Raw genomic sequence first — 792,542 nt, 5'->3', positions numbered from 1 at the left:
TGTCGCGACTCGTTACGACAAGCTGGCCTGCACCTACCGAGCCGGGATCGTCATGGCCCTTACGGTCGAATGGTTGAAGCTATTGGGAGACATGACCTAGGCGAGAACTCAGTCAGCCCAGACGGTTTCGATCGGCGTCGCCACCGTCGGCGGCGGCGTCGGCACGCTGCCGGGGGTGCGCGAGAAGCGCGGGGCCGGGGCGTGCTGCACCACACCGTCGATCTCCACGAGCCCCGTGCGCGCCACGATGTGCGGGTTCTCGGTGGCCTCGGTGAAGGTGAGCACCGGCGTCGTGCAGGCGTCGGTGCCGTGGAAGATCTCGGTCCACTCGTCGCGGGTCTTGGTCTTGAACCGCTCGGTGAACAGCTTGCGCAACTCCTCCTGGCGGTCCGGGTCGAGCTGCTGGGGCAGGCCTTCGGGGTCGATTCCGAGTCCGGCCAGCAGCTCTTGGTAGAACTGCGGCTCGATCGCGCCGACCGCCATGTACTTGCCGTCGGAGGTTTCGTAGGTGTCGTAGAACGCCATGCCGGTGTCGAGCAGGTTCTCGCCGCGCTCGTCGGACCACAGGCCGACCCCGCGCATGCCCCACACGAAGTGCGAAAGAGCCAGCGCCCCATCGACCATCGCCGCGTCGACCACCTGGCCCTTGCCGGAGTTCTGGCGCTCGAGCAGTGCCGCGAGCACGCCGAACACCAGGAACATCGAACCGCCACCGAAGTCGCCGACCATGTTCAGCGGCGGCACCGGCCGCTCACCCTTGCGTCCGATCGCGTTGAGCACGCCGGTGAGCGAGATGTAGTTGATGTCGTGGCCGGCGCGGTCGGCCATCGGGCCGTACTGGCCCCAGCCGGTCATCCGGCCGTAGACCAGGCGCGGGTTGCGCGCCAGCGCGTCGTCGGGGCCCAGGCCCATGCGTTCGGTGACGCCGGGGCGGAAGCCCTCGAGCAGCACGTCGGCCTTCTCGACCAGGTCGAGGATCTTGGCGACGTCGGCGGGGTCCTTCAGGTTGGCCTCGACGATGGTGCGGCCACGCCACTGCGGGCGTTCGATGAAACCGGGCAGCTGCTTGGGACGCTGCACCCGTACCACGTCGGCGCCGAGATCGGCCAGCAGCAACGCGGCGTGCGGCCCTGGTCCGATGCCCGCCAACTCGACGACCTTGATGCCCGCGAGAGGGCCCTGTCCGGCGGTGGTGCTCACGTGATGACCTCTGTTCGTCGTCGAACGGTATTGACACCCCGACAATAGCGCTGGGATGGCGGCACGGGTAGGGCATGGGCGAGAATTCGACTCAGCGCGACTCGGCGCGACAACGGGAGGACCCGGTAGTGAGTGTGTGGGGTGAGGTCATCGTCGGCCTCGTCATTCTGGTCGGCCTCCTCGGCATCATCGTCCCGATCCTGCCGGGCGTGCTGCTCATCTTCGCGGCCATCGCGGTCTGGGCATTCCTCACCGGCGGCGCCACCGCCTGGACGGTATTCGCCATCGCCTCGGTCGCGCTGGTGCTCACCGGCGTCGTGAAATACACCTGGCCCGGCCGGCGGATGCGGGAGGCGGGCGTGTCCAACCGGGCGCTGCTGATCGGCGCCGTCCTCGGCGTGATCGGCTTCTTCGTCATCCCGATCATCGGCCTGTTCATCGGCTTCGTCCTCGGCGTCTACCTCGCCGAACTACACCGCCTGAAAACCAACGACCTGGCCTGGCCCGCCACCGCGCACGCCCTCAAGGGCGTGGGCCTGTCCATGCTGGTCGAACTGTTCGGCGCCCTGATCGCCTCGGGGGTATGGCTGGTCGGCGCGGTGCTGGCCTGAAGATCCCGTTCCCCGACACAAGCCGCACTCGACCCGCGTAACGCGAGCGATCGTCGCCATGCCGAGCCGTGCCCTACACGGTGCGACCCGGCCACAGAGTGCCGTGAACCGCACAGTTCAGCTCAGGGCGTGGTCGAGGTCGCTCAAAAGATCTTCGAGGTCTTCGAGGCCGACCGAGAGGCGAACCACCCCGTCGGACAAGCCGATCGAGGCGCGGCCCTCGGGGCCCATCGCCCGGTGAGTGGTGGTAGCCGGGTGGGTGATCATGGTTTTGGCGTCACCGAGGTTGTTGGAGATGTCGATGATGCGCAGGCGGTTGAGCACTTCGAAGGCGCGTTTCTTGCCGTCGTCGCCGTGCAGAGCGAAGGTGACGACGGTGCCGCCGCCCGACATCTGCGCCAGTGCCAGGTCGTGCTGCGGATGTGAGGGCAGGAAGGGGTATCTCACCCAGTCGATCGCGGGGTGCGACTCCAGGAACTCGGCGACCCGCAGGGCCGATTCGGTGGATTGGCGTACCCGCAGCGGCATCGTTTCCAGGCCCTTGAGCAGGGTCCAGGCGTTGAACGGGCTCAGGGCGGGACCGGTGTGGCGCATCAGGGTTTTGACGGGGCCGTCGATGTAGTCCTTGGCGCCCAGAATGGCGCCGCCGAGTACCCGGCCCTGGCCGTCGATGTGCTTGGTGCCGGAGTACACCACCACGTCGGCGCCGAGTTCGAAGCCGCGTTGCAGCAGCGGGGTGGCGAAGACGTTGTCCAGCACCACTTTCGCGCCTGCGGCATGGGCCAGCTCGCTGACCTTGCGCACGTCGACGAGGGTCTGCATCGGGTTGGCGGGCGTTTCGAAGAACACGGCCTGGGTGGGCACCGACAGGGCCTGCTCCCACTGCTCGAGGTCGTCACCGTCGACGAAGACGGTTTCGATGCCCCAGCGCGGCAGGATCTCGTTGCATACAACGAAGCAGGAACCGAACAGGCTGCGCGCGGCGACGAGCCGGTCACCGGCCTTCAGCAGGGCGCCCAGCGCGGTGAAGACCGCCGACATGCCAGAGGCCGTGGCGAAGGCGGCTTCGGCGCCGTCGAGCAGGCGGATGCGCTCCTCGAACATGGCCACCGTCGGGTTGCCGAAACGGGAGTAGACGAAGTGTTCGGCGTCGCCGGTGAACGCGGCCTCGGCGGCCTCGGCGCTCTCGTAGACGAACCCCGAGGTCAGATACAGCGCCTCGGACGTCTCGTCGAAACCGGAACGGCGCAGACCGCCGCGCACGCCGAGGGTGGCGGGACCGACCCCCTCGGGCAGTGGCTTGTCGAAAGAACCACCGGTGATCATGCGAGTCTCCTCATGCCTGACGCCACGGCAGGCCGACGGCGCGCCAGCCGGTGCTGCCACGCTGCCCGAACGCGTCGGGGCCGCCCTCGAAACCGTCGAGCACGTTGTAGGACGGGGCGATGCCCGCCGCGGTCGCCACGCCGGCCGCGTGTGCCGAACGCTGACCGGAGCGACACAGGAACACCACGGGCGCGTCGGCGGGGCGGTCGGCGAGCGCCTGTTCGAGCTGCGTGCCGAAGGCGGGGTTGGGCGTGCCGGTGCCGTCGACCCATTCGATGAAGTGCGCCGGGCGTTCGATGGAGCTGGTGTCGGGGATACCGATCCGCTCCCATTCGCCTTCGGTGCGCACGTCGACCAGCACCGCACCCGGATGCTCGGTCAGGATCTCCCATGCCCGCTCGGGGGTGATGTCGCCGGCATAAGTCATGTCGAACCTCCTGCTGAATCCGCTCTTGCCGTGGCGGAACACCCGTCACACGGCCAGGTCGTCACCCGGAGCACCCCACCGCGGAGGAGGGTTGCCGACCAGCGAGCCGGGGCTTGGCGCTGGCACTCGTGACCTTGCGATCTGAGATTGCCCCGGCACAGGTCACCGTGTCAAACGATTCACGGGTTGCACACCAGCCATTCCCCGTCGACGCGGGTCAGGTTCCAGGTGCTCGACTCGGTCTTGCCGTCGAAGGAGACGGTGGCGTCGATTTTGCCGCGATCGCCGTTGACGGTGGGGTTGGAAAAGCCCTTCTTGTCGAGCGTCACCGCTGATTTCGGGCCGCCGAGCCGGTCGCTGAGCCCGGACTTCACCTCGTCGAAGCCCGCGCAGGCGACGCCGGGCGGCGGACGCTGCTCGGTGCGCGCGCGAGCGTCGATATAGTTGGTGACAGCGGCCGCGAGCCGATCGGCCAATGTGACATTTTTCTCAGCGGGCGCGAGCAGTCCGCCGAGCACGATGCCGATGAGCACGACGATCGCGATCGCAGCGGCCGCGACGAACGGGACGACGGACCGCTTGTCGGTCTGATCGACCACGACGGGCGCCTCGTCCGAGCCTGTTTGCTCCTCGTTCATGCTGTAATCCTGTCAGAACCCGCGCGGGCAGCCACACCGCACGCCGGGCGGCCGCAATGCCGCAGCTAGAATCGCCATGATTGCGGTCGGCTGCCGACGTCGATGGCAGCCGCCAATAGCCGGAACGGGACTTAGCCTAAGCTAAGTTGACGCCGACAAATCAGTTCTCGACCAAAGGGTGCGCGTAAAGATGACCGAACAGAGTGCAGCGACCCGCCCGCTCCGCATTGCGATCGTGGGCGCAGGACCGGCCGGTATCTACGCCGCCGACGCGTTGATGAAGTCCGACGCCGAGGTCAGCATCGACCTCTACGAACGCATGCCCGCGCCGTTCGGCCTCATCCGCTACGGCGTGGCCCCCGATCACCCGCGCATCAAGGGCATCATCACCGCCCTGCACAAGGTTCTCGACAAGGACCAGGTGCGCCTGCTCGGCAACATCGACTACGGCACCGACATCACCCTCGACGACCTGCGTCAGTTCTACGACGCGGTGATCTTCTCCACCGGCGCCAACGCCGACCGCGCCCTGCCGGTCCCCGGCATCGATCTCGACGGCTCCTACGGTGCCGCCGACTTCGTGTCCTGGTACGACGGCCACCCCGATGTGCCGCGGGTGTGGCCGCTCGAGGCCGAGAAGGTCGCCGTGCTCGGCGTCGGCAACGTCGCCTTGGACGTGGCCCGCGTGCTGGCCAAGACCGGCGACGAGCTGCTGCCCACCGAGATCCCGCCGAACGTCTACCGGGGCCTGAAGGAGAACAAGGCCGTCGAGGTGCACGTCTTCGGACGCCGCGGCCCCGCCCAGGCCAAGTTCACCCCGCTCGAGCTGCGTGAACTCGACCATTCCCCGACGATCGAGGTGATCGTCGATCCCGAGGACATCGACTACGACGAGGGTTCCGAGGCCGCGCGCCGCAACTCCAAGCAGGTCGACATGGTCGCCAACACCCTCGAGCAGTGGGCGATTCGCGACCAGGGCAACCGCCCGCACAAGCTGTTCCTGCACTTCTTCGAGTCGCCGTCGGAGATCGTCGGTGACAACGGCAAGGTCGTCGGCCTGAAGACCGAACGCACCCAGCTCGACGGCACCGGCAACGTCAAGGGCACCGGCGAGTTCCGGCAGTGGGACGTGCAGGCCGTGTACCGCGCCGTCGGCTACCTGTCGCAGAACATCAACCAGCTGCCCTTCGACGACCAGGCGGGCACCGTGCCCAACGAAGCCGGTCGCGTGATCGCCGACGAGACCGCCGAGGGCAACGCCCGCTTCATGCCCGCCACCTATGTGACCGGCTGGATCAAGCGTGGCCCGGTCGGCCTGATCGGCCACACCAAGGGCGACGCCAACGAAACCATCGCCTGCCTGCTCGACGACGCCAAGGACTTCACCCCCGCGGCGAAGCCGGAACTCGACGCCGTCACCGAGTTCCTCGAGGCCAAGGGCATCCCGTTCACCACGTGGGCCGGCTGGTACCGCCTCGACGCGCACGAGCGCGCCCTGGGCGAGCCGGAGGGCCGCGAGCGCGTGAAGGTCGTCGAGCGCGAAGACATGCTGCGCGCCTCGGAGCCGAACAAGGCGTAACAATCGCAGCGGCCTCAGAGGCGGTGCCGCGACGCGAAAACCCAGCCCCGTACGCCCCGACCTCGAGGAGGGGCCGCCGCGAAGCGGCGGTTCGTGGCCGTCCCGACGATCAGGCGCCGTTGCGTACGCGACGAAGGAGCAAGCAACGGCGCCTGATCGTCGGGACACAAGGGGCCGCGAACCTCGAGCGCGCCAGCGCTCAAACAAACACAGTAGGGCATTCTGTACAGGTGTTCGATGCGCATGTCCACATCATCGATCCGCGGTTTCCGCTGATCGAGAACGAAGGCTACCTGCCCGAGCCGTACCTCATCGAGGACTATCGAGACCGTATGTCGGGCTTCGATATTCGCGGTGGCGCCGTGGTCAGCGCGTCGTTCCAAGGTACGGATCAGTCCTATCTGAAGGCCGCGCTCGGCGCGCTCGGTACGGGGTGGGTCGGGGTGACCCGGCTGGACCTGGACGCTACCGACGACGAGATTCTCGAGCTCGATCGGGCCGGGGTGCGGGCGTTGCGCTTCAATCTCAAGCGCGCGGCCGCCGACATCACCGCGATGACCCTGCAGGCGTTGCGCGCGCACGAGCTCGCGGGCTGGCATGTGGAGCTCTACATCGACGGTCAGATGCTGGCCTCGCTGCAACCGGTGATCTCCAAGCTGCCCGCCCTGGTCATCGACCATCTCGGCATGTCCGAGGAGGGGCTGCCGTATCTGCTGGACCTGGTGGATCGCGGGGCCAAGGTGAAGGCGACCGGCTTCGGCCGGGTCGACATGGATGTGGCCGAGACGCTGCGCCGCATCCACGCCGTGAATCCGGGTGCGCTGATGTTCGGTTCGGATCTTCCCGGTACCCGCGCGGGCCGCCCGTTCGAGGACGCTGATGTGGATCTGATCCGCCACGTCGTCGGCGCCGATACGCACGCGGTGCTCGAGGACAACGCCCGCGAGTGCTACCGGCTCCCGGCCGCACAGCGCCCCGCGACCGACTTCCAGCTGCCCCGCACCGAAAACCCCACCTTGCCGATCCCCCGCTCCGACCTACCGGGCGCAGGCGACGAACACACCCGCCCCCTCCCGATCATCGAGTAGGCCCTCGAACAACACGAACTCCAAAGCCGTACCCAACGAGATAGTCGACCGCCTGGCCCGGCTTGGTCTTCCGCTGTTGCGACGGGTGGACGGCGGCTGGCTTCGGTGTCACGGACGGCGTGGCAGGGGGCTCTGTAGGTCCTCGAACATGACGGCGACTTTGACCGGTTCGGTCAGCACCAAGGCGTCGGTGTGCTTGTTCCAGCCGACATACCGTCGTCCTGACCAGTCCAGGCGCAGCTCCTCGATCATGGCGATGTGCTGCCAGTCCTTGTCGAAATGGACGATCAGGTACATCGGAATGCCCGCGCGCGCGTAGAGCTCACGTTTGATGCCGATGTCGCTGTCGATGGTGCTCTCCGACGTCACCTCGACAACGATCAGTGTTTGGTCGGCGACGTGTTGTGCATCGTAGGGACCATCGGAACAGTCCCGCAGGATCAAGTCCGGGTATCGGGCGCACAGTCGGCGTGCTGGGTCGGCGTCGTCGTTGTCTGCGAGCCGCATAGGCGTGTCGCCGTGTACTTCGCGGCACGGCCCGTTCGGGTCTATCCCGTATTCCAGTGCGGATCGGAGCCGATGCACCACGCGGTCGTGCATGGGGCTCTGTGCCGTACATTCGACCATCACACCGTCGTGGATCTCACCGAAGGCATCTGCCGGCCCATCGAGAAACTCCTCGGCGGTCACGATCCGCGGCGGGTCATGGCGCGGTGTCGACATGTCGCCAGACTACGTCAGGACTGTGCTCACGCCAGGTCCTCAGCCCAGCGCGCGCAGGCGGGGGGCCAGGTCGCGCTGGAACAAGTCGAGGAAGCGGAGCTGGTCGTGGCCGGGGGCGTGGAAGACCAGGTGGTTGAGACCGGCGTCGAGGTAGGGCTGGATCTGGGCGACGGCGTCGTCGGGGTCGCTGGCCACGATCCAGCGCTTGGCGACCTGTTCGATCGGCAGGGCGTCGGCGGCGGCTTCCATTTCGATCGGGTCGGTGATGTCGTGCTTCTGTTCGGGGGTCAGGGACAGGGGCGCCCAGAAGCGGGTGTTCTCCAGTGCGAGATCGGGGTCGGTGTCGTAGGAGATCTTGATTTCGATCATCTTGTCGATGGTGGCCGGGTCGCGGTCGGCTTTGGCGGCGCCTTCGGCGACGGCGGGCATCAGCTTCTCGGTGTAGAGGTCCATGCCCTTGCCGGAGGTGCAGATGAAACCGTCGCCGGCGCGGCCGGCGTATCTGGCCACCACCGGGCCGCCGGCGGCGATGTAGACGGGGATGCCGCCTTCGGGCACGTCATAGATCGAGGCGCCGACGGTGTGGTAGTAGTCGCCGTCGAAATCGACGCGGTCACCGAGCCACAGTTCGCGCATCAACCGGACGGCTTCGCGCAGGCGGGCGAAGCGTTCCTTGAAGTCGGGCCATTCGCCTTTGTAACCGGTGGCGATCTCGTTGAGCGCCTCGCCGGTGCCGACGCCGAGCATCACCCGGCCGGGGTAGAGGCAGCCGAAGGTGGCGAACGCCTGTGCGATCACCGCGGGGTTGTAGCGGAAGGTGGGGGTGAGCACGGAGGTGCCCAGCATGATCCGGTCGGTGCGCTCGCCCGCCGCGGCCAGCCAGGCCAGTGAGAACGGTGCGTGGCCGCCGTTGTGCCGCCACGGCTGGAAGTGGTCGCTCACGGTCGCGCTGTCGAGACCGTGTTGCTCGGCGGCCACCGCCAGCTCGACGAGCTCACGTGGCCCGAACTGTTCCGCCGATGCCTTGTATCCGAGCTTGAGCTCAACCATTCTCCGCCACTCCTTCTGCCGCGCCGTCCCTGCCACCCGACCCTAGCGCCGTCGGCCGACCGAGGACAGGCCGACGTTTCGTCACCCGCGGCGTGCCGTTTCAGCGGATGATGAACAGGTGACCTCCAAGGATGAGCAGATCTTGTCGTATCTGACCGACATGGACGGTGTGCTGGTGCACGAGGACCAGTTGATTCCGGGCGCCGACGCGTTTCTGGCCGAACTGCGTGGCAACGAGATCCCGTTCCTGGTGCTGACGAACAATTCGATCCGTACCCCGCGTGACCTGCAGGCCCGGCTGCGGCACACCGGTTTGGACATTCCCGAGGAGTCGATCTGGACCTCGGCCCTGGCGACCGCGACCTTCCTCGACGACCAGCGCCCCAACGGCACCGCGTACGTGGTGGGGGAGTCGGGACTCACCACGGCGTTGCACGAGATCGGCTATGTGCTCACCGACAGCGACCCCGATTATGTGGTGCTCGGCGAGACTCGTACCTACTCGTTCGAGGCGATCACCACCGCGATCCGCCTGGTGGATCGCGGTGCGAAGTTCATCGCCACCAACCCGGACGCCACCGGGCCCTCGCGCGACGGCGTGCTGCCCGCCACCGGTTCGGTCGCCGCCCTGATCACCCGGGCCACCGGTAAGGAGCCGTACTACGTCGGCAAGCCGAATCCGCTGATGATGCGTTCGGCGTTGCGGCAGATCGGCGCGCATTCGCAGTCGACGGTGATGATCGGTGACCGGATGGACACCGATGTGATCGCCGGGCTCGAGGCCGGCATGCGCACGGTGCTGGTGACCTCGGGAATCTCGACGAAGTCGTCGCTGGAGGCCTACCCGTTCCGGCCGACGATGGTGGTCGATTCGGTGGCCGATCTGCTCGGGCGGACCGATAACCCGTTCGCCGGCTGACCGTGTGAGGTGCGCCTCAGCGGAATAGGTCGTGGCCCGCCGTGGTTATAGTTGCCATGGCAACCAAAGGAGAGCTCATGACCACCGCACTCGCCAACGGACTCACCGCAGGCACCTGGGCCATCGACCCCACCCACTCCACCGTCGCGTTCTCGGTACGCCACCTGATGGTGAGCAAGGTGCGCGGCCGCTTCACCGACTTCGACGGCGCACTCGTCATCGGCGAGGACGGCTCGGCCACCGCGCACGCCGAAATCCGCGTCGACTCGCTCACCACCGACAACGCCCAGCGTGACAACCACCTGCGCACCGCCGACTTCTTCCATGCCGAGCAGTTCCCGGCGATGACCTTCCGCTCCACCGGCTTCCGCGGCGAAGGCAGCGAATTCGTCGTCGACGGTGAGTTCACCGTGCGCGGCAACACCGAGCCGGTTTCGCTCGAGGTCGAGTTCGTCGGTGTGAGCCCGGGCATGGGCAACGGCCCGGTCGCCGGATTCGAAGCCAAGACGGTGGTCTCGCGCCGCGACTTCGGGCTCGATATCGACATGCCGCTGCCCGACGGCGGCGCGGTGATCGGCGACAAGATCACCCTCACCCTCGAGATCGAGGCTGTGCTGCAGAGCTGATCCACCGCTGATTCGACGCCCTCATCACCCTGCCGGTGGTGGGGGCGCTGTTCGTGTGGCCGGGTCGTCGGCGGTGATGATCGATTCCAGGGCCGCCGACAGCCTGGTGAGCGTCTGGACCGTCGTGGCGAACTCGGCGGGCCCGAGCGCCTCGGCGACCCGTCGCGCCATCGCCGCGTGCTGGGGGTCGATGCGCGCGATGGCGGCCTCGCCCGCCGTGGTGATCGCCACGAGTTTGGCCCGTTTGTGCGCCGGATTCGGGCGGTATTCGCACATGCCCTGGCCGACCAGCAGGTCGGCGATCCGCTGCACGCTCTGCCGGGTGACACCCACCGCCCGGGCGATCCCCGCGACCGGCAGCGGCTGCTGCTGCACCGCGGCCAGTACCTGCCACCAGGCGACCGAGATGCCCGCGGGGGCGGCCAATCCGTCACCGATGGTGAGGAATTGGCCATTGAGCCGGTAGACCGTGAGCGCGGCGCTGTCCAACAGTTCCTGTTCGGTGTTCAACTCGCCTGGGTCGCTTCGTATTCGGCGAGCGTCGCATACCCGCTGGGGTCCTTCTGTGCGAACAGCTTGTACCAGGCGTCGAGCACATGCGGCTCGTATACGCCGAGCCGCGCGAAGACCTCTCTGGCGAATTCGAACGGCGACATGGCATCGGCGGTGATCACGTCACGGTCGGTGACGGCCGGCGCTTCGACATAGTGCTCGGCGCCCGAATAGCCGCTGTAGCCGAGGTATTCCGCGGCATTGCTGGTGTGGGCGCGGTCATCGAGCAGCCCTTCCTTGGCCAGCCCGAAGGTGGCGCCGCAGATCGCGGCGACCGGCACACCGGCTTCGACGAACTGCCTCGCCTTGTGTGCGAAGGGGGTCAGCTGCTCGCCCTCCCACAGATCCGCGCCGGGCAGGATCAGCATCACGCTGTCGGCTGGGTCGAGATCGGCGACGGCCAGATCCGGCGTCACCCGCATGCGGCCGGTCGTGGTGACGGGCTCGGTGGTGAGTCCCACCGTCACCACCTCGAAGGTGCCGGGCTCGCGATGGAAGGAGCCGTTGGCGATGTGCGCGGTGGCGGCGCCCACCTCCCAATCGGCCAGCGTGTCGTACACCGCTACGTGAACTGTCTTCTTCATCATGACAGCATCCTGTCATTTATGACAGCATGCTGTCAATGGCATTGAACTGCCGACTGCTGCCGAGAGCGGGTGTAGACATTGGTAGACATTTTTCGGGTACGCTGAGCTGATGAAGTCCATCAGTGTCGGTGAGCTGCGTCAGAACCCGTCGGCCATGGTTGCCGACGTCGAGTCGGGCGAGGTCTATGAGCTGACCCGGCACAGTCACCGCGTCGGTTACATCGTGCCCGCCGTCTCCTCGACGCAGATTATCCCGCGCAAGGTCGACGGGCGTCCCGACACCCGGGCCATCGCGCGCCACGAGCTCCGAACGGCTGCCTCGATCGATGAGCTGCTCGAATCGGAGAAAGGCGAGTGGTGAGGTCGTACTATCTCGATTCGTCGGTGGCGATCAGGATCATTCTCGGGCACTCGCCCGAGGCCGCCGAGTGGTTCGATACCACTGCCGGTGGTACCGACCGGGTACTTTCCTCGCGGCTGCTGCGCACCGAGATCACCCGGGTATTGCGGCGCGAGGGTCTGCCGGTGCTGGATCGGGACCGGATAATCGACTATGTCGACATCATCCCGGTTGATCACGCGGTCCTCAACGAGGCGGAAGCGATCATTTCGCACATCAGGACACTCGATGCCATCCACCTGGCCTCCGCGTTGCGCAGCGGTCTGGAAGATCTCACGGTGGTGACCCACGACAAGAACATGGCCACCGTGGCCGGGCACTTGGGCTTCGCGGTATACGACCCGGTTCGGTAGTCCGGGGGCGGCGACCGAACTCACACCGAACCCCGTAAGTGCCCCCGATTAACTAAGCTCGCGACCATGGTCGAACAAGCGCCGTCCACTGTGTACATCGCCTCACCCGAGGGTGACACCGGAAAATCCACGGTGGCCCTCGGTGTCCTGCAGATGTTGTGCGCGACCACGGCTCGGGTCGGGGTGTTCCGTCCGATCACCCGCTCCGCCGAGGAACCCGACTACATTCTCGAGTTGCTGCTCGAGCACAGCACCGCCGACATCGGCTACGAGCAGGCCATCGGCGTCACCTACGAAGACGTGCACCGCGACCCCGGCGCCGCGATCAGCGAGATCGTGATGCGCTTCCACGCGGTGGCCAAGGCCTGCGACGCGGTGGTGATCGTTGGCAGCGACTACACCGATGTCGCCAGCCCCAGCGAGCTGCGCTACAACGCGCGGATCGCGGTGAACCTGGGCGCCCCGGTGCTGCTGGTGGTGCGTGGCGCCGAACGCAGCCCGGCCGAGGTGAAGCAGCTGGTCGACTTGTGTGCCGCCGAGCTGGCCGCCGAACACGCGCACCTGGTGGCCGTGGTCGCCAACCGTTGCGCACCGCAGGACAGCGACGAGATCTGCGCCGCCCTCGACGGTTTCGACGTGCCGTCGTGGACGCTGCCCGAAGTGCCGCTGCTGATGGCGCCGACGATGGGCGAACTGTGTGGGGCGATCGACGGCGAAATCTACAGCGGCGACCCGGAACTGCTGCAACGCGAGGCGCTGCGCATCATGGTCGGCGGCATGACCGCCGAACACATTCTGGAGCGGCTGTCCGACGGTGTGGTGGTGATCGCGCCCGGCGACCGCTCCGACGTGCTCATCGCGGTGATGAACGCCCATGAGGCCGCGGGCTTTCCGTCGCTGGCCGGCATCATCATGAACGGCGGCATCCGACCGCATCCGGCGATCGCGCGGCTGATGGCCGGCCTGCACCCGAAGCTGCCGATCCTCACCACCGACCTGGGCACCTACGACACCGCCAGCGCCGTGCACCGCACCCGCGGCCGGATGTGGGCGGGCAGCCCGCTGAAGGTGGACACCGCCCTGGCGCTGATGGAACAGCGGGTCGACGCGCCCGCGTTGCTCGAGCGCATCAAGGTGCCGTCATCGACCGTGGTGACCCCGCAGATGTTCGAATACCAGCTGATCGAACGTGCCCGCGGCGACCGCAAGCGCATCGTGTTGCCCGAGGGCGACGACGACCGCATCCTGCGCGCCGCCGGCCGCGTGCTGCAGCGCAAGATCGCCGACCTGACCATCCTCGGCGACGAGACCGCCGTGCGGGCCAGGGCGGCCGAACTCGGGGTCGACATCACCGACGCCCAGGTGCTCGATCCACGCAGCTCCGGCTACCTCGACGACTTCGCCGCCGAATACACCGAGCTGCGCAAACACAAGGGCATGACGCTCGAGCGGGCGCGCGAAACCATGGCCGACATCTCCTACTTCGGCACCATGATGGTCTACAAGGGCATCGCCGACGGCATGGTCTCCGGTGCCGCGCACACCACCGCGCACACCATCCGGCCCTCCTTCGAGATCATCAAAACCGTCCCCGGCGTCTCCACGGTGTCGAGCGTGTTCCTGATGTGCCTGGCCGACCGGGTGCTCGCCTACGGCGACTGCGCGGTGGTGCCCGACCCGACCGCCGAGCAGCTCGCCGACATCGCGGTGTCCTCGGCGGGCACGGCGGCCCGGTTCGGGATCGATCCGCGTGTGGCGATGCTGTCGTACTCCACCGGGGCCTCCGGGACCGGCGCCGATGTCGACAAGGTGCGTTCGGCCACCCAGCTCGTGCGCGAACGGGCACCGCGGCTGCCGGTGGACGGACCGATCCAGTACGACGCGGCGATCGAACCCACCGTCGCCAGCGCGAAGATGCCCGACTCCGAAGTGGCCGGTAAGGCAACGGTTTTCGTCTTCCCCGACCTGAACACCGGCAACAACACCTACAAGGCGGTGCAGCGCAGTGCGGGCGCGGTCGCGATCGGACCGGTGCTGCAGGGTCTGCGCAAGCCGGTCAACGACCTCTCGCGCGGTGCGCTGGTCGCCGACATCGTCAACACCGTGGCGATCACCGCGATCCAGGCGCAGGGAGACGCGCAGTGAGTGATCTGGTCCTGGTTCTGAACTGCGGCTCGTCTTCGATCAAATATCAACTGCTGCACGCCGAGTCGGCGCAGGTGCTGGCGTCGGGCATGGTCGAGAAGATCGGCGAGGCGCACGGCGGGTGCATCGTGCACGACGACGGCGAACGCGAACTCGTGCACGAAGGGTCCATCCCGGACCATCGGGCCGGGTTGCGGCAGGCTTTCGAAATGTTTCGGGAGACCGGCATCGACCTGACCACCGCGGGCGTCGGGGCGGTCGGGCACCGGGTGGTGCACGGCGGCGAGGTGTTCTGGCAGCCGACGCTGATCGACGACGACGTGCTGGCCACCATCCGGGATCTGTCGGTGCTGGCGCCGCTGCACAATCCGGCCAATGTGATCGGCATCGAGTCCACCAGGGAACTGCTGCCCGGCATCCCGGAGGTGGCGGTGTTCGACACCGGCTTCTTCCACAGCCTGCCCGAGGCCGCCCGCACCTATGCGATCGACGCGAAAGTCGCTGCCGCGCACAGTGTGCGCAAGTACGGGTTCCACGGCACCTCCCACCAGTACGTGTCGCGGAAGGCCGCGGAGTTCCTCGGACGCGGTACCGATGAGCTCAACCAGATCGTGTTCCACCTGGGCAACGGGGCATCGGCCTCGGCGATCCGAGCCGGGGTGGCGATCGACACCACCATGGGCATGACCCCGCTCGAGGGTTTGGTGATGGGCACCCGGCCCGGCGATCTGGACCCCGGGATCATTCCGCACCTGATGCGCGTGGCCGGTCTGGACCTGTCCCAGGTCGAGCAGTTGCTCAACCGCAATTCCGGGATCAAGGGACTGTCCGGCGTCAACGACTTCCGCGAGCTGGGCGAACTCATCGACCAGGGCGACACCCAGGCGAAACTGGCCTACGACGTCTACATCCACCGCCTGCGCCGCTACCTCGGCGCTTACCTGGTCGACCTCGGCAACGTCGACACGATCATCTTCACCGCCGGCGTGGGCGAGAACAGTGCGCCCGTGCGAGCCGACGCGCTGGCCGGGCTGGACAGCTGGGGCATCGAAGTGGACCCGGAACGCAACAAGACCCGAGCACCCGGAATCCTGCGCATCTCACCGGATTCCGCACCCGTACAGGTTCTGGTGGTCCCCACCAACGAAGAACTCGCCATCGCCCGCGCGGCCCACGAGCTGGTCAGCAACCCGCACTGACCACAGAGCACGACCGAACACCGACCGCCGCCGAACCCGCACCCGCGGCCCCTGGCCGCCATGATTCAGAACCAGGACTTGGCGCGTAGTGAGTTGGCGAGGTCGACCAGGGCGTAGCGGTGGGTGCGGCCGGGGGCGTTGCGGGCCAGGGCGCGCAGGCCGGTTTCGGTGCCGTCGCGCAGGGCGCGCTCGTCGAACGGTCGGCCGAACAGCTTGGCGTCCTTGCGTTTCGGTGTGTTTCCTGCCTGCAACCAGGCGAGTGCGGAGCCCTGGACGAGGGTGCGCATGAGTGTGGCCCGGTGTTCGCCTGCCGCGATCGCCTGAGCGCGCGAGGCGGCCAGGCGCAGGACCTGTTCGTCGAGCCGGTCCACGGGGGCGCTGGTGAGCAGCAACATGATCGCGGTGGTCCGGGCCGTGGTGTAGTGGCGTGAGGCGGCGGGGACATCGTCGAGCGCGTGCACCGCCTCGCCCACCCGACCCGCCACGGCCAGTTGCCGGGCCAGCCCGAATGCCGCGCTCACCACCGCGCGGTCGGTGCGCCACACGGTGCCGTAATAGCGTTCGGCGAAGGCTCGCCACTGTTCGGGTTCGGGCGAATCCCAGTGCTGCAGAACTAGTTCCGCGGTGGCTGCCAGTGCCAGCTTGGGCGCGATCTCGCCCGGCAGTACCCGCAGCACCGATTCGAATGCGGCGAAGGCGGCCTCGTAGTCCAGTTCGAGCAGGTGGGCCTGGCCGGCGAACCAGTCCGCGCGCCAGTCGTGGACGTTCGGTACGCGGTCGAGCAGGTGCAGTACCGCCGCGGACTCGCCCAGTTCGAGGCGGGCGCGTGCTTCGGCGAAAAGCAGTTCACCGGCGAGGGTTTCCGGTGCGTTCTCCGGGTCGGCTTCGGCACGTTCGCGTGCGTCGTAGAGGGCCTCGAGTACGCGCTCGGGTTCGGGATTCGCGGTCGCGGCCAGCAGCGGCGCGGCCGGATCGGCGGGGTCGAGCAGCGGAATCGGCAGCGCCGCGACGACATCGCGCGAATCGAGCAGTGGTGAGCGGCCGACGCCGTCGAGGTAGGCGTCGGTCTGGCTGATCAGTTCCTCGGTGCCGAAACTGGTGCGCTGGGGGCTGAACACGGTGGACAGCTGGGGATGTTCTTCGTCGGTGTCGTGGGCGAGGATCTCGCGCAGCACCCCGGCCAGCTGCGCCGACATCGCCCGCGCCGACGGAAACCGTTGGGCCGGATCGGGATCGGTGGCGGTGAGCAGGAAACGGTGGAAGAACTCGTAGCGGGCCAGTAGCGGTTCGTCGCCGGGATCGGGGATGCCGTCGAGATAACGACCGTGCTCGCTGGGCAACCGCAAGGTGAGCGCGGCCAGGGTGCGTCCCACGGTGTACACGTCGGAGGCGGGCGTGGGGCCGGTCCTGGCGATCTCGGGGGCTTGGAAACCCTTGGTGCCGTAAAGGTTTCCGTAGGCTTCGATGGTGGCTACCGCGCCCAGGTCGATCAGCTTCACCTGGTCCTCGGTGACCATCACATTGTCGGGTTTTAGGTCGTTGTAGGTGAGGCCGATCGAGTGCAGGTGTTCGAGGGCGGGCAGGATCTCGAGCACATACGCGATGGCCTCGGCCAGCGGCAGGCGTTCGCCGGAGGGCCTGGTGTCGAGGATGTCGCGCAGTGAATGACCGCCGACGTACTCCATCACGATGTAGCCGATGCTCGATCCGTCACCGGCGGTGTGCTCGACGAAGTTGTGGATCTTGACGATGCTGGGGTGGGCCACCTCGGCCAGGAACTGCCGCTCGGCCACCGCCACGGCGTGCGCCTCGGAGTCGCCGGCGTGCAGCAAGCCCTTCAGCACCACCCACCGGTCGCTCACATTGCGGTCGATCGCCAGGTAGATCCAGCCGAGCCCGCCGTGCGCGATACAGCCCTGGATCTCGTACTGCCCCGCCACCATGTCGCCTGCGTGCAGTGAGGGGCGGAAATCGTAGGCGGCGCCGCACTTTTCGCACGCGCCGCTGGTCGAGGCGGCATGCGCGGGCGTGGACCGGCCGACGGGATCGCCACAGCGCCAGCAGAACCGGCGTCCCTCCGACACCACGGGGTCGGTGAGTACCGCGTCTCGCGGATCAGCGGGTCGGACGGTCGGAATCGGCACCAGCCCGGCGCCCATCCGGCGCGTGGGCCGGGACCGGGCCGTGCGCACACTGCGACCGGAACGAGTGGTCGCGCCGCTGGTCTGCCCCGAAGTGCGGCCGGCGGATCCGCCGGACCGCTCGGCGGCTTGTGTGGGCGCATGCGGCGTGGATTGTTGGTACTCGGCGTCCTCGGTGGCCGGCGTCACCGCGGATCGCTCGGCGGCTTGTGTGGCGGCGTATGGCGTGGACTGCTCGTGGTCGGCGCTCTCGGCGCTGGGAGAACCCGTTGCCGAGGCAGTGCGTGACACTGTTCGAGTGTCCGGGGGTTCCGGCCGGTGGGTGTCACTGGAGGTGCCGGTGGACTGAGCGCGCGGGGAAGCGTTCGAACGTGTGGTGGCCTCGGTGGGAGCCGCAAATTCGTCCCCGTGGCGGGCCGAGGGCGCGGACGTGGACTCCGTGCCCGTGGCGAGCTTGGGCAGCGGCTGGGTTTCGTCGTCGGCCGGTGTCGGGGGCAGAGTCCAGCCGCCGGGGAGAGTGCCCGGTTTCGGGCGTTGGGTCAGCTTGGTCGGCTCGCGTCGTTCTGGCGGATCGACCTGTTCGGGTTCGCCTTTCGACGGTGGCGTGTGCATGGCGATCAGTCCCGGTACTTCGGTGCGGGCGGGGTGTCGTTGCCGAGGGCGGACAACCAGCGGCGGTGGATCTGGGTCCAGGTGCCGTCGGTGCGGATGCGATCCAGGGTCGCGTTGACGAAGCGGACCAGGTCGTCGTCACCCTTGGGGATGCCGATGCCGTAGGGCTCCACACTGATGCTCTCGCCGACCACCTCGGTGTAGGGGTCCTGGGCGGCCAGGCCGACCAGGATGGTGTCGTCGGTGCTCACCGCGTCGACCTGGCGTTGCTGGAGCACCACCAGGCAGTCCGCCCAGGTGGGCACGGTGAGGATGGTGGCGGCGGGCTGATCACGGCGGATGTGGTCGAGCGAGGTGGTGCCACGCACCACGCACACCCGCTTGCCCGCCAGATCCGCCAGTCCGTTGATACCGGAGTCCTTCATGGCCAGTACCCGCTGGTCGGCGCGCAGATACACGGTGGAGAACGCCACCTGTTGGCGGCGTTCGCAGGTGATCGTCATGGTCTTGGCGACCAGGTCCACGGTGTGTTCTTGCAGCGCGCGTTCGCGTTCGGCCGAAGCGAGACTGCGGTATTCGATCAGATCGGGGTCACCGAGCAGGTCGCGGGCGACCTCACGGGCGATGTCGGCGTCGAAGCCGACGATGCGCCCGGTGAGCGGGTCGCGGAAGCTGAACAGGTTGCTGCCGGCGTCGAGCCCGACGATCAGCCTGCCGCGAGCCCGGATGGCCTCGACCGTCGGCCCGCCCGCGGTACTGGGGCGCAGGCTGGCCGTCGGATCACCGCACTGCTGGACCGCGCGTTCGGGCAGCGGGGTGTCGGTGCCGATCGGGATCGCCTTGGCGGGCAACGGCGGTTCGGAATAGACGCCGCGTTCGTCGGCCTGCGGTGTGCTCTGGGTGCAGCCGCCGAGCAGCCCGGCGGTCACGAGCAGCAGCGCCGCGACAGCGCGCCCGCGGCTCATCGGTACTCCCGCAGCCGTGGCCACAGGCCCAGCGCCACACAGGCGGCGGCCGCGATACCGAGGATGAACGCGCCGGGCGGCAGGAACGTCAGCGTGTCGATGGCTTGGGAAACCTTGGTTCGCAGGGTTTCCCGGGTCGCCCCACCCGCCCGGTCGAGGGCTGTCTCCAGCGCGCCGACCTGGGCGGCGGAATCGGCGGTGCTGGGTCCGGTCGCCACGGCGGCCGCACCGGTGAAATCACCGCGGTCGAGTGTGTCGTTCATCCGCTGATGGGCCGACTGCCAGCGGGTCAACGCGGTGCGGGCCGCGGCCACCTCGTCGCGGGCGGGGGCGTCGGCGCCGTAGCCGTCGAGCAATTCGGCGAGCCGCACGACATTGGTGTCGTAGGTGCGGTCGTAGTCGCCGGTGGCATCGCGGCGCACCAGTTTCACCATCTCCGCGGACCTGGCCTGCTGCACCAGGATCCGGCTCTCGGCCAACCGGGCCGCGGGCACCGCGCCCTGATCCCGGCAGCGGATCATCGCGATCGCCGACACCGAGCCGGCCGCGACCGTCCACACCAGGGTCAGCGCCAGGGCGCCGGTGCCGAGCAGCAATCCCATGTTGAACACCCGGCGTGAGTGGCGGGCGAGCTCCACCTGCACCCAGATCAGCGCCAGCAGCGCCGCCACGAGCAACGCGATCGCGCTCCAGGGTGGCTGCACGTGCCGGTGCTGGGCGGAGGTCACGGCATCGATGCGGTGGCTTTCCAGTTCCTCGGCCATCGGCAGCAGCGTGGTCTGCATCTGATGGGAGGCTTCACTGAGGTAGGCCGCGCCGACCGGGAAACCGTTGCGGTTGTTGGCGCGCGCGGTTTCGATCAGCCCCGTGTAGACGGGCAGTCCGGTGGCGATGCCCGTGCGCAGCCGGCGATCGGTGCCCGCGGGGTCGGCGGCCTCGGCGGCGGAGATGTGCCCGGCCTGGGTGACGAGTTCGGCGGCGGCCTCGCCGATGGCCTGGGTGTAGCGGTCGCGCACGGCTTCGGGTTCGATGCCGCCCGCGATGAAGGCGCGACCGGCGGCCGCGTCGGCGATCGAGAGCGAGGTGTAGAGGTGGTTGGCCGAATACGCGTCGGGTTCGGTGTCGTCGAGCAGGGTGCTGAGAGCTTGCCGGCGCTCGCTGACGGTCGCCGAAGTCACCATGCCCGCGGCCACACACAGCACGATCAGCACCAGTCCGGCGGCGAGCAACCGGCCGGGGGAGGACTGGGCGAAACCACGCAGGCGGGCCGGCTGGAGCTGCTCACGCAGGGCCTTGACGTCGGGCGCGGACGGCCGGTCGAGCACCGGAGCCGATCGGCGAGACAGCGCGCGTCTGCCGGTAACCGGCTCCGCTGACCCGGATTTTCCGGGCTCGACACCCCCTGTGGCCTGCGACGACGGGCCGGTGCGGACGGCCGCCACTTCGGTCGCGGCTTCGCGGTTGCCCGGTTCGACCATCGTTCACCTCCCCGTACGTTCCGCGCGCCTGTGCTGGCGCGGAGTTTATTCTGGTCCTACCGGTGGCGCAGCCTCACAGACACCCCCATGACGGTTGCTGATCGGCTGCTACGGAGGAAAGAGTATTGGATGCGCGGTGACGGAGACGGCTGGTCGGACAGTCCGGGTGGAGTTCGGCACTGGGGCCGATTCGGTGCGGCGGGGTTGTTGCTGCGCGCACCGCTACCCGATGGCAGCTCGGCGGTGCTGCTGCAGCACCGGGCGGTGTGGAGCCACCAGGGCGGTACCTGGGCGTTGCCCGGCGGCGCCCGCGATTCGCACGAGACCGCCGAGCACGCGGCGGTCCGGGAGGCCGAGGAGGAAGCGGGTATCACCGCCGAAGCGGTGCGGGTGCGCGCCGAACGGCTGACGATGACCGCGCCGAGCGGCTGGACCTACACCACCGTCGTCGCCGACACCGACCGCCCGCTCGGCACCGTGGCCAACGGCGAGAGCGTGGAACTGGCCTGGGTCCCCGAAGGCGACGTCACCGCCCTGCCCCTGCACCCCGGTTTCGCGTCCGCGTGGGTGGGGTTGCGCGCGGTACCGCTGCGCGTGCGGGCCGAGGACAGCGAGCTCACCGGCGCCCTGCCCCGCACGGTCGAGGTGGCCGGGCAGGGCTTCTTCTGGCTGCACGCGCACGCCGACGGCCCGGGCGCCGAAGTCGTCATCGACGCCGAGTCCGCGGACCGTCCCACGATCACCCGTGCCGACGTGCTGTCCTGAGCTGGTTCCGGCACCGAAACCGACCGGCGGTCATCTGCGCTGATCGGCCTCACACGCGGTGATCCGAAGACCCCGACGGCGGTCTCAGCGCGCCGAGTGCAGGGTTTCCTTGAGCTCGCGGGCCGCGGCCTCCGGGTCGGCGGCCTCGGTGATCGCGCGGACGACCACCACGCGGCGGGCGCCCGCGTCGAGCACCTCGGGCAGCCGTTGCGCGTCGATCCCGCCGATGGCGAACCACGGCAGGGTGGGGTGGGAGTCGGTGGTCGAGCGCAGCAGGTCGATGCCCGCGGCCTGGCGACCCGGTTTGGTGGGGGTGGTCCAGATCGGGCCGGTGCAGAAGTAGTCGAGGTGGCCGTCGATCGCGGCCAGGCCCGCCTGGTTGCGGTTGTGCGTGGACCGGCCGATCACCACGTCGGGGCCGAGGATGCGCCGCGCGTAGGCGGGCGGCAGGTCGCCCTGGCCCAGATGCAGCACGTCGGCGCCGGCGGCGAGCGCGATATCGGCACGGTCGTTCACCGCGAGCAGCGCACCGTGGCGGCGGGTGGCGGCCTTGATCTCGGCGAGCGCTCCGAGCTCGGCCTTGGCCTCGAGCGGACCGAACTCGGCCTCACCGGGGGACCCCTTGTCACGCAGCTGCACGATGTCGACGCCACCGGCGAGCGCGGCATCGACGAATCTGGCCAGATCGCCCTTCTCCCGGCGCGCATCGGTGCACAGATACAGCAGCGCGGTGGAGAGGCGCTCCCTGGGCGGGACGGAACGGTTCGGATGGGAGGGCTGCACGGTATCGACGGTAGTCGCGCTACCGTGGAACTGCGAATACTCGCGGCTGACAAGCATGCGGCGGCAGCCGCCGAACTACCGAGTTTAAGGAACGTGATGCGCACTCTGGCGGTCGTTGGCGGCGGCGCCGTCGGGCTCGCTGTCGCATGGCGGGCCGCCGAGAGCGGGTGGACGGTCACCGTCTTCGATCCCGCTCCCGCCTCGGGCGCGTCTTTCGTGGCCGGTGGGATGCTCGCGCCGTTGTCGGAGGGCTGGCCCGGTGAGGATCGGGTGCTGGAGTTCGGTGCGGCCGCGCTGGCCGAGTGGCCCGCGTTCGGCGAGCGGCTGCGCGCGGTGTCGGGCGAGTCGATGTTCGTGGCCGAACAGACCTTGACCGTCGCCCTCGACGGTGCCGATGCCGCCGATCTGCGCACGGTGTCGCAGTGGCTCGCCGGTTTCGGTCACGACCTGCGGGTGCTCGATCGCGCGGGGGTGCGCGCCCTGGAACCGGCGCTGGCCCGCACTGTTCGTGCCGGTCTGCTCGCGCGGACCGAACCGGCCGTCGACAACCGCCGGGTGCTGCGCGCGCTGCGGGCCGCGTGCGCCGCGGCCGGTGTCGAGGTTCGGGCCGAAAACGTTGTGGCGCTGGATGATCTGCCGCACGACCGGGTGGTGCTGGCGGCCGGTGCCCGTTCCGCGCAGCTGTGGCCCGGTCTGCCGGTACGCCCGGTGAAGGGTGAGATCCTGCGGCTGCGGCACCGCCCGGGTGTGCGGCCGCCGCCCGCGCGGGTGATCCGGGCCCGCGTGCACGGCCGGCCGGTGTACATGGTGCCGCGCGAGGACGGAATCGTCGTCGGCGCGACGCAATACGAAGCCGGCTTCGATACCACCGTCACCGTCGGCGGTGTGCGTGACCTGATCGCCGACGCCGAGGCGATCCTGCCCGGTATCGGCGAATACGAACTGGCCGAAGCGAATGCGGGTTCGCGCCCCGGCACGCCCGACAACCTTCCGCTGCTCGGCCCGCTCGACGACCGCGTGCTGGCGGCCACCGGACACGGCCGCAACGGCATGCTGACCCTGGCCCTCACCGCGTCGCTGGTGCCCGCCCTGCTCGACGGCATCATCTCGCCGGTCGCCGAACTGGCCGCACCGCAACGCTTTCCGGCTGAATCGCTGTCTTCCCCAGGAGGAGTTCGATGACTTCGACCATCCCATTCGGTGTCACCGTCAACGGTGTCGACCACGAATTCGCCGAGCCGCTGAGCGTGCGCGACCTGCTGACCCGGCTCGAACTGCCGTGCCAGGGTGTCGCGGTGGCCGTCGACGGCGCGGTGTTCCCGAAATCGCGCTGGGACGAGCCGGTGGGTCGCGGCTGGACCATCGAGGTGCTCACGGCGGTGCAGGGTGGCTGAGTCGCGGGCGCCCTTGCGCATCGCGGACCGCGAATTCGGTTCGCGCCTGATCATGGGCACCGGTGGTGCCGAGAACCTGGCCGTGCTCGAACAGGCCCTGCGCGCCTCGGGCACCGAACTCACCACCGTCGCCATGCGCCGGGTCGACGCGGCGGGCGGCACCGGCGTGCTCGACCTGTTGAAGCGTCTCGACATCACCGTGTTGCCCAACACCGCGGGCTGCCGCACCGCTGCCGAAGCCGTGCTCACGGCCCAGCTGGCGCGCGAGGCGCTGGAGACGAATTGGGTCAAGCTCGAGGTCGTCGCCGACGAACGCACCCTGCTGCCCGACCCGTTCGAACTGCTCGACGCCGCCGAACAGCTGGTCGACGACGGTTTCGTCGTGCTGCCCTACACCACCGACGACCCCGTGCTGGCCCGCAGGCTCGAGGACGCCGGTTGCGCCGCGGTGATGCCGCTGGGTTCGCCGATCGGCACCGGCCTGGGTATCGGCAACCCGCACAATCTCGAGATGATCGTGGGCGCCGCGGGCGTGCCGGTGATCCTCGATGCCGGTATCGGCACCGCCAGCGATGCCGCGCTGGCGATGGAACTGGGCTGTTCGGCGGTGCTGCTGGCCACCGCGGTGACCAGGGCCCGCGAACCCGAACTGATGGCCGAGGCGATGGCGGCGGCCGTGCGCGGCGGATACCTCGCCGCACAGGCCGGTCGCATTCCGAAGCGTTTCTGGGCTCAGGCTTCTTCCCCAGGGCGCTGAGCCCCGGCTCAGGGTCGGGTCATCCTCGAGGATGACCCGACTCGCTACTTCCCGCCGACGCGCGCACCGGCCCGCTCGAGGCAAGCTGGACGCATGATCGAGCTGAAGGGCCTGACCAAGCAATTCGGCCAGACCGTCGCGGTGCAGGATCTCTCGTTCTCTGTCAAACCAGGACAGGTGACCGGGTTCCTCGGACCCAACGGTGCAGGCAAATCGACGACTATGCGGATGATCCTCGGGCTGGACAAGCCGACCGCGGGTACCGCGCTGATCAACGGCATGCACTATGCGCAGCTGGAACGTCCGCTCACCCAGGTGGGGGCGCTGCTGGACGCCAAATGGGTGCATCCGAACCGTTCCGCGCGCGCTCACCTGCAGTGGCTGGCCGCATCCAACGATCTGCCCGGCGAGCGGGTCGACGAGGTGTTGCGGCTGGTCGGCCTGTCGGAGGTGGCCACCAAGAACGCGGGCGGCTTCTCGCTGGGCATGTCGCAGCGGCTCGGCCTGGCCGGTGCGCTGCTCGGCGACCCGAAGGTGTTGCTGTTCGACGAGCCGGTGAACGGCCTGGACCCCGAGGGCATCCTGTGGATCCGCCGGTTCATGCAGCGCCTGGCCGCCGAGGGACGCACGGTGCTCGTGTCGAGTCACCTGCTCTCGGAGATGGCGCAGACCGCCGACCATCTGATCGTGATCGGTCGTGGTCAGCTCATCGCCGACACCACCACCAAGGAATTCATCGAACGCGCCGCGGAGAATTCGGTGCGGGTGCGCAGCCCGCAGCTGGACCAGTTGCGCAGCCTGCTCACCTCGCACGGTATGACCGTGCGCGAAGAGGGCGATGCGGCGCTGGTCGTCGCGGGTGTGAGCAGCGATGACATCGGCAAGGTGGCCGGGGAGAACAACGTCACCCTCTACGAGCTGGCGCCGAAGCAGGCCTCGCTCGAGGAGGCGTTCATGCGGATGACCGGCGGTGCGGTGGAATACCACGCCGAAGGCCAGGATCAGGCGATGGGAGGTGCGCTCTGATGGGCGTACTCACAGCGGAACGAATCAAACTCACCTCCACCCGTTCGCCCTGGTGGTGCTCGGCGATCGTGGTCGTGCTCAGCCTCGGCCTGGCCGCACTGGTCGCGCTGGTCACCTCGATCGATACCGGCGATGCCGGGGCCGGTGAGGGCCCGCCGGCGCTCACCCCGGGCATGGCGGTATCCGGTGTCACCGCTTTCGGTGTGATGGTGCTGATGATCATGGCCACGTTGACGGTGACCAGCGAATACCGCTTCGGCGTGATCCGCTCCAGTTTCCTCGCCGTGCCGAACCGGACCAAGGTGATGCTGTCAAAGACCGCCCTGGTCGGCGTCTACGCGGCCGTCCTGACCTTTGTGCTCGCGCTGGTCTCGTTCGTGGTGGCGAAGCTGATCGCCGGCGACGACGCGCCGATGCTGGTGCTCGACGGCAATTGGCAGGCCATCTACAGCGTCCCGATCTATGCCCTGCTGTGCATGATCCTCGCTGTCGGTGTCGGTGTGCTGGTGCGCCAGTCCGCCGCCGCGATCTCGCTGATCGTGCTGTGGCCGCTGCTGATCGAACCCCTGCTCGGCGCCTTCGGCAGCTTCGGCCGCACCGTGAAGCCGTTCCTGCCCTTCGCCAACGCCGACCGCTTCCTGGCCGTCGAACAGGTCGCGACCGACTGGCACTGGGGCGTCTGGGGCAGCCTGGCCTACTTCGCCGCCTTCGCGGTGATCGTTTTCGCAGGCGCACTCGTGGTGGTCAACCGCCGAGACGCCTGACAACTGTCCCGGGCTGCCCTCGCAATAGCCCGGGCCACCACCCCCGACGTCCGCTGCCCGGACGCCGGGGGTGCTCGCGTACAACCGATCCCCCGCCTTGCCGCCTCCGGAAAGCCTCCCGCGCATGACTCTGGCCTGAATTGCCGGAGAGGCGGATCAGCTAGGCTCTGGGCGTGAGTGAAACGCCTTCTGGCGGGGTGGATCCGCGGCAGCGTGACGCTGACGCGGAGGTGGTCATCCCGTTGGAGCCGATCGTCAGTGAGTCCTCCGATCCGGCCGAGTCCGATGCCGGTGCGCGTACCGGTCGTCGGCGTGTCCAGCTCTCGTCGAAGTTGCAGGCAGCCAACCGTCGGGCCGATGTGGTCGGGGCTTTGCGCAAGGCGCGGGCGCAGTTGCCCGGTGACCCGGCCTTCGGTGATCCGCTGTCGGTGTCGGGCCCCGGTGGCGCTCGCGCGGTGGCCAGGGCCGCGGACAAGATCGCCGGGGGTGCGCCGACCGCGGTCAGGGAGATCGGTTTCGGGGCGTTGCAGGTGTGGCAGGCCGCGTTGGAGCGGGTGGGGCGTGGTCGCGGCACCGAGGAGGTGACCATCGTGTTCACCGATCTGGTGGCGTTCTCGAACTGGTCGCTGTCGGCGGGTGACGAACGCACGCTGGAGCTGTTGCGCAAGGTCGCCCAGGCCATCGAGCCGCCGATCGCCGAGCGTGGCGGTCAGGTGGTCAAACGGATGGGTGACGGACTGATGGCGGTGTTCTCCTCGCCCGATCGCGCGGTGCGTGCCGCGGTGGCGGCGCGCCGCAATCTGGCCGGGGTGGAGGTGGCGGGGTACCAGCCGCGGATGCGGGTGGGCCTGCACACCGGTTCACCGCGCGAGATCGGTGGCGACTGGCTGGGGGTGGATGTCAATATCGCCGCGCGGATGATGGAGGCGGGTGGCAACGGCAACACCATGCTGTCGAGTACCACCTTGGCCGCGTTGCGCCCGGAGACTCTCGACGAGCTCGGCGCCACCGTCAAGCCGTACAAGCGCAACTTCTTCGCCGCCCCGCTCAGTGGCGTCCCGGAGGACGTCCGCATCTTCAAGCTGCGCGCGGACCGTTCCTGACCTGTCGCGGCCCGCGCGCAGCCGTTATTCCAGCCACAGCGCGCCGCCGAGTCCGGCGAGTACGGCGGCCACGATCAGCGCGATCGACATCGCCCGGTTGTTCTTCCAGGTCGTGTAGGCCCCGCCGAGCAGGAATCCGGCGAGGGCGAAGAGCAGGACGGCAGACATGGGTCCATCTTGCCTGGTGGATTGCTCGCAATTAACAAGCACGCGTGCTTGCTTTTTTTCTGAGGCGATGTGATCCTGGTGCCATGAGTGCACTCTCCGCTGACCCGGACCTGATCCGGATCGGGAATTGTTCCGGTTTCTACGGTGACCGGCTCAGCGCCATGCGCGAAATGCTCGAAGGTGGGCAGCTCGACGTGCTCACCGGCGACTATCTCGCCGAGCTCACCATGCTGATCCTGGGCCGGGACCGGATGAAGGACCCCGGCCTCGGCTACGCCAAGACCTTCGTGAAGCAGATCAAGGAGTGCCTGGGCCTCGCGCTCGAGCAGAACGTCCAGATCGTCACCAACGCGGGCGGCCTGAACCCCGCCGGGCTGGCCGAGCGTCTGCGCGAGGTCGCCGCCGAACTCGGGCTCGATGCCCGGATCGCCCACGTCGAAGGTGACGACCTGGTCGGCCGGGCCGCCGAGCTCGACCTCGGCCAGCCGCTCACCGCCAACGCCTACCTCGGCAGCTGGGGCATCGTCGAGTGCCTGAACTCCGGCGCCGACATCGTCGTCACCGGCCGGGTCACCGACGCCTCGGTGATCGTCGGCCCCGCCGCCGCCCACTTCGGCTGGGGCCGGACCGACTACGACGAGCTGGCCGGCGCGGTGGTGGCCGGGCACGTGATCGAGTGCAGCACCCAGGCCACCGGCGGCAACTTCGCCTTCTTCACCGAACTCGGCGACATCGGCCGCCCCGGCTTCCCGATCGCCGAGATCCGCCGCGACGGTTCCTGCGTGATCACCAAGCACGACGGCACCGGTGGCGCGGTCACGGTCGACACCGTGCGAGCCCAGCTCATGTACGAAATCCAGAGCGCGCGCTACGCCGGGCCCGACGTCACCACCCGCCTCGACAGCATCGCCGTGCGCCAGGAGGGCAAGGACCGCGTCCTGATCAGCGGCGTCACCGGGGAAGCGCCGCCGCCGCAGCTGAAAGTCTCGCTCAACACCCTCGGTGGTTTCCGCAACGAGATGTCGTTCATCCTCACCGGGCTCGAGATCGAGGCCAAGGCCGAACTGGCGCAACGTCAGCTGGAGTCCTGGCTCCCGGTGCGCCCCGCCGAGCTGAACTGGACCCTGGCGCGGCTGGACCGCCCCGATGCCGACACCGAGGAGCAGGCCAGCGCCATCCTGCGGTGTGTGGTGCGCGACCCCGACCCGAACAAGGTGGGTCGCGCATTCTCCAGCGTCGCAGTGGAATTGGCACTGGCGAGCTATCCGGGCGCCAGCTTCACGGCGCTGCCGGGAAACGGTTCGCCCTACGGTGTCTTCACGCCCGGCTTCGTCGACGCGCACGAGGTGCCACACGTCGCGGTGCTCGCCGACGGCACTCGCGTGGACATCGAACCCGCTGCCGAAACCCGTGTCCTGGAACCGGTCCCGGAACCCGAGCTGCCTGCCCCACCGGTACCGGGCGAAACCCGTCGCGTGCCGCTCGGCACGATCGCGCTGGCACGCAGCGGTGACAAGGGCGGCGACGCCAACATCGGTGTCTGGGTACGCACCGACGACCAGTGGCGCTGGCTCGTGCACACCCTCACCGTCGAGAAGGTGCGGGAACTGCTGCCCGAGACGGCCGAACTCACCCTCACCCGCCACGTGCTGCCCAATCTGCGCGCGGTCAACTTCATCATTTCCGGCCTGCTCGGCAAGGGCGTCGCCTACCAGGCGCGTTTCGACCCGCAGGCCAAGGGGCTCGGCGAATGGCTGCGCTCTCGCCACATCGATATACCGACGGAGCTGCTCGCATGACGTCTGTTTGGGACACGCCGGAACGTAAAGAGCTGCGCGCCACCGTGCGCCGGTTCGTGGAACGCGACATCCTGCCCGACCTCGATTCCTGGGAACGCGGCGGTGAACTGCCGCGCGAACTGCACAAGAAGGCGGGTGAACTCGGCCTGCTCGGCATCGAGTACCCGGAATCGGCCGGCGGCGAAGGTGGCGACGCCATCGATTCGGTGATCGTCGGCGAGGAGATCCATCTCGCCGGTGCCTCCGGTGGCCTGTGGGCCTCACTGTTCACCTGCGGAATCGCGTTGCCGCACATGATCGCCTCGGGCAACCAGGCCCAGATCGACCAGTGGGCGAAGCCGACGCTGCGCGGTGACCTGATCGGTTCGCTCGCCATCACCGAACCCGGCGGCGGCTCCGATGTCGGCCACCTCACCACCTCGGCGGTGCGCGACGGTGACGACTTCATCATCAACGGCGCCAAGACCTTCATCACCTCGGGTTGCCGCGCCGACTTCGTGGTCACCGCGGTGCGCACCGGTGGACCGGGTGCCGCGGGCGTCTCGCTGATCCTGGTGCCGACCGATACCCCCGGCTTCACCGTCAGCCGCAAGCTGGAGAAGATGGGCTGGCTGGCCTCCGACACCGCCGAACTGTCCTATGTGGACGTGCGGGTGCCCGCATCGAACCTGGTCGGCGCCGAGAACAGTGGTTTCGCGCAGATCGCGGCCGCGTTCGTGAGCGAGCGGGTGGGGCTGGCCGTGCAGGCGTACTCGCTGGCCCAGCGCGCCCTCGACCTCACCGTGCAGTGGTGCCGTGATCGCGAGACCTTCGGGCGTCCGCTGATCAGCCGCCAGCAGGTGCAGATGACCCTCACCGACATGGCCCAGCGCGTGGACATCTCGCGCACCTACACCCGTGCGCTGGTCGAGCGCTACGCCGCCGGTGACGAGAATCTGATCGCCCAGGTGTGCTTTGCCAAGAACAACGCCGTCGAGACCGCCGAATGGGTGGCCAACCAGGCCGTGCAGTTGCACGGCGGCATGGGCTACATGCGTGAATCCGAGGTGGAGCGCATCTACCGCGATGTGCGCATCATCGGCATCGGTGGCGGCACCAACGAGATCCTGACCATGCTGGCGTCGAAAGTATTGGGGTACCAGGCATGACGACTTTCCGTTCCATTCTCGACACGGCGTCGCCGGAGTACTCCGCGGCCGCCGAGGCGATGTCGGTCAAACTCACCGAGGTCGAGACCGAGTTCGCCAAGGCGATCGCCGGTGGCGGCCCCGACAAGGTGGCGCGTCATCACAAGCGCGGCAAGCTGACCGCGCGCGAGCGCATCGAACTGCTGCTCGACGAGGACTCGCCGTTCCTCGAGCTGTGCCCGCTCGCGGCGTGGGGCAGTGACTTCCAGGTCGGCGCCTCGACGATCGCCGGGATCGGCATCGTGGAGGGTGTCGAGTGCATGGTCGTGGCCCCCGACCCCACCGTGCGCGGTGGCGCGTCGAACCCGTGGACCCTGCGCAAGCAGTTCCGGATCAACGAGATCATCCGTGAGAACCGGCTGCCGGTGATCTCGCTGGTGGAATCGGCCGGGGCCGACCTGCCGACGCAGAAGGAGGTGTTCATCCCGGGTGGCGCGATGTTCCGCGACCTCACGCAGGCTTCGGCCGCCGGAATCCCCACCATCTCACTGGTGTTCGGCAACTCGACCGCCGGCGGTGCCTACATTCCCGGCATGTCCGACTACGTCGTGATGGTCAAGGAGGGCGCGAAGGTGTTCCTCGCCGGCCCGCCGCTGGTGAAGATGGCCACCGGTGAGGACTCCGACGACGAGACCCTCGGCGGCGCCGAGATGCACGCTCGCACCTCGGGTCTGGCCGATTATCTGGCCGTCGACGAGCAGGACGCGATCCGGTTGGGCCGCAACATCATTCGTCGTCTGAACTGGAAGAAGCAGGGCCCCGAGCCGCGCGCCGAGGTGATCTCGCCACTCTACGATCCCGAGGAACTGCTCGGTATCGTGCCCTCGGACCTCAAGGTCCCGTTCGACCCGCGCGAGATCATCGCCCGCGTGGTCGACGGTTCCGACTTCGACGAGTTCAAACCGCTCTACGGTTCGAGCCTGGTCACCGGGTGGGCCGAGATCAACGGCTACCCGATCGGCATCCTGGCCAACGCGCGCGGCGTGCTGTTCTCCGAGGAATCACAGAAGGCCACCCAGTTCATCCAGTTGGCGAACAAGAAGAACACGCCACTGTTGTTCCTGCACAACACCACCGGCTACATGGTCGGCAAGGAGTACGAGCACAACGGCATCATCAAGCACGGCGCGATGATGATCAACGCGGTCGCCAACTCCAAGGTGCCCCACATCTCGCTGCTGGTCGGCGCCTCCTACGGCGCCGGGCACTACGGCATGTGCGGTCGCGCGTTCAACCCGCGTTTCCTGTTCGCCTGGCCGAGTGCGAAGTCGGCGGTGATGGGTGGCGCGCAGCTGGCCGGTGTCATCACGATCGTGCAGCGCGGCGCCGCCGAGTCCAAGGGCATGCCGTTCGACGAGGAAGCGGCCGCGGGCATCGCGGCGATGGTCGAGGCGCAGATCGAAGCCGAGGCCCTGCCGATGTTCCTGTCGGGCCGGCTCTACGACGACGGGATCATCGACCCGCGTGACACCCGCACCGTGCTGGGAATGGCGTTGTCGGCCATTCACACAGCTCCGATCAAGGGCGCCGAGGGCTTCGGCGTCTTCCGAATGTGAGGCGCGACATGACTACAGCATCGCGAAGCGATTCAGTGAGGGGCGGCGGTCGGGTGACGGGCGGGCTCGTTACGAATGTTCTTGTTGCCAACCGTGGTGAGATCGCGCGCCGGGTGTTCGCGACCTGTCGTCGCATGGGTGTCGGCACCACGGCTGTCTACTCCGATGCCGACGCCGCCGCACCGCACGTGGGCGAGGCCGATGCGGCCATCCGGCTGCCCGGTAACACCCCGGCCGAGACCTACCTGCGCGGTGAGCTGATCATCGAGGCCGCGCTCTCGGCCGGTGCCGACGCCATCCACCCGGGCTACGGATTCCTCTCCGAGAACGCGGAATTCGCGCGTGCCGTGCTCGACGCGGGTCTGGTGTGGATCGGTCCGCCGGTCGCGGCGATCGAGCAGATGGGTTCCAAGGTCGAGTCGAAGAAGATGATGGACGCCGCCGGTGTCCCCGTCCTCGCCGAACTCGATCCGGCCGAGGTCACCGAGGCGCACCTGCCGGTGCTCATCAAGGCTTCCGCCGGTGGTGGCGGTCGCGGTATGCGCGTGGTGCGCGACCTCGCCGAGCTGCGCGACCAGATCGCCGCCGCCCAGCGCGAGGCCGAGTCCGCCTTCGGCGACCCGACCGTGTTCTGCGAGCGCTACCTCGAGACCGGACGCCACATCGAGGTCCAGATCATGTCGGACACCTTCGGCAAGACCTGGGCAGTGGGCGAGCGGGAGTGCTCGATTCAGCGCCGGCACCAGAAGGTCGTCGAGGAAGCACCGTCGCCGCTGGTCGAGAAGATCGACGGTATGCGGGGTCGGTTGTTCGAGGCCGCGCGGCTGGCCGCCGAAGCCATCGGTTACGAGGGCGCCGGCACCGTCGAGTTCCTGGCCGACGAGAAGGGCGACTTCTTCTTTCTGGAGATGAACACCCGTCTGCAGGTGGAACATCCGGTCACCGAGCAGACCACCGGCCTGGACCTGGTGCGCCTGCAATTGCAGGTGGCTGCGGGTCTGCCGCTGCCCGCCACCCAGCCCGCCCTGCGCGGCCACTCCATCGAGGTGCGCCTCTACGCCGAGGACCCCGCCCAGGACTGGCAGCCGCAGAGCGGCCCGGTACACAAGATCGAGATCCCGTTCACCGCCGCGGAATTCACTGTCCTCGAGCAGACCGGCGTGCGCTTGGACACCGGTGTCGTCGACGGTTCGGTGGTCGGCGTGCACTACGACCCGATGCTGGCCAAGGTGATCTCCTACGCCGAGACCCGCGCCGAGGCGGCGCATCTGCTCGCCACGGCGTTGCAGCGCGCCAAGATCCACGGCCTGGTCACCAACCGCGACCTGCTGGTGCGAGTGCTGCGGCACCCGGCGTTCCTGGCCGGTGACACCGACACCGCGTTCTTCGCCACCCACGACCTGGCGGTGCTGTCGGCGCCGCTGGTGTCCGACAGCGACGAGGAGTTGTCGATCGTGGCTGCGGCACTGGCGGATTCGGCGCTGAACCACACCGCCAACCGGTTCACCCGGTTGGCGCCCAGCGGCTGGCGCAACCTGGCCTCGCAGCCGCAACGCAAGTCCTACGAGAGCCGCACCAGCGGCACCCACGAGGTGTGTTACCGCTTCACCCGCACCGGGATCGAAGTCGAGGGCCATGAGGGCCTGGAACTGATCTCGGTGTCGCCCGAGCGCGTCGTGCTGGCCGTGCCGGGTGAGCGCGGTCCGGTGCGCCGTCAGTTCGAGATCGCCCGCTACGGCGACCACATCGCCGTCGATTCCCCGCTCGGCCCGGTGTCGGCGCGCAGGCTGCCGCGCTTCACCGACCCGTCGCAGCAGGTAGCGGCCGGGTCGTTGCTCGCGCCGATGCCCGGCAGCGTCATCCGTCTCGGCGCCGCCGAAGGCGACCACGTGCGACACGGGCAGCCGATCCTGTGGCTCGAGGCGATGAAGATGGAACACACCATCGCCGCCCCGGCCACCGGCGTCCTCAGCGCACTCAACGTGACTGTCGGCCAGCAGGTCGAGGTCGGAACCATCCTTGCCGTCGTCGAGGAAGAAGAGCAGGAGCAGACATCGTGAGCTTCATCGAAACCGAAGAGCAGCAGGCACTGCGCGCGGCGGTCGCCTCGCTGGCGGCCAAGTACAACTACCGCGACTACGTGCGACCCAAGGTGGCCGAGAACGAGCCGCTCACCGAACTCTGGGCCGAAGCGGGCAAGCTCGGCTTCATCGGCGTGAACCTGCCCGAGGAGTACGGCGGCGGTGGCGCGGGCATCTATGAGCTCTCACTGGTGCTCGAAGAGCTCGCCACCCAGGGTGCGGGGCTGCTGCTGATGGTCGTCTCCCCGGCCATCTGCGGCACCATCATCGCCAAGTACGGCACCGACGAGCAGAAGCAGACGTGGCTGCCCGGCCTCGCCGACGGCACCAAGATCATGGCCTTCGGCATCACCGAACCCGATGCCGGTTCCAACTCGCACAACATCACCACCACCGCCCGCCGCGACGGCAGCGACTGGATCCTCAACGGCCGCAAGATCTTCATCTCCGGCGTCGACCAGGCCGACGCGGTGCTGATCGTCTCGCGCACCGAGGACCACAAGACCGGCAAACTCAAGCCCGCGCTGTTCATCGTCCCGACCGACGCCCCCGGCTTCAACAAAACGGTCCAGGACATGGACTTCTCCGAGCCCGACCGGCAGTTCACCCTGTTCCTCGACGACGTGCGCCTGCCCGCCGACGCGCTGGTCGGCGCCGAGGACGCGGCCCTGGCCCAGCTGTTCGCCGGCCTGAACCCCGAGCGCATCATGGGCTCGGCGATGGGGATCGGGCTGGGGCGCTACGCCATCGATCGCGCGGTGGAGTACGCCAAGGAACGCCAGGTCTGGAAGTCGGTCATCGGTGCGCACCAGGGTATTTCGCATCCGCTGGCGCAGGTGAAGATCGAGCTCGAGCTGGCTCGGCTGATGATGCAGAAGGCCGCGGTGCTCTACGACGCGGGCGATGAGTTCGGTGCTGCCGAGGCCGCGAACATGGCCAAGTACGCGGGTGCCGAGGCTTCCATCAAGGCGCTGGACCAGTCGATTCAGACCCATGGTGGTTCGGGGTTGACCGGTGAGGTCGGGCTCGCGGGGATGCTGGGGGCTGCGCGCATCATGCGGGTTGCGCCGGTGAGCCGGGAGATGATTCTGAACTTCGTGGCGCAGCATTCGTTGGGGCTGCCCAAGTCTTATTGATGGGTGCCTACGCCACGGCGCCTGATCGTCGGCCCGGCCGCGAACCGCCGCTTCGCGGCGGACCCTCCTCGAGGTCGGGTTGTGCGGGGCTGGGAGTGCGGTGGGTGGTGGACTCGGTGCTATTGGACAGGAGTTGTTTTCTATGAGTGATTCGACTGATGTGGCCTATGTGCGGTACGAGGTTGTCGACGGGTTCGCCAGGCTGACCTTCGATTCGCCGCATAATCGGAACGCCTTGTCGTCCAAGCTGGTTCGGGAGCTGCTGGCCGGGTTCGATGCGGCGGCTGCGGATCCGGCGGTGCGGGGCATCGTGCTCGCCCACACCGGCGACACCTTCTGCGCCGGTGCTGATCTCAAGGAGGCCAGTACCGCTGATCCGGCGGTGGCCGCCGACCAGCGCACTCGCGTGATGATCGACGTGCTGCGCGGCATCCTCACCTCACCGAAGCCGGTGATCGCCCAGATCGACGGCAATGTGCGGGCCGGTGGCATGGGCATCATCGGTGCCTGTGACCTCGTGGTCGCGGGGCCGGGCAGCAGTTTCGCGCTCACCGAGGTGCGCATCGGGATGGCGCCGTTCATGATCTCGCTCACCCTGGTGCCACGGCTGGACCAGCGAGCCGCGAGCCGCTACTTCCTCACCGGCGAGAAGTTCGGCGCCGCGACGGCGCGGGAGATCGGGCTGGTCACCGTCGCGGCGGCCGACGCCGCGGACGAGGTGAAACGCCTGTGTGGCGAGCTGCGCAAGGGGTCGCCGCAGGGGCTGGCCGAGTCCAAGAAGCTGGTCAACGCCACCCTGCTGGCCGACTTCGACGCCCGCGTCGAGGAGCTCGCCCAGCGTTCGGGCAGCTTCTTCGGCACCCCCGAAGTGATCGAGGGCATGACGGCCTTCTTCCAGAAGCGCCCACCCAGCTGGGCACAATAGGCCCATGGCGACACCCCACGAACCCAAGCAGGACCGCAGCCGGGTCACCCGGCAGCGGCTGCTCGAGGCAACCATCGACTGCCTGGCCGAAACCGGCTGGGCAGCCGCCACGGTGTCGGTGGTCGCCGAACGGGCGGGGGTGTCGCGCGGGGCCGCCCAGCACCATTTCCCGACCCGCGAGGACCTGATCACCGCCGCGCTCGAGTACATGTTCGAGTTCCGGATGGACCAGGCCAAGGCCGAAGCCGAGATGGTCAGCGCGGTCGCGCAGGGGCTGGGGCGCACCCGCGCGGTGGTCTCGGCGCTGGTCGAGTCCTACACTTCGCCGTTCTTCAAGGCCGCGCTCCAGGTCTGGACACACGCGGCGGCCGACCCGGCCCTGCGCGAACGCGTCCTGCCGCTGGAGGCCCACTTCGGCCGTGTCTCCCACCGCCGTGCCGTCGAGGCGCTCGGCGTCGACGACTCCGACCCGGTCGCCCACCACCTGGTGCAGGCCACCCTGGACCTGGCGCGTGGGCTCGGCCTGGCCGACGTCCTCACCGACGACTCCGCGCGCCGCAAACTGATCGTCGACCAGTGGGCCGCCACCTTGCACAGCGCCCTCGACATCGCTCACTGACGTTCGGTCACCAGGTCATTCCTGGATGCGCCGCACCCGCAGCACGCTGTCGGCCCGCTCGCCTTCCACACCATCGGGGCTGGTCGACGCGGTGTAGATCAGTTCCGACGTTTCGACCTGCCACTGCTGCGGTGCGAGGTCGAGCTGCTCGAGCACCTGTTCGATGGTCGGGAACACGTGATCGTGCATTTCGCTGGGCGCCCAGGTCGGCGCGGCGGCGTGCGCGCCGATCACCAGCACCCCACCCGGTGCGACGGCGTTCGCCGCGCGGCGCAGGATCTGGGCCCGCTCGTCGGGCCGTTCCACCGGCGAGTGCAGGAACTGGGCGGACACCAGGTCGAAGGTGCCATCGGGGAAGCTCTGCTGTAGGTCGTGGCGCTCCCAATCGATGCGTACCCCGGCCTCGGCGGCGTGCCGCGCGCCGCGTTCCATCGCCGTCGCCGACACGTCGACCGCGGTCACCCGCCATCCGCGCTGGGCGAGCCAGATCGCGTCGCCGCCCTCACCGCAGCCGAGGTCCAGCGCGGTGCCCGGGGTGAGCTCTGATACCTCGCGAACCAGGATCGGATTCACCTTGCCGGTCCAGATCTGTTCGCGTTCGCGGTAGAAGTCTTCCCAGAATTCTTCCGGGTTCTGTGCGGTCTCGTGCATCGACACTCCAGGTGGATAGTGGTGATCAGCTGATTCGATGGTCCCCATGCCCGCCGAAGCGGGCAACAAATATTGCCGCTACAGCAAAGGCGGCCGGCGCGGGCGCCCTTTCCTCGCCCACCGCACCGAGGAGCGAGTGGCCGAACGGGCGCGGCCCGCCGATGTCCGGCCGCGAGCGACGCGGATCGCGACCGGGCGCCCATGAGCACCCGGTCAGTCGCTACCGAACCGGCGGCGGCGGGGCCCGCGCACACCCTGGCGCCGGCCGCCAGAGATACTGCCTAGGTGACGCGCGTGTATCGGAAGGCCGACGGGGTGCCGGAGCGGCGCGTCGACGCGCGGACCGAGCGCTGGCGTGAGCACCGGGTGCAGGTGCGCATCGAATTCGTCGACGCCGCCTTCCGCGCGCTGGACAAGTTCGGTCCCGACGTGAGCATGGGCGATATCGCCAAGGAAGCCGGTGCCGCCAAACCCAAGCTGTACCGGCATTTCGAGGACAAGACCGACCTCTACAACTCGATCGTCGACCGAGTGCGCGACATGCTGTGGGAGCGGTTGCTCGGCGGGGTGAATCTCACCGACGATTCGGTCGCCGAACTGGTGCACCGCGCGGCCGCCGAATATGTGGCGGTGGTGACCGAACACCCCAACGTCTTCCGGTTCATGCTGCACAGCCATTTCAGTCAGCAGGCTCGCGAGACCGAACGCGCCCTGGTGGCGGCCCGGCAGGCGGCGCGGCGTGCGGCCGAATTCTTCGCCGGCCTGCTGCCGAGCGAGCACACCGAGCCGATCGATGTGGCCGGCATCGAACTGGTGAACTATTCGATCTTCGGTGCGGTGGCCTCGGCTACGGATTGGTGGCTGGGCGCGAACCAGCGTGAGGTGTCGGTGATGTCGGTCGAGCGGTTCGTCGACTATCTGGCCGAGAGCATTTCGGCCTTGGCGCAGGCACACGCACGGTTCAACGGCGTCCGCATCGACACCGCGCGGCCACTGCGCGACGCCTTCGGCATCGACTAGGTTCGCGCGCTCAACCGCCACAGCGGGGAAACCGGCCCGTGCCCCGCGCCGAGGTCATAGGAGGCGGCCAGGCAGCGGTAGGTCCACTCCTTGGCGAAGGCGACCGCGTCGGGTACTTCGTAGCCGTTGGCGAGGGCGCAGGTGATGGCCGCGGCGAGTGTGTCGCCGCCGCCGTGGTCGTTGCCGGTGGCGATGCGCGGCGCGGTGAACTCGCGGAAGGTGTCGCCGTCGTAGAGCAGGTCGGTGCTGTGTTCGGAGGTCCGCAGGTGCCCGCCCTTCACGATCGCCCACTGTGCGCCGAGGGCGTGCAGCGCCTCGGCGGACTTGCGGGCGGTCGCGTCGTCGACGACTTCGATGCCGGTGATGAGCCGGACCTCGTCGAGATTGGGGGTGAGGACGGTGGCCAACGGGATGAGGGTGGAGCGCACCGCGTCGAGCGCCGAGGCATGCAGCAGTGGGTCACCGTGCATGGAGGCGGCGACCGGGTCGACCACCAGGGGGATGCTGCCGTCGCGTCCGATGCCGACCTCGCGGCACACCGCGGCCACCGATTCGATGATCGTGGTGGAGGCGAGCATGCCGGTCTTGGCGGCGCCGATGCCGATATCGCGCACCACCACCCGCACCTGGTCGGCCACCACCTGCGGCGGGATTTCGTGAAAGCCGGTGACGCCCACCGTGTTCTGCACCGTCACCGCGGCGACCGCGACGCACGCGTGCACGCCGCACATCGCCATGGTGCGTGAATCGGCCTGGATGCCGGCCCCGCCGCCGGAGTCGGTGCCCGCGATGGTGAGTGCGCGGACGGGGGTCTGGCCATCGGGGGTGAGCGGCAACATCTTCACACTCCAACCCTACGGCGGGCGACCTGCTTTCCGACCCCCACCCGAAGTAACGTAAATGAAAACCATTATCATTAACTGGTGACCACCACACCAGCACCAGCCCGCCTGCCCGTCACCGTTCTGTCCGGTTTCCTCGGTGCCGGAAAGACCACCCTGCTCAACCACATCCTCGCCAACCGCGAAGGTCGCCGCGTCGCGGTGATCGTCAACGACATGAGCGAGGTGAACATCGACGCCGCCCTGGTCGCGGGGCAAGGGCACCTCGATCGCACCGAGGAGAAACTGGTCGAACTCACCAACGGCTGCATCTGCTGCACGCTGCGCGAGGACCTGATCGAAGCCGTCGCCCGGCTCGCCCGCGCGGGTCGCTTCGACCAGTTGGTGATCGAGTCGACCGGAATCTCCGAGCCCATGCCGGTGGCCGCCACCTTCGACTGGGAGTTCGAGGACGGCTTCAGCCTCGGCGAACTGGCCCGTCTCGACACCATGGTGACCGTCGTCGACGCCGCCACCTTCCTTGCCGAACTCGTCCGTGGACAGGGGCTCGCGGAGCGCGATCTGGAAGCGGGCGAAGGTGATTCGCGCACGATCGCGGATCTGCTGGTCGACCAGGTGGAATTCGCCGACGTGCTGTTGATCAACAAGACCGACCTGGTCAGCGCCAATGCCGCCGCCACCGTGGAGGCCACGGTGCGCCGGCTCAATCCACGCGCCCACGTGCTGCGCACCGCGAAGGGCGTCGTCGAGCTGAGCGAGGTACTGGCCACCGGCCGCTACAACCCGGTGGCGGCGGCCGAAACCGAAGGCTGGGCCGAGGAATTGGCCGGCGGGCACACTCCGGAGACCGAGGAATACGGGATCAGCAGCCTCACCTTCACCGCCGACCGCCCGTTCCATCCGCAACGCCTGGCCGACGCGCTGTCGCAGCTGCGCGGAATGTTGCGCAGCAAGGGCTTCTGCTGGATCGCCAGCCGTCCCGAACTCGCCGCGATCTGGTCGCAGGCCGGACCGAACCTCACCTTCGAACCGGGCGCGTGGTGGTCGGAGCTCGAGGTCGCGGCCGGTCAGGAACTCGTGTTCATCGGGGTGCGCCTGGACGCGCCCGCCGTCCGGCGCGCGCTCGGCGCCGCCCTGCTCACCGACGCGGAATTCGCCGCGGGGGCGCCGACGTGGAGGAGCTACCCGGACCCCTTCCCCGCCTGGGGTGAGCTGCACGAACATCACTGATCGCGCTTTTCGGCAAGCGTACGGCGCTGGGCTGGTGCATGATTCGAAAGGGCTGCGGCCCACGCGCCGATGAGGGGAGCGTGGGCCGTGGCGCCGAAGCGAGTCAGCCGAGACCGGCGAAGAACCGCCGGATGTCGCCGATGAGCACCTGCGGTGCTTCGTGCGCGGCGTAGTGGCCGCCCGCGTCGTTCGCGCTGCCCTCGCCGGTGCCGGTGCCATAGGAGTTCCAGCTGACGATATTGCGGTGATCGCGCTCGGCGAAGCGGCGGATCGACTGGAAGTCGCCCGCGAACATGGCCAGCCCGGTCGGCACGGTGGTCGGCTCGGTGGGATTTTCGGCGGTGTGGGCGTCCTCGTAGTAGAAGCGCAGCGAGGAACCGGCGGTGCCGGTGAGCCAGTAGAGCGCCACATTGGCGATCACGAAACGCGGGTCCAGCGTTTCACCGAACAGTTGCGCGTTCCACCCGAGCAGGCCGATGGGTGAGTCGGCCAGCGCGTAGGCCAGGGTCTGCGGCTGCTGGCTGTGCAGGGTGTTGAACGCCATCTTGTTCTCGTGGAACCACTGCAGATGCTGCAGGGCGGCCAGATCGGTTTCCGAGAGCCCCTCGAACTCGGCCGGGTCACCGGAGGGGAAGGAGAACAGCTGGGTGACGTGCACACCGATCACCTGGTCGGGCGCGATCCGCCCTACCTCCGGCGAAACCATCGAACCGGCGTCGTTGCCGATGGCGCCGTAACGCTGGTAGCCCAACCGCGACATCAGCTCCACCCAGGCGCGAGCGATGCGGTAGCGATTCCAGCCGGTGCTGCGCGTGGGGCCGGAGAAGCCGAACCCCGGCAGCGACGGGATGACCACGTGGAAGGCGGGCGCCTCCGGCGATTCCGGCTCGGTGAGCGGCCCGATTACGTCGAGGTATTCCAGGACCGAGCCGGGCCAGCCGTGGGTGAGGATCACCGGCGTGGCGTCGGGGCGCGAGGAGCGTACGTGCAGGAAGTGGATGGCCTCGCCGTCGATCTCGGTGGTGAACTGCGGGTAGGCGTTCAGCTCGGCTTCCACCGCGCGCCAGTCGAATTCTTCCAGCCAGTACTCGGCGAGACCGCGCACCCGGTCGCCGGGCACGCCGTAGGCGTCGCCGACGCCGGCCAGTTCGTCCGGGTAGAGCGCGTTGCGCAGCCGGGCCTCGAGATCGTCGAGCCGGGCCTGGGGGACAGCGATGGTGAACGGCGTGACGGTCATGTCTCGTCCTCTTTCTGAAACGGAATGCTTCGTTCTGTTCAAACCGTAACAGAACGGATCATTCCGTTTCAAGTGTTATCCTGAATTCATGCCGAAGCAGACCGAAACCGCAGATCAGCCGCGCTTGCCCGGCCGCAAAGCCCAGGCCGCCCGCAACGACGCCCTGATCCTCGACGCCGCCCGCGCGGTGTTCCTGACCGATCCGACCGCACCGATCGCCGCCGTCGCCGACCGTGCCGGCGTCGGCATCAGCGCCCTCTACCGGCGCTACCCCAGCAAGGAAGTGCTGCTGCGCACGCTGTGCCACGAGGGGCTACGCCGGTTCAACGCCGAAGCCGACGCGGCACTGGAAGATCCGGACGGCTGGCGCGGCTTCGTCGGCTTCCTGCGACGAGTGGTCGAGGCCGACGTGCACTCACTCACCGTCCGGCTGGCCGGCACCTTCACCCCCGACGAATCGATCGTGCCCGACGTGCAGCACTCGGCCGAGGTCGGCGACGAGCTGGTCCGGCGCGCCACGGCGAGCGGCCGATTGCGGTCCGGGGTGAACGCCACCGATATCGGGCTGATCCTCGAGGCTTGCGCCGCTGTCGCGACGCCGGACCCGGTCCGCACCGCCGAGTTGCGCCAACGGGTCCTCGCCCTGCTCGTCGACGGACTCACCGCCGACGGCGAGTTACCGGGCCCGCCGCCTGCCGCAGGCGAATTCGCCTGGCGTTGGGAACACAAACCCTGACCCCGACCGAAGCGGTTGGGCAGTGCAGCAGATCTCGCGGGGCGCGAAGATCTCGAGCTGACCGACACGGGTGGCGACGCACATACTGATTCAGGCGCGGCCGAAGGTCAGTGCCACATTGTGGCCGCCGAAGCCGAACGAGTTGTTGAGCGCGTAGTCGATGCGCTGTCGCCGCGGCGACCCGGCGACCACGTCTATGTCGAACGATGGATCCGCGTTGTCGTAGTTCAGCGTCGGGGGCACGATCTGCTCGCGCAGACTCAATACCGTGAGCACCGATTCGAGCGCACCGACCGCGCCGATCGAATGGCCCAGTGCCGACTTCGGGGCGTAGACCGAAGCGCCGGGTGTGACCGCGGTGATCGCCGCGGCTTCGGAAGCATCGCCGATCGGGGTGGCGGTCGCGTGCGCGTTCACGTGGTCGATGTCGGTGGGCTGCAGGCCCGCGGTGCGAATCGCCTTGCGCATGGCCCGGGCCGCACCGGTGCCGGCCGGGTCCGAGGCGACGATGTGGAAGGCATCCGAGGTGATGCCGGCGCCGAGGGCCCGGGCATGAATTCGTGCCCCCCGCGCCCTGGCGTGCCGCTCGGATTCGAGCACGAGCAGCGCGCCGGCCTCGCCGAAGACGAACCCGTCGCGGTCGCGGTCGAAGGGACGGGAGGCGCGCTCGGGCTCGTCGTTGCGGGTGCTCATCGCCCGCATCATGGCGAACCCGGCGATCGGCACCGGATGGATGTGGCCTTCCACTCCGCCGGCCACCACGATATCGGCCTCCCCGGTGCTGATCAGCCGCCATGCGTGCGCGATCGCCTCCGACCCGGAAGAGCACGCCGACACGGGCGCGAAGACCCCTGCCCGCGCGCCGATTTCGAGCCCGATGGTGGCGGCCGGTCCATTGGGCATCACCATCGGGACCGCCAGCGGCGAGACCTTGCGGTAGCCACCCGACCGCATCGCGTCCACCGCGTCGATCAGCGCGTCGCCGCCGCCGAGCCCGGTGCCGACCGCGACGGCCAGCCGTTCGCCCTCGACCTCGGGTGATCCCGCCGCCGCCCACACCTGCCTGCCGAGCACCAGTGCCAACCGCTCCACATAGGAATGCCTGCGTTGCTCGATCCGGGTCAGTCGGGTGTCCGGTGACGTGGTGAGTGGGCCGCCGATACGGACCGGGAGTTCGTGTTCGCCGAGGAGTTCAGCGGGTAGTGGCCGGATTCCGCTGTCGCCGCTGAGCAGCCGGATCCAGGTTTCGTCCATGGTGTCGGCCAGCGCGGTAGTCGCCGCGTAGGCGGTCACCACCACGCCATCGCGAGTTTCTGAAGCGATCGGTACAGTCACGCTGCCATGAATACCTGTAGCGCTCGCTACAGTCAACCCATGGCTCGTCCACTCGATCACCAGAAACGCGCCGACCTGCTGGCGGGCGTGGTGGCATACATCGCCGGGCACGGTCTGGCCGCGCTGTCGTTGCGTCCGCTGGCCGCAGAGCTCGGTACCAGCTCACGGATGCTGATCTATTACTTCGGCACCAAGGAAGAACTGCTGGTCCAAGCGCTGGCCACCCAGCGACCGGACCTGACCGCCCTGTTCGTCGATGTGGTGGAACCGGAAGCGCTGTGCGACCGGTTGGTCGGCTTCTTCGATCTGAATTCCGAGGGCGCCGAAGCTGACAGTGTGCGAGTGCTGTTGCAGGTGCTCGGCGCCGCATGCGCCCCGGATTCGCCGTACCAGGACTACGCGAACGCGGCGATCGCCACCTTCGTCACCGAACTCGCCGCCGCACTGCGCCGTACCGGCCTGGCCGAGGATCCCGAAGTGGTGGCGACCCTGTTGGTCTCCGCACTGCGCGGGATCATCCAGGACCGCATGATCACCGGCGACCGCGAACGCACCACCCGCGCTGCCCGCACCCTGATCGCCGCCGTGCTCCCCACTCGGCCACGCTGACGCGTGCCGGCGCGCGAACATCAGCGGCCGCACCACTCCGAGCGACCCGGCCTACCTTCGAACGCGGGGTGCAGTGTCAGTGTGCTGTCGACGGACTCGGCCGGTGCGCCGGTCGGGGTAGGTGGGGAGTGGAAGCCACGCTGCCGGGATGCGCCGAAAGTTCGCTGCTGGTTCGGCCGAGGTCCGATCCAGGTGGAGTGTGACTGGGTAAGTTGGGCACCGGATCGCGTGCCACGGGTCCGGAAACCGGTCGGGATCAGCAATCGGCGGTGAGATGTGGGCAGCGAGGCAACGAAGACTTACGGTTCGGCGCGGTGGGGGATGCTCGCGGTGTTGTGTGCCAGTTTGTTGCTGGTGGCCATGGATGCGACCATCCTCAATGTCGCTCTGCCGTCGTTGATCGACGACTTGCAGGTCGGCCCGCTCGAGCAGTTGTGGATCATCGACATCTACGGCCTCGTCCTCGGCGGGCTGCTCATCACCACGGGCGCGCTGGGCGACCGGGTGGGTCGAAAGTTGTTGTTCATCAGTGGGTTCCTGCTGTTCGGCCTGGCCTCGGTGGTCGCGGCCACCGCGGGCAGCGCCGCCCAGCTGATCGGTGGCCGGGTACTGCTCGGCATCGGCGGCGCGATGGTGATGCCCTCGACGTTGTCGCTGATCCGCAATATCTTCACCGATGCGCGCGAGCGCACCATGGCCATCGGGATCTGGGCGGCGGTGGCCGGGGTCGGCGCCACGGTCGGGCCGATCGTCGGCGGGTTCCTGGTGGAGCATTTCGGGTGGGCGTCGGCGTTCTGGCTCAATGTGCCGGTGGTGCTGGTGACCGTGGTGGTCGGGTTGTGGGTGCTGCCGGAATACCGTGCGCCGCAGGCGGGCCGGCTCGACTGGTTCGCGGCGGTGCTGTCGGTCACCGGCATCGTCTGCCTGGCCTGGGGTATCAAGCACCTCGCGAAAGGGGAAGCCACCGGGGTGGATTGGGCCGTGCTGGTGCTCGGTGTGGTGGCACTGGCGTGGTTCACCCGCAGACAGCTGAACGCCACCGACCCGCTGCTGGACGTGCGGTTGTTCGGCAACGGTGCGTTCACCGCGGCCGCGCTGGCGACCCTGCTGGCGATGATGGCCATCGGCGCGGCCATGTTCCTGATCTCGCTGTGGCTGCAGTACGTCCACGGCTACAGCCCGTCGCAAGCCGGTATCCGGATACTGCCCGCCGCCCTGACCTTGCTCACCGCCTCATTGCTCACACCGATGCTGATGGAAAAACTCGGGGTCCGCGCGGTGCTCGGTATGGGCCTGGGTGCGGTGTCGCTGGGTTTCCTGCTGTTGGCGGTGAGCCCGGAGCCGACGTCGTATCCGGTGGTCGCGCTGGTCCTGGTGTCCTTCGGGCTCGGTGACGGCATGGCCATCACCGCGGCGGCGGCCGTCCTCGTCGGTGCGGTTCCCGCCGACCGCGCCGGTCAGGCGGGTGCGGTCGAGGAGACGAACTACGAGGTGGGTGTCGGTTTCGGGGTGGCGTTGCTCGGTAGCTTGCACGCCCGGATCTTCACCGAACACATGACAGATCTGTCCGTCCCCCCGGATCGCCTGGACCAGGCTCGCGGTTCGATCGGCGGCGCGGCCGAGGTCGCCGCCGACCTGCCCGAACCCGCCCGCACCCAGCTGGCCCAAGCCTCCACTCACGCCTTCGACGCCGCCTTGACCACCACGTCCTATATCTCCGCCGTGGTGGTGGCCATCGTCACGATCGTCACCATCCGGCTCGTTCCCAAGGGGTTCCGCGTTACCGGCGGGCACTGACCGATGAACCCTTGACGCAACCGATTGGTTGCCATATATTGGATAGCAACCAACAAGTTGCAATAGGAGACATCATGGGATTCCCTGATCAGATCGTGCGGACTGTCGAGCTCTCGCACCCGCCGACAAAGGTGTGGGCGGCGCTCACCACGGCCGAGGGGCTGGGGAGCTGGTTCGGCAATGACGCCACCATCGACCTGCGGCCCGGCGGTGCCGCCCGGATGACCTGGAACGAGGGTGAGCACGTCGCGAATATGCGGGTGGAGCGGGTCGAGGAGCCGACAGTGTTCGGATACACCTGGTCGGTCAGTGGACTGCCCGCCGACGACCCACGGCGCACCTATGTGGAGTTCACGCTCGAGCCGGTAGGCGCGGGAACGCGGCTGACGGTGGTCGAGACCGGGTTCGCGCAGCTGTCCGATGAGGCCCACAAGGCGGCGTTCGAGGGCAATGTCGATGGCTGGAAGAGCGAGCTGGGCGAGCTCGTCGAGTACCTCGGTGCAGCCTGAGCTCGAAGCCACCGCCGAACGGGTCTTCGTCGCGCTGGCGGACCCGAGTAGGCGGTCGGTGCTCGCCGCCCTGGCCGCCGACGGGCCCGCGACCGCGACGGACCTGGCCGATCGCCTGCCCATCACCCGGCAGGCGATCACCAAACACCTTGCCCTGCTGGCAGATGCGGGACTGGTGATCGCGGAGCCCGGGGAACGGCGCCGGGTGCGCTACCGCCTCGACTCCGCCCCCATGCAGGTGGCCCAGCAGTTCCTGGCCGCCTTGGCCCGCGACTGGGACGGGTCACTCGACGCGCTCCGCCGTCACCTCGACGGCTGAGCCGAAAGGAGCAGTAATGCGCGACAAGAACTTCACCGCCACCATCACCGTCGACAGGTCTCCCGGCGAAGCCTTCGCCGGGATCAACGATGTGCGGGCCTGGTAGCAGCCTGCGCGGCTTGCTCACCACCGGGCAGGGTGACCCGTTCCGGCGCACCAGCACCGGGGAATCGGAGCTGGTCAAACATGGCAACGGCGACCTGGTGAACCTGGACGCCCTGCGCTGATCAGCGCGGCGCGAGCAGCAACGTCTGGGTGCTGCGCCCGATCGGCCCGGTCTCGTCGAAGAGCGCGGATTCGGCGAGACCGATGCCGTGCGGCTGCGGATGCGTCACCGCGTCCAGGCACACCCATTCGCCGACCGGCTGCCGGTGCAGGGTGACGGTGAGATCGGTGTTGATGAACAGATACTTCGACCAGTCGAGGACCGCGCTCACCCCGTTGCCGGAATCGGCGGCGGCCAGCGCGCGTTCCAGCGGGCTGGGGACGGTGCCCGCGACGATCGGATACTTCAACCGGATCCAGCACACCGCTGGACCCGACTCGTCGAAAGAGCCTGTGGTGAAACGGTATTCGATACCGGTGTGGAATCCGACCTTCTGTTCGCTGGGGAAGCCGGAGGGCTCGGTGGTGGTCGGCAGCGGCCGGGTTCCGGTGGGCAAGAACTCGCTGGGCAGGTCCAGGGCGGGCTCGGCGACCTTGAGCCGCCACGCCTTGGCCTGCATCACCGGCCCGCGCTCCGACGACAAGGTCGCCTCGAGCAGTTCCACGCTGCGCCCCGAGCGCACCATCCGGGTCTGCACCGTCAACGGTTCCAGGGGCACCGGACCGAGAATCTCGACCGCCACGCGTCCCACCTGGAATCCCGGTCGCGGCTCACACCGTTCGATCACGTGCCCGAGCAGGGCCGACGGCGGGCCGGCGTGCTGGGCGTCGGGCGACCACGGGCCACGGGTGAGTTCGGTCGAGACGAACCGGTCGGGGTTCGCCGGGTCCGGGAGATAGAAGGCGTCGGCCACGTCGCTGTCCGTCCTCCGCCTCGGCCGCCTGCGGGATCGTTGCGGTGCCGGTCAGCGGGTCGCTGGGTCACTGTGACCGTACCTGCCGGCCCGGACATCCTCGACGCGGCGGCCGGGTAGGTTCGATCGGGTGGATGCGAACCCGCTCGAAACCTTCGTAGACGCGGCAGGGAGTTTCGCCGCACTGGTGCGCCGGATTCCCGGGAACCGCTGGGACGGGCCGGGTCTGGGGGAGTGGGACCTGCGTGCGCTGGTCGGGCACACGTCGCGCTCGCTCGTCACGGTGACGACCTACCTGCGAACATCGGCCGAGGCCGAGGACCTGCGGAGCCCGCAGGAGTACTACGCCATGGTCAAGGAGTACACGGCGGGAACGGCCGCCGCGTCGATCGTGCGACGCGGCCGCGACGCCGGAACCGAACTGGGGGAGGCGCCCGCCGACACGGTGGACGCCCTGGCAGCCGCGGCCACCACGGCGGTGCGGGGAGCCGAGGACCGGCTGATCGAAGTCTTCGGCGGCCACGGCATGCGCCTGCACACCTACCTGCCGACCCGCACCTTCGAACTCGCCGTCCACAGCCTCGACATCGCCGCCGCCACCGGCCTGCCCTGCACTTTGCCCGAGAACGTGCTCACCGAAGCGACGGAGCTCGCCGCCCGCATCGCCGTCCGAGTCGGCGACGGCCAGCCGGTACTGGCCGCACTCACCGGCAGAACCGCCCTCCCACGGGGCTTCTCAGTGGTCTGAGACAGAACGAGGCGGATCTGGGATCACCGACAGCGAAGCACTCGATGTGGCATCGGACAACCGGCGAGATGTCCTACGCGGAGCCGCTGGTCACCAGGGTGAGCAGGTCGAGCAGCGGGCGGATGGGGCAGGGGTTGATATCGGTCGAGGTGCAGCCGATATCGGTGGACCCGGCGACCGGCAGCGGAGCCGCTTGGGCCGAGCCGATCGGAGCGGCGAGCGACAGGGCCGCGGCCGTAACGGTGCCGGCGACGATTCGTTTCATACGAGTGGACATGCCAGCAGCCTACGGAGCCGCAGAAGTAGGGAAAGCCCCCGAAATCCTGGGATGGACTTCGGGGGCCGGACCAGGTGTGGTCAGGAAACGACCGGCAGGTAGACCTGGTTGCCGTGGTCGGCGAACTCGGCCGACTTCTCGGCCATGCCCGCCTCGATGGCCGCCACATCGGTGAGGCCCTGCTTTTCGGCGTATTCGCGCACGTCGGCGGAGATACGCATGGAGCAGAACTTCGGGCCGCACATGGAGCAGAAGTGGGCGGTCTTGGCGGGTTCGGCGGGCAGGGTCTCGTCGTGGTATTCGCGGGCGGTGTCGGGGTCGAGGGACAGGGCGAACTGGTCGTGCCAGCGGAATTCGAAACGGGCCTTGGACAATTCGTTGTCGCGGTCCTGGGCGTGGGGGTGGCCCTTGGCGAGGTCGGCGGCGTGGGCGGCGATCTTGTAGGTGATCACGCCGACCTTCACGTCGTCACGAGTGGGCAGGCCCAGGTGCTCCTTGGGGGTGACATAGCAGAGCATGGCGGTGCCGGCCTGGGCGATGATCGCGGCGCCGATGGCTGAGGTGATGTGGTCGTAGGCGGGCGCGATATCGGTGGCCAGCGGGCCGAGGGTGTAGAACGGCGCCTCCTCGCAAAGCTCCTCTTCCAGGCGCACGTTCTCGACGATCTTGTGCATCGGCACGTGGCCGGGGCCTTCGATCATCACCTGCACGCCATAGGATTTCGCGATCTTGGTGAGCTCGCCGAGGGTACGCAGTTCGGCGAACTGGGCCTCGTCGTTGGCGTCGGCGATCGAGCCGGGGCGCAAACCGTCGCCTAGGGAGAACGTCACGTCGTACTTCGCGAGGATCTCGCACAGCTCCCGGAAGTGCGTGTACAGGAAAGATTCCTGGTGATGAGCCAAACACCAAGCGGCCATGATGGATCCGCCACGCGAGACGATCCCGGTGACGCGTTTGGCGGTGAGCGGGATGTAGCGCAGCAGCACCCCGGCGTGCACGGTCATGTAGTCCACGCCCTGCTCGCACTGCTCGATCACGGTGTCGCGGTACATCTCCCAGGTGAGTGCGGTGGGGTCACCGTTCACCTTCTCCAGCGCCTGGTAGATCGGCACGGTGCCGATCGGGACGGGGGAGTTGCGCAGGATCCATTCGCGGGTTTCGTGAATGTTCTTACCGGTGGACAGGTCCATGATGGTGTCGGCACCCCAGCGCGAGGCCCACACCATCTTCTCGACCTCTTCGGCGATCGAGGACGACACCGCCGAGTTGCCGATATTGGCGTTGATCTTGACCAGGAACTTCTTACCGATGATGGTCGGTTCGAGTTCGGGGTGGTTGTGGTTGGCCGGGATCACCGCGCGCCCGGCGGCGACCTCGTCGCGCACCAGCTCCGGTGACACGCCCTCCCGCGCGGCGATGAAACGCATCTCCGACGTGATGACACCCTGGCGCGCCCAGTGCAACTGTGTGCGCGGGCCCTCGACCTCGGGTTCGGCCCACTCGGCGCGCAACTTCGGCAGCCCGGCCTCGAGGTCGATCACGGCCTCGTCGTCGGTGTAGGGCCCCGAGGTGTCGTAGACGTCGAAGTGCTCTCCGTTGGTGAGGTTGACCCGGCGCACCGGGATGCGCAGGCCATCGACCTCGTTGTAATGCTTGACGCTGCCCTGGATCGGGCCGGTGGTGACGGTGTCGACGGTGTCGGTGCTGCCGTTCGACGACGTGCTTCTACCCATGAAGATTCCTCCCTACGCCGGCATTACCCGGTCAGGTTCATACGGTCGACAGCCCTTTACCGCCCGAAACCGGGCTAGCTGTCCTCTCAGCCCGCTGGTGCGAGCCCCCGTGCTTATTGGAGCGCTGGCGCGCTCGAGTGCTGTGTTGGTTTGAGCGCTGGCGCGCTCGAGGTTCGCGGCCCCTTGTGTCCCGCCGATGGGAGGCCGTTGCTTGCTCCTTCGTCGCCAGCGCAACGGCCTCCCATCGGCGGGACGGCCGCGAACCCGCCGCTTCGCGGCGGGCCCCTCCCCGAGGTCGGGGCGTGCGTGGCTTGGTTCGGAGTGTAGGTGGCGGGCTTGGTGCGCGCTAACTTGTGCTGGTTTTTGCGAGTTGGGGTTCTTTGGTGGGGGCTGGGTGCTCTTCGGCTTCTTCCAGGCCGATCTTGTTGTGCAGCGCCACGAGTGGTTTCGGGGACCACCAGTTCCACTTGCCCATCATGCGCATCAGGGCGGGGGCGAGCAGGCCACGGATCACCGTGGCGTCGCTGATCACCGCCAGGGCACAGCCGAGGCCGAACAGCTTCATCATCGAGACACCGGAGGTGGCGACGCCGAGGAACACCACACTCATCAGCAGGGCGGCGGCGGTGAAGATGCGGCCGGTGCGGGCCACGCCCATCGCGACGGCCTCGGTGTTGCCCTCGGTCGTTTTCGGCCCGGCCAGCCATTCCTCGCGGATGCGGGAGAGCAGGAACACCTCGTAGTCCATGGAAGCGCCGAAGGCGAGGCTGAACATCAGGATCGGCATGGCCAGGTTCAAGGTGCCGGTGGCGGTGAAGCCGAGCAGCCCGGACAGGTGGCCGTTCTGGAAGATCCACACCATGGCGCCGAAGGTCGCCGCCAGCGACAGGACGTTGAGCGCCAGCGCCTTCACCGGCAGCACCACACTGCCGGTGAACAGGAACAGCAGGATCAGGGTGGTGATCGCGATCAGCGCGCCGGCCAGGGGCAGCTTGCCGGTGATGGCGGTGACCGAGTCCTGGTTCAGGGCGGCGGGGCCGGTGACCAGGGCTTCGGTGGGCGCCTCGACGGCCCGCAGGGCGTCGAGCTGCTGGCGTCCGGCATCGGAGTACGGGTCGAGCCGGGTACCGACCGACAGATACGCGCCGGTGTTCGGGTCCGACATCTCGGGCACGCCGGCGGCCACCCGCAGCCCGTTGCGGTACACGGCCGCGCTGCTGAGCACCGCGGGGACGTCGGGCACCGTCGACAGCTCGCGCGCATAGGTGTCGAGCTCGGCGGGGGCGCCGCGGAAGTCGGGCAGCACGATGGTGGCGCTCGCCGCCATGTCGGCGTCGAATTCGGTGCGCAGCACGTCACCGACTTCGCGGCTGGCCACGTCGGCGGGCAGCGAGCGGTCGTCGGGGTAGCCGAACTGGACGCCGAGGAACGGTGAACCGAGCAGCAGCAGGACCGCGGTGGTGGCCAGCGCGATCGGCAACGGCCGCTTCATCACGGCCACCACCAGGCGGTACCAGAACGTCTGCTGCGGCGCCTTTTCGGCGGCCGGGGCGGCCCGGTCGCCGAACAGCCTGCGCAGCGGTGCGCGTAGGTCACCGGCATTGATCCGGTCGCCGACGAGGATGAGCAGCGCGGGCAGCACGATGACCGCCGCCGCGGTGGCCGCCGCGACCACGGCGATACCGGCGTAGGCGAAGGACTTGAAGAAGTACTGCGGGAACACCAGCAGCGCCGACAGCGACAACGCCACGACCAGCGCCGAGTACACGACCGTGCGGCCCGCGGTCCGGATGGAACGGGTGACCGCCGCGGCCGGGGTGGCGCCGGCGGCCAGTTCCTCCCGGTACCGGCTGACGATGAACAGGCTGTAGTCGATGGCCAGTGCCAGCCCGAGCGCGGTGGTCATGTTCAGCGCGAAGATCGACACATCGGTGAGGGCGGTGAGCACCCGCAGGATGCCCAGCGACGCGGCGATCGCGAACAGCCCGATCGCCACGGGCAGGGCCGCGGCCATGAGGCTGCCGAACACCAGTGCCAGCAGCAGGCCGGTGATCGGGATGGCGATGGCCTCGGCGATGATCAGGTCCTTGCTGATCTGGGAGTTGATGTCGCCGAAGGTGGCGGCCAGCCCACCGGCCCGGATCGTCACCGGCCCGGACTCGATCTGTAGCCGGTCGCTCAGTTCGTCGGCGCGTACCGGGAGCTCGGCGTCGTCGCCTTCGATGCTGGCCAGGATCAGCGCTTGTTTGCCGTCGGTGCTGCGCAGCGCCTGCTTCAGGTCCGGGCGTGCAGTCCAATACGACTGCATGCCACTGACTTCGGGGTGCGCGTCCAGGATTTCGAGCGCGTTGTCGGCGGCGGCGCGCGCGGCGGGCGAGTCGGGTCCGTCGTCGGCGGTGACGAGCAGGACGTAGTTGGGTTCGCTCCCGGGGAAGTGCTCGCTGAGGTATTGGCTGGCCCGCACCGAATCGAGGTCGTCGGTGACGAAGCCGCCCGACTTCATGTGCGAGTGCACGGTGGCGCCGAGTGCGCCGCACAGCACCATCAGCAACAGCGCGACCGTGATCACCAACCGGGGTCGGCCGACGGCGGCGCGGGCAATTCTCGTCAACATCGTCGGTGCCCTCTGTTCGGAAACGTCTCGTCGTTACCGTAGCCCGCGGCGAAATCCTGTCGATACCGACTCAGGGTGGAGCTTGTTCGGTTATCATCTCCGCCCCTGGGTGGATGATCCAGGTTGTCAGCGCACCCGTTCCAATCGGCGTGGCGGGGGCGCGGCGGGCCTGGGAGCGGCCGGTTCCGGTTCGTGCAAACCGAACTTGTTGTGCAGTACCACGAGTGGTTTCGGGGACCACCAGTTCCAGATGCCCATCATGCGCATCAGGGCGGGGGCGAGCAGGCCGCGGATCACCGTGGCGTCGCTGATCACCGCCAGCGCGCAGCCGAGCCCGAACAGCTTCATCATCGACACCCCGGAGGTCGCCACGCTCAGGAACACGATGCTCATCAGCAGTGCGGCCGCGGTGAAGATGCGGCCGGTGCGGGCCACGCCCATCGCGACCGCCCGGGTATTGCCCTCGGTGGTCTTGGGTCCGGCCAGCCATTCCTCCCGGATGCGCGAGAGCAGGAACACCTCGTAGTCCATCGAGGCGCCGAAGGCCAGGCTGAACATCAGAATGGGCAGGGCCAGGTTGAGCGTGCCGGTGGCGGTGAAGCCGAGCAGCCCGGACAGATGTCCCTCCTGGAAGATCCACACCATCGCCCCGAAGGTCGCCGCCAGCGAGAGCATGTTCAACGCCAGCGCTTTCACGGCGAGCACCACACTGCCGGTGAACAGGAACAGCAAAATCAGCGTGGTGATCGCGATCAGGACCCCGGCCAGTGGCACCCGGCCGGTGATCTCACTGACCGAATCATGGTTCAGCGCAGCTGCTCCGGTGATCAGCGAGGTCGACGGTGCCGGTACCGCCCGCAGCGCCTCGAGCTGGGTGCGGCCCGCCGTCCCGTACGGGTCGACCCGCGTGCCGATCGTCAGATAGGCGCCCCCGGCCGGATCGGTCATCTCCGGGAGCCCGGCCGCGACACGAAGGCCGTTGCGGCACACCGCATCACCGCTGAGTACCGCCACCACGCCCGACACCTGCGACAGGGCACAAGCGTAATCGCCCAGCGCCCGCGAGTCAGCACGGTGTTCGGGCAGCACGACGGTGGCGCCGGCCGCGAGATCGGCCTCGAATTCGGTGCGCAGCACGTCGCCGACCACCCGGCTGGGTGCCTGCTCGGGCAGGGCCCGGTCGTCGGGGTAGCCGAACTGCACCCCGAGAAACGGGGAACCGAGCAACAGCAGGACCGCGGTGGTGACCAGGGCTACCGGCAGTGGCCGCTTCATCACCAGCAGCACCAGCCGATACCAGAACGTGTGCTGCGGCGCCTTTTCCGGGCGCGGCCGCCGACGCAGTCTGCCCGCGTTGATCCGGTCGCCGACCAGGATCAGCAGCGCGGGCAGCACTACGATCGCGGCCGCCGTCGCGGCGCACACCACCGCGATGCCCGCGTAAGCGAAGGACCGGAAGAAGTACTGCGGGAACACCAGCAGCGCCGACAGCGACAACGCCACGACCAGCGCGGAATACACCACGGTGCGACCTGCGGTCTGGATCGCCCGGATCACCGCCGCTTCCGGGGCGGCCCCGGCGGCCAGTTCCTCCCGGTACCGGCTGACGATGAACAGGCTGTAGTCGATGGCCAGTGCCAGCCCGAGCGCGGTGGTCATGTTCAGCGCGAAGACCGACACCTCGGTCACCGTGGTGAGCAATCGCAGAATGCCCAGGGCCGCCGCGATGGCGAACAGGCCGATGGCGACCGGCAGCGCGGCCGCGACGATGCTGCCGAAGACCAGGGCGAGCAGTATCGCGGTGACCGGGATGGCGATCGCCTCGGCCACCACCAGGTCGCGGCTGATCTGGGTGTTCATATCGGCGAATGTGGCGCCCGCGCCACCGGCCGTGATCGTCACCGGACCCTCGTCGACCTGGAGCCGCGTCCCGAGCTCGGCGGCCTGGCTCGCGTGGTCGCCGGAGAGTGCGGCCACGATCAGCCCGCGCGTGCCGTCCTCGCTGCGCATCGCCGGGCGCAGATCGGAGCGGCTGGTCCAGTACGACTGGATCACGCTCACCCCTGGGGTCGCGGTGAGTACCGTGATCGCGTGGTCGGCGGCGGATTGCGCGGCGGGGGAGTCGACGCCCGCGACGGCCCTGACCTGTAGAACGTAGTTCGGCTGGCTGCCGGGGAAGTGGTCGCCGAGGTAGCGTCCGGCCTGCACCGACTCGTGTTCCCCGGTGATGAAGCCACCCGACTTCATGTGGGCGGGAGCCGAGACGCCGACGGCGCCTGCGAGCACCATGAGCAACAACGCGACCGCGACCACCAGCCGTGGACGGCGCACGACGGCGCGGGCGATTCTGGTCAGCATCGTCGGGCGGCTCTCTCGTTCAAGAATGTCGAACGTCGAGACTTCTTGCGTTGCCCGCGTCGATTCGGTCACCCACCGGCCCGGGGGCGTGGGTAGGCCACAGGTGGTCCCCCCGGCCTTCGTCCCCCGTGGGGCGAAACCACCACGGGGAAGACGAATGCCGTCAGTTTAACGGACCACTGATGGGGTACCTGACCCGGAATCCGGGGCCGTCAGCCGGTGCGCGCGGGCACAATTCGCCCGCTGACCTGGCCCAATCCGATCCTGCGGCCCGCCGCGCCCGCAGCTGTGGCGGTGATCACCACTTCATCGCCGTCGGCGAGGTAGGTGCGGCTCCCCCCGGCGACGGCCACCGGTTGTGTGCCACCCCGCGACAACTCGATGAACGAGCCGCACTCACCCGGCCCCGGACCGGAGATGGTGCCCGAGGCGTAGAGGTCGCCGGGGCGGATCGAGGCGCCGTTGGCTGTGAGGTGGGCCAGCATCTGCGCCGGCGACCAGTACATGCGCGCATAGGGCGGGCGCGCGACGATCTCGCCGTTCCATCGCACCGTCAGCGCGATGTCGAGACCGTGGTCGTCGGTGCCGCGCAGGTAGGGCAGCGGTTCGGGGTCCTGGGTGGGTAGTGGCACCCGGGCGTGCGTGAGCGCGGCCATCGGGGTGATCCAGGCCGACATCGAGGTGGCGAACGACTTGCCGAGGAACGGCCCGAGAGGCTGGTATTCCCAGGCCTGGATGTCGCGGGCCGACCAGTCGTTGATCAGCGCGACCCCGAAGACGTGGGCGTCGAACTCGTCGACAGTGACCGGCACCCCGGGCGCGGACCCCGCGCCGACGACGAAACCCAGCTCGGCTTCGATGTCGAGTCGCTGGGTCGGACCGAATTCCGGTGCGCCGGAATCGGTGCGACATTGCCCGTGTGGCCGGATCACCGGCGTGTCCGACACGACGACGGTGCCCGCGCGGCCGTGGTATCCCACGGGCAGATGCCGCCAATTCGGCAGCAGCGGTGCGGCTTCGGGCCGGAACAGCCTGCCCAGGTTGGTGGCATGGTCGATGCTGGCGTAGAAGTCGACGTAGTCGCCGATACGCACCGGCAGGAGCAGCCGCACCGTCGACAGCGGGTGTACCGCGTCGACGGCCAACGCGGTGTCGGCGAGGCCACGCACCCGGTCGCGAACCGCACGCCAGCGAGCCGGACCCTGGGCGAGAAAAGGATTCAGGCTGGGCGTGGAGAAAGTCGGATCTTCCAGCAGCGCAGCGAGATCCAGCACGTAATCGCCCAGCCGGACACCCACCCGGAAGTCACCGCCCGGCGGTGCGAACACACCGTAGGGCAGGTTCTCGGCGCCGAACAGGGAATCGTCGGCCACCTCGACGCGCAGCAGCCCGCTCATCGGAGCCCCGGCCCGCGGCCCGACCAGGTCCACGCATAATCTGGATCCTCGCAGGCCAGCGCGCCTTCACCGAGCTGTAGCGGACGGAAGGTGTCGACCATCACCGCCAGCTCGTCGAAGAACTCCGCGCCGATACTGCGCTCGTAGGCGCCGGGCTGCGGCCCGTGCGCGTATCCACCCGGATGCACCGACACCGATCCCTGAGCGATACCGGAACCCTTGCGCGCCTTGTAATCTCCGCCGCAATAGAACATGATCTCGTCGGAATCCACATTGGAGTGGTAGTACGGCACCGGAATCGAGAGCGGGTGGTAGTCCACCTTGCGCGGCACGAAATTGCACACCACGAAATTGGTCGCTTCGAACGCCTGATGCACGGGCGGCGGCTGATGTACCCGGCCGGTGATCGGCTCGAAGTCGGCGATGTCGAAAGTGTAGGGATACAGGCAACCGTCCCAGCCGACGACATCGAAAGGGTGTGTGGCGTAGGTCAACCGGGTGCCGACGACCTCGGCTCCGGCGCGATGTTTGACCAGCACCTCGACGTCGGTGCCCTCGCGCAGTAGCGGCGCCGTCGGTCCGTGCAGATCGCGCTCGCAGTACGGTGAGTTCTCCAGCAGCTGACCGAATTTCGACAGGTACCGCTTCGGTGGCGTGAGGTGGCTCGATGCCTCGATCGCGTACGCGCGCAACGGTTGGTCACCGGTGGGCAGCCAACGGTGCGTGGTCGCGCGCGGCATGATCAGCTGATCGCCCTGGCGCACCGGCAGCGTCCCGAACACGCTCTCGACCTCGGCCGCACCGGATTCGATGTAGACCAGTTCGTCACCGATGGCATTGCGGTACAGCGGGGACGCGCACATGGCCACCACATAGGAGATCCGCACATCGGCGTTGGCCAGCAGCAGCCTGCGGCCGGTGACCGGGTCGGTGCCTGCGCAGGTCTCGCCTCCGAACAGCTCGGGCAGGCGCAGATGCCGGTGCCGCAACGGGTGGTTGGCTGTGAGCGTCTGATCGGGGAGCTGCCAGACCGACGAATCCACGATCGCCGCTGGTAGCGCACGGTGATAGAGCAGCGAGGAGGCGCCGGTGAAGCCTTCCTCGCCCATCAGCTCTTCGTAATAGAGATTGTCGCGCGCGTCACGATGCTGGGTGTGCCGCTTCGGCGGCACCGCGCCCACCTGCCGATAGAACACTGGACCGCCTCTCGGAGACTTCATGGCCAGAGCTGGTGGCCATTTTAGTCCGCGGCGGCTCAGAATTCGGCGATCACCGGGGCGTGGTCGCTGGCCCCTTTGCCCTTGCGTTCCTCGCGGTCGACGAACGCGTCCGTGACGCGGTCGGCCAGGGCGGGGGAGGCCAGCGCGAAGTCGATGCGCATGCCCTCTTTCCGGGGGAAACGCAGCTGGGTGTAGTCCCAGTAGGTGTAGACGCCGGGGCCGGGGGCGAACGGGCGCAGCACGTCGCGGAAACCGGTGTCGAGCATCGCCTGGAAGGCGGCCCGCTCGGGGCCGGACGTGTGGGTCTTGCCCTCGAAGAGCTGTGGCGACCACACGTCGTCGTCGGTGGGGGCGATGTTCCAGTCCCCGACCAGGGCGATCTCGGCTCTCGGGTCCGCGGCCAGCCACTCGGCCGCCTCCGCGCGCAGGGCGGCCAGCCAGTCGAGCTTGTAGGTGTAGTGCGGGTCGCTCAGCGCGCGGCCGTTGGGAACGTAGAGGCTCCACACCCGCACGCCACCGCAGGTCGCGCCGATCGCCCTGGACTCCACCACCGGCGAGTCGAGCAACGAATCACCCGCGTTCTTGTCGAAACCGGGCTGGCCGGGGAACGCGAGCTCCACATCGGCGAGCCCCACCCGCGAGACGATGGCCACACCGTTCCACTGATTCAGACCCACATGGGCGACCTCGTACCCGGCGGCCTCGAACTGCGCGAACGGGAACTGGTCGTCGCGGCACTTGGTCTCCTGCAAGGCCAGCACGTCGATGTCGTGGCGCTGCAGCAACGCCGTCGCCCGATCGACACGGGAGCGGATCGAATTGACGTTCCAAGTGGCCAGACGCACGGTTGCCGGTCCTTTCGAGGTCAGCCCGGTGGGGCTGCGTAGCGGTAGCTGTGGTGTTCGACGAAGCCGAGCTCGCGGTACAGCGCCAGCGCGCCCGGATTGCCGACCTCCACCTGGACGTAGGCGTGGGTGGCGCCGCGCTCGGCGCCCCAGCGGATCAGTTCGGCGCACAGCAGCGCGCCCAACCCGTTGCGCCGGTGCGCGGCGGCGACGGCGACACAGGTGAGACCGACCCAGCGCCTGCCGTCCGGGGCGGTGGTCACCGCGCCGCGCCCGATCGCCAACGGCTCCGGCAGGCCGAGCGAGGCGAAGCCGAGGGCGCCGTCGAGGACCGAGGTGAGGACTTCGCGGTCCGGTGTGCGGACGGCGGGATCGGCGGGCAGCTCGCCGCGGTAACGGTGGGTGCGCAACCAGCCGTCGTCGGGCTCGGCGGCGATCCGGACCATCGACGGCCCCTGGGGCAGGACGAAATTCGCGATATCGAGGCCGAGGACCACGGTCTCGCTCCAGGTGTTCCAGCCCGGCGGCACCGGGGCCAGCCGGTCGGGCAGCTGCAACAGCAGCGGCAGCTCCCGGCTGGTGTACCAATCCGCGATCCGGTGCATCGTGTCGATCGACAACACCGCGGGCGAACCCGACTCGCCCAGCGGCACAGCGGAATTGGCGCGACCGGTGTAACCGTTGCCCGCCCGGACGAGCCAGCCGTCGATCCACAGGTGCGCCGTACCCGGCCACGCGGCGGCCGCCGCGGCCTCCAGCGAGCGGATCTCTTTGGTGCGAATCGGCCGTGGCCCCAGCGCTTTCAGCGCGACCACCCGGTCCGCCGCGACCGCGACCAGCTCACCCTCGGCGGTCCGCACCGACGGCGGTGACATCGAGACCAGCTCACCGATCACATCGGTGAGTGGTTGTGGATAACCCGCGGGCAGCTGATATCGCATCACCACCCGGCTGCCGAGCGGGATCATCGGGCCCCCGACATCTCAATCATTGCCGAAGGGATCCGGGACGGTGCCGGGCACCCAGCTCAGACCCGGTGTGCCCCAGCCGTTCCGCTTGATCGCCTTCTTGGCCGCGCGGGCGTTGCGGCCGATCAGGACATCGACGTAGAGGAAGCCGTCGAGGTGGCCGACCTCGTGCTGGAGCATGCGCGCGAAGAAGCCGGTGCCCTCGATGTCGACCGGGTCGCCGTGCTCGTCGGTGCCGGTGACCCGGGCCCAGTCCGCGCGTCCGGTGGGGAACTGCTCGCCCGGTACCGAAAGGCAGCCCTCCTCGTCGTCGTCGGGGTCGGGCATGGTCTCCGGGATCGCCGAGGTCTCGAGCACCGGGTTCACCACCACACCCCGGCGGCGGATCTGGTTGCCCGTGGCGTCGGCGTCGGGGCAGTCGTACACGAACAGCCGCTTGCCGACCCCGACCTGATTGGCCGCCAGGCCCACACCCTTGGACTCCTCGAGGGTGTCGAACATGTCCGCGATCAGCTCGGCCAGTTCCGCCGGCGACTCCGTCACCTTCGCGGTGGGGGTGTGGAGGACGGGGTCACCGACGATCACGATCGGGAGAATTGCCATGCGCGCCATTATCGCCGCTCGCGCGGGTGCGCGAGCGGCGGCCCCTGTGGGCCGCGACACCCCTACTGGCCCCGAGTCAACACGCCGGGACATCGCTCCCAGGATCCGGCCCGCTCGTGGTTCAATGATCCGCGACGTGCAAGCGTCATTTTCATCTCGTGATACGGCGAGGGAGCAAGATGGACGGCGCAGCGGCTCGGCACATTCCCCAGGACCCCCAGGACCCGGCCACCGACGAAGGCACCGGTCTCAGTCGCCGTGAGCTCGACATCCTGGACTTCGAACGCAAATGGTGGAAATACGCGGGCGCCAAAGAAGACGCGATCCGCGAACTGTTCGCCATGTCGGCCACCCGGTACTACCAGGTGCTCAACGCGGTAGTCGACAAGGAAGAAGCGCTGGCCGCCGACCCGATGCTGGTCAAGCGGCTGCGCAGGCTGCGGGCCAGTAGGCAGAAAGCGCGCGCCGCGCGCCGACTCGGCTTCCAGGTCTGACATGACGGCCATCCGGCAGTCGATGCGACTAGGGTTGCGCGGGTGAGCAACCCGAATCCCACCCCCGGCGGCCCACCGCTGCGCGCGCTGGCGATGGTGTTGATCGCGCTGGCCATAGTCTTCGCCGGGCTGGGTGCGATGTCGTTGTCGAACTCCGGCGCCCAGGCATCCGATCCGCCCGAGCAGACCGAGACCACCACCTCCAGCGCGGTCGCGCAGGCACCGGCCACCACGGCCGCACCGACGACCACCAGCGCGGCTGCCGAACCCACGACCACCACCATCGCGCCGACGACCACCACCGCGCCCGTGACCACCACGGCCGAGACCGGCACCGTCGACCGCTCGGTGCCCGTGCGGGTCCTGAACAACAGCCTCGTCGCGGGTCTGGCCGCGCGCACCGCGAGCGAACTCGGCGCGGCGGGCTGGAGCAACGTCAGCACCGGCAACTACAGCGGCACGAACCTGACCACCACCACCGTTTTCTACGGCGGCGGCGCGGGCGACCAGGCCGCGGCCGCCGAGATCGCCGCGCAGGTCGGTGGCACGGTGGCACCGAAGACCACCGACAACTCCCCCGGTGTCGTGGTCGTGTTGACCGGTCGCTGAGCCGATGCCCGGCACGCGGTGCCGTAGGTGGTGCCGCCGCTGTGGCATCATCTTCAGCGGTACAGCCCCAGTCCGATAAGGAGTCTCCTGATGGCCACGTCGACAACTCGTCGCCCGTCCTGGCGCACTGTGACCCCGATTATCGCGGTCGCCGCGTTCGGGCTCGCCGCGTGCTCCAACAGCCAGGAGTCGAGTGACGTCAAGGGCACCACGCCCCCGGTGTGGACCAGCTCGGCCGCGCCCGCCGGCAGCGAAGACGACGGCCACGGCACCGAGCACGGCGCACCGTCGGCCGCGCCCGGCGACCACGGCGACGACCACAGCGGCTCCGAGGCCGGTCTGCGGGCCGAGCTGAAGGACGGCTCCGGCAACGGTGTCGGCACCGCGACCATCGCCTCCGAGGGCGGCCACCTGGTCGTCACCGTCGAGGCGCGCGGCCTGCGCCCCGGCTTCCACGGCCTGCACTTCCACGAGAACGGCACCTGTGAGGGCGACTTCACCTCCGCCGGTGGACATCTACAGGTCGGTCCGGCCGACGCGCACCCGGCCAGCGGCGACCTCACCTCGCTGCAGGTCGGCGCCGACGGCACCGCGAAGCTGGTCACCCGCACCGACGCGGTCGAGCTCGACGACGTGCGGGGCAAGGCCCTGATCGTGCACGCCGGCGCCGACAACTTCGGCAACATCCCGCCGCGCTACTCGCGTGAAGGCGGCACCGGGCCCGACGAGACGACCTTGTCCACCGGTGACGCGGGCTCGCGAGTCGCCTGCGGCGTGGTCGGTTAGCGGATCTCGGCCATGGCCGGGGCGTTCGAGCCGGTGGCTTTCCGTGGTTCGCCCCGGCCCACCATCGGTATCGAATGGGAGATCGCGCTGGTCGACAAGACCACGCGCGATCTGTCCAACACCGCCTCGGCCGTTTTCGACGCGGTCGGTGACCTGCGCGCCCACGACGGCACCCAGCAGGTCACCAAGGAACTGCTGCGCAACACCGTCGAATTGGTGACCGGTGTGCACGAGACGGTGGGCGGCGCGGTGGAAGATCTGCGCACCACCATGAACGCGGTGCGCCGCGCGGCCGACCCGCTCGGAGTGGACCTGTTCTGCGCGGGCACCCACCCCTTCGCGCAGTGGTCGACCCAACAGCTCACGCGCTCACCGCATTACGACGAACTGATCGAACGCACGCAGTGGTGGGGCCGGCAGATGCTGATCTGGGGCGTGCACGTGCACGTGGGGGTTTCGCACCGCGACAAGGTCTTCCCGATCCTGAACTCGCTGCTGCTGTCGTATCCGCATCTGCTCGCCCTCTCGTCGTCGTCGCCGATGTGGTCCGGTGACGACACCGGTTATGCCAGCAACCGTGCGCTGATGTTCCAGCAGCTGCCCACGGCCGGGTTGCCGTTCCAGTTCGAGAACTGGCGCCAGTTCGAGGGTTTCGTGCACGACCAGATGAAAACCGGTGTGTTCGAACAACTCGGCGGCATGCACTGGGACATCCGCCCCGCGCCCAAGTGGGGCACCATCGAGGTGCGCGTGTGCGACGGGCTGTCCAGCCGTGCCGAACTGGCCTCGGTGGCCGCGCTGATCCACTGCCTGGTCGTCGACCTCGACCGCCGCCTCGACGCGGGCGAAGACCTGCCGACGTTGCCGCCCTGGCATGTGCAGGAGAACAAGTGGCGGGCCGCGCGCTACGGGCTCGACGCGATCGTGGTCGTCGACGACGCCAGCAATGAGCGCTTGGTCACCGACGATCTGATGGATCTGCTCACCCGGCTCGAGCCCACCGCGCGGCGGCTCGATTGCGCCGACGAACTGGCCGCGGTCGCCGACATTCCCCGGCACGGCGCCTCCTACCAGCGGCAACGCCGGGTGGCCGCGCAGTCCCAAGGTGATCTCGTCGCGGTTGTGGACTCGCTGGTGCGCGAGCTGGATCAGTAGCGTTCAGCTGCCCGGTCCGGTGTCGTTAACCCGGCGTTTACGATGTTTGGATGCTGGTCGAACATCCGCGCGCTGTTCCGGGGGACGCCACCCTCGGTTCTCGTCTGCGCGCGCCGCGGACACTCGCCCTTGTCGCGGTGTCGGCGGTGGCTGTACTGCTCATCGGATTACAGCTCGGCGCGTGGGTCAACGGCTTCGAGGGGCCGCTGGCCAGCCTGGCTCGCGATTACGTGGGCACCCCGAAATCGATGTCGGTGCCGTGGGCGGGTCTGGTGCTCGCGCTGGTCGGTATCTCGGCGCGCAGGCGGGTGTTCGCGCTGGCCGCGGCGATCGGGATCGACGCGGTGTGGGCGACGCTGCGGCTGCTCGACGGCAAACCGTTCGCGGTCGGCAACGGCCCGACCATCGTGCTCACCGTGCTGGTGCTGATCGCGGCGCTGCGCTGGCACGGGCGCGAACGTGATGACGCGCTGAAGGCCGCGGCGCTGGGCGCGCTGCTGGTGCTGGCCACCAAGGTCGGTGACGTGTGGTTGCACGTCACCTCGGCGGTGCACCCCACGGTGCTCGACGAATACCTGCTGCTCGCCGATCGCGCGCTCGGTGACCCGTCCTGGGTGCTCGGGCAGGTGCTCGAGGTGCTCGGTCCCGAGGTGTACGCGGTGCTGCACTGGGTCTACATCGAGTTGCCGGTGGCGGCGATCGTGGTGGCGGTGTGGCAGTTGCGTCATGTCGTGCGCACCGGGCGCTGGCCCAGCCACTACCTGGTGCGTACCTTCCTGGTGCTCGGCTTGGTCGGCCCGCTGTTCTATGTGCTGTTCCCGGTGGTCGGGCCGATGTTCGCCTACGGCGTCGACGGCAACGGTTTCCAGGTGGGCAACTTCTGGCCATCGGCGCTGCCGCCGATCGACCACTCACCGGCGGCCCTGCCCTTCGACGAATTCACCCCGCGCAACTGCATGCCCTCCATGCACACCGCCTGGGCGCTGTCGCTGTTCATCCACACCCGTCGCGATGTCGACGGTTCGCGCGCGCCGGCCTGGTTGCGCTGGGGCGGGGCGTTCTGGCTGGGCGCGACGGTGGCCGCGACTCTCGGCTTCGGCTACCACTACGGGGTGGACCTGGTGGCGGGTGTGGTGCTGTGCCTGACCGTCGAGTCGGCGCTGCGGGCACCCGAACGGGGCTGGGGCGCGTTCCGGATTCGGCTGGTGGCCTTCGGCACCGCGGTGTTCGCGGGACTGCTGCTGTCCTACCGCTACCTGGCCGTACCGATGGCCGAGCACCCGATTCTGGCCGGGGCCCTCGTGATCGGATCGCTGACCGCGGTCTGCGTGAGTTTCCACGCCACCTGGTTCGCCGCGGCGCCCGCGCGCAAGCCGGTCGCGGCGGCGGCCGCGTAGTCAGCGGCGCCGCTCGTCGAGTTCGTCGACCCGCAGCCGCAGATCGTCGCGGCGGCGTTGTTCGCGGTAGGCGGTGCGGCCGATCAGGTGGGCCACGACGGGCGCGGTGATGATGGTGAACACCCCGATCAGCACCAGCATCCAGGCGTTGATGTCGCCACGCAGGTCGATACCGGCGCCGGTGAGCACCAGCATCAGCCCGACCACCTGCGGTTTGGTCGCCGCGTGCATGCGAGTGAGGGTGTCGGGGAAGCGCACGATACCCAGCGCCGCGGTGAACGCGAGCGCGCAGCCCACCAGGATCAACGTCCCGGAAACCCACTCCCAGCCGCTCATCGCTCGTCCCGCACCCGGAAGCGGGTCACCGCGGCGGACCCGAGGAAACCGACCAGCGACAGCGCCACGATCGCCGGGATCACCGTGGTGTCGTCGCTGTAGGCCGCCCAGACGGCCAGTCCGGCGGAGGCCAGTGCCATCAGCGAGTCGATGCCGACCACACGGTCGAGGGTGCTCGGGCCCGCCAGGATCCGGTAGGTGGTGATCAGTGCCGCCCCGGTGAGCATGACGGCGGCGATCACGGCGACCACGGTCATCGGTGTACCTCCGCACCTCGTGGATGGTGCCATTCGCTCGGTCGCTCGAAGGCGCTGATGATCAAGGTCTCCAGCCTGCGGGTGGTGCGGTAGAACTTCGCCACCGCCTTGTCGCTGCCCACGTCGAGCACATGGACGTAGACCACGTGGCGACGCCGGTCGATCTCGATCACCATGGTGCCCGGAATCAGGTTCAGCAGGTCGGTGCACATCACCAGCACCAGATCGGACCGGATGGCCAGGGGCACGCGCAGCACACCCGAGATCGGCGGACCCGAGGGCCGGATGGCGAACCACGCCACCTGCAGACTCGATTCGACGGCGTAATAGCTGCCGACGGCGAGCAGGGCGAGAAACGACAGCGGATGGAATTGCCCCGATACCGGGACCTGCGGCAACGGGAGCGCGAAGATGATGATCAGGGCGACGGCGAACCCGGCCGTCACCGTGGCCACGCTCAGCTCGCCCCACAGCGCCACCCACACCGCCGTCAGCCAGGCCAGCGTGCAGACCCGCAGCGCGGTGTCGCGGTTGAGCAACCGGTGCAGCGTTCTCATCGCACCCCCTCACGGCCGAATACCGCGTCGATGTACACCGACGGGTCGTTGAGGTCGGTGGCGGCGCGTTCGGCGAAGCCGAGCACCGGCCCGGCGAAGACGGTCAGCGCGAGCCCGGCGGCGGCGAGCCCGACGGTGGCCAGCACCATCAGCATCGGCATCCGGCCGGGATCGGTGCGGTCCTCGTACTTCACACTGCTGGAATCCTCCACCAGCGTGGGCAGTCTCGCCGCGGTCAGATGGCCCTCGGGTGCCTCCTCGCGTGGCCGCCAGAACGCCTTGCTCCACACCCTGGCAACCGCGTACAGGGTGAGCAGGCTGGTGAGCACCGACCCGCCCACCAGCACCCAGGCCAGCGCGCTGCCGTCGGCGGCACCGGCCTCGAGCAACGTGACCTTGCCGATGAACCCCGAGAACGGCGGTATGCCGCCCAGATTCAGTGCGGGGACGAGGAACAGCGCCCCCAGCAGCGGGCTCGCCGTGGCCAGTCCACCGAGGCGGCGCAACGACACCGAACCCGCCTGTCGTTCGATCAGGCCGACAGCGAGGAACAGGGTGGTCTGCACCAGGATGTGGTGGACCACGTAGTACACCGCGCCGGTCAGCCCCGCCGTGGTGGCCAGCCCGACGCCGAACACCATGTACCCGATGTGGCTGACCAGGGTGAACGAGAGCAGGCGCCGGATATCGGTCTGCGCGATGGCGCCCAGGATGCCCACGAGCATCGTGGCCAGCCCGCACAGCAGCAACACCACGTTGAACGCGCCGTCGGGGAACCACAGGGCGTGGGTTCGGATGATGGCGTACACACCGACTTTGGTGAGCAGACCGGCGAAGACCGCGGTGACGGGTGCGGGCGCGGTGGGATAGGAGTCGGGCAGCCAGCTCGACAGCGGGAACACCGCCGCCTTGATCCCGAACGCCACCAGCAGCACCGCGTAGCAGCCGGTGCGCACCCCGCTCGGGGCCGCCTCGAACCGCACGGCGAGTTGAGCGAGATTCAGGGTGCCGGTGGCCGCGTAGGTGAGGGCGATGCCGATCAGGAAGATCATCGACGACACCATCGACACCATCACGTAGGCGATGCCGGTGCGGACGCGTTCCACGGTGGCACCGACGGTGAGCAACACGAACGAGGCGGCCAGCAGCACCTCGAAACTGACGAACAGGTTGAACAGGTCCCCGGTCAGGAACGCGTTGGACACCCCGGCGCTCAGGATCAGGTAGGTGGGCCGGTAGATGGAAGTGGGCTGGTTGTCGTCGCCGTCGGAAATGTTCTGTCCGGCACCGTAGATCGACACCACCAGCAGCACAAACGCCGACACCAGCACCATCCCGGCGCTGAGCCGGTCCACCACCAGGGTGATCCCGATGGGTGTCGGCCAGCCGCCGACCTGAACGGCGGTGGTGCCGTCGCGGTCGGCGAGATACAGCAGCACCGCGCTGATCGCCAGCACCGACGACAGTGCCGCGAGCGAGATCATGCCCTGGATCCGCGGGTGCCTGCCGAAGATCAGGGTGGCCGCGGCACCGAGCAGCGGGACCAGCACCGGCAGGGCGGCGAGGTCGGCCAGCAGCTCGGGGGACAGGGTCAATGTTCGGGATCCTCTCGCTCACGACCGACGGCGATCCGGGTGTCCTCGGGGTCCTTGTGCACGTCTTCGGTGGTGGTCAGCATGTAGGCGCGGTAGGCCAGCGTGAGAATGAACGCGGCCATGCCCATGGTGATCACGATCGCGGTGAGCACCATCGCCTGGGCCAGCGGATCGGCCATGCCCGCGGGTGAGGTGTTCGATCCCGGCAGCACCGGTGGTTTCCCGTCCGGGCCCGCCATGGTGATGATCAGCAGGTTCACCGCGTTGCTCAACAGGAGCAGGCCGAGCAGCATTTTCGACACCACTCGTTCGAGCAGTAGATACACACCGCAGGCGGTGAGCGCGCCGATGGCGATCAGCATGCTCAGGTTGGCGCTCATGACACCTCCTTGTCCAGGCGGGCGCCGAGGCTGCGCAGCACGTCGAGCACCAGCCCGACCACCACCAGGTAGACGCCCAGATCGAAGAACAGCGCGGTCACCAGTTTGATGTCGCCGAGCAACGGCAATGTCAGCTCGATGATGGCCGAGGACAGCGGCGGCGCGCCGAGCAGCAGTGAGGCCGTCGCGGTTCCGGCGGCCAGCGTGAGTCCGGCCCCGAGTACGTGGCCGGCGTCGACCGGCAGGGCTTCGCCGAGTTCGTACGGGCCACCGGCCAGATAGCGCAGGGTCAGTGCCAGCCCGGCCAGCAGGCCACCGGCGAAGCCGCCGCCCGGTGCGTTGTGACCGGAGAAGAAGAAGTACACCGACAGCACCATGATGGTGGGGAAGAGCAGCCGGGTGGTGATCTGCAGGACCATCGAGCGATCGCGCCGGTCGAGCAGCCGGGCCGCGGGCAGCCAGCTCACCTGGTCGGGATCGTAGTCGGGTGAGTCGATCGCGCGCGGCGCGCTGCCGAACCGGCGGCTGCGGAACACCAGGGAGGCCACGCCCGTGGCCGCCACGACGAGCACCGAGATCTCGCCGAGGGTGTCCCAGGCGCGGATGTCGACCAGCAAGACGTTGACCGCGTTCTTGCCGCCGCCGATCTCATAGGCCGCCCCGGGGATGGCCTGCCAGATCGGTTCGCCACGCCGGGCCGCGGTGGCGAAGGCCGCGAGCACCGCGACGGTGAGGCCGGTGGCGATCGCGAGCAGCGCGCGCCGCAGCTTGAACGCCGTGGACTGCACGGCGGAGATCTCGGCCGGGAACGCGCGCAGGACCAGCACGAAGACGACCAGTGTGAGGGTCTCGACCAGGAATTGGGTGAGCGCGAGATCGGGGGCACCGTGCAGCGCGAAGATCACCCCGCAGCCGTAACCGGTCACGCCGACCACGAGCACGCTGGCCAGGCGGTTGCGCAGCACCGTCGCCGCCAGCGCCATCGCGATCATGATCGCGCACAGCACGGCCTGCAACGGTGAATCCCACAGGCGCAGCCGCACTCCGGTGCGCGTGCCAAGCGCCAGCATCACGCTGGGCAGCACGATCAGCGTGCCGAGGATGATGGCCTGGCTGGCGGGCAGCGAACCCGACTGCGTGGTGCCGGTGATACGCAGCGAGAGCCGGTCCATCGCGCGCAGGGCCGCGTCGTAGCCGCGGTCGGCGTTGCCCAGGCGCGGCTTCCGGGGTTCCCCGATCCGGCCGCGGATCAGGAACAGCGCGAAACCGGCGAGGATCACCACCACCGTGAGCGCCAGAACGGGGGTGAAACCGTGCCACAGGGCCAGATGTGCGTCGAGTACGCCGGGCAGGGTATGCGCGTAGGTGTTCAGCAACCGGTCGACGACCTGCGGGAACAGCCCGCCGACCAAACCGGCCACCGCGAGGACCGCGGGCGGGAAGAGCAGCAGCGGTCCGGGCGCGTGCCAGGTCGTGGTCGCCTCGGGGTTGGCGGTGACTCCGAAAGCGCCCCAGACGAACCGGACGCTGTAGGCCACCGTGAACGCCGAACCCAGGGCGACGCCGGCGACCAGCGCCACCCGCGCGGGCTGGCTCAGCAGCTCGGCCGCCCACAGCGCGCTCAGTGCCGATTCCTTGCCGACGAACCCGAGCATCGGCGGCAGACCGGCCATGCTGATCGTCGCGGCCACCGCGATCGCGCACAGCACCGGTGCGCGTCTGCCCAGGCCCGACAACCGACGCAGATCCCTGGTGCCCGCGCCGTGATCGATGATGCCGACCACCATGAACAGGCACGCCTTGAAGAACGCGTGCGCGAGCACCAGCGCGAGCCCGGCCAGCGCGGCATCCGGCGTGCCGACGGCCACCATGGTGATCATCAGGCCCAGCTGGCTCACCGTGCCGAAGGCCAGCACCAGCTTCAGGTCGTGCACCTGTATCGCCCGCCAGCCGGCCAGCAGCATCGACACGACGCCGAGCGGCAGCAGCAGCGCGTGCCAGGGCGGGGATTGCGCGAACGCGGGCGCCAGCCGCGCCACCAGGTAGATGCCCGCCTTCACCATCGCGGCGGCGTGCAGGTAGGCGCTGACCGGGGTGGGCGCGGCCATCGCACCGGGCAGCCAGAAGTGCAGCGGCACAATGGCCGACTTGCTCAGCGCCCCCACCAGCACCAGTGCGATCGCCACCGAGATGGCGGTGCCGGTGGGCGGCGAGCTCGCCGCGAGCATCTCCGAGAGCAGGAAGGTCTGATAGCGCAGCCCCAGGATGACGATCCCGACCAGCATCGACAGCCCGCCCGCGGTGGTCACCAGCAGGGCCTGGATCGCGGCCCTGCGGCTGACCGACTGCTCGGCGTAGTGGCCGACGAGCAGGAACGACAGCACCGTGGTGATTTCCCAGAACACGTAGAGCAACAGCGTGTTGTCGCTGACCACCAGCCCGAACATCGCCCCGGCGAAACCGGTGAGTTCGGCGGCGAACAGGCCGAGCTTGGCTTCGTCGCGTTCGAAGTAGCGGCCACAGTAGGCCAGGATCAGCGCCCCGATGCCGAGGACCAGCGCGCTCATCACCGCGGCGAGGGAATCGAAGCGCAGGTCGATGTTCATCGAGATCTGTGGCGCCCACTGCAGTCTCGTCTGCACGGTGGTGCCCCAGTGCGCGATCACCCATCCGAGACCGCCCAGGGGGACCAGCGCCAGCAGGTAGAAAGCGTTGCGGCCCAGCACCCGAACACACAGTGGGGCCACCAGCGCGGCCAGGGCGTGGACGAGTAGTACGGAGAGCAACTCCTCCTCCGTCCGGTCGGTGGCGGTCGGGTGGCGCGTCCCGATCCTACGGGCGCCGGGGTGGCGTTCGACGGCACCGCGGGTGTTGCGTCGGCCATGTCGCGGACCGAACGGCTATGGGGTGGCTACCACCCGCACCGGGTCGGCGGGCCGAATCCGGTAGAGCAACAGCAGCGCTGCCGTGGCGCCGATCGTGATCGCCAGCGCGGTTCGGCCCGGGGTGCTGTCGGCGGCTTGCACACCGCCGGCCGGCCAGTTGCGGAACGCGGTGGGAATCGCCCACAGCACCGAGGGCAGATACAGCGCGCCCAGCGCCAGCACCGCACTGGGCAGATAACTCACCCGCACCGCGGCGAAGCCGTAACCGGCGACCGCGGCCAGCAGCCCGGTGCCGATAGTCCAGGTCACCGTCCAGGACAGTTGCTGGGTGAACATGGCGAACACCGAGATCGCCGCGGCTCCGAGCAGCACCACCCACGGAGTGGGCCTGCGCAGCGCCACCAGGATGCCCGCGGTGGCGATGAGCAGCACCAGGATGAGATTCCAGCCCAGGCTCGGAGTGTCACCGAGCGAGTCGGCGGCCGCGGCCACGCTCACGGCCAGCAGCACGCCCGCCCCGTCTCGGCCGGGCAGCAGGACGGCGGCCAGGAACGCGGCGCCGATGGTGACGGCCACGGCCAGCCCGATCTGCCAGGTCGACGCGCGCCGCCCGTCGAATTCGCGCGAGAGCCATTCGGTGGCCAGCAGCAGCGACAGCGACAGCACCGTCGCCGCGATGATCGGGCTGATCGGCAGGTCGGCGGCCAGGCGCGGTGTGATGGGCAGCATGGTGCCGTGCCTGCGGCGCGAGGTGTTCACCGCGAGCAGCACGACCGCGGCCAGCACCAGCCAGCTAGGGGTGTGTGAAGCCTTGTCGGCCGCGGCGGTGTTCGACGTGAACACCGCCACCACCTCGCCGTAAACGAACACCACCACGGTGCCGAGCGCGAAACCGACCGCGGGCCAGCGCATCCGCAACGCGCAGATGCCCAGCGCGCCGTACATCACGCCGCCGCTGAGCGAGTCGACGTAGTTCTGGGTGGTGAGCACGTTCGTCGACGTCATCTGGGTGCCGATGAGGTAATTGATCGCGAGGGCCACCGCGCCCGCGGTGGCGGTGAGCCACACCAGCCCGGGCCGGGTGAGCGGGCGCACCAGCACCGCGATCACCACGGCCACGATCAACCCCAGCGCGGCTGCCCGTGGCACGCTGTTGACCAGACTGGTGACCCGGTAGGGCGAGTCCATCGAGGACTGGCCGGTGATGCTGAAGGTGAACGGCAGGAACAGCGCCATCCCGGCGACCGCGGCACCCGCGAACGCCGTGAGCGCATCCAGACCATCCCCGATCTTGGGCACGATGCGACGATACCGGCGAAACCGTCGCCACCCGGGATGTCGGCGCCCGCGGTCCGGCGGTGGCGGGCGCGGGGCGGCTCAGGCCCGGTTCTGCGCGTAGCGGCTCAACGCGTCGACCTGCGCGGGATCCAGGGACGGGCGCACGGTCCGGCGGGCATGGGCCACGTCCTCGGCGGTGACGTCGGCGGCGGCCATGTCGCGGCGCAGGGCCGACAGCGCCGCCTCGCGCAGCAGTGCGGCGCAGTCGGCGGCGGAATAGCCGTCCAGGTCTTCGGCCAGCGCCGCCAAGTCGACGTCGTCGGCCAGTGGAACCGAACGGCCCGCGGTGCGCAGGATGTCGAGCCGGGCGCCGGCATCGGGCGGCGGCACGAACACCAGCCGTTCCAGCCGGCCGGGGCGCAGCAGGGCGGGGTCGATGAGTTCGGGGCGGTTGGTCGCGCCGAGCACCACCACATCGCGCAGCGGTTCCACACCGTCGAGTTCGGTGAGCAGGGCCGCCACCACCCGGTCCGATACGCCGGAGTCGCTGCTCTGGCCGCGGCGCGGAGCGAGCGCGTCGACCTCGTCGAGGAAGATCAGCGAGGGCGCGGAATCGCGGGCGCGCTGGAACAGCTCACGCACCGCACGTTCGGAGGAACCGACCCATTTGTCCATCAGCTCAGCACCCTTCACCGAGTGCACACTGAGCTGACCGGTACCGGCCAGCGCCCGCACCAGGAAGGTCTTGCCGCAGCCGGGCGGACCGTAGAGCAGTACGCCGCGGGGCGGGTCGATGCCGAGGCGGGCGAAGGAATCGGGGTGGCGCAGTGGCCACAACACCGCCTCGGTGAGTGCCTGCTTGGTCTCGACCATGTCGCCGACATCGTCGAGGGCCAGCGAGCCGATGGCCAATTCCTCGGTGCCCGAGCGCGACAGCGGCCGGATCACTTCCAGGGCGCCGAGCAGGTCTTCCTGGGTGAGCTCGGGATCGGTCTGTTCGCGGCTGGCGCGACCGGCGGCTCGCACCGCCGCTTCCCGGCACAGGGCCGCCAGATCGGCGACCACGAAACCCGGTGTACGAGCGGCGATCACGTCGAGGTCGAGCGAACCAGCGGGCACCTTGCGCAGCAACTGGTCGAGCAACGCGCGCCGCACCGACGCGGTCGGTAGCGGCAGAGTCAGTTCGCGGTCGCACAGATCCGGTCCGCGCAGCCGCGAATCCACCTGCGCGGGATGGGCCGTCGTGGCCAGCAACGCCACACACGGCGCGCGCACGGCGGCCCGGAGCTGATCGAGAATCAGCGTGGCCACCGGTTCGGCCTCGAGCGGCAGCAAGGCATCGATGTCGTTGATCAACAAGATGCCGCCCTGGCCCGTGGCGACATCGGCCACCGCCGCGGCGACCTCGCGCAACCGGGCCCCGCTCTCGTTCGCCCCCACGCCGGGCCCGTCGAGTTCCACCACCCGGCGCGGCGCCGCGACCGCCCTGGCCAGGGTGGCCTTGCCCACCCCGGCCGGCCCGGTGACCAGCACACCCAGATGCGCGGGCGCACCCAGGGTTTTCAGCAACTCGGGTTCGTCGAGCGCCAGGCTCAGCCACTCCGTGAGCTTGGCCGCCTGCGCTTGCACCCCGGCCAGATCCTCCACCGCGATCGGCGCGCTGCCCGCACTCGTCGTCAGCACCGGACTGTCCAGCGCCGGGCCCGCCACTCCGGTCTCGCGTTCGAGCGCATGCTGCACCGCCGCCGCCCCAGCACCCCAGCCGACCGCCGAATTCGGTTGCACACTCACCGGGCCCGGCCGCGGATCGATCGCGGTGACGGTGAGCAGTTCGGTGGTCCAGGCGACCCCGAAAGCCCGGGACAGAGCCTGTGTGGCCGCCGCGGAACTGATGTCGGGTCCGAGGTCGCGCGGCAACAGCGACACCGTGTCACCAACGGTCACCACCTTGCCGAGCAACGCCTGCCGCAAAGTGGCGGCCGGAACGCTGGCCATCGCGTGCGCCGACCCGCTCAACGAGATCTGCTTCGCGCCGAACACCGTCACCGGGGCGACGGTCACCGACGCGTTCTCCCGCAGACCCACATTCGACAGGGTCACGTCATCGAGCAGCGCCACCCCCGGCGGGCTCCCCGCGGGAGCCTTCGCCACCACGGCCGCGGTGCGCCGCGCCCCGATCAGCGCGATGCCGTCCCATTCGCGCAGCCCGAGCGCGGTGAGCGTCTCGGGATGCAACCGCACCACCCCGCGACGGGCGTCGGCGGCGGACGGATTGAGGCGAGCGGTCAGCGAAAGTTCAGCCACCGTGCCATTCTGCCGTCTCGCGGCGCGAACGGCTTCGACGATCAGCGATCGATTGGTTCATCGCAAGGTCGCAGTCGGTACGCTGCATGCGACGCGCCGGAGGTGCCGGCGCCGAGATCTACCGGGGAACCAGCAGATGAACCGAACTTTCCTCGTCGTCCTGGCCACCGGGGCGCTCACCCTGAGCCTGGCAGGCTGCGGTTCCGGCGACGAATCCGTCGACGCGAGCGGGCTGCGCAAAGGCACACCGGCCACCAGCGCACCGGCCACCACCACACCGTCCGCGGCGCCCGCCACGAACAGCCGGATCACCTGCGCGGAGTTCAAGACCCTCGACGCCGAAGCCGAGAAACAGGTGATCGAACAGCTGCTGGCGGACAACCCCGGCGGCCCATTCGAAGGCAGCCCCAACGTGGCGCTGGGCACCGCCAAACTGGTCTGCCTCGCGCCGAGCAACGCCGACAAGACCGTCGCCGAAGCCGCCGGGATCACGCCGTAGCGTCAGTGCACCAGTGACTGCCAGTTGCCGGGGACCCGGCCCGCCGGGCCCGGCACCGGCTGATCAGCGGGGTGACTGGTCGGCGCGGCGAGGTCCGGGCCACCGGTGTACATCTCGGTGGTAGCGAAGTTCCAGAACCAGTCCTCACCCGGCTCGTAACTCTGCACGAACGGATGACCGCTGCCGGCGAAATGCTTCGAAGCGTGCTGACCGGGCGAACTGTCACAACACCCCACATGCCCGCACTGGGCACATCGGCGCAGGTGCACCCACCAACCGTCGGATTCACCACACTCCACACAACCCGGCCCACTGGGCGGCACATCGGTTTCGATCCCATCCGGCATCACTGACCTCCGTAACTTTGGCGGCTGGCGCCGCGGGTTCTCGGCCTGTTCCCTTGATCTTCCCTCCCGCCGGGTACTCCTTCGTCGCACCCTCTGGTCAGTCCAGATCAAGGCGGCCGAGAACCGTGTGTCGGTCGCGACTGCTGGGCGGTCTGGATCGACGTGGTCGGGAAGGGTGTTGGTCGCGACTGCTGGGCGGTCTGGATCGACGTGGTCGGGAAGGGTGTCGGTCGCGACTGCTGGGCAGTCCGGATCGACGCGGCCGGGAATGTTGTCGGTCGCGGCCGCTGAGCAGGGCGGTTCGAGGTGATCGATGTACCGGACTTTACGGTTCGGTGGGGTCGATCGGCAGGCGGACGGTGAAGCGCGTGTCGCCGGGTTCGGATTCCACTCGGATGTCGCCGTGGTGTTTGTTCACCACGATCCGGAACGAGATGTCGAGGCCGAGACCGGTGCCGTCGCCGACGGGCTTGGTGGTGAAGAACGGCTCGAAGATCCGGCTGCGGGTCTCGGGGGCGATGCCGGGGCCGGTGTCGCCGATCTCGATGGTCGCGCTCTCGTTGTCGCGGAAGGTGCGCACGGTGAGTGTGCCCGTGCCGCCCATCGCGTAGACGGCGTTGTCGATCAGATTGGTCCACACCTGGTTGAGTTCGGCGGCGAAGCAGGGCACCGGGGGCAGGGCACGGTCGTAATCCTTGACCACCCGCACGCCGTCACCGAGTTTGCGATTGAGCATCACCAGCGTGGAATCGAGCAGTTCGTGCAGGTCGGCGACCTGATACGGCGCCCGGTCCATCTGCGAATACTGTTTGGCCGCGCCGACGAGGGTGGAGATGCGGGTGGTCGAGTCGAAGATCTCGTTCATCAGCAGTTCGGTTTCGATGGTGTAGTTCAGCCACCGGACCGCACCCTCGAACACCTGCTCCTGACAGTCCCGCAGGGTGGCGTGCACCCCTTCGAGCCAGTCGGTGTCGAGTCCGGCCTGCACGAAGCTGGGCGCCAGCTCCCAACCGTCGGCGATGCCCTGCTGCTCGAGCCAGTCCGCGAGCGCGTCCTCGCGATCGGCCGCCTCGAGCGGGGTGAGATCGGGGGCCTTGGTGACCTGTTCGGCGGCCTGCTCCTGCAATCGCACCAGCTGGACCAGTGCCTCGGGTGAGAACTCGCCCTGCGCCATCAGCTCGAGCTTGTGCCGCATCCCCGCCACCCGCTCACGCAGCCCGGCGGTGGCGCGTACCGCGGCGGCCGCCGGGTTGTTCAGTTCATGGGTGAGCCCGGCCGAGAGTGAGCCGAGCGCGAGCAGTCGCTCCCGTTCGGCGATGCGCTGATTCGACTTCTGCCCGCCGAAGAACGCGCCCTCGAGCAGGTGCACCGCCATCGGGAACCAGTCGTGCATCATCGCGGCGAAGTCGGTGGCCGCGAGCACCAGGAACCGGGACCGGCGCAGCACGTACATCGAGCCGTTGTAGTGCTGGCTCACCTTGTCGCCCAGATAGGCCGTCCAGGCCCCGGCGTACACCCCGCGGTGATCGGTGCGGTTGATCTCGATCTCCATGCCGCCGGACAGTTTGGTCAGGCGCACCTCGCCGTCGATCAGCACGTAGAAGCAGGTCGCCGGTTCGCCTTCGCGATACACCGGCCCCGGGTCCACGTACTCGATCCGCCCCACCGCGCACAGCTGCGCGAGCTGCTCGTCGTCGAGCTTCTCGAACAGGAACAGTGTGCGCAGTTCCTCGGCATCGCAGATCGCGTTGTCGCTCATGGTTTCTCCCGTCCGCTCAGGCCAGATACCGGTGTACGAGCATCACGGCCATCGCGCCCTCGCCCACCGCCGAGGCGACCCGCTTGGCCGACTCGGCGTGCACGTCACCCGCGACGAACACACCGGGCACGCTGGTCTCGAGGTGATGCGGCGGCCGGGGCAGTTCCCAACCCGGCGGACGCGCACCGTCGACCATCAGGTCAGGTCCGGCCAGCACGTAGCCGGCCGCGTCACGCCGGACCACCCCGTCGAGCCAGCCCGTCTGCGGCGCCGCGCCGATGAACAGGAACAGTCGTTGCGCCGCCACCTTGTCCTCGGCGCCGGTGCTGTTGTCGCGCAGGATGATGCGCTCCAGATGGTCGTCGCCGTCGACACCGACCACCTCGGTCGCGGTGTGCACGGTGATGTTCGGTATCTGCGCGATCTGCTGAATCAGATAGTGCGACATCGACTTCTCCAGCGCGTCACCACGCACCACCAGGTGCACGCGACGGGCGTTGCGCGACAGGAACACCGCGGCCTGCCCGGCCGAGTTTGCCCCGCCGACGATGTAGACCTCCTGCTCGGCACACTCGGCCGCCTCGGTCATCGCCGAGCCGTAATACACACCGCGACCGGTGAACTCGTCCACGCCCGGTGCGGACAGGCGCCGATAGTCCACGCCGGTGGCGATCAGCACCGTGTGCGCGCACAGCGACCCGCCGTCGGCGAAGCGCACCGTGCGCGCCGAACCGTTCACCTCGAGCCCGACCACATCGCGGGTGGTGATGATCTCGGCACCGAATTTGGCGGCCTGGCGCCGCGCCCGGTCGGCCAGTTGCGCGCCCGAGACCCCGTCGGGGAAGCCGAGATAGTTCTCGATTCGGGAACTCTGCCCGGCCTGCCCGCCGGTGGCGGTCCGTTCCACCAGGACCGTGCGCAGGCCCTCGGACGCACCGTACAGCGCGGCGCCGAGTCCGGCCGGTCCGCCACCGACGACGATCAGGTCGTAGAACTCGCCGCTGGGTTGGACGGTGAGACCCACGTTCTCGGCGAGTTCGCTGTCGGAGGGCTGGATCAGGGCGGTGCCCTCGGCGGTGATCACGACCGGGCAGGTGTGCGGGTCGGCGCCGGCCGCCTCGAGCAGGCGGGTGCCCTCGGGTTCGTCGACCGGGTACCAGCGATAGGGCAGCTGATTGCGTGCCAGGAACTCTCGCACCTGCGAGGAGCGCGGCGACCAGCGATCACCGACGACCTTGGTCCCGTGCACCGGGCGCTGTTCGGCGCTGCGCCAGGTGTCGAGCAGACCGTCGAGCACCGGGTACAGCTTCTCCTGCGGTGGGTCCCACGGTTTGAGCAGGTAGTGGTCGAGGTCGATGACGTTGATCGCGTCGATCGCGGCGTTGGTGTCGGCGTAGGCGGTGAGCAGCACCCGGCGTGCGAACGGGTGCAGGTCCATCGCCTGCTCCAGGAATTCGAGTCCGTCCATGCCGGGCATCCGGAAGTCGGCGATCAGCACCGCGACCGGCTGGCCACGCAGTTTCATCTCGCGCAGTGCTTCGAGGGCCTGTGGCCCGGATTCGGCTCGCAGGATCCGGTAGTCGGCGCCGTAGCGGCGGCGCAGATCGCGCACCACCGCCCGCGACACACCAGGGTCGTCGTCGACGCTCAGAATGGCCGGTTTGGTTACCGCGGGAGTGCTCACCGGTCGAGTATCCCCCCGCCGGGGCGGATCAGAGCTGGTGGTGCAAAACCAGATCGAGCTCGCTGGGCGTGAGCAGGCGTTCGAGGCGTTCCTCGCGTTTGCGGCGGGTGAATGCGCTGCGCAACGCGAAGGTGTCGTCCGCCTCGATGGTGGGCAGCAGCGGGACATCGTGGGCGGGCCTGCGGGGCAGGAGCGAGAGCAGTTTCACGGCCGATCACCTCGGGTCGACGACGGGAACGCCGGTGCTGAGCCTCTTCGATCAGCGACGTCGGTAGCGAGGAGTTTGCCAGCCTGTCCGAGTTGGTGCAAGTGGGACAAGGTGGACACGGCGTGCCGACCGGTCGGTGACCTGCTTCGGTGCAGGTCACCGCCGTCGTCGCGAGATTTGCCGGAGGTCTACTTCCAGGCGGGCAGGGTGACAACCTGTGCGGCGTAGGAGAGTCCGGCGCCGAAGGCGATCAGCAGTGCGGTGTCACCCGGCTTCGACTCGCCCTTGCGCAGCAGTGCCTCCATGGCCAGCGGGATCGACGCCGCCGAAGTGTTGCCGGCTTCCTCGATGTCATTGGCCAGCGCGCAATCTTCGGGCAACCCGAGAACCCGGGCCATGATCTCGATGATCCGGCCGTTGGCCTGGTGCGGGATCATCGCGTTGAGGTCCTCGGTGGTCAACCCGGCGCGGTCGATCGCCTCGCGGCACACCTTCTCCAGCGAATGTGCCGCCCAGCGGAACACCGCGGTGCCCTCCATCGTGAGATAGGGCCGCACCGCGTCCAGGCCCTTCTCCTCGATCTCGGTGAAGAACTCCATCCAGTCCTTGGTCTGGCGGATGGCGTGATGCTGAGTGCCGTCCGAACCCCACACCGTGGGGCCGATGCCCTGCTCGGGGGAGGGGCCGACGATCACCGCGCCCGCGCCGTCGGCGAACAGGAACGCCGTGGAGCGGTCGGTGAAGTCGAGCGCGTCGGTGAGTCTTTCCACACCGATCACCAGCACGTGGCTCGACGTGCCCGCGCGCACCAGGTCCGAGGCCATCGCCAGCGCGTGGCAGAACCCCGCGCAACCGGCCGAGATGTCGAAGGCGGCCGCGCCGGTGGTGCCGAGTTCGGTGGCGATGCGCGGGCCGACGGCGGGGGTGAGCAGCAGATGCGTGGAGGTGGCGACGATGACGCAGTCGACCTGATCGGCCGCCAGGCCGGCGGCGGCCATGGCGTCACGGGCGGCGGCCACGCTCATCGACTGGATGGTCTCCTCGGCCGAGGCGAAGCGCCGGGTCTTGATGCCCGAACGCGTGCGGATCCACTCGTCGCTCGAGTCGATCGGTCCTGCGACCTCGTCGTTGGTGACCACCCGGGCGGGGCGGTACACGCCCAAACCGAGGATCGCGGTGTGCTCCACCCCAGTCGTCTGGGCGATTCGAGCAGCCATGTGCGTCTCCTATCGAATTCGGTCCCTCATCGCCCGTGACCCCTGCGCGGACCCGAGGTGAACGCGCAGACATGAGGCCCCCTCATATTAGCGGGTAAAACGTCATCCGCGTGTGGATTGTCACAAGCTGCCCGGGGTATATCCTGGTCATCAGGCGATTGCTCGCCGACCCGTCGAGGGAACGAGGACAACATGCTCGGACTCGGGATCATCAGCTGGATCATCATCGGCGGTCTCGCCGGTTGGATAGCGAGCAAGTTCATGAAGACCGACGCGCAGCAGGGCATCCTGCTCAACATCGTCGTCGGAGTCATCGGCGGACTGCTCGGCGGCTTCGTGCTGAAGCTGTTCGGCGTCGACGTCGAAGGCGCGGGCTGGATCTTCAGCTTCATCACCTGCCTGGTCGGCGCCAGCATCCTGTTGTACCTGGTGAAGCTGGTCACCGGCGGTAGATCGGTGCACTGAGCGGCCCTGCATGTCGGTGGCTTCCCGTAAGGTGTGATCGCTTGTAGTCATCACACGAAAGAGGAAGCCCGTGGCACGCCGCCCCACCCCGCCCGGCACGCCCGACACCACCGGCGTCGGCCATGTGGTCGACCTGGTGCGGGCCGCTGTCCCCCCGCTGCACCCCGCCGGTCTGCCGTTCGTCGCGGCACCGCTGGCGCTCGCGGTCATCGGCGGCCGCAACAAGTGGGTGCGCCGTGCCGGGCTCACCGCCGCCGCCGCCTGCGCCGCGTTCTTCCGGCACCCGCACCGGGTGCCGCCGAACCGGCCGGGCATCGTGGTCGCGCCCGCCGACGGCGAGGTCGCCCTCGTCGACACCGCGGTACCGCCCGCCGAACTCGGCCTGGGCGAGCAGCCGCTGCCGCGCGTGAGCATCTTCCTTTCGGTGCTCGACGTGCACGTGCAGCGTGTTCCGGTGTCGGGCACCGTGCGCGAGGTGCTGCATCAGCCGGGCCGGTTCCTCTCCGCCGACCTGCCCGAAGCCTCCGACGCCAACGAGCGCAACAGCATGCTGATCGACACCCCCGACGGCAAGCAGGTCGTCGTGGTGCAGATCGCCGGCCTGCTGGCCCGGCGCATCGTCTGCGAGGCCCGCACCGGTGATCTGCTCACCATCGGTGACACCTACGGGCTCATCCGGTTCGGTTCCCGCGTCGACACGTATTTCCCGGTCGGCACCGAGTTGCTGGTCGCGCCCGGTCAGCGCACCATCGGAGCCGAAACCGTGCTGGCTGTGCTGGGATGATCGAGCAGGCGCACTCCGCTCGGCGTAAGCGCCCCCGCTCGGTGCGTTTGCTACCGAGCATCGTCACCATCCTCGCGCTGTGCTCGGGTCTGTCGGCGGTGAAGTTCGGCCTCGACGGCGAACTCGGCATCTCGCTGGCCATGGTCGGCGCCGCCGCCGTGCTCGACACCCTGGACGGCCGCCTGGCCCGGATGCTCGACGCGACCAGCCGGATGGGCGCGGAACTGGACTCGCTGTCCGACGCCATCTCCTTCGGCGTCGCGCCCGCGCTGGTCCTGTACGTGACGTTGCTCGACGGTTACAGCGCGGGCTGGATCGTCGCACTGCTCTACGCGGTGAGCCTGGTGCTGCGCCTGGCCCGGTTCAACACCCTGCTCGACGACGACTCCCGCCCGAACTGGGCGCGCGAATACTTCGTCGGTGTACCCGCACCGGCGGGCGCGCTGATCGCGCTGGTGCCGATCGCGCTGCAGGTGCAGTTCGGTGACGGCTGGTGGGACAGCTTCGCCTTCGTCGCCGTGTGGACCACCTTCGCCGCGTTGCTGTGTGTGAGCACCATCCCCACCCTGGCCATGAAGTCGGTGTCGGTGGCGCCGCAGGCGGCCGCCGGGCTGCTGGTGCTGGTGGCCGTGGCCGCCGCACTGCTGGTGACCTACCCGATCGTGCTGCTGCTCGTCCTGGTGGCCCTGTACCTGGGGCACATCCCCTTCGCCTGGCGTTCGGCGCGCTGGGTGGCCGCGCGCCCCGAGACCTGGCAGCACAAGCCCGCCGAACGACGTGCGCAGCGCCGGGCACAGCGACGGATGCCGGCCATCCGTGGTTCCGCCCGGCTGCGCCTGCGTCGCCCGCGCAACGACTAGCTCCGCCGCGCTGGTACACGGGATGGGATCCGACGGCTTCACGGAGTTCTCGCGGCATCGGCCCAGGTTGTTCGCCTTGGCCTACCGCATGTTCGGTGCCGCGAGCGACGCCGAGGACGTGGTGCAGGAGACCTACCTGCGCTGGGCAGGCGCCGACCGGAACGAGATCGTCAACCCGGAAGCCTGGCTCACCACCGTCACGGTGAACCTGTGCCGCAGTGAGCTGGTCTCGGCTCGCGCCCGCCGCGAAACCTATGTGGGGCCGTGGCTGCCCGAGCCCGTACCGACCGGTGAGCTGGGACCGCTGGACACGGTCGAGGCGCGCGAATCGGTTTCCCTGGCCCTGCTCACCGCGATGGAACGGCTGAACCCGGTCGAGCGCGCGGTGTTCGTGCTGCGGGAGGCGTTCGGGTACCCCCATGCCGAGATCGCTGCCATGCTCGACCTCACCGAGGCCAACAGCCAGCAGATCCTGCACCGAGCGAGCACCCGAGTGCGCGCCCCGAAGTCCCGCTTCGTGGTGCCCGCCGAGGAAGCGCGCACGATGATCGAGCGGTTTCTGCTGGCCGCGGCCACCGGCGACGTGTCGGCGTTGCGCGCGCTGCTCACCGACGCGGTGGTGTCGACGGCCGACGGCGGTGGGAAGGTCAACGCGGCGCGGCGCCCGGTCGTCGGCGCCGAACCGGTGGCGCGCTATCTGATCGGCCTGACCAGGTTCCTCACTCCGGCGAGCACGTTCGCGATCGCAGCGGTCAACGGTGAGGCCGCGCTGGTGGTGCGTGCCGACGGTACGAAGGTGAGCTCGGTGATGTTCTTCGAACTCACCGAGGCCGCGCTGGTGACCGCAGTGCGCATCGTGGTCAACCCGGACAAGTTGCGGTCCATGCCGGTGGGGGATTGAGCCGGACGAGCTCGGATGCGGTGTTGGTTGGCGGCGATTCGGGCAAGCCCGAGTGATACCGGCTCGTGGGTGGCCTGGACGAGCCTGGTCGATGCCGGCTGGTGGGATTGAGCCGGACGAGTAGCCGGGGTCGATGCGTTGGCTGGTGACCCGGATCACTGATCTCTGCTGTCAGGAAACGTAGGGCTGCGTGGTCTGGAGGGTGTCGGCACATCGAGAGGAGCCACACCATGACCGGTCAGCAGCGAATCGTCGTCCTCGGCGCGGGGTACGCGGGACTCAGCGCGGCCCGCCGCCTCGCCCGGACTTCGCGTGATGCCACGATCACCGTGGTGGATTCACGCACCGAGTTCGTCGAACGTGTGCGCCTGCACCAGCAGGCCGCCGGGCAGTCGATCCGGCGCTGGGAACTGCGGGAACTGCTCGAACGCAAGGGTATCGAGTTCGTCCGGGCCCACGTGAGCGACCTCGACCCGGCCGCGAAACGTGTTCGGCTCGACGGCGAACGGTCGATCGCCTACGACACTCTCGTCTACGCGCTCGGCAGCGCGGCCGACCGCGGTGTGCCCGGGGTGGCCGAGTACGCGCGATCCGTCGCCACGCCCGGGGACGTGCACGCCCTGCCCGCCGGGCCGGTGGTGGTGGTCGGTGCCGGCTCGACGGGAATCGAGCTCGCCGCGGAACTGGCCGAGTCGCAGCCTGATTCGCACGTCACCTTGCTCGGTGCGCAGGAGCCCGGTGCGTGGTTGTCGGCCCGTGCCGTCGCGCACATCGACGCGAGCCTGACCCGCCTGGGTGTCACGATCCGCTCGGACGCGAAGGTCGTCGAAGTACTGCCCGCAGGTGTCCGCCTCGCCGACGACACGGTGGTACCGGCCGATACCGTCGTCTGGACCGCCGGCTTCACCGTCCCCGACCTGGCCCGCCGTGCCGGACTGGACGTCGACGCACACGGCCGCATCCGTACCGACGCCACCCTCCGCTCGGTCTCCCACCCCGATATCTACGCCGCAGGCGATGCCGCGCTGGTCGCGGGCCCTGGCGAGCGCCCCCTGCGCATGGCTTGCGCTACGGCCCTGCCGACCGGTGGATATGTCGCCCGGGCGATCGTCGCGCGTGCCCGTGCGACGGAACCGGAACCGTTGCGCTTCCGCTACCACCTGCAGTGCATCAGCCTCGGCCGCCGGGATGCCGTCATCCAGTTCCTCGAGGCGGACGACACCCCGGCCGAGCGCGTCATCCGGGGCCGAGCCGGGGCGCTGGTGAAGGAGATGATCGTGCGTGGGGCGGGGATGGCGCTGGGCCTGCGATAGTTCGCGCGGGGCCGCCCGATGCGCAACCGACCGGCGTCGGCTTGGCGCACGGCGGCGTATTCGTGCAATCGGGCCTCGGCGCACCTACGTGACTCTCGAGGCGCCTCGCTCGTCTGCGCACAGACCGGCCTCCGCGATCGGCAGCGGGTGGGGGCGGCTGATGCGTCTTCTGGCGAGGCGGGTCAACGTCCACGCCCAGGGCGTGATCGCGATCAGGAGGAGCGCACCCAGCCACGGAAGCCGCCACCACCAGCGCAGATCCTGTTCGACCGGCACCGTGGGCTCGGTCAGTGAACGGGCTGTCGACGACCACACCACGAACGCGTCCCCGATCGGGATCGAGCCCAACGCGTACCGTTTGGAGTTCGGCAAGTCCAGCGGCAGCCCGAGGAGTTCACCTGCGGAACCGAGGGCAGCGGCCAGCGCGCGGTCTCCGTTGACGCGGGCCGCACCCTGGGTGACCACGGTGGCGGACAGGCTGATCCCGGCGATCAGCGGTCCGGAATCCACATCACCACTGCCCGCGACGCCGGGCGGGTACTCGCGCACCGCCGGACCGAAACCGCCTGGGTAGTCGAGGAACTGGTCGCGGTAGCGCGCGTACTGACCGCGTGCGAAGGCCGGGTCGATCTCAGGGAGGAAGCGGTGGATCACGGCCTGCGAGGTCGCCCTCGTTCCGGTCGAGAGGGAGCCGTCGGCGGGGGAGACCTGGTGTGGGAGCAGGCCGGTGCGCGGGTCGAGGCGTTGTTGTGCCTCGGTGAGCCAGCGGTCGATCACCGCCGTGTGCCGCGCGCCGACCAGCTTGTCGTGTAGGCGGAGCGAGGCGATCGCGACCGTGGAGTCGACCGGCCATGCCTGCCCCGGGTACGCCGGGAGGAACGGTGACTCGGCGGCGGTGAACGCCTTGGCCAGCTCTGCGCTGTGTGCGGAAAACCGCTGCACCTCACCGTGGTCGGACGGGTCGAGCGAGATGATGGCGCCCTGTAACCAGTTGGTCCAGCCCGCCCAGAACACCCCGTACGCGGGCTGCAACCGTTCGCTGAAAACCGATCGACCCTCCGCGGATTCCATTCGTGCCAGCGCCCAACGGGATTCGCGCAGTGCGTCGTCGCGCAGGCTGGGGTCGGTGTGGGCGGCCTGTATCCAGGACAGCCCGTAGAGGGCGTTCAGGAAGAGGTGGCCTTCCGGGAACTGTTGTTGCGCGGCGGTATCGGCTCCGGCGTCGAGCGCTGCGCGCAGGAAGGCCAATTGCCGCTCGGCGGAACCGGGCTGGTCATGGAGGCCGGGTTGCGGCAACAGGAAACGACCGGCCGCGACCAGGCAGGCCAACGTCACGATGATCCCCACGGTGCGCAGTGCCCAACGGCCGGCGCGTTCAGTTCTCCCCACGTGCCCACTCTGCCATCGCCTGGCGCACATGTCGTCAACTTATGGTTGACGAGGTGGGATCGTCAACCTAGAGTTGACGACATGAGCAACTCCAATATCCGCCTCGACGACCTGATCGAGGGAATCAAGAAGGCCCGCCCCGACAATGTCCTCGAGCAGCTTTCCGATGCCGTCGTCGTCGGGGGTCACATGAGCGAGGTGGCCGACCATCTCATCGGCCACTTCGTCGACCAGGCCCGCCGCTCCGGCGCCTCCTGGACCGAGATCGGCGCCAACATGGGCGTCACCAAGCAGGCCGCGCAGAAGCGGTTCGTCCCCAAGCAGCCCGGCGATGCCGCGGCCATGGACCCGCAGGCCGGGTTCGCCAAGTTCACCGACCGGGCGCGACAGGTGGTCATGGATTCCCAGGAATCGGCCCGCGCCGCGGGCAACGGTCAGATCGCGCTCGGGCATCTGATCCTCGGATTGGCCGGGCAGTCCGAGGGGCTGGCAGCCCGTGAGATCGTCGCCAGAGGTGTCACGTTGGAGCAGGTGCGTGCGGCGGCGACGGCCGCGCTGCCGGCCGCCGACGGTGAGGTACCCGCGCTCATCCCGTTCGGCGCCGACACCAAGAAGGTCCTCGAACTCACCTTTCGCGAGGCTCTTCGCCTCGGCCACAACTACATCGGCACCGAACACATCCTGCTCGCGCTGCTCGAGCAGGAGAACGGCACGGGTGTGCTCAGCGACCTCGGTCTGGACAAGGCTGTGGTAGAGGCCGAACTCGTCGAGTTGCTGAATCAGTTCCGGGCCGCCGCCGAGGGCGAGTCCTGAGCGCCCGGTCGCGCCCGGCGCGGTCCGCCGGTGCCGGGCGCGACCTTGCACTCTCGTCAGCCGAGTGCTAAAAATGGGCTTGGCACTCACATCAGTTGAGTGCCAGGTCGGGACGGTGAGATCGGGTTCCATCGACACCCTCGGTCGTCCGTCGCGGGCACCGCACCTGGCCAGCGTACTTTGGGGCGATCCAACCTGTGGTCGTCTCGTGTGTCAGCCATAGACATGTGGAGGATCTCAACGCAATGGCCAAGACAATTGCGTACGACGAAGAGGCCCGTCGCGGTCTCGAGCGGGGTCTGAACGCCCTCGCCGACGCTGTCAAGGTGACGCTGGGCCCGAAGGGTCGCAACGTCGTGCTCGAGAAGAAGTGGGGCGCCCCCACGATCACCAACGATGGTGTTTCCATCGCCAAGGAGATCGACCTCGAGGACCCGTACGAGAAGATCGGCGCCGAGCTGGTCAAGGAAGTCGCCAAGAAGACCGACGACGTCGCCGGCGACGGTACGACCACCGCTACGGTCCTCGCCCAGGCGCTCGTTCGTGAAGGTCTGCGCAACGTCGCGGCCGGCGCGAACCCGCTGGGTCTCAAGCGCGGCATCGAGAAGGCCGTCGAGGCCGTCACCGCTCGCCTGCTCGACTCCGCCAAGGAGATCGACACCAAGGAGCAGATCGCCGCCACCGCGGGTATCTCCGCTGGTGACCCGGCCATCGGCCAGCTCATCGCCGAGGCGATGGACAAGGTCGGCAAGGAAGGCGTCATCACCGTCGAGGAGGCGCAGACCTTCGGGCTGTCGCTGGAACTCACCGAGGGTATGCGCTTCGACAAGGGCTACATCTCCGGTTACTTCGTCACCGACCCCGAGCGTCAGGAAGCGGTCCTCGAGGACCCCTACATCCTGCTGGTGTCGTCGAAGATCTCGACCGTGAAGGACCTGCTGCCGCTGCTGGAGAAGGTCATCCAGGCCGGCAAGCCGCTGCTGATCATCGCCGAGGACGTCGAGGGCGAAGCCCTGTCGACCCTGGTCGTGAACAAGATCCGCGGCACCTTCAAGTCCGTCGCCGTCAAGGCGCCCGGCTTCGGTGACCGTCGCAAGGCGCAGCTCGCCGACATCGCCATCCTCACCGGTGGCGAGGTCGTCAGCGAAGAGGTCGGCCTCTCCCTGGAGACCGCAGGCATCGAGCTGCTCGGCCAGGCCCGCAAGGTGGTCGTCACCAAGGACGAGACCACCATCGTCGAGGGCTCGGGCGACGCGGAGGCCATCAAGGGCCGCGTGGCGCAGATCCGTTCCGAGATCGAGAACTCGGACTCGGACTACGACCGTGAGAAGCTGCAGGAGCGTCTGGCCAAGCTGGCCGGCGGTGTCGCGGTGATCAAGGCCGGTGCCGCCACCGAGGTCGAGCTCAAGGAGCGCAAGCACCGCATCGAAGATGCCGTGCGCAACGCCAAGGCCGCCGTCGAAGAGGGCATCGTCGCCGGTGGTGGCGTGGCCCTGCTGCAGTCGGCGCCCGCCCTGGACGACCTGAAGCTGACCGGTGACGAAGCCACCGGTGCCAACATCGTGCGTGTCGCGCTGTCGGCTCCGCTGAAGCAGATCGCCTTCAACGCCGGCCTCGAGCCCGGCGTGGTCGCCGAGAAGGTCTCCAACCTGCCTGCGGGTTCGGGCCTGAACGCCGACTCCGGCGAGTACGAGGACCTGCTGGCCGCCGGCGTTGCCGACCCGGTCAAGGTCACCCGCTCGGCGCTGCAGAACGCGGCCTCCATCGCGGCCCTGTTCCTCACCACCGAGGCAGTCGTCGCCGACAAGCCGGAGAAGGCCGCCCCCGCGGGCGACCCGACCGGTGGCATGGGCGGCATGGACTTCTGATCCCCTAGGGACCAGCTGCGCCACCGCAAGTCACGAAGGCCGGCCCACCACACGGTGGGCCGGCCTTCGGCATGTCCGGGTCCGAGCTGAGCCGCTCGACACCGACTGGTGCCCGCGGGCCTGGCGGCTCCGATGCCTGAATCGCCGTGGTGGGCCTAGCCGACCGGGGTCAAGCGCAACCGTTCTGCCAGTTCGTTGAAGACGTAGAAGTTGGGGATGGTGCTGACGGGGGCCAGTGACAGCCACATGCCGGCGACCTTGATGCGGATGTGGCCGCTGCGGGCGTCGATGAGCTGGATGTCTTCCCAGGCGTAGGTCTGGTCCCGGAAGGTGAGGGCGTCCAGCGACAGGGTGACGGTGCCGAAGGCGACGGTTTCGCCGTTGTCGATGGCGGCCGCGGCGGCGGGCAGGCGGATGGCGGTGATCGCGGATTGGATGGCGCGCGCCCATTCGCGGGCGCGGGCGAAACCTTCTTCGTCGATGGTGGTTTCGGCGCTGCCGGGGGTCGACAGTTCCAGTCGGTAGGTGACCGGGACGGTGTCGTGGAAGGGGATCGTCTGCTGCCGGACTTCGGTGCTGTCCCAGCGGAATCCGGCGACGCGCTGGCCCGATCGGTAGACGGTGATCCCGTGTTCGAACAGGTCGATGCGGGCGGCGCGGTTGCGCCGGTTGATCAGGCCACGGCGCACGGCGAGCAGCACGGGTACCGCCGCGATGCTGAGCAGCGCGACCGCGCCGGGCCAGGCGCCGACGGCGGCGCAGATCACCCCGATGACGGCGACGCTGCCTGCGACGATGCCGCAGCCGCGCACGAAGGTGTCGTCGGCGGGGGTGGCGAGAAAGGTGTCACGGTGCGCGCCGAGGTACTGATACTCCGCCATCAGGTGTATCAGTTGGGTCAACGGCACCGGATGCCGTGCTCCGGCTGCGTCCTCCGGCCTGTTCGGAGTGATCAATCGTCCCTCCAAGAGGCGTTTTCATCCGCGGCGAAGCGTATGCGAACCGAGCCGATATTGCCACTGCAGTCCAGGATCGGACAACGGCGAATCCTGGTTCCGACCGGCCTGGACACAACATCGACACAGTAATGGTGTGGTTCACCGATACCCTGGCGGGTGTGCTCTTCGTCGACGAAGGTCCCCGTGGCGCCCCGCCGATCGTGTTCGTGCACGGCATTCCCGGCTCGGTCGATTGGTTCGCCGCTGTCGCCGAACGAATGTCGGGCGACTCACGTGTGATCCGGGTGGACGTGCGCGAACACGGCGCCGAGACCGGCGACTTCGCCGCGGCCGCCCGGGCCGCGCCGCTCGTGGTTCTGCTCGGCGAGCTCGACCTGTCCGAGGTGACGGTGGTCGGTCACTCGTTCGGCGCCGAGATCGCGCTGGAGCTGGCGGCGATCTCACGCCGGGTGGCCCGCGTGGTGGTGGTGGGCCAGGCGCCCGACTACGCGGCCGCGAGTATTCCGGGATTCGCGCGGTGGGTGGTGCGGCCCTGGACGGTGCGCCTGGTGCAGCGCTGGGCGCCGGGTGTGGTGATCCGGCTGGCTCATCGCACCGTGTTCGCGCCGCGCTTCCGCTATGAGTCCGCGCCGGGCCTGGCCGAGGCGATGGTGCGCGATTTCCGCGCGGCCGTCCCCGCCGGGCTGGTCTACGCCGTCGGTGCGCGGGGTGACGCCTTCGCCGCCGACCCGCTCGACGCCCGCGCCGCGGCCCTGGATGTGCCGGTGCTGGCGGTGCACGGCCGCCACGACCACCTCTACGACGCCACCGCCACCCTCGAACGTTTCGCCGCGGCCGGTGCCCGCACCCACCTGGTCGAACACGCGGGGCACTCACCGCAGGTGGAGCAGGCCGATGAATTCGTCTCGGTCCTGCGCGATTTCATCGGCTCGACCTGATCGCCGATCGGGCTCGCCCGGATCCGGCGGGCTCAGCTCTCCGCGGCCGCTTTGATCTTGCGCAGCGTTTCGTGCATGCCGGCCACCAGGTCGGCTTCGAACTTCTGCTCGCCGCCGGAGACCTTGACCACCGGGCCCATCCAGCCGGGCAGGCCCTTGGGGCCGAGGGTGCGGCGTTCGACCACGCGGGTGCCCGCGGCGGTCGGTGCGAGCTCGTAGCTCCACACGGTGCGGTTCTCGTTCATCCGGAACGCCAGCGCGGTGTTGGGTACCAGGCGCACGATGCGGGAGGTGGTCGGCCAGATCCTCCAGCCGTCCTTGTTGAGGTTGACGGTGCGCGCGCCCTCGCGAATCCCGCCCAGTGCGACCATCTTCACGGTCGTCGGGCTGAACTCCGACATCCGGTTCAGGTCGGCGATGATCGACCACACTTTTTCCGGCGATGCGGCGATGTCGATACTGGCTTCGAGGTTGTTCGGCAACGGTGCCTCCGGTTCGCGTGACTTACGGTCACGCTCAGCATAGGCACCGATAAGTCGTCCGCCCTCCGGCTGTGGTCGGATCTTTCGGTGCGGCCGTGGCCGGCGGGGCTTGTGACGGTTGACAAATAAAGTTCCAGAAATTCCTTTAAAACACTCCATGTTCACATTCGGCTTCGGTATCGTCCGAGACGGCAAATAGCCGGTGACGGCAACGTCACGAGCAGCAATTTGGAGTGCATCATGCTTTACAACATCACCGAAAACAGCAGCGGCAGCAGTGGCGACGGCGGCATCCTCGCGTTGCTGATGAGCCTGCTCTCCACCTCGGCGAGCTCCGGTTCGGCCCAGGCCTCCGGCAACTGAGCAGACTTCAGCCAACTTCCGGCTAACGCGCGGTAAGCCGGTGGGGCGGCCGTTGGGCCCGATCCATGACGAGGGGATCGGGCCCTTCGGTATTGTCAGCGCCAATGTCACAGGATGCGAATACGGGACGAATGTATGCCGGGCAGCCCGTAGAGGACCGGCAACGCCAGCGGCGTGCGCGTTTTCTGGAGTCAGGCCTGACGGTCTTCGCGCGCGACGGGTACGCCAACAGTTCGGTCGGTGCCATCTGTAAGGACGCCGGGTTGTCTTCTCGGCAGTTCTACGAGGAGTTCACCGGCCGGGAGTCGTTGCTACTCGAGTTGTACGAGCAGATCGACCGGCAATCGCGTGAAGCGGTCGCGACAGCCCTGGAAGCCAAGACCGACGCCCCCGCCGTGGAGCAGATCGATGCCGCGGTCCGCGCCTACGTGGAGACGATCGGCTCCGATCCGCGCCGAGCCCGGGTGGCCCTGGTCGAGGTCGTGGGCGCCGGACCCAAGGTGGAGAAGTTCCGCCTCGAGCTACGCCGGGTGTGGGGTGCGCTGCTGGCCGGCGCCGCCGAGGACGCGGCCATGCACGGCGAGATCCCCTCCGGCGACTACGAACTGCGGGTGCTCGCGATCATCGGCGCGGTGAACTACGTGGTCGACGGCTGGAGCGGCGCCGACCCGCGGCCACCGCTCGACGACGTGATCCAGGTGCTGACCCGGGTGATCCTGGGCGCGGTAGGGGCCTGATGCCCCGGGTCGAGACCGTCCCGATCCAGGTGCCCGACGGTACGACACTGCCGGTGCGGCTGATCCCCGCGCGCGGCCCGCATCGGCATCCGGTGACCCCGGACAATCCACGCCCGGTGGTGGTGATCGTGCCCGGCCTCGCGGTCCCGGGGGAGTTCTACGAGTACTTCGCCCAGCAGCTGGCCGCGCGCGGATTCGACGTGGCCATCGGCGAATTACGCGGTCAGGGCGAGAGCACCCACCGCCCCGGCGGTGAAAGCACCTACGGCTACCACGAATTGGCGTCGGTGGACTTCCCGGCGATGCTCCAGGTGGTGCGCGACCGGTTTCCCAGCAGCACGCCGTACCTGTTGGGGCACAGCATGGGCGGCCAGCTCGCCACGATGTACGCGGCCCGGGTGCGCGGTCGCCTGGCCGGGCTGATCCTGATCGCCTCGGGCACGCCCTATTTCCGCGGTTATCGCGGCGTGCTCGCCCCGGGCATGCTGGTCGGCACGGCGGCGGTGGCGGTGGCCTCGAACCTGGCCGGCTTCTGGCCCGGTGACCTGCTCGGCAAACGCGCCTACGGCCGGCAGTCGAAGGTGCTGATGTCGGACTGGGCGCGGTTGGCCCGCACCGGCCGCTTCGTGCCCGTGGGCGCCGACATCGACTACGAGGAACGCATGTCACGGCTGAAGTTCCCCGTGCTGTCGATCACGATGGCCGACGACGACCTGGCTCCCCAGACCGCCGCCGACCACCTGCTGAGCAAACTGCCCGCCGCGCAGATCACCCGGTGGTTCCAGCCGGAGCCGTTGGGACACAACGGCTGGATCACCAACCCGGTCTCCACCGTCGACACGGTGGAGAAGTGGTTGCGGGACCGCTGATCAGGCGGTGCGCGGCTCTTCGAACAGCATCTGGGTGAAGAACTCGTAGACCAGCGCCGCCAGGTACGCCGACTGCTTGTTGTCGGCCGCGCCGCCGTGTCCGCCCTCGATGTTCTCGTAGTACCAGACGGTGCGGTCCTGAGATTCCAGCAGTGCCGCCATCTTTCGCGCGTGGCCGGGGTGCACCCGGTCGTCGCGGGTGGAGGTGGCCAGCAGGATCGGCGGGTACGGCCGGTCGGGGTCGGTGTTCTGGTACGGCGAGTACTCGCTGAGGTAGGCCCATTCCTCCGGCTTGTCCGGGTCACCGTATTCGGCGATCCAGGAGGCACCGGCGAGCAGCAGGTGATAGCGCCGCATGTCCAGCAGTGGCACCTGGCAGACGATGGCGCCGAACAGTTCCGGGTAGCGGGTGAGCATCACGCCCATCAGCAGACCACCGTTGCTGCCGCCGACCGCGCCGAGCTGCTCCGGTGTGGTGACACCGCGCGTCACCAGGTCGCGGGCGATGGCGGCGAAGTCCTCGAAGGCGCGGTGGCGGTGTTCCTTCAGTGCCGCCGTGTGCCATTGCGGCCCGTACTCACCGCCGCCACGAATATTGGTCACCACGTAGGTGCCGCCACGTTCGAGCCAGGCCATCCCCGCCCCGCCCATGTACCCGGGGGTCTTGGAGATCTCGAAGCCACCGTAGCCGTTCATGATCGTCGGGCCCGGCGTGCCACGGCGGTCACGATGGCGGATCACGAAGTAGGGCACGGCGGTGCCGTCGTCGGAGGTGGCGAAGAACTGCTCGGTGTCGATGCCGGTGGCGTCGTAGTAGGCGGGGGCCTGCTTCAGAACCGTGGCGGAGGTGCCGATCGCGCTGCTGAGCAGCGTGGTCGGCGTGGTGAACCCGGTGGTGGTGAGCATGAACTCGTCACCACCTTCCAGCGGGTCGAGATTGGTCACCGAGGTGGACGACATGGCCGGTGAATCGGTGAGTTCGCTGTCTGACCAGCCGTCCGGGCCGGGTGTGAGCACGCGCAGACCGGTCTGCACGTCGCGCAGCGTGCTCAGGATCAGGTGGTTCTCGGTCCATCCCCAGCCGTCCAGTGAGGTGTGCGCATCGGGGGTGAACAGGACCTCGAACTCACGCGCACCGGAGAGGAACCCGGGCAGGTCGGTCACCAGCAGGCTGCCGGGCGCGTAGGTGTCGGCGCCGACGGTCCACGCGGTCTTCGGCCGTACCAGCAGCCAGTCGCGGTACCAGCTGACATCGGCGTCGGTGGGGGTGTCGAGCAACTGCCACGTGCCCTCGGCATCGAGCAGGTGGACCTCCTCGTTGAAGAAGTCCGTCGCTCGCCCCGCGAAGTGGCGTTCATAACCGGGATGCCGGTCGTAACCGACGCTGATCGACACATCGCCGGGCTTGCCCTCGAACACCGTCTCGGCCTCGGCGAGCGCGGTGCCACGCCGCCAGCGCTTGGCCACCCGGGGGTACCCGGAGTCGGTGAGCGACCCCGGCCCGAAGTCCGTGCCCACATACACGGTGTCGACATCGATCCAGGACAGTTGCGACTTGGCTTCCGGCAGGTAGAAGCCACCGTCTTCGGGTGCGATGAATTCCCTGGTGGTCAGGTCGAATTCGCGCTGCACCTTCGCGTCGGCACCGCCGCGTGAGAGCCGGATGAACGCGCGCTCCTGCGAGGGCCGCAGCACGGTGGCGCCCGCCCACACCCAGTTCTCCCCGTCGGCCTCGGCCAGCGCGTCGACGTCGATCAGCACGTCCCACTCGGGTTCGTCGGTGGCGTATGAGTCGAAGGTCGTGCGCCGCCAGAGCCCGCGCGGGTGCTGGGCGTCGCGCCAGAAGTTGTAGAGCCAGGGTCCGCGCCGGCCGGGGAAGGCGATCTTGGTGTCGTCGTCGAGCATCGCGAGGATGCGACGCTCCAATTCGGCGAACCGGTCGGTCTCGGTGAACCGCCGCCCCACCACCTCGTTGCGGGCGCGCGCCCAGTCCAGCGCGCCCTCGTCGGTTACGTCTTCGAGCCAGAGATAGGGATCGGTCACTTTCTGCTCAACGCCGCTCATCCCCACATTGTTGCCCGATGTGGGGATGAATACCGATCCGGGTCACCAGTAGTGCGCGACGTCGACGACCACCCGCGAGCCGGTTCCCGGCCCGTCGAGAGTGAACACCCGGAACGGCAGGCGGGCGCGCACGCCCAGGCCGAGACCGGACTGCCCTTCGAACGAACCGGCCCAGGCGGCTTGCCGGAAGGTCTGATAGCCGGTGACGTCGACGAGTTCGGTGCGCTGGGCCGGGTTGTAGGTGCTGTTGCCCGCGTGGTCGTAGGCGGGCGCGTTGACCGTCACGCGCAGGAACGCTCCGCCGCGCAGCGGGACGGGGGCGCCGGAGCCGTCCTGGGTGACCCGGTCGGTGTAGGCGACCCAGTATCCGGTGACCGGACCGGCGATGTCGACGACGAGCCGATCGAAGCACTGGTGCCTGCCCGCGCGCACGTCGGACACCGTGCCCCGCGTGTTGTCCGCGGACGATTTTTCCACCGAGCCCCAGACCAGGCCGCAATAGGACGGGGTAGCGGCAGCGGGCAGCGTCGACAGGCCGACGCAGACCAGGAGGGAGGCGAGAAGTACAAGGACGCGACGCATGTCGCACCGCCTTAGAGCCGAAGATGCAGTACTTGATAATCGAGCGAATCCGGCATCGCGTTAACCTCGCTACGGTTCCGGCCCGGTTGCGAAAAGTAGGGTTGACGTGACCGATCCCGAACCGGAGGTAACCGTGCGGCCATTTCTCTGGGAACAGCACTGCTGTCTGCCGTTGCGGCCCACCGCACGCATCGCGGAGCTGGCGCGCTACCCGCTCGGGTCGTATGTGTCGGTGAACGTCGGGTACTCGGGGGAGACACGTGCCGACTCGCTCGCCTTGCTGCACTCCTTCCGTGACCAGGCGGCGGCGGATCCGCGTTTCCGGCTGGTCGACGTGGCGAGCGATATCGGCGCACCCGAGGTGATCTCGGTGGCCTTCGACCTCGAGGACTCCGCCCCGCTCGAAGGCGATCTCGACAATGTCGAACTGTTCTACGACCTGGGCGTGCGCTCGCTGCTGCCCACCTACAACCACGCCAACGCGGCGGGTTGCGGCTGTCTGGACACCGTCGACACCGGGCTCACCGCGTACGGAAAAGACTTGGTGCGCAAGCTCAACGAGGTCGGCATGTTCGTCGACGGTTCGCACTGCTCACGCCGCACCGGCCTGGACCTGGCCACCCACACCGACGTTCCGATGATCTACAGCCACTCGAACTTCGCCGGGCTGTGGTCGCATCCGCGCAACATCACCGACGAACAGGCCCGCGCCTGCGCCGCGACCGGCGGTGTGATCGGCATCAACGGCGTCGGGATCTTCCTCGGCCACAACGCACCCCAGGCCCGCGCCGAGCGGGTGGCGGCCATGGCCGACCACATCCGCTACGGCGTCGACCTGGTCGGTATCGACCACATCGGCGTGGGCTCGGACTACTCGTTCGACGGCCCGCAGTTCAACGCGGAGATCCACGAGAACCCCGCCGCCTTCTCCGCGGCGTACACCGCGTGGGGCCCCCTGCACTGGACCCCACCCGAAGACCTCCTCGGCGATTCCGACATTCCCGGCCTCGACACCCACCTCACCGACCGCGGCTTCACCCCCACCGAACGAGCCGCCATCTTCGGCGCCAACTTCGCCCGCGCCGCCGCCCAGGTCTGGCGCGGCTGAACCTGGACGGCCCCAGAGCCTGATCTTGATGTGCGGTGTTTCAGGGGAGGCGGACGAGCATTTTGCCGGTGTTGGCGCCGGTGAGGACGCCGAGGAAGGCGGCGGGGGCTTGGTCGAGGGATTCGTAGACGGTTTCGGTGGTGCGTAGGGTGCCGTCGGCGATCCAGGCGGCGGCTTTGGGGATGTATTCGGCGAAGCGGGGGAGGTGGCTGGTCACCAGCATGCCGCGGAGGGTGGCCTCCTTGGTTGTGGCCAGGTAGAGGTCGGGGGTGTGCTCGGAGGTGGTGCCGTTGTAGCCGCTGATGGCGCCCACCAGTGCGATCCGTCCGTGCTGGTTGAGTGCTTCGATCGCCACCTTCAGGTGTTCGCCGCCGACGTTGTCGAGGTACACGTCGACACCGTCGGGTGCCGCCGCGGTGAGCTGACCGGCCAGATCGCCCGCGCGGTAATCGATGGCCGCGTCGAAACCGAACTCCTCGAGCAGTTTTCGGGTCTTCACCGGTCCACCCGCCGAGCCGATGACCCGCTTGGCCCCGAGCGCTTTCGCGAGCTGGCCCGCGACGCTGCCCACCGCCCCGGCGGCGGCCGAGACGAACACGGTGTCACCGGGTTCGACCCGGGCCACCTCGGTGAGCGCGGCGTACGCGGTGAGACCGGTGGTGCCCAGGGCGCCCAGGTAGTGCTGTGGGGCAGCCAGTTCCAGGTCGACCGGGGTGGCGGTCGCGGCGTCGAGCACCGCGTGTTCGCGCCAGCCCGCGAAATGCGAGACCGTGGTGCCGACCGCGATATCGGCCGACCGCGAGGCGATCACCTCGCCCAGCGCCGACCCCTCCAATGCGGCGCCGAGTTCGAACGGCGGAATGTAGGAGGGCTTGTCGTCCATCCGGCCCCGCATGTACGGATCCACCGACATCCAGGTGTTGCGAACCAGGATCTGGCCGTCGGTGAGTTCGGGCAGTTCCCGCTCCACCAAGGCGAAGTCGGTGGCCACCGGAGCGCCGTTCGGCCGGGCGGCAAGGTGGATCTCACGGGTGTGGGTGGGCAGCGCGACGGTGGTCATGACGGGCCTTCTTCCGAGGTCGAACGGTGTTCATGGAGTGATGACCACGTTATGGCGCGCGCTCGGCCCCGCCCAGGTCCGCGCACGCCACGGACCGGTCCTGACGCGCCGAGAACGGTCGGAACGCGGCGGCGAGATCGAAACCCGGTGGTGCAGACCGACGGGCCTTCAGCCGGCGGACGGAGCGGCCCAGCGGTGGAGGGCTTTTCGCAGCGCGCGGTCGTCGGTGAAGGCCAGAAGATCGGCGACGGCCCGCTGGGTGAACCCCTGGGCCTGTAGGGCTTTCGCGCGTTCCTGGCGCAACGAGTCCAGTTCGTCGCGCCAGGTGGTGCCGTGTTCGGCCAGGTGGCGTTGCAGGGTGCGCGGGCTCATCGCGAGCGCGGCGGCCACCCGGGGCAGCGCCGGGTCGGCCGCGTCGAGCGCGGTGGCCAGGGCGATGCGGAAGGGTTCGAGTGGGTCGGCGACGGTGCGCGAGGAAGCCAGGACGAGGTCGGCGTGGCTGCGCAGCAACTCGGCCAGCATCGGGTCGGCGCGCGGGAGCGGGGTGGTGGCGTCGTCGGCGTGGAAGGTGATCGAGTCGGACTCGGCGTCGAATTCGATGTCGGCGGTACCGAAGACGGTGATCAGGTCGCGATGGTTGTCCGGTGCCGGGTGGCCGAAACTCACCCGGACGGGGGTGATCGGGCGGCCGGTGGCTTCACGGGCGCGGCGCAGGTAGTAGGCCAGTACGTACTCGTTGACGGCCGCGGCCACGGCCGGGTCGCCGGCGGTGGTGCGGTAGCCGATCGTGAGATCGCCGTCGCCGGACAGGTCGAAGCCTTCGGCCGCGGCGGTGATCAGGCGGTGATAGGGCTGGGCGGCCCGCAGCGAATCGGTCAGGGTCGCACCGGTGGTCACCAGGTAGTCCCAGGTGCTCAGGGTGCCCAGCGGTGCGGCCGCCGCCACCGCGGCACCCGCGCCCGGTCGCGTGTGCGCGATCAGCTCCCACAACCGCAGCAGCGAAGTCATCGGGATCCGGTTCAGCTCACCCCGCAGCACCTGCGCTTCGGTGCCCGGGACGCGCGCCAGTTCGCCGGCCGCCACACCCGCCTGCCGGGCGGCCGCCAGGAGCAACCGAACGAGGTGGGTGGACACCGTGCCGTCGAGCCGGCTGCCGATTCCGGTTGCGTCCGGGGCCGGCTGGGTCACCGCACCAGGATACCGCTCGGTCGATGGACGTCCGTGCGAAGCGAGCCGTGGCGTGACCTCACCGATGTGGGGGACGGGTGGGTGAACTCCACGAAACAGAGTTAGGCTCGAAGCCGTGACTTCCCACTACGATGTCGTCGTTCTCGGCGCTGGTCCCGGCGGATATGTCGCCGCGATCCGTGCCGCTCAACTCGGCCTGCGAACAGCGATTGTCGAGCAGAAATACTGGGGTGGCGTGTGCCTGAACGTGGGCTGCATCCCGTCCAAGGCACTGCTGCGCAACGCCGAGCTGGCCCATATCTTCCACAAGGAGGCCAAGACTTTCGGCATCTCCGGTGAGGTCAGCTTCGACTTCGGGGCCGCCTACGACCGCAGCCGCAAGGTGGCCGACGGGCGCGTCAAGGGCGTGCACTTCCTGATGAAGAAGAACAAGATCGACGAGTTCGACGGTCTGGGCACCTTCACCGGCCCGAACTCCCTCGATGTCGCCCTCACCAAGGGTGGCGCGGAGACGATCACGTTCGACAACGCCATCATCGCCACCGGCACCACCACCAAGCTGCTGCCCGGCACCCAGCTCTCCGACAACGTCGTGACCTATGAGGAGCAGATCCTCACCCGCGAACTGCCCGGCTCGATCCTCATCGTCGGCGCGGGCGCGATCGGCATGGAGTTCGCCTACGTCCTGAAGAACTACGGCGTGGACGTGCGGATCGTGGAATTCCTCGACCGCGCGCTACCCAACGAGGACGCCGACGTCTCCAAGGAGATCACCAAGCAGTACAAGAAGCTCGGCATCACCATCACCACCGGTGCGGCCGTGCAGTCGATCGATGACGACGGCAACAAGGTCACCGTCCAGATCAAGGACAACAAGTCCGGTGAGATCGAGACGGTCACCGTCGACAAGGTGCTGCAAGCGGTCGGTTTCGCACCCCGGGTGCAGGGTTACGGCCTCGAGACCACCGGGGTCGAGCTCACCAACCGTGGCGCCATCGAGATCGATGACTACATGCGCACGAACGTGCCCCACATCTACGCGATCGGTGACGTCACCGCCAAGCTGCAGTTGGCCCACGTGGCCGAGGCGCAGGGTGTGGTCGCGGCCGAGACCATCGGCGGCGCCGAGACCATGACCCTGGGCGATTACCGGATGATGCCGCGCGCCACCTTCTGCCAGCCGCAGGTGGCCAGCTTCGGTCTCACCGAGCAGCAGGCCCGTGACGAGGGGTACGACGTGCAGGTCGCGACCTTCCCGTTCATGGCCAACGGCAAGGCGCACGGCTTGGGCGACCCGACCGGTTTCGTGAAGCTGATCGCCGACGGTACCCACGGCGAACTCCTCGGTGGACATCTGATCGGCCCGGACGCCTCCGAACTGCTGCCCGAGCTGACGCTGGCGCAGAAGTGGGATCTCACCGTCAACGAGGTGGCGCGCAATGTGCACACCCACCCGACGCTCAGCGAAGCGGTGCAGGAAGCGATCCACGGCCTGGCCGGGCACATGATCAACTTCTGAGCCGAGTTTCTCCGAGGGGCGGTCGCGGTGCGGCCGCCCCTTGTTCGTGCCCACTCCTGAATTCCCTGTATTTCTTTTCGGCAAATATGTGAGCGTTGATTTGGCGAACGGGGGTGTTGTCCACGATGATCCGTGTAGTTCTCCGGCTGTACTGCTAGTCGCTTCACCTGATCTCGTGTGTACGGAACAGAGAGGCATCGGACTGTGAGCAAGCGCATCTTCGGTTTGGCGGCACGATTCGCGGCAATGGCCGCGGTGGCGGTGGCCGGGCTCGGCACGGTGGTTCCGGCGGCGGCCGAACCTCTTTTCCCAGGTGGTCCCGATGTTCCGGGTGTCCCCGCGCTGGTCCCGACCGCATCGCCGTGCCCGGTGGTGGAAGCCAGGGCCTGTATGCGGCTGTCGACGAACGAGGCGTGGCTGGTGGACAACGGCCGAGTGGTTTTCGGTCCGACCCCGATCTCGCACGGCATGCCCGGCTTCGAAACCCCACCCGCGGTGACCCGGATTTCCTTCAAGCGGGAATTCCACTGGAGCACCATGCACAATGCGCCGATGCGCTGGGCCACGTTCTTCAACGGCGACATGGCATTTCACGTGGGCCCGGTCGACTCGCAATCCCACGGTTGTGTGCGCATGACCGAAGACGGCGCCCACCGCTTCTTCGACTACCTGAACCCAGGCGACATCACCCAGGTAATCGTGTAAACAACCAACTCGCGAGAACATGGGTAACTCCCCGGGTACGGGCCAACCCAACTACGCACCCAAAGCTTGCCGCCTCCCCAAGTCTCCCCGCCACTAGTCTGGCCAGGAGTCGCGGAGAGGCGGAACAGTGCGTAGGTGGTTGATCGGGGCGGCTGTGGGGCTCGTCGTGGTGCTGGGGGTGGCCGGTGGCCTTTATGTACTGATGAACTCGCGGACCTATCAGCTGGCGGGGCGGCTCGTGGATCGGGTGGAAACCGACGAGAAGCTCGTCGCGCTCACCTTCGACGACGGACCGACCGAGCGCACGCCCGAGGTGTTGCGGATGCTGGCCGAATTGCGGGTTCCCGCCACGTTCTACCTGGTGGGTGGCGATCTGGCCGCGCATCCCGAATACGGTGCGGCGATCGTGGCCGCGGGGCACGAGATCGGCAATCACACCTACACCCACCGCCGGATGGTGCTGGTCTCCGGTGACACGGTGCGTGAGGAGATCGAGCGCACCGACAGCGAGATCCGGCGCACCGGGTATCAGGGGCCGATCACTTTCCGTCCGCCCTACGGCAAGAAACTCTGGGCGCTTCCGGACTACCTGTCCGAGCACGATCGGACCACGGTGACCTGGGATGTGGAACCCGATTCCGCGGGTGGGGCCGGGCGCGATGCCATTGTCGGCGACACCCTCGACCGGACCCGTCCCGGTTCGATCGTGCTGCTGCACGTCATGCACGGCACCGAATCGGCGGCCGCGGTGCCCGGGATCGTGCACGGTCTGCGCGCGCAGGGGTATCAGTTCACCACGGTCTCCGCGCTGCTCGCCGACGATCAGTGATGGCGCCGCGGGTCTGGGCCGACCGCCGCAGCGCGGCTAGAGTTCGTGGAGTGGCTACCGAAACTCCCCGTCGACGCACCTACGCCTATCTCAGCGTGCCGCTGTTCGTGATGGGTGTTCTGCATTTCCTCGCGCCGAAACCGTTCGACGGCATCGTCCCGCGGCAGTTGCCCGGCAAGCCCCGGACCTACACCTATGCGTCCGGGGCCGCCGAATTGGGCGTGGCGACCGCGCTGGCGGTGCCGCGTACCCGCCGGGCCGGTGGCTGGCTGGCGGCGGCGCTGTTCATCGGCGTGTTTCCCGCCAATGTTCAGATGGCCGTCGACGTGGTCGGTAATCCGAAGGCTTCCGGTGCGGTCAAGGCCGGGGTGCTGGCCCGGTTGCCGTTGCAGATTCCGATGATCCTGGCGGCGCTGCGGGTCGCGCGCCGCGACTGATCACACCCACTGCACGAGCTGGATGACGATGCCGTTCGGGTCGGTCATCTGGAAGTAGCGCTCGCCCCATTCCTCGGTTTCGATGGGCGTCTCGATCGGGACGCCCTCGCCGCGCAAACGGTCGTATTCCCGGTCGATGTCGTCGACCACGAAGGCGACGAGCAGGCCCTCGCCCGCGCTGCCCGCGATGCGCGCGGGCTTGAACGTGGCGAGACCGGTCCGCAGGTAGACGACGTTCATTCCGGCGTCGGCCCGTTGCAGGGACACGAATCCGTCGGCGGCCATCTGTTCGGTGAAGCCGAGGTGCTCGATCAGGAAGTCGGCCGAGGCCCGCGGGTCGGGCACGTTGAGCGAGACGACGGAAGCGGTGATCTGCATGGGTGCTCCTCTGGGTTTGAACTCCGTACTTTGTACGCCTTAACTTTCCGGAGTCACGCGCCCGCGCGCCCTATGATCTGGGTCACTTCCCGAAGGTGTCGCGTTCGACCCGCAATGTGGTGATGGTGGCCGCCAGACCCTCGTACTGGTTGATCAGCAGCACGATCTCGATCAGTGACCGCTCGTCGTAGTGCGCGGCCAGCTCCGCCCAGGCGGCATCGTCGACATCGCGGGTCTGCACCAACTGGTCGGTGACGGTGAGCAGCGCCCGCTGCCGCGGCGTCCACCCCTCGGCCTCGGGGCCGGCGCCGACCCGGTCGAGATCGAGGGCGGTCAATCCGGCCTTACGGCCGAGACGGCGATGATGATCGGTCTCGTAGTCGCACGCTCGCAGCTGAGCCACCCGCAGGATCACCAACTCGGCCTCGGCGCGGGGCAGTCGGCCACCCGGCATCAGCTTGCCGGAGAAATGCAGCCAGCCGCGAAACAGGCCGCGGGTGCGCCCCAGCGTGCTGAACAGCTGAGCGTCGCCGGTACCCGCCGCGCGGGAAAGAACCTGCCACACAACCCAGTTGATCGGCCCGAGTTCGGCGAACCGCCCGGGTGAAATGCGTGGTAGGGGCGTTGCAGCCATCTGATGTCCACCTGTCGTCTCGACGTTGCCCGGGCTTTTCGGAGCGTACTAGCCGGTACGGGCCGACGGTGACGACTCCGGAGTTCGTGCTGATTTTCTTTGTTTCCAGTGGTTTTCGGAACAGTTGCGCGTCATGATCGGTGGGAACCGCAGCGCGCAGCGGCGGTGATGTCGCAGCACTGGTAGGGGAACATCGGAATGCTGGTTCGGATCAGGCCGGGGGCGGAGCTCACCGGCGCCGAGCGCGAGTTCGTCGAATGCCTGCGCGCCTACCCGAGTACGGGGCTCGCACTGATCGATTGCCGGGTGGGTGATCGCCGCCTGGGCGCGGTGATCGTGACACCACGGGGGATCACGGTGGTCGAGGTGAAAGGGTTCCGGCGCAGGCAGAGCGGATTGCTCGGGCTCGGCCGGTCCGGCGCTTGGACGATCAGCGACAGCCCGCTCGACCTGGACACCGAGCCGTCGAGCGGGTTGACCGACCGGGTCGAGCACGGTGTGCACGCGGTGCGGGTCGCGCTGGAACGGGCGCTGCAGGACAGCAGGCACGTGTGCGGCGCGGTGGTACTGGTGCCGTACCGAGGCGTGGTGGTGCGGCCCGCGCGCACCGCGTTGCGGCCGGGCCTCGATGTGCTCATCGCCAATACTGTCGATGCCCATGAGCTGCGGGTCTACCTGGAGAACTTCTCCGCCGGGCCGCGCGACTGGACCGTGGAGCGGGTGCGCAACGCCTGCACGGCCTTCGGTCTGGCCGATCTCGCGCCCTCGCGGGCCGAACTCGGTGCCGACGGGTTCGCCCCCAACCGGCCCGCGCCCGCCCCGCCGCCGGTCCGCCGGTTCGTCGAGCCGGTAAAGGCGCCGCCGGTGGAACCGAGCGCACGCGGCAAGCTCGCGGGGCTGGTGGTGTTCGCGGTGGCACTGCTGGGGGTGCTGATCGTATTCGTGGTGGTGGTGCTGGCCCTGCTGCGCGAGTCGCCGACGCCGTCGCGGACGGTATCGGAGACCACGCAGTCCACCACCCGCGCGCCCGCGCAGACCGGCCCCCGCGCGCCCGCGCAGTCCACCACGCACGCGCCCGCGCAGGCCGGTCAGCAGCCGCCGCAGTGCTGGCCGTTCCAGGACGGGTGCTGACCTCCCCGGGTTGCCTACGGTTGCGTAGCCGGCGGCCGGTACGGCACGCTGGCGATCCGTACGACGTCGAACAGCCGAATCACGCGGCGCTCGGGCCGTGTGTGGTCAGTCGAGGAGGACCCCAGTGGGGCACTACAAGGCGAACGTGCGTGACATCGAATTCAATCTGTTCGAGGTGCTGGGGCTCGACAAGCTCCTCGATACCGGCGCCTACGGCGACCTGGACTCCGACACGGTGTGCCAGCTCCTCGACGAGGTGAAACGCCTGGCCGAAGGCCCGATCGCGGAAACCTTCGCCGAGGCCGACCGGCACCCGGTGGTCTACAACCCCGACACCTTCGACATCTCCGTGCCCGAACCGTTGCGCAAGACGATCGCCGCGGTGCACGAAGCGGGCTGGTACCGCCTGGGCATGCCCGAGGGCATGGACGGCACCCCCGCGCCGAATGTGCTGCTGTGGGCTATCAACGAGCTCATCATCTGCGCAAACCCGTCGGCGAGCTTCTTCAACATGGGCCCGCTGATGGGGTCGGTGCTCTACGAGGTGGGCTCCGAGGAGCAGAAGCGCTGGGCGCGTGGCGGGTTCGAACGCGGCTGGCAGGGGACCATGGTGCTCACCGAGCCCGACGCCGGTTCGGATGTGGGCGCGGGGCGGACCAAGGCGATCGAGCAGCCCGACGGGTCGTGGCACATCGAGGGAGTGAAGCGCTTCATCTCCGGCGGTGACGCCGGTGAGGTGACCGAGAACGTCTTCCACCTGGTGCTGGCCCGTCCTGTCGGCGCCGGACCCGGCACCAAGGGGCTGTCGCTGTTCTACGTACCGAAGTTCCTGTTCGATCCCGACACGATGGAGCTCGGCGACCGCAACGGCGTGTACGTGACCGGCCTCGAGCACAAGATGGGCATCAAATCCTCGCCGACCTGCGAACTGACCTTCGGCGGTACGGAGGTCCCTGCGAAGGGGTGGCTCGTCGGTGACGTGCACAACGGGATCGCGCAGATGTTCAAGGTGATCGAGAACGCGCGGATGACGGTGGGGGTGAAGTCCTCGGGCACGCTGTCGACCGGGTATCTGAACGCGCTGGAATACGCCAAAACGCGCGTGCAGGGCGCCGATCTCACGCAGATGTCGAACAAGGCGGCACCGCGGGTGACCATCACCCATCACCCGGATGTGCGTCGTTCGCTGGCCATGCAGAAGGCTTATGCGGAGGGCTTGCGCGCGGTGTACCTCTACACCGCCGCACATCAGAACAACGACGTGGCGCAACTGGTCTCGGGGGCCGATCCGGAAATGGCGCACCGTGTCGACGATCTGCTGTTGCCGATCGTCAAGGGTGTGGGCTCCGAACGCGCCTACCAGTTGCTCACCGAATCACTGCAGACCTTCGGTGGTTCGGGGTACCTGCAGGACTACCCGATCGAGCAGTACATTCGCGACGCCAAGATCGACTCGCTGTACGAGGGCACCACCGCCATCCAGGCCCAGGACTTCTTCTTCCGCAAGATCATTCGCGATGGTGGCGCCGCGATGGGTCATGTGAACGCGCAGATCACCGCCTTCCTGGACAATGAGTCCGGGCGCCTGGCCACCGAACGCACCCTGCTGCGCACCGCCCAGGCCGATGTGGGCGCGATGGCCGCCACGCTCACCGGCTACGCGATGGCCGGGCAGCAGGATCCCGCCGAGCTGTACAAGGTGGGGCTGGGCTCGGTCCGGTTCCTGATGTCGGTGGGCGACCTGCTCATCGGCTGGCGGCTGCTCGCCCAGGCCGAGGTGGCCGCCGCCGCTCTCAACAGTGACGCCGCGCCCAAGGAGCGGCCCTTCTATCAGGGCAAAGTCGCGGTCGCGAGCTTCTTCGCCAAGAACGTGCTGCCGGAATTGTCGGCCACCCGCGACATCCTGGCCGACCTCGACAACGACATCATGGCGATCCCGGAGGAGGCGTTCTGAGGTCGCTATTTGATCAGGTAGGGCGAGACCGAGCTGCGGTGTTCGCTGATGTCGAGCGCCTTGCCCAGCGGTGGGAAGGCCCGCTGGGGGCAGTTGGCGCGCACACACACGCGGCACCCCGCGCCGATCGGGGTGGCATTGGCTTCACCGAGGTCGATGCCCTCGGCGTAGACCACGCGACCCGCGTGGCGTAGCTCGCAGCCCAGCCCGATGGCGAAGGTTTTGCTGGGCTGGCCGTAGCGGGTGGCGCGACGTTCCACGGTGCGCGCCACCCAGAGGTATTTGCGGCCGTCGGGCATCTGCGCGATCTGGGTCATGATCTTGCCCGGGTAGGCGAAGGTCTCGTAGACGTTCCACAGCGGACAGGTGCCGCCACTGGCGGAGAAGTGAAACCCGGTGGCGGACTGCCGTTTCGACATGTTGCCCGCCCGATCCACCCGGACGAAGGAGAACGGCACCCCGCGCAGGGTGGGCCGTTGCAGGGTCGACAGGCGGTGGCAGATGGTCTCGAAACTCTGTGAGAAGAAGGCCGACAGCCGCTCGATGTCGTACCGGAAGTTCTCCGCTACTTCGTGGAAGTGGGTATAGGGCAGCACGGTCGCAGCGGCGAAATAGTTGGCCAGGCCGAGCATGGCCAGCTTGCGTGAGGCGTCGGAGGCGAAATTGCCCTCTTCGACCAGTTTTTCGAGCAGCGGTCCGCATTCGAGGTAGGCCAGTTCGGCGGCCAGTTTGAAGGTGCGCTGTCCGCCCGACAGGTGCGGGGAGATCTCGAGCTGCCTGGTTTCGGGATCGTAGTGGTGCAGCACGCCCTCGCCGAGGTCGATCCGTTCGCTGATGCGTACATCGTGGGCGCGCAGCAGGCGCACGATCTCGGTGCTCACCTCGCCGCCGTGGAAGCGGATGCGGGCGGTGAGGTCTTCGGCGGCGGTGTCGAGTTCGTGGATGTAGTTCTGGCGCTGATAGAAGTAGTCGCGCACTTCCTCGTGCGGTTTGCTGATCGCGGCGCTGCCCGAGCCGTCGGAGAACCGGTCCTCGGTGGCGGCGGCCAGCTGGGCGCTGGTGTTGCGGTACCGGTTGTGCATGGCCACCAGCGCGCGCGCCATCGACGGGTGCGCCGAGACCATGTCGGCGATCTCCTGGGTGTCGGCCTCGATGCCGAGTTCGGCGTCCATCACCACTTCTTGCAGCTCGGCGATGAGCCGGGTGTCGTCGTGGGCGGAGAAGAAGGCGGGATCCACGCCGAACACCTCGTTGATCCGCGTCAGAACCGGCACGGTGAGGGGACGGACATCGTGCTCGATCTGATTGAGGTAGCTGGCCGAGATCTCCAGTTTCTGGGCGAGCGAGACCTGGCTCAACCCCCGCTCGGTGCGCAATTGACGCAGCCGCGCACCCACGTAGGTTTTGGCCATACGACCAGTTTATGGCCGGTTTCGCAACCTTGCCAACGATTCTTTAACAGCGTGTGCTGAGCGATGTGTCACACCCGCGCGCTACGGTCGACCGGTGCTGTTCAACGATGTCGTCGCGGCTTCGGCGACGGTTCGGGCCACCCGGTCACGCAAGGCGAAAATCGCCGCGCTGGCCGAGTTGCTCGCTGCCGCGGACCCGGCCGAGATCGGCACGATCGTCGCCTGGCTGTCCGGGGAACTGGTGCAGGGCCGGATCGGGGCGGGCTGGCGCACGGTGGCCGGTCTGCAGACCACACCGAGCACCGCGGCGCAGCTCACGGTCGACGCGGTCGACGACACGTTCTCCCAGCTCACCGGCCTCAGCGGCGCGGGCTCCACGCTGCGCCGCCGAGAGCTGCTCACCACGTTGTTCACCGCCGCGACCGCGGACGAGCAGGCGTTTCTGATCCGATTGCTCACCGGTGAACTGCGCCAGGGCGCGCTCACCGCGATCGTGATCGAAGCCCTGGCCGAGGCGACGGGCATCCCCGTGGCGGTGGTGCGCCGGGCGCACATGCTCTCCGGTGCGCTGCCCGCCACCGCCGCCGCGGCGGTCACCGGCGGTGCGCGGGCACTGGCCGCGTTCCGGCTCGAAGTCGGTCGCCCGGTGGCGCCGATGCTCGCCTCGCCGGGCGGGTCGCTGGACGAGGCGCTGGCCGAACTCGGCCCGCAGGTGAGTGTGGAACACAAACTCGACGGCGCCCGCATCCAGGTACACCGCGACGGCGACCGGGTGTGGGTGTTCACCCGCACGCTGCGCGACATCACCGCGAGCGTGCCCGAACTGGTCGAACTCGTCGCCGGTCTCGACTGCACCGCCGTCGTTCTCGACGGCGAGACCCTCGCCCTTACCGATGCCGGCCGCCCCCGCCCGTTCCAGGAGACGATGAGCCGGTTCGCGACCGTCGGCGACACCCGCGAACTGCTGCTGCACCCCTACTTCTTCGACTGCCTGCACCTCGACGGCGACGACCTGCTCGACGAGCCGCTGCGCGTGCGCCGCGCCGCCCTCGAACGGGTGGCCGGCCGCCACAGCATTCCAGCGCTGCTCGACCCCGACGCCGCGGCGGCCGCCGCGAGCTACGACGACGCGCTGGCCGTGGGCAACGAGGGCGTGATGGTCAAATCCCTCGACGCGCCCTACGCCGCGGGCAGAAGAGGCAAAGCCTGGCAGAAGATCAAACCGGCCCACACCCTCGACCTGCTGGTGCTCGGCGCCGAATGGGGTTACGGCAGGCGCACCGGAAAGCTGTCGAACCTGCATCTGGGCGCACTCGACCCCGACACGGGCGAACCGGTGATGGTCGGCAAAACGTTCAAGGGCCTCACCGACGAATTACTGCGCTGGCAGACCGCGGAATTCCCCCGCCACGAAACCCACCGCGACGAACAGACCGTTTACCTGCGCCCCGAATTGGTCGTCGAGATCGCGCTCGACGGTGTGCAGACCAGCACCCGATATCCCGGCGGGGTGGCGTTGCGCTTTGCCCGGGTGCTGCGATACCGGCCCGACAAGGAGCCGGCGCAGGCCGACACGATCGATGCGGTGCGGGCATTGGGGGTGCGCCCGGCCGGGCCGCAGGATTGATCGGAAAACTTTGCCGCAACGGTTGCGCAATCCGGCGCCGGCATGCGACACACTGTTCGGGTGAGCGCCGAACTTGTGGTCCTACTGATCGTCATCGTCACAGCTCTCGCCTTCGATTTCACCAATGGATTCCACGACACCGCCAATGCCATGGCGACCTCCATCGCCACCGGCGCCCTGAAGCCGAAAACCGCCGTGGCCCTCGCCGGTGTGCTGAACCTGGTCGGTGCGTTTCTGTCGGTGGCGGTGGCGGCGACGGTGGCCAAAGGCATCGTGCGATTGAACGAAGTCCACGGGCAGGATCTGCTGGTGATCGTGTTCGCCGGGCTCGTCGGCGGCATCCTGTGGAATCTGCTCACCTGGCTGCTCGGCCTGCCGTCGAGTTCCTCGCACGCCCTGTTCGGCGGCCTGATCGGGGCCACCATCGCCGCGCTGGGCTGGAGCGGGGTGATCTGGGTGTCGGGGACCGACGGCGTGCTGGTCAAGATCGTGTTGCCGGCGGTGCTGGCGCCGGTCGTCGCGGCCCTGGTCGGGGCATTGGGCACCTTCCTGGTGTACCGGATCACCCGCGGGGTGAACCGCGAAAAGACCGACGAGGGGTTCCGTTGGGGTCAGATCGGTTCGGCCTCGCTGGTCTCGCTCGCGCACGGCACCAACGACGCGCAGAAGACGATGGGCGTGATCTTCTTGGCCCTGGTGGCCTACGGGTCGATCGAGTCGACCGACCACATGCCGCTGTGGGTGATGGCCTCCTGTGCGGTCGCGATCGCCCTGGGCACCTACATGGGCGGTTGGCGCATCATCCGCACCCTGGGCAAGGGGCTCGTCGAGATCGAATCGCCGCAGGGCCTGTCCGCCGAATCGACCTCGGCGGCGATCATCCTCACCTCCGCGCACTTCGGGCTGCCGCTGTCGACCACCCAGACCGCCACCGGCGCCATCCTGGGCACCGGGCTGGGCAAAGGTGCCGAGGTGCGCTGGAGCGTGATGGGCAGAATGGTGGTGGCCTGGTTGCTCACCCTGCCCGCGGCAGGCATCGTCGGCGCGATCTGCTGGGCGATCGCGCACCTGATCGGCGGGCTGGCCGGGGTGCTCGTGGTGTTCGCGGTGCTGGTCGGCGGCGCGCTGGGTATCTACCTGTACTCCCGGCGCACCCCGGTCGGTCACCACAACGTCAACGACGAATGGGCTGCGGCGGAACCCTCGGATTCCACCGGGCCGGATCAGAACCGGAAGGGATAGGAGGACGCGACATGCAGACACTGTGGCTGAATCTGCGCGAACTGTGGGATGTGCTGGTGGCCGCGCTGATCCTCGGCGCCGGCGTGCCCGCGGTGTTCGCCTTCGCGGTGCGCTGCTGGGCGCGGGCCGAAACCGTGCACCCCGACGGGCGCGTCGAACGCAACTATCTGGCGCTCTCGGGTGCGGTGCTGTGCGTGGTGCTGCTCGTCGCGGTGGTGGTCAGCGGCATCTTGTTCACGGCGAAGGCCTTCATCGCCCATCAGTTCGGTATTCATCTGTTCGGCCAATCGTGAGCGAGGACCCGATGACTGATCCGACCCCCACCCCACCGGTGCGCACCAACCTGCTCGCGCGGGTGCTCGATTGGCTGCGCGCGGGTTACCCACAGGGAATTCCGCAGTCGGACTATGTCGCGTTGTTCGCGGTACTGCATCGTCACCTCACCGATTACGAGGTGGTGGCGATCGCGGAGAATCTCGTCGACGCCAATCCGGACCGGCAATCCATCAGCGAGGCCGAGATCGAAGCGGCCATTGCCGCTTTCGCCAAACAGCAGCCGGCCGCCGAAGATGTGGCACGGGTGGCTTCGCATCTGGCGGCCGGTGGCTGGCCACTGGCCGAACCGCTCGACGACCCCGAATAGGCTTCGACAATCCGCAGTGCGCCACCGGAATTGGTGGCCTTCGCCGATCACAAATCACCCGGGACAGTGCGCACCGGCGCGCTAGCATGCACGGGTGGTGCGGCGTGTGACGGAAACAGATGGCGGGCGTAGTTACGGTGGATTGTCGCGGCAGCAGCGAGTTACCTTACGTCGCAACCGATTGACCGACGCGGCGCTGGAACTGTTCGGCACCCAGGGCTATTCGTCGACATCGATCGAACGTCTGTGTGCCACGGCGAATGTGTCCACCCGCAGTTTCTACGAAGACATCGGCAGCCGCGAAGCGTTGTTGATCGCACTGGTCGACCAGCTCAATTCCGCGGCCCTGCGCTGCCTCGACGAAGCCCTCGACCGCACCAGCGAACAACCGCTGGTGGTGCGCGTGGTGGAGAGTTTCCGCGCGTTTCTTTCGGTGACCTGCCGGGATCGGCGGGCGGCACGGGTGTTCTATGTGGAAATCGTCGGGGTGAGCCCGGCGGTGGAGGAATGGCGGCGTGCCCAGCGGCGCGCGATCTCGGCACTGCTCACCCGCGAAGCCCAGCGCGTCGCCGAACGGGGTGAGGCGCCCTCGCGCAGTTTCCACCTGTTCACCCTCGCCCTGATCGGCGCGGTGACCTCCCTGGCCCAGGAAATGGTGCACGCCACCCTGCCGGGCGACGCGATCTCGGTGGACGAGATCTGCGACCAGATCGCCTATTTCGTTCGCTCCGGCGTGCCGGTTCGCCCCGCGGTGCTGCCCACATAAGGTGCTGCCCACATAAAACTGCTCGGACAAACGAAACGGGAGGCGTCCGTAGCGGACGCCTCCCGTTTCAGTCGCGCGGAGCTCAGATAGCCATGCCCTCGGCGAGCAGCGGCCACGACTCGTGCAGTGCCTGCTCCCAGTAGGGCCAGTAGTGGGTGCCCATCGGGGTGAACTGGTAGGTCGCCGGGATGTTCAGCGAGTCCAGCTTGGCCTTCAGGTTCTGGCTGCAAGCGTTGGTCGCGGCCTCGATGCCCACACCGAGACCGAGGTTCACCACGCCCATCGGGCCGGGCGCACCGTTGAGGTAGTACTCGACATCGGCGTTGGACGGCATGCCGCTACCACTGGAGATGTAGAGGTTGGTGCCACGCAGCTTCTCGGCGTTGATCACCGGGTCGTTCTCCGCCCAGGCCGGGTCGTTGTCCGGGCCGTACATGTTCTCGGTGTCGCCACCGGCCCAGGTCTCCACGGAGAACTTCACGGCCTGCTTGCCCAGCGGGTCGGCGATCTGCGCGCAACCGCTGTAGGCGGCGACCGACTTGAACAGGCCCGGCTTGGCCTCGGCCAGCTGCAGCACCGAGGTGCCGGAGGTGGACAGCCCGGCCAGTGCGTTCAGACCGGTCGAGTTCAGGGTCTCGTCGAGCAGCGGCGGCAGCTCCTCGGTGAAGAAGGTCTTCCACTTGTTCAGGCCCAGCTTCGGGTCTTCACGCTTCCAGTCGGCGTAATAGCTGCCGCGACCGCCGATCGGTTGGATCACATTGACCTGCTTGTCGGCGAGGAAGTCGAGCGCGTTGGTCTGGGCCGCCCAGCTGGCGGTGCCCTCGCCGGCGTCGAGGCCGTTGAGCATGTAGAAGTTGGGGGCAGGCTGGGACTCGTCGACCGGGCGCTGCACGTCGATGGTGATGTCTTTCTTCATCGCCTCCGAGTACACCTTCAGATGCCAGGTGCGCCCGTCCTTGACGACCGACGTCACCGCCGAATCCTTGTCCGGCTCGGCAGAGGCGCCGCCGGCCAGCCCGGCCACCGACAATGCGGCGGTGAGAGCCACGGCGGTGGTGCGCAACGCGGCGACATTACGTAGTGCAGAAAGCTTCATCGAAACAGTCGGTTCCAGTCCACGGGCCCTGTCGGCCCCGTCATCGCAGTGCTTCCCCTCGCCGGCCGGGATTGTTCGCCCGGCGGCGATAAGGCTGTCAGATCCTCCGCTACTCTATGTCCTCGCCGAGAGTGAAATTGTTACGAGTCCCAATGTGTGGACTTTCACCCCGGCGGGGGGCGGCGGCTGCGATTTAAATTGCCATCCCCACCGAGGAGGAACCGTAATCACGGCGGGCGGCCAACCGTAGGCCCGCGCGGGCGGCGAGGAAGTCGGCGGTGACGAATACGGCGGTCTCGGCGGGGGAGCGCGGGCCCGCCTCCAGCCCGGCGGGCACGTGCAGCCGGGCCAGGGTCGGCTCGTCGAAGCCGCCCGCGCGCAGGTCGTCGAGGCGGCGGGCCTGATCGGCCGGGGTGCCCAGTGCGGCCAGATAACCGAGTTCGGGCAGCCGCAGGGCGACGGTGAGCAGCGGGATCTCGAAGCGGGGCTCGTTGGCGAGCACCACGATGCCGGTGCTGTCGTCGATCTCACCGGCGGCCGAGAGGGTGTTGAGGTAGCGGTGCGGCCAGTCCACGACCACCTCGGCGCCGGGGAACGACGCCGGGTCGGCGAACTCGGGGCGCGAATCGCAGATGCTCACCCGGTAACCGATCATTCGCGCCTGGGCGGCGAGGGTGGCGGCGTAGGCGTTGGCGCCGAAGATCAGCAGGCGCGGTGGCGGGCAGTAGGAGGCCACGAACAGATCCGATTCGGGCAGCGCGACGAGTTCGGTGGCGTGTTTGCGGTCGGTGATCAGATGCTGGCCGATCACATCGGGATCCTGATTCCAGACCACGGTGAACACGGTGACCCGGCGATGGGCCTGAATGTCGGCGGCAATGGCGGGGAATTCGGGAAAATCGCGGCAGGAGAACGGTTCGACGAAGATATCGACGAGGGTGCCGTCGTCGGAGGTCGATTCCATTCCGGTGAGCATGCTGTAGCGGCGAAGTTGCCGAATCCCGGTGCGCGCGGCCTCCATTGCCGCTTCGTACACGGTCTCCTCGAGCCGGCCCGTGGCAATGGATCCGAAGACGCCGCCGTTCGGGGTTACCAGCATCGATGATCCGATCGGCAGCGCGTTGGTGCCGATGGTGCGGACCACGGTGGCCAGGCCACCCGTACGGCCCGAATGCCACACTCGCAGAAGGTCATCGACGATATCGCGCATATCTCAATTCTCCGATCACCGTGCGCCGACTTCCGGGAAATCGCGATCGGTCCCTGTCGCCAAGCCGTCGCACGTGACGCACACCATATCCTGTCGTCCACCCAAATAGGAACCGGCCCCCGCATCACCTACGGCAACAGCGGAAATGGCCTCCCAGTGCTTGTTCTCTATCACAACAGGATGGCCTGGTGTGTTGTGGAACACAGCACGTGCCAATCCGCTTTCGCTCACACGGGCCGCGGCGAGCACCGCGGCGACGACATCGGCGCCGATATCCGGAGTGTCGACCGGCCGGAACGCGACGTAGCGTGTCCCCGCTTCGGCGGCCGCGCGCAGCCCCGCCCGCACGGTTGCGCCGAGCCCGGTGGCCCAGTCCGCGACCCAGCGCCATTCGGTGTCCGCCGGTACACCGGCCACGGCCGGATCAGGGCCGGTCGCGCCGAGCAGCACGATCACCGGATCGCAGCCGCCCGCGCGCAGCGCGACGATCGCGGCGCGCAACCAGGCGCCGTCCTCGGCGAGTGCCTTGGGTTTGCCGTAACGGCTGCCCGCGCCCGCCGCCAGGACGATGCCGGTGCACGACCGGTGGGCGGGCGGGTCGATCGGGGGCATGTGGTCCACGGTAGAACGCGCAGGTTGCCCGCCGATTACGGACGGTTGGCGGGTGCCTGGATCTGCGGTGACGGCCGGGGCACCCCATCCGTGTGGGGCGCCGGTGTCGAGGACCCGTCGTCGCGATGATCCCCGCCCACCCGGTCTGTGGCCGCACTCGGCGTGAACGGCCGCCAAGCCCTGCGCGAGAACGCTGTGGTCGAGTGACCTGCTCGGTTCGGGCCGGTCAGGCGAACAGGGCTGCGACGAAGGGGAGGGAGTCGGCCAGTGAGGCATTCACCGTGGCGCTGTGGTCGGTGGGGTAGGTGCGGGTGGTGGCCGGTTGGGCGTTGGCGTGCAGGACGGCGAAGTAGCGCAGGGTTTCGGGGGTGATGACGTCGGTGTCGCGCAGACCCTGCGCGAGGAACACGGGGCGGTCGAAGCCGGATTCGGGGAGACCCATGTAGCCCGCGAGGAGGCCGTGGACGTCGGGGATCGTCGACAGCGGACGGGCGAACATGCTGCCGATCGAGACGTTCGCGGCGTCGAGTTCCTCGCCGAGGGGGCCGATGCAGGCGGTTTGGGCGCGGTCGGTCCAGGTGCGGCCGGTGTCGGTGAGCAGATCGGCGATACCGAGTTCGGGGAAGGTGGTGCGCAGGCCGTTGAGGATGTACAGCACGTAGGCGGTCAGGTGCGGGCTCAGGGCGATCGGGGGCACGCCGGGGCCGCTGAACTGGAGCACGTCTTCGATGTAGGCGGGCACGCCGGTGCCGACGGCGCCGCGGTAGTCCAGGGCGGGGCCGCCGAATTCGGTGGCGTAGCGGGCGGTGAACACCGCGGCGCCGCCGCCTTGGGACTGGCCGACCACGGCCCACTTGTTCGACAGCGACGGGTACTGCGTGGTGGCGGCGCGCACCGCGTCGACCACGTTGTGTGCCTCCACGACTCCGTTCAGATACGGGTGCTCGCCGGGGCCGCCGAGCCCGGCGTAGTCGGCGGCGACGATCGCGTAGCCCTGGTTCAGCCAGGTGCCGAGGTAGGCCCAGTCGCGTTCGACCGCGCCCGGACCGGCCACGCTGTAGGCGCAGTCGTCACCGAGGCCGACGGTGCCGTGCGCCCACGCGATCACCGGCCAGCCGCCCTCGGGGGCCTCGCCGGGCGGGAAGTACACCGCCGCACTGGTTGTGGTCGGTGCCCGGCCCACGGTCGTCGAGCGGTAGATCAGTCGCTCCGCGCGCGCCGAACCGGGCAGGGTGGCCGCGGCGGACAGCGCTTCGACAGAGATGGGCTGCCCGGCCTGTTCCGCGCCGGGTTGCGCGCCCGCGGTCGCCTGCGGTGTCACCGCCAGTGCCACCAGTGCCGCCAGCGTCACGATCCTCGATTTGCGCATGCCCCTCGTTCCTTCGTCCGGCAGCTCGTTCCGGGAGCCGATTGTGCCCGATGTCCGGCATCGCCCGGCGTGGTGGCGGGCGGTGCCGGTGACGACACGCACACTATTCCCGCGCGGCGTGGTGTGTGAAACGACTCACAGAATGAAAGGCTCGAGCGTGTCGGCGCTCGCCTGGCCGATGATCGCTAACAGTACGAGCGTTATGCTAAAACTCCTGGTCAGCACTACTCATCGGTAGACTGGGTGCTTGCAATCAGGCGGCAAATTTCGCAAAGTTAGCAAATGCGATCGCAAACATAGCTGAGATTCACACAACCAACAGGTAGACGGCCATTTCTGGGTGTGCCATTGTTTGGAAGTACACCCCTCAGGCCCTAGCTAGTCCTAGCAAGCCTGCAAATTGCTCCAGCAGTACGACCTGTGCAACCGAAAGCCTTCAGCCGTCGGTTGTTTCACCGGACGCCACAGCGCGGAGCACCGACCACACCGAGGAAGTGGAGTCAGAGATGTCGACTGCCGGCACCCCGAAGACCGCTGCGGAAATCCAGCAGGACTGGGACACCAACCCGCGCTGGAAGGGTCTCACCCGCAGCTACACCGCCGAGCAGGTCTCCAAGCTGCAGGGCAACGTTGTCGAGGAGCACACCCTCGCCCGCCGCGGTTCGGAGATCCTGTGGGACCTCGTGAACAACGAGGACTACATCAACTCCCTCGGTGCCCTCACCGGCAACCAGGCCGTGCAGCAGGTCCGCGCCGGCCTGAAGGCCATCTACCTGTCGGGCTGGCAGGTCGCCGGTGACGCGAACCTGTCCGGCCACACCTACCCCGACCAGTCGCTGTACCCGGCGAACTCGGTCCCGTCGGTGGTCCGTCGCATCAACAACGCGCTGTCGCGCGCCGACGAGATCTCCAAGGTCGAGGGCGACGAGTCGGTCAAGAACTGGCTCGCCCCGATCGTCGCCGACGCCGAGGCCGGCTTCGGTGGCGCGCTGAACGCCTACGAGCTGCAGAAGGCCATGATCGTGGCCGGTGCCGCCGGTGTGCACTGGGAAGACCAGCTCGCCTCGGAGAAGAAGTGCGGCCACCTCGGTGGCAAGGTGCTGATCCCCACCCAGCAGCACATCCGCACCCTGACCTCCGCGCGTCTGGCCGCTGACGTCGCCGACGTGCCTTCGGTGATCATCGCCCGCACCGACGCCGAGGCCGCCACCCTCATCACCTCCGATGTGGACGAGCGCGACCGTGAGTTCCTGGACGGCACCCGCACCGCCGAGGGCTTCTTCGGTGTGAAGAACGGCATCGAGCCCTGCATCGCGCGTGCCAAGGCCTACGCCCCCTACGCCGACCTCATCTGGATGGAGACCGGTATCCCGGATCTCGAGGTCGCGCGCAAGTTCGCCGAGTCGGTTCGCAGCGAGTTCCCCGACCAGCTGCTGGCCTACAACTGCTCGCCTTCGTTCAACTGGAAGGCGCACCTGGACGACGCGACCATCGCGAAGTTCCAGCGTGAGCTCGGCGCGATGGGCTTCAAGTTCCAGTTCATCACCCTGGCCGGCTTCCACTCGCTCAACTACGGCATGTTCGATCTGGCGCACGGCTACGCTCGCGAGGGCATGACCGCGTTCGTCGACCTGCAGGAGCGCGAGTTCAAGGCCGCCGCCGAGCGTGGCTTCACCGCCATCAAGCACCAGCGTGAGGTCGGTGCCGGCTACTTCGACACCATCGCCACCACCGTTGACCCCAACACCTCGACCGCGGCCCTGAAGGGCTCGACCGAAGAGGGTCAGTTCCACTGAGTTGCTTTGACCAGCAACGGATTTCCTCTACACCAGTAGGGGTGTACGCCCTCCCCTGCCGATCAGCCCCGGCAGGGGAGGGCATCCCTATATCGTGGGGCCGAAACCTGACTTGATTTCGGCCCGCCCCCGACTCTGGACCGACCGGAGGGTGCGACGAAGGAGTACCCGCGGGGAGGGAAGAGTCGGGGTCACAGGGCCGAAATCCGCGGCACCAGCCGCCAACGAAACAGGAGCGGGACGTGAGCAGCGAAAAGATTCAGCGCGTCGGAATCATCGGCGCCGGACAGATGGGCGCGGGCATCGCGGAAGTGTGCGCACGCGCGCACGTCGACGTCCTCGTCTACGAAACCACTCGTGAACTCGCCGCCGCGGGTCGCGCACGGATCCTGCGTTCGCTGGATCGTGGTGTGAGCAGCGGCAAGATCACCGAGCGCGAGCGTGAGCAGGCCGCCTGGCGGTTGCGTTTCACCTCCGATCTGGCCGATTTCGCCGACCGTCAGCTGGTCGTGGAGGCTGTTGTCGAGAGCGAAGAGGTCAAGACGGCCATCTTCAGCGAGCTGGACAAGGTGGTCACCGACCCGCAGGCCGTGCTCGCCTCCAACACCTCGTCCATCCCGATCATGAAGATCGCGGTGGCCACTGCCAACCCGGAGCGGGTGGTGGGCCTGCACTTCTTCAACCCGGTGCCGGTGCTGCCGCTGGTGGAGCTGGTCACCACGCTCAAGACCAGTGAGCCGGTCGCCAAGCGGGCCGAGCAGTTCGCTTCGGAGGTGCTGGGCAAGCAGGTCGTGCGCTCGGCCGACCGTTCCGGTTTCGTGGTGAACGCGCTGCTGGTGCCGTACCTGCTCTCGGCCATCCGGATGGTCGAGTCCGGTTTCGCCACCAAGGACGACGTCGACAAGGCGATGGTGCTGGGTTGCGCGCATCCGATGGGCCCGCTGGCGTTGACCGACCTCGTCGGCCTCGACACGGTGAAGTCGATCGCGGATTCGATGTACGCCGAGTTCAAGGAGCCGCTGTATTCCGCACCGCCGCTGCTGATGCGCATGGTGGAGGCGGGGTTGCTGGGTAAGAAGACCGGTGCCGGCTTCTACCAGTACGGCAAGTAGGTTCTCCCGCCGCCGGCCACCTTCCTCGCGAGCGAGCAGAAGGTGGCCGCCGGTCTTTCCGGGGGTGTTTGCAGGGGGAACGGCACAGTGCCGATCGTTCGGCTTAAGCTGCTGTAGGCCGCTCGTGCTTGCATGTCCGGCCACCAGTCGAGCGCACAGAGTTGCGCGGTACCCGGTTGCCGGGTGCCCGCGCAGGTGATGGAAAGGGATGTCCCGTTCATGGTCAACGTCACCGATGGATTCGGGTCCAGCGTTCTCGGATACCCACGGATCGGTCCGCACCGGGAGCTCAAGCGCGCGCTCGAGTCGTACTGGCGTGGTTCGCTCGAGCGCGACGAGCTACTGGCCGTTGGCCGTGACATTCAGGATCGTCAGTTCGACGAGCTGGCCGCCACCGGGCTTTCCCAGGTCCCCGGCAACACCTTCTCCTTCTACGATCACGTGCTCGACAACGCATTGCTCTTCGGTGCGGTGCCTTCGCGGTTCAAGCCGCAGCAGGAGGGCATGCATCCGCTGGACTTCTATTTCCTGATGGCGCGCGGTAACCCGGATCTGCCCCCGTTGGAACTGGTGCGGTTCTTCGGCACCAACTACCACTACCGTCAGCCCGAACTCGATGCCGACACCCGGTTCTCGCTGCACCCGCAGGCCCTGCTCGACGAGTGGGATCGGGCGATGGAGCGCGGGATCGAGCTGCGCCCGGTGGTGCTGGGCCCGGTGTCGTTGCTGCTGCTGTCCAAGGCCGGGCAGGTGCCGGGTGAGGACCGGTTCGACACGTTGAGCCTGCTCGATCAGCTGCTGCCGTTCTACGAGGAACTGTTCGAGCTGCTCGCCAAGCGCGGCTCCACCTGCGTGCAGCTGGATGAGCCCTGCTTCACCGGTGAGCGGACATCGGCCGAGCTGGCCGCTTTCGAGAAGGCCTATCACCGGTTGTCGAAGGCGCCGCTGCGCCCGCGCATCCTGGTCACCGGCCAGTACGGCGATTTCGGTGAGGCGCTGCGCATCCTCGCGGCGAGCAATGTGGAGGCGATCGGGCTCGATCTGGCTTCCTACCGGATGACGCCCGAGGAGCTGGCCGAGATCCCGGGGATCCGGCGCAAGCGGATCTACGCCGGTGTCATCAGCGGCACCAATGTGTGGCGGGCCGACCGTTACGTCACGCTCAATTACCTGAACTCGATCGCTGAGGTCTGTCCCGACCTGGTGGTCTCCACCGGCACCACGCTGCTGCACGTGCCCTATGACGTGCTCGCCGAGTACGACATCGAGGGCAATGTGGCCGACCGGCTGGCCTTCGCCAAGCAGAAGGTGGGCGAGGTGGTGTCGCTGGCCAAGGCGCTCACCGAGGGGCCGTCGGAGAAGTGGCGCAAACGCCCGACTTCGGTGCATTTCAAGCAGAAGCACGCGGTGCGGCAGCGGGTGTATGCGGTCACGCCGCAGATGCGTGAGCGGGTGCCCTACGAGGTGCGGGCCGCCGCGCAGCAGGAGCGGCTGAACCTGCCGCTGGTGCCCGCGACGACGCTGGGTTCGTTCCCGCAGAGCGGCCGGCTGCGGCAGGCGCGGCACGAGGTGGCCGCGGGCCGGTTGTCCGAGCAGGACTACCGCAAGCAGGTCGAGGCCGAGATCGAGGCGACGATCCGGTTGCAGGAGGACATCGGTCTCGATGTGTTCGTGCACGGTGAGCACGAGCGCAACGACATGATCCAGTTCTTCGCCGAGCAGCTCGACGGTATGGCGACCACCCGCTTCGGCTGGGTGCAGGTGTACGGGTCGCGGTGCGTGCGCCCGCCGGTCATCTACGGCGATGTGGCCCGGCCGGCGCCGATGTCGGTGGACTGGACCACCTACGCCCAGTCGCTCACCGACAAGCCGGTGAAGGGCATGGTCACCGGGCCGGTCACCATGCTGGCGCGCTCGTTCGTGCGGCAGGATCAGCCGCTCTACGAGACCGCCGACCAGGTGGCGCTGGCCATCCGCGACGAGGTGGTGGATCTGGAGAAGGCGGGTATCGCGATCATCCAGGTCGACGAACCGGCTATCCGCGAGCTGCTGCCCGCACGTCCGCAGGGGCGCGAGGAGTATCTGCGCTGGGCGGTCGGTGCCTTCAAACTGGCCACCTCCGGGGTGCGGCCCGATACGCAGATCCACACCCACATCGGTTATTCCGGGCGCACCGAGGTGGTGGAGGCGATCGATCAGCTCGACGCCGACGTCACCGCGATCGTGGCGACGCGTTCGATCGAATGGGTCATCGAGGCGCTCACCGAGGACGTGGCCTCCGGTCACGGCCTCACCCACGGTGTCGGGCCCGGTGTGTACGAGAGCCGGTCGGCGCGCATCCCCGATATCGACGAGCTCGACGAGCTGCTCACCCAGGCCGCGAACGCGGTGACGCCGCAACGGTTGTGGGCCAACCCGGACGGTGGGCTCAAGACCCGGCACTACTGGCAGCTGGATCCGTCGCTGCGCAATATGGTGGCCGCGGCGCGCCGGGTGCGGCGCCGCGCCCTGGCGGCCCAGGCCGAGGCAGCTGCGGGCGGGGACGCCGCTGCCGAGTAGGGCGAGAAGCCGAACGGGCGCACCGGTTCGACCGGTGCGCCCGTTCGCGTCTGCGGGTCTGCCCTGCCGTACCTATGCGCGAGCCGGAAGCAGTTCGGCGATCAGTGCCTGCACGCGAGCCTTGATCTCGTCGCGAATGGGGCGCACCGATTCCACGCCCTTGCCCGCCGGGTCGTCGAGCGCCCAGTCGCGGTAGCTGACGCCGGGGAAGTACGGGCAGGCGTCGCCGCAGCCCATGGTGATCACCACATCGGAGGTTTCGACGGCGCCGGGGGTGAGGATCTTCGGTTTCCGGTCGGCGATGTCGATGCCGAGTTCGGCCATCGCCTCGACCGCGGCCGGGTTGATCGAGTCGGCGGGCGCACTGCCCGCGGACCTGACTTCGATGCTGTCACCGGCCAGGTGGGTGAGGAAACCCGCGGCCATCTGCGACCGGCCCGCGTTGTGCACGCAGACGAACAGGACACTCGGGGTGGTTGTCATGGGATGCGGGGGGCCTTTCACGAGTTTGCGACGGGACTGAACCGCTTGCGCAGGGCGAGGGACACGTACACCAACCCGACGAGGACGGGTACTTCGATGAGTGGCCCGACGACCCCTGCCAGCGCCTGGCCCGAGGTGGCGCCGTAGGTGGCGATGGCCACGGCGATGGCCAGCTCGAAGTTGTTGCCCGCGGCGGTGAACGCCAGGGTGGTGGTGCGCTCGTAGCCCAGGCCCATGGCGGCGCCGAGGGCGTAGCCGCCGCCCCACATGATCGCGAAGTAGGCCAGCAGCGGGATTGCGATGCGCACCACGTCGAGCGGGTGGGAGGTGATCTGTTCGCCCTGAAGCGCGAACAGGATGACGATCGTGAACAGCAGGCCGTAGAGCGCCCACGGGCCGATACGCGGCAGGAAGCTCGACTCGTACCACTGGCGGCCCTTGGCGCGTTCGCCCAGCCGGCGGGTGAGGTAGCCGGCCAGCAGCGGGATGCCGAGGAAGATCAGTACCGATTTGGCGATCTGCCAGGGTGAGGTGTCGATGGTGGTCTGTTCCAGGCCGAGCCAGCCGGGCAGCACCGACAGGTAGAACCAGCCGAGCACCGCGAACATGAACACCTGGAACACCGAATTCAGTGCGACCAGTACGGCGGCGGCCTCCCGATCGCCGCAGGCCAGGTCGTTCCAGATGATGACCATGGCGATGCAGCGCGCCAGGCCCACGATGATCAGGCCGGTGCGGTATTCGGGCAGGTCGGGCAGAAAGATCCAGGCCAGGGCGAACATCAGGGCCGGGCCGAGCACCCAGTTCAGGGCCAGCGAGCCGAGCAGCAGTTTGCGGTCGCCGGTGACGGAGTCGAGGCGGTCGTAGCGGACCTTGGCCAGCACCGGGTACATCATGATCAGTAGGCCGAGCGCGATCGGCAGGGAGATGCCGTCGAGCTGGACGGTGTTGAGCGCGTCGTCGAGCCCGGGCACGAGCCGGCCCAGCAACAGGCCGGCCGCCATCGCGACGCCGATCCACACCGGCAGGAACCGGTCGAGCGTGGAGAGTTTGCCGACCACGGCGGGCTGGTCGGCGACAGTGGTGCTCATGCGTCGACCCCCGCGCCGCTCTCGACCAGCAGGACCTCCGAGAGCCGTTGCAGCGCCTCGGGGACCACCCGGTAGTACACCCAGGAGGCGCGTCGTTCGCTCACGAGCAGACCCGCTTCGCGCAGCACCTTGAGGTGGTGGGAGATGGTGGGCTGGGTCAGGTCGATGCCGGTGGACAGGTCGCAGACGCAGGCTTCCTGGCCTTCGCGTGAGGCGATGGAGCTGAGCAGGCGCAGGCGCACCGGGTCGGACAGGGCCTTGAAGGCGCTCGCGAGTTCACCGGCGTGCTGTTCGGTCAGGGCCCGGCGTACCAGGGGCGCGGCGGAGCACGCCTGGACAGGCGTCACCACCAGCTTCGACTTCGACATAGACCTATATTGACTGATATCGATATGGTGGCGCAAGCAAACACCTGGTGAACGTGGTCGGGGTTCGTCAGTGGCTCAGCGCGAAGACGGCGAACATGGTGGCCAGGGCTACCGGCGGGGTTCCTCGGCCGTGGACCGTCTGCGCCACCGGCGTTTCTTCGGCGGCGGCGCCTCGGCATCCTCGGTGACCTGGTAGCGGCGCACATAGGCGCCCGCGAAACCCTGCAGTGTGGCGGTGACCGGGATCGCCAGCAGCGCACCGGTGGGCCCCAGCAGCGCCGCGCCGGCGATCACCGCGCCGAAGGCCACCGCCGGATGCATGTCCAGGGTGGTCGCGGTGATCCGCGGTTGCAGCACATAGTTCTCGAACTGCTGGTAGGCGATGATGAACAGCAGGATCCACAGTGCGCTGATCGGATTGTGCGCCAACGCGACCAGCACCGGCAGCGCACCGGCGAGGTAGGTGCCGACAGTGGGGATGAACTGCGAGACCACACCCACCCACAGCGCCAGCGCGAACGCCGAGTTCACCTCGAACACCCGCAGCGCGAGGTAGTGCGCGATCGCCGAGCACAGCGCCAGCAGCGCCCGCGAGTAGATGTAGCCACCGGTCTTGTCCACCGCGATGTCCCACGCGCGCAGCACGTGCTTCTGCTGTGCCGGTGGCAGCAGCGAACACACCCAGCTGCGGAAACGCGGTCCGTCGGCGGCGAAATAGAAAGTGAACAGCAGGACGCCCAGCACCTGGAACAGCGCACCGACCGCCACCGTGCCGATACCCCAGACGTTCCCGGCGATCCCGACCAGGTATCCCTCGATCGAGGAACTCCATTCCGAGGCGTACTCGGTGAGGTCGTCACCCGAGATGTCCTGGTGGAAGGTGGTGTTGATCCAGTCGATCAGGTCCTCGACGAAATCGGGCGCGTTCTGCACCATCGTGGTCACCTGGTTGACCAGCAGTGCGCCCAGCGTCCACACGAACGCGGACGTCACCAGCAGCAGCATCCCGAACACCAGACCCGTACCCGCACCGCGCCGGACTCCACGCGCGGCCAGCCAGTTCACCGCCGGCTCGATCGCGAAGGCGAGGAACAGCGACACCAACAGGACCGTCAACAGGCTCTGGAGCTTGCCCAGCACCCAGAACGTCGCGACCAACCCGGCGATCGACAACACGGTGTACAACAGCGCCCGCGGCAACCACCGCGGTGGTTGCCGCGCCGACCAACTCGGCGGAAGCAGACCCACCGCGCCGCCCGGCGCCGGTGCGGCCGGGCGGGAGGGCGTTTCGTCGTCGGCAGCCACGTCGTAACGGTACCGAGCAGTCGGCCATAACCCGCGGGGGCACGCGTGATCTCGGTGATCTGCGCACGAACCCGACGTCGAGGTCCCTGCCGCATCGCCAACGTCCGGCACCACCTGAGTCCGCCACCTACCGCACTCCCAGCCCCGCCCGACCCGACCTCGAGGAGGGTCCGCCGCGCAGCGGCGTAGCGGCCCGGCCGCGAGTCAGCCGCCGTTGCGTCCGCGGCGCAGCCGCCAGCAACGGCGGCTGACTCGCGGCCCCGCAGGGGCCGCGCTCGAGCGCGCCAGCGCTCCAACTACACCGTGGCAGTGTCGATGACGAAGCGGTACTGCACGTCGCTGGCAACCACCCGGTCGTAGGCCGAGTCGATGTCGTCGGCGGAGATCACCTCGATTTCGGCGCCGATGCCGTGTGCGGCGCAGAAGTCGAGCATCTCCTGGGTTTGGGCCAGGCCGCCGATCATCGATCCGGCCAGTGAGCGGCGGAATCCGGCGAGGTTGAAGCCGGTGACGCGCATCGGGTGTTCGGGCAGGCCGAGGATGACCAGGGTGCCGTCGAGGGCGAGCAGTCGCAGGTAGTCGTCGATCGGCAGGTCGGCGGAGACGGTGTTGATGATCAGGTCGAACTGGCCGCGCAGCTGGCGGAAGGTCTGCTTGTCGCTGGTGGCGTAGTAGTGGGTGGCGCCCATGCGCAGGCCGTCGTCGCGTTTGCGCAGCGACTGGCTCAGTACTGTCACCTCGGCGCCGAGCGCGGCGGCGATCTTCACTCCCACGTGCCCGAGTCCGCCCATGCCGATGATCGCGACCTTCTTGCCGGGTCCGGCGTTCCAGTGCTTCAGCGGCGAGTACAGGGTGACGCCCGCGCACAGCAGCGGGGCGGCGACGTCGAGGCCGATGCCGGTGGGGATGGCGACGACGAATTTCTCGTCGACGACGATCTGGGTGGCGTAACCGCCGAGGGTGTAGCCGCCGGGCTGGGTGGTCTCGGGGACGGGGGAGTTGTAGGTCCAGGTGGCGCCGTTGGTGCAGTACTGCTCTTCGCCGGCCAGGCACGGGCTGCACTTGCCGCACGAGTTCACCAGGCAGCCGACGCCGACCCGGTCGCCCACCTGGTACTTGCGTACGGCGGAGCCGGTGGCGGTGACGATGCCGGCGATCTCGTGTCCGGGCACGCACGGGTATTTGGTGCTGCCCCACTCGTTGCGGGCGGTGTGGATGTCGGAATGGCAGATGCCCGCGTATTTGATGTCGATCGCGACGTCGTCGGGTCCCAGCTCGCGGCGTTCGATGGTGACTTTCTCGAAGGAGCCGTCGGCGGACGGGAGGGCATAGGCAGCTGCGGTACACATGGGTACATGCCTACCGGTGCATACGAGCTTTGCCAACCGTCACCCGTGATCGAAACCGGTCCGCGACGAACCGGGGTCACAATGGAGTGGGTCGGCTCGCGAGAGAGGACGTGCGCGTGCAACGGATCGGACGGGTGGCCGCGACACTGGTCGTCGCGTTGCTGGTCTTGTACGCGTTGCTGGGCTACCGCGACGTGCTGAATCCGGAGAGCGCCGGACCGGCCGGGGAGTTCGTCGCGGTCGCTGAGAAGCCGCCGCCGGTCGCCTTGGACCCGTTGTATGTCGCGCACCAGGTTCGGCCCGCGCTGGTAAATATCGATGTCGGCACCAGCGCGTTCGGGTCGGGTGCGGCCGGGTCGGGCATCGTGCTCACCGCCGACGGGCAGATCCTCACCAGCCATCACGTGATCAAGGGTGCCGAACGGGTGCAGGTCACCGATATCGCGACCGAGCTGAACTATGAGGCCACCGTGCTCGGCTACGACTCGACCGCCGACATCGCGCTGCTGTCATTGGCTGGGGCAGCCGAGTTGCCGACCGCGCGGATCGGCACGTCGGCCGAGTTGCGGATGCGTCAGGAGGTGCTGGCCATCGGGGACGCGGGCGGTGACGGCGGCGCGCCCACCGCGGTGGCCGGTCCGATCACCGACCTGGACGCCAGCATCGTGGCGATGAATTCCGCCGACCTCACCCGCAAGTCGTTGCGCGGCATGGTCGAGGTCGCCGCACCGGTGGTGGGCGGGCAGTCCGGCGGTGCGCTGGCCGACGGCACCGGCGCCGTTGTCGGCGTGATCACCGCGGCCTCCGGCGAACGCGGCAGCGACGACCGGCGGGCCACCCCGGCCAATGGTTACGCCGTGCCGATCGACAAGGCCATGCGCATCGTGGACCAGATCCGTTCCGGCGTGCCGACCGATACCGTGCACGTCGGTCCGACGGCCTCGCTGGGGGTGCAGATCGTGGACGCGAAACCGTCCGGTGCCCAGGTGAGCTGGGCTTTCTACGGCCAGCCCGCGCGCGCGGCCGGGATTGTCGACGGCGATGTGATCACCGCCGTCGACGGTGAGTCGATCACCACGGCGCAGTCGTTGAGCGCGGCCGTTCACCGGCGCAGTCCCGGCGATGTGGTGCTCCTCGACATCACCGCCCCCGACGGCGCCACCCGCACGATCAAGGTGGTGCTGGCCAGGGGGACACCGAACTAGACCAGACTCAGCCAGTAGTCCTGGAACTTCAGGAACACCAGCAGCAGCACCACGGCGTAGAACACCACCACCAGCGTCCAGCGCCACTCGGCGAGAATGCCCATCGCCCCGCGCGAACCGCCCCAGGTTTCCTGGGTGGTCACCGCGAACAGCACCGGCACAGCCACCCACACCACCATGCAGTACGGGCACAGCGCGTTGATCCGGTACAGGCTCTGGAAGATCAGCCAGCAGATCGCGGCGACGCCGAGCACTGTGCCCAGCCACAGCCCGCCCCAGATCCAGCGCGGGAACGCCACCCCGACCACGGCGAGCACCCCGAGTGTCACCGCCACCGAGAACCCGACGATGCCGAACAGCGGATTGGGGAACCCGAACACCTCGGCCTGCTCGGTGGTCATGATCGACCCGCACGACAGCACCGAGTTGATGCTGCACGAGGTGACGTAGTCGGGGTCGACGAACAGCTTGAATCGTTCGACGGTGAGGGTGAACGAAGCCAGCCATCCGGCCAGCCCGGCGATCAGCAGCAGCCAGGCCGAACGGGCCGAGGCGGTGATCATCGAGCGGCGTCGGCGATCACCGAGGCCAGGCCGTTCTCGGTGAAGATCGCGTCGCTCTGGTTGAGCTCACCGTTGATGAACACCGCCGGCGTGCCCTGTACCTCACCCTGCAGCGTCTGCTGGGTGACCTGCTCGACGTAGTCGTTGTACGGCTTGCCTTCGATGCACTCGGCGACCGCCGGGTCGGTGTAGCCGGCCTCGGTGGCGATGTCGACCAGTTCCGCGTCGCTGAGCCCGGCGCCGCCCTCGGCCGGCTGGTTCTCGAACATCAGCTGCAGCCAGTTCTGGTACTTGCCCGGATCGGACTTCGCCACGCAGAACGAGGCGTTGGCCGCCCGCGACGAGTACTGGTTGGTCGAGGCCCGGTCGAGGAAGGAGATGATCTCGTAGTCCACCACCGCGGTGCCGTCGGCGATGGCTTCGGCCAGCGCGCTGCCGTTGGCGGCTTCGAACTTCTTGCAGGCGGGGCATTGCAGGTCGGCGACGACGCGCACCTTCACCGGCGCATCGGGATTGCCGATGCGTACCGCGCCGTTCTCGGTGATCGAGCCGCCGCTCGCGGGTAATTGCGCCATCGAACTCGCCGTCCCTTCGGTGCCGGAATCGGGTTGCTTCATGGCGATGCCGACGCCGATCGCCGCGACCAGGGCCACCAGCACGGCGGCGACGCCGATCTGGATCGCCACCTTGCGTTTCTTGTCGGCGGCCTCGGCCTTCGCCAGCGGATTCTTGCCCGTGCTGCTCACCGTCGTCACACGCCTTTCGTTGGTCTGCTCCCCACGGGGAACATCATGCGGGCCGAACCTGAGAGTTTCTTCAACACCGGCGGGTCAGGATCTTTCGAGTAGGCGCATTTGCTCGGCGACGTCGAAATCGGCCGGTGGCCAGTCCAGACGCAGCGAGGTGAGCGCGTCGATGAGCAGTTCGGTGACGGCCAGGCGCGAATACCATTTGTGGTCGGCCGGCAGCACGTACCAGGGGGCGTACTCGGTGTTGGTGCGGTCCAGAATCGCCTGGTACGCCTTCTGGTATTCGGGCCAGTAGTCGCGTTCGGTGATGTCGGCGGGGCTGAACTTCCAGTACTTGTCGGGCCGTTGCAGGCGTTCGCGCAGCCGTCGCTTCTGTTCCTCGAGGGAGATGAACATGGCGACCTTGACGATGATGGTGCCGGATTCGGCGACTTCGCGTTCGAACTTGTTGATCTGGCCGTAGCGCTGCTCCCATTCGGCGCGCGGTACGAGGTCGTGCACGCGCGCGACGAGCACGTCCTCGTAGTGGGAACGGTCGAAGACGCCGAGCTGACCGTGGGCGGGCAGCCGTTTGCGGATCCGCCAGAGGAAATCGTGCTGCTTCTCCTGCTCGGTGGGCACGCCGAAGGAGGCGTGGTCCACGCCCTGCGGGTCGACCGAACCGATCACGTGGCGCACGATGCCGCCCTTGCCCGAGGTGTCCATGCCCTGCAACACCAGCAGCACACTGCGGTCACCGCCGGTGCGGCCGTGCGCGAACAGCTTTTCCTGCAACTTCGACAGCACCTGCCCGCGTTCGGTGAGCGCGGCCTTGCCCTGGCGTTTGTCACCGGTGAAGCCGGGCCGGCTCGAGGTGTCGACATCGGCGACGCGCAGACCGTCGGCCCGCAACGCGGTGGTGGCCGGCTGGTCCCAGAGATTCGCCATTCGCCATGCCTACCACTGATCCTGGCGTGTCGGCCAGCACGCCACCCCGGCCGGATCGGCGATCTCGGGCCGGTGCACGTACACCGGGTCGGCGCCGGTGCGCCGTTGGGCGCGGTAGTCGGCCAGCAGCCGGAACGCGACAGCGCCCAGCGGGATGATCGCGACCAGGTTCGCCAACGCCATCGTGCCCATGAACACATCGGCCAGGTTCCAGATCAGGCTCACCGAGCCGAGCGCGCCGCCGAACACCGCGAGCAGCACCAGGAAGCGGAACACGGTGAGGACCTGGGGACGGTCGGTGATGAACGCGATATTGGACCTGCCGTAGTAGAAATTGCCGATCATCGAGCTGAACGCCAGCATGAACACCACCGCGGTGAGCACGTGACCGGCCCAGTTGCCGAGGCTTTCCTGTAGCGCGCTCTGGGTGAGGTCGGCGGTGTGGCGTTCGGACAGGTCGGGGTTGGTGGTCAAGATGATGAAGGCGGTGATCGAGCAGATCAGCAGGGTGTCGAAGTAGACGCCGAGCGACTGCACCAGTCCCTGCTTCACCGGATGCGACACATCGGCGGCCGCGGCGGCGTTCGGCGACGAACCCAGACCGGCCTCGTTGGAGAACATGCCGCGCCGGATGCCCTGCGCGATGGCCACTCCGATGCCGCCGCCGACCACCTCGCGCAACCCCAACGCCCCGCCGACGATATCGGCGAACACGCGCGGCAGATCGCTGAAGTTGAGCACCACCACCGCGATGCCGAGCAACAGGTACACCATCGCCATCACCGGAACGAGCACCTCGGTGATGCGGCTGATCCGGCGCACCCCACCGAAGATGACCAGTCCGAGCAGAATGATCAGCGCGCAGCCGATCAGCGGGGCGAACCAGTCACCGTCTAGCACCGACAGCGAGGCCCGGCTGGTGGCCACGATGGTGTTGGCCTGTACGGCGTTGAACACGAAACCGAAAGTGACCGTGATGATCACGGCGAAGATCATGCCCTGCCAGCGCCGCCGCAGGCCGTACTGCATGTAGTAGGCGGGGCCGCCGCGGAAGGTGCCCGGCTCCCGCTCGGGTCGCTTGTAGAGCTGGGCCAGGGTGGATTCCACGAACGCCGACGCGGCGCCCAGGGTGGCCATCGACCACATCCAGAACACCGCGCCCGGCCCGCCGACGCTGATCGCGGTGGCGACACCGGCGATGTTGCCGGTGCCCACCCGCGCGGCCGCCGAGATGCTGAACGCGCCGAACGCCGAGACCGACCGCTTCCCGTCCGGCCCCGTCTGCCCCTTCTCCGAGACCGACCGGAACATCTCCGGCAGCATCCGTACCTGGACCACGCCGGTGCGCACGGTGAAGTACAGCCCGGCCACGATCACCAGCGGAATCAGCAGCCAATTCCAGAACACACCGTTGATGTCGACGACTACCGAGTTCACCGCGTCCATGCGGCGAACGCTACCGCCGAACAGCGCCGCGACCGGTCAGGAGGTGGCTGATGTCGGGTTCTTGGTGGCCTCGACGTACTGCATGAAACGGTGCACGCGCTGGTCGATCTCGGTCAGGCCCGCCGTGGCGAACAGGACCGGGAAGGTGTCGCGGTCGAACAGGCGCAGCCCGCTCAGTCCCGCGGCCACCGTGGCGGCCCGGCCGAACAGGGTGGGCTCGCGGTAACTGGTGGTGATGGCGATGCGCCCACCCGGCGCGAGCACCCGGATCATCTCCCGGGTGGCCGCGATCGGGTCGGGGATCAGGTACAGCGCGCCGAAACAGCAGACGGCGTCGAAGGTTCCGTCGGCGAAGGGCAGCATGCGCGCGTCACCGCGCAGGTAACCCACGCGCGGGCCGGCGTTGTCGGTGGCGGCTCTGGCCAGCATCGGCGCGGAGTAGTCCAGGCCGACGGCGTATCCGTCGCCGGTGAGGTGCTCGCTCAGGTGGCGGGTGAAATTGCCGGGGCCGCAGGCGAGGTCGAGCACCCGTTCGGGGCCGCCGAGGCGCAGTGTTTCCACGGCGTCGCGGCGGTCCTCGCCGGTGGTGCGGCCGCTGGCCAGATAGAACAGCGCCGGCCGCCACGCGTGCTCGTAGACCGCGGCCAGCGCGGGCGCGTTCATGGCCCGGCGGGCCAGGTTCACGTGCGCGAGACCTCGATGGTCATGCCCGCGCCGCGCAACCGCTCGGTGAGCGCTTCGCCCATCGCCGCGGCGGGGGTGAGCACGCCCGCGCGCTCGGGCAGCTGATCGAAGGCCAGGCACAGCCCGCTCTGGCCGAGCAGCACGGCGGTGGCCTGGTAGCCGGGGTCGCCGGTGGCGGAGAAGGTGGCCTGGTACTTGGCGCCGGAACTGGTGCGCGCGAAGGTCTTCATGGTGAACCAGCCGCTGCGGCGGGCCTTTTCGTCCGGCCCGGTGCCGGGCGCGGGCAGGATCCGGTCGAGCAGCTTGCGGCCCAGCGACACCCGCGAGAGCAGCGCGCCCGAGGCCATGCTCACCGCGATGCCACCGGCGATTCCGGCAGCCACCAGCGGCGCCGCCGCCGAGGTGCCGGCGTTCATCACCTCGCGGTATCGGAACTGCTTGCCGTAGGCCCAGCCGAGCAGGCCGTTGGTGCGGCGCACGACCTTGGTGTTGTGCGAGGCCATCACGAAGGTGGTGACCCAGCCGTCCAGGCTCGGGTCGATGCTGTCGGCGCGGGCCAGCGCCTGATCGGACTGGCGGCCCACCTGCGGTTCCATGTCGCGGTCCGGGCTCAGCGAGTACGGGTGGGCCAGGATCTTGCCGCGTGCGGAATCAGTGGCGATGTCTTCCATCATGGCGCGACCGGAATCGATGGTGCCACCGCTCATCCCGCCCTTGAGGTAGGCCACCAGGGTGGTGTCCTCGAGCTCGCCGGTGTCATCGGCCACGGTGGCGCGGTAGATCTCGTAGACGCTCAGGTCCGAGGGCACCGAGTCGTAGCCACAGGAATTCACGATCTTGGCGCCGGTGTCGACGGCGGTGCGCTCGAACTGCTCGATCGCGTCGTGGATGAACAGCGGCTCACCGGTGAGATCGGCGTAATGGGTGCCCGCCGCGGCGCACGCGCCGAGCAGCGGCATGCCGTAACGCAGGTACGGGCCCACCGTGGTGACCACCACGGTGGTGCGCTCGGCCATCGCGGCCAGCGAGGCCGGGTCGGTCGAATCGGCAACCACCAGTTCCCAGTTCGCGGCGGCGGGACCGAGGGCGGTGCGCACGGCGATGAGCTTGTCGCGCGAGCGGCCCGCCAGGGCGATCCGGGCCTCCGCCGGAGCGGCGGTGAGCAGGTATTCGGCGGTGAGCTTGCCGACGAAACCCGTGGCGCCGAACAGGATCAGGTCGAATTCGCGGTGCTGCGGCATGGCGGCCTTTCGAAAGTGATGATCAGGACTTGGCGGCCGGAGCGCCCGCCTTGCGGGCGCGCGCCTTCTTCACCGGCTTCGGCGGGTGGGTGCTGAGCCAATCATGATGGGCCAGCCCCAAATCGGTGACGGGGGGCTCGTCGTAGAGCCATTCGCGGGCGATCAGATGCCAGTTGCTGGTGCACTCGAGCTGGCCGAGCATGCCGAAGGTGAGGAAGTCGGCGCGGCGCGAGAACAGGTGCTCCGGCGGCAGATTCTGCTGCTTCATCCCGGTGAACTCGCTGGCTCGCGGGTCGACGGCGAGCAGAAACGCGCCGCTGGCCAGTTCGGGGGTGATGGTGAGTACTTCGTCGACCAGGCACCACTCCGAGGCGGCGAGCACGTACTCGAGGCATTCCTCGGCGCCGATCTCGTCAGGTGAGTCGATCACTCCGCGCTCGATCATCAACCGGCGCAGGTCTTCGGCGCGGTCCTCGGCTGCGGCCCGCAGGCACTGCTTCTCGAATTCCACCAGCTTGGGGTCCATGCGATTGAACAGGCCGAAATCCAGGAACGCGACCCGGCCGTCGCGGGCCAGCAGCACATTGCCCGGGTGCGGGTCGCCGCAGAACTCGTTGAAGGTGAACAGCGAGCCCACATAGAACCGGTAGATGATCTCGCCCACCCGGTCACGTTGCGGCGCGGGCAGTTCCCGGATCTCGTCGAAACCCGCGCCCTCGACGAACTCGCTGACCAGCACGCGAGTGGTCGACAGCTCCGGTAACGCGCTGGGCACCACGATGAACGGGTGGTCGCGGTACAGGTGCGCGATCTCGGTCTGGGTGGCGGCCTCGGCCCGGTAGTCGAGTTCGCTCTCCATGTTCAGCTTCAGCTCGTCGAGTACGGCGGGGGTGATCCACGGCATCGCCGATGCCAGCACCCGCCGGAACATGGTGAGGTTCTTCAGATCCGCGCGCACGGCCACGTCGACGCCGGGGTACTGCACCTTCACCGCCACCGCGCGCCCGTCGGGCAGGGTGGCCCGGTACACCTGGCCGATCGAGGCGGCGGCGATCGGTTCGGGATCGAATTCGGCGAACACCTCGGTCAGCGGGCGGCCGAAGTCCTCCTCGATCACCGCGCGCATGCCGTCGAAGGACACCGTCGGCGCGGCATTGCGCAACACGGCCAGGCGTTGCTGGAAGCGTTCGCGATGGGCTTCGGGGACCAGATCCAGGTCGAGCACCGACATCATCTGGCCCAGCTTCATCGCCACGCCCTTCATGGTGCCCAGCACCATCACCACCTGTTCGGTGGTGCGGATCATCGACTCCTCGGCCATCCTGGCGCGCACGGCCTCGGACCTGCCGCGCATCGACAACCTGGTCTTCTTCGAACGAATTACCGAACTAGCCGCTACCGCTCCCAGCTTCGTCCCACGGGAGAGCCGGGATGTCGGCACGTTCTTCGCCATCGAGGTACCTCCGTTGGTGCCCGGTGACGCAAGCCACAGCGCCCCGCTCGGTTCAGCGTAGCCAACCCGGCGGCGGTGTCGAGTCCGGCCTCGCTGAACCAGCGGAAAGCGCTGGTCACGGTGCAGGTGGCGGAATCTCGGGTAGTACGTGCGGCTGTGCGGTGAAGGTGGCCGGTGAGCCGCCGGCGCGAGCCACGCCCTCGATCGCGCTCCAGGCCATCATCGTGAGGTAGTCGATGACATCCTGGCGTGGCATCGCCTTCTCGGTGGTGGTCCACCAGTGCGTGGCCAGCTGGATGCCGCCGACGAGCACGTAGGACCACAGCATCGCGCCGTCGGTGCGCACGCCCTTGGCCCCCGCCCGGTCGATCAGCACCGCGGCGACGACCTCGGCGAACAGGCGCTCGAACTCCGCCAGCGAGGACTTGTCGCCCGCGGTGTTGCTCATGATGAACCGGTAGACCTCGGGGTCGTCGTCGACGGTCCCGACGTATTCGGTCATCGCGGCGCGCACCAGCTGGTACTCGTCGGCGTCGAGGTTGATCGCGCCGTACACGCGGGGCAGCAGGGTGGTTTCGATGAATCGCTGCATGGTGGCGTGGACCAGATCGTTCTTGTCCGCGAAATAGCGGTACAGCACGGTCTTGGACACGCCGATCTCGGCGGCGATCTCGTCCATGCCCGCCTGGCTGCCGCGCACCCGGATGGCGTTGAGCGTGCCGTCGACGAGTTCTTCGCGCCGGTCGATCTTGTGCTGGCGCCACCGCCGTTTGCGGCCGTCGACGGGGCCGCCGCCGCGGACGGCGGGACCTCGGGTGGTCGGCTCGCCGATCTCGACAAGGTCTTCGGTGGACAGAACAGCCCCCTTGTGATCGATGTGGCGTCTCAGGGATACAGCTTAGGCGTGCCCGTGTGGGGTGGCGCTCATTTGGTCGACGTTGGGGCATTTACCACATTTTCTCGCGTACCGGCGCGTAGGGAATGTGCCGCCGCGACGTGTCGCGGGGACCGCCACGCGGGGTAGGCGGCGGCGCGCTCACCGCCCGCACAGCAGAATGGGGGTCATGGAGAAATCTCCCGGCACCACGGCGGTTCTCACGCCGCGCACCGAGCCCGTCGCGCCGCCCGCCGGTTTCGCGGCGCTCACCGACGAGGCGGGCAAGAAACGTGACCTTTTCAAGATGAAGGCGCTGGCCACCGGATTCCTGGTGGTGGCGAGCGTGGTCTATCTGCTGTGTCAGTGGCTCGCCTCCCGCGGTGGCGGCGGCGAGTGGGTCGGTTATGTACGGGCGGCCGCGGAGGCGGGCATGGTCGGCGCGCTGGCCGACTGGTTCGCCGTGACCGCGCTGTTCAAGCATCCGCTCGGCCTGCCCATCCCGCACACCGCGATCATCCGCAAGAAGAAGGACCAGCTCGGCGAGAGTCTCGGCTCCTTCGTCGGCACCAACTTCCTGGCACCGGACGTGGTGTCGGCGCGCTTGGAATCGGCGCAGATCTCGCTGCGGGTGGGCCGCTGGATGGCTGACCCCGGGCATGCCGCGCGAGTGGCCCAGGAGAGCGCGACGCTGCTGACCGCGGTGGTGGGAGTGCTGCGTGACGAGGACGTCGAGCAGGTCATCGACAACACAATCGTCAAGCGGATCGCCGAACCGCTGTGGGGCCCGCCGATCGGGCGGGTGCTCTCGGAGATGATCGCCGACAACCGCCAGTTGCCGCTGATCGATCTGCTGGCCGAACGCGCGCATCAGTGGGCGCTGGGTTCGCAGGACACGATCGACCGGATCGTGGTGCGTGATGCGCCGCAATGGGCACCGAAATTCGTGAACACGTTGCTTTCCGAACGCATCTATCGCGAACTCGTAGAATTCACGTGGAAAGTGCGTTCGGACCCCGAACACGAACTGCGGCTGGCCGCTGATCGTTTTCTGCAGGATTTCGCCGATGATCTGCAACACGACGACGCGATGATCGCCAAGGCGGAGAAGGTCAAGGCCGAGGTGATGGGCCGCGAGCAGATCACCGGAATGGCAGAGGCCACCTGGCGCGCGGCCAAGCGGCTCATTCTGGAGTCGGCCGAGGATCCCGATTCCACGTTGCGCCGTAAGGTGGCGGAGAATGTGCAGCAGCTCGGTGAACGATTGCGTGACGATCCGGCGATGCGCGGCAAGGTCGACGGCTGGATCGATCGCGGCGCGCGTTATCTGGTCGGTAACTACAGTGCCGAGATCACTACCCTGGTGACCGACACGGTCGCGCGCTGGGATGCCGACGAAGCGAGTAAGAAGATCGAATTGCAGGTGGGCCGCGACCTGCAGTTCATCCGGATCAACGGCACGGTCGTCGGATCGCTCGCCGGCCTGGCCATCTACTCGATCTCACAGCTGCTGTTCCACTGAGCCGCGGTGGTCCGAACGAGTGCTAACTGTAGTGCTTGCAATAGCTAGCACCCTGTCCTAGTATTGACCTTACAACCGCCAGAAGGTGAGTGATGGCAGACCAGCCCGAGGGCCGTGTAGCACATGCGGCTCAAGATATCGGAGGGTTCATCAGGTCCCAGCGCGAAGCCGCGCAGGTGTCCCTGCGTCAACTCGCCACCCTGGCGGGGGTGAGCAATCCGTATCTGAGCCAGATCGAACGCGGATTGCGAAACCCCTCCGCCGAAGTACTCGCGCAGATCGCCAAGGCGCTGCGAGTTTCCTCGGAGGTGTTGTATGTGCGGGCCGGATATCTCGAACAACGTCCGCACAGCCCGGTCCGGGACGCCCTGCTCGCCGACACTTCGGTGACCGAACGGCAGAAACAGGTGTTGCTGGAAATCTATGAGTCGTTTCGCCGGGAAAACGGGGAAGAAACCGGCTCAGGGGGGAACGAACGGGACAGCGACGTTTCGTTCACGACAATTGACACTCCGCCACGCCAGGAGAGCGAAGACTGATGACCGAGAAGACCGCTACCGTGACCAAGCCCCTGTTCGCCACCGTCGGTGCCGGTGACGCCATCTACACCGTCGTCAACGACGTCGTCACCGACGTCCGCGACCGGGTGAGCGCCAACGAGGCCAAGGCCCGCGTCGAAGAGGCCCGCGAGCGCTTCGCCAACGTGCCCGCCGACGTGCAGGCCCAGTTCGACACCCTGCGCGAGCGCATCGCCGGCCTGCCCTCGGAACTGCCGGAGGACCTCGCCGAGCTGCGCGAGAAGTTCACCCCCGAGGAACTGCGCAAGCTGGCCGAGCAGTACTACCGCCAGGCCCTCGACATCTACGCCGACCTCGCCGTGCGCGGCGAAGAGACCGTCGACCGGTTGCGCACCAACCAGGCCGTCGACGAGCAGATCGGGCGCGTCGAGTCGCTGTACAAGGACGCCTCCACCCGCGCCGAAGAAGCCCTGACCAAGGTCAACGAGCTGCTGGGTCGCACCAAGGCCGAGGCTGAGGCCGCTGCCGCCGAGGCGCAGGCCGTGGTCGAGGCCGAGGTCGTCGCCGTGACCACCGAGCCGGCTCCGGCCGCGAAGGCGCCCGCCGCCAAGAAGGCCCCGGCCAAGAAGGCTCCCGCCAAGAAAGCAGCGCCCAAGAAGGCCTGACAACAGTTCGCCGTCGGGGCCCGGACGTTTGATCCAGCGCCCAAGAAAGCCTGGTAACGGTTCGCGGGCTTGATGGCCTGCGCAGGTCTCAGCAGCGGCCCCGTGCACCTCTGGTGTGCGGGGCCGCTGTTCGTATGATGGGGGTGTGAACCTGGTGCATGGAGTGACGTCGACGATTCTGCTGGTCCTGTGGCTGGTGGCCTTCGGCGCGACAGTTTTCGCCCTGATCCATGCTGTGCGGCAGCGGGCGGACGCGTTCACCGCCGTCGACAAGATGACCAAGCCGATCTGGCTCGCCATTCTCGGTGGTGCGCTGGTTTTCCTGCTGCTCGGGATGAGCGGGTTCTTCCTGATGTCGTTGATCGCGATCATCGCGACCGGTGTCTACCTCGCCGATGTGCGTCCGAAGGTCGACGAGGTGCAGCGCGGCCCGCGCTGGTAATCGCCGCGCCGGAGGGGTCGCGGTGCGTGGTACGCGGTGTTACTGTATCCAGCAGTAACACAAAGGAGTGTGCCGATGCGTGCAATGTTGCCGAAGGCGCTGGTGGACCTGGTCGACACGGTCAAGTCCGGCCTGGCGGCCCACCGAGCCGATCTGCGGACCCGGTCCCACGGGATCGCCGCCCTCGACCCGCCGACCGTGCCCCACGACGTGATCCCGGTGGTCACCGCCGACGGCGCCCGCCTGCGGGTGCACGCCTACGGCCCCGTCGACGCGCCGGTCATCGTGTTCGCCCACGGCTGGACCTGCTCGCTCGAATACTGGAACGCCCAGATCAACGCCTTCGCCGGCGAGTACCGCGTGATCGCCTACGACCAGCGCGGCCACGGCGAGAGCACCAACGGCTACGCCCGCCCGAGCACAGACCTGCTCGCCGACGACCTGTGCGACGTGCTCGACGCGGCCCTGCTGCCGGGTCAGCGCGCGGTGCTGGTCGGCCACAGCATGGGCGGGATGACACTCATCGCCTGGGCCGGTCGTTATCCCGAGCGGGTGGCCGAGCAGGCCGCCGCCGTGCTGCTCACCAACACCGGCGCGCACTCCCTGGTCGAGGTGTCGACCATGGTGCCCGGCTTGAACAAGCCGCTGCGGCTGCTGCGCGGTCGCGCCCTGCCCTCACCGGACTGGCTGGGCCGGCTGATCCTCGGTACCCCGGTGGTGATGCCCCCGATCGCCCCGGTGCGCTGGATCTTCGCCCGTCAGGTGATGACGCTGGACACCTCCCCGGAGAAGCTGAGCTACGCGCTGTCGGTGGTGCGCGGCTGTCCGATGATGACCCGGTCGCGCTACGGCCTGCTGCTGGCCGCGCTGCACCTGGGTGACGCCGCGAGCAACTTCACCGTGCCCACCACCGTGCTGGCCGGCGACCGCGACGACATGACCCCGCGCCTGCACGCCGAGCGCCTGGCCGAGCTGCTGGACAAGGCGGGCACCCTCGCCACGTTCAAGGTGCTGCCCACCGGTCACCTCGGCAATGTGGAGCGCTACGACCTGTTCAACGCCGAACTGCGTGCGGTCCTCACCGCCGCCCGCGAGCCCCTGCGCGCCCTGGCCTGAGCTCCTGCGAGGATGAGGGCATGAGCTCTGCCCCTGTGACCTCGGATGACCGCCGGTTCGTGCTGACGCTGGGCTGCCCGGACCGGCCGGGCATCATCGCCCGGATCTCGTCGTTCATCGCCGATTTCGGCGGTTCGATCGTGGAGGCCGGTTACCACTCCGACGGTGACATCGGCTGGTTCTTCACCCGGCAGGCGGTCAAAGCCGCCACGGTGCCGTTCGGCATCGACGAACTGCGCACCCGCTTCGCCGAGGTGGCCGCCGAATTCGGCCCGGAGACCGACTGGGATCTGCACGATTCCGGCGCCCGGCGCCGCGCGGTGCTGCTGGTGAGCAAGGACGGGCACTGCCTGCACGACCTGCTCGGCCGCGCCGCCGCCGGTGAACTGCCCGCCACCATCGAGGCCGTGATCGGCAACCACCCCGATCTGGCCGCGATGACCGAGGCGCACGGCGTGAAGTTCCACTATGTACCGTTCCCGAAGGACCCCGCCGAGCGTGGTCCCGCCTTCGAGCAGGTGCGTGAACTCGTCGACGCCCACGACCCGCACGCGGTGGTGCTGGCCCGCTTCATGCAGGTGCTGCCCGCCGGGCTGTGCGAGCACTGGGCGGGGCGCGCGATCAACATCCACCACAGTTTCCTGCCCTCGTTCGTCGGCGCCCGCCCCTACCACCAGGCCTACGACCGTGGGGTGAAGCTGATCGGCGCGACCTGCCACTACGTCACCGCCGAGCTGGACGCGGGCCCGATCATCGAGCAGGACGTGATCCGGGTCGATCACGCCGACGACGTGCGCGACATGGTGCGGCAGGGACGCGACATCGAGCGCGTGGTGCTGGCTCGTGGCCTGCGCTGGCACCTCGAGGGCCGGGTGCTGGTGCACGGGCGGCGCACGGTGGTGTTCGAGTGAGTCAGAGCTGGTAGAAGGGTGCGGGGTAGCGGAACTCGCCGGTGACGGCCGGATCGTAGGCGGTCAGTGTCCGGACCTGGAAGTACGGCGCCCAGTCGGCGTTGTCGGGCACGATGCCGCGCCGCGCGCCGGGCACGAAACCGAAGCGGGCGTAGTAGTCGGGATCGCCCACCAGGGCCACCACCGATTCGTCCAGCGCGTCGGCCGCGCCCAGTGCCGCGTGGACCAGGGCCGAACCGGTCCCGGACTTCTGGCGTTGCGGGTCCACGCCGAGCGGGCCCAGTGCCAGCACCGGGAACGGTCCGATCCCGGCGCGGGTGAGGCAGATGTGGCCGACCACGGTGTCGTATTCGAGCGCGACCAGCGACAGGGTCGGCATCCACGACTCGTCCTCGCGCAGCGCCTCGATGAGGCCGGGCTCGGGCGGTTCGGTGACGGCCGGGTCGCCCGCGTAGTGCGGGGCGAAGGCGGCACGGTGGACCGCGGCGATCGCCGCGGCGTCCGCAGGGGTCTCGCGACGGATCAGCACACGGTCAGTCTCCCGGATGTGGGTACGTGGGCGCAATGATGTTCTGCGCCTATGTGTCAGACTCGAATTCATGACGCCGCTGACACGGGCCGATGTGGCCGCGATGATCGACCACACGCTGCTCGCCCCGGAGGCCACCGCCGCCGACGTGGACGCCTTGATCGTCGAGGCGCGCAAGCTGGGGGTGTACGCGATCTGCGTGTCGCCGTCGATGTTGCCGGTACGCGCGCCCGGGCTGGTGGTGGCCACCGTCGCCGGATTCCCTTCGGGCAAGCATCATTCGCTGGTGAAGGGCGCCGAGGCGCGGCTGGCCGTGGACCAGGGCGCCGCCGAGGTCGACATGGTGATCGACGTGGGGGCCGCATTGGCAGGCGACTTCAACGCGGTGCTCTCGGAGGTGATCACCGTGCGCGAGGCGGTCGAGGACCGGGCCGTGCTCAAGGTGATCATCGAATCCGCCGCGCTCACCGACGCGGCGATCGTCGGGGCCTGCCGGGCCGCCGAGCAGGGCGGCGCCGATTTCGTGAAGACCTCCACCGGTTTTCACCCGGCCGGCGGGGCGAGCGCGCACGCGGTGGGACTGATGGCCGAGACCGTGGGCGGGCGGCTCGGAGTGAAGGCCAGTGGCGGGATCCGCACCGCGCAGGACGCGGCGGCGATGATCGAGGCGGGCGCCACCCGGCTGGGGTTGTCGAAATCGGCCGCGGTGCTCGACGGGTTCGCGGACTAGCAGGCGAGTTCGGCGCTGTCGCGGGCGCCGGTGCTCTCCAGGGTGGTCCGGCCGCCCTCGAGCTGCACGATCACCCCGTCGTCGGTGACCTGCACCTGGTGGGCGCGCAGACCCAGCGGGTAGCTCTGCAGGCTCTGGGTGAACGTTTCGACGATGCCCTGCACCAGGTCGGTCGGCAGGCCGATGCCCAGCAGCTGCGCCGACTTGGTCTCCACCTCCACATTGCCGTTGCGGACCATCGGCTGCACCTGCAACTGGGCCAGCCCGCCGAGCACATCCAGGGTGATCAGCTCGGTGGCCGCCGAGGAGCTCACCCCGCTCACCATGGTGCTCAGCGTCTGCCGGATTCCCTCGTTGTCCCAGGTCACCTCGGCATCGGAGCTGCCGATGGTGGCGCCGCCGCGGCCGCGGTCGACCAGCTCGATGTCTTCGAAGTTCGCGTGCACCACCATGCCCTGCGCCGGACCGAACTTGTTGTCCTGGCTCTCGATGTTCACCGAGCCGACCTTGCCGTCGAGGTAGGTGATCAGCATCGGTTTCGGGCCGAAGCTCACATCGATGCTCGAGCCCATCTCCTGCTCGAACTGGCCGCTGATACAGCGGGAGATCTGGTGCCGGGCATAGGCTTCGGTGCCCGCGAGAGCGGCCACGAGTAGCACGGCGACCACGGCCAACGCGATCACCAGCGTGCGCCGACCGACTTTCGGGCGTCCGGGTGTCTGCGTGCTCATACCATCGGATTCTTCCCGAACTTTCTGTGTCTGCTCTGAGGACGGGATGAAAGCCTGGCCCGCAAAGTGTGACCTGCCGCACTCCCGGCGGCGTAGCCTGGTTCCCATGGCTGGCGATGCGGCGCGGCGGTTGGCGGGGACCGCGGATCATCGGTGGCGGGTGCTGCGCCGGCTGGCCGAGCGGCACGCGGGGTTCTTCACCACCAGGCAGGTCCTGCGCACCGGGTGTGAACTGCGGGTCCGGGCGGCGCTGGCCGATGGGTCGGTCACCAGGTCGGGGGTGGGGATGCTGCGGCTGGCGCAGTGGCGGGCCGGGCCGCTCGACGAGTACGCGATGTGGGCGGCCTGGTTCGACGGGGCGGCGGCGGTGTCGTATCAGAGCGCGGCCGAACTGCACGGAATCGGCCGGTTGCAGCCGCGGTTCCTGCACCTGTCGGTGTCGGCGGGGCGGCCACCGTTGACGCCACGGTTGGTGCTCACCCGCCGCAAGCTCGCGGCGCCCGAGGTCGAATCGGCCGGTCCGTTCCTGGTCACCACGCCCGTACGGACGCTGCTCGACCTGGCCGAAACCGAGATCTCCCAGACGGCACTGGACGAAGTGGTGGCCGACGCGGTCGCCATCCACCGTTGCGACATCGACGAGATCCGCCGAGGTGGGCGGCAATTGGCCCCGCGTGCGGCCGGGCGGGTGCGGCGGGCGTTGCACGGGCTCTGATCAGCCGTTGGGCGCGACGATCTCCCACGGCACCGACAACACACAGTCCCGCATCCGGCGGGAGTAGTCGCGTACCGGAAAACCGTTGGCGCGCAACAGCTCCGCGGTGCGACGCCAGCGGATGCGTGGTCCGTAGGGTGCCAGTGCGGCGCTGCGCTCCCAGGCCCGGTCGGCCGCGGCGAGCAGGGCGTGCACCGGTTCGCCGGCGACATTGCGGTGGATCAGCACCTTCGGCAACCGCTCGGCGATGTCGGACGGACGCTCGACGGTGAACGGGTCCCAGGCCAGCGTCAGCGAGAGCGGACGATGCCGGTCGAGCAGTACCCAGGCACAGCGGCGGCCGAGCTCGTCGCAGGTGCCGTCGACCAGCAGACCCTCGGGCGCCAGATTCGACTGGATGCGGGCCCAGGCATCGGGCACGGCGGCTTCGGGGTACTGACGCAACACATTGAACGCGCGGACGAGCACCGGGCGCAGACCGGCCAGTTCGAAACCGCCGCGGGCGAAGCGCACGCCGTCACGGCCGGGCACCACCCTGGCCGGGTCGATCTCGAGGCCCACCACCCGCAGATCGGGGCGCACCGTGCGCAGCCGCGCGGCCAGTTCGAAGGTGGTCCAGGGCGCGGCGCCGTAACCGAGGTCGACCACCAGCGGGTCGGGAGCCTCCCGCAGGCGGGTGGCGACGAGGCCGTCGTTGACGAGCCAGCGGTCGCTGCGCCGCAACCGGTTGACACCGGTGGTGCCGCGGGTGATCGTGCCGACCGGCGCCGAACTCCTGCGGCTCGGAAGGGAGCCGGCGATGGTCAAGGTTGTCTCAGACCGTCTTCTTCGCGGGGTCGCCCAACCAGCGCAGGGTTTCCTCCTGCTCGGCGCGGAACAGGTCGACCAGGTTCACCAGCATCAGCTGTTCCAGGCGCGGACCGACCATCGGGATGAACACCTTCGCGACGGGGGAGAAACGCATGGTGGCGCCGGTGTCGGTGGGGAACAGCCGGATGGTGCCGTTGAGGCTGCCCGGACCGGCCGGGATGGAGGCGGAGAACTTGCCCTCGGTCTCGTCGTGGGCGAAGGGCCCCCAACTCTCCTTGCGGGTGATCACCATGTCCTTGCGCATCACGGTCTGGGCGATCTCGGGCAGCATCTCGCGCGGCAGGGTGTGTGCGAGCTCCACGTCGATGCCGTCGTCGCTCACCTCGTGGCGGATCACCTCGTTGTGCGGCGCGTGCTTACGCATCTCGGCGACGCGGGCTTCCCAGTAGTCCCGGCTCTGCAACGCCGCGTACAGCTCTTCGGTGGTGTGCAGCGGGTAGCGAGCGGAGTAATCCAGTCGACGTGCCATGGACGGACACGTTACCGGGGCGCCTTTCGCGGGCGCCCCGGACCGGTGTCACTTCGTGGTGAGCCACTGTTCGGTGAAGGTTGCTTCGTTTGCGAGCAGTTCCAGCAGGTGCTCGGAGATGGCGGCTTCGATCTTGCCGCCGAACAGCGGGATCTTCACCTCGATGCTGCCGTTCACGGTGGCGACGGCGCCGCTGTCCTGCGGCGACAGGGTGACGGTGCCGCGCACGATCGCGGGCGCGCCGTCGACGTGGGCTTCGAAGGTGCCCTCGGTACCGGTGTAGTTCTCGGTGCGCGGGATCACCAGGTCGCCGGGGCGGACCGCGGTGATCGCGGGCGGGAGCTGGTCGGCGGGGATGGACTGCACCAGCTGGATGCGGACGTTGTCACCGTCGACGGCGAAGGCGTCGAGCCGGGCGCCGGGTCCGCCGACCTCGGCGATGCGGGCCTTCCAGTACTGCTCGTCGGAGTACGCCGCGCGCACCGCATCGACGGAATGGGAGTAGCTGGCCGTGAACGCCAGAGGTGTAGCCATGCTCGACACGGTACCGTCTTCTGACGTGCGAACAACACGGACGGTGTCCCCCGATCAGCTGCGTGACCTGCTTGCCGAGACCGGCGCGGTGGTGCACGATTCGGTGCGTTTGTCGGAACTGACGACCTTGCGGGTCGGCGGGCCCGCACTGGTGGCCGAGTGCGGCAGCACCGAGACGCTGGTGGCCACCGTGCGGGCCCTGGACGCGGCGGGGATCGCGGTGCTGCTGGTCGCGGGCGGATCGAACCTGCTGGTCGACGACGCCGGCTTCGACGGTGTGGTGGTGCGGGTGGCCACCACCGGGGTCGAGTTCGGCGCCGACGGCGTCACCGCCGAGGCGGGCGCGAACTGGGACGAACTCGTCGCCGCGACGGTCGGCCAGGGGCTGGGCGGGCTCGAGTGCCTGTCGGGGATCCCCGGCTCGGTGGGGGCGACGCCGGTGCAGAACGTGGGTGCCTACGGCGTGGAGGTGGAGTCGCTGCTGCGCCGGGTGCGGCTGCTGGACCGGGCCACCGGTGCGGTGCGCTGGGCCGCGCCCGCCGAGCTCGGGTTCGGGTACCGCACCAGTGTGCTCAAGCACAGCGACGCCGCCGTGGTGCTGGCCGTGGAACTCGGGCTCGATCCCTCGGGAATGAGCGCGCCGTTGCGCTACGGCGAGCTGGCCAGGGTGCTCGGGGCGGAAGCCGGTGACCGGCGGCCCGTCGCGCGGGTGCGCGAAGAGGTGCTGCGGTTGCGGGCGGGCAAGGGCATGGTGCTCGACGCGGCCGACCACGACACCTGGAGCGCCGGGTCGTTCTTCACCAACCCGGTGGTGACCGACGATCGGTTACCGCAGGTAATGGCCGCGATCACCGCCCACCTGGGTGAGGTGAACGTGCCGACCTATCCGGCGCCCGAGGGCGCGAAGCTCTCGGCGGGCTGGCTCATCGAGCGGGCCGGCTTCGCGAAGGGCTTCCCCGGCGAACAGTCCCCGGCGCGGCTGTCGACCAAACACACCCTGGCGCTGACCAACCGGGGCGCGGCGAACGCGGCCGACATCGTGGCGCTGGCCCGCACGGTGCGCGACGGGGTGTACGAGCGGTTCGGGGTGCTGCTCGAACCGGAACCGGTGACCGTCGGCGTCAACGTGTGAGTGCGCACGCTCGTCTCGCTCACGATGGAAACTCAGCACCGGTGCCGGCGCACACGTGGTCGGGCTTCAGTGCGTTCCGGCTGACGTTCAGGCGTAAGCGGTGGTCGGCCACCGGGGGTGGTCGGGGTCGATGACGTAGGTGTGGGTGTGTCGGTAGTGGCGGGGGCCGACCTTGACGGCGTCGGCGAGGATGGCGGGATCGACCGTGCCGAGTTCGTGGGTGTGGGTGATCTCGGCCGGGTCGTGCCGGGGCCACAAGCGCACTGCGGCCGCCGCGCCGAGAGCCGCGATCACGGCGAGGGTGGCCCAGGTGGTGGTGAAGCCCGCGGTGGTGGCCAACCAGCCGGTGATCGGGTAGGTGATCAGCCAGGCGAGGTGCGACAGCGAGAACTGGGCGGCGAACAGGGCGGGGCGGTCCTCGGGGCGGGCCGAGCGGCGCAGCACCCGGCCGGTGGGGGTCAGGATCAGCCCGGTGCCCGCGCCGATCAGGGCCCACACGGTGAGGGCGGCGGCCCAGCGCCAGTCACCGCTGCCCGCGATCGACAGGGCGATGGCGGAGGTCAGCCCGGCGGCGAGGACGGCGGCACCGGTGAGCATCACCGGACGCTCACCCCGGCGCTCGAGCACCCGCGGCAGTGTCAGCGCGACGAGCATCGTGCCCAGGCCGTTCGCCGCGAGCAGCAGGGCCACGCCGGATTGGCTGGCGCCGAGCACGTCTCGCGCGTAGTTCACCGTGTTGACCATCACCACCGAACCGGCGGCGGCCACCACCAGGTTCAGTCCGAGCAGTCCGCGCAGGCGCGGGGTCGCGGCGAACAGGCGCAGGCCGGCGGCGAGGCGTTCGGTGATCGCGCCCGCGCCGACCGCCGCGTTCGGGATGTGCGCGGCCAGTACCAGGGCGACCGAGACGGCGAAGCCGATGCCGGTGCCGACGAACAGCCAGTGGAAGCTGATCACGCTCAGGGCCAGTGCGGCCAGCATCGGGCTGAGCAGGGTTTCCATGGTGGCGGCCAGCTGGGCGGCCGACAGCGCTCTGGTGTAGTCCCGTTCGTCGGGCAGGATGTCGGGCAGTACGGCCTGGTAGGTGGGGGTGTAGGCGGCCGAGGCGATCTGCAGCAGGGTGATCAGCACGTAGATCTGCCAGATCTGGTCGACGAACGGTAGCGCGAGCACGATCGCCCCGCGAATGGCGTTGAGTGCCACCAGGAATTGTCTGCGCGGCAATTTCCCGGCGTACGCGCCGGCGATCGGCGCCACGGTCACGTAGGCGATCATCTTCAGCGTCAGGGCGGTGCCGAGCACGATGGCGGCGTTCCCGCCGGCCAGTTCGTAGGCGAGCAGTCCGAGCGCGACGGTGGTGAGACCGGTGCCGAACAGTGCCGCGACCTGGGCGGTGAACAGCAGTCGGTAGTCGCGGTGGGCGAACAGTGTCGAGGTCATGGCGCCGGCCCTTCCTGAGGCTGCTTATCTGCGTATGAATGCAATAAGCGATATACAGGCGTGAATATTCCTGCGACTTGACCTGAAGTTATGTTGAGGTACCACCGTGGAGCGCACCGGCGGCCGAACAGCCGCCCACGACGAGAAGGAACGTCATGAGCGCCACGATCGAACACGTCAACACCGCCGCCGAACCCTTGCGGGTGGCCGTCGTCATCGGCAGCACCAGGCCGGGGCGTTTCGGGCCGACCGTCGCCGACTGGTTCGTCCGCCAGGCCAGGATCCGCGACGCACTGACCGTCGACATCGTCGACACCATGACGACCGAACTACCGCACGCCTTCGGCGCCGAGGCACACCCGTCGGTCGCCGAGGCCACCGAAAAGCTCTCCCGCGCCGACATGTTCGTGGTGGTCACCCCCGAGTACAACCACAGCTACCCGGGCACGCTGAAGAACTTGATCGACAGCCACCACACCGAATGGCAGGCCAAGCCGGTCGGTTTCGTCTCCTACGGCGGCATCTCCGGCGGCCTGCGCGCCGTGGAGCACCTGCGGCCGGTCTTCGCCGAACTGCACGCGGTGACGGTGCGCGACAGCGTCTGCTTCCCGAACCCGTGGGGCCGTTTCGACGGCACAGCCGACCCGCACGCCGAGGCCGCCGCCGCGACCATGCTCGACCAGCTGATCTGGTGGGGCGAGGCACTGCGCACCGCCCGCGCGATCCGCCCGTACGGGAAGTGACGGCCGTGCTCACCGAAGCCCCCGCGGCCCCGGCCCGCAATCCGACGCGGATTGCCCTGGTCCTGGTGGTCGGCATGATCATGGCGACTCTGGATCAGACCATCGTGAACGTGGCCATCCACCGGCTCTCGGCCGAGTTCCACGCCGACCTGCACACCATCCAGTGGGTGGCCACCGGCTACTCACTGGCCCTCGGCGCGGTGGTGCCGACCTCGGCGTGGCTGGTCGGGCGAGTGGGTGCCAAACGGCTCTACCTGCTGGCGATCGCCGCGTTCGCGGTCGGTTCGGTACTGGCCGGACTGGCGTGGAATATCGAGTCGCTCATCGCCTTCCGGCTCGTACAGGGTGCCTCGGGCGGGCTGCTCATGCCGGTGGGCATGACGATCCTGCTGCGCGCGGCCGGACCCGAGCGCCTGGGTCAGCTGATGAGCACCCTCGGTCTGGCCATTCTGGTCGGCCCGCTGCTCGGTCCAGTGATCGGCGGCTACCTCATCGACGAGGTGTCGTGGCGGTGGATGTTCTTCATCAATCTGCCGCTCGGCGTGCTGGTGCTGGTGCTGGTTTCCAGGGTGGTGCCCGATGACGCGCCGGAACCGGCGCGGGCCCTCGACATCCGGGGACTGCTGCTGATGTCACCCGGGTTGGCGCTGGTGATCTACGGGGTGACCGCGGCGGGCGAGCAGTCCGGCTTCGCCACCCCGGCGGTGCTGATCCCGCTGCTGGCCGGTGCCGGGCTCATCGCCGCCTTCGTGCGGCGGTCGCTGCGAGTGCCGGTGCCGCTGCTGGATCTACGGGTGCTCGGCAACCGCACCACCGGCACCTCCGCCGTCCTGCTCGCGGTGTTCGCGGGCGGCTACTTCGGGTCGATGCTGTTGCTGCCGTTGTACTTCCAAGTAGTGCGAGGTGAATCAGCGCTGGTGGCGGGTGCGCTGGGCATTCCGTTCGCGCTGGCCTCCGGGGCGACGATGCAGGTGGCCGGCCGGTTGATCGACCGGATTCCGCCCGGTCGCTACCTGCCCGCCTCGATCACGGTGGCGCTCACCGGTTTCGTGCTGTTCATCGTCCAGCTCGACGCGGACGCGCCGTACTGGGCACTGGGCCTGACCATGGTGCTGATGGGCGCGGGCGGCGGCGGCACGCTCATGCCGGTAATGACCACCGCGACCCGGCCGCTGAGCCGCGAACAGCAACCAGCCGGATCGACGGTGCTGAACATGATCAGCACCACCGCGATGGCCGTCGGCACGGCGGTGGCTTCGGTGACACTGGGCGCACTGCTCCCGGTGACCGGCGGGCTCCAGGCGCTGCACGCCATGGCGCCGGACCAGCGGGCCGACCTGGCGCCGGCCTTGGCCGAGGCGTTTCAGCACACCTATCTGATCGCGCCGGTGCTGATCGGGTTGGCACTGGTGCCCGCGCTGCTCCTCCCGCGACGGCGAGTCACCGAGTCCCACGCGGGCCGGTGATCAGCGAGTCGCAATCGCATCTGATGTACCGGGCCGCACACCATCGGCCCGGTACGTCAGTTGGACTCGTTGGCGCGTTCCTGGCTCAGCTTCTCGCTCTGATCGGCGCTGAGACCCTGCTGCTTGGCCAGCAGGTCGCGGATCTCGATGAGCAGCTCGGTCTCGGTCGGCTCGGCGGCCTTGGTGGTGCCGAACTTGTTCTTCAGGGTCTTCATCGGCAGCATCAGCACGAAGTACAGGACCGCCGCGACCATCACGAAGTTGATGAACCCGGTGATGATCGGACCGACCGCGATGAAGGTGGCCGGCTTGTCGGCCACCAGCTGGAACCCGAGGCCCAGTTCGTTGCTGGAGCCGAACACCGCCAGCAGCGGGTTGATGATGCCCTTGGTCACCGAGGTGACGACGGCGGTGAAGGCGGTGCCCATCACCACGGCCACGGCCAGGTCCAGAGCGTTGCCGCGCATCAGGAAATCTTTGAAGCCGTCGAGCATGGACTTCACTGGGCGCATCGGCGTAACTCCTAGATCTGGCTATCGGCAAACACGGTGATGGTAACTGCTGTCATAAGTGCTGGCGAACCTGTAGCAAGCTCAATTCCGGCGGGCGAAACTGCCCGGGCCCGCCTGGTCGCGCGGCTTGACGACGATGGTGTCGAGATTCACGTGCGCGGGGCGAGTGGCCACGAAGCCGACGATCTCGGCGATGTCGCGGGCATAGAGCGGGTCGATGCCCTCGTAGACCTTCGCGGCCCGCTCGGCGTCACCGTCGAAACGGACCAGGGAGAACTCGGTCTCCACCGCGCCGGGCGCGATCTCGGTGAGCCGGACCGGTTGACCGAGCAACTCACCGCGCAGCGTGCGGTGCAACACCGCCTGGGCGTGCTTGGCCGAGGTGTAGCCCGAGCCGTTCTCGTAGGCGTACATGGCCGCGATCGAGGTGACGGTGACGATCAGACCGTCACCCGAGGCGATCAGCTTGGGCAGCAGTGCCTTGGTGACGCGCAGGGTGCCCAGCACATTGGTTTCCCACATCCAGCGCCAGTCGTCGAGGTCGGCCTCGAGCACCGGGGCCAGGCCCTTCGCCCCACCCGCGTTGTTGACCAGCACATCGACCTCGGCGATGCCGTCGCCGAACGCGCGCACCGACTCCTCGGAGGTGACGTCGAGTTCCCAGGCGGTGCCGCCGATCTCCTCGGCGAGGCGGCGCACCCGGTCGAACCGGCGCGCCCCCACATGGACGTGATATCCCCGCTCGGCCAGTTCCCGGGCGGTGGCTTCGCCGATACCCGAGCTGGCTCCGGTGACGACGGCGTGGCGAGTGCTCATGTCCGTTGATCCTATGCGTCCCGTGAGCCGCCCGGCCATGGCTCGGATCACCCCCTGACGGTTCGGCGTTAGCCTGTCGGCATGGCTATTCGTGATGTGGTCGGCGCCGACGGAACCGGGATCGTCTACCGGGTGAGCGGCCCGGAGAACGGCACGCCCCTGGTGCTCCTGCACGGTTGGGCGGGCAACCTGCGCTGCTGGGGTGCGGCCGCCGACGATCTCGCCGAGCGTTACCGGGTGATCGCCGTCGACCTGCGCGGGCACGGCTACTCCGATGACCCCGGCACCGGATACGACGACCCGAAGGCGTGGGCCGGCGATGTGGCCGCCGTGCTGGCCGCCGAGGGGATCGACGCAGGCGCGGTGCTGCTGGGCTGGTCCTACGGCGGCATCGTCGCCACCGACTACCTCGCGACCTACGGCACCGGCGCCGTCGCGGGCGTCGTCTACTGCGGCGCCCCCGCCCACGTCGGCCGGGGCGTGCCGGGCGCGGCGCCCGGTCCGGCCATGGAGAAGGCCATTCCCGGCGTGTTCGAGGAGGCCGCCGGACGGGCGGTGCGCGCGTTCGCCGTGTTCGGCAACGCGAACACCGGGCCGGGTGAGGACAAGGGCGCCGATGCCCAGCGGTTGTTCGGCGGCAGCCTCGCCACCGCGCCGTCGGTACGTAAGGCGCTGTTCTACCGCACGATCGACAACACCGAAACCCTGCGCGCGCTCGATGTCCCGGTGCTGGTGCTACACGGCACCGCCGATCCCGTGGTCCCGCCCGCCAATGGGCAGTACATCCTCGACAACGCTCCCGACGCGCGTGGTTCGTTCTGGGAGGGCGCCCAGCACGGCCTGTTCATCGAGGACCGTGCGCGCTTCGTCGCCGAGGTCAGCTCGTTCATCGATGGTGTGGTCCACGCCGAATAGCCGTGTGCTCCGGAATACGACCGGCTGCGGCGTGGCTGCCGGGTGTGCTGTCGACTGACGGCGCACCCGGATCGGCGTACTGCCCTGGCGGAGTAATTTCGCGAATCCGTGCTGCGCACAGCAGTTTTCGTATCGGTGCCGCCGGAATATCCCGGTGGGATTCCGGAAAACCCGTTCCCGCCGGTGAATCGGCGAACCTGATTCCGGCCACGTCGATATCCGGAATGATCTTTTCGAACCGTGGTGCTCGCCTCGGGATCGTGCCCGTCCGCGCAGCGTATGACGTGTGAGCGTGACCTCCCGGGCGATAGCGTGGGTTGGTGTACACGCCAACGTGATCGGCCCGTGATTGTCGCCCGGGCACTTACCTTGCATTCACGCACAGGGGTACCGAAAGTCTTCTGGGGATCGTCACAAAATCTCACCGAATCCGTGTGTAGCGTTCGGGAATGTCGTTTGATCGCTGACAGAGAAAAGGATTCGGCGACGAGATCGGAGTTCGATGATGTCTTGTCGAGCAGCAGGCGCTCGAATCGTCATCGCGGTACTGGCCGCACTGTGCACCACGGTCGGAGCGGGACCGAGCGCCGTCGCCGCCCCCGCCGAAGCGCACATCGACGACCGGCGCACCGAGCCCGACCGGACCATCGACATCGGGGTCTACTCACCGGCGATGGACACCGTCAACCGGGTACGGGTGCTGCGCGCGGCCGACCCCGCCACACCCGCGCCCACCCTGTACCTGCTCAACGGCGTCGGCGGTGGGGCCGACGGGAACTGGCTCGACCGCACCGACGTGGTGGAGTTCTTCGCCGGCAAGCAGGTCAACGTGGTGATCCCGTTCGGCGGGGCGGGCAGCTACTTCGCCGACTGGCACCGCGAGGACCCGGTGCTGGGTAAACAGCGCTGGGCCACCTTCCTCACCGAGGAACTGCCCCCGGTGATCGACGCGGAATTCGGCGGCACCGGGGCCAACGCCATCGCGGGGCTGTCGATGGCCGGCACTTCGGTGTTCCAGCTCGCGCTCGCCGAACCGGGGCTGTACCGGGCGATCGGGTCCTACAGCGGCTGCGTGCGCACCAGTGACCCGCGCGGACAGGCGATCGTGCGCACTGTGGTCGGCAGCCGGCTCGGCAACGCGGCCAACATGTGGGGCCCGCCCACCGACCCGGCCTGGTCGGCCAACGACCCCTACCTGCACGCGGAGACATTGCGGGGCACCGAGGTGTACATGTCCTCCGGCACCGGGATCCCCGGCCCGCACGACACCCTCGCCGCGCAGCCGGACCCGGCGCAACTGGCCTACCAGTTGCTGTTCGGGTCGACGCTGGAAGCCGTCACCCACCTGTGCACCCAGCAGCTGCGCGACCGGTTGCAATCGCTGGGCATCCCCGCGACGGTCGAACTGCGGCCCACCGGCACCCACTCGTGGGGTTACTGGGAGGAGGATCTGCACAAATCGTGGCCAGTGTTCGAGGCGGCGCTGAACCGGTGAGCGGCCGTTGAGCGTGACGGCCGAAAACCGCTCGCGGTGGCGGCTCCGATCCGCGATGCTGGATCCCGAACAGCGCGTGAACCCACCCACAGAACCGCTGTGACAGCCGTCACCGATCCCGCTGGGATGGGCGTCGACGGCGTCGCGGCGTGCACACTGGAAGGTGTGAGTCAGCGTCGTCCCGATCTTTCGCCCCGCCGCGTCGCGGTGCTCTCGGTGCATACCTCCCCGCTGGCGCAGCCCGGAACAGGTGACGCGGGCGGCATGAACGTCTACGTGCTCAACACCGCGCTCGAACTGGCCGAACGCGGCACCGAGGTGGAGATCTTCACCCGCGCGACCTCGTCGGAACTGCCGCCGGTCGCCGAAGCCGGCCCCGGCGTGATCGTGCGCCACGTGGTCGCCGGACCGTTCGAAGGTCTCGACAAACACGAGCTGCCCACCCAGCTGTGCCCGTTCACCGCCGAGGTGCTGCGCCAGGAAGCGCGCCACGCGCCCGGCCACTACGACCTCGTGCACTCGCACTACTGGCTCTCGGGCCAGGTCGGCTGGCTCGCCCGCGACCGCTGGCGGGTGCCACTGGTGCACACCGCGCACACGCTGGCCGCGGTGAAGAACGCCGCCCTCGCCGAAGGCGACACCCCGGAACCCGAGACCAGGGTGATCGGGGAGAAACAGGTGATCGCCGAAGCCGACCGGCTCGTCGCCAACACCGCCGACGAGGCCCGTCAGCTGGTCGATCTCTACGGCGCCGCACCCGAGCGCATCGACGTGGTGCCGCCCGGCGCCGACCTGACCCGCTACCGGCCCGGCGACAAGCTCGCCGCCCGTGCCGAACTCGGGTTGCGGGCCGACGAGCAGATCGTCGCGTTCGTCGGGCGCATCCAGCCGCTCAAAGCGCCCGACGTGCTGGTGCGCGCCGCCGCCGAACTACTGGCCCGCGACACCGGCCGCCGGCTGCGCGTGCTGATCGTCGGCGGACCCTCGGGCACCGGCTTGGCGCGCCCGGACGCGCTCATCGACCTCGCCGCGAGCCTCGGCATCGCCGAACAGGTCACCTTCCTGCCGCCGCAGCCCGCCGACCGGCTCGTGCAGGTGTATCGCGCCGCCGACGTGGTCGCGGTGCCCAGCTACAACGAATCCTTCGGCCTGGTGGCCGTGGAAGCCCAGGCCAGCGGCATTCCGGTGCTCGCCGCCGACGTGGGCGGCCTCGGCACCGCCGTGCGGCACCGCGAATCGGGCCTGCTGGTCCCCGGCCACCGCACCCCCGACTGGGCCGACGCGCTGGCCGCCCTGCTCGACGACCGCGACCGGCTCACCCGGATGGGCGCCACCGCGGTCGAACACGCGAGCCGGTTCTCCTGGGCGCACACCGCCGAGGGTCTGCTCGACAGCTACGCTGCCGCGATGGCGGGGTTTCGCGCCGAACGCGGCCCCATCGCCCTGCACGGGGGCGAGACCGGCCAGGCCAGATCACGGGCGCTGTGGCGGCGCCGGACGGGAGTACGCAGGTGAGCGCCGTATCGCAGGTGATCGACGAAACACTGCGCGATCGCGAGATCGAATACACCCGCCACGCCGAGGACACCTTCATCGTGGTGCTGCCGGGTGAACGCAAACTCAAGACCAGCGTGATGCTCACGGTCGGTCAGCACGGTGTGCGGATCGAGTCGTTCGTCTGCCGCAAGCCCGACGAGAACTTCGAAGGTGTCTACAAGTACCTGCTGCGCCGCAACCGGCGCCTGTTCGGTGTGGCCTACACCCTCGACAACGTCGGCGACATCTACCTGGTGGGGCGCATGTCCACCGAATCGGTCACCGCCGACGAACTCGACCGCATCTTCGGCCAGACGCTGGAAGCCGTCGACAACGACTTCAACACCCTGCTCGAACTCGGCTTCGCCGAATCCATTCGCAAGGAATGGAAATGGCGGGTCTCGCGCGGGGAATCGCTGAAGAACCTGCGCGCCTTCGAACACCTCATCGACGAAGCCGACAAGGCCTGAACGCGGGTGCCGCGTCGCGGCACCCGCGTTCGGTGACTAGCAGTTCGACGGCACCGGTTCGTTACGGAAACGGTCCTCGACGTAGTTCCACGCATCGACGAAACCGGCGGCCGCGGCCGTCATGTGCTCGGCGATGTCGAGGGTGGCCATCTCGACCGGGGCACCGGCGGCACACCAGCGCGCCACGGTGTCGGCGACCGGACCGTGCGGGGTGAGGGTGTCGTAGCGGCCCTGCCAGATGTAGGTGGGGGCGGTCGGCGCACCGGCGTAGTGCACGAGGCTGTTCTCCCGCAGCACCCCGCGCGCCACCTCGCTGGTCATCAGCTCCTTGGACGCCGCCATCTGCTCGGCGTTGCGGAAGATGCCGTGGAACAGCAGGAACCGGCGGCAACCGTCCTTGGTGAAGTCACGGAACCACAGCCCGTTCTCGTTGAGCTGCTCCGACACCGGCAGGCGGTCGGGGTACTCGCGTTCCATGCCCATCGCGGCCGCGAAGGCCAGCCCGAAACCGGGGTGCGGGGCGAAACCCAATGCGTCGGCCATCAATTCGAGGTCGGCGGGGATACCGCCCGACACCACGGCCGCGAGCTTCAGCTCCGGTGCGTAGGTGGGTTGCATCGCCCCGGCCCAAGCGGTGGCCATACCGCCACCGGAATACCCGGCCAGCGCCACCGGCGACGACCCGACACCCAGCTCGGCGACCTTCTGCACCGCCCGCACGCTGTCGAGCGTCACCATGCCGCTGAGCTTGGCAGCACCGTAGGCGACCGTGGGGCCCAGGTAGTCGGGCACCGAGATCGCCCAACCGCGCTGCAACGGCAGCATCGCACCCGGGGCGTCCTGCAACTCGCCGTTGAACAGCGACTTCGACGGGTTGCAGCGGGTGCCGATCGAGTTGATCAGCGCCTGGTAGGAAACCAGCGGCGGATTCTTCACCCCGATCGGCAGCAGCACGGTGGTGATGCCCATGATCGCGTTGCCCTGCGAATTGGTGGAACGGAACGCCACCTGGTGGCCGTCGGTGCCGGGGTAGAGCATGGTGTCGATGCGGCGCGTGCGCACCACGTCGCCGGGAGCGAGCTCGCCGATGTCAGCCGGTGCGGTGAAGAACGGGTCCGGATCGGGTGTGGGATACAACGGGTTCGCGCCCGCGGGTGAAGCGAGGAGCCCTGCCGTGAGCAGGCTCAACACCAGTACAACAAATTTCGGCACAACTTTCCTTCATCATCGATACTGCAGCCCAACTGGAAATGACCCGACCCGCGTCGAAGTATCCATCGAAAACCGGCCGCGCGGACCGATCAGTAGTCAAAGTGTCGGGCACCACATTTTTGTGACCGTTCACATCGAGCGCCCGTGGTGGCTGATTCGATGTGCTTCGACGAGGTGAACAGGAGTGGGCGATGACAGCGCTGGCCCTCGATATCGGAGCCACGAAGTTCGCTGCTGGAGCGGTGGATCCGGACTTCACACTGCGCGGAGTGCGGCAGGTTCCGGTGGGTTCGGGCGATCCGTGGGCAGTGTGCCGGGAATTACTGCTCGATGTAGCAGGCGACAACGAGGTGACCGCGGTGGGCATCGGCTCGGCCGGTCCGGTGGACGTGCCTGCCGGGGTACTGCGCCCGTTGAACCTGCCGCGGTGGCGCGACGGATTCGCGATCGTCGACCACGTGCGCGAGCTGTTCCCCCGCGCGGTCGTACGGTTCGCCATCGACGGCGCCTGTCTGGTGCTGGCCGAACATCGAGTCGGCGGACTGCGCGGGGTGGACAACGGGTTGGCGCTGACGGTGTCGTCGGGAGTGGGCGGCGGGGTGATCGCCGACGGGCGGGTGCTGATGGGACGCACCGGAAACGGCGGGCACTTCGGCCACATCGTCGTACCCGGTGACGACACCCCCTGCGCATGCGGCGGGTCCGGGTGTGTCGAAGCGGTGGCCGGCGGGATGTCGGCGGTGCGCTGGGCGCGGGCGCGCGGTTGGGCGGGCAGCAGCGGCGTGGACCTGGCCGCCGACGCCCGACGTGGCGAACCCGTCGCCACCGCCGCGCTGCACCGGGCGGGTACCGCGCTGGGCCAGGCGATCTGCTCGGCGGCGGCGCTGCTGGATGTGGACCGCGTGGTGATCAGCGGCGGATTCGCCCACTCGGGGCCGGCGCTGTGGGATCCGCTGCGGGCCGCGGTCGCCCGGCACGCCGGACTCGAATTCCTGGACGGGCTCACCGTGGAGCTTTCCGAGCTGGACGGGGGAGCGACGCTGGTGGGGGCTGGGGTGCTGGCGGTGGAAGCTGCTGCTGAATTGTGACGACCGTGCGATCCGGTGAGCCCGCCGCCGCGACCCATCGCAGCGCAGTCCTGTGGCGACTCTTCGGTCCGACCCGGCAACGCCCGGCGCGTTCGTCCCGGCGTCAGTTCCGCCGCGCGTAGCCTCGGGCAGGTGGCTGCCGACTACGTGCCCGGTGATGTCGTCCATATTCCCACCGGCCCCTTCCAAGGGGTGTGCGCGGTGGTGCGCGAAGTCGACGCGGTGACCTCCCGATTACACGTCCACGCGCTCGTCTCCGGCGGACCACACGAACTCAGCGTGGGGTTCGACGAGGTGGAGTGGGCCTGAGTTCGGCGCAATGCCAGAATGGCCCCATGACCTACACCCTCGTGCTGCTGCGCCACGGCGAGAGCGAATGGAATGCCCTCAACTTGTTCACCGGCTGGGTGGATGTCCACCTCACCGACAAGGGCATCGCCGAGGGCAAGCGGGCCGGTGAACTGCTCGCCGAGCACGGCATCCTGCCCGATATCGTCTACACCTCCCTGCTGCGCCGCGCGATCAGCACCGCCGACAACGCGCTCGACGCCGCCGACCGGCTCTGGATCCCGGTCATCCGCGACTGGCGGCTCAACGAACGCCACTACGGCGATCTGCAGGGCAAGAACAAGGAACAGGTCCGCGAACAGTACGGCCAGGAACAGTTCATGCTGTGGCGCCGCAGCTACGACACCCCGCCCCCGCCGATCGCCGCCGACAACGCTTACAGCCAGGAAGGCGACCCGCGCTACGCGGACATCGAGGTCCCCAAGACCGAATGCCTCAAAGACGTGGTCGCCCGGATGATCCCGTACTGGGAGAACACGATCTCCCAGGAACTGCGCACCGGCAAAACCGTCCTGGTCGCCGCCCACGGCAACTCCCTGCGCGCCCTGGTCAAGCACCTCGACGGCATCTCCGACGAGGAGATCTCCGGCCTCAACATCCCCACCGGCATCCCCCTGCGCTACGAACTCGACGAAAACCTGCGCCCGGTCAAGCCCGCCGAATACCTCGACCCCGAGGCCGCCGCCGCCGGCGCCGCCGCTGTCGCCAGTCAGGGCGGCAAGTAAGGCATTTCCTTCGATTCGGCCGCGCACCGCGCACGGGTGCGCGGCCGACGCAGACCGACGTTGTCGTTGCCGCGCGCTCGCTCGTACAAGACGATCGCGTTTCCGGTGTTGTATCCAGCGCCGGTCACGGTGGCGCTGGGGCTCGCAGTCGCCGCCGACCTGAGCAAGGTGGAGGCACACCGGCATCTCATCCTCGATCTCCAGACCGGCAGTGGGCCATGAAGGCGACCTGAGCTACACGGACGTCGAGATTCCCAAGACTGAACGCATCACAGGCGTCGTCGTCCAGAGGATGGACGCAGAACGTTTGCGGCTCTACATGATTCGAGCTGGTTTTCGAGGGGCGACTGGTCGTGAAGCCCATTCCGGTTCAGTGGGGTCGGCGTTAGACTCCTGCTGACACTTCGGAGGAGGGGACTCGGTGGCGATCGGTGGGGATGCGGCGGCGCAGCTGCGGGGTGCGGCGGCTTCGGGGCAGTTGACGATGGAGCCGGATGCTGCTCGGGAGGTGGCATCGGCTTATCTGCGGTTCGCGGCGATGTGCGATGGGTGGGTTGAAGAGGCCGAGGTGCTGCGAGGCATTCATGGCTTCGGGTCACTGACGTCAGCTCAGCAGTTGCAGCAGGGTTTTGGGAACAAAGCAGCCGAAGCGAAGCAAGTTCTCAGCCAGATGGCCACCGCAGCGCGAGGTATGGCAGACGGATACCTACAGGCAGCGAATATTTTAGGCGAAGCGGATCAGCTCAACGCTGACGCCTTGAGCGCGATCGCGCGGTAGGAGTGGAATGAGATCAGTATCGGTCGCCTGTGGTGTCTTGCTGGCTTCAGTGATATCGGCGTGCGGGTCCTTCACTGTTCCAGGGGAGCCGGTGCCGTCAGAGGGATCTCGGGCGGTGCCATCGACGACGACTCAGTCGGCTCGTCCAACTCTGACCGAGGCGAAGTTGCAGCCCCCGTCTCAGGACAACAAGTACACGCAATCGTCCGGACGTCCGATGGTCGTCTTCGATCCGTGCACCTGGATTGATGCGGCCGACATCGAGTCGGTGGGTTTCCGCTCCGAGTCGCGGAGGCGAGGTCCGGATTTGGTCGCCGAGTACACGTTCTTGACATGCATCTTCCGTAATCCGGAAAGCACGTTGTCTCTCAATGTTGACTCCGGAAATATCACGTGGGACGAGAATCTGCGCAAGAACGGCGCATGGCTGGAAGCTACGACCGTGAACGGGCGTCAAGCGGGGCTGGTACACGGCGAACCTGGAGGTGAAGATGCCTGCCAGGTGCACCTGTCGACGAAAGCTGGCGTCGTCATTGTCGGGACATTGGTTCTGAGCCTCGGCAAGCCCCAGAACCTAGACCCCTGCGCCAACATCATGGAAATAGCTTCGGTAGTAGAGAAATCCATCGGTAAGGAGAACTGAGCAATGGGGGACGGGGGAGGGGATCCGCTCACTGAGGTGGTGTCGACGACCACGGGGATTCCGCTGGTGCCCTCGGCGGATGGGCGTCAGCAGCAGCAGGGTGCCGAGCGGCAGCAGGAGTCGTTGAGCCATGGGGGGACCGATCCGAAGTACATCGCGGACTTCGAAGTGTTCGAGCGGCTCTCGCACGACGACATCTACAACGCGGTGCAGCAGATGCAGCCGGGGGTGATGCAGCAGTTCGGTGACAAGTGGGTCGAGATGTTCGTGGAGATCTCCGGCGCGGTGACCGGGTTGATGTTGCAGACGGCGCGGGCGGCGTCGAGTTTGGACGGTGCGTTCGCCTCGGCGGGGGAGGCGGCGGGGCGGCGGTTCGTCACCGAGGCCGGCGATGTGTACACGGTGCTGTCGGTGGTCGGTCATCGGGTGAAGGCTGCGGCCTACGGCGCGGAGGCGGTGAAGATCGCTGTGCCCGCGCCGGTTACGGCGGCGGACGGGGCGGTCACCGGTGGTAGTTCGGTGCCGCCGAATCTGGCGGAACTCGCGGTTCCGGACTCGGCGGCTGCCGTGGAGCGGGAGAAGGAAGACCGTCGCCTGCAAGCGATCGCGGCGATGAACATGACTTACAAACCCACGTACGGTCCTGCCGGTGAGTCCGTGCCCACCTTTGTCGCGCCCACTCAGCCGGGTGGCGGCACCGTTGACCCGGGTTCTGGTGGTGGGGCGTCGAGCAACGGTGGTGGGAGTGCGGGCAGCGGTGGGGGCGACGGCACCGGGGCGGGTGACCCCGGCGATACCGCACCTGCTGAGGACACCGTGGAGCCCGGGACGACGACCGACGACGAGTCGTCGGGCGCGGGCACCGGTGACAGCCCGGGTGCCGATGACTCGCAGGGCGACAACACCGACCCGGCCGGCACCGACCTCGACGGGACCACGCCCGCCGCGGCCACAGCGGCTGCGGGGTCGCCAGGCATCGGATCGCCAGGCATCGGATCGCCGGGTGCCGGATCGCCGGGCGCCGGATCGCCAGGCGCGGGGTTGCCGGGTGGCTCGGGTCCGGGCAGCGGCGCACCCGCGCCGGGCGCTGCCGTGCTCGGGCGGGTACCGGCCGGCTCACCTCAGAACCCGATGGCCGCAGGCGCTTCCGGTTCGGCCGGATCCGCGTCGTCGGCGCGTGGTGGGCCGGGGATGATGGGCGCGCCCGGCGCTCGTGGCGGTGGCAAAGACGACGAGGACGAACACCAGACGCCCGACTACCTGCGCGGTGTCCACCCCGAGTTGCTCGGCGACGAGCAAGCCACGGTGCCGCAGGCCATCGGCGCGGACGCACCCGCGACCCGTCTCCCGGACCAGGAACCCGGCGCGTCATGAGCTGGACTTTCACCGCCGATGAGTTCGCCCACGTGTGGCAAGGGGAAACCGGCGACGACCGGTACCACTTCCCGCTCACTGTGTATTCGGCCGCGACGATGCAGAGCGAATACGACGAACTCGCCGCGGCCGCGAAGCTGCGCTGGCCAACTGGCGCTGATCCGGATCTGACCGCGGTGCTACGGCATGCGGCGCGTCCGGAAACCGCGCTGGCGGTTTTCGGCGAGACCGGCCCCCGGCTGCGGGCTTACGGCGCACGATCGGGCGGACGCGGGGTGGTCATCCGCCAGTACGACGACAACAGTGTCGAAGTGTTCTCCGGTAGTGCGGCGATGGTGGCGCGGGCATTCGCCACCTTCCTCGGCGAGCAGCCCGCCGGACGTACTGAGTCCTTGGTCGAAGACGTCGACCGGCTGGCCGCGCACTTCGAATCCTGGCAGCGTCCAACCGATGCCGCCGCCGCCCGGATGCACCGATTGACCCGGGCCGAACGCGTGGCTGCCGGGCGCATCGAGGTGCGGGCGCGGTTGCACACCGAGCGCGCCGCGCCCGCCCGATATCTGAGTTGGTTCGATGTGGCCGGTGACGGACGCTACCTCTCCTACCGGCGATACCAGGATCTGCACATCGAACCCGCGGGCAAGCAGCGGGTGATCGATGCGATCGAAGCCATCGCCACGGTCGGTGCGCGCGACGACTGAGACCGTGATGTCACACTTCGGTCAGCTGTTTCGTCATCTCCGTGAACGCCGCGAAAAGCGCGGCTGTGCAAGGAGCTGATCATGGAAACTGCCTACGTCATCGTTACGATCGTCGCCGCACTGTGGGTCGGTTTCTCCGCGTTCTCGTTGCTGCGGCGGGCGGCGTTCGTGGTCGATCCGCTGGTCGAGTACGGCGTGCCGCGGAATTGGTGGACGCCGCTGGGGGTCGCGAAGGCGGCCGGCTCGGTGGGGATGCTCATCGGGTTGTGGGTTCCGGTGATCGGAGTGGCCGCGGCGATCGGGCTCATCCTGTATTTCACCGGTGCGGTGGTGACGGTGCTGCGGGCCCGCTCGTACAAGACCGTCGCGTTCCCGGTGCTGTACCTGGTGCCCGTCGCGGTGGCGCTGGGGCTCGGGTTCGCGGCCTGACCTGGTGGAGCGGTCCCTGGTCACCGCGCCGGCCGGCGGCCCCGGTAGTGACTGGGGCGCCGGCCGCCGCGAGGGACCGGGCTGTTCGTCAGTCAGTGGCTGGGACGGCCGCGATCAGTGGAGGGAACATGGCGCGGGCGTCGTGTCCGGTGAACCACAGGCTGATGGTCAGCACCGAAGTGGCCTCCAGATATCTCGCCCGGTGCAGGCCGCCCGCGGAAAATGGCTGCAGGGCCAGGTCTTCGGCCAGCGCGCTCACGGTCGCGAGCGCTGTGGCGTCGTCGGCGCAGAGGGGCACCGCCAAGCGCGCACCGTCGAAGAAACGTTCGGTGCCCGCCCATACTTCAGCGGCGAGCAGGTTGAAAGCCTTGACCACGTGGGCTTTCGGTGCGGCGGCCGCGACTCGTTCGGCCACCGCGGGCTCGCCGAGGACGAAGGTGGTGACCCCTTCGGGTGCGGACCCGTCGGGCCGGAAGGCGTTGGTGCAGTCGATGACGACCTTGCCCGCCAACGCGGCACCGTGTTCACCGAGCAGTCCGGCGAGGGCGTCCACGGGCACTGCCAGCAGCACGACCTCGGCGCCCGCGACCGCCGCGCCGATGTCGGCAGCGCGGACAGCGATCGGCCTCGCGGTCCTGGTCCCGGCAGTGCCCGCCGGCTCCGCGAGCTGTGCGGGGCCGGGCGTAGGTGGCGTTTCGCCCAGCGTCGAGTTGATCCGGTCGGCGAGCGCATGTGCGTTCTCGGCGCGGCGCGCGCCGATCCACACCTCGTGGCCGGCTGCGGCCCAACCGCCACCCAGCGCCGCCGCCATCGCACCCGCACCGATGATTCCGATTCGCATTGACAACTCCCGTGATCGCAGATGCCGAGCCCGATGGCATCGACCACACGAACGCTAGGAAACTCGAAAGGCACCTGCGGGTGCCTTTCGGCGGTGGCAGGCTGAGACCATGACCGTCGAAGTCGCCCAGGCGCAGTTCGCCCCCTACGGCCCGTACACGGCCGACTGCCCCGCCCGGTTGGGTGTCGACCTGTTCGGAAATTCGTGGCTACCGGTGGTGGTGTTCGAGTTGCGCAACGGTCCGCAACGTCACAGCGAACTCTTCACGGCCATCGGCGGCATCAGTCAGAAGATGCTCACCCAGACACTGCGGCGCATGGAACAGATGGCGCTGCTACGCAGGCAGCGTTATGCCGAAGCGCCACCACGGGTGGAGTACGAACTCACCGCGGCCGGGCGTGATCTACTCGTTCCGATTGATGCATTGGCGACATGGGTCGACCGGCACGGAGCCGCGGTGACCACCGCGATGTACGGCGACCCCGACGACTGACACGCCCGGCGACCGGCCAGGTGCCTGCAGGATGAACGGCAGGAGAACACCACGCCAAGGTGCTGTGACCTGCGCGAAACTTCACCGACCCGGCGCCGGGATGGCGACCCGCACTCGTACGATCAATACCGTGAGCGTTCCGCAAGCAGTGCTGTTGGCAGTCCTCGCGGCTGTCGTCGGCCTGGCAGTCGGAGGCTTGCTCATTCCGTACGTCAACGCCAGGCAGGCCGCCCGCAATCAGGACGACAGCGGGCTCACCATGTCGCAGGTGCTCGACCTGATCGTGCTCGCCTCCGAGAGCGGCATCGCCGTGGTCGACGAATACCGCGACGTGGTGCTGGTGAATCCACGCGCCGAGGAACTCGGGCTGGTCCGCAACCGGCTACTCGACGAACGCGCCTGGGCCGCCGTGGAGAAGGTGCTGGCCACCGGCGAATCCGCCGAATACGACCTCACCGCCAAGAACCCGCTGCCCGGGCGCGGCCGGATCGCCGTGCGCGGAGTCGCCCGCAAACTCTCGCGCGAGGAAACCAGCTTCGTGGTGCTGTTCGCCGACGACGACTCCGAGCAGGCGCGGATGGAAGCGACTCGCCGCGACTTCGTGGCCAACGTCAGCCACGAACTCAAAACCCCCGTCGGCGCGATGAGCCTGCTGGCCGAAGCCATGCTGGAATCGGCCGACGACCCCGAAGCCGTGCGGCACTTCGGTTCGCGGGTGCTCGCCGAATCCCGGCGCCTCGGCAAGATGGTGACCGAACTGATCGCGCTCTCGCGCCTGCAGGGCGCCGAGAAGCTGCCCGACCTGGCTGTCGTCGATGTCGACACCGTGGTGCAGCAGGCCGTCGACCGTTCGCGCACCGCCGCCGAAGCCGCCGGCATCACCGTCAGCACCGACCGGCCCAGCGGGCTGGAAGTGCTCGGTGACGAAACGCTGCTGGTCACCGCGCTGTCGAACCTGGTGGAGAACGCGATCGCGTACTCGCCGCAGGGTTCGCACGTGTCGGTGAGCCGGTCGCTGCGCGGCGACCACGTGGCGATGGCCGTCACCGACCGCGGCATCGGCATCGCCAAGGAAGACCAGGAACGGGTGTTCGAGCGGTTCTTCCGCTCCGACAAGGCCCGCTCGCGGTCGACCGGCGGTACCGGGCTCGGTCTGGCCATCGTCAAACACGTCGCGGCCAACCACAACGGTGAGATCACCCTGTGGAGCAAACTGGGCACCGGATCGACGTTCACCCTGCGTATCCCCGCCCATCTGGAAACAGATGGTGACGAAGACGCGGAGCAGGCGCCGGAGCTCGCCACGAGAGAAACCATCAACCAGCGCAACCCTGCTGGGCGAACGAACGGTGTGGAGGCACGCAGATGACGAGTGTGTTGATCGTCGAAGACGAGGAATCGCTGGCCGACCCGCTGGCATTCCTGCTGCGCAAGGAAGGCTTCGACGTCACCATCGCCGGTGACGGGCCCTCCGCGCTGGCCGAATTCGACCGCTCCGGCGCCGATATCGTATTGCTCGACCTGATGCTGCCCGGCATGAGCGGCACCGACGTCTGCAAGCAGCTGCGCACCCGCAGCGGCGTGCCGGTGATCATGGTGACCGCCCGTGACAGCGAGATCGACAAGGTCGTGGGCCTGGAACTGGGCGCCGACGACTACGTCACCAAGCCGTACTCGGCGCGTGAACTGATCGCCCGCATCCGCGCGGTCCTGCGCCGCGGGGCCGGCGACGAGCTGGACTCCGGCAACGAGAACGGTGTGCTCGAGGCGGGGCCGGTACGGATGGATGTGGACCGGCACACGGTGCACGTGAACGGCAGCCAGGTCACCCTGCCGCTCAAGGAGTTCGATCTGCTCGAATACCTGCTGCGCAATTCGGGGCGGGTGCTCACTCGCGGTCAGCTGATCGACCGGGTGTGGGGTGCGGACTATGTCGGTGACACCAAGACGCTCGATGTACACGTGAAGCGGTTGCGGTCCAAGATCGAGGGCGATCCGGCCAAGCCCGAGCACTTGGTGACCGTTCGCGGGTTGGGCTACAAGCTCGAGGCTTAGAGCCGCGGGGCTCAGTGGCCGTGGAGGCGTTCGGCTTCCACGGTCGCCGGGTGGACGGCGATGAGGCCCAGGCCCTCGCGGCGGCGGCAGAGTTTGGCGAGTTCCTCGTAGGCGGGGGCGCCGAGGAGTTCGCGTAGTTCCGGTTCGTAGGACTGCCAGACCGGTTTGGCGCCGACGTGGGCGTCGGGGGAAGCGGTGCAGTACCAGTCCAGGTCCGCGCCGCCGGGGCCCCAGCCGCGGCGGTCGTACTCGGTGACCACGGTGCGCAGGACCTGTTCGCCGTCGGGGCGTTCCACCCAGTCCTGGGTGCGGCGGATCGGTAGCTGCCAGCACACGTCCGGCTTCACCTCGAGTGGTTCGATGCCCTTGCGCACGGCCATGATGTGCAGCGCGCATCCGGCGCCCGCGGCGAAACCGGGGCGGTTGAGGAAGATGCACGCGCCGTCGAAGCGGCGGGTGCGCAGGGCCGGTTCGTCCTCGAGTTCGTCGAGCTCGAGGTAACCCTTCTTGACGACTTTGCCCTTCTCGGTGGCCTCGCCCATCAGCTGCCAGTCCTGGGCGGTGAGCATCTTCACCGCGCCGGACAGGCGCTTGCGGTCGTCCTTGTCGGACAGGAAGGCGCCGTGCGAACAGCACCCGTCGTCGGGGCGTTCGGCGATGATGCCCTGGCAGGCGGGGGTGCCGAACACGCAGGACCAGCTCGACAGCAACCAGGTCAGGTCGGCCACGATCTGGTGCTCGTCATTTGCTGGGTCGGTGAATTCGATCCACTCGCGCGGGAAATCAGGCTCCACTTCTGGGCTCGGATCGATCTTTCGCCCAGGTCGCGGGCCGGTCTCGGCGGTGCCAGGTGCGCCTTCGGTCACGACTGCTGACGCTAACAGTTCAGTCGCTTGACCTGTAGTACCGGATCACCAAGTACCGTATTCCTGTGCGGCTTGGTGTTCTCGATGTCGGAAGCAATACCGTTCACCTGCTCGTGGTGGACGCGCATCGTGGTGGACACCCGATGCCCATGAGCTCGTCGAAGTCGGCGCTGCGCCTGTCGGAGAACATGGACGCCGAAGGTCGCATCACCGAAGCGGGCGAGGCGCGGCTCATCGCGACCATCACCGAATTCGCGGACCTGGCCCGCAACTCCCGCTGCGTGGAGCTGATGCCGTTCGCCACCTCGGCCCTGCGTGAGGCGACCAACTCCGAAGAGGTGCTGGCCCGTGTGCGCGCCACCACCGGGGTCGGCCTGCAGGTGCTCTCCGGCGAAGACGAAGCCCGGCTGACCTTCCTGGCGGTGCGCCGCTGGTTCGGCTGGAGCGCGGGACGCATCACCAACATCGATATCGGCGGCGGCTCGCTCGAGCTGTCCAACGGCGGTGACGAGGAACCCGATGTGGCGTTGTCGCTGCAATTGGGCGCGGGCCGGCTCACCAGGGAATGGCTGCGCGACGACCCGCCGGGCAAGCGCAAGATCGCGGTGCTGCGTGACTGGCTCGACGCCGAGCTCGTGGTCCCGTCCAAGGCGCTGCTCGACGCGGGCAAGCCCGACCTCGCTGTCGGCACCTCCAAGACTTTCCGCTCGCTGGCCCGGCTGACCGGCGCGGCACCCTCGGCCGCCGGTCCACGGGTGCGCCGTACACTGACCAGCTCCGGTCTGCGCCAGCTGATCGCGTTCATCTCCCGGATGACCGCCTCGGACCGCGCGGAGCTGGAAGGCGTGAGTTCGGATCGGTCCCAGCAGTTGGTGGCCGGCGCACTGGTCGCGGAGGCGAGTATGCGGGCATTGTCGATCGACACCATCGAGATCTGCCCCTGGGCGCTGCGCGAAGGGCTGATCCTGCGCAAACTCGACACCGAACCCAATGGTGGGGGTGGCGTCGCCGAACCACCGGTGAAACCGGTGCGAGCGGAGTCGGCATGAGCGTTCGGGTAGCCACGGCGGGCGCGCCGAGCAGGCCGGAGGAGACAGCATGAGCGGTGAGGATTCCAAACAGCTATCGGTGGCCGAACTGCTCGCGCGCAACGCCGCGCAGGGCGCGTCCACACCGCCCTCCGGTGGGGGCGGGCGGCGGCGACGCAGCGGGCGCGGGGTCTCGGTCACCGATCTGACCGGCGAGAACGCGGTGGTCCGGCCGGGGCCGAGTTCGCACGCCGCGCCTTCGGCGCCACCACCGGCCCCGGAACCCCCGGCCCCCGCCAACTACGAACCACCCGCGAGTTACGAACCGGCGAGTCAGCCCGCGCCCTATCCGCCGCCGGGTCCCGCCGAGTCGGCGTATTCGCCGATGTCGGGCCCGATCACCCGCTTCGATCCGCAGTCGGGCTTCTCCGCACCCGACCCGCGTGACCCCCTCGGCCTGGGCGAGTCCCGGCCCGTCACCGACCCGTTCGGCCCCTTCCGCGCCGAGGCGCGTGATGTCGGCGGCAATCGGTCCAACGGCCGCGCTCCGGGCCGGCTCGGCGCTCCCGGGTCGTCGGCGCCGGTCGACCCCGACATCGCCGAAATGTTCGGTTCCGGTGCGCTGCCCGCGGTCGGCGGCGGCCGCCGCCGCAAACCCGACGACGAACCCGAGGCGCCGTTCCCCGCCCCGCCGCAGGCGCCACCGGTGACCGGTGGGCGCGCGGCCCGGCGCCGGGCCGCCGAAGCGGCGGAGGAAGCCGAACCGGCCGCGTGGTCGCCCGACGCGGGCGGATATGACGCGACCTACGGTCCGTCCGTCGATGTGGCGCAGGGCTTCTACGGGCATCGCGACGAGGCGCCCGGAATCAATGGAGGGCCGGCGCCGGCTGCCGGGTTCCGCGACCCGAACCAGGGTTTCAACGGTCGTCCCGGTGTCGCCCCGACCACGGGTTTCAACGATTCCTTCGGCGCCGACCCCGCTGCGGGAGCTGATTCGGCCGGGGTTTTCAACGGCCGTCCCGACTCAGCCGGTTTCAACGCCTTTCCGGGGGCTGCGCCGAGCGTGGGTCCGAACGGGTTCCCGGAAGCCGGTCCCGGTGGGGGTCCGAACGGTTTTCCGGGTGCCGGGGCGGGTGCGGGTCCGAACGGTTTCCCAGGAGCCGGTCCCGGTGGGGGTCCGAACGGTTTTCCGGGTGCCGGGGCGGGTGCGGGTCCGAACGGATTCCCGGGTGCCGGGCCTGGTGCGGGTCCGAACGGATTCCCAGGAGCCGGGGCGGGCGCGGACTTCGGTGGGTATCCGGGGGGCGGGCCTGATGCGGACTCCGGTGGATTCCCCGGAGGTCGGCCCGGCGCCGACTTCGGCGGGGCACCCGGCCCGGCCGCGGGGTTCAACGGTTTCCCGCCGCCGAACTCCGAGGCCACCCAGGCGTACCACCCCGCCCCGGCTGCCGACCCCGAGGCCGCCGACCAACGTCCGTCGCTGGATCGCAGGCGGGGCCGGTCGGGTTCGGGGAAGACCGGTGGCCTGCCGTCGTGGTCGGCGCGCAGACACCGCCCGGCCACTCCGGCTCCCGAGAACGTTCCCCCGGCCGCCTGGTCGCCGGTCAGCCAGGACCAGCCGTTGCTCTCGGGCCAGTCGGTGGCCGGTGATCTGCTGCGGCGGCGAGCCGAACACGGACCCGAGGCCGACGCCGACGCGCACACCGAGGTCTACCGCGTCGAGGGTGCCGAACCCGACACCGACGACTACGCCGAGTCCGAGTACACCGATCGCGACTACGCCGACAACGACTACTCCGACGCCGATTACGCCGACGACGAGTTCGACGACGACTACGACGACGACTACGAACCCGAACCGAAGCCGAGCCGGGCGAGCAGGCGGGCCGCGACCAAGGCCGCCGCGTCGAAGGTGGCGCAGCGGGCGAAGTCGCGCGCGGCGAAGCGGGTTTCGGCGACGCGCGCCCGGACTCGGATGGGCGGTGCGACGCGACGCCCGGCCCGGGCCGCCGCCGGCGACGACAACGACAACCGCCGTCAGTGGCTGATCCTCGCCGCGCAGAGCGCGGGTGCCGCCGTAGCCGGAATGTTGCTGTTCAAGGGCTTCGAGACCATGTGGGAGACGTTGCCCTGGGTGGCGCTGGCCCTGGCGATGGTGGTGATTCTCGGTTTGGTGGCGCTGGTGCGGGTGCTGCGCCGCACCGACGACATCTTCAGCACGGTGATCGCGGTGGTCGTGGGCGTCTTCGTGACGCTGGGACCGCTAGCCTTTCTCCTCAGTACCAGCTGAATACAGGGAGTGGGCTGTGGGGAACGCGCGGGCAGAGGTAGAGATCGGGCTGTCGACGGCCTCGGTGTATCCGGAGAACACCCAGGCGGCGTTCCGCTATGCCGCTGAATTGGGTTACGACGGTGTCGAATTGATGGTGTGGGCCGAACCGGCCAGCCAGGACATCGCCACTGTGCAGTCCTACGCCAAGCGCTATGGCGTTCGGGTGCTCGCCGTGCACGCGCCGTGTCTGCTGATCTCACAGCGGGTCTGGGGCGCGGACCCGGTGGCCAAACTGGAACGCAGTGTGCGCACCGCGGAGGCACTCGGTGCCGAGACCGTGGTGGTGCATCCGCCGTTTCGCTGGCAGCGCCGCTACGCGCGCGGTTTCGCCGAGCAGGTCGGTGAACTCGAGGCACACCATCCGGTGCGGATCGCGGTGGAGAACATGTTCCCGATGCGGGCCGACACCCTGTTCCGCGAAGGCGCGGTGCGCAGGCTGGAGCGTCGCGCCGGCCCGGGGCGCGCGGTAAGCGCGTTCAGTCCCTCCTACGATCCGACCGACACCGGCTTCGATCACTACACCCTGGACCTGTCGCACACCGCGACCGCGGGTACCGACGCGCTCGAGCTGGCCCGGCGGATGGGTGAGGGCCTGGTCCACCTGCATCTGGCCGACGGCCGCGGCGCCGCCCACGACGAGCACCTGGTACCCGGTGACGGCACCCAGCCGTGCGCGCAACTGTGCGAACACCTCGTGCACACCGGTTTCCGTGGGCACGCCGTCGCCGAGATCAACACCCAGAACGCGCGGACTGCCGCCGAACGTTCCGCGCAGCTGACCCGCACTCTCGAATTCGCTCGCCTGCACCTCACGGGTGCCGCGCCGGACCCGCAGCCTCGTCACGCCGACCTGTCGTGAACCCGGCGCACCGCGCGGGGTAGTGACCACATCAGCGTGCTTGTACGCTGTACGAACAGCTGTGCACCTCGATCAGGAGTGACGATGACGCGAGAACTCGCGACCGATGCGCCGTTCGGTCAGGTCCTGGACCTGACCGAGCTCACCACCACCGACACCGAGACCGGTCGCTACGCCGGCGTCATCGACCCCACCTGGACCATCGGGCCCAAGGTGCACGGCGGCACCATGGTCGCGGCCACCGCCGCCGCGGCGACCCGCCGGCTCGCCGAGGCAGGCGAATCGTTCGCGGCGATGGCGCCGATCGCGGCCAGCTCCGACTTCCTCGGCGCACCCGATCCCGGCGAGGTGGAGTACGCGGTGCACATCCGCAAGAAGGGCCGCCAGATCTGCCTGGCCGACGCCGAACTCATCCAGCACGGCCGCACCCTCGTGCGCACCGCGTTCACCTTCGGGCACCTCGACGCCACCGCCACCCGCTGGAGCGGCCCCGACACCGACATGGCCGCCGAGCCGACCGCCGAGGCCATGCGCTACACCCCCGATTCCCCGATGGGCAAGATCGTGCACGTGAGCCAGGGTGCGCACGTGCTGCTCGACCCCACCTGGGGCGAGTTCCTGCGCGGCGAGACCGGTCAACCCCGGCTGCGGCTGTGGATCCGCCCCTTCGACGGCGACGAAACCGTTCCCCGCGTGCGCGCCGCCTTCGCGATGATGGCCGCCGACATGAGCCCGCCGGTGCCGATGAACCTCGGCCACTTCGGCTGGTCACCGACCGTGCAGATGACCACCTACCTGCGCCGCGTCCCCGCCCCCGGCTGGTTGCGCGTGATCGCGACCGCCCGCGAGGTCGGCGAGCGCATGTTCGACGAGGACCAGCTGGTTCTCGATTCCACCGGCGCGGTCGTCGCCCAGAGCCGTCAGCTGGCGCTCATCCCCGCGTCGTAGCACCCGCCACGGGCCTGAGTACGCGTGGCGGGTGATGAGCACTAGCCTTGGACCCATGACGAGAATTGCGGTTGTCGGTGGTGGACGGATCGGTGAGGCGCTGATCGCCGGGTTGTTGGAATCCGGCCGTGCGGCCAAGGATCTGGTTGTCGTCGAGAACCTCGCGCCGCGGGCCGCCCAGCTGGCCGAACGATTCAAGATCCGGGTGAGCGGTTCGGTCGCCGATGCCGTCGTCGGCGCCGACATCGTCGTCATCGCGGTGAAGCCCACGGTGGTCGACTCGGTGCTCACCGATCTGTCCAAGTCCGATCTGGACAACGGCCGCGACCAGGTGCTGGTCTCGCTGGCCGCGGGCGTGTCCACGAGCCGGTTGGAGTCCAAGCTGCCCGCCGGTTTCCCGGTGGTGCGCGTGATGCCGAACACCCCGATGCTGGTCGGGCAGGGCATGTGTGTGCAGGCGCCCGGTCGCTATGCCAAGTCCGAGCAGCTCGAGCAGGTCGGCGAGATGCTCGAGGCGGTCGGCAAGGTGGTGACAGTGCCCGAGTCGCAGATGGACGCCGTTACCGCGGTCTCGGGCTCGGGACCCGCGTACTTCTTCCTCGTCGTGGAGGCGATGGTCGACGCGGGTGTCGGTCTGGGGCTCACCCGCGAGGTGGCCAACGAGCTGGTCGTGCAGACCATGATCGGCGCGTCGGCCTTGCTGGACGAGACCGGGCAGAGCGCGGTCGATCTGCGGGCCGCGGTCACCTCACCGGCCGGCACCACGGCGGCCGCGTTGCGTGAACTCGAACGCGGCGCGCTGCGCTCGACGTTCGCGGAGGCCCTGCACGCCGCCAAGCAACGCGCTCACGAACAGGGCGGGTCCGGCGAATAACGATCGAGTGCCCAGTAAGGGAACCGATTTCTCACACCCGTCGCAGTAATCCCACTGGTCCCGCTAAGCTCGTAGAAGCACGTGCGTGTCTGTTCCGCTGGTGGGGAAGCCGGCGGCGCGGACGTGCCGGAGGTCAATGGTGCCATGATGTCTGCGAACAGAATGTCCAGTAATCCGTCCGGCGGTGGCTCGGGTTCGCCCGGTCCACGTGCCGGCGCCACCCCACAACCGGTGATCGGCGGTGGCACGCAGTTTCTCACCGTCGCCGAAGTCGCCGATCTCATGCGGGTGTCGAAGATGACGGTGTACCGGCTCGTGCACTCGGGTGAACTGCCCGCGGTGCGTGTCGGTCGCTCGTTCCGGGTGCACGCGAAGGCGGTGCACGACTACCTGGAGACGTCCTACTTCGACGCCGGCTGAGTGAACCCGCGCCCCCCGGGCCGCCAACAGCGCTGTAGCATGAACAATCGGTTCGTGTCCGCCTGCCGGTGGCACCGCTTCGTGGTGTCCGGTGCGCCCCGGCGGCGCGGGCACCAGACGACGCACGCGACACTGCGTGTGTATGCCGAGTAGAGAGAACGCGAGGAAACCCTATGGGTTCTGTGATCAAGAAGCGCCGCAAGCGTATGTCGAAGAAGAAGCACCGCAAGCTGCTTCGCCGCACACGTGTTCAGCGGCGCAAACTCGGCAAGTAAGCCTGTGCCCGCGACGAGCCCGTCACCTCTCGAGGTGGCGGGCTCTCGCTGTGAAATGACTTGGTTTGTGATTCTCGCTGTGCAATCACGAGCCCTCCTCGTCGAAAGCTTGTAGATCGTGACAGTGGGTGGCGCGAATGCGGCTACTCTGGTACGCGGAAACATGAGAAGCAGGGGGCTTTGAGTGGGGTCAGATCCGAGTTCCGACACACGGGAACGCCATATGCCGAAAGTTGTGCTGGTCACCGGAGCCAGCCGCTTCTTCGGCGGTAACATCGCGGCCCGGCTGGCCGCCCAGCCGGGCGTCGAACGGGTGATCGCGGTCGACACGATGGCACCCAGCCGGGAACTGCGCCGTCGCATGGGCAGCGCCGAGTTCGTGCGTGCCGACATCAGGAACCCACTGATCCGCAAAGTCGTCGAGGGCAACGACGTCGACACCGTGGTGCACGCCACCGTGCTGTCGCAACCGCCCGCCGGTGGCGGCCGTGCGGTGATGAAAGACCTCAATGTGCTCGGCGCGATGCAATTGCTCGCCGTGTGCCAGAAGGCGCCGTCGGTGCGGCGCGTGGTGGTCCGGTCGTCGTCGGCGGTGTACGGCTGCAGCGCCAAGGACCCGGCCAAATTCACCGAGGAGATGAGCGCTCGCACCCCACCCGCGGGCTGGTTCGCCCGCGACATGATCGATATCGAAGCGCTGGTGCGGGCCATGGCCCGGCGCCGACCCGATATCTCCGCCTCGATTCTGCGTTTCGCACCGATCGTGGGGCCCCGGCTGGCCGATCGCGGTGTGCAATATCTGCGTTCACCGATCACCCCCACAGTGCTCGGGCGCGAAGCCCGGTTGCAGTTGCTGCACGAGGAAGACGCGGTGGCCGTGCTCGTGCACGCCGCCTCGCGTGCCCACGGTGGCACCGTCAACGTCGCCGGAGACGGCGCGCTGGCGATGTCGCAGGCCATCCGCCGAGCCGGGCGCATCGTCGCCCCGGTACCACTGTTCGTCTTCCGCACCGTCGGGCGCACGCTGATGGGCCCGATCATGCGCGGATTCAGCGGCGAGCAACCCGACTACTTCCACTTCGGTTGCGGGCTCGACACCACCCGTATGCGAACCGAACTCGGCTTCACCCCACGCTGGACCACGGTCCAGGCATTCGATGACTTCATCGCGGGCGCAGCGTTGCGGCCCGTCTTCGATCCGGCTTGGATCGACGCCGCCGAACACAAACTGCTCGGCCTCATCGGGGCCGGTTCAGGAGCGCACACATGACCGAGGGAGCGAAAGTCATTCGTCTCGACGCGAATGTCGAGACCCGGCAACCACGACCGCAGACCCGGCGGTGGCCGGATCAGCCGGCGCAGGCGATGCCGGTCACCTCGCTGAGCGAGCGCAGGCCGGGCATGCCGGCCCCCGCGCCCAAGACGCTCACCGACATCGTGCGCGACGCCCTCGGCACGCAGATCGAACGCACCGCGGAATTCGCGCGTCGCCGGCTCACCGGCGACTATCAGATCGACGAATTCGGCTACGACAAGCACCTGCTCGAATCGGTGATCCTGCCCGCGCTGCGACCGCTGTCGGACTACTGGTTCCGCGTGGAGGTCACCGGCATCGAGAACGTCCCGGCCGCCGGCGGGGCGCTGCTGGTCGCCAATCACGCGGGCACCGTGCCGCTGGACGGGCTGATGCTGCAACTGGCCGTGCACGACAAGCATCCGAGCAGTCGCACACTGCGGTTGCTGGCCGCTGACCTGATCTTCGAACTGCCGATGCTGGGCGCGTTGGCCCGCAAAGCCGGGCACACACTGGCCTGCCACCCCGACGCCGAACGGCTGCTGCGCTCCGGGCACATCGCCGGAGTGTTCCCCGAGGGCTTCAAGGGTGTCGGCAAGAGCTACGCCGACCGCTACAAGCTGCAGCGGTTCGGGCGCGGCGGTTTCGTCTCCGCGGCGGTGCGCACGGGCGTACCGATCATTCCGGTGTCGATCGTGGGCTCGGAGGAGATCTACCCGAAGCTGGCCGACATCAAGCCACTGGCGCGATTACTAGGCCTGCCGTACTTCCCGGTGACCCCGACCTTCCCGCATCTGGGTCTGCTCGGTGCGGTGCCGGTGCCCTCGAAGTGGTACATCGAATTCGGTGAGCCGATCGCGACCACGGCCTACGAGCCCGAGGAAGCCGACGACCCGATGACGATGTTCGAGGTGACCGACCAGGTCCGCGAGACCATTCAGCAGACGCTGTACAAGCTGCTGGCCAAACGCCGCAACGCGGTACTGGGCTGAGCTCAGCTTTCGCGGTGCCGGGCGACCGCGGCGGCCACCGCACCACCCGCCGCGCCCAGCGCCAGGGCGGTGGGGACGCCGATCTTGGCGGCCTTGCGCCCGGTGCGGAAATCGCGGATCTCCCAGCCCCGGTTCTTGGCCACTTCGCGCAGGTCGGAGTCGGGGTTGATGGCGACAGCCGTGCCGACAAGTGACAGCATCGGGACGTCGTTGTGGCTGTCGGAGTAGGCGGTGCAGCGCTTGAGATTGAGCCCCTCGCGGATGGCCAGTGTGCGCACCGCGTGCGCCTTGCCGAGACCGTGCAGGATGTCGCCGACCAGGCGTCCGGTGAAGTTGCCGTCGACACTCTCGGCGACGGTGCCCAGCGCACCGGTGAGGCCGAGTCGCTTGGCGATCACATTGGCCAGTTCGACCGGCGTCGCGGTCACCAGCCACACCTGCTGACCGGCGTCGAGGTGCATCTGGGCGAGCGCGCGGGTGCCGGGCCAGATCTTGTCGGCGATGATCTCGTCGTAGATCTCCTCACCGAGCGCGGCCAGCTCGGCGGTCGGGCGGCCGGCGATGAAGCTGAGCGCCTTCTCCCGGCCCGAGAGCATGTCCGAGGAGTTCTCCTTGCCGGTGACCCGGAACTTCACCTGCTTCCAGGCGACGTCGACGAGGTCGGAGGTCTTGAAGTATTTGCGCGCGGCCAGGCCGCGGGCGAAATGCACGATGGACGCACCCTGCACCAGGGTGTTGTCGACATCGAAGAAGGCGGCCGCGGTCAGGTCACGCGGCACCTCGGCGCCGGGCTCCTGGTCGGCGAGTTCGGCGTCGTGGAGGGTGAGCGCGGCATCGGCGCTGGCCTCGCCCGCCAGATTGGCGCGCAGCTCCTCTTCACTCGGCCCGAACGGGCTGCGCGGCAGCCGCGCGAACTGTTCTTGCAGTTCCTGCCCGAGGCGGCTGGGCTGCCACCGCGCAGGGAACTCCCCGAATCGTCCCGCGACGAATCCGGCGCGAGTGACCTTCGAACGTTCCGGCACCAGTACCCTCCGCTAGTCGCGCGAACCATGTCCACAGTAACCGGATTCACCGACAACCCGCGGCGGCCCCGGGGATTAAATAGGGGTCATGACGAATCCCACACCCACTGTGACCCTATTGACCCGCGCCGGTTGCGGTATGTGCACCATCGCACTGACACAATTACAGACGATTTGTGGTGATTTCGGTCTCCCGGTACACACCGTCGACGTCGACGAAGCCGCGGTCACCGACCCCGCACTACGCGCGGAGTACGGCGATCGGCTGCCAGTGGTCCTGTTGGACGGCCGTGAACACAGCTATTTCGACGTCGACGAGCCGCGTTTACGGGCCGACCTGAGTCGTTTCGCTGGTCGCGACGGAAAATGAGGCCAATTTCACCGACTTTGTGAACGCCTGCACAAGCAGTTACGGTGGGGACACGCAATCCGCACCGCCGCCCTCAGCAGCGGCGGTGACCGGATTTGCACCGCCCCATGGCACCGGTCGCTCTCTCGCAACGCAGCGACCCACACCGGTGAACGAAACAGAGGATCCGGACCGCGATCAGGCCCGGAACGAGGAGCCGACGACGTGACAGAGCAGCACGAGACGCCGACTGGTGTCTCCGGCAAGGCTCTCGGGCGGGACATCCCGCAGGCCACGGTGACTCGTCTGGCTACCTATCTCCGGGTTCTCGCCGGATTGGCCGACTCCGGTGTTGCCATCGTATCGAGTGAGGAACTGGCTGTCGCGGCGGGTGTCAATTCGGCGAAGCTGCGCAAGGATCTTTCCTTCCTCGGACCCAATGGTGTGCGGGGTGTCGGCTATGACGTAGCCAAGTTGCGCACCAGGATCGAAGATGTGCTCGGTTTGTCGCAGGGACATCGGGTGGTGCTGATCGGTGCGGGCAATTTGGGCCGCGCACTGGTCGGATACGGCGGGTTCGGGGTACGTGGCTTCACCGTGGTCGGCATCTTCGACAACGATCCCGCGGTGATCGGCCAGTCGTACGCCGGTCTCGTCGTGCGCGATGTGCGGGAGCTGCCCGCCCAGATCCCGGCGCTGGCGCCGACGATCGCGGTGCTGGCCGTTCCCGACGAAGCCGCCCAGGACGTGTGCGACCGGCTCGTGGCGGCCGGGTTGCCCTCCATCCTCAGCTTTGCCCCGTGTGAACTGCGCGCGCCCGCCCATGTGCAGCTGCGCCGCGTCGACCTGGCGCTGGAACTGCAGATGCTGTCCTTCGACGCCGCCCGCAACGACGCACCCACGCTGCCCGCGGTCGCGCAGGTCGGTTCCGGCCGGATCGCGCGCCGGGTACCGCCGCAGAACCACACCCTCACACACCCCGCGCCGGTCGAGCCGGTGCGCGGCAGGCCGCAGCGACGCACCGCGCCGCATTCGGCAACCCCCCATGCGGCAACGGAGCCAAGCACCCAGGGATCGGTGATCACCCCATGAGCCAGCGTCAGCTAGCGAACCAGCAGATCAGCGCGCGGTCGCGCGGGTCGGAGCCGAGCATCGGCGAGGTGCGGTCATGAGTGTGCTGCTCGTCGGGATCTCACACCGCAGCGCGCCGGTCTCGGTGCTGGAGAAGGTCGCCATCAGCGAGGCCGACCGGCCCAAGCTGGTCGACCGGCTGCTCGAGTCGAGTCACGTGTCCGAGGCGATGATCGTCTCCACCTGCAACCGGGTCGAGGTCTACGCGGTCGTCGACGCCTTCCACGGTGGTCTCGGCGAGGTGGGCGAGCTGCTCACCGAACACTCCGGAATGGCGCTGCCCGATCTCACCAAGCACGCCTACGTGCGCTACAGCGAGGCCGCCGCCGAACACCTGTTCGCGGTGGCCAGCGGCCTGGACTCGATGGTCGTCGGCGAACAGCAGGTGCTCAGCCAGATCCGCAGCGCCTACGCCAGCGCCGACAGCCAGCAGGCGGTCGGGCGCACCCTGCACGAACTGGCCCAGCACGGGTTGCGGGTCGGCAAGCGGGTGCATTCGGAGACCGGGATCGACCGGGCCGGCGCGTCGGTGGTGTCGGTGGCGCTCGATCGTGCGCGCGGCGTGATCGGTGACCTCGCCGGACGTACCGCGGTGGTGCTCGGTGCCGGCGCGATGGGCGGGCTGGCCGTGGCACACCTGTCGCGGGCCGGGATCGGCCGGATCGTGGTCGTGAACCGCACCCTCGAACGCGCGCAGCGTCTCGCCGAAACCGGGCGCACCATGCACGGTGTCGACACCGAGGCTGTCGAGACCGCCCAGCTCACCGCCGCCATGGCCGCTGCCGACGTGGTGATCACCTGCACCGGCGCGGTCGGCGCCGTGGTGACCCTGGCCGACACGCACCGCGCGCTGGCCGACCGCGCCCACACCGAAGCCGCACAGCGCCCGCTGGTGTTCTGCGACCTCGGCCTGCCCCGTGACGTGGAGCACGCCGTGGCCGGGCTGCCCGGCGTGGCCGTCATCGACATCGAATCGCTGCAGCGCGATCCGGCCGCGGGCGCCGCGGCCGACGACACCGCGGCCGCACGCCTCATCGTCGCCGACGAACTCGCGAAATACCTTGCCGGGCAACGCATGGCGGAGGTCACCCCCACGGTGGCCGCTCTGCGCCAGCGTGCCGCCGATGTGGTGGAAGCAGAACTGCTCCGCCTCGACTCGCGGCTGCCCGACCTGGCCGACCCGGCTCGTGACGAGGTGGCGCGCACCGTGCGCCGCGTCGTCGACAAGTTGCTGCACGCACCGACGGTGCGCGTCAAGCAACTGGCATCCACGCCGGGCGGCGACAGCTACGCCGAAGCGTTGCGTGAGCTGTTCGAACTGAAACCCGGTGCGGTGCAAGCGGTTGCCGCTCCCATGGAGGTCGCAGCGGCTGAGCCCGCGCTGGCCGACGACTTCACCGCAGGACACCTCGGCGATGGGCAGGATTCATGACCACCACAGTGCAGGAAGAGGACACCGTGACCGCAGGCAGCGTCAGTGCGCCCTGGCGGATCGGCACGCGCGGCAGCCTGCTCGCGCTGACCCAGGCGGGCACCGTTCGAGACGCCCTGATCGCGGCGGGTCAGCCCGCCGAACTGGTCGTGATCAAAACCCCCGGCGACCTGTCGTCGGACCCGGTACAGAAGATCGGTGTCGGCGTGTTCACCTCCGCGCTGCGCGACGAGCTGGCCGCGGGCGACATCGACGTCGCGGTGCACTCCTACAAGGATCTGCCCACCGCCCAGGACCCACGCTTCACCATCGCCGCGGTGCCGCTGCGCGAGGACCCGCGTGACGCGCTGATCGCTCGCGACGGCATGGTGCTCGGTGAGCTGCCCGCCGGCGCCAAGGTGGGTACCTCGGCCCCGCGCCGGGCCGCCCAGCTGCGCGCCCTGGGCCTGGGCCTCGACATTCTGCCGCTGCGCGGCAACATCGACTCCCGGATGCGCAAGGTGAGCGAGGGCGAACTCGACGCCATCGTCATCGCGCGTGCCGGTCTGTCGCGGATCGGGCGCACCGACGCGATCACCGAATCGCTCGAGCCGGTGCAGATGCTGCCCGCTCCCTCGCAGGGCGCCCTTGCGGTGGAATGCCGCAGCGACGAGCCCGAACTGATCGAGGTGCTCGCCGGTTTGGACGACGCGCCGACCCGAGCCGCGATCGTGGCCGAGCGTGCGCTGCTCGGCGAGCTCGAGGCCGGTTGTACCGCCCCGGTCGGGGCGCTGGCCGAGGTCGTCGAGTCGATCGACGAGGACGGCCGGATCTTCGATGAACTGTCGCTGCGCGGCTGCGTCGCCGCGATCGACGGTTCGGAGGTATTGCGCGCTTCGATCGTCGGTGCGCCCGAAGACGCCGCCGAACTCGGCCGCGCCTTGGCGCTCGAACTGCTCGACCTCGGCGCACGCGCCCTGCTGAGCGTCATCGACGAGCCGGCGCCGGACACTGACTTCACTAATTCCAGCCCGATGGAGAACAACCGATGAGCAGCCGAGCCACCAAGAAGCAACCAGGGCGGATCCTTTTCGTCGGCTCCGGCCCCGGCGACCCGGCCCTGCTGACCGTGCGCGCCCGTGACGTGCTCGAACGGGCGACGCTCGCGTTCACCGACCCCGATGTCGACAAGGGCGTGCTCGCCCTGATCGGTATCGGTGTCGAGGCCGACGAAGACGGGCAGCGCCCGGTCGACGTGCGTCCGGCCCTGGGCGAACCCACCGAGGTGGCCAAGACGCTGATCGCCGAGGCCCGCAACGGCCACGACGTGGTCCGCATCGTCACCGGCGACCCGCTGACCACCGATTCGGTGATCAGCGAGGTGAACGCGGTGACCCGTTCGCACATGGTGTTCGAGGTGCTGCCCGGTCTGCCCAACGGTTCGGCGGTGCCCAGCTACGCCGGTATCGCGCTGGGTTCCGGGCACACCGAGGCCGATGTACGCGGCGAGGTCGACTGGGCGGCGCTGGCCGCCGCCCCCGGCCCGCTGGTACTGCACGCCACCTCGGGTCACCTGGCCGAGACCGCGAGCGCGCTGGTCGAGCACGGGATGGCCCCGCAGACTCCGGTCGCGGTGACCGTGCGTGGCACCACCCGGCAGCAGCGCACCATCGAGGCCACCCTCGCCTCGCTGAACAATGCCGCTTCCGAGCTGGTCGGCCCGCTGGTCGTGACGGTCGGCAAGGAGGTCGACAAGCGTTCGAAGATGTCGTGGTGGGAATCGCGCGCGCTCTACGGCTGGACCGTGCTGGTGCCGCGCACCAAGGACCAGGCGGGCGAGATGAGCGAGCGCCTGGTCACCCATGGCGCCATCCCGATGGAGGTACCGACCATCGCGGTGGAGCCACCGCGCAGTCCCGCGCAGATGGAGCGCGCGGTGAAGGGTCTGGTCGACGGCCGCTACCAGTGGGTGGTGTTCACCTCCACGAACGCGGTGCGCGCGGTGTGGGAGAAATTCGCCGAGTTCGGTCTGGACGCCCGGGCGTTCTCCGGTGTGAAGATCGCCTGCGTCGGTGAGGCCACTGCGGAGCGGGTGCGTTCCTTCGGTATCAATCCCGAGATGGTGCCCAGCGGGGAACAGTCTTCCGAGGGCCTGCTCGCCGACTTCCCGCCGTATGACGACGTGTTCGACCCGGTGAACCGGGTGCTGTTGCCGCGCGCCGACATCGCCACCGAAACCCTGGCCGAGGGGCTGCGCGAACGCGGCTGGGAGATCGACGACGTCACCGCCTACCGCACCGTGCGCGCTTCGCCGCCGCCCGCGGAGACCCGCGAGATGATCAAGACCGGCGGTTTCGACGCGGTCCTGTTCACCTCGTCCTCCACGGTGCGCAATCTGGTGGGTATCGCGGGCAAGCCGCACGCGCGCACCATCGTGGCCTGCATCGGCCCCAAGACGGCCGAGACCGCGATCGAGTTCGGTCTGCGCGTGGACGTGCAGCCCGAGGCCGCGCAGGTGGGCCCGCTGGTGGAAGCACTGGCCGAGCACGCGTCGCGCCTGCGCGCCGAAGGTCTGCTGCCGCCGCCGCGTAAGAAGAGCCGCCGCAGCAGCAGCCGCTAGGCGTAGGAGATACCCCGAAAGCCCGCCCGCAACGGCGGGCTTTCGGCGTATCAGCGTCATCGGCTGTAGCGCAGCAAGGTGCGCACCAGTCGGCAGGTGGCATCCGAGGGCGGGCGGATGTCGATCTTCTCCGCGGTGCGCCGGATCGTCTCGTTGGTGGCCTGGTTGGGTAGGTACACACCGGAATCCAGCAGCGCGATGGTCAACCGCATGGCCTTGAGCCGCCGGTTGTGCGCCACGTACCAGCGGCGCGGCCGGCCCGCGGGCAGTCGCTTCTTCTCCAGCGGTACGTACGGCGCGGTGATGAGAGTGGTCTTGGCGGCAATGGAATTCATTCGGCGTCCTCCCGTCGCGTGTGGGTCCCGCCCCCGATCGTCGGAACCCTCGAACACGCTTTCGATTGTACCGACGGGCACCGACAGGTTTCGGTGTTCTCGCGCGGAAGATCTTGAGCTCCAGTCGCTTTCGATGTTATCCACAGGCTCGCCGGGCCCGGTCGCCGACCTCACCGAAGCGGTGCCGGTGCGGATGCGAGATGCCCGCGGGCGCCGCTGCGCCGGAAATCGCACAGGCGTATTCTGCGGGCTATGACCGCTTTCGACCGCCCGCGGCGGTTGCGCAGGACCCCCGCAATGCGGCGGCTCGTCGCCGAAACCACGCTGCAACCGCGTCAACTCGTACTGCCGATGTTCGTCGCCGACGGCCTGACCGAGCCGCGCGAGATCAGCTCGATGCCCGGCGTGTATCAGCACACGATGGACTCGCTGCGCAAAGCGGCCGTGGAAGCGGTGGGCGCCGGAGTCGGCGGGCTGATGCTGTTCGGCGTGCCGCTGCCCGAGGACAAGGACGCCACCGGCAGCCTGGCCAGCGACCCCGACGGCATCCTCAACCGCGGACTGCGCGCACTCGCCGAAGAGGTCGGCGGCGCCACCGTCGTGATGGCCGACACCTGCCTGGACGAGTTCACCGACCACGGCCACTGCGGCGTGATCGGCTCCGACGGCGCGGTCGACAACGACGCCACGCTGCACCGTTACGTCGAGATGGCGTTGTCACAGGCCGCGGCCGGTGCCGACCTGCTCGGCACCAGCGGCATGATGGACGGCCAGGTCGCCGCCATCCGGCGCGGCCTCGACGCCGGCGGGCACACCGACACCGCCATCCTGGCCTACGCGGCCAAATACGCCTCGGCCTTCTACGGGCCGTTCCGCGAGGCCGTCGGCTCGTCGCTGCAGGGCGACCGCCGCACCTATCAGCAGGACCCGGCCAACCGCCGCGAATCGCTGCGCGAACTCGAGCTCGACCTGGCCGAGGGCGCCGACATCGTGATGGTGAAGCCGGCCATGTCCTACCTCGACATCCTGCGCGACGTCGCCGACCGCTCGACGGTGCCGGTGGCCGCCTACCAGATCTCCGGTGAGTACTCGATGATCACCGCCGCCGCCGAACGCGGCTGGATCGACCGTCGCGACTCGATCCTGGAATCCCTGATCGGCATCCGGCGGGCGGGCGCGGACATCGTGCTCACCTACTCCGCGACCGAGGCTGCACACTGGCTGTCGTGATCGTTCCGCCGAACAAACCCGAAACCAACCCCGTGCCGGAGGACGTCGGCACCGCCCGGCAGCTGTGGTGGGGAGTCGCCGGCCTCGGTGTCGTCTACACCGGAGCGGGCATCGTCACCATGCTCGGCGATCGCGACGAGCTCGAAAAGCAGCTCCTCGAGGAGGCGTACAAGACCGACCCGGACCTGCCCGCCGCGACCGCCGACCTGATAGTGCCGGTATTCGTCGGTCTGACCGGAGTGGTCGGGCTGCTGCTGGCCGGACTCACCGTGCTGATCGCGCACCAGCTCGGCCGTGGCAAGAGCTGGGCGCGCACCGTGCTGACGATCGTCGCGGTGTGGTTGGGCGTCGGGGCGGTCGCCACGATGTTCACCTTCGACGGTGACGGCGGGCCCGCGTCGATGGTCAGTGGTGCCATCGCGATCGTGCAGGGTGTGCTGGCCGTCGGTGCCGCGTACCTGAGTTACCGACCGGAGTCGACCAAGTACTTCCAGCCGAACCGGCGGTGAACGGCGGGTGTCGCGGCGGCGTCATTGGCTGACGACCCGCCGAAGTGTATGGTGAGGATCATCACACCGGCAGTGAGGTGAGCCGATGTGACGTACACGGTGGCAAACCGGGGGAGCGGAGGCAGCAGCGATGCGCGTGGTGATCCAGCAACCACACAGCCTGCGGCGAGACCTGTTGGTCATCGGCCTTCTCATACTGCTCGGCCTGGTCACGATCGCGCTGGTCCTGCTGCCGAGCGCGATCTGATCCACAGCCCGGACCATGTCCATGAGCCTGTGCACGCCCGCGACCGCGACCCTGGCAGGATCGCCAGGATGAAACGCTGGATCGCCGCGGCGCTGCTCGAACTCGGTCTGGCCGCACTCTGCCTGCTCGGCGCGGTGGCCAGTTGGCGCAACGCGCAGCGCACCACCGTGTTCACGGGATCGGAGCATCTGCCCCCGTTCGAGGCGGTGCGTTATGTGCCCCCGCTGCTGGCGCTGGCGACCGCGCTGCTGATCATCGCCGGAGTCCTGCTCATCGACGCCGTCGCCCGGGTCCACCAGGGCCGCGCTGTAGCGTTGCGCGCCGCCGAACCGATGTCATGAGGAAGTCGAATTCCGATGTGTGCGTTGGGGTTCGAGCACCAACGCCGGCTCGCTATACGGGCCGATCCAGGAGGAAACCGATGACCAGACTCGCCGCGGGAATCTGTACCGTCGCCGCCGCCTTCGCGACGATCGCGCTGGCCGCGCCCGCTCAGGCCGCGCCCGGACTGCCACTCACCCCGGTGGTCGCCGAGCCCGCCGCCGGCGGCTTCGCCCCGGAGACCGGTTCGAGCGGGATCTACAACGGCATCATGTGCCACCTGCACACCATCTCGGCCGAGGTCCCCTGCATGTACACCTGAGCCACGCGACACCGATGACGCGGCGCCCACCCGACTCCGGTGGGCGCCGCGGATCGGTCCGGCGCCGAATCGCTTGACGGCCGGGTCGGCGTGTCGGGCGTGTCGTCGGTGGGTCGGTGCGGTCTGGGTCACTGTGCTCCACCCTGTCGTCCGGCGCGGCGAGGTGAGCTGAGAGACTGGAATCCGTGAGTTCTTCTCCGCGCGCGACCAGGACCGTTCCGGCGCAGGTTCCGAAGTCCGCCCAGCTCTTCGAGCGGGCCTTTTCGGTGATCCCGGGTGGTGTCAATTCCCCGGTGCGTGCGTTCAATTCCGTCGGCGGCACGCCCCGGTTCATCTCCTCGGCCAACGGCTACACCCTCGTCGACGCCGACGGCAACGAATACGTGGATCTGGTCTGCTCGTGGGGTCCGATGATCCTCGGCCACGCGCATCCAGCGGTCGTCGAAGCGGTGCAGCGGGCCGCGACGAGCGGCCTGTCGTTCGGTGCGCCCACCGAGGCCGAGATCGAACTGGCCGAGGCCATCGCCGCGCGCGTCGACCCGGTCGAGCGGGTGCGGCTGGTCAACTCCGGCACCGAGGCCACCATGAGCGCGGTCCGGCTGGCCCGCGGCTTCACCGGTCGCTCCAAGATCATCAAATTCTCCGGTTGCTACCACGGGCACGTCGACGCCCTGCTGGCCGACGCCGGCTCCGGTGTCGCGACCCTGGGCCTGCCCACCTCGCCCGGTGTGACCGGCGCCCAGGCCGCCGACACCATCGTGCTGCCCTACAACGACCTCGCCGCCGTCGCCGCCGCCTTCGAGGCGCATCCCGGTCAGATCGCCTGCGTCATCACCGAGGCCGCCGCGGGGAACATGGGCGCGGTCGCGCCGCTGCCCGGTTTCAACGAGGGCCTGCGCACCCTGACCCAGGACAACGGCGCGCTGCTCGTGATGGACGAAGTGATGACCGGTTTCCGGGTGAGCGCCTCGGGTTGGTACGGCCGCGAGGGCGTCGCCGGTGACCTCTACACCTTCGGCAAGGTGATGAGCGGTGGCCTGCCCGCCGCCGCGTTCGGTGGCCGCGCCGAGATCATGAACAACCTCGCCCCCCTCGGCCCGGTCTATCAGGCCGGCACCCTGTCGGGGAACCCCGTGGCGGTGGCCGCGGGCCTGGCGACACTGCGCGCGGCCGACGCGCAGGTGTACGCCGCGCTGGACCGAAACGCCGACCGGCTCGGCGCGCTGCTCACAAAAGCCCTGACCGAAGCCGGTGTCGAGCATCGAGTGCAGTTCGCAGGCAATATGGTGAGCGTGTTCTTCGCCGACCACCCGGTGACCGACTATGCCACCGCCAAGGCCTGCCAGACCTGGCGTTACCCGGCCTTCTTCCACGCCCTGCTCGACGCGGGCGTGTACGCGCCGCCGAGCGCGTTCGAAGCCTGGTTCGTCTCCGCGGCGCTCGACGAGGACGCGTTCGACCGTATCGCCGCCGCTCTGCCCGCCGCCGCCCACGCGGCCGCGGCCGCCACCCCCGAAGGATCACCAGCGTGAGCTCCGACCAGCCCGACGCAGTATTCGCCACCTCGGTCGACGGTGACGAGGAAGTGCCACCACTGGCGCCCGCCGAGTCCCCGCCGCTGCTCGACGCCGACCCGTCCGGCGTCGAGACCATCGTGCACGTGCTGCGCCACGGCGAGGTGCACAACCCCAACGGCATCCTCTACGGCCGCCTGCCCGGCTTCAGCCTCTCGGCCACCGGCCGCGCCCAGGCCGACGCGGTGGCCCGTTCGCTCACCGACCACGACGTGTCCCTGGTGATCGCCTCCCCGCTGCAGCGCGCCCAGGAGACCGCGGCCCCGATCGCGGCCGCCCACGACTTGATCGTGCGCACAGACGAGAACCTGATCGAAGCGGGCAACACCTTCGAGGGGCTGCGCGTGTCCGTCGGTGACGGTGCGTTGCGCAAGCCGCGGCACTGGTGGAAACTGCGCGACCCGTTCACACCGTCGTGGGGCGAGCCGTATTTGCAGATCGCCCATCGCATGCTGGCCGCGGTCAACAAGGCCCGCGTCGAGGGCGCCGGACACGAGGTGGTGCTGGTTTCGCATCAGCTGCCCGTGTGGACGTTGCGCCGGTTCCTGCAGGGCCAGCGGCTCTGGCACGACCCGCGCAACCGCCAGTGCTCGCTGGCCTCGCTGACCTCGCTCGTCTACCACGGCGACACCCTGGTCGACATCGTGTACTCCGAACCGGCCGGCGCGTCGGACCCGACGGTGCACGGCGCATGACACGCTCGACCGCATCGGGATCTGCCCGTGGCCGTCGGCCGCGGGCGGTACTCGCCGCACTGTCGGCCCTGCTGATCGTGGCCGTGGCGGGCTGTTCGACCGGCACCGATGCGGTCGCCACCGGCGGCGGCACCTTCGACTTCGTCTCGCCCGGTGGCAAAACCGACATCTTCTACGATCCGCCCGCCGCCCGCGGGACGATCGGCACGCTCTCGGGACCCGATCTGATGAACGAGGGAAAGACCGTTTCGGTCGACGATTTCCCGAACCAGGTCGTGGTCGTGAACCTGTGGGGGCAGTGGTGCGGCCCGTGCCGTGCCGAAGCACCCGCACTCGAAGAGGTCTACGCGGCGACCCGAGATCAGGGCGTCGCGTTCCTGGGGATCAACGTCCGCGACCACCAGCGCGACAAAGCCCAGGATTTCGTAGTGGACTACGACATCGGTTACCCGTCCATCTACGACCCGTCGATGCGAACCTTGCTCGCTCTCGGCGGAAACTTTCCCACCAGTGTCATTCCGACCACGTTGATCCTGGATCGTCAGCACCGGGTCGCCGCGGTCTTCCTTCGCTCGCTACTGGCAGAAGACCTACAGCCCGTGGTCGAGCAAATCGCCGCCGAGGAGAAGCAGTGAGCCGTCGTCGTCCCGGAAATCTGACCGCGTGCCGCCCCCGCCAGGGTGCCCGCCGTACGGGAGCGGGGTGGACCGTCGACGATCGTTGGGCGGGCATCGCCACCGTCCCGCGCAGCGTCGCCGGTGCGGGCCTGTTCGACTTCGGACCGGGCGAACCGGCCGAGTCCGAGCGCACCCTGTCGTTGCGCCGCGACGAACAGCGTGAGCAGGACAGCACCGAGTGATGGTGCTCGCCGCAGTCGGGGATTCGTTCCAGCAGACCGCGGCATCGGGTCCGTTGTTGCTGGCGCTGGGTGCCTGTCTGCTCGCGGGCCTGGTGTCGTTCGCTTCACCGTGTGTCGTGCCGCTGGTGCCGGGGTATCTGTCGTACCTGGCCGGGCTCGTCGGAGCCGAGGCGCCACCGGCCACCGCCGGGCAGGTCGCCACACTCACCAAACAGCGCAATAGCGCCAAGCTGCGCGTGGCCGGTGCCGCCGGACTGTTCGTCGCCGGGTTCACGGTGGTGTTCGTGCTGGCCACCGCCACCGTGTTCGGCTTGATCCAGACCCTCAACGTGAACCGGGAACTGCTGCAGCGCGTGGGCGGTGTGGTGACGATCCTGATGGGTCTGGTGTTCATCGGCCTGGTGCCCGCGTTGCAGCGCGACACCCGGATGGAGCCGCGCAGGTTCACCAGCATCGCGGGCGCGCCGCTGCTCGGCGGGGTGTTCGCCCTCGGCTGGACGCCGTGCCTTGGCCCGACGCTGTCGGGTGTGATGGCGGTGTCGGCCGGGACCGAGGGGACCACCGCGGTGCGCGGGGTGGCCCTGATCGTGGCGTACTGCCTGGGCCTGGGCCTGCCGTTCGTCGTGCTCGCCTTCGGGTCGGCCGGCGCGCTGCGCGGGGTGGGCTGGCTGCGGCGCAATTCGCGCACCATTCAGGTAATCGGGGGTGTTCTGCTCGTCGCCGTCGGCGTCGCACTGGTCACGGGGGCGTGGGACCAGTTCGTCGGCTGGGTGCGCGACGGGTTCGTCTCCGAGGTGACCCTGCCGATCTGATGACCGAAACACTGACTACGCCGACCACCCCCAACCCGCCACCCAGGCAGTCGCTGCCCGGTCGCGCGTGGGCCCTGGTCCGCAATACGTGGCGCGGCCTGACGAGCATGCGCACCGCCCTGGTGCTGCTGTTCCTGCTCGCGCTGGCCGCCATCCCCGGCGCCCTGCTGCCCCAGCGCAGCCTCAACAGCCAGAAGGTCGACCAGTACATCGCCGACCGGCCCACGCTCGGACCGTGGATGGACCGGTTCGAACTGTTCGACGTGTTCGGCAGTTTCTGGTTCACCGCCATCTACGTGCTGCTGTTCATCTCGCTGGTCGGCTGCATCCTGCCGCGCTGCTGGGACCACTACAAAGCCCTGCGCACCCCGCCGGTGGCTGCCCCGCGCAACCTCGCGCGGTTGCCGCACCATTTCGACGAGACCGTCGACCGCGACGCCGACGCCGTCATCGAGCAGGCGCGTGCGCAGTTGCGCGGCTGGCGCACCCAGGTGCGGCCCGGCAAACGCGACGGTGAGGTCACCTTCTCCGCGGAGAAGGGGTACCTGCGCGAATTCGGCAATCTTGTGTTCCACCTGTCGCTGGTGGGTCTGCTGGTCGCGATTGCGCTGGGCAAGCTGTTCGGTTACGAGGGCAACGTCATCGTGATCGCCGACAACGGTCCGGGCTTCTGCACCACCTCACCCGCGGTGTACGACTCGTTCCGCGCGGGCAACGTCAACGACGGCACCGGGATGACCCCGCTGTGCGTCAAGGTGAAGGACTTCGAGGCCGACTACCTGCCCACCGGGCAGGCCGAGATGTTCACCTCGAACATCTCCTACCAGGCGGGCGATGACCTGCGGACCGGTACTTGGCGCGACACCCAGCTGCGGGTCAACCACCCGCTGCGCGTCTCCGGTGACCGCGTCTACCTGCAGGGTCACGGTTTCGCGCCGACGTTCACCGTCACCTTCCCGAACGGGGAAACCCGCACCGAGACCCTCCAGTGGCGTCCCGACGACGCCCGAACCTTCCTGTCCAGCGGTGCGATGCGATTCGATCCGCCCGGCGGCATGTACGCCACCGACGAGGAACGCCGCGAGAACCAGATCGCCATCGAAGGTCTGTTCGCGCCGACGGCGCTGTTCCACGGCAGCCTGCTCACCTCGTCGTTCCCGCGGATGGACGACCCGGCCGTCGCGGTCGATATCTACCGCGGCAACACCGGCCTCGACACCGGCCGCTCGCAGTCGCTGTTCGCACTGGACCCGGAGATGATCCGGCAGGGCCGCCTCAACAAGGAAGCGCGGGTCAACCTGCGTCCCGGCGAGTCGACCACCCTGCCCAACGGCACCCAGGTGACCTTCGACGGCGCCGAGGAATTCGTCAACCTGCAGGTCTCGCACGACCCCTTCCAGCAGTGGGTGCTGGTGAGCTCGCTGACCATGATGGCCGGTCTGCTGGTGTCACTGCTGGTGAAGCGCCGCCGGATCTGGATCCGGGCGTACCCCATCGAGGCCGCGGCGGGTAACGTGGATCAACGACGCACCGTAGTAGAAATGGGCGGCCTGGCCAGAAGCGATCAAGCGGGCTGGGGCAGCGAATTCGATCGGCTGCGCACCCGCCTGCTGGGAACGGAGACCTGATGCCGATCGACGAAACGCTGGCACGCTACAGCGACTTCGCCTTCATGTCCGCCATGGCCGTATACGCCCTGGCCACGATTCTGCTGATCGTGCAGTACGCCTCGGCGCGCGCCAAGCAGGTCGCCGAGCGCGAACTCGTCCCCGCGGGCGCCCCCACCGACCCGGCGCTACCCGGGCGCATCAGCACACCCGCCCCCACCCCACTCGGGGAACGCCTGGGCAACATGGCGTTCTCGGTGCTCGTGGTCGGCTCGATCCTGCACGTCGTCTCGATCGTGCTGCGCGGGTTCGCCACCCACCGCTTCCCGCTGGGCAACATGTACGAGTTCACCACCATGGCCACCGCGGCCGCCGTGGTGATCGGCCTGTTCTTCCTGCGCGACCAACGGTTCCGCGCCATGTGGGTCTTCCTGCTGATCCCCGTCCTGATCCTGATGTTCCTGTCCGGCACCGTGCTCTACGCCGACGCCGCCCCCGTGGTCCCCGCGCTGCGCTCGTTCTGGTTGCCGATCCACGTCACCATCGTCAGCATCGGCAGCGGCGTGTTCCTGGTCTCGGGCGTGGCCAGCCTGCTCTACCTGTTCCGCATGCGCCAACCCGCGGGCGAGGAATCCACCAACCTCCTCGGCACCATCGCCCGCCGCCTCCCCGACGCCCGCACCCTCGACCAACTCGCCTACAAAACCACCATCATCGGCTTCCCCCTCTTCGGCGCGGGCGTCATCCTCGGCGCCATCTGGGCCGAAGCCGCCTGGGGCCGCTTCTGGGGCTGGGACCCCAAAGAAACCTGCTCCTTCATCGCCTGGGTCCTCTACGCGGCCTACCTGCACGCCCGAGCCACCTCCGGCTGGCGCGACACCAAAGCCGCCTGGATCAACATCGCCGGGTTCGTGGCCATGCTGTTCAACCTGTTCATCATCAACATGGTGATCAGCGGGTTGCACAGTTACGCGGGTTTGACGTAAACGGCTGCTACCAGCGCATTCGGGCCGTCTTCGTCGTCGGCAGGTTCCGGCTGATCGGCCTCGGTACACAGTGAGTACGCAGCGGAACCGGGCCGATCCTTGATGGCAGCACCGACGGCGGTACGGGTGGTCTCGTCGGTATCGGGCCACAGGTGCGCAAGCCCGTCGCCGGATCGGCCACAGCACACACCGAGTGATGTCGGGTCCTAAAGGTGTGTCTCACGTGGTCGATTGGGCCGGGGAATTGCGGCAACACAGTCGGCAAGGTCGTTGCGCAGCCGGCATTGTTCTTCCGCGGACAATGGGGAGAACATTTGCCGTTCGATGGTGCGCACGGCGACGCTGGCGGCGCTCAGTTTTTCCTGCCCTGAGCTGGTGAGCCGGCTGGGCAGCGCGCGGCCACGGGGGGCCTGCTCGGGTCGGGTGAGCAGGCCGCGGTCTTGCAACCCGCGCAGGACGAGGTTCATCGATTGGCGGCTGACGAACGCGCCGCGGGCGAGTTCGGAGTTGGATATCCCCGGGTGCCGACCGAGCAGTTCGAGGCAGGCGTATTGCGCCACAGTCAGTTCCAGCGGGCGCAGCACGGCGTCCATCGCGGAGTGCAGTGCGGCCTGGGCCTGTTTGAGAACGTAGCCCACCGACTGCTCCAATTCGCCCACGGTCTCCTCTTGACGCATGTCAGCATCTTGACACAGACTCTGTATGTCAACATCCTGACAAGCGTGAGGTGTGTGACCACTCGCGAAAGGGTGCGGTCGCCCAACCTTGGCTCCATGTTCACGACAGCGAGGAGAGAACGATGGCTGAGATCCGCAACAGGGCGGACGATGTCGACGACATCAACCGGCGGACAGGTAGCAGGAAGACGCGGTCTGCCACGACCCTCGACAGCCACACCGACATACTCGGCAAGAAGGGCTTCGCGCACCTCGCGTCTCTGGGACCCGACGGTGAGCCGCAGTCACACCCCGTATGGTTCGACTTCGACGCCGTCCACGGGCAGCTGCTTGTCTCAACCGGCACCGACCGGCAAAAATATCGCAACATTCAGCGCGATCCGCGGGTGTCGGTCTCGATCCTCGATCCCGACGACCCCTATCGCTACCTGGAAGTCCGCGGCCGTGTCGTCACGATCGAGCCAGATCCCGGGAAAGCATTCCTGGACCAGCTGGCGCGCAAGTACCTAGATCTGGATACCTACCCCTACGAGCAGAGACGGAACGTCGAGCGGGTGATCATCCACATCCAGCCTGATCACGTCATAGCCTGACCGGCCTCGCGCCCAGATCTACCGCGAGACTCCGACGCCGTAATACTCATCGGATGAGGTGGATTCGCGACTTCTACGCAGATGAGGGCATCTCGCTCCTGATCGAACTTGACGACGATGGCTGACCGAACCGGCAGGTCGATCTGCGAGGTGCTGACGGTGAGCCGGTCACGGCCGCATCGCTGGCGGAGATGACATATGCACGACACCACGGGGGACTAGCTGCGGTTCAGGTGTACGAATGCAAATACGGTGTGCTCGCGGAGGGTAACGCCGACGATTGGGATGTCGAGGCCGGCGCCCTCGAGCGAATAACGGCCGAGGAATTCGAAACGGCCTGGATGCTGGCTCGTCAAGCGATCGAGCACCGTTTTCCTGCAGATAGCTGATCGGATCTCCTGGGCGACAACCCGCTCGGGAATCGGCAGAAACGGACGTTCGTGACCGCGCGATAGGCGGCAAGTGAGTGCGTTGTCAACCGTGGCAATAAACCCGTACAAGCACCGTGTCTTCGGGGAGTGTCGCGAGGTAGTTCTTGTTGCCGCCAGGGGGAATCGGGCACCCAGGCCTGTCTTCGTGGGACGTGTGTTCATCATCGTCCCTGTGCCAGCCGACGCCACTCTCCTCCACCCACCAACCGTCAAGAGTGAGCACATCGGACCATTCGAGAGTTTGCCTTGCAAGGTCCAGCAATGCCTTTGGCCCGCCCGCGCACTCGCCACGGTTGGTGGGCAACACTTCGCCTGCGTAGTTGGGGGTGTCGTGGATCAACCGGGGGTCGTCCTCATTGCCCGGATGTACATAGAACCCGGCTCTTTCGCCACCGCCCCGAATCCGCCATGTGTCCCACATACCGCGCTCAGCGGGCTGTTGGTACATCTCGAACGGAGCGAGTGCTCGAGTGAGAGCAGACTGCACGTCGTCGATCGCCTCCGGCCGCAAGCACACAACCACCCAGATATGCGCCAAAACCCCTCCCTCTGCCACCGAGCGTATGTCTCGCAGGAGGCAAGCGTGCACGCGGCGAAGAATCCAGCATAGGCAGACGGGAAAATGCGTGGTCTCTCGCGTACCTCGTGATCGAGCGCAAATCGGCATGGGCGGATGTTCGACCGCGGGCAACTCCAAGGGAGAAGCACCTCCCACCGTGCCCCATTCGTGCCCGAGCCAGGGGCTGGAAAGTCCTGACCGGTCGTCGTCCGTCCGCAGCAGGACACGGATGCGCCCATCGTTCACAGCAATCGGTAGGAGTACCGGCGCATCTGCCACTCGCCTGCATACCGCTCACTTCGGCCCGAAGGGCGGACGAGCGCGAGTCCGTCGTCCTCGATCCAGAATCGAATGTCGCGTTCCACAAACACTGGCGCGAACAAGGCGAAAGCCGAGGCGCACATCCCCGGCCCGTCCGATTCGACTGCATCGATCAGTAGCGCACGCGGCGCTGTGTACCGGCCGTCCTGTTCCTCGAATCGCACTTATTCATCCTCGCGTCCGACAGCGCAACCTGCCATCTTGCATGTCACTCGGTACGCAGTGAGTACGCAGTGTCGCCATTCGGTGCCCGTTCCAGCCGCCGCTGCAACCCGGAAACCTCAGGTCAGGCCCACCGAGCCATAACCCACCAGCACAACGCCGGGACGGTGTTAATCATCAACATGGTGATCAGCGGGTTGCACAGCTACGGAGGTTTGACGTAAGCGGCTTCTGCGCATTGCGTTCGGGTCGGCTTCGCCACGTTCTCAACGGATTTTGGATCTTGGTACCGAAGACGACGCAGCGCGGGCCGAGGGTGATCCAGACGTGACGAAGCTGCGGGCCCATGCGATGGCCCCCAGGTCCGTGGGCCACTGAACTGGGGTCTGGCGGCTGATCTGACGCACCGATAGCGTGACCATCGCTGCTCCGTGGCAGCTGAACAGTCCGAAAACGCAGAGCAGCAAGGAATTGCGATGAAACGATCACTCGCTGTGGCCACACTGGCCGGTGCGCTGATGCTGGCCCCGCTGACTCCGGCCAATGCCGCCACCGAACAGGTCGCCCCCGTCGCCGCGTGCGTCGAGTTCCCCATCGGCGCCCCGGACGGGTGCGACTTCATCCAGAACATCCTGCAACTGCTGAGCGTCGGCTCATCCAGCCTCAGCAGTAGCCCGACGGCACCCTGAACCGAGTGGTGCGAGCGACCCGGTCAGCCTCGGTGGGCGACCGGGTCGCTTCGCGCGGTGACCGCGCTGGCGAAGTCACCACCTAGCCGCATGGGCGGAACAAGGTGTTCAGCTCGGTGATTGCAGCGGGAAACCGGTTGCTCCGCTCCGATCGCCGACCGAAACTCGGTTCATGAGAAAGAAGACCGGCCCCGCCGCAAACCGCGCCGATACGCCAGACGAATCCCTGCAATCGGTGGCGGCCAACGCCGCGCTTCTACTCGAGGAAGCGATGGGAGCCACCAATCACGTCCTCAGTATCGAGCTGGCTCCAGTTGTCGCGTTGGACGGCGAACTACTCATCCGCCGTACGCCGCTACCGGATCGCATTCTCCGTGTCGTAGCGGACCCAGTTCGCGGTACCGAAGTCATCCAACCGGTTTCGCGCTGGCCCGCGCACTTTCGAAGCACGGTTCGTCGGATGAGACCACCGTGGGGTCCGTGCGTTCATGACGCCGTGCTGGACGCGCTGATAGACGACTTCGTCCGAGACGTCGAGAACTTGCTCGGCACCATCCGGTTCGCAGCGCGAGTCGACACTCAGCCGGAGGATTGCGCCAACATTCGGGATGATTTCGTCCTCATCTCCCGCACACACGCGGCGCGCCTGTCCTTGAGCGTCAACGATTGACGACATCCGACGGATGGGCTCGAATATGGAATCGACGCCACTCGTGAGTACACCGTGTCGGCCTGCACAGCTACCGGTGCGACCCGATCAGCCTGCGGTACTTACACGTCCACCTATTCCAGCGCTGCGGCGAAGGCATTGAGCGCGCCGTCGTCGAACAGTACGAACCGCACATATTCGAGCGGCGGATCGACGCTGCGCACTGTTTCGACGGCGATGCGGGCGCCGTCGTCGATCGGCCAGCCGAAGATGCCGGTGGAAATCGCGGGGAAGGCCACGGTTCGGGCGCCGAGTTCGGCTGCCACCCGTAAAGATTCGCGGTAGCAGGAAGCGAGCAGCGCCGAACGGTCCTCGGTGGCCGACCACACCGGGCCGACGGTGTGGATCACCCAGCGCGCGGGTAGTTGTCCCGCCGTAGTCGCCACCGCTTTCCCGGTCGGCAGCCCTTTGTCGTAGTGCGCGGCACGTAAGTCGCGGCACTCCGACAAGATCGCGGGTCCGCCCTTGCGGTGAATCGCGCCGTCGACGCCGCCACCACCCAGCAGAGAGGAGTTCGCGGCATTCACCACTGCGTCGACCTGCTGTTCGGTGATATCGCCACGCACCGCTTCGATCAGCACCATCGGTCCATTGTGCTGGCGGCACCGATCGCGGCGCCACCGGATTTCCCGACGTCACGATCAGCGAGCTCGAAGATCGACACTGTTCGAGGAGCCCCGCGGTATCGCGTGGGTAGCATCACGCGGTGCGACCGCGCTGGCTCATTGATCTCGACGAAGACTGTCCTGGCTCAGCTGTCGTCGCGGCGCGCTCGACGATGCGCTGATCGTCGAGCTGCGTGACGTAATGACAGGGCGCTGGCCTGAAGACACCGTGCGATGCCTGGCCGGCCGACGCCGACTTCCGGCGGGGTGATCAGCAGTAGTAGCAGATCTTGTTGGCCGGGAGTTCTACGTGGCAGGACAGGCAGACGGGTTTGCGGACCGGTTCCGGCTTGGGGGCCGGGGTGGTGGGGCGTGCGGCTGCGGTGCGCTTGGCTTCGGCGGCTTCGGCGGCCTCGGTGGTGGCCAGGTCCTGGGAGGTGCGCTGGCGGACGGCGGCGACCTTCGGGGGGAGGGTGGGTAGGCCGCCGTCGGCGGGGAGGTCGGTGGCGTAGTGCTGATAGCACTGCCAGCGGGCGGCGGCGGCGTGCATCTCGAGGTCGTCGGGGATGGGTAGGCCCGCGAGTTCGAGGATGTAGCGGTAGCCGGTGCCCACCGTTTGGTTCTTGCGCACGCACAGCGCGCTCAGCGGCGGCTCGTTGTTGTTGTGGCAGTGTTCGGCGACACGGTCGAGCACGACGGGCAGCCAGTGCTGCCACTTCACCTGGGTGCGGATACCGGACTCTTCCTGGACCAGTTCCGCCAGCTCGGTGTTGACGATGAAGTTGTTGAAGCGCGACGCGGTGGCGGCCAGCACTTCGTGGGCCGCGCGAGTCCACGCCGACCGGGCTTCGGTGAACGTCACGGCGCTGCCGTCAGCCGCGCGCCAGGTGGTCGGGATGGAACTCTGCTGCACATCGATCACCGGAATACGTTATCTACCCGGCTTTTTCGACACGCAGCGGGGGGTGTGGGTCAGCTCACGAGACGTGGGTCTCACCGGCGGGCCCACGGTCATGATTCAGTGGTCGCCCGGACCGGTGTCATCGCGGTGTTGCTTGCCCAGACGCCAGAGGAATTCCGGGTCGTCGTCGGGGCCGAGCACCGGTCGACGGCGGGTGGGGCCGGAACCCGAACCGGAACCGGGTCCGGACTGGTCGGGGCCGAAAGCCTTCCAGCACAGTACCGCGATAGCCACGATCGCGATGAGTGCCAACAAGTACGTCACGTCGCTCACCTCCTGCTATCGAGGGTAGCCCCCCGGGCGGCGACGGGTGCGCGAGCCCGCTGACAGACTCGCGCCGCCGGATGAGATCAGCGTGGAGCTGCCTCGGTGGTGAGCGATTTGAGCAGCTGCAGAACCTCGGACTCGCGGAATCGGCGGTGTCCGCCCGGGGTGCGCAGCGAACCGAGCCTGCCCGCATGGGCCCACCGGGTGACGGTCTTGGGGTCTACGTGGAACATTGCGGCTACTTGGCCTGGTGTCAGCAGAGTGTCCTGGCCGCCGACGGTGATCGCAGTCATAGCTAACCTCTCCGTTCTCGACAGTTCCCTCATCAGATGGCGCCATCGTCGCACTGTGACCCCCACCTAGTCGAACCACCTACAGTTGGTAAAGGGGAAGTAATAGACAAATGCCGCGAACGGGGCCGTACGGGCCGATCGGGCGCGGGGTTAGGCTGTCAAGGTGAGTGAAGCAACTGGTCAGCAAGGTTCTGGTGCGGGTAAGCGGCTGTTCCGCAATCTGGCCCTCTACACGCTGGCCCGCCTCGGGCTGGTGGTGGTGATCGCCGCGGCGATCGTCGGTGTCGCCGCGCTCATCGGTGTCGACGTGCCGATCATCGTCGCGGTGCTGTTCGCGTTGATCGTCGCGATGCCGCTGTCGCTGACCCTGTTCAAGTCGCTGCGCACGAAGGTGAACGAGGACATCGCCGTCGTCGACGCGCGCCGTCGCGAAGACAAGGCGCAGCTACGGGCCCGGCTGCGGGGTGACGACGACGAGGCGTCGTCGTGAAATATCTCGACCGCAGCGCCCCGCGTGACTGGGTCGACAACGCGGTTCGCCTGATCGACGCCGATACCCAGCGTTCCGCCGACACCCACCTGTTGCGTTACCCGCTGCCCGCCGACTGGCCGGTGCAGCTGTATCTCAAGGACGAGTCGACCCACATCACCGGCAGCCTCAAGCACCGGTTGGCGCGGTCGTTGTTCCTGTACGCGATCTGCAACGGCTGGGTGACCGAGGGGACCACGGTCGTGGAGGCGTCGTCGGGGTCGACGGCGGTGAGTGAGGCCTACTTCGCGAAACTGCTCGGTCTGGATTTCGTCGCGGTGATGCCGGCGAGTACGTCGCCGCAGAAGGTCGCGCTGATCGAAGCCCACGGTGGTCGTTGTCATTTCGTGGAGCGCGCGCCCGAGATGTACACCGAGGCCAAGCGCCTGGCCGCCGAGTCCGGTGGGCATTTCATGGATCAGTTCACCCATGCCGAGCGGGCCACCGACTGGCGGGGCAACAACAACATCGCCGAATCCATTTTCGAGCAGCTCACTTTGGAGCAGCACCCGATTCCGGAGTGGATCGTGGTGGGGGCGGGGACCGGCGGCACCAGCGCCACCATCGGCCGCTATATCCGTTATCGCAGGCACGCGACGCGGCTGGCTGTCGTCGATCCCGAGCATTCGGCTTTCTACGGCGGTTACGAGACCGGTGACGCGGGGTATGAGACCGGAATGCCCTCGCGGATCGAGGGGATCGGGCGTCCGCGGGTGGAGCCGTCGTTCATCGGCCAGGTGGTGGATCGGATGATCGTGGTTCCTGACGCCGCCTCCATCGCTGCCACCCGGCATGCGAGTGCTGCCCTGGGGCGCCGGGTGGGCGGGTCGACCGGCACGAATCTGTGGGGCGCGTTCCATCTCGTCGCCGAACTGCTCACCGCGGGCCACAGTGGCAGCGTCGTCACGCTGCTGTGCGACGGCGGCGACCGGTACGCGGGCACCTACTTCGACGACGACTGGGTTCGGGGTCAGAATCTGGACCTGACCGGGCCGGCTGCTGTCCTCACCGAATTCGCCGCCTCGGGCCGCTGGAGCGCCTGACCCGCGTAGGCGTGCCGCGACTGCCGCCGCCATCTTCGTACCGCATGTAGCTGGCCCGTCGCAGCCTCGGTTGTCAATTTTTGTTGACAACTCTCGAATCGTCAATCAAAATTGACACCATGACCGATGCAACCACCCTCGCCTCAGCGGCAGGCAATCCCGACCCCGCGGTCGGCCTGCGCGCGGTACTCGCCCTGCGCCGACTCGCCGATCGGCTCGAAACCATCCAGGTGGCCAATGCCAGAGCCAACGGTTGGTCGTGGCAGGCGATCGCCGACGCGCTCGAGGTGAGCAAGCAAGCGGTGCATCAGAAACACAACCGGAAGGGCGGTACCCGCTGATGTTCGAGAAGTTCACCAAGAACGCCAAGGTGGCGGTGGTCATGGCGCAGGAAGAGGCCAAAGAACTCGGTGCCGAGCGCATCGGGCCCGAGCATGTGCTGCTCGGCGTGCTCGCCAGTCCCGAACCGGAACTGGTCACGGTGCTCGATGCGCACGGCATCACCGCCGAGACGGTCCGGGCCGCCGCAAGGGCGAACGGGGCTCCGCTCGGTGAAGACGACGCGGCGGCCCTGCGCTCGATCGGCATCGACCTGGACGCCGTACAGGCCAGTGTCGCCGAGAACTTCGGGCCCGAGGCATGGGATCGAGCCGATCCCGCACCCAAACGGGGCCTTCTCAGCCGGCTCATGGGCACCGACTGGGGGCACATCCCGTTCACCACCGAGGCCAAGAAATCACTCGAACTCGCGTTGCGTGAGGCGCTGCACCGCAAGGACCGCGAGATCACCTCGACACATGTGCTGCTCGGCGTCCTACGTGGCGCCGAACCGCCGACGGCCGAGCTGCTCGGCGGACGAGCCGGAATTTCCGCGCTGCGCGACGACATCTACGGCATGCTCGACCGCGCGGCCTGAAACCCGTTGTGTCGGACCCGCCGCGATGTCTGATTCCGGGCATAGCATTGCGGGTATGCAGCTAGCAATACGGTTGGTCATCAACGCCATAGCCCTGTGGGCTGCGGTCGCGTGGATCGACAAAATCGATGTCATCGTGCCGCCCGACTGGTCATCGGAGTGGGGCAACTGGGGCAAGGCCCTGGTCCTGCTCATCGTCGCCATCGTGTTCACCGCGGTCAACGCCGTGATCAAGCCGATCGTGAAACTCCTGTCGCTGCCGTTCGTGATCCTCACGCTCGGCCTGTTCCTGCTGGTGGTGAACGCGGGGATGCTGTGGCTCACCGCGAAGATCACCGAGGTGACCGACTACGGCCTGCGCGTCGACGGCTTCTGGGCCGCGGTGTGGGGCGGTGTGATCGTGATGCTGGTCAACTGGGTCCTCGGGATCCTGGTCCCCGACGGCGACTGACCGCGCCCGGTCCGTCGGGCTCAGCCGAGTCCGACGGCCAGCGCGCTCAGCACCGACCAGGCCAGCAGTGCCAGCCCGGAATCCCGCAGGGCCGGGATGAGGTCGAGCCCGCCCTTGCCCGCGCGCACGGGGCCATTGGCCTGCACGGCCAGCGGCAACGCCAGCAGCCCGGCCAGTGCCCACGGTGTGCGGGCCACCAGCGCCAGGCTGATCACGAACGGTGCGGCCAGCAGCACCAGGTGCAGAGTGCGCGTGCGAGCGTCGCCGAGTTTCACCGCGAGAGTGACCTTCCCGGATTCGGTGTCGGTGGGGATGTCACGCAGATTGTTGGCCACCAGCACCGCACTGGAGAACGCGCCCACCCCGATCGCGAGCAGCACGCCGACCCAGTCCACGCGCGACGCCTGCACGAACTGGGTACCGAGCACCGCGATCAGCCCGAAGAAAACGAACACCGCGATCTCACCGAAACCGCTGTAGCCGTAGGGCTTGCTGCCACCGGTGTAGAACCATGCGCCCGCCAGGCACAGCGCGCCCAGCAGCACCAGCCACCAGGCGGTGGTCGCGGCCAGGATCAGACCCGCGACGGCCCCGACGGTCAGGCTCAGCACGGCCGCGGTGCGCACCGCGGTGGGGGAAGCCAGTTTCGACCCGACCAGGCGCAGCGGACCCACCCGCTCGTCGTCGGTGCCGCGGATACCGTCGGAGTAGTCGTTGGCGTAGTTCACCCCGACGATCAGTGCCAGCGAAACCAGCAGCGCCAGTATCGCTTTCCACCAGAGGGCGCCGTCGATTGCGGCGGCGGCACCGGTGCCCGCGATGACCGGTGCGATCGCATTGGGTAGCGTCCGCGGTCGGGCGCCCTCGATCCATTCCGCAGCTGTAGCCATGTTCGAAGCCTAATGCGGCGCCGGCCGGGGGCGCCGCTCAGTCCGATTCGGCGACCGTCTTCAACCGCGCCAGACCCTTGTCGAAGTCCTTGCCGATGAGGTTGTCGATCGGGAACACCTTGCCGAGCACGCCCATCAGCCCGGAATGAGTGCCGGTCATCCGCCACGTGACCTCGGTGCCGGCCGGAACGGGCTCGAGGGTGAAGGTGACCATGTTGGTGGCCTTGAACGGTTTCTCGAAGTCCAGTTCGACGCCGACCTCGCGTTCGGCGTCGGCCTTGATCTCCATCGTGCCCGCTCCTGCCTTGCGGTTTCCGCGCCAGGTGTAGCGCGCGCCGACTCCGGCTTCGGGACCGGTGTAGGTGCGCATCAGTTGCGGGTCGGATCCCTCCCACGGCGACCACAGCCGCCACTGCCGGAAATCGTTGATGAAGCCGCGGATTCGTGCCGGCTCGGCGGCAATGACCGTTCGCCGGATCACCTCGAAGTCGCCCATGCGTTCAGCTTAGGACCAGGGTCTGGCGAAATCCGGCTCCCCGGCCGCCGGGGGCAGGTGGCTATCCGCCCTGCAGAAGCCGGCGCACTGCGGCCCGGTCGGGCTTGCCGGGGCCGCGTACGGGCATCTCCTCCAGCACCGCGAGCTCACGTGGCGCCGCGATGGAGTCGAGCTCGGCCACGACGTATCCGCGGATCTCGTCGAGCGTGGGCGAGGCGCCGGGCGCGGGCACGATCGCCACCGCCACCCGCTGACCCAGCCGCTCGTCGGGCAACCCGAGCACCAGGCACTCCCGAATGCCGGGGTGGGTGGCCAGCACGGCCTCCACCACCTGCGGGATCACCAGCAGACCGCCGGTCATGATGGCCTCGTCCAGGCGGCCGCTGATCGAGAGGACCCCGTTCTCGAAGGTGCCCGCGTCTTCGGTGCGGAACCAGCCGGGTTCGGCGAAGGCGGGATGGTCGGGCAGATTGCGGTAGCCGCGCGCGATCATCGCACCGCCGAGCACCACCCGCCCGTCCTCGATCCGCACTTCGGTGCCGTCGAGCGGAACGCCCTCGTAGACGCAGCCACCGCAGGTCTCGCTCATCCCGTAGGTGCGCACCACATTGATACCGGCCTCGTGGGCGCGGTCGTAGACGGGCAGCGGCGTGGCCGCACCGCCCACCAGCACAGCATCGAGTTCGGCCAGCGCCTTCGCGGCGATCGGCGAATCCAGGGCCTTGATCAGCTGGGTCGGAACCAGCGCGGTGTAGCGGCGTGGCCCGCGCATCGCGCCGACGGCACCGGCCAGCGCCTCGGGCAGGAACCCGCCAGACACGTCGAGCACGGTCGGTTCGGTCCCGGCCAGGATGCTGCGCAACAGCACCTGGATGCCGGCGATGTGATGAGTCGGCAGGGCCAACAACCAGCTACCCGGTCCGCCGAGCCGCTCGTGGGTGGCGGTTCCGCTGGCCCGCAGGGCTTCCGCGCCCAGCAGCGCGCCCTTGGGGATGCCGGTGGTGCCGGAGGTCGTCACGACCAGCGCGACGTCGTCGTCGATCGGATCGCCGGGCTTGAGCGCGTCGGAGAGCCTGCGGGCCTCGCGCCGGTCGGTGGTGGGGATCGGCAACCACGCCGGGCCGCCGCCGTCGAGGGCTTGACGCAGGTGGGGGAGCACTTCTCCGACACCGGAACCGGTGGGCATCTGCAGCGTCCGCAAGGTTTTGCTCACGCCAACACCTCCGGATACAGCTTGCTGCGCTCCCTCACGACTTCGATCGTGTCATGCGAGCGACAAGACCCGGCCAACGGGTCGGTTTGCCGGGAGACGGGTCGGAAAAGCCAGCCATAGCGTCCGCGATTCGGTAGGTGGACAGAACTCGCTGCGCGGTCCGGACGACGGCGGTCGGGCGCGTACCGGCCACTATCGTGCTCGCCCGCGCGCGCCCGGGCAACTCGGGGCCGCGCGCTCACTCCGGGGACCAGCGTGGGTCCCGCCGGATCGGATGTTCGGCGGGAACTTCCACCAGCACGATCGGCACGCCGTCCGGATCACGCACCCACATCTCCCGCAGCCCCCACGGCTCGAGCTGCGCCGCCCGCTCGATGGCAATCCCCTTCCGCACCAGTTCCGCCGCCGCGTCGGCCAGGTCGCGCACCTGCAGCCAGAGGGCACCGTGGAAGGTGCCCGGCTGCCCGCTGCCGCCGTGCGCGGCGACCTCGACCAGTGACTGCCCGGCGAAGAACACCGTGCCGCCCGGGTACTCCCGGGCGATCGCCAGGCCGAGGCCGTCGCGATAGAACTCCATCGTGCGGGCATAGTCGCTGGGCCGCACGATGATCCGGCTGTTGAGAATGTCCACGGCTCGTCCTCAGAAGTACCAGGGGTAGGGGGCCCAGTCGGGCTTGCGCTTCTCCAGGAACGCGTCACGGCCTTCGACCGCCTCGTCGGTCATGTACGCCATCCTGGTGGCCTCGCCGGCGAAGAGTTGCTGGCCGACCAGACCGTCGTCGAGCAGATTGAACGCGTACTTCAACATACGCTGTGCCTGCGGTGATTTGCCGTTGATCTCGGCGGTCCACTCGAGCGCCACGTTCTCCAGTTCGGCATGGTCGACGACCTTGTTCACCGCACCCATCTGATGCATCTCCTCGGCGGTGTAGGGCCGGCCGAGGAAGAAGATCTCGCGGGCGAACTTCTGGCCAACCATCTTGGCCAGATACGCGCTGCCGTAACCGCCGTCGAAGGAGCCCACATCGGCGTCGGTCTGCTTGAACCGCGCGTGCTCGCGCGAGGCCAGTGTCAGATCGCAGACCACGTGCAGACTGTGTCCGCCGCCGGCCGCCCAGCCGTTCACCAGGGCGATCACGACCTTGGGCATGAAGCGGATCAGTCGCTGCACTTCCAGGATGTGCAGCCGGCCCGCGCGGGCGGAGTCGATCGTGTCGGCGGTCTCGCCTTCGGCGTACCGGTAGCCGTTGCGGCCGCGGATGCGCTGGTCGCCACCGGAACAGAAGGCCCAGCCACCGTCCTTGGCGCTCGGCCCGTTTCCGGTGAGCAGCACCGCGCCCACGTCCGGCGACATGCGCGCGTGTTCGAGCGCGCGATACAGCTCGTCGACGGTGTGCGGACGGAACGCGTTGCGCACCTCGGGCCGGTCGAACGCCACCCGCACCGTGCCCTGCTCGATGTGCCGGTGATAGGTGATGTCGGTCAGGTCCTCGAACCCGGGGACGGTCTGCCACAGCTTCGGATCGAAAGTCACGACCACGATTATCGCCCTAGTTCCGGGCCGCTCGGTAGGAGGCCGGGATCGCCCGGCTCCAGCGGTCGGCGCGTGTTCTGCGGGGGTGGTGCGTATAGTGGCGCCTGCTCGTTCATCGAACCGATCCGGAGGAACCTGAAAGTGGTTGCAGCGCTGTCTGAATCCCTGCTCGACGACACCAAGCGTCCGGCTTTCCTAGCTGACGCCGTCGAGGTTCTCGACGCCGAGGTCTCGGACAAAGGTGGTGCGTCCGGCCTGGCGGTGAAGGGTGGTTACGCGGCGGTCAAGAAGATCAGCCCGACCATCGTTCCCGACGCGCTGGCCTCGCTGGCGCCGAAGCTGCTCGATCAGCTCCAGCCGTACTGGGCCGAATTCACCACCTCCGGCACCGGTACGTTCGCCGATCTGCTCGGGGCCAAGTCCGACGAGGTCGCCGAGTCACTGCTGGCAGTCACCGATGCCCGTGCCGAGGCGTCCACCCGTCCCGCGCTGAAGAAGGTTTACGCCTCGATGCGCGGTTCGGCCAAGAAGCATGTCATCGAGGCCCTGCCTCGCGTGGCCGACCTGGTGCAGAAGCACGCGGGCTGAGCAATAGGCGGGTAGCCCCGCCACGATCGTCGCGTCGAGGGCCGGTGTGAGTTCGGGTGACCGAACCACACCGGCCTTTCGCATGTCCGGTGACGATCCTCACCCTGGTGGCGCAACGAGTCGGCGGCCACACCGGAATCCCGGTCAACGGTTAATTCCGCGGTGCGTAGTGTGAGGCAAATTACCCGCACGGTGAACGGCAGGAAAATTGCGGGTGGCCGCGTATTCGGCGGCGCCCCGGACGCCTCGCGAACGACTGGCTATTGCCCGCACGCATCGATTACGTTGCCCCTGAGCGGTTCCGAAACAGGAATGGCTTCGCAGCGGAAATCCCCTTCCGCTCGGTTCAGAGGAAATGACTGCATTGTGCAGGTCGAAAGGAAGTTCGGTCACATGATCTCTCGTAAGACCCTCGCCGCCACCGGTGCTGCCGCTGCCGCCGCCGTCATGTTCTTCGGTCCGGCCGGTGTCGCCGGCGCCGAGACCGAGTCGGGTTCGGCCTCCGGTTCCGCCGAGCTCGCGGAGCTGTCCTCGGGTTCGGCCGACGTGCTCACCGGTTCGTCCGCGGGTTCGAGCGTGCTCGAGTCGGGCAGCTCCGCCATCGACAGCGGCACCTCCGCCATCGTCAACATCATCGAGTCGATCACCGGCATCCAGGACCTCACCGCTCCGGCCGAGTGAACTGAACAGCAGCACGGTCTGCCCCATTGCGGGGTCGACCACGAATCCGGCGACGGGCCCACGGGCGCGGCGCCGGATTTCTTTTATGAATTCTGGCTTTGCGAAGTGATGAACGACTTTCGAGTAGCCATATGAATAGTCGTGCATCTCGCAGCCATTCTGTGAAATCGTCCGGCAAACCATCGGCGGGTTCTGTGCCGGTGTGCCGACGTGTGTGGTGATGCAGCCAACGCGGGCCGGGGGGAGACGGGCGCGACCAGGTCTGACAGGCTGTGATTGTGAATCCGTCTACTGCGCAGGCACGAGTGGTCGTCGACGAGCTCGTCCGCGGTGGTGTCCGCGAGGTGGTGCTGTGCCCCGGATCGCGCAACGCGCCGCTGGCTTTCGCCCTGCAGGCCGCCGATGTGGCCGGGCAGCTGCGGCTGCACATGCGCATCGATGAGCGCACCGCCGGATTCCTCGCGATCGGCCTGGCGACGTCCTCGGGTCGGCCCGTGCCGGTCGTGATGACCTCCGGTACGGCGGTCGCGAACCTGGCGCCCGCGGTGCTGGAAGCCAACTACGCCCGGGTGCCGCTGATCGTGGTCAGCGCGAACCGGCCCTACGAGATGCTGGGCACCGGCGCCAATCAGACGGTGGAACAACTCGGCCTGTTCGGCTCCCAGGTGCGCGCCACGATCAGTCTCGGGCTCGCCGAAGCCGAGGTGGGCGAGGCGAGCTATCCGCGCCAGAACAGCGTCTGGCGTTCGACGGTGTGCCGGGTGCTGGCCGCCGCGCGCGGCACTCGTTCCGGCAACGCCGGCCCGGTGCAGTTCGACATTCCACTGCGCGAACCGCTGGTCCCCGAACTCGCCGACGACCCGTTGCCCGCCGGGCGCGCGGAGGAACGGCCGTGGACCGCCACCCAGTACGCCACCCTCGATGTGCCGCTCGACATCGACCTCACGCCCGACACGGTCGTCATCTCCGGCCACGGCGCCGGTCTGCGTCCCGAACTGGCCGCGCTGCCGACCGTCGCCGAGCCCACCGCGCCGATGCACGGGCCCGCCCTGCACCCGCTCGCGTTGTCGTTGCTCGCACCGACGCAAGCCATCATCACCGGGCGCCCGACCCTGCACCGGCAGGTCTCGCGGGTGCTCGCCGACCCGAATATCACCGTTTTCGCGCTCACCACGGGGCCGCGCTGGCCCGATGTCTCCGGCAATGTCGTCGGCACGGGCACCCGCGCGGTGACCAGCGGCGCGCCGGACCCGGCCTGGCTGGCCCGCTGTGCGGAACTGAACCGGCAGGCCGTGGCCGTGGTGCGCGACGAGCTCGCCGACCACCCCAAGGCGACCGGTCTGCACGTGGCCGCCGTCGTCATGGACGCCCTGCGTGACGGCGACCAGTTGCTGCTCGGTGCGTCGAATCCGGTGCGTGACGCCGCGCTGGTGTCGAGCCCGCGCCCCGGCGTGCGGGTGCTGTCCAACCGCGGTGTCGCCGGAATCGACGGTACGGTCTCGGGCGCGGTCGGTGCCGCCCTGGCCCATTCCGGGCGCACCATCGCGCTGATGGGCGACCTGACCTTCCTGCACGACGCGTCCGGCCTGCTGATCGGTCGCGGCGAACCCCGCCCGGCCAACCTGACGATCGTGGTGGCCAACGACGACGGCGGCGGCATCTTCGAACTGCTCGAACAGGGCGACCCGCAGTACGCGGGCGTGTTCGAGCGAGTCTTCGGCACCCCGCACGGCATGGATCTGGCCGCCCTGTGCGCCGCCTATCGTATTCCGCACCGTGGCGTGGACCCCGGCGAACTGGCCGTGGAACTGGCCGCCGACGCGCACAGGTTGCGGGTGCTCGAGGTCGCTACCGAACGCTCCAGCCTGCGCGAACTGCACGCCACCGTGCGCGCGAAGATCGCGGGCTAGCCCTCGTCGTCGTCGGCTTCGGTGAATCCTTCGGCGCTGTCGTCGAACGGCACGGGGATGGTCTGCTCGATCACGTCCGCCTCGTTCGCGGTGTCGGCGTCACGGTCGACATTTGCCGCCATCTCGTCGGTGTAGTCGCCATCGCTGTGATCGGCCGCGTCGGCGAAGGCCGGATCGTCGGGGTCGTTGTCGTGGAAGACCGACTGGGCCTGTTCGACGCGGTCGGCCTCGGGAACCTCGTCCAGCGGGCTGGCGATGTCGTAGTCGGCCATCGGTGTTCCTCCACTCGTCGTCGATTGCTCGGACGTGGTGCGCTGTCCAGCGTGCGCCGATCTCGCCCGCTCGGCAACCCGCACCGATGAGTTCGGCGCCCGGTTGTCGTCTGCACGAGTAAAGGTCCGTCCGAAGGAGTGCTCATGGAGCCGCAGTTCGATTTCACGCCCGCCGCCCGCTCGCTCGCCGCGGTCGTCGACGGGATCGCCGATGACCAGCTCGAAGCCGCCACACCGTGCGCCGAGACGACTGTGGGGGCACTGCTCACCCACGTCGTCGGCCTGAGCGAGGCTTTCCGGCAGGCCGCCACCAAGGAGTCGGTGGGTTCCTCGGCCGCGCCGACACTCGACGAGTCGCTGCCCGCCGACTGGCGCACCCGCATCCCCGCTCGGCTCGACGCGCTCGTCGCCGCCTGGCGCGCGCCCGAGGCGTGGGACGGCGACACCGAAGCCGGTGGCGTGGTGATGCCCGCCGCGGTGATGGCGATGGTCGCGCTCGACGAGCTCGTCATCCACGGTTGGGACCTGGCCGTCGCCACCGGTCAGCAGTTGGCCGTCGATCCTGCCGACCTGGCGATTCTGCTCGAGTTCCTGCGTGAGACCGACCCAGCCGGCACGCCCGGTCTGTTCGGTCCGGTGCTCGCGGTCACCGACGACGCGCCGGCCTTCGATCGGCTGCTCGGGCTCACCGGGCGCGATCCCGGCTGGCGGGTGCCGGGCGGCGCTCCGGTGCGGTGAGGTCCCGAGCTGGGCGACGCGTTGTCACGACGGCTGCCCCGCCCAGTCGTCGACGATGAACGTTCCGGCGATGGTGGCCACGGTGGCGGCGCGGGCGGAGCGGTCGGCGACGTCCTCGTCGATCGGATCGCCGCTGGCCAGCAGGTGGTAGTAGAGCGGTGCCGACACCGCTGACAGCACGGCCCGCGGGTCGGTGCCCACGGGTGCCTCGCCGCGGACGACGGCGTTCTCGACGCAGGGCGCCCACTCCTCGAGGCGGGTGTCGTAGAAGGAGTGCAAGGCGGCCGCGGTCGCCGGGTCGGCGGCCGCGGCGGCGATCACGGCACGGAACAGGTTGCCCTGGCGTGGGTCGGTGAGGGTCTTCGCCACCAGCCGGGCGTTGGCGGTCAGGTCGTCGAGCAGGGTGCCGGTGTCGGCGCGGGGCAGCGATTGTTCGGCCATCTCGACCAGCAGATCGGCGACCAGACCCGCCGGTGTGCGCCAGCGACGGTAGACGGTGGTCTTGCCGACTCCGGCCGCGGTGGCCACCTCCGACAGGTCGAGGCCGGTGAGGCCGCGGTCGGCGAGGACGTCACCGGTGACTCGCAGCACGGATTCGCGCACACGTGCGGTGCGTCCACCTGGGCGGACAGAGCCAGGCCAGGCAATGTCGTGATTCATAACGGAACTCCTGTTTCATTTGTCGCCGGTTCGGTGTACTGTCGGAGGCGTTAACGAAACTATAAACCCTTTAGGAGTTCCCATGGAGTACCGGCGGCTCGGCGCATCAGGTCTGCACGTTCCCGCACTCGGTTTCGGTGCGGGTACCTTCGGCGGGCGCGGCGCCCTGTTCAGCGCGTGGGGCGATACCGATGCCGCCCAGGCCAGGCGACTGGTCGACATCAGCCTGGACGCGGGCGTCACCCTCTTCGACACCGCCGACGTCTACTCCGACGGCGCCTCGGAGGAGGTGCTCGGCGCGGCGATCAAGGGCAGGCGTGAGCAGGTGTTGCTGTCCACCAAGTCGGCGTTGCCCACCGGCCCCGGCCCGCACGAAGCGGGATCGGGCCGGGCCAGGCTGATCCGCGCCGTCGATGCCGCGTTGCGCCGGCTCGGCACCGACTACCTCGACTTGTTCCAGCTGCACGCCTACGACGCCGGCACGCCACTGCTCGAAACCCTGACGGCGCTCGACGATCTCGTGCGGGCGGGCAAGATCCGCTATCTCGGCGTCTCCAATTTCGCCGGCTGGGAGCTGATGAAGACACTGGCCACCGCGGAGACAGGCGGCCTGGTGAAGCCGGTGGCGCATCAGGTGTACTACTCGCTCGTCGGTCGCGACTACGAGTGGGAGCTGATGCCGCTGGGCGCGGACCAGGGGGTGGGTGCGGTCGTGTGGAGTCCGCTCGGCTGGGGTCGGCTCACCGGAAAAGTTCGTCGCGGTCAACCGCTTCCGGCGGGCAGCCGGTTGCACGAGACCGCGCAGGCGGGTCCGCCGGTGGCGGACGAACACCTCTACGACGTTGTCGACGTGCTCGACCGCATCGCCGTCGACACCGGCCGCAGCGTTCCCCAGATCGCCTTGAACTGGTTGCTCACCCGTCCCACGGTCGCCACCGTGTTGATCGGCGCCCGCAACGAGGAGCAGTTACGTCAGAACCTCGGCGCCGTAGGTTGGCAGCTCGACCCCGAACACCTCGCCGCCCTGGACGCCGCCAGCGCGACGACACCCCCGTACCCCTACTACCCGTACCATCGGCTCCCGGACTTCGCCCGGCTGAACCCGCCGACGATCGCCCGCGCGGCCTGACCGCCCTGCCCTCCGGTCAGTACACGTCGCGCACGTAACGCTTCTCGGCCACGAGCTGTTTCTTGAAGGCCAGGGCACCCGCCTCGTCCAGGTTTCCGTGGATCCGGGCTATCCGCACCAGGGTGTCGTCCACATCCTTGGCCATGCGGGCCGCGTCGCCGCACACATAGAAGTGGGCGCCGTCGCACAGCCAGGACCACAACTCGGCGCCGTGCTCGATCATCCGGTGCTGCACGTAGATCCGCTCCCGCTGATCACGTGAGAAGGCCAGGTCGAGTCGTGTGAGGAAGCCGTCGCGGAACATGTCCTCGAGTTCGCCGCGGTAGTAGAAGTTCTGGGCGGCGTGCTGCTCGCCGAAGAACAGCCAGTTGCGTCCGGTCGCGCCGACGGCCCGGCGTTCGTGCAGAAAACCGCGGAAGGGAGCGATGCCCGTACCGGGGCCCACCATGATCATCGCGACGTTCGGGTCCAGCGGTGGGCGGAAGTGCGGGGCGCGCTGCAAGAAGATGGGTACCTCGGTGCCGGCGCGGTCGGCGAGGAAGGTCGAGCACACCCCGCCGCGGGGCGCCGAACTGCCGACCGGGTCGCCATAGCGCACCACCCCGACTGTCAGCTGTACCTCGTCCGGGGTGGTGAGCGGACTGGACGAAATCGAATATTGGCGCGGTTGCAGCTTTTTCAGCACGCCGAGCCAGTCGACGAGATCGGTGTGCACGGGGAAATCGCGCAGCACGTCGACGGCCTGGCGGTCCCACAGGTAGCTCGCGAGTTCGTTGCGGTTGTCGCGGCGCAGCAGTTTGGCCAGCTGTGGATGTGGATTGTGTTCGGCCAGGAAACCGAGCAGATCCTGACTCACCTTGGTGATGTCGTAGTGCGTGCGCAGTGCGTCGGTGAGGGTGAGTTCCCGTTCGTCCAGCTCGATCACCCGTCGACCGTCCAGACCGGTGGCGGCCAGCCATTCCGCCACCAGGGCGGGGTTGTTGGCGGGCAGCACACCCAGCGAGTCGCCCACCTCGTAACCGGCTTCGAGGTTGTGCAGGTCGAATCCGAAGCGACGCACCTCCTTTTGGGAGCCCGGGGCACTGAGGATTTCGTTGCGCATCAGGGTGGCGCGGACCGGGGACCGGCGGGTGAACGGGGCGGTGGCACTGGACGCACGGTCGGGGGCGGGAGCCTGCGGTCGGTCGAGCACAGTCGCACCACCTCGGCCGCCGGGGGAGAGTGAGCCGCCGGTCGAATGCGGAGGGAACGGTGTGTGATTCGCGGAGGTGAGGTGTGCGGTGCCGTTCAGCGCGAGCCCGGCAGGTGCCGGACCGGTGCTCGGCACATCGGGGGAGGAGGGGTTGTCGTACGGGCTACCGCCGGGAGTTTCGCCATGAGGTGCGGCGTCGGTGGCGGTGAGGGTGGTGAGTACGTCATCGAGCCACTGCTCGGCGGTGTCGGTGTATTCCGGTTCGCTGTCGACGCGGGGGAGTAGCCGGTGTGCGCCGCGCTCGGCGAACAAGGTGTCGAGTCGGCGGCCGTGGCCGCAGAAGTCGTCGTAGGAGCTGTCGCCCAGGGCGAACACCGCATAGCGCACGCTGTGGAGCCGGTCGGTGCTGTCTCCGAGCCGGGTCGAGAAGTCGGCACCGTTGTCGGGTGGGCCACCGTCGCCGAAGGTGCTGGTGACGATGAGCAGGTCACCGGTGAGGGCCGACACCGCACAGGAATCCATGTCGAGCACCGTGGGCGCGAAACCGGACGCCGACAGGCGGGCCGCGACGGTGGTGGCGAGCTCTTCGGCGTTGCCGGTCTGGGAGGCCCACAGGACCGTCACCGGTGCGGTGGTGGGCACCGCGTCGCCGCTGGAAGCGGGCGCGATGGTGGTGGCGCGCGAATACATGCCGGCCAGCAATCCGTCGACCCACAGCCGCGACTGTGTCGACAGCGGCGCGGTTTCGGGTAGCACCGGCTGGCCGACCACCGGAAACGATTGCAGTGCCGCGAGATAACCGCCCAGATAGATACGTTCGGCCTCGCTCAGTGTCGGCGCCGTGCCGGCATCGAGGCCGAGGAGGCCGGCCAGCGGGTGCTCCGGCTGCTCTGTGGGCAGGGCCGGCGCCTGCTCGGGTTCGGCGGCGGGACCGACCCGGCGCAGCGCCACCGCGCAGGCTTTGAACTCCGGCTGTAGCGAAGCCGGGTCCACCGCGTCATTGGTCACCGCGTTGATCGTCAGATATTCGCCCTGTTCGTCGTTCCAGTGGAAAGGAGCAAAACAATCACCGGGTCGCACTCGATCACTGATCCGCACAGGCAGTACCGCCCGGCCGCGGCGCGAAGCGATTTCGAGCTGATCGCCGGTTCGCAGGTCCAGGCGCTGGGCGTCGTCGGGATGCACCTCGACGAACGGCGCGCCGGTGAGCTTGGTCAACTTGGCCACCTTGCCCGTCTTGGTCATGGTGTGCCACTGATGCTGCAACCGGCCGGTATTGAGCAGGAAGGGGTAATCGTCATCCGGCAGTTCGGCCGCGGGCAGGTGCGGGCGGGGGAAGAACACCGCGCGCCTGCTGGGGGTGGCGAAAGCGAGTCGCGGGGTGGTGCCGTCGGGCTCCACGTGCAGCGGTTGGTGGGCGCCGTCGTTGAGGTAGCGGATCGGGTTGCGCGGCGAATCGCTGTCTTTGCACGGCCACTGCATCGGTCCCTCCCGCAGCCGGTCGTAGGTCATGCCGCTCAGGTCGTAGCCGGTGGCCGGATTGCCGAACTGCCGCAGCTCGGCGAAAACCTCAGCGCTCGAGGCGAAATCGAAGCCGGGGAAACCCATGGCGGTGGCGACCTGCGCAATCAGCAACCAGTCCGGCCGGGCGTCACCGACCGGGTCCACCGACTGCTGCAGCAGCGTCACCGTACGTTCCGAATTCACCATCACAGCATCGGCTTCGGCCCACAGGGTGGCGGGCAGCAGCAGGTCGGCGTAAGCATTGGTGGCGGTTTCGGCGTAGGCGTCCTGGACCACCACCAGTTCGGCCGCTTCCAGCCCGGCGATCACCGTCTTGCGGTTGGCCACGGTCGCGACCGGATTGGTGCAGATGATCCACGCGGCCTTGATCTCGCCGTCGGCCAGCCCGCGGAACATGTCGATGGTGCCGGGGCCCGACTCGGTACGCAAGGTGTCGGCGGGCAGGTCCCATGCCGTCTCGACGAAGGCGCGGTCGATGGGGGACAGCAGGCTGCGCTGCCCGGGCAGACCGGGCCCCATATAACCCATCTCGCGGCCGCCCATGGCATTGGGCTGGCCGGTCAGCGAGAACGGGCCGCTGCCCGGACGGCAGATCGCCCCGGTCGCCAGGTGCAGGTTGATCAGGGCATTGGTGTTCCAGGTGCCGTGCGTGGACTGGTTGAGCCCCATCGTCCACAGCGACATCCACGCATCGGCCTCGGCGATCATCGACGCGGCGGTGCGGATATCGGCCTCGGCCAGACCGGTCAGTTCGGCCACCCGGTCCGGCGGATAGTCGGCGAGGAAGGCCGGCATCGCGTCCCAGCCCTCGGTGTGCGCGGCGATGAAGTCGGCATCGATCGCTCCCTCGGCCACGAGCAGGTGGAGCAGGCCGTTGAGCAGCGCCAGGTCGGTGCCCGGCGCGATCTGCAGGAACAGGTCGGCGCGGGCCGCGGTCTCGGTGCGGCGCGGGTCGACCACGATGAGCCGGGCACCGGCCTTGAGCCGCTCGGCCATCCGCAGGTACAGGATCGGATGGCAGTCGGCCATGTTCGCGCCGCTGACGAAGAACAGATCGGCGTGGGCGAAGTCGTCATAGGAGCCCGGTGGCCCGTCGGCGCCGAGCGACTGCTTGTAGCCGGTGCCGGCGCTGGCCATGCACAGCCGCGAGTTGGCTTCGATGTGCTTGGTCCGCAGATAGCCCTTGGCCAGCTTGTTCGCCAGGTACTGGGCTTCGAGCGACATCTGGCCGGAGACGTAGAGGGCGATGGCGTCGGGGCCGTGCTCGTCGAGGATCGCGCGCAACCGGGTGGCGGTCTCGTGCACCGACTCGTCGACCGGGAGCGGGACCGGAACCTGACCGCGTTCCGGGCGCCGGTAGGCGGTGTCCATCCGGCCGGGAGCGGCCATCATCTCCGCGTGGGTCGCGCCCTTGGTGCACAGTCGGCCCGCGTTCGCCGGGTGCAGTTTGTCGCCGCTCACCTTGGCGATCACTCGCGAGCCCGACTGATCAGTCTTGGTCTGGACTGTTATTCCGCAGCCGACGCCGCAATACGAGCACTGCGTACGCACAGTGTCCTCGCCGCGGATGTCAGCTTCCCCTGTCATGCCACGATCATCCGCACTCGGCATTGCGCACGATTTACCGAACGTTATGTCCAAGTGACAATCGACCTCACGCGTCAAAATTTCGGCTGTGAGGTAGGTGCGCGAATATCGCCGCTGATCAGGCGAGATTCCGGAGTGCCGCCTCGGACGTGCGCCGGTCCCGGGGTGACCGGTCTCACCCCCACCCGGCGCGGGTTCTCAGCCCAGCTTGTAACCGCGATGCAGTGCCACCACACCACCGGTGAGATCACGCCACTGCACCGAATCCCACCCCGCCTCGGCGATGCGCCGACCCAGCCTGCGCTGGTTGGGCCACGCGCGGATCGACTCGGCCAGGTACACGTAGGCGTCCGGATTCGAGCTCACCGCCCGCGCCACCCGCGGCAGCGCTTTCATCAGATACTCCATGTACAGGGTGCGGAACGGACCGAACACCGGGGTGGAGAACTCACACACCACGAGCCGGCCGCCGGGCTTGGTCACCCGCAGCATCTCCCGCATCGCCAGGTCGATATCGGCGACATTGCGCAATGCGAAGGAGATGGTGACGGCATCGAAGGAGTCGTCGGCGAAGGGCAGCGCCATCGCGTCGCCCGCCACCATCGGCAGCTGCCGGAACCGGCCCGCCGAGAGCATGCCCTGAGAGAAGTCGGTGGCCACACACCAGGCGCCGGACTTGCCGAGCTCCACGGTCGAGACACCGGTGCCCGCGCCGAGATCGAGCACCCGCTCGCCGGGGCGCAATGCCAGCGCTCGTCGCGTCGCCCACCGCCAGTAACGGTCCTGGCCACCGGAGATGACCGTGTTGGTGAGGTCGTAGCGCTTCGCCACACCGTCGAACATCGACGCGACCTCGTGGGGTTTCTTGTCCAGCGAAGCCCGAATCGGTTCCCGCTGCTCTGTTGTCGCCACGATCCGAGCTTATCGGTCCGCGCCCGCAACCTTCTAGGCCGAGCGCGGCAATCGGTCCCGGGTGCCGGCGACATCGGCGTAATGGCTCATCAGCTCGGTACAGATGGCGGGCCAGGTGCGGTGCAGCACCGATTTGCGTGCCGCCGCCGAGAACCGCGCGCGCTGCTCACCGTCGCGCAGCGCCGACACCGCACTGGGCAGCAACTCGGCGAACCGGTCCACCGGCAGCAGATACCCGTTGCGGCAGTGCGCGATCAGATCACGCGGGCCACCCGCGTCGGGTCCGATCACCGGCACCCCGGCCGAGAGCGCCTCCTGCACGCCCTGGCAGAAGGTTTCGTGCTCGCCCGGATGCACCATCACGTCGAGGCTGGCGTAGTGCTCGGCCAGTTCGCTGCCGCCGAGCTCACCCGTGAACACCGCGGTGGGCAGCAGTTTGCGCAGCCGGGCCCGCTCGGGCCCGTCACCGACCACCACCAGCTGGATCGACGGGTCACCGGCGAGCGCGGCCAGCCGCTCCACATGCTTTTCCGGTGCCAGCCTGCCGACGAACCCGACGACCAACCGGTCACCCGACCCGAGCCAGCTCGCCCGCAACTCGGCACTGCGCGCCGCCGGATCGAACCGGGCGATGTCGACACCCCGCCCCCACCGGCGCACCCGCGGAATGCCGTGTTCGGCCAGATCGGCGGCAGCGGCCGACGATGGTGCCAGCGTGCGTGTGGCGCCCTCGTGAATGCGCCGCGTCCACGCCCACGCCGCCCGCGCGGCCAACCCCAGCCCGTAGCTCTTGGCGAAACCGGCCACATCGGTCTGGTACACCGCGACCGTCGGCAGATCCAACCGGGTCGCCGCGGCGAGACCGCCCGCACCGAGCAGGAACGGGGAGGCCAGATGCACGACGTCCGGGTCGAATTCGGCGATCGCCGCGGTGATGCCCGGCTGTGGCAACCCGACCGGCAGCGAACTCACCTTCGGCACCATCATCGCCGGCACCCGGTGCACGGGGAAGCGGCCGTGGCGGCGCGGGGCCGGCGGGGCGCCGCGCAGTGTGTCGGGCGCCACGATCATCGCCTCGTGGCCGTGCCGGTCCAGATGCTCGAGCACCCGCAACACGGAATTGACGACGCCGTTCATGTTCGGCAGGAAAGACTCCGAGACGATGGCTACGCGCACCTTCTCAGGGTGACCGCCGCACCGCACCACCACACCCACACCGACGTGAAGGCCGAACGAACAGCAGACGAACCTACGCTCGGCGCTGCTTGCGCCGCACCAGCCACAGCGCGGGCAACGCCATCGCCCACACCACCACGATCACCGAGCCCGCCGGGACGATCGCCACCCGTGCGTCGCGTCCGGCCACCCGCACCAGATCGGGATCGCGCGTGCTGTATTCGACGTTGATCCGCTGTCCGGCGGTCAGATTCGTCGGGTACAGGATCCCGACCTTCGGGTTGTGGGTCACGCTGTCGGGCGTCACGTACATGACCGCCGAACGCAGCCGGCCCGCCGAGAGCACTTCCCCGGCGGTGACCCCACGGTTGCTTTCGATCTCGTAGTCGTTGCGCCAGGCCGCCAGCACCAGCAACACCATCAGCACGCTGATCACCGTCGCGGTGCCGAGCACGCCGATACGCACCCGCCGCAGGCGCTTGCTCCGCCTGTCCGACTGGCTGGTTTCCGACACCCCCGACACAGTACCGGCCATCCGGAAACCAGCAGTTTCAGGCTGAGAGCCCACGCACGCCGGCACGCCAATAGCATGTCGGCATGTCCCGAAAATTCAGCTTCACCGTGCCTTATTCCGTCCCGGTCGAAGATCTTCACCGGGCTCTCGTCGACGATGCGGTGTGGCAGCAGCGGTTCGCCGCCGCCGACACCGCCACCATCGAACTCTCCCATCCCGACGGCCCGGACTCGATCCGCCTCGAGATGACCGAAACCCCAGGTCAGGACAAGGTGCCCGGCCTGGTACGCAAGGTGCTCAAGAGCGATCTGGTGCTCTCGCGCATCGACTCCTGGCAGCCGCTGCACGGCGAGACCGCCAAGGGCAGCTTCACCGGCCGCACCGGCGGCATCAACACCGAGATGTCGGGCACCTACGAACTGCGCCCGACCGCCGAGGGCAGCGAGATCGAGGTCGTCGGCACGGTCACGGTGAAGGTTCCGCTGGTGGGAGGCGCTATCGAACCGCTGGCCGAACAACTCCACCAGCGAGTGCTCAACAGCGAACGCAAATTCATCGAAGGCTGGTGCTCGCCCGCCTCCCCGAGTACGCAGGCCTGATGTAGTTCCGCCTCCCCGGGTACTCAGGCCTGATCCAGGTGCGGGGGGCCTGTGGAGGCGGCAAGCTTTGGGGCGTGGCGGGGTTGGTCCGTCCCCGGTGAGTTACCCATGTGCTCACCTGCTGCTCCGCCACCTCCGGCCAGATTCAGGGGCGGGGAGAGCTCGGGAGGCGGCCAGCTCTGGGCGCGTGAGGGGTTAGCGCGTCCCCCTGAGTCGCCTATGTTCTGGCGTGCTGTTTTCGCCTCAGGTGAAGGGTGCGAGTTCGTCGGCGCGTAGGGAGGTGCGGCCCGCCGTCCGCCAGAGGTGGGCGGTGAGGTCGAGGTCCTCGTCGGTCACCAGGTTGCCCATCACCCGGACGGCGGTGCGCTGCAGGTATTTCGAGCGCATCACCGGCGGACCACCCAGTGGCACCATCTTCGGGTGGGTGGCCAGCGCGGCCAGCCTGCGCGCCACCGAGAAGGTGCGGCCGTAGCGCTCGCGCAGCAGCTGCGGCCACACCGCGGACAGGTCGGGTTCGTCCAGCATTCCGGCGAGCAGGTGACCGCCTTCGAGGCCGTAGTCGATGCCCTCACCGTTGAGCGGGTTCACGCAGCCGGCGGCGTCGCCGACGAGCACCCAGTTCCGGCCGGCCACGTTCGAGACCGCGCCGCCCATCGGCAGCAGCGCCGAAGCCACCGCCCGCAGTTCTCCGTCGAGTTCCCATTCTTCACGGCGCAACCGGGTGTAGTGCTCGAGCAGTGGTTTGAGTGCCACATGGGAGGGCCGGGCCTCGGTGGCCAGCGAGCCGACGCCGATGTTCACCTCACCGTTGCCGAGCGGGAAGATCCAGCCGTATCCGGGCACCAGGTCGTCGGCGGCGTTGCGCAGCTCCAGGTGCGAGGAGATCCACTGGTCGTCGCTGCGCCCGGACTTGATGTAGGCGCGGGCGGCGGTGCCGTAGGCGTAGCGGCGATGCCAGGTGCGGCCGAGCTGTTTGCCGATGGGCGAACGCACCCCGTCGGCCACCACGAGCACTCGGCAGCGCACCGTGTGGGTGGTCTCGCCGATGCGCACCGACACCCCGGCGACCCGGTCGCCTTCGCGCAGCACTTCGGTCACTTTGGCGCCGTCGACCATCCGGGCGCCGGATTTGATCGCCGTCTCCCGCAGGGTGTTGTCGAGTTCTGTTCGGGGCACGGCACTTCCGTAGGTCGGAAACGACCCGCCCGGCCACGGCAGCAGCGCCTCGCGCCCGAAACCCGCCATCCGCAGGCCGTGGTTCACCGTGTGCGCGCGCAACCACTCGCCTAGGCCCAGATGTTCCAGTTCGGCGGTGGCGCGCGGGGTGAGTCCGTCGCCGCAGGTCTTGTCGCGCGGGAACACCGCCGAATCGAGCAGCAGCACATCGCGTCCGGCGCGCGCGGCCCAGGCCGCCGATGCGGAGCCGGCCGGTCCGGCCCCGACTACCAGCACCTCCACGGCGGCGGGCAGCGGAGCACGGTCGGCGGGGGTGAGATCCGGTGAACCCATGGCTCAATAGTGGCACCCCCGGCCGCTGTGCGAGAGTGTCGGGTACACCGGGAATTGTGACCGTGTGACGGGGTTCATCGGCTGTGGCGCCGTCACACGCTAGGTTGCTACCCGTCGGGGTCGGACGCATCGCTGGGAGAAGATTATGAGCACATCGGCTGTGAGCGACGAGAGCACCGTGGTTGCCGGAGTTGATCTCGTCGATCCGGAACTCGCCGCCACTGTGCGCGAGGGCCTGGCCGCGGTCGAGAAGTTGCTCGTCGACGAACTCTCCGACGGTGCGGACTTCCTGCAGGAAGCGGCTCTGCACCTGGCCCGGGCAGGTGGCAAACGGTTCCGGCCGCTGTTCACCGTGCTCACCGGCCAGCTCGGCCCCGAGCCCACCGACCCGGCACTTGTCACCGCGGGCACGGTCGTGGAACTCGTGCACCTGGCCACTCTCTACCACGACGATGTGATGGACGAGGCCACCCAGCGGCGCGGCGCGGAGAGCGTCAACTCCCGCTGGGGCAACAACATCGCGATCCTGGCCGGCGACTATCTGTTCGCCCACGCCTCGCGCCTCACCTCCACGCTGGGCCCGGACGCGGTGCGCATCATCGCCGAAACCTTCGCCGAGCTGGTCACCGGGCAGATGCGCGAAACCATGGGCGCCAAGAAAACCCAGGATCCGGTCGAGCACTACTTGCGGGTGGTGTGGGAGAAGACCGGTTCGCTCATCGCCGCCGCGGGTCGTTTCGGCGGCACGTTCTCCGGTGCGGGCACCGATCATGTCGAGCGACTGGCCCGCCTCGGTGACGCCGTGGGCACCGCCTTCCAGATTTCCGACGACATCATCGACATCTCGTCCTCGGCCGAGCAGTCCGGCAAGACTCCGGGTACCGACCTGCGCGAAGGCGTGCACACCCTGCCGGTGCTCTACGCCCTGCGCGAGGCCGGCCCCGACGGCGACCGCCTGCGCACCCTGCTCGACCACCCGTTGCAGACCGACGCCGAGGTCGACGAAGCCCTGGAATTGCTGCGCCGCTCACCGGGCATGGCCATGGCGAAGAAGAAGCTCGCCGAATACGCCGATCTCGCTGACACCGAACTCGCCGCCCTCCCCGCAGGCCCCGCCAACGACGCCCTCACCCGCCTGGTCCGCTACACCATCGAACGCGTGGGCTGACCAGGAACCAACGCCGCCCGGCGCTCGTTGTTCTCTCGCGACGAAGCGACAGGTCTCGTCAGCACATGGGTTACTCGCCGGGTACGCCCAGCACGTTTCCCGTGGTCAACCGCAGGCCCGACGCCTGACGAACGAAGCGCCTGACGACCGGCACAAGGCGCGGGGAGGCGGAAATGCCCAATGGGATCAAGACCTTCGGTTTGATGGTCGGGATGTCGGCGCTCATCGTCGCTGTCGGGGCGATGTTCCGCAGCCCGGTGACCCTGCTGATCTCGGTCGTGCTCGCGGTCGGCATGAACGCCTACGCGTACTTCAACAGCGACAAACTGGCGCTGAAGGCGATGCACGCCCAGCCGGTGAGCGAGCTGGAAGCCCCGGTGATGTACCGGATCGTGCGCGAGCTCGCCACCACGGCCCGCCAGCCCATGCCCCGGCTCTATATCAGTCCCACCAACGCCCCCAACGCGTTCGCCACCGGCCGTAATCCGCGCCACGCCGCGGTGTGCTGTACGAGCGGGATTCTGCAATTGCTCGACGAGCGGGAGTTGCGGGCGGTGCTCGGGCACGAGTTGTCCCACGTCTACAACCGCGACATCCTGATCTCCTCGGTCGCCGGCGCCATGGCTTCGATCATCACCGGTCTGGCGAATCTGGCGTTCTTCGCGAGCTCGTTCGGCAGTCGCGACGGTCAGGGGCCCGGCATCATCGGGGTGCTGCTGGTCTCGCTGCTCGGCCCGATCGCGGCCGGTCTGGTCAAGATGGCGGTGTCGCGCTCACGCGAGTATCAGGCCGATCAGTCCGGTGCCGAGCTCACCGGCGACCCGTTGGCGCTGGCGGCGGCGTTGCGCAAGATCGAACGCGGCGTGCAGGTGGCCCCGCTGCCGCCCGATCCCAAGCTCACCAGCGAGTCGCACCTGATGATCGCCAACCCGTTCCGCGCGGGCGACCGGATCGCCCGCTGGTACTCGACCCACCCGCCGATGGACGAGCGGATCAAGCGCCTCGAGGAAATGGCGGGCCCTACCGACCGATAGCGGCCGGTCGGCGGGTCAGCGGTAGTTGACGAACTGCAGGGCGATTCCGAAGTCCTCGCCCTTGAGCAGCGAGATCACGGCCTGTAGATCGTCGCGCTTCTTGCTGCTCACCCGCAGCTCCTCGCCCTGGATCTGGGCTTTGACGCCCTTGGGGCCCTCGTCGCGGATCTTCTTGGAGATCTTCTTCGCCTTCTCGGTGTCGATGCCCTGCACCAACGTGCCGGTGATCTTGAAGATCTTGCCCGAGGCCTGCGGGTCGCCCGCATCGAAAGCCTTGAGCGAGATATCGCGCCGGATCAGCTTTTCCTTGAACACGTCGAGTGCCGCCCGCACTCGTTCCTCGGCGTTGGCGGTCACCACGATGGCTTCCTCGCCCGACCACGCGATCGACGCGTCGGTGCCCTTGAAGTCGTAGCGGGAGTTCAGCTCCTTCTCCGCCTGGTGCAGCGCGTTGTCGACCTCCTGTCGGTCGACCTTGCTCACCACGTCGAATGACGAATCAGCCACACTGCGCTCCTGTCCTGTGAAGGTCCGGCAAAACTGCGCGACCGGATGCACCGGCCACCGAACAGTTGTACCCGTAGGGGTGGGGAACCCGTGCTCGCAGGGGTCCTGTGCAGGCGGTTTGCATCACCCCGGTGGGTTCGTTGTAAGCTGCTCAGCGCACCGGCAACGGCGCACACGGCAGATTGCCCGAGCGGCCAATGGGAGCGGACTGTAAATCCGTCGGCGAAAGCCTACGTAGGTTCGAATCCTACATCTGCCACAAGAACCCCGTCGATCACAGATCGGCGGGGTTCTTTGCTCGGTGCACCCGTCCGCGCGATCCGGGGTAGCCTCGACGGCGACACTGCGGGCCCAGCCGGTCGAGGGCCCGTAAAAACCGGCTCTCACCAGGCGATTTGGTGCTCTACTGAAGAAGTGTGTAATCTCTTTCAGGACGCCGGAGCACGGGGTCGCTCTGATCGGTTCGCCGAACAAGACTCTGTGCCACGTAGTCATGCCCCCTTAGCTCAGTCGGCAGAGCGTTTCCATGGTAAGGAAAAGGTCAACGGTTCGATTCCGTTAGGGGGCTCGCCGGATTGCCGGTGGTGACCGACTTTCCCGCCGGCATCATCGTAATAGGTCCGCCGTGGCGGTGTAGCTCAGTCGGTAGAGCAAACGACTCATAATCGTTGTGTCGCCGGTTCAAGTCCGGCCATCGCTACCAATAACGACTCAGCCCAGACCGGAAAGAAGGCATATCGTGGCCGCGAAGTCCACCGATGTCCGGCCAAAGATCACCTTGGCCTGCGAAGAGTGCAAGCACCGCAACTACATCACCAAGAAGAACCGGCGCAACGACCCGGACCGCCTCGAGCTGAAGAAGTTCTGCCCGAACTGCGGAACTCACCGGTCGCACCGCGAGTCGCGCTGACCCTCCAGAACATCTGCCTCAGGCCGGACGAAAGTCCGGCCTTTGTGCGTTTTACGGGACCGGTCTCCGGCGAATCACCATGACGGGTGAGTAAGGTCCACGGTGTGACAGTGAACACCGGATCCGAGAATGCGACCACCGAACCATTCGATCCCGCCGCCCACGCGGCCTCGATGGTGGGCCATCACTACCGGGTCGAGGACTACTACGAAGTCGGCCGCGAAAAAGTGCGCGAATACGCCCGCGCCGTGCAGGACTATCACCCGGTGCACTGGGACGAGGACATCGCGCGTGACTACGGTCACCCCGGGCTGCTCGCCCCAGTCACATTCGTCTCCCTGGTCGGCATTCTCGCCCAGCGCAGGTTGTTCGAAGAGATCGTGACCGGTTACGACCTGAGTCAGATCATGCAGACCGATCAGATTCTGGAAATCCACCGCCCGGTCCGGGTCGGCGACCAGCTCACCTGCGACGTGTATCTGCACTCGTTCCGCCAGGCCTTCGGCGGCGACATCATCGTCACCAAGAACATCGTCACCGATCAGCACGACGAGCTGGTGCTCACCACCTACACCACGCTGATCGGCCGCAGCGGCGGTGACATCGATCCCAGGATGTCGGACGCGGTGCGCAACGTGCTCATGCACGGCATCGGGGAGGACGAGCCGGCCCACGCCCCGGCGGTCGACGCCCACGCCGCGATCACCCCCGACCCGGTCACCACGCAGCCCGAACCGGTGCGCAGCACCCACGCGCTGTCGTTCGACAGTGTCGCCGTCGGTGACGAACTGCCCGCGCGTACCGTCCGGCTCACCCGCGGCGACCTGGTGAACTACGCCGGTGTCTCCGGTGACGCGAATCCGATCCACTGGAGCGACGAGATCGTCAAGCTCGTCGGCCTGGACAACGTGGTCGCCCACGGCATGCTCACCATGGGCCTCGGCGGCGGCTTCGTCACCTCCTGGGTGGGCGATCCGGGCGCGGTGACCGAGTACAGCGTGCGCTTCACCAGCCCCGTCTACGTGACCGCCGACGCGCCCGCCGAGATCGAGTTCACCGGTAAGGTGAAGTCGGTGGATCCGGATACTCGGACCGCGGTCGTCGCCCTCACGGCGAAGTCGGCGGGCAAGAAGATCTTCGGACGCGCCACGGCAACGGTTCAGCTGGCCTGACCTGGCCGAGAGGTCCTGGATTGGCACATTCCGCACGCGGTAACGTACACTCGGGACTCTGGGGTCACCGGCTGCTGCGCGCTGATCTTCCCGGGAGCTAGCTCCCACGGAAGCGGCGCGCGTGTTGTGTGACAGCAGAGCTCGATAATCGAATATCGACTGTGGTTGGACGTGACAGCTCAGGCTGGTCCAACCGAAGGGGCGTAGCTCAATTGGCAGAGCAGCGGTCTCCAAAACCGCAGGTTGCAGGTTCAAGTCCTGTCGCCCCTGCCCTGAATGCCAGCGACGAGAGAGGATCGACGTGACGGACGAGCGGGATACGCGCGCCGAAGACGGCGACGATACCGCCGCTGCCACTCGGCCGAGCGGCAAGCGGACAGCTCGTCGTGCGCGCACGTCGGATGCTCCGGCGGACAACGGCTCGTTGACGACGATCGACCGGTCGTCGGGTTCGCGCAAGGCAGACAAGACCGCCGGTAAGGCCAACACGGGTAACCCGTTCAAGCGGTTGCTCAAGTTCCTGCGAGAGGTCATCGCGGAACTGCGCAAGGTGATCTGGCCCAACCGGAAGCAGATGGTCACCTATACGACCGTCGTTCTGGTGTTCGTGGTCTTCATGGTCGCGTTCATCGCCGGGATCGACATAGCGTTCGTCAAGGGTGTCGACTGGCTGTTCGGCTGATCGCCGACACCCACGCCGGTAGCCGATCGTGGGCCGAACGGCGGAGTGTGCCTCCGCGCACCCGGACCCGGCCCAGAGGATGTATGTGACGACACAGGAAGCGAGTGCCTCAGTGAGCACCCCGGAGAACGACACCAACAACGAGTTCCCGGTTGACGACACGGTCGTGGCGGAGCCCGCCACCGACGAGGTCGAGGCCAGCACCGAGCTCGCTGACGCCGATGCGGCCGCCGACGAAGCCGTCGCCGAGGACGTCGTGGTCGCGGAAGACCCCACCGAGGAAGATCCCGAAGCCGACCCGGTCGAGTCGATGAAGGCCAAGCTGCGCCGCGTGCCCGGCGACTGGTACGTCGTGCACTCCTACGCCGGCTACGAGAACAAGGTCAAGACCAACCTCGAGACCCGCGTGCAGAACCTCGGCCTCGAGGATTACATCTTCCAGGTCGAGGTGCCCACCGAAGAGGTCACCGAGATCAAGAACGGGCAGAAGAAGAACGTCAACCGCAAGGTGCTGCCCGGCTACATCCTGGTTCGGATGGAGCTGAACAACGAGTCGTGGGGCGCGGTCCGCAACACCCCCGGCGTCACCGGTTTCGTCGGTATGACCGGCGGCGGCCCCGGCGCCAAGCCCACCCCGCTGACCATCAACGAGGTCGTGAAGTTCCTGGTCCCGGCCGGTGCGCAGGCGCAGAAGAAGGCCGCAGCCGCCGCGTCGAGCGGCGCGGACTCCGGTGCCGCGGCATCGGGCAAGTCGGCCATCGAGGTCGACTTCGAGGTCGGCGAGTCGGTCACCGTCATGGACGGCCCCTTCGCGACGCTGCCCGCCAGCATCAGCGAGGTCAACGCCGAGCAGCAGAAGCTCAAGGTGCTCGTGTCGATCTTCGGTCGCGAGACCCCGGTCGAACTGAACTTCACCCAGGTCTCCAAGATCTGAGGATTTCCCGCGCGGAACGGCATCGCTTCGGCGGTGCCGTTCGGCGTTTCCCCGCCGTTTCCCCCGGCTGCGGAGCCGCTGCTGGGATCCGGTAGGGTGTGAGGGTTCGTGCGCTGACCCGTTCCGGCTTTTCGCCGGTGCTGTGTCGCGGGCGAATGCCGGGCTGGACCCGGCGTGGGAGCGATCCCGCAACAGGCTTACGGCAACCGTAAGGAACCGAAACCCAAGGAAGACAGATGCCCCCCAAGAAGAAGAAGCTCGCCGGGATCATCAAGCTGCAGATCCAGGCCGGTGCCGCGAACCCGGCTCCTCCGGTCGGCCCCGCGCTCGGTCAGCACGGCGTCAACATCATGGAGTTCTGCAAGGCGTACAACGCCGCGACCGAGTCGCAGCGTGGCAACGTCATCCCGGTCGAGATCTCGGTGTACGAGGACCGGTCGTTCGACTTCAAGCTGAAGACCCCGCCCGCCGCCAAGCTGCTGCTCAAGGCCGCTGGTGTGCAGAAGGGCTCGGCCGAGCCGCACAAGACCAAGGTCGCCAAGGTGACGATGGACCAGGTGCGCGAGATCGCCAAGACCAAGGCCGAGGATCTCAACGCCATCGATATCGATCAGGCCGCGAAGATCATCGCCGGTACCGCGCGTTCGATGGGTATCACCGTCGAAGGCTGAACGTAGCGAAGCCTTCGGTTCTGTGCGGAAGGCTGATCCTCGTTTCTGTGGGAGGGCCGGCCAGGCCCGTAACACCACATCTGAACTCGAAAATTAAGGACAGACAAACATGGCAAAGCGAAGCAAGGCGTACCTCGCCGCTGCTGAGAAGGTCGATCGCGACAAGCTGTACTCCCCGCTGGCCGCTACGCGCCTGGCGAAGGACACCGCCACCACCAAGACCGACGCGACCGTCGAGGTCGCCGTTCGCCTCGGTGTGGACCCCCGTAAGGCCGACCAGATGGTCCGTGGCACCGTCAACCTGCCGCACGGCACCGGTAAGACCGCCCGCGTCATCGTGTTCGCCGCGGGCGAGAAGGCCGCCGAGGCCGAAGCCGCCGGTGCCGACGCCGTGGGCGCCGAGGACCTGATCGAGCGGATCCAGGGCGGCTGGCTCGATTTCGACGCCGCGATCGCCACCCCGGATCAGATGGCCAAGGTCGGCCGCATCGCGCGTGTCCTCGGCCCGCGTGGTCTGATGCCGAACCCGAAGACGGGCACGGTCACCAACGATGTGACCAAGGCCGTCAACGACATCAAGGGCGGCAAGATCAACTTCCGCGTCGACAAGCAGGCCAACCTGCACTTCGTCATCGGCAAGGCCTCGTTCGACGACGCCAAGCTGGTGGAGAACTACGGCGCCGCGCTCGACGAGATCCTGCGTGTGAAGCCGTCGACCGCCAAGGGCCGCTACGTCAAGAAGATCACGGTTTCGACCAACACCGGACCGGGCATCCCGGTGGACCCGAACCGCACCCGCAACCTCCTCGACGAGGATGCGTGAGCTTCGACTGACAGGTAGCTCCTGGTCGACCGCGAGGGTGGGAACGCACAGCGTTCCCACCCTCGCGGTTTTTGGTGGATGGCAACAGCTGGGGCGTTTTGGCAGATCGGGGTGGGTGCGGGTACAGTGAGCGAAGGCCATCGACGAGTTCGGTGGCTACCCATTCGTTCTACCGAAGACCGTAGGTCGTCGATGCCGCCTGTGTGGTGTCGGTCGAAGGTCCGGCGACATTGCCGGCGGCCCACGCAGGCAGAGCTGAGGCCGAATTTTTCTTTTGCGCCCCGGTACGCCCTGCGTCCGGGGCGTTAGTTTTGTCGCCGGCCCCTGATTCGGTAGTGCACCAACGAACCGACATCAGAGAGGAGGCGAAGTATGGCGAAGCCTGAAAAGGTCACCGCTGTCGCGGAGATCGTGGAGCAGTTCAAGAGCTCGACGGCCACTGTTGTCACGGAATACCGTGGTCTGTCGGTCGGCAAGCTCACCGAGCTGCGTCGCGCGCTCGGCGCCGAGGCCACGTACTCCGTCGCCAAGAACACCCTGGTCAAGCGTGCGGCCGCGGAAGCGGGCGTCGAGGGCCTGGACGACTTGTTCGTCGGACCGACCGCGATCACCTTCATCGAAGGCGAGCCGGTCGACGCCGCGAAGGCGCTCAAGACCTTCGCCAAGGAGAACAAGGCGCTCGTCATCAAGGGCGGCTACATGGACGGCGCTGCGCTGTCGGTGGCCGAGGTCGAGCAGATCGCCGACCTGGAGTCCCGCGAGGTTCTGCTGGCCAAGCTGGCAGGCGCGATGAAGGGCAACATGTCCAAGGCTGCCGGGCTGTTCTCGGCTCCCGCAGGTCAGGTGGCCCGACTGGCCGCCGCACTGCAGGAGAAGAAGCAGGCCGAGGGCGCTGCCGAGTAATACCCCCGCACGGGTTTTACTGCCCGCGCACACAGACATTCATTACCGAAAGGAACCACAATGGCCAAGCTGTCCACCGAAGAGCTGCTCGACGTTTTCTCGGAGATGACCCTCCTGGAGCTGTCCTCCTTCGTGAAGGCGTTCGAAGACAAGTTCGAGGTCACCGCTGCTGCCCCCGTCGCCGTCGCGCAGAACGGCCCCGCCGCTCCGGCCGAGGCCGAGGCCGAGCAGGACGAGTTCGACGTCATCCTCGAGGGTGCGGGCGACAAGAAGATCCAGGTCATCAAGGTGGTCCGTGAGATCGTCTCGGGCCTGGGCCTGAAGGAAGCCAAGGACCTGGTCGAGGGTGCCCCGAAGCCGATCCTGGAGAAGGTCGCCAAGGACGCCGCCGACGCCGCCAAGGCCAAGCTGGAAGAAGCCGGCGCCAAGGTGTCGGTCAAGTAATTCGGCGCTTCGCGTTTGTGCGAACGGGCGGTCCTTTCGAGGGCCGCCCGTTTGTCATATATCCCGACATGGGAAAGTGATACGCGCTGTAACAACCGGGCGGGGTTACTCTTCAGTCATGTAGAGGTGTGCCCCGTCTCACTGATGGGTTACAGTGACCGGACCCACAGTGTCGTGACGCACCGCCGTGAAGTGAGCGTGCGGTCAGCGGGGTGGGGTGCTCGCAGGGATCAATGGAGGTAGGCGTGGGCGTCGAGGTCAGGACCGAGGGTGTAACCAAGTCCTTCGGTTCACAGCGAATTTGGCAGGACGTGTCGATCACGCTCCCTTCGGGTGAGGTGAGCGCGCTGCTCGGCCCCTCGGGTACGGGTAAATCGGTGTTCCTGAAGTCACTGATCGGGCTGTTGCGGCCCGAGCGTGGCTCGATCTTCATCGATGGCACCGACATCATGACCTGTTCGAACAAGGAGCTCTACGAGATCCGCAAACTGTTCGGCGTCCTGTTCCAGGACGGCGCGCTGTTCGGCTCGATGAACCTGTTCGACAACATCGCCTTCCCGCTTCGTGAGCACACGAAGAAGTCGGAATCCGAGATCCGGCGCGTCGTGATGGAGAAGCTCGAGCTGACCGGTCTGCTCGGCGCCGAGAACAAACTGCCCGGTGAGATCTCCGGCGGTATGCGCAAGCGCGCCGGCCTGGCGCGAGCGCTGGTACTCGACCCGCAGATCATCCTCGTCGACGAGCCCGACTCGGGCCTGGACCCGGTACGTACCTCCTACCTGGCCCAGTTGCTGCTCAACATCAACGCCCAGATCGATGCCACGATCCTCATCGTGACCCACAACATCAACCTGGCCCGCACCGTGCCCGACAACATCGGCATGCTGTTCCGTCGCCAGCTGGTGATGTTCGGCCCCCGTGAGGTGCTGCTCACCAGCGAGGAGCCGGTGGTCAAGCAGTTCCTCAACGGTCGCATGATCGGCCCGATCGGTATGTCCGAGGAGAAGGACGAGGCGCAGATGGCGCGCGAGCAGGCGCTCGTCGACGCCGGTCACCACCACGGTGGCGCCGAGGAGATCGAGGGCATCATCCCGCAGATGAAGGCCGAGCCGGGCATGCCCGCTCGCGGGGCGGTGTTCCGCCGGCAGGCGCGGGTGCGCGAGATCATGCACACGCTGCCGCACGCGGCTCAGGCCGCGATCCGCGAGTCGATGGCCGAGACCGACGACACCCAGGTGATGGCCGCCTACGGTGGCAGCGACCAGCCCACCGAAACCTTCAAGACCGTTCCGCACGCCCAGCCCAACAGCTGAGCGACTTTCCACGTAGCAGGAGCCCCGGGTGACCCCCGGGGCTTTTCTGTGTCTGTGCCGCGAAAACACGCACTGAGCGGCGGTTCCGCCGGTTGGCGCACTCGGCGTGTCACGGGTAAAATGGCCGCGTTTTCACCGGGGGATGTCCAGGGCGGCAGGCGATCTCACTTCGCATCCGCCCACCGCCGCGCCACTTGACGAGGCGCGCGCGAACCGTCACCCTATTCACAACAGCGTCAGCTGTTGCAGGGGTCTGCAGCGCCCAGGATGTCCGACGCAGCCAGCGTCTCAGGGCTTCGGCGCGTTAGCCGTGCGATGAGTCGCACGGATGGTATGTTGACACCCCCTTGTCGAGGGGTGTAAGTTTGGACGTTGCGCTGGCTGCCTCCTGTCCACACCTTGATTCGCACACGTGAGTTCCACCCTTCCGGTGTTACTTCCGCTGCTGCCTGTTCAGGTTTCGTTCGGGTTGTAACCAGCGGAACTCGTAGCAGACAAGCGACGGTCGCGGACCACCACGCGACGCGCGTGAGGTGCTGGAAGGACGCATCTTGGCAGTCTCCACCCAGACCAAGGCTGGTATCCCCGGAGCCCCGTTGAGGGTTTCGTTCGCGAAGATCCGAGAGCCCTTGGAGGTGCCCGGACTTCTCGACCTACAAACGGACTCGTTCGCCTGGTTGGTCGGTACACCCGACTGGCGTGAGAAGGCGGCCGCACGCGGCGACGTCGGTCTCGCAGGCGGCCTCGAAGAGGTGCTCGAAGAGCTCTCGCCGATCGAGGACTTCTCCGGTTCGATGTCCCTGTCGTTCTCCGACCCACGCTTCGAAGAGGTCAAGGCCTCCATCGATGAGTGCAAAGAGAAGGACATGACCTACGCGGCGCCTCTGTTCGTCACCGCGGAGTTCATCAACAACAACACCGGCGAGATCAAGAGCCAGACGGTCTTCATGGGTGATTTCCCCATGATGACCGACAAGGGCACCTTCATCATCAACGGCACCGAGCGTGTCGTCGTCTCCCAGCTCGTGCGTTCCCCCGGCGTCTACTTCGATCACAGCATCGACAAGGCGACCGAGAAGGACCTGCACAGCGTGCGCGTGATCCCCTCGCGCGGCGCATGGCTGGAATTCGACGTCGACAAGCGTGACACCGTCGGTGTCCGCATCGACCGCAAGCGTCGTCAGCCGGTCACCGTGCTGCTCAAGGCGCTGGGCATGAGCACCGAGGAGATCGTCGAGCGTTTCGGCTTCTCCGAGATCATGATGTCCACCCTCGAGAAGGACAGCACCCCCGGTCAGGACGAGGCGCTGCTCGACATCTACCGGAAGCTGCGTCCGGGCGAGCCGCCGACCAAGGAGTCCGCGCAGACTCTGCTGGAGAACCTGTTCTTCAAGGAGAAGCGCTACGACCTGGCCCGCGTCGGCCGCTACAAGATCAACAAGAAGCTCGGCATCCATGTGCACGAGCCGGTGACTTCCTCGGTGCTCACCAAGGAAGACATCGTCGACACCATCGAGTACCTGGTGCATCTGCACGCCGGTGACCGCACGATGACCGCCCCCGGCGGTGAAGAGGTCCCCGTCGAGATCGACGACATCGACCACTTCGGTAACCGTCGTCTGCGCACCGTCGGCGAGCTGATCCAGAACCAGATCCGCGTGGGCCTGTCCCGCATGGAGCGCGTGGTCCGTGAGCGGATGACGACTCAGGACGTCGAGGCGATCACGCCGCAGACCCTGATCAACATCCGTCCCGTGGTCGCCGCGATCAAGGAGTTCTTCGGAACTTCGCAGCTGTCGCAGTTCATGGACCAGAACAACCCGCTGTCGGGTCTGACCCACAAGCGCCGCCTGTCGGCGCTGGGCCCCGGTGGTCTGTCCCGTGAGCGTGCCGGCCTGGAAGTTCGTGACGTCCACCCGTCGCACTACGGCCGCATGTGCCCGATCGAGACCCCGGAAGGCCCGAACATCGGCCTGATCGGTTCGCTGTCGGTGTACGCGCGGGTCAACCCGTTCGGCTTCATCGAGACGCCGTACCAGCGGGTCGTCGACGGTAAGGTCACCGACGAGGTCAAGTACCTGACCGCTGACGAGGAAGACCGCTACGTTCGCGCGCAGGCCAATTCCCCGCTCGACGCCGAGGGTCGCTTCCTCGAGGAGAAGGTCCTCGTCCGCCGTGCGGGCGAAGAGGTCGAGTTCGTGTCGCCGGCGCAGGTCGACTTCATGGACATCTCGCCGCGCCAGATGGTGTCGGTCGCGACGGCCATGATCCCGTTCCTCGAGCACGACGACGCCAACCGTGCCCTGATGGGCGCGAACATGCAGCGTCAGGCCGTGCCGCTGATCCGTTCGGAGTCCCCGATCGTGGGCACCGGAATGGAACTGCGGGCCGCCGTGGACGCCGGCGACGTCGTGATCAACGAGAAGCCCGGTGTGGTCGAAGAGGTCTCGGCCGATTACGTCACCGTGATGGCCGACGACGGCAGCCGCAAGTCCTACCGGATGCGCAAGTTCAACCGCTCCAACCAGGGCACCTGCTCCAACCAGCGTCCGATCGTGGACGAGGGTCAGCGGGTGGAGACCGGCCAGGTCCTGGCCGACGGACCCTGCACCGAGAACGGTGAGATGGCGCTGGGCAAGAACCTGCTCGTCGCGATCATGCCGTGGGAAGGCCACAACTACGAGGACGCGATCATCCTGTCGCAGCGCCTCGTGGAAGAGGACGTTCTCACCTCGATCCACATCGAAGAGCACGAGATCGACGCCCGCGACACCAAGCTGGGCGCCGAGGAGATCACCCGGGACATCCCGAACGTCTCCGACGAGGTGCTCGCCGACCTGGACGAGCGCGGCATCATCCGCATCGGTGCCGAGGTCCGCGACGGCGACATCCTGGTCGGCAAGGTCACGCCCAAGGGTGAGACCGAGCTGACCCCGGAAGAGCGTCTGCTGCGCGCCATCTTCGGTGAGAAGGCTCGCGAAGTTCGCGACACCTCGCTCAAGGTGCCCCACGGTGAGTCCGGCAAGGTCATCGGCATCCGCGTGTTCTCGCGCGAAGACGACGACGATCTGCCTCCCGGTGTCAACGAGCTGGTCCGCGTCTACGTGGCCCAGAAGCGCAAGATCCAGGACGGCGACAAGCTCGCCGGTCGCCACGGCAACAAGGGCGTCATCGGCAAGATCCTCCCCATCGAGGACATGCCGTTCATGCCCGACGGCACCCCGGTCGACATCATCCTGAACACCCACGGTGTGCCGCGTCGTATGAACATCGGCCAGATCCTGGAAACCCATCTCGGGTGGATCGGTAAGGCCGGCTGGAACATCGACGTGGCCACGGACGGCACTCGTCCCGATTGGGCGGCCACGCTGCCCGAGCAGATGCTGTCCGCGCCCGCCGACTCGAACATCGCCACGCCCGTCTTCGACGGTGCCAAGGATGACGAGCTGACCGGTCTGCTGGGTTCGACCCTGCCCAACCGTGACGGTGAGCGGATGGTCAACGCCGACGGCAAGTCGACACTGTTCGACGGTCGTTCCGGTGAGCCGTTCCCGTACCCGGTTGCGGTCGGTTACATGTACATCCTGAAGCTGCACCACCTGGTCGACGACAAGATCCACGCCCGTTCGACCGGTCCGTACTCGATGATCACCCAGCAGCCGCTGGGTGGTAAGGCGCAGTTCGGTGGTCAGCGTTTCGGTGAGATGGAGTGCTGGGCCATGCAGGCCTACGGTGCGGCGTACACGCTGCAGGAACTCCTGACCATCAAGTCCGACGACGTGGTCGGCCGCGTGAAGGTCTACGAGGCCATCGTCAAGGGCGAGAACATTCCGGAGCCGGGCATTCCGGAGTCGTTCAAGGTGCTCCTCAAGGAACTCCAGTCGCTGTGCCTCAATGTGGAGGTGCTGTCCTCGGACGGCGCCGCCATCGAGATGCGTGACGGTGACGACGAGGATCTGGAGCGCGCCGCGGCGAACCTGGGCATCAACCTGTCCAGGAACGAAGCGGCCACCGTCGACGATTTGGCGAACTAGGTGGTAAGCGCGGTGCGGCTGTCCCCGGAAAGGGCAGCCGCACCGCGCACCGCGCTCGACAACTAGTGAACTTTTGCTCGAATTCGACCCGAACAGGGGAAAGGAAGTTACGTGCTAGACGTCAACTTCTTCGATGAACTCCGGATCGGCCTGGCCTCCGCCGAAGATATTCGGCAGTGGTCCTTCGGCGAGGTCAAGAAGCCGGAGACCATCAACTACCGCACGCTCAAGCCGGAGAAGGACGGGCTCTTCTGCGAGAAGATCTTCGGTCCCACCCGGGACTGGGAGTGCTACTGCGGCAAGTACAAGCGTGTCCGCTTCAAGGGCATCATCTGTGAGCGCTGTGGCGTCGAGGTGACTCGCGCCAAGGTGCGTCGTGAGCGGATGGGCCACATCGAACTGGCCGCACCCGTCACCCACATCTGGTACTTCAAGGGCGTTCCCTCGCGCTTGGGCTACCTGCTGGATCTGGCGCCGAAGGATCTCGAGAAGATCATCTACTTCGCCGCCTACGTCATCGTCGGTGTCGACGAGGAGCTGCGCCACAACGAGCTCAGCACTCTCGAGGCCGAGATGGAGGTCGAGAAGAAGGCCGTCGCCGATCAGCGCGACGCCGACCTCGAGGCCCGCGCGCAGAAGCTCGAAGCCGACCTGGCCGAGCTGGAAGCCGAGGGCGCCAAGTCCGACGTGCGTCGCAAGGTCAAGGACGGCGGCGAGCGCGAAATGCGTCAGCTGCGTGACCGCGCCCAGCGTGAGCTGGACCGTCTCGACGAGATCTGGACGACCTTCACCAAGCTGTCGGTCAAACAGCTCATCGTCGACGAGGTGCTCTACCGCGAGCTCGTCGACCGTTACGGCGAGTACTTCACCGGCGCCATGGGTGCGGAGTCCATCCAGAAGCTGATGGAGAACTTCGACATCGAGGCCGAGGCCGAGAACCTGCGCGAGACCATTCGCTCGGGCAAGGGCCAGAAGAAGCTGCGCGCGCTCAAGCGACTCAAGGTCGTGGCGGCGTTCCAGACCAACGGCAACTCGCCCATGGGCATGGTGCTCGACGCTGTTCCGGTGATCCCGCCGGAGCTGCGCCCGATGGTTCAGCTCGACGGTGGCCGTTTCGCCACCTCCGACCTGAACGACCTGTACCGCCGCGTGATCAACCGCAACAACCGCCTCAAGCGTTTGATTGACCTCGGAGCTCCTGAGATCATTGTCAACAATGAGAAGCGGATGCTGCAGGAGTCCGTCGACGCGCTGTTCGACAACGGCCGCCGTGGCCGTCCGGTCACCGGACCGGGTAACCGCCCGCTGAAGTCGCTGAGCGATCTGCTCAAGGGCAAGCAGGGTCGTTTCCGTCAGAACCTGCTCGGTAAGCGCGTGGACTACTCGGGCCGTTCGGTCATCGTCGTCGGTCCCCAGCTGAAGCTGCACCAGTGTGGTCTGCCCAAGCTGATGGCGCTCGAGCTGTTCAAGCCGTTCGTGATGAAGCGTCTGGTCGATCTGAACCACGCGCAGAACATCAAGTCCGCCAAGCGGATGGTCGAGCGTCAGCGTGCCCAGGTGTGGGATGTCCTCGAAGAGGTCATCGCCGAGCACCCGGTGATGCTCAACCGTGCGCCCACCCTGCACCGTCTGGGTATCCAGGCGTTCGAGCCGCAGCTGGTGGAAGGCAAGGCCATCCAGCTGCACCCGCTGGTGTGTGAGGCGTTCAACGCCGACTTCGACGGTGACCAGATGGCCGTGCACCTGCCGCTGTCGGCGGAGGCGCAGGCCGAGGCACGCATCCTGATGCTGTCGTCGAACAACATCCTGTCCCCGGCCTCGGGTCGCCCGCTGGCGATGCCGCGACTGGACATGGTGACCGGCCTGTTCTACCTGACCCGTCTCGACGAGAACGGCGCGGGCACCCGCCACGACGCGGGCACCGACGAGGCCGAGTTCGGTGTGTACTCCTCGCCCGCCGAGGCACAGATGGCGGTGGACCGCGGTGACCTCACCGTGCGTTCGATGATCAAGGTGCGTCTCACCGAGCAGCGCCCGCCGAAGGACATCGAGGCGGAGCTGTTCCCCGAGGGCTGGAAGCGCGGCGACGCGTGGCTGGCCGAGACCACCCTGGGTCGCGTGATCTTCAACGATCTGCTTCCGGCGGACTACGCCTTCATCAACGAGGCGATGCCGAAGAAGCGTCAGGCCACGATCATCAACGATCTGGCCGAGCGTTACCCGATGATCGTCGTCGCCCAGACCGTCGACAAGCTCAAGGACGCCGGCTTCTACTGGGCCACGCGTTCGGGTGTCACCGTCTCCATGTCGGACGTGCTCGTTCCGCCGGAGAAGCCCGAGATCATGGAACGCTACGAGACGATGGCGGACCAGATCGAGAAGAAGTACCAGCGTGGTGCGCTCGATCACCAGGAGCGCAACAACGCCCTGGTCAAGATCTGGCAGGAAGCGACCGAAGAGGTCGGTGCCGCGCTGCGGACCCACTACCCGCCGGACAACCCGATCATCACGATCGTCGACTCCGGCGCCACGGGTAACTTCACCCAGACCCGTACCCTCGCGGGTATGAAGGGCCTGGTGACGAACCCGAAGGGTGAGTTCATCCCGCGCCCGATCAAGTCCTCGTTCCGTGAGGGCCTGACCGTGCTCGAGTACTTCATCAACACCCACGGTGCTCGTAAGGGTCTGGCCGACACCGCGCTGCGCACCGCCGACTCGGGTTACCTGACCCGTCGTCTGGTGGACGTGTCGCAGGACGTCATCGTCCGCGAGGAAGACTGTGGCACCGAGCGCGGCATCGTGGTGCCGATCGCGGAGAAGCTGGCCGACGGCACGATCATTCGTGACGCGCACGTCGAGACCTCGACCTTCGCCCGGACCCTGGCGTCCGACGCGGTCGACGCGAACGGCAACGTCATCATCGCCAAGGGCGCCGATCTCGGCGACCCGGCGCTGGAGACGCTGCTCGAAGCCGGTATCACCGAGGTGAAGGTCCGCTCCGTGCTGACCTGCACCACCGGCACCGGCGTCTGCGCCACCTGCTACGGCCGTTCGATGGCCACCGGCAAGCTGGTCGACATCGGTGAGGCTGTCGGCATCGTCGCCGCCCAGTCCATCGGTGAGCCCGGTACCCAGCTGACCATGCGTACCTTCCACCAGGGTGGCGTCGCGGGCGACGACATCACCGGTGGTCTGCCGCGTGTTCAGGAGCTCTTCGAGGCCCGTGTCCCCAAGGGCAAGGCGCCGATCGCGGAGGTCTCGGGCCGGGTGCGGCTCGAGGACGACGACCGCTTCTACAAGATCACGATCATCCCTGATGACGGGTCCGAGGAAGTCGTCTACGACAAGCTCTCGAAGCGTCAGCGTCTGCGGGTGTTCAAGCACGACGACGGCTCCGAGCGTCTGTTGGCCGACGGTGACCACGTGGAGGTGGGTCAGCAGCTGCTCGAGGGCGCTGCCGATCCGCACGAGGTGCTGCGCGTGATGGGTCCCCGTCAGGTGCAGGTCCACCTGGTCCACGAGGTCCAGGAGGTCTACCGCTCGCAGGGTGTGTCGATCCACGACAAGCACATCGAGGTCATCGTGCGCCAGATGCTGCGTCGCGTGACGATCATCGATTCCGGTGCCACGGAGTTCCTGCCCGGTTCGCTCACCGAGCGCTCCGAGTTCGAGGCATCCAACCGTCGTGTGGTGTCGGAAGGCAACGAGCCGGCCTCGGGCCGTCCGGTGCTGATGGGTATCACCAAGGCGTCGCTGGCCACCGATTCGTGGCTGTCGGCGGCTTCCTTCCAGGAGACCACCCGAGTGCTGACGGACGCGGCGATCAACTGCCGCTCCGACAAGCTGATCGGCCTGAAGGAGAACGTGATCATCGGTAAGCTCATCCCGGCCGGTACCGGTATCAACCGTTACCGCAACATCCAGGTGCAGCCGACCGAAGAAGCCCGTGCCGCCGCGTACGCGGTGCCGTCCTACGACGACACCTACTACTCGCCGGACAGCTTCGGCTCCTCCACCGGTGCCGCGGTACCGCTGGACGACTACGGCTTCAGCGACTACCGCTAGTCCGTGAAAACGAACGCCCCGCTCCTGCCCAGGAGCGGGGCGTTCGTCGTTCGAGACGACCACCAGGTGACGATGTCATCGGCTATCTGATGCCGATGACGGTGATCTCGCCGGCATCAGTGTCACGCAGTACGACGAGGACCGATCCTGTGGACGGGATGATGACGGCGTCGTCCACGTCCCAGTACCCGTCGTAGGAAAGGTCTATCGAGGCGTATTCACGCCCGGCCCGATCCCAGGTGTGGATTCTGGCGTCTTTCGGTGCCCGGGAGGCATCGGCCTTCGCCAGTGACACGAGCTGATCGGCGAGAAAGAACGGCGGTGATTGCGACATCGGGGTCAGGTCTCGTACCGCACCGGTATTGGCCAGTGGCGGGCCCAACGACGCCGGCGCGCCCGAGAACAGACGTGGTACGCGGGCGTAGTGGCGGGAGCGGTAGTCGTCGGACTGGGGTGCCCAGGTGATCGCCAGCTCCGTGCCGCCGTCGGACGCCGCGTTCACCTGTCGCAGTCCCTCCACTGCGACCACCTGCGCGTCGGCGAGGTGGTCTGGGGCGGAGACGATCAACACCCGTGCATCGTTCACCAACCTGGCGGGACGGATTTCGACCACGAGACCTGAGCTCGTGGCGACCACTCGATAGTCGGAGAAGCTCAGCCCGCCCGGATTCGCTCGCGGATCACGACCGATTTCCTTTGCTGCGATGGTCGCGCCTGTCCGGCGGTCAATTGCGGTGATGTGCAGCCACGGTGCGATACCGGCCGACCGGTCGCCACAAACGCGGACCACATATATGCCGTCGGACCGACTCGCGGTCTGTTTGACACCGCAATCAGGAACCGTCGTATCGGATACCCAGAGTTGCCGTCCGGTTCTGGGGTCGAACGCCGCGATCACGTTGCTTGCATGGCGCTCCCGCAAGAGTGGCTTCGGCGCACTTCTGGGCAGCAGGGCAACGGGAAGCACGATCGGGGAGAAGTCGTGGTAGACATCCGAACTGGGCAACGACCAGAGCTGCTCGCCCGTTACCGAGTCGAATGCGATAGTTCCGGCGCGGTGCCAGGTAGCGACAACCACCCTGCCGTCATCGGTGCTGACCAGCGAGTGATCGAGACGATACAGCTCCGAATTCCCCTGATCTGTTCGCTGATAATGCCAGCGCTGCAGACCGGTCATACCGTGGTAGGCGACGACGCCCCACCTCGTCCCGACGATAAACCCTGTTGTCGTCGACACTATCTCGATATGCCTACCGCGTTCCGGGAAGTCATCGTTGTCGAGGGTGATGCGGAACGCCTCATCGCTGATCCCGGCCGGTGCTGTGCTGGCATCCGCTGTCGCCGCCAGTGACCGATCAATGTTCGCGGCGTCATCCCCCAACCGTGCCGCGCCGACGCCAACAGCCACGGAAACCATCAGTCCCGCGATGATGCCCGCGCCGACGATGCGACTCAACAGGTGGGGGATTTTCCGCAGCGCGAACGAGATGGCCAGCGCCAGCACGACCGATGCCGCCGCCAGCAGATATGCCCCGTCAGCCATAGGTAGTCGCGGGGAGAACGGGTAGTTCTCCCGGATCTCGGACCACACCGCTGTCGCTTCCCAGGGCTGTCCGGCGAAGACCAGCCCGAGCAGCGCGATCATGTTCGCCAGTAGCAACCATGTCACGATGCCGAACTCGTCGGCAGGGCGCAGCGGTGCTCGCCGCAGCCGGATCAGCAGGATGCCGAACCCGACCACCACGACGGCGCTGGTGATCGCTGCGGTGAGCGCGGTCCGTTCGGGTACACCAGCGATAGCCACCTGCCAGTCGCTGATCTTGCTGGATTCGGCGAAAAACCGGCTGTAGACGCCCAGCGTCAGTGCGCCGAGACCGAGTCCGACGCTCAGGCCGGTGAGCACCGACAAGTGCGGCGCGGGCGACACCTGCGGACTGGACTTCGCATCAAGACTCTCCATTGACGCACCCCCTCGTCTATCGGAGACGAAGGTACCAGGACAACTGACGATGCCGGGGTGCGCTAGATGTCCCAGGGGCGTAGCCGAATTCGCTCAGTTATGGGAGTCCGGGCGGGGGCGGGAGGGGGCGGTGCGGGCGTGGGTGGCGTAGAGGGTGAGGCCGACGAAGGTGAGGCCGCCTACCAGGTTGCCGATCACGGTGGGGATTTCGTTCCAGATCAGGTAGTCGCCCAGGGAGAAGTCGCCGCCGAGGAGCAGGCCCGAGGGGAACAGGAACATGTTGACGATGGAGTGTTCGAAACCCATGTAGAAGAACAGCATGATCGGCATCCACATCGCGATCACCTTGCCCGACACCGAGGTCGACATCATGGCTGCGACCACTCCGGTCGACACCATCCAGTTGCACAGGACCGCGCGGATGAACAGGGTGAGCATGCCCGCGCCGCCGTGTTCGGCGTAGCCGAGAGTTCTGGATTCGCCGATCTCGCCGAGTTTTTCACCGACGGCGCTGGGGTCTACCGCGAAGCCCATGGTGAGGATGATCGCCATCATCACTGCGACGGTGAATGCACCGGCGAAGTTGCCGACGAACACCAGCCCCCAGTTGCGCAACATCGAGCCGACGGTGACTCCGCGGCGCTTGTCGATCAGTGCCAGCGGTACCAGCGTGAAAACTCCGGTGAGCAAGTCGAATCCGAGCAGATAGAGCATGCAGAAACCCACCGGGAACAGCACCGCGCCCAGTAGCGGTTCGCCGGTGTTCACCGTGACAGTCACCGCGAAGGCAGCCGACAGGGCCAGGATCGCGCCGGCCATAAAGGCGCGGATGATGGTGTCGCGGGTGGACATGAACGCTTTGGCTTCGCCCGCGTCGACCATTTTCTCGACGAAGTCAGCTGGTGGGAGGTAGGACATGCGGCCCTTCGTCTTTCACGGTCATGGTCGTAACATGACCCGGCTGGGCTGACCATATACCGGTCTGCTGAGGCTGTCCCGGTGTATGGGCAGCCCGTTGATCGGTGGGTGCGAGCCGGCGTTCCCAGTCGGCCACCGCGGGCCCTGGTGTGTGGGCGGGAGTTTCGGTGTCGCCGAGAGCACCGGGTTCGGTTCGCCGAGACGTATGGCGATGACGCCGACGAGGATCAGTTTCCGTTGGTGCGTTTGCCTGCGCGCCGGGCGAAGTCGTCGAGGGCGTCGAGGACTTCGCGCGCCTGCCACAGGCGGTTGCGGCGCAGGCCGGTGAATTCTGTGAGCACGCCCACCTCGACCAGTGCGTTGATTGCGCGTACAGCGTTGGAGTCGGTGATGCCCAGGGCCTCGGCAGCGGTTGTTGCGTCGAAAACTGGTTGCCGCAGGGCAATGTCGATCAGTCGCCATGGGGTCGAACCGCGCCTGGTCTTGATCACCGATTCCCACCGGGCACGGATTTCGTGGACGTCCTCGATGAGTAGCCGGGCGTTGCCGAGGGCGGTGAAAGTGGCTTCGGCGACTTGTTCGACGATCGGCGCCGGGTCGCCGGCGCGGTAGGCGGTGAGGGCGGCGAAGTAGTCGTCGACCCGGGTCAGCAGGCCGGCGGCGATGGGGACGGTCACCTGTTCGGTGACTCCTTTGGTGCGCAGCATGGCGTGCATCAGTGCGCGGCCGGTTCGCCCGTTGCCGTCGATGAACGGGTGGATCGTTTCGAATTGCGCATGGGCGAGGGCGGTGTGTGCCAGTGCTGGGATGTTGTCGCGTCTGATGAACGCGAGAAGGTCGTCGATCGAATTCGGCACTCGGGTGTGGTGTGGTGCGACGAAGGCCGCCCCGTGCGGGCCGACGTTGTCACCACCGATCCAAACCTGCTGGGTTCGCCACCTGCCCGCGTGCTGTGGGTCGTGGACCATCAGCGCGGCGTGCATCTCCAGCAGCAGCCGACGGTCGATCTCGCCGTCCATGTCCAACGCGGTTCGCATCGCCCGCACGTTGCCGACGATCTCGACCGCATTGCGCTGGTCACTGTTCCCGATCTCGGCGAGAGCGACAGCCTTCGCACCCGAGGTCAGGTGTTCGATCTGGGACGACGACGCGGACTCGGTTCGCAACAGGATCGCGCCGAAGGGAGTGAGGTCGGCGCCGACCGTGGTGTCGAACCGTGCGATTTCGAAGGTCGCGGCGTCCGCGATGGCCAGAACATCAGTGGGGAGTTGAACAATCCGGTCGGTGATGGTCGGCGCGACGGCAGCTTGATATGGGCCGTGATGTCGTTCCCGCACCCGCCGCGAGAGAAGTTCCGCTGGAATCGTGGGGACCCAGTCGTAGGGCTCCCACGAGACAGCGGGCCACACGGCATCTGATGGCATATTCAGACCTTACCATCAGATAGTATTAAACTGAGTATACGAGACCCGGCCCCGTTTTGGATCACCGTGGCGCATGGGGGGCGGTGTCGGTGTCCACTACGGGCGATCGTGGCTGCTGGCCATGGTGACTCGTTGGTGTGTCGGCGGGGGTTTCGGGGTCGCCGAGGGCGCCCACTTTTGGTTCGCCGAGGCGTACGGCGATGACGCCGATGAGGATCAAAGTGCCGCCGAGCAATTGGATCGGCCGTGGTGCTTCGCCGAGTAGGGCCCAGGCGAAGGCGAGGGCGGCCAGGACTTCGGTGAGGGCTACGAAGGAGGCGAGGCGGGCGCCGAGGCGGCGGGTGGCGGCGATGCCGGTGACGTAGGCGATGGCGGCGGTGACGATGCCGATGAGCAGGATCGGGACCCACCAGGTGGTGGTGAAGTCGTCGAAGACGACGGGTTGGGTGGTGGCACGCAGCGGCAGGATGCCGATGGCGCCCGCGAGCAGCAGGATGGACCCGCCGATCAGTAGTCCGCCTGCGGCGAGAACGGTGCCGGGCAGGTCGCCGCCCTGGGCGGACAGCACGAAATAGGCGGCGGCGCCGAACATCGCGCCCAATGCCCAGGCGACGCCGACCGGGTCGGTCGACATCCCCGAGGTGACATCGAGGACCAGCAGCAGCCCGGTGATGCCCAGTGCCGCCCCCGCGACGGTGGCGGCCCCCGGACGTTGACGATGCCGCACCCACAACCACCCGACCACGACGATCGGCGCGGTGTATTCGATCAGCAGCGCCGCGCCGACCTCCATGTGCGCGACGGCGTTGAAGTATGCGAGCTGCGTGCCCGCGACAGCCACGAGTCCGTACGCGGTGACGAGGCCGGCGTTGTCGCGCAACAGCTTCCAGTTGCCGCGTAGCTGGGGGAGCGCCAGTGGCAGCAGCACCACCCCGGCGAGCAGTACGCGGGCGGCGACCACTGCGGCCGCGCTCCACCCGGCGTTCATCAGTCCGCGTGCGAGCGGCCCGGAGAGCCCGAACGAGGCGGCCGATGCCAGGGCGAACAGCAGTCCGATGCGCAGCCGGTTCGACACGCCGTCATGGGTCAAGGTCTCCATGGCTAATGACGGTAAGGAGCGTGCGGTAATCTGTCAATGTGGTTTTCGCTCATGACACCCAGGCGGCGCTGGTAGCGGCGATCGAGCTGGTCAACTCCGCGGAGGCGCCCGATACGCTCACCGACCCCGCACAGCTCGCCGACTTCTACCGCCGGCACGACTACACCGGGGTGCACGTCGGTGACGATGCCGAACTCGCCGCCGTCCGTGCCCTGCGCGGCCCGCTGCGACGGCTGCTCACCAGCGACCGTGCCACCGCGGTCACCCTCGTGAACGAGATCCTGCGCGAACATCGCGCCGTTCCCCAGTTGGTCCGGCACGGCGACGTCGACTACCACGTCCACGCCGTGCCACCCGAAGCCGCGCTGCCGGTCCGCATCGCGGTCGAAACGGCCATGGCCATGATCGACGTGATCCGCGCCGATGACCTGAGCCGCCTGTCGGTCTGTGCCGACGACGTCTGTGAGGGTTTGGTCCTGGACCTGTCACGCAACCGTTCACGTCGCTATTGCAGTACCGCCTGCGGCAATCGCAATGCCGTTGCCGCCTACCGTGCCCGCCGGCGCTGACCGCTGCCGGGCCGGCTCAGCCCGGGATGCGCACATTCGGGCACTTCTTGCCCGCCAGATGGCACTTGTCCTCGAACCCGGCCGGTAACCACGTCCCGTTCCGTAGCAGCGGGTGGTGCGGGAAGTGCTGCAGCGCGGCGGTAACGAAAACCAGTGGTGCCCAGGAGGTTCGGATCTGTAGCTGCTGTACGGCGCCGCTGTGGTCGGGGAACCGGCACCCGACCAGGTCGGGTGCGACGAGATCGATGCCGGCCAGCGTCGACCAGCGCACCGAAAACGCCCGGCCGGGATTCGCGAGTTGGATACGCCGGTTCGAGATCATCGCCGAGCCCGGCGGTTCGGCCACCCAGCGCGGTTGCGCGGCGGCCTCGACCCGCTGGCGTTGCACGTCGGCGCCCCACTGGTAGATCGCGTCGAGTGGGGTCCGGATCTGGATGTGTCGTGGGGCGGGCCCGGGGTGGGCCACGATCCCACGCCAGGTGAACCACCGGACGCCACCGTCGGCGAAGCAGATCTCACCGGGTTCGAGCCGCACCCGCGTCGGATTGGACCGGATCTGCGCGCCGCGACCGGCCGTCATCGACTCGACGATCCCGCACGTGTAGAGCAGATAGTCGTCGAACCACGTCCATCCGGCCTGCGCGGCCAGGGCTCGTTCGATATCGGCCAGCGGGTCGAACACGTCTTTCACCACCCACTCACAACGTGCGCCGCCGGTCAGCGCGGAGCTTGTGGTCTCAACGGTAGCCGAGGGTGGCGACGGCGATCGAGGCTCGGGCGCACGGATTCAGTGTGTGCGCTCAGGGCGCCCCGGTGACGTAGGCCAGGGCGGTGTCGATCGCCGGCTGGCCACCGGCGATCGCGTACCCGGCGAACGCGCCGATCGCCGCGCCGGCCACGGTGGCGGCGGGGACGGTGATGAAGTCCAGGACGAACAGGCCGAGCGGGAACCCGAGGACGAACCCGATGACAGCGCCGATCGCGGCGCCCTGAATGATCTGCGGTTGCAGGCGCTGGGTTTCGGCGAAGAAGCGTTCCTGGGTGCTGACGTCGCGTACCGGCTCCGCGGTTTCGTTGACCGGGGCGAGGGTCAGGCGCGAGCCGTCGGCATCGATCGTCGGGGTGAGCGGCACCGCGTGTTCGTCGACCCGAACCATCATCGGCAGCGCCGCGATCACCGCACCGGAATCATCGGTGACGGCAACGACTTTCGCGTCGTGCAGCAGCTCGAACCGACCGGCGTCGAGGGTGGCCTCCACCGCGCGCCGATCCTCGGTGGCTTTCACCTGGTAGTTCACGCCCGCGTCGATGCCTCGCAGCGCGAGCGCGGCCGGTTCCTGCTCGACCGCCGGTTCGGCATGTCCGATCCCGGTCGACGCCAACGCCACTCCCACCGCCAGCAACGCCGCCCCGACCACAGTGCCGATCCTCATCCCGCAAGCCTCCTGCTCGACCTCATCCGGGCGATTTCCGCCCGATCACCGGGGCAAACCTAACCGCTGCTGGCGGTTTCGGAAAGTCCGGCGGAGTCCGCGGGCCGCCCACGGCGCGCGAATTCCGGTGCGCGCTCGGGCCGGATGCCGATACCGCCGAGGTAGGCGGTTAGCCCGGCCAGGCCCGGCACGGCATCGATGACGCGCAACGGCAGCGGGGCGGTGCGGAGTGTGCCGCGCAGCGAGGGCGCGATGAGCATCTCGTGTTCGCCGCGCTGGGACCGCTGCGTGAAGCCGGCGGGCAGCATTCGCCTGCGCTGCACCTTCTCCAGGTCGGCGGTTCGCACGGCGCGGGCGAGCAGCGGACGGGCTTGCGTGGGCAGGGAAGTTGATGGGCGCGCCGACGGTAGTTGTGCTCGTGTCGCTCAGCTATTGACGGCGACACTGCTCCCGCGCAATACTGAACTAGATGGTTCAGTATGACTTCCTGGATGCCTCGTTCGGGGCGCTCGCGGACCCCACTCGGCGGGGCATTCTCGAGCGGCTCGGGCGTGGGCCCGCGAGCGTCAGTGAGTTGGCCGAGCGGTTCGAGATGACCTTGACCGGCATCTCCAAGCACATCAACTTGCTCGAGGACGCGGGCATGGTGGTCACCGAGAAGCGTGGGCGGGTCCGGTATTGCCGGATCGACGAGCACGTCTTCGATCGGGAGGTGGCCTGGATGCAGAGTTATCGGCAGATGCTGGAAGCCCGGATGGACCGTCTCGGCGAATTCCTGCGACGAACGGAGCCAGAGCAATGAGCACCACCACCAACGACGCGGTCGTCACCACCACTTCCGACCGTGAAGTCCACATCGAACGCGATTTCGACGCACCGATCGAGCGGGTGTGGGACGCCTACAGCCGCATCGAGCAGCTCTCGCGCTGGTGGGGGCGCGGGCATGTGGTCGACATCGAACGCTGGGAGTTCCGCAAGGGCGGGCATTGGCGTTTCGTCGAACACGAGGGCGACCAAGCCTACGGTTTCGAGGGCCGGTTCCGGGAGATCGTCCCGCGGGAACGCATCGTGCAGTCCTTCGAATGGGACGGAATGCCCGCCCACATCGCGATCGACACCACTACCTTCGTCGACCTCGGTGACAACCGCACTCGCGTCCTCACCGACAGCATCTTCCACACGGCCCAGGAATGCGCGGGCATGCTCGAATCGGGTATGGAGGGCGGTCTCAACGAGAGCTACCGCGCACTCGACGCGCTACTGGCCGAAACTCGCTGAACACGCCCGGTGCGGCACCGTCGTGCGGCGGTGCCGCACCGCCGCGGCACTGGCAGCGGCCACCGGTACCGCACGGGTGAGCGCGGTTCGGCACCGAGGCGGAGAGGAACTGCACGGGTCAGCCGTGCGAACAGCCGGTGGCTCGTTTGCGTGGCTTCAGGCGCAACGGCGGCAATGGCGGTGCGGGGATCCGTTGATCGGGCGAATGCCCGGCGACATCGGGAAACCAGTTGGTGTCGTGGGCTTCCCACGCCTCGCGCGCCGCGACGATGTCCTCGTGACTACGCCCGACGAAGTTCCACCACATCACCAGTTCCTCGGTGAACGGTTCGCCGCCGAGCAGCGCGAACTGGGCGCGGCCCGCACTGCGCAGCTCGATCTCGGCGCGGTCGGTGCCCAGGTACAGCAGCGGCCCCGGCGACAGTTCCTCGCCGTCGATCTCGACGGTCCCCTCGACCACCAGAACGGCGTGCTCGAAGGCCCGCTCGAGCGGTAACCGCACCCGTGCACCCGGGTCGAGCACGATGTCGGCGCCGACGATCGGGGTGTACGCCATGGCAGGCGAGGTCACACCGCCCAGCGACCCGATCAGCACGGTGGCGCGCAGCCCCGGCTCCGCGTAGACGGGCAATGCGCGATGCTGCTCGAAGTGCGGGTCCACCCCGGTCGCGTGGTCGGGTAGCGCGATCCACAACTGCAGTCCACTGCCCGCGGGCGCGCCGGGGACCCCGAACTCCGAGTGGGCGATGCCGCGACCGGAGGTCATCAGGTTCAGCTGACCAGGTTCGATCTCGACATCGGAGCCCACCGAATCGCGATGCCGGATACGTCCGTCGAAGGGCCAGGTCACCGTCTGCAACCCGATGTGCGGATGCGGGTAGATATCGGGGGAGGCCCCGGTGGTGGTGACAGTCGGCGAACCGAACCGGTCGAGGAAACACCATGCGCCGACGGTCGGCAGATCACGTTGGGGCAGGGTGCGTTCCACGTACACTCCGCGCACCCCGCCGAGGGGGACCTCCCTGGCCGGGTAGCGCTCGGTGATCGGTCCGGGGCTCGGCGACGGCTCACACACCACCTCGGTGGGATGGGCCTCCAGGTCGCTCATCGCGCGATGCCCTTGCCCACCACATGCGCGTCGTATTCGGGGTGCTTGTCGAGGTAGCCGCGGATGAACGGGCAGTGCGCGGTGATGGTGCGACCGCGCGCGATCACGTCTTCGATCGCGAACCGGGCCAGCACACTGCCCAGGCCCTTCCCGGCGAAGGCGTCGTCGATCTCGGTGTGCACGAAATCGCTGTCGTTGCCGACCTCGACATATTCGGCGAAGCCGGCGAGCTCGTTGTCGAGGAACACGTCGTAGCGGCTCTTGTCGTCGTTGCGCACAACGTGACGTTGCGGTTCGGTGGCCTCGGTCATCTGCTTGCGCTCCTTCCGCACCGGTGCCGCGTCCGGCGTATTCCGTCCGCGCTCGGCGCACTCCCGCGATGGTAGACGCCGAGCGCCGTGGCCCGGGTCTTCCTCGCGCGCGGCGAACCGGTGGCCTCGGGTTTGCTCGAGCGCGGCGGGTCGGTGGCCTCGGGTTTGCTCGAGCGCGGCGAGCCGGGGTGCACGGCGCGCTGCCGGCGCCGCGGTCGCGCGGACCGCGGCGCCGTGGCCGCTATTCCCGCCCGGCGGAGGTGAAGGACATGTCCGCGTACCGTGGCCCGGCCACCTGCTCGGCGATGGGTTCGAGCGCCGCCAGCTCTTCCACGGTGAGCCGCACCGTGGCCGCCGCGACGTTCTCGGCCAACCGGGTGCGCTTTCGCGTGCCCGGAATCGGCACCACCGCGAGGCCGTGCACCTGGGCGCGCGCGTGCACCCAGGCGAGCGCGGCCTGAGCCAGGGAGATCCCGTGTGCGGTGGCGATCGTGGCCAGCGGGGCGAGCAACTCGGCGTTGCGTTCGGCGTTGTCGCCGGTGAAGCGGGGCATGTGCTGGCGGAAGTCCTTGTCGCCCAATTCCGTCGCGGTGCGGAAGGCGCCGGTCAGGAAGCCACGGCCCAGCGGCGAGTACGGCACGAACGCCACGCCGAGTTCGGCCGCGGCGGGCACGGCGGTGCGCTCCACATCGCGGGAGAACAGCGACCACTCCGACTGCACGGCCGCGATGGGATGCACCGCGTGCGCGGCGCGCAGTTCGTCGCCGGTCACTTCCGAGAGCCCGAGCGCGCGCACCTTGCCCGCGTCGACGAGTTCGGCCATCGCGGCCACGGTGTCCTCGATCGGTACGGCCGGGTCACGCCGGTGCATGTAGTACAGGTCGATGGTGTCGACGCCGAGCCGGCGCAGGCTGGCATCCACAGCGGCACGCAGGTATTCGGGGGAGTTGTCGACACCGCGCCGGGCCGGGTCGCCGGGATCGCGGACGATGCCGAATTTGGTGGCGATCACCAGGTTTGCGCGGTGTGCCCGAACGAAATCGGCGAGGAACTCCTCGTTGTGGCCCGCGCCGTACATGTCGGCGGTGTCGAACATGGTGACGCCCAGTTCGAGGGCATGCTCGAGCGTGGCCCGGGATTCGGCCAGGTCGGTCTCACCGTAGAACTCGCTGATGCCCATGCAGCCCAGGCCCTGGACGCCGACCGGGAGCCCGTCGGTGCCGAGGTTGACGGTGGGCAGGGTCGCGGTGGTGCTCATGTGTCGATTCCTTCGCTCGTATGCGCGGTGGACGTGGCCGGCTCGGATCTGCCCTCGTAGACGGCGATCTTGTAGTCGAGTACGGCCACGGTCTGCTGTAGTTCCGCGATCTTGTCGAGCACGTCGGTCCGGGTCCGGCGAAACATCGCCAGCCGGTCCGGGTAGGTCTGTTCGCCTGCCCGCACCAGTTCGGCATAGCGGACCATGTCGGCCACCGGCATGCCGGTGAGCCGCAGTCGTCCGATCAGCGCCAGCCAATCCAGGTCGCGGTCGCAGAAGCGCCGGTTGCCGGTGTGATCACGGCCGATGTAGCCCATCAGCCCGATCCGCTCGTACCAGCGCAGCGTGTCGCGGGACAGGCCCGAACGCTCGGCGACCTCACCGATCGAATACTTCGGGCGTTCGCGTTCGGCGTCCCGGTCATCGCTCGGGGCCCACTGTCGATCCATCGTGCTCGTCCCTTCCCGTGGAACACCGTCGACGCTATCCACCTGGAGTGCACTCCAAGCAAGACCGATTTTTGCGGATCGGGCGAGCAGCCGCCATGGCATCGGCAGCCGAAACGAACGTAGTGTGGATCACATGGCTAAGGAGATCGACCGGCTCAGGGCCCGTTCGGCCTGGGAAACGGTCAAGGAGAGCCCGGTGATCACCGCGATTGCGGTGGCTCCGGTGGTACTGGTGCTCGGCGTGGTCTGGTGGCTGACGAACGGATTCGTCGCCTTCGTGCTCCTCGCCCTGCTGGGGGTAGGCATCGTGATCGGCGGCAAGCTACTGAAGTGAGCGCGTCTCAGCGCGGGATGTGGAAGTGCGTCAGTTCGCCCACTCCGGGCTCGACCTGTGCCCAGGGCCGGTCGAATTCGAGCACCGCCAACGCCGAGGTGGGGAATTTGCGGCTCAGTTCGGTGGCCTGATCGGACTCCCGGTTGGCTGCCAGTTCCCAAGAGGTCCATGGCATTCCGGGGGCGTGGCCGACCACGAGCAGGGTCGAGATCGCGTCGTCGGTGAGCTGTACCAGTTCGATCAGGGCGTGCGGATTCGCGCCGTAGATCTCGGGACAGTACTGGACCGGTGCGGTGATGCCGGTGGCGGCGAGGGTCTGCCTGGTGCGTTGCGCGGTGGAGCAGTACACCGCGTCGATCGGGGGCTGGGTCGTGCGCAACCAGTCGCCGGCCAGGGCCGCTTCGCGTTCCCCGCGGGGCGCCAGCGGGCGCTCGTGGTCGTCGACATCGTCGGGATAGGCCGATTTTCCGTGCCGCATCAGGATCAGGGTGGGCGCCATGAGACCACCGTAATGGCGGGGAGCGGTGAGGTGACTGTCACACTCGAGGCACACTGAAAGCTGCGTCACCCACCGCGGCGACGGCTCGAGCCACCGACCACACATTTCGAGGATCTGCACCTATGGCCTACGTCATTACGCAGCGTTGTTGCAACGACGCCAGCTGCGTCACCGAGTGCCCGGTCGACTGCATCCGCCCGACTCCGGATCAACCGGAGTTCGCGACGGCGGAAATGCTGTACATCGACCCCGACACCTGCATCGACTGCGGAGCCTGCGTCGACGCGTGTCCGGTGGACGCCATCTTCTCCGAGGACGACCTGCTCGCCTCGCTGGGCAGGTACCGCGAGATCAACGCCGCCTACTTCCAGCGCCACCCACTGGAGACGAACTTCGACCCGCTGGCCACCCCGGTCCGCCCGCCCAAGGACCTGGGCACCCTGCGCGTCGCGATCGTGGGCGCCGGGCCGGCCGCCTGCTACGCCGCCGACGAGCTGTTGCGGCGCAGCGACGTCGAGGTCGAGATGTTCGACCGGGTGCCCACCCCGTGGGGCCTGGTGCGCGCCGGAGTCGCCCCCGATCACGCGGGCACCAAAGGCGTGGCCACCATGTTCGATTCGGCTTTCCGCCGTGACAACCTGCAGTACTACCTGAATGTGGAGATCGGTGCCCACATCGATCATCAGGAGCTGCTCGACCATCACCACGCGGTGATCTACGCGGTCGGTGCGTCCAGCGACCGGCAACTCGGCGTGCCCGGTGAGGACCTGCCCGGCAGCCATTCGGCGACCGAGTTCGTCGCCTGGTACAACGGTCACCCCGACTTCGCCGACCGCACCTTCGACCTGTCCGGTGAGCGGGCGGTGATCGTCGGCAACGGCAACGTCGCGCTCGATGTCGCCCGGGTGCTCACCACCGATCCCGACGAGCTGGCCACCACCGATATCGCCGATCACGCACTCGACGCCCTGCGCCGCAGCGCCATTCGCGAGGTGGTCATCCTGGGTCGGCGCGGGCCGTTGCAGGCCGCCTACAGCTCACCGGAGTTCCTGGCGCTCACCAACTGCAAGGGCGTGGACGTGATCGTCGACCCCGCCGACCTGGAACTGGACCCGCACAGCCGCGCGGTCCTCGACGACCCGAACATCGAACCGTCGCTGCGCCTGAAGTACGAGCTCGCCCGGGAATACGCGGACGCCCCACGCGACCCGGCGCACAAGCGCATCGTCTTCCGCTACCTGGCGACCCCGACCGCCGTCCACGGCGACGACCACGTCACCTCGGTCGAATTCGCGCACAACGAATTGACCGAGGACAACGGGCAACTGGTGGCCACCGCCACCGACCGCACCGAAACCATCGACACCGGCCTGATCCTGCGCTCGATCGGTTATCGCGGCGTGCCCGTGGCCGGTCTGCCCTTCGACGAGCGCCGCGGCACCGTGCCCAGCGAACACGGCCGGGTGATCGACGGGACCGCGCCGCTGCCCGGGGTCTATGTCTCGGGCTGGATCAAGCGGGGCCCGCGCGGGGTGATCGGGTCCAACCGGGTCGACGCCGAGGAGACCGTGGAGGCGCTGATCGCCGACTTCATCGCGGGCAAGCTCACCACACCCGCCGGTGACCGGGCCGCACTGCGGGCGCTGCTCGCCGAACGGCAGCCCGACCTGGTCGACCGGGCGGGCTGGAAGGCGATCGACCAGGCCGAGAAGGCCGCCGGTAAGGCCGCCGGACGACCGCGGGTCAAATTCACCACCCGCGCCGACCTGCTCAAAGCCGCCAAGAGCTAGCGCACCGCCCCGGTCCCCACGCGGGGGCCGGGGCTATTGCGGCAGCGGCATGACCCGCACGACGGTCGTGGTGATCCCGCCGACCACGAACCACAACCGCAGCACCGGTCGCCCCGCCACATCGCCGGGTTCGTAGCGGGCGCGCACCGTGATGTGCTCGCGGGCCAGCACCGGCGCCACATACTCGATCACCGCGCGGTGCGGCGCGGCCAGCAACTTCGGATAGTCGACCAGGAACTGCTCCACCGCCTGCCAGTAGCAGGCGTTGTTCACGTGGTTGAACTGGTCGATGTCGGTGGCGCGCACGGGGAACGGCACATCGGTGTCGGATTCGCGGGGCGCAGGGTCGGTGAGATAGGGCCGCCAGCGCAGCCGGTGCTCGTCGGTCGAACGGGCCAGGTACGCCAGCCCGTCATCGCTGATCCGGGCGGGGAGGTTGCTCGACTCGCTGAGATTGATCCAGAAACCCTCGGTCTCGATCAGACCGCCGCCCTCGCTGGTGATGCGCACCCGCATGTTCGTCCACCGGGTCGACATGCTCGCGCACCAGCGCGTGAGGTGGACGTGATCGGGCCAGACGACGGGCCGCACCACATCGATGACGGTGCGCCGCACGATCCAGGTGGGGTCGGTGCGGTGCAGGTCGGTCTGGTGCAGTTCGTCGTAGGCGATGTCCTGCAGATACCGGGCCACGCCGTCGAAGCGCAGCCGGCGGTACGGGTCCACATCGCCGGCCCGGACGGGCCACGCCGTGGCGAAACCCGTGCCCTCCTGGGGAAGCGGGGCCAATGGCTGATCGAGTGACACGTGTGCTCCTTGCGCGGTCCACATCAGTGTGAACCGCGACTTCTTGCGTAGTTCTGCACACGACTTTACGGGTCGGGGCTCATACCCTCACCTCGAGCCGTGACCAGCGGTACCCGGCGCACATGACAGCGCCCTCACCGGCCGGTAGCCTGCAGGAATGGCCGGCGCAGCGATGTCTGGCGCGACGTTCGGGCGCTATGAATTGCGTCGGCTCCTCGGAGTCGGCGGTATGGGAGAGGTTTACGAGGCCCTCGACACCTCCAAAGACCGTGTCGTGGCGCTCAAGATGCTCAACCGCGAGCTGGCCACCGACCCCGTCTACGTGCAGCGCTTCCGGCGCGAATCCCAGGCGATGGCGCGTGTGCAGGAACCGCATGTCATCCCGGTGCACGACTGGGGCGAGGTCGACGGGGTGCTCTACATCGACATGCGCCTGGTGCGTGGCGCCGACCTCAAGGAACGGCTGCAACACCACGGCAGGCTCACTCCCGGCGAGACGGTGCAGGTGGTCGAGCAGATCGCCGCCGCGCTCGACGCCGCCCACGCGGTGGGCCTGGTCCACCGTGACGTGAAACCGGCCAACATCCTGCTCACCGCGAACCTGTTCGCCTACCTCGTCGACTTCGGCATCGCCCACGTCGCCTCCGATCCGCAGCTCACCAGCGCGGGCAGTGCGGTCGGCTCGATGGCCTACATGGCGCCGGAACGGTTCACCGACGTGCCGATGACCCCGGCTGTGGACACCTACGCGCTCACCTGTGTGCTCTATGAAGCACTGGTGGGGCGGGTGCCGTTCCCGGTGCACAGCCTCGCCGGCGCGATCGGTTCCCACCAGATGGCGCCCCCACCGCGCCCCGGCGCCGCCGACCCCGCCCTGAGCGCCTTCGACGCGGTCGTCGAGCGCGGCATGGCCAAGGACCCCGCACAGCGCTACCTCTCGCCCACCGCTCTGGCCCGCGCGGCCAGAGCGGCCCTGACCCAGGCCGAACGCGATGCCCCCGCCACGGTCCCCGGCCCCCGCGTCACCCCGGCCCCCGTCATCACGCCCCCGGACCGGCCGGCCACCGGTCAGCAGACCCGGGAGACCGGTCCACACAACTCCGCCGAATCTCCTGCCGTGGGACCGGAGTCCAGTTCGCACCAGTCGAACGCAGGCCCGTCACCCGCTGCCCCGGGCGCGGCGGGGGGGACGGGCTCGTATCCACCGGGGTTTCCGGCGGTGGGATCGCAGACCGGAAACAGGTCGCAGTCGGCTGAACCGGGGGCTGTGGGCGGCAGGCAGGCACGGGTGAGCGGGCCACCGCAGCCTCCCGCGGCGGCCCGGCCGGTGATGAGTAAGACGGCGCGGGTGACGGGCCCGCAGCACCCGCGCGTCGACGCGACGCGGCCGGCGGCGGGTGCAACCGCGCGGGTGACCGGCCCGCAACCGCCGTCGGGTCCCGGCTACCCCCACCCGTCGGCGCCCGCACTGTCGAAGCGTTCTTCGTCGACTCCGGTCCTGGCCGGTGCGCTCGGTGCGCTGATCGTGATCGCCGTGGTGGGTGCGGCGGTGTGGATCATGTTGAGCATCAATGGTTCCCGGCAGGAGGTGGCGCATTCGCCGCCGCTGGGACCGAGTATCGTGCCGCCACCGGTCGTGGTGACGGTCAGCCAGGAAGTACCGACCGCTGTCGTGCCGCCGAGTACGGCACCCGCCGTCTACCCGGCCACCGAACAGGCGGCCACCCCGACCACCGTGCCGCCGCTGCAGTCCACCGTTTCCGGCGCCGACGGACAGGGCTTCTACACGGGCGGTCCGCGCTGCAACGACAACGACGCCGCGATGACGATCGCGCGCACCACCGCGTCGCGAGTGGTCATCTGCCACACCGGAGTCGGTCGCTACTACTACAAGGGGGCGCGCGCCAGCGACGGCGCCCGGATCGAGCTCGATGATCCGGTGCCCAACGGCGCGGGCGCGTTCACGGCGACCAACCCCACCGACGGCACGCAGTACCAGATCAGTTCAGCCGGGTTGACGATCACCCAGGGCGGCGCGGTGCTCGCCAGCGAGCCGGTGACCGAATTCGCCCACCGCTGACCCCGATACCGGGATATGTTCGCGGTGAGTGGTGTCAGCGGAGAAAGGTGTTCCAGATGCGTGCAGCCCAGGTAGGCAAGTTGGAGGGGCCATCGGCGATCGAGGTCGTCGAACTGCCCGAGCCGGTGACCTACCCCGGTGGTGTGCTGATCGACGTGCACGCCGCGGGCATCGCCTTTCCCGATGTGCTGATGACGCGCGGTCTGTACCAGATGAAGCCGGGTCTGCCGTTCGTCGTCGGCGGCGAGGTGGCCGGGGTGGTGCGCGAAGCGCCCGCGGATTCCGCGCTGCGCCCCGGCGCCCGGGTGGCGGCCCTGACCATGCTGGGCAACGGTGTCGCCGAGGTGGCGGTGGCACCCGAGCACGCGGTGTTCGAACTCCCTGACAATGTCTCGCTCGAAGCCGGCGCCGGCATCCTGTTCAACGATCTCACCGTGCACTTCTGCCTGACCACACGCGGTCGGCTGAAGGCGGGGGAGACCGTGCTGGTGCACGGCGCCGCGGGTGGTGTCGGTACCTCCACGTTGCGGATGGCCAAGGCGCTGGGCGCGGGCCGGGTGATCGCGGTGGTGAGTACCGAGGCGAAGGCGCAGGTGGCCAAGGCCAACGGCGCCACCGATGTGGTGCTCACCGAGGGTTGGTTGGCCGCGGTGAAGGAACTCACCGACGGTCGCGGTGTTGACATCGTCCTCGACCCGGTCGGTGGCGACCGTTTCACCGACAGCATCCGCTCGCTGGCCGGCGGCGGTCGCCTGCTGGTCGTGGGGTTCACCGCGGGGGAGATCCCCACGGTGAAGGTGAATCGGCTGTTGCTCAACAACGTCGAGGTCGTCGGTGCCGCCTGGGGTGAATGGGTGATGCGCGACCCCGGCTACCTGGCCGAGCAGTGGGCCGAGATCGAACCGCTGCTCGCCTCCGGTGCGATCACCGCGCCCGACCCGGTGCTGTACCCGCTGGAGCGGACCGCCGAAGCCGTCGCCGCGCTGGACAACCGGACCGCCACGGGCAAGGTGGTCGTGCAGCTGCGCTGAGTGGTGCAGTAGCGCTGAGCGGTGTAGCAGCGCTGGGTCGTGTCGCGCCGCTGGGTCGTGCAGAGGCGCTGGGTCGCGCAGAGGCGTTCAGCCATGCAGTAGCGCTGAGTGATCAAGCGACGCTGAGTGGTGCGGAACTGAGTGCAGCGCGCCTGGGGTCGAGCGGCGCAGGCAGGTGGTGCGGTGGCACCGGATAGCTTGCTCAGCGCTGATCCCGGTACGCGGGCGCCTTCGTGGTGCCCGTCGGGGTCAGGGTGTGTAGCAGGGGCAGGGCTCGGCGCGCGACCACCGTCGACAGCACGATCACACTGTGCGAGCGCACCACCGAACCGGTGCGGTCGATGCTGAGCAGCACGGCTTGGAGCCCGGCGTGGGAATCGGCGCCGATACGGCACAGCACGTCACCGGAGCCGGTGGTCGCATACGCCTCGAGCACACCCGGGATCGAGGAGAGTTCGGCACTCACGGTGTCGAGCGCGCCCTGGGCGATCTCGAGGGTCACGAACGCCTGCACATCGAAACCGGCTGCGGTGACGTCGATCTCCGGGTCGTAGGAGGCGATCACCCCGGATTCCTCCATCCGGTTGATCCGGGCCTGCACCGTCGCCCTGGCGACCTTGGTCCGGCGTGACAGTTCGAGGATTCCGGCTTTCTGGAACTGGTGCATGGCGCGCAGGATCGCCAGGTCGAGTTCGTCCAGTTTCGCGGGCGTTCGCATCGACAGACCTCCAGGCTCGGGTGCTATTCAAATTGTCCATCACCAGGGGGCCGCGGGTGGCTGATTTCGGCATCCTGCCCATGCGCAGCTGTCGGGGTTGCCCAGCAGGGTTGTTGCGAGTTTTCCTTGAGCATGACCATTGAGCAGCAGCTCGTCGGCCTGATCGAGCACGACGACAGCGTCGATCCGTTCCCGGTGATCGGCTGGGACGCGCTGGTGTGGGTCGTCGGCAACGCGACCCAGAGCGCGCACTTCCTGCAGTCCGCGTTCGGCATGCGGCTCGAGGCCTATTCCGGTCCCGAGACCGGCAATCGTGATCACAAGTCGTTCGTGTTGCGCAGTGGCGCAGCGCGATTCGTGATCAAAGGCGCGGTCGTCCCCGACAGTGCGCTCGTCGCACACCACGACCGGCACGGTGACGGCGTGGTCGACATCGCGCTCGAGGTACCCGACGTGGACCGGTGCATCGCCTGGGCGCGCACCCACGGAGCCACGATTCTGACCGAACCCCATGACGAGAGCGACGAATTCGGCACGGTGCGCTCCGCCGCGCTGGCCACCTACGGCGAAACCAGGCACACCCTCGTCGACCGCGGCGGGTACGCGGGCCCGTACCTGCCGGGCTACGTCGCGCGCACCTCGACTCGCGTGCCGCGGGCGCCGCGCCTGTTCCAGGCCATCGACCATGTGGTGGGCAATGTGGAGCAGGGCATGATGGATCGCTGGGTCGAGTTCTACCGCGGCGTCATGGGTTTCACGAACATGGCGGAGTTCGTCGGCGACGACATCGCCACCGAGTACTCCGCGCTGATGAGCAAGGTCGTCGCGAACGGCAACCACCGGGTGAAGTTCCCGCTCAACGAACCGGCGGTGGGCCGCAAGCGTTCTCAGATCGATGAGTACCTGGAGTTCTATCGCGGCCCCGGTGTGCAGCACATCGCCCTGGCCACCGGTGACATCCTCGCCACCGTCGACGCCCTGCGCGCCGAGGGTGTGGAATTCCTGCCCACCCCCCACACCTATTACGAGGACGCCGAACTGCGCGCGCGCATCGGGCACGTGCGCGTTCCGGTCGCCGAACTGCAGCGCCGGGGCATCCTCGTCGACCGCGACGAAGATGGCTATCTGCTGCAGATCTTCACCCGCCCGATCGCCGATCGCCCCACCGTGTTCTTCGAACTCATCGAACGCCACGGCTCGCTCGGCTTCGGGAAAGGCAACTTCAAAGCGCTTTTCCAGGCCATCGAACGGGAGCAGGCGGCCCGCGGCAACCTGTGAGCCCGCCCGCCCACGCACTAGAGTTCATGGCATGCGGATCCTCTCGGCGATCATCACCGGCACGGCTGTGGCTGTCGTGCTGTCGTCGTGCGGATCGGGGGGCAGCGACTCCGATTCGCCGACCGGGCCGAACCGGCCACCACCCAAGGTCGCCTCGCTCGGCCCCTTCGTGGGCGAATGCGGGCACGTCACCGACGACGAGGTGCGCTCGTTGGCGGGTCTTTCGCAGATCTCACTCGCGTTCAAGAACGCCACCGGCTGCAACTGGCAGGCGGCCGGGTTGTATCCGCCCAGCGTGACATTCGCGTCCTACCGTGGCAGTCCGATCGAACGCGAGGAGGCCTGGGTGTCCAGCGTCGGCCGCAGCCCCGAGGCCATCGACGTGGCCGGGCGCCCCGGATTCCAGGCGCTCGACCCGCAGGGCACCGTGTGTGATTTCGCGGTCCAGCTCGATGACGACTTCTTCGAATGGTCCATCTCCACCGGCATATTCGCCGTCGGTGGCAACCCGTGCGATCGGGCCAGGAAACTGGCCGAGCTGACCGTGGGACGACTGAAATGAGCGCGATCAGGATCGCCGCGGCCGCCCTCGCACTCACCGCCGTGCTGGCCGGTTGCGGCGACAAGGTCGACGGCAACGCCCAGCCGGTGGGCAGCGGCGGCGGCGACGGATCCATCAACACCGATTTCGACAAGCTCCTGCGCGAATGCGATGTGGTGGCCGTCGACAAGATCGGTGAGATCGTCGGTAACGCCCGGATGGTGCAGACTTCGTTCAGCGGCGCGGTGTGCATGTGGGACATCGAGGACGCTCCTGGTGGGGCGGCCATGGCCACCCTCAACTGGTACGAGATGGGTACGCTGAACAACGAGAAGACCACCAACGACAAGCTGGGCTATCTCACCGGTGACATCACAGTGCAGGGCCGCAGGGCGTTGCAGGTGCGCCGGCCGGGCGACAACGACTCCTGTGGAGTCACCGCCCCGGCCGCCGATGTCGGCGTCATCGGTTGGTGGATCAACTACCGGCCCGGCTCGGCTCACCCCGACCCGTGCGCCGGCGCGCAGAAATTGGTGGAGCTGACCCTGGATCTGGCCAGGTAGCAGCGCTGCCGTCGCACCCCGCTTTGACCCCGGTTCGAGCGGGCGCGTATCGTGGATCGCTGTGCCCGGATTGCTACGGGCAAGTTCGTGCGTGAACGTAGGCCAGCGAAAGCGGCTGATACGTTCCAGCGTGCCCAGAAAAAGGGTCCTGAGCTGCGCGCGACACGCCCGACCGCGGGTAAACGGAAACACGGTCGGACGTGCGGGTGAAAGCTCGATGAACTGAAGACACGTGTTCCGCAACCGCAATTACCAATAAGGAAAGCCGGTCTATGCCAACCATCAACCAGCTGGTCCGCAAGGGTCGCCGCGACAAGGTCACCAAGACCAAGACTGCGGCCCTCAAGGGGAGCCCGCAGCGTCGTGGCGTGTGCACTCGCGTGTACACCACCACCCCCAAGAAGCCGAACTCCGCGCTGCGTAAGGTCGCGCGCGTTCGCCTGACCAGCGCGATCGAGGTCACGGCGTACATCCCCGGTGAAGGCCACAACCTGCAGGAGCACTCGATGGTGCTCGTGCGCGGCGGTCGTGTGAAGGACCTTCCGGGTGTGCGCTACAAGATCATCCGTGGCTCGCTGGACACCCAGGGTGTGAAGAACCGCAAGCAGGCCCGCAGCCGCTACGGCGCCAAGAAGGAGAAGAGCTGATATGCCACGCAAGGGCCCCGCACCCAAGCGTCCGCTGATCAACGACCCGGTCTACGGGTCGCCGCTGGTCACTCAGCTGGTCAACAAGATTCTGATGGACGGCAAGAAGTCCACCGCCGAGCGCATCGTCTACGGCGCACTCGAGCAGGCGCGCGAGAAGACCGGCACCGATCCGGTCGTCACCCTCAAGCGTGCGCTGGACAATGTCAAGCCCGCCCTCGAGGTGAAGCCCCGTCGTGTCGGTGGCGCCACCTACCAGGTGCCGGTCGAGGTTCGTCCGGGCCGCGCCAACACCCTGGCGCTGCGCTGGCTGGTCAGCTACTCCCGCGCCCGTCGTGAGAAGACGATGATCGAGCGTCTCGCCCACGAGCTCCTCGACGCGAGCAACGGCCTCGGTGCCGCCGTGAAGCGTCGCGAGGACACCCACAAGATGGCCGAGTCCAACCGGGCCTTCGCGCACTACCGCTGGTAGTCCCAGACCCGTCCGCTCAAAAGGGAGATATCCGTGGCACAGGACGTGCTCACCGACCTGAACAAGGTCCGCAATATCGGCATCATGGCCCACATCGACGCGGGCAAGACCACCACCACCGAACGAATCCTGTTCTACACCGGTGTGAACTACAAGATCGGTGAAACCCACGACGGTGCCTCGACCACCGACTGGATGGAACAGGAACAGGAACGCGGCATCACGATCACCTCCGCGGCGGTCACGTGTTTCTGGGACAAGCACCAGATCAACATCATCGACACCCCGGGCCACGTGGACTTCACCGTCGAGGTGGAACGTTCGCTGCGTGTGCTCGACGGTGCCGTGGCCGTGTTCGACGGCAAAGAGGGCGTCGAGCCGCAGTCCGAGCAGGTGTGGCGTCAGGCCGACAAGTACGACGTGCCGCGTATCTGCTTCGTCAACAAGATGGACAAGCTCGGCGCGGACTTCTACTTCACCGTGCAGACCATCAAGGACCGTCTCGGTGCCAAGCCGCTGGTCATCCAGCTGCCGATCGGCGCAGAGGACACCTTCGAGGGCATCGTCGACCTGGTCGAGATGAACGCCAAGGTGTGGACCGGCGAGACCAAGCTGGGCGAGAAGTACGAGGTCCAGGAGATCCCGGCCGACCTCGCGGAGAAGGCCGAGCAGTACCGCCAGGAGCTGCTCGAGACCGTCGCCGAGTCCGACGAGGCGCTGCTGGAGAAGTTCTTCGGTGGCGAGGAGCTCTCGATCGAGGAGATCAAGGGCGCCATCCGCAAGATGACCGTCAACTCCGAGCTCTACCCGGTGCTGTGCGGTTCGGCGTTCAAGAACAAGGGCGTGCAGCCCATGCTCGACGCGGTCGTCGACTACCTGCCGTCCCCGCTGGACGTCGAGAACGTCGAAGGCCACGTGCCCGGCAAGGAGGACGAGGTCCTCACTCGTCAGCCGAGCTCCGACGCGCCGTTCTCGGCGCTGGCGTTCAAGATCGCCGTGCACCCGTTCTTCGGTGAGCTCACCTACATCCGGGTGTACTCGGGTTCGGTGGCCTCCGGTGCCCAGGTCGTCAACTCGACCAAGGGCAAGAAGGAGCGTCTGGGCAAGCTGTTCCAGATGCACTCCAACAAGGAGAACCCGGTGGCCAACGCTTCGGCGGGGCACATCTACGCCGTGATCGGCCTGAAGGACACCACCACCGGTGACACCCTCAGCGACCCGCAGAACCAGGTCGTCCTCGAGTCGATGACGTTCCCGGACCCGGTCATCGAGGTCTCGATCGAGCCCAAGACCAAGTCCGACCAGGAGAAGCTCGGCACCGCGATCCAGAAGCTGGCCCGCGAAGACCCGACGTTCTCGGTCAAGCTCGACCAGGAGACCGGCCAGACCGTCATCGGCGGCATGGGCGAGCTCCACCTCGACATCCTCGTCGACCGCATGAAGCGCGAGTTCAAGGTCGAGGCGAACGTCGGTAAGCCGCAGGTGGCCTACCGCGAGACGATCACCAAGAAGGTCGAGAAGCTCGAGTTCACGCACAAGAAGCAGACCGGTGGTTCCGGCCAGTTCGCGAAGGTCATCATCGCGGTCGAGCCGTTCATCGGCGAGGACGGTGCGCACTACGAGTTCGAGAACAAGGTCTCCGGTGGCCGCGTGCCCCGCGAGTACATCCCGTCGGTCGACGCGGGTGCCCAGGACGCCATGCAGTACGGCGTGCTCGCCGGCTACCCGCTGGTGAACATGAAGGTCATCCTGCTCGACGGTGCGTACCACGACGTCGACTCCTCGGAGATGGCGTTCAAGATCGCGGGTTCGCAGGCCCTCAAGGAAGCGGCCCGCAAGGCCGGTCCGGTGATCCTCGAGCCGCTCATGGCTGTCGAGGTCATCACACCCGAGGATTACATGGGTGAAGTGATCGGCGACCTGAACTCCCGCCGTGGCCAGATCCAGGCCATGGAGGAACGCAGTGGTGCCCGTGTCGTCAAGGCGCTGGTTCCGCTCTCGGAGATGTTCGGCTACATCGGTGACCTGCGGTCCAAGACCCAGGGTCGCGCGAACTACTCCATGGTGTTCGACTCCTACGCTGAGGTTCCGGCCAACGTGTCCAAGGAGATCATCGCCAAGGCGACCGGCGAATAAACCCCTTGGGGTCCAGTGGCACACTGGACCCCAAGTGTCGGGCGTCATGTAGTACCCCCGGTCCCCACCCCCAGTGGGGATGACACACGCACTGCTGCAAATGCAAGCACCAACAAGTCCAGGAGGACCCAAAAGTGGCGAAGGCGAAGTTCGAGCGGACGAAGCCGCACGTCAACATCGGCACCATCGGTCACGTCGACCACGGCAAGACCACGCTGACTGCAGCGATCACCAAGGTGCTGGCTGACAAGTTCCCGGATCTGAACGACGCGTTCGCGTTCGATCAGATCGACAAGGCGCCGGAGGAGAAGGCTCGTGGTATCACGATCAACATCTCCCACGTCGAGTACCAGACCGATAAGCGCCACTACGCGCACGTCGACGCCCCGGGTCACGCGGACTACATCAAGAACATGATCACCGGTGCGGCGCAGATGGACGGCGCCATCCTGGTGGTCGCGGCCACCGATGGCCCGATGCCGCAGACCCGCGAGCACGTGCTGCTCGCCCGTCAGGTCGGCGTGCCCTACATCCTGGTCGCGCTGAACAAGTCGGACATGGTCGATGACGAGGAAATCCTCGAGCTCGTCGAGATGGAGGTCCGCGAACTGCTGGCCTCGCAGGAATTCGACGAGGACGCGCCGGTCGTGCGCGTCTCGGGCCTGAAGGCTCTCGAGGGTGACGAGAAGTGGTCCGAGTCGATCGTCGAGCTGATGAAGGCTGTCGACGACTCGATCCCGGACCCGGTCCGTGAGACCGAGCTTCCGTTCCTGATGCCCGTTGAGGACGTCTTCACGATCACCGGTCGTGGCACCGTCGTCACCGGTCGTGTCGAGCGTGGCATCATCAACGTGAACGAGGAAGTCGAGATCGTCGGCATCCGCGAGAAGAGCACCAAGACCACCGTCACCGGTATCGAGATGTTCCGCAAGCTGCTCGACCAGGGCCAGGCCGGCGACAACGTCGGTCTGCTGGTTCGTGGCATCAAGCGCGAAGATGTCGAGCGTGGCCAGGTTGTCGTCAAGCCGGGCACCACGACTCCCCACACGGAGTTCGAGGGCCAGGCCTACATCCTGTCGAAGGACGAGGGTGGCCGCCACACCCCGTTCTTCAACAACTACCGTCCGCAGTTCTACTTCCGTACGACTGACGTGACGGGCGTTGTGACCCTCCCCGAGGGCACCGAGATGGTCATGCCCGGTGACAACACCGAGATGTCCGTCAAGCTGATCCAGCCGGTCGCCATGGACGAGGGCCTGCGCTTCGCGATTCGTGAGGGTGGCCGCACCGTCGGTGCCGGTCGCGTCACGAAGATCGTCAAGTGAGTCGCTAGACCCGACTGACACCGTAACGGCGTCGCTCCTGCGGGAGCGGCGCCGTTCGGCGTTTCTGTGCGGACTTTTCCGGTGACGGGTGGAAGAGGTCCTCGTAGAATGGTGGCGGGAGTCGTGCGAGCGGGGGAGTTTCGATGGTGGCTGGGGGGCAAGGGGATTCGCGGGATCAGCCGCGCCGGGATACGCCGTTTCAGGGGTTCGCGCCCATTCGGTGGGAAGCGAATCCGGTGCCGGCGACGGCGGCGGAGACGCGGGCGTGGGAGGAACGTCAGCGCAAGTTGCGCGCGGCGGCGGATGGCCCCGACTATTCCTCGAGCACCAGCCGGAAAGTGGGTCTCGTCGCGATCGCCGGGATCGCGGCCCTGGTGGGTGGTTGCTATCTCGTCACGAGCAACCCGGACCGGGAGCCGGTGGTGGCGTCGTGCGTGCGCACCGACGCCGACGGCACCCGAACCGTCGTCGCCGACAGCCAATGCGATTCGGTGGGTTCAGGCGGCGGCAGCGGCAGATCGAGGTTCGGCAGCGACGCCCAATACCACTACTACTACGGCGGCAACGCCACAATCGGCCGACCCCCGAGCGGCGGTAGCACCCTGCGCCCACGCGACGTGGAGATCAGAACCAAGAGCGGCAAGGTGATCCAGCGCGGCGGACTGGGCAGCCGATCAGGCGGCAGCGGCTCGTAGGCGCTCGGCGCCCTCGCGGCCGACGGCGCGATGGCGCGCGCGTTTCCGGTGGGCGTGTCCGGGTCCACGGATACAATCGCCCTGTGTCTACCGATTCGAGGATCACCTTCGACCCCGCCCAGCTCGGTGGCAGACCGTGTGTCCGCGGCCTGCGAATCCGGGTGAAGGATGTCCTGGAGCTGCTGGCTCACGGTGAGAGCGAAGACTCGATCCTCGAGGACTATCCATACCTGGAACGCGAAGACATCCGTGCCTGTCTTGCATTCGCCGCTGCTGAGGCTGATCATCCGATCCTGCGGACCGCTTCTTGAAGTTCCTTGTCGATGCGCAGCTGCCGCCTGCGCTTGCGCGAGCCATCGTGGGCGAAGGGCATGACGCTGTGCATGTCTGCGACCTGGATATGACATCGGCCTCCGACAACGAGGTCTGGGACGAAGGCCGACGCCGAGGCGCCGCGATTGTCACCAAGGACGAAGACTTCATCCTGCTCGGTCGTGTGAAAGGTGGACAGACCGTTCCCGCAGTGGTGTGGATCCGGATCGGCAACTGTTCGCGCAAAGCCTTGCTCGCGGCGGTACTGCCGGTCTTGCCGACAATTGTCGAGATGCTCGGTTCCGGCGAGACCGTCATCGAGGTTCGCTGATTACCTTCCGGCTCGGCGGCGCGGGATTCATGACCTCCGAGGTCATCGCTTGTGGGCGGTGGGCTGGGTAGCGTTCGGGGTCAGGGGTTCGGGTGGATGGAGGCGGCGTGGTTGTGGTGAAGGGGTTCGAGGTCACCGAAGGGGTGCTGGCGCACGGATTGCCGTATACGGCGTTCGGGGCGGGGCGGCCGTTGGTGTTCTTGCGGTGGTTCACGCCCGATCATGCGAATCCGCGGGGGTGGATGCGCAGCAGTGAGGTCAAGACGATGGCGCCGTTGGCCCGCAACCACCGGGTGTACGCGGTGAATCGGGCGCCGGGAATGGCCGCGGGCACGTCCATGGCCGACATCGCGAAGGATCATGCCGAAGCGTTGTGGGCCGAATTCGGTGTGCCGGTGGACGTTCTCGGGATTTCCTCGGGTGGGTCGGTGGCGTTGCAATTGGCGGCCGATCACCCCTCGGTGGTGCGCAGGCTGGTGATCGCTTCTTCCGGCTACCGCCTCGAGGAGTCGGCCCGCGCCTCACAGCTGAAGTACGCCACGGCCGCGGCCGCTGGCAAACGCGCACTGCACCATATGGCCACGCAGGGGATCGAGTCCCCGGTCAAGGCCCGGCTGGTCGGGGCGCTGGCCTGGCTGGCCGATCCGCTGGTGCGCCCGAAGAACCCGGCCGACACCCTCGCGTTCGTCCGCGCCGAGGACGCCTTCGACCTCACCGGCCGCCTCGCCGACATCACCGCCCCCACCCTGGTCATCGGCGGCGAACGTGACGAGTTCTACGACCAGTCCACCTTCCGCTACACCGCCGACGGCATCCCCGGCGCCCACCTGACCATCTACCCCGACACCACGCACCTCGGTGCGATCAAGCACGCCCGCTTCGCGCCCGAGGTGGATGAATTCCTTTCTGCGACGGAATGACTCAGCGAACCTTGGCGCCGTAGATGTGTTCGACGGTGAGTGCCATCAGTACTCGACGGTCGGCGACCATCACTTCCCGGTACTCGTCCCAATCCGGGTGTTCGCCCGCCGCGGCCCGGTAGTAGTCGACCAGGGCCTGCACTTCGGGCCCGTTCGGGTCGGTGCCGGGCCCGGTGAGGGTGACGGTTCCTTCGGCGGTGGCCCAGGACCAGCCGTCGGCGGCGGTGACTTCGAAGGCCGCGCGGGGGTCGCGGCGCAGGTTGGCGGTCTTGGCGCGGCCCTCGGTGATCGACACATAGATGATGCCCGCGCCGCGGTCGTAGTACGGCGTCACCGGGGACAGTTGCGGTCGGCCATCGGCTTTGATGGTGGCGAGCACACCCAATGTGCTGTTCGCGAGCAGGTCGTACGGGTCGAATTCGGCCATGTGCGCTCCTCGGGTTGTCGGGGGGTTATCGGTATCGAACCTCGCCGCTGAGATGTTTATGCCCGACCCCGTGATCAGTCGGCGAGCACGCGCTGTTCGACCGCACCGCCGACCCCCTAGGGTGGGCGCGGCGGGTTACCCGCCGAGAGGAGTTGCCTGTGGACACCGAGCACTACATCCCGTTCCGGAAGAACGCGGTCATCGGCATGTGCGCCGAAGAGCTGGCGCCGGCCGAACGCACCTCTTTCGAGGAGTTCGCGCGGATCCTCGCGGCGGTGCTGCATCACCGGTTCCACCGGCGGATCGAGATCTTGCTGGACGCATATCACCAGGTCGACCCGGCTGATGACGTGCAGGTGGTCAACACCGTCACCGAGGAGCAGCGGACTGCGGCCCGGCAGCGGCTGGAAACGGAGCTCGTCGCGCTCGCCGAGGCCGCCAACTACACCCGCGTCAGCGACGAAGAACTGAACCGGGCCTTCGAGGACCATGCGCTCGTGAAGGTGCGCATGGAGGTCGACACCGAGGGCCTGGACCGGGTACTGATCTTCCGCCGGGGCGAATCCGAGCGCACCCACGAGGTCAAGTCGCTGTTCGGGCTGCGCCGCAAAACGGTCGAATTCACCAACTACGCCAAGGTGCTGGTGTTCGTGGCCTTCACCGCCGGGGTGCCGCCCGGCGACAAGCAGTACACGCCCGGCTCGGTCATGGTGAAACTGTTCCGCAATGTGCCACGCGCCGACCTGGAAATGCTGTACCCGAACGTGCGGGTCCGGATGCGGTCACTGGACAAGCTGCTGATCGGCGTGCCGGCTGTGATCTCTGGTGTCGTCGTCATCGCTACCAAACTGCTCACCTCACTGGGGCTGCTGCTCCTGCTGGTCGGCTTCTGGGTGGGTTTGCGCGACGACCCGGTCGAACTCGACCAGACCACGCTGATCTCGATGGGGGCGGGTTTCGCCGCCTTCGGCGGCTACCTGATGCGGCAGGTCAACAAGTTCAAGAACCGCAAGATCCAGTTCATGAAGGCCCTCTCTGAGCACCTGTATTTCCGCACCCTGGCCAATGACGCCAGCGTCTTCCACCACCTCCTGGGTGCTGCCGAAGAATCCGAAGTGAAGGAAGCGGTACTCGCCTACTACTTCCTGCACACCGCCGAACACCCCCTCACCGTCCCCGAACTCGACCAGCAGGTCGAGGAATGGTTCGCCCGGCGCTGGGACACCGAAGTCGAGTTCGACGTCGACGACGGCGTCCGCAAGCTGCGCACCCTCGACCTGATCACCGACGCGGGCGATGGCCGGATCGCAGCGGTTCCGCTGCCCGAAGCCAAACAGCGCCTCGACCATCTCTGGGACCACGTGTTCGACTACAACGACGAACTCGACGTCACCGCTGACCGGGCGGGCGATTCAGGACAGCGATCCGCCCTATGAGGGGACGGCAAGCGAATCGTCCGGTGAGGGTTGTCGGCTCATGAGGACGGCCACCAGATCGCCATTGCGATCACCAGCAAGGGCAGGGGCGAATTCGGCCACGCGGACGCCTCGAGTCGTAGGCGGTTATCCCTGTCGAACCTCTTCGCCGAGTTCTTTGTGCCCAACTGTTGACGATCCTTCGGCGAGCACACGCTGAGCTGCCGCGCCGACGCCGCCGAGCAGCCGCAGCGCATCGGCGGAACGTTCGTCGCGGGCGGTGTAGACCTCGAGCCGGTGGTCGGGACTGTCGGGTTGCAACCACACCTGGTAGTCGACGTCCACCCGGCCGACCGTCGGATGTTGCAGATCCATCGGTCCGACCGTGCAGTCGGCGACGTCCCCGGTGGCCCAGAGCCGCGCGAATTCGTCGCTGCGCATGGTGAGCTCACCGATCAGCTCGGCCAGATTCGCGTCGGTGGGGTAGCGCCCGGCCGTGAGGCGGAGGTAGGCCACGTGGATGCGGGCGAGGTCGGCCCAGTTGCGGTAGAGGTCCCTGGTGAGTGGGTCCAGGAAGAACATGCGCGGGATCGAGGGGCGGCGCGACGGGTCCTCGGGGGCGGTGAAATCGATGTGTTCGGCGACCAAGGCGTGGCCGGCGCGATTCCAGGCGAGCACGTCGCCACGGCGGCCGAGGATCACGGCGGGCATCGTGTCACCGAGCGAGGTGAGCAGGGTGAGTGTGCGTGGGTGCGGCTGTTCGGGGACGCCGCGCACCAGGCGCGGCGCGTTGGACCGGCCCGCCAGGTTGTGCAGATGGGTCGTTTCGGCCGGGTCGAGTTGCAGCACCCGGGCCAGAGCGTCGATGACCTGCGGTGATGCTGTGCCGGCCTGATCCTGTTCGAGACGGGTGTAGTACCCGGCGCTGACCCCGGTCAGTAACGGATTAGTTAATACTACCTAGCCAGGGGAACTGCTGCAATCTGGTGCTTTTGGGCCTGTCGGCGCACGCCCGATCGTGGCACAAACGCAGAAGTAGCCCGGCAGATGTCTCGAAGATTCTGAGGCCGGAACCTAACCATCGTTTCTCATCCTCGTGCGCGCTGCCGGGCGTGCGCGCTGCCCTACCTGACCGGTAGTCTGTAGAGCGTCCGTTTTCGTTCGCTGATCGTTTGGTCAGCGAACGGAAACGCCAAGGGGAGCAAACATCGGAGGGTGAAGATGACACGCTGCGCGGAATCCTGCTGGGCTCGATCGAGGCGTGACGCTGTCAGGGGCCGCGCAGGGGGATTGTTCGTGTCATATCGCATATGTTGATTGAAATGGCCGAATCGGATTCGGAGGAGTCGGGTAGCTGAGCGAATTCAGCTTCTTGCTTGTTTGATTCGTTGGCTTCCTATTATTAATCCTGTCAAAGTGAGGGGCGGTAATTGAGCAAAGACAGTTCGCCGGAAAGTTGGAAAATGGAGCCACACACGGCGGCGAAACACGAAATCCTTAGGCACTACCTCGGTGCATGGTTTCCGATCCTGTCAAAATGGAACGGCCGGGTGCTGTACATCGATGGATTCGCTGGTCGAGGACGTTACGATGACGGCAGTGAAGGTTCGCCGCAGATTGCGCTGCGCCGCCTGCTAACTCACAGTTACTTGCCGCAAATGTCGAATTGTGAGTTCGTCTTCTTTTTTATCGAAAAGGACAATGAGAATGTAGCCGCGCTCGAAGTCGAACTCGACGCGCTCAAGGCGGAATTTCCTAATTGGCCTGCCAATATTAAGACGCGGATCATCAATGGGTCTTTTGATGAAAAGATGAATGAGCTTTTTGAGCAAGTGCGCGAACAGAATCGGCAGCTTGCGCCGACGTTTGCATTCATAGACCCATTCGGATACACCAAATTCCCAATGGATCTTCTGGCGGAAATTGCAAACACGCCCAAGAGTGAGCTTTTCATCAACTTCATGGTAGGATTTGTTCAGCGATTCATTGCTCGCGACAAGCAGCAGACCCCGATGCGGGAACTCTACGGCATGGAGGTTGCTGACGTCCTAAAGGATTATGATCCCACCAGTAATCGAATCGAGCACCTTACGGAAGTATATGCGCAATCATTGAGGGGTCGAACAAAACTCCCGTATATACAGCGGTTTTCCATGGTTAACAAGACCGGAAATGTCTCGTACGCCCTGATACATGCGACTGCTAGTGAATTGGGCGTCAAACGGATGAAGGCTGCGATGTGGAGCGTCGATCCGGGCGGCAACTATCGCTTCTCTGATAGGACGCATGGGGAGGCAGTGCTTTTTGAACCGACGCCGGACCTTACTCCTCTACGCGCGGCAGTAGTGGAGAAATTCGCTGGGGCTCGTGGAGTCACCAGGGATAAGGTCGACTGGTTCGTTATTCTTGAAACCTCATATCGGGAAACCCATGTGATCGCGACACTGACGGAGCTCGAGAAGATGGGAAAAATTACCGTCTTCCGACCGCCGGGCAAGCGAGGTTTCTCGCCGACTGTTACATTTGACTTTTAGGAGCGGACTTCTTCTCGATGCCGGCCTGAAGGTTTCGCCTAATCAGGGTCCTTCAGGTTGGCAACAAGGTTAGGTGTTCTCGAATTGTGAGCTAAAGATCAAATAGTTCGATCACGCGATTAATGCGGGCATGCTGTCCCATTTTCGTCCATCTAGTTCGCGGCCTTTCGACTTTGGTGTTCTTCCGCCCCATTGCTTGAAAAAGAACGGAACGTTGGCTTCCATGCATGCATCGCGGATGTCGCGAACCCATTCCGGATCCATCGGGCGGTGGCCAGTTCCGGACTCACCTCCGGCGATCACCCAACCTATTTCCCTGAGATCTAAATTATTGAGCGGGCCTAGGAGCGGCTCGCAGGAAAGAAACCGCACTGCGGCAGGTACGGATCTAAGGTGATCGATGCGGATTTGCTGGTCCGCATTCTCGACCGATACACCCATCCAAACGTTGGCTGGCCAGTCTATCCGCTCGGCAATTCGCCTCAATCGAAGTGATCTCTTTGTCAGGATTTGGTATGTGTGCTGCGGTGTCTCGCGCATTACATCGAACACGTCGTGAATGAATTCTATCGGAACCTGTGCATGGAATAGATCGGACATGCTATTGACGAATACTACGCGTGGCGCTCGCCATCGTCGGGGGATGTCCAGCGCAGACGGGTGTATGGTCACCCCAAACCCCGGCCCTGAAGTACGAGGATCACCATCGTTCTGGTATTTTTCCGCGCCCATGGATTTTAGCCGCTTGGCCAATGCCATTGCATAGCAGTTGTCGCATCCGACCGACACTCGGTCGCATCCAGTAACCGGGTTCCATGTCGCCTCTGTCCACTCGATGCCTGACTTGTCCGCCACTGTGCCTCCTTCGCGGTCCCTGAAATTACTTCGGCACGGCAGCGCTCGGCGATGGGATCGAGGTCTAGTTCAGTCCAATCGGCAAGTAGGGCGGTCAGATTGCCGTGCTCGAAAATATGTTCGATATTTACCTTAGGTTACAGGGTGGGGCGATGCCAGGGCCCGTCTATGGCTTCGAATCGGTGTGCTGGCCCGTGCGTAGAACTTTCGTGACCTGGATCTTAGAGGCTGGCAAGCCGCGAAGTGGCGCGGCGGCCGCTTCTCGATCTCGATGTGGTCGTGGGCGCGTGGATCCCGTCCCTGTGCAAGCTTCGGCAGCTGGTTTCAAGGCGCAACCCACATCCATGGACGCAAGCCCCGGTGCCCACGGAGACAGGCCAGCCGGTAGTCCGCCTGGTAGCGGGCGTGCTCGGAGACAGCGGCGTGACGTAGCGCGAACAAACACAGCTCGAAGGATCGGACATCGCGGATCACCGGGTACCCCTCCCACTCGGTGACATCGGAGCCGTAGGCGTCGGCAAACTGTTCCCACCTCGCTGGTGGGTCCGAGAGGGTGTCGGACTGGAACGCAACGGTGGCTTGGTCCCACTGCGGGGGTCCGATGCAACAGCGTTCCAGGTCCACGACGTGTCCCCCGCTGGCTGCGGCCATGGTGTTGGCCGGGGAGGGGTCGCCGTGGATGACACACCACGGACTCGGCCACTCCAGCGCGTCCCACCGTGCCGCGAGGTTTTCGGCGTAGCCCCGCAGCCACGCCTTTTCCCTGTCGTCGGTGAGGCATTGGTCGATACGGTCGGTGAAGTCGGGCAGGGTGAAGCGCGGTAGTCCGAGGTGGCTGGGTACCCGAAGGGTGTGCAGTCGTGCGAGCATCACCCCGGTCTCGGCAGCCTCGGCCGGACCGCCCGATCCGAGGTCTTCCCAAAAGGTCACAGGACGTTCAGCAACCATGACCGGGTCGGGCACCAGTGGTTCGGGTGCGCGAACGTGGTGGGAACGCAGCCAGTCCGCCGCGCGGAGCTCCCGGACCGCCGTCGCGAGTTCCCCGCGCTGATGGACGCGGATGATGGTCGCGGTGTCGGTGCGCAGCATGGCATTGTCACGCAACCGAATCGGGTCGATCCGAGCAGCCGGGACCTGGGCCTGGGCGCAGGCCGCTCGGGCCAGTGCCACGATGTCTTTGCTTCTCATGATGTTTCGTCTCTTCTGGTCAATGACCGGTGGCGAGCGCTGCGGCGGTCTCGAACAGACCAGCGGAGTTAGCACCCTTGATCAGGACGACGTCACGGCCCCGCAGACCTTCGGTGAGCAGGTCCAGTACTTGGTCTTTGGTTTCGACGTGGGTTACCTGTGCGGAGCCCGCGTCGCGGGCGGCGGTGGCCATGAGTTCGGCGTGATGGCCGCCGACGGTGATCAGGGTGCCGATGCCCAGATCCGCGACGCGCCGTCCGATCGTTGCGTGCAGCGCCGGTGCGGTGTCGCCGAGTTCGCGCATCTCCCCCAGAACCGCGATGGTGGGCCGGGAGGTGGCGGCGATCGTGGCCAGCGACCGCAAGGCGGCTTCGACACTTTCCGGGGAGGCGTTGAACGCATCGTTGATCACCGTGACCCCGTCAGGGCGTTCGGTGACCTCCATCCGGCTGCCCGACACCAACCCCGCGCCGTCGAGACCTTCAGCGATAGTGACGAATTCGACACCGACGCTCAATGCCAGCGCGGCTGCGGCGAGCGCGTTGGTCAGGTGATGTTCACCGACCACGCCGAGGATGACCGGCGCGGCGTTGTCACCGTGGCGCAGGGTGAACTGGGCGCGGGCGCTGGCGTCGAGGGTAATGTCGGTGGCGCGCACATCGGCGTCGGCACCGGTTCCGAATCGCAGGACTTTGGCGCGGGTGTGCTCGGCCATCGCGGCGACTAGTGGGTCATCGGTGTTGAGGACCGCGATACCTGTGGCGTCGAGCGCTTCGACGAGTTCGCGTTTGGCGACCGCGATCGCCTCACGGCTGCCGAACTCGCCGATGTGGGCCGAGCCGATCCCCAGAACCGCGCCGATCTGTGGGCGGGCGATGGCGGCGAGGTGACTGATGTGACCGAGCCCGCGCGCACCCATTTCCAACACGAGGAAGTCGGTGTCGGCCTGGACTCGCAGAACTGTGTGTGGGAACCCGATCTCGTTGTTGAACGACCGTTGGGTGGCGACGACGCTGCCGTGGCGGGCCAGGATCTGGGTGAGTAGATCTTTGGTGGAGGTTTTGCCTGCCGACCCGGTGATTGCGAGAACCCGGCCGGTGTAGCGGGTAGAGACAGCGTGGGCTAGATCGCTCATCGCGGTCACCACGTCGTCAACGATGATCGCCGGGGTGCCGGTCGGTCGGGAGGCTAGAACCGCGACCGCACCTTTTTCTATTGCTTCGTTTGCGTAGTCGTGTCCGTCGACGCGGTTGCCGCCCAGCGCGGCGAACAGTCCGCCGTCCTCGACCTGGCGGGAGTCGAACGCGGTCGGCGCGGTGACGGTGACTTGGTCGTCGGTGACCTTGTCGAGCCGACCGCTGACCGCGTGTGCGATCTCGGCGAGGGTCATGGGGATCATGTGTTCCAACCTTTCGATTTCACTGTGGTGCCGGGTGTTTGGGACTGAGCGCCGTGCGGGCCGAGATCGTTTGTGCGTCACGATCATGCTCGCCGCCGGTCCGGCCTGATCGCCGGGATCGGATCAGGTCCGGCACCGTTGGCCGATCGCTGCGTAGGCGCTCAGATCCCACGCCGCGCGATGGCGGGGCGCGGTAGCCGACACCTGCCGGACTACATCCCCGTCACCGCCGTCGTTGTCGTCGTTGGGGGTGGGTGCCCACCGGTGCGGGGCGATCGGACCGGGTTGGAGGAGTTGGTACTGGGCGAGCATGGCCGTGATCTCGTCTCGTCCGCGTGGGTGATACGGGATGCCAGCTCGACGCAGGGTTTCGGCGGCGGCTCGGATGTGCTGGGGGTAGAACTCGTCGGTGACGTGGGTGAGCACCAGCCATGTCCCGGCCGGGAGCCGGTCGGTCAACGCCGCGAGCACGGCGGGGGCGTCGCTGATCCATTCCGCGGTGCCCGACACACACACCGCCAACGGTGCCGACATGTTCATCACCGTGGTGATATCGCTCAGGATCGCGGCGGTGTCGGTGAAGTCGGTATCGGTGAAGAACCGGGGCGGTTCGTGCAGCATCGCCCGACCATGAGTAGCCACGAGGATGTCGGAGTCGACATACAACGTCCGCGCGGTGTCGCTGCGTTGTTCGGCGATGTCGTGGATGTTCGGGGCGTGGGGCAGGCCGCACCCGAGTTCGACGAACTGGGACACCCCGTGATGGTCGGACAGGTATTCGACCGCGCGTCGGGTGAAGCGGCGGGATTCGGTGAGCGCGGGCCTGATCGTGCTGCTCGACAGGGCCTCGGCTAGTGCCTCGTCGGGTTCGTAGTGGTCTTTCCCGCCGAGGAACACACTGTGTAGGCGTGCGGGGGTGGGCTGGTACGGGTCGATCAGGTTCGGTGGGCGGGTGGTCATAGTCGGGGCTCCTGCCGCATCTGCGACGGAAGGCCCCCGACCAACTCCGGTGCCCGTGGCGAGGGGCGCACGGTGTGGGAGTTGGTCGGGGCCTTCCAGTGTGCTGGTCAGTGGGTGGTGTGGGTGCTCCCGGAGGCCGGTTGGGCGGCCTCCGGGAGCGTTTCCCCACCCTCGAACCGGCGCGGCTCGGGGGTCGCCGGTGTGGTTCGAGGTATTCAGGTGGTCTTTTGGCGTCGCGACCGCGCTCCTGGCGGGCGGCGTAAAGCTTTGTGGTGCAAAGGGATTAGTGGTCTAGAGGTTCATGTCCGGCGTCGAGGTTGTTGGCGGCTTGGCGGCCTTTTTCGGTGAGTACGTGTTTACGGTCGGTGCGGTTGGTGCCGAGGACGACGTATCCGGTCTCGCTGCGGTCCTGGGTGAGGTAGCCGTGTCGGAGGAACCAGGCGAAGGCTTGCGAGACGCTGTTGCGGCGTGGCATTCCGAGCTGTTGGTAGAGGCGTTCGGCCCACTGGGGTTCGCCGTCGCGCATCGCTTCTAGGATCGCGCGTTGGTTGGCAGTCCAGGGTTTGCGGGCATGGGCGGTCACTGCGAGGTTGTCTCCGTTTATCCGGTTGGTCGAGAAGGAAGTTTGGTGCCCCGGAAATCGTCGGGAAACGATTCCGGGGCCGCCCTCGCACAGCGGGCCGGGGGCACTGGGAGGCCGACCGGGACGCATCACATCGAGGGCATTCGGTTGGTCGGGGACCATGCGGTGTTCACGGTCAGGGCTGGAGGTAAAGCCGTTCGTTTGGCAGCCTCGAAAGGCCCGCGCAGTGGCTGGGATTTACTACGACGGTGCCGGGTCGGCGGGCGGTCACCTCGCAGACGAACACCAGTGCCGCCGTGAGGCAGGCAACGAAATCCATTCGCACACTGGTTAATTGGATTGTGAGGTGGATGTCGGGTTCGTCGGGGCAGGGTGAGCGACCGCCGTGATTCATCGCAGGTTTCGCCCTCGCAAGAGCCCGAGGGCGCAGTGAACGACCACCGACCCTGATGGCCGAAACGCGCTGATCGCCGGGGATACCCACGTGCGGACCATCAGCGGGTCCGGGACCGGGGACGGCAACGCGATATCGCCTTCACGGATCACCACCACTCGCGCTTCCCACAACCGGGCCACGTTCTCGGGCTCACGGATCGGCTTGATATCGGAGCGAACCAAAAACGTCCACATGTCGGCTCGGGGGTGGCCGATGATCGGCAGCGGCGTGACCCCTCGAACGTCGAGGTCGTTTTTGACGCGTCGGGCGAGGTCGGTGGGCATCATCACCGCGCCGACCATCCCGGCCTTCATCGTGATCCGCCCGGTTGCCGGGTCGATCACCGTGGGTAGCGAGCATGTGCGGCGGTAGAACTCGCACCGCGATCGGGGGGTTTCGGTGTAGGCGGTGGTGGGTGGGCTTGCCTGGGTCATGAGAACTCCTCGAGCGACCCGGTAACGGGGTCGGACGACTCGGGCGCGTCGAACGTGGGTGTCGCGGGCGTGGTGGTGATGAAACCGGCTTCGCGCATGGCGTCGAGCGCTCGGGTGAGGTCGGCAAGAGTGTGTTCGAGGGTGACTGGGATGAGGTGTGTCATCGCACGCCCTGCCTTGCTGGGCGGCGCTGTCCGGCCGTGATCTGCCACTCCGCTCGCCGGTTCTGGAAGGCATCTCCGTTGTCCCGCAATGCGTGCAAGACACGCACCACACGCCATTTCGGTGCGTTCAAGTTGAGTGCGATGGTGTCGGCGGTCAGCATCCCGCCGGGTCGGAGGATGGCGAGAACATCGGCTTCCAGGCTGGTTGTCATCGGATCAGCTCGGCGATCGGGCGAGGATTCTCGGCGAAGGCGGCCTCATGAATCCGGTCGTCGGTCGGCCTTGTGGGAGCCCCATCGGTGGGGCGCGCTGGTGCCGCGTCCGCTGGGGAAACGCCGCGTCGAACAGTGGTTGCCATCGTTTGGTCTCCGCTCGATCCGGGCCGGGTCATCCCGTTACCCACATCCAGGAAACGGGCTACCTACACTGGTCGGAAAGGTGGCAAATCGTGGGGCATGCGATTTGCCATACCTTCGCGGTAGGCCCGAACCGACCCGCAAGCAGAGGGGCACTCATGACAGATCCGACGACCGAATCCGAGCGGACGCCGGGCGACATCGCGAATCACCTTGCGCGGGAGATCAAACGCCGACGCCTTGATGCGGGCCTCAGTCAGCGCGGACTCGCTACCGCGACAGGTTACACACGTCAATACGTCTCAATGACGGAATGGGAAGACGCCAATCTGCCGTCTCAGGAACTGATCGCCGCGATTGACACCGCAGTCGGCGCGAACGGTGACCTCGTTGCCATCCGCGCCGAAGCGAAAAGCCTTAGATACCAATCCCGCCGACGATCGGATCCGGTTGCGGCCGAGCCGGAATCTGATTCGGCAGGCTCGGCTCGATTGCCGGTCCTCATCGCTGCCGAGTTGGGTTCGGACCGGGCGTTCGAATTCGGTTCGGCCACATCGCTGATGCGATCGCGCGCTGTATCGGAAAGGTCCCTCGGGAGTTTCGCGGCGCTCACCAATCTATTGGCTGGCCAGCGTCAGAGCATCGCCCCTGATGCTCTGATCGGACCGATCGAAGCTCATCGAGATGCGGTAGCCGCCCTGTTCCGTGCTGCGACCGACGATCGCAGCAAGCAGCGCGCGGGCGCGCTTCTTGGGGAAACATCGGTTGTGGCGAGCCGGGTTTGGAGCGCCATCGGCGACAGATCGATGGCACTCACACACTGCGCATTCGCCCGAAAGCTCGCAGACCAGTTGCAAGACAAGACGATGGGTGGGATCGCGCGCATATTCGAGAGCAACCTGCGGTCCGATGCGGCAACGTTGATCAGCTCGGATGGTGACGTGGTTATCGGGCTCCGAATACTGAAGGAGGCCGCCAACGTCTCCGATCTTCTGCCACCCGCCGCGCGAGCGCGGATCGGGGCTGAGCAAGCGCAAGCCTATGCGGTGCTAGAACTGCGGGAGGAATGCGAGGAAGCGCTAGTTCGTGCCCAGCGTGCTGCCGAGGACATCGATGAGAACGATCGTGCGGGGTTGTTCAGCGACTGGAACACCACCCGCATTCAGGTCTATGTCGGCACGTGCCAACTCCTCCTCGGCCAACCGAAGCGCGCGATTGCGGCACTCACCGAAGCGCTAACCACGCCCGAAGGGGACAGCCCCAACGTCGATCTCGCCGCGCGGGTAGACCTCGCCAGCGCCTACGCGCTGTCCGGCGAACTGGAAGAGGGCTGCCGAATTCTCGGCGACACATACAACGCGCTAGCGACCATGGGCAACCATCGCGGACTCGAACGCGCGCAAAGAGCTATCGAACGGATGGCTCCTTGGCACGATGAGCGGCCCGTCCTCGCGATGCGGGAACGGGTCGACAGCATCAACGGCTACTGATCGACCCCATAGTCACTCGGATCGCCTGCAAAACCGCATCGGGCTCCAGTCGGTCGACAATCGCATCGGGTGAGTGCTCCGACAACTCTTCGGATGTCAGTCGGTGCGCTACAGCGACAACGCCGAATCCCGCATAGCGAGCGGTCGCGATGTCGTTCGGTGCATCGCCGATGATGACCGTTCGTGCCGGGTCGAGCGGGTACCCGAACCTTGCTCGGAATCGGTCGGCAACGAAGGCGGGCAGGTTGAACCTGTCTCGCGCGTCCGAGCCGAAAGCGCCGATATCGAGGTCGAGGTGTGCATCGAGGCCCGCGACCGAAAGTTTGAATTCGGCTGAGACCCGCAGGTTCCCGGTGAGCGCGGTCTGAACGTATCCGTGCTCTGCCAAGGCTGTGATGGTACGAGCCGCACCGGGGTAGGCGGCCTGGTCACGGGCTAGTTCCGCCTCACCGTGCGACATGACATCCATCAGTACGTCCGGGTAGCGGCTGAATCCTTCTTCTGCCACTTCTTCGGCGACCCCGGAGGCGATGGCGGTGTCGACGACGATCGATTCGTCGGTGTAGCCGTGCACGCGCGAAGTGGGGAAAACGACGGCGGACTCCTCAAGGCCGTATGTGCTGGCCACGGCCCGCCGTAGCCAGCGCAAGTCCGCGGGGATCAGTGTTCCGTCGACATCCCAGACAACGAGTCCCGCATGTGTCTCACCCATGCTCACGGATTCTTGCAGACCGTGTTGTCTCCCGCAGTGCGCACCCAATCACTGAGGGGACGCTCGCATCTGGCCCCGGTAGATGCCGATGGGCGAGATCTGACGACGGGCTACTAGTCGATTTCATGTCCGGCGTCGCGTCCCAGGCCGTCGTAGGGGTCGAACTCATCGACGCTGCTGTCATCCTCGGCGTATTCGGTATGTGTGTCGCCGAGCGCGGCGTCTACGGCGTTGGTGATGGTTTGCGCTTGTGGGTCCGGTTCGTGGGCTTGTTCGGTCGGGCCGGGTGCGGAGTGGGCGGCGATGCCGTCGCGGTCGGGCTCAGGCTCGGTGATGTCGGTGTCGGTGATTTCCAGGCGTGCCCAGAGTGCTGCGGCGGGCATTTCGTCGGGTAGTGGGCGGGCGCCGGCAGCATTGGTGAGCTGGCGTTCTATGTCGAGGCCGGCGCGGGCGGCGGCGTCGATGTTGGTGGCGATGATGGGCCAGGTGGGGTCGGTGCTGATGCGGGGGTCGATGCGGTCGACGGTGGCGGCCCATCGGTGCTGCGGTAGGCGGGTGTTGCCGTCGACTTCGAGGATGCGTCGGTGCAACTGTTGTTGGTGAGCGCGCTCGATCGCGATGTATCGGGCGGGGCCGGTCGGACCGGGGTCGGACTCCGGGACGTGTAATCCCGCACGCCAAATGGCAAGGTCGGCAACGAGTTCGGGATCGGTACCTAGCAAGGGTCTCGCCCATTTCGGGGCGGTAGCGGTGGTCCAGGCGCGGGCGGTATCGCTGACCTGTCGGGCGAGTTCGGCCACGATCCGTTCGCGCGCCTGCACTGGGGCGGTCTCTGCGTCGGCGGTGGAGGTCTCGGTGGGTAGTCCTGGTGTCCACGCCAACGGTCCGGGTCCGGCGGAATGGTTGCCGGTGGGGTCCAGTCGCCAGTCCAGCACGGCGGCGGGATCGGTCACAGTGTCGAGTTCACGCGCGGCGATCGCGGTGCGGAGTTCGGTGACCGGGTCGGCCCCGGACAGGGCAAGCATCGCCAGGTGTTGACGCAGGACCGAGTAGGCGGGGCTGTCGGTCAACCCTGGTACGAGTTGTTCGGCGATGCGGTCGATGGTGTCGAGTCGTGTTGTGCCGATAGCGTTTTCGGCGGTCATGCCGAGCGTGTCGAGATAGATGTCGACCGCGCGCCCGATCCGGCGGGCGGGGTCGAGCGCGTCACGGAGTTCGGTGTGGGCCGAGGTGCGTGCGCCGTCGCGGTCCAACACGTGGTGCAAATGTTCGACAGCGGTACGCGGGTAGTGGGCGGGCAGGGTGTAGATGTCGCCCTCGTCGCCGTCGAGCGCGGTAGCGATATAGACGTGGTTGGCCTGGCGTCCGCGCGCCATCGCCACATAGAACTGTTGGCGCGACTCACGCCCGGACATCGCGACGTGGCAGGAATCCGCGGTGATACCTTGCGCAGAATCGATGGTCGCGGCATAGCCCAAGTGCAGGTGTTCGTGCACGTAGTCGCCCGGCAACCGCACCACGGCGTCGGTATCGCGACCGTGCACGCGGCGTACGACGGTGACCGCGCCGTCGGAATGCACTTCTCGGATGGTCCAGGAGTAACCGTTGCGCACCCAATCACGGGCACCGACCCGCAAGCGTGGGTCGTTACGGCGGGTGCGCACGATGTCACCGGCTGAGGCCACCAACCTGTCAGCGAGGAACACATGCGGATCGGGTACACCGGCAGCCGTGATCGCGGGAGCGGTGCGCGCGATCCGGTCCGCACGTGCGCGCACGTTCAACGCGCTCACGATGTCGTGAGTCGGGGCCAACATCACCGCATCCCACCCGTGGGCGATGTCGGCGGCCCACGCCCGGTAGGCATCTGCGTAGACGGTGCCTAGGTGTCCGGCGTGGATGCGGCCGTTGTCCAGATACCACGCCAACGCCAGCGGATCACCCTCACGCAGCCCGGTCGACGCCAACGCTTCGCCGCGCTGGGCGAACCGCACAACCTCGGTCAAGGTCGGTGCTTGCTCGGGTGCGGCATGGGTCATGTCGGCATGGACGCCACCGGCATCGATCGCCGAGAGCTGCCGATCGTCACCGATACACCGCACGCTCGCCCCACGCCCGGTCAGATACCGCAGCAGTTGCAGGCGTTTGGTGGTCGGCAACGTGACGTGTTCATCGACGATCACCAACGTTGTCGCGTCGATATCGAGGACCCATTGCGGCAGAAACGGCAGGTTCTCACTGGCGTTGTCGGGGCGGTGGGAGTCGATGACGTGCAACAGCTTGTCCACCGTTTCGGCGCGGGTGCCGATCGACTCGCCCAGAACGGACGCGGCGGCGGCCGTGGGTGCCATTCCGAGCACGGTTCCGCCGCCGGATTCCCATGCGGTGGCGAGGACTTGCATGGCGGTGGTTTTGCCGGTTCCGGCGGGGGCGTTGGCGGTGTGGACACGCATTCCGGCGCTGGCGAACGATTCGATGACCCGAATCTGACCGGGATTCAAGGGTTGGTCGGGGTGGGCGGTGTTGTAGTCGTTGACCGCGTTGAACACCAATCCGGGGTTCAGGATGACTCCGCCGGGCTCGACAGACAGCGCGATCAGTTCGGCTTCGGCGGCCAAGGTGGATTCGGTGGTGTAGATCTGGGAGTTCGCGCGGGTGTGGATCGGGGTGCCGTCGCGGCGACGCAACCACGCCGGGACCGCCCGCAAGTCGGGTTGCTCGGTCACGTCGGGGTCACCGCGCGCGACCGATGATGACGGCGACAACGCTTGTGTGAGGACTTTTTCGGTGACCTGGGCCCATTCTGCGGGGGCGATGTTCCCGCGGATTTGTCGTTCGACTTCGGCCCGGAGGTTGAATTCACGCCAGGTCGCGCGTTTGTCCGACACTGCCGCTAAGGCTTGGTCGGCGAGGTGGGTGATGAACACGCGATCTGGTGCCGGACGCGGCACGCGTGGGACACCTACGACACGGGCTTCGATGTTGTCCACCACATCGATCCCGCCGAGCACTGCGGCGGCATCGGCGCGCCAGCTCGCTCGTTGTTCGGCGCGTGAGGTGGGCGCGTGTTTGCGTGGGCGGGTTTCCAGGGTCGCCCGTTGGCCGAGGTCGTGGACTTCGCTGGGGGTGGGTTCGCGCCCGAACGTGGTCGCAAACGCGGCGGTCAGGGTGCCAAGGCGGTCAGCGATCACGGCGGTACGTCGCGACCAATGGTGGATCAACGGCAGTGGGAAGCCGGCGATTTCGCGGACTCTGACTTGGTCGGGGGTGCGGTCGGTGCGGGTTTCGAACTGCATGTCCAGCGCGGTTTCTAGGTGGTGTTCGAGGCGGGTGTCATAGATTTCTGACACAGTGACCACCGCTTCATGAACCACGGTGCCGTTGACGGTGCGCCACTTACCGTCCTCGGTCCGCACCCGATTAGCGACCAGAACATGGGTATGCAGGTCCGGGTCACCGGCGCGCGAATCACGGTGATCGAATGTCGCGGCGACCACGCCTTGCACGTCGACGTGGCGAATTCCGTTGCGACCTAACCGGGTGAACAGCGCGTTGTTCTCCAACCACGACAGTGCGTCGGTGATCGCGGCACGGTGGGCGGTCTCGATCTTGTGCGCCAGCTCGGGTGTCGCGACTGCCCACAGTCCCGACACACTCTTGACGGGGCTGAACGTGAAGTCGAATCCGGCGACCGCTGTGCGGTCCGGGCGCGAGTTTTTCGCGACCCATCCCGACAGTTCGCGCGGGTCCAACGGGCCGCGTCCGTACTCGGTGGTGAACATTTCGGTGGCGACGTCGGTGCGGATCTGCGCGCGGATCTGGTCGGGAATGTGGGCGGTGACGCACTCGTCCTGGCTGGTGTTGTAGTCGCGGTATGCCTGCGCGGTGGCGGCGGGGAACCCCGAAGTCGTGGAGTAGACGGCGAACTTGTTGCCGAGTTTGGTTGCTTTCTCGGCTAATCGGGCGGCATAGGCGGGACGCACCCCGGCCGCGAGATGGTGCGCTTTCACGCGTTCGCGGACCTGATCGGCGTTCGGGTGCATTCCGGCACCGAACAGAAACTTCATCTGTTCTTCGGTGACTTCGTCGCCGGGGGTGATCTCGAGGTCGGAAAGTCCGCTGCCGTGCCAGGTTCCGGGGGCTTCGCCGTGTTCGTTGTAGTAGTCGGACAGGGATGCTCGCCCGCGCGCTGTGGTGTCGTTGGCGGCGGTGTTGCGCAGGTAGTACTCGTAGCCGTTGCCTGCGGCGACCTTGTGCATGGTCGCGACCATGCCTCCATGAGACACCTAAAACGGGCGGATTAAAGGCGGCCTAGTCTGTGAATCCTTGCCGCAAAAGCGTTTCCGCAGGACGTTATCAAATAGTTATCCTGAGATGAAAGATGTCTGATTGTGAAGTAGGCGGAATATAGGGGTAGGGGGTATTTGGGGATGAGGGTGAGTTTAGTTGTGGGGGTGGGGCATTGATGGGGTGGGGTGAGATGTTTTGCGGGGGTATGGGTGTGAGTGGGATGTGTTGGGTACCGATGGGATGGGATGGGGTCGGGTTGGGGCTGAGGCGATGAATCCGGCGCGCGACGGCACCGCCCGGACGCAGATCGCGGTACCGAAATTTGCATACTTGGCCGACTTTCGACCAATGGCACACTGGGAAGCGGAAGAGCCGCGAGATCAGGGACACCTCGACAACCGAAAAGGAACGCGATGTCCCACAACAGAAAAGATCGACCCCGCACCGCCGAGTTCGACGCACAGCTACGCCACGACGCGCAGCCACCGCAGGCAAGCGTCTCCGACCAGCCATCACCGCGCACTGCGTTCGAAGACTGGATTGCCTACTGGCAGCCGATCACCCGGCAGTGGCCGCCACTGGATGCCGAAGGGATCGCGGCCGTTGCTGCGGTCGTGGCCCGCATCGATCGCCGCCGCGCCGACACCGCCACCGACGATGGCGACAGTCAGAAGCCGGGGGCGCAGTGTGCCTGACTCGGTGCGGTCGTGGCGCACGCTACACCAACGGCGCGCCGCCGCTGCCGACAACGACAGCGGCGGCGGCGGCGTGGCCGATCGGCGCGGGGCCTGAGTTCAGGCCGCGATCGGATCGATCACGATGCGACTCCGGTCGAACTTCGGGCCGCGCTTGGTGGCGGGCATGACCCGAACACGGCGGCCTCGCAATGCGCGTTTGATCATCACCCGCTTTTCGGTGGTGTCCGCGTCTTCCCACCGTTGGGTCCATTCCTGTACGGACTCCGCGTGTGCGCGGGTGTCGGCTGGTCCGTCGAACTCTGGTGCGGCTTCCAGTTCCGCCAACTTCTGACGCAGCCCGGCGATACGCCGATCCAACGGCTCGGTCGCTTTGTCGTAGCGCGCCAAGGTGATATCTCCGCGTCCCAACCGGTTCGACAGTTCCTCGGCCAGTTCCTCACACTCGGCCAGTTTCTCGGCCACCGGTCGGCGTGCTTCCTGGGCGGCTGTCGCAGCCTTGGCAACGGCGTCGCTGTGGGCGGGATCGGACAGGATTGATACCACCAGCGCGCCGATGGCGGTATCGAGTTGGCGCATGTCCACCGATACCTTGTTGCATCCGCTACCGGTGAGACGCTTTTGGCACCAGTACCGCCGCCGGGTCGACCCATCGTCATACGGAGTGCGGTCGTATTGCGGGCGACCGGTCAACCCATGACCGCATCTGCCACAAGCGACCGTCGCCGAGCACACATAGACCTCGCTGGTGGGCCGCCCCCGCCCGTGTGAGTTGAACCGCGCGGTCAGTTGGTCCCACTCGGCTTCGCTGATCATCGGCGTTCCCAGCATCTTCGCGACGATCTCCCCGTCATGCACGACGTAACCGGCGTTGCGCGGGTTCGACATGACCCGTTTGACTTTCTCGGGTGACCATTTCGCGCCGAACGAGGTAGTGATTCCACGATTGTTCAGATCCACTGCGATCGGGCGGTACTTCTCCCCGGCCAACAGCCGCGTAGCCATTTCCCGCAGCACCGGGCCTTCGGTCGGGTGTGGGGTGATCCCGTCGATCTCGAACCCGAACGGGCGGTGGGAGTGGTTGGACTCTCCGCGAGAGGCTTTCAACCGCTTGCCGCGCTTCACACGGCTGGACAACCGGTCCGATTCGTAGGCGGCGGCGGTGAGCTGGTCACGAAAAGACTTGCGCCCGTTCGCGGTCGTCAAATCGTATTCGCCTTCGCTGTCGAGCACGGTGAGTCCGCGTTCGGCTGCCAAGATCAACCGTTCGCCCTCGATCGGACGGCGGGAGAACCGCGCCATGTCGAACACGACCACGCCACCGGTCGTCCCGGCCTCGAGACGTTCCATCAACCGTTCCCACTCGCGGCGGCGTACGCGCGGGTTCCATGCCGAGCGGCCGGAATCGATGTGGACCTGTCCGACCTGGCCGCCGTGGTCGGCAACGCGGGCCTCGCAGTCTTCGACCTGCCCGGTGGTCGAGCGTTGGCGCTCGTCGCCTAAGCGGGATACGCGCGCGTAGATGTCGAGGGTCGTGCTATCGGCAGTGTCCCGGTTGTTCGGCCTCATGCTGCTCCCTTGGCGAAGGGGCCACTAATTCGATGGTAGCCCCGGCGAGCTGGGCGAGTTCCTCGCGGCGCAAGCCGGGCACCCGGCGGGTGGCGCCGTAGGTGCGCAAACCGATCCGCTCGGGAGTGATCCGGTCGCGGCGGGATTTGAGGAAGGTGCCGAGGCTCTCCAGTTCCATGTCCTCGATGGTAGGGACCGCGGTGGCGGTCCGGGTATCCCTGTGAGGTGTACCCACGGCAGGGGGCTGGTCGGGTGCGAGCGACCGTCACAGGGTGGGTGACATGAACACAGTCACTACGAAATCTTCCGAGCTGCGGGCCTGGTTCGGGCTGCTGGTCGTCCTCGGGCCGGTGCTGCTCGTCGCGATGGACGGCTCGGTGCTGTTCATGGCGATGCCGGCCATCACCTCGGCGCTGGCCCCAACGGCGGACCAATCCCTGTGGATCCTGGACAGTTACGGCTTCGCGGTGGGCTCATTGCTCATCGCGTTCGGCACCATCGGCGACCGCTACGGCCGGAAACGCCTGCTGCTGATCGGCGCGAGCATGTTCGGCCTCGGGTCGGTGGGTGCGGCGCTGGCCACGAGTCCTGAACTGCTGATCGGCTTCCGGGTCCTGATGGGCGTTGCCGGGGCGACGCTGCTGCCGTCGGCCCTTGCCGTGCTCGGCACCCTGTTCACCGAGCCGCGTCGCCGGGCGCAGGCGATCGGCATCTTCGCCGCTACGTTCGCCGCGGGCTTCGCGATCGGCCCGGTCGTGGCGGGCCAATTGCTGAGCCGGTTCTGGTGGGGTTCGGTGCTGCTGATCAACGTGCCGGTGGTGCTGGCTTTCCTGGTGTTCGCGCCGATCCTGCTCGGTGAGGTGCGTGAGCGTGGCCGCGGTCGCATCGACGTGGCCAGTGTGCTCACCTCGGCCGCGGGACTGCTGCTCGCCATGTACTCGGTGAAGCATGTTGCCGCAGAAGGTATTTCGGGATCGACCGTGCTCGTCGGACTGGTCGGTGCGGTGTCGCTCGGCTGGTTCGCTCGTCGGCAGGGCCGGGTCGAGAATCCGCTGATCGACTTCACCCTGTTCGGCAACCGGGTCTTCACCATCGCCATCATCACCGCGTTCCTGCCGCTGGCCGCCTGGTCGGCGACGGCCTACCTGGCCGCGACCTACCTGCAATCGGTGCTCGGCCTGTCGATCTCGGATGCCGCCCTGCTCGCGGTGCCCGGTGCCCTGGTGCTCACCGTCGCCGCCGTCCTCACCCCGGCCGTGGTCGCCCGCATCGGCCGTTCGGCGGCGTTGATCAGCGCACACTTCAGCATCGCCGCCGGCCTGTTGCTGCTGTTGCCGACCGGCACCGGGGCCGGTGTCGGCTGGTATCTCGCCGCGACGGCCGTGGCGGGCGTCGGCTACGGCATCTCGTTCAGTGTGGTGGCCGATATCGCGGTCGCCGCGGTGCCGCCGGAACGCGCGGGTTCGGCCGCCGCCCTCGCCGAAACCGGCAACGAACTCGGCAACGCCCTGGGAATCGCCCTGTTCGGTTCGCTGGCCGCGGTCATGTTCCGGCTCAACGGCCCGGACCTGGCGCCGACCCTGGGTGAAACCCTGCACCTGCCGGCGGTGACCGCCGCCGCGCTCGTCGACGCCCGCACCGCCTTCGTCGACGCCCTGCACGTGGTCGCCGCCACCGCAGCCGTTCTGCACGCGGTGCTCGGCACGGTGGCCATCCGGGTGCTGCGTCGCCCGGTGGTCGTCACCGAGCCCACGCCGGTGCTCGCGTGAGCTCGTTCCGCGAACCCGGCGAGCTCGATCACAGCGGACGTGGGTTGTGACGTGGGCCCCACGCACTGGTACAAACAGTCCAGGGCTGTAGTGGCGGCCCGCGACACAGCAGAAGGACACATTATGAGCGCGCCCATCGTGATCGTCGGAGCAGGACTGGCCGGCCTGCGCACCGCCGAAGAACTGCGCCGCGCCGGGTACGAGGGCCAGGTCCTGTTGCTCGGCGACGAGAGCCGACCGCCCTACGACCGCCCGCCGCTGTCCAAGCAGTTCGTGCGCGGTGAGACCGACGACACCACCCTGCGCCCACCGGAGTTCTTCACCGACAAGAACATCGAACTGCGTTTGGGTACCGCGGTGACCGGGGTCGATACCGGCGCGCACACGGTGACGCTCGCCGACGGCGACACCATCGCCTACGACCAGCTGATAATCGCCACCGGTCTGCGCCCCCGCCGCCTGCCCGGGCTGCCCGAGATGACTGGCGTGCACGTGCTGCGCGCGCATGAGGACGCCGAAACCCTGCGCACCGAACTCGACGGCGCCGACCGTGCGCTGATCATCGGTGCCGGTTTCATCGGTTGTGAACTGGCCGCCAGCTTCCGGGCCGCCGGCGTCGAGGTCACCCTGGTGGAACCGCAACCGACCCCGCTGGCCTCGGTGCTCGGCGCCCAGATCGGCGAACTGGTTGCGCGCATGCACCGGGACGAGGGTGTCGACCTGCGCTGTGGCGTCGGTGTGGACACCTTGCGTGCCGACGACTCGGGTCAGGTGCGTGGTGCGCTGCTCACCGACGGCACCGATGTCAGCGCCGACCTGGTGGTGATCGGGGTGGGTTCGGTGCCGGTCACCGATTGGCTGGCCGGTTCGGGCATCGAACTGGCCGACCGGGCCGCCGGTGGGGGTGTGCTCGCCGACGATGCCGGGCGGACCAGCGCCGCGGATGTCTGGGCGGTGGGCGACGTGGCCGCCTGGCAGTACGACACCGGCGTCCGCAAGCGCGTGGAGCACTGGACCAGTGCGGGTGAGCAGGCGAAACTGCTGGTCACCGCCCTGCTCGGTGGCGCGGCACCCACGATGGCCCGCGTACCGTACTTCTGGAGTGACCAGTACGACGTGAAGATCCAGGCCCTGGGCACGCCCGCCCCCACCGACGACATCACCGTGGTCACCGACGACGGCCGCAAATTCCTCGCCTACTACTCCCGCGACGGCATCCTCACCGCCGTCCTCGGCGCGGGCATGACCCCCCAGGTGATGAAGCTGCGCGCCAAACTCACCACCCCCACCCCCGTCGCGGACCTGCTCGCCGCCGCGGGTTGAGCAAGCACAGCGCCGCAGAACGTATTACCTTGGCGCCGTGGGGTTTACCGATTACGCGCCGGGTGATGTCGTCTATTTCCCGGCCGGTCCGTTCAGTGGTGTCTGCGGTGTCGTCCGAGAGGTCGACCACCGCCGTGGCCGGGTGGGGCTGGAGTTCGCTGAAGGAACCGTCCACCGCGAAGGTGGCGTCCTGCGGGAACGCAGGCACCGGCTGACGGTCGAGTTCGACGAGATCGAACTGGTCTAGGTCGGGCGCGGCCAGGTCGTTGTGGGGCCTGTAATACGGTGGAGCCGTGATCGTCGCGCTTATCGATTCCGGCCTCGGGCTGCTACCGACGGCCGCGTGGCTGCGTAAGTTGCGACCCGATGTGGATCTGTTGTTGTTGCTCGACCCCGAAGGCGCGCCGTGGGGGCCCAAGCCCGAGGAATGGGTGGTCGAGCGGGTGTTGGCGGCCACGCGTCAGGCGATCGAACTCGGGGCCGAGGTGATCGTGCTGCCGTGCAACACCGCCAGTGTGACGGCGCTGGCGCAGGTGCGGTTGGTGGTGGGGCCCGCGGTACCGGTGATCGGTACGGTGCCCGCGATCAAGCCGGCTGCGGCGCAGTGCCGGTCGGTGGCGGTGTGGGCGACGGCGGCGACGACGGCCAGCCGCTATCAGGCCGATCTGATCGCCCGCTTCGGCGGTGATGCCAAGGTGATCGGTGTCGCCTGCCACGGCCTGGCCGACGCGATCGACCGGGGTGATCTGCCCGCCATCGGTGACTCCATCGCCGACGCCGCCGCCCGCACACCCGCCGATGTGGAGGGTGTGGTCCTCGGCTGCACGCATTACCCGCTCGTCATCGACACCATCGTCGCCGCGCTGCCCGAGGGGGTTCGGCTGTTCGACAGCGCGCAGGCCGTGGCCGCGCAGACGATCCGCAAGATGGACGAGCTGGGCCGCCCGGGTACGGGCACCGGCGCCGTGACGGTTCGCATCAGCGGCCGGACGGGCGAATTGCCCGTCGGCGCAGCGGCTTTCGAATCGGGTCGTCTGCTCGGCGCCTGACATGTGGGTCGAGTTCGCTCCAGCCGGCCCATGGCCGCTGAAGTGGGCCGTCCCCGGGGGCTGAGGCCAGGAACGGGTGCGCTTGCCAGCCCGGGGTTGTTGAAGTGGGCTGCATCCTCGGTGCCTTGCGCCGGAGCCGATGCCGACGTCGCTGAATCGGGCCGTCGCCGCATGGGCTGACGACTTCGGGTGAGCGCACTTGTCGGACCCCCGGTGTTGAATGCGAGGTGACCCAGTCGACTTCAGGAGGCGCGTTGTCCGAGGTTCCCACCGCCGACCAGGTGCGCGCCGCGCTCGCCGAGGTGGCCGACCCCGCCGACGCCCGGCAGCTGCAACGCTTCTTCAAGACCGGCCCCGGCGAGTACGGCGAGGGCGATGTGTTCCTCGGCGTCCGGGTACCCGCCACCCGGAAGGTGGCCGAACGGTTCGCGGCGTTACCGCTCGATCAGGTCGACGACCTTCTCCACAGCCCCGTCCACGAGGAGCGGCTGGCCGCCCTGATCATCCTCAACGCCCACTTCGCCACCGCCTCGAAACCCCGCACCCGCGACGAGCGAGCCCGTGCGCGACTGGCCGAGTTCTATCTGGCGGCGGTGCGTGGGGGCTGGGTGAACAACTGGGACCTGGTCGACTCGTCCGCCGAATATGTGCTGGGCGCCTGGCTGTTCGACCGGGACCGCGCGCTGCTGTTCCAGCTGGCTCGGCAGGACTCGCTGTGGCAGCGGCGGGTGGCCCTGCTGTCCACGTTCGCCTTCATCAGGAAGGGCGACGCGAGCACGACACTCGAGCTGGCCGAGATCCTGCTGCACGACCGGCGCGACCTCATCCAGAAAGCGCTCGGCTGGATGCTGCGCGAGGTCGGCAAGAAAGTGGATCGGGCCGCCCTCACCGGTTTCCTTGACTCGCACGCGCCCGAAATGGGCCGTACCGCCTTGAGTTACGCCGTCGAACAGCTCGAGCCCGACGAGCGCGCCGCCTACCGGGCGATGGTCAGAACTGGATCTTGAGCCGATCGGTCACCGGTCGCGCCTGGCAGCCCAGGATGTAGCCGCTGGCGATGTCCTCGGGATCGAGGATTTCCGAATTGCCCATCTCCACCTCGCCTTCGAGCACGGTGCAGGCACAGGACCCGCACTCGCCCTCCTGGCAGGAGTAGGGCACGTCGAGGCCCTTGTCGAGCATGATGTCGACCAGGGTCTGTTTGCGCGGCCAGGACAACTCGTGCACCTGCCCGTCGAGTTCCACCTCGACCGTCGCGGCGTCGGCCGCGTCCTGCTCGGACACCTCGGCGGGCGTGTGGTCGGCGAACGGGTCACCGGCGAGGGAGTTGAACACCTCGGCGTGGGTGCGTGCGCGCGGCACCTCGAGCGAGGCCAGGGTGTCGTGTACGAGGTCCATGAACGGTTTGGGTCCGCACATGAACGCTTCGTAGGCGGTGTAGGGGGCCACCAGGCCGGCCAGCATGTCGGCGGTCGGCAGGCCGAGCAGCGGTTCGAGCCAGTGGATCACGGTGAGCCGCTGCGGGAACTTCGCGACCAGTTCGCGCAGTTCGCCGGCGAAGATCACCGAACCGGCGTCGCGGTTGGCGTAGATCAGCACCACCTTGCCGCTGCCCTGCGACAGTGCCGACTTCAGGATCGACATGACCGGGGTGATGCCGCTGCCCGCCCCGAACAGCAGCAGGTTCTCGTCGAGGTTCTTGGGGGTGAACACGCCCGAAGGTGGCAGCACCTCGATTTCGTCGCCCGCCGAGATGTTGTCGCACAGCCAGTTCGAGCCGTAGCCGCCCTCGGTGCGCTTGACCGTCACCTTGGGCTGGTCGTCGGTGAACGGCGAGCTGGCCAGCGAGTAGCAGCGCGCGACCGAGCCGGTGCGTTCACTGGGGATGCGCAGGGTGAGGAATTGGCCCGGCTGGTAGGCGAAGCGCTCGCGCAGGTCGGCGGGCACCTCGAAGACCACGGAGTGGGTGTCGGGGGTTTCGGCGATCACCGCGGCGACGCGCAGCACCACCGATCGCGAACCGTGCGGTACCTCGACTGTGGTCATGTCGTCCTCTCGGGCAAAACTAGAACGTGTTTCAGTTTCATGCTAGGTCGGAACGCGCCTGCAGGGCAAGCTGCGCCTCGAGTCCGGCGACCAGTACCTCCATCCCGAAGTCGTAGGAGTACTTGCCGCGCAGGTCGGACATGTACTTGGTGGCCCGCGCCACCGCTTCGGGCAGCAGTACGTCCGCCGGAGCGGAACGATCGCGCGGATTCACCCTGCTACGGCCGAACAGGTAGGTGTGGATGGTCGCGTACGCGGCCAGCACGTTGCGGTCGTTGAAGCCCGCGTCGAACAGGATCTCCATCACCGCTTCGATCAGGTCGAGCTGCTTGCCGAGCATCTGCTCGAGCAAGATGTCGCCCAGGCCGGGATGCCTGCGCAGTTTATCGTCTATCTGATCGATCAGGTCGCGCAGGCGCTGCTGCCAGGGGCCGGACTCGCGCGGCGGTTTGCGCACGCCGAGCAGCGCGGCGCTGGCGACCAGGTCGAGCAGCTCGCGTTTGTCGGCGACGTAGTAGTACGGGGCCATCGGGGAGACCCCGAGCTCGCGCGAGAGTCTGCGCATCGAGAGTTTCTCGACCCCGTCCTCGCGCACTACGCGCAGCGCCGCTTCGACGATCTCGGACTCCGACAGCGTTGTATTAGCGCCGCTACCAGCCCCACCGTGGTTACGCAAGCCTCTGCCTCACCTCTACTGCCGCCGGGCCGTCGGCCCATTCCCATCCTGCTCCCGGAAGTCTAGAGGGCGGCGGGCGAGCATCGAGATTTTCCGAATCCGTCCTTTATGGCAGTGACTGACGTTAAGGTCCGGGATGACCCGCAACACACTGGAGGTAGTCATGGAAGACAACGTGCAGCCCGGCACCGCCGAATCCGAGGCCGACCTGGTCACCGAGACGCTGATCGAAGAGGTCAGCATCGACGGCATGTGCGGCGTGTACTGAGAATGGAGGCAGGCGTGCTCGATCTCGATGCCCGATGGGCGCTGCACCCGCGTGTCTCGCTGCGCCCGGAATCCTTCGGCGCACTGCTGTATCACTTCGGCAACCGCAAGCTCTCGTTCCTCAAGAGCCGCGACCTGGTCGATGTGGTGCAGTCGCTGCCCGCGCATCCTTCGGTGCGCGAGGCGCTGCGAGCCAACGGTATGGGCGCCTCCGACGCCCACCTCGCCGCGCTCGCGCAGCTGGCCGACACCGACATGATCGTGCCCGCGCCGGGCCCGGTCACCGCGGTCACCGCGCCGAGCGCGCCTGCCGCCACGGACGCACCGGAGGGCGGGCGGCTCATCGACCGCTTCGAATCCGGTCTGGCCGCGCCGATCTGCCTGACCTGGGAACTCACCTACGCGTGCAACCTGTCGTGTGTGCACTGCCTGTCGTCCTCGGGTCGCCGTGATCCGGACGAGCTGAGCACCGAACAGTGCAAGGCGCTGATCGACGAGTTCGAGCGCATGCAGATCTTCTACGTCAACATCGGCGGTGGGGAACCGACCGTGCGCCCGGACTTCTGGGAGCTCGTCGACTACGCCACCGCGCACAATGTGGGGGTCAAGTTCTCCACCAACGGCGTTCGCATCAACGAGGAAGTCGCCGCGCGGCTGGCGGCCAGCGACTACGTCGACGTGCAGATCTCCCTCGACGGTGCCGACGCCGAGGTCAACGACGCCGTGCGCGGGCCCGGCTCCTACGACACCGCGATCAAGGCCCTGTCGAATCTGGCCGCCGCGGGGTTCGAGGATGCCAAACTCTCGGTCGTCGCCACCCGGCACAACATCTCCCAGCTCGACGAATTCAAGGCCATCGCCGACCGTTACGGCGCCACCCTGCGCCTGACCCGGCTGCGCCCCTCCGGTCGCGGCGCCGATGTGTGGGACGAACTGCACCCGCTGCCCGAACAGCAGCGTGAGCTCTACGACTGGCTGGTGCGCAACGGCGAGGGCGTGCTCACCGGCGACTCGTTCTTCCACCTGTCCGCGTTCGGGTCGGCGCTGCCCGGGCTGAACATGTGCGGCGCGGGCCGGGTGGTCTGCCTGGTGGACCCGGTCGGCGACGTCTATGCCTGCCCGTTCGCCATCCACGACCGCTTCAAGGCCGGAAACATCATCGCCGACGGTGGATTCGACGCGGTGTGGACGCACTCGCAGCTGTTCGCCGAACTGCGCGAACCCGTCGACGGCGGCGCCTGCACCAAGTGCTCGCACTACGACTCCTGCCGTGGTGGCTGCATGGCGGCGAAGTTCTTCACCGGGCTGCCCGCCAACGGCCCCGACCCGGAGTGCGTGCAGGGCTACGGCGAAGCCGCGCTCACGGCACCGGGGCGCACCATCCCGCGTTCGGCCGTGGACCATTCACGCCCGGTGCGCAGTCGTGGCCGGGTGTCGTTGCCGCTGACGGTGAATCGGCCACCGGCCAAGGCGTGTAACGAGAGTCCGCTCGGCTGAGTCGGTCCGGGGGTTGCCGCAAGTGCGCTGCCGATCTTGCCGCCCCCGGTACGACGTCGATCGTGGCGGCATTTCAGGCGGACTTTCCTCCTTTTTTCTGGGGTGATGATGTCTGACAGGCCAACTGCGCATAGCATGCGAGGAATGCGCCATGATCGTCTGCCCGACGGCTTCGGGGTACGGATCGATCCACGGGTGCGCGCGTTTTCCGGTGGCCGGATCCTGATCGGTGGATCGCCCGCGCGGATGCTGCGCCTGGCCCCGGAGGCCGCCGAGCTGATCGGCGACGGGTACCTCGAGGTGACCGACTCCAAGTCCGCGATCGTCGCCCGCCGGCTGCTCGATTCCGGGGTGGCCAACCCGCGGCCACGGCTGCTGCCTTCGCCCGACGAGGTCACCGTCGTCATCCCGCTCTACAACAACGCCGACGGGCTCCTCCGGCTGCTCGGCTCGCTGCGCGGGCACAACGTGATCGTCGTCGACGACGGTTCCGACGAGCCGGTGCGCATCCCACCACGACCGGGCCGCGGCCAGGTGACGGTGCTGCGCCACGAGCGCCCGCTCGGCCCGGCGGCCGCCCGCAATGCCGGATTACGGGCGGCGTCGACGGGCTTCGTCGCGTTCCTCGATTCCGATGTGGTGCCGCGCAGCGGTTGGCTCGAGGTGATGCTCGGCCACTTCAGTGATCCGCAGGTCGCGCTGGTCGCGCCGCGCATCGTCGCGCTGGACAAGGCGTCGAACGCGCTGGCCCGCTACGAGCACACCCGATCCTCGCTCGACCTGGGCAGGCGCGAGTCCGCGGTGCACGCGCGCGGTGTGGTGTCCTACGTGCCGAGTGCGGCCCTGCTGGCGCGGCGGGCGGCCCTGCTCAGTGAGGGCGGGTTCGACGAATCGATGCAGGTCGCCGAGGACGTCGACCTGTGCTGGCGGCTCGAACGGGCCGGCTGGCGACTGCGTTACGAGCCCGCCGCCCACGTGGCCCACGACCATCGGGTTGCCTTCCGCGCCTGGTTCGCGCGAAAGCTGTTCTACGGCACGGGTGCCGCACCGCTGGGTAAACGGCACGCGGGCATGGTCTCGCCGCTGTCGGTGCCCACCTGGACGGTGCTGGCGAGTCTGCTGTTCGCCACGCTGTCGAAGTGGGGTGTGTTCGGTGGGCTGATCACGCTGGTGACCGCTCTTGTGCGGATGCGGCGGGTGTTCGCTGAACTGGACAATCCCACCCGCATCGCCGCGGTGTATCTGGCGCGTGGTTTCTTCGCGGGGATCTGGCGGTTGACCTCGGCGATGTGCCGGGATTATTGGCCGGTGACGCTGCTCGCGGTGCTGCTGTCGGGCCGGATCAGGAAGCTCGCGGTCACCATGGCGCTGGCCGACGGGCTGGCCGACTGGTTCACCCATCGCGATTCCGGTGGGCTCGACCCGCTGCGCTATGTGGCCTACAAGCGGGTCGACGATGTGGCCTACGGGTCCGGCCTGTGGCTCGGTGTGATCCGGGCCCGCAGCTTCGAAGCGCTCAAGCCACACGTCCCGCGCCGCTGAGTTCGAGGTGGCGGGCACGCTGATCGTCGGCGCCGGGTCGGCGGGCTGTGTGCTGGCGGCCCGGCTCAGTGCCGACCCGGCGCGCACCGTGCGCGTGCTCGAGGCCGGGCCCGTCTGGCCCGCGCTGTCGGCGATGCCTGCCGCCTTGCGCGACCCCGCCCACCTGCCCGTCGGCCCGGACTCCGAGGTGGTGTGGCGCTATCCGGGGAACCTGGTGCGCGGCAGACTGGCCGGCGGCTCGGGCGCGATCAACGGCAGTTACTTCCTGCGTCCGCCCGCCGCCGACTTCGTCGCGTGGAGCGCCGCGGCCGGTCGCCGATGGTCCTTCGACGCGGTGCTCCCGGTCTTTCGCGGCCTGGAGAACGATCTCGACTTCGGCGCCGGCCCGGACCACGGTGACAGCGGCCCCGTCCCGGTCTCGCGTACCGCCGATCCGGCGCCGGTCAGCGTGGCGTTCGCGGCCCGGTGCGCGGCGGCGGGGTTCACCGAACTCACCGATCTCAATGCCGGCTCCGGTGCTGCCGAAGGTTTCGGGCGCGTGCCCTTGACGATCTCGGGTGGTCGCCGGGCCGGGCCCGCGGTCACCCATCTGTATCCGGCCGCCGCCCGGCCGAACCTGACGGTGACCGGTGAGACGACGGTGACCCGGCTGTTGTGGCGTGGTACTCGCGTGGTGGGTGTGGAGTGGACGCGCGGTGCGGAACGCGGGACCAGCCGGGCCGATCAGGTGGTGCTCTGCGCGGGCGCGGTGGAGTCGGCGGCGCTGCTGCTGCGTTCCGGAATCGGACCCGAAGCCCAGTTGCGGGCCCTCGGGATCCCGGTCGTGCGCCCCGCTCCCGTGGGTGCGTGGTGCACCGACCACCCGGAGATCGGCATCGAATACCCCGGCGAGCCGGGCCGCCCGGCGGTCGCGCTCGAGTACGTCCTGGAACTGGCCGACCTCGAATTGCGTCCCTACACCCCCCAGTTCACCGCGGGACTGCGCCGGCTCGGGGTGGCGTTGATGCACCCGGTGGCCGCGGGCGAGTTGACGTTGCGCGCCCCCGAGGCGTCCGTGCCGCCGCACATCGACCAGGGATATCTGCGCCGATCGCCGGATCGGGCAGCGTTGCGTGACGGTGTGGACATCGCGGCGCAAATCCTGGGCAGGCGGCTCGGCCCGGTCGATGAGGCGTGGCTGCGGGCGCACCTGAGCACTTCCCAGCATCTTTCGGGGACCTGCCGGATGGGCGCGGCGACCGACGAGCGCGCTGTGGTCGACGAATACGGGCGGGTGCACGGCATCGACGGTTTGGTGGTCGCCGACCTCTCGATCGTGCCGGTACCGCTGCGCCGCGGCCCGCAGGCCGCGGTGATGATACTCGCCGCAGCAATAGCGGACTATATGGTCGTGTGACCGAGCACTGTTTCGGACCTCGATGTGACCTGCGGGACAAACCCTGCACTTCTGGCGATTCGGCCGATAACTGGCCGGTACAGTTTGTAGCGGGAAAGAAAGGCAAATGGTCAGCAATCTTGCAGGTGGGCGGCCCCCACGGCAGGCGGCGGAGACGGGCGCACAGCTCGGAGCTCTGGAAGCCTATGCCGCACAGGCCCATGGTTTTCTCAGTGCCGGTGGTGAACAGCTGACCCAGCTGGCCGGTCTGTTGCGTCCGCTCGTTCTCGAGTCCTGGTTACGCAGCGTGCGCGGCGGAGTGGATCCGACCGATGTGCTCGACAGTCGCGGTCTGCGCGGTGCCGACCTGGTGCGTTATCGCGATGCCCATCCGCTGGCGGTACTCATGCCGCTGATCGACAAACTGCTGGTCCAGGACGCGGCGCGAGCCGGATTGATCGTCACCGTGGCCGACCAGTTCGGCCGGGTGCTGTCGGTGCACGGCCATCCCGAGCAGATCGACGCCGTCGCCCGGATCGGCGTGCGCGAGGGTGACGATCTCAGCGAGCGCCGGATCGGCACCAACGCCGTGGGCCTGGTGGTGCGCACCGGTCGCGCGACCTGGGTGCACGGCCCCGAACATTTCCTGCATCGGATGCATCAGATCACCGGCGCCGCGGCCCCGGTGCACGAGCCGGACGGGCGGCTGATCGGCGTGCTGATGATTGCCGGCGGGATGCGGGTGGCCAAGCCGGAGATCCTCGCGTTGGTCAAGGCCGCGGCCACCGCCGCCGAGATGGACCTGGTGCTGCGGGCGATGCGCGCCGGGCGCGGTAGCTCGGCCTCGGTGCCCGCGGTGGACCATGCCGCCGAAACCGAGCAGGCCACCCTCGGTCTCGAGGTGCTCGGCCTCGGACAGCCGCAGCTGAGCGTGGCGGGGGAGCGGGTGCCGCTGTCGCAGCGCCATGCCGAGATCCTGCTGTTGCTCACCGAACATCCCGAAGGTCTCGGCGCCGATCATCTGGCGCTGCTGCTCGACGACACCGATCTGGACAACGGCACGATCCGCGCGGCGATGTCGCGATTGCGGTCGGTGGTCGGCGCGGCCGTCGTGGGTTCGCGCCCATACCGTCTCCAGGTACATGTCGCAACCGATGTGGAGGCCCTGCGGGCGGCATTGGATTCCGGTGATACCGAATCCGCATTACGACTCTATGCCGGTCCGGTGCTGCCGCGCTCCTCGGCGCCGGGTATCTGCGACATCCGCGACGAGCTCCGGGTGCGTCTGCGGACCGCCGTGCTCGCTTCGGCCGAGCCGGCCGTGCTGCGGCGGTGGACCGCGTGTCAGGAAGGCCGCGACGACGCGGCCGCGTGGGCGGCCTACCGTGCCACGGTCGACCGCGATTCGCCCCTGTATGCGCAGATCGAAGCCAAGATTCGCGTGCTCGACCGGCGCTTGGGTGCCGATGCAACGCAGATGCAACGTTTCGGCTCATAGTCTGCGGTTCTGAAAGTGTGGTAGCTCACACATACGGGTCGGATGTGTTGGAGCACACACCCACGCCCTGGTCGTGGGAACCTCTGGGAACGGACTGGTCGTTCGTCCGATTTTTTTACCGGAAAAAGTTTCTTTTTATTAACTGAGCGCCTAGTGTCGGCACTGCATGGACAGGCTCCATGTGACATAGGTGACATTTGGAGGAACGATCAACAGCTAGGCATCTCGCGACAGACACACGGTCTGTCGCGCCGGCGGCCACCCGGTCCGCCGATCTCGTCCACATGATCTGTCGGGGATCTTGCGCTGGTGCGGCGATGCGCCCACCGCGTTCATGCCGAATCTCTCGGCTCACAGAGCACTGCAGGTGTCTTTGTGGTGCCCGAAAGAAGTTCGGACTGCTGTTTTTTTCGCGATACGAGGAGGCTCTGGTGCACGGTACGGAGTTGGGTGGGTTCAGTGCGCGACCGCAGGAGATCGACGGTGCCGGTGCGCCGTTCCCGCTGACCCCCGCCCAGCTGGGTGTCTGGTACGCGCAGCTGCTCGACCCCGACGTCCCGATCACCATCGCCCAGTACGTGGACATCACCGGTGAGCTGGATGCCGATGTGCTGCAACAAGTTACCGCCGAAGCCGCACACGCCTACGGATCGCCGCTGGTGCGCATCGGCGAAGCCGACGGCGTGCCGTACCAGGTCGTCGACCACGAGATCGGGATCGAACGCGAACTGCCGCTGATCGACCTGCGCCACCACGACGACCCGGTCGCCGCGGCCCAGGAATGGATGCGCGCCGAATTCGGCGCCCCGATCGATCTGCTCACCGATCGCCTGGTGGCGGGCGCGGTGCTGCGGGTGGCCGAGCAGCGCTGGTTCTGGTACCTGCGCGGACACCACATCGTGCTCGACGGTTACGGCGCGTTCACCCTGTCCCAGCGCATCGCCGAGCTCTACACCGCGCGGATGCTCGACACCACCGCCCGCCAGATCGTGCCCGGCGCACTGGCCGAACTGGTCGCAGGCGAGCAGCGCTACCGCGAGAGCACCCGCTTCGCCACCGACCGTGCCCACTGGGCCCAGCGCATCGCCGGACTCGACAGCCCGACTGCCCTCGACAGCCGCACCGCCCCACGTTCGGCGATCAATCTGGTCACCGGCGGCCGGCTCACCGACAAGCTCGTCGACCGCCTCGAAACCATTGCCGCCAGCGATGATTCGGCCATCTCTGCAGTGCTGCTCGCCGCCTTCGCCGCCTACCTGGGCCGGCTCACCGACCGCCCCGACGCGGTGCTGAGCCTGCCCGTCACCGCCCGCACCACGGCCGTCATGCGACGTTCGGCGGGCATGCTGTCCAATATCGTTCCGCTGCGCCTGCCCACCGGTGCGGCCGGCGCGGCCACCACCTGGGGTGAACTGTTGCGGGCGGCACGGGTGGAGGTGGCCGGCGCCCTGCGGCATCAGCGCTACCGCGCCGAGGACATCCGCCGCGACGCCGAGGACGACGGCCGCCCGGCCCGGCGCGCGCTGTTCGGTCCGCTCGCCAACTTCATGCTGTTCCGCACCAGCCTCACCCTCGGCAACACCACCGGCCGCTACCGGGTGCTGTCCACCGGCCCGATCGAGGATCTGAGCCTCAACGTCTACTACGGCGATCACGACCGCGTACACGTCGACTTCGAAGCCAACCCGCACCTCTACGACGCCGACACCCTCGCCCGCCACCACAGCCGGTTCCTGCGCTTCCTCGAGCGCCTGGCCGCGGCCGACCTCGCCACCCCACTCGGTGCGATCGATGTGGCCACCGAACTGGAACTGCAGGTGAGCACCGGGATCTGGAACGCCACCGAGTTCGACGTCGCGGCCACGCTGGCCGAGCGATCGGTGCCGGTAGCCACCCTGCCCGCGATGTTCGAAGCCCAGGTGGCGCGCACACCCGACGCGGTCGCGGTGCGGATGGCCGGTGCGCCCGGCGCGCTGACCTATCGTCAGCTGTCCCAGCGTGCCAACCAGCTGGCCCGGCGGCTGCGCGCCGACGGCATCGGGCCGGAATCGCTGGTGGCGCTGAGTATCCGGCGATCCCCGGACCTCGTCGTCGCCATGTACGCGGTGCTCGCCGCCGGTGGCGCCTACGTGCCGATCGATCCGGACCACCCGGCCGAGCGCATCGCGCACATCCTCGCCACCGCCGCGCCCGCCGCGGTCCTGACCACCACCGGCGACGCGGCGTTGCTCCACGCGCATGTCCCGGTGCTCGCCGTCGACGACCTCGAGCTGCACGGCTACGCCGACGACCCCGTCACCGATGCGGAGCGGACCATGCCGTTGCGCCCCGGTCACCCCGCCTACGTCATCTTCACCTCCGGCTCCACCGGCCTGCCCAAGGGCGTGGCCGTGGAGCACGCCGCGATCGTCAACCGGCTGGTGTGGATGCAACAGACCTACCGGCTGCACGGTGTGGACGTGGTGTTGCAGAAGACGCCGATGACCTTCGACGTGTCGGTGTGGGAGTTCTTCTGGCCCTTGCAGATCGGCGCCACCCTGTTGCTCGCCGAGCCCGACGGCCACCGCGATCCCGCCTACCTGCGCCGGGTGATCACCGAAAACGACGTCACCGTCGCGCATTTCGTGCCGTCGATGCTCGAAGCGTTCCTCGCCCAGCAGGAGATCGCCGCGCGCGGCCCGCTGCGGCTGGTGTTCGCCTCCGGTGAGGCACTGCCCGCGGCGCTGGCCCAGCGGCTGCGTGTGCTCACCGGCGCGCGGATGCATAATCTCTACGGCCCCACCGAAGCCGCCGTCGACGTCACCTTCCACGAGGTGTGCGACGCCGACCGGGTGACGGTGCCGATCGGCGCGCCGGTGTTCAACACCCGGCTCCATGTTCTCGACTCACGGCTGCGGCCGGTGCCGGTCGGGGCTCCGGGTGAGCTGTATCTGTCGGGGGTACAGCTCGCCCGGGGTTACGTCGACCGCCCCGAGCTCACCGCGAGCCGCTTCGTCGCCGGTGCCGGTGCGACGGGCGAACGGATGTACCGCACCGGTGACCTGGTGCGGTGGACCACCCACGGCGAACTGGAATACTTGGGCCGCACCGACTTCCAGGTGAAGTTGCGCGGTCTGCGGATCGAGCTCGGCGAGATCGAAGCCGTGCTCGAAAGTGTCGAGGCCGTGGCGCGCGCGGTGGTCGTGGTGCGTGACGACGCCGGCGTCGGCGAACAGCTCGTCGCCTACCTGGTGCTCGCCGAACCGGGTGCGGTGGCGGTGGACCAGCTCCGCGAAGCGGCCTTGCGGGCACTGCCCGGGTACATGGTGCCCGCCGCGTTCGTGCTGCTCGACGCGCTGCCGGTGAACGCGTCGGGCAAGCTCGACCGCAAGGCGCTGCCCGCCCCCGCGCGCAACACCGTCGCCTACACCGCGCCCGAGGGGCCGGTGGAGCAGACAGTGGCCCGGGTGTTCGGTGAGGTGCTCGGCACCGACCGGATCGGCCGCGACGACGACTTCTTCGCCCTCGGCGGCAACAGCTTGGTCGCCACCCAGGTGGCGGCCCGCCTCGGCGCCGACCTCGGTTGCCCGCTCGGGGTCCGCGACCTGTTCGGGGCCACCACCGTGGCCCGCCTGGCCGCGCTGATCACCGAACGCGCCGACACCGGTGTCTCGGCCCAGCTGCCGGTGCTCGCCGCCCGTCCCCGCCCCGCCCGTATCCCGCTCTCACCTGCTCAGCAACGTATCTGGTTCCTCAATCGTTTCGATCCCACCGCCCCCGGCTACAACATGCCCTTCGCGGTCCGCCTGCACGGCACCGCCGACCTGGCCGCCTTGACCACCGCCCTGACCGCGGTCGTCGACCGGCACGAAGCGCTGCGCACCGTGTTCCCCGCGGTCGACATCCCCGGCGGCGAAGTGGCCGAACAGGTGATCGGTGAACCCGGCCTGGTCCGGATCGGCGAACCCACCGGGGTCCCGGCCGCCGACCTCGACCACGTCCTGTCCCGATTCGCTCGCACCGGCTTCGACCTCGAACACGAACCGCCCTTCCGTGCCCGCATCTTCGTTGTCGAGGGTGGGCCCGCGGCGGGCGAGTGTGTGCTCGCGGTGGTTCTGCATCACATCGCGGCAGACGGGGTTTCGCTGCAGGTGCTGGTGCGCGATGTGCTCACCGCCTACCGCGCGGTCACCGGCGGCACCGCACCCGGCTGGTCGCCGCTGGCCGTGCAGTACGCCGACTACGCCCTCTGGCAGCGCGAACTGCTCGGCGCCGAAACCGATCCGCAGTCGTTGGCCGCGCGCGAAATCGCCTTCTGGGAGCGGACTCTGGTGGGTCTGCCCGATCAGCTCGAGCTTCCCGCCGCCCGGCAGCGGCCGGTGCGGCCCAGCATGCGCGGAGCACGCACCGCCTTCACCATCGACGCCGACCTGCACCGGCAACTGGCCGAACTGGCCCAGCAGGCCGGGGCTTCGCTGTTCATGGTGCTGCACACCGCACTCGCGGTGCTGCTGGCGCGACTGTCCGGCACCACCGACATCGCCATCGGCACCGGCGTCGCCGGCCGTGGTGACCGGGCCATCGACGACCTGATCGGCATGTTCGTCAACACCCTGGTGCTGCGGACCGAGATCGACCCGGCCGCGAGCTTCGCCGCCGCACTCGAACACACCCGCGAAACCGACCTCGCCGCCTTCGCCCACGCCACCGTCCCGTTCGACCGCCTGGTCGATGTGGTGAACCCGGCTCGCTCCTCAGCCCGCCACCCCCTGTTCCAGGTGGCGCTGAACTTCCAGGCCGACCTCGACACCACCTTCGAACTGGCCGGCTCCCCGGTGACGGTGCACGAGATCGAACTCGACAGCACCAAGTTCGACCTGCAACTCACCCTCGCCGAGAAGCGCGGCACCACCGGCGAACCCGCGGGCATCGAAGCCGTCGCCCTCTACGCCACCGACCTCTTCGACGAAGCCGATGTGCGCGACCTGGGCGCGCGTTTCGTGCGCGTGCTGACCGCGGCCGTCGCCGCGCCCGACACCGCGGTCGGTGACCTGGCGCTGCTGTCGGTGACCGAACGCGCCGCCCTCACCGGCCGGCGCGGCGCGCCGGTATCGGCCACCGGCCTGCTCCCGGACCTGCTGGCCGCCGCGGTCGCGGCCGACCCGGACCGGGTTGCGGTCACTGACGGCGCGCGCGGCCTCACCTACCGGGAGCTGGACCGGGCGTCCTCACGGCTGGCCCGGGTCCTCATCGATGCCGGTGCCGGCCCCGACGATGTGGTGGCGGTCGGTCTGCCCCGCTGTGTCGAGGCGGTCCTGGCGGTCTGGGCGATCGCCAAGTCCGGCGCCGCCTGGCTGCCCGTCGACCCGAGCTACCCGCTCGACCGGATCACCCACATGGTGACCGACTCCGGCGCGCGACTGGGACTCACGATGGTCTCGGTGCAGGGGGCACTGCCCGGCGCCATCGAGTGGCTGGCGGTCGACGAGCTCAAACTGATGGCCGAATGCGCCTGGCGCTCCGGCGATTCGGTCACCGACCACGACCGGCTGCGCCCGCTGCGCGCCCAGCATCTCGCCTACGTCATCTACACCTCCGGTTCCACCGGTCTGCCCAAGGGTGTGCTGGTGTCGCAGTCGGGCATCGCCGGTTTCGCCGCCGAGGAAACCGAGCGGATGTTCGGTTCCGCCGATGCCCGGGTGCTGCAGGTCGGGTCACCGTCGTTCGACATCTCGGTGATGGAGTTCCTGCTCGCGGTGAACTCCGCCGCCACCCTGGTGATCGCCCCGCCCGGACAGCACGTGGGCGACGAACTCGCACAGCTGCTCTCGGCCCAGCGCGTGACCCACGCCCTGATGACACCGTCGCGGTTGGCCGTGCTCGACCCCGACCGCCTCCACGACCTGCGCATGGTGATGGTCGGCGGCGAAGCCTGCCCGCCCGAGCTGGTCGCCCGCTGGACCACCGGCCCCACTCGCCGCGCCTTCGTGAACGCCTACGGACCGTCCGAGACGACGGTCGCCACCAACATCAGCGCCCCCCTCACCGCGGGCGCGCCACCGACCCTCGGCACACCACTGCGCGGCATCGCCGAATGGGTGCTCGACGCCCGGCTACAGCCGGTACCCGTCGGCGTGGCCGGTGAACTGTACGTGGCCGGCGCGCAGGTGGCCCGTGGCTACCGTGGCCGCGCGGCCCTCACCGCGTCCCGCTTCGTGGCGTGCCCCTGGGAGCCCGGAACGCGCATGTACCGCACCGGCGACCTGGTTCGCTGGAGCGCCGAGGGGACCCTGGAATACCTGGGCCGCAACGACGACCAGGTGAAGCTGCGCGGCTTCCGCATCGAACTCGGCGAGATCGAATCCGCCCTGCTGTCCCATCCCGCCGTCCGCCACGCCGTCGCCCTGGTCCGCCCCGATACCCACCGCGGCGACCAACTCGTCGCCTACCTCGTCCCCAGCGCCACGGCGGCACACACTGTCGACAGCCCCGCCGCGTCCGCGGTGGGAGCTGATGACCGCGCCATGTCCTCCGCACAGGTCGGTGACCGTCTTGAGCCCGGGATTCAGGCCGATGCCCGCGCCACGACCTCGGCGCAGGCCGATGGCTGCCCCATGATCGCGGTGCCGGCTGATGACCGCACCACGTCCATGGCGCAGGCTGATGACCGCGCCACGTCCATAGTGGACGCCGACGCCACGGCCGCTGCCGCTCGCGTCGGTGCCGAGCACCGCACCCAGGGCATCGACCTCGACGAGATCGCCACCATGCTGCGTGGCACGCTCGCCGCCCACATGGTGCCCTCGGCGTTCGTGGTGCTCGACGCCCTGCCGCTGACTCCCAACGGCAAGCTCGACCGCCGCGCCCTGCCCGAACCGGTGTTCGCCGCGCGCGCCTTCCGGGCCCCGGCCGCCGGCCCGGAGTCCGTGGTGGCCGCGGTGTTCGGCGAGGTGCTCGGGGTGGCGCGGGTCGGCGCTGATGACGACTTCTTCGCCCTCGGCGGCAACTCCCTGGTCGCGACCCAGGTGGCGTCGCGGCTGGGTGCCGCACTCGGTGTCACGGTCGCGCTCAAGACGATGTTCGAGGCGCCCACGGTCGCCGCGCTCGCCGCTCGGCTCGGCACCGAACCGGTGGCCGTGACCACCCCACCCCTGGTGGCGGGCGAACGCCCGCAACGGATCCCGCTGTCCTACGCCCAGCAGCGCATGTGGTTCCTCAACCAGTTCGACGCCGACTCGGTGGCCGACAACATCGCCGCCGCCATCCGTCTGACCGGCACCATCGATCAGGCCGCGATGCGCGCCGCCGTCGCCGCGGTCTTCGCCAGGCACGAGGCCCTGCGCACCCGCTACCCGGCCGTCGACGGCATTCCCTACCAGCAGATCCTCGCCGCCGAACAGCTCACCATCACCCTCGATCCCGAACCGATCGACCCGGCGGGCCTCGACGACCGGATCCGGGACCTGGCCGCGATGCCGTTCGCGGTCGACCGGGAACCGCCGGTGCGCCTGCACCTGCTGCGCACCGCCACCGACGAACACGTGCTGGTGCTGGTGCTGCACCACATCGCCGCCGACGGCTGGTCGGTGGCGCCGCTGACCCGCGACGTGATGGTCGCCTACGCCGCTCACCGCGCCGGCCTCGACCCGCAGTGGCCCCCGCTGCCGGTGCAGTACGCCGATTTCGCCCTGTGGCAGCGTGCGGCGCTAGGCGCCGAGGACGACCCGGATTCGCCGATGGCCCAGCAGATCCGCTTCTGGACCACCGAACTCGCCGGCCTGCCCGACCTGCTCGCCCTCCCGACCACCCACCCCCGGCCCGCCGTGGCATCGGGTCGCGGTGCGCGGCATGCCTTCTCGGTGCCCGCGGCGATCACCGACCGCCTGCGCGCACTGGCCACCGAGACCAATGCCTCGCTGTTCATGGTCCTGCACGCCGCTTTCGCCGCCACCCTGTCGAAGCTCTCGGGCCACCACGACATCGCCATCGGCACCCCGGTCGCCGGGCGCGGTGATCAGGCCATCGACCAGCTCGTCGGCATGTTCGTCAACACTGTGGTGCTGCGCACCGAGATCCCCGTGCACACCACCTTCGCCGAATTCGTCGGCACCGTCCGCGACACCGACCTGCGGGCCCTGGCCCACAGCGAGGTCACCTTCGACCGGCTCGTCGAGGCCCTCAACCCGGAACGTTCGACCGCCCGGCACCCCCTGTTCCAGGTGATGCTCGACTTCCAGAACACCTCGCGGACCGAACTCGAACTGGCGGGCCTGACCGCCACGGAAATCGAGATCGACCCCCGGTCGGCGAAGTTCGACCTGCAGCTGACACTGCGCGAGACCACCGACGGCCTGCTCGCCCGCTTCGAGTACGCCACCGAGCTGTTCGACGCGCAGACCATCACAGATTTCAGCACCCGCCTGCTGCGGATGCTGGATGCGGTGAGCGCCGATCCCAGCGTCGTGATCGGCGACATCGACCTGCTCGGCGCCGCGGAGCGCACCCAGTTGCTCGAGAGCTGGAACGCCACCGCGGCCCCGGTCGACCCGCACGCGACACTGGTCTCGTTGTTCGCCGAGCGAGCCGCCCGCACACCTGATGCGCTCGCGGTGACCTGCGAGGGCGAATCGCTCACCTACGCCGAGTTCGCCGCCCGCGTACACCGGCTGGCGCGCCTGCTGATCTCCATCGGGGTACGCCCCGAGCGCACCGTCGCGCTGGGCATGCACCGTTCGACCGATCTGGTCGTCGCCATGTACGCGGTCCTGGCCGCGGGCGGCGCCTACGTGCCGCTGGACCCCGAGCATCCCGCCGAGCGCATCGCCCGGGTACTCGACACCGCCGACCCGGTGTGTGTACTCACCCGCGCGACCGACGACATCGACCTCCCGGCCGGCACCGGCAAACTCGCGATCCTCGACCTCGAACAGCTCGATACCACCGACTACTCGCCCGAACCGGTCACCGACGCCGACCGACTGGCCACGCTGACCCCGGCCGCACCCGCCTACCTGATCTTCACCTCCGGGTCCACGGGCGAGCCCAAGGGCGTCGTGGTGTCGCACACCGCGATCGTGAACCGGCTGGTGTGGATGCAGGACGCCTACCGGCTCACCCCGGACGACACCGTGCTCCAGAAGACGCCCGCCACCTTCGACGTGTCGGTGTGGGAGTTCTTCTGGCCGTTGCAGTCCGGCGCGCGCTTGGTCCTGGCCGCCCCCGACGGCCACCGCGATCCGGGGTATCTCGCCGAGCTGATCGAGGCCGAAGCGGTCACCGTGGCCCACTTCGTGCCGTCGATGCTGTCGGTGTTCGTCACCGCTCTCGACGACTCCCCGCAGACGCGTTGCGCGTCACTGCGGTTGGTGTTCGCCTCCGGTGAGGCGCTGCCGCCCGCGTCGGCCCAACTGCTGCGCCGGCTCACGGGGACAGCTGTGCACAACCTGTACGGCCCCACCGAGGCCGCGGTCGACGTGACCCACCACGAGGTGAGCGACGCCGATGTCAGCACCGTGCCGATCGGTGTCCCGGTCCACAACACCCAGGTGTACGTCCTGGACGCGAACCTGCGTCCGGTTCCGGCCGGTGTCGCCGGTGAGCTCTACCTCGCGGGCGCCCAGTTGGCTCGCGGCTACGCGGGCCGCCCCGACTTGACCGCCGACCGGTTCGTGGCCAACCCGTTCGCCGGAGACGCCGCGGGGGCACGCTCGGCCACCGTCTCCGCTGCCGGCGAGCGCATGTACCGCACCGGCGACCTGGTGACCTGGACTGCCGACGGCGAACTGAACTACCTGGGCCGCACCGACTCCCAGGTGAAGCTGCGCGGTCTGCGTATCGAACTCGGCGAGGTCGAGGTCGTGCTGACCGCGCGGGCCGAGGTGGCGCAGGCGGCGGTCGTGGTCCGCGACGACGCGCTGGTCGCCTACCTCGTCGCGGCCGAGGAGATCGACGAGAACGCGCTGCGGGCGGCGCTCGCCCGCACCCTGCCCGCCTACATGGTCCCGTCGGCGTTCGTCGTGCTCGCGGAGTTCCCGCTCAACTCGTCGGGCAAGCTCGACCGGAAAGCACTGCCGGCGCCGGTGTTCGAGGCCGCGGTATTCCGTGCCCCGGGCACCGAGGTGGAGCGGATCGTGGCCGCCACCTTCGCCCAGGTGCTCGGTTTCCCGGCCACCCGCGAAGTCGGCCTCGACGACGACTTCTTCGCACTCGGCGGTAATTCGCTCAACGCCACCCAGGTCGTGGCCCGCCTCGGCGCCGCCCTCGACACCCAGGTGCCGGTGCGCCTGCTGTTCGACGCAGCCACCGTGCACGCCCTCGCCGAACGCTGCGCCACCCTGCGCGGCACCGGTGCCCGGCGCGAACTCACCGCTCGCGAACGCCCGCAGCACATTCCGCTCTCGCCCGCCCAGCGCCGCATGTGGTTCCTCAACCGCTACCTCGCCGACGCCGAGGGCCCCGGCGACGCCGTCGACAACATTCCGGTGGCCCTGCGCCTCACCGGCGACCTCGACCGCCCCGCACTCGAGGCGGCCCTGGCCGACGTCCTCGACCGGCACGAAACCCTGCGTACCAGCTACCCGGAGGGCCCTGACGGACCCGAGCAGCTGATCGCGGACACCACGGACCTCGCCCTGCGATCCGAGCCGATCACCGAAGCCGAACTGCCCGCGCGACTGTTGTGGTGTGCCGCAGTGCGATTCGACCTCACCACTGAGGTTCCGGTGCGCGCGAACCTGTTCGCGGTGGGCGCCGACCACGTGCTCGTGCTGGTCGTGCACCACATCGCCGCCGACGGCTTCTCCCTCGGCCCACTGGCCACCGACCTGATGACCGCCTACACCGCCCGCCGCGCCGGTGGCGCCCCCACCTGGGCTCCACTGCCGATCCAGTACGCCGACTACGCCCGCTGGCAGGACGAGAACCTCGGCGATCCCGCCGACACCGCTTCGCTCGCCCACACCCAGCTGGCCTTCTGGCGCCGTGGCCTGGCCGGTCTGCCCGAGCGGCTGGCCCTGCCCGTCGACCACCCGCGGCCCGCCGAAACGAGCTTCCGCGGCGGTGTGCACCGCTTCCACATCGACTCCGATCTGCACAGTGAACTGCGCGAGCTGGCCCGCAAGCACGAGTCCACCCTGTTCAGCACCGTGCACGCCGCGCTGGCCGTGCTGCTGGCGCGCCTGTCGGGCAGCGGCGACATCGCCATCGGCACGCCGGTCGCTGGCCGCGGCGAGGCCGCGCTCGACGGCCTGATCGGCATGTTCGTCAACACCCTGGTGCTGCGCACCCAGATCGACCCACGCGCCGAGTTCGAAACCACCCTCGACGCGGTGCGCGCGGGCGACCTGGACGCGTTGTCACACGCCGACCTCCCCTTCGAACAGGTCGTCGAGGCCGTGGCCCCGGCGCGGGCACGTGATCGCCACCCCCTGTTCCAGGTGGCCCTGGTGTTGCAGAACTTCACCGTGCCCGCCCTGGAAACAGCCGGGTTGCGGGTGACGCCCGTCGATTTCGATGCCACCGTCGCCAAGTTCGACCTCCAGTTCACCCTCCGCGAGTCCGACGACATCGACGGCCGCGCCGACGGCATGTCCATCGAAATCGGCTACGCCACCGACCTGTTCGACCCGAGCACGATCACCGTGCTGGCGCGCCGGTTCACCCAGGTGCTGGCCGCCGTGGTCGCCGACCCGACCGTGGTGGTCGGCGACATCCAGTTGCTCAGCGCCGAAGAGCAGCAGCGCACCCTGCACGACTGGGCCACCACCGCCACCTCGGTGACCACCGGCGCCGAGACCATGGTCGCCCGGTTCGCCCGCGCCGCCGCCATCGACCCGGACGCCGTCGCGGTGAAGGCCGGCGACAGCACACTCACCTACGGTGACCTCGACGCCTGGTCCAACCGGCTGGCCCGCCGCCTGGTGCGCGCCGGGGTGGGCCCGGAGGCGCTGGTGGCGGTGGCGTTGCCGCGTTCGGTGGAGCTGGCGGTCGCGCTGCTCGCGGTGCTCAAGGCGGGCGGCGGCTACCTGCCGATCGACCCGAACTACCCCGCCGACCGCATCGAATACGTCATCGACGACGCCCGGCCGCTGTGTGCCATCACCAATCGCGACACCGGCCTGCCACGCGACTGGTTCGGCGGACCGGTGATCGACCCGGCCTGCGGCAACTTGAGCGACTTCGCCGCCGACCCGCTCACCGACACCGACCGCCGCGCCCCGCTCGCCCCAGCGCACACCGCGTACGTCATCTACACCTCCGGCTCCACCGGTCGCCCCAAGGGCGTGGTCGTTCCGCACACGAACGTGCTGGCGCTGCTCGACAACACCGCGCAGCGGTGCGGATTCGGGCCGTCGGACGTATGGACGATGTTCCACTCCTACGCCTTCGACTTCTCGGTGTGGGAACTGTGGGGTGCGCTGCTGCACGGTGCGTCGGTGGTGCTGGTCGACTACTTCACCTCCCGCTCGCCCGAGCAGTTCCGCGCGCTGCTGCTCGCCGAACGGGTCACCGTGCTCAACCAGACACCGTCGGCGTTCTACCAGCTCGTCGCGGCCGACCTGGCCGCCGAACCCGCCGACTACGCGCTGCGCACCGTGATCTTCGGTGGCGAAGCACTGGAACCGCAACGGCTGGAAGGCTGGTTCGCCCGCTACCCGGACGCGCCGCGGCTGGTGAACATGTACGGGATCACCGAGACCACGGTGCACGTTTCCTACCGCGAGATCACCCCGGACACCGGGTCGGCCAGTGTGATCGGCGGTGCCATCCCGGGGCTCACGGTGCGCATCCTGGATTCGCGGCTGCGGCCGGTTCCGGTCGGTGTGCCCGGCGAGATCTATGTCTCCGGGCCGCAATTGGCACGCGGTTACCTCAACCGTCCCGCTCTCACCGCGAGCCGCTTCGTCGCCGACCCGTACGGTGCGCCCGGCACGCTGGCCTACCGCTCCGGCGACCTGGCCCGCTGGAAGGTGACTCGCGGCGCGCCGACGGTGTCCGGCCGTGAGCTGCCTGTTGCAGCCGGCGCACAGCAGCGTGCGGCACAGGTGGACCTCGAATACCTGGGTCGCGCCGACCAGCAGGTCAACCTGCGCGGCTTCCGCATCGAGCTGGGCGAGATCGAGGCCGCGCTGTTGCGCAGCTCGGCCGCCCCGCGCGAGGTCGCGGTCCTGGTCCGCACCGACCTCGTCGACGAGCCGCGCATCGTGGCGTACCTGGTCGTGAGCACGCCGGTCGATACCCAGGCCATCCGCCAGGAACTGGCGCACACATTGCCCGAGCACATGCTCCCGGCGGCGGTCGTGCCCGTGCAGCGGATTCCGCTGACCGTCAACGGCAAGCTCGACCGGGCCGCGTTGCCGGCCCCGGTCTTCGAGACCACCGTCTACCGCAAGCCCGCGACGATGACCGAAGAAGTCATCGCGGCGGTCTTCGCCGAGGTGCTCGGCCGCACCGGCGCCGACGAGCACCCGGTGGGCGCCGACGACGACTTCTTCGCCCTCGGCGGCAGCTCGCTGCTCGCCGCGAAGGCGGTCGCCCGCATCGGCGCCGCCCTCGACCGGCGGGTGGGTGTGCGCACCCTGTTCGAGTCACCGCGCGTCGCCGAACTGGCGGCGGTGGTCGACGCCCAAGCCGCGGTCGACCGGCCCGCCCTGGTGGGTCGCGCCCGCCCCGAGCGGCTGCCGCTCTCACCGGCCCAGCAGCGCATGTGGTTCCTCAACCGCTTCGATCGCGACTCGGCGGCCTACAACATCCCGTTCGCCCTGCGCCTCAGCGGCGCACTCGATGTCGCGGCCTTCCGGGACGCGGTGGCGGATGTGGTGGCCCGTCACGAATCCCTGCGGACGGTCTACCCCGAGATCGACGGCGCCCCGGTCCAGTCGATCCTTCCCGCGGCGCGGGCGATCGCCGTGCTGCCCCCGCACCTCGGCACCTCGTCCGGGTCCGTGGAGCCCGACGACGCGACGGCGCCGTCCGGAAGCATCCCGGCGCTGCTGCCCATCGAGGCCACCGAAGCCGCACTGCCGCAGCTGATCCGGGAGCTGGCCGAGACCACCTTCGACGTCACCACCGAGATCCCGGTGCGGATGCGCCTGTTCCAGGTGGCCGACACCGAATTCGTGCTCACCGCCGTGCTGCACCACATCGCCGCCGACGGCTCGTCGATCGCGCCGTTCGTCGCCGACCTGATGCGCGCCTACACCGCCCGCCTCGCCGACACCGCGCCCGGCTGGACCCCGCCCGCCGTGCAGTTCGCCGACTACGCGCTGTGGCAGCGTGAACTCCTCGGTGACGAGGCGGACCCGGATTCGGTGGCCGCCCAGCAGGTCGCCTACTGGCGCGATCAGCTCGCCGGCCTGCCCGACCAGCTCGCACTGCCCACCGACCACCCGCGTCCCGCCCGGCAGTCACTGCGCGGTGACAAGGTGAGCCGCACCGTCGACGCCGAGCTGCACGCCGCCCTGGTGGCACTGGGCCGTGGCAACGGCGCCACCCTGTTCATGGTGGTCCACGCCGCCTTCGCCGCCCTGCTGGCCCGGCTCTGCGGCACCGGCGACATCGCCGTCGGCACCCCCAACGCCGGGCGTGGCGAAGCCGAACTCGACGAAGTGATCGGCATGTTCGTCAACACGCTGGTACTGCGCACCCCGGTCACCGCCGACGCGCCGTTCACCGAACTGCTCACCACCGCCCGCACCACCGACATCGGCGCGTTCTCGCACGCCGACGTGCCGTTCGAACGGCTCGTCGAGGTGCTCAACCCCGCCCGGTCCACCGCGCGGCACCCGCTGTTCCAGGTGGGCTACTCCTTCCAGAACCACGACCGCGGCCGGCTCGAACTTCCCGGCCTCACCGTCTCCGACATCGAATTCGACTCCGGCGTCGCGCAATTCGATCTGCACCTGTTCGCCCTGGACAACTACACGACCGACGGCGCGCCCACGGGCATCGAACTCACTCTCGGCTACGCGACCGATCTGTTCGAGCCCGCGACCGCCGAACGGTTCGCCGACCAGCTGCTGCGGGTCCTCGAATCCGTCACCGCCGCACCGCACTCCCGCGTCGGCGACCTCGACCTGCTCGGCACCGACCGCACCCTGCTGCTCGACACCTGGAACGCCACCGCGCACCCGGTCGCCCCGGCCACGCTCGCCGACCTCGGCGCCGCCCAGGCCGCCCGCACGCCCGGCAACCTCGCCCTCGTCGACGCCGAATCCGGCGAGTCGCTCGACTACGCGGCCTTCGACGCCCGGGTGAACCGCGTCGCCCGCCTGCTCATCGCCGAGGGCGTCGGCCCGGAACGCACTGTGGTGCTGGCCATGCGCCGCGGCCTCGACCTGGTGATCGCCATGCACGCGGTGGTGCGGGCAGGCGGTGCCTACGTGCCGATCGACCCCGACCACCCGGCCGACCGGATCACCCACATCATCGGTACCGCCGCCCCGCTGTGTGTGCTCACCACCGCGGCCGACGGGCTGCCGATCACCGTGGACGTGCCCGTCTTCGAACTCGATCACCGCGCGCTCGGCGATCTCTCGGCCGCGACGGTGACCGATGCCGAGCGGCACGCGCCGCTGCGGCCCGAGCACCCCGCCTACGTCATCTTCACCTCCGGCTCGACGGGCCTGCCCAAGGGCGTCACCGTGCCGCACGCGGCGATCGTCAACCAGCTGGCCTGGTTGCGCGAACGCTTCACCATGACCGGCGCGGACCGGGTCCTGCTGAAGACCCCCGCCACCTTCGACCTGTCGGTGTGGGAGTTCTGGTCACCCCTGACCGCCGGCGGTGCGCTGATCGTCACCCGCCCGGGCGACGAGCGTGACCCGGACCGGTTGCGCGCGACGATGACCGCCCACGGCGTCACCGTCCTGCACGCGGTGCCCGCACTGCTCGGCATGCTCCTCGCCACCGCCACCGCCACCGCCACCGCCACCGCCACCGCGCTGCCGGCGTCGCTGCGCGCGGTGCTGGCCATCGGGGAAGCACTGCCCGCCGCCACCGCCGCCCAGTTCCACGCCGCGACCACCACGGCACGCCTGCACAACCTGTACGGCCCGACCGAGGCCGCGGTGTCGATCACCGAGCACGAAGTGCCACCGTCGGTTTCGCAGGTCGTGCCGATCGGCACACCGGTCTGGAACAGCGCGCTCTACGTGCTCGATGCCCGGCTGCGCCCGGTGCCGATCGGCGTCGCCGGTGAGCTCTACCTGGCCGGTGACCAGCTGGCCCGCGGCTACCACGGACGCCACGACCTCACCGCCGACCGCTTCGTCGCCAACCCGTTCGCCGGCTCGGGCAGCACCGGAACCCGGATGTATCGCACCGGCGACATCGTCCGGTGGCGCGCCGACGGCACCCTCGAATATCTCGCGCGCGCCGACTTCCAGGTCAAGATCGGTGGCTTCCGCATCGAACTCGGTGAAGTGGAAACGGCCCTGCTGCGCTGCGCCGAGGTGCACGCCGCCGTTGCCGTCGCCGGTACCGACGCGGACAACGGCGCCCGCCTGATCGCCTACGCCGCGGTCACCGACCTCACCGCCGGCGACGAGCAGGCGGTGGCAGCCCGGCTGCGCGCCCAGCTCACCGCCGAACTGCCCGCCTACATGGTGCCCGCCGCGCTGGTCGTCCTCGACGCGCTGCCACTGAACGCGAACGGCAAGGTCGACCGCGCCCGGCTCCCGGAACCGGAGTTCGCCGAGGCCGCCTACCGCGCCCCGGTCACCGCGGTCGAACAGCTCGTCGCCCAGACCTTCGCCGAGGTGACCGGGTGCGCGAGCGCCGGCCTGGACGACGACTTCTTCGCCCTGGGCGGCAACTCGCTGATGGCGACCCGGCTCGCGGCCCGCCTGGGCACCGCGCTCGGTGCCCAGGTGCCCGTGGCCGCAGTGTTCGACGCGCCGACCGTGGCCACCCTGGCCGCTCGACTCGGCGCCGCCGACCGGGCCGGCGCCCGCCCGCCGCTCACCCGGCGCACCGGCGACGACCCCGCGGTGCTCTCGCCCGCACAGCAGCGGATGTGGGTCCTGCACCAGCTCGCCCCGCAGTCGTCGGCCTACCACATTCCCGCCGCGCTCCGGCTCACCGGCGACCTGGACCTGCCCGCCCTGCAGTCCGCGATCGGTGACCTGCTGGCCCGCCACGACACCCTGCGCACCCGCTACCCGGACACCGCCGACGGCCCGGTGCAGCAGGTGATGCCCGCCTGGTCGGCCGCGGTCGACCTGACCCCGATCCCCGTGGCTCCCGACGAACTCGAGACCCGGATCGCGGCGCTGGTCGCCGGACCTTTCGACATCACCGCCGCGCCGCCGGTGCGGGCCGCGCTCTACGGTCTCGGCGCCGACGACCACGTGCTGGTCGTCGTCGTGCACCACATCAGCGCCGACGGCTACTCGATCGCCCCACTCACCCGGGATCTGGTGCGCGCCTACGTCGACCGCAGCGCGGGCGCCGAACCCGGCTGGGCGCCCCTGGACATCCGCTACGGCGACTACAGCGTCTGGCAGCGCGAACTGCTCGGCGACGACAGCGATCCGGACAGCGTACTGAGCACCCAGCTCGCCTATTGGACCCGCGAACTCGCGGGCGCACCGGAACTGCTCACCCTGCCGACCGACCGCCCACGCGCCAATCGACGCGAAATGCGCGGAGCAACTGTCGAATTCGAGATCGACGCCGAGCTCACGCACCGCTTGGACGAGGTGGCCCGCAGTAACGGAACCACCCTGTTCACCCTGGTCCACAGCGCACTGGCGGTCCTGCTGGCCAAACAGTCCGGCAGCACCGACATCGTCATCGGCGCACCCGTGGCCGGCCGTGGCGCCCGCGAACTCGACGACCTCGTCGGCATGTTCGTCAACACCGTCGCACTGCGCACCGAGATCGACTCGCGCGCCCCGTTCACCGACCTGCTGGCCCAGGCGCGACAGCGCGACCTGGCGGCCCTCGCCCACGCCGACGTGCCCTTCGAGCAGGTCGTCGATGCGCTGGACCGTGCCCGCTCCGGCGCCTACACGCCGCTGTTCCAGGTGATGCTCACCTTCCAGAACATGCCTCCGGGCAGCATCGACCTACCCGGATTACAAGTGCGAACCCTGGACCCCGGCCTCGGCGAGGCCAAATTCGACCTGCACCTCACCGCCCTGCAGCGTTACGACGCCGCGGGCGACCTCGACGGCCTGGACCTGCACTTCGGGTACGCGAGCGACCTGTTCGACGAGTCGACCGTGCGGGTGCTCGTCGAACGTTTCCGCAAGGTACTCGCCGCCGTCGCCACCGACCCCTCGGTGGTGGTGCGCGCGATCGACGTGCGCACCGACGCCGAACACGCACCGCGCACCTTCACCGTCGCCGACCTGCCGAGCCTGGTCGGCTCGGCGGCGCGACTCTCGCCGGCGACCGTGGCCTTCACCCACGGCGAGCACGCCATCTCCTTCGGTGACCTCGACGCCAAGCTCACCGCGGTGAGCCGGGCGATGGGCGCCAAGATGAAACCCGAAGCGCTGGTCAACGTCGCGCTGGCCGGGCTGGTGCCCGGTGTGCTCGCCGCTCTCGGTGCCTCGGGACTCACCACCACTGTGCACACACTGGTGACCGATGCCGCCGCGGTGATCGCCCGGTCGGGATCGGCCGACGACTCGGAAGGACAACTCTGATGTCGCACACGGATTCGGTCACAGCCGCTGTCTCGCTCGACACGCTGCTGTACAACCCCGCGCAGTCGCGAAGCCGCGACCCGGCGACGCTGCTCGCCGCGTTCACCGCTCAGGTCTGCCACGATCCCGCCGCGACGGCCGTGACCCACGGCGCGGCCGAACTCACCTACGGTGCGCTGGCCGAACGAGTCGAAGCGCTGGCCGCCGCCCTGGCCGAACGCGGCGTCGGACCCGAGACCACCGTCGCGGTGCTGTTGCCACGCTCGGCCGAACTGGTCGTGGCCGTGCACGCCGTCATCGCCGTCGGCGGTGCCTTCGTGGTGCTCGACCCGCAGGCCCCGGCCGACCTACAGGCCCGCACGCTGGCACTGGCCACGCCGGTGCTGCTACTCACCACCACCGGCACACCACACCCCGAAGCCACACCCGTGCTGACGATCGACACCGTCACCTCCGGCGGCCTCCCGAGCGAACTGCCCGGCCCCGGCGCCGACAACCCCGCCTACCTGGTGGTGGATCCGGGCGCCGGCTCCGCTGTGGTGGTCGGACACCGCGCGGCTCAGGCCAATTCGGTGTGGCGCCAGCGGCTCTGCGGGATCGGCGCCGGTGACTCGGTGCTCTGGCACGCCCCGCTGAGCGGGCAGGCCGCCATCGGCGAACTGCTCCTCGCGCTACAGACCGGGGCCACCCTGGTCATCTCCGGCGCGGAAACGCTGGCCCGGGCCGTCGCCGAAACCCGTGTCACCACAGCCTGTTTCGATCCGGACGAGCTCGCCGAACTGGCCGCCCTGCCCGATGCCGAACAGCGGCTCGACGCGCTGCGTGTCGTACTCAGTTGCGGTGCGCCCTTGCCCGCGAAGACCGCAGCCGCGCTGCGCGCGGTGAGCGGCGCCACGCTGTGGCACGTCTACGGCCGGCCCGAAACCGCCGGTGAGTTCGTGGCCCACGAGGTGACCGGCGCCGACCTGGAAGTGGTGCCGCTGGGTTCGGCCGCCGACGACGTGGAACTGCTGATCCTCGACGAACACCTGTGCCCCGTGGCCGACGGTGAGATCGGTGAACTCTACGTCTCCGGTGTGCAACTGGCGCGCGGTTACCTCGGCAGGCAGGCCACCGCGGCCACCTTCCTGGCCAATCCCATCGGCCCGATCGACGACCGCATGTTCGCCACCGGCGACCTCGTGCGCCGCAGGCCGCCGACCCCGGGGTGGACCGCCGAACTCGAGTTCGTCGGCCGGGTGGAGAACCGTCCCGACCTGTACCGGCCCGAGCCCCGTCGCGGTGGCCTCCCCGGCGAACTGCTCCTCGACGAATTCGAAGCCCAGGCCGCCGCGACGCCGTTCGTTCCCGCCGTCGTCCACGTGCCGGACGCGGCCGGCTCCGCGGCGATCATCACCTACGGCGATCTCGACCGGCGCACCAATCAGCTGGCCCGGCATCTCAGCGCCCTCGGCGTCGGGCCGGAAGTCACGGTGCTGGTGGACATCCCACGCTCGGTCGAACTGGTGGTCGGCATCTACGCGGTACTCAAAGCCGGTGGGGCGGTGGTGCCGGTGGAAGACGCCATACCACCGGCCGCCGCCGATCCGGGCCTGATCCTGACCGTCAGCGGGCGCCGGCATCGCGCGGTGTACGACATCCCGTGCGTCGTGCTCGACGAGGTGGCATCGGCGGACTACTCCGACGAGCCGATCACGCGCGGCGAACGCCGCAACCCGGTCCTGCCGCAACACCCCGCCTTCGTGCTGTACCCGCGCGGCGCGCGCCACGGCATCACCGTCAGCCATTCCGCCGCGGTGCACCGGGTCACCGGCATGCAGGGCAGGCACGGCTTCACCGGCCGCGACGTGTACCTGCACCAGGCCGCGGGCACGGTGACCGAATGGCACGGCTACCTGCTGCCGCTGCGTTCCGGCGCCACCGTCGTACTCACCGAACCACCTGATCCGCCCCGGCTGGCCGATCTCGTCGCCACCTACGGCGTCACCGCCGCCGACTTCACCCCGCCGCGCCTGACCGCGTTCACCGACCACGTCGACCGGCGCGGGCTGCGCGACCGGATCACCACGCTGCGCAGCGTGGTGGTACTCGGCGCACCGCTGAGCGCCACCGAGGTCCGCGCGTTCGGCGCGGTCTCCGATGCCCGTCTGCACCACGACTACGGGCGCGCCGAGGCCACCGTCACCCTCACTTACCCGCGGCAACGCGACACCGACCTGCCCGAGCCACCCGCGGTGCGGGTCCGTGACTGGAACCGCCGCGTCTACGTGCTCGACACCCGGCTGCGACCGACCAGCCCCGGCGCCGTCGGCGAGCTCTACCTGTCCGGGGCGCAACTGGCCCGCGGTTACCGCGACGAACCGGCCGGCACCTCGGATCGCTTCGTCGCCAACCCCTTCGGCATTCCCGGCGAACGGATGTTCCGCACCGGCGAACGCGCCCGCTGGGAGATCGACGGCACCGCGGCGACCTTGGTGCGCCTCGGGGCCACCACCGCCGCCCGACCGCAACCGGCTGTCGGTGCCAGCATGCGCGCGCGTGTCGGCGCCGACGTCGGCCGCCGGCTCGCCGAACTGGCACACCGGCACGCGGTGCCGCCCTTCGCCATCGCCCGGGCCGCGATGACGTTGCTGCTGTCCCACGAATCGGGCACACCGCCGGCGGGCACCACCCTCGCCGACATCCTGTGCGCCGAACCCGACCCCGTCGTGTCCTCGAAGACCGCCGCCACCAGTGAATGCTGCGCGAAGACCGGTCCGCTGGGCCCGGTCACCCTGAGCTACTTCGACACCGGCGCCGACCCGTTCCCCGTCCCCGGCCTGGAACTGGCCGCGGTCCGCTTCGACAGTCCCGGCCCGATCCACGGTGTGCACTTCATCGTCTCCGCCCACCCCGACCCCGCCGACCATCTCGGTCTCGAAATCGAATACCACGCAGACCGTTTCGACGACCAGACCGCCGCCGCCCTGCTCCGCCGCTTCGCGCGCGCCCTGGCCCTGCTCACCACCGCGCCCGAAACCCCCATCGACACCTTCGACCTGCGTATCCCCAGGAAGGCCCTGCCATGACCAACCCGTTCGACGACGACAACGCCCAGTTCTACGTCCTGGTCAACAGCGAAGGCGAACACTCGCTGTGGCCCACCTTCGCCGCTGTGCCCGGCGGCTGGACCGTGGCCTTCGGCGCCGCCCCCCGCACCTCCTGCCTGCACTACGTCGAATCGCACTGGCTCGACATGCGTCCCAACTCCCTCATCGCCGCCATGGCGAACGAAACCTGACGCACCGCCCGCTCAGTCCACCCGCGTCATCGGTGGTGGCTCCCATGTCCCGTCGATGGCTGTCTCGCGGGGTGCGTAGAGGCGCAGCGTGAGCGAGAACTCACCGGCGTCGGGGATGGGGAGCCAGTTCGCCTGCGGGACGGCGGGTCCGGGATCCTCTTGCTGCACGGCCAGTTCCACCGAGCCGTCGGCAGCGGGAACCGGCGGGGGTCGGTGTCCCACGGCGTAGATGTCGCGCGGGTTGGGGACGAGGAAACCATGGGGGTCGTAGGCGGTGAGCGAGGCGAAGGCTTCGACCGGGGGCCATTGGCCCGGGGCGAAGCGGATGCGATAGCGGTGGCGGCGGCCGTCGTCGTCGGCGGCCGGTGCCTGCCGGTTGGCGTAGAGGATGTCGCGGATGGGGGCCAGGCCGGGGGAGTGCACGGTGGTGGCGGCTCGGCGCAGGTATTCGGTGCCGTAGGCGCCCTGGTCGACGGGGATCTCCCAGCCGTGCACATGACGGGCGGTGGGATCTTGCCAGTCGGCGATACGGCGCTGGGCCTGCCGCACGGCCTCGTCGAGGACGGCCGTCGATTGGGCGTCGACGGTGCCGCCGGGTTGCACGCCGATCGCGGCGAGTTCGTCCATCAAGGGCGCGTCGGCCGGAGCGGGGGGATTGGCCAGCATCACCCGGCACAGCCGGTTGAGGTAGGTGCGGCCGTCCATGGTGGCGATCCGCTTCACCGGTGGCTCGGAACCGCGGTCGATCGGGTGCACCCGGCTCACGGTGCTGTCCCGCTCACCACGGGTCCAGTCGGGCAGCGGGATCAGCTTCACCTGCTGCTGTATCCCGTTCACCCGCGCGACGTCGCTACTCCCGTCGACCTGGATACGGCCCAGGACCGTGCACACCACCGAAGGCATGTGCAGCCGGGTGGTGTCGGCCGGCACGCTACCCGACCAGTTCGGGGCGGTGAGGACATAGGTATAGGGCGGTCCTTCGGCGCCCAGGGTGGTGCGGGGGATCGTGGCGGACAGATCGTGCACGGTGTTGCCCCACCCGTCGATCAGCTGGAACAGCCAGTACCGGTCGGGCTCCATGCCGGGGATCTGGAGTACCAGCGGCGCGTCGGTGAGGTTGAGCCACGCCTGCGAATACAGCGTGTCGTGGCTGAGCCGGGCCGCGCCCCGATCGAGGGGATCGGGCAGCGGACTGTGGTCGATGGTGTTGGTCGGGCCGCTGGCGGCGCGCATCATGTCGAACATGATCGCCGGATAGCCGAAGATGTAGGCGTCGACGGCCAGGGCGAGTGCGTCGCGCTGCTCGGTGGTGCGGGTGGTCCCGGGTGCCGGCTCGCCACCGCAACCGGGCAGGGCTGTGGCGAGCGTGGCCGCGGCGCCGAGCCCCAGTAATGATCGCCTGGTGAGAGCACGCGCGCCAGGGTCCATTCATGCTCCGTTCGACAGCATCGTCGGCCGAGCGTAGGCCGGGCTCGCCGCGGGTCGCCTCATCCGTAACGGGTGAAGTGCGCGCTCAGCCGAGCAGCACCCGGCGCATCAGGAAACCGACCCTGGCCCGGCACGCGATCGGGTCGTCAGCGAAGGTCTGGCCGAGGTCGATCACCATCGCGAACGCCGCGTGTACCAGGAATCGTGCTTCGGCCGCGGACAGTGCCGGGCGAACCTCCCGCACCAGCCGCGCCCACTCCTGCACGCTCAGGCGCTGGATGTTGCGCAGCACCGCGCGTTCCTCCGCGGGTACGTGCCCGAATTCGGCGTAGTAGACGACAGCGAGGGCGCGCTCGTCGAAGGTGTCGGCCACGAACTGGTCGACCAGCACACCCAGCGCCGCACCGCTGTCGGGTGTGCCCGCCACCGCGGGGCCGATCGCGCCGGAAACCCGGTCGGCGGCCCGCCGGAACGCGGCGGCGAGGATGTCGCTCTTGCCCCGGTAGAACCGGTACACCGCCGAGGCCGCCGACAATCCGGCCGCCGTGGCGATGTCCTCCATGCTCACGTTCGGGTAGCCGCGCTCGTGGAACAACTCGACCGCTTTGCGCAGCAGCAGTTCGTGTTTGAACGAGTCCGGGATCTGGGCGCGCACCGAGGGCTCCGAAACCGTTGCCGGAGGCGGCAGCCCGGGGCCGGTCAGCGACACGCAGGCGGCGGCGAGCAGCTTGTGCAGCGTGCGGGCGGGCAGCGCGGCGTGATGGTCGGCGATGCTGGTGATCACCCCGAGCATCGCCGTGGACACCATTCGCCGCTCCGGCGAACTCAATTCGGGGCGCAGCACCGTGAGTTGTTCGTCGATCGCGGCGAGCACCGCGTTCTGCTGGTCGTCGAGCACCGCGCGATCGGCCGGTTCCAGGTAGCGGCCTTCCCAGCGCACGAGCGTGACTGTCGCGCGGTTCTCCACCGTGGCCCCGATCAACCCGGTGAGCATGTGCCGCAACCGTTGCGCGGCGCCCTCGGGTGCGGGCGAGTCGATCGAGGCGGTGAAGGCGCGGCCCACGCGCAGCAGTTCCTCCCGGAACAGTGCGTATTTGCTCGGGTAGTGCCGGTACAGCGCGGCCGAACTGATGCCGAGTCCGGCGGCGATGTCCTCCATGCTCACCCCGTGATACCCGGCCGCCCCGAAGGCCGTCGCGGAGGTGGCCGCGATCTGCGCCCGCCGATTCTTCGGCCGCCGCCGCACCCCCTCCTCTGCGCCGACAACCGATCCACGTGCCCCACGAGACTCGCCGACATTCATACCCGAAGTGTATTAGGGCTTGTGGGGCGCCCTGATCCGGGCATACCAGTCGAGCAGCGCGGGGTCGTCGACGGCGCTGCGTTCCACCACGCGGGCGGGGTCGGCGCCCTGGAACAGCTTCTTGATGGGGACTTCCAGCTTCTTCCCGGTCCGGGTGTGTGGGACACCGGGCGCCTCGCGGATCTCGTCGGGGACGTGGCGGGGCGAGACCTCGGTGCGGATCGCGGTGCCGATGCGGGCCCGCAGGTCGTCGGTGAGTTCGGCGCCGGGCGCGAGGACGACGAACAGCGGCATCCAGTAACCGCCGTCGGGTTGTTCGGCGCCGATCACCAAGGCCTCGGCGACTTCCGGGAACTGTTCGACGACCTGGTAGATGTCGGCGCTGCCCATCCGGATGCCGTGCCGGTTGAGGGTGGAGTCCGAACGCCCGTGCACGACGATGCTGCCGTGCTCGGTGATCGTGATCCAGTCGCCGTGGCGCCACACGCCGGGATAGGTGTCGAAATAGGCGTCGCGGTAACGCGTTCCGTCGTCGTCGTGCCAGAAGGCCACCGGCATGGACGGCATGGGCGCGGTCACCACCAGCTCGCCGACCTCACCGCGCACGGGGTCACCCTGCTCGTCGAAGGCGTCGAGGGCCACCCCGAGATACGGCGCAGACAGCTCGCCCGGCCACACCGGCACGGTCGGTGCGGCACCGGCGAACGCCGACACCACATCGGTACCGCCGCTGATCGAACTCACCTGAACATGTTCGCCGGCATTCTCGTTCAGCCACAGCGCGCTCGACACCGGCAGCGCGGAACCGGTGATGCCCACGGTGCGCAGCGCCGACAGATCGTGGTCGGTGCGCGGCACGGCGCCCGCCTTGATGCAGCCCAGCACATAACCGGGGCTGGTACCGAGCACCGTGGCCCGCACCTGAGCGGCCAGGCGCCACAACGTGTCCGGGCCGTCGGCAGTCGGGCTGCCGTCGTAGGTGACGATGGTCGCGCCGGTCAGCAGTCCCGCGACCTGGAAGTTCCACATCATCCAGCTGGGGCTGGTGTACCAGAAGAACGTGTCCTCGGGGCCGATGTCGGATTGCAGCGCCACGGCTTTCAAGTGTTCGAGCAGCACACCGCCGTGGCCGTGCACGATGCCCTTGGGCAGTCCCGTCGTGCCGGAGGAGAACACGATCCAGAGCGGATGATCGAAATCGACCGGCGTGGTCTCGATGATGCCCATACCGGCATCGGCGACCGCGTCCGACCACGACAGCGCGTCGGGCACCTCGAGTCCGAGCTGGGACACCGCCACCGTCGCGCGCACATTCAGACCGGCCTGCAACGCCGCGATATCGGCACGCTTGTCGTGCTCCTTGCCGCCGAAACGATAACCGTCGGCGGTGACCAGCACCGCCGGGTCGAGCTGGCCGAGCCGATCCAGCGCAGCCTTCGCCGAGTAGTCCTGACCGCAGGCACTCCACACCGCGCCGATGCTTGCGGTGGCGAGGAAGGCGACGACCGCCTCCGGGATGTTCGGCAGATAACCGACCACCCGGTCACCGGCTTCGACACCCTGCTCACGCAAGGTGCGGGCGAAGACGGTGACCTGCTCGATCAGCTCCGACCACAGGATCTCGCGCGGTGGCGCGCCCTCGTGCAGGGCGATGATCGCGGGATGGCCGAACTGCGCCATCCGGATCACCTGGTCGACATAGTTCAGCCGGGTGCCGGGGAACCACCGCGCGCCCGGCATCTCCCGTGCGGCCAGCACCTCGCCCGCGGTGTCGCCGAGCGCGAAGTAGTCCCACACCGCCTGCCAGAAGCCCTCCACATCGTCCACCGACCACTGCCACAGCGCCTGGTAGCCGGGGTATTCGACGCCGGTACGCGCGGTGACGAAGGTGGCGAAGTCGGTGATCCGGGCCGACGCGATGTCGTGCGCGCTGGGAACCCATTGCGGTTGCACTGGCGGTGTCCTCCTCAGAACTGGATGCTCGCGTACCGCCAGGGTTACCCCGGCCGACGACTCGTTGTACCCGGCTGGTGTCCGGTGACCTACTCTGCCGGTATCCGGCCGGGAGGTACAGCCGTGGCCCGCCGAATGATCTGCTCGGCATGCCGCAGCACCGGCGCGTCGACCATGCGGCCCTCGAACGCGAACACCCCGCGATGATTCGGAACCTCGGCGAGCACCCTTCGGGCCCAATCGAGTTCCTCGGCTGCCGGGGCGTAACCCGCGCGGATGACGGCCACCTGGCTCGGGTGGATGGCCACCTTGGCATCGAACCCGACCGCCACCGCGTCGAGGGTCTCCGCCGCCAGCCCGTCGGTGTCCTTGATGTCCAGATACACCGAATCCAGGGCGAACCGGCCGAACGCCTTGGCCGCGAGCAGACTGGTGGAACGCACCTGCCGGGCGACATCGCGGTAGCTCCCGTCGGCGTGCCTGCTGGAGTTACCGCCCAGGCCCGCCACCAGATCCTCGGCGCCCCACATCACGCCGACCGCGTTCTCGGCGGCCACCGACTCGGCCACCCGCACCGCACCCAGCGGCGATTCGACCAGCACGATCACCTCGTAGCCGGCGAGAACGCGAACCTGTTCGGCCGATTCGCATTTGGGCAGCATCACCCGGCGATACGCGGTCCGCGCGAGGGCGGAAAGGTCCTCGGCGTAGTCGGCGGTGTCGGCCGCGTTCACGCGGATCACGGTGTGGCGCGGATCGAGCGGGGTGTCGATCAGTGCCTGCCTGGCGGCGGCTTTGTCGCCCGCGGCGACGCCGTCCTCCAGGTCGAGGATCACCACATCGGCCACGGTGGCGGCCTTGGCGAAACGCTCGGGGCGATCGGCGGGGCAGAACAGCCACGCGGGACCGCTGGGCTGCCAGCTCATACTGGTTCCTTCCTACCGGCGCCGGTACCACCGCGGGTGCGCGGGCCCATCGCGTTCACGTGGCTCCGACGGCTGTCGCGATCGGCCATCCGGGCGCTCACTCCGTGGGCTCCTTGCGGATCAAGGTCTTGCGCACCGCGGTCGCCACGATCACGCCGTGCTGATTCCGGGCGGTGTGAGCCAGGCTGACGATGCCCTCACCGGGACGGCTCTTGGACTCCCGCTTGTCGATCACCAGTGTTTCGGCGTACATGGTGTCGCCGTGGAACAACGGTGCGGGCGTGGTCATCTCGGAGAAACCGAGATTGCCGACCAGCGTGCCCTGGGTCAACTGCGCGACCGAGAGCCCGACCAGTGTGGACAGGGTGAACATCGAGTTCACCAGGCGCTGGTTGAACGGCGGTTGCGCGTCGGCGAAGGCCGCGTCCAGGTGCAGCGCCTGGGTGTTCATGGTCAGCGTGGTGAACAGGACGTTGTCTGCCTCGGTGATCGTGCGCCCCGGCCGGTGCTCGTAGATCGTGCCGATCTCGAACTCCTCGAACCACAGCCCGCGCTGCACGACACGCCGTGCCTCGGCGCCGCCCTCGGCGCTCACAGTCCCAGCTCCCGTGCGATCAGCATCAGCTGTACCTCCGTGGTGCCCTCGCCGATTTCCAGGATCTTGCTGTCACGGTAGTGCCTGGATACGGCGTAGTCGTTCATGAATCCGTTGCCGCCGAAGATCTGGGTGGCGTCGCGGGCGTTGTCCATCGCCGCCTCGCTGGCGACCATCTTGGCGATCGAGGCCTGCTTCTTGAACGGTTTACCCGCCAGCATCAGGGCGGCCGCGTCGTAATAGGCGGTGCGCGCGGTGTGGGCGCGGGCCTCCATCCGGGCGATCTTGAACGCGATGGCCTGATTGCGCCCGATCGCCTGGCCGAACGCCTGCCGTTCGCCCGCGTACCGCACGCTCTCGTCCACGCAACCCTGTGCGGCGCCGACGGCGAGCGCGGCGATGGCGATGCGGCCCTCGTCGAGGATGCGCAGGAAGTTGGCGTATCCGCGGCCCCGCTCACCCAGCAGGTTCTCGCGCGGCACCCGCACATCGGTGAAGCTCAGCGGATGCGTGTCGGAAGCGTTCCAGCCGACCTTGTTGTAAGCGGGTTCGACCACGAAACCCGGCGTGCCGGCCGGCACCAGGATGGTGGAGATCTCCTTCTTGCCGCCGGTCTGCCCGGTGACCGCGGTGACGGTGACCAGGCGGGTGATATCGGTGCCGGAGTTGGTGATGAACTGTTTGCTGCCGTTGATCACCCAGTCCTGGCCGTCCTCGACCGCGGTGGTGCGGGTGCCGCCGGCATCGCTGCCCGCGTCGGGCTCGGTGAGGCCGAAACCGGCCAGCGCCGTACCACTGGTGAGCTGGGGCAGCCACCGGTCGCGCTGCTCGTCGTTGCCGAACCGGTAGATCGGCATCGCGCCGAGCGAAACGCCCGCCTCGAGAGTGATCGCGACACTCTGGTCGACCTTGCCGAGTTCCTCGAGCGCCAGGCACAGGGCGAAGTAGTCGCCACCCATACCACCGAACTCCTCGGGGAACGGCAGACCGAACAGGCCCATCTCGGCCATGCCGGCCACGACTTCGTACGGAAAGCTGTGCTCGGCGTCGTGTTTTGCCGACACCGGTGCCACCACCCGGTCGGCGAAATCGCGGACGGTCAGTGCGAGCTGCCGGTACTCCTCCGGCAACGAACCGGTGGACAGGTAGTCGGTCATGCGGAGGTCCCTTCGCGCTCGGCGCCCAGGTCGGGCGTCACCTCTGCGATGGCAGGATCAGCACCATCGGCTGCTGCGGGATGGGCGACGATGCGCACCAGCACCTGATCGAGCTTCACCTGGCTGCCCGGCCCGACGAGCACCTCCACCGTGCCCGCCACGGGTGCGGTGAGCGCGTGCTCCATCTTCATCGCCTCGATCACGACGACCGGGTCGCCCACCGACACGGTCGCACCACTGGCGACCGGTGCGGCGATCACCGAACCCGGCATGGGACTGCGGATCTCGGCATCACCCACGTGTGCCGTGTCGCCCCGAACGCTCGCTTCGGCGACCTCACGCAACACCGCGACCTTGCCGTCGTGGCTCAACCACAACTGCCCATCGGACTCGGCAATGCGATACACCCGCCGCAATCCGTTCAGGGTGATCGCGAGGTGGTCGGCTGACTGCGCGCCAGCCGGGTAACCCCGCGGGCTTCGGAGCGCCGGACCAGCGGTCCGCGACGTGGCATCGGCGCCGGTCGCGGGGAAGGCGTGCGGGTTCACTGCCCCGATTCCAGCGCTGGTCGAGCCGAAGCCGGGAACGGCTGCGTGCGCGGACAGTGTCTGTGGCTCGCCGTCCTCGATCCATACGGATGCGGATTCCGGGGTACCCGCAATGAACACATGGCTCACCTGGTCGCCCGCGGCCAGCCGGATCGAGGTCGGGGCGGGTGCGCCCAATCGCCAACCGGACGGTGTGGACCACAGGTCGCCTCCGCCGGCGGGCCAGCGGGCGAGCCAGTGATGGGTCGCGGCGGCGACGAATTCGTCGTCGGTGACCGAACCCGGGCGGAAATCGGCGACCCGGCGGTCCAGCAGGGCGGTGTCGAGCCGCCCGGCCTGCACGTCGTCATCGGCCAGCAGGAACCGCAGGAACTCGATATTGCTGGTGACGCCCAGCAGTACAGTCTGTTCCAGCGCGCGGTCCAGCGCGGCGAGGGCATCGGCGCGGGTATCGCCGCGCGCGATCACCTTCGACAGCATCGGGTCGTAGTCGCTGCCGACCACGGTGCCCTCGCTCAGTCCCGAATCGACCCGGATGCCAGGTCCTTGCGGCTCCGACAGGGCGAGCACGGTGCCGCCGGTCGGCAGGAAACCACGGCCCGGATCCTCGGCGTAGACCCGCGCTTCGACGGCATGTCCGACGAGATGGATCTCGTCCTGGGTGCGCGCCAATTGCTGGCCCGCGGCCACCCGCACCTGGCACTCCACCAGGTCGACGCCGGTGACCATCTCGGTCACCGGGTGCTCCACCTGCAGCCGCGTGTTCATCTCCATGAAGAAGAACTCATCCGGCCGGTCGGCGGAGACGATGAACTCCACGGTGCCCGCGCCCACGTAGTCGACGCTGCGGGCGGTGTTGCAGGCCGCGGTGCCGATGCGGGCCCGGGTCTGCGGGTCCAGCAGCGGTGACGGTGCTTCCTCGATCACCTTCTGGTGGCGGCGCTGCAAACTGCATTCGCGCTCACCCAGATGCACCACATTGCCGAACTTGTCGGCCAGCACCTGCACTTCGATGTGGCGGGGCCGGGCGACGAACCGTTCCAGGAACAGGGTGTCGTCACCGAAGGCGGCACCGGCCTCACGCCGGGCGCTGACCAGGGCAGCGGGCAGGTCTTCCGGGCGCTCCACCCGGCGCATGCCCTTGCCGCCACCGCCGGCCGAGGGCTTCACCAGCACCGGGTAGCCGATCTCGGTCGCGGCGGTGATCAACTGGTCGTCGGTGAGGCCGGGTTCGGCGATGCCGGGCACCACGGGCACCCCGAACGCGGTCACCGTCTTCTTCGCGGTGATCTTGTCGCCCATCACCTCGATGGCTTTGGCGGGCGGACCGAGGAACACGATGCCCGCATCGGCCAGTGCCGCCGCGAAGGCCGAGTTCTCCGACAGGAAGCCATAACCCGGATGCACCGCTTGCGCACCGGAGCGGACCGCCGCGTCGACGACCTTCTCGATCGACAGGTAGCTCTCCCGGGCCAGGGCGGGCCCCAGGCGCACGGCGAGGTCGGCTTCGCGCACGTGGCGGGCATCGGCATCGGCATCGCTGTAGACGGCCACCGAGCGAATGCCCATGGCACGCAGGGTCTTGATGACGCGCACCGCGATCTCGCCACGGTTGGCGACCAGCACGGTGTCGAATTCGACGGGCAGGGATTTGTTCAGCATGTCGCTCACATCCGGAAGACGCCGTAGGAAACGGGTTCGAGCGGCGCTTGCGCGCAGACCGAAAGGGCAAGACCGAGCACGGTTCTGGTGTCGGCCGGTGCGATCACACCGTCGTCCCAGATGCGCGCGGTCGCGTAGTACGGGTTGCCCTGGGTCTCGTACTGCTCGCGGATCGGGGCCTTGAACGCCTCCTGATCCTCGGCCGACCACGGCTGGCCCGCGCTGTCGAGCTGATCGCCGCGCACCGTCGCCAGTACCGAAGCGGCCTGTTCGCCACCCATCACCGAGATGCGCGCGTTCGGCCACATCCACAGGAATCGTGGCGAATACGCGCGCCCGCACATGGAGTAGTTGCCCGCGCCGTAGGAGCCGCCGATCACCACGGTCAGCTTCGGTACCCGCGCGCACGCCACCGCGGTGACCATTTTCGCGCCGTGCTTGGCGATGCCACCGGCTTCGTAGTCGCGCCCGACCATGAAGCCGGTGATGTTCTGCAGGAACAGCAGCGGGATCTTGCGCTTGTCGCACAGTTCGATGAAATGCGCGCCCTTCATGGCGGATTCGCTGAACAGCACGCCGTTGTTGGCCACGATGCCAACGGGATGACCGTGGATCCGGGCGAAACCGGTGACCAAAGTCTTGCCGTACTCGGCTTTGAATTCCTGGAATCCGCCCTCGCCGTCGATGATCCGGTCGATCACCTCGTGCACGTCGTAGGGCGTGCGCGGGTCGACGGGCACCACGTCGTAGAGCTCGTCCTCGGGCTTGGCGGGTGGGGTGGCGGGCAGTACCTCCCAGGGTGCTTCGGGACGCGGGCCGAGGGTGGCGACGATATTGCGGACGATGCGCAGCGCGTCGCGGTCGTCCTCGGCGAGGTGATCGGTGACGCCCGAGGTGCGCGAATGCAGTAGGCCGCCGCCCAGGTCCTCCGCGGTGACGACCTCCCCGGTCGCGGCCTTCACCAGCGGCGGGCCACCGAGGAAGATCGTGCCCTGGTCGCGCACGATCACCGCTTCGTCGGCCATCGCGGGCACATACGCGCCGCCCGCGGTGCACGATCCCAGCACCGCCGCGATCTGGGCGATACCCCTGGCGCTCATGTTGGCCTGGTTGAAGAAGATGCGGCCGAAATGGTCGCGGTCGGGGAACACCTCGTCCTGGCGCGGCAGGAACCCGCCGCCGGACTCCACCAGGTACACGCACGGCAGGTTGTTCTGCGCGGCGACCTCCTGGGCGCGCAGGTGCTTCTTCACCGAGATCGGGTAGTAGGTGCCGCCCTTGACCGTCGGGTCGTTGGCCAGGATCAGGCACTCGCGACCCGAGATGCGGCCGATGCCGGCGATCATGCCCGCACCGGGGCACTCGTCGTCGTACATGCCGTTGCCGGCCAGTGGGGCCAGCTCGAGGAACGGGCTGCCCGGGTCGAGCAGTTGGTCGACGCGCTCACGGGGGAGCAGCTTGCCCCTGGCCACGTGTCGTTCGCGGGATTTCTGCGGCCCGCCCAGCGCGGCTGTGGCCAGGCGCTGTCGCAGATCGGCCACCAGGGCGCCGTGGGCGTCCCGGTTGGTCGTCGCGGGGCTTTCGGTCTCGTGCGTAACCGTCATCGCGCCATTCTTTCATCCGGTTAATCGCTAATAACTGAAAATCAGGTTAATCTTGGTTAACCAAGTTGTCCAGAGGGGGCGCCGAAGATGTCAGCAACCCAACCCCAGGCGACCCGTCGCGACCAGCTCAAAGCCCAGCGCCGCGCCCAGCTGCTCGCCGCGGGCGCCCGCCTCATCGCCGACCGCGGCTTCCACGGTGTCCGCCTCGACGACCTCGGCGCGGCGGTCGGCATCAGCGGCCCCGCCGTGTACCGCCACTTCGCGAACAAGGAAGCGCTGCTGGTCGAACTCCTCGTCGGCATCAGCGAACGGCTGCTGGCGGGCGGTCGCGCGATGGTCGAGGAAGCACCCACCGCGGCAGCCGCGCTCACCGCACTGGTCGAGTTCCACCTCGACTTCGCCTTCGACAACCCCGAACTCATCCGCATCCAGGACCGCGACCTCGACAACGTCCCCGCCACCGAACGCCGCATCCTGCGCCGCACCCAGCGCGAATACGTCGAGATCTGGGTCGGCGTCCTGCGTGCCCTCGACCCCGCCCTCCCCGAGGAAATCGCCCGCATCCAGGCCCACGCCGCCTTCGGCCTGATCAACTCCACTCCCCACAGCGCCACCGCGGCCAGCGCCTCCAAGGCCCGGCCGGTACTACGGCAGATGGCCTTGGCGGCGCTGCGGGCCGATTAGTCCGGCGTGTGCGCCGCGCACCTGTGTCGTCAGCCGGTTCAGGTGGCTACAATTAGTTCTGTATTTGTAGCCACTCAGGAGGCGTCGTGGAGATCGGTGTGCGGGAACTGCGGGACCATCTCAGCCGGCATCTGAGCGATGTCCGGGCCGGGCGAACCGTAACGGTCACCGATCATGGCACCCCGATTGCGCGGATCGTTCCCATTGATCGTCTGACCGCTCTGGAGCAACTACGCGCCGAGGGCCGAGTCCAACCCGCTCGCAAACGGAAGCAACGTGCCGTCGAGCCGGTGAAGGCCAACGGGACCGTTTCCGACCTGATCGAAAACCAGCGTCGATGATCGGTTACCTCGACACGTCGGCCTTCATTCCGTTGCTGGTCGACGAACCGAGCAGCGCCGCGTGTGGCCATTTCTGGAACCTCGCCGACGATGTTGTCACCTGTCGGCTGCTCTACGCGGAATCGACGGCAGCACTGGCTCAGGCACACCGAATGGGCCGACTCGGTGCGCCCGAGCTCACAGCGGCTCTGCGTCTGCGTGACGACTACTGGCAACAGTTCGAAGTCCTCGAGGCAGACGAGCTGCTGGTCCAGCTGGCAGCGACTTTCGCGCAGGAGCACGGGTTGCGTGGTTACGACGCCGTCCACTGCGCGGCTGCCGCGCAACTCGAGGACCCTGACCTGGTCGCCGCGTCCGGCGACCGGAAGTTACTCGCTGCGTGGAAGGCGTTGGGCGCAGCAGCTTTCGATACGAACGCGCCGGCCGGGTAGGCAGTCGTCAGGGGAGTTGGTTCCACAGCCAGCTCGGGCCGACCGTTTCCGCGTGATCGGCTTCGACGCGGGCGCGCAGTTCGCGGTCGGAAGTGACGACGGTGATCCGGTCGTATCCGGTTGCCGCCGCGACCACCTCGACGATCTTGTCGTCTCCCGACCGTTCGGCCGTCACCACCCGCATCCGCGGCGCGGAAGGTTCAGCGCCGTCAACAGCCCCCTTCGCAGCCCCCTCGAGCACCACCACGACCGTGTCGGCCGCGGGCAGCCGCGCCGCCAACCCCGCGATCTCGACAAGCAACCTCCGCGCCGCCCCGGCCCGATCCTTCCACCACCCATCAGGACGAGAGCCGACAACATTGGCCGCATCGACCACGATGAGACGCCTCGAATCACCCATCCCCCCACTCTCCCCTCAACCCCGGGTTCTCGACAGGCGGGTCGATCGTTGCCCGCGCGCACATCTCGTTGACATACGCTGAATCCATGGCTTCCCTCACAGATCCGCAGGTCCGTGAATTTCTGTCCGATGGCACGCGAACGGCCAAGGTGGCCTTCGACGCGGCCGACGGGCGTCCGCTGGTGACGCCGGTGTGGTTCATCGTCGAAGGTGATGAGCTGGTCTTCAACACCGGTAAGGAGACCGCGAAGGGCCGGGCGCTCGCGCGGGACCCGCGGACCGCGCTGTGTGTGGACCTGGAAGAGCCGCCGTACGCGCTGGTCCAGGTGCAGGGGACGGTGACGCTGTCCGAGGACCCCGACGAACTGGTGCGTACCGCGACCGCGATCGCCGCTCGGTACATGGGCGCGGACAAGGCCGAGGAGTTCGGCAAGCGCAACGGTGTCCCCGGCGAGCTCGTTGTGCGCGTTCGCCCGACCAAGGTGATCGCCCACTTCGATATGACGGCCTGATCGGCTATCGAATGCCCGACATCGGTACCGCGTCCGGGCCCGGCGGCGTCGGGTCGTAGGGCGGGGGATCGTTGCGGTCGAAGCGCGGAGACGAGCAGGTCGCGCCGACTTCTGGGGTGGTGTAGGGGTTTTCGCGCAACGCGATGATGAACTGGTCGATGCGTTCGTCGTCGGCGGTATCCAGGCTGAGTTGACGGCCCCACGATTGCAACGAGATCGGGTGGTCCATGTCGGGCAGGGGTGACATCAGGGTGTACGGCCTGCCGGTCACCTTCGCGCTCAACGTCGCCTGATCCCGCGCGCTCACCCGCGCCGGGTCGTAGGTTATCCACACCGCCCCGTGTTCCAGCGAATGCACGGCGTTCTCGGTGCGCAGCGCGGTCGCGTAGACGATCCCGGTGCAGTCGGCCCACTGCGCATCGTGGGGGCCGCCCATCGGCGGGATCGACGGGTAGGCGACGCGTTCGGTGGGCAGCACGTGCACGCCGGGTGGGATCTCGGCGCTGACGACCCCGGGTATCCGCTCCGAAGGATCCTGATAACTCGGGGACGGGGCGAAACTGTCCGCCGACGCCGTGGCCTTGCCCTCGATGGCGTCGGCCGAGCACCCAGCGGCCAGTGTGCCCGCCGCGAACACCACCGCGCACGCCCGGATCCCCACACTGCTCACAGAACCCCGCATCACACACCCCTCGCTCGCCTCGCCCGTCCGGTACAGAACCTACTGCCTCCACGCCCAGTCCAGCTCGGAGCCACGACAAACGCGCACAGCCGTGGTCCCTAGACTTCCCCGCATGACAGTGCACTTCATCGGGGCAGGCCCCGGCGCCGCCGACCTGCTCACGGTGCGTGCGGTGCACCTGCTGCGCGAAAGCCCGGTCTGCCTCTACGCAGGCACCTATCTGGACCCCGAGGTCCTCGCCCACTGCGCCCCCGGCACAGAGCTGATCGACACCCAGCACCTGAATCTGGATCAGATCATCGAACAGCTCGAGCGCGCCCATCACGCGGGCCGGGATGTGGCCCGGTTGTGTTCGGGCGACCCGTCCATCTATTCGGCGCTGACCGAGCAGACACGCAGGCTCGACGCGCGCGGGGTGCCGTGGGACATCACCCCGGGGGTGCCCGCCTACGCGGCGGCGGCGGCGACCCTGGGCACCGAGCTGACCGTCCCCGAGGTGGTGCAGTCGGTGGTGCTCACCCGTACCCAGGCCCGCTCCACCGCGATGCCCGACGGCGAAGCGCTCGCGAACTTCGCCGCCACCGGTGCCACGCTGGTGCTGCACCTGGCCATCACCCGGATCCGTGTGCTGGCCGCGGAGCTGGTCACCGAATATGGTGCCGACTGCCCGGTTGCGGTGGTCTACCGGGCCAGCCAGCCCGAGCAGCTGGTGCTGCGTGGCACGCTCACCGATATCGCCGATCAGGTGGAGGCGGCGGGGCTGCGTCAGGCCGCGGTCGTGCTGGTCGGGCGCGCGATGGCCGCTTCGATCGATTGCGCCCAATCCCACCTCTACGACCCGGCCAGAGCTCGGCAGGGTTCCTAGCGCTGAGAGCGGACCGTTCGGTGTGATCCATCCCTCAATTGCGGCGCTACACCGTCGCCACGGCAACGATGTGAGAACGCGTACAGGCGTCAGCAAACTGGCCGCGACTTCCTCACCTGGGGCGATGTCGCCCAGCTATGGAGGTGGTTGGTTGCGGGGCGAACGCACCGGTAGATTGGTGCGATGGTTTGCGACGAGCACACCGGCGCGGCGGGTCGAACGGTCACGGACATGGTCTCAGCCATGTAACGAGATCGGCCGGACCGACAGATAGTGCCAAAGAGACATTTTTGCCTGATTGATTTCGAGAATTGAACCCGAGACGCAGGCGCCACGCTAGTTCTGGCAGGCGCCTGCGTTCCGGTGTCGTCGGGGAGCGCTGACCAGGTGTTCCGGAAGCGAGGTTTGGGTTGGACCGGCTGGATTTCGGCGGAAACGGCGAAACTGGTGACGGACGTGGAGACTCTTCGGAGTACTTCCCGCTCTCGCCCGCACAGCTGGGTATCTGGTACGCGCAGCACGTCGACCCGCTGGTGCCGATCAACATCGCCCAGTACGTCGACCTGCGCGGACGCCTCGATGTCGCCGCCCTCGAGCGCGCGAGCGCCGGCGCCGCCACCGACCTGGAATCGGGCTGGTTGCGCATCGTCGAGGTCAACGGTGAACCCATGCAGACCGTCGACCCGTCCCAGGACGCGACGCTGATCCACGTCGACCTGCGTGGCGAGGCCGACCCCGAAGCCGCCGCCGCCGAGTGGATGCGCGCGGAGTACAGCCGCCCGCTCGACATCGTGGGCGACCGGCTGGTGCAGGCCGCCGCGCTACAGCTCGAGGACGAACGCTGGTACTGGTATGCCCGCGTGCACCACATCGTGCTCGACGGTTTCGGCGCCAACAACTTCGTCAATCGCACGGCACAGCTCTACACCGCCGAGGTCACCGGCGAGCCGGCCCCGCCGAACAAGGCCGCCGATCTGCGCTCGCTCTACGAGACCGAGATCGCCTACCGCGACAGCACCCGCTTCCGGTCCGACAAGGCGCACTGGGCCGAGCGTGTGGCCGGGCTCGAGGAAGGCAGCAGCCTCACCGGCCGCTCCGCGCCGCCCTCGCCGGTCAACGACATCACCAGCGCGGCGCTGAGCCAGTCCACCGACGACCTGCTCGCCGCGGCCATCGCCCGCCACGACAGCACCGCCGCCCCGCTGCTGATCGCCGGTTTCGCCGCCTACCTGGCCCAGATCACCGGCACCGAGGACGTCATCCTCAGCCTGCCGGTGACCGCCCGCACCACCGCGACGATGCGTCGCTCCGGCGGCGCGACCTCCAACATCGTGCCGCTGCGCCTGCGCGTGGGCCACGACACCACCGTGGCGCAGTTGCTGCGCGCGGTGACCACCGAGGTCTCGGGCGCGCTGCGGCACCAGCGTTACCGCCACGAGGACATCCGCCGTGATTCGGCGGGCGACGGCATGGTTTCCACGGAGTTCTTCGGTCCGTGGGTCAACATCATGCTGTTCGACAACCAGCTGCGCTTCGGTGACATGGAGGGCACGCTCAACGTGCTGTCCACCGGCAGCATCGAAGACCTGGGCGTCAACTTCTATCAGTCCCACGGCGGCACCCGCTCCCACATCGACTTCGAGACCAACCCGAACCTGTACTCGGCCGACGACGCGCGCACTCATCACGCTCGCTTCCTCGAGTTCTTCGACCGGTTCCTCGCGGCCGAGGCCGAGCTGGCGGTGTGGCAGTTGCCGGTCACCGGTGAGCAGGAGCTGCGCCGGTCGCTGACCGAGTGGAACGATTCGGCGCACGAGGTCCCCGCGACCACGCTGCCCGCGCTGCTGGACGCCCAGATCGCGGCCACACCGGACAACATCGCCCTGGACTACGAGGGCCAGACCCTCACCTACGCCGAATTCTCCGCCGAGGTGAACCGGCTGGCCCGGTTCCTGATCGCCGACGGCGTGGGCCCGGAATCGTTGGTCGCGCTCGGCATGCGCCGCTCGCTGGACCTGGTCGTCGGCATGCACGCGGTGCTGAAGGCCGGTGGCGCCTACGTGCCGATCGACCCGGATCATCCGGCCGACCGCACCGCCTACATCCTCGAATCCGCGGCACCGGTCTGCGTGCTCACCACCACCGGCGACGAGCTGGATCTGCCCGGCACCGTGGCCCGGGTGGAACTGGATCGACTCGACACCACCGGTTTCGACGCCACACCTGTCTCCGATGCCGACCGCCTGGCTCCGCTGCGCCCGGACAACACGGCCTACGTCATCTACACCTCGGGTTCCACCGGGCGCCCCAAGGGCGTCGCGGTCACCCATCACGCGATCGTCAACCAAGAGCTGTGGATGCTCGACGAGTACCGGTTGACCGCTGACGACGTCTACCTGCAGAAGACCGCCACCACCTTCGACGTGTCGCTGTGGGGTTATTTCCTGCCGCTGATGGTCGGTGCGAAACTGGTGATCGCCTCGCCCGACGGTCACCGTGACCCGCTGTACGTGGCGCAGACGATCGAACGCCACGGCGTCACCGTCACCGACTTCGTCCCGTCGATGCTCACCGTGTTCGTCTCCCACGCCACGCGGGCCCAGTGCGCTTCGCTGCGTGCGGTTTTCGTGATCGGTGAGGCGCTGCCCCCCGAGACCGCCGCCGGTCTGCGCGCGATCTCCGACGCCGGTCTGCACAACCTGTACGGTCCCACCGAAGCCGCGGTGTCGGTGACCTACTGGGAGGCCACCGAAGCCGACACCACCCAGGTGCCGATCGGTATCCCCGAGTGGAATGTCGAAGTCTACGTACTGGATTCGCGGCTGCGCCCCGCCGCGATCGGCGCCCCGGGTGAGCTGTACCTGGCGGGCCGTCAGCTGGCGCGCTGCTACCGCGGCCGCCCCGACCTCACCTCCGACCGCTTCGTCGCCAACCCGGTCGGCGCCCCGGGTGCGCGCATGTACCGCACCGGCGACCTGGTGCGCTGGAACCCGGACGGCGTACTCGAGTACATCGGCCGCACCGACTTCCAGGTGAAGTTCCGTGGTCAGCGCATCGAGCTCGGCGAGATCGAAACCGACCTGCTCGCGCACCCCACCATCAGCCAGGCCGCGGTGCTCGTGGTCGACACCGCCACCGGTCAGCAGCTGGTGGCCTACGTCGTGCCCGCCCCCGGCCAGTCCGCCGACCCGGCGACGCTCACCAGGTTCGTGGCCGAGAAGCTGCCCACCTACATGGTGCCCGCGTCGATCATGGTGCTCGACGCGTTCCCGCTCAACACCTCGGGCAAGCTGGACCGCAAGGCCCTGCCCGAGCCCGTGTTCACCTCCGGTGCGGGCGAATTCCGGGCCGCGCGCACCGCCGCCGAGCAGATCGTGGCCGGCATCTTCGCCGACGTGCTCAGCCAGGAGCGCGTGGGCGCCGACGACAACTTCTTCGAACTCGGCGGCAACTCGCTGGTCGCCACCCAGGTCGTCGCCCGCATCGGCGCCGCCTTCGGCATCCAGCTCGGTGTGCGCGCACTGTTCGAGACCCCGACCGTCGCCGGGCTGGCCGCGCGCGCCGAAGCCGTTGCGCCGGCCGAGGTCTCGTCCCGGCCGCCGCTGGTGGCCCAGCCGCGTCCCGAGCGGGTGCCGCTGTCGCTGGCCCAGCAGCGGATGTGGTTCATCAACCAGTTCGATCCCACCGCGCCCACCTACAACCTGCCGTTCGTGGTGCGGATGAAGGGCCGGGTCGACGTCGAGGCGCTCATCGCCGCCCTCGATGATGTCGTCGCGCGCCAGGAATCGCTGCGCACGATCTTCCCCGACGCCGACGGCGGCTTCCAGCACGTGCTCGGCGCCGACGAGTTCGACCTCGGCATCACCGTCACCCCGATCGATCAGTCGCTGCTGCGCGCCGAGCTGCTCGACTTCGCCGCCACCGGTTTCGACGTCACCCTGGAACTGCCGATCCGCGTGCGGATCTACCAGGTGACCGGCGCAACCGCTGCGTCCAACGGCGCCGCTCCCGAGGGCTCCGCTTGGTCACGCTCCGCTACCGCCGCCGAGCCCGCCGGTCCCGGCGCGGGCGCACCGGAGTACGCGGTCGCGTTCGTGGTGCACCACATCGCCGCCGACGGTTTCTCCTTCGGCCCGCTGGCCCGTGACGTCGCCACCGCCTACCTTTCCCGCACCATGGGCGAGGCGCCGCACTGGGCACCGCTGCCGGTGCAGTACCGCGACTACACGCTGTGGCAGCGCGAACTGCTCGGCGCCGAGTCCGACCCCGAATCCATCGCCGCCCGCCAGATCGATCACTGGCGCCGCGCCCTCGACGGCCTGCCCGATCAGCTCGACCTGCCCGCCGACCGCATCCGCCCGCAGCAGCAGAGCTTCCGCGGCGCGCAACTGGGCTTCGACATCGACCCGCAGCTGCACGCCGAGCTGACCGCACTGGCCCGTGCCCAGGGCGTCACCCTGTTCATGGTGCTGCACGCCGCGCTGGCCGTGTTGCTGTCGCGGCTGTCCAACACCCGCGACATCGCGGTGGGCACCCCGATCGCCGGTCGTGGCGAGCAGGCGCTCGACGACCTGATCGGCATGTTCGTCAACACCCTGGTGCTGCGCTCCGATGTCGACCCCGGCCTGTCGTTCGCCGAGTTCCTGACCCGCACCCGCGACACCGATCTGGCCTCCTTCGGCAATGCCGACGTGCCGTTCGAGCGGCTCGTCGACGTGCTCAACCCCACCCGCTCGCAGGCCCGGCACCCGCTGTTCCAGGTGATGCTGTCGTTCCAGGAGATGTCGCACGGTGAGCTGGAGCTGCCCGGCCTGACGGTCAGCGCCGACGAGCTCGAGGTCGACATCGCCAAGTTCGACCTGCAGTGGACCATCACCGAACAGCACAGCAGCGTCGGTGAACCACAGGGTCTGGCCGCGGTCGCGCAGTTCGCCACCGACCTGTTCGACACCGAGACCGTGCAGTCGTTCATCGACCGGTTGCTGTCGATCCTGCGGGCCGTCACCGTCGACCCGGCCGTCGCCGTGGGCGATATCGATCTGCTCGGCGCACAGGAACGTCTCGATGTCGCCCAGGAGTGGGTCAGCTCCGCACCCGACGGTGGCACCGGCCGCTTCGCCGACCGCGAGGTCACCCTGGTCGACCTGTTCGAATCCGCCGTCGCGGCGCATCCGGATCATGTCGCCGCCCGCTACGGCAACGAGTCGCTGACCTACGTCGAGCTCGATCAGCGCGCGAATGCCTTGGCCCGCAAGCTGATCGCCGACGGTGCGGGCCCGGAGTCGCTGGTCGCGGTGATCCTGCCGCGTTCGCTGGATCTGGTCGTCGCGTTGCTCGCGGTGGTCAAGACCGGCGCCGGTTATGTGCCGGTGGACCCGACGTACCCGGCCGAGCGCATCGCCTACGTGCTCGAGGACTCGCGGCCGACCAGTGTGGTCATCGACGCCGACTCCGAGGTCGAACTGGCCGACGGCCTGCCCGTGCTGGTGCTCGGCGACTTCGACGATGTCGACGCCACACCCGTCACCGACGCCGACCGGCTCGCACCGCTGTCGCCGGACAACGTCGCCTACGTCATCTACACCTCCGGTTCGACCGGTCGCCCCAAGGGCGTCGCGGTCGCGCACCGCAATGTGGTGCGCCTGTTCGCCAACACCGATCGCGACTTCGGTTTCGGCGCGGACGATGTGTGGACGCTGTTCCACTCCTACGCCTTCGACTTCTCGGTGTGGGAACTGTGGGGGCCGTTGCTGTTCGGCGGCACCGTCGTCGTGGTCGACTACTTCACCTCGCGTTCGCCAGAACAGTTCCTCGACCTGCTGCGGACCGAACGCGTCACGGTGCTCAACCAGACGCCGTCGGCCTTCTACCAGCTGGCCGAGGCCGACCGCAATGCCGGACCCGGCGCGGAACCGCTGGCGCTGCGCTATGTCGTGTTCGGCGGCGAAGCGCTCGAGCTGCGCCGCCTCGGCGACTGGGTCGCCAGGCACGGCGACGGCCACGGGCCGCACGCCACCGGTCCGATGCTGGTCAACATGTACGGCATCACCGAGACCACGGTGCACGTGTCCTACCGGGCACTGGACGCGCAGACCATCGCCGCGGCCTCGGGTTCGATCGTCGGTCGCGCCATCGCCGGGCTGAGCGTGTACGTGCTCGACTCGCGACTGCGGCCGGTTCCGGTGGGTGTCGCGGGTGAGATGTATGTGGCCGGGCCACAATTGGCGCGCGGCTACCTCGGGCGCCCCGACCTGACCGCCACCCGCTTCGTCGCGGGGCCGATGGGCGACGGGCAGCGGCTCTACCGTTCCGGTGACCTCGCGCGCTGGAACCGCTTCGGCGAACTCGAATATCTCGGCCGCGCCGACGATCAGGTGAAGGTTCGTGGCTTCCGCATCGAACTCGGGGAGATCGAAGGCGCCGTCCTGGCCCACCCCGGCATCACCCACGCCGCGGTCATCGTGCGCGAGGACCAGCCGGGCGGCCAGCGGATCGTGGCCTACGTGGTTCCCGAACAGGGCGGCCTCGACCTCGACGAGGTCCGCCGTTTCGCCGCCGATCAGCTCCCGGCCTACATGGTGCCCTCGGCGTTCGTGCAGCTCGACGCCATTCCGCTGACCGTCAACGGCAAGCTGGACCGTCGTGCGCTGCCCGCCCCGGTGTTCGAGGTGCGCGAGTTCCGTGCCCCGACGACGCCGATCGAGCAGATCGTGGCCCAGATCTTCGCCGACGTGCTCGGGGTGGCCCGCATCGGTGTCGACGACGACTTCTTCGAACTCGGCGGCAACTCGCTGATCGCGACCCAGGTGGTCTCGCGCGTCGGTATCGCGCTCGACACCCGGGTCCCGGTCCGCATGCTGTTCGAGGCCTCCACCGTCGCGGCCCTGGCCGCCCGGGTGGAGTCCCAGGCAGGCGACGGCGCGCACAAGGCCCTGGTGGCCCGCGAGCGACCCGATCTGGTGCCGCTGTCACTGGCGCAGCAGCGCATGTGGTTCCTCAACCGCTTCGACACCGCCTCGGCGGTCAACAACATTCCGGTGGCGATCCGGCTCTCCGGCGACCTCGACGTGGCCGCCCTGCAGGTGGCCGTCATCGACGTGATCGACCGGCACGAGTCGCTGCGCACCGTGTTCCCCGATTCCGGTAGCGGTCCGGTGCAGGTGGTACTCGATGCCGCGCAGATCGTGCCCGACCTCACCCCGTACCGGGTCACCGAGGAAAACCTCATCGATCATCTGATCGACCTGGCCTCGATGGCTTTCGACGTGACCAGCGAAGTGCCGCTGCACGCCAGGCTTTTCGAGATCTCGGAGACCGAGTACGTGCTCGGCATGGTGGTGCACCACATCTCCGCCGACGGTTGGTCGATGGCGCCGCTGTCGCGCGATGTGATCATGGCCTATGCGGCGCGGACCTCGTGGGAGGCACCGAGCTGGGCCGAATTGCCGGTCCAGTACGCCGATTACGCGCTGTGGCAGCGTGAGGTGCTCGGTTCCGAGGACGACCCGAACTCGCTGATCTCCTCCGAGATCGGTTACTGGGCCGAAGAACTCGCCGATCTGCCCGACGAGCTGGTGCTGCCCGCCGATCATCCGCGCCCGCCGATGGCCTCCTACCGCGGTGGCACCTACAGCTTCGTCATCGCGAGCGAAACCCAGCGCGCCCTGGTCGAATTGGGCCGCCGCTACAACGCCTCGCTGTTCATGGTCATGCACAGCGCGCTGGCCGTGCTGCTGGCCCGGGCCAGCGGTACCGACGACATCGCCATCGGCACCCCGGTGGCCGGTCGTGGTGACCAGGCGCTCGACGACCTGGTCGGCATGTTCGTCAACACCCTGGTGCTGCGCACCGAGGTCGAGGGCGCCACCCCGTTCGCGACCCTGCTCGACCAGGCCCGCGAGACCGACCTACAGGCCTTCGCGCACGCCGACGTGCCGTTCGAGCGCCTCGTCGAGGTGCTCAACCCGGCCCGCTCACAGGCGCGGCACCCGCTGTTCCAGGTGATGCTGACGTTCCAGAACACCAAACAGGCGTCGCTGCAACTGCCCGGCCTGTCGGTGAGCGGCATCGACTACGACGCCCAGCTGGCCAAGTTCGACCTGCAGCTCACGCTGACCGAGGTGCAGGACTCCGATGGTGAGGTCGGCGGCATGTCGGCCGAGTTCTCCTACGCGCTGGACCTTTTCGAGGAGTCGACGGTCGCGGCGTTCGCCCGCAGGCTCGACAACATCTTCGCCGCGATCGTCGCCGATCCCGAAGTGGCCGTCGGTGACATCGACCTGCTGGCTCCCGAGGAGCACGCGCAGGTCCTCGTCGACTGGAACGACACCGCTCACGCGGTGCCCGAGGCCACCCTGGTGTCGTTGTTCGACGCCCAGGTCGCGCGCACGCCCGATGCCGTGGCGCTGGTGTTCGAGGTCGAGGAGCTGACCTACCGGGAGCTGCAGGAGCGGGCCAACCGCATCGCCCGCAGGCTGATCGCCGACGGCATCGGCCCCGGTGCGCAGGTGGCGCTGGCGATCCGGCGTTCCACCGAGCTCGTCGTCGCCATGTACGCGGTGCTGCAGGCCGGTGCGGCCTATGTGCCGCTGGACCCGGACCAGCCCGCCGACCGCATCGGCCACATCCTCGACACCGCCGAGCCACGGCTGGTGCTCACCAGCCGCCGCGATGCGTTCGAGGCCGACGGGGTGACCGTGCACGCGGTCGAGAACCTCGAAGCGCCCGCCGATTTCAGCGGCGCCCCGATCACCGACGCCGAGCGGGTGCGCCCGCTGCGCGAGACCAACACCGCGTACGTGATCTTCACCTCCGGTTCCACCGGGCGCCCCAAGGGCGTGGCGGTCGATCACGCCGCGATCGTCAACCGGCTGCTGTGGATGCAGCACGAGTACCCGATCGGCACCGCCGACGCGGTGCTGCAGAAGACCCCGGCCACCTTCGACGTGTCGGTGTGGGAGTTCTTCTGGCCCTTGCAGACCGGCGCCCGACTGGTGGTCGCCAAGCCCGACGGTCACCGCGACCCGGTGTATCTGTCCCAGATCATCGCCGAACGTGGCATCACCACCGCGCACTTCGTGCCCTCGATGCTGTCGGTGTTCGTGTCCACACTGGGCAACAACGGCAATGGTGACGCGGTGCGGATGCGTCAGGTGTTCGCCTCGGGTGAGGCGCTGCCCGCGCCCACCGCGCAGCGGTTGCGCGAGCTCACCGGCGCCCGGCTGCACAATCTCTACGGTCCCACCGAAGCCGCGGTCGACGTCACCTACCACGAGGTCGACGACACCGATGTGGAGTCGGTGCCGATCGGCCGCCCGGTGTGGAACACCAAGGTGTTCGTGCTGGATTCGCGTCTGCACCCGGTGGCCCCCGGTGTCGCGGGTGAGTTGTATCTGGCCGGCGATCAGCTCGCCGTCGGCTACCTCAACCGGGCCGACCTCACCGCCGACCGTTTCGTCGCCAACCCGTACGGTCCGGCCGGTTCGCGGATGTACCGCACCGGTGACCTCGTCACCTGGACTCGTGACGGTGAACTGAACTACCTGGGCCGCACCGACTTCCAGGTGAAGCTGCGCGGCCTGCGGATCGAGCTCGGCGAGATCGAGGCCACGTTGCTGGCCCAGCCGGGTGTCGCGCAGTCGGTGGTGGTCGTGCGCGCCGACGCGCACGCCGGTGACCAGTTGGTGGGTTACCTGGTGCCCGAACCGGATTCGAGCATCGACATCGCGGCGGTGAAGGCGGGCATCACCGCCGAGCTGCCCGCCTACATGGTGCCCGCGGCCCTGGTGGTGCTTGATGCCTTCCCGCTGAACGCTTCGGGCAAGCTCGCCCGCTCGGCGCTGCCGGCGCCGGTGTTCGAGGCGAAGGTGTTCCGTGCGCCGTCGACGCCGATCGAGGAGATCGTCGCCGAGATCTTCGCCGACCTGCTCGGCGCGGACCGGGTGGGCGTGGACGACGACTTCTTCGCCCTCGGCGGTAACTCGCTGGTGGCCACGCAGGTCGCCGCCCGCCTGAGCAAGGCGCTCGACGCCGAGGTCGGGGTGCGCACCCTGTTCGAGGCGCCCACCGTCGGCGCGCTCGCCGCCCGGGTGGAATCGCACGCGGGAACCGGTCTGCGGGCCGAGCTCACCGCGCGCCAGCGCCCCGAGCACCCGCCGCTGTCGCTGGCCCAGCAGCGGATGTGGTTCCTCAACCGCTTCGATCTGGCCGATACCGGCACCTACAACATCCCGGTCGCGGTGCGACTGCAAGGTCTGCTCGACTTCCCGGCCCTGCGCGGGGCGGTGGCGGACGTGATCGCCCGCCACGAGTCGCTGCGCACCGTCTACCCGTCCCATGACGGCACCGCGTTCCAGCAGGTGCTGGCCGCCGCGGCAGCCATCCCCGACCTGGAACTCGTCGAAGCCGACGAGACCGACATGGCGGCCTCGCTCTACGAGTTCGCCCGCCGCGGCTTCGATGTCACCGCGAACGCCCCGGTGCGGCTGCGGGTCTACGAGCTCAGCGAACGCGAGCACGTGCTGGTGATGGTGGTCCACCACATCGCCGCCGACGGCTTCTCGCTGCGCCCGCTGGTGCGCGACCTGATGACCGCCTACGTGGCCCGCACCGCCAACGCGGAGCCGGGCTGGCCGCCGCTGGCCGTGCAGTACGTGGACTACGCGCTGTGGCAGCGCGAAACCCTGGGCGAGGAAACCGATCCCACCTCGCTGATCTCCGAGCAGCTCGAGCACTGGCGTGGCACGCTGGCGGGGCTGCCCGACGAGCTGCGGCTGGGGCACCGGTCGCGGCCCGCGCAGGCCAGCTATCAGGCGGGCACCCACCGCTTCGAGGTGCCCGGCGAGCTGGTCGAGGCCCTGAACCGGGTGGCCCACGAACACAGCACGACCCTGTTCATGGTGGTGCACAGTGCTTTCGCCGTGCTGCTGGCGCGGTTGTCGGGCACCGAGGACATCGCCATCGGCACCCCGGTGGCCGGTCGTGGTCAGCAGGCGCTCGACGATCTGGTCGGCATGTTCGTCAACACCCTGGTGCTGCGGGCGCAGGTCGACCCGGGCGCATCCTTCACCGAGCTGCTGGCACAGGTGCGCGAGCAGGACCTGGCCGCCTTCGCCCACGCCGACGTGCCGTTCGAACGCCTGGTGGAGGTGCTCAACCCGGCGCGCTCGCAGTCGCGGCACCCGCTGTTCCAGGTGATGCTCTCGTTCCAGAACCTGGGCCGCACCACGCTGGAACTGCCCGGTCTGACGGTCTCGGAGCTGGGCATCGACCAGCACATGGCCAAGTTCGACCTGCAGCTCGCGCTCAGCGAGGTCCCGGCCGACGACGACAGCCACCTCGACGCCGAACTCGTCTACGCCACAGATCTCTTCGACGCCGGGTTCGCCACGGCCTTCGGCGCCCGGCTGCTGCGGGTGCTCACCGACATCGTGGCCGACCCCGCGGTCGCCGTCGGTGACATCGAACTGCTCGACGCGGCCGAACGCACCCTGGTCCTGGACCGGTGGAACGACACCGAATTCGCCGTTGACGCCGCCCTGAGCACGCCGAGCGACGACGACCCCGCCACGCTCAACGCGCTGTTCGAGGCGCAGGTAGCGCGGACACCGGACGCGACCGCCCTCACTTTCGAGGGGACAAGTCTGTCCTACGCCGAGTTCGCGGGCCGGGTGCGGCAGCTGGCGCGCTGGCTCAAGGACGCCGGGGTGGGCCCGGAATCGTATGTGGCGCTGGGCATGCGGCGCTCGATCGACCTGCTGGTCGGCATGTACGCCGTGTCCGCGGCCGGTGGCGCCTATGTGCCGCTCGACCCCGATCACCCGGCCGAGCGCATCGAGCACATCCTCGAGACCGCGCGCCCGGTGTGCGTGCTCACCTCCGGCGAGAGCCTGCCCGCCGCCGCGGGCATCGAGGTGCGCATCGACGAGCTGGACCTGTCGGGTCACTCCACCGAACCGGTCACCGACGCCGACCGGCACCGCCCGCTGCGTTCGGGCAACACCGCCTACGTCATCTTCACCTCCGGCTCCACCGGCCGGCCCAAGGGTGTGGCGGTGAGCCACGCGGCGATCGTCAACCGCCTGGTGTGGATGCACGCCGCCTACGGCCTGGCCGCCGACGACGTGGTGCTGCAGAAGACCCCGGCCACCTTCGACGTGTCGGTGTGGGAGTTCTTCTGGCCGCTGCAGGTCGGCGCGCGACTCGTGGTCGCCAAGCCCGACGGGCACCGCGACCCGGCCTACCTGGCCCGGCTGATCGCGGCCGAGCAGGTCACCACGGTGCACTTCGTGCCGTCGATGATGGCCGTTTTCGTCACCGAACCCCTTGCCGCCGAGTGTGTCTCGCTGCGCAATGTGTTCGCCTCCGGTGAGGCGCTGCCCGCCCCGACCGCGCAGCGGTTGCGCGAACTGACCGGTGCCGCACTGCACAACCTCTACGGCCCCACCGAGGCCGCGGTCGACGTGACCTACCACGAGGTCACCGACGCCGACACCGACACCGTGCCGATCGGCGCCCCGGTGTTCAACACCCGGCTCTACGTATTGGATTCACGGCTGCGGCCGGTGCCGGTGGGTGTCGCGGGTGAGCTCTACCTCGCGGGCGTACAGCTGGCCCACGGTTACGTCGGTCGCGCCGATCTGACGATGGACCGCTTCGTCGCCGACCCGTTCACCCCGGGCGAGCGCATGTACCGCACCGGCGACCTGGTCATCTGGAACCCCGACGGTGAACTGAACTATCTGGGCCGCACCGACTTCCAGGTGAAGCTGCGCGGTCTGCGCATCGAGCTCGGCGAGATCGAGTCCGCGCTCACCGCGCTGCCGCAGATCGCCCAGGCGGTCGTGGTGGTGCGCGCCGACGAACACACCGGTGACCAGCTGGTGGCCTATGTCATCCCGCAGACCGGCGCGACCGTGGACACCGACGTGGTGAAGGACGCGCTCGCGACCGAGCTGCCGGTGTACATGGTGCCCGCCGCGTTCATGGTCTTGACCGCCTTCCCGCTCAACGCTTCGGGCAAGCTCGACCGCAAGGCGCTGCCCGCCCCGGTCTTCGCCGCGCGCACTTTCCAGGCCCCGGTCACGCCGGTGCAGCAGATCGTGGCGGCCACCTTCGCCGAGGTGCTCGGCGTCGGCCAGGTCGGCCTCGACGACGACTTCTTCGAACTCGGCGGCAACTCGCTGGTGGCCACCCGGGTCGCGGCGCGCCTGTCGGAGGCGCTCGACACCCAGGTGCCGTTGCGCGCGCTGTTCGAGGCCACCACCGTGGCCGCGCTCGCCACCCGCGTGGAGACCGCCACCGGTCGCGGCGGGCGCGTTGCGCTGGCCCCGCGCCCGCGGCCCGAGCTGGTGCCGCTGTCGCAGGCGCAGCAGCGGATGTGGTTCCTCAACCGCTTCGACAATCGCACCGCCGTCAACAACATCCCGGTGGCGATCCGGCTCACCGGCGACCTCGATGTCGCGGCGCTGGAAGCCGCCATCGCCGACGTCACCGCCCGGCACGAGACACTGCGCACCTTCTACCCGGTCTCCGACGGGGCCGACGGTGACGGCGTGGCCGAAGGCGCCGGCTACCAGCAGATCCTGCCCGCCGACGAGGTCCGCTTCGCGCTGCCCGTGCACTCGGTGACCGCCGCCGACGTGGTCGCCCGCGTGGTGGAGCTGGCCGGCGTGCAGTTCGACGTCACCCGCGAGGTGCCGTTCCGCGCCGATCTGCTGCGCGTCGATGAGCGGACCCATGTGGCGGTGCTGGTCATGCACCACATCAGCGGTGACGGCTTCTCCCTGCGTCCGCTGCTGCGCGACGTGGTGGTGGCCTACACCGAACGCGCCCGTGGCGAGATCCCCGCCTGGGCCCCGCTCGAGGTGCAGTACGCCGACTACACGCTGTGGCAGCGTGAGGTGCTCGGCGAGGAGTCCGACCCCGAGTCGGTCGCGGCGAGCCAGCTCGGTTACTGGACCGAACAGCTGCGCGATCTGCCCGATCAACTGGAGCTGCCCGCCGACCGCCCGCGCCCCGAGATCGCCACCAATGCCGGTGACCTGTACCGGTTCTCGGTCGACGCGCCATTGCACAGCGCGCTCACCGAGATCGCCCGCGCTCGTGGCGTCACGCTGTTCATGGTGGTGCACGCGGCCCTGGCCACCTGGGCCGCGCGCCTGTCCAACAGCACCGACATCGCGATCGGTACCCCGATCGCCGGTCGGGGCGAGCGCACGCTCGACGACCTGGTCGGCATGTTCGTCAACACCCTGGTGCTGCGCAGCGAGGTCGACCTGGGCGGGCGCTTCGGCGACCTGCTCGAGCAGGTCCGCAAGGTGGACCTGGGTGCCTTCGCCAATGCCGACGTGCCGTTCGAACGGCTGGTGGAGGTGCTCAGCCCCACCCGTTCGCAGGCGCACCACCCGCTGTTCCAGGTGGCGCTGACCTTCGAAGCGGCCACCGCCGCCGACACCGGCACCGTCGCGCTGCCCGGCCTGGACCTCGACGTCGTCGACTTCGACCCGGGCACAGCCAAATTCGATGTGCAGCTCACCGTGGGCGAGGCCGCCGACGGTTCGCTGGCCATGTCCTGGAACTACGCCACCGATCTGTTCGACGCCGAGACCGTCGCCGCCTTCGGTGACCGCCTGGTGCGCATCCTGCGCAGCGTCGCCGAGAACCCCGACGTGATCGTCGGTGACATCGACCTGCTCGGCGAGGCCGAACAGCGCGATGTCGCCCAGCGCTGGGTGTCCTCGGGCACCGATGCCCTGGCGCTGCCGGTGATCCACGACGCCAGCACTCCCGCGGGGTACCGCCGGGGTCTGTTCGGCAACCGCCACACCACCCTGGTCGACCTGTTCGACGCCGCGGCCGCGGCCTACCCGGACCGCATCGCCGCCAAGTTCGGTGTCGAATCGCTCACCTACGCCGAGCTCGATCGCCGCGCGAATGTGCTGGCGCGCAGGCTCATCGACGACGGTGCGGGCCCGGAGGCACTGGTCGCGGTGATCCTGCCGCGTTCGCTGGATCTGATCGTCGCGTTGCTCGCGGTGGTCAAGACCGGTGCCGGTTATGTACCGGTGGACCCGACGTACCCGGCCGAGCGCATCGCGTACGTGCTCGAGGACTCCCATCCCACCAGCGTCGTGCTCGATTCCACCGTCCAGGTGACGGTGCCCGAGCACCTGCCCTCGGTGGTGCTCGACGGATTCGCCGTGGAAACCGGCAATGTCGAAGACGCCGACGACGCGACGATCACCGACGCCGACCGGCTCGCGCCGCTGTCGCCGGACAACGTCGCCTACGTCATCTACACCTCCGGTTCGACCGGTCGCCCCAAGGGTGTCGCGGTCGCGCACCGCAATGTGGTGCGCCTGTTCGCCAACACCGATCGCGACTTCGGCTTCGGCCCGCGCGATGTGTGGACGCTGTTCCACTCCTACGCCTTCGACTTCTCGGTGTGGGAACTGTGGGGCCCGCTGCTGTTCGGTGGCTCGCTGATCGTGGTCGACTACTACACCTCGCGTTCGCCCGAGCAGTTCCTGGAACTGCTGCGGGTGGAGCAGGTGACGGTGCTCAACCAGACGCCGTCGGCGTTCTACCAGCTCGCCGAGGCCGAGCGGAACGCCGGACCGGGCCTCGAGCCGCTGGCGTTGCGTTACGTGGTGTTCGGCGGTGAGGCGCTGGAACTGCGGCGCCTCTCGGATTGGGTCGCGCGCCACGGTGACAGCTCGCCGACGCTGGTCAACATGTACGGCATCACCGAGACCACGGTGCACGTGTCGTTCCGGGCCTTGGACGCGAAAACCATTGCCGCCGCGGCGGGTTCGGTCGTGGGCCGGGCCATCGCGGGCCTGGGCGTGTACGTGCTCGACAACCGGTTGCGGCCGGTGCCGGTGGGTGTCGCGGGCGAAATGTATGTCGCCGGACCGCAGTTGGCGCGCGGCTACCTCGGGCGCCCCGATCTGAGCGCCACCCGCTTCGTCGCCAACCCGCTGGCCGGCCCGAACCAGGGTGGCTCGCGCCTGTACCGCTCCGGCGACCTCGCGCGCTGGAACCGTTTCGGTGAGCTCGAGTACCTGGGTCGCGCCGACGACCAGGTGAAGGTCCGCGGTTTCCGCATCGAACTCGGTGAGATCGAAGCGGCCGTGCTCGCCCAGCCAGGCATCGCCCAGGCCGCGGTCATCGTGCGCGAGGACCAGCCGGGTGACCAGCGGATCGTCGCCTACGTGGTCGCCGAGGGCGAGCTCGAGCCCGATCTCGAGACCATCCGCAGCGGTGCCGCCGAACAGCTGCCCGCCTACATGGTCCCGGCCGCGCTCGTGCGCCTGGAATGGATCCCGCTGACCGTCAACGGCAAGCTGGACCGCCGCGCCCTGCCCGCTCCCGCGGTGCAGGCCCGCGCCTTCCGCGCCCCGGTCACCCCGGTGCAGGAAGCCGTGGCCGCGGTCTTCGGTGACGTACTCGGCCTGGACCGGGTCGGCGTCGACGACGACTTCTTCGACCTCGGCGGCAACTCGCTCATCGCCACCCGCGTGGTCGCCCGCATCGGCGCGGCCCTCGGCGCCACGGTGCCGGTGCGTGCCCTGTTCGAAGCCTCCACCGTGGAAGCCCTCGCGGCACGGGTGGAATCGCACACCGGTGGCACCGCCCGCGCCGCCCTGGTCGCCCGTGAGCGCGCCGAGGGCGAGCTGGTTCCGCTGTCGTTCGCCCAGCAGCGGATGTGGTTCCTCAACAAGTACGACACCACCTCCGCGGCCTACAACCTGCCCGTCGCCATCCGCCTCACCGGCGAACTCGACACCGAGGCACTGTCGCTGGCGCTCGCCGACCTGGTGCGCAGGCACGAATCGCTGCGCACCCGCTACCCCGAACACGGCGGCACCCCGTTCCAGCAGATCGTCGCGGCCGAACGCATGTCGCTGGACCTGCGCCCGGTCACGGTCGCGCAGCACGAGCTGTTCGACACCGTCACCGAATTCGTCTCCACCGGTTTCGATGTGGCCGAAGAAGTTCCGCTGCGCGCCCGGCTGTTCCGGGTGGCCACCGCCGACGACGCCGCGAGCGAGTCCGCGACGCCCGGTCGAGCCGAGCACGTGCTGGTCGTGGTCGTACATCACATCGCCGCCGACGGCTTCTCCATCGCGCCGCTGACCCGCGACGTGATGCTGGCCTACACCGCGCGCGCCCAGGGCACCGCTCCCGGCTGGGCGCCGCTGCCGGTGCAGTACGCCGACTTCGCGATCTGGCAGCGCGCGGTGCTGGGCACCGAGGACGACGCCGAGTCGCTGATGGCGCGCCAGGTCGGCTACTGGCAGCGTCAGCTCGCCGGTGTGCCCGACGAGCTGACCCTGCCCTTCGACCGGCCTCGACCGGCCATCGCCTCGCTGCGCGGCGCGGCGGTGCACCGCGAGCTGTCGCCGGAACTGATCGCCCGGCTCGACGACGTGGCCCGCCGCCAGGGCGCGTCGCTGTTCATGGTCATGCACACCGCCCTGGCGGTACTGCTGGCCCGCCTGTCGGGTTCGGACGACATCGCCATCGGCACCCCCATCGCCGGTCGTGGCGAGCAGGCGCTCGACGAGCTGGTCGGCATGTTCGTCAACACCCTGGTGCTGCGCACCGGTGTGCGCCCGGCCGAGTCGTTCACCGACCTGCTCGAGCAGGCCCGTAAGACCGACCTCGACGCCTACGGCAACGCAGATGTGCCGTTCGAGCGCCTGGTGGAACTGCTCGCACCCGAACGCTCGCAGTCGCGCAACCCGCTGTTCCAGGTGATGCTGGCCTTCCAGAACCTGGACCGCACCACTCTGGAACTGCCCGGCCTGGCCGTGTCGGCGCTCGACCTCGACGAGAACGTGGCCCGCTTCGACCTGCAGTTCACGCTGTCGGAGCTGGGCGAGCCCGGCAACAGCGGGATGGCGTTGTCACTGAACTACGCCACCGAACTGTTCGACGAGGCCACGGTCGACACCATCGCGACCCGCTGGGAGCGCGTGCTCGAGGCGATCGCCGCAGACGCCGCGGTGACCGTGGGCGCCATCGACGTGCTCGACGCCGCCGAACGAGGCGACCTGGTGTTCCGCGTCGGTGCGCCCCCGGTTCCCGCCCGCACCCTGCGCACCCTGCTCGCCGACGCCGTCGCCCAGAACCCGACCGGCGATGCCGTGGTGTTCCAGGGGACAGCTGTGGCCCACCCGACCGGGCACCGCCCCGCGCCGGACCGGTTCGCCACGCTGTCGTACGCCGAGCTCGACGAGCGCTCGAACCGTTTGGCGCGCTTGCTGATCGCCGAGGGGATCGGCGCCGAAGACCTCGTCGCGATCGGTGTCCCGCGCTCGGCCGACTCGGTACTGGCCGCGTGGGCGGTCGCCAAGACCGGCGCCGCCTTCGTCCCGGTCGACCCGACCTACCCGGCTGACCGCATCGCCCACATGGTCACCGATTCCGGTTCACCGCTCGGCATCACCGTCGCGTCGGTGCGCAGCGGGTTGCCCGACATCACCTCCGCTGCCGCACCGGCGTCCGGCGCCGGTGCGCAGAACTCCGGTGACTCGGCCGCGGCCGGTTGGCTGGTGCTCGACGAGCTCGACCTCGATCGCTTCGACGGTGCCCCGATCGCCGACGACGAGCTGGTGCGGGCCACCACCACCGAGCAGCCCGCCTACGTCATCTACACCTCCGGTTCCACCGGTGTGCCCAAGGGCGTCGTGGTCACCCACGCCGGTCTCGCCAACTTCGGTGAGGAACAGGCACGGCGCTACCACCTCGACTCGTCCGCGCGCGCACTGCATTTCGCGTCGCCGTCGTTCGACGCGTCGATCCTCGAGCTGCTGCTGGCCCTGGCCCGCGGTGGCGCGCTGGTCGTCGTCCCGCCGGGTGTGTACGGCGGCGACGAACTGTCCGAACTGATCCGCGGCGAGCGGGTGACGCACGCGTTCATCACCCCCGCCGCCCTGGCGACCTTCGATCCGAGCGGGCTGGACTCGCTGCGGGTACTGGTCGCCGGTGGTGAAGCGGTACCGGCCGATCTGGTGTCGAAGTGGGCGGTTCCGTTGGCCGACGGCACTACTCGTGCCTTCCACAACGGTTACGGTCCGACCGAGACCACGATCATGACCAACATCAGCGACGCGCTGCTGCCGGGCGAACCGGTCACCATCGGTGGCCCCACCCGCGGTATGCGCTCGCTGATCCTGGACGCCCAGCTCCAGCCCGTCCCGGTGGGTGTCGCGGGTGAGCTGTATCTGTCTGGCATCCAGCTGGCCCGCGGCTACCACGCCCGTCCCGGCCTGACCGCCGACCGGTTCGTCGCCGACCCGTTCCTGCCGGGGGAGCGGATGTACCGCACCGGCGACGTGGTCCGCTGGACCGCGGATCGCACGGTCGAATACGTCGGGCGCTCCGACTTCCAGGTGAAGATCCGTGGCTTCCGCATCGAACTGGGTGAGATCGACGCCGCCCTCGCCGCGCACGAGACCGTCGACTTCGCCACCACCGTCGGGCACAAGAGCGCCGCGGGTGCGGTGTCGCTGGTCGCGTATGTGGTTGCACGACCGGGTCGTTCGATCGACGTGGCCGCCCTCACCGCTCATGTCGAGGATCGCCTGCCCGCCTACATGGTGCCCTCCTCGATCATGGTGATCGACCGGGTGCCGCTGACTCCGGTCGGCAAGCTCGACCGCAAGGCGCTGCCCGAGCCGGTCTTCGCCACCGAGGTCAGCTTCCGGGCCGCGCGCAACACCGTCGAGCAGACCATCGCCGAGGTGTTCGCCGAGGTGCTCGGCGTGGAGCGCGTGGGTGTCGACGACTCGTTCTTCGCTCTCGGCGGCGACTCGATCGTCTCCATCCAGCTCGTGTCCCGGGCCAAGGCACGCGGCGTGCTGTTCACCCCGCGCCAGGTCTTCGAACAGCGCACCGTCGCCGGTCTGGCCGCGGTCGCCGAAACCGCCGATGTGGCAGCGGCTTCCGCGATCACCTTGGCGGAACTGCCCGGTGGCGGCGTCGGTGAGATGCCGCTGACCCCGGTGGTGCGGTTCATGGCCGAGCGGTCGGGTTCCTTCGACCGGTTCAACCAGACCATGGCGCTGGAACTGCCGGCCGGGATCGACCGGGCCGGTATCGCGGCCACCGTCGGCGCGGTCATCGACCGCCACGACATGCTGCGTTCGCGCCTGCACCAGGTCGACGGTCGCTGGGTGGTCACCACCGCGCCCGCGGGCACCGTCGACGCCGACTCGCTGATCGACCACACCACCTTCGATCCGTCGGTGTCCGACGAAGAACTGCTCGACATCGCCGCCGCCGCACTGGATGCCGGCCTGGACCGGCTCGACCCGGCGGCCGGTGTCGTCGTGCGCTTCGTGTGGCTCGAGCCGAGCAGCGCTGTGGTCCCGGCGGTCTCCTTGCCCGACGCCGACACCCACGCGTCGCCGGACACCGCGCCGACTGCCGGCTCCGTCCCGGCGGGCCAGGCCGCCACCGAGCGCGCGGGCCGGCTGATCGTGGTCGCCCACCACCTCGTGGTCGACGGTGTCTCCTGGCGCATCCTGGTCCCCGACTTCGTGTCCGCTTGGGGACAGTTGTCCGCAGGACAAGAACCGCAGCTGGTGGCCCCGGCCACTTCCATGCGGGCCTGGGCGCACGCCCTGGCCGACGAGGCGCGCAACCCCGAACGCACCGCCGAACTCGACTTCTGGCGCGAGGTCGTCGACACCCCGGATCCGCTGCTCACCGAGCGGCCGATGAACCCGGCCCTCGACGTGTCCGGTGTGATCGAGAAGCTGCCGGTCGAGGTCTCCGCCGAGGTCACCAAGGCCCTGCTCACCACCGTGCCCGCACTGTTCCACGGCGGCGTCAACGACGGCCTGCTCACCGCCCTGGCGCTGGCCGCCGCGAAGTGGCGGTCGACCCGTACCACCGGCGCGGGCACCGCGCTCACCAACGGCACGGGCGCCTCGCGTGCGGACAACGACGCGCTGCTCGTACGCCTCGAAGGCCACGGCCGCGAGGAAGAGGTCGTGCCCGGCGCCGACCTGTCGCGCACCGTCGGCTGGTTCACCGCGATCTTCCCGGTCCGCCTCGACCTGGCCGGCATCGACCTCGATGCCGCCCTCGCCGGTGGACCGGCACTGGGACAGGCCGTGAAGGCCGTCAAGGAGCAGCTGCTGGCCGTGCCCGACAAGGGCATCGGTTACGGCCTGCTGCGGTACCTGAATGCCGAGACCGCCGCCGAGCTGCCCACCGAGCTGCCCGGCCAGATCAGCTTCAACTACCTCGGCCGGATCGCCGAGGGTGACGTGCCCGAGGGCCTGCGTGGCTTCGGCTGGATCCCCGCGCCCGAGCTGGCTGACCTGGGCGGCGCCTACGACGCCGACATGCCCGCGATGGCGCCCCTGGACGTCAACGCGATCGTCGTCGGCGACAAGCTCAGCGCCAATATCGGTTACCCGAGCACCCTGCTCGGCGCCGACGAGGTCCGCGAGTTCGCCGACCTGTGGGTCACCGCACTGGAAGCCGTTGCCCGGCACGCCAATTCGTCCGAGGCCGGTGGTCATACACCGTCGGACTTCGCGCTCGTGCGCTCCACCCAGCGCGACATCGACCGCTGGGAGCGGCGCTACCCGGAACTGACCCAGGTGTGGCCGCTGGCCGCGCTGCAGGCCGGTCTGTTCTTCCACGCCCGCCTGGCCGCTTCCTCGGTCGACGTCTACACCGCCCAGGCGGTCCTGACGCTGACGGGCCATGTCGACGCCACCCGTCTGCGCGCGGCCGCCCAGGCCCTGCTCGACCGGCACGAGACCCTGCGCACCGCCTTCGTCACCGACCACGACGGCAACGCGGTCCAGATCGTCCTCGACACCACCCGCGTGGCCTGGACCGAACACGACCGCACGGAATCAGCCGAATACGCAGACCTCGTCGAAGCCGACCGCAACGCCCGCTTCGACCTGGCCGAACCGCCGCTCATCCGGTTCACCCTCATCCGGATCGCCGAGCACGAATGGCGCTTCGCGGTCTCGAACCACCACATCCTGCTCGACGGCTGGTCGACGCCGCTGATCATGCGCGACCTGCTGGCCCTCTACGCCCTGCACGGTGACGCCAGCGCGCTGCCCGCGGCGCGCTCCTACCGGCACTTCCTGGAATGGGTCGCCCAGCAGGATCATTCGGCCTCGGTCGCGGCCTGGTCGAATGCGCTGCGCGGGGTCACCGAACCGACCCTGCTCGCCCGCCCCGACGCGAGCCGCGAGATCGCCGCGCTCTCGCAGGAGTACTTCTTCGACCTGGACGAGCCGACCACGGCCCGCCTCGTCGCCCTGGCCGCCGAGCTCGGTGTCACCCCGAACACGGTGCTGCAGGTCGGCTGGTCGATCGTGCTCGGCCGGATGACCGGCCGCGAGGACGTGCTGTTCGGCACCACCGTGTCCGGGCGCCCGGCGCAGCTGGCCGGTGTGGAGTCGATGGTCGGCCTGTTCATCAACACCGTGCCGGTGCGGGTGCGTTTCGACGCCGCCGAATCGGTGCGCGAGGTGCTCACCCGCACCCAGGGCGAGCAGGCCGACCTGCTCGACCACCACTACATCGGCCTGGCCGAGATCCAGTCGACGGTCGGCATCAGCGGGCTGTTCGACTCGCTGGTGGTCTTCGAGTCCTACCCGGTCGACGCCGAGGGCATCAAGGCCCAGGCCGCCGACATCGACGGCATGGCCGTCACCGGGCTCGAGGCCGCCGACGCCACCCACTACCCGCTGTCGCTGATCGCTCAGCTCGACACCCAGCTGCGCATCCGCGCCGGCTACCTGAGCGACCTGTTCGACGCCACCACCGTGCACCGCATCGCCGACCGCCTGGTCCGGGTGCTCACCACCATCACCGCCGACCCCGCCGTGGCCGTGGGCGATATCGAACTGCTCGACGCCACCGAACGCGAATTGGTGGTGCGCGCCTGGAACGCCACCGCGCACGAGGTGGACCAGCAGGCCACCCTCGTCTCGATGTTCGAGGCGCAGCTGGCGGCCACCCCGCAGGCCACCGCGCTGAGCTTCGAGGGCACCGAACTGTCCTACGCCGAGTTCGCCCAGCGGGTCTACCGCCTCGCGCGCTGGCTGATCGATCGCGGTGTCGGCCCGGAAACCTATGTGGCCCTTGGTATGCGGCGCTCGCTGGACCTGGTGATCGGCATGTACGCGGTGAGCGTGGCCGGTGGCGCCTATGTGCCACTGGACCCGGATCACCCGGCCGAGCGCACCGAATACATTCTGGCGACCGCGGACCCGGTCTGCGTGCTCACCTCGGGCACCGACCTCGAGATCGACACCGCCCAGGTCCGCATCGACCTGCTCGACCTGGTGGGCTACGCCGACGACCGGATCACCGACGCGCAACGCACTGCGCCGCTGCGTCCGTCGAACACCGCTTACGTGATCTTCACGTCGGGTTCGACGGGTCGTCCGAAGGGTGTGGCGGTGAGTCACGGGGCGATCGTGAATCGTTTGGTGTGGATGCAGGAGCAGTACGGTCTGTCCGGGGCCGATGTGGTGTTGCAGAAGACGCCTGCGACTTTCGATGTGTCGGTGTGGGAGTTCTTCTGGCCGTTGCAGGTGGGTGCGCGTCTGGTTGTCGCCAAGCCTGATGGTCATCGTGATCCGGCCTACCTGGCCGACACCATCCGGGCCGAGGGCGTCACCGTCACCCACTTCGTGCCCTCGATGCTCGCGGTGTTCGTCGCCGACGCCGCAGCCGCGCAGTGCGAGTCGCTGCGCATGGTGTTCGCCTCCGGTGAAGCCTTGCCGCCCAAGCCCGCCCACCGGCTGCGCGAGCTCACCGGTGCGGCCCTGCACAACCTGTACGGTCCCACCGAAGCCGCCGTCGACGTCACCTTCCACGAGGTGACCGGCACCGATGTCGACACCGTCCCGATCGGTGCCCCGGTCTTCAACACCGAGGTCTACGTCCTCGACGCGCGACTGCGGCCCGTTCCGGTGGGTGTCGGGGGTGAGCTCTACCTCGCGGGCGCTCAGCTGGCGCGCGGGTATGTGGCCCGCCCGGATCTCACCGCCGACCGTTTCGTCGCCGACCCGTTCGGCACCGGCGGCGAGCGCATGTACCGCACCGGTGACCTCGTCGCCTGGACCGAGCACGGTGAGCTGGAATACCTGGGCCGCACCGACTTCCAGGTGAAGCTGCGCGGTCTGCGCATCGAGCTCGGCGAGATCGAGTCCGCGCTCAACGGCCTCGACGAGGTCGCCCAGTCGGTGGTCGTGGTCCGCAGCGACCAGCACACCGGCGACCAACTGGTGGCCTACGTCATCCCGGCCACCGGGCGCACCGTCGACATCGAGGACGCCCGCGAGGAACTGGGCACCGACCTGCCCGCCTACATGGTGCCCGCGGTGATCATCGTCCTCGACGCGTTCCCGCTCAACGCCTCCGGCAAGCTGGACCGCAAGGCGCTGCCCGCGCCGGTGTTCGAGGCCGCGGTGTTCCGCGCGCCGACCACCCCGGTCGAGGAGATCGTCGCCGCCACCTTCGCCGGCGTGCTCGGTCTGGACCGGGTTGGCCTCGACGACGACTTCTTCGCCCTCGGCGGCAACTCGCTGACCGCCACCCAGGTCGCGGCCCGCCTGTCGGCCGCGCTGGAAACCGACATCGGTGTGCGCGAACTGTTCGAGGCCTCGACTGTCGCGGCACTGGCCGCGCGGGCCGAATCGCACTCCGGCACCGAGCGCCGCGCCCCGCTGGTCCCGCAGCATCGCCCCGACCGGGTGCCGCTGTCGCTGGCACAGCAGCGCATGTGGTTCCTCAACCGCTTCGATCCCGAGTCCGCCGTCGACAACATTCCGGCCGCCGTGCGGTTGTCGGGTCTGCTCGACCGCCAAGCACTGCAGGTGGCCGTCGCCGACGTGCTGGCCCGGCACGAGTCGCTGCGCACCTACTACCCGGTGTTCCACGGCACCGCCTCCGACGACGCGCCCGGCGCGGTCGGCGCGGGCGCGGCGCACCAGGTGATCGTGCCGACCGGTCAGGTCATCCCCGATCTGGCCCCGATCGAGACCACCCCGGCCGAACTGCCGCAACGGCTCTCCGAGCTGGTGCTCACCGCGTTCGACGTCACCTCCGAGGTGCCGTTCCGGGCCGCGCTGTTCGAGGTGAGCCCCACCGAACACGTCCTCGCCCTGGTCGTGCACCACATCTCGGCCGACGGCTTCTCGATGGGCCCGCTGACCCGCGACGTGATGACCGCCTACAGCGCCCGCGTCGAAGGCGCGGAACCAGCGTGGCGTCCGCTCGAGGTCCAGTACGCCGACTTCGCGCTGTGGCAGCGCGCCGTCCTCGGCGACGAGGACGACGCGAAATCGGTGATCGCCCAGCAGATCGCGTTCTGGGGCGAGTACCTGCGCGGTCTGCCCGAGCAGCTCGACCTGCCCGCCGACCGGCCGCGTCCCGCCGTCGCCAGCGGCCGCGGTGCCACCCACACCTTCGAGATCGACGCCGCCACCCACGCGGCGCTCACCGAACTGGCCCGCACCCGCGGCGCCACGCTGTTCATGGCCGCCCACGCCGCGCTGGCACTGCTGCTCTCACGCCTGTCCGGCGAGCGCGACATCGCCATCGGCACCCCCATCGCCGGTCGCGGTGAGCGTGCCCTCGACGACCTGATCGGCATGTTCGTCAACACCCTGGTGCTGCGCACCGAGGTCGACGGCAACGCGAGCTTCGCCGAGCTCCTCGGCCAGGTCCGGGCGAGCGACATCGCCGCGTTCGGCCACGCCGACCTGCCGTTCGAACGACTCGTCGAGATCATCAACCCGGCCCGTTCGCAGGCGCGTCACCCGCTGTTCCAGGTGATGCTGGCCTTCCAGAACACCGGTCAGACCAGCCTCGAACTGCCCGGCCTCACTGCCAGCGGCGTCGACCTGCCGATCGACGTGGCCAAGTTCGACCTGCAAGTGGTGCTCACCGAGAAGCCGGGCGAGACAGCCGGTCTCGTCGCCGAGCTGATCTACGCGACCGACCTGTTCGACGCCTCGACCATGCAACGCTTCGCCACCCGGTTCACCCGCCTGCTCGCGCAGGTCGCGAAGGGCCCGGACCGCGCGGTGGGCGACGTGGCGCTGCTCGATGCCACCGAAGCCGAACTGGCCGTGCGTGGCTGGAACGCCACCGCCCATCCGCTGCCCGGCGCGGGCACGCTGGTCGACGAGTTCGCCCGGCAGGCCGCGGCCACCCCGGACGCGGTCGCCCTCGTCGACCCGGCCACCGGCGCGACGCTCACCTACGCCGAATTCGCCGGGCGCGTGCACCGTCTGGCGCGTCGCCTGATCGAGGCCGGCGCCGGCCCGGAGCAACTGGTGGCCCTCGGGCTGCGCCGCGGTATCGACCTGGTCGTGGCCGCCTACGCGGTGCAGGAAGCCGGCGCCGGTTACGTGCCGCTGGACCTGGACCAGCCCGCCGACCGCATCGCCTACGTGCTCGAAACGGCCGACCCCGTTGTCGTCCTGACCACCACTCGCGACGGCTTCGGAAGCGACGCCGCGGCGACCGGCGGCGAGCCGGGCAGTGGTCCGCGCACGCTGGTCATCGATGCCATCGACCTCGCCGCGTACCCGCAGACCCCGGTCACCGATGACGAGCGGATCGCCCCGCTGCGCCCGCAGCACCCGGCCTACGTCATCTTCACCTCGGGTTCGACCGGCCGCCCCAAGGGTGTGGCCGTGCCGCACTCGGCCGTGGTCAACCAGATCCGGTGGATCACCGCCGAATACGGCATCGGCGCCGGCGACGTGGTGCTGTTCAAGACCCCCGCCACCTTCGACGTGTCGGTGTGGGAACTGTTCGGCCCGCTGAGCACCGGCGCGCGACTGGTCGTGGCGAGCCCCGACGGCCACCGCGACCCGCAGTACCTCGCCGATGTCATCGCCGCCCAACGGGTCACGATGACCTCGTTCGTGCCATCGATGCTCACCGTGTTCGCGGGCAGCATCGACAGCAGCGCGGACCTGTCCTCCTTGCGCGCTCTGCTGATCGCCGGTGAAGCCTTCACCGGCGACGCGGTGACCGCGCTGCGCGGCGTGAGCGACGCGGCCCTGTTCAACCTGTACGGCCCCACCGAGTTCACCGTGCACGCCACGCACGGCCCGGTCGCCGAGCAGGTCGATGGCGCGGTGTCTGATGGCGGCGCTCCCGAGGGCCCTGCGTGGTCACGCTCCGCTACCGCCTCCGGGCCCGCCGCTCGCACCGCGGAGTCTGATGGCGGTGCTCCCGAGGACCCTGCGTGGTCACGCTCCGCTACCGCCTCCGGGCCCGCCGCTCGCACCGCGGTCCCGATCGGTGCCCCGGTCTGGAACGCCCAGGCCTACGTGCTCGACTCGCGGTTGCATCCCGTCGCCGCCGGTGTCGCCGGTGAGCTGTACCTGGCCGGCGCGCAGCTGGCGCGCGGCTACTTCGGTCGCACCGACCTCACCGCCGACCGTTTCGTCGCCGACCCGTTCGGTGACGACGGCGCCCGCATGTACCGCACCGGTGACCTGGTGCGCCGCGACGCGAACGGGGTCATCACCTACCTCGGCCGCACCGACTTCCAGGTGAAGCTGCGCGGTCTGCGCATCGAGCTCGGCGAGATCGAGGCCGCCCTCACCGCGCACCACGCGGTGGCCCAAGCCGTGGTGGTCGTGCGTTCGGATGCCCGCACCGGTGATCAGCTGGTGGGCTATGTGGTGCCGGCCGCCGGGGAGACCGCGGACCTCGAGTCGCTGCGTGCGCACCTGGCCGCGCAACTGCCCTCGTACATGGTTCCGGCCGCGTTCGTCGTCATCGAAGAGATGCCGCTCAGTGCCAACGGCAAGCTCGACCGCCGCGCCCTGCCGGCGCCGGTGTTCGAAGCGCGCGAGTTCCGCGCGCCGCGCACACCGATCGAGGAGATCGTCGCCGCGACCTTCGCCGAAGTCCTCGGCCTGGCCGAAGACGACGCCGTCGGCCTGGACGACGACTTCTTCGATCTGGGTGGCAACTCGCTCATCGCCACCCAGGTCGTCGCCCGCCTCGGCGCGGCCCTGGACACCCGCGTGCCCGTGCGGGTGCTGTTCGAGGCGCCGTCGGTGGCCGCGCTGGCCGCCAAGGTGGAAACCCATGCGGGCAGCGGCAGCCGCCGCGAGCTCGTCGCCGGACCGCGCCCCGAGCAGATCCCGCTCTCGCTGGCCCAGCAGCGCATGTGGTTCCTCAACCGGTTCGACAGCGCCACCGGTGTCAACAACATCCCGCTCGCCGTGCGCCTGAGCGGTGACCTCGACATCGAGGCGCTGCGGCAGGCCGTGGCCGACGTGGTCGACCGGCACGAGGTGCTGCGCACCGTCTACCCGGAGACCGCCGAGGGTCAGGGTGTGCAGGTCGTGCTGCCCGCGAACCAGGTGGCGATCTCGCTCGACCCGGTCACCGTCGGTGCGGACGAGATCGGTGACCGCATCAGCGAGCTGGTGCTCGCCGGGTTCGATGTGACCGCCCAGGTGCCGGTGCGCGCCGAACTGTTGCGCATCGCCGGGTCGATGGACGGCTCCGAGCCCGACACCCACGTGCTGGTCTTCGTCGTGCACCACATCTCCGGTGACGGCTGGTCGGTGCGTCCGCTGGCCCGCGACGTGATGATCGCCTACGCCGCACGTTCCCGTGGTCAAGCCCCGGGGTGGGCCCCGCTGCCGGTGCAGTACGCCGACTTCGCGCTGTGGCAGCGCGAAACGCTGGGCTCGGAGACCGATCCGGCGTCGATGATCGCCCAGCAGGTGGCCTACTGGTCCGAGCACCTGGCCGGTCTGCCCGAACAGCTGGACCTGCCGAGTGACCGTCCGCGCCCCGCTGTGGCTTCCAATCGCGGTGGCGTGCACGAGTTCTCGATCGACCCGGCACTGTCGGCGAGTCTCAACGCGCTGGCCCGCGAGCACGGCGCCAGCTTGTTCATGGTCGTGCACGCCGCGTTCGCCGCCCTGCTGGCCCGGCTCTCGGGCAGCGATGACATCGCCATCGGCACCGCCGTGGCCGGTCGTGGTGAAGCGGTACTCGACGACGCCATCGGCATGTTCGTCAACACCCTGGTGCTGCGCAGCGCGGTCGACCCGGCCGAGCCGTTCGCCGAACTGCTCGCCCAGACCAGGGAACGCGACCTGGCCGCCTTCGGCCACGCCGACCTGCCGTTCGAGCGGCTCGTCGAAATCCTCAATCCGGCCCGTTCGCAGGCGCGGCACCCGCTGTTCCAGGTGATGCTGTCGTTCCAGAACACCGGTGAGGCTTCCTTCGAACTGCCCGGTCTCGAGGTGGCCGGTGTGCCGCTGGACGTGGTGACCGCCAAGTTCGACCTGCACCTGAACCTGGCCGACCGGCACCGCCCCGACGGCTCCGCCGACGGCATGACCGCCGAATTCGCCTACGCGACGGACATGTTCGACGCCGACACGATCGCCGCCCTGGCGCAGCGCCTGGTGCGGATGCTCTCGGCGGTCGTCGCCGAACCGTCCCGCGCGATCGGTGATGTCGAACTGCTGGCCCCGGCCGAGCACCGCCAGGTGGTCACCGGCTGGAACAGCACCGAGCACCCGGTCGACCCGGCCGCGACGCTGGTGTCGATGTTCCAGGCGCGGGCCGCGGCCAGCCCGAACGCGACAGCTCTCACCTTCGCGGGGACCAGCCTCGCCCACCCGTCGCCCGACCACCGCCCCTCATCGAGTCGCTCTGCGACGCTGACGTATTCCGGGTTCGCCGACCGGGTGAACCGCCTGGCCCGCCACCTGATCGCGCAGGGCGTGGGCCCCGACACCATGGTCGCGCTCGGCATGCGCCGCTCGCTGGACCTGGTGATCGGCATGTACGCGGTGAGCGTGGCCGGTGGCGCGTATGTGCCACTGGACCCGGATCACCCGGCCGAGCGCACCCACTACGTTCTCGACACCGCGGCACCGGTGTGCGTGTTGACCACCGCGCGTGACGAATTCGATGCCGGTGCGACCACCGCGCTGAACATCGAGAGCCTCGACCTGTCCGGCTACTCGGCCGAACCGGTCACCGACGCCGAGCGGATCGCGCCGCTGCGTCCGTCGAACACCGCTTACGTGATCTTCACGTCGGGTTCGACGGGTCGTCCGAAGGGTGTGGCGGTGAGTCACGGGGCGATCGTGAATCGTTTGGTGTGGATGCAGGAGCAGTACGGTCTGTCCGGGGCCGATGTGGTGTTGCAGAAGACGCCTGCGACTTTCGATGTGTCGGTGTGGGAGTTCTTCTGGCCGTTGCAGGTGGGTGCGCGTTTGGTCGTCGCCAAGCCTGATGGTCATCGTGATCCGGCCTACCTGGCCGAGATCATCGCCACCGAGGGCGTCACCACCGCGCACTTCGTGCCGTCGATGCTGTCGGTGTTCGTCGCCGAACTGGCCGAATCCGCGGCCGTCGAGCAGCCCGGCGCGAGCACCCTGCGACTGGTCTTCGCTTCGGGTGAGGCGCTGCCCGCGCCCACCGCCCAGCGGCTGCGCGAGCTCACCGGTGCGGCCCTGCACAACCTGTACGGTCCCACCGAAGCCGCCGTCGACGTCACCTTCCATGAGGTGACCGATGCCGACATCACCTCGGTGCCGATCGGCGCACCGGTGTTCAACACCCAGGTGTACGTGCTGGATTCGCGTCTGCACCCCGCACCCGTCGGGGTGCCCGGCGAGCTGTACCTGGCCGGTGTGCAGCTGGCGCGCGGCTATGTGGCCCGCCCGGATCTCACCGCCGACCGTTTCGTCGCCGACCCGTTCGGTGATGACGGTGCCCGCATGTACCGCACCGGCGACCTCGTCGCCTGGACCACCGATGGTGAGCTGGAATACCTGGGTCGCACCGACTTCCAGGTGAAGCTGCGCGGTCTGCGTATCGAGCTCGGCGAGATCGAGTCCGCGCTCACCGCGCTGCCGCAGATCGCCCAGTCGGTGGTAGTGGTCCGTTCCGACGACCGCCTCGGCGACCAGCTCGTCGGCTACCTGGTCCCGGCGTCCGGCACAAGTGTCGACCTCGACGCCGTGCGCACCGAACTCGGCGCCGAACTGCCGGCCTACATGGTGCCCGGCGCCTTCGTGATCCTGGAGGCCTTCCCGCTCAACGCTTCGGGCAAGCTCGACCGCAAGGCCCTGCCCGCGCCGGTGTTCGAGGCGAAGGTGTTCCGTGCGCCGTCGACACCGATCGAGGAGATCGTGGCGGGCACCTTCGGTGATGTGCTCGGCGTGACCCGCGTCGGCGCCGACGACGACTTCTTCGAACTCGGCGGCAACTCGCTGCTGGCCACCCAGGTCACCGCCCGCATCGGCGCGGCCCTGGACACCCAGCTGGCGGTGCGCGACCTGTTCGAGGCGTCCACCGTGTCGGCCCTGGCCGCGCGCGCCGAACACAACGCGGGCTCGGGCCGGACCCGGCCGCGCCTGACCGCGGGGGAGCGGCCCGCCGTCATCCCGCTCTCGCCCGCGCAGCAGCGGTACTGGTTCCTCAACCAGTTCGACACTTCGACCTCCGCGGTGGACAACATCCCGCTGGCCGTGCGCCTGACCGGCGAACTCGATGTGCCCGCGCTCGAACAGGCCATCGGCGACGTGTTCGCCCGCCACGAGATGCTGCGCACCACCTACCCCAGCTCGGCCGACGGCCCGCACCAGGTGATCCTGCCCGTGGCGCAGAGCCGTGCGGAGGTACACCACATCGCGGTCGCCGAGGAGCAATTGCTCGGTGCTGTCATCGAATTCGCGATGACCACCTTCGACGTCACCGTCGAGGTGCCGCTGAAGGTCGCGCTGTTCGAACTCGACGACACCGACCACGTGCTCGCGTTCACCGTGCACCACGTTTCGGCTGACGGTTCCTCGATGGGCCCGCTGGCGCGCGACATCATGGCCGCCTACGTGGCCCGCGTGCAGGGCGAGGCGCCGCAGTGGGCGCCGCTGCCGGTGCAGTACGCCGACTACGCGCTGTGGCAGCGCGAAGTGCTCGGCGACGAGTCCGACCCGGAGTCGCCGGCCGCCAAGCAGGTCGCCTACTGGACCGAGGCGCTGGCCGGGTTGCCCGATCAGCTGGAGCTGCCCGCCGACCGCCCGCGCCCGCCGGCACAGTCGTTCCAGGGCAAGGCGATCCGCTTCGAGATCGACCCGCAGCGCCACGCCGCGCTGCACGCCCTGGCCCGGGCCAACAACGCCTCGCTGTTCATGGTCGTGCACGCCGCGCTCGCGGTGCTGCTGGCCCGCCTGTCGGGCACCGACGACATCGCCGTCGGCACGCCCATCGCCGGCCGTGGTGAACGCGAACTCGACGACCTGATCGGCATGTTCGTCAACACCCTGGTGTTCCGCACCGCCGTCGACTCCGGCGCCTCCTTCGCCGACCTGCTCGCCGACGTGCGTGAACGCGACCTGGAAGCCTTCGCCAACGCCGACGTGCCGTTCGAGCGCCTCGTCGAGGTGCTCAACCCGGTGCGCTCCACCGCCCGCAACCCGCTGTTCCAGGTGGGCCTGTCGTTCCAGAACCTGGCCGAGACCACCTTCGAACTGCCGGGCCTGACGGTGAGCGCGGTCGACTACGACTCGCAGCTGGCCAAGACCGACCTGCACGTGACCCTCTACGACCGCTACACCGACGACGGCGCACCGGCCCAGCTGGTCACCGAATTCGGTTACGCCATCGACCTGTTCGACGAGTCGACGGTCCAGAGCTTCGCCGACCGTTTCGTGCGGGTCCTCGACGCGGTCACCGCCGACGCGGGTGTGCCGGTCGGTGACATCGACCTGCTCGCCGAACCGGAAGCAGCCCAGATCGTCACCGCGTGGAACGACACCGCGCACGCCGTCGACACCGACGCCACCCTGGTGTCGCTGCTCGACGCGACCGTGGCGGCGAACCCGGACGCGACCGCCCTGGTCGTGGACGAGGGCGCGGCCCGTCGCGAGCTCACCTACGCCGAACTCGACGCCGAGGTCAACCGCCTCGCGCGGTACCTGCTCGAACGCGGCATCGGTGCCGAGGACCACGTGGCGCTGGCCATCCGCCGCTCCGCGGAACTGATCATCGCGATGTACGCGGTGGCCAGGACCGGTGCGGCATACGTGCCGATCGACCCGGACCAGCCCGCCGAGCGCACCGACTACATCCTCGAAACCGCCGCGCCCGCGGTCGTGCTCACCACGGCGAACGCCGAATTCGGTACGGCGGTGGCCGAGGTGGTCGTCCTCGACGATCTCGACCTGAGCGCGGTGAGCGCCGCGGCGATCACCGGCCGTGCACTCGACCCCGCGAACACCGCGTACATCATCTTCACCTCCGGCTCGACCGGTAAGCCCAAGGGTGTCGCGGTTTCGCACGGTGCGATCGTCAACCAGTTGCTGTGGGAGAGCGCCGAATTCGGTATCGGCGCCGACGACGCGGTCCTGCTCAAGACCGCCGCCACCTTCGACCTGTCGGTCTGGGAGTTCTGGACCGCCGCCGTCACCGGTGCCCGCCTGGTGGTCGCCACCGCCGACGGCCACCGCGACCCGGCCTACCTCAACGACCTGATGCGGGCCACCGGTGTCACCACCCTGCACGTGGTGCCCTCGATGCTCGACGCGTTGCTCACCGAATCCGGTGCCGCGCTGCCGCGCACGTTGCGCCGGGTGCTCGCCATCGGTGAGGCGCTGCCCGCGACCACCGCGCAGCGTTTCCGCGCCGCCAACACCGCCGCGCTGTTCAACCTGTACGGCCCGACCGAGGCCGCGGTCTCGATCACCAGCCACGCGGTGACCGACGCCGACCAGGTGTCGGTGTCGATCGGTGCGCCGGAGTGGAACAGCCGGGTCTACGTGCTGGATTCGCGGCTGCGTCCGGTCCCGGTCGGCGTCGCGGGTGAGCTGTACCTGGCCGGCGCCCAGCTGGCCCGCGGCTACCACGGCCGCCCGGACCTCACCGCCGACCGCTTCGTCGCCGACCCGTTCGCCACCACCGGCGAGCGCATGTACCGCACCGGTGACCTCGTCGTCTGGAACAGCGCGGGCGAACTCGACTACCGGGGCCGCACCGACTTCCAGGTGAAGATCCGCGGCTTCCGCATCGAACTCGGCGAGATCGAGGCCGCGTTGCTGCGTCAGCCGGGCATCGCCGCCGCCGCCGTGCTCGCCCACACCGACCCCGCCGTCGGCGACCGCTTGGTCGCCTACGTCGTGGCCGACGGTATCGGCGACGACGTGACCGGCGGCGTCGCACCCTCGCGCGGCACCGGAATCGACAAGGCCGCGTTGCGCACCGCACTGGCGGCCGAACTCCCGTCCTACATGGTTCCGGCGGTGTTCCTGCAGCTCGACGCCCTGCCCCTGAACGCCAACGGCAAGCTCGACCGCAAGGCGCTGCCGGAGCCCGAGGTCGAGAAGGCCGTGTTCCGCGCGCCGGTCAGCCCGAGTGAACAGCTTGTGGCCGCGACCTTCGCCGAGGTGCTGCGGTTGGGTGACAGGCCGCGTCCGGTGGGCGCGGAGGCGATAGCGGAGGGTGACCACGCGGCGCCTTCGGGCGCGGCGGCATCCAGTGCGGCCAAGCGGTTCGGCCTCGACGACGACTTCTTCGCGTGGGGCGGCAACTCGCTGCTGGCCACCCAGGTCGCCGCGCGTCTCGGCGAGGCGCTCGACACCCGCATCCCGGTGCGCCTGCTGTTCGAGGCGTCCACCGTCTCGGCGCTGGCCCATCGCATCGAGCAGCACGCCGAGAGCGGTGACCGCAAGGCACTGAAGGCGGGCCCGCGCCCCGAGCACATCCCGCTCTCGCTGGCCCAGCAGCGGATGTGGTTCCTCAACCGCTTCGACACCCAGTCCGCGGCCTACAACGTGCCGGTCGCGGTGCGCCTGTCCGGCGAACTCGACGTGGGCGCGCTACGTGCGGCGGTCCTCGACCTGGTGACCCGCCACGAGATCCTGCGCACGGTCTACCCGCAGACCGACGCCGGTGCGGCACAGGTGATCCTGTCGCCGGCCCAGGCCGCGCCGGAACTGCTCGAGCGCACCATCGCCGCCGACGAGGTGGAAACAGCTGTCGGCGACCTGCTTTCGACGGTCTTCGACGTCACCGTCGAGGTACCGCTGAAGGTGGCGCTGTTCCGCGTCCACGATGCCGAATCCGATGGCGCTGCACCCGAGGCCGCGGTGGGGACACGCTCCGGGATCATCGCGGGCGAGTTCGTGCTCGCCATGGTGGTGCATCACATCTCCGGTGACGGTTCCTCGGTCGCCCCGCTGACCCGCGACCTGATGACCGCCTACGCCGCCCGCTCCACCGGCTCCGAACCCGGCTGGACCCCGCTGCCGGTGCAGTACGCGGACTACAGCATCTGGCAGCGTGATCTCCTCGGCAACGAGGACGACCCGGAATCGATGGCCAGCAAGCAGGTCGCGTACTGGAAGCAGGCGCTGGCCGAGCTGCCCGATCAGCTCGACCTGCCCGCCGACCGGCCGCGCCCGGCCGTGCAGAGCTTCGCCGGTAGCAAGGTCGACGTGCAGATCAGCGCCGACACCCATCGCGCGCTGGTCGAACTGGCCCGCGCCGAGGGCGCGACGCTGTTCATGGTCGTGCACACCGCCCTCGCGGTGCTGCTGGCCCGCCTGTCGGGCACCGACGACATCGCCATCGGCACCCCGATGGCCGGTCGTGGCGAGGCCGCGCTCGACGACATGATCGGCATGTTCGTCAACACCCTGGTGTTCCGCACCAAGGTCGACAGTGGCGAGGCGTTCACCGACCTGCTGGCCCGCCAGCGTGCGGACGACATCGCCGCCTTCGCCAACGCCGACGTGCCGTTCGAACGCCTGGTCGAGGTGCTCAACCCGGTGCGTTCCACCGCGCGGCACCCGCTGTTCCAGGTGGGCCTGTCGTTCCAGAACCTCACCCGCGCCACCCTGGAACTGCCGGGGCTGACCGTGTCGGGCCTGGATGTCGACAGCAACCTGTCGCAGTTCGACCTGCACCTCATCATCACCGACCGCTACGACGAAACCGGTGAGCCCGAAGGCATTTCGGGTCTGCTCACCTACGCCACCGACCTGTTCGACCACACCACGGTCGAGAGCTTCACGGCCCGGTTCGAGCGTCTGCTCGACGCGATCGTGGCGACCCCGCGTACCGCCGTCGGCGATGTGGACCTGCTCGACCCGGCCGAACGCACCGCGGTACTCGACACCCGCAACGCCACCGCCTACCCGGTCGACACCGAGGCCACCCTGGTCTCGCTGCTCGACGCCTCGGTGGCGGCCGATCCGAAGTCGACGGCGCTGGTCACCGATGACGGCAACCAGCTCACCTACGCCGAACTCGATGCCAGGGTCAACCGCCTCGCGCGGCACCTCATCTCGCTGGGTGTGGGCCCCGAGTCCCGGGTCGCGCTGGCGTTGCGGCGTTCGGTGGACCTGGTCGTCGCGATGTACGCGGTGGCCAAGTCCGGTGGCGCGTACGTGCCGGTCGACCCCGATCAGGCGGCCGAGCGCACCGACTACATCCTGGCGACGGCGGCACCGGTCTGTGTGCTGACCGGCGACGAGTTCACCACCGAGGCCGCGCCCGTGGTGCGCATCGATGAACTCGACCTGGACAACCTCAGTGCCGCACCGGTGTCGGACGCCGAACGGGTCGCACCGTTGCGTCCGGAGAACACCGCGTACGTGATCTTCACGTCCGGTTCGACCGGTCGCCCGAAGGGTGTGGCGGTGCCGCACGGTGCCATCGCGAACCAGTTGCAGTGGAAGCTGGTCGAATTCGGGATGGATGCCGCGGATGCGGTGTTGCTGAAGACGGCCGCGACGTTCGACTTGTCGGTGTGGGAGTTCTGGTCGGCCGCGGTGTGTGGTGGTCGTCTGGTGATCGCCTCCGCCGACGGTCACCGCGACCCGGCGTACCTGAACGAACTCATGTCGCGCGAATGGGTCACCACCCTGCACGTGGTGCCGTCGATGCTCGACGCCCTGCTCGCCGCCGGCATGCCCGATTCACTGTGGCGGGTGCTGGCCATCGGTGAAGCGCTGCCCGGATCGCTGGCCCAGCGTTTCCGTGCCGAGTTCGGTCGCACCGAACTGTTCAACCTGTACGGGCCCACCGAGGCCGCGGTCTCGATCACCTCGCATCGGGTGAACGCCGCCGACCAGGGTTCGGTCTCCATCGGTTCGCCGGAGTGGAACAGCCAGGTCTACGTGCTCGACGAGCGCCTGCGCCCGGTTCCCGACGGTGTCGCCGGTGAGCTGTACCTGGCCGGCGCGCAGCTGGCCCGCGGCTACTTCGGTCGCGCCGATCTGACCGCCGACCGTTTCGTGGCCAACCCGTTCGGTACCGGCACCCGCATGTACCGCACCGGTGACCTGGTGGCCTGGCACAACGGTGAACTCGACTACCGGGGCCGCACCGACTTCCAGGTGAAGATCCGTGGTTTCCGGATCGAACTCGGGGAGATCGAGGCCGCGCTGCTGGCGTTGCCCGAGGTCGCGCAGGCTGCGGTTGTCGCCAAGTCCGATCCGCGGACGGGTGACCGCCTGGTGGCGTACCTCGTCGGGAAGGACGGTGTCTCGGCAAGCGTGTCGGCTGCTGACGCCGTAGCGACGACGTCTGACGCTTCGTCTGCGGATGTCGTGTCGTCGAAGGCCCCGGCTGCGGATTCCTTGGCGGGATCGTCTGCCGCCCACGCCGCGAGCATTGATGTGGCGCGGGTGAAGTCGGTGCTGGCGGCTGGTTTGCCGTCGTACATGGTGCCTGCGGCGTTCGTCGTGCTCGACGCGCTGCCGCTCAATGTCAACGGCAAGCTCGACCGTAAGGCGTTGCCCGAGCCCGAGTTCGAGGCCCAGTCGTTCCGCGCGCCATCGACTCCGATCGAGGAGATCGTGGCGGGCGTGTTCGCCGAGGTCCTCGGCGTGGACCGGGTCGGTGCCGACGACGACTTCTTCGCCCTCGGCGGTAACTCGCTGCTGGCCACCCAGGTGGCGGCCCGCCTCGGCGCGGCCCTCGACAGCCGGGTGCCCGTGCGCCTGCTGTTCGAGGCCGCGACCGTGGCCGGGCTCGCGGTGAAGGTCGAACAGGGTGCCGGCGCCGGCGGGCGTCGCGCGCTCGTCGCCGCACCGCGCCCCGACCAGGTGCCGCTGTCGCTCGCGCAGCAGCGCATGTGGTTCCTCAACCAGTTCGACACCAGCTCCTCGGTGAACAACATCCCCGTCGCCGTCCGCCTGTCGGGCGCACTGGACGTCGAGGCGTTGCAGCTCGCGGTCGCCGATGTGCTCGCCCGCCACGAAACCCTGCGCACGGTGTACCCGGTGTTCGATGGCGGCGCTCCCGAGGGCGCTGCGTGGTCACGCTCCGCTACCGCCTCCGCGCCCGCCGGTCGCGCCGCGATGGCCAACGGCACACCACACCAGGTGATCCTCCCGGTCGAGGGCAATGTGCCGGATCTGACCCCGGAAGATGTGGTCCCCGACCAGCTTCGGGACAAGATCGCGGAGCTGATCTCGACGGGCTTCGACGTGATCGACGAAGTTCCGTTGCGCGCCAAGCTGATGCGGGTCGTATCACCGGCTGCTGTGTCGTCGGGCGATGCCACGAGCACACCGGCAACTGCTGTCCCGCTTGGTGCCGACGCGGTTGTGCCCGTGAACGGCGACGTCGCGACCACCGGCGAAGACGAGTACGTCCTCGTGTTCGTCGCCCACCACATCAGCGCCGACGGCTGGTCCATGGGCCCGCTGACCCGCGACGTGATGATCGCCTACGCCGCGCGCGCCAACGGTGAGGCGCCCGGCTGGGCGCCGATGCCGGTGCAGTACGCCGACTTCAGCATCTGGCAGCGTGAGGTGCTCGGCGCCGAAACCGACGAGACCAGCCTCATCGCCCAGCAGGCCGGCTACTGGAAGCGCGCCCTCGCCGGGGTACCCGACGAACTGAACCTGCCGCTGGACCGCCCGCGTCCGAGCACGCAGTCCTTCGCCGGTGGCCGGGTGCTGTTCCCGATCGACGGCGAGGTCCACGCTGGACTCTCGGCGATCGCCCGTGAGCAGAACGCGACGCTGTTCATGGTCGTGCACACCGCGCTGGCGATCTTCCTGGCGCGCATGTCGGGCACCGAGGACATCGTGATCGGCACCCCGATCGCGGGCCGTGGTGAGGCCGAACTCGACGATGTGATCGGCATGTTCGTCAACACCCTGGCCCTGCGCACCCAGGTCGGCGGACAGCTCGGCTTCGGTGAGCTGCTGGCCCAGGCCAAGGAAGCCGACCTGGCCGCGTTCGCGCACGCCGACATCCCGTTCGAGCGCCTGGTGGAACTGCTCAACCCGGAGCGGTCCACCGCCCGGCACCCGCTGTTCCAGGTGGCGCTCTCGTTCGAGAATCTGCCCGACGCCGGCTTCGAACTGCCGGGCCTGTCGGTCTCGGCGGTCGACTTCGACGTCGACACCGCCAAATTCGACCTGCTGCTCACCGTGCGTGCGGCTCCGGCAGCCGACCCGGCCGGTGCCTACGCCGAGTTCTCCTACGCCAGTGCGCTCTTCGACCACTCCACGGTGGAGAAGTTCGCGCAGCGCTTCCAGCGGCTGCTCGCCGAGGTCGTCGCCGACACCACCACCCCGGTCGGCGATCTCGAACTCCTCGACACCGTCGAGCGCACCGAATTGCTCACCCGCACCGGCGGTCCCGCGCTCACCACGAGCACCCTGCCGGAGCTGCTGGCGCAGGCCGTGGCGGCCGACCCGGCGGGTCAGGCGATCGTGGCCCCCGGCGAACAGGCCGGCACCGGCCTGGCGGGCGCGCTCGTCCCGGTGTCCTCGGGTGCGAACGGGGCGGCGTCCCCGAGCGTCGGCGACGCCTCGTCGCTGACCTACGCCGAGCTCGATGCGGCCTCGTCGCGTCTGGCCCGGGTGCTCATCGAGCGCGGCGCCGCACCGGAGACGGTTGTCGCTGTCGCGATGCAGCGTTCGCTCGACACCACCCTCGCCATCTGGGCCGTCGTCAAGTCGGGCGCGGCGTTCCTGCCGGTCGACCCGAAGTACCCGGCCGAGCGCATCGCGCACATGATGACCGATTCCGGTGCCGCACTGGGCATCACGGTGTCGGCCGAGGTCGACCACCTGCCCGCGCCGGCACTCGGGGACTGGCTGGTCCTCGACGACGCGGCGTTGCGAGCGGAGATCGGCGAGCAGTCGGCCGAGCCGATCACCGAGGCCGACCGTCGTGGCGCTGTGCGCCCGGACAACACGGCGTACATGATCTACACCTCCGGTTCGACGGGTCTGCCCAAGGGCGTCGTCGTCACCCACACCGGTGTGGCCAACTTCGCCGCGGCCCAGGTCGCGCAGTTCGGCCTCGGCAAGGACGCGCGCACCCTCGCGTTCGCCTCGCCGTCGTTCGACGCGTCGATCCTGGAGTTCCTGCTGGCCGTCGGTTCGGCGGGCACCCTGGTCATCACGCCGGTCGGCGTGGTCGGCGGTGAGGAACTGGCCGAGATCATCCAGGGCCAGCAGCTGACCCACGTGTTCCTCACCCCGCTGGTCGCGGCGTCGATGGACCCCGCGGCGCTGGCCGGGGTGGAAGCGCTGATCGTCGGTGGCGACAAGGCCCCGGTCGACCTGGTCGCGAACTGGCACAGCGCCGGCACCGACCCGGCGCACCACCGGTTCTACAACGCCTACGGCCCCACCGAGGCCACCATCGCGACGAACCTGTCCGACGCGCTGCTGCCCGGCGACACCATGAACATCGGTGGCCCGATCGCGGGCGCGACCGTACTGGTGCTCGACAGCCGCCTGCACCCGGTTCCCGAGGGTGTGGCCGGTGAGCTGTATCTGGGTGGTGTGCCACTGGCCCGCGGCTACCACGAGCGGCACGGCCTCACCGCCGAGCGCTTCGTGGCCGACCCGTACGGCGCACCCGGTGGCCGTCTGTACCGCACCGGTGACGTCGTGGCCTGGCGCACCGTCAACGGCAAGCCCGTCGTGGAATACGTGGGCCGCAACGACTTCCAGGTGAAGATCCGCGGCTTCCGCATCGAACTGGGCGAGATCGACGCCGTGCTCACCGCCCACGACGACGTCGAGTTCGCCGCCACGATCGGCCGCGAGACCGAGGCGGGCGCCACCATCCTATTGTCGTACGTGCGAGCCGCCGCGGTCTCCGGCGACAGCACCACGGAGGCGTCCTCGGCTGGTGTCACCCGGCGTGCCGTCGATCCGGCCGCCTTGGTGGAGTACGCGACCCAGCACCTGCCCGCGCACATGGTGCCCGCTTCGGTGATGGTGCTCGACGAGATCCCGCTGACCCCCGCGGGCAAGCTGGATCGTCGCGCGCTGCCCGAGCCGGTGCTCGCCCCGCGTGAGTTCCGCACCCCGACGAGCGAGGTCGAGGCGATCATCGCCGCGGTGTTCGCCGAGGTGCTCGGTGTGGACGCGGTCGGCCTGGACGATTCGTTCTTCGCCCTCGGCGGCGACTCGATCCTGTCCATCCAGCTCGTCTCGCGCGCCAAGGACCGCGGCGTGGTGTTCAAGCCGCGCGACGTGTTCGACAAGCGCAGCGTGGCCGGGCTGGCCGAGATCGCGGTGCTCGCGGGCGACGCCGACCAGATCGTGCTCGAGGAACTGCCCGGTGGCGGTGTCGGCGACATCCCGATGCTGCCGATCATGCGCCAGATCCTGGCGAGCGGTTCCACCTACGACCGGTTCTCCCAGTCGATGGTGTTGCGCCTGCCCGAGAACATCACCGCCGAAGTGCTGCACGCCACCATCGGCGCGGTCTTCGACCACCACGACGTGCTGCGTTCGCGGGTCGCCCGCGTGCGGCGACCGGCGAGCTCGGAGCCGGTGACCGAGCGCGTCGGCGCGGCGGAGCAGTCCGGCGGCGATTGGGAATTCGAGGCGCTGGCACCCGGCGAGGTCGACGTGACTTCGCTGGTGAAGCGCGTCGAGGTCGACGGCGAGATCAGCGACGAGCAACTGTCGGAGCTGGCCAGTGCCGAATACGACCAGGCGATGCGTCGCCTCGATCCGGCGAACGCCGCGATGGTGCAGTTCGTGTGGTTCACCTTCGGCGAGCCCGCCCAGGGTCCGCGCCGCCGCGACGCGCTGCTGATCGTCGGCCACCACTTCGTGATCGACGGTGTGTCCTGGCGCATCCTGATCCCGGACCTCGGCATGGCCTGGGGCCAGATCGCGGCCGGTCAGCCGGTGGCACTGCCCGCCAACGGCACCTCCATGCGGCGCTGGGCACACAGCTTGGTCGAGCAGGCCCGCGACCGTCGCGCCGAACTGCCGTTCTGGCGTGAGGTCTCGGCCACCGCCGACCCGCAGCTGGGCGCGCGGGCGTTCGACCCGCGGGTCGACACCTTCGCCACCGTCGACCGAGTGCAGGTCACCCTGTCGCCCGAGGTCACCGACGCGGTCCTGACCGCCATCCCCGGCCTCTACCACGGCGGCGTCAACGACGGCCTGCTCACCGCCCTGGCCCTGGCCGTGTCCCGGTGGCGTGGTGACGAATCCGGTCACGCGGCGCTGATCAAGCTGGAGGGCCACGGCCGCCAGGAAGAGATCGTCGCCGGTGCGGATCTGTCGCGCACTGTCGGCTGGTTCACCACCGCCTTCCCGGTCCGCCTCGACCTGGCCGGCGCCGACCTCGACGACGCCTTCGCCGGCGGGGCCACCCTGGCCTCGGTGCTCAAGTCGGTCAAGGAGCAGATGCTCGCCGTGCCCGACAAGGGCATCGGTTACGGCATGCTCAAATACCTGACCAGCGAGGGCGCCGACCTGCCGAGCGTCGGCCAGATCAGCTTCAACTATCTGGGCCGGGCGAGCGCGGGCGAGATCCCCGCCGAGCTCGCCGAACTCGGCTGGGTGCCGGTGGCGGATCTGGGGCAGCTCGATGCCGAGATGGACCTCGACATGCCCGCCAACGCGACCCTCGACATCAACGCCATCGTCAACGACGGTGACGAAGGTCCGCAGCTGGGCGCGAACATCGCGTTCCCGACCGGTCTGCTCACCGCCGAGCAGGCCCAGGAATTCGCCGACCTGTTCGTGGCCGCGCTCACCGCACTGGCCACCCACGCCCAGCGCACCGACGCGGGCGGTTTCACCCCGTCGGACATGCCGTTGGTGCGGGTGGCGCAGTCCGATATCGAGCTGTGGGAGCGCGACTACCCGGCCATGTCGGAGATCTGGCCGCTCTCGCCGCTGCAGGCCGGTCTGATGTTCCACGCCATGATCAGCTCGGCGACCGTCGACGTGTACACCGTGCAGGCCGTGCTCGACCTGACCGGCACCCTCGACACCGAGCGCCTGCGCGGGGCGGCCCAGGCCGTGCTCGACCGGTACCCGAACCTGCGGACCGCGTTCGTCACCGACTCGGCCGGTCAGCCGGCCCAGGTGGTGCTCGGCGAGCTCGAGGTGCCCTGGCGTGAGGTCGACCTGACCGAGCTGCCCGAAGATGTGCGGATGCCGCGCATGCAGCAGCTGCTCGTCGCCGACCGGGCCAACCAGTTCGACATGGCCACCGCGCCGCTGATCCGCTTCGGCCTCTACAAGACCGGCCCGGATCAGGCGCACCTGGCGATCACGGTGCACCACATCCTGGTCGACGGCTGGTCGATGCCACTGCTCATGCGCGACCTGCTGGTCCTCTACGCCGTGCGCGGCGACCGCACCGCGCTGCCACGGGTGGCCTCCTACCGCAACTTCCTGTCCTGGCTGTCGGGCTGGGATCGGGAGCAGTCGCTGCAGGCGTGGGCCGAGGTGCTGGCCGGGGTCGAGAGCCCCACTCAGCTGGCGCCGCCGCCGCGCACCGAGGAGCGCTACGAACTCGGCAAGGTGATCGTCGAGATCGACACCGATCGCACTCGGGCGCTCGGCAAGTTCGCCGGTGAACTCGGTGTCACCGTGAACACGCTGCTGCAGACCGCGTGGGGCATCGTCATCGGCCGCCTCACCGGCCGCGACGACGTGGTGTTCGGCGCCACCGTGTCCGGTCGCCCGGCCGAGCTGCCCGGTGTGGAATCGATGGTCGGCCTGTTCATCAACACCCTGCCGGTGCGCGTGCAGATCGACGACCGGGTGACCGCGGAGAAGCTCACCCAACAGGTGCAGTCCGAGCAGGCCGAACTGCTCAGCCACCATTTCGTCGGCCTGTCCGACATCCAGCGGGTGGCCGGTGCCGGTGCGCAGTTCGACACCCTGCTGGTGTTCGAGTCGTACCCGATGGACAAGGACGCCGTCACCGCGGCGAGCTCGATCGACGGCATGCAGGTGACCGGTGTCGGCCTCGACGACGCCACCCACTACCCGCTCACGCTGGTGGTGATGGCCGAGTCGACCATCGAGATCACGATGAAGTACCTGATGAGCACCTTCACCGCCGATGAGGTCCGCACGCTGTCGCAGCGCCTGCTGCGCGTGCTCGACGAGCTGCTCGACAACCCGACCGGCCTGGTCGGCGACATCGACATCCTCGACGCGGCCGAACGCGCGCAGTTGCTGGCCGAATCCGGGGTGAGCGCCGCGGCGTCGGCGCCGGTCGCCACCGGAGTCGGCGCGCAGACGGTGGCCAAGGTGCTCGGCGAGGTGGTCGAAGCCGATCCGCAGGCACCCGCCCTGCTGCGCGGTGACAGCGAGATCGCCTACAGCGCCCTGGACCGCAAGTCCTCACAGCTGGCCCGCGTGCTCATCGCGCGCGGCGCCGGCCCGGGTGACGTGGTCGCGATCTCGCTGCCCCGCAGCGTGGATTCGGTACTGGCCGCCTGGGCGGTGCAGAAGGCCGGTGCGGCGGTGTTGTTCGCCGGTGAACTCTCCGGCGTCGACATCGCCGCCACCGGAGCCGGCTTCGGCATCAGCGCCGAGCCGGTCGCCGGTGTGGCAGGCCAATGGCTGGTCCTCGCCGACGTCGAGGATGAGATCGCCGCGGCCGCGGCGCATCCCGTCTCCTACGCCGACCGAGTTCGCCCCCTGTCCGAGGACCACCCCGCCTTCGTCCAGGTCGCCGGTGACGCCACCACGACGCTCACCCAGAGCGCCGCGGTCGCCCTCGCCGAAACCCTGCGCGACGAACACGGCGTCGACTACGAATGCACCACCTACACCACCCACGCCTCCGGCCCGGCCGCCATCAGGGAATTCCTGGTCTCGTCCACCGCGGGTGCGTTGTCGGTGCTGCCCGACGGCTCGATCGAAGACGACCTGGCCGACGGCGAGGTCACCCACTGGTTCGTCGCGGCAGGCGATCCGACCGACGCGGCCGACGGCGAGGTCACGGTGATCGTCGCAGGGTAGATCCTCCCTGAAAAGTAGGGGTGGTTCGAACCGGTGCTGGACGGTGTCGGCGTACTCATCGGGGACGACGAGCCGATCCCCGATCTGATGGTGGTCGCGGGATCGATCGACTGGAATGGGCGCGGGGTACTGGCGCGTTGCTCCCTCGTTGGGTCGGCCGCTCAGTCAGGCCCGTTGTCGGCGCGGTTGACCAGTCCGGTCTGGTGGGCGATGACGACGAGTTGCGCACGATCGCGCGCGTGCAGTTTGTTCATGGCGCGCTGCACGTGGGCGCGGACGGTGAACGGACTCACGAAGAGCTGTTCGGCGATCTCGTTGTTGGATAGTCCTTTTGCGACAAGCATGGTCATTTCGCGTTCTCGCGGGGTGAGTGCGTCGAGTAGCTCGGAGGTGTGTGTGGCGTCCTCAGGTGGGGTTGCCAGGAAGCGGGCGATCAAGGTGCGCGTGGCCGCGGGGGAGAGGAGGGTTTCGCCGTCTGCGATGGTACGTACGGCGGCGAGTAGTTCTGCTGCGCCGATGCCCTTGCCGATGAAACCGCTTGCGCCCGCGCGTAGTGCCTGTGCGACATATTCGTCGGTTTCGTAGGTGGTGAGGATCAGGACGCGGCTGTCGCGCAGGTGTGGATCTTCGCAGATCTGTGCGGTGGCGGTGATGCCGTCGGTGTCGGGCATCCGGATGTCCATGATGACCACATCGGGGTGCAGTTCACGGGTGAGGCTCACGGCTTGTCCGCCGTTGGCGGCCTCGCCGACCACGCTGATGTCGTCGGCGGTGTCGAGCAGCGTCCGAAACGCTTGCCGCAGCAGGGCCTGGTCGTCGGCGAGCAGTACGCGAATTGTCATGGGGGACCGCCCTTCTCTGCGTCGGTGCCCGGCTTGACGACAGCCGTCGCGTTCTCGGGTGTGAGTGGCAGGTGGGCGGAGACGGTGAAGCCACCCGCGGGCCTGCTATCGGTGAAGAGTTGGCCTCCGACCGCCGTGGCGCGTTCTCGCATGCCGATGAGCCCGTAGCCCGACGGCCGGTCCGACCTCGTGAAGCTCGGCCCGTTCGCCGGCCGCGAGTCGGGTCCGTCGTCGGCGACGGAGATGCTGAGCCGATCGCGGCTCCAGGACAGGCGGATTCGCGCGCGGCTCGTCCCGGCGTGTTTGCCCACGTTGGTCAGGGCCTCCTGGATGATCCGGTAGGCAGTGAGATCCACGCCTGGCGGTAGTGGTGTGGGCGTGCCCTCGTTGTCCGTCGTCACTCGCAGCCCCGCCCGGTCGAACGACTCGAGTAGCCGGGGGAGCTGGGACAGGCCGGGTGACGGTTCGGCGGACGTGTTCGCGTCCCCGGCCTGGCGCAACAGGCCGACGGTGGCGCGCAGGTCGTCGAGGGCGTTTTTCGTGGTCTCGATGATGTTGTTCAGGTTCGAGCGGGTCTGCTCCGGCCGGGTGTCGAACACGTGCGCGGCGACGACGGCTTGGGCGTTGGCGAGGGTGATCTGGTGGGCGACGACATCGTGGAGCTCGCGCGCGATGCGCATACGTTCCTCGGCAACACTGTGGCGCGCCTCGCTCTCCCGGCTCTCCTCGGCGCGTCGTGCCCGCTCTTCCATGGCAGCCAGGTATGCCCGTCGGCTCCGTGTCGCGTTACCGAGCGCTGCGGCGATCAGCAGCGGCAGCGCTGCCACGGTCAGCAGCCTGCTGCCGTCCTGCCAGGACAAGCCGTCGAGGGATGGGGTCACCGCGACCAGCGCTGTCACGGCGGGGAGCAGGACCGCGATCGTCCCCCTGAGATCCCTGCGCACAGCCAGCGCGTAGGCGGCGATCGTGACCGGCGCCACGAACAGCGGGGTCAGCAGCAGTCCCACGGGTGTGGCCAGCATCCCGCAGGCGGTGGTCACCGCGACCGCGAACACGGGTGCCCGGTGCCGCACGGACAGCGCCGCACACGAGACACCCGCGGCGATATAGGTGGCGATCGGTGGCCATCCCAAAGTGTCGTCGAGGTGAAAGAAACCGCCGGATAGGCACAGGAGAAACGCCGTGACCAGGACCAGCGCCTCGCGCCACGACGTTGGTCGTCGCGCCACCCGGCGAGTGGCCATCACGTGATCGGGGAACGCTGCGGGGTGCCCAACACTTCGCCCAAGATACGCGTCCGCGGCCTCCCACGACCGCGCAGCGCTGGACTCGCTACGTACGCACCAGGGGAACGCGGTCCGCTAGTGCAGCAGCACTAGCGGCAATCGGTGACGAGAGACGATGCCCGCCGGCAGCTCCGCTGGAACCGTTGTAGCCAGAACGTCGCGAGGCGCCACCCGTGTGGCGAGCGACCCGCTGAGCCCGCGGATCAAGTCTGGTGAGGAGCCAATGTCAATGCAGCAGAAGATGACCGACGATGCGAACGTCGGTCTTCACACGAGGTGGAGCCGGCGACTGCTCGGCCTCGTCGCGATCCTGGCCCTGGTGAACTTCGTGGTGGACTCGGCGATCGGCGCACCGCTGATCGTCCTGCCCGAGATGCTCGACCATTTCGGCACCGACCAGGCGGCGTGGCTCAACGCCACCGCGATGCTGGCGGGCGTGATGTGGGCCCCGTTGCTCGGTAAGAGCGCCGACATCTACGGAAAACGCGAAGTCCTCGTGCTGACCTTGCTGATCAGTTGCGTGGGCGCGCTGATCTGCGCGGTGGCCCCGACGATGTGGATATTCGTCATCGGACGCATGTTGCAGGGCGCCGCGCTGGCCGCGATGTTCCTGTCTGTCGCGATCGTGCGCACCGTCTGCTCGCCTCGCCTGGCCATGATCATCGTCGGCATCGTGACCACCGGCACCGCGGTCCTCAATGTCGCCTCCCGTTTCCTGGTAGAGAAGCTGGCGACGGAGTTCGGCTTCCAGGTCCTGTTCTTCATCTCGGCCGCGGTGGCGGTCGCGATGGCGGTGAGCGTGCGTTTCCTGGTTCCCGAATCGCTCGTGAAGACGCCGGGCCGGCTCGATATCTCGGGTGCGCTGCTGCTCGGCGGCGGTCTACTCGGTGTGCTCGGTTACATCAGCACGGGTCCCGAGCTCGGCTGGTCGGCGCTCGGCCCGCTGGCACTTCTCCTCGGCGGGGCCGTGGCACTGGTCAGCTGGTTCAGGGTCTCGAGCCGAAAGGCCGACCCGCTGATCGATGTCGGAAACCTCGGCAAGCCACTGCTTCTCACGCTCCTGGTCGTCTTCCTCGGTGCGGGTTCCTACCAGAGCATGCTGCAGCTCATCCCGCTCATCAGTGATATCTCGGCGGACCAGAACCTGGGCTACGGACTCGGCGGTCACGGGTCGGTGGCGTTGATTCTCGCGGCACCCGCTTTCGGCGTCATGCTCGGCGGTCCGGTGGCCGGCTGGCTGGGGACGCGAATCGGACCCGCCCGGACCCTGGCCGGGGCGGTCATGCTCGGAACCGTAGCCACCATCGGAATGTTCCTCGGTGCTTCGCACCTGATCGCGGCGCTGTGCTTCGCGTTCCTGCTCGGTGTCACGGTCGCCGCGCTTGGTGCGTCGGGTTTCAACATGGCGGGCAACCTGGCCTCGGCGCAGCGGCAGGGCATCGTGTCCAGCCTGGTCATGGTGATGGTGTCGATCGGTGCGGTGGTGTTCAACTTCGTCGGGGCGGCCGTGCTCGCCTCGACCACGGTCGTCGCGGACGGCAAGACCGTGAATTCGGGTACCGGGGTGTTCAGCTACATCGGCATCGCCACCGCGGCCTTCGCGATCGCTGCGGTACTCGTCGTCATTCTCGTGCGAACCACCCGCCCGGAGCATCCGGCGACGAGCCGCGCGCCCGAGGCTGTCGGTGCGCACGCGTGAGCCTTCCCTTCCGGAGAACCGTAGGAGTCGACATGAAATCCAGAGGAACCGTTCTGGTGTCCGGCGCGAGCATCGCGGGTCCCGCGGTGGCGTACTGGCTGCACAAATACGGCTTCGAGGTGACGGTGGTCGAGAAGTCCGCCGGTGTGCGCGACGGCGGCTATCCGATCGACGTGCGCGGCACTGCCGTGGAGGTCGCGCACCGGATGGGCATCCGGCCGCAACTCCGGCACGCCCATATCGACACGCGGCGGGTCAGTTTCCTCAATGCCGACGGCAGCCCAGCCGCGGTCGTCCATCCGCAGGCAGTGGCAGGCGGTGTCGACGGACATGACCTCGAGATACCCCGAGGGACGCTGACCGACGTGCTCTACACGGCGGTCCGCGACGACGTGGAGTTCGTCTTCAACGATTCCATCGACGCACTCACCGAGCACGGTCGCGGTGTCGACGTCACCTTCCGCAGCGGCGCCCAACGCAGTTTCGACCTCGTCATCGGCGCGGACGGAATGCACTCCCGAACCCGGGCACTGGCCTTCGGCCCCGAACCGGACTACCTGCGCTACCTCGGCTATTGCTTCGCGATCTGCACCATGCCCAACACCTTCGGGCTCTCGCACGAAGCACTCATCTGGAACACCCCCGGACGAGCCGCGGCGTTCTACGCCGTCGGGGACAGCAGCGACGTCCACGCCTTGCTGGCCTTCGCCCATCCCGAGCCATCGCACGAAGCCCTGCGCGACACCGATACTCAGCGTGAGCTGATCGCCACGGTGTTCGGCGACGACGGATGGCAGGTTCCGATGATCGTCGACGCCATGCCCCACGCACCGGATCTGTTCTTCGACACGGTCAGCCAGATCCAGCTGCCGCGATGGTCGAGCGGGCGGGTGGCATTGGTCGGCGATGCCGCCTACGCGCCGTCGTTCCTCACCGGGCAGGGCTCGAGTCTTGCCCTCGTCGGCGCCTATATGCTCGCCGACTCCCTGGCCGCGCACGATGATCACCTCGCTGCCTTCAGTGCCTACGAGCGCACCAGCCGCGGGTTCGTCGAACTCAATCAAGCGCAGATCGCCACCGGCGAAGCGGCACTGGTTCCCACCACGGCCGAGGCGCTGGCAGCGCGCAACCACAGACTCCGCAGCCGTGCCACCTCCTCGTCGACCACGGGGCGACCGGCCCACACCGCACTCACGTTGCCCGATCGCCGAAGCTCGTTCGTCGGGAGGTGACGTGGGTCCAGCTACCCGAAATGTGCTCGATACCGAACCGGGATAGGGTCCGGGGTCGGACCGGAAGCAGGATAGGGAGCGTTTGTTATCGCACTAAGGATTTGGCTGAGCAGTGCCGGGGCAGCGACCGTTCAGGTCATGCGGTTGCTACGGGAGAACCCTGACGGCGTCGAAGTCGCTATTTATGCCAGCAATGTGGACCCGAGTGCGACTGCTCTCTCGGTGTCCGATGTGTCGGCGATCGAGCCGCGCAACGTCAGCAACGCGGAGTACGCGCAGTTCGCGCTCGACTTCTGTCGCACGCATCGCATCGATGTGCTCATTCCGCCACGGCGCCTCGACGCGCTCGCGGACCGGGCCGCGGACTTCGCGGCAATCGGCACCAGCCTCATGTGTTCGCCGCCGTGGGCGGTGCGGGCGTTGACCGACAAGGTTCGCACCTATGAGATCGCCGGTGCGGCCGGGGTTCCCGTGCCACCTTGGCGGGAAGCGCGCGATGCGGACGAATTCCGCACCGCGGTCGACGAGTTGTCGCTGAGTGGGGAGACGCTGTGCATCAAGCCCAGCGGTGAGTTCTCGGCGTTCGGGTTTCGCATCCTGGACGACCGCCCGCTCGCCATGGCGGACCTGCGGGTCGCCCCGGAACCGGTGGCCTCGGTCGAGGCGGTGGCCGCGGCGATGCGCCGCGCCGCCGAGCAGGGGGAATTCGTGCCACCACTGCTCGTCATGCCGTTTCTCGAAGACCCGGAAATCAGCATCGACTGCCTTTCGGCTCCGGGCGGTGAGCTGCTGATGGGTATTGCGCGCGCCAAGCAAGGTCGCTTCCGTCTGCTGCTCGACGACCCCACGCTGGTCGAGATCGCCCGCCGGATCGTTCAGCACTTCGAACTCGCCTATCTGACCAACGTGCAATTGCGTTATCGCGCTGGGGAACCGGTGCTGCTCGAAGTGAATCCACGACCGTCGGCAGGGCTGTTCCACACCGCCTTCGCCGATGTGAACCTACCGTGGGCGGCGGTCCAGCTGCTGCTGCGAGGGGATTCGGGATTGCGCCGATCGCCGCGCCTGGGTGCCCGCCTCGCCGTGGCCGAAGCGGTCATGGAGGTTTCCCCGTGGCTGGACGGCCGGCTACCGGACGCGGTGCGCCGCAGCGCGGACCTGGTTGCGGGCTGATCTCCCCGAGCGGGCTCACTCGCCGGTGGTGAACAGGCCTCGGTTCATGGCGACGATGACGGCGTGGGTTCGGTCGTTGACGTCGAGTTTGGCGAAGATGCGCAACAGATGGGTTTTGACGGTGGCTTCGGCGATGACGAGCCGTTTGCCGATCTCCGGGTTGGACAGGCCGTCGGCGACCGCGCGCAGGACGTCGATTTCCCGGTGCGTGAGGTTGATCGCCTCGGGGCGACGGATGCGGGCGACCAGGCGTTCGGCGACGCGAGGTGCCAGCACCGTTCGGCCACGGGCCGCAGCGTGGATGGCGTCGACGAGCTCATCGCGGGTGGTGTCTTTGAGGAGGTAGCCGATGGCGCCCGCTTCGATGGCACGTTCGATGTCGGCATCGGTGTCGTAGGTTGTGAGGATCAAGACTCGGGTGCCGGTGCGGCGCAAAATTTCTCGCGTGGCGGCCACGCCATCGACGACCGGCATTCGCAGATCGAGGAGCGCGACGTCCGGGGAAAGGCGTTCGGCGAGCTCGATCGCGCCCGTGCCGTCGGCTGCCTCCCCGACGATCTGGACGGACGGTTCAGTTTGCAGCAACGCGACGAGACCCGCGCGCATCACGAGGTGATCGTCGGCCAGGATCAGCCGAAGGGGCGCGGTCACGTCAGCCCGGCCGGGAGCGAGGCGAAGATCCGGGTGCCCTCGCCGGGCGAGCTGGTGACGGCGAATTCACCACCGAGTTCGGCGAGCCGATTACGCATCCCGATCAGGCCGAATCCGCGAGCCTCGTGCGGTGTGAAACCGATTCCGTCATCGGTGATCTCGAGTTCCGGTCCGGCCTCGGTGTGTGAGAGAACGACGCCGACGGTATTCGCCTTCGCGTGCTTGCTCACGTTGGCCAGGGATTCCTGTGTGCAGCGCAGCAGGCAGATCCTGGCGGGTTGGTCGCACACGATGTCCGCCAGTTCGGCGTGCACGGTCAGCCCGGTGTCCTCGACGAAACGATCGAGGACCCGGCGCAGCGTCTGGGCGATCCCGCCGCTCTCCGCCGGACCGCCGCCGACGAGCACCCTGGCCTCGGTGAGATTCTCACGGGCAGTCCGCTCGATCGACATGAGCTGCTTCGCCGCGGCCGTCGAATCGGTGCCGATACCGTCGCGGGCGGCCTCGGCCAACACGATGATCGAGGCGAAACCCTGGGCCAGGGTGTCGTGGATGTCGCGCGCCATCCGCTCGCGTTCCTCGGCCGCGCCTTGGCGCTGATGGGCAGCGGCGAGATCTGATTGCGTGCGTTCCAGTTCGGCGCCGAGAACCCGGGTGCGTTCGGTGCTCTCGCGGATCACCTGGTCCACCCACACTCCGAGCAGGATACCGCCCGCGTAACCGAGCACCGTGAAAATGGCATTGCCCGAGGAGAAGACCGGCCCGGTGAGATGCCCGACGGCCGTGGCCCCGGCCGCGGCGGTGATCATTCCCACCGCGCGCTCCGGGGTCGAGGTGTAGATCCAGAACAGGGGGAGCGAGATGATGAAGAACGCCGCACCGCCGTCGAGCAGGTTCGCGGTCACCCCGAGGACGACGATCAGCAGGCAGAGGAAGCGGGTCGGACCGACGATCCGGTTGCGCGGAAACACCGTCAGGGCGAGGTAGCCGGCGGCCAGCACGGCGATCAGCACCCACGTCGAGTACTTCGTCGCGTCACCGCGATCCTGCACCGCGACCACCGGTGGACAGAGCCCGAACAGAACCCAGAATCCGGCGTACCACCGGCGCAGAATCCGTACTCGGGTCGGCCGATGATCCATACCGGTCAGCCTACTTTCACCAGATCCGCGGTGACGGCTGGTCGAGCAGGCCACCAGGTGCGATCTCCCAGCAGCAACAACACCGCGGGCAGGATCACGATGCGGATCACGAACGCGTCGAGCAGCACGGCCACCGCGAGGGCGAAGCCCATCTGCTTCATCTCCATGATGTGCAGTGGAACGAAGCTCGCGAAGATCGTGACCATGACGAACGCGGCGCTGGTCACCGCGCTCGCCGAACCGCCGAGACCCGAGATCACCGCCTGGCGGGTCGGCATGCCGCCATGCGCGAGCTCGCTGATGCGGCTGAGCACGAAGATCTGATAGTCCATCGACAGTCCGAACAGAATCACGAACAGCAGCAGAGGTACGCGGGAGCCGATCGAGCCGGTCGACTGGAAATCGAGCAGGTTTTCGGCCCACGTGTGCTGGAAGACCGCGGTCAGCAGGCCCAGCGCCGCGCCGGCCGAGAGCAGATTCAGTACGACGCCGATCAAGCCGAGCACAACGGACCGGAATGTCACGACGGTCAGGACGAACGTCACCAGCAGTAGTGTCGCGATGATCAGCGGCAGCTTCTGTTCCTGATGACGCGGGTAGTCGGCGTAGCGGGCGACATCGCCGGTTACCGCGTAGTCCACGCCGGTCAGTGCGCCGATCGTTGCCGGAAGGTATTCCGTGCGGACGCGTTCGAGTGACTCCTGGGCGGCGTCGTCGCTGACGTGGTGTGGCACCGGCAGCTCCAGCAGACTGACCCTGTCGTCGGGGGAGGTGCGCAGTTCGGCAGTGCCCGTGAGCGCCGGATCGGACTCGGCACGGGTGGCCAAGGCGTGCAGCGCGGCCCGCACCTCGGCGGCTCGTGCCGGTTCGGCCGCCACCGCCACCTGGTGCATCGATTTCAGCTCGGGGAACGCGGCATTGAGACGATCGAAGGTCTGCATGGCGGGGATAGCGCGTGGGTGCGAATTGCGGCCCATGTCGGTGAGATCGATCGTGAGCAGCGGTGCGGTGAGCGCGAGCATGGCCCCGACTGAGATGGTCAGCGCGGCAACGGGGCGGGCGGCGGTCAGGCGCAGGAGCGCACCGGTGAGTCGACCGGGACCCGATTGCCGCGCGGGTTTGCTCGCCGCCCGCCGGTCCGCTCGCTCGGTCAGCACCGTCAACAGGGCGGGCAGCGCGGTGAGCGAGCTGGCCACCGCGAGCAGGGTGACCAGAATCGCGCCGGTCGCGATCGAGGAGAACACGACATCGTCGGCGAGGTACATAGTCGCCGTGGAGACGGCGACGGCCAGTCCGGAGACCACCACCGCGCGGCCCGATGTCGCCGCGGCCAGTTCCACCAGTGCCCTCGAGCTGAGCGTCCTGCCGCCGCGGGCACGTTCCTCACGTGCGCGCTTGAGATAGAAGAGGGTGTAGTCGACACCGACCGCCATCCCGATCAGCAGAATGATGTTGGTGCCGACGCCGTTGTCGGGGAACAGATGTGAGGCCGGCAGCGACAGGCCGATCGCGGCGACAATGGACGAGATGGCCAGCAGCAGCGGGACCAAAGCCAAAGCTGCCGAACGGAACACGATCAGCAGAGTCAACAGGGTGATCGGGAGTGCGATCAGTTCGGTCTTCGCCAGGTCGCGCCCACGCAACGCTTCGACCCCGCTGCTGATCGAGGGCCCGCCGGTCTGCTCGATCCGCAACTCCGGATACGCGTGCTGCACCTGATCGGTCTGCTCGCGCAGCGGCGCCACGTGCTGTTTGGCGTCGAGTTCCGCGCCGGCCATCGTCACATCGATCCGCAATGCCGATTTGTCCGCCGAAAAGATCGGCGCGCCAACGGAGTCCACCTCGGCCAGGTTCAGCATTCGATCGGAGATCTCTTGTGCGGCACGATCCACGGTGGCCCCGGAACCGGTGATCAGCACCCGTTCCACCGGCCGCTGTTGCAGCCCACCCGAGGTCGCGATCGCCTCACCACGACCCGCCTCACCGATCCAGAAGTCTTCGGTAGCAGCAGGTTTCCCACCGATCCCGGCACCGATCCCGACACATAGCGCCACGAACACGAACCAGCCGACAATGGCCCGCCACGGATGGCGGGCACTGGCAACGGCTATCGACACCAACCCATTTCGCATGTCATCAATGCTGCTCGGGTACCCGGTGCCGCAGACAGCATCGACCGGTCGAACTTCGTGTCCACCGATCGGTGGACACGCCGTTGACACCGGGTGCGCAGACCGGCCGCCCCGGCTAGGGGCGGATCGAGGCCGAAGGTGAAATCCGCCGCACCGGAGTGGGTTCCGGCGATGATGAGCGCGGGTACTACGGTCCGATCGTCAAAGCGGGCGGGTAACCGGTGACGGCAGTGTCAGCGGGCAGTCGGCGGGGCGATCTGCCAATGCTGGTTGAGGGCACCCGCGATCTCGGGCAGCACGGTGATCGGAATGCGCTTGGCGCGCAGCAGCTCCCGGATCTCACGCACCTGCTCGCGTTTGCGCATGTTGTAGGCGCCGGCGACCGGGCCGAGCACCGGCGGGATCGACAACAGCACCAGTTCGTCGGCGGTGTCGCCGGTGAGGTCGAGTGCCAGTGCCCAGCGGCCGCGCTCGTCGAGGGTGAAACGGCCCGCGACCACCCGGTCCCACGGCACGGTGGCCGAACGGAACGGGGTCCGCACGTGGATCGCGGGCTCGGCGAGTTCCACGACATCACGCACGAACAGCATCGCACCCGCCGCGATCCCGGCCACCGCGCCGACCAGCAGGCCGGTGAAGACCCGGTTCGCCCCGAACATCGCCACGGCCAGCCCGGCGACGCCGGTGGTGACCAGCGCCCCGATCAGGCAGTAGAACAGGCTCCGACCAGCGGGTACGACCCCGGCACGCACGACAGCCATGCGGACCTCCCTCTCACGATTCGAGGCCCACCCTAGCGCTGCTCACCCCGGCGGGTTCAGGACCCGAGCGATACCGCCGCCTCGGAGGTCTCCACCAGGAAGGTGAAGGTCTCCTGGAAGTAGAGCTGCACGGTCTCGGCGTCGTGGCTGAGGTAGCCGATCGACAGGTCCTGGCCCAGGGCCAGCTCGAAGTCGCCGCCACGGGTGGTGAGGGCGAAGCCGCCGGTGATCGCGGGCGCCCAGATGATCTCGCTGTTGATCAGGCGCTCGATGTGGGTGCGGATCGGGTGGCCGTGATCGGAGGTCTCGCTGACCTTGGTGTACAGGTCGGCGCTGAGGACCACCGAGTACGGGCCCTGCACGCCCGCCAGGCGCAGGCCGGTGAGGGCGTGCGAGATGGCGTCGGGGATGTCGACCACATTGCTGGGCAGCGACACCGGGTCGTTGGAGGCGGCGGTGCGGATGCCGGTGATGCCCGCGGCGGCATAGCTCTCGAAGATCGCGCGGTCTTCGGCGAAGGCGATCTTCTGCGCGGCGTCCTTGAGGTTGTCCAGGTCGGCATCGGGTGCGCCGCGTTCGATGTCGTCGAGTTCGGCGCGCTGCAAGGTGAACGGCACCCGTAGCTCCACCAGCGGCTGCACCACCCGCCGGTGCGCCTGTACACCGTCGTCGGGTGAGTCGATCGCGGTGAGCCTGCCCCGGTTGAGCGCGGAGTAGGCGACACCGTGCGGGCCCGAGACGTCGACGACTCGGCGGCCCGCGATATTGCGCTTGAAGGTGCGGGTCGCTTCCTCTTCGATCTCGGCCCAGGCCTGGCCGGTGATCGGCGCGAGTTCGCGGTGCAGGTTGTTCATCGATTGCTCCTTTTCATCGTGCCGATGGCAAGTGAACCGTCGGAGTCGGCCGCCGCCGCCTTGTTGGCTTCGATGACCGGTTCGAAATCGGGGACGGGGACGTGCGGATCTTCGGTGGTGACCACGGCGGGCGCGTCGGGCAGATCGGCGAAGAAGTCGGCGCTGGGGGTGAAGAACAGGGTGCCGGTGACAGCGGTGGAGAAGTCGAGGATGCGGTCGTAGGCCGCGTCGTCGGTACCGAGGAACATGCGCTCGAGCATTTCCTCGGGAACCGAGGGGGTGGCGCAATAGGCGATGTAATAGGTGCCGAGTTGCTGGTTGCCGACGGTGCCGAAGGGCATGTTGGCGCGCAGGATGTCGCGTTCGACGCCGTCGGCATCGACGATGGTGTTCATCGTGACGTGCGAACTCGGCGGCTTCACATCGTCGGGCAGTTCGTAGTCACTGAGCTTGGTGCGCCCGATCACCCGTTCCTGCTCCTCGACCGGCAGCGCGTTCCACTCGTCGAGCGGGTGGATGTACTTCTGCACGATCACATAACTGCCCCCGGCGAACTCGGCGTCCTCATCGCCCACGAACACCGCCGCGTCGGCGGCCGCGCCCTCGGGGTTGGCGGTACCGTCCACGAAACCGAGCAGGTCACGCTGTTCGAAATAGCGGAAGCCCGCCGTCTCGTCGACCACGGTGGCCGAGCCGCGCAGCCGGGTGGCGATCGCCATCGCCAGTTCGTAGCAGGCGCCCATGTTCTCGGACCTGAGGTGGAACAGCAGATCGCCGGGGGTGGCCGGGCAGGAGTGCACCGGTCCGGCGTATCCGGGGAACTCGTGCAGCTCAGCCGGTTTGGGGCCGGTGAACAGCCGGTCCCACCCTCGCGAACCGATCGAGGTGACGCAGCTCAGCGCCTGGCCCGGTGTACGGAAACCGACGGACTTGCGCAGGTCGTCGACCTCGGTCAGCACATTGCGAACAGCGGCTTCGCCGCCCTCGTCGATGGTGGCGACAAGAAATATCGCGGCTTGCGTGAGTGGAACAATGACCGACTGTGGCTCACCCATGGCGTCCACAGTACGGCGGTCCACCGACAGGATCGGTCAGCGCCCTGGTGTGTCAGGCCGTTCCGAAGGCGTTGACCACGGGTTATTTGGCCACTGTCAGCAGAAATGTGACGTCGTCGACGGCCTTCACACTGTGCCGGGCGCGCGGGACCACGATCAGGTCACCGGCCGAGCCCTTCCATTCGTCGGCACCGGCGATGAGCACCAGTGTGCCGGTGAGTACCTGGATGGTGGCGTCACCCGCGTTGTCGTGCTCGGCCAGGCTCTGCCCCTCGGTGAGCGCGATGACGGTTTGGCGAAGCACATGGGTGTGGCCGCCGATCAGGGTTTGCGAACTCCGGCCGCTCGTCGAAGTGGCGGCCAGCTTCAGTTGTTGGCGGGCCACCGCGGTCAGCGATTTCTTGTCCATTGGATCGCGCCTTTCGCAGGCTGTCTCGCGGGCTGGTCTAGGGGCAGTATGCCCGACGATGCCCCCGCGTTCGGGCGTTTTGCCGCGACCGTTAGCCGGGTGTTGTCAGCCGCGGGTGAAGCGGCGAATCCGATACCGCAGGCCGGTTTTCGAGGTCAGCCACGGCGTGTCGGGCGCGTGCCAGTCCGGGCCGATGGGCGGGGCGAAGGCGTCACCGGCGACATCGGTGTCCACCTCGGTGACCAGCAAGGTCGTCGCGAACGGCAACGCCGCGCGGTAGATCTCCCCGCCCCCGGCGATCCAGGTGTCGCAGGTGGCGGTCATCTCCAGCGCGTCGGGAACCGAAGCCGCCCGTTCGGCGCCCGTGCCCGCCCAATCGGGCCCGCGAGTGACCACGATGTTGCGACGCCCCGTGAGGGGCCGGAAACCGGCGGGCAGGGAGTCCCAGGTGCGCCTGCCCATGATCACCGGATGACCCATGGTGGTCGCGCGGAAGTTCGCCATGTCCTCGGGCACGCGCCACGGAATGGTGTTGTCGACACCGATCACACCGTCGTTACCCTGTGCCCAGATCAGGCCGATCATGCGGCTCACACCGCCACCGGCGCCTTGATGGCCGGATGATGCTGGTAACCGGCGAGTTCGATGTCGCCGTAGTCGTAGTCGAACAGGCTGGTCGCGGGGCGCAGGTGCAGGGCCGGGAACGGGTAGGGCGCACGGGTGAGCTGCTCGCGAACCTGGTCGACGTGGTTGTCGTAGATGTGCACGTCACCGCCGGTCCAGATGAACTCACCGGGCTCGAGCTCGGTCTGCTGGGCCACCATCAGGGTGAGCAGCGCGTAGCTGGCGATGTTGAACGGCACCCCGAGGAACAGGTCGGCGCTGCGCTGATACAGCTGACACGACAGCTTGCCGTCGGCGACATAGAACTGGAACAACGCGTGACAGGGGGCCAGCGCCATCTTGTCCAGCTCGGCCACGTTCCAGGCCGACACGATCATCCGGCGTGAATCCGGGTCGGTGCGCAGGGTGTGCAGTACGTCGGTGATCTGGTCGATGTGGGTGCCGTCGGGGGTGGGCCAGGAGCGCCACTGCACCCCGTAGACCGGGCCCAGCTCACCGTCGGCGTCGGCCCATTCGTCCCAGATGCTCACTCCGTGCTCGTGCAGCCAGGCGACGTTGGAGTCCCCGCGCAGGAACCACAGCAGTTCGTAGGCGATCGATTTCATGTGCACCCGCTTGGTGGTGATCAGCGGGAAGCTCGCGGCCAGGTCGTAGCGCAGTTGATGCCCGAAAATGCTGCGGGTGCCGGTGCCGGTGCGATCGGCTTTGGGCGTGCCGTGCTCGAGCACGTGCCGGAGCAGATCCTCGTACTGCGTATCAGGGGTGGCCACGCCTGGCGATTCTACGGGTCGGGGCACCTGGCAAGCTCTTCGCGTATGCGCAAGCTCTTCGTGATCGGCATCGGCGCCGGCGACCCCGACCAGGTGACGATGCAGGCAGTCAAGGCCATGCGCCGCGCCGACGCGTTCTTCGTCATCGGCAAGGGCGCCGAGAAGCAGGAACTGGTGGATGTGCGAACCGCGATCCTGGCCGAGCATGTCGAGGGTCCACACCGGATCTTCGAGATCGCCGACCCGCCGCGTGAACGCACCCCCGCCGACTACACCGGTGTCGTCGAGGACTGGCACGAACGCCGCGCCGCCCTGCTGGAAGCCGCGTTCGACGAGGTCGAGGGCACCGGCGCGATCCTCGTCTGGGGCGACCCGGCGCTCTACGACAGCACGTTGCGCATGGTCGAACGGGTGCTGGCGCGCGGCCGGGTGAGCTTCGACTACGAGGTGATCCCCGGTGTCACCAGCGTCGCCGCGCTGGCCGCCGGTCACCGCATGGTGCTGCACCGCATCGGTGAGCCGGTGCACGTCACCACCGGTCGCAGACTGCGCGAGGAAGGACTGGGCGCCGGTTCCACGGTGGTGATGCTCGACGGTGAGTGCTCGTTCACCCGGGTGCCCGGCGACAACCTGCACATCTGGTGGGGCGCGTACCTGGGCATGCCCGACGAAGTCCTCATCGAGGGCAACCTGCGCGCGGTGGAGGATCAGATCGTGGCCCGCCGCGCCGACCTGCGTGCGGAAAAGGGCTGGATCATGGACGTCTACCTGCTGCGTTCGGTGTGAGCCGGGGGCCGCGCGGCTAAACTGGCCCTCGTGCCCGAACTACCCGAGGTCGAGGCGTTGGCGCAGTTCCTGCGGGACCATGCGGTCGGTTCCGTCGTGGGGCGCGTCGATGTGGCCGCGTTGAGCGCGGTGAAGACGTTCGATCCGCCGGTCACCGCCCTGTCCGGTCGTGATGTCACCGGCGCGGGCCGATGGGGCAAATTCCTCGGGATGGACTGTGGCGGACTGTGGCTGATCACCCATCTGTCGCGCGGCGGCTGGCTGCGGTGGGTCGATGAACCGAACCCGTTGCCGCCCAAGCCCGGTGGTAAGAGTCCGCTCGCCTTGCGCGTGCACTTCTTCACCCCGGAGGGTGCGACGCCGGCGATCGACCTGACCGAGGCGGGGACAAAGAAGCGCTTGGCCGTCTATGTCGTCGAGGACCCGCGGATGGTTCCGGGGATCGCCCGGCTCGGGCCCGACGCGTTGGCCGTGACCGAGGACGAGTTCGCGGCCCTGCTGGGTGGCACCTCGCAGCGGCTCAAAACCGCCCTGGTCGATCAGACCCTGATCGCCGGGATCGGCAACGCCTACTCCGACGAGATCCTGCACACCGCGCGGATCTCCCCGTTCGCCAATACCAGGACCCTGCCGGCGGAGAAGGTGTCGCAGCTGTACACCGCGATGCGGACGGTGCTGCTGGACGCGGTCGCACGCTCCACCGGGCAGGACGCGGCCCGGCTCAAAGGTGAGAAGCGCTCGGGGATGCAGGTACACGCCAGGGCCGGGCAGCCGTGCCCGGTGTGCGGGGACACAGTGCGCGAGGTGTCTTACGCGGAGCGGTCGTTCCAGTACTGCGCCACCTGTCAGACCGGTGGCAAAGTGCTCGCCGACCGGCGGATGTCGCGGCTGCTCAAGTAGGGCGGCGCCACGTTTCGAGCAGTCGCAGCCAGAACTCACTGACCGTGGGGAAGGCGGGCACCGCGTGCCACAGGGTTTCCAGCGGCACCCGGCCCACCACGGCGATGGTCGCCGCATGCAACTGCTCGCCCAGCTCGGGGCCGACGAAGGTGGCGCCGAGGAGCCGTTCGGTAGCGGTATCGATGACGATCTTGGCGCGACCCTCGAAGTCGTCGCGCGACAACGCGGAGCCGGCGACGGCGATATCGAGCTCCACGGTGTCGACGGCGTACCCGGCCTCACGCGCCTGCCGTTCGGTGAGTCCCACGGCGGCGAGTTCGGGCGCGGTGTAGACGACCTGGGGAACCTGCTGATGATCGGCGCTCGCGGTGTAGCGCGGGCCCTCCGGCCGCTCACCTCGCGCGCGGGCGGCGATCACGTCACCGCACACCCTGGCCTGGTATTTGCCCATATGCGTCAGGGCGGCACGATGATTCACATCGCCCACCGCGTAGAGCCAGTCACCGGGCACTTCGCGTACGCGGAGCTGATCGTCGACGTCGACATAACCGTCGGGCAGGCCGACCGCGTCCAGACCGAGTGATCCGGTGGCCGGTGCGCGGCCGGTGGCGACGACGAGTTCGTCGACCTCGAGTTCGTCGTCGTCGAGGGTCACGGTCACCGGTCCGCCGTGGATCCGGCCGACGCCGGTGTCGGCGGTATCGCGTCGCGAGACCGACCGCGGTTCGGTGCGCAGCCGTACCGTGACGCCCTTGTCGCGCAGACCACCCAGCACCAGGTCGGCGGCGAACGACTCGACCCGGGGGAGCAACCGGTCGCCTCGTACCAACATCGTCACCTCGGCGCCGAGTTCGGCCAGCCACGTAGCGGTTTCGCAGGCCACCACCCCGCCGCCGACGACGGCGACCCGGTTCGGGACGACGGTCAGGTTGGTGGCGTCGCGGGAAGTCCACGGCAGGGCCGCGCGCAGTCCCGGGACATCGGGGATCGCGGCGGTGGTGCCGGTGGCCAGGACGACCGCGTGGCGGGCGCGCAGCAACCGCGTGCCGTCGCCGGTGTCGACCTCCACCAGCCGCTCACCGGCCAGTCGGCCGGTGCCACGGATCGGTTCGATGTGGGCCGACTCCGCCCAGTCCACCTGGGAGCTGTCGTCGCGGCCATGGGTGAAGTCGGTGCGCCGGGCCAGCACATCGGCCACCTGTGGGCCGCTCACCGTCACCCCGGGCATGGCCTCGCCGAGCGCGAGGACCGCGCCCGGGCGCAGCAGGGCCTTACTGGGGATGCAGGCCCAGTAGCTGCACTCGCCGCCGAACAGTTCGTGCTCGATCAGGGCGGCGGTGCGGTCACTGCCGGCGATGGCGTAGGCGGCGGCGTTCTCACCCGCCGGGCCACCACCGATGACGATGACGTCGTATTCGGCGTCGGTCACTGCAAGTAGCCCTCGACCTCACGCGGGGAGCGCAGCTGGGTCGCCTCGGGCGATTCGTCGGCATCGGAGCGAGCCCGCCGCTGCCGCAGCAGATCCCACGCCTGATCGAGCATCACTTCCAGCTGAGCCAGCTGCTGACGTTCGGCGACCGGGTCGATCTCGCCCGCGGTGGCCTTGGCCCGCAGCGCGTGCTCGTCGTCGACCAGCTGTTTGATCTGGGCCAGGATGTCCTGCTCGGTCATGTGCTCACCACTTCGATGCTCGGAGGGGTAGTGCAGACGTCAGGCTCCATGCTACGACCGCGTCCTGGCAGGCGGGGCGGGTTCGCCGCCCGCGTGCCGAGCTCGACGGCGGGCTGCCGCGGCGAGACAATCGGCGGCGATCGGCACGGCTCTGGCCAGATCGGCGCTGGTCAACGTGCTGTAGCCGAGGGCGATGCCGAAGTGGTGCTCCGCCGCGAGGTGATGGCGGGCCAGGCCGTCGAGCTGGACGCCGCGGGCGCGAGCGGCGTCGACCGCGTGGCGTTCGGCGGTGGCGTCGGCCAGCTCGACCACCACGTGCGAGCCGGCGTCGTCGCCGATCACCGGCAGGCCGCGGCGGGCGAGTTCGGCGACGACCAGGGCGCGCCGCGGTGGCATCACCCGGCGCAGGCGGCGCAGGTGCCGGGACAGGTCGCCGTGGCGGGCGAACTCACTGAGCACCCGCTGTCCGGCCGGGCTGGGGAAGGTGCCGAGGCGGACCCGATGGGCGAGCACGGCGGCGGCGATGTCGGGACGCGCGACCAGCCAGCCGACGCCGAGCGTGGTGGCGATGATCTTGCTGGTGGTGCCGAGGTGCACGACCACATCCGGCGCCATCGCCGCGAGCAGTGGCAGTGGCGCCGCGTCGTAGCGCAATTCGCCGTCGTAGTCGTCTTCGATGATGAATGTGCCGGTGCGTCTGGCGAATTCGACGAGTTCGACCCGCCGGGCGGCTTGCATCGTCGCACCCAGCGGGAACTGATGTGCCGGTGTGCAGTACACCGCGCGCACACCGGCCGGTATCCGGTCCACGCACAGGCCGTTGGCGTCGACGGGTACCGGCACCGGCTCGATGCCCGCGGCCCGGAACGCGCCGACGGCCCGCAGGTAGCCGGGATCTTCGATGGCGACGGTGTCGCTGGGACGCAGCAGCGCGGTGGCGAGTTCGCTCACCGCGGCGCTGGTGCCCGCGGTGGCCAGCACCACCGATTCGGTGCCGGCGGCCAACCCACGGTGGCGGAGCAGATGTTCGGCCACGGCCGCCCGGAAGTCCGGTTCACCCGCACGGTCCTTGCGGGCCTGGGGTGGCTGATCAGCGGCCGCCCGCCAGGCCCGCCGCCACGCCGCCGGGTCGACCGCCTCGACGCAGGGCGCTCCCGGACGGAGATCGAGCAGGTCCACCGCCGGGTCGCCGCCGCGAACGGCACCGATGGTGGGCGCCGCGGTAGCGGGGGCCGTACTCAGGTAGGTGCCCGCGCCACGTCGGCCGCGCAACCAGCCTTCGGCGTGCAGTTGGTCGTAGGCGGTGGTCACCACGGCCCGGCTCACCCGCAGTCGTTGGGCCAGCGCCCGGGAGGAGGGCAGGCGGTCACCCACGCGCAGCACCCGGTCGGTCGCGGCGGCGCGCAAAGCATCGGCGACCTGCACCGACAGCGGTTCGGCCGCCGTGCGGTCGAGTGGGATCGGAAGGTCGTCGAGCACGGTGCCCCTCGAATTGGCCTGTTGAAGTTCTGTCGAATTGGACCTATCACCAGTCCAATGGTTCAGCGAAGCTCATCATATGAGCACGCGAACACGCACCCCCTTGTCGCCGACCCCGCGCACCACACTGACCCGCGCCAAGGAGCGCGGTGTCCGCGATCGGGCCGAACTCGACGCCGTGCTCGACGCGGGCCTGATCTGCCACCTCGGTGTAATGCTCGGCGGCTCGCCGGTGGTGCTGCCCACCGCCTACGGCCGCATCGGCGACACCGTCTACCTGCATGGTTCCACCGGTGCGGGCGCGGTGCGCGCGGCGGTCGGCGCCGACGTCTGCGCGACGGTGACCCACGTCGACGGCCTGGTGTACGCGCGTTCGGCCATGCATTTCTCGATGAACTACCGCAGCGCGGTGATTCGCGGCACGGCGGTGCTGGTCACCGACGAAGCCGAACGCGGGGAAGCCCTGCGTGTGATCGTGGAACACTCCGCGCCCGGCGCGTGGAACCGGGTGCGGCCGCCCGATCGTAAGGAAATGGCGGCCACCATGGTGCTGGCCCTGGACCTCACCGAGGCGTCGGTGAAGGTGCGCACCGGCGGGCCCAAGGACGACGCGGACGATATCGAGCGCGGCGGTGTGTGGGCCGGGGTGCTGCCGTTGCACCAAGTGTGGGGTGCGCCGATCGCGTCCGCTGATCTGGAACCGGGGGTGGAGGTGGCCGCCGATGTGGCCGCGCGGGTGTCGCCGGTGGGCCTCGGCTGGGCTCGGAGTGTGGCGGTACCGGCCGGGCAGGTGTTGCCGTTGAGGGCCGGCTGACTGAGGGGTCGATGGTAGCTCTGGAACGGTGCCGGGCCGGCGTGATGTGACGTGCCGGACGGGTGGCGAGCGAGAGCGTCGAGTGGGTGCGGGGGAGGTAGGGTTCGTCGCATGGTGGAGCCGGAAACTCCAGGTCCAGCGGGTGGTGGCGGGCTCGGCGACGAACGGCTCGTCGAGGCGGCGCTGGCAGTGCTCGACGACGGCGGGGCGAGTGCGTTGTCGATCCGGGCGGTCGCCGAGCGGCTCGGTGTGGCGCCCGATGCCGTGCGCGAGCACTTCGCCGGTTCGGGGGAGCTCGAGCGGGCGGTGATCGAGCATGTGCTCTCCACCGTGCCGTTGCGTGCGCTCACCGACTACGGGGTGGAGTGGACTGCCGCGGTCATCCAGTTCGCGCTCGGGCTGCGGGCGCGATTGTTGCGCCATCCCGCGGTCGTCACGTTGATGATGTCGGGGCCGCTGGACGGTCCGGCGGCCGACGGACCGGCGGCACGCGACATGAGCGAGTCGCTGTTCGTCTGCCTCGCCCGGGGCGGGCTGGCCACGCAGTGGCGTGCGCACGGGGTGTACGCGGTGATCGTCCACGTGCTCGGCTCGGTGGCACTCGATGTGGCCGAAACCGACGGCAAGCCGCCGTTCCCGCCGGATTCCGAACGCGTGGCCGCCCGCCGAAAGGCCTTGGAGGACACGGACCTGAGCCGGTGGCCGCGCACCGAGGCGCACCTGGACGAGATCGCCGCCTGGACCTCCGTGGACCAATTCGTTTGGGCGCTGCGGGTTCTGCTCGTCGGGATGACCGCGAGCTGATCACCAGGCGGTGGGGTGCAAGCCCGTCGCGGCGAGCACGCGAACTGTTGCCGCGTCGAAGGTTTCGTCGTGCTCACCCAGGTCGACCAGGGCGAGGGTGTAGGTGCCGGTGAGGCGCGAGAGGTATCCCGAGAGCCGGGTGCGGGGGAAGGCGGTGAGCCCGGGGTGGATGGCGCGGGCCGCCACCCGCGTGGCGTGGTGGGGGCCGATGGTGCGCAAGGTGCCGGGAAGAGTCCCGATGTTGGAGCACAGAATATCGCGCTCACCGGCCCCTTTGCTCAGTGCGTACGCCCAGCGGTCCGGCAGTACCTGCAGGATCTGTTCGGGCAGACCCGCTGGACTCGACATGCGGTGCAGATAGGCGGCGCGAGCCTTGTCGCGAATCGTGGCCGGGGTGTCGGCGCGCACGATCGCGATCTCGGTCATCGCCAGATCGTTGTCGACTCGCGGCTCATCACGGGTGTCCACCGGGAGGCTCGCCGAGATCGTGTCATGTGCGAAACCGTTCTCCCACAAGATGTTCGCGACCAGATAGATGAACAAGCTGTTCGGGGTGCCGGCGAAAGCGGCTGCGGTGGTGTCCCAGGCGTCCGCGTCGAAAGTGAGCAGGGTGCTGTGGACTGCACGGCCGGTGGACGGTTCCGGTGCGCTCGTCGGCGGGGGCTTCGGCACACCGTGCCGTAATGCGCGCACCGTGCCGCCGAGGATGGTGGACCACTGGGCGCGTGCATCCGCCCAGTCCGAAAGACCGGCCTCGCCCTCGCAGGACTGGGATTTGCGGTCGGTGGACTCGGTCTTGTGCTTGGCGGGCGGGAGTTGGCGGTTGACGGACTCGATGTCGTGCTTGCCGGGCCGGATCTGGCCGTCGGCAGGCTCGACTTCGTGCTCCGCAGACCAGAACTCGCGGTCGGTGGGTGTGACCTCGGGGTCGGCGGATGCGACCTCGCGGTCGGTGGATGTGGCCTCGCGGTGATCGGCCGGGCGGTGTTTCGTACGGACCCGTGTTCGGGCGGTATCGGCGACGTCGAGGGATTCCAGGGCGTATCCGACAGCGTGAATCAAACCTCGGGCATCGGCCAGCGAATGGGAACAGGTCAGGGCCACAACGGTTCCACCGTCTGCCAGGGGGGCTGCTGATAGCCGCCAACCCGGCGAATGCTCCGGGTCGAGATCGAATCCGAGGCTGTCGGCCCAGCCCGAGATCGCACTCGCGGCAAGCGGTCCACTGCCTGCGTCGTAGTAGCTGCATACATCGGCTTTGCCGCCGGTGTGGTCGCAGCGGGCAGTGGAGTCGGGTGTGCGGGTGGCCGCGGTTGTCGGCCAATCGGTTCGGGTGGCGGAGTGGTTCGGCAGGAGGTCGAGAGGGTGGGCGCGGGTGGTGGGTTGCCAGGCTCGGCGGGCGCCGGGGATTCGCGGGCGGATCACTCGGCGGCCGAGCGGGCCGCGGCGTAGACGGTCGTGAATCCGGTGCAGCAGAGCGGGTTCCATCGGGGTGCTGGTGCGCCACAGTCCCTGTAGGGCGATGGGGGTGCCGAGGCCGCGGTGGGTGCGCAGGAAGATTTCGTCGATGACGGTGAGACGGTCCATCAGCTGTGGTCGGGGTTGCCGTGTCGGCCTCGGCCGGCGGCGAAGCGGGCGGCGCCGTCGAGGGCGCCGCCGGTGAGGGCCGTCATGCCGTGCTGGAATTCGATGTCGAGGGCGTCGGCTTCGGGGTGGCCGTACTGGTCGAGCAGGGCGGCGCGGTCGGTGCGCAGACAGGTCTGGGGCAGGGTGGCGAGCTGGGCGGCCAGTTCCTCGGCGACGCGGCGGGCATCGCCGGTAGGGACCACGCGGGTCACCAAACCCATCTGCAAAGCTTCGGGGGCGCTCACCGGACGCCCGGTCAGGATCATGTCCAGGGCCCGGCCCTCGCCGACGATGCGCGGCAATCGGACGGTGCCGCCGTCGATCAGCGGCACACCCCAGCGGCGGCAGAACACGCCGAAGATCGCGTCCTGTTCGGCCACCCGCAGGTCGCACCACAGGGCGAGTTCGAGCCCGCCGGCCACCGCGTAACCGGATACGGCCGCGATCACCGGTTTGGACAGTCGCATCCGGGTGGGCCCCATCGGGCCGTCGCCGTCCTCGGTGACCTGATTGCTGTTCTCGGTGCCCAGTGACTTCAGGTCCGCGCCCGCGCAGAAGGTGCCGTGATCGCCCCACAACACCGCGACCGACGCCTTCGTGTCGGCCTCAAAGGCGCGAAACGCGTCCGCCAGCGCCCGCGCGGTCGGGCCGTCGACGGCATTGCGGGCCTGGGGGCGATCGATGATCACCGTGGTGACCGGGCCCGTGTGTTCGACCCGCACCGGGCGGTGCGCTGCGCGATCGGCATTCATCGCTCGACCATACGACGAACCGACCCTTGTGTGAAGGGGTGAATCAGTGGTTCACTTCTTGGCATGGTGTACCGCAGGACCCCCGCCGTGCAGGCCCGGCTCGACGCGCAACGTGCGCTGATCGTGCAGGGCGCCACCGGCGTGCTCTCCCGCGAGGGCTTCGCCGGGCTGTCGATGGCAGCGGTGGCCGCGGAGGCGGGCATCGCCACCGGCACGGTCTACAAACAGTTCGCGGGCAAGGCCGAACTGGTCGCCGCGGTCTTCGAGACGGTGGTCGCCCGCGAGGTCGAGGCGGTGCGCGCCGCGGTCGCCGAGGGGGAGGTGCTGCAGCGGGTGAGTGCCGCCGTCGAGACCTTCGCCGGGCGCGCGCTCAAGAACCCGAAGCTGGCCTACGTGCTGCTCGCCGAACCCGTCGACGCCGCGGTCGACGCGCAACGGTTGCAGTTCCGGCGCGCCTTCGCCGCCGCGTTCGAGGCCGCCATCGTGAGCGGGGTGGCCGAGGGCAGCCTGCCCGCCCAGGACCCGCATCTGAGCGCCGCCGCCCTGGTCGGTGCGATCGGGGAGGTGCTGGTCGGCCCCCTGGTCGCCGCCCCCCATGCCGAGACCGTCATCCCCGAGCTCGTCGCTTTCGCCGTGCGTGCGCTGGGCGCGCGCACGGATTCGTTGTCACCGAAGGAGTTCCGGTCATGCTGACCCACGAAGTGTTCAACCAGGCCCCGTCGCTGGCGCCGTTCGACGCCGCGCGCAACCCCGCCCTGCTGGAAGGGCTGCACCGCGAAGGCGCGGGCTGGGCCGAAGCCGAGGTGCGTGAACTGGGCGCGCTGGCAGGCGGTCTCGCCGCGCAGGAGTGGGGCCGGCTCGCCAACGAGTACCCGCCGGTGCTGCACACCCACGACCGGTGGGGGCATCGCGTCGACGAGGTCGAGTTCCATCCGCACTGGCACGACCTGATGAACGTGGCGGTGACGCACGGCTTGCACGGCGCGGCCTGGCTCGACGACCGTCCCGGCGCGCATACTGCCCGCGCCGCCAAGTTCTACACCTGGGGAGCCGCCGAGGCGGGGCACATGTGCCCGATCTCGATGACCTACGCCGTGGTCCCCGCCCTGCGCCACAATGCCGAACTCGCCGCCCGCTATGAACCACTGCTCGGCTCGCGCACTTACGATTTCGGTCTCCGCGAACCCTCGACCAAGGCCGGTCTCATCGCGGGCATGTCGATGACGGAGAAGCAGGGCGGCTCCGATGTGCGGGCCAACACCACCACCGCGGCCCCGCAACCGGACGGGTCCTACCGGATCGTCGGGCACAAGTGGTTCACCTCGGCACCGATGTCGGACATGTTCCTCACCCTCGCCCAGGCACCCGGTGGGCTGTCGTGCTTCCTGCTGCCGCGCGTGCTGCCCGACGGCACCCGCAACCCGATCCGCATCCAGCGGCTCAAGGACAAGCTGGGCAACAAGTCCAACGCCTCCGCGGAGATCGAATACGAGAACGCCATCGGCTGGCTCGTCGGAGCCGAGGGTGCCGGCGTGAAGACGATCATCGAGATGGTCAACATGACGCGGCTGGACTGCGTGATCGGCTCGGCCACCGGAATGCGGTTGGGTGCGGTCACCGCCATCCACCACGCCCGGCATCGAGAGGCTTTCGGCACCAAGCTGATCGACCAGCCCGCCATGCGCAATGTGCTCGCCGACCTGGTGATCGAATCGGACGCGGCGACCACGGTGATGATGCGACTGGCCGGGGCCACCGACCGCGCCGGCAGCGACCCGGCCGAGGCGGCCCTGCGCCGCATCGCCCTCGCCATCACCAAGTACTGGGTGTGCAAGCGCGCCCCGGCGCACGCGGCCGAGGCGCTGGAATGCCTGGGCGGCAACGGGTATGCCGAAGAATCCGGGATGCCCCGGCTCTACCGGGAGGCGCCGCTGATGTCGATCTGGGAAGGATCGGGCAATGTGGCCGCACTGGATGCGTTGCGCGCCATGGGACGTCAGCCCGAGACCGTCGAGGCGTACTTCGCCGAGGTCGGGCTCGCCCGCGGGGCGGATCGGCGCCTCGACGACGCGATCGACCGAGTCGGCAAGGAACTCACCGACCTGACCGACATCGAATACCGTGCCCGGCGTGTGGTCGAACTGATGGCGCTGGTGCTGCAGGGCGCGCAGCTGGTGCGCCACGGTCACCCCGCCGTCGCCGACGCGTTCTGCGCGACCCGCCTCGGCGGCGACTGGGGCATCGCCTTCGGGACCCTGCCCGTCGGCGCCGACACCGGCGCGATCCTCGAGCGCGGTTTCGCCGACGTGCGATGAGCCCACGCGCAAGCGAGGTCCGGCGGCCGTCGACTCGGTAGGGTGGACAGGGTGACCTGCGCGAACGAGGTGCTGTCGGTCGGCGAACTGGCCCAACGCATCCCGGTGCGCAACGAGCGGTTCCTGCTGGGGATCGCCGGCCCGCCGGGTGCCGGGAAATCGACACTGGCGCAGCTGCTGCACGTCGAGCTGGTCCGGGCCGGCCGACCGGCGGTCGTCGCACCGATGGACGGCTATCACCTGCGCAACGATGTGCTGCGGGCCCGCAACGCCCTGGCGCGCAAGGGCGAACCCGACACCTTCGACGCGTCACGTTTCGTCGCTGACCTGCGGTTGTTGCGGGACACGCCGGTCGGCGACCCGGTGCCGTGGCCGCTGTTCGATCGGGCGATCGACGAGCCCACCGACAATGGCGTGGTCGTGCGCGACGAACGCATTGTCATCGTCGAGGGAAACTACCTGCTGTTGACCGAGGCCGAGGCGCCTGGCTGGGCCGAAGTGCGCGGGCTGCTGGACCAATGCTGGTACCTGGACGCGCCGCGACCGGTCCTCACCGAACGACTGCTCGACCGGCACACCACCGGCGGCCGGACACCGGACGAGGCGCGCCACAAGGTGACCAGCAGCGATCTGCGCAACGCCGAACTGGTTGCCGCGAGTGGACACCGCGCCGATCTCGTACTGACCGCGGCGGGCAGCGGCTACCGCGTGCACTGATCCATCGGCGCGTACAACGCCGAATTGGCGAACTCGGCGCAATCATGGACTGATGACGCCAGGTCGGTTCTTCCCCGGTCATGCGCAGCGCAACGGTGCCGCGGCCCTGTTCACGCTGCTGTTCTACTACAGCGTGCCGGTGGGACGGGTGTTCGAGGTCGACGCGTGGCCGGGGCAGGCGGTGGGAGTGCTCGCGTTCTTCGCCGGTGTCGCCGGACTGGGGTGGATGGTGTGGCGGCGGGTGCAGACCTATCTGCGCGCGCCCACCGCCGCCGGCGGGCAGGTCGACGGACTACTGCTCATCGTGTGCGTGGTCGGTGCGGTGTTCGCACTGTTCTATTACCGGCTGCAGCAGCTACATCCGGACCAGTTCGTCGGACTCGAGACGCGCACCGACGCCCTGTACTACACGCTGGTCACCCTCGGCACCGTCGGCTACGGCGACGTGCGCGCCGTCGGCCAGGCCGCCCGCGTCGTGACGATGGTGCAGATCGTGTTCGACCTGGTCGTGCTCGGCACGCTGCTCACCATCATCACCTCCAGCGTGACCGGCCGGATCCGCGCCGCGACGGCGGCGGCGAACAAAGTCAGTGGCGATGAGCCCGGTACCACGCGATGAGCTCGTCGGTCGAGGAATCGCCCGCCGACTCCGGCTCCTGCACGCCGCCCAGTAGCGGCATCAACGCCTGCGCCTGCTGCTTGCCCAGCTCGACACCCCACTGATCGAAACTGTCGATGCCCCACACGATCCCCTCGACGAACACCTGGTGCTCGTAGAGCGCGATCAACTGACCCACCGTCGCCGGAGTGAGTTCGGGAGCCAAGATGGTGGTGCTGGGGCGGTTGCCCGGCATCACCTTGTGCGGCACCAACTCCGGGTCGGTGCCCTCGTCGGCGATCTCCTCGGCGGTCTTGCCGAAAGCCAGCACCTTGGACTGGGCCAGCAGGTTGCTCACCAGAATGTCCTGCATGCTGCCCGTGCCGTCACGCGTGGGCAGATCGTCGGTCGAGCGTGCGAAACCGAGGAAATCGGCCGGGATCAGGCGGGTGCCCTGGTGCAGGAGCTGATAGAACGCGTGCTGGCCGTTGGTACCCGGTTCACCCCAGAAGATCTCACCGGTCGAAGTCGTCACCGGCGTTCCGTCGGCGCGCACCGACTTACCGTTGGACTCCATCGTCAATTGCTGCAGATAGGCCGGGAACCGGCGCAGATCGTGCGAGTACGGCAGCACCACACGCGATTCCGCGCCGAAGAAATTCGAGTACCAGATCCCGAGCATGGCCAGCAGTACCGGGCCGTTCGCCTCCAGCGGCGCCGTCGCGAAATGTGTGTCCACCGCGTGCATTCCACTGAGGAACTCGCCGAACTGCTCCTTGCCGATGGTCACCATCACCGACAGGCCGATGGCCGAATCCACCGAATAGCGGCCGCCCACCCAATCCCAGAAACCGAACATGTGCGCGGTGTCGATGCCGAACGCGGCCACCCGCTCCGCATTGGTCGACACGGCCACGAAATGCTTGGCGACCGCTTCCTCGCCCAGAGCGGCCACCAGCCAGCGGCGCGCCGCCGTCGCATTGGTGAGCGTTTCCAGCGTCGAAAACGTCTTGGACGCCACGATGAACAATGTGCGCGCCGGATCCAGACCGGCGAGCGTGGAAACCAGATCGGCCGGATCGACATTCGACACGAACCGGGCCTCGATTCCGGCATCGGCGTAGTGCCGCAATGCGCGACACACCATGTCGGGCCCCAGATCCGAACCACCGATACCGATATTGACCACCGTGGTGATCCGCTCACCGGTGGCCCCGCGCCACCGGCCCGAGCGCACCGAATCGGCGAATTCACCCATCCGGCGCAGTACGTCGTGCACCTCGGCATCGGCATCGGTGCCGTCGATGCACAGCTGATCACCCACCGGCAGGCGCAACGCGATATGGCCGACGGCGCGGTCTTCGGAGGTGTTGATGTGCTCGCCGGAATACATCTGATCGCGGCGCTGCGGGACTCCGGCCGCGCGCGCGAGATCGACCAGCAGTCGCAAGGTTTCGCGAGTGACGCGATGTTTGCTGTAGTCGATGTGCAGGTCCGCCACCCGCAACGTCAGCTCACGGCCGCGCGCCGGATCCTCGGCGAACAACTGCCGCAGATGCAGGGGTGCGACGGTGCGGTGATTGTTGTGCAGTGCCTGCCAGGCCGCCGACGCGGTGATGTCGCTGCTCACGAATCCGGAGCTTACAGGGTTGGTTGGCGCGTCGGCTCGGTCGAGCGGCGGGTTTGTCGGGGGTGCGTAGCCCGGGTGGGGTGATGGTTTCGGTGGGGTGGGTAGCTGGTGTGCGGCAGGGCGGGACCGGCGGGTGGCGACATCTTTGTTCTGGATCGTGGCCGGGGTTGCGATGGCGGCTTAGGCTGGCGAGATGGTGTCCCAACGTGACGTACTCGAATTCGTACCGAAGGGTTTGTGGATCGGTTCCGGGCCCGTGGAAGCTGAGGGGGGTGGCACGTTCGACGTGCGCAATCCCGCCGACGGGTCGGTGTTGGCGCAGGTCGCCGACGGGACTCCCGACGACGCGATGCGGGCGCTGGACGCGGCCGTGGAGGCGGGGCCGGCGTGGGCGGCCACCTCGGCGCGGGAACGCGGAGAGATCCTGCGCGAGGTGTTCGAGCAGCTGAGTGCGCGGGCCGAGGAGTTCGCGTTGCTGATGACCCTCGAGATGGGCAAGGCGCTGCCCGAGAGCCGCAACGAGGTGCGCTACGGCGCGGAGTTCTTCCGCTGGTTCAGCGAAGAGGCGGTGCGGGTGCACGGGCGGTACCTGCACGCGCCGTCGGGGGCGGGGCGGATCATGGTCGCCAAGCAGCCGGTGGGACCGTGCCTGGCGATCACGCCGTGGAATTTCCCGCTCGCGATGGGCACCCGCAAGATCGGGCCCGCGCTGGCGGCGGGGTGCACGATGATCGTCAAACCGGCTTCGGCGACGCCGCTGACGATGCTGGCGCTGGCCAGGCTCTGTAGCGAAGCGGGCCTGCCCGACGGGGTGCTGTCGGTGCTCACCACCCGGCGTTCCGGCGCCGTCACCGGCCCACTGATCGACGACCCGCGCCTGCGCAAGCTCACCTTCACCGGTTCCACCGGGGTGGGCAAGAAGCTCGTCGAAGCCTCGGCGAACCGGTTGCTGCGCACCTCGATGGAACTCGGCGGCAACGCGCCGTTCGTGGTGTTCGACGACGCCGACATCGACGCGGCGGTGGCGGGGGCGATGCAGGCGAAGCTGCGCAACGGTGGCGAGGCGTGCACCGCGGCCAACCGGTTCCACGTGCAGCGCGGGGTGCTCACGGAGTTCACCGACAAGCTGGTGGCCGCCATGTCGGACACGGTGGTGCTGGGGCCGGGCACCGATCCGGCGACCACCTTGGGTCCGCTCGTGAGTGCCGATCAGCGCGAGACCGTGAGCGAACTGGTCGACGATGCCGTCGCCGTCGGCGCGAAACGGCTGCTCGGCGGCGAGGTGCCCGACGGGCCGGGCTGGTTCTATCCGGCCACGGTCCTGAGCGAGGTGCCTCCGGCCGCCCGGATCCTGCGCGAGGAAGTCTTCGGACCGGTGGCGCCGATCGTCGCCTTCGACAGTGCGGACGAGGGGGTCGCCGCGGCCAACGACACCCGGTACGGGCTGGTCAGCTACGTCTACACGCGCGATCTGGACCGTGCGCTGCGCATCTCGGAGGCCATGGAAACCGGGATGGTGGGGGTGAACCGGGGAGTGATCTCGGATCCGGCCGCACCGTTCGGCGGTGTGAAGGAATCCGGGTTCGGTCGCGAGGGCGGCACCGAGGGGATCGAGGAGTACCTGAACACGAAGTACATCGCGCTGGCCTGAGAAACGAATACCGCCCCGGGGATGGTTTCACACCCGGGGCGGCTTCTGGTGAGCGGCGAACTGGGTGGTCGCCGCGTGGTTCGTGGGGTCTTACCGGCCGAGGCGTCCGCGGCCGAGGCGCAGCAGGAGCATGGCCAGGGTGTGACCCTCTTGGCCGAGCTCACTGAAGCGCTCGAGCACCTTCATCTCGCGGCTGTGGACCAGGCGCGGACCCCCGGAGGCCATCCGGGTGCGACCGATGATCCGGGAGATCTCGCTGCGGCGTTTGATCGCGGCGAGAATGGTGGCGTCGAGCTCGTCGATCTCGAGGCGAAGCTTTTCGATCTCCGCCTCGGATTGCGGCAGCGCCGAATCGGACCCGGTCGTCGTAGCAGGGGTGCTCATCATTCATCTCCTCGTGTCAGAACTTGGATCGGTCGGACTGGACGGCCTGTTACCCGATCTGTTCCTTCACCCTGAAACTTTTCCGGTGGGGCGGTACCTGATCCCCCCGGAGAGTGCGCAAATGGTCGCGCCCATTGCCCACGGTATCGGATCGGTAGCCGATCCGAGCACGCGGAGAAGCGCTGAACATGTGGCCCAGTCTGCCACGGTCCTGTAGGTAAGCAAAACAGTTGTGTTTGTGAATCCCCTGAGAACATTCACACGATCGCCGCCGACGGGCCGGACGCGGCGGTTCGCCGGTGGTTTGCCGGGGCCCGGCCGCGGTGGTGGCAGTTGGCTGCCTGTCGGTGCCCGCCGGTAGCGTGGACAGACGATGGACATCACGGTCGCTCCCAATACCGCAGCCACTGCCTCAGGCGCCGATCCCAGCGAACCGGTCGCCGCGCCGAACACCGCCGCGCTACCGGATCGCGAGGGCGGTGGCACCGGCGCGTCCGGGGGTTTGGCCGAGGCGGCGGCCCGGCACAGCGCCGAACAGCAGCAGCGCCGTGCCGAGCGCGAACAGCAGCGTGCCGAACAGACCGAACGGCTGCTCGAGGGGCTGAATCCGCCACAGCGCGCTGCGGTGGTGCACGCGGGCGCCCCACTGCTGATCGTGGCCGGCGCCGGCTCGGGCAAGACCGCGGTGCTGACGCGCCGTATCGCCTATCTGCTGGCGGCGCGGGGCGTGCAGACCGGGCAGATCCTGGCGATCACGTTCACCAACAAGGCTGCTGCCGAGATGCGGGAGCGGGTGGCCGGGCTGGTCGGCCCGCGCGCGGCCAGCATGTGGGTGTCCACTTTCCATTCCAGCTGTGTGCGTATTCTGCGAATGCAGGCCGCGCTGCTGCCGGGGTTGAATTCCAATTTCTCCATCTACGACGCCGATGATTCGCGCCGGTTGCTGACGATGATCAGCCGCGATTTCGAGATCGATACGAAGAAATATTCGGCGCGGCTGCTGTCCACGGCAATTTCCAATCTGAAGAACGAACTGATCGGACCGGCACGCGCCGCCGCCGACGCCGAGAACGACGAGACCGAGCTGCCCGCGCTGGTGGCCCGGATCTACGCCGAGTACCAGAAGCGGCTGCGCGCGGCCAACGCGCTGGACTTCGACGACCTGATCGGTGAGACGGTCGCGCTGCTGCAGAACCACCCGCAGGTGGCCGAGTACTACCGGCGCCGGTTCCGGCACGTACTCGTCGACGAGTACCAGGACACCAACCACGCCCAGTACGTGCTGGTGCGCGAGCTCGTCGGACACCACAGCGAAACCACCGACGAGCAGGCGGTGGAACCGAGCGAACTGTGCGTGGTGGGCGACGCCGATCAGTCGATCTACGCCTTCCGCGGGGCCACGATCCGCAACATCGAGGAATTCGAGCGCGATTTCCCTGATGCGGAAACCATTCTGCTCGAGCAGAACTACCGCTCCACCCAGCACATCCTGTCCGCCGCGAACGCGGTGATCGCGCGCAACGAGGGCAGGCGCGAGAAGAAGCTGTGGACCGATTCCGGTGCGGGCGAGCTGATCACCGGCTACGTCGCCGACAACGAGCACGACGAGGCCTCCTTCGTCGCCAAGGAAATCGACCGGCTCGTCGACGCGGGCGAGGCCACCTATGGTGACGTCGCGGTGTTCTACCGCACCAACAACAATTCGCGTGCGCTCGAAGAGATCTTCATCCGGATGGGCCTGCCGTACAAGGTGGTCGGCGGGGTGCGGTTCTACGAGCGCAAGGAAGTGCGCGATGTGGTCGCCTATCTGCGCGTGCTGGCCAACCCCGACGACGCGGTGAGTTTGCGCCGCATCCTCAACACCCCGCGGCGCGGGATCGGTGATCGCGCCGAAGCCTGCGTGGCGGTGCACGCCGAACAGCGCGACATCGGGTTCGCCGCCGCGTTGCGCGATGCCGCCGAGGGCAAGGTGGCATTGCTGAACACCCGTGCGCAGCGGGCCATCGCCGGTTTCCTCGACCTGCTCGACGAGATCCGCGCGGCCGGGCAGCGCGCCGACAGCGATTACCCCGATGTCGGCAATGTGGTCGACGCGGTGCTGGACCGCACCGGCTACCGCGCCGACCTGGAAGCTTCCGACGACCCGCAGGACGGTGCGCGGCTGGACAACCTCAACGAACTGGTCAGCGTGGCCCGCGAATTCAGTTCCGAGGCGTTCAACAATGCCGAGGCCGCTCGCGAGGAAGGGTTGCTGCCCGAGGTGGGCGACGGCGAACCCGAACCAGGTTCGCTGGCGGCTTTCCTGGAACGGGTGTCGCTGGTCGCCGATACCGACCAGATTCCCGACGAGGGCACCGGTGTGGTCACCATGATGACCCTGCACACCGCCAAGGGGCTCGAATTCCCCGTGGTCTTCGTGACCGGCTGGGAGGACGGGCAGTTCCCGCACATGCGCGCCCTGGGCGACCCGAACGAGCTGGCCGAGGAACGCCGGCTGGCCTATGTGGGTATCACCCGTGCGCGGCAGCGGCTCTACCTCTCGCGCGCGGTGGTGCGCTCGGGGTGGGGGCAGCCGGTGTCGAATCCGGAATCGCGTTTCCTGCAGGAGATTCCGCAGCACCTGCTGGATTGGCGCAGGCTGGAACCTGCGGTGTCGCAGGTGCAGCGTGGGCGGCGGCGCGGGGACGACAGTGGTTTCGATCGGGACTGGACCCGTGGCGACGGATGGGATCAGCGGCCCGGCGTGCGGGGCGGCACCGGTGGCCGCCGGCCCGCGCCCGGCGGCGCGGTGAAGCGCAACAACACCGATCTCGTGCTCGCCGTGGGTGATCGGGTCACCGACGACAAGTACGGGCTGGGCCGGGTCGTCGCCGCCGATGGGGTCGGGCCGCTGGCCACGGTCACCATCGACTTCGGGACCGCAGGCAAGATCCGGCTGATCCCGCAGTTCAGTCGAACGATCGTGAAGTTGTGACGCCGGATCGGTGCGGCAGCAGGTCGGTGAGGGCTTCGTCGAGGGTGGGGTAGCGGAAGGTGAAGCCTGCCTTGTGCAGGACTTCGGAGGTGGCGTGGCGGCCGGTCAGGCCCAGGGCGGGGTCGCTGCGCAGGAGCGCGGCCCCGACGTTGAGCACGGCCTTCGGTGTCGGCGGGGCCGGTGGGCGGCGCAGGATGCGGCGCAGCGTGGTCATGAGTTCGCTGTTGCGGACGGGGAATTCGGTGGCGGCGACGAGAATCCCACTGGGTAGCGCCAGATCCGGGTCCAGGCCGAGCGCGGCGCGGACGACGGCCAGCCAGTCTTCGATGTGGATCCAGCTGAACCACTGATCGCCGGGGCCCACGCGGCCGCCGAGACCGGCCTTGGTGAGCTGGGTCAGGCGTTTGAGCGCCGGGGCGTCGGGGTCGAGGACGATGGAAGTGCGCAGGATCGTCCAATGGTCGGCGCGGGCTGGGTCGAACGCCTGTTCCCACGGCTGGGCGACGCCGGTCATCTGCGGCAGCCCGGCGGGGACGGGGGTGGTTTCGGTGCAGCGGGTTTCGCCCGCATCCGACCAGATGGCGGTGGTGCCGGCCTGCACCCAGTAGTCGACGGGGGTGTCGCGCAGGGCCGCGGCGGCGACCAGGGCCGTGGTGGAATCGACCCGACTGGCGCGTAGTTCGGCGATATTGCGTTCGGTGGGCCTGCAGTCGACGAGTTTTCCCGCCAGGTTGATCACCGCGAGCCGACCGGGTTCGCGCAGTTCGGTGGCCCAGGCGCCGATGGAGCGCCCGTCCCACTCGGTCTGGCGAAATGGTAGGGCCGGGTTGCGGCGGCGGGTGAGCAGGGTGACACGCTGCCCACGAGAGGTCAGGTCGGCGGCGATCTGCAGACCCAGCGCGCCGGTGCCGCCCGCGATCACCACGTTGAGCGCGTCGTCGGCGGGAACGACCCCGGCCAGCCGGGCCAGCCGCGAGAAGTTCACCCGCACATCGGTTTCGATGAACGGCCGGACCACCGCCCGGGTGGCCGCCGCGGACGGACCGGTGAACCGCAGTTCCTGGGTGACCTCGGTGCCACCGTCGCGCGGCGTCAAGCGCCAGGTGAGATGCATCGTGCCCGCGGGTTCGGGTTGTTCGATGCGCAGCTCACGACACGCTTGGGCAGCGACCACGGTGAACGGCGCCGCGAATCGGTGGTGGATCCGGGCCGACGCGTTGCCGTTCGGCACATAATCTCCGGTGGCGCCGACGGCGACCGGCCCGTGCATCCGTACCGACCGCACCCCCGGGTTCCACTCCGGCCACCGCTCGAGATCGGCCAGCACGTTCCATACCGATTCCGGCGCCAACGAGATGAACTGCGTGTACTTCGTCGTACCACCCATACCGAAACGCTATCCCCGCATCCGAACCGAAGGAAGGGTGCGCCTCGTCTCATGCACAATGCCCATCGGAGGTCGTGCAGAGGCAGGTGAGCACATGGGTAACTGCCCAATCACAGCTGATCCGGCCCACTTGGATCCCGCCGGCCGCCAACGTCACTCGGTCAACCACCTGGGTCCGGCCAAAAGACGCGGAGAGGCGGGCCGTGCTCAGTCTCGTTGGTAGCCGAGGCTGATGCCTCGGGTGGCCAGCCACGGGACCGGGTCGATTTTGTCGGTGCCGTTCTGCCACACCTCGAAGTGCACGTGTGGGCCGGTGGAGAACCCGCGGTTGCCCATGGTGGCGATCTGGTCGCCGGCCATCACTCGCTCGCCCGCGGTGACCGTCGCGGTGTCGATGTGGCCGTAGATGGTGATGGTGCCGTCGTCGTGCAGCACACGCACCCACATGCCGAAACCCGATGCGGGGCCCGCTTCTACGACGGTGCCGTCGGCGACCGCGTAGATGGGGGTGCCGATCGGGCCTGCCACGTCGATGCCGAGGTGCTGCACGCCCCAGCGGGCGCCGAAACCGGAGGTGTAGTTGCCGTTGGTGAATTTGGCGAACAGGGGCCGCAGTTTGGCGGATTCCTGGGCGGCCAGGTCTTCGGCGAACTTCTGGCCTTTGGCGAGGATGTCGTCGAACTGGCTCTTGTCGGCGATCGCGGTGGCTTCGAGCACCTGCGGGGACGATCCGGTGGCCTGTTCGGCGACCTCGGCGGTGTTCATCGACTGGGCGGCGATCTCGTGGATCTGCCCGGCGGCCTCGTAGTCGACGCCGGAGGTGGACTGGCCGGGGTCGGCCATCGCGGCCTGGCCGGCGGCGACCACGGCGCCTGCCGCCACCGCGATGACCGCGGCGCGGCCCTTCAGCGCGGTGGGCGGGGCGGGGACGCGGTGCGCACCGCCACGGCGTTCGGCGCGATGCGGCTGATGCGGTTGCGGGGCCGGTGCTTCGGTGTCGACGGGCGCCCACGCGGGGGCGTAGGCCCCGGTGTCGTATGCGGTGGACTCGTCGGCGGTCCATTCGTCTTCGGCGGGAGTCCAGGCCGAGTCGTCGGACCAACTGTTCTGGGAGTGCCAAGAATCGGTGCTCGGGGCCGTGTTCCTGGGCCATGCGGCGGCGGTGGCGGGTGCGTGGCGGTAACGGTGGCCGGAGCTGCTTCGATCTTCAACTGGGAAGGTGGAGCGGTGGTTCATCGGCTACGCCTGACGTTCCTCAAGCTTGTCGTCCTCCTCAGTCCTGACTTGCCAGTCGTGACCTGGTGTCGTGACCTGGTTGTGACTTCGACCGCACTGACGGTAACGAAGCGATTGCACAGTGGCAAGCGCTGGTGAGAAACCTACACCTACGTGTGAGATTCGTCACCGTATCGCAATGCAGCAACTCACCGACCGCCGGGGTCGTGGGTGAGGTGTGTCGACGACAAAACGTAGTAGATCGTGAGATGCCGGGACTTTAAGTGTTCCGACCTGCCACGGGGTCTCACGCGGCCGCAAAACTACTCGCCAGTAGCGTTGGCCAGCGGTTTTCCGGACCTCCCGTAACGTGTCGTGACCTGCGCCACTTAGGATGAACGTGGCCGTTTGGCCCTCCATGTGACTGGTTAGAGTCCGACCCGACCCGCAAGCTGACCCTTTCGAGCGACCCGCAAGCAGTCGCTTCGGCGTGCCGGGCCCCCAACAAAGACGTTGTCATAGCAACGCAGACGAGACGGTGAGTACATGGATCTCTTCGAATATCAGGCGAAGGAGCTCTTCGTTAAGCACGGAGTGCCTTCGTCCGAGGGTCGTGTTTGCGACACGGCCGAAGAAGCACGCGCCATTGCCGAGGAAATCGGCAAGCCGGTCATGGTCAAGGCGCAGGTCAAGGTGGGCGGGCGCGGTAAGGCCGGTGGCGTCAAGTACGCCGCCACCCCGGACGAGGCGTTCACGCACGCGCAGAACATCCTCGGCCTCGACATCAAGGGCCACATCGTCAAGAAGCTCCTGGTCGCCGAGGCCAAGGACATCGCGGAGGAGTACTACATCTCCTTCCTGCTCGACCGCTCGAACCGCACCTACCTGGCCATGTGCTCGGTCGAGGGCGGTATGGAGATCGAAGAGGTCGCCGCGACCAAGCCCGAGCGCCTCGCCAAGATCCCGGTGGACGCCGCCAAGGGTGTCGACCTGACCTTCGCCCGTGAGATCGCCGAGAAGGGCCACCTGCCCGCCGAGGTGCTCGACGCCGCGGCCGTGACCATCCAGAAGCTGTGGGAGGTCTTCACCAAGGAAGACACGACCCTGGTCGAGGTCAACCCGCTGGTGCGCACCCCCGGCGACGAGATCCTCGCCCTCGACGGCAAGGTCACCCTCGACGAGAACGCCGAGTACCGCCACCCCGATCACCTCGCGTTCGCCGACGTCGACGCGACCGATCCGCTCGAGCTCAAGGCCAAGGAGAACGACCTCAACTACGTCAAGCTCGACGGCGAGGTCGGCATCATCGGCAACGGCGCCGGTCTGGTCATGTCGACCCTGGACGTCGTCGCCTACGCGGGCGAGGCGCACGGTGGCGTGAAGCCGGCCAACTTCCTCGACATCGGCGGCGGCGCCTCGGCTTCGGTGATGGCGGCCGGCCTCGACGTGATCCTGGGCGACGCGCAGGTCAAGAGCGTGTTCGTCAACGTCTTCGGTGGCATCACCGCCTGCGACGCGGTCGCCAACGGCATCGTCGGCGCGCTCGAGGTGCTCGGTGACACGGCCACCAAGCCGCTGGTCGTGCGTCTCGACGGCAACAACGTCGACGAGGGTCGCAAGATCCTCGCCGAGGCCAACCACCCCCTGGTGACCCTGGCCCAGACCATGGACGAAGGCGCCGACAAGGCCGCCGAACTGGCCTCCAAGTAAGGAATCACGAACATGTCCATCTTCCTGAACAAGGACTCGAAGGTCATCGTCCAGGGCATCACCGGCGGCGAGGGCACCAAGCACACCGCGCTGATGCTGAAGGCGGGCACCAACGTGGTCGGCGGCGTGAACGCGCGTAAAGCCGGCACCACCGTGACCCACTCCGACGCCGACGGCAACACCGTCGAGCTGCCGGTGTTCGCCTCCGTCGCCGAGGCGATGGAGAAGACCGGCGCCGACACCTCGATCGCGTTCGTGCCGCCCGCGTTCTCCAAGGACGCCATCGTCGAGGCCATCGACGCGGAGATCCCGCTGCTGGTGGTCATCACCGAGGGCATCCCGGTGCAGGACTCCGCCTACGCGTGGGCCTACAACGTCGAAAAGGGCGAGAAGACCCGGATCATCGGCCCGAACTGCCCCGGCATCATCACCCCGGGCGAGGCGCTGGTCGGCATCACCCCGAACAACATCACCGGCAAGGGCCCGATCGGCCTGGTGTCGAAGTCGGGCACGCTGACCTACCAGATGATGTACGAGCTGCGCGATTTCGGTTTCTCGACCGCGATCGGCATCGGCGGCGACCCGGTCATCGGCACCACCCACATCGACGCCATCGCGGCGTTCGAGAAGGACCCCGAGACCAAGGTCATCGTGATGATCGGTGAGATCGGTGGTGACGCCGAGGAGCGCGCGGCGGCCTACATCCAGGCCAACGTGACCAAGCCGGTCGTCGGCTACGTCGCCGGTTTCACCGCGCCCGAAGGCAAGACCATGGGCCACGCCGGCGCCATCGTCTCCTCCGGTGGCGGTACCGCCCAGGCCAAGCAGGACGCGCTCGAGGCCGCGGGTGTGAAGGTCGGTAAGACGCCGTCCGAGACTGCCGCACTGGCACGCGAGATCCTGGAGAAGGCGTCCATCGCGTCGGCGTGATCCGGTCAGGGCCCGTAGGCGGTAGCTTGCGTGGCCACGAAGGGCCCAGCGGATCAGGCCGATCCGATACTGCCTGATCCGGTCAGGGCCCGTAGGCGGTAGCTTGCGTGGCCACGAAGGGCCCAGCGGATCAGGCCGATCCGATACTGCCTGACCCTCGCACACTTACGAAGGCCGCCCACAGGTTCGACCGGGGCGGCCTTCGTCGACTTGTCCACCGGGCGTGGTTCGTCCACAGCCCGATCGGTAGGTGATGACCGGGGCGACGGCGTGCAGTAGCGTCATGTACTGGATCAGCGCCAGGCAGTTCGACGCGACCGATGCGCACGACTCGACAAGGAGACGACGACATGTCCTACCCGACAGGGGGCTCCGGGTACAACGCACCCGCGACACCCGCCGCGCCCGCCCAGGGCCCGAGCACCGGAGCCGCTGCGTCAGCGACCGCGCCCGGTCCGGACACCAAAGGTCTGCCTTTCATCCTCACCGCGGCCACCGCCGGCCTCGGCTTGCTCACGTACCTGCTCGGATTCGCGCCCTACATCGGGTCCTCGCCGGTGACCTTCGGCGACACCACTGTCGGCGAAGGCAGCAGCTTCAGTCTCTTCGAGTTCGGTGGCGGCTCCGGCATCGCCCTGCTGCTGCTGGCCGCGCTGCTGGCCGGTGCGTCACTGCTGCCCAAGCAGAACCTGCTCGCGGTGTGCGCCGCCGCCGCGCTGACCGGCTTCATCAGCCTCGTCATCGCGACCTTCGTCTCCGTGCCCGACGGCGCCGAGCTGAAGTTCGGTGCCTACCTGGTGTTGTTCCTGGCCTTCGTCACCACGGCGGTGGCGATCGTGGCGCTGCTGTTCCAGCTCGGCATCATCAAGGCGCCCGCGCCGAAACCGGCTCAGCCGCAACAGCAGCCGGGGCAGTTCGGGCAGTACGGCCAGCAGCCGGGTTACGGTCAGCCGGGGCAGCAGCCTTACGGCCAGCCCACCGCTCAGCAGCCCTACGGCCAGCCGGGTTACGGGCAGGGCTCGACGGGCGGGCAGTACCCCACCCAGTCGCCCTACGGCCAGCAGAGTTCGCCGTCGATGCCGCAGGCGCAGCCGGGTTACGGTCAGCCGGGGCAGCAGCCGGGTTACGGCCAGCAACAGCAGCAGGCCTACGGCCAGTACGGCGCGCAGCAGCAACAGCAGTCCTATGGTGGGGCGCCGCAGGCACAGCCGCCGCGTCCGGATGAGAGCGCCACGCAGACCTTCGGTGGTCAGCCGGGTGCCCAGCAGGGCGGTCAGCCCTTCGGTGCGCCCACCTACGGTGGCGCACAGGCCGCTGCCCCCGCGCAGCCGGGTCAGCCGGGTCAGCCCGCGCAGGGCCAGCCCTTCGGTGGCGAGCAGACCGCCGATCCGGCGGCCGACGCGACCACCGCGTTCCGCCCGAACGAAGACAACAAGTAGAAACCACGGGCATGTTCGCCGCAGTGCCGTGCGCGGTAGCCGAGGTGCGCGGCGAGCATGCCGGACACCGTCGTCGCGCGGTGGCTCAGGTTCAGTCGCGAGCCCACAGGTGCGCCTGTGGGCTCGCGGCGCGCCTGACCCGCGCCCGACGGGGAAGCTGCCACGCTGAATTGTCATGAGCTCCCGTAACGCCCTCGTGCGCCGGACCTCCGGGTCACGCGGAAACGGGGAGACGATCACCTCGCCGCCGTCCGGGCACGAACCCGGCTGGTGGCCGTTGTCGCCGGAACGGTCCCGCACCCTGCTGCTGGTGGCCGCCCGGCCGACCATCTCCGCGCTGACGGTGACAGTGCTGATCGTGCTGGCGGTGATGCTGACCGCGGGCACCGCGCTCACCAGCGCGCCGGGCGCGGTCGCGGCGACCTGGCTCGCGGCGCACCAGATTCCGCTCACCGTCGGTGGCACCACTCTCGGCCTGCTCCCACTGGTGCCGACGGCATTGCTGGTCTGGTTCGCGGCCCGCGAATGCGCGCGTGCGGTGCCCGAGCACCCGACTCCGGTCGAGCTGACCTGGCTCACCGGTGCGGTGCTGGCCGGGCCACTGCTGATGACGGCGGTCTGCCTGGCTGTCACCGGTGATGCCGCGGGCGTCACCGCACTCGAACCACCTGGTGTGTTCAGTGCTTTCAGCTGGGTGTTCATTCTGTATCTCGGTGCGGCCGCCGGCGGTATCTGCAGCCGGGCGTGGTCGGCACTGTGCGCACTGGTGCCGGTGCGGATCCCGGAGTGGGCGGTGCTCGGTGCGCGCGCCGCGCGCCGCACGGTGCTGCGCCTGCTCGGTTGTGCCGCACTGGCCGCGACGGTCTCCTTCTTCGTCCACCTGTCCCGCGTCGGTGACACCTATCGGCAGGCGCACGACGTGATCGACGTGCTGGGCATGACGCTGCTCTCGCTGCTCTACCTGCCCAATGTGGTGATCGCCGCGGCCGGGCTGCTCAGCGGTGCGCCGGTGCAGTTCGGTGCCGGTTCGATCGGACTGTTCGGGGTCAGCGCCGGTGAGGTGCCCGCGGTGCCCGCCCTGATCCCGGTGCCGATGGGCCCCGCCGCGGCGTGGTGGCCGGTGCTGTTGCTGGTGCCGCTCGCCGTCGGCGTACTCGGCGGCATCGAGCTCGGCCGGACCAGCGACGACCGGCCCGGCGCTCCCTGGGCGACTCTGACCTGCGCCGGACTGTCCACACTGACCTTCCTCTCGCTCGCGATCCTGGGCAGCGGTCAGCTCGGTGCCGGCGGCTGGACCGGAATCGATCTGCCGGTGCTGGTGGTGCTGTTGGTCACCTGGCTCGGTTTCGGCGGCTTCGTCGGCATGGTGTTCGCCCGCCGCTTCCTCGCCCGTACCGCACCGGCCGAGGAATACGACGACTATGACTACGACGATTACGACGAGGACGACTTCTTCGACGACCACGACCACGACCACGACGACCACGACGACCACGACGATGCCGTCGACGAGGACGAAGACGACTACTACGACGACGACCCGGACCATCACGACCACTCCGGCGACGCCGATCACGACTACCACGACCCCGCCGTGGAACTCGACGCCGAACTGGTCGAGGACCTCGATGACGACGTCGAGGTGAGCATCGCCGCCCCCGGCTCCACGGCTGCCCCCGCCGAGGACATCGTCGATGTCGAGGTGGTCGAGCCGGACCTGCCGGAGGGTGACAGGGGCACCGGTCGTTAAGCTCGACCCGGCGGTATCGCCCATCACCGCCGGCCCGCACGCGCAGCGTGCTACCCGATCACACGCAGGAGTAGAGCGCTGACCACCTCGTTTGCCCCGTGGCGGCCCGCAGGGACACCGGCCACCGTCGTCGTTCTGGCTTCGGGTGCCGGCTCGCTGCTCAACGCGCTGCTCGCCGCCGCACGCGAGCCCGGTTACCCGGCGAGGATCGTCGCGGTCGGGGTGGACCGGGACTGCCCGGCCACCGAGCACGCCGACGCCGCCGGGGTGCCGCATTTCAAGGTGGCGCTGAAGGATTTTCCGGATCGCGAGGCATGGAACGTCGCCCTCACCGAGGCAGTCGACGCGTACCAGCCCGATCTGGTCGTGCTGGCCGGGTTCATGAAAATCCTGGGCCCCGAGTTCTTGGCGCGCTTCGGCGGCCGCCTCATCAACACCCATCCCGCGCTGCTGCCGTCGTTTCCCGGCGCGCACGGGGTGCGTGACGCGCTCGCCTACGGCGCCAAGGTCACCGGCACCACGGTCCACCTGGTCGACGGCGGTGTCGACACCGGACCGATCCTGGCCCAGGAGGCCGTCGAGGTGCTGCCCGGTGACGACGAGGACACGCTGCAGGAGCGCATCAAGGTTGTCGAGCGACGGTTGCTGGCGCAGGTCATCGCCGCCGTCGCGACGCGAGGCATTGTCTCCGATGGACGAAAGGCAGAAATACCAGATGAGCGAGCACACCGGTGAGTGAACGTAAGGCGATCCGCAGGGCGCTGGTGAGCGTCTACGACAAGACCGGTCTCGTCGAGCTGGCCACCGGACTGCACGCCGCGGGCGTGGAGCTGGTGTCGACCGGCTCGACCGCGGGCAAGATCGCCGAGGCGGGTGTGCCGGTCACCAAGGTCGAAGACCTGACCGGTTTCCCGGAGACCCTCGACGGCCGGGTCAAGACGCTGCACCCTCGCGTGCACGCGGGCATCCTGGCCGACACCCGCCGCGCCGAGCACGTCGAGCAGCTCACCGAGCTCGGGGTCGAGGCGTTCGAGCTGGTCGTGGTGAATCTGTACCCGTTCACCCAGACGGTGGCCAGTGGCGCCGGCGTCGACGAGTGCGTCGAGCAGATCGACATCGGCGGTCCGTCGATGGTGCGGGCGGCCGCGAAGAACCATCCCTCGGTGGGTGTGGTCGTCGACGTCACCGATTACGACGACGTGCTCGCCGCGGTGAAGTCGGGCGGGTTCACCCTCGCCGAGCGCACCGCGCTGGCCGCCAAGGCGTTCCAGCACACCGCGAGCTACGACGTGGCGGTCGCGAGCTGGATGGGTTCGGTCGCCGTGCCCGCCGTCGTGTCCGAGACCGAGCAGTTCCCCGGTTGGGTCGCCGGTTCGTGGGAGCGCGCCGCGGTGCTGCGCTACGGCGAGAACCCGCACCAGGCCGCCGCGCTGTACACCAGCAACGACGGCACCGTCGGCATCGCGCAGGCACAGCAGTTGCACGGCAAGGAGATGTCGTACAACAACTACACCGACGGTGACGCCGCCTGGCGCGCCGCGTTCGACTTCGACGAGCCGGCCGTCGCGGTGATCAAGCACGCCAACCCGTGTGGCATCGCCGTGGGCGCCGACATCGCCGAGGCGCACCGCAAGGCCCACGCCACCGACCCGGTCAGCGCCTACGGTGGCGTGATCGCGGCCAACCGTGAGGTGAGTGTGGCGATGGCCGAGCAGGTCGCCGAGATCTTCACCGAGGTGATCGTGGCCCCCGGTTACGCACCGGGTGCGGTGGAGGTGTTGCAGCGCAAGAAGAACGTCCGTGTGCTCGTCGCCGAAGCGCCGCAGCGCAAAGGTGTGGAGCTGCGTCCGATCAGCGGCGGTGCGCTGCTGCAGGAACGTGACGTTCTCGACGCCGCGGGCGACGACCCGGCCAACTGGACTCTCGCCGCCGGCGATCCGGCCGACGCGACGACCCTGGCCGACCTCGAATTCGCTTGGCGCGCGTGCCGTGCCGTGAAGTCGAACGCCATCCTGCTGGCCGACGACGGCGCCGCCGTCGGTGTGGGCATGGGCCAGGTGAACCGGGTCGACTCCTGCAAGCTCGCCGTGGAACGCGCGGGGGAGCGGGCCAAAGGTTCGGTCGCCGCCTCGGACGCGTTCTTCCCGTTCTCCGACGGCCCGCAGATCCTGGTCGCGGCGGGCGTACGCGCCATCGTCCACCCGGGTGGTTCGATCCGCGACAAGGACACCGTGGAACTGTGCAAGGAAGCCGGCGTCACCCTGTACCTGACGGGTGCCCGCCACTTCGCCCACTGATCCGTCCCGCAAACGAGGGTGGCCCCGAAGCTGTTGCTTCGGGGCCACTTTCGTATTCGCGCTACTTCGTGGTGGTGAAGGGCAGCAGCGCCATCTCGCGTGCGTTCTTCACCGCGATCGCTACCTGCCGCTGCTGTTGCGGGGTCAGGCCGGTGACGCGACGGCTGCGGATCTTGCCGCGGTCGGAGATGAAGGTGCGCAGCAGGTTGACGTCTTTGTAGTCGACGTGTTCGATGCCCGCGGCGATCAGCGGGTTCTTCTTGGGCTTGCGGCCCTGCTCGGCGCGTGCCTTCTTGGACGGTGCTCGCTTCACTGCCATGGGATATTCCTTCTCACGAGATCAGTGGGTGTCTCTACCAGCTCGATTTGTGGACCCCAGGGAGCTCGCCCCGGTGGGCCATCTCGCGCACACGTATCCGGGAGAGCCCGAACTTTCGGAGATGGCCACGCGGGCGGCCATCGGCTGCATCCCGATTTCGCAATCGTACCGGACTGGCATCGCGGGGCTGTTTACGCAGTTCGGCCTGGGCCGCGGCCCGCTCGTCGTCGCTGGTGCCCGGCTTGCGGATGATCTCTTTGAGCTCGGTGCGGCGGGCGCCGTAGCGTTCGACGATCTCGCGCCGCTGCTCGTTGCGGGCGATCTTGGATTTCTTGGCCATCAGCGTTCCTCACGGAAGTCGACGTGCTTGCGCACGACGGGGTCGTATTTGCGCAGGACCATCCGGTCGGGGTCGTTGCGGCGGTTCTTGCGGGTGACGTAGGTGTAGCCGGTGCCGGCGGTGGACTTCAGTTTGACGATCGGCCGCAGTTCGGTCGATTTCGAGGCCATGGATGGGTGCTCCTAGATCCGGTCGCCACGGGCACGGAGGCGGGCGATGACCGCTTCGATTCCGTCCCGATCGATGGTTTTGATGCCCTTGGCGGAGACCGTCAGCGTGATGCGGCGGCCCTCGCTGGGCAGGTAGTAGGTCTTGCGCTGGATGTTGGGGTTCCAGCGACGGTTGGTACGCCGGTGTGAGTGCGAGACGGCTTTTCCGAAGCCGGGCTTGCGACCGGTGACCTGGCAGTGGGCCGACATGCGACCTCCCTCCACGGTTATGACAACCATTTTCGACAACGAGTATTCCGCACTGTACCGTTGCTCTAAAGTAAATGAAAATCGTTATCGAAAGGGGTTGCCGGGTGCTGGACCAGTCCGACCGGAGAACGCCCGTGGTGCTGCTGGCCGGCTTCGCCGGACCCGCCATGACCGGGGTCGAGCACATCGCGGCGAAGCTGAGTGAAGACGCGGGCACCGTGGTGGTGCATCACGATCTCGCCGAACTACGCGAAGGGGTCGTGCGCCGTACGGTGCGCACCGCAGGCCGGGTGAGTACGACGGTGCTCGAGCTGGCGCACGGGTGCGTCTCGTGCACACTGCGCGCCGATCTGCTGCCGATGCTGTGCACCCTCGCCGCGCGCGACCATGTGCGGCGCATCGTGCTCGCGCTGGATCCGGCGATCGAGGCCGAGGCGCTGTGCCAGGCGATCGAGCACGTGGAGGTGACCGGCGTCACCGACCGTGTCGACGGGCCCGCCGCGCGCAACGTGCGCGTCGAGGCGGTACTGACCTGCCTCGACGGTGAACAGTGGCTCGCCGACGCCACCGGCGACGAGGCGCTGGCCGATCGCGGCCTCGCCGGAGCCGACGACGACCGCACCGTCGCCCAGGTGGCCGTCGGGCAGGTGGACTTCGCCGATGCCCTGGTGGTGCTCGCCGCGGGCGCCGACACACTGGACCGGGAACGCCTCGGCGCGGTGCTGGCCCGGATGGCGCCCATGGCCCCCGTGGCCTGGCTGGAGCGGCTCTCGGACTTCGACGCGGTCGAGATCGGCGCGCTGCTCACCCGCGTGCCCGCCGACTCGCGGCGTGGTCGCGTCTTCGACGCGCACGCCCCGCTGCTGCGCGGTCAGCCGCCGCTGGACACCGACTGCGGCGTCACGATCGTCGAATTCGCCGCCCGCAGGCCGTTTCATCCGGTCCGGCTGCACGACGCGCTCGATGTGCTCTTCGACGGTGTGGTCACCGCCCGCGGCCGGGTCTGGCTGGCCACCCAGCCCGAGCAGGTGGTCTGGCTCGAGTCCGCCGGTGGTGGCCTGCGGGTCGGCAGCGCGGGCCGTTGGCTGGCCGCGATGAGCCCCGAGGAGCGCGGTGCCGCCGATCCCGCCCGGGTCGCGATGGCGGCGCTGGGCTGGGACGAGCGCTTCGGCGATCGCGAGGTGTCGCTGGTGATCCTGGCCCACGACGCCGATCCCGCCGAGATCCGCCACGCCCTGCACTGGGCGCTGGTCGAGGACGACGAGCTGCTGCTGGTCGACCGCGCCCCCGAGCGAGTCGCGTTGTGGGAGGACCCCTTCGGCGACTGGCACGAAGACCCCTGCGCCGATCCGGCCGAGACCGCGGCCACCGCGAGCGAGCGCACCAACCCCAGAGGAGAAACCGCATGAAAACCGGAATCCACCCCGACTACCACCCCGTGGTGTTCGAGGACGCCAACACCGGCAAGCAGTTCCTGACCCGGTCCACCGTCACCAGCGATCGAACGATCGCCTGGGCCGACGGCAACACCTACCCGCTGCTGACCGTCGACGTCACCTCCGATTCGCACCCGTTCTGGACGGGCACGGCGCGCAACCTCGACACCCAGGGCCGGGTGGAGAAGTTCGAGCGCAAGTACGGAAAGCGTTCGCGCGCAGGCAAGGAAGGCTGACTCATGGCGGTCCCCAAGCGCAGAATGTCGCGCTCGAACACCCGAAGCAGGCGCGCCCAGTGGAAAGCCGAAGTCCCACAACTGGTCCCCGTAACCGTGGCCGGCGTCGAATACCGCGTTCCACGCCGCATCGTCAACGCAGTCCGCAAAGGCATGATCGACCCAACCCGCCTCTGAAACACCGAAACAGTGACGGCCCCCCGGAAGAACCCCCTCCCGCGGGGCCGCCCCCATATGTCCCTACCGCCCTGGGTTTGTGGCCCGCCTCGGCTCCGAGGGGCGAGACGTAACGCCGAAGGCGAAGTATCGCCCCTCGGAGCCGAGGCAACCGGGGGCCACAAACCCCGCGGCACCAGCCGCCAAAATTTCAGCCCTCTTGTTCGGCGAGCGCGACCAGTGCCGCGGCGAGCTTGATGTACTTGTTGGTGCCCAGGTCGGCGATGGTCTTGATCTTCAGTGCGTCGAGCAACTGCTGATCGACCGCCGCGGACAACCCGGCCAGGGCCGACGGGGGTGCGGCGAGGATCTCCTGCAGCGTCTTGTTCTCGAATTCCTTGTCGAGAGCCTTGTCGAGCACCACGTTGACGGCCATGCGAACTCCTTCGAACGAACCTTGGATGTGCCGGGCGAGACGAATCCGCCCGCCCGCGACGATATCTCGGTCAGCGGCGGTGTGTCGGCCGAACGTGCGGTCTTCGGTTTGTTCTGCGGAGCGTGCTGTCCAGGGGGCTTGCTGCGGCGCTGTTGTGCCTGTTCAGGGGCTTATGGGCGGTTCGGGGCAACCGGGCGGCTAATGGTGTGACGCGCGCCACTTGGGCCTGGTGGCCGCGAGAGCTTGCCGAAGGATTGCTGACGGTCCAGTTACCAACTCACGGTTTGTTTTTCGGGACAGGAAAGTTCCTGATTCTCTGATGCGGAGTCCTGAACGGGTATGTACTCTCGTGCACGAGGGCGGGTTCTCCAGCAATGGAGAGCCCGTCCATCGCCATTTCAGCGGCCGTCACCTGTGTGGAAACCAACCCGATAGCTGTGTGCGCCAGCAACTTCGCCGGACCGTACCGTCCTACCTGTTGCGCGCCGGCGGCGCCACGGGACGACCATCGCGCGCGGGCACCGGCTGGACCGGACGCGCGGGTACCGGCTGGACCGGACGCGCGGTGGACGGCCGAACCCGTGCCGCCGTGCGATCGAAGGCCGCACGCGCCGCGTCGCGCCGATCCGGCGCCACCAGAATCGCGGTGACCGGCACCGTCAGCCCCACCGACCCGATGACGAACATCGGGAACACCAGATCGAACAGATCCATCCCGCTGGGTGTGCGCACACCGGGATCGATCGAGAACTCCAGCGCGGCGACCGCGGTGTAGTACAGGGCGGCCACGCCGAGGGCGAACAGCACCGCCGCACCCACCAGCGCCCACCAGTTGCGCACCACCTGGCACGTCCACAGCGTCGCCGTGCACAGCACCATCGACATCGCCACGACCACCGCGATCAACCCGAGTGACTCGCTCACGGTGCCCTGCACGGTGAGCCCGTCCAGCGCCAGATAGGTCGACAGGCCCACACTCAGGCCCATGGTGAGTCCGCCGACGATCAGCCGGGGCAACTGCAACTCGCGACCGCCGATCAGCAGGCCGGCCAGCACGCCGACGACCGCGACGGCCGCCGCCGCGACCCCGAGCGCGGCGTTGTACCGCACGGTGCTGCCGGGTACCTCTACGCCGAGCAGCGCCACCGAATTGGCCAGCCACAGCCCCACTCCGCCGAGGCAGATCGCGGCCATCGTCAGCCAGAGCAGCCGGAATCTGATCGAGTACTTCGCGTGCCGGACACAGGCGAAGGCCACCAGCGCGCCGAGTCCCGACAGGTCGAGCGCGAGCCAGGCCACGCCTGTGCCGCGACCGAAAACGTCAGCGCTTTCGGCGGCGAGTACGTCAAGCACGCCGGCCCGCCCCTTCGAACTGCTGCGGTTCGAGCTGAGCGATGGCGTACTCGGTCACCGCCGCCAGCGCCTGACGGACCTCGACGGCATTGCGCGCGTCGATGTCCACGATCGGAATGCCCTCACGCACCGACAGCGCCTCGCGCAGTTCGGCGATCGGGAAACGGGGCGCGTTGGGGAAGCGGTTCACCGCGATCAGGAACGGCAGCCCGCGCGCTTCGAAGAAGTCGACCGCGGCGAAACTGTCCTCCAGCCTGCGGGTATCGATCAGCACCACCGCGCCGATGGCGCCGCGGATCAGGTCGTCCCACATGAACCAGAACCGTTTCTGACCCGGGGTGCCGAACAGGTAGAGCACCAGGTTGCCCGGCAGCACGATGCGGCCGAAGTCCATGGCGACGGTGGTGGTTTCCTTCTCCGGCGTCTCGGCGAGGTCGTCGATGCCGTCGGAGAAATGGGTCACCATCGCCTCGGTGCGCAGCGGCACGATCTCCGACACCGCACCGACGAAAGTGGTTTTACCGGCACCGAATCCGCCCGCGACGACGATCTTCGTCGACGCGACCCGCTGGTCCTGTGTCGGCGGGCGCATGCCATCAGAGGCCACGGAGTCCACGCAAAGTCCTCTCCATCAGTGATCGGCGTTCGTCGTAGCTCGCCTGTTCGGTCAACGTCGAATGCACTCGAAGAATCCCGCCCACTACGAGATCACCGATCATCACCCGGACCATACCCAGTGGGCGACCAAGGTATGCGGCAATCTCGGCCACTGAGAGCCGATGTGTGGCCAGACGCACGATTTCGGTCCGCAGATCGCCTGCGGGCCAGTCCATGTGCGCGGTATAGGAAACGGTTTCCACGACCGCCTCGAGCGGCAGCGCGATCGCGGGTTCGGTCCGGCCGGAGGTCAGGGCATAGGGCCTGACACGCGTTGTGGGCCGGTGTTCTGATCCGTAAGGGCTCGACATCTCACCTCAGCCGGCGGAGCGGGCGGTGGCGGTGACCGCCGAGCCCACCCGGTCGACGAGCAACGCCATCTCGTAGCCGATCCGGCCGATGTCGTGACTCTTGTTGGCCAGCACCGCCAGATGCGAGCCGTTGCCCACGCTCATGACGAGTAGGTAGCCACGCTGCATCTCCACGATCGACTGCATCACCTTGCCGCCGTCGAACAGTTGCGCCGCCCCCATCGACAGGCTCGCCAGTCCCGCGGTGACCGCGGCCAGCTGCTCGGCGCGATCGGCGGGCAGGTGCGGGCTGGTGGCTTGCAGCAATCCGTCGGCCGAGACGAGCACCGCGTGCGAGACACCGGGCACGTCGCGGGTGAAGCGGGCGACCAGCCAGTTCAGATTCTCGTCTGTGGGATGCGCGTTGCTCATTCGAGGCCTCCGTCGTTGTACTGGATCTCGGCGCGGCCACTACGAACGCCGCTGAGATGTCGGGTCAAGTTGTTGCGGATCTCCTCGGGATCGCGGTCACCGGCTTCCTCGGCCGGCGTGAGTCCGCCGGGCACCAGCTGCGCGCCCGGTCTGCGGATCGGCAGGCCGCCGGAGGTACGCGAGGAGGTCTGCGGCTGGTCGGCCTCGGCCGCGGCCGACCAGCCCGCGTCGCCGGGGGAGCTCCACGATCCGCTCCCGGATTCGCCGGCCGCGGTGGCGGGTTCGACCAACCACTCCGAGACCATCCGCTGGTAGATCGGGGTCGGGGCCGGACCGGGGACCGGTTGCAGCCGGGTGCTCGCGGTGGGCGCCGGGTCGGCGCCGGGTTGTTGCGGTTGCTCGGGTTCGGTCGACTCCGGCACCCGCTGGGGCGGGGCCGGTGTCGGCTCGGGGTCGGCCTCGGTCACCGGGAAGTCGTCGGTGTCGTGGTCGTGCTCGGCCCACAGGCCGCCGGGCGATGCCGGTTCGGACTCCGGTGCCGGCAGGCGGGCTTGTCCGGGTGCCGGTGGGGGAGTCGACGGAATACGTTGCGGGAGACCGGCGCTGGTGAGCGGAGCCTTGGGCCCGTCACCGTTGGGTGGTGCGCCGTTGGCGCCCAGCGGCTCCGGCGGCACCAGCGGATGCGGTCCGGTGCCCACCGGGAACTGTGGCGGGCCCACCGCCGCGGGCACCACCAGGTTGGGTCCGGTCGCGATGATCGGGTTCGGGCCGGTGACATCGGCGGCGAGCAGCGCCGCGGGCACCAGTGGCTGCGGCCCGGTGGACACCAGCGGGTTGGGGCCGGTGATCGGTCCGGACGCCACGGGCTGGGGCGCGACGAGCGCACTGGGCAGGTGCACACCCGCGGTGATGCCGGACTGGCCCGTGGAACCGCCGGTGCGGCGCAGTCCCACCGTGATCGTGTGCCGCTTGGCGAGCCGGCCGACCACGAAAAGACCCATCCGCCGGGCGGTCTCGATGGTCACCTCGCCACCGGAGGCCAGCCGCTCGTTGGTGAGGTGCAGATCCTCGGCCGACATGCCGAGGCCGCGGTCGGTGATCTCGATCAGGTACCCGCCGTCCACCGCGCGCCCGACGATCACCGCCACCGAAGTGCTCGGCGGCGAGTAGCGCAGCGCGTTGTCGATGAGCTCGGCGAGCAGGTGCTCGATGTCGACGGCGGACTCACCGGCGACCACCCCGTCGGGCACATTGCCGATCTCGACGCGCTGGTAGTCCTCCACCTGCGACACCGCGCTCCACAGCATGTCCGACAGCGGCACCGGTGGCAGATGACCACGGCGCAGCGCGGTACCGGCCAGCACGAGCAGGTTGTCGCCGTTGCGGCGCATGCGGGTGGCCAGGTGGTCGAGGCGGAACAGTGTCTGCAACCGTGACGGGTTGTCCTCGTCGTGCTCGAGTTCCTCGATCAGCGCGAGCTGCTGTTCCACCAGTGACTGGCTGCGCCGCGACAGCGTTTCGAACATGTTGCCGATCTGCAGACGCAACCGCGCCTGGTCGGCGGCCAGATTCAGGGCCTGCTCGTGGATCTCGTCGACCGCGCGGGCGAGCTGGCCGATCTCGTCGGTGGAATGCACACCCACCGGGGCGATCTCGGGTGTCGCGCCACCGCTGCGCACCACGGCCAGTTCGTCGGGCAGCTTCACGTGCGCCACCTCGAGCGCGTCGCGGCGCAGCCTGCGCACCGGCACCACCAGGGTGCGGGCCACGGCCAGCGCCAGCGCCAGGCCCGCCAGCAGCATGCCGAGCACCAATGTGGTCTCGCGCAGTGCCGCGGTCTGGGCCTCGGAGGTGCTCGTGTTGAGCGTCTGGTCGATGGTGTCGAGCAGCGCGGCGATGGTGGCGGCATAGGTGTCGGCGCTGACCTGGAGGGTGTTGAGGACCGCGCCGTTGGTGGTGGGGTCGCCGGTGTTCTGGCTGAACACGCTGATCCGGGTCTGCACCGCGTCCAGCAGTGCGGCCATGCTGCCAGCGTTCTCCGGCGCGACCATGGCGTAGGTCTTGATCATCGTCTGCTCGGAACCGAGTTCGATGAGCATCTTGGCGCGGTCGCTCTGGCTGGTGGCCGCGTCCGGGGAGACGATCAGGGTGCGTTCGCGGGTGAGTACCCGGCGGGCCTGGTGCAGCGCGGTGAGTTGCAGGAAGTAGCGCTGGACGGCGAAGTCCTCGACGGCCGGGGTCTTGGCGAGCGCGTTGCCGATGCGCTCGCCGATCTCGTCGGTCTGCTCACCGACCATCGCGGGCGAGCCACCGCGCACGGTGTTGCGCAGGGTGGCACCGGTGCTGATGGCCGCGGAGAGGTCGGCGGCCACCGCCGGGTCGATGCGCGCGCCGCGCAGCGAGCTCTGCACCTCGGCCAGCGCCTGGTCGTAGGTGGTGAGCGCGGCGTCGGTCTCCGGGTCGGCGATCGCGCCCCAGTTGGCGGTCGCGGCCACGGCGAGTTGTTCGGTGGCGGTGGCGAATTTGACCACGGGGCGGATGACGGTGGCCTGCTCGGTGGCGGCGCCCAACTGCGTCATCGTCTGCAGCTCGGCGTTGATGCGCAGCACGGCGAAGGTGGTCGCGAGCATCACCGGCAGCACCAGCACCACACCGACCTTGCGCGTTACCGACCAGTTCGACAGGCTGAATTGCCAGGAGCGCGATGCAGGTTCCATCCGCGTGCGTTGCCTCTGCTTCCACGTGTGACCCCGGCCCGCGCGGGGGGAGGTCGCGGAGCGATGCAAGCGCAGAACCAACTGGAGGTCTTCTTTTACCGCAGGAAAGATACCCCGACGGGTGGTCATCGGCAATCCGGGCCGGGCTGCCAAAAATTTACCGAATAGCCGTTCTCACAAAGAGGAATCGCGAGGTCTTGTCAAGACGTCCAACATGTCACGGCCCGGGTCGCGGACCATCTCCGTCGCGCCACGCCCGCGCTCCTCTCAGTACGTTCTCAGTCGGTAGCGGCAAACTGGGCGCATGCGCATTCTGGTAGTCGACGACGATCGCGCGGTGCGGGAATCACTGCGCCGGTCACTGAGCTTCAACGGCTACACCGTCGACCTGGCGGTAGACGGCATGGACGCCATGGAAAAAGTGACCGCTGCCAGGCCCGATGCCCTCGTTCTCGATGTCATGATGCCGCGCCTGGACGGCCTGGAAGTGTGCCGCAGGCTGCGCAGTACCGGCGACGATCTGCCGATTCTCGTATTGACCGCACGCGATTCGGTCTCCGAACGGGTAGCCGGCCTCGACGCGGGCGCCGACGATTATCTGCCGAAGCCTTTCGCGCTGGAGGAATTGCTGGCGCGTTTACGCGCGTTGCTGCGCCGCACAACCCCCGATCCGGGCGAGGCGTCCGAGGCGATGATGTTCGCCGATCTGTCGCTGGATCCGGTGACACGCGAGGTTTCGCGCGGCGAACGCGCGATCAGCCTCACCCGCACCGAGTTCTCGTTGCTGGAGATGCTGATGGCCAATCCGCGCCGGGTACTCACCCGTGGCCGCATCCTCGAAGAGGTCTGGGGCTACGACTTTCCCACCTCGGGCAACGCGCTCGAGGTCTACATCGGGTATTTGCGCCGCAAGACCGAAGCCGACGGCGAACTGCGCCTGATCCACACCGTGCGTGGTGTCGGGTACGTCCTGCGCGAGACCCCTCCGTAGGCGGTGGACATGGCACACAAGGAGCCCGCGGTCGCCGGACTCGGCCGAGCGCCCGACGCGAGCGAGATGCGCCCGCCCATGCCGCTGACCCGCACGGTGTCGCTGCGCTGGCGGGTGACGTTGCTGGCGGCCTCGGTGGTGCTGATCGCGGTGGCGGTCACCTCCATCGCGGCCTACGCGATGGTGGCGCGCGCGCTCTACGCCGACGTCGACGCCCAGCTAGAGGCGCGCGCGGCGACGATGATCAACAACAACTTCGAGTCCATCGGGTTCCAGTCGATCGTGCTGGCCGGGCTGTACTCCAACGAGGTCGGGGTGGCCCTGATCTATGCCGACCACAAGCCGTACATGCCGCCGCAGAAGACGATCCCGCCGGTCGGCGCCCAGGAACTGGCCGTGGCCGACGGCAAGCTCAACTCCTCGCTGCGCACCGTCGGTGATCAGCGGGTGCTGGCCGCGCGCACACACAGCGGGGCCACGCTGATCATCTCGCAGAAGCTCTACCGCACCCGCGAGGTGCTCGACCAGCTGGCGTGGCTGCTGTTCGTGGTCGGCGCCTGCGGTGTGGTGCTGGCCGCCGCGGCGGGCACCGCGGTGGGCCGCACCGGCCTGCGCCCGATCGCGCGCCTCACCGCCGCCACCGAACGCGTGGCGCGCACCGACGACCTGACTCCCATCCCGGTCACCGGCGACGACGAATTGGCAAGGCTCACCGAGAGTTTCAACACCATGCTGCGCGCGCTCACCGAGTCACGTGACCGCCAGCGCCGGCTCGTCGCCGACGCGGGCCACGAACTGCGCACCCCGCTCACCTCGCTGCGTACCAACATGGAACTGCTGATCGCCTCGAGCCGGCCGGGCGCACCGCAGCTGCCCGACGAGGACATGGCCGAACTGCGCGCCGATGTGGTGGCCCAGATCCAGGAGCTGTCCACCCTGGTGGGCGACCTGGTCGACCTGGCCCGCGAGGACGCCCCCGAAACCGTGTACGAGCGAGTCGATCTCGGGGAGGTGGCCGAACGGGCGCTGGAACGGGCCCGCCGCAGGCGTGCGGACGTCACCTTCGTCGCCGACCTGTGCCCCTGGTTCGTCTACGGCCACGAGGCGGGGCTGGAGCGCGCGGTGCTCAATGTGCTCGACAACGCGGCCAAGTGGAGCCCCGGCGACGCCGTCGTGCGGATCACCATGCGCCCGGCCGGACCGGGCCTGCTGGAACTGGCGGTCGCCGACGCCGGACCGGGCATTCCGCCCGGCGAACGGGAGCTGGTCTTCGAACGCTTCTACCGGACCACCGCCTCGCGCTCGATGCCCGGCTCGGGTCTGGGCCTGGCGATCGTGAAACAGGTGGTCACCAAGCACGGTGGCACCATCGCGATCGACACCTCCGACCGCGGCGGCGCCCTGGTCCGGATCGTGCTGCCGGGCGAGGCCGCCGCCGACCCGGTCGACGGCCGGACAGCGCGATGAACGCGAGTCTCGGCGAACTTATGGGCCGGTCTCAGCCCATTCTCAGTAGCCACCGCGATGCTGGTCGAAGAGCGTGAGGAGACACCAGACCATGAACGAGGATCCCCAGCAGTCGCCCGGCACGCCCGCCCACGGCGCGACGCCCGCCCACGGCGCCACGCCGGGTCACCCTGCTACGCCCGGCCAGGATGCCCCACCTGCCCACGGTGGCGCGGCACCCGTTGCCGGTGCACACCCCGGATACCCGCACGGCCCGGTGGCGGGCTACGGCCCACCGCCCTACAACGCGCACACCGAGTCGTTCGGGCCCGCGCCCAGCCCACAGCGCAAACCCCTGCGCCTCGGGCTGCTCGCCGGGGCCACGGCGCTGGCACTGGTGAGCGGTGGTGTCGGTGGCGCCGTCGGCGTGCTGGCCACCGACACCGAGCGCGCGCCGGTGACCAATGCGCTCGAGGCGCCCCGGCCGGAGGTGAACAGCGTCGCCAACGCGCCCGCCGGCTCGACACAGGCGGTAGCGCAGCGGGTGCTGCCCAGCGTGGTGATGATCAAGGTCGCGGGCAACAGGGCCTCGGGTGAGGGGTCCGGAGTGGTGCTGTCCTCGGACGGGCTGATCCTCACCAACAACCACGTCGCCGCGGGCGCGGGTGCCTCGGCGAAGATGGAAGTGGTGTTCAGCGACGGCAGCAGCGCACCCGCCTCGATGATCGGCGCCGACCCCGTGTCGGACCTGGCCGTCATCAAGGTCGAGGGCAAGACCGGGCTCACCCCGATCGAACTGGGCACCTCCGACGGGCTGGCAGTGGGTCAGCCGGTGATCGCCATCGGTTCGCCGCTGGGGCTGGCGGGCACCGTCACCACCGGCATCGTCTCCGCCCTCAACCGCCCGGTCTCCACCAGCGGGGAGGGCGTACCCAGCCAGGTGAACCCGGTGATCGACGCGATCCAGACCGACGCCGCGATCAACCCGGGCAACTCCGGCGGCGCCCTCGTCGACGCCAAGGGCAAGCTGATCGGCATCAACACCGCCATCGCCAGCCTCGGCGGGGAGGCCGCGGGCGCGCAGAGCGGTTCGATCGGGCTCGGTTTCGCGATCCCGGTGGATCAGGCCCGCCGGGTCGCCGACGAACTGATCAAAACCGGTCACGCCACCTATGCCCAGATCGGCATCATGCTGCGACCGCTCGACAACGCCGCCCGGGTACTCGAGGTGACCCCGGGCGGACCCGCCGACCAGGCGGGCATCCCGGCGGGAGCGATCGTGACCCGCCTCGGTGACCGCCCGATCGACTCCGGCGACGCCTTGATCGCCGCCGTCCGTTCCCATCAGCCAGGAGACACAGTGAAAATCACCTACACCGACGAACAGGGCGGAAACGCCGAGACCGTGGAGGTCACGTTGACCGCCGCCGCGGCGGAGAGTGGCCGATGATGCGTTCCAACGCGGCACTGTCGTGCGTAGGCGCTACGGTGATGACCATGGACATCGATGCTCCCGTGGCAGGGCGTGCACTGGTTGTTGTCGTCGACGATCGGACGGCGCATGGCGGCGTGGATTCGCTGGGCCCACTCGTCACCGAACTGCTCAACGAGGCGGGCTTCCTCGTCGACGCCTCGGTGACGGTGCAGGCCGAGGAGGTCGAGATTCGCAATGCGCTCAACACCGCGGTGATCGGCGGCGTCGACCTGGTGATCTCGGTCGGCGGTACCGGGATGTCACCGCGTGACATCACCCCCGAGGCCACCGAAGAGGTACTCGACCGGGAACTGCCCGGCATCACCGAGGCGCTGCGCGCGTCCGGCCGGGTGGCGGGCTCGCTCGACGCGGGTCTGTCGCGTGGGGTCGCGGGCATTTCGGGCAGCACCCTGGTGGTGAACCTGCCCGGCAGTCGCTCGGCGATCCGCGACGGCATGGCGACACTCGGGCCGCTGGCCAGCCGGGTGATCGGGGAGCTGTCCGGATTGGACGAGTGAGGACGATGAGTTCGTCGGAGGGCACCGCGCCGCGAGATCCGGAGACAGCCCGTCGCAAGGCCGCCGAGGCCGCGCGCCTGGCCCGGATCTTCGGTGATGTGCTGCCCGAGACCACCGGCGACGAACGCGGCGAAGACACACGCCGTACCGAGGGCGACGATTGGTTGCGCTCCCAGGTTCCACCACACCACGGGTGACCATGCAGTAATCGAAAAGCGGCTTTTGCCCGATTTCGATCCCGTGACAATTCTTCAGGACCACGCGAAAGCGTGGTCCTTTTGTCGTATAAGACCTGTTTGCTCGCAGTTGCCGCGAGACGTCCATCCCTGTTGACAGATTCGTGGCCCACGGCATTTATGCACGTCAAGGCATGTGGCGATGTATGAACTTGTGGGGGGACTCACAGTGAAATAAACGAACTCTTCGATTGCTGGAACTCCTTGCCGTCGTTTAATGTTCGCCAACGAGCCACTAAGTATTGGCCCACTCAGAACCCGCTTCTGTGCGCTGAACCACCCGGAAGAACCTGGCTCGGGTTCGTCGCACCGGCTCGTCCGTATCACCGAAATAACAGTTGGTTACGTGCAGGCAACAAACAGGCGACACACTGAGCTGGGACTGTGAGGTCCACCACCCGTTCGGTCTCGAAGGTCGGGGCCGGCTGCTAGAAACCTGATGAGGGGAAGTATGAGCGAGAACCGCACCACCGGTGTGCGCCGCGGCGCCCGCGCCGCGGGCGTCGGCGCGGCCGCGGCCGCCATGGCCATCGGCCTGCTGTCGACCGGTGCCGCAAACGCCGATACCTTCGTGCCGTTGCCGGACGGCCAGAAGATCGGACCGTCGGGTGTGACCATCACCCGTACCGCCGAGTCCGCCCTGATCTCGCCGTCGATGGCCGCGAACGGCGCGGGCCGCGTCGTCTGGGTCACGGGCAGCGCCATCGCCGAGGTCGCCGAAACCCCCGAGGGTGAGGCAGGCCCCTGGAACGGTCCGAGCGGCCGCTCGGGCTCCAACAATTCCTCCACCCACGGCACCTCCCAGCTCAACACCGGCTACATCGTCGGTTGCCAGGTGAGCATCGCCGACGACGCGATCGGCGCCGGTGTCAAGGCCGGCGTGAACACCACCGGCGGCAGCGTCGGCGGTTCGATCGGGGTCAACCTGGGTCCGGGCGAGGTCAAGTTCGTGCAGATCAGCTCGAAGGACATCCTGAAGGCCGGCACCTACGCCATCGACTACCAGGACGCGGAGATCGAGATCCAGGGCTGCGCCGGTTACGCGCAGGCCCGGGCCTACACCGTGGTCGAGATCATCGGCGACCACTACTCGAAGACCACCCTGTACGGCATGCCGTTCAGCATCGGCTGAGCCTTCGAACGGTCCGAATTCTCTTCTCGCTGCGGCGAACTCACTCCCCGAGGGATGAAACCTATGATCAACCGTAAGTTCCTGGCGAAGGTGGCGGGCGCGGGTGCCGCGGCCACCGTGGCCGTCGGCCTCTTCTCCACAGGTGCGGCCCACGCCGACACCTTCGTGCCGCTGCCGGGCGGCCACATCACCAAGACGTTGTCCGACGGCACCGTCGTCAACATCCGCCTGGTCGGCGAATCGGCCAACATCAGCCCGTCGATGGGCGCGACACCGGTGCACCGCAACGCGTGGGTCTCCGGCAGCGCGCAGGTCGATGTGTCCAACGGCGGCGCGGGCAAGATCTACCCCGGCTACACCGTGGGTTGCCAGGTCAACATCGCCGGTGGCGGTGTGAGCGGCGACGCCGAAGGCTCGGTCGAGGGCGAATCGGGCGATGTCTCGGTCGGTACCGGCGGTGAACTCTCGCTCGGCCCCGGTCAGGCGAAGTCGTTCTATGTGCTCGACATCGAGAAGCCCGACGACTACGGCAACGAGTCGCACAGCAGCTCGAACAAGTTCAAGAACGGCAGTGGCTCGGTGACCTGGTCCGACACCACCATCGGGCTGAGCGGCTGCGCCGGCTACGCCCAGGCGCGCGCGTTCGTGAGCGTCGAGGTGGAGACCGACAACGTCATCAGCTGGGTGACCCTGTGGGGTCAGCCGTTCAGCCTCGGCTGAGCTGTTCCGTCAGTTTCCAACGGGCCGGTCGCTTTTGCGGCCGGCCCGTTTTGCCGTTGCGGCAGGTAGGGCACGCGCTGGACTTTGCCGACCGGCCTCACTAGGGTGACCACGAGCTTCTCGATCCACCTCCCGGCAGGACTTTTCGGAGTCCTTGTTGCCAGCGGTGCCTGTCCATCCGACACACCCCAGCTGGGTCCGGGCGCAACACAGATATCGACCTCGATGGTCGAGGTCGATTTTGCGTATACCTCGAGGGGAACAATGAGCGAGAACCGCACCTACGGTGTGCGTCGCGGTGTCTTCAGCGCGGGCGCCGCAGTGGCCGTGGCGATCGGCCTGCTGTCGGCCGGTGCCGCCGATGCCGATACCTTCGTACCGCTGCCCGACGGCGAAAAGCACGGCCCCGGTGTCACTGTCAGCCGCACCGGTGAGCATGCCGTCGTGTCACCGTCGCTGGCCGCCAACGGCGCGGGTCGCGTCGTCTGGGTCACCGGCAACGCGCGCGCCGATGTGCAGGTGACGCCGGAGGGCGAGGTCGGGCCGTGGAACGGCCCGTCGAACCGCCCCGGCTCCAACAACTCTTCCACGCACGGTGCGTCGCAACTGAACACCGGCTACATCGTCGGTTGCCAGGTGAGCATCGCCGACGACGCGATCGGCGCGGGCGTATCCGGCGGGGTGAGCACCGGCGGGGTCAGCGCGGGCGGTTCGATCGGTCTCAACCTGGGCCCCGGCGAGGTCGCCTTCGTCCAGATCAACTCGAAGGACATCCTGAAGCCGGGCGTCTACTCGGTGGAGTACCAGGACACCGAGATTCAGATCCAGGGCTGCGCGGGCTATGCCCAGGCGCGGGCCTACACGGTGGTCGAGATCATCGGCGACCACTACTCCAAGACCACGCTCTACGGGCATCCGTTCAGCATCGGCTGAACGCCCGGCCGAACCGAAACCTTCGCTACTTCACACGAATTCACCCTCGAGGGGTCAACTGTGCTGATCTATCGCAAGCGCACGGCGCGCGCGGCCGGGCTCACCGCCGCGGCGACCGTGGCGCTCGGTCTGTTCTCCACCGGTGCGGCCGCTGCCGACACTTTCGTGCCGCTGCCCGGCGGCCACCTCAGCAAGACGCTGTCCGACGGCACTGTCGTCGACATCAGGATGGTCGGCGAATCCGCCAATATCAACCCGTCGATGGGCGCCACTCCCGTGCACCGCAACGCGTGGGTGTCGGGCAGTGCGCAGGTGACGGTTTCCGGTGGTGGCGGCGGCAAGATCTACCCCGGATACACCGTGGGCTGCCAGGTGAACATCGCCGGTGGCGGGGTGAGCGGTGGTGCCGAGGGCTCCCAGGCGCCCGCCGGTGCCGGCGGGCAGATGCCCGCCCCGGAAGGCGGGGTCACCAGCGGCGGTGAACTGTCGCTCGGCCCCGGACAAGCGAAGTCGTTCTACGTCCTCGACCTGGAGATGCCCGACGACTACGGCAACGAGTCGCATGCCGCCCGCAATGTCTTCAAGGGCGGTTCCGGCTCGGTGACCTGGGCCGACGAAACCATCGGTCTGTCGGGCTGCGGTGGTTACGCGCAGGCTCGCTCCTTCGTCAGCGTGCAGGTGGAGACCGAGAACGTCATCAGCTGGGTCACCCTGTGGGGCCAGCCGTTCAGCCTCGGCTGAGCCGTTCTCGAAACGTATTGGACTGCGGGCGAATCGGGACTCACTCATCGGAGTGGGCCCCGATTCGCCTGTTCGCGAACAGTTCTCATGGGGCAACTCAATGGAAGACCACGGTGAGTGCGGTCCGCAGCGACGCGCCGGCGACCGCGGTGGCGTATTCGGTGTCCAGTGCGACCAGGACCACCCGCTCCGCGCCCGAGCGCCGGTCACCGGTCGCGGTGACCAGGACGACCGCGGCATCGGTGGCCAGGGTGCGGGCGGGTCTACTCGCCCCCGGCCCACCCGAGTCCTCGACGCCGACCACATCCACGCGGTCGCCCGCGCGTAAAACGTCGGCCACCGCGGGGTCGGCCAGGCGGATCGGCACGATCCGGGCATCGGCGCTACCCGCCGCGGCGGCGGCCAGCCGCGGTCCGACGACGCGCAAGTCGGTGAAGGTCTCGCCCGCGCGCATCGCACCGGTGAGTGTGGCGCCGAGCAGGGGAGCGGGATCGGCGGCGGCCCCGGCCGGCAGCGCCCGGCTCTCGTGCTGATCGACGCGCAGATCCTCGGCGGTGAGCAGGCGGCCCGGCGCCAGATCGCGGGCGGCGACGACCACCGGCCGCCGCGTGCCGCCGGGATCGCCGCGCACGAACAACACCACCGCTACCGCGGCGAGCACCGCAGCGGCGATCCGGCGAACCAGTAGGGCATCGGCCCAGGCCGGACGATTACCGAGGGCGAACCGCCAGGAGCTGCCACGTCCCAGATCGGCAAGGCTGCGAGTCATGCTCGAAGCCTAGGAACGCGGTGCCGTCGCCGGAATGTCGAAAACCCCGGCTGTGGACAACTCGGGGGTGTGGAGAACTTCGGAGAATCAGCCGGCCGCGGCCGGGGTGGTCGTGGACGTGCTCGGCGTGGCAGTTCCGCCACCGCCGTTCCCACCGCCGCCGTTGCTGTCGGAACCGCTCTTGCCGTCCGAACTGCCCTTCGCGGGTTCGCTCGCGGTGGACGCGCCACCACGGCTGTCGGTGCGGTAGAAACCACTGCCCTTGAACACGATGCCCACCGAGTTGAACAGCTTGCGCAGCTTCCCCGTGCACTGCGGGCATTCCGTCAGTGTGTCGTCGGAAAAGGACTGAACGATGTCGAAGCGGTTGTCACACTCGGTGCACGCGTATGAATAGGTTGGCACAGGATCCTCCGCAGGTCTCTCGTCGATCTAGCACTCTACCGCCGACACTGCCAACGCCGCCAATCGCGTCTTCATTCCGGCGCTCGGGGTCCGTCGCCGCCCAGTTCGCCCAACCCCGCGCCGGGCGTCAGCGCCCAGCCCATCCGGTGGTCGTGCGGCTCCTCGGGCAACCGGTCCACCAGTTCATTGTCGCGCACCACGGCGATCAGGCGCGACCGCGCGTCGGCCGCCCCCAGCGTCCGGTCGTAGTAGCCGGCGCCGCGCCCGAGGCGCACACCACGCCGATCCACCGCCAGCGCCGGGATCAAGATCGTCGTGGCCTCGCCGATGATCGGCGGGGGGAGGGTCGCGGTCGTCGGTTCGAGCAATCCGTAGCGTGCTTTTCGCAGCGAATCCGGGCCTTCGTAGCGGGCCCAGCTCAACGGTCCGGGCTCGCCGGTCACCGGCAGCAACACCGTGGCGCCGCGGTCGCGCAACGCGTCGAGCATCCGCAGATCGCCGGGTTCACCGCGCACCGGAACATAGGCGCACACGAGGGCATCGCGGGTGGCCAGCGCCCCTACCGCGGCTGCCAGCGCGGCGGCTTCGCCGGCATGATCGGCCACCGCCACCTGAGCGCGTTCGGCCAGGATCTGGCGCCGCCACGCATATTTCGTGCGCTCACCGGGCATCTCCACAGCGACCACCCTAAGCTCTTGCCGACGCCGCAGCGTCGCGACTGGGCGATCGGACGGCTCGCTGAATGGATAGGGTATGCGCATGACAGACAAGACTTCCGGTTTCCGCACTGCGGTGGTACCCGCGGCCGGACTCGGGACGCGGTTTCTGCCTGCGACCAAGACGGTGCCCAAGGAGTTGCTGCCGGTGGTCGACACACCCGGCATCGAGTTGGTCGCCGCCGAAGCCGCCGATTCCGGCGCCGACCGCCTGGTGATCGTGACCTCACCGGGCAAGGACGGCGTGGTGGCCCACTTCGTCGAAGACCTGGTGCTGGAGAGCACCCTGGCCGAACGCGGCAAGTTCGCGCTGCTCGAGAAGGTCCGCAAGGCGCCCGGTCTGCTCGATGTGACCTCGGTCGTCCAAGACGAGCCGCTGGGCCTCGGGCACGCGGTGGCCCAGGCCGAAGCCGTCCTCGACGACGACGAAGCCGCCATCGCCGTGCTGCTGCCCGACGACCTGGTGTTGCCCTGCGGTGTGCTGGAGACGATGAGCCGGGTGCGCCGCGAACGTGGCGGTTCGGTGCTGTGCGCCATCGACGTACCGAAATCGCAGGTCAGCGCATACGGCGTATTCGATGTGGAGGAACTCGCCGAGGGCGCGGAAGCCGACGTGCTGCGGGTGAAGGGCATGGTGGAGAAGCCCGAACTCGCCGACGCGCCGTCGACCCTGGCCGCGGCCGGTCGCTACCTGCTCGACCGCGCGATCTTCGACGCGCTGCGCCGGATCGAGCCGGGCGCCGGTGGTGAGCTGCAACTCACCGACGCCATCGCGCTGCTGATCGCCGAGGATCACCCGGTGCACGTGGTGGTCCACCGTGGGTCGCGCCACGATTTGGGCAACCCGGGCGGCTATCTTCGAGCTGCCGTGGATTTCGCCCTCGAGCGGGACGAATACGGTCCGCAGTTGCGCGAGTGGCTGAAGTTCCGGCTCAGCCCGGAGTGGGATCCGCAGTCGCCCCTGGCCTAGACCCGATAAAGCCCGCGGGGGCGCGAACACGCGGTGGCGCAGCCGCCGCCATAGATACAGGAGCTCGATGCGCTCGGTTGAGGATCAGCTGATCAAGGTCACCGCCGCCGCGGTCGCACCCCGGCCGGTCCGGGTGGCTATTTCCGAGGCCCAGGGTTTGCTGTGCGCGGAAGACGTCATCACCGAACGTCCGCTGCCCGGCTTCGATCAGGCGGCCATCGACGGTTACGCGGTGCGCAGTGTCGATGTGAGTGCCGCGGGCACCGATGTCCGCGACGAGGAGGGCGAGCTGATCGACCTCACCCTGCCCGTCGTCGGCGAGGTGGTGGCCGGTTCCCGCCAGCCCATCCGGTTGCAGCCGCGCCAGACCGTGCGGGTGGACACCGGCGCGCCACTGCCGACCCTGGCCGACGCCGTACTGCCCCTGGACTTCACCGACGGCGGTACCGCGCGCGTCAAGGTCTTCGAACCGGTCCGCTCCGGCGACTACGTACGCCGCGTCGGTGACGACGTGCAACCCGGCGACGTGGCGGTGCGCGCGGGCACGATCATCGGCGCCGCCCAGGTGGGTCTGCTGGCCGCGGTCGGCCAGGACAAGGTGCTGGTGCACCCGCGTCCACGGTTGTCGGTGATCTCCATCGGCGGCGAGCTGATCGATATCGATCGCACACCGGGCCCCGGACAGGTCTATGACGTGAACTCCTACGCGCTGGCCGCCGCCGCGCGCGACGCCGGCGCCGATGTGAACCGGGTCGGCATCGTCAGCGCCGACCCGCGCCGCCTGCGCGATGTGGTGGAGGGCCAGCTGGTGCGCTCGGAGGTCGTGGTGATCGCGGGTGCGGTCGGCGGCTGGGCGTCGGAACAGGTGCGCGAGGCGCTGGACGGCCTCGGTGAGCTCGAGGTGGACCGGGTGGCGATGCATCCGGGTTCGGTGCAGGGGTTCGGGCGCCTCGGACGTGACGAGGTACCCACCTTCCTGCTGCCGTCGAATCCGGTGAGCGCGCTGGTGGTGTTCGAGGTGATGGTGCGGCCGCTGATCCGGATCGCGCTGGGCCGGCGTCAGCCGATGCGCCGGATCGTCAACGCGCGCACCATCACACCCATCTCGTCGATGCCGGGCCGCAAGGGCTACCTGCGTGCGCAGTTGCTGCGCGACGAGACCAGCGGCGACTACCTGGTGCAGCCGCTGGGCAACGGCAACGGCGGATCCTCGCATCTGCTGGCCACCCTGGCCGAGGCGAACAGTCTGATCGTGGTGGAGCCCGACGACACCGATTTCCGCACCGGCGACGAGGTGCGAGTGGCTTTCCTGGCGCAGCGCGGCTGAAACGTGGAGTCGATGAACGTATTCCGGGCGGGACAGCATCCGGGCTGGCCCGCACGCCTGGGACCGGTGACGGTGGCGGGCGGGCAGGTGACGCTGCGCCCCGTGCGTTTTCGGGACGCCGCGGCCTGGAGCCGGATCCGGCTACGCGATCGGGATCACCTCGAGCGGTGGGAACCGACCGGGCGCGGCAGCTGGGAGGCGCGCAACCACGCGTCGAACTGGCCGTCGCTGTGGACGAGTCTGAAGGCCGAGGCGCGGCGCGGGGCGATGATCCCGTTGGTGATCGAGGTCGACGGGCAGTTCAGCGGTCAGCTGACCATCGGCAACATCGTGCGCGGCGCGTTGCGCTCGGCCTGGATCGGCTACTGGGTGGCCAAGGATCTGAGTGGGCAGGGCGTGGCGACCGCGGCGCTCGGGCTGGGCCTGGACCATTGTTTCGGTCCGGTCGGTCTGCACCGGGTGGAGGCGACCGTGCGGCCGGAGAACCTGGCGAGCCAGGCGGTGCTGCGCAATGTCGGCTTCCGCGAGGAGGGTCTGCTGCGGCGATATCTCGATGTCGACGGGGCTTGGCGCGATCACCTACTGGTCGGTCTCACTGTGGAAGAGGTCATGGGGACTGTGGTAAACCGCCTGGTCAGGGAGGGTCGAGCGGCGCTGCCGTGAAATTTCTGTTACTCATGTGACAGGTGTGCACGGCGCGCCTGCCACGCGGGTGCGCGCGCCCGAATTAACCTACGGACGTCGGTGGTGCGTCCACGGATGGACAATATGCAGGCGGGGACGGGAGGTGATGACCGCGATGCCGAATTCGATCCTGTGGATCGGACTGGTCGTACTCTGGGTCTTCGTCCTGTTCCCGATTCTGGCGGACCGGCATCCCCGGATCCGCCGCACCACCGATGCCGCGCTCGCCACGCGCGTGCTACACCGTGGCGGGGCCGAACGGCGGATTCGCATCGGTGCGGCAGGCGGTCACGAGAGTGATCCCGACTACCGCCCCCGTGTGCTGAGCAAGCGCCCCCACCGTACTGATTCGGAGGATCGGATGACGACCGATGAGCCCGTCACCGAAGGCGATGACGAAAAACTGACCGCCACAACCGAACCCGATGCCGATGGCATCGAGATCGACGACAAGGACGAGGAGACGACCGACCTCGCCGGCGACGGCATCGATGACACTGTCGCCCAACCGGTATCGAGCGATACCGCCGACGACGCGAGCGCCGACACCGACCCGCCGCCCGCCGCTCGCATCCCGCCCGCACCGCCCGCGCGCCTCGACGACCTCCCCGGCCCCGAACCCCTGGAGGGCGACGAGGACTTCGTCCCGACGCGGCGCGGCCGTGGCGGCTACGACCCCGAGGCCGACGCGATCGCCCGCGCCGCCCGCTACCGCTTCCGGCAGCGCGCGGTCCTCGGCCTCATCATCGCGGTGATCCTGTTCGCCGCGTTCGGCATGCTGCTGAACTCCTTCTTCTGGTCGGCCTGCGGCCTGTCCGCCGTGGTCCTCGGCGGGTACCTGGCCTACCTGCGCAAGCAGGTGCACGTGGAAGAGGAGATCCGCCGCCGCCGCGCGGCCCGGCTCACTCGCGGCACCCGCCGCGAAGCCGCCACCGTCACCCCCGAGGCGGCCACCACCACCCGCCGCACCATGGACCGCGACACTGCCCGCGCCCTGCGCCGCCGCTCCGCCCTGCTCGACACCGACGACGAAGACCCGATGTTCGAACATCTGGAAGCCTTCGATCCAGCCACCGCCCGCGCCCTGCGCCACCGAGTCGAAGACCTCGGCCGCGCCGTCGGCGAGTAACTGGTGCAACCACGCAGAACAGCAGGTCACAGTACCGATTCGGTATCCGGGCACACCGCCTGATACAGTGTCACAGCGCGGTTCGCCAGAGCCGCACGGGGCTATAGCGCAGTTGGTAGCGCGTCTCGTTCGCATCGAGAAGGTCAGGGGTTCGATTCCCCTTAGCTCCACAACATTCGTGTACGGCTCATGCTCATGGAGAGCATGAGCCGTACTCGTTTCATCATGCGGAGCCCCATACCTCCCGCCCGGCCACGGGCTCATGTTCCGAGAGTGCGGGCCACCAGTTCCGAGAAGTTCGCTCGGGTGCCTTCCTGGGTTGCCTCGGCGAACTTCTGGTCACCCAGATGTTGACGGGCGGTTCGTTCGATGCGGGCGGTGTCGGGTTGGGAGAGGTCGGGCAGACCTCGGACGGTGGTGCTCGCGGCCAGGAGCCGGGTGGCCTGTTCGTAGTCCGCGGTGCGCAGGGACAGGTCGGCGACGGCGACCAGGATCTGGGCCAGCAGTTGTGCGTGCCCGGCGGTGGAGGCGGCCTGGTAGGCGCTGGTGTGGTGAGTGCGGGCCTGGTCGGGATCTCCGGTCAGGTAGCCGAGCAGGATATGGACCGTGGCGCTGACGACCGGTTGTTCGGCTTCGCTGCCGAGAAGGGTTCGGGCGGTGGCCAGTTGGTGGTGGGCCACGGCGGTGTCGCCGTTCCAGCGTGCGAGTTCGGCTCGGGCCAAGGCGATTTCGGCCAGGGCGGCCGGCCGGCCGGTCTGGTCGGCGTACCGTTGCGCTTCGGTCATGGCGGTCGCGCCGGCCTCGATGTCGCCGAGCAGCCAGTACAGCTGGGCCTGGCGGGCGCGGATACCCGCGAGATCCTCGATCGCGCCGACCTCGGTGACCACGATGATCGCCTCGTCGAAAAGCGCGCAGGCAGCGGCTAATTCGCCGCGCATGGCGGTGCGGTTCGCCAGTTCGGTCAGCGCGAAGGAGATGCCCCACCGTTCGCCGAGAGCGCGGAATTCGGTAAGTGCCAGCTCGAGCTGAGTGTCGGCCGCGGTGCCGCTGTGGCCGAGAACGGTGCGCAGCTTGCCCAGTTGCAGTCGAGCCAGCGCCCGTGACCAGGGGTCCTCGTCGGTGAGCAGCGCTTCGAAGGCGGGCAGGTACTCGTCCGGACCACGCAGCATGCGTTCCAGGGCGCTGGTGAAGCGCAGTGCCGGGTGGGTGCCCGAACTCCGCCGGGCGAACCGGTGGGCCCGGTGGATCCATTCCCGCACGTGGTGCTGGTCGTTGCGGCCCGAGGTCAGGAAATGCACGACGAGGCCGTACACCGTGGCCCTGGTCTCGTCGTCGACCTCGCCGGACAATTCGGCGGCCGCGGTGACCAGTTCGGTGCCCTCGGCTTTGTGGCCACCCAGCCACCAGTACCAACCGGCGGACGCCGCGAGCCGCATCGCCGCGGCCGCGTCGCCCCGGGACAGCGCGCCGCGCATCGCCGTCGCGAGGTTGTCGTGCTCGGCCGCCAAGACGGCGAGCCACTCCAGTTGCCCGGCGCGACGCAGGTGCGGCTCGGCGGTGGCGGCGAGCTCGGTGAAGTAGGCCAGGTGCGCGCGGCGCGCCGGCTCCGCGTCGCCCGCAGCCACCAGCCGGTCGGTGGCGTACTGCTTGATCGTCTCGAGCATGCGATAGCGCGGGACCGCATCGGAGGTGACCACCAGCAGTGACTTCTCGGTCAACGCGGTGAGCAGGTCGAGCACCTCCCACGGCCCGACCGCCGCGGTGTCGGCGCAGACCTGTTCGGCCGCAGCCAGTGCGGCACCGCCGGAGAACACGGCGAGACGGCACAGCACCAGCTTCTCGGTGTCGGTGAGCAGTTCCCAGCTCCAGTCGACGACCGCCCGCAGCGTCCGGTGCTGCGGGTTGGCGGTGCGGCTGCCGCCGGTGAGCAGCCGGAACCGGTCGTCGAGGCGGTGGGCGAGCTGATCGAGGGACATGGTGCGCAATCGGGCCGCGGCCAGTTCGATCGCCAGCGGAATCCCGTCGAGCGCCCGGCACACGCGCGCCATGGTGGCCAGGGTGCCGGGATCGGTGCCGAGGTCTTTGCGTACCGCGCCCGCCCGGTCGCGCAGCAGGGCGACGGCGGGGGAGGTTTCGATGGTGTGGGTGTCGGCGCCGGGCGCGGGCACGGATAGTGGTTCCACCTGCCACAGGGCCTCGCCGGTGATGCCCAGCGGTTCCCGGCTGGTCGCGAGAATCCGCAGCTGCCCGCATTCACCGAGCAACCGGTGCGCGAAGGTCGCCGCCGCCTCGATCACATGCTCGCAGTTGTCCAGGATCAGCAAGGTCTCGCGGTCGCCGATGGCGGCGACGAGCCGGTCCATCGGTTGCGCGTTCGGCGCGGTGCCGAGCAGCGCGTCGCGCAGGCCAAGGGCGGCGAACACAGACTGCGCCAGGTCGGCGCTCCTATCGCCGGCCAGTTCCACCAGCCAGGCACCGTCGGGCAGGTCGTCGAGCATGGTCCGGGCGGTTTCCGCCGCCAGCCGGGTCTTTCCCGAACCGCCGGGACCGGTGAGGGTGGTGAGCCGGTGCGCGGTGAGCAGGGCGCGGACGGCGGCGATGTCGGCGTGCTTGCCGACGAAGCTGGTGAGCTCGGCCCGCAGATTGGTCGTACGCTCCCGTGGCCTCGCGCCCACCTCACCGCGCAGCAGGGCTACGTGCAGGGCAGACAACTCCGGTGACGGATCGACGCCCAGCTCGTCGGCCAGCGCCGCACGCGCCCGCTGATACACCGCCAGTGCCTCGGCGCCGCGGCCGGCGGCAGTCAAGGCTCGCATGAGCGCGGCGACCAGCCGTTCCCGCACCGGACGCGCGGCCACCAATTCGGTCAGCGCGGTGACGGACTCGGGGCCGCGGCCCAACCGGATCTCGGCCTCGTAGCGGTCCTCCATGGCAGCCGCGCGCAAGGCGTCGAACCGGGCGATCACCGCGGTCGCACTGTCGCCGAGGTCCTGCGGCAGGGGCCCGCGCCAGAGCTCGAGGGCTTCGCGCAGGAGTTCGGACCGCTCGGCGTCGTCGCGGCCGCGGGCCCGGTCGAGCAGTTGTTCGAAACGTGCGGCGTCGACCGCGTGTGGTGGCACCGTGAGCCGGTAACCGCCGGGCTGCACCTCGATCGCTCCGTCGGGCAGTGCCTTGCGTAGCCGCGACACCAACGCCTGCAACGCGTTCGACGGGTCGGCGGGCGGGTTCTCGTGCCAGATCCAGTCGATGAGTTCGGTTTTCGGCACCGCGCGATTCGGTTCGAGCGCCAAGGCGATGAGCAGGGCCCGGGACCGGGAACCCGGTATCGCTATCGACCCACCCTGTTCGGTACGGATCTCGAGCGGTCCCAGTATTCCGATCTGCACCCGGCCATTGTGCCCCGCGTGTCCGTGAGGTTCCCCCTCGTGGCAGTGCCGGGTTCGTGTCAGCGGAGCCGTCAGGGCGGTGTCAGCTCGGCGTCAGCGGTGCTCGCGACAGTGGTCACATCAACAACGCAGCAGCACACACCGAGGAGAATCCCGTGTACACCTTCCAGACCCCCGCCCCGATCACCGTCACCGTCGACGTGCTCTGTGCAGACGTCACCGTCATCGCCGACGACCGCACCGACACTGTGGTCGAGGTACGGCCCGCCGACCCGGCGAAGAAGGCCGACGTCCGCGCCGCCGAGCACACCGTGGTCGACTTCGCCGCCGGCACCCTGAGTGTGACCAGCCGGCGCGACTGGCACACCCACACCCCGTTCGGTGGCAACCCGGCGATCGAACTGGTGGTCGCGGTACCGACCGGTTCGCAGTTCACCGGCATCGCCGCAGTCGGCCGGCTGTTCGGTGCGGGCGAACTGGGTCGTTGCCGGCTGTCGATTTCGTTGGGCGACATCGTTATCGAGCGCCCGCAGGAGTCGGTCACCGCGAAGACCGCCAAGGGTGACATCCGCATCGGTGAGGCGGTGCGCGGCGAGTTTCGCCTCGAGACCTCCTCCGGCGAGCTGGAGGTGGGCGTGCACCCCGGCAGCGTGGTCCGGATGGAATCCGAGACCGGAGCCGGGGCCGTGCACAACCTCATGGATCCGGTCGCCTCGACGGCTGAGCACGTGCATATCCACGCCCGAAACATCCTGGGCAACATCATCGTCCGGCACACCGTTGCCGCGTAGTCCTCTCGGGCGGTGCGAACGTGGTTCGCGCCGCCCGAGTCGCCCGGCCGTACCGCCACACGCGCCGCCGATCCAGCTCGTAGCCGAGCACTTTCAGTCCGATCCACTCCGACAGGAAACCTGATGACCGAAACCTGCCCTGTCCCACACGGCCTTCCACAGCAACGCGATGCGGGGCCCTTCGATCCACCGAGTGCGATGACCCGGCTTCGCGAAGCGCGCCCGGTGAGCCCCCTGATCTTTCCCGACGGCCATGAAGGTTGGCTGGTCACCGGCTACGAGGCGGTGCGCAGGCTGATGGCCGACACCCGGTTCAGCTCCCGGCTCGACCTCGATATCGTGCACGTGCCGTACGAGATCCCGGGCATGCCGGTCGCGACCGAGCCGTCGCCGCCGACTCCGGGACTGTTCGTCGCCATGGACCCGCCGGACCACAGCCGCTTGCGGCGCAAGCTCACCGGGGCATTCACCGTCAAGCGGATGCGGCAGCTCGAAGCGCACATCATCGAGATCACCGAGCGGCAGTTGGACGAGATGGCACGGCTCACCCCACCGGTCGATCTGGTGGCGGCGTTCGCGTTGCCAGTGCCCTCATTGGTGATCTGCGAATTGCTCGGCGTACCGTACGCGGACCGGGCGACCTTCCAGGTCAATTCGGCGAAGTTCCTGGTCCGGGAGCAGGAGCTCACCGAGAAGATGGCCGCGTTCGGTGCCATGACGAGCTACCTGGCCGACCTGGTCACCGGCAAACGCGCCGACCCCGGCGACGACATCCTCTCCGACCTGGCCCGCGACCCGGACCTCGACATCGAGGAACTGGTGGGCATCGCGTTCCTGCTGTTGCTCGCGGGCCACGAGACCACCGCGAACATGCTGGCCCTGGGCACCTTCGCGCTGCTCGAGCATCCGGAGCAGGCGGCCGCACTGCGCGCCGATCCGGAGCTGGTCCCCGATGCCGTGGACGAGCTCCTGCGCTACTTGTCGGTCGCCGATATCTTCTACCGCTACGCCACCGAAGACATCGAACTGTGCGGTGAGACGATCGGCAAGGGCTCGACCGTCGTGGTCTCGCTGCTCGCCGCCAATCGCGACCCGGCGCGCTTCCACGACCCCGACACCCTCGACGTCTACCGCAGGGCACGCGGCCACACCGCCTTCGGCCACGGTGTCCACCAGTGCTTGGGCCAGCAGCTGGCCCGCATCGAGATGCGCGCCGGGTTCACCGGCTTGCTCCGCCGCTTCCCGACCCTCGAGCTGGCCGTCGCCGCGAATGCGGTGCCGCTGCGCACCGACATGAACATCTATGGCGTGCACGAGCTTCCGGTCACTTGGAAGCATGGGTGAGGATGCGAATCACGGCGGATCGGGATCGTTGTGTCGGCGCGGGCATGTGCGCGTTGCTCGCCCCGACGGTCTTCGAACAGGACGATGACGAGGGCAGGGTGGTGTTGCTCGCGGCGGTGCCACCCGGTGAGCATGCCGCCGTGGGGGAAGCGGTGCAGTGCTGCCCGTCCGGGGCGCTCACGATCGATGAGCCCTGATCGCGACGGCGGTGCCGGGGCAACCTCGGGACACGAAAGCCCCCGGCCGCGTGAAGGTGCGGTCGGGGGCTTCGGTGCTGCGGATCAGTTCTTGACGAGTTGTGGAGCTTCGGGCTCGTCGGCTTCTTCCGCGGGGAGTGCGTTGTGGGTGGCTGACCGGGCGGGGAGCAGTACGGCCATCACGATCACGATCACGGCCAGCACGGCCGAGATCAGGAAGGCCAGGCGCATACCGTCCAGAGTCGCGATGGTCGGGTCGGTGCCGGTGTCGATCAGCGTGGTGCTGCGCGCCGACATGACCGTGACCACCAGGGCGGTGCCGAAGGCGGCGGCGACCTGTTGGAGGGTGCCCAGCATCGAGCTGCCGTGCGAGTACAGGTTCATCGGCAGGGCGCCCAGGCCCAAGGTGAACACCGGGGTGAACGTGGCGGCCAGCGACACCATCAGCAGGATGTGCAGGGCGAGCAGCTGCCAGTACGGCATGGTCAGCGAGATCTGGGTGAAACCGGCCAGCGCGGCGGTGATGCCGATGGAGCCGGGGATCACCAGCACGCGGCCACCGAACTTGTCGAACAGTTTGCCGACGGTGGGGCCGAGCAGACCCATCGCCAGACCACCGGGCATCACCAGCAGACCGGTTTCCAGCGGGCTCAGGTCCCGCAGGTTCTGCAGGTACAGCGGCAGCAGGATCATCGAGCCCATCATCGCCAGGAACGCGATGGCCATGAGCACCAGCGCCTTGCTGTAGGTGCCCGACAGGAACACCCGCAGGTCGAGCAGCGGGGTGCCGGTGCGCTGCAACTGCAGCTGGCGCAGGGCGAACGCCGCGATCAGCGCGATGCCGGCGGTGACGATCACGATCGCCGTCGTGTAGTCGTCGCCGTGGAACTTGCTCAGACCGAACACCAGGCCACCGAAACCGAGCGCGGCCAGCGCGACACTGAGCAGGTCGATGGCACCGGCCTGTGGCTCACCGACGTTCTTCAGCTGGCGCAGACCCAACCAGGTGACCACACCGGTGATCGGCAGCATCAGCACGAACAGCAGCCGCCACGAATCGATCTGCGGTACGGAGACCTGCAGCACCACACCCGAGACCACCGGGCCCATCGCCGGGGCGACCGAGATCGCCAGGGTGACGTTGCCCATCACCCGGCCGCGGTCCTTCTCCGCCACCACGGTCATCAGGGTGGTCATCAGCAGCGGCATCATCACCGCGGTGCCACCGGCCTGGATGATCCGCCCGATGAGCAGGATCGCGAAGGTCGGCGCGACGGCCGAGAGCACGGTGCCCGCCATGAACGTGGCCATCGCGGTGGCATAGGCCTGGCGCGTGGTGACGCGCTGCAGGAACCAGCCGGTGGTCGGGATGATGGCGGCCATCGTGAGCATGAACGCGGTGGACACCCACTGCGCCGCCACCTCGGTGACTCCGAAGTCGGCCATCAGCCGCGGGATGGCGTTGATCATGATCGTTTCGTTGAGGATCACGACGAACGTCGCGAGCACCAGCACCCGGATGACGATCGGGGTCCGCTCCTTCGCGGCAGGTGCGGATATATCGGCTGGCATCGGTGCAACCTCCGGGAAGCAGGGTGGTTCGGCGGGCGTGAGCTGTGGCCCGATGACGAATGCACGACTTCCCGGCACCACAAGTAAAAGGACGGGCTCGGTGGGTCCAACTCATCGGACGCCAGTCAGTATTCCGATCGGGTACGACAGAAATCACCGGGTTTTCCGCTTTCCGCAGCCGTTATAGCCATGTGATCGCCCAGCTCAGACGGTGGTATCGAGGGCTTCGCCCGCAAATGGTGAGCCTGGTCACTCCGGCGTGGTGAGTTCGGCGAGTCGGCATCGATTCGGCATGGTCGGCGTGTGACCGGCCGGTGTCGCGATGCGGCGCGGTATACCGGAGCGGTGACTACATCGAGGGTGTGGCTTGCTGTGGTGTGCGCGATCGTGACCGTGCTGGGTGGGGCCCAGGCCACGGCTGCTCCGGGGGCGCACGTGGCGGGGGAGATTCCGCTGGGTGGACGTGCCGCGCAGATCGACGTGTATTCGCCCGCGATGGACCGGGTGATCCAGAACAAGGTGATCAAGGCGGCCGGGGCCGGTGCGCCCACGCTGTATCTGCTCACCGGTGCCGGCGGTGGTGCCGACGGCATCTCCTGGTGGGACAACACCGATGTGCGGCATTTCTTCGCCGACAAGTTCGTGAACGTGGTGATGCCGGTCGGCGGGGCGTTCTCGCTCTACACCGACTGGGTCGCCGACGATCCCGGCGTCGGCCGGGTGCGCTGGGAAACCTATCTGACCCGGGAGCTGCCGGGCGTGATCGACGCGGCGCTGGGCACCAACGGGCGCAACGCGATCGCCGGTGTCTCGATGAGCGCGTCCTCGGCCCTGGATCTGGCGATCCAGAGCGGTTCGCGTTTCAGTGCGGTGGCGGCCCTGAGTGGCTGCCCGTGGGCCGCGGATCCGATGGGGATCGCGATGGCCAGCGCGCAGGCGGTGCGTGGTGGCGGCAATCCCGGCAACATGTGGGGCGTGCCCGGCGGGGCCGAGTGGCGCGAGCACGATGTGTTCGCCAATGCCGGTCGGCTGGCGGGCAAGACGATCTTCCTCGCCGCGGCTACCGGTGTACCCGGTGCCAATGACAAGGGACTGCCCTTCCCGCCGCTGGAGACGATCGCGGGAGCGTGCACAGCGGCCTTCGCCGGGCGGCTCGCGCAGCTCGGCATCCCGGCGACCCATGTGCACCGGCCGACCGGTGCGCACACCTGGGGTCAGTTCGAGACCGACCTGCACGAAGCCTGGCCGCACCTGGCCGCCGCCATCAGCTGAAGCCGGTTTCCGGGTGGCGGGCGGGCCGGGCGACAACGACATGGTGATGGACATTTGTCCAGCTCAGGTGTGGTTAGGTGGGGAGACCGATGTTGATAGCATGACGCAACCGTGCCGACCCTTCGAGAGAGTCATCAATGCAGTTCGAAATCGTCGAGCGGGACGAGACATGGGTGGCCGGGCTCCCGGTCCGCAGTCCCAAACGCGCGCTCGGGGAGCTGCGCGACCGAGACCTCGAGGCCGCGTGGTCGGCTGTCCTGCACCAGGATCTCGGCGGCCCGCTGGCCAGCGCCTACACCGACTACACCGGCGAACTGAGCACCTACAACACCCAGATCGTCGGCTACCAGTGCGATTCGCTCGAGCAGGTGACGCGCGGTCATCTGACGGCCCGCCTGCCGCGCGGCACCTACGCCCGCTTCTCCTCGGTCGGCAACTTCCCGCAGGTGATGACCGATCTGTGGACCCAGATCGCCTTCGCCGAGGAGCACAATCAGATCAAGCGCACTTTCACCGGCGATTTCGAGTGTTACCCGCACGCGTACAAGATCGACCTGTATCTGGCGGTCGATCCGCGATGACCTATTCGATCGTGGTGCGCCGGGCCGCGCTGTACGGCGGGCTGGTGGTGCCCCGGGTGCACCCGAGCTTCAAGGTGAGCAACAGCGACCTCATCGAGTTCCTCAAGGATCGGCTGCGCGACCGGCCCGATGACGCCGAACTGCTGCACACCGTCTATGTCCCCGACCCGGCGGGCAATTGGAACGCGCTGGTCGCGCGCGAGTTCACCAGTCCCGACGAGGTGCCGGTCGGTGATCTGATGGTGCGCGTGCCGAAGGGCATCTACGCGCGCTTCGCCCCCAACGGCGACTATCACGACCCGGTCGAAGACGTGTGGGCGCAGGTCGACGACGCCACCGCGTCGGCCGAGATCTCGCGCGCTTATCGCGAGGAGATCGAGGTCTGGCACGGTCCGGAAACCGTGGAGCTGTTCGTCTCGATCCAGGTGGATAACTGATGATTAGCTGACGTAAAACCGTTCGGTTGGTTTGATCTAATTTCCCATTGATCCAAGCCTTTGACCTGCGGATATTTCAGTTTGCTCTGAATGTTGTCGGAGTATTTGCCGAGACTCTGGCGAAACCGCGTTGCATGACGGATACTTCGAGAGCAAATCTCTCGTCGTTCAGCACGTAGGGCTGGGCCGAGTGCGGGACGTGACGCGGTATCGCGTGTAGGTACGGAGTTGTATGAGGTTGTCTATCCCCACGGACCCGGTCGGTGACGTGGATGCGGGCGGGTTGCGCTACCACGATTTCGTCACCGGTTGCACCGCGGAACTGTCGTCCCCCGCAGATCGGCCCGCCACGTGGCGTCGATACACCGAGGGTGCGCTGAAGGTTTACCGCCACTACGGCGTCGAGTCGGCGCTGGACTATCAGGCGATGCGCAGCGGACTGTCGACCACGATGTTCCTCGTGGTGACCGATGCCGGCGGTGCCGTGGTGGGTGGGCTCCGCGCCCAGGGCCCGCACCCCACGGTCGAGGAGGTCGACGGCTTCGGCCCCTGGCGTGCCACAGCGGGCGAGGATGCCATGCGCTCGGCGATAGCCGAACGCGTACCGGAGGGTTTGGTAGAGATCAAAGCGGTGTGGTCGGACCGTACCGCTCACCAGCGAGCCGAGATCGGCGCGTTGCTCTCGCGCGGCGTCGTCCACATCGCCTGGCGGTTGCGAGCGCGCCACGCCTTCGTCACCACGGCGGTGCGCGGTGTCGAGCGCTACGAATCCAGCGGCGGGCGCCGCTGGGCCGATGTCCCCGGCGTGGTCTATCCGGACGAGCGTTACTTCACCGTCCCCATGTCGTGGGATCTGACCGACGAGCTCGCCCCGACGCCCCGGCAACGCGCGCTGATCGCCGTCGAGCGCCGCCAGCTCGTCGCGTCGGAAAACGGGCTCGTCGCCGATTCGGACGGCGTGGTCCGGGCATGACCGACACTGTGCACCCCAACGATGTGTTCCGGCCGGTCGTGCTCGACGACAGTTCGCCCGAAGACGCCGCCGAGCTGGCGCGGCTGCGCCGGGAACCCGGAATCGAGCTGGTCGACCTGCGCGAACCGATGCGCACCGAACTGCGGCGGGTGAACAACCCGCCCGACGCGGATCCGGCGCAGGACCGGTGGGTGTACTACCCGTGGCGCAGAGCGCTGCGGGGCATCGTCGGAGCGCAGGCGTTCCGGGCCATCCGGCTCGACCGCAACCGCAACAAGCTGACCCGGCAGGAACAGGCCGCCCTCGCCACCCGGTCGATCGGCGTGGTCGGGCAGAGCGTGGGGCACGCGGTGGCCTACACCCTCGCGCTCGAAGGCAGTTGCGGACTGCTACGGCTCGCCGACTTCGACACCGTCGAACTGTCGAACCTGAACCGGATTCCCGCGGGGCTCTTCGACATCGGCGTGAACAAATGTGTGGTCACCGCGCGCCGCATCGCCGAACTCGACCCGTACCTGCCGGTGCAGGTCTACCCCGAGGGCATCGACGACGAGTCGATGGACCGGTTCCTCGACGGCCTGTCGGTGGTGCTCGAGGAGTGCGACTCGCTGGATGTGAAGTTCGCGGTGCGCGAAGGCGCTCGCCGCCACCGGATTCCGTTGCTGATGGACACCAGTGACCGTGGCCTGTTCGATGTGGAGCGCTTCGATCTCGAACCGGACCGCCCGCCGTTCCACGGCTTGCTCGGTGCGACGACCGGACCGGATCTGCGTGGGCTCACCACCCGCGAGAAAGCCCCGCACGTGATGCGCATCCTCGACCCGAGGGAGCTGTCGGCGCGGATGGCCGCCAGCCTGGCCGAGATCGATGAGACCGTGACCACCTGGCCGCAGCTCGGTGGCGACATCCAGCTCGGTGCCGCCATCGCCGCGGCCGCGGTGCGCAGGCTCGGTCTCGGGCAGGAACTGGCGTCGGGGCGGGTCCGCGTCGACCTCGAGCGCGCGCTCGACGAACTCACCGAACCGGCCCCGGTCGATTTCGAGCTGCCGGCGCAGGCCGTCGAGGTCGAGGACACCGCGACCGGTACCTCCCCCCGGGCGCTGATCCTCGAGGCGGTGCAACGCGCGCCCTCCGGCGGCAACACCCAACCGTGGTCGGCCACGCTCGACGGTGACGTCGTTCGCATCGACCTCGACCCCTCCCGCACCTCGACGATGGATGTCGGCTACCGGGGCAGTGCGGTGGCGATCGGCGCGGCCCTGCACAACGCGCGCGCGGCCGCGGCGGCGCACGGGTTGCTCGGACCGCATCAGATCGCGGTGAACGCGCCCGACGCGCTCTCGGTGACGTTGCGACTCGGTGACGGCGGCGATGCCGAACTGGCCGGCGAGTATCCGCAGGTGCGCACCCGCGCCACCAACCGTCATCTCGGCGACGGCGCCGAGATCGATCCTCGGGTCCTCGCCGAACTCACCGAGGTGGCGGCCCGAGCCGGCGCGAACCTCTACAGCGTGACCGACCGTGACGGCATCGTGGAGGCGGCCGAGCTGCTGGGCGAGTCCGACCGGATCCGGTACCTGACCCCCCGGTTGCACGCCGAGATGTTCTCGGAACTGCGCTGGCCCACCGACGACCTGCGCACCGGGCTGGACGTGCGCTCGCTGGAACTGGCACCCGACGAGCAGGCGAAACTGCAGATCGGCCGGCGACCCGATGTGATGGAACGTCTGCGTTCCTGGTCGGCCGGGCGGGCACTGGGCGAATACACCCGCGACCGGGTCACGTCGAGTTCGGCAGTGATCGTTGTCTCCGTTGCCGCCGAGGCGGGCGCCGAACCGGATCTTTCGGACTACGTGCGCGGTGGTACGGCCGTACAGAAGGTCTGGTTCGCAGCTCAGCGGCATGATTTGGCGGTGCAACCGGTCTCGCCGGTTTTCCTGTACGCCAGGGACACCGAGGATTTGCGCAGCGTATCTGCGGAGTTCACGGATACACTGACTTCGGTCCACAAGCGATTCTTCGAGCTGATCAGAGTCCCCGTGCACGAGGCGGTCGCTTTGGTACTCCGGCTGAGTTGCGCGCCTGCTCCAACCATCCGGAGCAGCAGGCTCCCGGTACTCGGCTCGGGGAACAACGGATAGCACGATCGGAGACACGGTGCCGCGGCGAACACTCGACTCGTTGGTGACCCAGGTTGCCTCGGAGTTGATGGGCGTCGACGCCACGACACTGGTACCCGCCAGCGAACGTGTGCTCGCCGATCTGGTCGACCACTTCGACGTCGACTTCGCCTACCTACGCCACACCGACCGCAAACGGGGCGTGACGGTGCTGGTGGCCGAATGGCCGCGCCGCATCGACCCGCCGACCCCCGACCCCTTACGGGTCGTCGCGTTCGCCGACGCCGATTCGCTGTTCCGGGAACTGGAAGAGGCCACCGAACCGATCATCATCCGGCGCGGCGACACCGTGCCCGACTACCAGGAGACGATCCGGCGCTCCGCCGGACTCGAGTCGGTGGTCACCGCCTGCGTTCCGCTCGTTTCGCGCGGCCGCTCCAGCGGCGTGCTCGGCTTCATCAAACGCGGCAACCGGGACTGGAGCCCGGGCGAGCTCAACGTTCTCAAGGCCATCGCGGCCCTGTTCGCCCAGTTGCAGGCGCGGGTGGAGGCCGAGGAGCGGCTGCGCTACATCGCCTCCCACGACGACCTGACCGGACTGGCGAATCGGCGGGCGCTGCTCGAACACATGGAATCGCGGCTGCGTGCGGGCGAGCAGGGACCGGTCGTCACCTTCTTCCTCGACCTCGACCGGCTCAAAGCCCTCAACGATTTCCTCGGCCACAGCGCGGGCGACACGTTCATTCGCTCGCTGTCGACGCGGCTGATGGAAAACCTCGACAGCGACGACATGATCGCGCGCCTGGGCGGCGACGAATTCGTCATCGTCCCCGCCAAGACGATGGACGCGGTGGAAGCCGAGCTCGAGGCGTCGCGATTGCAGCAACTGATCAGTCAGCGGGTTTCGGTCGGCACCGAGTCGGTGAGCCGTGGGGTGAGTGTCGGAGTGGCCCTGGGTGTGCCGGGCGAAACCAGCGTCTCCGACGTGTTGCGCCGCGCCGACCATGCCCTGCTCGCCGCGAAATCGGGGGGCGGCAACGGGGTTGTGGTGTTCACCGACGCCATGCGCGCCCAGTTCGAGCTCCAGGACGACGTGGAGCTCAACCTGCGCACAGCGGTCTCCGACAACTCCCTCGTGCTGCACTACCAGCCCGAGGTCGATCTGCGCACCGGCCGCATCGTCGCGCTCGAAGCCCTGGTGCGCTGGGAGCACCCCACCAGGGGACTGTTGCCGCCCGGCGCCTTCGTGGCCGTCGCCGAAGCCACCAACCTCGCCGGCGAGCTCGGCCGCTGGGTGATCCGGTCGGCCTGCGCGCAGTTCGCCGAGTGGCGTCGCCGCGGGCTCGCGGCCAATGTGGTGATCCGGATCAACGTCTCACCCGTGCAGCTGGTGAGCCTGGACTTCGTCGAACGCATCGAGGAAGTGCTGCGGACCTACCAGATCGACGGCAGCTCGGTGTGCCTCGAGATCACCGAGCACGTCGTGGTGCAGGACCTCATGCGCACCAGGCTCACCCTGCGCGGCCTCAAGCGCATGGGCGTGCAGATCGCCATCGACGACTTCGGCACCGGGTACAGCTCACTGTCACACCTGAAGGCGCTGCCGGTGGACGCGGTGAAGATCGACCGCGGCTTCGTGCAACGACTCGGCGACAGCAACGACGACCTGGCGATCGTGAAGTCCATCATCGGGCTGGCCGGATCCTTCGGGCTCGGGGTGGTCGGTGAAGGGGTGGAGACGCCGATGGCGGCCCGCACACTGGTGGGGCTGGGTTGCTATCGCGCGCAGGGGTTCCTGATCGCGCGGCCGTTGCCCGCCGCGGAAGTCGAGGAGCATCTGCGGCAGGGGCGCATCCCGCTCGATCTCGATCTGCCCCGTGCGGGACGCGGCGTGGCGTCGAGCTGAACGCGGTGATGTCGCCAGGTCGATGGTTGCTGCTGGAAACCCTCGCAGGAGAGCGCACCCTCGTCGCCGAGGACGCGCGGCCCAGGCAGTGGTCCGGGCTCGCGCGATTGCACCGCACGCTCGGCCCGGCGCGCGCGGGCCTGGTCATCGACACGGTCGAGCATTGCGCGGCGTCGGCGGACTCGCACCGGGTGGTCGAGGGGGAGACCATCGTGCTGGCCGAACCCGTGCGGTGTGCCCTCGGCGGGATCCACGGTGTGCAGGTCTGGGTGGGGCCGGTGGACGCGCCGGTGTCCCCGCGGCGCCGGGTCGCGGCATGGGACTTCGACACGGTCACCGAACTGGCCCACCACGGGCCCGGCCTGGAAGAACTGGTCTTCGCCAGGGAACCGGAACTGGTACGAGTGGTGCGCACCCCACCCGACGCGTTCGGGCGGATGGTGCGCTTCGACGGGCGGGTCGACTACTTCGACATGGCCACCCGGCTCGAACCCGGCGGACACTGGCAGGGCCAGGTCGACATGCTCGGCGACGACGACACTGTGCGCCGCTTCCAGATGGTCACCCGGGCGCGGCCCGACCTGCGGCGGCTGAGCGCGTTGATGCACGCCGTGCCCGAACTGCGTGACGGCGACAGCGCTGTCGATCCCGACGTCACGATGTTGCGGATGGTGTCGCAGCGCAGCGGAGTCGGAGTGGGGTTGATTCTGCTCTCCAGTGCCGTGATCTACGAGTGGGCGAGCGCCCCGCCGCCGCCGCTGGATCGTTGGGCGGTGGAGCGCCCGGTGATCGACCCCATCGACCTGGCCGCGTTGCGCAGTGCCTGCGCCGAGGTCGCCCGCAGGCCCGGCGCCTGCCGGCGGCTGGCGCTGCGGGTGCGCTTCGCCGAGGGGGAGTGGATTCGCGCGCAGGTGGAGCTGGAGACGATCACCACCGCCGCCACCGGGCACGGACTGTTGCGGGTCTGGTCGGCCGAGCAGGTCTGAGCCGGTGGCCGGCCGCGTCGTCGCGGACCGGGCGAATCGGGTCGGCCGCTTCTTTGGGCGCTGTTCATGTGCCGTTCGGCGGGCGGGTCCCGTGGGTAACCCCGGCGACAGGACGATCGGCGTGTGCGCATCGTGCAGCTCGCCAACTTCTACGGCCCGCGCTCAGGCGGGTTGCGCACCGCTCTGCATCACCTCGGTGGCGGGTATGTGGCGGCCGGACACGAGGTGGTGCTGATCGTGCCGGGGGCCCAGCGTTCGGAGGAAGTGCTGCCCACCGGCGCGGTGCGAATCACCCTGCCCGCGCTGCGAATTCCGGGAACCGGTGGGTATCGAGCGGCGGACCCGCGGCGGGTGGCCGATGTACTGGCCGGGCTCGACCCGGACGTGCTCGAAGTGTCGGACCGGCTGACGCTGCGCGGCTTCGGGCGTTGGGCCGGGCGACGCGGCGTCACCAGCGTGATGATCTCGCACGAACGGCTCGACCGCCTGCTCGGGCAGTTCCTGCCCGGACCGGCGGCCCGCCGCTGCGCCGACGTGGCCAACCGGCGCACCGCCGACGAGTACGACATGGTGGTGTGCACCACCGATTTCGCGCGTGCGGAATTCCAGCGCATCGGCGCGCCCAATGTGGAGTTGGTGCCGTTGGGTGTGGACCTCGACCTGTTCAGCCCACGGCGCCGCGACCTCGGATTGCGGGCGGATCTGGGTGTCGCGGGGCATCCGATGCTGGTGCACTGCGGCCGGTTGTCGGTGGAGAAGCGGGTGGATCGCAGCATCGAGGCCGTGGGGGCGCTGCACCGGGCCGGCGTGCCTGCCCGGCTCGTCGTCGCCGGTGACGGTCCGCGTCGGGAAGCGCTCGAACGCCGCGCCCGCGCCCTGCCCGCCCTGCCCGGTGGCGAGCCGGCGGTGCACTTCACCGGCTTCCTCAGCGACCGGTCGCTGGTCGCGAAACTCCTTGCCACCGCGGATGTATCACTGGCACCCGGCCCGCACGAGACCTTCGGCCTCGCGGCCCTGGAAGCGCTCGCCGCGGGCACGCCTGTCGTCGCCAGCCGCTCCTCGGCGCTGGCCGATATCGTCACCGCCGAATGCGGCGCCGTCGCCGCCGACCGCCCCCGAGCCTTCGCCCGGGCCGTCACCGACGTGCTGGCCCTGCCCACTCCGCACCGCCGTCGCGCCGCCCGCTCCCGCGCCGAACAATTCCCCTGGCCGCGGGCGGTGGCGGGCATGCTCGCGGTACTGGACCGCTGAGGGCGCCGGCCGTCGCGATCAGGCGCAGCCGGATTTCGACGGGCAGTTCAGTTGCACGTCGAGTACGCGCGCGCCGGGGCCCTCGGCGCCGAGCCGGTCGTGCTCGTTGACCAGCTTGCACGAGCCGAGCGACAGGCAGCCGCAGCCGATGCAGCCGGTGAGGTTGTCGCGCAGGCGGGTGAGCTGGATGATGCGGTCGTCGAGGTCCTCGCGCCAGTTCGTGGACAGCGTCTCCCAGTCGCGCCGGGTGGGGGTGCGGCCTTCGGGCAGCCGATCCAGCGCCGACCGGATCTCGCTGAGTGGGATGCCGACCCGCTGCGAGATGCGGATGAACGCGACGCGGCGCAGCGTCTCGCGAGCGTAGCGCCGCTGATTTCCGCTGGTCCGCCGGCTTGTTATGAGCCCCTCGCGTTCGTAGAAGTGCAACGCGGACACCGCGACTCCACTACGATCGGAAAGCTGGCCGGGGGTCAGCTCCTTGGTGTGCCAATCGGCCGTCGTCATCTGCGCTCCTCCCACTTTCACCTCAACAATACTTGAGGTGTTTGTGTCCTGTACGAAAAACGCGCCGACTCGCCCGTGGCGCGAGCGCGGGTCGTTCTGGCAGGCACGCGCGGATCGCATTACCGTTTCGTCCATGGGAACCGACTCGCGCCTGGCTGTCACCTCCGAGGTCGGCACGCTGCGCACGGTGCTGCTGCACCGCCCCGGCGACGAGCTGCGCAGGCTCACCCCGAGCAACAACGACCAACTGCTCTTCGACGGCATCCCCTGGGTCGAACGCGCACAGGAAGAACACGACGCGTTCGCCACGGTGCTGCGTGCGCGCGGAGTCGAAGTGCTGCTGCTGGCCGACCTGCTCACCGAAACCCTGGCCGCCAGCGGCGCCGCCCGCATCCAGGGCATCTCCGCCGCCGTCGACGCGCGCAGACTCGGCCACGACCTGGCCGACCAGCTCGCCGCCGAACTGCGCAAAGTACCGGCCGGGGAACTGGCCGATATCCTGATGGCCGGCATGACCTTCGACGAACTGCCCTTCGGACCCGACACCACCTCGCTGGTACGGCGCATGCACCACGGTGCCGACTTCGTCATCGACCCACTGCCCAACCTGCTGTTCACCCGCGACTCCTCGTTCTGGGTGGGCCCCAAAGTGGCGATCACCTCGCTGGCGCTGCCCGCGCGCAACCGCGAGACCTCGCTCACCGACCTCGTCTACGCCTTCCACCCGCGCTTCCTCGGGGTACGCCGCGCCTACGAGTCCCACACCGCCCCCATCGAGGGCGGTGACGTGCTGTTGCTCGCCCACGGTGTGGTCGCGGTCGGCGTGGGCGAACGCACCACCCCGGCGGGCGCGGAGGCCCTGGCACGCAGCCTCTTCGACGACGACCTCGCCCACACCGTGCTGGTGGTGCCGATCGCGCAGAACCGTGCGACCATGCACCTGGACACGGTGTGCACCATGGTCGACACCGACGCGGTCGTGATGTACCCCGGAGTACGCGAAACCCTGCAAGCCTTCACCATTCGCCGTGCGGACCGCGCCACCGGCCGCGGCCTCGACCCCATCGGTATCAGCGGACCCGAACCGTTCCTGCCCGCCGCGGCCGCCGCCATGGGCATCCCGAAACTGCGCGTGATCGACACCGGGCGCGACGGCCCGGCCGCCGAACGCGAACAGTGGGACGACGGCAACAACACCCTTGCCCTCGCCCCGGGGGTGGTGGTCGCCTACGAACGCAACGAGATGACCAATTCGCGCCTGGCCGACGAAGGGATCGAGGTGCTCACCATTCAGGGTTCCGAACTCGGCTCCGGTCGCGGTGGTCCCCGGTGCATGTCCTGCCCGCTGTCCCGAGACGAGGTGTGAGCATCGTGTTCCACGTCGAGCTGTCCACCGATTCCACCCAGCCCCCGTACGACCAGTTACGCATGGCGGTGATCGAGCAGGTCCGCGCGGGCACGCTCACCGCGGGTACCAAGATCCCCACCGTGCGCGCCCTGGCCGCCGAGCTCGGCATCGCCCCCAACACCGTCGCCCGCGCCTACCGCGAACTCGAAGCCGACGGTGTGGTCGAAACCCGTGGCCGCCAAGGCTCTTTCATCGCCTCCTCCGGCGATCCCACCCGCGACATCGCCGGGCGGGCCGCGGTCGACTACATCGCCACGATCCGGCGCCTCGGCCTCGACGACAGCGCGGCGATCGAGTTCGTCCAGCGTGCGCTACAGGCTTGAGCCCTACCGGCTCGAGCGCTGCGGGCAGCGATGCTCATCGCCAGCTCGGCAACCACAGGTGGTCCTGCCAGGTGGCCGGGCTGATCGGGTGGCCGGTGAGGATCGGCCAGAGCCACACGAAGTTCGCGATCACCAGCCCCAGATAGATGCTCGCGATCAGCAGGCCGAGGGCGTAGCGCTCGTTCACCGGGGCGGGTAGATAGGTGCCGGTGGGGCTGCGCGGTATCCCCGCCGGTCTGGCCGAGCCGAGGATGTCACCGAGTACCAGCGCCACCCCCATCGCCAGGAACGGGGCCAGCACCACCGCGTAGAAGTAGTACATCTGCCGGTCCAGGGTGAGGAACCAGGGCAGCAGACCCGCGCCGTAGGCCACGAGCACGGCCGCGTACCGCCAGTCGCGGCGCACCACACTGCGCCACGCCATCCAGCCGAGCACCGGCAGCGCCAGCCACCACAGCGCCGGTGTGCCCACCGCCATCACGGCCTTCACACACTGCGCCTCACCGCAACCGGTGACGGTGCCGTCGGCGTAGTAGTACAGCATCGGGCGCAGACCCATGGGCCAGGTCCACGGCTTGGATTCCCACGGATGCTGGTTGCCCGCGGAATTGGTGAGACCGGAATGGAAAGCCAGCGTTTCGCCGTGGTAGTACCAGAGTGAGCGCAGCGCGTCGGGCAGGAAGGCGAAGGCCCCGCCGGTGCCCACCTGATTGCCGACCGCGTGCCGGTAGACCCCGCTCTCACTGGCGAACCAGGCCCAGTACGAGGACAGATACACCACCAGTGGAATGACGACCAGCGCGTACAGCGCGGGCCCCACATCGCGGACCAGGGTGCCGACCCACGGCCTGCGCACCCCATAGGCGCGGCGCGCGCTCACATCGAAGGCCACGCTCAGCAGCCCGAAGAACACGATGTAGTACACGCCCGACCATTTGGTGCCACACGCCAGCCCGAGCAGCACGCCCGCGCCGAATCGCCACCAGCGCACCCCCAGGCGCGGACCCCAGTCGGTGACCGCGATGCGTCCGGCCAGGTCCGCGCGCGCCAGGCGTTGGCGCACCTCGTCGCGGTCGACGATCAGGCAGCCGAACGCGGCGGTCACCAGCAGCGCCATGAAGATGTCGAGCATGCCGATGCGTGAGGAGACGAAGGTGAGCCCGTCGGCGATCAGCAGCACCCCGGCGAACGCGCCGATCAGCGTCGAGCGCGCCATCCGGCGCACGATCCGGATCACCAGCAGCACCAGCACCGTGCCCGCCAGCGCCGCGGTGCCGCGCCACCCCCACGCGTTGTACCCGAACAGCGCCTCACTGATCGCGATGAACTGCTTGCCGACCGGTGGGTGCACCACCAGCCCGTAGGCGGGGTTGTCCTCCACCCCGCCGCCGGTGACCATCTGCCAGGCCTGCGGGGCGTAGTGCTTCTCGTCGAAGACCGGGGTGCGCGCGTCGGTGGGGTAGTTCAGGTTCGCGAAACGGGTGACCGCCGCGATCAGTGTGAGCACCAGGGTGACCGCCCAGCCGCGCGCGGTGTCCAGCGGCCCGAAATCGGGGGTGGGACGCAGCGGAGCGGGACTGATCAACGCCGACACGGGGCGCGTCGCGCGCGATTCGGTCACCGGGATCACGCACCGATCGTAGGCGGTGTGACCGAGGAACTCCGAGCCGACACCGGCGCCCACCCGGGTGCCGAGCCCGCCTGACAGAATGGGCCGGGCGCCATCTGCTCGCGCGGCACCCGGGCAGCCGAACACCGTACGCAATACCGGAGAGGCTGGTCAGCACTGTGTTGGTCTTAGCGGCTACACCGATGGGCGACATCGGGGACGCGTCCCAACGACTGCGCGACGCGCTCGGCTCGGCCGACGTGGTCGCCGCCGAGGACACCCGCCGCACCAAATCGCTGGCCAAGGCGCTCGGGGTGGAGATCACCGGTCGCATCGTCAGCTTCTACGACCACGTCGAAACCGCGCGCATCCCCGCCCTGCTCGACGACATCGCCGACGGTCGCACCGTGCTGCTGGTGACCGATGCCGGCATGCCCTCGGTCAGCGACCCCGGTTACCGCCTGGTCGCGGCTGCCGTCGCCCGTGAGCTGCCGGTCACCTGTCTGCCCGGCCCGTCCGCGGTCACCACCGCGCTGGCCCTGTCCGGTCTGCCGGTGGAACGGTTCTGCTTCGACGGTTTCGCCCCCCGCAAGGGTGGTCAGCGCCGAGAGTGGTTGCGCACCTTGGCCTCCGAACAACGCGCCTGCGTGTTCTTCGAAGCCCCCCACCGCCTCGCCGACTGCCTCGCCGACGCCGTCACCGTCCTGGGCCCGAACCGCCGCGCCGCCATCTGCCGCGAACTCACCAAAACCTACGAGGAAGTGGTGCGCGGCACCCTCGGCGAGCTCGCCGAATGGGCCGCCGACGGCGCCCGCGGCGAAATCACCGTCGTCCTGGAAGGCTCCCAGCCCGTCACCGCCGAACCCGCCCAGCTCGTCGACGAGGTGGAAACCCTCGTCACCGGCGGCATGCGCCTCAAAGACGCCTGCGCCGAAGTCTCCGCAGGCCGCGGCGCCTCCCGCCGAGAACTCTACGACGCCGTCCTCGCCGCCCGCTCGAGCCGAGCGGACTGATACGATTGTTGTGAAAGCTGTTGCCAGACAGCATATTGCGGGTCTACTGCGATTTGGCGCAGGCACGCTGCTTATATAGAGTTCAGCTATGACTGTGCGACCTACGAGTCCGCATGACGCGCTGTGTCGCCGGGTCCTCGGCCGTCCCGAGAACGCCGCCTCTGAACTGCGGTCGAAACTGCCGGAAGCATTTGTCGCCCAAGCTGACTGGCCGACATTGAAGCAGCTGCCGACCGGTTTCATCTCCCCACGCCTGACGCCGCGCTACGGAGATCTGCTGTTCTCGGTACAGGCCGCGGGTCAGGAGACATTCATTTACTGCCTGATCGAACACCAGAGCAGCACAGACAAATGGATGTCGCTGCGATTGATCGAGTACATGGTCGCGATCTGGACCCGTTATGTCGGAGACGATCCGCAGACAACCACGTTGCCCGCGATCATCCCGTTGGTAGTGCATGCCGATCCGAAGGGTCGGCGTTGGTCGGCGCCCACCGAGTTGTCGGAGCTGTTCGCTCTCAGCCCACCGGTGCGAGCATCGTTGGGCGATCTCGTGCCCCGCATGCGATACCTGCTCGACGACATGGCCGACACCGACCTGGCCGAGCTGCGCAAACGCGAGCTGACCCCTGCCGTGCTGGTGATGTTGTACGTACTGAAAGTGGCGCCAGGTCGCCGCGATGCGGGTACTCGACTGTTGCCACTGGTAGAGGATGTCGCGGCCATGTTCGACGGCCCGAACGGGCGCGGCGACCTGCAGGCGATGGTGGAGTACATTATTACTGTCAGTGATACGGACCCGACGGGATTCGATTCGCTGTTCGATCGTCTGGGACCGCAGGCGCAGGAGGTCGTGATGACAACCGCAGAAAAGTTGGAAGCCCGCGGTATGGCGGATGCCCTGCTCCGTCAACTCAATCGCAAATTCGGTGAGGTTCCCGAGTCGGTTGTTGCCCGGGTGCGGTCGGCGCAGAACGTTGACCTGGAACGGTGGATCGATCAGATCCTGACAGCGTCGACCATGGACGAGACCCTCAGCTGAACGGCCGGGCCGGAGCCACGTCCGGCTCCGACGGCCTGACCGTCCGGACGGGCGCGGGCGCCTCATTCCGGCCGGATTCCGGTTGTCCTGAATCGGGTGACACTGGCCGTTGTCGGTGGGCTGGGGCATCATCTCGGGTATGACCGCATTGGATACGAAGGCGAAGACTCTGCTGGCGCTGCACCGCCCGGGTGATCCGGTGGTGTTGCCGACCGTGTGGGATGCCTGGTCGGCGAACATCGCGGTGGGCGCGGGGTTTTCGGGATTGACCATGGGTAGTCATCCGGTCGCCGATTCGATCGGTCGCGCCGACGGTGAGGGGATGGGCTTCGAGGAATTGCTGGCCCGAGTGGTGCAGGTGACCGATGCGGTCGATGTGCCGGTGTCGGTCGACATCGAATCCGGGTACGGGCTCGAACCGCTGCAGCTCATCGACGGGCTGCTCGCCGCGGGCGCGGTCGGGCTCAACATCGAAGACACCGTGCACAGCGAAGGTAAGCGGCTGCGCGGGGCCGAGGAGCACGCCGAGGTGGTGCGGGGGCTGCGTGAGGCCGCTGATGCCGCGGGCGTGCACGTGGTCGTCAATGCGCGGACCGATCTGTTCATCCGCCAGGACGGCGACGAGTCCGACCGTCTCGATCGCGCCATCGCGCGCCTGACCCTCGCCGCGGAGGCGGGCGCGGACGTGCTCTACCCGGTGGGCAGGCATTCCGACGCCGATCAGCGTCGCCTCACCGCTGAGCTGCCGCTCCCGGTCAACGCGATCGGGCTGCCCGCGACCCCGGCGAAGTCGCATTTCGCCGAATTGGGGGTGGCCCGGATCAGTTTCGGCCCGTACCTGCAAGCGGCGCTGGCCACCGAGGCGAACAGGCTGCTGGCCGACTGGAAGTAGCGCGTCAGCTGAGGCCGAGCCGGCCGGTGCACGCCGGCCAGGCGCCCCAGCCCTGCCGGGCGCGGGTCACTTCGGCGATGGCGATCTGCTCTTCGCGGGTGGCCAGGTCGGCGCGGGGCGCGTACTTGAGCCCGCCCTGGCGTTCCCAGGTGCTCTGGTCGAACTGGATGCCGCCGTAGTAGCCGTTGCCGGTGTTGATCGACCAGTTGCCGGTCGACTCGCAGCGTGCCAGCGCGTCCCAGATCGCGCCGTCGCGCACCGGCGGCACCTCGGTGCCCGGCTTGGCGCCCTTGCGGACGGTCCGGGGTTCGGCCGGGGTGATGACGTTGGAGTTCACCTGTACTCGCGCGGCCTCCGCGCCGTTGACCATGGTCACCATGAAGGTCGCCTCGTGCAGGCCGGGCGCGCCTTCGCTTTCCACCACGGTGCGGCTCATGTTCATGGTCACGTCCTCGATCACCTGTTCGGCGGGTTCGAGTGGCAGCGTCTCGGTGCGCTGCTCGGTGTGCTTGCGGGTGACGGTGACCTGCATGTCCGCAGTGAGCGGGGTGTCGGCCGCGGGCTCGGTGAAGTCCTGATTCGCCAGCGGAATGCCCGCGGCGGCGAGGAATTCACCGACGGTGGGAGCGGCCAGGCGTACGTCGACCGGCGCGCCGCCGGCGTCGACGAGGGTGACGGTGCGCGGGGTGTAGACGCTGAGTTCGGCGCCGTCGAGCGGCAGCTGTTCGGTGCGGGTGGGCACCACGTGGGCCTCGGCCGGGATCTGCATCTGGGCGAGCGCGTCGCCCGCGGTGACACCGGTGGTCCACACCGTGCGTTCGGTGCCGTCGACGGTGATGGTGATCTCGCGGCCGCGGTTGAGTGTGATGGTGGCCCCGTCGGAGACCTGTGCGCCGGCGGCCGGGCTCACCTCGTCGTGTTCGGAGAGTTCGAAGCCGACGTCGGCGAGGATGGTGCGCACCTCACCCGACATCGTGCTGAGCTCGGTCCGTTCGCCGTCGACGACCAGGGCGACCGTCTTGTGATTGACGATGGCCATGGACGCGCCGACGAGCAGAATCAGCAGCAGGGCCGCGGCTGCCGCGTACAGCAGTGGCGAGCGAGACGAGTTGATCCGCGCAAAAGCCGACATGGTTACAGAACGATAACGACCCGATGTGTGCGCAGCAATACCGTGGCGCCTGATCGGGGGGAGCGCAGGTCACGATTCGATACGGCCGCTGCTGGTGGATAACTTTTCGGCAACCGAAATGTGAGCTGAAACACGTTTATCGTGCGGCTGTGGCATCCGGACGAAACGGACTATCGGATCCGGTACAGCCTGCGCGCGTTCGCCGTGGTGATCTCGGCCAGCGCATCCGGATCCTGCTCGCGCACCTCGGCCAGCGCCCGCACCGTGTACGGCAGGCAGTACGACTCGTTGGGTGCGCCGCGATACGGGTGCGGTGTCAGATACGGCGCGTCGGTCTCGACGAGGATCTGGTCGTCGGGCACCAGCTTGGCGGCCTCTCGCAGTTCGTGCGCGTTCTTGAAACTCACCGTGCCGGAGAAGCTGAGCACATACCCCTCGGCCACGCACGCCTGCGCCATCGTCGCGTCGGAGGAGAAGCAGTGGAAGATCACCGTGTCCGGGGCGCCCTCGTCGAGGAGCACCGCGAGCAGGTCGTGGTCGGCCTCGCGGTTGTGGATCATCAGCGGCTTGCGTACTCGCTTGGCCAGTTCGATGTGCCAGCGGAAACCCGCGATCTGGGTTTCGATGTCGGCGCAGCCGTCGAGTTTGCCCGGCCAGTAGTAGTCCAGACCGGTCTCGCCGACCGCGACCACCCGCGGGTCGATGGCGAGTTGCTCCAGCTCGGCCTTGGCCGCGTCGTCGAGCGCGTTGGCCCGCGTCGGATGGAGGGCGACGGCCGCGTACACCCGCGGATCCCACTGCGCGGCGCCCACGGCCCACCGGGCGGCGGCGAGATCGTCGGCGACGGTGACGACGTGGCCCACACCGGCCGACGCGGCCCGGTCCACGATCGCGATGGTGGATGCGGCATCGGTGGCGCCGCAGGCGTCGAGGTGGGTGTGCGCGTCGATCAGCGGTGCGAGCGGCGACGGGAGGGGCGGAGCCGGACGATTCGTATTTGGCACCCCGATTACAGTAGTGACCATCATGAGCGAGCGACCTGACGGCGCCGAGGCGCCCGCCTTCTACATCACCACCGCCATCGCGTACCCGAACGGTGCGCCGCACATCGGGCACGCGTACGAGTACATCTCCACCGACGCGCTGGCCCGGTTCAAGCGCCTCGACGGCTACGACGTGTTCTTCCTGACCGGCACCGACGAACACGGTCAGAAGATGCAGCAGACCGCCGCCACCCAGGGCGTGCCGGTGCAGGAACTCGCAGCCCGCAACTCCGACGCCTTCGAGGCGATGGACAAAGCGCTCGACATCTCCTTCGACCGCTTCATCCGCACCACCGACGAGGACCACCGGGCCGCCAGCGTGGCGCTGTGGGAGCAGATGCGCGCCAACGGCGACATCTACCTGGGCAACTACTCCGGCTGGTACTCGGTGCGCGACGAGGCCTTCTACACCGAGGAGGAAACCACCCTCCTCGACGACGGCACCCGCGTGTCCACCGAGACCCGGACCCCGGTCACCTGGACCGAGGAGTCGAACTTCTTCTTCCGGCTCTCGGCCTATCAGGACAAGCTGCTCGCGCTGTTCGAGGAGCGCCCCGACTTCATCGCGCCCGCCACCCGGCGCAACGAGATCGTGAGCTACGTCAAGGCCGGATTGAAGGACCTGTCGATCTCGCGCACCACCTTCGACTGGGGCGTGCCGGTGCCGGGCCACCCCGATCACGTGATGTACGTGTGGGTCGACGCGCTCACCAATTACCTGACCGGCGTGGGCTTCCCGGACACCGATTCGGCGCAGTTCCAGAAGTTCTGGCCGGCCGATGTGCACATCATCGGCAAGGACATCACCCGTTTCCACACGGTGTACTGGCCCGCGTTCCTGATGTCGGCCGGGGTCGAGCTGCCCGAGCGGGTGTTCGTGCACGGGTTCCTGTTCAACAAGGGCGAGAAGATGTCGAAGTCGACGGGCAACATCGTCGACCCGCTCGCGCTGGTGTCCACCTACGGCCTGGATCAGGTGCGCTTCTTCCTGCTGCGCGAGATCTCCTACGGTCAGGACGGCAGCTACAGCAACGACGCCATCGCCGGTCGTATCAACACCGACCTGGCCAACGAGTTCGGCAACCTGGTGCAGCGCAGCCTGACCATGGTGCACAAGAACTGTGACGCGAAGGCCCCGGCGCCGGGTGAGTTCACCGCCGACGACCGCGCCCTGCTCGACCGCGCGGGTGGCCTGCTCGACAAGTGCCGCACCGAGTTCGATGCTCAGCAGATGCATCTGGCGCTGGAGGCCATCTGGCTGACGCTGGGCGAGACCAACCGCTATTTCTCCGCCAACGCGCCCTGGGCCCTGCGCAAGTCGGGCACCGAGGAGGACCTGGCGCGGATGGCGACGGTCCTCTACGTCACCCTCGAGGTGGTGCGTATCGTCGCGATTCTGGTGCAGCCGGTGATGCCCGGTTCCGCCGCCAAGATTCTCGACCTGCTCGCGCAGGAGGATCGCACCTTCGCCGACATCGCCACCCCCTTGACTCCGGGCATCGACCTCCCGGCGCCCGAGCCGGTCTTCCCCCGGTACGTCGAGCCCAAGGAGTAACCGAACTCGCCGGTGGCGCCCACCGCTGGGGCGGGATTCGGTGCGGTAGCGTGCTCTCGTTTCGCCGGGTCCGCTGTGCTCGTGCGGTGGTCTCGGCTCGGACGAGGCGAGGGTGGTTGTCATGCTCGGTGTTTCGGCCTGGCGGTGTGCGGTCGCCGCAGTGGCGTTGTCGGCGGGGATCGGGCTCGGCGTGCCGGCCGTGGCGCAGGAGCCGGTCCCCGGTGCGGTGATCTCGGTGATCCCGCAGGCCGACGGCTTTCACGGGATGTCAGGCGCGCAGGTGATCGACTACTGGACCCGCGGGGTCGGTGGCGTGACGCAACCCGCCAGCGGGGCGCTGTATCTGCCGGCCGGGGCGGCGCCTGCGGGTGGTTGGCCGGTGGTCGCTTACGACCACGGCACCACCGGACTGGGCGCCGGGTGCGGTGGGCAGTCGGATCCGGCGGGCGCGCCATGGCCCGATTCGCAAGCGCGCGAGGACGTGTTCCTGCGGCACCTGGTGTCGAAGGGGTTCGCCGTCGTCGCGCCGGACTACCTGGGGCTGGGGCGTTTCGACACCGGTCCGCACCCGTATCTCGACATCGACACCGAGGCCACCGCCACGCTCGACCTGCTGCGTGCGGCGCGGTCGGTGCGGCCGGACCTGTCGCCGGTGTGGCTGGCGGCGGGCATGTCGCAGGGTGGTCATGCGGCGCTGGGTACCGCCCATCGTCGGCAGAGCTACGCGCCGGAACTGGACTTCCGCGGCACCATCGCGATCGACCCGGCCTCGGATGTGGAGAAGGTGGCCACCCTGCTGGGTCCGGGTGCGCGCGATCGGGTCAGCGGCGGCGTGCTCGGGTTCTCGGCGAGCATTCTGGCCGGGCTGCGCGCCGCCCGGCCCGACGCCCGCGTGGACGACTACCTGTCGCCGCTCGGCCGCCAGGTGATCGACGAGATCGGTGCCCTGTGCCAGGACGCCATCGACGCGCGAGTCGCCGACCTCTACCTGGGCGATCTGCTGTCGCGCTCGCTGGGGGAGGAACCGCTGCGCTCGGTGCTGGCCGACTACATGGCCGTGCCGACCAGCGGTTACGACGCCCCGATCCTGTTGCTGGTCAACGCCACCGACCGGACGGTGCCGTCCCCGCTGCACGCCGCGCTGGCTGCCCAGTTCGCCGCGGGCGGGGTCGCGTTTGAGCCGGTCGTCGGCACCGGCAGTCACTGTGAGCTGAACGCGGCGATGTGGGCGGCGATCGACGAGTTCCTGATGCGCGCGGTGTGAGCCGATCTGTACACTCGTCCAGATCTGACCGCCTGGTGGAGAGATGAATCCCTTGCTGAAGAACTCGCTGCGCGCCACTCTCGTTGCCGCACTCACCACCGGCGCGGTACTGACCGCCGGATACGCTCCGGCCGCCGCCGAGGCGCCCGGATCACTCATCTCGGCGCAGGCCGAACCCGCCGGATGGCACGGACTCGACCGGGGCTCGTCGATCGAATACTGGATGACCGACTCCGCCGGCGTCACCCGCCCGGCCAGCGGCGCGATGTTCCTGCCCGAGGGACAGGCGCCCGCCACGGGTTGGCCGATCGTGGCCTACGACCACGGCAGCTCCGGCTCCGCTCCCGGCTGCGGCGGGCAGGCCGACCCCGAGAACGCGCCACTGCCGATGCACCGGGCCCTCGAGGACCGCCTGATCGGACGGTTCGTCGAACAGGGCTTCGCGGTGGTCACTCCCGATTACCTGGGGCTCGGCCGCTTCGACACCGGCCCGCATCCCTACCTGGAGGTCCGCAGCGAGGCCACCGCGACCATCGATCTGGTGCGCGCGGCCCGCGCCGCCGAGCCCGGCCTGTCGCGGACCTGGTCCGCGGCGGGCACCTCCCAGGGCGGTCACGCGGCCTTGAGTGCGGCCCACGTGCAGGCCGAATACGCCCCCGAGCTGGATTTTCGCGGCACCGTGGCCATCGACGCGGCTTCGGATGTGGAGAAGATCCTGCCGTTCATGAGCCCGGACCTGCCGGGGCTGCCGGGTTCCACCTCGTTCGTGGTGAGCATTCTGGCCGGGCTGCGCGCCACCCGTCCCGAGCTCGACATCGACTCCTACCTCACCCCGCGTGGCCAGGAAATCGTCGCCACCGCGGGCACCCAGTGCCTCGACGAGATCGTGGCCGCGACCAAGGGCATCACCTCCGCCGACCTGCTGGTCCGGTCGCTGGCTCCGCTGCGTGCTCCGCTCGCGGCGTACATGATGCTGCCCACCAGCGGTTACGACGCCCCGATCCTGCTGGCGATGAATGTCACCGACACGATCGTGCCCTCGCCGCTGCACGCGGCGCTGGTGGCGCAGCTGGCCCTCAACGGTGTCGACCAGCAGGTGGTGCCGGGAACGGGGCCGCACGGCTCGCTCTCGGCCGAACAGCTCGGCGCCATCGACGCGTTCCTCGCTCGCGTCAACGCCGCCCCGCCACAGCGCTGAGCTGCCCGATCGGCGAGGTTGGTAAGTTCTAGCAGTGTCCGAACCAGAGATTCCCGCGCGCGGTAGCGCCGCATTGCTCGGTCCCGCCGAGGTGCGGACGCTGGCCGAACGTTTCGGTGTCCGGCCGACCAAACAGCTCGGGCAGAACTTCGTGCACGACGGCAACACGGTGCGCCGCATCGTCAGCGCCGCTGGGGTGGGCGCCGGCGACACCGTGCTCGAGGTCGGCCCCGGCCTCGGCTCGCTGACACTGGCCCTGCTCGATGTGGCCGACCGGGTGGTCGCCGTCGAGATCGACCCGGTGCTGGCCCACTTCCTGCCCGAAACGGTCACCGCCCGTGCCCCCGGTCTGGTCGACCGGTTGCAGGTGGTCGAGGCCGACGCGCTGCGCGTGCGCGCCGATCAGTTGCCGGCCGCGCCGACCGCGCTGGTGGCGAACCTGCCTTACAACGTGGCCGTGCCGGTGCTGTTGCATCTGCTGGCCGAACTGCCGAGCATCATGGTGTCGCTGGTGATGGTGCAGGCCGAGGTGGCCGACCGGCTGGCCGCCGATCCGGGGAACCGGGTGTACGGGGTGCCCAGTGTCAAGGCCGGTTTCTTCGGCAAGGTGCGCCGGGCCGGTGCGGTGGGCACCCAGGTGTTCTGGCCGGTGCCGCGGGTGGAATCGGGGCTGGTGCGCATCGACCGGTACCCCGAGGCGCCGTGGCCGATGGACGACGCGCACCGCAGGCGGGTCTTCGAGGTGATCGACTCGGCGTTCGCGCAGCGGCGAAAGACCTTGCGGGCGGCGCTGTCCGGGTGGGCCGGTTCGCCCGCCGAGGCCGAGCGCAGGCTGATCGCCGCGGGCATCGACCCGACCGCGCGCGGGGAAACTCTCGACACCGCCGCTTTCGTCGCGTTGGCCGCGCAGGGCTGAATTCCGGTAGTACACCGGTTGTTCACCGGCGGCCGGCTGGGCGACCTGTGAAAGCAATTGTGGACAACCGGTTTTCGCCGGGTGTGAAGTTGATCATGGTGTGCCGGTGATGTCCCCGGCAGCGTCGCCGAATCCGGTGTTCTGTCCGGATGTGGATGACGTTGTGGATGATTCGGGTCCGCGGGCGAGTGCGTGAACCGCCGGTGAACACACGTGTGGCCCGCCGCCGGTGTCGGTGCGGGCCACACGGTGCGGTGATGTGGTCAGGGAGCCAGCTCGTAGCCGGCTTCGTCGACCGCGGCGGCGACGTCGGAATCGGCCAGCTCGTCGGTGCTGTCGACGCGCACGGCGCCGGTGGCGAGATCGACATCGACGCCGGTGACGCCGGTGATCTTGCCGATCTCCTCCTTGACCGAGCTCACGCAGTGTCCGCAGGTCATCCCCGTGACGGTGTAGGTGGTGGTGGCCATGGCCCGCTCCTTCGCTTCGATCATACGGTCCCGGGGTATGTCCCCGACAAGAACGAACATACCCCCCAAGGGTATTGTGTGCAAGCCCTTCCCGTGCGCCGGCTCGAGGTACGGGCCGACCGGTCGGAAGTTTCGCCTGCGTACTCGTCGGTGTCACCCATTACGCTTGGTGATCGTGCTGTCAGTTGTGCCCAGCCCGGTCGTCGTGCGCGCCCCTTCGAAGGTGAACCTGCATCTCGGAGTCGGTGATCTGCGCCCGGACGGATATCACGACCTCACCACCGTCTTCCAGGCCTTATCGCTGTCCGACGATCTCGAACTGGCCCCATCGGCCTCGCTGACCGTGCGAGTGACCGGCGAGGGTGCCGCCGAGGTACCCACCGACCGCACCAACCTGGTGTGGAAGGCCGCCGTGCGCCTGGCCCACCTGGCCGGACGCGCACCGCTGGTGGAGATCGCCATCATCAAGGGCATCCCGGTGGCCGGCGGTATGGCGGGCGGCAGCGCCGACGCGGCCGCCGCCCTGGTCGGGCTCAACGAACTGTGGGACCTGGGCCTGACCCGCGACGACCTCACCACGATCGCCGCCGAACTGGGCAGCGACGTGCCCTTCGCCCTGCACGGCGGTACCGCGCTGGGCACCGGCCGGGGCGAACGCCTGCTTCCGGTGCTCTCGCGCAACACCTTTCACTGGGTCCTGGCCCTGGCCAAGGACGGGTTGTCCACCCCAGCGGTCTTCCGTGAACTGGATCGGCTGCGCGAGGAGGGTGACCCACCGCGCCTGGGTGACCCGCAGCAGCTCATGCACGCCTTGGCCGCGGGCGACCCGCACACCCTCGCCCCGCTGCTCGGCAACGATCTGCAAGCCGCCGCGCTGTCGCTGAAACCGGAACTGCGCCGCACCCTGCGTGCCGGTGTGGGCGCGGGCGCGCTGGCCGGTCTGGTCTCCGGCTCCGGACCCACCTGTGCGTTCCTGTGCGAGTCCGCCGAAGCCGGCGTCGCCGTGGCGGCCGAACTCGCCGGCGCGGGGGTGTGCCGCAGCGTGCGCACCGCCAGCGGCCCGGTTCCCGGCGCGCGCGTGCTCGACGGTGAGGCCCACGGCAAGCGCTGATCGCCGGTACCGGTGGCGCGCCCACAGTGGTGCCGCGCGGGGTGGGTAGGCTCGGGACCGCCGAACAGTCACGCGGAAGGCGGGCGAACTACCTCTATGTCCAACCTGATCAACCTCGAACAAGTCTCCAAGAGCTTCGGTGTGAAGCCGCTGCTCGAGGACGTCTCCCTCGGTATCCACGCGGGGGAACGGATCGGGGTGGTGGGCCTCAACGGTGGTGGCAAAACCACCCTGCTCGAGGTCCTGACCGGGCTGGAACCACCGGACAAGGGCCGGGTGAGCCGGGTGGGCGGGCTGCGGATGGCCGTGGTCACCCAGCGCGGCGTGCTGCCCGACGACGCCACCATCGGCTCGGTCGTGCTGGCCGGGCTGTCCGACGACCTGTCGACCGTCGACATCGCCGAACACGAGTGGGCCGCCGATTCCCGCATCCGCGCGATACTCGAGGGCATCGGCATCGCCGACCTCGGCCTCGACACCCCCGTCACCAACCTCTCCGGTGGCGAACGCCGCCGCGTCGCCCTGGCCGCCGCGCTGGTGCGTGACCTGGACCTGCTGGTGCTCGACGAGCCGACCAACCACCTCGACATCGAGGGGGTGCAGTGGCTGGCCCGGCACCTGGTGGCCCGGCGCACCGCGCTGGTGGTCGTCACCCACGATCGCTGGTTCCTCGACACCGTCGCCTCCCGCACCTGGGAGGTCGTCGGCGGCAAGGTCGAGACCTACGAGGGCGGCTACGGCGACTGGATCTACGCCCGCGCCGAACGTGCCCGCCAATCCGATGCCTCCGAGGCCCGCCGCGCCAACCTGGCCCGTAAGGAACTGGCCTGGCTGCGCCGCGGCGCCAAGGCCCGCACCTCCAAGCCGCGCTACCGCGTCGAGGCCGCCGAAGCCCTGATCGCCGATGTGCCGCCGCCGCGCGACTCGGTGTCGCTGGCCGCGTTCGCCCGCAAGCGCCTGGGCCGGGTGGTGATCGAACTAGAAGACGCCACCCTCACCACCCCGGACGGGCGCGAACTGGTCAGCGACCTCACCTGGCGGCTGGCGCCCGGCGAGCGCGTCGGCCTGGTCGGTGTGAACGGGTCCGGCAAGACGACCCTGCTGCGCGCCCTGGCCGGTGACATCGAGCCCGCCGCGGGCAAGCGGATCCAGGGCCAGACCGTGCAGATCGGCTGGCTGCGCCAGGAACTCGACGACCTGCCCACCGACATGCGCGTGCTCGAAGCGGTGCAGCAGGTCGCGCAGCGGATCATGCTGGGCGACAAGGAGATCTCGGCCGGTCAGCTCGCCGAACGGCTCGGCTTCACCCCGGCTCGACAGCGCACCCCCGTCGGTGATCTCTCCGGTGGTGAGCGCCGTCGCTTGCAGCTCACCCGCATCCTGATGGCCGAACCCAACGTGCTGCTGCTCGACGAGCCGACCAACGACCTCGACATCGACACCCTCCAGCAACTCGAGGACCTGCTCGACAACTGGGCGGGCACGATGGTGGTCATCAGCCACGACCGCTACCTGGTCGAACGGATCTGTGATTCCACCTGGGCCCTGTTCGGCGATGGCAAACTCACCAACCTGCCCGGCGGCATCGACTCCTACCTCACCAAACGCGCCGCCCAGACCGACGCGGCCAAACCGCTCAACACGAAAACCGCGGGCTCGTCCTCGGATTCGGCCGACCGCCGCGCCGCCCGCAAGGAGCTGTCGAAGGTCGAACGCAGCATCGCCAAGCTCGACGACCGCGAGCGCAAGCTGCACACCGCCCTCGCCGACGCGGCGACGGACCCGGACAAACTCGTGAAACTCGGTGCCGAACTCAAGGAGGTCGTCGCCGAGAAGGAAGCAGCCGAGGAACGCTGGCTGGAACTCGCCGAGAACGAGTGATGCGCGAGATCAGGCCTCGGCTGTGTCGCCTTTGTCGTTGATGATCACGGGTAAACAGGTCTGGACGAAGTCGGCGCCGAATTCGGTGAGCAGGATGCTGCGGTAGCTCACCTTCGTGCCGAAGCCGGCGCGCTTCAACGCTTCCCGCACCTGCTCCTGAGCTTCGATGAGCTGGTAGCGGCTCGGGTTGCCGACCGGCTCGCGGGTGGACTCGATGAGCCCGAGCCTGCGCAGGTTCGGCAGGTACTGCGGTACCCGGTTCGGAAAACGCAGGCCCGCGTGCTCGCCCAGCATGGTGAGTCCGCTGATCAGCCGTTCGCCACCGAAGGCGCGTTGGCGGCCGGTGCGCACGTCGATCGAGGGTTGCGCACCGTCCACGTGCAGAAAGCGCAGGATGCGGGCTTCGTCGGGCGTGATCTCGGCGAGGATGCCCGGGTAGGCCGGGTGGGTGTCGGGTTGGGCGGCGTGTGTGCTGGCCGAAAGCCGCAGTAGTTCGGCGCCCTGTTCGCGCAGGGTCGGCATGGCGGAGTCGCTGGGGCGCTCGCTGCTCGGCGGTAGTCCCAGGGCGTGCCGGAGCCGGTCGCGCACAGCGGTTTCGGCGTCGGCGAGTACCTCGTTGGGCGGGTCACCCGCCATGCTGCCGCGCAGCACGGTGACAGTGACGCCCAGGGCGGTGTCCAGCGTCCACAGCGTCATGCCCGAGGCCGCGGTGAGCGCCACCCGGGCCACGCCGGTGGCCGCCCGCACCGTACGCACCGGGGAAACGGGCAGCACACCGCGTTTGGCGCCGGTGACGTCCGGTACCGGCCGTCGCACCACCTCGGTGGACGGGGTCCCGTCGTCTACATCCATGTCGTCGCTACTCCTGTCCCGAAGACCAGGATGTGAGCGTATCCGGCCAGCAGCCCCAGCGCGCCGCCATGGACGAAAAGTAGCCATTCGTCCTGTTTGATCGCCGAGCGCAGCATGTCGACGAAGTCGTGCGGGGACAAGGCCGACATCTGCCGGGCGATGTACTCGTTGACCTGTCGGCCCTGCTGCACATTGAACTCGGGATCGGCGAAGGCCATCGGCGCGATCGTCATCGCCTCGGCGGTGAGAGTCGTTTGCAGGGAATTGTATTCGCGGCTGCCGAGCATGAACTTCACCGCGGGCCTGGCCGGGCCGAGCGCGCGGTCGGCGGCCGGGCGCAGGGTGTCCTCGAGCATCTGCAGGGTGCGGTCCGAGCGCGGGCCGTTGAGCAGTTCGTCACCGATGTTGGCCACGGTGACGACCTCGGTGGACACCAGTGCGGCGTAGCCGGCGGTGATCTCGGGCTGGCGCTTGATCAGCAGGCCCTGGCGCCACGGGCACCACCACTTGGGCAGGGCGGGCGCGAAGATCATGTTGATCCCCACCCAGTTCACCACCCAGCCGATGATGATGCCGCCGATCGGCAGCACGACCAGCGGGGAGAGCCCGGTGGTGTGCAGCGCGAGCACCAGGAGCAGACCGCAGGGGGCGCCGAAGTAGAAACCGAAATTCTGCATGAAGCGCAGTTCCTTGGCGCCGAGCACCTGGAACAGCTGGTTGAGCAATTGCGGCCGCGCCTGGAAGTAGCGGATCACCATCTGCTTCACATCCAGCAGCTGGTCGATGTTGGTGCCGAGTTCGGTGGTGAGTTCACGCAGGATCTCGGGCAACTGTGAGCGCACCCGCTCGTGAATCATTTCCCTGACTTGAACGGGCAGGTTGTACCAGAGCTGGGGGTGTTCGCGGCGCAGGATCACCTCGACTATGTCGCGGATCTGCGCGTCGGCCACCTCGGCCAGATGTTCGGCCAGCTTCTCCGGATCGAGTTCGCGGTAGAAGTCGGAGACACTGCCCAGCTTGGACAGTCCTTTGTCGACGGCGATGCTGGCCATCTTGTCGGCGCGTGAGGGCACGATGCCCTGCCAGCCGATCTGCCCGTCGTAGCTGAGCAGCGGCAACACCTGGATGCGCTTGGGCAGGAACGGAAACACCGAGCGCAGCCCGGGGAGTTTCACGCCGTGGAACTTGATGGGCTGGAACAGCATGAGAATGCCGGTCCAGTTGGTGATGTAACCGATCACCCCTGTGAAAAGAGGAATAGTCAAAATTTCCAGCAGGAGCGTCGGATGTAACCCGAACACACTTTCCAGCACGACACCCTCCTGCCGATACCCGATGACCACCGCATTCACCGGCTCTAAAAAATTAGCACCCCCGCGGCGAGGTGACCCTACTGTGAGGTGGGGAACGAGGTCCATTCGTCGTGCGCCAGGCCACAGGGTAGTGTCTGAGACATCAGTCACAGAACCTGTCCGGAATGCCGTACTCGCCTTGCCGAGTCGGGACAATGACGATCACCACATTTCGTGACGGGCGACAATCAGGCGCGCACAGGGGGCGCGCTCGTCGGCAGCTGTGCCTGGAGCGTGGTCGGGCAATAATTGGTGGACGTGAAGTTCACATGGCGAGACTTCGGAGTAGGACGTGACAGACGACAGGACCGGACAGGATCTGGCCCGTGCCGGTACCCGCGCCGTCGAGCGCAGCTCGGATGTCGAGCAGCGCCAGATCAGTAACGAAGCACGGCTGATCCGAGGCATGTTCCGCGCCGCGGGACTGGCCGCGGGTACCGCCGTGCGCGGCAGTCAGTGGGCCGTCGGCACCACCTATGAGGTGACCAGGGAACTGGCCCAGGCGGCGCTCGACGGTGAATCCTCCGCCGACATCGCCGAGCGCACCGGCAATGCGCTGCGATCCATCGCGCGCAGCGCGCTCGGCGTCACCGAGGGGTCGGTGCGCGAGATCGTCAGCTATGTGCCGACATCGAACGGGGCGACCCAGCAATCCCTCGCCGTCGGTCCGTACCTGCGTTCGGCCACCACCGATGACCTGCGCAGACGCGGGGACGCGCTGCTGGCCCGGTCGGCCGACGTGTACTTCACCGAAGAGGTTCACCCCGCCTATGACCGGATTCTCGACGAGATCGCGCCCGACGAGGCTCGCATCCTGCGGTTCATGGCCCTCAACGGCCCGCAACCCGCGGTCGACGTGCGCACCAACCGGCCGCTCGGTATCGGCTCGGAACTGGTGCAGGGCGACCTGACCTCGGTGCCCGAACAGGCCGGCGTGCGCTACCCGGACCGGTCGCGGTCCTACCTGATCAACCTCAACCGGCTCGGTCTCACGCTCACTTCCGAGGATCCGGTGGTGCTGAGCCGCTACATGGTGCTGGAAGTGCAGCCCGTGGTCGAGGAGGCGCTCAAGAAGGCGGGTCGCGCACCCAAGATCGTGCGCAAGAGCCTGCGCCTGTCGGAGTTCGGCGAGGACTTCTGCCGCACCTGCTTCACCATCGGCTAGCCCAGACAGCCGCCCCTGAGGGTGGCGCAGGTCACGCTCCGGTGTCGGCAGTGATAGCGATCTGATACAGATCCGGTCTGCTCGGGCGAACTGGTGGGATCGTGGAGGAATGGAGCAGTGGCCCGGATCCCCTGATGTGCACGTCGACGCCGATGCGGCGCCGATGCTGCCGCGCCCGAGCCCGCTGTTGCCGGCTGCCGACGACCCGATGGTCGCCGGGCCCGCGACCCGGGAGGATCCGATGGCGGACCGGGCCGCGGACGCCGGAGACACCGAAGACAACGAGGGCACGGCGCCCGAGCCCGCACCGCGGCGGCCGCCCGATCACCCCGATGACGTCACCGCGATCAGCCGGCTCAAATACCGCTACCTGCGCGCGCTCGACACCAAGTCCTGGGACGAGTTCGCCGATACCCTGACCCCTGAGGCCACCGCCACCTACAGCGAATACCTGCAGTTCGAGTCGCGCGAGGCCTTCTTGGCCTTCCTGCGCAACACCCTCGGTCCGCACGTCATCACCGAGCATCGCTGCGATCATCCCGAGATAGATGTCGACGGTGATTCCGCGACCGGCACCTGGTATCTGGCCGACACGGTCATCATTCCCGAGCACAACATGTGCCTGCGCGGCGCCGCCTTCTACACCGACCGGTACGTGCGCTGCGACGACGGGCACTGGCGCATCGAGCACACCGGCTACGAACGCACCTACGAGGTGGTGCTCTCGCTCAGCGATCTGCCCAGCCTGCGGTTGACCGCGAGTCGCTGGGGGATGGTCGCCCAGGAGAACAACGTGTCCTCGGTGCAGCAGTACCCGGGACCCGCCGCCTGAGGCGACCCAGACAGCTAGTCGGCTGCGGCCACCAGCGGCTCGAGCGTCAGCTTCGGGTGTTCCTTCTCGATGTACTGCAGCCGCCACTTGTCGCTGAACAGCGCCAGGATCGCGCCGTCGGTGCGGGTGAACACCTCGACGCCGCGCTGGCGGTCCAGCTCCGGCGCCGAGGCCGTATCGGTGCGCCGGGCGATGCTGAAGGGCAGGAAATCCAGTTGGGTCTCCACGTTGAACTCCGACTGCATCCGCGCGGTGACGACCTCGAACTGCATCGGGCCCACCGCGGCCAGCACCGGCGAGGCATCGCCGCGGGCGTCGTTGCGCAGCACCTGCACCACGCCCTCGGAGTCGAGCTGGTCGATCGCCTTGCGGAACTGCTTGTACTTGCCCGCGCTCTGGGCGCGCAGCGTCGCGAAGTGCTCGGGCGCGAAGTTCGGGATCGGCGGGAACTCCACCTTCTTGTCCACGAACAGGGTGTGGCCCGGTGCCAGCGCGGTCGCGTTCACGAGGCCGACCACGTCGCCGGGGTAGGCGGTGTCGACGGTGGTGCGCTCACGACCGAACACGGTCAGCGCGTACTTGGTGGCGAACGGGCGACCGGTCTGGGCGTGCGTCACCACCATCCCGCGCTCGAACTCGCCCGACACGATCCGCATGAACGCCAGCCGGTCGCGGTGGGCGGTGTCCATGCCCGCCTGCACCTTGAACACCACCGCGCTGAAGGGATCGGCGGGCGCGCGTTCCTTGCCGGTCACATCGGCGCGCGGACCCGGCGCGGGAGCGAGCGCCACCAGCGCCTCGAGCAGTTGGCGCACACCGAAGTTCAGCATCGCCGAGGCGTAGATCACCGGCGAGGTCTGCCCGGCCAGGAACATCTCCTGATCGTGGTCCTGCCCGGTCGCCGAGAGCAGTTCGCTCTCCTCGGCGGCGGTGGTCCACACGTCGGCCTCGCGCGCCTCGGCTTCGGCGGGCGTCAGCGATTCCTCCGGGGCGATGGTCGCGCCACCGGCGGTGCGGGTGAAGTGAATGTACTCGGTGGGCTCGCCCTCGGGGCCGCGGCGCAACAGACCGCGGAAATCCCCGGCGATGCCGACCGGCAGGAACAGCGGGGTGGGCGTGAGCCCGATCCGCTCGTCGATCTCGTCGAGCAGTTCCAGCGGCGCCTGCCCGGGACGGTCCCACTTGTTGATCACGGTGATCACCGGGATACCGCGATGGCGGCACACCTGGAACAGCTTCAGCGTCTGCGGTTCGAGGCCCTTGGCCGCGTCGATCAGCATCACCGCGGCGTCGACGGCGGTGAGCACCCGGTAGGTGTCCTCGGAGAAATCGGAGTGACCGGGGGTGTCGACCAGGTTGATGACATTGTCGACATCGGAACCGGCGGCGCGGTAATTGAACTGCAGCGCGGTCGAGCTCACCGAGATGCCGCGCGCCTTCTCCATTTCCATCCAGTCCGACACCGTCGACTTGCGACCGGCCTTGCCGTGGATGGCGCCGGCCTCGGAGATCATCCTGGCGTGCAACGCCAGCGCTTCGGTGAGCGTGGACTTACCCGCGTCGGGGTGCGAGATCACGGCGAACGTGCGGCGACGAGCCACCTCGGCGGGTATTCCGCGCGCGGGGGTGGTGACGCCTTCTCCGGACTCGGTCAACACGGAACCTTTCGCAGTGGTCGGCAACCCATCCAGAGTAAAGGTCCCCGCCGACATGCCAGGTCGGCGGGGTGTTGTGTGCCCTCGATGCGGATTTCGGTGGGAAATACCCGTGCGGTATGGTGGTCGGGTTGTCTCGGCGAGGGTGAGCCCCACCAGGTGTGCTCACCGTGATCGACGCGGCTCGGCTGTCCGGCCGTCCTCGTTCGTTCTTCGTCCGACGAGTAGACCCAGACCCCGGTAGATGGGTCGCCAATGACCAGCCCGGAAGAGCCGTAGGAGCGCACTCAGTATGTCCGACGTCAACCTGATCGAAGCCGCCGTTCGCACCGAATTCGGTAAGGGCGCCGCTCGCCGTACCCGTCGCGACGGCAATGTGCCCGCCGTGCTGTACGGCCACCAGACCGAACCGCAGCACCTGTCGCTCGACGCCAAGGCGTTCGCCGCGATCCTGCGTGTGCACGGCACCAACGCCATCCTCAACCTCGACATCAACGGCGAGAAGCAGCTCGCGATGACCAAGTCGGTCGTCGTGCACCCGATCCGTCGCTACATCGAGCACGCCGACCTGCTGATCGTCCAGCTGGGCGAGCGCGTCACCGCCGATGTCAACGTCATCGTCACCGGTGAGGCCGCCGGCGGCACCCTGGTCACCCAGGAGGCCAACAGCATCACGATCGAGGCCGACGCGATGAACCTGCCCGAGAGCCTCGAGGTCTCGGTCCACAACGTCGAAGCGGGCACCCAGATCCTGGCCCGTGCGCTCGAGCTGCCCGAGGGCGTCACCCTGGCCGGTGACCCGGAGCTGCTGGTCGTCAACGTGATCGAGGCGCCGTCGGCCGCGAAGCTGGACGAAGAGGGCGAAGGCGCCGCCACCGAGACCGCGTCCGAGTAATTCCGCTGCACTACGGTTCGGACAATGACCGAATCCTCCGGGCCCGCGCTCGTCGTGGGGCTGGGTAACCCCGGCCCCGCATACGAGCGCACCCGCCACAATGTGGGCTTCCTGGTCGCCGATGTGCTCGCCGAGCGCATCGGCGGCCGTTTTGCCGTACACAAGAAGTCCGGCGCCGACCTGCTCCAGGCGCGCCTGGACGGCCGCCAGATCCTGATCGCCAAACCACGCACCTACATGAATCTGTCCGGTCGCCCGGTGGCCGCGCTGGCCAAGTTCTTCTCGGTGCCCGCCGACCGGATCGTCGTCGTCCACGACGAGCTGGACCTGCCCTTCGGGACGATCAAGCTCAAGCAGGGCGGCGGCGAAGGTGGGCACAACGGGTTGCGGTCGATCTCGCAGGCGCTGACCACCAAGGACTACCTGCGCGTGCGGCTCGGGATCAACCGGCCGCCCGGGCGCCAGGATCCGGCCGACTATGTGCTCAAACCGTTTTCGGCGGCCGAGCGCAAAGAGGTGCCGGTGATCATCGAGCAGGCCGCCGATGCGGCGGAGCTCGTGTTGAAGGTGGGACTGGAAGCCGCGCAGAATTCGCTGCACTGACGGTGCCGGCCCTCGAGCGCGCGGTGCGCCCGAGGCCGGTTCGTCAGCGCAGGTGCACCGCGGTAGCGGTACGCCGCAGCTTCCCCGACGAGGTCTTGGGCAGCGCGCCGGGTCCGAGGATGGTGACGTTTCGGGGACGTGCGCCCACCTCGGTGAACACCTCGTGGACGATCTCGCGCTCGATCCGCTTCACTTCGTCGGGATCCTGGTATTCGTTGGATTCGGCCACCACCGCGAAACTTTCGCGCTTCTCACCGGCATCCAAGCGCACCGCCACCGCGTTGCCGGGTCGCACACCGGGCACCCGCAGCGCGGCCCGCTCGATATCGGTGGGGTAGATGTTGCGGCCGCCCATGATGATGACGTCCTTCATCCGCCCGCACACCACGATCAGACCGTCTTCGGTGAAGTACCCGATGTCACCGGTGTCGAGCCAGCCGTCCGTGGTCTGGGCGGGACGGAACCCGTCGACGGTCACATAGCCCGAGGTCACCGCGGGCCCGCGCAATTCGATCACCCCCACCGAGCGGACCGGCAGCGGCTGGCCCTCGGCGTCGACCACCCGGCCCTCCAGGTCGTCGACCAGGTGCCCGAGCGTCGGCAGCTTGCGCGGGGTGCCGTGGTGGCCGTCCTCGGCGACCGGCACGGCCTTGCCGACGGCTTCGAGTAGATCGGCGTCGACGATGTCGAGCACCATGCCGTGGCCGGGATCGGGAATCGACACGGCCAGGGTGGTTTCGGCCATGCCGTACACCGGGGTGAGCGCGGTGGGGTTGAGGCCGAACTGGTTTCCGGCCTCGGCGAGGGCCAGCATGGTGTCGGGATCGACCGGTTCGGCGCCGTTCCACATGTAGCGCACACTCGACAGGTCCATCGCGCCCGGTTCGGCCTGGCGCAACCGCCGCGCCAGCAGCGAGTAGGCGAAGTTGGGTGCCGCGGTGACGGTTCCACGGTACTTGGCGATCAGCTCGGCCCACAGCAGCGGCCGGGCGAGGAAGTCCAGCGGGGTCACGCACACCACTTCGGCGCCGAATTGCATGGGCACACTGAGGAAGCCGACCATGCCCATGTCGTGGAACAGCGGCAACCAGCTGACCATCACGTCTTCGTCGGTCTGGAACTTGACCCGGTTGAACATCGCGTAGGCGTTGACGTAGAAGTTGCCGTGCGTGATGCGGACCGCCTTGGGTGATCCGGTGGACCCGGAGGTCAACTGCTGCAGGGCGATATCGGATTCGGTGGTCGACACCGGATCGGTGTCGGGGCCCGCGCCGAGATCTTCCACGCGCACCACGGTGATCCCGCGTTCGCGCAGCACGGGTTCGGCCGCCGCGAACGGCGCCCCGAGCACCACGGCTTTGGCCTCGATCATGGTCAGCACCGTTTCGGTGTCGCGCACCCAGGCCGCGAGGTCGGTGCGCGGGGTCGGCTGGTGCAGCATGGTGATCGAGGCGCCACGCATCCAGATGCCCTGGCACACCGGGGCGATGTCGACGGGCAGGCCCGCCAGCACTCCCACCGCGTCACCGTGCCCGATCCCGGCGGCTGTGAGACCACCCGCCATCCGCCGCGCGACGCGATGGATCTCCCCCCAGGTCTGTCGCAGCGGCGCCTCCGGTTCCCCGGTGACCAACCCTCGCGAGCTGGACAGTGCTGTAGCAAACATTTCGTCGGTGAACCTGCTCAACGTCGGACTCCCTTACGCCAACGATCGGTTTCGGCCGTGCTCCCAACTGAATTCCCGCCCCGCCCACCCGGTGTCAACCCCAATTACACCCGGGTGCCCCGCTGCTCGTTTCTCGACAGCGAAGCAGGCGGCGTAGCGGTTCCCTATGGTCTACCCGATAACCCGGGAATTTCTCGCATCGGCAGGTCGGCCGCCACTCCGACCTGCGCGGTTGCGGCGCCCGGCAAACCGGCAGCGCCCCCGTGTGAACACGATAGACCCTGGTGCCGACAGTCCGCGCGCGCTCCGGAGGAATTGCTCACGCGTCGCGGATTCGCCGAACCGAGGCCGAATCGTTGTGTCCGACAAGGCTTCGCCGGAGCTGTCCGGACGGGCGTCAGCGGGTGAGCTCGGCCAGGGTCGCGACGAAACGATCGAGCTCGTCCGGGCTGACGAAGTAGTGCGGGGAGGCGCGCAGGACGGCGGGCAGCGCGCGTTCGGACATGTCGAACAGGGTGGAACCGGCGTGGCTGACGGTGACGGTCACCCCGTGGTCGGCGAGCTGGTCACGCAGTCGTTCGGGATCGTGGCCGTCGACGGTGAACGAGACGATCCCACTGTGCTCGGTGCCCAGATCGCGCACGGTCACGCCGGGCAGTTCGGGCAGGGTTTCGCGCAGCTGCCACGCCCGGGCGGCCACGGTCGTGTAAGCCCGGCCCGGCCCCACTTCCAGCAGGTAGTCGACGGCGGCGCCGAGGGCGAGGCGGGCGGCGACATCGCATTCCCAGAACTCGAAGCGGCCGGCGTCCTCGACGAGGCGGTACTCGCCGTGGCCCACCCAGCGGGCGCTGCGCAGATCGAGTCGGGCGGGCTCCATCGTCCGCGCCAATTCATCACGCACATAGAGAAATCCGGTACCGCGCGGCCCGCGCAACCACTTGCGGCCGGTGGCCGACATGGCGTCGACACCGAGCTCGGTGACATCGATCGGCAGTTGACCGACCGATTGGCACGCGTCGAGCAGCACCAGCGCACCGGCGCCGTGGGCGATTCGGGTGGCCTCGGCGACCGGATTCACCAGGCCGCCGTTGGTCGGTGCGTGCTGCAGCGAAACCAGGCGAACGCGCTCGTCGAGCATGGCCGCGAGGGCGGCGGTGTCGAGGCGCCCGGTGCTGTCGCTGGGAATGCGCTCGACCACCGCGCCGGTCTGCCGGGCCCGTTGCAGCGCGGCGATCGCGTTGCTGGCGTAATCGGCGCCGGACAGCAGAATCCGGTCACCGGGTGCCAGCGGCACCGAATAGGCGAAATCCGCCCATGCCCTGCTGGCACTGTCGCTGAGCGCGATGGTGTCCGCGGTGGTGCCGATCAGGGTGGCGATCGAGGTCTTCACCGCGGCGAGATCATCCGAACGTTCGTTCGCCGCGCGGTAACCACCGACTTCGGCTTCGCGACGCAGGTGGGTGATCATGGTGTCGGTGACCACCCTCGGGGGCAGCGACGAGCCGGCGCTGTCGAGGAAGATCCGACCGGTCGCGAGCCCGGGGGTGGCAGCTCTGATCGCGTCGAGGTCCATCATGGCGACGACCCTAGCGTCTGGATTCGTTTCCCGTTTCGTCACTTTTCCTGTCGGTGGCCGTCGCTACTCTGGAATGAGCGAAAGCAGGTTCCCCGGCAGCACACAGCACGCGGAGGTCGGCATGGCGGTCACCCTGGAACGTTCCTCGTGGCCTGATTCCGCCACCGACCAGGGCGAATTGTCGTCCAGAGCGGCCGCGGAAGCCTATGTCGGCGGCGTCTGTTTCAAGCTCGGGCCACCGGGCCTGATCGGCGCGGAACTGGAGTGGCTCACCGCCGGGCCCACCGGTTCGCGCCCCACGCTCGACCAGTTCGCGGCCGCTCTCGGGCCGCACGCACCCGCCTCCATCGCCCCGGCCACGCCGGCGGCCCCCCTGCCCGGCGGCAGCCGGGTCACCATCGAACCCGGTGGTCAGATCGAACTTTCCAGCGCACCCTTCGCCGATCCGGTGGCGCTGACGCAGCATCTGCACGCCGACGCGGCCCGCCTGCGGGGCCTGCTCGCCGCCGGGGGAATCAGCATCTTCGCCGCCGCCGCCGACGCGGGGCGCCCCGCCGAGCGACTGCTCAGACTGCCCCGCTACACCGCGATGGAGCGGAGCTTCGCCGGTGTCGGCCCGTTCGGCGCGCTGATGATGTGCAACACCGCGGCCACCCAGGTCAGTGTCGACGCCGGCGCCGATCCGGCCGAGGTGCGGGCGCGCTGGACCGCGCTGCACGTGCTCGGCCCCGCCCTGATCGCCGCTTTCGCCTGCTCACCGCGCCTGCACGGCATTCCGAGGGGCGACTGGGCCTCCCAGCGGATGCGCACCTGGTTGCGGTTGGATCCGGCCCGCACCAGGCCCCCGGTCGCCGACTGGGGCGAACCGATCACCGCCTACGCCCACTGGGCGCTGGACGTGCCGCTGCTGTGCGTGCGCTGCGCCGAACCCGACGCCGACTGGTCACCGCCGCCCGGGGCCACCTTCGCCGACTGGCTCTGCGGCGCGCTCGACGACGAGGTGGGCCGCCGCCCCGACCGCGCCGACCTGGACTACCACCTGACCACCCTGTTCCCGCCGGTGCGCGCCTCGGGCCACCTCGAGGTGCGCTATCTCGACACCCAGCCGGGCGAGAGCTGGACCGTCCCGATCCACCTCTTCGACGCCGTCCTGTCGGCCCCGGCGGTGGTGGCCGAAGCGACCGCACTGGCCGCACCCGCCGCGGGCGAATGGCTCACGGCCGCCCGGTGCGGTCTGCTCGACCCGCAATTGCGCCGGGCCGCGGTCGATGTGCTCGAACTGGCCGCCGCGCACGCCCGAACGGCCGCGGCCGCAGCGCAATTGGCCGCCGCCGCGCGTCGATGCAGAGCAGGCCGGAGTCCACTCGCCGAAGTCGGCTCCGCGCCACCCGGCACGGGCGGTGTGCGATGAGTTCTACGCACGCCCGGGTGCCCACAGTCGTTGTCGTCCAGCCTGCTTCGGAGCTCATCTCGTGACACTTTCCGCACCCGCCGACCACAGTGACCGCGAACGAACGCGGGCCCGCATCGCCGAAGTCCTCGCGCGGGCCCGCCGCCGTACCAGGGTGCTCACCGACAGCGTCGACGAAGCCGATCTCGTGGCCCAGCATTCGCCGTTGATGTCGCCGCTGGTCTGGGATCTGGCCCACATCGGCAACCAGGAAGAGTTGTGGCTGGTGCGCGATGTGGGTGGTCGTGACGCGGTGCGCGCCGATATCGACGAGCTCTACGACGCCTTCAAACACGCCAGGGTGAACCGTCCGGCGTTGCCGCTGCTGAACCCGGCGCAGGCGCGCGGCTATGTCGGGTCGGTGCGCGAGAAGGTGCTCGACGTGCTCGACACCGCGGATCTGGACGGTGGGCCGCTGGTACACGAGGGGTTCGCGTTCGGGATGATCGCCCAGCACGAGCAGCAGCACGACGAGACCATGCTCGCCACCCACCAATTGCGCCGCGGCGCACCGGTGCTGTCGGCACCGCCCGCACCTGCCGCGCCGGTGCCGGTGGGCGGCGAAGTCGTGATCGCCGCGGGCGATTTCCTGATGGGCACCACGGCCGACCCGTGGGCGCTGGACAACGAGCGCCCGGCCCACCCGGTGCATGTCCCCGGCTTCGCGATCGACGTCGCGCCGGTGACCAACGCCCAGTACGCGGCCTTCATCGCCGACGGTGGCTACGACCGCCCGGAGCTGTGGTCGGAGCGGGGCTGGGCGCACCGGTGCACAGCGGGCCTGGTCGCACCGCAGTTCTGGGAACGCGACGGGGATCGCTGGTATCGCACGGCTTTCGGTGTCCGCGCCCCACTGCGCCCCCAGCAGCCGGTGGTCCATGTGTGCTGGTTCGAGGCCGAGGCCTACGCCCGCTGGGCGGGCAAACGCCTACCGACCGAGGCCGAATGGGAGAAGGCGGCCCGGTTCGACCCGGCTACCGGGGACTCGCGACGCTACCCGTGGGGTGCCGGCGCCCCGGACGAGCACACCGCCAATCTCGGGCAGCGTCATCTGGAGCCGGCCGAGGTGGGCGCCTATCCGGCGGGCGTGTCCGCGACCGGTGTCCACCAGCTCATCGGTGACGTCTGGGAGTGGTGCTCCTCGAGCTTCGAGGCATACCCGGGATTCCGCGCCTTCCCGTACCGGGAGTACTCCGAGGTGTTCTTCGGCGGTGACTACCGGATACTGCGCGGTGGCTCGTTCGGCACCGACGAGGTCGCCTGCCGGGGCACCTTCCGCAACTGGGACCATCCGATCCGCAGGCAGATCTTCGCCGGTTTCCGGCTGGCCAGGGACCTGCGCGAGGACGAGCGCTGATGTGCAGGCATCTCGGGTACGTCGGCCCGCCTGCCGGAGTCGGGGAGATGGTGCTGCGCGGACCGCACTCGCTCTACGTCCAGTCCTGGGCACCGGTGGAGATGCGGGCGGGCGGCACCATCAACGCCGACGGGTTCGGGGTGGCCTGGTGGCGCCGGGCCGACGTGGGAGTCGACGGTGCGCGCGAGGCCGTCACCCGCTACCGCAACCAGGCGCCGATCTGGACCGACCCGGCCGTGGCGGAAGTACTGGGGCAGTTGGAGTCGCGTTCGGTGGTCGCGGCCGTGCGCTCGGCGACGGCCGGGATGCCGGTGGAGCGGGCCGCGTGCGCGCCGTTCACCGATGAGCACTGGGCCTTCAGTCACAACGGCGTGGTCCCCGATTGGCGTACCACCCTGCTCGCCGTACTGGCCGATCTGAACGAATTGTTCGGCGGCGCAACATTGTTCACGTCTCCGGCGGTACTGCTGTGGGCGGAGTCCCTCACCGATTCCGCGGCCCTGTGGGTGCTGCTGCGCGGCCTGCTCGGCGCGATCGACCCGGCAGGCCCGGTGACTTCGCCGACCGACGCACTGCGGTTACTGGTGCGCACCGTCCTGCGCCACCAGCCGAACGCCCGGCTCAATCTGCTCCTGGGCGACGGTGCCGGGCTGTGGGCCACCACGTGCTGGCATGCCCTGTCGGTGCTGGTCGCCGACGACTACACCGTGCTGTGCTCGGAACCCTACGACGCCGATCCGCGCTGGCAGCCGATCGCCGACCGCCAGGTGGTGGCCGCTGTACCCGGCCACTGCACCGTCACCGCTCTGGAACTCCCCGTCACCGAAAGGGCTCGTTCATGACCGCGCCGCTGCTGGACATCCACCTCACCGACGACGATCTCACCGCGGCCTTGCGCACCGACGCCCGCACCGGGCTCACCGCGTCGCCGAAGTCGCTGCCGCCCAAATGGTTCTACGACGCGCGTGGCAGCGAACTGTTCGAGCGCATCACCGAACTGCCCGAGTACTACCCGACCCGCACCGAGCGGGCCCTGCTCGAGCAGGTGGTCGACGAGATCGCCGCCGCCGCCCAGGCCGACGTGCTGGTGGAACTCGGGGCGGGCTCGGCCGCCAAGACGCGGCTGCTGCTGAACGCGCTCACCGCCGAAGGCTCGTTGAAGACCTATGTGCCCCAGGATGTCTCGGCGTCAGCGTTGCGCGGTGCGCTCACCGAGATCGCGGCCGAGTACCCGGATCTGGGTGTGCACGGGGTGGTCAGCGACTTCACCGATACTTTGCACAACCTGCCCCGCGGTGGCCGCCGGATGATCGCGTTCCTCGGTGGCACCATCGGCAATCTCGTCCCCACCGAGCGCACCGAGTTCTTGGCCGGTATCCACGAGGTGCTCGAACCCGGCGAACTGCTGCTGCTCGGCGCGGGTCTGGTGGTCGACCCGGCGGTGCTCGTGCCCGCCTACGACGACGCCGCCGGTGTCACCGCCGAGTTCAACCGCAACGTGCTGCACGTGCTCAACCATCGGCTCGGCGCCGACTTCGCTCCCGACAAGTTCGAGCACGTCGCGGTCTGGGACACCGACAACGAGTGGATCGAAATGCGCCTGCGCGCCACCGAGGCCATGACCGCCACCGTCACCGCCCTTGACCTCACCGTCGACTTCGCCGCGGGTGAGGAGATGCGCACCGAGATCTCCGCCAAATTCCGCCCCGAGTCTCTCACCACCGAACTCACCGCCGCCGGCTTCACCCCCACCCACACCTGGACCGACCCGGCCCGCCGCTTCACCCTGGTCCTGGCCGAACGCCGCTGAAGCGACCTGATCGCACCTCGACGGGCCGAAGGCGGAGGGCACTTCGGTCCGAAACCGGCGTGTCAGGAGCGGGCAGGACGGCCGGAGGTCACCTTTGCCGCCGGGCAGCTCGGGGCGCTCGAGTGGCCGCGCGCCTAGAGGTCGAGTTCGTCGGCGAGGTATTCGCCGCTGATCAGGTTCTCGTCGCCCTCGAGGTCGGTTTCGGTGCCTTCTTCGCCGTTGACGGCGTCGTCGTCGAACAGGTCGCTGTCCACGTCGTCGTCACCGACCACCTGGACGGCGATTTCCTCGGCGGGCCGCTCGTCCTCTTCCATCGCCTCGTGGCGGGCACGTGGCTGCGACGATTCCTCCGAGAGTTCCTCGTCGATGCCGAGGAAGCCGTCGTCGTCGGCTTCGTGATTGCGGATCACGTAGTCGTCCGGCGGATCTTCCACATAGCGTTCGACCTCGACGATGTCGTCGGCCTGTTCGTCGTCGCCCATGTCCATGTCCAGCGGTTCACGGCTCATGATTCCAGTATCTGCCTCCGGTGCGCGTCCGTCACGAGGCCACGCCACCGGGTGGGTCAGTCGGTGATGCCTTCGAAGATCGCGGCGAACCATTCGACCAGCGGACGCAGCTCGGTCCACGTGCGGCGGACTTCGGTGGCGGCGGCGGGGGAGTCGAGCCAGCCGGGTGCGCCGAAGTCACGGTGCACCGTGAGGGATTTGTGGCGCAGCAGCTCGATGCGCGGATGCTCGGCGGAGTAACCCCTCGGCTTGGTTTTGAGGCGGTCGCCGCCGGTGGTGAACCCGGCTTTCGTCGTGGTGGCTAGGATCTGTTCGAGTTCGGGTCCGCGCACGTCGTCGTCGATGGCGGCGCGCAGGGTGGCCAGCGCGGTGGGCGAGGGCCGGAAGCACCCGGCTGCCACGTACAGCCCGGCCGCACCGATGTGCACATACCAGCTGGCGCCGGGCGCGAGACGCACCACCGCACCCTGATGGGTTTTGTAGGGCGTCTTGTCCGCGGAGAACCGCACGTCACGGTACGGCCGGAAGATCTTGGCCGGTCCGAACTCGGGTTCTAGTTCGGCGGCGAGCGCGACCATCGGCGCGCGCACCGCCTCGTCGTAGGTCTGCCGGTGCGCGTTCCAGAAGGTTCTGGAGTTGTCGGCTTCCAGGTCTTCGTAGAAGTCGAGCCCGGCCAGCGGGAATCCGGTGAAGGTGGGCATCGGTGCGGTGGGTCTCAGTTCTGCGCGGGGATCAGGTCGGCGTCGAAGAAGAACACCCGGATAGCGAGCCCGGCCAGCAAGGCGGTCAACGCCGCCACCGCCGCCCAGTAACCCAGCGCCTCGCCCTTCTTGTGCCCGTAGAGCCCGGCACCGATACCGATCACCCCGAAGATGAGCGGAAACAGCAGCAGCGCGATCGCGGCGAACACGAACCCCACCGTCGACCAACTCTGCCGAGCGGGCGCCACACTCTCGGCCGCCTCGGAGGGCAGACCACCATAGGCGACCGCGGGCCGCTCAGCCCGCCCGTCAGCGACTGGATGAGACACCTCCGGCCGCTGCGGCGATTCCTCCGAGCGCCCCGAATCATCGGACCCAGTGCTCATCAAAACCTCCCTGCGAGGGCGATCATCGGCTACCACTCCCAGACCACCATGCACCAGAAACCAACCGATACGCCACACCCGGAGAAGACGCGCCGACCGATGCCACGAGCAACCACAGCCCCGAGAGCTTGCCGCCACACCGAACCCTGGCAAAAGGACGCAGGCAGGCGGACAGGCGAGCACATGGGTAACTCACCGGGTACGGGCTGACCTCACCACGCTCTCAAAGCTTGCCGCGTCCTCACCCAACCCCGCACCCGAGTCTGGCCACGATACGCGGGGAGGCGGAACAGCGAGCACATGGGTAACTCACCGGGAACGGGCTAACTCACCACGCTCTCAAAGCTTGCCGCGTCCTCACCCAACCCCGCACCCGAGTCTGGCCACGATACGCGGAGAGGCGGAACAGCGAGCACATGGGTAACTCACCGGGAACGGGCTAACTCACCACGCCCCCAAAGCTTGCCGCGTCCCCACTCCACCCCGCACCCGAGTCTGGCCAAAATACGCGGAGAGGCGGAACAGTCAGGCGTTGCCGTTGAAGAGGCCGGTTACTGAGCCGTTTTCGAAGACTTCGCGGATCGTGCGGGCCAGCAGCGGCGCGATCGACAGCACCGTCAGCGTCGGGAACTTCTTCTCCTCGCTGATCGGCAGCGTGTTGGTGATGACAACTTCTTTGGCACCGCAGTTGGCCAGGCGCTCGGCGGCCGGGTCGCTGAGCACACCGTGGGTGGCGGCGATGATCACATCGCCGGCGCCGGCTTCCTTGAGTACCTTGACGGCACCGGCGATGGTGCCACCGGTGTCGATCATGTCGTCGATCAGCACGCAGGTGCGGCCTTCGACGTCACCGACGACGCGGTTGGACTTCACCTGGTTGGGCACCAGCGGGTCGCGGGTCTTGTGGATGAACGACAGCGGGGTACCGCCGAGCGCGTCGGCCCACTTCTCGGCGACCTTCACGCGGCCCGCGTCGGGGGAGACGACGGCCAGGTTGTCGGTGGAGTAGTTGGTGCGGATGTAGTCCGAGAGCTGCACCAGTGCGTGCATGTGATCGACGGGGCCGTCGAAGAAGCCCTGGATCTGGTCGGTGTGCAGGTCGACGCTGATGATGCGGTCGGCTCCGGCGGTCTTGAGCAGGTCGGCGACGAGGCGGGCCGAGATGGGCTCACGGCCGCGGTGCTTCTTGTCCTGGCGGGCGTAGGGGTAGAACGGCAGCACCGCGGTGATCCGCTTGGCCGAACCGCGCTTGAGCGCGTCGATCATGATGAGCTGTTCCATCAGCCACTGGTTCAGTGGGGCGGGGAAGCTCTGCAGCACGAAGGCGTCGGAACCGCGCACCGACTCCTCGAACCGGACGAAGATCTCGCCGTTGGCGAATTCGCGCGCGGTCTGCGGGGTGATGTCGACATCGAGTTCCTTGGCGACCTGTTCGGCCAGCTCAGGATGTGACCGGCCCGCGAAGAGCATCAGGTTCTTCTGGTTGTCGATCGAGAACGCGGTCACTGCTGGTTGCCATCCTTTTGCTCGATTGTCTTCTTCGACGTCTCGTCCGCCGCGATGGCTTCCGCCGCCGCACGCGCCGCAGCGGTTCCCGGACGGTAACGCTGCACCCAGTTCTCAATGATGCGCTGTGGCCCACCCGACACGGCCAGTGCCCCCGGTGGAACGCTTCTGCGCAGTACAGTACCCGCACCCGTGTACGCGCCGTCACCCACGGTTACCGGTGCGATGAACATGGTGTCGCTGCCGGTTCGCACGTGGGAACCGACCACGGTGTGGTGCTTTTCCACCCCGTCGTAGTTCACGAAAACGCTGGAAGCGCCGATGTTGCTGTGCTCGCCGATCGTGGCATCGCCGACGTAGGTCAGGTGCGGAACCTTCGAGTGCGCGCCGATCGAGGCGTTCTTGGTTTCGACGAAGGCACCGAGCTTGCCCGCCTCGCCGACGACGGTGCCGGGGCGCAGGTAGCTGAACGGTCCGATGGTGGCGCCCGCGCCGATCTCGGCGCGCTCGCCGTGCGTGCGGACGACGTTCGCGCCCGCGCCGACGATCACATCGGTGAGGGTGGTATCGGGGCCGACATCGGCGTCCTCGCCGATCTGCGTGCGGCCGAACAGCTGGGTGCCGGGGCGCAGGACGGCGTCGCGGCCGATCCGCACACCGGCGTCGATCCAGGTGGTGGCCGGGTCGACGATGGTCACCCCCGAACGCATGTGACGTTCGAGGATGTAGCGGTTGAGCGTGGCGCCGGCCTGTGACAGCTGCACGCGGTCGTTGACACCGGTGACCTTGTTGGAGTCGACCAGGCGCGCGCCGTGCACGGGGTGCCCGGCTTCGCGGGCCAGGCGCAGCACGTCGGTGAGGTAGAGCTCGTGCTGGGCGTTGGCTGTGGACAGCCGTCCGATCATGGTGCGCAGCACGCTCGCGTCGAAGGCGTAGACGCCGGAATTGACCTCTTTGATCTTGGCCTGGGCGGGGGTGGCGTCGGCGTGCTCGACGATCTCGGCCACCTGCCCGTCCTCGTCGCGCACGATGCGGCCGTAGCCGTTGGGGTCATCGGGGACGAAGGTGAGCACGGTGACCGCGGGACGGTCGGCGTAGCTGCGGTGCTCGTCGAGCAGCGCCGAGAGGGTGTGCCCGTCGAGCAGTGGCACATCGGCGGAGGTGACGAGCAGGTCGCCGGTGAAATCCGCGGGTACCGCGGCGAGCGCGCACTGCACGGCGTGACCGGTGCCGAGCTGCTGTTCCTGTACCGCACAGGTGATTTCGAGTCCGAGATCCTCGCCGACACCGGCCACGGCGGCGCCGACCTTGTCCCGGTCGTGGCCGACCACGGTGATCAGATGGGTGGGGTCGATCTCCGCCGCGGCGTGCAGCGCGTGCGAGAGCATGGAGCGCCCGGCCAGCGGATGCAGCACCTTCGGAGTCTTCGACCGCATTCGCGTTCCAGCCCCTGCTGCGAGAACGACGACGGCGGTCTGCGGTGGCATGGATCTCCCTCGGCTGCCTGTCAGCGAGTGTGCTGTGGCGGGTTCGGTCGGTGATGGTGCGGGCCGACGATACGTCACTGTGTCCGTGTGCTCCGCCGCCAGGACTCGAACCTGAACTATCTGAACCAAAATCAGAGGTGCTGCCATTACACCACGGCGGATTGCGACACCAGTGGACTGCATGAGCCCACCACTGTGCTACGGCACGGCCATGATCCTCGCACAGGTTACCCCTCCCCGGAAATCTGTACCGCCTCGTTCGCTTGTGGGGTGGGGTCGGCGGTTGTGTGGCGCGGTCTGAGACAGTTGTGGCAGTGTCAATCTGTCTGTCGGGCGGCTAGGAGAGGCGGGGTATCTGGTGAACGAGCCGGGGCGGGTCGCTAGGCCGAGGATGACGGGTACACAGCGGCGCCAGCAGTTGATCGAGATCGGTCGCGCGTTGTTCGCCGAGCGCGGCTACGACGCGACCTCCATCGAGGAGATCGCGCAGCGCGCGCAGGTGTCCAAGCCTGTGGTGTACGAGCATTTCGGTGGCAAGGAAGGGCTCTACGCGGTGGTCGTGGACCGGGAGATGTCGATGCTGCTCGACATGGTCAACGCCTCGCTCACCCAGAATCGCTCGCGGATCCGGCTCGAGCAGGTGGCGCTGGCGTTGCTCACCTACATCGAGGAGCGCACCGACGGCTTCCGCATCCTGGTGCGCGATCAGCCCGCCCCCAACGCCGACGGTCGGTACTCGAGCCTGCTCAACGAGGCGGTCGGCCAGGTGGCCCACATCCTGGCCGGCGATTTCGGCCGCCGCGATTTCGACACCAGCCTCGCACCGCTGTACGCCCAGGCCCTCGTTGGCATGGTGTCGACCACCGCCACCTGGTGGCTCGACGAGCGGACGCCGCCGAAGGAAGTGGTGGCGGCGCACCTGGTGAACCTGTGCTGGAACGGATTGAGTCATTTGGAAGCCGAACCGGGTCTCAGCTCCGAATGGAATACGAACAGCGCCGGGCGATCGGCGGGGTAACCGGACGATAGCGCCCGCGGTGGTAGCGAATCCGGGATTCGGCTGCCCCCAGGGTGTCTGGTGGTACGGTTCACCCATCCTTTTGGGTGCTGCCGGGCGGTATGTCGAACGAATTTCGGGATGTCGGTCTACTTCAGGATGGCTGGATTATTGGATGACAGGCGGATCTGATGGCTAGGCAAGCGCGCGCGGAGATCACCCGCGACTCCGTCCTTGCTGGCGCTGCCGATGTCTTTCTCCGTTTGGGCTACGCCAACGCGAGCCTCAGCGAAATCATCGCGCAGTCCAATGTGACCAAGGGCGCCTTGTACTTTCACTTCGGCTCCAAAGAGGAGCTGGCGCGGGCGGTGGTCGACCAGGGCAACGAGCGACTCGTCGGATCCTGTCAGGGGTTCTTCGATTCCCGGGTGCCCGCACTGGAGGCGTGCATCGGCATCACCTACGTGGTGGCCGATCTGTCGATGAACGATCCGATGGTGGGGGCGATGCTCAAGCTCACCCATCAGATCGGCGACTATCGCGGCGCCCAGGGCGACAACATCGCCAAGACCTGGGGGGAGACCTACCGGTTGCTCTCCGAACGCGCGATCGCCCAGGGCGACCTGATCGGCGATCTCGACGCCGAGGTGGTGGGCCTGCTGTTGCAGGAACTCACCGCCGGTGTGCACATCGTGGCGGTCGGGACCGAGTCGATGGATCAGATGGCGGCGCGGATGGAGCGGGCCTGGTTCTTCCTGCTGCCCTCACTGGTGCCGCCGGAGAAACTGTCCTACTTCCGGGAGTTCGCCGCGCGCCGGTTGCGCCGCTACGTGCTGTAGTCAGACGCTGCGATCGGTGGCGAGTACGGCGCGCACGTCGGCCTCGGCACCGGTCGCCTCGATCTGCACCTCGTCGCGCCCGAAGGCGTGCAGCAGTAGTTCCGACGGCGCACCGGTGAGCACCACCTCGCTGCCCTGACTCCGGTGCGCGGTGGTCCGGCAGCCGTCCGGGGTGGCCAGGACGACGGGGACCGGCGACTTGCGATAGGCCGCGCGGGCGACGGTGCGCAGCGCGGTCCACAGCCGAGCCTGGTCGCGTTCGGCCAGAACCCTTGGCTGCCAATCCGGTTCGGCCCGGCGCACGTCTTCGTGGTGGACGAACATCTCGGTGAGGTTCACCACCGCGTCGACCGGGCGCAGCGGCGACCACCACGGCGGCCCCGTCCGGATCAGTTCGGTGAGCTCGCCGAAGGGCCGGCGGGCCAGCTCGGCCTGCTTGGTCTCGAGGTACCCGGCCAGCGGGCGGATCATGATGCCCAGCGACGCGTCGGGCCGGCGCTCGCGCACCACCAGGTGCGCGGCCAGGTCACGCACCGTCCAGGTGCCGCACAGGGTGGGGCCGTCGGGCCCGACCTCGGTCATCGTGTCCACCAGGGCGCGGCGTTCGCGTTGAGCCAGACTCACAGTTCGACCCTACGCCGCCGTCGCGGTGTGGATCGGGCTGCTCGGGACGTGTCGGACCCGGTGACTAGACTTCTCTACGGCTCGTCGACCAGTCCCGTCTGCGCATTCAGGAGCGAACATGTCCTCCCTTCGTCCTCCGCTCGCCGGTCTGGCCGAGGCGGCCGGGGGTGCTGCCGCGCTGCGTACCGTGGCCGACCTGGTCGGGAAGTCCGGAGTGGAGCTGGTCGCCCCGTCGGCGGTGCGCCCGTTCGTCGCGGGCACCGTCGCCGCGCAGCGGCCGCTGGTCGTGGTCACCGCGACCGGCCGCGAGGCCGACGACCTGACCGTGGAGCTGGCCGAGATGCTCGGCGATTCGGTGGCGATGTTCCCCTCCTGGGAGACCCTGCCGCACGAGCGGCTCTCGCCGGGCCCCGACACCGTGGGCCGCCGCCTCGAGGTGCTGCGCCGGCTCGCGCACCCCGAGGACACCGTGTACCCGGAGCCGTTGCGGGTGGTGGTCACCACCGTGCGCTCGCTGATGCAGCCGATGACGGCCGGGCTCGGCGACATCGAGCCGATCGTGCTGCGCGTCGGCGACGAATACGACTTCGACACCCTGCTCGCGCGGCTGGTGGAGTTCGCCTACACCCGCGTCGACATGGTGGGCAAACGCGGTGAGTTCGCCGTGCGCGGCGGCATTCTCGACCTGTTCCCGCCGACCGCGGATCATCCGGTGCGCGTGGAGTTCTGGGGCGACGAGGTCAGCGAGCTGCGCCCGTTCGCGGTGGCCGATCAGCGTTCGCTCAGCGAGCTCACCGCCGAAGTGGTCCTCGCGTCGCCGTGCCGGGAGCTGCTGCTCACCGCACCGGTACGCGAGCGCGCCGCCGCCGTCGCGGCCGACCATGCCGCCGACGCCGCCCTGGTCGAGATGCTGGACAAGATCGCCGAGGGGATCCCGGTCGACGGCATGGAAGCGCTGCTGCCGGTGCTGGCGCCGGGCAAGTTGAGCCTGCTCACCGAGGCGCTGCCCGCGGGCACCCATCTGCTGCTGTGCGACCCGGAGAAGATCCGCACCCGCGCCGCCGATCTGGTGCGCACCGGCGAGGAGTTCCTCGAAGCCTCCTGGACCGCGGCCTCGTTCGGCAGCGACGCGCCGCTGGGCGCGCACGGGCTCGACCTGGGCGCCTCCGGCTACCGCAGCCTGCCCCAATTGCGCACCAGCGCGGACGAACTCGCCCTGCCGTGGTGGACCCTGAGCCCGCTCAGTTCCGGTGACCCGGTCGAGGTGAACCTGCCGGTGCTCGCCGGACCCACCGCGCGCGGTTCCGAGGAACTGGTCGCCACCATCTTCGCCTCGCTACGCGCCCACGTGTCCACCGGCGGGCGCGCGGTGGTGGTGGTGACCGGCCACGGCACCGCCCAGCGCGTGCTGGAACGGCTCGGCGACGCCGAGGTGCCCGCTACCGCGCTGGCACCCGGCGCGATGCCCGAGCCCGGCGTGGTCGGCGTGCTGTGTGGTTCGCTGCACGACGGCCTGATCTTCGACGACGCCGGTCTGGTGGTGGTCGCCGAATCCGACCTCACCGGCAACCGGGTCACCGCGCCCAGCGAGGGCAAACGACTGCCGGCCAAGCGCCGCAACCAGGTGGACCCGCTGGCGCTGTCGGCCGGCGACATGGTGGTCCACGATCAGCACGGCATCGGCCGGTTCGTGGAGATGATCGAGCGCACCATCGGCGGCGCGCGCCGGGAGTACCTGGTGATCGAGTACGCGCCGAGCAAACGTGGTCAGCCCGGCGACCGGCTGTTCGTGCCGATGGAATCGCTGGATCAGCTCTCCCGCTACGTCGGCGGCGAGCTGCCCAGCCTGTCCAAGCTCGGCGGTTCGGACTGGGCGAACACCAAACGCAAGGCACGCAAGGCGGTTCGCGAGATCGCCGGGGAACTGGTGCAGCTCTACGCCGCCCGTCAGGCCGCGCCGGGGCACGCCTTCGCCCCGGACACGCCGTGGCAGCAGGAGATGGAGGACGCGTTCGCGTTCGTCGAGACCGTCGACCAGATGACCGCCATCACCGATGTGAAGTCCGATATGGAGAAGCCGGTTCCGATGGACCGCGTGGTCTGCGGCGACGTGGGCTACGGCAAGACCGAGATCGCCGTACGTGCCGCCTTCAAGGCGGTGCAGGACGGCAAGCAGGTGGTGGTGCTGGTGCCCACCACCCTGCTGGCCCAGCAGCATCTGCAGACCTTCACCGAGCGGGTCGCCGGGTTCCCGGTGACGGTGAAGGGACTGTCGCGGTTCACCGACACCACCGAGTCCAAGGAGATCCTGGCCGGGATGGCCGACGGGGAGGTCGACATCGTGGTCGGCACCCACCGGCTGCTCCAGACGGGGGTGCGGTGGAAGAACCTCGGCCTGGTGGTGGTCGACGAGGAGCAGCGCTTCGGTGTCGAGCACAAGGAACACATCAAGGCGTTGCGCACCCACGTCGACGTGCTCACCATGTCGGCCACCCCGATTCCGCGCACCCTGGAGATGAGCCTGGCGGGCATTCGCGAGATGTCGACCATCCTCACCCCGCCCGAGGAACGCCACCCCGTGCTCACCTATGTGGGCGCCTACAACGACAAGCAGGTCACCGCCGCCATCCGCCGCGAGCTGATGCGTGACGGCCAGGTGTTCTATGTGCACAACCGGGTGTCCTCGATCGACAAGGCGGCCAAGAAGATTCGCGACCTGGTGCCCGAGGCGCGGGTGGTGGTCGCGCACGGGCAGATGCACGAGGACCAGCTCGAGCGCACCGTGCAGGGCTTCTGGGAGCGCGAATACGACGTGCTGGTGTGCACCACGATCATCGAGACCGGCCTCGACATCTCCAACGCCAACACCCTGATCGTGGAGCGCGCCGATTCCCTGGGGCTTTCGCAGCTGCACCAGCTGCGTGGCCGGGTCGGGCGTTCCCGCGAGCGCGGTTACGCCTACTTCCTGTATCCGCCGGAGAAACCGCTCACCGAGACCGCCTACGACCGGCTCGCCACCATCGCGCAGAACTCCGACCTCGGCGCCGGTATGGCTGTGGCGATGAAGGACCTCGAGATCCGCGGCGCGGGCAATGTGCTCGGCGCCGAGCAGTCCGGTCATGTCGCCGGTGTCGGCTTCGACCTGTACGTGCGGCTGGTGGGTGAGGCGGTGGAGGCTTATCGCGCCGCCGCCGACGGCAAGCCGATCGTCACCGAGGAGAACAAGGAGGTGCGCATCGACCTGCCGGTGGACGCGCACATTCCACCGGACTACATCGCCAGCGACCGGCTGCGCCTCGAGGGTTATCGCAAACTGGCTGCCGCGCAGGACGACACGGCGCTGGCCGCGGTCATCGAGGAGCTCGTTGACCGGTACGGGCCGCTGCCGGTGGAGGTCGGCCGGCTGGTGTCGGTGGCCAAGCTGCGCCTGCTCGCCCGCGAATACGAGGTGTCCGAGATCGTGGTCACCGGGTCCACCCTCAAGATCGCGCCGCTGAACCTGCCCGACTCCAAGCAGATGCGGCTCAAGCGGATCTACCCCAGCGCCACCTACCGGCCGGCCAGCGGTCTGGTGCAGTTGCCGCTGCCCCGGATCACCGACAGCATCGGCGCCGACCGGGTGCGCGATGTGACGGTGCTGCAGTTCGTGGCGGACCTGCTGCTGGCCCTCGACGGGAAGCCGAAGGGGATGGTCGATCTCTCGGTGCCCACGGAAGCCACACTCTGATGGATCCGGGTGCGCGGGAAGCGGCTGATACCGCGGTGGTCGCGGCGGGTCTGGCCGACGCGGTCGAGGTGATGGACCGGTTGTGGCAGTTCGGTGGCTGGGAGCGGACCCAGACCCACGACTCGCTGCGCCCGTACCTGCTCGAGGAGACCTACGAGCTGCTCGACGCCATCCAGGCCGGCGACTACGAGACCATCAAAGAGGAACTGGGTGATCTGCTGCTGCAGGTGCTGTTCCATTCCCGGATCGCCGAAGCCGCAGGCGAATTCACCGTAGACGACGTGGCGGCGGCGCTGGTGGGCAAGCTCGTGCACCGCAGCCCGCACCTCGCCGGTGCCGAACTGCCCGACGGCGCTTCGGTGGCCGACAAGATCGCCGCGCAGGAAAAGGCTTGGGAGGAGCGCAAATCCGCGGAGAAGGCGCGTCGCTCCTGTCTCGACGGGATCGCGATGGCCCAGCCCGCACTCGCCCTGGCCGAGAAGATCCGGTCTCGCGGCAGCCGGGCCGGTCTGCCCGACGCGCTGGTGCCCGACAGCCTGCGCGTGATCGAACTGGGCGGTCCCGATTCCGCGGAGGAGCGTCTGCGCCAGGCCGCCGTCGCCTTCGCCGCGGCCGTTCGCGCCGCCGAGGACGCCGCCGAGGCCGACCGGGGCGCGCGCCTGCCGCTCGCGCCCACCGACTGGCACACCTACTGGCCGACCCAGCAATCCACCGGTTAATCATCGATCGGCTGAGACATTGCTGAGATCTGCGCGGACAATCACCTACGAGCCAGCGCGCAAGTGGCACACCGCTTTAGACTCGGAAGCGGGTCCGCCGTCCGCGGCGGCACACACGTGGTGTCCGACGATCGTCGAGGTGAGGTAGATGGCAACAGAAGTCGATCCGGCAGAACACGATGCGATGACCGAGCATCCCGAGCTCGACGTGTTGCCGGTATGGCCGCAGGAGACCATCGCGGTACTGGTCACCACCGATCCCGCCCCGCACGCGATTCCGGTCTCGTGGCCGGTGCGCGCCGGTGACCGGCGCATCCTCATCAGCCTGAAGTCCGACCGCGGCTCGCTGGCCCGGTTGCGGGCCCGGCCCGAGGTGGCGTTGCTGATCCTGGGCGGCGGCAATGTGGCGCTGTGCGCGCGGGGCCGGGCGACGGTGCGCGCCGATCAGATGCCGGGAGCCGACGATTACACCGCGGTGCAGATCGATGTCGACGTGATCGATGATCACCGCCAATCCGCGTTCGCCGTGGACCGCGGCATCCAGCGCACGGTCCTCGACGACACCGAACTGCGTGCCCTGGAGGGCCGGGTGGAAACCCTGCGCTCCTGGGCCGAGCACGAGCACTGATCATCATCCGGACAGAAGGGTTTTCATGAGCGTCACACTCGCCAAGGGCGGCAACGTCTCGCTGTCGAAGCAGAGCGACAATCTCACCAAGGTGGCGGTGGGGCTCGGCTGGGACGTGCGCACCACCACCGGCGCCGATCACGACCTCGACGCCAGCGCGCTGGCGACCGGCACCAATCTGAAGGTGCTCTCCGATCAGCACTTCGTCTTCTACAACAACCTGCGTTCGCCCGAGGGCACCATCGAGCACACCGGCGACAACCTGACCGGCGCGGGCGACGGTGACGACGAGGTGATCAACGTCGACCTGGCCGCCATGCCGCCGTCGATCACCAACATCTTCTTCCCGGTCTCCATCCACGACGCCCAGGCCCGCGGTCAGTCCTTCGGTCAGATCCGCAATGCCTACATCCGCGTCACCGACGAGAACACCGGCCTCGAGCTGGCTCGCTACGACCTGTCCGAGGACGCGTCGAGCGAGACGGCGATGGTCTTCGGCGAGTTGTACCGCCACAACGACGAGTGGAAGTTCCGGGCGATCGGCCAGGGCTACGCTTCCGGCCTCGCGGGGATCGCCCGCGATTACGGCGTGAACATCTGAGCTGTGTAGGTGTGGCCCCCAGCGGGGCCACCGGTCAGCCCCGCCGCCGACGATCTCCTCGTGAACGCGGCGGCGGCTGACCGGTCGCTACATCTGTTCGCCGCGCTACCTCCGGGCCGGGTGCGGCCGCGGGCCGTGGCCGGGAATCATCCCGCTTGGGTGGCGGGAACGCGGCGCGGATCCGTGACGCCCGCGTAGTCGAGCAGGCTGAAGTACTTGCGCAGCATCAGCGCCGCGGTGGTGGCCAGCCCGGCCGTCAGACCCCACCACACGCCCGCCGCGCCCAGGTTCAGCGGGAACGCGAACAGCAGCGCCGCCGGGAGACCGACGCCCCAGTAGCCGACCAGCGAGAGCCGGAAGCCCGCCGAGGTCTGCTTCAGACCACGCAGTAGGCCGGTGCCGATGTTCTGGGCGGCGTCGAAGAACTGCAGCACGATGCCGATCAGTAACAGGGTGTGCGCGATCGCCACCGTGTCGGTGTCGCTCGCGTCGAGGAACGGCGCGAGCACCAGGTCCGGGGCGAGCGCGTAGACCACGCCGGTGACCGCGGCCAGCACCGCGGCGTGGCGCAGCGCCAGCCAGGCCAGCGCCTTGGCCCGGTCGACCTCCTCGCGCGCGACCGAGTGACTGACCAGGATCGACGCACCGTGCGAGAGGCCGATCGCGACCTGGAACACGATGTAGATGATCTGGTACACCACATTGTGCGCGGCCAGCGCGGCCGGTCCGAAACTGCCCATCACCAGCGCCAGCACCGAGAACATGCCCGCCTCGGAACCGTAGGTCAGGGCGATGGGGGTGCCCAGGCGCAACTCGTCGCGCACGATCGACCAGCGCACCGGCCACGGCGTGCTGGGCAGGGTGGCGCCGAGTTGTTCGTCGTGGCGCACCATCGCCCAGAACACGCCGAAGGTGATCAGGAAGACCAGTGAGGTGGCGATACCGATACCGGTCAGCCCGAACGCGGGCAGCCCCGCCCAGCCGTGCATGAAGGTGAGCGCGAGCACCAGGTTCAGCGCCACCGAACCCAGTGTCACCAGCAGCAGAGCCTGCGGACGTTGCAGGCCGACGCTGTACTGGCGCAGCACCTGGAACCACAGGCACGGCAACAGGCCCGGCGCCAGCGCGAGCATCATCGGCCGGGCCAGCTCCAGCACGGCCGCGTCCTGCCCCAGCCACGACAGCGCCCACCCCAGCCCGATCAGCAGCGCCCCGCCGAGCAGGCCCGCGATGGTGGCGATCACGAAAGCCGCGCGCACCACCCCGCGCACCTCGTCGTCGGCGGATTCACCGCGCTTACCGGCCGCGCCGAGGGCACCGGCGATCTGGTTGCCGGTCCCGGTGATCAGCCCGACGCACATCGTGCGGATCTGGTTGAACAGCACCAGCGCCAGCCCACCGGCGGCGACCTCGGCGACACCGAGTGTGCCCATCAGCACGAGATTGGTGGTCGATACCGCGATCTGCGCCAGTTGCGTCAACGCGATCGGCGTCGCCAACCTGGCCAGTGCGGTGTTGTCGGCTCCGGTGCGGATCACGCCGCCGCTCCGTAGCGGGCCGGCTGCTCATGTGGCGCGTTCGCGCTCACCTGACCTCCATCAGTTCGTCGTGGTGCCGCAGCGGGGAGTACCGCCGCAGCAGGGTGGTGACCTCGCATTCGGCGGCCGGGTCGAGCAGGTCGCGCGCGCTCATCCAGTCGTCGTCGAACACGGTGTCCAGGTATTTCTCGCCACCGTCGCACACGATGGTGACCACGGTGGACCCGGCCGGGAATTCCTCGAGCCGTGCCAGGGCATTGTGCACCGAACCGCCCGCCGAACCGCCGAGCAGCAGACCGTGTGTCCGGGCGACGGCGCGCGCGGTGGCGAAGGCGTCGACGTCACCGACCTTCACGCCTTCGTCGAGCAGGCTGTAGTCGACCGCGGTGCCGATGGTCGCGCCGGGCGGGGTCCCGGTGCCGGACTGCCAGTACGGGCCGCCCGGCCCGCCGAACGCGATGGAACCCACCGGTTCGACACCGATCACCCTGGCCGGTTTGCCGAGCTCACGTAACCGGGTCGCCGTCCCGAACAGGGAGCCACCGGTACCCACCGCCGAGAGCAGAATATCGACTCGTTCCACCTCGTCCAGCAACTCCTCGGCCACCGCGTAGTAGCCGACGGCATTGGCGTTGTTGTTGTGCTGTTCGGTGAAGAAGGCGTCGTCGCGGGCGGCGGCCATCGCCTCGGCGAGGTCCTCTCGTGCCGAGGTGGCCAGCTCACCGTCGCCGTCGTCGGCGACGAACACCAGGTCGGTGCCCATGGCCCGCATCGCGCGCAATTTGTCCTTACATGCGTGGTTGTCGACCACGGCGGTGAACCGATAGCCACGTTCGGCCGCGACCACCGCCAAGCCGAGCCCGGTGTTACCGGACGTCGACTCGATGATATGCCCGCCATCGCGCAGCAAACCCCGCCGCTCGGCGTCGAGCACCATCGAACGGGCCATTCTGATCTTGGCGGCACCGGTCGGATTGAACTGTTCGAGCTTGAGCAGCAGCCGGGTGCCGGTATCGGTGACGGCGAGCTCGAACAGGGGAGTGCGGCCGATCAGATCCGTCACGCGCGTGACGAGAGCCATGGGGGGTTCCTCCATCGGGTATGGATCAGCGGGAAGTGGCGTCGAGGGTCCAGCGCAACCGGTCGGCGTGCTCGCGCACCACGACCTTCGGTGGCAGCGGGAGTTCGTGGAACGGTGATTCGTTGGAGTCCATCTGGTACCCGGCGGTGTTCGGGTAGACGAGCAGGTCGCCGATCCGCGCGCGACGTGGCAGCGGGATGCGCCGCCTGCTCAGCAGGTCGGATTCCAGGCAGGTGGCGGCGCCCACACAGGTCGGGGTCGGTCGACCCGAACGTGCGGGCCACAGCATCGGGTCGGGCAGGTATTCACTGCCGAACCACTGCTCGGACAGGCTCAGGCTGGTGCCGTCGACGGTGACAATGTCGTACGGATCATCCTGTGCTGTGCGGGCTTTCACACCCTGCACGCCGAATACGGAACTGCCTGCCCGGTCCAGCAGGGCGCGGCCGGGCTCCACGGCCAGCCGGATCGCGTTCTCGCGCAGGAGTTCGGCCAGGCCATTGTGTGCGAGGACGGCATCGAGCATGGCCGCACCGGGGGTCGGGAAGTGGTAGGGGTAGTAGTCGTCGGCAGGCGCGCTTCCGTGGAACCACCTGTCGCTGAGCCCCTCTCGAAACAGCGCCCAGGATTCGGCGTCGAGATAGTCGACACCGAAACCGCCACCGATCGAGATGATGTCGGCCGGATGGCCACCGGCCCGTGCCCGCCGACAGTGGCCCACCAATACGGCCGCCTGTTCGGCACGGGCCACCGCGTCGTAGCCGGACAGGTGGAAACTGAAGCCCGACAACGTGATCGAGCTGCCTGCGCCGATCGCCTGAATGGACTGCTTCAGTTCCATACGGTCGAGGCCGAACCGGCTCGTCACCCCCTCCGGCAGGATTCGCAGCAAGACCCGGGCGCGCAAGTCGAGGGCAGTGAGCCGGTCCAGCTCGTCGATCGCGTCGATCGCGATCAGTGCCCGGTGCCGCGCCGCGAGCCACAGCAGCTCATCGGATTTCGCCGGCCCGGTTACCATCAGGTCCTCGCCGCGCACACCCTGACCCAATGCCGCGGTCAGCTCGCCGGTGCTCGCGACATCGACACCCGCACCGGCCTCAGCGCAGGTCCGCACCACACACCCCGCCTTGTTCGCCTTCTTGCCGAAATAGATGAACCCATCGACACCGGCAGCGCGGAACGACTGCTGAAAAGCGCTGATATTCCGGGCAACTCGTTCCGGGAACAGCACATGGAACGGGCCGCCCACCGCCTCGGCGATATCCCGGAGCAGCAGCGGATCAGCGAGCAGCCGACGCTCCACCGCGTCGGTGAGCGCGGGCATCGGCGGTGCGCAATGCGGTGGTCGATCGTTGCCGGCCGGCGTCAGGGCGGTCGGCTCGGTGCCGGCGCGAGCGTCGCCGGTGCGGGTTCGGCCGGGCGGCTCGGCGCCGCCGGCAACATCGGTGCCGCCCACGGGCAGCGGCCCGACGGGATTCGTCGTCGGGCCCGGCTGCGAAGTGGGTCCGGCAGTGTGGGCCTCGGCCGATGCCGTGCCGACTGCGTCACCGGGGCGATCACCTAGTCCCACAGTGGCACCTCGGTACCGCGACCCTCGGCGATCGCCCTGGCCGCCAACGCATGCGCGACCGCGATATCGGTGAGCACCAGCCCGCTGTTGTAGACGAAGATCTTCTCGTCCTCGCTGCGGCGGGCCACGGCGGTGCGGGTGAGCACCTGCGGTAGTTCGGCGTCGACCGGGCGCAGTGTGCCGTCGGGGCCCGCCATGTCGGTGCCGGTCAACGCCATCTGCGCGGCGCTGGTGGCGAGCACCCGGTCGGCTTCGGCGAGGGTCGACGGTGCCAGCCCGTAGCCGACGAGTACCGCCACCGAACCCGGTGCCAGATGCTCGGACTCGAGGGCGATCTCGGTGCCGGGTCCGGCCGTCGCCAGCACCACATCGGCACCGGCGGCCGCCGCATACGGGTCGTCCACCTGCTCGAGCAGCGCGTGCGGTACCTGTTCGGCCAGCTGCGCGCGCACGGCTGCCAACCCCTCGGGGTGGGTGCCGTAGACCATCAGCTTGCGCAACTGCGGATTCACCGCCAGCAGGTGCGGCAGCGCGTTGCGGCCCTGCGTGCCGGTGCCGATGAGCAGTGCGCTCTCGGCCCCGCGCCGCACCGTCTCGCGCACCAGCAGCGCCGAGACCGCGGGTGTGCGCAGCGCGCCCACCCTGGCGCAGTCCATCATGGCGATCGGGGCGCCGGTGGTGTCGTCGTAGAGCGTGATGGTGGTGTAGTACCGCTTGGTGCTGCGGTCGTGTCCCGGGTCGAACTTGTAGGAGGTCTTCATCGCCACCACGCGACGCCGGCCGTCGCGACCGAGCATCGCGTAGGACACCGAGGAGCCGCCCGGATCGGCGACGCTCAGTTTGCGCGGGTTGTCGGATTCACCCGCGGCGAAGGCGAGATAGGCCTCTTCGACGGCTCGTACGACTTCGACCGGGGTGATCGGCACGTCGGCCAGATCGCGGCGCGAGAGCACCCGGAGCGGAATACTGCGGTCACGGTTGTTCAACGGATCCTCGTTCATCTGCCCTGCCCTGCTCTGCTGTCCGATCGATGCTCGCCCGGAACGGCGCGACCACCCTTTGCCCGTACCCATTCTCGGACGCTTCCTGCGCACGGCGGCGACGTTCGGGCAGGCGGATGTTGATGCGTTTGAGCCAGCGGTCCGTGCCGTCGTAGCGGGCGCGGAACGGAACCCGCCCGTGCACCGCCACGTCGTTGTCGATCAGCAGGATCTCCCCGGGCGCCAGCGCCGGCGCGTGGCAGACCCGGGCGAGCTCGGCGGTGAGCCGGGCATAAGCGGCTCGGTACGCCGGGTCGGCGTCGTCGATGGGGGTGTAGGCGGGGTCGTAACGCACTGTCACACAGCCTGATTCGTCTGTCCACAGGGTGGGTAAGGGAAGTGCGGGTTGATCGAAGCCGGTGCCGTAGGACACGTCGGGCAGGATCGGCACCGTGGGAGTGGCGAGGGTCAACAGCTCCGATTCGGCGAGCTGCGTCTGGCGTACCGAGGAGATGGTGGTGGCGACGCGATCCGGGTTGCGCACGCACGTCAGCATCAGCAGATTCGCGCGTTCGAAATGGAAGGCGTCCTCGGTGTGCGGACTGAGCAGGGTGGAACTGCTGGCGCCGGACTGCTCGTCCTCGTGGCCCACCGCGGGCACGATGTTGTTGACCAGTCTGCCGTTCTGCTGCCCCTGCCAGCCGAACGGTTCGCCCGCGCACCGGGCGAGCAGCATCAGCACGATGTCGAGTTCGAGCGAGCCGGAGTGCGCGGGGTCGGCCGCGCCGGTAGCGGCCTCGTGCCAATGTGGCGGTGTGGGGCCGAATTCGGCGTCGGTGACCGGCAGGCCGCGCAGTACCGTGGCTCCGGCGTCGGTGGCGGGTGGGCGCACGGCGTGTCGCACGGAGCTGGGTAATTCGCCTGCGCGCTGCTCGATCCGGTCGATCAGTGCCGGGTCGTGCAGTGTGGTGGTGTGGAGTGTGTCACCTAGTCGGTGGCGGATGTCGGTCGCGAGCGCGCGGACAGCCAGGGCGGCGCCGGGGTCGAGCTCGCGGTGTTCGATGTCGTGCAGGTGAAGCGTTATACGTTCGGACAGAACGCCTTTCACCGGCCATCCCTTCTTCGCATCGGTCGAACGCGGGTGGTTGGAGACTCGATGAGCGAAGGTAATGCCTGATATCTATTTAGGCAAGACTTACCTAATATGCGTGCATGGCAAATAGCCTATGTATATAACCCGGATTTCTACCCGAAGCCGTGGCGGCCGCGCTGATCGGGGTGGGTGCGCCGGTGGCACAGAACGGTCTCGCTCGAAAAGAAGCCCACCACCCGGCCACTGTTTTAGGCTAGCCTCGCCTAGTTTGCGGTGCCCGGAAAGGGGTTCGGCGCCCGCCGCTCGAGGAGGAAACACGATGGGTTTCACACGCAGGCAGCTACTCCGGTCCGGCATCGGGCTCACCGCCGTGCTGCTGGCCGCGGCATGCACCGGCGACCAGGACTCCGACGGCCCGGCCACCGAAGGCGGCACCCTGCGGGTGGGCGCGCTCGGCACCGCCGCCCGCAGCGAACGAGATCCGCACGCCAACCTCAGCAACGACAGCGACTTCCTGATCGCCTCGCTCGTCTACGACGCTCTCACCGTGCCCGGCGACGACCCGAACGTCGCCCCGCGACTGGCCTCGCACTGGGAAGCCGACGCCGACAACCGCCGCTGGACCTTCACCATCGCCGAGGGCGCGAAATTCCACAACGGCACTCCGGTCACCGCCGACGACGTGGTGTGGTCGATGCGGCGGCTGCGCTCGGTCGGCGGCGCGTCGAAGATGCCGGTCGCCGAGAACGACATCGTCGCCGACGGCTCGAACCGAGTGGTGTTCACCGTGCCGGCACCCAACACCCAGCTGCCGCTGCTGCTTCGGCTGATGACCTTCACCGTCCCGCAGGGCACCACCGACTTCACCGCCGCGATCGGCACCGGTCCGTTCCGGCTCGAGTCCTACCAGGGCGGCAACGCCCGCCTGGTGCGCAACGAGCACTGGCACGGCACCCCACCACTGCTCGACGCCATCGAAGTGACCATGTTCGACAGCGTCACCGCACTGGGCAATGCGGCCCTGGGCGGCCAGATCGACCTCGCCTCCAATGTCGGTGCCATCGCCGGGCGCACCGCCGCCGGGCGCGGCGACCTACAGGTGATCCGCCGCGCGAACGACACCATGCTGGGCGTGGCGATGCGCGCGGCCGACGGCCCCTTCGCCGATGCCCGGGTGCGTACCGCGCTGCGCCTGGGCGTGGACCGCCGCGCCCTGGTCGACCAGGTGCACTCCGGCTACGGCACCGTCGCCGCCGACGTACTCGGCACCGCCGACCCCCTCTACGACACCGCGCTGCGCCGCGACCGCGACATCGACCGCGCGAAAACGCTGCTGCGCGAAGCGAAGTTCGACACCGGCCGCAGCTACCCCATCGTGACCAAGGCCGAGGTGCCGGGCGAGGTGGAATCGGCGAGGGTGCTGGCCACTCAGCTCGCCGAGATCGGTGTCCGGCTCGACGTCGAAGTGGTCGAATCCGCCGCCTTCTACGACCGGACCTGGTTGAACGCACCGCTGTACACGGTGTCGTGGGGCACCAACGATTCGGTGCTGTTCCTGGCCGACAAGCTGATGACCTCGGCGTCCAATCGCAACGAAACCGCTTTCCGTGACCCGGAATTCGACGCCGCCACCGCGAAAGCCCTGGCCGTCACCGGCGACGAGTACGCCGCCGCGCTCACGGAGATCCAGCGCATCGAATTCGACCGCGGCGGCTACCTGGTGTGGGGCATGGCCGACGGCGTCGACATCGCCGCCGCCTCGGTTCGCGGCCTGCCGACCCTGGGCGGCTTCGCCCGCGTCCAGCTGGAACGCGCCTGGCTGGCGTGAACGCCGTGACCACCTTCGCCCTGCCGGTGCTGCGCCGCGTCGCCCTGCTGGTGAGCTTGCTGGCCATCGTGTTCGTGGCGGTGGACCTGCTGCCCGGCAGTGCGGCCCGCTCGGCGCTGGGCCGCGAAGCCGGGCAGGCCGAGCTCACGGCCAAAGAACACGAGCTCGGCCTGGATCGCGCGCTGCCGGTGCAGTTCTGGCACTGGCTCACCGGCGTACTGACCGGTGATCTCGGGCAGAGCGCGCGCGGCAACTCGATCGGGGCGATGCTGGCCGACAAGTTCCCGCAGACCCTGCTGCTCGGCGGGCTCGCGCTGCTGCTCACCGTGGTGCTGTCGCTGGGGCTGGGCTGCTGGTGGGCGATGCGGCCCACCGCGCTCGGCTCCCGAATTCTGCAACCCACCAGCACCATCGCCGTCGCCGTTCCCGAATTCGTGTGCGGCACTGTGCTGATCCTGATCTTCTCGCTGGCAACCGGCTGGCTGCCCGCGGTCACCATTACCGACCGGTCCGGTTTCCCTGCGGGCCCGGAGATGCTGGTGCTGCCGGTGCTGGCCCTGGCGATACCGCAGATCGGCTGGAACACCCGGGTGGTGCGCTCGGCGTTGCTCGATGTCGCGGCGGCCCCTCACGTGCACAGCGCTGTCCTCGACGGACTCCCCACCCACACCGTCCTGTTCCGCCACATGCTGCCCTTCGCCGCCCCGGCCATCGTCGCCGGCTACGCCACCTCCGTCGGCATGCTCTTCGGTGGTGCCCTGGTGGTGGAGACCCTGTTCAACTACCCCGGCGTCGGCGCCGTCCTCGCGGGCTCGGTCGCCGACCGCGACACCGCCACCGTCGCCGCGGTGGTAGCCCTCACCGCCATCGTCATCATGGTGCTCCTCGCCGCCGCCGACTTCGTCCGCACCTGGGCCGCCCGAGGTGCCCGATGACCCCCACCACCCATCCCACCGACCCCCATCACACACCACTGGCGACTCCAACCCACGCCGCCGAACCAGCCACACCACTGGAGGTCGCGTGACGCACTCACCCCAGCCGCCGGACCAAGATCATCAGGCTCTGATGGCGAATCGGTCTCGGGCGATGTTTACATCAGAGCCTGGTGGACGCATGCCCAAGTGGGGTCGGGTGTGGTGGCGGTGGTTGGTGGGTGTGGGTGTGGGGGTTGTTGTTGTGGTGGGGGTGGTGGGGCCTTTGGTGGTGCCGGGGGCGGGGGAGCGGGCGGTGGGGATGCCGTTTGCGGGGCCGGGTGGGGGTGCGGTGCTCGGGACGGATCGGCTCGGGCGGGATGTGCTGAGTTTGTTGCTCACCGGTGGTGCGCAGTTGCTGGTGGTCGCGGCGGTTATCGCGGTGGCGGTGACGGTGTTGTCCGCGGTCCTGGGGGCGGTGGCGGCGGTGCGACCGCGGGCGGGTGCGGCCATCGAACTCGGTGGCGACCTGGTGATCCTGCTGCCCGCGGTGCTCGGCATCCTGCTGGTGCTCACCGCATGGCCGCAGGGTGGGGTGGCGGCCCTGATCGCGGTCTCGCTGCTGTTCGGCGTGCCCTACTGTGCGCGGATCTTCGCCGCCGCGGCCGCGAGGATCGCCGCCACCGGGTACGTCGAAGCCGCCGTGGCGAGCGGTGAGTCACTGCCCCACTTGGTGTTCCGCGAGATCCTGCCCAACCTGCGTTCGATCTTCACCACCCAGCTCGGCCTGCGTTTCGTCGTCGCCATCTACCTGGTGAGCACGGTCTCCTTCCTCGGCGTCCCCGCCCTCGGCGCCGACAACTGGGCACTCATGGTCCGCGACAACGCCTCCGGCCTGCTCCTCAACCCCGGGGCGGTACTGGCCCCGAGCGCCGCCATCGCCATCGTCGCGGTGGGTGTGAACCTGGTCGTCACGACCCCCACCCGCCGCACCCGACCCGCCGCCGGACGCACTGCTGCCCTCGTTGACTCGGCGGGAGTCGCCGGACGCGTTGCCGGCCCTGACGCGGTTGTCGATGTGGGCGATCCCGCGGTGGTGGAGGGGCTGTCGGTGGTCGCGGACAGCGGGGCGGTGTTGCTCGCGCCGCTGTCGTTCCGGTTGAAGGCGGGAACGGTGACCGCGCTGACCGGGGCGTCGGGGGCGGGGAAGTCGACGGCCATGCGGGCATTGCTCGGGGACGTGCCGCCCGGCGCCGGCCGAGTCGGTGACGTACTGGTCGCCGGGCAGGATGTGTTCGCCCTCGACGCCGGTGCGCTGCGCACCTTCCGCCGGGAGCGGGTCGCCTATGTCGGACAGGACCCGGGTTCGGAACTGAACCCGCTGCTGCGGGTCCGCACCCTGCTCGCCGAAGCCGCGCCCAGTACTTCCGATTCCGAGCGTCGAGCCGTCCTCGATCTGGTCGGCCTCGACCACACCTTCCTGCGCCGCCGCTGTGGCCGTCTCTCCGGCGGTCAGCAACGCCGGGTCGCCCTCGCCCGCGCTGTCCTGCGCCGGCCCTCGGTCCTGATCCTCGACGAACCACTGGCGGGCCTGCACGGCGCCTTGCGTACCGAAATCGCCCGCCTGATAGCCGACCTCGCCGTCACCGAGTCCACCGCGGTCCTGCTCTCCGGCCACGACACCGCCACCGTCCACGCCATCGCCGACGCGGTTGTGGAGGTGCATCCACCGACCATCCCGGCGACGAACGGCAAACCGCCGACTCGCACCACTCCCGGTGCGGTCCTCGACCAGCCGCGCTCGGAAACCACCGCTCCAGAGACCGGTTTCACCTTGCAGGCCAAGGGGATCAGCGTCGAGGTGGACGACCATCGCATCCTCGCCGACGTGGACCTCGATGTGGGCGCGGGTGCCGCACTCGCGGTGGTCGGCCCGTCGGGTGCGGGAAAGACCACTCTCGCGCGGGTGATCGCCGGTCTGCACACCGCCACGGACGGGACGCTCGAACTGCGAGGCACGAGCATCCCGGTACGGCGGCGACGGCGGATCAAGGCCGCGCCGAACGGTATTCAGCTGGTCACCCAGAATCCGCTCGCCGCGTTGAATCCGCATCGCACCGTCGGACAGACGCTGGCGCGCCCCCTGCGCCGGATCGCCCGCGTTCCCGGACCAGAGGTCGGTGCGCGGGTCGAATCCCTGCTGGCCGATGTCGACCTTCCCGCCGACTTCGCCACCCGTCATCCCGGCGAACTCTCCGGCGGTCAACGTCAGCGCGTGGCGCTGGCCAGAGCTCTCGCCGCCGAGCCGGCCGTGTTGATCTGCGACGAGATCACCACCGCCCTGGACGCCACCACCGCCGCCGCCATCATGTCCCTGCTCGATCGCCTGCGCGCCGAACACGGCACCGCACTGCTGATGATCAGCCACGACATGGCCCTGGTGACCAGGCACTGCACCGAACTACTGGTGCTCGATCACGGCCGAGTGGTCGAAACCGGCTCTCCGGAAGCGGTTCTCGCCGCACCGAGCCATCAGGCCACCGCAGACCTGATCGGCTGAGCCGACAACCGCTCGCGGCCGCGATCCTCGTCGGCTCGTACGCCGCAACCGAGGTCCCAGGCCGCTGGTGTGCATCTACGAGGCCCAATTCGTCGAAGCCGCGGCAGTCGGGCGGATCACACCGGACATGGTGCTGGCGTACCCGACGCCGACCGTCAGCGCCGCTCCGGTGACTCACGGCGCGACAGTGGTTTCGGTTACGGCCCGTGCGCCCCGAAAGCGTGAGATCTTCTGGCCGTTGCACCCACTTGCCTTCATGGATTTGTCGGGGCCGCGGTGCAGGTCCTCGGCAGGACCACCGTGCTCGGCCTCGCGGACTTCGGTGCATGCACGACCGTTTCAGGCAGCCGGCGGCGAATGCTCCAGCGCCCACGCGCAGATCGCGGCCAACGGCGTCTCCAGAGACTTGCCGAGTTCGGTGAGCGCGTACTCGACGTGTTGCGGGGCGGAGGTCTTGTACACGTGTCGCACGATCAGCCCGTCGGCCTCCATCCCGCGCAGGGTCTCGGTCAGGACTTTCTGGGTGATGCCGGGCAGCCGATCCCGGAGCCGGGCCGGGCGGTGCGGGCCGTCCAGGAGGGCGTAGATCAGCAGGATGCGCCATTTGGCGGCCAGCCGCTCGAGCGCCTGTCTGGTCGCGCACGACTCGACGAGCACATCCGGCACCGACACCGCCATCGTTTCCTCCGTCTTCGGAAGGGCACCGTGAAGTGCCTTCTACCGATACTCGTCACCGCAGCCTACGGTCGTGTCGAGGCGCGGCGCGCGGGTTTCCACTCGTCCGGGCTCCTTTCACCGCAACGGAAGGTCCATTCCTGTGACGAACGAAGTACAAGTCACGACAGTCGAATCGGTTCGGTTCACTTTCACCCGCGACGGCGATCAGCTCGTCGGTTCGCTCTACCTGCCCGAGCATCCACCGACCGCTGTCGTGGTCACCACCGGTCCGCTCACCTCGGTCAAGGAGCAGGCAGCCGGGGTCTACGCCGAAGCGCTGGCGCGGCGCGGATTCGCGGCGCTGGCCTTCGATCACCGTACCTTCGGCGAAAGTGCGGGCACACCAAGGCAGTTGGAGGACCCGCTGGGCAAAGCGGCCGATATCGGTGCCGCGATCTCGGCGCTGGGTGAGGACGCGCGGCTGGCCGGAACGCCGATCGTCGCCCTCGGCGTGTGCGCCGGTGCGGGGTACATGGCTCGCGCGGTCGCCGACGACGCGCGGATCCAGGCTTTCGCCGGGGTGGCCGGGGTGTACCCGGACACGGCGTCGGCGCCGCCGGATCCGGCCGTGATCGAACGGGGTCGTCGCGCCGGGCAACGACGTCTCGCGACCGGCGAGGCCGAGACGATCCCCGCGGTGTCACCGGACGGCGGTGGCGATGTGGCGATGCCGCTGGTCGAGGCCTACGAGTACTACGGCACCGCGCGCGGGGCCGTTCCCAATTACACGAACGGCTTCGCGGTCGAGTCCTACGAACACTCGCCCGGTTTCGATGCCAGGGAAGCAGCTGCCCGGCTGACCGTCCCGTTCCTGTTGGTCCATTCCGAGAACGCTCTCGTGCCCGCCTGGGCGCGCGGGTTCGCCGCCGCGGTGACCTCACCGAAGTCGCAGCTGTGGTTGGAGTCGGCCGGTCAGATCGACTTCTACGACGATCCGCGGCTGATCGAGCCCGCCGCCGACGCCGCGGCCGAGTTGTTCCGGGCGACGGTCGGCTGAGCGTCGCGGCTCGGCGCCGGCGGGGGCGCGCGCCGCTCGGGCGGCCCCGGTTCGGATCCCACCGGCGCAGCTGAGAAGTCGCTGTGAGATGTGCGGAAACCGCGTCCGATCTGGATGATTGAAAAGGTGTCAGTGCAAAAAGTCGGCGTGCTCGCCGCAGTGGCGGTCGGTGCGTTGCTCGCGGGGTGTAGTTCGCTCGCGCCGGTCCCCGAGGACATGCCGCCGGGCCCGGGCGTCCCGCTGCCCGTGATCGACGTGGAGGCGCCGGGACGCGCGGCCGAGCAGCTGCGCGGATGGGCCGACGAGCAGTCCCGTGCGGTCGGTATCGAACCGGTGGCGCTCGAGGCCTACGGGTACGCCGCCGCGGTGCTGGCGAAGTCGCGGCCCGATTGCGGGATCGCCTGGACCACCATCGCCGGGATCGCCAGCGTGGAGAGCGCGCACGGCACCCACCGCGGCTCCGGCATCGATGCCGACGGCGTGGTGCGCCCGGCCATCATCGGCGTCGCACTCGACGGCACCAGCGGCAACGCCGACATCCGCGACACCGACGGCGGCCGCCTCGACGGCGACACCACCTATGACCGCGCCGTCGGACCACTGCAGTTCATCCCCGAGACCTGGCAGCGCTGGGGCGTCGACGCCAACGGCGACGGCGTGGTCGACCCCCAGAACATCGACGACGCCGCGCTCACCGCCGCCCGCTATCTGTGCACCCGCGGCGGTAACCTGACCTCGGCCGATGGCTGGCAGCGGGCCCTGTTCGCCTACAACCAGTCGAACAAGTACATGCATGTGGTGCGTGATCGGGCCGCGGCGTACAGCATCGGGCGCCGCGCCTAGTTCCCGAGTGCCCGGAGTGCCGGTTACTGACCACCCCGCCGAGACGATAGGCTCGTCAGCGCACGGGCCAAGCCGTGAGACATAACCGTGCCTTTCCGTCGTAAGGAGTCGTTTTCGTGGCCATCATCGAACAGGTCGGAGCTCGCGAGATTCTGGATTCGCGCGGCAATCCCACTGTCGAGGTCGAGATCGCCCTCGACGACGGCACCCTGACCAGGGCTGACGTGCCCTCGGGCGCGTCCACCGGTGAGCACGAGGCCGTGGAGCTGCGTGACGGTGGCGACCGTTACGGCGGCAAGGGTGTCAGCAAGGCCGTCGAGGGTGTGCTCGACGAGATCGGGCCCGCCATCATCGGCCTCGACGCCGTGGAGCAGCGCACCGTCGACCAGGTCCTGCTGGACCTGGACGGCACCCCCGACAAGTCCCGCCTCGGCGCGAACGCCCTGCTGGGTGTGTCGCTGGCCGTGGCCCGTGGTGCGGCCGAGTCCTCGGGGCTCGAGCTGTTCCGCTACCTGGGCGGCCCGAACGCCCACGTGCTGCCGGTGCCGATGATGAACATCCTCAACGGTGGCGCGCACGCCGACACCGGCGTGGACGTGCAGGAGTTCATGGTCGCCCCGATCGGCGCGCCCACCTTCCGCGAGGCACTGCGCTGGGGTACCGAGGTGTACCACTCGCTGAAGTCGGTGCTCAAGAGCAAGGGCCTGGCCACCGGTCTCGGTGACGAGGGCGGTTTCGCCCCCGATGTCGCCGGTACCAAGGAAGCGCTCGACCTGATCAGCATCGCCATCGAGAAGGCCGGGTACAAGCTGGGCACCGATGTGGCGCTGGCGCTCGACGTCGCCGCGACCGAGTTCTACACCGCCGGAACGGGTTACAAGTTCGAGGGCAAGGTACGCACGGCCGAGGAGATGGGCCAGTTCTACGCCGAACTGCTCACCCAGTACCCGCTGGTCTCCATCGAGGACCCGCTGTCGGAAGACGACTGGGACGGCTGGGTCGCGCTCACCGACGCCATCGGCGACAAGGTGCAGCTCGTCGGTGACGACCTGTTCGTCACCAACCCCGAGCGCCTCGAAGAGGGCATCGCCAAGGGCGCGGCCAACGCGCTGCTGGTGAAGGTCAATCAGATCGGGACCCTGACCGAGACCCTCGACGCGGTCGAGCTGGCCCACCGCAACGGCTACAAGACCATGATGTCGCACCGTTCGGGCGAGACCGAGGACACCACCATCGCCGACCTCGCGGTCGCGGTCGGTTCGGGTCAGATCAAGACCGGCGCCCCCGCGCGTTCGGAGCGCGTCGCCAAGTACAACCAGCTGCTGCGCATCGAGGACGCCCTCGGCGACTCGGCTCGCTACGCCGGCGACGTGGCCTTCCCGAGGTTCACCGGCGAGTTCTGACAGCACCAGTGGAGATGACGGGGCGGTAGCGAATGAGCGAGCGACGTGCGCGTGGCACCAGTCCGGGTGGACGAGGTGACCGCCGCACGTCGCGGACCGCACGCTCTCGCCCCAGTCATCTCGACACCCGTGGTCGCCCCGCCGCGACCAAACGCACCACCCGGCGCAAGCCCGGCACCGCCGCGACCAAGCGCAAACCCAGCGGCAAGCTGGCACGCAGCGAACACACCATCCTCGGTCTCTCGACCGGGAAGGCCGTGATCCTGGCGGCCGTGCTCTGCGGGCTGGCGCTCACCCTGGCGGTGCCGACGCGCACCTACTTCAGTCAGCGCGCCGAGGCCGCCGCCCTGGCCGAGGAGCGCGCCGAACTCGAAGCCGACCTGGCGGCCCTGCGCGACCGCCGGGCCAAACAGCAGGACCCGGCCTACATCCGCTCCCAGGGCCGCGAACGTCTGCGCCTGGTGATGCCCGGCGAAACCCCCTACATCGTGCAGGTCCCCGGCATCGAGGCGCCCGCGCCGCCGCCGATGAGCACCCGCACCGCGGCGCCCGACCCCTGGTACACCGACCTGTGGCGCAGCATTTCCGAACCAGCTCCGGAAGGACCAAGGTGACCGCACCGAACGAGCGCGACCTCGAGATCATCGCCCAGCAGTTGGGCCGTGAGCCGCGCGGTGTCCTCGCCATCGCCTACCGCACCCCGGACGGCCTGCCCGCCGTGGTGAAGACCGCGCCGCGCCTGCCCGACGGCACCCCGTTCCCCACCCTCTACTACCTGACCGACCCGCGCCTGACCGCGGAGGCGAGCAGGCAGGAATCGGCCGGGGTGATGCGGGAGATGACCGAACGTCTCGCCACCGACCCCGAGGTGGCCGCCGCCTACCGCGCCGCGCACGAGAGCTACCTCGCCGAACGCGACGAGATCGAGTCCCTCGGTACCGATTTCAGCGGCGGCGGGATGCCCGACCGGGTGAAGTGCCTGCACGTGCTGATCGCGCATTCACTGGCCAAGGGGCCGGGCGTGAACCCGTTCGGGGACGAGTCCGTGGCGCTGGCCGCCGACGCCGGGTTGCGCGGTACCGCCATTCCCGCCGACTGGCCGACTGCCCGTACATCCGACGAACCGGCCTGAGAATTGGCTGCCTGCCGACCTGACTGAGTGTCCGCCGGCCTGACTGAGTGTCCGCCGGCCTGACTGAGTGTCCGTCGGCCTGACTGGCTGCCGGCCTGACTGACTGGCTGCCGGCCTGACTGGCTGCCCGTCGGCCCGACTGATTGCCCGTCGGCCTGACTGACTGCCTGCCGGCCTGGCTGACTGCCCGTCGGCCCGACTGACTGCCAGCCTGACTGCCCGTCGGCTTGACTGAACGCCCGCCGACGTGTGCGCCCGGAGGTTCGGCGGGTCTGCTCGTCGGCTGCCGCATGCGCTCGCGGGTTCGGCGGTTCGGTCCGGCCCTGGGCGGGCATACACACGCCGAGGTCCGGCGTACAGCGCAGCCCGCCCCATGGGCCGCGCTGTCACGATCCTGGCTGCTCGGCCCGCCGAGGGTGGCGAGCAGGCATAATCGCGGTCAGCAACCGGTCGAGACCTGGAGGAATACTCATGAGCGAGCGCATCGCCGCAGTGGACTGCGGCACCAACTCGATCCGTCTGCTGATCTCCGAAGTGGGCGCCGACGGTGGGCTCACCGATGTGCACCGCGAGATGCGCATCGTGCGGCTCGGCCAGGGTGTGGACGCCACCGGCCGGCTCGCTCCCGAGGCGATCGAACGCACTCGCGCCGCGCTGGTCGAATACGTGGATGTAATGCTGGCGCAAGGAGTTTCGCGAGTGCGCATGGTGGCCACCTCGGCCACCCGCGATGCCGAGAACCGCGACGACTTCTTCTCGATGACCCGCACCGAACTGGGGCGTGTGGTCGAAGGCGCGGTCGCCGAAGTGATCACCGGTGACGAGGAGGCCCGCCTTTCCTTCGCCGGCGCTGTGGGTGAATTGTCCGCCGACGCGGGGCCTTTCGTCGTCGTCGATCTCGGTGGCGGCTCCACCGAACTGGTCGTCGGCGACGAAAACGGTGTGCAGGCCGCCCATTCCGCCGATATCGGCTGCGTACGCATCACCGAACGGTGCCTCCCCGGCAACCCGCCGACCGCCGGAGAAATCTCCGCGGCACGCGAATTCGCCCAGCACAAGCTCGACGAAGCCTTCACGAAGGTCCCCGTCGACAAGGTGCGCACCTGGGTCGGTGTGGCGGGCACCATGACCACCATCACCGCCGTCGCCCTCGACCTGCCCGAATACGACGCGGCGCGAGTGCATCTCACCCGCCTGAGCCTCGACGCAGTCCATCAGGTGTGTGACCGCCTGGTCGCCATGAACCACGACGAACGCGCCGCCCTCGGCCCCATGCACCCCGGCCGCGTAGATGTCATCGGCGGTGGCGCGGTGATCACCGAAGTGCTGGCCGACGAACTGGCCGCCCGAGCCGGAGTCACCGAACTCGTCGTCAGCGAACACGACATCCTCGACGGCATCGCGATGTCGATCGCGCGTTGAGCGCCCCGCCCTCAACGGATGGTGACCACACGGCTGTGCTGACCGGTGGCGCCGTCGGGAAAGGGTGTGGTCCGCTCGTCGGTCTGGACGTAGCCGGTGGAGTCGGTGGCGCGCACGCGCAGCGAATGGGTGCCGGCTAGGGCATCCCACCGCCAGGCCCACTGACGCCAGGTGTCGAGGGAGTACGCCTCGGCCAGCGTGGCCCGCTGCCAGGCACCGTCGTCGATCTGTACTTCGACGGCGGCGATACCGCGCCCCTGCGCCCAGGCGACACCGGCGATGACCACCTCACCCGGGGACAGGGTCGCAAATGCGGCGGGGACGTCGATCCGGGACGCTGTCTTGATCGGTGCCCGCGGTGCCCATTCGCGCTGGGTCCAGTAGGCCTCGACGCGATCGAAGCGGGTCACCTCCAGATCGACCACCCACTTGGTGGCCGAGACATACCCGTACAGCCCGGGCACGATCATTCGGGCCGGATAGCCGTGCGCCACCGGCAGGGCAGCCCCGTTCATGGCCACCGCGAGCAACGCGTCCTGATTGCCGGTGAGGGCGGCCAGCGGTGTGCTCGCGGTGAAACCGTCGATACTGCGGGACAGGACCATGTCGGCTTCGGGGGAGGGGCCCGCTTCGGCCAGCAGATCGGCCAGCCGGTATCCCGTCCAGCGTGCCGTGCCGAGCAAGTCGCCGCCGACCTCGTTGGAGACACAAGTGAGCGTGATGACCGACTCCACCGCTTCGCGTCCGGCGAGTTCGTCGAAGTCGAGCCGGATCTCGCGTTCGACCATGCCGTGAATGCGTAAACGCCACTCGCCGCGGGTCAGCGACGGCAGTTGTAGCGCGGTGTCGACCCGGTAGAACTCGTCGGCATCGGTGACGAACGGGGTGATCCCGGGTACTGCCAGATCCATCCCCGCCGACACGGGCGGTGCGGGTTTCGCGACCGGGGGCAGGCGGAACGCGGCGCGGTCGGCACCGATATCACGCAGTCGGGTGGCCAGGTAGCGCCCGGCCACGCCTGCCGCGACGACGCCCGCGGTGACCCCGGCCAGCGCCAGCACGAAACCGCGACGAGTGGGTCCCGCGTGGCGCTCGTCCGGCTGCGCGGAACCAGCGAAACCGAGGAACAACACGGCCAGTGCGGCCACACCGGTGAGTGTTCCGGCAAGGGCGGGAACCGCGAACCAGGCTGTGGCAGCGGGGCGGCCCACCGCCAGAAACGCGACAGTCACGCCGAGCGCGGTGAGCACGGCGGCCGCGACAGCGAAACGGCGCCGGGCGAGCTGACCGAGCAGACTCGCCGCGAGCACCATCACCACTGCCATCGAAATCGCTAGTGCGAGTTTGTCATTGGCGCCGAACCAGCGGATAGCGCTGTCCTTCAACCACTTCGGCGTGTTGTCGACCACCGTGGCGCCGAGCACGAAGAACGGCGACGCGGCGGGGGCGACGAACACGGCCACGAGATGACCGACGGCGAGCACGGCGGCCGCGGCCACCGTGGCTGCCGCCGCGGCCGCGCCACGCCCCGGCCGCCGGTGTGCGTGATGAATCATGCTGACCTCCTGAAGATATGGCTGCGCGCGGCCGCCGCAGGCTGGTTCAGCTGACCGTCACACCGGCGAGCACCGGGAGCGTCGGGCTCGGCGAACCACCCGCGGGTTCGACGGTCACGGCAAGCACGTCTGCCGATTCGACCGACGTCACCACCATGGGTTGTCCGGCCAGCACCGCCACCGATTGCGGTTGCCCGCCGGACGGCACCCGCCACAACTGATAAGCGCGGTCTGCGGGCAGAGCGGGCAGATCATGGAACGCCACCGCCGCCGCGCCGAGCTCCTTCGACAGGTGCACCGTCATCTCACCGCCGCCGGTGACCGGCGCCGAACTCTCACGGCTGTCGGGCCGGTCGAGCACCTGTTGCGCGGTGACCGTGCCGGGTGGGTCGTTCGCCCGGTCGACGACGACCGTGATGCCCACCGCCGCACCGGCGATCGCCACCGCGGCCGCCGCCGTGGCGAGCCACCTGGTCACCGGGCGCCGTACGCCCGGTACCGGACGCAGGCGACGGGCATCGTGCTGGTCCAGCGCTCGCAACACCGCGGCCTCGAGCCGGGCCGGCGGTGTCACCACGTCCATGGCGGTCAGCGCGGCGAGCGTTTCCTGGATCCGCCGCACATTCGCGTGGAAGTCGGCGGCCACATCGGGGCCGGCGGCCTGTAGCCGCTCGTCGATGTCACGGCGCTGCCGGTCGTCGAGCGCGTCGAGCGCGTAGGGGTAGGCCTCGTCGAACCACGACCAAGGGGTCCGCCGATCTGTCTCGCTCATCGGGAAGTCCCTCCGGTCAAACAATTCTCGAGCCTTTTCAAACCGTCCCGGATCCGGCTCTTCACCGTCGGCAACGGCACGTCCAGGGTCTCGGCGACTTCGACATAGGTGCGCCCGCTGTAATAGGCGAGCGCGACCGATTCCCGCTGCAGGGTCGTCATCGTCTCCAGACAGTCCAGCACCGACTGCTCGTCGAGTCGCTGGGTCACGGCCTCGGCCACCACATCGTGGTCGCGGCCGAGGTGGCAGTGCCCGAACACCAGGTCACGACTCGTGGCCGACTGCTCGGCGCGCACCCGGTCCACCGCCCGCCGATGGGTGAGCATCATCAGCCAGCCGATCGGGCTGGCCCGGTCGGCGTCATAGTCCGCGGCCAACGACCAGGCCTGCAGGAATACTTCCTGCGCGATCTCCTCGGCGACGGCATGGCTGCGCACCACCCGCAGCGCGAGCCCGAAGACCCGTGGACTGGTCGCGCGATAGAACTCGGTGAACGCCGGCCGGCTGCCCGCGGCGATGTCGTCGAGCAGCGTCACCAGCCGAGCCTGCACAGCCCGATCCGCCCCACGGTCCGTGGGACAGGCGGGCGGCCGGTCGGTGGGCACCGATCGCAAGCGGATCGGCGAAGATCCGGGGACATTCGTCATCGTTGGGCCCCTGCTTCCATGCGCATGGGAGGGATTTCGGCCCACCCACCGCGGCGGATGGGTGCGACGACGAAATTCTTCTCCCGAGCCTAGGCCGCGCGCCGGTGCCTGGGCGATCACGCCGGTGGCATGAGCACGGTGTCGATCATGTAGACGGTGGCGTTGGCGGTCTGCACACCACCACACAGCACCTTCGCATCGTCGACGGTCAGGTTGTCGCCGGAGCCGCTGACCTCGACCTCGGCGCCCTCGACCGTCGCATGGGTGCCGGGGATCTGCTTGGGCTCGATCCGGCCCGGCACCACGTGGTAGGTCAGGATGCTGGTGAGAGTGGCCGAATCGGTCTTCAACGACTCGATGGTGGCGGGATCGATTTTGCCGAACGCGGAGTCGACCGGGGCGAAGACGGTGAACTCACCACCGTTGAGCGTGTCGACCAGGTTCACCTCCGGATTGAGCTGCCCCGACACCGCCGACACGAGCGTCGACAACATCGGATTGTTGGAGGCCGCCACGGCCACCGGGTCCTCGGCCATCCCCGCCACCGATCCCGGGCCCGACGGCACCTGGGCCGCGTACTCGGCACAGCCGGGTCCGACCGGGCCCGCGGCCGCCTGGGTGGTCATCGCCGACGATGCCGCGGCGGTGCCGGCGGGAGTCGTCGTCTCCGCCTCGTTGTCCTGCGAACAGGCCGCCACACCGGCCACCGAGCCGAGCAGCAGAGCCGCCATCAGAGAATTGCGTACAGATCGCATGGTCTTCCATCACTTCCGTCCGGGCGGTCACTGCCGCACAGCTGCTGTTTGACGGAAGGATTTCGGCCAGCCACCCGGGCCGGATGGGCGCTATCTGCCGGTTCGCTCGCGATGGGCGCAACCCGGCCAGCAGCAGGGTCGGCGCTGACCTTCTTCCAGCTCCTGCTGCGTGCGCCGGATGCGCCGCTCCCGCGTCGCCGCCTGCTTGGCGTCCTCGACCCAGCAGATGAACTCGTTGCGCGCCAGCGGGGTGATGTCGTGCCACGCCGCGAGGGCCACCTCGTTCGCGCTCAACGCCGCCCGCAGATCCGCGGGCAACTCGTGCACCACACCACCGGGCACCGTTGCATCGCTCATCATCCCAGGTTAACCCCTGATATCGAGGGCCCGGACCGGCGCATCCGAGCGCGGTCTGGGCCTAAGAGATGCGCGGCGGCTCCGGCATCGCGCACGCCATGCCGTCGGCCATTCCCGTCGGCTGCACCCCGAGCCCCTGATTGAGGCGGCCCCGCTGGTTCTCCCAGGCGATGGTCGCGGCCAGTTCGGCCAGCTGCGTCTTCGTCAGGTGGGTGAGCAGCGTCGAGCGCAGGTCGTCGATGTCGACCGCCGGCGTCACGGTCATGGCTTCGGCGAACTCGATCACCAGCTTCTCCAACTCGCTGTAGGCATCACTGGTGCGGTAGCGCGGCAGATCGGTGATCTGTTGCCGGGTCAGCCCGCTGGTGTGCGCCAGCGCCGAACCGACATCGAGACAGAACTGACAGGCCACCAGCCCCGCCGTCTTGAGCTCGGCGAGCTCTTTGAGCCGTGGATCGAGCTTGTTGCTGAACAACAACGCCGTCTCGTACCCCACGGTCGCCACCCCGATCTGCGGCCGCCGTCCCAGCCAGCCGACCAGGTCCCCACGATTACGCCTGGCTTGCCCGATCACCTTGGTGTAGTTCCGAATTCGCTGTAGAGCCCGCATCGTTGACACCCCTTCGAGTCGACTGCTCGTCCAGTCGAAATCTACGCCGGAAGGCGGCCGAAGCCCAGGGGGCAGCGGACTGCCGTTCATGGTGCCGAGATCGCCTCCGGTTGGTTCTCGGCGAGCCTGTCGAAGGCTTGGCGTCCGGCCTCGGCTCGGGTGGGGCCGATACCGTAGGCCACACCCAGCGATGCGCCGAGTGCTGCGAAATCCGCTGCGGTGTAGCGCATTCTGTGATCGGCATGGAAGATTGGCCAGCAAGGCTTCCGCGGGTCGCAGTTGCAGCGGCCGGGGCGAGGCGTCATGTCCCTCTGTGCAACCCGTGACGGGCACGCCCGTCAGGTGCTCGGCTACAGCGTCGCCGACCACAGACAACCGCGACAGGAAGTACGGTCAGATGCCACATGACGCAACCGCTGCCACTCGGGAATTGCCCGAGTCGCCCACCCCACACGAAGTCTGCGGCGCGATGGCGGGGTTTGCCCGAGGGCTTGTGCGCCCTCGGCCGGCGGACCAGCGACTGCTCGACAGCATCGTAGATGCCGGTCTGCCGCCCGGCACCCGCACCGTCACCGTCCGAGCGCTGCCACAGGTGCCACGAATCGTGCCCGCGGTCGGCGTCATCGAGGGAGCACCGCCATGGCGGCGGCTTCGGACCTCGCTCACGACCTACGTGGTCCAGCATCCAGAGGCCACCTTCCTCGTGGATCCCGCGTACTGCCGCGATGCGCGGAACAAGGCTTTGAAGGAGCACCCCTGGTTGGTGCGCAAGGTCGCCACCCCTCCTGCCGCAACGATCGCGACTGTCGATTCACTTCTCGCCACGAGGTTCCGGCCGGATTTCGCACTTCCTACGCATGCCCATTGGGACCATGTTTGTGGCCTGCTCGATATGCCTGAACTGCCGGTGTATCTCCGCGGGATCGAGAAGGATTGGGTCCTCGGCTCCGAGCGCCCGCCCGTCGGAGGTGTTCGGACGGCCCTGACTGACGGGCGTTCGGTCGTCACCTATGACCTGGATGGCCCACCGGTCGCCTCATTTGCGGCATCGCATGACCTGTTCGGCGACTCCTCGGTACTGCTCGTCGACCTCCCCGGCCACACTCCCGGCAGCATCGGCGTCCTTGCCCGCACGCCTAGCGGCTGGGTTTTGATCGCCGGAGATGCCGCTTGGCACTACGAGCAGATCGACCGCATTCGACAGAAGCCTTCGTTTCCTGGGGGTTTGGCGCAGGTCGACTTCGATCGAGATGCGGCATTCTCCACGCTGCACAGGCTGCACCTCGCACGCCACCTGATGCGCCTGATCCCCACGCACGACCACGACGCCTCCCAACACCTTTCCTCCTCGGCTGAGCCGCCCCTCTGAGCAGGGCGAACTCAGATGCCAAAGCGCCTGGCCAACCAACCTCGTCCGAAGCGTGTGATCTCTGGAAGGCAAGAGCTCAGACCCATTTATCGGCCCCTGAACTGGCCTTTCAGTGCCCCAGCGAGACGCGAACCCAGAGTGGCTGCCGCGCCGCAGCCGTCTCGGCGCGGCACGGCAGCCCGCTCTGCTACTCGGCCTGCGGCTGCCGCACCGCGGTGTCCGGCGAGCGGGAGATGATCATGGCACCGACGATCAGCCCGACGACGGCGAGTACCGCGGCGATCACGAACGGGTCCCGTCCGTGCAGGGCCGGGGCGAACCCGAGACCTACGTAGACAGCCACACCGGCTGCTCCGCCGAACTGGTCTGCTGCTCGCTGGACGCCGGAAGCGATCCCGGCGTCCTCGTCAGTGGTCCCGCTGACCGCGATGTACTGCAGACCAACGAGTCCGAAGCCCATACCCGCTGCGATCAGCATCATCGCCGGGAGCAGCCATACCGCCCCACCACCCAGGACCGCCACGAATGCGACCACAGCCATCGCGCCCGCAGCAGCCGTGAGTCCGACCAGCACGCACGCACGTGCGCCCCAGCGTCCCAGCAGCCGGGGCACGAGCACCGATGCCGCGATCAGCGCGACAGCCAGTGGCAGCATCGTGAGGCCTGCCCCCAGCGGCCCGATACCGAGCCGGTCCTGCAGGTAGAAGGTGAACAGCAGGAACGAGGTCGACAACGCACCGCTGAGCAGCATCGTCGTCAGGTTCGCCCGCAGCCGAGCACGGTCCGCGAAGAACGTCAGCGGGACAAGCGGATTCGGCGACATCGACTCGACCCGTACGAACCCGACGGCGGCCAGCGCCGCGCCGACTAGCGCGACCACGCTCACCCACGGATCGGCAGCAGGCTCCGCCGCCTCGACCACGGCGTAGACGAACAACAACGGGCACGCGGTCAGCAGGAGCGAGCCCGGAAGGTCCAGTCGGACCCGCTCACGAGACGCGGACCGGTCTGCCGGGATCAGGACGAGCGCGGCCACGATCACGACCAGGATGAACGGCACCGAGATCAGGAAGATCCAGCGCCAACCCAGGTGGGCGGTGATGATTCCCGACAGGGCGAACCCGAGCACCAGGCCGCAGCTGGCCACGGCGGCCCACACGCTCAGGGCGCGCGACCGGCGCGGGCCCTCAGGGAACAGCAGCACGATGGTCGCCATCGCCGCGGGCAGCGCGACGGCCTCGCCGGCTCCCTGGAGCAAGCGTGCGGCGACCAAGACCGGGAAGGACGGGGCCAGCCCCGCCAGCACGGAAGCCGCGCCGAAGAGGGTCGTGCCGACCAGCAGGGTGCTGCGCCGGCCGAGAAGGTCACCGAGCCGGCCGCCGAGCATCAGCAGCCCGCCGCCGGTGACGGTGTAACCGACCACGACCCAGGTCAGGGAGTGGCCCTCGACGCCGAAGTCCGCGCCGATCGATGGCAGCGCGATGTTGACCACGGTCACGTCGACCGCGATGAAGAACTGCAGCATGGACATCGCGCACAGCACGAGCCATACGCGCACAGGGGCGGGGCTGAGCCCGCGGGTATCAGGGGAAATGCCTGAACGCATCTATTGCTCCGTCGCTCAAAAGAGTTACGAGCAGCACAAAGGGCCGCTCCGGATGAATCACGAAGCGACTGGACGTTCCAGGTGAGGTGTGTTGTGAGCCGGACGTCCCGCCGCTAGCGGGACATCCTGGTCACTGCCGCGCAAGCGGCCGAGCACGAAGCGGCTGACATGCCGCAGATACTAGCAGCGCGAATCACATCCACCGAAGCCCACGCAGCCGCCGTCGGGCGCAACGGAACCGGTGGACACGGCTACCACCACCGGAGCAGCCGAGTGCGACCGTCCAACAGCCGACCACGACCTCGCAACCACCGGTGGCAACGACGGAACCGGAGCCGGTCGGGTGCCTATCAGCGAAACCGGGCAAGAAGCGCCCTCGCCGACTGGAACCGCGCGATGAGAATGCCATTGGCAGTGCCCTGCGCGAGAACCCGCGCGGCCACGAGCGTGGGCGCTGACCGCGCGAGCATCCTGGCCTCCGGCTCTTTCGTGACAGACCTGTTTCACGTACAAATAGATTCGGTACCCGATCTCCTTGGCACTTGCCCGGTGATTCCAAATTTTGTCCTGGCACACGGGCGGTTGGCCCACCGATCCGGAGAGAACAAAGCGCCGCGCAGGCTGCTGGCGACATGTTTGAAATATCCACCGAGAGAATCGATCCGGATAGCCTCGGTAATCGGTACGAACTTGACTAGCGCTGACGCGAGATGGTTACCACAGCCATTTGGTCAGCGGGCGCCGAGTTGATGAGCGCTCCTTCGGCGAGGTAGACGAGCGCCGGGGTCGTGGCGGTAATCAGGATGGTGCGGGTGCGGTGCCGCCACCGGGGTGGTCGGCGGCTTCGTCGCTGCGGGCGGGGGTCTGTTCACTGGTGTCGTCCATGGGGCTGCTGCAGGATCGGGGGACAGTGGTTAACAGCCTGCCAGTGCGTGCGACGGTCGTTAGCAGGATGGACTCTGGTGTCGGGCACGTTAAGGTTTGAGTCTGTCTTTGGACGTCATCTCGGCGAGCGGTTAGGAACCCCAGGTGCGACAGGAATCCTTATGGGGTTCCGAACTCGTGAACAGGCACAGCGCGGTATCGGAGAGGTCGATTGCAGGTCATCGGCAGTAGCCTTGCTGCATATCTGCAGGTCATTCAGAGCGGCGCCGGGCCTCACAGCTCGGCGAGAATCTCAACGACCTCACCGAGGGGCAGCTGACCGTGCTTCGGTGCGGCGCCGGGCCTCACAGCTCGGCGAGAATCTCAACTTCCAGGTGACGCGGCAAGAGGCATTGGACGGTGAGCGGCGCCGGGCCTCACAGCTCGGCGAGAATCTCAACGATAAGGCGTTCGACACGATCCGGGAAATGGAAGAGCGGCGCCGGGCCTCACAGCTCGGCGAGAATCTCAACTTTCCGGGCCGGGTGCGACCAGGCGCACACCGCGGCGGCGCCGGGCCTCACAGCTCGGCGAGAATCTCAACACCCCACGGGTAGACGGACGAGGGACAAGGTGGTGCGGCGCCGGGCCTCACAGCTCGGCGAGAATCTCAACGATAAATCACGTGACGGAGCCAGCGCACGGGAAAAGCTGCGGCGCCGGGCCTCACAGCTCGGCGAGAATCTCAACGTGTCGGTCGCCAGCAACGTCGGACATCCGCCGCCAGCGGCGCCGGGCCCCACAGCTCGGCGAGAATCTCAACGGCCTTGAGCACGTCATAGACGACGTCGGCGTAGTCGGAGCGGCGCCGGGCCTCACAGCTCGGCGAGAATCTCAACCGACAACTCCGGTCGGCTCCCGGGGTGGTTGCCGAGCGGCGCCGGGCCTCACAGCTCGGCGAGAGTCTCAACACCGGATGGACGACCAGTCGGATCGGTTGGCGATCCAGGCGGCGCCGGGCCTCACAGCTCGGCGAGAATCGAATCTCAACAACAGCGGGAAGCCTTTGCATTGTCGATGGGTCGGTGGAGTTGATGGACGGCGATCCTGGCGAACGTGATGGCGGAACCAGCGGTCGATCGCCTGGATTGGCTTGGCAGGGGCGCGATAACCGCTGCTTGAAGCCGTTTGCTCTTCTTGGTGTTCAAACGTGTCGGTGGTCACGTGCATGATGTGGCGCTGTGGCCCTCGGGGATCGTGTTGGGGCTGTGGGGTGTTCATCGTTTGCTTGTTCGGATCGGAGGTCTGATGTCCTTGGTTGTGCAGGTTTGGGGGCCGGGTGCGTGTTTCACCCAGCCCGGGTTGACGGCGGAGCGGGTGAGTTACCCGGTGATGACGCCGACAGCGGCGATGGGGGCGCTCAAGGCGGTGTATTGGAAGCCGGAGTTCGAGTACCGGATAACACACATCGAGGTGTTGGCCCCGATCAAGCAGTTCACGTTGCGTCGCAACGAAACCACCGAGGTGGTGTCGCTGGCTGACGCGGCGTCGGGTCGACGCCGGGTTGATACCGCGGCGAATCGGGCGCAACGGAACGCGTTGTGCCTGAAGGATGTGTCGTATCGGATCCACGCGCAGATCAACCGGTTTCCGCATGCGGACAAGCCGGAGGCGGCGTACCGGGATCAGTTCCGGCGGCGGGTCGAGACGGGGCGGTGCTTCTCCCAACCGTTCCTGGGTACCCGTGAGTTTCCCGCCTACTTCGGTCAACCTGACGACTCCTCGGCCGTTGAGGTCTCCGCAGAGCTGGGTCTGGTGTTGCACAGCATCGACTACACGACGACACCACGTCGTTCGCGCTGGTTCCGGGCGAAATTGACCGCTGGTGTGATGGAGGTACCCAAGCATGGGTTGACCGAGGAGCAACTCTGATGCTGCTGACTCGATTGACCGACTTCGCCGCGGCGCATCGTGGCGGTGTGCCGGCGTTTCACCGGGATCGGGAGTTGCGGTGGACCCTCGATATCGCCACCGATATTGCCGGTCAGATCGTCAGCGCCGTTCTGTCACCGCTACGTAGTGTCGACAAGCCCAAGCGTGGTGTGGTGCATACGGTTCCTGCCTCGACACGGACAGTGGGAGTCTCGGCGAACCTGGCCATCGATGACGCTCAGTATGTGCTCGGGCGCGGTGACGAGAAGTCCAAGCCCGAGCGGGTGCGGCAGTGCCATGAGGCGTTTGTCGAGTTGGTGTGTTTATGGGCTGATTCGGTCGATCCCGAGGTCGATCCGGTGCCACATGTGCTGCGACGGTTCTATCGCGATGGCTGGCTGGCGAAGGTCGCGGAAGTCGAGGAGCTGACCGCCAAGGACGGCGTCTTGGTCTCGGTCAATGGTGTCCCCGCACATCGCAGTCCGAGTGTTGCGGGGTTCTGGGCCGAGCGGGTCGGGGCGAGCAAGGGCAGTGGGCGTCGCGGGTTGTGCATGGTGTGCGCGCAAACCGGCGCGTTGGCGAACACGATCCCGGGCAAGGTCCCGGCAGGGCTGATTCCGGGGGCGAGTAATGATGCGGCGTTGATCAGCATCAACGAACCGGCATTCGGCTACGACCTGGCCACGCAGTTGACCCATACCCCGATCTGTATGCGGTGCGCCGATGACATCACTGTCGGGCTCACCTCGTTGCTGTCCTCGGCCGAGCACAGTCTCTCCTACCCCGGGCAGGACACCCGGCTGGCGTGGTGGACCACCGACACCGATGAACCGGATGTCATGTCGATGGTGGTCGAGCCCAACTCAACCGACGTTCGCGAGTTTCTCGCGGCAGTGAACTCGGGCAAGGGGAGGTTCCGTCCGGACGGTGGCCGGTTCTGCTGGCTGGGGGTGTCGGGTCAGGTGGCCCGGATCTTGGTCCGTGAGTGGGTCGACATGCCTTTCGCGGATGCCGATCCGGCCATGGTGAGCCACTTCGGAAACGTTGCGGCGTGGTTCGCTGACCACGAGCTCGTGCCCCGGCGTTCCAAGCCGGTGACGCTGCCCGACGGGCGCAGCATTCCCGCGGGGAAACCGTGGCAGGGTTTGGGGCGGATGGCGGCGTGCTTAGGCCGCTGGGACGCCACCCAGAAGAGGTATCTGCCGTTCGTGCCGAAAGGCGTGCGGCCGAACCCGGACCGGCCCAACCATGTTGTGCGGCATCTGCTCGAAGCAGCGGCACTGAGGAGGCCGCTTCCGGTCGGAATGCGTGCTCATCTGATCCACCGCATCTGTAGCGACGGCAGACTCGACGACACCCGCATGAGCTTGATCCGGCTCGGACTGACCAGAAGTCCCCACATCAGGAGCGCCACCATGACCGTCCCGAAAACCCTGGACCCCCTCTGCACCGAGCCTGCCTATCTGGCCGGACGTTTGTTCGCCGTCATGGAGAACCTGCAATACCGGGCCCACAACCCGCCCCGCAAGAACAACACCGATGCCGGCGATGATCAATTGTCGGAGTCCGGTTCGGACCGCTCCGGGGTGAATGCCACCTTCGGTGACCGGTACCTGCGCAGCGCGGTCATGAGCCCTAAACCGGCTCTGATTCAGGGTTTTCGGCTGTCGACGGCATGGGTGGCCAAGATCCGGCGCCGTGACGGCGACGCTCACGCAATCTGGTGGGACCGTCAGCTTCAAGAGGTCTACGGACAGCTCCAAGAGGCTGGCGGTTCTCCCTTGCGCTGCAACCTCGTTCAGCAGGAATGGTTCGCGATGGGACGCTACCAGCAGCGCTACACCGCGAAAGCCCAGCTCGAAAACTAGACCGTTTCGCTCACTCGGCCAGCTCCCGTTTCTCCCAACTCTTTTGAAGGACTCGGCAATGTCTTCTGCTCATCTGAACCCTGCTGTGCGTCACGACATGGTGTTCATGTTCGACGTGACCGACGGCAACCCCAACGGCGATCCCGACGCCGGTAACCAGCCGCGCATGGATATCGAGACCAGCAACGGTCTGGTCACCGATGTCGCGATCAAACGCAAGATCCGCGACACCCTCTCCCTGGCGGCGGCAGGCAACCCGCGGTACGGGATCTTCGTGGAGGCCGGTCATGCTCTCAACACTCGGTTGGCTGAGTCGTTCACCGCCAACGGGCTCAAACTGAAGTCCAAGATCACTCCGGAACAGGCCGCGACCGCGCGGGCGTGGCTGTGTGACCGTTATGCCGATATCCGTTGGTTCGGCGCGGTCCTGTCGACCGGCGACACCAACGCGCTGGGCAGTATCCGTGGGCCACTGCAGTTCGGCATGGCGCGGTCGATCGATGCGATCCTGCCCGCGACCCACACGATCACCCGTGTCACCCAGACCCGCGAGGAAGACATCGCCAAGGGCGAGTCCACGGAGATGGGGTCGAAGTGGACGGTCCCTTACGCCCTCTACAAAGCTGAGATCAGCTACTCCGCGGCGCGCGGCACTCAAACTGGTGTCGATGCCAAGGACTTCGAGCTGCTGTACCAGGTGATGGAGATGATGTTCGACCACGATGCCGCCGCCTCGCGGGGGAGGATGGTGTCGCGGGGGCTGCACGTGTTCAGCCACGACAACGCCTTCGGTAACGCCCCGGCCCACAAACTCCTCGAACGCGTCCAGGTCGGCACCGCGGAAGGCCGCGACCCGAATCTCCCGCCGCGTCGGTTCGGTGACTACACCGTCGATGTCCTCACCGACGGTCTGCCGACCGGGGTGGCCTACACCCAGGTGTTCGCCTGAGATGAACGAGCTCGGGGACGGTGCCGAGGTCTGGAGCGTGCCGATCTCGGCGATCGAGCACTATGCCTACTGTCGACGTCAGGCTGTACTGATCTGGCAGGAAGCGTATTTCGAGTCCAACACCGACACCGTCCGCGGCGATCTGGCTCACCAGGCCGTCGACCGCGGCGGTGTGTTGACCGGTCGGAACGGAGTTCGGGTGTGGAGGTCGTTGCCGGTGTACTCCGATCGGCTCGGGATGCACGGGATCTGCGACACTGTGCACTGGACCAGCGATGGCCCGGTTGCGGTCGAACACAAATCCGGCACGTACCGTCTCGGAGGGGCCGCTGATCTACAGGTCGCCGCGCAAGTGCTGTGCCTGCGGGAGATGTTCGACAGCGACATCCCCCACGGTGAGGTGTTCGCTGGCCGCGACCGCCAACACCACCGCGTTACCGTCGACCCGGCCATCGAAGCCCGAGTCGGTGAGATTATCGCCGAGCTTCGAGCACTGCTGGACACCGGTGCGCTCCCACGGGCGGTGCACGACCGACGGTGTCGACGGTGTTCGCTGGCACCGGGATGCGTGCCCCAGACCGGCAGCTCTCGCTCTGTTGATCTGTTCACCCCTCGTGCGGCGGGAGAAGCGCTGTGACCGAACTGCTCAAAACCCTGTATGTCACGACTCCGGGCACCAGCCTGCACCTTGACGGAGACGCCTTGCGCGTCTTTCACCCGGACCGCCCGGGCAGGCATCTGCTGCCGCTGATCCGGATCGAGGAGATCGTGGCGTTCAACGGCGTCTCCGTCACCGACGACCTCATGCACCGCTGCGCCGCCGACGGACGCGGGGTCACCTGGGTCACTGGCAACGGTAAGTTCCTGGCACGGGTTGCCGGACCGGTCACCGGCAACCCGCACCTGCGCCTGGGCCAAGCTCGCGCCCACGAAAACCCGGCTACCTGCCTGGATTTGGCGAAAGCGATGGTCGCGGGCAAACTGCACAACTATCGACAACTGATCCTGCGCAGTGCCCGCGACCTCACCGGCGCCCGCCAGGACACGTTGCGCGCAGTCGCCGACCAGCACGCCACCGCTTTGACCGTCCTGCGTGACTGCGCCAATCCGGACGAAGTGCGCGGTGTGGAGGGGCGCGCCGCCCGCGACTACTTCCAAGCACTTCCGGCGCTGGCACCGGCGGTGAAACCAGGCCGCCGCAAACGTCCCCCGACCGATCCGTTCAACTGCCTGCTGTCATTCGGGTACGGCATGCTGCGCAGCAGCGTGCACGGCGCGCTGGAACAGGTCGGCCTGGATCCCTATATCGGCTTCCTACACGGAATCCGGCCCGCCAAACCCGCCCTAGCCTTGGACATGATGGAGGAGTTCCGGCCACTACTGGTCGACCGGCTGGTTCTGACTCTGATCAACCGCAGCCAGATCAAAGCCTCACACACCGAAACGCTGCCCGACGGGGCCGTCCAGCTCACCGACGCCGGCCGCAAATTCTTCCTCGAACAGTGGTCGTTGGCCCGCGACCGGAGTTGGCCCCACGCCTACCTCGATCGTGAAATCCCCACCGCCATGCTCCCACTGGTGCAGGCACGCCTTCTCGCCCGACACCTACGCGGTGACACCGACACCTACATCCCCTGGACGGTGTCTTGACCGATGGAACTTCTCATCACCTACGACGTCGAAACCGTCACCCCTGTTGGTGCTGCCCGGCTCCGTAAAGTCGCTCGCATCTGCGAAGGCTACGGACACCGGGTCCAGAAGTCGGTCTTCGAAGTCACCTGTACTCCGACCACCCGGTTGCAGTTACTCGCCGCGCTGAACCACGCGATCGACCACCGGACCGACAGCGTCCGCATCTACCAACTCGACCACGGAACGTTCACCGCCGCACAACACCTCGGAGCCGCGGTCGACCCGCCACACGATGGACCACTCATCCTGTGATTCGTGGAACAGCCAGGTTCGGAACCCTGGGTGCGTGCCGAACCCCTGGAAGGTTCCGAACCATCGACCTCGGGAAACTTCTTGCTGGACTCGATGAAACACGCGAATTATGGTAGCTAGCGCACATAAATGCTGGTTGCGCAGAGCGGCGCCGGGCTTCACGGCTCGGCGAGAATCTCAACACGGGCCTTGCTGCTCAGTGCGCGAGCTGCCTGCGCGGCGCCGGGCTTCACGGCTCGGCGAGAATCTCAACGGGAAATTCACCAAGAACAACCGGCGCCAGGTCGCGGCGGCGCCGGGCTTCACGGCTCGGCGAGAATCTCAACCTCGACACGGCAACGCAGGCACAGAACGCACAGCGCGGCGCCGGGCTTCACGGCTCGGCGAGAATCTCAACCCTCAATTCAGGCAGCACGGTAGCCGCCGCGATCGCGGCGCCGGGCTTCACGGCTCGGCGAGAATCTCAACCCCTACCGTGGCGGCTCCGTGCGTAACCCGCGCAGCGGCGCCGGGCTTCACGGCTCGGCGAGAATCTCAACGGTCACACCGGTGACCTCGCGGGCGTCATCGACCAGGCGGCGCCGGGCTTCACGGCTCGGCGAGAATCTCAACGGGCCGCGCAGCGGGCGCCCGTCGATGTCGAACGCGGCGCCGGGCTTCACGGCTCGGCGAGAATCTCAACTGCTCGATCGTGCACGGCCTCACCACCACCGGCAGCGGCGCCGGGCTTCACGGCTCGGCGAGAATCTCAACATCCGGCCGGTGCCGCGACCATAAACGGTCGGTCGGGCGGCGCCGGGCTTCACGGCTCGGCGAGAATCTCAACTGCACGATGCGCAGCCGGGCAGGGGTCGAGATCCCTAGCGGCGCCGGGCTTCACGGCTCGGCGAGAATCTCAACATCGACCTGTGGTGAACCGTGCGGGTCGCGTCTACGGCGGCGCCGGGCTTCACGGCTCGGCGAGAATCTCAACAAGACCAAGGAACCCAAGTTCTACAACGACGGAAAGTGGCGCCGGGCTTCACGGCTCGGCGAGAATTTCAACAGCCGGGACTGCGTGGACACGTGGCTGCTGGTGCGCGGCACCGAGCCTCACGGCGCGGGCCGAACCTTCACTCTGTCCCGATGCTCACGTCGATGCCGGCGAGAATCGCGACGTTGAGCACGCAAGAGTCCACCAGCACCGGCTTGAGCGTTCAGCTGTGGCCAATTCGGGCCTCGGGTGTTGTCGAACGCAAGCCCGATTGTACGACTGGTTGTCGGTACCATGTTCTAGATTGCGGCTGTGGACATTTGGGCGCACAGCCGAAGTGCGGTGTCTGGTCGGCGTCATCACTTGAGTGAGCATTGCCGGTCGACGGCATGGTGGGCAGGCTGGTTCGCGGAGGAATTCGGCGCTGGACAGGTGGCGTTCGCGGCGGGGCTCTCCCATGACGCGGGCAAGGCATCGTGTACATGGCAGGACCGGTTGGCGGTCGTGGATGGCACGGACGCGCCGGTTGGTGTGCCGCACAAGGAGTTCGGTGCCAGGCTGGTGGCGCCGCGCTTGGGTGTGTTCGCGATGACGATCGCCGGGCATCACGGTGGGTTGACCGATCTGGCCGAGTTCAAGGCCCAGCTGGCCGCGATTGCGGACGATAGCGAGCCGGTGACTGCGGAGAGATTCTTCCGTTGCGTTCCTGAGGCATCGACGGTGTTGTGTGATGTGGGGTTGCTGCCGACGCGATGGCGAACAGCGCCGCAGCAGGTGACTGAGATGCGTGTGCGAATGGTGTTCTCGGCGTTGGTGGATGCCGATCACCTCGACACCGGCGCACACCGCGCGGGCTGGGCAGGCCCGCGGGTTGCCGCGCACGCCGATATGAATGCATTGGTGGCGCGTTTCGAACGCCGCCGGGCTGCAGCGATCAGTGCCCACAGTCGTGATTCGGTGGTGGGTGGTTTGCGGGAAGAGGTGTACGCGGCATCGGTGGCGGCGGCGTCGCGGGGACCGGGGGTATTTCGACTAGCGGCACCGACGGGCCTGGGGAAGACGTTCGCGCAGGCAGGTTTCGGGTTGCATCACGCGGCAGCGTTCGGGAAACGCCGGGTGGTGGTGGCGGTCCCGTTCATCACGATCACCGAGCAGAACGCGGCTGTGTATCGAGGGTTGCTCGACACCGAGGACGAGCAGGTGGTGCTCGAGCATCACTCCAGCGTCCGCTACCGCAGTGAAAACGATGACAATGGCGACAACGCCTCGGGCGCGGCGGATCGGTGGGCGCGGTTGGCGGCGGAGAACTGGGATGCGCCCTTTGTGGTGACCACGACGGTGCAGTTGTTCGAGTCGTTGTTCGGGCGCAAACCCAGCCAGCTCCGCAAGCTGCACCGCTTGGCAAACGCGGTGCTGATTCTGGACGAGGTCCAGGCGCTGCCGCACAAGCTATTGTTGCCGATCTTGGATGGGCTGCGGATCCTGGCCGAGCATTTCGGTACGACGGTGCTGTTGACTTCGGCCACGCAACCGGAATTCGAAGCTCTGTCGGTGTGGAACGGCCAGGACGGGGCAGGGGAGCGTCTGGTGATCGAGGAGGTGATCGCCGACCCGCAGCCCCTGTTCGACCAGGCACGACGGGTGCGCTACGAGTGGCGGACCGATCCGAAACCGACGTGGGAGCAGGTCGCCGACGAGGTCGCGGTCTGCGAGCAGGCACTGGTGGTCGTGAACTCGATCGACGACGCCGCCAACCTCTATGACCTACTACAAGTTCGGCGAGAAGGGCAGGTGTGGCATTTGTCGACACGGCTCGCACCTCGGCATCGTCGTGAAGTCTTGGCGGTGATCATCGACCGGATGAAGGCCGGTGTGCCGACGGTGGTGGTGGCGACGACTCTGATCGAAGCAGGTGTCGACATCTCCTTCCCCACGGTGTGGCGGGCACTGTCAGGGGCAGACTCACTGCAGCAGGCGGCCGGTCGCGCGAACCGCAACGGTGAATTTCCTGACGGGGGAGTGGTCGTCGTCTTCGACCCTGTCGATGGCAAGGCTCCGAAAGACAACGCCGTACCCGCTCACCTGACCGCTGACATGTTCGGCCCCGACGGCCCTGAACTCGACAACCAAGCCGTTCTCGCCGCCTACTACCGCAGCCTGTACAACAAAATCGGTCTGGACAACACTGTGATCGACCGCCGGAAAGATTCTGTTGGCCAGGCGATTCAACGCAACCGGACCAAACTCAACTTTCAGAGTGTCGCCGAGGGGCCTGATACGGGGGCCGGTCGTGACCGCAGGAAAGCCTTCCGGATGATCGACGACGACACAGTGCCGGTCGTCATTGTCGACGAACACCACGCGCATTCGATCAACCGATGGCTGGCGATGCTGGTGTCGGGAACCGACCATGCCCGCACAGCATTACGCGAACTGCAGCCGTGGATCGTACAACTGCGTCGCCGAACAGTTCAACAACCCGAAGTTGCTGCTCTTATCGAGCCGGTCAGCGGAGATCTGGGAATATGGAAAGGCGCCTACAGGTGGGATCGTGCATCTTGTCAAGGGACCGGTCTGGATACCAGTGCCTTCCAGTCCGTGCTTTGACATCCGATCTGTCACTCGTCCTCGCGAGCATCGAGGTCCGCCCTTGGCGATCCGCACGTTGATGTCGTGCTGGCCGAGCTGCCTGGGAACCCCAGGTGCAACCGAATTCCCTGGGAGGTTCCGAAGTTACGAACAGGCACAATGGAGTAGCTGGGAGGCCCACATGGCATCATCGGCAGTAGCCACTCGGCATATCTGCAGTTCATCCAGCGCGGCGCCGGGCCTCACAGCTCGGCGAGAATCTCAACACCTCGATCCGATCATCCGCACTCTTCTCATGGGCGGCGCCGGGCCTCACAGCTCGGCGAGAATCTCAACTGCAACTTGCTGCCCGCCTGGGTGAGCGACGGATCGTGCGGCGCCGGGCCTCACAGCTCGGCGAGAATCTCAACGCGGAGCAATGGCAGGCGATGCTCGAGCATCAGCGGGCGGCGCCGGGCCTCACAGCTCGGCGAGAATCTCAACGATTTCGATCCACCGCGATCCGGACCACTCGCCGACGCGGCGCCGGGCCTCACAGCTCGGCGAGAATCTCAACGAGAGCTGGACATGGGAGCGCGCGCTGTACGCGGGCGGGCGGCGCCGGGCCTCACAGCTCGGCGAGAATCTCAACAGTCTTCGGGTTGCTGAACACGCATCGAGTCGAGGGCGGCGCCGGGCCTCACAGCTCGGCGAGAATCTCAACAGCTGATCGGTGTTCTCGGTCATGATCACCACTTCCGCGGCGCCGGGCCTCACAGCTCGGCGAGAATCTCAACACCACCACCGAGGAGATCTGACCAATGGGATTGCGCGGCGCCGGGCCTCACAGCTCGGCGAGAATCTCAACTCGTCCGCACTGTCCAGTGGGGTCGAGGGCCTGGTTGCGGCGCCGGGCCTCACAGCTCGGCGAGAATCTCAACCTCGGCCTGGCCGTGCACCTTCCACGCCTCGTGCGACGGCGGCGCCGGGCCTCACAGCTCGGCGAGAATCTCAACTCCCAGGGCATCGGCACCATTCGCGTCAAGCGCAAGCGGCGCCGGGCCTCACAGCTCGGCGAGAATCTCAACATCGACGACCCGCCACGCCTTGCGGGCGTCACCGGGCGGCGCCGGGCCTCACAGCTCGGCGAGAATCTCAACGGTGAGTGCGGCCATCAGGGTGCCTCCTGTGTCGGTGGCGGCGCCGGGCCTCACAGCTCGGCGAGAATCTCAACAAGGTGACCGGGGTGATGAACGCCTTGCAGCGGCTGCGGCGCCGGGCCTCACAGCTCGGCGAGAATCTCAACTCTGGCACGGATGGGCAGCTTGCGCGCCCACGCTGTCAGGCCGCGCCGGGCCTCACAGCTCGGCGAGAATCTCAACATGGTGGAGTGCTTCACCCTCTACCCGCGCGAGTCGCGGCGCCGGGCCTCACAGCTCCGCGAGGATCTCAACTTGCTTCTGCAGGCTGATCCGACCCGTGCCCAGCTGCGGCGCCCGGCCTCACTGCTCGGGCGAGAATCTCAGCAGTGCTATCCGAGTAACATCGAGAGCTGCTCGCGGATTCGTTGAGCGTCGAGCTCGGCGTTCCGATGACGAGTGCGGATGCCGGCGACGATATCGTCGGGAGCTTTCGCGAGGAAGCTGTCGTTGCTCAGCTTCATAGCAGCAGCCTCGATTTCCTTGAGCGCGCCGGCGAGATCCTTCTCGAGGCGCCGCTTCTCTGCATCGACGTCGATCGCTTGCGACAAGTCGAGACTGATACGCGAGTCTCCGATCGGCAGAGCCGCGGTCGAGTGGAAATCGGCTGTTGGGGGATCGAGGCGCAGCAGTTGCCGGATGGCCGCCTCATACCCGGTCAGTGCGTCGGTGAGCTCGATTTCGGCGGGGACCCGCTGGCTGGTGCGTACACCTTGCTCGGAGCGGAACCGTCGAACTTCGGTAACGAGGTGCTGCAGCTGGGCAACCGTGGCCTCGGCGCCGGGGTCTCGGAAGCCGGAATTTTGTGGCCAGGTGGCGATGACGACCGATTCTCCGCCGGTCAAAGTTGTCCATAGCTTCTCGGTGACGAACGGCACGAGCGGGTGCAGCAGGCGCAGCAGCGTGTCGAGCACGTGGCCCAGCACTCGGCGGGACGCCTCGGCGGGTGAACCACCTTGGGCGAATACGGCTTTGGACAGTTCGAGGTACCAGTCGAAGGTTTCGTCCCAGGCGAAGTGGTACAGCAGGTCGGACAGTTTCGCAAACTGGTAGTCCTCGAAGTAGTTGTCGACCTCGGCGATCACGGTGTTCAGACGCGACAGAATCCACCGGTCGGTCACCGAGAGTTTCTCGGCCGGTGGCAGCGGCCCGGTGGTGGTAGCGCCGTTGAGGAGGGCGAATCGGCTCGCGTTCCAGAGTTTGGTGGTGAAGTTGCGGCTGCCCGCGACGGACTCTTCGGCGATCGGTGCGTCGGTGCCGGGATTGGCGGCGCGGGCGAGGGCGAAGCGGAGTGCGTCGGTACCGTAGGAGTCCATCCACTCGATCGGGTCGACCACGTTGCCGAAGCTCTTGCTCATCTTCTTTCCGTGCTTGTCGCGCACCATTCCATGCAGGGCGATCTCGGCGAACGGGGGCTGCCCGGTGGCGTAGAGCCCAAACATCATCATCCGGGCGATCCAGAAGAACAACAGGTCGTACCCGGTGAACAGCACGCTGTTCGGGTGGAACTTAGTGAGGCTTTCGGTCTGGTCGGGCCAGCCCATGGTCGAGAACGGCCATAAGGCCGAGGAGAACCAGGTGTCGAGAACGTCGGGGTCTTGGGTCCAGCCTTCCGGTGCAGTTTCGTCGGGACCGACGCAGATGGTCTCGCCGGTGGGGCTGTACCAGATGGGGACGCGGTGTCCCCACCAGAGCTGGCGGGAGATGTTCCAGTCGCGCAGGTTGTCGACCCAGTCGAAGTAGCGGCCGGCCAGCTCTGGCGGGTGGATGGCGACGCGGCCGTCGCGGACGGCGTCTCCGGCGGCTTTGGTCAGCGGCGCGACTTTGACCCACCACTGCATCGACAGGCGCGGCTCGATGACGGTGCCGCAGCGCGAGCAGTGCCCGACAGCGTGGGAATAGGGACGCTTCTCCGCGACGATACGTCCCTCGGCGTGCAACGCGGCGACGACCGCGCTGCGGGCTTCGAGGCGGTCGAGCCCTTGGAACGGGCCGGGGGCGGTGATGATCGCGCGCTCGTCCATCACCGTCATCGAGGGCAGGTCGTGGCGCTGGCCGATCTCGAAGTCGTTCGGATCGTGGGCCGGGGTGACTTTGACCGCGCCCGTGCCGAACTCGGGGTCGACGTGCTCGTCCGCGACGACCGGGATGCGACGGCCGGTCATCGGAAGATCGATCTCGCGGCCGACGAGGTGGCGGTATCGCGGGTCGTCGGGGTGCACGGCCACAGCGGTATCACCGAGCATCGTTTCGGCGCGAGTGGTCGCGACAACGAGCTCGTCGTCGCCTTCGCCGTAACGGATCGACACCAGCTCGCCGTCGAGGTCTTTGTGGTCGACTTCGATGTCGGAAATTGCGGTCGCGCAGCGCGGACACCAGTTGATGATGCGTTCGGCTCGGTAGATGAGTCCGTCGTCGTAGAGCCGTTTGAAGATCGTCTGGACGGCGCGCGAGAGCCCTTCGTCCATCGTGAACCGTTCACGGTCCCAATCGACGCCGGCACCGAGGCGACGCATCTGATCGGAGATGGCGCCACCGGACTCGGCCTTCCACTGCCAGACCCGCGCCTCGAACGCCTCGCGCCCGAGGTCATGCCGGGACAACCCTTCCTTGGCGAGTTCTCGCTCGACCACGTTCTGCGTGGCGATTCCGGCGTGGTCCATCCCTGGCTGCCACAGCGTCTCGTAGCCCTGCATGCGTTTGCGGCGCGTGATGGCGTCGATTTGGGTGTGTTCGTAGGCGTGGCCCATGTGGAGGCGGCCGGTGACGTTGGGGGGCGGGATGACGACCGCGTAGGCGGGCTTGTCGCTGGTCTCGTCGGCTGTGAAGTAGCCGTTGGCTACCCACCGTACGTACAGCTCGCCCTCTAGCTCTACCGGTACGAAGGTCGTCGGCAGGGTTGTGGGGTCCGTGCTGTCAGTGCGGTGGGATTCGGTCACAGCTGACCAGCTTATTGCCTGCGTTTCGCTGGTCTCTCGGCCGCCGGTGGAAGGTAGTTTCGAGTTCGGCTCGTTCATGGAATCCCCAGGACGTCGGTAGGGCTGGACATGGTGGCGGCGCGTCCTCGAGCGACCATCAGAGCCTGGTCGAGGTCGACGGCAGCCATGTGCAGCAGGTCGGTCAGCCGATCGGGTTTGCTCGCGCAGACCAACGCGGCCAGTTCGGCCGCGGGCCGATCTTCATCGAGGCCGGCCTGGAAGTAGTCGAGGTTCTTTTCGACTACCAGCCGTACCGATGCCAGCTCCTCGACGTGGGCGGCGGAGAGACGAGCGAAGCGGGTGTGGACGCGGTACTCGTGCAGTGGGCCCGGAATACAGACGATGTCGTTGGGTGTGCCGCGCCTATGTCGGGTGGCGAGGATGCCGATGGCGAAGGCCCAGTCCTGCCACTTGCGGATCTGCGGGTCGTAGCCGCCCGCGGTGAGGGCATCGGCTCGCCGGTAGACTATCGACGTCGGCGCGTGGTGTTTGCGGATCATCAACTGCTCGTGGCAGGGATACGCTGAGATCGTCAATCCGCTGAACTCGCCGAACATCTGTGAATAGGTGTGGACAAACGCCACATGAGGCGCGGTGGATAGCAGACGCACTGCTCGATCCGGGTAGCTGCCGCCCGCGACGACGCCGGGGTCAGTGGCCAGCCGGTCGTCGGAGTCCAGCGGCAGGACATAGGCATAGCGGGCGTTGTCGAGGCCCGCGTTGCGAGCAGCTTGCACGCCGTGATTGCCGTCGAGCGTGACGACGCGGACGTTCGAGAACTCGCGGCACGCATCGATGCTGGCCAAAGTTTCGCGTTCGTCGCTGCCGTCGTCCACAACGATGACTTCGTAAGGAACCGACATCGGCTGTCGCACCACGGATTCCACCGCCTCCAAGAGGAAGCGTCCGCTGTTGTAGCAGGGCACTATCACACTCAACCCGAGCGGCTTTTCGCTCATCGGCGGACGCGGGCGTCGTTGGTGCGGTAGTCGCTGACGGTGATCCTGTTGGCCTCGAAGTAGTTGTGTGAAGTGTCGGTGTTGCGCTCGCAATGCCGGGTCAAACGCATGTGGCAGTCCCATCCGGTGTAGAGGCGTTCGATCGTGGTGCGGAACGCGTCGGCGGTGTAGGCGGCTTCGTCCTCGATCAACACCCGCCGGCCCTGCCGGTCAGTGCGGGCGATGTCGGTGAACACCTCGAGGAAATGCCCCGCGCCAGACGGGGCACGTTGGATGCATCGGGTCAGGCTCTCGCGGACCTGATCCTGGCGCAGGTAGTGGAAGACGTCTTTGGCCACGACTACACCGAATTGCCGTTCGACAGAGAAGTTCTCGATCCGCTGTTGAACGACCTCGATTCGGTCGGTCAAATGCGTGAGCCCGAATAGCCGCGAACGCAGGAATTGCGTCGGGACCTGGTCGACGGCCACCACGTCGAATCCCGAGCGGGCCAAGGCGACGGTGTAGGTACCCATGCCGTAGCCGAGGTCGAGGGCGGTTCGCCGAGCCCGGTGATCGAGCGCGTTCAGAAAGGAGGCGAACCGGTCGGAAACCGGCGCCGTGAGCCGTTCCGCCGTCGGGGCGGTACCGGCCAAAGCCGTGAGATAGAAGGTCGTGACGTCGTCTCGAGAGCGGGATACGCACATGTGTTCCTCCTAGAACCCGTCGATTTCGACGATCTGTCCGGGGATACGCAGCGACAACGCGAGGGCCTCGGTCACCCGCATCGGCAGATAGTGGTCTTTCAATCGGCTGCGGGTTTCGGTGCCACGCAACCAGTTCTGCATGGGGGTGCGATTGCTGTCGCTGTGGAAGAGCCCGTCGAAGGTCTCGCGGGTGACGTAGGAGTCCTCGGTGAGCAGCGAGGCGTTGGCGCGGGTGAGGATTTCGGCGACGGCGCCGATCTTGTCGGCGTCGGGTCCGCGAGGTACGTCGTAGCAGTGCACATGCACCGAGTACAGCGTGGACAACTGTGCTTCGAGGTCGACGCTACTGGTCCGGCCGTTCTTGTTGTACACCCCGGCAGGGAATGCCGACCAACTCCGAATCGATGGTGTCGTCTGCTCGAAAGACAGTGTGCCCAAGGTGATCGTGGCCTCGGTTTCGGCGTCGACGAGCCGGAACGTGGCGGTGATATCGGTTTCGCCGAAGCGCCGCGGATCCCGCGTCAGCACAGCACATTCGGAGTGGCCGCTGAGCAATTTCGTCGCCCGCGAAGACAGTCGGCGGCCTTGGTCGGTGGGAAACGCGCCGAACGAGCACAGCTGCAACCGCAACGGCCGATTTCCCAGGACGAGCTTGTTCAGTGAGAGGACCTGGACCGCGAGGTCGATGTAGTGGTAGCTGCCGTGCATCAACATCCCGTACCCGTGGCGGTAAGGGTGATCGTCGCGGGTGACGAATTCGTGCTCGAGATTCCACACTCCGCCGGCGGCCCTCAGGTGGAACGAGGTCAGCGGCGCCTTCCACGCGAGCATTCGTTCACGGAGCGGTGCGATGAGCCGATCGTTGTAGATGCTGTGGTAGCGGCTCAACGTCATCACCGAGTGCCGGGTCCTTCTTGCTGTGGCATCGGCGATCAGCTCGGCCATGGTGGCCGAAATCCGTGAGGGATCGAACACACCACCGCTCATGGGGGCCAGCACTGGCTTCTCCACCAACGAGTTGATTCCTTCGGCCACACAACGGCGTAGGTACTGCTCATGTGAGCCGACTTCGGTGGCGATGTAGGCGAGCATCGGCAAGCCGGGTATGCGTAGGAAGCGCAGTGCTGTCTGGGCTGTTTCGAGGGCCAGTGCTGTGTCACCATTATCGGCCTGGACGAAGAACTTCGCGCGTGGTTGCGGGTCCGCGCCGACGAGGCGTGTCTCGATGACCTCGCGTTCGGACTCGAGGTCGATCAGCGACCAGGAGTCGAGGTGGCCCTCGGCGATCGCATCTCGGATCACGGGCATGTATTTGTTGCGGACGATCTCGTCGTAGCCGATGACGACCAGTTGGTGGATGCTCATTGAGTTCTCCGTTGTCATGTGCCGGATGGCGGTGTCTGTGGCGTTCCGCGGTGATGGGACACGCTGGTCCCTCCAAGAGGGGCGTTCGCCAGCGCGCGGTGATCGTGTCGCGGTCGTAGATACGAACGGCGGCGCCTGCTTCGCCCAACCGCTGGCCTGGGCTGTCTTGACGCGGTCCAGGGCCGGTCGACGTGTGGCGTGGTCTCCGCTGGCCGTCGCACCATGGCCTTCGGTCGGCTAGAAGGTGCGTTGGGCTCAGGGCTGTCGGGACAACCGTTCGTAGGTGCGGCACGGAAAACGGCACAGGGGCCGAAATGAACAGCGGCGGTGGCAGATCAGCGGCAGCCAAATCGCGATGAACGCAATCGCTGCAATGTTTCTCAGCGAATGCGTCATCACATGTGCGGTTCGGCGGCCGGTCAATATCCGATTCGCCAGTGACGCTGGCCGCCACCGTTGTTCACGAGCTGCTCTGCCTCAAGATCGAGAGCGCGCATTCGATCAGCACGGCCCCCGAGGGACGAAATGCGCCGGTGGCCGGAGATACCCATATGCGAACCATCAGAGGGGCATGTGCCGGCGACGGCAAGGCAATGTCGCCGTTGCGGATCACCACCACCCGTGCCCCCCATAGCCGTGCCATGTCGGCGGGTTCGCCGATCGACCGGATGTCTGCCCTGACCAGAAATGTCCACATGTCGGCGCGCGGGTGGCCGATGATCGACAACGGAGCAACACCACGAAGGTCGAGGCTGGATTTGACCTGTTGGGCAAGTTGGGTCGGCATCATCACCGCTCCGACAAAACCGGCCCGCATCGTGATCCGACCCGTTCCGGGATCGATTACGGTGGGCAGCGAGCACACGCTCCGGTAGTACTCGCAGCGCGAGCGGGGAGACTCGGTCCATGCCCTGGTCGGGCTTGACTGTGTCATCGGGATTCCTCACCTACCCAGGTCTCGGTGTCGGTGACCTCGGTAACAGGGACAGTGGGTTTGGTCGTGATCCATCCGGCTACTGTCATCGCCTCGAGCGCACTGACAAGGTCAGTGCATGATCGTTTGAACGCGTGGGTGTCCTTGATATCGGCGAGTGTGTCGGCGGAAGGGTTTGTGCTGGCGCCCGAGGATGGGTCAGACCACACCGCGGATGGTTGCGGGTTCAGCTCTTCGGCGTATCTCATTGCGGCTCCCAGGTGACGCTCGCAAACAATGCTGGGCATTCGCTCGGCGGTTTCGCGAGCTGGTTCAGGCTTCAATCGTGGCCCTCCAACAGCATCGACAGGAATCGCGTAGCGATGGCGTACCGTGGGCGTAACGTAGGCATTTCCCCAGTCGGACACTGGAAAGCGGGGGCGGCGATGATACGTGGGCAGGGGTGGACCGGCTTCGAAGCGGCCGTTCTTCAAGAGGCAATGCGTAAGTCGATCCGGGAATTCGCGGACATGCTGGGTGTCGAGACAACCACGGTGAGCAACTGGCGCTCGGGCTTGAGTGCGGTCAAACCTCGCTCAGTGGCGCAAGAGATCCTGGACACGGCATACGCTCGCCACGCAACTCAGGACGACCGTGCACGCTTCGAGCAAATCATCGCGGAAGGCGAAGCCGCCTGGAGGAGCCGCCACTCGTTGCCCGCGCACCCAGCTCCAGCCGTGGACGTGCGCACCGGTGACACGTTGACAGGTTTCGAATTCAACACTGGCCGGCGTGGGTGGTCAGGGCTCGACACACTGTTGGTCGACGTAGACGACTTCACGGCCCTGGCTGCCGAGATCGAGACTGCGTTGTGGGCAGCGGGAAACGTCGACTACACCGGGCCGCTGCGCTCAATCCCGGCTCTCATCGCCGCCAGCCGAACAGTCACGAGACTCAACATGGTTGGCGAGTACTCCACTCTCGCCGTGATGCTCGCGCCATTGATCACCGACCTGTACCGGCACACCCGTGAAAGCGGCGAGTCCGAGCAACGCATTGCTTGGGATGCGTTGGCGCAGGTCAGTTTCGACACCTCTGTCGTGATGCGCGCCCGCGGACATCTGACGTTGGCGTGGGTTGCCGCGCGGGCCGCCGAGGACGCAGCCCGTGCCATCGACAGCAAGTCGGGTTGTGCTGCTGCAGCATTCGTGTCCAGTCAAGTGCTGTTGGCTCGACCCATCTCAACGAAAGCTGCCCTCGATCGTGCGGAAAGCACTGCGGCTTCGGCCGGCTCACGTATTGAAACCGTCAACGAAGTGCAAGCGATGGGGATGCTGCACTTGCAGGCCGCGCTGGCGACGGCTGCTGGCGGTGGCAGCCCACACGATCATCTGGATCATGCCACCGAGTACGCGGCACGGCTAGACGGCCCCGTCACGGCCGATCGTTCATCGATCATCGGCAATCCTACGTTCAACTCGGCGAACGTGGCCCTGTGGAAGATGAGCGTGGCGATGGAAGGTCGCGAACCCGAAGCGGTACTGGCCCTCGCGCAGAAATTGAAACCGCAGATGTTGCCGACTCCGGGAAGGGCGGCGCAGTACTTCGTAGAGGTAGGGCGCGCGGCGGCGTCACGCCGCGACTACGGCACTTCCCTGAATGCGTTGCTACGAGCCGAAAGCATTGCACCAGAGCAAGTTCGGAATTCGGATGCGGTGCAGGAGACCGTCGGCGACATGATGTCCGTCGCCAAGCGCACGCTCACGACCGGCGACCTGGGCAAGCTCGCTCAGCGAATAGGTGTCGTTGCCTAGCCGACAGACCTCTCGCTGGGCTGCCATGATGGGCTCATGACTGAGCGCACTCGGGTGTTGTACGCGATCGTGACCGGTGCATCACGGGCCGACACGATCGGTGAGCTGGTGAAGATGGCGCAGGCCGACGGTTGGGACGTCTGCGTCGTTGCCTCACCCAATGGTGCGCGCTTCATCGACGCCGAGGCGTTGGCAGCACAGACCGGGTATCCGGTGCGCTCGGAGTTCAAGGAACCGGGAACCGATGACCTGCTGCCTGCGGCTGATGCCATCATCGCCGCTCCATTGACCACGAACTCGCTGGCGAAATGGGCTGCGGGAATCGGTGACACTTTGCCACTTGCACTGCTGGTGGAGGCTGTCGGCGCTGGGTTGCCCGTGGTGGCGATCCCGCACGCCAAACAGGAGCAGATGAACTTCCCGGCCATTCGCGAGGCACAGGCACGTCTCACCGAGTGGGGAGTGCGGCTCGTTCGGATCGACGCCGATGCCGATACCGGCCCGTTGCCGTGGTCGGCGGCGTTGAAGGCTCTCGGCTAGGGCTGACGGCCTACTCGGTGTATGGCTCGATACCAGGGTGGGGCCGGGGTGGGCAGCTGATCAAGGCCTTGACCAGCGCAGCAATGCGCCTACCAGCACCGAAGTGCCCCCACTGGGACTCGAACCCAGACTCGACGGATTTTAAGTCCGCTGCCTCTGCCAATTGGGCTATAGGGGCGTCCGGGACAGCCTAGCGACTCGTACGGGTGTACCGGAATCGTGTCGGTAGACGCGGTCGGATCGGCGTGTCGTGAGTGAGCGCGCCGAGCCGGCCGTTGTCCCTGGAAGGTACTGGTCAGATCTTGGCCTGCTCTCGTTTGCCGAGCAGGGAGTGGCGGCCCGGCGGTGATCTTCGCCGTCACCGAGCCGCCGGCTTCCTCGAGCGCCTGGGTCGCGCGTTCGACCGCGGCGAGGATCTCCTCGGCGTGCTCGGCGAGCACCGTGCCCAGGTCGGTGAGCTGCACCCCGCGCCCGCGTCGCTCGAACAGCCGGGTACCGACATCGCGTTCGAGCTGGGCGAGCTGTTGGGAGACCGCCGAGGCGGTGTAGTGCAAGGCGGCCGCGGCGGCCGTGATCGTGCCGCGGCGATGTAGTTCCCGCAACATTCGCAGGCGGGCCAATGACAGGTCCATGGACCCGAGCTTAAGCACTGTGCAGGAACTTTGAAGGATCCCGTGTACGAACCGTAAATAGACGCGCGACCAGGGGCGACGGCAGGCTGGGGTGACCGGGACGACGAGGTCCGCCACGGGTGATGACGAGCATCAAGAAGGAGGTGGGCGCCATGACGACGTTGAACCCGACCGGGGGCACGCCGCAGGTGACTTCGCAGACCGTTTCGACCACCCCCGCGGCCACAGCGCCGGCCCCCGCGACCCGTCGTAGCGAGCCGTATCTGCGCCTGCACTGGACCGATTCCCTGACCGAGGCGGTGGGCTACCTGGTGGTGCACACGCTGCGCGGTGGGCTGACCACCGGCGGCACCCGCATGCGGGCCGGCTGCACCCTGGGTGAGGTGGAGGACCTGGCGCGCGGCATGGCCAACAAGACCGCCACCTTCGACCTGCCGATCGGCGGCGCCAAGGGCGGAATCGACTTCGATCCCAAGGACCCGCGAGCCGGGGCCGTGCTGGAACGCTTCTGCGAGGCCATGCGCCCTTGGCTCGACGCGCACTGGGTCACCGCGGAGGACCTGGGCGTCCCGCAGCACCTGATCGACGAGGTGTTCGAAAAACTGGACCTGGACCAGAGTTACCACGCCGCCATCCGGCGCTCCGCCGACCCGGCGAAAACCCTGGAGCGGGTGCGCAACGGGCTCAACGCCGCGGTCGACGGCGGCTTCCTGCTCGGTGATGTGATCGGTGGGTACGGGGTTGCGCATGCCTGCCTCGCCGCCGCGGTGGCGCGCGGCCGGGCTCCCGGCGAGACGACCGTCGCGATCCAGGGCGTGGGCACCATGGGCGGATCGGCGGCCTACTACCTGCACGAGGCGGGTATGAAGGTGACCACGGTGGCCGACGCCGCCGGTGCCCTGTACTGCGCCGACGGCCTCGACATCCCCGCGCTGCTGGACCTGCGCGACGGCTACGGCGAGATCGACCGGGCCCGGCTGCCCGAGGGCATCACCGCACTGCCCCGCAACGCCATCATCAGCGCCGACGTCGACATCCTGGTGCCTGCGGCGATCTCGTACGCGATCACGCCGGACAACTCCTTCGACATCAGGGCCCATGTGATCGTCGAAGCGGCGAACGCGGCGACCACCCCGGAAGCCGAAGCCATGCTCGCCGCGCGCGGCATTCCGGTGCTGCCGGACTTCGTCGCCAACGCCGGTGCGGTGGCGTGGGCGTGGTGGTTGCTGCTCGGTGAGGTGGACGACGTTCCCGACACCTCGTTCGATCGGCTGCGCACCACCATGCACGACAAGGTCGCCCAGCTGTTGACCGCGTGGACCGACGACGACATCACCCCGCGCGAGGCCGGGCACCGCTGGGCAGACGACCCGGCACCGCTCATCGGGCGGGTCGTCATCCCCTGACCGCCGCTGCGCGACAGCGGCGGCGGGTGACGGCACCGGAGGAATATCAGGTTCCGGTCAGCGCGGCCGCGCCCGCGAATTCGCGATAGATCGCCCGGCCCCGCCAGGCCGGGCGATCCGTCGGGTATCGGCGCCCACCAGGCAGGCGCCGACCATCGGCTCAGATACTGGTCGAGTCGCCCGACCGCACCCGCACGGCGCTGACGGCCGCGTCGGCGGCGAGCAGGGCGCTGTTGATGGAGATCTCGCCGCGCATGCCCGGTAATCGAGTTGTCACGCAGCAGGATGCGGGTGACGTCGCGATCGAGGTCTTGGCGAAGCCCTGCTCACCGAAGAGGCGCAACGCCTCGGTGATGATCCGGTCCCGCGATGTGGGTGGGATCCCTGTTCCGTGCCGCGCAACCCCTACTGACCGGCTCGTGGTGTGTCATGCGTCATATGTCAAGGCAAAAGCAAATTGCCCGTTACTTTGGTGGTTCGGTTCACATATCCCGGGTAACCCCGGGTGAGACAGACACTCGGCAAATCGGGCGGGAAGAGCGAAAGGAAGTGCTGTGGATAACTCCGTCGTCGCGATCGAATTCCAGCAAGGCTTCAATGACGCGTGGAGTTCGGTCGCGCAATTCGTTCCGAAGCTGGTTGCCTTCGTCGTCATCCTGCTGATCGGCTGGATCATCGCGAAAGTAGTCGCGAAAATTGTCAACGCGGTACTCGAGCGCGTGGGCTTCGATCGGTTGGTGGAACGCGGGCAAGTCCAGAAGATGTTGTCCAAGAGCAAGTATGACGCCTCCGACCTACTCGCCAAGATCGCCTACTACGCGATTCTGCTGATCGCGTTGCAGATCGGTTTCGGTGTCTTCGGGCCCAACCCGGTCAGTGATCTGCTCACCGGCATCGTGGCCTGGCTGCCCAAGGCGGCAGTGGCGATCCTGATCGTGGTGATCGCCGGCGCCATCGCCCACGCCGTGAGCGAACTGGTCGGCAACATGCTGGGCGGGCTGTCCTATGGCGGCATGCTCGGCAAGATCGCCGCGGTGTTCATCTGGGGCATCGGCATCATCGCCGCGCTGAACCAGATCGGCGTGGCGACCTCGGTGACCACGCCGATCCTGATCGCCGTGCTCGCCACCATCGGCGGCATCCTGGTGGTCGGTGTCGGCGGCGGCCTGGTGCGGCCCATGGAGCAGCGCTGGAACAACTGGCTCGGCAGCCTGGAATCGGAGATGCCCGCGCTCAAGGGGCAGGCCCAGGCTTACCAGCGCGGCCGTGAGGACATGTCGCGTGAAGGCGAGCGGGTTTCGGGTGCGCACGCCGAGCAGGGCCGTCAGCGGGTCACGCCCGGTGCGGCCTACCCGGTGACCGGGGAGCAGCAGCCCGGTTGGGGCGGGGATACGCCCAGGTAGTCATCGGACCTCGACGCTCCGTCATCGAACTCGATGGCGGAGCGTCGTCGTATGCGGGATGAATTCAGAGCTCGGCGTGCCTGCACACCGCGGCCAAGCGCAATTGCAGCCAGTCGGCGTCGTGCCAGGTCTGCGGTGCCACACCGGCGAATTGCCCGGCCCGTTCGGCGAGCTGATCGAGTAGTCCGCGCGCGTATCCGGCGAGCAGGATGGTGACCGGAATCTGCGCCGAATCCTCGACTCCGAACTCGAGAATGTCGCGGATCGCGGCGGCGTGCTGATCCAGTTGTGCGAGCACGCCCGGTAGCGCGGTGGCCGCGGTGGCCGCGGGGACGCCGTATTCGATATTCAACTGTTGCAGATGTCGCCGAGCCGAAACTTCGAGCAACGCGGGGCCTCGCGTGAACACGCCTCAGAGGGTAGCAAGCATGCTAAACATTATGAAATCGAATCGTTATATGCAAGACCTACTGGTCGGTTGACCAGCAAGTCTGGCCGTCGACGGAAGCGGTTACGGCGGGTATAACCAGACCGAGAGAACTTTCGGCAAACCAGCTCGGCGAGCGAAAGGTTCCACAGTGCACGTCACCGATTCGGCCGTCCAGCTGCTCGGGATGAACCCGGTCATCGCGGCCGGCGCCGGGTACGCCGCCCGGACCGGCATCAGCACGATGCTGCGCACGTCGCCGTACGCCCCGCTCCTGGGTCGCTTGCTCGCCGCACTCATCTGGGGCTGCGGCGGCATGGCCACCCTCACCGCCGTCGGCGTCGCCCCCTCGGTCACCGTGCCGCTGGCGCTGACGGTGCTCACCGTCGTGCTGCTCACGCTGGCGCTGGCCTTCGCCGCGGGTCTGCTCCGGCCGGCGCGAACGGTCGCACCGGCCTCGACGGCCGAGTCCGCCCGGTCCTGACCTACCGGAACGCGTTGGCGTCGGTGAGCGCCTTGCCCAGCACCAGCTGGTGCACCTCGACGGTCCCCTCATAGGTGAGCACCGATTCCAAGTTGTTCGCGTGCCGCAGTACCGGATAGTCGAGGGTGATGCCGTTGGCGCCCAGAATCGTCCGGCACTGACGCGCGATCTCGATCGCTTCGCGCGTGCTGTTCAGCTTGCCCGCGCTGATCTGTTCGCCGGTGATCTCGTGGCGATCCTTCAACCGGCCCAGCTGCAACGCCAGCAGCTGCCCTTTGCCCAGCTCCAGCGCCATGTCGGCCAGCTTGGCCTGGGTGAGCTGGTAACCGGCCAGCGGTTTGTCGAACACTTCCCGGGTGCGGGCGTAGTCGATGGTGGCGCGCAAGCAGTCGCGGGCGGCGCCGAGTGCACCGAAGACGATGCCGAAGCGGGCCTCACTCAAACAGGCCAGCGGTGAACTCAACCCGCGTGACTCCGGCAGCACGGCATCGGCGGGCAGCCGCACCTCGTCGAAATCCAAGGCGGCCGTGAGCGAGGCGCGCAACGACAGTTTGCGGTGGATCTCGCGGGTGGTGAATCCGGGTGTGCCCGCGGGCACCAGGAAACCGCGCACCCTCGGCTTGTCGGTGCCGGGCTCTTCGGCGTAGGCCCACACCACGGCCACATCGGCGACCGACCCGTTGGTGATCCACATCTTCGACCCGTTGAGTACCCAGTCCTCGCCGACCCGCCGCGCCCGGGTACGCATGCCGCCCGGGTTGGACCCGAAGTCGGGTTCGGTGAGCCCGAAGCAGCCGATCACCTCGCCGGCGGCCATCGCCGGCAGGTACTGCTGTTTCTGTTCCTCCGACCCGAAGAAGTGGATCGCGGTCATGGCCAGTGAGCCCTGCACCGACACCATGCTGCGCACCCCGGAATCGACGGCCTCGAGCTCCTGGCACGCCAGTCCGTAGGCGGTGGCCGAGGCACCCGCGCAGCCGTATCCCTCCAGGTGCATGCCGAGCAGTCCGAGCTTGCCCAGTTCCGGGGCGATCTCGCGCGCCGGGAAGGTGCCGTTGTCGAACCAGTCGGCGATGTGCGGACGCAGCCTGCGTTGCCCGAATCGGTCCACGGTGTCGCGAATTTCGCGCTCCTCGGCCGACAGCAACGAATCGATCGCGAACAGTTCTTCGACGGTCACCATGGGGTCAGCCTAACGGCAGCGCCGCCGCCGAATCCGGCACTTCGTACGGGCGCAATACCCCTGCGCGCGCAGCCGGGACCAGCCAACTAGTCTGAGCTCATGAGTGAGCTGGGATTCTCCACCAGGGCCGTGCATGCCGGATATGAACCCGATCCTCAGACCGGTGCGGTCAACGTGCCCATCTACGCGAGTTCCACCTTCGCCCAGGACGGTGTCGGCGGCATGCGTGGCGGTTACGAGTACGCGCGCACCGGCAACCCGACCCGCACGGCGCTGGAGGCCAACCTCGCCGCCATCGAATCGGGCGGATTCGGCCGGGCTTTCGCCTCGGGCATGGCGGCCACCGACTGCGCACTGCGCGCGGTGCTGCGGCCCGGCGATCACATCGTGATCCCCGACGACGCCTACGGCGGTACCTTCCGGCTCATCGACAAGGTGTTCACCCAGTGGGGCATCGAGTACTCACCGGCCCACATCGCCGACCTCGACGCGGTGCGCGCGGCCATCCGCCCCAACACCAAGCTGGTGTGGGTCGAGACGCCGACCAACCCGCTGCTCAGCATCGGTGACATCCCGGCGCTGGCCGACCTCGCGCACGGTGCGGGGGCGAAACTGGTCGTCGACAACACCTTCGCCACGCCGTACCTGCAGCAGCCGCTGCGGTTGGGTGCCGACATCGTGCTGCACTCGACCACCAAGTACCTGGGCGGTCACTCCGATGTGGTCGGCGGCGCGCTGATCACCGACGACGAAGAACTCGACAAGGCGTTCGCGTTCCTGCAGAACGGCGCGGGCGCGGTCCCTGGCCCGTTCGACGCCTTCCTCACCCTGCGCGGCATCAAGACCCTGGCCGTGCGGATGGAGAAGCACTGCGACAACGCCGAGACGATCGCGGAGTTCCTCAGCAACCACCCCGCCATCTCGAAGGTGATCTACCCGGGTCTGCCCACGCACCCCGGCTACGAGATCGCGCAGAAGCAGATGCGCCGCAGCGGCGGCATGATCTCGGTGCGCCTGGCCGGTGGCCGGGAGGCGGCACTGAAATTCTGCTCACGCACCGAGATCTTCACCCTGGCCGAATCGCTGGGCGGCATCGAATCGCTGATCGAGCACCCGGGCGCGATGACGCACGCGAGCACCGAGGGTTCGGAACTGGAAGTGCCCGCCGACCTGGTCCGCCTCTCGGTCGGGATCGAGGACATCAGCGACCTGCTCGCCGACATCGAGCAAGCCCTGAGCTGAGTAGGAACCCCGCACATGACGAAACGGCCGCATCCGGATATCGGATGCGGCCGTTCGTGTTCGGGTTCAGCACGCCCGGTGCACCGGGCGCCGGGATCAGCCGTGGTAGGGCTCGGCGTTGACCAGGGTCACCTTCATGGTGTTGCCGTTGGGCAGCGTGTATTCGCGGGTCTCGCCCACCTTGGCGTCGATCAGCGCGTGTCCCAGCGGCGAGTTCGGCGAGTAGGTCTCGAGACCCGTGGCGCCCAGGCCCTCTTCGCGGGTGGCGATCAGGAAGCTCTCGGTGTCGCTCTCGTCGCCGTCGTAGTAAACCGTGACGACCGAACCGGGCAGTGCCACACCGGATTTGGTGGGGGCCACGCCGACCTTGGCGTTGTTCAGGAGTTCCTGCAGCTGGCGAATGCGCGCCTCCTGCTGACCCTGCTCCTCACGCGCGGCGTGGTAGCCACCGTTCTCCTTGAGGTCGCCTTCTTCGCGACGCTCGTTGATCTCGGCGGCAATGACCGGACGATTGGCAATGAGCAAGTCCAGCTCACTCTTGAGCCTGTCGTGCGACTCCTGGGTAAGCCAGGTCACATTCTCGGTCATCTCGATCACTCCCTAGTAGTTGTTCCCGGCGGACCGGGATTCCCTGAAACCGGCGCATGCCCTCCCGGAGAAGGGCATGCGCCGACCCGACGGCTGGAGCGATCCTGGGGGTGAACCCGAAACCCGCCGAACAGCATCGCTGGCCGCCAATGCAGCAAACACGGCTCCGAACCCCGGAACCGTGTATCAGCCCATTTTAGCATGTCTCACAAAGATGCAGGTCAGGCCAGCTGACGGGGCGTGTGGCGGCTAAGGCTGGCGTAGATAGCCTGGCACGTCCTCGCTGCATCCGTAGATGTCGCCGGCCGAGGGCCGGGTCGACGACTCGACTGTAGTGCGCACCTGCACGCTGGTGTGTTCGGAGGCCGGCACGAGTACCTCACGCCTGCCCACCTCGGCACTGTCGCGACTCATCGCCCGCACGAAGCACACCACCGGCTGTCGCGGATTCTCCCTGGTCACCTTGATGCGCACCTCGAGGGTGGAATCGTCGACCACCACATATCCGAGCTGTTCGGTCTCGATCGCCTTCGGGCCGTATTTCTGGAAGCCGAGGTAGGCCACCGCGAAGCCGGCCACGACCACGCCGACGCCGAGAACGACCATCAGCCACCGGCGGCGCACCGGGGGTTTCGTGCCGTAGCGTTCGGCGTGTCGCGCGGCGGCGGCCGCGGTGGTCGCCGCGGTGTCGGGGGCGGGCTCGGTCATCGGTTTCTCGCTCCCGGGGGTGGTCGGAACAAACAGGGCATCGGATGGAACTATAGGGACTGTAGTTCTGACACCCGCGAGCGAGAGCGATGGTGAACGAGACGTGAGTGGCCTTCGCCTCATGGCAGTGCACGCCCACCCCGACGACGAATCGAGCAAAGGCGCCGCGACCACGGCCAGGTACGCGGCCGAGGGCGTCGATGTCCTGGTCGTGACCCTGACCGGTGGCGAACGGGGGAGCATCCTGAACCCGGCCATGGACACCCCCGGCGTCCTGGACCGGATCAACGAGGTCCGGCGCGAGGAGATGGCCGCGGCCGCCCACGCGCTCGGGGTGCGCCAGCACTGGCTCGGTTTCGTCGACTCGGGCCTGCCCGAGGGCGACCCGCTACCACCGCTGCCCGAGGGCTGCTTCGCGCTGGTGCCGCTCGAGGTGGCCACCGAGGCGCTGGTACGGGTGATCCGCGAATTCAGACCGCACGTGATCACCACCTACGACGAAACCGGCGGTTACCCGCACCCCGACCACATCCGCTGCCACGAGGTGTCGGTGGCCGCCTACGAAGCCGCGGGCGACCCGGAAGCTTTCCCGGCGGCCGGGGAGCCCTGGACCCCGCTCAAGCTGTACTACGACCACGGGTTCAGCCAGAAGCGGCTGGAAGCCTTCGCCGCCGAGTACGAGCGCGACGGCAAGCCGTTCCCGCTGCAGGAGTGGCTGGACCGGATGCGTCAGTACGCGGGCGCGCGCGGCGACATCATGGGCCGGGTCACCACCCAGATCGAGTGTTCGAAATACTTCCCCCAGCGTGACGACGCCCTGCGCGCGCACGCCACCCAGATCGATCCCAACGGCGCGTTCTTCGCGATCCCGTTGGAGTTGCAACAGCGGCTGTGGCCGACCGAGGAGTTCGAATTGGCCAAGACGAGAGTATCCACCGCCATCCCGGAGACCGACCTGTTCGCCGGCATCGAGGACGCTGACCGGTGATTCTGGCTCTCCTCGCACAAGACACACCCACCGGACCCGAGTTCGGTAAGGCGTCCCCACTCGGGCTGCTGGTCGTACTGATCCTGCTGGCGGGCACGGTGCTGCTGGTGCGCTCGATGAACAAGCACCTCAAGGCACTGCCCGACACGTTCGAACCCGAACATCCGGAACCGGACCAGAAGGCCGACGAAGGGACCGAACCGGGCGTGATCCCGGCCACCGACGAAGGTTCCGCCGAGCCGCCGAAACCGGCGACTTAACCGGATCTGGCCAGGTCGGCGACCAGTTCGCCCACCAGTTCGCGCGCGGCGGTGGCGTGTTCGGCCACCGACCGTTGCGCGCCGCTCGCGCTGAGCTCGATCATCGTGTTCATCAGACCGAACAGCACGACGAGCCTGCGCAGTGCCGCACGGCGTTCGGTCGCGGTCATTTCAGCGGGCAGCGGGACGTCGGTCATGTTCACACTCATGGCATCGGACCAGGTCGAGCGTTCGTTTCGGCCGACACGCAATCGTTGCCGTGCCGATCACCAATCGATGAGGTCCATCCGGTGCAGCTGCTGGAACACCAGCATGGAGCCCGGCGCCACCAGGTCCATCGCGGCGTACTCGCTCACCGTGAAGTAGCGGAATTCGGCGATTTCGCCGGTCGCGTAGGGTTCGCCGGTCAGATCGGCCAGGAAACAGGTCATGTGCAGCGGGGTGTCCTTACCGTGGCCGAAGGCCTCGGCCTCGAAGATCCCGAGTTCGGCCACCCCTGCCAGCCCGACGCCGAGTTCCTCCTCGATCTCACGGTGCAAAGCTTGTAAAGGGGTCTCACCCGGGTCGATCTTGCCGCCCGCCATGTAGAAGACGTCCTTGCCCTCCGGGCGCGTCTGAATCAGCCTGCGGTCGCGGACATGGGCGAGGGCGGCGGTGCGGATCATGGGTTCACTCTATGGACCGATCGGTTCCGGTTCATCTCGAAGGCGCGTGGCGAGCGCTGTGTCCGAGTCGGCTCCGGGGCAATCACTGCTCGGCGCCGGTCACGGGAGGCCCACCGGAGCTCAGCGCAGTGGTGCGTGAGGTGTCCTTGAGGTCGACACCGGAGCGGCCGAGCGCACGCGCACCCGTGACCAGGCCGGCGACCACGCGGGCGGCATCGGCATAGGCCAGGCCGTCGGGCGGGTGGATGTTGGAGACGCAGTTGCGTTCGGCGTCGGCACGGCCGGGCCGTGGGGCATGGGTCAGGTAGACCCCGAGACTGTCGGCCACCGACAAGCCGGGGCGCTCACCGATGATCACCAGCACCGTGCGCACACCCATCGCCGCGGCGAGGTGATCGCCCAGCGCCACGCGCGCTTCGGTCGCGATGACCGGCGGCGCCAGGGTGTGGTCGCCCAGCCTCGCAGCGAGTGCGGCGAGCAGCCCGGCGCCGTGATCGGCGAGCGCGCGTGGTGACAGGCCGTCGGCGAGGACGAAGCCGATGTCGGCGCCGGTGTGCGCGATCCCGGACAGGTCGGCGGGTAGCCGGCCGAGGTCGGGCCGGCGCAGGTATTGCGAGCGGTCGCCGGCCCGGCTGGTCACCACCACCGGCTCACCCAGACCCACTTGCGTGATCTGCCCGGCCAAGGATTCGACGTCCAGCGGTACGTGCACCGCGTCGCGGGCGGCGGCATGCGCGGCGCGCAGGGCGAGGACATCGGTGGTGGACAGGGCATCGCCGGTGCGGCCGAGCCCGATCCGGGCCTGGGTGCGGGCCCGCAGAATCCGCCAGAACTCCCGGTCGGACGGCGACCCGGATTCGGATATGGGCGTGGCGACGCCGCGCTCGGCTGGTGTGCTCATCGGGTGCCCGCCAGGGCGCGCAGGGGTGAGGTCAGCGGTTCCACCTGGCGCACCCGGCCTTTCGCGTCGAGCATGCCCAGCCCCGACAACCATGCCTCGAATTCCGGTGCTGGACGCAGGTTCAGCACTCGCCGGGCGTAGAGGGCGTCGTGGAAACTCAGGCTCTGGTAGCCGAGCATCACGTCGTCGGCGCCGGGCACCGTGATGACGAACGCGCAGCCCGCCGCGCCCAGCAGCGTGAGCAGGGTGTCCATGTCGTCGGAGTCGGCTTCGGCGTGGTTGGTGTAGCAGACATCGACGCCCATCGGCAGGCCGAGCAGTTTGCCGCAGAAGTGGTCCTCGAGCCCGGCGCGGATGATCTGCTTGCCGTCGTAGAGGTACTCGGGCCCGATGAACCCGACAACGGTGTTCACCAGCAGCGGTCGCAGATCTCTGGCCACCGCGTAGGCGCGGGCCTCGAGTGTCTGCTGGTCGACCGGTCGGTCACCCACTCCCAGATGCGCGTTCGCGCTCAACGCCGAGCCCTGCCCGGTCTCCAGATACATCACGTTGTCACCGACGGTGCCGCGGCCGAGCGAACGCCCGGCCTCGTTGCCTTCGCGCAGCAGCGACATGTTCACGCCGAAACCCGAGTTCGCGCCTTCGGTGCCGGCGATGGATTGGAAGACCAGGTCCACCGGCGCACCGGCTTCGATCAGGCCGATGGTGGTGGTGACGTGGGAGAGCACGCACGACTGGGTCGGGATGTCGAAGCGGGTGCGCACATCGTCGAGCAGATGCAGCAGGTCGGCGGTGGCCTGGGGCGAATCGGTGGCCGGGTTGATGCCGATCACCGCGTCACCGCAGCCGAGCAGCAGCCCGTCGAGGGTGGCGGCGGCGATCCCGCGCGGATCGTCGGTGGGGTGGTTCGGTTGCAGGCGCGTGCTCAACCGGCCGGGCAGCCCGATCGTGGTGCGGAAACCCGCCGTCACCACGGTCGCCTGCGCGACCGCGATCAGATCCTGGTTGCGCATGATCTTGCTGACCGCGGCCACCATCTCCGGGGTGAGGCCCGGCGACACCGCCGCCAGCGTCGCCGCCGCGTCCTCGGTGGCGGCGACCGCGAGCAACCAGTCCCGCAGCCCGCCGACAGTGAGGTGTGCGATCGGCGCGAACGCGGGCCGGTCGTGGCTGTCGATGATCAGCCGGGTCACCTCGTCGGTCTCGTACGGTACGAGGACCTCGGTGAGGAAGGTCGTCAGCGGTACCTCGGCCAGCGCCCACTGGGCTGCGGCTCGTTCGGCGTCGGTCTCGGCCGCGCACCCCGCTAGCTGATCACCGCTGCGCAGTGGTGTGGCCTTGGCCAGCAGCTCGATCAAGCCGTCGAAGGTGTGTGTGGAAGCGCCGATTGTGCTGCGGTACACCGTCATCAGAGTGCCGGCACCGGTGCGGTGCCGTCCTCCTTTCGCGAGTGCGTTGTGGTCGCTCGGTCGCCTGTGTGGCCGAGCGCGGGCTTCGGGTCGGCGGGTGTCACTCGAGTTCCTGTTCGGCCTTCGCCAGCGCCGCGAACTCCTCGTCGGGAGATCTGGCGACGAGATGATGGCGACTGTAGAGACCGAAGTAGGCCATGAAGGCGCAGAACACGCCGAGGGTGAACAGCGCCGCCTTCGGGTCGACCACGAAGGTCGCCGCCACCGAGACCGCGGCGATGACCAGCGCGAACGACGTGGTGGCGATACCGCCGGGGGTGCGGTAGGGACGCGGCATGTCCGGTTCGCGGACCCGCAGCACGATGTGGCTCACCATCATCAGCACATAGCTCAGTGCCGCGCCGAACACGGCCATGTTCAGCAGCATCGCGCCCTCGCCGGTGAGCGAGAGACCGAAACCGATGACGCCGGGCACGATCAGCGCCAGGACCGGCGCCTTGCGCGCGTTGGTCACCGACAAGCTGGTCGGCAGGTACCCGGCTCGCGAGAGCGCGAAGGTCTGGCGCGAGTACGCGTAGACGATCGAGAAGAAGCTGGCCACCAGCCCGGCCAGCCCGATGTAGTTGACCACCTTGGCCATCGGGCTGTCGCCGAGCGCGGCCACCAGCGGGTTGCCCGACGCCGACGCGTCCTGTGCGCCGAGCGCGCCGGTGACCAGGAACAGCACCACCGCACCGGTGACCATCAGGACGAGCATCGCGACGATGATGCCCTTGGGCACGTTCTTCTCCGGTTCGCGCGCTTCCTCGGCGGCCAGCGGCACGCCTTCGATCGCGAGGAAAAACCAGATGGCGAACGGAACGGCCGCCCAGATACCGAAATAGCCGAACGGCAGCCACGACGACGAACCGGTCGCGGCCGGGTCGGGTGCGATGTTGGTCAGGTTGGCGATGTCGAACCGCCCGAGCGCGGCGACCGCGAACACCAGCAGGCCGACCAGCGCGATCGCGGTGATCACGAACATCACCTTGAGCGCCTCACCCGCACCGGCGAGGTGCACGCCGATGAACAGCGCGTAGACCGCCAGATACACCCACCACCCGTCGCTGATCCCGAACAGGTTCAGCGATTCCACATAGGCGCCGATGAAGGTGGCGATGGCGGCGGGCGCGATCGCGTACTCGATGAGCACGGCGGTACCGGTGGCGAACCCACCCCAGGGGCCGAGCGCGCGCCGGGCGAAGGTGTAGCCGCCGCCCGCCGCCGGCAGGGCCGACGACATCTCGGACATGCCGAGCACCATGGCCAGATACATTGCGGCGATGACGATCGCGGCGATCAGCAGTCCGCCGAACCCACCTTCGGCGAGCCCGAAGTTCCAGCCCGAGTAGTCGCCGGAGATCACATAGCTCACGCCGAGGCCGGCCAGCAGCACCCAGCCCGCCGAGCCGGCGCGCAGGGTGCGTTTGGCGAGATAGTCGTCGGCGGGCGCGGACGCGCCGGTCTCGGGGATGGCGTCGGTACTCATGGTGAAGCTCCTCATCGGCAGCACACAGCGCCGACCGAGCCGGCCGCGGGTGCGGCCTGCGGGTCGGTGCACACAATGAACGGTGTGGTCTGAAATATGGGCGACGACTGTTACGGCCGTGGATCGCCCAGGTCAGCGGCGCGTATCGAATGCCGCCGACCTGGGCGAACGGGTCGATCAGGGGTGTTTCACATCACTGCGAAACCGTGTCGCCGGTGGGTGGTGGCGGCTGGGATTCCAGCTCGGCCACCTCCTCGTCGGTGAGCAGCCGGGAACGGATCAGGAACCGCACACCCTCGGGGGATTCCAAAGAGAAGCCGCTGCCCCGGCCGGGCACCACGTCGACAGTGAGATGGGTGTGTTTCCAGTACGCGAACTGGTCGGCACTCATCCAGAACGGGGTGTCGCCGGGTAGATGCCCCAGCAGCACATCCGAGGCCCCCACGCGGAATTCACCACGTGGGTAGCACATCGGGGAACTGCCGTCACAGCAGCCGCCGGACTGGTGGAACATGACCGGACCGTGCTGGGCGGCCAGTTCCCGCAGCAGCGTCGCCGCCTGTTCGGTGAGGTCGACGCGGCGCACCATCAGAAGAAGCCGAGCTTGTTCGGCGAGTAGCTGACCAGCAGGTTCTTGGTCTGCTGGTAGTGGTCGAGCATCATCTTGTGGTTCTCGCGCCCGATGCCGGACTTCTTGTACCCGCCGAACGCGGCGTGCGCGGGGTAGGCGTGATAGCAGTTGGTCCACACCCGGCCGGCCTTGATGCCGCGCCCGAGCCGGTAGGCGGTGTTCATGTCCCGCGTCCACACGCCGGCGCCCAGACCGTAGAGGGTGTCGTTGGCGATCGACAACGCTTCCTCGGTGGAATCGAAGGTGGTCACCGCGACGACCGGGCCGAAGATCTCCTCCTGGAACACGCGCATGTCGTTGCGGCCCTTGAAGATCGTCGGTTCGATGTAGAAGCCCTCGCCCAGCCCGTCGACGCTGCGGACCGCGCCACCGGTGAGTACCTCGGCGCCTTCCTTCTTCCCGATATCGATGTAGGACAGGATCTTCTCGAACTGGTCGTTGCTGGCCTGGGCACCGATCATGGTGGCCTCGTCCAGGGGGTCACCGCTGACGATGGCCTTGGTGCGTTCGACGCAGCGAGCCATGAACTCGTCGTAGATCGAGGACGCGATCAGCGCCCGCGACGGACAGGTGCACACCTCGCCCTGGTTCAACGCGAACATCACGAAACCCTCGATGGCCTTGTCGAGGTAGTCGTCATCGGCGGCCATCACATCGGGCAGGAAGATGTTGGGGCTCTTGCCACCGAGCTCCAGGGTGACCGGGATGATGTTCTCACTCGCGTACTGCATGATCAGCCGGCCGGTGGTGGTCTCGCCGGTGAACGCCACCTTGGCCACCCGCGGGCTCGACGCCAACGGCTTTCCGGCCTCCACGCCGAAACCGTTGACCACGTTGAGAACTCCCGGCGGCAGCAGGTCGGCGACCAGCTCCACCACCTTCATGATCGAGGCCGGGGTCTGCTCGGCGGGCTTGAGCACCACCGCGTTACCGGCGGCGAGCGCGGGCGCCAGCTTCCAGGTGGCCATCAGGATCGGGAAGTTCCACGGAATGATCTGCGCGACAACGCCGAGCGGCTCGTGGAAGTGGTAGGCGATGGTGTCGCCGTCGATTTCGCTGATGCCACCTTCCTGCGCGCGCAGCACGCCCGCGAAATAGCGGAAGTGGTCGACCGCCAACGGCAGGTCCGCGGCCAGGGTCTCGCGGACCGGCTTGCCGTTGTCCCAGGTCTCGGCGACCGCGAGCGACTCGAGGTTGGTCTCGATCCGGTCGGCGATCTTGTTCAGGATGTTGGCCCGCTCGGCGGGCGAGGTCTCACCCCAGGCGGGGGCGGCGCGGTGCGCGGCATCGAGGGCCAGCTCCACGTCGGCGGCACTGGAACGGGCGATCTCGCAGAACGGCTGCCCGTCCACCGGGGAGGTGTTCTCGAAGTACCGGCCCTGCACCGGCGGAACCCATTTGCCGTCGATGAAATTGTCGTACCGCTTGGCGTAGCTGACGATGCTGCCCTCGGCGCCCGGTTTTGCGTAGATCATGTGCGGTAGCTCCTCGCTGATTCCGGTAAAGCGTGACGCCCATCACTATGCGCCGCGAGGGTTGATGAAACGTTGAAGCCGGACCGATCAGGCCCGGAGCGCGGTGTGGCGCCGGGCCGCGGCGACCGCGCGGCGCGGATCGGTGCCGGGCAGCAGGGCCAGCGCGTGTTCGTGGACGGCGATGTCGTCGGGAGCGGATTCGCCGTAGGTGAGGGCGTGGGCGGCGTCGGTGCTCGCCAGCACCGCGTTGCGCATGGCGACCTCGAGATGGTCGCGCCACTCGCTGATTCCCGGGGTGTCGGAATCCGGCAGCAGCGGGCCGCGATACAGGCGCACCGCGGTGTCGAGGTCACCCGCGTCCAGGGCGCGCAGCACCTCGACCGCGTCGCAGCTCAGGGCAGTGGTGAACCGGTACACGCGGCTGGTGATCTCGCCGCCGGTGGCGCGGCGCAGATACGACATCTCGGATTTGAGGGTGCTGGCGCCGACCGCGCGGTCACCGTAGACGGCGTAGTGCAGGCGTTCGTGGTTGTAGCCGTCGTCGTCGAGGGCCAGCAGGGTCAGGATCTCGAGTTGGCGAGGCCGCAACCGCACCGGTTGCCCGTCCCGCAGCAACCGGCCCGCGCCCAGGCAGGTGAGCCACATCCCCGTGGGGGCGGGCGATACGGCCCGCAGCTTCGATTCGATCGCGCTGGTCATGGTGCGCACGGTCGCCATGGCCAGCGGATGCGAGCGTTTCCAGGTGGTCGACAGATCGAGCACGCCGAGCAGCGTCCCGTCGGCGGCGCGGATCGGCGCGCAGTAACAAACCCAGCCGTGCAGCGCGGCGACGAGGTGTTCGGCGGAGAACACGGTGTGTGGTTGATCGTCGCGCAACGCCAGCGACAGCGCGTTGGTCCCCATGTGCGCCTCGTCCCACCGCCCACCCGGTGCGAAGTTCACCTGCTCGGCCCGCCGCCGCATCACCGGCCCGCCGTAGGTCCACAGGATCGTGCCCGAAGCGTCGGTCACCGCGGCGACGTAACCCGCGTCGTCGGCGACGCTGTGCAACTGTTCTTTCAGCTCCGTGACCGGCCTCCGCAACGGCGACTCCGCCCACCGCGGCCCGATATCGGTCTCGCTGACCGGTGCGTGGTCGCGCCCCGGATCCACCGTGCGCAACGATCGCAACCACGACTGCGCCACCTCGGCCCGTACCCCCGAACCCAGCCCCGCACCCTCGGCCCCGCCCGGCACCCACAACGCCCACTCCCGCTCCAACGCAGCGCGCTGCGCGGAAAGCGTGAGTTGCACCATCGACCCGACTTTCTGCTAGACGAGGATCTCACCCACCATCATGCCCCAGCACCGGCCACTGAGCAGCAGTTTCACGGCTCGGACCGCTCATCGGCGACCCGCGATGTGCAGTTCATCGAGCCAATTGTGTCTTCAATTGTGTACACTTTTTCTATGGAGACCCTATCTGTGCGTGAGGCGCGGGAGCAGTTGTCCGGTCTGTTGGCGCGATTTCGGAAGGGTGATCGGCGACCGGTCGGGGTCGGATCGCACCGCAAGACCGAGGCCGTGATGGTTCCGGTCGAGGTGTTCGAGGAGTTCACCGCCGAGCGGTCGCGGTCTTTGGCGCAGGCTGCGGCTTCGGTCAGGGCGGAGGGACAGTCGGCGAGCCCAGCTGCCGAGGAGATCATGGGGCAGTGGGCGCGCGGCGAGATCAGCAGCATGCGGATGCGTGAGCTGATCCGGGGTATGTATGGCGCAGCGTAACGGTGGATCCGTACCTCGACCCTGAATGAGGGGTATTGCGTAATCGCCTGGGGATCACAGACGCTGCTTCTCTGCGTCGAGCGGAGGCCGACCTGAGCCAGGCGGCGCTGGCCGACCTGGGCATCAGGTCGTTGCCCGGCCGCTACGACCTGCAACATCTGTGTGCGTTCCATCGCGAGATCTTCGCTGACGTGTACCCATGGGCCGGGGAAATCCGCACGGTCGGCATCGCCAAATCGGATCCGTTCTGTCTCCCGCGCCACATCGCGAGCTACGCCTCGGAGGTGTTCGCGTCGCTCGCGGCAGAAGGGCATCTGCGAGGGTTGGACAGGGTCGAATTCATCGCGAAGCTGACCCACTACCTGGGTGAAGTCAACGCGATCCATCCGTTTCGTGAGGGGAACGGTCGCGCTCAGCGGGCCTTCTTCCATCAACTCGCTCGTGAAGCGGGCTGGGTGATCGACTGGTCGGGCCTTTCTCCAGAGGACAACGTGCAGGTGTCGATCGCATCGCTGCGGGGCGACAACGAACCGATGCGCGATCTGCTGGATCGGCTGGTACAGCGAACATAGGTGCTGTGCCGTGTCCCGCGCGTCTTGCGGCGTCGCCACAGTGGGGCCGCGACATCGCGAAGCAGCGCGAGCGCCCCGGGCCGGTGGCAGCCGGTCAGCGTGGGGCCAGCGCGATGGCCTCGATCTCGATCTGCCAGTCGGGCCGGGCGAGCGCGGACACTTCCAGCAGGGTGTCGGCGGGGTAGGGCTCGGTGAGGAATTCGGCGCGCAGTTCGATCACCTCGGGCAGGTTGGCGGCCATGTCCCGGACGAAGATGCCGACCTTCACGATGTCACCCAGGCCCGCGCCTGCCGCGGCCAGGACTCGTTCGACATTGCGGAACGCTTGGCGGCCCTGCGCGCCGAAACCGCCTTCGACGGTGCGGCCGTCCTCGGTGAAACCGGCTTGGCCGGACACGTAGATCAGACCGTCGACGGCGATCGCCTGGGAGATGCGGTACGGCTGGTACCAGTCGGGACTGGTGTGGATCTGCTCGATACGGGCGTTGCGGTTGCTCATGGACTGAGCCTGACCGCCGGCGAGTATCGGCACCAGCGCCCGCTGAACCGCTGGCCGCCGAACCCAGGTCTGGCAGACCCACCCTAAGATTCGGTAATCGTGGACAGCACTCAGCACATCGGGGAATTCCTCGTCTCCCGCCGTGCACGTCTGCGTCCGGAGGACGTGGGCGTGCCCTTCTTCGGTACCCGCCGCCGGGTTCCGGGACTGCGGCGCGAGGAACTCGCCCAGCTCGCGGGTGTCAGTGCCGACTATTACGCCCGGCTGGAGCAGGGGCGGTTGGACAACGTCTCACCCGCTGTCCTCGATGCCGTGGCCGGTGCCCTGCGGCTCAGCCCCGAGGAACGCACCCACCTGTTCAACCTGGCCAGGCCGCCCCGGTTGCCGGAAACCGGTGGGGATCGGCCGGTGCTGCGGCCCGCGCTGCGCACGTTGCTCGACGCCATGGAACACGTTCCGGCCTATGTGGTGGGTCATCACACCGATATCCTCGGCTGGAACCGAGGCGCCGAACTGCTGTTCGGCATCGACTTCGCGGCCTTGCCGCCGGCCCAGCGCAATTGGGCGTATCTGCTGTTCCTGGATCCGCGTATCCGGACACTGTTCGCCGACGATCAGCCGGTGATCGCCCGGCAGGTGGCCTCGGATCTGCGATTACGCAACAGCCACCGCCCCGACGATCGCGCCCTGCGCGAAGTGATCGGGCACATGCGTTTCGCCAGTCCGCAATTCGAGCAGTTGTGGACCAGTCACGATGTCACCGAGGTCGCCTACGGCACCTACCACTTCCGGCATCCGCGGCTCGGCGCGATCGAGGTCGACTACGAGTTCATGTCCCTGGTCGCCGATCCCGGGGTGCGGGCCCTGGTGAGTTACACCGCGCAACCCGGCAGCGCGACCGAGCGGGGCCTGCGCGCGCTGCTCACCTCAGATCAGGGGTAGGTCCGCCAGACCCCGGCTCGCTGGTCAGCGGTAGACCAGGTGCTGGTGCCGGTTCGCGCGGTCGGCGAGGCTGATCGTCGTGAACGCATCAATGACGACCGGCAAGACCGGACCGGCCCACCCCGCGCTGAAGCCCGTCGGCCTCGGCCCGCTTCCGCTGCGCAACCGGTTCGCCGTCGCGCCCATGACCCGTGTCTCGGCGACGCCGGACGGCGTGCCCACCACCCAGATGGCCGAGTACTACCGCGAATACGCCGCGGGCGGATTCGGCTTGATCGTGACCGAGGGCATCTACACCGACGCCACCCACAGCCAGGGCTACTTCAACCAGCCGGGCCTGGTCACCCCCGAGCAGCTCAGCGGATGGCGAGCGGTGACCGACTCCGTGCACGAGGCCGGGGCGGCCATCGTGGCGCAGCTGATGCACGCCGGCGCGATCTCGCAGGGCAATTCGTTCGGGTTCGAGACCGTCGGACCGTCGGCGGTGGCGCCGCGCGGGCAGATGATGGTCGACTACGGCGGTGCCGGCGGGGCGTGGAGCGCACCGCGGGAGATGACCGCCGCCGATCTCGACCAGGCGGTGGCCGGATTCGTGGCGGCGGCGGTCAACGCCAGGGACGCGGGCTTCGACGGGGTCGAGATCCACGGGGCCAACGGCTATCTGCTCGATCAGTTCCTCACCGACTACACCAACCTCCGGACCGACGAGTACGGCGGTTCGGTGCGGAACCGGATCCGCCTGACCGCGCGCGTGCTGGCAGCGGTACGGGACGCGGTGGGGGACTTCCCGGTCGGAGTGCGGCTGTCGCAGACCAAGGTCAACGACTTCACCTACCGCTGGCCAGGGGGCGAGGCCGATGCCCGGATCGTGTTCGAGGCGCTGCGCGAGGCGAGCTACCTGCACATCGCCAGCGAGGGACGCGATTTCATCGAGACCGCGCGCTTTCCGAGCGGTGCGACGATCACCGGGCTGGCTCGCGAACTGACCGGGCGCCCCGTCATCGCCAATGGCGGCATGCACGATCTGAACCAGGCCGCCGATGTACTGACCGGCGGACATGCCGACGTGCTCTCCGTCGGCCGCGGCGCGCTGGCGAACCCGGACCTGCCGCGCCGCGTGGAATCCGGCGCACCGCTCGACCCCTTCGACTACACGATGCTGCACCCGATGGCCACGCTGGATTGTGCCGCCACGTGGCGGGCCGACCGACAGCCGGCGGCTGCCGCATCTGTCGGGTAGTGGTGTGAGGCTGTCGCCGCGATCGCCTCTGCCAATGAACTCCCGCTGTACACCCGGAACTCCGCCGACTTCAAGAGCTTGGAATCAATGCTCGAGATCGTGGCGCTCTGAGCCGATGCGAGCGTGGTCGGCCGGGTCCTCGGCTCGGATCTGTTGCACCAGGTCGCGCAATTGGGCTGCGACCGGTGCGAGGGCATCGTCTTCCCAGATGCAGAACACCTGCAGTCGCGGGGTTTCGGGTGTCATCGGGATGTAGACGATGCCGGGGTAGGGGTGAATGTAGGGGGTTGATTCGGCGGTGATTCCCGTTCCCTCACCGAGGGAGACGTGATGATTCCACTCGTCGACCGAGCCCGCGTTGATCGGCGGGCGGGTGGGGCGCATGTGGGGTGGCCACAGGTCCATTGTCGTTGTGCCCGAGAGGACATCGAGCACGATTCGCTCCTGCGACAGGTCGCGCAGTGACAATTCGGGGCGATCGGCGAGCGGGTGCGTTCGCCGCAGGGCCGCGACGCGCCGTTCGGTGAACAGCAGGGTGGAATGGCGGACTTCGGGCGTCGGATATCGCGCTATTCCCAAGTCCGCGTGACCGGTGGCGACACCTGAGGTGCGACTCTGAAACCGCTTGAGCATCAGCTGTTCCCGTTTCCGGGGATCGGAATTCCACCGTTCGAAAACCTGATTGGTGAGCTGGCCGAGCGCCGCCCAGACATAGCCGACAGTGATCGTCGGCTTCTGATCGGAAGGTCGCACCGCTAGTTCGAAAGCGGCCAGGGCGCGGCGGGCACGGGTGAGGTGCAGCCGACCGTGCTCGGTGAGCGTGCAGCCGGTGGGAGTGCGGTCGAACAGCGGCCGGTCCAGGGCGCGCTCGAGTTGGGCGAGTGTTCGGGAGACCGCGGGCTGTCCGGTGTGGAGCCGGGCCGCCGCACGCGACACACTGCCCTCTTCCGCGATGGCGACGAGCACCTCCAGATGCCGCAATTCGAGACCCATGCTTGCGAAGCATACGCACCGCGTAAACCGGCATTGGACGGTCCGAGTGGTGCTCCCTAGCGTCATGGCTGTCGAGGCGGGACCGCGCCCGGCATGGATCGGAACAAGAGGGGGACGCCCGCGCATGACCGCACAATTGTGGATCGTCGCCGCCCCGGCGCTCGTCGTGGTGGTCGGGGTGTTGGTATTGCGTCGCGCCGCCTGGCAGGTGGCGGTGGCGGGGATGGGCGCGGTCACGCTGCTGCTGGTGGGTCTGCTCGGCACGCGGGTGCTCGTCGAGGCGGTGCCCGGTTCGTTCGGTGCGGCCGTGTTGCTCACCGCCGACGCCGGTTTGGTCATTGTGCCCGGGTTGCTGCTCAACGAGATCATGAAGCGCACCGGTGCCCACGCCGAGATCGTCGGCTGGATCGAAGGGTGGCCGGTCAGTGCGGGCACCGCCGCGCTGATCCTCACCACCGGGTTCGCACCCGCACTCGAATCGATCACCGGGTTCGGGGTGTCGTTGCTGGTCACCGTGCCCGTGCTGCTGCAACTCCTGCCCCGCGCCAAGGCGCTCACGGCGTCGCTGCTGAGCCTGACGATCATGCCTTGGGGCACAGCGGGATTGGCCACCACGGTCGCCGCCGATCTCAGCGGCCTACCGGTCGCCGAAGTCGGTGTGCGGTCGGCGCTCTACAGCTTCGCCATCTTCCCGATCTTCGCCGTGCTCGTGGCGTGTGTCGTCGCCGCGCCCGCGGAACGCCGCCGTGTCACCACGATCGGCGCGGGTCTCGGACTGCTGTTCTCCACCACGCTGCTCGGTATGAACGCCATCGCCCTGGTGCCGTTGGCGGGTGTGACCGCGGGTGTCGTCACGGGAGTCACCGGTTACCTCGTGCTCGTGGGCCGCCGCTCGATGGTGACCGTCGGCGCGCCCGCCGACCACGATGTCGGCGGCCGCGCTGTGCCGTGGCGCGCGCTGGGACCGTTCATCGCGGTCGTCGTCAGCATCCTGGTGGTGCGGGCCGTCGACGCGGTCACCGGTTGGGGTTCGCTGGTGGCGGTGCACGTGGACCGGGTGTCGTTCGAGCCACTGCTGTCACCGGGTCTGGCGCTGCTGGTGGTCGCGCTCGTCGCCGGGTCGGCGGTGCTGGACCGGTCGAGCGTCGCCGGCACCGCCCTTGGCAGTTGGCAGCCCCTCGTCGCACTGTTCGGGTTCGCCGCCACCGCCCAGCTGATGAACCATTCGGGAGCCGTCGGCGAACTGGCCGAACTCGTCGGCCGGGCAGGCGTCACCGGTTTCATCGTGTTCGTGCCCCTGCTGGCGGTGCTGACCGGTTACCTGGTCGGCTCCAATACCGGCGCCAACGCGCTGATGGTGCTGGCCCAGCACGGCATCGGTGCCGAATTCGATGCGGGCGCCCAAGCCGTCGCGCTCCAGAACAGCGGCGCCGGACACGCCCTGTTCGCGTCGGTCCCCGAAACCCTGCTGGTCCTCGCCGTCGCCGGTTCGGGCACCCGCCAGGAAGAAACCACCCTGCTCCGCTTCGGCTTCAAGGTCCTCGGCGTGGTGCTCGCGGTGATGTTCGCCGGTGCGGCGATCACCGTGGCGGTGTGAATCCGCCGTCGGCAGTGATGCTCAGCCTCCTTCGAGTTCCGCGCGCACGGTGGCGGCGATGCGGGTGAGTGCGGCCTCGAGGTGACGGCGCTGGGCGGCGCTGAGCGGATCGAACACGAGGCGCTTCACCTGGGCGACGTGTTCGGGCGCGCTTTCGACGAGCTTCTGCCTGCCGGTGTCGGTCAGGGTGGCGAGGGTGTATCGGCCGTCGCCGGGATCGGGTCGGCGAGCGACCCAGTCGCGGGATTCAAAGCGGTCCATCACCTTCGACAGGCGGGGCTGGGTGCTGTCGCAGACCCGGGCCAGGTCGCTGAGTCGCATCGTGGCCTCGTCGGCCATGGACAGCTGGGCCAGGACGCCGTACTCGAAGTTGGAGATGCCCGCGTCTCGCTGTAGTTGCCGGTCGAGGGCCGCCGGGAGCGCGATGACGACTGTGAGCAGCGCCTGCCACAGGTCCTGTTGGTCGTCGTCGAGCCAGGGCGACTGAGTATCCATGCGCCCATCATACTTGCCCAGGAAACTGGCATTACTTGCCTGGGCAACTGAATGAGTGCTACTTTATGACTTGCCAAGGCAAGTGAAATTACTTGCTCAGGCAAGTGAATGTGCTGACTCCGAATGTCTCGACGCGCATCACCTTCCTGACCGATCGCCGGATCCGTCGGCGACGACATCGATACATCCCTGGAGGAAAGTGCCATGAAGGCAATGCGTTTCCACGAGTTCGGCAGCAGCGGTGTGCTGCGCTACGAAGACATCGACCGTCCGGCCCCCGGCGCGGGCCAGGTGCTGGTACGGGTGGCGGCGACGTCGTTCAACCCGGTCGACGACCACATCCGCGCCGGTGTCCTGGCCGAGATGATCCCGATGACGCTCCCGTACGTGCCGGGCCTCGACTTGGCGGGCACCGTCGCCGAACTCGGCGCGGACGTCACCGGCCTGGCGGTCGGCGACCCGGTCGTGGCGATGCTGCCCCTCGGCTCGGCCGGCGGTGCCGCCGAGTACGTGCTCGCCTCGGCCGAGTCCTTGGCCCCGGCACCCCGGACCACCGAGCTGGTCGACGCGGCGGCGCTGCCCCTGACCGGCCTGGCGGCCTGGCAGACGGTGTTCGAGCTCGCCGAGCTGAAGCCCGGTCGAACCGTCCTGGTCAACGGTGCCGGGGGTGCCGTGGGCAGTCTCGTGGTGCAACTCGCCGTCGACGCGGGGGCGCAGGTGACCGCGGTGGACGCGCCGGAACACGCCGACCGCCTGCGGAGTTACGGCGCGGACCGGGTGGTCGGCCCCCTCGACCTCGCCGCGGGCCCGGCCGCTGTCGGCGGTCCCTTCCAGGTGGTGGTGAACCATGTGCGCGTCTCCCCGGCGGAGCTCGCGCAGCTCACGAACTACGTCGCTGACGGCGGGGTCGCTGCCAGCACGGCCGGTCCTATTCCCGAAGACCCCGCTCGGGGGGTGCGCAGCGAAAGCTTGTGGGTCCGCAGCGACGGAGCCCAGCTCACCGAACTGGTCGCGAAGGTGGATGCCGGCAAGCTCCGCGTCCATGTCGCCGCGCACCGCCCGGTGGCCGACCTGGCCGCCGTGCATGCCGACGCCGGCGCCGGGCGACTGCCCGGCAAGACCGTCCTGCTCGCTTCCTGACCTGCCCGACCCTTCAATCGAGGAGTTCTCGATGATCAAGCTCAGTGTCTTCCTGACCCGCCGTGCAGACCTCACCCACGAGGAATTCGTGGACTACTGGACGCAGCAGCACACCCCGATGGTCGCCGGCCTGCCCGGCGGGGAGGTCCCGGTCCGGCGCTACGTTCAGCTCCTGCCCACCGACGACTCGATCCCCGGCATCGACACCCTCGCCTACGACGGTGTCGCCGAACTGTGGGTCGACGACATCGCCGACGCCGCCCATTGGTTCAGCTCCGAGCCCTACACCACCACCATCGCCGCCGACGAGGAGAAGTTCCTCGACCGTTCCCGGACCCGCTTCCTCTACACCACCGAGCATCCGATCTTCTGAGCAGCGACGTCCGCGAATGCTGTGACCACCGGCTACCCCAAGCGGGTAGCCGGTGAAAACAGTGACGATCAACGCGCGGGCGGAGCTCGACGGCATGCCGATCGACGCGGCCCCGCGTGCACTCGCGGGAAGCGGTGGGTGTGGCAGGGTGGAAGCGTGAACCGATTGGCCGCTGCGACCTCGCCCTATCTGCGTCAACATGCCGAGAACCCAGTGCACTGGCGGGAGTGGGATGCCGATGCGCTGGCCGAGGCGGCCGAGCGGGATGTGCCGATTCTGCTATCGATCGGGTACGCGTCGTGTCACTGGTGTCATGTGATGGCGCACGAGTCGTTCGAGGACGTGGCGACCGCCGAGCAGATGAACGCCGATTTCGTGTGTGTGAAGGTCGACCGCGAGGAACGCCCCGATCTGGACGCGGTGTACATGAACGCCACCGTGGCGATGACCGGGCAGGGTGGTTGGCCGATGACCTGCTTCCTCACTCCCGACGGCGCCCCGTTCTACTGCGGCACCTATTACCCGAAGCAACCGCACGGCGGAATGCCCTCGTTCACCCAGTTGCTCACCGCGATCAACGAGACCTGGCGCAACCGGCGCGCGGAAGTGGACCAGGCGGCCGGTCAGGTCGGTGAGGCGTTGCGCGCGCAGGCCGTTGGGCTGCCGGATGCCGAAACAGCTGTCGGCCCGGAGCTGCTCGACAAGGCGGTGCGCGCAATCGCCGACGATGAGGACCGCGAGCACGGCGGTTTCGGCGGGGCACCGAAGTTCCCGCCGTCGGCGCTGCTGGAAGGGCTGTTGCGGCACTGGGAACGCACCGGCAACCAGGCCACGTTCGACCTGGTCGAGCGCACCGCCGAGGCGATGGCCCGCGGCGGTATCTACGACCAGTTGCGTGGCGGTTTCGCCCGCTACGCCGTCGACGCGAACTGGCTCGTCCCGCATTTCGAGAAGATGCTCTACGACAACGCCCTGTTGCTGCGCGCCTACGCCCACCTGGCCCGTCGCGCACCGGCGACCCCGCTGGAGTCGTTGCCGCACAGGGTCGCTCGCGAGACAGTCGAATTTCTGCTCGCCGACCTGGGCACCGAGTCCGGTGGTTTCGCTTCCGGGCTCGACGCCGACACCCATGTCACACCCGGCGGTCCGGGTGTCGAGGGCGCCACCTATGTGTGGACGCCCGCCGAACTGGTCGGTCAGCTCGGTCCGCTCGACGGCATGTGGGCCGCGGACGCTTTCGGCGTGACCACGGCGGGCAACTTCGAACAGGGCACTTCCGTGCTCACCCGGCACAGCGATCCGGTGGATGTGGAGCAGGCCGCTCGCTTCGATCGCTTGCGCGCCCAGCTGTTCGATGCCCGCGCGCAGCGCCCGCAACCGGCCCGCGACGACAAGGTGGTCACCGCCTGGAACGGGATGGCGATCACCGCGCTCGCCGAAGGCGGTGCGGCACTGGAGGAACCGTCGTGGATCGCGGCCGCGGTCCGGTGCGCGCGGTTCCTGCTCGAGGTCCATCTCGTGGACGGTCGCCTGCGCCGCGCTTCCCTCGACGGTGTCGCGGGCACCCCGCCCGGGGTGCTCGAGGACTACGCCTGGTGCACCACCGGCCTGCTCGCCCTCTACCAGGCCACCGGCGAACCGGATTGGCTCGGCGCGGCCCAGGTGTTGCTCGATTCGGCCATCGACCACTTCGCCGATCCCGAGCGTCCGGGCAACTGGTTCGACACCGCCGACGACGCCGAAACCCTGGTCGCCCGGCCCCGCGACCCCGTCGACGGCGCCACCCCGGCGGGCGCGTCGGCCCTGGCCGAGGCCCTGCTCACCGCTGCCGCCGTCGCCGAACCCGAGCGCGCGGTGCGTTACCGCGAACTGGCCGACCACACCCTGGCCCGTGGCGCGATCCTGCTCGATCGCGCACCGCGCAGCGCCGGTCACTGGCTCGCCGTCGCCGAGGCCGCCGTCCGCGGACCATTCCAGGTGGCGATCGCCGCCACCGAGAAGTCCTCGGCCGCCATGGAACTCATCGCGGTGGCGCGCTCCACGGCCCCCGGCGGTTCGATCGTGCTGGCCGCGCCGCCGGACTCGGCGCCGCTGCTCGCCGACCGCCCGCTCGTGGGCGGACTACCGGCGGCGTATGTCTGCCGCGGCACCGTCTGCGACCTCCCGGTCACCGACCCGGCCGAGCTGACCGCGGCTCTGCGCGACTGAATCCGCTGTCACCGACCCGGTTGAGCTGACCGCGGCTTTACGCGACTGAATTCGCTGTCACCGACCCGGCCGAGCTGACCGCGGCTCTGCGCGACTGAATTCGCTGTCACCGACCCGGTTGAGTTGACCGCGGCTCTGCGCGACTGAATTCGCTGTCACCGACCCGGCCGAGCTGACCGCGGCTTTACGCGACTGAATCCGCTGTCACCGACCCGGTCGTGCTCTCGCAGGCTCACTTGTCGGCCGGGATATCGGTCCAGGTGCGGGTGCGGCCGGGGATCCCGCGGAGCCGGACGTCCTTGTAGCGCTTCCATCGCGCCCGTTCCGGCTCGGCGGCGGCCTGCAGCAGCGCGTCGCTCACCAGCACCCGCCGCGGCGTCTGCTTGGCCACGGTGGTGAGCCGGGCCGCCTCGTTGACCGCCGCACCGATCACGGTGAATTCGAGGCGGGTGTCGGCGCCGACGTCACCGGCGAAGACCTGGCCGCGAGCCAGCCCGACGCCCACGTCGAGTTCACCGGCGGCGAGCACTTCGTCGCGGATGCGGCGGGCGGCGCGCAGCGCGTGGGTGGCGTCGTCGCGCAGGAGAGATGGCGCGCCGAAGATGCACAGGGCGGCGTCACCGGCGAATTTGTTCACCAGGCCGCCGTTGGCTTCGGTGGCCGCGACCACGGTGGCGAGCAGCCTGTTGAGTTTGTGCACGAATTCGTCGGGTGCCATTTCCGCCGCCAGCTGTACCGAACCCGTGACATCGACGAACAGCGCCGAGACGATCCGCACGTCGCCGGTGAGCCCGGAGGTGCTCGACAGCGCGCGTTCGGCGACCGTGGAGCCCACGTGTTTGCCGAACACGTCCTGGGTGCGGGCCTGTTCACGCAGGGTGGCGGCCAGTTCGTTGACCGAATGCTCGAGCCGCCCGATCTCGCTGGCGCTACCCACCGGTACCCGCACGTCGAGTTCGCCGCGGGTGATCCGGTCCAGGGCGCGGTACATCGCCCGCATGGGCGTGGCGACCGAGCGGGCGAGCAGGCCGGTGGCCAGGGCCCCGACCAGCAGTGCCACGATCGAGAACATCCAGGCCGCGCGCACCCGGTCCGAAGCCGGCGTGGTGCGGTCGCTGAGCACGACGATGATGATCAGTCCGGGCAGTGCGCTCGACACCGCCCAGGTGACGAGCACGCGCACCAGCACGGTGGCGCTGCGGTGCACAGTGGGCCCGAGTACAGCGGCGATGATGGGGACGGCGGGCCGGATCAGGCGGTCCAGGATCAGGTAGATCGCGCCCGCGGATTCGAGGGCGCCGAGCGCGAAGCCGGCGATCAGCACGGTGAGGTTGTGGTATTCGGTGTACCGGTCCACCATCCACACGGTCAGCGCGATGCCGGGGGACCACAGCACGATGGCGCGCACGGTGATCGCGGCGGGTAACCGGATCAGCAGCCGCGCTTCCTGCGGCGTGGGTTTTCGGCCTTCGTCGAGCCAGCGCAGGTGTTTGCGCCGGTCGTAGAGGGCCAGGCCGATGCCCACGGCGAAGGCGACCGCCGGGTAGATCACGATCAGTCGCGCCGCGTCCTGCCAGTTCGAGCCCACCCGGGTGAACACCCCGCCGGCCCAGGACACCAGGAAGATGGCGGTGACGCCGACCATGTTGGCCGTGATCACCACCAGCGCGAGTCCCCAGTGGGAGCGCAACGCCCAGCGCACCAGGCGGTTCATCGCGCATGCCCGGTCGCGGCACCCCGTGGGGCCCGGACATCGCGAGCGGTGCTGACGGGTGACACAACTGTCGAGCATAGAAGGCGCGACGGGTTTCGCCGCGGACGTGGGCCGTTCAGCCGAGTACGACCAGCCAGATCGCAATGTAGTGGCACAGGGCCGCGACCACCGTCGCCGCGTGGAAGAACTCGTGATGCCCGAAGTCCGACCACGGATTCGGCCATTTCGTGGCGTACAGGATCGCCCCCACGCTGTAGATCACCCCGCCTACGGCGAGCAGCACCAGCGGCGCCACCCCCACGTTGTGCAGCAGTGTCCCGACCACCGGCACGATCGCCCACCCCAGCAGCAGATACAGCGGCACCCCCACCCACGCGGGCGCCGTGGGCCACAACAGCTTCAACGCCACCCCGGCGATCGCCCCCGCCCACACCACGGCGAGCAGCGTCCGCCCGGTCGGCCCCGGCAGCCCGAGCAACGCGAACGGTGTGTAACTGCCCGCGATGAACAGGAAGATCATCGAGTGATCGGCCCGTTTCATCCGCACCCGAGTGCGCACACTGGCCCAGGTCACCCGGTGATACACCGCACTGACCCCGAACAGCGCACACACCGTCACCCCGTAGATCACGGTGGCCCACCCTGCAGTCGCCGACTGCAGGAACCCGAACACCACGAGCACCACCACGGCCACCGCAGCGACCCCGGTGGCCCAGGTGTGAATCCACCCCCGATACCGCGGCTTCAGCAACGCGCCAACTTCGCCGACCTCGCCGGATACAACCTCCACAAGACCTCCAGGAACAAGAACCTACGGAACCGTAAGTTACCGCTCAGAATACGTCAAAACCACCTCCCACCACGCTAACCGTGCCCCCCGCCACACACCCACCCACCGACCACGCGCACCCGTAGGCACCCCACCAGGGATGGGCCGGCCCCACCACCACCCCAAAGCTTGCCGCCTCCTCAGTCCCCCCGCGCCTGAGCCTGGCCTGAAGGCGCGGGGAGGCGGTCCAGGCGTAGTGTGCGGGCGTGGAGTTTCTCGGTCGGGTGCGTGGATTGCCGTACCGCATCTACGAAGCCAGGCTGTCCAAGCAGCTGGCAGACAAGCAGCACCCTCGCCACGTCGCTGTGATGTGCGACGGCAATCGCCGGTGGGCGCGGGAGAACGGTTTCACCGATGTCAGCCACGGTCATCGGGTGGGGGCGCTCAAGATCGCCGAGCTCGTCGGTTGGTGTGCTGCCGAGGGTATCGAGATGGTCACCGTCTATCTGCTGTCGACGGAGAATCTGCGTCGCGATGCGGACGAGCTGGAGACCTTGTTCGAGGTCATCACCGATGTCGTCGAGGAGTTGTCGGCTCCGGAGCAGAACTGGAGTGTGCGCATCGTCGGTTCGCTGGCGGGGTTCCCGGAGTTGATCGCGAAGCGGTTGCGGGTGGCGGCGGAGCGTACGAGTGGGCGCGATGGTGTGCATGTGAACGTGGCGGTGGGGTACGGCGGTCGTCAGGAGATCACCGACGCGGTGTGTTCGCTGGTGCGTCAGGAGATCGCGGCGGGTGAGTCGGGTGAGGATCTGGTGCAGTCGATCACGGTCGACGCGATCGGTCAGCATCTGTACACCTCTGGTCAGCCGGATCCTGATCTGGTGATCAGAACCTCTGGTGAGCAGCGGCTTTCGGGTTTCCTGTTGTGGCAGAGCGCGTATTCGGAGATCTGGTTCACCGAGGCGTATTGGCCGGAGTTCCGCCGGGTCGACTTCTTACGCGCGCTAAGGGATTACGCGGCGCGGCACCGACGTTTCGGCGTGTGATGTCGTAGCGGTCGCGTACTCTGCGGCCAGTGGAACCCGAACAGCCTTCTTACATCAGCTACGAGGAATTCGGCAGGCGTTTCCTGGAATACGCCGTATCCGAACAGCGTATCGCCGAGGCATTCGGTGAACTCACCGGCGCGGCTTTCGATTTCGGTCCGATCGGGGTGGGTCCGGGCCGGTTGGCGAAGGTCACCGCGCAGGTGGAGCTGGGGCAGCCACGCATTCTGCGTTTCATCGACGCCTTCATCTCCTTCGAGCTGACGATTCCGTTGCATGTCGATCTGGTCGTGGATCTGGCGGTGGACCGTTCGCGTTTCCGGGTCGACGGCACCGTGCACCTGCATCTGACCGCGCGCACCGCCGACCCGTTGCGGGTGGTGATCGATATCGCCGAGCCGCGGCCGGGCGATGTGCGGGTCAATGTGGCCAGTTCCACCAAGCGTGGGCAGTTGCTGCGGGTGCTGGCCAGTGTCGATCACGAGATCCGCCGGTTCGTCGCGCGCTATATGTCCGAGGAGATCCGCAAGCCCGAGATCGCGGCGGTGCGCAACATCGATGTGGCGACCAGGCTCGACGCGGCGTGGAATTTGTAGGAGAGTCGCCCCGGATTCGCCGGGTCGGGAGCTAGGCTCGCGGCGGCGAGAACTCAGCCCGACGACACAGCAGGGGTGAAGTGGTGAGGAACGCAGGCGTACGGATCGCGGCGCTCGGGGTGGCGGTGGGCGCGGTGCTGCTCGCCGGTGGGTGCGGTGCCGAGCAGCCACCGGCGCCCGCGATCACCCCGATCGAGCAGCCGGGGCAGGGCGGCGAGGTGTTCGCCTATCGCAGTGCGGGCGAGCTGGCCGTGGTGCGTGGCGCCGACACCTTCCGCGCGCCCGGCAGTTTCGGGTACTCCTCGGCCGCGGTGAGCTTCACCCGCGACGGGCAGTTCGCGTTCGCGGTGGAGACCAGCTCCAAGACCCTCGTGGCGGTGAATGTGCGCGACGGCGCCGTGTCGCGCACCGAGTGCGACTGCACCGATGCGGTGCCGTTGCGTGACGCGGTGGTCGGCTGGTGGCGTGAACCCGGTCAGGTCATGAGCTTGGACCTGGCGGGTACCGCGCCCGCGGAACCCGAGCGCGACATCGTGTTGCCGGATTCGCCGAGCCCGCGCACGGGCGGCGCATGGGACGGTGCGCGCCTGGTGGCGGCCGGTGACGAGTTCCTGCTGCTGTCGCGAGTGGAGTCGCGCGGGCTGTGGTGGGAGAAGAACCACCTGTACGCGATCTCCGCCGACGCGGTGCTGCCGCTGGGGCGGGTGCCCGGTATCGACGCCCAGGTTTCGGCCGCGCCGGGGCCCGACGAGGGCACCTTCGTCCTGGCCGGGTCCACGGCGCGCAGCGCTTCCTGCGGCATCGGTTATGTGGCCACCATCGATGTGCGCACCAATGCCGTGCAAGAACTGCCGACGTTGCCGGGGGAGTGCTCCTCGGCCTACAGCCCGCGCTGGGGCGGCGACGACACCATCTCCGTCGCCAACCGCAGCTGGGCCGATGTCGCCGGGGCGCCCAGCACCGTCGACCGCTTGCACGCGGCGGCCCAGGGGTGGGCGTCGGTGGGTGAGCAACCGGTGGTCGACCGGCTGGCGCGGGAGCGAGAACTCGTCATCGAGGTCCTCGCCGGTGCGCCGATCGACGCCCGCGAAACCCCGCACGGGGTGCTGGTGGTCGAAAAGGACGGCACCCGTGCGGAGGTGGCTACGCAGGTGGTTTCGCTCGGCTCGCCGGCCTAGAGTTTGCGCAGGCGCAACCGGTTGATGGTGTGGTCGGAGTCCTTGCGCAGCACCAGGGTCGCGCGTGGCCGGGTGGGCAGGATGTTGTCCACCAGATTGGGCCGGTTGGTGGAGTTCCAGATGTCGCGGGCGGCCGCGGTGGCCTGTTCGTCGCTGAATCCGGCGTAGTGGTGGAAGTGGGCGTCGGGGTCGGCGAATCCGGTCTTGCGCAGGGCGAGAAAGCGCTGCACGTACCAGTTCTCGATGTCCTCGATGCGGGCGTCGACATAGATCGAGAAGTCGAACAGGTCCGAGACCATCAGCCGCGGTCCGGTCTGGAGCACGTTGAGGCCCTCGACGATGAGGATGTCGGGTTGGTGCACACAGTGTTTCTGGTCGGGCACGATGTCGTAGGACTTGTGTGAGTACACCGGCGCGCACACCTCTTCGGCGCCGGATTTCACCTCGGTGACGAAACGCAGCAGTTTGCGCCGGTCGTAGCTTTCCGGGAACCCCTTGCGGTGCATGATGCCGCGGCGGGTGAGTTCGGCTGTGGGATAGAGGAATCCGTCGGTGGTCACCAGGTCGACCCGTGGATGGTGGTCCCAGCGCGACAGCAGCGCCTGCAGCACGCGCGCGGTGGTCGACTTGCCCACCGCGACACTGCCCGCCACCCCGATCACGAACGGGACCTGCTTGTCCGGGTGTTTCTCACCGAGGAAGGTGGCGGTGGCGGCGAACAGGCGCTGCCGCGCGGCGACCTGCAGGTGGATCAGCCGGGCGAGCGGCAGGTAGACCTCGGCGACTTCCTCGAGGTCGATCTGCTCGCCGAGACCGCGTAGTCCGGTCAGTTCCTCCTCGGTCAAGACCAGGGGAGTCGACTTGCGCAGCGTGCGCCACTGCTTCCGGTCGAACTCGACGTACGGGCTCGGCTCGCTTATCCGTGCCACCTACCCGACACTCCGTTCGGGCGAACACGCACAGCTGGGCTGCCCGTCGGGTGAGATCCGGGATAACTCTGACCGCATGCCGCGATTGTGCTCCGTGTGGGCCGACCCCGCGCAACGGGGGGTTTGGCTACCCGTCGGTAACCAGTGGCAATGCCGAGGTAGAGCCCACTTTTCCAACTCACCCCGTAAGGTCGGGCGCATGGGGTCTCATCCGTTTGTCACTGAATACCTGCGCCTCGGACTGGCTTTCGACCGGCTCGAGGAGGGGTTCGTCGACGCCTATACCGGCGATCCGCGCTTGCGCCGCGAGGTCGAGAACGCCGCCGTACCCGAACCGGTGCAGCTGGCCCGTCACGCGGCCGAACTGCGTGCGGCGCTGCCCGAGGCCGGGCTGTCGGCCCAGCGCACCGAGTTCCTCGACGCGCACCTGGTGGCGATGCACTGCTCGGCGCGCAAGTTCGCCGGTGAGCAGATCGGCTTCGTCGACGAGGTCCGTGCCTACTTCGACGTCGACATCGCGCCCGGCGACCCCGACGACTACCAGCAGGCACACCGGATGATGGACGAGGTCCTCGGCGGCGACGGCCCGCTGGGCGAGCGCGTCGCCGCCTACCGGCGCGGCGACGAGATCCCGCCGGACAAGCTGGCGACCTGCGTCGAAGCGTTCTCCAGCGCACTGCGCGAGCGGGTACGCGCGCGCCACCCGTTGCCCGACAACGAGCACGTCACCTACGAGGTGGTCGGCGACAAGCCGTGGTCCGGATTCAACTACTACCTGGGCAACTTCCAGTCCACGGTGGCGATCAACTCCGACCTCAAACAGCACATGGCGAACCTGCCCTCGCTGATCGCGCACGAGGCCTACCCGGGTCATCACACCGAGCACTGCCGCAAGGAGGCCGGGTTGGTCGCGGCGGGGGAGGAAGAACAGACGCTGTTCCTGGTCAACACCCCGCAGTGCCTGATGGCCGAGGGCCTGGCGGATCTGGCGCTGCAGTCGATCGTCGGGCCGGGCTGGGGTGTGTGGGCGCAGGAGGTCTACGCCGACCTCGGGCTGCGCTTCGACGGTGAACGGGCCGAACGCTTCGCCGCCGCGTCGGCGAAGCTGCTGAGCGTGCGGCAGGACGCGGCGCTGCTGCTGCACGATCAGCACCGCAGCCACGACGAGGTGGCCCAGTTCCTGCAGCGGTGGAGCCTGTCCACGCCGGAGCGGGCCCGCCAGGCGCTGCGCTTCCTGTCCTCACCGCTGTGGCGGGCCTACATCAGCACCTACGTGGAGGGCTACCGGTTGCTGGGCGGCTGGCTCGACAGCGCGGTCGACGCCCAGGACCGGGTCGAACGGTTCGGGCGGTTGCTCGACGAACCGCTGACGCCCGGGGCGATCCGGCGGATGGCCGTCACTGGATGACGGCGCAACCGCCGGGGTTGGTCAGCGAGCAGATCAGGTAGCCCAGGTGCAGCAGCAGCGCCTCGATCGGGTTCGACGGTGCGACGGCCGGGGTGACGGGGAGGGAGTTCATTGCTGATCCTTCGGTCGGGGGCGGCGCCGGTCGCGCCCACAGTTGCGAGGTTCGTACCTGTGTCATCGGCTGCCGGCGGGCCGCGTGTTACCCGAGAACCCCTGTTCGACGGTGATCGAACCTGGTCAGAGCGATAGTTTCGGAGGTGTGAGCCGCGTCTCGCCCGTGGCGGGCGCGGCGCGTTTGCGCTATCCCCGTGCCGGGTCGCGCGCACCCGGGCCATAGACTGAGGGTCGTGACGCAGACGACCGCTTCGGTGAATACCCAGTCTCTCGGTGAGCTCGACCCCGAGTTGGCCGCCGCGATGGCGGGCGAGCTCGCCCGCGAACGCGACACCCTCGAGATGATCGCCTCGGAGAACTTCGTGCCGCGCGCGGTCCTGCAAGCGCAGGGTTCCGTGCTCACCAACAAGTACGCCGAGGGCTACCCGGGCCGCCGCTACTACGGTGGCTGCGAGGCCGTCGACGTGGTGGAGACCCTGGCCCGCGACCGCGCCAAGGAACTGTTCGGCGCCGAGTTCGCGAACGTGCAGCCCCACTCGGGTGCCCAGGCCAACGCCGCGGTGCTGATGGCGCTGATGAACCCGGGCGAGACCCTGCTGGGTCTGGACCTCGCGCACGGCGGTCACCTCACCCACGGCATGCGCCTGAACTTCTCGGGCAAGCTCTACGACGTGCACTCCTACGGTGTGTCGAAAGAAGACCACCGCATCGACATGGACGAAGTGCGTGACATCGCGCTGAAGGCAAAGCCGAAGGTGATCGTCGCCGGTTGGTCGGCCTACCCGCGCCACCAGGACTTCGCGAAGTTCCGTGAGATCGCCGACGAGGTCGGCGCCTACCTGTGGGTCGACATGGCGCACTTCGCCGGTCTGGTCGCCGCCGGCCTGCACCCCTCTCCGGTGCCCTACGCCGATGTGGTGTCGTCCACCGTGCACAAGACCCTCGGCGGACCCCGCTCCGGCCTGATCCTGGCCAAGCAGGAATTCGCCAAGAAGCTCAACTCGGCGGTGTTCCCCGGTCAGCAGGGTGGCCCGCTGATGCACGTGATCGCCGCCAAGGCCGCCTCTTTCAAGATCGCCGCCACCGATGAGTTCAAGGACCGCCAGGTGCGCACCCTTTCGGGCGCGCGCATCCTCGCCGAGCGCCTCACCGGTGCCGACGTAAAGGACAAGGGCGTCTCGGTGCTCACCGGCGGCACCGATGTGCACCTGGTCCTGGTCGACCTGCGCAACTCCGAACTCGACGGCCAGCAAGCCGAGGACCTGCTCCACGAGGTCGGTATCACCGTCAACCGCAACGCGGTCCCGTTCGACCCGCGCCCCCCGATGGTCACCTCCGGCCTGCGCATCGGCACCGCGGCCCTGGCCACCCGCGGCTTCGGCGACGCCGAATTCACCGAGGTGGCCGACATCATCGCCGCCGCCCTCGCCGGCACCTCCGACACCGAAACCCTGCGCACCCGCGTCTCCCGCCTCGCCCAGAGCGTCCCGCTCTACCAGGGCCTGGAAGACTGGCGCCTCCTCGGCTGAGCCGAATCCCGACTGTCGACAGCCTCCGACCCGTAACACCGGTCCGGGGGCTGTCTTCGGTTTCACCTCGAGTCGGAACCCGCTGAACGCGCCACCGCCTGCCGACGGCGGTGCTCGCGGCCGAAAAAGCCGGCCGGTGTGTTCTTGTCACTGTCCACAAAGTTCGGCCGAACGACCGCACGGGGCGGTGGGATGCGGCATGGTCGAGTCGTATGGACCATCGAGGTGAGCTGGCGCGCGAGGTAGGCGGGCCGGTGGCTGCCTTCGAGTTGCTCACCGACGCCGAGGCCGAGGAACTGTTGCGGCTGTTTCGCGGGGTGCGTGACAACGAGCGGCGGGCGTTGCACCGGGCCATCGATGCGGCGTTGTCGGCGATGCCCGCGCCACTGCGCGGGGCGTCGCGGCGGATCATCTTCGGTGAGCGATGATCGAAACCGAACTGGAAGCCCAGACCCAGTTGGTGGTGCTGGCGCGGACCTTGCAGGTGCCGCCGCAGCACCTCGCGCCGTTGGCCCGCCTCGGCGCGGCGCACCTGTCGGCGCTGCAGCAGCAGCTGCTGCGCGCCCTGCACGCCGAGCACGCCGACACGTTCCGGCGGATCACCCCGGTGGTGCCGATCTTCCCGGTGGGGCTGGGGGTGGCACTGTTCGAGCGGGTGGTGCCGCCGGTGCTCGCCGCCAGGTTCCTGGGTGCGGTCGGCATCCAGCACCCGGAGAAGTGCGCGCAGGCGCTGTGCATGGTCGACGCCGTCTACGCCGCCGACGGTGCCCCCTACCTGGACCCGAACGTCTTCGAGCAGCTGATGCGCTACGGCAGGCCGGAGCCGATCACCCTCATCATCAACGAACTGCTGCGCCGCCGCGACTATCTCACCGCCGCCCGGTTCCTCTCGGTGGTGAACGAACCGCTGATCGCGGCGCTGGAGCAGACCGTCCTCGACGACGCCGGCCTCGTCTACACCGCCGCCTACGCCTATCCCGCGCACACGCTCAGCCGGATCGTCCAGCAATTGCTCGACGGACCACGCCGCCGGGTGCCCGCGATGCTCCAGACGGTGCTGGCCGGCCCGCCGTCGCTGCACCATGCGATGCTCGCCCTGTTCTGCAAGGTCGAACCCGCCGTCGCCGCCACCCTCGGTGACATCTTCTTCGGGCGTGGTTCCGCCCACGAAGTCGGCCGATTCTTGTTGACCTCGGTGAATCGCAACGCGGGGCCCGCGCTGCTGACGGTTGTCGGCCGGTTGAATCCGGTTGCGCTGTGGGCACTGTCGGTGAATCCGCAGTTCGCCGACCCCGGTGTGCTGACAGCCCTGATCCAGTCGGTGGACGGACGTACCGAGCCCGACCCGTGGCGCGGACTCTTCGCCCTGTCGACCCGCCTGAGCGAACCGGCCCGACGCCACATCGCCACCACTCTCGCCGACCTCAGCCCGACCTCCATCGCGGCCCTGCCCGCGCACGCCACCGACGCCTCGTACTGGCCTGCCCTGCTGCAACTGCTCGCCGAAGCGCCACCGCCGGTCCAGACCCGTATCGCCGACGTCTGGTCACGTCTGCCGCCGGAGTGGCAGGCGGGCATCGACCGCCACATCCGCACCAATCGCTACGAGACCCGCCTCAACATCATCACCAACGCCTTGACCACCGCCACCCCCGAAGAGGTCTTCTTCCGCCGTCGCCGGCAGAACCGGCAACGCGGCGAAGGCGAGTTCGCGGCCTGGTGAGTGGTCACTCGGCCGGCCGTGCCCGTGCCCGGATTCTCGCCGGGTAGTCGATGAGGTCGATGTTGTTGGCGGCTTTGTCGCCGTATTTCAGCATCAGGGTGAACAGGCGGGAGTTGAGGAACCGGTTGCGGGCCTTGATGCCGAGTGCGGTCTTCGGGGCGAGGAAGGGACCGGTGTTGGTGTTGCCGGCGATCTTGGCGTAGCGCTTCATGATTCGGTTGTAGGCGGTGAACGCGTCGATGTGCCCACCGGTGGCCGTGGCGAGTTCGCCTGCCAGCACGTAGGCGCCGACCACGGCCAGGCCGGTGCCGAAACCTGCGAGGGTGTTTCCGGGCCGGAATTGTCGCCGAGGCCATCGCGTTGGCCGACGCCGAAGGTCTGGGCGCACTGTCGATGCAGCGGCTGGCCGAGCGCCTCGGCTTCACCAAGATGTCGCTGTACCGGTACGTGCCCGGCAAGGAGCAACTGACCGCCCTGATGCTCGACGCCGCGATCGGGACGCCCCCGAGCGCGGCGGGCACGCAGCCGCAGTGGCGAACCGGTTTGCGGACCTGGACCGAGGCCATCTACGCGCGCTACCAGGCGCACCCCTGGACCATCGAACTCGCGCGTGGTCTGCGCCCGTTCGGCCCGAACGAAATGGCCTGGACCGAGGCCGCGCTCACCGCGCTCTCGGACACCGGCCTCACCGGCCCGGAGAAACTGGACACCATCGTGCTGCTCAACGGGCACGCGCGCGGGCTGGCCCAGCAGGTCCCGTCAGCAGACCCGCACCGGTTCGCCGAACAGTTCACCGAGATGATGGCCGCGGCCGCCGACCACTGTCCGGCCGCGCGGGCCGCCTTCGCCGAGGAGGCCGCGGCCACGGGCGGTCGCCACGACGCCCTGGCCTTCGGCATCGAGCGCATCCTTGACGGACTCGCCGTCCTGATCGATCAGCGCCGGACGCTGGTCCCGCCGCGCCCGGCGTCCTAGGCTCACTGCCATGACCGACGAACTGCCCGAACCCGCCGTCACCCTGGTGCGCGAATTCTTCGCCGCCCTCGAACTCGGGGCGGCCGAGGAAGCCCTCGAACTGCTCGACCCGGCGATCGTCTGGAAGAACACGTCACTGCCGACCGTGCGGGGCAAGGATCGGGTCGCCATGCTTCTGCGCGGGCTGGGACGGCCGAAGCTGGGCTTCTCGGCGGACATGCACCACATCGCCGCCGCCGGCGATGTCGTACTCACCGACCGCACCGACTATCTGCACGTGGGGCCGGTGCGGATCGGATTCTGGGTGACCGGCACGTTCGAGCTGCGCGAGGGCCGGATCGTGCTGTGGGACGACCACTTCAGCAAGGGCAACGTGCTGCGCGGCGCCGTCGTCGGCGTGGCGAAGGCGATCGGCGGGCGCTGACGACTACGAGTGCTTGCGCAGGTAGTCGAGGTAGGTGGGCCGCAGGACTTCGGCGATTTTGCCGTCGCCCGCGTGGATGTAGTCGTCGAGCATCGGCAGCACGTATTTGATGTCGGCCGCGCTCTCGCCGACTTCGCCCGCCTCGGCCTTCGCCGCGGGGATCGACTTGAGCAGTTCCCACAGGAACTTCACGTCACCGTGGCGCACGGCCGTCTTCACGGCGCGATCGTGCAGTTCCTTCGACGACAGCTTCTCCAGATCCTGATCATCGGCCATGCCCCGACTCTAGCGCTTTACGACATGTTCACGGACACGTCCGGCGGTCTGGCAGCGCTGCCGCGGGTTCGGCGGTAGCGTCGAGGATGCGGATCGCGTCGGTGTGATTCGTCGGGAGGTCCTGACCGTGACTGAGTTGCTCAGTGCGAGAGGGTCGGCACCCGGCCCTCGTGGTGGTTGACCAGCGTCGACCCCTGAAGGACGGACCGGTCCAGCGAGATCGTTCGCGCGGGTGCCGTGCGAACACATAAGGAGCCCACCGTGACTGCTGCACGCTCCGTTTCCGCTCACGCGATGCACACGGCCCAGAACTCCACGCAGGCCTCGAAGAAGGGGGACCGCCCCGCGGGTACCGGTCGCAAGACTTTCGTCGTCGACACCTCTGTCCTACTGTCGGACCCCTGGGCGGTGACCCGGTTCGGTGAGCACCGGGTGGTGCTACCGCTGGTCGTGATCAGTGAGCTGGAGGCCAAACGGCACCACCACGAGCTCGGCTGGTTCGCCAGGGAAGCTCTGCGCATGCTCGACGACCTGCGGGTGCAGCACGGCAGGCTCGATCAGGCGTTGCCCATCGGCACCGAGGGCGGCACCCTCCAGGTGGAGCTCAATCACACCGACCCGTCGGTATTGCCCGCCGGATTCCGTTCCGAGACCAACGATTCACGGATCCTGGCCTGCGCGCTGAACTTCTCCGCCGAGGGCGACGACGTGATGCTGGTGTCCAAGGACATCCCGTTGCGCGTCAAGGCCAGCGCGGTCGGCTTGGCCGCCGACGAGTACCACGCCCAGGACGTGGTGACCTCCGGCTGGAGCGGGATGGTCGAACTCGATGTGGCCGGCTCCCAGATCGACCAGCTCTACGCCGACTCGGTGCTCGACCTCGACGACGCGCGGGAGCTGCCCTGCCACACCGGCATCCGGCTGCTCGGCAGCAGCTCGAGCGCACTGGGCCGGGTCACCGCCGACAAGCGGGTACAGCTGGTGCGCGAACGCGAGGCCTTCGGGCTGCACGGGCGCTCGGCCGAACAGCGGATCGCCCTGGACCTGCTGCTCGACGAGAGCATCGGCATCGTGTCGATGGGTGGCCGGGCCGGTACCGGTAAGTCGGCGCTGGCCTTGACCGCCGGGCTCGAGGCGGTGCTGGAGCGGCGCACCCAGCGCAAGGTGGTCGTGTTCCGGCCGCTGTACGCGGTGGGCGGGCAGGAATTGGGCTATCTGCCCGGTTCGGAGAGCGAGAAGATGGGGCCGTGGGCCCAGGCGGTCTTCGACACGCTCGACGGGCTGGCCAGCCGCGAGGTGCTGGAGGAGGTACTCAGCCGCGACATGCTCGAAGTGCTGCCGCTGACCCACATCCGCGGGCGCTCGCTGCACGATTCGTTCGTGATCGTCGACGAGGCGCAGTCCCTGGAACGCAATGTGCTGCTGACCGTGTTGAGCCGCCTCGGCACCGGTTCGCGGGTGGTGCTCACCCACGACGTGGCCCAGCGCGACAATCTGCGGGTCGGCAGGCACGACGGGGTGGCGGCGGTGATCGAAAAGCTCAAGGGGCACCCGCTTTTCGCGCACATCACGCTCACCCGCAGTGAGCGTTCGCCGATCGCCGCACTGGTCACCGAAATGCTCGAGGAGTACGGGCCGAACGCGTAATCCGGCAATCGGGCCGCGCCAGCGGCCCGAATGCGTTTGATATCGGCGAACTGTGGGTATTATCCGCGGCGACACCTTTCCAGCAACGGCTCGGCGAACACCTGTTACGCCGGGCCGTTGCGGATGTCGGCCAGGCTCCATTCCGGGGGCGAGCCCCCGGGGGGCCACTCGCGAGAGGATGGATATGAACCACTTCGCTCGACGTACCACTGCCGGAGGCGCCGCGATCTTCGCCGCGACCGCCCTGTTGCTCGCCGCGGGCTGCGGTGACGACACCAACGACAATGTCGACTCGGCTATCTCCAGCGTGATCACCACGCTGCCCGGCGGAGCCGGTTCGGAGACCACCACCGAAGGCGGCGGCGCCGGCTCGCCGACCGAGACCACCGGGATGGGCGAGGAGTCCGGCACCGCCACCGGCACCGCGACCACGACCGCGGCGGCGGCGGGTGAGTCGACCACCATGTCCACCCCGAACGGCGACATCACCGTCTCCGGTCAGGTGTACGAGAAGTACATGGCCGTCGGTGGCGAGAGCAGCCCGCTCGGCATGCCGGAGGAAGCGCAGGAGTCGGGCCCCGAGGGCGGCGAGTACCAGGACTTCGAGGGCGGCACCATCTACTGGAGCCCGGACACCGGCCCGCACATCGTGTGGGGCGAGATCCGTGAGGCCTGGGAGGAGAACGGCGGCGCCAACGGCACCCTGGGCTACCCGACCAGCGACGAGAAGGACATCCCCGGAGGTAAGCAGAGCGACTTCACCGGTGGCACGATCACCTGGGTCGACGGCGAGACCACGGTGACCCCGAAATAGTCGTGTCCCAGCCCCGACGCGGGGGCCGGGTTACCCCCTTGGGCCCCCGCGCTCGTGGGCTAGGCACTAGGTTGGCTGGGTGCAGAAAACTTTGACCGACCGCGAGCTGCTGGATTCGCTCGCGGAGGTGGTGGAAACGAACCTGCGGCGCCACATCGAGGTGGCCGAGGGCTGGCAGCCCCACGAGCTGGTGCCGTGGTCGGACGGGCGGAACTTCGCCTTCCTCGGCGGCACCGACTGGTCACCTGAGCAGTCCGAGCTCAGCGACACCGCCGCGCTCGCGCTGACGGTGAGCGTCCTGGTGGCCGACAACCTGCCGTCCTATCACCGGGAGCTGGGCAAGCTCCTGCGCACCGGCGCCTGGTGGCGCTGGGTGGGCCGGTGGACGGCGGAGGAGAACCGCCACGAGATCATGATCCGCAACTACCTGATGCTCACCCGCGCGGTGGACCCGGTCGCGCTCGAACGGGCCCGGATGGCGCACATGACCGCCGGCTTCAACCGCCCGCCGATGCACCTGATCGACGTGCTGGTCACCTGCGCGTTCGAAGAAGCCGCCGCCGCGATCCGGCACCGCAACACCGCCGCGCTGGGGGAGAACCCCATCGTCACCGCGATGGCCGAGAAGCTGGCCGCCGACGACGAACTGCAGGCCGAGTTCTTCGCCGGCCTCGTCGACGCCGCGCTCGAGCTGGTCCCCGACCAGGGTGCGCGCGCCATCGCCGACCGGGTCGCCGACTTCCGGGTGCCGCACGTGGAGCTGCCCGGCGGCGCGTCCAGCGACGAGGCGCTGGCCGAGGCGGGCATCTACGATCGCGCCAAGGAAGGCGAGCTGGTGTTCGGGCCGCTGCTGCGGCGCTGGAACATCTTCACCCGCACCGACTTCAGCGAAGCCGGCGACAAGGCCCGCGCCGAACTGGCGCTGTATCAATAGCGGCCGGGGCCGCGGGTTCGCGGCCCAGCACGGGCCGCCGGTCAGGCACCGCGGCTTGCTCCTTCGTCGCCTGCGCCGCGGCGCCTGACCGGCGACCCGGCCGCGAACGCCCCCTCCTCGAGGTCGGGAGTGCGTGGCCGGGTCGGTCAGTTCGTTGCCCGGTCGGTCAGTTCGTTGCCGGCGGGGGCTCGACGTTCGTCATGGCCAGCACGTCGAGTTTCTTGTCGAGTTCTTCGACGGTGAGCTTGTCCGGGGTGAGACCGCGGTCGATGACCGTCTGCCGGATCGTCTTCTTCTCCCGCAGCGCCTGTTTGGCGACCGCGGCCGCTTCCTCGTACCCGATGGTGGAGTTCAGCGGTGTGACGATCGAGGGCGACGATTCGGCGAGCGTGCGCAGATGCTCCTCGTTGGCGACGAGCCCGACGATGCACTTGTCGGCGAACAGCCGAGACACGTTGGCCAGCAGGCGAATCGACTCGAGCAGGTTGCGAGCCATCACCGGAATGTAGACGTTGAGCTCGAAGGCGCCGCTCGCCCCGCCGAAGGCGATGGCGGCGTCGTTGCCGACCACCTGCACCGCCACCTGGGTAACCGCCTCGGGCAGTACGGGATTCACCTTGCCGGGCATGATCGAACTGCCGGGCTGCAGGTCGGGCAGCTGCAACTCACCCAGACCGGTCAGCGGGCCCGAACCCATCCAGCGGATGTCGTTGGCGATCTTGGTGAGGCTGACCGCGATGGTGCGCAGCGCACCGGAGGCTTCGACCAGACCGTCGCGGGCGGCCTGGGCCTCGAAATGGTCGCGGGCCTCGCGCAGGGCGTCGATCTCGGTGCTGCGCACCAGTTCCGCGACGACCATGGTGCCGAAACCGGCGGGTGCGTTGAGCCCGGTCCCGACCGCGGTGCCCCCGATCGGGAGTTCGCCCAGCCGCGGCAGCGTGGCCATGATCCGCTCGATACCGGCCTGGATCTGCCGGGTGTAGCCGCCGAATTCCTGGCCGAGGGTCACCGGGACCGCATCCATCAGATGCGTGCGGCCCGACTTGACCACCGTGTGCCACTGCTGCGATTTGTCCAGCAGCGCCAGGCGCAGATGTTCCAGTGCCGGAACGAGTTCGGCGATCACGGCTTCGGTGGCGGCCAGATGGGTGGCGGTGGGGAAGGTGTCGTTGGACGACTGTGACATGTTCACGTCGTCGTTGGGGTGCACGGTGACGCCGTTACGCGCGGCGATCGAAGCGATCACCTCGTTGGCGTTCATGTTGGAACTGGTGCCCGAACCGGTCTGGAACACATCGATCGGGAACTGGTCGTCGTGCTCGCCGTTCGCGATCTCGTTCGCCGCGGTGACGATGGCGTCGGCCTGCACCGGGTCGAGCAGCCCCAGCTCCTTGTTCACCTGCGCGCACGCGGCTTTGAGCAGTCCCAGCGCCCGGATCTGGGCTCGCTCGAGCCCGCGCCCACTGATCGGGAAGTTCTCCACCGCCCGCTGGGTCTGGGCCCGCCACAGCGCGTCGACGGGAACCCGGATCTCACCCATGGTGTCGTGCTCGATGCGGTACTGCGCGTCGTCATCAGCCATGACACGACCCTAGGACGCGAACCGCGCGAATGGGGATCTCACTCCCACGAAAAATCCCACAGCCCCACCGGGAATACCGCAACGGGCGACCACCGCGGGTGCCCGCACGGGTGACCACCACAGGCGAGTCTTACGAGCCGTTCGCGGCCGGCTCGCGTTCGCACCCCGAGACGTAACGCCGAAGGCGCAGTATCGGGGTGCGAACGCGGGCCCTCGGGGCCGCGAACTCCGCGGCCCCGGCCGCTATGTCACAGCCGCTATGTCACGGCAGCGGTGGGGTGGCGCTGTCGTCGCCGTCGAAGTCGACCGAGGAGTACTCGCGCAACTTGGTGAGGCGGTGGTAGGCGTCGATCATGCGCACGGTGCCCGACTTGGACCGCATCACGATCGACTGGGTCGACGCGCCGCCGCCGTAGTAGCGCACGCCGCGCAGCAGGTCACCGTCGGTGACGCCGGTGGCGCAGAAGAAGACGTTCTCGCCCGAGACCAGGTCGGTGGTCGAGAGCACGCGGTCCAGGTCGTGGCCGGCGTCGATCGCCTGCTGTCGTTCCTCGTCGTCCTTGGGGGCGAGCATGCCCTGCATCTCGCCGCCGAGGCAGCGCAGCGCGGCGGCGGCGATGATGCCCTCCGGCGTGCCGCCGATACCGACGAGGATGTCGACACCGGACTCCGGGCGCGCGGCGGCGATCGCACCGGCCACGTCGCCGTCGGAGATCAACCGGATGCGCGCGCCCGCGTCGCGGACCTGCTGGATGGTCTCGGCGTGGCGGGGGCGGTCCAGGATGCACACCGTCAGGTCGGAGACCGACAGGTGCTTGGCCTTGGCGACGCGGCGGATGTTCTCACCGATCGGGGCAGTGATGTCGACCGAACCCGCGGCGTCGGGGCCCACCGCGATCTTGTGCATGTAGAACACCGCGGACGGGTCGAACATGGCGCCGCGCTCGGCGACCGCGAGCACGGAGATGGCGCCGGGGGAGCCCTTCGACATCAGGGTGGTGCCGTCGACCGGGTCGACGGCGAAGTCGACCTCGGGGCCGGTGCCGTCGCCGACGAGTTCGCCGTTGTAGAGCATCGGCGCTTCGTCCTTCTCGCCTTCGCCGATCACGACGATGCCCTTCATCGACACCGAGCTCACGAGCTGACGCATGGCGTCGACAGCCGCGCCGTCGCCGCCTTCCTTGTCCCCCCGGCCGACCCAACGGCCGCTCGCCATCGCGCCTGCCTCGGTGACGCGGACCAGCTCGAGGGCGAGGTTGCGGTCTGGTGCCTCGCGGCGGCTGGGGGCGGGCGATGATGCCGTCATTGCGGAGTGCCTCCTTGGCGTTGGTGATACCGGGGCAATTGTCGCATTACGAACCGGCGTGCCCGTGCACGACCTCCTGCGTAGACCCCTGGGCGGCCTGGTCAGCGGCCCAGTGGATACTGGTAGCCGTGTCCCAGTCCAAGCACCGCATCTTCAACGACTACCGCGATCTGTTCTGGTCGCTGATCCCGTTGGTGCTGGCCGCGGTGGTGCTGGCGGGTGCGGCGAGTCAGTGCACGGTGGCCACGAACGGCCCCACCCAGGGTCAGGTGCCGTTCTTCGACGCCGACACCGCGCTGAAGTCCGACGCACGTTCCCTGCCGTTCCCCATCCGCAACCCGCAGTTGCCGCCGGACTGGGTGTCGAACTCCGGCAGCCGCGACACCATCGCCACCGCGGGTGGCGGCGATGTGAGCACTGTCGGCTACCTGACTCCGCAGGGCACCTACATGCGTTACTCGCAGAGCGACGCCACCGAGGAAGCCCTGTCGCGGCACGTCCTCGGCTCGCGGTACCCAACCGGCACCCAGGACGTGGCCGGTCAGAAGTGGGTGGTCTACACCGAACCCACCGAGGAAACCGGCTGGATCGCCGATCTGGGCGGGGTGCGCATCCTGATCACCGGCGCGGGCAACGAGGCCGCGTTCGACACGCTGGCCCAGGCGATCACCGTCGCCGAGCCGCTGGCGAAGTAGTCCCCACCCCCACGCACCGCGACGCCAGCCTCCTCCCGCACGACGGTGCCGGCCGGCTCACTCGTCGGTGTCGAGATCCGCGCGCGACAGCGCGTTCTCGACCCGCTCACGCGCCCCGGCCAGGTGCTGTTCGCAGCGGGCGGCCAAGGCCTCGCCCCGCTCCCACAGGATCAGGGAGTCGTCGAGATCGAGGCCGCCCTGCTCGAGCATCTTCACCACGTTGATCAGTTCGTCGCGGGCACGTTCGTAGCCGAAGGTCGCGATCTCGGCCAGGGTGTCGGTGTTCTCGGAACCGGCGTCGGCCACGGTCACTTCCTCTTCTCGTCGGTGTCTTTCGGGGTCAGGCGCTGGGTGCCAAGGGCCGCGGCCGAGACCGCGCCGTCGGCGACCCGGATTCGCAGCTGGCTGCCCGCCGGTGCGTCTTCGATCGAACGCACGACGTGGCGTTCGGGACCGGCCACGCGCTGCACGACAGCGTAACCACGGGCCAGCGTGGCGGCCGGACCCACCGCGGTGAGCTTCTCGCGCAGATGCAGTGTGGTGGTGGACTCGCCGCGCAGCAGGTGGTCGACGCTGCGCCGGGCCGCGGTGCGCAATCGTTCGACCTCGTCGTGGCGGTGCCGGAGTTCGCGCAGCGGGTCGGCCAGCACCGGGCGCGACCGCAATTGTTCGATGGTGTGCGCCTCCCGCCGCACCCATCCGCGCAGCGCGGCGGCCGAGCGGGCGCGCATCTCGCGGACCCCGGCCAGTTCGGCTGCCGCGTCGGGCACGATGCGTTTGGCGGCGTCGGTGGGGGTGGCCGCGCGCAGATCGGCGACCAGGTCGAGCAACGGGTTGTCCGGTTCGTGGCCGATCGCGCTCACCACCGGGGTGCGCGCCGCGGCCACCGCCCGGCACAGTGCCTCGTCGGAGAAGGGCAGCAGGTCCTCGGTGCTGCCGCCGCCGCGGGCCAGCACGATCACCTCCACCTCGGTGTCACGGTCCAGCTCGGCCAGGGCTTCGAGGATCTGCGGTACCGCGTTCGGCCCTTGCACCGCCGTGTTGCGGATGACGAAACGTACAGCCGGCCAACGGCTCTGAGCCACACTGAGGACATCGCGTTCGGCCGCGCTCGCCCGCCCGGTGATCAGGCCGATGGTGGCGGGCAGAAACGGCAACGCGCGCTTGAGCCGGGGATCGAACAGGCCCTCCGCGGTGAGCAGCGACTTCAGCCGCTCGATGCGCGCCAGCAGTTCCCCGATCCCGACGGCACGAATCTCGGTGACGCGCAGGGAAAGCGTGCCGCGACCGGTGAAGAACTGCAGTTTGCCGTAGACGATCACCCGGCTGCCCTCGGTCAACGGCGCGGGCAGCCTGCGCAGCAGGTCGGGATCGCAGGTGAGCGACAGCGACATGTCCGCGGAGGTGTCACGCAGCACCAGGAACGCCGTGCGGGTGCCCGGGCGCAGATTGACCTGGGTGACCTGGCCTTCCACCCAGATACTGCCGAGCCGCTCGATCCACTGGGCGACCTTCACCGCCACCGAGCGCACCGGGTACGGCTGCTCCGCGGAATTGGCCGGCCCACCCGCCTGCGCCGGGGCGGTTCCCGTGCCGTCCTGAGTCATAGGTCAGTTGTACGCGGGGGCACCGACACAACCCAAGCGGGACGCCCCGCGAACGACGAAGCGGCCGCACCCGGGGGGATCGCGGCCGCTTCGGTTCCGAACTGACGAAGCTACTTGGCCTGGACCGTGGCGATGCGGTTGGTGAGCATGGTGACGAAGGGCGCGCGGGCCTGCGTCTGCTGTTCGAAGGCCAGCAGCTGCTCGAGCTCTTCGACCGTGAGCATGCGCAGCCGGGCGCGCAGCTGCGCCAGCGTCATCGTGGGGTAGTCGTAGCGCAGGGCCACTTCGGGGGCTTCGACCTGTTCGGGCGCCTGCTCGGCGGCGGGCTCCTCGGTGGGGGCGATGACCTCGGTCTCGGTCTCGAGCAGCAGCAGCGAGGCGGGCACGGACCTGCCGTTGGTCTGCGCGGGCTCGGGCTCGTCGCTGAACAGATCGAAGCGACTGGCACGGCCGTTGGTTGCGGTGGGTTCGGGCGCGACGTCCTCGTCGAAGGTGGCCCACGCGGGTTGTTCCTGCGGGGCCGAACCGAGGCGTTCGAACACACCGTCACCCTTGAGCGCGAGGCTGGTGACGAACTGCTGCACGTGCATGGTGGTCTGCAGCACGCGGCTGAGCGCCGTGATCGGGAAATTGACCGCGGCGACGGGCAGCCGCCGGGTCTCTTCTAAGGCGTAGACGGCGGCACCGGCGGCCACCCGGGCCAGAAACGGAGGTCGAAACATGGTCCCAGCCTGCCGTAAACCGGCTGTGATGCAAAGGACCAGCGCACGGTTGTGTGACTTTCACCCCCCGATCCGACCTGATCGCACCCGCCGCGCACACGTAGGCTGTGCACTATGACCTCGGCAATCCCCTTGAACGTCGGTATCGCGCGCTCGGCGGGCGCGAATGCTGCCGGTGGCAAGCGCGTGCTGCTGGCCGAGCCGCGCGGCTACTGCGCAGGCGTCGACCGCGCCGTCGAGACCGTGGAGAAGGCGCTGGAAAAGCACGGTGCTCCCGTCTACGTGCGCAAAGAGATCGTGCACAACCGGCACGTCGTCGAAACGCTGCGGGATCGCGGCGTGATCTTCGTCGACGAGACCGACGAGGTGCCCAACGGCGCGCTGGTCGTGTTCTCGGCGCACGGTGTGGCCCCGATCGTGCACGAGACGGCCGCTGAACGGAACCTGCGCACCATCGACGCCACCTGTCCGCTGGTCACCAAGGTGCACCAGGAAGCCAAGCGTTTCGCCCGTGACGACTACGACATCCTGCTGATCGGCCACGAGGGGCACGAGGAAGTCGAGGGCACCGCCGGTGAGGCGCCCGAGCACGTCCAGCTCGTCGACGGCCCCGACGCGGTGGACAAGGTGTCGGTGCGCGACCCGGCGAAGGTGATCTGGCTGTCGCAGACCACGCTGTCGGTCGACGAGACGATGGAGACCGTCGAGCGGCTGCGCCGGCGTTTCCCCACGCTGCAGGACCCGCCGAGCGACGACATCTGTTACGCCACCTCCAACCGGCAGACCGCGGTGAAGGCGATGGCGCCCGAATGCGATCTGGTGATCGTGGTCGGTTCGCGCAACTCCTCCAATTCGGTGCGGCTGGTCGAGGTCGCGCTCGGTGCGGGCGCGCGGGCCGCGCACCTGGTCGACTACGCCCGCGAAGTGGATCTGGCCTGGCTCGACGGTGTGCAGACCGTCGGCATCACCTCCGGCGCTTCGGTGCCCGAGATCCTGGTGACCGGGGTGCTGGACCTGCTCGCCGAGCACGGGTTCGGTGCGGTGCAGCCGGTGACCACGGCCAACGAGACACTGGTGTTCTCGCTGCCGCGTGAGCTGCGCGCCCCGCGTCGCGACGCCGCCAAGGGCTGAATCTCAGGACCGAAGACGATCCCCGCCGCGTGTGTTCGCGGCGGGGATCGTCGTTTCTCACATCTTGTCGGGCCGGCGCCGTTCGGTGCGAGCGGAGTCGGCGCGGTCGCGGTAGCGCACATTCGGTTGCGGGTGTGGCGGTGCTTCGGCACGCCTGCGGGGAGTGCGGACCGGTTCGGCCTCGCGCGGTGCCGCCGCGCCCCGAGGCGCCCGCGGTTCCCGGTTGCGTGCCGCCGCGGGCGCGCGTTTCGGCTGGGCGTTGCGGGCGGCCGGGCGACGCGCCGGACTGGCCATATCGACCTCGGTGACCGGGTCGTCGAGCACGGCGGCGGTGCGACGGGGCCGTTTGCGTGCGCTGTCGGCGAGCTTCGCCGCGGGTTCGGGGCGACGGCGCTTGGCGGCCGCGGGCCTGCGCTCACCGCGACGATCCGCCGCGGCCGGTCGCGTGGTGGCGGGGGCGCGCTTGTGCAGCGCGATCCGGGCGCCGCCGATGGCCAGGGTCAGTACCGTGGCCAGCACCATCGTGGGGAAACGCTCCACCAGCGGGATGACCAGGTTCATCAGCACGTCTTTGATCGAGGTGGTCGTGCGACCGCCCAGGATCTGGCAGGCCAGCGGCACCGCGACGAACAGCAGCAGCGGCGGCAGCACCATGGTGGAGAACAGCCCGCGCAGGCGGACCGCGCAGACGGCGAGCACACAGCCGAGCACATACAGCGTAGAGAACGTGGTGGTCGGGTAACTCTCGCCGCCCAGACCGTCGATCAGCAGCCCGAGCGTCGTCGCACCCGCGGCGAGCGCAATCGCGGCCCAGGCGGGGATGCCGGGCACCGAGGGCACGATCGAACGTTGCGGCGCGGGCACCCGGGGTCGCGCACGTTGGGAAGCAGCCACCCTATGACACTAACCGCACAACGGCCTCTCAGGCGCCGCGGCACGGCGTTCTCAGCGGCGTTCGTCGGCCTCGGCGAACGCCACGACCCGCGGTCGGGTCTCGGTCAACCGGATTGCCGGCAGCTCCTGATCGCCGATACCGAGATCGTGCATTCGGCGTGCCGTGACCAGCACCCGTGACTCCACCGAACCGACCGTGGCGTTGAAAGCCGCTACGGCTTTACCGAGATTCACACCGAGGGTGTCCAGATGTTCGGCCACCTTGCCCACCCGGGTGTAGAGCTCCTTGCCCAATTGCTGCACCGTTGCCATATCGCGGGAGAGGGCCTCCTGCCGCCAGCTGAACGCGACCGTGCGCAACAGGGCGATCAGGGTGGTGGGGGTAGCCAGGATCACGTTCCGGCCGAACGCGTACTCGAGCAGTTCGGCGTCGGTGGTGAGGGCGGCGTCGAGGAACGGGTCGCCGGGAACGAACAACACCACGAATTCCGGGGCCGGGTCGAACGCCGCCCAGTACGCCTTGTCGGCCAGCTGGTCGACGTGGGCACGTAACTGTTTGGCGTGCCGCGCCAGTGCCCGGTCGCGAGTGGCCGGGTCCTCGCTGGTCGCCGCGTCCAGGTACGCCGCGAACGGGACCTTCGCGTCGACGACGATGTGGCGCCCGCCGGCCAGCCGCACCACCAGGTCGGGCCGCACCACGCCGCGGTCGTCACCGCCGGGCCTGCTCACCTGGGTGTCGAAATCGCAGTGCCTGGTCATGCCCGCCAGTTCGACGACCCGCTCGAGCTGGATCTCACCCCAGCGCCCCCGCACCTGGGGCGCCCGCAGCGCGGCCACCAGCTGGGCGGTCTGGTCGGAGAGACGGTGCGAGGTGAGTTGCATGCCGGCCACCTGCTCGCGCAAACCGGAGTAGGCGTCGATCCGATGATGCTCGACCTGGCGGATCTGCTGTTCCAGCGCCCCGACCGCGTCGCGCAGTGGGTCGACCATCGCGCCGATCGCCGCGGAGTGCCTGCGCGCGGCGTCCTCGTTGGCCGCGCGCAACGACTGCTGCAGCAACCGTTGATTGTCTTCGGCGGCGGCCAGCCGCACCTCCGCCGCGACGGCGCGCTGCCCGCCGCGGGCAGCATGGCCCAACCAGCCCAGACCGAGGCCTGCGGCGAACACCAAGACGAGCGCGACGAGCATCGAAGCGGTCATGGCGGCGATACTGCCCGAGGGCACCGACAAACTCGCAATCCGGCAGCAACCGCGCGCCGAGAATTACACGTGTGTAGTGCACCGATTGAATTCTGTCGGCGGTGTGGCCTACCGTTCGCGGCATGCGGATCCTGCACACCTCCGACTGGCACATCGGTCGCACCTTTCACGGTGTCGACCTGCTGGCGGATCAGGCGCGTGTCCTGGCGGCGATCGCGGAGCTGGTCGCCGCCGAATCCGTCGACGTGGTGGTGGTTCCCGGCGACATCTACGACCGGTCCATTCCCAGCGCCGACGCCATCGCGGTCTGCAACCGTGGCTTCGAGGCGATCCGGGCGGCCGGCGCCACGATCATCGCCACCTCGGGCAACCACGATTCGCCCGCCCGGCTCGGCGCGGGCGCCAGCTTCGCCGCCGCGGGCGGGCTGCACCTGCGCACCCGCGTGGCCGACGCCGACCAGCCCGTGGTGCTCGCCGACGCCCAGGGCGAGGTGGCGTTCTACGGCATCCCGTATCTCGAACCCGAGATCACCCGCGCCGAACTCGGTGTGCCGCAGGCGCGCTCGCACGCGGAGATTCTCGACGCCGCGATGACCCGGATCCGCGCCGACCTCGCTGCCCGGCCGGGCACCCGCACGGTGGTGCTGGCGCACGCGTTCGTCGTCGGCGGTGCGGCGACCGGTTCGGAGCGTTCCATTTCGGTGGGCGGGGTGGAGACGGTGTCGATGTCGGCGTTCGACGGCATCGACTATGTGGCGCTGGGCCACCTGCATTCGCCACAGACCCTGTCGGAATCGGTGCGCTACAGCGGTTCCCCGCTGCCGTATTCGTTCGGCGAGAACGCCCACCGCAAAGCGGTGTGGATCGTCGACCTCGATGCCGACGGTCCGGCGGCGGTGCGCCGCCACGATCTGCCGCTGGTGCGGGGCCTGAGCCGGCTCACCGGCACGCTCGACGAGCTGCTCACCGGCCCCGAGCACACCGCGGCCGAACAGCACTACGTCTCGGCGACGCTCACCGACAGCGCCCGGCCGGTCGACCCGATGCGTAAGCTGCGTGAACGTTTTCCGCACGCGGTACATGTGGAATGGGCGCGCCCGGAAGGCAACCCGGAGCTGCGTTATCGCGAGCGAGTGCACGGTCGTCGCGACGCCGAGGTGGCGGCGAGCTTTCTGACCGATGTGCGGGGTACACCGACCGAGGGGGAGCTGGCATGGGTGGAAAAGGCGCTCGTCGCCGCGGTGCGCGAGAAGGAGTCGGTGCGCGTGTCCGCCGACGCCGCGGAGCTGACCGCGTGAACCTCGCGCCCGCCGGCGGTGCCGCATGAGACTGCACCGGCTCGAGATGACCGCGTTCGGGCCGTTCGCCGCCACCACCGTGGTCGATTTCGACGCACTCGGCGCCGACGGCCTGTTCCTGTTGCACGGGCACACCGGTGCGGGCAAGACCACCGTGCTCGACGCCATCGCCTTCGCCCTCTACGGCCGGGTACCCGGCGCGCGCGGGGAGAGCAAGCGCCTGCACTCCGACCACGCCGATCCGCACACCCCGCCCCAGGTGAGTCTGGAGGCCACCCTCGGCGGCCGCCGGCTGCGGCTCACCCGCGTACCCGAGTTCGAGCGTCCCAAGAAGAACGGCACCGGAATGCGCCTGTTGCAGGCGCAGGCCACCCTCACCTGGCTCGACGGCAGCGGCGAGAACCTCTCGCGCATCACCGATATCGGCGAGGAGGTGCTGCGGCTGCTCGGCATGAGTGCCGACCAGTTCTTCCAGGTGGTGCTGCTGCCCCAGGGCGACTTCGCCCGATTCCTGCGCGCCGACAACGAAGACCGCGAGAAGCTGCTCGAAAAGCTCTTCGACACCCAGCGTTTCGGCACCGCCGAGCAGTGGCTGGCCGAGCGCCGCCGCGCTGCCGCCGCCGACCTGGAGTCCCGCAGACAGGGCATCGACCGGTTGATCACCAAGGTCGGGATGGCCGCCGGCTACAGCGGCACGGAGTCGGTCGGCGTGCTCGACTCGGTGACCTGGTCTCAAGATCTGCTGGCCACCGCACGCACCGAACTGGCCGAGGCGAGCACCGAGACCGAACTGCGCCAGAAGGAGTCGGACGCGGCCCGGGCCGAAGTAGACGAACAACGCCGCATCACCGAACTCCACTCCCGAATGACCGCGGCCAGAACGGAGCTGGCCGGCTACGAGTCCTCGGCTGCCCACCGCGCCACCCTCGAACACGAACTCGACCGGGCCCGCCGCGCCGAACCCGTTATCCAGGCCATCGACGAGGCCCGCGCCGCCGTCCGCAGCCTCCGCGGCGCCGAGTCCGCGACCCACACCGCCGTCCGCGAACTCGCAGACCAGCTGCGCGCCGAGGCGGCCGCCGACATCCCGGGCATCGACCTGCTGACCGTCGTCACCGCGGCGGACGCGCGGGAGGCGACCGGGCATTCGGATGCCGTGGTTTCGTGGCCCGTCGTCGCCGAAGCCGCCGCGATGCAGGTGACCGGGGATCTGGATGCCGCGGTTTCGCGGTGGAATGCGCTGCTCGGAGTGCTCGGGGAGGTGCGCGCCGACGCGGTGATCGCATCTCAGCTGCGCGGGGATCTCGTCGAGCACGAAGGCGAAGCCGCTCGGCTCACCCAGCGGGCGGGCGAGTTGGCGCAACGCCGTGCGGAACTGCCCGCGGCGATCGTTGCCGCGCAAGAGCAACTGCGCGAGGCCACCGACGCCGCTGCGGCCCTGCCCGGACTGCGCAATGAACTGACGAAGTGGCAGGACTCCGCGGCCGCCGCGGTGGAACTGGCCGCGCAGCGACCGGCTCTGGACCGCGCGCAGACTGAACTCCATGCTGCTCGCAGTACGCACCTCGACGCGCGAGAACGCGTTCTCGACCTGCGGAAACGCCGCTTGGCTGGGATGGCCGCCGAACTGGCGGGCGCGCTCACCGAGGGCACACCGTGCACCGTCTGCGGTTCCGCCGAGCACCCCGCCCCGGCCCGCCCCACTGACGACGCCGTGTCCAAGGAAGCCGAGGACTCGGCCGTCGCCGCCGAACAAGCCGCCGAAACCGCTCGCGACCGGATCGCCGAGCGCATCGCCGCCATGGAACGCGACATCGAAGCACTCACCGCCCGCGGTGGCGCCGCCGACCCGGTGACCCTCGCCGACGCCGTCCGCACCGCCACGCACCGCTTCGACGATGCCGCCGATGCCGCCGAGCGCACCCCCGCCCTCACCATCCGGGTGGAAACGTTGCGCACCGAGGAGACCACCCTCCACGACCAGTCCCGCGACCTCGACGCCCGCCTCGGCACCGTCACCGCGAACATCGCCGCCACCCGCACCCGCCTCGAAGAACTCTCGCAACGCCTGCGCACCGCCGCGGGCGCCGACGATTCCGTCGACGCCCGCACCGCCCGCCTCGAATCCCTCATCACCGCCGCCACCGCGCTGCGCACCGCCCGCACCGAGGAGTCCACCGCCCGCGACGCCGTCCGTCGCATCGCCGCCCGAGTCGAAAACCTGGCCACCGAAGCCGGTTTCGAACCCAACGGGGTCGAGCGCCCCGCGGTGAAGCCCGTCCGGAACGTCGAGACGTCAGCCGGCGCGACACTGTTCGACCTCTTCGACGAGGACCCCGCTGACGAACAGGCAGTGGTCGAAGCAGTGCCGTCGCGCGACGACATCGAGCTACTGACGGCCTACGCGAAGGTGGTCACCGCCGCGGCCCGCACGCGGCGCCAGTTGGCGAGCATCGAGGCCGAACTCACGGCTGCCGATCGGGCTCGCGCGCATGCCGAGACGGTGTTGGCCGAGCCCGCGATCCAGGCCGCCGCCGAGCAGGTACCGGGTGACCTCGAGGAGCTGGAACAGCGGTTCGCGCGAGCCCAGCACGGCCTCACCACGGCGGTGGCCGCCCAGTCCGCGGCGGCCGAGCGGGTCGCTCAGCTCGAACAGCTGGGTACGCAACTGTGGGGTGAGGTGGAGCGGATCGCGCCGAAACAACGCGACTTCGACGAGTTGGCCGCGCTGGCCGATGTGGTCGCCGGGCGCGGCGAGAACAGCCGGCGAATGTCGTTGCGCTCCTACGTTCTTGCCGCGCGGCTCGAAGAGGTGGCGGTGGCGGGATCGCTGCGTTTGCGCCGGATGTCGGGTGGGCGTTACGAATTCGTCCACTCGGACAAGGCCGGCCCACGGGGGCGGCGCGGTGGTCTCGGCCTCGATGTGCGCGACGACTACACCGGTGCCGTCCGGTCGGCGAAAACTCTCTCCGGCGGCGAGACCTTCATGGCCTCACTGGCCCTGGCCCTCGGCCTGGCCGACGTGGTGGCCGCCGAATCTGGTGGCCTGGTCCTGGACACCCTGTTCATCGACGAGGGTTTCGGCAGCCTCGACGCCGACACCCTCGACGCCGTCATGGGCGTACTCGACGAACTCCGCGCCGGTGGTCGCGTGGTCGGCGTCGTCAGCCACGTGGACGAGATGCGCCAGCGGATCCCCAGCCGCCTCCACGTCCTACGTGGCCGCACCGGCTCGCACCTGGAGACCATCGTCGCTTGAGCCCGCGCCCGGCGTCGGTGATCCAGCAGCCCGAGGAAGCCCCGTACATGACCCGCCGGACCGCCTCGCGCGAGCGGGGTGGGTTCACAGCGGCCGTTGCGCAGTACGCCGTGTTTCACAGCGCGCCGTTGTTCACCATGCCGGGTTTCATAGTGCGCCGTGTTCCCGTGGCGTGGTTCACCACACGCCGTGGTCCACGTCCCCGTTGTTCACAGCTTCTGGTGTCCAATTGCCGTGGCGTTTCGTCAGGCCGTAGCCGGAGCGTGCGGCTGTTCGTCAGGCGTCACCGCTGTCGGCTGGGCGATCGGTGCGAACCCGGGGAGTCGCCCGTCGACGAGCGGGATCATCAATTGCACCAGCGGTCCGATGCCGAACGCGTACACCAGCGTGCCGACCCCCACGCTGCCACCGAGAACCCAGCCGGTGGTCAGCACGGTGACCTCGATGCCGGTACGAACAGTCCAGATCGACCACCCGGTCCGGGAAACAAGTCCAGTCATCAGTCCATCGCGGGGCCCCGGACCCATCCCCGCACCGATGTAGAGCACCGTCGCGGCAGCGTTCACCACCACGGCGGCACCCATGGCCGGTACCCGCAGCCATAGACCCTCGAAATCGGGCATCAACCACAGCCCCGCATCGACCGCCACCGCGATCACCACCACATTGCTGACGGTTCCCAGCCCCGGCCGCTGCCGCAGCGGGAGCCAGGCGAGCAGCACGACCACACCGGTCAACGCGGTCACCATCCCGAAACTCAACGGCACATGCGCGGCCACACCCTGATGAAAGACATCCCACGGGTCGAGCCCGAGCCCCGCCCGGATCATCACCGCCATCGATGTCCCGTACAACCACAGACCGAGGTAGAGCGCGACCAGGCGACGAGTGAGCATGGGATCAGCATCCCCTGATACTGGACTGTTGAAAAAGCGCCACTTATCAATATCTGGACTGATCTAGTTCCGTGTCAGTGGAACTTCCCGTGCTCCTCCGGCGGTACCTCGGTCTCCTCATGGGTTTGTGACCAGTGCCAGTCCCGGGTCGCGAACAGCTTCCATCCGGGAACACGGACGCCCGCGATACCGAGATCGAAGTCCTGCAGTACTTCGCGGCGGCCCAGCATGAGCCGTACATGCCGAGCGGAGTCCGCCGGATCCGACGGACCACGATCGATGACAAGGGCAGTGCGGCGACCGTCTTCGGTATGGACAAGGGCATCACATCGGTATCCGGAGACCGTTTCGGATACAGCGAATCGGGCGTTGTTGTGCCCCAACGCGCGTTGCAGTCGGCGCTGGAGTCGGTCGAAGGGCGGGGAGTCGAGCCCGTCACCTGTCCCATCGCCCACGTGGCGGAGCAGGACACCGCCGAGTCGACGCTGTGACCAGAGATTTCGATCGCCAACGACGATCAGATTGCTGCGTGCACGGGTGATGGCGACATTCCACAGATTGAGTTGACTGTCGACCCAGTTGATCGAGCCCTTACGCATATTCGGTGTGGCGACCAGCGAGTAGATCATGATGTCGCGCTCGCCACCCTGGAACGCATGGACGGTGCCTACACGAACGTCTGCGAAACCACGGCCGAGCATCCGTTCGATCATCTCAGCCTGTGGTCTGAACGGTGTGACCACGCCGATTGTGGCGTCCTCCGGCAACTGGCCGGGGCTGCGCAGGGATTTCACCGTGTCGACGACCAACTCGGCTTCAGCCCGGTTGTACCAGGAGCTTCCAGAATTGGGCTGTTCGGCTCGGCCTCGGACATCGATCCAATCGATGGCGGGCGAGTTCGCCACGGCAGGACGGCTTCGGATGTCGGTCATCACGGTCAGCCGACCCGCGTAGAACTCGGCATTGACCAGATCGGCAATTTTGGGATGGCAGCGGAAATGCTCGTCGAGCAGCAGGGTCGTGCGAGCGGACCGTTCTGCGGCCCGGAAACTGGAATGCCTGCGGTAGGACATGCGGTGGTCCTCGAGCCACGCCTGCCCGGTTTGTGTGTCCCGGGCGATCTCTCGTTCTTGTTTCGGAGTCAGCCCGTTGGCGATGTGGGCGAGTTGCATCGGATCACCGATGATCAGAGCCCGTTTCGCGCGGTACAGCAGCGGTAGCACGTGTGGAATCGAGCATTGGCTGGCTTCGTCGATGACGACCAGGTCGAATAGTCCTGGATCGATGGGAAACCGTCGCGCGGACATGGTTGTCACTGCCCAGGCGCGGGCCGCTGGGAGTACGGCCTTCAGTGCGCGCCAGTTGTTTCGGTCCTTGCTGTTCACGAACTCCGAGATCGCGTTTCGCCCTTGAACGGCTGCGGCGTGGACAGCGCCTTCGAGTACCGCGGTGGATGCATCGCGAACCCGTTGCTCGGTGTTGCGCAGAGCGGCGGTCACGACGGCGTCGTCCGGTACGGGCTGCGCACCGGCAAACGCCGCACGCCAACTGGACTCGGTGACCGCGAATTGGTGCAACGCCTCACACCCTGCGGCCAGTTCGGTGACCGCCTCGCGCACACCGAATCTGGTGAGCAGGCGGGTGCGTCGCCATCCGCCGAACACGCGTGCGTCTCTGATCGACCGCGCTTTCCGTGCGACGGCTTCCGGCCTGGCACCAAGTCTTCTGCTCAACACGCCGACGTCGACGCCCAGGGCTGCCGCGTGTTGCTCGCGGTCGGTGCCGGCTTGTAGGAGCAGGCGTTCGCGCAGGCCGAGGGTGTGCAGAAACTGGTGCTCCGCCTGGAGGCTTTCGCGTGCGTTCTGTAGGTGGGCAAGGGCAGTCGGCAGGCTGTGCTCGGGTGCGCGAACTTCGAGCAGTGCTCGTAGGGTTGCGTCCCGGCCATCCAGGTGCTCGAGCTTCCCGGTGCGGACGATGCTGTTCGGTGTGAGGTCGTCGCATCGGCCGTGGACTTCGTCGACTGCCTGGTTGTTCGTGGAGGCGACCAGAACGGTGTTGCCGTTGGCGACCGCGGTGGCGACGAGATTGGCGACGAGCTGGCTCTTACCTGTACCGGGCGGTCCGGTGGCCACGGTGAGCCGACGGGTCATCGCCGACCTGATCACGGCCTCTTGACCTTCGTTGCACGGTAGCGGGGTGACGATGTCGAACGGTCGGGCGTCGGTTCGGGGTTCGGTTCGCTCCCGAGGATCCGGCGACAGTGCTGCAAGCGCGGTGTCCTTGATGCTGTCTGCGCGAGCTCCGATCGTTTCGAGGTCTTTGAGCAGGTTCTTCTCGGGGTCGTTCGGCGAGACCCGGAACAGTACGGCGGCGTTGCGAGCACCATCGAGCGCGGTGTCCACGTCGATGAATCCGGAAAGCTGCTCGGGTTCGAGGCGCTGGACGGTCGCGATCTCCAGTTCCTGGGTCAGTAGGTGCCCGATGTCCTTGGCCATCAAGGAGTGCTGACCCGCATGCCAGGTTGGCCGGTAGTCACCGGCAGGGCCCGGCGCGGTGCCGTCGCCGTGATGCTCGGCAACCAACTTCGGGTGCAACAGCACCGGCCCTGTGGGTTGCAGCCGAGATCCGTGCTCGGTAGCGACGATCTCCACCCGGCGAACCAGCAGCGGAACGAAGTGGTGCTGAGTTCTTCCTCGGGAGCTTCGCTGAACGGGAAGCACCACCGCCGGGTACCCAGCCCACAGCTCTTCGTTTGCGGTTTCCGTCGCATCGACCAGTTGTTGTGCCTGCGCAGGCACAGCGATGCGGTGGTCGTTGTCCACCGTGCCGGACAAGAACGGCTCACTACCGGTCAGGCAGACATGCGTTTCGCCGTGATCGCTCACTGCGAGAGTGGGCATCTGCTCCCGTTTCGCCTGTAAGCACCGCCGGTAGTAGGACAGCAGACTGGGCCAGGTCGGTGGCGTGGGAACTGCGGGGTCGCCGATGTGCGGGATCGGTGTTGTCGTGCCGTCGGGTCGGCGAGTGATCGGCGTCAGGACCGGTCGCCCGTGCGGCCGTGTGGCCACCACGATTCGTCCGTCGATGTGCAGTGTCGAGCTGACCGGCGTCTGTGCGGCGCCGCGCGATGCTCCGCCTGCGCGTGCCATCCGCTTACCGACGTGCTGAAACAGCCCTTCGATGGTGACTTCGCCGGTGTCGGGTTCCGCGGCGTCGCCGCTGCACAGGGTTTCGATCACGTGACCGGTGAAGGCTGACGGGGCCACCTCACCATCGACCTCGCCGGCGTACGAGTATTCAGTGGCACGCGAGGACGACAGCACGTACACACCTTGGCTCAGGACGGGTGGCATCTCCTGGCTTTGGGTTTGGGCGCTCTTGGGGACCGGCAGCGGATCGGCAGTGCGGAATCCGAGTGTGAATCCGCCGCTTTGGCAGCAGTCGATCATCAGGACCTTCTGTGCTGCCGTGCATTCTTCGAGCTGGCGGGCAACGAAATCGGAACTGACCGCGCTTGCTGCCACACTGTCGTAGTCGGTGTCGGTGGCCACGAAGTGGAACATTCCATCGGTCTGCACCAATCGGGTGCCGTGGCCCGACACGTAGAGCATCACCAGCTCATCCTGGGCGCAATTCTGGAGGAACTGTTCGATCTCGGCGCACATCTGGGCGGCTGTGGGGTCGAACACCGGCCGGACTTCGGTGAAGCCGCCGACCTGTGGATGCAACAACGCCTGATGCAGCAGTGCCACGTCGGCCCGCACCGACGGCAACGCCGGGTATTTGACGTGCGCGTAGGTTTCGTTGCCGATCAGCAGCGCTCGCCGGCGGAGCGACGCAGGCATCAGGCCTCCCCGACAGGCGGATCCAGGGCGTCAGGTTCGGAGTCGAGTTGGTCGACGAGTCGGTGGACATCCACCGGTTGGCCGTCTATCACCACCGAAGCTCGGGTGCCGATGATTTCGACGTGGCGGTTCTGTTCTCTTGCGCACCAGTGCTGAATGGCGGCGATCAGGACCTGGGCACCGGCCCGCGAGCTCGCGGCGGCGATCGCCGCCCACAGCAACATGTCCTGATTTACCGATCCCTTGGTCCGGGGATCGGTGGGGGTATCCGCTGGTACGGCGAAACCCGCCGTGATCTTCTCCGAGCTTGCGAGCGTAGCTCGTAGATCGCGGGTCAGGCGCTCCCGCCGCATCGAGTTCCCGCCCACCACCGTGACATGCCATCGTTGTTGCTCGCGTCGCAACACAGCCCCCTTCGATCGAGATCGATTCGCTATCATTATGCACAAGGCGATGGTTACGGGATGGCTGCTTGCAAATGAATTCGCTTTGCTGACAACGATTTTGGTCGATTCGTCCGATTCTGTACGGGGAGCTCACCCTTCGTGCGCGAGCAACCAGCGCTTGGCGTCGAGCCCCCAGCGGAACCCGCCGAGCGCCCCGCCGATGCGCAGCACCCGATGGCACGGGACGAACAGTGCCGCCGCGTTGCGCGCGCACGCGTTGGCGGCGGCTCGGGTGGCGTCGGGGCGTCCGGACAGGGCGGCGAATTCGGTGTAGGTCACCGGCTCGCCCGCGGGGATCTTGCGCAGGACGTCCCAGGCGTGGGCGAGGAATTCGCCGGAGCGCTGGTGGACGGGGATCGGGTCGATCGCGGCCAGGTCGCCCGCGTGGTAGTCGGTGACCGCGCGGGTGAGGGCCCCGAGTGAATCCCGTTGCCGCAGTTCGGTGGGGCGCAGGCTGGGGTGGACGAGCGCGGTGAGTTCTCGTGCGTCACTTGTCCAGCCGGCGGCGAGGACGGCGCCGTCGGGGTCGGCGATCGTGGTGAACGGGCCGAGTGGGGTGCTGACGGTGGCGTGGTCGGCGCGACGAACAATGTTGGTGGTCATGGGGTTTCGCTTCCGGTCGATGTTTCACGAATAGGTGGGCAGTGGCACGGCGCCGCGTTGTGCCAGTGCCGTCTTCCACAGGTGCATGGACAGGTAGGAGCGCCACGGCGACCAGCGGTCGGAGTGGGTGAGGTCGATGTCGGCCAGGGCCGCGCCCTGACGGACCACCAGGTCGGTGCCGAGCAGGATGTCGGGGTCCGACAGCGATCGCATGGTCACGTAGTCGGCGGTCCACGGCCCGACACCGTCGAGGGCGAGCAGGTCGCGTCGCAGGTCGGCGGCGGTGCGGCCGGGATGCAGGACCAGTGCGCCGTCGGCGACGGCGCGTGCGGCGGACACGATGGCCGCGATCCGGCGCGTCGGTCCGGTGAGTACCTCGGCGCCGTGTTCGGCCACCGCGGCGGGGGTGGGGAACAGCCGCGGTACCGGTCCGTCGATCCGCTCGCCGAGCGCCTCGACCAGCCGGGCGGTGTGGGTGGCCGCGGCCCGCACGGAGATCTGCTGGCCGATCATGGTGCGCAGCAACAGTTCCGCACCGTCCAGGCAGCCGGGCACCCGGATCCCCGGCGTGAAACCGTGGTCGGCGACCGCCGGTGCCACGCGGGTGTCCTCGTCGCCTCCGGCCGCGACCCGCAACCCCAAACCCTCGTCGATCCCCACCGGGTCCGCGTCCAGATCGAGCAGATGCCGCACCCGCGACACGGTCGGCGCCAGGTCGCGCATGTCGCGCAGCGCCAGCTCCGCCCGCACGTGCCCCGGCCGGAACGACAGCCGGATCGTCGCGTGCCCGTGCGGGGTGCGCAGGCTGCGGGTGTAGACCCCGTCGTCCCACAGCTCGATTCCCGCCACCGTGTGCGCGGACAGGAACCAGGCCAGCCAGCCGGTGTCGAGGGGTTCGCGGTAGGGCAGACGCAGCGTCAGCAGCCCGGGGGTGACCGGTGCGACCACGTCGGCGCGCGGTGACCGGCGTGATTCGGCGCGCATGGTCGACGGGCTGACCACGAACACCTCACGCACGGTGTCGTTGAACTGGCGGATGCTGGCGAATCCCGCCGCGAAAGCGATGTCCGACATCGGCATCTCGGTGGTCTGGATCAGCAGTCGCGCGGTGTGCGCGCGGTGCGCCCTGGCCAGCGCGAGCGGCCCGGCACCGAGTTCGGTGGTGAGCACCCGGGTGAGCTGCCGTTGCGAATAGCCCAGGGTGGCAGCGAGTTCCGGCACGCCACCGCGTTCGATCACCCCGTCGCCGATCAGTCGCATGGCCCGCGCGGCCAGGTCGGCGCGCACGTTCCACAGCGGGGAACCGGGCGCCGCGTCGGGCAGGCAGCGGCGGCAGGCGCGATAGCCGGCCTGCTGGGCCGCCGCGGCGGTGGGCAGGAACGACACATTGGTTCGCTTGGGGGTGATCGCCGGGCACGAGGGCCGGCAGTAGATGCCGGTGGTGCGTACCGCGGTGAAGAACTGCCCGTCGAAGCGGGAGTCGCGGGTGGAGACCGCGCGGTAGCAGCGCTCGAAGTCCATAGCGGTGATCGTCACGAGTTCCACGATGACAGCATCGCGACGAGGGTGCTAGCGGAAATCGGCCATCTGGATCCGGCTCTGATCAGCAGCAGCGCGTGGTCGGGTTCCGTTCCGCGTCGGCATAGCGTGCACGCCAGTACTCGCGCTCCGAGGGCACCGGGCGGCCCGGATGCATTCGCCGGAAATGGTCGACGTAGCGCTGGTAGTCCTGGCCGCCGTTGATCGCGCTGTACCAACGGGCGACCCCGCGTGCCGCCGCCCAGACTCGGCCGAGGACGCTCCCCTCCTCGGCCGGACGCGCGCTGCCGAGTGGGCGTACGGCAGCCCGAGCGCCGACGGCCGATCCGCGAAACCGGCCGTCGGCGTCTCTGTCCGGGCTCACAGCCGAGAAGATTCCGCCGAACCGGGCGCGTTCACGCGGCCCTCGGCGATCAGCGCATCCCATTCCTTCTGCACGTCCTTCTCCGCCGCGGTGGCGACGAACCCGCTGGGGGAGAAGATCTTCGACGGCTGTTCCTCGGCCTCGCTGCTCGACACGGTGCCCGACCGGACCGCCCGCACACACACCAGCACACCGACGGCGGTGACGATCAGCACCAGCACCGCGAACACGATCGACAGCGTGCCCTGGATGAAGGTGTTACGAATCGCGATCTCGACCTGGTCGGGCTTGGCCGTCAAACAGCCCTGGCCCGCGTCCTTGGCTGCCTGGCACAGGCTGTGCTGCTTCCAGAAACCGAGCTTGGGATCATCGGAGAAGATCTTCTGCCAGGACGCGGTCATCGTGACGATCAGATCCCACACCAGCGGAACGCCGGGGATCCACGCCCACTTCCACTGTCCGCGTTTGACGATGATCGTCAGGACCACTGTCAACGCGATCGCGGCGAGCAACTGGTTGGCGATGCCGAACAGCGGATACAGCGCGTTGATGCCACCGAACGGATCGCCGACACCCATCAGCAGCACGCTGCCCCAGCCCGCGACCACGAGCAGCGAGCACACCCACGCGCCGATCCGCCAGGACGGATCACGGAACCGCTTGAATCCGCCACCGAGGTTGCCCAGCGCGTCGGAGACCAGGAACCGCGCGACACGGGTGCCCGCGTCGATGGTGGTGAGGATGAACAGGGCCTCGAACATGATCGCGAAGTGGTACCAGAACGCCTTCATCGACTGGCCGCCGAGGAAGTCGGAGAAGACCTGCGAGATGCCGATCGCCAGGGTCGGCGCGCCGCCGGTGCGCGAGACGATGGAGTGCTCGCCCACGTCGGCGGCGGTGTCGGCGAACAGTTCCGGTGTGGCGGCCGGGCCGGACAGGCCCAGTGAGTTCGTGAACGCGGCGGCGCCTTCGGGCGTGCCACCGGTGAGCCCGGCCGAGGCGTTCATGCCGAAGTACAGGTGCTGATCGATGATCGAGGCGGTGATGATGGCCATCACCGCGACGAACGACTCCATCAGCATGCCGCCGTAGCCGATCATCTTGGCGTTGGATTCCTTGGCCAGCAGCTTCGGTGTAGTACCCGAGGACACCAGTGCGTGGAAACCCGAGAGCGCGCCACAGGCGATGGTGATGAACAGGAACGGGAAGAGGCTGCCCGCGAACGCCGGACCTGTTCCGCTGGTGGCGAATTCGGAGACGGCCGGCGCCTTCAGCACCGGCATCGTGATCAGGATGCCCGCGGCCAGCAGCACGATCGTGCCGACCTTCATGAACGTCGACAGGTAGTCGCGCGGTGCGAGCAGCAGCCACACCGGTAGCACCGAAGCGAGGAAACCGTAGCCGATCAGACACCAGGCGATGGTGGTGCGCGACAACGTGAACCAGTCGGCCCCCCATTCGGTTTCCGACACCCAGCCGCCGCCGATGATCGCCGCCAGCAGCAGCGCGATACCGATCGCCGACACCTCGCCGACCGCACCCGGACGCAAATACCGCAGGTACACGCCCATGAACAGTGCGATCGGGATGGTCATCGCGATCGAGAACACGCCCCACGGGCTCTCGCCGAGCGCGTTCACCACCACCAGCGCCAGTACCGCCAGCAGGATCGTCATGATCACCAGAATCGCCACGATCGCCGCGACACCACCCACGGCGCCCAGCTCGTCGCGCGCCATCTGACCGAGACTGCGGCCGCGGCGGCGCGTGGAGGCCCACAGCACCAGGTAGTCCTGCACCGCCCCGGCGAACACCACGCCGACGATGATCCAGATCGTGCCGGGCAGATAACCCATCTGCGCGGCCAGCACCGGACCGACCAGTGGCCCGGCGCCCGCGATGGCGGCGAAGTGGTGCCCGTAGAGCACGCGCCGATCCATCGGCATGAAATCTTTGCCGTTGTCGTGGATTTCGGCGGGAGTGGCGACGTCGTCGCGCGGCTTGGTGATCTTCCATTCGATGAACCGCGCGTAGAAGCGGTAGGCGATGATGTAGGTACAGACCGCCGCGATCACGATCCACACCGCGTTCACCGACTCGCCGCGAACGAAGGCGATGATCGTCCAGGCGATGGCGCCGAGCACCGCGATGCCCGCGAACACGGCCTTCTTCGCGGGCGTGATCGGCGTGCGATCGACGATGCCGACCGGAGGTAAGTCTGGTTCGGTCCGCAGATATTCGATGGTCGCCATGACTCAACTCCTGTACAACGCGCCAGAGCATCGGGTGAAGCATCGACAACGTAGCCGATCGCCGATTCGCGACGGAGAGGTTCGCACACCATCGTGGAGATGATGAAATTTTGTTCAGATCGTCAGGCGCCGAAGGGGTCGACAGGGCCAAGAGTGCTCTCCGCGGGACGGCGAGGGCGGTGAGATTTCGCACTCGGGGGCCCTGAACCTGTGGAAACGCGAGGTCAGCCGGTTAATGTTGCGCCTTCGCTCAATTCTTGTAGGAGGTGTCATGCGGCGGGTTCGATACGAACGCAGCGGTGGTTCGGAGATGCTCGAGGTCGTCGCGGCCGAGATGCCGGTGCCCGGTGCCGGCGAGCTGCTGGTCCGGGTCGAGGCGATCGGCGTCACGCTCTCGGCGATCCGGCGGATCAGCGCCCAGCCCGTGGCCCAGCAGTTGCGTGCCGAGGTGGCCGGTGAGGTCGTCGCAGTGGGTGACGGGGTCGACGGTTACAGCGCCGGTTACCGCGTCGTCGGGCTGTGCACCTCCGATGCCTACGCCGAGTTCGCCATCCTGTCGGTCGAGCAGGTCTCCGCCATTCCCGACGGCGCCTCCGCCGTCGATGCCGTCGCGTTGATGCGCAGTGGTCTCGTCGCGCTCGGCGCACTCGACACCGCCGTGCCGCGCGAAGGTGAGACCGCCCTGGTCACCGCCGCAGCCGGGGGCGTCGGCCATCTCGCGGTGCAGCTGGCCCGGGTGCGCGGGGCGAGCTGGGTCGTCGGCGCGGTCTCCGACGCCGCCAAGGTCGACTTCGTGCGTGAACTCGGTGCCGACGAGGTCTTCACCTACGACCAGCTGCACTGCGCCAAGCAGGCCGACTACGCCCTCGACGGCGTCGGCGGCGCCGGACTCGGCGACGCCCTCACCGGCCTCGCCGAAGGCGGCCGCACCGTCACCTATGGCACGGCCGGCCTCGTCGACACCGAAGTCCTGCTCGCCGGCGGCAAATCCGTGACCGGTTTCCGCATCGGCCGCCTCGCCCAGCGCGACCCCGCCCACTACGAGCACCTACGCCAGGAGATCTGGCAGTACTACGCCTCCGGCCTACTGCACCCCGTAGTCCACGCCGAATACCCCCTCGACGCCGCCGCAGCAGCCCACGCCCTCATCGAAACCCGAGCCAACCTCGGCAAGGTTGTCCTCATCCCCTGACCCACCACGTTGGACAGTTGATCACCAGGCTCTCAGGTATGTATCGGCCGAGAACGACCACCATCAGCGCCTGGTGATCAATCGTCCAGGTCGGGACCTGGGCGGTGCGGGAGGGGCGGTGGGTGGGGCGTAGACTTTTGTCCTCGTGAGCCTCACCCTTGGAATTGTCGGCCTGCCCAACGTTGGAAAGTCGACGTTGTTCAACGCGTTGACCAAGAACGACGTGCTGGCCGCGAACTATCCGTTCGCGACCATCGAACCCAACGTCGGCGTGGTTCCGCTGCCAGATCCGCGCCTGGACAAGCTGGCCGAGATCTTCGGTTCCGAGAAGATCGTGCCCGCGGTGGTGTCGTTCGTCGACATCGCCGGCATCGTGAAGGGCGCCTCCGAAGGCGCGGGCCTGGGCAACAAGTTCCTCGCCAACATCCGTGAGGCCGACGCCATCTGCCAGGTGGTGCGGGTGTTCGCCGACGACGACGTGGTCCACGTCGACGGCAAGGTCGACGCCGCCGCCGACATCGAGGTCATCGAAACCGAGCTCATCCTCGCCGACCTGCAAACCCTCGAGAAGGCCATCCCGCGCCTCGAGAAGGAAGCCCGCGTCAAGAAGGACCGCAAGCCCCTGCTCGACGCCGCCAAGGTCGCCGAGGGTTTCCTCAACGAGGGCACCACCCTGTTCGCCGCGGGCAACAAGATCGACGCCGAACTGCTGCGTGAGCTGTCGCTGCTCACCGTCAAGCCGTTCCTCTACGTCTTCAACGCCGACGAATCCGTGCTCACCGACGAGGCCAAAGTCGCCGAACTCAAAGCCGCCGTCGCCCCCGCCGACGCCGTCTTCCTCGACGCCAAGGTCGAAGCCGAACTCCTCGAACTCGACGACGAATCCGCCCTGGAACTGCTCGAGTCCATCGGCCAGACCGAACCCGGCCTGCACGGCCTGGCCCGCGCCGGCTTCCACACCCTCGGCCTGCAGACCTACCTCACCGCAGGCCCCAAAGAAGCCCGAGCCTGGACCATCCACCAGGGCGACACCGCCCCCAAGGCCGCCGGCGTCATCCACACCGACTTCGAACGCGGCTTCATCAAGGCCGAAATCGTCGCCTTCGACGATCTGGTCGAGGCGGGGTCGATGGCTGCTGCCAAGGCCGCGGGCAAGGTCCGCATGGAGGGCAAGGACTACGTCATGTCCGACGGCGACGTGGTCGAGTTCCGTTTCAACGTGTGATCGCTGGGATCATCGGACTGGCGTTGCGATCGGATCAATCCGCGCGTCGATAGTGCATGGCGACCGCACCGTTGCTCAGCGGGTCGGCTGAGACCAACTCGAGCCGTCGCGTGCTGGGCAACCCTTTCTGATACAGCGTCGGGCCGTGCCCGGTGATTCTCGGGTGGACCAGGAACCTGTACTCGTCGATCAGGTCCAGGCGATCCAACTCGACGGCGAGGTTGCCGCTACCGAGGAGTACGCCCTCCGGTGTCGCGTCTTTCAGCCGCTGCACGCTGGTGTGGAGATCGCCTGTGAGGTGGTGAGTGTTGTTCCAAGGGAAGTCTTTACGCGTGGACGACACCACGTATTTCGGCTTCGCCTCCAACTTGATCGCCCATTCGCGCATCGCCGGTGGTGCTGCCTGCTCACCGCCGGCCACGGCCGGCCAGTAGCTCTCCATCATCTCGTAGGTGACACGGCCCCACAGCATCGCCCCGGAACTGTCCATGAGCTGGGTGAAGGAAGCGTGCGTTTCATCGTCGGCGATTCCCTCCTGGTGATCGACGCAGCCATCCAAGGTGAGGTTGATGCTGAAGGTCAGGAGTCCCATCCGGCGAGCGTAGTGCGGCCTTGCCCGCTACGCCGGACGATACAGCGATCCCGGTGTCTGCCCGAAGGTCTGGCGGAACGTGGTGACGAACGCGCTGGCGGAGGAGTAGCCGCAGGCGCCGGCGGTCCGGGTGACGGACTTGCCTTCGGCGAGCAGCCGGGTCGCCAGGTGCAGCCGGAGCTGGTTGCGCCACACCGGGAAACCCATCCCGACCTCGTTGTGGAACAGCCGTGAGAGCGTGCGCTCGCTTGCGCCCACCTGTCGACCCAGCACGGCCAGGCCGGGGGAGGTGGTCATATCGGCCTCCAGGATGGCCTGCACGTTTCGTAGTCGCGTGTCGCGGAGGGTGGGGAGCATCGTCGCGGCGCCGGGCGACGGCTCGAGCTGATCGACGAGCACGCGCAGGAGCCGGCGCGCCGCGGGTGTGGTGGCGGGACCGTTGGCCGAGCAGGCGATCGTCAGTTCCCGAAACAGTGGGCGCACCAGCACCAGGGACGGTACGTGCTCGACCGGCGGTGGCGTCGCGGCCGGAATACCCACCATGTGCACCGTCGTCGCGCCCCGAACCTGCCAGTGGTGCACGGTTCCACCGGGCACCCAGACCGCACGGACCGACGGCGTGAACCAGGTCCCGTCGGGCACCATCACCTCGAGCACGCCGGAGCTCGCGTAGAGGAGCTGGTGATCGTCATGGCGATGCGGCGTGACCTCGTCGCCGGGGGACAGATGGCGGGTCTCGGTCGGCGCCACGGCAACGGGGCGGATTTCTGACATCGCTCGTCAGTCTAGTGAAAGCGCGCCGAACCGGATCCGCTCAGGCTGGAAGGATGCCCTCCGCAGCAGCTCGTTCGGCCCGCCACAGTGCTCGCCTGCTGGCGTATTCGCATGTGACAGTCGATTTCTATCAGGGTGCGCTCGCCGCGCTCGTTCCTTTTCTCGTCCTCGAGCGTGGCTATACCTATGCCGCCGCCGCGGGAGTCGTGCTCGCCAGCTCGTTGTCGTCGTCGGTCGTGCAGCCGCTGTTCGGGGCGCTGGGCGACCGGTGGCGGCTGCCGTGGCTGATCCCGGTGAGCATCTTCTTCGCCGGCGCCGGCATGGCCGGGATCGCGGTGTCCGAGTCGTTCTGGATCACCGCCGTCGTGGCCGCCGTCTCGGGTGTGGGCGTGGCCGCGTACCACCCGGCGGGCGCGGGCCGGGCCCGCGAGATCAGCGGCGACGACCACGTGTTGATGTCCTGGTTCTCCCTCGGCGGCAACATCGGTTTCGCCGTCGCCCCGCTCGTCGTCGCCGCCACCGTCGGCGTCCTCGGGCTGAACGCGAGTCCGCTGCTGATGATCCCGGCTCTGACCGGCATGGTCGCGGTCGCACTCATCGGGAGGGGACGCGTGCCCGCCACGGTCCACACCCCGCAGCGGGCGGCAGTGGGACGCGACGACTGGGTTTCGTTCGCTCGGATGTCGGTGGCGATCATCTGCCGGTCGATCGTGTTCGTCGGGATGGGCTCGTTCATCGTCTTGTTCATGCACCAGTACCGCGGTCTCAGTGACACGTTCGCGGCGGTGTCCCTGTTCGTCTTCTACATCGGCGGCGCGTTCGGTACGGCCATCGGCGGCTATCTCGCCCGCCGATGGCCGCGTACGACGATCGTGCGCGGGGCTTACCTGGCCGCGGTTCCGGTCGTCGCCGGAATGCTCATGGCCCCGGGTTCTCTCGCGTTCGTGTTCATCGCGTTGTCGTCGATCGTGCTGTACGTGCCCTTCTCCCTGCATGTGACGCTGGGGCAGGACTACCTGCCTCGGCACATGGGCACCGCCAGCGGCGTCACCCTCGGCCTGGCAGTGTCCGTCGGGGGCGTGGCCGCTCCGGTCATCGGGGCGCTGGCCGACACGGTCGGCTTGGCGACGGCGCTGCTGCCGCTCATCGCCCTGCCCGCCATCGCCTACCTCGTCCTGCTCGGGATGCCGGACCCGCCGCCCAGGACCAGTCGACAGCCCGGGGACCGCGCCGCCCTGGAAGCTGTTGCGGCGCGACAGACCGAATCATGATCGAGCTCGGTCGGGACGACCTTCCACTTCGTGCATGCCGCATTCGCGGAGGCGCTTCGCCAGGCACGAGTCCGGCCGGTGAGCTCGATGTCCGGACCATCGACCGTGCGAGGGTTCCTCCAGGCTGATCTCATCGATTTCCTGCACGTGACAATCGTCCCGATCGTGCTCGGCTCGGGTGTCAGGCTGTGGGACCACCTGGCGGGCATGGCGGACCGGTTCAGTGTCGTAGATGTGCACGCGCGAGAGCTGAAGCCGTCGGTCGGCTATTTCTTGTCTCCGAGGTTTCGCAATGCGTCGTAAACCTGCTGTGGAGTCGGCTCCTCTGCGGGCAGGGCGAGGTGGGCAGCCTCGGTGCGCAGGCCGTCGATGAGGAAAGCGACTTGGCGGCGCCAGGCATTCGGCACGGTTGTGGCGGTCGCGCGGGAGAGCGCGGCGTTGGCGGCGAAGACGAAGACCAGGTCGGCGCTGGTGAAATCGGATCGGAGCGCACCGGCCTCTCTGGCCCGGTCGACGATCCGTCGCGCGGCGTCCATGGACCGGTTACAGGCGGTCATCAGGCGTTCCGCGCCGGGGTAACGGCCGCTGACCAGGTCGGCAACGGTGAGATCGGTGGCCTGAAGTTCGCACAGCTCCTGGACGTAGTACGCGAATCCTTCCCAGGCGTCCTCGAAGGCCAGGGCCTGCTGGGTGACCTGGTCCAGTAGGCCCGCCGCACGGTCGGTAACCACCTCGTCGATGAGGGCTTCCCGCGTACCGAACAGGTTGTAGAGGGTGCCGTGACTCACCCCGGCTCGCCGGGAGATCTCCTTCAGCGATACCTGCAGGCCGCGCTCCTGAAAGAGCTCGGCGGCGGCGACCCGCAGCTTCTCCGCGTTCCGTTGCGCGTCGACTCGCATCAACTGATCCCTCTCCGGTTCGCCTCCGACGGGACCGTTGCTGTGCTCCGCGAGACAACTTGACCCCGAGGTCAATCTACCTGCTACCGTCGGAACATAAGCTGACCCCAGGGTCAACATAGTGAGAAGGAGCCTCTGTCATGTCCAAAGTGATCGCCATATTCGGGGCAGGCCCCGGTCTCGGCGCCTCCGTAGCCCGCCACTTCGGTCGGCAAGGATTCCGTGTCGCCTTGGTGGCGCGCCGCCGACCAAACCTGGACGCTCTTGTCGAGGACCTGGCGGGACACGGCATCGAAGCAGCCGGGTTCACCGCCGACCTGTCTCGGCCCACCGACGTACCGGCGCTGATCGCCGACATCCGGCACCACTTCGGCCGCATCGACGTCATCGAATACGGGCCGTTCAGCACCGATCAGGTTTTGGCCCCGGCCGTTCGGACGGATGCCACCCTCCTGGAGAAGGGCATCCCGATGTTCTTGCTCACGCCCGTGGAGGTGGTTCGCGCGATGTTGCCGGAGTGGAAGGAGCGGGGCGACGGCGCCTTCCTCCTGACCACCGGCATCACGGCCGTCCACCCTGTGCCCGGGCTCAGCGGTCTGGCTCCCCTCGGTTCCGCCGTTCGCAACTATCTCTACTCACTGCACGGCGAGCTGGCTGACACGGGCATCTACGCCGGGACTCTCTCGGTCGGAGCGACCATCGCCCGCAGCGAGCTGAGCGCACTCATCGCCCGGACCGGAACAACCGCGGAGTTTCCGGTCGTCGATCCCGACGACCTCGCCGCGCAGTACTGGGACATGTACACCCGGCGCGACCGGATCGAGCAGCTCTACCCAGCACCGGCCGGCTGACCAGAACACCAAGGGCCGACTCTGCACTCCCAAGGCCCTGAACGGCCGGCGGCATCACCGAGTGTCCGGGCTGCTATCTATGAGTTCGGTATCGGCCGTTCGGCGGCCGCGGTGAGTCGGCGGCCCAGGGCGCGTACGGCGTCGTTGAGTGTGTCGGGGTGCTCGATGATGAACGGGCGGTTCAGGCCGGCGAGCAGGGCGGGAATCCAGTCGAGTTGTTCGGCGCGGATTCGGACCCGGACCCACGGGCTGGTGTCATCGGCCGGCGAGTCGATCTCGTGCACGGTCGCGATCGTCGCCGGGAGCAGCGGGCGGACCTGGGCGAGTGTGCCCTGGACCCGGACCGATACCTCATGCCGATAGGGCGCGTCGGCCAATGCGGACAGCAGATGAGCGGCCGGCTCGAATCCGGTGGGCACAGCGAACGTTCCGGGCTGTGTGCTCACCGCGGTGATGCGGTCCAGCCGGAACTGGCGTAGTTCGTCGCTTTTGCTGTCCATCCCTGTCAGATACCACCGACCGGAATGGTCGACGAGCCCGTAGGGGTGCACGGTCCGTTGGCTGGACTGCCCGTTTCGGTCGGTGTAGCCGATCGCGACCGGTCGGTGCTCGCGGGTGGCCTCGGCGAGCCGGAGCAGGACGGTGGTCTCGACAGCCACTTCCGGGCGCGCGTCGGCGGTGTATTCGACGGTGTCGATCAGTGCGTCCAGCCGGGCCGTCAGACGTGCGGGTAGGACGCGACGGAGTTTGGCCGTCGCGTTGTCGGCTGCGCGGGCGGCCGCCGTCGGCCGGTCGGCGCCGCGGCTGCTGAGGAGCCCGAGCAGCACGGCCACCGCCTCGTCGTCGGTCAGCATCAGCGGTGGCATTCGGTATCCGGGAGCGAGCCGGTATCCCCCGTAGCGGCCCCGCAGCGATCGGACCGGGATATCCAGGTCGGTGAGATGTGTGACGTATCGCCTGACGGTGCGTTCATCGACGCCGAGCCGTCCGGCGAGTTCGCCGACGGTATGGGTACCGCCGGTCTGCAACAGCTCGAGCAGGGCCAGCACTCGGGCGGTGGGGCGCGTCATCGGGAAATTCTCGCATCCATACCGGGCGGAAACTGTCCGGTATCGGCTCTACCGTGGCGTTCGGCGGTGGAACCTCCGCCTCACCCGACAGCAGGAGCACACAATGAAGCTCGTCTCGATCCGTCTGATCACTGACGACATCCAGCGGCTGGTCAGTTTCTATCACCACGTGACCGGCGTCGAAGCGAACTGGGCTACACCGGATTTCGCCGAAATAGTCACGCCGGTCTGCACTCTCGCGATCGGCAGCACCCGCACCGTGGCGCTGTTCGGCGCGGGCAGCGCGCACCCAGCCGACAATCACACGGCGATCCTCGAATTCCTGGTCCCCGACGTCGACGCCGAATACCGGCGGTTGCGAGATACGGTCGAGGATTTCGTCAACCAGCCCACGACGATGCCGTGGGGGAATCGGTCGTTGCTGTTTCGCGATCCCGACGGCAACCTGATCAACCTCTTCACTCCGGTCACCGCGCAGGCCGTCGCGAAGTTCGCCGGTTGATATCCGCGCATCGGCCTATTCGGCCGCACGTGCGACTGCCAATGCTCCGTAGGGGCGCGTGGTTTCGGTGGCCGGGCGGGTCAGGCGGCCGAGTTCGGTGAAGCCGGTGGTGGTCAGGAGGGTGGACAGGGTGTCCGGGGGCCAGCGGTAGGCGGGGGTCACTTTGTGCGGGAACACCTCGGGGGTGGAGTCGGTGGTGAAGAAGCCGATGATCAGCGGGCTGCCGGGGGCGAGTACCCGGTGGAATTCGGTGAGGAATGCGGGGAGTTCGGGTGGGGGGATGTGGATGAGGGAGAACCAGGCGAGTAGGCCCGCGATGGATGCGGTCGGGGCGTCGAGGGTTCGGATCGAGCCGACTTCGAAGGGGATGTCGGGGTAGGTCGTGCTGGCGTGGGTGATGAATTCGGGAACGAGGTCCACACCGGTGGTGGCGACGCCGGCGTCGGTGAGGAACTTGGTGAAATGGCCGGGTCCGCAACCCAGGTCCAGGACGGGGCCGTGGCGTAGGTAACGGGTGACGAAGGCGGTGTCGTCGGGGTTCAGGGCGGCGGGGGTGCCGAAGAGTTCGGTGTAGAGCTCGTGAACTGCGGTGTAGGCCGCGCGGACGGTGTTGTCGGGCACAGGGTCGACGGTAGCAATGGGTGCCTGTGCGTATCCCGCCACCAGCCGGGTGGGCGCTGGCACCGCGACCGCTTCCCTCGGCCTCGCGCGTGCGGGGCGGGTGCGGTGCCGATCCGCTGCCCGTTTGTCGGGGTCGGTACCGGGTAAGGCGGCTTGCGAGGAACCCACCAGTCAGACGAAGGGACCCGACGATGCCGATCAGGCCAGTCCGCCGCATTGCCCGCACGCTGCTGGGGACGACGTTCGTCGCCAGTGGAGTGAACGGGTTGATGAATCCGAAACCGCGTGCCGCGGCGGCGAGTGCGCTCGCCGACAAGGGCCGCGACAGCCTGCCCGACCAGCTGGCCGCGAAGGTTCCCGATGACCCGAGCCGGGTTGTCCAGGTCAACGCCATGGCCCAGGTGGCGGGTGGAGTGCTGTTGGCCATCGGCCGCGCGCCGCGTCCGGCCGCCTTCGTGCTCGCCGCGACGGTGGTGCCGGGAACGGTCACCGAACAGGACTTCTGGGCCGAATCGGACCCGGATCTCAAGGCGGTGAAGCGCGCCGGGTTCCTGAAGGATCTCGGGCTGCTCGGCGGCCTGTTGATCGCCTCCGCCGACACCGAGGGCAAGCCGTCGCTCGGCTGGCGGGGCAGGCGGGTCGCGCGCAAGCTCGTCGACCGCAGTCCCACCTTGGCCGAGCAGGCACGCGACGAAGGGGTGGTGATCATCGACGCCGCCAAGTCGCGTGGGTCGCAGCTGGCCGAGGTGGCCCGCGATCGGGGACCGCAGTGGGCCGAGGCCGCACGGGACCGGGGCGAACATCTCGCCGAGCTGGCGCGCGAACGTGCGCCGCAGCTGGCTGAAGCGGCCCGGGACCGTGGTTCGCACCTCGCCGAGGTGGCTCGCGATCGGGGACCGCAGTTGGCGGATGCCGCGCGGGGCCGGGGTGAACATTTCGCCGAGCGGGCGCGGGAGCGTGCGCCGCAGTTGGCCGATACCGCCCGAGACCGTGGTTCGCATTTCGCCGAAGTCGCCAAGGACCGCGCGGAAACAGCCCGTGAGCGGGGCACGGAAGCGGCGGAGGTGGCTCGTCGGCGCGGGTCGAAGGCCGCGGATCGGGCCCGCGAACGCGCAAACGCCGCAGCGGAGACGGCTCGCGAGCGTGGGGTCCATGCCGCCGAGCTCGCCGAGGACCGCAAAGCGCACCTGGCCGACGGCAGGCGCCGCCCGCGCCGTCGGCTGGCGAGGTCGGCCGCCGACCTCGCCGACCTGGTCGAACGCGATACCGCCACCACGGCGTCGGCGGTGCGCAGGCGTGCGGCCCGCTGGTCCTGATTCCCACTGAGAAGTCGCGAATGCCACGCTGATCTCCGGGCGGTGGTCGAGGTGGCGTGCGGACTGCCCCGATATTCGAGGTCTGGCGGCCCAAGCCCGCGGCGGCGCAAGATTATTCGGGTCGGAAGTAGTCGGCGCGTGAACCCGGCCTCAATCCCGGCGAATCGGGGTCGACGCCGGGTTCTGGCGTGAATACTGGACGTTCGCAATGTTTTCGGAAAGTGGGATGCATCAGATGTTGTCCGGTCGTCATACGTCCAAGCCGTACGCCGCTCGAGTTGCTCTGCTGGGAGCGGCCTTGACGATCGGACTGCTCGCCTCGGCGGCACCCGCGTCGGCGCAGCCGGGCTCGGGTTCGGCCACGGGTTCGGCCACCGGTTCGGCCCAGCTGGCCACCGGTTCGGCGACCGGATCCGCCGACGCCGCGTCGACCGGAGCTACCAGCGCGTACTTCGCCTGGCAGTCGGTCCAGTTCCTGCAGAACACCTTGCGGGTGCTGCTGGCCGTCCCGCAGCAGCAACTGCCGTAGCGGTTACTTCCAGGTCTGTTCCCAGCGTTCGGCCGCCCAGTCGCGCACGTACGGGCTGACGATGATCGCGGGCAGCAACAACGCGAAGCCGATCGCCAGCGCGGCCAGGCGCACCCAGATGCCGAGTTCGCCGAGCGCGCGCAGCAACGCGGGCAGCACACACAGTGCGGCGAGAACGACCAGGACGATCGCCACGAGGTTGCGGCCTGGTCCCGCGATGAGCGCGGCGCAGACGCCGAAGCACAGGCCGAGTACCAGCCCGCCGACGCCGACGAAGTAGTTGTTCCAGGCTAGCCGGCTCGGGCGGGAAGACCGGTGAGTGACCACGGCGGCAGCTTAGCGTGATCAGCTACCGGTTTGCGGGGGTCTGGGCCAGGGATTGTGCTCGATCTGTTCCACCGACCGGTTGAATTTGCGCATCAGCCTGCCCAATTCGGCCACATCGGCGGCGTCCCAGTCGGCCACCACGGAACCGATGCCCGCGGCGCGCTGCCTGCGATCAGCGGTCAGTGCGGCCATGCCCTGGTCGGTCGCGCGAATTTTACGGGCGACGCCGCCGCCGGGGTCGGGGACACGTTCCACGAGCTGCTGTCTCAGCATCGCGCCCACCTGACGGTTGATCGTGGAGATGTCGAGCTGGAAGGCCTCCGAGAGCTCGCGCAGGCTCAGCGGACCGTTGAGGTCGAGCCGGGTGAGGATGAGGAACGCCGAGCGGTCGAGCGCGAACCCGGGGCGGCGGCGCACAGTGGCGGGGAAGTGGCGCGACATCAGGTTCAGCTCGAAAACCAGTCGGGCGAACGCGGTGTCGTCGACGGGGCCGGAATCGGACATTCAACAACTATGCCGGACTCGGGGTGAAGGTGATGAGAGACCAGCTGCGCCGCGGCAACGAGAATTCCAGGTTGTGCATGGTCATCTTGGCGGCCACCCCGGTCTCGGCGTCGGCGAGCAGCAGTTCCGGGGCGTCGAGCTCGTGCGGCGGCGGGGGTTCGGTGCCCCAGAAGCGTTCCCACTCCGGTGCCCGCGACAAGATCGCGGTGAGCTCGTCGATGCGCTCCTGCGGCACCACCCCGGGGCTGATCACGCGAAAACCGTAGACGCTCAGGTGGGCGTGCCGTTCCCAGTCGACGACCACGCGCCGCGACAGTGGGTCGAGCAGTAACCATTCGAGCACGGTGGTTCCCACCACGAGCCCGGGAAACCGGCGCTCCCACGCCGCGTTCACCGCGAGGACGTCGAAGGTGGGGTACTGCTGGAGGCTGGCCGGACACGACAGACCCTCGACCAGCCGGCGATCGGGTTCGGGGACGACGGGCGCCCGGACCGGCGCCGGGGTGCCGTAGCGATGTGCCAGCGACAGGGTGACGATGTGGCCGCGGAACAGGTCGGGCACCTCGAGCGCGTCGAACAGGGCGGTGAGCGACTCCAGGGTGGGGGCCCGCGTGCCCTGCTCGATCTTCTGGATCAGCGCAGGTGAGATGCCGGCCACCCGGCTCAGCGCGGCCCGGGTCAGACCCGCTGATTCGCGCCGTTCGCGCAGGTAGCCGGCGATCGAGACGTGAGCGTCCTCCACCTGGGCGATACCGCCTTTCGTGCTGATGTCGATTGGGACAAATTGGGACAGTCGTCTAGCTTGACCGACCGTACGGCGTTCGCAAAAATTCTTACAGCCGGGCGGGACAACGCCCGGCTACCTGTTCAGCGTTTCGCCTCGGGCGGCGCGCTGGGTGGGGTCAGTGTGTTCCGGAGCGTGTGGACGCCTCGTCGGAGGGGACGGCACGCGTCGCTGGGCGCGCGCCGAGAGCGTGGTGGCGTGCCGATGCCCGGATGGCGCAGGGGTCCATCCGGTCGTCGAATGCCCGGCCCGCTCCGGAGCCCACCGGTGGGCACGGCGAAGGAAAGCAGGGGGGACTGTGACGCAGTCGGCGTCGGAAACGAGCCACCGTAGTCGGTGGCTCCTGGGGATCTCGGGTGCCCTGGCGGCGGCCACCGTGGTGGTGGCCGGTCTGCTCTGGTGGCAACACGACTGGGGCGAGCCGTTTCCCGCGCTCGACAGCGAATACCTCGACGAGCAGCAGCTCGCCCTGGTGGAGGTGCTGCGCCAGGAATACGACAACCCCGGTGACGGCCCGAAGTACGCCGAGGGCGTGCAGGAGGCCTGGTGTGCCGACTTCGTCAGCTGGACGATGCGGGCCGCCGGCCGGCCACTGGCCAACCCGAACTCCGGTTCCTGGCGTATCCCCGGTGTCTACACGCTGCAGGAGTACTACCAGAGCGTCGGCCGGTTCACCCGCGTCGATGTGGGCTACCGGCCGCGCACCGGTGACGTGGTGCTCTATGGTCCCGACAGCCCGCTCGGTCAGCACACCAACATCGTGCTGAAGACCGACGGCGACGCGATCACCACGATCGGCGGCAACGAGATGGGCACGATCCGCATCCGCACCATCGTCATCGCCGATACAGCCGATGTGGTGGGCTACGGAAGATTCTGAAATCAACTGTCGCGCAAGATAACTGCCAACTCCGCGACAGGCGGTACCCGGCAGGTGTCCGTACGATGGACAGCGCGGCGCCCGGCAGCGTCGCGATCGGCTCCTCCGCCCTGCTTCCCCCTCATCGGCAGGACGGGGGAGTCGCGCCCCCACCAGGGTGTTCGCCCGCATCACGTACCGTGTTCGATGTGCGTGTGAAGGTGACCGAAGAAGCACGTCGCGTGCCGAGCTGGATCGAGTACGCCGATTTCGGCGAACGATTCGTCTCCTACGCGGTGACCGAAGAGCGCATCGTGGCCGCGGTCGCGGGAATGACCGGGCGCGGGGTGCAGATCGGGCCGTTCTCCCTGGGCCCGGCCGGATTGGCCGGTTTCGTCGCCGAGGGCACGCTGGGAACCCCCGTGGTCACCCGCGATCCCGGCGAGGCGCTGACCTTCGGCGTGTGTGTGCCACTGAAGCTGGCGGTCAACCTGGTACTGGGCGGTCGCAAACTGGGGCTGGCCGCCGTGGTCGAGATCGGGCTGACACTGCACGCGCGCACCGCCGCACCGCTGCTGGTGGTGATCGACGTGGCACCGGTGACGGCCAAGGACGTCAGCTTCACACTGCGCGCCGAAGCTATCGACACCGCCTGGGAAATGCTGCTCGACCCGATCGCGGGCCTGGTGCAGCGTGAGGTCGCGGCCCGGGTGAACGCGATCGTCAGCGATCCGAAGGCCCGCGCCGAACGCGTCTTCGACATCGAAGCCATCCTGGACGGTTACGGCTCGCCGCACCGCAACGACACCGTCTTCGACTGGATCGACTTCCGCGAGTTCGGCCTGCGTTTCTTCACCCGCATCGTCACCAGGGACCGCGTGCACGGGGTGGTGGCGCAGATGGCGGGCAGCGAGATCGAGGTCGGCCCGCTCGCGGAGGGACCGCGTGGCGCGGCGACGGTGACGGTGCGCGGGGCGATCGAGCAGCCGCGCGTGCTCGAGCGCGGCGCGGCCGTACCCGGTGAGCTGCGGGTCTTCGATATGACCTTGCCGGTGGGGCTCGACATCACCGTCGACGTGCTCAAGGCCAATCATTACCGCGCCGATCTGGAGATCCCGCTGGTGCTCACGGCGCGCGCGGCCGAACCGTTGCAGATCGTCATCGAGGTGCCCCCGCCCGCACTCGAGGACATCTCGATGGAGTTCACCGCCAAGGGCCTGCGCGCGGCCACGCTGGGGCGGTTGGCCGGGATCAAGAAGCAGGTGATGGCGCAGGTGGTGGCCGTGGTCAGTACCGAACTGGCCGACCCCTCGGGCCGCACCATCGACGTGGGCGCGGCGATCGACGGCGCCACCTGAACCTGTGTGAGTAGTGGGACCGATGTGACTACTGGGTCTGGCGGTTCCCCTGGGGTTGTGGTGGAATGAGGCGCACGTTCCAAGGCTCCCGGCGCGCGAAGTTCGGGGAAGGCGCGCCGGGTCCGCTTGCCGCTTGTCCGGGTTGCGCGAAGGAGTCCTGCGATGCGTTCTGTTTCGGTGACCCGGCGGGGATTCTTCGGTATGGCCGCCGCCGTGAGCGCGGTGGGCCTCGGGCTTTCCGCCGCTCCGGCCGCTGCCCGATCCCTGGGGACTCTGGTCGACTACTCCGCGGGCGTGCCATCGGCCGCGGCGATCAGAGCCGCGGGCCACATCGGGGTGATCCGCTACGTCTCCGATCGCCGGCCCGGTGCGGAATGGATGGCGGGTAAGCCGCTACTGGCCGGTGAGGTCGAAGATCTGTGGGCGCACGGGTTGTCGATCGTGTCGAATTATCAGTTCGGCAAGGGCGAGACCGCCGACTGGCGCGGCGGGCTGGAAGCGGGCAAGCGCCACGCCGCCCGCGGGTGGGAACTGCACGCGGCCGCTGGTGGCCCCGACACCGCCCCGATCTACGCCTCCATCGACGACAACCCCTCCGAGTGGGAATTCGACGAGCTGATCGCCCCCTACATCGAAGGCTGGCAGTCGGTGCTCGGCCCCGACCTGGTCGGGATCTACGCCAACACCCCGACCATCGACCGCGCACTCGACGCGGGCCTGGGCGCCTGGTTCTGGCAACACAACTGGGGCACCCCGCGCGGGTTCGTGCACACCGGCGCCCACCTGCACCAGTTCGAGATCGACAAGCGCGCCATCGACGGCGTCGGTGTCGACGTGAACAACGTGCTGACCACCGACTACGGGCAGTGGTGAGCGAACCCGGCCCGGTAGACGACTCCGGCCCGGCTCGTTCACGGGGAACGAGCCGGGCCGGATCGAGATCATGGCCTCAGACGGTGAAAAAGCCCAGGGTCGGCATGAAGTTGCAGGTGCGCGGTTCGGCACCCTCGGCGGCAGTGGTGAGCGAACCCGAGATCACGGCGACGACCCGGCCGTGGCCGGTGTTCGCGATGGCCGACAGCGTGGCCGGCCCGCCGGGGTTGATCTTGGCCTCGTCGGTCAGCGTCTGCACCGCGGACTGACGGGTGTCGAGGTTGAGCCACTGCACCGTCATCGGCGGGTTCTGCTCGACGGTCGGTGCCTTGGTGCCCAGCGCGGTGAACACGAAACCGGTCTGACCGGCGGCGGGTCCGGGCGGGGGCAGCTGGGCCGGGCCGGGCACCGCGAGTGCGGTGCCGACCGAATCGGCGCCGTCACCGATGCAGCCCTTACCGATCGTGGGGTACAGGAACTGCGCGATGGCCGGGCCGTTCTCCGGGATGTCGGGGCCACCGCCGCCGCTGCCGTCGAGGAAGGTGATGATCCGCTCGAGGGTCGCCTTGATGGCGGGCGGCAGGTTCATGGTGGCGAGCAGGGCGCGCGCCTGATCGAGCAGGGCGGTCTGTGGGCTCGCGATGTCGGCGGGGCCGGCGATCAGGCCCGCGACGGCGGGGGCGAAAGCGGCGAGCGCGTCGACCGGGACACCTTCGGGCACCATCGGAACGCTGGCGGGTGCGGCCTGCGGTGCGGGTGCGGGAGCGGCGATGGTCGACGCCGGCGCGGCGAGCATGGCGCTGGCCGCGATGGCGAGAGCGGTCGTTATGATCCGCGATCCTCGGCTACGAAGCACTTGTCTAGCCGTCCTTACCTCGATGGTGCGATGGGCGAGGGTTGTCGAGCCCAACATGACGGGGTCACTCTAAGGACAACTCTGCCGTGTTGTACAGCCGCCGGGCCCGTTGCGGCGCACCGGCCGAAACCATGTGCGTCGACGCTAACGCAAGCGCTGTTACCCCTGGGGATGTTGATGCAACTGTGATCATCGGTGTCGCCCCGGTGCGGCAAAACCCGCGGCGCTGGGCGGCGATCGGCCCAGCTAAGGTGATCCGACACGCGAAAGAGGCGATCGCGCCACTCATACGACCGAAAGCACGGCCTTGAACCGACACCTCCGATGGGCTCTCGCGCTGCTCGGATTGTCCGTGCTCGCTCGGCTGGGCTGGATGCTGTTCGCCCCCAACGGGCTCAACGTCGTGGACCTGCACGTGTACGTCGACGGTTCGGCCGCGCTGCTCACCGATCGCCTCTACGACTTCACCTACGCGGAGAAGACCCCGGATTTCCCGCTGCCGTTCACCTATCCACCCTTCGCCGCGCTGGTCTTCTATCCCCTGCACTACCTGCCGTTTCCGCTGGTCGCGGTGGGTTGGATGCTGGCGACGGTGGCCGCGCTCTACGGCGTGGTCCGGATCAGCTTCGAGCTGCTGCTCGGTGCCGAGCAGGCCCGGCAGCCGCGCTGGACCACGGCCGCGGTGGGCTGGACCGCGCTGGGGGTCTGGCTCGAGCCGGTGCGCACCACCATCGACTACGGCCAGGTGAACGTGTTCCTCGTGTTCGGCGCGATGCTGGCGGTGCGCAGCTCACGCTGGTGGATCTCGGGTGGACTGGTCGGCGTGATCGCCGGCATCAAACTGACGCCGGCGATCACCGGCCTGTACTTCGTGGCGCGGCGGCGCTGGGCGACGGTGCTGTGGTCGGCGGCGGCGTTCGGGTTGACCGTGGCTGTGAGCTTTCTCATCAACGCGCGCGAGGCGAAGCGCTATTTCGGCACGCTGCTCGGCGACGCCGACCGGATCGGCCCGGTGGCGTCGGTCTGGAATCAATCATTGCGCGGAGCGCTGAGCCGGATCCTGGGCTACGACGTGCAGTCCGGGCCGTGGTGGATCGCCGCGGTGGTCCTCACCACCGTCCTCGCGTTCCTGGCCTGGCGCACCCTGGGGCCCGACGACCTGCTCGGCACGCTGGTGCTGGTGCAGTTGTTCGGGCTGATGATCTCGCCGATCTCCTGGTCACACCACTGGGTGTGGCTGATCCCGACCGCGCTGTGGCTGCTCTACGGGCCGCTACGCGATCAGCGGGTGGCGCGGATCATCGCCGGGTTCTGGGTGCTGACGATGCTCGTCGGTGTGCCGTGGGTGCTGTCGTTCGCGCAGCCGACCATCTGGGAGATCGCGCGGCCGTGGCCACTGGCCTGGCTCGGCGCGGTGGACGTGATCGGGGTGTTCGTGCTGCTGGGGTGGCTGGTCTGGCACGGGCGCGACAGACTGCGCGCGCAGCTGCGGGCCCTCGGCCGGCGTCCGGCCGAGGTGTCCGCGACCTGAGGGTCAGCCGGCGAGGACGTCGTCGATGGTGTGCGCCATCTCGACGTCCTGCGCGGTGACCCCGCCGGCAGAGTGTGTGCTCAGCATGAAACGCACTGTGCGCCAGCGGATGTCGATGTCGGGATGGTGGTCGGCCGCCTCGGCCGCGGTAGCGACCCTGCGCACCAGTTCGATGCCGGACAGGAAGTCCGGCGCCTCGACGGTGCGGGTGATCGCGGCGCCGTCGCGGGACCAGTCCGGCAGGGTGGCCAGGGCGATGGTGAGTTCGGGGTCGGACAGCAACGGAGTACCCATAACTCGGTTCTACGCTTCGTTCAGGCCGCGCGCGCCTTCTTGAGTGCCTTTTTGAGATCTTTGCCGCACATCCCGGCAGCCTCGGCCTTCTGCATCCGCATGATGACGACGGGGCATTTGAAGCAGCGCGTCTTCTTTCTGCAGCACTTTTTCTTCGGCTTCAGGCTCGAAACCTTCTTGGCCTTTACCTTGCCCATACGGGTTAGCGTATCCTAAGTACAAAGCCTGACACGGGAGTGCCGTCGCGGTACCGGTAGGCTGTAACAGGCCGCGATGCCAGATGAATGCGCGCCAAATACATCAACAGCAGGAGGATCCAGGCGTGTCGTCTTCACGCGATTTTCGCAACGTCGCCATCGTGGCCCACGTAGACCACGGCAAGACGACGCTGGTGGACGCCATGCTTCGTCAGTCGGGTGCGTTCGCCGAACGAGCCGAACTGGTCGACCGAGTCATGGACTCCGGTGATCTCGAGCGCGAGAAGGGCATCACCATTCTCGCGAAGAACACCGCCGTTCATCGCCACAACCCCGACGGTTCCGTCACCGTCATCAATGTCATCGACACCCCCGGACACGCCGACTTCGGTGGCGAGGTCGAGCGCGGCCTCTCCATGGTCGACGGTGTCGTGCTGCTCGTCGACGCGTCCGAGGGCCCGCTGCCCCAGACCCGTTTCGTGCTGCGCAAGGCGCTGGCCGCGAAGCTGCCGGTGATCCTGGTCGTCAACAAGACCGACCGCCCCGACGCCCGCATCGCCGAGGTCGTCTCCGAGTCGCACGACCTGCTGCTCGACCTGGCGTCCGACCTCGACGACGAGGCCGCCGAAGCCGCCGAGCTCGCGCTGGATCTGCCGGTGCTCTACGCCTCCGGCCGTGAGGGCAAGGCCTCCAAGGTGGAACCGGAGAACGGTTCGGCACCCGACGCCGAGAACCTCGACGCCCTGTTCGACGTGCTGATGGAATACATCCCGGCGCCGCAGAGCAACAAGGACGCGCCGCTGCAGGCCCACGTCACCAACCTCGACGCCTCGGCGTTCCTCGGCCGGCTGGCCCTGGTCCGGATCTACGCGGGCGAACTGCGCAAGGGCCAGAACGTCACGTGGATCAACGCCGATGGCGCCAAGACCGTCAAGATCACCGAGCTGCTCCAGACGATCGGCATGGAGCGCAAGCCCGGCGAGGTCGCCGAGGCCGGTGACATCGTCGCCATCGCCGGTATCCCCGACATCATGATCGGCGACACCCTCGCCGACGTGGACAACCCGGTGGCACTGCCGCGCATCACCGTCGACGAGCCCGCCATCTCGGTGGTCATCGGCACCAACACCTCGCCGCTGGTCGGCCGGGTGCAGGGGCACAAGCTCACCGCCCGCATGGTGAAGGCGCGCCTGGATCAGGAACTGATCGGCAACGTGTCGCTACGGGTGCTCGACATCGGCCGCCCCGACGCCTGGGAGGTGCAGGGCCGTGGTGAACTGGCGCTGTCGATCCTGGTCGAGCAGATGCGCCGCGAAGGCTTCGAGCTCACCGTGGGCAAGCCGCAGGTGGTCACCAAGACCGTCGACGGCAAGATCCACGAGCCCTTCGAAGAGCTGACCATCGACAGCCCCGACGAGTACCTGGGCGCGATCACCCAGCTGCTGGCCGCCCGCAAGGGCAAGATGGTGCAGATGAGCAACCACGCCGCCGGTTGGGTGCGGATGGAGTTCATCGTCCCCTCGCGTGGCCTGATCGGCTTCCGCACGGTGTTCCTCACCGAGACCCGCGGCACCGGCATCGCCAACGCCGTGTTCCACGGTTACGCGCCGTGGGCCGGTGAGATCCGCGCCCGCCACACCGGTTCGCTGGTGTCGGACCGCGCCGGCACCGTCACCCCGTTCGCGATGATCCAGCTGGCCGACCGTGGTCAGTTCTTCGTCGAGCCGGGCGCCGACACCTACGAGGGCATGGTCGTGGGCATCAACCCGCGCGCCGAGGATCTCGACATCAACGTGACCCGCGAGAAGAAGCTGACCAACATGCGCAGCGCCAACGCGGACACCTTCGAGTCCATGGCCAAGCCGTTGCAGCTCGACCTCGAGCTGGCGATGGAGTTCTGCACCGAAGACGAGTGCGTGGAGGTCACCCCCGAGGTGGTCCGCGTGCGCAAGCTGGTGCTCGGCGCCAACGAGCGGGCCCGCGACCTGTCGCGCCGCAAGGCCCGCGACAAGGCCGCCGCGAACTGAGGCGAAGATATAGACGAAGTGGGGCGGTGCCGCGGCACCGCCCCACTTTGCGTCCGAGAGTATCTCCGGGTTGGGCCCGCCTCGGTCTGGACTGAGTGGAGGGTGCGACGAAGGAGTGCCCGGAGGGAGGGAATACCGAGGTGACGAGGGCCCAACCCAGCGGCGCCAGCCGCCAAAGGAACAGTAGAGTGCCAAAGGTGAATTCGGGGCGGAGCGCAATGTGGCGCGCGATGGTGCTGGCGATGATCGCTTCGATGGCGGTTGTGGCCGGTTGCACGGCGAATCCGCCCCCGCCGATCGAGAGCACCGATTCGCCGAAGACCACCCAGGCCAAGCCCGGCAAGAACACCGTGGTGGTGGCGATCGACGACATCGGCATCGGTTTCAACCCGCATCTGCGTTCGGATCAGTCACCGGCCACCAACGCGGTGAGTTCGATGGTGCTGCCCAGCCCGTTTCGGCCGGTGCCCGATCCAGCCCATCCCGGCACAGTCGACTTCGTGCCCGATTCCGCGCTGATCGTGTCGGCGGATGTGACCTCGCAGGAACCGTTCACCATCACCTACACCCTGCGCAACCAGGCCAATTGGTCCGACGGTGCGCCGATCGCGGCCGAGGACTTCCAGTTCCTGTGGCAGCAGATGGTGACCCAGCCCGGCGTAGTGGATCCGGCCGGGTACCGGTTGATCTCGGATGTGGCGTCCTCCGGCGGCGGCAAGACGGTGACGGTGACATTGAGCCAGCCGTACCCGGCGTGGCGGGAGTTGTTCTCCAACCTGTTGCCCTCGCATCTGGTGAAGGACTCACCGGGTGGGTTCACCAGCGGGCTGGTCGACCGGATTCCGGTGTCGGGCGGGCATTTCACGATCAAATCGGTCGATCGGGGGCGCGACGAGATCCTGCTCGAACGCAACGACCGTTTCTGGGGCACCCCGGCCGCACCGGATCAGATTCTGTTGCGCCGCGGCGGAACCACCTCGCAACTGGCCGAATCGCTGCGTACCGGGGACGCGCAGATGGCGCTGGTGCACGGCGGCGTGGCCACCCGCGCCCAGCTGGGGGCGATCCCGGCGGTGCGGACCACCATCATGCCGCAGGCGCGTGAACTGCAACTCACGCTCAACGGCCGCTCCGGCGACCTGGCCGACGTGCGGGTGCGCAAGGCGGTGCTCGCGCTGCTCGACCCGGTCCTGCTGGCCACCGTCGGTGCCCAGACCGGCAACTGGGTCGAACCCGCACGCGCCCAAGTACTGCCACCGTCGAGTCCGGGCTACCTGCCCACCGCACCACCGCCGCTGAGCACCGAGGACGCCTTCGCCCTGCTGTCCGAGGCCGGATTCGGCCGCGCCCCGGAGACACCACGGACCGGCTCGCCCACTTCGCCCGCGCCGCAACCGCGTTCGGTGGCCCGCGACGGAAAGCGCCTGTCGGTGCGGATCGGCGCCGTCATCGGTGACGAGGCCGCGTCGGCCGTGGCCAACACCGCCGCCGACCAATTGCGCAGTGCCGGAATCGATGCGACCGTGCGCGCGGTGGCAGCCGACGAACTGTACGGCAAGGAACTCACCGAATCCGAGATCGACGCGATCGTCGGCTGGGAGCTCGCGGGCGGCGACCCGGCGACCGTGCTCGCCGCACGCTACGGCTGCCCCCCGGTGGCGCCGCCCGCCGCCGAAGACACGGTACTGGCCGCGGCCGAGGCATACCGGCAGGCGCCGAGCAATATCGGGGGCGTGTGCGATCCCAGCCTGCAACCGATGATCGACGAAGCCCTGCGCGGCGAGGACGTGGGCCGCATCCTGGCCGAGGTCGAACCCCGGTTGTGGGAACTGGCCACGGTGCTGCCGATCGTGCAGGACAACGTGGTGGCGGCAGCCGGCCCGAACGTCGACGGGGTGTCGCTGTCGGGCGCCATCCAGGTCGGTATCTTCGGTGACACAGCGCAATGGCGGAGGATCCCGTGACGACTGCGACCCGCGCGACCGGCGGCCTGCTGCTGGTACACGCGCACCCCGACGACGAAACCCTCACCACCGGCGGCACGATCGCGCACTACCGCAGGCGCGGCGTCCCGGTGACCGTGGTGACCTGCACGCTCGGCGAGGAGGGTGAGGTCATCGGCGAACGCTGGGCGCGCCTGGTCGCCGCCGAGGCCGACCAGCTCGGCGGGTACCGCATCGGCGAGCTCACCGCCGCGCTGGCCGCCCTCGACGCCGGTGAACCGTGGTTCCTGGGCGGCCCCGGCCGCTGGCGCGACTCCGGGATGGCGGGCACCCCTTCGGCGCGGCATCCGCGCGCGTTCGTGAACTCCGGCGACGCGGCGGTCGCCGAACTCGTCGCGGTGCTGCTGGACCTGCGCCCACGCGTGGTGGTGACCTACGACCCGCGCGGCGGCTACGGCCACCCCGACCACATCCGCGCCCACCAGATCACCACCGCCGCGGTCGACGCGGCCGCCGAACAGGGCTTCGACGTGCCGAAGTTCTACTGGACGGTGACCGATGCCGACCTGCTTCGCCGCCACACCGCCGCCCTGGCCCGCCGCACCGTCGAGGGACTGCCCGGCGCCCTGCCCGCGGGCTGGCGGTTGCCGGTGGAGGCGGAACTGGCGGCGATGTCGACTGCCGGGATGAGCACCGTGGTCGAGGTCTCCGATGTGCTGGCCGCCAAACGCGCCGCCCTGCGCGCCCACGCCACCCAGGTGACCCTCGCGCCCAGTGGCCGGGAGTTCGCGCTGTCGAACAACATCGCCATGCCGGTCCTGCCGGAGGAACATTTCACGCTGGTGCGCGGTCGCCCCGGCCCCGTCGCCGACGACGGCCTCGAACACGACCTGTTCGCCGGTCTCGACTGAGTCGCGCGCCGTGGGTGCCGGGGCGGGACGAATAGACTCGCCCGCATGGCGACCGACTCCGACCAGTCCGCAGCTCAGTCCACCGCCGTGCTGCGGACCGTCCGGCGACCCGAAGTACCCGAGCCGCTGATCGCCGGTCTCGTCGTCGTGGCGCTGCTGGTCGACGCGCTGCTCTCCTTGGCCGTCGAGGTGCTGTTCCTGCCGTTGTATCTCGGCGCCATCCCGTTCCCGGTGGTGGCGCTGCTGGCCGCACCGGTGAACGTCGCGCTGGTCTACGGCATGGAGACGGTGACCGATCGGATCGGGTTCGCCTTCGCGCCGATCGTGGTGTGGGTGTTCGGTTTTCTGGTGTGTTCCTCGCGTGGGCCCGGCGGTGACGTGCTGCTCGTGAGCGACGGTCGGACCCTGTTGCTGCTGGCGTGCGGTGTGCTCGCCCCGCTGGGCTACCTGTACTACCGGTCCAACACGCCGCGCCCGAGCTAGGAGCTCGCCCGACGGGTGTCCACGCCGTCCAAGATGAGGTCGAGTTCCTTGGTGAACCGGTCGAACATCCGCGCGCTGGTCACCTCCGGTGGTTGCGCGCGCTGCTCGGCGTAGCGGCGGTGCAGCCGGGGGAACGGGCGGGTGGCGGCCTCGCCCGCGACCAGCACCTGGATGATCCACTGCTCCTGGGACAGTTCGCTGCTCGCGATCGTCCGCAGCGTCGCGGCCTCGTTCGAGCAGGCGCCGACGATGAACTCGAAGATGGTGTCGGCCGCGATGTCGACGGCCTCGTCGGGGAGGTCGGCGACCTCCAGGATGGCGATCATCGAGTCGGACAGCCGCATCATGTTGGGGCCCAGATGCATCAGCGCCGCACTGCTGAGCACGACGGCCAGCCACGGGTGTGCCAGCATCGTGGCGCGCAGACCGGCCGCCTGCTCGTGCATCACCGCACGCCAGCGCGCACCGTCGGGCGTGGGCGCCGGCACCTCGCCGATCACCTGGTCGACGACGAGTTCGAGCAGTTCGTCCTTGTTCGCGACATGGGTGTACAGCGAGGTCGCGCCCGCCCCCAACCGTGCGCCGAGCTTGCGCATGCTCAGCGCGTCGAAGCCCTCCTCGTCGAGCAGCCGGATCGCCTCGCCCACGATCTGGTCGCGGCTCAGCGCGGGCTGATCGCGGCGCTCACGCGCCGGCCTGGTCCACACCGACGGGATCTCGGCCGGGTCGGTGGCCATCGCTGCCTCCTCGGTTGGTGGTGTGGGCACAGCATAGGGCTGCGCGTCGGACAGCTACCCGCTCACCGGCACGGTCGGGCCCGCAACGGATTTCGACTGCTGCCACGGCCACTTCCCGGTCAGCTCGAGTTCCAGCGAATAACTCAGGAAGGTTCGGACCAGCACGATCAACGCCAGCACCCCGACGCTGGTGAACGACGGGGCGATGGCGACGGTCCGGATGATGTCGGCGGCGACGAGGAACTCGAGCCCGAGCAGGATGGCGCGGCCCAGCCCGCGCCGGTAGCCACGATAGGCCAGGTCGAAGTCGCCGCGCCGGACGAGTTCGCGAACGAACCGCGCCGTGCCGACCACCCCGCCGAGCACGATGGCCGCCACCCCCGCCCCGTCCAGCACTTTGCCCGCGGTCTCGATGATCTCCGTGAACTCCACGAACCACCCTCCGTCGGTCAGCCCTGGTCAGCAGGTTACGCCGGTGCTCGCCGAAGCGCCGATGACCAGGCCGCGGCGCTGTGTTCGCCGGATCGGCCCGCACCAGCGATCAGCGACTGCCCTGGACACCAGGGGTGACCGCCTCGATCAGCGCGACCGCCTCGTCGGCGGGAATGTCGACGACCAGATACGCGCTCTTGCCCGCCGCGGTGGCCGCGACGACGGTGGACAGCCCGGCCCGGCGCTGCCAGAAGGTTCGGCGGATGGTCCAGCCGATGATGCCGGGCGCCTCGAGGCAGTCGCGATTGCGGTCGAGGCTGCCGCGGCGGGTGATCAGCCAGGTGGGGCCGGTGCTGCCGGGCAGCACACGGTGCCCCAGACCCCGGTAGCGGTCTTCGGCGAGGACCGCCATGATGACGGCGAAGACTACGGGCACGGTCCAGATCCACACGGGCAACGGCCCGGCGACCACGCCCAGCACCACCAGCGCGGCGACCAGGATCCCCACGGGCCACGCGGCCTTGGTGTAGCGACGCCTGCGCGCGGCCGCTCCGTGTCTGCGCAACTCGATCGTGCCGAGTGCCGCGCCGGTGACCTGTGGTGAGCCGGGGGACTTCGTGAGGTGAGCGGCACCGAGCGTTGGTTTGGGCCCCGCCGAGCCCGCGTTCATCGCAGAGTCGATGCCCCCGGTTTCCTGAGTGTCCACGTTCGCGTCGGTGTTCGGCACCGCCGACGTGCCGACGGGTGGTTCGGCGGTGGGGCGCACCCAGGAGTCGGTGCTCGGCGGGCCCGCCGCCCTGGACTTGTCGGCGGTTGGTTCGGTGGTGGGCGCCGCCCAGGTGTCGGCGGTTGGTTCGGTGGTGGGCGCCGCCCAGGTGTCGGCCGGTGGTTCAGTTGTGTGGCGCGCCCAGGTGCCGGCGGGTGGTTCCGTGGTGGGACGTGCCCGGGCGTCGGCAGGCGGTTCCGTGGCGGGATGCGGCGAAGTGCCGGCGGATGGCTCCGGGCCGGGGCGGCGGCGGGGGCGCAGGAGTTCGTCGAGGGTGCGTTCGACGGCGGTGCGGGGGGCTTGGGGGAGGATCTTCTGGCGGGGATTCTCGCCGGTCATGATCATCTCGAGCTGAGCGGAGCGGGCGGCGCGCAGCAGCAGCGGTTCGTTGAGCGTGGCGCCCCGGAAACGAGCCAGGTCCAGGGTGATCTGGCGGGTGGTGAACAGGCCGTGGCGCAGGTGCAGGGTGGAACCGTTGTCGATCACCCGCAGCCCGAACCAGGTGGCCAGATACTGGGCGCACGCGGCCAGACTCACCAGCATCAGCGCCGTGATCGTGAGCCCCACGATCACGAACACGGCGATGGGCACGGTGTCCTCACCCAGGTGCTGCACGGGTACCGAGGCCACATCGATGAGGCCGTACTGGGCGCCCAGACCGGCGATCGGCGCGACGACGGCGAGCCCGGTCAGCGACAACGGCGCGTACCGCACCCAGGCTGCCCGCCAGTGGCCGATCTCCACGCCGGACTCCGCGTCGTCGCGGTGCTGAACACCATCGGCCGACCCGGTGGCATCGGCCGACCCGGTGACATCGGAGCCGTGGCGGCCGGTGTGGGCGAGCAGTTCGGCGCGCAGCGCGGGAATCCGGCTGGTCTCGAGCCCGTCGAGCTTGAATCCCTCACCGTTGCCGGCTTGCTTGCCGGTGCCGATCTCGAGCATCGCCAGCCCCAGCATCCGGTGCAGCAGGTCGGCTTCCACGTCCACCGACCGGATCCGCGACCGCGGCACCGACAGGGTGCGCCGCTGCACGATCCCGGTGCGCAATGCCACCTGGTCGGTGTCGATGCGGTAGGTGGTGGTGAACCAGCGTGCGACACCGAAACCGGCCACCACCAGGATCGGGCCCAGACTCCACAGCGGGTTCCCGCTGGTGGTGCCGATGACGACCGAACCGAGCAGCAACGGAATGTATTTCACGAGCTCGGTGACCGGATACACCAGCAGCATCCGCGGATCGAGCCGCTGCCAGTCGACGGGCGCGGTGGTCATGTGGCGTCCCCGCGGTGTTGGGCGGCGATCGCGGTCAACCGCAGCACCGTCTGTTCGGCGACCGGCAGGTCGAGCGCGCCGATCTTCACCGCCCCGGCCGAGGACGCGGTGGTGACGGTGACGGTGGCCAACCCCAGTATCCGCTCCAGCGGCCCGCGTTCGGTGTCGACGGTCTGCACCCGCGAGATCGGCGCCACCCGCGACTCCTGATCCAGCCACCCCACCCGCGTGTACACGGCTTCCTCGGTGACCTCCCAGCGGTGCACCGCGAACCGCCAGAGCGGGATCACGACGATCCCGAACACCGCCAGCGCCGTCAACGCCAGCCCTGCCACCAGTTGCCAGCCGCGATGATCGCCGTCGAGGACGGTCCACACCACGAGCGCCACGAGCAGCACGACGATCCCGATCGCGTTCTCGATCGCCCACAGCACCTTGGCCTGGGGGCTCGGACGCCAGGCCGGTTCGGCCAGAATGGTGGAGCGCGGCAACGACATGCTGACATGGTTGCATGTGGATCCGACGAGTTCATCGGCGTCGGGAATATGTGCGCCCGGACCCGGGGTTGTGCTGCGGGATGGACGCCAGCGACGAGCCCGTGACCAGCCGGGGACACATTCGGGGAAGAAGTAGCGCATGATCGACGGGGTGAGCGACCTTCCGAAGCCGAGCGCCCCGCTGCCGCCGCCGAGCCCCGCCGCGATGCGCCGGGCCCTGCGCCGGGCCCGCGACGGCGTCACGTTGAACGTCGACGAAGCCACCGTCTTGTTGCACGCCGCCGGCGACGACCTCGCCGATCTGTGTGCCAGCGCCGCCAGGGTGCGCGATGCAGGGCTGGAATCGGCGGGCAGACCACGCACCATCACCTACTCGCGCAATGTCTTCATCCCGCTCACCAAGCTGTGCCGGGACAGATGCCACTACTGCACCTTCGTCACCGTGCCCGGCAAACTGCGTGCCGAGGGCAAGGGCATGTTCCTCGAACCCGACGAGGTGCTCGAGATCGCCCGTCAGGGGGCGGCGCTGGGCTGCAAGGAAGCCCTGTTCACCCTCGGCGACCGGCCCGAGGATCGTTGGCCCGAGGCCGCGCAGTGGCTCGACGAGCGCGGCTACGACTCCACCCTGGACTACCTGCGGGCGGTGTCGATCCTCGTGCTCGAGGAAACCGGTCTGCTCCCGCACCTCAATCCGGGCGTGCTGAGCTGGAACGAGATATCGCGGCTCAAGCCGGTGGCCCAGTCGATGGGCATGATGCTCGAGACCACCGCCACCAGGCTGTTCACCGACAAGGGCGAATGCCATTACGGCAGCCCCGACAAGGACCCGGCCGTGCGGCTGCGCGCGATCACCGACGCGGGCCGGCTGTCGGTGCCCTACACCACCGGCATCCTGGTCGGCATCGGCGAGAACCGCACCGAGCGCGCCGAGTCGATCATGGCGCTGCGCAAACAGCACCGCGAGTTCGGCCACATCCAGGAAGTGATCGTGCAGAACTTCCGGGCCAAGACCGACACCGTCATGCGCGATACCCCCGATGCCGATGTGGCCGAGTTCCTGGCGACCGTCGCGGTCACGAGATTGCTGATGGGCCCGGACGTTCCGGTGCAGGCACCGCCGAACCTGGTGTCGCACAGTGATTGCCGTGCCCTCATCGACGCGGGTATCGACGACTGGGGCGGGGTGTCGCCGGTGACGGTGGACCACGTCAATCCCGAGCGGCCGTGGCCGAACCTCGACGCGCTGCGCGAGATCACCGAGGCGGCCGGGTTCACCCTCGTCGAACGCACCTCGGCGCACCCGAAATACGTGCGCGCGGGCCACCCTTGGATCGATCCGCGCATCGGCGCCCACGTCGACGCGCTCTCCGATCCGGCCACCGGCCTGGCCAGAGCCGACGCGATGCCGGTCGGCCTGCCCTGGCAGGAGCCCGACGAGTCGTGGGACTCGGTCGGCCGCGTGGATCTCAACACCGCCATCGACGCCGAGGGCCGAAACACCGACAGCCGCAGCGATTCCGGGCTCGGGCAGGAAGTCGTCGGCGCGTTCGGTGACTGGGAAACCATCCGCGAGCACGCCCGCGACCTGGCCGTCACCGCGCCCGAGCGCCTCGATTCCGAGGTGCGCGCGGCCCTGCGCGCGGCCGAGCAGGACCCGGCCGCGCTCACCGACGACCAGTACCTGGCCCTGGCCACCGCCGACGGCGTGGCGCTGGACGCCGTGGCGGCCTTGGCCGATCAGCTGCGTCGTGACGTGAGCGGCGACGAGGTCACCTACGTGGTGAACCGCAATATCAACTTCACCAATATCTGCTACACGGGTTGCCGTTTCTGTGCCTTCGCCCAGCGCAAGGGTGACGCCGACGCGTTCACCCTCAGCACCGGCGAGGTGGCTGACCGCGCCTGGGAAGCCCACGTCGACGGCGCCACCGAGATCTGCATGCAGGGCGGTATCGATCCCGAGCTGCCCGTCACCGGTTACGCCGATCTGGTCCGCGCGATCAAGGCCCGGGTGCCGTCGATGCACGTGCACGCCTTCAGCCCGATGGAGGTCGTCAACGGCGCTTCGCGCGGTGGTCAGAGCATCCACGACTGGCTGTCGGCGCTGAAGGAGGCGGGTCTGGGCAGCATCCCCGGCACCGCGGCCGAAATTCTCGACGACGAGGTGCGCTGGGTGCTCACCAAGGGCAAACTGCCCACCTCGGCCTGGGTCGAGGTGATCACCACCGCCCACCAGCTCGGTATTCCGTCGAGTTCGACGATGATGTACGGGCACGTGGACAACCCGAAGCACTGGGTGGGTCACCTGCGCGTGCTGCGCGGCATCCAGGACGAGACCGGTGGCTTCACCGAATTCGTGCCGCTGCCGTTCGTCCACCAGAGCGCCCCGCTGTACCTGGCCGGCGCCGCCCGTCCCGGCCCCACCAACCGCGACAACCGTGCCGTGCACGCGCTGGCCCGCATCATGCTGCACGGCCGGATCCACAACATCCAGACCAGTTGGGTGAAACTCGGCACCATCGGTACCCGGGCGATGCTCTCCGGCGGCGCCAACGATCTCGGCGGTACGTTGATGGAGGAAACCATCTCCCGGATGGCCGGCTCCCAGCACGGCTCGGCCAAGACGGTGGCCGAACTCACCGAGATCGCCGCGGGCATCGACCGCCCGGTCCGTGAACGCACCACCACTTACGGCGTCATCGATCGCTCCCGACCACTTCCCCTGACCGTGAGCTGACGGTGCCGGGGACCCTGGTCAGTGTGGTCACGGAGGCGTAGCATCGGCGTCGATGAAGGCATTGGCGCCAATGCCTGGACGGGAGGACTGTGATGGCGAGATTGACGGTCCGTGATCTGCCCGACGACGTGCGCGAGGCACTACGTGTGCGGGCCGCGCAACACGGGCGCAGTACCGAAGCCGAGGTGCGCCAGATCCTGATCGATGTCGTGTTTCCCGCCGCCCAGGTGGAACTCGGCTCCTTGCTCGCCGGAATCGGCCGCGAGGCGACACTCACCGACGACGAGGTCGACCAGATGTCGGCGCGGGACACGACGGCCGCGGCCCCGATGGCGTTCGGATGATCATTCTCGACACCGACGTGGTGTCCGAACCCTTACGCGCTGCCCCCGACCCACGGGTGGTGAAATGGCTCGACGGCCAACCGCTGCATGCGCTGTACCTGTCAGCGGTGACGGTCGCCGAGCTCCGTTTCGGCATCGCGGCCATGCCGTCGGGCAGACGTCGTGATCTGCTGTCCGAACGCGTCGAAACGCAGGTGCTCCCGCTGTTCAACGGCCGTGTCCTCGCGTTCGACGTCGCGGTGTCGGCCGCCTACGCTGAGCTCATGGCCCGGGCGTGCGCCGACGGGCACGCGATCGGGACGGCCGACAGGTACATCGCGGCGACCGCGGCCGAAGCGGGAATGTCGGTGGCCACACGGGACGCGGGGCCGTTCGTCGCGGCGGGGGTGCCGGTGGTAGACCCGTGGGCGTGACCGGTAGGCCTGTAGTTAGGGCAGGCTGACCTGGGGTCGGAGTGTCAGTTCGGGATAAGGTTTTGGGGGCGGAGTAACCCCGCAGGTGAGGACAGACTAGGAGAACGGCAGTGCCGTACATCATCGCTGAACCGTGCGTTGACGTGAAAGACAAGGCGTGCATCGAGGAATGCCCCGTGGATTGCATCTACGAGGGTGGTCGAATGCTGTACATCCAGCCTGACGAATGCGTTGACTGTGGTGCGTGTGAGCCTGTCTGCCCCGTGGAGGCGATCTTCTACGAGGACGACACTCCCGACCAGTGGACCGGTTACATCAACGCCAATGTCGACTTCTTCGACGAGCTGGGTTCCCCCGGTGGCGCGGCCAAGGTGGGCAAGGTCGAACACGACCCGGCCTTCATCAAGGCGCTGCCCCCGATGGCCGAAGAGTGAGCGCTGGGGTGCCCACCCGTGGCCGGGTGAGCAGCTTGCTGCCCGACTTTCCCTGGGACACCATCGCCGCGGTCAAGCAGAAGGCGGCCGCCCATCCGGGTGGTCTCGTCGATCTGTCCGTCGGCACGCCGGTCGACCCGGTCGACCCGCTGATCCGGACGGCGTTGAACTCGGTCGCCGATGTCCCCGGGTACCCGACCACGCACGGCACCCCACTGCTGCGCGCCGCGGCGGCCGCCGCCCTGGCGCGCCGCTTCGGCGTCACCGGTGTGGACGAAGCCGCGGTGCTGCCGGTGATCGGCACCAAGGAACTGATCGCCGGTCTGCCGCGGCTGCTCGGCATCGGTGCCGATGACCTTGTGGTGATCCCCGAGATCGCCTACCCCACCTACGAAGTAGGCGCCCTGCTGGCCGGCGCCAAGCCTTGGCGCGCCGACGGTCTCACCCAGATCGGCCCGCAGAACCCGGCACTGATCTTCGTGAACTCCCCGTCGAATCCCACCGGCAAGGTGCTGCCCGTCGAGCACCTGCGCAAGGTGGTGGCCTTCGCCCGCGAGCGCGGCGCCGTCGTCGCCTCGGACGAGTGCTACCTGGGCCTGGTCTGGGAGGGCGAAGCGGTCTCGATCCTGGACCCGCGCGTCTGCGACGGCGACCACACCGGCCTGCTCGCCATCCATTCGCTGTCGAAGACCTCGAACCTGGCCAGCTACCGCGCGGGTTTCGTCGCCGGCGACCCCGAGCTGGTCGCCGAACTGCTCGAGGTGCGCAAGCACTCGGGCATGATGGTCCCGCTGCCGATCCAGGCCGCGATGACCGCCGCCCTCGACGACGACGTGCACGAGTCGCAACAGCGCGAACGCTACCGCGCCCGCCGCGAAGTCCTGCGAAACGCCTTGCGGCAAGCCGGGTTCCGCATCGATTTCTCCGAAGCCGGCCTCTACCTGTGGGCCACCAGGGGCGAGCCGTGCCGGGTCACCCTCGACTGGTTGGCCGACCGCGGAATCCTCGCCGCCCCAGGGGATTTCTACGGCCCGCGCTCTCCGGAACACGTCCGCGTGGCACTGACGGCCCCGGACGAACGCATCGCCGAGGCCGCCACCCGCCTGTCCTGAGCGCTATTTCCACGCAAACCCCGGGCACCGTTGTGTCCGGGGTTTCGTTTGTCCGAAACGCGACTATTTCAACGCAATCCTCGGTATAACAGGTTCTCATTGCAGTCTCGATGAGGAGCCGCACGGTGCGTGAATTCTTGTATGAAAAGCCAGGTAGAAACCATAAATCTGCGGGAATGTCGCGCCGCCGATTCCTAGCTGCAACAGGTGTCACTCTAGGGGCGGTCGCGCTGGGTGGCCGGGCTGTCGCCGCAGCGGCCCCCATCGCCGACGGCGACACCGTGCCCGCCCTGGTCATCGGCAGCGGTTACGGCGGTTCGGTCGCCGCGCTGCGGTTGGCGCAGGCCGGAGTGGACGTGACCGTCGTCGAGATGGGCATGTCGTGGACGACGCCCGGTTCGGACGGAAACATCTTCTGTCCGGTCCTGAAGCCGGACGGCCGCTCGTACTGGCTGCGCAACCGCACCGATCAGCCGGTGGGCTACTTCATGGGCGGTTCCTACAACAGGGACATCGAAAGTTACACCGGCGTACTGGATTCCGAGGATTTCGGCGGCATCCGGGTGTACCAGGGCCGTGGTGTGGGCGGTGGTTCGCTGGTGAACGGCGGCATGGCCGTCACCCCGAAACGGGAGAACTTCCCGGCGATCCTGCCCACGGTGAACGCCGACGAGATGTACAGCACCTACTATCCGCGAGCGAATTCCGTACTTGGTGTCAACCACATCGATGAGGCCTGGTTCGAGTCGGCCGAGTGCTACAAATTCGCCAGGGTGGGACGCAAGCATGCCGAAAGATCCGGTTTCGGTTGGACTTTCGTGCCCAACGTCTACGACTTCGACTACATGAAGAAAGAACAGGCGAAGACGGCCACCCGGTCCGCGCTGGCCGGTGAGGTGATCTACGGCAACAACCACGGCAAGCGGTCACTGGACAAGACCTATCTCGCCGCCGCCACCGCCACCGGGAAGGTGCGAATCACCCCGCTGCACAAGGTGACCACCGTAACGCCCGCCGAGGGTGGATACCGGGTGGAGATGGCGCAGATCGACACCCGGGGCAACACGGTGGCGACGAAATCCGTGGTGGCGCAACGCGTGTTCTTCGCGGCGGGCAGTGTCGGCACGAGCAAACTGCTGGTGGCGATGAAGGCGACAGGTAAGCTCGCCGACCTCCCCGACGCCGTCGGCCAGAATTGGGGCAACAACGGAAACGTGATGGTCGGACGCGCCAATCACATGTGGGACGGCACCGGCAGCCTGCAATCGTCGATGCCCTGCCTGGGTATCGACAACTGGGCCGACACCGCCGGACCGTCCTTCGCCGAAGTGGCGCCGTTCCCCGCCGGCCTGGAGACCTACGTCAGCCTGTATCTGGCCATCACCAAGAACCCCAACCGCGCCCGGTTCACCTTCGACTCCGGCAGCGGCATAGTGGGTCTGGACTGGCAGAAATCCTCGAACCAGTACTCGATCGATGCCGCCAAGCGGGTCTTCGACAAGATCAACAAAAAGGAGGGAACGATCTACCGCACCGACCTGTTCGGTGTCTACAAGACCTGGGGCGACGATCTCACCTACCACCCGCTCGGCGGCTGCGTGCTCGATGAAGCGACTGACAACTACGGCCGCCTCCACGGCTACCAGGGCCTCTATGTCATCGACGGCGCCCTCATCCCCGGCAACACCAGCGTGAACCCCTTCGTCACCATCACCGCCCTCGCCGAACGCAACATCGAACGAATCATCGCCGACGACTTGTAGATTTCGCGCACCGACCGCCGGATCGGCTAGTGTCCGGCAGTCGGTGCGGTACGGGATCGAAAGGTTCGCAACGGATGTATGGGGTGGAATTCGGTGCGGGTACGGTCTTCGCGGGATATCGGATCGAAGGATTGCTCGGCCGCGGTGGAATGGGGACGGTCTATCTGGCGACGCACCCGCGGCTGCCGCGCCGGGTGGCCCTGAAACTACTGAATCGCGAGCTCTCCGCTGATGACGAGGTACGTGGCAGATTCGAGCGTGAGGCCGATGTGTCGGCGCGGCTCGACCATCCGGGCATCGTGTCGGTGCTCGATCGCGGCGTCGAAGACGGACTGATGTGGATCTCCATGCAGTACGTGGACGGCACCGACGCGTCGGTGTTCCGCGGCAGCCCGATGGCGCCCGGTCGTGCCGTCGATATCATCGCCCAAACCGCCGAAGCTCTCGATTACGCGCACGAGCGCGGCGTCCTGCATCGAGATGTGAAGCCGGCCAACATCTTGCTCACCGCCACGAGCGGACGCGACCGGGTGCTGCTCACCGATTTCGGGATCGCCCGGCTACGTGGTGACGCCCGCCAGCTGACCCGCACCGGCGCCTTCCTCGCAACGCTGGCCTACGCCTCGCCCGAACAGCTGTCCGGGGCCTCGATCGACCATCGCTCCGATCAGTACTCCCTCGGCTGTTCGTTGTACACCCTGCTCACCGGTGAAAGTCCTTTTCCCGCAGACAATCCGGGTGCGGTCGTGGCGGCCCACCTGACCAAACCGGTACCGCGTGTCTCGGACGTTGTCGCCGCGTCGCCACCGAGTCTGGATGCGGTGATCGCGCGTGCGCTCGCCAAGGCACCCGACGAAAGATTCGGCAGCTGTGTGGAATTCGCGCAAGCCGCGGCTCGCGCACTGGTGGATGTGGCGACTCTGACAGCTGAGGCACGGCTGGGGCCGGTGCGCTCGCCAGTTCGGGAAAGCCTGTCGTCAACCGTGTTGGGGCCGAACGAAGCCGACCGAGGCCGTGGGGGACTGCCACCGACGTTGATCAGCGGTGCGCGATCCGGTGTCTCCGGGTCCCAGCACGCCGTTGCGCAGCCACCCGCAGGTGGAGCCGGGCGGGCCGCCGGTCTGCCGGACGCCGAGGCTCGACGTAACCGGCCATCGCCGCCCGGGCACGTGCCGCCGCCCCGTGATGCCGGGAACGGTTCGCCACGAGCTGTCTCCTCGCGGTGGCGGGTGCTCGCGGTGATTCTGCTCGTGCTGGCCATGGTGGCCGGTATCGGGGTGATCGGTGTCGGCGCGGTCTACTGGAAGTTCGTGCGTCCCCATCGGCAGGCGCCCCTGATGCCATGGGGTCGCCACCACGACATAGCGATTGCCTTCCCACAGCTGATCCCAGCCGACCCGACGGGCACCGGCTGGCGTGCCGCGCGGTGCTTCGGAGTGGGCACAGTGGTCGCGCTGGCCGGTGATCCGGTGCCGGTCGGCCAGGTCGTCTGCACTCAACCGGACGACGTCACCATCTGGTACACCGAGTACAACTCCAGCGCGGACGTCGAAACCTACCTGGCGAAACACACCCAGGAGGTCGGCCGGCGTGACCGTGCTGCCGGTGCAGGCAGCCTGTTGGTCTTCCGCCCGACAGATCCGGCGGCGCCGTTCACCCTCGCCACCCATTCCCCGACGGGTCCGACCGGCGCCGACATCCTGGTCGAGGTGGCGTGGCCGGAGCACGGATTCGACGAACTGCGGACCGGTTGGTGGGAGCAGGCCCCGTTCTGACCGCGAACCTCAGAGCAGGGGCTTGCCCTTACGGTGGCGGTGGCGCATGTCGGCGAGGGTGGCGTTGAAGGGGAAGTTGCGGATGATTCGGGGCATTCGGCCCCAGATCAGGCCGGTGGTGCGCAGGAGGCGGGTGAGGCGGCGTTCGTCGCGTTCGGTCCACGGGAGGTCGAGTTCGTCGCGCAGGTGCTGGGGGAGCAGGCCGGTGGTGAACCAGCGGTGGAAGCGGGCGAACACCAGGCGGGTGGGGGTGTTGATCATGCGCAGGTCGAGCAGGTCGTCGAAGTAGGCCTTGATGGTGGGGTCGACGCTGGTGCGGGGGAGGTGGGTGGTCCAGTAGGTGTCGAAGGCGGCGCGGTCGGCGGGCCACATCTCGCGGGGAACCTGCAGGGTGGTGCCGAGGTGGTGGGCGTGGTCGTAGAAGGTGTCGGCCACGGTGTCGTCGACGGGGCCGTAGAGGCGCGACATGACGTCGATCGCGCCCCAGTACAGGCAGGCCGCCACCCACAGCTGCAGGTTCTTGTCGAAGGCGTTGTACTGCACCGGGCTGTCGGCGGTGGAGTGGACGTGGCGGTGCACGCCGTTGATGGCCGTGCGGTAGATCTCGCGGTCGGTTTCGGTGCCCATCAGTGCCACCGACAGGTAGGTGAGGGTGGTGCGGGTTCGTTTCACCGGGTGCAGCATGATGCTGCCGCTGTGCACCCGCGATTCGGCGACGCCGTAGCCGACCGGGGGCAGGCTGAGCTGCATGATCACATTCGCGGTGGCGCCGTAGAAGGCGCCTGCCCCGTCGATGTAGTCCCGGATGTCGAATTCCGCAGGCTCGGTGTGCTTGGACCGTGAACGCGCGAGGATGGTCATCGTTGACCCCGATTTCTTCGGTGAGAGAGTTATACGTTGAATGTCTCATCCTGTCGCCGGAGTGTCAACGGACGGCGGCGGGTAGCACCGAACCTCGCCGCGTTAGCGTTGACGGATGCCCTATGGTCCGCCACTGCTGCTCGCTTCGTTGAATCCGATCGCCGTCGCCGCCGGGGACGACATTCCCGACGCCGTCACCATCGATGATGCCACCGTCTCGCGCAGTGATCTGCTGGGTTCGGCAACTTCGGTGGCCGAGCGGATCGCGCGCGCCGACCGCGTGGCGGTGCTGGCCGAACCCACCTTGCGCACGGTGATCGCCGTGGTCGGCTGCTTGATCGCCGGCGTGACCGTGGTGCCGGTGCCCCCGGATTCGGGGGTGGCCGAGCGTGCGCACATCCTGCGTGATTCGGGCGCCCAGGCATGGTTGGGCCCGGCACCCGAGGACACCGAGCTTCCGGTGGTGCCGGTGCGGTTGCACGCGCGCTCCTGGCACACCTACGCCGAACCCGACCCCGCGGCAATCGCTTTCATCCTCTACACCTCCGGCACCACCGGCGCGCCCAAGGGGGTGATGTTGAGTCGCGGCGCCATCGCCGCCGGACTCGACGCGCTCGCCGAAGCGTGGGACTGGACCCGCAAGGACACGCTGGTGCACGGACTCCCGCTGTTCCATGTGCACGGGTTGATCCTGGGCCTGCTCGGGCCGCTGCGGTTCGGCAGCCCGCTGATCCACACCGGTAAGCCGACACCCGAGGCGTATGCCGCGGCGGGTGGCAGCCTGTACTTCGGTGTGCCGACGGTCTGGTCGCGCATCGCCGAGAAGCCGGAGCTGGCCCAGGAATTGGGCAAGGCGCGGTTGCTCGTGTCGGGCAGCGCGCCACTGCCCGTGCCGGTCTTCGAGAAGCTGACCGAACTCACCGGCCAGGCGCCGGTGGAGCGCTACGGGATGAGCGAAACCATGATCACCCTGTCGACCCGGGCCGACGGTGAGCGCAGGCCCGGCTGGGTGGGGACACCGGTGCGCGGGGTGCACACCCGTTTGCGCGACGAGGCCGGTGAACCCGTGCCGCACGACGGCACGAGCATCGGTGCCCTGCAAGTTCGTGGGCCCATGCTCTTCGACGGGTACCTCAACCGTCCCGAGGCGACCGCCCAGGACTGGACCGAGGACGGGTGGTTCCGTACCGGTGACGTCGCCGTCATCGACGCCGGCGGATTTCATCGCATCGTCGGCCGCGAGTCCATCGACCTGATCAAGTCCGGCGGCTACCGCATCGGCGCCGGAGAGGTCGAAACCGTGTTGCTGGGGCATCCGGCGGTCGCCGAGGCCGCCGTGGTGGGCCTGCCCGATGACGACCTCGGCCAGCGCATCGTGGCCTTTGTCGTCGCGCGCTCCACGGTGTCCGATGGATTGGGCGCCGAGCTCACCGACTATGTCGAAGCGCAGCTTTCGGCCCACAAGCGACCCCGCGAGATCCGGTTCGCCGATTCGCTGCCACGTAATGCCATGGGCAAGGTGCAGAAGAAGCAACTCGGCTGAGGGCCGCTGATCTCACCCGCGCCGCGCGATACTTCCCCGTGCGCTGAGTTTGCGGATCGGCGCGATCAGCGTGCGATAGACCGGCCGCACCACCCGGCCCGGCAGGTACCGGTGCCGTTCCTCCTCCCACACCCGTGCGCGGTGGTGCGAGGCCAGCGGTGACCACTTGTCCGGATCCGGTGGCGCGGCGGTGTGGAAGGTGATGCGGCACAGGTGTTTGGTGTTGATGAACCCGTATTGGCTCGGGCTCACCAACCGCACCGGGGCGCCGTGATCACTGTCGAGCGGCTGACCGTCGAGCCGATCGGCGATCAGCACGTCCGCGGCCAGTGCGTCGTCGAGTTCGACGATCGACTCGAACCCGTCGAGACCCTCGAACACGACGTGCGAGATCGGCGTACCCGGCGCGAGCAACGGCTCGACCCGCAGACGATAGACCGTCGCGAACGGTGTTCCCTCCCAGCGCAACCCGGTGGCGGACCAGCCGGCCACGCAGTGGAAGTCGGCCGTCATCTCTCGCCGGTCCAGTCCCGCCAGCTCACCCGCCGGCACCCGGACCGGCGCACGCACCGCCCCGTCGATCTCGATCACCGGGTGCTCGGGGACCGGCGGCGGCGGATGATGCAGATGCGTCCCGAAGCGCGGAAATCCCTCGACGACCCGCTGCCCAGGTGGAAGTGTCATACCGATCCTCCGTCTTATACGCCACCGTATACGTGCCTGAGCGTACGCCGCGACCACCCCGCCGTCGAGGGGGCCGTGCCCGGCTCACGACGAAAAGGCCCCGCACTCGAAATCGAGTGCGGGGCCCTTTACCGATCAGATCAGGGCTGGCCGGTGGCGAAGGCGATGACGGCGTCCAGGAACTCCTGGCCACCCATCACGTAACCGCCGATGAGCATGCCGGCGGGGATGGTGATCAGCCACAGGAACGGGATGAACGCGCCGATGATGCCACCGATGACGATGCCGGGCATGTTCTTGTTGACCTGGTGCATGAGCCGGTCGTAGGAGCTGATGTCCTTCAGCTCCGCGACATCGCCCAGCGCGGCCTGGTCTTCGGGGGTCATGCTGGCGGCCAGCTTGACGGTGCGCCCGTCGTCGCTGATCTCCTGGTTCACCGCGATCGGCAGGCCGCCGACCTCCGAGCTCAGCGGCGTCCGGTCGATGGTGGTGCCGTCTTCGGTCTTGAGCAGCACGGCGTTGCCATCGGGAGCGAGCTCGAACCGGCCGCTGTCGACCGCCCAGGTGATGGTCTTGTCGGCGGGCGACACCGTGGTGTTGTAGTTGATCCCGTGGGTCTCACCCGAAGTCACGCCCCCCGCAGTCACCACTGGCTGCTCGGTCGCCACAGCGGGCTGACCGTGAGCGGTGGCAGCGGTAATCCCCACCGCGGCGACCGCCATGACAACAGCAGTAGTGAACTTTCCGAACTTCATATTTCTGAATCCCTCCGCATTCGAAGCTGCCCCGATCGGGGCGGCGAATTCACGCTAACGGATGCGAAATTGGTTGCCACAGTTGAGGGTCCGTATTCAACAAACCGCAATGTTTGCCGGATTAGTAAAATGCGGGCATTTCAATCATTGGCGTGCAGGGCGGCATTGAGCTCGATACCGGTGCCCTTACGCGCCACGACCTCCACCGCACCGGTGACGGAATTGCGACGGAACAGCAGATTGTCGCGACCGGCGAGGGTGGCGGCCTTGACCACGCTGCCGTCGGGGCCGGTGACCTTGGTGCCCGCGGTCAGGTACAGCCCCGCCTCGAGCACGCAGTCGTTGCCCAGCGGAATGCCGAGACCGGCGTTGGCGCCGAGCAGGCAGCGCTCACCGACCGAGATCACCGTGGTGCCGCCACCGGACAGGGTGCCCATCGTCGACGCGCCGCCACCGATGTCGGAGCCGTCGCCCACCACCACGCCGGCCGAGATCCGGCCCTCGACCATCGAATTGCCCAGGGTGCCCGCATTGAAGTTGACGAAGCCCTCGTGCATGACGGTGGTGCCCGAGGCCAGGTGCGCACCGAGGCGCACCCGGTCGGCGTCGCCGATGCGCACACCGGAGGGCACCACGTAATCGACCATGCGCGGGAACTTGTCGACACTGAGCACCGTCACCGGACCGCGGGCGCGCAGCTTCAGCCGGGTCTGCTCGAAACCGTCGACCGCGCACGGGCCGTGGTTGGTCCACACCACGTTGCTGAGCAGGCCGAACTGGCCGTCGAGGTTGATGGCGTGCGGCTGCACCAGGCGGTGCGAGAGCAGGTGCAGGCGCAGGTACACCTCGTGCGCGTCGGCGGGGGCGGCCGACAGGTCGGCGATGGTGGTGCGCACCGCGACCACGTCCACCCCGCGGGCGGCGTCCGGGCCGAGGAGCTCGGCGAACTCGGGCACGTCGGCGGCGTCGAGGCGCTGGGAACCGGTTTCGGTGAACTCGCCCAGTTCGGGACTGGGGTACCAGGTGTCGAGGACGGTGCCGTCCGAGGTCACATTGGCGATTCCGACTGCGGTTGCTCCCTGAATACTCACGGTGCCCATTTTGCCGCGTCCGCGCCCGCGGCGTGTTCGCGGCCCCCTCGGGTCGGCGCGATTCCGGTTTGCGGTGGCGGTCCGTACTACTCTCGAGACGTGACTCTCGATTTGCGCGCCGATCCCGTTCAGTTGACCGCAGCCCTGGTCGACGTGCCCAGTGTGTCGCGTGACGAGGACAAGATCGCGGATCTGGTCGAGCGCGCGGTGCGGGAGCAGACCACCGGGTTCGAGATCCTGCGGCACGGCAACGTGGTGATGGCGCGCACGCATCGGGGGCTCCCGACCCGGGTGATCCTGGCCGGGCACCTCGACACCGTGCCGATCGCCGACAACGTGCCGAGCCGGCCCGCCGAAGTCGACGGTGAGCCGGTGCTCTTCGGCTGCGGCACCGTGGACATGAAGTCCGGTGACGCGGTGTTCCTGCACCTGGCCGCCACCATCACCGACCCCGCCCACGATCTCACGCTGATCTTCTACGACGGCGAGGAGATCGCCGCGGAGTTCAACGGCCTCAACCACATCGAACGTGACCTGCCCGACTGGCTCGACGGAGACCTGGCCGTGCTCGGCGAACCGTCCGGCGGCTGGATCGAAGCGGGCTGTCAGGGCACGCTGCGGGTACGGCTGAGCGCCGCGGGCGTGCGCGCGCACTCGGCGCGTGCATGGCTGGGCGACAACGCCATCCACGCGATGGCCCCGGTGCTGGCGCGGTTGTCGGCTTATGAGGCGCGCCAGGTCGACATCGACGGGTGCGTGTACCGCGAGGGCCTGTCGGCGGTGCGGATATCCGGTGGGGTGGCGGGCAATGTGGTGCCCGACGTGGCCGAGGTGGACGTGAACTTCCGTTTCGCCCCCGACCGCACCGTCGAACAGGCCGTCGCCCACGTGCGCGAGGTCTTCGACGGACTCGACGTGTCGTTTGCGGTCACCGATTCCTCCCCGGGTGCGTTGCCCGGTCTCACCGCCCCGGCCGCGCGCCGCCTGATCGATTCGGTCAACGCCCACGGTGGCGGCGGGGTGCGCGCCAAGTACGGCTGGACCGATGTGTCGCGCTTCGCCGCTCGCGGTATCCCCGCCGTGAACTTCGGGCCGGGCGATCCCAACCTCGCGCACAAACGTGACGAGCACGTGCCGCTGCGGCAGATCACCGCCGTCACCGCCATGTTGCGCACCTACCTGTCCGCCGGGTGACCGGGCGCCCCAGTAGCGTGGAGGCCATGTCTACCGATTCCGCGGATGAACAGGGTGGGAAGGCCGGACCGGCGGCGAAGTTCGGCGGCCCGGTGATGTTCCGGCGTGACCGCAAGCCCGACGGGCGCACCGCGGACCGCAACCTGCTCGACACCCGGCAGGACAGCGGGTGGGTGCACACCGATCCGTGGCGGGTGCTGCGTATCCAGGCCGAGTTCGTCGAGGGTTTCGGCGCGCTCGCCGAGGCGCCGCCCGCAGTGACCGTGTTCGGGTCGGCGCGCACCCCGATCGATCACCCCGAGTACGCGGCCGGTCTGGCCATCGGCACCGCGCTCAGCGAGGCCGGGTTCGCCGTGATCACCGGCGGCGGGCCCGGGGCGATGGAAGCCGCCAACCGTGGTTGCTCCGAGGCGGGCGGGTATTCGATCGGGCTCGGTATCGAGCTGCCCTTCGAACAGGGGCTCAACGACTGGGTGGACCTGGGTATCAACTTCCGGTACTTCTTCGTCCGCAAGACGATGTTCGTGAAGTACTCGCAGGCCTTCGTCTGCCTGCCCGGCGGCTTCGGCACCCTCGACGAACTGTTCGAGGCGTTGACCCTGGTGCAGACCCGCAAGATCACCCGCTTCCCGATCATCCTGTTCGGTACCGCCTACTGGTCGGGGCTCGTCGATTGGCTGCGTGAATCGCTGGGCGGGACCGGCAAGATCTCGCCGGCGGACCTGGACCTGATCCAGGTCACCGACAGTGTCGAGGAGGTCGTGCGCATCGTCACGGGCGAGACCGGTGAAGGCACCGACAGGTGAGCTACTCGATCTGTGTCTACTGCTCGGCCAGCACCACCGAACCCGAACTGATCGACCTCGCCGCCCGGGTGGGCACCGAAATCGCCCGGCGGGGTTGGCAACTGGTCTCCGGTGGCGGCCACGTGTCGATGATGGGCGCCGTCGCCACCGCCGCGCGGGCGGGCGGCGCGCACACCGTGGGAGTGATCCCGAAACATCTGGTGCACCGCGAGGTGGCCGATGTCGACGCCGACGAACTGATCGTCACCGACACCATGCGCCAGCGCAAACAGCTGATGGAAGAACGCGCCGACGCCTTTCTCACCCTGCCCGGCGGGATCGGCACGCTCGAGGAGTTCTTCGAAACCTGGACCGGCGGTTATCTCGGCGAACACCGCAAACCGGTGGTGGTACTGGACGCGAACGGCTTCTACGACGGGCTGTTCCGCTGGATCGATGGCATGTCCGAACGCAGAATTGTGACGCAGCAGGCCCGTGACCGCATCATCGTGGCCGCCGACCTGCCCGCTGCGTTCGCCGCGCTGCGGCCGGCCGAGGGGTAGGAGAAAGCACATGAGTACAAACACCCGCGACACGGTGAGCGTGTTCGACCTGGTCAAGAAACTGCCCGCGATGGCACTGGACGTGCCGGGCATGCTGCGCAACGCGCGTGGAATGCTGGTGGGGCCCACCGACACCGCCTCGGTGGGCCTGTACTTCCAGCGGGTCGCCCACCGCAGGCCCGACCGGGTGTTCCTGCGTTTCGAGGGCCGCTCCTACACCTACCGCGCCGCCAACAGCGAGGTGAACCGCTACGCCGCAGTGCTTTCCGGGCGCGGCGTCGAGCGCGGTGACGTGGTGGGCGTGCTGATGACCAACCGCCCCGAAACCCTGTTCACCGTGCTCGCGGTGCTCAAGCTCGGTGCCACCGTGGGTCTGCTCAACTACAACCAGCGCGATCAGGTGCTCGCGCACAGCATCGGTCTGCTCGGCAGTGTGATCAACGTGGTCGGCGAGGAGTGCGCCGAAGCGCTGGACTCGCTGCCCGAACCCGCCGCGAACGTGCTCTCCGCCGAGGAACTGGCCGAATCCGCCCGCACCGCCACCGATGCCGACCCGGCCGTGTGCGCGCAGGTGACCGCGGGCGAACGCGCCTTCCTGATCTTCACCTCCGGCACCACCGGCATGCCCAAGGCCAGCGTGATGACCCATCATCGCTGGACCAAGAGCATGTCGGGCCTGGGCGGGCTCGGTATCCGGTTACACGGCGACGACGGCCTGTACTGCTGTCTGCCGCTGTATCACAACAACGCGCTCACGGTCGCGTTGTCGGCGGTGCTCGCCGGTGAGGCGACCTATGTGCTGGCACGCAAGTTCTCGGCGTCGGGATTCTGGGCGGAGATCGCCCGCGAGCGCGCCACCGCGTTCATCTACATCGGTGAACTGTGCCGCTACCTGCTGAACCAGCCGGTGCGCCCCGGCGAGGCACACAACCGGGTGCGCCTGGCCGTGGGCAACGGCTTGCGACCCGAACTGTGGGACGAGTTCCGCCGCCGCTTCGACATCGCCCGGGTGGTGGAGTTCTACGGGTCGAGCGAGGCGCCGCTGGCCTTCGTCAACGCCTTCGGAGTGGATCGGACCGCCGGCCTGTGCCCGCTGCCGTACGCGGTCGTCGAATACGACGACGAGACCGGCAAGCCGCGCCGCGGCCGAAACGGCAAGCTGCGCAAAGTGGGTTCCGGTGGGGTGGGACTGCTGCTGGCGAAGGTGAACAACCGCCAGCCCTTCGACGGCTACACCGACGCCGAAGCCACCGAATCAAAGCTGGTGCGCGACGCCTTCAAGCCGGGTGACTGCTGGTTCGACACCGGTGACCTGGTACGCGACCAGCACTGGTGGCACATCGCCTTCGTCGACCGGCTCGGCGACACCTTCCGCTGGAAGGGTGAGAACGTGGCGACCACCGAGGTGGAGGGCGCGCTGGGCCAGCATCCGAGCGTCGAGCAGGCGGTCGTGTTCGGCGTCGACATCCCCGGCACCGATGGCAAGGCGGGCATGGCCGCGATCACCTTGCATCCCGATGCCGAATTCGACGGCGAATCGCTGGCCGCCACCGTGTACGAGCGGTTGCCGCTCTACGCCGTGCCGCTGTTCGTCCGGGTGGTCGACGAGCTCGAGCAGACCACCACGTTCAAGAGCCGCAAGGTGGAACTGCGCAAGCAGGGCTACGCCGCGGAGGCCGAGGGACAGCTGTATGTGCTCGCCGGCCCCACCAGCGGCTACATTCGGGCCTACGACGACTACGCCGCCGACGTCGCCGCAGGTAAAGCCCCGAGATAGCCAGGTCATGTCTGATTCCGCAGTCCAGCCCGCGCTGCCCACCTTCTGTGGGCGACCCGTGGCCACCGATCGTGCGCTGGTGATGGCGATCGTGAACCGCACCCCCGACTCGTTCTACGACCGCGGCGCGACCTTCAGCGACGAGGCCGCGCTGCGGCGAGTGGCGCGCGCGGTCGACGAAGGCGCCGACCTGGTCGACATCGGCGGAGTGAAGGCCGGACCGGGCAGCACGGTGGACGCGGCCGAGGAATCGCGGCGGGTGGTGCCGTTCGTCGCGGCGATCCGGGAGAAGTACCCCGAGCTGCTGATCAGCGTGGACACCTGGCGCGGGGAGGTCGCCCGGGCCGCGGTGGCCGTCGGCGCCGACCTGATCAACGACACCTGGGCGGGCGCGGACCCCGATCTGGTCCGGGTGGCCGCCGAGACGGGCGCGGGCATCGTCTGCAGCCACACCGGTGGCGCCGTGCCGCGCACCCGCCCGCACCGGGTGCGCTACACCGATGTGGTGGCCGAGGTGACCGCGACCGTGGTGGCCGCGGCCGAGCGCGCCGCCGCCGCCGGGGTGCGCCGCGACGGAATCGTGATCGACCCCACCCACGACTTCGGAAAGAACACTTATCACGGGCTCGAGTTGTTGCGCGGAATCGACGGTCTTGTAAATACCGGGTGGCCAGTTCTGATGGCACTGAGCAACAAGGATTTTATCGGGGAGACTCTAGGGGTAGGTCTGAGTGAGAGGGTCGAGGGCACACTGGCGGCCACCGCGTGGTCGGCCGCCGCGGGCGCTCGAATCTTCCGGGTCCACGAAGTCGCCGAGACCCGGCGGGTCGTGGACATGATCGCCGCAATCCAGGGCATCCGGCCCCCCGCACGAACTCTGCGAGGTCTGGCATGAAAATCCAACACCGCGAGCCCGCCTGGGCCACCACCCACACCTGGGACAACCCTGACTGGACCGTCGGCGACCTGGTCGCCGCCAAGGCGGGCCGCACCGTTTCGGTGGTGCTGCCCGCGCTGAACGAGCAGGACACCGTCGCCGAAGTGGTGGCCAGTATCCGGCCACTGGTCGGCACCCTGGTCGACGAACTGATCGTGCTCGACTCCGGCTCCACCGACGCCACCGCCCGGCGGGCCCGCGCGGCCGGCGCCGAGGTGGTCACCCGCGAGGAGGCCGTGCCCGAACTCGAGCCGGTTCCCGGCAAGGGTGAGGTGCTGTGGCGTTCGCTGGCCTGCACCACCGGTGACCTGATCGCCTTCGTCGACTCCGATCTCATCGACCCCGACCCGGCCTTCGTGCCCAAACTGCTCGGCCCGCTGCTGACCGTGCCGGGCACCCACCTGTCCAAGGCCTACTACCGCCGCCCGCTGCGCCACGGCGAGTCGGTGGACGCCCACGGGGGCGGACGGGTCACCGAGCTCGTCGCCCGCCCGCTGCTGGCGGCCCTGCGTCCGGAACTGGCCCAGGTGCTGCAGCCGCTCGGCGGCGAATACGCCGGCACCAGGGAACTGCTCACCGCCGTCCCGTTCGCGCCCGGCTACGGCGTGGAGATCGGGCTGTTGCTCGACACCTACGACAAGCTGGGTATGGACGCCATCGCCCAGGTCAACCTGGGGGTGCGCACCCATCGCAACCGCCCGTTGTCGGACCTGGGTGTGATGAGCCGCCAGATCCTCGGCACCGCGCTGGGCCGCAGCGGCGTCACCGACTCCGGTGCCGCCCTGACCCAGTTCCCGCTGGTCGGCGGCGAGTTCGTGGCCCATGCCACGGAGGTCTCCCTCGAAGATCGCCCACCGATGAAGACCTTGCGGCCCGAACAGGTCGCGGCCTGACCCTCGTCGCGGCCTGACCCTCGCGCACCGCACAGGCCCGGTTCGACACACCGCTGCGATCCTGCCTGGGCGCTCGCCTGTCACGTCGAGCGCCCGGGCTCGCGGTGAGCCGGACCGGTGACCGCTGCTGGGCACGAGGGTGAGGGCCGGTGGTGGAGCTGGGACCTGCAGGATGAGGGACCGTGGTGGAGCTGGGAGTTACGGGATGAGGGACCGGTCCTGGAGCTGGGAGCTGCAGGACGAGGGCCCGGTGGTGGAACTGGGGTTACAGGGCGAGGGGCCGGTGGTGGAGCTGAGAGCTGCAGGATGAGGGGCGGTGGTGGAGCTGGGAGCTGCAGGGCGAGGGCCGGTCGTGGAACTGGGTAGCTAAGGGGCGTGGTGTGGCCGCCGGTGGATGGGGCCGGTGAGCGCGGACAGGGGCCGGGCGGAGGTCTGTCCGCGGGTGGCGAGGATTTCGGCGAGGATGGAGATCGCGGTTTCCTCCGGGGTGTGAGCTGCCAGGTCCAGGCCGAGGGGGCTGCGCACGCGGGCGAGAGTGGCCTCGGGGAGTCCGAGTTCGCGGAGGCGGCGGGTGCGGTCGGTGTGGGCGCGGCGGGAGCCGAGGGCACCGATGAACGCGAGGGCGGGCAGTTGTAGCGCGGTGGCCAACGTGGGGACGTCGAACTTCGGGTCGTGGGTGAGCACGCAGACCACCGTGCGGTCGTCGAGGCGGCCCGCGTGCTGTTCGGCGGTCAGGTAGCGGTGCGGCCAATCGACGACGACCGCGTGGGCGGCGGGGAAGCGGGCGGCGGTGGTGAAGGTTTCGCGGGCGTCGACCACGGTGACGTGGTAGCCGAGCTGGGCGGCGGTGACGGTGAGCGCGCGGGTGTAGTCGTTGGCACCGGCCAGGATCAAGCGCGCGGGGCAGCCGAAGACCTGGACGAAGGTACGCGGGCGGTGCGCGGCGGCGGGCGTGCAGTCCTGGGCGCCGATCAAGCCGCTGCGGCCCGCGGCGAGCAGGGCCGCCGCATCACGGTCGAGATCTCGCCACGGCTCTGTCGAGCCGGGGTAGAACAGCTTCCGGTCCGGCGTCGCTGCCAACGTGGTGGCGTAGGCGAGCGGACGGTGCGCGGTGAGGGCATCGCGCAGCTCGCGCAGCAGCGGCGCGGCGGTGGGGTCGAGGCGTTCCACGAAGACCTCGATCTCGCCGCCGCACGGCAGGCCCGCCGTGAGTTCGTCGTCGGCGGCGAAACGTTCCAGGCTCGCGGCGCCGTCGAGCAGCACCTCAGCGGCGGTGGTGAGGACCGCCGCCTCCACACAGCCGCCGGAGAGTGAGCCGATCACCCGCCCGGCGCCGGTGACCGCCATCGCGGCGCCGACATCGCGGGGCGCCGCACCGGTGCGGTCGACGATTCTGGCCAGCGCCACGGGCTGATCGCGCAGCACCGTGAGCACCTGTCCGAGTAGATCGCGCATCGCACACCGGCCTTCGCCGAGTCGGTTGTGATCGTCCGGACCAGCCTAGCTATCGCCGGGCACGCGCATGCCGCGCGACTCAGCCCAGGATTTCGCGTTCCTGCAATTCGGCGGGCACGGCGCCGGAGTGGAAGAAGTCGCGGAACACCTCCACCGCGTGTTCGGCGGTGAAGACCTCTTCGGGGTAGACGTAGGTGTCGTCGTCACCGTGCGGCAGGTACACCGTGGGCAGGCCCATTCGGCTGCCCGCGAAGCCCAGAGTGAAGCGGCGGGTGATGTGGTCGACCGTGGTGCGCAACTGCAAGGTCATCGCCTCGGCCGAGCCGGCGCACCGCAGCGCGAGGCGGCCGCGGTCGGCGCTCACGGCCGCGGTCACCTCGGTGGCGGGCAGGGCCTCGGGCAGCACGGTGAGTTCGAGTGCGTAGCGCTGACGGCCGTCCATCCGGCGCAGTGGGCGCAGGAAGTTGTCCACGTCCTCGTGCGGGCCGATGAAGACCTTCAAACGGCCGCTGTAGGTCACGCGGTGGGTCGCCACGATGACGTCGTCGGCGATCGACGCCGCGTCGGACAGGGCGACGTTGCGGGGGTCCGGGTTGGGCGCGCGCACGGGCAGCACCCGGCACGCACCGGCCTCTGGAGACGAGAACACGTGAAGCTCACCTACTCACACTCGGTTACTCGCTAGCAATCTATCCATCGTGCACGGGTTGTGATCCATAACAATAGCGTGAGCCAGATCACAATGCGACGTTAGTTCAGATGCAGCTATGGCCGAATCCGGGTTGTAACCAACTTCGGGTCGGTTTCATGGCGATATACCGGTGTCAAAAGGTCCGCGTCTACGGGTTCGCCGGTCGTGCGGTCGTACCGAACGGCGATGAGGACCGAGAACAGATGCGTGCCGGCCCGCTCGTGCAAGGTGGACAGGCGAGTGGTCAGCAATCGGATCGCACCCAGCGAGCCGGGCGGGTGCAACCCGTCGATCAGCATGACGCTGCCGCGCCGGTCGGGCCGGGGCAGCCGGGCCAGGTACGCGATGTCGTGCGGTTCGCCACCGCCGGGCCGGTACACCCGGCGCGCCGCGCGGTCCTCGATCCCGCGCCGGGTGTCGCCGGCCCGGGTCACGGTGCGGCGCAGCCGGGGATCGGCCACGACCAGCTGACGCAGACTGGGGGACAGTTCCGGCCCGCCGAGTATCACCAGGCCGTCCCGGTTGAGATCGACCGGCCTGCCGGGCGCGAAGGTCTCCACCGTCGCGGCGAAACCGAGCTGGCGCAGCAGTTCGGCGAGGCGTTGCGCGGCGGCCGGGTCGGGGGCGCCGAGCAGCCTGCCCGCGCGGACCTCGGGGGCGAGCACGGTCAGCGATCCGTGTCCGAAGAACAGTCCTTCGGGTACCGGACCCTGGGTGCTCACCTGGTGGATTCGCGCCCGCGACAGGCCCGCCGCGGCGCCGATGCGGGCGAACGTCCAGCCGTCGGCATGGAGTTCGCGGATCACGGCGCGCCGGATCCTGGTGAGTTCGTTGATGGTCTGCTGGGCAGCCGCCACCCCGTCGGTGGCTGCTTTGAGTCTTTCGACCTTGTCTTCTATCGCGAAGACCCGTGCCACGTCATCGGCCGACATGTGCGAAGTCTAGACAGCTCGACCACGATTCGTGTCTATAACGATTGACATCGAACTGTCTTGTGCCACAACGGCTGTCGGCGCGAAATTGTCGGCAACCACAATAGTGCGAGGTCCGCGCGGCTGTTTCGGGTTCGCGCGACCCTGTGGCAAATGACGACCGTGCGGTGTGGTCTGGGCGTTATGTCGCGTCGGAATCGATCGGAGGGCGCTCGTTGTGATCCAGCGGCTTCTGTAGCGACGGCGACGTGGTCGGCGCGGTGCCGGGCATACCGCTGCTGGTACCGAACAGTTGTTTACGGTCGGGTACCGCGCCCTCGATATCGCGCAGCACCGAGTCGTCACCACCCAGCAGATGCTTGGTCACCGCGGCCCGTGGGCTCATCCCGCGCAGTTCGTTCAGCTCGGCCAGCGGCTTGCGCAGATCGTCGAATTCCGGTCCGAGCTCCTGTTTGAGCTGGGTGGTGGCCCCGCTGGCGTAATCGCGCACCTGACGCAGGGACGACGTGGTCCAGCGGACCGCGCCGGGCAGGCGCTCCGGGCCGAGGATCACGAGGGCGGCGACGAGCAGGATCATCATCTCGCCCCACCCGATGTTGCTGAACACGGATCCAGGCTACCTGTCCCGCGTCGGTCCAGCTCAGTCGGATTCGAGCGTGACCGGCACGTCCACCTGCCTGCCATCGCGGATCAACTGCACGTTCACCGTGTCGCCGATCTCGTGCGACTGCACGGCCACGACCAGCTCCTCGGGGCTGGTCACCTCACGGTCACCGATCTTGACGATCACATCGCCTTCGACGATGCCCGCCTTGGCGGCCGGGCTGCCCGCCACCACGTCGGCCACCGCTGCGCCGCTGCGCAGTTCGTTGGCCACGGCCTTGGTCCGGGCGCTGAGGCCGATCTGCGGGTGATTGATCTTGCCGTCGCGGATCAGGGTTTGCGACACGGTGGTCGCCACATCGACCGGAATGGCGAAGCCGAGGCCCATCGAACCGCCGCTCGTCGTCTTGATCGCGGTGTTGATCCCGATCAACCGCCCGGTCATGTCCACCAGGGCACCACCGGAGTTGCCCGGGTTGATCGCGGCGTCGGTCTGCACGGAATCGATCACGGCGTTGGTGTCGGTGCCCTCACCGCTGAGCGGGAACGGGCGGTTGACCGCGCTGACGATGCCCGTGGTGACGGTCTTCTTCAGGGCCAGCGGCGAACCGATGGCCAGTACTTCGTCGCCGACCTGGACGTCATCGGACTTACCGAGGTTCGCCTCGGTGAGATTGTCGGCCTCGACCTTCAACACCGCCAGATCGGTCTTGGGGTCACGCCCCACGAGCCGGCCTTCGACCCGGGTGTCGTCGGAGAACTGCACCTGGATCCGGGCATCGCCGGACTTGTCCGTAGCGGCCGCGGAGATCACGTGGTTGTTGGTGACGATGTAACCGTTCTCGGCGTCGAGCACCACGCCGGAACCGGCGGGCCCGCCGTCACCGATGATGACCTGGATCGAGACCACCGACGGCAGCACGGCGTCCGCGACCGCCGCGACCCGATTGTGGGGCCGTTCGCCGATGCCGGCGCTCTGCTCGAGGGTCACCTTGCGCGAGGTCAGGGTCGAGGCCGTCTCGGCGGTGATCCGGCCGACCAGACCGCCCATGAAGGCGATGCCGAGGGCGAGCGCGGCCAGCAGCGCCAGCGCCTTGGGCGCAACTCTGGAACCGAACAGCACTTCACGGGTGGACAGCTTGGACGCGACAGGCAAGCGTGCGGGCTCGGGAGTCTCGACGGCGGGCGCGCCCAGGCGCGCTCCGGCGGCCGGATCGCGCCACGGATGCACCGGACCGGCGATGGCCGCGGCGGGCTCCTCGGAACCGGGTTCACGCTGGAGCAGCTCGTCGGAGCCTTCGGGGCGGGCGAATGCCTCGGCCAGCACGCCGTCGGGCGGGCGCTGGCTCACCAGCGAGCCGGACTCGGCCGAGTCGCGCCGGGGTTCGTGCGGTGCGAACGAGCCCGCCTGCCCGTTCGGGCGGCGGAACGCGCGCGCGGTATGGCTGTCGATATGCGGCCGGTAGACCGGACGCGGGCCCAGCGTCGGCGCATCCGAGGGTCGCAGGTTCCCCCGAGAGGCCGCCGAATCCGAGTTTTCGGTCGATCCGGAATTCGTCGATTCGCCTGTCACGTCCGAGACTCTACTTGCGCCGCCACGTGGTCCACCGGGTCGCGGTGAAGGAATCGGTGAGGAATCCGAGAAATGCCTCGTTACGGCGCGGCGGTTCCGGTGCGTTGCCGGGGAGCTCGGCCAGCGGAATGCGGGTGAGACTGTCGTGCAGGCTGTGCGGAATCGCCACTTCGGCGGCCCGGCGCAAGGCGATCCGGGCCTGCTGCTGGGCGTCGACCTCGCTCGCGCATTCGGGGCAGACCGAAAGATGCTGGGCGGCGCGCAGATACGCGTTCATGCGCAGTTCGCCGTCGACGTAGGCTGCGATCGCCTCGCTGGCCAGGTGCTCGGTGGGCTGGAAGCGCGAGGAACGACCTGAAGCACTGGGATCCACGCTCATGCGGAGTTCTTCCTTTTCGACAACATCAACCGAGAGGCCCGGTGTCGCCGTGACCGGCGTTCACCTTGCGTGGGCGTCAGCGGAGTACCGCTGCTCAGCTTCCATTATGCGCAAGGTGCTCGCGCAGTGCCTGGCGCCCGCGATGAATCCGGCTGCGCACGGTGCCCAGCTTCACGCCGAGCGTCGCGCCGATCTCCTCGTAGGACAAGCCCTCGATGTCACACAGCACGACCGCGGCGCGGAACTCCGGGGCCAGCGCGTCGAGCGCTTTCTGCAGGTCGGGGTCGAGTCGGGAGTCGTGGTAGGCGTCTTCGGGGGTGGGGCCCTCGGCGGGGACGCGGTCGTAGTCCTCGGGTAAAGCCTCCATGCGGATGCGGTTACGCCGGCGGACCATGTCGAGGAAAAGATTGGTGGTGATGCGGTGCAGCCAGCCCTCGAAGGTGCCCGGCTGGTAGTTCTGCAGGGAGCGGAACACCCGGATGAAGGTGTCCTGGGTGAGGTCCTCGGCGTCCTGGGCGTCACCGGAGAGACGGTAGGCCAGCCGGTAGACCCGGTCGGCGTGCTCGCGGACCAGCTCGTCCCAGGACGGCATGACGGTGCGATCACCGGTGGCGTCGAAGGCGGCGGTGCCGGTGAGTTCGGCGTCGAACTCGTCGTCGGCGGAGGGGAGGAAGTCGGCGGGGAGAGTCTGGTCGGGCAGTGTGGCGTCGGTGCGCGCCGTGTCTACCATCGGGATGGGACACCTCCTACTCGGGACCGCTGGCACGGGAGGCGAGCTGGTCCGGGTCAGCGAACCTTGCGTAGGGATCAACCGGCAATCGTGTGTGATTGTTCCCGTGCCTCGTGCCCGCCGCGATCGGCTGGCCTTGCGTAGGGCAACTATTTCCTGCCGCGATATGGGGCAGGTGTGGAGACCCTGAGTGTGACCTGAGAATTCGTGCCGATCTCGAGCCTATCCCCATCGGCAACCGAACAACAGCAGTTCGCAGGCGATTGTGCCCGATCCGCAAACTGCTGGCAATTGTTCGCAAATGACACGACACTCGGCCACCTCGGCCCCTTCGCTGAATACACAGACCCCTCCGGTGGCTTAGCCTCTAGCTGTGGCATCGAACGTGGAGCGGAACCTGGCCTATGTGGAGGAGTCCGTCGTCGAGGACGACGTCCTCCTCGACGCGCGCGAGCGGGCCACCGAATTGGGCGCCGCCCCCGTACCGGCTTCGGTCGGCGCGCTGCTGAGCATGTACGCGCAGATGCTGGGCGCGCGGGCGGTCGTCGAGGTGGGCACCGGGGCAGGCGTGAGCGGGCTGTGGCTGCTCGACGGCATGCGCGAGGACGGCACGCTCACCACGATCGATTCCGAACCCGAACATCAGCGCGCGGCCAAGGAAGCCTTCCGTGCCGCCGAGATCGCCCCGGCCAGATCCCGGCTGATCAACGGCCGCGCCCTCGATGTGCTGCCGCGACTCGCCGACGGCGCCTACGACCTCGTCTTCGTCGACGCGTCCCCGATGGAACATCCGCTCTACGTCGAGCAGGGCGTGCGCCTGCTGCGCGAGGGCGGGGCGTTCATCCTCAACAACGCGCTGCTCGGCGGCCGCGTCCCCGACTCCGACCAGCGCGACCCGGCCACCCAGGCGGTACGCGCGGCCACCCGCGCCATCGCGGAGAACCCCGAGCTCACCAGCGTGCTGATCCCGATCGGTGACGGCCTGCTCTGCGCCTCACGCGGCTGAGTCATTTGCGGCTGGCGCCGCGTGGTTCTCGGCCTGTTGCTCCGTCTTTGGCGGCTGGCGCCGCGTGGTTCTCGGCCTGTTCCCTTGATCTTCCCTCCCGCCGGGTACTCCTTCGTCGCACCCTCTGGTCAGTCCAGATCAAGGCGGCCGAGAACCTAACCGACCCAGATGCCCTTGCCGACGGTGACGACCCCGCCGTTGCTGACCGCGAACCGCTCCCGGTCGCGGTCGAGGTCCACCCCGATGATCTCGCCCTCGCCGACCACCACGTTCTTGTCCAGGATCGCGTGCCGCACCACCGCGCCACGCCCGATCCGGACCCCCGGCATCAGCACGCTGCCCTCCACGGTGGCGCCGTCGTCGATCATCACGTTCGAACTCAGCACGGAATTGCGGACCGTGGCCGCCGACAGGATCGAACCCGCGCCGACGATGGATTCCTGCGCCAGGCCGCCGCGGGCGAACTTGGCCGGCGGCAGGTTCTCGGCGGCACCGCGGATCGGCCAGTGCTTGTTGTAGAGGTTGAACACCGGGTGCACCGAGACCAGGTCCATGTGCGCCTCGTAGAACGCGTCGATGGTGCCCACGTCGCGCCAGTAGCCGCGGTCGCGGTCGGTGGCGCCCGGCACGTCGTTGTCGGCGAAGTCGTAGACGGCGGCCTGACCCGCGGCGACCAGCGCGGGAATGATGTCGCCACCCATGTCGTGATCGGAGTCGGAGTTCTCGGCATCGGCCCGGATCGCCTCGACCAGCACCCGCGTGGTGAACACGTAATTGCCCATCGACGCGAACGTCACGTTCGGGTCGTCGGGCGTGCCCGGTGGATGCGCCGGTTTCTCCAGGAACTGGACGATCCGGGCCGACTCGTCGGAATCGATGCACCCGAAGGCGCTGGCCTCGCTGCGCGGCACCCGGATACCGGCCACGGTGACACCCGCGCCCGAGGCGATGTGGCTGGCCACCATCTGCTCGGGGTCCATCCGATACACGTGATCGGCGCCGAAGACCACGATGTAGTCGGGATCCTCGTCGTAGATCAGGTTGAGCGACTGCATGATCGCGTCGGCGCTGCCGGTGTACCAGCGCGGGCCGAGCCGCTGCTGAGCCGGTACGGGGGTGATGTACTCACCGGTGAAACCCGACAGCCGCCAGGTCTGGGAGATGTGGCGGTCCAGCGAGTGTGATTTGTATTGGGTGAGCACACACAACCGCAGATATCCCGCGTTGACGAGATTGCTGAGGACGAAATCGATCAGCCGGTACGCGCCGCCGAACGGGACCGCGGGCTTGGCGCGGTCTGCGGTGAGCGGAAACAGTCGTTTGCCCTCGCCACCGGCGAGCACGATCCCGAGTACGTGCGGCTGGCTCCTCACCCTGTCAAAGTACAGGCCCGCCGGGCTCGCGGTGGCTCATGGACACCCGAGGGTTTAATTTGGACCGGTGAGTGATGGCACCGACAGCGCGCGGACACCGGCCGGCGCGCTGCGCGTGGCGATGCTGACCCGGGAGTACCCGCCGGAGGTGTACGGCGGTGCGGGAGTGCACGTCACCGAACTCACCGCCCGGCTGCGCGCACTGTGCGAGGTGACGGTGCACTGCATGGGCGCGCCGCGCCGCACAGCGGTCGTGCACCGGCCCGATCCCGACCTCTACGCGGCCAATGCCGCCCTGCAGATGATGTCGGCGCAGCTGCGGATGGCCGATGCCGCCGGCGGTGTGGAAGTGGTGCATTCGCACACCTGGTACACCGGGCTCGCCGGGCACCTGGCGGGTGCGCTGTACGGCATCCCGCACGTGCTGACGGCGCATTCGCTCGAACCGCGGCGGCCGTGGAAGGCCGAGCAACTCGGCGGCGGGTACCGGCTCTCGTCGTGGTCGGAACGCAATGCGATGGAGCACGCCGACGCCGTCATCGCGGTGAGCCAGGGCATGCGCCACGACGTGCTCGACGCCTACCCCGCCATCGACGCGGACCGAGTGCACGTGGTGCACAACGGCATCGACGCGAGCGTGTGGCACCCCGGCCTGCCCGCCGACGCCGAGCTACCGGTGCTCGAACGGCTCGGGGTGCGCACCGACCGGCCGATCGTGTCCTTCGTCGGGCGGATCACCCGGCAGAAAGGCGTGGCCCACCTGCTGGCCGCCGCCGACCGTTTCGACCCCGACATCCAGCTGGTGCTGTGCGCGGGCGCCGCCGACACCAGGGAACTCGAGCTGGAAGTGGCCGCGGCCGTGGACGGACTGCAACGCCACCGCGGCAACGTGTTCTGGGTGAAGGAGATGCTGCCGACCGAACAGGTGCGCCAGATCCTCTCCGCCTCCGCGGTTTTCGTGTGCCCCTCGGTGTACGAGCCGCTGGGGATCGTCAATCTGGAGGCGATGGCGTGCGCGACGGCTGTCGTGGCCTCGGATGTGGGCGGGATTCCCGAGGTGGTCGCCGACGGTGTCACCGGGCGGTTGGTGCACTACGACCCGGTGGCGACCGAGGAATACGAGCGCGGACTCGCCGCCGCGGTGAACGAGGTGGCCGGTGACGCGGAGCTGTCCGGGCGCTTCGGGCGAGCCGGACGGGAGCGCGCCATCGCGGAGTTCGACTGGGCGCGGATCGCCGAGCAGACGGTCGAGGTGTACCGCAGCGTGCTGCGGTAGCCGGCCGTGCCGTACGTGGTTTCGGGTGCCGCGGTTCTTGGCCGTGCCGTACGTGGGTTCGGTGTGCCGCAGTTGTTGGTCGTGCCGGACGTAGGTTCGGTGTGCTGCGGTTGTCGGCTGTGCCAGACGTGGGTTCGGGGTGCCGCAGCAGCCGACAGGCTCGGCAGGACGCTCGGCGGCGTGTGCGTGAGGGGATCGGGTCGGCAGGGTGTGGCGGTCAGGGATTCGGCACGTAAGTGGAGACGGCGACCGATGCCGTCACTTCGGTGCTGTCGGTGAGGGCGGCGATGCGGGGATCGTCGGCGGGGGTGCCGTGGAAGGCCGACGGGCCCATGGCGACCACGTTGGTGACGTCGGCGCGGGAGAGCTTCATCGGGAATTCGACGAGGGTGTGCTCGGTGCGGGTGAAGGTGTCGCCCAGCGCCGCGGCGAGGCGGCGGTCCTTGTCCGGGTCCACCTGCACCATGCCGAGTGGTTCGATCAGCTCACCCAGATGACGCGCGGTCGGCGTGGCCACCACGAAGCGTCCACCGGGCGCGAGGACCCGGGCCACCTCGGCGGGGTTGCGCGGGGCGAACACCGACAGCACACCGGTGAGGACGCCGTCGCGGATCGGGAGGCCGCGCCAGGCGTCGGCCAGGATCGACGCGAGGCCGGGATGGGCGCGGGCGGCCCGGCGGGCAGCTGGTTTGGCCACGTCGAGGGCGATGCCGCGCAGGCCGGGGTAGGTGGTCAGCACCGTGGCGAGGTAGTAACCGGTGCCCGCACCGATCTCGAGCATCGGGCCGTCCGGTGTCGCGGCCGAGCCGGATGCGCCGGCCCGGAAAGCGTGCGCGACGGCCTCGGCTATGGGAGCGAAGTGGCCCGCGCCCTGGAAGGCGGCGCGGGCGTCGAGCATGGCGGGGGTGTCGCCGGTCATCTTCGTCGACGCACCGGTGAGCAGCCCGACATAACCCTGGCGGGCGATGTCGAAACTGTGCCCGTGGTCGCACCGTAGTGCGCGGTCGCGCTGTCGTAAGGGGTCGCCGCACTCCGGGCAGGCCAGGAGTGCGGCGATCTCGGTGAGTGCTGTCAGCTGGTGACGCTCTTCAGTTCGTCACCGAGTGCCGCAGCCTCGTCCGGTGTGAGTTCGACGACCAGACGCCCGCCACCCTCGAGTGGAACCCGCATGACGATTCCACGACCTTCCTTGGTTGCCTCGAGGGGACCGTCCCCGGTACGGGGCTTCATGGCCGCCATCCTCTGCTCCCTCCAGATCTGCGCGGTGGTTCTGCGCACTGTTTCTCGTCTGCCGGTTGTCGCCAACCAGCGGGCTCGCCGATGTTCGGCGGGCCACACTGGTCCTATTCTTCCCTATTGCCGTCTCGGGCGGACACCTGAGTAGCAAATCTGACTCAGGAGTCGGTTCCGTTCGATGCGGCTTGCACCCAGCAAACCTCCAGGTGGTCGTCCACCATCCCGGTCGCCTGCATCAGCGCGTAGGCGGTGGTGGGGCCGACGAATGCGAAGCCCCGGCGCTTCAATTCCTTTGCCAGAGCGACGGATTCAGGTGTGGTGGCAGGCACATCCGCCAACGTCGCCGGCCGGGGGCGCGGTGCGGGTGCGAACGAACACACCAGCTCGTCGAGGGGCACCGGAAGGCCGCGAGCAACCCGCGCGTTCGCGATGGCCGCGTCGATCTTGGCGCGGTTGCGCACGATGCCCGCGTCGCCGAGCAGCCGGGCGCGATCGGTGTCGTCGAAGGCGGCCACCTCGGGGATACGGAAGCCGGCGAACGCGGCGCGGAACGCGGGCCGCTTACGCAGGATGGTGATCCAGGCGAGCCCGGACTGGAACGCCTCGAGACAGAGCCGTTCGAACATGGCGTCGGCGCCGTGCAGGGGCTTGCCCCATTCGGTGTCGTGGTAGTCGCGGTAGAGCTGCGAACCGTTCGACCAGTCACACCGGCGCAGGCCGTCGTCGACCAGCTCGCTCACGAGTGGTCCTGGCCGGCCGACACCTGCTCGCGCCACTGCCGCGCCCGCGCCAGCTCGAACTCGAGCTCATCGATGCGCTCGGCCAGCCGGCCCAGCGCCCAGTCCACCTCGTCGGCCTTGTACCCGCGCACCACCTGCTGGAACCGCAGCGCGCGCACGTCGGCGCCGGTGATGCGGTCGGCGGGCAGCACCGTCGCCGTGGTGCCCTCGGGCAGCGGCCCGAGCTCCTCGGACCGCCCGAACACCGCGCTGGCGACGAGGAACAACATCGCCGCGACCAACCCGACTATGAGCACGTAGAGAAGCAGCGTCAGCATGCTTCCACTTTAAGGAGGCGGCCGCCGGATCAGAGGTGGCGGGTGGTGTCGATACCCAGCGACATGCCCGCCAGGCCGCGCTTGCGGATGGCGAGTTTGTCGGCGACACCCTGCAGGGCGATCGCTGCCGGGTTCTCGGGGTCGCTGAGCACGATCGGGTTGCCGTCGTCGCCACCTTCGCGCAGGGCCTGCTCGATCGGGATCTGGCCCAGCAGGGGCACGGTGGAGCCGACGGCGCGGGTGAGGCGGTCGGCGACCACCTGGCCGCCGCCGGAACCGTAGAGCTCCATCCGGGAGCCGTCGGGCAGGTCGAGCCAGGACATGTTCTCCACCACACCCGCGATGCGCTGACGGGTCTGCAGCGCGATCGCACCCGCGCGTTCGGCCACCTCGGCGGCCGCGATCTGCGGGGTGGTGACGACCAGGATCTCGGCGCTGGGGATCAGCTGGGCCAGCGAGATCGCCACGTCACCGGTGCCGGGCGGCAGGTCGAGCAGCAGCACGTCCAGGTCGCCCCAGAACACGTCGGCGAGGAACTGCTGCAGCGCGCGGTGCAGCATCGGGCCACGCCACACCACGGGGGTGTTGCCCTCGGTGAACTGCGCGATCGAGATCATCTTCACGTCGTGCGCGACCGGCGGCATGATCATCCGCTCCACCTGGGTGGGGCGGGCGTCGGTGCCGAGCATGCGCGGGATGGAGTGGCCGTAGATGTCGGCGTCGAGCACGCCCACCGACAGGCCACGCTCGGCCAGCGCCACGGCGAGGTTGGCGGTGACGCTGGACTTGCCCACCCCGCCCTTGCCGGAAGCCACCGCGTAGACCCGGGTGAGCGAACCGGGCTGGGCGAACGGGATCACCGGTTCGGCCGAGTCGCCGCGCAACGACTTGCGCAGCTCGGTGCGCTGTTCGTCGTTCATCACGTCGAGGTCCACGCTCACCGCACCGGCCCCCGGCACGTCCGCGACGGCCTTGGTGACCCGGTCGATGATCTCGGTCCGCAGCGGGCACCCGGAGGTGGTCAGATAGATCTCGACGTGCACGTCACCGCTGTCGGCGATGGCGACGCTCTTGACCATGCCCAACTCGGTGATCGGTTTGCGGATCTCCGGGTCGTCGACCTTCGCGAGACCGGCCCGCACGTCCGCTTCCGTAATCACTGGCATATGCCCGATATTAGGGTGCTCCGAATTCGTCTGGGGTCCTGGGGGCGATCCGATACCGTACCGGTTCCGCTAATGGATGCGGGGCAGGTCCTTGGGGGCGGGGGCCAGGCCGCTGGAGTAGGAGCCCGACCAGGCCATCACGTTGGCGACATAGGCCATCGAGTTGTTGTAGCGCAGGATCGCCTTGGACTGCTGGGACAGGTCGCGCATGTTCAGACCGCCGTCGCAGAGGTAGCGGCCCGCGGTGAGGGCGGCGTCGAACAGGTTCTGCGGATCGGCGACCCCGTCGGCGTTGCCGTCGGCGGCGTAGCTGTGCCAGGTCTCGGGGAGGAACTGCATCGGGCCGATGGCGCGGTCGTAGCCGCCCAGGCCGTCGAGCTCGCCGCCGTCGCTGTCGTAGATGACGTTGTTGCCCGCCAGGCTGCCGTCGAGGACCGGGCCGTAGACAGGTTTGATCGGGTTGCCCTGCGCGTCGGCTTTGCCGTAGGCGTGGGTGGATTCGACGCGGCCGATTCCGGCCAGCAGCGACCAGGACATCCCGCAGTGCGGATTCTCCACGGCCAGTTGCTGTTCGGCGTTCTGATAGGCCGCAACCGCGATGCCGGGAATGCCGAGGGGACCGGCGGGCAGCTCCGCGGCGGCGCGATCTTCGTCCAGCGCAACGGTTTTGACGACCGGTGTGGCCGAGGGCGACTGCCGGGCCTCGGCGTGGACGAGCTCGGCGGGGTCGGCTTGTGCCGCCGCGGCGAGCGGGGGACCGGCTTCGGCGTCGAGCTCGGGCAGGTCGTGCTCGACGGCCGCCATGGTGGCGGTGGTCGCGTCGGTCGCGGCGGCGGTGACGCCCACGAGTCCGGCGGGGACCAATCCGGTCAGTGCGATGAGCGAACTACGCCGAACTGTTGTAGCTGGCTGTTTCCGATGACGACCCACTGTGTGGTGCCCTCCTCAACCGTGTTGGATGAGAAGAGGTTACCGCACCCGAGACCTTTTTGTTACCCCTCTGTGATGTGTGTTCGGGTTTGATTTCTACGGCGCCGGCGGGGCGGGCGGCAGCGGGATCACGATGTTGAACGGCAGCGTGATCGCCGGTGGCGCCGGCGGTGCCACGGGTTCGGGCGCCGGTTCCTCGGCGGGCGTGATGCCGGGCTCGGGGGTCTGGACCGGTGCCGGGGCCTGCTCGACCGGCGCGGGCACGGGTTGTACCGGTACGGGTTCGGCGTCGATCGCCGGATCGCACGCTGCCTGCTGGGTCTGTTCGCCGAGTGGGTCCGGGCCCCGCGGCGGGGCCGGATCCCGCGGTGCGGCAGCGCCATAGGTCTGCTCGGCCGCCTGCGGGGCCGGTGCGAGCGGATCGGGCATCTGCGCGGGCAACGGTTCGCTCACGCACGTCTCGGGCACCACCGGGGGCGGGCAGAAGATGCCGCAGGGGATCGGTGGCAGCCCGGGCAGCGTGATCATCACCTGCGTGGGCGTGGTGACCTTCGGGGTGTTGGGCGGCAACTGATTCGTCGTCGACGGCGGCGCCGCGGTGACGGGCGTGTCGGTGGCCGCGGCGAGCACGTTGGGCGAGACCAGCGGCGCGCTGCCGGGCGGCACGAGCTCCGGCGACACGGCCACCTGGCTCGGGGTGCCGCCGTTGCGGTAGGCCGCCGACCAGCTGAGCACATTGGCCGCGTAGGACATCGAGTTGTTGTAGCGCAGCACCGCCCGCAGCTCCTGGGACGCCTCGCGCAGGTTCATCCCACCCGAGCACAGGTACTTGCCCGCGCCGAGCGCGGCGTCGAACACGTTGTGCGGGTCGGTGGCGCCGTCGCCGTTGCCGTCGGCGGAGTACATCGACCAGGTGCTCGGCAGGAACTGCATCGGACCGACGGCCCGCACGAAGCCGCCGTCGGCTTCCTTGATCACCTCGTTGCCCGGCAGTGTGCCGTCCAGCGCCGGGCCGAAGATCGGGGTGGTGGTGGTCCCCGCGGCGTCGGTGCGCCCACTGCTGGCGTGCCCCGATTCGATGCGGCCGATACCGGCCAGCAGATTCCAGGTGAGCCCGCAGCCCGGCTGTGCGGTTTCCATCGCCAGTTCGGCGTTGCGGTAGGCGGCCAGCACGATTTCCGGGATGCCCAGCGTGCCGCTGCCCGGTGGGAGCGAGATGCTGTGCAGGGGAACGGTTCCGGCGAAAGGGGCCTGGGTGTTGGCCGACGGTGACAGTGCGCGCAATTTGCGCGGCGCCTCCTGAGCGGCCGGTAGCAAGCCGACGATCTCGGACGGGTCGCTGTCCGGGGTGTCGGCGGTGGTGCCGGCGTTCGCGGCGAGCAGCGCCTCCGGTGCCGTGGGCGCGGCACTGGGGACCTCGGGCCGGTACGCCGAGCCGGACGCGACGAGTCCCGCGACGACAAGGGCCGACATCGTTATCGGAGCAGAAATTCGCATTGCGGCCACACCAACCCTTTACGTCGAAGCAGCGGCCCGCAGAGTCCCCCCTCCGGGCCACCCGGAACAACGTGACCCAGGTTACCTACCGGTCAGGAAGTTGTTGAGCATTTCCGGTCACGCGTCTTGGGCACCTGGTGAAATGGTGTCAGATGAGGGCGTTTGGCCGGAGGATTTCTTGCGCGTGGCTTTTCGCTTCTTGTCCGGTCTGGCCGTGTCCTCGGGTGAGGTGACCGCGTCGACCCGGTCGAGGATCTCTTTGATCTCCTCCAGTTCACGGCGCAGGTAATCGCGGGTGGCCACCTCACCGACGGCCAGGCGCAATGCGGCGAGTTCGCGGGCCAGGAACTCGGTGTCGGCCTTGGTCTGCGCCGACCGGGTGCGGTCCTCCTCGAGCGACACCTTGTCGCGGTTGTCCTGGCGGTTCTGGGCCAGCAGGATCAGCGGCGCCGCGTAGGCGGCCTGGGTGGAGAAGGCCAGGTTGAGCAGGATGAACGGGTACGGGTCCCAGCGCAGCGCCACCACGAACACATTGAGCACGATCCAGACGATGACGATGACGGTCTGGATCGCCAGGTAGCGGCCGGTGCCGAGGAACCGGGCCACCCGCTCGCTGGTGCGCGCGAACGCGTCGCTGTCCCAGTCGAAACGCAACCGCGACCCGCCCGGCGTCTCCAGCCGTTGCCTGGCCAGGCTCTTCTCGCTCACCCGAGTCTCCTGTCGGTGTCGATCGGCCGCGCCTCGGTCTGTGCGAGCGGCGGTGTCTCTTCTTCCCGCCAGTCCTCGGGCAGCAGATGGTCGAGGACATCATCGACGCTGACCGCCCCGAGCAGGTGGTTCTCGGCGTCGACCACCGGCCCGCAGACCAGGTTGTAGGTGGCGAAGTAGCGGGTCACCGCCGAGAGTGGCAGCTCGGGCGACAGGGCGGCCAGGTCGGTGTCGACGATGCCGCCCACCAGGTGCGCGGGTGGTTCGCGCAGCAACTGCTGGATGTGCACGCAACCCAGGTAGCTGCCGGTGGGGGTGGCCGTGGGTGGCCGCACGACGAAGACCATCGAGGCCAGCGCCGGAGTGAGGTCGGGGTCGCGGACCCGGGCCAGTGCCTCGGCGACTGTGGTCGATGGCCCGAGCACGATGGGTTTGGGCGTCATCAGGCCGCCCGCGGTGTCGGGGGAGTGTGCCAGCAACCGGCGCACCGGCTCGGATTCCTCGGGGTCCATCAGGGCCAGCAGCGATTCGGCTTCGCTCTCGGGGAGTTCGCCGAGCAGGTCGGCGGCGTCGTCGGGGTCCATCGCCTCGAGCACGTCGGCGGCGCGGCGCACCTCGAGATGGCCGAGCAGGTCCACCTGGTCGTCGTCGGGCAGTTCCTGCACCACGTCGGCGAGGCGTTCGTCGTCGAGGGCCAGCGCCACCTCGAGGCGGCGCTTCTCGGGCAGCTCGCGCAGCCGATTCGCCACATCGGCGGCCCGCAGCCCCTCGAACTGGGCCAGCAGCGCCGTCACCTGCTGACCCGGCCTGCCCACGGCGGCCGGCGTCAGACCGCTGACCGCACTCCAGTCGACCACGTGCACGGTGCGCCTGCGCCCGATCCGGCGGTGCCCGCGCACCGCGACCCGCCCGACCACCCAGTCCCTGGTCCGGGTCTGCTCGATGCCCAGGTCGGCGACGAACACGTCGACCTCGGCCAGATCGGGCAGGTCGGGGTCGGCCACCCGCACCCGGGTGTCCACGATCTGGGCCAGCGCGAGCAACTCGCCCGCGCGCTGGGCGAATCGGCGCAGACTCACCGTGCCCGTGTTCAGGGTGACCATGCCCGGCTCGATCGCGGTGACCCGCAGCATCGGCACGAAAATGCGCCGCCGCGTGGGCAGTTCGACCACCAGCCCGTGCACCCGTGGTGGCTGGCGCCCGAAGCGGACGGCCACGACCACATCGCGGACCCGGCCGATAGACTCGCCGTCGGGACCCAGCACCGTCAGACCGGCGAGTCGGGCGACGTACACCCTGGTGGTTGCCATGACCCTCAGGCTAGGCGGTCGATCGCGGCCGGACTCGCCGCGCCACGGCCGGTGTGACCGACAACAAGGAGCGCGCCATGAAGCCTCGCCGTTCGGTGCTCGCCGTACCAGGCAGCAATCCGAAGATGATCCACAAGGCCATGAGCCTGCCCGTGGACGAGGTGTTCCTCGACCTGGAAGACGCGGTCGCCCCCGGTGCCAAGGCCGCGGCCAGGGCGAACATCGTCGCCGCGCTCAACGAAACCGGTTGGGGCGCACAGTTGCGGGTGGTGCGGGTCAACGACTGGAGCACCGAATGGACCTACGCCGACGTGATCAGCGTCGTCGAGGGCGCGGGCGGTGAACTCGACGCGATCCTGCTGCCCAAGGTCACCGACGCCGGCCAGGTGCGCGCACTCGACCTGCTGCTGACCCAGTTGGAGAAGGCGTGCGGGCTCGAGGTCGGGCGCATCGGTATCGAACCGCAGCTCGAAAACGCGCTGGGCCTGCGCAATATCGACGAGATCGCCACGGCGAGCGCGCGGGTGCAGGCGCTGGTGTTCGGGCCGGCCGATTTCATGGCCAGCATCAACATGCGCACGCTGGTGGTCGGCGAACAACCGCCCGGCTACGACTGCGGTGACGCCTACCACCACATTCTGATGACCATCCTGCTCACCGCCCGCGCGCACGGGTTGCAGGCCATCGACGGCCCGTACCTGCAGATCCGCGATGTCGACGGTTTCCGGCGGGCCGCCGGTCGCACGGCCGCACTGGGTTTCGACGGCAAATGGGTGCTGCATCCGGGCCAGATCGAGGCGGCCAACGAGATGTTCAGTCCGCGCCAGGACGACTACAACCGGGCCGAGGCGATCCTGGCCGCCTATGCCTTCCACACTTCGGCGGCGGGTGGCGCCCGTGGTGCGGTGATGCTGGGGGATGAGATGATCGATGAAGCCAGCGCGAAGATGGCCCGTGTCATCGCCGAGAAGGGTCGCGCCGCCGGAATGTCGAGAACCGATGTTTGACCCGCAGGGATCGCCGAAAGGGCACTATGACGAATCCATTGGGCAACCAGAATCGCGGACGGCAGGGGTTGCCGACGCCGCCGTCGGGCTGGCCGGTCGGCTCGTATCCGACCTACGCCGAGGCGCAGCGCGCGGTCGACTACCTGGCTGACGAGCAGTTCCCGGTGCAGGACGTGACGATCGTCGGGGTGGACCTGATGCAGGTGGAGCGGGTGCTGTACCGGCTCACCTGGGGCAAGGTCATCGGCGGCGGTGTGGTCTCGGGCGCCTGGCTCGGTCTGTTCCTCGGTCTGCTGCTGAGCCTGTTCACCACCACCGGTGGCGCGGTGGGCCCGCTGGTGGTGGGTCTGCTGGGCGGCATCGTCTTCGGTGTGATCACCACGTCGATCCCGTACGCGGCCACCAAGGGGCAGCGCGACTTCGCCTCCACGATGCAGTTGGTGGCCGGTCGCTACGACGTGCTGTGCGACCCGAAGACCGCCGAACGCGCCCGCGACATGCTGGCCCGATTGGCGCTGTGACGTAATGGATGTGGAGAATCGCGTCCGCACCGCCGTGCTGGACCATTACGCCGTGGGCCGCGACGACGTCGACGCGGCCTCGGTCACCTTCCTCGGCCTGGAACCGATCGAGATCCTGCGCATCCCCGGGGCAGGCGAGGTGCACTACGCGACCCTCGGCGGCTCACGGCATCCGATGGGCGACCCGGCCGACCTGCTCGCCGACCCGTTGCGCGGACCGCGCGCGGAGTTGGTGCTGACGCTGCTGGCGAGCGGGGGACCGCAGGTCGGCGTCGGCCGTTCGCTCGGGGTGCTCGCCGCGTCCCCGGCGGTGGAAGGCGTTGTGCTGCAAGCCGATGCCCTGCTGGATCTGTCGGAACCGTTGTGGCGCAACGCCAAGTTCACCGCGGTACTGCTCGGTGAGAGCGAGCTGCCGGAGGTGGCGCTGCCCGATCCCGCCGACCCGGTGCGTTATCTCAGCGTCACTCCGGTGACCGCCACCGAGGCGGCCTGGGTGCGGCTGCGTGGTGCGCAGGCCCTGCGCGACGCGTGGGCCGAGGCCGGTATCGACGTGCGCGATCCCGAGCGCAGCGCGGTGAATCTCTAGAGCCACTTGTTGCGGCGGAAACTGCGGAACAGCAACCCGCAGAGCACCGCCATCAACGCCACCACCGCGGGGTAGGCCCACGGCTGGTGCAGCTCCCACATGTAGTCGAAGTTCATGCCGTAGACACCGGCGATCATGGTCGGCACGGCCGCCATCGCGGCATAGGCCGAGATCTTGCGCATGTCGGTGCTCTGCTGAACGCTGATCTTGGCCAGCGCGGCGTTCACCAGGTTGCTCAGCGCTTCGTCGAAATAGGTGATCTGCTCGCTCACGCTCACGTGGTGGTCGGCGACATCGCGCATGTAGCGGCGGAACTCGGTGGGCACCGGCAGATTCTGGTTGTGCACCAGCCGCTCCAGCGGAATGCCCAGCGGGCCCACCGCCCGGCGCAACTCCACGACTTCGCGTTTGAGCTGGTAGATCGACTCGATGCCGACCTTGGACGCCGGGGTGAACACCGCCTCCTCCATCTCGTCGACGTCCTCCCCGATGGATTCGGTGACCTCCACATAGGAGTCGACCACGTGGTCGGCCACGGCGTGCAACACCGAGCACGGACCCATCTGCAGTTGGTCGGGCCGCCCCTCGAGTTGCTTGCGTACCCCCGACAGGCCGGTGTGTTCGCCGTGGCGCACGGTGATCGCGAAGTGCGGGCCGGTGAAGACCATGATGTCGCCGGTCTCCACGATCTGGCTGATCGCGTGCATGTCGTGCTCGACATAGCTCACCGTGCGCATCACCAGGAACAGCGTGTTGTCGTAGACCTCCAGTTTGGGCCGCTGGCGTCCCACCACCGCGTCCTCGACGGCCAGCGGATGCAGCCCGAAGGTGCGGGCGATGTCGTTCATCTGTGTTTCGTCGGGGTCGTGCAGACCGACCCAGACGAACCCGGTGTCGGTCTTGCTCGCCTCCGTGAGCGCCTGCTGCGGGGTGAAGTGCCCGGGCAGGCGTTTGCCGTCGGTGTAGACACCGCAGTCCACGATCGCGCGCGCCGTCGGCACCGGCACCGTCGGCCGTGTCGCGGCACGGCTCGTCCCGCGAAACGACGGCATCGACGGGAAGGAGGGCACACTCGGATGTTACGGGCACCCACGACCGTGGCCGACGATCGCACGCCGACCGGCACCGCACTGTAAGACTGAATGTGTGCGCATCGACCTGCATACCCATTCCACCGCCTCCGACGGCACCGACACCCCCGCCGAGCTGGTTCGCCACGCCGCGGCGGCGGGCCTCGACGTCGTCGCGATCACCGACCACGACACCACCGGCGGCTGGGCCGAGGCCGAGGCCGCGCGCCCGCCCGGGCTCACCCTGGTGCGCGGAATGGAGATGTCGTGCACCGGCACGGGCGAGGACGGCTTCCCGGTGCCCGTGCACCTGCTGGCCTACCTGTTCGACCCGGCCGACCGCGGTTTCGCCGACGAACGCGAACGGCTGCGCGGCGAGCGGGTGGCCCGGGTGCGGGCGATGGCCGACCTGATGGTGGCCGACGGCCTGCCCATCGACCCCGAAGCGGTACTCGCCGGTGCCGGTCCGGCCGCGGGCCGGCCGCATCTGGCGCGGGCGCTGGTCGCGGCCGGGGTGGTGCCCAGCGTCGACGCGGCGTTCATCGACCTGCTCGCCCCGCACGGCCCGTACTACGCGGAGAAGGTCGACACCCCGCTCACCAGGGCGGTGCAGCTGATCGCGGCGGCGGGCGGGGTGAGTGTGCTGGCACACGTGCGGGCCCGCAAACGCGGTCGGCTGCTGGCATTCGACGAGATCAGGGACCTGGCCGCGCTCGGCCTCACCGGCCTCGAGATCGATCACCCCGACCACAGTCGCGCCGACCGGGGCGTGCTGCGCGAACTGTCCGACGAACTCGGCCTGTTGCGCACCGGTTCCTCGGACTATCACGGCAGCAACAAGACCATCGAGATCGGTGCCTGCCGCACCGACCCCGAACAGTTCGAAGCGATCGTCGGCAAGGCGAGCGGGGTTCCGGTGATCGCGCCGTGACGGTGGTGCGCGGGTTCAGCGGCATCGTCGCCGGCGGTGTTGTCGTGCTGCTGTGCGTGGTGATCGGGGCGGCGGTGATGGGTGCGCGCCGGGATTTTCCCGGTCCGGGCACCGAATCGCTCACCTGGCACGTGCTGGCCGCTGGGGTGGTCGTCGTGTCGCAGCTGGTCGCCGACCGCCGTCGCGGGCTCGCCGCGTTCGCGGGTTCGGCTGTCGTACTCGTCACGACCGGGGTGCTGCTGTGGACCCAGTGGTGGGGTTGACGCCCAGCTCACCGCGCACCAGCCCGTCTCGGTAGGACTGTTCACCACATGTTCGGCGTGCGCTGCGCGTTTTCGCTAACGCCACGGCAATTCCACCCGGTTACGCTCGACCGATGACGCGCGGCCCGGTGACACCTGACCGGTTTGGCAAGTCGTCACTGCGGCTGGCAGAATGTTGCGGATTCCCTTCCCTTGCCACCGCCGGGATCGGGACCTTGGAGACCTTCCGCTTCGCGACGCACCGTCGCAACCGAGGGTCGACCCGTTTGCTCGCCCGGACCACCCGTCCGGCTCCGCTCTGCGGATCAGTGCCGCGCCACGTGTACCGATCTCTGCCCGATGATCACCACGCGTGCGGACGCGCAACCGACGAGCGTCATGCAATTCCGATATACCCGGCGGTAACTGTCCCCCGGTTGAGCCCGATCCGAGCAGGAGTGAAATCGTGTCACCTGTGACTGACGCACCGAATGCCACCGCGGCGCCCCAGGCCGATGACGCAGCGACCCTCGCTGCTATCACCACCGACGAGATCTTCGCGGGTCACCTCGGCGGCAAGCTGTCGGTCGAGCTCAGCGCGCCGCTCGAAACCCAGCGCGACCTGTCGATCGCCTACACCCCCGGTGTGGCCCAGGTCAGCCGCGCCATCGCCGACGACCCGGCGCTGACCAAGACCTACACCTGGACCGACCGGCTGGTCGTGGTGGTCAGCGACGGCACCGCCGTGCTCGGCCTCGGCGACATCGGCCCGCGCGCCTCGCTGCCGGTGATGGAGGGCAAGGCCGCCCTGTTCAAGAAGTTCGCCGGCCTGAACTCGATCCCGCTGGTGCTCGACACCACCGACCCCGACGAGATCGTGCAGACCCTGATCCACCTGCGCCCCAGCTTCGGCGCGGTGAACCTGGAAGACATCTCCGCCCCGCGCTGCTTCGAGATCGAACGCCGGGTGATCGAGGCGCTGGACTGCCCGGTGATGCACGACGACCAGCACGGCACCGCCATCGTGGTGCTGGCCGCCCTCAAGGGTGCGGCCGCTCAGCAGGGTCGCGACATGTCGGCGCTCAAGGTGGTCGTCTCCGGTGCGGGCGCCGCCGGTGTGGCGTGCGCGAACATCCTGCTCGCCGCCGGTGTCCGCGATGTGGTGGTGCTCGATTCCAAGGGCATCGTCAGTGCCGGACGCGAGGGCCTCAACGGCGTGAAGGCCGACCTGGCCGCCCGCAGCAACCCGCGCGGCATCACCGGTAGCGCGGCCGACGCGCTCGCCGGCGCCGACGTGTTCCTCGGCCTGTCCGCGGGCAAGATCCCCGAGGAGTTCATCGCCTCGATGGCGCCGGAGTCGATCGTGTTCGCCATGTCGAACCCGGACCCGGAGATCCACCCCGATGTGGCGGCCAAGTACGCCGCGATCGTGGCCACCGGTCGTAGCGACTTCCCGAACCAGATCAACAATGTGCTCGCCTTCCCCGGCGTGTTCAAGGGTGCGCTGGACGCCGGCGCCCGCCGCATCACCGAGGGCATGAAGGTGGCTGCCGCCGACGCGATCTTCGGCGTGGTCGCCGACGAACTCGCGGTGGACCGCATCATCCCGAGCCCCCTCGATCCCCGCGTCGCCCCCGCCGTCGCCGAGGCCGTCGCGGCGACCGCGCGCGCCGAGGGTGTCGTGTAGTCGCACGATCGCAGCACCAGCGCCTCGTTTCCTCGGGAAACGGGGCGCTGTGTCGTCCCGGCGGCCGGTGTTCACCGCACCTGGGATCATGGGGTGATGACGACGATCACCGTGCAGCTTCCCGATGAGGTCCACGCGCAGTTGACGGCCGCGGCCGAGGGCGACGGTGTCGCGGTGAACGTGGCTGTTGTGCAGGCGGTGCAGGATTGGATCCACGCCAGCGGGCAGCGGGCTCGTGAACGCGCCCGGATGCGGGAAGTGCTGGCCGAGGACCCGCTTCTGCGCGAACTACTCGGTGACGACTGAGGTGGCGGTGCTCTCGACCGAGGTGCGGGTGAGCCTGCCGGTGCCCGGCGCGCTGATCCATACCGCCGCCGCCAGCACGCCGTCGAGCACCAGCGCGAGTGCCGCCACCAGCAGCGCGCCAACGAGTACCAGGTCGTAGCGGTACAGGCCGATGCCGTCGAAGATGTAGCGGCCCAGACCACCCATGTTCACGTAGGCGGCGATGGTGGCGGTGGCGACCACTTGCAGAGTGGCGCTACGTAATCCGCCGAGCATCACCGGCACCGCATTGGGCACTTCCACCCGGAGCAGGATCTGCCGTTCGGTCATTCCCATCGCTCGCGAGGCGTCGACCACGTCGGCCGGCACGTTGGCGATGCCCGCGTAGGCGCCGGCCAGTAGTGGTGGGATGCCGACGGTGACCAGCGCCAGCAGTGGCGGGATGATGCCGAGCCCGAGCAGCAGCACCAGGAAGGTGAGCAGGCCCAGGGTCGGCAGCGCGCGCATCGCGTTGGCGAACCCGACCAGCAGCGCACTGCCGCGCCGGGTGTGCCCGATCACGAGCCCGACCGGCACCGCGACCACCGCAGACAGTGCGACCGCGAGCAGGCTGTACCAAATGTGTTGCAGCAACCGGTGATCGATCCCGGCGCCACCACCCCAGTTGGCACCGTCGGTCAGGTAGTTCCAGGCGTCGAGGAACAGGCTCACGCGCGTGCCCCCAACCGGCCGACCCGTGTATCGGCCCGCGTCCACGGGGTGGCCAGGCGGCCGAGCAGGAAGACCAGGCGGTCGAAGATCAGCGCCAGCGCCAGCGTCACGATGATGCCCGCGACGATCTGATCGGGGTAGTCACGCTGATAGCCCTGGGTGAACAGCTTCCCGAGCCCACCCACCCCGATCAGCGCACCCACCGACACCATCGCGATATTGGTGACCACGACCACCCGCAGGGTCGAGGTGAAGACCGGCAGGGCCAACGGCAGGTCGACGGTGAGGGTGCGCCGCAACCGGCCGAACCCGATGGCGTCGGCCGCGTCGACCACCCCGGCGGGCACGGTGTCCAGGGCGGTCGGCACCGCGATGAGCAGCAGCGCGGTGGAGTACACGGTGAGCGCGATGATCACGTTGAGCGGGTCGATCGCGGAGATGCCGACCAGCGGCGGGATGATCACGAACAGGGCCAGCGACGGAATGGTGTAGGCCACGCTCGACACCGTCGTGGTGAGCTTGCGCGCCCAGCCGTGCCCGTGCACCAGCGCCCCGACCGGAATCGCGACCACCAGGCCGAGCAGCAGCGGGACCAGCGCGAGCACCAGATGGGTGCGGGTGATCGCCATGATGTCGGCGAAGTTGTCGATCAGGTATCTCACTGCGCGCCCTGCTCGAAGAACTCCCGGCCGCGTTCGGCGTCCTCGCGGCCGCGCTGCTCGGCGAGCTGGGTGAGCACGTCGGTGGCGAGTATCCCGCCGCGCACCGCACCCGCTTCGTCCACGGCCACTCCCAGCCCCGACGGCGAGGAGATCGCGGCGTCCAGCGCTTGGCGCAGATCACCGTCGGGCGTGAACAGTGACCCGCCCGCCGACACACTGTCGGCCACCGTGGCCCCGGCACGCACCGCCTCGACCCCGGTCACATCCAACCAGCCACCCGGTATGCCGTCGGCGTCGACGACCAGCGCCCACCGGCCGCGATCGAGGCGCAGTGTCGCCACCTCGTCGACGGTGACCGTCGAGATCTCGTGCAGGGCCACCGCGTCGGCGCTGCGGAACGACAGGCCACGGTACCCACGATCCCGGCCGACGAATCCGGCGACGAAATCGGTGGCGGGCTGGGCCAATACGCGTTCCGGCGAGTCGAACTGCTGGAGTACGCCACCGCGCCCGAACACCGCGATCCGGTCGCCGAGGGTGATCGCCTCGTCGATGTCGTGGGTGACGAACACGATCGTCTTGCGCAGTTCGGCCTGCAACCGTTGCATCTCGGTTTGCAGTTCGGCCCGCACCACCGGGTCGACGGCGCTGAACGGTTCGTCCATCAGCAGCACCGGCGGATCGGCGGCCAACGCGCGCGCCACCCCCACCCGCTGCTGCTGACCGCCCGAGAGCTGCACCGGATACCGCTCGGCCAGACCGCGATCCAAGCCCACCCGATCCAGCACGTCGAGCGCGGCGGTGCGCGCGTTCTTGCGGGACTGCCCGAGCAGCATCGGCACGGTCGCCACATTGTCGAGCACCGTGCGATTGGGCAGCAGACCACCGCTCTGGATCACGTAGCCGATGCCGAGGCGCAGTTTCACCGGGTCGGTGGTGGCGATGTCGCGGCCGTCGATGGTGATGGTGCCCGCCGTGGGGGTCACCATCCGGTTGATCATGCGCATCGAGGTGGTCTTCCCGCACCCGGACGGGCCGACGAACACGGTGAACGAACCCGATTCGATACCCAGATTCAGGTCACTCACGGCTTGGGTGCCGTTCGGATAGGTCTTGTCGATACCGCGGAATTCGATGTCGGACACGAGCTCTCCTAAGCGATGGGCGAGTTGAGTCCCTGCGCGGTGATCCAGGCGATGGCGGCGGCCTGCGGTTCGATCTTGGCGTCACCGGAGACCGCGGTGTTCAACGAGATCAGTTCCTCGGTGGTGAGTTTGGCCGACACGGCATCGAGCACCGCCGTCGCCTTGTCGGTCTTCTTCGCCGCGTTGAACAGCGGCACCACATTCTGGGCGGCGAAATTGTTCTTCGGGTCGGCCAGCACCACCAGGTCGTTCTGCACGATCGCGGGTGAGGTGGTGTAGATGTCGGCCGCGGTGACCTGGCCCTCCACCAGTGCCCGCACCGTCGCCGGGCCGCCACCGTCGGCGATCGGCACGAAGTTGGCGTCGCTGATGTCGAGCCCGTAGGTCTGCTTCAGCCCGGGGAGTCCACCGGGGCGCTGCGCGAATTCGGCCATCGCGGCGAGTTTCACGTCGGCCGAATGCGGGGCCAGATCACCGATGGTGGTGAGGTTCCATTTCTGTGCTGTCGCCCGGGTCACCACGACCGCGTCGGAATCCTGGCCGGGGGCCGGGGTCGCGATGGCCAGGTCCTGGTCGAGCGCGTCGGTGAGCGCGGCCTGTACCTCGGGGCCCGCGGTGGCGGTGGCGTCGGTGTCCAGGTACTGCAGCAGGTTTCCGGTGTATTCGGGGATCAGTGAGATAGCGCATTGGCGTAGCGCCGGAATATAGGCTTCGCGGCTGCCGATGTTGAACTTCGTATCGACCTTGAAGCCATTGATCCGCAGGACTTCGGTGTAGATGTTGGCGACGGTCTCGGATTCGGGGAAATTGGCCGAACCGATGATCAGCTCGTCGCTGGCGCAGTCGCCCTTGGCGGCGAGCGGGTCGGAGTTGCCGCAGGAGGCGACGACCATGGCGGCGGCCAGTGCCACAGCGGCCACCAGTACCCGTCCGGCCCGTGCGGCGAGGCGGCGTGCCGGTCGGCGTTGTCCGTGCGAGGAGCAGGCGAACCTTGTTTTCACTGGTGTCCTTCCGGCAAAGGCGGGCAGTGCGCTGTGCAGGCGACGCGGGGGCCGCAGGTACATTCTGGGTGTTAATAGTGCCCGCGTCGCGCCGAAATGCGTGGGTGGACGGCAAAGACAGGAAGTTGGTGTCGGCGGATGAGGTCGGGCCCGCTACGGCGAAACGTGGCCGCACTACTGGTCGCCACCTGGTCTTTCGCCGCGGTGTCCTGCGGGAACGACGACGAGCGCCCGGTGCTGCGGGTGGGTGCGGATTCCTCGGCCGAAAGTATTGTGCTCGCCGAGATCTATTCGCAGGCATTGGCGCGAACCGGCACCCGCACCGACGTCCGCACCGGGCTGGACACCCCCGTCACCGACCTCGACGCCGGGCACATCTCCGTGCTGCCCGCCCGCAACGGTGAGCTGGTGCAGCGGTGGAACCCCGGTTCGGCCGCACGCGCGCCCGCCGAGGTGGCTGCCGCTGTCAACGCCGCGCTGCCGCAAGGGTTGTCGGTGTCGGACGCGGCGGACGGCGCCGATGTGCGGGCACGGTTGCTGGTGACCGAGGGCTTCGCCGAGGGGGAGCAGGTGCGCGCGGTGGACGAGCTCGACTGCGCTTCGCTGCACGCGGGAGTCGTCGAGGCGCCCGGATTCGCCGAGACCGGGCCAGCCCGGATCGAGGGGTGTTCGTTCGCCGCGCAGACACGCTTCACCGATGTGGACGGCTTGCGAAAGGCGTTGCAGGACGGGATCATCCAGGTCGGTGTTGTCAATGGTCCACCGCCCGTGGCGGCCGGGCTGATTGTGCTCGACGACCAGGACTACGCACTGCGCGCCCAGAACGTCCTGGCGCTGTTCCGGGCCGGCATCTTCGATCGGGTGGAGATGAAGAAGCTGAACTATGTGGCGGGGGAACTGACCACCGACGGGCTGGTCGAACTGATCGATCGGGTCGAAGGCGGCGCGGAGCCCGCCGATGCGGCTCGCGCGTGGTTGGACGCGCACGGGCTGTGATCGGGGGCAGTGCCTGCTGCAGCCCGAGTCGACCTGGTGCGGGGTGGCCGATCACCTATTGGCCCTCGGCCAAAAACGCTACGCTCGGCAGCGACGCGGTGACGACTGCCGCCGAGTGTGAAAGGTGAGCGTTGATGCCCCCGAGGTCCGGCGATGATGTGAACCCCCTGGTCGAGCGGGTGCGCGCCGCCTACGCGGCCGTGACCGACGAGGCGCGTGCCGACAAGGTCGCCAAGCAGCACGCGCGCGGCAAGATGACCGCGCGCGAACGCGTGGCGCAGCTGGCCAACGGCGGCTTCTACGAGTTCGGCGCCCTCGCCGGACCCGGCCCCGCACAGGCCGGTGCCGCCCCCCTCGTCGCGCCCGGCGACGGCGTGGTCACCGGCATCGCCTACGTCGACGGACGACCGCTCGCACTGGCCGCGTTCGACTTCACCGTGCTCGGCGGCAGCAACGGCGCCACCGGCATGGCCAAACTGGACCGATGCGTGGAACGCGCACTGCTGGACAAGATTCCGCTCGTCATGCTGATGGACGGCGGTGGCCACCGCATGCAGGAAGCCCTCGATTCCCGCCTGGCCGCCCCGGGTTCACGGCTGCTGATGCGCCTGGCCGACCTGTCCGGGTACGTGCCGATCGTCGCGGCGATGATGGGACCGGGTTTCGGTGCCCCCGCCAACCTCGCGGCCTGCTGCGACTTCGTCACAATCGTGCGCGGGATCGGCACCATCGGCATGTCCTCGGCGCCGCTGGTGCAGGCCGCGACCGGCGAATCCCTGAGCAACGACGAGATCGGCGGCGCCGACGTCCAGGCCGAACGCGGTGTGGTCGACGTGGTCACCGACGACGAACACGAGGCCATCGACGCGATCCGCCTCTACCTGTCCTACCTGCCGCCCTGGGCCGATGGTGAGCCCGTGCTCGCCGCCGCACCCCACCTGCCCGGCGACGGCGCCGCCGACATCGACGACCTGGTCCCCGCCGCCCTGCGCGCCGGCTACGACGTGCGCACGGTGATCGACGCCCTCGCCGACCGCGACACGCTGTTCGAGGTGAAACGAACCCACGCACCCAACGTGGTCACCGCCTTCGCCCGCATCGGCGGCCGCCCGGTGGGTGTGGTCGCCAACCAGCCGCTGCACCTGGCCGGCGCCCTCGACAGCGCGGCCTGCGAGAAAGCCGCGCACTTCGTCGCCGTCTGCGACGCCTTCGGGGTGCCGCTGCTCATCCTCATCGACCTGCCCGGCTTCCTGGTCGGCACCGCCGCCGAAGAGTCCGGCCTGGTCCGGCGCAGCGCCCGCCTGGGCTACGAACTGGCCAACGCGACCGTCCCCCGCTTCGTCATCGTCACCCGCAAGGCCTACGGCGCCGCCTACATCGTGATGGGCGGTGGCCGCAGCATCGACGCCGACCTGTCGCTGGCCTGGCCCACCGCCGAAATCTGTGCCATCCCCATCGACAGCGCCGTCGACGTGGCCTTCCGCGCCGACTACGAGAACGCCCCCGACCCCGCCGAACGCCGCGCCGAGCTGATCAAGCTCTTCCAAGCCAACATCGATCCCCTCCTGGCCGCCGACGGTTTCGGCATCGACGACGTGGTCCTGCCCTCCCGAACCCGCCCCCTCCTCCTCGAAGCCCTCACCCGCGTCCAACCCCGCCGCCCAGCCCGAGTCCCCGCCAAACGCCGCACCATCTCCCCGATCTGAGCCTGTGGACTCGCCGACCTCGGCTCCGAAGTCACGCCAGACGATGTCGACAGGGAAGTTGCCGGGTACGACGGTAAGCCCGGAAAGCCCGGCATCCGGGAGAGCGATCTCTACCCGCACGGACGATATCGATCCGACCGTCGGCGCGGGCTCCTCCGCCGTGGCTCGGCGTCGTCCGAGCGATCAGTGGGCCAGGTAGGTGCCGTTGTGGACGGCGGTGACCGTCTGGGTGATGATCGTGGACAGGGTGGTGGGGATGCGTTGGGGGAGTGCCGGTTTCACGGTCAGGGTGCGGGTGCCGTAGAGCACGTAGCGGCCGTCGCCGGTGACGTCGTGGAGTTGGAAGTCGTCGCGGCCTTCGGTGTGGCGGTTGTCGATGCTGCCGTGTGGGTAGACGGCGATGTGGAAGGCGGCGTCGGTGGGGCGGGTGAAGAACTTCTCGAACTGTTCGCGCGGGGTGGGGCGCCACGGGTCGCTGACGTGGGGGCGCGGGGCGTCGAGGTCGGCGGCCGGCACGGTGATGGTTTCGCCGGTGCCCGCGGCGCGACGGGGGAGGGCGTCGAGTACGGCTGCGGCCAGTTCCGCGGCTGGTAGGAGGGTGAGCCGGATGTCGCCGTCGGCGCCCTCGGCGGCGGGTTGCTGCACCGCGAGCGCGGCGGTGTCGTTCGCGACCGCGCCGTGTGCGCCGAGCGTTCTCGTCGTGCCCGCGAAACCGGCGACCTCCACCCTGGCCGCCGGTGCGAGCAGCACACGCACCGCCTGCTCCAAGTCGGAATCCAGTTGCGGCCGCAAGGTTCTGGCGGCCGCCTGCCTCGACCGCACGGCGTCGGCGCGCAATTCGTCGGTGCGTCGGTGACGCAGCGGATAGGGCAGCACATCGCGGCCGGTGACTTCCCACAGTGTGCGGAATTCGAGGGCGCTGAATCGCCAGGTTCGGGTCGTCGGCATCGGAGGTCCTAGGCGCCGATCACCGGCGGCACCGTCTTCGGCAGGTCCGCCAGGCCGGTCAGTTCGTCGCTGTTGTCCTGGGTGATCAGGTAGTCCGGGATCCCCTTGGTCGACTCGTCGTCCTCGCCCTTGCCGCGACCGGCGCCGGGTGCACCGCCCATCATGCCCGCGCGACCCGCAGCCGAACCGGCGCCCGCACCGGCCGCACGCGCGGCAGCGGCCGAGCCGGGCCCACCAGGTCCACCGGGCACGGCGGCTCCTGGGAGTCCGGCTCCGCCACCGGCGCCGAGACCGCCGGAGCCGAGCCCGGGGCTTCCGCCACCTGGCGAGCCGCCGGGCGAACCGAGCCCGGGGGAGCCGAGGCCGGGGGAGCCGAGGCCGAGCGCGGCCGGAGTGCTCGCCGGGGTGGTCGCCGGACCGGCCGACTGCGGAGCCGTGTCCGTGCGGGGGTCCTGCGAAGCCTGGCCGGTGTCGTTGCCGGGTTGACCAGTACCCGCAGTCGGATCCTGGGTGGCGGCGGGCTCAGAGGTATTCGGTTGCGCGGCACCGGGGTCGGCGCCGGCCGGGCGATCACCACCGGAACTGCCGTTGTCGCCACCCCCACCGACGACCGGGCCGCCATCCCCGTCACCGGACCCGATCGGCTCGGGCAGTGGAATGACCGGCACATTCTTGTCGGAGTCGTGCACCACCTGGGCGTACACCGTTTTCAGCACCCGGCGCGCCTCGGCGGCGGCGTTCTCCTCCGCGACGTCATCGTTACGCCAACCGCGAAAGGTCACCCACGAGCGGAGATTGTCGACACCACTGCGGTGTTCCGGGGCATGCGGCACCAGCTGTTTGGTCGGCTCGAGGCCGGTGAGCAACTCGTCGACCTTGTGCCCGGTCAGCGCCGCCGCGGTGGTCACCCGGTTGCCCGTCGTCTGATAGTCGGCGACAGTCTGCGCCGCGGCCGTACTGGCGGCGCCGCGCCACACATCCGGTGCGGTGCCGCGCGCGATGTGGCCCTGGAATTCGGTGAGCGAGGTGGTGTTGCGTTCGGCGATCTTCTTCCAGCCGTCGCGGAGATTCTCGACCGCGGTGAGATCGATCTTGTCGACCTTCGCTCGCAGGGTGGCCACGTCACCCGCGAAATCGTCGGTGTTGAGCACTTCCTGCGGACGGAACTCACCGTCGTAACCGAGTTCACCGGCTCGCCGGCGAACGGTGTCGCGGTGGTTGTTGAACCGATCCTGCACGGCAGCGGCGTCGACGGTCTCCTCCGGTTCGCCACCGGCGATGGCATTGATCAGGCCGTTCATCATCTTCGGACCCAGACCATCGGCTTCGCCGGAACTCTGCAGGTACGGGTTGGTGGGTGTGAAAGGGCTGACCATCAGCCGAGCTGCTCGGTGGTGTAGTCGAGTGCGTTCGCACTGTCGACGTCCTGGCCGGTGATGCGCTGGAAAGAGATCGCGAAGACTTCGCGCAGTTCTTGGACGACCTCGATGTCTTTGTGGATCACCGCGTCGATCGAATTCGGTTCGCCGGTAGCCTGCTTCAAGAACTTCTGCTCGAGGTCGCGGCCCATGTGGAAATCGCCGAACCCGCTGACGTTCTGGACGTTTCTGGCCAGGGTGAGCATGTTCTCGAGGTCTAGAATTCTTTTGTCGCACGCTTTGTAGCAGTAGTAAGCGGCGGCCTCGTTGTCCAGGTACACCTCGCCAGCGCGTACCTGGCTCAACAGTTGGGTATATGCGGTGGATTCGCTCATTTGTCCCCCACGGCTCAAATCGGAAAGGTGGGTACGAGAACTTCACCGGCTCGTTCTGCGGACAGGCACGGGCCGTCGATTCCAGTCAGGCTGGCTCGATTCAAGATGCTGATCTGTACGACGCCTTGTCGGGCAGCGAACAACACATCGCAACGGAGATCCTTGGATGCGCCCTCGACCCTGAACTGTCGTCCGGCCCTACCGCCGATAGTCACGTCCTGGAAGTCGACCTGGCCTGGCTTTTGCTCGAACTCGGCCACAGTGCGGCCGGTCGAAAACACCGCGACGCTGTACGTGTCGCCCATCCACGTGCACATCTCCCACCCAGACTGATGTACCCCGCCGATCCCGCTTTCTTCCGTAGCCGGGTCGGCTCCGGCTGCCCGAATCACCTCATCAGAGATCTCCGAACACGGATCCCACAACACCGGCGCCGCAGCACTACTGGTAGCCACCGGCTTCCCCGAACTGTCGTCGTCACACCCCACGACAGCTCCGACCACAGCCCCAGCGACCATCAACGACCCGAGAACCCGCCTCATCCCCACCCCTTCACGCGCGTCGACAGTTCGACCGTGAGCCTAACAATCGCTCACCCCCGGTTCCACTCCCGGATCAAGGGCGGAACGGGCCGTGGCCTCCGGTGATCGGTGACGTCGAGAGCTGTTGCCAGGGCCTCACCGGGTGGCCCGGTAACGTGGTTCGAGCGGTTTCTGGAGCCTGCGAAACGCGTAATGTCGAGGTTTGGCGATAGGAACGGACCCGATGACCACCGAACGTAATCCTTGGCTGGCACTGTTCGCGCTGGTGGTCGGCTTCTTCATGATCTTGCTGGACATGACGATCGTCGCGGTCGCCAATCCGGCGATCATGGCCGATCTGGGCGCCGACATCTCCAGCGTCATCTGGGTCACCAGCGCCTACCTGCTCACCTTCGCGGTGCCGCTGCTGGTCACCGGGCGCCTCGGCGACAAATTCGGGCCGAAGAACATCTATCTGATCGGTTTGGCGACGTTCACGGTCGCGTCGCTGTGGTGCGGGTTGTCGGGCAGTATCGGGATGCTGATCGCCGCTCGCGCCGCACAGGGGATCGGCGCGGCGATGATGACGCCGCAGACGATGGCGGTGATCACCCGCACCTTCCCGCCGGACCGGCGTGGCGCCGCGATGGGGTTGTGGGGTGGGGTGGCCGGTTTGGCCACGCTGATCGGGCCGATCCTGGGTGGTGTGCTGGTCGACAGCCTCGGCTGGGAGTGGATCTTCATCGTCAACGTGCCGTTCGGTCTCGTCGCGTTCGGTTTGGCGATGTGGTTGGTGCCGGCCTTGCCCAGGATCGACCACAAGTTCGACATCGTCGGCGTGGTGCTCAGTGGCATCGGCATGGTGGCGCTGGTGTTCGGCATCCAGGAGGGCAACTCGCAGGACTGGGCGCCGTGGATCTGGGCGCTGATCGGCTTCGGTGTGGTGATGCTGGTGGTGTTCGTGATCAACCAGTCGCGCAACACGGGCGAACCGCTGGTGCCGTTGAGCCTGTTCCGGGACCGCAATTTCGCGCTGGCGAACCTGGGCATCGCGGCGATGGGCGCGGCCACCACCTCGCTGATGGTGCCCGCCTACTTCTACTTGCAGGCCGTGCGCGAGATGTCGCCCACCACCTCCGCGCTGGTGTTCGCGCCGATGGCGATCGTCACCGGGTGCACGGCGCCGTTCATCGGCAAGTTCTCCGACCGGTTGCCGCCGCGCCTGGTGCCGACCATCGGGTTCGCGCTGTTCGCCGCCTCGGTGTTCGGTTTCGCCGCGCTGATGAGCCCGGATTCCTCGATCGTGCTGTTCCTGATCGCCGCCGGCATCGCGGGCCTGGCCAACGCCTGCATCTGGGCGCCGCTGGGTTCCACGGCCACCCACAACCTGCCGGTCACCAAGGCCGGGGCGGGCGCCGGTGTCTACAACACCACCCGGCAGGTGGGGTCGGTGCTCGGCAGCGCCGCGATCAGCGCACTCATCGCCTCCCGGCTCGCCGCCAACGGCCTGGGCGAGACCGCCCCCATCGGCGAAGGAACCTCCACCGGACCCCTCCCACCCCAGATCGTCACGGAATTCAGCACCGCCCTGGCCCAGTCGATGCTGCTGCCCGCCGTCATCCTCATCGTCGGCTTGATCGCCGCATCGCTGTTCGTGGGCCACACGAAGTCGGCGACACCCAAACCTGAATTCGCGAAAACTTCGCTCTGAGCCGGCCCCGATCGGGTGATCAGCTTTCTTGCACCTGGATGGTGAGGGTGGGGTGGCCGGTGGCGCCGTCCGGGACGACGTCTTGTTCGACCGCGGTCTGCGGGACGCCGGTGGTGTCGGTGGTGCGGGCGCGGATGGTGTGCTGGCCGGGGGTTGCGTCCCAGTCGTAGACCCATTGGCGCCAGGTGTCGGTGGTGACTTCGGTGGACAGGCGTGCCTGCTGCCAGTCGCCGTCATCGATCCGCACTTCGACGGTTCGCACGCCACGGTGCTGCGCCCACGCCACACCCGCGATAACGGTGCGGCCCTGGGGGATGCGACCCCGGCCACGTGGGGTGTCGATGCGGGTGCCGGTTTTGATCGGGCCACGTTCGGACCAGCCACGGCGGGTCCAATAGGCGGTGGCCCGGTCGAAACGGGTCACCTCGAGTTCGGTGACCCACTTGGTGGCCGAGACATAGCCGTAGAGGCCGGGCACGACCAGCCGGGCCGGGTATCCGTGCTGGAGGGGCAGCGGTGCACCGTTCATGCCGACGGCGAGCAGGGCGTCGCGGCCGTCGGTGAGGGCCGACAGGGGCGTGCCGGCGGTCCAGCCGTCCGCGCTGTGGGACAGGACCATGTCGGCGCCGGGCAGTGGGCCCGCTTCGGCGAGTAGCTCGTCGAGGCGATAGCCCAGCCAGTTCGCGTTGCCGATGAGGTCACCGTTGATCGGGTTGGACACGCACGCCAGGGTGACCAGGTGCTCGACCGGGGTGCGGGCGAGCAGGTCGTCCCAGCTGAGTTCGAGCTCGCGGTCCACCATGCCGTGGATGCGTAGTGACCAGGTCTCGGTCGACACCTGGGGGACGGTGAGGGCCGTGTCGATGCGGTAGAAGTCGTCGTTGGGGGTGAGGTAGGGCGTGAGACCGGGTACCCGCAGGTCTGCCTCGGGCGGAAGTGGCGGCAGAGGGTCTGCGGCTCTGGGCAATTCGACCATGGCCCGTTCCGCGGTCACATCACCGCGCGCCGCGCTCAGCAAGCGCCCCGCCAGCCCGGCGCCGAACGCCAATACCCCGGTCGCCGCGATCCCACCGAGCACACGGCGCCGCCCGGCTCTGCCCATCTCGCCGCGGGCTACGCGGTCGCCGGTTGTCGGTGGGTCGAGCGTCTCCTGCCCGCCGGTCCGGGTTGTCGTCGCGTCGAGAGCGTCTGGCCCGGTTGTCGTCGCATCGAGCCTGTCCTGCGCGCCGGTTTCTTCGGACGTGGACACGCCGTCGGAGACCCTGGCGGCGGACGCGCCTTGAACCTGATCGATCCGCTTCGTCGATCCCCGCAACGCGACAATCCCCGCGACGGTGCCGAGCAACGCGGGCCACATCCCCGAAACCCCGCCCACGTGCGAGATTCCGATCACCGCGGCCAGCACCCCGAAGACGGTGAACATCACCGATCCGATCGGCCGTGTGGTTCGCTCCAGCATCCCGGCCGCCCCCGCGACCAGTGCCGCCACCACGCCCATGCACACGAACAGCACGGCCTTGTCGTTCGTCCCGAACGTCGAGATGGCCCACTCCCGGAGCCCATCGGGCGTGTGGTCGACGACCAGCGCTCCCACCGCGTACGCGGGTGCGCCATCGGTACCGGTGAACCCCGCCACCAGCTCGGCCACCCCGAGCACCACCGCACCCGCCACGATCCCGGCCACGACCCGCAACACCGCCATGCGCCGACCCTACGTCGCAGGCCCGGACGACGCGGAAACCGATCCGTAGCCGTTGGCAGGGCCGTTTCGGCAAAGCCTGCCGCCCACCACGCCACCGTCCTGATGACCGACCCCCAGAGAAGCCGAAAGGCCGGTTGCCTTAAAGCAACCGGCCTTCCGAAATCACAACCGAACCACCACGGGTTTTCGGCCGCCTCGCTCCCGAGGGGCGAGACGTAACGGCGAAGCCGAAGTATCGCCCCTCGGGAGCGAGGCACAAGGGGCCGAAAACCCCGCGGCACCAGCCGCCAGTGTTACGAGTAGATCTTGTCCACTTCGCCTGCGTACTGCTTCATGACGACGGCGCGCTTGAGCGACATCTTCGGGGTGAGCTCGCCGGTCTCCTGGGTCCAATCGACCGGGAGGATGCGGATCTTCTTGATCGCTTCGGCCTTGGAGACCTTCTTGTTGGTCTCGTCGACCGCGGCCTGGATGTCGGCGATCAGGGCCTCGTTCTCGATCAGGGTTTCGGTCGAGGTGTCGGCGGAGACGCCGTGGCGGTCCTTCCAGCCGGGGAGGGCCTCGGGATCGAGGGTGATCAGGGCGCCGATGAAGGGCTGGCCGTCACCGACGACCATCACCTGGCTGATCAGCGGGTGCGCGCGCAGGGAGTCCTCGAGGATCGCGGGGGAGACGTTCTTGCCGCCCGCGGTGACCAGGATTTCCTTCTTGCGACCGGTGATGGTGATGAAACCGTCGGCGTCGATGGCGCCGAGGTCGCCGGTCTTGAACCAGCCGTCCTCGATCGCTTCGGCGGTGGCCTCGGGGTTCTTCCAGTAGCCGTCGAACACCACCGAACCCTTGAGCAGCAGCTCGCCGTCCTCGGCGATCTTGGCGGCGTGGCCCTGCAGGGGCCGGCCGACGGTGCCGACCCGGATGTTGGCCGGGGTGTTCACGCTGAACGCGGCGGTGGTCTCGGTCAGGCCGTAGCCCTCGTAGATGGTGACGCCGGCGCCACGGAAGAAGTGGCCCAGGCGCGCACCCAGGGGGCCACCACCGGAGACCGCGGCCACGCACTGCCCGCCGAGGGCGGCGCGCAGCTTGCTGTAGACCAGTTTGTCGAAGACGAAGTGCTTGAGCTTGAGCAGCAGGCCGGGGCCGCCCTGCTCCAGCGCTTCGCTGTAGGCGATGGCGGTCTCGGCGGCGGCGTCGAAGATCTTGCCCTTGCCGCCGTCGTGCGCCTTCTGCTCGGCCGAGTTGAACACCTTCTCGAACACGCGCGGCACCGAGAGGATGAAGTCCGGCTTGAAGTCACCGAACTGCTCGACCAGGGTCGTCCAGTCCGCGGTGTGGCGGATGGTCGCACGCGAATCGAAGGCGATGAGCGCGACGGCGCGCGCGAACACGTGCGCGAGCGGAAGGAACAGCAGGGTCTTCTGGCCTTCGGAGACGAAGGCGCTGAGCTCGATGCAACCCGAGCGCGACTCGGCGTACAGGTTGGCGTGGGTGAGCTGGACGCCCTTGGGCTTGCCCGTGGTGCCCGAGGTGTAGATCAGGGTGGCGGGCGAGGCCGCGCCGACCTGCTTGCGCCGGGTGTGCACGACCTCGTCGTCGAGCTCGGCGCCACGGCTGATCAGCGCGTCGATGGCACCCTTGTCGATCTGCAGGGTCTCGGCGAGCGCGGGCATCGAACCGGCGTCGATCTCGTCGATCGTGGCGCGGTGCTTGTCGTTCTCGATGACCAGCAGCTTGGTTTCGGAATCCTGCAGGATCCACTTGGCCTGCTCGGCGGCGGAGCTGTCGTAGATCGCGACGGTCACACCACCGGCGGCCCAGATCGCGAAGTCGAGCAGTGTCCACTCGTACCGGGTCGACGACATGATGGCAACGCGGTCACCCAGTTCGATACCTGCGGCGATCAGGCCCTTCGCGACGCCGATGACGGCCTTCTCGAATTCGGCCGCGTTGACGTCGTTCCAGCCGCCGCTGCCGTTCGGGACGTTGAACAACACCGCGTTCGGCGTCTCCGCGGCGAAGCGGAAGACGTTGTCGGAATTGTTCGCATCGTCCGGGATGGTGTAGGAAGCCGGAACTTCGAACTCTCGCATCTGTGCCCTTCCAGTGGGTTCTACTCGCCAGTAATCTACGACACGTTCGGACGGTGCGCGATATCGCCGTCCAAAATGCCTGTCACCAGGGCTTATCGTAAATCGTTGATCGATACCGGCTGAATTGCTTCTCGCAGGAACTCTGCGAGTTCGCTGAGTGCCAACGCTGCCTCGGTGACCAGCGCGGCCTGCAGTTGCGCGACGTGCCAGAGGCCGCGGGTTTCGGTGAACCGGACGTGTACGCCCGCTCCACGCAGGGCTGAGACGAGCTTGGAACACTGGTCGTGCAACATTTCGCTCACATCGACCTGCACGTAGGTGGGTGGCAGGCCGATCAGGTTACCGGTGAGCGGGGCGTAGCCCGCCGCGGTGGCGTCGCCGTCGCCGAGATAGAAGGCGGCGCACGCTTGCGACCACGCCCGGTTGATCACCAGGTCGCGGTCTTTGCTCGGTATTTCGGTGGGGTCGGTCCAGGGTGCGATGAGCCCGAGTGCGGCGGGCGTCATCTGGTGCCGCTCGAGCAGTCGCTGGGCCAGTGCCAGCGACAGGCCACCGCCGGCCGAGTCACCGGCCAGGCAGATCTGCTCGGGCCGGTAGCCGACGTTGTCCACCAGATCCAGGAACGCGGCCTCGGCGTCGTCGAGACCGGCCGGGAACGGGTGCTCCGGCGCGAGCCGGTAGTCCAGCGAATACACCGCGCACGATGATTCCCGCGCCAGGTGGGCCACCAGCGAGCGGTGCGTGGTCAGCGAGCCGACCACGTAACCGCCGCCGTGCAGGTACAGGATCGCGCCCGCGGCACGCTCGGGTGCCACCGCACCGGTACGCGAACCGGGGATGGCGGTCTCGGCGAGTACCCGTTCGGCCGGGCGCCCGCCCAGCTGTAGTGGTTGCACGACCGCACCGTCGGGCAGCAACTGCAGCAGCGAGCCCACGTCGAGCAGGGCGCGCTGTAGCGCCACGGGTAACCGCGAGTGCAGTGTCACCCGGAAGATCGGGTCGAGCACCGCGCGGGCCAGTGGCAGCGGAATCTTGAAGTCGCGCATGGCGTTTCCTGGATTCTCGAGGGTGTCAGTGCGGCATGAAGCGGCCGTTGACCACGGCCGAGATCCGGTTGTAGCCCGAAGCCAGGAAGCGCACGCTCACGTCGAGCACCTTGGCCTCCCAGCCGATCAGCACGCGGGCGTTGCCCTTGCGCACGCCCTCGGTGATGGTCTGCGCGGCCATCTCGGGGCTGTGGATCGCCAGGTACTTGTCGAACAGGGTGGCGGCGTTGGCGCCGTCCATGCCCTCGGCGTAGGTGGCGTTGCGCGCGACGGCGGTCTTGATGCCGCCGGGGTGCACACAGGTGACCTTGACCGGCGCCTTGGCGACCTTCATCTCCTGGTACAGCGCCTCGGTGAAGCCGCGCACCGCGAACTTGGCCGAGTTGTAGGCGGCCTGGCCGGGCACGGTGACCAGGCCGAAGAGGCTGGAGACGTTGACGACGTGGCCGTCGCCGGACTCGATCAGCATCGGCAGGAACGCCTTGGTGCCGTTGACGACACCCCAGAAGTCCACATCCATGATGCGTTCGATGTCTTTGAACTCGGTCTTCACGACGTCACCGTGGTAGGCGATGCCCGCGTTGTTGTAGACCTGGTGCACCACACCGAAGTGTGCCTTCACCTGGTCGGCGTAGAGCAGGAAGGCCTCGCGCTCGGCCACGTTGAGCCGGTCGGACTTCACCTGCGCGCCCAGTGCCTCGCACAGGCGCGTGGTCTCGGCCAGACCCTCGGCGTCGATGTCGCTCAGCGCCAGCTTGGCGCCGCGCTTTGCGAGGTTCTCGGCCAGTGCCCGGCCGATGCCGGAGCCGGCACCGGTGATCACACAGACCTTGTTCGTGAAGTAAGCATCTTTGCTCACTGTGCTGCCACCACTTCCCTGTTAGCGCCTGCGGCGTCTGCGGTTGACGTAGTGTAGGCCGAAACATCGAAATGTTTTGTGAGCCTACGGAATTCGAATGTGAAGTCCGGCCACAACGTGGTGTTGTTACCGTGCTTGTCCAGGTACCAGCTGGCGCAGCCGCCAGTGTTCCAGACCGTCTTTCCCAGCTTTTCCTGCAGGTCGGCGTTGTAGGCCTGCTGCACGTCGGGCCGCACTTCGACAGTGCGCAGACCCTGTCCGTCGATGGCGGCCAGCGCGTCGCTGACGTAATTGATCTGCGATTCGATCATGTACACCATCGAGGTGTGTCCCAGGCCCACGTTCGGGCCCACCAGGAAGAACATGTTGGGGAAGTTCGCGATGGCCGAGCCCTTGTAGGCCTGCTGGCCGATGTCGTCGAACACCTCGGACAAGGTGCGTCCGTCGCGCCCGACCATGCAGTTGTAGGTGGGCGAATCGGTGACGTGGAAGCCGGTGGCCACGATCAGCGCGTCGATCTCGCGTTCGGTGCCGTCTTCGGTGACGATCGAGCCGGCCTTCACCTCGGCGATGCGGTCGGTGACCACGTCGACGTTGTCGCGGTCGAGCGCGGGGTAGTACTCGTTGGAGATCAGCATGCGCTTGCAGCCGATCCGGTAGTTCGGGGTGACCTTCTTGCGCAGTTCGGGGTCGCGGATCTCGATCTGCAGCTTGGCCCGTGACAGCGCCTCGAAGGCCTTCATCAGCGGCGGGAACTTCGCCAGGCCAACGACCTGGGTCTCGCGGGCGGCGTAGATGGCCGCGCGGCTCAGGCGCTGCACGCCGGGGATGTGCTTGAACGCCAGGCGCTCGGGCAGCAGGTAGGGCCGGTCCATGCGCGGCAGCAGCCAGGGTGCGGTGCGCTGGTAGACGTCGAGGGTGTCGACCTTGTCCGCGATGGCGGGCACGATCTGGATGGCGGAGGCGCCGGTGCCGATCACCGCGACGCGCTTGCCGGTCAGGTCGGCGTCGTGATTCCAGCGGGCGGAGTGGAAGATCTCGCCGTCGAAGTCGTTGATGCCCTTGATGTCGGGCAGCGAGGGCTCGCACAGCGCGCCGACCGCGGAGACCACGGTGTCGGCGGTGAACTCACCCTGGCTCGAGCCGATCTCCCACTGCGCGGCGTCGTCGTTCCACCGCATGGACTGCACATCGCAGTCGAAGACGTGGCGATCGAGCACGTCGTAGCGTTCGGCGACGCCCTTGATGTAGGCCTGGATCTCGCCCTGCTTGGAGAACGAGCGCGTCCAGTCCGGGTTCAGCGCGAAGGAATACGAATACAGGTGCGAGGGCACGTCGCAGGCAGCACCCGGGTAGGTGTTGTCGCGCCAGGTGCCGCCGACTTCGCTGCCACGCTCGAGGACGAGGAAATCCTCGCGCCCCTGTTGGCTCAGGCGAATGGCCAGGCCGAGCCCCGCGAAACCACTGCCGATGATGATCGTCTTGGCGTGGCGGGCGACTCGGGGTTCGACATCATTGTCTGTAACCTTACGACTCATGTAACGCAGACTACGGCCTTATTGAGACGGAGTCAACAGCTATTGAACCAGACTCAGTAGCGGTTAGGATGGCCGATGTGAGCATCAGGAGTTCGGGAGAGACCAAGCGCGTCCGGCTCAGCCCCGAGGAGCGTCGGCTGCAACTGATCACCCTCGGCGCGCAGATGCTGGCCGACCGCGCGCTCGAGGACGTCTCCGTCGACGACATCGCCAAACAGGCCGGCATCTCGCGCGGGCTGCTGTTCCACTACTTCGCCTCCAAGCAGGAATTCCACGAGGCGATCGCCCGGCACGTGACCAGCCAGTTCTTCACCGCGATCATGCCCAACCGCGATCTGTCGCTGTTCGACATGCTGCGTGACTCCATCGAACGGTTCGTCGACTATGCCACCGACCAGTCCGCGGCCTACCGTTCGGTGCTGCGCGGCCCGGCCAGCGGCACCCCGGACATGGTCGAGTACGTCAACGAAACCCGCGCCGCCATCGCCGACCTCATCGTCAGCGAACTGCCACTGCCCCCCGCCGATCCCGATCTGGCCCGACTCACCCTCGCCATCCGCGGCTGGATCGCCTTCGTCGAGGAAACCATCCTCACCTGGATGGTCGAAAAGCCCATCAGCCGCGAGGAGCTGGTCGACCTGCTGGTGGAATCGCTGCCCGCGCTGGCCCTGAGCCCGGCGTTGATCACGGCGCTGCAGAGCTGAGTTCGCAGCCGGCTATCCGATCGAACGGATGGCCTGGGCGACGGCCGCCAGCGCCATCAGGCGCACCAAGTCGACATCGGCATCGACCGAACCGGTCGCGGCCGCGATGAATCCGTCGCCGTCGAACCGGGCATGTGGCGGGGTGACGGCTCGCGCCAGCCCGTCGTTCGCGCCCTGCGCCACGATGTGGCAGCCCATCTTGTCCAGCCGGGCGTTGGTGACCACCACCCCGATCGTGGTGTGCAGACGTGCGGTGGGATCGACCGGATGGCCCAGGGCCACCGCATCCAGGTCGACTTCACCGGTGCCGTCGTCGATGTCGCCGAAGGCGTTCACCACGCAGATCGCGCCGACGACGAGTTCCCCCAGGCGACGCTGGGCGTAGGCGAGGCCGCCGGGGCGCCGCCCGGCGGGGCCACGCCATTGGGACGTGTAGGCGCCCGTGCCCGCGCCGACGCGTCCGGACAGGATCTGATCCCCAGCGGCCGAGTGCGCCGCTTCGTATCCGTTGTCGGCGGTGGGCCGCGCCGCGGAACTGCCTGCGGCGAGGTCGAAGATCGCCAACGTGGGAACGATCGGAACCCGGCCGGCGGGCGTGGGCACTCCGCGTCCGCGTTCCTCCAGGAACCGCATGACGCCGTCGGCTGCCGCGAGCCCGAATGCGGAACCGCCGGTCAGCACGGCCGCGTCGGCGAATGTCACCAACTTGTCCGGGGCCAGCGCGTGGAGTTCACGACTGGCCGGTCCGCCACCGCGCACCTCACAGGACGCGGTGGTGTTCTCGGGAAAGAGCAGCACGCTGCAGCCCGTCTCACCGACCGGATCCGACCAGTGGCCGATGCGGAATCCGGGAATGTCGATCGCCATCTGTACCTCGATTCACTGTGCTCGCTGTGCCGACGGCACAGGCTTGTTCCGGTGGAAACCGGGCCGCGGTGCTTCGCCGGACGGCCCGAAGACGTACCCGTTGCGCCAGGCGCGGCGCTGGAACAGATGTTGTACCGGGCCGGCCGCGAAAGTGGTGATGATCGCCATCAGCGCCAGGACCGTGTAGAGCGCGCTCGTGATCAGGCCGGCGGTGAGGCCGATGTTGAGCAGGATGAGCTCCATGAGGCCGCGCGCGTTGGCCAGGGCGCCCATCGAACCCGCCTCGTGCCGGCTCATGCCCTGCCAGCGAGCCGCGAAATACACCGCGCCGAATTTTCCGGCGAACGCCACCACGAGAATCACCAGCGCGGCGATCAACACTGCCGGTTCGAATATGAGACTCAATTCGGTGTTGAGCCCGGAATAGATGAAGAACGCGGGCAGAAGCAAATAGGCGACCAGTGGTTCGAAGCGTCCCAGGGTGCGTTCGAGTAATTCCCCGCGGGGCATCACGGCGCCGGCGATGAATGCCCCGAAAACGGAGTAGATGCCCACATAGTCGGTGAACCAGCCGGCCAGCAGAATGGTGATCAGCACAACCGAGAGGTAGGTGAGGGGAATGGAACTGGTGTGCTCGCCGCGGTCGCGCGCCACGATCCAGGTGTCGAAGCGGGCCAGCGCGCGCCGGGCGACGAAGACCATGAACAGCAGATAGCACAGACCGCCACCGACGGCGAGCACCGCGGTGCTCATGGAGTCCTTCGTCGTGGCCACCACGGTGGCCAGCAGCACCCAGGCGCACGCGTCGTCGACCGCCGCGCAGGACAACGACATCGTGCCGAGCCGGGTGTCGATCAGGCCCGCGTCGTAGATGATCCAGGCCAGCATCGGGAAGGCGGTGATCGCCACGGCCGCCGCGACGAACAGCGCGCCCTGCCAGGACTCGACCCCGGCGGTGAAGAATCCGCCCGCGCTGACGAGCAACCATCCGGTCAGGCCGCCGATCAGCAGCGGAACCAGCACTCCGGCAGCCGAAGTCGCGCTCGCCTGCCGCGAATGCGCACCGAGGATGTCGAGTTTGAACGATGCCCCGACCATGAACATGTACAGCACCAGCCCGAGCTGTCCCAGCACATAGATGACGGACAGATTCGGGTGGGCGATCGTGGTCGTCCCGATCGCGAGCTCGGTGGGGAACAGCCACTGCTGCGCCGCCGGAACCACCCAGCCCAGCACCGATGGTCCCAGCGCGAATCCCGCGACCATCATCGCCACGACCTGTGCCTGCCGCAGTCCGCGGAACAAGAGCACGAACACCCGGTACACGATCAGGATGACGGCGAGCTGAAGGAAGAAATGGGTGGTTACCTCGAACAGTGTCGGCACAAAGCCCCCATTACCTGACAGAGCGAAATCAACAGTGCCGGCACATACCGTCGACTCGCGGGTCGGGTACCCACTCGAGCAGATCGATCGCGCCGATGACAACACTGGCAGTCGCCCGCTGAGCGTGCATCCCCCCGATCGGGTGGATGCCGTGTCCGAGTGATTCGTTTATGGTCATTACATTCCGATCGGTCACACGCCGCCTGGTCCCATCGAGCGATGTCCAATCCGTATTCAGGCCCACCTGCCATTTTGCTGTCGACGTGTCTCGTGACAGTCGTGTATCGAATTCTGAGGCTCCGATGCTCCCTCCGCTGAGATTTCACTGGTGCTCGCCGCTCGACAGCGGACAGCAAAAGGCGACCGATAAATATCAGGTCGGCGCACTCGATTTCGACGGAATAGTCGATTTCGCCCGTGAGGCCGACGCGCTCGGGGTCGATTCGCTGCTGATGGGGATCAGCTATCACATGCCCGACCCCCTGCCGATGATCGGCGCCCTGGTGCGGGAAACGGAACGGGTGAAATTCATCCTGGCCTACCGGCCGGGACTGGTGGGGCCCACCCTGTTCACGCAGATCGTGAACACGGTGTCGTGGATGTCGGACGGGCGGATCTCGCTCAACCTGGTCGCCGGCATCTCGCCAGCCGAACAGGCGTACTACGGCGATTTCCTGGCCCACGACGCGCGCTACGCCCGCTCACGCGAGTTTCTCGATGTGCTGCACCGGTTCTGGCGGGGAGAGAGCCCGTTGTCGTTCACCGGTGCGCACTACCGGATCGAACAGGCACAGCTGGGCCTCGGTTACAAAGGCGGTGGCAGGCCCGAGATCTACATCAGTGGCGCGTCGGCGGTAGCTCAGGAAACGGCCATCGAATACGGCGACTGCTGGTTGCGCTACGGCGACACCCCCGAGGGGATCGCCACGGCCGCGCAACCGGTGCTGGACAAGGACACCCGCGTCGGCATCCGAATGCACGTGCTGGCCAGGGAAACCCGAGAACAGGCGCTGGCCGACCTGGCCGCCATGATGCGTGACCCGGACGAGGATCATCGCGCGTGGGTCGAGCAGTTCGTTGCCGCCTCCGATTCCCACGCGGTGCGCAATTCGTTCCGCCTCGCCGACCAGGCCGCCGACGACTGGCTCTCGCCGATGATCTACTCCGGTGCGGTCGCCTACCGGGGCGGCCCCGCGCTGTGCGTTGTCGGCAGCTACGACGAGGTCGCCGAATACCTCTTCCGGTACAAGGCCGCGGGCGTCGGTGAGTTCATCTTCTCCGGTTGGCCGACCCGCGACGAAATGCGCGTCTTCTACACCCATGTCCTGCCGCTCATCCGCGAACGGGAGCAGGTGGACCAGCGGATATGACGAAGGACCCCCCGCCGCGCCTACGGGCGCTGTTCGCCGCCGGTGTGTTGCTCGGGCTGATCGCCGAACAGGTCGTCCTGTTCGCGGTGCCGCTGCTGATCTTCCAGGACACGAAGTCGCTGACCGACCTCGGTGCCGCGTTCGCCCTGGAATGGTTGCCCAGCCTGCTGGCCTACCCGTTCGCGGGGTTGATGGCCGACCGCGACGGTGGCGCCCGGCTGTTCCGGCGCGCCGCCATGGTGCGGGCCGCGGTCCTGTGCTGCGTGGGCATGATCTGCCTGATGGTCCCGTCCTGGACCACCGCCGCCCTGATGACCGGCGGCGCGTGCCTGTCGCTGTGCATGGCGCCGATCCGGATGTCGGTGGAGAAGATGGTGCCGCAGCTGGCTCGGAAGAACCGGGTCGCCACGATGCAGTCGCTCGTGCAGAACATGGAGCTGCTGGCGATGGCGATGGGCCCGGCCGCGGCGGCGCTGGCGGCGGTGTACCTGGGCAAGGTGTGGCTGTTGTGGGTCGCCGCGGCGGTCTTCGCGATCAGCGCGGCGTGCTGGTTGCCGCTGCCGCGCGGCGCGGTGCAGGTGGTGGTGGACGGGTCGGCCCGCAAGGTCGTGCGCGAACTCGGCGTCGGCTGGCAGTTGCTGGCCCGCAACCGTCCGGTGCTGCTGCTCGGCATCCTCAACTTCGCCATCAATCTGTCCGTGGCGGCGTTGCTGGCCGCCAACGTCGTGTTGGTGACCGGGGTCTTCCAGGCTTCGGAGTCCGCGTACGGACTGCTCAACACCGCGGTCGGCGTCATGGGCCTGCTCAATCTGCTGATGATCCCGATCCTGGTGCGCCGCTTCGGGATCGGCATGCTCGCGGTCACCGGCTTCACGCTGCTGTGCGGTGCGTTGCTGCTGGTGGGCACCGCGTCCGCGTTCCCGGTCTACGCGGCGGGGTTCGTGGCGGTGATCACCGGCGTCGCTGTCTACAACGTGTACAACCGGACCCAGCGACTGAAGGTCATTCCGCACGAGCATCTCGGCAAGGTCATGGGCCCCTTCTACCTGCTCAACCTGCTGTCCTATCCGATCGCGGGTGTCCTGGTGGCGAGTTTCGGCGCCGCGGTGGGCCCGCAGCGTCTGATCACCGGGTTGGCGATCGCGCTGTGTCTGTTCGGTTCGGTGTTTCTTCCACTCACGATGGCGAGTTTCCGTACGGCGATCGCTGCCCGTGCGAGCTCGCCGGTTGGAGTCGTTTGATGAAAGCGAAATTTCGGTGCGTGCTCAGCACGGTCGAATCCGATTCCCACATCTGGAATCTGGTGTATCTGCAGAAGTTGCTCGAAGAACACGGAGGCGTGGTCCGCAACCTCGGACCCTGCACCCCGATCGGCGAGGTGGTCGACGCGGTCGCGTCGCAGCGCCCGGACCTGCTGGTCGTGTCGAGTGTGAACGGCCACGGGTGCCACGGTGCCCGCGACCTGATGTCGGCCCTGCGCGCGCACGGTCTCGACGTGGCGTGCGTGATCGGCGGCAAGCTGACAACCGCGATGTCGGCCGGTGACCGGGCGCGGCGCGACCTGCTCGCCCTGGGCTACCTGGACGTGTTCACCAGCGAGGACGCGGTGCAGAACTTTCGCCGCTTCCTGAATCAGGGTGTGGCGGCCGGGTTTTCGGCCTGGCAGGCCGAAGCGGCACCCGTGCCCCCATGGGACGGCGGCCGGGTGCCGGCGCCGGAGGTGCGCTGATGCACATCGTCGTCGTCAATCGGTGGCCACGCTTCGCCGACGGAGTGCGCTGGGACAACGAACTCACCCGGTACGAGGACTTCATCGACCATGTCGGCAACCAGGTCAGTTACATCGTCGATGCCGGTGGTGCCGCGGGCGTGCTGGTGGACGAATCGCTGATCGCGCACCTCGAACAGGTCGACGAGGTCAACGATGTGGACCTGTTGCGCGCGGCGTTGGTCCGGGTGGCCGAGAAGGTGGGCCCGGTCGACCGGTTGATCGCGCTGTCGGAGTTCACCCTCGGCATCGCGGCGCAGATTCGTGCCGAACTCGGGATTCCCGGACCGACCACCGCCGAGGTCGCCCGGTACCGGGACAAGGTGCGGATGAAACAGGTGCTGGCCGCGGCCGGAATACCGGTGCCCCGGTTCGAGTCCTGCGTGAGTCCCGAGCAGGTGCGGGCCGCGGCGCATCGGTGGGGATTTCCGGTGGTGCTCAAGCCCGTCGACGGTGCGGCCAGCATCGGGGTGCACAAGGTGGACGATCCGGCGGCGCTGGAACGCGTGCTGTCCTCGATCGAGCTGTCCGGCTACGAGATCGAGGAGTTCGTCGCCGGCGCGATCTACCATGTGGACGGCTACGCCGACGACGAATCGCGGATCGGCTTCCAGGTGGTCTCCCGATACGTCAACGATTGTCTGTCGTTCGCCAACGGTGCTGCGCTCGGGTCGGTGGTTGTGCAGCAATCCGGCCTGCGGACTCGCATCGAGGAATTCACCCAGTGGTGCGTCGATGCGCTCGCCCTGTGTACCACCCCCTTTCACCTGGAACTGTTCGTGACCGACGCGGGCGAACTGGTGTTCTTGGAAGTCGGCGGCCGGGTCGGCGGGGCCGAGGTGCCCCATCTGCTGAACAAGCTGTTCGGCATCAATCTCTACGAGGTGTGGCTCCGCGCCCTTGCCGGACAGGCGGTCCCGGCGCTCACCAAAGTCGGCGACCCCTCCGGTGGCTGGCTGGTGCTGCCCAAACCCGATCACGCCGTGCGCGTGGTCGAGGCCGCGTCCATGCGCGAGCGGGTGCCCATCATCTGGCGCGAACTGCTGCCCGCGCCCGGCGACGTACTGGATCCGGGCGGCTCCTACGACGCGGTGCACTGCGGCCGGTTCATCGTGCTGCACGAGAACGAACACGCGGCCGAGGCCGGTATCAGGCAAATCATCGACAACTTCTGCTTCGAGGCGGTGCCGCTGTGACCTATCACGACGACCTCAACCTGTACCGATGCCTGATCGAGTACCTGTCCGAAGCCGAGCGGCAGGGTGTCCGCGCGCTGGGTCAGGAACTGCTCGACGCCGCCGGTGGCATCGACGGGATCGGTGCGCACAAGGTCATGGTCGCCTACGGCGGCGGCAAGGACAGCAGCTATGTCGTGGCCTTCGTGCGTGCCGTGCAGCTGCATCTGCGCCTGGAGCACGGCCGCACGTTCACGGTGCGCGTGGCCAACATGCGACATGCCGGTGTGCCACTCGCGGTGATGGAGAACATCGAGCGGGTCTACGCGGCGCTGCGGATGCTCGACGACGACCGCGCCGAACTGCTCACCGTCGACCGCACCGAGATCCGCCCCTTCCGGGTCGATCTGCCGTTGCCGGAAAGCCTGGTCACCGTCAACCGGGTCGATGTCCTCATGAACGGCCACCGCTCGGCCGGTGACGGACGGCCGACCTTCTGCAACAGCTGCAATCTGGCGGTCGCCGACTTCTACGGCCGGGCCGCGTGGTGGGACGGGGGCGTCGACGCGATCATGACCGGGGACTCCCGCCGTGAGCAGGCGCTCTACGCCGCGTGGATCCGCCGGCTGGCCCGCGACATCGGCATCGAGCCCGATCAGGCTGGGACGATGGTGTTCTCGGACCTGTTGCGGGCGCTGCGTGGCATCGGCGACGCGTACTACCGCGAGCTGTTCGGTGGTGGCGGCGAAGCGCAGGTGGTCGAGCGTTCGGTGGCCGTCGGCGACCGGAGTGCGCAGCCGCGCTTCGTCTCGATCTACGACTCGGTGAGCTACCGGGTACACGATCACTGGGACCTGATCGTCGACTTTCTCGGCTTCCGGTTCGACGACCTGGCCTTCAGTTTCACCGAGTCCGACTGCGCCAACCCGACATTGATGGCGCACCTGCGCGGGCTGCGGGCCGAGTTGGTCGAGGAACGCAGCTATGCGGCCGGCATCGGTGAGTACCTGGAGTTCGCCGAGACGATGATGCGCAAGAAGGAGATGCCCGACCGCCTCATCCAGCTGGCCCTTGGCCGCTACGACACGCCGGCGAAGGTCAGCGAGCGGCGTACCGTGGCCGCCGACTTCGCCCGGCGAGCCTTCGACCTGCCCGAGCGGGCCCTGGCCGCGATGGTGTTCTCTCCGTTCACCGACCAGGGACAACGCCTGGTGGCCTTCCTCGAGCGCTGCCATCCCGACCGGGTCGACCGGGCGGACCGATGCCATGCGGCCCTGCGCGCGGAACCCGGCACCGAGGCCGAGGCCGACTGGCTCGCCGAGGTGTCCGGGCTGTCCATCGATCATCTGCGCACGCTCTACGACAGTGCCCTGGTGGACTTCTCCCGCCGGGACACCGTGATGGCGCGGGTGCGTTCGGGTGATCCACACAAGCACGGCGTGCGGACCGTCGATCCGCGCACGGGCGTGCCGGTCGTCGAACTGATCTCAGGACGCTGAGGTGAGTCATCTCGATCGCTTTGTCGCCGACAGCGCCCGCGCCGGCCGGCTGGTGGTGCAACCACGGATGGGATTCGGTCGCCCGGCGGCGATGCGGTCCGGGTTGTCCCAGCTCGCCGCCCTTGACCTGCCGGTCGTCGGGACGCTGACCGTGGACAGCTACACCCGCGTCGGCGACCACGACACCCCGCTCGCTCAGCTCGCCGCCGGGGTCGAGCTCAACGGCTACCCGCTGGTGTCGCATCCGGTCGCGGTGACCAGCGCGCTGCTAGACGAGCTGCACGGACCCGGCTTCCCGGTGCAGGTGCGCCACGGTACCGCGTTGCCGCAGTGGATTTTTCGCCGACTGGTCGAGGCCGGGCTCGACGCCACCGAGGGTGGGCCGGTGTCCTACTGCCTGCCCTACAGCCGGCTGCCGCTGGAACGTACGGTGGCCGCCTGGTCGGAAAGCTGCCGGTACCTGGCGGGCGAAACCGAATCCGGCCACATCGAGAGCTTCGGTGGCTGCCTGCTGGGGCAGCTGTGCCCGCCGTCGCTGCTGGTGGCCGTGGCGGTGCTGGAAGGGTGCTTCTTCCAGCAGCACGGGATCCGCCATCTGTCGCTCAGCTACACCCAGGGCACCCTGCCCGCGCAGGACCGGGGCGCGGTGCTCGCGTTGCGGGCGCTGGCCGAGACCTATCTGAGTGCAACGGTCCGCCACGTGGTGCTCTACACCTATATGGGGCTGTTCCCCAGAACTCCGGACGGCGCCACCCGGTTGATCCGGGACAGCGCCCGGCTGGCTCGTGACGCGGGATGTGAGCGGCTGATCGTGAAAACGGCCTCGGAAGCGTGGCAGATCCCGTCGGTGTCGGAGAATGTGGCCGCACTGCGGTTGGCGTCGGCGGAATCCGCCGGCCCACCCGCCCCCGTCACCGCGGTCGAGCTCGGCTACCGCGCGGAGATCCTGACGGAGGCACGGCTGCTCGTCGACGCGGTCCTGGGCCTGCACCGCGACGTCGGTACCGCCCTGATCCAGGCGTTCGCCCGGGGTCTGCTCGACGTTCCGTTCTGCCTGCACCAGGACAACAGGGGAGCCACGACCTGTCTGATCGACGAACGCGGTGCCCTGGTGTGGGGCTCTCGGGGCCGGCTCCCGTTGCCGCGTAGCGCCGAGCGCGCCGCGCGGCCGGAGCTGACGTCGGATCGCCTCTTCGACACGCTCAACCACGTCGCGCGCCGCTACGACGAGCGCACCGAGCACGCGCTGGACCCGCGATGATCGCGGACCGCCGGAATCGGCCCACCGTGGTCCTGGTGGACGCGCTGTCCACCGGTGCGCTGCTGGCTAGGCGAGCCGCGCCCGACTATCGCCTGATCCATGTGCGATCGCGCCGGGAACTGCCCGCCGTCTTCGCCGCGAGCTTGCCCGCCGGCCTGTTCGACGCGGACCTGACCTATCCGGGCAGCGGCGGTGACGTCGTGCACCGGATAGCGGCGGCCGATCCGGTGGCGGTGATCCCCGCCAGCGAGTTCGGTGTGGAAGCCGCCGACGAGATCGCCGGTGAACTCGGCCTGCGCGGTAACGATCCGGCCCGGTCCCAGCTGCGGCGCAACAAATTCCACATGCTCGCGGCCGTGGCCGCGGCGGGTCTGCGCACGGCCCGGCAATACCGCGGCGACGACGCCGAGGCCGTGCTGCGGTGGCGCCGCGACGCGGGACTGGACCGAATCGTGGTCAAGCCGTTGGACAGTGCGGGGTCCGATGCGGTGTTCGTCTGCGCCGACGATGACGATGTGCGCGCGGCGGTCGCGACCATCGTGGGCAAGACCAACCTGATGTTGCGGGTCAACAACGAGGTGCTGGCCCAGGAGTATCTCGAGGGCGACGAATACGTCGTGAACTCGGTCAGCCGGGATGGAACGCACTGGTTCACCGACGCGTGGATCAGCCGCAAGCGGACCGTGGCGCACCGGCACCGGATCTATGATTTCGAGGAACTGGTCTCTCCGGCCGACCGGCGACTGCCGCCGATACTCGCCTACGTTCGCGGCTGCCTGGACGCTCTTGGCGTGGTCAACGGACCCGCGCACACCGAGCTGATCGAAACCGTCGAGGGCCCGGTGCTGCTCGAGACCGGAGCACGGTTGTCCGGGCTGGCCGAACCCGCGGCGCTGGACAAATGCACCGGTGCCAATCAGGTGGACCTGACGCTGGACTGCTACGCCGGTGCCGGCCGGGCACTGGCCGCGCGCCCGGCGCGCTACGAGCAGCGGGCGGCGGCCCGCTGCGTCAACCTCATCGCCCACCGGAAGGTCGCGTTTCCCCGGGCCCGGCTCGCCGAGGAACTGGCCCGGCTACCGGCCTTCGAGAGCGCGCGCTTCCGGGCCGGGGAGGGGGAACCGACCACACCGACAGTCGACCTCAACTCCGCACCCGGCGTGGTGTTCTTCGTCCACCACGATGCCGCGCGGATACAGCAGTCCTACGAAGCCCTACGGCGACTCGAACACCGGGTGCTGTAACCGATCCACTGACCAACATTCGCGCAGGGAGATTTCGTGAGTACCGAATCGATGACCACCAGCCCGCCGGCGCCGTATCTGCACCTGACCTCACCACGGACCGTCGCGACCCTGGCGATGCAGGCGAAATTCCTCGCCGGTGCACGGGAGTTCCTCACCGCGGAGGGTTTCACCGAACTGCTGCCGCCGATCATCGGGCCGGTCACCGACCCGGGCGCCCGTGGCGCCAAGCAGGTGGACATCGACTACTACGGCCATCGGTACAAGTTGATGACCAGCGGAATCCTCTACAAACAAGCGTCTCTGCTCAGCTTCGGCAAGATCTTCTGCCTGGCACCCAACGTCCGGCTGGAACCACTGGAGACGGCGGTGACCCACCGGCATCTCGTGGAGTTCCATCAGCTCGATGTCGAATTCGCCCACGGCTCCCGTGCGCAGGCCATGGACCTGGCCGAACGGCTGACCCGGCACTGCGTGGAGCACGTGGTGGCCACGTGCGGTCGTGAACTGGAGATCCTGGGCCGCGATCAGGGCGAACTCACCCGTGCCGTCGCGCGGCGCTACGGCAGGCAACGGCATTCGGAGGTGGTCGGCGACCTGCGTGAACTCGGCCATCCCCAGGACGAGCACACCGAAATCGACTGGGTCGGTGAGGAACTCATTTCAACGATGCGCGAAATCCCCTTCTTCATCACCGACTATCCGAAGGGGTCGCGCGGGTTCTACGACCGCGAGAGCGCACAGGAACCCGGTGTGCTGCGCAACTTCGACCTGATCTTTCCCGGCGGGTTCGGCGAGATGATGAGCGGCAGTGAGCGGGAAGCCGACTACGGCCGGGTGATGCGGCGCATCAGGGAGACCGGTGAGAATCCCGCGAAGTACGAGTGGTACCTCACGCTGGCGCGCAAGGGGTTGCCGCCCAGTGCCGGATTCGGGCTCGGTGTCGAGCGGTTCACGCGGTTCCTCGGCGGGCTGGACGCGGTCTGGGAGGCCACGGCCTACCCCAAGCTGCCGGGGCAGGCGCGGCCGTGACCGAACCCGGCAGTGCGGCCCGCACGTTGTCCGCGAACGGATTCCCGGAGCAGCAGGTGCGGGCCCGCGCGCGGGTGGGTGCCGGCGCGGTCTTTCCCGACCGGGATCGGTACGGTTCGGCACTGTTCGGGGCGTCAGCGCCGCCGGCCGCGACCGACGCCCTCGATCGGGCACGGCTGGTGCCGCCGGTGTTCGTCCCGAAACGGATGGCGGCCATGCTCGAACTCGGTCGTGAACCGCTGGTGGGCGACGTCGACCTCGGCACCGTAATCGGTGGCTTGAACTCCACTCTGCCGGTCTACATCTCGGCGTTCGGTTCGACGGCGGCCGCCTCGCGTGACCTCGGTGCCGCGGTGGCCCGCCAGGCCGCGGCGGCGGGCGTGCCGATGGTGATCGGGGAGAACATCGTCCCGGTGTCCGGTTACGGCCGCCACGTCGACGAGGAACCGGGCGCTTTGCTGCTGCGCATCGCCGAGTACGCGAAATCGGTGGCCGACGGTGTCGGTGGTGTGGTCGTGCAGCAGAGCACCGAGGACGCGGACGCGGAGGTGTGGAATCTGGTGTACAGCGATCCCGCCGTGGAAGCGCTGTCGAGCACCGGCCGCCTGGCTTTCGAACTCAAGGTCGGACAGGGCGCCAAGCCAGGTCTGGGTGGCATGACCCTGGTCCCGCGCGAACGAGCGCAACGACTGGCTGCGCAGTACGACCTGGTCGACATCTACGGCGACGCCGACGCCCCGGTGCTGCGCTGCGGTACGCCCGGCACCTTCGACGAAGAGATCTTGCGGCGACAGATCCAGTTGATGCGCAACAACTATCCGCGCTGCCGGGTGTGGGTGAAGTTGCCGCCCGCCCGGGATGTCGACCGGGCGGCGGCCCTCGCGTGGGCGGCCGGTGCCGACTCGGTCACCGTGGACGGCGCCGAGGGCGGCACCGGCTGGGCGCCGCTCGGGTTCCTCGACCAGGTCGGCCTGCCGCTGGCCGAATGCTTGCGGCGCATCGACGCCCGTGGTCACAACCTGTTGGTGTCGGGCCGGATCTGGGAGGGCGGCCGGGCGGTGAAATGCCTGGCCCTGGGTGCCTCGGCGGTCGGCCTCGGGCGCGCGGCGCTGATCGCCGCCGATGAGCACCCCGACCGGGGCCTGGCGGCGTTGCTCGAATGTCTCGCGCTGGAAATGCGCCTGATTCTCAGTGCGCTGGGGTGCTACCAGGTGAAAGATATCGGTGCCGACGATGTTTGGCTGCCCGGCACCGACGGATCACCGTGAGGTGAGCCCGTTCCCGGCGGCAGCGCTGAACAGGTTGTGAAACTCAGATCTCGGAAAGGTGTGACGATGGCGGAATCCACGCAGCTGAGGGTCGCCGTGCTCGGGGCCGGTGGCATCGGCGGGTTGCTCGGGGCGTTGCTCACCAGAGCCGGGCATCGGGTCATCTTCCTCGGCCGGCCCGACACCGTGCACAGCCTGCGGGTGGACGGGATGCGGGTCCGCAGCGCGCAGTTCGGGCAGTTCGACGTCGCCGTAGCGGCGGACACCGAATTGCGTGAGCCTGTCGACGCATGCCTGATCGCGGTGAAGCAGCCGGACCTGATGTCGGCGTTGGAGCGGATCGATCCCGACGTCGCCGGCACGGCACTGCTGGTGCCACTGCTGAACGGGATCGAACATCCCGGCATTCTCCGGAAGCGGTATCGGCCGGAACTGGTCGCACCAGGGGTGATCCGGGTGGAATCGACCCGGACCGAACCGGGCCTGATCGTGCAGGGCAGCTCGTTCGTCGAGGTCGATCTCGCGGGCGCCGACGGCGCGCGCGATCAGCTCGGCGCACTGGCCGCCACGCTCACCGGCGCGGGCATCGTGGCCCGCGTCCAGGACGACGAGACCGCCATGCTCTGGCGCAAACTCGTCGCGCTGGCACCGTTCGCGCTGATGACGACCCACTATCGCGCCCCGATCGGAACGATCCGGACCGAGCATCGTGCGGAGCTGGTCGCGGTGCTCGGGGAGATCGCCGAGATCAGCCGGGCCTGCGGTGTCGAGGTGGATGTCGAGGCGGCACTGCGTTTCTACGATGCCTTCCCGGATCTGGCGATGTCGTCGATGCAGCGTGATGCCCAGGCCGGCCGGTCACTGGAATCCGATGCCATCGGCGGTGCTCTGCTGCGGATGAGCGCGCTGCACGCCGTGCCCGCCCCGTTGACCGAGCAACTGGTGCGGCAGGTGCTGGCGGCGGCGAGCTGACGGGGCGAGCACGCTCAGCTCGTGTGCCCGGACGGCTCCGCCGGCGAGGGCCGTGGATCACCGATGCCGAGGGCGCGGGTGAGGGTTGTTGTCCACCAGCGGAGTTGCCGCTGCGAATCGTCGGCTTCCGGTCCGGTGATCCCGGCGCTGCGCCGGAAGACCGTCCCGTAGACGGATTCGGTGGCGACGGCTTGATGCAGCGCCGCGACCGCGAGCCGGGTGTCGTCGATCGGGATGCCGGCGCCGTTGCCGGGGCGCAGCGCATGCAGTGCTTCGACCACGGGATTCAGCATCCCGGACCCGGAATCGCGCCACCCGGCGGCATGGAGCGCGATCGCCAGCTCGCCGTAGCCCTGCCGGTAGAAGGCCGCGAGGGTGTCCACGAACCTGCACAGGTCCGCGGACTGGACGAGGCTGGACTCCACCACCTCTTGGAGGCCGGAGGTGATCTTGGCCCCACCGTGGCGCAGCAGCGCCTCCAGGAGGCGATCGCGAGTACCGAAATGGTGCCCGAGGCCCGCATCGGTCATGCCGACACTGGCGGCAACCGAACGGACCTGCACGGCGGCCACACCGCCGCTGGCGAGTAGTCGCTCGGCGGCGTCCAGGATCAGGCGCTGGGCCTCCTCCGGGGAGCGCCGTACACGTGAGGTGGTCACATAGCCTACGTTACCTTGACCGGTCAAGGTAATGCGCTTAGGCTACTGATCCAACGGGACTTCGACGCCGCAGTCATCGACATCACAAACTTAACCTGTTGTCGGGCAGTGCATTACGCAATCGTCTTTCTCATCGAGTCGACTCTTCGACGAGACGTGGGCAACGCGGAAGGTCTTATATGAACGATCCCTCGGCCCCGTGCCTGCGTCGTCTGACGCGCCCCGACGGCACCGTTCTGCGTGGACTCGCCGCCGGCGCCGGGCCGACCGTGCTGTTGCTCCACGCCGGTGGTGAGCGCTCCCGCGTGTGGGATCCGGTGGTCTCGAGCCTCGTCGCGGCGGGGTATCGATGTGTCGCCTTCGATCTGCGCGGGCACGGCGACAGTGGCGGGCAAGCGCGAACAGTGGCGCCGTGCGCGGCCGATATCGCCGCGATGGTGCGCGCCGAACAGTCCGGGTGCGTCGTTGTCGGGGCGTCACTGGGCGGACTGGCCGCGATCGTCGCGCTCGCGGACGCGGAGGTGCGCGGACGTGTCGCCGGCCTGGTGCTCGTCGACGCGGTGTCCACCATGAACCCCGAACGTGTACTCGAATTCCTCACCACCACAATCGATCACAGTCCGTACACCGAGCTCGTCGAAGATCTCCTCGCCCGCATTCCCCAGCTCGGGCGGGCCACCGATGTCCTCGACGTCCCCATCCTGCTGATCCGGGCCGACGGCAAATCACCCATCGACGACGATGACGTCGATCGATTCGTGCGGCTGGCGCCACACACCACGGTCGTTCCGATCGAAGGCGCCCGCCATCTCGTGGCCCGGGATCGTCCCGAAGACCTCGCCGAGATCATCGCTCGATGGCCGCCATTGGCACTGCAGCGATATCTCCGGCACAACTGACTCGACTGCTGATTCGCCACCGAATCGGCCTGTTTCAGCGCACGTCGCCTTGATGGCGCCGTGGTAGGGATCGTGAGATATGAGACTGGACATTCGACTGCCACCGCGCCGCACACTGGTCGCCGAGTCCGGCTGCTCGACGATAAATGGTGAATTCCAGCGGGCGAGCAGACCGAATCAACAGATTCGGCTCGCCCCGATTCCGGCGATGGTGGCCACGGCCGCGGGCTGGCAGCCCGACATCGTGCTGCTCGACGCGTCGACGGATCCGCGAGCCGGGCTGGCGCCCGTTGTGCGGCAATTACGGTCGCTCGATCGCCGGCCACTCATCGCTTTGCTCGTACACAAGGAAACGGCCCCACAGACACTCGAGGTCGATCTGTTGCTGGCCGCTGATTTCCGCGCCGACGCGATTCTCGATGCGCTGGAGGTGGCGGCATCGGGAATCATCCTCGCCACCGCGGCACTCGAGCACGCTGATCGCATCGAAGCGGACCCGGACACCTACCAGCGCCTTTCCCTGCTGACCGGTCGCGAAACCGAAATCCTCTATCTCATCGTCGACGGACTGTCGAACCGTGAAGTCGGGGCACGGCTGTTCATCAGTCCGGACACGGTGAAAGAGCATGTCAGCAGAATTCTCGCGAAACTCGGGGTGAACAGCCGAATAGAAGCGGCGGTCGTGGCCGTGCGCGCGGAATCGTGGCGCACCTCGGCCTGAATTCGCCATTGTCCCCGGCACACACAGGCGGACCCCGATGGAATCCCACCGGGGTCGCCGCTGTGCGCTGCCGCCGTGGTCAGGGCGCCGGCAACTGCATCACCTGCAGTGTCGAGATCGCCGTCGCCGCGAGTTTGCCGTTCCCGTTGTGTGCCTCGGCGGCGATATAGATCGCCGACCGGCCGGGCTTACGAATCGTGGCCGTCAGGGTCAGGCGCTCGCCGACGAACACCGGGCGCATGAAATGCGTTGTCAGGTCCATGGTCGTCGTCGGGTTCTTCGCGGTCAGATAGCTGAGCGGCGCCATCAGATCGTCGAACATCGCGGCGAGGAAACCACCCTGGAGCAACCCCATCACATTGCCGTACTGCGCCGGGATCTCGACCGTGGCCGACAGCGATCGGCCGACAACGAATTCCTGGTACTGCAAGCCCAGAGTCGTCGTCGACGGCGGGGGCAGTGCGAGCTCGACGCCGGGCGGGATCGGCAGATGGTCGAATGCCGTGATCGCGTGCTTGACGATCTCGTCGTGCCCGGTGATGACGGTTTCATCTGGCATGGACAGCTCCTCTATTGTTGGGGTGTTTTCGGCGCATTGGCGGCGGCCAGGGCGGAGAAATACATCTGCTGCGCGACCTCGGCCACCAGGTCCCAGCGTTCCCACGTCATCGGTGTCGGCTCCGTATCGGGGACGAACCGATACCGCGACAGATCGTCGATGCCCTTGAACTGTGCCAGCACCTCATCGTCCATGAGGGAATTTCCGGTGAACTTCGCCGGATCCTGTTCCAGCACAGCCAACATGGCGTCGACGACAATGTCCTCGGTGCGCCAGTCAGCCGGATTTCCGATGCCGAGATTCTGGGTGGCCGCCGTGCCGATCAGCGTGCGCGTCCAGAGCGTGTTGCAGGCGATGCCGTCGGCCGCCACTTCTTTGCCCAAGCCCAGCGTCATCAGCGTGGCATTGAGTTTCGACGACATATAGGCCACCTTGCCGCCCATGTGCTGAATTCCCTCCGGGTCCAGCGGTGGGCTCAAGTTGACGATGTGGCCCCAGCCGCCCTGGCGCATATGCGGAATACAGTGGTGCGCCAGCAGGAACGGCGCCCTGGCGTTGACGGCCATCACCAGGTCGTAGCGTTTCTGCGGCGTGCCCTCGACCGACTGCAACCACATCGCACCGGCGTTGTTGACCAGGATGTCGAGCCGGCCGAACCGTTCGACCGTGCGGTCCACCAGGTTCTGCAGATCCGCTTCGCTGCGCACATCGCAGCGCACGCCCAGTGCCTGCGCGCCGCGTTCCTCGATCTCGCGCACCGTTTCCGGCACACTGCCCGGCAACCGTCCGCCGGTTTCCATCGTCTTCGCGCCGATGACAACCGAGGCACCTCGCTCGGCCAGCGCCAGTGCCAGTGCCTTGCCGATCCCACGGCTGCCGCCGGTGATCACGGCTACCCGGCCTTCGAACTGTCTCATGTGATGCTCCTTGGATTCTTCGTCAGCGACCGCCGGCGACGGCCGGCTCCCGCGCGGGCAGGTCGAACCGCGCGCCGACTTCCTGCTCGAACGACTCGGCCCACGCTTCGAGCCGGTCGACATTGCGCCGCATGTCGCCGAAGGTCTGGTCGGCGGTCTTCTCGGTGAGCAGGTCCAGGTGCAGTTGGGCGCAGATCGGCACCTTGCTGTATTCGACGAACAGATACTTGTCCGGCTCGGTGGCCTGGGCGCCGAACGCACGCAGGTTCGCCTGCATGCGCGCCTGGATACCCTGGAATCGTGTGGCGATGGGGTGGAATTCGGCCGCCGCGTCCTCGTTGCCGATCAACCCCCGGAACAACAACTGCGAGGGCAGCGCCCAGTAGAACGACGTATCCCACATCACCTTGGTGAACATGGCGGGCGCGTTGCCGAAGATCGAGTAGTTCTGGTGATACATCCCCAAGTAGTTGGGCCACATGTCCTCGAGCATCAGCCGATTGAAGGTCTGGGCGACCTCGGCGGTGAGCCCACCCCGGCGATCGAGTTCGATCATGCGGGTGGTGATCGTGTTGGTGTAGGCGATGTAATCCGAACCCGGACTGTAGAAGGCATCGAGGAAGACGCCGGCCTCACCGACACAGGCCCACCGGTGCTGCGAGAAGATTTGCCGGGAGCCATAACTCGCGTTGCGCACCTGCAGGAAGTCGAGCTGCTCGGCGTCGTCGATGAACGACGCCAGGGTGGGCTCGTGCTCGCCGAGCCATTGGCGCGCCTTCTTCTGCGTGCCGTAGGTCCCGAAGGGATGAATATCCTCGTCGGTCACGATGCCGATGCTGGTGTTGCCGGAGGCCAGCGGGATCATCCACACCCAGTACCCGGTGCCCATCAGGTGATTGGTGGAGAACCACCGGCGTTCCTGGGTGGGTGGCCGCCACGCCGGGTTCGTGGTGTCGGTCATCCGCTCGACGTCGTACTCGCCGCGCAACCGCCACCACGCCGAATTGATCTTGTGCGGGCTCGGGGCACTCAGCCCGAGCTTGCGCTGCAAGATCCGCTGGCGGCCCGACGCGTCGACGACGAAGCGCGCCCGCACTGTCTGCTCAGCGGTCTCGCCGGCCACCTCGAAGTGCACGATGTGGTCGTCGTCGGTGGTCGACAGTTCGACGTCGAGTACTTTCGCCTGCTCGATGAGATGGGTGCCCAGCTCGGCGGCGCCCGCCCGCAGATCACGCTCGAATCTGCCGCGGTCGATCTGATAGGACGTGACCCGCGGGAATCGCCGCGCACCCAGTTCGGGCCGCAGTTCGAGCGGCCCTTGCGCATCGCCGAAGAACATCCGCAGCCCGAGCTTGTGCAGGTGGCGCCGGTTCAGCTGCCCGGTGAGGCCGAGTTGTTCGCCGAAATATTGGGCGCCGCCCTCGACCGTGGCCTCACCCACCTTGTACGCCCCGTCCGGGATGTCGCCGCCGCTGCGCTCCAGGACCAGCACCGTGAGGTCGGGCATGGCCCGCGCGAGCTGCCGGGACAGGGTGAGCCCCGCCAGGCCGCCACCACAGATGACGACGTCGTACCGCTTCTTCTGCTCCATCAGTGTTCCCCGTTCGTGCTGTTCGTCCGTGGGCCGGCTCAGTGCCCGTAAGCCAGGCTGGTGAAGTTCGGGAAGGTGTCCTCGGCGGACAGCTCCTGGGTGATCGTGCGCAGCACCTGCGGGTCCGGGTTCTGGATGAACAGGTGCCCACCGGGCACGGTCGTGAGGGCGAACCCGCCGCTGGTCAACTTGCCCCAGCCCTGCATCTGGTCTTCGTCGAACACCGGGTCGTCGGCGCCGCGCAGGACCGAGATCGGGGCGCGCAGGGTGTAGCCGTTGCCGAAGCGGTAGTCGCCGAGCATCTTCAGATCCGCCCGGATCGACGGCATCCAGTGCAGGATGGAGGCTTCTTCGGCCACCGGGATGTCGAGCAGTTTGTTGTCCCGCAGAACTGCCAGCACCCGGCTGTCGGACTCGCTGTCGAGATCGAAACCGTCGCGGATGTGGGCCAGGCCCCGCACGTACTTCTCCACCAGCGTGGGGGCGGGCCACCCACCGATGACCAACTTCATCGGCACCTCGTTGTAATGCTGTTCGAGGTACTTGGTGAGCTGGTAGGCCAGCAACCCGCCCATGCTGTGCCCGTAGATCACGAAGGTGCGATCCAGGTAGGGCAACATGGCCTCGGCCAGCTCCGCGACGAACTCCGGCAACGCGCTGACCGGTGTGTCACCGAGCCGTTCCTCGCGGCCGGGGAACTGGATTCCCACCGTCTCGACCGAGTCCGGCAGGTAGTCGGGCCAAGGGGTGAACACCGAGGCGCCGCCACCGACGAAGGGCAGCGCGAACAGTCGCACCGAGGCGGTGTTGGAGCGCCCGACCACCGTGCGGATCCAGCGTTCCGGGCCGGTGGCGGGGGCCGGTGCCGGTGCGACACCGGTGATTTCGCCGTCGACCTGCGCGAGCACCTCTTGGGCCAGTTCGGTGATCGTCGGACCGCGCATCAGGCCCATCGTCGGGAAGTCGATCTCGAGATGCTTGGCCAGCATGTTGCGGATCTGGCCGGCCATCAGCGAGTCCATGCCGAGATCGGTCAGGCCGACATCGCGGGCGAGGCGCTCGACCGGCATGTCGAAGATCCGCGAGATCTGCTGTGCGAGCGCGGTGGTCAATCGCGACAGCCGGTCCTCGTCCGGCAGGTCGAACAGCTCGGCGCGCAGCCCCTCGGTACCGAACGCGGCCGCCGAGCCCGCGGTGTCGCCCACCGCGAGGTGCGCCAGCCGGGGCGAGCTCCGCACGATCGGCATGACCTGATTCATCTTCGCCCAGTTCACGCCGAAAACGCTGGCGCGGTCGACTCCCTGTACCAGGCAGCGGCCGATGAAATCGAGGGCGTGGTCGGGTGAGATGGGTGTCCAGCCCAGCCAGGACAGTGTGTCGAGCTTGTTGCGCGCCACGAACCCGACCTCGGCGATGGCGCCCCAGTTCACCGTCAGCGCGGGCAGCCCGAGCTGGTGGCGGTGGACGGCCAGCGCCTCCAGGAAGCCGTTCGCCGCGGCGTAATTGGCCTGGCCCGGCGTGCCGACGTTCCAGCTCATCGACGAGAACATCACGAACGCGTCCAAGTCGAGCGCGCGGGTGTGGGTGTGCAGATGCCAGGCACCGTCGACCTTGGGCCGCATCGCCCGCAGGAACTCCTCCTCGGTCATGGTGGCCAGCGGGCCGTCGGCGATGACCATGGCGGCGTGGTAGACGCCGCGCAACGGCGGTAGCGCGGCGACCCGCTCCAGCAGGCCGACCACCTCGGCCTCGACCGCGATATCGGCACGTTCGAGCACCACGTCGACGCCCGCGGCGCGCAGGTCCGCGATCGGCTGCTCGTTCTCGGTGTCGAGCTGGGCCCGGCGCCCGACCAGCACGATCGTGCGCGCGCCCTTGCCTGCCAGCCATTGCGCGGTCCGCAGGCCGAAACCGGTGTAGCCGCCGGTGACGAGGTAGGTGCCGGCCGGGTCGAACGGCTCCTCACCGGTGGCCCTCGGATGGATCAGCACCTCGGTGCCGGGATCGAATTCGACCACGACCTTGCCGATCTGCTGGGCACCGGCCATGTACCGGAACGCCGCGGCGAACTGGGCGGCATCGAAATCGGTGTGCGGCAACGGCGGCAGGGTGCCCGCCCGCACGTGTTCGAGAACTGCCGTCATGGCCTCGCCGCACCGGTCCGGTGCCTCGAGCAACATGCGGTCGATGTCGACGGCCGAGTAGCTCAGGTTGTTGCCGAACGGCTTCAACCCCAGTTTGTAGTCGTCGTAGATGTCCTTCTTGCCGATCTCGATGAACCGGCCGTGCGGCTTCAGCAGCGCCAGGCTGTTCGGAATGGCCTCGCCCTGCAGCGAGTTCAGCACGATGTCCACGCCGTCGTAGCTGCTCCGGATCTCGTCGGCGAAGGTCAGTGAACGGGAATCGAAGACCCCGGCCACGCCCAGGTCGCTCAGGTAGGCCCGTTTCTCCGGGCTACCCGCCGTGGCGAGCACGGTCGCGCCGAGCCGATGCGCGATGTGGACCGCGGCCAAGCCGACACCGCCGGCCGCGGCATGCACCAGGACCCGCTCGCCCGCGCGCAACCTGCCCACCTCCACCAGCGCGTACCACGCGGTCAGATAGGCCATCGGCAGCGTCGCGGCGTCGGCGGCCGACAGGCCGGCGGGCGCCGGGTGGACCAGCCGCGCGTCGGTGACCACCCGGGAACCGAAACACCCACGGGCGAAGGCGATCACCGAATCGCCGGGGGCGAAGGCCGTGACCTGCGAGCCGACCTCGGTGACGCTACCCGCGCACTCCACCCCGATGTGCTCGCCGTAGAAGCCACCGGAGGTCGCGCCCTCGGACAACATGCCCAGCGTCAGCATCACATCGCGGAAGTTCAGACCGGTCGCCGCCGGACGGATGGCGATGTCGTTCGGGCCCAGCGCGGGCACGGCCCGGTTCTCGTAGCGCAGTTCTTCGATTCCGGGTTCGGCGGGCACGGCCAGCACGAAGTCGGTCGCCTCCGATACCCGGGTGCGCGTCGCGACCGAGGACTCGAACTCGGCGAGCGAAAGATGCTCGAAGCGGTCGATGAAACGGGCCCCGGCACGGTAGGCGACCTCTTCCTCCGTCGTCCGCACGTGCAGCAGTTCGTCGAACAGCTGAGCCGCCCGCGTGGCGGGCCCGGCGGCGGGATCGAAGTCGATGATCTTGGCCCGCAGGCTGCTGTGCTCGCTGAGCAGCACGCGCATGATGCCCCAGCCGGGCAGCTGCGACGGTGCGGTGCGGTCGTCGGCCACGACGACCGGACCACCGGCCGTCGCCACCCAGAACCGCGGCGCCACCGCCCAATCCAGCTGGTCGACCGCCTGCGCCGCCGCGATCACGCTGTAGGCGCCGTGGCGCTGCGCCTGCTCGAGCAACTCGGTGGTGAGGTCGGTGGTGGCGAAGTCCAGATTCCACAGGTGCACTACGCCCGCCACCGTGCCGGTGGCTTCGCGCACCAGCTCGAGCACCCGGCGCAGATCGGCGGCGCTGGCCGGGTCGACCCGGAAGTTGTGGTCGTCGAGCTGCTCGAAAGACGCTGCGCGGGCGACCACCACGCTCCCCGCCGCGGCTGCCCCGAGCTGGGCCAGATAGTGCTCGGCGACGCCGTCGGCGTCGGCCAGGACGACCCATGCGCCCGGTTCCACGCGCGGCTGATGGGCGTCGAGATCCCGTTGCGGGGCGCGCGCGGCGATCACCGAGCAGCCCGTCTGCTCCGGTGCGGTCATGTCGGAGAAGATCTGGACGTCCGCGAAGCCCGCAGTGGGCAGGAACTCCCGCCACGCGTCCTCCGACAGCAGCGGGTAGTGCGGTCGCAGGTCGCGGTCGGTGAACCGCCACCACCCGTCGGTCATGCCGAAGGTCAGGTCGACCCAGTGCGGCGGGTTGGTCTCCTCGGCCACCACCATGAGCCCGCCCGCGGTGAGCAGCCGCTCGACATTGCCGAGGGTGACACGCAGGTTCTCGGTGGCGTGCAGGACGTTCGCCGCGACGACGATGTCGAAGTAGTGCGGGTCGAATCCCTGCTCGGCGATGTCGTTCTCGATGTCGAGGATCCGGTAGTCCACATAGCCGAAGTCGGTGAAACGCTGGCGCGCCTTGTTCAGGAACAGCTGGCTGATGTCGGTGAACACGTATTCGGCGCGCTCGGCCGGCAGCTGGTCGAGGATCCAGCCGGTGGTACCCGCGGTGCCCGCACCGATCTCGAGCACCCGGATGGGCCGGTCGGCCGGCAGCGCCCGCACCACCTCGGTGATCACCGTCGCGATCGCGCGATTGCACCGCTCGAACGAGAACGAGGTGTCGTAGAGATCGACGACCGATTGGAACTCGTGCTCGGGGAAGATGAGCTCGACCGGGTTGACCTCGTCGCGAAGGACGGCGGCCTGTTCGGTGCCGCAGCGCTGGAGCACCGCGTACTCGGCCTCGCATTCGGGATGCCGCTCGCGCAGCCGGGCCAGCGCCGCCGCGGTGTCGACCCGCGCCGGGACCGTGCGCACCTGCCAGGCGTCGCCGTCGTTGCCGGTGATCCCGTGCCTGGACAGCAGTTCCAGCAGGCGAGCGAGGTAGTCGCGGTGCTTGTCGTGCACGCCCAGTTCACGCGAGAGTTCGTCCAGGGTGAAAGTGCGTCCCGGGGCGAACTCCATGCCCAGCTGGTGGAACGCCTCGGTCACGTAGGCGATGCAGAGCTCGTCCATCGCCGCTTCGGTTTCCGCGTGGTATTCACGGTTGAGCGACCAGTCACGGATCTCGTCGAGGACCGGCTGCACGGCCGCCGCCAGCGCCGGCGCCGACGGCATGAAGTCCGCGGGCAGCAGCGTCCTCGCGCGCACCGGTGCCGCATGCCAGCGGTACTCGTAGAGCCACTGCAGCAGCGTCTCGCGGTCCTCGGTGGGCTGGGTGATCGACTTGCCTTTGAACCCTTCGAAGTGGGCCACCAGCGAGCCGTCTTCGTTGAGCAGCCACAGATCGCCCTCGCAGTAGGCGGGGTCGTCGAGTACGTTGGCCTGCCCGTAGCAGAACACCCGCTTACCGGCTCTGGCGTGGAAACTGAACCGCTTGACGTCGAAGGGAATGTAGAGCGTCTTGTCCTCGGTGTTCGGATCGTTGCCCATCGCGATCGACAGCGACTGGAAGCACGCGTCGAGCAGCGCGGGATGGATCATGTGCCGCCCGGCCTCGTCGCTGATCGCCTCGGGCGTATCGATGCGCCCGAGCGAGCACAACTCGCCGTAGCGCAGCTGGGTGATCGCCCGGAAGGTCGGGCCGAGCATGAGGCCGTTGTTGCGGAACTTCGCGAACACCTTCGCCGGGTCGAACTCCAGTGGGCACTGCTCGTCGAGCTCGGCGAACGGCACGGGCAGTTCGGTGTCGGGAGCGCCCCGGCGCACGGTGCCCGAGGAGTGCAGCACCCAGTCCTTGTCACCGTCCTGGCGGCTGTACACGCCGAAGTGCATCGACTTGGTCACCACCACCTGCACCCGGGGGGCGGGCCGGTCGTCGAAGGTGAACAGGGGGCGGCGGAATTCGACGTTCTCGACCGAGTACTTGTCCGGCCCGAAAACCTCGGTCAGGCAACCGATCACGAGATCGAGGTGGCCGGCGCCGGGGAACACGATGGGCCCCTGCACGCGGTGGTCGTCGAGCCACGGGAAGGTGGCCGTGTCCATGACCATCTCCCAGACATGCTTGTCCGGTTCGTCGGCCACGGGCCGGCGGGTCCCGACGAGCGGATGCCCGAGTTCGGGGAAGCGCTCGTCGCGCGACTCCGGTGTTTCCAGCCAGTAGGTTTCGCGCTGCCAGGGATAGAACGGCACCGGCACCCGCCCGGTGTGGCCCTCGAAAACGCTCGCCCACGCCGGGTCGTAACCGGCGGTGTACAGCGTGCCCAGCGACGACAGCAAGGTGGCGCGGTCGCTCTGCTTGCGGTGCAGCGACGGCACCGCGATGCCGTCGGCCTGGCGCTTGTCCAGCAGTTCGCCGATGGCGGTCGAATGGATGGGGTGGGGCCCCAGCTCGATGAAGGTGCGGTGCTGGTCCTCGATGAGGCGGTCCACGGTGGGCGCGAACCGGACGGGTTCACGGATGTTGCGCCACCAGTACTCGGCGTCGAGGCCGCCGGTGGGCACGACACCACCGGTCACGGTCGAATACATCGGCACCGTCGCCGGGCCCGAGGTGATGCCGGCCAGCGAAGCGAGCAGCTCCTCGCGCAACGGGTCCATGTGGTGGCTGTGGAAGGCCACCTGCACCTGGAGCATGCGGCAGAAGATCCGCTCGGACTCCAGTTCGCGCTGGATCTGCTCGAGTGCGTCGGGATCACCGGCCAGCGCGGTCGATTCCGGGCCGTTGAGTGCCGCGACCTCGACCCGCCCGCGATAGGCGGTGACGCGCTGCTCGGCAGCGTGATACGGCAGGCCGACGGCCAGCATCTTGCCCTTGCCCGAAGCCTGCTGCTGCACCCGGCTGCGATGGAAGATCACCCGCACCGCGTCCTCGAACGACAGCGCGCCGGAGACGGCGGCGGCCGCCACCTCACCGATGCTGTGACCGACGACGGCCTCGGCGACGATGCCCCAGCTCTGCCACAGCGCGGCCAGCCCGAGCTGCACCGCGAACACCGCGGGCTGGGCGATGAAGGTTTCCCCGATCCGGCTCTCGGCTTCGTCGCGGCCGAGCTCCTCGAGCACGCTCCAATCGGCGTGCTTGCGCAGTTCGACGTCCACGCGCTCGACGGTGCGGCGGAAGACGGGACTGTCGGCGAGCAGCTCACGCGCCATGGCCCACCATTGCGGGCCCTGACCGGAGAACACGAAAACCAGCTTGGTGCCCGGTGTCGCGAGGCCACTGGGTGCTGCGCTGCCCGCGCCGTTGGCGTGCTGGCGCAAGGTGTCTCGCAGCTGCCCGACCGATGAGCACACCAGGGCCAGACGCCGGTCGTGATGTGAGCGCGTCTGTGCCTGTGCCGCGGCGACCGCCGCCAGGCCGAGAGCGGCATTGTGCGGGTCGGCCAGGAAATCGGCGTAGTCCGCGGCGTAGGCGCGCAGCGCGTCGTCGGTCTTGGCGCTGAGCGCGAACAGCACCGGCACTTCGGCGGCGCTGTCGGGCACCGGTTCGGCCTGCGGTGCGGTGACCGGCGGGCCCTCCAGGACCACGTGGGCATTGGATCCGCCGAAGCCGAACGAGTTCACCCCCGCGATGCGTGGTCCCGTCTTCGGCCACGGTTGGTGGGTCTGGGCGAGCCGCAGCCCGAGCTCGTCGAAGTCGATTGCCGGATTGGGTTCGTCCGCATGCAGATTCGCCGGAATCTCACCGTTGCGCACGACCAGGCACGCCTTGATGATGCCGACCATGCCCGCCGCCGACTCGAGGTGACCGACGTTGGACTTCACCGCGCCGACGACACAGGCGTCCTCGCCGTCGCGCCCGGCGCCCAGCGCCTTGCCCAATGCGCGCGCCTCGATGGGGTCGCCCACGGCGGTGCCCGTTCCGTGCGCCTCGATGTATCCGACGTCGGACGCGGCGACGCCCGCGTCCCGGCACGCGTCCATGATCATCTGCGCCTGCGCGTCCTCGCTCGGCACCGAGATGCCGGTCGTGCGCCCGTCCTGATTGGTGGCACTGCCGCGCAGTACCGCGTAGATGTGGTCGCCGTCGGCGACGGCCGCCGACACCGGCTTGAGCACGATCGTGCCCGAACCCTCACTGCGGATGTAGCCGTCACCGGTCCGGCTGAACGACTGGCACCGCCCCTCGGGCGAGAGGAAAGTGCCCTGACTGAATCCGATGGTGGCCTCGGGCAACAGCAGGGTGCTCACACCACCGACGATCGCCATCGACGCCTCACCCGACCGGATGCTGCGGATCGCCAGGTGGATCGCGACCAGCGAAGACGAACAGGCCGTGTCCACCGTCATGCTCGGCCCGCGCAGGTCCAGCAGATACGACACCCGGTTGGCCACAATGCAATTGGTGACGCCGGTCATCGTGTGACCGCCGATCAGGTTCCGGTTGCTCGGATTGAGCTGGATGATGCCGTAGTCGTGGCCGGAGACCCCGGCGTACACGGCCACCTTCTCCCCGGCGATCTGCTCGGGGACGATGCCCGCGTCCTGCAACGCCTCCCAGGTGGTTTCCAGGAACAACCGCTGCTGCGGGTCGATCCGCGCCGCCTCGGTGGGTGTGATGCCGAAGAAATGCGCGTCGAACGAGGAGACATCGTCGAGATAACCGCCCGTACGGGTGCGCATACGTCCGGGCCTGGCCGCGTCACGGTCGTAGAAAGCGGCGGCATTCCACCGGTCTTCGGGAACTTCGCGGACCGCGTCGCGTGCCTCGCTCAGGAATTTCCAGAACTCGTCCACATTGCGAACTCGGCCGGGAAATCGGCAACCGATTCCCACGACCGCGATTCCTTCGTGCATCGTCGGGACGGAATCAGTGGGGGATGCATGGACAGAGTTCATCGCCAACCTCTTTGGGAAGAAATTTTTATCACTGCAGGCACGCGACCGGAACGGTTTCGGCGGCTGCCGGGGGACATCGATTGCTCGAAAAGGGGCGCGACATTGCGCTCGGAACGGGGGTTGTCTCAGCCGATCGCGGACGGGGTCGCATCGACGCTGCGGCCCAGCTCGACCGGCACGTGCTCGTAGCCGCGGAAAGTCAGTTGCGGGCGCAGCCGGGGTGGGGCGGCCGCGCGCATGTCGGGGAAGCGAGTGAACAGCGCGCGCAATGCGTGCCCGGCTTCCATCCGGGCCAGATTGGCGCCGAAGCAGGTGTGCACGCCGCTGCTGAAGGCCAAGTGCTCACCGGCGTTCGACCGGGCGACATCGAAGCGGTGGGGGTCGTCGAAGACGGCCGGATCGCGGTTCGCGCCGGCCAGCGACAGCATGACCATCGCGCCCTGGGGCAACTGCACGCCCGCCAGTTCCAGATCGGTCAGTGCGGAGCGGGCGGTGATGAACACCGGCGGCTCGTACCGCAGGACTTCGTCGACGGCGTTGGGCCACAGCTCCGGTTCGGCACGCAACCGGTCCAGTTGCTCGGGGTGGGTGAGCAACAGGCTCACGGCATGACTGATCAGATTGGCGGTGGTCTCGAATCCGGCGCCGATGATGATGCTGGTGTTGGCCTTGAGCGCGTAGTGATCGAGTTCGGCGCCCTTGATCATGTTGCTCAGGACGTCTTCGCCCGGTTCCCGGCGCAACCGTTCGATGTGCACGTCGAGGTAGTCGTTGAGCTCCTGCGCGGCACGCATGGCGCGGTCGTAGGTGTGCCAGGAGATGCCGACGTCGAGCATCGGTGTCATCGCCTCGCCCCAGCGCAGGAACTTCTCCTGGTCCTGGCGGGGCATACCGAGCATTTCGAAGATGATCGCGATGGGCACCCGGGACGCGAACGCCTCGACGAGATCCACCGAGCCGTCATCGGGTAGCGCGTGCAGCAGCTCGTCGGTGACGGTCTCGACCCGGTCGCGAAGCTTGTCGACCGCGCGCGGTGTGAAGGCCGAGACGACGGGCCTGCGCATCTTGGTGTGCTCGGGCGGGTTCATTCGCAGCATCGCGGGCGGATCGGCCGGATTGGCCGGCGGGGGCACCCGGTTCGCCAGCTTCTGCAAGAACTGGGGGATCTCGACCCTGGCCGAACTGCGCACCCCGAACCGGTTGTCGCGCAGGACCGTCCGGGCCAGCGCATGGTCACAGGTCGCCCAGGGGAGCGGGGTCTTCACCAGCTTGCCCTGGGCGCGAATCCGTTCCAGGTACGGGTGCGGGTCGGCGATGCCCTCCGGGCCCATCATCCGGGCGAAGGGGTCGCCGCGGCGGGACTGCACCCGCAGTACCGCCCGCGGTAGACCGTGCAGGGACAACCACCGAAGCCGATATTGCAGGGTCATGATGCCGGCAACCGATCCGGGAAAAGGCAATTCACTGGCGCGGTATCGCCGCGGCGTCTTTCCGGGAATTGTGAATTCATCGCGTACCCCTCATTCGCCGGTGCAGCCGACATTTCACGCGTGCGAAATATGCATGCCTGTCCGAACGCTGCCCCTGGATAACTCGAGGGAGGATCAAGGTCCTCGCCTCGAATGAATTCTAAGCGCATCGAATTCGGCGAACATCCCCCCGATCGGGTGGCGTCGGAAGCGGCGGAATTCGACGTCGTGGCCCGTCGGTCCGGGGTATGCTGCGATCGAATTATGGGCGAGTGCCGCCGAGCGGCACGGCGCCGGATCACCGTGCCGAGATCAGCTGCTGCCCTTCGGGCGGGCGCGCAGGTGGGCGCGTTCACCCTGCTTGCCGAACAGGCTGAGGAATTCCACGGACTCCTCGTCGGCGGGGCCGAACCAGTGCGGCACGTGGGTGTCGAATTCGGCGGCCTCGCCGGGGGTGAGCACCACGTCGTTGTCCCCCAGGATCAGGCGCAGCCTGCCGTTGAGGACGTAGAGCCATTCGTAACCCTCGTGCACCTGCGGGGTGGTGGGCCGGTCGCGGGCGCCGGGGGCGATGATCATCTTGTACGCCTGGATGCCGCCCGCGCGTTTGGTGAGTGGGAGCATGGTCATGCCGTGCCGGGTGACCGGGCGCAGGTGGATGCGTGGATCGCCGGTGGGTGGGGCGTCGACGAGCTCGTCGAGGGTGACGCCGTGCGCCTTGGCCAGCGGCAGGAGTAGTTCCAGGGTCGGTTTGCGGTCGCCGGATTCCAGGCGCGACAGGGTGCTCACCGAGATACCGGTCTCGGCGGAGAGGTCGGCCAGGGTGGTCCGGCGCTGCTTGCGCAGCGAGCGCAACCGCGGGCCGACCGAGTCCAGGGTGTGTTCGAGGTCGTCCATACCCATCAGTTTGCCATAACGGCAATGAACGTTGCCGCGCCTGCTCGTCGGGTGCACTGTGGATTTCGAAGGAGGTCGAGATGACAGAGTTGAACGATTTCTACGACGTGGTGGTGCTCGGTGGCGGAGCCGCCGGGTTGAACGCCGCGCTGATGCTGGCGCGTTCACGGCGCTCGGTGGCGGTGATCGACGCGGGCTCACCCCGCAACGCACCAGCCGACGGGGTACACGGGTTGCTCGGACGCGACGGGATGTCGCCGCTCGAGTTGCTCGAGGTGGGGCGCGGCGAGGTGCGCGGGTACGGCGGGCACATCGTGTCGGGGGAGGCGGTCGGGGTGGACCGGATCGCTGAATCAGACTCGGGCTCAGCGGGTTCGGGGCCGGGTAGCGGCCGCTCCGCGCCGCGCGTCGACGAACCTGTCGGGTCCGGCGACGGCACGGACGCCGCTGAGTTCCTGGTGACACTGGCCGACGGCCGCACCGTGCGCACCCGGCGCATCCTGATCGCCACCGGACTCGCCGACGTGCTGCCCGATATCCCCGGCCTGCGCGAACACTGGGGCCACGACGTGCTGCACTGCCCGTACTGCCACGGCTGGGAGGTACGTGATCAGCGCATCGCCGTGCTGGCGAACGGGCCGATGTCGATGCACCAGGCGCTGCTGTTCACCCAGCTCAGCGACGACATCGTCTTCCTGTCGCACACCGCGCAACCGTTGACCGACGAAGACACCGAAAAGCTGATGGCACAAGGTATCCGGATCGTCGACGGCGAGGTGACGGAAGTGCTCGCGGCCGATGACCGGTTGACGGGCGTGCGCCTCGCCGACGGCACCGTCGTCGACCGGGACGCCCTGGTGGTCGGACCCCGCTTCGGCACCCGAGCCACCTTCCTCACCGCCCTCGGGCTCACCCCGCAACCCCACCCGTCCGGCATCGGCGACCACATCCCCGCCGAACCCGGCGGCCGCACCGCCGTACCCGGTGTGTGGGTCGCGGGCAACGCCACCGACCCGATGGCACAGGTCGGCGCGGCCGCCGCGGCCGGAGCCATGGCCGGTGCGCAGCTCAACGCGGAACTGGTGACAGCCGATACCGCCGCGGCAGTCGAGCGGTTGCGGGCGGCGTCGGGTGCGGCCGTGGCTCCCTGAGTTCGGCTCGGGCAGCCACGGGGTCACCCTGCTCCCCAGTCCGGTGTCAGCGTCGGTCGGGGCGGGCAGCCTGAGCGTCGTCGATGGCGGCGGACAGCAAGCTTCGGGCCTTGGCGGGGGACAGCTGACCGACGGTGACGTGTAGGGCGAGACCGTCGAGCAGGGCGAGCAGGGTGTCGGCCGCGGAGGTGGGGTCGCGGTGCCGGGGGAGCAGGGCGGCGAGGTGGTCGCGGAAGGCCAGGCCGTTGGCGGCCAGGGTCGCCGCCACCTGGGGGCGGACGGAGGCAAAGGCCAGATAGCCGATCAGGACCCGGGTGTCGGCGGCGGATTCGGCGTCGGTGGGCAGCAGCGCGGTGAGCATCCGGTGCAGGTCGGGATCGGGGCCCGCGGCGCTGATCCGGGCGGCGATCCGCTCGGCGATGGTGGTGGTGGCGTACTCCATCATCGCCTCCTTGCTGGGGAAATAGTGCTGCACCTGGCCCGCGGAGACCCCGGCCTCGGCGGCGACATGGCGCAGGCTGATCGACTCCAGGCCGTCGCGGGCGAGCAGGCGCATCACCGCGTCGCTGATCGTCGCGCGTCGAGCACTGTGGTCCACCTGTTTCGGCATGGACCCATCCTTTCACAATGCACTTGTATTGCCTTGCCTCGAGTCTTTACAATGCGAATGTATTGAAAAGGAGGGTCCATGCGCCCGGTCCAGCTGGCAAGACGTTTCGTCCGCCTCGAAATCGACCTCTGGGTGAGCCTCGTGCGCGCCCTCGCCCGCAGACCCGACATCGCCGACGGCACGCCGATCCGATACGCGGGCGCGGTATCAGGACTCCTCTGGGCTTTCCTCCTGGTCAGCGCCGTGGAGATCCCGGCTGTCCACCTGATCATCCCGTGGGCACCGGTCCAGGCCGGCGCACTGCTACTCGGCGCCTGGGGACTGTTGTGGCTGGCCGGCATGCTCGCCGCACACCACGTGTACCCCCACGTGCTCACCGATGAACTCCTGCGAGTCCGCTACCTGCGCCGGGTCACCCTCGACCTCTCGCTGGCCGGCATCCGGACCGTACGCAACGAGCTGCGTCCCTACGACAGCGCGAAAACGCTACAGCTCACCGGAACCGGAGAGACAACGCTCGCTGTCATCGTCGGCAGTTCGACCAATATCCGCGTCGACCTGATCGAACCGCAGACCTTCCACACCCCGCACGGCACCTTCACCGCGAGCACCGTCGTGTTCTGGGCTGACGACCCACGGGCCACGGTCGCCGCGATCCGCGCGGCCATGGTGGTGGACCGGGCGATCTGACCGTTCCAATGCCATACTGACCAGGTCAGACGATCGCCGAGCGACGAGCGAGGGGCCGATGACCGCGGATCCTAGGCCATCGGGGGACAGGGCCCGTTGAGCTGGCCGGTGCCGCCACGTGGGGAGGCTGTCGGCGGCCGCCTGACCCGCGCCGTGACCCTCCAAGGCCGCGAACGGGCCGCATTCGTGCGCAGCGATCCAGACATGGACCATCGGGTTGCCCGCGCCGGGGTTGATGGAGTTCGGCGGCAGTTGCCCTGGTCGTCGGTGACGCCGGCGACCTGCGGACCGTTCTCGCCCGCCTTCCAGCACCGGTTGTCGTGGTCGGTGTGCATGGCGTTAACGATCCCGGGACGGTGCGCGAAATTCGGATCATGAGTCTGAAAAGCAAAAAACGCCAGCGAGTTTCGGTTCGGGTCGGGGTGGCCGCCGCAGCGGCCGCTGCCGCGCTCGTCGGGTTCAGTAGTCCGGCGACGGCCCTGCCGTCCGACCAAGTCGTGCAGTTCAACCCGACGCTCGCCCGGATCCCGGGGAACGGCTGCGCGGCCATCATCAACGCCGAGACGGTGCCACAGCCGCAGGCCGGGCACCTCGGGGTCCGCGTGAAAATCGTCCAGACGGGCGAGAACTGCTCGCCCTACCGGGTGGCGGTGCAGTGGAAGAACCTCGACACCGGCAGGGAGAACGGTCAGTCCCACACCGTCGACAGCAATGGTGTCATCAACGCGACGGACGGCGTGATCACCGGCATGGGCATGGGCCCCGGGCCGGGCCGGGTCGAAGCGAAAATCGTCGCCACCGCCGACCTCTACCCGCACCACCCCGAACTCGATCAGCTCTCGGGCCGAGCCTGGATCACCCTCAACGAGTAGGAAGCGGACGGCAGGGGCGGATCCGATGCTGATCCGCCCCTGCCGTCCGAAAACGGCTGACGCCGGGGCAGATCGCGAAGATCTGGCCCGGCGTCAGCCGTTGCGTGCGAACCCTACGTGGTCGGCTCGAAAGCCTCGCCGATGATCTCGGCCTGTTCCACGGCGTGCACCTTGGACGAACCCGAGGACGGGGCCGACATGGCGCGGCGGGAGATGCGGCGCAGGCGGCCGAGGCGTTCGGGCAGCACCTCGGGGAGGTTGAGGCCGAAGAAGGGCCAGGCGCCCTGGTTGGCCGGTTCCTCCTGGACCCAGGCGATGTCGGTCGCGTTGGGGTACTTGGCCAGGGCCTCGTTGAGGCGGTACGTCGGGATCGGGTAGAGCTGTTCGACCCGGACGATGGCCACGTCTTCGCGCTTGTTCTTGGCCTTCTCGGCGGCCAGCTCGTAGTAGAGCTTGCCCGAGGTGAGCAGGATGCGCTTGACCTTGGCGGTGTCGCCGACGCCCTGTTCGTAGGTGGGCTCGTCGAACACCGAACGGAACTTCGACTCGGTGAAGTCCCGGACGTCGGACACCACGGCCTTGTTGCGCAGCATCGACTTCGGGGTGAAGACGATCAGCGGACGGCGGATGCCGTCGAGGGCGTGGCGGCGCAGCAGGTGGAAGTAGTTCGCCGGGGTCGACGGCACCGCGACCGTCATCGAACCTTCGGCGCACAGCTGCAGGAAGCGTTCGATGCGGCCGGAGGTGTGGTCGGGGCCCTGACCCTCGTGGCCGTGCGGCAGCAGCAGCACCACGTCGGAGAGCTGACCCCACTTGGCCTCACCGGAGGAGATGAACTCGTCGATGATCGACTGGGCGCCGTTGACGAAGTCACCGAACTGGGCTTCCCACAGCACCAGCGCGTTCGGGTTGCCCAGCGAGTAGCCGTATTCGAAGCCGACCGCCGCGAACTCGCTCAGTGCCGAGTCGTGCACCGCGAACCAGCCCGGGTTCTCCGAGCCGATGTTGTGCAGCGGGGTGTACTCCTGGGCGTTGATCCGGTCGATGATCACCGAGTGCCGCTGGGTGAACGTGCCACGCCGGGAGTCCTGGCCGGTCAGGCGCACGTCATGGCCCTGATCGATCAGCGAACCGAAGGCCAGCAGTTCGGCGAAGGCCCAGTCGACCTTGCCCTCGTAGGCCATCTCGCGGCGCTTCTCCAGCACCGGCTTCACGCGCGGGTGCACGTTGAAACCGTCGGGCGGGGAGACGAACGCGTCACCGATGCGTTGCAGCACCGATTTGTCCACCGCGGTCTGCACCGTGGCGGGCACCTTCTGGTCGTCCTCGACGGACTCCGAAGGCTCGGGCACGTACTTCTCCAGCTCGCGGACCTCGTTGAACACGCGCTCGAGCTGACCCTGGTAGTCGCGCAGCGCGTCCTCGGCCTCCTTCATGGAGATGTCGCCACGACCGATCAGCGATTCGGTGTAGGCCTTGCGCACCGAACGCTTGGTGTCGATCACGTCGTACATCTCCGGCTGGGTCATCGAGGGGTCGTCGCCCTCGTTGTGCCCGCGGCGGCGGTAGCAGACGAGGTCGATGACGACGTCCTTGCGGAACTTCTGCCGGAAATCGACAGCCAGCCTGGCCACCCAGTCGCAGGCCTCGGGGTCGTCACCGTTGACGTGGAAGATCGGCGCGCCGATGAACTTCGCGATGTCGGTGGAGTATTCGGTGGAGCGGCTGTTCTCCGGCGCGGTGGTGAAACCGATCTGGTTGTTCACCACGATGTGGATGGTGCCGCCCACGCGGTAACCACGCAGACCACCCAGGTTCAGGGTCTCGGCGACCACACCCTGGCCGGCGAACGCGGCGTCACCGTGCAGCATCAGCGGCATCACGGAGAAACCTTCGGGGCCGTCGCCCTTGTTCAGCAGATCCTGCTTGGCCCGCACCAGACCCTCGAGCACGGGGTCGACAGCTTCGAGGTGGGAGGGGTTGGCGGTGAGCGAGACCTCGATCTCGTTGTCGCCGAACATCTGCAGGTACTGGCCGTGCGCGCCGAGGTGGTACTTCACGTCACCGGAGCCGTGGGTCGCGGCCGGGTTCATGTTGCCCTCGAACTCGGTGAAGATCTTCGAGTACGGCTTGCCGACGATGTTGGCCAGCACGTTGAGGCGACCACGGTGCGGCATGCCGATGACGACCTCGTCGAGCGAGTACTCGGCGCACTGGTCGATGGTGGCGTCCATCATCGGGATCACCGCTTCGGCGCCCTCGAGCGAGAACCGCTTCTGGCCGACGTACTTGGTCTGCAGGAAGGTCTCGAACGCCTCGGCGGCGTTGAGACGGTTCAGGATGTACTTCTGCTGGGCGACTGTCGGCTTCACGTGCTGCTGCTCGACCCGGTCCTGAATCCACTTCAGCTGATCGGTCTCGAGGATGTGGGTGTATTCCACGCCCACGTGGCGGCAGTAGGCGTCGCGCAGGATCGACAGCACATCGCGCAGCTTCATCCGCTCCTGGCCGTGGAAACCGCCCACGTCGAAGGTGCGGTCCAGGTCCCACAGGGTGAGGCCGTGCTGGGTGATGTCGAGGTCGGGGTGGCTGCGGAACTTGTCCTTGACCAGGCGCAGCGGGTCGGTGTCGGCCATCAGGTGACCACGGTTGCGGTAGGCCGCGATCATCTCTAGCACGCGCGCGCTCTTGTCGACACCGCGTGCGCTGATGTCCTTGCGCCAGCGCACCGGCTCGTACGGCACGCCGAGGCCGTGGAAGATCTCGTCGTAGAACTCGTCGGAGATCAGCAGGTTGTGGATGGTGCGCAGGAAGTCGCCGGACTCGGCGCCCTGGATGATGCGGTGATCGTAGGTGGAAGTCAGCGTCATCAGCTTGCCCACACCGATGTCGGCGAGGCGTTCGTCGCTCATGCCCTGGAACTCGGCCGGGTATTCCATGGCACCGGCACCGATGATCGCGCCCTGACCCGGCATGAGGCGAGGCACCGAGTGCACGGTGCCGATGGTGCCGGGGTTGGTCAGCGAGATGGTGACACCGGAGAAGTCCTCGGCGCCGAGCTTGCCCTCGCGGGCGCGGCGGACGACGTCTTCGTAGGCGGCGTGGAACTGGCCGAAGCTCATGTCCTCGGTGCCCTTGATGGCGGCCACGACCAGGGTGCGGCTGCCGTCCTTGCCCGCGAGGTCGATGGCCAGGCCGAGGTTGGTGTGCGCGGGGGTGACCGCGTTCGGCTTGCCGTCGACCTCGGCGAAGTGCCGGTTCAGGTTCGGGAACGCCTTGACCGCCTGCACGATCGCGTACCCCAGCAGGTGGGTGAACGAGATCTTGCCGCCGCGGGTGCGCGCCAGATGGTTGTTGATCACCAGGCGGTTGTCGATCATCAGCTTGGCCGGGATCGCGCGCACCGAGGTGGCGGTGGGGATGGTGAGCGAGGCCGACATGTTCTTGGCGATGGCCGCGGCGGGACCGCGCAGCACCTTGTTCTCGGCGGCGGCGGGCTTGGCCGGCGCGGTGGTGGCCGGTGCGTTGGACACCGGTGCAGGCGTGGTCTGCGGCGCGCGCACGGTCTCGGGGGCGGGCTTCGGCTTCGCCGGTGCAGCGGCCTTGGGTGCTGCGTTGGTCTTGGGTGCCGCGTCGGCCTTGGGGGCCGCCTTGGGTGCGGCCGCCTTGGGAGCGGCCTGGGTCGCGGCGGGCTTGGACGCCGCGGGAGCCGGCTGGTCGGCGGCGGGCGCCGGTGCCTGGCTGTTACCGGAATCGTTTGCTTCCGGGGTGTAATCGGCGAGGAACTCGTGCCAACTCGCGTCGACCGAGGACGGGTCCTGTTTGAACTTCTGATACATCTCGTCGACTAGCCACTGGTTCTGTCCGAACTGGGAAGTTGAGCTGCTCACAGCTGGTGTTCGCCTCATTTCGTTCTTCGCGCTGCGACGTTTGTGACGTGCCCGGCAGGGGAATCAGCGGATGGCTGCCGATGCGCCCTCACCGAGCATATGCCCAGTGGCATACCGACGTAGCTACTGACCCGATCTCCTCTATGACGACCGGTCTTGTGCCGAGACTATTCCCTCCGCTTCCAGCCCCGCCGCCCAGAGTCGCGCGTAACGGCCACCGCGCGCGAGCAGTTCCGGGTGGGTGCCGAATTCCACGATACGGCCCTGCTCGACCACGCCGATCAGATCGGCGCGCGCGGCGGTGGCCAGCCGGTGCGCGACCACGACGGTGGTGCGGCCGCGGGCCAGCGATCGGCTCGCTACCAGCACCGATGACTCGGTGTCGGGGTCAAGGGTGGAGGTCGCTTCGTCGAGTAGCAGCAGGTCGGGATCGACCAGTTCGGCCCGGGCCAGGGCGATGAGCTGCCGTTGTCCGGCCGACAGTCCGCGGCCTCTTTCACCGACCGGTTGGTTTATTTTCCGGGGTAATCGGTCGATCATTTCCGCCGCGCCGACGTTTTCGGCGGCCACCCGGATGTCCACCGATGTGGCAGAAGGTTGTCCGAATGCAATGTTGCTCGCCACGTCACCGGCGAACAGGTGAGCTTCCTGCGGCACAATTCCCAGCCGCGATCGGTAGTCGGTGAGCACAAATTTACGTACATCGACACCGTCGACCCGAATTGATCCGGCCGCGGGGGCCTCGGGCAGGTCGTACAGACGCGCCAGTAACTTGACGATCGTCGACTTGCCCGCGCCGGTCGCGCCGACCAACGCCAGGGTGGTGCCGGCCGGGACGGTGAACGACACACCGTCGAGGGCGGGGGTGGTGGCGCCGGGATAGCGGAAGTGGACGTCGTCGAAGACGATCTGGCCGCGCAGCCGGTCGATACGGACCGCGTCGGGAGTGTCGGCGGCGATCGAGGACGGGGTGCGCAGCAGGTCGCCGATGCGGCGCAGACCGACCCGGGCCTGCTGGTAGCCGTCGAAGACCTGCGAGAGCTCCTGGATCGGGCTGAACAGCAGACCCAGATAGAGCACGAAGGCGACCAGCGTCCCGGTGGTGGTCCGGCCGTCGGCGACCGCGTTCGCCCCCAGATAGACCACCGCGGCCAGCGCCAGATCGGCCCAGGCCAGGCTGAACGAGAAGTAGGCGGCGATGGCGCGCTGGGCGCGCATGCGGGCTTCGCGGTAGCGGTGGGAGTACTCGGTGAAACGCCGCGCCGCGAGCGGTTCGTTGCGTGCGGCCTGCACCGCGCGCAAACCGGCGATGTTCTCCTGGAAATCGGCGTTGACCGTCGAGACCCGTTCCCGCGAGACGGTGTAGGCCACCGAGGACACCCGCCGGAACGCGAGGGTGGCCAGCAGCATCGGTGGCACCGTGGCCAGCACCACCAGCGCCAGCCCCGCGTCGATGACGACCAGCCCGATCGACACCCCGACCAGGGTGAGTCCCGCGACCAGCCCGGTCGCCACCCCGGTCTGCAGGAAGGTCGACAGCGCGTCGACGTCGGTGGTCATCCGGGTCATGATCCGACCCGACAGTTCGCGCTCGTAGTAGTCCAGGCCGAGCCGTTGCAGCTGGGCGTAGCTGCGTACCCGCAACCCGAACAGCACTCGCTCGCCGGTGCGGGCGGTGAGCACGGTGAGCACCACGCCGACGGCCAGCCCGGTGAGTACCAGCGCGATCCCGATCACCGCCGACACGACCAGAGCAGAGCTCTCACCCGCGGTGACGCCGGTATCGATGGCATAGCGGACCAGCGGCGGGAAGGCGATCCCGATCAGCGCCTCGGCGATGAGCAGCAGCATCACCGTGGCGACCAGGGCGCGGACCGGGCGCAGCAACGCGCGCAGACCGAAGTCCGGTTGCGGTGCGCGCAGGTCGCCGGGCAGCCGCGGTGCCTCGGTGGCCGGTGGCAGGGCATCGACGGCGGCGCGCAGTTCCGGTGTTTCGCTCAGGTCGGCCGAGGCCGCGGCCATCGAACGCGGGCGGCCGTGCCCAGTGGGCGTCTTGGTGAGCCCGGTGGCGGTCGGAACCACCGCACCGGCCGGGGCGGGCAGCCGGATGACGCGGTCGGCCTGGGCCAGGGTCGACTCGCGGTGGGCCAGGATCAGGGTGGTGCGCCCGCCCGGATCGGGCAGCCCGCGGAAGATCTCGGCCTCGGTCACGGCGTCGACCGCGGAGGTGGCGTCGTCGAGCACCAGCACCCGGGGCCGGGTGAGCAGCACCCGGGCCAGCGCGATGCGCTGGCGTTGCCCACCCGAGAGGGTCAGGCCGCGCTCGCCGATGACGGTGTCGTATCCGTCGGGCAGTTCGGTGATGAACTCGTCGGCGGCGGCGGCCTGGGCGGCGGCCCTGATCTCGGCGTCGGTGGCTTCGGGGCGGCCCAGCGCGATATTGGCGGCGATGGTGTCGGAGAACAGGAACGGGTCGTCGAAGACCACGCCGAGCGCGCCGCGCAATTCCTCGGCGCGCAGCTCGGCCAGGTCGACACGGGTGCCGTCGGTGCCGACCAGACTGATCCGGCCGGTGTCGGGCGCGTAGAAACGGGGCAGCAGCAGCGACAGGGTGGATTTGCCCGAGCCCGCCGGGCCGATGACGGCCACGGTCTCGCCGGGGCGCACGGTGAGGTCGAGTTCGGTGAGTACCGGTTGATCGGCGGCGAACCCGAAGCTCACGCCCTCGAATTCGATGCCGAGCGGACCGGGCGGCAACTGTGCCGGCTGTTCGGGGTCGACCAGTACCGGCGCCGCGTCGATCACCTGGAGCACGCGATCGGCGGCGGCTTTGGTGAGCTGGGCCATGATCAGCACCGAGGTGATCGTGCGGGCCGAGGACGTCATGGTCGCCAGGTAGGCGGTGAACGCGAGAAATGTGCCCACCCCGATCGCGCCGCGCGCGGCGAGGAAACCACCCACGATGATCACCGCGACCAACCCCGCCTGCGGCAGCGCCGACACCACCGGCGCGAACCGGGCGTTGATCCGGGCCGCGCGCAACCGTTCGGCGAACAGGGTGCGGCTGTGGTCCTCGAGCAGGTCGACCATCCGGGCTTCCTGTCCGAAGCCCTTCACCACGCGCACGCCGGTCACCGTCTGTTCGACGTGTTCGGCGAGCTCGGCGGCGCGTTGCTGGGCCGACCAGGTGGCCGCGTACAGCCGGGGCCGCAACCGCAGCACCACCACCGCCATCGCGGGGGCCACCAGCAGCGCGGCCAGCGCCAGCGGCGGGCTCAACCACACCATCACCACCGCCGACAGCACGAATTGCAGCACCGCCAGGCCCGACCACGGCACCATCGCCAGCAGTCCCTGCACCAATTGCAGGTCGGTGATCGATCGCGACACCACCTGCCCGGTCCGGATCGCGTCCTGGCCGGCGCCGTCGAGGCGCTGCAGCGCGGCCAGCAGCGACACCCGCAGGCTGTGCTGCACTTCCAGCGACAACCTGCCGGCCCACAGCCTGCGCGAGAAGCTGACGACGAACCGGCTCACCGCCAGTACGGCGAGCAGGGCGGCGGCGCTGCCGATCACCGCGGTGTCGCCGGCTTCGGCGGCGTCGACGGCGCGTTTGGTGGCCAGCGGTGCGGCGATCGAAATCCCCGCACCGGCCAGCACCGCGCACCCGATACCGGCCAGCAGGCGCGGATGCTGCAGGCACAGGCGCCAGAGCCGGCGAATCCAGCCGCCGGAGGCTTCCCGGCCGGGCACTACAGGTCGCGGGTACGCAGGTCCCACCACCCGGCGGCGCCGACCGCGGCGGTCCACAGCAGCAGTACGACCAGCGCCGCCGGCGTCGGCGCGAAGACCTCGGCCTCGTCGAACGAACCGGCGCTCACGCCCGCCACCGTCGCCGAGACCGGCAGGATCGCCGCGAAACCGCCCATGCCGAAGCCTTTGGCCACCAGCCAGACCAGCGGTTCCAGCACCAACGCCCAACCCAGTACCAGCCACACGGCACTACTGACCGTGCGCAGCAGCAACCCGATACCTGCCCCGAGCACCGCCCAGCACATCGCCACCAGCAGCCCGGCGCCGAGCACCTCGAGCAGCGTCCAGCCGAATTCGAACTTGCCACGACCCGCGGCGAAGAGCATGAGCAAGCTCAGCAGCTCGGCGATCAACGCGACACCCAGGGCGAACGCGGCGGTGACGGCGTACTTCGCGGTGACCAGCCGGTCGCGGTCGGGGGAGAACAGCACCGTCAGCGCCATGGTCTCGCGCCGGTACTCGCCGCCGGTCGCGACGATGCCGAGCAGCGCGGCCGTCACGAACACCGCCAGCATGCCGAGGTAGACACCGATGCTCGCCGCACCGGTGACCGGCTGACCGTCCGGATCGACGGGCCCCGACATCACCGCGGTGATCAGGGTGGCCACCACCGCCACCGCGGCCGGTGCGCCGAGCAGCAGCCGGTTCTGGCTCACGGCCACGACCTTGCGCGCCTCGGCATCGAAACCGGGGACGAGGTCGGCGGGCAGCACAGTGGTCATCGGGGCATCCCATACGAGTTCGGCATCGGGGCGAAGGCGGTCCCCGCGGCGGGCGCGGGCACGCGGTGCTGGTGTGTGCGCGGTTTGGTCAGCGAGGCCAGCACCCGGTCGGGGTGGATCGGGTCGGCCACGATACTGGCGACCCGGACGCCGGCGGCCTCGGCGATGGCGCGGATCGTCGGCTCGTCGGCCTCGGCCACGGCCAACCGCCCGTCGGGGCGCATCACCGCGTCGGTGAACCCCTGGGCCGCCAGCGCCGTGGCCAGCGCGATGGAGGGGGCGGCCGCAACGACCAGCCGGTCGGGATGGCCGCGGCGCAGCTTGGCCGGCGTGCCACGCCAGGCCACGGCACCTTCGCTGAGCACGACGAGCTGATCGGCCGCCGACACCACGTCGGCGAGGCTGCTCGCGCTCACCAGCACCGTGCCGCCCCGCTCGGCGTGGCGGCGCAGCAACTGCTGCAACCAGCCGCGTTCGATGCCGTCGGCATCGGCGAACAGATCGTCGAGCACCAGCAGTGGCGGATCGGCCAGCAGTGCGATGGCCAGCGCGAGCCGGGTCTGCTGGCCCGGATGCAGCAGCGCCACCTCGGTGTCGGCCAGGGCGGTGAGGCCGGTGTCGTCGAGCACCGCGTCGATCCGGCTGTTCGGCACACCCGCGAGCGGCGCGTAACACCACAGCTGATCGCGCACGGTGCGCGCCGGATGCAGCCCGCGCGGGCTCAGTACCGCCCCGACCGCGCCGGGCCCGCGACCGGGCCCGCTGATCTCGACGCTGCCCGTGGTGGGTGCCAGTAGACCCAGCGCGAGCCGCAGCACGGTGGTCTTACCCGCACCGGCCGGGCCGACCAGCGCGGTGACCGCACCGGCCCGCGCCGTGAGGTCGATCCCGTCGACCGCGCTGATCTGCTCGAACTGCTTGCCGACGCCGCGCATCCGCACCGCGTCGCCCCCGCCGCCGCTCACTTCTCGGTCGCCGTGCCGAGCGCGGGCAGCGGATCGGCGTCGATCACGTTGTGCAGCCCGGCGGGCCACACCGCGGGCGGCGGGCCGAACGCCTTGCGCGCGTTGTCGATCGTGCCCTTGCCCAGTGCCCGGTTGCCGGCACCGCCGATGGCGGCACCGATGCCTGCGGGCAGTACCTTGCCCGCCATCAGCGCCGCACGCTTGGTGATGAAGCGTTTGACGAACTGCTGCAACAGCGAGCTGTTGATCGCGGACAGGCCGGGGACCTTGCCCGCCAGCGCGCCCGCCCAGTTCTTCGACGAGTTCCGCAGCCCCTTCTGCACGATCGCCATACCGGCGTCACCGAGCACGACCGCGAGCACCATCGCGCGCCGGGCTTCCTTGTCCTCGGGTTCGATGCCCTGGATATAGGCCCGGGCGAGGGTGAACACCGCCGAGGCTTCCATGAAGAACGCCGTTTCGGCGCCGACCGCGCCGAGTGCGGCCAGCGTGCCGACGCCGGGCACCGCCGCGGTGGCACCCACCGCCGCACCGCTGCCGGTGACGGCGAGCAGGTACTGCTTCTCGAGCCGTTCGACGATCTGGGCCGGGCTCTCGCCGGGATGCCGTTCCCGCAGGTACTGCACATAGCGGCGCACCGCAGGCGCCTGCAGCTTGGAACCGGTGTCGAGAACATCGACCACGGCCTTCTCGATCGCACTCTTGAACACGGCGTCGTCCTCCTCTTCGCCCGACGAGTCGAACTGTAGGGCACCTCGGTCCCCGACAGCTCATCATGCCAACGTGCACCGACACACCCCGGTTCCGCGCTGTGGGCGCGCTCGCCACCCGGTGGGCCCGCGCCGGGTTCTACGCTGACCGGATGAGTGAAAACAACCCGACCCGATTGACGCGCGAGTTCACCGCAGCCGGTGCCGAGATCGCCACGATCACCATCGATCATCCGCCGCTGAACCTGTTCGACCGCGAGCTGATCGACGCGCTGATCGCCGATGTCGCCGCGGTGAGCGCAGAGCCGCCGCGGGCGCTGCTGATCCGGGCGGAGGGCAAAGTGGTCTCCGGCGGGGTGGACGTGCACATCTTCGACGGGCGCAGCGTCGAGGAGGGCGCGCAGCTGTGGCGCGAGCTGTTCGACAAGCTCATCCACCCGCTCGAGGCGCTGGGGTGCCCGGTGGTCTTCGCCGCGCACGGCCTCACCCTCACTGCCGCCTTCGAGATGTCGCTGGCCTGCGACATCATCCTGGCCGCGCCGAAGGCGAAATTCGGGCTGGTGGAGACGGTGGTCGGACTCACCCCGTCGATGGGCGGCCCGCAGCGGCTGGCCGAGCGCGCCGGTTCGGGCCGCGCCCGCGAGTTCGTGATGACCGGCGACCTCTACGACGCCGCGACCATGGCCGACTGGGGTGTGGTCAACGCGATCCACGACGACCTCGACACCGCCGCCCGCACCCTGGTGGCCCGCCTGGCCGACGGACCAACGCGCGCGCACGCGGCGACCAAGCAGATCATCGAGGCGTGGCGTTCCGGCGGTGTGGCACACGCGGATTCGGTGACGCCGAAGGTGTCGGGCGAGCTGTTCGGCACCGCGGACCTGCGCGGGGCGGTGCGCAGTTTCCTCGATGTCGGGCCCGGTAAGGCGAGCTATCGCGGCGAGTGAGCGCGCCGAGTGCCTGACAGGATTGTGACCCACATCATATAGTCGAAGCTGCGCTGCCGCATCGACGTACGTGGAGGTCCGGATGGGTCACAGTGAGCACGAGCCGGACGCGACCGTCATCGAGTTCGGCGCCCACGCCACCGCGGGCCGGCTGCGCCGGGGTCCCGACGGGGTGTTGCGGTACGGCGATCTGCATCCGGCCCTCACCGAACTGCTCGATCTGCGGGTGCACGCGTTCACGAATCGGGAGGCGGTCGTCGAGGTCGGTGGCCCGCGCCTGACCTACCGCGAACTGTGGCACAGCGCTTCGCGGATCGCGGGCGGACTGCAGGCGCACGGCATCGGCTACGGCGACCGCGTGGCGGTGCACATGCCGACGAGCGCGCGCTGGGTGCAGGCCTTCCTCGGTGCGCTGCTCTCGGGTGCGGTGCCGGTACTGGTCCCCGACGCGCTGCCCGCCGCGATCGCCGACCGGGTGATCGCCGACAGCCGAGCCGATTTCGTCCTCGGACCCCGGGGCGCGCTGCCCGAGGGCACCGCCTATATCGATGACGGTGCGGCACTGGATGATCCGGCGCTGCTCTGCTACACCGGCGCCGCGGTCCGGCGCGGCGTGCCCACCGGGGTGGAGCTGACCAACGAGAACCTGCTCTCGGCCGTGTCCTCGGTGATCGGCGCGCTCGGCCTGCCCGCCGACGGCCTGCGCAACCTGGTGCTGTTGCCGCTGGCCCATGCCAGCGGCTGCGTGGACCAGCTGCTGCCGACCTTCGCCGTCGGCGGCACGGTGGTGCTGGCCCCCGGCGCGCGCCGGCTGGCCGACGTGCTGGTCAGCGAACGGATCGACACCGTGTCGGCGACCCCGCGCATCTTCGCCGGTCTGCTTCCCGGGCTCGCCGCGCCGCGTTCGGGTGTGCGGCGGATCAGCAAGGCGTGCCATCGTTCCGAGCGGGCCGCCGCGCCCGCGCCCGCCACCCTCACCGCCGCGTTGCGTGATGTGTTCCCGGCGGCCAGGCAGTGGTCGGTGTGGGGCGCCACCGAGACCAGCGGGATCGGCCTGATGGTCGACGACACCGACCGCGCGGAATCGGCCCGCAAGGAACCGGCGCTCGGGTTCGCCTTCGGCGGCACGGAACTGGCGCTGTCGGGCCCGCACGCCGACGCCGGGCGCGGCGAATTGCTGTGCCGCGGGCCGAATGTGAGCCGTCGTTACTGGAACGACCCCGATGCCACGGTGGCCCGCTTCAGCGGCAGCTGGTTCCACACCGGCGATCTGGTGAGCATCGACGCCGACGGACTGGTCCGCGCCGAACCGATCCGCCGGGCCGGCGGCGGCTCGTAGCCCGAGCCGGCCGGCTCAAGCCAACCTGGCGCGCAGTGCCTCGCGCAGTTCTCCGGCGAGTCCGATCTCGGCGAGGTAGCCCTCGGTGTCGCCGTAGCGCTCGCGCACGGTGGCATCGGCGGTGCGCAGGTATTCCTCGCGAACCCCGAGCAGATCGGCCGACAGTGCCTCGCCGCCGCCGATCTTCGGCTCCAGCAGCACCCGCAGCGGTTCGACCGCGGCGTTGCTGGCCAGGAAGTCGGTGTACACCTGGTCTTCGGTGACGCCGACCGCGCGTAGCAGTGTGGCCACCGCCCAGCCGGTGCGGTCCTTGCCCGCCGCGCAGTGCACCAGCACCGCGCCCTCGCCGCGCACGATCGAGGTGGCCAGGCCGGTGATGGCGGTGTGCGCTTCGGGCAGGGCGGGGAAGTGCCGGTAGACCTCGACCATGTGCGCGAAGGCCGAAACGGTGGTCGCCTCGTGCGGCGGGGCCTCTTCCATGCGTGAGTCGAACGGGGTGATGTGCAGGCGTACGCCTGCGGGCAGCACGTCGTGGCCGATGTGATCGATCTCGGCCGGGCCGCGCAGATCGTGTACATCGGTGACACCCAATTCACCCAGGGTGCGCAGGCCCTGCTCGTCGAGCCCGCTGAGCTGGGCCGAGCGCAGCAGCACGCCGGTGCGTACCGTGGTGCCGGCGGCGGTGCGCAGCCCGCCCACGTCGCGGAAATTGAAGGTGCCGCCGAGAGCGAACTGGTCGGCGGGAGGCGAGAGAGTCACTCGTCCAGGTTATCGGCGCCCAGGTTGCGCGCGGTGCCGAGTTCGCAGATCGGTCGTCCAGCCCGGTATGTCTGTTTGGTGAAGTGTCACTGTGTGGTCGCCCACATGCGCGGATCTGAACTTCGGGTCACTTGTACAATCGACCAAGATATGGATTCCGGCAAGGGGGCCCGGAAGTGTTGGAATGCGAACAGAATTAAGCCGTACGGTCGGTTTTATAAAGGTCGCATTCGGATAACAAAACAATCTTTCAGTCTGAAAAGGATGGCTGAACCAGTTCGTGAATCCAGAAAACCTTCTAAGATCGAGCTCGTTGGTCAGGTTGAAACCGCTAGGTGTCACCGATACCACGGAGCTCGCATCGCCGCGGGTAGCGAAATTTTGTTGCCGAGGAGTCGTCGTTGAGCGTCAGTCGTGAACTTACCGAAACCTCGTTGCGGCCCGATGTCTGCCAGGCCGTCGAGCAAGCCGCCGCGAGTGTGGACGCAGTCGGAGTTCGTGCGCTGCGGATCTACCTACACGCCGGTCTGAGTGCCTATTGGCCGCTGGTGAAGGCGGCACCCGAGCGCCGGGTGGCCGCCTATGAAGCCGCGCTGCGCACCCTGCGCCAGCGCTGGTCGCCCGGGGGTGAGACCGTCGGCGATCCGACCGCGGTCGCGATGTTCCGCGCGATGGACGACGAAGCCGGCGACTTTCTCGGACTGTGTGCCCGGCTCTCGGGCACCCAGTGGCTCGAACCGGTCGATTCGGTGGCCGGTTACCTGGTGTCGGTGTTCCACGGCGCGGTCCTGCGCTGGCTGGCCGACGGCAATGACGAAACCATTCTCGTGGTGATAGACGACCTGGTCGGCTGTCTCACGCTCAAGGCCGTCGAGCGCTGAGTCCGCGATGCTGGACGGATGACCAAATTGGTGCTTCAGTAGAAGAGTGACCCAGACGACAGTGCTGCACCACCTGCACGCGGCGACCGCCGACCTCGACCCGCCGCTGGCCGCCCTCGATCTGGCCGCCCTCGACGCCAACGCCGCCGACCTCACCCGCCGCGCCAACGGCGTCGCGATCCGGGTGGCCACCAAATCGGTGCGCTGTCGCGCCGTGCTCGAGCGCGTGCTCGGCCCCGAACTCACCGCCCGCGCCGGCTTCTCGGGCCTGATGGCCTACTCGCTGCGTGAGGCGATCTGGCTGGCCCGCCTCGGCGCCCGCGACATCCTGCTCGGTTACCCCGTGCTCGACCGGACCGCGCTGGCCGAACTCGCCGCCGATCCGGTGCTGCTGGACTCGATCACCCTGATGATCGACGACATCGCCCAGCTCGAACTCACCCGCACCGCCCTCGGCACCGAGCTGGTCCACCCGCGCATCTGCCTCGACATCGATGCCGCCCTGCGGATCGGCCCGCTGCACCTGGGCGCCCGCCGGTCACCGGTGCGCAGTCCCGATCAAGCCGCCGAACTGGCCGCCGAAGCCACCCACCTCGGGTTCCGGGTGGTCGGGGTGATGACCTACGAGTCGCAGATCGCGGGCCTGCCCGACAGCAACCCCGCGGTGCGCGTCGTGAAACGGCTCTCGGCCATGGAGATCGGCCGCAGACGCACCCAGGTGCTCGACGCGGTGCGTGCGGTGGTCGGCCCACTCGAGATCGTCAACAGCGGTGGCACCGGCTCGATCGAAGTCTCGATCACCGACCCCGATGTCACCGAAGTGACGGCGGGCTCGGGCCTGTACGTGCCCACCCTGTTCGACCACTACCGGTCCTTCACCCCGCGCCCGGCCCTGTTCTTCGCCACCCCCGTGCTGCGCAAACCGGCTCCGAGCATCGCCACCGTGTTCGCCGGCGGCTACATCGCCTCCGGCCCCGCGGGGCCGAGCCGGGTGCCGGTACCGGTGTGGCCGGCCGGCTTGAAACTGCTCGGCTCCGAGGGCGCGGGCGAGGTACAGACCCCGCTGGCCGGTGGTGCCGAACTCGAGATCGGTGACCGGGTGTGGTTCCGCCACGCGAAGGCGGGCGAGCTGTGTGAACGCTTCGCCACCGTCCACCTGGTCGAGGAACCGGGCGCGCGCACCCCGGTGCCCACTTACCGGGGCGAAGGACAGTGCTTCGGCTGAGCCCGCCGCGGCCGGTAGGTGACGGTCGGATACCCCTCGACCGGGTCCACGACGACCTCGGCGCGCACGTGATAGACCTGCTCGACGAGTTCGGCCGTGAGCACCTGGGCCGGGGTGCCCACGGCCACCGGCCGACCGCGGTCGATCACCACCACCCGATCGCAGAACATCGCGGCCAGATTGAGGTCGTGTAGCGCGATGTAGCTGGTCAGCGGCAGTGCCGCGACCAAGGCCAAGATCTCGAGCTGGTGCTGGATATCGAGGTGGTTGGTCGGTTCGTCCAGCAGCAGTTCGTCGGGTTCCTGCGCCAGGGCCCTGGCGATCTGCGCACGCTGACGTTCCCCGCCCGAGAGGGTGTGCCAGCGCCGGGCGGCATGTCCGCTCATGCCGGTGTGTCCGAGCGCCCGCTCGACCGCCTCGCGATCGGCCGCCTCGTCGCCGCCGAACATCCCGCCGTGCGGAATCCGGCCCAGGCGCACGACCTCGCGCACGGTGATGTCGAGTTCGGTGTCGGCGTGCTGCTCGACCATGGCCACCCGGCGCGCCACCTGACGGCGCCGCAGCGCACGCACATCGGTGTCGTCGAGCAGCACCTGCCCCCGGTCGGGGCTGTCGAGGCCGCCGAGCAGCCGCAGCAACGAGGACTTGCCGGACCCGTTGGGCCCGAGCAGTCCGATGGTCTCTCCCGGTGCGGGCGAGATGCTCACCCCGCACAGCACCGGCTGCCCACCCCTGGTCCAGGCGATGTCCACGGCTCGCAACGTCATCGACGGCCCCGCATCCGGAACAGGATCAGCGCGAAGGCCGGCACCCCGATCAACGCGGTGACCACCCCGATCGGGATCTCGGCCGGAGCGAAGAACGTGCGGGCGAGCGCGTCGACCCAGACCAGGAAGATCGCGCCGGCCAGCGCGGCCACCGGCAGCAGACTCCGATGACCCGGCCCGACCAGCAAGCGCGCCGCGTGCGGCAGCACCAACCCGACGAAGCCGATCGCGCCCGCCGCACTCACCAGCACCGCGGTGATCAGCGCGGTGATCCCGAACAGTGCCACGCGGACCCAGCGCACCGAGATGCCGAGCGCGGCGGCGCTGCTGTCGCCGAAGGTGAACGCGTCCAGCGCCGAGGCCTGCGTCCAGCACACGACCAGACCGGTGAGCGTGACGCTCGCGCAGATCACCACATCGGTCCAGTCGGTCCCCGACAGTGAGCCGAGCAGCCAGAACAACACCCCGCGAGTCTGTTCGGCATCGGCGGAGGAGATCACGATGAACGAGGTGAGCGCCGAGAACAGCTGGGTGCCCGCCACTCCGGCGAGCACCACCCGCGAGGTACCACCGCCCGCGCCGGCGGCCAGCAACATCACCAGCGCGAACGACACCAGCGCGCCACCGAAGGCCCCGGCCGACAGCGACACCGCGCCCGCCCCGACCCCGAGCACCACCACCAGCACCGCGCCCGTCGACGCGCCCGAGGAGATACCGAGTACGAACGGGTCGGCCAGCGGGTTGCGCAGCAGTGACTGCATGATCGTCCCGCACAGCGCCAGCCCGGCCCCGCACACCGCGGCCAGCAACGTGCGGGGGAGCCGCAGCTCCCAGACGATGCCGTCCTTGATCCGGCTCACCTGCGCCTGCCCGAGACCGAGGTGCTCGAGCACCACCGCGTACACATCGGGCACCGACAGATCGGCGGGTCCGAAGGTGATGCAGACCGCGATCGAGGCAGCCAGCACCACGAGCCCGGCGAGCAGATACCCGGCCAGCACCGCACTCGCGCCGCGTCGTGCCGGCGCCGGGGTCAGCGCGCCCATCCCCACCGCTTCATCGCGGCGGCGACCTTCTCGACACCGTCGATCGTGCGGATCGACGGGTTCAGGTCGGCCCCGTTGACCACGATGTAGCGGCGTTCGCGCACCGCGGTCAGCCGCTGAGCCACCGGATCCGATTCCAGGAAGGCGATCTTGCTGTCGAGAGCGTCACCCGCGAGCTTGCGCCGGCTCAGATCGGCCAGCACGAGGGCGCGCGGGTCGCGGTCGAGCAGGCTCTCCCAACTCACCTGCGGCCATTCGTCGGTGGTGTCGTCGAAGATGTTGCGCGCGCCGACCGCGTTGGTGATGATGCCCGAGGCGCCGCAGCAGCCCGCCATGTACGGGGTGGCGGTGTCGGCGAACCAGTAGGCGAGCGAAACACCTTCGGCGCGGACCGCGCCGGTCGCCGCGGCGAAGCGCCCCTGGAGTTCGGTGACCAGCTGTTCGCCACGGTCGCGCACGTCGAAGATCGCCGCGAGATCGCGGATTTCCCGGTACACGGTGTCGATGCGCAGCGGTTCGGTGCGGGCGCCGTCGGCGTTCACGCTCTCGTCGGTCTTGCCGTCGCAATCAGTGGGTGAGAGGTAGGTCGGTACCCCGAGGCCGGCGAACTGGGCGCGGTCGGCGACGCCGCCGGGGCCCAGCGTGCCGCCGAAGGAGGCGGAGACGAAATCGGGTTCGGTGTCGAGAACCACCTCGAAGGACGGCTTGTTGTCGGCCAGCCGGGGCACGGTGTCGTTGGCCGCGGCGAGGTTCTCCCGAACGGGGTCGGTCCAGGTGGCGGTGCCGACCATGCGGTCGGCCAACCCCAGCGACAGCAGGATCTCGGTGGAACCCTGATTGAGCGAGACGGCTCGCCGCGGCGGGGCGTCGATGGTGACGGCCTGCCCGCAGTTCCGCAGTGTCAGCGGGAAACCCGGTGCGCGCGAACCGGGTTCGCGCGCCGAATCGGAGGTGGCGCAACCGGTGCCGAGCACCAGGACCGCGGTCGTGAGGGCGGCACCGAGGTACCGGAGAGAAATGCGCATACGGCGCCGAACTCCTTCATCAGCGGCCCAGTCGCGGAGCCGAGAAATTCATCGTGCGCGACCGAGGAGTATTCGGGCTCCGGTCCTCGAACTCGACCGTTACCGTTGCGCGTCAGCCCCGGATTCGCACCGGGTTCCCTCATCGATCGTGGCCGTACCGACGGCCGCGCACACTGTATACCGGTGCGCTGTCAGCGCAGCAGGGCCACGACTTCGGCGTCGTCGAGCTGGTGGAAATCCTCGTAGGCCATGCCGACCCCGCCCAGATCGGCCGGTGTGTGCAGGCAGACGAGTTCGTCGCATTCGCGTGCCACCCGGTCGACGGCCTCGGGGGCGGCGACCGGCATGGCGACCACGAGATGGGCGGGTCGTTGGGCACGGGCCACCCGGCAGGCGGCGAGCACGGTCGCGCCGGTGGCCATGCCGTCGTCGACGAGCACCACCGTGCGGCCGGTGAGCGGGCTCGGGGCGCTTCGGCGCAGCGTGGCCTGTCTGCGGGCCAGCTCGGCGCGCTCGGCCTGCTCCACCTCGGCGAAGGCCGCATCGGTGACGCCCGCGCGCTCGATGACGTCGCGATTGAGCACCACGATCCCGGTCTCACCGAGTGCGCCCATCGCCAGTTCGGGGTGCTCGGGCAGGCCGAGCTTGCGCACCAGCAGCACATCCAGCTCGCCGTCGACGGCCGCGCACACCGCCGCCGCCACCGGCACGCCGCCGCGCGGTAACCCGAGTACCAGGGGCCGGGTGCCGCGCAGGTGCTCGAGGGCGGTGCCGAGGGCGCGGCCCGCGGCCGCGCGATCCGGATAGACCATCACCTCGAAACTACTCCGCGGCAGCGCCGGGCGACACAGGTTCGGTGACGGCGAAGCGGCGCAGCGACAGACTGGGATTGGCGGCCCGCACCTTCACCAGCTGGGCGGGGTCGATCGTGGCGGTGAGTACGCCCGGTCCGTCGCCGAGTTCGGCCAGCACCGCACCTGCCGGGTCCACGATCATCGACGCGCCGGCCCCCAGCGGCGCGCACTGATCGGCCGCCGCCACATAGATCGTGTTCTCGATGGCCCGCGCGCGCAGCAGCGTGGTCCACTGGTCCACCTTGGCCGGGCCCGGAATCCACTGCGCGGGCAGCAGCAGCACGTGCGCCCCCGCCACCGCGACACGCCGACAACCCTCCGGAAAACGCAGATCGAAGCAGGTCTGCATGCCGAAGATCACACCGTCGACGGCGAAGGTCGCCGGCTCGGCCAGCGGACCGGCCGCCACGACATCGGACTCCAGCTGGCCGAACGCGTCGTAGAGATGGGCCTTGCGGTACACCGCCACCACCGCGCCGCCGGGATCGTGCGCCACCAGCGTATTGCTGATCCGCCGCGCTCCGGGCGCGGGCAGCTCCACCACACCGGCCACCAGGAACACTCCGAATTCCGCTGCGAGCGCGCCCAGCCCGGTGGTGAAGGGGCCGTCGAGCGGCTCGGCGATCGCGAGCACCCGCTCGTCGAGACGGGGCACCGCAAACATCGAGTATTCGGGTGCGAGCACCACCCGGGCGCCCGCTTCGGCGGCGGTGCGCACATGCTCACGCAAGGTGACCAGATTGGCCGACGGGTCGGTTTCCGGGGCGAATTGGACGACCGCGACCGGCACCGTCGCCGCGTCCGGTTCCTGATGTACTGAGCGGTTCGGCAGTTGCATAGGTCTCACCGTATTCACCTGGTGGTTGGGGTAGCTACCGGCAGGCAGTAAACTGGTGGTCAATGAACACAAATGAGGTCGACAGCGTTCCTGCCGACGACGACAGGCACGACAACGGCCCGACTTTCGCCGATCTCGGGATCGATGACCGCGTTCTCGCGGCCATCGCCGACGTGGGGTACGAGTCTCCGTCGCCGATTCAGGCGGCCACGATTCCCCCACTGCTGTCCGGCGCCGACGTCGTCGGCCTGGCCCAGACCGGTACCGGCAAAACCGCGGCATTCGCGATCCCGATCCTGATGAATCTGGACACCGCGCAGAAGAAGCCGAGTGCGCTGGTGCTCGCGCCGACCCGTGAGCTCGCGATCCAGGTCGCCGAAGCCTTCGGCAAGTACTCCTCGCACATCCCCGGTCTGCACGTGCTGCCGATCTACGGCGGGCAGAGCTACGGCGTGCAGCTGTCGGGTCTGCGCCGTGGCGCCCACGTCGTCGTCGGTACGCCCGGTCGTGTGATCGACCACCTGGAGAAGGGCACGCTCGATCTGACCGAGCTGCGCTACCTGGTGCTCGACGAGGCCGACGAGATGCTGAAGATGGGCTTCCAGGAGGACGTCGAGCGCATCCTGCGCGACACCCCCAAGGACAAGCAGGTCGCGCTGTTCTCGGCCACCATGCCGGGTGCGATCCGCAAGATCTCCAAGCAGTACCTCAACGAGCCGGTCGAGATCACGGTCAAGTCCAAGACCACGACCAACACCAACATCACCCAGCGTTATGTGCAGGTGTCGCATCAGCGCAAGCTCGATGCCCTCACCCGTGTGCTCGAGGTCGAGGACTTCGAGGCGATGATCATCTTCGTGCGCACCAAGCAGGCCACCGAGGAGCTGGCCGAGAAGCTGCGCTCGCGCGGGTTCTCCGCCGCGGCGATCAACGGTGACATCGCGCAGAACCAGCGCGAACGCACCATCGGTCAGCTGAAGTCGGGCGCGCTCGACATCCTGGTCGCCACCGACGTCGCGGCTCGTGGCCTCGATGTGGACCGGATCTCCCATGTCGTGAACTACGACATCCCGCACGACACCGAGTCCTACGTGCACCGCATCGGCCGCACCGGTCGCGCGGGCCGTTCGGGTCAGGCGCTGCTGTTCGTCGCGCCGCGTGAACGTCATCTGCTCAAGGCGATCGAGCGGGCCACCCGGCATCCGCTCAGCGAGATGCAGCTGCCCTCGGTCGACGACGTGAACGCCACGCGTGCGGCCAAGTTCGGTGATTCGATCACCGAGAACCTGGCTTCGGACAAGATCGAGCTGTTCCGCAAGCTGATCGAGGACTACGAAGCCGAGCACAACACCCCGCTGGTCGACATCGCCGCCGCGCTGGCCGTCGGCGGGCACGACGGGGACAACTTCTTCATGTCGCCCGAGCCGGAGCCGGCCCCGCGCCGGGACCGCGACCGCGACCGTGAGCGCGCCCCGCGCCGCTTCGACGACGAGGACCGCGGACCGCGGCCGCCGTCGTTCAACCGGGACAGCGGCGCCGAGCTGGCCACCTACCGGATCAGCGTCGGCAAGCGGCACCGCGTGGTGCCGGGCGCGATCGTCGGCGCCATCGCCAACGAGGGTGGGCTGCGTCGCAGCGACTTCGGCCACATCAGCATCCGGCCCGACTACAGCCTGGTCGAGCTGCCCGCCGATCTGCCGAACGAAACCCTGGAAGCGTTGCGCCGCACCAGGATCAGCGGTGTGTTGATCCAGCTGCAACCCGATCACGGTCCGCCCTCGCAGCGGCTCAACTCGCGGGGTCCGCGCCGCGATCGGGAAGCTCGTCCGCGCACCGAACGTCGCAAGCCGCGCACCTAGCGCACCGCGGCGCGAGGCGTCGACGGCGCTGGTTAAGGTGGTGCCGTCGGGTGTGTGAACACAGGAGGGCCGCGTTTGTTCGTGTCCGGTGATCGGGTGGTCGGTGCTGTCGGCGATCTCGTGCGCGCGGCGGACTGTGAGTTCGCGCTGCTGCGTGCCATCGACGCGGCGCTCGGTAACCTGCCCGGCACACCGGACTCCGCCCTCGGCCCGCTCCGTGCGCCCGAACCGGCGCCGGAGTTGCTGCGGCACTTCGGTGCCGCGCTGGTCCGTATCCCCGCGCCCGAACCCGCCGATGCCGACCCGGCGGCTCGTATCGCCGCGCTCACCGCTGCCGCCGAGCGCACCACCGGCGCGCTGCGGTCCGGAGCGGCCGCGATCTTCGGTGCGGTCTTCTTCGACGGCCGGTTCGCCTGCGGAGCAGACCTTCTCGTTCGCGACGGTGACGAGCCCCGGTACGCGATGCACAGTGCGGTCGCGTCCGCGGCGGTGTTCGGCCGGGCGGATATGGCACCGGGGCAATCGACTTCGCCTGGCGGACGTCGCGCACCGGTTGTGGACCCGGCGCACGCCGATGCGTCCGCGCCGGAGTACTCCGCCGAGTTCGACGCGCTGCGACGCGAATTGGCGGTGGGACGCACCCCGTTCGAGCGGGTGGCGGCATCGGTCAATGCGGTCAAACCCGACCTGGTGCGCGAATCGCTCTGCGCGCGACTCGAGTTCGCGGCGAATGCGCGGGCTTTGACAGCGGCCGGGGTGAGCGTCGCACCGGTGGCGACGCTGGCGACCCCCCACGGGCACCAGCGTGCGCCCGCCACCGAACTCGTCCCGGTGTACCTGGCCCGCCGGGCCCGCTTCGAACTCATCGTCGAGGAGAAGCTCACCGAACTGCTGCCGGTGCAGTGGGGCGACCCGCGCTACCTGGCCTGCGGCCACTGCCCGACCTGTCGTTCGGCCGCGACCAATGCCCGCGACCTGCTGCTGGTGGCCGGGATCCGCGCCACCCAGCGCGCCCGGCTGCGCGAAGCCGGCGTCCTGACCGTCGACCGTCTCGCCGCCACCAGCACCCCCGTGCCGGGCCTGGCCGCCCGCACGATGGCCGCGCTGCGTCGCCAGGCCCAGATCCAGCTCGACCGCGAACGCACCGGCGAACCCGCCTTCGCCCTGCGCGACGCCACCGCGCTCGGCGCCCTGCCCGCCCCGGCGCCCGGCGACCTCGCCCTCATCATCGACGTCGACCGTCGCGGCCGGATCACCACCGTAGAACTGGCCGACGCGAACACCGTCGTGTTCCGCCCCGGCAGTGGCACGAGCGCCGACACGCTGCGGCCCAATGCGGCCACCGCCGTACAGGCCGACGCGAACGCCGTCGTCTTCGGGCCGAACATCGCCGCCGCCGAACAGCCGGACACCAATGCCGCCGGTTCCACGGGGATCGCGGCACCCGCTGCCGGGTCGTTCGATTCGGGTTTCGGCTCGCGGGGTCGGTCGGCGCAGCCGGTGCTCGGTGGTGGCGGCGGTGCGGGTCCGTCGATCGACGACGGTTCGGTGCTCGACGAGTTGCTCGACATCATCGGTGAGCATCGGGCCGCCGACCCGAGCGTGCGGGTCTATCACTACGGATCGGCGGTGCGGACCGCGCTGCTGGACTGGGCCGGTCGGCTCGGGACCGGGGCGGACCTGCTCGACGAACTGCTCACCGACGGTGCGCTGGTGGATCTCGCGCCGATCGTGCGGACCGCGTTGCTGATCGGTGAGCAGTCCTACGATGTCGCGGGATTGGCCGCCCTGCTACCGGGTGCTCCCGGTCGCGCCGCCACCGTGCTGGGAATTCGGGACTGGTTGCTCGAGCGGGCCGCCGAGGCCGGGATCGAGGTGCCGGGTGCCCGGTTCGCGGTGGCCGACTCCGATGCGCCGCCGTCGCTGTGGGCGGGCTCGGTGGAGTCGGCGCTGACCGAGTTCGCCGCCGCGAACGGCACCGACAGCGCCGCCGCGCGCGCGGCCGCCCTGATGGCCGCGGTCCTGGGCTATCACCGGCGGGAACGGCAACCCCGCTGGTGGGCGCACATCGACCGGCTCAGCCACCCGGTCGGCGAATGGGCCGACGAACCGGGCGTACTCGTCGCCGAATGGGGCACCGTCGACACCAAATGGCATCGCACCCCCCAACTTCCGACGATGCGGCGCTACCTCACGCTCACCGGTCGTCTCGGCACCGGCGTCACCCTCACCCCCGGCACCCAGATGGTCACCATCTACGACGGTGCCGCCGCGGCGGGCATGACCCAGACCCTGGGCCGCCGGGCGACAGCCACCGCCATCGTGCTCGGCTGTTCGGTCGACGCCGATTTCGACGACACCGTCCGCCTGGAAGAACTGCTCCCGGCGGGTTGCCCGCCCTACGACGACCTGCCGGCCGCCATCGCCCCCGGCCCACCCGACGGCGAAGCCGAGATCGAGGCCGCCCTGGAGTTCACCGCCCAGGACCTGCTGATGACGCTGCCCTGGGTGCCCGAGAACGCGGTGTACGACCTGCTGCTGCGCCGCCCGCCCCGGCTGCGTGACGGCTCGGCGCTACCGCACGCGCACGGTGACTTCGCGACGGCCGTGGCGAACGCGGTGGGCGCACTCGACGCCTCGTACCTGGCCGTGCACGGTGCGCCCGGTACCGGTAAGACCCGCATCACCGCGCGGGCGATCGAACGTCTCGTCACCCGGCACGGGTGGCGGATCGGGGTGGTCGCGCAGTCGCACGGGGTGATCGAGCGGATCTTCGACGCCGTCGTCGAGGCCGGGGTGCTGCCCGAGCTCGTCGCGAAGAAGGACGTGGCCTCGGTGGGCCCGGAGTGGTCGGCCATCGACGCCGACCGGTATCCGCGATTCCTGGACAACGCGGTCAACGGTTGCGTGCTTGGCGGCACCACAGCGGATTTCGTCGACGAGACGCTGATCGCGCCGGGTTCGCTCGATCTGCTCGTGATCGCCGACGCGGGTGAATGCGCACTGGCCGACACCGTCGCGGTCGCGGTGAGCGCGCGCAATCTGCTGCTCGTCGGTGATCCGGTGCCGCCGCGCGCCCAGGCCACCCATCCAGCGCCCGTACAGGTTTCGGCACTGGAGTGGTTGTGCGACGGTGCGGCCACCCTGCCCGCTGCCCACGGCTACTTCCTGGACCGCACCTGGCGCATGCACCCCGCGGTGTGCGCGCCGCTGTCGGCCAGCTGCTACGACGGCAGACTACGCGCGGCCGAAAACCGTTCCACCGCCCGCGATCTCGCAGGAATCGCGCCTGGAGTGAGCACCGTGCTGGTCGAGCACCGGGGCAATGCCACCGAATCCGATGCCGAGGCCCGCGAAGTGGTCCGTCGCGTGCGGACGCTGCTGGGGGAGACCTGGACCACGGGTGGTCGTGCGCAGCGGCTGCACCCGCACGACGTGTTCGTGGTCGCGCCGTACGCCGCGCAGGTGGCGCGCATCCGAACCCTGCTGGCCCGCGCCAAATTCGAGGATGTCCTGGTCGGCACCCCCGACCGCTTCCGTGGCCGCGAAGCCGCCGTGGTCCTGCTTTCGATGACCACCTCCACCCCCGCTGACGCGCCGTTCGGCATGTCCCCACTGCTCGCGCGACCCATCGTCCACGCCACTTTCTGCCGGGCGCTGTGGAAGGTGATCATCATCCGCTCCTCGCTGCTCACCGAGTACCTACCCGATACACCGGAAGAGCTGGCCGCGCTCACCGGGTTCCTGCGCCTGGACCAGGACGGGTGATCAGAAGCCAGGCACCGCGGGGCGTGCGGTCGTGATTCAGTCCGTGCACCCGGCGCATGCCCGCCGCCGTCGCGCGAGGCGGTGCGGCGGCGTGGATCAGGCCGCGCGGAGCAGGCGGCGGAGCCAGTCGGTGGCGATTTCCGAGGTGGCCGGGGTGACCGATACCTGGTGGGCGGCGTGGATCAGGTAGCGGCCGTCGCCGGTGACGTCGATCCAGGACAGGACGCCGGTGGGGGATTCCTCGGCGCCGGTCACGAGAATCTGTCCGATGCCGGTGCGGGGGCGCTGTAGGAGCCGGCGGATGCGGGCGGCGTCGGAGGGGCCTGCCACGGGGGCGGTGACCAGGTCGCGGCTGTCCTCGCGCACGCGCGCCGCCGGGGCGGCGAGGCGGGTGGCCATGCCCATCGGTTGGCCGGGCATCCGGGCGAACACCTGGGCCGCGAACCGTTTCGTGGCGCCTACCTGGACGTGCAGCGGGCCGCCACGGTCCTCGGTGCTGCCGGGCTCCTGAACGGCGAGCACCGCGATGTCACCGGCGACGGCGCCGAGCATGCGCACCGGCACCCCCGAGCGCCCGCACACCTCGACGCGGATCTCCGGTTTGGCCAGTACTCGCAGCGCGGCCGACAGGTCGGGATCGAGGGTGCGGGCGCACCAGGCGTCGAGTGCGGGTTGCTGAGCCGCGCGTTCGGCGGAGTCACGGGCCGAGGCCCGAACGGCGAGCGGATACGGGATCCGGTCGCCGTCGGTACGCGCCCAGGCCAGTGCGAACTGGTCGGGCGTGAGATGCCAGTTCACTCCCGTTCGGTCCACTCTCCGAGCACGGCGGGACTGGTGGGTTCCATCTTCCCGATCAGCGGGTTCACCTCGTCGGCCGGCTCGAGGTAGGTCGGTTCGTCCTCGAGGAACCGCAGGAACTCGTCGTCCTCGTCTTCCTCGACCGGCGGCGGTGCGGCGGGCCGGGGGCCAGCGGGTGCTCGCGCGGCATCGGCGGCCATCGCCCCGCCCATGAGCCCGCCGATCGCACCCGCACCCATCCCGGTCGCGGCCTCGCCCCCGGTCGCCACCGGGTCACGTTCCTGGCGGCCGTCGGACTCCTCCCCGGCACCGGCCGCCCCCGTGGCCTGTGCGGCACTCGTCGCGGTCGGCTCCCGAGCGTCCGCGCCGGTCGGTACCGGAGCATCCGTCGCGACCGGCTCGGTCGAGGGTGCCGGACCATCACCGCCGGTACTGCCGCGACGGGCGCGGCCGGCGCCGACCGCCGAGGCCGAGCCGCCGGTGCCCGGAGTTCCCGTGGTGCCCGAACCCGGCGCGGCCGAAGCCTTCGCCGCACTGGAGTTCTGCACCGTGCGATCGGCGCCGACAACACCGGTGGGAGCGACAGCCGGCGAAACAGCACCGGCCGAAGGTGCTGAACCCGATGCCGCCGAGACATTCGCGCCGACAACACCGTTCGCGGTGACAGGTTTACCGGCTGGTACCGGCGACGCTCCGGCGGCCACAGTGGTGCCGACCAAGCCACCCGGTGCCGTAGCCGACACTGGTCCCATGGCGGAACCCGCGAGTGCGCCCGGACCAGCGCCCGTACCGGCCGCGACAGTCCCTGTGTCCGAAGGATTCCCGGAGAACGCGGGCACCCCTGATCCGGTCGGCAGGAACGCGCCCGCATAGATGGTTTCCATCGCCTGCACCGCGTCGAGGCGGGCGTTCTCCGTCTCCCGCGAGACGGTGGCGTTGTGCACCGCCTGCTCGGAGTCGAGCAGCGCCGCAGCCGGATCGGGCCGCGCCCCAGTCGGTTCGGTGACAGCGGTACGCACCGATTCCGCCGCATCCCCGGCCTGGGCGAGCCGGACACCGACGGCGGTGAGCACATCGGCGATTCCGCGGCCCACCTGCTCGAAATCGTGCACGGCAGCGGCGGCGGCCTGGGCGGCTTCGCCACGCCAACCGTCGGCGATGGCGGCGCGGATCTCACCGTGGGCGTTGTCCACCTCCTCGCCCAGACCGGTCGCCGCGGTCAGGAACAACTGGCCCGCGTTGCTCAGTGCCACCGGATCGAGCTGCCGCACCGCGTCATGGATTTCGGCGTGCGACAGATTGTCGAAGACCTCGACGACGGAGACATAGTCCGGGTCGGTGCCCGGGTTTCCGGAAAGGCTACGCATCGCTGTCACCCAATCCATCGATCGCGCCGGCCAGTACCTGGTCGGAATCCTGGTAAGCGGTGCCCGCGGCGCGCAACAGGGCCGCCAGGTCTCGGGCGGTGCTCGCGTAGCCACGGAGCTGATCGAGGGCGTCGCCGGTTTTGGCTTCGAAGCCCGTGCGCAGCGCCGCACCGGAGGGCAGACCACCGAAACCGGACAGGACCGACGCCTGCGAGAGCACCCGCACCTGCGCGTCGACCGCGTCGGCGAGGCGCTCGTATCGGAGGGCGCAGCGCTCCGGCGCACCGTCGGCGACCAGCATCCCGGCGACCCACAGCCCGCCGTCCTCGACTGCCTGGCCGAGAGCGCCCGTGTCGGGCAGTCCGCTTCGATTCGGTTGCACCGTTTCCCCCTTCATCGTTCATCGCGCCGTGGTCAGCACCCACTGCGCGATATCAGCCGACACCCGGTGCTGCACCGGTTCGTGCAGCAGGTCGTGCCCGGCGTCGGCGTACTCGCGCAAATCTACCGATTGATGCCGTGCTGTCCATAGCCGCACCGCATCGATCGGTGCCCGGCGATCATCGACGCCGTGGACGGCCAGAACCGCCGGCCCGGGGTGCGGCGCGAACTCGGTGGCGCGGCGCGGGGTGCCGCACAGCACGAGTCCGCGCAGGTCGCTGGGGTCGGCGGCGGCGACGGCGAGCGCGGTGACCGCGCCCAGTGAGTGCCCCATCAGCACCGGCGCGGTATCGGATTCGGCCCGAACGAGATTCAGCAGACCGTTGGCGTCGACGGCGAGCTCGGCGATGGTTCCCGGCGCGGCCGGATCGCCTTCGCTCAACCCCTGCCCGGCGGTGTCCAACGCCCACAGCTCGATTCCGGCCGGGCGCAGGGCCGCGGCGAAGCGGTGATAGTGCCCGCTGTGCTGTCCGGTCCCCGGCAACAGGACCATCGACGCTACCGCACCGTCGACCGGCCATCGCCGGTAGTGCAGTCTTCCACGCGCGCAGTCGAAGTAGGGCACCTCCCGATTATCACCGCCTGCCCGTCGCCGCGCGCGAGCCGTTACAATTCGCCCGTCGAGCCGGGTCACACAGAGTCGAGGTTGTGCATGTCGTCGTTCCGCCGTTGCGTGGCCCGCGTTGTCGTCGGCGCGGCCGTCGCGACCACCGCATCGATCAGTACCGCCACCGTCGCGGGCGCCGAACCCGTCGCCGGCTGTGCGCAGGCGCGCCAGGAGATCGCCATCCGGTCGAGCGTTCCGCTGCTGGACTGGTCGGAGAACTTCGGCATCGATGCCCAAGGGGACCTGTGGGTTTCGCGAGTCCTGCGCGGTGAGGTGCAGCGCTACGATCGCGAGGGCCGGCTCACCGCCACCGTCGACGTCGCTGCCCCCGGCGCGGTCCGCCTCGGCCCCGACGGGCTGCTCTACGTCGTCACCGGGAACTCACCGCTGTCGGGTTCCGGTGGCATCGTCCGCTTCGACCCGACCGCCCCGAACCCGGTGCCCGCCCCGTTCGCCACCGGTTTCCCCCAGCCCAACGGCGCCGCGTTCGACGCCGAGGGCAACCTGTACGTGACCACCGGCAACGGTGTGCACCGCCTGTTCCCGGACGGCACCGAGGACATGGACTGGTGGGCGGCTGTGCGCGTCGACGGGCCGAACGGTGTTGTCGTCGCGGGGGATTCGGTGTACGTCACCGCGAACTTCGCCGATGCCGACGGCACTCCGGTCGCCCGGGTGCTGCGCCTCTCGCGCACCGACCCCGCCGATGCCACCACGATCGCCGACATCACCTCTTTCGGCGCCCTGCCCGACTTCGTCGACGACCTCGTCGTGCGTGACGGCGCACTCTATGTCACCACGCTGGCCGGCCGCCTCGTCCGCGTCGACCCGGTCTCGGGCGCGGCCTGCGCCGTCCTCGCCACCCAGCCGCTCACCGCGGTGGTCGCCGACCCCGCCGACCCGGCAGCCCTGCTGGCCGGTTCGGAAGAGGGCACGGTACTGCGCATCCACCCCGCCGACTGACAGCCCGGCCCAGCACACGCGACGCTCTGACGCTCGCCGCCACGGACTGCGACAGCCCAGCGCCTGGGATGACCCGGCGTTCGTGATTGGCTCGGCGTTCGGGACTGGCCTGGCGTTCGCGATTGGCTCGGCGGTCGCGATTGGCTAGGCGTTCGGGACTGGCCTGGCGTTCGGGACTGGCCCGACGTTCGCGACTGGCCCGACGCCAGCGACTGGCGCAGTGGCAGTGGTTGGCGAAGGCCCGGTGTCAGTGTCAGCGCCAGCTGTCGGCGGCAGCACAGGTGCAGCGCCGCCGTCGATGATCATCGTCCGGGTACAGCGAATCGGCCGCCGACATGCGTCGACGGCCGAGTGCGGAGAAGAGAATCAGCCGCCGACGGTGAGCGCGGCGGGCGGGGCCGGACGCTCGGGTTCCGGCGCGGGCGCGGGCTCCTCGGTGGGAGCGGGAGCAGCAGGTTCGGGCGTGGGCGGCTGCTGAGTCGGCGCGGGCAAACGCGGCTCGCCCGAAGACGACTCGCCGGCTCCGGTACCGGGGCCCGCACCGGCACCGGGGCCGGTGGCCTCCTGCGGTTCGGGCGCGGGCGGGGCGGTGGGTGCCTCGGTCGGCTCGACCGGCAGATCGGGCACCACGAACGTGCCGACCGTCGGCGTCATCACGCAGCGGGCGCCGGGATAATCGATGGTGCCCCACATGGACGCGACCACCGTGCCCGCACCACTGCGCACGGTCTTCGACAGGGAGGGCAGGTCGTATTCGGTCTGATCGTCGAGGCCGACGATGCCGCTGTGCCCGGTGTTCACGTTCACCCATGCCACGTTCAGGCCCGAGGCCAGTGGCACCCCGGTGTGGCGGGGGCTGGCGCTGAACCGGATGTCGCCGGGGGCCAGGCTGGTCTCGGTGCGTGGGCCGGGGCCCTCGACGGTGGCGGCGGCGATGATCGTGGTGATCGGGCCGTTGCTGCCGCAGCCGAAAGTCGGCGCGGCGTAGCTGAACGGGATGAACTGCGCGGAGATGTCGCGCAGGGTGTCGGAGCCGACCATCTGAGTGAAGCTGCTCAGCGCGCCCACACCGGCTACGGCGGTGGGCTCCTCGCCGGCGATCTCGGTGAGATGGGTGATGCCGTCGTCGAGTGGGGCCGCGCCCGCCGTCGTCGCGAGCATTGCCAGCGCGCCGATGCTCGCCGCGGTGACCGCCGCTGCCCTGCCTGCGATGGATCTGCCGTTCACCCGTTCAACTCCTCGGTGCGTGCTCTTCGCCGGAACCCCGGTTCGCCTGGGAACGTACCAGTTCGCCGACGGTGCCGCCGACCCCAGCGATGCCGTCGCGAGCCCTGGTCCGGGCGATGTGGTCGACACCACCATTTACCGAGGAGTAAGTTGCATCTGAGACGGCTACGAGACGCTGGGAGACCCGTATGAAGTTAGCCCTGTCCCCTGAAGAGGTCGCCTTCCGCGACGAGCTCCGGCACTTCTACCGCACCGAGATCCCCGTCGAGATCCGTGACCGGGTGAAGTACGGGCACGAACTTTCGCGCGAAGACATCGTCACCGCGAACAAGATCCTCAACGACAACGGCTTGGCCGTGCCCAACTGGCCGGTGGCCTGGGGCGGCAAGGACTGGACGCCGATGCAGCGTCACCTGTGGCTCGACGAGATGCAGCTGGCCTCGGTGCCCGAACCGCTGACCTTCAACGCCTCGATGGTCGGCCCGGTGATCGCGCAGTTCGGCTCCGAGGAACTCAAGCAGCGTTTCCTGCCGCCCACCGCTGCCCTCGACATCTGGTGGTGCCAGGGCTTTTCCGAACCCGATGCCGGTTCCGACCTGGCCTCGCTGCGCACCACCGCCGTCCGTGACGGCGACTCCTACATCGTCAACGGCCAGAAGATATGGACCACGCTGGGCCAGTACGCGGACTGGATCTTCTGCCTGGTGCGCACCGATCCCGCCGCGCCCAAGAAGCAGGCCGGCATTTCCTTCCTGCTCTTCGATGTGAACTCACCCGGTGTCACCATGCGCCCGATCAAGCTGATCGACGGCAGCTACGAGGTGAACGAGGTCTTCTTCGAAAACGTCCGGGTGCCCGCCGACCAGTTGGTGGGCGAGGAGAACCAGGGCTGGACCTACGCGAAGTTCCTGCTCGGCAACGAGCGCACCTCCATCACCGGTGTCGGCAAGACCAAGGTCAAGATCGGGCTGGCCAAGGACCACGCCCGCGCGATCCGCACCGGGCACGGCACACTGCTCGAGGACCCGGTCTTCGCCGCGCGGGTGGCCGAACTGGAGAACGAACTGCTGGCACTGGAACTGACCCAGCTGCGAGTGGTCTCCAATTCGGTGGAGGGCAAACCGAATCCGGCCTCCTCGGTGCTGAAGCTGCGCGGGACGGAACTGCAGCAGGCGGCCACCGAACTGCTGCTCGAGATCGCCGGCGCCGACGCACTGCCGGTCGACGCCGACGACATCGCCGCACCCACCTGGGCGCAGCACGCCGGCCCCAACTATCTGAACTACCGCAAGGTGACCATCTACGGAGGCTCGAGCGAAGTTCAGCGCTCGATCATTTCCTCCACGATCCTCGGATTGTGAGGCGCTGACATGGATCTCGTACTGACCGACGAACAGACGATGCTGCGTGACACCGTGCGCGAACTGCTGCACCGGTTCTACGACGGCGAAGCCCTCACCAAGGCGGGTGACACCGACCCCGGCTGGAACCGCACGGTCTGGAAGCAGCTCGCCGACCTCGGTGTGCTCGCCCTGACCATCCCCGAGGAAGACGGTGGCGTCGGCGCAGGACCGGTCGAGGCGATGCTGGTGCAGGAGGAACTCGGCCGTGCGCTGGCTCCCGAACCGGTGCTCGACGCGGTGGTGCTGCCCGCCGAACTGCTGAAGCTGACCGGCAGCGCCGAACAACGTCACCGGTTGCTGCCCGCGCTGGCCGCGGGCACCACCTTGCTCGCCTTCGCGCACGCCGAGCCGGGGTTGCGCTGGCCGTCGAACGAAATCGCCACCTCCGCGGTGGCCCAGGGCGATTCCTATGTGCTGTCCGGAGTGAAGAATCCGGTGCTGCGTGGCGACTGCGCCGACGAACTGATCGTCAGCGCGGTACTGCCCGGCGGTGGGATCGGGCTGTTCCTCGTCGATCCCACCGGTGCAGGTGTGCGACGCCGCGCCTATCGCACCTTCGACGGTCGCCGCGGCGCCCAGTTCGATTTCGACGGGGCCGCGGGCGAACTGCTGGGCGACACCGTCGACGCCGCCGAACAGATCGCCCTCGCCCAGGGGCACGCGCAGGCGGCCCTGTGCGCGGAGTCGGTCGGGGCGATGGAAGTGGCGCTCACCCTCACCACCGAATACCTCAAGTCCCGCAAACAGTTCGGCGTGACGCTGTCCAAATTCCAGACCCTCACCCAGCGCGCGGCCGACTGCTACGTCTCCCTGGAACTGGCCCGCAGCATGAACCTGTATGCCACCGCGGCCCTGGCCGACGGCGGCAACGACCCGGTGGTCGCCTCCCGCGCCCGCCTGCAGATCGCGAAATCCGCCGAACACATCGGTCAGGAAGCCATTCAGATGCACGGCGGCATCGGCGTCACCGCCGAATACCCGGTGAGCCACTACGTCGCCCGCCTCACCGCCATCGGCCAGACCCTCGGTGGCGTCCTGGAACACCGGCGCGAGCTGGCCGCGCGAGTCGGCGACTACGACCTGGTCGAGCTGTAGTCCTGCGACGGTGGTGCGCGCCCGAATCAGGCGCGCACCACCGCCGTACGGGGCGGCTATTTGTCCGGTTCGAACAAAGATTCGAAGATTGATAGCCTGCTCGCATGGTCAGCTCATCGCATGAGGCGATGCACGGCATCTTCACCCATGATCCAGCCGCGTTCGCCCGCGCCTTTCACGTCCTCGATCTACCGTTTCCAGATCCTATTGCGGTGGAACAGATTTCGGTCGACCTCACTGAGAATGCCCCAGTCGAGCGGCGGGCCGACACCATTTTGCGTATCACCACCGCGGAGGACACATTTCTGCTTGTGGTGGAGGCGCAATCGAGTAGTGATGCCACGAGGATCGCCGCGTGGTCCTACTATGTGACCTTTTTGCACAACAAGCACCATTTGCCGGTGGTGCTGGTGGTGGTGTGTCACGACAAAGAGACCGCGACCTGGGCGAGTAGACCGATGACGGTCACGTACCGGCGCTGGACGAGTTTCACACTGCAGCCCTTGGTTCTGGGCCCGCACAATGTGCCTGCTGTCACCGACCCCGCCGAGGTTCTCGATGATCTGCCGCTGGCGGCGCTGTCCGCGATAACGCACGCCCGTGAATCTGAGATCAATGAGATACTGGAGTCGATCATCGTGGCTTTCCGCAGGCGCGGATGCGATGAGGAGACCGAGTTCTATGCCGAGCTCATCGAACAAGGAATTTCGCACACCGACGCAGCCCAGCTCTGGAGGGAAAAGATGGCCACCGATCTGTCGTTCTTCCGTTCGGAATCCGCGCAGCGGTTGCGCGCTCAGGGGCGTGCGGAAGGGCTGGAGCAAGGGCTCGAGCAAGGGCTCGAGAAAGGGCATGCCGAGCAGGCTGCCCGATCGGTGCTCACCGTGCTCACCGGCCGTGGCATCGAGCTCTCGGCGGAGCAGCGTAGAGCGCTCGCCGAAACCACCGATCTCGATCAACTCGACGCGTGGCTGGTGCGGGCATTGACCGTCACTTGCGCGGGTGAGCTCTTCGACTGAGCTCGGTCGCCGGTCGGCTGACCAACAATAGGGGGACTCCCGGCAGCGGCACTCGAGGGTGGGCTCGGGGCCGACGGCTCACCGTGGCGTCAGCGGGCGTAGGTGGTGGCGGTGGCCGACCTGGTCGTCTCCGTGGTGTGGGTGTACATCCTCGAAGTTGTGGTGACTTGGGCGGGCGCAGGCGGGGCTGTCCGGATGCCCGCCCGTGCGGTGGGTGCCGTGGTTGTGTTGGGCGACCGGGTGGTGGTCGGTCTGTGGTCGTGGGCGCGCGTGGTGGGGTAGTCCGAGTCGGCGGCTTGGTCTTCGGCGGTGGGTGGGGTCCACGGGGAGACGGTGCGGCCGGGTGGGGTGATGTCTGGCGCGCGGGTGGTGGTGGGGGTTTGTTCTTCGGTCGTGGTGGGTGGCGACTCGGTGGTCGGCTCGGGGGTCCACGACTCGGTGGTGGGAGTTGGCGAGTGCGGCTCGGTGGTGGCATCGGCCGTTGGGTGCTCAGGGGAGGTCTCGCTCGCCGAGGGCTGCTCGGAAGAAGTTGTCTCAGTGGAGCTGAGGCTGAACGGTTTGCGCGGCGACACGTACGGTGCGATCCGCCAGGTGGGTGAGGGCGGGATCGCCACGGTGGCGGAGGTGGTGGAGCTGACCTCGTCGGCGACCGGGCTGGGGGCGGCCACCAGGCCGGCCTGCAGCGGCGGCGGCGGAACGTAGACATCCTGCTGTCCGATACCGCACGCACCGATCACGATCAGTCCGAGCGACACCGCGCCAACAGCGATCGCCGGACCTACGAGCTTGGCCCTGCTGTCATCCATCGACTACTACTCCTCGTCGGCTTCGAGTCGCCTCACAGTAGTGCAGGACGCTCGGAACAGCGCATTTTAAATGCTAATGATTCAGATATCGGATTGATCTCGTAAGCGTGTCGTGGGGACGTGTCGCGTACGTTCGGCGTCGCTGAGTCGTAGCGTGTGTGAGCAAAGTTACGCATGAGACGCCCGGACCGAAACCCCTGACGCGCGAAGCTTGCGCGGCGAAAGAATTCAGATCGGCGTCATCAAGGAGAGTCTGATGGGAGCTTATTCGACACCCCGGCTGGAACCCGAGGCGGCGAACCCGGATTCGGCCACCGTGCCATCATCGGCGCCCGCCCTGTCGACCCCGCCGGGCGAGGGTGCCCTCGCGGTCGTCGCACGGATGCTGGGCTGGTTGTTCTTCGTCGGCGGACTCGTCGGCGCCGGGCTCGGTATCGCGGGCCTGCACGTGGAAATCACGGTGGCGGGCCTCATCCTGGCCTGTACCGCCGGCCTGATCCTGCTGAAGCTGCGCACCGAGCGCGACGCCCGCCGAACCGCCTGAGTCCCCACAGCTTTCGGTGGTAGTGCCGGTTCGTCCCGGCTACCGTCGATGCGGTGCACATCGAAGTCACCGGTGACGCTGCCCGGTTCCTGGCCGACGCCGAACCCTGGCTGCGGCGTGACCCGCTGCGTCACACGGTGATCACCACCAGCCTCGCCAATCAGGTCCGCGGCCGGTTCTCGGGGACGAAGTTCCTGTCGGTGCGTGCGGACGGCGGTCGGGTCCTCGGCGTTGCCCAGTGCACGGCGGACGGGCGTGCCTACCTGGACGATCTACCCGAGACCGGCATCTCGTCCGTCACCGAGGCATTGATGGCGCACTGCGGCCCGCTCCGGTCGGTGGAAGGCGCCGCGGCCGAAGTGGACGCATTCGTCGCGCACTGGGCGCAGGCCCACGGAACCCACCGAAAGGACTACTCGGCCCGGCTTTTCCGGCTCGGGAGACTCAGCATTCCCGCCGCACCCGGCGCCGCACGGCCGGCCGAGGAGCGCGACACCGATCTCTGCCTCGACTGGGTCCACGCCTTCGATGCCGAAATCGGTGCCGCACGGCGACTGGCTCGGGCTGCGGCGCAGCGGCTGATCGAGGCCGGGCTCTGGTGGGTCTGGGAAGCCGACGGCACACCCACGGCCTTCGCGGCCCGGCAAGCCGCGGTCTTCGGGTGGGCCCGGATCGGCCCGGTGTACACCCCGCCGCCACTACGCGGACAGGGGTACGCGAGTGCGCTCACGGCGGCGGTCGCGGGACGTATCCGGGCGGAGGGTGCCGATGTCTGCCTGTTCACCGACCTGGCCAACCCGACCTCGAACAAGATCTATCAGGCCATCGGATTCGAGCCGGTCCGCGACTTCGTGAACCACGAGCTGATCGCCGGCTAGGTGTGCGCGGCGATGAGTCACCGCGCGGCTCAGCAGTGGTTCGATCGTGTATCCGGCGAAAGCCGTTGGCGCGCCGCTGATCGCGTCAGTTCAGCGGAGCCGAGCGCCACCAGCTCAGCACCTCTTCGGGCTCGCCGTATCCATCGGTGAACATGAGGAACTGGGCGCGGTCGGGGTCGCCGGAGAACACGGTGATGATCTTGTTGCCGTTGTCGGTGTACTTGTAATTGGTGTGCTGCTTGCCGCTGTTGCTGTCGGTGGACCTGGTGTTGGCGGGCAGGCCGTTGACCACTGCCTGCACGTCGGCGGCGGAGTTGTAGACGTAGAACCGGTAGAACGGGTCGTCGCTGTCGCCACCGCCGTAGCAGCGCCACTGCCAGACCCAGGCCCCGAAGTCGGGATCGCCGTCGTTGGCCGAGGGCGTGTAGCCGGTGTCGGTCTCCCAGCAGGTGGCACCGTTGTAGCCGGTCTCACCGTCGACGGTCGCGGGCACCATCCGGCCGAACTCGGCGCTGATGGCGTCGGCGTCGGGTGTGACGTGGGCGGCCACCGCGGCCGTTGTAGTCGTAGTCGTGGTGGTGCCGGAGCTGGAGTCGTCACCGCCTGCCGCGATGCCGATGCCGATCAGCAGCGCGATCACCACGATCACCGCGACCACGATGCCGATGACCAGACCGGTGTTCGACTTCTGCGGCCGCTGTGGGTACTGGGTGTAACCACCCATCGGGCCGTGCGGCGGAGTCGGTGCCGAGAACTGCCGCGACTGCTGCGCGTACTGGTACTGGGCCCCGGTCATCGGCGGGGAGTTCTGCATCGGTGGTTGCGTACCGCCGGGGCCGACGGTGCCCATGGGGCCGGCGGTCATCGGTGGTTGCGTGCCCCCGTGCCCGACTGTGCCCATCGGGCCGGCGGTCATCGGTGGTTGCGTGCCCCCGTGCCCGACGGAGCCCATCGGGCCCGCAGTCATCGGTGGCTGCGTACCGCCGGGCCCCACCGTGCCCATCGCCCCGCCCGTCATCGGTTGTACCGCACCGGGATACGGCGCGCCGGTGTGCGGGATCGCCCCGCCCGTCGTCGGCCGCTGACCGCCGGCGATCGGCATCGCCCCACCGGTGCCCGGCCCGGTGATCGGCATCGCGGGGGCGCTGGGTGTGTTCAGCGCACCGATCGCGGCGCGCGCGAAATCCGAACACGAGACGAAGCGGTCGTCGGGGCGCTTGGCCATGGCCTTGGCCAGAACCGCGTCCAGCGCGGGTGGCAGCCCGGGGCGCACACTGCTCAACGGTGGTGGCGGTTGCTGCAGGTGCCCCTGGATCACCGCGGCCGGGTTGGTCGCCGTGAACGGGCCGGCCCCGGTGAACAACCAGAACAGGGTGCACGCCAGGGAGTACTGGTCGGAGCGGTGGTCCAGCGAGGCGCCGGTGAGCTGTTCGGGGGAGGCGTAGGCGAGGGTGGCGGTGAAGGTGCCGGTCTGGGTGAGATGCCCGGTGTCGTCACGCAGCCGGGCGATGCCGAAGTCGGTGAGGTACACGCGCTCACCACGGCCCGCGCCCGAGCGGGCGAGCAGGATGTTGGCCGGTTTCACGTCGCGGTGCAGCACTCCCATACCGTGCGCGTAGTCGAGCGCGTCGGCGGTTTCCTGCACGATCTGCAACGCGCGGGCCGGTGGCAGCGTCTGTGGGTCCACCGAGGCGGCGTCGACTCCGTCGATGAACTGCATGGAGATCCACAGCTGTTCGTCGTCGAGGCCGCGGTCGTAGACGGTGACGATGTTGGGGTGGTCCAGGCGCGAGACCAGGTCGGCCTCGCGCTCGAACCGCGCCCGCACCTCCTGATCGAAGAACATCTCGCGATTGAGCAGCTTCAGCGCGGTCAGGCGCGGTAGGCGAGGATGTTTGGCGAGATAGACCGATCCCATGCCGCCACGGCCGAGCTGCCGTTCGATGATGTAGCCGGCGAAGACATCTCCGTTGGCCAGCATGTCTGCTCCACTTCCCGCGGCGCGCCGGGACCCACCAGCGCACGCGCGTACAGCATGAAAAGCCGTGGCCGGGTGGCCGCCACGGGAAAATCACCGAAACCATAGCAGTCGGGGACGACCCGTAACGGTGCCCGCGAGGGGCCTCAGCGCCTAGGGCGGGCGGCGGTGCCGGGGCCCAACGATGTAGCCGGGATGGTTACGGCCCCCGGGAAAGTCGATGATGCCGGGGCGTGTGGTGGGTCGCCGGGGCGGAGGCGGCGTACCGCCCGCCGGTGGACGTGGCGCGTGCGTGTGTGGTTGCGCCGGTGTGTGCGGGTACGGCTGTGCGGGCGTGCCCGGTGGCCGGTGCGCGGGCGGGTACGGGGGCCCGGGTCGTGGCGGAACCGGTGTCTCGCGGGCCCGCAGCACGACCCCGGTGGCGGTGTATCGCGGCTGGTGTTGCCACGGCCCCGGCGCCGCGAACAGTGCTGCTCGCGCCGCCTCGGCGAACGCGGCGCAGCTGTCGTACCTGACCGCGGGGTGTTTGGCGGTGGCCCTGGCCAGCACGGCGTCCAGGGTCGATGGCAGGTCGGGGCGCAGGCTGCGTAGCGGGGGTACGGGTTTGCTCAGATGCGCCTGGATCACCGTGGCCGGGTTGGGTCCGGGGAACGGCACCGCACCGGTGAGCATCCAGAACAGGGTGCAGGCCAGCGAATACTGGTCGGCACGGTGATCCATCGGAGCGCCGGTGAGATGTTCGGGGGAGGCGTAAGCCAGTGTCGCGGTGAGCGATCCGGCCGAGGACAGGGTGGTCTCGCTGTCACGTACCGCCGCGATCCCGAAGTCGGTGAGCACCACCCGCTCCGGGCGGCCGATCGGCGGTTTGGCGAGCAGGATGTTGGCCGGTTTCACATCGCGGTGCAGCACGCCGCTGCCGTGGGCGAAGTCGAGCGCGGTCGCGGTCTCGGCCGCGATCTGCACCGCTCGCCCCGGCGTCAGTACGTTCACGTCGGCGGTGGCCACGTCGGTGCCCGCCACGAACTGCATGGAGATCCACAGCTGGTCGTCGTCGGTGCCGCGGTCGTAGATGTTGACGATGTTGGGGTGCTCGAGCTGGGCGACCAGATCGGCTTCCCGTTCGAATCGCCGCCGGATCTCCTCGTCGGCCGACAACTCGCGGCTGAGCAGTTTCAACGCCGTCAGCCGGGGCAGGCGCGGATGGCGGGCCAGGTACACCACGCCCATTCCGCCGTGGCCCAGCACACGCCGGATCGTGTACCCGGCGAACACGTCGCCTTTGCGCAACACCGCGAAGTCACCCCCTCCAAGGGCAGAGCACCCGTCCGAATTCTACCGATGTATCTCGTGATCCCACCGCAGTGCAACATCGGCCGAAGCTGTCGGTGCCGCGCATTAGGGTGGGCCCATGCGCATTGGAGCACACGTTCGCACCGAGGGCGATCCGATCGGTTTCGCCGAGCAGCTCGGCGCCGAGGTCATCCAGATGTTCGTGGTCGACCCGCAGAGCTGGGACAAACCGCAGCCGCACCCCCAGGCCGCCGAGATCCTGGCCAGCCCGATCGATGTGGTGGTGCACTCGTCGTATCAGATCAATGTGGCCAGTTTGAACAACCGGTTACGGATGCCCTCGCGGAACGCGGTGGCCCAGCAGGCGAAGGCAGCCGCTGATCTCGGCGCCTTCGGCCTGGTGGTGCACGGCGGGCACGTGCGTTCCGACGCCGAGCGCGACACCGGAATCGACAACTGGCGCAAGCTGTTCGACCGTCAGCAGGACAAGGGCGGCTTCGCCGTACCGATCCTGATCGAGAACACTGCGGGCGGCAATCACGCGATGGCCAGGCACTTCGATTCGATCGCCCGGCTCTGGGACGCGGTCGGCGACTATGGTGCGGGTTTCTGCCTCGACACCTGCCACGCGTGGGCGGGCGGGGAGGAACTGGTCGGTGTGGTCGAGCGGATCAAGGCCATCACCGGTCGTATCGATCTGGTGCACCTGAACTCCTCGCGCGACGAGTTCGACTCCGGCGCCGATCGCCACGCCAATTTCGCCGACGGCACCATCGACCCCCAGCTCCTGGCCGAGGTCTGCCGCACCGCAGGCGCCCCGGTCATTCTCGAGACCCCGGCCGACGGTGTCGCCGACGACCTGGCCTACCTGCGCGAAACCCTGGGCTGACCACCCCTCTCCCAGCCGTAACGTGCGTTACGCGAGCCGACCGCCGACGCGGCGGCGACCGGGCGACGCGCTAGAGTCGCGGGGTGGCGGACAAGTGCATTCGGCCGTTGGACGGTGTTCGCGTTCTGGAACTCGGCAACTATGTTGCCGCTCCGACTGCGGGACGTATTCTGGGCGACTTCGGCGCCGAGGTGATCAAGGTGGAACGCCCCGGAACGGGCGACGAACTACGGAATTGGCGGCTGTACGGCGGAGACACCTCCATGCTGTATCGCACGGTCAATCGCAACAAGAAATCGATCGTGCTCGACCTGCGCACCGACGCGGGCCGCGCGATCGTGCTCGATCTGCTCGCGCACTGCGATGTGCTGCTGGAGAATTTCCGGCCGGGCATGCTCGAGAAATGGGGTCTGGGCCCCGAGGTGCTCGAGCAGGTGAATCCGAACCTGGTGATCACGCGGATCTCCGCGTACGGGCAGACCGGGCCGATGTCGGCGCGGCCCGGTTTCGCGGCCGTGGCCGAGGCGGTGGGCGGTCTGCGTGAGCTGGTGGGCGACCCTGATCGGCCGCCGGTACGGGTGGGGGTGTCCATCGGCGACTCGATCGCGGGCATCTACGCCGCGTTCGGCACCGTGATGGCGCTGTTCCAGCGCGAGCGGGTGTCCGGT

At 68.4% G+C, this 792,542-nt stretch carries 696 protein-coding genes, 7 tRNA genes, 4 pseudogenes, 3 CRISPR repeat arrays and 2 riboswitches (1 of these 712 running past the window's edge); of the genes and pseudogenes, 381 read left to right on the top strand and 326 right to left on the bottom strand.

Annotated features, from left to right (window positions below):
• Positions 1-108 precede the first annotated feature (108 nt).
• The gene (locus ACFO5K_RS18110; RefSeq protein ID WP_378563666.1) at positions 109-1,200 is read right to left on the bottom strand and encodes a CaiB/BaiF CoA transferase family protein; all 1,092 of its coding nucleotides are present in this window, start codon (positions 1,198-1,200) and stop codon (positions 109-111) included.
• Between the two features lie 128 nt (positions 1,201-1,328).
• On the opposite strand from ACFO5K_RS18110, the gene ACFO5K_RS18105 reads away from it, so the two are divergent.
• A complete protein-coding gene (locus ACFO5K_RS18105) occupies positions 1,329-1,811 on the top strand; it encodes a DUF456 domain-containing protein (RefSeq protein ID WP_378563663.1) in 483 nt (160 codons plus the stop codon).
• Positions 1,812-1,928: 117 nt separating this feature from the next.
• On the opposite strand, the gene ACFO5K_RS18100 is transcribed toward ACFO5K_RS18105, so the two are convergent.
• The 3 genes from ACFO5K_RS18100 to ACFO5K_RS18090 form a co-directional block, all read right to left on the bottom strand.
• Positions 1,929-3,137: an O-succinylhomoserine sulfhydrylase gene (locus tag ACFO5K_RS18100; RefSeq protein ID WP_378563660.1), complete on the bottom strand. Its 1,209-nt coding sequence runs from the start codon at positions 3,135-3,137 to the stop codon at positions 1,929-1,931.
• A gap of 10 nt (positions 3,138-3,147) precedes the next feature.
• A complete protein-coding gene (locus ACFO5K_RS18095; protein WP_378563658.1) occupies positions 3,148-3,564 on the bottom strand; it encodes a rhodanese-like domain-containing protein in 417 nt (138 codons plus the stop codon).
• A 16-nt stretch (positions 3,565-3,580) separates the two neighbouring features.
• Positions 3,581-3,698, bottom strand: a riboswitch (SAM riboswitch).
• A 45-nt stretch (positions 3,699-3,743) separates the two neighbouring features.
• Positions 3,744-4,202 (bottom strand): Rv0361 family membrane protein, encoded by a 459-nt coding sequence (locus tag ACFO5K_RS18090; protein WP_378563655.1) that lies wholly within the window; start codon positions 4,200-4,202, stop codon positions 3,744-3,746.
• A 190-nt stretch (positions 4,203-4,392) separates the two neighbouring features.
• Between ACFO5K_RS18090 and ACFO5K_RS18085 the strand changes: the two genes are divergently transcribed.
• Positions 4,393-5,781, top strand: a complete 1,389-nt coding sequence (locus tag ACFO5K_RS18085; protein ID WP_378563652.1) for an FAD-dependent oxidoreductase — start codon at positions 4,393-4,395, stop codon at positions 5,779-5,781.
• A gap of 230 nt (positions 5,782-6,011) precedes the next feature.
• Positions 6,012-6,869, top strand: a complete 858-nt coding sequence (locus ACFO5K_RS18080) for an amidohydrolase family protein (RefSeq protein WP_378563649.1) — start codon at positions 6,012-6,014, stop codon at positions 6,867-6,869.
• A 108-nt stretch (positions 6,870-6,977) separates the two neighbouring features.
• On the opposite strand, the gene ACFO5K_RS18075 is transcribed toward ACFO5K_RS18080, so the two are convergent.
• Positions 6,978-7,592: a Uma2 family endonuclease gene (locus tag ACFO5K_RS18075; protein ID WP_378563646.1), complete on the bottom strand. Its 615-nt coding sequence runs from the start codon at positions 7,590-7,592 to the stop codon at positions 6,978-6,980.
• Positions 7,593-7,631: 39 nt separating this feature from the next.
• On the bottom strand, positions 7,632-8,642 hold the full coding sequence (fgd, locus tag ACFO5K_RS18070) for a glucose-6-phosphate dehydrogenase (coenzyme-F420) (RefSeq protein WP_378563643.1): 1,011 nt from the start codon (positions 8,640-8,642) through the stop codon (positions 7,632-7,634).
• A gap of 160 nt (positions 8,643-8,802) precedes the next feature.
• Between fgd and ACFO5K_RS18065 the strand changes: the two genes are divergently transcribed.
• Both ACFO5K_RS18065 and ACFO5K_RS18060 read left to right on the top strand, forming a co-directional pair.
• On the top strand, positions 8,803-9,561 hold the full coding sequence (locus tag ACFO5K_RS18065) for an HAD-IIA family hydrolase (RefSeq protein WP_449289688.1): 759 nt from the start codon (positions 8,803-8,805) through the stop codon (positions 9,559-9,561).
• A gap of 77 nt (positions 9,562-9,638) precedes the next feature.
• Positions 9,639-10,187 carry a YceI family protein gene (locus ACFO5K_RS18060; protein ID WP_378563637.1) on the top strand — a complete coding sequence of 183 codons (549 nt, stop codon included), beginning with the start codon at positions 9,639-9,641 and terminating at the stop codon, positions 10,185-10,187.
• A gap of 24 nt (positions 10,188-10,211) precedes the next feature.
• On the opposite strand, the gene ACFO5K_RS18055 is transcribed toward ACFO5K_RS18060, so the two are convergent.
• Both ACFO5K_RS18055 and ACFO5K_RS18050 read right to left on the bottom strand, forming a co-directional pair.
• Positions 10,212-10,697 carry a MarR family winged helix-turn-helix transcriptional regulator gene (locus ACFO5K_RS18055; protein WP_378563634.1) on the bottom strand — a complete coding sequence of 162 codons (486 nt, stop codon included), beginning with the start codon at positions 10,695-10,697 and terminating at the stop codon, positions 10,212-10,214.
• Positions 10,694-11,323: a DJ-1/PfpI family protein gene (locus ACFO5K_RS18050; protein WP_378563631.1), complete on the bottom strand. Its 630-nt coding sequence runs from the start codon at positions 11,321-11,323 to the stop codon at positions 10,694-10,696. The genes ACFO5K_RS18055 and ACFO5K_RS18050 overlap by 4 nt, the downstream gene beginning before the upstream one ends.
• A 112-nt stretch (positions 11,324-11,435) precedes the next feature.
• Here ACFO5K_RS18050 and ACFO5K_RS18045 point away from each other — a divergent pair.
• The 4 genes and pseudogenes from ACFO5K_RS18045 to ACFO5K_RS18030 form a co-directional block, all read left to right on the top strand.
• Positions 11,436-11,588, top strand: a pseudogene (locus tag ACFO5K_RS18045) (type II toxin-antitoxin system Phd/YefM family antitoxin); the annotation flags it as partial.
• A gap of 95 nt (positions 11,589-11,683) precedes the next feature.
• Positions 11,684-12,079, top strand: a complete 396-nt coding sequence (locus tag ACFO5K_RS18040) for a type II toxin-antitoxin system VapC family toxin (RefSeq protein ID WP_378563628.1) — start codon at positions 11,684-11,686, stop codon at positions 12,077-12,079.
• A 66-nt stretch (positions 12,080-12,145) separates the two neighbouring features.
• Positions 12,146-14,224 carry a phosphate acetyltransferase gene (gene pta / locus ACFO5K_RS18035; RefSeq protein WP_378563625.1) on the top strand — a complete coding sequence of 693 codons (2,079 nt, stop codon included), beginning with the start codon at positions 12,146-12,148 and terminating at the stop codon, positions 14,222-14,224.
• Positions 14,221-15,423, top strand: a complete 1,203-nt coding sequence (locus tag ACFO5K_RS18030; protein ID WP_378563622.1) for an acetate kinase — start codon at positions 14,221-14,223, stop codon at positions 15,421-15,423. Before pta ends, ACFO5K_RS18030 begins: the two co-directional genes overlap by 4 nt.
• Positions 15,424-15,488: 65 nt before the next feature.
• Here ACFO5K_RS18030 and ACFO5K_RS18025 read toward each other — a convergent pair whose 3' ends face one another.
• From ACFO5K_RS18025 to ACFO5K_RS18015, 3 genes are read right to left on the bottom strand one after another with little or no spacing between them, the layout of a single operon-like run.
• Entirely contained in the window at positions 15,489-18,176 is a 2,688-nt protein-coding gene (locus tag ACFO5K_RS18025; RefSeq protein ID WP_378563619.1) for a serine/threonine-protein kinase, read from the bottom strand.
• 5 nt (positions 18,177-18,181) lie between these two features.
• Complete coding sequence (locus ACFO5K_RS18020) at positions 18,182-19,141, bottom strand: glutamate ABC transporter substrate-binding protein (RefSeq protein WP_378563616.1); 960 nt, start codon at positions 19,139-19,141, stop codon at positions 18,182-18,184.
• The gene (locus tag ACFO5K_RS18015) at positions 19,138-20,619 is read right to left on the bottom strand and encodes a hypothetical protein (RefSeq protein WP_378563613.1); all 1,482 of its coding nucleotides are present in this window, start codon (positions 20,617-20,619) and stop codon (positions 19,138-19,140) included. Before ACFO5K_RS18015 ends, ACFO5K_RS18020 begins: the two co-directional genes overlap by 4 nt.
• Positions 20,620-20,748: 129 nt before the next feature.
• On the opposite strand from ACFO5K_RS18015, the gene ACFO5K_RS18010 reads away from it, so the two are divergent.
• Entirely contained in the window at positions 20,749-21,384 is a 636-nt protein-coding gene (locus tag ACFO5K_RS18010) for an NUDIX domain-containing protein (protein ID WP_378563610.1), read from the top strand.
• A gap of 84 nt (positions 21,385-21,468) precedes the next feature.
• On the opposite strand, the gene thiE is transcribed toward ACFO5K_RS18010, so the two are convergent.
• Positions 21,469-22,167, bottom strand: a complete 699-nt coding sequence (thiE, locus tag ACFO5K_RS18005; protein ID WP_378563607.1) for a thiamine phosphate synthase — start codon at positions 22,165-22,167, stop codon at positions 21,469-21,471.
• Positions 22,168-22,263: 96 nt separating this feature from the next.
• On the opposite strand from thiE, the gene thiO reads away from it, so the two are divergent.
• The 6 genes from thiO (at position 22,264) to ACFO5K_RS17975 (ending at position 27,211) form a co-directional block, all read left to right on the top strand.
• Positions 22,264-23,349, top strand: a complete 1,086-nt coding sequence (gene thiO, locus ACFO5K_RS18000) for a glycine oxidase ThiO (protein ID WP_378563604.1) — start codon at positions 22,264-22,266, stop codon at positions 23,347-23,349.
• Complete coding sequence (gene thiS, locus ACFO5K_RS17995) at positions 23,346-23,561, top strand: sulfur carrier protein ThiS (RefSeq protein WP_378563601.1); 216 nt, start codon at positions 23,346-23,348, stop codon at positions 23,559-23,561. Before thiO ends, thiS begins: the two co-directional genes overlap by 4 nt.
• Positions 23,554-24,318, top strand: a complete 765-nt coding sequence (gene thiG / locus ACFO5K_RS17990; RefSeq protein ID WP_378563598.1) for a thiazole synthase — start codon at positions 23,554-23,556, stop codon at positions 24,316-24,318. The genes thiS and thiG overlap by 8 nt, the downstream gene beginning before the upstream one ends.
• Positions 24,319-24,411: 93 nt before the next feature.
• On the top strand, positions 24,412-25,344 hold the full coding sequence (locus ACFO5K_RS17985; protein ID WP_378563595.1) for an ABC transporter ATP-binding protein: 933 nt from the start codon (positions 24,412-24,414) through the stop codon (positions 25,342-25,344).
• The gene (locus ACFO5K_RS17980) at positions 25,344-26,108 is read left to right on the top strand and encodes an ABC transporter permease (protein ID WP_378563592.1); all 765 of its coding nucleotides are present in this window, start codon (positions 25,344-25,346) and stop codon (positions 26,106-26,108) included. Before ACFO5K_RS17985 ends, ACFO5K_RS17980 begins: the two co-directional genes overlap by 1 nt.
• 332 nt (positions 26,109-26,440) lie before the next feature.
• Positions 26,441-27,211, top strand: a complete 771-nt coding sequence (locus ACFO5K_RS17975; protein ID WP_378563946.1) for an adenylate/guanylate cyclase domain-containing protein — start codon at positions 26,441-26,443, stop codon at positions 27,209-27,211.
• A gap of 24 nt (positions 27,212-27,235) precedes the next feature.
• Here the strand turns inward: ACFO5K_RS17975 and ACFO5K_RS17970 are convergent, their stop codons facing one another.
• Positions 27,236-27,379, bottom strand: coding sequence for a hypothetical protein (locus ACFO5K_RS17970; protein ID WP_378563589.1), 144 nt, complete (start codon positions 27,377-27,379; stop codon positions 27,236-27,238).
• An 83-nt stretch (positions 27,380-27,462) separates the two neighbouring features.
• On the opposite strand from ACFO5K_RS17970, the gene ACFO5K_RS17965 reads away from it, so the two are divergent.
• From ACFO5K_RS17965 to ACFO5K_RS17935, 7 genes are all read left to right on the top strand, one after another.
• Complete coding sequence (locus ACFO5K_RS17965) at positions 27,463-29,178, top strand: acyclic terpene utilization AtuA family protein (RefSeq protein ID WP_378563587.1); 1,716 nt, start codon at positions 27,463-27,465, stop codon at positions 29,176-29,178.
• Positions 29,175-30,326 (top strand): acyl-CoA dehydrogenase family protein, encoded by a 1,152-nt coding sequence (locus tag ACFO5K_RS17960; RefSeq protein ID WP_378563585.1) that lies wholly within the window; start codon positions 29,175-29,177, stop codon positions 30,324-30,326. Before ACFO5K_RS17965 ends, ACFO5K_RS17960 begins: the two co-directional genes overlap by 4 nt.
• Entirely contained in the window at positions 30,323-31,921 is a 1,599-nt protein-coding gene (locus ACFO5K_RS17955) for an acyl-CoA carboxylase subunit beta (protein WP_378563582.1), read from the top strand. Before ACFO5K_RS17960 ends, ACFO5K_RS17955 begins: the two co-directional genes overlap by 4 nt.
• An 8-nt stretch (positions 31,922-31,929) precedes the next feature.
• Positions 31,930-33,981, top strand: a complete 2,052-nt coding sequence (locus tag ACFO5K_RS17950) for an acetyl/propionyl/methylcrotonyl-CoA carboxylase subunit alpha (RefSeq protein WP_378563580.1) — start codon at positions 31,930-31,932, stop codon at positions 33,979-33,981.
• On the top strand, positions 33,978-35,138 hold the full coding sequence (locus ACFO5K_RS17945) for an acyl-CoA dehydrogenase family protein (RefSeq protein WP_378563577.1): 1,161 nt from the start codon (positions 33,978-33,980) through the stop codon (positions 35,136-35,138). The genes ACFO5K_RS17950 and ACFO5K_RS17945 overlap by 4 nt, the downstream gene beginning before the upstream one ends.
• Before the next feature lie 142 nt (positions 35,139-35,280).
• Positions 35,281-36,063 carry an enoyl-CoA hydratase family protein gene (locus tag ACFO5K_RS17940; RefSeq protein WP_378563575.1) on the top strand — a complete coding sequence of 261 codons (783 nt, stop codon included), beginning with the start codon at positions 35,281-35,283 and terminating at the stop codon, positions 36,061-36,063.
• Between the two features lie 4 nt (positions 36,064-36,067).
• Complete coding sequence (locus ACFO5K_RS17935) at positions 36,068-36,682, top strand: TetR/AcrR family transcriptional regulator (RefSeq protein WP_378563573.1); 615 nt, start codon at positions 36,068-36,070, stop codon at positions 36,680-36,682.
• 15 nt (positions 36,683-36,697) lie between these two features.
• On the opposite strand, the gene ACFO5K_RS17930 is transcribed toward ACFO5K_RS17935, so the two are convergent.
• Positions 36,698-37,333, bottom strand: coding sequence for a class I SAM-dependent methyltransferase (locus ACFO5K_RS17930; RefSeq protein WP_378563571.1), 636 nt, complete (start codon positions 37,331-37,333; stop codon positions 36,698-36,700).
• A gap of 285 nt (positions 37,334-37,618) precedes the next feature.
• Between ACFO5K_RS17930 and ACFO5K_RS17925 the strand changes: the two genes are divergently transcribed.
• Positions 37,619-38,353, top strand: coding sequence for a TetR/AcrR family transcriptional regulator (locus ACFO5K_RS17925; protein ID WP_378563568.1), 735 nt, complete (start codon positions 37,619-37,621; stop codon positions 38,351-38,353).
• On the opposite strand, the gene thiD is transcribed toward ACFO5K_RS17925, so the two are convergent.
• Positions 38,350-39,198 (bottom strand): bifunctional hydroxymethylpyrimidine kinase/phosphomethylpyrimidine kinase, encoded by an 849-nt coding sequence (gene thiD / locus ACFO5K_RS17920; RefSeq protein WP_378563566.1) that lies wholly within the window; start codon positions 39,196-39,198, stop codon positions 38,350-38,352. The genes ACFO5K_RS17925 and thiD overlap by 4 nt on opposite strands.
• A gap of 75 nt (positions 39,199-39,273) precedes the next feature.
• Between thiD and ACFO5K_RS17915 the strand changes: the two genes are divergently transcribed.
• Entirely contained in the window at positions 39,274-40,425 is a 1,152-nt protein-coding gene (locus ACFO5K_RS17915; RefSeq protein ID WP_449289687.1) for a GTP-binding protein, read from the top strand.
• 103 nt (positions 40,426-40,528) lie between these two features.
• Here the strand turns inward: ACFO5K_RS17915 and ACFO5K_RS17910 are convergent, their stop codons facing one another.
• On the bottom strand, positions 40,529-41,662 hold the full coding sequence (locus tag ACFO5K_RS17910; protein ID WP_378563560.1) for an epoxide hydrolase family protein: 1,134 nt from the start codon (positions 41,660-41,662) through the stop codon (positions 40,529-40,531).
• Between the two features lie 88 nt (positions 41,663-41,750).
• On the opposite strand from ACFO5K_RS17910, the gene ACFO5K_RS17905 reads away from it, so the two are divergent.
• Positions 41,751-42,398, top strand: coding sequence for a TetR/AcrR family transcriptional regulator (locus ACFO5K_RS17905; RefSeq protein ID WP_378563557.1), 648 nt, complete (start codon positions 41,751-41,753; stop codon positions 42,396-42,398).
• Between the two features lie 90 nt (positions 42,399-42,488).
• On the opposite strand, the gene ACFO5K_RS17900 is transcribed toward ACFO5K_RS17905, so the two are convergent.
• Positions 42,489-43,733: a KasA/KasB family beta-ketoacyl-ACP synthase gene (locus tag ACFO5K_RS17900; protein WP_378563554.1), complete on the bottom strand. Its 1,245-nt coding sequence runs from the start codon at positions 43,731-43,733 to the stop codon at positions 42,489-42,491.
• 39 nt (positions 43,734-43,772) lie between these two features.
• On the opposite strand from ACFO5K_RS17900, the gene ACFO5K_RS17895 reads away from it, so the two are divergent.
• The 5 genes from ACFO5K_RS17895 (at position 43,773) to ACFO5K_RS17875 (ending at position 47,194) form a co-directional block, all read left to right on the top strand.
• Positions 43,773-44,342 carry a TetR/AcrR family transcriptional regulator gene (locus tag ACFO5K_RS17895; RefSeq protein WP_378563551.1) on the top strand — a complete coding sequence of 190 codons (570 nt, stop codon included), beginning with the start codon at positions 43,773-43,775 and terminating at the stop codon, positions 44,340-44,342.
• 321 nt (positions 44,343-44,663) lie between these two features.
• The gene (locus ACFO5K_RS17890; RefSeq protein WP_378563943.1) at positions 44,664-46,139 is read left to right on the top strand and encodes an MFS transporter; all 1,476 of its coding nucleotides are present in this window, start codon (positions 44,664-44,666) and stop codon (positions 46,137-46,139) included.
• Positions 46,140-46,213: 74 nt separating this feature from the next.
• The gene (locus ACFO5K_RS17885; protein WP_378563548.1) at positions 46,214-46,648 is read left to right on the top strand and encodes an SRPBCC domain-containing protein; all 435 of its coding nucleotides are present in this window, start codon (positions 46,214-46,216) and stop codon (positions 46,646-46,648) included.
• The gene (locus ACFO5K_RS17880) at positions 46,638-46,967 is read left to right on the top strand and encodes an ArsR/SmtB family transcription factor (RefSeq protein WP_378563545.1); all 330 of its coding nucleotides are present in this window, start codon (positions 46,638-46,640) and stop codon (positions 46,965-46,967) included. Before ACFO5K_RS17885 ends, ACFO5K_RS17880 begins: the two co-directional genes overlap by 11 nt.
• A gap of 89 nt (positions 46,968-47,056) precedes the next feature.
• Positions 47,057-47,194: a hypothetical protein gene (locus ACFO5K_RS17875; RefSeq protein ID WP_378563542.1), complete on the top strand. Its 138-nt coding sequence runs from the start codon at positions 47,057-47,059 to the stop codon at positions 47,192-47,194.
• Here ACFO5K_RS17875 and ACFO5K_RS17870 read toward each other — a convergent pair whose 3' ends face one another.
• Positions 47,195-47,986 (bottom strand): thioesterase family protein, encoded by a 792-nt coding sequence (locus ACFO5K_RS17870; protein ID WP_378563539.1) that lies wholly within the window; start codon positions 47,984-47,986, stop codon positions 47,195-47,197.
• Between the two features lie 130 nt (positions 47,987-48,116).
• On the opposite strand from ACFO5K_RS17870, the gene ACFO5K_RS17865 reads away from it, so the two are divergent.
• The gene (locus ACFO5K_RS17865) at positions 48,117-48,734 is read left to right on the top strand and encodes a maleylpyruvate isomerase N-terminal domain-containing protein (protein ID WP_378563536.1); all 618 of its coding nucleotides are present in this window, start codon (positions 48,117-48,119) and stop codon (positions 48,732-48,734) included.
• A 73-nt stretch (positions 48,735-48,807) separates the two neighbouring features.
• On the opposite strand, the gene ACFO5K_RS17860 is transcribed toward ACFO5K_RS17865, so the two are convergent.
• From ACFO5K_RS17860 to ACFO5K_RS17820, 9 genes are all read right to left on the bottom strand, one after another.
• Entirely contained in the window at positions 48,808-49,011 is a 204-nt protein-coding gene (locus tag ACFO5K_RS17860) for a hypothetical protein (protein ID WP_378563533.1), read from the bottom strand.
• Positions 49,012-49,091: 80 nt separating this feature from the next.
• Positions 49,092-50,744: a phosphomethylpyrimidine synthase ThiC gene (thiC, locus tag ACFO5K_RS17855; protein WP_378563530.1), complete on the bottom strand. Its 1,653-nt coding sequence runs from the start codon at positions 50,742-50,744 to the stop codon at positions 49,092-49,094.
• 346 nt (positions 50,745-51,090) lie between these two features.
• The gene (locus tag ACFO5K_RS17850; RefSeq protein WP_378563527.1) at positions 51,091-53,358 is read right to left on the bottom strand and encodes an MMPL family transporter; all 2,268 of its coding nucleotides are present in this window, start codon (positions 53,356-53,358) and stop codon (positions 51,091-51,093) included.
• 126 nt (positions 53,359-53,484) lie between these two features.
• Positions 53,485-55,716 (bottom strand): MMPL family transporter, encoded by a 2,232-nt coding sequence (locus ACFO5K_RS17845; protein ID WP_378563524.1) that lies wholly within the window; start codon positions 55,714-55,716, stop codon positions 53,485-53,487.
• A gap of 212 nt (positions 55,717-55,928) precedes the next feature.
• Entirely contained in the window at positions 55,929-57,113 is a 1,185-nt protein-coding gene (fahA, locus tag ACFO5K_RS17840) for a fumarylacetoacetase (RefSeq protein WP_378563940.1), read from the bottom strand.
• A complete protein-coding gene (locus ACFO5K_RS17835) occupies positions 57,110-58,309 on the bottom strand; it encodes a homogentisate 1,2-dioxygenase (RefSeq protein ID WP_378563521.1) in 1,200 nt (399 codons plus the stop codon). The genes fahA and ACFO5K_RS17835 overlap by 4 nt, the downstream gene beginning before the upstream one ends.
• A 59-nt stretch (positions 58,310-58,368) precedes the next feature.
• On the bottom strand, positions 58,369-59,178 hold the full coding sequence (locus tag ACFO5K_RS17830; RefSeq protein WP_378563518.1) for an exodeoxyribonuclease III: 810 nt from the start codon (positions 59,176-59,178) through the stop codon (positions 58,369-58,371).
• Positions 59,179-59,198: 20 nt separating this feature from the next.
• A complete protein-coding gene (locus ACFO5K_RS17825; protein WP_378563515.1) occupies positions 59,199-60,146 on the bottom strand; it encodes an N-acetylglutamate synthase, CG3035 family in 948 nt (315 codons plus the stop codon).
• A 15-nt stretch (positions 60,147-60,161) separates the two neighbouring features.
• Entirely contained in the window at positions 60,162-60,749 is a 588-nt protein-coding gene (locus ACFO5K_RS17820; RefSeq protein WP_378563512.1) for a peptide deformylase, read from the bottom strand.
• A gap of 179 nt (positions 60,750-60,928) precedes the next feature.
• On the opposite strand from ACFO5K_RS17820, the gene ACFO5K_RS17815 reads away from it, so the two are divergent.
• The 5 genes from ACFO5K_RS17815 (at position 60,929) to ACFO5K_RS17795 (ending at position 65,190) form a co-directional block, all read left to right on the top strand.
• Positions 60,929-61,243: a DUF3263 domain-containing protein gene (locus tag ACFO5K_RS17815; RefSeq protein WP_378563509.1), complete on the top strand. Its 315-nt coding sequence runs from the start codon at positions 60,929-60,931 to the stop codon at positions 61,241-61,243.
• Between the two features lie 42 nt (positions 61,244-61,285).
• The gene (locus tag ACFO5K_RS17810; RefSeq protein ID WP_378563506.1) at positions 61,286-61,852 is read left to right on the top strand and encodes a LytR C-terminal domain-containing protein; all 567 of its coding nucleotides are present in this window, start codon (positions 61,286-61,288) and stop codon (positions 61,850-61,852) included.
• 90 nt (positions 61,853-61,942) lie between these two features.
• Positions 61,943-62,638, top strand: a complete 696-nt coding sequence (gene sodC / locus ACFO5K_RS17805) for a superoxide dismutase[Cu-Zn] (RefSeq protein WP_378563503.1) — start codon at positions 61,943-61,945, stop codon at positions 62,636-62,638.
• Positions 62,639-62,650: 12 nt separating this feature from the next.
• On the top strand, positions 62,651-63,793 hold the full coding sequence (locus ACFO5K_RS17800) for a glutamate--cysteine ligase (protein ID WP_378563500.1): 1,143 nt from the start codon (positions 62,651-62,653) through the stop codon (positions 63,791-63,793).
• 50 nt (positions 63,794-63,843) lie between these two features.
• On the top strand, positions 63,844-65,190 hold the full coding sequence (locus ACFO5K_RS17795; RefSeq protein ID WP_378563497.1) for a phosphatase PAP2 family protein: 1,347 nt from the start codon (positions 63,844-63,846) through the stop codon (positions 65,188-65,190).
• Here the strand turns inward: ACFO5K_RS17795 and mnhG are convergent, their stop codons facing one another.
• From mnhG to ACFO5K_RS17755, 8 genes are all read right to left on the bottom strand, one after another.
• Complete coding sequence (gene mnhG, locus ACFO5K_RS17790; protein WP_378563494.1) at positions 65,191-65,526, bottom strand: monovalent cation/H(+) antiporter subunit G; 336 nt, start codon at positions 65,524-65,526, stop codon at positions 65,191-65,193.
• The gene (locus ACFO5K_RS17785) at positions 65,523-65,783 is read right to left on the bottom strand and encodes a monovalent cation/H+ antiporter complex subunit F (protein WP_378563491.1); all 261 of its coding nucleotides are present in this window, start codon (positions 65,781-65,783) and stop codon (positions 65,523-65,525) included. The genes mnhG and ACFO5K_RS17785 overlap by 4 nt, the downstream gene beginning before the upstream one ends.
• Complete coding sequence (locus ACFO5K_RS17780; RefSeq protein ID WP_378563488.1) at positions 65,780-66,340, bottom strand: Na+/H+ antiporter subunit E; 561 nt, start codon at positions 66,338-66,340, stop codon at positions 65,780-65,782. Before ACFO5K_RS17780 ends, ACFO5K_RS17785 begins: the two co-directional genes overlap by 4 nt.
• On the bottom strand, positions 66,337-67,935 hold the full coding sequence (locus ACFO5K_RS17775) for a Na+/H+ antiporter subunit D (protein WP_378563485.1): 1,599 nt from the start codon (positions 67,933-67,935) through the stop codon (positions 66,337-66,339). Before ACFO5K_RS17775 ends, ACFO5K_RS17780 begins: the two co-directional genes overlap by 4 nt.
• Complete coding sequence (locus tag ACFO5K_RS17770; protein WP_378563482.1) at positions 67,932-68,315, bottom strand: Na(+)/H(+) antiporter subunit C; 384 nt, start codon at positions 68,313-68,315, stop codon at positions 67,932-67,934. The genes ACFO5K_RS17775 and ACFO5K_RS17770 overlap by 4 nt, the downstream gene beginning before the upstream one ends.
• On the bottom strand, positions 68,312-71,101 hold the full coding sequence (locus tag ACFO5K_RS17765) for a Na+/H+ antiporter subunit A (protein WP_378563480.1): 2,790 nt from the start codon (positions 71,099-71,101) through the stop codon (positions 68,312-68,314). Before ACFO5K_RS17765 ends, ACFO5K_RS17770 begins: the two co-directional genes overlap by 4 nt.
• A 114-nt stretch (positions 71,102-71,215) precedes the next feature.
• Positions 71,216-72,499 carry a hypothetical protein gene (locus ACFO5K_RS17760; protein WP_378563477.1) on the bottom strand — a complete coding sequence of 428 codons (1,284 nt, stop codon included), beginning with the start codon at positions 72,497-72,499 and terminating at the stop codon, positions 71,216-71,218.
• A 78-nt stretch (positions 72,500-72,577) separates the two neighbouring features.
• Positions 72,578-74,782 carry an AAA family ATPase gene (locus tag ACFO5K_RS17755; RefSeq protein ID WP_378563474.1) on the bottom strand — a complete coding sequence of 735 codons (2,205 nt, stop codon included), beginning with the start codon at positions 74,780-74,782 and terminating at the stop codon, positions 72,578-72,580.
• Between the two features lie 136 nt (positions 74,783-74,918).
• Between ACFO5K_RS17755 and ACFO5K_RS17750 the strand changes: the two genes are divergently transcribed.
• Positions 74,919-75,281: a hypothetical protein gene (locus tag ACFO5K_RS17750; RefSeq protein WP_378563471.1), complete on the top strand. Its 363-nt coding sequence runs from the start codon at positions 74,919-74,921 to the stop codon at positions 75,279-75,281.
• A 2-nt stretch (positions 75,282-75,283) separates the two neighbouring features.
• Here ACFO5K_RS17750 and ACFO5K_RS17745 read toward each other — a convergent pair whose 3' ends face one another.
• The 5 genes from ACFO5K_RS17745 to ACFO5K_RS17725 all read right to left on the bottom strand — a co-directional run bounded on the left by ACFO5K_RS17745 (position 75,284) and on the right by ACFO5K_RS17725 (position 80,496).
• Positions 75,284-75,628 (bottom strand): UBP-type zinc finger domain-containing protein, encoded by a 345-nt coding sequence (locus ACFO5K_RS17745; RefSeq protein ID WP_378563468.1) that lies wholly within the window; start codon positions 75,626-75,628, stop codon positions 75,284-75,286.
• Between the two features lie 325 nt (positions 75,629-75,953).
• Positions 75,954-77,387, bottom strand: coding sequence for an ATP-binding protein (locus ACFO5K_RS17740; RefSeq protein ID WP_378563465.1), 1,434 nt, complete (start codon positions 77,385-77,387; stop codon positions 75,954-75,956).
• 16 nt (positions 77,388-77,403) lie between these two features.
• Positions 77,404-79,071 (bottom strand): FAD-dependent oxidoreductase, encoded by a 1,668-nt coding sequence (locus tag ACFO5K_RS17735; protein ID WP_378563462.1) that lies wholly within the window; start codon positions 79,069-79,071, stop codon positions 77,404-77,406.
• 28 nt (positions 79,072-79,099) lie between these two features.
• A complete protein-coding gene (locus ACFO5K_RS17730) occupies positions 79,100-79,279 on the bottom strand; it encodes a hypothetical protein (protein WP_378563459.1) in 180 nt (59 codons plus the stop codon).
• Between the two features lie 188 nt (positions 79,280-79,467).
• Positions 79,468-80,496 (bottom strand): beta-ketoacyl-ACP synthase III, encoded by a 1,029-nt coding sequence (locus tag ACFO5K_RS17725; protein ID WP_378563456.1) that lies wholly within the window; start codon positions 80,494-80,496, stop codon positions 79,468-79,470.
• Positions 80,497-80,688: 192 nt separating this feature from the next.
• On the opposite strand from ACFO5K_RS17725, the gene ACFO5K_RS17720 reads away from it, so the two are divergent.
• The 5 genes from ACFO5K_RS17720 to ACFO5K_RS17700 all read left to right on the top strand — a co-directional run bounded on the left by ACFO5K_RS17720 (position 80,689) and on the right by ACFO5K_RS17700 (position 84,819).
• Entirely contained in the window at positions 80,689-80,961 is a 273-nt protein-coding gene (locus ACFO5K_RS17720; RefSeq protein ID WP_378563453.1) for a GlsB/YeaQ/YmgE family stress response membrane protein, read from the top strand.
• 70 nt (positions 80,962-81,031) lie between these two features.
• Positions 81,032-81,745: a phosphatidylserine decarboxylase gene (locus ACFO5K_RS17715; RefSeq protein WP_378563450.1), complete on the top strand. Its 714-nt coding sequence runs from the start codon at positions 81,032-81,034 to the stop codon at positions 81,743-81,745.
• Entirely contained in the window at positions 81,742-82,605 is an 864-nt protein-coding gene (locus ACFO5K_RS17710; protein WP_378563447.1) for a CDP-alcohol phosphatidyltransferase family protein, read from the top strand. The genes ACFO5K_RS17715 and ACFO5K_RS17710 overlap by 4 nt, the downstream gene beginning before the upstream one ends.
• A 22-nt stretch (positions 82,606-82,627) precedes the next feature.
• Positions 82,628-83,506: an RNA polymerase sigma-70 factor gene (locus ACFO5K_RS17705; RefSeq protein WP_378563444.1), complete on the top strand. Its 879-nt coding sequence runs from the start codon at positions 82,628-82,630 to the stop codon at positions 83,504-83,506.
• 230 nt (positions 83,507-83,736) lie between these two features.
• The gene (locus ACFO5K_RS17700) at positions 83,737-84,819 is read left to right on the top strand and encodes an NAD(P)/FAD-dependent oxidoreductase (RefSeq protein ID WP_378563441.1); all 1,083 of its coding nucleotides are present in this window, start codon (positions 83,737-83,739) and stop codon (positions 84,817-84,819) included.
• Positions 84,820-84,903: 84 nt separating this feature from the next.
• Here ACFO5K_RS17700 and ACFO5K_RS17695 read toward each other — a convergent pair whose 3' ends face one another.
• Positions 84,904-86,208, bottom strand: coding sequence for a hypothetical protein (locus ACFO5K_RS17695; RefSeq protein ID WP_378563438.1), 1,305 nt, complete (start codon positions 86,206-86,208; stop codon positions 84,904-84,906).
• 81 nt (positions 86,209-86,289) lie between these two features.
• Between ACFO5K_RS17695 and ACFO5K_RS17690 the strand changes: the two genes are divergently transcribed.
• Both ACFO5K_RS17690 and groL read left to right on the top strand, forming a co-directional pair.
• Positions 86,290-87,021 (top strand): Clp protease N-terminal domain-containing protein, encoded by a 732-nt coding sequence (locus tag ACFO5K_RS17690; RefSeq protein ID WP_378563435.1) that lies wholly within the window; start codon positions 86,290-86,292, stop codon positions 87,019-87,021.
• A 245-nt stretch (positions 87,022-87,266) separates the two neighbouring features.
• Positions 87,267-88,889, top strand: a complete 1,623-nt coding sequence (groL, locus tag ACFO5K_RS17685; RefSeq protein ID WP_378563432.1) for a chaperonin GroEL — start codon at positions 87,267-87,269, stop codon at positions 88,887-88,889.
• A gap of 155 nt (positions 88,890-89,044) precedes the next feature.
• On the opposite strand, the gene ACFO5K_RS17680 is transcribed toward groL, so the two are convergent.
• Entirely contained in the window at positions 89,045-89,770 is a 726-nt protein-coding gene (locus tag ACFO5K_RS17680) for a DUF6585 family protein (protein WP_378563429.1), read from the bottom strand.
• Between the two features lie 209 nt (positions 89,771-89,979).
• Here ACFO5K_RS17680 and ACFO5K_RS17675 point away from each other — a divergent pair, with 209 nt between their 5' ends.
• Positions 89,980-90,786: an alpha/beta fold hydrolase gene (locus ACFO5K_RS17675; RefSeq protein ID WP_378563426.1), complete on the top strand. Its 807-nt coding sequence runs from the start codon at positions 89,980-89,982 to the stop codon at positions 90,784-90,786.
• Positions 90,787-90,818: 32 nt separating this feature from the next.
• Here ACFO5K_RS17675 and ACFO5K_RS17670 read toward each other — a convergent pair whose 3' ends face one another.
• The gene (locus ACFO5K_RS17670; protein ID WP_378563423.1) at positions 90,819-91,268 is read right to left on the bottom strand and encodes an SRPBCC family protein; all 450 of its coding nucleotides are present in this window, start codon (positions 91,266-91,268) and stop codon (positions 90,819-90,821) included.
• Between the two features lie 240 nt (positions 91,269-91,508).
• Here ACFO5K_RS17670 and ACFO5K_RS17665 point away from each other — a divergent pair, with 240 nt between their 5' ends.
• From ACFO5K_RS17665 to ACFO5K_RS17655, 3 genes are all read left to right on the top strand, one after another.
• Entirely contained in the window at positions 91,509-91,631 is a 123-nt protein-coding gene (locus tag ACFO5K_RS17665) for a hypothetical protein (RefSeq protein ID WP_378563420.1), read from the top strand.
• A 65-nt stretch (positions 91,632-91,696) separates the two neighbouring features.
• Positions 91,697-92,368 (top strand): TetR/AcrR family transcriptional regulator, encoded by a 672-nt coding sequence (locus ACFO5K_RS17660; RefSeq protein WP_378563417.1) that lies wholly within the window; start codon positions 91,697-91,699, stop codon positions 92,366-92,368.
• The gene (locus ACFO5K_RS17655) at positions 92,368-93,237 is read left to right on the top strand and encodes an alpha/beta hydrolase family protein (protein ID WP_378563414.1); all 870 of its coding nucleotides are present in this window, start codon (positions 92,368-92,370) and stop codon (positions 93,235-93,237) included. The genes ACFO5K_RS17660 and ACFO5K_RS17655 overlap by 1 nt, the downstream gene beginning before the upstream one ends.
• Here ACFO5K_RS17655 and ACFO5K_RS17650 read toward each other — a convergent pair whose 3' ends face one another.
• Positions 93,238-95,301: a prolyl oligopeptidase family serine peptidase gene (locus ACFO5K_RS17650; RefSeq protein WP_378563411.1), complete on the bottom strand. Its 2,064-nt coding sequence runs from the start codon at positions 95,299-95,301 to the stop codon at positions 93,238-93,240.
• A 42-nt stretch (positions 95,302-95,343) separates the two neighbouring features.
• Positions 95,344-95,883: an AMIN-like domain-containing (lipo)protein gene (locus ACFO5K_RS17645; protein ID WP_378563408.1), complete on the bottom strand. Its 540-nt coding sequence runs from the start codon at positions 95,881-95,883 to the stop codon at positions 95,344-95,346.
• A 106-nt stretch (positions 95,884-95,989) separates the two neighbouring features.
• On the opposite strand from ACFO5K_RS17645, the gene ACFO5K_RS17640 reads away from it, so the two are divergent.
• Positions 95,990-96,991 (top strand): dipeptidase, encoded by a 1,002-nt coding sequence (locus tag ACFO5K_RS17640; RefSeq protein WP_378563405.1) that lies wholly within the window; start codon positions 95,990-95,992, stop codon positions 96,989-96,991.
• 40 nt (positions 96,992-97,031) lie between these two features.
• Here the strand turns inward: ACFO5K_RS17640 and ACFO5K_RS17635 are convergent, their stop codons facing one another.
• Entirely contained in the window at positions 97,032-98,051 is a 1,020-nt protein-coding gene (locus tag ACFO5K_RS17635; protein WP_378563402.1) for an NADP-dependent oxidoreductase, read from the bottom strand.
• 168 nt (positions 98,052-98,219) lie between these two features.
• Entirely contained in the window at positions 98,220-99,239 is a 1,020-nt protein-coding gene (locus tag ACFO5K_RS17630; protein WP_378563399.1) for an AraC family transcriptional regulator, read from the bottom strand.
• A gap of 115 nt (positions 99,240-99,354) precedes the next feature.
• Here ACFO5K_RS17630 and lpdA point away from each other — a divergent pair, with 115 nt between their 5' ends.
• The 4 genes from lpdA to ACFO5K_RS17610 all read left to right on the top strand — a co-directional run bounded on the left by lpdA (position 99,355) and on the right by ACFO5K_RS17610 (position 102,729).
• Complete coding sequence (lpdA, locus tag ACFO5K_RS17625) at positions 99,355-100,758, top strand: dihydrolipoyl dehydrogenase (protein ID WP_378563396.1); 1,404 nt, start codon at positions 99,355-99,357, stop codon at positions 100,756-100,758.
• A gap of 204 nt (positions 100,759-100,962) precedes the next feature.
• On the top strand, positions 100,963-101,463 hold the full coding sequence (locus ACFO5K_RS17620; RefSeq protein ID WP_378563393.1) for a L,D-transpeptidase: 501 nt from the start codon (positions 100,963-100,965) through the stop codon (positions 101,461-101,463).
• A 127-nt stretch (positions 101,464-101,590) separates the two neighbouring features.
• Positions 101,591-102,292, top strand: a complete 702-nt coding sequence (locus tag ACFO5K_RS17615; RefSeq protein ID WP_378563390.1) for a polysaccharide deacetylase family protein — start codon at positions 101,591-101,593, stop codon at positions 102,290-102,292.
• Positions 102,293-102,402: 110 nt separating this feature from the next.
• Positions 102,403-102,729, top strand: a complete 327-nt coding sequence (locus tag ACFO5K_RS17610; protein WP_378563937.1) for a DoxX family protein — start codon at positions 102,403-102,405, stop codon at positions 102,727-102,729.
• Here the strand turns inward: ACFO5K_RS17610 and ACFO5K_RS17605 are convergent, their stop codons facing one another.
• Both ACFO5K_RS17605 and ACFO5K_RS17600 read right to left on the bottom strand, forming a co-directional pair.
• Positions 102,730-103,107, bottom strand: coding sequence for a VOC family protein (locus tag ACFO5K_RS17605; RefSeq protein WP_378563387.1), 378 nt, complete (start codon positions 103,105-103,107; stop codon positions 102,730-102,732).
• A gap of 82 nt (positions 103,108-103,189) precedes the next feature.
• Positions 103,190-103,741 (bottom strand): carboxymuconolactone decarboxylase family protein, encoded by a 552-nt coding sequence (locus ACFO5K_RS17600; protein WP_378563384.1) that lies wholly within the window; start codon positions 103,739-103,741, stop codon positions 103,190-103,192.
• A gap of 198 nt (positions 103,742-103,939) precedes the next feature.
• Between ACFO5K_RS17600 and ACFO5K_RS17595 the strand changes: the two genes are divergently transcribed.
• Positions 103,940-104,872: an NERD domain-containing protein gene (locus ACFO5K_RS17595; protein WP_378563381.1), complete on the top strand. Its 933-nt coding sequence runs from the start codon at positions 103,940-103,942 to the stop codon at positions 104,870-104,872.
• Positions 104,873-104,996: 124 nt separating this feature from the next.
• On the top strand, positions 104,997-106,826 hold the full coding sequence (locus ACFO5K_RS17590) for an acyl-CoA dehydrogenase (RefSeq protein WP_378563378.1): 1,830 nt from the start codon (positions 104,997-104,999) through the stop codon (positions 106,824-106,826).
• A 5-nt stretch (positions 106,827-106,831) separates the two neighbouring features.
• Here the strand turns inward: ACFO5K_RS17590 and ramB are convergent, their stop codons facing one another.
• Positions 106,832-108,238, bottom strand: a complete 1,407-nt coding sequence (ramB, locus tag ACFO5K_RS17585) for an acetate metabolism transcriptional regulator RamB (protein ID WP_378563375.1) — start codon at positions 108,236-108,238, stop codon at positions 106,832-106,834.
• A 94-nt stretch (positions 108,239-108,332) separates the two neighbouring features.
• Here ramB and ACFO5K_RS17580 point away from each other — a divergent pair, with 94 nt between their 5' ends.
• The 5 genes from ACFO5K_RS17580 (at position 108,333) to ACFO5K_RS17560 (ending at position 112,516) form a co-directional block, all read left to right on the top strand.
• Positions 108,333-109,865, top strand: coding sequence for an ATP-dependent DNA ligase (locus ACFO5K_RS17580; protein WP_378563372.1), 1,533 nt, complete (start codon positions 108,333-108,335; stop codon positions 109,863-109,865).
• 60 nt (positions 109,866-109,925) lie between these two features.
• Positions 109,926-111,107 carry an inorganic phosphate transporter gene (locus ACFO5K_RS17575; RefSeq protein ID WP_378563369.1) on the top strand — a complete coding sequence of 394 codons (1,182 nt, stop codon included), beginning with the start codon at positions 109,926-109,928 and terminating at the stop codon, positions 111,105-111,107.
• Between the two features lie 11 nt (positions 111,108-111,118).
• Positions 111,119-111,400: a hypothetical protein gene (locus ACFO5K_RS17570; RefSeq protein WP_378563366.1), complete on the top strand. Its 282-nt coding sequence runs from the start codon at positions 111,119-111,121 to the stop codon at positions 111,398-111,400.
• A gap of 11 nt (positions 111,401-111,411) precedes the next feature.
• On the top strand, positions 111,412-111,750 hold the full coding sequence (locus ACFO5K_RS17565) for a DUF3349 domain-containing protein (protein ID WP_378563363.1): 339 nt from the start codon (positions 111,412-111,414) through the stop codon (positions 111,748-111,750).
• A 181-nt stretch (positions 111,751-111,931) separates the two neighbouring features.
• Positions 111,932-112,516 (top strand): TetR/AcrR family transcriptional regulator, encoded by a 585-nt coding sequence (locus tag ACFO5K_RS17560; protein WP_378563360.1) that lies wholly within the window; start codon positions 111,932-111,934, stop codon positions 112,514-112,516.
• A gap of 82 nt (positions 112,517-112,598) precedes the next feature.
• On the opposite strand, the gene ACFO5K_RS17555 is transcribed toward ACFO5K_RS17560, so the two are convergent.
• The 4 genes from ACFO5K_RS17555 to ACFO5K_RS17540 all read right to left on the bottom strand — a co-directional run bounded on the left by ACFO5K_RS17555 (position 112,599) and on the right by ACFO5K_RS17540 (position 116,803).
• Positions 112,599-113,612 carry an alpha/beta hydrolase gene (locus tag ACFO5K_RS17555; RefSeq protein ID WP_378563357.1) on the bottom strand — a complete coding sequence of 338 codons (1,014 nt, stop codon included), beginning with the start codon at positions 113,610-113,612 and terminating at the stop codon, positions 112,599-112,601.
• A gap of 193 nt (positions 113,613-113,805) precedes the next feature.
• On the bottom strand, positions 113,806-114,822 hold the full coding sequence (locus tag ACFO5K_RS17550) for an XdhC family protein (protein ID WP_378563354.1): 1,017 nt from the start codon (positions 114,820-114,822) through the stop codon (positions 113,806-113,808).
• A gap of 15 nt (positions 114,823-114,837) precedes the next feature.
• Complete coding sequence (locus ACFO5K_RS17545) at positions 114,838-115,434, bottom strand: nucleotidyltransferase family protein (protein ID WP_378563351.1); 597 nt, start codon at positions 115,432-115,434, stop codon at positions 114,838-114,840.
• Positions 115,435-115,660: 226 nt separating this feature from the next.
• Positions 115,661-116,803 carry an alpha/beta hydrolase family protein gene (locus ACFO5K_RS17540; protein ID WP_378563348.1) on the bottom strand — a complete coding sequence of 381 codons (1,143 nt, stop codon included), beginning with the start codon at positions 116,801-116,803 and terminating at the stop codon, positions 115,661-115,663.
• Between the two features lie 506 nt (positions 116,804-117,309).
• Between ACFO5K_RS17540 and aceA the strand changes: the two genes are divergently transcribed.
• The 3 genes from aceA to metE all read left to right on the top strand — a co-directional run bounded on the left by aceA (position 117,310) and on the right by metE (position 122,270).
• On the top strand, positions 117,310-118,599 hold the full coding sequence (aceA, locus tag ACFO5K_RS17535) for an isocitrate lyase (RefSeq protein WP_378563345.1): 1,290 nt from the start codon (positions 117,310-117,312) through the stop codon (positions 118,597-118,599).
• Between the two features lie 242 nt (positions 118,600-118,841).
• Complete coding sequence (locus ACFO5K_RS17530) at positions 118,842-119,711, top strand: 3-hydroxybutyryl-CoA dehydrogenase (protein ID WP_378563342.1); 870 nt, start codon at positions 118,842-118,844, stop codon at positions 119,709-119,711.
• 219 nt (positions 119,712-119,930) lie between these two features.
• Complete coding sequence (metE, locus tag ACFO5K_RS17525; protein WP_378563934.1) at positions 119,931-122,270, top strand: 5-methyltetrahydropteroyltriglutamate--homocysteine S-methyltransferase; 2,340 nt, start codon at positions 119,931-119,933, stop codon at positions 122,268-122,270.
• A gap of 72 nt (positions 122,271-122,342) precedes the next feature.
• Here the strand turns inward: metE and ACFO5K_RS17520 are convergent, their stop codons facing one another.
• From ACFO5K_RS17520 to ACFO5K_RS17500, 5 genes are all read right to left on the bottom strand, one after another.
• Entirely contained in the window at positions 122,343-122,753 is a 411-nt protein-coding gene (locus tag ACFO5K_RS17520; RefSeq protein WP_378563339.1) for an arsenate reductase ArsC, read from the bottom strand.
• Positions 122,754-122,770: 17 nt separating this feature from the next.
• Positions 122,771-123,844, bottom strand: coding sequence for an ACR3 family arsenite efflux transporter (gene arsB, locus ACFO5K_RS17515; RefSeq protein WP_378563336.1), 1,074 nt, complete (start codon positions 123,842-123,844; stop codon positions 122,771-122,773).
• Positions 123,841-124,212 (bottom strand): ArsR/SmtB family transcription factor, encoded by a 372-nt coding sequence (locus ACFO5K_RS17510; protein WP_378563333.1) that lies wholly within the window; start codon positions 124,210-124,212, stop codon positions 123,841-123,843. The genes arsB and ACFO5K_RS17510 overlap by 4 nt, the downstream gene beginning before the upstream one ends.
• Positions 124,213-124,320: 108 nt before the next feature.
• Positions 124,321-125,517, bottom strand: a complete 1,197-nt coding sequence (locus tag ACFO5K_RS17505; RefSeq protein ID WP_378563330.1) for an AI-2E family transporter — start codon at positions 125,515-125,517, stop codon at positions 124,321-124,323.
• A 296-nt stretch (positions 125,518-125,813) separates the two neighbouring features.
• Positions 125,814-126,866: an NAD(P)-dependent alcohol dehydrogenase gene (locus ACFO5K_RS17500; protein ID WP_378563327.1), complete on the bottom strand. Its 1,053-nt coding sequence runs from the start codon at positions 126,864-126,866 to the stop codon at positions 125,814-125,816.
• A gap of 116 nt (positions 126,867-126,982) precedes the next feature.
• Here ACFO5K_RS17500 and ACFO5K_RS17495 point away from each other — a divergent pair, with 116 nt between their 5' ends.
• The gene (locus ACFO5K_RS17495) at positions 126,983-128,071 is read left to right on the top strand and encodes a S1C family serine protease (protein ID WP_378563324.1); all 1,089 of its coding nucleotides are present in this window, start codon (positions 126,983-126,985) and stop codon (positions 128,069-128,071) included.
• On the opposite strand, the gene ACFO5K_RS17490 is transcribed toward ACFO5K_RS17495, so the two are convergent.
• The 8 genes from ACFO5K_RS17490 to ACFO5K_RS17450 form a co-directional block, all read right to left on the bottom strand.
• Positions 128,068-128,634, bottom strand: a complete 567-nt coding sequence (locus ACFO5K_RS17490; RefSeq protein WP_378563321.1) for a vitamin K epoxide reductase family protein — start codon at positions 128,632-128,634, stop codon at positions 128,068-128,070. The two genes, ACFO5K_RS17495 and ACFO5K_RS17490, sit on opposite strands and share 4 nt — an antisense overlap.
• Positions 128,631-129,380, bottom strand: coding sequence for a DsbA family protein (locus ACFO5K_RS17485; RefSeq protein WP_378563318.1), 750 nt, complete (start codon positions 129,378-129,380; stop codon positions 128,631-128,633). Before ACFO5K_RS17485 ends, ACFO5K_RS17490 begins: the two co-directional genes overlap by 4 nt.
• 84 nt (positions 129,381-129,464) lie before the next feature.
• Positions 129,465-130,310 carry a polyphosphate kinase 2 family protein gene (locus tag ACFO5K_RS17480; protein ID WP_378563315.1) on the bottom strand — a complete coding sequence of 282 codons (846 nt, stop codon included), beginning with the start codon at positions 130,308-130,310 and terminating at the stop codon, positions 129,465-129,467.
• Positions 130,311-130,319: 9 nt separating this feature from the next.
• On the bottom strand, positions 130,320-131,756 hold the full coding sequence (locus tag ACFO5K_RS17475) for an alanine/glycine:cation symporter family protein (protein WP_378563312.1): 1,437 nt from the start codon (positions 131,754-131,756) through the stop codon (positions 130,320-130,322).
• A gap of 36 nt (positions 131,757-131,792) precedes the next feature.
• A complete protein-coding gene (locus ACFO5K_RS17470; protein ID WP_378563309.1) occupies positions 131,793-132,440 on the bottom strand; it encodes a class I SAM-dependent methyltransferase in 648 nt (215 codons plus the stop codon).
• Entirely contained in the window at positions 132,437-133,681 is a 1,245-nt protein-coding gene (locus ACFO5K_RS17465; RefSeq protein ID WP_378563306.1) for a saccharopine dehydrogenase family protein, read from the bottom strand. The genes ACFO5K_RS17470 and ACFO5K_RS17465 overlap by 4 nt, the downstream gene beginning before the upstream one ends.
• A gap of 22 nt (positions 133,682-133,703) precedes the next feature.
• Entirely contained in the window at positions 133,704-135,134 is a 1,431-nt protein-coding gene (locus ACFO5K_RS17460) for an ABC1 kinase family protein (RefSeq protein ID WP_449289685.1), read from the bottom strand.
• Positions 135,135-135,249: 115 nt separating this feature from the next.
• On the bottom strand, positions 135,250-135,966 hold the full coding sequence (locus ACFO5K_RS17450; RefSeq protein WP_378563931.1) for a TetR/AcrR family transcriptional regulator: 717 nt from the start codon (positions 135,964-135,966) through the stop codon (positions 135,250-135,252).
• Positions 135,967-136,315: 349 nt separating this feature from the next.
• Here ACFO5K_RS17450 and ACFO5K_RS17445 point away from each other — a divergent pair, with 349 nt between their 5' ends.
• The 6 genes from ACFO5K_RS17445 (at position 136,316) to purU (ending at position 141,182) form a co-directional block, all read left to right on the top strand.
• On the top strand, positions 136,316-137,530 hold the full coding sequence (locus ACFO5K_RS17445; protein WP_378563928.1) for a DUF445 domain-containing protein: 1,215 nt from the start codon (positions 136,316-136,318) through the stop codon (positions 137,528-137,530).
• A gap of 92 nt (positions 137,531-137,622) precedes the next feature.
• Positions 137,623-138,069, top strand: a complete 447-nt coding sequence (locus ACFO5K_RS17440) for a helix-turn-helix domain-containing protein (RefSeq protein ID WP_378563298.1) — start codon at positions 137,623-137,625, stop codon at positions 138,067-138,069.
• A complete protein-coding gene (locus ACFO5K_RS17435) occupies positions 138,069-138,713 on the top strand; it encodes a heparin-binding hemagglutinin (RefSeq protein WP_378563296.1) in 645 nt (214 codons plus the stop codon). Before ACFO5K_RS17440 ends, ACFO5K_RS17435 begins: the two co-directional genes overlap by 1 nt.
• A 151-nt stretch (positions 138,714-138,864) precedes the next feature.
• On the top strand, positions 138,865-139,155 hold the full coding sequence (locus ACFO5K_RS17430; protein ID WP_378563925.1) for a DUF2516 family protein: 291 nt from the start codon (positions 138,865-138,867) through the stop codon (positions 139,153-139,155).
• A gap of 75 nt (positions 139,156-139,230) precedes the next feature.
• Positions 139,231-140,271 (top strand): alpha/beta fold hydrolase, encoded by a 1,041-nt coding sequence (locus tag ACFO5K_RS17425; RefSeq protein WP_378563294.1) that lies wholly within the window; start codon positions 139,231-139,233, stop codon positions 140,269-140,271.
• Between the two features lie 20 nt (positions 140,272-140,291).
• Positions 140,292-141,182: a formyltetrahydrofolate deformylase gene (gene purU / locus ACFO5K_RS17420; protein WP_378563290.1), complete on the top strand. Its 891-nt coding sequence runs from the start codon at positions 140,292-140,294 to the stop codon at positions 141,180-141,182.
• A 1-nt stretch (position 141,183) separates the two neighbouring features.
• On the opposite strand, the gene ACFO5K_RS17415 is transcribed toward purU, so the two are convergent.
• On the bottom strand, positions 141,184-141,711 hold the full coding sequence (locus ACFO5K_RS17415) for a GNAT family N-acetyltransferase (protein WP_378563288.1): 528 nt from the start codon (positions 141,709-141,711) through the stop codon (positions 141,184-141,186).
• Positions 141,712-141,781: 70 nt separating this feature from the next.
• Between ACFO5K_RS17415 and deoC the strand changes: the two genes are divergently transcribed.
• Positions 141,782-142,441 (top strand): deoxyribose-phosphate aldolase, encoded by a 660-nt coding sequence (gene deoC / locus ACFO5K_RS17410; RefSeq protein WP_378563286.1) that lies wholly within the window; start codon positions 141,782-141,784, stop codon positions 142,439-142,441.
• Here the strand turns inward: deoC and ACFO5K_RS17405 are convergent.
• Positions 142,438-143,172, bottom strand: a complete 735-nt coding sequence (locus ACFO5K_RS17405) for an LmeA family phospholipid-binding protein (protein ID WP_378563284.1) — start codon at positions 143,170-143,172, stop codon at positions 142,438-142,440. The two genes, deoC and ACFO5K_RS17405, sit on opposite strands and share 4 nt — an antisense overlap.
• A gap of 106 nt (positions 143,173-143,278) precedes the next feature.
• Between ACFO5K_RS17405 and ACFO5K_RS17400 the strand changes: the two genes are divergently transcribed.
• A complete protein-coding gene (locus ACFO5K_RS17400) occupies positions 143,279-143,887 on the top strand; it encodes a hypothetical protein (protein WP_378563281.1) in 609 nt (202 codons plus the stop codon).
• On the opposite strand, the gene ACFO5K_RS17395 is transcribed toward ACFO5K_RS17400, so the two are convergent.
• The 3 genes from ACFO5K_RS17395 to ACFO5K_RS17385 are packed head-to-tail and all read right to left on the bottom strand — an operon-like array spanning position 143,888 to position 145,760.
• On the bottom strand, positions 143,888-144,694 hold the full coding sequence (locus ACFO5K_RS17395) for a class I SAM-dependent methyltransferase (RefSeq protein WP_378563279.1): 807 nt from the start codon (positions 144,692-144,694) through the stop codon (positions 143,888-143,890).
• 7 nt (positions 144,695-144,701) lie between these two features.
• Positions 144,702-145,226, bottom strand: coding sequence for a DUF2505 domain-containing protein (locus ACFO5K_RS17390; protein WP_378563276.1), 525 nt, complete (start codon positions 145,224-145,226; stop codon positions 144,702-144,704).
• A gap of 48 nt (positions 145,227-145,274) precedes the next feature.
• On the bottom strand, positions 145,275-145,760 hold the full coding sequence (locus tag ACFO5K_RS17385) for a DUF2505 domain-containing protein (RefSeq protein ID WP_378563274.1): 486 nt from the start codon (positions 145,758-145,760) through the stop codon (positions 145,275-145,277).
• On the opposite strand from ACFO5K_RS17385, the gene ACFO5K_RS17380 reads away from it, so the two are divergent.
• On the top strand, positions 145,759-146,892 hold the full coding sequence (locus ACFO5K_RS17380; protein WP_378563271.1) for a UDP-N-acetylmuramate dehydrogenase: 1,134 nt from the start codon (positions 145,759-145,761) through the stop codon (positions 146,890-146,892). The two genes, ACFO5K_RS17385 and ACFO5K_RS17380, sit on opposite strands and share 2 nt — an antisense overlap.
• Before the next feature lie 87 nt (positions 146,893-146,979).
• On the opposite strand, the gene ACFO5K_RS17375 is transcribed toward ACFO5K_RS17380, so the two are convergent.
• On the bottom strand, positions 146,980-148,332 hold the full coding sequence (locus tag ACFO5K_RS17375; protein WP_378563268.1) for an MFS transporter: 1,353 nt from the start codon (positions 148,330-148,332) through the stop codon (positions 146,980-146,982).
• A gap of 155 nt (positions 148,333-148,487) precedes the next feature.
• Between ACFO5K_RS17375 and ACFO5K_RS17370 the strand changes: the two genes are divergently transcribed.
• Together ACFO5K_RS17370 and ACFO5K_RS17365 are read left to right on the top strand one after the other, a co-directional pair.
• Positions 148,488-149,075 carry an NADPH-dependent FMN reductase gene (locus tag ACFO5K_RS17370; RefSeq protein ID WP_378563265.1) on the top strand — a complete coding sequence of 196 codons (588 nt, stop codon included), beginning with the start codon at positions 148,488-148,490 and terminating at the stop codon, positions 149,073-149,075.
• Positions 149,076-149,080: 5 nt separating this feature from the next.
• Positions 149,081-150,541 carry a DHA2 family efflux MFS transporter permease subunit gene (locus tag ACFO5K_RS17365; protein WP_378563262.1) on the top strand — a complete coding sequence of 487 codons (1,461 nt, stop codon included), beginning with the start codon at positions 149,081-149,083 and terminating at the stop codon, positions 150,539-150,541.
• A gap of 56 nt (positions 150,542-150,597) precedes the next feature.
• Here ACFO5K_RS17365 and mscL read toward each other — a convergent pair whose 3' ends face one another.
• Both mscL and ACFO5K_RS17355 read right to left on the bottom strand, forming a co-directional pair.
• Complete coding sequence (mscL, locus tag ACFO5K_RS17360) at positions 150,598-151,035, bottom strand: large conductance mechanosensitive channel protein MscL (RefSeq protein WP_378563923.1); 438 nt, start codon at positions 151,033-151,035, stop codon at positions 150,598-150,600.
• 99 nt (positions 151,036-151,134) lie between these two features.
• On the bottom strand, positions 151,135-151,869 hold the full coding sequence (locus ACFO5K_RS17355; protein WP_378563259.1) for an SDR family NAD(P)-dependent oxidoreductase: 735 nt from the start codon (positions 151,867-151,869) through the stop codon (positions 151,135-151,137).
• Positions 151,870-151,950: 81 nt separating this feature from the next.
• Here ACFO5K_RS17355 and ACFO5K_RS17350 point away from each other — a divergent pair, with 81 nt between their 5' ends.
• The 4 genes and pseudogenes from ACFO5K_RS17350 to ACFO5K_RS17335 all read left to right on the top strand — a co-directional run bounded on the left by ACFO5K_RS17350 (position 151,951) and on the right by ACFO5K_RS17335 (position 156,285).
• Complete coding sequence (locus tag ACFO5K_RS17350) at positions 151,951-152,784, top strand: alpha/beta fold hydrolase (protein WP_378563256.1); 834 nt, start codon at positions 151,951-151,953, stop codon at positions 152,782-152,784.
• Positions 152,785-153,289: 505 nt separating this feature from the next.
• Entirely contained in the window at positions 153,290-154,279 is a 990-nt protein-coding gene (locus ACFO5K_RS17345) for an alpha/beta hydrolase (RefSeq protein ID WP_449289684.1), read from the top strand.
• Positions 154,280-154,405: 126 nt separating this feature from the next.
• Positions 154,406-155,687, top strand: a pseudogene (mshA, locus tag ACFO5K_RS17340) (D-inositol-3-phosphate glycosyltransferase); the annotation flags it as partial.
• A 103-nt stretch (positions 155,688-155,790) separates the two neighbouring features.
• On the top strand, positions 155,791-156,285 hold the full coding sequence (locus ACFO5K_RS17335; protein WP_378563247.1) for a type III secretion system chaperone family protein: 495 nt from the start codon (positions 155,791-155,793) through the stop codon (positions 156,283-156,285).
• Positions 156,286-156,321: 36 nt separating this feature from the next.
• Here the strand turns inward: ACFO5K_RS17335 and ACFO5K_RS17330 are convergent, their stop codons facing one another.
• Positions 156,322-157,497, bottom strand: coding sequence for a lipase family protein (locus ACFO5K_RS17330; RefSeq protein ID WP_378563244.1), 1,176 nt, complete (start codon positions 157,495-157,497; stop codon positions 156,322-156,324).
• Between the two features lie 191 nt (positions 157,498-157,688).
• Between ACFO5K_RS17330 and ACFO5K_RS17325 the strand changes: the two genes are divergently transcribed.
• The 8 genes from ACFO5K_RS17325 to ACFO5K_RS17290 all read left to right on the top strand — a co-directional run bounded on the left by ACFO5K_RS17325 (position 157,689) and on the right by ACFO5K_RS17290 (position 163,583).
• Entirely contained in the window at positions 157,689-158,585 is an 897-nt protein-coding gene (locus ACFO5K_RS17325) for an ROK family protein (RefSeq protein WP_378563241.1), read from the top strand.
• Between the two features lie 132 nt (positions 158,586-158,717).
• Positions 158,718-158,894 (top strand): hypothetical protein, encoded by a 177-nt coding sequence (locus ACFO5K_RS17320; protein WP_378563238.1) that lies wholly within the window; start codon positions 158,718-158,720, stop codon positions 158,892-158,894.
• A gap of 26 nt (positions 158,895-158,920) precedes the next feature.
• Positions 158,921-159,658 carry a phosphoglyceromutase gene (locus ACFO5K_RS17315; protein ID WP_378563235.1) on the top strand — a complete coding sequence of 246 codons (738 nt, stop codon included), beginning with the start codon at positions 158,921-158,923 and terminating at the stop codon, positions 159,656-159,658.
• A 421-nt stretch (positions 159,659-160,079) separates the two neighbouring features.
• Complete coding sequence (locus ACFO5K_RS17310; RefSeq protein WP_378563232.1) at positions 160,080-160,436, top strand: hypothetical protein; 357 nt, start codon at positions 160,080-160,082, stop codon at positions 160,434-160,436.
• A 7-nt stretch (positions 160,437-160,443) separates the two neighbouring features.
• The gene (locus tag ACFO5K_RS17305) at positions 160,444-161,079 is read left to right on the top strand and encodes a DUF3558 domain-containing protein (RefSeq protein WP_378563229.1); all 636 of its coding nucleotides are present in this window, start codon (positions 160,444-160,446) and stop codon (positions 161,077-161,079) included.
• Between the two features lie 3 nt (positions 161,080-161,082).
• Complete coding sequence (locus ACFO5K_RS17300) at positions 161,083-162,453, top strand: hypothetical protein (RefSeq protein ID WP_378563226.1); 1,371 nt, start codon at positions 161,083-161,085, stop codon at positions 162,451-162,453.
• The gene (locus tag ACFO5K_RS17295; protein WP_378563223.1) at positions 162,450-163,154 is read left to right on the top strand and encodes a hypothetical protein; all 705 of its coding nucleotides are present in this window, start codon (positions 162,450-162,452) and stop codon (positions 163,152-163,154) included. Before ACFO5K_RS17300 ends, ACFO5K_RS17295 begins: the two co-directional genes overlap by 4 nt.
• Before the next feature lie 81 nt (positions 163,155-163,235).
• Complete coding sequence (locus tag ACFO5K_RS17290) at positions 163,236-163,583, top strand: DoxX family protein (protein WP_378563220.1); 348 nt, start codon at positions 163,236-163,238, stop codon at positions 163,581-163,583.
• 88 nt (positions 163,584-163,671) lie between these two features.
• On the opposite strand, the gene ACFO5K_RS17285 is transcribed toward ACFO5K_RS17290, so the two are convergent.
• A complete protein-coding gene (locus tag ACFO5K_RS17285; RefSeq protein ID WP_378563217.1) occupies positions 163,672-164,424 on the bottom strand; it encodes an NADPH-dependent F420 reductase in 753 nt (250 codons plus the stop codon).
• Between the two features lie 109 nt (positions 164,425-164,533).
• Between ACFO5K_RS17285 and ACFO5K_RS17280 the strand changes: the two genes are divergently transcribed.
• From ACFO5K_RS17280 to ACFO5K_RS17270, 3 genes are all read left to right on the top strand, one after another.
• Positions 164,534-164,917, top strand: a complete 384-nt coding sequence (locus tag ACFO5K_RS17280) for a winged helix-turn-helix transcriptional regulator (RefSeq protein WP_378563215.1) — start codon at positions 164,534-164,536, stop codon at positions 164,915-164,917.
• Positions 164,918-165,047: 130 nt separating this feature from the next.
• Positions 165,048-166,286, top strand: a complete 1,239-nt coding sequence (locus ACFO5K_RS17275) for a sensor histidine kinase (protein WP_378563212.1) — start codon at positions 165,048-165,050, stop codon at positions 166,284-166,286.
• Complete coding sequence (locus tag ACFO5K_RS17270; RefSeq protein ID WP_378563210.1) at positions 166,283-166,972, top strand: response regulator; 690 nt, start codon at positions 166,283-166,285, stop codon at positions 166,970-166,972. Before ACFO5K_RS17275 ends, ACFO5K_RS17270 begins: the two co-directional genes overlap by 4 nt.
• An 11-nt stretch (positions 166,973-166,983) precedes the next feature.
• Here ACFO5K_RS17270 and ACFO5K_RS17265 read toward each other — a convergent pair whose 3' ends face one another.
• Complete coding sequence (locus ACFO5K_RS17265) at positions 166,984-167,784, bottom strand: hypothetical protein (RefSeq protein ID WP_378563920.1); 801 nt, start codon at positions 167,782-167,784, stop codon at positions 166,984-166,986.
• Positions 167,785-167,903: 119 nt separating this feature from the next.
• Between ACFO5K_RS17265 and ACFO5K_RS17260 the strand changes: the two genes are divergently transcribed.
• The 9 genes from ACFO5K_RS17260 (at position 167,904) to ACFO5K_RS17220 (ending at position 176,860) form a co-directional block, all read left to right on the top strand.
• Positions 167,904-168,887: a Ppx/GppA phosphatase family protein gene (locus ACFO5K_RS17260; protein WP_378563208.1), complete on the top strand. Its 984-nt coding sequence runs from the start codon at positions 167,904-167,906 to the stop codon at positions 168,885-168,887.
• A 49-nt stretch (positions 168,888-168,936) separates the two neighbouring features.
• Positions 168,937-171,156 carry a hypothetical protein gene (locus ACFO5K_RS17255; RefSeq protein WP_378563205.1) on the top strand — a complete coding sequence of 740 codons (2,220 nt, stop codon included), beginning with the start codon at positions 168,937-168,939 and terminating at the stop codon, positions 171,154-171,156.
• 16 nt (positions 171,157-171,172) lie between these two features.
• Complete coding sequence (locus ACFO5K_RS17250) at positions 171,173-172,057, top strand: sugar phosphate isomerase/epimerase family protein (RefSeq protein ID WP_378563203.1); 885 nt, start codon at positions 171,173-171,175, stop codon at positions 172,055-172,057.
• A gap of 84 nt (positions 172,058-172,141) precedes the next feature.
• Positions 172,142-173,005: a thioesterase family protein gene (locus ACFO5K_RS17245; RefSeq protein ID WP_378563201.1), complete on the top strand. Its 864-nt coding sequence runs from the start codon at positions 172,142-172,144 to the stop codon at positions 173,003-173,005.
• 55 nt (positions 173,006-173,060) lie between these two features.
• On the top strand, positions 173,061-173,879 hold the full coding sequence (proC, locus tag ACFO5K_RS17240; protein WP_378563198.1) for a pyrroline-5-carboxylate reductase: 819 nt from the start codon (positions 173,061-173,063) through the stop codon (positions 173,877-173,879).
• Between the two features lie 144 nt (positions 173,880-174,023).
• The gene (locus ACFO5K_RS17235) at positions 174,024-174,299 is read left to right on the top strand and encodes a helix-turn-helix domain-containing protein (RefSeq protein WP_378563196.1); all 276 of its coding nucleotides are present in this window, start codon (positions 174,024-174,026) and stop codon (positions 174,297-174,299) included.
• A 173-nt stretch (positions 174,300-174,472) separates the two neighbouring features.
• A complete protein-coding gene (locus ACFO5K_RS17230; protein ID WP_003402602.1) occupies positions 174,473-174,574 on the top strand; it encodes a 30S ribosomal protein bS22 in 102 nt (33 codons plus the stop codon).
• Positions 174,575-174,797: 223 nt separating this feature from the next.
• A complete protein-coding gene (locus tag ACFO5K_RS17225; RefSeq protein ID WP_378563194.1) occupies positions 174,798-175,844 on the top strand; it encodes an NAD-dependent epimerase/dehydratase family protein in 1,047 nt (348 codons plus the stop codon).
• Complete coding sequence (locus tag ACFO5K_RS17220) at positions 175,841-176,860, top strand: lysophospholipid acyltransferase family protein (protein WP_378563192.1); 1,020 nt, start codon at positions 175,841-175,843, stop codon at positions 176,858-176,860. Before ACFO5K_RS17225 ends, ACFO5K_RS17220 begins: the two co-directional genes overlap by 4 nt.
• Before the next feature lie 2 nt (positions 176,861-176,862).
• Here ACFO5K_RS17220 and ACFO5K_RS17215 read toward each other — a convergent pair whose 3' ends face one another.
• Positions 176,863-177,882, bottom strand: a complete 1,020-nt coding sequence (locus ACFO5K_RS17215) for an HAD family hydrolase (protein ID WP_378563190.1) — start codon at positions 177,880-177,882, stop codon at positions 176,863-176,865.
• An 88-nt stretch (positions 177,883-177,970) separates the two neighbouring features.
• On the opposite strand from ACFO5K_RS17215, the gene ACFO5K_RS17210 reads away from it, so the two are divergent.
• The 5 genes from ACFO5K_RS17210 (at position 177,971) to ACFO5K_RS17190 (ending at position 183,393) form a co-directional block, all read left to right on the top strand.
• Positions 177,971-178,252, top strand: coding sequence for a glutaredoxin family protein (locus ACFO5K_RS17210; RefSeq protein ID WP_378563188.1), 282 nt, complete (start codon positions 177,971-177,973; stop codon positions 178,250-178,252).
• Positions 178,253-178,456: 204 nt separating this feature from the next.
• Positions 178,457-179,323 carry a redox-sensing transcriptional repressor Rex gene (locus ACFO5K_RS17205; protein WP_378563186.1) on the top strand — a complete coding sequence of 289 codons (867 nt, stop codon included), beginning with the start codon at positions 178,457-178,459 and terminating at the stop codon, positions 179,321-179,323.
• Between the two features lie 76 nt (positions 179,324-179,399).
• Positions 179,400-180,794, top strand: a complete 1,395-nt coding sequence (locus ACFO5K_RS17200) for a glutamyl-tRNA reductase (RefSeq protein WP_378563184.1) — start codon at positions 179,400-179,402, stop codon at positions 180,792-180,794.
• Positions 180,791-181,825: a hydroxymethylbilane synthase gene (hemC, locus tag ACFO5K_RS17195; RefSeq protein ID WP_378563181.1), complete on the top strand. Its 1,035-nt coding sequence runs from the start codon at positions 180,791-180,793 to the stop codon at positions 181,823-181,825. Before ACFO5K_RS17200 ends, hemC begins: the two co-directional genes overlap by 4 nt.
• Positions 181,822-183,393: a bifunctional uroporphyrinogen-III C-methyltransferase/uroporphyrinogen-III synthase gene (locus ACFO5K_RS17190; protein ID WP_378563179.1), complete on the top strand. Its 1,572-nt coding sequence runs from the start codon at positions 181,822-181,824 to the stop codon at positions 183,391-183,393. The genes hemC and ACFO5K_RS17190 overlap by 4 nt, the downstream gene beginning before the upstream one ends.
• A 56-nt stretch (positions 183,394-183,449) precedes the next feature.
• Here the strand turns inward: ACFO5K_RS17190 and ACFO5K_RS17185 are convergent, their stop codons facing one another.
• Positions 183,450-183,728 carry a hypothetical protein gene (locus ACFO5K_RS17185; RefSeq protein ID WP_378563176.1) on the bottom strand — a complete coding sequence of 93 codons (279 nt, stop codon included), beginning with the start codon at positions 183,726-183,728 and terminating at the stop codon, positions 183,450-183,452.
• A gap of 252 nt (positions 183,729-183,980) precedes the next feature.
• Between ACFO5K_RS17185 and hemB the strand changes: the two genes are divergently transcribed.
• The 11 genes from hemB (at position 183,981) to ccsB (ending at position 192,890) form a co-directional block, all read left to right on the top strand.
• On the top strand, positions 183,981-184,958 hold the full coding sequence (gene hemB / locus ACFO5K_RS17180; protein ID WP_378563174.1) for a porphobilinogen synthase: 978 nt from the start codon (positions 183,981-183,983) through the stop codon (positions 184,956-184,958).
• On the top strand, positions 184,955-185,467 hold the full coding sequence (locus tag ACFO5K_RS17175; protein WP_378563171.1) for a hypothetical protein: 513 nt from the start codon (positions 184,955-184,957) through the stop codon (positions 185,465-185,467). The genes hemB and ACFO5K_RS17175 overlap by 4 nt, the downstream gene beginning before the upstream one ends.
• A gap of 315 nt (positions 185,468-185,782) precedes the next feature.
• Positions 185,783-186,055, top strand: coding sequence for a hypothetical protein (locus ACFO5K_RS17170; protein ID WP_378563169.1), 273 nt, complete (start codon positions 185,783-185,785; stop codon positions 186,053-186,055).
• 80 nt (positions 186,056-186,135) lie between these two features.
• Positions 186,136-186,357 (top strand): hypothetical protein, encoded by a 222-nt coding sequence (locus ACFO5K_RS17165; protein ID WP_378563166.1) that lies wholly within the window; start codon positions 186,136-186,138, stop codon positions 186,355-186,357.
• A 185-nt stretch (positions 186,358-186,542) separates the two neighbouring features.
• On the top strand, positions 186,543-187,889 hold the full coding sequence (gene hemL / locus ACFO5K_RS17160) for a glutamate-1-semialdehyde 2,1-aminomutase (RefSeq protein WP_378563164.1): 1,347 nt from the start codon (positions 186,543-186,545) through the stop codon (positions 187,887-187,889).
• Positions 187,890-187,975: 86 nt separating this feature from the next.
• Complete coding sequence (locus ACFO5K_RS17155; RefSeq protein ID WP_378563917.1) at positions 187,976-188,626, top strand: histidine phosphatase family protein; 651 nt, start codon at positions 187,976-187,978, stop codon at positions 188,624-188,626.
• Complete coding sequence (locus tag ACFO5K_RS17150; protein ID WP_378563161.1) at positions 188,623-189,261, top strand: TlpA disulfide reductase family protein; 639 nt, start codon at positions 188,623-188,625, stop codon at positions 189,259-189,261. The genes ACFO5K_RS17155 and ACFO5K_RS17150 overlap by 4 nt, the downstream gene beginning before the upstream one ends.
• Positions 189,258-189,485, top strand: a complete 228-nt coding sequence (locus tag ACFO5K_RS17145; protein WP_378563158.1) for a hypothetical protein — start codon at positions 189,258-189,260, stop codon at positions 189,483-189,485. The genes ACFO5K_RS17150 and ACFO5K_RS17145 overlap by 4 nt, the downstream gene beginning before the upstream one ends.
• Complete coding sequence (locus tag ACFO5K_RS17140) at positions 189,485-190,297, top strand: cytochrome c biogenesis CcdA family protein (RefSeq protein ID WP_378563154.1); 813 nt, start codon at positions 189,485-189,487, stop codon at positions 190,295-190,297. Before ACFO5K_RS17145 ends, ACFO5K_RS17140 begins: the two co-directional genes overlap by 1 nt.
• Positions 190,297-191,925 carry a cytochrome c biogenesis protein ResB gene (gene resB / locus ACFO5K_RS17135; protein ID WP_378563151.1) on the top strand — a complete coding sequence of 543 codons (1,629 nt, stop codon included), beginning with the start codon at positions 190,297-190,299 and terminating at the stop codon, positions 191,923-191,925. The genes ACFO5K_RS17140 and resB overlap by 1 nt, the downstream gene beginning before the upstream one ends.
• The gene (gene ccsB / locus ACFO5K_RS17130) at positions 191,925-192,890 is read left to right on the top strand and encodes a c-type cytochrome biogenesis protein CcsB (RefSeq protein WP_378563148.1); all 966 of its coding nucleotides are present in this window, start codon (positions 191,925-191,927) and stop codon (positions 192,888-192,890) included. The genes resB and ccsB overlap by 1 nt, the downstream gene beginning before the upstream one ends.
• A 206-nt stretch (positions 192,891-193,096) precedes the next feature.
• Here the strand turns inward: ccsB and ACFO5K_RS17125 are convergent, their stop codons facing one another.
• Complete coding sequence (locus ACFO5K_RS17125; RefSeq protein WP_378563145.1) at positions 193,097-193,567, bottom strand: MarR family winged helix-turn-helix transcriptional regulator; 471 nt, start codon at positions 193,565-193,567, stop codon at positions 193,097-193,099.
• Positions 193,568-193,689: 122 nt separating this feature from the next.
• On the opposite strand from ACFO5K_RS17125, the gene ACFO5K_RS17120 reads away from it, so the two are divergent.
• Positions 193,690-194,160, top strand: coding sequence for a PPOX class F420-dependent oxidoreductase (locus tag ACFO5K_RS17120; protein WP_378563142.1), 471 nt, complete (start codon positions 193,690-193,692; stop codon positions 194,158-194,160).
• 1,232 nt (positions 194,161-195,392) lie between these two features.
• On the opposite strand, the gene ACFO5K_RS17115 is transcribed toward ACFO5K_RS17120, so the two are convergent.
• A complete protein-coding gene (locus ACFO5K_RS17115) occupies positions 195,393-195,635 on the bottom strand; it encodes a hypothetical protein (protein WP_378563139.1) in 243 nt (80 codons plus the stop codon).
• 474 nt (positions 195,636-196,109) lie between these two features.
• Between ACFO5K_RS17115 and ACFO5K_RS17110 the strand changes: the two genes are divergently transcribed.
• The gene (locus ACFO5K_RS17110) at positions 196,110-196,322 is read left to right on the top strand and encodes a hypothetical protein (RefSeq protein WP_378563136.1); all 213 of its coding nucleotides are present in this window, start codon (positions 196,110-196,112) and stop codon (positions 196,320-196,322) included.
• A gap of 172 nt (positions 196,323-196,494) precedes the next feature.
• Positions 196,495-196,992 (top strand): hypothetical protein, encoded by a 498-nt coding sequence (locus tag ACFO5K_RS17105; RefSeq protein ID WP_378563133.1) that lies wholly within the window; start codon positions 196,495-196,497, stop codon positions 196,990-196,992.
• Between the two features lie 113 nt (positions 196,993-197,105).
• On the opposite strand, the gene ACFO5K_RS17100 is transcribed toward ACFO5K_RS17105, so the two are convergent.
• The 4 genes from ACFO5K_RS17100 to ACFO5K_RS17085 form a co-directional block, all read right to left on the bottom strand.
• Positions 197,106-197,615, bottom strand: a complete 510-nt coding sequence (locus ACFO5K_RS17100; protein WP_378563130.1) for an O-acetyl-ADP-ribose deacetylase — start codon at positions 197,613-197,615, stop codon at positions 197,106-197,108.
• A gap of 292 nt (positions 197,616-197,907) precedes the next feature.
• Positions 197,908-198,558 carry a hypothetical protein gene (locus tag ACFO5K_RS17095; protein WP_378563127.1) on the bottom strand — a complete coding sequence of 217 codons (651 nt, stop codon included), beginning with the start codon at positions 198,556-198,558 and terminating at the stop codon, positions 197,908-197,910.
• A 96-nt stretch (positions 198,559-198,654) separates the two neighbouring features.
• A complete protein-coding gene (locus ACFO5K_RS17090; protein ID WP_378563124.1) occupies positions 198,655-198,861 on the bottom strand; it encodes a hypothetical protein in 207 nt (68 codons plus the stop codon).
• Positions 198,862-198,947: 86 nt separating this feature from the next.
• Positions 198,948-199,157: a BldC family transcriptional regulator gene (locus tag ACFO5K_RS17085; RefSeq protein ID WP_019049435.1), complete on the bottom strand. Its 210-nt coding sequence runs from the start codon at positions 199,155-199,157 to the stop codon at positions 198,948-198,950.
• A 163-nt stretch (positions 199,158-199,320) separates the two neighbouring features.
• On the opposite strand from ACFO5K_RS17085, the gene ACFO5K_RS17080 reads away from it, so the two are divergent.
• The 5 genes from ACFO5K_RS17080 to ACFO5K_RS17060 all read left to right on the top strand — a co-directional run bounded on the left by ACFO5K_RS17080 (position 199,321) and on the right by ACFO5K_RS17060 (position 202,096).
• The gene (locus ACFO5K_RS17080; protein ID WP_378563121.1) at positions 199,321-199,647 is read left to right on the top strand and encodes a DUF4229 domain-containing protein; all 327 of its coding nucleotides are present in this window, start codon (positions 199,321-199,323) and stop codon (positions 199,645-199,647) included.
• Positions 199,644-200,729 carry a PLP-dependent cysteine synthase family protein gene (locus ACFO5K_RS17075; RefSeq protein WP_378563119.1) on the top strand — a complete coding sequence of 362 codons (1,086 nt, stop codon included), beginning with the start codon at positions 199,644-199,646 and terminating at the stop codon, positions 200,727-200,729. The genes ACFO5K_RS17080 and ACFO5K_RS17075 overlap by 4 nt, the downstream gene beginning before the upstream one ends.
• Before the next feature lie 119 nt (positions 200,730-200,848).
• Positions 200,849-201,070: a helix-turn-helix domain-containing protein gene (locus ACFO5K_RS17070; protein ID WP_378563116.1), complete on the top strand. Its 222-nt coding sequence runs from the start codon at positions 200,849-200,851 to the stop codon at positions 201,068-201,070.
• On the top strand, positions 201,070-201,645 hold the full coding sequence (locus ACFO5K_RS17065) for a Clp protease N-terminal domain-containing protein (protein WP_378563114.1): 576 nt from the start codon (positions 201,070-201,072) through the stop codon (positions 201,643-201,645). Before ACFO5K_RS17070 ends, ACFO5K_RS17065 begins: the two co-directional genes overlap by 1 nt.
• 55 nt (positions 201,646-201,700) lie before the next feature.
• Complete coding sequence (locus tag ACFO5K_RS17060; RefSeq protein WP_378563111.1) at positions 201,701-202,096, top strand: phage holin family protein; 396 nt, start codon at positions 201,701-201,703, stop codon at positions 202,094-202,096.
• Between the two features lie 20 nt (positions 202,097-202,116).
• Here ACFO5K_RS17060 and ACFO5K_RS17055 read toward each other — a convergent pair whose 3' ends face one another.
• The 5 genes from ACFO5K_RS17055 to ACFO5K_RS17035 all read right to left on the bottom strand — a co-directional run bounded on the left by ACFO5K_RS17055 (position 202,117) and on the right by ACFO5K_RS17035 (position 206,229).
• Complete coding sequence (locus ACFO5K_RS17055) at positions 202,117-202,986, bottom strand: 1,4-dihydroxy-2-naphthoate polyprenyltransferase (protein ID WP_378563109.1); 870 nt, start codon at positions 202,984-202,986, stop codon at positions 202,117-202,119.
• A gap of 37 nt (positions 202,987-203,023) precedes the next feature.
• On the bottom strand, positions 203,024-203,482 hold the full coding sequence (locus tag ACFO5K_RS17050) for an SRPBCC family protein (RefSeq protein ID WP_378563107.1): 459 nt from the start codon (positions 203,480-203,482) through the stop codon (positions 203,024-203,026).
• Positions 203,483-203,543: 61 nt separating this feature from the next.
• Positions 203,544-204,668: an o-succinylbenzoate--CoA ligase gene (gene menE, locus ACFO5K_RS17045; RefSeq protein ID WP_378563915.1), complete on the bottom strand. Its 1,125-nt coding sequence runs from the start codon at positions 204,666-204,668 to the stop codon at positions 203,544-203,546.
• Between the two features lie 265 nt (positions 204,669-204,933).
• Positions 204,934-205,326, bottom strand: a complete 393-nt coding sequence (locus ACFO5K_RS17040) for a VOC family protein (protein ID WP_378563104.1) — start codon at positions 205,324-205,326, stop codon at positions 204,934-204,936.
• 9 nt (positions 205,327-205,335) lie between these two features.
• Positions 205,336-206,229 (bottom strand): 1,4-dihydroxy-2-naphthoyl-CoA synthase, encoded by an 894-nt coding sequence (locus ACFO5K_RS17035; protein ID WP_378563102.1) that lies wholly within the window; start codon positions 206,227-206,229, stop codon positions 205,336-205,338.
• 141 nt (positions 206,230-206,370) lie between these two features.
• On the opposite strand from ACFO5K_RS17035, the gene ACFO5K_RS17030 reads away from it, so the two are divergent.
• The 3 genes from ACFO5K_RS17030 (at position 206,371) to menD (ending at position 209,408) form a co-directional block, all read left to right on the top strand.
• Positions 206,371-206,817 carry a DUF6918 family protein gene (locus tag ACFO5K_RS17030; protein ID WP_378563100.1) on the top strand — a complete coding sequence of 149 codons (447 nt, stop codon included), beginning with the start codon at positions 206,371-206,373 and terminating at the stop codon, positions 206,815-206,817.
• 393 nt (positions 206,818-207,210) lie between these two features.
• The gene (locus ACFO5K_RS17025) at positions 207,211-207,498 is read left to right on the top strand and encodes a hypothetical protein (RefSeq protein ID WP_378563097.1); all 288 of its coding nucleotides are present in this window, start codon (positions 207,211-207,213) and stop codon (positions 207,496-207,498) included.
• Positions 207,499-207,776: 278 nt separating this feature from the next.
• Positions 207,777-209,408 (top strand): 2-succinyl-5-enolpyruvyl-6-hydroxy-3-cyclohexene-1-carboxylic-acid synthase, encoded by a 1,632-nt coding sequence (gene menD / locus ACFO5K_RS17020; RefSeq protein WP_378563095.1) that lies wholly within the window; start codon positions 207,777-207,779, stop codon positions 209,406-209,408.
• On the opposite strand, the gene ACFO5K_RS17015 is transcribed toward menD, so the two are convergent.
• Positions 209,405-209,680: a hypothetical protein gene (locus tag ACFO5K_RS17015; RefSeq protein ID WP_378563094.1), complete on the bottom strand. Its 276-nt coding sequence runs from the start codon at positions 209,678-209,680 to the stop codon at positions 209,405-209,407. The genes menD and ACFO5K_RS17015 overlap by 4 nt on opposite strands.
• 144 nt (positions 209,681-209,824) lie before the next feature.
• On the opposite strand from ACFO5K_RS17015, the gene ACFO5K_RS17010 reads away from it, so the two are divergent.
• On the top strand, positions 209,825-210,418 hold the full coding sequence (locus tag ACFO5K_RS17010; protein ID WP_378563092.1) for a TIGR03086 family metal-binding protein: 594 nt from the start codon (positions 209,825-209,827) through the stop codon (positions 210,416-210,418).
• Positions 210,419-210,442: 24 nt separating this feature from the next.
• Here ACFO5K_RS17010 and ACFO5K_RS17005 read toward each other — a convergent pair whose 3' ends face one another.
• Positions 210,443-211,078, bottom strand: a complete 636-nt coding sequence (locus ACFO5K_RS17005) for a TetR/AcrR family transcriptional regulator (RefSeq protein WP_378563091.1) — start codon at positions 211,076-211,078, stop codon at positions 210,443-210,445.
• A gap of 82 nt (positions 211,079-211,160) precedes the next feature.
• Between ACFO5K_RS17005 and ACFO5K_RS17000 the strand changes: the two genes are divergently transcribed.
• Positions 211,161-212,207 (top strand): aldo/keto reductase, encoded by a 1,047-nt coding sequence (locus ACFO5K_RS17000; RefSeq protein WP_378563089.1) that lies wholly within the window; start codon positions 211,161-211,163, stop codon positions 212,205-212,207.
• A gap of 16 nt (positions 212,208-212,223) precedes the next feature.
• Here ACFO5K_RS17000 and ACFO5K_RS16995 read toward each other — a convergent pair whose 3' ends face one another.
• From ACFO5K_RS16995 to ACFO5K_RS16980, 4 genes are all read right to left on the bottom strand, one after another.
• Positions 212,224-216,510, bottom strand: coding sequence for a molybdopterin-dependent oxidoreductase (locus ACFO5K_RS16995; protein WP_378563086.1), 4,287 nt, complete (start codon positions 216,508-216,510; stop codon positions 212,224-212,226).
• Between the two features lie 198 nt (positions 216,511-216,708).
• Positions 216,709-217,422: a demethylmenaquinone methyltransferase gene (locus ACFO5K_RS16990; protein ID WP_378563084.1), complete on the bottom strand. Its 714-nt coding sequence runs from the start codon at positions 217,420-217,422 to the stop codon at positions 216,709-216,711.
• A gap of 33 nt (positions 217,423-217,455) precedes the next feature.
• Positions 217,456-218,598 (bottom strand): glycosyltransferase family 4 protein, encoded by a 1,143-nt coding sequence (locus tag ACFO5K_RS16985; protein ID WP_378563082.1) that lies wholly within the window; start codon positions 218,596-218,598, stop codon positions 217,456-217,458.
• A 73-nt stretch (positions 218,599-218,671) separates the two neighbouring features.
• Positions 218,672-219,112 (bottom strand): DUF3592 domain-containing protein, encoded by a 441-nt coding sequence (locus ACFO5K_RS16980; protein ID WP_378563079.1) that lies wholly within the window; start codon positions 219,110-219,112, stop codon positions 218,672-218,674.
• An 83-nt stretch (positions 219,113-219,195) separates the two neighbouring features.
• On the opposite strand from ACFO5K_RS16980, the gene ACFO5K_RS16975 reads away from it, so the two are divergent.
• On the top strand, positions 219,196-219,711 hold the full coding sequence (locus ACFO5K_RS16975; RefSeq protein ID WP_378563077.1) for a DUF2505 domain-containing protein: 516 nt from the start codon (positions 219,196-219,198) through the stop codon (positions 219,709-219,711).
• A gap of 243 nt (positions 219,712-219,954) precedes the next feature.
• Here the strand turns inward: ACFO5K_RS16975 and ACFO5K_RS16970 are convergent, their stop codons facing one another.
• Positions 219,955-221,220, bottom strand: coding sequence for a geranylgeranyl reductase family protein (locus ACFO5K_RS16970; protein WP_378563075.1), 1,266 nt, complete (start codon positions 221,218-221,220; stop codon positions 219,955-219,957).
• A 145-nt stretch (positions 221,221-221,365) separates the two neighbouring features.
• Here ACFO5K_RS16970 and ACFO5K_RS16965 point away from each other — a divergent pair, with 145 nt between their 5' ends.
• Together ACFO5K_RS16965 and htpX are read left to right on the top strand one after the other, a co-directional pair.
• The gene (locus tag ACFO5K_RS16965) at positions 221,366-222,388 is read left to right on the top strand and encodes a polyprenyl synthetase family protein (RefSeq protein ID WP_378563072.1); all 1,023 of its coding nucleotides are present in this window, start codon (positions 221,366-221,368) and stop codon (positions 222,386-222,388) included.
• A gap of 173 nt (positions 222,389-222,561) precedes the next feature.
• Complete coding sequence (gene htpX, locus ACFO5K_RS16960) at positions 222,562-223,422, top strand: zinc metalloprotease HtpX (protein WP_378563070.1); 861 nt, start codon at positions 222,562-222,564, stop codon at positions 223,420-223,422.
• Between the two features lie 15 nt (positions 223,423-223,437).
• On the opposite strand, the gene ACFO5K_RS16955 is transcribed toward htpX, so the two are convergent.
• A complete protein-coding gene (locus ACFO5K_RS16955) occupies positions 223,438-223,929 on the bottom strand; it encodes a YajQ family cyclic di-GMP-binding protein (protein WP_378563067.1) in 492 nt (163 codons plus the stop codon).
• Between the two features lie 176 nt (positions 223,930-224,105).
• Between ACFO5K_RS16955 and ACFO5K_RS16950 the strand changes: the two genes are divergently transcribed.
• From ACFO5K_RS16950 to ACFO5K_RS16880, 15 genes are all read left to right on the top strand, one after another.
• Positions 224,106-224,188 (top strand) — tRNA-Tyr (locus ACFO5K_RS16950).
• A 236-nt stretch (positions 224,189-224,424) separates the two neighbouring features.
• Positions 224,425-224,497: transfer RNA gene (locus ACFO5K_RS16945), tRNA-Thr, on the top strand.
• A gap of 59 nt (positions 224,498-224,556) precedes the next feature.
• Positions 224,557-224,632 (top strand) — tRNA-Met (locus tag ACFO5K_RS16940).
• Between the two features lie 36 nt (positions 224,633-224,668).
• Positions 224,669-224,839 carry a 50S ribosomal protein L33 gene (gene rpmG, locus ACFO5K_RS16935; protein WP_378563064.1) on the top strand — a complete coding sequence of 57 codons (171 nt, stop codon included), beginning with the start codon at positions 224,669-224,671 and terminating at the stop codon, positions 224,837-224,839.
• Between the two features lie 110 nt (positions 224,840-224,949).
• Entirely contained in the window at positions 224,950-226,011 is a 1,062-nt protein-coding gene (locus ACFO5K_RS16930; RefSeq protein ID WP_378563061.1) for a fused (3R)-hydroxyacyl-ACP dehydratase subunits HadA/HadB, read from the top strand.
• Between the two features lie 197 nt (positions 226,012-226,208).
• Positions 226,209-226,281, top strand: a tRNA-Trp gene (locus ACFO5K_RS16925).
• Positions 226,282-226,312: 31 nt separating this feature from the next.
• Positions 226,313-226,693 carry a preprotein translocase subunit SecE gene (gene secE, locus ACFO5K_RS16920; RefSeq protein WP_378563058.1) on the top strand — a complete coding sequence of 127 codons (381 nt, stop codon included), beginning with the start codon at positions 226,313-226,315 and terminating at the stop codon, positions 226,691-226,693.
• Positions 226,694-226,805: 112 nt separating this feature from the next.
• Positions 226,806-227,627, top strand: a complete 822-nt coding sequence (nusG, locus tag ACFO5K_RS16915; RefSeq protein WP_378563913.1) for a transcription termination/antitermination protein NusG — start codon at positions 226,806-226,808, stop codon at positions 227,625-227,627.
• Positions 227,628-227,863: 236 nt separating this feature from the next.
• The gene (gene rplK / locus ACFO5K_RS16910; RefSeq protein WP_378563055.1) at positions 227,864-228,298 is read left to right on the top strand and encodes a 50S ribosomal protein L11; all 435 of its coding nucleotides are present in this window, start codon (positions 227,864-227,866) and stop codon (positions 228,296-228,298) included.
• Positions 228,299-228,407: 109 nt separating this feature from the next.
• On the top strand, positions 228,408-229,121 hold the full coding sequence (gene rplA, locus ACFO5K_RS16905) for a 50S ribosomal protein L1 (protein ID WP_378563052.1): 714 nt from the start codon (positions 228,408-228,410) through the stop codon (positions 229,119-229,121).
• A 372-nt stretch (positions 229,122-229,493) separates the two neighbouring features.
• Positions 229,494-230,024 (top strand): 50S ribosomal protein L10, encoded by a 531-nt coding sequence (rplJ, locus tag ACFO5K_RS16900; RefSeq protein ID WP_378563050.1) that lies wholly within the window; start codon positions 229,494-229,496, stop codon positions 230,022-230,024.
• Between the two features lie 60 nt (positions 230,025-230,084).
• Entirely contained in the window at positions 230,085-230,468 is a 384-nt protein-coding gene (gene rplL / locus ACFO5K_RS16895; RefSeq protein WP_378563048.1) for a 50S ribosomal protein L7/L12, read from the top strand.
• A gap of 233 nt (positions 230,469-230,701) precedes the next feature.
• Complete coding sequence (locus ACFO5K_RS16890; RefSeq protein ID WP_378563045.1) at positions 230,702-231,781, top strand: ABC transporter ATP-binding protein; 1,080 nt, start codon at positions 230,702-230,704, stop codon at positions 231,779-231,781.
• Positions 231,782-232,314: 533 nt separating this feature from the next.
• Positions 232,315-235,815, top strand: a complete 3,501-nt coding sequence (rpoB, locus tag ACFO5K_RS16885; RefSeq protein ID WP_378563042.1) for a DNA-directed RNA polymerase subunit beta — start codon at positions 232,315-232,317, stop codon at positions 235,813-235,815.
• A gap of 111 nt (positions 235,816-235,926) precedes the next feature.
• Positions 235,927-239,880 (top strand): DNA-directed RNA polymerase subunit beta', encoded by a 3,954-nt coding sequence (locus tag ACFO5K_RS16880; RefSeq protein ID WP_378563039.1) that lies wholly within the window; start codon positions 235,927-235,929, stop codon positions 239,878-239,880.
• Positions 239,881-239,962: 82 nt separating this feature from the next.
• Here ACFO5K_RS16880 and ACFO5K_RS16875 read toward each other — a convergent pair whose 3' ends face one another.
• From ACFO5K_RS16875 to ACFO5K_RS16860, 4 genes are all read right to left on the bottom strand, one after another.
• Entirely contained in the window at positions 239,963-241,525 is a 1,563-nt protein-coding gene (locus tag ACFO5K_RS16875; RefSeq protein ID WP_378563036.1) for an outer membrane protein assembly factor BamB family protein, read from the bottom strand.
• Between the two features lie 408 nt (positions 241,526-241,933).
• Entirely contained in the window at positions 241,934-242,758 is an 825-nt protein-coding gene (locus tag ACFO5K_RS16870) for a formate/nitrite transporter family protein (RefSeq protein ID WP_378563033.1), read from the bottom strand.
• A gap of 227 nt (positions 242,759-242,985) precedes the next feature.
• Positions 242,986-244,182 carry a Fic family protein gene (locus ACFO5K_RS16865; RefSeq protein ID WP_378563030.1) on the bottom strand — a complete coding sequence of 399 codons (1,197 nt, stop codon included), beginning with the start codon at positions 244,180-244,182 and terminating at the stop codon, positions 242,986-242,988.
• A gap of 61 nt (positions 244,183-244,243) precedes the next feature.
• Complete coding sequence (locus ACFO5K_RS16860; RefSeq protein ID WP_378563027.1) at positions 244,244-245,281, bottom strand: EamA family transporter; 1,038 nt, start codon at positions 245,279-245,281, stop codon at positions 244,244-244,246.
• Positions 245,282-245,319: 38 nt separating this feature from the next.
• Here ACFO5K_RS16860 and ACFO5K_RS16855 point away from each other — a divergent pair, with 38 nt between their 5' ends.
• Entirely contained in the window at positions 245,320-245,850 is a 531-nt protein-coding gene (locus ACFO5K_RS16855; RefSeq protein WP_378563024.1) for a CGNR zinc finger domain-containing protein, read from the top strand.
• 16 nt (positions 245,851-245,866) lie between these two features.
• Here ACFO5K_RS16855 and ACFO5K_RS16850 read toward each other — a convergent pair whose 3' ends face one another.
• The 3 genes from ACFO5K_RS16850 to ACFO5K_RS16840 form a co-directional block, all read right to left on the bottom strand.
• Positions 245,867-246,541 carry a hypothetical protein gene (locus ACFO5K_RS16850; protein ID WP_378563021.1) on the bottom strand — a complete coding sequence of 225 codons (675 nt, stop codon included), beginning with the start codon at positions 246,539-246,541 and terminating at the stop codon, positions 245,867-245,869.
• Positions 246,542-246,650: 109 nt separating this feature from the next.
• Positions 246,651-247,283 (bottom strand): hypothetical protein, encoded by a 633-nt coding sequence (locus ACFO5K_RS16845; RefSeq protein WP_378563018.1) that lies wholly within the window; start codon positions 247,281-247,283, stop codon positions 246,651-246,653.
• Between the two features lie 59 nt (positions 247,284-247,342).
• Entirely contained in the window at positions 247,343-247,630 is a 288-nt protein-coding gene (locus tag ACFO5K_RS16840; RefSeq protein ID WP_378563016.1) for a hypothetical protein, read from the bottom strand.
• 122 nt (positions 247,631-247,752) lie between these two features.
• Between ACFO5K_RS16840 and ACFO5K_RS16835 the strand changes: the two genes are divergently transcribed.
• Together ACFO5K_RS16835 and ACFO5K_RS16830 are read left to right on the top strand one after the other, a co-directional pair.
• Positions 247,753-248,085, top strand: coding sequence for an ArsR/SmtB family transcription factor (locus ACFO5K_RS16835; RefSeq protein WP_378563013.1), 333 nt, complete (start codon positions 247,753-247,755; stop codon positions 248,083-248,085).
• A complete protein-coding gene (locus ACFO5K_RS16830; protein WP_378563011.1) occupies positions 248,082-248,561 on the top strand; it encodes an SRPBCC family protein in 480 nt (159 codons plus the stop codon). The genes ACFO5K_RS16835 and ACFO5K_RS16830 overlap by 4 nt, the downstream gene beginning before the upstream one ends.
• Positions 248,562-248,679: 118 nt before the next feature.
• Here ACFO5K_RS16830 and ACFO5K_RS16825 read toward each other — a convergent pair whose 3' ends face one another.
• From ACFO5K_RS16825 to ACFO5K_RS16810, 4 genes are all read right to left on the bottom strand, one after another.
• Positions 248,680-249,669: a pirin family protein gene (locus ACFO5K_RS16825; protein ID WP_378563008.1), complete on the bottom strand. Its 990-nt coding sequence runs from the start codon at positions 249,667-249,669 to the stop codon at positions 248,680-248,682.
• Positions 249,666-249,980, bottom strand: coding sequence for a GNAT family N-acetyltransferase (locus ACFO5K_RS16820; RefSeq protein WP_378563006.1), 315 nt, complete (start codon positions 249,978-249,980; stop codon positions 249,666-249,668). The genes ACFO5K_RS16825 and ACFO5K_RS16820 overlap by 4 nt, the downstream gene beginning before the upstream one ends.
• A gap of 241 nt (positions 249,981-250,221) precedes the next feature.
• Positions 250,222-251,238 (bottom strand): aldo/keto reductase, encoded by a 1,017-nt coding sequence (locus ACFO5K_RS16815; protein ID WP_378563004.1) that lies wholly within the window; start codon positions 251,236-251,238, stop codon positions 250,222-250,224.
• Entirely contained in the window at positions 251,235-251,687 is a 453-nt protein-coding gene (locus ACFO5K_RS16810) for a MerR family transcriptional regulator (RefSeq protein ID WP_378563001.1), read from the bottom strand. The genes ACFO5K_RS16815 and ACFO5K_RS16810 overlap by 4 nt, the downstream gene beginning before the upstream one ends.
• A 133-nt stretch (positions 251,688-251,820) precedes the next feature.
• Here ACFO5K_RS16810 and ACFO5K_RS16805 point away from each other — a divergent pair, with 133 nt between their 5' ends.
• On the top strand, positions 251,821-252,021 hold the full coding sequence (locus tag ACFO5K_RS16805) for a hypothetical protein (protein WP_378562999.1): 201 nt from the start codon (positions 251,821-251,823) through the stop codon (positions 252,019-252,021).
• 7 nt (positions 252,022-252,028) lie between these two features.
• Here the strand turns inward: ACFO5K_RS16805 and ACFO5K_RS16800 are convergent, their stop codons facing one another.
• Positions 252,029-252,520, bottom strand: a complete 492-nt coding sequence (locus tag ACFO5K_RS16800; RefSeq protein WP_378562997.1) for a SixA phosphatase family protein — start codon at positions 252,518-252,520, stop codon at positions 252,029-252,031.
• 122 nt (positions 252,521-252,642) lie between these two features.
• Here ACFO5K_RS16800 and ACFO5K_RS16795 point away from each other — a divergent pair, with 122 nt between their 5' ends.
• Complete coding sequence (locus ACFO5K_RS16795; RefSeq protein WP_378562995.1) at positions 252,643-254,310, top strand: FAD-dependent oxidoreductase; 1,668 nt, start codon at positions 252,643-252,645, stop codon at positions 254,308-254,310.
• A gap of 33 nt (positions 254,311-254,343) precedes the next feature.
• Here ACFO5K_RS16795 and ACFO5K_RS16790 read toward each other — a convergent pair whose 3' ends face one another.
• On the bottom strand, positions 254,344-255,117 hold the full coding sequence (locus ACFO5K_RS16790) for an acyl-[acyl-carrier-protein] thioesterase (RefSeq protein WP_378562992.1): 774 nt from the start codon (positions 255,115-255,117) through the stop codon (positions 254,344-254,346).
• Between the two features lie 157 nt (positions 255,118-255,274).
• Here ACFO5K_RS16790 and ACFO5K_RS16785 point away from each other — a divergent pair, with 157 nt between their 5' ends.
• Together ACFO5K_RS16785 and ACFO5K_RS16780 are read left to right on the top strand one after the other, a co-directional pair.
• Entirely contained in the window at positions 255,275-257,197 is a 1,923-nt protein-coding gene (locus ACFO5K_RS16785; RefSeq protein ID WP_378562990.1) for a serine/threonine-protein kinase, read from the top strand.
• Positions 257,198-257,253: 56 nt separating this feature from the next.
• Positions 257,254-258,228: an NADPH:quinone oxidoreductase family protein gene (locus ACFO5K_RS16780; RefSeq protein WP_378562987.1), complete on the top strand. Its 975-nt coding sequence runs from the start codon at positions 257,254-257,256 to the stop codon at positions 258,226-258,228.
• 202 nt (positions 258,229-258,430) lie between these two features.
• Here ACFO5K_RS16780 and ACFO5K_RS16775 read toward each other — a convergent pair whose 3' ends face one another.
• Complete coding sequence (locus ACFO5K_RS16775) at positions 258,431-258,946, bottom strand: Lrp/AsnC family transcriptional regulator (RefSeq protein ID WP_378562985.1); 516 nt, start codon at positions 258,944-258,946, stop codon at positions 258,431-258,433.
• 132 nt (positions 258,947-259,078) lie between these two features.
• Between ACFO5K_RS16775 and hppD the strand changes: the two genes are divergently transcribed.
• From hppD to ACFO5K_RS16720, 11 genes are all read left to right on the top strand, one after another.
• A complete protein-coding gene (gene hppD / locus ACFO5K_RS16770; RefSeq protein WP_378562982.1) occupies positions 259,079-260,224 on the top strand; it encodes a 4-hydroxyphenylpyruvate dioxygenase in 1,146 nt (381 codons plus the stop codon).
• Positions 260,225-260,255: 31 nt separating this feature from the next.
• On the top strand, positions 260,256-260,786 hold the full coding sequence (locus ACFO5K_RS16765) for a DUF3558 domain-containing protein (protein WP_378562979.1): 531 nt from the start codon (positions 260,256-260,258) through the stop codon (positions 260,784-260,786).
• Positions 260,783-261,328 (top strand): DUF3558 domain-containing protein, encoded by a 546-nt coding sequence (locus tag ACFO5K_RS16760; RefSeq protein WP_378562976.1) that lies wholly within the window; start codon positions 260,783-260,785, stop codon positions 261,326-261,328. The genes ACFO5K_RS16765 and ACFO5K_RS16760 overlap by 4 nt, the downstream gene beginning before the upstream one ends.
• Positions 261,329-261,600: 272 nt before the next feature.
• Complete coding sequence (gene rpsL, locus ACFO5K_RS16755) at positions 261,601-261,975, top strand: 30S ribosomal protein S12 (protein WP_056814220.1); 375 nt, start codon at positions 261,601-261,603, stop codon at positions 261,973-261,975.
• A gap of 1 nt (position 261,976) precedes the next feature.
• Entirely contained in the window at positions 261,977-262,447 is a 471-nt protein-coding gene (rpsG, locus tag ACFO5K_RS16750) for a 30S ribosomal protein S7 (protein ID WP_378562972.1), read from the top strand.
• 33 nt (positions 262,448-262,480) lie between these two features.
• On the top strand, positions 262,481-264,583 hold the full coding sequence (gene fusA, locus ACFO5K_RS16745) for an elongation factor G (RefSeq protein ID WP_378562969.1): 2,103 nt from the start codon (positions 262,481-262,483) through the stop codon (positions 264,581-264,583).
• Between the two features lie 134 nt (positions 264,584-264,717).
• Positions 264,718-265,908 (top strand): elongation factor Tu, encoded by a 1,191-nt coding sequence (tuf, locus tag ACFO5K_RS16740; RefSeq protein ID WP_378562966.1) that lies wholly within the window; start codon positions 264,718-264,720, stop codon positions 265,906-265,908.
• Between the two features lie 236 nt (positions 265,909-266,144).
• The gene (locus ACFO5K_RS16735) at positions 266,145-266,603 is read left to right on the top strand and encodes a hypothetical protein (RefSeq protein ID WP_378562963.1); all 459 of its coding nucleotides are present in this window, start codon (positions 266,145-266,147) and stop codon (positions 266,601-266,603) included.
• Between the two features lie 83 nt (positions 266,604-266,686).
• Positions 266,687-266,914, top strand: a complete 228-nt coding sequence (locus tag ACFO5K_RS16730) for a DUF433 domain-containing protein (RefSeq protein ID WP_378562960.1) — start codon at positions 266,687-266,689, stop codon at positions 266,912-266,914.
• On the top strand, positions 266,911-267,246 hold the full coding sequence (locus tag ACFO5K_RS16725; protein WP_378562957.1) for a DUF5615 family PIN-like protein: 336 nt from the start codon (positions 266,911-266,913) through the stop codon (positions 267,244-267,246). Before ACFO5K_RS16730 ends, ACFO5K_RS16725 begins: the two co-directional genes overlap by 4 nt.
• A gap of 107 nt (positions 267,247-267,353) precedes the next feature.
• The gene (locus tag ACFO5K_RS16720; RefSeq protein ID WP_378562954.1) at positions 267,354-268,166 is read left to right on the top strand and encodes an alpha/beta fold hydrolase; all 813 of its coding nucleotides are present in this window, start codon (positions 267,354-267,356) and stop codon (positions 268,164-268,166) included.
• Between the two features lies 1 nt (position 268,167).
• Here ACFO5K_RS16720 and ACFO5K_RS16715 read toward each other — a convergent pair whose 3' ends face one another.
• Positions 268,168-268,593 (bottom strand): PPOX class F420-dependent oxidoreductase, encoded by a 426-nt coding sequence (locus ACFO5K_RS16715; RefSeq protein ID WP_378562951.1) that lies wholly within the window; start codon positions 268,591-268,593, stop codon positions 268,168-268,170.
• Between the two features lie 158 nt (positions 268,594-268,751).
• On the opposite strand from ACFO5K_RS16715, the gene ACFO5K_RS16710 reads away from it, so the two are divergent.
• The gene (locus tag ACFO5K_RS16710; protein WP_378562948.1) at positions 268,752-270,029 is read left to right on the top strand and encodes a TMEM143 family protein; all 1,278 of its coding nucleotides are present in this window, start codon (positions 268,752-268,754) and stop codon (positions 270,027-270,029) included.
• Between the two features lie 126 nt (positions 270,030-270,155).
• Here the strand turns inward: ACFO5K_RS16710 and ACFO5K_RS16705 are convergent, their stop codons facing one another.
• Positions 270,156-270,947 carry a helix-turn-helix transcriptional regulator gene (locus tag ACFO5K_RS16705; RefSeq protein ID WP_378563910.1) on the bottom strand — a complete coding sequence of 264 codons (792 nt, stop codon included), beginning with the start codon at positions 270,945-270,947 and terminating at the stop codon, positions 270,156-270,158.
• A 491-nt stretch (positions 270,948-271,438) separates the two neighbouring features.
• On the opposite strand from ACFO5K_RS16705, the gene ACFO5K_RS16700 reads away from it, so the two are divergent.
• Positions 271,439-272,542 (top strand): three-Cys-motif partner protein TcmP, encoded by a 1,104-nt coding sequence (locus ACFO5K_RS16700; RefSeq protein WP_378562945.1) that lies wholly within the window; start codon positions 271,439-271,441, stop codon positions 272,540-272,542.
• A gap of 111 nt (positions 272,543-272,653) precedes the next feature.
• Here ACFO5K_RS16700 and ACFO5K_RS16695 read toward each other — a convergent pair whose 3' ends face one another.
• From ACFO5K_RS16695 to ACFO5K_RS16660, 8 genes are all read right to left on the bottom strand, one after another.
• Entirely contained in the window at positions 272,654-273,397 is a 744-nt protein-coding gene (locus ACFO5K_RS16695; protein ID WP_378562942.1) for a DUF5131 family protein, read from the bottom strand.
• 324 nt (positions 273,398-273,721) lie between these two features.
• On the bottom strand, positions 273,722-274,585 hold the full coding sequence (locus ACFO5K_RS16690) for a phosphotransferase enzyme family protein (RefSeq protein WP_378562939.1): 864 nt from the start codon (positions 274,583-274,585) through the stop codon (positions 273,722-273,724).
• Positions 274,586-274,604: 19 nt separating this feature from the next.
• The gene (locus ACFO5K_RS16685; protein ID WP_378562936.1) at positions 274,605-275,984 is read right to left on the bottom strand and encodes a UDP-N-acetylmuramoyl-tripeptide--D-alanyl-D-alanine ligase; all 1,380 of its coding nucleotides are present in this window, start codon (positions 275,982-275,984) and stop codon (positions 274,605-274,607) included.
• A gap of 123 nt (positions 275,985-276,107) precedes the next feature.
• Positions 276,108-276,944 (bottom strand): SAM-dependent methyltransferase, encoded by an 837-nt coding sequence (locus ACFO5K_RS16680; RefSeq protein ID WP_378562933.1) that lies wholly within the window; start codon positions 276,942-276,944, stop codon positions 276,108-276,110.
• Between the two features lie 283 nt (positions 276,945-277,227).
• A complete protein-coding gene (locus tag ACFO5K_RS16675; protein WP_378562930.1) occupies positions 277,228-277,470 on the bottom strand; it encodes a hypothetical protein in 243 nt (80 codons plus the stop codon).
• 447 nt (positions 277,471-277,917) lie between these two features.
• A complete protein-coding gene (locus tag ACFO5K_RS16670; RefSeq protein WP_378562927.1) occupies positions 277,918-278,397 on the bottom strand; it encodes a DNA-directed RNA polymerase subunit beta in 480 nt (159 codons plus the stop codon).
• Complete coding sequence (locus ACFO5K_RS16665) at positions 278,394-278,561, bottom strand: hypothetical protein (RefSeq protein ID WP_378562924.1); 168 nt, start codon at positions 278,559-278,561, stop codon at positions 278,394-278,396. Before ACFO5K_RS16665 ends, ACFO5K_RS16670 begins: the two co-directional genes overlap by 4 nt.
• On the bottom strand, positions 278,558-278,773 hold the full coding sequence (locus tag ACFO5K_RS16660) for a hypothetical protein (protein WP_378562921.1): 216 nt from the start codon (positions 278,771-278,773) through the stop codon (positions 278,558-278,560). The genes ACFO5K_RS16665 and ACFO5K_RS16660 overlap by 4 nt, the downstream gene beginning before the upstream one ends.
• A gap of 302 nt (positions 278,774-279,075) precedes the next feature.
• Between ACFO5K_RS16660 and ACFO5K_RS16655 the strand changes: the two genes are divergently transcribed.
• Positions 279,076-280,407 (top strand): helix-turn-helix transcriptional regulator, encoded by a 1,332-nt coding sequence (locus ACFO5K_RS16655; protein ID WP_378562918.1) that lies wholly within the window; start codon positions 279,076-279,078, stop codon positions 280,405-280,407.
• Here the strand turns inward: ACFO5K_RS16655 and ACFO5K_RS16650 are convergent.
• Together ACFO5K_RS16650 and mobF are read right to left on the bottom strand one after the other, a co-directional pair.
• Entirely contained in the window at positions 280,394-281,119 is a 726-nt protein-coding gene (locus ACFO5K_RS16650; RefSeq protein WP_378562915.1) for an HAD family hydrolase, read from the bottom strand. The genes ACFO5K_RS16655 and ACFO5K_RS16650 overlap by 14 nt on opposite strands.
• Positions 281,120-281,232: 113 nt before the next feature.
• A complete protein-coding gene (mobF, locus tag ACFO5K_RS16645; RefSeq protein WP_378562912.1) occupies positions 281,233-285,390 on the bottom strand; it encodes a MobF family relaxase in 4,158 nt (1,385 codons plus the stop codon).
• A gap of 432 nt (positions 285,391-285,822) precedes the next feature.
• On the opposite strand from mobF, the gene ACFO5K_RS16640 reads away from it, so the two are divergent.
• Positions 285,823-286,104 carry a hypothetical protein gene (locus ACFO5K_RS16640; protein ID WP_378562910.1) on the top strand — a complete coding sequence of 94 codons (282 nt, stop codon included), beginning with the start codon at positions 285,823-285,825 and terminating at the stop codon, positions 286,102-286,104.
• A gap of 99 nt (positions 286,105-286,203) precedes the next feature.
• Here ACFO5K_RS16640 and ACFO5K_RS16635 read toward each other — a convergent pair whose 3' ends face one another.
• Positions 286,204-287,673 carry a recombinase family protein gene (locus ACFO5K_RS16635; RefSeq protein WP_378562907.1) on the bottom strand — a complete coding sequence of 490 codons (1,470 nt, stop codon included), beginning with the start codon at positions 287,671-287,673 and terminating at the stop codon, positions 286,204-286,206.
• The gene (locus tag ACFO5K_RS16630) at positions 287,642-287,851 is read right to left on the bottom strand and encodes a hypothetical protein (protein WP_378562905.1); all 210 of its coding nucleotides are present in this window, start codon (positions 287,849-287,851) and stop codon (positions 287,642-287,644) included. The genes ACFO5K_RS16635 and ACFO5K_RS16630 overlap by 32 nt, the downstream gene beginning before the upstream one ends.
• A gap of 103 nt (positions 287,852-287,954) precedes the next feature.
• On the opposite strand from ACFO5K_RS16630, the gene ACFO5K_RS16625 reads away from it, so the two are divergent.
• The 5 genes from ACFO5K_RS16625 (at position 287,955) to ACFO5K_RS16605 (ending at position 292,821) form a co-directional block, all read left to right on the top strand.
• Complete coding sequence (locus ACFO5K_RS16625) at positions 287,955-289,442, top strand: MFS transporter (RefSeq protein WP_378562902.1); 1,488 nt, start codon at positions 287,955-287,957, stop codon at positions 289,440-289,442.
• 123 nt (positions 289,443-289,565) lie between these two features.
• Complete coding sequence (locus ACFO5K_RS16620) at positions 289,566-290,765, top strand: NAD(P)/FAD-dependent oxidoreductase (protein ID WP_378562900.1); 1,200 nt, start codon at positions 289,566-289,568, stop codon at positions 290,763-290,765.
• A gap of 37 nt (positions 290,766-290,802) precedes the next feature.
• On the top strand, positions 290,803-291,012 hold the full coding sequence (locus ACFO5K_RS16615) for a hypothetical protein (RefSeq protein ID WP_378562897.1): 210 nt from the start codon (positions 290,803-290,805) through the stop codon (positions 291,010-291,012).
• Positions 291,013-291,058: 46 nt separating this feature from the next.
• On the top strand, positions 291,059-291,814 hold the full coding sequence (locus ACFO5K_RS16610) for a glutamate racemase (protein WP_378562895.1): 756 nt from the start codon (positions 291,059-291,061) through the stop codon (positions 291,812-291,814).
• A gap of 254 nt (positions 291,815-292,068) precedes the next feature.
• Positions 292,069-292,821 (top strand): DNA alkylation repair protein, encoded by a 753-nt coding sequence (locus tag ACFO5K_RS16605; RefSeq protein ID WP_378562893.1) that lies wholly within the window; start codon positions 292,069-292,071, stop codon positions 292,819-292,821.
• Here ACFO5K_RS16605 and ACFO5K_RS16600 read toward each other — a convergent pair.
• Both ACFO5K_RS16600 and mftR2 read right to left on the bottom strand, forming a co-directional pair.
• Complete coding sequence (locus ACFO5K_RS16600) at positions 292,805-293,860, bottom strand: 2Fe-2S iron-sulfur cluster-binding protein (protein WP_378562890.1); 1,056 nt, start codon at positions 293,858-293,860, stop codon at positions 292,805-292,807. The genes ACFO5K_RS16605 and ACFO5K_RS16600 overlap by 17 nt on opposite strands.
• A 37-nt stretch (positions 293,861-293,897) precedes the next feature.
• Positions 293,898-294,536: a mycofactocin system transcriptional regulator MftR2 gene (mftR2, locus tag ACFO5K_RS16595; RefSeq protein ID WP_378562888.1), complete on the bottom strand. Its 639-nt coding sequence runs from the start codon at positions 294,534-294,536 to the stop codon at positions 293,898-293,900.
• Positions 294,537-294,699: 163 nt separating this feature from the next.
• Here mftR2 and mftA point away from each other — a divergent pair, with 163 nt between their 5' ends.
• The 8 genes from mftA to ACFO5K_RS16555 all read left to right on the top strand — a co-directional run bounded on the left by mftA (position 294,700) and on the right by ACFO5K_RS16555 (position 322,627).
• Positions 294,700-294,804 (top strand): mycofactocin precursor MftA, encoded by a 105-nt coding sequence (gene mftA, locus ACFO5K_RS16590; protein ID WP_378563908.1) that lies wholly within the window; start codon positions 294,700-294,702, stop codon positions 294,802-294,804.
• Between the two features lie 2 nt (positions 294,805-294,806).
• Positions 294,807-296,300, top strand: coding sequence for a mycofactocin radical SAM maturase (mftC, locus tag ACFO5K_RS16585; protein WP_378563906.1), 1,494 nt, complete (start codon positions 294,807-294,809; stop codon positions 296,298-296,300).
• A gap of 144 nt (positions 296,301-296,444) precedes the next feature.
• The gene (mftF, locus tag ACFO5K_RS16580) at positions 296,445-297,842 is read left to right on the top strand and encodes a mycofactocin biosynthesis glycosyltransferase MftF (RefSeq protein WP_378562886.1); all 1,398 of its coding nucleotides are present in this window, start codon (positions 296,445-296,447) and stop codon (positions 297,840-297,842) included.
• A 7-nt stretch (positions 297,843-297,849) separates the two neighbouring features.
• A complete protein-coding gene (gene mftG, locus ACFO5K_RS16575) occupies positions 297,850-299,238 on the top strand; it encodes a mycofactocin dehydrogenase MftG (protein ID WP_378562884.1) in 1,389 nt (462 codons plus the stop codon).
• A gap of 106 nt (positions 299,239-299,344) precedes the next feature.
• Positions 299,345-300,715: a GAF domain-containing protein gene (locus tag ACFO5K_RS16570; RefSeq protein WP_378562881.1), complete on the top strand. Its 1,371-nt coding sequence runs from the start codon at positions 299,345-299,347 to the stop codon at positions 300,713-300,715.
• Between the two features lie 431 nt (positions 300,716-301,146).
• Complete coding sequence (locus ACFO5K_RS16565) at positions 301,147-319,347, top strand: non-ribosomal peptide synthase/polyketide synthase (protein WP_378562879.1); 18,201 nt, start codon at positions 301,147-301,149, stop codon at positions 319,345-319,347.
• Positions 319,347-322,415 carry an AMP-binding protein gene (locus tag ACFO5K_RS16560; RefSeq protein ID WP_378562876.1) on the top strand — a complete coding sequence of 1,023 codons (3,069 nt, stop codon included), beginning with the start codon at positions 319,347-319,349 and terminating at the stop codon, positions 322,413-322,415. The genes ACFO5K_RS16565 and ACFO5K_RS16560 overlap by 1 nt, the downstream gene beginning before the upstream one ends.
• Positions 322,412-322,627: an MbtH family protein gene (locus ACFO5K_RS16555; RefSeq protein ID WP_378562873.1), complete on the top strand. Its 216-nt coding sequence runs from the start codon at positions 322,412-322,414 to the stop codon at positions 322,625-322,627. Before ACFO5K_RS16560 ends, ACFO5K_RS16555 begins: the two co-directional genes overlap by 4 nt.
• 12 nt (positions 322,628-322,639) lie before the next feature.
• Here the strand turns inward: ACFO5K_RS16555 and ACFO5K_RS16550 are convergent, their stop codons facing one another.
• The 8 genes from ACFO5K_RS16550 to ACFO5K_RS16515 form a co-directional block, all read right to left on the bottom strand.
• Positions 322,640-324,055 (bottom strand): DUF1254 domain-containing protein, encoded by a 1,416-nt coding sequence (locus tag ACFO5K_RS16550; RefSeq protein ID WP_378562870.1) that lies wholly within the window; start codon positions 324,053-324,055, stop codon positions 322,640-322,642.
• A gap of 85 nt (positions 324,056-324,140) precedes the next feature.
• On the bottom strand, positions 324,141-325,358 hold the full coding sequence (locus tag ACFO5K_RS16545) for a TetR/AcrR family transcriptional regulator (RefSeq protein WP_378562867.1): 1,218 nt from the start codon (positions 325,356-325,358) through the stop codon (positions 324,141-324,143).
• A gap of 12 nt (positions 325,359-325,370) precedes the next feature.
• Positions 325,371-327,311, bottom strand: a complete 1,941-nt coding sequence (locus ACFO5K_RS16540; protein WP_378562865.1) for an acetoacetate--CoA ligase — start codon at positions 327,309-327,311, stop codon at positions 325,371-325,373.
• A gap of 89 nt (positions 327,312-327,400) precedes the next feature.
• Positions 327,401-328,237 (bottom strand): HpcH/HpaI aldolase/citrate lyase family protein, encoded by an 837-nt coding sequence (locus tag ACFO5K_RS16535; protein ID WP_378562863.1) that lies wholly within the window; start codon positions 328,235-328,237, stop codon positions 327,401-327,403.
• Positions 328,238-328,334: 97 nt separating this feature from the next.
• Positions 328,335-328,832, bottom strand: a complete 498-nt coding sequence (locus ACFO5K_RS16530; RefSeq protein ID WP_378562861.1) for a MaoC family dehydratase — start codon at positions 328,830-328,832, stop codon at positions 328,335-328,337.
• Complete coding sequence (locus ACFO5K_RS16525) at positions 328,829-329,989, bottom strand: acyl-CoA dehydrogenase family protein (RefSeq protein WP_378562859.1); 1,161 nt, start codon at positions 329,987-329,989, stop codon at positions 328,829-328,831. Before ACFO5K_RS16525 ends, ACFO5K_RS16530 begins: the two co-directional genes overlap by 4 nt.
• Positions 329,986-332,199: an ATP-binding protein gene (locus tag ACFO5K_RS16520; RefSeq protein WP_378562856.1), complete on the bottom strand. Its 2,214-nt coding sequence runs from the start codon at positions 332,197-332,199 to the stop codon at positions 329,986-329,988. Before ACFO5K_RS16520 ends, ACFO5K_RS16525 begins: the two co-directional genes overlap by 4 nt.
• A 5-nt stretch (positions 332,200-332,204) precedes the next feature.
• Positions 332,205-333,803: a carboxyl transferase domain-containing protein gene (locus tag ACFO5K_RS16515; RefSeq protein WP_378562853.1), complete on the bottom strand. Its 1,599-nt coding sequence runs from the start codon at positions 333,801-333,803 to the stop codon at positions 332,205-332,207.
• Positions 333,804-333,890: 87 nt separating this feature from the next.
• Here ACFO5K_RS16515 and ACFO5K_RS16510 point away from each other — a divergent pair, with 87 nt between their 5' ends.
• The 3 genes from ACFO5K_RS16510 to ACFO5K_RS16500 all read left to right on the top strand — a co-directional run bounded on the left by ACFO5K_RS16510 (position 333,891) and on the right by ACFO5K_RS16500 (position 335,259).
• Entirely contained in the window at positions 333,891-334,487 is a 597-nt protein-coding gene (locus ACFO5K_RS16510; RefSeq protein WP_378562850.1) for an SACE_7040 family transcriptional regulator, read from the top strand.
• 86 nt (positions 334,488-334,573) lie between these two features.
• Positions 334,574-334,828 (top strand): type II toxin-antitoxin system Phd/YefM family antitoxin, encoded by a 255-nt coding sequence (locus tag ACFO5K_RS16505; RefSeq protein ID WP_378562847.1) that lies wholly within the window; start codon positions 334,574-334,576, stop codon positions 334,826-334,828.
• Entirely contained in the window at positions 334,825-335,259 is a 435-nt protein-coding gene (locus ACFO5K_RS16500) for a type II toxin-antitoxin system VapC family toxin (protein ID WP_378562844.1), read from the top strand. Before ACFO5K_RS16505 ends, ACFO5K_RS16500 begins: the two co-directional genes overlap by 4 nt.
• Before the next feature lie 7 nt (positions 335,260-335,266).
• On the opposite strand, the gene ACFO5K_RS16495 is transcribed toward ACFO5K_RS16500, so the two are convergent.
• Entirely contained in the window at positions 335,267-335,659 is a 393-nt protein-coding gene (locus ACFO5K_RS16495; RefSeq protein WP_378562841.1) for an NYN domain-containing protein, read from the bottom strand.
• A gap of 86 nt (positions 335,660-335,745) precedes the next feature.
• On the opposite strand from ACFO5K_RS16495, the gene ACFO5K_RS16490 reads away from it, so the two are divergent.
• Entirely contained in the window at positions 335,746-336,171 is a 426-nt protein-coding gene (locus ACFO5K_RS16490) for a PPOX class F420-dependent oxidoreductase (protein ID WP_378562838.1), read from the top strand.
• Positions 336,172-336,175: 4 nt separating this feature from the next.
• Here the strand turns inward: ACFO5K_RS16490 and ACFO5K_RS16485 are convergent, their stop codons facing one another.
• Positions 336,176-336,841 (bottom strand): DUF3105 domain-containing protein, encoded by a 666-nt coding sequence (locus ACFO5K_RS16485; protein WP_378562836.1) that lies wholly within the window; start codon positions 336,839-336,841, stop codon positions 336,176-336,178.
• Positions 336,842-336,965: 124 nt separating this feature from the next.
• Between ACFO5K_RS16485 and cobM the strand changes: the two genes are divergently transcribed.
• Positions 336,966-337,718, top strand: a complete 753-nt coding sequence (cobM, locus tag ACFO5K_RS16480) for a precorrin-4 C(11)-methyltransferase (RefSeq protein WP_378562833.1) — start codon at positions 336,966-336,968, stop codon at positions 337,716-337,718.
• 410 nt (positions 337,719-338,128) lie between these two features.
• Positions 338,129-382,990, top strand: a complete 44,862-nt coding sequence (locus ACFO5K_RS16475) for a non-ribosomal peptide synthase/polyketide synthase (RefSeq protein WP_378562830.1) — start codon at positions 338,129-338,131, stop codon at positions 382,988-382,990.
• Between the two features lie 161 nt (positions 382,991-383,151).
• On the opposite strand, the gene ACFO5K_RS16470 is transcribed toward ACFO5K_RS16475, so the two are convergent.
• A complete protein-coding gene (locus ACFO5K_RS16470) occupies positions 383,152-383,832 on the bottom strand; it encodes a response regulator transcription factor (protein ID WP_378562827.1) in 681 nt (226 codons plus the stop codon).
• Positions 383,829-385,076 carry a sensor histidine kinase gene (locus ACFO5K_RS16465; RefSeq protein ID WP_378562824.1) on the bottom strand — a complete coding sequence of 416 codons (1,248 nt, stop codon included), beginning with the start codon at positions 385,074-385,076 and terminating at the stop codon, positions 383,829-383,831. Before ACFO5K_RS16465 ends, ACFO5K_RS16470 begins: the two co-directional genes overlap by 4 nt.
• A 271-nt stretch (positions 385,077-385,347) precedes the next feature.
• On the opposite strand from ACFO5K_RS16465, the gene ACFO5K_RS16460 reads away from it, so the two are divergent.
• The 3 genes from ACFO5K_RS16460 (at position 385,348) to ACFO5K_RS16450 (ending at position 389,222) form a co-directional block, all read left to right on the top strand.
• Complete coding sequence (locus ACFO5K_RS16460) at positions 385,348-386,817, top strand: MFS transporter (protein ID WP_378562821.1); 1,470 nt, start codon at positions 385,348-385,350, stop codon at positions 386,815-386,817.
• Between the two features lie 32 nt (positions 386,818-386,849).
• Positions 386,850-388,049, top strand: coding sequence for an FAD-dependent monooxygenase (locus tag ACFO5K_RS16455; protein WP_378562819.1), 1,200 nt, complete (start codon positions 386,850-386,852; stop codon positions 388,047-388,049).
• 138 nt (positions 388,050-388,187) lie between these two features.
• Positions 388,188-389,222 (top strand): ATP-grasp domain-containing protein, encoded by a 1,035-nt coding sequence (locus ACFO5K_RS16450; RefSeq protein WP_378562816.1) that lies wholly within the window; start codon positions 388,188-388,190, stop codon positions 389,220-389,222.
• A 15-nt stretch (positions 389,223-389,237) separates the two neighbouring features.
• On the opposite strand, the gene ACFO5K_RS16445 is transcribed toward ACFO5K_RS16450, so the two are convergent.
• From ACFO5K_RS16445 to ACFO5K_RS16405, 9 genes are all read right to left on the bottom strand, one after another.
• Positions 389,238-389,873 carry a response regulator gene (locus ACFO5K_RS16445; RefSeq protein ID WP_378562813.1) on the bottom strand — a complete coding sequence of 212 codons (636 nt, stop codon included), beginning with the start codon at positions 389,871-389,873 and terminating at the stop codon, positions 389,238-389,240.
• On the bottom strand, positions 389,870-391,015 hold the full coding sequence (locus ACFO5K_RS16440) for a sensor histidine kinase (protein WP_378562810.1): 1,146 nt from the start codon (positions 391,013-391,015) through the stop codon (positions 389,870-389,872). Before ACFO5K_RS16440 ends, ACFO5K_RS16445 begins: the two co-directional genes overlap by 4 nt.
• 5 nt (positions 391,016-391,020) lie before the next feature.
• Positions 391,021-393,147, bottom strand: coding sequence for an MMPL family transporter (locus ACFO5K_RS16435; RefSeq protein WP_378562808.1), 2,127 nt, complete (start codon positions 393,145-393,147; stop codon positions 391,021-391,023).
• Positions 393,148-393,380: 233 nt separating this feature from the next.
• Positions 393,381-393,908 carry a hypothetical protein gene (locus ACFO5K_RS16430; protein WP_378562805.1) on the bottom strand — a complete coding sequence of 176 codons (528 nt, stop codon included), beginning with the start codon at positions 393,906-393,908 and terminating at the stop codon, positions 393,381-393,383.
• A gap of 56 nt (positions 393,909-393,964) precedes the next feature.
• Positions 393,965-394,762 (bottom strand): family 1 encapsulin nanocompartment shell protein, encoded by a 798-nt coding sequence (locus ACFO5K_RS16425; RefSeq protein WP_378562804.1) that lies wholly within the window; start codon positions 394,760-394,762, stop codon positions 393,965-393,967.
• Complete coding sequence (locus tag ACFO5K_RS16420; RefSeq protein WP_378562801.1) at positions 394,759-395,817, bottom strand: Dyp-type peroxidase; 1,059 nt, start codon at positions 395,815-395,817, stop codon at positions 394,759-394,761. The genes ACFO5K_RS16425 and ACFO5K_RS16420 overlap by 4 nt, the downstream gene beginning before the upstream one ends.
• 82 nt (positions 395,818-395,899) lie before the next feature.
• Positions 395,900-396,226 carry a cupin domain-containing protein gene (locus tag ACFO5K_RS16415; protein WP_378562799.1) on the bottom strand — a complete coding sequence of 109 codons (327 nt, stop codon included), beginning with the start codon at positions 396,224-396,226 and terminating at the stop codon, positions 395,900-395,902.
• Positions 396,227-396,331: 105 nt separating this feature from the next.
• Positions 396,332-396,811: a dihydrofolate reductase gene (locus ACFO5K_RS16410; RefSeq protein WP_378563903.1), complete on the bottom strand. Its 480-nt coding sequence runs from the start codon at positions 396,809-396,811 to the stop codon at positions 396,332-396,334.
• 5 nt (positions 396,812-396,816) lie between these two features.
• Positions 396,817-397,620 carry a thymidylate synthase gene (locus ACFO5K_RS16405; protein WP_378562797.1) on the bottom strand — a complete coding sequence of 268 codons (804 nt, stop codon included), beginning with the start codon at positions 397,618-397,620 and terminating at the stop codon, positions 396,817-396,819.
• 45 nt (positions 397,621-397,665) lie between these two features.
• On the opposite strand from ACFO5K_RS16405, the gene cobF reads away from it, so the two are divergent.
• Together cobF and ACFO5K_RS16395 are read left to right on the top strand one after the other, a co-directional pair.
• Positions 397,666-398,406 (top strand): precorrin-6A synthase (deacetylating), encoded by a 741-nt coding sequence (cobF, locus tag ACFO5K_RS16400; RefSeq protein WP_378562795.1) that lies wholly within the window; start codon positions 397,666-397,668, stop codon positions 398,404-398,406.
• A 30-nt stretch (positions 398,407-398,436) separates the two neighbouring features.
• Positions 398,437-399,306 carry an Fpg/Nei family DNA glycosylase gene (locus ACFO5K_RS16395; RefSeq protein ID WP_378562793.1) on the top strand — a complete coding sequence of 290 codons (870 nt, stop codon included), beginning with the start codon at positions 398,437-398,439 and terminating at the stop codon, positions 399,304-399,306.
• On the opposite strand, the gene ACFO5K_RS16390 is transcribed toward ACFO5K_RS16395, so the two are convergent.
• The 3 genes from ACFO5K_RS16390 to pdxR are packed head-to-tail and all read right to left on the bottom strand — an operon-like array spanning position 399,299 to position 402,456.
• Positions 399,299-400,735 (bottom strand): dihydrolipoyl dehydrogenase family protein, encoded by a 1,437-nt coding sequence (locus tag ACFO5K_RS16390; RefSeq protein ID WP_378562790.1) that lies wholly within the window; start codon positions 400,733-400,735, stop codon positions 399,299-399,301. The two genes, ACFO5K_RS16395 and ACFO5K_RS16390, sit on opposite strands and share 8 nt — an antisense overlap.
• Entirely contained in the window at positions 400,732-400,977 is a 246-nt protein-coding gene (locus tag ACFO5K_RS16385) for a DUF2630 family protein (protein ID WP_378562788.1), read from the bottom strand. Before ACFO5K_RS16385 ends, ACFO5K_RS16390 begins: the two co-directional genes overlap by 4 nt.
• Before the next feature lie 51 nt (positions 400,978-401,028).
• On the bottom strand, positions 401,029-402,456 hold the full coding sequence (gene pdxR, locus ACFO5K_RS16380) for a MocR-like pyridoxine biosynthesis transcription factor PdxR (RefSeq protein ID WP_378562786.1): 1,428 nt from the start codon (positions 402,454-402,456) through the stop codon (positions 401,029-401,031).
• 79 nt (positions 402,457-402,535) lie between these two features.
• Between pdxR and ACFO5K_RS16375 the strand changes: the two genes are divergently transcribed.
• Complete coding sequence (locus tag ACFO5K_RS16375; RefSeq protein ID WP_378562783.1) at positions 402,536-403,270, top strand: pyridoxamine 5'-phosphate oxidase family protein; 735 nt, start codon at positions 402,536-402,538, stop codon at positions 403,268-403,270.
• 111 nt (positions 403,271-403,381) lie between these two features.
• Complete coding sequence (locus ACFO5K_RS16370; RefSeq protein WP_378562781.1) at positions 403,382-404,074, top strand: TetR/AcrR family transcriptional regulator; 693 nt, start codon at positions 403,382-403,384, stop codon at positions 404,072-404,074.
• On the opposite strand, the gene ACFO5K_RS16365 is transcribed toward ACFO5K_RS16370, so the two are convergent.
• Positions 404,075-405,661 carry a hypothetical protein gene (locus ACFO5K_RS16365; protein WP_378562778.1) on the bottom strand — a complete coding sequence of 529 codons (1,587 nt, stop codon included), beginning with the start codon at positions 405,659-405,661 and terminating at the stop codon, positions 404,075-404,077.
• The gene (locus ACFO5K_RS16360) at positions 405,661-406,452 is read right to left on the bottom strand and encodes a crotonase/enoyl-CoA hydratase family protein (RefSeq protein ID WP_378562775.1); all 792 of its coding nucleotides are present in this window, start codon (positions 406,450-406,452) and stop codon (positions 405,661-405,663) included. The genes ACFO5K_RS16365 and ACFO5K_RS16360 overlap by 1 nt, the downstream gene beginning before the upstream one ends.
• A gap of 63 nt (positions 406,453-406,515) precedes the next feature.
• On the opposite strand from ACFO5K_RS16360, the gene ACFO5K_RS16355 reads away from it, so the two are divergent.
• The 4 genes from ACFO5K_RS16355 to ACFO5K_RS16340 are packed head-to-tail and all read left to right on the top strand — an operon-like array spanning position 406,516 to position 410,103.
• Positions 406,516-407,145 (top strand): TetR/AcrR family transcriptional regulator, encoded by a 630-nt coding sequence (locus ACFO5K_RS16355; RefSeq protein WP_378562772.1) that lies wholly within the window; start codon positions 406,516-406,518, stop codon positions 407,143-407,145.
• Positions 407,139-408,767: an acyl-CoA dehydrogenase family protein gene (locus ACFO5K_RS16350; RefSeq protein WP_378562769.1), complete on the top strand. Its 1,629-nt coding sequence runs from the start codon at positions 407,139-407,141 to the stop codon at positions 408,765-408,767. The genes ACFO5K_RS16355 and ACFO5K_RS16350 overlap by 7 nt, the downstream gene beginning before the upstream one ends.
• Before the next feature lie 51 nt (positions 408,768-408,818).
• Complete coding sequence (locus ACFO5K_RS16345; protein ID WP_378562766.1) at positions 408,819-409,484, top strand: nucleoside triphosphate hydrolase; 666 nt, start codon at positions 408,819-408,821, stop codon at positions 409,482-409,484.
• 52 nt (positions 409,485-409,536) lie between these two features.
• Complete coding sequence (locus tag ACFO5K_RS16340) at positions 409,537-410,103, top strand: potassium channel family protein (protein WP_378562763.1); 567 nt, start codon at positions 409,537-409,539, stop codon at positions 410,101-410,103.
• Here ACFO5K_RS16340 and pgi read toward each other — a convergent pair.
• Entirely contained in the window at positions 410,072-411,712 is a 1,641-nt protein-coding gene (gene pgi, locus ACFO5K_RS16335; protein WP_378562760.1) for a glucose-6-phosphate isomerase, read from the bottom strand. The two genes, ACFO5K_RS16340 and pgi, sit on opposite strands and share 32 nt — an antisense overlap.
• 193 nt (positions 411,713-411,905) lie before the next feature.
• Between pgi and ACFO5K_RS16330 the strand changes: the two genes are divergently transcribed.
• Positions 411,906-413,363 (top strand): NAD-dependent succinate-semialdehyde dehydrogenase, encoded by a 1,458-nt coding sequence (locus tag ACFO5K_RS16330; protein ID WP_378562757.1) that lies wholly within the window; start codon positions 411,906-411,908, stop codon positions 413,361-413,363.
• Positions 413,364-413,453: 90 nt separating this feature from the next.
• Here ACFO5K_RS16330 and ACFO5K_RS16325 read toward each other — a convergent pair whose 3' ends face one another.
• Complete coding sequence (locus tag ACFO5K_RS16325; RefSeq protein ID WP_378562755.1) at positions 413,454-413,747, bottom strand: chorismate mutase; 294 nt, start codon at positions 413,745-413,747, stop codon at positions 413,454-413,456.
• A gap of 373 nt (positions 413,748-414,120) precedes the next feature.
• On the opposite strand from ACFO5K_RS16325, the gene ACFO5K_RS16320 reads away from it, so the two are divergent.
• Positions 414,121-416,721: a UvrD-helicase domain-containing protein gene (locus ACFO5K_RS16320; RefSeq protein WP_378562753.1), complete on the top strand. Its 2,601-nt coding sequence runs from the start codon at positions 414,121-414,123 to the stop codon at positions 416,719-416,721.
• On the opposite strand, the gene ACFO5K_RS16315 is transcribed toward ACFO5K_RS16320, so the two are convergent.
• Together ACFO5K_RS16315 and ACFO5K_RS16310 are read right to left on the bottom strand one after the other, a co-directional pair.
• Entirely contained in the window at positions 416,696-418,108 is a 1,413-nt protein-coding gene (locus ACFO5K_RS16315) for a DUF1731 domain-containing protein (RefSeq protein ID WP_378562751.1), read from the bottom strand. The genes ACFO5K_RS16320 and ACFO5K_RS16315 overlap by 26 nt on opposite strands.
• 207 nt (positions 418,109-418,315) lie before the next feature.
• Entirely contained in the window at positions 418,316-419,344 is a 1,029-nt protein-coding gene (locus ACFO5K_RS16310; protein WP_378562748.1) for a M23 family metallopeptidase, read from the bottom strand.
• 525 nt (positions 419,345-419,869) lie between these two features.
• Here ACFO5K_RS16310 and sucC point away from each other — a divergent pair.
• From sucC to purH, 6 genes are all read left to right on the top strand, one after another.
• Positions 419,870-421,033: an ADP-forming succinate--CoA ligase subunit beta gene (sucC, locus tag ACFO5K_RS16305; protein WP_378562745.1), complete on the top strand. Its 1,164-nt coding sequence runs from the start codon at positions 419,870-419,872 to the stop codon at positions 421,031-421,033.
• Between the two features lie 12 nt (positions 421,034-421,045).
• Positions 421,046-421,963, top strand: coding sequence for a succinate--CoA ligase subunit alpha (gene sucD, locus ACFO5K_RS16300; protein ID WP_378562742.1), 918 nt, complete (start codon positions 421,046-421,048; stop codon positions 421,961-421,963).
• 350 nt (positions 421,964-422,313) lie between these two features.
• Positions 422,314-423,402, top strand: a complete 1,089-nt coding sequence (locus tag ACFO5K_RS16295; protein ID WP_378562739.1) for a DUF5336 domain-containing protein — start codon at positions 422,314-422,316, stop codon at positions 423,400-423,402.
• A gap of 175 nt (positions 423,403-423,577) precedes the next feature.
• Positions 423,578-425,152, top strand: a complete 1,575-nt coding sequence (locus ACFO5K_RS16290; RefSeq protein WP_378562736.1) for a cell division protein PerM — start codon at positions 423,578-423,580, stop codon at positions 425,150-425,152.
• Positions 425,153-425,209: 57 nt separating this feature from the next.
• Positions 425,210-425,887: a phosphoribosylglycinamide formyltransferase gene (purN, locus tag ACFO5K_RS16285; protein ID WP_378563901.1), complete on the top strand. Its 678-nt coding sequence runs from the start codon at positions 425,210-425,212 to the stop codon at positions 425,885-425,887.
• A complete protein-coding gene (purH, locus tag ACFO5K_RS16280) occupies positions 425,884-427,449 on the top strand; it encodes a bifunctional phosphoribosylaminoimidazolecarboxamide formyltransferase/IMP cyclohydrolase (protein WP_378562733.1) in 1,566 nt (521 codons plus the stop codon). The genes purN and purH overlap by 4 nt, the downstream gene beginning before the upstream one ends.
• A 61-nt stretch (positions 427,450-427,510) precedes the next feature.
• On the opposite strand, the gene rpsR is transcribed toward purH, so the two are convergent.
• The 4 genes from rpsR to rpmB are packed head-to-tail and all read right to left on the bottom strand — an operon-like array spanning position 427,511 to position 428,527.
• Positions 427,511-427,768, bottom strand: coding sequence for a 30S ribosomal protein S18 (rpsR, locus tag ACFO5K_RS16275; RefSeq protein ID WP_378562730.1), 258 nt, complete (start codon positions 427,766-427,768; stop codon positions 427,511-427,513).
• Between the two features lie 34 nt (positions 427,769-427,802).
• On the bottom strand, positions 427,803-428,108 hold the full coding sequence (gene rpsN, locus ACFO5K_RS16270) for a 30S ribosomal protein S14 (RefSeq protein WP_378562727.1): 306 nt from the start codon (positions 428,106-428,108) through the stop codon (positions 427,803-427,805).
• Complete coding sequence (gene rpmG / locus ACFO5K_RS16265) at positions 428,108-428,278, bottom strand: 50S ribosomal protein L33 (RefSeq protein ID WP_011211511.1); 171 nt, start codon at positions 428,276-428,278, stop codon at positions 428,108-428,110. Before rpmG (ACFO5K_RS16265) ends, rpsN begins: the two co-directional genes overlap by 1 nt.
• 12 nt (positions 428,279-428,290) lie before the next feature.
• Positions 428,291-428,527, bottom strand: coding sequence for a 50S ribosomal protein L28 (gene rpmB, locus ACFO5K_RS16260; RefSeq protein ID WP_378562723.1), 237 nt, complete (start codon positions 428,525-428,527; stop codon positions 428,291-428,293).
• A 74-nt stretch (positions 428,528-428,601) separates the two neighbouring features.
• On the opposite strand from rpmB, the gene mrf reads away from it, so the two are divergent.
• Genes mrf through rpmF form a run of 3 tightly spaced genes read left to right on the top strand, consistent with a single transcriptional unit; the run spans position 428,602 to position 430,376 of the window.
• The gene (gene mrf / locus ACFO5K_RS16255; protein WP_378562720.1) at positions 428,602-429,936 is read left to right on the top strand and encodes a ribosome hibernation factor-recruiting GTPase MRF; all 1,335 of its coding nucleotides are present in this window, start codon (positions 428,602-428,604) and stop codon (positions 429,934-429,936) included.
• Positions 429,933-430,199 (top strand): type B 50S ribosomal protein L31, encoded by a 267-nt coding sequence (locus ACFO5K_RS16250; RefSeq protein ID WP_378562717.1) that lies wholly within the window; start codon positions 429,933-429,935, stop codon positions 430,197-430,199. Before mrf ends, ACFO5K_RS16250 begins: the two co-directional genes overlap by 4 nt.
• A gap of 3 nt (positions 430,200-430,202) precedes the next feature.
• Positions 430,203-430,376 carry a 50S ribosomal protein L32 gene (gene rpmF, locus ACFO5K_RS16245; protein WP_378562714.1) on the top strand — a complete coding sequence of 58 codons (174 nt, stop codon included), beginning with the start codon at positions 430,203-430,205 and terminating at the stop codon, positions 430,374-430,376.
• Positions 430,377-430,566: 190 nt separating this feature from the next.
• Here the strand turns inward: rpmF and ACFO5K_RS16240 are convergent, their stop codons facing one another.
• The 6 genes from ACFO5K_RS16240 to ACFO5K_RS16215 all read right to left on the bottom strand — a co-directional run bounded on the left by ACFO5K_RS16240 (position 430,567) and on the right by ACFO5K_RS16215 (position 436,240).
• Complete coding sequence (locus ACFO5K_RS16240; RefSeq protein ID WP_378562711.1) at positions 430,567-430,791, bottom strand: hypothetical protein; 225 nt, start codon at positions 430,789-430,791, stop codon at positions 430,567-430,569.
• Between the two features lie 471 nt (positions 430,792-431,262).
• Positions 431,263-432,144: a hypothetical protein gene (locus ACFO5K_RS16235; RefSeq protein ID WP_378562708.1), complete on the bottom strand. Its 882-nt coding sequence runs from the start codon at positions 432,142-432,144 to the stop codon at positions 431,263-431,265.
• Positions 432,137-432,736, bottom strand: a complete 600-nt coding sequence (locus ACFO5K_RS16230) for a GTP-binding protein (protein WP_378562705.1) — start codon at positions 432,734-432,736, stop codon at positions 432,137-432,139. The genes ACFO5K_RS16235 and ACFO5K_RS16230 overlap by 8 nt, the downstream gene beginning before the upstream one ends.
• A 4-nt stretch (positions 432,737-432,740) precedes the next feature.
• Positions 432,741-433,112, bottom strand: coding sequence for a DUF742 domain-containing protein (locus tag ACFO5K_RS16225; RefSeq protein WP_378562702.1), 372 nt, complete (start codon positions 433,110-433,112; stop codon positions 432,741-432,743).
• 6 nt (positions 433,113-433,118) lie between these two features.
• Positions 433,119-433,523, bottom strand: a complete 405-nt coding sequence (locus tag ACFO5K_RS16220; RefSeq protein WP_378562699.1) for a roadblock/LC7 domain-containing protein — start codon at positions 433,521-433,523, stop codon at positions 433,119-433,121.
• The gene (locus ACFO5K_RS16215) at positions 433,520-436,240 is read right to left on the bottom strand and encodes a sensor histidine kinase (protein WP_378562696.1); all 2,721 of its coding nucleotides are present in this window, start codon (positions 436,238-436,240) and stop codon (positions 433,520-433,522) included. Before ACFO5K_RS16215 ends, ACFO5K_RS16220 begins: the two co-directional genes overlap by 4 nt.
• Before the next feature lie 304 nt (positions 436,241-436,544).
• Here ACFO5K_RS16215 and ACFO5K_RS16210 point away from each other — a divergent pair, with 304 nt between their 5' ends.
• From ACFO5K_RS16210 to ACFO5K_RS16170, 9 genes are all read left to right on the top strand, one after another.
• The gene (locus ACFO5K_RS16210) at positions 436,545-437,231 is read left to right on the top strand and encodes a response regulator transcription factor (protein WP_378562694.1); all 687 of its coding nucleotides are present in this window, start codon (positions 436,545-436,547) and stop codon (positions 437,229-437,231) included.
• A 9-nt stretch (positions 437,232-437,240) separates the two neighbouring features.
• Positions 437,241-438,698: a HAMP domain-containing sensor histidine kinase gene (locus tag ACFO5K_RS16205; RefSeq protein ID WP_378562691.1), complete on the top strand. Its 1,458-nt coding sequence runs from the start codon at positions 437,241-437,243 to the stop codon at positions 438,696-438,698.
• A gap of 91 nt (positions 438,699-438,789) precedes the next feature.
• Positions 438,790-440,127, top strand: a complete 1,338-nt coding sequence (locus tag ACFO5K_RS16200; RefSeq protein WP_378562689.1) for a S1C family serine protease — start codon at positions 438,790-438,792, stop codon at positions 440,125-440,127.
• Positions 440,127-440,669 (top strand): MogA/MoaB family molybdenum cofactor biosynthesis protein, encoded by a 543-nt coding sequence (locus tag ACFO5K_RS16195; RefSeq protein ID WP_378563898.1) that lies wholly within the window; start codon positions 440,127-440,129, stop codon positions 440,667-440,669. Before ACFO5K_RS16200 ends, ACFO5K_RS16195 begins: the two co-directional genes overlap by 1 nt.
• A 5-nt stretch (positions 440,670-440,674) precedes the next feature.
• On the top strand, positions 440,675-440,866 hold the full coding sequence (locus ACFO5K_RS16190; protein ID WP_378562686.1) for a hypothetical protein: 192 nt from the start codon (positions 440,675-440,677) through the stop codon (positions 440,864-440,866).
• A 490-nt stretch (positions 440,867-441,356) separates the two neighbouring features.
• Positions 441,357-442,037, top strand: a complete 681-nt coding sequence (locus ACFO5K_RS16185; RefSeq protein WP_378562684.1) for an MspA family porin — start codon at positions 441,357-441,359, stop codon at positions 442,035-442,037.
• Between the two features lie 63 nt (positions 442,038-442,100).
• Positions 442,101-442,757, top strand: coding sequence for an MspA family porin (locus ACFO5K_RS16180; protein WP_378562682.1), 657 nt, complete (start codon positions 442,101-442,103; stop codon positions 442,755-442,757).
• Positions 442,758-443,021: 264 nt separating this feature from the next.
• Positions 443,022-443,690: an MspA family porin gene (locus tag ACFO5K_RS16175; protein ID WP_378562679.1), complete on the top strand. Its 669-nt coding sequence runs from the start codon at positions 443,022-443,024 to the stop codon at positions 443,688-443,690.
• A 63-nt stretch (positions 443,691-443,753) separates the two neighbouring features.
• A complete protein-coding gene (locus ACFO5K_RS16170) occupies positions 443,754-444,431 on the top strand; it encodes an MspA family porin (RefSeq protein ID WP_378563895.1) in 678 nt (225 codons plus the stop codon).
• A gap of 97 nt (positions 444,432-444,528) precedes the next feature.
• Here the strand turns inward: ACFO5K_RS16170 and ACFO5K_RS16165 are convergent, their stop codons facing one another.
• The 3 genes from ACFO5K_RS16165 to ACFO5K_RS16155 all read right to left on the bottom strand — a co-directional run bounded on the left by ACFO5K_RS16165 (position 444,529) and on the right by ACFO5K_RS16155 (position 446,276).
• Complete coding sequence (locus tag ACFO5K_RS16165; RefSeq protein ID WP_378562677.1) at positions 444,529-445,200, bottom strand: SAF domain-containing protein; 672 nt, start codon at positions 445,198-445,200, stop codon at positions 444,529-444,531.
• Between the two features lie 87 nt (positions 445,201-445,287).
• Entirely contained in the window at positions 445,288-445,605 is a 318-nt protein-coding gene (locus ACFO5K_RS16160; RefSeq protein ID WP_378562674.1) for an FmdB family zinc ribbon protein, read from the bottom strand.
• Between the two features lie 71 nt (positions 445,606-445,676).
• Positions 445,677-446,276 carry a 5-formyltetrahydrofolate cyclo-ligase gene (locus tag ACFO5K_RS16155; RefSeq protein WP_378563892.1) on the bottom strand — a complete coding sequence of 200 codons (600 nt, stop codon included), beginning with the start codon at positions 446,274-446,276 and terminating at the stop codon, positions 445,677-445,679.
• Positions 446,277-446,364: 88 nt separating this feature from the next.
• On the opposite strand from ACFO5K_RS16155, the gene ACFO5K_RS16150 reads away from it, so the two are divergent.
• The 5 genes from ACFO5K_RS16150 to ACFO5K_RS16130 all read left to right on the top strand — a co-directional run bounded on the left by ACFO5K_RS16150 (position 446,365) and on the right by ACFO5K_RS16130 (position 450,601).
• Positions 446,365-447,291 (top strand): UTP--glucose-1-phosphate uridylyltransferase, encoded by a 927-nt coding sequence (locus ACFO5K_RS16150; protein WP_378562672.1) that lies wholly within the window; start codon positions 446,365-446,367, stop codon positions 447,289-447,291.
• Positions 447,292-447,358: 67 nt separating this feature from the next.
• The gene (gene glp / locus ACFO5K_RS16145; protein ID WP_378562669.1) at positions 447,359-448,618 is read left to right on the top strand and encodes a molybdotransferase-like divisome protein Glp; all 1,260 of its coding nucleotides are present in this window, start codon (positions 447,359-447,361) and stop codon (positions 448,616-448,618) included.
• A gap of 12 nt (positions 448,619-448,630) precedes the next feature.
• Positions 448,631-449,281 (top strand): GNAT family N-acetyltransferase, encoded by a 651-nt coding sequence (locus ACFO5K_RS16140; RefSeq protein WP_378562666.1) that lies wholly within the window; start codon positions 448,631-448,633, stop codon positions 449,279-449,281.
• A 136-nt stretch (positions 449,282-449,417) separates the two neighbouring features.
• A complete protein-coding gene (gene sepX / locus ACFO5K_RS16135; RefSeq protein ID WP_378562663.1) occupies positions 449,418-450,431 on the top strand; it encodes a divisome protein SepX/GlpR in 1,014 nt (337 codons plus the stop codon).
• Positions 450,432-450,528: 97 nt separating this feature from the next.
• Positions 450,529-450,601: transfer RNA gene (locus ACFO5K_RS16130), tRNA-Ala, on the top strand.
• A gap of 90 nt (positions 450,602-450,691) precedes the next feature.
• On the opposite strand, the gene ACFO5K_RS16125 is transcribed toward ACFO5K_RS16130, so the two are convergent.
• On the bottom strand, positions 450,692-453,817 hold the full coding sequence (locus ACFO5K_RS16125; protein WP_378562660.1) for a BTAD domain-containing putative transcriptional regulator: 3,126 nt from the start codon (positions 453,815-453,817) through the stop codon (positions 450,692-450,694).
• A gap of 155 nt (positions 453,818-453,972) precedes the next feature.
• Between ACFO5K_RS16125 and ACFO5K_RS16120 the strand changes: the two genes are divergently transcribed.
• From ACFO5K_RS16120 to ACFO5K_RS16110, 3 genes are all read left to right on the top strand, one after another.
• Positions 453,973-454,608, top strand: a complete 636-nt coding sequence (locus ACFO5K_RS16120; protein WP_378562657.1) for a hypothetical protein — start codon at positions 453,973-453,975, stop codon at positions 454,606-454,608.
• A gap of 123 nt (positions 454,609-454,731) precedes the next feature.
• Positions 454,732-455,952 carry a cytochrome P450 gene (locus ACFO5K_RS16115; protein WP_378562654.1) on the top strand — a complete coding sequence of 407 codons (1,221 nt, stop codon included), beginning with the start codon at positions 454,732-454,734 and terminating at the stop codon, positions 455,950-455,952.
• Positions 455,953-455,954: 2 nt separating this feature from the next.
• Positions 455,955-456,149: a ferredoxin gene (locus ACFO5K_RS16110; protein WP_378562651.1), complete on the top strand. Its 195-nt coding sequence runs from the start codon at positions 455,955-455,957 to the stop codon at positions 456,147-456,149.
• A gap of 84 nt (positions 456,150-456,233) precedes the next feature.
• Here ACFO5K_RS16110 and ACFO5K_RS16105 read toward each other — a convergent pair whose 3' ends face one another.
• Positions 456,234-457,721: an MDR family MFS transporter gene (locus tag ACFO5K_RS16105; protein ID WP_378562648.1), complete on the bottom strand. Its 1,488-nt coding sequence runs from the start codon at positions 457,719-457,721 to the stop codon at positions 456,234-456,236.
• Between the two features lie 345 nt (positions 457,722-458,066).
• Here ACFO5K_RS16105 and ACFO5K_RS16100 point away from each other — a divergent pair, with 345 nt between their 5' ends.
• From ACFO5K_RS16100 to ACFO5K_RS16065, 8 genes are all read left to right on the top strand, one after another.
• Positions 458,067-458,993: an alpha/beta hydrolase gene (locus ACFO5K_RS16100; protein WP_378562645.1), complete on the top strand. Its 927-nt coding sequence runs from the start codon at positions 458,067-458,069 to the stop codon at positions 458,991-458,993.
• A 137-nt stretch (positions 458,994-459,130) separates the two neighbouring features.
• Complete coding sequence (locus ACFO5K_RS16095) at positions 459,131-459,574, top strand: GyrI-like domain-containing protein (RefSeq protein ID WP_378562642.1); 444 nt, start codon at positions 459,131-459,133, stop codon at positions 459,572-459,574.
• A complete protein-coding gene (locus tag ACFO5K_RS16090; RefSeq protein WP_378562639.1) occupies positions 459,571-460,011 on the top strand; it encodes an effector binding domain-containing protein in 441 nt (146 codons plus the stop codon). The genes ACFO5K_RS16095 and ACFO5K_RS16090 overlap by 4 nt, the downstream gene beginning before the upstream one ends.
• A gap of 232 nt (positions 460,012-460,243) precedes the next feature.
• Positions 460,244-460,984: a hypothetical protein gene (locus tag ACFO5K_RS16085; RefSeq protein WP_378562636.1), complete on the top strand. Its 741-nt coding sequence runs from the start codon at positions 460,244-460,246 to the stop codon at positions 460,982-460,984.
• Positions 460,981-463,125: an Rv1355c family protein gene (locus tag ACFO5K_RS16080; protein WP_378562633.1), complete on the top strand. Its 2,145-nt coding sequence runs from the start codon at positions 460,981-460,983 to the stop codon at positions 463,123-463,125. Before ACFO5K_RS16085 ends, ACFO5K_RS16080 begins: the two co-directional genes overlap by 4 nt.
• A 43-nt stretch (positions 463,126-463,168) precedes the next feature.
• Positions 463,169-465,010 (top strand): putative bifunctional diguanylate cyclase/phosphodiesterase, encoded by a 1,842-nt coding sequence (locus tag ACFO5K_RS16075; protein ID WP_378562630.1) that lies wholly within the window; start codon positions 463,169-463,171, stop codon positions 465,008-465,010.
• Between the two features lie 8 nt (positions 465,011-465,018).
• Entirely contained in the window at positions 465,019-465,996 is a 978-nt protein-coding gene (locus ACFO5K_RS16070; protein ID WP_378562627.1) for a GAF domain-containing protein, read from the top strand.
• 123 nt (positions 465,997-466,119) lie between these two features.
• Positions 466,120-467,247, top strand: coding sequence for a glycosyltransferase (locus ACFO5K_RS16065; protein WP_378562624.1), 1,128 nt, complete (start codon positions 466,120-466,122; stop codon positions 467,245-467,247).
• An 18-nt stretch (positions 467,248-467,265) separates the two neighbouring features.
• Here ACFO5K_RS16065 and soxR read toward each other — a convergent pair whose 3' ends face one another.
• Positions 467,266-467,751, bottom strand: a complete 486-nt coding sequence (gene soxR / locus ACFO5K_RS16060) for a redox-sensitive transcriptional activator SoxR (protein ID WP_378562621.1) — start codon at positions 467,749-467,751, stop codon at positions 467,266-467,268.
• A 133-nt stretch (positions 467,752-467,884) separates the two neighbouring features.
• On the opposite strand from soxR, the gene arcA reads away from it, so the two are divergent.
• Positions 467,885-469,117 (top strand): arginine deiminase, encoded by a 1,233-nt coding sequence (gene arcA, locus ACFO5K_RS16055; RefSeq protein ID WP_378562618.1) that lies wholly within the window; start codon positions 467,885-467,887, stop codon positions 469,115-469,117.
• Positions 469,114-469,482 (top strand): GntR family transcriptional regulator, encoded by a 369-nt coding sequence (locus ACFO5K_RS16050; protein ID WP_378562615.1) that lies wholly within the window; start codon positions 469,114-469,116, stop codon positions 469,480-469,482. Before arcA ends, ACFO5K_RS16050 begins: the two co-directional genes overlap by 4 nt.
• Positions 469,483-469,516: 34 nt before the next feature.
• Here the strand turns inward: ACFO5K_RS16050 and ACFO5K_RS16045 are convergent, their stop codons facing one another.
• The gene (locus ACFO5K_RS16045) at positions 469,517-471,112 is read right to left on the bottom strand and encodes a dolichyl-phosphate-mannose--protein mannosyltransferase (RefSeq protein ID WP_378562613.1); all 1,596 of its coding nucleotides are present in this window, start codon (positions 471,110-471,112) and stop codon (positions 469,517-469,519) included.
• A gap of 158 nt (positions 471,113-471,270) precedes the next feature.
• Between ACFO5K_RS16045 and rsmI the strand changes: the two genes are divergently transcribed.
• The 3 genes from rsmI (at position 471,271) to ACFO5K_RS16030 (ending at position 474,038) form a co-directional block, all read left to right on the top strand.
• Positions 471,271-472,104 (top strand): 16S rRNA (cytidine(1402)-2'-O)-methyltransferase, encoded by an 834-nt coding sequence (rsmI, locus tag ACFO5K_RS16040; protein ID WP_378562611.1) that lies wholly within the window; start codon positions 471,271-471,273, stop codon positions 472,102-472,104.
• An 88-nt stretch (positions 472,105-472,192) separates the two neighbouring features.
• Positions 472,193-473,146, top strand: a complete 954-nt coding sequence (locus tag ACFO5K_RS16035; RefSeq protein ID WP_378562609.1) for an Rpn family recombination-promoting nuclease/putative transposase — start codon at positions 472,193-472,195, stop codon at positions 473,144-473,146.
• 139 nt (positions 473,147-473,285) lie between these two features.
• Positions 473,286-474,038, top strand: a complete 753-nt coding sequence (locus ACFO5K_RS16030; protein WP_378562607.1) for an isocitrate lyase/PEP mutase family protein — start codon at positions 473,286-473,288, stop codon at positions 474,036-474,038.
• Positions 474,039-474,042: 4 nt separating this feature from the next.
• On the opposite strand, the gene ACFO5K_RS16025 is transcribed toward ACFO5K_RS16030, so the two are convergent.
• Together ACFO5K_RS16025 and ACFO5K_RS16020 are read right to left on the bottom strand one after the other, a co-directional pair.
• Positions 474,043-475,170 carry a transglycosylase family protein gene (locus tag ACFO5K_RS16025; protein WP_378562604.1) on the bottom strand — a complete coding sequence of 376 codons (1,128 nt, stop codon included), beginning with the start codon at positions 475,168-475,170 and terminating at the stop codon, positions 474,043-474,045.
• A gap of 170 nt (positions 475,171-475,340) precedes the next feature.
• On the bottom strand, positions 475,341-476,195 hold the full coding sequence (locus ACFO5K_RS16020) for a TatD family hydrolase (protein WP_378562601.1): 855 nt from the start codon (positions 476,193-476,195) through the stop codon (positions 475,341-475,343).
• Between the two features lies 1 nt (position 476,196).
• On the opposite strand from ACFO5K_RS16020, the gene metG reads away from it, so the two are divergent.
• The 4 genes from metG to rsmA all read left to right on the top strand — a co-directional run bounded on the left by metG (position 476,197) and on the right by rsmA (position 481,146).
• Positions 476,197-477,768, top strand: a complete 1,572-nt coding sequence (gene metG, locus ACFO5K_RS16015; protein ID WP_378562598.1) for a methionine--tRNA ligase — start codon at positions 476,197-476,199, stop codon at positions 477,766-477,768.
• A gap of 121 nt (positions 477,769-477,889) precedes the next feature.
• Complete coding sequence (locus ACFO5K_RS16010) at positions 477,890-479,032, top strand: lipase family protein (RefSeq protein WP_378562595.1); 1,143 nt, start codon at positions 477,890-477,892, stop codon at positions 479,030-479,032.
• A gap of 43 nt (positions 479,033-479,075) precedes the next feature.
• The gene (locus ACFO5K_RS16005) at positions 479,076-480,230 is read left to right on the top strand and encodes a lipase family protein (RefSeq protein WP_378562592.1); all 1,155 of its coding nucleotides are present in this window, start codon (positions 479,076-479,078) and stop codon (positions 480,228-480,230) included.
• 34 nt (positions 480,231-480,264) lie between these two features.
• A complete protein-coding gene (gene rsmA, locus ACFO5K_RS16000) occupies positions 480,265-481,146 on the top strand; it encodes a 16S rRNA (adenine(1518)-N(6)/adenine(1519)-N(6))-dimethyltransferase RsmA (RefSeq protein ID WP_378562589.1) in 882 nt (293 codons plus the stop codon).
• Between the two features lie 263 nt (positions 481,147-481,409).
• Here the strand turns inward: rsmA and ACFO5K_RS15995 are convergent, their stop codons facing one another.
• Positions 481,410-481,616 (bottom strand): heavy-metal-associated domain-containing protein, encoded by a 207-nt coding sequence (locus ACFO5K_RS15995; RefSeq protein ID WP_378562586.1) that lies wholly within the window; start codon positions 481,614-481,616, stop codon positions 481,410-481,412.
• Between the two features lie 175 nt (positions 481,617-481,791).
• Between ACFO5K_RS15995 and ACFO5K_RS15990 the strand changes: the two genes are divergently transcribed.
• Positions 481,792-482,727, top strand: coding sequence for a 4-(cytidine 5'-diphospho)-2-C-methyl-D-erythritol kinase (locus ACFO5K_RS15990; RefSeq protein WP_378562583.1), 936 nt, complete (start codon positions 481,792-481,794; stop codon positions 482,725-482,727).
• 96 nt (positions 482,728-482,823) lie between these two features.
• On the top strand, positions 482,824-484,608 hold the full coding sequence (locus tag ACFO5K_RS15985; protein ID WP_378562581.1) for an ABC-F family ATP-binding cassette domain-containing protein: 1,785 nt from the start codon (positions 482,824-482,826) through the stop codon (positions 484,606-484,608).
• Between the two features lie 9 nt (positions 484,609-484,617).
• Here ACFO5K_RS15985 and ACFO5K_RS15980 read toward each other — a convergent pair whose 3' ends face one another.
• Positions 484,618-485,460, bottom strand: coding sequence for an Abi-alpha family protein (locus tag ACFO5K_RS15980; protein WP_378562579.1), 843 nt, complete (start codon positions 485,458-485,460; stop codon positions 484,618-484,620).
• Positions 485,451-486,701 (bottom strand): hypothetical protein, encoded by a 1,251-nt coding sequence (locus ACFO5K_RS15975; protein ID WP_378562576.1) that lies wholly within the window; start codon positions 486,699-486,701, stop codon positions 485,451-485,453. The genes ACFO5K_RS15980 and ACFO5K_RS15975 overlap by 10 nt, the downstream gene beginning before the upstream one ends.
• A 403-nt stretch (positions 486,702-487,104) precedes the next feature.
• Here ACFO5K_RS15975 and ACFO5K_RS15970 point away from each other — a divergent pair, with 403 nt between their 5' ends.
• Both ACFO5K_RS15970 and ACFO5K_RS15965 read left to right on the top strand, forming a co-directional pair.
• Complete coding sequence (locus ACFO5K_RS15970) at positions 487,105-487,977, top strand: Abi-alpha family protein (protein ID WP_378562574.1); 873 nt, start codon at positions 487,105-487,107, stop codon at positions 487,975-487,977.
• Positions 487,978-488,314: 337 nt separating this feature from the next.
• A pseudogene (locus tag ACFO5K_RS15965) lies at positions 488,315-488,809 on the top strand (nuclear transport factor 2 family protein); the annotation flags it as partial.
• 14 nt (positions 488,810-488,823) lie between these two features.
• Here the strand turns inward: ACFO5K_RS15965 and ACFO5K_RS15960 are convergent.
• Positions 488,824-490,464 carry a peptide chain release factor 3 gene (locus ACFO5K_RS15960; protein ID WP_378562572.1) on the bottom strand — a complete coding sequence of 547 codons (1,641 nt, stop codon included), beginning with the start codon at positions 490,462-490,464 and terminating at the stop codon, positions 488,824-488,826.
• 292 nt (positions 490,465-490,756) lie between these two features.
• Here ACFO5K_RS15960 and ACFO5K_RS15955 point away from each other — a divergent pair, with 292 nt between their 5' ends.
• A complete protein-coding gene (locus tag ACFO5K_RS15955) occupies positions 490,757-491,359 on the top strand; it encodes a 50S ribosomal protein L25/general stress protein Ctc (protein ID WP_378562569.1) in 603 nt (200 codons plus the stop codon).
• A 24-nt stretch (positions 491,360-491,383) separates the two neighbouring features.
• The gene (pth, locus tag ACFO5K_RS15950; protein ID WP_378562567.1) at positions 491,384-491,962 is read left to right on the top strand and encodes an aminoacyl-tRNA hydrolase; all 579 of its coding nucleotides are present in this window, start codon (positions 491,384-491,386) and stop codon (positions 491,960-491,962) included.
• Between the two features lie 43 nt (positions 491,963-492,005).
• Here the strand turns inward: pth and ACFO5K_RS15945 are convergent, their stop codons facing one another.
• Together ACFO5K_RS15945 and ACFO5K_RS15940 are read right to left on the bottom strand one after the other, a co-directional pair.
• Positions 492,006-493,649: a fatty acyl-AMP ligase gene (locus tag ACFO5K_RS15945; RefSeq protein WP_378562564.1), complete on the bottom strand. Its 1,644-nt coding sequence runs from the start codon at positions 493,647-493,649 to the stop codon at positions 492,006-492,008.
• A gap of 376 nt (positions 493,650-494,025) precedes the next feature.
• Positions 494,026-495,204: an aminotransferase class V-fold PLP-dependent enzyme gene (locus ACFO5K_RS15940; RefSeq protein ID WP_378562562.1), complete on the bottom strand. Its 1,179-nt coding sequence runs from the start codon at positions 495,202-495,204 to the stop codon at positions 494,026-494,028.
• Positions 495,205-495,325: 121 nt separating this feature from the next.
• Here ACFO5K_RS15940 and egtA point away from each other — a divergent pair, with 121 nt between their 5' ends.
• The 4 genes from egtA (at position 495,326) to egtD (ending at position 499,821) form a co-directional block, all read left to right on the top strand.
• Positions 495,326-496,615: an ergothioneine biosynthesis glutamate--cysteine ligase EgtA gene (gene egtA / locus ACFO5K_RS15935; protein ID WP_378563889.1), complete on the top strand. Its 1,290-nt coding sequence runs from the start codon at positions 495,326-495,328 to the stop codon at positions 496,613-496,615.
• 61 nt (positions 496,616-496,676) lie between these two features.
• Positions 496,677-498,011, top strand: coding sequence for an ergothioneine biosynthesis protein EgtB (egtB, locus tag ACFO5K_RS15930; RefSeq protein WP_378562560.1), 1,335 nt, complete (start codon positions 496,677-496,679; stop codon positions 498,009-498,011).
• Positions 498,011-498,853 (top strand): ergothioneine biosynthesis protein EgtC, encoded by an 843-nt coding sequence (gene egtC, locus ACFO5K_RS15925; RefSeq protein ID WP_378562557.1) that lies wholly within the window; start codon positions 498,011-498,013, stop codon positions 498,851-498,853. The genes egtB and egtC overlap by 1 nt, the downstream gene beginning before the upstream one ends.
• Entirely contained in the window at positions 498,850-499,821 is a 972-nt protein-coding gene (gene egtD / locus ACFO5K_RS15920; protein WP_378562554.1) for an L-histidine N(alpha)-methyltransferase, read from the top strand. Before egtC ends, egtD begins: the two co-directional genes overlap by 4 nt.
• A 134-nt stretch (positions 499,822-499,955) precedes the next feature.
• Here egtD and ACFO5K_RS15915 read toward each other — a convergent pair whose 3' ends face one another.
• The 6 genes from ACFO5K_RS15915 to ACFO5K_RS15890 form a co-directional block, all read right to left on the bottom strand.
• On the bottom strand, positions 499,956-500,330 hold the full coding sequence (locus tag ACFO5K_RS15915; protein ID WP_378562551.1) for a hypothetical protein: 375 nt from the start codon (positions 500,328-500,330) through the stop codon (positions 499,956-499,958).
• Between the two features lie 56 nt (positions 500,331-500,386).
• A complete protein-coding gene (locus ACFO5K_RS15910) occupies positions 500,387-501,031 on the bottom strand; it encodes a DUF2461 domain-containing protein (RefSeq protein WP_378562548.1) in 645 nt (214 codons plus the stop codon).
• A 14-nt stretch (positions 501,032-501,045) separates the two neighbouring features.
• Positions 501,046-501,417, bottom strand: coding sequence for a hypothetical protein (locus ACFO5K_RS15905; RefSeq protein ID WP_378562545.1), 372 nt, complete (start codon positions 501,415-501,417; stop codon positions 501,046-501,048).
• A 525-nt stretch (positions 501,418-501,942) separates the two neighbouring features.
• Positions 501,943-502,923, bottom strand: coding sequence for a ribose-phosphate diphosphokinase (locus ACFO5K_RS15900; protein ID WP_181696672.1), 981 nt, complete (start codon positions 502,921-502,923; stop codon positions 501,943-501,945).
• Positions 502,920-504,410 carry a bifunctional UDP-N-acetylglucosamine diphosphorylase/glucosamine-1-phosphate N-acetyltransferase GlmU gene (gene glmU, locus ACFO5K_RS15895; RefSeq protein ID WP_378562541.1) on the bottom strand — a complete coding sequence of 497 codons (1,491 nt, stop codon included), beginning with the start codon at positions 504,408-504,410 and terminating at the stop codon, positions 502,920-502,922. Before glmU ends, ACFO5K_RS15900 begins: the two co-directional genes overlap by 4 nt.
• A 90-nt stretch (positions 504,411-504,500) precedes the next feature.
• Positions 504,501-504,571 (bottom strand) — tRNA-Gln (locus ACFO5K_RS15890).
• A gap of 230 nt (positions 504,572-504,801) precedes the next feature.
• Between ACFO5K_RS15890 and ACFO5K_RS15885 the strand changes: the two genes are divergently transcribed.
• Both ACFO5K_RS15885 and ACFO5K_RS15880 read left to right on the top strand, forming a co-directional pair.
• Positions 504,802-505,428 carry a TetR/AcrR family transcriptional regulator gene (locus ACFO5K_RS15885; RefSeq protein ID WP_378562538.1) on the top strand — a complete coding sequence of 209 codons (627 nt, stop codon included), beginning with the start codon at positions 504,802-504,804 and terminating at the stop codon, positions 505,426-505,428.
• A 170-nt stretch (positions 505,429-505,598) separates the two neighbouring features.
• Positions 505,599-506,246 (top strand): TetR family transcriptional regulator, encoded by a 648-nt coding sequence (locus ACFO5K_RS15880; RefSeq protein WP_378562535.1) that lies wholly within the window; start codon positions 505,599-505,601, stop codon positions 506,244-506,246.
• On the opposite strand, the gene ACFO5K_RS15875 is transcribed toward ACFO5K_RS15880, so the two are convergent.
• Complete coding sequence (locus tag ACFO5K_RS15875) at positions 506,247-506,870, bottom strand: TIGR03085 family metal-binding protein (protein WP_378562532.1); 624 nt, start codon at positions 506,868-506,870, stop codon at positions 506,247-506,249.
• Between the two features lie 118 nt (positions 506,871-506,988).
• Here ACFO5K_RS15875 and mfd point away from each other — a divergent pair, with 118 nt between their 5' ends.
• From mfd to ACFO5K_RS15855, 4 genes are all read left to right on the top strand, one after another.
• The gene (mfd, locus tag ACFO5K_RS15870; RefSeq protein WP_378562529.1) at positions 506,989-510,597 is read left to right on the top strand and encodes a transcription-repair coupling factor; all 3,609 of its coding nucleotides are present in this window, start codon (positions 506,989-506,991) and stop codon (positions 510,595-510,597) included.
• Positions 510,597-511,316: a MazG family protein gene (locus ACFO5K_RS15865; RefSeq protein WP_378562526.1), complete on the top strand. Its 720-nt coding sequence runs from the start codon at positions 510,597-510,599 to the stop codon at positions 511,314-511,316. Before mfd ends, ACFO5K_RS15865 begins: the two co-directional genes overlap by 1 nt.
• Positions 511,317-511,464: 148 nt before the next feature.
• Positions 511,465-511,944, top strand: a complete 480-nt coding sequence (locus tag ACFO5K_RS15860; protein WP_378562524.1) for a hypothetical protein — start codon at positions 511,465-511,467, stop codon at positions 511,942-511,944.
• A 25-nt stretch (positions 511,945-511,969) separates the two neighbouring features.
• Entirely contained in the window at positions 511,970-512,545 is a 576-nt protein-coding gene (locus ACFO5K_RS15855; protein ID WP_378562521.1) for a TerD family protein, read from the top strand.
• 146 nt (positions 512,546-512,691) lie between these two features.
• Here the strand turns inward: ACFO5K_RS15855 and ACFO5K_RS15850 are convergent, their stop codons facing one another.
• The 5 genes from ACFO5K_RS15850 to ACFO5K_RS15830 are packed head-to-tail and all read right to left on the bottom strand — an operon-like array spanning position 512,692 to position 518,822.
• A complete protein-coding gene (locus ACFO5K_RS15850) occupies positions 512,692-514,083 on the bottom strand; it encodes an MATE family efflux transporter (RefSeq protein WP_378562518.1) in 1,392 nt (463 codons plus the stop codon).
• A gap of 46 nt (positions 514,084-514,129) precedes the next feature.
• Positions 514,130-515,164 carry a PLP-dependent cysteine synthase family protein gene (locus ACFO5K_RS15845; RefSeq protein WP_378562515.1) on the bottom strand — a complete coding sequence of 345 codons (1,035 nt, stop codon included), beginning with the start codon at positions 515,162-515,164 and terminating at the stop codon, positions 514,130-514,132.
• A gap of 25 nt (positions 515,165-515,189) precedes the next feature.
• Entirely contained in the window at positions 515,190-516,734 is a 1,545-nt protein-coding gene (locus tag ACFO5K_RS15840) for an alanine racemase (RefSeq protein ID WP_378562512.1), read from the bottom strand.
• Positions 516,725-517,735, bottom strand: a complete 1,011-nt coding sequence (locus ACFO5K_RS15835) for an ornithine cyclodeaminase family protein (RefSeq protein WP_378562509.1) — start codon at positions 517,733-517,735, stop codon at positions 516,725-516,727. The genes ACFO5K_RS15840 and ACFO5K_RS15835 overlap by 10 nt, the downstream gene beginning before the upstream one ends.
• Positions 517,707-518,822 (bottom strand): TauD/TfdA family dioxygenase, encoded by a 1,116-nt coding sequence (locus ACFO5K_RS15830; protein ID WP_378562506.1) that lies wholly within the window; start codon positions 518,820-518,822, stop codon positions 517,707-517,709. The genes ACFO5K_RS15835 and ACFO5K_RS15830 overlap by 29 nt, the downstream gene beginning before the upstream one ends.
• A gap of 304 nt (positions 518,823-519,126) precedes the next feature.
• On the opposite strand from ACFO5K_RS15830, the gene ACFO5K_RS15825 reads away from it, so the two are divergent.
• The 3 genes from ACFO5K_RS15825 (at position 519,127) to ACFO5K_RS15815 (ending at position 524,109) form a co-directional block, all read left to right on the top strand.
• Positions 519,127-520,635: an ABC transporter substrate-binding protein gene (locus ACFO5K_RS15825; protein ID WP_378562503.1), complete on the top strand. Its 1,509-nt coding sequence runs from the start codon at positions 519,127-519,129 to the stop codon at positions 520,633-520,635.
• A 5-nt stretch (positions 520,636-520,640) separates the two neighbouring features.
• A complete protein-coding gene (locus ACFO5K_RS15820; RefSeq protein ID WP_378562500.1) occupies positions 520,641-521,570 on the top strand; it encodes an ABC transporter permease in 930 nt (309 codons plus the stop codon).
• Positions 521,571-521,751: 181 nt separating this feature from the next.
• The gene (locus ACFO5K_RS15815; protein WP_378562497.1) at positions 521,752-524,109 is read left to right on the top strand and encodes an ABC transporter ATP-binding protein/permease; all 2,358 of its coding nucleotides are present in this window, start codon (positions 521,752-521,754) and stop codon (positions 524,107-524,109) included.
• A gap of 339 nt (positions 524,110-524,448) precedes the next feature.
• Here the strand turns inward: ACFO5K_RS15815 and ACFO5K_RS15810 are convergent, their stop codons facing one another.
• Entirely contained in the window at positions 524,449-524,787 is a 339-nt protein-coding gene (locus tag ACFO5K_RS15810; RefSeq protein WP_378562494.1) for a winged helix-turn-helix transcriptional regulator, read from the bottom strand.
• Between the two features lie 139 nt (positions 524,788-524,926).
• Here ACFO5K_RS15810 and ACFO5K_RS15805 point away from each other — a divergent pair, with 139 nt between their 5' ends.
• From ACFO5K_RS15805 to ACFO5K_RS15780, 6 genes are all read left to right on the top strand, one after another.
• Positions 524,927-525,823 (top strand): alpha/beta hydrolase, encoded by an 897-nt coding sequence (locus ACFO5K_RS15805; protein WP_378562491.1) that lies wholly within the window; start codon positions 524,927-524,929, stop codon positions 525,821-525,823.
• A gap of 114 nt (positions 525,824-525,937) precedes the next feature.
• Complete coding sequence (locus ACFO5K_RS15800) at positions 525,938-526,666, top strand: lytic transglycosylase domain-containing protein (RefSeq protein ID WP_378562488.1); 729 nt, start codon at positions 525,938-525,940, stop codon at positions 526,664-526,666.
• Between the two features lie 116 nt (positions 526,667-526,782).
• The gene (eno, locus tag ACFO5K_RS15795) at positions 526,783-528,069 is read left to right on the top strand and encodes a phosphopyruvate hydratase (RefSeq protein WP_378562485.1); all 1,287 of its coding nucleotides are present in this window, start codon (positions 526,783-526,785) and stop codon (positions 528,067-528,069) included.
• A gap of 32 nt (positions 528,070-528,101) precedes the next feature.
• Positions 528,102-528,683: an FtsB family cell division protein gene (locus ACFO5K_RS15790; RefSeq protein ID WP_378562482.1), complete on the top strand. Its 582-nt coding sequence runs from the start codon at positions 528,102-528,104 to the stop codon at positions 528,681-528,683.
• A complete protein-coding gene (locus ACFO5K_RS15785) occupies positions 528,680-529,201 on the top strand; it encodes a DUF501 domain-containing protein (protein WP_378562479.1) in 522 nt (173 codons plus the stop codon). The genes ACFO5K_RS15790 and ACFO5K_RS15785 overlap by 4 nt, the downstream gene beginning before the upstream one ends.
• A 471-nt stretch (positions 529,202-529,672) precedes the next feature.
• The gene (locus tag ACFO5K_RS15780) at positions 529,673-530,623 is read left to right on the top strand and encodes a Ppx/GppA phosphatase family protein (protein WP_378562476.1); all 951 of its coding nucleotides are present in this window, start codon (positions 529,673-529,675) and stop codon (positions 530,621-530,623) included.
• A gap of 11 nt (positions 530,624-530,634) precedes the next feature.
• Here the strand turns inward: ACFO5K_RS15780 and ACFO5K_RS15775 are convergent, their stop codons facing one another.
• The 7 genes from ACFO5K_RS15775 to ACFO5K_RS15745 form a co-directional block, all read right to left on the bottom strand.
• Positions 530,635-532,179, bottom strand: coding sequence for a molybdopterin-dependent oxidoreductase (locus tag ACFO5K_RS15775; protein ID WP_378562473.1), 1,545 nt, complete (start codon positions 532,177-532,179; stop codon positions 530,635-530,637).
• 46 nt (positions 532,180-532,225) lie between these two features.
• Positions 532,226-532,951, bottom strand: a complete 726-nt coding sequence (locus ACFO5K_RS15770; protein WP_378562470.1) for an anti-sigma factor — start codon at positions 532,949-532,951, stop codon at positions 532,226-532,228.
• A complete protein-coding gene (sigK, locus tag ACFO5K_RS15765; RefSeq protein WP_378562467.1) occupies positions 532,948-533,598 on the bottom strand; it encodes an ECF RNA polymerase sigma factor SigK in 651 nt (216 codons plus the stop codon). Before sigK ends, ACFO5K_RS15770 begins: the two co-directional genes overlap by 4 nt.
• A 116-nt stretch (positions 533,599-533,714) precedes the next feature.
• The gene (locus ACFO5K_RS15760; protein ID WP_378562464.1) at positions 533,715-534,329 is read right to left on the bottom strand and encodes a fasciclin domain-containing protein; all 615 of its coding nucleotides are present in this window, start codon (positions 534,327-534,329) and stop codon (positions 533,715-533,717) included.
• A 114-nt stretch (positions 534,330-534,443) separates the two neighbouring features.
• Positions 534,444-534,710, bottom strand: a complete 267-nt coding sequence (locus tag ACFO5K_RS15755) for a YdeI/OmpD-associated family protein (protein ID WP_378562461.1) — start codon at positions 534,708-534,710, stop codon at positions 534,444-534,446.
• 61 nt (positions 534,711-534,771) lie between these two features.
• Positions 534,772-535,320 (bottom strand): carboxymuconolactone decarboxylase family protein, encoded by a 549-nt coding sequence (locus tag ACFO5K_RS15750; RefSeq protein ID WP_378562458.1) that lies wholly within the window; start codon positions 535,318-535,320, stop codon positions 534,772-534,774.
• 86 nt (positions 535,321-535,406) lie between these two features.
• On the bottom strand, positions 535,407-535,550 hold the full coding sequence (locus tag ACFO5K_RS15745; RefSeq protein ID WP_378562455.1) for a hypothetical protein: 144 nt from the start codon (positions 535,548-535,550) through the stop codon (positions 535,407-535,409).
• A gap of 374 nt (positions 535,551-535,924) precedes the next feature.
• On the opposite strand from ACFO5K_RS15745, the gene ACFO5K_RS15740 reads away from it, so the two are divergent.
• Positions 535,925-536,689, top strand: coding sequence for an MBL fold metallo-hydrolase (locus tag ACFO5K_RS15740; RefSeq protein WP_378562453.1), 765 nt, complete (start codon positions 535,925-535,927; stop codon positions 536,687-536,689).
• A 187-nt stretch (positions 536,690-536,876) separates the two neighbouring features.
• Here the strand turns inward: ACFO5K_RS15740 and ACFO5K_RS15735 are convergent, their stop codons facing one another.
• The gene (locus ACFO5K_RS15735; protein ID WP_378562450.1) at positions 536,877-538,295 is read right to left on the bottom strand and encodes an MFS transporter; all 1,419 of its coding nucleotides are present in this window, start codon (positions 538,293-538,295) and stop codon (positions 536,877-536,879) included.
• 1,145 nt (positions 538,296-539,440) lie between these two features.
• Positions 539,441-540,205: direct repeats of the CRISPR family, unit length 37 nt; unit sequence GCGGCGCCGGGCCTCACAGCTCGGCGAGAATCTCAAC.
• 154 nt (positions 540,206-540,359) lie between these two features.
• Between ACFO5K_RS15735 and cas5c the strand changes: the two genes are divergently transcribed.
• The 7 genes from cas5c to cas3 all read left to right on the top strand — a co-directional run bounded on the left by cas5c (position 540,360) and on the right by cas3 (position 549,432).
• Complete coding sequence (gene cas5c, locus ACFO5K_RS15730; RefSeq protein ID WP_378562448.1) at positions 540,360-541,091, top strand: type I-C CRISPR-associated protein Cas5c; 732 nt, start codon at positions 540,360-540,362, stop codon at positions 541,089-541,091.
• A gap of 14 nt (positions 541,092-541,105) precedes the next feature.
• Positions 541,106-542,959, top strand: coding sequence for a type I-C CRISPR-associated protein Cas8c/Csd1 (locus ACFO5K_RS15725; RefSeq protein WP_378562445.1), 1,854 nt, complete (start codon positions 541,106-541,108; stop codon positions 542,957-542,959).
• 58 nt (positions 542,960-543,017) lie between these two features.
• Complete coding sequence (gene cas7c, locus ACFO5K_RS15720; RefSeq protein WP_378562443.1) at positions 543,018-543,908, top strand: type I-C CRISPR-associated protein Cas7/Csd2; 891 nt, start codon at positions 543,018-543,020, stop codon at positions 543,906-543,908.
• Positions 543,853-544,545: a CRISPR-associated protein Cas4 gene (gene cas4, locus ACFO5K_RS15715; protein WP_378562440.1), complete on the top strand. Its 693-nt coding sequence runs from the start codon at positions 543,853-543,855 to the stop codon at positions 544,543-544,545. The genes cas7c and cas4 overlap by 56 nt, the downstream gene beginning before the upstream one ends.
• Positions 544,542-545,558: a type I-C CRISPR-associated endonuclease Cas1c gene (cas1c, locus tag ACFO5K_RS15710; protein WP_378562438.1), complete on the top strand. Its 1,017-nt coding sequence runs from the start codon at positions 544,542-544,544 to the stop codon at positions 545,556-545,558. Before cas4 ends, cas1c begins: the two co-directional genes overlap by 4 nt.
• A gap of 3 nt (positions 545,559-545,561) precedes the next feature.
• Positions 545,562-545,852, top strand: coding sequence for a CRISPR-associated endonuclease Cas2 (gene cas2, locus ACFO5K_RS15705; RefSeq protein WP_378562435.1), 291 nt, complete (start codon positions 545,562-545,564; stop codon positions 545,850-545,852).
• Between the two features lie 145 nt (positions 545,853-545,997).
• Positions 545,998-546,897: a CRISPR direct-repeat array (repeat unit 37 nt; unit sequence GCGGCGCCGGGCTTCACGGCTCGGCGAGAATCTCAAC).
• A gap of 240 nt (positions 546,898-547,137) precedes the next feature.
• Positions 547,138-549,432: a CRISPR-associated helicase Cas3' gene (gene cas3 / locus ACFO5K_RS15700; protein ID WP_378562432.1), complete on the top strand. Its 2,295-nt coding sequence runs from the start codon at positions 547,138-547,140 to the stop codon at positions 549,430-549,432.
• Positions 549,433-549,643: 211 nt separating this feature from the next.
• A CRISPR array of direct repeats spans positions 549,644-550,847; the repeat unit is 37 nt; unit sequence GCGGCGCCGGGCCTCACAGCTCGGCGAGAATCTCAAC.
• Between the two features lie 77 nt (positions 550,848-550,924).
• On the opposite strand, the gene ACFO5K_RS15695 is transcribed toward cas3, so the two are convergent.
• The 5 genes from ACFO5K_RS15695 to ACFO5K_RS15675 all read right to left on the bottom strand — a co-directional run bounded on the left by ACFO5K_RS15695 (position 550,925) and on the right by ACFO5K_RS15675 (position 557,514).
• The gene (locus ACFO5K_RS15695; RefSeq protein ID WP_378562429.1) at positions 550,925-553,531 is read right to left on the bottom strand and encodes a valine--tRNA ligase; all 2,607 of its coding nucleotides are present in this window, start codon (positions 553,529-553,531) and stop codon (positions 550,925-550,927) included.
• A gap of 74 nt (positions 553,532-553,605) precedes the next feature.
• Positions 553,606-554,529 carry a glycosyltransferase family 2 protein gene (locus ACFO5K_RS15690; RefSeq protein WP_378562426.1) on the bottom strand — a complete coding sequence of 308 codons (924 nt, stop codon included), beginning with the start codon at positions 554,527-554,529 and terminating at the stop codon, positions 553,606-553,608.
• Positions 554,526-555,215 carry a class I SAM-dependent methyltransferase gene (locus ACFO5K_RS15685; protein ID WP_378562423.1) on the bottom strand — a complete coding sequence of 230 codons (690 nt, stop codon included), beginning with the start codon at positions 555,213-555,215 and terminating at the stop codon, positions 554,526-554,528. Before ACFO5K_RS15685 ends, ACFO5K_RS15690 begins: the two co-directional genes overlap by 4 nt.
• Positions 555,216-555,224: 9 nt before the next feature.
• Positions 555,225-556,580 carry a hypothetical protein gene (locus ACFO5K_RS15680; RefSeq protein WP_378562420.1) on the bottom strand — a complete coding sequence of 452 codons (1,356 nt, stop codon included), beginning with the start codon at positions 556,578-556,580 and terminating at the stop codon, positions 555,225-555,227.
• 460 nt (positions 556,581-557,040) lie between these two features.
• On the bottom strand, positions 557,041-557,514 hold the full coding sequence (locus tag ACFO5K_RS15675; protein ID WP_378562417.1) for a DNA-directed RNA polymerase subunit beta: 474 nt from the start codon (positions 557,512-557,514) through the stop codon (positions 557,041-557,043).
• Positions 557,515-557,993: 479 nt separating this feature from the next.
• Between ACFO5K_RS15675 and ACFO5K_RS15670 the strand changes: the two genes are divergently transcribed.
• On the top strand, positions 557,994-559,307 hold the full coding sequence (locus ACFO5K_RS15670; RefSeq protein WP_378562414.1) for a hypothetical protein: 1,314 nt from the start codon (positions 557,994-557,996) through the stop codon (positions 559,305-559,307).
• A 36-nt stretch (positions 559,308-559,343) separates the two neighbouring features.
• Positions 559,344-559,847 (top strand): flavoprotein, encoded by a 504-nt coding sequence (locus ACFO5K_RS15665; protein WP_378562411.1) that lies wholly within the window; start codon positions 559,344-559,346, stop codon positions 559,845-559,847.
• Positions 559,848-559,951: 104 nt separating this feature from the next.
• Here ACFO5K_RS15665 and ACFO5K_RS15660 read toward each other — a convergent pair.
• A tRNA-Leu gene (locus ACFO5K_RS15660) sits at positions 559,952-560,025 on the bottom strand.
• Between the two features lie 160 nt (positions 560,026-560,185).
• A pseudogene (locus tag ACFO5K_RS15655) lies at positions 560,186-560,479 on the bottom strand (LysR family transcriptional regulator); the annotation flags it as partial.
• Positions 560,480-560,631: 152 nt separating this feature from the next.
• Between ACFO5K_RS15655 and ACFO5K_RS15650 the strand changes: the two are divergent.
• On the top strand, positions 560,632-561,885 hold the full coding sequence (locus ACFO5K_RS15650) for a Glu/Leu/Phe/Val dehydrogenase dimerization domain-containing protein (RefSeq protein WP_378563887.1): 1,254 nt from the start codon (positions 560,632-560,634) through the stop codon (positions 561,883-561,885).
• Positions 561,886-562,439: 554 nt separating this feature from the next.
• Positions 562,440-563,288 carry a mechanosensitive ion channel family protein gene (locus ACFO5K_RS15645; RefSeq protein ID WP_378562408.1) on the top strand — a complete coding sequence of 283 codons (849 nt, stop codon included), beginning with the start codon at positions 562,440-562,442 and terminating at the stop codon, positions 563,286-563,288.
• Between the two features lie 64 nt (positions 563,289-563,352).
• Here ACFO5K_RS15645 and ACFO5K_RS15640 read toward each other — a convergent pair whose 3' ends face one another.
• A complete protein-coding gene (locus ACFO5K_RS15640) occupies positions 563,353-563,697 on the bottom strand; it encodes a DUF6401 family natural product biosynthesis protein (protein WP_378562405.1) in 345 nt (114 codons plus the stop codon).
• A gap of 169 nt (positions 563,698-563,866) precedes the next feature.
• On the opposite strand from ACFO5K_RS15640, the gene ACFO5K_RS15635 reads away from it, so the two are divergent.
• Positions 563,867-564,199, top strand: a complete 333-nt coding sequence (locus ACFO5K_RS15635) for a hypothetical protein (RefSeq protein WP_378562402.1) — start codon at positions 563,867-563,869, stop codon at positions 564,197-564,199.
• Between the two features lies 1 nt (position 564,200).
• On the opposite strand, the gene ACFO5K_RS15630 is transcribed toward ACFO5K_RS15635, so the two are convergent.
• A complete protein-coding gene (locus ACFO5K_RS15630; protein ID WP_378562399.1) occupies positions 564,201-565,382 on the bottom strand; it encodes an acyl-CoA dehydrogenase family protein in 1,182 nt (393 codons plus the stop codon).
• A 99-nt stretch (positions 565,383-565,481) separates the two neighbouring features.
• On the opposite strand from ACFO5K_RS15630, the gene ACFO5K_RS15625 reads away from it, so the two are divergent.
• Positions 565,482-566,624, top strand: coding sequence for a cystathionine gamma-synthase (locus ACFO5K_RS15625; RefSeq protein ID WP_378562396.1), 1,143 nt, complete (start codon positions 565,482-565,484; stop codon positions 566,622-566,624).
• Positions 566,625-566,720: 96 nt separating this feature from the next.
• On the opposite strand, the gene greA is transcribed toward ACFO5K_RS15625, so the two are convergent.
• Positions 566,721-567,212: a transcription elongation factor GreA gene (greA, locus tag ACFO5K_RS15620; protein ID WP_378563884.1), complete on the bottom strand. Its 492-nt coding sequence runs from the start codon at positions 567,210-567,212 to the stop codon at positions 566,721-566,723.
• A 249-nt stretch (positions 567,213-567,461) separates the two neighbouring features.
• A complete protein-coding gene (locus tag ACFO5K_RS15615; RefSeq protein ID WP_378562393.1) occupies positions 567,462-567,920 on the bottom strand; it encodes a DUF4307 domain-containing protein in 459 nt (152 codons plus the stop codon).
• A gap of 121 nt (positions 567,921-568,041) precedes the next feature.
• Here ACFO5K_RS15615 and mca point away from each other — a divergent pair, with 121 nt between their 5' ends.
• Entirely contained in the window at positions 568,042-568,908 is an 867-nt protein-coding gene (mca, locus tag ACFO5K_RS15610; protein WP_378562390.1) for a mycothiol conjugate amidase Mca, read from the top strand.
• Positions 568,908-569,168: a hypothetical protein gene (locus ACFO5K_RS15605; protein ID WP_378563881.1), complete on the top strand. Its 261-nt coding sequence runs from the start codon at positions 568,908-568,910 to the stop codon at positions 569,166-569,168. The genes mca and ACFO5K_RS15605 overlap by 1 nt, the downstream gene beginning before the upstream one ends.
• On the opposite strand, the gene ACFO5K_RS15600 is transcribed toward ACFO5K_RS15605, so the two are convergent.
• From ACFO5K_RS15600 to ACFO5K_RS15565, 8 genes are all read right to left on the bottom strand, one after another.
• Positions 569,165-569,365 (bottom strand): hypothetical protein, encoded by a 201-nt coding sequence (locus ACFO5K_RS15600; protein ID WP_378562387.1) that lies wholly within the window; start codon positions 569,363-569,365, stop codon positions 569,165-569,167. The two genes, ACFO5K_RS15605 and ACFO5K_RS15600, sit on opposite strands and share 4 nt — an antisense overlap.
• A gap of 69 nt (positions 569,366-569,434) precedes the next feature.
• The gene (locus ACFO5K_RS15595; protein WP_378562384.1) at positions 569,435-569,833 is read right to left on the bottom strand and encodes an NUDIX hydrolase; all 399 of its coding nucleotides are present in this window, start codon (positions 569,831-569,833) and stop codon (positions 569,435-569,437) included.
• A gap of 82 nt (positions 569,834-569,915) precedes the next feature.
• Positions 569,916-570,734: an ethanolamine ammonia-lyase subunit EutC gene (gene eutC, locus ACFO5K_RS15590; protein WP_378562381.1), complete on the bottom strand. Its 819-nt coding sequence runs from the start codon at positions 570,732-570,734 to the stop codon at positions 569,916-569,918.
• Entirely contained in the window at positions 570,731-572,143 is a 1,413-nt protein-coding gene (locus tag ACFO5K_RS15585) for an ethanolamine ammonia-lyase subunit EutB (protein ID WP_378562378.1), read from the bottom strand. Before ACFO5K_RS15585 ends, eutC begins: the two co-directional genes overlap by 4 nt.
• A 100-nt stretch (positions 572,144-572,243) precedes the next feature.
• The gene (gene eat / locus ACFO5K_RS15580) at positions 572,244-573,671 is read right to left on the bottom strand and encodes an ethanolamine permease (protein ID WP_378562375.1); all 1,428 of its coding nucleotides are present in this window, start codon (positions 573,669-573,671) and stop codon (positions 572,244-572,246) included.
• Between the two features lie 193 nt (positions 573,672-573,864).
• Positions 573,865-574,260, bottom strand: a complete 396-nt coding sequence (locus ACFO5K_RS15575) for a DUF779 domain-containing protein (RefSeq protein ID WP_378562372.1) — start codon at positions 574,258-574,260, stop codon at positions 573,865-573,867.
• Positions 574,260-575,777, bottom strand: a complete 1,518-nt coding sequence (gene adh / locus ACFO5K_RS15570) for an aldehyde dehydrogenase (RefSeq protein ID WP_378562369.1) — start codon at positions 575,775-575,777, stop codon at positions 574,260-574,262. Before adh ends, ACFO5K_RS15575 begins: the two co-directional genes overlap by 1 nt.
• A gap of 87 nt (positions 575,778-575,864) precedes the next feature.
• Positions 575,865-577,073, bottom strand: a complete 1,209-nt coding sequence (locus ACFO5K_RS15565; RefSeq protein WP_378562366.1) for a transcriptional regulator — start codon at positions 577,071-577,073, stop codon at positions 575,865-575,867.
• Between the two features lie 153 nt (positions 577,074-577,226).
• Between ACFO5K_RS15565 and ACFO5K_RS15560 the strand changes: the two genes are divergently transcribed.
• On the top strand, positions 577,227-577,538 hold the full coding sequence (locus tag ACFO5K_RS15560; RefSeq protein WP_378562363.1) for an antitoxin VbhA family protein: 312 nt from the start codon (positions 577,227-577,229) through the stop codon (positions 577,536-577,538).
• Positions 577,539-577,573: 35 nt separating this feature from the next.
• Positions 577,574-578,110 carry a Fic/DOC family protein gene (locus tag ACFO5K_RS15555; RefSeq protein WP_378562360.1) on the top strand — a complete coding sequence of 179 codons (537 nt, stop codon included), beginning with the start codon at positions 577,574-577,576 and terminating at the stop codon, positions 578,108-578,110.
• Positions 578,111-578,204: 94 nt separating this feature from the next.
• Here ACFO5K_RS15555 and ACFO5K_RS15550 read toward each other — a convergent pair whose 3' ends face one another.
• On the bottom strand, positions 578,205-578,609 hold the full coding sequence (locus tag ACFO5K_RS15550; RefSeq protein WP_378562357.1) for a RidA family protein: 405 nt from the start codon (positions 578,607-578,609) through the stop codon (positions 578,205-578,207).
• A gap of 99 nt (positions 578,610-578,708) precedes the next feature.
• Here ACFO5K_RS15550 and ACFO5K_RS15545 point away from each other — a divergent pair, with 99 nt between their 5' ends.
• Both ACFO5K_RS15545 and ACFO5K_RS15540 read left to right on the top strand, forming a co-directional pair.
• Complete coding sequence (locus ACFO5K_RS15545; RefSeq protein ID WP_378562354.1) at positions 578,709-579,551, top strand: helix-turn-helix domain-containing protein; 843 nt, start codon at positions 578,709-578,711, stop codon at positions 579,549-579,551.
• A 79-nt stretch (positions 579,552-579,630) separates the two neighbouring features.
• On the top strand, positions 579,631-580,791 hold the full coding sequence (locus ACFO5K_RS15540; RefSeq protein ID WP_378562351.1) for an oxidoreductase: 1,161 nt from the start codon (positions 579,631-579,633) through the stop codon (positions 580,789-580,791).
• Between the two features lie 84 nt (positions 580,792-580,875).
• On the opposite strand, the gene ACFO5K_RS15535 is transcribed toward ACFO5K_RS15540, so the two are convergent.
• A complete protein-coding gene (locus tag ACFO5K_RS15535; RefSeq protein ID WP_378562348.1) occupies positions 580,876-581,784 on the bottom strand; it encodes a LysR family transcriptional regulator in 909 nt (302 codons plus the stop codon).
• A gap of 124 nt (positions 581,785-581,908) precedes the next feature.
• Between ACFO5K_RS15535 and ACFO5K_RS15530 the strand changes: the two genes are divergently transcribed.
• Complete coding sequence (locus ACFO5K_RS15530) at positions 581,909-583,381, top strand: L-lactate permease (RefSeq protein ID WP_378562345.1); 1,473 nt, start codon at positions 581,909-581,911, stop codon at positions 583,379-583,381.
• A 21-nt stretch (positions 583,382-583,402) separates the two neighbouring features.
• Here ACFO5K_RS15530 and ACFO5K_RS15525 read toward each other — a convergent pair whose 3' ends face one another.
• Positions 583,403-583,876 carry a MarR family winged helix-turn-helix transcriptional regulator gene (locus ACFO5K_RS15525; RefSeq protein ID WP_378562342.1) on the bottom strand — a complete coding sequence of 158 codons (474 nt, stop codon included), beginning with the start codon at positions 583,874-583,876 and terminating at the stop codon, positions 583,403-583,405.
• A gap of 204 nt (positions 583,877-584,080) precedes the next feature.
• Between ACFO5K_RS15525 and ACFO5K_RS15520 the strand changes: the two genes are divergently transcribed.
• The 3 genes from ACFO5K_RS15520 to ACFO5K_RS15510 all read left to right on the top strand — a co-directional run bounded on the left by ACFO5K_RS15520 (position 584,081) and on the right by ACFO5K_RS15510 (position 587,597).
• On the top strand, positions 584,081-585,016 hold the full coding sequence (locus tag ACFO5K_RS15520) for an NADP-dependent oxidoreductase (RefSeq protein WP_378562339.1): 936 nt from the start codon (positions 584,081-584,083) through the stop codon (positions 585,014-585,016).
• 31 nt (positions 585,017-585,047) lie between these two features.
• On the top strand, positions 585,048-585,389 hold the full coding sequence (locus tag ACFO5K_RS15515; RefSeq protein ID WP_378562336.1) for an EthD domain-containing protein: 342 nt from the start codon (positions 585,048-585,050) through the stop codon (positions 585,387-585,389).
• A gap of 156 nt (positions 585,390-585,545) precedes the next feature.
• Positions 585,546-587,597 (top strand): thioredoxin domain-containing protein, encoded by a 2,052-nt coding sequence (locus tag ACFO5K_RS15510; protein ID WP_378562333.1) that lies wholly within the window; start codon positions 585,546-585,548, stop codon positions 587,595-587,597.
• A 232-nt stretch (positions 587,598-587,829) separates the two neighbouring features.
• Here the strand turns inward: ACFO5K_RS15510 and ACFO5K_RS15505 are convergent, their stop codons facing one another.
• Positions 587,830-589,311 carry an adenylate/guanylate cyclase domain-containing protein gene (locus tag ACFO5K_RS15505; protein WP_378562331.1) on the bottom strand — a complete coding sequence of 494 codons (1,482 nt, stop codon included), beginning with the start codon at positions 589,309-589,311 and terminating at the stop codon, positions 587,830-587,832.
• A gap of 115 nt (positions 589,312-589,426) precedes the next feature.
• On the bottom strand, positions 589,427-590,101 hold the full coding sequence (gene trhA, locus ACFO5K_RS15500) for a PAQR family membrane homeostasis protein TrhA (protein ID WP_378562329.1): 675 nt from the start codon (positions 590,099-590,101) through the stop codon (positions 589,427-589,429).
• A gap of 245 nt (positions 590,102-590,346) precedes the next feature.
• Here trhA and ACFO5K_RS15495 point away from each other — a divergent pair, with 245 nt between their 5' ends.
• The 3 genes from ACFO5K_RS15495 to ACFO5K_RS15485 all read left to right on the top strand — a co-directional run bounded on the left by ACFO5K_RS15495 (position 590,347) and on the right by ACFO5K_RS15485 (position 592,900).
• Positions 590,347-591,126, top strand: a complete 780-nt coding sequence (locus ACFO5K_RS15495; RefSeq protein WP_378562327.1) for an isoprenyl transferase — start codon at positions 590,347-590,349, stop codon at positions 591,124-591,126.
• 29 nt (positions 591,127-591,155) lie between these two features.
• The gene (locus tag ACFO5K_RS15490) at positions 591,156-591,722 is read left to right on the top strand and encodes a hypothetical protein (protein ID WP_378562325.1); all 567 of its coding nucleotides are present in this window, start codon (positions 591,156-591,158) and stop codon (positions 591,720-591,722) included.
• An 83-nt stretch (positions 591,723-591,805) separates the two neighbouring features.
• Positions 591,806-592,900 carry a hypothetical protein gene (locus tag ACFO5K_RS15485; protein ID WP_378562323.1) on the top strand — a complete coding sequence of 365 codons (1,095 nt, stop codon included), beginning with the start codon at positions 591,806-591,808 and terminating at the stop codon, positions 592,898-592,900.
• Here the strand turns inward: ACFO5K_RS15485 and coaA are convergent.
• Positions 592,897-593,829: a type I pantothenate kinase gene (coaA, locus tag ACFO5K_RS15480; protein ID WP_378562321.1), complete on the bottom strand. Its 933-nt coding sequence runs from the start codon at positions 593,827-593,829 to the stop codon at positions 592,897-592,899. The genes ACFO5K_RS15485 and coaA overlap by 4 nt on opposite strands.
• Positions 593,830-594,028: 199 nt before the next feature.
• Between coaA and ACFO5K_RS15475 the strand changes: the two genes are divergently transcribed.
• On the top strand, positions 594,029-595,237 hold the full coding sequence (locus ACFO5K_RS15475) for a DUF885 domain-containing protein (protein ID WP_378562319.1): 1,209 nt from the start codon (positions 594,029-594,031) through the stop codon (positions 595,235-595,237).
• On the opposite strand, the gene ACFO5K_RS15470 is transcribed toward ACFO5K_RS15475, so the two are convergent.
• Complete coding sequence (locus tag ACFO5K_RS15470; protein WP_378562317.1) at positions 595,227-595,349, bottom strand: hypothetical protein; 123 nt, start codon at positions 595,347-595,349, stop codon at positions 595,227-595,229. The two genes, ACFO5K_RS15475 and ACFO5K_RS15470, sit on opposite strands and share 11 nt — an antisense overlap.
• A gap of 235 nt (positions 595,350-595,584) precedes the next feature.
• Here ACFO5K_RS15470 and glyA point away from each other — a divergent pair, with 235 nt between their 5' ends.
• The 3 genes from glyA to ACFO5K_RS15455 all read left to right on the top strand — a co-directional run bounded on the left by glyA (position 595,585) and on the right by ACFO5K_RS15455 (position 598,603).
• A complete protein-coding gene (gene glyA / locus ACFO5K_RS15465) occupies positions 595,585-596,880 on the top strand; it encodes a serine hydroxymethyltransferase (RefSeq protein WP_378562315.1) in 1,296 nt (431 codons plus the stop codon).
• A gap of 254 nt (positions 596,881-597,134) precedes the next feature.
• Positions 597,135-597,308, top strand: coding sequence for a hypothetical protein (locus ACFO5K_RS15460; RefSeq protein ID WP_378562312.1), 174 nt, complete (start codon positions 597,135-597,137; stop codon positions 597,306-597,308).
• Positions 597,305-598,603, top strand: coding sequence for a hypothetical protein (locus tag ACFO5K_RS15455; RefSeq protein ID WP_378562309.1), 1,299 nt, complete (start codon positions 597,305-597,307; stop codon positions 598,601-598,603). Before ACFO5K_RS15460 ends, ACFO5K_RS15455 begins: the two co-directional genes overlap by 4 nt.
• A gap of 4 nt (positions 598,604-598,607) precedes the next feature.
• On the opposite strand, the gene ACFO5K_RS15450 is transcribed toward ACFO5K_RS15455, so the two are convergent.
• Entirely contained in the window at positions 598,608-598,898 is a 291-nt protein-coding gene (locus tag ACFO5K_RS15450) for a hypothetical protein (protein ID WP_378562306.1), read from the bottom strand.
• Positions 598,899-598,963: 65 nt separating this feature from the next.
• Between ACFO5K_RS15450 and ACFO5K_RS15445 the strand changes: the two genes are divergently transcribed.
• On the top strand, positions 598,964-599,578 hold the full coding sequence (locus ACFO5K_RS15445) for a TetR/AcrR family transcriptional regulator (RefSeq protein WP_378562303.1): 615 nt from the start codon (positions 598,964-598,966) through the stop codon (positions 599,576-599,578).
• 10 nt (positions 599,579-599,588) lie between these two features.
• A complete protein-coding gene (locus tag ACFO5K_RS15440) occupies positions 599,589-600,002 on the top strand; it encodes a limonene-1,2-epoxide hydrolase family protein (RefSeq protein ID WP_378562300.1) in 414 nt (137 codons plus the stop codon).
• A 3-nt stretch (positions 600,003-600,005) separates the two neighbouring features.
• Here the strand turns inward: ACFO5K_RS15440 and ACFO5K_RS15435 are convergent, their stop codons facing one another.
• Positions 600,006-600,278: a hypothetical protein gene (locus ACFO5K_RS15435; RefSeq protein ID WP_378562298.1), complete on the bottom strand. Its 273-nt coding sequence runs from the start codon at positions 600,276-600,278 to the stop codon at positions 600,006-600,008.
• Between the two features lie 261 nt (positions 600,279-600,539).
• Here ACFO5K_RS15435 and ACFO5K_RS15430 point away from each other — a divergent pair, with 261 nt between their 5' ends.
• From ACFO5K_RS15430 to ACFO5K_RS15420, 3 genes are all read left to right on the top strand, one after another.
• Positions 600,540-601,925, top strand: coding sequence for a PhoH family protein (locus ACFO5K_RS15430; protein ID WP_378562296.1), 1,386 nt, complete (start codon positions 600,540-600,542; stop codon positions 601,923-601,925).
• A gap of 184 nt (positions 601,926-602,109) precedes the next feature.
• Complete coding sequence (locus tag ACFO5K_RS15425; protein ID WP_378562293.1) at positions 602,110-602,739, top strand: LGFP repeat-containing protein; 630 nt, start codon at positions 602,110-602,112, stop codon at positions 602,737-602,739.
• A 79-nt stretch (positions 602,740-602,818) separates the two neighbouring features.
• Positions 602,819-603,673, top strand: coding sequence for an acyl-ACP desaturase (locus ACFO5K_RS15420; RefSeq protein ID WP_378562290.1), 855 nt, complete (start codon positions 602,819-602,821; stop codon positions 603,671-603,673).
• A 166-nt stretch (positions 603,674-603,839) separates the two neighbouring features.
• On the opposite strand, the gene ACFO5K_RS15415 is transcribed toward ACFO5K_RS15420, so the two are convergent.
• Both ACFO5K_RS15415 and glpX read right to left on the bottom strand, forming a co-directional pair.
• Positions 603,840-605,255 carry a class II fumarate hydratase gene (locus ACFO5K_RS15415; RefSeq protein ID WP_378562287.1) on the bottom strand — a complete coding sequence of 472 codons (1,416 nt, stop codon included), beginning with the start codon at positions 605,253-605,255 and terminating at the stop codon, positions 603,840-603,842.
• A gap of 262 nt (positions 605,256-605,517) precedes the next feature.
• Positions 605,518-606,561, bottom strand: coding sequence for a class II fructose-bisphosphatase (glpX, locus tag ACFO5K_RS15410; protein ID WP_378562284.1), 1,044 nt, complete (start codon positions 606,559-606,561; stop codon positions 605,518-605,520).
• Positions 606,562-606,689: 128 nt separating this feature from the next.
• On the opposite strand from glpX, the gene ACFO5K_RS15405 reads away from it, so the two are divergent.
• The gene (locus ACFO5K_RS15405; protein ID WP_378562281.1) at positions 606,690-607,256 is read left to right on the top strand and encodes a DUF4245 domain-containing protein; all 567 of its coding nucleotides are present in this window, start codon (positions 606,690-606,692) and stop codon (positions 607,254-607,256) included.
• Between the two features lie 57 nt (positions 607,257-607,313).
• On the opposite strand, the gene ACFO5K_RS15400 is transcribed toward ACFO5K_RS15405, so the two are convergent.
• The 3 genes from ACFO5K_RS15400 to ACFO5K_RS15390 form a co-directional block, all read right to left on the bottom strand.
• Positions 607,314-607,568 (bottom strand): exodeoxyribonuclease VII small subunit, encoded by a 255-nt coding sequence (locus tag ACFO5K_RS15400; RefSeq protein WP_378562278.1) that lies wholly within the window; start codon positions 607,566-607,568, stop codon positions 607,314-607,316.
• On the bottom strand, positions 607,565-608,863 hold the full coding sequence (gene xseA, locus ACFO5K_RS15395) for an exodeoxyribonuclease VII large subunit (protein WP_378562275.1): 1,299 nt from the start codon (positions 608,861-608,863) through the stop codon (positions 607,565-607,567). The genes ACFO5K_RS15400 and xseA overlap by 4 nt, the downstream gene beginning before the upstream one ends.
• Positions 608,864-608,973: 110 nt before the next feature.
• On the bottom strand, positions 608,974-609,585 hold the full coding sequence (locus ACFO5K_RS15390) for a lipid droplet-associated protein (protein WP_378562272.1): 612 nt from the start codon (positions 609,583-609,585) through the stop codon (positions 608,974-608,976).
• A 114-nt stretch (positions 609,586-609,699) separates the two neighbouring features.
• Here ACFO5K_RS15390 and ACFO5K_RS15385 point away from each other — a divergent pair, with 114 nt between their 5' ends.
• On the top strand, positions 609,700-610,716 hold the full coding sequence (locus ACFO5K_RS15385; RefSeq protein ID WP_378562269.1) for a 4-hydroxy-3-methylbut-2-enyl diphosphate reductase: 1,017 nt from the start codon (positions 609,700-609,702) through the stop codon (positions 610,714-610,716).
• Between the two features lie 57 nt (positions 610,717-610,773).
• Here ACFO5K_RS15385 and ACFO5K_RS15380 read toward each other — a convergent pair whose 3' ends face one another.
• Entirely contained in the window at positions 610,774-611,610 is an 837-nt protein-coding gene (locus ACFO5K_RS15380) for a DUF6542 domain-containing protein (protein WP_378562266.1), read from the bottom strand.
• Positions 611,611-611,661: 51 nt separating this feature from the next.
• Positions 611,662-612,810 carry a DNA recombination protein RmuC gene (locus ACFO5K_RS15375; protein WP_378562263.1) on the bottom strand — a complete coding sequence of 383 codons (1,149 nt, stop codon included), beginning with the start codon at positions 612,808-612,810 and terminating at the stop codon, positions 611,662-611,664.
• Positions 612,811-612,932: 122 nt separating this feature from the next.
• On the opposite strand from ACFO5K_RS15375, the gene ACFO5K_RS15370 reads away from it, so the two are divergent.
• Entirely contained in the window at positions 612,933-614,108 is a 1,176-nt protein-coding gene (locus ACFO5K_RS15370; RefSeq protein ID WP_378562260.1) for an exonuclease SbcCD subunit D, read from the top strand.
• A 25-nt stretch (positions 614,109-614,133) separates the two neighbouring features.
• Positions 614,134-617,367 (top strand): AAA family ATPase, encoded by a 3,234-nt coding sequence (locus ACFO5K_RS15365; RefSeq protein ID WP_378562257.1) that lies wholly within the window; start codon positions 614,134-614,136, stop codon positions 617,365-617,367.
• A 245-nt stretch (positions 617,368-617,612) separates the two neighbouring features.
• Here the strand turns inward: ACFO5K_RS15365 and yczE are convergent, their stop codons facing one another.
• The 7 genes from yczE to ACFO5K_RS15330 form a co-directional block, all read right to left on the bottom strand.
• A complete protein-coding gene (gene yczE / locus ACFO5K_RS15360) occupies positions 617,613-618,263 on the bottom strand; it encodes a membrane protein YczE (RefSeq protein WP_378562254.1) in 651 nt (216 codons plus the stop codon).
• A gap of 74 nt (positions 618,264-618,337) precedes the next feature.
• Positions 618,338-622,108, bottom strand: coding sequence for a caspase, EACC1-associated type (locus tag ACFO5K_RS15355; protein WP_378562251.1), 3,771 nt, complete (start codon positions 622,106-622,108; stop codon positions 618,338-618,340).
• Positions 622,108-622,332, bottom strand: a complete 225-nt coding sequence (locus ACFO5K_RS15350) for a hypothetical protein (RefSeq protein ID WP_378562248.1) — start codon at positions 622,330-622,332, stop codon at positions 622,108-622,110. The genes ACFO5K_RS15355 and ACFO5K_RS15350 overlap by 1 nt, the downstream gene beginning before the upstream one ends.
• Before the next feature lie 312 nt (positions 622,333-622,644).
• Entirely contained in the window at positions 622,645-623,157 is a 513-nt protein-coding gene (locus ACFO5K_RS15345; RefSeq protein WP_378562245.1) for a methylated-DNA--[protein]-cysteine S-methyltransferase, read from the bottom strand.
• A 24-nt stretch (positions 623,158-623,181) separates the two neighbouring features.
• The gene (locus tag ACFO5K_RS15340; protein ID WP_378563878.1) at positions 623,182-624,678 is read right to left on the bottom strand and encodes an Ada metal-binding domain-containing protein; all 1,497 of its coding nucleotides are present in this window, start codon (positions 624,676-624,678) and stop codon (positions 623,182-623,184) included.
• Positions 624,679-624,760: 82 nt separating this feature from the next.
• Positions 624,761-625,123, bottom strand: coding sequence for a YbdD/YjiX family protein (locus ACFO5K_RS15335; RefSeq protein ID WP_378562243.1), 363 nt, complete (start codon positions 625,121-625,123; stop codon positions 624,761-624,763).
• Positions 625,057-627,312 (bottom strand): carbon starvation CstA family protein, encoded by a 2,256-nt coding sequence (locus tag ACFO5K_RS15330; protein ID WP_378562240.1) that lies wholly within the window; start codon positions 627,310-627,312, stop codon positions 625,057-625,059. The genes ACFO5K_RS15335 and ACFO5K_RS15330 overlap by 67 nt, the downstream gene beginning before the upstream one ends.
• Positions 627,313-627,583: 271 nt before the next feature.
• Here ACFO5K_RS15330 and ACFO5K_RS15325 point away from each other — a divergent pair, with 271 nt between their 5' ends.
• Both ACFO5K_RS15325 and ychF read left to right on the top strand, forming a co-directional pair.
• Positions 627,584-628,504, top strand: a complete 921-nt coding sequence (locus ACFO5K_RS15325; RefSeq protein WP_378562237.1) for a quinone oxidoreductase family protein — start codon at positions 627,584-627,586, stop codon at positions 628,502-628,504.
• A gap of 145 nt (positions 628,505-628,649) precedes the next feature.
• Complete coding sequence (ychF, locus tag ACFO5K_RS15320; protein ID WP_378562234.1) at positions 628,650-629,729, top strand: redox-regulated ATPase YchF; 1,080 nt, start codon at positions 628,650-628,652, stop codon at positions 629,727-629,729.
• 34 nt (positions 629,730-629,763) lie between these two features.
• Here ychF and ACFO5K_RS15315 read toward each other — a convergent pair whose 3' ends face one another.
• Together ACFO5K_RS15315 and ACFO5K_RS15310 are read right to left on the bottom strand one after the other, a co-directional pair.
• Positions 629,764-630,321 (bottom strand): dihydrofolate reductase family protein, encoded by a 558-nt coding sequence (locus ACFO5K_RS15315; protein WP_378562231.1) that lies wholly within the window; start codon positions 630,319-630,321, stop codon positions 629,764-629,766.
• Positions 630,322-630,348: 27 nt separating this feature from the next.
• The gene (locus ACFO5K_RS15310; RefSeq protein WP_378562228.1) at positions 630,349-631,095 is read right to left on the bottom strand and encodes a helix-turn-helix domain-containing protein; all 747 of its coding nucleotides are present in this window, start codon (positions 631,093-631,095) and stop codon (positions 630,349-630,351) included.
• Positions 631,096-631,148: 53 nt separating this feature from the next.
• Between ACFO5K_RS15310 and ACFO5K_RS15305 the strand changes: the two genes are divergently transcribed.
• Together ACFO5K_RS15305 and ACFO5K_RS15300 are read left to right on the top strand one after the other, a co-directional pair.
• On the top strand, positions 631,149-632,366 hold the full coding sequence (locus tag ACFO5K_RS15305) for an MFS transporter (RefSeq protein WP_378562226.1): 1,218 nt from the start codon (positions 631,149-631,151) through the stop codon (positions 632,364-632,366).
• A 30-nt stretch (positions 632,367-632,396) separates the two neighbouring features.
• Positions 632,397-632,669 carry a dihydrofolate reductase family protein gene (locus ACFO5K_RS15300; protein WP_378562223.1) on the top strand — a complete coding sequence of 91 codons (273 nt, stop codon included), beginning with the start codon at positions 632,397-632,399 and terminating at the stop codon, positions 632,667-632,669.
• Here ACFO5K_RS15300 and ACFO5K_RS15295 read toward each other — a convergent pair.
• Positions 632,633-633,265 carry a TetR/AcrR family transcriptional regulator gene (locus ACFO5K_RS15295; protein ID WP_378562221.1) on the bottom strand — a complete coding sequence of 211 codons (633 nt, stop codon included), beginning with the start codon at positions 633,263-633,265 and terminating at the stop codon, positions 632,633-632,635. The two genes, ACFO5K_RS15300 and ACFO5K_RS15295, sit on opposite strands and share 37 nt — an antisense overlap.
• A gap of 140 nt (positions 633,266-633,405) precedes the next feature.
• On the opposite strand from ACFO5K_RS15295, the gene ACFO5K_RS15290 reads away from it, so the two are divergent.
• A complete protein-coding gene (locus ACFO5K_RS15290) occupies positions 633,406-634,116 on the top strand; it encodes an SDR family NAD(P)-dependent oxidoreductase (RefSeq protein WP_378562219.1) in 711 nt (236 codons plus the stop codon).
• A gap of 77 nt (positions 634,117-634,193) precedes the next feature.
• Here ACFO5K_RS15290 and ACFO5K_RS15285 read toward each other — a convergent pair whose 3' ends face one another.
• Positions 634,194-635,186, bottom strand: a complete 993-nt coding sequence (locus ACFO5K_RS15285; protein WP_378562216.1) for a helix-turn-helix transcriptional regulator — start codon at positions 635,184-635,186, stop codon at positions 634,194-634,196.
• A 103-nt stretch (positions 635,187-635,289) separates the two neighbouring features.
• On the opposite strand from ACFO5K_RS15285, the gene ACFO5K_RS15280 reads away from it, so the two are divergent.
• Complete coding sequence (locus tag ACFO5K_RS15280; protein ID WP_378562213.1) at positions 635,290-635,688, top strand: VOC family protein; 399 nt, start codon at positions 635,290-635,292, stop codon at positions 635,686-635,688.
• A 15-nt stretch (positions 635,689-635,703) separates the two neighbouring features.
• Here the strand turns inward: ACFO5K_RS15280 and ACFO5K_RS15275 are convergent, their stop codons facing one another.
• Positions 635,704-636,309 (bottom strand): class I SAM-dependent methyltransferase, encoded by a 606-nt coding sequence (locus ACFO5K_RS15275; protein ID WP_378562210.1) that lies wholly within the window; start codon positions 636,307-636,309, stop codon positions 635,704-635,706.
• A 191-nt stretch (positions 636,310-636,500) separates the two neighbouring features.
• On the opposite strand from ACFO5K_RS15275, the gene ACFO5K_RS15270 reads away from it, so the two are divergent.
• Positions 636,501-637,625: a DoxX family protein gene (locus ACFO5K_RS15270; RefSeq protein WP_378562207.1), complete on the top strand. Its 1,125-nt coding sequence runs from the start codon at positions 636,501-636,503 to the stop codon at positions 637,623-637,625.
• Positions 637,626-637,923: 298 nt separating this feature from the next.
• Positions 637,924-638,154, top strand: coding sequence for a hypothetical protein (locus ACFO5K_RS15265; RefSeq protein WP_378562204.1), 231 nt, complete (start codon positions 637,924-637,926; stop codon positions 638,152-638,154).
• Between the two features lie 3 nt (positions 638,155-638,157).
• Here ACFO5K_RS15265 and ACFO5K_RS15260 read toward each other — a convergent pair whose 3' ends face one another.
• The 3 genes from ACFO5K_RS15260 to ACFO5K_RS15250 are packed head-to-tail and all read right to left on the bottom strand — an operon-like array spanning position 638,158 to position 639,727.
• Positions 638,158-638,481, bottom strand: a complete 324-nt coding sequence (locus ACFO5K_RS15260; RefSeq protein WP_378562201.1) for a hypothetical protein — start codon at positions 638,479-638,481, stop codon at positions 638,158-638,160.
• 18 nt (positions 638,482-638,499) lie between these two features.
• On the bottom strand, positions 638,500-638,985 hold the full coding sequence (locus ACFO5K_RS15255) for a MarR family winged helix-turn-helix transcriptional regulator (protein WP_378562198.1): 486 nt from the start codon (positions 638,983-638,985) through the stop codon (positions 638,500-638,502).
• Positions 638,986-638,992: 7 nt separating this feature from the next.
• A complete protein-coding gene (locus ACFO5K_RS15250; protein ID WP_378562195.1) occupies positions 638,993-639,727 on the bottom strand; it encodes a helix-turn-helix domain-containing protein in 735 nt (244 codons plus the stop codon).
• A 340-nt stretch (positions 639,728-640,067) separates the two neighbouring features.
• Here ACFO5K_RS15250 and ACFO5K_RS15245 point away from each other — a divergent pair, with 340 nt between their 5' ends.
• The 3 genes from ACFO5K_RS15245 to ACFO5K_RS15235 all read left to right on the top strand — a co-directional run bounded on the left by ACFO5K_RS15245 (position 640,068) and on the right by ACFO5K_RS15235 (position 642,859).
• Positions 640,068-640,649, top strand: coding sequence for a CHAP domain-containing protein (locus tag ACFO5K_RS15245; RefSeq protein ID WP_378562192.1), 582 nt, complete (start codon positions 640,068-640,070; stop codon positions 640,647-640,649).
• Positions 640,650-640,837: 188 nt separating this feature from the next.
• The gene (locus ACFO5K_RS15240) at positions 640,838-641,986 is read left to right on the top strand and encodes a hypothetical protein (RefSeq protein ID WP_378562189.1); all 1,149 of its coding nucleotides are present in this window, start codon (positions 640,838-640,840) and stop codon (positions 641,984-641,986) included.
• Positions 641,987-642,148: 162 nt separating this feature from the next.
• Positions 642,149-642,859 (top strand): DUF1906 domain-containing protein, encoded by a 711-nt coding sequence (locus ACFO5K_RS15235; RefSeq protein WP_378562186.1) that lies wholly within the window; start codon positions 642,149-642,151, stop codon positions 642,857-642,859.
• A gap of 76 nt (positions 642,860-642,935) precedes the next feature.
• Here the strand turns inward: ACFO5K_RS15235 and ACFO5K_RS15230 are convergent, their stop codons facing one another.
• Positions 642,936-643,655, bottom strand: a complete 720-nt coding sequence (locus ACFO5K_RS15230; RefSeq protein WP_378562183.1) for an Rv1157c family protein — start codon at positions 643,653-643,655, stop codon at positions 642,936-642,938.
• Positions 643,656-644,022: 367 nt separating this feature from the next.
• On the opposite strand from ACFO5K_RS15230, the gene ACFO5K_RS15225 reads away from it, so the two are divergent.
• Complete coding sequence (locus ACFO5K_RS15225; protein WP_378562180.1) at positions 644,023-645,246, top strand: mannosyltransferase; 1,224 nt, start codon at positions 644,023-644,025, stop codon at positions 645,244-645,246.
• 3 nt (positions 645,247-645,249) lie between these two features.
• Here the strand turns inward: ACFO5K_RS15225 and ACFO5K_RS15220 are convergent, their stop codons facing one another.
• A complete protein-coding gene (locus ACFO5K_RS15220) occupies positions 645,250-645,540 on the bottom strand; it encodes a 4a-hydroxytetrahydrobiopterin dehydratase (protein WP_378562177.1) in 291 nt (96 codons plus the stop codon).
• 20 nt (positions 645,541-645,560) lie between these two features.
• Positions 645,561-645,737: a hypothetical protein gene (locus ACFO5K_RS15215; protein WP_378562174.1), complete on the bottom strand. Its 177-nt coding sequence runs from the start codon at positions 645,735-645,737 to the stop codon at positions 645,561-645,563.
• A gap of 125 nt (positions 645,738-645,862) precedes the next feature.
• Between ACFO5K_RS15215 and typA the strand changes: the two genes are divergently transcribed.
• The 4 genes from typA (at position 645,863) to ACFO5K_RS15195 (ending at position 651,101) form a co-directional block, all read left to right on the top strand.
• The gene (gene typA, locus ACFO5K_RS15210; protein ID WP_378562171.1) at positions 645,863-647,764 is read left to right on the top strand and encodes a translational GTPase TypA; all 1,902 of its coding nucleotides are present in this window, start codon (positions 645,863-645,865) and stop codon (positions 647,762-647,764) included.
• 218 nt (positions 647,765-647,982) lie between these two features.
• Positions 647,983-649,728 (top strand): ABC transporter family substrate-binding protein, encoded by a 1,746-nt coding sequence (locus ACFO5K_RS15205; RefSeq protein ID WP_378563875.1) that lies wholly within the window; start codon positions 647,983-647,985, stop codon positions 649,726-649,728.
• Positions 649,710-650,618: an N-acetyl-1-D-myo-inositol-2-amino-2-deoxy-alpha-D-glucopyranoside deacetylase gene (gene mshB, locus ACFO5K_RS15200; RefSeq protein ID WP_378562168.1), complete on the top strand. Its 909-nt coding sequence runs from the start codon at positions 649,710-649,712 to the stop codon at positions 650,616-650,618. Before ACFO5K_RS15205 ends, mshB begins: the two co-directional genes overlap by 19 nt.
• 45 nt (positions 650,619-650,663) lie before the next feature.
• Positions 650,664-651,101: a hypothetical protein gene (locus tag ACFO5K_RS15195; protein WP_378562165.1), complete on the top strand. Its 438-nt coding sequence runs from the start codon at positions 650,664-650,666 to the stop codon at positions 651,099-651,101.
• Here the strand turns inward: ACFO5K_RS15195 and ACFO5K_RS15190 are convergent.
• From ACFO5K_RS15190 to ACFO5K_RS15175, 4 genes are all read right to left on the bottom strand, one after another.
• On the bottom strand, positions 651,098-651,838 hold the full coding sequence (locus ACFO5K_RS15190) for a TetR/AcrR family transcriptional regulator (protein WP_378562162.1): 741 nt from the start codon (positions 651,836-651,838) through the stop codon (positions 651,098-651,100). The two genes, ACFO5K_RS15195 and ACFO5K_RS15190, sit on opposite strands and share 4 nt — an antisense overlap.
• 54 nt (positions 651,839-651,892) lie before the next feature.
• Positions 651,893-652,270 carry a DUF1622 domain-containing protein gene (locus ACFO5K_RS15185; RefSeq protein WP_378562159.1) on the bottom strand — a complete coding sequence of 126 codons (378 nt, stop codon included), beginning with the start codon at positions 652,268-652,270 and terminating at the stop codon, positions 651,893-651,895.
• A 109-nt stretch (positions 652,271-652,379) separates the two neighbouring features.
• Positions 652,380-654,308: a PH domain-containing protein gene (locus ACFO5K_RS15180; RefSeq protein ID WP_378562156.1), complete on the bottom strand. Its 1,929-nt coding sequence runs from the start codon at positions 654,306-654,308 to the stop codon at positions 652,380-652,382.
• Positions 654,305-654,805 carry a PH domain-containing protein gene (locus ACFO5K_RS15175; RefSeq protein WP_378562153.1) on the bottom strand — a complete coding sequence of 167 codons (501 nt, stop codon included), beginning with the start codon at positions 654,803-654,805 and terminating at the stop codon, positions 654,305-654,307. Before ACFO5K_RS15175 ends, ACFO5K_RS15180 begins: the two co-directional genes overlap by 4 nt.
• A gap of 139 nt (positions 654,806-654,944) precedes the next feature.
• Between ACFO5K_RS15175 and ACFO5K_RS15170 the strand changes: the two genes are divergently transcribed.
• The 7 genes from ACFO5K_RS15170 (at position 654,945) to ACFO5K_RS15140 (ending at position 663,383) form a co-directional block, all read left to right on the top strand.
• Positions 654,945-657,542, top strand: a complete 2,598-nt coding sequence (locus ACFO5K_RS15170) for a bifunctional FO biosynthesis protein CofGH (protein WP_378562150.1) — start codon at positions 654,945-654,947, stop codon at positions 657,540-657,542.
• Positions 657,543-657,634: 92 nt separating this feature from the next.
• On the top strand, positions 657,635-657,886 hold the full coding sequence (locus ACFO5K_RS15165) for a FitA-like ribbon-helix-helix domain-containing protein (protein ID WP_378562147.1): 252 nt from the start codon (positions 657,635-657,637) through the stop codon (positions 657,884-657,886).
• Entirely contained in the window at positions 657,883-658,299 is a 417-nt protein-coding gene (locus ACFO5K_RS15160; protein WP_378562144.1) for a type II toxin-antitoxin system VapC family toxin, read from the top strand. Before ACFO5K_RS15165 ends, ACFO5K_RS15160 begins: the two co-directional genes overlap by 4 nt.
• A gap of 110 nt (positions 658,300-658,409) precedes the next feature.
• Positions 658,410-658,733: a ferredoxin gene (gene fdxA / locus ACFO5K_RS15155; protein ID WP_378562141.1), complete on the top strand. Its 324-nt coding sequence runs from the start codon at positions 658,410-658,412 to the stop codon at positions 658,731-658,733.
• 26 nt (positions 658,734-658,759) lie between these two features.
• Positions 658,760-659,845, top strand: a complete 1,086-nt coding sequence (dapC, locus tag ACFO5K_RS15150) for a succinyldiaminopimelate transaminase (protein WP_378562139.1) — start codon at positions 658,760-658,762, stop codon at positions 659,843-659,845.
• Between the two features lie 176 nt (positions 659,846-660,021).
• Positions 660,022-661,608, top strand: coding sequence for a GMC oxidoreductase (locus ACFO5K_RS15145; protein ID WP_378562136.1), 1,587 nt, complete (start codon positions 660,022-660,024; stop codon positions 661,606-661,608).
• Positions 661,609-661,682: 74 nt separating this feature from the next.
• Positions 661,683-663,383 (top strand): serine/threonine-protein kinase, encoded by a 1,701-nt coding sequence (locus ACFO5K_RS15140; RefSeq protein ID WP_378562133.1) that lies wholly within the window; start codon positions 661,683-661,685, stop codon positions 663,381-663,383.
• Positions 663,384-663,392: 9 nt separating this feature from the next.
• Here ACFO5K_RS15140 and ACFO5K_RS15135 read toward each other — a convergent pair whose 3' ends face one another.
• A complete protein-coding gene (locus ACFO5K_RS15135; RefSeq protein WP_378562130.1) occupies positions 663,393-664,244 on the bottom strand; it encodes an oxygenase MpaB family protein in 852 nt (283 codons plus the stop codon).
• A gap of 115 nt (positions 664,245-664,359) precedes the next feature.
• Between ACFO5K_RS15135 and ACFO5K_RS15130 the strand changes: the two genes are divergently transcribed.
• Entirely contained in the window at positions 664,360-665,787 is a 1,428-nt protein-coding gene (locus ACFO5K_RS15130; protein ID WP_378562127.1) for an acyl-CoA synthetase, read from the top strand.
• Between the two features lie 12 nt (positions 665,788-665,799).
• On the opposite strand, the gene ACFO5K_RS15125 is transcribed toward ACFO5K_RS15130, so the two are convergent.
• The 3 genes from ACFO5K_RS15125 to dapD all read right to left on the bottom strand — a co-directional run bounded on the left by ACFO5K_RS15125 (position 665,800) and on the right by dapD (position 668,317).
• Entirely contained in the window at positions 665,800-666,471 is a 672-nt protein-coding gene (locus ACFO5K_RS15125; RefSeq protein WP_378562124.1) for a molybdopterin-dependent oxidoreductase, read from the bottom strand.
• A 140-nt stretch (positions 666,472-666,611) separates the two neighbouring features.
• Complete coding sequence (locus tag ACFO5K_RS15120; protein WP_378562121.1) at positions 666,612-667,226, bottom strand: hypothetical protein; 615 nt, start codon at positions 667,224-667,226, stop codon at positions 666,612-666,614.
• A 140-nt stretch (positions 667,227-667,366) separates the two neighbouring features.
• Positions 667,367-668,317, bottom strand: a complete 951-nt coding sequence (gene dapD, locus ACFO5K_RS15115; RefSeq protein WP_378562118.1) for a 2,3,4,5-tetrahydropyridine-2,6-dicarboxylate N-succinyltransferase — start codon at positions 668,315-668,317, stop codon at positions 667,367-667,369.
• A gap of 99 nt (positions 668,318-668,416) precedes the next feature.
• Between dapD and dapE the strand changes: the two genes are divergently transcribed.
• Genes dapE through ACFO5K_RS15085 form a run of 6 tightly spaced genes read left to right on the top strand, consistent with a single transcriptional unit; the run spans position 668,417 to position 674,466 of the window.
• On the top strand, positions 668,417-669,511 hold the full coding sequence (dapE, locus tag ACFO5K_RS15110; protein WP_378562115.1) for a succinyl-diaminopimelate desuccinylase: 1,095 nt from the start codon (positions 668,417-668,419) through the stop codon (positions 669,509-669,511).
• Between the two features lie 26 nt (positions 669,512-669,537).
• A complete protein-coding gene (locus tag ACFO5K_RS15105) occupies positions 669,538-670,317 on the top strand; it encodes an LOG family protein (protein WP_378562112.1) in 780 nt (259 codons plus the stop codon).
• On the top strand, positions 670,314-670,859 hold the full coding sequence (locus tag ACFO5K_RS15100) for an LOG family protein (protein ID WP_378562110.1): 546 nt from the start codon (positions 670,314-670,316) through the stop codon (positions 670,857-670,859). Before ACFO5K_RS15105 ends, ACFO5K_RS15100 begins: the two co-directional genes overlap by 4 nt.
• Before the next feature lie 10 nt (positions 670,860-670,869).
• Positions 670,870-672,636, top strand: coding sequence for a long-chain-acyl-CoA synthetase (locus ACFO5K_RS15095; RefSeq protein ID WP_378562107.1), 1,767 nt, complete (start codon positions 670,870-670,872; stop codon positions 672,634-672,636).
• A gap of 7 nt (positions 672,637-672,643) precedes the next feature.
• The gene (gene folP, locus ACFO5K_RS15090) at positions 672,644-673,531 is read left to right on the top strand and encodes a dihydropteroate synthase (protein ID WP_378562104.1); all 888 of its coding nucleotides are present in this window, start codon (positions 672,644-672,646) and stop codon (positions 673,529-673,531) included.
• The gene (locus ACFO5K_RS15085) at positions 673,528-674,466 is read left to right on the top strand and encodes a glucosyl-3-phosphoglycerate synthase (RefSeq protein ID WP_378562102.1); all 939 of its coding nucleotides are present in this window, start codon (positions 673,528-673,530) and stop codon (positions 674,464-674,466) included. Before folP ends, ACFO5K_RS15085 begins: the two co-directional genes overlap by 4 nt.
• Positions 674,467-674,832: 366 nt before the next feature.
• Here the strand turns inward: ACFO5K_RS15085 and ACFO5K_RS15080 are convergent, their stop codons facing one another.
• From ACFO5K_RS15080 to sigE, 7 genes are all read right to left on the bottom strand, one after another.
• Positions 674,833-675,921, bottom strand: coding sequence for an XdhC family protein (locus ACFO5K_RS15080; protein ID WP_378562099.1), 1,089 nt, complete (start codon positions 675,919-675,921; stop codon positions 674,833-674,835).
• A 79-nt stretch (positions 675,922-676,000) separates the two neighbouring features.
• The gene (locus ACFO5K_RS15075; RefSeq protein ID WP_378562097.1) at positions 676,001-676,570 is read right to left on the bottom strand and encodes a hypothetical protein; all 570 of its coding nucleotides are present in this window, start codon (positions 676,568-676,570) and stop codon (positions 676,001-676,003) included.
• A 116-nt stretch (positions 676,571-676,686) separates the two neighbouring features.
• The gene (locus ACFO5K_RS15070) at positions 676,687-677,544 is read right to left on the bottom strand and encodes a hypothetical protein (protein WP_378562094.1); all 858 of its coding nucleotides are present in this window, start codon (positions 677,542-677,544) and stop codon (positions 676,687-676,689) included.
• A 181-nt stretch (positions 677,545-677,725) separates the two neighbouring features.
• Entirely contained in the window at positions 677,726-678,151 is a 426-nt protein-coding gene (tatB, locus tag ACFO5K_RS15065) for a Sec-independent protein translocase protein TatB (RefSeq protein WP_378562091.1), read from the bottom strand.
• Between the two features lie 33 nt (positions 678,152-678,184).
• Positions 678,185-679,720, bottom strand: coding sequence for a S1C family serine protease (locus ACFO5K_RS15060; RefSeq protein ID WP_378562088.1), 1,536 nt, complete (start codon positions 679,718-679,720; stop codon positions 678,185-678,187).
• A 10-nt stretch (positions 679,721-679,730) separates the two neighbouring features.
• Entirely contained in the window at positions 679,731-680,099 is a 369-nt protein-coding gene (locus ACFO5K_RS15055; RefSeq protein ID WP_378562086.1) for a zf-HC2 domain-containing protein, read from the bottom strand.
• 94 nt (positions 680,100-680,193) lie between these two features.
• On the bottom strand, positions 680,194-680,829 hold the full coding sequence (sigE, locus tag ACFO5K_RS15050) for an RNA polymerase sigma factor SigE (RefSeq protein ID WP_378562084.1): 636 nt from the start codon (positions 680,827-680,829) through the stop codon (positions 680,194-680,196).
• A gap of 373 nt (positions 680,830-681,202) precedes the next feature.
• Between sigE and ACFO5K_RS15045 the strand changes: the two genes are divergently transcribed.
• Positions 681,203-681,835: an O-methyltransferase gene (locus tag ACFO5K_RS15045; RefSeq protein ID WP_378562082.1), complete on the top strand. Its 633-nt coding sequence runs from the start codon at positions 681,203-681,205 to the stop codon at positions 681,833-681,835.
• A 155-nt stretch (positions 681,836-681,990) separates the two neighbouring features.
• Here the strand turns inward: ACFO5K_RS15045 and glgC are convergent, their stop codons facing one another.
• Entirely contained in the window at positions 681,991-683,208 is a 1,218-nt protein-coding gene (gene glgC / locus ACFO5K_RS15040; RefSeq protein ID WP_378562080.1) for a glucose-1-phosphate adenylyltransferase, read from the bottom strand.
• A 109-nt stretch (positions 683,209-683,317) separates the two neighbouring features.
• On the opposite strand from glgC, the gene glgA reads away from it, so the two are divergent.
• Positions 683,318-684,484 carry a glycogen synthase gene (gene glgA / locus ACFO5K_RS15035; RefSeq protein WP_378563871.1) on the top strand — a complete coding sequence of 389 codons (1,167 nt, stop codon included), beginning with the start codon at positions 683,318-683,320 and terminating at the stop codon, positions 684,482-684,484.
• Between the two features lie 217 nt (positions 684,485-684,701).
• Here the strand turns inward: glgA and ACFO5K_RS15030 are convergent, their stop codons facing one another.
• The 9 genes from ACFO5K_RS15030 to ACFO5K_RS14990 all read right to left on the bottom strand — a co-directional run bounded on the left by ACFO5K_RS15030 (position 684,702) and on the right by ACFO5K_RS14990 (position 692,388).
• Positions 684,702-685,541 carry a putative RNA methyltransferase gene (locus tag ACFO5K_RS15030; RefSeq protein ID WP_378563868.1) on the bottom strand — a complete coding sequence of 280 codons (840 nt, stop codon included), beginning with the start codon at positions 685,539-685,541 and terminating at the stop codon, positions 684,702-684,704.
• Positions 685,542-685,555: 14 nt separating this feature from the next.
• Positions 685,556-685,723 carry a DUF3117 domain-containing protein gene (locus ACFO5K_RS15025; RefSeq protein WP_011211259.1) on the bottom strand — a complete coding sequence of 56 codons (168 nt, stop codon included), beginning with the start codon at positions 685,721-685,723 and terminating at the stop codon, positions 685,556-685,558.
• 155 nt (positions 685,724-685,878) lie between these two features.
• The gene (locus ACFO5K_RS15020) at positions 685,879-686,460 is read right to left on the bottom strand and encodes a DNA-3-methyladenine glycosylase I (RefSeq protein WP_378562078.1); all 582 of its coding nucleotides are present in this window, start codon (positions 686,458-686,460) and stop codon (positions 685,879-685,881) included.
• Positions 686,457-686,777: a DivIVA domain-containing protein gene (locus ACFO5K_RS15015; RefSeq protein WP_378562075.1), complete on the bottom strand. Its 321-nt coding sequence runs from the start codon at positions 686,775-686,777 to the stop codon at positions 686,457-686,459. The genes ACFO5K_RS15020 and ACFO5K_RS15015 overlap by 4 nt, the downstream gene beginning before the upstream one ends.
• 29 nt (positions 686,778-686,806) lie before the next feature.
• Entirely contained in the window at positions 686,807-687,943 is a 1,137-nt protein-coding gene (locus tag ACFO5K_RS15010; protein WP_378562072.1) for an Mrp/NBP35 family ATP-binding protein, read from the bottom strand.
• Between the two features lie 69 nt (positions 687,944-688,012).
• Positions 688,013-688,873 carry a lytic transglycosylase domain-containing protein gene (locus ACFO5K_RS15005; protein ID WP_378562069.1) on the bottom strand — a complete coding sequence of 287 codons (861 nt, stop codon included), beginning with the start codon at positions 688,871-688,873 and terminating at the stop codon, positions 688,013-688,015.
• A 96-nt stretch (positions 688,874-688,969) separates the two neighbouring features.
• Positions 688,970-690,370 carry a lytic murein transglycosylase gene (locus ACFO5K_RS15000; protein ID WP_378562067.1) on the bottom strand — a complete coding sequence of 467 codons (1,401 nt, stop codon included), beginning with the start codon at positions 690,368-690,370 and terminating at the stop codon, positions 688,970-688,972.
• A gap of 117 nt (positions 690,371-690,487) precedes the next feature.
• The gene (locus ACFO5K_RS14995; protein ID WP_378562065.1) at positions 690,488-691,078 is read right to left on the bottom strand and encodes a DUF1003 domain-containing protein; all 591 of its coding nucleotides are present in this window, start codon (positions 691,076-691,078) and stop codon (positions 690,488-690,490) included.
• Positions 691,075-692,388, bottom strand: coding sequence for a magnesium transporter MgtE N-terminal domain-containing protein (locus ACFO5K_RS14990; RefSeq protein ID WP_378562062.1), 1,314 nt, complete (start codon positions 692,386-692,388; stop codon positions 691,075-691,077). Before ACFO5K_RS14990 ends, ACFO5K_RS14995 begins: the two co-directional genes overlap by 4 nt.
• Before the next feature lie 77 nt (positions 692,389-692,465).
• On the opposite strand from ACFO5K_RS14990, the gene ACFO5K_RS14985 reads away from it, so the two are divergent.
• From ACFO5K_RS14985 to ACFO5K_RS14975, 3 genes are read left to right on the top strand one after another with little or no spacing between them, the layout of a single operon-like run.
• Positions 692,466-693,395 carry an HpcH/HpaI aldolase/citrate lyase family protein gene (locus ACFO5K_RS14985; protein WP_378562059.1) on the top strand — a complete coding sequence of 310 codons (930 nt, stop codon included), beginning with the start codon at positions 692,466-692,468 and terminating at the stop codon, positions 693,393-693,395.
• 26 nt (positions 693,396-693,421) lie between these two features.
• Positions 693,422-693,916 carry a general stress protein gene (locus ACFO5K_RS14980; RefSeq protein ID WP_378562056.1) on the top strand — a complete coding sequence of 165 codons (495 nt, stop codon included), beginning with the start codon at positions 693,422-693,424 and terminating at the stop codon, positions 693,914-693,916.
• A 4-nt stretch (positions 693,917-693,920) separates the two neighbouring features.
• A complete protein-coding gene (locus tag ACFO5K_RS14975; protein ID WP_378562053.1) occupies positions 693,921-694,502 on the top strand; it encodes a suppressor of fused domain protein in 582 nt (193 codons plus the stop codon).
• On the opposite strand, the gene ACFO5K_RS14970 is transcribed toward ACFO5K_RS14975, so the two are convergent.
• Complete coding sequence (locus ACFO5K_RS14970) at positions 694,499-695,572, bottom strand: magnesium and cobalt transport protein CorA (RefSeq protein WP_378562050.1); 1,074 nt, start codon at positions 695,570-695,572, stop codon at positions 694,499-694,501. The genes ACFO5K_RS14975 and ACFO5K_RS14970 overlap by 4 nt on opposite strands.
• Positions 695,573-695,648: 76 nt before the next feature.
• Here ACFO5K_RS14970 and ACFO5K_RS14965 point away from each other — a divergent pair, with 76 nt between their 5' ends.
• From ACFO5K_RS14965 to ACFO5K_RS14950, 4 genes are all read left to right on the top strand, one after another.
• The gene (locus ACFO5K_RS14965; RefSeq protein ID WP_378562047.1) at positions 695,649-696,503 is read left to right on the top strand and encodes a PHP domain-containing protein; all 855 of its coding nucleotides are present in this window, start codon (positions 695,649-695,651) and stop codon (positions 696,501-696,503) included.
• Positions 696,500-696,766, top strand: a complete 267-nt coding sequence (locus tag ACFO5K_RS14960) for a hypothetical protein (protein WP_378562040.1) — start codon at positions 696,500-696,502, stop codon at positions 696,764-696,766. The genes ACFO5K_RS14965 and ACFO5K_RS14960 overlap by 4 nt, the downstream gene beginning before the upstream one ends.
• Before the next feature lie 445 nt (positions 696,767-697,211).
• Complete coding sequence (locus ACFO5K_RS14955; protein ID WP_378562037.1) at positions 697,212-698,432, top strand: NAD(P)-dependent malic enzyme; 1,221 nt, start codon at positions 697,212-697,214, stop codon at positions 698,430-698,432.
• Between the two features lie 96 nt (positions 698,433-698,528).
• On the top strand, positions 698,529-698,738 hold the full coding sequence (locus ACFO5K_RS14950; protein WP_378562035.1) for a hypothetical protein: 210 nt from the start codon (positions 698,529-698,531) through the stop codon (positions 698,736-698,738).
• On the opposite strand, the gene ACFO5K_RS14945 is transcribed toward ACFO5K_RS14950, so the two are convergent.
• Genes ACFO5K_RS14945 through ACFO5K_RS14930 form a run of 4 tightly spaced genes read right to left on the bottom strand, consistent with a single transcriptional unit; the run spans position 698,721 to position 702,128 of the window.
• Complete coding sequence (locus ACFO5K_RS14945) at positions 698,721-699,428, bottom strand: ABC transporter permease (RefSeq protein WP_378562032.1); 708 nt, start codon at positions 699,426-699,428, stop codon at positions 698,721-698,723. The two genes, ACFO5K_RS14950 and ACFO5K_RS14945, sit on opposite strands and share 18 nt — an antisense overlap.
• Positions 699,425-700,090, bottom strand: a complete 666-nt coding sequence (locus ACFO5K_RS14940; RefSeq protein ID WP_378562029.1) for an ABC transporter permease — start codon at positions 700,088-700,090, stop codon at positions 699,425-699,427. The genes ACFO5K_RS14945 and ACFO5K_RS14940 overlap by 4 nt, the downstream gene beginning before the upstream one ends.
• Positions 700,087-701,235 (bottom strand): ABC transporter ATP-binding protein, encoded by a 1,149-nt coding sequence (locus tag ACFO5K_RS14935; protein ID WP_378562026.1) that lies wholly within the window; start codon positions 701,233-701,235, stop codon positions 700,087-700,089. Before ACFO5K_RS14935 ends, ACFO5K_RS14940 begins: the two co-directional genes overlap by 4 nt.
• Positions 701,236-701,243: 8 nt before the next feature.
• The gene (locus tag ACFO5K_RS14930; protein WP_378563865.1) at positions 701,244-702,128 is read right to left on the bottom strand and encodes an ABC transporter substrate-binding protein; all 885 of its coding nucleotides are present in this window, start codon (positions 702,126-702,128) and stop codon (positions 701,244-701,246) included.
• A gap of 273 nt (positions 702,129-702,401) precedes the next feature.
• On the opposite strand from ACFO5K_RS14930, the gene ACFO5K_RS14925 reads away from it, so the two are divergent.
• Together ACFO5K_RS14925 and ACFO5K_RS14920 are read left to right on the top strand one after the other, a co-directional pair.
• Positions 702,402-703,232, top strand: a complete 831-nt coding sequence (locus ACFO5K_RS14925) for a glycine betaine ABC transporter substrate-binding protein (RefSeq protein WP_378562023.1) — start codon at positions 702,402-702,404, stop codon at positions 703,230-703,232.
• A gap of 134 nt (positions 703,233-703,366) precedes the next feature.
• Entirely contained in the window at positions 703,367-704,938 is a 1,572-nt protein-coding gene (locus ACFO5K_RS14920) for an acyl-CoA carboxylase subunit beta (protein ID WP_378562020.1), read from the top strand.
• A 183-nt stretch (positions 704,939-705,121) separates the two neighbouring features.
• On the opposite strand, the gene ACFO5K_RS14915 is transcribed toward ACFO5K_RS14920, so the two are convergent.
• From ACFO5K_RS14915 to ACFO5K_RS14900, 4 genes are read right to left on the bottom strand one after another with little or no spacing between them, the layout of a single operon-like run.
• Positions 705,122-705,886: an ESX secretion-associated protein EspG gene (locus ACFO5K_RS14915; RefSeq protein ID WP_378562017.1), complete on the bottom strand. Its 765-nt coding sequence runs from the start codon at positions 705,884-705,886 to the stop codon at positions 705,122-705,124.
• A gap of 8 nt (positions 705,887-705,894) precedes the next feature.
• Positions 705,895-707,262: a hypothetical protein gene (locus ACFO5K_RS14910; protein ID WP_378562014.1), complete on the bottom strand. Its 1,368-nt coding sequence runs from the start codon at positions 707,260-707,262 to the stop codon at positions 705,895-705,897.
• The gene (locus tag ACFO5K_RS14905) at positions 707,262-707,639 is read right to left on the bottom strand and encodes a hypothetical protein (protein ID WP_378562011.1); all 378 of its coding nucleotides are present in this window, start codon (positions 707,637-707,639) and stop codon (positions 707,262-707,264) included. The genes ACFO5K_RS14910 and ACFO5K_RS14905 overlap by 1 nt, the downstream gene beginning before the upstream one ends.
• A 14-nt stretch (positions 707,640-707,653) precedes the next feature.
• Positions 707,654-708,157 carry a DUF3558 domain-containing protein gene (locus ACFO5K_RS14900; RefSeq protein ID WP_378563862.1) on the bottom strand — a complete coding sequence of 168 codons (504 nt, stop codon included), beginning with the start codon at positions 708,155-708,157 and terminating at the stop codon, positions 707,654-707,656.
• A gap of 247 nt (positions 708,158-708,404) precedes the next feature.
• Between ACFO5K_RS14900 and ACFO5K_RS14895 the strand changes: the two genes are divergently transcribed.
• Positions 708,405-709,871 (top strand): DHA2 family efflux MFS transporter permease subunit, encoded by a 1,467-nt coding sequence (locus ACFO5K_RS14895; protein WP_378562008.1) that lies wholly within the window; start codon positions 708,405-708,407, stop codon positions 709,869-709,871.
• Positions 709,872-709,890: 19 nt separating this feature from the next.
• On the opposite strand, the gene ACFO5K_RS14890 is transcribed toward ACFO5K_RS14895, so the two are convergent.
• The 5 genes from ACFO5K_RS14890 to ACFO5K_RS14870 form a co-directional block, all read right to left on the bottom strand.
• On the bottom strand, positions 709,891-711,573 hold the full coding sequence (locus ACFO5K_RS14890) for a molybdopterin-dependent oxidoreductase (RefSeq protein WP_378562005.1): 1,683 nt from the start codon (positions 711,571-711,573) through the stop codon (positions 709,891-709,893).
• A gap of 293 nt (positions 711,574-711,866) precedes the next feature.
• Positions 711,867-713,660, bottom strand: coding sequence for an AMP-dependent synthetase/ligase (locus ACFO5K_RS14885; protein WP_378562002.1), 1,794 nt, complete (start codon positions 713,658-713,660; stop codon positions 711,867-711,869).
• A gap of 92 nt (positions 713,661-713,752) precedes the next feature.
• Complete coding sequence (locus tag ACFO5K_RS14880; RefSeq protein ID WP_378562000.1) at positions 713,753-714,706, bottom strand: alpha/beta hydrolase; 954 nt, start codon at positions 714,704-714,706, stop codon at positions 713,753-713,755.
• Between the two features lie 25 nt (positions 714,707-714,731).
• The gene (locus tag ACFO5K_RS14875) at positions 714,732-715,565 is read right to left on the bottom strand and encodes an SDR family NAD(P)-dependent oxidoreductase (RefSeq protein ID WP_378561997.1); all 834 of its coding nucleotides are present in this window, start codon (positions 715,563-715,565) and stop codon (positions 714,732-714,734) included.
• Positions 715,562-717,103 (bottom strand): flavin-containing monooxygenase, encoded by a 1,542-nt coding sequence (locus ACFO5K_RS14870; RefSeq protein WP_378561995.1) that lies wholly within the window; start codon positions 717,101-717,103, stop codon positions 715,562-715,564. Before ACFO5K_RS14870 ends, ACFO5K_RS14875 begins: the two co-directional genes overlap by 4 nt.
• A 68-nt stretch (positions 717,104-717,171) precedes the next feature.
• Here ACFO5K_RS14870 and ACFO5K_RS14865 point away from each other — a divergent pair, with 68 nt between their 5' ends.
• Positions 717,172-717,807, top strand: coding sequence for a TetR/AcrR family transcriptional regulator (locus ACFO5K_RS14865; RefSeq protein ID WP_378561993.1), 636 nt, complete (start codon positions 717,172-717,174; stop codon positions 717,805-717,807).
• Positions 717,808-717,819: 12 nt separating this feature from the next.
• On the opposite strand, the gene ACFO5K_RS14860 is transcribed toward ACFO5K_RS14865, so the two are convergent.
• Together ACFO5K_RS14860 and ACFO5K_RS14855 are read right to left on the bottom strand one after the other, a co-directional pair.
• Positions 717,820-718,674, bottom strand: a complete 855-nt coding sequence (locus tag ACFO5K_RS14860) for a P1 family peptidase (protein ID WP_378561990.1) — start codon at positions 718,672-718,674, stop codon at positions 717,820-717,822.
• 12 nt (positions 718,675-718,686) lie between these two features.
• Positions 718,687-720,060, bottom strand: a complete 1,374-nt coding sequence (locus ACFO5K_RS14855; RefSeq protein ID WP_378561987.1) for a cation:proton antiporter — start codon at positions 720,058-720,060, stop codon at positions 718,687-718,689.
• A 302-nt stretch (positions 720,061-720,362) separates the two neighbouring features.
• Between ACFO5K_RS14855 and ACFO5K_RS14850 the strand changes: the two genes are divergently transcribed.
• The 10 genes from ACFO5K_RS14850 to ACFO5K_RS14805 all read left to right on the top strand — a co-directional run bounded on the left by ACFO5K_RS14850 (position 720,363) and on the right by ACFO5K_RS14805 (position 731,649).
• The gene (locus tag ACFO5K_RS14850; RefSeq protein WP_378561984.1) at positions 720,363-721,430 is read left to right on the top strand and encodes an LLM class flavin-dependent oxidoreductase; all 1,068 of its coding nucleotides are present in this window, start codon (positions 720,363-720,365) and stop codon (positions 721,428-721,430) included.
• Entirely contained in the window at positions 721,427-722,671 is a 1,245-nt protein-coding gene (locus tag ACFO5K_RS14845) for an MFS transporter (protein WP_378561981.1), read from the top strand. The genes ACFO5K_RS14850 and ACFO5K_RS14845 overlap by 4 nt, the downstream gene beginning before the upstream one ends.
• Positions 722,671-723,159, top strand: coding sequence for a cobalamin B12-binding domain-containing protein (locus ACFO5K_RS14840; protein ID WP_378561978.1), 489 nt, complete (start codon positions 722,671-722,673; stop codon positions 723,157-723,159). The genes ACFO5K_RS14845 and ACFO5K_RS14840 overlap by 1 nt, the downstream gene beginning before the upstream one ends.
• On the top strand, positions 723,159-724,394 hold the full coding sequence (locus ACFO5K_RS14835; protein WP_378561975.1) for an ATP-grasp domain-containing protein: 1,236 nt from the start codon (positions 723,159-723,161) through the stop codon (positions 724,392-724,394). The genes ACFO5K_RS14840 and ACFO5K_RS14835 overlap by 1 nt, the downstream gene beginning before the upstream one ends.
• The gene (locus tag ACFO5K_RS14830; protein WP_378561972.1) at positions 724,391-725,872 is read left to right on the top strand and encodes a hypothetical protein; all 1,482 of its coding nucleotides are present in this window, start codon (positions 724,391-724,393) and stop codon (positions 725,870-725,872) included. The genes ACFO5K_RS14835 and ACFO5K_RS14830 overlap by 4 nt, the downstream gene beginning before the upstream one ends.
• A 1-nt stretch (position 725,873) precedes the next feature.
• A complete protein-coding gene (locus ACFO5K_RS14825; RefSeq protein ID WP_378561969.1) occupies positions 725,874-727,133 on the top strand; it encodes a methylaspartate mutase in 1,260 nt (419 codons plus the stop codon).
• Positions 727,130-728,377: an ATP-grasp domain-containing protein gene (locus ACFO5K_RS14820; RefSeq protein WP_378561966.1), complete on the top strand. Its 1,248-nt coding sequence runs from the start codon at positions 727,130-727,132 to the stop codon at positions 728,375-728,377. Before ACFO5K_RS14825 ends, ACFO5K_RS14820 begins: the two co-directional genes overlap by 4 nt.
• 36 nt (positions 728,378-728,413) lie before the next feature.
• Entirely contained in the window at positions 728,414-729,409 is a 996-nt protein-coding gene (locus ACFO5K_RS14815) for an asparagine synthetase A (RefSeq protein WP_378561963.1), read from the top strand.
• Positions 729,406-730,677 carry a glutamate synthase-related protein gene (locus ACFO5K_RS14810; protein ID WP_378561960.1) on the top strand — a complete coding sequence of 424 codons (1,272 nt, stop codon included), beginning with the start codon at positions 729,406-729,408 and terminating at the stop codon, positions 730,675-730,677. Before ACFO5K_RS14815 ends, ACFO5K_RS14810 begins: the two co-directional genes overlap by 4 nt.
• A gap of 66 nt (positions 730,678-730,743) precedes the next feature.
• Entirely contained in the window at positions 730,744-731,649 is a 906-nt protein-coding gene (locus tag ACFO5K_RS14805; RefSeq protein ID WP_378561957.1) for a ketopantoate reductase family protein, read from the top strand.
• 14 nt (positions 731,650-731,663) lie between these two features.
• Here ACFO5K_RS14805 and ACFO5K_RS14800 read toward each other — a convergent pair whose 3' ends face one another.
• On the bottom strand, positions 731,664-732,308 hold the full coding sequence (locus tag ACFO5K_RS14800) for a TetR/AcrR family transcriptional regulator (RefSeq protein WP_378561954.1): 645 nt from the start codon (positions 732,306-732,308) through the stop codon (positions 731,664-731,666).
• Between the two features lie 179 nt (positions 732,309-732,487).
• Between ACFO5K_RS14800 and ACFO5K_RS14795 the strand changes: the two genes are divergently transcribed.
• Both ACFO5K_RS14795 and ACFO5K_RS14790 read left to right on the top strand, forming a co-directional pair.
• Positions 732,488-733,207 (top strand): alpha/beta fold hydrolase, encoded by a 720-nt coding sequence (locus tag ACFO5K_RS14795; RefSeq protein WP_378561951.1) that lies wholly within the window; start codon positions 732,488-732,490, stop codon positions 733,205-733,207.
• Positions 733,208-733,286: 79 nt separating this feature from the next.
• On the top strand, positions 733,287-733,928 hold the full coding sequence (locus ACFO5K_RS14790; protein ID WP_378561948.1) for a LuxR C-terminal-related transcriptional regulator: 642 nt from the start codon (positions 733,287-733,289) through the stop codon (positions 733,926-733,928).
• A 79-nt stretch (positions 733,929-734,007) separates the two neighbouring features.
• Here ACFO5K_RS14790 and ACFO5K_RS14785 read toward each other — a convergent pair whose 3' ends face one another.
• The 6 genes from ACFO5K_RS14785 to ACFO5K_RS14760 form a co-directional block, all read right to left on the bottom strand.
• Positions 734,008-734,487, bottom strand: coding sequence for a PaaI family thioesterase (locus tag ACFO5K_RS14785; protein WP_378561945.1), 480 nt, complete (start codon positions 734,485-734,487; stop codon positions 734,008-734,010).
• 11 nt (positions 734,488-734,498) lie between these two features.
• Positions 734,499-735,404 carry an SDR family oxidoreductase gene (locus ACFO5K_RS14780; RefSeq protein ID WP_378563859.1) on the bottom strand — a complete coding sequence of 302 codons (906 nt, stop codon included), beginning with the start codon at positions 735,402-735,404 and terminating at the stop codon, positions 734,499-734,501.
• Positions 735,405-735,426: 22 nt separating this feature from the next.
• Complete coding sequence (locus ACFO5K_RS14775; RefSeq protein ID WP_378561942.1) at positions 735,427-736,995, bottom strand: NAD(P)/FAD-dependent oxidoreductase; 1,569 nt, start codon at positions 736,993-736,995, stop codon at positions 735,427-735,429.
• 38 nt (positions 736,996-737,033) lie between these two features.
• Positions 737,034-745,430, bottom strand: coding sequence for an SDR family NAD(P)-dependent oxidoreductase (locus tag ACFO5K_RS14770; protein ID WP_378561939.1), 8,397 nt, complete (start codon positions 745,428-745,430; stop codon positions 737,034-737,036).
• Positions 745,431-745,597: 167 nt separating this feature from the next.
• On the bottom strand, positions 745,598-746,902 hold the full coding sequence (locus ACFO5K_RS14765) for a cytochrome P450 (RefSeq protein WP_378561936.1): 1,305 nt from the start codon (positions 746,900-746,902) through the stop codon (positions 745,598-745,600).
• A gap of 351 nt (positions 746,903-747,253) precedes the next feature.
• Positions 747,254-747,838: a helix-turn-helix domain-containing protein gene (locus ACFO5K_RS14760; protein ID WP_378561933.1), complete on the bottom strand. Its 585-nt coding sequence runs from the start codon at positions 747,836-747,838 to the stop codon at positions 747,254-747,256.
• An 80-nt stretch (positions 747,839-747,918) separates the two neighbouring features.
• Here ACFO5K_RS14760 and ACFO5K_RS14755 point away from each other — a divergent pair, with 80 nt between their 5' ends.
• A complete protein-coding gene (locus tag ACFO5K_RS14755) occupies positions 747,919-748,989 on the top strand; it encodes an NAD(P)/FAD-dependent oxidoreductase (RefSeq protein WP_378561930.1) in 1,071 nt (356 codons plus the stop codon).
• A 46-nt stretch (positions 748,990-749,035) separates the two neighbouring features.
• Here the strand turns inward: ACFO5K_RS14755 and ACFO5K_RS14750 are convergent, their stop codons facing one another.
• Positions 749,036-749,599 (bottom strand): TetR/AcrR family transcriptional regulator, encoded by a 564-nt coding sequence (locus ACFO5K_RS14750; RefSeq protein WP_378561927.1) that lies wholly within the window; start codon positions 749,597-749,599, stop codon positions 749,036-749,038.
• A gap of 78 nt (positions 749,600-749,677) precedes the next feature.
• On the opposite strand from ACFO5K_RS14750, the gene ACFO5K_RS14745 reads away from it, so the two are divergent.
• Both ACFO5K_RS14745 and ACFO5K_RS14740 read left to right on the top strand, forming a co-directional pair.
• The gene (locus tag ACFO5K_RS14745) at positions 749,678-750,289 is read left to right on the top strand and encodes a hypothetical protein (RefSeq protein ID WP_378561924.1); all 612 of its coding nucleotides are present in this window, start codon (positions 749,678-749,680) and stop codon (positions 750,287-750,289) included.
• A 374-nt stretch (positions 750,290-750,663) separates the two neighbouring features.
• The gene (locus ACFO5K_RS14740) at positions 750,664-751,161 is read left to right on the top strand and encodes a hypothetical protein (RefSeq protein ID WP_378561921.1); all 498 of its coding nucleotides are present in this window, start codon (positions 750,664-750,666) and stop codon (positions 751,159-751,161) included.
• Between the two features lie 113 nt (positions 751,162-751,274).
• Here ACFO5K_RS14740 and ACFO5K_RS14735 read toward each other — a convergent pair whose 3' ends face one another.
• The 5 genes from ACFO5K_RS14735 to ACFO5K_RS14715 form a co-directional block, all read right to left on the bottom strand.
• Positions 751,275-755,069, bottom strand: coding sequence for a multifunctional oxoglutarate decarboxylase/oxoglutarate dehydrogenase thiamine pyrophosphate-binding subunit/dihydrolipoyllysine-residue succinyltransferase subunit (locus ACFO5K_RS14735; protein WP_378561918.1), 3,795 nt, complete (start codon positions 755,067-755,069; stop codon positions 751,275-751,277).
• 123 nt (positions 755,070-755,192) lie between these two features.
• A complete protein-coding gene (locus ACFO5K_RS14730) occupies positions 755,193-758,804 on the bottom strand; it encodes an ABC transporter ATP-binding protein (protein WP_378561915.1) in 3,612 nt (1,203 codons plus the stop codon).
• Complete coding sequence (locus ACFO5K_RS14725; RefSeq protein WP_378561912.1) at positions 758,804-759,586, bottom strand: ABC transporter permease; 783 nt, start codon at positions 759,584-759,586, stop codon at positions 758,804-758,806. The genes ACFO5K_RS14730 and ACFO5K_RS14725 overlap by 1 nt, the downstream gene beginning before the upstream one ends.
• Positions 759,583-760,551, bottom strand: coding sequence for an ATP-binding cassette domain-containing protein (locus ACFO5K_RS14720; RefSeq protein WP_378561909.1), 969 nt, complete (start codon positions 760,549-760,551; stop codon positions 759,583-759,585). The genes ACFO5K_RS14725 and ACFO5K_RS14720 overlap by 4 nt, the downstream gene beginning before the upstream one ends.
• The gene (locus ACFO5K_RS14715) at positions 760,548-761,261 is read right to left on the bottom strand and encodes a hypothetical protein (RefSeq protein WP_378561906.1); all 714 of its coding nucleotides are present in this window, start codon (positions 761,259-761,261) and stop codon (positions 760,548-760,550) included. The genes ACFO5K_RS14720 and ACFO5K_RS14715 overlap by 4 nt, the downstream gene beginning before the upstream one ends.
• 152 nt (positions 761,262-761,413) lie before the next feature.
• Here ACFO5K_RS14715 and ACFO5K_RS14710 point away from each other — a divergent pair, with 152 nt between their 5' ends.
• Positions 761,414-762,208 (top strand): enoyl-CoA hydratase/isomerase family protein, encoded by a 795-nt coding sequence (locus ACFO5K_RS14710; RefSeq protein ID WP_378561903.1) that lies wholly within the window; start codon positions 761,414-761,416, stop codon positions 762,206-762,208.
• 82 nt (positions 762,209-762,290) lie between these two features.
• On the top strand, positions 762,291-763,547 hold the full coding sequence (locus ACFO5K_RS14705) for a class I adenylate-forming enzyme family protein (protein WP_378561900.1): 1,257 nt from the start codon (positions 762,291-762,293) through the stop codon (positions 763,545-763,547).
• 15 nt (positions 763,548-763,562) lie between these two features.
• Here ACFO5K_RS14705 and ACFO5K_RS14700 read toward each other — a convergent pair whose 3' ends face one another.
• On the bottom strand, positions 763,563-764,306 hold the full coding sequence (locus ACFO5K_RS14700; protein WP_378561897.1) for a tyrosine-protein phosphatase: 744 nt from the start codon (positions 764,304-764,306) through the stop codon (positions 763,563-763,565).
• A gap of 401 nt (positions 764,307-764,707) precedes the next feature.
• Between ACFO5K_RS14700 and ACFO5K_RS14695 the strand changes: the two genes are divergently transcribed.
• Together ACFO5K_RS14695 and ACFO5K_RS14690 are read left to right on the top strand one after the other, a co-directional pair.
• Entirely contained in the window at positions 764,708-765,187 is a 480-nt protein-coding gene (locus ACFO5K_RS14695) for a TetR family transcriptional regulator (RefSeq protein ID WP_378561894.1), read from the top strand.
• Between the two features lie 46 nt (positions 765,188-765,233).
• Positions 765,234-766,412, top strand: a complete 1,179-nt coding sequence (locus ACFO5K_RS14690) for an alanine racemase (protein WP_378561891.1) — start codon at positions 765,234-765,236, stop codon at positions 766,410-766,412.
• Here the strand turns inward: ACFO5K_RS14690 and ACFO5K_RS14685 are convergent.
• The 5 genes from ACFO5K_RS14685 to ACFO5K_RS14665 all read right to left on the bottom strand — a co-directional run bounded on the left by ACFO5K_RS14685 (position 766,382) and on the right by ACFO5K_RS14665 (position 770,942).
• Positions 766,382-767,179 carry an ABC transporter ATP-binding protein gene (locus tag ACFO5K_RS14685; protein ID WP_378561888.1) on the bottom strand — a complete coding sequence of 266 codons (798 nt, stop codon included), beginning with the start codon at positions 767,177-767,179 and terminating at the stop codon, positions 766,382-766,384. The genes ACFO5K_RS14690 and ACFO5K_RS14685 overlap by 31 nt on opposite strands.
• On the bottom strand, positions 767,176-768,225 hold the full coding sequence (locus ACFO5K_RS14680; protein WP_378561885.1) for a FecCD family ABC transporter permease: 1,050 nt from the start codon (positions 768,223-768,225) through the stop codon (positions 767,176-767,178). Before ACFO5K_RS14680 ends, ACFO5K_RS14685 begins: the two co-directional genes overlap by 4 nt.
• On the bottom strand, positions 768,213-769,250 hold the full coding sequence (locus tag ACFO5K_RS14675) for an ABC transporter substrate-binding protein (protein ID WP_378561882.1): 1,038 nt from the start codon (positions 769,248-769,250) through the stop codon (positions 768,213-768,215). Before ACFO5K_RS14675 ends, ACFO5K_RS14680 begins: the two co-directional genes overlap by 13 nt.
• A 46-nt stretch (positions 769,251-769,296) precedes the next feature.
• Positions 769,297-769,430, bottom strand: a riboswitch (cobalamin riboswitch).
• Between the two features lie 11 nt (positions 769,431-769,441).
• Positions 769,442-770,062 (bottom strand): phosphoribosyltransferase, encoded by a 621-nt coding sequence (locus tag ACFO5K_RS14670; RefSeq protein ID WP_378561879.1) that lies wholly within the window; start codon positions 770,060-770,062, stop codon positions 769,442-769,444.
• A 10-nt stretch (positions 770,063-770,072) separates the two neighbouring features.
• Entirely contained in the window at positions 770,073-770,942 is an 870-nt protein-coding gene (locus ACFO5K_RS14665; RefSeq protein ID WP_378561876.1) for a carbon-nitrogen hydrolase family protein, read from the bottom strand.
• A 62-nt stretch (positions 770,943-771,004) separates the two neighbouring features.
• Here ACFO5K_RS14665 and ACFO5K_RS14660 point away from each other — a divergent pair, with 62 nt between their 5' ends.
• Both ACFO5K_RS14660 and ACFO5K_RS14655 read left to right on the top strand, forming a co-directional pair.
• The gene (locus ACFO5K_RS14660) at positions 771,005-772,801 is read left to right on the top strand and encodes a DEAD/DEAH box helicase (protein ID WP_378561873.1); all 1,797 of its coding nucleotides are present in this window, start codon (positions 771,005-771,007) and stop codon (positions 772,799-772,801) included.
• Positions 772,802-772,882: 81 nt separating this feature from the next.
• Entirely contained in the window at positions 772,883-776,569 is a 3,687-nt protein-coding gene (locus ACFO5K_RS14655; RefSeq protein ID WP_378561870.1) for a bifunctional RecB family nuclease/DEAD/DEAH box helicase, read from the top strand.
• A 96-nt stretch (positions 776,570-776,665) separates the two neighbouring features.
• Here ACFO5K_RS14655 and ACFO5K_RS14650 read toward each other — a convergent pair whose 3' ends face one another.
• Genes ACFO5K_RS14650 through ACFO5K_RS14635 form a run of 4 tightly spaced genes read right to left on the bottom strand, consistent with a single transcriptional unit; the run spans position 776,666 to position 779,740 of the window.
• On the bottom strand, positions 776,666-777,367 hold the full coding sequence (locus tag ACFO5K_RS14650) for an ESX secretion-associated protein EspG (RefSeq protein WP_378561866.1): 702 nt from the start codon (positions 777,365-777,367) through the stop codon (positions 776,666-776,668).
• Entirely contained in the window at positions 777,364-778,734 is a 1,371-nt protein-coding gene (locus ACFO5K_RS14645) for a PPE domain-containing protein (RefSeq protein WP_378561863.1), read from the bottom strand. Before ACFO5K_RS14645 ends, ACFO5K_RS14650 begins: the two co-directional genes overlap by 4 nt.
• On the bottom strand, positions 778,727-779,116 hold the full coding sequence (locus tag ACFO5K_RS14640) for a hypothetical protein (protein ID WP_378561860.1): 390 nt from the start codon (positions 779,114-779,116) through the stop codon (positions 778,727-778,729). Before ACFO5K_RS14640 ends, ACFO5K_RS14645 begins: the two co-directional genes overlap by 8 nt.
• Before the next feature lie 18 nt (positions 779,117-779,134).
• Positions 779,135-779,740, bottom strand: a complete 606-nt coding sequence (locus tag ACFO5K_RS14635; RefSeq protein WP_378561857.1) for an alpha/beta hydrolase — start codon at positions 779,738-779,740, stop codon at positions 779,135-779,137.
• 87 nt (positions 779,741-779,827) lie between these two features.
• Here ACFO5K_RS14635 and ACFO5K_RS14630 point away from each other — a divergent pair, with 87 nt between their 5' ends.
• Entirely contained in the window at positions 779,828-780,745 is a 918-nt protein-coding gene (locus ACFO5K_RS14630; protein WP_378561854.1) for an SMP-30/gluconolactonase/LRE family protein, read from the top strand.
• Positions 780,746-781,111: 366 nt separating this feature from the next.
• Here ACFO5K_RS14630 and ACFO5K_RS14625 read toward each other — a convergent pair whose 3' ends face one another.
• Positions 781,112-781,972: a hypothetical protein gene (locus ACFO5K_RS14625; RefSeq protein ID WP_378561851.1), complete on the bottom strand. Its 861-nt coding sequence runs from the start codon at positions 781,970-781,972 to the stop codon at positions 781,112-781,114.
• Positions 781,973-782,160: 188 nt separating this feature from the next.
• On the opposite strand from ACFO5K_RS14625, the gene ACFO5K_RS14620 reads away from it, so the two are divergent.
• The 3 genes from ACFO5K_RS14620 to ACFO5K_RS14610 all read left to right on the top strand — a co-directional run bounded on the left by ACFO5K_RS14620 (position 782,161) and on the right by ACFO5K_RS14610 (position 785,489).
• Positions 782,161-783,333 (top strand): acyl-CoA dehydrogenase family protein, encoded by a 1,173-nt coding sequence (locus ACFO5K_RS14620; RefSeq protein WP_378561848.1) that lies wholly within the window; start codon positions 782,161-782,163, stop codon positions 783,331-783,333.
• A 9-nt stretch (positions 783,334-783,342) separates the two neighbouring features.
• The gene (locus ACFO5K_RS14615) at positions 783,343-784,470 is read left to right on the top strand and encodes an acyl-CoA dehydrogenase family protein (protein ID WP_378561846.1); all 1,128 of its coding nucleotides are present in this window, start codon (positions 783,343-783,345) and stop codon (positions 784,468-784,470) included.
• Positions 784,471-784,574: 104 nt separating this feature from the next.
• A complete protein-coding gene (locus ACFO5K_RS14610) occupies positions 784,575-785,489 on the top strand; it encodes a hypothetical protein (RefSeq protein WP_378561844.1) in 915 nt (304 codons plus the stop codon).
• A gap of 89 nt (positions 785,490-785,578) precedes the next feature.
• Here the strand turns inward: ACFO5K_RS14610 and ACFO5K_RS14605 are convergent, their stop codons facing one another.
• Complete coding sequence (locus ACFO5K_RS14605; RefSeq protein ID WP_378561841.1) at positions 785,579-786,295, bottom strand: hypothetical protein; 717 nt, start codon at positions 786,293-786,295, stop codon at positions 785,579-785,581.
• A gap of 256 nt (positions 786,296-786,551) precedes the next feature.
• On the opposite strand from ACFO5K_RS14605, the gene ACFO5K_RS14600 reads away from it, so the two are divergent.
• Together ACFO5K_RS14600 and ACFO5K_RS14595 are read left to right on the top strand one after the other, a co-directional pair.
• Complete coding sequence (locus ACFO5K_RS14600; RefSeq protein WP_378561838.1) at positions 786,552-786,839, top strand: hypothetical protein; 288 nt, start codon at positions 786,552-786,554, stop codon at positions 786,837-786,839.
• A 53-nt stretch (positions 786,840-786,892) separates the two neighbouring features.
• Positions 786,893-787,717, top strand: coding sequence for a GNAT family N-acetyltransferase (locus ACFO5K_RS14595; protein WP_378561835.1), 825 nt, complete (start codon positions 786,893-786,895; stop codon positions 787,715-787,717).
• Positions 787,718-787,802: 85 nt separating this feature from the next.
• Here ACFO5K_RS14595 and ACFO5K_RS14590 read toward each other — a convergent pair whose 3' ends face one another.
• Positions 787,803-789,698 (bottom strand): serine/threonine-protein kinase, encoded by a 1,896-nt coding sequence (locus tag ACFO5K_RS14590; protein ID WP_378561832.1) that lies wholly within the window; start codon positions 789,696-789,698, stop codon positions 787,803-787,805.
• 150 nt (positions 789,699-789,848) lie between these two features.
• Positions 789,849-790,985, bottom strand: coding sequence for a serine/threonine-protein kinase (locus ACFO5K_RS14585; RefSeq protein ID WP_378561829.1), 1,137 nt, complete (start codon positions 790,983-790,985; stop codon positions 789,849-789,851).
• A gap of 118 nt (positions 790,986-791,103) precedes the next feature.
• On the opposite strand from ACFO5K_RS14585, the gene ACFO5K_RS14580 reads away from it, so the two are divergent.
• Positions 791,104-791,874 (top strand): deoxyribonuclease IV, encoded by a 771-nt coding sequence (locus ACFO5K_RS14580; protein ID WP_378561826.1) that lies wholly within the window; start codon positions 791,104-791,106, stop codon positions 791,872-791,874.
• 83 nt (positions 791,875-791,957) lie between these two features.
• A protein-coding gene (locus tag ACFO5K_RS14575; protein ID WP_378561823.1) for a CaiB/BaiF CoA transferase family protein crosses the window boundary here: on the top strand, positions 791,958-792,542 show its 5' portion. Its footprint extends 636 nt past the window's final position; 585 of the gene's 1,221 nt are visible here — the first part of the coding sequence; it begins with the start codon at positions 791,958-791,960; its stop codon lies beyond the right edge, outside the window.

The organism is Nocardia halotolerans (genome assembly GCF_042650145.1).
Taxonomy (GTDB): domain Bacteria; phylum Actinomycetota; class Actinomycetes; order Mycobacteriales; family Mycobacteriaceae; genus Nocardia; species Nocardia halotolerans.
Note: the sequence above shows the minus strand (reverse complement) of the source record. Positions and strands in the feature narration are given on the sequence as shown.

Coding starts and splice junctions, on each gene's coding strand:
- ACFO5K_RS18100 (WP_378563660.1), bottom strand. CDS start 3,137: ATGATCACCGGTGGTTCTTTCGACAAGCCACTGCCCGAGGGGGTCGGT.
- ACFO5K_RS18095 (WP_378563658.1), bottom strand. CDS start 3,564: ATGACTTATGCCGGCGACATCACCCCCGAGCGGGCATGGGAGATCCTG.
- ACFO5K_RS18090 (WP_378563655.1), bottom strand. CDS start 4,202: ATGAACGAGGAGCAAACAGGCTCGGACGAGGCGCCCGTCGTGGTCGAT.
- ACFO5K_RS18085 (WP_378563652.1), top strand. CDS start 4,393: ATGACCGAACAGAGTGCAGCGACCCGCCCGCTCCGCATTGCGATCGTG.
- ACFO5K_RS18075 (WP_378563646.1), bottom strand. CDS start 7,592: ATGTCGACACCGCGCCATGACCCGCCGCGGATCGTGACCGCCGAGGAG.
- fgd (WP_378563643.1), bottom strand. CDS start 8,642: ATGGTTGAGCTCAAGCTCGGATACAAGGCATCGGCGGAACAGTTCGGG.
- ACFO5K_RS18065 (WP_449289688.1), top strand. CDS start 8,803: ATGGACGGTGTGCTGGTGCACGAGGACCAGTTGATTCCGGGCGCCGAC.
- ACFO5K_RS18060 (WP_378563637.1), top strand. CDS start 9,639: ATGACCACCGCACTCGCCAACGGACTCACCGCAGGCACCTGGGCCATC.
- ACFO5K_RS18050 (WP_378563631.1), bottom strand. CDS start 11,323: ATGAAGAAGACAGTTCACGTAGCGGTGTACGACACGCTGGCCGATTGG.
- pta (WP_378563625.1), top strand. CDS start 12,146: ATGGTCGAACAAGCGCCGTCCACTGTGTACATCGCCTCACCCGAGGGT.
- ACFO5K_RS18025 (WP_378563619.1), bottom strand. CDS start 18,176: ATGCACACGCCACCGTCGAAAGGCGAACCCGAACAGGTCGATCCGCCA.
- ACFO5K_RS18020 (WP_378563616.1), bottom strand. CDS start 19,141: ATGAGCCGCGGGCGCGCTGTCGCGGCGCTGCTGCTCGTGACCGCCGGG.
- ACFO5K_RS18015 (WP_378563613.1), bottom strand. CDS start 20,619: ATGGTCGAACCGGGCAACCGCGAAGCCGCGACCGAAGTGGCGGCCGTC.
- ACFO5K_RS18010 (WP_378563610.1), top strand. CDS start 20,749: ATGCGCGGTGACGGAGACGGCTGGTCGGACAGTCCGGGTGGAGTTCGG.
- thiO (WP_378563604.1), top strand. CDS start 22,264: ATGCGCACTCTGGCGGTCGTTGGCGGCGGCGCCGTCGGGCTCGCTGTC.
- thiS (WP_378563601.1), top strand. CDS start 23,346: ATGACTTCGACCATCCCATTCGGTGTCACCGTCAACGGTGTCGACCAC.
- ACFO5K_RS17985 (WP_378563595.1), top strand. CDS start 24,412: ATGATCGAGCTGAAGGGCCTGACCAAGCAATTCGGCCAGACCGTCGCG.
- ACFO5K_RS17980 (WP_378563592.1), top strand. CDS start 25,344: ATGGGCGTACTCACAGCGGAACGAATCAAACTCACCTCCACCCGTTCG.
- ACFO5K_RS17970 (WP_378563589.1), bottom strand. CDS start 27,379: ATGTCTGCCGTCCTGCTCTTCGCCCTCGCCGGATTCCTGCTCGGCGGG.
- ACFO5K_RS17965 (WP_378563587.1), top strand. CDS start 27,463: ATGAGTGCACTCTCCGCTGACCCGGACCTGATCCGGATCGGGAATTGT.
- ACFO5K_RS17960 (WP_378563585.1), top strand. CDS start 29,175: ATGACGTCTGTTTGGGACACGCCGGAACGTAAAGAGCTGCGCGCCACC.
- ACFO5K_RS17955 (WP_378563582.1), top strand. CDS start 30,323: ATGACGACTTTCCGTTCCATTCTCGACACGGCGTCGCCGGAGTACTCC.
- ACFO5K_RS17950 (WP_378563580.1), top strand. CDS start 31,930: ATGACTACAGCATCGCGAAGCGATTCAGTGAGGGGCGGCGGTCGGGTG.
- ACFO5K_RS17940 (WP_378563575.1), top strand. CDS start 35,281: ATGAGTGATTCGACTGATGTGGCCTATGTGCGGTACGAGGTTGTCGAC.
- ACFO5K_RS17935 (WP_378563573.1), top strand. CDS start 36,068: ATGGCGACACCCCACGAACCCAAGCAGGACCGCAGCCGGGTCACCCGG.
- ACFO5K_RS17930 (WP_378563571.1), bottom strand. CDS start 37,333: ATGCACGAGACCGCACAGAACCCGGAAGAATTCTGGGAAGACTTCTAC.
- ACFO5K_RS17910 (WP_378563560.1), bottom strand. CDS start 41,662: ATGACCGTCACGCCGTTCACCATCGCTGTCCCCCAGGCCCGGCTCGAC.
- ACFO5K_RS17905 (WP_378563557.1), top strand. CDS start 41,751: ATGCCGAAGCAGACCGAAACCGCAGATCAGCCGCGCTTGCCCGGCCGC.
- ACFO5K_RS17895 (WP_378563551.1), top strand. CDS start 43,773: ATGGCTCGTCCACTCGATCACCAGAAACGCGCCGACCTGCTGGCGGGC.
- ACFO5K_RS17890 (WP_378563943.1), top strand. CDS start 44,664: ATGCTCGCGGTGTTGTGTGCCAGTTTGTTGCTGGTGGCCATGGATGCG.
- ACFO5K_RS17885 (WP_378563548.1), top strand. CDS start 46,214: ATGGGATTCCCTGATCAGATCGTGCGGACTGTCGAGCTCTCGCACCCG.
- ACFO5K_RS17875 (WP_378563542.1), top strand. CDS start 47,057: ATGTGCGGGCCTGGTAGCAGCCTGCGCGGCTTGCTCACCACCGGGCAG.
- ACFO5K_RS17860 (WP_378563533.1), bottom strand. CDS start 49,011: ATGTCCACTCGTATGAAACGAATCGTCGCCGGCACCGTTACGGCCGCG.
- thiC (WP_378563530.1), bottom strand. CDS start 50,744: ATGGGTAGAAGCACGTCGTCGAACGGCAGCACCGACACCGTCGACACC.
- ACFO5K_RS17850 (WP_378563527.1), bottom strand. CDS start 53,358: ATGTTGACGAGAATTGCCCGCGCCGCCGTCGGCCGACCCCGGTTGGTG.
- ACFO5K_RS17845 (WP_378563524.1), bottom strand. CDS start 55,716: ATGCTGACCAGAATCGCCCGCGCCGTCGTGCGCCGTCCACGGCTGGTG.
- fahA (WP_378563940.1), bottom strand. CDS start 57,113: ATGAGCGGGCTGCTGCGCGTCGAGGTGGCCGACGATTCCCTGTTCGGC.
- ACFO5K_RS17825 (WP_378563515.1), bottom strand. CDS start 60,146: ATGATCCCGCTCGGCAGCCGGGTGGTGATGCGATATCAGCTGCCCGCG.
- ACFO5K_RS17820 (WP_378563512.1), bottom strand. CDS start 60,749: ATGGCAATTCTCCCGATCGTGATCGTCGGTGACCCCGTCCTCCACACC.
- ACFO5K_RS17815 (WP_378563509.1), top strand. CDS start 60,929: ATGGACGGCGCAGCGGCTCGGCACATTCCCCAGGACCCCCAGGACCCG.
- sodC (WP_378563503.1), top strand. CDS start 61,943: ATGGCCACGTCGACAACTCGTCGCCCGTCCTGGCGCACTGTGACCCCG.
- ACFO5K_RS17800 (WP_378563500.1), top strand. CDS start 62,651: ATGGCCGGGGCGTTCGAGCCGGTGGCTTTCCGTGGTTCGCCCCGGCCC.
- ACFO5K_RS17795 (WP_378563497.1), top strand. CDS start 63,844: ATGCTGGTCGAACATCCGCGCGCTGTTCCGGGGGACGCCACCCTCGGT.
- mnhG (WP_378563494.1), bottom strand. CDS start 65,526: ATGAGCGGCTGGGAGTGGGTTTCCGGGACGTTGATCCTGGTGGGCTGC.
- ACFO5K_RS17785 (WP_378563491.1), bottom strand. CDS start 65,783: ATGACCGTGGTCGCCGTGATCGCCGCCGTCATGCTCACCGGGGCGGCA.
- ACFO5K_RS17780 (WP_378563488.1), bottom strand. CDS start 66,340: ATGAGAACGCTGCACCGGTTGCTCAACCGCGACACCGCGCTGCGGGTC.
- ACFO5K_RS17770 (WP_378563482.1), bottom strand. CDS start 68,315: ATGAGCGCCAACCTGAGCATGCTGATCGCCATCGGCGCGCTCACCGCC.
- ACFO5K_RS17750 (WP_378563471.1), top strand. CDS start 74,919: ATGAACCGAACTTTCCTCGTCGTCCTGGCCACCGGGGCGCTCACCCTG.
- ACFO5K_RS17745 (WP_378563468.1), bottom strand. CDS start 75,628: ATGCCGGATGGGATCGAAACCGATGTGCCGCCCAGTGGGCCGGGTTGT.
- ACFO5K_RS17740 (WP_378563465.1), bottom strand. CDS start 77,387: ATGAGCGACAACGCGATCTGCGATGCCGAGGAACTGCGCACACTGTTC.
- ACFO5K_RS17725 (WP_378563456.1), bottom strand. CDS start 80,496: ATGGCTGCTCGAATCGCCCAGACGACTGGGGTGGAGCACACCGCGATC.
- ACFO5K_RS17720 (WP_378563453.1), top strand. CDS start 80,689: ATGCTCGGACTCGGGATCATCAGCTGGATCATCATCGGCGGTCTCGCC.
- ACFO5K_RS17710 (WP_378563447.1), top strand. CDS start 81,742: ATGATCGAGCAGGCGCACTCCGCTCGGCGTAAGCGCCCCCGCTCGGTG.
- ACFO5K_RS17705 (WP_378563444.1), top strand. CDS start 82,628: ATGGGATCCGACGGCTTCACGGAGTTCTCGCGGCATCGGCCCAGGTTG.
- ACFO5K_RS17700 (WP_378563441.1), top strand. CDS start 83,737: ATGACCGGTCAGCAGCGAATCGTCGTCCTCGGCGCGGGGTACGCGGGA.
- ACFO5K_RS17690 (WP_378563435.1), top strand. CDS start 86,290: ATGAGCAACTCCAATATCCGCCTCGACGACCTGATCGAGGGAATCAAG.
- groL (WP_378563432.1), top strand. CDS start 87,267: ATGGCCAAGACAATTGCGTACGACGAAGAGGCCCGTCGCGGTCTCGAG.
- ACFO5K_RS17680 (WP_378563429.1), bottom strand. CDS start 89,770: ATGGCGGAGTATCAGTACCTCGGCGCGCACCGTGACACCTTTCTCGCC.
- ACFO5K_RS17665 (WP_378563420.1), top strand. CDS start 91,509: ATGCTTTACAACATCACCGAAAACAGCAGCGGCAGCAGTGGCGACGGC.
- ACFO5K_RS17660 (WP_378563417.1), top strand. CDS start 91,697: ATGACGAGGGGATCGGGCCCTTCGGTATTGTCAGCGCCAATGTCACAG.
- ACFO5K_RS17655 (WP_378563414.1), top strand. CDS start 92,368: ATGCCCCGGGTCGAGACCGTCCCGATCCAGGTGCCCGACGGTACGACA.
- ACFO5K_RS17650 (WP_378563411.1), bottom strand. CDS start 95,301: ATGAGCGGCGTTGAGCAGAAAGTGACCGATCCCTATCTCTGGCTCGAA.
- ACFO5K_RS17645 (WP_378563408.1), bottom strand. CDS start 95,883: ATGCGTCGCGTCCTTGTACTTCTCGCCTCCCTCCTGGTCTGCGTCGGC.
- ACFO5K_RS17635 (WP_378563402.1), bottom strand. CDS start 98,051: ATGACCACCGTCGCGCTGCCCACCCACACCCGTGAGATCCACCTTGCC.
- ACFO5K_RS17610 (WP_378563937.1), top strand. CDS start 102,403: ATGGGTGTTCTGCATTTCCTCGCGCCGAAACCGTTCGACGGCATCGTC.
- ACFO5K_RS17605 (WP_378563387.1), bottom strand. CDS start 103,107: ATGCAGATCACCGCTTCCGTCGTCTCGCTCAACGTGCCCGACCCGCGG.
- ACFO5K_RS17600 (WP_378563384.1), bottom strand. CDS start 103,741: ATGGCTGCAACGCCCCTACCACGCATTTCACCCGGGCGGTTCGCCGAA.
- ACFO5K_RS17595 (WP_378563381.1), top strand. CDS start 103,940: ATGCTGGTTCGGATCAGGCCGGGGGCGGAGCTCACCGGCGCCGAGCGC.
- ramB (WP_378563375.1), bottom strand. CDS start 108,238: ATGGCCAAAACCTACGTGGGTGCGCGGCTGCGTCAATTGCGCACCGAG.
- ACFO5K_RS17570 (WP_378563366.1), top strand. CDS start 111,119: ATGCAGACACTGTGGCTGAATCTGCGCGAACTGTGGGATGTGCTGGTG.
- ACFO5K_RS17565 (WP_378563363.1), top strand. CDS start 111,412: ATGACTGATCCGACCCCCACCCCACCGGTGCGCACCAACCTGCTCGCG.
- ACFO5K_RS17555 (WP_378563357.1), bottom strand. CDS start 113,612: ATGAAGCTTTCTGCACTACGTAATGTCGCCGCGTTGCGCACCACCGCC.
- ACFO5K_RS17550 (WP_378563354.1), bottom strand. CDS start 114,822: ATGCGCGATATCGTCGATGACCTTCTGCGAGTGTGGCATTCGGGCCGT.
- ACFO5K_RS17545 (WP_378563351.1), bottom strand. CDS start 115,434: ATGCCCCCGATCGACCCGCCCGCCCACCGGTCGTGCACCGGCATCGTC.
- ACFO5K_RS17540 (WP_378563348.1), bottom strand. CDS start 116,803: ATGCGCAAATCGAGGATCGTGACGCTGGCGGCACTGGTGGCACTGGCG.
- aceA (WP_378563345.1), top strand. CDS start 117,310: ATGTCGACTGCCGGCACCCCGAAGACCGCTGCGGAAATCCAGCAGGAC.
- metE (WP_378563934.1), top strand. CDS start 119,931: ATGGTCAACGTCACCGATGGATTCGGGTCCAGCGTTCTCGGATACCCA.
- ACFO5K_RS17520 (WP_378563339.1), bottom strand. CDS start 122,753: ATGACAACCACCCCGAGTGTCCTGTTCGTCTGCGTGCACAACGCGGGC.
- arsB (WP_378563336.1), bottom strand. CDS start 123,844: ATGAGCACCACTGTCGCCGACCAGCCCGCCGTGGTCGGCAAACTCTCC.
- ACFO5K_RS17510 (WP_378563333.1), bottom strand. CDS start 124,212: ATGTCGAAGTCGAAGCTGGTGGTGACGCCTGTCCAGGCGTGCTCCGCC.
- ACFO5K_RS17500 (WP_378563327.1), bottom strand. CDS start 126,866: ATGTGTACCGCAGCTGCCTATGCCCTCCCGTCCGCCGACGGCTCCTTC.
- ACFO5K_RS17490 (WP_378563321.1), bottom strand. CDS start 128,634: ATGATCACCGCCTCGGCCCGTTCGGCCTGGCTGCTGCTGATCGCCGGG.
- ACFO5K_RS17480 (WP_378563315.1), bottom strand. CDS start 130,310: ATGGCGAATCTCTGGGACCAGCCGGCCACCACCGCGTTGCGGGCCGAC.
- ACFO5K_RS17475 (WP_378563312.1), bottom strand. CDS start 131,756: ATGGACGCGGTGAACTCGGTAGTCGTCGACATCAACGGTGTGTTCTGG.
- ACFO5K_RS17465 (WP_378563306.1), bottom strand. CDS start 133,681: ATGCCGCAGCACCGCGAATTCGACCTGATCCTGTTCGGCGCCACGGGT.
- ACFO5K_RS17460 (WP_449289685.1), bottom strand. CDS start 135,134: ATGGCGAAGAACGTGCCGACATCCCGGCTCTCCCGTGGGACGAAGCTG.
- ACFO5K_RS17445 (WP_378563928.1), top strand. CDS start 136,316: ATGAAGGCGCTGGCCACCGGATTCCTGGTGGTGGCGAGCGTGGTCTAT.
- ACFO5K_RS17440 (WP_378563298.1), top strand. CDS start 137,623: ATGGCAGACCAGCCCGAGGGCCGTGTAGCACATGCGGCTCAAGATATC.
- ACFO5K_RS17435 (WP_378563296.1), top strand. CDS start 138,069: ATGACCGAGAAGACCGCTACCGTGACCAAGCCCCTGTTCGCCACCGTC.
- ACFO5K_RS17425 (WP_378563294.1), top strand. CDS start 139,231: ATGCGTGCAATGTTGCCGAAGGCGCTGGTGGACCTGGTCGACACGGTC.
- purU (WP_378563290.1), top strand. CDS start 140,292: ATGAGCTCTGCCCCTGTGACCTCGGATGACCGCCGGTTCGTGCTGACG.
- deoC (WP_378563286.1), top strand. CDS start 141,782: ATGACGCCGCTGACACGGGCCGATGTGGCCGCGATGATCGACCACACG.
- ACFO5K_RS17405 (WP_378563284.1), bottom strand. CDS start 143,172: ATGAGCACGCAGACACCCGGACGCCCGAAAGTCGGTCGGCGCACGCTG.
- ACFO5K_RS17400 (WP_378563281.1), top strand. CDS start 143,279: ATGGCTGGCGATGCGGCGCGGCGGTTGGCGGGGACCGCGGATCATCGG.
- ACFO5K_RS17390 (WP_378563276.1), bottom strand. CDS start 145,226: ATGGCACGTCGACTGGATTACTCCGCTCGCTACCCGCTGCACACCACC.
- ACFO5K_RS17380 (WP_378563271.1), top strand. CDS start 145,759: ATGCTCGACACGGTACCGTCTTCTGACGTGCGAACAACACGGACGGTG.
- ACFO5K_RS17385 (WP_378563274.1), bottom strand. CDS start 145,760: ATGGCTACACCTCTGGCGTTCACGGCCAGCTACTCCCATTCCGTCGAT.
- ACFO5K_RS17375 (WP_378563268.1), bottom strand. CDS start 148,332: ATGACCTCGACACTGTTCGCCCACCGCGACTACCGACTGCTGTTCACC.
- ACFO5K_RS17370 (WP_378563265.1), top strand. CDS start 148,488: ATGAGCGCCACGATCGAACACGTCAACACCGCCGCCGAACCCTTGCGG.
- mscL (WP_378563923.1), bottom strand. CDS start 151,035: ATGCTCGACGGCTTCAAAGATTTCCTGATGCGCGGCAACGCTCTGGAC.
- ACFO5K_RS17355 (WP_378563259.1), bottom strand. CDS start 151,869: ATGAGCACTCGCCACGCCGTCGTCACCGGAGCCAGCTCGGGTATCGGC.
- ACFO5K_RS17350 (WP_378563256.1), top strand. CDS start 151,951: ATGGCTATTCGTGATGTGGTCGGCGCCGACGGAACCGGGATCGTCTAC.
- ACFO5K_RS17345 (WP_449289684.1), top strand. CDS start 153,290: ATGTCTTGTCGAGCAGCAGGCGCTCGAATCGTCATCGCGGTACTGGCC.
- ACFO5K_RS17325 (WP_378563241.1), top strand. CDS start 157,689: ATGACAGCGCTGGCCCTCGATATCGGAGCCACGAAGTTCGCTGCTGGA.
- ACFO5K_RS17315 (WP_378563235.1), top strand. CDS start 158,921: ATGACCTACACCCTCGTGCTGCTGCGCCACGGCGAGAGCGAATGGAAT.
- ACFO5K_RS17305 (WP_378563229.1), top strand. CDS start 160,444: ATGAGATCAGTATCGGTCGCCTGTGGTGTCTTGCTGGCTTCAGTGATA.
- ACFO5K_RS17300 (WP_378563226.1), top strand. CDS start 161,083: ATGGGGGACGGGGGAGGGGATCCGCTCACTGAGGTGGTGTCGACGACC.
- ACFO5K_RS17295 (WP_378563223.1), top strand. CDS start 162,450: ATGAGCTGGACTTTCACCGCCGATGAGTTCGCCCACGTGTGGCAAGGG.
- ACFO5K_RS17290 (WP_378563220.1), top strand. CDS start 163,236: ATGGAAACTGCCTACGTCATCGTTACGATCGTCGCCGCACTGTGGGTC.
- ACFO5K_RS17285 (WP_378563217.1), bottom strand. CDS start 164,424: ATGCGAATCGGAATCATCGGTGCGGGTGCGATGGCGGCGGCGCTGGGT.
- ACFO5K_RS17280 (WP_378563215.1), top strand. CDS start 164,534: ATGACCGTCGAAGTCGCCCAGGCGCAGTTCGCCCCCTACGGCCCGTAC.
- ACFO5K_RS17270 (WP_378563210.1), top strand. CDS start 166,283: ATGACGAGTGTGTTGATCGTCGAAGACGAGGAATCGCTGGCCGACCCG.
- ACFO5K_RS17255 (WP_378563205.1), top strand. CDS start 168,937: ATGAGCGGTGAGGATTCCAAACAGCTATCGGTGGCCGAACTGCTCGCG.
- ACFO5K_RS17245 (WP_378563201.1), top strand. CDS start 172,142: ATGACGCGAGAACTCGCGACCGATGCGCCGTTCGGTCAGGTCCTGGAC.
- proC (WP_378563198.1), top strand. CDS start 173,061: ATGACGAGAATTGCGGTTGTCGGTGGTGGACGGATCGGTGAGGCGCTG.
- ACFO5K_RS17235 (WP_378563196.1), top strand. CDS start 174,024: ATGATGTCTGCGAACAGAATGTCCAGTAATCCGTCCGGCGGTGGCTCG.
- ACFO5K_RS17230 (WP_003402602.1), top strand. CDS start 174,473: ATGGGTTCTGTGATCAAGAAGCGCCGCAAGCGTATGTCGAAGAAGAAG.
- ACFO5K_RS17225 (WP_378563194.1), top strand. CDS start 174,798: ATGCCGAAAGTTGTGCTGGTCACCGGAGCCAGCCGCTTCTTCGGCGGT.
- ACFO5K_RS17220 (WP_378563192.1), top strand. CDS start 175,841: ATGACCGAGGGAGCGAAAGTCATTCGTCTCGACGCGAATGTCGAGACC.
- ACFO5K_RS17210 (WP_378563188.1), top strand. CDS start 177,971: ATGACGAATCCCACACCCACTGTGACCCTATTGACCCGCGCCGGTTGC.
- ACFO5K_RS17200 (WP_378563184.1), top strand. CDS start 179,400: ATGAGTGTGCTGCTCGTCGGGATCTCACACCGCAGCGCGCCGGTCTCG.
- hemC (WP_378563181.1), top strand. CDS start 180,791: ATGACCACCACAGTGCAGGAAGAGGACACCGTGACCGCAGGCAGCGTC.
- ACFO5K_RS17190 (WP_378563179.1), top strand. CDS start 181,822: ATGAGCAGCCGAGCCACCAAGAAGCAACCAGGGCGGATCCTTTTCGTC.
- ACFO5K_RS17185 (WP_378563176.1), bottom strand. CDS start 183,728: ATGAATTCCATTGCCGCCAAGACCACTCTCATCACCGCGCCGTACGTA.
- hemB (WP_378563174.1), top strand. CDS start 183,981: ATGACCGCTTTCGACCGCCCGCGGCGGTTGCGCAGGACCCCCGCAATG.
- ACFO5K_RS17170 (WP_378563169.1), top strand. CDS start 185,783: ATGAAACGCTGGATCGCCGCGGCGCTGCTCGAACTCGGTCTGGCCGCA.
- ACFO5K_RS17165 (WP_378563166.1), top strand. CDS start 186,136: ATGACCAGACTCGCCGCGGGAATCTGTACCGTCGCCGCCGCCTTCGCG.
- ACFO5K_RS17150 (WP_378563161.1), top strand. CDS start 188,623: ATGACACGCTCGACCGCATCGGGATCTGCCCGTGGCCGTCGGCCGCGG.
- ACFO5K_RS17140 (WP_378563154.1), top strand. CDS start 189,485: ATGGTGCTCGCCGCAGTCGGGGATTCGTTCCAGCAGACCGCGGCATCG.
- resB (WP_378563151.1), top strand. CDS start 190,297: ATGACCGAAACACTGACTACGCCGACCACCCCCAACCCGCCACCCAGG.
- ccsB (WP_378563148.1), top strand. CDS start 191,925: ATGCCGATCGACGAAACGCTGGCACGCTACAGCGACTTCGCCTTCATG.
- ACFO5K_RS17125 (WP_378563145.1), bottom strand. CDS start 193,567: ATGCGTCAAGAGGAGACCGTGGGCGAATTGGAGCAGTCGGTGGGCTAC.
- ACFO5K_RS17120 (WP_378563142.1), top strand. CDS start 193,690: ATGGCTGAGATCCGCAACAGGGCGGACGATGTCGACGACATCAACCGG.
- ACFO5K_RS17110 (WP_378563136.1), top strand. CDS start 196,110: ATGAAACGATCACTCGCTGTGGCCACACTGGCCGGTGCGCTGATGCTG.
- ACFO5K_RS17105 (WP_378563133.1), top strand. CDS start 196,495: ATGAGAAAGAAGACCGGCCCCGCCGCAAACCGCGCCGATACGCCAGAC.
- ACFO5K_RS17100 (WP_378563130.1), bottom strand. CDS start 197,615: ATGGTGCTGATCGAAGCGGTGCGTGGCGATATCACCGAACAGCAGGTC.
- ACFO5K_RS17085 (WP_019049435.1), bottom strand. CDS start 199,157: ATGACTGCGATCACCGTCGGCGGCCAGGACACTCTGCTGACACCAGGC.
- ACFO5K_RS17070 (WP_378563116.1), top strand. CDS start 200,849: ATGACCGATGCAACCACCCTCGCCTCAGCGGCAGGCAATCCCGACCCC.
- ACFO5K_RS17065 (WP_378563114.1), top strand. CDS start 201,070: ATGTTCGAGAAGTTCACCAAGAACGCCAAGGTGGCGGTGGTCATGGCG.
- ACFO5K_RS17060 (WP_378563111.1), top strand. CDS start 201,701: ATGCAGCTAGCAATACGGTTGGTCATCAACGCCATAGCCCTGTGGGCT.
- ACFO5K_RS17055 (WP_378563109.1), bottom strand. CDS start 202,986: ATGGCTACAGCTGCGGAATGGATCGAGGGCGCCCGACCGCGGACGCTA.
- ACFO5K_RS17050 (WP_378563107.1), bottom strand. CDS start 203,482: ATGGGCGACTTCGAGGTGATCCGGCGAACGGTCATTGCCGCCGAGCCG.
- menE (WP_378563915.1), bottom strand. CDS start 204,668: ATGCCCACCGGTTCCGGTGTCGGAGAAGTGCTCCCCCACCTGCGTCAA.
- ACFO5K_RS17025 (WP_378563097.1), top strand. CDS start 207,211: ATGATCTCTCGTAAGACCCTCGCCGCCACCGGTGCTGCCGCTGCCGCC.
- ACFO5K_RS17015 (WP_378563094.1), bottom strand. CDS start 209,680: ATGGCCGACTACGACATCGCCAGCCCGCTGGACGAGGTTCCCGAGGCC.
- ACFO5K_RS17010 (WP_378563092.1), top strand. CDS start 209,825: ATGGAGCCGCAGTTCGATTTCACGCCCGCCGCCCGCTCGCTCGCCGCG.
- ACFO5K_RS17005 (WP_378563091.1), bottom strand. CDS start 211,078: ATGAATCACGACATTGCCTGGCCTGGCTCTGTCCGCCCAGGTGGACGC.
- ACFO5K_RS17000 (WP_378563089.1), top strand. CDS start 211,161: ATGGAGTACCGGCGGCTCGGCGCATCAGGTCTGCACGTTCCCGCACTC.
- ACFO5K_RS16995 (WP_378563086.1), bottom strand. CDS start 216,510: ATGACAGGGGAAGCTGACATCCGCGGCGAGGACACTGTGCGTACGCAG.
- ACFO5K_RS16975 (WP_378563077.1), top strand. CDS start 219,196: ATGTCCCGAAAATTCAGCTTCACCGTGCCTTATTCCGTCCCGGTCGAA.
- ACFO5K_RS16970 (WP_378563075.1), bottom strand. CDS start 221,220: ATGGGTTCACCGGATCTCACCCCCGCCGACCGTGCTCCGCTGCCCGCC.
- ACFO5K_RS16965 (WP_378563072.1), top strand. CDS start 221,366: ATGAGCACATCGGCTGTGAGCGACGAGAGCACCGTGGTTGCCGGAGTT.
- htpX (WP_378563070.1), top strand. CDS start 222,562: ATGCCCAATGGGATCAAGACCTTCGGTTTGATGGTCGGGATGTCGGCG.
- rplK (WP_378563055.1), top strand. CDS start 227,864: ATGCCCCCCAAGAAGAAGAAGCTCGCCGGGATCATCAAGCTGCAGATC.
- rplA (WP_378563052.1), top strand. CDS start 228,408: ATGGCAAAGCGAAGCAAGGCGTACCTCGCCGCTGCTGAGAAGGTCGAT.
- rplJ (WP_378563050.1), top strand. CDS start 229,494: ATGGCGAAGCCTGAAAAGGTCACCGCTGTCGCGGAGATCGTGGAGCAG.
- rplL (WP_378563048.1), top strand. CDS start 230,085: ATGGCCAAGCTGTCCACCGAAGAGCTGCTCGACGTTTTCTCGGAGATG.
- ACFO5K_RS16890 (WP_378563045.1), top strand. CDS start 230,702: ATGGAGGTAGGCGTGGGCGTCGAGGTCAGGACCGAGGGTGTAACCAAG.
- ACFO5K_RS16875 (WP_378563036.1), bottom strand. CDS start 241,525: ATGATCGCGCTGCTCGGGCTGGTCTTCGCCGGACAGCCCTGGGAAGCG.
- ACFO5K_RS16870 (WP_378563033.1), bottom strand. CDS start 242,758: ATGTCCTACCTCCCACCAGCTGACTTCGTCGAGAAAATGGTCGACGCG.
- ACFO5K_RS16865 (WP_378563030.1), bottom strand. CDS start 244,182: ATGCCATCAGATGCCGTGTGGCCCGCTGTCTCGTGGGAGCCCTACGAC.
- ACFO5K_RS16860 (WP_378563027.1), bottom strand. CDS start 245,281: ATGGAGACCTTGACCCATGACGGCGTGTCGAACCGGCTGCGCATCGGA.
- ACFO5K_RS16845 (WP_378563018.1), bottom strand. CDS start 247,283: ATGAGGATCGGCACTGTGGTCGGGGCGGCGTTGCTGGCGGTGGGAGTG.
- ACFO5K_RS16835 (WP_378563013.1), top strand. CDS start 247,753: ATGGTTCAGTATGACTTCCTGGATGCCTCGTTCGGGGCGCTCGCGGAC.
- ACFO5K_RS16830 (WP_378563011.1), top strand. CDS start 248,082: ATGAGCACCACCACCAACGACGCGGTCGTCACCACCACTTCCGACCGT.
- ACFO5K_RS16825 (WP_378563008.1), bottom strand. CDS start 249,669: ATGAGCGACCTGGAGGCCCATCCCACCGAGGTGGTGTGTGAGCCGTCG.
- ACFO5K_RS16820 (WP_378563006.1), bottom strand. CDS start 249,980: ATGACCGAGGCCACCGAACCGCAACGTCACGTTGTGCGCAACGACGAC.
- ACFO5K_RS16815 (WP_378563004.1), bottom strand. CDS start 251,238: ATGAGCACCACCGCGACCCTGCCCACCGTCAACCTCGGCACCGACGGG.
- ACFO5K_RS16810 (WP_378563001.1), bottom strand. CDS start 251,687: ATGGATCGACAGTGGGCCCCGAGCGATGACCGGGACGCCGAACGCGAA.
- ACFO5K_RS16805 (WP_378562999.1), top strand. CDS start 251,821: ATGGCTAAGGAGATCGACCGGCTCAGGGCCCGTTCGGCCTGGGAAACG.
- ACFO5K_RS16800 (WP_378562997.1), bottom strand. CDS start 252,520: ATGGCGCCCACCCTGATCCTGATGCGGCACGGAAAATCGGCCTATCCC.
- ACFO5K_RS16795 (WP_378562995.1), top strand. CDS start 252,643: ATGGCCTACGTCATTACGCAGCGTTGTTGCAACGACGCCAGCTGCGTC.
- ACFO5K_RS16785 (WP_378562990.1), top strand. CDS start 255,275: ATGGCCGGCGCAGCGATGTCTGGCGCGACGTTCGGGCGCTATGAATTG.
- ACFO5K_RS16780 (WP_378562987.1), top strand. CDS start 257,254: ATGCGTGCAGCCCAGGTAGGCAAGTTGGAGGGGCCATCGGCGATCGAG.
- ACFO5K_RS16775 (WP_378562985.1), bottom strand. CDS start 258,946: ATGCGAACGCCCGCGAAACTGGACGAACTCGACCTGGCGATCCTGCGC.
- hppD (WP_378562982.1), top strand. CDS start 259,079: ATGACCATTGAGCAGCAGCTCGTCGGCCTGATCGAGCACGACGACAGC.
- ACFO5K_RS16765 (WP_378562979.1), top strand. CDS start 260,256: ATGCGGATCCTCTCGGCGATCATCACCGGCACGGCTGTGGCTGTCGTG.
- ACFO5K_RS16760 (WP_378562976.1), top strand. CDS start 260,783: ATGAGCGCGATCAGGATCGCCGCGGCCGCCCTCGCACTCACCGCCGTG.
- rpsL (WP_056814220.1), top strand. CDS start 261,601: ATGCCAACCATCAACCAGCTGGTCCGCAAGGGTCGCCGCGACAAGGTC.
- rpsG (WP_378562972.1), top strand. CDS start 261,977: ATGCCACGCAAGGGCCCCGCACCCAAGCGTCCGCTGATCAACGACCCG.
- ACFO5K_RS16715 (WP_378562951.1), bottom strand. CDS start 268,593: ATGGCCGAATTCGACCCGTACGACCTGCTCGCGAACAGCACATTGGGT.
- ACFO5K_RS16690 (WP_378562939.1), bottom strand. CDS start 274,585: ATGAGAAGCAAAGACATCGTGGCACTGGCCCGAGCGGCCTGCGCCCAG.
- ACFO5K_RS16685 (WP_378562936.1), bottom strand. CDS start 275,984: ATGATCCCCATGACCCTCGCCGAGATCGCACACGCGGTCAGCGGTCGG.
- ACFO5K_RS16680 (WP_378562933.1), bottom strand. CDS start 276,944: ATGACCACCCGCCCACCGAACCTGATCGACCCGTACCAGCCCACCCCC.
- ACFO5K_RS16675 (WP_378562930.1), bottom strand. CDS start 277,470: ATGCGCGACGGCGAACCCCAGTGGGCCGAACGCCTCTACCAACAGCTC.
- ACFO5K_RS16670 (WP_378562927.1), bottom strand. CDS start 278,397: ATGACCCAGGCAAGCCCACCCACCACCGCCTACACCGAAACCCCCCGA.
- ACFO5K_RS16665 (WP_378562924.1), bottom strand. CDS start 278,561: ATGACACACCTCATCCCAGTCACCCTCGAACACACTCTTGCCGACCTC.
- ACFO5K_RS16660 (WP_378562921.1), bottom strand. CDS start 278,773: ATGACAACCAGCCTGGAAGCCGATGTTCTCGCCATCCTCCGACCCGGC.
- ACFO5K_RS16655 (WP_378562918.1), top strand. CDS start 279,076: ATGACAGATCCGACGACCGAATCCGAGCGGACGCCGGGCGACATCGCG.
- ACFO5K_RS16650 (WP_378562915.1), bottom strand. CDS start 281,119: ATGGGTGAGACACATGCGGGACTCGTTGTCTGGGATGTCGACGGAACA.
- mobF (WP_378562912.1), bottom strand. CDS start 285,390: ATGGTCGCGACCATGCACAAGGTCGCCGCAGGCAACGGCTACGAGTAC.
- ACFO5K_RS16640 (WP_378562910.1), top strand. CDS start 285,823: ATGTCCCACAACAGAAAAGATCGACCCCGCACCGCCGAGTTCGACGCA.
- ACFO5K_RS16635 (WP_378562907.1), bottom strand. CDS start 287,673: ATGAGGCCGAACAACCGGGACACTGCCGATAGCACGACCCTCGACATC.
- ACFO5K_RS16630 (WP_378562905.1), bottom strand. CDS start 287,851: ATGGAACTGGAGAGCCTCGGCACCTTCCTCAAATCCCGCCGCGACCGG.
- ACFO5K_RS16625 (WP_378562902.1), top strand. CDS start 287,955: ATGAACACAGTCACTACGAAATCTTCCGAGCTGCGGGCCTGGTTCGGG.
- ACFO5K_RS16620 (WP_378562900.1), top strand. CDS start 289,566: ATGAGCGCGCCCATCGTGATCGTCGGAGCAGGACTGGCCGGCCTGCGC.
- ACFO5K_RS16600 (WP_378562890.1), bottom strand. CDS start 293,860: ATGACCACAGTCGAGGTACCGCACGGTTCGCGATCGGTGGTGCTGCGC.
- mftA (WP_378563908.1), top strand. CDS start 294,700: ATGGAAGACAACGTGCAGCCCGGCACCGCCGAATCCGAGGCCGACCTG.
- mftC (WP_378563906.1), top strand. CDS start 294,807: ATGGAGGCAGGCGTGCTCGATCTCGATGCCCGATGGGCGCTGCACCCG.
- mftF (WP_378562886.1), top strand. CDS start 296,445: ATGCGCCATGATCGTCTGCCCGACGGCTTCGGGGTACGGATCGATCCA.
- ACFO5K_RS16570 (WP_378562881.1), top strand. CDS start 299,345: ATGGTCAGCAATCTTGCAGGTGGGCGGCCCCCACGGCAGGCGGCGGAG.
- ACFO5K_RS16560 (WP_378562876.1), top strand. CDS start 319,347: ATGTCGCACACGGATTCGGTCACAGCCGCTGTCTCGCTCGACACGCTG.
- ACFO5K_RS16555 (WP_378562873.1), top strand. CDS start 322,412: ATGACCAACCCGTTCGACGACGACAACGCCCAGTTCTACGTCCTGGTC.
- ACFO5K_RS16550 (WP_378562870.1), bottom strand. CDS start 324,055: ATGGACCCTGGCGCGCGTGCTCTCACCAGGCGATCATTACTGGGGCTC.
- ACFO5K_RS16545 (WP_378562867.1), bottom strand. CDS start 325,358: ATGAATGTCGGCGAGTCTCGTGGGGCACGTGGATCGGTTGTCGGCGCA.
- ACFO5K_RS16535 (WP_378562863.1), bottom strand. CDS start 328,237: ATGAGCTGGCAGCCCAGCGGTCCCGCGTGGCTGTTCTGCCCCGCCGAT.
- ACFO5K_RS16525 (WP_378562859.1), bottom strand. CDS start 329,989: ATGACCGACTACCTGTCCACCGGTTCGTTGCCGGAGGAGTACCGGCAG.
- ACFO5K_RS16520 (WP_378562856.1), bottom strand. CDS start 332,199: ATGCTGAACAAATCCCTGCCCGTCGAATTCGACACCGTGCTGGTCGCC.
- ACFO5K_RS16515 (WP_378562853.1), bottom strand. CDS start 333,803: ATGACGGTTACGCACGAGACCGAAAGCCCCGCGACGACCAACCGGGAC.
- ACFO5K_RS16510 (WP_378562850.1), top strand. CDS start 333,891: ATGTCAGCAACCCAACCCCAGGCGACCCGTCGCGACCAGCTCAAAGCC.
- ACFO5K_RS16500 (WP_378562844.1), top strand. CDS start 334,825: ATGATCGGTTACCTCGACACGTCGGCCTTCATTCCGTTGCTGGTCGAC.
- ACFO5K_RS16495 (WP_378562841.1), bottom strand. CDS start 335,659: ATGGGTGATTCGAGGCGTCTCATCGTGGTCGATGCGGCCAATGTTGTC.
- ACFO5K_RS16490 (WP_378562838.1), top strand. CDS start 335,746: ATGGCTTCCCTCACAGATCCGCAGGTCCGTGAATTTCTGTCCGATGGC.
- cobM (WP_378562833.1), top strand. CDS start 336,966: ATGACAGTGCACTTCATCGGGGCAGGCCCCGGCGCCGCCGACCTGCTC.
- ACFO5K_RS16470 (WP_378562827.1), bottom strand. CDS start 383,832: ATGACAATTCGCGTACTGCTCGCCGACGACCAGGCCCTGCTGCGGCAA.
- ACFO5K_RS16465 (WP_378562824.1), bottom strand. CDS start 385,076: ATGGCCACTCGCCGGGTGGCGCGACGACCAACGTCGTGGCGCGAGGCG.
- ACFO5K_RS16460 (WP_378562821.1), top strand. CDS start 385,348: ATGCAGCAGAAGATGACCGACGATGCGAACGTCGGTCTTCACACGAGG.
- ACFO5K_RS16455 (WP_378562819.1), top strand. CDS start 386,850: ATGAAATCCAGAGGAACCGTTCTGGTGTCCGGCGCGAGCATCGCGGGT.
- ACFO5K_RS16450 (WP_378562816.1), top strand. CDS start 388,188: ATGCGGTTGCTACGGGAGAACCCTGACGGCGTCGAAGTCGCTATTTAT.
- ACFO5K_RS16440 (WP_378562810.1), bottom strand. CDS start 391,015: ATGGATCATCGGCCGACCCGAGTACGGATTCTGCGCCGGTGGTACGCC.
- ACFO5K_RS16435 (WP_378562808.1), bottom strand. CDS start 393,147: ATGCGAAATGGGTTGGTGTCGATAGCCGTTGCCAGTGCCCGCCATCCG.
- ACFO5K_RS16430 (WP_378562805.1), bottom strand. CDS start 393,908: ATGGCTGTCGTGCGTGCCGGGGTCGTACCCGCTGGTCGGAGCCTGTTC.
- ACFO5K_RS16425 (WP_378562804.1), bottom strand. CDS start 394,762: ATGAACAACCTGCACCGCGAACTCGCGCCGATCACCGGCCAGGCCTGG.
- ACFO5K_RS16420 (WP_378562801.1), bottom strand. CDS start 395,817: ATGGGTGAGCCACAGTCGGTCATTGTTCCACTCACGCAAGCCGCGATA.
- ACFO5K_RS16415 (WP_378562799.1), bottom strand. CDS start 396,226: ATGGACAAGAAATCGCTGACCGCGGTGGCCCGCCAACAACTGAAGCTG.
- ACFO5K_RS16410 (WP_378563903.1), bottom strand. CDS start 396,811: ATGATCGGCCTGATCTGGGCACAGGGTAACGACGGTGTGATCGGTGTC.
- cobF (WP_378562795.1), top strand. CDS start 397,666: ATGCGCAAGCTCTTCGTGATCGGCATCGGCGCCGGCGACCCCGACCAG.
- ACFO5K_RS16385 (WP_378562788.1), bottom strand. CDS start 400,977: ATGACCGAGCAGGACATCCTGGCCCAGATCAAACAGCTGGTCGACGAC.
- ACFO5K_RS16375 (WP_378562783.1), top strand. CDS start 402,536: ATGAGCACGCGAACACGCACCCCCTTGTCGCCGACCCCGCGCACCACA.
- ACFO5K_RS16370 (WP_378562781.1), top strand. CDS start 403,382: ATGGTGGAGCCGGAAACTCCAGGTCCAGCGGGTGGTGGCGGGCTCGGC.
- ACFO5K_RS16365 (WP_378562778.1), bottom strand. CDS start 405,661: ATGGACCGTCTCACCGTCATCGACGAAATCTTCCTGCGCACCCACCGC.
- ACFO5K_RS16360 (WP_378562775.1), bottom strand. CDS start 406,452: ATGAATGCCGATCGCGCAGCGCACCGCCCGGTGCGGGTCGAACACACG.
- ACFO5K_RS16355 (WP_378562772.1), top strand. CDS start 406,516: ATGGTGTACCGCAGGACCCCCGCCGTGCAGGCCCGGCTCGACGCGCAA.
- ACFO5K_RS16350 (WP_378562769.1), top strand. CDS start 407,139: ATGCTGACCCACGAAGTGTTCAACCAGGCCCCGTCGCTGGCGCCGTTC.
- ACFO5K_RS16340 (WP_378562763.1), top strand. CDS start 409,537: ATGACGCCAGGTCGGTTCTTCCCCGGTCATGCGCAGCGCAACGGTGCC.
- ACFO5K_RS16330 (WP_378562757.1), top strand. CDS start 411,906: ATGGTGTCCCAACGTGACGTACTCGAATTCGTACCGAAGGGTTTGTGG.
- ACFO5K_RS16325 (WP_378562755.1), bottom strand. CDS start 413,747: ATGAGCACCCCTGCTACGACGACCGGGTCCGATTCGGCGCTGCCGCAA.
- ACFO5K_RS16320 (WP_378562753.1), top strand. CDS start 414,121: ATGGACATCACGGTCGCTCCCAATACCGCAGCCACTGCCTCAGGCGCC.
- ACFO5K_RS16315 (WP_378562751.1), bottom strand. CDS start 418,108: ATGGGTGGTACGACGAAGTACACGCAGTTCATCTCGTTGGCGCCGGAA.
- ACFO5K_RS16310 (WP_378562748.1), bottom strand. CDS start 419,344: ATGAACCACCGCTCCACCTTCCCAGTTGAAGATCGAAGCAGCTCCGGC.
- sucC (WP_378562745.1), top strand. CDS start 419,870: ATGGATCTCTTCGAATATCAGGCGAAGGAGCTCTTCGTTAAGCACGGA.
- sucD (WP_378562742.1), top strand. CDS start 421,046: ATGTCCATCTTCCTGAACAAGGACTCGAAGGTCATCGTCCAGGGCATC.
- ACFO5K_RS16295 (WP_378562739.1), top strand. CDS start 422,314: ATGTCCTACCCGACAGGGGGCTCCGGGTACAACGCACCCGCGACACCC.
- ACFO5K_RS16290 (WP_378562736.1), top strand. CDS start 423,578: ATGAGCTCCCGTAACGCCCTCGTGCGCCGGACCTCCGGGTCACGCGGA.
- rpsR (WP_378562730.1), bottom strand. CDS start 427,768: ATGGCAGTGAAGCGAGCACCGTCCAAGAAGGCACGCGCCGAGCAGGGC.
- rpsN (WP_378562727.1), bottom strand. CDS start 428,108: ATGGCCAAGAAATCCAAGATCGCCCGCAACGAGCAGCGGCGCGAGATC.
- rpmG (WP_011211511.1), bottom strand. CDS start 428,278: ATGGCCTCGAAATCGACCGAACTGCGGCCGATCGTCAAACTGAAGTCC.
- rpmB (WP_378562723.1), bottom strand. CDS start 428,527: ATGTCGGCCCACTGCCAGGTCACCGGTCGCAAGCCCGGCTTCGGAAAA.
- mrf (WP_378562720.1), top strand. CDS start 428,602: ATGAAAATCGTTATCGAAAGGGGTTGCCGGGTGCTGGACCAGTCCGAC.
- ACFO5K_RS16250 (WP_378562717.1), top strand. CDS start 429,933: ATGAAAACCGGAATCCACCCCGACTACCACCCCGTGGTGTTCGAGGAC.
- rpmF (WP_378562714.1), top strand. CDS start 430,203: ATGGCGGTCCCCAAGCGCAGAATGTCGCGCTCGAACACCCGAAGCAGG.
- ACFO5K_RS16240 (WP_378562711.1), bottom strand. CDS start 430,791: ATGGCCGTCAACGTGGTGCTCGACAAGGCTCTCGACAAGGAATTCGAG.
- ACFO5K_RS16230 (WP_378562705.1), bottom strand. CDS start 432,736: ATGCGCCCGCCGACACAGGACCAGCGGGTCGCGTCGACGAAGATCGTC.
- ACFO5K_RS16225 (WP_378562702.1), bottom strand. CDS start 433,112: ATGTCGAGCCCTTACGGATCAGAACACCGGCCCACAACGCGTGTCAGG.
- ACFO5K_RS16220 (WP_378562699.1), bottom strand. CDS start 433,523: ATGAGCAACGCGCATCCCACAGACGAGAATCTGAACTGGCTGGTCGCC.
- ACFO5K_RS16215 (WP_378562696.1), bottom strand. CDS start 436,240: ATGGAACCTGCATCGCGCTCCTGGCAATTCAGCCTGTCGAACTGGTCG.
- ACFO5K_RS16210 (WP_378562694.1), top strand. CDS start 436,545: ATGCGCATTCTGGTAGTCGACGACGATCGCGCGGTGCGGGAATCACTG.
- ACFO5K_RS16205 (WP_378562691.1), top strand. CDS start 437,241: ATGGCACACAAGGAGCCCGCGGTCGCCGGACTCGGCCGAGCGCCCGAC.
- ACFO5K_RS16200 (WP_378562689.1), top strand. CDS start 438,790: ATGAACGAGGATCCCCAGCAGTCGCCCGGCACGCCCGCCCACGGCGCG.
- ACFO5K_RS16195 (WP_378563898.1), top strand. CDS start 440,127: ATGCGTTCCAACGCGGCACTGTCGTGCGTAGGCGCTACGGTGATGACC.
- ACFO5K_RS16190 (WP_378562686.1), top strand. CDS start 440,675: ATGAGTTCGTCGGAGGGCACCGCGCCGCGAGATCCGGAGACAGCCCGT.
- ACFO5K_RS16185 (WP_378562684.1), top strand. CDS start 441,357: ATGAGCGAGAACCGCACCACCGGTGTGCGCCGCGGCGCCCGCGCCGCG.
- ACFO5K_RS16180 (WP_378562682.1), top strand. CDS start 442,101: ATGATCAACCGTAAGTTCCTGGCGAAGGTGGCGGGCGCGGGTGCCGCG.
- ACFO5K_RS16175 (WP_378562679.1), top strand. CDS start 443,022: ATGAGCGAGAACCGCACCTACGGTGTGCGTCGCGGTGTCTTCAGCGCG.
- ACFO5K_RS16165 (WP_378562677.1), bottom strand. CDS start 445,200: ATGACTCGCAGCCTTGCCGATCTGGGACGTGGCAGCTCCTGGCGGTTC.
- ACFO5K_RS16155 (WP_378563892.1), bottom strand. CDS start 446,276: ATGCCCGGTGAGCGCACGAAATATGCGTGGCGGCGCCAGATCCTGGCC.
- ACFO5K_RS16150 (WP_378562672.1), top strand. CDS start 446,365: ATGACAGACAAGACTTCCGGTTTCCGCACTGCGGTGGTACCCGCGGCC.
- glp (WP_378562669.1), top strand. CDS start 447,359: ATGCGCTCGGTTGAGGATCAGCTGATCAAGGTCACCGCCGCCGCGGTC.
- ACFO5K_RS16140 (WP_378562666.1), top strand. CDS start 448,631: ATGAACGTATTCCGGGCGGGACAGCATCCGGGCTGGCCCGCACGCCTG.
- sepX (WP_378562663.1), top strand. CDS start 449,418: ATGCCGAATTCGATCCTGTGGATCGGACTGGTCGTACTCTGGGTCTTC.
- ACFO5K_RS16115 (WP_378562654.1), top strand. CDS start 454,732: ATGACCGAAACCTGCCCTGTCCCACACGGCCTTCCACAGCAACGCGAT.
- ACFO5K_RS16110 (WP_378562651.1), top strand. CDS start 455,955: ATGCGAATCACGGCGGATCGGGATCGTTGTGTCGGCGCGGGCATGTGC.
- ACFO5K_RS16105 (WP_378562648.1), bottom strand. CDS start 457,721: ATGCCAGCCGATATATCCGCACCTGCCGCGAAGGAGCGGACCCCGATC.
- ACFO5K_RS16095 (WP_378562642.1), top strand. CDS start 459,131: ATGCAGTTCGAAATCGTCGAGCGGGACGAGACATGGGTGGCCGGGCTC.
- ACFO5K_RS16090 (WP_378562639.1), top strand. CDS start 459,571: ATGACCTATTCGATCGTGGTGCGCCGGGCCGCGCTGTACGGCGGGCTG.
- ACFO5K_RS16085 (WP_378562636.1), top strand. CDS start 460,244: ATGAGGTTGTCTATCCCCACGGACCCGGTCGGTGACGTGGATGCGGGC.
- ACFO5K_RS16080 (WP_378562633.1), top strand. CDS start 460,981: ATGACCGACACTGTGCACCCCAACGATGTGTTCCGGCCGGTCGTGCTC.
- ACFO5K_RS16070 (WP_378562627.1), top strand. CDS start 465,019: ATGTCGCCAGGTCGATGGTTGCTGCTGGAAACCCTCGCAGGAGAGCGC.
- soxR (WP_378562621.1), bottom strand. CDS start 467,751: ATGACGACGGCCGATTGGCACACCAAGGAGCTGACCCCCGGCCAGCTT.
- arcA (WP_378562618.1), top strand. CDS start 467,885: ATGGGAACCGACTCGCGCCTGGCTGTCACCTCCGAGGTCGGCACGCTG.
- ACFO5K_RS16035 (WP_378562609.1), top strand. CDS start 472,193: ATGACTGTGCGACCTACGAGTCCGCATGACGCGCTGTGTCGCCGGGTC.
- ACFO5K_RS16030 (WP_378562607.1), top strand. CDS start 473,286: ATGACCGCATTGGATACGAAGGCGAAGACTCTGCTGGCGCTGCACCGC.
- ACFO5K_RS16025 (WP_378562604.1), bottom strand. CDS start 475,170: ATGTCGGCTTTTGCGCGGATCAACTCGTCTCGCTCGCCACTGCTGTAC.
- ACFO5K_RS16020 (WP_378562601.1), bottom strand. CDS start 476,195: ATGGTCACTACTGTAATCGGGGTGCCAAATACGAATCGTCCGGCTCCG.
- metG (WP_378562598.1), top strand. CDS start 476,197: ATGAGCGAGCGACCTGACGGCGCCGAGGCGCCCGCCTTCTACATCACC.
- ACFO5K_RS16010 (WP_378562595.1), top strand. CDS start 477,890: ATGCTCGGTGTTTCGGCCTGGCGGTGTGCGGTCGCCGCAGTGGCGTTG.
- ACFO5K_RS16005 (WP_378562592.1), top strand. CDS start 479,076: ATGAATCCCTTGCTGAAGAACTCGCTGCGCGCCACTCTCGTTGCCGCA.
- ACFO5K_RS15995 (WP_378562586.1), bottom strand. CDS start 481,616: ATGGCCACCACCACCTACACCGTCACGGGGATGACCTGCGGACACTGC.
- ACFO5K_RS15985 (WP_378562581.1), top strand. CDS start 482,824: ATGTCCAACCTGATCAACCTCGAACAAGTCTCCAAGAGCTTCGGTGTG.
- ACFO5K_RS15980 (WP_378562579.1), bottom strand. CDS start 485,460: ATGGATGTAGACGACGGGACCCCGTCCACCGAGGTGGTGCGACGGCCG.
- ACFO5K_RS15955 (WP_378562569.1), top strand. CDS start 490,757: ATGTCCGACGTCAACCTGATCGAAGCCGCCGTTCGCACCGAATTCGGT.
- pth (WP_378562567.1), top strand. CDS start 491,384: ATGACCGAATCCTCCGGGCCCGCGCTCGTCGTGGGGCTGGGTAACCCC.
- ACFO5K_RS15940 (WP_378562562.1), bottom strand. CDS start 495,204: ATGATGGACCTCGACGCGATCAGAGCTGCCACCCCCGGGCTCGCGACC.
- egtA (WP_378563889.1), top strand. CDS start 495,326: ATGGCGGTCACCCTGGAACGTTCCTCGTGGCCTGATTCCGCCACCGAC.
- egtC (WP_378562557.1), top strand. CDS start 498,011: ATGTGCAGGCATCTCGGGTACGTCGGCCCGCCTGCCGGAGTCGGGGAG.
- egtD (WP_378562554.1), top strand. CDS start 498,850: ATGACCGCGCCGCTGCTGGACATCCACCTCACCGACGACGATCTCACC.
- ACFO5K_RS15915 (WP_378562551.1), bottom strand. CDS start 500,330: ATGAGCCGTGAACCGCTGGACATGGACATGGGCGACGACGAACAGGCC.
- ACFO5K_RS15910 (WP_378562548.1), bottom strand. CDS start 501,031: ATGCCCACCTTCACCGGATTCCCGCTGGCCGGGCTCGACTTCTACGAA.
- ACFO5K_RS15905 (WP_378562545.1), bottom strand. CDS start 501,417: ATGAGCACTGGGTCCGATGATTCGGGGCGCTCGGAGGAATCGCCGCAG.
- glmU (WP_378562541.1), bottom strand. CDS start 504,410: ATGCCACCGCAGACCGCCGTCGTCGTTCTCGCAGCAGGGGCTGGAACG.
- ACFO5K_RS15885 (WP_378562538.1), top strand. CDS start 504,802: ATGACGGGTACACAGCGGCGCCAGCAGTTGATCGAGATCGGTCGCGCG.
- ACFO5K_RS15880 (WP_378562535.1), top strand. CDS start 505,599: ATGGCTAGGCAAGCGCGCGCGGAGATCACCCGCGACTCCGTCCTTGCT.
- mfd (WP_378562529.1), top strand. CDS start 506,989: ATGTCCTCCCTTCGTCCTCCGCTCGCCGGTCTGGCCGAGGCGGCCGGG.
- ACFO5K_RS15865 (WP_378562526.1), top strand. CDS start 510,597: ATGGATCCGGGTGCGCGGGAAGCGGCTGATACCGCGGTGGTCGCGGCG.
- ACFO5K_RS15860 (WP_378562524.1), top strand. CDS start 511,465: ATGGCAACAGAAGTCGATCCGGCAGAACACGATGCGATGACCGAGCAT.
- ACFO5K_RS15855 (WP_378562521.1), top strand. CDS start 511,970: ATGAGCGTCACACTCGCCAAGGGCGGCAACGTCTCGCTGTCGAAGCAG.
- ACFO5K_RS15845 (WP_378562515.1), bottom strand. CDS start 515,164: ATGGCTCTCGTCACGCGCGTGACGGATCTGATCGGCCGCACTCCCCTG.
- ACFO5K_RS15835 (WP_378562509.1), bottom strand. CDS start 517,735: ATGAACGAGGATCCGTTGAACAACCGTGACCGCAGTATTCCGCTCCGG.
- ACFO5K_RS15825 (WP_378562503.1), top strand. CDS start 519,127: ATGGGTTTCACACGCAGGCAGCTACTCCGGTCCGGCATCGGGCTCACC.
- ACFO5K_RS15815 (WP_378562497.1), top strand. CDS start 521,752: ATGCCCAAGTGGGGTCGGGTGTGGTGGCGGTGGTTGGTGGGTGTGGGT.
- ACFO5K_RS15810 (WP_378562494.1), bottom strand. CDS start 524,787: ATGGCGGTGTCGGTGCCGGATGTGCTCGTCGAGTCGTGCGCGACCAGA.
- ACFO5K_RS15800 (WP_378562488.1), top strand. CDS start 525,938: ATGATTGAAAAGGTGTCAGTGCAAAAAGTCGGCGTGCTCGCCGCAGTG.
- ACFO5K_RS15790 (WP_378562482.1), top strand. CDS start 528,102: ATGAGCGAGCGACGTGCGCGTGGCACCAGTCCGGGTGGACGAGGTGAC.
- ACFO5K_RS15780 (WP_378562476.1), top strand. CDS start 529,673: ATGAGCGAGCGCATCGCCGCAGTGGACTGCGGCACCAACTCGATCCGT.
- ACFO5K_RS15775 (WP_378562473.1), bottom strand. CDS start 532,179: ATGATTCATCACGCACACCGGCGGCCGGGGCGTGGCGCGGCCGCGGCG.
- ACFO5K_RS15770 (WP_378562470.1), bottom strand. CDS start 532,951: ATGAGCGAGACAGATCGGCGGACCCCTTGGTCGTGGTTCGACGAGGCC.
- sigK (WP_378562467.1), bottom strand. CDS start 533,598: ATGACGAATGTCCCCGGATCTTCGCCGATCCGCTTGCGATCGGTGCCC.
- ACFO5K_RS15760 (WP_378562464.1), bottom strand. CDS start 534,329: ATGGCGGCTCTGCTGCTCGGCTCGGTGGCCGGTGTGGCGGCCTGTTCG.
- ACFO5K_RS15755 (WP_378562461.1), bottom strand. CDS start 534,710: ATGAGCGATGCAACGGTGCCCGGTGGTGTGGTGCACGAGTTGCCCGCG.
- ACFO5K_RS15750 (WP_378562458.1), bottom strand. CDS start 535,320: ATGCGGGCTCTACAGCGAATTCGGAACTACACCAAGGTGATCGGGCAA.
- ACFO5K_RS15745 (WP_378562455.1), bottom strand. CDS start 535,550: ATGCGCTACACCGCAGCGGATTTCGCAGCACTCGGCGCATCGCTGGGT.
- ACFO5K_RS15735 (WP_378562450.1), bottom strand. CDS start 538,295: ATGCGTTCAGGCATTTCCCCTGATACCCGCGGGCTCAGCCCCGCCCCT.
- cas7c (WP_378562443.1), top strand. CDS start 543,018: ATGTCTTCTGCTCATCTGAACCCTGCTGTGCGTCACGACATGGTGTTC.
- cas4 (WP_378562440.1), top strand. CDS start 543,853: ATGTCCTCACCGACGGTCTGCCGACCGGGGTGGCCTACACCCAGGTGT.
- cas2 (WP_378562435.1), top strand. CDS start 545,562: ATGGAACTTCTCATCACCTACGACGTCGAAACCGTCACCCCTGTTGGT.
- ACFO5K_RS15690 (WP_378562426.1), bottom strand. CDS start 554,529: ATGAGCGAAAAGCCGCTCGGGTTGAGTGTGATAGTGCCCTGCTACAAC.
- ACFO5K_RS15685 (WP_378562423.1), bottom strand. CDS start 555,215: ATGTGCGTATCCCGCTCTCGAGACGACGTCACGACCTTCTATCTCACG.
- ACFO5K_RS15680 (WP_378562420.1), bottom strand. CDS start 556,580: ATGAGCATCCACCAACTGGTCGTCATCGGCTACGACGAGATCGTCCGC.
- ACFO5K_RS15675 (WP_378562417.1), bottom strand. CDS start 557,514: ATGACACAGTCAAGCCCGACCAGGGCATGGACCGAGTCTCCCCGCTCG.
- ACFO5K_RS15670 (WP_378562414.1), top strand. CDS start 557,994: ATGCGTAAGTCGATCCGGGAATTCGCGGACATGCTGGGTGTCGAGACA.
- ACFO5K_RS15665 (WP_378562411.1), top strand. CDS start 559,344: ATGACTGAGCGCACTCGGGTGTTGTACGCGATCGTGACCGGTGCATCA.
- ACFO5K_RS15650 (WP_378563887.1), top strand. CDS start 560,632: ATGACGACGTTGAACCCGACCGGGGGCACGCCGCAGGTGACTTCGCAG.
- ACFO5K_RS15630 (WP_378562399.1), bottom strand. CDS start 565,382: ATGGTGACCGTCGAAGAACTGTTCGCGATCGATTCGTTGCTGTCGGCC.
- ACFO5K_RS15625 (WP_378562396.1), top strand. CDS start 565,482: ATGAGTGAGCTGGGATTCTCCACCAGGGCCGTGCATGCCGGATATGAA.
- greA (WP_378563884.1), bottom strand. CDS start 567,212: ATGACCGAGAATGTGACCTGGCTTACCCAGGAGTCGCACGACAGGCTC.
- ACFO5K_RS15615 (WP_378562393.1), bottom strand. CDS start 567,920: ATGACCGAGCCCGCCCCCGACACCGCGGCGACCACCGCGGCCGCCGCC.
- mca (WP_378562390.1), top strand. CDS start 568,042: ATGGCAGTGCACGCCCACCCCGACGACGAATCGAGCAAAGGCGCCGCG.
- ACFO5K_RS15600 (WP_378562387.1), bottom strand. CDS start 569,365: ATGACCGACGTCCCGCTGCCCGCTGAAATGACCGCGACCGAACGCCGT.
- ACFO5K_RS15595 (WP_378562384.1), bottom strand. CDS start 569,833: ATGATCCGCACCGCCGCCCTCGCCCATGTCCGCGACCGCAGGCTGATT.
- eutC (WP_378562381.1), bottom strand. CDS start 570,734: ATGAGCACACCAGCCGAGCGCGGCGTCGCCACGCCCATATCCGAATCC.
- ACFO5K_RS15585 (WP_378562378.1), bottom strand. CDS start 572,143: ATGACGGTGTACCGCAGCACAATCGGCGCTTCCACACACACCTTCGAC.
- eat (WP_378562375.1), bottom strand. CDS start 573,671: ATGAGTACCGACGCCATCCCCGAGACCGGCGCGTCCGCGCCCGCCGAC.
- ACFO5K_RS15575 (WP_378562372.1), bottom strand. CDS start 574,260: ATGGTGCGCCGCGTCGACCTCACCGAACAGGCGGCGACGCTGCTGCGG.
- adh (WP_378562369.1), bottom strand. CDS start 575,777: ATGATCTACGCAAAACCGGGCGCCGAGGGCAGCATCGTCAGCTACGCC.
- ACFO5K_RS15565 (WP_378562366.1), bottom strand. CDS start 577,073: ATGGTGCAACTCACGCTTTCCGCGCAGCGCGCTGCGTTGGAGCGGGAG.
- ACFO5K_RS15560 (WP_378562363.1), top strand. CDS start 577,227: ATGGAGACCCTATCTGTGCGTGAGGCGCGGGAGCAGTTGTCCGGTCTG.
- ACFO5K_RS15550 (WP_378562357.1), bottom strand. CDS start 578,609: ATGAGCAACCGCAACGCCCGTATCGAGCAGATCCACACCAGTCCCGAC.
- ACFO5K_RS15535 (WP_378562348.1), bottom strand. CDS start 581,784: ATGGGTCTCGAATTGCGGCATCTGGAGGTGCTCGTCGCCATCGCGGAA.
- ACFO5K_RS15530 (WP_378562345.1), top strand. CDS start 581,909: ATGACCGCACAATTGTGGATCGTCGCCGCCCCGGCGCTCGTCGTGGTG.
- ACFO5K_RS15525 (WP_378562342.1), bottom strand. CDS start 583,876: ATGGATACTCAGTCGCCCTGGCTCGACGACGACCAACAGGACCTGTGG.
- ACFO5K_RS15520 (WP_378562339.1), top strand. CDS start 584,081: ATGAAGGCAATGCGTTTCCACGAGTTCGGCAGCAGCGGTGTGCTGCGC.
- ACFO5K_RS15515 (WP_378562336.1), top strand. CDS start 585,048: ATGATCAAGCTCAGTGTCTTCCTGACCCGCCGTGCAGACCTCACCCAC.
- ACFO5K_RS15505 (WP_378562331.1), bottom strand. CDS start 589,311: ATGAACCGCCTGGTGCGCTGGGCGTTGCGCTCCCACTGGGGACTCGCG.
- ACFO5K_RS15475 (WP_378562319.1), top strand. CDS start 594,029: ATGGGGTCTCATCCGTTTGTCACTGAATACCTGCGCCTCGGACTGGCT.
- ACFO5K_RS15470 (WP_378562317.1), bottom strand. CDS start 595,349: ATGAACTCCCTCCCCGTCACCCCGGCCGTCGCACCGTCGAACCCGATC.
- ACFO5K_RS15455 (WP_378562309.1), top strand. CDS start 597,305: ATGATCGAAACCGAACTGGAAGCCCAGACCCAGTTGGTGGTGCTGGCG.
- ACFO5K_RS15440 (WP_378562300.1), top strand. CDS start 599,589: ATGACCGACGAACTGCCCGAACCCGCCGTCACCCTGGTGCGCGAATTC.
- ACFO5K_RS15435 (WP_378562298.1), bottom strand. CDS start 600,278: ATGGCCGATGATCAGGATCTGGAGAAGCTGTCGTCGAAGGAACTGCAC.
- ACFO5K_RS15425 (WP_378562293.1), top strand. CDS start 602,110: ATGAACCACTTCGCTCGACGTACCACTGCCGGAGGCGCCGCGATCTTC.
- ACFO5K_RS15415 (WP_378562287.1), bottom strand. CDS start 605,255: ATGGCTGATGACGACGCGCAGTACCGCATCGAGCACGACACCATGGGT.
- glpX (WP_378562284.1), bottom strand. CDS start 606,561: ATGACGGCATCATCGCCCGCCCCCAGCCGCCGCGAGGCACCAGACCGC.
- xseA (WP_378562275.1), bottom strand. CDS start 608,863: ATGACTCAGGACGGCACGGGAACCGCCCCGGCGCAGGCGGGTGGGCCG.
- ACFO5K_RS15390 (WP_378562272.1), bottom strand. CDS start 609,585: ATGTTTCGACCTCCGTTTCTGGCCCGGGTGGCCGCCGGTGCCGCCGTC.
- ACFO5K_RS15385 (WP_378562269.1), top strand. CDS start 609,700: ATGACCTCGGCAATCCCCTTGAACGTCGGTATCGCGCGCTCGGCGGGC.
- ACFO5K_RS15375 (WP_378562263.1), bottom strand. CDS start 612,810: ATGACCGCTTCGATGCTCGTCGCGCTCGTCTTGGTGTTCGCCGCAGGC.
- ACFO5K_RS15370 (WP_378562260.1), top strand. CDS start 612,933: ATGCGGATCCTGCACACCTCCGACTGGCACATCGGTCGCACCTTTCAC.
- ACFO5K_RS15365 (WP_378562257.1), top strand. CDS start 614,134: ATGAGACTGCACCGGCTCGAGATGACCGCGTTCGGGCCGTTCGCCGCC.
- yczE (WP_378562254.1), bottom strand. CDS start 618,263: ATGCTCACTCGTCGCCTGGTCGCGCTCTACCTCGGTCTGTGGTTGTAC.
- ACFO5K_RS15355 (WP_378562251.1), bottom strand. CDS start 622,108: ATGCCTGCGTCGCTCCGCCGGCGAGCGCTGCTGATCGGCAACGAAACC.
- ACFO5K_RS15350 (WP_378562248.1), bottom strand. CDS start 622,332: ATGTTGCTGTGGGCGGCGATCGCCGCCGCGAGCTCGCGGGCCGGTGCC.
- ACFO5K_RS15345 (WP_378562245.1), bottom strand. CDS start 623,157: ATGACCACCAACATTGTTCGTCGCGCCGACCACGCCACCGTCAGCACC.
- ACFO5K_RS15340 (WP_378563878.1), bottom strand. CDS start 624,678: ATGGACTTCGAGCGCTGCTACCGCGCGGTCTCCACCCGCGACTCCCGC.
- ACFO5K_RS15335 (WP_378562243.1), bottom strand. CDS start 625,123: ATGGGATGCGCTGATCGCCGAGGGCCGCGTGAACGCGCCCGGTTCGGC.
- ACFO5K_RS15330 (WP_378562240.1), bottom strand. CDS start 627,312: ATGGCGACCATCGAATATCTGCGGACCGAACCAGACTTACCTCCGGTC.
- ACFO5K_RS15325 (WP_378562237.1), top strand. CDS start 627,584: ATGCGGCGGGTTCGATACGAACGCAGCGGTGGTTCGGAGATGCTCGAG.
- ACFO5K_RS15315 (WP_378562231.1), bottom strand. CDS start 630,321: ATGGGACTCCTGACCTTCAGCATCAACCTCACCTTGGATGGCTGCGTC.
- ACFO5K_RS15310 (WP_378562228.1), bottom strand. CDS start 631,095: ATGTCAGAAATCCGCCCCGTTGCCGTGGCGCCGACCGAGACCCGCCAT.
- ACFO5K_RS15305 (WP_378562226.1), top strand. CDS start 631,149: ATGCCCTCCGCAGCAGCTCGTTCGGCCCGCCACAGTGCTCGCCTGCTG.
- ACFO5K_RS15295 (WP_378562221.1), bottom strand. CDS start 633,265: ATGCGAGTCGACGCGCAACGGAACGCGGAGAAGCTGCGGGTCGCCGCC.
- ACFO5K_RS15290 (WP_378562219.1), top strand. CDS start 633,406: ATGTCCAAAGTGATCGCCATATTCGGGGCAGGCCCCGGTCTCGGCGCC.
- ACFO5K_RS15285 (WP_378562216.1), bottom strand. CDS start 635,186: ATGACGCGCCCCACCGCCCGAGTGCTGGCCCTGCTCGAGCTGTTGCAG.
- ACFO5K_RS15280 (WP_378562213.1), top strand. CDS start 635,290: ATGAAGCTCGTCTCGATCCGTCTGATCACTGACGACATCCAGCGGCTG.
- ACFO5K_RS15270 (WP_378562207.1), top strand. CDS start 636,501: ATGCCGATCAGGCCAGTCCGCCGCATTGCCCGCACGCTGCTGGGGACG.
- ACFO5K_RS15255 (WP_378562198.1), bottom strand. CDS start 638,985: ATGTCCGATTCCGGCCCCGTCGACGACACCGCGTTCGCCCGACTGGTT.
- ACFO5K_RS15235 (WP_378562186.1), top strand. CDS start 642,149: ATGCGTTCTGTTTCGGTGACCCGGCGGGGATTCTTCGGTATGGCCGCC.
- ACFO5K_RS15230 (WP_378562183.1), bottom strand. CDS start 643,655: ATGCTCGCCGCGCCGGCGTCGACCATCGCCGCTCCCGCACCCGCACCG.
- ACFO5K_RS15220 (WP_378562177.1), bottom strand. CDS start 645,540: ATGGGTACTCCGTTGCTGTCCGACCCCGAACTCACCATCGCCCTGGCC.
- ACFO5K_RS15215 (WP_378562174.1), bottom strand. CDS start 645,737: ATGGGCAAGGTAAAGGCCAAGAAGGTTTCGAGCCTGAAGCCGAAGAAA.
- ACFO5K_RS15205 (WP_378563875.1), top strand. CDS start 647,983: ATGTGGCGCGCGATGGTGCTGGCGATGATCGCTTCGATGGCGGTTGTG.
- mshB (WP_378562168.1), top strand. CDS start 649,710: ATGGCGGAGGATCCCGTGACGACTGCGACCCGCGCGACCGGCGGCCTG.
- ACFO5K_RS15195 (WP_378562165.1), top strand. CDS start 650,664: ATGGCGACCGACTCCGACCAGTCCGCAGCTCAGTCCACCGCCGTGCTG.
- ACFO5K_RS15190 (WP_378562162.1), bottom strand. CDS start 651,838: ATGGCCACCGACCCGGCCGAGATCCCGTCGGTGTGGACCAGGCCGGCG.
- ACFO5K_RS15180 (WP_378562156.1), bottom strand. CDS start 654,308: ATGACCACCGCGCCCGTCGACTGGCAGCGGCTCGATCCGCGGATGCTG.
- ACFO5K_RS15175 (WP_378562153.1), bottom strand. CDS start 654,805: ATGTCGTTGCCGCGCTCCACCATTCTGGCCGAACCGGCCTGGCGTCCG.
- ACFO5K_RS15170 (WP_378562150.1), top strand. CDS start 654,945: ATGATCGACGGGGTGAGCGACCTTCCGAAGCCGAGCGCCCCGCTGCCG.
- ACFO5K_RS15165 (WP_378562147.1), top strand. CDS start 657,635: ATGGCGAGATTGACGGTCCGTGATCTGCCCGACGACGTGCGCGAGGCA.
- ACFO5K_RS15160 (WP_378562144.1), top strand. CDS start 657,883: ATGATCATTCTCGACACCGACGTGGTGTCCGAACCCTTACGCGCTGCC.
- ACFO5K_RS15145 (WP_378562136.1), top strand. CDS start 660,022: ATGTCGCGCCGCCGATTCCTAGCTGCAACAGGTGTCACTCTAGGGGCG.
- ACFO5K_RS15140 (WP_378562133.1), top strand. CDS start 661,683: ATGTATGGGGTGGAATTCGGTGCGGGTACGGTCTTCGCGGGATATCGG.
- ACFO5K_RS15135 (WP_378562130.1), bottom strand. CDS start 664,244: ATGACCATCCTCGCGCGTTCACGGTCCAAGCACACCGAGCCTGCGGAA.
- ACFO5K_RS15130 (WP_378562127.1), top strand. CDS start 664,360: ATGCCCTATGGTCCGCCACTGCTGCTCGCTTCGTTGAATCCGATCGCC.
- ACFO5K_RS15125 (WP_378562124.1), bottom strand. CDS start 666,471: ATGACACTTCCACCTGGGCAGCGGGTCGTCGAGGGATTTCCGCGCTTC.
- ACFO5K_RS15120 (WP_378562121.1), bottom strand. CDS start 667,226: ATGAAGTTCGGAAAGTTCACTACTGCTGTTGTCATGGCGGTCGCCGCG.
- ACFO5K_RS15105 (WP_378562112.1), top strand. CDS start 669,538: ATGTCTACCGATTCCGCGGATGAACAGGGTGGGAAGGCCGGACCGGCG.
- ACFO5K_RS15095 (WP_378562107.1), top strand. CDS start 670,870: ATGAGTACAAACACCCGCGACACGGTGAGCGTGTTCGACCTGGTCAAG.
- folP (WP_378562104.1), top strand. CDS start 672,644: ATGTCTGATTCCGCAGTCCAGCCCGCGCTGCCCACCTTCTGTGGGCGA.
- ACFO5K_RS15085 (WP_378562102.1), top strand. CDS start 673,528: ATGAAAATCCAACACCGCGAGCCCGCCTGGGCCACCACCCACACCTGG.
- ACFO5K_RS15080 (WP_378562099.1), bottom strand. CDS start 675,921: ATGCGCGATCTACTCGGACAGGTGCTCACGGTGCTGCGCGATCAGCCC.
- ACFO5K_RS15070 (WP_378562094.1), bottom strand. CDS start 677,544: ATGTCGGCCGATGACGTGGCACGGGTCTTCGCGATAGAAGACAAGGTC.
- ACFO5K_RS15055 (WP_378562086.1), bottom strand. CDS start 680,099: ATGAGCGTGGATCCCAGTGCTTCAGGTCGTTCCTCGCGCTTCCAGCCC.
- sigE (WP_378562084.1), bottom strand. CDS start 680,829: ATGGTAGACACGGCGCGCACCGACGCCACACTGCCCGACCAGACTCTC.
- ACFO5K_RS15025 (WP_011211259.1), bottom strand. CDS start 685,723: ATGGCGGCCATGAAGCCCCGTACCGGGGACGGTCCCCTCGAGGCAACC.
- ACFO5K_RS15015 (WP_378562075.1), bottom strand. CDS start 686,777: ATGCTGACGCTGCTTCTCTACGTGCTCATAGTCGGGTTGGTCGCGGCG.
- ACFO5K_RS15010 (WP_378562072.1), bottom strand. CDS start 687,943: ATGCCAGTGATTACGGAAGCGGACGTGCGGGCCGGTCTCGCGAAGGTC.
- ACFO5K_RS15000 (WP_378562067.1), bottom strand. CDS start 690,370: ATGCGAATTTCTGCTCCGATAACGATGTCGGCCCTTGTCGTCGCGGGA.
- ACFO5K_RS14990 (WP_378562062.1), bottom strand. CDS start 692,388: ATGGCAACCACCAGGGTGTACGTCGCCCGACTCGCCGGTCTGACGGTG.
- ACFO5K_RS14985 (WP_378562059.1), top strand. CDS start 692,466: ATGAAGCCTCGCCGTTCGGTGCTCGCCGTACCAGGCAGCAATCCGAAG.
- ACFO5K_RS14980 (WP_378562056.1), top strand. CDS start 693,422: ATGACGAATCCATTGGGCAACCAGAATCGCGGACGGCAGGGGTTGCCG.
- ACFO5K_RS14975 (WP_378562053.1), top strand. CDS start 693,921: ATGGATGTGGAGAATCGCGTCCGCACCGCCGTGCTGGACCATTACGCC.
- ACFO5K_RS14950 (WP_378562035.1), top strand. CDS start 698,529: ATGACGACGATCACCGTGCAGCTTCCCGATGAGGTCCACGCGCAGTTG.
- ACFO5K_RS14930 (WP_378563865.1), bottom strand. CDS start 702,128: ATGGTCGTCGCCTCCTGCGGCAACTCCGACCCGCTCGCCGCCAAGGGC.
- ACFO5K_RS14920 (WP_378562020.1), top strand. CDS start 703,367: ATGCCCCCGAGGTCCGGCGATGATGTGAACCCCCTGGTCGAGCGGGTG.
- ACFO5K_RS14915 (WP_378562017.1), bottom strand. CDS start 705,886: ATGCCGACGACCCGAACCTGGCGATTCAGCGCCCTCGAATTCCGCACA.
- ACFO5K_RS14910 (WP_378562014.1), bottom strand. CDS start 707,262: ATGGTCAGCCCTTTCACACCCACCAACCCGTACCTGCAGAGTTCCGGC.
- ACFO5K_RS14905 (WP_378562011.1), bottom strand. CDS start 707,639: ATGAGCGAATCCACCGCATATACCCAACTGTTGAGCCAGGTACGCGCT.
- ACFO5K_RS14900 (WP_378563862.1), bottom strand. CDS start 708,157: ATGGTCGCTGGGGCTGTGGTCGGAGCTGTCGTGGGGTGTGACGACGAC.
- ACFO5K_RS14895 (WP_378562008.1), top strand. CDS start 708,405: ATGACCACCGAACGTAATCCTTGGCTGGCACTGTTCGCGCTGGTGGTC.
- ACFO5K_RS14890 (WP_378562005.1), bottom strand. CDS start 711,573: ATGGCGGTGTTGCGGGTCGTGGCCGGGATCGTGGCGGGTGCGGTGGTG.
- ACFO5K_RS14885 (WP_378562002.1), bottom strand. CDS start 713,660: ATGCGAGAGTTCGAAGTTCCGGCTTCCTACACCATCCCGGACGATGCG.
- ACFO5K_RS14880 (WP_378562000.1), bottom strand. CDS start 714,706: ATGCGCGACTTCAAGATTCCGCTGCCACTGGCCCGCGCGGTGCTCGAC.
- ACFO5K_RS14870 (WP_378561995.1), bottom strand. CDS start 717,103: ATGAGTCGTAAGGTTACAGACAATGATGTCGAACCCCGAGTCGCCCGC.
- ACFO5K_RS14865 (WP_378561993.1), top strand. CDS start 717,172: ATGGCCGATGTGAGCATCAGGAGTTCGGGAGAGACCAAGCGCGTCCGG.
- ACFO5K_RS14860 (WP_378561990.1), bottom strand. CDS start 718,674: ATGGCGATCGACATTCCCGGATTCCGCATCGGCCACTGGTCGGATCCG.
- ACFO5K_RS14850 (WP_378561984.1), top strand. CDS start 720,363: ATGCTCCCTCCGCTGAGATTTCACTGGTGCTCGCCGCTCGACAGCGGA.
- ACFO5K_RS14845 (WP_378561981.1), top strand. CDS start 721,427: ATGACGAAGGACCCCCCGCCGCGCCTACGGGCGCTGTTCGCCGCCGGT.
- ACFO5K_RS14840 (WP_378561978.1), top strand. CDS start 722,671: ATGAAAGCGAAATTTCGGTGCGTGCTCAGCACGGTCGAATCCGATTCC.
- ACFO5K_RS14835 (WP_378561975.1), top strand. CDS start 723,159: ATGCACATCGTCGTCGTCAATCGGTGGCCACGCTTCGCCGACGGAGTG.
- ACFO5K_RS14820 (WP_378561966.1), top strand. CDS start 727,130: ATGATCGCGGACCGCCGGAATCGGCCCACCGTGGTCCTGGTGGACGCG.
- ACFO5K_RS14805 (WP_378561957.1), top strand. CDS start 730,744: ATGGCGGAATCCACGCAGCTGAGGGTCGCCGTGCTCGGGGCCGGTGGC.
- ACFO5K_RS14795 (WP_378561951.1), top strand. CDS start 732,488: ATGAACGATCCCTCGGCCCCGTGCCTGCGTCGTCTGACGCGCCCCGAC.
- ACFO5K_RS14790 (WP_378561948.1), top strand. CDS start 733,287: ATGAGACTGGACATTCGACTGCCACCGCGCCGCACACTGGTCGCCGAG.
- ACFO5K_RS14785 (WP_378561945.1), bottom strand. CDS start 734,487: ATGCCAGATGAAACCGTCATCACCGGGCACGACGAGATCGTCAAGCAC.
- ACFO5K_RS14780 (WP_378563859.1), bottom strand. CDS start 735,404: ATGAGACAGTTCGAAGGCCGGGTAGCCGTGATCACCGGCGGCAGCCGT.
- ACFO5K_RS14775 (WP_378561942.1), bottom strand. CDS start 736,995: ATGGAGCAGAAGAAGCGGTACGACGTCGTCATCTGTGGTGGCGGCCTG.
- ACFO5K_RS14770 (WP_378561939.1), bottom strand. CDS start 745,430: ATGCACGAAGGAATCGCGGTCGTGGGAATCGGTTGCCGATTTCCCGGC.
- ACFO5K_RS14765 (WP_378561936.1), bottom strand. CDS start 746,902: ATGACCCTGCAATATCGGCTTCGGTGGTTGTCCCTGCACGGTCTACCG.
- ACFO5K_RS14760 (WP_378561933.1), bottom strand. CDS start 747,838: ATGGACGACCTCGAACACACCCTGGACTCGGTCGGCCCGCGGTTGCGC.
- ACFO5K_RS14755 (WP_378561930.1), top strand. CDS start 747,919: ATGACAGAGTTGAACGATTTCTACGACGTGGTGGTGCTCGGTGGCGGA.
- ACFO5K_RS14750 (WP_378561927.1), bottom strand. CDS start 749,599: ATGCCGAAACAGGTGGACCACAGTGCTCGACGCGCGACGATCAGCGAC.
- ACFO5K_RS14745 (WP_378561924.1), top strand. CDS start 749,678: ATGCGCCCGGTCCAGCTGGCAAGACGTTTCGTCCGCCTCGAAATCGAC.
- ACFO5K_RS14740 (WP_378561921.1), top strand. CDS start 750,664: ATGAGTCTGAAAAGCAAAAAACGCCAGCGAGTTTCGGTTCGGGTCGGG.
- ACFO5K_RS14735 (WP_378561918.1), bottom strand. CDS start 755,069: ATGAGGCGAACACCAGCTGTGAGCAGCTCAACTTCCCAGTTCGGACAG.
- ACFO5K_RS14725 (WP_378561912.1), bottom strand. CDS start 759,586: ATGACCACTGTGCTGCCCGCCGACCTCGTCCCCGGTTTCGATGCCGAG.
- ACFO5K_RS14710 (WP_378561903.1), top strand. CDS start 761,414: ATGAGTGAAAACAACCCGACCCGATTGACGCGCGAGTTCACCGCAGCC.
- ACFO5K_RS14705 (WP_378561900.1), top strand. CDS start 762,291: ATGGGTCACAGTGAGCACGAGCCGGACGCGACCGTCATCGAGTTCGGC.
- ACFO5K_RS14685 (WP_378561888.1), bottom strand. CDS start 767,179: ATGACGTTGCGAGCCGTGGACATCGCCTGGACCAGGGGTGGGCAGCCG.
- ACFO5K_RS14680 (WP_378561885.1), bottom strand. CDS start 768,225: ATGGGCGCGCTGACCCCGGCGCCGGCACGACGCGGCGCGAGTGCGGTG.
- ACFO5K_RS14675 (WP_378561882.1), bottom strand. CDS start 769,250: ATGCGCATTTCTCTCCGGTACCTCGGTGCCGCCCTCACGACCGCGGTC.
- ACFO5K_RS14670 (WP_378561879.1), bottom strand. CDS start 770,062: ATGGTCTATCCGGATCGCGCGGCCGCGGGCCGCGCCCTCGGCACCGCC.
- ACFO5K_RS14665 (WP_378561876.1), bottom strand. CDS start 770,942: ATGCAACTGCCGAACCGCTCAGTACATCAGGAACCGGACGCGGCGACG.
- ACFO5K_RS14660 (WP_378561873.1), top strand. CDS start 771,005: ATGAACACAAATGAGGTCGACAGCGTTCCTGCCGACGACGACAGGCAC.
- ACFO5K_RS14645 (WP_378561863.1), bottom strand. CDS start 778,734: ATGCGTAGCCTTTCCGGAAACCCGGGCACCGACCCGGACTATGTCTCC.
- ACFO5K_RS14630 (WP_378561854.1), top strand. CDS start 779,828: ATGTCGTCGTTCCGCCGTTGCGTGGCCCGCGTTGTCGTCGGCGCGGCC.
- ACFO5K_RS14620 (WP_378561848.1), top strand. CDS start 782,161: ATGAAGTTAGCCCTGTCCCCTGAAGAGGTCGCCTTCCGCGACGAGCTC.
- ACFO5K_RS14615 (WP_378561846.1), top strand. CDS start 783,343: ATGGATCTCGTACTGACCGACGAACAGACGATGCTGCGTGACACCGTG.
- ACFO5K_RS14610 (WP_378561844.1), top strand. CDS start 784,575: ATGGTCAGCTCATCGCATGAGGCGATGCACGGCATCTTCACCCATGAT.
- ACFO5K_RS14605 (WP_378561841.1), bottom strand. CDS start 786,295: ATGGATGACAGCAGGGCCAAGCTCGTAGGTCCGGCGATCGCTGTTGGC.
- ACFO5K_RS14600 (WP_378561838.1), top strand. CDS start 786,552: ATGGGAGCTTATTCGACACCCCGGCTGGAACCCGAGGCGGCGAACCCG.
- ACFO5K_RS14590 (WP_378561832.1), bottom strand. CDS start 789,698: ATGCTGGCCAACGGAGATGTCTTCGCCGGCTACATCATCGAACGGCAG.
- ACFO5K_RS14580 (WP_378561826.1), top strand. CDS start 791,104: ATGCGCATTGGAGCACACGTTCGCACCGAGGGCGATCCGATCGGTTTC.